The 922,746-nt window shown below is 36.1% G+C and carries 875 protein-coding genes, 1 tRNA gene, 3 other RNA genes, 33 pseudogenes, 13 riboswitches and 9 other annotated features (1 of these 934 only partly in view); of the genes and pseudogenes, 253 read left to right on the top strand and 659 right to left on the bottom strand.

The features are described 5' to 3' along the window. From kdpA to AB1284_RS06895, 3 genes are all read right to left on the bottom strand, one after another. On the bottom strand, positions 1–913 hold the 5' portion of the coding sequence (kdpA, locus tag AB1284_RS06905; RefSeq protein ID WP_429750629.1) for a potassium-transporting ATPase subunit KdpA. Its footprint begins 755 nt before the window's first position; only the first 913 of its 1,668 coding nucleotides appear in the window; the start codon lies at positions 911–913; its stop codon lies beyond the left edge, outside the window. Between the two features lie 126 nt (positions 914–1,039). Further along, positions 1,040–1,179, bottom strand: a riboswitch (cyclic di-AMP (ydaO/yuaA leader). A gap of 132 nt (positions 1,180–1,311) precedes the next feature. After that, on the bottom strand, positions 1,312–1,740 hold the full coding sequence (locus AB1284_RS06900) for a DUF3995 domain-containing protein (RefSeq protein WP_429750631.1): 429 nt from the start codon (positions 1,738–1,740) through the stop codon (positions 1,312–1,314). Positions 1,741–1,936: 196 nt separating this feature from the next. Continuing rightward, positions 1,937–3,166 (bottom strand): MFS transporter, encoded by a 1,230-nt coding sequence (locus tag AB1284_RS06895; RefSeq protein ID WP_429750633.1) that lies wholly within the window; start codon positions 3,164–3,166, stop codon positions 1,937–1,939. A 163-nt stretch (positions 3,167–3,329) separates the two neighbouring features. On the opposite strand from AB1284_RS06895, the gene AB1284_RS06890 reads away from it, so the two are divergent. Both AB1284_RS06890 and AB1284_RS06885 read left to right on the top strand, forming a co-directional pair. Further along, entirely contained in the window at positions 3,330–4,187 is an 858-nt protein-coding gene (locus AB1284_RS06890; protein ID WP_429750635.1) for an MBL fold metallo-hydrolase, read from the top strand. Between the two features lie 169 nt (positions 4,188–4,356). Further along, entirely contained in the window at positions 4,357–4,848 is a 492-nt protein-coding gene (locus tag AB1284_RS06885) for a YndM family protein (protein ID WP_429750636.1), read from the top strand. Between the two features lie 32 nt (positions 4,849–4,880). On the opposite strand, the gene AB1284_RS06880 is transcribed toward AB1284_RS06885, so the two are convergent. The 19 genes from AB1284_RS06880 to AB1284_RS06790 form a co-directional block, all read right to left on the bottom strand. Further along, a complete protein-coding gene (locus tag AB1284_RS06880; protein ID WP_429750638.1) occupies positions 4,881–5,396 on the bottom strand; it encodes a DUF3231 family protein in 516 nt (171 codons plus the stop codon). A 316-nt stretch (positions 5,397–5,712) separates the two neighbouring features. Then, positions 5,713–5,925 carry a small, acid-soluble spore protein, alpha/beta type gene (locus AB1284_RS06875; protein ID WP_429750640.1) on the bottom strand — a complete coding sequence of 71 codons (213 nt, stop codon included), beginning with the start codon at positions 5,923–5,925 and terminating at the stop codon, positions 5,713–5,715. Positions 5,926–6,284: 359 nt separating this feature from the next. Then, positions 6,285–7,613 carry an MATE family efflux transporter gene (locus AB1284_RS06870; RefSeq protein WP_429754338.1) on the bottom strand — a complete coding sequence of 443 codons (1,329 nt, stop codon included), beginning with the start codon at positions 7,611–7,613 and terminating at the stop codon, positions 6,285–6,287. Between the two features lie 63 nt (positions 7,614–7,676). After that, positions 7,677–8,033: a GIY-YIG nuclease family protein gene (locus AB1284_RS06865; RefSeq protein ID WP_429750642.1), complete on the bottom strand. Its 357-nt coding sequence runs from the start codon at positions 8,031–8,033 to the stop codon at positions 7,677–7,679. A gap of 242 nt (positions 8,034–8,275) precedes the next feature. Further along, positions 8,276–9,040, bottom strand: a complete 765-nt coding sequence (locus AB1284_RS06860) for a DUF2087 domain-containing protein (protein WP_429750644.1) — start codon at positions 9,038–9,040, stop codon at positions 8,276–8,278. A gap of 467 nt (positions 9,041–9,507) precedes the next feature. After that, positions 9,508–10,206 (bottom strand): ABC transporter ATP-binding protein, encoded by a 699-nt coding sequence (locus AB1284_RS06855; protein WP_429750646.1) that lies wholly within the window; start codon positions 10,204–10,206, stop codon positions 9,508–9,510. Next, complete coding sequence (locus tag AB1284_RS06850; RefSeq protein WP_429750648.1) at positions 10,203–11,015, bottom strand: ABC transporter permease; 813 nt, start codon at positions 11,013–11,015, stop codon at positions 10,203–10,205. The genes AB1284_RS06855 and AB1284_RS06850 overlap by 4 nt, the downstream gene beginning before the upstream one ends. 49 nt (positions 11,016–11,064) lie before the next feature. Continuing rightward, a complete protein-coding gene (locus tag AB1284_RS06845) occupies positions 11,065–11,583 on the bottom strand; it encodes a nitrous oxide reductase accessory protein NosL (protein WP_429750650.1) in 519 nt (172 codons plus the stop codon). Next, positions 11,580–12,857 (bottom strand): right-handed parallel beta-helix repeat-containing protein, encoded by a 1,278-nt coding sequence (locus AB1284_RS06840; protein WP_429750652.1) that lies wholly within the window; start codon positions 12,855–12,857, stop codon positions 11,580–11,582. The genes AB1284_RS06845 and AB1284_RS06840 overlap by 4 nt, the downstream gene beginning before the upstream one ends. A gap of 186 nt (positions 12,858–13,043) precedes the next feature. After that, the gene (fumC, locus tag AB1284_RS06835) at positions 13,044–14,432 is read right to left on the bottom strand and encodes a class II fumarate hydratase (RefSeq protein WP_429750654.1); all 1,389 of its coding nucleotides are present in this window, start codon (positions 14,430–14,432) and stop codon (positions 13,044–13,046) included. A 282-nt stretch (positions 14,433–14,714) separates the two neighbouring features. After that, positions 14,715–15,050 (bottom strand): DUF3914 domain-containing protein, encoded by a 336-nt coding sequence (locus AB1284_RS06830; RefSeq protein ID WP_429750655.1) that lies wholly within the window; start codon positions 15,048–15,050, stop codon positions 14,715–14,717. A gap of 234 nt (positions 15,051–15,284) precedes the next feature. Then, on the bottom strand, positions 15,285–16,688 hold the full coding sequence (nhaC, locus tag AB1284_RS06825) for a Na+/H+ antiporter NhaC (RefSeq protein WP_429750657.1): 1,404 nt from the start codon (positions 16,686–16,688) through the stop codon (positions 15,285–15,287). A gap of 336 nt (positions 16,689–17,024) precedes the next feature. Next, positions 17,025–17,846 (bottom strand): ABC transporter ATP-binding protein, encoded by an 822-nt coding sequence (locus AB1284_RS06820; protein WP_429750659.1) that lies wholly within the window; start codon positions 17,844–17,846, stop codon positions 17,025–17,027. Between the two features lie 23 nt (positions 17,847–17,869). Further along, complete coding sequence (locus tag AB1284_RS06815; RefSeq protein ID WP_429750661.1) at positions 17,870–18,847, bottom strand: FecCD family ABC transporter permease; 978 nt, start codon at positions 18,845–18,847, stop codon at positions 17,870–17,872. Then, a complete protein-coding gene (locus AB1284_RS06810) occupies positions 18,844–19,875 on the bottom strand; it encodes a FecCD family ABC transporter permease (protein ID WP_429750663.1) in 1,032 nt (343 codons plus the stop codon). Before AB1284_RS06810 ends, AB1284_RS06815 begins: the two co-directional genes overlap by 4 nt. Positions 19,876–19,888: 13 nt before the next feature. Continuing rightward, entirely contained in the window at positions 19,889–20,851 is a 963-nt protein-coding gene (locus AB1284_RS06805) for an ABC transporter substrate-binding protein (RefSeq protein ID WP_429750665.1), read from the bottom strand. A gap of 239 nt (positions 20,852–21,090) precedes the next feature. Further along, positions 21,091–22,188, bottom strand: coding sequence for an alanine/ornithine racemase family PLP-dependent enzyme (locus tag AB1284_RS06800; RefSeq protein WP_429750667.1), 1,098 nt, complete (start codon positions 22,186–22,188; stop codon positions 21,091–21,093). Between the two features lie 14 nt (positions 22,189–22,202). Then, positions 22,203–24,008 (bottom strand): IucA/IucC family protein, encoded by a 1,806-nt coding sequence (locus AB1284_RS06795; RefSeq protein ID WP_429750669.1) that lies wholly within the window; start codon positions 24,006–24,008, stop codon positions 22,203–22,205. After that, entirely contained in the window at positions 23,992–25,185 is a 1,194-nt protein-coding gene (locus AB1284_RS06790; RefSeq protein ID WP_429750671.1) for an MFS transporter, read from the bottom strand. Before AB1284_RS06790 ends, AB1284_RS06795 begins: the two co-directional genes overlap by 17 nt. A 130-nt stretch (positions 25,186–25,315) precedes the next feature. Between AB1284_RS06790 and AB1284_RS06785 the strand changes: the two genes are divergently transcribed. Further along, complete coding sequence (locus AB1284_RS06785; RefSeq protein ID WP_429750672.1) at positions 25,316–27,295, top strand: IucA/IucC family protein; 1,980 nt, start codon at positions 25,316–25,318, stop codon at positions 27,293–27,295. A gap of 235 nt (positions 27,296–27,530) precedes the next feature. On the opposite strand, the gene AB1284_RS06780 is transcribed toward AB1284_RS06785, so the two are convergent. Beyond that, the gene (locus AB1284_RS06780; RefSeq protein WP_429750674.1) at positions 27,531–28,445 is read right to left on the bottom strand and encodes a TIGR03943 family putative permease subunit; all 915 of its coding nucleotides are present in this window, start codon (positions 28,443–28,445) and stop codon (positions 27,531–27,533) included. 12 nt (positions 28,446–28,457) lie between these two features. Beyond that, positions 28,458–29,438: a permease gene (locus tag AB1284_RS06775; RefSeq protein WP_336482945.1), complete on the bottom strand. Its 981-nt coding sequence runs from the start codon at positions 29,436–29,438 to the stop codon at positions 28,458–28,460. A 403-nt stretch (positions 29,439–29,841) separates the two neighbouring features. Here AB1284_RS06775 and AB1284_RS06770 point away from each other — a divergent pair, with 403 nt between their 5' ends. Beyond that, complete coding sequence (locus AB1284_RS06770; RefSeq protein WP_429750676.1) at positions 29,842–31,026, top strand: GTP-binding protein; 1,185 nt, start codon at positions 29,842–29,844, stop codon at positions 31,024–31,026. Positions 31,027–31,217: 191 nt separating this feature from the next. Here AB1284_RS06770 and AB1284_RS06765 read toward each other — a convergent pair whose 3' ends face one another. Beyond that, positions 31,218–31,388, bottom strand: a complete 171-nt coding sequence (locus AB1284_RS06765) for a Fur-regulated basic protein FbpA (RefSeq protein ID WP_377881545.1) — start codon at positions 31,386–31,388, stop codon at positions 31,218–31,220. 388 nt (positions 31,389–31,776) lie between these two features. On the opposite strand from AB1284_RS06765, the gene AB1284_RS06760 reads away from it, so the two are divergent. Next, positions 31,777–32,535 carry a GNAT family N-acetyltransferase gene (locus AB1284_RS06760; RefSeq protein WP_429750678.1) on the top strand — a complete coding sequence of 253 codons (759 nt, stop codon included), beginning with the start codon at positions 31,777–31,779 and terminating at the stop codon, positions 32,533–32,535. A gap of 178 nt (positions 32,536–32,713) precedes the next feature. Here the strand turns inward: AB1284_RS06760 and AB1284_RS06755 are convergent, their stop codons facing one another. Further along, a complete protein-coding gene (locus AB1284_RS06755; RefSeq protein ID WP_429750679.1) occupies positions 32,714–33,517 on the bottom strand; it encodes a protein phosphatase 2C domain-containing protein in 804 nt (267 codons plus the stop codon). Between the two features lie 153 nt (positions 33,518–33,670). Between AB1284_RS06755 and AB1284_RS06750 the strand changes: the two genes are divergently transcribed. Next, entirely contained in the window at positions 33,671–34,081 is a 411-nt protein-coding gene (locus tag AB1284_RS06750; protein ID WP_429750680.1) for a MarR family winged helix-turn-helix transcriptional regulator, read from the top strand. Then, positions 34,065–34,394: a DUF3147 family protein gene (locus tag AB1284_RS06745; RefSeq protein ID WP_429750682.1), complete on the top strand. Its 330-nt coding sequence runs from the start codon at positions 34,065–34,067 to the stop codon at positions 34,392–34,394. The genes AB1284_RS06750 and AB1284_RS06745 overlap by 17 nt, the downstream gene beginning before the upstream one ends. A 224-nt stretch (positions 34,395–34,618) precedes the next feature. Here AB1284_RS06745 and AB1284_RS06740 read toward each other — a convergent pair whose 3' ends face one another. The 4 genes from AB1284_RS06740 to AB1284_RS06725 form a co-directional block, all read right to left on the bottom strand. Beyond that, on the bottom strand, positions 34,619–35,008 hold the full coding sequence (locus AB1284_RS06740) for a hypothetical protein (RefSeq protein WP_429750684.1): 390 nt from the start codon (positions 35,006–35,008) through the stop codon (positions 34,619–34,621). Between the two features lie 90 nt (positions 35,009–35,098). Then, positions 35,099–35,671 (bottom strand): histidine phosphatase family protein, encoded by a 573-nt coding sequence (locus AB1284_RS06735; protein WP_429750685.1) that lies wholly within the window; start codon positions 35,669–35,671, stop codon positions 35,099–35,101. A gap of 360 nt (positions 35,672–36,031) precedes the next feature. Then, the gene (locus tag AB1284_RS06730) at positions 36,032–36,193 is read right to left on the bottom strand and encodes a peptidase (RefSeq protein WP_098310367.1); all 162 of its coding nucleotides are present in this window, start codon (positions 36,191–36,193) and stop codon (positions 36,032–36,034) included. A gap of 98 nt (positions 36,194–36,291) precedes the next feature. Beyond that, entirely contained in the window at positions 36,292–37,575 is a 1,284-nt protein-coding gene (locus AB1284_RS06725; RefSeq protein ID WP_429750687.1) for an MFS transporter, read from the bottom strand. A 118-nt stretch (positions 37,576–37,693) separates the two neighbouring features. Between AB1284_RS06725 and AB1284_RS06720 the strand changes: the two genes are divergently transcribed. After that, positions 37,694–38,905, top strand: a complete 1,212-nt coding sequence (locus tag AB1284_RS06720; RefSeq protein ID WP_429750688.1) for a helix-turn-helix domain-containing protein — start codon at positions 37,694–37,696, stop codon at positions 38,903–38,905. A gap of 118 nt (positions 38,906–39,023) precedes the next feature. Next, positions 39,024–39,203, top strand: coding sequence for an H-type small acid-soluble spore protein (locus tag AB1284_RS06715; protein WP_098310369.1), 180 nt, complete (start codon positions 39,024–39,026; stop codon positions 39,201–39,203). 265 nt (positions 39,204–39,468) lie between these two features. On the opposite strand, the gene AB1284_RS06710 is transcribed toward AB1284_RS06715, so the two are convergent. Further along, complete coding sequence (locus AB1284_RS06710) at positions 39,469–39,792, bottom strand: YciI family protein (protein ID WP_429750690.1); 324 nt, start codon at positions 39,790–39,792, stop codon at positions 39,469–39,471. A gap of 216 nt (positions 39,793–40,008) precedes the next feature. On the opposite strand from AB1284_RS06710, the gene AB1284_RS06705 reads away from it, so the two are divergent. Together AB1284_RS06705 and AB1284_RS06700 are read left to right on the top strand one after the other, a co-directional pair. After that, the gene (locus AB1284_RS06705) at positions 40,009–40,326 is read left to right on the top strand and encodes an antibiotic biosynthesis monooxygenase family protein (RefSeq protein ID WP_429750692.1); all 318 of its coding nucleotides are present in this window, start codon (positions 40,009–40,011) and stop codon (positions 40,324–40,326) included. Between the two features lie 6 nt (positions 40,327–40,332). After that, entirely contained in the window at positions 40,333–40,929 is a 597-nt protein-coding gene (locus tag AB1284_RS06700; protein ID WP_429750694.1) for a dienelactone hydrolase family protein, read from the top strand. 20 nt (positions 40,930–40,949) lie between these two features. Here AB1284_RS06700 and AB1284_RS06695 read toward each other — a convergent pair whose 3' ends face one another. The 7 genes from AB1284_RS06695 to AB1284_RS06665 all read right to left on the bottom strand — a co-directional run bounded on the left by AB1284_RS06695 (position 40,950) and on the right by AB1284_RS06665 (position 46,878). Continuing rightward, a complete protein-coding gene (locus AB1284_RS06695; protein WP_429750695.1) occupies positions 40,950–41,354 on the bottom strand; it encodes a DUF5367 family protein in 405 nt (134 codons plus the stop codon). Next, a complete protein-coding gene (locus tag AB1284_RS06690; RefSeq protein WP_429750697.1) occupies positions 41,351–41,923 on the bottom strand; it encodes a TetR/AcrR family transcriptional regulator in 573 nt (190 codons plus the stop codon). Before AB1284_RS06690 ends, AB1284_RS06695 begins: the two co-directional genes overlap by 4 nt. Positions 41,924–42,145: 222 nt before the next feature. After that, complete coding sequence (locus tag AB1284_RS06685; protein ID WP_429750699.1) at positions 42,146–42,439, bottom strand: hypothetical protein; 294 nt, start codon at positions 42,437–42,439, stop codon at positions 42,146–42,148. A 29-nt stretch (positions 42,440–42,468) separates the two neighbouring features. Beyond that, on the bottom strand, positions 42,469–42,675 hold the full coding sequence (locus tag AB1284_RS06680; protein ID WP_429750701.1) for a DUF3951 domain-containing protein: 207 nt from the start codon (positions 42,673–42,675) through the stop codon (positions 42,469–42,471). A gap of 134 nt (positions 42,676–42,809) precedes the next feature. Further along, positions 42,810–43,127 (bottom strand): AzlD domain-containing protein, encoded by a 318-nt coding sequence (locus AB1284_RS06675; RefSeq protein WP_429750702.1) that lies wholly within the window; start codon positions 43,125–43,127, stop codon positions 42,810–42,812. After that, positions 43,118–43,795 (bottom strand): AzlC family ABC transporter permease, encoded by a 678-nt coding sequence (locus AB1284_RS06670; protein WP_429754339.1) that lies wholly within the window; start codon positions 43,793–43,795, stop codon positions 43,118–43,120. The genes AB1284_RS06675 and AB1284_RS06670 overlap by 10 nt, the downstream gene beginning before the upstream one ends. A gap of 842 nt (positions 43,796–44,637) precedes the next feature. Continuing rightward, positions 44,638–46,878, bottom strand: coding sequence for a hypothetical protein (locus AB1284_RS06665; RefSeq protein ID WP_429750704.1), 2,241 nt, complete (start codon positions 46,876–46,878; stop codon positions 44,638–44,640). Between the two features lie 125 nt (positions 46,879–47,003). Between AB1284_RS06665 and AB1284_RS06660 the strand changes: the two are divergent. After that, positions 47,004–48,032 (top strand): annotated as a pseudogene (locus AB1284_RS06660) (RNA-guided endonuclease TnpB family protein); the annotation flags it as partial. A 410-nt stretch (positions 48,033–48,442) separates the two neighbouring features. On the opposite strand, the gene AB1284_RS06655 reads toward AB1284_RS06660, so the two are convergent. The 25 genes and pseudogenes from AB1284_RS06655 to AB1284_RS06535 form a co-directional block, all read right to left on the bottom strand. Next, the gene (locus AB1284_RS06655; RefSeq protein WP_429750706.1) at positions 48,443–49,357 is read right to left on the bottom strand and encodes a LytR family transcriptional regulator; all 915 of its coding nucleotides are present in this window, start codon (positions 49,355–49,357) and stop codon (positions 48,443–48,445) included. 40 nt (positions 49,358–49,397) lie between these two features. Next, positions 49,398–50,561: an aminotransferase class I/II-fold pyridoxal phosphate-dependent enzyme gene (locus tag AB1284_RS06650; RefSeq protein WP_429750708.1), complete on the bottom strand. Its 1,164-nt coding sequence runs from the start codon at positions 50,559–50,561 to the stop codon at positions 49,398–49,400. A 176-nt stretch (positions 50,562–50,737) separates the two neighbouring features. After that, entirely contained in the window at positions 50,738–51,349 is a 612-nt protein-coding gene (locus AB1284_RS06645) for a sugar transferase (protein WP_429750710.1), read from the bottom strand. 235 nt (positions 51,350–51,584) lie between these two features. Then, the gene (locus tag AB1284_RS06640; protein WP_429750712.1) at positions 51,585–52,619 is read right to left on the bottom strand and encodes a lipid II:glycine glycyltransferase FemX; all 1,035 of its coding nucleotides are present in this window, start codon (positions 52,617–52,619) and stop codon (positions 51,585–51,587) included. 122 nt (positions 52,620–52,741) lie between these two features. Then, on the bottom strand, positions 52,742–54,247 hold the full coding sequence (locus AB1284_RS06635) for a lipopolysaccharide biosynthesis protein (protein ID WP_429750714.1): 1,506 nt from the start codon (positions 54,245–54,247) through the stop codon (positions 52,742–52,744). A 42-nt stretch (positions 54,248–54,289) separates the two neighbouring features. Then, complete coding sequence (locus tag AB1284_RS06630; RefSeq protein ID WP_429750715.1) at positions 54,290–55,333, bottom strand: glycosyltransferase family 2 protein; 1,044 nt, start codon at positions 55,331–55,333, stop codon at positions 54,290–54,292. Beyond that, on the bottom strand, positions 55,296–56,528 hold the full coding sequence (locus AB1284_RS06625; RefSeq protein ID WP_429750717.1) for a glycosyltransferase: 1,233 nt from the start codon (positions 56,526–56,528) through the stop codon (positions 55,296–55,298). Before AB1284_RS06625 ends, AB1284_RS06630 begins: the two co-directional genes overlap by 38 nt. Positions 56,529–56,607: 79 nt before the next feature. Further along, complete coding sequence (gene wzy / locus AB1284_RS06620) at positions 56,608–58,176, bottom strand: O-antigen polysaccharide polymerase Wzy (protein WP_429750719.1); 1,569 nt, start codon at positions 58,174–58,176, stop codon at positions 56,608–56,610. A gap of 14 nt (positions 58,177–58,190) precedes the next feature. Beyond that, on the bottom strand, positions 58,191–59,321 hold the full coding sequence (locus tag AB1284_RS06615; protein ID WP_429750721.1) for a glycosyltransferase family 1 protein: 1,131 nt from the start codon (positions 59,319–59,321) through the stop codon (positions 58,191–58,193). Between the two features lie 102 nt (positions 59,322–59,423). Continuing rightward, positions 59,424–60,290, bottom strand: a complete 867-nt coding sequence (locus tag AB1284_RS06610; RefSeq protein WP_429750723.1) for a glycosyltransferase family 2 protein — start codon at positions 60,288–60,290, stop codon at positions 59,424–59,426. A 125-nt stretch (positions 60,291–60,415) separates the two neighbouring features. Beyond that, a complete protein-coding gene (locus AB1284_RS06605; protein WP_429750725.1) occupies positions 60,416–61,579 on the bottom strand; it encodes a glycosyltransferase family 4 protein in 1,164 nt (387 codons plus the stop codon). A gap of 66 nt (positions 61,580–61,645) precedes the next feature. Further along, positions 61,646–63,460, bottom strand: a complete 1,815-nt coding sequence (locus AB1284_RS06600) for a polysaccharide biosynthesis protein (RefSeq protein WP_429750727.1) — start codon at positions 63,458–63,460, stop codon at positions 61,646–61,648. Between the two features lie 813 nt (positions 63,461–64,273). Continuing rightward, positions 64,274–64,585, bottom strand: a pseudogene (locus tag AB1284_RS06595) (AzlD domain-containing protein). Between the two features lie 156 nt (positions 64,586–64,741). Then, complete coding sequence (locus tag AB1284_RS06590; protein ID WP_429750728.1) at positions 64,742–65,515, bottom strand: flagellar hook-basal body complex protein; 774 nt, start codon at positions 65,513–65,515, stop codon at positions 64,742–64,744. 46 nt (positions 65,516–65,561) lie between these two features. Next, on the bottom strand, positions 65,562–66,842 hold the full coding sequence (gene flhF / locus AB1284_RS06585; protein WP_429750729.1) for a flagellar biosynthesis protein FlhF: 1,281 nt from the start codon (positions 66,840–66,842) through the stop codon (positions 65,562–65,564). 16 nt (positions 66,843–66,858) lie between these two features. Continuing rightward, complete coding sequence (locus AB1284_RS06580) at positions 66,859–68,925, bottom strand: flagellar biosynthesis protein FlhA (protein WP_429750731.1); 2,067 nt, start codon at positions 68,923–68,925, stop codon at positions 66,859–66,861. 23 nt (positions 68,926–68,948) lie between these two features. Then, positions 68,949–69,995 carry a flagellar type III secretion system protein FlhB gene (gene flhB, locus AB1284_RS06575; RefSeq protein WP_429750732.1) on the bottom strand — a complete coding sequence of 349 codons (1,047 nt, stop codon included), beginning with the start codon at positions 69,993–69,995 and terminating at the stop codon, positions 68,949–68,951. 10 nt (positions 69,996–70,005) lie between these two features. After that, positions 70,006–70,767 (bottom strand): flagellar biosynthetic protein FliR, encoded by a 762-nt coding sequence (locus tag AB1284_RS06570; protein ID WP_429750734.1) that lies wholly within the window; start codon positions 70,765–70,767, stop codon positions 70,006–70,008. A 16-nt stretch (positions 70,768–70,783) separates the two neighbouring features. Continuing rightward, on the bottom strand, positions 70,784–71,059 hold the full coding sequence (locus AB1284_RS06565; RefSeq protein ID WP_336482924.1) for a flagellar biosynthetic protein FliQ: 276 nt from the start codon (positions 71,057–71,059) through the stop codon (positions 70,784–70,786). 46 nt (positions 71,060–71,105) lie between these two features. Then, the gene (locus tag AB1284_RS06560; RefSeq protein WP_429750736.1) at positions 71,106–71,864 is read right to left on the bottom strand and encodes a flagellar biosynthesis protein flip; all 759 of its coding nucleotides are present in this window, start codon (positions 71,862–71,864) and stop codon (positions 71,106–71,108) included. Beyond that, positions 71,861–72,184, bottom strand: a complete 324-nt coding sequence (locus tag AB1284_RS06555; RefSeq protein ID WP_336482922.1) for a flagellar motor switch protein FliN — start codon at positions 72,182–72,184, stop codon at positions 71,861–71,863. Before AB1284_RS06555 ends, AB1284_RS06560 begins: the two co-directional genes overlap by 4 nt. Positions 72,185–72,196: 12 nt before the next feature. After that, entirely contained in the window at positions 72,197–72,556 is a 360-nt protein-coding gene (locus AB1284_RS06550; RefSeq protein ID WP_429750738.1) for a FliM/FliN family flagellar motor switch protein, read from the bottom strand. A 17-nt stretch (positions 72,557–72,573) separates the two neighbouring features. Continuing rightward, a complete protein-coding gene (gene fliM / locus AB1284_RS06545; RefSeq protein WP_429750740.1) occupies positions 72,574–73,560 on the bottom strand; it encodes a flagellar motor switch protein FliM in 987 nt (328 codons plus the stop codon). A 14-nt stretch (positions 73,561–73,574) separates the two neighbouring features. Continuing rightward, positions 73,575–73,799 carry a flagellar motor switch protein FliN gene (locus AB1284_RS06540; RefSeq protein WP_429750742.1) on the bottom strand — a complete coding sequence of 75 codons (225 nt, stop codon included), beginning with the start codon at positions 73,797–73,799 and terminating at the stop codon, positions 73,575–73,577. Between the two features lie 69 nt (positions 73,800–73,868). Beyond that, entirely contained in the window at positions 73,869–74,576 is a 708-nt protein-coding gene (locus AB1284_RS06535; RefSeq protein ID WP_429750743.1) for a lytic transglycosylase domain-containing protein, read from the bottom strand. Positions 74,577–74,841: 265 nt separating this feature from the next. Between AB1284_RS06535 and AB1284_RS06530 the strand changes: the two genes are divergently transcribed. Both AB1284_RS06530 and AB1284_RS06525 read left to right on the top strand, forming a co-directional pair. Beyond that, positions 74,842–75,666 carry a flagellin gene (locus AB1284_RS06530; RefSeq protein WP_429750745.1) on the top strand — a complete coding sequence of 275 codons (825 nt, stop codon included), beginning with the start codon at positions 74,842–74,844 and terminating at the stop codon, positions 75,664–75,666. 84 nt (positions 75,667–75,750) lie between these two features. Continuing rightward, the gene (locus AB1284_RS06525; protein WP_429750747.1) at positions 75,751–76,566 is read left to right on the top strand and encodes a flagellin; all 816 of its coding nucleotides are present in this window, start codon (positions 75,751–75,753) and stop codon (positions 76,564–76,566) included. 336 nt (positions 76,567–76,902) lie between these two features. Here the strand turns inward: AB1284_RS06525 and AB1284_RS06520 are convergent, their stop codons facing one another. The 22 genes from AB1284_RS06520 to AB1284_RS06415 all read right to left on the bottom strand — a co-directional run bounded on the left by AB1284_RS06520 (position 76,903) and on the right by AB1284_RS06415 (position 95,090). Then, positions 76,903–77,838 carry a DNA-binding domain-containing protein gene (locus tag AB1284_RS06520; RefSeq protein ID WP_429750748.1) on the bottom strand — a complete coding sequence of 312 codons (936 nt, stop codon included), beginning with the start codon at positions 77,836–77,838 and terminating at the stop codon, positions 76,903–76,905. 273 nt (positions 77,839–78,111) lie between these two features. Further along, on the bottom strand, positions 78,112–79,020 hold the full coding sequence (locus tag AB1284_RS06515) for a chemotaxis protein (protein WP_429750750.1): 909 nt from the start codon (positions 79,018–79,020) through the stop codon (positions 78,112–78,114). Between the two features lie 213 nt (positions 79,021–79,233). Further along, entirely contained in the window at positions 79,234–79,719 is a 486-nt protein-coding gene (locus AB1284_RS06510) for a FliG C-terminal domain-containing protein (RefSeq protein ID WP_429750752.1), read from the bottom strand. A 17-nt stretch (positions 79,720–79,736) separates the two neighbouring features. Further along, positions 79,737–80,072 carry a DUF3964 family protein gene (locus tag AB1284_RS06505; protein WP_429754340.1) on the bottom strand — a complete coding sequence of 112 codons (336 nt, stop codon included), beginning with the start codon at positions 80,070–80,072 and terminating at the stop codon, positions 79,737–79,739. 74 nt (positions 80,073–80,146) lie between these two features. Then, entirely contained in the window at positions 80,147–81,424 is a 1,278-nt protein-coding gene (flgE, locus tag AB1284_RS06500) for a flagellar hook protein FlgE (protein WP_429750754.1), read from the bottom strand. A 16-nt stretch (positions 81,425–81,440) separates the two neighbouring features. Then, positions 81,441–81,986: a flagellar hook capping FlgD N-terminal domain-containing protein gene (locus AB1284_RS06495; RefSeq protein WP_429750755.1), complete on the bottom strand. Its 546-nt coding sequence runs from the start codon at positions 81,984–81,986 to the stop codon at positions 81,441–81,443. 3 nt (positions 81,987–81,989) lie between these two features. Further along, entirely contained in the window at positions 81,990–83,204 is a 1,215-nt protein-coding gene (locus AB1284_RS06490; RefSeq protein ID WP_429750757.1) for a flagellar hook-length control protein FliK, read from the bottom strand. Positions 83,205–83,214: 10 nt separating this feature from the next. Then, a complete protein-coding gene (locus AB1284_RS06485) occupies positions 83,215–83,589 on the bottom strand; it encodes a cytoplasmic protein (protein ID WP_429754341.1) in 375 nt (124 codons plus the stop codon). A gap of 166 nt (positions 83,590–83,755) precedes the next feature. Beyond that, positions 83,756–85,060, bottom strand: a complete 1,305-nt coding sequence (locus AB1284_RS06480) for a flagellar protein export ATPase FliI (protein WP_429750758.1) — start codon at positions 85,058–85,060, stop codon at positions 83,756–83,758. Next, entirely contained in the window at positions 85,057–85,758 is a 702-nt protein-coding gene (locus AB1284_RS06475) for a FliH/SctL family protein (protein ID WP_429750760.1), read from the bottom strand. The genes AB1284_RS06480 and AB1284_RS06475 overlap by 4 nt, the downstream gene beginning before the upstream one ends. Further along, positions 85,745–86,749 carry a flagellar motor switch protein FliG gene (fliG, locus tag AB1284_RS06470; RefSeq protein ID WP_429750762.1) on the bottom strand — a complete coding sequence of 335 codons (1,005 nt, stop codon included), beginning with the start codon at positions 86,747–86,749 and terminating at the stop codon, positions 85,745–85,747. Before fliG ends, AB1284_RS06475 begins: the two co-directional genes overlap by 14 nt. Positions 86,750–86,761: 12 nt before the next feature. After that, on the bottom strand, positions 86,762–88,321 hold the full coding sequence (gene fliF, locus AB1284_RS06465) for a flagellar basal-body MS-ring/collar protein FliF (RefSeq protein WP_429750763.1): 1,560 nt from the start codon (positions 88,319–88,321) through the stop codon (positions 86,762–86,764). 23 nt (positions 88,322–88,344) lie between these two features. Beyond that, positions 88,345–88,641, bottom strand: a complete 297-nt coding sequence (fliE, locus tag AB1284_RS06460) for a flagellar hook-basal body complex protein FliE (protein ID WP_429750765.1) — start codon at positions 88,639–88,641, stop codon at positions 88,345–88,347. A gap of 22 nt (positions 88,642–88,663) precedes the next feature. Beyond that, on the bottom strand, positions 88,664–89,077 hold the full coding sequence (gene flgC, locus AB1284_RS06455) for a flagellar basal body rod protein FlgC (protein WP_429750767.1): 414 nt from the start codon (positions 89,075–89,077) through the stop codon (positions 88,664–88,666). 17 nt (positions 89,078–89,094) lie between these two features. Beyond that, positions 89,095–89,523 (bottom strand): flagellar basal body rod protein FlgB, encoded by a 429-nt coding sequence (gene flgB / locus AB1284_RS06450; protein ID WP_429750769.1) that lies wholly within the window; start codon positions 89,521–89,523, stop codon positions 89,095–89,097. Positions 89,524–89,766: 243 nt separating this feature from the next. Further along, on the bottom strand, positions 89,767–90,039 hold the full coding sequence (locus AB1284_RS06445; protein WP_429750771.1) for a flagellar biosynthesis protein FlgG: 273 nt from the start codon (positions 90,037–90,039) through the stop codon (positions 89,767–89,769). After that, a complete protein-coding gene (fliS, locus tag AB1284_RS06440; protein ID WP_429750772.1) occupies positions 90,029–90,397 on the bottom strand; it encodes a flagellar export chaperone FliS in 369 nt (122 codons plus the stop codon). The genes AB1284_RS06445 and fliS overlap by 11 nt, the downstream gene beginning before the upstream one ends. Positions 90,398–90,428: 31 nt before the next feature. Then, positions 90,429–91,760 (bottom strand): flagellar hook-associated protein 2, encoded by a 1,332-nt coding sequence (locus tag AB1284_RS06435; protein ID WP_429750774.1) that lies wholly within the window; start codon positions 91,758–91,760, stop codon positions 90,429–90,431. A gap of 20 nt (positions 91,761–91,780) precedes the next feature. Then, positions 91,781–92,644 (bottom strand): flagellar hook-associated protein 3, encoded by an 864-nt coding sequence (locus AB1284_RS06430; RefSeq protein WP_429750775.1) that lies wholly within the window; start codon positions 92,642–92,644, stop codon positions 91,781–91,783. A gap of 169 nt (positions 92,645–92,813) precedes the next feature. Continuing rightward, on the bottom strand, positions 92,814–94,136 hold the full coding sequence (gene flgK, locus AB1284_RS06425; protein WP_429750776.1) for a flagellar hook-associated protein FlgK: 1,323 nt from the start codon (positions 94,134–94,136) through the stop codon (positions 92,814–92,816). A 21-nt stretch (positions 94,137–94,157) separates the two neighbouring features. Further along, on the bottom strand, positions 94,158–94,610 hold the full coding sequence (locus AB1284_RS06420) for a hypothetical protein (protein WP_429750777.1): 453 nt from the start codon (positions 94,608–94,610) through the stop codon (positions 94,158–94,160). Positions 94,611–94,625: 15 nt separating this feature from the next. Continuing rightward, a complete protein-coding gene (locus AB1284_RS06415; RefSeq protein WP_429750779.1) occupies positions 94,626–95,090 on the bottom strand; it encodes a YaaR family protein in 465 nt (154 codons plus the stop codon). Between the two features lie 177 nt (positions 95,091–95,267). On the opposite strand from AB1284_RS06415, the gene AB1284_RS06410 reads away from it, so the two are divergent. Both AB1284_RS06410 and AB1284_RS06405 read left to right on the top strand, forming a co-directional pair. Continuing rightward, positions 95,268–95,765, top strand: coding sequence for a flagellar motor switch protein FliG (locus AB1284_RS06410; protein WP_429750781.1), 498 nt, complete (start codon positions 95,268–95,270; stop codon positions 95,763–95,765). A gap of 57 nt (positions 95,766–95,822) precedes the next feature. Next, positions 95,823–96,602 (top strand): CheR family methyltransferase, encoded by a 780-nt coding sequence (locus AB1284_RS06405; RefSeq protein WP_429750782.1) that lies wholly within the window; start codon positions 95,823–95,825, stop codon positions 96,600–96,602. Between the two features lie 159 nt (positions 96,603–96,761). Here the strand turns inward: AB1284_RS06405 and AB1284_RS06400 are convergent, their stop codons facing one another. From AB1284_RS06400 to AB1284_RS06365, 8 genes and pseudogenes are all read right to left on the bottom strand, one after another. Continuing rightward, positions 96,762–97,853 carry a methyl-accepting chemotaxis protein gene (locus AB1284_RS06400; RefSeq protein ID WP_429761869.1) on the bottom strand — a complete coding sequence of 364 codons (1,092 nt, stop codon included), beginning with the start codon at positions 97,851–97,853 and terminating at the stop codon, positions 96,762–96,764. Between the two features lie 679 nt (positions 97,854–98,532). Beyond that, positions 98,533–99,246, bottom strand: a complete 714-nt coding sequence (locus AB1284_RS06395; protein ID WP_429750784.1) for a hypothetical protein — start codon at positions 99,244–99,246, stop codon at positions 98,533–98,535. A 93-nt stretch (positions 99,247–99,339) separates the two neighbouring features. Then, positions 99,340–100,491 (bottom strand): Ig-like domain repeat protein, encoded by a 1,152-nt coding sequence (locus tag AB1284_RS06390; protein ID WP_429750785.1) that lies wholly within the window; start codon positions 100,489–100,491, stop codon positions 99,340–99,342. Between the two features lie 22 nt (positions 100,492–100,513). Further along, on the bottom strand, positions 100,514–102,136 hold the full coding sequence (locus tag AB1284_RS06385; RefSeq protein ID WP_429750787.1) for a flagellar motor switch protein: 1,623 nt from the start codon (positions 102,134–102,136) through the stop codon (positions 100,514–100,516). A 340-nt stretch (positions 102,137–102,476) separates the two neighbouring features. Next, a pseudogene (locus tag AB1284_RS06380) lies at positions 102,477–103,991 on the bottom strand (chemotaxis protein CheW); the annotation flags it as partial. A gap of 189 nt (positions 103,992–104,180) precedes the next feature. After that, positions 104,181–104,429, bottom strand: a pseudogene (locus tag AB1284_RS06375) (Hpt domain-containing protein); the annotation flags it as partial. A gap of 156 nt (positions 104,430–104,585) precedes the next feature. Continuing rightward, complete coding sequence (locus tag AB1284_RS06370) at positions 104,586–104,954, bottom strand: response regulator (protein WP_429750788.1); 369 nt, start codon at positions 104,952–104,954, stop codon at positions 104,586–104,588. Positions 104,955–105,178: 224 nt separating this feature from the next. After that, positions 105,179–105,343: pseudogene (locus tag AB1284_RS06365) on the bottom strand (OmpA family protein); the annotation flags it as partial. A 227-nt stretch (positions 105,344–105,570) separates the two neighbouring features. Here AB1284_RS06365 and AB1284_RS06360 point away from each other — a divergent pair. Then, positions 105,571–106,173 (top strand): HD domain-containing protein, encoded by a 603-nt coding sequence (locus AB1284_RS06360; protein WP_429750790.1) that lies wholly within the window; start codon positions 105,571–105,573, stop codon positions 106,171–106,173. A 56-nt stretch (positions 106,174–106,229) separates the two neighbouring features. Here AB1284_RS06360 and nfsA read toward each other — a convergent pair whose 3' ends face one another. From nfsA to AB1284_RS06345, 3 genes are all read right to left on the bottom strand, one after another. Continuing rightward, positions 106,230–106,964, bottom strand: coding sequence for an oxygen-insensitive NADPH nitroreductase (nfsA, locus tag AB1284_RS06355; RefSeq protein ID WP_429750792.1), 735 nt, complete (start codon positions 106,962–106,964; stop codon positions 106,230–106,232). A gap of 131 nt (positions 106,965–107,095) precedes the next feature. Beyond that, positions 107,096–107,413: a DUF4870 domain-containing protein gene (locus AB1284_RS06350; RefSeq protein ID WP_429750794.1), complete on the bottom strand. Its 318-nt coding sequence runs from the start codon at positions 107,411–107,413 to the stop codon at positions 107,096–107,098. 112 nt (positions 107,414–107,525) lie between these two features. Further along, positions 107,526–108,107 (bottom strand): YdcF family protein, encoded by a 582-nt coding sequence (locus AB1284_RS06345; protein ID WP_429750796.1) that lies wholly within the window; start codon positions 108,105–108,107, stop codon positions 107,526–107,528. A 511-nt stretch (positions 108,108–108,618) separates the two neighbouring features. Here AB1284_RS06345 and AB1284_RS06340 point away from each other — a divergent pair. Further along, complete coding sequence (locus AB1284_RS06340) at positions 108,619–109,323, top strand: alpha/beta hydrolase (RefSeq protein ID WP_429750798.1); 705 nt, start codon at positions 108,619–108,621, stop codon at positions 109,321–109,323. Positions 109,324–109,703: 380 nt separating this feature from the next. Here AB1284_RS06340 and AB1284_RS06335 read toward each other — a convergent pair whose 3' ends face one another. Next, on the bottom strand, positions 109,704–110,582 hold the full coding sequence (locus AB1284_RS06335; RefSeq protein ID WP_429750800.1) for a CPBP family intramembrane glutamic endopeptidase: 879 nt from the start codon (positions 110,580–110,582) through the stop codon (positions 109,704–109,706). Between the two features lie 360 nt (positions 110,583–110,942). Between AB1284_RS06335 and AB1284_RS06330 the strand changes: the two genes are divergently transcribed. The 3 genes from AB1284_RS06330 to AB1284_RS06320 all read left to right on the top strand — a co-directional run bounded on the left by AB1284_RS06330 (position 110,943) and on the right by AB1284_RS06320 (position 114,973). Further along, complete coding sequence (locus AB1284_RS06330) at positions 110,943–112,280, top strand: erythromycin esterase family protein (protein ID WP_429750802.1); 1,338 nt, start codon at positions 110,943–110,945, stop codon at positions 112,278–112,280. 203 nt (positions 112,281–112,483) lie between these two features. Then, on the top strand, positions 112,484–113,062 hold the full coding sequence (locus AB1284_RS06325; protein WP_429750804.1) for a sensor domain-containing protein: 579 nt from the start codon (positions 112,484–112,486) through the stop codon (positions 113,060–113,062). Between the two features lie 114 nt (positions 113,063–113,176). Continuing rightward, the gene (locus tag AB1284_RS06320) at positions 113,177–114,973 is read left to right on the top strand and encodes a response regulator (RefSeq protein ID WP_429750806.1); all 1,797 of its coding nucleotides are present in this window, start codon (positions 113,177–113,179) and stop codon (positions 114,971–114,973) included. Between the two features lie 355 nt (positions 114,974–115,328). Here the strand turns inward: AB1284_RS06320 and AB1284_RS06315 are convergent. From AB1284_RS06315 to AB1284_RS06275, 9 genes and pseudogenes are all read right to left on the bottom strand, one after another. Beyond that, positions 115,329–115,637 (bottom strand): annotated as a pseudogene (locus AB1284_RS06315) (recombinase family protein); the annotation flags it as partial. Between the two features lie 374 nt (positions 115,638–116,011). Continuing rightward, the gene (locus AB1284_RS06310; protein ID WP_429750808.1) at positions 116,012–117,364 is read right to left on the bottom strand and encodes an MATE family efflux transporter; all 1,353 of its coding nucleotides are present in this window, start codon (positions 117,362–117,364) and stop codon (positions 116,012–116,014) included. Between the two features lie 155 nt (positions 117,365–117,519). Next, entirely contained in the window at positions 117,520–118,365 is an 846-nt protein-coding gene (locus tag AB1284_RS06305; RefSeq protein ID WP_429750810.1) for a MerR family transcriptional regulator, read from the bottom strand. Between the two features lie 340 nt (positions 118,366–118,705). Then, complete coding sequence (locus tag AB1284_RS06300; RefSeq protein ID WP_429750812.1) at positions 118,706–120,058, bottom strand: aspartate aminotransferase family protein; 1,353 nt, start codon at positions 120,056–120,058, stop codon at positions 118,706–118,708. A gap of 192 nt (positions 120,059–120,250) precedes the next feature. Beyond that, positions 120,251–121,801 (bottom strand): solute symporter family protein, encoded by a 1,551-nt coding sequence (locus tag AB1284_RS06295; protein WP_429750814.1) that lies wholly within the window; start codon positions 121,799–121,801, stop codon positions 120,251–120,253. A gap of 3 nt (positions 121,802–121,804) precedes the next feature. Then, entirely contained in the window at positions 121,805–122,143 is a 339-nt protein-coding gene (locus AB1284_RS06290) for a DUF485 domain-containing protein (protein ID WP_336482879.1), read from the bottom strand. 203 nt (positions 122,144–122,346) lie between these two features. Then, a complete protein-coding gene (locus AB1284_RS06285; RefSeq protein ID WP_429750816.1) occupies positions 122,347–122,967 on the bottom strand; it encodes a sterol desaturase family protein in 621 nt (206 codons plus the stop codon). Between the two features lie 67 nt (positions 122,968–123,034). Further along, positions 123,035–123,343, bottom strand: coding sequence for a cytoplasmic protein (locus AB1284_RS06280; protein WP_429750818.1), 309 nt, complete (start codon positions 123,341–123,343; stop codon positions 123,035–123,037). Between the two features lie 30 nt (positions 123,344–123,373). Further along, positions 123,374–123,680 (bottom strand): annotated as a pseudogene (locus AB1284_RS06275) (amino acid transporter); the annotation flags it as partial. A gap of 420 nt (positions 123,681–124,100) precedes the next feature. Between AB1284_RS06275 and cspD the strand changes: the two are divergent. After that, entirely contained in the window at positions 124,101–124,298 is a 198-nt protein-coding gene (gene cspD / locus AB1284_RS06270; protein WP_429750820.1) for a cold-shock protein CspD, read from the top strand. Positions 124,299–124,413: 115 nt separating this feature from the next. After that, entirely contained in the window at positions 124,414–124,662 is a 249-nt protein-coding gene (locus tag AB1284_RS06265; protein WP_429750822.1) for a DUF2564 family protein, read from the top strand. 224 nt (positions 124,663–124,886) lie between these two features. On the opposite strand, the gene AB1284_RS06260 is transcribed toward AB1284_RS06265, so the two are convergent. The 3 genes from AB1284_RS06260 to AB1284_RS06250 all read right to left on the bottom strand — a co-directional run bounded on the left by AB1284_RS06260 (position 124,887) and on the right by AB1284_RS06250 (position 126,396). Beyond that, positions 124,887–125,063: a zinc-finger domain-containing protein gene (locus AB1284_RS06260; RefSeq protein WP_336482874.1), complete on the bottom strand. Its 177-nt coding sequence runs from the start codon at positions 125,061–125,063 to the stop codon at positions 124,887–124,889. Between the two features lie 12 nt (positions 125,064–125,075). Beyond that, positions 125,076–125,735: a ribonuclease H family protein gene (locus tag AB1284_RS06255; RefSeq protein ID WP_429750824.1), complete on the bottom strand. Its 660-nt coding sequence runs from the start codon at positions 125,733–125,735 to the stop codon at positions 125,076–125,078. 175 nt (positions 125,736–125,910) lie between these two features. Continuing rightward, positions 125,911–126,396 (bottom strand): QueT transporter family protein, encoded by a 486-nt coding sequence (locus tag AB1284_RS06250; RefSeq protein ID WP_429750825.1) that lies wholly within the window; start codon positions 126,394–126,396, stop codon positions 125,911–125,913. A gap of 6 nt (positions 126,397–126,402) precedes the next feature. Next, a riboswitch (PreQ1 riboswitch) is annotated at positions 126,403–126,447 on the bottom strand. A gap of 246 nt (positions 126,448–126,693) precedes the next feature. On the opposite strand from AB1284_RS06250, the gene AB1284_RS06245 reads away from it, so the two are divergent. Genes AB1284_RS06245 through AB1284_RS06235 form a run of 3 tightly spaced genes read left to right on the top strand, consistent with a single transcriptional unit; the run spans position 126,694 to position 128,887 of the window. After that, a complete protein-coding gene (locus AB1284_RS06245) occupies positions 126,694–127,566 on the top strand; it encodes an aldose 1-epimerase family protein (protein ID WP_429750826.1) in 873 nt (290 codons plus the stop codon). A gap of 15 nt (positions 127,567–127,581) precedes the next feature. Further along, entirely contained in the window at positions 127,582–127,977 is a 396-nt protein-coding gene (locus tag AB1284_RS06240) for a reverse transcriptase-like protein (RefSeq protein WP_429750827.1), read from the top strand. Between the two features lie 4 nt (positions 127,978–127,981). Then, positions 127,982–128,887, top strand: coding sequence for a DMT family transporter (locus tag AB1284_RS06235; RefSeq protein WP_429750828.1), 906 nt, complete (start codon positions 127,982–127,984; stop codon positions 128,885–128,887). Positions 128,888–128,889: 2 nt separating this feature from the next. Here AB1284_RS06235 and AB1284_RS06230 read toward each other — a convergent pair whose 3' ends face one another. Continuing rightward, positions 128,890–129,150, bottom strand: coding sequence for a DUF6123 family protein (locus AB1284_RS06230; protein WP_429750830.1), 261 nt, complete (start codon positions 129,148–129,150; stop codon positions 128,890–128,892). A gap of 301 nt (positions 129,151–129,451) precedes the next feature. Here AB1284_RS06230 and AB1284_RS06225 point away from each other — a divergent pair, with 301 nt between their 5' ends. Further along, a complete protein-coding gene (locus AB1284_RS06225; protein WP_429750831.1) occupies positions 129,452–129,907 on the top strand; it encodes a MarR family winged helix-turn-helix transcriptional regulator in 456 nt (151 codons plus the stop codon). 204 nt (positions 129,908–130,111) lie between these two features. On the opposite strand, the gene AB1284_RS06220 is transcribed toward AB1284_RS06225, so the two are convergent. From AB1284_RS06220 to AB1284_RS06185, 8 genes are all read right to left on the bottom strand, one after another. Continuing rightward, positions 130,112–130,252 carry an FbpB family small basic protein gene (locus AB1284_RS06220; RefSeq protein WP_429750833.1) on the bottom strand — a complete coding sequence of 47 codons (141 nt, stop codon included), beginning with the start codon at positions 130,250–130,252 and terminating at the stop codon, positions 130,112–130,114. 475 nt (positions 130,253–130,727) lie between these two features. Further along, a complete protein-coding gene (locus tag AB1284_RS06215; RefSeq protein WP_429750835.1) occupies positions 130,728–131,594 on the bottom strand; it encodes a 5'-3' exonuclease in 867 nt (288 codons plus the stop codon). Positions 131,595–131,712: 118 nt separating this feature from the next. Then, positions 131,713–132,423, bottom strand: a complete 711-nt coding sequence (locus tag AB1284_RS06210; protein ID WP_429750837.1) for a cation-transporting P-type ATPase — start codon at positions 132,421–132,423, stop codon at positions 131,713–131,715. A gap of 317 nt (positions 132,424–132,740) precedes the next feature. Continuing rightward, a riboswitch (M-box (ykoK) riboswitch) is annotated at positions 132,741–132,906 on the bottom strand. Positions 132,907–133,038: 132 nt separating this feature from the next. Then, positions 133,039–133,222: non-coding RNA, 6S RNA (ssrS, locus tag AB1284_RS06205), on the bottom strand. A gap of 21 nt (positions 133,223–133,243) precedes the next feature. Continuing rightward, positions 133,244–133,428: non-coding RNA, 6S RNA (ssrS, locus tag AB1284_RS06200), on the bottom strand. Between the two features lie 115 nt (positions 133,429–133,543). Next, positions 133,544–134,377, bottom strand: coding sequence for a sulfurtransferase (locus AB1284_RS06195; protein ID WP_429750839.1), 834 nt, complete (start codon positions 134,375–134,377; stop codon positions 133,544–133,546). 2 nt (positions 134,378–134,379) lie between these two features. Then, on the bottom strand, positions 134,380–134,652 hold the full coding sequence (locus AB1284_RS06190; protein ID WP_429750840.1) for a YpbS family protein: 273 nt from the start codon (positions 134,650–134,652) through the stop codon (positions 134,380–134,382). Between the two features lie 12 nt (positions 134,653–134,664). Continuing rightward, on the bottom strand, positions 134,665–135,126 hold the full coding sequence (locus tag AB1284_RS06185) for a GNAT family N-acetyltransferase (RefSeq protein WP_429750842.1): 462 nt from the start codon (positions 135,124–135,126) through the stop codon (positions 134,665–134,667). A gap of 71 nt (positions 135,127–135,197) precedes the next feature. On the opposite strand from AB1284_RS06185, the gene AB1284_RS06180 reads away from it, so the two are divergent. Further along, positions 135,198–135,452 (top strand): DUF3931 domain-containing protein, encoded by a 255-nt coding sequence (locus AB1284_RS06180; RefSeq protein ID WP_336482861.1) that lies wholly within the window; start codon positions 135,198–135,200, stop codon positions 135,450–135,452. Between the two features lie 3 nt (positions 135,453–135,455). Here AB1284_RS06180 and AB1284_RS06175 read toward each other — a convergent pair whose 3' ends face one another. Beyond that, positions 135,456–139,106 carry a dynamin family protein gene (locus AB1284_RS06175; RefSeq protein WP_429750844.1) on the bottom strand — a complete coding sequence of 1,217 codons (3,651 nt, stop codon included), beginning with the start codon at positions 139,104–139,106 and terminating at the stop codon, positions 135,456–135,458. Positions 139,107–139,743: 637 nt separating this feature from the next. Here AB1284_RS06175 and AB1284_RS06170 point away from each other — a divergent pair. Both AB1284_RS06170 and AB1284_RS06165 read left to right on the top strand, forming a co-directional pair. After that, positions 139,744–140,907, top strand: a complete 1,164-nt coding sequence (locus AB1284_RS06170; protein ID WP_429750846.1) for a DUF418 domain-containing protein — start codon at positions 139,744–139,746, stop codon at positions 140,905–140,907. 266 nt (positions 140,908–141,173) lie between these two features. Further along, positions 141,174–142,502, top strand: a complete 1,329-nt coding sequence (locus AB1284_RS06165) for an erythromycin esterase family protein (RefSeq protein ID WP_429750848.1) — start codon at positions 141,174–141,176, stop codon at positions 142,500–142,502. A gap of 288 nt (positions 142,503–142,790) precedes the next feature. On the opposite strand, the gene AB1284_RS06160 is transcribed toward AB1284_RS06165, so the two are convergent. Then, the gene (locus tag AB1284_RS06160) at positions 142,791–143,339 is read right to left on the bottom strand and encodes an imm11 family protein (RefSeq protein ID WP_429750850.1); all 549 of its coding nucleotides are present in this window, start codon (positions 143,337–143,339) and stop codon (positions 142,791–142,793) included. A 393-nt stretch (positions 143,340–143,732) separates the two neighbouring features. On the opposite strand from AB1284_RS06160, the gene AB1284_RS06155 reads away from it, so the two are divergent. Continuing rightward, positions 143,733–144,518: an ABC transporter ATP-binding protein gene (locus AB1284_RS06155; RefSeq protein ID WP_429750852.1), complete on the top strand. Its 786-nt coding sequence runs from the start codon at positions 143,733–143,735 to the stop codon at positions 144,516–144,518. A gap of 201 nt (positions 144,519–144,719) precedes the next feature. Here the strand turns inward: AB1284_RS06155 and AB1284_RS06150 are convergent, their stop codons facing one another. The 8 genes and pseudogenes from AB1284_RS06150 to AB1284_RS06115 form a co-directional block, all read right to left on the bottom strand. Next, entirely contained in the window at positions 144,720–145,100 is a 381-nt protein-coding gene (locus AB1284_RS06150; RefSeq protein WP_429750853.1) for a hypothetical protein, read from the bottom strand. A gap of 213 nt (positions 145,101–145,313) precedes the next feature. Continuing rightward, positions 145,314–145,598 carry a DUF4176 domain-containing protein gene (locus AB1284_RS06145; RefSeq protein ID WP_429750855.1) on the bottom strand — a complete coding sequence of 95 codons (285 nt, stop codon included), beginning with the start codon at positions 145,596–145,598 and terminating at the stop codon, positions 145,314–145,316. 1 nt (position 145,599) lies between these two features. After that, the gene (locus tag AB1284_RS06140) at positions 145,600–145,809 is read right to left on the bottom strand and encodes a hypothetical protein (RefSeq protein WP_429750856.1); all 210 of its coding nucleotides are present in this window, start codon (positions 145,807–145,809) and stop codon (positions 145,600–145,602) included. Positions 145,810–145,823: 14 nt separating this feature from the next. Then, positions 145,824–147,110, bottom strand: a pseudogene (locus AB1284_RS06135) (hypothetical protein). Further along, the gene (locus AB1284_RS06130) at positions 147,107–147,469 is read right to left on the bottom strand and encodes a DUF3958 family protein (protein ID WP_429750857.1); all 363 of its coding nucleotides are present in this window, start codon (positions 147,467–147,469) and stop codon (positions 147,107–147,109) included. Before AB1284_RS06130 ends, AB1284_RS06135 begins: the two are co-directional and overlap by 4 nt. 75 nt (positions 147,470–147,544) lie before the next feature. Continuing rightward, positions 147,545–147,814: pseudogene (locus tag AB1284_RS06125) on the bottom strand (TIGR04197 family type VII secretion effector); the annotation flags it as partial. 348 nt (positions 147,815–148,162) lie between these two features. After that, positions 148,163–149,494, bottom strand: a complete 1,332-nt coding sequence (pbuX, locus tag AB1284_RS06120) for a xanthine permease PbuX (protein WP_429750859.1) — start codon at positions 149,492–149,494, stop codon at positions 148,163–148,165. 1 nt (position 149,495) lies between these two features. Then, positions 149,496–150,089: a xanthine phosphoribosyltransferase gene (locus AB1284_RS06115; RefSeq protein WP_429750861.1), complete on the bottom strand. Its 594-nt coding sequence runs from the start codon at positions 150,087–150,089 to the stop codon at positions 149,496–149,498. Positions 150,090–150,196: 107 nt separating this feature from the next. Beyond that, positions 150,197–150,298: riboswitch (purine riboswitch) on the bottom strand. A 390-nt stretch (positions 150,299–150,688) separates the two neighbouring features. Here AB1284_RS06115 and AB1284_RS06110 point away from each other — a divergent pair. The 4 genes from AB1284_RS06110 (at position 150,689) to AB1284_RS06095 (ending at position 153,278) form a co-directional block, all read left to right on the top strand. After that, on the top strand, positions 150,689–150,835 hold the full coding sequence (locus AB1284_RS06110; RefSeq protein WP_429750862.1) for a cytochrome c oxidase subunit 2A: 147 nt from the start codon (positions 150,689–150,691) through the stop codon (positions 150,833–150,835). Between the two features lie 30 nt (positions 150,836–150,865). Beyond that, a complete protein-coding gene (locus AB1284_RS06105; protein WP_429750864.1) occupies positions 150,866–151,339 on the top strand; it encodes a cytochrome c oxidase subunit II in 474 nt (157 codons plus the stop codon). Continuing rightward, positions 151,336–152,985 carry a b(o/a)3-type cytochrome-c oxidase subunit 1 gene (locus tag AB1284_RS06100; RefSeq protein WP_429750865.1) on the top strand — a complete coding sequence of 550 codons (1,650 nt, stop codon included), beginning with the start codon at positions 151,336–151,338 and terminating at the stop codon, positions 152,983–152,985. Before AB1284_RS06105 ends, AB1284_RS06100 begins: the two co-directional genes overlap by 4 nt. A 122-nt stretch (positions 152,986–153,107) precedes the next feature. Beyond that, positions 153,108–153,278 carry a hypothetical protein gene (locus tag AB1284_RS06095; protein WP_429750867.1) on the top strand — a complete coding sequence of 57 codons (171 nt, stop codon included), beginning with the start codon at positions 153,108–153,110 and terminating at the stop codon, positions 153,276–153,278. A gap of 147 nt (positions 153,279–153,425) precedes the next feature. Here AB1284_RS06095 and AB1284_RS06090 read toward each other — a convergent pair whose 3' ends face one another. The 9 genes from AB1284_RS06090 to AB1284_RS06050 form a co-directional block, all read right to left on the bottom strand. After that, positions 153,426–154,943: a carboxypeptidase M32 gene (locus AB1284_RS06090; RefSeq protein WP_429750868.1), complete on the bottom strand. Its 1,518-nt coding sequence runs from the start codon at positions 154,941–154,943 to the stop codon at positions 153,426–153,428. Positions 154,944–155,033: 90 nt separating this feature from the next. Then, entirely contained in the window at positions 155,034–156,974 is a 1,941-nt protein-coding gene (locus tag AB1284_RS06085; RefSeq protein WP_429750870.1) for an ATP-dependent DNA helicase, read from the bottom strand. Positions 156,975–157,256: 282 nt separating this feature from the next. Continuing rightward, positions 157,257–157,442 (bottom strand): DUF3921 family protein, encoded by a 186-nt coding sequence (locus AB1284_RS06080; protein WP_429750872.1) that lies wholly within the window; start codon positions 157,440–157,442, stop codon positions 157,257–157,259. A 63-nt stretch (positions 157,443–157,505) separates the two neighbouring features. Then, a complete protein-coding gene (locus AB1284_RS06075; RefSeq protein ID WP_429750874.1) occupies positions 157,506–158,642 on the bottom strand; it encodes a THUMP domain-containing class I SAM-dependent RNA methyltransferase in 1,137 nt (378 codons plus the stop codon). A gap of 213 nt (positions 158,643–158,855) precedes the next feature. Further along, positions 158,856–159,244, bottom strand: an RNA gene (gene rnpB / locus AB1284_RS06070) — RNase P RNA component class B. Between the two features lie 87 nt (positions 159,245–159,331). Then, on the bottom strand, positions 159,332–159,685 hold the full coding sequence (gpsB, locus tag AB1284_RS06065; protein ID WP_429750876.1) for a cell division regulator GpsB: 354 nt from the start codon (positions 159,683–159,685) through the stop codon (positions 159,332–159,334). A gap of 70 nt (positions 159,686–159,755) precedes the next feature. Further along, the gene (locus AB1284_RS06060; protein WP_429750878.1) at positions 159,756–160,310 is read right to left on the bottom strand and encodes a DUF1273 domain-containing protein; all 555 of its coding nucleotides are present in this window, start codon (positions 160,308–160,310) and stop codon (positions 159,756–159,758) included. A gap of 59 nt (positions 160,311–160,369) precedes the next feature. Further along, on the bottom strand, positions 160,370–160,897 hold the full coding sequence (locus tag AB1284_RS06055) for a CotD family spore coat protein (RefSeq protein WP_429750879.1): 528 nt from the start codon (positions 160,895–160,897) through the stop codon (positions 160,370–160,372). Between the two features lie 445 nt (positions 160,898–161,342). Beyond that, positions 161,343–161,771 carry a YppG family protein gene (locus AB1284_RS06050; protein WP_429750881.1) on the bottom strand — a complete coding sequence of 143 codons (429 nt, stop codon included), beginning with the start codon at positions 161,769–161,771 and terminating at the stop codon, positions 161,343–161,345. A 291-nt stretch (positions 161,772–162,062) separates the two neighbouring features. On the opposite strand from AB1284_RS06050, the gene AB1284_RS06045 reads away from it, so the two are divergent. Then, the gene (locus tag AB1284_RS06045; protein ID WP_429750882.1) at positions 162,063–162,272 is read left to right on the top strand and encodes a YppF family protein; all 210 of its coding nucleotides are present in this window, start codon (positions 162,063–162,065) and stop codon (positions 162,270–162,272) included. A 114-nt stretch (positions 162,273–162,386) separates the two neighbouring features. On the opposite strand, the gene AB1284_RS06040 is transcribed toward AB1284_RS06045, so the two are convergent. From AB1284_RS06040 to AB1284_RS06030, 3 genes are all read right to left on the bottom strand, one after another. Continuing rightward, positions 162,387–162,737, bottom strand: a complete 351-nt coding sequence (locus tag AB1284_RS06040; protein ID WP_429750884.1) for a YppE family protein — start codon at positions 162,735–162,737, stop codon at positions 162,387–162,389. A 13-nt stretch (positions 162,738–162,750) separates the two neighbouring features. Continuing rightward, positions 162,751–162,993: a hypothetical protein gene (locus tag AB1284_RS06035; RefSeq protein ID WP_429750886.1), complete on the bottom strand. Its 243-nt coding sequence runs from the start codon at positions 162,991–162,993 to the stop codon at positions 162,751–162,753. A 420-nt stretch (positions 162,994–163,413) separates the two neighbouring features. After that, positions 163,414–164,415 (bottom strand): DUF2515 domain-containing protein, encoded by a 1,002-nt coding sequence (locus AB1284_RS06030; protein WP_429750887.1) that lies wholly within the window; start codon positions 164,413–164,415, stop codon positions 163,414–163,416. A 105-nt stretch (positions 164,416–164,520) separates the two neighbouring features. On the opposite strand from AB1284_RS06030, the gene recU reads away from it, so the two are divergent. Together recU and AB1284_RS06020 are read left to right on the top strand one after the other, a co-directional pair. Then, positions 164,521–165,123, top strand: coding sequence for a Holliday junction resolvase RecU (gene recU / locus AB1284_RS06025; protein WP_429750889.1), 603 nt, complete (start codon positions 164,521–164,523; stop codon positions 165,121–165,123). 65 nt (positions 165,124–165,188) lie between these two features. Then, positions 165,189–167,804, top strand: coding sequence for a PBP1A family penicillin-binding protein (locus AB1284_RS06020; RefSeq protein ID WP_429750891.1), 2,616 nt, complete (start codon positions 165,189–165,191; stop codon positions 167,802–167,804). Between the two features lie 41 nt (positions 167,805–167,845). Here the strand turns inward: AB1284_RS06020 and AB1284_RS06015 are convergent, their stop codons facing one another. From AB1284_RS06015 to AB1284_RS05935, 17 genes are all read right to left on the bottom strand, one after another. Beyond that, on the bottom strand, positions 167,846–168,361 hold the full coding sequence (locus AB1284_RS06015; RefSeq protein WP_429750893.1) for a YpoC family protein: 516 nt from the start codon (positions 168,359–168,361) through the stop codon (positions 167,846–167,848). Continuing rightward, positions 168,358–169,014, bottom strand: a complete 657-nt coding sequence (gene nth / locus AB1284_RS06010; RefSeq protein ID WP_336482834.1) for an endonuclease III — start codon at positions 169,012–169,014, stop codon at positions 168,358–168,360. Before nth ends, AB1284_RS06015 begins: the two co-directional genes overlap by 4 nt. Before the next feature lie 15 nt (positions 169,015–169,029). After that, positions 169,030–169,737 (bottom strand): DNA replication protein DnaD, encoded by a 708-nt coding sequence (gene dnaD / locus AB1284_RS06005; protein WP_429750895.1) that lies wholly within the window; start codon positions 169,735–169,737, stop codon positions 169,030–169,032. A 144-nt stretch (positions 169,738–169,881) separates the two neighbouring features. Continuing rightward, the gene (locus AB1284_RS06000; RefSeq protein ID WP_429750897.1) at positions 169,882–171,066 is read right to left on the bottom strand and encodes a pyridoxal phosphate-dependent aminotransferase; all 1,185 of its coding nucleotides are present in this window, start codon (positions 171,064–171,066) and stop codon (positions 169,882–169,884) included. 18 nt (positions 171,067–171,084) lie between these two features. After that, positions 171,085–171,561, bottom strand: coding sequence for a DUF5590 domain-containing protein (locus AB1284_RS05995; protein ID WP_429754342.1), 477 nt, complete (start codon positions 171,559–171,561; stop codon positions 171,085–171,087). Positions 171,562–171,568: 7 nt separating this feature from the next. Further along, positions 171,569–171,739 (bottom strand): YpmA family protein, encoded by a 171-nt coding sequence (locus tag AB1284_RS05990; protein WP_429750899.1) that lies wholly within the window; start codon positions 171,737–171,739, stop codon positions 171,569–171,571. A gap of 390 nt (positions 171,740–172,129) precedes the next feature. Beyond that, complete coding sequence (gene dinG / locus AB1284_RS05985) at positions 172,130–174,919, bottom strand: ATP-dependent DNA helicase DinG (protein ID WP_429750900.1); 2,790 nt, start codon at positions 174,917–174,919, stop codon at positions 172,130–172,132. A 161-nt stretch (positions 174,920–175,080) separates the two neighbouring features. Continuing rightward, positions 175,081–175,464: an aspartate 1-decarboxylase gene (panD, locus tag AB1284_RS05980; protein WP_429750902.1), complete on the bottom strand. Its 384-nt coding sequence runs from the start codon at positions 175,462–175,464 to the stop codon at positions 175,081–175,083. Positions 175,465–175,476: 12 nt separating this feature from the next. Next, positions 175,477–176,325, bottom strand: a complete 849-nt coding sequence (gene panC, locus AB1284_RS05975; protein ID WP_429750903.1) for a pantoate--beta-alanine ligase — start codon at positions 176,323–176,325, stop codon at positions 175,477–175,479. Beyond that, positions 176,325–177,161 (bottom strand): 3-methyl-2-oxobutanoate hydroxymethyltransferase, encoded by an 837-nt coding sequence (gene panB, locus AB1284_RS05970; RefSeq protein WP_429750904.1) that lies wholly within the window; start codon positions 177,159–177,161, stop codon positions 176,325–176,327. The genes panC and panB overlap by 1 nt, the downstream gene beginning before the upstream one ends. A gap of 399 nt (positions 177,162–177,560) precedes the next feature. Beyond that, positions 177,561–178,541 carry a biotin--[acetyl-CoA-carboxylase] ligase gene (locus tag AB1284_RS05965; RefSeq protein WP_429750905.1) on the bottom strand — a complete coding sequence of 327 codons (981 nt, stop codon included), beginning with the start codon at positions 178,539–178,541 and terminating at the stop codon, positions 177,561–177,563. Beyond that, a complete protein-coding gene (locus tag AB1284_RS05960; RefSeq protein WP_429750907.1) occupies positions 178,526–179,719 on the bottom strand; it encodes a CCA tRNA nucleotidyltransferase in 1,194 nt (397 codons plus the stop codon). Before AB1284_RS05960 ends, AB1284_RS05965 begins: the two co-directional genes overlap by 16 nt. Continuing rightward, on the bottom strand, positions 179,706–180,851 hold the full coding sequence (gene bshA, locus AB1284_RS05955; protein ID WP_429750909.1) for an N-acetyl-alpha-D-glucosaminyl L-malate synthase BshA: 1,146 nt from the start codon (positions 180,849–180,851) through the stop codon (positions 179,706–179,708). Before bshA ends, AB1284_RS05960 begins: the two co-directional genes overlap by 14 nt. Then, a complete protein-coding gene (bshB1, locus tag AB1284_RS05950) occupies positions 180,848–181,552 on the bottom strand; it encodes a bacillithiol biosynthesis deacetylase BshB1 (protein ID WP_429750911.1) in 705 nt (234 codons plus the stop codon). The genes bshA and bshB1 overlap by 4 nt, the downstream gene beginning before the upstream one ends. A gap of 10 nt (positions 181,553–181,562) precedes the next feature. Continuing rightward, a complete protein-coding gene (gene mgsA / locus AB1284_RS05945; protein ID WP_429750913.1) occupies positions 181,563–181,958 on the bottom strand; it encodes a methylglyoxal synthase in 396 nt (131 codons plus the stop codon). A gap of 14 nt (positions 181,959–181,972) precedes the next feature. Then, positions 181,973–182,773 (bottom strand): 4-hydroxy-tetrahydrodipicolinate reductase, encoded by an 801-nt coding sequence (dapB, locus tag AB1284_RS05940; protein WP_429750915.1) that lies wholly within the window; start codon positions 182,771–182,773, stop codon positions 181,973–181,975. After that, a complete protein-coding gene (locus AB1284_RS05935; protein WP_377881249.1) occupies positions 182,770–183,114 on the bottom strand; it encodes a nucleotide pyrophosphohydrolase in 345 nt (114 codons plus the stop codon). The genes dapB and AB1284_RS05935 overlap by 4 nt, the downstream gene beginning before the upstream one ends. Positions 183,115–183,384: 270 nt before the next feature. On the opposite strand from AB1284_RS05935, the gene AB1284_RS05930 reads away from it, so the two are divergent. Continuing rightward, positions 183,385–184,266, top strand: a complete 882-nt coding sequence (locus AB1284_RS05930) for a YitT family protein (RefSeq protein ID WP_429750917.1) — start codon at positions 183,385–183,387, stop codon at positions 184,264–184,266. 113 nt (positions 184,267–184,379) lie between these two features. Here AB1284_RS05930 and AB1284_RS05925 read toward each other — a convergent pair whose 3' ends face one another. The 31 genes from AB1284_RS05925 to AB1284_RS05775 all read right to left on the bottom strand — a co-directional run bounded on the left by AB1284_RS05925 (position 184,380) and on the right by AB1284_RS05775 (position 210,917). Next, positions 184,380–185,012: a uracil-DNA glycosylase gene (locus AB1284_RS05925; RefSeq protein WP_429750918.1), complete on the bottom strand. Its 633-nt coding sequence runs from the start codon at positions 185,010–185,012 to the stop codon at positions 184,380–184,382. A gap of 290 nt (positions 185,013–185,302) precedes the next feature. Continuing rightward, the gene (locus AB1284_RS05920) at positions 185,303–185,986 is read right to left on the bottom strand and encodes a zinc metallopeptidase (protein ID WP_336482815.1); all 684 of its coding nucleotides are present in this window, start codon (positions 185,984–185,986) and stop codon (positions 185,303–185,305) included. Positions 185,987–186,106: 120 nt separating this feature from the next. Continuing rightward, complete coding sequence (gene ypjB / locus AB1284_RS05915; protein WP_429750920.1) at positions 186,107–186,889, bottom strand: sporulation protein YpjB; 783 nt, start codon at positions 186,887–186,889, stop codon at positions 186,107–186,109. 71 nt (positions 186,890–186,960) lie between these two features. Continuing rightward, the gene (locus tag AB1284_RS05910) at positions 186,961–187,659 is read right to left on the bottom strand and encodes a TIGR01906 family membrane protein (protein ID WP_429750921.1); all 699 of its coding nucleotides are present in this window, start codon (positions 187,657–187,659) and stop codon (positions 186,961–186,963) included. A gap of 27 nt (positions 187,660–187,686) precedes the next feature. After that, positions 187,687–188,277 (bottom strand): DUF1405 domain-containing protein, encoded by a 591-nt coding sequence (locus tag AB1284_RS05905; RefSeq protein WP_429750923.1) that lies wholly within the window; start codon positions 188,275–188,277, stop codon positions 187,687–187,689. A 141-nt stretch (positions 188,278–188,418) separates the two neighbouring features. Further along, a complete protein-coding gene (locus tag AB1284_RS05900; protein WP_429750925.1) occupies positions 188,419–189,186 on the bottom strand; it encodes a c-type cytochrome in 768 nt (255 codons plus the stop codon). 48 nt (positions 189,187–189,234) lie between these two features. Next, the gene (qcrB, locus tag AB1284_RS05895; protein WP_377881256.1) at positions 189,235–189,909 is read right to left on the bottom strand and encodes a menaquinol-cytochrome c reductase cytochrome b subunit; all 675 of its coding nucleotides are present in this window, start codon (positions 189,907–189,909) and stop codon (positions 189,235–189,237) included. After that, positions 189,910–190,422 carry a menaquinol-cytochrome c reductase iron-sulfur subunit gene (gene qcrA / locus AB1284_RS05890; RefSeq protein ID WP_429750927.1) on the bottom strand — a complete coding sequence of 171 codons (513 nt, stop codon included), beginning with the start codon at positions 190,420–190,422 and terminating at the stop codon, positions 189,910–189,912. Positions 190,423–190,562: 140 nt separating this feature from the next. After that, positions 190,563–191,018: a YpiF family protein gene (locus tag AB1284_RS05885; protein WP_429750929.1), complete on the bottom strand. Its 456-nt coding sequence runs from the start codon at positions 191,016–191,018 to the stop codon at positions 190,563–190,565. A gap of 236 nt (positions 191,019–191,254) precedes the next feature. Beyond that, complete coding sequence (locus tag AB1284_RS05880) at positions 191,255–191,791, bottom strand: ReoY family proteolytic degradation factor (protein WP_429750931.1); 537 nt, start codon at positions 191,789–191,791, stop codon at positions 191,255–191,257. Between the two features lie 71 nt (positions 191,792–191,862). Continuing rightward, complete coding sequence (locus AB1284_RS05875; protein ID WP_429750933.1) at positions 191,863–193,125, bottom strand: tetratricopeptide repeat protein; 1,263 nt, start codon at positions 193,123–193,125, stop codon at positions 191,863–191,865. Positions 193,126–193,235: 110 nt separating this feature from the next. After that, positions 193,236–194,525, bottom strand: coding sequence for a 3-phosphoshikimate 1-carboxyvinyltransferase (aroA, locus tag AB1284_RS05870; RefSeq protein WP_429754343.1), 1,290 nt, complete (start codon positions 194,523–194,525; stop codon positions 193,236–193,238). Positions 194,526–194,730: 205 nt separating this feature from the next. Further along, on the bottom strand, positions 194,731–195,843 hold the full coding sequence (hisC, locus tag AB1284_RS05865; protein WP_429750934.1) for a histidinol-phosphate transaminase: 1,113 nt from the start codon (positions 195,841–195,843) through the stop codon (positions 194,731–194,733). 14 nt (positions 195,844–195,857) lie between these two features. Continuing rightward, on the bottom strand, positions 195,858–196,220 hold the full coding sequence (gene aroH, locus AB1284_RS05860; RefSeq protein WP_429750936.1) for a chorismate mutase: 363 nt from the start codon (positions 196,218–196,220) through the stop codon (positions 195,858–195,860). Then, a complete protein-coding gene (gene aroB / locus AB1284_RS05855) occupies positions 196,217–197,308 on the bottom strand; it encodes a 3-dehydroquinate synthase (RefSeq protein ID WP_429750938.1) in 1,092 nt (363 codons plus the stop codon). The genes aroH and aroB overlap by 4 nt, the downstream gene beginning before the upstream one ends. Beyond that, the gene (aroC, locus tag AB1284_RS05850) at positions 197,308–198,480 is read right to left on the bottom strand and encodes a chorismate synthase (protein WP_429750940.1); all 1,173 of its coding nucleotides are present in this window, start codon (positions 198,478–198,480) and stop codon (positions 197,308–197,310) included. The genes aroB and aroC overlap by 1 nt, the downstream gene beginning before the upstream one ends. A 353-nt stretch (positions 198,481–198,833) precedes the next feature. Then, the gene (gene ndk / locus AB1284_RS05845; RefSeq protein WP_230574018.1) at positions 198,834–199,280 is read right to left on the bottom strand and encodes a nucleoside-diphosphate kinase; all 447 of its coding nucleotides are present in this window, start codon (positions 199,278–199,280) and stop codon (positions 198,834–198,836) included. A 123-nt stretch (positions 199,281–199,403) separates the two neighbouring features. Further along, positions 199,404–200,366 carry a heptaprenyl diphosphate synthase component II gene (gene hepT, locus AB1284_RS05840; protein ID WP_429750942.1) on the bottom strand — a complete coding sequence of 321 codons (963 nt, stop codon included), beginning with the start codon at positions 200,364–200,366 and terminating at the stop codon, positions 199,404–199,406. A gap of 188 nt (positions 200,367–200,554) precedes the next feature. Then, positions 200,555–201,262, bottom strand: coding sequence for a demethylmenaquinone methyltransferase (locus AB1284_RS05835; RefSeq protein ID WP_429750943.1), 708 nt, complete (start codon positions 201,260–201,262; stop codon positions 200,555–200,557). A 37-nt stretch (positions 201,263–201,299) separates the two neighbouring features. Next, entirely contained in the window at positions 201,300–202,043 is a 744-nt protein-coding gene (locus AB1284_RS05830) for a heptaprenyl diphosphate synthase component 1 (protein ID WP_429750945.1), read from the bottom strand. A gap of 217 nt (positions 202,044–202,260) precedes the next feature. Beyond that, on the bottom strand, positions 202,261–202,830 hold the full coding sequence (gene folE / locus AB1284_RS05825; RefSeq protein WP_429750946.1) for a GTP cyclohydrolase I FolE: 570 nt from the start codon (positions 202,828–202,830) through the stop codon (positions 202,261–202,263). A gap of 122 nt (positions 202,831–202,952) precedes the next feature. Then, positions 202,953–203,225 (bottom strand): HU family DNA-binding protein, encoded by a 273-nt coding sequence (locus AB1284_RS05820; RefSeq protein ID WP_001043860.1) that lies wholly within the window; start codon positions 203,223–203,225, stop codon positions 202,953–202,955. A gap of 287 nt (positions 203,226–203,512) precedes the next feature. Continuing rightward, complete coding sequence (spoIVA, locus tag AB1284_RS05815; protein WP_429750947.1) at positions 203,513–204,991, bottom strand: stage IV sporulation protein A; 1,479 nt, start codon at positions 204,989–204,991, stop codon at positions 203,513–203,515. Between the two features lie 191 nt (positions 204,992–205,182). Continuing rightward, entirely contained in the window at positions 205,183–205,893 is a 711-nt protein-coding gene (locus AB1284_RS05810) for a hypothetical protein (protein ID WP_429750949.1), read from the bottom strand. A gap of 21 nt (positions 205,894–205,914) precedes the next feature. Continuing rightward, positions 205,915–206,118 carry a DUF2768 domain-containing protein gene (locus tag AB1284_RS05805; RefSeq protein ID WP_429750950.1) on the bottom strand — a complete coding sequence of 68 codons (204 nt, stop codon included), beginning with the start codon at positions 206,116–206,118 and terminating at the stop codon, positions 205,915–205,917. 276 nt (positions 206,119–206,394) lie between these two features. Continuing rightward, positions 206,395–206,646 carry a stage VI sporulation protein F gene (locus AB1284_RS05800; protein ID WP_336483023.1) on the bottom strand — a complete coding sequence of 84 codons (252 nt, stop codon included), beginning with the start codon at positions 206,644–206,646 and terminating at the stop codon, positions 206,395–206,397. 117 nt (positions 206,647–206,763) lie between these two features. Beyond that, a complete protein-coding gene (locus AB1284_RS05795; RefSeq protein WP_429750952.1) occupies positions 206,764–207,786 on the bottom strand; it encodes an NAD(P)H-dependent glycerol-3-phosphate dehydrogenase in 1,023 nt (340 codons plus the stop codon). Positions 207,787–207,804: 18 nt separating this feature from the next. Further along, positions 207,805–209,115: a ribosome biogenesis GTPase Der gene (gene der / locus AB1284_RS05790; RefSeq protein ID WP_429750953.1), complete on the bottom strand. Its 1,311-nt coding sequence runs from the start codon at positions 209,113–209,115 to the stop codon at positions 207,805–207,807. A gap of 120 nt (positions 209,116–209,235) precedes the next feature. Next, positions 209,236–209,424 carry a capping complex subunit for YIEGIA gene (locus tag AB1284_RS05785; RefSeq protein ID WP_429750955.1) on the bottom strand — a complete coding sequence of 63 codons (189 nt, stop codon included), beginning with the start codon at positions 209,422–209,424 and terminating at the stop codon, positions 209,236–209,238. Beyond that, positions 209,421–210,314 (bottom strand): YIEGIA family protein, encoded by an 894-nt coding sequence (locus tag AB1284_RS05780; protein ID WP_429750957.1) that lies wholly within the window; start codon positions 210,312–210,314, stop codon positions 209,421–209,423. Before AB1284_RS05780 ends, AB1284_RS05785 begins: the two co-directional genes overlap by 4 nt. A gap of 3 nt (positions 210,315–210,317) precedes the next feature. Then, complete coding sequence (locus AB1284_RS05775) at positions 210,318–210,917, bottom strand: YphA family membrane protein (protein WP_429750959.1); 600 nt, start codon at positions 210,915–210,917, stop codon at positions 210,318–210,320. Between the two features lie 116 nt (positions 210,918–211,033). Here AB1284_RS05775 and AB1284_RS05770 point away from each other — a divergent pair, with 116 nt between their 5' ends. Continuing rightward, positions 211,034–211,168 (top strand): YpzI family protein, encoded by a 135-nt coding sequence (locus AB1284_RS05770; RefSeq protein ID WP_098309423.1) that lies wholly within the window; start codon positions 211,034–211,036, stop codon positions 211,166–211,168. A gap of 53 nt (positions 211,169–211,221) precedes the next feature. On the opposite strand, the gene AB1284_RS05765 is transcribed toward AB1284_RS05770, so the two are convergent. The 8 genes from AB1284_RS05765 to AB1284_RS05730 form a co-directional block, all read right to left on the bottom strand. Continuing rightward, the gene (locus tag AB1284_RS05765; protein WP_429750961.1) at positions 211,222–213,786 is read right to left on the bottom strand and encodes a LuxR C-terminal-related transcriptional regulator; all 2,565 of its coding nucleotides are present in this window, start codon (positions 213,784–213,786) and stop codon (positions 211,222–211,224) included. Between the two features lie 64 nt (positions 213,787–213,850). Then, complete coding sequence (locus tag AB1284_RS05760) at positions 213,851–214,837, bottom strand: ABC transporter permease (RefSeq protein ID WP_429750962.1); 987 nt, start codon at positions 214,835–214,837, stop codon at positions 213,851–213,853. After that, positions 214,834–215,580, bottom strand: coding sequence for an ABC transporter permease (locus tag AB1284_RS05755; RefSeq protein ID WP_429761868.1), 747 nt, complete (start codon positions 215,578–215,580; stop codon positions 214,834–214,836). Before AB1284_RS05755 ends, AB1284_RS05760 begins: the two co-directional genes overlap by 4 nt. Positions 215,581–215,588: 8 nt before the next feature. Next, a complete protein-coding gene (locus AB1284_RS05750) occupies positions 215,589–216,527 on the bottom strand; it encodes an ABC transporter ATP-binding protein (RefSeq protein WP_429750965.1) in 939 nt (312 codons plus the stop codon). 157 nt (positions 216,528–216,684) lie between these two features. Then, the gene (gene fni, locus AB1284_RS05745) at positions 216,685–217,734 is read right to left on the bottom strand and encodes a type 2 isopentenyl-diphosphate Delta-isomerase (protein ID WP_429750967.1); all 1,050 of its coding nucleotides are present in this window, start codon (positions 217,732–217,734) and stop codon (positions 216,685–216,687) included. Between the two features lie 12 nt (positions 217,735–217,746). After that, the gene (gene rpsA, locus AB1284_RS05740; protein ID WP_429750969.1) at positions 217,747–218,895 is read right to left on the bottom strand and encodes a 30S ribosomal protein S1; all 1,149 of its coding nucleotides are present in this window, start codon (positions 218,893–218,895) and stop codon (positions 217,747–217,749) included. Between the two features lie 217 nt (positions 218,896–219,112). After that, positions 219,113–219,790 (bottom strand): (d)CMP kinase, encoded by a 678-nt coding sequence (cmk, locus tag AB1284_RS05735; protein WP_429754344.1) that lies wholly within the window; start codon positions 219,788–219,790, stop codon positions 219,113–219,115. A 226-nt stretch (positions 219,791–220,016) separates the two neighbouring features. Further along, complete coding sequence (locus AB1284_RS05730) at positions 220,017–220,190, bottom strand: DUF5359 family protein (RefSeq protein ID WP_429750971.1); 174 nt, start codon at positions 220,188–220,190, stop codon at positions 220,017–220,019. A gap of 415 nt (positions 220,191–220,605) precedes the next feature. Here AB1284_RS05730 and AB1284_RS05725 point away from each other — a divergent pair, with 415 nt between their 5' ends. Further along, positions 220,606–221,577, top strand: a complete 972-nt coding sequence (locus AB1284_RS05725) for an asparaginase (RefSeq protein ID WP_429750973.1) — start codon at positions 220,606–220,608, stop codon at positions 221,575–221,577. Positions 221,578–221,768: 191 nt separating this feature from the next. Here the strand turns inward: AB1284_RS05725 and AB1284_RS05720 are convergent, their stop codons facing one another. The 11 genes from AB1284_RS05720 to AB1284_RS05670 all read right to left on the bottom strand — a co-directional run bounded on the left by AB1284_RS05720 (position 221,769) and on the right by AB1284_RS05670 (position 232,107). After that, positions 221,769–222,749 (bottom strand): YpdA family putative bacillithiol disulfide reductase, encoded by a 981-nt coding sequence (locus AB1284_RS05720; protein ID WP_429750974.1) that lies wholly within the window; start codon positions 222,747–222,749, stop codon positions 221,769–221,771. Positions 222,750–222,868: 119 nt separating this feature from the next. After that, a complete protein-coding gene (locus AB1284_RS05715) occupies positions 222,869–223,399 on the bottom strand; it encodes a peptidoglycan recognition protein family protein (protein WP_336482779.1) in 531 nt (176 codons plus the stop codon). Positions 223,400–223,481: 82 nt separating this feature from the next. Then, positions 223,482–223,715, bottom strand: a complete 234-nt coding sequence (locus tag AB1284_RS05710; RefSeq protein ID WP_429754345.1) for a DUF3961 domain-containing protein — start codon at positions 223,713–223,715, stop codon at positions 223,482–223,484. A 684-nt stretch (positions 223,716–224,399) separates the two neighbouring features. Then, the gene (gudB, locus tag AB1284_RS05705; RefSeq protein ID WP_429750976.1) at positions 224,400–225,683 is read right to left on the bottom strand and encodes an NAD-specific glutamate dehydrogenase; all 1,284 of its coding nucleotides are present in this window, start codon (positions 225,681–225,683) and stop codon (positions 224,400–224,402) included. Between the two features lie 244 nt (positions 225,684–225,927). Next, positions 225,928–226,533, bottom strand: a complete 606-nt coding sequence (locus AB1284_RS05700; protein ID WP_429750978.1) for a genetic competence negative regulator — start codon at positions 226,531–226,533, stop codon at positions 225,928–225,930. Positions 226,534–226,616: 83 nt separating this feature from the next. Next, positions 226,617–227,507: a MerR family transcriptional regulator gene (locus AB1284_RS05695; RefSeq protein WP_429750980.1), complete on the bottom strand. Its 891-nt coding sequence runs from the start codon at positions 227,505–227,507 to the stop codon at positions 226,617–226,619. 26 nt (positions 227,508–227,533) lie between these two features. Continuing rightward, positions 227,534–228,310 carry a metallophosphoesterase gene (locus tag AB1284_RS05690; protein WP_429750982.1) on the bottom strand — a complete coding sequence of 259 codons (777 nt, stop codon included), beginning with the start codon at positions 228,308–228,310 and terminating at the stop codon, positions 227,534–227,536. Between the two features lie 151 nt (positions 228,311–228,461). Next, on the bottom strand, positions 228,462–228,944 hold the full coding sequence (locus AB1284_RS05685; RefSeq protein ID WP_429750983.1) for a LysM peptidoglycan-binding domain-containing protein: 483 nt from the start codon (positions 228,942–228,944) through the stop codon (positions 228,462–228,464). After that, on the bottom strand, positions 228,919–229,533 hold the full coding sequence (locus tag AB1284_RS05680; RefSeq protein ID WP_429750985.1) for a CPBP family intramembrane glutamic endopeptidase: 615 nt from the start codon (positions 229,531–229,533) through the stop codon (positions 228,919–228,921). Before AB1284_RS05680 ends, AB1284_RS05685 begins: the two co-directional genes overlap by 26 nt. Continuing rightward, positions 229,530–231,056, bottom strand: a complete 1,527-nt coding sequence (locus AB1284_RS05675) for a RecQ family ATP-dependent DNA helicase (RefSeq protein ID WP_429750986.1) — start codon at positions 231,054–231,056, stop codon at positions 229,530–229,532. The genes AB1284_RS05680 and AB1284_RS05675 overlap by 4 nt, the downstream gene beginning before the upstream one ends. Then, positions 231,046–232,107 (bottom strand): helix-turn-helix domain-containing protein, encoded by a 1,062-nt coding sequence (locus tag AB1284_RS05670; RefSeq protein WP_429750987.1) that lies wholly within the window; start codon positions 232,105–232,107, stop codon positions 231,046–231,048. The genes AB1284_RS05675 and AB1284_RS05670 overlap by 11 nt, the downstream gene beginning before the upstream one ends. Before the next feature lie 233 nt (positions 232,108–232,340). Between AB1284_RS05670 and AB1284_RS05665 the strand changes: the two genes are divergently transcribed. Continuing rightward, positions 232,341–232,589, top strand: a complete 249-nt coding sequence (locus AB1284_RS05665; protein ID WP_017152544.1) for a ferredoxin — start codon at positions 232,341–232,343, stop codon at positions 232,587–232,589. A gap of 296 nt (positions 232,590–232,885) precedes the next feature. On the opposite strand, the gene AB1284_RS05660 is transcribed toward AB1284_RS05665, so the two are convergent. Beyond that, complete coding sequence (locus AB1284_RS05660) at positions 232,886–233,464, bottom strand: ECF transporter S component (protein ID WP_429750989.1); 579 nt, start codon at positions 233,462–233,464, stop codon at positions 232,886–232,888. 166 nt (positions 233,465–233,630) lie between these two features. Further along, positions 233,631–233,767, bottom strand: a riboswitch (FMN riboswitch). Positions 233,768–234,010: 243 nt separating this feature from the next. On the opposite strand from AB1284_RS05660, the gene AB1284_RS05655 reads away from it, so the two are divergent. Then, positions 234,011–234,694: a hypothetical protein gene (locus tag AB1284_RS05655; RefSeq protein WP_429750991.1), complete on the top strand. Its 684-nt coding sequence runs from the start codon at positions 234,011–234,013 to the stop codon at positions 234,692–234,694. A gap of 32 nt (positions 234,695–234,726) precedes the next feature. Here AB1284_RS05655 and AB1284_RS05650 read toward each other — a convergent pair whose 3' ends face one another. The 13 genes from AB1284_RS05650 to AB1284_RS05590 form a co-directional block, all read right to left on the bottom strand. Continuing rightward, positions 234,727–235,341 carry a peptidoglycan DD-metalloendopeptidase family protein gene (locus tag AB1284_RS05650; RefSeq protein ID WP_429750993.1) on the bottom strand — a complete coding sequence of 205 codons (615 nt, stop codon included), beginning with the start codon at positions 235,339–235,341 and terminating at the stop codon, positions 234,727–234,729. Positions 235,342–235,427: 86 nt separating this feature from the next. Then, positions 235,428–236,009, bottom strand: coding sequence for a cob(I)yrinic acid a,c-diamide adenosyltransferase (locus tag AB1284_RS05645; protein WP_429750995.1), 582 nt, complete (start codon positions 236,007–236,009; stop codon positions 235,428–235,430). 111 nt (positions 236,010–236,120) lie between these two features. Further along, the gene (locus tag AB1284_RS05640; RefSeq protein WP_429750997.1) at positions 236,121–237,890 is read right to left on the bottom strand and encodes an ATP-binding protein; all 1,770 of its coding nucleotides are present in this window, start codon (positions 237,888–237,890) and stop codon (positions 236,121–236,123) included. Further along, entirely contained in the window at positions 237,890–238,606 is a 717-nt protein-coding gene (gene resD / locus AB1284_RS05635; RefSeq protein WP_253629103.1) for a DNA-binding response regulator ResD, read from the bottom strand. The genes AB1284_RS05640 and resD overlap by 1 nt, the downstream gene beginning before the upstream one ends. Before the next feature lie 480 nt (positions 238,607–239,086). Continuing rightward, positions 239,087–240,244, bottom strand: a complete 1,158-nt coding sequence (gene ccsB, locus AB1284_RS05630; protein ID WP_429750999.1) for a c-type cytochrome biogenesis protein CcsB — start codon at positions 240,242–240,244, stop codon at positions 239,087–239,089. Positions 240,245–240,258: 14 nt separating this feature from the next. Then, on the bottom strand, positions 240,259–241,881 hold the full coding sequence (resB, locus tag AB1284_RS05625) for a cytochrome c biogenesis protein ResB (protein ID WP_429751001.1): 1,623 nt from the start codon (positions 241,879–241,881) through the stop codon (positions 240,259–240,261). A gap of 143 nt (positions 241,882–242,024) precedes the next feature. After that, positions 242,025–242,546: a thiol-disulfide oxidoreductase ResA gene (gene resA, locus AB1284_RS05620; RefSeq protein ID WP_429751003.1), complete on the bottom strand. Its 522-nt coding sequence runs from the start codon at positions 242,544–242,546 to the stop codon at positions 242,025–242,027. Between the two features lie 218 nt (positions 242,547–242,764). Then, complete coding sequence (gene rluB, locus AB1284_RS05615; protein WP_429751005.1) at positions 242,765–243,493, bottom strand: 23S rRNA pseudouridine(2605) synthase RluB; 729 nt, start codon at positions 243,491–243,493, stop codon at positions 242,765–242,767. A 290-nt stretch (positions 243,494–243,783) separates the two neighbouring features. Then, positions 243,784–244,314, bottom strand: coding sequence for a spore maturation protein SpmB (spmB, locus tag AB1284_RS05610; RefSeq protein WP_429751007.1), 531 nt, complete (start codon positions 244,312–244,314; stop codon positions 243,784–243,786). Then, a complete protein-coding gene (locus AB1284_RS05605; protein ID WP_429751008.1) occupies positions 244,311–244,907 on the bottom strand; it encodes a nucleoside recognition domain-containing protein in 597 nt (198 codons plus the stop codon). The genes spmB and AB1284_RS05605 overlap by 4 nt, the downstream gene beginning before the upstream one ends. Then, entirely contained in the window at positions 244,900–246,021 is a 1,122-nt protein-coding gene (locus tag AB1284_RS05600) for a D-alanyl-D-alanine carboxypeptidase family protein (RefSeq protein ID WP_429751010.1), read from the bottom strand. Before AB1284_RS05600 ends, AB1284_RS05605 begins: the two co-directional genes overlap by 8 nt. A gap of 519 nt (positions 246,022–246,540) precedes the next feature. Continuing rightward, positions 246,541–247,455 carry a superoxide dismutase gene (locus tag AB1284_RS05595; RefSeq protein WP_336482756.1) on the bottom strand — a complete coding sequence of 305 codons (915 nt, stop codon included), beginning with the start codon at positions 247,453–247,455 and terminating at the stop codon, positions 246,541–246,543. 108 nt (positions 247,456–247,563) lie between these two features. Next, complete coding sequence (locus AB1284_RS05590; protein WP_429751012.1) at positions 247,564–248,055, bottom strand: DUF3907 family protein; 492 nt, start codon at positions 248,053–248,055, stop codon at positions 247,564–247,566. A 418-nt stretch (positions 248,056–248,473) separates the two neighbouring features. Here AB1284_RS05590 and mprF point away from each other — a divergent pair, with 418 nt between their 5' ends. Continuing rightward, positions 248,474–251,041, top strand: a complete 2,568-nt coding sequence (gene mprF / locus AB1284_RS05585) for a bifunctional lysylphosphatidylglycerol flippase/synthetase MprF (RefSeq protein WP_429751014.1) — start codon at positions 248,474–248,476, stop codon at positions 251,039–251,041. A gap of 4 nt (positions 251,042–251,045) precedes the next feature. Here mprF and AB1284_RS05580 read toward each other — a convergent pair whose 3' ends face one another. Then, the gene (locus AB1284_RS05580; RefSeq protein ID WP_429751016.1) at positions 251,046–251,816 is read right to left on the bottom strand and encodes a hypothetical protein; all 771 of its coding nucleotides are present in this window, start codon (positions 251,814–251,816) and stop codon (positions 251,046–251,048) included. Between the two features lie 287 nt (positions 251,817–252,103). Between AB1284_RS05580 and deoD the strand changes: the two genes are divergently transcribed. From deoD to AB1284_RS05560, 4 genes are all read left to right on the top strand, one after another. Beyond that, positions 252,104–252,811 (top strand): purine-nucleoside phosphorylase, encoded by a 708-nt coding sequence (gene deoD / locus AB1284_RS05575; RefSeq protein ID WP_336482752.1) that lies wholly within the window; start codon positions 252,104–252,106, stop codon positions 252,809–252,811. Positions 252,812–253,022: 211 nt separating this feature from the next. Then, a complete protein-coding gene (locus AB1284_RS05570) occupies positions 253,023–254,840 on the top strand; it encodes an ATP-binding protein (RefSeq protein ID WP_429751018.1) in 1,818 nt (605 codons plus the stop codon). A gap of 106 nt (positions 254,841–254,946) precedes the next feature. Then, the gene (locus AB1284_RS05565) at positions 254,947–255,477 is read left to right on the top strand and encodes a tyrosine-type recombinase/integrase (RefSeq protein WP_429751020.1); all 531 of its coding nucleotides are present in this window, start codon (positions 254,947–254,949) and stop codon (positions 255,475–255,477) included. Positions 255,478–255,794: 317 nt separating this feature from the next. After that, positions 255,795–255,989: a DUF3924 family protein gene (locus tag AB1284_RS05560; protein ID WP_429751022.1), complete on the top strand. Its 195-nt coding sequence runs from the start codon at positions 255,795–255,797 to the stop codon at positions 255,987–255,989. 660 nt (positions 255,990–256,649) lie between these two features. Here AB1284_RS05560 and AB1284_RS05555 read toward each other — a convergent pair. Continuing rightward, on the bottom strand, positions 256,650–257,495 hold the full coding sequence (locus AB1284_RS05555) for a DUF72 domain-containing protein (RefSeq protein WP_429751023.1): 846 nt from the start codon (positions 257,493–257,495) through the stop codon (positions 256,650–256,652). Positions 257,496–257,879: 384 nt separating this feature from the next. On the opposite strand from AB1284_RS05555, the gene AB1284_RS05550 reads away from it, so the two are divergent. Beyond that, complete coding sequence (locus AB1284_RS05550; RefSeq protein ID WP_429751025.1) at positions 257,880–258,335, top strand: hypothetical protein; 456 nt, start codon at positions 257,880–257,882, stop codon at positions 258,333–258,335. Between the two features lie 141 nt (positions 258,336–258,476). Next, positions 258,477–259,121, top strand: coding sequence for a hypothetical protein (locus AB1284_RS05545; protein ID WP_429751027.1), 645 nt, complete (start codon positions 258,477–258,479; stop codon positions 259,119–259,121). Positions 259,122–259,201: 80 nt separating this feature from the next. Here AB1284_RS05545 and AB1284_RS05540 read toward each other — a convergent pair whose 3' ends face one another. After that, a complete protein-coding gene (locus tag AB1284_RS05540; RefSeq protein ID WP_429751028.1) occupies positions 259,202–261,241 on the bottom strand; it encodes a transglycosylase domain-containing protein in 2,040 nt (679 codons plus the stop codon). Positions 261,242–261,545: 304 nt separating this feature from the next. Here AB1284_RS05540 and AB1284_RS05535 point away from each other — a divergent pair, with 304 nt between their 5' ends. The 3 genes from AB1284_RS05535 to AB1284_RS05525 all read left to right on the top strand — a co-directional run bounded on the left by AB1284_RS05535 (position 261,546) and on the right by AB1284_RS05525 (position 264,087). After that, positions 261,546–262,166, top strand: a complete 621-nt coding sequence (locus AB1284_RS05535; protein WP_230573966.1) for a DUF47 domain-containing protein — start codon at positions 261,546–261,548, stop codon at positions 262,164–262,166. Between the two features lie 11 nt (positions 262,167–262,177). Continuing rightward, complete coding sequence (locus AB1284_RS05530) at positions 262,178–263,176, top strand: inorganic phosphate transporter (protein ID WP_429751029.1); 999 nt, start codon at positions 262,178–262,180, stop codon at positions 263,174–263,176. A 110-nt stretch (positions 263,177–263,286) separates the two neighbouring features. Next, the gene (locus AB1284_RS05525; protein WP_429751031.1) at positions 263,287–264,087 is read left to right on the top strand and encodes a sulfite exporter TauE/SafE family protein; all 801 of its coding nucleotides are present in this window, start codon (positions 263,287–263,289) and stop codon (positions 264,085–264,087) included. 654 nt (positions 264,088–264,741) lie between these two features. On the opposite strand, the gene AB1284_RS05520 is transcribed toward AB1284_RS05525, so the two are convergent. Further along, positions 264,742–264,966 (bottom strand): hypothetical protein, encoded by a 225-nt coding sequence (locus AB1284_RS05520; protein WP_429751032.1) that lies wholly within the window; start codon positions 264,964–264,966, stop codon positions 264,742–264,744. Positions 264,967–265,239: 273 nt separating this feature from the next. Between AB1284_RS05520 and AB1284_RS05515 the strand changes: the two genes are divergently transcribed. Next, positions 265,240–265,752 (top strand): Crp/Fnr family transcriptional regulator, encoded by a 513-nt coding sequence (locus AB1284_RS05515; RefSeq protein ID WP_429751034.1) that lies wholly within the window; start codon positions 265,240–265,242, stop codon positions 265,750–265,752. Between the two features lie 17 nt (positions 265,753–265,769). On the opposite strand, the gene hmpA is transcribed toward AB1284_RS05515, so the two are convergent. The 3 genes from hmpA to AB1284_RS05500 form a co-directional block, all read right to left on the bottom strand. After that, positions 265,770–266,978 carry an NO-inducible flavohemoprotein gene (gene hmpA / locus AB1284_RS05510; protein ID WP_429751036.1) on the bottom strand — a complete coding sequence of 403 codons (1,209 nt, stop codon included), beginning with the start codon at positions 266,976–266,978 and terminating at the stop codon, positions 265,770–265,772. Positions 266,979–267,281: 303 nt separating this feature from the next. Beyond that, positions 267,282–267,800 (bottom strand): hypothetical protein, encoded by a 519-nt coding sequence (locus AB1284_RS05505; RefSeq protein WP_429751038.1) that lies wholly within the window; start codon positions 267,798–267,800, stop codon positions 267,282–267,284. 124 nt (positions 267,801–267,924) lie between these two features. Then, a complete protein-coding gene (locus AB1284_RS05500; RefSeq protein WP_429751040.1) occupies positions 267,925–269,022 on the bottom strand; it encodes a site-2 protease family protein in 1,098 nt (365 codons plus the stop codon). A 140-nt stretch (positions 269,023–269,162) separates the two neighbouring features. Here AB1284_RS05500 and AB1284_RS05495 point away from each other — a divergent pair, with 140 nt between their 5' ends. Then, a complete protein-coding gene (locus tag AB1284_RS05495; RefSeq protein WP_413789198.1) occupies positions 269,163–269,342 on the top strand; it encodes a hypothetical protein in 180 nt (59 codons plus the stop codon). Between the two features lie 53 nt (positions 269,343–269,395). Here the strand turns inward: AB1284_RS05495 and AB1284_RS05490 are convergent, their stop codons facing one another. Beyond that, positions 269,396–270,262, bottom strand: a complete 867-nt coding sequence (locus AB1284_RS05490; protein WP_429751042.1) for a hypothetical protein — start codon at positions 270,260–270,262, stop codon at positions 269,396–269,398. Between the two features lie 111 nt (positions 270,263–270,373). On the opposite strand from AB1284_RS05490, the gene AB1284_RS05485 reads away from it, so the two are divergent. Then, entirely contained in the window at positions 270,374–271,150 is a 777-nt protein-coding gene (locus AB1284_RS05485; protein WP_429751044.1) for a class I SAM-dependent methyltransferase, read from the top strand. Positions 271,151–271,183: 33 nt separating this feature from the next. Here AB1284_RS05485 and AB1284_RS05480 read toward each other — a convergent pair whose 3' ends face one another. Then, positions 271,184–271,393 carry a hypothetical protein gene (locus AB1284_RS05480; RefSeq protein ID WP_336483020.1) on the bottom strand — a complete coding sequence of 70 codons (210 nt, stop codon included), beginning with the start codon at positions 271,391–271,393 and terminating at the stop codon, positions 271,184–271,186. A 400-nt stretch (positions 271,394–271,793) separates the two neighbouring features. On the opposite strand from AB1284_RS05480, the gene AB1284_RS05475 reads away from it, so the two are divergent. Further along, a complete protein-coding gene (locus AB1284_RS05475) occupies positions 271,794–273,335 on the top strand; it encodes a bifunctional metallophosphatase/5'-nucleotidase (protein WP_429751046.1) in 1,542 nt (513 codons plus the stop codon). Positions 273,336–273,376: 41 nt separating this feature from the next. Beyond that, positions 273,377–273,636: a binding site (T-box leader), on the top strand. A 57-nt stretch (positions 273,637–273,693) separates the two neighbouring features. After that, on the top strand, positions 273,694–275,049 hold the full coding sequence (gene brnQ / locus AB1284_RS05470; RefSeq protein WP_429751048.1) for a branched-chain amino acid transport system II carrier protein: 1,356 nt from the start codon (positions 273,694–273,696) through the stop codon (positions 275,047–275,049). A 139-nt stretch (positions 275,050–275,188) separates the two neighbouring features. Here brnQ and AB1284_RS05465 read toward each other — a convergent pair whose 3' ends face one another. From AB1284_RS05465 to gltP, 7 genes are all read right to left on the bottom strand, one after another. After that, the gene (locus AB1284_RS05465) at positions 275,189–275,821 is read right to left on the bottom strand and encodes a response regulator transcription factor (protein ID WP_336482734.1); all 633 of its coding nucleotides are present in this window, start codon (positions 275,819–275,821) and stop codon (positions 275,189–275,191) included. Next, positions 275,814–276,875: a sensor histidine kinase gene (locus AB1284_RS05460; RefSeq protein ID WP_429751050.1), complete on the bottom strand. Its 1,062-nt coding sequence runs from the start codon at positions 276,873–276,875 to the stop codon at positions 275,814–275,816. The genes AB1284_RS05465 and AB1284_RS05460 overlap by 8 nt, the downstream gene beginning before the upstream one ends. After that, positions 276,875–277,615: a cell wall-active antibiotics response protein LiaF gene (liaF, locus tag AB1284_RS05455; RefSeq protein ID WP_429751052.1), complete on the bottom strand. Its 741-nt coding sequence runs from the start codon at positions 277,613–277,615 to the stop codon at positions 276,875–276,877. Before liaF ends, AB1284_RS05460 begins: the two co-directional genes overlap by 1 nt. A 255-nt stretch (positions 277,616–277,870) precedes the next feature. Further along, positions 277,871–278,533 (bottom strand): PspA/IM30 family protein, encoded by a 663-nt coding sequence (locus tag AB1284_RS05450; RefSeq protein ID WP_429751054.1) that lies wholly within the window; start codon positions 278,531–278,533, stop codon positions 277,871–277,873. A 45-nt stretch (positions 278,534–278,578) separates the two neighbouring features. Further along, a complete protein-coding gene (locus tag AB1284_RS05445) occupies positions 278,579–278,938 on the bottom strand; it encodes a flagellar basal body rod protein (RefSeq protein ID WP_429751055.1) in 360 nt (119 codons plus the stop codon). A 204-nt stretch (positions 278,939–279,142) separates the two neighbouring features. Further along, positions 279,143–280,459, bottom strand: a complete 1,317-nt coding sequence (locus AB1284_RS05440; RefSeq protein WP_429751057.1) for a Na+/H+ antiporter NhaC family protein — start codon at positions 280,457–280,459, stop codon at positions 279,143–279,145. Positions 280,460–280,556: 97 nt separating this feature from the next. Then, positions 280,557–280,661: riboswitch (SAM riboswitch) on the bottom strand. Between the two features lie 232 nt (positions 280,662–280,893). Continuing rightward, a complete protein-coding gene (gene gltP / locus AB1284_RS05435; protein WP_429751059.1) occupies positions 280,894–282,165 on the bottom strand; it encodes a glutamate/aspartate:proton symporter GltP in 1,272 nt (423 codons plus the stop codon). 431 nt (positions 282,166–282,596) lie between these two features. Between gltP and AB1284_RS05430 the strand changes: the two genes are divergently transcribed. Together AB1284_RS05430 and AB1284_RS05425 are read left to right on the top strand one after the other, a co-directional pair. Beyond that, on the top strand, positions 282,597–283,844 hold the full coding sequence (locus AB1284_RS05430; RefSeq protein WP_429751061.1) for a murein hydrolase activator EnvC family protein: 1,248 nt from the start codon (positions 282,597–282,599) through the stop codon (positions 283,842–283,844). 152 nt (positions 283,845–283,996) lie between these two features. Further along, positions 283,997–284,164 (top strand): hypothetical protein, encoded by a 168-nt coding sequence (locus AB1284_RS05425; RefSeq protein WP_429751062.1) that lies wholly within the window; start codon positions 283,997–283,999, stop codon positions 284,162–284,164. 37 nt (positions 284,165–284,201) lie between these two features. On the opposite strand, the gene AB1284_RS05420 is transcribed toward AB1284_RS05425, so the two are convergent. The 13 genes from AB1284_RS05420 to AB1284_RS05360 form a co-directional block, all read right to left on the bottom strand. Next, positions 284,202–285,545 (bottom strand): sodium-dependent transporter, encoded by a 1,344-nt coding sequence (locus AB1284_RS05420; RefSeq protein WP_429751064.1) that lies wholly within the window; start codon positions 285,543–285,545, stop codon positions 284,202–284,204. A 111-nt stretch (positions 285,546–285,656) separates the two neighbouring features. Next, positions 285,657–285,902 (bottom strand) — a binding site (T-box leader). A 54-nt stretch (positions 285,903–285,956) separates the two neighbouring features. Beyond that, complete coding sequence (locus tag AB1284_RS05415; RefSeq protein WP_429751065.1) at positions 285,957–286,421, bottom strand: NUDIX domain-containing protein; 465 nt, start codon at positions 286,419–286,421, stop codon at positions 285,957–285,959. A 67-nt stretch (positions 286,422–286,488) separates the two neighbouring features. Beyond that, a complete protein-coding gene (locus tag AB1284_RS05410; RefSeq protein ID WP_429751067.1) occupies positions 286,489–287,103 on the bottom strand; it encodes an NAD(P)-binding protein in 615 nt (204 codons plus the stop codon). After that, a complete protein-coding gene (locus tag AB1284_RS05405) occupies positions 287,072–287,830 on the bottom strand; it encodes a sirohydrochlorin chelatase (RefSeq protein WP_429751069.1) in 759 nt (252 codons plus the stop codon). Before AB1284_RS05405 ends, AB1284_RS05410 begins: the two co-directional genes overlap by 32 nt. A 1-nt stretch (position 287,831) precedes the next feature. Then, complete coding sequence (gene cobA / locus AB1284_RS05400) at positions 287,832–288,608, bottom strand: uroporphyrinogen-III C-methyltransferase (RefSeq protein WP_429751071.1); 777 nt, start codon at positions 288,606–288,608, stop codon at positions 287,832–287,834. Between the two features lie 211 nt (positions 288,609–288,819). Beyond that, positions 288,820–289,032, bottom strand: coding sequence for a DUF3906 family protein (locus AB1284_RS05395; protein ID WP_429751073.1), 213 nt, complete (start codon positions 289,030–289,032; stop codon positions 288,820–288,822). A 12-nt stretch (positions 289,033–289,044) separates the two neighbouring features. Continuing rightward, entirely contained in the window at positions 289,045–290,667 is a 1,623-nt protein-coding gene (locus AB1284_RS05390) for a nitrite/sulfite reductase (protein ID WP_429754346.1), read from the bottom strand. 55 nt (positions 290,668–290,722) lie between these two features. After that, complete coding sequence (gene cysC, locus AB1284_RS05385; protein ID WP_429751074.1) at positions 290,723–291,322, bottom strand: adenylyl-sulfate kinase; 600 nt, start codon at positions 291,320–291,322, stop codon at positions 290,723–290,725. A gap of 12 nt (positions 291,323–291,334) precedes the next feature. Next, complete coding sequence (gene sat / locus AB1284_RS05380; RefSeq protein ID WP_429751076.1) at positions 291,335–292,471, bottom strand: sulfate adenylyltransferase; 1,137 nt, start codon at positions 292,469–292,471, stop codon at positions 291,335–291,337. 121 nt (positions 292,472–292,592) lie between these two features. After that, positions 292,593–293,294: a phosphoadenylyl-sulfate reductase gene (locus AB1284_RS05375; protein WP_429751078.1), complete on the bottom strand. Its 702-nt coding sequence runs from the start codon at positions 293,292–293,294 to the stop codon at positions 292,593–292,595. Positions 293,295–293,385: 91 nt separating this feature from the next. Further along, a complete protein-coding gene (locus tag AB1284_RS05370) occupies positions 293,386–293,529 on the bottom strand; it encodes a YezD family protein (protein ID WP_429751080.1) in 144 nt (47 codons plus the stop codon). A 68-nt stretch (positions 293,530–293,597) separates the two neighbouring features. After that, positions 293,598–293,706: riboswitch (SAM riboswitch) on the bottom strand. A gap of 124 nt (positions 293,707–293,830) precedes the next feature. Beyond that, positions 293,831–295,147, bottom strand: coding sequence for a diaminopimelate decarboxylase (gene lysA / locus AB1284_RS05365; RefSeq protein ID WP_429751082.1), 1,317 nt, complete (start codon positions 295,145–295,147; stop codon positions 293,831–293,833). 180 nt (positions 295,148–295,327) lie between these two features. Then, positions 295,328–295,510: riboswitch (Lysine riboswitch) on the bottom strand. A gap of 90 nt (positions 295,511–295,600) precedes the next feature. Then, a complete protein-coding gene (locus tag AB1284_RS05360) occupies positions 295,601–295,996 on the bottom strand; it encodes a DUF3888 domain-containing protein (RefSeq protein ID WP_429751084.1) in 396 nt (131 codons plus the stop codon). A gap of 192 nt (positions 295,997–296,188) precedes the next feature. Here AB1284_RS05360 and AB1284_RS05355 point away from each other — a divergent pair, with 192 nt between their 5' ends. Together AB1284_RS05355 and pssA are read left to right on the top strand one after the other, a co-directional pair. Next, complete coding sequence (locus AB1284_RS05355; RefSeq protein WP_429751085.1) at positions 296,189–298,075, top strand: LTA synthase family protein; 1,887 nt, start codon at positions 296,189–296,191, stop codon at positions 298,073–298,075. Positions 298,076–298,445: 370 nt separating this feature from the next. After that, the gene (gene pssA / locus AB1284_RS05350) at positions 298,446–299,147 is read left to right on the top strand and encodes a CDP-diacylglycerol--serine O-phosphatidyltransferase (protein ID WP_429751086.1); all 702 of its coding nucleotides are present in this window, start codon (positions 298,446–298,448) and stop codon (positions 299,145–299,147) included. A gap of 400 nt (positions 299,148–299,547) precedes the next feature. Here pssA and AB1284_RS05345 read toward each other — a convergent pair whose 3' ends face one another. The 23 genes and pseudogenes from AB1284_RS05345 to ilvE form a co-directional block, all read right to left on the bottom strand. Then, the gene (locus tag AB1284_RS05345) at positions 299,548–300,954 is read right to left on the bottom strand and encodes a DJ-1/PfpI family protein (RefSeq protein WP_429751087.1); all 1,407 of its coding nucleotides are present in this window, start codon (positions 300,952–300,954) and stop codon (positions 299,548–299,550) included. 40 nt (positions 300,955–300,994) lie between these two features. Beyond that, positions 300,995–301,190: pseudogene (locus tag AB1284_RS05340) on the bottom strand (ATP-binding cassette domain-containing protein); the annotation flags it as partial. Between the two features lie 589 nt (positions 301,191–301,779). Beyond that, positions 301,780–302,751, bottom strand: a complete 972-nt coding sequence (locus tag AB1284_RS05335; RefSeq protein WP_429751089.1) for an NAD(P)-dependent oxidoreductase — start codon at positions 302,749–302,751, stop codon at positions 301,780–301,782. Between the two features lie 331 nt (positions 302,752–303,082). Further along, a complete protein-coding gene (locus AB1284_RS05330) occupies positions 303,083–303,241 on the bottom strand; it encodes a DUF4025 domain-containing protein (protein ID WP_429751091.1) in 159 nt (52 codons plus the stop codon). A gap of 102 nt (positions 303,242–303,343) precedes the next feature. Continuing rightward, positions 303,344–304,363: a histidinol phosphate phosphatase domain-containing protein gene (locus AB1284_RS05325; protein ID WP_429751093.1), complete on the bottom strand. Its 1,020-nt coding sequence runs from the start codon at positions 304,361–304,363 to the stop codon at positions 303,344–303,346. 12 nt (positions 304,364–304,375) lie between these two features. Next, on the bottom strand, positions 304,376–304,699 hold the full coding sequence (locus AB1284_RS05320) for a phosphoribosyl-ATP diphosphatase (RefSeq protein ID WP_429751094.1): 324 nt from the start codon (positions 304,697–304,699) through the stop codon (positions 304,376–304,378). 12 nt (positions 304,700–304,711) lie between these two features. Beyond that, positions 304,712–305,017 carry a phosphoribosyl-AMP cyclohydrolase gene (hisI, locus tag AB1284_RS05315; RefSeq protein WP_429751096.1) on the bottom strand — a complete coding sequence of 102 codons (306 nt, stop codon included), beginning with the start codon at positions 305,015–305,017 and terminating at the stop codon, positions 304,712–304,714. Further along, positions 305,014–305,772, bottom strand: a complete 759-nt coding sequence (gene hisF / locus AB1284_RS05310) for an imidazole glycerol phosphate synthase subunit HisF (protein WP_429751098.1) — start codon at positions 305,770–305,772, stop codon at positions 305,014–305,016. Before hisF ends, hisI begins: the two co-directional genes overlap by 4 nt. Further along, positions 305,766–306,485 (bottom strand): 1-(5-phosphoribosyl)-5-[(5-phosphoribosylamino)methylideneamino]imidazole-4-carboxamide isomerase, encoded by a 720-nt coding sequence (gene hisA / locus AB1284_RS05305; protein WP_429751100.1) that lies wholly within the window; start codon positions 306,483–306,485, stop codon positions 305,766–305,768. The genes hisF and hisA overlap by 7 nt, the downstream gene beginning before the upstream one ends. Beyond that, positions 306,458–307,087 carry an imidazole glycerol phosphate synthase subunit HisH gene (gene hisH, locus AB1284_RS05300; protein ID WP_429751102.1) on the bottom strand — a complete coding sequence of 210 codons (630 nt, stop codon included), beginning with the start codon at positions 307,085–307,087 and terminating at the stop codon, positions 306,458–306,460. Before hisH ends, hisA begins: the two co-directional genes overlap by 28 nt. Position 307,088: 1 nt before the next feature. Next, positions 307,089–307,673, bottom strand: a complete 585-nt coding sequence (gene hisB, locus AB1284_RS05295) for an imidazoleglycerol-phosphate dehydratase HisB (RefSeq protein WP_429751104.1) — start codon at positions 307,671–307,673, stop codon at positions 307,089–307,091. After that, a complete protein-coding gene (gene hisD / locus AB1284_RS05290; RefSeq protein WP_429751106.1) occupies positions 307,673–308,965 on the bottom strand; it encodes a histidinol dehydrogenase in 1,293 nt (430 codons plus the stop codon). Before hisD ends, hisB begins: the two co-directional genes overlap by 1 nt. Before the next feature lie 12 nt (positions 308,966–308,977). Then, positions 308,978–309,613: an ATP phosphoribosyltransferase gene (gene hisG, locus AB1284_RS05285; RefSeq protein WP_429751108.1), complete on the bottom strand. Its 636-nt coding sequence runs from the start codon at positions 309,611–309,613 to the stop codon at positions 308,978–308,980. After that, positions 309,589–310,851, bottom strand: a complete 1,263-nt coding sequence (gene hisZ / locus AB1284_RS05280) for an ATP phosphoribosyltransferase regulatory subunit (RefSeq protein ID WP_429751109.1) — start codon at positions 310,849–310,851, stop codon at positions 309,589–309,591. Before hisZ ends, hisG begins: the two co-directional genes overlap by 25 nt. A gap of 829 nt (positions 310,852–311,680) precedes the next feature. Further along, positions 311,681–312,256, bottom strand: coding sequence for a 3-isopropylmalate dehydratase small subunit (gene leuD, locus AB1284_RS05275; protein WP_429751111.1), 576 nt, complete (start codon positions 312,254–312,256; stop codon positions 311,681–311,683). Further along, positions 312,234–313,628 (bottom strand): 3-isopropylmalate dehydratase large subunit, encoded by a 1,395-nt coding sequence (gene leuC, locus AB1284_RS05270; RefSeq protein WP_429751113.1) that lies wholly within the window; start codon positions 313,626–313,628, stop codon positions 312,234–312,236. The genes leuD and leuC overlap by 23 nt, the downstream gene beginning before the upstream one ends. After that, the gene (gene leuB, locus AB1284_RS05265; protein ID WP_429751115.1) at positions 313,628–314,692 is read right to left on the bottom strand and encodes a 3-isopropylmalate dehydrogenase; all 1,065 of its coding nucleotides are present in this window, start codon (positions 314,690–314,692) and stop codon (positions 313,628–313,630) included. Before leuB ends, leuC begins: the two co-directional genes overlap by 1 nt. Before the next feature lie 14 nt (positions 314,693–314,706). Continuing rightward, positions 314,707–316,230, bottom strand: a complete 1,524-nt coding sequence (locus AB1284_RS05260; RefSeq protein ID WP_429751117.1) for a 2-isopropylmalate synthase — start codon at positions 316,228–316,230, stop codon at positions 314,707–314,709. Position 316,231: 1 nt separating this feature from the next. Next, positions 316,232–317,242: a ketol-acid reductoisomerase gene (ilvC, locus tag AB1284_RS05255; RefSeq protein ID WP_429751119.1), complete on the bottom strand. Its 1,011-nt coding sequence runs from the start codon at positions 317,240–317,242 to the stop codon at positions 316,232–316,234. Between the two features lie 27 nt (positions 317,243–317,269). Further along, entirely contained in the window at positions 317,270–317,785 is a 516-nt protein-coding gene (gene ilvN, locus AB1284_RS05250) for an acetolactate synthase small subunit (RefSeq protein ID WP_336482694.1), read from the bottom strand. Then, the gene (ilvB, locus tag AB1284_RS05245; protein ID WP_429751121.1) at positions 317,782–319,479 is read right to left on the bottom strand and encodes an acetolactate synthase large subunit; all 1,698 of its coding nucleotides are present in this window, start codon (positions 319,477–319,479) and stop codon (positions 317,782–317,784) included. The genes ilvN and ilvB overlap by 4 nt, the downstream gene beginning before the upstream one ends. 73 nt (positions 319,480–319,552) lie before the next feature. Beyond that, positions 319,553–319,780: a binding site (T-box leader), on the bottom strand. Positions 319,781–319,803: 23 nt separating this feature from the next. After that, positions 319,804–321,471 (bottom strand): dihydroxy-acid dehydratase, encoded by a 1,668-nt coding sequence (gene ilvD / locus AB1284_RS05240; RefSeq protein ID WP_429751123.1) that lies wholly within the window; start codon positions 321,469–321,471, stop codon positions 319,804–319,806. A 14-nt stretch (positions 321,472–321,485) separates the two neighbouring features. Further along, positions 321,486–322,382 (bottom strand): branched-chain-amino-acid transaminase, encoded by an 897-nt coding sequence (ilvE, locus tag AB1284_RS05235; protein ID WP_429751125.1) that lies wholly within the window; start codon positions 322,380–322,382, stop codon positions 321,486–321,488. A 408-nt stretch (positions 322,383–322,790) separates the two neighbouring features. Here ilvE and AB1284_RS05230 point away from each other — a divergent pair, with 408 nt between their 5' ends. Together AB1284_RS05230 and AB1284_RS05225 are read left to right on the top strand one after the other, a co-directional pair. Next, complete coding sequence (locus AB1284_RS05230; protein ID WP_429751127.1) at positions 322,791–323,045, top strand: DUF3911 family protein; 255 nt, start codon at positions 322,791–322,793, stop codon at positions 323,043–323,045. Positions 323,046–323,145: 100 nt separating this feature from the next. Continuing rightward, positions 323,146–323,388 (top strand): YkuS family protein, encoded by a 243-nt coding sequence (locus AB1284_RS05225; protein WP_429751128.1) that lies wholly within the window; start codon positions 323,146–323,148, stop codon positions 323,386–323,388. Between the two features lie 477 nt (positions 323,389–323,865). Here the strand turns inward: AB1284_RS05225 and AB1284_RS05220 are convergent, their stop codons facing one another. Together AB1284_RS05220 and ytfJ are read right to left on the bottom strand one after the other, a co-directional pair. Further along, complete coding sequence (locus AB1284_RS05220) at positions 323,866–323,955, bottom strand: phosphoribosyl-ATP pyrophosphatase (protein WP_429751129.1); 90 nt, start codon at positions 323,953–323,955, stop codon at positions 323,866–323,868. A 123-nt stretch (positions 323,956–324,078) separates the two neighbouring features. Further along, entirely contained in the window at positions 324,079–324,453 is a 375-nt protein-coding gene (ytfJ, locus tag AB1284_RS05215; RefSeq protein WP_429751130.1) for a GerW family sporulation protein, read from the bottom strand. 254 nt (positions 324,454–324,707) lie between these two features. On the opposite strand from ytfJ, the gene AB1284_RS05210 reads away from it, so the two are divergent. Further along, entirely contained in the window at positions 324,708–325,082 is a 375-nt protein-coding gene (locus AB1284_RS05210) for an imidazole glycerol phosphate synthase (protein ID WP_429751132.1), read from the top strand. Positions 325,083–325,170: 88 nt separating this feature from the next. On the opposite strand, the gene AB1284_RS05205 is transcribed toward AB1284_RS05210, so the two are convergent. The 3 genes from AB1284_RS05205 to AB1284_RS05195 all read right to left on the bottom strand — a co-directional run bounded on the left by AB1284_RS05205 (position 325,171) and on the right by AB1284_RS05195 (position 327,722). Then, complete coding sequence (locus AB1284_RS05205; RefSeq protein WP_429751133.1) at positions 325,171–326,514, bottom strand: TrkH family potassium uptake protein; 1,344 nt, start codon at positions 326,512–326,514, stop codon at positions 325,171–325,173. Positions 326,515–326,943: 429 nt separating this feature from the next. Then, positions 326,944–327,099, bottom strand: coding sequence for an imidazoleglycerol-phosphate dehydratase (locus AB1284_RS05200; protein ID WP_098309527.1), 156 nt, complete (start codon positions 327,097–327,099; stop codon positions 326,944–326,946). Positions 327,100–327,302: 203 nt separating this feature from the next. Next, positions 327,303–327,722, bottom strand: coding sequence for a MarR family winged helix-turn-helix transcriptional regulator (locus tag AB1284_RS05195; protein WP_429751135.1), 420 nt, complete (start codon positions 327,720–327,722; stop codon positions 327,303–327,305). A gap of 419 nt (positions 327,723–328,141) precedes the next feature. Here AB1284_RS05195 and AB1284_RS05190 point away from each other — a divergent pair, with 419 nt between their 5' ends. After that, positions 328,142–328,696: a thioredoxin family protein gene (locus AB1284_RS05190; RefSeq protein ID WP_429751136.1), complete on the top strand. Its 555-nt coding sequence runs from the start codon at positions 328,142–328,144 to the stop codon at positions 328,694–328,696. 25 nt (positions 328,697–328,721) lie between these two features. Here the strand turns inward: AB1284_RS05190 and bacA are convergent, their stop codons facing one another. Beyond that, positions 328,722–329,513: an undecaprenyl-diphosphate phosphatase gene (gene bacA / locus AB1284_RS05185; RefSeq protein ID WP_429751137.1), complete on the bottom strand. Its 792-nt coding sequence runs from the start codon at positions 329,511–329,513 to the stop codon at positions 328,722–328,724. A 184-nt stretch (positions 329,514–329,697) separates the two neighbouring features. Here bacA and AB1284_RS05180 point away from each other — a divergent pair, with 184 nt between their 5' ends. The 6 genes from AB1284_RS05180 (at position 329,698) to AB1284_RS05155 (ending at position 334,176) form a co-directional block, all read left to right on the top strand. Then, positions 329,698–331,056 (top strand): MATE family efflux transporter, encoded by a 1,359-nt coding sequence (locus tag AB1284_RS05180; protein ID WP_429751139.1) that lies wholly within the window; start codon positions 329,698–329,700, stop codon positions 331,054–331,056. 118 nt (positions 331,057–331,174) lie between these two features. After that, a complete protein-coding gene (locus AB1284_RS05175; protein ID WP_429751141.1) occupies positions 331,175–331,693 on the top strand; it encodes a L,D-transpeptidase in 519 nt (172 codons plus the stop codon). 216 nt (positions 331,694–331,909) lie between these two features. Further along, positions 331,910–332,305, top strand: coding sequence for a DUF350 domain-containing protein (locus tag AB1284_RS05170; RefSeq protein WP_429751143.1), 396 nt, complete (start codon positions 331,910–331,912; stop codon positions 332,303–332,305). 57 nt (positions 332,306–332,362) lie between these two features. Continuing rightward, entirely contained in the window at positions 332,363–332,539 is a 177-nt protein-coding gene (locus AB1284_RS05165) for a 2-isopropylmalate synthase (RefSeq protein WP_429751144.1), read from the top strand. A 291-nt stretch (positions 332,540–332,830) separates the two neighbouring features. After that, complete coding sequence (locus AB1284_RS05160) at positions 332,831–332,980, top strand: hypothetical protein (protein WP_336482677.1); 150 nt, start codon at positions 332,831–332,833, stop codon at positions 332,978–332,980. A 281-nt stretch (positions 332,981–333,261) separates the two neighbouring features. After that, positions 333,262–334,176 carry a phosphotransferase family protein gene (locus AB1284_RS05155; RefSeq protein ID WP_429751146.1) on the top strand — a complete coding sequence of 305 codons (915 nt, stop codon included), beginning with the start codon at positions 333,262–333,264 and terminating at the stop codon, positions 334,174–334,176. On the opposite strand, the gene AB1284_RS05150 is transcribed toward AB1284_RS05155, so the two are convergent. Both AB1284_RS05150 and AB1284_RS05145 read right to left on the bottom strand, forming a co-directional pair. Further along, positions 334,173–334,334, bottom strand: a complete 162-nt coding sequence (locus tag AB1284_RS05150; RefSeq protein ID WP_429751148.1) for a hypothetical protein — start codon at positions 334,332–334,334, stop codon at positions 334,173–334,175. The two genes, AB1284_RS05155 and AB1284_RS05150, sit on opposite strands and share 4 nt — an antisense overlap. A gap of 647 nt (positions 334,335–334,981) precedes the next feature. Beyond that, positions 334,982–336,160 carry a M20 metallopeptidase family protein gene (locus AB1284_RS05145; protein WP_429751150.1) on the bottom strand — a complete coding sequence of 393 codons (1,179 nt, stop codon included), beginning with the start codon at positions 336,158–336,160 and terminating at the stop codon, positions 334,982–334,984. A 319-nt stretch (positions 336,161–336,479) separates the two neighbouring features. On the opposite strand from AB1284_RS05145, the gene AB1284_RS05140 reads away from it, so the two are divergent. From AB1284_RS05140 to dltD, 5 genes are read left to right on the top strand one after another with little or no spacing between them, the layout of a single operon-like run. After that, positions 336,480–336,626 (top strand): teichoic acid D-Ala incorporation-associated protein DltX, encoded by a 147-nt coding sequence (locus AB1284_RS05140; protein WP_429751151.1) that lies wholly within the window; start codon positions 336,480–336,482, stop codon positions 336,624–336,626. 12 nt (positions 336,627–336,638) lie between these two features. After that, positions 336,639–338,153, top strand: a complete 1,515-nt coding sequence (gene dltA, locus AB1284_RS05135) for a D-alanine--poly(phosphoribitol) ligase subunit DltA (protein ID WP_429751152.1) — start codon at positions 336,639–336,641, stop codon at positions 338,151–338,153. Beyond that, the gene (gene dltB, locus AB1284_RS05130; RefSeq protein ID WP_429751154.1) at positions 338,150–339,340 is read left to right on the top strand and encodes a D-alanyl-lipoteichoic acid biosynthesis protein DltB; all 1,191 of its coding nucleotides are present in this window, start codon (positions 338,150–338,152) and stop codon (positions 339,338–339,340) included. The genes dltA and dltB overlap by 4 nt, the downstream gene beginning before the upstream one ends. Before the next feature lie 58 nt (positions 339,341–339,398). Beyond that, positions 339,399–339,638, top strand: coding sequence for a D-alanine--poly(phosphoribitol) ligase subunit DltC (gene dltC, locus AB1284_RS05125; RefSeq protein WP_020061867.1), 240 nt, complete (start codon positions 339,399–339,401; stop codon positions 339,636–339,638). After that, complete coding sequence (gene dltD / locus AB1284_RS05120) at positions 339,635–340,810, top strand: D-alanyl-lipoteichoic acid biosynthesis protein DltD (protein WP_429751156.1); 1,176 nt, start codon at positions 339,635–339,637, stop codon at positions 340,808–340,810. Before dltC ends, dltD begins: the two co-directional genes overlap by 4 nt. A 31-nt stretch (positions 340,811–340,841) precedes the next feature. Here dltD and AB1284_RS05115 read toward each other — a convergent pair whose 3' ends face one another. Beyond that, positions 340,842–341,927, bottom strand: a complete 1,086-nt coding sequence (locus AB1284_RS05115; RefSeq protein WP_429751158.1) for an NAD(P)H-dependent flavin oxidoreductase — start codon at positions 341,925–341,927, stop codon at positions 340,842–340,844. 114 nt (positions 341,928–342,041) lie between these two features. Between AB1284_RS05115 and AB1284_RS05110 the strand changes: the two genes are divergently transcribed. Together AB1284_RS05110 and AB1284_RS05105 are read left to right on the top strand one after the other, a co-directional pair. Further along, the gene (locus tag AB1284_RS05110; RefSeq protein ID WP_429751160.1) at positions 342,042–342,944 is read left to right on the top strand and encodes a S66 peptidase family protein; all 903 of its coding nucleotides are present in this window, start codon (positions 342,042–342,044) and stop codon (positions 342,942–342,944) included. A gap of 64 nt (positions 342,945–343,008) precedes the next feature. Continuing rightward, the gene (locus AB1284_RS05105; RefSeq protein WP_429751162.1) at positions 343,009–343,356 is read left to right on the top strand and encodes a hypothetical protein; all 348 of its coding nucleotides are present in this window, start codon (positions 343,009–343,011) and stop codon (positions 343,354–343,356) included. A gap of 26 nt (positions 343,357–343,382) precedes the next feature. Here the strand turns inward: AB1284_RS05105 and AB1284_RS05100 are convergent, their stop codons facing one another. After that, the gene (locus AB1284_RS05100; protein ID WP_429751163.1) at positions 343,383–343,781 is read right to left on the bottom strand and encodes an SseB family protein; all 399 of its coding nucleotides are present in this window, start codon (positions 343,779–343,781) and stop codon (positions 343,383–343,385) included. 344 nt (positions 343,782–344,125) lie between these two features. Here AB1284_RS05100 and AB1284_RS05095 point away from each other — a divergent pair, with 344 nt between their 5' ends. Further along, positions 344,126–344,308: a DUF3913 family protein gene (locus AB1284_RS05095; RefSeq protein ID WP_336482665.1), complete on the top strand. Its 183-nt coding sequence runs from the start codon at positions 344,126–344,128 to the stop codon at positions 344,306–344,308. A 23-nt stretch (positions 344,309–344,331) separates the two neighbouring features. On the opposite strand, the gene AB1284_RS05090 is transcribed toward AB1284_RS05095, so the two are convergent. From AB1284_RS05090 to AB1284_RS05065, 6 genes are all read right to left on the bottom strand, one after another. Further along, positions 344,332–345,351, bottom strand: a complete 1,020-nt coding sequence (locus AB1284_RS05090) for a CPBP family intramembrane glutamic endopeptidase (protein WP_429754347.1) — start codon at positions 345,349–345,351, stop codon at positions 344,332–344,334. Positions 345,352–345,470: 119 nt separating this feature from the next. Further along, a complete protein-coding gene (locus AB1284_RS05085; RefSeq protein ID WP_429751165.1) occupies positions 345,471–346,247 on the bottom strand; it encodes an ABC transporter permease in 777 nt (258 codons plus the stop codon). Continuing rightward, the gene (locus tag AB1284_RS05080) at positions 346,247–347,149 is read right to left on the bottom strand and encodes an ABC transporter ATP-binding protein (protein ID WP_429751167.1); all 903 of its coding nucleotides are present in this window, start codon (positions 347,147–347,149) and stop codon (positions 346,247–346,249) included. Before AB1284_RS05080 ends, AB1284_RS05085 begins: the two co-directional genes overlap by 1 nt. Before the next feature lie 14 nt (positions 347,150–347,163). Further along, on the bottom strand, positions 347,164–347,955 hold the full coding sequence (locus AB1284_RS05075) for an ABC transporter permease (protein ID WP_429751169.1): 792 nt from the start codon (positions 347,953–347,955) through the stop codon (positions 347,164–347,166). Continuing rightward, positions 347,952–348,650: an ABC transporter ATP-binding protein gene (locus tag AB1284_RS05070; protein ID WP_429751171.1), complete on the bottom strand. Its 699-nt coding sequence runs from the start codon at positions 348,648–348,650 to the stop codon at positions 347,952–347,954. Before AB1284_RS05070 ends, AB1284_RS05075 begins: the two co-directional genes overlap by 4 nt. Further along, entirely contained in the window at positions 348,638–349,027 is a 390-nt protein-coding gene (locus AB1284_RS05065; RefSeq protein WP_336482659.1) for a GntR family transcriptional regulator, read from the bottom strand. The genes AB1284_RS05070 and AB1284_RS05065 overlap by 13 nt, the downstream gene beginning before the upstream one ends. 193 nt (positions 349,028–349,220) lie before the next feature. Here AB1284_RS05065 and AB1284_RS05060 point away from each other — a divergent pair, with 193 nt between their 5' ends. Next, entirely contained in the window at positions 349,221–350,129 is a 909-nt protein-coding gene (locus AB1284_RS05060; protein WP_429751173.1) for a DMT family transporter, read from the top strand. A 414-nt stretch (positions 350,130–350,543) separates the two neighbouring features. Here AB1284_RS05060 and AB1284_RS05055 read toward each other — a convergent pair whose 3' ends face one another. From AB1284_RS05055 to AB1284_RS04985, 15 genes and pseudogenes are all read right to left on the bottom strand, one after another. Then, the gene (locus AB1284_RS05055) at positions 350,544–351,761 is read right to left on the bottom strand and encodes an acyl-CoA dehydrogenase family protein (protein ID WP_429751174.1); all 1,218 of its coding nucleotides are present in this window, start codon (positions 351,759–351,761) and stop codon (positions 350,544–350,546) included. A gap of 12 nt (positions 351,762–351,773) precedes the next feature. Next, positions 351,774–352,961, bottom strand: coding sequence for a CaiB/BaiF CoA transferase family protein (locus AB1284_RS05050; RefSeq protein WP_429751176.1), 1,188 nt, complete (start codon positions 352,959–352,961; stop codon positions 351,774–351,776). Between the two features lie 100 nt (positions 352,962–353,061). Continuing rightward, complete coding sequence (locus tag AB1284_RS05045) at positions 353,062–354,444, bottom strand: putrescine aminotransferase (protein ID WP_429751178.1); 1,383 nt, start codon at positions 354,442–354,444, stop codon at positions 353,062–353,064. Next, a complete protein-coding gene (locus tag AB1284_RS05040; RefSeq protein ID WP_429751180.1) occupies positions 354,445–355,938 on the bottom strand; it encodes an aldehyde dehydrogenase family protein in 1,494 nt (497 codons plus the stop codon). 592 nt (positions 355,939–356,530) lie between these two features. Then, on the bottom strand, positions 356,531–358,660 hold the full coding sequence (locus AB1284_RS05035; protein ID WP_429751182.1) for a sigma 54-interacting transcriptional regulator: 2,130 nt from the start codon (positions 358,658–358,660) through the stop codon (positions 356,531–356,533). Between the two features lie 134 nt (positions 358,661–358,794). Further along, the gene (locus AB1284_RS05030) at positions 358,795–359,043 is read right to left on the bottom strand and encodes a hypothetical protein (protein ID WP_336482651.1); all 249 of its coding nucleotides are present in this window, start codon (positions 359,041–359,043) and stop codon (positions 358,795–358,797) included. A gap of 27 nt (positions 359,044–359,070) precedes the next feature. After that, positions 359,071–359,361: an SAV0927 family protein gene (locus AB1284_RS05025; protein WP_429751184.1), complete on the bottom strand. Its 291-nt coding sequence runs from the start codon at positions 359,359–359,361 to the stop codon at positions 359,071–359,073. A gap of 24 nt (positions 359,362–359,385) precedes the next feature. Further along, the gene (locus AB1284_RS05020) at positions 359,386–360,681 is read right to left on the bottom strand and encodes a Glu/Leu/Phe/Val family dehydrogenase (protein ID WP_429751186.1); all 1,296 of its coding nucleotides are present in this window, start codon (positions 360,679–360,681) and stop codon (positions 359,386–359,388) included. A 219-nt stretch (positions 360,682–360,900) separates the two neighbouring features. Continuing rightward, entirely contained in the window at positions 360,901–362,250 is a 1,350-nt protein-coding gene (locus AB1284_RS05015; protein WP_429751187.1) for an APC family permease, read from the bottom strand. Positions 362,251–362,760: 510 nt separating this feature from the next. Continuing rightward, positions 362,761–363,729: a class 1b ribonucleoside-diphosphate reductase subunit beta gene (gene nrdF, locus AB1284_RS05010; RefSeq protein ID WP_429751188.1), complete on the bottom strand. Its 969-nt coding sequence runs from the start codon at positions 363,727–363,729 to the stop codon at positions 362,761–362,763. A 198-nt stretch (positions 363,730–363,927) separates the two neighbouring features. Then, positions 363,928–364,878, bottom strand: coding sequence for a ribonucleotide reductase (locus AB1284_RS05005; protein WP_429754348.1), 951 nt, complete (start codon positions 364,876–364,878; stop codon positions 363,928–363,930). A 383-nt stretch (positions 364,879–365,261) separates the two neighbouring features. Further along, a pseudogene (locus AB1284_RS05000) lies at positions 365,262–366,389 on the bottom strand (ribonucleotide reductase N-terminal alpha domain-containing protein); the annotation flags it as partial. Next, positions 366,376–366,735: a class Ib ribonucleoside-diphosphate reductase assembly flavoprotein NrdI gene (gene nrdI / locus AB1284_RS04995; protein ID WP_336482646.1), complete on the bottom strand. Its 360-nt coding sequence runs from the start codon at positions 366,733–366,735 to the stop codon at positions 366,376–366,378. The pseudogene AB1284_RS05000 and the gene nrdI, both read right to left, overlap by 14 nt. A gap of 560 nt (positions 366,736–367,295) precedes the next feature. Then, positions 367,296–367,610 (bottom strand): hypothetical protein, encoded by a 315-nt coding sequence (locus tag AB1284_RS04990; RefSeq protein WP_429751189.1) that lies wholly within the window; start codon positions 367,608–367,610, stop codon positions 367,296–367,298. 77 nt (positions 367,611–367,687) lie between these two features. Beyond that, a complete protein-coding gene (locus AB1284_RS04985) occupies positions 367,688–367,882 on the bottom strand; it encodes an abortive phage infection protein (RefSeq protein ID WP_429751190.1) in 195 nt (64 codons plus the stop codon). A gap of 170 nt (positions 367,883–368,052) precedes the next feature. On the opposite strand from AB1284_RS04985, the gene AB1284_RS04980 reads away from it, so the two are divergent. Then, positions 368,053–368,610 carry a GNAT family N-acetyltransferase gene (locus tag AB1284_RS04980; RefSeq protein WP_429751191.1) on the top strand — a complete coding sequence of 186 codons (558 nt, stop codon included), beginning with the start codon at positions 368,053–368,055 and terminating at the stop codon, positions 368,608–368,610. A gap of 70 nt (positions 368,611–368,680) precedes the next feature. Here AB1284_RS04980 and AB1284_RS04975 read toward each other — a convergent pair whose 3' ends face one another. Together AB1284_RS04975 and AB1284_RS04970 are read right to left on the bottom strand one after the other, a co-directional pair. After that, positions 368,681–369,280: a histidine phosphatase family protein gene (locus tag AB1284_RS04975; protein WP_429751192.1), complete on the bottom strand. Its 600-nt coding sequence runs from the start codon at positions 369,278–369,280 to the stop codon at positions 368,681–368,683. Between the two features lie 58 nt (positions 369,281–369,338). Further along, entirely contained in the window at positions 369,339–369,497 is a 159-nt protein-coding gene (locus AB1284_RS04970; RefSeq protein WP_429751193.1) for a hypothetical protein, read from the bottom strand. A 250-nt stretch (positions 369,498–369,747) separates the two neighbouring features. Between AB1284_RS04970 and AB1284_RS04965 the strand changes: the two genes are divergently transcribed. Further along, positions 369,748–369,933, top strand: coding sequence for a YkvS family protein (locus AB1284_RS04965; RefSeq protein WP_429751194.1), 186 nt, complete (start codon positions 369,748–369,750; stop codon positions 369,931–369,933). A gap of 46 nt (positions 369,934–369,979) precedes the next feature. Here the strand turns inward: AB1284_RS04965 and queF are convergent, their stop codons facing one another. From queF to queC, 4 genes are read right to left on the bottom strand one after another with little or no spacing between them, the layout of a single operon-like run. After that, complete coding sequence (gene queF / locus AB1284_RS04960; protein WP_035435424.1) at positions 369,980–370,477, bottom strand: preQ(1) synthase; 498 nt, start codon at positions 370,475–370,477, stop codon at positions 369,980–369,982. A gap of 29 nt (positions 370,478–370,506) precedes the next feature. Beyond that, positions 370,507–371,223, bottom strand: a complete 717-nt coding sequence (gene queE / locus AB1284_RS04955; RefSeq protein ID WP_429751195.1) for a 7-carboxy-7-deazaguanine synthase QueE — start codon at positions 371,221–371,223, stop codon at positions 370,507–370,509. Continuing rightward, on the bottom strand, positions 371,216–371,710 hold the full coding sequence (queD, locus tag AB1284_RS04950) for a 6-carboxytetrahydropterin synthase QueD (RefSeq protein ID WP_429751196.1): 495 nt from the start codon (positions 371,708–371,710) through the stop codon (positions 371,216–371,218). Before queD ends, queE begins: the two co-directional genes overlap by 8 nt. Then, positions 371,710–372,372, bottom strand: a complete 663-nt coding sequence (gene queC, locus AB1284_RS04945) for a 7-cyano-7-deazaguanine synthase QueC (protein WP_020061893.1) — start codon at positions 372,370–372,372, stop codon at positions 371,710–371,712. The genes queD and queC overlap by 1 nt, the downstream gene beginning before the upstream one ends. Positions 372,373–372,466: 94 nt before the next feature. Beyond that, positions 372,467–372,510, bottom strand: a riboswitch (PreQ1 riboswitch). A 234-nt stretch (positions 372,511–372,744) separates the two neighbouring features. Between queC and AB1284_RS04940 the strand changes: the two genes are divergently transcribed. Next, complete coding sequence (locus AB1284_RS04940; RefSeq protein ID WP_429754349.1) at positions 372,745–373,953, top strand: ATP-binding protein; 1,209 nt, start codon at positions 372,745–372,747, stop codon at positions 373,951–373,953. 10 nt (positions 373,954–373,963) lie between these two features. On the opposite strand, the gene AB1284_RS04935 is transcribed toward AB1284_RS04940, so the two are convergent. The 4 genes from AB1284_RS04935 to AB1284_RS04920 all read right to left on the bottom strand — a co-directional run bounded on the left by AB1284_RS04935 (position 373,964) and on the right by AB1284_RS04920 (position 377,497). After that, entirely contained in the window at positions 373,964–374,080 is a 117-nt protein-coding gene (locus AB1284_RS04935; protein WP_090915292.1) for a DUF6254 family protein, read from the bottom strand. Between the two features lie 180 nt (positions 374,081–374,260). After that, entirely contained in the window at positions 374,261–374,794 is a 534-nt protein-coding gene (locus AB1284_RS04930) for a DinB family protein (protein WP_429751197.1), read from the bottom strand. Positions 374,795–374,933: 139 nt separating this feature from the next. Then, complete coding sequence (locus AB1284_RS04925) at positions 374,934–376,628, bottom strand: M3 family oligoendopeptidase (RefSeq protein WP_429751198.1); 1,695 nt, start codon at positions 376,626–376,628, stop codon at positions 374,934–374,936. Between the two features lie 422 nt (positions 376,629–377,050). Beyond that, positions 377,051–377,497 (bottom strand): MarR family winged helix-turn-helix transcriptional regulator, encoded by a 447-nt coding sequence (locus AB1284_RS04920; protein ID WP_336482634.1) that lies wholly within the window; start codon positions 377,495–377,497, stop codon positions 377,051–377,053. A gap of 173 nt (positions 377,498–377,670) precedes the next feature. Between AB1284_RS04920 and AB1284_RS04915 the strand changes: the two genes are divergently transcribed. Beyond that, positions 377,671–379,167, top strand: coding sequence for an ATP-binding protein (locus AB1284_RS04915; protein ID WP_429751199.1), 1,497 nt, complete (start codon positions 377,671–377,673; stop codon positions 379,165–379,167). Between the two features lie 26 nt (positions 379,168–379,193). On the opposite strand, the gene AB1284_RS04910 is transcribed toward AB1284_RS04915, so the two are convergent. Further along, positions 379,194–379,475, bottom strand: coding sequence for an aspartyl-phosphate phosphatase Spo0E family protein (locus AB1284_RS04910; protein ID WP_429751200.1), 282 nt, complete (start codon positions 379,473–379,475; stop codon positions 379,194–379,196). Positions 379,476–379,983: 508 nt separating this feature from the next. Between AB1284_RS04910 and AB1284_RS04905 the strand changes: the two genes are divergently transcribed. After that, positions 379,984–380,757 (top strand): divergent polysaccharide deacetylase family protein, encoded by a 774-nt coding sequence (locus tag AB1284_RS04905; RefSeq protein ID WP_429751201.1) that lies wholly within the window; start codon positions 379,984–379,986, stop codon positions 380,755–380,757. Between the two features lie 26 nt (positions 380,758–380,783). Here the strand turns inward: AB1284_RS04905 and cbpA are convergent, their stop codons facing one another. Together cbpA and AB1284_RS04895 are read right to left on the bottom strand one after the other, a co-directional pair. Further along, positions 380,784–381,410: a cyclic di-AMP binding protein CbpA gene (gene cbpA, locus AB1284_RS04900; RefSeq protein WP_429751202.1), complete on the bottom strand. Its 627-nt coding sequence runs from the start codon at positions 381,408–381,410 to the stop codon at positions 380,784–380,786. A 160-nt stretch (positions 381,411–381,570) separates the two neighbouring features. After that, entirely contained in the window at positions 381,571–382,200 is a 630-nt protein-coding gene (locus tag AB1284_RS04895; protein WP_336482629.1) for a class II aldolase/adducin family protein, read from the bottom strand. Between the two features lie 455 nt (positions 382,201–382,655). On the opposite strand from AB1284_RS04895, the gene AB1284_RS04890 reads away from it, so the two are divergent. Continuing rightward, positions 382,656–384,404, top strand: coding sequence for a B12-binding domain-containing radical SAM protein (locus tag AB1284_RS04890; protein ID WP_429751204.1), 1,749 nt, complete (start codon positions 382,656–382,658; stop codon positions 384,402–384,404). Between the two features lie 68 nt (positions 384,405–384,472). Here AB1284_RS04890 and AB1284_RS04885 read toward each other — a convergent pair whose 3' ends face one another. Further along, positions 384,473–385,255 (bottom strand): DeoR/GlpR family DNA-binding transcription regulator, encoded by a 783-nt coding sequence (locus AB1284_RS04885; protein ID WP_429751205.1) that lies wholly within the window; start codon positions 385,253–385,255, stop codon positions 384,473–384,475. Positions 385,256–385,508: 253 nt separating this feature from the next. Beyond that, positions 385,509–385,661 (bottom strand): hypothetical protein, encoded by a 153-nt coding sequence (locus AB1284_RS04880; protein ID WP_429751206.1) that lies wholly within the window; start codon positions 385,659–385,661, stop codon positions 385,509–385,511. Between the two features lie 176 nt (positions 385,662–385,837). Between AB1284_RS04880 and AB1284_RS04875 the strand changes: the two genes are divergently transcribed. Next, entirely contained in the window at positions 385,838–386,173 is a 336-nt protein-coding gene (locus tag AB1284_RS04875; protein ID WP_429751207.1) for a DUF3905 domain-containing protein, read from the top strand. A 244-nt stretch (positions 386,174–386,417) separates the two neighbouring features. On the opposite strand, the gene AB1284_RS04870 is transcribed toward AB1284_RS04875, so the two are convergent. The 5 genes from AB1284_RS04870 to phaR all read right to left on the bottom strand — a co-directional run bounded on the left by AB1284_RS04870 (position 386,418) and on the right by phaR (position 391,723). Next, positions 386,418–387,767 (bottom strand): TrkH family potassium uptake protein, encoded by a 1,350-nt coding sequence (locus AB1284_RS04870; RefSeq protein WP_429751208.1) that lies wholly within the window; start codon positions 387,765–387,767, stop codon positions 386,418–386,420. A gap of 12 nt (positions 387,768–387,779) precedes the next feature. Next, positions 387,780–388,982, bottom strand: coding sequence for an NAD(P)/FAD-dependent oxidoreductase (locus AB1284_RS04865; protein WP_429751209.1), 1,203 nt, complete (start codon positions 388,980–388,982; stop codon positions 387,780–387,782). A gap of 200 nt (positions 388,983–389,182) precedes the next feature. Next, positions 389,183–390,268: a class III poly(R)-hydroxyalkanoic acid synthase subunit PhaC gene (phaC, locus tag AB1284_RS04860; protein WP_429751210.1), complete on the bottom strand. Its 1,086-nt coding sequence runs from the start codon at positions 390,266–390,268 to the stop codon at positions 389,183–389,185. A gap of 82 nt (positions 390,269–390,350) precedes the next feature. Continuing rightward, positions 390,351–391,094 (bottom strand): acetoacetyl-CoA reductase, encoded by a 744-nt coding sequence (locus AB1284_RS04855; protein WP_429751211.1) that lies wholly within the window; start codon positions 391,092–391,094, stop codon positions 390,351–390,353. Positions 391,095–391,246: 152 nt separating this feature from the next. After that, positions 391,247–391,723, bottom strand: a complete 477-nt coding sequence (gene phaR / locus AB1284_RS04850; RefSeq protein ID WP_429751213.1) for a polyhydroxyalkanoic acid synthase subunit PhaR — start codon at positions 391,721–391,723, stop codon at positions 391,247–391,249. Positions 391,724–391,918: 195 nt separating this feature from the next. Between phaR and phaQ the strand changes: the two genes are divergently transcribed. The 7 genes and pseudogenes from phaQ (at position 391,919) to AB1284_RS04815 (ending at position 396,268) form a co-directional block, all read left to right on the top strand. Next, positions 391,919–392,368 carry a poly-beta-hydroxybutyrate-responsive repressor gene (gene phaQ, locus AB1284_RS04845; RefSeq protein WP_429751214.1) on the top strand — a complete coding sequence of 150 codons (450 nt, stop codon included), beginning with the start codon at positions 391,919–391,921 and terminating at the stop codon, positions 392,366–392,368. Positions 392,369–392,411: 43 nt separating this feature from the next. After that, positions 392,412–392,936, top strand: a complete 525-nt coding sequence (gene phaP, locus AB1284_RS04840) for a polyhydroxyalkanoic acid inclusion protein PhaP (protein WP_429751215.1) — start codon at positions 392,412–392,414, stop codon at positions 392,934–392,936. Between the two features lie 101 nt (positions 392,937–393,037). Next, a complete protein-coding gene (locus AB1284_RS04835) occupies positions 393,038–393,481 on the top strand; it encodes a MaoC family dehydratase (RefSeq protein ID WP_429751216.1) in 444 nt (147 codons plus the stop codon). A gap of 135 nt (positions 393,482–393,616) precedes the next feature. Further along, positions 393,617–393,802, top strand: coding sequence for an alpha/beta-type small acid-soluble spore protein (locus tag AB1284_RS04830; protein WP_020061915.1), 186 nt, complete (start codon positions 393,617–393,619; stop codon positions 393,800–393,802). A gap of 76 nt (positions 393,803–393,878) precedes the next feature. Beyond that, positions 393,879–394,103 (top strand): annotated as a pseudogene (locus AB1284_RS04825) (TrkH family potassium uptake protein); the annotation flags it as partial. 295 nt (positions 394,104–394,398) lie between these two features. Then, a complete protein-coding gene (locus AB1284_RS04820; RefSeq protein WP_429751217.1) occupies positions 394,399–395,205 on the top strand; it encodes a TerC family protein in 807 nt (268 codons plus the stop codon). Positions 395,206–395,419: 214 nt separating this feature from the next. Then, entirely contained in the window at positions 395,420–396,268 is an 849-nt protein-coding gene (locus AB1284_RS04815) for a formate/nitrite transporter family protein (protein WP_429751218.1), read from the top strand. A gap of 162 nt (positions 396,269–396,430) precedes the next feature. Here AB1284_RS04815 and AB1284_RS04810 read toward each other — a convergent pair whose 3' ends face one another. The 9 genes from AB1284_RS04810 to AB1284_RS04770 form a co-directional block, all read right to left on the bottom strand. Then, positions 396,431–396,745: a cyclic-phosphate processing receiver domain-containing protein gene (locus tag AB1284_RS04810; RefSeq protein ID WP_429751219.1), complete on the bottom strand. Its 315-nt coding sequence runs from the start codon at positions 396,743–396,745 to the stop codon at positions 396,431–396,433. Between the two features lie 13 nt (positions 396,746–396,758). Then, complete coding sequence (locus tag AB1284_RS04805) at positions 396,759–397,475, bottom strand: prepilin peptidase (RefSeq protein WP_429751220.1); 717 nt, start codon at positions 397,473–397,475, stop codon at positions 396,759–396,761. Between the two features lie 111 nt (positions 397,476–397,586). Continuing rightward, positions 397,587–398,297 (bottom strand): LutC/YkgG family protein, encoded by a 711-nt coding sequence (locus tag AB1284_RS04800; protein WP_429751222.1) that lies wholly within the window; start codon positions 398,295–398,297, stop codon positions 397,587–397,589. Next, the gene (locus AB1284_RS04795) at positions 398,297–399,718 is read right to left on the bottom strand and encodes a LutB/LldF family L-lactate oxidation iron-sulfur protein (RefSeq protein WP_154712441.1); all 1,422 of its coding nucleotides are present in this window, start codon (positions 399,716–399,718) and stop codon (positions 398,297–398,299) included. The genes AB1284_RS04800 and AB1284_RS04795 overlap by 1 nt, the downstream gene beginning before the upstream one ends. A gap of 18 nt (positions 399,719–399,736) precedes the next feature. Then, positions 399,737–400,453, bottom strand: coding sequence for a (Fe-S)-binding protein (locus tag AB1284_RS04790; protein ID WP_429751224.1), 717 nt, complete (start codon positions 400,451–400,453; stop codon positions 399,737–399,739). 175 nt (positions 400,454–400,628) lie between these two features. Beyond that, complete coding sequence (locus AB1284_RS04785; protein WP_429754350.1) at positions 400,629–401,318, bottom strand: FadR/GntR family transcriptional regulator; 690 nt, start codon at positions 401,316–401,318, stop codon at positions 400,629–400,631. Positions 401,319–401,612: 294 nt separating this feature from the next. Beyond that, positions 401,613–403,004 (bottom strand): sensor histidine kinase, encoded by a 1,392-nt coding sequence (locus tag AB1284_RS04780; protein ID WP_429751226.1) that lies wholly within the window; start codon positions 403,002–403,004, stop codon positions 401,613–401,615. Position 403,005: 1 nt separating this feature from the next. Continuing rightward, complete coding sequence (locus tag AB1284_RS04775) at positions 403,006–403,677, bottom strand: response regulator transcription factor (protein WP_429751227.1); 672 nt, start codon at positions 403,675–403,677, stop codon at positions 403,006–403,008. Next, the gene (locus tag AB1284_RS04770) at positions 403,674–404,645 is read right to left on the bottom strand and encodes a YncE family protein (RefSeq protein WP_429751228.1); all 972 of its coding nucleotides are present in this window, start codon (positions 404,643–404,645) and stop codon (positions 403,674–403,676) included. Before AB1284_RS04770 ends, AB1284_RS04775 begins: the two co-directional genes overlap by 4 nt. Before the next feature lie 138 nt (positions 404,646–404,783). Between AB1284_RS04770 and AB1284_RS04765 the strand changes: the two genes are divergently transcribed. The 4 genes from AB1284_RS04765 (at position 404,784) to AB1284_RS04750 (ending at position 410,177) form a co-directional block, all read left to right on the top strand. Next, positions 404,784–405,899, top strand: a complete 1,116-nt coding sequence (locus AB1284_RS04765; protein ID WP_429751230.1) for a CdaR family transcriptional regulator — start codon at positions 404,784–404,786, stop codon at positions 405,897–405,899. Positions 405,900–406,020: 121 nt separating this feature from the next. Next, positions 406,021–407,433 (top strand): glycolate oxidase subunit GlcD, encoded by a 1,413-nt coding sequence (gene glcD, locus AB1284_RS04760; protein ID WP_429751232.1) that lies wholly within the window; start codon positions 406,021–406,023, stop codon positions 407,431–407,433. Continuing rightward, on the top strand, positions 407,430–408,761 hold the full coding sequence (locus tag AB1284_RS04755) for a (Fe-S)-binding protein (RefSeq protein ID WP_429751234.1): 1,332 nt from the start codon (positions 407,430–407,432) through the stop codon (positions 408,759–408,761). The genes glcD and AB1284_RS04755 overlap by 4 nt, the downstream gene beginning before the upstream one ends. Before the next feature lie 594 nt (positions 408,762–409,355). Then, positions 409,356–410,177: a CAP domain-containing protein gene (locus AB1284_RS04750; protein ID WP_429754351.1), complete on the top strand. Its 822-nt coding sequence runs from the start codon at positions 409,356–409,358 to the stop codon at positions 410,175–410,177. Between the two features lie 177 nt (positions 410,178–410,354). On the opposite strand, the gene AB1284_RS04745 is transcribed toward AB1284_RS04750, so the two are convergent. The 9 genes from AB1284_RS04745 to AB1284_RS04705 all read right to left on the bottom strand — a co-directional run bounded on the left by AB1284_RS04745 (position 410,355) and on the right by AB1284_RS04705 (position 422,526). After that, positions 410,355–411,275 (bottom strand): RluA family pseudouridine synthase, encoded by a 921-nt coding sequence (locus AB1284_RS04745; protein WP_429751235.1) that lies wholly within the window; start codon positions 411,273–411,275, stop codon positions 410,355–410,357. Between the two features lie 165 nt (positions 411,276–411,440). Continuing rightward, positions 411,441–411,857 (bottom strand): histidinol dehydrogenase, encoded by a 417-nt coding sequence (locus tag AB1284_RS04740; RefSeq protein WP_429751237.1) that lies wholly within the window; start codon positions 411,855–411,857, stop codon positions 411,441–411,443. 108 nt (positions 411,858–411,965) lie between these two features. Next, positions 411,966–414,161 (bottom strand): MMPL family transporter, encoded by a 2,196-nt coding sequence (locus AB1284_RS04735; RefSeq protein ID WP_429751239.1) that lies wholly within the window; start codon positions 414,159–414,161, stop codon positions 411,966–411,968. Positions 414,162–414,296: 135 nt separating this feature from the next. Then, the gene (locus AB1284_RS04730) at positions 414,297–415,349 is read right to left on the bottom strand and encodes a polyamine ABC transporter substrate-binding protein (RefSeq protein ID WP_429751241.1); all 1,053 of its coding nucleotides are present in this window, start codon (positions 415,347–415,349) and stop codon (positions 414,297–414,299) included. 44 nt (positions 415,350–415,393) lie between these two features. Next, a complete protein-coding gene (locus AB1284_RS04725; protein WP_429751243.1) occupies positions 415,394–416,194 on the bottom strand; it encodes an ABC transporter permease in 801 nt (266 codons plus the stop codon). Between the two features lie 6 nt (positions 416,195–416,200). Next, a complete protein-coding gene (locus tag AB1284_RS04720) occupies positions 416,201–417,046 on the bottom strand; it encodes an ABC transporter permease (RefSeq protein ID WP_429751245.1) in 846 nt (281 codons plus the stop codon). Further along, complete coding sequence (locus AB1284_RS04715; protein WP_429751247.1) at positions 417,043–418,026, bottom strand: ABC transporter ATP-binding protein; 984 nt, start codon at positions 418,024–418,026, stop codon at positions 417,043–417,045. Before AB1284_RS04715 ends, AB1284_RS04720 begins: the two co-directional genes overlap by 4 nt. A gap of 327 nt (positions 418,027–418,353) precedes the next feature. Beyond that, positions 418,354–419,721 carry an aldehyde dehydrogenase gene (locus AB1284_RS04710; RefSeq protein ID WP_429751249.1) on the bottom strand — a complete coding sequence of 456 codons (1,368 nt, stop codon included), beginning with the start codon at positions 419,719–419,721 and terminating at the stop codon, positions 418,354–418,356. Positions 419,722–420,138: 417 nt separating this feature from the next. Further along, the gene (locus AB1284_RS04705) at positions 420,139–422,526 is read right to left on the bottom strand and encodes an immune inhibitor A domain-containing protein (RefSeq protein ID WP_429751250.1); all 2,388 of its coding nucleotides are present in this window, start codon (positions 422,524–422,526) and stop codon (positions 420,139–420,141) included. 354 nt (positions 422,527–422,880) lie between these two features. Between AB1284_RS04705 and AB1284_RS04700 the strand changes: the two genes are divergently transcribed. Both AB1284_RS04700 and AB1284_RS04695 read left to right on the top strand, forming a co-directional pair. Further along, complete coding sequence (locus tag AB1284_RS04700; protein WP_429751252.1) at positions 422,881–423,006, top strand: anti-repressor SinI family protein; 126 nt, start codon at positions 422,881–422,883, stop codon at positions 423,004–423,006. A gap of 84 nt (positions 423,007–423,090) precedes the next feature. Beyond that, on the top strand, positions 423,091–423,414 hold the full coding sequence (locus tag AB1284_RS04695; RefSeq protein ID WP_429751253.1) for a helix-turn-helix domain-containing protein: 324 nt from the start codon (positions 423,091–423,093) through the stop codon (positions 423,412–423,414). Between the two features lie 88 nt (positions 423,415–423,502). Here AB1284_RS04695 and calY read toward each other — a convergent pair whose 3' ends face one another. From calY to AB1284_RS04660, 7 genes are all read right to left on the bottom strand, one after another. Continuing rightward, positions 423,503–424,096 (bottom strand): biofilm matrix protein CalY, encoded by a 594-nt coding sequence (gene calY, locus AB1284_RS04690; protein ID WP_429751255.1) that lies wholly within the window; start codon positions 424,094–424,096, stop codon positions 423,503–423,505. Between the two features lie 429 nt (positions 424,097–424,525). Then, positions 424,526–424,921 carry a TasA family protein gene (locus AB1284_RS04685; protein WP_429761867.1) on the bottom strand — a complete coding sequence of 132 codons (396 nt, stop codon included), beginning with the start codon at positions 424,919–424,921 and terminating at the stop codon, positions 424,526–424,528. Positions 424,922–424,976: 55 nt separating this feature from the next. After that, positions 424,977–425,735 (bottom strand): DUF4047 domain-containing protein, encoded by a 759-nt coding sequence (locus tag AB1284_RS04680; RefSeq protein ID WP_429751256.1) that lies wholly within the window; start codon positions 425,733–425,735, stop codon positions 424,977–424,979. Positions 425,736–426,010: 275 nt separating this feature from the next. Next, on the bottom strand, positions 426,011–426,598 hold the full coding sequence (locus AB1284_RS04675; protein ID WP_429751258.1) for a TasA family protein: 588 nt from the start codon (positions 426,596–426,598) through the stop codon (positions 426,011–426,013). A 462-nt stretch (positions 426,599–427,060) separates the two neighbouring features. Beyond that, complete coding sequence (sipW, locus tag AB1284_RS04670; RefSeq protein WP_429751260.1) at positions 427,061–427,636, bottom strand: signal peptidase I SipW; 576 nt, start codon at positions 427,634–427,636, stop codon at positions 427,061–427,063. A gap of 145 nt (positions 427,637–427,781) precedes the next feature. Then, a complete protein-coding gene (locus tag AB1284_RS04665) occupies positions 427,782–429,017 on the bottom strand; it encodes a D-alanyl-D-alanine carboxypeptidase family protein (protein ID WP_429751262.1) in 1,236 nt (411 codons plus the stop codon). A 154-nt stretch (positions 429,018–429,171) separates the two neighbouring features. Further along, positions 429,172–429,399 (bottom strand): hypothetical protein, encoded by a 228-nt coding sequence (locus tag AB1284_RS04660; RefSeq protein ID WP_429751264.1) that lies wholly within the window; start codon positions 429,397–429,399, stop codon positions 429,172–429,174. A 199-nt stretch (positions 429,400–429,598) separates the two neighbouring features. Between AB1284_RS04660 and AB1284_RS04655 the strand changes: the two genes are divergently transcribed. Then, positions 429,599–429,671 (top strand) — tRNA-Val (locus tag AB1284_RS04655). A 280-nt stretch (positions 429,672–429,951) separates the two neighbouring features. Here AB1284_RS04655 and AB1284_RS04650 read toward each other — a convergent pair. From AB1284_RS04650 to AB1284_RS04630, 5 genes are read right to left on the bottom strand one after another with little or no spacing between them, the layout of a single operon-like run. Beyond that, the gene (locus AB1284_RS04650; RefSeq protein WP_429751266.1) at positions 429,952–430,230 is read right to left on the bottom strand and encodes an aldehyde dehydrogenase; all 279 of its coding nucleotides are present in this window, start codon (positions 430,228–430,230) and stop codon (positions 429,952–429,954) included. A gap of 44 nt (positions 430,231–430,274) precedes the next feature. Continuing rightward, positions 430,275–430,643, bottom strand: coding sequence for a hypothetical protein (locus AB1284_RS04645; RefSeq protein ID WP_429751268.1), 369 nt, complete (start codon positions 430,641–430,643; stop codon positions 430,275–430,277). A 25-nt stretch (positions 430,644–430,668) separates the two neighbouring features. Further along, complete coding sequence (locus AB1284_RS04640) at positions 430,669–431,778, bottom strand: tyrosine-type recombinase/integrase (RefSeq protein WP_429751269.1); 1,110 nt, start codon at positions 431,776–431,778, stop codon at positions 430,669–430,671. Continuing rightward, positions 431,779–431,976 (bottom strand): helix-turn-helix domain-containing protein, encoded by a 198-nt coding sequence (locus tag AB1284_RS04635; protein WP_327922114.1) that lies wholly within the window; start codon positions 431,974–431,976, stop codon positions 431,779–431,781. A gap of 14 nt (positions 431,977–431,990) precedes the next feature. Then, positions 431,991–433,067, bottom strand: a complete 1,077-nt coding sequence (locus tag AB1284_RS04630) for a replication initiation factor (protein ID WP_429751271.1) — start codon at positions 433,065–433,067, stop codon at positions 431,991–431,993. Between the two features lie 567 nt (positions 433,068–433,634). On the opposite strand from AB1284_RS04630, the gene AB1284_RS04625 reads away from it, so the two are divergent. Further along, positions 433,635–434,084, top strand: coding sequence for a helix-turn-helix domain-containing protein (locus tag AB1284_RS04625; RefSeq protein ID WP_429751273.1), 450 nt, complete (start codon positions 433,635–433,637; stop codon positions 434,082–434,084). A gap of 145 nt (positions 434,085–434,229) precedes the next feature. On the opposite strand, the gene AB1284_RS04620 is transcribed toward AB1284_RS04625, so the two are convergent. Together AB1284_RS04620 and AB1284_RS04615 are read right to left on the bottom strand one after the other, a co-directional pair. Continuing rightward, entirely contained in the window at positions 434,230–436,371 is a 2,142-nt protein-coding gene (locus AB1284_RS04620) for an AAA family ATPase (RefSeq protein ID WP_429751274.1), read from the bottom strand. Between the two features lie 659 nt (positions 436,372–437,030). Beyond that, a pseudogene (locus AB1284_RS04615) lies at positions 437,031–437,207 on the bottom strand (DUF4180 domain-containing protein); the annotation flags it as partial. Between the two features lie 513 nt (positions 437,208–437,720). Here AB1284_RS04615 and AB1284_RS04610 point away from each other — a divergent pair. Continuing rightward, the gene (locus AB1284_RS04610) at positions 437,721–438,110 is read left to right on the top strand and encodes a DUF1259 domain-containing protein (protein WP_429751276.1); all 390 of its coding nucleotides are present in this window, start codon (positions 437,721–437,723) and stop codon (positions 438,108–438,110) included. Between the two features lie 352 nt (positions 438,111–438,462). Here AB1284_RS04610 and AB1284_RS04605 read toward each other — a convergent pair whose 3' ends face one another. Next, positions 438,463–439,899, bottom strand: coding sequence for a glycoside hydrolase family 1 protein (locus AB1284_RS04605; protein WP_429751277.1), 1,437 nt, complete (start codon positions 439,897–439,899; stop codon positions 438,463–438,465). Between the two features lie 190 nt (positions 439,900–440,089). Between AB1284_RS04605 and AB1284_RS04600 the strand changes: the two genes are divergently transcribed. Together AB1284_RS04600 and AB1284_RS04595 are read left to right on the top strand one after the other, a co-directional pair. Continuing rightward, positions 440,090–441,538: an RNA-guided endonuclease InsQ/TnpB family protein gene (locus AB1284_RS04600; protein WP_429751279.1), complete on the top strand. Its 1,449-nt coding sequence runs from the start codon at positions 440,090–440,092 to the stop codon at positions 441,536–441,538. 291 nt (positions 441,539–441,829) lie between these two features. Continuing rightward, complete coding sequence (locus tag AB1284_RS04595; RefSeq protein WP_429751281.1) at positions 441,830–442,555, top strand: MurR/RpiR family transcriptional regulator; 726 nt, start codon at positions 441,830–441,832, stop codon at positions 442,553–442,555. Positions 442,556–442,755: 200 nt separating this feature from the next. Here the strand turns inward: AB1284_RS04595 and sstT are convergent, their stop codons facing one another. Beyond that, positions 442,756–443,994: a serine/threonine transporter SstT gene (sstT, locus tag AB1284_RS04590; protein WP_429751283.1), complete on the bottom strand. Its 1,239-nt coding sequence runs from the start codon at positions 443,992–443,994 to the stop codon at positions 442,756–442,758. A 588-nt stretch (positions 443,995–444,582) separates the two neighbouring features. Between sstT and AB1284_RS04585 the strand changes: the two genes are divergently transcribed. Both AB1284_RS04585 and AB1284_RS04580 read left to right on the top strand, forming a co-directional pair. Then, on the top strand, positions 444,583–445,014 hold the full coding sequence (locus AB1284_RS04585) for a DUF1641 domain-containing protein (RefSeq protein WP_429751285.1): 432 nt from the start codon (positions 444,583–444,585) through the stop codon (positions 445,012–445,014). Positions 445,015–445,054: 40 nt separating this feature from the next. After that, positions 445,055–446,233: an NAD(P)/FAD-dependent oxidoreductase gene (locus AB1284_RS04580; protein ID WP_429751287.1), complete on the top strand. Its 1,179-nt coding sequence runs from the start codon at positions 445,055–445,057 to the stop codon at positions 446,231–446,233. Between the two features lie 733 nt (positions 446,234–446,966). On the opposite strand, the gene AB1284_RS04575 is transcribed toward AB1284_RS04580, so the two are convergent. Then, positions 446,967–447,665: a hypothetical protein gene (locus AB1284_RS04575; protein ID WP_429761850.1), complete on the bottom strand. Its 699-nt coding sequence runs from the start codon at positions 447,663–447,665 to the stop codon at positions 446,967–446,969. Between the two features lie 547 nt (positions 447,666–448,212). Here AB1284_RS04575 and AB1284_RS04570 point away from each other — a divergent pair. Further along, the gene (locus AB1284_RS04570; protein WP_429751291.1) at positions 448,213–448,650 is read left to right on the top strand and encodes a BclA C-terminal domain-containing protein; all 438 of its coding nucleotides are present in this window, start codon (positions 448,213–448,215) and stop codon (positions 448,648–448,650) included. A 255-nt stretch (positions 448,651–448,905) separates the two neighbouring features. Further along, positions 448,906–449,307, top strand: coding sequence for a DUF1259 domain-containing protein (locus AB1284_RS04565; protein WP_429751293.1), 402 nt, complete (start codon positions 448,906–448,908; stop codon positions 449,305–449,307). 194 nt (positions 449,308–449,501) lie between these two features. On the opposite strand, the gene AB1284_RS04560 is transcribed toward AB1284_RS04565, so the two are convergent. Next, entirely contained in the window at positions 449,502–450,155 is a 654-nt protein-coding gene (locus AB1284_RS04560) for a YdeI/OmpD-associated family protein (RefSeq protein ID WP_429751295.1), read from the bottom strand. 492 nt (positions 450,156–450,647) lie between these two features. On the opposite strand from AB1284_RS04560, the gene AB1284_RS04555 reads away from it, so the two are divergent. Continuing rightward, positions 450,648–451,136: a DUF4825 domain-containing protein gene (locus AB1284_RS04555; RefSeq protein WP_429751297.1), complete on the top strand. Its 489-nt coding sequence runs from the start codon at positions 450,648–450,650 to the stop codon at positions 451,134–451,136. Between the two features lie 105 nt (positions 451,137–451,241). Here the strand turns inward: AB1284_RS04555 and AB1284_RS04550 are convergent. After that, positions 451,242–451,571 (bottom strand): annotated as a pseudogene (locus tag AB1284_RS04550) (IS4 family transposase); the annotation flags it as partial. Positions 451,572–451,930: 359 nt separating this feature from the next. Between AB1284_RS04550 and AB1284_RS04545 the strand changes: the two are divergent. Both AB1284_RS04545 and sinI read left to right on the top strand, forming a co-directional pair. Then, positions 451,931–452,056 (top strand): hypothetical protein, encoded by a 126-nt coding sequence (locus tag AB1284_RS04545; protein WP_429751299.1) that lies wholly within the window; start codon positions 451,931–451,933, stop codon positions 452,054–452,056. Positions 452,057–452,205: 149 nt separating this feature from the next. After that, positions 452,206–452,302: riboswitch (cyclic di-GMP riboswitch) on the top strand. A gap of 16 nt (positions 452,303–452,318) precedes the next feature. Then, positions 452,319–452,483 carry a DNA-binding anti-repressor SinI gene (gene sinI / locus AB1284_RS04540; protein ID WP_429751300.1) on the top strand — a complete coding sequence of 55 codons (165 nt, stop codon included), beginning with the start codon at positions 452,319–452,321 and terminating at the stop codon, positions 452,481–452,483. A gap of 466 nt (positions 452,484–452,949) precedes the next feature. Here the strand turns inward: sinI and AB1284_RS04535 are convergent, their stop codons facing one another. Beyond that, positions 452,950–453,219, bottom strand: coding sequence for a DUF1292 domain-containing protein (locus tag AB1284_RS04535; protein WP_242218419.1), 270 nt, complete (start codon positions 453,217–453,219; stop codon positions 452,950–452,952). A gap of 838 nt (positions 453,220–454,057) precedes the next feature. Beyond that, entirely contained in the window at positions 454,058–455,389 is a 1,332-nt protein-coding gene (locus tag AB1284_RS04530; protein ID WP_429751302.1) for an amino acid permease, read from the bottom strand. Between the two features lie 105 nt (positions 455,390–455,494). Further along, positions 455,495–455,722: a binding site (T-box leader), on the bottom strand. 46 nt (positions 455,723–455,768) lie between these two features. Beyond that, positions 455,769–455,997: a binding site (T-box leader), on the bottom strand. Positions 455,998–456,320: 323 nt separating this feature from the next. Here AB1284_RS04530 and AB1284_RS04525 point away from each other — a divergent pair. Next, the gene (locus AB1284_RS04525; RefSeq protein WP_429751304.1) at positions 456,321–457,208 is read left to right on the top strand and encodes a DMT family transporter; all 888 of its coding nucleotides are present in this window, start codon (positions 456,321–456,323) and stop codon (positions 457,206–457,208) included. Between the two features lie 229 nt (positions 457,209–457,437). Here AB1284_RS04525 and AB1284_RS04520 read toward each other — a convergent pair whose 3' ends face one another. Both AB1284_RS04520 and AB1284_RS04515 read right to left on the bottom strand, forming a co-directional pair. Beyond that, complete coding sequence (locus AB1284_RS04520) at positions 457,438–458,070, bottom strand: VC0807 family protein (protein WP_429751306.1); 633 nt, start codon at positions 458,068–458,070, stop codon at positions 457,438–457,440. Position 458,071: 1 nt separating this feature from the next. Beyond that, positions 458,072–458,548, bottom strand: coding sequence for a carotenoid oxygenase family protein (locus AB1284_RS04515; RefSeq protein WP_429751307.1), 477 nt, complete (start codon positions 458,546–458,548; stop codon positions 458,072–458,074). A gap of 998 nt (positions 458,549–459,546) precedes the next feature. Between AB1284_RS04515 and AB1284_RS04510 the strand changes: the two genes are divergently transcribed. Both AB1284_RS04510 and odhB read left to right on the top strand, forming a co-directional pair. Next, positions 459,547–462,402: a 2-oxoglutarate dehydrogenase E1 component gene (locus AB1284_RS04510; protein WP_429751309.1), complete on the top strand. Its 2,856-nt coding sequence runs from the start codon at positions 459,547–459,549 to the stop codon at positions 462,400–462,402. Between the two features lie 105 nt (positions 462,403–462,507). Then, positions 462,508–463,755 (top strand): 2-oxoglutarate dehydrogenase complex dihydrolipoyllysine-residue succinyltransferase, encoded by a 1,248-nt coding sequence (gene odhB / locus AB1284_RS04505; protein ID WP_429751311.1) that lies wholly within the window; start codon positions 462,508–462,510, stop codon positions 463,753–463,755. A 47-nt stretch (positions 463,756–463,802) separates the two neighbouring features. On the opposite strand, the gene AB1284_RS04500 is transcribed toward odhB, so the two are convergent. Next, positions 463,803–464,372: a helix-turn-helix domain-containing protein gene (locus AB1284_RS04500; protein ID WP_429751313.1), complete on the bottom strand. Its 570-nt coding sequence runs from the start codon at positions 464,370–464,372 to the stop codon at positions 463,803–463,805. 192 nt (positions 464,373–464,564) lie between these two features. On the opposite strand from AB1284_RS04500, the gene AB1284_RS04495 reads away from it, so the two are divergent. After that, positions 464,565–465,491, top strand: coding sequence for a DMT family transporter (locus tag AB1284_RS04495; RefSeq protein ID WP_429751315.1), 927 nt, complete (start codon positions 464,565–464,567; stop codon positions 465,489–465,491). Positions 465,492–465,549: 58 nt separating this feature from the next. Beyond that, positions 465,550–466,368: a hypothetical protein gene (locus AB1284_RS04490; RefSeq protein WP_429751317.1), complete on the top strand. Its 819-nt coding sequence runs from the start codon at positions 465,550–465,552 to the stop codon at positions 466,366–466,368. Between the two features lie 288 nt (positions 466,369–466,656). Here the strand turns inward: AB1284_RS04490 and AB1284_RS04485 are convergent, their stop codons facing one another. From AB1284_RS04485 to trpE, 13 genes are all read right to left on the bottom strand, one after another. Beyond that, complete coding sequence (locus tag AB1284_RS04485) at positions 466,657–467,754, bottom strand: hypothetical protein (protein WP_429751318.1); 1,098 nt, start codon at positions 467,752–467,754, stop codon at positions 466,657–466,659. 83 nt (positions 467,755–467,837) lie between these two features. Further along, positions 467,838–468,908, bottom strand: a complete 1,071-nt coding sequence (locus AB1284_RS04480) for a sensor histidine kinase (RefSeq protein ID WP_429751320.1) — start codon at positions 468,906–468,908, stop codon at positions 467,838–467,840. A gap of 4 nt (positions 468,909–468,912) precedes the next feature. Next, positions 468,913–469,623, bottom strand: coding sequence for a response regulator transcription factor (locus AB1284_RS04475; protein WP_429751322.1), 711 nt, complete (start codon positions 469,621–469,623; stop codon positions 468,913–468,915). A gap of 296 nt (positions 469,624–469,919) precedes the next feature. Further along, on the bottom strand, positions 469,920–471,254 hold the full coding sequence (locus AB1284_RS04470; RefSeq protein ID WP_429751324.1) for an FAD-dependent oxidoreductase: 1,335 nt from the start codon (positions 471,252–471,254) through the stop codon (positions 469,920–469,922). Positions 471,255–471,331: 77 nt separating this feature from the next. Continuing rightward, positions 471,332–471,682, bottom strand: coding sequence for a GNAT family N-acetyltransferase (locus AB1284_RS04465; RefSeq protein ID WP_429751326.1), 351 nt, complete (start codon positions 471,680–471,682; stop codon positions 471,332–471,334). A 348-nt stretch (positions 471,683–472,030) separates the two neighbouring features. After that, a complete protein-coding gene (locus AB1284_RS04460; protein WP_429751329.1) occupies positions 472,031–473,527 on the bottom strand; it encodes an L-lactate permease in 1,497 nt (498 codons plus the stop codon). 170 nt (positions 473,528–473,697) lie between these two features. Beyond that, entirely contained in the window at positions 473,698–474,450 is a 753-nt protein-coding gene (gene trpA, locus AB1284_RS04455; RefSeq protein WP_429751330.1) for a tryptophan synthase subunit alpha, read from the bottom strand. 3 nt (positions 474,451–474,453) lie between these two features. Then, entirely contained in the window at positions 474,454–475,647 is a 1,194-nt protein-coding gene (trpB, locus tag AB1284_RS04450) for a tryptophan synthase subunit beta (RefSeq protein WP_429751331.1), read from the bottom strand. Beyond that, the gene (locus AB1284_RS04445; RefSeq protein WP_429751333.1) at positions 475,644–476,252 is read right to left on the bottom strand and encodes a phosphoribosylanthranilate isomerase; all 609 of its coding nucleotides are present in this window, start codon (positions 476,250–476,252) and stop codon (positions 475,644–475,646) included. The genes trpB and AB1284_RS04445 overlap by 4 nt, the downstream gene beginning before the upstream one ends. Beyond that, the gene (gene trpC, locus AB1284_RS04440) at positions 476,249–477,010 is read right to left on the bottom strand and encodes an indole-3-glycerol phosphate synthase TrpC (protein ID WP_429751335.1); all 762 of its coding nucleotides are present in this window, start codon (positions 477,008–477,010) and stop codon (positions 476,249–476,251) included. The genes AB1284_RS04445 and trpC overlap by 4 nt, the downstream gene beginning before the upstream one ends. Further along, positions 477,011–478,036, bottom strand: coding sequence for an anthranilate phosphoribosyltransferase (gene trpD / locus AB1284_RS04435; protein WP_429751336.1), 1,026 nt, complete (start codon positions 478,034–478,036; stop codon positions 477,011–477,013). Beyond that, positions 478,033–478,620: an anthranilate synthase component II gene (locus AB1284_RS04430; protein WP_429751338.1), complete on the bottom strand. Its 588-nt coding sequence runs from the start codon at positions 478,618–478,620 to the stop codon at positions 478,033–478,035. The genes trpD and AB1284_RS04430 overlap by 4 nt, the downstream gene beginning before the upstream one ends. Then, entirely contained in the window at positions 478,617–480,035 is a 1,419-nt protein-coding gene (trpE, locus tag AB1284_RS04425; protein WP_429751339.1) for an anthranilate synthase component I, read from the bottom strand. The genes AB1284_RS04430 and trpE overlap by 4 nt, the downstream gene beginning before the upstream one ends. A gap of 51 nt (positions 480,036–480,086) precedes the next feature. Further along, positions 480,087–480,321 (bottom strand) — a binding site (T-box leader). A 42-nt stretch (positions 480,322–480,363) separates the two neighbouring features. Then, positions 480,364–480,602: a binding site (T-box leader), on the bottom strand. A gap of 303 nt (positions 480,603–480,905) precedes the next feature. Here trpE and putP point away from each other — a divergent pair. Together putP and AB1284_RS04415 are read left to right on the top strand one after the other, a co-directional pair. Next, complete coding sequence (gene putP / locus AB1284_RS04420) at positions 480,906–482,369, top strand: sodium/proline symporter PutP (protein ID WP_429751341.1); 1,464 nt, start codon at positions 480,906–480,908, stop codon at positions 482,367–482,369. Positions 482,370–482,543: 174 nt separating this feature from the next. Next, positions 482,544–482,921 (top strand): Ig-like domain-containing protein, encoded by a 378-nt coding sequence (locus AB1284_RS04415; protein WP_429751343.1) that lies wholly within the window; start codon positions 482,544–482,546, stop codon positions 482,919–482,921. 52 nt (positions 482,922–482,973) lie between these two features. Here AB1284_RS04415 and AB1284_RS04410 read toward each other — a convergent pair whose 3' ends face one another. Then, complete coding sequence (locus AB1284_RS04410) at positions 482,974–483,885, bottom strand: DMT family transporter (RefSeq protein ID WP_429751345.1); 912 nt, start codon at positions 483,883–483,885, stop codon at positions 482,974–482,976. A 140-nt stretch (positions 483,886–484,025) separates the two neighbouring features. Between AB1284_RS04410 and AB1284_RS04405 the strand changes: the two genes are divergently transcribed. From AB1284_RS04405 to AB1284_RS04385, 5 genes are all read left to right on the top strand, one after another. After that, complete coding sequence (locus tag AB1284_RS04405; protein ID WP_429751346.1) at positions 484,026–484,757, top strand: alpha/beta hydrolase; 732 nt, start codon at positions 484,026–484,028, stop codon at positions 484,755–484,757. 236 nt (positions 484,758–484,993) lie between these two features. After that, positions 484,994–485,512 carry a YjcG family protein gene (locus AB1284_RS04400; RefSeq protein ID WP_429751348.1) on the top strand — a complete coding sequence of 173 codons (519 nt, stop codon included), beginning with the start codon at positions 484,994–484,996 and terminating at the stop codon, positions 485,510–485,512. Between the two features lies 1 nt (position 485,513). Continuing rightward, positions 485,514–485,936, top strand: a complete 423-nt coding sequence (locus AB1284_RS04395; RefSeq protein ID WP_429751349.1) for a GNAT family N-acetyltransferase — start codon at positions 485,514–485,516, stop codon at positions 485,934–485,936. Positions 485,937–486,257: 321 nt separating this feature from the next. Continuing rightward, positions 486,258–488,321, top strand: coding sequence for an ATP-dependent helicase (locus AB1284_RS04390; RefSeq protein WP_429751350.1), 2,064 nt, complete (start codon positions 486,258–486,260; stop codon positions 488,319–488,321). 133 nt (positions 488,322–488,454) lie between these two features. Then, a complete protein-coding gene (locus tag AB1284_RS04385) occupies positions 488,455–489,987 on the top strand; it encodes a glycosyltransferase (RefSeq protein ID WP_429751352.1) in 1,533 nt (510 codons plus the stop codon). Positions 489,988–490,107: 120 nt separating this feature from the next. Here the strand turns inward: AB1284_RS04385 and AB1284_RS04380 are convergent, their stop codons facing one another. Both AB1284_RS04380 and AB1284_RS04375 read right to left on the bottom strand, forming a co-directional pair. Further along, positions 490,108–490,290 carry a cytochrome C oxidase subunit III gene (locus tag AB1284_RS04380; RefSeq protein ID WP_429751354.1) on the bottom strand — a complete coding sequence of 61 codons (183 nt, stop codon included), beginning with the start codon at positions 490,288–490,290 and terminating at the stop codon, positions 490,108–490,110. A 64-nt stretch (positions 490,291–490,354) separates the two neighbouring features. After that, on the bottom strand, positions 490,355–490,714 hold the full coding sequence (locus AB1284_RS04375) for a DUF1360 domain-containing protein (protein ID WP_429751356.1): 360 nt from the start codon (positions 490,712–490,714) through the stop codon (positions 490,355–490,357). Between the two features lie 135 nt (positions 490,715–490,849). Between AB1284_RS04375 and AB1284_RS04370 the strand changes: the two genes are divergently transcribed. Then, positions 490,850–491,296 carry a CotY/CotZ family spore coat protein gene (locus AB1284_RS04370; RefSeq protein WP_429751358.1) on the top strand — a complete coding sequence of 149 codons (447 nt, stop codon included), beginning with the start codon at positions 490,850–490,852 and terminating at the stop codon, positions 491,294–491,296. Positions 491,297–491,349: 53 nt separating this feature from the next. On the opposite strand, the gene AB1284_RS04365 is transcribed toward AB1284_RS04370, so the two are convergent. Then, complete coding sequence (locus tag AB1284_RS04365) at positions 491,350–492,141, bottom strand: CotO family spore coat protein (RefSeq protein ID WP_429751360.1); 792 nt, start codon at positions 492,139–492,141, stop codon at positions 491,350–491,352. Positions 492,142–492,499: 358 nt separating this feature from the next. On the opposite strand from AB1284_RS04365, the gene AB1284_RS04360 reads away from it, so the two are divergent. Together AB1284_RS04360 and AB1284_RS04355 are read left to right on the top strand one after the other, a co-directional pair. Continuing rightward, entirely contained in the window at positions 492,500–492,997 is a 498-nt protein-coding gene (locus AB1284_RS04360; protein ID WP_429751362.1) for a hypothetical protein, read from the top strand. A gap of 767 nt (positions 492,998–493,764) precedes the next feature. After that, a complete protein-coding gene (locus tag AB1284_RS04355; protein WP_429751363.1) occupies positions 493,765–494,646 on the top strand; it encodes an exosporium glycoprotein BclB-related protein in 882 nt (293 codons plus the stop codon). Positions 494,647–495,125: 479 nt separating this feature from the next. Here the strand turns inward: AB1284_RS04355 and AB1284_RS04350 are convergent, their stop codons facing one another. Next, a complete protein-coding gene (locus AB1284_RS04350; RefSeq protein WP_429751365.1) occupies positions 495,126–496,040 on the bottom strand; it encodes an NAD-dependent epimerase/dehydratase family protein in 915 nt (304 codons plus the stop codon). A 238-nt stretch (positions 496,041–496,278) separates the two neighbouring features. Between AB1284_RS04350 and AB1284_RS04345 the strand changes: the two genes are divergently transcribed. Further along, positions 496,279–496,785, top strand: coding sequence for a hypothetical protein (locus AB1284_RS04345; RefSeq protein ID WP_429751367.1), 507 nt, complete (start codon positions 496,279–496,281; stop codon positions 496,783–496,785). A 110-nt stretch (positions 496,786–496,895) separates the two neighbouring features. Here the strand turns inward: AB1284_RS04345 and AB1284_RS04340 are convergent, their stop codons facing one another. Further along, entirely contained in the window at positions 496,896–497,957 is a 1,062-nt protein-coding gene (locus AB1284_RS04340) for a glycosyltransferase (RefSeq protein ID WP_429754353.1), read from the bottom strand. Positions 497,958–498,156: 199 nt separating this feature from the next. Between AB1284_RS04340 and AB1284_RS04335 the strand changes: the two genes are divergently transcribed. After that, positions 498,157–500,472: a Gly-Xaa-Xaa repeat protein gene (locus AB1284_RS04335; RefSeq protein ID WP_429761849.1), complete on the top strand. Its 2,316-nt coding sequence runs from the start codon at positions 498,157–498,159 to the stop codon at positions 500,470–500,472. 117 nt (positions 500,473–500,589) lie between these two features. Here AB1284_RS04335 and fabI read toward each other — a convergent pair whose 3' ends face one another. The 9 genes from fabI to AB1284_RS04290 form a co-directional block, all read right to left on the bottom strand. Then, positions 500,590–501,366: an enoyl-ACP reductase FabI gene (gene fabI, locus AB1284_RS04330; RefSeq protein WP_429751370.1), complete on the bottom strand. Its 777-nt coding sequence runs from the start codon at positions 501,364–501,366 to the stop codon at positions 500,590–500,592. A gap of 110 nt (positions 501,367–501,476) precedes the next feature. After that, positions 501,477–502,331 (bottom strand): dTDP-4-dehydrorhamnose reductase, encoded by an 855-nt coding sequence (gene rfbD / locus AB1284_RS04325; protein WP_429751371.1) that lies wholly within the window; start codon positions 502,329–502,331, stop codon positions 501,477–501,479. Further along, positions 502,328–503,314, bottom strand: coding sequence for a dTDP-glucose 4,6-dehydratase (gene rfbB / locus AB1284_RS04320; RefSeq protein WP_429751373.1), 987 nt, complete (start codon positions 503,312–503,314; stop codon positions 502,328–502,330). Before rfbB ends, rfbD begins: the two co-directional genes overlap by 4 nt. A gap of 15 nt (positions 503,315–503,329) precedes the next feature. Then, the gene (gene rfbC / locus AB1284_RS04315) at positions 503,330–503,875 is read right to left on the bottom strand and encodes a dTDP-4-dehydrorhamnose 3,5-epimerase (protein WP_429751375.1); all 546 of its coding nucleotides are present in this window, start codon (positions 503,873–503,875) and stop codon (positions 503,330–503,332) included. An 8-nt stretch (positions 503,876–503,883) separates the two neighbouring features. Further along, entirely contained in the window at positions 503,884–504,621 is a 738-nt protein-coding gene (locus AB1284_RS04310) for a sugar phosphate nucleotidyltransferase (RefSeq protein WP_429751377.1), read from the bottom strand. A gap of 13 nt (positions 504,622–504,634) precedes the next feature. Further along, positions 504,635–505,315 (bottom strand): glycosyltransferase family protein, encoded by a 681-nt coding sequence (locus AB1284_RS04305; RefSeq protein WP_429751379.1) that lies wholly within the window; start codon positions 505,313–505,315, stop codon positions 504,635–504,637. Between the two features lie 99 nt (positions 505,316–505,414). Further along, a complete protein-coding gene (locus AB1284_RS04300) occupies positions 505,415–506,098 on the bottom strand; it encodes a class I SAM-dependent methyltransferase (RefSeq protein WP_429751381.1) in 684 nt (227 codons plus the stop codon). Between the two features lie 44 nt (positions 506,099–506,142). Continuing rightward, a complete protein-coding gene (locus tag AB1284_RS04295) occupies positions 506,143–507,471 on the bottom strand; it encodes a glycosyltransferase (protein WP_429751383.1) in 1,329 nt (442 codons plus the stop codon). A gap of 346 nt (positions 507,472–507,817) precedes the next feature. Beyond that, complete coding sequence (locus AB1284_RS04290; protein WP_429751385.1) at positions 507,818–508,633, bottom strand: TylF/MycF family methyltransferase; 816 nt, start codon at positions 508,631–508,633, stop codon at positions 507,818–507,820. A gap of 478 nt (positions 508,634–509,111) precedes the next feature. Between AB1284_RS04290 and AB1284_RS04285 the strand changes: the two genes are divergently transcribed. Together AB1284_RS04285 and prpE are read left to right on the top strand one after the other, a co-directional pair. Then, a complete protein-coding gene (locus AB1284_RS04285; protein WP_429751387.1) occupies positions 509,112–510,272 on the top strand; it encodes an FtsW/RodA/SpoVE family cell cycle protein in 1,161 nt (386 codons plus the stop codon). A gap of 77 nt (positions 510,273–510,349) precedes the next feature. Continuing rightward, positions 510,350–511,090, top strand: coding sequence for a bis(5'-nucleosyl)-tetraphosphatase PrpE (prpE, locus tag AB1284_RS04280; protein WP_429751389.1), 741 nt, complete (start codon positions 510,350–510,352; stop codon positions 511,088–511,090). Positions 511,091–511,105: 15 nt separating this feature from the next. Here the strand turns inward: prpE and AB1284_RS04275 are convergent, their stop codons facing one another. The 4 genes from AB1284_RS04275 to AB1284_RS04260 form a co-directional block, all read right to left on the bottom strand. Next, positions 511,106–511,996, bottom strand: coding sequence for an RluA family pseudouridine synthase (locus AB1284_RS04275; RefSeq protein ID WP_429754354.1), 891 nt, complete (start codon positions 511,994–511,996; stop codon positions 511,106–511,108). A 207-nt stretch (positions 511,997–512,203) separates the two neighbouring features. Next, on the bottom strand, positions 512,204–513,001 hold the full coding sequence (locus AB1284_RS04270) for an NAD kinase (RefSeq protein ID WP_429751390.1): 798 nt from the start codon (positions 512,999–513,001) through the stop codon (positions 512,204–512,206). 21 nt (positions 513,002–513,022) lie between these two features. Further along, positions 513,023–513,658, bottom strand: a complete 636-nt coding sequence (locus AB1284_RS04265) for a GTP pyrophosphokinase (protein WP_429751392.1) — start codon at positions 513,656–513,658, stop codon at positions 513,023–513,025. A gap of 130 nt (positions 513,659–513,788) precedes the next feature. Then, the gene (locus AB1284_RS04260) at positions 513,789–514,160 is read right to left on the bottom strand and encodes a hypothetical protein (RefSeq protein ID WP_336483497.1); all 372 of its coding nucleotides are present in this window, start codon (positions 514,158–514,160) and stop codon (positions 513,789–513,791) included. 143 nt (positions 514,161–514,303) lie between these two features. Between AB1284_RS04260 and AB1284_RS04255 the strand changes: the two genes are divergently transcribed. From AB1284_RS04255 to AB1284_RS04245, 3 genes are all read left to right on the top strand, one after another. Further along, positions 514,304–514,882 (top strand): CYTH domain-containing protein, encoded by a 579-nt coding sequence (locus AB1284_RS04255; RefSeq protein ID WP_429751394.1) that lies wholly within the window; start codon positions 514,304–514,306, stop codon positions 514,880–514,882. A 317-nt stretch (positions 514,883–515,199) separates the two neighbouring features. Continuing rightward, positions 515,200–515,595 (top strand): globin, encoded by a 396-nt coding sequence (locus tag AB1284_RS04250; protein WP_253628950.1) that lies wholly within the window; start codon positions 515,200–515,202, stop codon positions 515,593–515,595. Further along, complete coding sequence (locus tag AB1284_RS04245) at positions 515,595–516,488, top strand: ClpXP adapter SpxH family protein (RefSeq protein WP_429751396.1); 894 nt, start codon at positions 515,595–515,597, stop codon at positions 516,486–516,488. The genes AB1284_RS04250 and AB1284_RS04245 overlap by 1 nt, the downstream gene beginning before the upstream one ends. Before the next feature lie 439 nt (positions 516,489–516,927). Here AB1284_RS04245 and pepF read toward each other — a convergent pair whose 3' ends face one another. The 4 genes from pepF to mecA all read right to left on the bottom strand — a co-directional run bounded on the left by pepF (position 516,928) and on the right by mecA (position 522,535). Beyond that, positions 516,928–518,754 carry an oligoendopeptidase F gene (gene pepF, locus AB1284_RS04240; protein WP_429751400.1) on the bottom strand — a complete coding sequence of 609 codons (1,827 nt, stop codon included), beginning with the start codon at positions 518,752–518,754 and terminating at the stop codon, positions 516,928–516,930. A gap of 46 nt (positions 518,755–518,800) precedes the next feature. Further along, complete coding sequence (locus tag AB1284_RS04235; RefSeq protein ID WP_429751401.1) at positions 518,801–520,042, bottom strand: competence protein CoiA; 1,242 nt, start codon at positions 520,040–520,042, stop codon at positions 518,801–518,803. A gap of 204 nt (positions 520,043–520,246) precedes the next feature. Further along, positions 520,247–521,791 carry a cardiolipin synthase gene (gene cls / locus AB1284_RS04230; protein ID WP_429751403.1) on the bottom strand — a complete coding sequence of 515 codons (1,545 nt, stop codon included), beginning with the start codon at positions 521,789–521,791 and terminating at the stop codon, positions 520,247–520,249. Positions 521,792–521,866: 75 nt separating this feature from the next. Further along, positions 521,867–522,535, bottom strand: coding sequence for an adaptor protein MecA (gene mecA / locus AB1284_RS04225; protein ID WP_429751405.1), 669 nt, complete (start codon positions 522,533–522,535; stop codon positions 521,867–521,869). A 438-nt stretch (positions 522,536–522,973) separates the two neighbouring features. Between mecA and AB1284_RS04220 the strand changes: the two genes are divergently transcribed. Further along, complete coding sequence (locus tag AB1284_RS04220) at positions 522,974–523,642, top strand: TerC family protein (RefSeq protein WP_429751406.1); 669 nt, start codon at positions 522,974–522,976, stop codon at positions 523,640–523,642. Positions 523,643–523,842: 200 nt separating this feature from the next. Here the strand turns inward: AB1284_RS04220 and spx are convergent, their stop codons facing one another. After that, the gene (spx, locus tag AB1284_RS04215; RefSeq protein ID WP_020059817.1) at positions 523,843–524,238 is read right to left on the bottom strand and encodes a transcriptional regulator Spx; all 396 of its coding nucleotides are present in this window, start codon (positions 524,236–524,238) and stop codon (positions 523,843–523,845) included. Between the two features lie 436 nt (positions 524,239–524,674). Here spx and AB1284_RS04210 point away from each other — a divergent pair, with 436 nt between their 5' ends. Then, a complete protein-coding gene (locus tag AB1284_RS04210; RefSeq protein ID WP_230574982.1) occupies positions 524,675–524,878 on the top strand; it encodes a hypothetical protein in 204 nt (67 codons plus the stop codon). Positions 524,879–525,017: 139 nt separating this feature from the next. Here AB1284_RS04210 and AB1284_RS04205 read toward each other — a convergent pair whose 3' ends face one another. From AB1284_RS04205 to opp3b, 5 genes are all read right to left on the bottom strand, one after another. Next, complete coding sequence (locus tag AB1284_RS04205) at positions 525,018–526,655, bottom strand: peptide ABC transporter substrate-binding protein (protein ID WP_429751408.1); 1,638 nt, start codon at positions 526,653–526,655, stop codon at positions 525,018–525,020. 334 nt (positions 526,656–526,989) lie between these two features. Next, positions 526,990–527,925 (bottom strand): ABC transporter ATP-binding protein, encoded by a 936-nt coding sequence (locus AB1284_RS04200; protein WP_429751410.1) that lies wholly within the window; start codon positions 527,923–527,925, stop codon positions 526,990–526,992. Next, positions 527,918–528,961 carry an ABC transporter ATP-binding protein gene (locus tag AB1284_RS04195; RefSeq protein ID WP_429751412.1) on the bottom strand — a complete coding sequence of 348 codons (1,044 nt, stop codon included), beginning with the start codon at positions 528,959–528,961 and terminating at the stop codon, positions 527,918–527,920. Before AB1284_RS04195 ends, AB1284_RS04200 begins: the two co-directional genes overlap by 8 nt. A gap of 20 nt (positions 528,962–528,981) precedes the next feature. Then, positions 528,982–529,998, bottom strand: coding sequence for an oligopeptide ABC transporter permease (gene opp3C / locus AB1284_RS04190; protein WP_429754355.1), 1,017 nt, complete (start codon positions 529,996–529,998; stop codon positions 528,982–528,984). Continuing rightward, a complete protein-coding gene (gene opp3b / locus AB1284_RS04185; RefSeq protein WP_429751414.1) occupies positions 529,995–530,924 on the bottom strand; it encodes an oligopeptide ABC transporter permease in 930 nt (309 codons plus the stop codon). Before opp3b ends, opp3C begins: the two co-directional genes overlap by 4 nt. Positions 530,925–531,776: 852 nt before the next feature. Between opp3b and AB1284_RS04180 the strand changes: the two genes are divergently transcribed. Then, the gene (locus AB1284_RS04180) at positions 531,777–532,154 is read left to right on the top strand and encodes a DUF3899 domain-containing protein (protein ID WP_429751415.1); all 378 of its coding nucleotides are present in this window, start codon (positions 531,777–531,779) and stop codon (positions 532,152–532,154) included. Positions 532,155–532,209: 55 nt separating this feature from the next. Continuing rightward, positions 532,210–532,426, top strand: a binding site (T-box leader). A 251-nt stretch (positions 532,427–532,677) separates the two neighbouring features. Further along, on the top strand, positions 532,678–533,667 hold the full coding sequence (trpS, locus tag AB1284_RS04175; protein ID WP_429751417.1) for a tryptophan--tRNA ligase: 990 nt from the start codon (positions 532,678–532,680) through the stop codon (positions 533,665–533,667). A gap of 109 nt (positions 533,668–533,776) precedes the next feature. On the opposite strand, the gene AB1284_RS04170 is transcribed toward trpS, so the two are convergent. The 5 genes from AB1284_RS04170 to AB1284_RS04150 all read right to left on the bottom strand — a co-directional run bounded on the left by AB1284_RS04170 (position 533,777) and on the right by AB1284_RS04150 (position 539,105). Then, positions 533,777–534,523 (bottom strand): YjbA family protein, encoded by a 747-nt coding sequence (locus AB1284_RS04170; RefSeq protein ID WP_336483520.1) that lies wholly within the window; start codon positions 534,521–534,523, stop codon positions 533,777–533,779. A 497-nt stretch (positions 534,524–535,020) separates the two neighbouring features. Continuing rightward, positions 535,021–535,809, bottom strand: a complete 789-nt coding sequence (locus AB1284_RS04165; protein ID WP_429751419.1) for a DUF2268 domain-containing protein — start codon at positions 535,807–535,809, stop codon at positions 535,021–535,023. Positions 535,810–535,954: 145 nt separating this feature from the next. Continuing rightward, positions 535,955–537,193, bottom strand: a complete 1,239-nt coding sequence (fabF, locus tag AB1284_RS04160; protein WP_429751420.1) for a beta-ketoacyl-ACP synthase II — start codon at positions 537,191–537,193, stop codon at positions 535,955–535,957. Positions 537,194–537,221: 28 nt separating this feature from the next. After that, a complete protein-coding gene (locus tag AB1284_RS04155) occupies positions 537,222–538,154 on the bottom strand; it encodes a beta-ketoacyl-ACP synthase III (RefSeq protein ID WP_429751422.1) in 933 nt (310 codons plus the stop codon). A gap of 78 nt (positions 538,155–538,232) precedes the next feature. Continuing rightward, on the bottom strand, positions 538,233–539,105 hold the full coding sequence (locus tag AB1284_RS04150; RefSeq protein ID WP_429751424.1) for a TetR/AcrR family transcriptional regulator: 873 nt from the start codon (positions 539,103–539,105) through the stop codon (positions 538,233–538,235). A gap of 275 nt (positions 539,106–539,380) precedes the next feature. Here AB1284_RS04150 and AB1284_RS04145 point away from each other — a divergent pair, with 275 nt between their 5' ends. Further along, positions 539,381–542,509, top strand: coding sequence for an efflux RND transporter permease subunit (locus AB1284_RS04145; protein WP_429751425.1), 3,129 nt, complete (start codon positions 539,381–539,383; stop codon positions 542,507–542,509). A 51-nt stretch (positions 542,510–542,560) separates the two neighbouring features. Here AB1284_RS04145 and AB1284_RS04140 read toward each other — a convergent pair whose 3' ends face one another. Genes AB1284_RS04140 through AB1284_RS04130 form a run of 3 tightly spaced genes read right to left on the bottom strand, consistent with a single transcriptional unit; the run spans position 542,561 to position 544,420 of the window. Further along, complete coding sequence (locus tag AB1284_RS04140) at positions 542,561–542,740, bottom strand: ComZ family protein (RefSeq protein WP_429751427.1); 180 nt, start codon at positions 542,738–542,740, stop codon at positions 542,561–542,563. 40 nt (positions 542,741–542,780) lie between these two features. Further along, positions 542,781–543,638 (bottom strand): NAD-dependent epimerase/dehydratase family protein, encoded by an 858-nt coding sequence (locus AB1284_RS04135; RefSeq protein ID WP_429751429.1) that lies wholly within the window; start codon positions 543,636–543,638, stop codon positions 542,781–542,783. 50 nt (positions 543,639–543,688) lie between these two features. Further along, entirely contained in the window at positions 543,689–544,420 is a 732-nt protein-coding gene (locus tag AB1284_RS04130; protein WP_429751431.1) for an alpha/beta hydrolase, read from the bottom strand. 156 nt (positions 544,421–544,576) lie between these two features. Here AB1284_RS04130 and AB1284_RS04125 point away from each other — a divergent pair, with 156 nt between their 5' ends. Further along, positions 544,577–544,762 (top strand): YjzD family protein, encoded by a 186-nt coding sequence (locus tag AB1284_RS04125; protein WP_429751433.1) that lies wholly within the window; start codon positions 544,577–544,579, stop codon positions 544,760–544,762. 83 nt (positions 544,763–544,845) lie between these two features. On the opposite strand, the gene clpB is transcribed toward AB1284_RS04125, so the two are convergent. Then, positions 544,846–547,452 carry an ATP-dependent chaperone ClpB gene (gene clpB / locus AB1284_RS04120; protein WP_429751435.1) on the bottom strand — a complete coding sequence of 869 codons (2,607 nt, stop codon included), beginning with the start codon at positions 547,450–547,452 and terminating at the stop codon, positions 544,846–544,848. A gap of 164 nt (positions 547,453–547,616) precedes the next feature. Then, positions 547,617–547,796 carry a YjzC family protein gene (locus AB1284_RS04115; RefSeq protein WP_429751437.1) on the bottom strand — a complete coding sequence of 60 codons (180 nt, stop codon included), beginning with the start codon at positions 547,794–547,796 and terminating at the stop codon, positions 547,617–547,619. 398 nt (positions 547,797–548,194) lie between these two features. Between AB1284_RS04115 and AB1284_RS04110 the strand changes: the two genes are divergently transcribed. The 3 genes from AB1284_RS04110 (at position 548,195) to AB1284_RS04100 (ending at position 549,440) form a co-directional block, all read left to right on the top strand. Then, complete coding sequence (locus tag AB1284_RS04110) at positions 548,195–549,004, top strand: Cof-type HAD-IIB family hydrolase (protein ID WP_429751439.1); 810 nt, start codon at positions 548,195–548,197, stop codon at positions 549,002–549,004. A 98-nt stretch (positions 549,005–549,102) separates the two neighbouring features. Beyond that, entirely contained in the window at positions 549,103–549,243 is a 141-nt protein-coding gene (locus AB1284_RS04105) for a hypothetical protein (protein WP_020059838.1), read from the top strand. Beyond that, entirely contained in the window at positions 549,243–549,440 is a 198-nt protein-coding gene (locus AB1284_RS04100; protein WP_429751441.1) for a DUF3813 domain-containing protein, read from the top strand. The genes AB1284_RS04105 and AB1284_RS04100 overlap by 1 nt, the downstream gene beginning before the upstream one ends. A gap of 65 nt (positions 549,441–549,505) precedes the next feature. Here the strand turns inward: AB1284_RS04100 and AB1284_RS04095 are convergent, their stop codons facing one another. Further along, positions 549,506–550,363 (bottom strand): YitT family protein, encoded by an 858-nt coding sequence (locus AB1284_RS04095; RefSeq protein ID WP_429751443.1) that lies wholly within the window; start codon positions 550,361–550,363, stop codon positions 549,506–549,508. Positions 550,364–550,461: 98 nt separating this feature from the next. On the opposite strand from AB1284_RS04095, the gene AB1284_RS04090 reads away from it, so the two are divergent. Continuing rightward, positions 550,462–550,593, top strand: a complete 132-nt coding sequence (locus AB1284_RS04090) for a DUF3941 domain-containing protein (protein ID WP_377882427.1) — start codon at positions 550,462–550,464, stop codon at positions 550,591–550,593. A gap of 129 nt (positions 550,594–550,722) precedes the next feature. Further along, positions 550,723–551,574, top strand: coding sequence for a peptidylprolyl isomerase PrsA (gene prsA / locus AB1284_RS04085; protein ID WP_429751445.1), 852 nt, complete (start codon positions 550,723–550,725; stop codon positions 551,572–551,574). A gap of 40 nt (positions 551,575–551,614) precedes the next feature. Here the strand turns inward: prsA (AB1284_RS04085) and AB1284_RS04080 are convergent, their stop codons facing one another. Then, positions 551,615–552,469, bottom strand: a complete 855-nt coding sequence (locus AB1284_RS04080; RefSeq protein WP_429751447.1) for a CvfB family protein — start codon at positions 552,467–552,469, stop codon at positions 551,615–551,617. 403 nt (positions 552,470–552,872) lie between these two features. On the opposite strand from AB1284_RS04080, the gene AB1284_RS04075 reads away from it, so the two are divergent. After that, positions 552,873–553,364 (top strand): YajQ family cyclic di-GMP-binding protein, encoded by a 492-nt coding sequence (locus AB1284_RS04075; protein ID WP_429751449.1) that lies wholly within the window; start codon positions 552,873–552,875, stop codon positions 553,362–553,364. Positions 553,365–553,386: 22 nt separating this feature from the next. On the opposite strand, the gene AB1284_RS04070 is transcribed toward AB1284_RS04075, so the two are convergent. Further along, on the bottom strand, positions 553,387–554,679 hold the full coding sequence (locus AB1284_RS04070; protein ID WP_429754356.1) for an alpha-amylase family glycosyl hydrolase: 1,293 nt from the start codon (positions 554,677–554,679) through the stop codon (positions 553,387–553,389). A gap of 278 nt (positions 554,680–554,957) precedes the next feature. Here AB1284_RS04070 and AB1284_RS04065 point away from each other — a divergent pair, with 278 nt between their 5' ends. From AB1284_RS04065 to AB1284_RS04040, 6 genes are all read left to right on the top strand, one after another. Beyond that, positions 554,958–556,244 (top strand): ammonium transporter, encoded by a 1,287-nt coding sequence (locus tag AB1284_RS04065; protein WP_429751451.1) that lies wholly within the window; start codon positions 554,958–554,960, stop codon positions 556,242–556,244. A gap of 431 nt (positions 556,245–556,675) precedes the next feature. Continuing rightward, positions 556,676–556,900: a hypothetical protein gene (locus AB1284_RS04060; protein WP_429751453.1), complete on the top strand. Its 225-nt coding sequence runs from the start codon at positions 556,676–556,678 to the stop codon at positions 556,898–556,900. Positions 556,901–557,247: 347 nt separating this feature from the next. Further along, positions 557,248–557,508, top strand: coding sequence for a DUF3947 family protein (locus AB1284_RS04055; RefSeq protein ID WP_429751455.1), 261 nt, complete (start codon positions 557,248–557,250; stop codon positions 557,506–557,508). Positions 557,509–557,964: 456 nt separating this feature from the next. Next, the gene (locus AB1284_RS04050; protein ID WP_429751457.1) at positions 557,965–558,915 is read left to right on the top strand and encodes a metal ABC transporter substrate-binding protein; all 951 of its coding nucleotides are present in this window, start codon (positions 557,965–557,967) and stop codon (positions 558,913–558,915) included. Positions 558,916–558,994: 79 nt separating this feature from the next. Further along, the gene (locus AB1284_RS04045; protein WP_429751459.1) at positions 558,995–559,702 is read left to right on the top strand and encodes a metal ABC transporter ATP-binding protein; all 708 of its coding nucleotides are present in this window, start codon (positions 558,995–558,997) and stop codon (positions 559,700–559,702) included. Further along, positions 559,648–560,472, top strand: a complete 825-nt coding sequence (locus AB1284_RS04040; RefSeq protein ID WP_429751461.1) for a metal ABC transporter permease — start codon at positions 559,648–559,650, stop codon at positions 560,470–560,472. Before AB1284_RS04045 ends, AB1284_RS04040 begins: the two co-directional genes overlap by 55 nt. 116 nt (positions 560,473–560,588) lie before the next feature. Here the strand turns inward: AB1284_RS04040 and asnB (AB1284_RS04035) are convergent, their stop codons facing one another. Beyond that, positions 560,589–562,436 (bottom strand): asparagine synthase (glutamine-hydrolyzing), encoded by a 1,848-nt coding sequence (gene asnB / locus AB1284_RS04035; protein WP_429751463.1) that lies wholly within the window; start codon positions 562,434–562,436, stop codon positions 560,589–560,591. A gap of 141 nt (positions 562,437–562,577) precedes the next feature. On the opposite strand from asnB (AB1284_RS04035), the gene AB1284_RS04030 reads away from it, so the two are divergent. After that, positions 562,578–563,129 carry a DUF2777 domain-containing protein gene (locus tag AB1284_RS04030; protein ID WP_429751465.1) on the top strand — a complete coding sequence of 184 codons (552 nt, stop codon included), beginning with the start codon at positions 562,578–562,580 and terminating at the stop codon, positions 563,127–563,129. A gap of 75 nt (positions 563,130–563,204) precedes the next feature. Here AB1284_RS04030 and AB1284_RS04025 read toward each other — a convergent pair whose 3' ends face one another. Next, on the bottom strand, positions 563,205–563,558 hold the full coding sequence (locus AB1284_RS04025; RefSeq protein WP_429751467.1) for a YisL family protein: 354 nt from the start codon (positions 563,556–563,558) through the stop codon (positions 563,205–563,207). A 151-nt stretch (positions 563,559–563,709) separates the two neighbouring features. Between AB1284_RS04025 and AB1284_RS04020 the strand changes: the two genes are divergently transcribed. Beyond that, positions 563,710–564,900: an ornithine--oxo-acid transaminase gene (locus tag AB1284_RS04020; protein WP_429751469.1), complete on the top strand. Its 1,191-nt coding sequence runs from the start codon at positions 563,710–563,712 to the stop codon at positions 564,898–564,900. A 16-nt stretch (positions 564,901–564,916) separates the two neighbouring features. On the opposite strand, the gene AB1284_RS04015 is transcribed toward AB1284_RS04020, so the two are convergent. Together AB1284_RS04015 and AB1284_RS04010 are read right to left on the bottom strand one after the other, a co-directional pair. Continuing rightward, a complete protein-coding gene (locus AB1284_RS04015) occupies positions 564,917–565,426 on the bottom strand; it encodes an HXXEE domain-containing protein (RefSeq protein ID WP_429751471.1) in 510 nt (169 codons plus the stop codon). Beyond that, the gene (locus AB1284_RS04010; protein WP_429751473.1) at positions 565,416–566,315 is read right to left on the bottom strand and encodes a fumarylacetoacetate hydrolase family protein; all 900 of its coding nucleotides are present in this window, start codon (positions 566,313–566,315) and stop codon (positions 565,416–565,418) included. Before AB1284_RS04010 ends, AB1284_RS04015 begins: the two co-directional genes overlap by 11 nt. A gap of 241 nt (positions 566,316–566,556) precedes the next feature. On the opposite strand from AB1284_RS04010, the gene AB1284_RS04005 reads away from it, so the two are divergent. The 7 genes from AB1284_RS04005 to AB1284_RS03975 all read left to right on the top strand — a co-directional run bounded on the left by AB1284_RS04005 (position 566,557) and on the right by AB1284_RS03975 (position 568,851). Then, positions 566,557–566,736 (top strand): aspartyl-phosphate phosphatase Spo0E family protein, encoded by a 180-nt coding sequence (locus tag AB1284_RS04005; protein ID WP_377882446.1) that lies wholly within the window; start codon positions 566,557–566,559, stop codon positions 566,734–566,736. Positions 566,737–566,873: 137 nt separating this feature from the next. Beyond that, positions 566,874–567,095 (top strand): spore germination protein, encoded by a 222-nt coding sequence (locus AB1284_RS04000; protein ID WP_336483556.1) that lies wholly within the window; start codon positions 566,874–566,876, stop codon positions 567,093–567,095. A 16-nt stretch (positions 567,096–567,111) separates the two neighbouring features. After that, positions 567,112–567,321, top strand: coding sequence for a spore germination protein GerPB (locus tag AB1284_RS03995; protein WP_429751475.1), 210 nt, complete (start codon positions 567,112–567,114; stop codon positions 567,319–567,321). 61 nt (positions 567,322–567,382) lie between these two features. Beyond that, positions 567,383–567,997, top strand: a complete 615-nt coding sequence (locus tag AB1284_RS03990) for a spore germination protein GerPC (protein WP_429751477.1) — start codon at positions 567,383–567,385, stop codon at positions 567,995–567,997. Between the two features lie 6 nt (positions 567,998–568,003). Continuing rightward, positions 568,004–568,198, top strand: a complete 195-nt coding sequence (locus AB1284_RS03985; protein ID WP_429751479.1) for a spore gernimation protein GerPD — start codon at positions 568,004–568,006, stop codon at positions 568,196–568,198. Between the two features lie 12 nt (positions 568,199–568,210). Continuing rightward, positions 568,211–568,594 (top strand): spore germination protein GerPE, encoded by a 384-nt coding sequence (locus AB1284_RS03980; RefSeq protein WP_429751481.1) that lies wholly within the window; start codon positions 568,211–568,213, stop codon positions 568,592–568,594. Between the two features lie 41 nt (positions 568,595–568,635). Continuing rightward, on the top strand, positions 568,636–568,851 hold the full coding sequence (locus AB1284_RS03975; protein WP_429751483.1) for a spore germination protein: 216 nt from the start codon (positions 568,636–568,638) through the stop codon (positions 568,849–568,851). Between the two features lie 103 nt (positions 568,852–568,954). On the opposite strand, the gene addA is transcribed toward AB1284_RS03975, so the two are convergent. The 9 genes and pseudogenes from addA to AB1284_RS03930 form a co-directional block, all read right to left on the bottom strand. Beyond that, positions 568,955–572,677, bottom strand: a complete 3,723-nt coding sequence (addA, locus tag AB1284_RS03970) for a helicase-exonuclease AddAB subunit AddA (RefSeq protein WP_429751484.1) — start codon at positions 572,675–572,677, stop codon at positions 568,955–568,957. After that, entirely contained in the window at positions 572,674–576,183 is a 3,510-nt protein-coding gene (gene addB / locus AB1284_RS03965) for a helicase-exonuclease AddAB subunit AddB (protein WP_429751486.1), read from the bottom strand. The genes addA and addB overlap by 4 nt, the downstream gene beginning before the upstream one ends. A gap of 76 nt (positions 576,184–576,259) precedes the next feature. Beyond that, entirely contained in the window at positions 576,260–576,823 is a 564-nt protein-coding gene (gene lepB, locus AB1284_RS03960; protein WP_336483565.1) for a signal peptidase I, read from the bottom strand. 197 nt (positions 576,824–577,020) lie between these two features. Beyond that, the gene (locus tag AB1284_RS03955) at positions 577,021–577,620 is read right to left on the bottom strand and encodes a TVP38/TMEM64 family protein (RefSeq protein ID WP_429751488.1); all 600 of its coding nucleotides are present in this window, start codon (positions 577,618–577,620) and stop codon (positions 577,021–577,023) included. 296 nt (positions 577,621–577,916) lie between these two features. After that, positions 577,917–578,117, bottom strand: a complete 201-nt coding sequence (locus AB1284_RS03950) for a cold-shock protein (protein ID WP_020059863.1) — start codon at positions 578,115–578,117, stop codon at positions 577,917–577,919. 458 nt (positions 578,118–578,575) lie between these two features. Continuing rightward, positions 578,576–579,154: a competence protein ComK gene (locus tag AB1284_RS03945; protein WP_336483567.1), complete on the bottom strand. Its 579-nt coding sequence runs from the start codon at positions 579,152–579,154 to the stop codon at positions 578,576–578,578. A 470-nt stretch (positions 579,155–579,624) separates the two neighbouring features. Further along, positions 579,625–580,902 (bottom strand): isocitrate lyase, encoded by a 1,278-nt coding sequence (gene aceA, locus AB1284_RS03940; protein WP_429751489.1) that lies wholly within the window; start codon positions 580,900–580,902, stop codon positions 579,625–579,627. 74 nt (positions 580,903–580,976) lie between these two features. Further along, on the bottom strand, positions 580,977–582,566 hold the full coding sequence (gene aceB, locus AB1284_RS03935; RefSeq protein WP_429751490.1) for a malate synthase A: 1,590 nt from the start codon (positions 582,564–582,566) through the stop codon (positions 580,977–580,979). A gap of 338 nt (positions 582,567–582,904) precedes the next feature. Beyond that, positions 582,905–583,150: pseudogene (locus AB1284_RS03930) on the bottom strand (discoidin domain-containing protein); the annotation flags it as partial. Between the two features lie 195 nt (positions 583,151–583,345). Between AB1284_RS03930 and AB1284_RS03925 the strand changes: the two are divergent. Next, positions 583,346–583,543 (top strand): IDEAL domain-containing protein, encoded by a 198-nt coding sequence (locus AB1284_RS03925; RefSeq protein WP_429751491.1) that lies wholly within the window; start codon positions 583,346–583,348, stop codon positions 583,541–583,543. A gap of 573 nt (positions 583,544–584,116) precedes the next feature. On the opposite strand, the gene AB1284_RS03920 is transcribed toward AB1284_RS03925, so the two are convergent. The 5 genes from AB1284_RS03920 to AB1284_RS03900 form a co-directional block, all read right to left on the bottom strand. Further along, positions 584,117–585,178: an anti-sigma factor domain-containing protein gene (locus AB1284_RS03920; protein WP_429751492.1), complete on the bottom strand. Its 1,062-nt coding sequence runs from the start codon at positions 585,176–585,178 to the stop codon at positions 584,117–584,119. Beyond that, positions 585,171–585,893, bottom strand: coding sequence for an RNA polymerase sigma factor SigI (gene sigI, locus AB1284_RS03915; protein ID WP_429751494.1), 723 nt, complete (start codon positions 585,891–585,893; stop codon positions 585,171–585,173). The genes AB1284_RS03920 and sigI overlap by 8 nt, the downstream gene beginning before the upstream one ends. A 75-nt stretch (positions 585,894–585,968) precedes the next feature. Next, the gene (locus tag AB1284_RS03910; protein ID WP_429751496.1) at positions 585,969–587,246 is read right to left on the bottom strand and encodes a DUF5667 domain-containing protein; all 1,278 of its coding nucleotides are present in this window, start codon (positions 587,244–587,246) and stop codon (positions 585,969–585,971) included. Positions 587,247–587,415: 169 nt separating this feature from the next. Further along, positions 587,416–587,841 (bottom strand): VOC family protein, encoded by a 426-nt coding sequence (locus AB1284_RS03905; RefSeq protein WP_429751498.1) that lies wholly within the window; start codon positions 587,839–587,841, stop codon positions 587,416–587,418. A gap of 87 nt (positions 587,842–587,928) precedes the next feature. Continuing rightward, entirely contained in the window at positions 587,929–588,429 is a 501-nt protein-coding gene (locus tag AB1284_RS03900; RefSeq protein WP_429751499.1) for a DUF1648 domain-containing protein, read from the bottom strand. Positions 588,430–588,571: 142 nt separating this feature from the next. Here AB1284_RS03900 and AB1284_RS03895 point away from each other — a divergent pair, with 142 nt between their 5' ends. Continuing rightward, positions 588,572–588,787 carry a spore germination protein gene (locus AB1284_RS03895; protein WP_429751501.1) on the top strand — a complete coding sequence of 72 codons (216 nt, stop codon included), beginning with the start codon at positions 588,572–588,574 and terminating at the stop codon, positions 588,785–588,787. A gap of 120 nt (positions 588,788–588,907) precedes the next feature. On the opposite strand, the gene AB1284_RS03890 is transcribed toward AB1284_RS03895, so the two are convergent. Further along, positions 588,908–590,164 carry a M48 family metallopeptidase gene (locus AB1284_RS03890; protein ID WP_429751502.1) on the bottom strand — a complete coding sequence of 419 codons (1,257 nt, stop codon included), beginning with the start codon at positions 590,162–590,164 and terminating at the stop codon, positions 588,908–588,910. Positions 590,165–590,317: 153 nt separating this feature from the next. On the opposite strand from AB1284_RS03890, the gene AB1284_RS03885 reads away from it, so the two are divergent. Next, the gene (locus AB1284_RS03885) at positions 590,318–590,902 is read left to right on the top strand and encodes an SCO family protein (RefSeq protein WP_429751504.1); all 585 of its coding nucleotides are present in this window, start codon (positions 590,318–590,320) and stop codon (positions 590,900–590,902) included. Positions 590,903–590,944: 42 nt separating this feature from the next. On the opposite strand, the gene AB1284_RS03880 is transcribed toward AB1284_RS03885, so the two are convergent. From AB1284_RS03880 to AB1284_RS03810, 15 genes and pseudogenes are all read right to left on the bottom strand, one after another. Beyond that, positions 590,945–591,850 (bottom strand): AraC family transcriptional regulator, encoded by a 906-nt coding sequence (locus tag AB1284_RS03880; protein WP_429751506.1) that lies wholly within the window; start codon positions 591,848–591,850, stop codon positions 590,945–590,947. Between the two features lie 214 nt (positions 591,851–592,064). After that, on the bottom strand, positions 592,065–592,253 hold the full coding sequence (locus AB1284_RS03875) for a hypothetical protein (protein WP_429751508.1): 189 nt from the start codon (positions 592,251–592,253) through the stop codon (positions 592,065–592,067). Positions 592,254–592,306: 53 nt separating this feature from the next. Continuing rightward, a complete protein-coding gene (locus AB1284_RS03870) occupies positions 592,307–592,555 on the bottom strand; it encodes a DUF4176 domain-containing protein (RefSeq protein WP_429751509.1) in 249 nt (82 codons plus the stop codon). Between the two features lie 410 nt (positions 592,556–592,965). Continuing rightward, positions 592,966–593,157 (bottom strand): hypothetical protein, encoded by a 192-nt coding sequence (locus tag AB1284_RS03865; RefSeq protein ID WP_429751511.1) that lies wholly within the window; start codon positions 593,155–593,157, stop codon positions 592,966–592,968. Position 593,158: 1 nt separating this feature from the next. Then, a complete protein-coding gene (locus tag AB1284_RS03860) occupies positions 593,159–594,415 on the bottom strand; it encodes a T7SS effector LXG polymorphic toxin (RefSeq protein ID WP_429751513.1) in 1,257 nt (418 codons plus the stop codon). Beyond that, positions 594,412–594,774, bottom strand: a complete 363-nt coding sequence (locus tag AB1284_RS03855) for a DUF3958 family protein (RefSeq protein WP_429751514.1) — start codon at positions 594,772–594,774, stop codon at positions 594,412–594,414. Before AB1284_RS03855 ends, AB1284_RS03860 begins: the two co-directional genes overlap by 4 nt. A gap of 76 nt (positions 594,775–594,850) precedes the next feature. Then, positions 594,851–595,120 (bottom strand): annotated as a pseudogene (locus AB1284_RS03850) (TIGR04197 family type VII secretion effector); the annotation flags it as partial. 612 nt (positions 595,121–595,732) lie between these two features. Next, entirely contained in the window at positions 595,733–596,668 is a 936-nt protein-coding gene (locus tag AB1284_RS03845; protein ID WP_429751516.1) for an ATP-grasp domain-containing protein, read from the bottom strand. A gap of 146 nt (positions 596,669–596,814) precedes the next feature. After that, complete coding sequence (locus tag AB1284_RS03840) at positions 596,815–597,888, bottom strand: sulfate/molybdate ABC transporter ATP-binding protein (protein WP_429751518.1); 1,074 nt, start codon at positions 597,886–597,888, stop codon at positions 596,815–596,817. A 25-nt stretch (positions 597,889–597,913) separates the two neighbouring features. Further along, entirely contained in the window at positions 597,914–598,771 is an 858-nt protein-coding gene (gene cysW, locus AB1284_RS03835; protein ID WP_429751520.1) for a sulfate ABC transporter permease subunit CysW, read from the bottom strand. Positions 598,772–598,786: 15 nt separating this feature from the next. Continuing rightward, positions 598,787–599,629 (bottom strand): sulfate ABC transporter permease subunit CysT, encoded by an 843-nt coding sequence (gene cysT, locus AB1284_RS03830; RefSeq protein WP_429751522.1) that lies wholly within the window; start codon positions 599,627–599,629, stop codon positions 598,787–598,789. 230 nt (positions 599,630–599,859) lie between these two features. Then, the gene (locus tag AB1284_RS03825) at positions 599,860–600,906 is read right to left on the bottom strand and encodes a sulfate ABC transporter substrate-binding protein (protein ID WP_429751524.1); all 1,047 of its coding nucleotides are present in this window, start codon (positions 600,904–600,906) and stop codon (positions 599,860–599,862) included. 808 nt (positions 600,907–601,714) lie between these two features. Then, positions 601,715–603,247 (bottom strand): fatty acid--CoA ligase family protein, encoded by a 1,533-nt coding sequence (locus AB1284_RS03820; protein WP_429751525.1) that lies wholly within the window; start codon positions 603,245–603,247, stop codon positions 601,715–601,717. Positions 603,248–603,383: 136 nt separating this feature from the next. Beyond that, complete coding sequence (locus AB1284_RS03815; RefSeq protein WP_429751526.1) at positions 603,384–604,373, bottom strand: lipoate--protein ligase; 990 nt, start codon at positions 604,371–604,373, stop codon at positions 603,384–603,386. A gap of 9 nt (positions 604,374–604,382) precedes the next feature. Then, positions 604,383–605,117, bottom strand: coding sequence for an MBL fold metallo-hydrolase (locus tag AB1284_RS03810; RefSeq protein ID WP_429751528.1), 735 nt, complete (start codon positions 605,115–605,117; stop codon positions 604,383–604,385). A 190-nt stretch (positions 605,118–605,307) separates the two neighbouring features. Between AB1284_RS03810 and yhfH the strand changes: the two genes are divergently transcribed. Then, entirely contained in the window at positions 605,308–605,436 is a 129-nt protein-coding gene (gene yhfH / locus AB1284_RS03805) for a protein YhfH (protein WP_429751530.1), read from the top strand. Positions 605,437–605,474: 38 nt separating this feature from the next. Here the strand turns inward: yhfH and AB1284_RS03800 are convergent, their stop codons facing one another. After that, complete coding sequence (locus AB1284_RS03800) at positions 605,475–606,488, bottom strand: LacI family DNA-binding transcriptional regulator (RefSeq protein WP_429751531.1); 1,014 nt, start codon at positions 606,486–606,488, stop codon at positions 605,475–605,477. A 217-nt stretch (positions 606,489–606,705) separates the two neighbouring features. On the opposite strand from AB1284_RS03800, the gene AB1284_RS03795 reads away from it, so the two are divergent. Beyond that, entirely contained in the window at positions 606,706–607,650 is a 945-nt protein-coding gene (locus AB1284_RS03795; protein WP_429751532.1) for a helix-turn-helix transcriptional regulator, read from the top strand. A gap of 94 nt (positions 607,651–607,744) precedes the next feature. After that, positions 607,745–608,272 (top strand): DinB family protein, encoded by a 528-nt coding sequence (locus AB1284_RS03790; RefSeq protein WP_429751534.1) that lies wholly within the window; start codon positions 607,745–607,747, stop codon positions 608,270–608,272. A gap of 144 nt (positions 608,273–608,416) precedes the next feature. On the opposite strand, the gene AB1284_RS03785 is transcribed toward AB1284_RS03790, so the two are convergent. From AB1284_RS03785 to AB1284_RS03765, 5 genes are all read right to left on the bottom strand, one after another. Further along, positions 608,417–608,644, bottom strand: coding sequence for a DUF2187 family protein (locus AB1284_RS03785; RefSeq protein WP_429751535.1), 228 nt, complete (start codon positions 608,642–608,644; stop codon positions 608,417–608,419). 466 nt (positions 608,645–609,110) lie between these two features. Beyond that, positions 609,111–610,079, bottom strand: coding sequence for a carbohydrate kinase family protein (locus AB1284_RS03780; protein ID WP_429751537.1), 969 nt, complete (start codon positions 610,077–610,079; stop codon positions 609,111–609,113). A 15-nt stretch (positions 610,080–610,094) separates the two neighbouring features. Next, positions 610,095–611,567 carry a glycoside hydrolase family 32 protein gene (locus AB1284_RS03775; RefSeq protein ID WP_429751539.1) on the bottom strand — a complete coding sequence of 491 codons (1,473 nt, stop codon included), beginning with the start codon at positions 611,565–611,567 and terminating at the stop codon, positions 610,095–610,097. A 59-nt stretch (positions 611,568–611,626) separates the two neighbouring features. Then, a complete protein-coding gene (locus tag AB1284_RS03770; protein WP_429751541.1) occupies positions 611,627–613,075 on the bottom strand; it encodes a sucrose-specific PTS transporter subunit IIBC in 1,449 nt (482 codons plus the stop codon). Positions 613,076–613,177: 102 nt separating this feature from the next. Continuing rightward, positions 613,178–614,161, bottom strand: a complete 984-nt coding sequence (locus AB1284_RS03765) for a LacI family DNA-binding transcriptional regulator (protein ID WP_429751543.1) — start codon at positions 614,159–614,161, stop codon at positions 613,178–613,180. 265 nt (positions 614,162–614,426) lie between these two features. On the opposite strand from AB1284_RS03765, the gene AB1284_RS03760 reads away from it, so the two are divergent. Then, entirely contained in the window at positions 614,427–615,128 is a 702-nt protein-coding gene (locus tag AB1284_RS03760) for a hypothetical protein (protein ID WP_429751545.1), read from the top strand. Between the two features lie 45 nt (positions 615,129–615,173). On the opposite strand, the gene AB1284_RS03755 is transcribed toward AB1284_RS03760, so the two are convergent. The 3 genes from AB1284_RS03755 to AB1284_RS03745 all read right to left on the bottom strand — a co-directional run bounded on the left by AB1284_RS03755 (position 615,174) and on the right by AB1284_RS03745 (position 618,803). Continuing rightward, positions 615,174–617,510 carry a YhgE/Pip family protein gene (locus AB1284_RS03755; protein ID WP_429751547.1) on the bottom strand — a complete coding sequence of 779 codons (2,337 nt, stop codon included), beginning with the start codon at positions 617,508–617,510 and terminating at the stop codon, positions 615,174–615,176. A 183-nt stretch (positions 617,511–617,693) separates the two neighbouring features. After that, on the bottom strand, positions 617,694–618,266 hold the full coding sequence (locus AB1284_RS03750; protein WP_429751549.1) for a TetR/AcrR family transcriptional regulator: 573 nt from the start codon (positions 618,264–618,266) through the stop codon (positions 617,694–617,696). 411 nt (positions 618,267–618,677) lie between these two features. Further along, positions 618,678–618,803: a hypothetical protein gene (locus AB1284_RS03745; RefSeq protein WP_429754456.1), complete on the bottom strand. Its 126-nt coding sequence runs from the start codon at positions 618,801–618,803 to the stop codon at positions 618,678–618,680. Positions 618,804–619,038: 235 nt separating this feature from the next. Here AB1284_RS03745 and AB1284_RS03740 point away from each other — a divergent pair, with 235 nt between their 5' ends. Further along, positions 619,039–619,227 (top strand): hypothetical protein, encoded by a 189-nt coding sequence (locus tag AB1284_RS03740; RefSeq protein ID WP_429751550.1) that lies wholly within the window; start codon positions 619,039–619,041, stop codon positions 619,225–619,227. Between the two features lie 249 nt (positions 619,228–619,476). On the opposite strand, the gene hemY is transcribed toward AB1284_RS03740, so the two are convergent. The 13 genes from hemY to AB1284_RS03675 all read right to left on the bottom strand — a co-directional run bounded on the left by hemY (position 619,477) and on the right by AB1284_RS03675 (position 633,581). Then, entirely contained in the window at positions 619,477–620,898 is a 1,422-nt protein-coding gene (gene hemY, locus AB1284_RS03735) for a protoporphyrinogen oxidase (protein ID WP_429751552.1), read from the bottom strand. Between the two features lie 22 nt (positions 620,899–620,920). After that, positions 620,921–621,856, bottom strand: a complete 936-nt coding sequence (gene hemH / locus AB1284_RS03730) for a ferrochelatase (protein WP_429751554.1) — start codon at positions 621,854–621,856, stop codon at positions 620,921–620,923. Between the two features lie 12 nt (positions 621,857–621,868). Further along, entirely contained in the window at positions 621,869–622,915 is a 1,047-nt protein-coding gene (gene hemE, locus AB1284_RS03725) for a uroporphyrinogen decarboxylase (RefSeq protein ID WP_429751555.1), read from the bottom strand. 231 nt (positions 622,916–623,146) lie between these two features. Beyond that, positions 623,147–625,249, bottom strand: a complete 2,103-nt coding sequence (locus tag AB1284_RS03720) for a transglycosylase domain-containing protein (RefSeq protein WP_429754357.1) — start codon at positions 625,247–625,249, stop codon at positions 623,147–623,149. A gap of 214 nt (positions 625,250–625,463) precedes the next feature. After that, the gene (locus AB1284_RS03715; protein ID WP_429751557.1) at positions 625,464–626,201 is read right to left on the bottom strand and encodes an anti-sigma factor domain-containing protein; all 738 of its coding nucleotides are present in this window, start codon (positions 626,199–626,201) and stop codon (positions 625,464–625,466) included. A gap of 10 nt (positions 626,202–626,211) precedes the next feature. Next, positions 626,212–626,754 carry an RNA polymerase sigma factor gene (locus AB1284_RS03710; RefSeq protein ID WP_429751559.1) on the bottom strand — a complete coding sequence of 181 codons (543 nt, stop codon included), beginning with the start codon at positions 626,752–626,754 and terminating at the stop codon, positions 626,212–626,214. Between the two features lie 158 nt (positions 626,755–626,912). Continuing rightward, positions 626,913–627,404 (bottom strand): COG4315 family predicted lipoprotein, encoded by a 492-nt coding sequence (locus tag AB1284_RS03705; protein WP_429751561.1) that lies wholly within the window; start codon positions 627,402–627,404, stop codon positions 626,913–626,915. Positions 627,405–627,793: 389 nt separating this feature from the next. Next, complete coding sequence (locus AB1284_RS03700; protein ID WP_429751563.1) at positions 627,794–628,282, bottom strand: DinB family protein; 489 nt, start codon at positions 628,280–628,282, stop codon at positions 627,794–627,796. 180 nt (positions 628,283–628,462) lie between these two features. After that, positions 628,463–629,902 carry a PH domain-containing protein gene (locus tag AB1284_RS03695; protein ID WP_429754358.1) on the bottom strand — a complete coding sequence of 480 codons (1,440 nt, stop codon included), beginning with the start codon at positions 629,900–629,902 and terminating at the stop codon, positions 628,463–628,465. Next, positions 629,895–630,371, bottom strand: coding sequence for a PH domain-containing protein (locus AB1284_RS03690; protein ID WP_429751565.1), 477 nt, complete (start codon positions 630,369–630,371; stop codon positions 629,895–629,897). Before AB1284_RS03690 ends, AB1284_RS03695 begins: the two co-directional genes overlap by 8 nt. Positions 630,372–630,870: 499 nt before the next feature. After that, on the bottom strand, positions 630,871–631,587 hold the full coding sequence (locus AB1284_RS03685; protein ID WP_429751567.1) for an EcsC family protein: 717 nt from the start codon (positions 631,585–631,587) through the stop codon (positions 630,871–630,873). A 37-nt stretch (positions 631,588–631,624) separates the two neighbouring features. Continuing rightward, positions 631,625–632,842, bottom strand: a complete 1,218-nt coding sequence (locus AB1284_RS03680; protein WP_429751569.1) for an ABC transporter permease — start codon at positions 632,840–632,842, stop codon at positions 631,625–631,627. Beyond that, the gene (locus tag AB1284_RS03675; protein ID WP_429751571.1) at positions 632,835–633,581 is read right to left on the bottom strand and encodes an ABC transporter ATP-binding protein; all 747 of its coding nucleotides are present in this window, start codon (positions 633,579–633,581) and stop codon (positions 632,835–632,837) included. Before AB1284_RS03675 ends, AB1284_RS03680 begins: the two co-directional genes overlap by 8 nt. 554 nt (positions 633,582–634,135) lie before the next feature. On the opposite strand from AB1284_RS03675, the gene AB1284_RS03670 reads away from it, so the two are divergent. After that, positions 634,136–634,570 (top strand): HIT family protein, encoded by a 435-nt coding sequence (locus AB1284_RS03670; protein ID WP_429751572.1) that lies wholly within the window; start codon positions 634,136–634,138, stop codon positions 634,568–634,570. 106 nt (positions 634,571–634,676) lie between these two features. On the opposite strand, the gene AB1284_RS03665 is transcribed toward AB1284_RS03670, so the two are convergent. Then, a complete protein-coding gene (locus AB1284_RS03665) occupies positions 634,677–634,868 on the bottom strand; it encodes a hypothetical protein (RefSeq protein WP_429751574.1) in 192 nt (63 codons plus the stop codon). 87 nt (positions 634,869–634,955) lie between these two features. Between AB1284_RS03665 and AB1284_RS03660 the strand changes: the two genes are divergently transcribed. Both AB1284_RS03660 and AB1284_RS03655 read left to right on the top strand, forming a co-directional pair. Further along, positions 634,956–635,318, top strand: coding sequence for a YtxH domain-containing protein (locus tag AB1284_RS03660; protein ID WP_429751576.1), 363 nt, complete (start codon positions 634,956–634,958; stop codon positions 635,316–635,318). Between the two features lie 330 nt (positions 635,319–635,648). Then, positions 635,649–636,209, top strand: coding sequence for an HTH-type transcriptional regulator Hpr (locus AB1284_RS03655; protein ID WP_429751578.1), 561 nt, complete (start codon positions 635,649–635,651; stop codon positions 636,207–636,209). Between the two features lies 1 nt (position 636,210). Here the strand turns inward: AB1284_RS03655 and AB1284_RS03650 are convergent, their stop codons facing one another. After that, entirely contained in the window at positions 636,211–636,549 is a 339-nt protein-coding gene (locus tag AB1284_RS03650; RefSeq protein WP_429751580.1) for a DUF1878 family protein, read from the bottom strand. A gap of 89 nt (positions 636,550–636,638) precedes the next feature. On the opposite strand from AB1284_RS03650, the gene AB1284_RS03645 reads away from it, so the two are divergent. The 3 genes from AB1284_RS03645 to AB1284_RS03635 all read left to right on the top strand — a co-directional run bounded on the left by AB1284_RS03645 (position 636,639) and on the right by AB1284_RS03635 (position 638,426). Further along, positions 636,639–636,854, top strand: coding sequence for a hypothetical protein (locus AB1284_RS03645; RefSeq protein ID WP_429751582.1), 216 nt, complete (start codon positions 636,639–636,641; stop codon positions 636,852–636,854). 299 nt (positions 636,855–637,153) lie between these two features. Further along, a complete protein-coding gene (gene prsA / locus AB1284_RS03640; protein ID WP_429751583.1) occupies positions 637,154–638,014 on the top strand; it encodes a peptidylprolyl isomerase PrsA in 861 nt (286 codons plus the stop codon). A 208-nt stretch (positions 638,015–638,222) separates the two neighbouring features. Beyond that, positions 638,223–638,426, top strand: a complete 204-nt coding sequence (locus AB1284_RS03635) for a DUF3955 domain-containing protein (protein ID WP_429751584.1) — start codon at positions 638,223–638,225, stop codon at positions 638,424–638,426. Between the two features lie 39 nt (positions 638,427–638,465). Here the strand turns inward: AB1284_RS03635 and AB1284_RS03630 are convergent, their stop codons facing one another. The 4 genes from AB1284_RS03630 to AB1284_RS03615 form a co-directional block, all read right to left on the bottom strand. Continuing rightward, a complete protein-coding gene (locus AB1284_RS03630) occupies positions 638,466–639,425 on the bottom strand; it encodes an aldo/keto reductase (protein WP_429751586.1) in 960 nt (319 codons plus the stop codon). Positions 639,426–639,447: 22 nt separating this feature from the next. Then, on the bottom strand, positions 639,448–640,020 hold the full coding sequence (locus AB1284_RS03625; protein ID WP_429751588.1) for a Crp/Fnr family transcriptional regulator: 573 nt from the start codon (positions 640,018–640,020) through the stop codon (positions 639,448–639,450). 396 nt (positions 640,021–640,416) lie between these two features. Further along, complete coding sequence (locus AB1284_RS03620) at positions 640,417–642,765, bottom strand: discoidin domain-containing protein (protein ID WP_429754359.1); 2,349 nt, start codon at positions 642,763–642,765, stop codon at positions 640,417–640,419. Positions 642,766–643,198: 433 nt separating this feature from the next. Further along, a riboswitch (cyclic di-GMP riboswitch) is annotated at positions 643,199–643,284 on the bottom strand. Positions 643,285–643,544: 260 nt separating this feature from the next. Further along, the gene (locus tag AB1284_RS03615) at positions 643,545–644,255 is read right to left on the bottom strand and encodes a Crp/Fnr family transcriptional regulator (RefSeq protein ID WP_429751590.1); all 711 of its coding nucleotides are present in this window, start codon (positions 644,253–644,255) and stop codon (positions 643,545–643,547) included. Positions 644,256–644,360: 105 nt separating this feature from the next. On the opposite strand from AB1284_RS03615, the gene AB1284_RS03610 reads away from it, so the two are divergent. The 4 genes from AB1284_RS03610 (at position 644,361) to AB1284_RS03595 (ending at position 647,685) form a co-directional block, all read left to right on the top strand. After that, positions 644,361–644,702, top strand: coding sequence for a DoxX family protein (locus AB1284_RS03610; RefSeq protein WP_429751592.1), 342 nt, complete (start codon positions 644,361–644,363; stop codon positions 644,700–644,702). Positions 644,703–644,980: 278 nt separating this feature from the next. Further along, positions 644,981–645,721 carry a GntR family transcriptional regulator gene (locus AB1284_RS03605; protein WP_429751594.1) on the top strand — a complete coding sequence of 247 codons (741 nt, stop codon included), beginning with the start codon at positions 644,981–644,983 and terminating at the stop codon, positions 645,719–645,721. A 189-nt stretch (positions 645,722–645,910) separates the two neighbouring features. Beyond that, on the top strand, positions 645,911–646,117 hold the full coding sequence (locus AB1284_RS03600) for a hypothetical protein (RefSeq protein WP_429751596.1): 207 nt from the start codon (positions 645,911–645,913) through the stop codon (positions 646,115–646,117). A gap of 179 nt (positions 646,118–646,296) precedes the next feature. Beyond that, positions 646,297–647,685 (top strand): MFS transporter, encoded by a 1,389-nt coding sequence (locus tag AB1284_RS03595; protein ID WP_429751597.1) that lies wholly within the window; start codon positions 646,297–646,299, stop codon positions 647,683–647,685. Between the two features lie 342 nt (positions 647,686–648,027). Here AB1284_RS03595 and AB1284_RS03590 read toward each other — a convergent pair whose 3' ends face one another. After that, the gene (locus AB1284_RS03590; protein ID WP_429751599.1) at positions 648,028–649,473 is read right to left on the bottom strand and encodes a DEAD/DEAH box helicase; all 1,446 of its coding nucleotides are present in this window, start codon (positions 649,471–649,473) and stop codon (positions 648,028–648,030) included. A gap of 40 nt (positions 649,474–649,513) precedes the next feature. Further along, positions 649,514–649,837, bottom strand: a pseudogene (locus AB1284_RS03585) (DUF4180 domain-containing protein); the annotation flags it as partial. Between the two features lie 340 nt (positions 649,838–650,177). Between AB1284_RS03585 and AB1284_RS03580 the strand changes: the two are divergent. After that, on the top strand, positions 650,178–651,629 hold the full coding sequence (locus AB1284_RS03580; RefSeq protein WP_429751601.1) for an RNA-guided endonuclease InsQ/TnpB family protein: 1,452 nt from the start codon (positions 650,178–650,180) through the stop codon (positions 651,627–651,629). A gap of 160 nt (positions 651,630–651,789) precedes the next feature. Beyond that, a complete protein-coding gene (gene rluF / locus AB1284_RS03575) occupies positions 651,790–652,506 on the top strand; it encodes a 23S rRNA pseudouridine(2604) synthase RluF (RefSeq protein ID WP_429751603.1) in 717 nt (238 codons plus the stop codon). 83 nt (positions 652,507–652,589) lie between these two features. Here the strand turns inward: rluF and AB1284_RS03570 are convergent, their stop codons facing one another. From AB1284_RS03570 to AB1284_RS03560, 3 genes are all read right to left on the bottom strand, one after another. Further along, the gene (locus tag AB1284_RS03570; RefSeq protein ID WP_429751604.1) at positions 652,590–653,468 is read right to left on the bottom strand and encodes a radical SAM/SPASM domain-containing protein; all 879 of its coding nucleotides are present in this window, start codon (positions 653,466–653,468) and stop codon (positions 652,590–652,592) included. 278 nt (positions 653,469–653,746) lie between these two features. Beyond that, a complete protein-coding gene (locus AB1284_RS03565) occupies positions 653,747–654,973 on the bottom strand; it encodes an FAD-dependent monooxygenase (protein WP_429751605.1) in 1,227 nt (408 codons plus the stop codon). Between the two features lie 401 nt (positions 654,974–655,374). After that, positions 655,375–655,971: a hypothetical protein gene (locus AB1284_RS03560; RefSeq protein ID WP_429751607.1), complete on the bottom strand. Its 597-nt coding sequence runs from the start codon at positions 655,969–655,971 to the stop codon at positions 655,375–655,377. Positions 655,972–656,700: 729 nt separating this feature from the next. Between AB1284_RS03560 and AB1284_RS03555 the strand changes: the two genes are divergently transcribed. After that, positions 656,701–657,399 (top strand): hypothetical protein, encoded by a 699-nt coding sequence (locus AB1284_RS03555; protein WP_429751609.1) that lies wholly within the window; start codon positions 656,701–656,703, stop codon positions 657,397–657,399. Positions 657,400–658,177: 778 nt separating this feature from the next. On the opposite strand, the pseudogene AB1284_RS03550 reads toward AB1284_RS03555, so the two are convergent. The 6 genes and pseudogenes from AB1284_RS03550 to AB1284_RS03525 all read right to left on the bottom strand — a co-directional run. Beyond that, positions 658,178–658,303: pseudogene (locus AB1284_RS03550) on the bottom strand (PhnA domain-containing protein); the annotation flags it as partial. After that, complete coding sequence (locus AB1284_RS03545; protein ID WP_429751610.1) at positions 658,304–660,400, bottom strand: sigma-54 interaction domain-containing protein; 2,097 nt, start codon at positions 660,398–660,400, stop codon at positions 658,304–658,306. It lies immediately after the preceding pseudogene. Positions 660,401–660,522: 122 nt separating this feature from the next. Then, the gene (locus AB1284_RS03540) at positions 660,523–661,143 is read right to left on the bottom strand and encodes a hypothetical protein (RefSeq protein WP_429751612.1); all 621 of its coding nucleotides are present in this window, start codon (positions 661,141–661,143) and stop codon (positions 660,523–660,525) included. Positions 661,144–661,376: 233 nt separating this feature from the next. Then, complete coding sequence (locus AB1284_RS03535; protein ID WP_429751614.1) at positions 661,377–662,567, bottom strand: M20 family metallopeptidase; 1,191 nt, start codon at positions 662,565–662,567, stop codon at positions 661,377–661,379. Positions 662,568–662,599: 32 nt separating this feature from the next. Further along, the gene (locus tag AB1284_RS03530) at positions 662,600–664,045 is read right to left on the bottom strand and encodes a YfcC family protein (protein WP_429751615.1); all 1,446 of its coding nucleotides are present in this window, start codon (positions 664,043–664,045) and stop codon (positions 662,600–662,602) included. Positions 664,046–664,623: 578 nt separating this feature from the next. Further along, the gene (locus AB1284_RS03525) at positions 664,624–665,643 is read right to left on the bottom strand and encodes a GH25 family lysozyme (protein ID WP_429751616.1); all 1,020 of its coding nucleotides are present in this window, start codon (positions 665,641–665,643) and stop codon (positions 664,624–664,626) included. 205 nt (positions 665,644–665,848) lie between these two features. Here AB1284_RS03525 and AB1284_RS03520 point away from each other — a divergent pair, with 205 nt between their 5' ends. Then, positions 665,849–666,565, top strand: coding sequence for a DUF4386 domain-containing protein (locus tag AB1284_RS03520; protein ID WP_429751617.1), 717 nt, complete (start codon positions 665,849–665,851; stop codon positions 666,563–666,565). Here the strand turns inward: AB1284_RS03520 and AB1284_RS03515 are convergent. Both AB1284_RS03515 and AB1284_RS03510 read right to left on the bottom strand, forming a co-directional pair. Next, on the bottom strand, positions 666,562–667,146 hold the full coding sequence (locus AB1284_RS03515) for a Crp/Fnr family transcriptional regulator (RefSeq protein WP_429751619.1): 585 nt from the start codon (positions 667,144–667,146) through the stop codon (positions 666,562–666,564). The genes AB1284_RS03520 and AB1284_RS03515 overlap by 4 nt on opposite strands. 130 nt (positions 667,147–667,276) lie before the next feature. After that, positions 667,277–667,486, bottom strand: a pseudogene (locus AB1284_RS03510) (NAD(P)H-dependent oxidoreductase); the annotation flags it as partial. Positions 667,487–667,539: 53 nt separating this feature from the next. Between AB1284_RS03510 and AB1284_RS03505 the strand changes: the two are divergent. After that, on the top strand, positions 667,540–669,009 hold the full coding sequence (locus AB1284_RS03505; RefSeq protein WP_429751620.1) for a glutamate decarboxylase: 1,470 nt from the start codon (positions 667,540–667,542) through the stop codon (positions 669,007–669,009). 747 nt (positions 669,010–669,756) lie between these two features. Here AB1284_RS03505 and mmuM read toward each other — a convergent pair. Then, positions 669,757–670,704 carry a homocysteine S-methyltransferase gene (mmuM, locus tag AB1284_RS03500; RefSeq protein ID WP_429751621.1) on the bottom strand — a complete coding sequence of 316 codons (948 nt, stop codon included), beginning with the start codon at positions 670,702–670,704 and terminating at the stop codon, positions 669,757–669,759. Next, positions 670,679–672,088 (bottom strand): S-methylmethionine permease, encoded by a 1,410-nt coding sequence (gene mmuP, locus AB1284_RS03495; RefSeq protein WP_429751623.1) that lies wholly within the window; start codon positions 672,086–672,088, stop codon positions 670,679–670,681. Before mmuP ends, mmuM begins: the two co-directional genes overlap by 26 nt. A gap of 81 nt (positions 672,089–672,169) precedes the next feature. Further along, positions 672,170–672,274, bottom strand: a riboswitch (SAM riboswitch). Positions 672,275–672,672: 398 nt separating this feature from the next. Between mmuP and AB1284_RS03490 the strand changes: the two genes are divergently transcribed. From AB1284_RS03490 to gntP, 3 genes are all read left to right on the top strand, one after another. Further along, positions 672,673–673,404 carry a GntR family transcriptional regulator gene (locus AB1284_RS03490; RefSeq protein WP_429751625.1) on the top strand — a complete coding sequence of 244 codons (732 nt, stop codon included), beginning with the start codon at positions 672,673–672,675 and terminating at the stop codon, positions 673,402–673,404. Next, positions 673,397–674,932 (top strand): gluconokinase, encoded by a 1,536-nt coding sequence (gene gntK, locus AB1284_RS03485; RefSeq protein ID WP_429751626.1) that lies wholly within the window; start codon positions 673,397–673,399, stop codon positions 674,930–674,932. Before AB1284_RS03490 ends, gntK begins: the two co-directional genes overlap by 8 nt. Positions 674,933–675,181: 249 nt before the next feature. Then, on the top strand, positions 675,182–676,528 hold the full coding sequence (gntP, locus tag AB1284_RS03480) for a gluconate permease GntP (RefSeq protein ID WP_429751628.1): 1,347 nt from the start codon (positions 675,182–675,184) through the stop codon (positions 676,526–676,528). Positions 676,529–676,818: 290 nt separating this feature from the next. Here gntP and AB1284_RS03475 read toward each other — a convergent pair whose 3' ends face one another. Both AB1284_RS03475 and AB1284_RS03470 read right to left on the bottom strand, forming a co-directional pair. Beyond that, positions 676,819–678,333, bottom strand: a complete 1,515-nt coding sequence (locus AB1284_RS03475; RefSeq protein WP_429751630.1) for an acetyl-CoA hydrolase/transferase family protein — start codon at positions 678,331–678,333, stop codon at positions 676,819–676,821. Between the two features lie 127 nt (positions 678,334–678,460). Continuing rightward, positions 678,461–679,105 (bottom strand): LytTR family DNA-binding domain-containing protein, encoded by a 645-nt coding sequence (locus tag AB1284_RS03470; RefSeq protein WP_429751631.1) that lies wholly within the window; start codon positions 679,103–679,105, stop codon positions 678,461–678,463. A gap of 423 nt (positions 679,106–679,528) precedes the next feature. On the opposite strand from AB1284_RS03470, the gene AB1284_RS03465 reads away from it, so the two are divergent. The 3 genes from AB1284_RS03465 to AB1284_RS03455 all read left to right on the top strand — a co-directional run bounded on the left by AB1284_RS03465 (position 679,529) and on the right by AB1284_RS03455 (position 682,396). Beyond that, a complete protein-coding gene (locus AB1284_RS03465) occupies positions 679,529–679,993 on the top strand; it encodes a hypothetical protein (protein ID WP_429751633.1) in 465 nt (154 codons plus the stop codon). A 500-nt stretch (positions 679,994–680,493) separates the two neighbouring features. Then, the gene (locus tag AB1284_RS03460; protein WP_429751634.1) at positions 680,494–681,216 is read left to right on the top strand and encodes a DUF4386 domain-containing protein; all 723 of its coding nucleotides are present in this window, start codon (positions 680,494–680,496) and stop codon (positions 681,214–681,216) included. Positions 681,217–681,427: 211 nt separating this feature from the next. After that, positions 681,428–682,396, top strand: coding sequence for an NAD(P)-dependent alcohol dehydrogenase (locus AB1284_RS03455; protein WP_429754360.1), 969 nt, complete (start codon positions 681,428–681,430; stop codon positions 682,394–682,396). Positions 682,397–682,571: 175 nt separating this feature from the next. Here AB1284_RS03455 and AB1284_RS03450 read toward each other — a convergent pair whose 3' ends face one another. After that, positions 682,572–682,991, bottom strand: a complete 420-nt coding sequence (locus AB1284_RS03450) for a GNAT family N-acetyltransferase (protein ID WP_429751636.1) — start codon at positions 682,989–682,991, stop codon at positions 682,572–682,574. A gap of 245 nt (positions 682,992–683,236) precedes the next feature. Continuing rightward, the gene (locus AB1284_RS03445) at positions 683,237–683,572 is read right to left on the bottom strand and encodes a YrdB family protein (protein ID WP_429751638.1); all 336 of its coding nucleotides are present in this window, start codon (positions 683,570–683,572) and stop codon (positions 683,237–683,239) included. Between the two features lie 427 nt (positions 683,573–683,999). On the opposite strand from AB1284_RS03445, the gene AB1284_RS03440 reads away from it, so the two are divergent. Further along, on the top strand, positions 684,000–684,725 hold the full coding sequence (locus tag AB1284_RS03440; RefSeq protein WP_429751640.1) for a metallophosphoesterase family protein: 726 nt from the start codon (positions 684,000–684,002) through the stop codon (positions 684,723–684,725). 270 nt (positions 684,726–684,995) lie between these two features. Here AB1284_RS03440 and AB1284_RS03435 read toward each other — a convergent pair whose 3' ends face one another. The 6 genes from AB1284_RS03435 to AB1284_RS03410 form a co-directional block, all read right to left on the bottom strand. Continuing rightward, a complete protein-coding gene (locus AB1284_RS03435) occupies positions 684,996–685,382 on the bottom strand; it encodes a DUF3887 domain-containing protein (protein WP_429751642.1) in 387 nt (128 codons plus the stop codon). Further along, positions 685,379–686,062 (bottom strand): YhfC family glutamic-type intramembrane protease, encoded by a 684-nt coding sequence (locus AB1284_RS03430; protein ID WP_429751643.1) that lies wholly within the window; start codon positions 686,060–686,062, stop codon positions 685,379–685,381. The genes AB1284_RS03435 and AB1284_RS03430 overlap by 4 nt, the downstream gene beginning before the upstream one ends. A 108-nt stretch (positions 686,063–686,170) precedes the next feature. Continuing rightward, positions 686,171–687,484: a GHKL domain-containing protein gene (locus tag AB1284_RS03425; RefSeq protein WP_429751645.1), complete on the bottom strand. Its 1,314-nt coding sequence runs from the start codon at positions 687,482–687,484 to the stop codon at positions 686,171–686,173. Beyond that, a complete protein-coding gene (locus AB1284_RS03420; protein WP_429754361.1) occupies positions 687,484–688,218 on the bottom strand; it encodes a response regulator transcription factor in 735 nt (244 codons plus the stop codon). The genes AB1284_RS03425 and AB1284_RS03420 overlap by 1 nt, the downstream gene beginning before the upstream one ends. Positions 688,219–688,447: 229 nt before the next feature. Further along, a complete protein-coding gene (locus AB1284_RS03415) occupies positions 688,448–688,900 on the bottom strand; it encodes an AraC family transcriptional regulator (protein ID WP_429751647.1) in 453 nt (150 codons plus the stop codon). Positions 688,901–689,132: 232 nt separating this feature from the next. Next, positions 689,133–689,639 carry a hypothetical protein gene (locus AB1284_RS03410; RefSeq protein WP_429751649.1) on the bottom strand — a complete coding sequence of 169 codons (507 nt, stop codon included), beginning with the start codon at positions 689,637–689,639 and terminating at the stop codon, positions 689,133–689,135. Between the two features lie 140 nt (positions 689,640–689,779). Between AB1284_RS03410 and AB1284_RS03405 the strand changes: the two genes are divergently transcribed. Next, on the top strand, positions 689,780–690,589 hold the full coding sequence (locus tag AB1284_RS03405; protein WP_429751651.1) for an N-acyl homoserine lactonase family protein: 810 nt from the start codon (positions 689,780–689,782) through the stop codon (positions 690,587–690,589). 83 nt (positions 690,590–690,672) lie between these two features. Here the strand turns inward: AB1284_RS03405 and AB1284_RS03400 are convergent, their stop codons facing one another. From AB1284_RS03400 to AB1284_RS03365, 8 genes are all read right to left on the bottom strand, one after another. Then, the gene (locus tag AB1284_RS03400) at positions 690,673–691,881 is read right to left on the bottom strand and encodes a cytochrome P450 (RefSeq protein ID WP_429751652.1); all 1,209 of its coding nucleotides are present in this window, start codon (positions 691,879–691,881) and stop codon (positions 690,673–690,675) included. Between the two features lie 354 nt (positions 691,882–692,235). Beyond that, positions 692,236–696,021 (bottom strand): beta strand repeat-containing protein, encoded by a 3,786-nt coding sequence (locus AB1284_RS03395; RefSeq protein WP_429751654.1) that lies wholly within the window; start codon positions 696,019–696,021, stop codon positions 692,236–692,238. Positions 696,022–696,264: 243 nt separating this feature from the next. Further along, entirely contained in the window at positions 696,265–696,729 is a 465-nt protein-coding gene (locus AB1284_RS03390; protein WP_429751656.1) for a hypothetical protein, read from the bottom strand. A gap of 98 nt (positions 696,730–696,827) precedes the next feature. Then, complete coding sequence (locus AB1284_RS03385; protein WP_429751657.1) at positions 696,828–697,130, bottom strand: hypothetical protein; 303 nt, start codon at positions 697,128–697,130, stop codon at positions 696,828–696,830. 218 nt (positions 697,131–697,348) lie between these two features. Next, positions 697,349–699,031: a glycerol-3-phosphate dehydrogenase/oxidase gene (locus AB1284_RS03380; RefSeq protein ID WP_429751659.1), complete on the bottom strand. Its 1,683-nt coding sequence runs from the start codon at positions 699,029–699,031 to the stop codon at positions 697,349–697,351. A gap of 133 nt (positions 699,032–699,164) precedes the next feature. Continuing rightward, positions 699,165–700,655 (bottom strand): glycerol kinase GlpK, encoded by a 1,491-nt coding sequence (glpK, locus tag AB1284_RS03375; RefSeq protein WP_429751661.1) that lies wholly within the window; start codon positions 700,653–700,655, stop codon positions 699,165–699,167. Positions 700,656–700,668: 13 nt separating this feature from the next. After that, a complete protein-coding gene (locus tag AB1284_RS03370; protein WP_429751663.1) occupies positions 700,669–701,490 on the bottom strand; it encodes an MIP/aquaporin family protein in 822 nt (273 codons plus the stop codon). A 219-nt stretch (positions 701,491–701,709) separates the two neighbouring features. Then, entirely contained in the window at positions 701,710–702,270 is a 561-nt protein-coding gene (locus AB1284_RS03365; RefSeq protein WP_429751665.1) for a glycerol-3-phosphate responsive antiterminator, read from the bottom strand. 295 nt (positions 702,271–702,565) lie between these two features. Between AB1284_RS03365 and AB1284_RS03360 the strand changes: the two genes are divergently transcribed. Further along, on the top strand, positions 702,566–703,453 hold the full coding sequence (locus AB1284_RS03360; RefSeq protein WP_429751666.1) for an SDR family oxidoreductase: 888 nt from the start codon (positions 702,566–702,568) through the stop codon (positions 703,451–703,453). Positions 703,454–703,637: 184 nt separating this feature from the next. Here the strand turns inward: AB1284_RS03360 and AB1284_RS03355 are convergent, their stop codons facing one another. Next, complete coding sequence (locus AB1284_RS03355) at positions 703,638–704,069, bottom strand: VOC family protein (RefSeq protein ID WP_429751668.1); 432 nt, start codon at positions 704,067–704,069, stop codon at positions 703,638–703,640. A gap of 287 nt (positions 704,070–704,356) precedes the next feature. Here AB1284_RS03355 and AB1284_RS03350 point away from each other — a divergent pair, with 287 nt between their 5' ends. Further along, positions 704,357–704,782 (top strand): VOC family protein, encoded by a 426-nt coding sequence (locus tag AB1284_RS03350; RefSeq protein ID WP_429751670.1) that lies wholly within the window; start codon positions 704,357–704,359, stop codon positions 704,780–704,782. Positions 704,783–704,882: 100 nt separating this feature from the next. Here AB1284_RS03350 and AB1284_RS03345 read toward each other — a convergent pair whose 3' ends face one another. Further along, positions 704,883–706,517, bottom strand: a complete 1,635-nt coding sequence (locus AB1284_RS03345) for an FAD-dependent monooxygenase (RefSeq protein WP_429751672.1) — start codon at positions 706,515–706,517, stop codon at positions 704,883–704,885. A gap of 348 nt (positions 706,518–706,865) precedes the next feature. Here AB1284_RS03345 and AB1284_RS03340 point away from each other — a divergent pair, with 348 nt between their 5' ends. Next, complete coding sequence (locus AB1284_RS03340; RefSeq protein ID WP_429751674.1) at positions 706,866–707,342, top strand: hypothetical protein; 477 nt, start codon at positions 706,866–706,868, stop codon at positions 707,340–707,342. 295 nt (positions 707,343–707,637) lie between these two features. On the opposite strand, the gene AB1284_RS03335 is transcribed toward AB1284_RS03340, so the two are convergent. The 4 genes from AB1284_RS03335 to AB1284_RS03320 form a co-directional block, all read right to left on the bottom strand. Next, positions 707,638–708,207: a dihydrofolate reductase family protein gene (locus AB1284_RS03335; protein ID WP_429751676.1), complete on the bottom strand. Its 570-nt coding sequence runs from the start codon at positions 708,205–708,207 to the stop codon at positions 707,638–707,640. Positions 708,208–708,559: 352 nt separating this feature from the next. Then, entirely contained in the window at positions 708,560–709,279 is a 720-nt protein-coding gene (locus AB1284_RS03330; RefSeq protein WP_429751678.1) for an SDR family NAD(P)-dependent oxidoreductase, read from the bottom strand. Between the two features lie 353 nt (positions 709,280–709,632). Beyond that, the gene (locus AB1284_RS03325; protein ID WP_429751680.1) at positions 709,633–710,880 is read right to left on the bottom strand and encodes an esterase-like activity of phytase family protein; all 1,248 of its coding nucleotides are present in this window, start codon (positions 710,878–710,880) and stop codon (positions 709,633–709,635) included. 460 nt (positions 710,881–711,340) lie between these two features. Beyond that, positions 711,341–712,456 carry an RNA-guided endonuclease InsQ/TnpB family protein gene (locus tag AB1284_RS03320; RefSeq protein ID WP_429751682.1) on the bottom strand — a complete coding sequence of 372 codons (1,116 nt, stop codon included), beginning with the start codon at positions 712,454–712,456 and terminating at the stop codon, positions 711,341–711,343. A 356-nt stretch (positions 712,457–712,812) separates the two neighbouring features. Here AB1284_RS03320 and AB1284_RS03315 point away from each other — a divergent pair, with 356 nt between their 5' ends. Both AB1284_RS03315 and AB1284_RS03310 read left to right on the top strand, forming a co-directional pair. Next, positions 712,813–714,096, top strand: coding sequence for a phytoene desaturase family protein (locus tag AB1284_RS03315; RefSeq protein WP_429751684.1), 1,284 nt, complete (start codon positions 712,813–712,815; stop codon positions 714,094–714,096). Between the two features lie 17 nt (positions 714,097–714,113). After that, entirely contained in the window at positions 714,114–714,986 is an 873-nt protein-coding gene (locus AB1284_RS03310; protein WP_429751686.1) for an RNA polymerase sigma-70 factor, read from the top strand. Between the two features lie 73 nt (positions 714,987–715,059). On the opposite strand, the gene AB1284_RS03305 is transcribed toward AB1284_RS03310, so the two are convergent. After that, positions 715,060–715,587 (bottom strand): GNAT family N-acetyltransferase, encoded by a 528-nt coding sequence (locus AB1284_RS03305; RefSeq protein WP_429751688.1) that lies wholly within the window; start codon positions 715,585–715,587, stop codon positions 715,060–715,062. 471 nt (positions 715,588–716,058) lie between these two features. On the opposite strand from AB1284_RS03305, the gene AB1284_RS03300 reads away from it, so the two are divergent. Together AB1284_RS03300 and AB1284_RS03295 are read left to right on the top strand one after the other, a co-directional pair. Further along, the gene (locus tag AB1284_RS03300; RefSeq protein ID WP_429751690.1) at positions 716,059–716,250 is read left to right on the top strand and encodes a hypothetical protein; all 192 of its coding nucleotides are present in this window, start codon (positions 716,059–716,061) and stop codon (positions 716,248–716,250) included. A 533-nt stretch (positions 716,251–716,783) separates the two neighbouring features. Continuing rightward, a complete protein-coding gene (locus AB1284_RS03295; protein WP_429751691.1) occupies positions 716,784–717,143 on the top strand; it encodes a DUF4440 domain-containing protein in 360 nt (119 codons plus the stop codon). 180 nt (positions 717,144–717,323) lie between these two features. Here AB1284_RS03295 and AB1284_RS03290 read toward each other — a convergent pair whose 3' ends face one another. Beyond that, complete coding sequence (locus AB1284_RS03290) at positions 717,324–717,881, bottom strand: cysteine hydrolase family protein (RefSeq protein ID WP_429751693.1); 558 nt, start codon at positions 717,879–717,881, stop codon at positions 717,324–717,326. Between the two features lie 598 nt (positions 717,882–718,479). Here AB1284_RS03290 and AB1284_RS03285 point away from each other — a divergent pair. The 3 genes from AB1284_RS03285 (at position 718,480) to AB1284_RS03275 (ending at position 719,964) form a co-directional block, all read left to right on the top strand. Then, a complete protein-coding gene (locus AB1284_RS03285) occupies positions 718,480–718,947 on the top strand; it encodes a LytTR family DNA-binding domain-containing protein (protein WP_429751695.1) in 468 nt (155 codons plus the stop codon). Between the two features lie 85 nt (positions 718,948–719,032). Further along, positions 719,033–719,560, top strand: coding sequence for a hypothetical protein (locus AB1284_RS03280; protein ID WP_429751697.1), 528 nt, complete (start codon positions 719,033–719,035; stop codon positions 719,558–719,560). Beyond that, positions 719,557–719,964, top strand: coding sequence for a DUF3021 domain-containing protein (locus AB1284_RS03275; RefSeq protein WP_429751698.1), 408 nt, complete (start codon positions 719,557–719,559; stop codon positions 719,962–719,964). The genes AB1284_RS03280 and AB1284_RS03275 overlap by 4 nt, the downstream gene beginning before the upstream one ends. Before the next feature lie 109 nt (positions 719,965–720,073). Here AB1284_RS03275 and AB1284_RS03270 read toward each other — a convergent pair whose 3' ends face one another. From AB1284_RS03270 to AB1284_RS03255, 4 genes are all read right to left on the bottom strand, one after another. Further along, positions 720,074–721,951, bottom strand: a complete 1,878-nt coding sequence (locus AB1284_RS03270; protein WP_429751702.1) for a hypothetical protein — start codon at positions 721,949–721,951, stop codon at positions 720,074–720,076. Beyond that, the gene (locus AB1284_RS03265) at positions 721,936–722,736 is read right to left on the bottom strand and encodes an ABC transporter ATP-binding protein (RefSeq protein ID WP_429751704.1); all 801 of its coding nucleotides are present in this window, start codon (positions 722,734–722,736) and stop codon (positions 721,936–721,938) included. The genes AB1284_RS03270 and AB1284_RS03265 overlap by 16 nt, the downstream gene beginning before the upstream one ends. Positions 722,737–723,087: 351 nt before the next feature. Continuing rightward, positions 723,088–723,288: a sporulation YhaL family protein gene (locus AB1284_RS03260; protein WP_429751706.1), complete on the bottom strand. Its 201-nt coding sequence runs from the start codon at positions 723,286–723,288 to the stop codon at positions 723,088–723,090. Between the two features lie 269 nt (positions 723,289–723,557). Beyond that, on the bottom strand, positions 723,558–725,951 hold the full coding sequence (locus AB1284_RS03255) for an immune inhibitor A domain-containing protein (RefSeq protein WP_429751708.1): 2,394 nt from the start codon (positions 725,949–725,951) through the stop codon (positions 723,558–723,560). A gap of 398 nt (positions 725,952–726,349) precedes the next feature. Here AB1284_RS03255 and AB1284_RS03250 point away from each other — a divergent pair, with 398 nt between their 5' ends. Continuing rightward, a complete protein-coding gene (locus AB1284_RS03250) occupies positions 726,350–727,111 on the top strand; it encodes a glycosyltransferase (protein WP_429751710.1) in 762 nt (253 codons plus the stop codon). Between the two features lie 176 nt (positions 727,112–727,287). Here the strand turns inward: AB1284_RS03250 and AB1284_RS03245 are convergent, their stop codons facing one another. The 4 genes from AB1284_RS03245 to AB1284_RS03230 all read right to left on the bottom strand — a co-directional run bounded on the left by AB1284_RS03245 (position 727,288) and on the right by AB1284_RS03230 (position 732,580). Further along, complete coding sequence (locus tag AB1284_RS03245) at positions 727,288–728,499, bottom strand: phospholipase C (protein ID WP_429751712.1); 1,212 nt, start codon at positions 728,497–728,499, stop codon at positions 727,288–727,290. Then, complete coding sequence (locus tag AB1284_RS03240) at positions 728,489–728,872, bottom strand: alkaline phosphatase family protein (protein WP_429751714.1); 384 nt, start codon at positions 728,870–728,872, stop codon at positions 728,489–728,491. Before AB1284_RS03240 ends, AB1284_RS03245 begins: the two co-directional genes overlap by 11 nt. Before the next feature lie 812 nt (positions 728,873–729,684). Then, positions 729,685–731,667 carry a methyl-accepting chemotaxis protein gene (locus AB1284_RS03235; protein ID WP_429751716.1) on the bottom strand — a complete coding sequence of 661 codons (1,983 nt, stop codon included), beginning with the start codon at positions 731,665–731,667 and terminating at the stop codon, positions 729,685–729,687. A gap of 202 nt (positions 731,668–731,869) precedes the next feature. Further along, positions 731,870–732,580, bottom strand: a complete 711-nt coding sequence (locus AB1284_RS03230) for an ArsR/SmtB family transcription factor (protein ID WP_429751718.1) — start codon at positions 732,578–732,580, stop codon at positions 731,870–731,872. A gap of 69 nt (positions 732,581–732,649) precedes the next feature. On the opposite strand from AB1284_RS03230, the gene AB1284_RS03225 reads away from it, so the two are divergent. Both AB1284_RS03225 and AB1284_RS03220 read left to right on the top strand, forming a co-directional pair. Continuing rightward, the gene (locus AB1284_RS03225) at positions 732,650–733,123 is read left to right on the top strand and encodes a DinB family protein (RefSeq protein WP_429751720.1); all 474 of its coding nucleotides are present in this window, start codon (positions 732,650–732,652) and stop codon (positions 733,121–733,123) included. Between the two features lie 229 nt (positions 733,124–733,352). Next, the gene (locus tag AB1284_RS03220) at positions 733,353–734,744 is read left to right on the top strand and encodes an MFS transporter (protein WP_429751722.1); all 1,392 of its coding nucleotides are present in this window, start codon (positions 733,353–733,355) and stop codon (positions 734,742–734,744) included. 74 nt (positions 734,745–734,818) lie between these two features. Here AB1284_RS03220 and yhaM read toward each other — a convergent pair whose 3' ends face one another. The 4 genes from yhaM to AB1284_RS03200 form a co-directional block, all read right to left on the bottom strand. Next, positions 734,819–735,763 (bottom strand): 3'-5' exoribonuclease YhaM, encoded by a 945-nt coding sequence (gene yhaM, locus AB1284_RS03215; RefSeq protein ID WP_429751724.1) that lies wholly within the window; start codon positions 735,761–735,763, stop codon positions 734,819–734,821. A 44-nt stretch (positions 735,764–735,807) separates the two neighbouring features. Beyond that, complete coding sequence (locus AB1284_RS03210) at positions 735,808–738,669, bottom strand: AAA family ATPase (protein WP_429751726.1); 2,862 nt, start codon at positions 738,667–738,669, stop codon at positions 735,808–735,810. Beyond that, positions 738,666–739,907 carry a metallophosphoesterase family protein gene (locus AB1284_RS03205; RefSeq protein ID WP_429751728.1) on the bottom strand — a complete coding sequence of 414 codons (1,242 nt, stop codon included), beginning with the start codon at positions 739,905–739,907 and terminating at the stop codon, positions 738,666–738,668. The genes AB1284_RS03210 and AB1284_RS03205 overlap by 4 nt, the downstream gene beginning before the upstream one ends. 184 nt (positions 739,908–740,091) lie before the next feature. Next, positions 740,092–740,661, bottom strand: a complete 570-nt coding sequence (locus AB1284_RS03200) for a hypothetical protein (RefSeq protein WP_429751729.1) — start codon at positions 740,659–740,661, stop codon at positions 740,092–740,094. Positions 740,662–741,057: 396 nt separating this feature from the next. On the opposite strand from AB1284_RS03200, the gene AB1284_RS03195 reads away from it, so the two are divergent. Continuing rightward, positions 741,058–741,243, top strand: coding sequence for a YhzD family protein (locus AB1284_RS03195; protein ID WP_377882603.1), 186 nt, complete (start codon positions 741,058–741,060; stop codon positions 741,241–741,243). 27 nt (positions 741,244–741,270) lie between these two features. Here the strand turns inward: AB1284_RS03195 and AB1284_RS03190 are convergent, their stop codons facing one another. Beyond that, positions 741,271–741,630 (bottom strand): hypothetical protein, encoded by a 360-nt coding sequence (locus AB1284_RS03190; RefSeq protein ID WP_429751731.1) that lies wholly within the window; start codon positions 741,628–741,630, stop codon positions 741,271–741,273. A gap of 139 nt (positions 741,631–741,769) precedes the next feature. Between AB1284_RS03190 and AB1284_RS03185 the strand changes: the two genes are divergently transcribed. Continuing rightward, positions 741,770–741,910 carry a YflJ family protein gene (locus AB1284_RS03185; protein WP_429751733.1) on the top strand — a complete coding sequence of 47 codons (141 nt, stop codon included), beginning with the start codon at positions 741,770–741,772 and terminating at the stop codon, positions 741,908–741,910. Positions 741,911–742,082: 172 nt separating this feature from the next. Here the strand turns inward: AB1284_RS03185 and AB1284_RS03180 are convergent, their stop codons facing one another. Next, complete coding sequence (locus AB1284_RS03180) at positions 742,083–743,285, bottom strand: macrolide family glycosyltransferase (RefSeq protein ID WP_429751735.1); 1,203 nt, start codon at positions 743,283–743,285, stop codon at positions 742,083–742,085. A gap of 419 nt (positions 743,286–743,704) precedes the next feature. After that, a complete protein-coding gene (locus AB1284_RS03175) occupies positions 743,705–743,830 on the bottom strand; it encodes a hypothetical protein (protein WP_429751737.1) in 126 nt (41 codons plus the stop codon). Between the two features lie 174 nt (positions 743,831–744,004). Between AB1284_RS03175 and AB1284_RS03170 the strand changes: the two genes are divergently transcribed. Beyond that, the gene (locus AB1284_RS03170) at positions 744,005–744,610 is read left to right on the top strand and encodes a hypothetical protein (protein WP_429751739.1); all 606 of its coding nucleotides are present in this window, start codon (positions 744,005–744,007) and stop codon (positions 744,608–744,610) included. A 92-nt stretch (positions 744,611–744,702) separates the two neighbouring features. On the opposite strand, the gene AB1284_RS03165 is transcribed toward AB1284_RS03170, so the two are convergent. Continuing rightward, positions 744,703–745,029 carry a nucleoside triphosphate pyrophosphohydrolase gene (locus AB1284_RS03165; RefSeq protein WP_429751740.1) on the bottom strand — a complete coding sequence of 109 codons (327 nt, stop codon included), beginning with the start codon at positions 745,027–745,029 and terminating at the stop codon, positions 744,703–744,705. A 169-nt stretch (positions 745,030–745,198) separates the two neighbouring features. On the opposite strand from AB1284_RS03165, the gene AB1284_RS03160 reads away from it, so the two are divergent. After that, positions 745,199–745,357, top strand: a complete 159-nt coding sequence (locus AB1284_RS03160) for a DUF2639 domain-containing protein (protein WP_429751742.1) — start codon at positions 745,199–745,201, stop codon at positions 745,355–745,357. A 173-nt stretch (positions 745,358–745,530) separates the two neighbouring features. On the opposite strand, the pseudogene AB1284_RS03155 reads toward AB1284_RS03160, so the two are convergent. Together AB1284_RS03155 and AB1284_RS03150 are read right to left on the bottom strand one after the other, a co-directional pair. Further along, positions 745,531–745,755, bottom strand: a pseudogene (locus tag AB1284_RS03155) (Tellurium resistance); the annotation flags it as partial. 54 nt (positions 745,756–745,809) lie between these two features. Continuing rightward, on the bottom strand, positions 745,810–746,019 hold the full coding sequence (locus AB1284_RS03150; RefSeq protein WP_429751744.1) for a hypothetical protein: 210 nt from the start codon (positions 746,017–746,019) through the stop codon (positions 745,810–745,812). Positions 746,020–746,264: 245 nt separating this feature from the next. Between AB1284_RS03150 and AB1284_RS03145 the strand changes: the two genes are divergently transcribed. Together AB1284_RS03145 and AB1284_RS03140 are read left to right on the top strand one after the other, a co-directional pair. Continuing rightward, the gene (locus AB1284_RS03145; protein ID WP_429751745.1) at positions 746,265–746,684 is read left to right on the top strand and encodes a hypothetical protein; all 420 of its coding nucleotides are present in this window, start codon (positions 746,265–746,267) and stop codon (positions 746,682–746,684) included. 295 nt (positions 746,685–746,979) lie between these two features. Further along, positions 746,980–747,645, top strand: coding sequence for a YdeI/OmpD-associated family protein (locus AB1284_RS03140; RefSeq protein ID WP_429751747.1), 666 nt, complete (start codon positions 746,980–746,982; stop codon positions 747,643–747,645). Positions 747,646–747,892: 247 nt separating this feature from the next. Here AB1284_RS03140 and AB1284_RS03135 read toward each other — a convergent pair whose 3' ends face one another. Further along, positions 747,893–748,360 (bottom strand): VOC family protein, encoded by a 468-nt coding sequence (locus tag AB1284_RS03135; RefSeq protein WP_429751748.1) that lies wholly within the window; start codon positions 748,358–748,360, stop codon positions 747,893–747,895. Between the two features lie 265 nt (positions 748,361–748,625). On the opposite strand from AB1284_RS03135, the gene AB1284_RS03130 reads away from it, so the two are divergent. Beyond that, positions 748,626–749,624, top strand: a complete 999-nt coding sequence (locus AB1284_RS03130; RefSeq protein WP_429751750.1) for a S66 family peptidase — start codon at positions 748,626–748,628, stop codon at positions 749,622–749,624. Positions 749,625–749,797: 173 nt separating this feature from the next. On the opposite strand, the gene AB1284_RS03125 is transcribed toward AB1284_RS03130, so the two are convergent. The 3 genes from AB1284_RS03125 to murQ form a co-directional block, all read right to left on the bottom strand. Beyond that, positions 749,798–750,184, bottom strand: a complete 387-nt coding sequence (locus AB1284_RS03125; protein WP_429751752.1) for a VOC family protein — start codon at positions 750,182–750,184, stop codon at positions 749,798–749,800. A gap of 135 nt (positions 750,185–750,319) precedes the next feature. After that, on the bottom strand, positions 750,320–751,216 hold the full coding sequence (locus tag AB1284_RS03120) for a BadF/BadG/BcrA/BcrD ATPase family protein (protein ID WP_429751754.1): 897 nt from the start codon (positions 751,214–751,216) through the stop codon (positions 750,320–750,322). A 233-nt stretch (positions 751,217–751,449) separates the two neighbouring features. Then, positions 751,450–752,334: an N-acetylmuramic acid 6-phosphate etherase gene (gene murQ, locus AB1284_RS03115; protein ID WP_429751756.1), complete on the bottom strand. Its 885-nt coding sequence runs from the start codon at positions 752,332–752,334 to the stop codon at positions 751,450–751,452. A 551-nt stretch (positions 752,335–752,885) separates the two neighbouring features. Here murQ and AB1284_RS03110 point away from each other — a divergent pair. Continuing rightward, positions 752,886–753,050, top strand: coding sequence for a helix-turn-helix domain-containing protein (locus AB1284_RS03110; protein ID WP_429761848.1), 165 nt, complete (start codon positions 752,886–752,888; stop codon positions 753,048–753,050). 546 nt (positions 753,051–753,596) lie between these two features. Here the strand turns inward: AB1284_RS03110 and AB1284_RS03105 are convergent. Continuing rightward, complete coding sequence (locus AB1284_RS03105; RefSeq protein WP_429751760.1) at positions 753,597–754,814, bottom strand: aspartate aminotransferase family protein; 1,218 nt, start codon at positions 754,812–754,814, stop codon at positions 753,597–753,599. A 666-nt stretch (positions 754,815–755,480) separates the two neighbouring features. Here AB1284_RS03105 and AB1284_RS03100 point away from each other — a divergent pair. Further along, complete coding sequence (locus AB1284_RS03100; protein ID WP_429751762.1) at positions 755,481–756,146, top strand: NAD(P)H-dependent oxidoreductase; 666 nt, start codon at positions 755,481–755,483, stop codon at positions 756,144–756,146. A gap of 257 nt (positions 756,147–756,403) precedes the next feature. Here the strand turns inward: AB1284_RS03100 and AB1284_RS03095 are convergent, their stop codons facing one another. Further along, on the bottom strand, positions 756,404–757,291 hold the full coding sequence (locus AB1284_RS03095; RefSeq protein ID WP_429751764.1) for a LysR family transcriptional regulator: 888 nt from the start codon (positions 757,289–757,291) through the stop codon (positions 756,404–756,406). Between the two features lie 274 nt (positions 757,292–757,565). Here AB1284_RS03095 and AB1284_RS03090 point away from each other — a divergent pair, with 274 nt between their 5' ends. Next, positions 757,566–758,090 carry a cupin domain-containing protein gene (locus tag AB1284_RS03090; RefSeq protein ID WP_429751766.1) on the top strand — a complete coding sequence of 175 codons (525 nt, stop codon included), beginning with the start codon at positions 757,566–757,568 and terminating at the stop codon, positions 758,088–758,090. 138 nt (positions 758,091–758,228) lie between these two features. Further along, positions 758,229–759,026: a dihydrodipicolinate synthase family protein gene (locus AB1284_RS03085; protein WP_429751768.1), complete on the top strand. Its 798-nt coding sequence runs from the start codon at positions 758,229–758,231 to the stop codon at positions 759,024–759,026. A gap of 153 nt (positions 759,027–759,179) precedes the next feature. Here the strand turns inward: AB1284_RS03085 and AB1284_RS03080 are convergent, their stop codons facing one another. The 3 genes from AB1284_RS03080 to AB1284_RS03070 all read right to left on the bottom strand — a co-directional run bounded on the left by AB1284_RS03080 (position 759,180) and on the right by AB1284_RS03070 (position 762,346). Then, entirely contained in the window at positions 759,180–759,998 is an 819-nt protein-coding gene (locus AB1284_RS03080; RefSeq protein ID WP_429751770.1) for an alpha/beta fold hydrolase, read from the bottom strand. A 219-nt stretch (positions 759,999–760,217) separates the two neighbouring features. Beyond that, positions 760,218–761,507, bottom strand: a complete 1,290-nt coding sequence (gene dnaB, locus AB1284_RS03075) for a replicative DNA helicase (RefSeq protein WP_429751772.1) — start codon at positions 761,505–761,507, stop codon at positions 760,218–760,220. After that, positions 761,504–762,346: a DnaD domain-containing protein gene (locus tag AB1284_RS03070; protein WP_429751773.1), complete on the bottom strand. Its 843-nt coding sequence runs from the start codon at positions 762,344–762,346 to the stop codon at positions 761,504–761,506. Before AB1284_RS03070 ends, dnaB begins: the two co-directional genes overlap by 4 nt. A 525-nt stretch (positions 762,347–762,871) precedes the next feature. Here AB1284_RS03070 and ric point away from each other — a divergent pair. Continuing rightward, positions 762,872–763,579, top strand: a complete 708-nt coding sequence (gene ric, locus AB1284_RS03065; protein ID WP_429751775.1) for an iron-sulfur cluster repair di-iron protein — start codon at positions 762,872–762,874, stop codon at positions 763,577–763,579. 156 nt (positions 763,580–763,735) lie between these two features. Here ric and AB1284_RS03060 read toward each other — a convergent pair whose 3' ends face one another. Next, complete coding sequence (locus AB1284_RS03060) at positions 763,736–764,125, bottom strand: cupredoxin domain-containing protein (RefSeq protein WP_429751776.1); 390 nt, start codon at positions 764,123–764,125, stop codon at positions 763,736–763,738. Positions 764,126–764,884: 759 nt separating this feature from the next. Between AB1284_RS03060 and AB1284_RS03055 the strand changes: the two genes are divergently transcribed. From AB1284_RS03055 to AB1284_RS03045, 3 genes are all read left to right on the top strand, one after another. After that, on the top strand, positions 764,885–765,574 hold the full coding sequence (locus tag AB1284_RS03055; RefSeq protein WP_429751777.1) for a Crp/Fnr family transcriptional regulator: 690 nt from the start codon (positions 764,885–764,887) through the stop codon (positions 765,572–765,574). A 382-nt stretch (positions 765,575–765,956) separates the two neighbouring features. Further along, positions 765,957–768,191, top strand: coding sequence for an ABC transporter ATP-binding protein (locus tag AB1284_RS03050; protein WP_429751779.1), 2,235 nt, complete (start codon positions 765,957–765,959; stop codon positions 768,189–768,191). Next, positions 768,188–770,065, top strand: coding sequence for an ABC transporter ATP-binding protein (locus AB1284_RS03045; RefSeq protein ID WP_429751781.1), 1,878 nt, complete (start codon positions 768,188–768,190; stop codon positions 770,063–770,065). Before AB1284_RS03050 ends, AB1284_RS03045 begins: the two co-directional genes overlap by 4 nt. A 202-nt stretch (positions 770,066–770,267) precedes the next feature. Here AB1284_RS03045 and AB1284_RS03040 read toward each other — a convergent pair whose 3' ends face one another. The 4 genes and pseudogenes from AB1284_RS03040 to AB1284_RS03025 form a co-directional block, all read right to left on the bottom strand. Then, positions 770,268–771,002, bottom strand: a complete 735-nt coding sequence (locus AB1284_RS03040; protein WP_429751783.1) for a DUF975 family protein — start codon at positions 771,000–771,002, stop codon at positions 770,268–770,270. An 88-nt stretch (positions 771,003–771,090) separates the two neighbouring features. Further along, entirely contained in the window at positions 771,091–771,351 is a 261-nt protein-coding gene (locus tag AB1284_RS03035) for a DUF3994 domain-containing protein (RefSeq protein WP_429761866.1), read from the bottom strand. A gap of 44 nt (positions 771,352–771,395) precedes the next feature. Then, positions 771,396–771,521, bottom strand: a pseudogene (locus tag AB1284_RS03030) (DUF3994 domain-containing protein); the annotation flags it as partial. Positions 771,522–771,595: 74 nt separating this feature from the next. Beyond that, entirely contained in the window at positions 771,596–772,186 is a 591-nt protein-coding gene (locus tag AB1284_RS03025; RefSeq protein WP_429751785.1) for a DUF7018 domain-containing (lipo)protein, read from the bottom strand. Between AB1284_RS03025 and AB1284_RS03020 the strand changes: the two genes are divergently transcribed. Beyond that, the gene (locus AB1284_RS03020) at positions 772,117–772,425 is read left to right on the top strand and encodes an integrase core domain-containing protein (protein ID WP_429761847.1); all 309 of its coding nucleotides are present in this window, start codon (positions 772,117–772,119) and stop codon (positions 772,423–772,425) included. The genes AB1284_RS03025 and AB1284_RS03020 overlap by 70 nt on opposite strands. 606 nt (positions 772,426–773,031) lie before the next feature. Here the strand turns inward: AB1284_RS03020 and AB1284_RS03015 are convergent. The 9 genes and pseudogenes from AB1284_RS03015 to AB1284_RS02975 form a co-directional block, all read right to left on the bottom strand. After that, positions 773,032–773,432, bottom strand: a pseudogene (locus tag AB1284_RS03015) (endonuclease V); the annotation flags it as partial. Next, positions 773,425–773,877, bottom strand: a pseudogene (locus AB1284_RS03010) (toxin-antitoxin system YwqK family antitoxin). The pseudogenes AB1284_RS03010 and AB1284_RS03015, both read right to left, overlap by 8 nt. Position 773,878: 1 nt before the next feature. Next, a complete protein-coding gene (locus tag AB1284_RS03005) occupies positions 773,879–774,124 on the bottom strand; it encodes a hypothetical protein (RefSeq protein WP_429751789.1) in 246 nt (81 codons plus the stop codon). A gap of 118 nt (positions 774,125–774,242) precedes the next feature. Next, the gene (locus AB1284_RS03000) at positions 774,243–775,478 is read right to left on the bottom strand and encodes an IS110 family transposase (protein WP_429751791.1); all 1,236 of its coding nucleotides are present in this window, start codon (positions 775,476–775,478) and stop codon (positions 774,243–774,245) included. 156 nt (positions 775,479–775,634) lie between these two features. After that, complete coding sequence (locus tag AB1284_RS02995) at positions 775,635–776,282, bottom strand: recombinase family protein (RefSeq protein ID WP_429751792.1); 648 nt, start codon at positions 776,280–776,282, stop codon at positions 775,635–775,637. A 752-nt stretch (positions 776,283–777,034) separates the two neighbouring features. Then, positions 777,035–777,484, bottom strand: coding sequence for an SMI1/KNR4 family protein (locus AB1284_RS02990; protein ID WP_429751794.1), 450 nt, complete (start codon positions 777,482–777,484; stop codon positions 777,035–777,037). 15 nt (positions 777,485–777,499) lie between these two features. Continuing rightward, positions 777,500–779,035: an HNH/ENDO VII family nuclease gene (locus AB1284_RS02985; protein ID WP_429751796.1), complete on the bottom strand. Its 1,536-nt coding sequence runs from the start codon at positions 779,033–779,035 to the stop codon at positions 777,500–777,502. Beyond that, positions 779,032–779,394: a DUF3958 family protein gene (locus AB1284_RS02980; protein WP_429751798.1), complete on the bottom strand. Its 363-nt coding sequence runs from the start codon at positions 779,392–779,394 to the stop codon at positions 779,032–779,034. The genes AB1284_RS02985 and AB1284_RS02980 overlap by 4 nt, the downstream gene beginning before the upstream one ends. 75 nt (positions 779,395–779,469) lie before the next feature. Beyond that, positions 779,470–779,739: pseudogene (locus tag AB1284_RS02975) on the bottom strand (TIGR04197 family type VII secretion effector); the annotation flags it as partial. A 379-nt stretch (positions 779,740–780,118) separates the two neighbouring features. Between AB1284_RS02975 and AB1284_RS02970 the strand changes: the two are divergent. Next, on the top strand, positions 780,119–780,547 hold the full coding sequence (locus AB1284_RS02970; protein ID WP_429751799.1) for an SgcJ/EcaC family oxidoreductase: 429 nt from the start codon (positions 780,119–780,121) through the stop codon (positions 780,545–780,547). Positions 780,548–780,909: 362 nt separating this feature from the next. Here the strand turns inward: AB1284_RS02970 and AB1284_RS02965 are convergent, their stop codons facing one another. The 3 genes from AB1284_RS02965 to AB1284_RS02955 form a co-directional block, all read right to left on the bottom strand. Next, a complete protein-coding gene (locus tag AB1284_RS02965) occupies positions 780,910–781,599 on the bottom strand; it encodes a polysaccharide deacetylase family protein (protein WP_429751801.1) in 690 nt (229 codons plus the stop codon). A 71-nt stretch (positions 781,600–781,670) separates the two neighbouring features. Then, positions 781,671–782,324 (bottom strand): TVP38/TMEM64 family protein, encoded by a 654-nt coding sequence (locus AB1284_RS02960; RefSeq protein WP_429751803.1) that lies wholly within the window; start codon positions 782,322–782,324, stop codon positions 781,671–781,673. A 27-nt stretch (positions 782,325–782,351) separates the two neighbouring features. Next, positions 782,352–783,527: an MGDG synthase family glycosyltransferase gene (locus AB1284_RS02955; RefSeq protein WP_429751804.1), complete on the bottom strand. Its 1,176-nt coding sequence runs from the start codon at positions 783,525–783,527 to the stop codon at positions 782,352–782,354. Positions 783,528–784,295: 768 nt separating this feature from the next. Here AB1284_RS02955 and AB1284_RS02950 point away from each other — a divergent pair. Further along, positions 784,296–785,141 (top strand): AraC family transcriptional regulator, encoded by an 846-nt coding sequence (locus AB1284_RS02950; protein ID WP_429751806.1) that lies wholly within the window; start codon positions 784,296–784,298, stop codon positions 785,139–785,141. Positions 785,142–785,537: 396 nt separating this feature from the next. Here AB1284_RS02950 and AB1284_RS02945 read toward each other — a convergent pair whose 3' ends face one another. The 3 genes and pseudogenes from AB1284_RS02945 to AB1284_RS02935 all read right to left on the bottom strand — a co-directional run bounded on the left by AB1284_RS02945 (position 785,538) and on the right by AB1284_RS02935 (position 789,427). Then, positions 785,538–787,004 (bottom strand): amino acid permease, encoded by a 1,467-nt coding sequence (locus AB1284_RS02945; protein WP_377882336.1) that lies wholly within the window; start codon positions 787,002–787,004, stop codon positions 785,538–785,540. Positions 787,005–787,404: 400 nt separating this feature from the next. Then, a pseudogene (locus AB1284_RS02940) lies at positions 787,405–788,172 on the bottom strand (homoserine dehydrogenase); the annotation flags it as partial. A gap of 31 nt (positions 788,173–788,203) precedes the next feature. Further along, positions 788,204–789,427, bottom strand: a complete 1,224-nt coding sequence (locus tag AB1284_RS02935) for a cystathionine gamma-synthase family protein (protein WP_377882335.1) — start codon at positions 789,425–789,427, stop codon at positions 788,204–788,206. A gap of 686 nt (positions 789,428–790,113) precedes the next feature. Between AB1284_RS02935 and AB1284_RS02930 the strand changes: the two genes are divergently transcribed. After that, positions 790,114–790,758 carry a GntR family transcriptional regulator gene (locus AB1284_RS02930; RefSeq protein WP_377882342.1) on the top strand — a complete coding sequence of 215 codons (645 nt, stop codon included), beginning with the start codon at positions 790,114–790,116 and terminating at the stop codon, positions 790,756–790,758. 101 nt (positions 790,759–790,859) lie between these two features. Here the strand turns inward: AB1284_RS02930 and AB1284_RS02925 are convergent, their stop codons facing one another. From AB1284_RS02925 to AB1284_RS02915, 3 genes and pseudogenes are all read right to left on the bottom strand, one after another. Further along, complete coding sequence (locus AB1284_RS02925; protein ID WP_429754363.1) at positions 790,860–791,522, bottom strand: IS6 family transposase; 663 nt, start codon at positions 791,520–791,522, stop codon at positions 790,860–790,862. A gap of 306 nt (positions 791,523–791,828) precedes the next feature. After that, a pseudogene (locus AB1284_RS02920) lies at positions 791,829–792,695 on the bottom strand (Rpn family recombination-promoting nuclease/putative transposase). A gap of 245 nt (positions 792,696–792,940) precedes the next feature. After that, a pseudogene (locus AB1284_RS02915) lies at positions 792,941–793,264 on the bottom strand (alpha/beta hydrolase); the annotation flags it as partial. Positions 793,265–793,418: 154 nt separating this feature from the next. Between AB1284_RS02915 and AB1284_RS02910 the strand changes: the two are divergent. Continuing rightward, positions 793,419–793,658 (top strand): annotated as a pseudogene (locus AB1284_RS02910) (IS3 family transposase); the annotation flags it as partial. Positions 793,659–793,769: 111 nt separating this feature from the next. Here the strand turns inward: AB1284_RS02910 and AB1284_RS02905 are convergent. From AB1284_RS02905 to AB1284_RS02880, 6 genes and pseudogenes are all read right to left on the bottom strand, one after another. Further along, positions 793,770–793,934 (bottom strand): anti-repressor SinI family protein, encoded by a 165-nt coding sequence (locus AB1284_RS02905; RefSeq protein WP_429751808.1) that lies wholly within the window; start codon positions 793,932–793,934, stop codon positions 793,770–793,772. A 16-nt stretch (positions 793,935–793,950) separates the two neighbouring features. Continuing rightward, positions 793,951–794,047, bottom strand: a riboswitch (cyclic di-GMP riboswitch). Positions 794,048–794,196: 149 nt separating this feature from the next. Further along, positions 794,197–794,322: a hypothetical protein gene (locus tag AB1284_RS02900; protein ID WP_377882929.1), complete on the bottom strand. Its 126-nt coding sequence runs from the start codon at positions 794,320–794,322 to the stop codon at positions 794,197–794,199. Positions 794,323–794,345: 23 nt separating this feature from the next. Further along, positions 794,346–794,801 (bottom strand): annotated as a pseudogene (locus tag AB1284_RS02895) (DDE-type integrase/transposase/recombinase); the annotation flags it as partial. A gap of 557 nt (positions 794,802–795,358) precedes the next feature. Further along, positions 795,359–797,242 carry an asparagine synthase (glutamine-hydrolyzing) gene (gene asnB / locus AB1284_RS02890; RefSeq protein WP_429751810.1) on the bottom strand — a complete coding sequence of 628 codons (1,884 nt, stop codon included), beginning with the start codon at positions 797,240–797,242 and terminating at the stop codon, positions 795,359–795,361. 200 nt (positions 797,243–797,442) lie between these two features. Beyond that, positions 797,443–797,829 carry a methylglyoxal synthase gene (gene mgsA / locus AB1284_RS02885; RefSeq protein ID WP_429751812.1) on the bottom strand — a complete coding sequence of 129 codons (387 nt, stop codon included), beginning with the start codon at positions 797,827–797,829 and terminating at the stop codon, positions 797,443–797,445. 817 nt (positions 797,830–798,646) lie between these two features. Continuing rightward, positions 798,647–799,165, bottom strand: coding sequence for a DJ-1/PfpI family protein (locus AB1284_RS02880; protein ID WP_429751814.1), 519 nt, complete (start codon positions 799,163–799,165; stop codon positions 798,647–798,649). Between the two features lie 143 nt (positions 799,166–799,308). Here AB1284_RS02880 and AB1284_RS02875 point away from each other — a divergent pair, with 143 nt between their 5' ends. Next, complete coding sequence (locus tag AB1284_RS02875; protein WP_429751816.1) at positions 799,309–799,698, top strand: winged helix-turn-helix transcriptional regulator; 390 nt, start codon at positions 799,309–799,311, stop codon at positions 799,696–799,698. Between the two features lie 188 nt (positions 799,699–799,886). Here the strand turns inward: AB1284_RS02875 and AB1284_RS02870 are convergent, their stop codons facing one another. From AB1284_RS02870 to AB1284_RS02855, 4 genes are all read right to left on the bottom strand, one after another. Next, on the bottom strand, positions 799,887–800,303 hold the full coding sequence (locus AB1284_RS02870) for an SRPBCC family protein (protein WP_429751818.1): 417 nt from the start codon (positions 800,301–800,303) through the stop codon (positions 799,887–799,889). Between the two features lie 17 nt (positions 800,304–800,320). Continuing rightward, positions 800,321–801,037 carry a 3-ketoacyl-ACP reductase gene (locus tag AB1284_RS02865; protein WP_429751820.1) on the bottom strand — a complete coding sequence of 239 codons (717 nt, stop codon included), beginning with the start codon at positions 801,035–801,037 and terminating at the stop codon, positions 800,321–800,323. Between the two features lie 409 nt (positions 801,038–801,446). Next, entirely contained in the window at positions 801,447–802,154 is a 708-nt protein-coding gene (locus AB1284_RS02860) for an IS6 family transposase (RefSeq protein WP_429751822.1), read from the bottom strand. A gap of 136 nt (positions 802,155–802,290) precedes the next feature. After that, positions 802,291–802,677, bottom strand: coding sequence for a carboxymuconolactone decarboxylase family protein (locus AB1284_RS02855; RefSeq protein ID WP_429751824.1), 387 nt, complete (start codon positions 802,675–802,677; stop codon positions 802,291–802,293). A gap of 159 nt (positions 802,678–802,836) precedes the next feature. On the opposite strand from AB1284_RS02855, the gene AB1284_RS02850 reads away from it, so the two are divergent. Then, complete coding sequence (locus AB1284_RS02850; RefSeq protein ID WP_429751826.1) at positions 802,837–803,211, top strand: MerR family transcriptional regulator; 375 nt, start codon at positions 802,837–802,839, stop codon at positions 803,209–803,211. Positions 803,212–803,720: 509 nt separating this feature from the next. Here the strand turns inward: AB1284_RS02850 and AB1284_RS02845 are convergent. The 7 genes from AB1284_RS02845 to AB1284_RS02815 all read right to left on the bottom strand — a co-directional run bounded on the left by AB1284_RS02845 (position 803,721) and on the right by AB1284_RS02815 (position 810,893). Next, positions 803,721–804,425: an alpha/beta hydrolase gene (locus AB1284_RS02845; protein ID WP_429751828.1), complete on the bottom strand. Its 705-nt coding sequence runs from the start codon at positions 804,423–804,425 to the stop codon at positions 803,721–803,723. Positions 804,426–804,706: 281 nt separating this feature from the next. Further along, entirely contained in the window at positions 804,707–804,874 is a 168-nt protein-coding gene (locus AB1284_RS02840; RefSeq protein ID WP_429754364.1) for a PCYCGC motif-containing (lipo)protein, read from the bottom strand. A gap of 133 nt (positions 804,875–805,007) precedes the next feature. Continuing rightward, the gene (locus tag AB1284_RS02835) at positions 805,008–805,517 is read right to left on the bottom strand and encodes a carbonic anhydrase (protein WP_429751830.1); all 510 of its coding nucleotides are present in this window, start codon (positions 805,515–805,517) and stop codon (positions 805,008–805,010) included. A gap of 139 nt (positions 805,518–805,656) precedes the next feature. After that, positions 805,657–808,278, bottom strand: a complete 2,622-nt coding sequence (locus AB1284_RS02830; protein ID WP_429754365.1) for a DUF2309 domain-containing protein — start codon at positions 808,276–808,278, stop codon at positions 805,657–805,659. Further along, a complete protein-coding gene (locus AB1284_RS02825) occupies positions 808,226–809,809 on the bottom strand; it encodes an NADH dehydrogenase subunit 5 (protein ID WP_429751832.1) in 1,584 nt (527 codons plus the stop codon). The genes AB1284_RS02830 and AB1284_RS02825 overlap by 53 nt, the downstream gene beginning before the upstream one ends. Before the next feature lie 253 nt (positions 809,810–810,062). After that, on the bottom strand, positions 810,063–810,425 hold the full coding sequence (locus tag AB1284_RS02820) for a DUF2294 domain-containing protein (protein WP_377882679.1): 363 nt from the start codon (positions 810,423–810,425) through the stop codon (positions 810,063–810,065). 246 nt (positions 810,426–810,671) lie between these two features. Then, entirely contained in the window at positions 810,672–810,893 is a 222-nt protein-coding gene (locus tag AB1284_RS02815; protein WP_429751834.1) for a hypothetical protein, read from the bottom strand. 223 nt (positions 810,894–811,116) lie between these two features. On the opposite strand from AB1284_RS02815, the gene AB1284_RS02810 reads away from it, so the two are divergent. Together AB1284_RS02810 and AB1284_RS02805 are read left to right on the top strand one after the other, a co-directional pair. Next, positions 811,117–812,382 carry a DNA polymerase thumb domain-containing protein gene (locus AB1284_RS02810; RefSeq protein ID WP_429751836.1) on the top strand — a complete coding sequence of 422 codons (1,266 nt, stop codon included), beginning with the start codon at positions 811,117–811,119 and terminating at the stop codon, positions 812,380–812,382. Then, positions 812,379–812,726 carry a YolD-like family protein gene (locus AB1284_RS02805; RefSeq protein ID WP_429751838.1) on the top strand — a complete coding sequence of 116 codons (348 nt, stop codon included), beginning with the start codon at positions 812,379–812,381 and terminating at the stop codon, positions 812,724–812,726. The genes AB1284_RS02810 and AB1284_RS02805 overlap by 4 nt, the downstream gene beginning before the upstream one ends. A 304-nt stretch (positions 812,727–813,030) precedes the next feature. Here AB1284_RS02805 and AB1284_RS02800 read toward each other — a convergent pair whose 3' ends face one another. The 12 genes from AB1284_RS02800 to AB1284_RS02745 all read right to left on the bottom strand — a co-directional run bounded on the left by AB1284_RS02800 (position 813,031) and on the right by AB1284_RS02745 (position 836,426). After that, a complete protein-coding gene (locus AB1284_RS02800; protein ID WP_429751839.1) occupies positions 813,031–814,734 on the bottom strand; it encodes a DUF262 domain-containing protein in 1,704 nt (567 codons plus the stop codon). Positions 814,735–814,859: 125 nt separating this feature from the next. Further along, positions 814,860–815,807 carry a helix-turn-helix transcriptional regulator gene (locus AB1284_RS02795; RefSeq protein WP_429751841.1) on the bottom strand — a complete coding sequence of 316 codons (948 nt, stop codon included), beginning with the start codon at positions 815,805–815,807 and terminating at the stop codon, positions 814,860–814,862. A gap of 277 nt (positions 815,808–816,084) precedes the next feature. Beyond that, the gene (locus AB1284_RS02790; RefSeq protein ID WP_429751843.1) at positions 816,085–819,285 is read right to left on the bottom strand and encodes a DEAD/DEAH box helicase; all 3,201 of its coding nucleotides are present in this window, start codon (positions 819,283–819,285) and stop codon (positions 816,085–816,087) included. A 51-nt stretch (positions 819,286–819,336) separates the two neighbouring features. Next, the gene (locus tag AB1284_RS02785; RefSeq protein ID WP_429751845.1) at positions 819,337–820,053 is read right to left on the bottom strand and encodes a hypothetical protein; all 717 of its coding nucleotides are present in this window, start codon (positions 820,051–820,053) and stop codon (positions 819,337–819,339) included. Positions 820,054–820,067: 14 nt separating this feature from the next. Next, complete coding sequence (pglZ, locus tag AB1284_RS02780; RefSeq protein WP_429751847.1) at positions 820,068–821,996, bottom strand: BREX-3 system phosphatase PglZ; 1,929 nt, start codon at positions 821,994–821,996, stop codon at positions 820,068–820,070. Between the two features lie 12 nt (positions 821,997–822,008). Next, positions 822,009–824,813, bottom strand: a complete 2,805-nt coding sequence (locus tag AB1284_RS02775) for a DNA methyltransferase (RefSeq protein ID WP_429751849.1) — start codon at positions 824,811–824,813, stop codon at positions 822,009–822,011. A gap of 16 nt (positions 824,814–824,829) precedes the next feature. Next, positions 824,830–828,528 carry a DUF6079 family protein gene (locus tag AB1284_RS02770; protein WP_429751851.1) on the bottom strand — a complete coding sequence of 1,233 codons (3,699 nt, stop codon included), beginning with the start codon at positions 828,526–828,528 and terminating at the stop codon, positions 824,830–824,832. A 15-nt stretch (positions 828,529–828,543) separates the two neighbouring features. Continuing rightward, entirely contained in the window at positions 828,544–828,984 is a 441-nt protein-coding gene (gene brxF, locus AB1284_RS02765) for a BREX-3 system P-loop-containing protein BrxF (RefSeq protein WP_429751852.1), read from the bottom strand. A gap of 320 nt (positions 828,985–829,304) precedes the next feature. After that, positions 829,305–831,014 carry a DrmB family protein gene (drmB, locus tag AB1284_RS02760; protein ID WP_429751854.1) on the bottom strand — a complete coding sequence of 570 codons (1,710 nt, stop codon included), beginning with the start codon at positions 831,012–831,014 and terminating at the stop codon, positions 829,305–829,307. Continuing rightward, the gene (gene drmA / locus AB1284_RS02755) at positions 831,007–834,171 is read right to left on the bottom strand and encodes a DISARM system helicase DrmA (protein WP_429751856.1); all 3,165 of its coding nucleotides are present in this window, start codon (positions 834,169–834,171) and stop codon (positions 831,007–831,009) included. The genes drmB and drmA overlap by 8 nt, the downstream gene beginning before the upstream one ends. Before the next feature lie 784 nt (positions 834,172–834,955). Next, complete coding sequence (locus AB1284_RS02750) at positions 834,956–836,020, bottom strand: HNH endonuclease (protein WP_429751858.1); 1,065 nt, start codon at positions 836,018–836,020, stop codon at positions 834,956–834,958. A 19-nt stretch (positions 836,021–836,039) separates the two neighbouring features. Beyond that, positions 836,040–836,426: a (deoxy)nucleoside triphosphate pyrophosphohydrolase gene (locus AB1284_RS02745; RefSeq protein WP_429751861.1), complete on the bottom strand. Its 387-nt coding sequence runs from the start codon at positions 836,424–836,426 to the stop codon at positions 836,040–836,042. Positions 836,427–836,539: 113 nt separating this feature from the next. Between AB1284_RS02745 and AB1284_RS02740 the strand changes: the two genes are divergently transcribed. Further along, positions 836,540–838,360 carry a DNA/RNA helicase domain-containing protein gene (locus AB1284_RS02740; RefSeq protein ID WP_429751863.1) on the top strand — a complete coding sequence of 607 codons (1,821 nt, stop codon included), beginning with the start codon at positions 836,540–836,542 and terminating at the stop codon, positions 838,358–838,360. Positions 838,361–838,500: 140 nt separating this feature from the next. Here the strand turns inward: AB1284_RS02740 and AB1284_RS02735 are convergent, their stop codons facing one another. The 3 genes from AB1284_RS02735 to AB1284_RS02725 form a co-directional block, all read right to left on the bottom strand. Further along, the gene (locus AB1284_RS02735; protein WP_429751864.1) at positions 838,501–838,704 is read right to left on the bottom strand and encodes a hypothetical protein; all 204 of its coding nucleotides are present in this window, start codon (positions 838,702–838,704) and stop codon (positions 838,501–838,503) included. A 227-nt stretch (positions 838,705–838,931) separates the two neighbouring features. After that, positions 838,932–840,305, bottom strand: a complete 1,374-nt coding sequence (locus tag AB1284_RS02730) for a M20/M25/M40 family metallo-hydrolase (protein ID WP_429751866.1) — start codon at positions 840,303–840,305, stop codon at positions 838,932–838,934. A gap of 67 nt (positions 840,306–840,372) precedes the next feature. Beyond that, entirely contained in the window at positions 840,373–841,392 is a 1,020-nt protein-coding gene (locus AB1284_RS02725; RefSeq protein WP_429751867.1) for a tetratricopeptide repeat protein, read from the bottom strand. A gap of 218 nt (positions 841,393–841,610) precedes the next feature. Between AB1284_RS02725 and AB1284_RS02720 the strand changes: the two genes are divergently transcribed. Then, positions 841,611–841,892 carry a hypothetical protein gene (locus tag AB1284_RS02720; RefSeq protein ID WP_429751869.1) on the top strand — a complete coding sequence of 94 codons (282 nt, stop codon included), beginning with the start codon at positions 841,611–841,613 and terminating at the stop codon, positions 841,890–841,892. Between the two features lie 303 nt (positions 841,893–842,195). Here the strand turns inward: AB1284_RS02720 and AB1284_RS02715 are convergent, their stop codons facing one another. The 8 genes from AB1284_RS02715 to AB1284_RS02680 all read right to left on the bottom strand — a co-directional run bounded on the left by AB1284_RS02715 (position 842,196) and on the right by AB1284_RS02680 (position 850,020). Continuing rightward, positions 842,196–843,272 (bottom strand): GTPase, encoded by a 1,077-nt coding sequence (locus tag AB1284_RS02715; protein ID WP_429751871.1) that lies wholly within the window; start codon positions 843,270–843,272, stop codon positions 842,196–842,198. 11 nt (positions 843,273–843,283) lie between these two features. After that, positions 843,284–844,411: a YcjF family protein gene (locus AB1284_RS02710; RefSeq protein WP_429751872.1), complete on the bottom strand. Its 1,128-nt coding sequence runs from the start codon at positions 844,409–844,411 to the stop codon at positions 843,284–843,286. Between the two features lie 101 nt (positions 844,412–844,512). After that, positions 844,513–845,496 (bottom strand): helix-turn-helix transcriptional regulator, encoded by a 984-nt coding sequence (locus tag AB1284_RS02705; RefSeq protein ID WP_429751873.1) that lies wholly within the window; start codon positions 845,494–845,496, stop codon positions 844,513–844,515. 605 nt (positions 845,497–846,101) lie between these two features. Continuing rightward, positions 846,102–846,482, bottom strand: coding sequence for a hypothetical protein (locus AB1284_RS02700; RefSeq protein WP_429751875.1), 381 nt, complete (start codon positions 846,480–846,482; stop codon positions 846,102–846,104). A 325-nt stretch (positions 846,483–846,807) separates the two neighbouring features. Beyond that, positions 846,808–846,930 carry an anti-repressor SinI family protein gene (locus AB1284_RS02695; RefSeq protein WP_429751876.1) on the bottom strand — a complete coding sequence of 41 codons (123 nt, stop codon included), beginning with the start codon at positions 846,928–846,930 and terminating at the stop codon, positions 846,808–846,810. A 190-nt stretch (positions 846,931–847,120) separates the two neighbouring features. Next, on the bottom strand, positions 847,121–848,620 hold the full coding sequence (locus AB1284_RS02690) for a sodium:solute symporter family protein (RefSeq protein ID WP_429751877.1): 1,500 nt from the start codon (positions 848,618–848,620) through the stop codon (positions 847,121–847,123). Next, on the bottom strand, positions 848,617–848,817 hold the full coding sequence (locus tag AB1284_RS02685) for a DUF3311 domain-containing protein (protein ID WP_429751879.1): 201 nt from the start codon (positions 848,815–848,817) through the stop codon (positions 848,617–848,619). Before AB1284_RS02685 ends, AB1284_RS02690 begins: the two co-directional genes overlap by 4 nt. A gap of 21 nt (positions 848,818–848,838) precedes the next feature. Next, positions 848,839–850,020 carry a M20 family metallopeptidase gene (locus AB1284_RS02680; protein ID WP_429751880.1) on the bottom strand — a complete coding sequence of 394 codons (1,182 nt, stop codon included), beginning with the start codon at positions 850,018–850,020 and terminating at the stop codon, positions 848,839–848,841. Positions 850,021–850,288: 268 nt separating this feature from the next. On the opposite strand from AB1284_RS02680, the gene AB1284_RS02675 reads away from it, so the two are divergent. Then, a complete protein-coding gene (locus AB1284_RS02675; protein ID WP_429751882.1) occupies positions 850,289–852,118 on the top strand; it encodes a helix-turn-helix domain-containing protein in 1,830 nt (609 codons plus the stop codon). Positions 852,119–852,575: 457 nt separating this feature from the next. Then, entirely contained in the window at positions 852,576–853,013 is a 438-nt protein-coding gene (locus AB1284_RS02670; protein ID WP_429751884.1) for an ester cyclase, read from the top strand. Positions 853,014–853,258: 245 nt separating this feature from the next. Here the strand turns inward: AB1284_RS02670 and AB1284_RS02665 are convergent. Together AB1284_RS02665 and AB1284_RS02660 are read right to left on the bottom strand one after the other, a co-directional pair. Beyond that, a pseudogene (locus AB1284_RS02665) lies at positions 853,259–853,351 on the bottom strand (Rrf2 family transcriptional regulator); the annotation flags it as partial. 126 nt (positions 853,352–853,477) lie between these two features. Further along, the gene (locus AB1284_RS02660) at positions 853,478–854,347 is read right to left on the bottom strand and encodes a LysR family transcriptional regulator (protein ID WP_429751885.1); all 870 of its coding nucleotides are present in this window, start codon (positions 854,345–854,347) and stop codon (positions 853,478–853,480) included. Between the two features lie 97 nt (positions 854,348–854,444). Here AB1284_RS02660 and AB1284_RS02655 point away from each other — a divergent pair, with 97 nt between their 5' ends. Beyond that, positions 854,445–855,356, top strand: coding sequence for a DMT family transporter (locus AB1284_RS02655; protein WP_429751887.1), 912 nt, complete (start codon positions 854,445–854,447; stop codon positions 855,354–855,356). An 861-nt stretch (positions 855,357–856,217) separates the two neighbouring features. Further along, a pseudogene (locus AB1284_RS02650) lies at positions 856,218–856,364 on the top strand (PEP-utilizing enzyme); the annotation flags it as partial. 192 nt (positions 856,365–856,556) lie between these two features. Here the strand turns inward: AB1284_RS02650 and AB1284_RS02645 are convergent. Next, positions 856,557–858,047, bottom strand: coding sequence for a class I adenylate-forming enzyme family protein (locus AB1284_RS02645; RefSeq protein ID WP_429751888.1), 1,491 nt, complete (start codon positions 858,045–858,047; stop codon positions 856,557–856,559). A 275-nt stretch (positions 858,048–858,322) separates the two neighbouring features. Continuing rightward, a complete protein-coding gene (locus AB1284_RS02640) occupies positions 858,323–859,201 on the bottom strand; it encodes a LysR family transcriptional regulator (protein ID WP_429751890.1) in 879 nt (292 codons plus the stop codon). Between the two features lie 196 nt (positions 859,202–859,397). Here AB1284_RS02640 and AB1284_RS02635 point away from each other — a divergent pair, with 196 nt between their 5' ends. Then, the gene (locus AB1284_RS02635; RefSeq protein ID WP_429751892.1) at positions 859,398–860,606 is read left to right on the top strand and encodes an MFS transporter; all 1,209 of its coding nucleotides are present in this window, start codon (positions 859,398–859,400) and stop codon (positions 860,604–860,606) included. Between the two features lie 283 nt (positions 860,607–860,889). Here the strand turns inward: AB1284_RS02635 and AB1284_RS02630 are convergent, their stop codons facing one another. From AB1284_RS02630 to AB1284_RS02605, 6 genes are all read right to left on the bottom strand, one after another. After that, on the bottom strand, positions 860,890–861,426 hold the full coding sequence (locus AB1284_RS02630) for a GNAT family N-acetyltransferase (RefSeq protein WP_429751894.1): 537 nt from the start codon (positions 861,424–861,426) through the stop codon (positions 860,890–860,892). 143 nt (positions 861,427–861,569) lie between these two features. After that, positions 861,570–862,547, bottom strand: coding sequence for an ornithine cyclodeaminase family protein (locus tag AB1284_RS02625; protein WP_429751895.1), 978 nt, complete (start codon positions 862,545–862,547; stop codon positions 861,570–861,572). A gap of 82 nt (positions 862,548–862,629) precedes the next feature. Continuing rightward, the gene (locus tag AB1284_RS02620; RefSeq protein ID WP_429751896.1) at positions 862,630–863,634 is read right to left on the bottom strand and encodes a proline racemase family protein; all 1,005 of its coding nucleotides are present in this window, start codon (positions 863,632–863,634) and stop codon (positions 862,630–862,632) included. A 233-nt stretch (positions 863,635–863,867) separates the two neighbouring features. Beyond that, positions 863,868–864,143: a winged-helix domain-containing protein gene (locus AB1284_RS02615; protein WP_429751898.1), complete on the bottom strand. Its 276-nt coding sequence runs from the start codon at positions 864,141–864,143 to the stop codon at positions 863,868–863,870. A gap of 135 nt (positions 864,144–864,278) precedes the next feature. Beyond that, a complete protein-coding gene (locus tag AB1284_RS02610; protein ID WP_429751900.1) occupies positions 864,279–864,653 on the bottom strand; it encodes an SH3 domain-containing protein in 375 nt (124 codons plus the stop codon). A 399-nt stretch (positions 864,654–865,052) separates the two neighbouring features. After that, positions 865,053–866,630: an N-acetylmuramoyl-L-alanine amidase gene (locus tag AB1284_RS02605; RefSeq protein WP_429751902.1), complete on the bottom strand. Its 1,578-nt coding sequence runs from the start codon at positions 866,628–866,630 to the stop codon at positions 865,053–865,055. Between the two features lie 403 nt (positions 866,631–867,033). On the opposite strand from AB1284_RS02605, the gene AB1284_RS02600 reads away from it, so the two are divergent. Next, entirely contained in the window at positions 867,034–867,711 is a 678-nt protein-coding gene (locus tag AB1284_RS02600) for a GNAT family N-acetyltransferase (protein ID WP_429751903.1), read from the top strand. A gap of 440 nt (positions 867,712–868,151) precedes the next feature. Next, on the top strand, positions 868,152–868,436 hold the full coding sequence (locus tag AB1284_RS02595; protein WP_429751905.1) for a hypothetical protein: 285 nt from the start codon (positions 868,152–868,154) through the stop codon (positions 868,434–868,436). Positions 868,437–868,489: 53 nt separating this feature from the next. Here AB1284_RS02595 and AB1284_RS02590 read toward each other — a convergent pair. The 4 genes and pseudogenes from AB1284_RS02590 to AB1284_RS02575 all read right to left on the bottom strand — a co-directional run bounded on the left by AB1284_RS02590 (position 868,490) and on the right by AB1284_RS02575 (position 872,268). After that, positions 868,490–869,458, bottom strand: a pseudogene (locus AB1284_RS02590) (sugar phosphate isomerase/epimerase family protein). Next, a complete protein-coding gene (locus AB1284_RS02585; RefSeq protein ID WP_429751907.1) occupies positions 869,455–870,474 on the bottom strand; it encodes a Gfo/Idh/MocA family protein in 1,020 nt (339 codons plus the stop codon). Before AB1284_RS02585 ends, AB1284_RS02590 begins: the two are co-directional and overlap by 4 nt. Positions 870,475–870,486: 12 nt before the next feature. Then, positions 870,487–871,512, bottom strand: coding sequence for a Gfo/Idh/MocA family protein (locus tag AB1284_RS02580; RefSeq protein ID WP_429751909.1), 1,026 nt, complete (start codon positions 871,510–871,512; stop codon positions 870,487–870,489). 24 nt (positions 871,513–871,536) lie between these two features. Continuing rightward, positions 871,537–872,268: a ThuA domain-containing protein gene (locus AB1284_RS02575; protein WP_429751910.1), complete on the bottom strand. Its 732-nt coding sequence runs from the start codon at positions 872,266–872,268 to the stop codon at positions 871,537–871,539. A 194-nt stretch (positions 872,269–872,462) separates the two neighbouring features. Between AB1284_RS02575 and AB1284_RS02570 the strand changes: the two genes are divergently transcribed. Together AB1284_RS02570 and AB1284_RS02565 are read left to right on the top strand one after the other, a co-directional pair. Then, positions 872,463–873,380, top strand: coding sequence for an AraC family transcriptional regulator (locus AB1284_RS02570; protein WP_429751912.1), 918 nt, complete (start codon positions 872,463–872,465; stop codon positions 873,378–873,380). Between the two features lie 247 nt (positions 873,381–873,627). Next, a pseudogene (locus AB1284_RS02565) lies at positions 873,628–874,977 on the top strand (IS3 family transposase). A 482-nt stretch (positions 874,978–875,459) separates the two neighbouring features. Here AB1284_RS02565 and AB1284_RS02560 read toward each other — a convergent pair. The 17 genes from AB1284_RS02560 to AB1284_RS02480 all read right to left on the bottom strand — a co-directional run bounded on the left by AB1284_RS02560 (position 875,460) and on the right by AB1284_RS02480 (position 890,770). Continuing rightward, the gene (locus tag AB1284_RS02560; protein WP_429751914.1) at positions 875,460–875,972 is read right to left on the bottom strand and encodes an Imm6 family immunity protein; all 513 of its coding nucleotides are present in this window, start codon (positions 875,970–875,972) and stop codon (positions 875,460–875,462) included. Positions 875,973–875,985: 13 nt separating this feature from the next. After that, a complete protein-coding gene (locus tag AB1284_RS02555) occupies positions 875,986–876,723 on the bottom strand; it encodes a hypothetical protein (protein WP_429751916.1) in 738 nt (245 codons plus the stop codon). 186 nt (positions 876,724–876,909) lie between these two features. After that, positions 876,910–877,398 (bottom strand): SMI1/KNR4 family protein, encoded by a 489-nt coding sequence (locus AB1284_RS02550; protein WP_429751918.1) that lies wholly within the window; start codon positions 877,396–877,398, stop codon positions 876,910–876,912. Then, positions 877,395–877,580 carry an HNH endonuclease gene (locus AB1284_RS02545; protein ID WP_429751920.1) on the bottom strand — a complete coding sequence of 62 codons (186 nt, stop codon included), beginning with the start codon at positions 877,578–877,580 and terminating at the stop codon, positions 877,395–877,397. Before AB1284_RS02545 ends, AB1284_RS02550 begins: the two co-directional genes overlap by 4 nt. A 126-nt stretch (positions 877,581–877,706) precedes the next feature. Then, complete coding sequence (locus AB1284_RS02540; RefSeq protein ID WP_429751921.1) at positions 877,707–879,005, bottom strand: suppressor of fused domain protein; 1,299 nt, start codon at positions 879,003–879,005, stop codon at positions 877,707–877,709. A 17-nt stretch (positions 879,006–879,022) separates the two neighbouring features. Continuing rightward, the gene (locus tag AB1284_RS02535; protein ID WP_429751923.1) at positions 879,023–880,960 is read right to left on the bottom strand and encodes an AHH domain-containing protein; all 1,938 of its coding nucleotides are present in this window, start codon (positions 880,958–880,960) and stop codon (positions 879,023–879,025) included. A gap of 31 nt (positions 880,961–880,991) precedes the next feature. Beyond that, positions 880,992–881,324, bottom strand: coding sequence for a hypothetical protein (locus AB1284_RS02530; protein WP_429751925.1), 333 nt, complete (start codon positions 881,322–881,324; stop codon positions 880,992–880,994). Next, positions 881,324–882,055: a DUF5081 family protein gene (locus tag AB1284_RS02525; protein ID WP_429751927.1), complete on the bottom strand. Its 732-nt coding sequence runs from the start codon at positions 882,053–882,055 to the stop codon at positions 881,324–881,326. Before AB1284_RS02525 ends, AB1284_RS02530 begins: the two co-directional genes overlap by 1 nt. A gap of 20 nt (positions 882,056–882,075) precedes the next feature. Beyond that, positions 882,076–882,381, bottom strand: a complete 306-nt coding sequence (locus AB1284_RS02520; protein ID WP_429751928.1) for a WXG100 family type VII secretion target — start codon at positions 882,379–882,381, stop codon at positions 882,076–882,078. A gap of 50 nt (positions 882,382–882,431) precedes the next feature. After that, the gene (locus tag AB1284_RS02515; protein WP_429751930.1) at positions 882,432–882,815 is read right to left on the bottom strand and encodes a hypothetical protein; all 384 of its coding nucleotides are present in this window, start codon (positions 882,813–882,815) and stop codon (positions 882,432–882,434) included. A 431-nt stretch (positions 882,816–883,246) separates the two neighbouring features. Beyond that, positions 883,247–884,479: an L-2-hydroxyglutarate oxidase gene (gene lhgO / locus AB1284_RS02510; RefSeq protein WP_429751932.1), complete on the bottom strand. Its 1,233-nt coding sequence runs from the start codon at positions 884,477–884,479 to the stop codon at positions 883,247–883,249. Between the two features lie 82 nt (positions 884,480–884,561). Next, positions 884,562–885,500, bottom strand: coding sequence for a glutarate dioxygenase GlaH (glaH, locus tag AB1284_RS02505; protein WP_429751934.1), 939 nt, complete (start codon positions 885,498–885,500; stop codon positions 884,562–884,564). 259 nt (positions 885,501–885,759) lie between these two features. Next, positions 885,760–885,903, bottom strand: coding sequence for a hypothetical protein (locus AB1284_RS02500; protein ID WP_429751936.1), 144 nt, complete (start codon positions 885,901–885,903; stop codon positions 885,760–885,762). A gap of 155 nt (positions 885,904–886,058) precedes the next feature. Then, complete coding sequence (locus tag AB1284_RS02495) at positions 886,059–886,418, bottom strand: DUF3870 domain-containing protein (protein WP_429751938.1); 360 nt, start codon at positions 886,416–886,418, stop codon at positions 886,059–886,061. A 32-nt stretch (positions 886,419–886,450) separates the two neighbouring features. Continuing rightward, positions 886,451–887,893: an aldehyde dehydrogenase family protein gene (locus AB1284_RS02490; RefSeq protein ID WP_429751940.1), complete on the bottom strand. Its 1,443-nt coding sequence runs from the start codon at positions 887,891–887,893 to the stop codon at positions 886,451–886,453. Positions 887,894–887,929: 36 nt separating this feature from the next. After that, positions 887,930–889,258 carry a 4-aminobutyrate--2-oxoglutarate transaminase gene (gene gabT, locus AB1284_RS02485; RefSeq protein ID WP_429751941.1) on the bottom strand — a complete coding sequence of 443 codons (1,329 nt, stop codon included), beginning with the start codon at positions 889,256–889,258 and terminating at the stop codon, positions 887,930–887,932. A 45-nt stretch (positions 889,259–889,303) separates the two neighbouring features. Continuing rightward, positions 889,304–890,770 carry an amino acid permease gene (locus tag AB1284_RS02480; RefSeq protein ID WP_429754366.1) on the bottom strand — a complete coding sequence of 489 codons (1,467 nt, stop codon included), beginning with the start codon at positions 890,768–890,770 and terminating at the stop codon, positions 889,304–889,306. Between the two features lie 372 nt (positions 890,771–891,142). Here AB1284_RS02480 and AB1284_RS02475 point away from each other — a divergent pair, with 372 nt between their 5' ends. After that, entirely contained in the window at positions 891,143–891,295 is a 153-nt protein-coding gene (locus AB1284_RS02475; RefSeq protein WP_429751942.1) for a hypothetical protein, read from the top strand. Positions 891,296–891,476: 181 nt separating this feature from the next. On the opposite strand, the gene tyrS is transcribed toward AB1284_RS02475, so the two are convergent. Then, positions 891,477–892,739 (bottom strand): tyrosine--tRNA ligase, encoded by a 1,263-nt coding sequence (gene tyrS / locus AB1284_RS02470; protein ID WP_429751943.1) that lies wholly within the window; start codon positions 892,737–892,739, stop codon positions 891,477–891,479. Positions 892,740–892,811: 72 nt separating this feature from the next. Beyond that, positions 892,812–893,028: a binding site (T-box leader), on the bottom strand. A 303-nt stretch (positions 893,029–893,331) separates the two neighbouring features. After that, positions 893,332–895,359 carry a glycoside hydrolase family 13 protein gene (locus tag AB1284_RS02465; RefSeq protein ID WP_429751944.1) on the bottom strand — a complete coding sequence of 676 codons (2,028 nt, stop codon included), beginning with the start codon at positions 895,357–895,359 and terminating at the stop codon, positions 893,332–893,334. 409 nt (positions 895,360–895,768) lie between these two features. Here AB1284_RS02465 and AB1284_RS02460 point away from each other — a divergent pair, with 409 nt between their 5' ends. The 3 genes from AB1284_RS02460 to AB1284_RS02450 all read left to right on the top strand — a co-directional run bounded on the left by AB1284_RS02460 (position 895,769) and on the right by AB1284_RS02450 (position 898,513). Then, positions 895,769–896,599 carry an AraC family transcriptional regulator gene (locus AB1284_RS02460; protein ID WP_429751945.1) on the top strand — a complete coding sequence of 277 codons (831 nt, stop codon included), beginning with the start codon at positions 895,769–895,771 and terminating at the stop codon, positions 896,597–896,599. Between the two features lie 103 nt (positions 896,600–896,702). Continuing rightward, the gene (locus tag AB1284_RS02455; RefSeq protein ID WP_429751946.1) at positions 896,703–897,914 is read left to right on the top strand and encodes a multidrug efflux MFS transporter; all 1,212 of its coding nucleotides are present in this window, start codon (positions 896,703–896,705) and stop codon (positions 897,912–897,914) included. A gap of 11 nt (positions 897,915–897,925) precedes the next feature. Beyond that, on the top strand, positions 897,926–898,513 hold the full coding sequence (locus AB1284_RS02450) for a hydrolase (protein ID WP_429751947.1): 588 nt from the start codon (positions 897,926–897,928) through the stop codon (positions 898,511–898,513). A gap of 65 nt (positions 898,514–898,578) precedes the next feature. Here the strand turns inward: AB1284_RS02450 and AB1284_RS02445 are convergent, their stop codons facing one another. The 3 genes from AB1284_RS02445 to AB1284_RS02435 all read right to left on the bottom strand — a co-directional run bounded on the left by AB1284_RS02445 (position 898,579) and on the right by AB1284_RS02435 (position 901,118). Then, a complete protein-coding gene (locus AB1284_RS02445) occupies positions 898,579–899,628 on the bottom strand; it encodes a M42 family metallopeptidase (protein WP_429751948.1) in 1,050 nt (349 codons plus the stop codon). Between the two features lie 125 nt (positions 899,629–899,753). Beyond that, entirely contained in the window at positions 899,754–900,209 is a 456-nt protein-coding gene (locus AB1284_RS02440; RefSeq protein WP_429751949.1) for a GNAT family N-acetyltransferase, read from the bottom strand. 147 nt (positions 900,210–900,356) lie between these two features. After that, positions 900,357–901,118 (bottom strand): CPBP family intramembrane glutamic endopeptidase, encoded by a 762-nt coding sequence (locus AB1284_RS02435; RefSeq protein ID WP_429751950.1) that lies wholly within the window; start codon positions 901,116–901,118, stop codon positions 900,357–900,359. 464 nt (positions 901,119–901,582) lie between these two features. Between AB1284_RS02435 and AB1284_RS02430 the strand changes: the two genes are divergently transcribed. From AB1284_RS02430 to AB1284_RS02420, 3 genes are all read left to right on the top strand, one after another. Beyond that, entirely contained in the window at positions 901,583–901,930 is a 348-nt protein-coding gene (locus AB1284_RS02430; RefSeq protein ID WP_429751951.1) for a PadR family transcriptional regulator, read from the top strand. Further along, positions 901,917–902,915 carry an HAAS signaling domain-containing protein gene (locus tag AB1284_RS02425; protein ID WP_429751953.1) on the top strand — a complete coding sequence of 333 codons (999 nt, stop codon included), beginning with the start codon at positions 901,917–901,919 and terminating at the stop codon, positions 902,913–902,915. Before AB1284_RS02430 ends, AB1284_RS02425 begins: the two co-directional genes overlap by 14 nt. Before the next feature lie 239 nt (positions 902,916–903,154). Beyond that, positions 903,155–903,688, top strand: a complete 534-nt coding sequence (locus AB1284_RS02420) for a chloramphenicol phosphotransferase CPT family protein (protein ID WP_429751954.1) — start codon at positions 903,155–903,157, stop codon at positions 903,686–903,688. A 258-nt stretch (positions 903,689–903,946) separates the two neighbouring features. Here AB1284_RS02420 and AB1284_RS02415 read toward each other — a convergent pair whose 3' ends face one another. The 3 genes from AB1284_RS02415 to AB1284_RS02405 all read right to left on the bottom strand — a co-directional run bounded on the left by AB1284_RS02415 (position 903,947) and on the right by AB1284_RS02405 (position 905,512). Continuing rightward, complete coding sequence (locus AB1284_RS02415) at positions 903,947–904,273, bottom strand: nucleoside triphosphate pyrophosphohydrolase (RefSeq protein WP_429751955.1); 327 nt, start codon at positions 904,271–904,273, stop codon at positions 903,947–903,949. A gap of 24 nt (positions 904,274–904,297) precedes the next feature. After that, entirely contained in the window at positions 904,298–904,636 is a 339-nt protein-coding gene (locus AB1284_RS02410) for a hypothetical protein (RefSeq protein ID WP_429751956.1), read from the bottom strand. An 87-nt stretch (positions 904,637–904,723) separates the two neighbouring features. Beyond that, positions 904,724–905,512, bottom strand: a complete 789-nt coding sequence (locus AB1284_RS02405; RefSeq protein WP_429751958.1) for an enoyl-CoA hydratase — start codon at positions 905,510–905,512, stop codon at positions 904,724–904,726. Positions 905,513–905,876: 364 nt separating this feature from the next. On the opposite strand from AB1284_RS02405, the gene AB1284_RS02400 reads away from it, so the two are divergent. After that, a complete protein-coding gene (locus AB1284_RS02400; RefSeq protein WP_429751959.1) occupies positions 905,877–907,256 on the top strand; it encodes an O-antigen ligase family protein in 1,380 nt (459 codons plus the stop codon). A gap of 90 nt (positions 907,257–907,346) precedes the next feature. On the opposite strand, the gene AB1284_RS02395 is transcribed toward AB1284_RS02400, so the two are convergent. The 3 genes from AB1284_RS02395 to AB1284_RS02385 form a co-directional block, all read right to left on the bottom strand. After that, complete coding sequence (locus AB1284_RS02395) at positions 907,347–907,607, bottom strand: hypothetical protein (protein ID WP_429751961.1); 261 nt, start codon at positions 907,605–907,607, stop codon at positions 907,347–907,349. A gap of 672 nt (positions 907,608–908,279) precedes the next feature. Further along, on the bottom strand, positions 908,280–910,856 hold the full coding sequence (locus AB1284_RS02390) for an S-layer homology domain-containing protein (protein WP_429751963.1): 2,577 nt from the start codon (positions 910,854–910,856) through the stop codon (positions 908,280–908,282). Between the two features lie 544 nt (positions 910,857–911,400). Next, entirely contained in the window at positions 911,401–913,257 is a 1,857-nt protein-coding gene (locus AB1284_RS02385) for an S-layer homology domain-containing protein (protein WP_429751964.1), read from the bottom strand. A gap of 334 nt (positions 913,258–913,591) precedes the next feature. Here AB1284_RS02385 and AB1284_RS02380 point away from each other — a divergent pair, with 334 nt between their 5' ends. Continuing rightward, complete coding sequence (locus AB1284_RS02380) at positions 913,592–915,028, top strand: ArnT family glycosyltransferase (protein ID WP_429751966.1); 1,437 nt, start codon at positions 913,592–913,594, stop codon at positions 915,026–915,028. 49 nt (positions 915,029–915,077) lie between these two features. Here the strand turns inward: AB1284_RS02380 and csaB are convergent, their stop codons facing one another. Beyond that, positions 915,078–916,163: a polysaccharide pyruvyl transferase CsaB gene (gene csaB / locus AB1284_RS02375; RefSeq protein WP_429751967.1), complete on the bottom strand. Its 1,086-nt coding sequence runs from the start codon at positions 916,161–916,163 to the stop codon at positions 915,078–915,080. A 128-nt stretch (positions 916,164–916,291) separates the two neighbouring features. Beyond that, complete coding sequence (locus AB1284_RS02370; RefSeq protein ID WP_429754367.1) at positions 916,292–917,830, bottom strand: putative polysaccharide biosynthesis protein; 1,539 nt, start codon at positions 917,828–917,830, stop codon at positions 916,292–916,294. 437 nt (positions 917,831–918,267) lie between these two features. On the opposite strand from AB1284_RS02370, the gene secA2 reads away from it, so the two are divergent. Both secA2 and AB1284_RS02360 read left to right on the top strand, forming a co-directional pair. After that, positions 918,268–920,631, top strand: coding sequence for an accessory Sec system translocase SecA2 (gene secA2, locus AB1284_RS02365; protein ID WP_429751969.1), 2,364 nt, complete (start codon positions 918,268–918,270; stop codon positions 920,629–920,631). Positions 920,632–920,644: 13 nt separating this feature from the next. Beyond that, positions 920,645–921,523: an accessory Sec system S-layer assembly protein gene (locus AB1284_RS02360; RefSeq protein WP_429751971.1), complete on the top strand. Its 879-nt coding sequence runs from the start codon at positions 920,645–920,647 to the stop codon at positions 921,521–921,523. Between the two features lie 83 nt (positions 921,524–921,606). Here the strand turns inward: AB1284_RS02360 and AB1284_RS02355 are convergent, their stop codons facing one another. After that, a complete protein-coding gene (locus AB1284_RS02355) occupies positions 921,607–921,975 on the bottom strand; it encodes a hypothetical protein (protein WP_429751973.1) in 369 nt (122 codons plus the stop codon). A gap of 268 nt (positions 921,976–922,243) precedes the next feature. Here AB1284_RS02355 and AB1284_RS02350 point away from each other — a divergent pair, with 268 nt between their 5' ends. Further along, complete coding sequence (locus AB1284_RS02350) at positions 922,244–922,717, top strand: hypothetical protein (protein ID WP_429751975.1); 474 nt, start codon at positions 922,244–922,246, stop codon at positions 922,715–922,717. Positions 922,718–922,746: the final 29 nt, after the last annotated feature.

Genomic DNA, 922,746 nt, shown 5'->3' with positions numbered 1-922,746 from the left:
ACAGTGGATTCCCTTTCAATTCAGATATGGCAAGTATAGAGAATCCAATGATAAACAAAATCAACATCGATACAAAAAGCATCCGGCCTTGTTTCCTATTACCAACCATTCTTCCGTATACAAAAGGAAATGCCATTGGAATTAACATTTGCAGCATCATCTGGAGCACATTACTAATCATATCTGGATTTTCAAAAGGATGTGCTGAAACTGTTCCAAAAAAACCTCCGCCATTATCTCCAAGTTCTTTAATAGAAAGTAAAGACGCTACTGGTCCACGAGGAATTGCCTGCCCTGCCCCTTCCAACGTTTTTGCAATAATCGTGGAATCTAGTGTTTGCGGTGTTCCTAGCGCTAGAAAAATTAGCGATGTTACAAACGAAATTGGTAATAATACCCTTGTAATAGATTGAACAAAATCAACAAAGAAGTTACCGATTTTTTTACCTGCTAAGACACGAATAAACGTAATGCCAATCGCCATTGAAGTTGCAGGTGCTGCAAACATCATAAACGTTACCCCTGCCATTTGAGAGAAATAAGATAAATTACTTTCGCCCCCATAATGTTGTAGATTTGCATTTGTCATAAACGTGATAGCTGTATGAAATGCTAATGTCGGCTCCATTCCTGAAACGTGGTTTGGATTTAACGGCAACATGCCCTGTAATCGAAATATAGTATACACAACAAAGATAAAGAACAAATTTGTTATGATTAAGCAAAACAAATAGTGCTTCCAGCTTTGGCGATGCCCTTTAATTCCTGCGACTTTAAACAAAAATTTTTCCAATGGACCAAATACCTCTTGAAATGGTCCATTTTGCTGAAAAACATTATATATATAATCTCCCATTGGTTTTGCTACCACTACAAATAGACAAATTGTAATTAGACTTGTAAACCAATTCATTCTTTTTCTCCCCTCTGCTTCTCATACAATTATTTTCTATCATACACATCAATATTTTTTGTAAATATTTTCCATATAGGAAATAAAAGAAAACACTAGGTTGCACCTAGTGTTTTTTACACATAAGTCCCCCCTCTCAAAACGCTGACGAGGTTAGCTGTCGGATTCGGGCCTTGAGAGTAGCCCTACCTAAAAAGGATTCACCCCAAGTGACAATGCACAAAATTGGTTCCCCCGCTCCTAAGTGGATTAAGCGATATTCGGCTGTAAAATTTGCTATTTGTTTGTTAATATACTCCTCTACATTATCATTGTAAAGATAGAAAATACAGAAAAGGGAAACTATTAAATAAATTAAAAAAGAAACCCTTTATTGATAAAAGGTTTCCTTTCGCATACTAACGACCATAAACTGCCACTACAAAAGAAAGTGCAATAAACAAACAAAGCGGACTGTATAACCACGTATCATACTCTGAAAATTTTGTTCCCTTTACCTTTTTAAAGATCCCAACATACTTCATATCACCAACTGCACGCAAAAAGAAAATTCCGGCTAGAATCATACATCCCCATTTTGTGTAATGACTCGCATTCCAAAAAGACAAATATCTACTTTGAGCTAATAGAATCATAGCAAAACATAGAATGGCAAGTCCCACTACAAAAGTCCCTATTTTCCGCGGAACAAAAGCATATTCCCCGCTATCTTTTTTCATCGGAAGAACAACCTTACTTCCCCAGGTCCCACCACATGTCCAGTACATATGAATAAGGCTAATAAATACAAGGATACCAGTGCCTACAATAATTAAAAAGGATGTCATTTTATCCTCTCCCCACTTACGCTATTCTTTCTCCTCAATAATTTCGCTAACATCTAATAACTTACCTTCTATTTCTTTTATCCCGCATTAACGGACAGTAAAATCCCCACCTCAAGCTTGAGAGAGAAACGATGAAGCTAGGTGGGGGATAACTGCCCATAAAAGTCCGATTGGTCCAACGTTTAAATCCGCATTTTTATTGGGCGTTTTTCGGTTTAATGCATAGGAAAGATAATAAAGCTCCTACAAATGCTAAAAAAATTGACAGATAAAATATATAATTATCCGGCCCTTTCATTAATACAGCAAACAACGGAGGGCCTGCAGCTACTCCTACAAATCGCATTGAGCTATAAAGAGATGTAATCGATCCTCTCTGTTCCTTCTCGATTCCTTCTGTTATTAGAGCATCTAAGCTAGGAAGAGCAGCACCAATCCCAATTCCACTAATTACAAGACTTATTATAATGATGTAAATATTTTTAAAGAATATTGGAGTAATTAATGTTATTCCTAATAAGAAAAAACCAATACATATACACCACTTCATCATTATTTTCTTATCGCCAATCTTTTTTCCTGTTATATAAGAAGTAAGAGAAAGTGATGCTAACGGAATAGCTAATACGAAGCCTTTCCAAACGCCTTCTAAGTGATATCGCTTTTCTAAAATGGAAGATAAATAAAAAAGGACACCAAACAGAATGAACATAATAATGCCTCCAAGTGAAAAAATCGGAAAAAGCCAACGCCCTTTCTCGCATAAAATCAATTTTACATTTTGAAGAAAGATACGTAATGGAGGAGCTTCTTGTTTTTGTTTAGGCGGCTTCACAAAAAAGAAAATTAAAATGATGGATATTATACATAAAATCGGGATGAACCAAAAAGGAAGAAACCAAACAAACGAAGCTAGTAAGGATCCTAAAATTGGACTTAAAACCTTACCTAATGTATTCGATGTTTCGACTAGACCTAGGCCGCTGCTCACTTGTTTTTCATCTTGAAACATATCACCTACACAAGGAATAACAACAGGCATCGCTCCAGCTGAGCCAATTCCTTGAATGATCCTCCCTATTAAAATCCATATATAAGGATTTTCAAGCTTCCATGATACCCAACCTGTAATAGCTCCCCCTATAGCTGCTATCAATAAACTAGGTATAATTACTTTCTTTCTTCCCCACTTATCAGATAAATAACCCGCTATAGGAATTAAAATAATAGCAACAATAGAATAAACGGTAATGATAAGAGAAACTTGAAAATCATTAATATCTAATTTCTTTTCAATTAATGGAAGTATAGGGATTAACATGGAGTTTCCAAGTGTCATAACTAAAGGAACAGATGAAAGTGCCCATAAGCTCCATTTTTCTTTTTTGTCCATATGTGTAATATCTTCACTCCTTAAAGGCTGCATTTCAACAATATAATTTTAATTTTTAATACTAACGTTACTATTCCCAACGCCTATGTTTATATTGCACGAATATATAAAGTAAATTATTAAAATCATTTGGAAAGTTATACTTTTTTAGTAAGTCCACATAATAAAGAGAAAATGTACAAAGGGGGGATCTCTTATGGAAGAAAAATTAAATCAAGAATTAAAAAGTAGTTTTGACAATACAATATTGCCTTTAACTTCTCTTACTAGCGGAAAGAGTATAGAAGTTGCACCTCATATCTATTGTTTATGTATAAAAATTGTAAATGTATGTTTTGTAGGAAATCCTTCAAAAACAAATGAATGGATATTAATTGATACAGGAATGCCAAAATCAGCAAATCTAATTATGGAATTTGCAGAGGAAAAATTCGGGAAGGACACAAAACCAAAAGCAATAATATTAACACATGGTCATTTTGATCATGTTGGTTCTGTAGTTGAGTTAGTAAAAAAGTGGAATGTACCCGTTTATGCACATACGTTAGAAATCCCCTTTTTAACTGGTAAAAAAGATTATCCAGAACCAGATGGATCCGTAGAAGGAGGATTTGTAGCCAAAATCTCCCCTTTGTTTCCAAACGAAGGAATTAATTTAGGTGAGTATATACATGAATTACCTTTAGATGGAAGCATTCCGGATATACCTGAATGGCATTGGATACATACGCCTGGGCATACTCCTGGACACATTTCCCTATTCCGAAATACAGATAACTTCCTAATTGCCGGAGATGCATTTGTTACTGTAAAACAAGACTCATTATATAAAGTTTTAACTCAAGAAAAAGAAATGAGTGGGCCACCTAGATATCTTACTACCGATTGGCAAAAAGCTTGGGACTCAGTAAAAAAACTTCAGGAATTAAAACCTAAAGCTGTAATTACAGGGCACGGCCTTCCTATGTTTGGAAAAGAGTTGGAGGATAGTTTACAGCGTCTAGTAATGGAATTTGACAAAATCGCCATTCCTGACTACGGAAAATATATTTAAAGTAAAACTGATTGTGCTTTATAAAGGCACAATCAGTTTTTTATTTAACTTATACATTGATTTTACGCTTATAAATTCCAGTATTTTTTTAAAATTATAAACACACTCTAACATAGAGTTCTGGAAATGAAAAAAATTTTTTATTGCTACATGAAAGTGGGGGATACTAATGAAACATATTGTTGCTTTATTAATTAAATATACCGCTATTAGTGCTATATTACTCATAATATTAGGTGTATTTCAAGGCATTTCGACTCCTAGAATATTATTTATTTCATTAATAATTACAGGGGCAGCCTATTTAATAGGAAATCTATTCATCTTACCTAAGTATGGAAATACCGTTGCTACAATTGCCGATTTTGGTTTAAGCTTTTTTGGAATCTGGGTATTAACCTATCTTCTTACAAGTATCTCTCCAATTCGAAACATAACCGCAGCTTCATTTTGGACAGCTTTTCTTATTGGTGCGGCAGAAATATTTTTTCATATCTATATGAAAAAATTAGTTTTATATACAGATGATAATTCACAGCAATCATCTGTACGCCGTGATATATATGCTACTGAGTTTTCAGATGAGTATATAGATCATTCCACAATGCCAAAAGTAAATTTATCTGAAAAAAGAAAAGATATAGATGATGAATTGGAATAAAAAAAGTGGCTTTGAGCCACTTTTTTATTTTGTTAAGCTTGTTCAGAATTTCGAACGTGTAACGGTGGGGGAATTACCCAGCCTTTCTTTTTACTTAAACGCAGCAATGCTGCCCCAGCTTGTGCTTTTTTCATATGAAATTGTCCAAATAGCATGCCTACATCTTCTCGAAGGCATTTTCCTATAATTTGGCTACAAGTTACTAGTCCTGCAGCAAGACCTGCAGAAACAGCCGCTGCAATTTCTGCATCATTAATGCGAGCACCAGGCGGAATATCCTCAATAGATGCAACAGGTCTTTCTGGAGGAGCTGGCGGTAAAGCCACTCCATTTACCTTCAAAAGAGACTTTAGTTCTTCTGTTTCAGAAATCATATCGTTTTCAATTAGATTCTCTAAAAATTTCTTCAAATCTTCATCGCCTGTATGATTCATATATACTTGATGTCCAGCAATCGCTCCCTGTGTCGTAAGAAGATAACTCCAAATATCAAATACTTCTCCATAATGCAAAGGCTCATTCTGAGGATTACCACTTAATACACCCAATTTACGATACCCTCCTATAGAAAATATTATAATAAAAATTCTTTTAAGTATTAAAAATAAGCTTTTAAGTATGTTTGTTCCGGCAAAAAAGTTCTTGTAATTCATGGGAAACACCTTACCCATAATTAATACGTTTTGTTGCTTACACTAGAGTTTTCCAATATAATACTCGAAGTTGATTAAAGATTATTAACAATCTTTGAGTAAGTATGTGATTATTATGAGGACTTTCCTTACTAAGATACATATACATAAAGAAAATATATAGGATATACATGCTTTAGCTTACTGTATTTTATTATGTTTTTAACTAAAATTAACGAGTAAATCCACCACCAAGGTGTTGTTCAGCTAACGCTACTAAACGTTTTGTAATTTCACCACCAACAGATCCATTTGCACGAGCTGTTGTGTCTGCGCCAAGCTGCACACTAAACTCTTGTGCAATTTCATATTTCATTTGATCAATTGCATTTTCTGCTCCTTGAATTACTATTTGATTACGACTTCTACTTTTATTATTTGTCATGTTGTATCACCTCCTATATTTTTAATATGCTACCAATCATAAAAAACAAGTATTCCTTTTTATGGATATTTCTTCAGACTAAGCCACTACACTTTAACCAAAAACATATAAAGTAAAACTTCCATAAATAAGGGATTCCTTCATCCATCACTAATAGAAAGCCTACCCAATCGAGCATATACCAGCCATTATCTCCCACCTCTTTTCTTCGATCTTTTCTCAATCTCAAGATAGCATCTTATTGCTCAAAACAGCGGGATAAAACCCCCCCCTCTAGAATAAGCAATCTAGAGGGGGTCTTTTGTTCACATCATTATTTTTGTATCTTATTTCTATTAGCACCCATTGATACCAAACCTTTAGCTAATAAGACGTGTAATTCGCTTCTTCTTCCACGACAATCGATAGTATCCATATTGTAAAAGTAAGCTCACAATAAATGCAGCTGGATATCCAATCCATATTCCTTTTATCCCAAGGCTCGTATGATACGATAAGAAATAGGCCACTGGAACTTCCACACCCCAAATCGATATAACCGCAAAAATAGTGGGCCACAATACAGTTCCACTCGCGCGCATTGTCGCACCAATAATTTGCGCATGACCGAAAATTAAGTAACTCCATAACGTGATCATAATGAGACTATGTGCAATATCAATCGTACTCTGACTCGTTAAAAAGAGTGCTAAAATTTCTTTTGAGAACAAATAAATAAAAGAGATTAATATTCCTCCAATTACATAGTTCATAACAAGTCCCGCTCGGATTACTTTTTGCAGGCGATCAAATTGATTTGCTCCAATGGACTGCGCTGCAAATATGGAAACAGTAATCCCAAGACTCACCGCTGGCATCTGTACATAACTTGCTACTTGGTTTACTACTCCGTACGCCGCAGTTGCGTCTGATCCGAAGCGATTTACAAAGGAAATAACGGCAATCTCAGATAATGAAACGAGTATCATATTAATACTTGCTGGGATACCAAGACGTAATAACAATTTTAACAAGTCCCAATCCATGCGAAGATACTTTCGAACTGTTGCATCAAATTGCAATGGATGTTTCGTTTTTCTTAAATAAACTAACAGAATAGTAAATGTAACAATTGTTGATATAACAGAAGCATATGCTGCACCGTATACACCAAGTTTTGGCAGGCCTAACCAGCCAAAAATAAGAATAGGTAATAATGCCATATTTAGTCCTGTACTAACAATTAAAAAATAAAATGGTGTTTTAGAGTCCCCTGTCCCGCGCATAAATGTTGTATAGGCAAAGTACAAAAATAGTACTGGCATGGAAATAAACAAAACTCGTGCATAGTGAACACTTATATTAATAATATTTTCTGGCGTACCAACCAAGCGCATAATATCCATTGCGAACATACTACCCACTACCGCTAAAATCGCTCCAAGTACAAACGTAAATGTTAACGTTGTACCGACAATGGCCTTTAAACGATCTTCATTCCGAGCCCCAAAAGCCTGACCAATTAAAATCGAGCTACCAGAACCAATCCCAATTACAAATGAAATGAGTAGAAAAAACAACGGAAAGAAAGCCGAAATAGCAGCTAAATCATTAATACCAAGCCAACGTCCCACTACTACCATACCAAACAACTGTCCAAGCGACTGCAATACATTACTTAAAAGTAAAGGAATGAGAAACATAGACATAGAACGCCATATTGGTTTACTTTCTGTTCCTTCTTCATTTATTTTCAAATTTCATCTCCCCTTTTATCGAGATGCTTCGCGGTTATATCCACGCTCTCCATATGGCTTTAAACTCTCTAACCATTTCTCTTCTAGTTTCTTCAATTCTTCTTTTTCGTTAAAATATCCAGTATCTTTCTTTTTCAACACTTCTAATACTTCAAACTCAAAAGCATCTGCCCCGTATTCCTTCCAATCATCTTGCAATGCCTTATTCGTATGAGAACCCATATTAAGTAAAAGTCGTCTTCCACTCATAGTTTTTAAGTTCCCCGTACTCTCTACATACACTTTTCCGTTTTTCATATTCTTAATACAGTAAATTCCAGATTCTATTTCTGTTTCTTTATACAGTTGTTTTAATTCTTCTCTTCTATTCAATTTCCTTTCTCCTTTCACTTTATCTATATATATCTTTTCGCCATCTAAGTCACTGGTATGTTGAATTCAACAGGACCGCTACTTGGCTACTTGGCTACTTGCTCGCTCCTTCTGTTTAAAACCTGGCATGTAGTAGAAAAAGGCCCTGACCGCTTCTATGCATGGCCAGATGCTCTCGCCCATCTGAAAAGAAAGAAGGTTTTCATGTCGATTTTTTAATTTGTATTGATCTACATTATTCTCTATAATTTCACCCAGTACTTACTTCCATCTGATGTTCTATCAAGGAAACCATATTCAATTAAGTATCTTCTTAACGTGACATAATCAGGATATACATTTTCTAAAATCTCATTAACTTCTTTTTCTGTATATTTTTGATTACTATCAAACTTTTTCACTAAATGTTTCAAAATAATTAATTTTCGCTTTTGTTTCTTCGGAAATGTAGAAAGCGGTCCGTCTAATCCTTCTGTAAAATGTGATTTTAAAACTTCTTCATTCTCTGCTTCTGTAATGTTATACCGTTGATCAACCATCGTAGCTGTACGGTGAATAGGGAGAAATTTAGATTGATTCGTCGCCTTTTCTTCTGACAACTCCATAAGCGCAAGAAACACCTTTGCTTGCTTCATCTTCTCTCTTAATGTAAAACGATGATTCCGAATTGTTGATGTGCTTCCACCGTCCATTTCCTTCACAATTTCTTTATCATTTAGACCCATATGAAAGAACTGTATCATCTTCTTCTGCAAGTCTGTTAAACCTGTTAACTTCTTATCTAATGCTAATAAATAGTCGAACATAGAAGTATGTTCATTTGCGATATGAAGCTGCGCAAACTTCTCTGCTTCATAAAAAACATTTTGCTCTTGATAAATAATACCTTTCACAAATCTAGCTCCGCACGCTAAACAAATGTATTCTTCAGTTTCCTTCTCAAATACATATCCTTTTTTCAATTCTTCTACTGAAGCATTCCAAAACCATTCCGAAATATCATTCATGCTAAACAATCTCCTAAAAAGTTTATTTTAAAAACAAACAAATTATGATTTAGTTTATTTTCATTTATAATATCACAACAAAAACAAACATTTCAATGTATCGTTTGCCTATTTTCAAACAAAAATAAATAACGTTTATGTTTTATCAATGTAGTCTTACTACCCTCGAGTAGCTGGATAAACAAATACAATTTTTGTTGTTTTTTCGTTATTAAACTTTTCTTTTTTTCTCAATTAACTTGAGCATAATGAAAACAACTACTGTAGATAGGAAGACGAAGAATAATTGAAGATAGTTTAAATGAAATGATTGGTTGGAGTTGTCTAAAACTAACGCTACAACGCTCATCCACTCCGACTTATTGGACATATACAACTCTGTAAATAAATATGTTTACCTTACTTCAAATGTCCTTATTTTACCAAAAAGATTTTATTTTTTTCTGTGGTATAAAATTATTTCGGCTTCATCCCTGTCGGTGCAATTGTAACAAGTGCAGTGTTTTCTCCTCTTTACTTCCTTTATGTTCAATGCGCTTTGTCACAATCCCATCTTTCATAAACAAAATACAATCCCCTATCTCCGCTGCCACATCCATCATATGTGTTGAAAAAATAACAATTGTCCCCTCCTTCTTGATGTCCTGTAAAACCTCGACGAATGCATTGACCCAAAATGGATCCAAACCATTTGTTGGTTCATCTAATAATAATAGTTTCGGTTTCCCTAACAACGCTTGTCCAAATACTAAGCGTTGCCGCATGCCCTTCGATAAATGTTTTACAAGTTCATTCCTTTTTTCAACCAGACCTATCTTTTCTAAAATCTCTTTTATTTGTTTTTGACTTGCCTTTCGTAACACACCATAAAAAGAAAGAAACTCCTGCACTGTCATCATTTCCTGTGCATGGAAGTCATCCGGCATATATCCAATTTGCGACACGTAGGCATTTCTGTTTTCATGGAGAGTAACACCATTCAATACAATTGTCCCTTCTGTCGGCTTTGAAATACCTGCCAAGATATGAAGAAGTGTACTTTTTCCTGCACCATTCCCGCCGCATAGTACGATGCATGTTCCTCCATCTACTTGAATTGAAAAGTGAGAAAGTGCTTGTTTTGTCTTATATTGCTTTGAAACCTTTGAAACTTGCAAAAGTGTCATTGCATTTTTCTCCTTTCTAGCTTCCATGCGGAGAGAGCAAATCCTAAAATCATGTACAGCAATGTATACAAAATGAGCACTCCCCATGCCGCCCCGGATTGTAAGAAAGTGATTAGGGCATCGTATGCTTGTCCAAATATTGCACCACCGCCTAATTGAACAACAAATACGATGCGAAGCAATTCAGCTGGATTGATAAACAAAGCTATTTTTAGAAGCACAGCAATCATCGGATACGGAACAAAGCTAAGAACAGCGATAAGCGCAGTTGGCCAAATCATAATGAAGAAAAACCACACCCCTACAGATATCGTTAGTGCCTGCCATCTTGTTACGACAAAAGAACCTATCACGAAACCGATTATTAGGAAGAAAAGCATTAATACTATTGAGAATACATAAAGAGCCAGCACCCATTTGATAGATAACGCACTTCCACTAATTAGGCCAATTATGAGACTTATACCATAACTAAGTGTAAAAATAATAAGCTGCGCTGCAAGTTGTCCGAATGCTTTTCCCATTACGTAAGCAACACTAGAAACGGGATACGTACTTAATAACCGCCACTGTCCGTTTTCCATTTCATTGGCAACAGAAAAAGAACTGATAATCAGCATAAATAACGGTATAATATACAGCACTAAATTCGCCATTGTGCCTGTCATATTTGCGTATCCTGTTATTGTAGGTGTATTTCGCTCTAGTAAAAATAATAAAGACAAAACACTCGTCCATAGGATTACAAATGTATAAGATGAACGTTGTCTTATCGTGATCCGCCACTCAGATTGCCAAATGTGCCACATACAATCCCTCTTTCCGTAAAAAAAGACAACCGAACGGTTGTCCTTCTTATTAATGTGAATGATTCATATCCTTTTTCTTGCCATTCTCTTCTTTTATTTTCATCATCATATCCATGTTCTTTTTCCATTCATGCTTTTCCAAATCTTTTGCCGTTAACACTTCACCTTTATTTTTAGATACAAAGCTTTCCGCATCTTTTTTGTCTTTGAAAGAAATCACATTATAAGCCATCGGTGTTTTAATATCTTTGTCATAAACATAAGTCGCTTTCTCTACTTCAACCCACTCTTTTGTATTGTAATCACGTACAAATTTTGCTTGCAACTTTTCATTCTTGTTTTTATCCATCCATTTGTACATACAGCCAATATCATCAAATTTTAATGATTTACCGTTTTCAAGAATTACTTCTGTTCCAAATTGATCGTTCGTCACAGCCATATTACAATTGGCACATTTATCAGTTTTCTCGTCAATTGCTACTGGCTTAACTTCCTTTTTTCCGCAGCCAACTACTGTCAATAAAAGAGCTGCAACTATTGTAATGAGTAAACCTTTCCATTTCATCTTCTTTTCCTCCCAATTTTAAATAAAGTGATACTTATTGCTAACATACTCACACTAATCATTCCGATTTGCATCTTAAATGAAGAATTGTTTTCTACCTTCTTACCTCTAATTGTCATCGCAGGTTCATAATCAGTTAAAACTTGATTTTCAGGACTTTTCAATAATGTTTGGAGTACAAGCATACCAGGTGCTTGGAAAAACAGCTGATATTCAGGGACTTCATTTGTTAGTGTTAGAAAAAATGGATCTGCTCTGTATGGTATGCTGCTCATACCATTTCCCTTTGTATCCAGTTTCAAGGATGCGTCCCAATAATTATGTATAATTTTGTTTCCATTGCTGTTTATCGCTTGAGACTCATTTACATTTCCGATAAAGACATTGTCAGACACATTATTTTCATTCGCATTTTTAAATTGCATGCCAATAAAATTTCCGTTTACTTCATTATCTGAAATACGGTTGTTATTCGCATTTTCCACATACATTCCAACACGATTATAAGAAATTCGATTATCAATCGCTTCTGTTTTCTCTGTATCGTACAGCAATAATCCCTGTGCATTGACATTACGGTTATTAAAACTGAAGTCATTCTTTTTAATTGTTGTTTCTTTTGTTCCCATCACCATAGCCCCTGTAATATTGTGATGAGACTTGTTATTCTGTACGGTAATGTGATTAGAAAACATAATATGTACGCCATAACGAGAATTTCTGATAGCATTTTGAGTTACTCGGTTAAAATGACTATTTTCTATATAAATGCCATCTCTTACTCTATCAATCTCGACTCCTTGAATCATATTATTATTTGATTCCCATAAATCGATTCCGTTTCCTTTAGAATCTCCTCTAATAAAACTATCTTCTACAACCGTATCACTGGCCTCGTTACATTTAATTCCAAACTGCTTCGTGTAGATTCGCAGATTGTGCAACCTATGATTCTTACCAGTGACACGAATCGCTTCCGTGTCTTTCACATTGCTGCATTGTTCTACATTTATATGCTTCAATGTGACAGATTGTCCTCTTATCGTAATAGCAGGATCTTTACTACAAGAACGAACGGTAACCTCCCCCATTCCTTCCAAGGTAATTGGCCTTGAAAGAACGATTGTTTCATTATAAATACCATTTGGGATTTTTACGATTCCATATTCAGGAGCAGCGTTAATTTGAGATTGTAGCGTATCTTGTGCGTGAGTATGTAATGACAAACTCAAAAACAGTATACAAAAGAGAAAAAAAACTCGAGTTATTTTCATATAACAATCCCTTTTTCTTATTAATTAAGTCGACCTACATGAAGGATAACAAACAATTGTGTGGAATTTATGAAGTAATTTTGTATTTTTTAACAAAAAAGAGAACTTTTGTACTTATTGGATCTCATGATAGAAAAAATAATAGGATCCCCTCGCGAGAATCCTATCCTTTATAGAGCATTTCATTCATTCCTTCGGCTCAATCATCTTCCTCGGATCTACAATTTCATCAAATTGTTCCTCTGTTAATAATCCTGATTGCATTGCTGCCTCTTTCAATGTTAATCCTTCTTTATGTGCATGCTTCGCAATTTTCGCTGCATTTTCATAACCGATATGTGGGTTTAAGGCTGTTACAAGCATTAACGAGTTATTTAAGTGCTGCCCAATAATTTCTTCATTTGCTTCAATACCTACTGCACAATGATCGTTAAATGAAACGATTGCATCTGCTAATAATCTAGCTGATTGCAAAAAGTTATACGCAATAACCGGTTTAAAGACGTTTAATTCGAAGTTTCCTTGACTTGCCGCAAAGCCAATTGTTGCATCATTTCCCATTATTTGCGCTGCAACCATCGTTAAAGCTTCACTTTGTGTTGGATTTACTTTCCCTGGCATAATAGAGCTCCCTGGCTCGTTTGCTGGAATCGTAATTTCACCAAGACCACTGCGCGGACCACTTGCAAGCCAACGTACATCGTTTGCAATCTTCATTAAGTCAGCAGCTAACGCTTTTAAGGCACCGTGCGTATAGACAACTTCATCATGACTTGTTAACGCATGAAATTTATTTGGCGCTGATACAAATTGTTTGCCTGTAAAATTACTAATTTCTCCTGCAACCATATCACCAAATTTCGGATGAGCATTAATCCCTGTTCCAACCGCAGTACCACCAATTGCGAGTTCTTTCATATATGTACTGCTTTCAATAATCATCCGTTCTGTTTTTTCAAGCATACGATGCCAGCCGCTTACCTCTTGTCCTAACGTTAACGGCGTCGCATCCTGTAAATGAGTACGACCAATTTTAATAATATGTGAAAATGCGTTTATTTTTTCTTTTAGGGTTTCTTTTAATTTTTCTACTGCCGGTAATACTTGTTCTTCTACTGCAATAACACAAGCAACGTGAAGTGCTGTTGGAAACGTATCATTTGAACTTTGGGACATGTTCACATCATCATTTGGATGAATATGCCCCTCAAGTCCTTTTTCTTTTAAAATTTGATTCCCGCGGTTTGCGATTACTTCATTCACATTCATGTTAGACTGTGTACCACTTCCTGTTTGCCAAACAACAAGTGGAAAATGTGTATCCCATTTTCCTGCTAAAATTTCATCCGCCGCCTCTACAATTACAGTTGCTTTTTCTTCTGATAGCTTTCCTAATTTTTGATTACTAATCGCTGCACCTTTCTTTAAAATTGCAAATGCCCGCACAATTTCAATCGGCATACGTTCTGTTCCAATCGGAAAGTTTTCCTTACTGCGCTGCGTTTGTGCTGCCCATAATTTATCAGCTGGAACTTTCATTTCTCCTAAAGTATCTCTTTCCATTCTATATTTCATCGTTTCATCTCCTTACAAATGAATTAACTTCATATTTATTGTATCAAAAACAAACTCTAAATGATAACCACTCTCACTAAGGATGATCAATATTTATTTTTATATACTCTATCATGGATTCTCTAATGATCCTAATTGACCAAGAACTTTCTCATTTTTTATTTAGATTATTCTAAGCACAAGCAACTATTGCTATATCGATAAAAAAAGGATAGATACAAGCAGAGGACTTCTGCATGTTCTATCCTTTTTGTACGAAAATAAACCCTGTCATCATAATTTTTAAAACTTTTCTTTATCGTTTGTTCCGCGTACGGAAATTGCTACATCCGAATCTTTTTCTTTTTCAAGACGAATTCTCTTTAAAATTTCTAAAATCATCTGTACAGAAAGTCCTTGTTTTTTCAACATTGCTATTAAATCAAGTTCCGAAAATTTATGAGTGGATTGTGCAGCATAACTCTTTTGTTCCTCAGATTCATTTATATCAAATCGAATTAACCCATCTTCTTTTTTCTTCTCAGTAGCCTTCGAACTTTCATCTATATTTTCTAAACGATTTACATGTACATTTTTAGATAACCCTTGTAATACATTTTGGCTTGAACTAATCTTCATTAAAATCACTCTTTCTCTATATAAATATACATTAATTATACCACGCAAAATTGGATAATATATCCTTATATGGAACAAAACTAAGATAACAGTCAACAAATTTATGACATTTGATGAAAACGAAACAAAGCAAGATGCATTCCAATCTGCGACCGTTACAGTGATTGAAAATTAATATAATCCTTTAATAAAAAAATCATCCCCTGCTATAAGCAAAAGGATGATTTTTTCATACTATGATACTTGCTTGCTTTTCTCCACATCATCTACATACCAAATGAATTTACCAGTATATCCGTAAATAACAGCGAGCGCTAACGATACAAAACTCAGCCACATAAACGGAAGGTAAGATAGCGTTGAAACGCCTAAAATACCGGCCATAAATATACCATTATCAGACCATGGAACCATCCCCGATGTTAGTGTTCCACCAACTTCTGAGTTACGTGCTAAAATGCGGCGATCTAGTTTTAATTTATCATAGCTTTCTTCCATAATTTTTGGCGTTAAAATTAGAGATACATACATCGCACAGCCAAATACATTTGCTAAAAATGCAACAATTAAAGTCGAAAGTGTTACATTACCTGCTGAGGTTAATTTTTTCTCAAACTTCGAAACAATAACTTTCAAAACACCAAGCTTTTCTAGTAACCCACCAAAACCAAGTCCGAAAATAATGACGGCAACTGAGCCGAGCATTCCTTCAATTCCACCACGATTTAATAACTTATCAATGAAATCGATTCCAGAATCAATAGAAAATCCTTTATAAGCTGTTCCAATCGCTTCTCCAAAAGGCATACCTTGGAACAAAGCGGCCCAAATGGCACCAAGAAGTGCCCCCATTGCAATTGTTGGCATAGATGGACGTTTCATCGCTAAAAGTATGATTACAATTACTGCTGGAACGAGCATCCATATGTGAATATCAAACTGCTTTAGTAAAGATGCCTTTAGAAAATCTACTTTTTCTAAATCTACATTCTTACCGCCATATATCCATCCTGCAAATGTAAACATAATACCCGTAATAATATAAGCTGGAATATCTAAATATAACATTGCACGAACATGCGCAATAACATCCACCTTCGCCATAGAAGCTGCAAGTACTGTGCTATCGGATAATGGTGATAACTTATCTCCAAAATATGCACCGGACAGAACTGCACCTGCTACAAGAGGAAGTGGTAATCCAAGTCCTTCTCCAATTGCCATCATTGCAATACCAGCTGTACCTACCGTTCCCCAAGAAGTACCTGTTGCGATGGATGTAATAGAACAAATAATTAATGTTGCTAATAGAAAGATACTTGGGTGAATAAATTCTAAACCATAGTAAATAAGTGTTGGTACAACACCGCCAGCAATCCAAGTTCCAATAAGAGCACCAACCGCTACTAATATTAAAACTGCTTCAAGTCCATTGGAGATTCCTTTCGTAATTGCCTCTTGTAATTCTTGATAGCGAAACCCAAGTCTTAGTCCAAGTGCAATGACAAGAAACCATGAAATAAATAGAGCAAGCTGAATCGGTAAATCAAAAATTGCCTGAAACGAAAAGACAACACTAAGAAACAACATTAAAAGAATGATAATTTCTAGCATCGATGGTAATCTTACGCTTTTCAAAATTCTTCTCTCCTTATGAAGTAATAACTTGATGCATGTCGTTCAGTTGTTTTACATAAACATAAATATTCATATTATTCCGATTTGTTTTTTTAGTATAATAAATAAAACGACTTTTTCATTGTAAAAGTACAGGCTTTATTTCGCAATGATAATTTGAAAAAATACATTATTTTTTCAAATTATCATTGCGAAATAAATTGAAACTTCCATCAACGTTTTTATACTTCACCTTTCTTCTTTACTTCTCTCTGATTCTTGAGGTGGGAGTCTTCAAGAATAGCGGGATAAATTTCTCAGTAAAAAACTGTTGAGAATCTTTTTCTCAACAGTTTTTTAACCAACAATTCTTTCTTCTTGTTTTTCTTTTTCCTCAGAGAGTAAAGCATACGGTGTACACATATACGTCATAGCAACTGGATCATATATAACACGCGCTTTCACACCAAACACTGTTTCAAACAGCTCATCATTTAATACATCTTTTGGTGCGCCTTCCATTGCTTTATTTCCATCTTTAATCGCAACAAGGTGATGTGCATATTTGGCCGCGTGATTTAAATCATGTACAACCATTACGACAGTTCGATTTTCTTCTTCATTTAATTTTTTCAATAGCTCTAGTATTTCTAACTGATGGGCCATATCTAAATATGTTGTAGGTTCATCTAATAGCAATAACTCTGTATTTTGCGCAAGTGCCATCGCAATCCAAACCCGCTGACGCTGTCCGCCTGACAATTCATCTAGTGTACGTTCTGTAAATTGATTCATTCCAGTTACTTCAAGCGCCCAAGTAACCATCTCATAATCTTTCTCTGTTCGTTTTCCAAGTAATCGTTGATGCGGATAACGACCATGCCAAACAAGTCCTTCTACTGTTAACCCTTCAGGTGCTGTCGGGGATTGTGGTAAAATAGCTAATTTCTTTGCTACTTCTTTTGTTGGCATCGTATGAATTGTTTTTCCATCTAAGTATACATGCCCCTTTGTTGGCTGCAGCAACCGTGCTAATGATTTTAAAATTGTTGACTTTCCACATCCATTTCGACCAACAAGTGCTGTAATTTTCCCTTCTGGAATATGTAAATCAAGATGATTAATAATTGTTTGATCTCCGTACGTAAGCTCCAATTGTTTCGTATGTAAACTTGTCATCTTGTTCACTCCTTATTTTTTATTTATGCTGTTTTTCTAATTACCAGTAAATATATAAAATACGGTGCTCCAATAAGTGCTGTTATAATTCCAGCCGGTATTTCAATTGGCGGAATTATAATTCTCCCTAGCATATCTGCCCCAGTAACAAGCAATGCCCCAAGTAATGCAGAAACTGGCAAAAATAATCTACTATCTGAGCCAACGAGCAGCCGCGCTGCATGCGGAATAACAAGTCCTACAAAACCAATTGTACCTGCTACCGCTACTGAGCTTGCTGCTAAACCAACTGCTACACCGATAAGTACAAGACGAACAACATCAATTCGCATTCCTAACCCCTTAACAGTTTCTTCATTTAATAATAAAAGATTAATTTGTTTATAACTCATAAATGTAATTACCGCACCAAGCAAGGTCCAAGGCCATAGCATTTCAACATGTTGCCAAGACCTTGCATATAAACTTCCTTTTAACCATACGAGAGCTTGTGAGGAATCAAGTGCAAATTTCACAATAATAAACGTAATGAGCGCATGTAACCCCGCAGAAATTGCAACGCCGCATAACGCAAGACGCTCCGGCTTTACTCCTCCTTTTTGATACGATAAAGCATATACTAGTAAACTCGCAAGCATTGCCCCGACAAATGCAGCAATAGGGAGCATAATTGGCGGCACATTTGGAAACATAAGCAACATCATAACAGCTGCTAATCCTCCGCCAGCAGAAATCCCAATAATGTCAGGTGCAGCAAGTGGATTACGTGTAACACTTTGTAAAATGGTCCCTGATAATGCCATGTTAATTCCAACTAAAATCGCTATGATAAGACGTGGTAAACGATATTTTATTACAACACCTTTCCCTGTCATCATTCCTTCTATAATATTAGCAATTGGTGTTGGTACAGCTCCAAGCCGTAAACCAAGTAGAGCAACTGCAATTAACAATATAATCCCTACTATCATAATAATCGTAAATCGGCCAAACTTCTTCATTTGACAGCACCTCGCTTTCTTCTCATTAAATAGATGAAGAACGGTGTGCCTAAGAGTGCGGTTATAACGCCAACTGGTGTATCAGCTGGATAAGAAACCCACTGCGCTGCAAAATCTGCTATGACAAGAAGGTTTGCACCGAGCAATGCTGAAAATGGTAAAATAATTCGATAATCTTGACCGACCAGTTTTCTCGCAACATGCGGAACGATGAGTCCAATAAACCCAATTGGTCCCGCTACCGCAACCGCACTACCAACAAGAAGAACAATTAAAAACGCAAATATTCGCCGAATACGAAGAACGTTTATACCAAGTCCACGTGCAGTCTCTTCACCAAGAGATAAAATGTTCAATTGATTTGCTAGAAAAAAAGTAATGATTGTAACAGGAACTGCCGATACTAACATCATTTTTATATCTAGCCAATTTGCTCCTGATAACTTCCCAGCCATCCAATATAAAATTTCTGTTAGTTGCGTTTCATATAATAAAATTGCTCCAGTTGTTAATGATCCAAGAAATAGACTAACTGCAATGCCCGCAAGCACAAGACGTGAAGGTGTATATTCACCGAGAAACGCTAATGAATAAATGACGCTGCCGCCTACTGCGGCCCCAAGAAAAGCTGCTAGTAAAATAACGAAAGTCGCATCCTTCTCTCCAAACACTAAAAGGGCAATCACAACAAAACAAGAAGCCCCTTGATTTACTCCCATAATTTCAGGATCTGATAAAGGATTCCGTGTAATCCCTTGTAATAGACATCCCGCTACGGCTAACGCTGCTCCAAGTAGAGCTCCTAATAGTACACGCGGCACACGTACTTGCCAAACAGTATAGTAAATTAAATTTTTTATATCTATTGCAAATACTTCTGATATGTTATGAAATGATAATCCTTTTACACGAAATAATGCGGAGAGGGCTCCAAACATTACTAATAGTAGAAAAAAGAAGATAAATTGCAAAGTAGAAGAAGCATACGGACTTGATGCCCGTCTGCTTCTAATTTGTGTATGATACAAAGTCTCCAACTCCTTATTTAGAAGACTGACCTGTTAATGCCGGAATCGCCTCATCTAAAATTTTATCTGCCGCAATCGGTCCACGCCCGCGTGCCCAGAGATTACGATCAACATCAACTACATGCTTTTCTTTCACTGCTTTTAAGTTATTGTATAGTGGATTATTTTTAAATTTCTCTACATTCTCACCATATAAGAAAATATAATCCGGGTTAATTTCATTTAGACGTTCCATCGTAATTTTTGCAATTTCTGCCTTGCCCTCTGTTTTTGCTTTTTCTCCTTCATATGCATATGTAGCGCCAATGTCTGTCATTAAAGAACCAATAAAGGAATCTTTAATCCATACAGAAAACTCATCATCAAAAGCTCCGATTACAAGTACTTTTGGATTTCCTTTTACTTTCTCTTTTGCCTTTGAAATTTTATCTTGTAATTCTGTTTTAATTTTTTGGGCTTCTTCTTCTTTTCCAACTGCTTTTGCAATCGTATCCATATTTTTCATTATTTCTTCATAACTGTTGTCATCGAACGCAATTGTTGGTGCTATATCTTTTAATTCTTTTTGAATCATATTGTGGCGATCCTTACTTGCAATAATTAAGTCTGGTTTCACAGATGAAATGACTTCCAAATTCGGAGCCTTTCGCTCCCCAACATCAGTTACTTTTGATACTTTATCTTGCAAATATTCTGGTATTTTCGTTTTTCCTACTCCCGCATTCCCAACTGGTGTAACACCTAAATCCGTTAATGTATCAATAAATGAAAAGTCAAGAGTTACTATATTTTTCGGTGTTTCTTTTAACTCTGTTTCTCCCCATTCATGTTTAATTTTTACTGAACCTGTTTGATTCTTTGCTTCCGCTTTCTCTTCTTTCTTAACTGTTTCTTTTGCTTCCCCACTGCAGCCGGCAAGTGCTCCCACCGTTATTGACATAGCTATAAGTAAAGTACTAAGTTTTTTTCCTTTCATTATGTAATCCCCCGCTTAAATAATATTGATAATCATTATCATTTAATATAATAGCATAATTTTAAAAATTGTCTACCATTTATTGAAAAAATATTCGTAACAATGATTCACACATTCTCCCGTTCTAACCATTTTCCTCTCGAAATTTAAAGACAATTAGCAGTAATTCCCCCATCTCAAAAGTCAGGAAAAAGCAAAAAAAATAAGTGGGGGATGAAGCCCCCACTTATTTTTTTGCTTTATAATATAAGCGCTTTTTGCAGTACATCATCATATACATATTCTTTTCGTACAAGTGAAGAAACCATACCGCTTTGCAATGCACTGTACGCCGGAACAAATGTCATTTTATCCCCTATGCGGTGCGGTGTACTATCAGTTATATCAACAATTAAATGGTCACTACTTCCACCAAGAATTTCAATATTCCTATCGAAAGGTCGTAAACCACTAATATCAAGATCCTGCCTTCCTATTGCAACAATCGCTCGTAGTCGCTCCCCTTTATCTTCAAAATACGGAACTTGACCAAATGCATCTTTTCCAATAACGCCTTTTGGCATAGATGGCTTTCTTTTTATTTCAATGATCTCTGCTTCAATTGAAAATACATCTTGGTACATAAAAGAAATATTTTTTCCATACGCTGTTTCTTTCCCAAGAAAAATAGCTTCTCCGATCCGTAAAGAGTTAACACGTCCAATCTGTTTTCTTTGCATGATAAGTGGTAACGAACTTGAGTTACCACCTGAGATAAACCGAAGCTGTTTTCTAATTTCCTTTTCTACTACTTTTGCTAATTGCGTTAATTCTTGTAAAGAATGTTCAGTTGGAATAACACCGCTAAAGCAAGTAAAGTTTGCTCCAATACCATCGAGTATAATTCCTGGTATATTCGACACTCTCTGCGCTGCTTCCACCACTTCATATGGCATCATTCCTTCTCGAAGATCACCTAAATCAACCATTAGAATCACGCGGTGCGTTGTTCCGTATCTTCTCGCTGCTCTTCCTAATGCTTCTATGATACATAGTTCAGAATTCAAACTAATATCTGTCCAAAGAACCGTTTCTTCTACTTCTGACAAAGCTGGTGCACGAATTAATAAGAGCTCAGCTTCTTTTCCAGCAATAGAACGAAGTTTATAAAGATGCTGTAATCTAGAATCAGCAAATTTTGTATACCCTGCCTCTTGAAGCGTTTCAATCACTTCTTCTGCAGCGCCGACCCCTTTTGTTACAGGAAAACATATAATATTTGAACGCTCGCATAATCGTTTCATTATCATGGCATTATACTTCAATTTTGAAAGGTTTACTTTCATGATAGGCAGCATTTTCGTTCCTCCTACTACATACAAAGTGGATTTTGAAAACTTGTATATAAATAAGATTTTGCTTGATCTTGTATTCTCATTGAGAACAATGCTTTCGTTTCAATTTGCTTTGCAAATATAGCTGCCTTTTGCTCTTCGGTTGCATCTACCATGTATTCTTCAACAATAGCGGCAACAATTCTCCATAACTCTTTTTCCTGTACGTCATCTATTGAGTGAGCTAACGTAAATAATACATCCCCAAAATGGTTTTGCAGTACCGAATGAATAAACTTGTTATAAACCTCATTCATATCATCTGTAAATACGACTGCTTCTTTAACCTCAGCAATATCAACTACCTCCGCTAATGTCTTCTTATGAATTCTCACTCCTCCTAAATCACGTACAAAAATACGTTGGACCTCCCCGCCTTTTGTAACAATAATAGAGTTTTGCATATGTCCTTCTAAAGCGATTCCATATTGTAAAACTAGCTGCAGTAAAGGAACCATGACTTTCTCAGTGTAATGGGCAACATAGTGAAACACCTCTTTTTTACCAATCGTCTCCATTCCGAAATATGTACGCATCATATCTACAATAATAGGCTCTCCTTCTTTTAATGGATTGCTTGCTGTTAAACTAGCTCCAACCCATAGTAACTCTCCCTCTTGCTTATATACATTTGGACTTTCTCGTAAAACAAATGCTAGATTTCTTCCTAAATGAAAATCATTATTTTTTGTAAAAGTAGCTCCAACTCGTTCACGAACGACAATTACTGATTGTGATAGCTCTTTTTCTTTTGCATAAATCTTATCAAATAGCGTAGAAAGAATTGGCCCATTTACAGTTATTTCTGGTGATACCGTCCTAACTGCACTTGTTGCTTGTGCCCGTACTGGAAGCTTCACATGATATGGTAACTCTAGTAGATTCATTGTTCGAAATGAAAGCGTTGCTCTGGACGAAAGCTGATATGGGATCGGAATAATACGTCCTTCCTCTAAATCTTCCCCATACTCCTCTGTTAGTACATGCTTATATTGCCATGGATGAACAAGAAATGGATAATAGTCTTCTATTCTGTTTCTTCTGTTTACTAATAGGCCAGAAACTGTTTCATATAAATCTGGTAAATTTTTATATAATAAAGGTTTTTCAAAGCTATCTCCTGTAACTACTGTTACATCTTTATGAACAAGCACTACATATAACGGAACAACTTGCTCAAATTCAGGAGCATAACGTTTTACTTCTTCTTTTGATAAACCAAGTTTTGTTTTTGTGGAAGGATGCAGTGGATGCCCTTCGATTACTAATGACTCTGTATATAATAATTCGTCAAACGACATACATTTTTTTAGTTCTTCAAGGAATTTGCATAGATTATTTGGTTTGTATTTTGCAAAAAACATCACATTTGTTGCAAGCTGCTGTTTTGCCCATTCTTGTTTTTGTTCCCAGGCTTCATAAGCCAATTCTAAGTTCTCTACGCTGTTCTGTAACTCTTTCTGCAAGGAATCTGAAACATGAAGCTGAAAGAATGGTGCTACTTCTTCAAAAAACATTTGTAATGACTCAATCCATCTAACATGCCCTCTTACTTTAAACCGAAGTGGAAAAGCAAATTCGTACCGTTCAAATGCTCCTTCTTGTTGCACTTCTAATAATAATTCTGCTTCATTCATACAATCTATAATTTCAATACCATAATCATGCTTTAGCACCGCACAGCTTTCTAATAAATTTTTTTCACGAATTAACGCATTACAAAAACGATTTAAAATACGATATTCCGCTTGTACTTGATTGGATTGTTTAATTTGAATGGACAAAATTCTTCACCTTCCTGTTTTGTTTTTTCACTTTTATATATTGAAATACAAATGGAATCATACATAAAATACCCATCATCACAAATGTTTCAGAAATCCCCACATATTCAATAGCATAACTTACTACAATCGAACCGAGTGGAATCATTCCTCGATCCATTAATACAACACTAAGCATGAGTCCTCGTTCTTCTTCACGAACTTTGTTTTGAAAATACACACGGTTACTAGAGCGTAACAGCTGTCCAAAAAGGCCGATAAAAAATAATAGTATAAAAAACACAAATGTATTACTAATAACGAGGAGCGCTATACTAATGGAAAACATAACTAAACTCGTGTAATAAATCTTAATTTCTGAAATATACTCTAATACTCTAGGAAGAATAATAGTTGCTATAATGGCACCAATTGCCGCCGAAGACATCGCAATACCAAATACTTCTGCTTTTCCAGTAAATTGATGAGAAACAAGTACAGGTAATACAGACGTATACGAAAAGCCAAAAGCCATTGTAATCATTGATGTGATAAAAATATTTCTTCCCCTATGATCATGAGAGAAATATTGAACAATTTGTTCCCAGCTTGCTTTTTTCTTTTCTTTTCGTTTTTTCATCGTTTTATCTTTCATTGGTAATACGAGGATGAATGCAATAAGTGAACAAGCTGCCTGCATCATAAATGTAAGTTCAATATGTCCTCCTGCAATTAAAAATCCAGCTACTGCAGGACCTGTCGAACGACAAGCATTCATCACAAACGAATTCATAGATATCAATTTGCTAATTTGATTATTCGTATCAATATCCGAAAGAAGCGTATTTCGATTTGGTGTTTCTAATGCACTAATGACTCCTCTTACAAATGAAAAAAGAATAAAAATAAGAAACGAAGGCGTAACAAACACAACATAAATAGCAAGTAACGTTGTAACTGCTAGCCCCCAGAATGAATATGACTTCATTAACTTAATACGCGGATACAGATCACAAAGCTTCCCTGCATATACACTAAACAATGCAATTGGAATGAGCCGTACAAAGTTTATCCATCCTAAATATGTAGCACTATGATACAAATCATAGACGTACCAATTGATTGCAGTCATTCCAAGCCAATTCCCCATAAATAAGAAAAATGAACTACTAAAAAAGAGTTTACGAATACGAACCACCTCGAATTTTTTTGTTGCATTTTTAAATGTATCTTTTATAATTGATATTGATTATCAATATCATCTCATTAACAATATAAAATATTCTTATTTTTTTGTAAAGATTAAAAACTTGAGAAAGGTGGTTTCTATGCATCTCAATAAATTTCAAACGTTAAAATTAGAGGAACAAAACTTACTTTCTTTTTTACAACAACATCACGCACCGCTACATAAAAACTATCAACAAATGATTCGAAAAGGACGAGCTGGTATACTTGAACGATTACTATCGTCCTTCATACGTGAAAACATATGTAACATTACAAAAACTGGAATCGAACTTCGAAAACACGAAGGAGTATTTGCGCCATTTTCAGAACATCGTTGTCCTGACTATTTACTAGACTATATAAACACTCATATTCATCTATTTGATGAAATTTCAATGATACAGGGACTATATTTCAAGGGCCAAAATGCATACCTACTTATACCGATTCAACACATATATGCTTTTGAACGACCGGTTATATGCGGGCCGTATATTTTCGTATCACCATCTAGCGCAAATGAAATTACACATCCAAATGAGGTATTGACATTACTACTACATGAAGATTGGCAAGGATCACATTCCTATTTTCATATGTTTGAAGATGATGTCACTAATAGCGCTGCCAATTTAGCTCTTGCTTATACTTTTCATGAACAAACTGAAAATTCTTCAACACTACAAGCTGCTTCCCACGCACAAGATTCCTATGCCTTTTTTGAACAGCTTGTTATAGAAGGTCATCCTTGTCACCCTGGTGCCAAAATGCGAAAAGGTTTAAGTCCTGAAGAAACCATTGCGTATTCAGCAGAGTTTAAAAATACAATTCCATTACGATTTGTAGCCGTACATCAAGATTATATAAGTTCTGCTTTTATGGAAGAACAAAATTGGAATGCATTATTGTTTTCTTTTGAACCTGTACTCCAAGTAGAAGCAGAAATAAAACTTGGCGATAAAATAGATGACTACATTCTATTACCAATTCATCCATGGCAAGCTACTCATACGTTACGTGAAATTTTTAGTGATGAACTCGAAAAACAAGTCATCATTTTATTCGATTATGAAGCGAATTATTTAGCGGGCATGTCATTTCGTACAATCTTCCCTGCACAATATGAAACGATTAGACCGCATTATAAACTAACAACAAATATTCATTTAACAGGAGAAGTGCGGACGTTATCTGAACAAACCATTCATAACGGACCACTTATGAGCAATATTTTAAAACAAATTGTTACTACGGAGACGATGATTGACGAAACTCGCTTTGTTCCAATTATGGAGCGAACTGGCGCTCATTTTCTTCATCCAAATGACCTAGACGAAGAAACACAAACATTGCGAAGTGAAAATCTCGCTTGTGTCATTCGCGACAATATTCATACTTATGTAAAACATGATGAATGGGCCATTGTTGGTTCTGCCCTTGTCGCTTCTGTACACGGCGCAAATAGACCAGTTATAGCAGAACTAATTGAGTTGTATAAAGATAGTCATGACCTACCATTACACGATGCAATTGTTCTGTTTATTGAAAAATATGTAACAAATGCTCTTACCGGCTTTATTCCGCTCATGGTTAAATACGGTATTGGTTTAGAAGGTCATCTACAAAACACAGTACCTGTATTTAAAAAAGATGGCACACCAGACCGACTACTTGTACGCGATTGGGAAGGTATTCGAGTTCATCGTGGTCGTTTACAAAATGCAGGATTTGATATAAACATGTTTCATCATAAATCAAGAATTTTGGTGGATAATGAAAAAAGTATGCGTAATAAAGTGTTTTATTCTGTCATACAAAATCACTTTGGAGAATTATTTTTACATATTAGCCAATTCTATCAGCTAAATGAACAATTGCTATGGAATATTGTAAAACGAGTCTTGCACAATATTTTTATAGATTTACAAAGAGATTCTAGCAATAAAGAGCATGCAATATCTGACTATGCTGTCTTTTTTGCAGATAAAGTAGATTATAAGGCCTTAACTCTTATGCGTATGATGGGAGAAGCACATGCCTATTTTTATGTGAAAGTTAAAAATCCATTATGTGATTGAATGAAAATGAAACTTCCATCAGTGGGGCTTTCTTCATCCCCCACTGATGGAAAGCTCTCACCAATCGGGCACATGCCAGCAGTTATCTCCCACCTATCTTTTTTGTTTCTCAGAGCCTTGGGGTGGGGGTCTTACTGCCCTTAAAATAACGGGATAAACTGTGAAGTTAATTGTGAAGAACCTTTAATCTGATATACAAATTAAGATGAGCTCAGTTACGGGCTCATCTTTTTGTTTATGGTATTAAATTCTCGTATACATACGGTTGCTTCGGAGCTTCTATTTTTTCTACTTTATTTGCTTTTACAAGTGGAAATAAAGCTCCTCTATAGGTTGTCTCATCTAATGTTCCAGTAATCGTAACCCACGTTTCATTTTGTAATTTTGTAACTCCTTCACCGGAAACAATCATTCCATAAACGGTAGCATCTGCTATGCAACACGTAATACCGTAACGTGCAACTACAACTTGCGCTCCTTTCACGTCTGTATCACGGTATACAAACCCAGAAAAATTAATTTCTTTCCCTTTAAATCCAATAACATCACGACTAATAATATCCATAGCATCCATATAGTTTTTATCATTTATTTGTATGCTTTTCTTTTCTAACAAGTTCTTTTCTAGGTCTTCGGATGGTGCTTGAGAACTTGCTTGAGAACTTACTTGAGAACTTGCTTGAGAACTTACTTGAGAACTTGGTACATTAGCAGTTTGCGGTTCCTCTCCATCTACTAATAATCTCTTCCAATCGTCATTTTCTTTTTGTGGCTTCGTTTGTGTACTTTGATTCATTCCACGCTTGGCGGCAACACTTCCGTCAAGTGATACACTCGAAAATAAAAAGGCACTGATAATAGGTATAAGAAATAATCCATAAAAGAAGCAAGTTCCTATTTTCGTTTTTGGGAGCACATGTCCCTCACAGCAATGACATGCCTTTGACTTTTCATTTCCACTTCGCCACACTTGTAAACAACCAAGTAGTAAAGACACAATTGTTGCTATATAAGTAAGTTTCACCATACGCGGTGCAATAAAGTTATCAATATGCCCCGTAATAAGCAGTTTGAATAATAGCATCGCAAATCCAATCAATATAATGCCGCGAATATAAATATGAAATCCTTTTTTCTCCTGCTCTTCCACCTTCTCCGCCTCCTATTTCATGGTAAGTTGAACGATAACATATACACTAATCGTCACAATCGCCATAAACAGAAACACAAACTTCTTTTGAAAATATGCAAATAGCATAACAGTATTTTTCAAATCTACCATTGGTCCGAACACTAAAAAAGCGAGAAGAGCTTTTGTTGAAAAAATGTGACCAAATGATGCTGCAATAAATGCATCTGCTGCAGAACAAAGAGATAAAACATAACCAAGGGCCATCATAACAAGTGGAGAAATGAGATTACTGTTCGCTAATTCGGCAAGAAGGTGACGATCTAAAAATGTTTGAAATAAACTAGCTAAAAATGCACCAATTAACAAATATTTTCCTGTACTAAAAAACTCATCTGCTGCATGCGAAGCAACCTCCTGCCAGCTTCTCTTCGAATGTTTATGTTCACTTATCACACCGCTTTCTTTCAATACATTCTTGTCACGATATAAGTAATAAACAATACCTCCAATACATATAGCGACAAGAAAAGCGAGTCCAAAACGAGCGTATACAATTGTAGGGTTCATGCGAAACGCATAGAATGTTGAAAAAAATACAACCGGATTTAATATAGGGGCGGTAACAAGAATTACCATTCCTACATGAAGAGGTAATCCTTTTTGAATCAGTCTTCTTATAATTGGAATAATTACACATTCACACATCGGAAATAATACACCAACAAATGCTGCTGGAAACATGGCAACAATAGGATGTTTAGGCAACACTTTCTTTATCACGTCTTCTGTCACGAATACTTGAATAACCGCTGAAATGAATACACCAATTAATATGAATGGAACAGCTTCAAAAAAAATACTTAAAAAAATTGTATTTACATTCATCCACGTTTTAGGGATCAGTGCTTGCAACGATGATACATTTGTAAAATCAACAAAAAATAATAAGAACACAAATAGTGCGATTAACATTGTACCCATAATTTCTCTAGAAATCCGTGCAAGTGTCATCACAATCTCCTCCTTTATATTTTTAGCTCATGTTCAACTAGCAATAAAGTGAAACTTCCATCAGTGGGGCTTTCTTCATCCCCCACTGATGGAAAGCTCTCACCAATCGGGCTCTTATGGGCCGTTAACTTCCATCTAGCTTCTTTGCTTTCTCAGAATCTTGAAATTAAGATTTTACTGCCCGTTAGAGCGGGATAAAATACTTTCCGATAGAAGCTCCTCTTTATTGTAAACATATGCTTGTCCTCTTTTTCTATGACATGTTTCATCCACAACACACTTACTATATTTTATTCTTAAATCGTAATCATTATTATTTACTATTGCAATTTTCTTTTTCATCTTTTAAGATATAACAAGAAATAAAACGTAATTATTACGATTTAAAAAGGAGAGTCTTTTTATGAAAAAAATTCCTGTTACAGTATTAAGCGGTTACTTAGGATCTGGAAAAACAACATTACTAAATCATATACTTACAAATCGTGATGGAATGAAAGTAGCTGTCATTGTTAATGACATGAGCGAAATTAACATTGATGCTGCACTTGTCAAACAAGGTGGTTTTTCTAGAACAGAGGAAAAACTCGTTGAAATTCAAAATGGATGTATTTGTTGTACATTACGTGAAGATTTAATTATAGAAGTGAATCGTCTCGTTGAATCTGGAGATATTGATTATATTGTCATCGAATCTTCAGGTATTAGTGAGCCTATTCCAGTTGCACAAACATTCACATATATGGACGAAGAATTAGCAATCAACTTATCAAATACATGTCGTTTAGATACAATGGTTACTGTCGTAGATGCGAATCGCTTCTGGGATGATTATGCTTCCGGTGAAAGTTTATTAGATCGCCAAGAAGCAATTGATGAGACAGATACACGCGAAGTGATAGATTTACTCATTGATCAAATTGAATTTGCAAATGTAATTATTTTAAACAAAACAGATATGCTAGAGCAGGATGATATTACAGAACTTCACAAACTATTACAAAGGTTAAATCCAGAAGCTCGTATTATTGAAGCAGTTTATTCGCAAGTGCCGTTATACTCAATCTTAAATACGAATCTATTTGACTATGAAAAAGCAAGTCAAGCAGCTGGATGGATCAAAGAATTAAATAGCGAACACACACCTGAGACAGACGAGTATAACATTTCATCATTTGTATACCGCCGTAAGCGCCCATTCCAGCCTGAGAGATTGATGAAATGGCTTGAAAACTGGCCACTTGACGTCGTGAGAGCGAAGGGCTTCTTCTGGCTTTCTTCTCGCAACAATATCATCGGACTTCTCTCTCAAGCAGGTTCATCTATTACGATTCAAGGAGCTGGCGAGTGGGTTGCATCTACTTCAAAAGAGGAACAGCAACAAATTATTTCAGAAGACCCAGACATTTTAAACCGTTGGGATGACACATACGGAGACCGAATCACCGAATTAGTTTTTATCGGTATTGATATGAATAAAGAAGAAATAGAACAATCTTTAGACCACTGTTTATTAACTGAAAAAGAAATGTATGAAGACTGGGATATGTTCCATGACCCTATCCCTTCATTTACGGCTGCATCCTAAACAAAATCCCCTTTCTCAGTAAGTACTGTGAAAGGGGATTTTTATAAAGTGAAACTTCCATCAGTGGAGGGTTTCTCCATCCCCTACCGATGGTTAGTTGAACCAATCGGTGGGGGATAAACGGAAATTTTCTTCATCTCCCACTAGTGGTTAACCATATTCCTCAATCCTCTGAATCTTAAGGTAATAACCTACGCACGCACATTTTCATATTTTAAGATGTCATTATATTCTTTTTCTAATTCATCTAGTGATAATTCATACAACTGTTTATTTAATACTTTATATACACCTACATCAATTAGCTTCTCAATCAATTGTTTTTTCCTTTTTTCTACAGCATAACGGAGACCATAACTCATTCTTTTTTCAAAACTCCTTTCGGCAATTTCCCTATAATAACCTTTATATGTTTTAAAATAGATTTTTAGGAAGTGAGAGTATACTCCCGCTTTGTGGCCACATTATACATATATATGCGCAAAAAAAGATCTCATGACAACTTTTAAGATTTTTTTATCTCGCTATTCGCGGGCAATAAGACTTCCACCTCAAGATTCAGAGAGAAGCAAAGAAGATAGGTGAGAGATGAAGCCCTCCATTGAGTTTGTGAAAGCTTTCTGTTTTCAACGGAAGCAACCTATGATAAACTCTAATTGTAACAATTTACCAAATAGTAAATATTTATCATTTCCTTAAAAAATAGAATAGGTGAATACGAATATTGAAAAATTGGGGGGGAGAAATATATTGGAACAAATTGAGCTGGTAGAGTTAGACGAAGAGAATATAGATGATGAGGGTTGTTATTGCCTTCGTAGCAAGCCATCTTCAGCAGGTTACATAAATAAAAACAAATGGCTTATGAGAAGGTTCAATGAAGGGTTAAAGTATATAAAAATAATGGAGAATAACAAACTAGCAGGGTTTATTGAATATACACCTATTGAATATTCTTCAAGAGTTGTATATGGCGAAAATTATTTAGTTATCCATTGCTTATGGGTAAACATTACGGAAAAAGGGTATGCTTCAAAATTGATTCATAAAAGTATTCAAGATGCTAAGGAACAAAATAAAGCTGGAGTTATTGTGATTACAAATCCAAACACTTCTTGGACGCCCAGTAAGGACGTTTTTATAAAGAACAATTTTAGAGAACTAGATCATGCACCTTATGGTTTTGAGTTACTTGTTAACAAATTTGGCCATTCACCTGACCCATATTTTCCAAAAGATTGGGATGAGCGACTTAAACTTTTTAAAGATTTAACAATTCTCCGTACCCAGCAGTGTCCATTTGTAGATGTATCAACCAATAATGTTGTTAGGGCAGCAAACAAATTGGGTATTAATGCAGAAATTATTGACATAAAAAACAGAGAAGAATTATTGAGACTTTCACCTACTCCTTATGGTATCTATGGAGTCATCTACAAGAATAACTTAGTTTCATTTCATAGACTTACAGTTCACTCTGCAATAAAACGGTTAAAAGAACTAATTTAATTCAACTAAAGTGAGCTTTAATGGAATAAGGGAACTCCATAAATAAGTGTTTCCTTGTTTTATAGCTCAAATTAACAATATTATTTAAGTAATGAAATAAAACATACAGCACAAAAGAATTTATTTCCTTCTGCACTGTATGTTTTACATGTCACTTCTATTTTTTATGATATCTGCTTTAATCCTGCTCACAGATACAATCCATATGTCCTATATCAACAGACCAACCTATAATTGTAGCACTATCTGTTCCTTTCCAAACCTCTATCTTTTCCAGTACATGTCCAACATGAAGAGTATCATCTGAATACAACGATTGATATAATACATAATCATCTTCAAATATCCGTTCACCACATTCAATGATCCCATCTGTTGTCATCACAATATGATTGGTTCCCTCTTGTAATTCACGAACCCCAGAAGTAAAACAAGGGGTTGCTGCGGAAAAAATATTCTTTCTGCCAATCCGTTCATAACATCGCTGTTTATTCAAGCGCCCCTGGTCACATTGGAATAGTCTTGGATGAAATAAGTAGACAAAACATTCCCCTACTGACAACCAATACAGAAACTTCCCTTTCCGAAGACAAATAAGGCATGCTGTTTGTTCTTGTATTCGTTCACTTTCTTCAATAATTTTTTCATCTGTAAAGAGCGATAATAAATACATATGCGTATGATGAAAAACGAGATGAGATGGATAAGTGAAAAGCTGTAGTAACTTCTCCTTTCTTTTACAAATTATATCTATTATAAACTTTGCTCGTTCGATCGTACATTTTGCATCAAAAATCATAACGAATTCCCATGTTCCATGTGGATCACACCAAGCAAGCACAGCATCTTCATTTTTGATTGCACCAGCTTCTGTATTTCCACCATATAATCCGATAGAAAGAGGACCTAGCTTTTCTAAATGAATCTTATTTAAATACGCTTTTTCATCACCAGTCCATTTAAAGATATGTACAGCTTCCATCCTCATCCCTCGTTTCATTGTAATTTTAAGATAAGCTTATATTATCTACTAAAAAAAAGATACTTTTTTACAGAAAAATTGAATAAATTTAACCATTTGTATCTTTACAAGCGATTATATCGTATTGTACGATATAAAAAAGGAGTTGTTATCATGCTAACATTAAATAAACATTGGGAAACGATTTATTTTTACCTCCGTCATGAATACGAAGAAAATTTATCTCATCAAGCCATTCGTATTTTACAAATGATTTCTCGAAAAGAAGCGCAAACCATTAGTAATATCGCCGCAAAACTACATCTCTCTCACAACACAGCTTCTGAACATATTAAACGGTTAATTCAGAAAGAATTTGTAGTAAAAGAACGCAGTAAGCAAGATGAACGAGTTGTAATTGTAAAACTAACAGAAGTAGGACAACAAGCATTAGCTGCACATACGCTGCTCGATGAGGCAAAACTAAAGCAAATAGGAGAGAAGTTATCTAAAGAAGAAAAAGAGCTAATTCAATCCGCATTTGAATTATTAGCAAAGGAGGCTCACGATGTCTTTTCTCATTAAAGTGATTGTTTCTGCACTTATTATTGGAGGAGTTACAGAAATCGCTAAGCACTATAGTACACTTGGCGGCTTCATTGCGGCACTTCCATTAATTAGTTTGCTCAGTCTATTTTGGATTTCTGTCGAAGGGGGCTCTCGAGAAGAATTAAGTAGTTTTGCACTAGGAGTATTATATGGATTTCCTGCATCAGCCTTGCTATTATTCATTGTATATTTGGGGCTTCGTAACTCATTTTCACTTAGCATTTCTATTCTATTTGGTGTAGGAGTTTGGGGGATATTATTGGTATGTCAAAGGTTTTTTCAAGCTTAAGGGGGCTTTCTTTTGATTACACATGTAGATGTTTTCGGGAAAAAAGTTGAAATACTAATAATGGGACAAGGCACGCACAATGCCAACTTATTGTTTCTACTAAATTCAGACACTCCGTTGAAATAGATCGGCCCGATATTATAATTGAAGCAGTAAAACAAATTAAAAATATATAGCACTTATAAAAAGAGGAAAGCAGCGTCCATACTGCTTTCCCCTCATTATTATTCAAAGTCTTCTTCTAACTCTTCTACATCATAAAACAAGTTTCCATTGCTTACATGAATAGGGCCGTTTACAACATCAACGCGTAACACCCATGCCCATGGCACAGATAGACGCTCATGCAGTGCCCGCCAGAAAGCCATCGATCTTCTTTCGTAATCTTCAAATTCTTCTAACATCCCTTTATAGGAGGCACCATCTAATTGAATATTAGCTTCCATTAAACGTGAAAAAGCGTAATGCTTTAGTTCTAGTTCTGCAGCGATTTCCATTTCCTCTGGTGTCGCCATACCAATAATTGTTCCATCAGGTGGTAAAATCTCATATACATTATGAACTTCTACAACTTCTCCTGTCATGGATGAAAATCGATTGTTTTTCTCGAACATATGAACAGCCTCCTTTTATTAAAAAACTTTTTCACTTCAGCCATTGATTTCTATAACTGTTACATAATCTCCTGCTCTTTTCGTCAATCTTCACACATTTTTTACAATATCCTCTTTCCAAAGTCGATTCGCTTGAACAAACTGATTTTCTACAAATGTCAGCTTATATATGTCAGGCATATGAAGCTCCTTCCAAAACGAAAAATTATATTTGGAATCAAAATAATTCATAATAAGGACCATAATGTTCCCATGTGTTCCTATTACAATATTTTCTCCTTCATATTTCTGCAAGATTTTCATCATGCAGGCAACGCCGCGCCACTGAGCAGTAATGTTAGACTCTCCACCTTCAAAATGAAAAGTAGGATCCTCCCATACTTTCGTAATGGATTGCTCGAAATTTTCGACAGGCTGTGAACTTAATAAACGCTCTCTTAAATCTTCCTCTAACTCAATTGATAATCGAAAATGGTTTGCAATTCCTCCTACCGTTTGAATGGCTCGCTTATATGGACTAGCAATCACAACATCTATAGATTCATTTTGTAATATCTTTGTCACTCTCTCTGCCGCTTGCCAACCTTTTTCAGATAGTGGCCTTTCTCTCTCATCTGGTGTATATGTAGAATGTGCGTGACGTACAAAGTAAATATTCGTCATTCCCCTATCCCCTTTGCATTTTTCATTATTATATAATAACTTCTTCAATTATGATGGAGGGAATTATTTAAGGTTATATAAATTTGGTAATATGTCGATAAAATACATTACATAACAAAAAGTGTGATGTTCGTATTTCTAACACCACACTTTTTGTTTACATAATAAAATTATAAATTTTTAATTATTCTAAAAAACATTCCATTATCAGTAGATTAAAGATACTATTTCATCCAGCATTAACGGACAGTAAGACCCATACAGCTAAGAAGATAAGTAGAGGATAATTGTCCGTAAAAGCCCGATTGGTGAAAACTTTCCATCAGTGGAAAAAGGCCCCCACTGATAGTTAGTTGAACTTTATTTCCCGTGATGTAACATGAAATCACTTGCTTCTTCTTCAATATGATTTAGTTTTACAACCCCTTCTTTCCACTTATGAATGTAACGCGTTACACCTACAGTGAAAGAAACAAAAATAGAAGAAAGAATAACTCCATATACAACACCAACAGTACTCATAACGACACTTCCTTGTAATTGGATTATAATACTAGTATACTCCTTTTCTTCTCCAAATACAGGAAGTTCATCTTTTTGTAACAATGACTGCTTATTCTTTAAGGTATAGATACCCCCTCTTGTTTTTGCACATCCTTCACATTCTTCCATTGCTTCGCTCCAAAGAAAACAACAACAAACAGTCCAAACGCGGATATCAACATAACAGTAGATGCTGGTATATAGTCTAAAAGTACACCATATAAGAGCGTTCCAAGAGGGACAATTGCTGTTGCAATTGTTTCAATTAATCCAAATACGCGTCCTAAATATTCTGGTGCTGTCGTTTTTTGAACGAATACTTGTAATGGAACGTTAATCGTAATGATATTCACCCCAAAAAGGATCATAAGTGTAATGTAATATATAAAAATCATTGTTTTAGTTAACGGAAGAAATATCGGTAATACAATGCAAAGCAATAAGCCCGATAGCATGAAAAGGTTCCTGCGAATGGTTTGGAACTTATTTGTTGCCTCTGCTCGGACAGATAAAATAATAGAAGCAATTAGCATCCCAACCGCAAACATTCCTTCAATTACGCCAAATTGCTGAGAGGAAAGTGATAATTTTTGAACGATAATATATGGCAACGAAACGGTAATTGCACAAAAAAAGAAATTAATCCAAAGTGAAAGTTTGACCATTGAAAATATGTCACTTTGCTCTTTCACATATACAAAACCTTCTTTTATGCTCGTTAAAAAATGATCATTATCTTCTTTTTTGTCTACTTTATATAAATCAAATATCATAAAGATTTCTATTATCGCTGCAAAAGCAAATGTCATACCATTCAGTAAAAAAAAGAATTTCATAGAAAACAAACCGTATACAAGACCACCAATAATCGGTCCTAAAATTGTTGCAAGCGATGTAGCTGTTTGATTTAATGAGTTCGCTTTTTGAATACGTGTCGTATCAACTAAAGATGGAATAGAAGATGTTAAAGCAATAGAGAAAAAACTTGCACATATGGATAACAGCGCTGCGGATACATAGATGAAGATCAATGAAAGTCCAAATGAAGTTGAAAGTAAAAACATGGTGAGCATAATAAGAGCGCTTAATATATCCGCTCCAACAGCGAGCCACTTCCGGTTCATTCGATCTGCTGCTGCTCCGGCGATTGGCCCGCAGATCATACGTGGTACAGAACCACAAACAAGTGTAATAGCAAACCCCATGCCAGATCCTGTCGTTTTTAAAACGTACAGCCCCATTGCAAACGTATAAATATTTGCTCCAAGCATTGATGATAATTTCCCAATCATCATCAAAATAATATTTCGCGTTGCAATTTTTAAACGGGGATCATTTTGATTTTCTAATACATCTTCCACATCATCACTCTCCCTTTAAAAGTTAAATTGTGTTAAACTTATTATATAATTAATTTTCTGAATTTGACAACGAAAAGTTTAATTATATTTAACTTTTTTTTATAAAAGGAGACGTAAAATGGCTACTCTTGGAGAAAAAATCCGTACTTTACGTAAAGAAAAACGACTAACCCAATCTGAACTTGCTGGTACAGAACTAACGAAAAGCATGCTCAGTCAAATTGAAAATGGTAAGGCAACTCCTTCTATGAAAACGTTACATTATCTTGCTGATAAACTCGGCTGTGATGCAAGCTTTTTATTAGAAGAAGCAAATGAATTTGCTTCTCTTGTGCAAGAAATGGAGCAATATATACAAGATATGCGTTTTAAAGATGTGTATGAAACTCTTCATCCTATTGTGCATGATGTACTACCATCCACAATAGATGTTGCACGCTTATATAAACAATACGCCAGAGCAGCGCTTCATATGAAAGACTATCATGTACATGCATATATTGAAAAAGCAACGCAAATTTTCGAAAAATATGCTTTATATCGCGAAAGTACAGAAACAAAGCTCATCTCCTTTAAATTATTGTTTCTCAACAAAAAATATAATGAGTGTTTACAGTTAATCACTTCTATTCGCGATGAATATAGAGAAAAACATTTAGAGATGGATTTAATTATGCAAATTGAACTTTTTTTAGATGAGGCAATCATTTTATTAGCCATCGGAGATTACGATGGCTGCAAACATATTATTTTACAAGCACTTTCCTTTTCTAAAAAAAATCAAGTGTACTATAGAACAGATGAATTTTATCGTGTCTTGTCCTATCAAGCCACATTTGTTAACGATACAGAAGGTTACTTACACTATTTAAAGAAAGCAGAACAATTTGCGACTTTTACAGAAAATGCCGTATCAACAACTCTTCTTCATATATTAAAAGCTTATTTTTATAATATGCTAACGAAACAATATGAAATTGCACTTACGCACGTTGAAGCATACGGGAAGAAGTCTATAAAGATACTGGGACCCGAAAAAGATGGCTATTATTATCTTGAAAAAGGAAAAGCATTATATGGTCTAGGGCGTTATCATGAAGCGTTAGAATCGCTTCAACAAGTAACAATCCCTGATTATTCGCATCATCCGATAGACAAAGCATTACTGACTACAGCTGGCTCTTTTCGTGCTTTATGCTATATGCACCTGCAGGATAAAGAACAAGCTCTGTATGAAGCAAAGCAAGCGCACAACGCTATTCAAGAATATCACGCTCCGATGTTTTCTTCTTTCACTGAAGAAACGTTACAAATGATTCAAAAACTTTAAACCCTCTATCAATTGGTATATTATTCCTTACTATGAGCCAAAATAGTATTACAGCGTAACTTCCATCAGTGGAAGCTCTCTTGCTGGTTAATCAATCGGACACAGAGAGGAGTTTAAAATGAACATTCAAAGAGCAAAAGAAATTTCAAAATCAACGGAACAAACAAATGTAACTTTTCAAGGTATGCCTGTTACAATTCAACATGTCGACGAAAAAAATGAAACAGCCCACATATACGAAGCAACAAACCCAAATCGTGAACTTACTGTTCCAGTCAACAGCTTAGAGGAAATATAAGAACTCCCACTTCATTTTATTTTGAAGTGGGAATTCTTATATTTTCTGCACTAACGAACAATGAACAGATAAAGTGAAACTTCTGTCAGTGGGGGTTTTCTTCATCCCCTACTCACGGAAGCCCGCCCAATCAATTCCCCCATGAAATCATTGTACTCTTATAGGAAGTTAATTCTTTATATAAATGCCTTACTGCTTATTTATTTATTTAAAACAAAGGCTCTGTTACAGAACAGTGTTGATAATATACCATGAATGTTATGTATTATTTCTGAATCGTCTGCCACCATTTAGGAAACACCGCACACATTGAATAGAATTCCGTCTTTAGTAACCCTGATTTAACAGCAGGGTCGTCTTTGATAAGAGCATGAACTTGGTCTTCTTCCTCTACTTCAATAATCCCCAGCCCATACCCGCCTTTGGGGTCAAAAACGGGTCCGAACACAATGGCGATTCCCTTTTCAGCCTTGTCTTCCCAATAAACTATGTGCTGTTGCATGACCGTTCTTTCTTCTGCTGTCATATCCTGTTGAAAAGTTGGTCTTGATGAAAATGACTTTAAAACATAATGCTTTTTATCTTTCATAGTATTACTCCTTATAAAAATAATGATTTACATACTTATTTTACATATCTTTTTACAGCCTTTACATAGTTAGTTTATGTCTCAGCTTATTCTATCATTGATTATTTAATATTATACCCAGTACGGTACATGAAATTAACAAACGAATTAAATGATACACTATTCAGATTTCATGTTACACTAAAAAGAAAAAAATCATAGCAAGGAGAAAACAAAATGAACAACGTTCCATACTACGCGGTTATTTTCACTTCTCAGCTCTCAACTGAAACTGATGATTACGAAATCGTTGCAGATGAAATGGTAAAGTTAGCAAAGCAACAACCTGGATTTGTCGATGTTGAAAGCGTCCGTGATGAAACTGGCTTTGGGATTACCATTTCGTACTGGGAATCACTTGAAGCAATCCAGCAGTGGAAAGAACATGCTGCTCATACGATTGCTAGAAAAAGAGGCCGAGAACAATGGTATGAACAATTTCATACTAGAATTTGTCTTGTTGAAAGAGAGTATCGTGCTACAAAAGGAGAATAATAGATTATGAAACAGAAAACGGCCCTTCTACTTCTGCATGAAATATACGGAATCAATCAACATATGGAGCATGTCATCCATACATTCTCCTCTTCAACTATAGACGTTATTTGTCCAAATTTATTACATCGCTCCTCTCCTTTTCATTACGATGAGGAAACAGAGGCATATTCATATTTTCTCAAGAACGTTGGATTTCAACAAGGAATACAACACATTGAAGGTATGCTCACTGAACTACGAAATAAGTATACGCATGTGGGGATTCTCGGGTTCAGCGTCGGGGCAACGATTGCCTGGTTATGTAGTCAAGATCGTGGAATTGATTTTGTTATCGGATGCTACGGTTCACGTATTCGTGATTACACAAACATTGTACCGACATGTCCTACGTTATTATTATTCCCTGCAACAGAAACTAGTTTTTCAGTTTCTACTTTGATTGATAATTTGCAAAGTAATGATCATCCGCTACTAAACATAAAACAACTTAACGGAGAACACGGGTTTCTTGATCCATTTTCTCCAAAATACAACGAAGAAACTGCAGACCAAGGGTATCAGATGATACATTCTTTTCTGCAAAACATAACAGAGAAGTAGCTCCTACTTCTCTGTTATGTTTATTTTTCTTTTATACTTGTTCGTTCTATCCAAATGGGAAGCAATAAATAAAGAACATATGCGAGAAGCATCCAAGCTACAAATGATAGGATTTGCTGTGATGACAATGCTGAAAAGATATGAGAGGAATAATAAATAATAAATGTATCTAAAAATAATCCGATTGCAGTTCCAAAAATCCCTAATTTGATTGTTGAATACTGTGATGGATCTAATCTTTTGTACAGCAACATAATGCCATATAAAGCAACTGCTGTTGCAATTTCTAAAATAATTAATCTTGTGATAAACATTGAAGATGTAATACTTACTAATACAAACTTACCAAATAAGAAAAAAAATGCCGTCGCTCCCATCCAAATGCCAACAGAAAACAATATTGTTAAAGATAATTTTTCATTCAATCTACTTTCTTCCCTTCTGTAAGGTTTTGAATGAATGTAAATACCTGTTCATATACTTCATCTACTGAAAATGAGGGTGAAAATAATGCTTGTAATGCTAACCCATCAATCAAAGCGTTACATATAATACTCCAGCCTTCGAAGGTAATCCCATCAACGGGAGATTTTTCCCACAACATTTCTAATCCTCTTTGTAATTCGTTATTTTCATAGACTAGCATTTCTCCTAACTTTTCTTTTATTTGTTCATTTTGAAGACCATTTGCAACTAGTTGAAAGAACAAATGATGGTAAAGGGAATCTGACGTGCACCTACTTTTTGCAGAAGCTAATGCAGTTTGAATGTGAAAATCTTTTTCAAGCTCTGACCATGAAGAAGAACAAAACTCCTCGACAACAGCTAACAAAAGTTGTTCTTTCGTTTTAAAGTGATAATAAACTGTTCCTTGTGTAACATGTGCTCCTTCAGCAACAGCTTTTAATGTTAATTTCTCCATTCCTTGCATAGCAATAATTTCCTTTGCTGATTGCAGGAGCTGTTGTTTACTAATAACATTTGGTTTCGCCATTTCATTCACCTCTATATAAGTTAGTTAAATAACTAACTTTAGTTTATATAAATTTACTTTATTTGTAAATAAAAACATATTATTCCTCACAAAAAAGCTAAGCCCAAATTCAACTTTAGTGGAATTTGGGCTTAGCTTTTTTTATCCCGCATTAACGGGCAGTAAGATTCCCGAACAAGCTAGGTGGGGGATGAAGAACCCCCCACTGATGGAAGTTTCACTTTATCCCCATGTTTTCTCAAGCACGTATATCTTCCATTTATAATTCATAAGCGTGTAATATTCTTGGATGACAACATATTCCTTCGTATCTGTTTTGACAATATACGTATTATCACCTTTATATGTAACACTCTGTACGTTTTTATCCTTAAATTCGTCTTTTAATCCTTGTTCATGCATAATTTCTTCTGCATGAACCTGTTTCAAATAATTGTAAGGTGAAAAAATAGAGATTCCTAGTACGATAATAATTGTGACAATAGCAGTAATATTAGCTACCTTCGACTTCTTCATTTCTTTTCCCCTTCACCCAAAATTACTTTTTATCTATCTTTACCTTTATCCGCACATTCTTCCCTATCTTCCTTCTCCTCATGAAACTCTACAGGTGATTGTGCAGTAATTGATTCAAACGGTGTGTAGTATATTTGAGGCGTCACTTTTTGAACAAACATTTTATAAGTTGTAAGCCCAATAATAAAAAATAAAAACATCGTAAACATAACAACACCAATTGTTAAAATGAACATGGCATCACTCCTTTTGTAATCGTTATATTACAAAGTTCGATGCAATATGGGATAATCCTTGTTACAAAAAATCAAACTTTGATTAGTAATGATTTTTTCTAATCAAGTTCTACCAATCGTTTTCTTACCTCACATTAAACTGACATAAATAAACGTAACAAAACGATTACAATAACTCCCGTCAGTACTGCTCCTAATAAACTCCGTGTAAAAATCGCAACAAGGAACGTCGGAATGGCTGCTAATAAATAATCCACTTGCACCGTTTCATTCATAAATAATGTTTGTGCTAACAATGCAGCTAATATTGCAATTGGAATATGATTTAGCCATCTCAGCCCCCATTCTGGAATTTCTACTTTACTTAATACAAGCAGCGGTACTACTCTCGGAAGAAATGTGACGATTGCGGATCCGAGTACAATAAGTAATACATCCCATCTTACTTCCATTTTTCAATCACCGTCCCGATTGTCGCTGCTGCAAGTGTTGCAACAATAACAGCAACACTATTTGATACAAAGAAATGAGCAAGAAATGCAATTATAATTGAGGCAATAGCAACGCAAAGATGAACAAATAACTTTGGGCGACTGCTCACAAGTTGTAAAACAAACAAGCCAATAAACATCGCTGGAAGCGCATAATCCATCCCATATGTATGTGGATCTGGTATCCACTCTCCCAAAATGCCCCCAATAATATTTGCTACTATCCAATTTACATAACCTGTCACATTTAAACCTAACATCCATTTTTCACTTACATATTGTTTTCCTGTTACGTGCTGAGCTGCAACGCCAAATGTTTCATCGGTAAGTTGCGAACCAATCACTATGTTTTTCCAAACTGATACCTTTTTTAAGTACGGAGCTAATGCTGCGCTCATTAAAAAATGTCTTAGATTTACAAAGAAAACGGTAAAAATAATAGTAGAAGCTGGCGCACCTGCTACAAACATTCCAGCCATAATAAACTGTGCTGAGCCAGCATAAATCAGTAATGAAATAAGTGCAATTTCTGTTATTGAAAATCCCGCTGTTTTCTCAATTACGCCTGACGCAACGCCAATGCTTAAATAACCGAGAACTGTCGGTAAGCAATCTTTCACACCTTGCATAAACGTTGCATCTTTCGACTGTAATACTGCTGCTCGTTCCACTCTAACTCCTCCTTTACCCTTATGTAAGAAAAGCTAAGTTTTTGCAACTCTTTCACAATTTCACCTATTCACCGTCCCGCACTTATTCTGAATCTAATAAACAGTAACCACTTCAAGAAGAGTAATAGTAAACCCATCGACTTTCGTCATTTTTATACGATAGCTCTTCTCATAAATATTCTGTAACACCAATGCTTCTGTCATAACTCTGCCCCTTTAGTCGTTATAGTTATACCTACTACTATAAAAAAAGATTTTTATAGAGTCAATAATATTCTGAATCTTTAATAAAAAAGATGACTTTAAAAGTCATCTTTTTTATTATTTATTAACAACCCTTTTTAATTTGCAGCATCGTATTCCCATTCTTCTAAAACTCATAAGGAGCTTTTACTTCTACTACTTCGCATCCTTTATTTCGTAAATATTCTATGATCTCATCTAAAAATTAATATCGTTCACCTTTTAAATCAATGCATGGGAAATTTTCATTAATGTTTTTCCGATTCTCAATAAACGACCATCAGTTTGCGATTATCATAAGGACAAATAATAGAACATATAGCCCATACCATCGCCAGAAAAGGAGGAAGAGAACCGTTACATAAAAAGAATAACACTCTACAAAAAGAGAATAGTTTGTAACTTTCCGTCCTCCTCTTCTATCCGTCTCTTTTCATTTTATTAAACATCAAACCTTTTTAATTTTGATTTCTCAAAAAAGCTACCGAACATCCAATAAAATTCTTTTTATAGAAAAACTTTTTCACTCTTTTTGCTGCTAACTTATTTATACGACCCTATGAAATGGAGCCATATGTCTTAAATAAAGCAAGCCAATCAACGAACTTCCAATGAACTGATCCATCTACAATATCTGTGGATGTACCAGACGGGCCGTTTTTCCCGCTTTTACCGGAAATTGTACATTCATAAACTGCTCCAGCTTTATTCACAATATCTCCAACTTTATATACCGACAAACTTTTCCAGTTATTATTATTTGCAACGCCTGATTGATAACATATCCATCCCATTGCCCCTCCACTCGTTGGAGGCAATAGTGATTTTATTACATCATTAATGGAATAAAACCCTACACTTGGGAGGGATTTTCCATATGATTCACTAATCCATCTATAACCACTAGGAGAATCTACCTGTCTATAAATTCTACCTGCCTCTAAATCTTCAATAATAGAATTATACTTCGCATTTGTTGTTAGAATGCGTTGTGTTGAATTACCATAAATACCCATACAGATATAACAAGGAGCTTCAAGAAATAAACTTCTATTTATTGCATCCGAATTAAAATTTGTATCTGTCATAAAAATAGAATTATCAATAATTTGCAGCTGATTTACTGCATCATCATTTACATCATCCCTAGAATAATATACAATCCCATAATTCATTAATGAAGATACTCTATCATCAACTATTGTATTGTTCTTAATTATGCAAGCGAAATATTTTGGTATACCTATCAATTCAATTCCATTACTCTTTTCTACTTGTCCTACATTTTTTATTACATTGTTTGATAAAACTAAACCCTTCACAAATGAATTCGTACTAGAATTACCTAATTCAATACATATTCCACTATTTATTGAGTTTATAATAATATTGTCTTTAATCATTAAATTTTCTAAATTAAACACTAGATTTGAAGTATACATAGGTACAAAAATCCCTTTATATTTTGTACCTGATGGATCTGCGCTTCCTATATCACCTTCATAATCATAACTAACTATATTATTGGTAATTTCAACATTTGATACAATGGTTGTTCCCCATTCTGGATGAAATGCAATTCCGTTTCCTTCGAGTATTGATGACAGGCCTTTTCGTGTAGGACTCAAGTTCATAACATTATTAACTATTTTTAAATTCTTCACAGGACTTTTTTCAGAAAACCATGGCATAATTCCTGTTCTAACATTATGCAGCGTGTTATTTGCCACTATAACACCTTCTAAATCTTCACCTTGTAGAATTTCTAAATCATTCACAATGAACATTCCTGAATTATAATCAGTAATTACATTTCCTGTACATATAGTGTTATTACCATGTATTTCGATTGCCGTATTTGCAAAAGGTGCTCCATTTAAAGTATTGTTTGCTATTATCCCCCTAATACCACTATAGTATATAGAAGTTCTATCGTAATCTATTTGCGGAACAACAGCAGTATAATAGACTTTGCAATTCACAATAGATAAATCCTCAATTCTGCCCGTAGTAAACTGCCAAGCTCCACAACAATCTGTTACCGTAACATTATCAATAGTTATATTTTTGGAAGGTTGTCCCCATAAAAACATAGCAATCCTATAATTATTATTGGAAGAAGAAGGTACATTCACCATAGCATTATTCCTTGTATTATCATCTATTGTAAAATCTTTAAATACTACATCATTTAAGGTTGTATCTTGAGCTAAAACACTATGATAATCACCAAAATTGTCAGCTATTTTTAATATACCCTTTCCTACCATAGAAACTTTGTTCTTTAATTTTATAATCACTTTATTTTCATAGTCTGTAAAACTATTTAATAAAAAAATTTTACCTTCAGGAATTATAATTGTTCCACCGTTAGGTAAAGATGCTGCGTAATCAATTGCATCCTGAATAAATTTCCGATCATCTGATAGACCGTCGCCTCTCGCCCCCAAAAGCGTAACATCAATCCCCCCATCTTCTAACGTTGTATCTAGTGCTACTACTCGATCACTAGTAGCGGAAATTTTATTCCCTATTCTATTTGTTTGAGCATTGTTGATATTTTTTTGTTCTTTGGCTAATCCTGCATGTAAAGAATCACTTACATTATTTTCATTACCTTCATCTGAAGCATTGGTAAGTTCCGTGTCGAGTGGTTTGTCTTGAACTAAGGAATTTTCACTAGCACTTTCATCCTGACCATTCATATCTTTTTTTGTATCCTTTAACTTATCATTCTGTTCTTTTTTCAACCACCTCTCAAAGTTTTGTTTTAATTTTTTTACTAAATCAAATAACATATTATTAACACCTCTTAAATAGAATTTCCTGTTTTGTTATATTATTCAAAGTTTTATAAAATCGACACACGAATACTGTTTGTTTTTTCTTGTTAAAAAACATAATATCCTGTTATTCTAGCAAAGTGCGATTTATATACAATAAGATGTTGGCTGAGCGAAAAGAAATGTATGAGAAGCACAAAGGGAATAAAGAAGAACTAAACAAACAAAAATTTCCTACTCCTGCAAAGTTCAAGGCAGAGTTTGAATGGTTAAAAGAAGTGGATTCATTAGCATTAGCGAATGTGCAATTAAATTTGCAAACTGCTTATAAAAATTTCTTTAGTGGTCAAAATGGATTCCCAACGTTCAAAAGCAAAAAGGATAGAAAATCGTATACAACGAATATGGTCAACGGAAATATTATGTTAATGAATGGTCATATCAAATTACCGAAATTGTAGCTTGTAAAGGTTAAACAACATAGAGAGATACCTTAGGGCCATGTGATTAAGTCATGCACGATTTCCATGACACCTACTGGGAAATACTATGTGTCTATCTTGACTCAGTATGAACAAGAAATCGTGCAGAAAGAAGTGGAAACTGTTGTTGGATTAGACTTTGCTATGTCTGAATTGTGCGTGAGTAGTGAGAATGAGAAAGTCAATTATCCTTGCTTCTACCGTCAAATATTAGAAAGATTAGCAAAGGCCCAACGAGTATTATCAGGACGTACAAAAGACTCAGAGCGTTGGAATAGGCAACGTATTCTTGTAGCTAAATTGCATGAAAAAGTAGCAAATCAACGTGAGAACTTCCTTCATCATAAGTCAAAAGAATTAGTTAACAACTTTGATGTTGTAGCAATTGAGGACTTGAACATGAAAGGAATGTCACGAGCACTTAGCTTTGGGAAAAGTGTTACTGATAATGGATGGGGGATGTTCACCACTTTTTTAGCCTATAAGTTACAAAAACAAGGCAAACAACTTGTGAAAATAGACAAATGGTTTCCTTCTACAAAAACATGTAGTGGTTGTGGAATTATAAAGAATTTAGCACTATCTGAACGAGTGTATGTTTGTGATTGTGGTACGTCAATAGATAGAGATTATAATTCTGCAATCAACATCAAAAATGAAGCGATACGCTTGTTAGCATTATCATAAATCGTATCAAAAACCTATGGGACATGGGAGATAGCTCGCAGTCTTAGGACTAATTCGTTAGCCCGTAAAAGTAACGACTAACCGAGAAGCCCCCACTTCAAACAGCTTGTAAGAGCGTTAAGTGGTGGGCAGTTCACATAACCTTAAATACATTTAAATTCTAGTTATAGAGTTTATTGTAAAGGATTAGAAAAATGATTTAATCTTAGAGGGGAATTATAATATATATATTTATAGAGGTTTCGGAAGGAAAATTGAAGTAGGTATACACAATCATCATTTAAACAGATATAGGCTGCTATTTTTATGAGCAGTGATACTAATAATGATATTATCAAGAACATGTGAAATAATTAAATACGCATGTCAAAATAAATCCAACTGCTCTCTAAGCAGTTGGATTTCAAATATTACTTCTCAGAAAGTGTCAAATGTTCTTTCAATTTATTAGATACATTTTGACGCTCTTGTTCTGGCACGAAATAATACCAAATTTGATCCTGTAGATGACCATCCCCTGAAATTTGAATTTCTTCTGTATTTTGCAGACACTCCTTATAATCCTTTTGTATATTAAACATTTGATTTTGCGTTAAATTTGTTTTTACATTCTTTTGAATTGCTTCTAATACATCACCATAGCTTGCAAGAGATGAAAAATTTGCCCCTTTCAAAATTACAGCTTTCATCACTTGCCGTTGACGCATTTGACGACCAAAATCGCCGTGAGGATCTTCCTTACGCATACGTGTATATGCTAAAGCTTCATTTCCTGATAAATGAATGTTTCCTTTTGTAAAGTAACTGCCATCTAAACTAAACTCTAAATCATTATTTACATCTACTCCACCAACCGCATCGACAATATCTTTAAAACCTTCCATATTCACTTCAATATAATAATTAATAGGAATATTCAAGAAATTCTCTACCGTGGCAACCGACATGTCTACTCCACCAAATGCATACGCATGATTAATTTTATCCTTTTTATCTTTTCCAACAATTTCAGTATACGTATCACGCGGAATACTTAATGTTTTCATCGATTTCATCTCAGGATTTAATGTAATCACTATTAAAGAGTCGGAACGGCCTTTATCATCCTCTCCTTCATCCACTCCTAATAATAAAATAGATATTGGTTCAGATTTATCAATTTTCTTCGTTTCTGAAAGATTCCCGTTCTTATCACGCTCTAATGGTTTATGAACTTCACTTAATGTTTTGGAAACAGAAGAATAGACTCTATATGTATAAACCCCAGTAGCAATTACTATTACACCTAAAACTCCTAAGATCGAAAATAGAACATACTTTTTCATCTCTATTACCTTCTCTCTTACATTAAGTATCTCCCCACACTCAATAAGTAAGAGTGTTACCTACTTTTAATAGTACTTCAATGGTTTCAATCACTCTCTCTTGTTCTGCAATTGTCATACTTGATCCAGAAGGAAGACATAATCCTTGATGAAATAGATTATCCGAAACACTTTCTGTTTCACTATGCGCATAATAAGTGACTCCTTCAAACACAGGCTGTTTATGAAGCGGTTTCCAGATAGGGCGCGCTTCAATGTTTTTTGCAGCTAAAACCTTCATAATATCTAAATGCGTTATGCCTGTTATCTTCTCATCAACGAGTAATACGGATAACCAACGATTTGGAATCGCATCGATAAACTCTGGCATAAATGTAATACCTGATACATCACCTAAAGCTAATTTATATCGATTAAAAATATTACGACGAGCTTGTACACGCTCATCTAACACATCTAATTGCGCCCGGCCGACACCCGCAAGAATATTACTCATCCTGTAATTATAGCCAACTTGACTGTGTTCATAATGAACTGCCGCATTACGAGCCTGGGTAGAAAGAAAACGCGCTTTTTGAATTGCCACTTCATCATTCGAAACAAGCATTCCGCCACCAGAAGTAGTAATAATTTTATTACCATTGAAAGAAAAAATACCAAACTTTCCAAATGAACCTGTTGGCTTTCCTTTATATACTGTCCCTAACGATTCTGCTGCATCTTCTATAACTGATACACCATACTTCTCACAAATGTCCATAATTTCGTCCATCTTTGCACTTTGTCCGAACAAATGCACAACAATAACTGCTTTAGGTAATTTCCCAGATTTTTGTGCGTCTTCAAATGCTTTTTCAAGAGCGACAGGTGACATATTCCATGTATCTGGCTCTGAATCTATGAAAACAGGTTCCGCACCTTGATATACAATTGGATTCGCACTTGCTATAAAAGTTAGAGACGAACAAAATACAATATCCCCCCTTGTAACCCCCAACAATTGTAACGCTAAATGTATAGCAGCAGTACCAGAGCTAACAGCAGCTGCGGCTTTTACTCCTACATATCTAGCCATTTGCTGTTCAAATGCATCTACGTTAGGTCCTAATGGAGCCACCCAGTTTTGTATAAAAGCTTCATTTATATATTTTTGTTCATTTCCACTCATGTGTGGTGGAGATAGGAAGATTCGTTGATTTTCCATTATCGTAATACACTCCTTATAGCAAACTGATTGTATAATTATCCCTAAAGAATCAACCGTTGTACGAAGTAATGTTTTATTCTGCTATTTGCGTACAGTAAAACTTTCGCCTCAAGATTCAGAGAAAACAAAAAAGATAGCTGGAAATGAAGCCACCTATTAATCAAAGTTTCACTTTATTTCGCACCTTCTTTATATAATTTGGAGCCGTTAAACTTCTCCATCGTGGCATGCCCTTGCTGACTAATTCCCTCTGTTTTAAATACCTTCACTACTGTTAAAAAGAGAATCTTTATATCTAACCAGAAGGATAGATTATCAATATACCAAACATCTAATGTAAACTTATCTTCCCAGGAGATTGCGTTCCGGCCGTTTACTTGTGCCCATCCTGTAATACCCGGCCGAACTTCATGGCGTCTTGCTTGCTCAGCAGTATATAGAGGCAAATATTCTATCAATAATGGACGAGGTCCTACCAAACTAATATCTCCTTTTATAACATTAATTAACTGTGGTAATTCATCTAAACTTAATTTTCGTAGTAACTTTCCAAATGATGTTAGCCTTGCATCATCTGGCAAAAGATTTCCTTGTTGATCTTTCTCATTTGTCATTGTTCGAAATTTGTATATATAAAACAGTTTACCTTGTAATCCAGGACGCTTCTGTTTAAATATTACAGGTGATCCTAACTTTATTCTTATTAAAATAAATACGGTTAATAAAATCCCAGAAAATAACAATAATAAACATGAAGAAATTAAGACATCAAACAAACGCTTCATGAATCATCACGCTCCCTACTGATATACATCCCCATATTCATATTTATTTTTTTAAAACTGCCACATGTATGCAGTTTTCACTTAACTTCTTCTATAAAAATTCATGTTCTAATTATGAAACACCCTTTCTTCCTCCAAAAGATGAAGTGAATTACTAAATTATTGTTCAATTTAACTCATAGGTGAGAAGAACAGAAAGATCTAAAAAAACCCTTTCTCTTTCAAAAGGGCCATATCACAATATACTTCTATATAACGGGAAGTATCCCTCGCGTAAAGAACTTTTCTTCGCTGCCACTTCACATAAATTATCATATACAGCTTCATCATAAATTTTACTACCTATGTAATATCCATAATGATTATTAGCTGTAAATGAGCTTTTAAATTTAAATAAACCGTCATCTTCGCTATAGCCTCCTCCTAAATGAAGAAACTTAGCACCCTTTTTTAAACAAAACTTTATCATATAATCAAACAAAATATTATTTGGTCTTACATGCAAAAAATCCGTTTTAGATGCCCCTAAATGATAGTGTGAAAATTGCGATTTCTTTCCTAAAAGAACCATCACACCTGCAATAATTTGATTCTCATACTTAGCAAACAGCAAATAACATTCATAAAGAGATGTTTCGTTCGCTTGATTATAAAAATAATCAGCATCAAAATAATACATTTCTTTCGCATAATTTCGATCCATCGTCTCTTTATATAAGTTTACAAATATATCAATATTCTCTTTTGATATATCTACCTTTTCAACTACAATTCCATTCTTCAAAGCCTTTTTTATATTCCTCTTATTACTGGATGTATAGTGATTAAATATATCTTCATAGCTATTTTCTAAATTAACAGCAGTTGTTTTTCGGATATAATTCGTATCCATTACTTCTTCTAAATACTGGTGATTGCATAATAGTGGATGGCATCGTATAGTCTCAGTTACAATGTTTCTTTCTCTACAATATTCTTCAAACAGCTCGTAAAATTTTTTTATCTTTTCTTGATTTCCAATTAGATGTGGCCCACCATATCCATATGCAGTTACAATATCTTGATAATTATAATTTTCAAAAGGAATCTTTCTCACTATATACGGATAAAAAATCTTACATTCGTCATCCTGGTAAAATAATGCCTCTACTCTTCCATTCTCTTGTACGGCAAACAAATCAATATACTCTTTCGAATAATATATATCTAGATTATCAAAACAAGAAATAACTTCATCCCATTCAGACTTAGTAGATACAACTTTAAGCATGTTTATCCTCTCCAAATCTTTTAATTCACATGTTTCGTATATAACATCATATCATTGAGAATATCCTTCCTCACTATATGAAAAGGAGTGAAGTACAGTTTTTCTCCTTTCCAATTGTTTTACTATCTTTTCATAATCACCTTTATTCTCTTCACAATATCTATCATTACAACTCTCTCAAAAATCATATTTCCCGAAACAATTACAAGCATAATAACGATTGATATTATTATTGCCTGCAGCCCCCAATCTATCCAACCAGAAGAATTTACATGAGAAAAACGATAAAAAAAGAATAAACTAGTTACTCCTAATACGATATTAATAATAATACGTTGAAAAGATTTTAAAGGTGATTGATTTAATATGTGCCTATTTCCATAAATGACAAAATCAATTGTTCGATAAGTAAACGAACAAATAGAACCCATCAGTACACCGTACACTCCAAAATACTGAACAAATACTAAGGATGCAATAATATTAATACACGCCTCTATAATTGCACGCTTTCTCGTTTCTTTAAAATGTCCCGCAGCAGATACAAGCATATTCTGCGGGATTCTAATTTGATTAGACATTCCTACCCAAACAAATAAAATTGCCAATACAGGGTCAATATAATTAGCATCATGAATTCCCTTTGTATATATTCTTACAAACGGAAGAATTAAAATTAAACAGCACGTATATGCCCATGTTAAAACCATGTAATATAGACATTCAAAACTACTATATGACTTACGAACACTCTCTTGATTGTTGATTGTCATAGCTTGACCAAATCCTGCTAACAATCCACTAGAAAATACTCCAATTATGCTGCCAATCGCTGCAAAAATTACATTATAAACAGAATAAATACTTACTACTTTAAGACTACAAAAAAATGTAATAATAATGATAGGACTATTAAAAACAACTAAAGATGCCAGTTGATGAATAAATGCATCCCACCTCTTACTTATAGCTTCATAGTTGGGAATTGTATTAAATTTAATTTCAGGATAATATTTCTTAAAATACAAAACTATAATCATTACTTTTAACACCGAAGCACTTGTAGACCATATTGTTACCAATAATATACTTTTATTTAAATACATTAGTACTATAGAAATTGTAGCGTTCAATACTGAAATGATGACTTGAATAAAATTCACAATATAATCTTTTTGATCAGCCGCTAATAATACCCCATACTTATTAAAAATAAGAAACTCTAATATTCCACTTCCTGCCATTACAATTACAAGCGCTGTAACTGTAAAGCCAGAAATTTCCCCCTTAGTTACGATCGGAAATAAAATAGAGAATATTACGACGATTATAGTGAATATAATACCTGCACGATTGTAAAACTGCTTAGTGGCAGATAAAATTGCATTTACTTGAGACGTATCGTTATTTGCTAGCGGCTTGTAAAGGGCTTGCATGGATGCAATACTTATTCCCGCTTCAACGAGTTTGAAATATACTAAAAATTGTCCTATTGATGCAAGTAATCCATTCATTTCAGAACCGTATGTTTGTATCCTTATTGGAATGATCAAGAATCCCAATATAATAGTAATCAATTGAAGCATAATAGCTACACAAAAATTATAAAAAGCTTTTTTTGTTCGCATAAAACTCTCTCCGAAATATGATTATGTTATTCCTTTAAATTTTTATTTATTAAAACTTTTTATTATTTTTGTCGCAAGTGAATAACATCGATTAATATATAAAAACATAATAAATTTCATGTAATATTTTCCTTTTCTTGTATAACCAGCTCGTTCTATATAACTAACGTATTCTTTACAACTAAAACACGTTCGCATGTACCTTTTAAACGAGGGGTTTTCACCGACTATCTTTAATTTTTTCGTTAATTCATTTTCATCCATGGACCTTGCCAAAGATGTTAACGCAGAAATAATCTCATACCAAAAAACAACAGCAATCATACCTGAAGTTATATTTTTTACATTATATTTTTTTACGTATATTTCAAATGTTTCTACTAAATTTACCAATCTGATTAAAATATCATCTGGCAGTACTTGACTAAGAGATTCAGATTTACGAACATAATTATAAAGCGGATTGGGAATGATACTAATTCTATTTGCATGACAAATCGAATATAAATTAAAAAGCATATCCTCTGCATAGCTATGTTCCTCTTCAAATCTTAAGTTATACTTATTAACAAAATCTTTTTTGTACAATCTGTTCCAATTACAAAACGCATGTTCAAATGTTAGATAATGATTAATAATATATTTAGAAATTCCTAAATCATTCATATTAATTACTTGTTCTTGCGGACTTAATATAGAGATAAAACTTCCATCTTCCAAAACATTTTGATATCCACAAATAGTTATATCTGCATTTGATTTTTCTGCCGATTTTACTAAAAATTCAAACATATGTCTGTCAACCGAATCATCTGAATCAACAAATCCAATATACGTACCTTTTACATACTCTAATCCTGCATTTCTCGCTGAAGAGATCCCACCATTGTTCTTATGAATGACCCTTATTCGTTTATCTTTTTGAGCATATTCATCACAGATCTGACCACACCTATCAGGTGAGCCATCATCAACAAGTATAATTTCTATTTCCCTAAGTGTTTGGTTTAATAAAGATTCAATACACTTATCCAAGTATTTTTCAACATTATAGACAGGTACTATTATACTCACTATTGGTAACATAATATTCCCTCCCTATTAACTCATAAAATTTATCTATCTCACTTTCATTCCCTTTATAATCATCCAAATTAATAGAGAAAAGATTATGTAATTCAGGTTTATCTAATAACTCTCTAACTCTAATAAATAGACCTTCACCACTTATAGAAGATATCAAACCCGTTTCCATATCTACAATTTGAGAAGCTACAGTCTGATAGTTAGTCACTACTATGCTTTTTCCCAAAGACTTGGCCTCCTCAATAGCAATAGATTTCCCTTCAGTACGAGAAGGTTGAACATATATTTTAGCATGTTTCATGAAAGGATATGGATTAGAATGTACACCTAATAGAATAAACCTGTCTTGTAGATTATTTTTTCTAATTTTCTTTTCTAATTCAGATTTCTGTTTACCTTCTCCAATAATATACCAGCGAATATCATATCCACATTGAACCAATTTTAAACACGCATCTAAAGCTAAATCTATACCTTTTTCATGTGATAATCTTCCTACAGTAACAATACAACAACCACTAAAATTTTCTTTCATAACAGGAACATCTTCTATGGCCATTCGACGAACAACTGATGGAGAAATAATATTTTCTATAACATAAGTTTTTGCAAGCATATCAGGAAACATTGAATTTAATACGTCCTTACATTCATCAGAAATAGTTATCCAATAATCAATAAGCTTATTATATTTTTCTTCAAATTGAATATCCATTCCTACTTTCGATAGATTGCAGTGATTCCATGCAAGTTTTTTACTAGCTACCGTTTTTTCAGCTATAAAATACTTTGACCAATAATCCTGATAGCTAATGGCAACATCATACTCTTTCTTTAGTACCCCAACATATTGAGCGTAAAATGGCCATACCTGCTGCATAGCTTTAGCTACTGACATACCACAATAATAATTCATTAAATATCGTGTTCGTCTATATGCTAACCCCCATTTCCCACAACTTAATAGCTTTCCTATAGATTGTGTAAAGGGCAAAGTGATTTCTTTTAATGGGGTTATAGGGGGCAGTACATTAACCTCTTTCGGAATCATATTCATAAACATTCCTCTATGAGCAAACAATAAGAGATCCACATCATAATTTTTATAATCTATTTGCTCTAGTAAACTTAAAAGGCTTTTAGATGCACCATCACAATTAAGATCATTTGTAACAAACAACAACTTTTTTTTCATGATTACCCCATACCTTTTTAATTTTTCTGAATAACACAAAATTTATATCAGTGGAGGGTTTTTATCCCTCCACTGATAATTAACCTTCATCAATCGATCTTTTACTGGCGATCGATTCCCACCTAATTTCTTTACTCATTGCGAAACTTTGAGGGGAAATACTTTTGCTGGGTAATGCTGTATAAAATTCTTTACTTATTTGTTTTTTTGATGGCCTGCAAAATAAAATCAGTAGAAAATAAGGTAAAATAACCATATATACCTCAAGTCTTACTGTTAATAATAATGAAGCACGGACATTATTAATAAGTATATAAAGAGTAATAGCTGCTAATGCATTCCTAATTAGAATACGCTTTGCTCCGTTAAAATTAAAATCAAATAATTTTCCAAAAGCATACCCTAATATAGACATGAACAGCGGACCAAACCATCCGAAATTATAATATGCTTCCGCAACTATGGAAAATCCAGGCCCGTAATCCATTTTTAAAACTTTCATTAACCAATTTGGTAAATCTGCAAGGTCAGCAAAGCTATATCCACCAAAAAACGAACTAGGGATTATAGCCATAATGGAAGAAAAATAAGACTCTCCAAGTTTAAAACTATATATATCAGGCATAATATTCATTACTTTCACTAAAGGAAACATGGATCCACCTAGTTCACCAATTCCTGAAACAATTAAATTATCTTCTATCATCTTTTTCTGATATAAATCAAAAAAAGTACCTATATCTCGATTAGAATATAATCTAAACTCAGAAATAACAGGTAATGTAGAAAACAGAATAAAACCAATTGTTATTAAAATAAAAACTTTATACCCTTTAAAAGGTTTAATTTGTACATGCCATAGCCAGATAAAAGCTATAATTAAAGATGTAGCAGTACCTCTTCCTCCAGTCATATAGCCTATTAGAACAGAAAATAAAATAACTCCGCTTATTAAACGGAGAATCAGTTTGTTTTCTTTATAACATATTAAAAGAAAAAACAACCCAGGTATAAAAAACATGCTAAGTGATTGAATCATATTACTAGCTGATCCACTTATATTCTCATTTTCATACAAAGATAAATAACCATTATTCAGTGAATTTTTCACATCATCCAAAACATTATGAAAGTACGGATACACAGAAACTATAACAAAAATCCACGCAACTATCTTTACTGTTTTGGGAGAACTAATATTTTCCATCCTATTCATTACATTACTTTTTCTATCTTTATAATCCCTTATAGACAATATTGCTCCCAGATGTAAAAAAGCCATACAAAGGCAGGTATAAAGCTGTGCTGCTAACATTTCTGCATGAGTAAATTCTACATATAAATCAAAGTTCTCTAAAGATATTCCCAATGATTTTAAGAATGCTTGCCCATATAAATATACAAAAAAAGAAAGTAGAAATAATATATATGGGTGAAACAAATACCCCTTCATATACTTCCAGGATAAAACACACCATACAAATAGAATATTCCCTATCCAACCAAAAAATACAACATCAAAATTTGATATTGTATTTTTTTCATACGTAAGCATTACTATACCTATTAAAGTCATAAAAAATATAAATAAGCTGTGAGATACAATAATAACTTCTCTCTTACATACTAAGGAACTCTTTTTTCGCATATATACCCTCATCCCTAAACTCTATACATTAGCATTAATCTTTCAATACTGCGATTAATATCATAACCTTTCTGTTTAAAAACAGCCGCAATTTGTTCCATATCAACAGTTTTCAATTTCCTCTGACTGTGAATTGCATGAATCCACTTATCTATGTCATCGTTTAAGCTTATATATTTTAATAATCCTAAACCTAAGTCTGCTTCTATAGTAATTACGTCTGAAACTACACATGGTATACCTGCTGCTTGAGCTTCTATAAGTGTTACAGGCAGTCCTTCAAAAATAGATGGCATAATTAGAAGATCGAATACCCCCATTAATCTTGGAATATCTGATCTTATACCTAAAAAAATGATATTCTTATCTATCCCTGCTGATTTCGCATTTTTTCTAAGTTCATCACGTAATTCTCCATCTCCGACAAATATCATTTTGAAATCTACACCTTTTTCTTGTAATCTGCGACCAACCGAAATCGAAAATTTGTGATTTTTAATAGCATTTAAAGTACCTACTTGTCCTATAACAAGTGTTTCTGGTCTTAACTTCAATTCATTTCTAATAGCTAATATATTTGAATTATGATCATTCCTGTATTCTGCCACATCGATTGCGTTAGATAATACAACACCTTTTTTATTAAATAACGATTCTCCATAAAGAAAACATCCTGCATCTACCCCACAAGCAAGATAATGTGTAGCGTTCAAATGAATTAACTTTTTCATTACTATATTGTATATGTTCCGAAGTAGATTAGAGTTAATAGTAGCTTTCGTACTATGCGAATGTGCAATTCTACATTTTACTCCCGCTATTCGTGTAGCTAATAACACCAATCCAATATTATAAAGGGTATGAGCATGCACTACATGAAATGGACCTTGTTTTTTTATCACCTTCATTAGGTTGTAACAAAATTGAACAACTCCAGTTTCCTTTGGGGAAGGTATATAAAATATTCTACCTCCCAACCTTTTTATTTCATCATCAAAATGGCCTTTTACTCTACTAAAAGAAACAAAATCAAATTGTATATGATTACGATCCATATTGCGATAAATATTCATAATCATAGTTTCTGCACCACCACAGCGCATTTCTCCAGCTACTTGTAACACTCTTATAGGATTATTCTTCAAAAAATTTCACCTCATTTTAAAAAGACCCTATCTTCAACACGAAATACAACATAAGGGATATTCCTCTATGTCAATATTTAAAAATGAAAAATTAAGGTAGATTTATATAGGTAATTTGCACTTTTGAATCCTCTCTATCAACATCCCAGTTTCTACTAACTCGGCGTCAACTATATGATTATTTCTTTTGTTAATTAGAAATTGCTCTGCTTTTAACATACTAAAAAGAATATAAATATACTCTTTTAGACATGACTTAACAACTAGCTTTACAGTTTCAATCCTTCCAACTGAATTTGGTCCATAATTCCTAAATATTTTTCTATCGGTTTTACAACTTAATCTATAATTCTTTAAGTTAATGCAGCTATTTTCTCTATAAAACAAAAGAGGTTCTTCCAAAATGAAAAAATTTGAAGTTTCAAGCGTTCTAACCCATATCTCATGATCTTCAGCTCTAACGTATTCTTGAGAATATAGATTTGAACGAAACCATTCTGCTTTTCCCATTACAGTAGGATGAATAAATAACCCTTTGGCAAGTACTATATGCGGTTCAATATTATCGCCTATCACTTTTCGTTTTCCAACTATATCATCATTCTCATTAATGATATAAGCACGTGTGCCAATCAAATCAATATCGGGATTGCTTTGAAGAAATTCCAATTGTTTTTTGATTCGTTCTGGGTGCATAATGTCATCGGCATCCATTCTAGCAATATACTCACCTTTTGCTAAAGAAGTAATTTGATTCAATCTATATACTAATCCTCTATTTTCTCCATCATGATATACTTTTACTCTAGGATCTTTAATTGATTGAGCTAGTTCCAATGATCTATCTGAAGATCCATCATCTATTAACACAAGTTCCCATTCTGAATATGTCTGAGCAAAAATGGACTGTATAGTAGTTTGTAAGGTCTTCTCACAATTATAAAAAGGTAACCCTATAGTGACTAACACTGCCCTCACCCCCCCAATCTATTCCTCTTCACTAATTAACGATTCTTCCAAAGAGCGAATTAAATTTATATTTCTGGGTATGCTACACATCTTATAAAATATTAAAACGAAACAAACAAAGATTTTTACAATTTTCTACTTTTAAATGCGTTAGTACTTAAGCTAGGAGAAGTTAACCTCATATACATTCCGTAAATTTCATCCATTTCTTTTAATGTATTAGTTTGGGAATATATTTTAGAAATATAAATCCCCATTTTCCCCATTTCTTCTCTTTTAACAGATGATGTATATATCTCCAAAACTCTTTCTACAAGTTCATCACCCTTATGAAATATAAATCCATTCGTGCCTTGTTTAATTAATTCTCTATGACCTCTATTATCCATCGCTATAACAGGCTTTCCACATGCCATACCTTCAACAAGGTTCATCCCTAATCCTTCTCGTAAACTAGAAGAAACAGAAAGATCGGAAAGCTGAATTAATTCATGAATATGTTCACAAAACCCATAAAGAAAGACATTTTCTTCAATATGATTATCTTTTAAGAATTTTTTGTATTCTTCTTCCATACTTCCTTCTCCGGGTAAAAGAAGTCTAATATTTGGAATATGATTTTTTAATAACACAATACTCTCCAGAAGGACTTTTTGATTCTTATTAAGATTAAGTTCTGCTGGATAAATTAAAATAAAATCTTCCATACGAAAACCATATTTTTTACGAAGTTTCATTTTTTCTTGATCATTAACAGCTTTAAATTTTTCTAAATCTACTCCCACACCGTGAATTTTTTTTATACATATGTTTTGATTAAATTTTTTGAGCGCCAATTGATAATCTTCTTCATTTATTGTTATTAAGCAATCTGTATAACGACTCAAACTTTGTTCTATTGGATAATACACGAGCCAATTTATAAATGGTGCTCCTTTAAAAAAATGAAAACCATGTACCGTATATATGACTTTAGTTCCTTTATTTCTAGCTTTACGTGCAGCTAAGCGTGCAAGTACTCCCCCCATAGGTGTATGACAATGAATGATTTCATAATTGTGTTTCTCTATAATCTTTTTTAGTTCTTTATAAGCATTCACATTATTCATGTGAAAAGGCGACCGTTTAATTGGAATATTGTACTTTTCATCCACGAAAGGAAGTTCTATATCCCCCCTTGCTGCCACATGAACTTCCCATCCTTTATCTTGAAACCATTTCATATAAGGTAAATGAAATGCCTTAAAATGATAATCTACTGTTGCACAAAACAATACTTTTTTTGACATTTATATCACCTATTCAAATACTTTTTTTATACAGTCCTTTTACATTAAGATACATGTAGCAAACTACTAAGAACTGATGGCTTTTCTCTTTGAATCGTTTGCTATAGAAAGCAAGGTTTCCCTTATGTCTTGCTGATTCATCAACTGGAACCCATGTAAAAACTTTTGCAACATTACCTGATCAACTAACATCGCTTTGCCAATATGAATCTTAGGGAATATCTGTTTAGGATATACCTCATTTTCATTTAAAAGTTCCTCGTACATTTTTTCACCAGGACGAAGACCAGTAAATTCAATTCCAATCTCTTCAACTGTATAGCCAGATAGTTTTATTAAATTTTTTGCCAAATCAATAATTTTAACTGGTTCCCCCATATCAAGCACAAATACCTCGCCACCTTTAGCTAACGCACCCGCTTGAATAACTAAACGTGAAGCTTCTGGAATTGTCATAAAATAACGAACCATATCAGGATGTGTAACAGTAACAGGACCACCTTTTTGAATTTGCTTCTTAAATAGTGGAATAACACTCCCTCTACTTCCTAACACATTGCCAAAACGAACTGCAACAAATCTCGTTTCACTTACAGTGTCCATATGTTGTACAATCATTTCTGCAACACGCTTTGCCGCCCCCATTACACTTGTTGGATTTACCGCTTTATCAGTAGAGACCATTACAAACGTATTGACCTTAAACATATCCGCCGCTTCTGCAACATTCTTTGTGCCAATAACATTATTTTTCACAGCTTCTTCTGGATTCCGTTCCATTAAAGGAACATGTTTATGTGCTGCAGCATGATATACGATATATGGTTTATACCTGTCCATAATTTGAAACATTTTATGAAGGTCTTGTACATCTGCAATTTCTGTTATAATTTCAATCTCATCTTTATATAACGATCTTAATTCCATTTCAATTGTATAAATACTATTTTCACCATGCCCAAGTAGCACAATTTTAGTCGGCTTATATTTCATAACTTGACGACAAATTTCAGAACCTATCGATCCTCCGGCACCAGTCACTAAAATTGTCCTACCTGTAATCTTTTCACCGATTCCTGCATCATCTAATTGCACTGGTTCTCTTCCTAATAAATCTTCAACCTGTACATCTCGAAATTCATTTACAGAAATTTTCCCATCTAAAATATCCTCTAACATTGGGACCATCTGTGTTCTCGCTTTTGTTTTTGTACATTCTTCAAAAATCCCCTGTGCTCCTTTTCTACTTAAAGATGGGATTGCAATAATGATTTGCTTGATGTTATAACGTTCTACAACTTGTTGAATATCTCGTGTTTTTCCAACTACAGGAATATTGAAAATTTCAAGATTTTGTTTATAGTGATCATCATCAACAAATACCACCGGATATAGATCAGTTGCTCTATTTTTTAACAATTGCCGTGCAACCATTGTTCCTGCTGACCCAGCACCTACAATTAATGTATGGGTTTTATCAGTGCTTTTTGTAATATAAGTATCGCGAAACATCCGCCATATAAAACGTGAACCACCTATTAAGAACATATGTAGCATCCAAGCTATTATTAAAATTCGTATAGACATATCACTATTTAACACTTGCTGTACTACCGCTGTAATAAGAATAGAAAATGTTGCAGTCTTAATAATTTGTAACATTTCCCCAATGCTTGCATATTCCCATGCTTTTTTATACAGCTTGTAATAACTAGCAAAAATATAATGACAACAAAGCAATATCATTGAACTACTTATGAAATGTATAGGTACTTGCATTAATACATTAGGCTGTATAAGCCAATAACTTACATACGCTGAAGCCAATACAATTAGCGAATCAATCAGTATGAGTAAATATAATCTCCCTCTATAGATCAATTTATCTCCCTCCTACAGAAATTACAAATGTATGCCCAAAATGTCTATTTCCGTAATTGATTTTGTAAATCCGATTAATTCTCTATGTAACCCTTCATCTTGTAGCACTTTTTCAATAGTTTCTACTATTGTATACAGAATCGTTAATTAATCTATAATCACGACTATTTCCTTTAGACGCTTGCAAGAATCATTTTTCTCAGCCAGAGACTAGAGTAATAGCCATCCTAAGTTACAGATATCTGTCAAGCTAGATATCCGTAACTTAGGATGGCACTTGTCCTTAGATAGAACCATAGCCAAAATTTTCATACATCATATTGGGCATCTAACCCGACCTCACACCATGCTTTCGACGACACGCGTCTAAGGTAGCCATTCTACCCACAACACAACCGAGTGCCTCCATTGATAGTGGTCAGGAGACATCACCATGTTCGTACCAAAAGGTACTTAATATCATTTTTAAAAATTTGTTCTGAACGGTATGGTACAGAGATAGTTGATTCTTTTTCATAAGTTTCTGCACTATTAATTAATTGTTCTTTTTTAAGAACGTAATTTCATTTTAATAGAAACTTAATTCCTCATTATTATCGCTTACCGTTCTTTATAATGAATATATACATATGTAAATACTATACTTAATTTACAGGATTTACAATAGTTTTTTAAAAAAATTCCGACTACTGTTCGAATTGTATCATTTTTTGTTGATTTATCCCTTTTTCGAATATATGTTATCCAAAGATACGACAGGTTGCTAGTTCACTCCCATAAAAAATGTTGGATAAAGACCAACCCATATAAATTCTAAAATAATAATTTTATATGAAATGAGTCGGAGGAGTGAATTCCCCTGAGCACTGCGCGAAGCAAACTCCAGGTGAAAATCACAACAAGGAACGTCGGGATGGCCGCTAATAAATAATCCACTTGCACCGTTTCATCTATAAATAATGTTTATGCTAACAATGCAGCTAATATTGCAATTGGAATATGATTTAGCCATCTCAACCCCCATTCTGGAATTTCTATTTTACTTAATACAAGCAGCGGTACTACTCTTGAAAGAAATGTGGCAACTGCTGTGAATGAACAAGCGCTCGATGGACAATCTAATATTTTCTTATTTTGTATGTCCTCATCATGTAATTGGAACATATCACAATATTCTTCAAACGTTCGACCATTACAAACAACTCTCTCAATATTTAATTTCATTTCTCCTCCCTTCCTTATTTTAAAATAAAAAAAGGAATGCCCTCTTTAGGCATTCCCTTATCTTAATAACTCATTCGATTCTTTATCATACACTTTATCAAATGTTGTCATCACGCGCTGCGATGCTTGGACCATCTTTTGGTTCGTCATAAGATCGGTCATTTCTTTCGTCAGATCAACATTTGAGTTTTCTAACATATAATTATGAACAGCAGCTGTTCCATTCGGTAAATTAGCAATGTTTGCCCCATCTACTGTAAAGGTTTTGTCTTCATGCTTTACAAGATGTGCTTTCATGTTTGCGTCAACTGACTTCGTTTGTAACCGCGCAATATTTTGCTTGGTCGCTTCATTATAAATAGTACCATCAGCCTTTACAGAAAGCTTCGCACCTTCAGGAATACGAATACGCTCATTATTACTATCAAGTACATACGCACCAGCTGTTGTTTGTAAGTAACGATCTGCATTTAAAGTAAAATGTCCATCTTTCGTCATATATGTTTGATTATTTCTTGAAACTACAAAGAAAGAAGCTGCACCTGTATTTCCATCTTCTAAGTAAAAATCAGTACCACTATTTGTAATTTGCATCGTACCTTGCGTCAAATTCACATGTGTTGCAGCCGGTACAACGGCATAATCAACCGTTCCAATTGCAGTTTCTCTTCCATTTACTTGACGGTATGTTTTATGTGTATCAAAAACTTTTGACGTCATTTGATCTACTTTAAATCCTGTTGTTTGAGCATTAGCAATGTTATTTGCATGCATGTTTATATGCTGCATGTAGTTCATCATTCCCATAGAACCGATATATAGACCGTTCATACTATAATGAATAAGGCGAAAACCTTATTCTTCCCTCGCTCTCTTATTATGATGTGTGTAACATTTGACTTGCTAAATGTTCAGCTGTTGCAATATGCAAGTGCTGCGTAACATCTTGGCCATCTGTTGTAAATACAATTGGTGCAGTTGAAACAGCTGGAATTTTTAATAGTTCCCCAATGCTTGCTGTTTCATCAAACTTTGTAAATATAAACCCATTAATATGTATATCTTTGAAATTGGTAATAATCTCAACCATATCTTTACTTTTCATTGAAGCAGATAATGTTAAGCAAATATAATCCGGTTGAATTTGCTCCATCATTTCAATCGTACCTTGTACAGATTCTATTGTACGATAATTCTTTCCGGCTGTATCAATTAATATATAGTCAACTGGTACCTCCTGCTTAAAGTAAGAAAGTGCCCTAGACATTCCATCTTCATCACGTACTGCAAGGACTTCTGCTCCAATTATTTTCACGTGCTCCTGCAATTGCTGCGCTGTCCCAACCCGGGACTGATCAGTTGTAATAAATCCAACTGTTTTATTTTGTTCATATAACTGCCAAGCGATTTTTGCAAGTGTCGTAGTCTTCCCAACACCTGTCGGTCCGATTAAGGCAATCGTTTGTATTCCCTTATCAAACACATTTTCTGTATGAAAATGTGTACTCATATCTTCAAGAATAAACTGCAATACTTCTTCTTCAGTAATAAGAGAAGTATGTTCGAACTTCGCTCGTAATTTCTTTTCGTATACTGTTAAGAAATGTTCCTCTACATCATTTTTCTCGAGTGTACGAAGCACCTTTTTAATAATAAATGGTACTGATGCTCCTTGCTCTTCTGATATTTCCTTTACAAGAGAAACATCTGCCTTCTGTTCATCGATTTCTGATTTTTCGTCTTGTTTTTCCACAGTTTTCATTACAACAAGTCCCTTATCGAACACTTGAAGTAATTTTTGTTTTTTCTGCATCCACTCTTCACTTTGAGCAAATGGTTTTGGTGTATATGGAATGTTATGCGTTTTATTCTCCAGGTCATGTAAAATCGATTGTATCTTCTCTGCTTGAATCATTTCCTCTGATTGTTCTTCTACTATTTCTGTTACGAAAGATTCTTGCTCTTCTTCACTTTTTTGAGGAACTTTTACAATCATTTCATATTGCTTTTTCCAAAAGAACGGAATCTTTCGTTTGACTGTCTCATCCACAACATAGTAATAATCATTTCCGAATTCCTCAAAAAGTTGATGATACAGTTCGCTTTTAGAACGGGCCTGAATTCGCTTTATGCTTTCCTTCTTTGCTGTGCTTTCCATTTTCTCTCACCTCCGCCTACTCAATATATGCAATTTGATCTACGACTACTTCAGGTGCCAATTCACTTATGCACAGTACCTTTGCCTCTATTTGATAACGGTCAAGCAGCCTTACAATACCGAATCGAAAATCTTTACGGCGCGTTAATAAAACGGGGTCTCTCCCCATTAAGCGGGACTGTTTGAAAATGTGTTGAATTTGATCGATGACACGTGTTTCTTGTTCTAAATCCCAGTTTAATAGATACCCTTGATACGAATTATTTACTACATCAGCATCAAGTTCAATTGAATCCGAGAATAGCGCTGCATAAATTTTTCCATCATAATTTTTCGCATGCTCACAAATCACCTTTGAAATACATTCACGTACGAAAGAAGTGACACCATCCGCATGATTTTGATATATTTCTTTTCCATCAATAATGCCTTCCATAATTGTCGGTAAATCTCGAATCGAGATTCCTTCTTTTAACAATTGTTTCACGACATTTTGAATAAGAGATAAATCAATTTCTTTTTTCTTAATTTCTTCTAATAATACACTGTGATCATGCTCTAAAGATTGAATTAAATCTTTTACATGCTGACGCTGTAATAGTTCATGTACATTACGACGAATAATAACATCTAAATGCGTAATTAAAATACTAAGCGGTTCTAACACTTGATACCCTTTCATTTGTGCATCTTGTACAACATGCTCTAAAATCCAGTAGCCATCTTCACCAAAGATTGGGTCTTTTGCAGGCTCAGCATCTAAATCTGCCATAACATTTGGTGTTTTGAGTGCTAATAAATACCCCGATTTTAAGACACCTTCCGCTACCTTTGCACCTTTAATTCGAATCACATAACGTCCGCGAGGTCTAAAACTCGTATTATCTTTAAAGTTAATGCCAGGAACGTTAATTCCTAAATCTGTAATAATCGATTTTCGCATTAATACAACTTTATCTCGAGCTGTTTCTCCGTTAATTTTTTGTTTCACAAGAGCCGCTAAGTCAAGCCCCAGTTCAACGATAATTGGGTATTTATCAGTAAAGACACCAAATGAATCTTCCACTTTCTTAATTTGATCGTCATCACTTTGAATCATTTCTAATTCTTTTTGCAGCTCTGCTTCTTCCTCTTTCTTCAAGCGCTGTTTATTCCTGTATCCTAAGAAAATAACTCCTCCGCCAACAATTAGAAATGGTATGAGTGGAAGCGGTGAAAATATACCCATGGCAATAAATAATCCACCGAGTGCATAAACAACGACATCATGCGCCATTAACTCTTTATAAATACCTTCGTTTACTGTATCAGATGATCCGTCAAATACGCGTGTAACGATAATCCCTGTCGAAATAGCTAATAATAATGAACCGATTTGATTCACAATTCCATCGCCAATCGTTAATTTCGTATAATGATAGGCAGCTTCTTGAAATCCCATTCCTTGCTGCATCATTCCCACAATTAATCCGAAAACAATATTGACGAATAAGATGACGATACTAAAAATAACATCACCTTTTACAAATTTTCCGGCACCGTCCATCGCACCGTAAAAATCTGTTTCCATATTTAATTTCTTCCGTTTGTTCTTTGCTTCTTCATCTGTAATAATGCGCTGATTTAAATCCGCATCAATCGACATCTGTTTCCCTGGCAAAGAATCAAGTGTAAAACGTGCCGCAACTTCAGCAGTACGAGAAGCACCATTTGCGACAATAAATTGGAATACGATAAGTACGATAAAGATTACAATTCCAATTAATATATTTCCGCCAATAACAAACTGACCAAACTCCTCAATAACATGACCAGCATTCCCGTTTGTTAAGATGGCCCGCGTCGTAGAAACGTTAATCGAAACACGAAAAATTGCAATTAATAATAGTAATGTTGGAAATGACTTTAACTCATCCCACTCTTTAATGCTCGTTGCCCGCATATATACGAGCACTGCCATTCCAAGTAAAAAGACAATAATGACATCTAATATAAATGGTGGCAATGGAATTAAAAGTGCCACAATGAATGACACTGCTAAAAAGATAGAAAAATAGGTTCTTGCAGAATCTATCTTAAACAAACAGAATCTCCTCCAAACGCGCCCTACACTTCAATTTGTTTTGTTTGAATTAAATAGCGCATAACTTCAATAACAGCAACATATAAATCTTCTGGAATCGCCTCGTCTTCCTCAACTTGATAATATAAAGAACGCGCCAATGGACGGTTTTCCACCATCGGTATATCTTGTTCACGTGCGATTGTCCGCATATAAAGCGCCAGCTCGTCTTCACCTTTTGCAACAACAATTGGTGCTGCATCAACTAACTTATCATAGCGAAGTGCAACAGAAATGTGGGTCGGATTATTTACAATAAAGGTCGCACCATCCATCTTTTTCGTAATCGCCCCCTGCAAAATCGCATGCATAAAACTTTTTCGCTTTCCTTTTACTTCAGGGTCCCCTTCGTTATCCTTATGCTCTTGTTTTACTTCTTCTTTTTTCATTTTCAAATCTTGTGCATGCTCCCATTTTTGATAAATAAAATCAATAATAGAAACAACCACAAGAATGATTAAAATGGCTAAAAAGACATATTTCATTTCCCGTATAATTTCAGCGAGTGACGCACTCCAATTAAATCCAATCATACTTACAATTTTCTCTAAATTGCGCTTAAAAATGATATACGCCACATAGCCAAGAAGAACCATATAAAACAATGACTTCAAAATATCAACGATACTTCTTCTGCTAAACAGTCTCGTAAAATAGCTTTTCGGATTAATACGCGATGCTTTTGGCTTAATAATTTTTGCTGAAAATAAAAAACCAACTTGCGCCATATAATTCACCATATGAAACGCATAGACGAGTACAAGAATCGGCGCTGATATTTTCAAAAGAAGCATGCCCATTAAATAGAAGTACTCGGTCGTATCGGCTTTTTTTCCAATTTGGTCCAACAGCTCCGCAACAGAATTGGCGATCTCATAGCCAAGACGATCGCCGAAAAAATAAATAACCGCTGCTAAAACAAGAACAGAAAACAAATTATTTAAATCTTTACTTCTAGCAACGTTTCCTTCTTCACGTGCTTTTTTAATCTTTTGCGGGGTGGCTTTTTCTGTTTTATTATCTTTTGCCATAACCGTCCCCCTATTTCGTTAAGAAAAAGTTAAATAGTTTCGTATATTCATCAAGTAATACGTTCGTTAAGTTTTTAAATACATAACCGAACATCGGTACACTCATTGCAATAAATAAAATGCCGCACGTAATTTTTAAGACAAACGCATTGGCAAAAATATTGAGCTGCGGTGCATTTTTTGCAATTAAAATTAATACGAAATTAATAATAAACAAACTGCCCATAAGTGGAAGTGCAATTTCCACTGCAGATGTAAGCGCAAATAACAACGTCGCTAATAAACTATCTAAAAAGTTTTTCGTCAATAGCTGTGAAATTGCTTCTGTATATTGAAACGACTTTAAAATTGTCGAGACAAAATAATCAATTCCGCCAAGCGCAACGAAAATCATCATAAAGAAAATATCAAACATTGTGGCAATCAGCGTTGATTGCGAACCGGCATTTACGTCAAATAAACTCGCCTGCGATAAACCAATATCAAAATCTAAAATGTGCCCGGCCATCTTTGGAATATCCCACAAAAACTCTACGATTTTTGAGAGTGTTAATCCAATTACAATTTGTGTGCCAGCATAACCGACAACATCCCATATCGTCTCAATGTGAGAAATATGAACTTTATCAGCAACTGCTAGTGATAGCCCGAGTCCAAATGTAATTTTCGTCATTGCTGGCATGGATCGCCCTGAAAAAAACGGTAAAAAATACAAAAATGAAGCAATACGGCAAAATGCAAAAAACGTTGCAACCCATAAATCCATATTCATCTTCTGTCACCCTTTTTCAGGACGAGCGCAGCAACGTCGGAATTTTATCAAACAAGTCTAAAATTAATGTTGTAATTTCGTTAAACATCCACGGACCTAGTATGATAATAACAAGAACAATACTCGCCATCTTCGGTAAAAACGTCAGTGTCTGCTCTTGAATTTGCATCATTGCCATTAATACCGCAAGAATAATAACAACGATCATACTTACCCCCGCAACTGGAAGTAAAATTTCAAACCCTTTGTAAAAAAAAGTTTGAAAGATTTCTGTAATTGGTGATATATTCATGCAAATGTGACTCCTATCACGTATAGTAGAAGGCTGCTAACAGCCCCTAAGCAACCGTTTTAAACATAATGTCAACGATTTTCGTATATCCACCTAAATATACAAAAACGAGTATTTTAAATGGTAAACTTAAAATCATCGGCGGTACCATCATCATACCGAGGTACATCAGTAATGTACTAATAATTAAATCAATAAAAACAAACGCTAAATAAATAAACATGCCTGTTATTAACCCTTTTTGAATTTGAGTCAATGTAAAAGATGGAACGAGTGTAAAGAACGAAATATCCTTCGTATCTTTTGGCATCTTTTCATTTCGAACTTTTAACATCATTTTCAAATCATGACTATATGTATGCTTTGTCATATACTCTTTCATAATGGGTTCCGACTTCTCAGCTGCTTGACTCACCGTAATTTTATCTTTCGTCATTGGATCCCATACATCACTCTTCAGCTGCCCAAGAACAGGCTGCATCGTAAATAATGATAAAAACAGCGCTAAGCCAACAAGCACTTGGTTTGGCGGTAAGTTCATCACACCAAGCCCTTGACGTGTAATTCCAAGAACTATCATAAAATAAGTAAAGTGTGTAAACAGTAATACAATTGACGAAGACAATGATAACAGCGTTACGAGTAGGAAAAGTTGTACACTAGAATTATTCGTAAGTTCTTTTCCACTTTCTAAATTAATAAAACCATTTGGCTCTGCATATGCTGGATTTGCAAAAATAATGCAAAAAACAATAAAAAATGCAAAAATAAAACCAATAGAAGATATATGTTTCTTTATTTTCATGATGGATCCTCTACTTTTTTCTGCTGAATTTGTTCCTCTTTCATCGCATCTTCTAGCACTTTATGAAACTGATTTCCTGATAATTGAATGGAATGAATGCCATTATTACCTACAATCGTAAACACTTGTTTACCATCTACTTCAAATAAAAATGCACTCGTTTGATGATTTACATACATACCATCTTTCACTTGAATGAAACCATTTTCTCCTTGCTTATAAAATTGATGCTTTCTCGTCTTTTTCATCATATAGTACGCACCATATCCAAGAGCACCAAATAACAATACAACTTGCAACAAGGTCGTCATATAACTCATATGACACCTCCTCTATTCATTCTCACTCAATTCATGCCTCATAGCCGCTAATACCGCTTTTTTCTTATCGGCTTGAATTTCAGAAATAATAATTCCAAAATTTTCATCCATCACGATCGCTTCGCCAATCCCTACTTTTTCACTACTTAAATACACATCCACTTTATGTCCTAAATTTTTTTCCACTTCTAAAATGTCGCCAACTTTCAGTTTATTCACATCCCCAAGTGTCAACCTTGTTTTTCCAAGTCGTACACCAAGTTCCACTGAAATATCTGAAACCATTTCAATATGCGCTCTTGATGGTTCGCTATAATCTTTTGTATATTCCTCTAAATCTACTAGCGCAACAGACGATACTTCATGCTTCATATCCTTTTCTCCCTCTCTTACTCTACAAAGCTTTTAAATAAAAATGCTTTACGTGTTCCATCTTTCCCAACAAAGCAATTAAACTTATGCTTGCCGTCAACGTATCCACGAAGCTGATCTGTTACTTTCGTTTGCAGCGGGATAATATCTCCTTCTTCAAACTGCTTCAGACTACCAATTGTCATCTTCTGTTCGCCAATCGCTACATGTATAGATTTACGAACTTTTTGCACTTCTGCTTCCACTTCTGCAAAATATGTTTTTCGCTTATCAGAAGAATGTTCAACAATATTTTCTGACGTTAGCTTATCCATAATCTCTTCGACAGATAAAAACGGAATGCCTAGTCGAATTGTTGTATTCCAATACTCCGTTTTCAGGTTTACATTTAAGAGCGAAATAATATCACTTGCAGTTGTGATTTTAAGTGCATTCGGATCTGTCTCTGTTGCCACAAGTTGCGGCTGTATCTCAATCACACTTTCAAACGCTCTCTTCAGATTGTCACAAATAACAGAAAACAGGTTATCAAGCGTTAAAAACTCAAATGACGTCAGCGGTCTACGAAGTGTAAAATCACGCTTCGCATCTCCGCCAAGCCAGCATTCATGAATATAAATAATAAAAGCTAAATCCATTTCAATAACAATCTCACCAAGATTCGGCAAACCTAAATCAATAACAGAATATAAATAATAATCTTTTGGCATCTTCTCCACATACTCACTCGTAAATGGAACTTGCTCTACTGGTGATGGCTCCAGCTCAATTGGAATACGCATCCGCGCCGCAAGCGATTGGGATGTCTGTTTCCCAAAATTTGTCGCAATCGTTTGTAAGCTCCGCAAATGTTCCACACCGAATTTCTCCGGTCTATTAAAATCATACTCTTGAAACTTCTCTTGCTTCTCTGCTTCTTGTGCAAAATCAGGCATTTCTTCCCCATCATTCATCGCCTTTAACAGCGCATCAATTTGCTCTTGACTTAACTTATCACCGCTCATGAAAATCCCCTTTCCTATCCCTTCAACTCGACAATTTCAACGTACATTTTCCCATTTTTCGTTAAAATTTTACCAATGCCGATTTCTTCATTTTCTAACATAATACGCACTGTATTTTTCGTTGAATGTTCAAGGCGGTATAATGTTCCTTTCGTAATATGAAGCAAATCATCAATTTTCTTTTTCGTCTTGCCAATTTCAAAATGAATTGTTAATGGAATATCCTCATGTAATTTCATTTCTAGCAACTCCCATATCGTGTTCATAAAAATCTCATTTTTTATATATTTAAGTATTATAAGAAATTTTTATTTAGAAACATCGATGTTTAATATCTTTTTTATATAATTTTCTGTTTCTTGAAACGGCGGCACCCCTCCGTACTTTTTCACATTTCCTGGCCCTGCATTATAAGCTGCAAGCGCCAAGACGAGATCACCGTTATATTGTTTCAAATATCCGGCTAACTCTTTCACACCGCCTTCAATACTTTCAGCAGGTGAAAATGGATTCGTTACCCCCTGCTCCTTCACATTTGCCGGCATAAGCTGCATTAAGCCAATCGCTCCTGCTGAAGAAACAGTATTTGGATTAAAATCAGATTCGACTTCAATCATTTTTTGAATTAACGTTTTTGGAATTCCATATGTATCACTTACTCTTTGAATACTATCCGCATACTTCCCTTCATTACTAGGACGTATACTTTGAATACTATATTTTTTCGTTAATTCCCACGAATCCTTACCCGCGCTATTTGTATCAGCAAAACGGCGCGTAAACTCCTGCTGGGCCACTTGCAGCGGCTCGGCATTCTTCACACTTGTCTCTCCTACTACTTTTTGACTCTCTTCTACTTTTGAAAGCTCAGCAGCTGCTTTAGCATCCTTTATTGTTTCATTTTGAAGCGATTGTCCAAATGTACTATTTACAAACGCCTCCGGACTACTTAACTTTTGCTGAATCTGTTCCCTTTTAGAAGAGAGAACTTCTTTTACTATATTTCCTATTATCATAATATCACCTTTTAAAGAATCAAAGATAACCTAATATTAGAGTTTTTTATAACACTTTGCAATAATTCCGAAGAAAAATAAGCAGTATTTATTTATAAATTGTTAAAATTATATTTTTTTATATTTATTCATTACAATTATTAGTTGACACAATATAGAGCAAGTATTACAATTAACTCGAAATTGATTTTTTCGTATATCCAACTTTATCGATTTACAGAAAAATCAATATAAAAAAAACCAAAAAAATGGGGGTTCTTATACTATGAGAATTAACACAAACGTAAACAGCATGCGTACACAAGAGTACATGCGCCAAAACCAAGACAAAATGAACACTGCAATGAACCGTTTATCAAGCGGTAAACGCATTAACAGCGCAGCTGACGATGCAGCTGGTTTAGCAATCGCAACTCGTATGCGTGCAAAAGAAGGCGGCTTAGACGTTGGTGCTCGTAACACACAAGACGCTATGTCTGCATTACGTACTGGCGATGCAGCATTAGGTTCAGTTTCAAACATCTTACTTCGTATGCGTGACCTTGCAACACAAGCATCAAGCAGTACTAACAACTCTCAAGATATCGCATCTATGGACAAAGAGTATCAAGCATTAGGAGCTGAAATTGATCATATTGCTTCAAAAACAAATTTCAACGGTAACACCTTCTTAAATGGTGCCGCTGGTAAAGATATCACTGTTCAACTTTCTGATGTTTCAGGTGATACAATGGACATCAAAGCTTTCGATACATCAGCAAAAACAACTGGTACTTTACAAGTAGGAGGAGCTAAGAAATTAGATTCTACAACTGCAGCAACTGAAATCACAGCTCTTGACACTGCTATTCAAGAAATTGCTGACGCTAGAGCAACTTACGGTTCTCAATTAAACCGTTTAGACCATAACTTAAACAACGTAACTAGCCAATCTACAAACATGGCTGCTGCAGCTTCTCAAATTGAAGACGCTGACATGGCGAAAGAAATGTCTGAAATGACTAAGTTCAAAATCTTAAACGATGCTGGTATCAGCATGCTTTCTCAAGCAAACCAAACACCACAAATGGTAAGTAAATTATTACAATAATCCATTTGATAATATAACGAAAATACACCTCTCTGCTTGCGGAGGGGTGTATTTTTCTATATAAGAGTAAAGGGGTATATTTAGATGCGAATCGAAACAAATTTTGCAGATACGAAAACAATGCACGATCTATATAAAAACGAAAAACATACAAATACGAAAATGGAACGTTTCACAAATGAACAGCATATCCACAGCGGTGCTGATGATACAGCTAATATTGCTATTGTATCTCGTGTAGATGCTAAACAAGGAATAAACGTTTCCATTCAAAATAATGAGAATACACTTGTAATGCTTCGTTCAGCAGATTCTTCCCTGCAGAGTATCACAAATATTTTACTTCGAATGCGTGATCTTGCGGTTCAAGCAGCACACGATAAAAATTCAAGTGATACTCGATTTACTTTAGAGAAAAAGTTCCAAGAGCATACAAAACAAATCGGTTACATGCAAAATGTAACAACACTTCATACAATTCCAATATTTGAAGAGAATCAAAATCATAGTATTACAATAGATGTTCCATTTTCATCAATAAATAAAGTTCAATTTAGCCAACAGGAAAATAATTCCCCTTCCCCCACAGAAACCAACATCAAGATTTCAACTAAAAAAGATGCACAAACTGCTATTGCAAAAATTGATTATTCTTTACAAAAAATTGCACTACACCGCGCTGATCTCGGCGCGCTAATCAATCGCTTGCAACTTCATGTTGATCATTTAAATAATCAAACTATAAATATAGAAGAAAATTCGTCTCGTATTGAAAATACCAATGTTGCACAAAAAATGAGCGGCTTTGTAAAAGACAAACTGTTAACAGAAGTTGCATGTAGTATGGTTTCACAAACAAATCAAGTTCCACAAATGATAATCAAACTGCTTTATCAATAAAGTGAAACTTCCGTCAGTGGGGTTTTCTTCATCTCCCACTGACGGAAGTTTCACCAATCGGGCGCATGCCAGCAGTTATTCCCAACCTATCTTCTTGGCTTCTCTCTGAATCTTGAGGTGGGAGTCTTACCGCCCGCGAATAGCGGGATAAATAATTAGGAAGCTATCCGCTCTGGATGGCTTTTTCTAGTTAAAGAGTTTCATAACATAGTCTCTTAACTTCATACATTTTTACATATGACATCCCGTTTTTTAATAAAGTAATTCCCTTATTTTATAATCTCTACAATTACTATAATAAATACAAAAAAAGCCATCCACTTCAGATGACTTCTCTTATTTTATCACTGACACTACTTGTCCGCTGCGATCAATGACAACTTTTAATTGACCTTCTATTGTTCCATTATATAATCCAAGTTTATGTAGTTCTTGTTTGCACATATGCACAAAATATGGCAAGGTACGAATTTGTTCAATGTCAGAACTTGTAATGAAGTGAATGATGTTGTTTGTCATTCCTTTCATATCTACAACAAGTTCTTCCTTTTCTCTACGCAACTGCTCTGTTTCAGCTCGCAAAGCAATTATTTCCTTCTTTAACTCATCTATATCTTGTTCATCTTTCATTCGCTCTGCCGCCATGCTAGATAGCTTATAAATCCCCTCCATAAAGTGATGCAGTTCATTTTCATGTTGTTCATCTTGTGCATCTATCGTTTGAAAGTTATTCACGATTCCTGATAATAAAGTAACGAGACTTTTTTCTATTTTTCTACTTTTTTCTTCTGTTTCTTTCTCTTCATTTTTTAAAATTGGTTGTTTTATTGTAGTATTATTTCGTTTTCGTCCTGGTTTTTGTTTCATGATAGTTTCCATCGGTATTTCTTGTTTTCGTAATTTATAATATGTGTTTTGTAATTGACTTGGCGTTTTTAAGAATAATTGTAATTTTTCTTGACTTATAGATTCAGAGATACTTAAAATATTCATACCGTGTTGCTGACAAAATTGATACACTTCCAGCAGCAAGTCTAATTCAGATTTTAACCATGCTGTATCTGATAGTTCGTATGCTTTAAAACCGCCTAACTTCTTAACATCCATTTCAAACATAAACATTTTATTATATAAACCAATTACTTCTTCGTAATCTATTTGAAATTTCTTTTCTATTTTCCGAAATTCTACTTCCAAATTTTTCTCTGTATTTGTTTTTTGTAATCGTTTTTGTAAACACGCTAATACATGAATTGCTGTTTGCTTTGTCATCTCCCTCTCCCACACCTTTCATCATAATCCCCTTTTTACTTGTAAAAATAGAAAATTTTACATATTAATCTTATAATATTTCTAAATTCTCTGTCAAATAATTGATATAAAAAAATATATAAAAGTATAAAAAGATAAGAATAGAAAATACATTCATCGCTTTCACTACAAAAAAAAGGTAATCATCCACATATATGGACAATTACCTTCTTTTTTATTCTTTAGATGTGAATGTGCTGTTCAATTCCTTAAAATAAGTGCTTTTCAGACTTTTTATAACACAAGTTTATCTACAAGTCCAATTAACTCTTGAATATCTGGTTTACTTACTTGTGCATTAGCACCAACAGATTCCCCTTTATGATATAGCTCATTTGTAATTAATGAAGAGAAAATAATAACCGGTAGATGCTTCATAACACCGTGATCTTTAACCACTTTCGTTAAATGATGACCATCCATTTTCGGCATTTCGATATCAGTAATGAGCAAGTGAATATGCTGGAACATCTTTTCCCCTTGTTCAGTTGCTAATTTTTCAATTTGTGCTAACGCTTCTGCACCGTTGCTAAAGAAGTTGATTTTCGTATATCCTGCTGTCGTTAACGTTTCTTCTAATACTTGACGAAGCATCGCTGAATCTTCAGCAATGTAAATAACTTTTTCAGCACGATCTGTTTTTTCTGCTAATCCAGATAATTTTTGCGTTTCATAACCGGTATTGCTAATTTCACATACAATTTTTTCATAATCTAATAATAAAATGATTTTTCCATCAAGTTTAACAATCCCTGACGTTGTTTCTTCTAAGCCCATCGATAAAGATGATGGTTCATCAATCTGTTCCCATGAAATACGTTGAATGCGGTGCACTTCATCAACGCGGAAAATGACTTTCATTTGGTTCAATTCTGCAATGATAAACTTTGTTTGATCTAATGGCTTATTTGACTTTAAATTTAATGCTTGTGCTAAGTTAATAACCGGTAAGATCTCACCGCGTACTTGTACAACACCTTCTACTGCTGCATGCGCTTCTGGAACTGTTGTAACAGGAAATGGATTAATGATTTCGCGAACTTTCATAACGTTAATACTAAATAAGTTTTCTCCAATTGTATATGTAACAATTTCTAATTCATTTGTTCCACTCTCTAGTAAAATACTTTGTGCTTGTGACATAAGCAAATGAGTCCCCTCTCTAATGATTCTATTATTTTTTACTATATATATAAATCCGTTTTGACTTTCCAACATCTAAGTCACTGCTATGTAGAAAAAATGGAATCTCCACTCGTTTTCTCTCTTTGTTTTAACGCCGCACGTGGCAGTAAAGGGGGCTGACCGCTTCTATGCATGGCCAGATCCTCTCACCCACCTAAAAAGAATGGTTTTTTATTCATTTATAAGTGACTCCAACGTATTAAGTAACACTTCTTGTGCTTCTGATATTTCTGCTGGCGTAACTTCCCACTTTTGCGTAAGCTCTTTCTCAACTTGTATGCGAAGGTGATCATCCATTTCTGTTAAAAGTAAGGCTTTTGTTTCCTCATCAATATCAAGTAAGGCAAGCGCATATATTTCTGAACTACGCACTGTTTGAAATAGTTTCCTCATAACAGCTGGTGCAACATATTTCAATTTTTCAATATGAACCGCTTTATCAGAAAATAGAAGTTCATATTGAATAAACGTGACATTTTGTTTTATAACTTGAAAATAACAGTTGTTTTTTTTGTCATTTATAAAATAACCATTCGGGTCTGCCATCACACTTTCAACTTTGCGAATTAAGTTCGGTAAGCTATTTGCTGACATAATCGTCCGCTGCTCCATTTCATTTGGCGAACTGAACGTTACACGGTATTTATTTTGCGCCATAATCAATTCTCCCCTTATTATGAAACTGCTAGTAACTCCAAGTTATTAAACCAAAATGCTAGCTGCTGCTCTGTAATACCAGACAATCCAATAAAAAATGAACGACACTTCATAACATCAGCAAATGCTTGATACTTCCAGCCGTTGCTATTGTAAATACCAATAAAATAAAATTCATGAATACGGCCGATTACTACTTGCTTGTCCCCAAATGTGTATGGCGGGACTTGTTTGATTGCAAATTGATTTGGTAAATAACGATGTTCTTGTTGTTCAATGTTAATAATTTGCTTTGCAAGCTCTCGTTTATCTTGAAAAAATGGCAACTGTAACATTCTTTCTTCTCTCGTCATACTCATAGAAACCCTCTCTATTCATTAGAAGAAGATGCAGCCCCATATAATAGAGACTACACCTTTCTTACTTATCATCGAATTAAGTTAACAATCTCGTTTAACACATCATCTGCTACTTTAATTACTTTTGCATTACCTTGGAACCCACGTTGGTAAAGCATTAAGTCAACAAATTCTACAGATAAGTCAACGTTAGACCCTTCTTGTGCACCTCCGCGAACTTTACCAGATCCATTTTGTCCAGAAACACCTAAAGAAGGGTTACCAGCGGATGTTGTTGCTTCATAATTTCCATTTCCTGTTTTCATGAGTCCCCCTTCATTTGGGAACATTGCTACTGCAAGTTGTCCCGCAGCTCTCGAACTTCCGTCCGCATATTTCACCATTACATAACCGCCATCAGAGATCATACAATCTTTCACTGTTGTTGCAGGACGTCCTGTAATATTTGTTGTAGCCAATGTTTTGTCAGTTGGATAATTTGTGAGACCACTTAAATCTAAATCTAAGCCAGCACCAAACGGAATATTCACTGTACCATTTGTAATTTTATTAGTAACTGGATCACGCTGTACTGCTGCACCATCTATTGCTGATAATTCACCTAAATTATCAAATGTAAGTTTTTTATTATTAACTAGTTCTTTAAAATTTTGTTTATCTTTCGGATCATTCACTAATACTCTATATGTATATGATCCATCCAGCTTCCCTTGTGCATCTTTGCCTGGTGTCATCTCTACACGCATCGTCAACGAATTCCCTTCCGCATCAGAAACTGGAAAGTCTTGCGTGATTTGTTGCGGATCTCTTGGAATATTCCCCCCCATTGTCGCCTTATCGGAACGGACTCCTCCAACTGCTGTTCCCATCGGAATTCGAATTGGTTGCGGTGAACCAGAAAAATCAATTTCATCTGTACCAGCTTTTGTAGGATATGCAAGTACATATTGCCCTTCAGAATTTGTAATATAGTAATCTTCAGATATCCCGAATGTACCTTTACGTGTGTATTGTACATTACCGCCTCGCGAATCACCTAAGACAAAAAATCCGTTTCCTTCTATTGCTGTTTGTGTTTTTCCACCTGTTAATGTAATTGATCCATCACTATAATCCGTATATGTACCACTTAATTTCACACCATTACCAATACTTTTTGGATTAGTACCAGCATAGTTTGCATCGCCTCTTGAGCCAATTGTATTATTATATAATAAATCATCAAAAACAGCTTTTTGTTTTTTATACCCAACTGTTTGTGCATTGGCAATATTATTTGATGTAATACTTAATGCATTTTGCATTGCATTCATTCCTGTAATACTTGTATATAATGCTTTAATCATATTTCTTGTACACTCCTTATACCGTTGTTTTTGGTTCTTCCGTATTCGGCTTAACTTCTGGTTTATCTTCTGGTTTATCTTCTGGTTTCTCTATTTTTTTATCTGATACACTTTCAACAAAGCGAAGCGACACGAGCTTATCCCCTATTACAAGCTGGACATCATTATTTGCTGCAAGACGGACGACATCAACAGTGCCTTCAACTTCTTTCCCATCGCTGTCTACTCCTCTTACATATTTACCTAAAAATTTCATACCGCCATCTAGTGCTGTTGTATACATTGTGTCTCGTAATGAATCCACCGCTTTTGTCATATTTTGTACTTGCTCCATAAGTGACATTTGCGACATTTGACTCATCATTTGATTCATATCCATTGCATTCATTGGATCTTGGTATTGTAAACTTGTTAAAAAGAGCTTTAAAAAGTCATCTTTCCCCATAACTCCAGGCGTTTTTTGCTGACTCACTCCCGTGGTTCCATTTTGAGTCTGCACCTGCTGTGTTTGCCCTACCGGGATATGATTTGTATTTGTTGTATTTAATCCAACGTTTGGCACTTTTTATTCCTCCAATAACCCAGCAAAGTCTTGCTCTGCTTTCTGTTCTTCCTTTGCAGCCATTTGTTTTTGCTTATGTGGCTGCTCTCTTTCATGCTGCTCACGTTTTTGTTCTTTATCTGTATAACTTAATTCAATATGAATCTCTTTATCTCTTAATTTATTTTTTAATTCATCAAAGATGATTTCTACTTTCTTTTTCACCTCATGTTTATCCATTTCAACATGAACCTGGATTTGATCCCCTTGCTTCTTCATATAAACCGTTAATGTACCAAGCTTTTCTGGATTTAACTGAAAGAGAACACGCTCTTGTTTCACAACAAATTTTTGCAACTCTGCAACTTGTGCCTCCATGTGCTTTCCTAAGTCAGGAAGTGCTACTTTTTGTGTTGGTATAGTTTCCTTCACCACTTGATCATTTCCTAAAAGAATAGGTTTTACATGCTGCTCTCCAGCCGTAAGCTGGACGTCCGTATCCCCTAATTCTATCAGTTTCCCTTGATTCTCTTTCTTTATTGCTGTTATTGTTTCTTCAGGTACATTTTTCTTTATTGCTATTGTCGCTTCTTGGGATATATTTTTCTCCCCTGCTACGGTTACCTCTTGAGATATAGCTTTCTTCTGTGCTATTGTTGCTTCTTCCAATATATCTTTCTTACTTAAATCAAAAGTTTCGCTTTGAACAGCTTTTGCAAGTTCCATCATTTTTTCAGGAGCTGCTAATTTTTCTAACGTTACTTGCATTGTATCTTCTAAACATATTGTATTTTCAATATTGAAGTCTTTTAAAAAAGCAACAAGTTGTTGCAATTCCGTTGGCGGCAATTCATTTAATTTCATATTTCCGTATGTTTTATATAGTTCTTGTATTTTTTGTATGTATTGATATAACAATTCTGGTTGTGCATGTAATTGCGCAATCGAAAACATTTGTCCTGAAATCGCTACTAATAATTCTTCTATCTCTTTTTTTTCTTCCGTTTCTTCCTTTGGAACAAACGATTCTTTTTTATTCATTTTATTTCTTTGCTGAGCGCTTTGCTGTATTTCTTTCGGCACTTCATTTTTTTCTATCTTTTGCGGTTTTTGCTCCTTCACCACTTTCTCATTCATTTTCTCTGAAAAAGAAGTCTGTTCTTCCTTCGATTGTAACTCAAGCTGCTTGTCTTTTCGCTGAGGCACATTCAGCTGCACCGGCAGCACATTTCCTATCATCGAATCCTCCTCACCCATTCATACACATTCTTAAATCGAGCAACATTTTTTCCTCGCGTTTCTCTTGTGCTTTTGCTAGCTTCTGACAATCTTTCTGAAACATTTCATCAATCACGCGTTCTTTCTCTTTTATTTGCTCTAAAAGACTTTCATTTTTTTGAATAAATTCTTCAATTTTTTTTATTTTTCGATTCCATTCCTCTATTCTTTCAGGCGAAAACGTATGAGAGGATAACATACCAATATGGATACGTTCGTTTATTTTCATAACTTTACTACGCGATTGGAATACATACAAATCGTGCATTTTTTTTTCTTCTATTTTTCGTTTTTCTGTTGTTAATTCGTATACTTCTTTTAAAATTTGTTCTTTTTCTTGATTCATTTGTAGCTTGATTATTTTATACTGTTTTGCATTCACCTGCTTTTGTAACCCCCTCTCTATTATACCTTTCCTTTTTTCTATTATATAGTTTTTTTACAAAAAAATCTGTGAAATATTCTAATATATAATTATAACACATAATTAAAAGGCCTCTATATTGAGGCCTTTACACAACGCTATACATATGCTGAATGATATCGGCAAAACGATAGCTGTCCGTCCGACCTTGTTTTAAAAATGTATGAATATCATCTATTTTATTTTTACATGCAAAAATATACGCATTCTCTTCATTTTCTTGAATTGTGCCCAGTTTAAAGTACAATTCATTTTCTTTATAAATGGATAACGTCTTTCTTATTTCATTCGCAAGCTGCCAATGTTTCGGCGTAACAATCTCTTCCATAATCCGACTTACAGAATCTAATACAGAAATAGCTGGATAATGATTTAACGTAGCTAAATCACGCTTTAATACAATATGCCCATCCAAAATACCACGTGCTAAGTCTGGTATCGGACCGTTTAAATCATCGCCGTCGACAAGAACCGTATAAATACCAGTAATAGAGCCCTTTTTTGTTTTTCCAGAACGCTCAAGTAATTTCTTCATATAACTTTCCATTAACAATGTTTTCCCGCCAATCGGTAATTCCTTTACGGCAATATCAACACTTCTTCTTGCATCAGCAAAACGAGTGACAGAGTCCATCATTAAAAGGACATTGTTCCCTTGATCACGAAAGTATTCTGCAATCGAGGTTGCTAATTTTGCAGCACGAAGTTGCATAAGATGGCTTTCGTCAGACGTTGCCACTACGACAACGCTTTTCTTCATGCCTTCTTCACCTAATTCTTTTCGAATAAAATCTTTTACTTCACGTCCGCGTTCACCGACTAAACTAATGACATTAATATCTGCGTTTGCATTTTTCGCAATCATACCGAGAAGTGTTGATTTCCCGACACCTGACCCTGCAAAAATCCCGATTTTTTGTCCAATACCAATTGTGAGCATCCCATCAATGGATTTAATGCCAGTCTCAAATACTTCCGTAATCTCTTCACGTTCAAAAGCATGAATTGGCGGTGCATCAAGCTTTATTTTTTGAAGCGGTACATTCGTTTCCTGTTCATTTAAAATTTTACCATTTGCGCTTAACACTTTACCAAGCAAGTACTCACCGCGCGGTACGAGAGCGTCCTCACTAATGAGCGTAACAGCGTCACCGTAACATACCTTTTCTGTTTGCTCGAACGGAAGAAGCATATTGTTTTCTTTTTCAATCGCAATGACTTCACATAATACGTTATGTTCTCCAACGAGACATACATCGCCAATCTTTGCTTTCGGTCCTTTTGCAACGAAAAATTGTTCTTGTACGCTATGCACTTTTCCCTTTTTTATATAAAATGGTGTTTCCATAAAGGCATTCCATTTTTCGTTTTCTTTTACAAGCCGCTCTTTCATACTGTTTGCCCCTCAAATAATTGTTGCTCTTCCCATTGCTCACGAAGCTTTTCAAAAATTGGCTTGAATTTAAATTCGAAAAACTCTTTTTCTTCCTCTAAAATAAATTCACCAAATTGTAAAGAGAAATCGTATTTCCACTCAACAAGTTCAAGAAGCCAATATTCTTTCGCTGCAGCTTTTTCTTGTTCAATTCTTTCAAACGTTTCCGGGTGAACTGTAATCATAAGCTTCTCAAACGATGTTGGCAATGTTTGAACGATACCTTTTAAAATTGGTAATAACTCAAGTTGTCGCAAATCAATAGCTTGATTCACAATCTTTTCGGCTAATTGCAATGATTGGTCCCAAAGCAATTCTGACCATTCAACTGCCATCTCTTTTTGTTCTTCAAAAAGAGCACCGCGATCTGCTTCTATTTGCTTTCGATGCTCTTCTTGTAACAAACTGAATTGTTCTCGTTCTTGCTGAAGTCTGAGTTTCTCCTGCTTTACTTCTTCTTCTATTTGCTGGAGCTTCATCATTTGTAATTGCAACTCTTCCTGCCTTGCAAATAATTTCGCCTTAGCCGCATTTATTTCCGTTACTTCTTCCGAATTTTCCTCTGACAAAATTATTTGCTGCGGAAATTGTAACTCATACGATTCATGAGAAAAAGAAACAGAATTCTTCGGAATTCTGTTTTTAAATAAGGACATCTTCTTCACCTCTTTGAACAACAATGCGACCTTCTTTTTCTAGTTTTTTCACAGTACTTGTAATCGTTTGTTGTGCTTTTTCAGCATCTGTCATTTTCAATGGACCAAGACCATCTAGCTCTTCCATAATCATATCTTTACGGTTACTAGACATACAGGTAAACAGTTTCTCTTTAATTTCTTCTTTTGCAATTTTAAGTGCTTTTGCAATGAGACCATTATCAGCAATTTCTTCTAACACACGACGCAATGCTAAATCGTCAAGACGAAGTAAGTCTTCAAAGACAAACATATTTTCTTTAATCTTTTCAGATAGTTCATAGTCAATTTCATCAAGTTTTTCAAATACCGTTTTCTCTACACCGCGAGAAACATTATTTAAGATGTTAACAATCGTTTTTAGGCCGTCTGTTTTATTAATCGCGCTAAACGCTATATTATTTAGCTTCGATTTTAATAAATCACCTATTTGATTAATAAGTTCACTATCAACTTGCTCAAGCTTTGCAATCCCCATAACCGTTTCAACTCGTTTATGATCTGGTAATCTTTCAATTAATCTTGAAGCAAGCTGCGGCTTAATATACGATGCAATAATCGCAATTGTCTGTGGCGATTCATCGTTTAGAACCGTTAGCAACGGCTCTAAATCCGTAAGCGAGTTAAGGAACTCAAACGGATTGTCTTTGTTATACCATAAATCTTCTAACAGTTTCTCAAGCTCTTCTTCCGGCATATTTTTGAAAATACGACGAATATATTCTTTATCTGGCATAACTAAATTTAATTCTTTGACATTTAATTCATACAAAAATTCTCCTAATACATTTTCCAACGTTTCTGGTTTATATATACGAAACTTGGCAATTTCCCGTAATAATACTTCTTTTTCCTCTTCATTCATATATTCAATGACTTTTGTTGCCACATCTTCTTCCAACATCCGAACAAGTATGGCAGCTTTTTCTTTTGAAGAGATTCCTTCTATCATCACTTATGTCCCTCACTGTCCGTTTAACCATTTTTTAATTACTTTGGCAGTACCTTCTGTATATTCTCTTGTCACTTGATGTACTTGTTCATCTAATGTAGGCTCTGTCGATTCTGGTTCCTCTACCTTCTCTGACTGCACGATCATATCTTCTTCCGCTGCTGCTATTTCTTCTCCCGCTGCCGAATCAAAATCTGAAATAAACCCTTCTTCCTCTTTCTTCTTTCGCTTCGCTAAGAAATACCATAGAGCACCGCCTAGTACTAATAAGCCTGCTAGCGCACCTCCAATAATCCACCAATTAAAGTTGCTTGCTGGAGCAGCTTTCGTTTCTGCTTTCTTCGGTTGATCAAATTGAACGGTAACAATATTCACTTGACCGTTCGTAAAATTACCATTTTGATCTACCTGTAGTCCTGCAGCTGTTGCAATCGCTTGTTTAAAGGCATTTATGTCAACATTTCGTTTTGCTAATGTTGAATTATCAACCCAAACAACAATATTCGTTTTTGTTAATTCAGGATGTTTTTTCACCGTTTCAACTGTTTTATCAATTTCATAGTTTTCAATTTTATTGCTATTATCTTGATTGTATATCACTTTTCCATTTTGGTTATTGCCATTTCCGTAATTTGGAACTTGACCGTTTGCAGTAATCCCAGCACTTTGCTGACCCGATGTGCCATCTTGTGCTGTCGATTTATCTTGTTGCTCTTGTTTACTGCGCAGCACACCTTTATCGCCATATTTTTCAGACTGTCTTGTCACTTCATCATAATTCACTGTTACTTTTGTGTTTACTTTAAATTCATCTGGCTTAAACATTGTGATTAATGTAGAGTCGATGTCTTGCTTTAATTTGTCTTCTATTTTATTTTGTAGTTCTAGTTCTTTTTCGTAAGAAGATGAACCTGCGTTATGAGATTCATTTGCACCTTTTGAAATAATACCTTTCTGACTATCAATAATGCTTACTTCTTCTGCTTTTACACCAGGGACAGCCGCGCTAATCATAGACTGGATTCCCAAGATTTGATCTTCTGTTAACGTTTGGCCTCTTTTTACCCCAACTGTTACAGCTGCTGTTCCTTTTGCTTTTTCTGCATCAAAAATTGTCTCTTTTTCCGGCAATGTAATTTGTACATTTGCACTTTCAATTGTTGCAAAGTTTCTTACAATATCTTGTTCCAATTGCTTCTTCGTTCCAACGAGCTGCTTCATTTGTTTATCTTGCTCACTAGAGCCAAGAGAACTGTCAAGCAATATATCTTCCCCGCTTTTAGAGTTGAATGGTAAGCCTTTTCCTGTCATATCATTACGAACCCAAGCGGCATCTTTCTTTAATACGCCAATCGATCCATCTTGATTAAGCTTATAGTCCACTCCTAGCTTCGATAGTTCAACTGTAATATCTTGTTTATCTTTATCACTTAAATTTTGATAAACAACGACATACTTATCAGGCAAAGTGTAATATAGCAATCCAGCTGTAACAATGGCTAAAACAGCAGCTCCAATCACCATCTTATGCCACATTTTTAACGATTGGAAAACGCCTTTTATTTTTTCCATTTCACACACATCCGTCCATATTTCTAAATTTGCATATTCATAAGCTGTTTATAATTTTCAATCAGATTATCTCTCACAACAGCTGCTGTTTTCATTTGCGATTCTGCTTTTTTTTGCTGAATGAGCACATCATTTGTATTGCCCACACCTTTTGTAAGCAAATCGTATACTGCTGTTTGTGCGTTGTTTTGCGTTTGATTCATCTCTTCTAATAAATCGATAAACTGTTTACCTTCCACTGGAGTTGAAGAATTTTTTTGTGCTGTGATTGGTTGAATACCGCTAAATGATTGTGCATTACTAAGTGGTTGAATTCGCATATTTCCTCTTCCTTTCGCCCTCTTAACCTCGTCCAATTTCTAAATCTTTATCGAGCATTTTTTTATTGGCATTAAATACACTTGTATTTGCTTCGTACATTTTTTGTGCAACCATTACATTTGTCATTTCAGCTGTCATATCAATATTTGGATAGCGTACATATCCTTGTGCATTTGCTTGTGGATGCGAAGGGTCATAAATTAGATTCTCATTCGGATCCGTTTCAATAGAACCTATTCTTACCCCTGTATTCGGCTCTCCTTGTAACATACTTGCAAAACTATTATTTTGTTCTAACACAACGCTGCGGCGATGATACGGTCCTCCGTCAGGTCCACTTGTTGTATTCGCATTGACAATATTATCAGAAGTAACTTCCATCCATTTTTTTGCTGCTGTTAATCCAGAACCACTGGCATTAATTGCCTGAAACATGTATTTTCCCTCTTTTCTTAACGTCCTCTAGCTGCTTGATCAATTGTATATTGCGTGTTAATTGCATTAATAGATATGCCATATAACTGATTCGTTTTCACAAGATCAACCATTTCCTTTGTCACATCAACACTATTCCCATCTTCTTTATTAGACAAAGTGTTTGTTCGAATTTTTGCATATGTATTTGTTTCATTTGATAAAGGTAAATGCACTGGATTCGTTTGATAGAGTGGACTACTTTTTTGTAAATCTAATTCATTTTTTTTATACAGTCCATTACTATTTGCAAGTTGCTCAGAAAAATCAACATCTTGTGCTTTAAATCCGGGTGTATTTGCATTTGAAATATTATTCGAAACAGTATTTCGCTTTGTCACTAAATAATCCATATAACGATTGACATTACTTACAAAATCTAGCATACTCCCACTCTCTTCTATCATTTCATTTTTATATTTTGATTCTCTTTTTTATATGTATCCATTTATTAAAATAATATTTTATTATGTATCTTTCAACATTTTCTTTTATTTTCACAATATTTTCTTTAAAAATTTTAAAAAATGAATCTTTCTTCTGCATTTCTACATATGGTTTCGTATGCTAATTACATTCTTGCAAGCAACACAAAAGAAAAGCGATGATCCTTTCGAATACGATCGCTCTTCTTTTAGATGCGAAAATCGTTAATACTTGCCATAATATGAGTTTGCTTTCATTCTGCCATCATTCACTTCAATCATTTCTTCTAGAATACTTTGCTTATAACGAATTTGCTCTGTGGCCTTTGTAAGAAGCGGAATTACTTCATTTGCTATTTGAAGACGCATTGTTTCATCTAGTGTTAACAACCATGTATGAAACTCTCTCATTCTCGTCTCCAATTCCTCTTCAGATACAATTACATCATTTGCTCGATTAAAACAGTTCGTAAATTCTTCATATACCCTATTGTTCATTTTCTAGTACTCCGCGGTATCCTTCAATCAAATCTTGTAACACTTGAACGATCGCATCCATATTTGCCGATGCACGTATCATTTTCATCATTTGAACTTGATTACTAATCCAATCATATAACGAATATAAATTGTCATATAAGTCTTTACTAATGTCCGGATTTAGCTGCATCTTTAATTCATCAAAAATACGATCTAATTTATCTAATACTTCATCTGCTTCTTGAAACTTAAAACCTTTTAATAACTCTTCCAATTTACGGAACTCAACAATACATCTTTCATAAACAAAAATTGTATTTTTAATTGGGTTACTTGTCATAATGTCATTTTGCATATATCTTTGCCACGCTTGCATACGATTAACTCCCTCTATCTATCTTTCTTTCTTACTCATCACTACTCTTTTGCTTTGTCATTGCTTGAATAGATTTCAACTGAGTATCTAGCATAGCTAATTGCTTTTCTAAATCCGAGTATTTTTTAACAATAGCGTCTTGTTTTTGTTTATTTATCTTATCAATATCTGCAATTTTACGGTCTAAATCGGTTACTCGTTTATCGATGCTTTGTACATGCTCTCCAATTGTACCTGTCTCGCCAAAAATTTTATCAAGCTTTTGATCGATTTGTTTTCCTAGGCCATCTACTCCAAAGAAAAACTGTTTTGCTGCTGCTGGATCTTCTTTTAACGCATTCGTTAGCTTCGTTTCATCTACTTGTAACGTTCCATCTTTATTCACTTGAATACCAAATGAGAATAAATACTTTCCATTTTGCGTAAATGTCACAGCATCATTCATCGCTTTTCGAATTGATTGCATAACCGTTTGTCCTTGAAGTGCGCCGTTTTCCCCAGAGAACAAGTCCATTGCAGAAACACCTTTATTATAGTCTGCAACCATTTTTTTAATGATATCGACAGAATCTTTTATGTTAGAATCTGCTACTGTAAATGTAATCTGTGTATTTACCGGTGTCGCTTTCTCTAACTGGATTGTTACACCTGGAAGTTTACTTATTGTGTTAGACTCGCTCGTATCTGTTATTCCATTAATCGTGTATTGAGCATTTTTAGGAACAGTTATTTCATTTAAAATTGCACCGTCCGCACCTAAAAATCCACTATTTTTTAAGAAGTTCGTAGTTCCATCTGTTAGTTTAATTGCACTAGATGTCCCCTCTTTTGTAGAGGAAATGAAAATTTTATCTCCTAACGTATAAGCTGACACACCGTAACTTCCGTTATTCACCTTGTTAATAAGATCTTTATATGTCATATCGGCCGTGATTTTTAGATCTGTACCATTAATTTTAATTGTATCATCTACGCCAATTTTCGCATTTATATCTGCAATTGACCCGCTTGAAATTTGATGACGTTGTGCTAATTCCGTCACTTCAATGTTAAACGTTCCCCCAATTGCTGACCCGTCTGCCTGAATATTCACGTACCCATCTTGTGATAGGGTAACTTTTTTGTCTCCCCCTTTAAAGGCAGCTAAATCTTTAAACGTTTGAGCAAATGGGCTAAATTGTGTTTTTAAGCTGCTATACACAGCCTTTTCATCTGTTAATGATTTTTTTTGCGTATTATACGGCGATTTTCTCATTTCCAACGTTTGCAATTCAAGCTGTACGAGCTGTGATGTATCAATCATATTATTGCCAAGGTTCCAAATTTGTTGGCCTCCGCCAATACCTGTTATTGTTCCTGCCATTCTCTCTCACTCCTCATTTTTTACATATAATCTAAAATACTAATCTTACTCATCGTACTTACCGCTTTTAATGTTGCTTCATAAGTTGCATTAATATATGATAAATCGGAAATAGCTGCTGCTAAATCGACATCTTCAATGTCTTTTCTATTTTCTTGCAGTGCCATGTTTTGCTCATTTAATATTGTGTCAAATGAATCCAGTGTATTCATCGTTGAACCGACTTCTGTCGTACGATTTAAAACTTTATCTAAGTTATCTTTATTTTGCTGCATTAACGGTTGTAATGCGTTCTGATCACCGCTTAACATTGCATCTTTCATTTTTACTAACGTTTGAATCGTTGGTGTTAACATGTCTTCTCCATTTCGAAATACCTTCACTCCATACCCATCATTCAAAGTCCATGTAACGTCTTTGGCTCCGCCTTGATATGTACCATCATCAGCAAATGGCGGCTGTGTTGTACCTTCCCCGCCAAAGATGTAACGTCCTTGTTCTTTTGTATTTGCTAAATACACAACTTGTTTTAATATTTGATCTACCTCTGTTCCAATTGCTTTCAATTCATTCGGTCCATTTGTTCCGTTTAATGCTTGAATTGTAAGTTCGTTCACTCGTGATAATGAGCTATACATACCTTTCAATGTGCTTTCTGTTTGCTTTAAGACATTTTTAGCGTCTCCTAAATCTTTTTGCATTTGCCCAATATTCGCTAAAGAATGCTCAATAGCAAAGGATTTACTTGCAGCAAGCGGATCTTCACTCATGCGAATATTTTTTTTACCCGATGCCACTTGATTACGATGATACATTTGCTGAGAATTAAGACGCATTAATTCACTTTTTGCCCAATTGGCATTTTGAAATGTTGATACTCTCATAAAATCTCCCTCTCTCTTTCACTCAAACGTTTAGCAGGATTTTTATTTTTCTATATAATCCCCATCAGTTCCGATAACGATAAGAAAAAGACATTTCCTTATCGTTATCAAAATTCCTTCCCGCTATTTGCGGGCAGTAAGACCTCCACTGATGAAAGTTTTACTTTATCTATCTAATAATGGCAAACAAACTATCAAACACTTCATTTATTGTGGTAATTGCCTTTGAATTCGCAACGAAGTATTTTTGATATGTCATCAAATTAACCATTTCTTCATCCATATTAACGCCTTCTAAACTCGCTTTTTCTTGCTGAATTCCATTTAATAAATCTTCATGAATTGTTTGATATGCCCCGGACGCATTCGTATCTGTTGCAACTTGAACAATTTGTTTATCTAATGACTGCTTATATGTAAGACCCCCAGCATACATCTGATCTCCTAGTCCTGCTAGCTGATTCGCCGTATCAACAGACATTTTCATTTTCGTAACATCTTGTTCAAAATCGGGATTGAGCTTCATGTTCTTTGCACTATCTCCCACAAAGAAATCTTGCTGTGTTATGCCATTTACTTTGTCTTTTAAAGACACCATTAAGTCGTTCAACTGACCTTTATATCCTGCAATTGTTTTTTTCGTATCAATAGCAGCCTGAATTGCGCCTTGTAGCGGAATTTCTGTCCCAGAGATTTGAACAGATAATGCACCATTATTTGAAATAAGTTGCAATGGATACGAATCTTGGCTTCCGCCTTCTCCAGTTATATTTTGACCGCTAACAGCTAACACCCCATTAATTCTAACACTTGCGATATTCGGATTCATTGATTCATATGACACATCAATATTCGCATATTGCGACATCTCCGTAATAATTTGATCACGTTCATCAAGCAATTGGTTTGGTACATGTTCTCCGGCTTGACCAATTTTTCGATTTGCCTCTGCTAAGTTGCGTGCCAATCGATTAAATTCGTTCACATGCTGCGTTACATCAGTCCCTGTTTGCAATTCTGCTTGCTCGAAGTTTTGCGCAAGACGATTCAGTTGATTCGTAAACTTATTTGTTTGGGCAATTAACGTATGATAGTAATTAGGTTGTTCTGGATTTTTCGCCACTTCACGAAATCCATTAAAAAATTGATCCATTAAACTCGATAACGAATTTTCACCTGTAGAACCTACCATTGATTCAACTTGCGATAAAGTCGAATTTCTATATGAATAGTAAGATAATTGTGATAACTGCTCATTGTATTGACGTGTCTTCACTGCATCTGTTACACGATCTACACTTACAGTCTGTACGCCGTAACCAATCTGCTGCTCCGGTGTATTTCCATTTCTTCCTCCAACAGATCGATAATTCACGACTTGACGAACATATCCTGGTGTATGTATGTTTGAAAGATTTTGCTTCGTCGTTTGAAGTCCTAATTGCGCCGCCAGCATCCCAGATAACGACGTATTATAATCGGTTAGTCTCATTTTTCTTCACTTCTCCCTTATCTACAATAGCTCGTTCATAAAAATTTGTGAGTTATGATTTCTTTCGAGATTGAATTCAGAAACTGAATCCACAATATTCTCCGTAGTTTTTAATAATACGTTTAAGTAATATTGATTTTTCAAAAGTATCGTTTTTATATTTCCCTCTAAATACAGTAATGTTTTTTGTATTTCTTCCATTTTTTCAATTTCTTCTTTCGAAAAATAAGAAAATAAAGAACGGACTTTAATTGGATTCATCCCTTTTTCTTTACAATCGTTCTCTACCATTTCTTGAAAGCGAAGGGACAACTGTTTGGCCTGTTCAATATACTGAAGCTGCTTCACATGCAAAGATTGTACATCTGCTACCTTTTTCTGCTGTAAACATTCATATATTTTCTCTCCGAACGTACCAATCGTTTCATATGTATCTTTCATTTTCACAAGCTGTTCATATAAGTTTGTATACATTTTGTTTCCCTCCTTTTACAATACTAAATTAACAATTAAACCGTGAATTTCTCCAATTTGATCTAATATTTCTAAATGTCCTGTTTTCGTATTGACTAGATTCATAATGTCTTCTAAGTCATTCAGTCCATTTTCGACCTGTTTGACAACCGTCAATTTTTGCGAATAACCATAACGTGGATGACGCGTTAATACATCTTTATACTGCATCAAATTATCTACATAGAAATTCAAAAATGATTTCACTGTACTTTTATATTCCATAATGTTATCAAGTGTTAATTCTTGTTCAATTTTTTCTTTTATTTCCCCGATATTACCGACAAGAGCCTCCATTTGTTCGAGTATTTTTTCTTTTTTCGGATCAGCATGTAATTTATCCGAAAAAGCAGGTCGCAGCGTTTCCTTAGCTCCCTGTTGTGCTGGTAACTGAGGCGGCATGTGCGATAAAACTGGATTGCTGGGCACAAAACGTAACATATATGTATCACCTATTTAAGTTTTTATTCCGCTACTTATGGGCAATGAAATACCCACAAGCGCCTGACTAGCTTATCGTAAAATCTATTTATTAATAATTATACCCTGTCAAACGATAATTTGCAGTTATTTTTTGCAGGAGATATGTTACAATTTATGATGAGGTGGCATTAATCTATGAATATCTTTCTTTGTGGTTCCAATCAACTAACAACATTAGATCAAACAGAAATTAAAAGTTTTTTATCTGAATATGCTTATAAACATCGTATCTATGTACTATGCTATAAATCAATTGAAAATGAGGTACTTCGTTTTTTTGTTGAGAATGAGCGTCTTGCTCCTAATTTATACATATACACATTACAACCATTACAAACATTATCCGATGAATTTCAAGACATCGTAGCGTATTTAAAAGCACAAGGGGCACAATTTTTTTCTTTTAATCATCCAAATGAAGCGGTTTATCGTTCGGAATATATGTTTTTTGTAAAACAAATCATTGAAGACACAGACTTAGTACTTTGTTTTTATAACGGTGACAAACATACAGCTGTCATTCCAGTGGACGTTGCAAAAGAAACAGGCACAAATGCCGTTATTTTTGATTTACCAGGTCTACAAGATAAACAAGCTAAAACAAGTTTTGAACAAAAAATTCGCATCATGTAATACACCACATCAAAAGGAGGAAGGCACAATATACAATATTGTGCCTATGTCATACTAATGCTAGAACAAGACTATACCTATTTCATTACACAGTTTAAACAACATTTTAATATTGATATTTCATTATATAAACAAGATAGGATGAGGAGAAGGATTGATTCTTTTATTACGCGAAAGGGTCATGAGAATTATATGCCCTTTCTTCGTGAACTACAGAGTAATTCCCATCTATTCACCGCATTTATTGATCATTTAACAATTAATGTGTCTGAATTTTACCGCAATCGCGAAAGATGGGATGCCCTTGAAACGAAAGTATTACCTAAGCTCATCGGGCAAAATAACGGAAAATTAAAAATGTGGAGCGCTGCTTGTGCAGCTGGGGAAGAACCATATACGTTATCTATCATTCTTTCGCAAATTCTATCAAAATATCGTTTTGAAATTCATGCGACTGATCTCGATTTAAATATTTTAGAAAAAGCAAAACGCGGCACATATTCCGATCGTTCTTTAAAGGAAGTGCCAAGTGCTGTGAAACAAACATATTTTATAAAAGAAAATGAAGAATACAGCATTCACCCTGATATAAAACAACTCGTTACATTTAAACAACACGATTTATTATTGCAGTCATTCGATACAAATTTCGATTTAATTATTTGCCGAAACGTCATGATTTATTTTACAGAGGAAGCACGAACACAAATATACGGAAAATTCAGTCGTTCCCTCAAGAAAGGCGGAGTATTATTTGTTGGTAGCACCGAGCAAATTTTAACTCCGGAGCGCTATAACTTACAGCGCTTTGATACATTTTTCTATGAAAAAATATAAAGTAAACCCTCCAGCAGTGGAGGTTTTTTTATCCCCCACCTATCTTCCTCGCTTCTCTCTCAGTCTTTTGGGGTCTTACTGCCCGTTAATGCGGGATAAAACCAATATAAAAAGGCCGCTTTTCATCATTGAATAGCGACCTTCTTATATTGAAATAAACTAGGATAATTTATAGCGACCAATCACACTTGAAAGTTCATTAGACATATATTTAGACGATTCTGCTTCTTGTTTCATCATATCAACTGCTGCAGCCTGTTCACGAGCCTGCACTGAAATTTGTTCTGTTTGCTCTGCATACTGCATTGATTGATTTGCAACTGTTTCTAACGTTTGCTGCATATCTTCCACATACGTTGTCATTTCCTCTGTTTGTACAGATACTTCTTGCATTTCATTTGCAATTTTTGCAATTTCTTGTACGATACCATCCACAGCCGCACCTGCTTTATACATCATCGTTTGTCCTTTTTTTGATTCCATGACACCTTGCGAAATCGCCACGGTTGCTCGTTGAATATCATTATAAATTTGCATAATAAACCCTTGGATTTCTGCTGTTTCTCCTTTAGACTGTTCTGCTAATTTATGCACTTCCTCGGCAACGACAGCAAATCCTCGTCCGTGCTCTCCAGCACGCGCTGCTTCGATAGAAGCATTAAGCGCTAATAAATTTGTCTGTTCAGCGATATCACGGATCGCTTCAATTAATCTTTCAATTTGCTTTGAACTTGATGCTAAACTACCAATTACATTTGCTGTATGATTTACTGACTGATGAATCGTATCGACTTGCTCTACAGATTGACGAATTTGCGTGCACCCATCCTCTGCTTGATGCGTTGCATGTCCCGTCGTTTCAGCAACATAAGACGCCGCTTCTGCTACACGCTGCACACGATTAGACATGTCTTCAACGGCTTGTAAACTACCGTTCATCACGGTTGCTTGTTCAGCCATATGTGTGGACATATTTGTAAGTGTCCCTGTCTGTCCTGAAACCGATGCAGCCACTTCACTCGACGTAATCATAACGTGATTCGATTGTTCCGTTACTGCTTTTGTTACTTCTTTAATATGAAGCATCATTCGCTGCAATTCATCCATACAGCTATTAAATCCGATTACAAGGCGGCCAATTTCATCACGTTTTTTATACTGAAGACGAAATGATAAATCTGCTTCCTCACCCGAAAAAGCTTCTAACTTACGAGCCACTTGACTTAACGGTTGTAAAGAACGCTTAATCATAAAGAAATTAACAATAATCAGAACGATACTTACAATAACCATCATCACAGTAATGCTAGTTCGAATAGCCTGTATCGTCCCTTCAATCTTATCCACACGATTTCTTAATGTTTCTTGAATCGAATTTTTTTGTGTATTCGCTAAATTCACACCAGAATCAATTACTCGAAGTGCCTGTTTTGCTTGAATATATGCTTGCAGACGATCTTGCTTTATTACATTTTGCAATTCACCAATTTGCTTATTCCCCTCAGTAACTTGCAATTGCAATTGCTTATAAAAATTTGTCGTATAGCTACTCTTTCCGAGTTTCTCCACGTCCTGTTGAATATGCTCATACGCCTTCTTTGCATCGTTAAACTTTGCAACTGATTCCTCTATTCGTTCCTCCTCACTACGATCATCATTTGGTTCTTGTATAAAGGCATTTTGAACTGAAGCTGTAGCAGACATAAATTGAAAGCTAATAGAATCATATAACTGCATCGTTTCGTTCGCTTCCATCATTGTACGTTGTCTTTTTTGATCATACGTATACACAACAAAACTACTACAAACAGACAACAGTACGAGTAATATAATAAAAATTGAATTCACGATTGTAATCTTTTTTACTAAACTCATTGTATTTTCTCCCTTTAAATCTCTATATAAAAATAAAGAGATTACATTGTTACCCCTATATAACAAATATACAAATCATCCAAATGAGTAGAAAAAAGATTGTAATTGACCATTTATGTTGCATTGTCCATTGTTTCATTTGTTGCGAAAACTGTGTCATACTCATTTCAGCTAACGCTCTCCACATACCGACATCACGTTCTTTTGAAACAATAGTTGTTGCATCAATACCTGTACTTTCGTTTGATAGCTTCATCATATAAGCTGTTATCGTTTGAACGACCATCTCTACTTTAGAAGGATCGTGCTCTAGCATATGAGTAAAAGCAAGGACATCTAGCAAAGGTATCGTCACTTGTTTCCCATATTGCTGAAAAGAGACCGGCAATTCAATAAAATCGTATGTTCCATCTAATAATGGAATTTGCCGAACATGTACATGTTTTACAAGCTCCTGCACGTTTTGTAAAATACCTTGATACATTTGCTCATTTTGTCCCTTTGGCTGCTCCGATAACGATTGTAGCTGCTGAAACAATTGTAAGACTGACTTTAGTTCATTTAAAATGATGCGCACAGCAACTTGCCCTTCTTGAACATTTGATACTATAATTCCAATTTGCTCTCCTTTTGTAACGATATGACGGTCAACCGCAAACGATATTGTATTCTGTTTTTGCTGTGTAGTTACTTCCCCTTTATTCAAACTTGAAGGCTGTTGTAATGGTTCAAATGTTGTTTTTCCTGGTGTCACTCGATTAATTTCCATAAACAGCCCTCCTTCTTATACACGCTGCAGTTATTCACTGCAGCGCTTTATTTTTATCCAATCAACAAAGCCATGATCGACGAAAGTTTTACTCTATGAACCCCAGTCTTTATTACTTTTTAGTATGAAAAATACTAAAAACCCTCCAGATATGATGGCAAATAAATCAGAAGAATGTACCCCAGTCTGTTGTTTCTTATCTTCTTTCTTATCTTCTTTCTTGTCTTCTTTTTTGTTTTCCTTTTTTGATTGTACTACGCCTTTATTATGTAGTGCTTTTTGTGTCTCTTTTACTTCTACATCTTGTGTATGACTAATATCATGCTGCTTTTGTTTTGATGGTTCTGTTATTGTAATAATTGCCTCTTTCGAAGGGGTTAAAACTTTTGTTTCTTCCTGCTGTTTTTGTTCTTCCGATTGTTCCTTCGTTGAATCTGCTGTCTTTTGCTCTTCTACAACTGAAACAACGTACTGACTTTCCGTCACACTTGTATTCCCCGCTGCATCAACTAATTCAATCATAAGTTTGTATACACCAATTGGCATTGCTTCGGTCATTTTATACGTCCCTATCCAGCTATCTTCTTTTTTATCATATTGAAGCGGGAAGGAGAAATTTGTTTCTTTCCCTTCTAATCGAACTGTAATTTGTTTCACAGTTGATGCCTCATCTTTTCCTTTAGCATGAATAGTCAATGATTCACCTTTTTTCATTTCAAGTGTACCCTCTGGATGATCCAAAATCAGAAATCCCTCCAACTTTGGACCTTCCTTATCTGGAAGAGGTTCTTTATTTTCAATTTGCACAAGATCTACTTTTTGCTCTATCGGTTCTCCGTCACCATACATAAGAATATCAAGCTGCCAACTCCCCTCTAAATCGTACGGGGTAACTGTATAGTTTGCAGTCCATCGTTTCATCTCTTCATCGTATGTAAAAGATAACTGGCGTTCTTGTTCATATTGCTGTTCGTTATTGGATAAACGAAGCCGCCCTAGCAATTTTTGAACACGTAATTCTTTTGGTTCAATCGCAATGTGAATTGTTTCACCGACAATAGCTTTTGTCGTACTTACGGTAATATGTCCTATTTCCGTGTTTATATTTTGTTCTTCTACTTGTTCATTATTTTCTTGTTTTGCAGCAGGAGGATTCTCAATTGCTTCTGCCCTACTATATATAGGAAACAGCATGAACAGTTGCAAAACCATACAGCTGCTGAGAAAATACCTTATATTTTTCATTTCTAACTCCTAGCATGATGAATTACAACGATTTAATTACTTTCACACCGAAAAATCCATCGACATTTACAAGTTCTCCGTAAGCCACTAACACATCATTTACATAAATTTGAATCGACTCCTCGGTACTTTCATCCAGTAGCACTGTTTCATTTTCATGTAAACTTAAAATATCTTCAATTGTTTTCATCGTACTTCCAAATACAAATTTCAAATTCACTTCTACATTTTGTAATATATCCGTTTGCACATATGTATTAACTTTATCCTTTGTACTAGGAGAAATCTCTTGTAGCTGTACAGGCTCCGCTGTAGATTCTTCTACTCGAGGAACTTCTACTTGTTCCTTCTCTATTTTTACTTCCTCTTCTACCTGTGGAAGTAGACGCCTTACCATTGCCTTTGCTTCTGGTATTGGCAAGATTTGATACATCTTCGAATGAACTAAATTGCCAATCTCCAGTTGAAATGTAATTTGGACGAGTTCATCCATCATACTAGTTCCACTCATACTCTCCATTTCTTCTTGAAGAGTGACAAATTTAACTGTTGGCGGTGAAATATCCATTTTCTCTGAGAACATTTCAGACATTGCTGTCGCTGCATGCCCCATCATTTGGTTCATAACCTCTTTTACACCGCTTAATTCCAATTCAGTTAGCTCTTGTTCCGGATCAATTTCGCCCGTTCCCATCATCATTAAATCTACCATCGTTAAAGCAACATCTTTTGAAAATACAAATATATTTTCATGTTGTAATCCTTCAATGAAATCTACATTTAAGATAACAAACGGCACAGGCACACTATTATAATCGCGGACATTAATCGTTTCAACTTGCGGTATACTGATGCTTACAGGTTGATTCAGTAATGTTGATAAAACAGTAGAAGCCGAGCCGATTGATATATTTGCAATCTCCCCAAGAACATCTTTTTCTTCTTGTGTCAACAATGCTACTGAAGGATTTTCTTTCTCTTCTACATCTCCTGATAATTGCAGAAGCTTGTTTACCATTTTTTTTGCGCTTTCTATTGAAACAATTTGTACAAGCTTTGAACTTACCAAATCATCAATTTTCAAATCAAATGATATTTTAATAATTGCACCGCTACCACTACTATCTACTTTAGAAATTTTCTCCATCTCTTCTGTTAGAGTAACAACTTGGATTGTTGGAGGAGACATATCTACAACATCTTGAAAAAATTCTGACATAGAAGTTGCTGCAAATCCCATCATTTGATTCATTGCTTCTTTAACAGCACTTAGTTCTAATTCGGATAGTTCTCTTCCGTCTTCAACTTCGCCCGTTCCCATCATCATTAAATCAGCAATTGCTAATGCAACATCTTGCTTGATCACAAGCAAGTTCTCCATCTCAAGACCTTTTGTAAAATGAATATTTAATACAACATGTGGAATTTCAACTTCTCTCGTATCATATAAATCTACTACTTCTACACTAGGAGTAGTTATACTAACTTGTCGATTTAATAACGTGGACAATACCGTTGAAGCTGAGCCAAATGATATATTTGCAATTTCTCCGAGAATATCACATTCTTGTTGTGTTAATAAATGTGAATGATCTTTCTCAAGTACAAGTGTATCACCGTCTCCATGTCTATGTTGTTCAGCCATTTGCTAAACCCCCTCATATCGCTCTTTCTCTATATCATCATGGCATTTTTACATTTTAATAATTTAATGTCCATATAAAATTAAATACAAAATTGCTGAAGAAAACAACTATATTCTATACATTTTAACAAATTTATTACAAAAAACAGCTAATATATAGAGTGAAACTTCCATCAGTAGAGTTTTCTTCATCCCCCACTGATGGAAAGCCCGCCTAATCGGGCACATACCAGCAGCATATCTTTGCTTCTTCTGAAGCTTACGGTAGAGCGATTGTTATCCGCAAGTAGCAAGATAATCTAAAACTCCCCAACCATATACGTTGAGGAGTTTATTCATCTTATAAACCTTCCGGATTCAAAATGAGAACTACCCGTCCGTCACCAAGAATCGTTGCACCAGAAAAATATGTTACACTATCAGCAAAAAAGTCTCCAAGTGATTTTAATACAATTTCTCTTTGACCAATAATCGTGTTTACAACTAATCCGTAACTGCGACGTGAGTTACGCACAATTAATACTGGAACCATTTGTCCCTCATATGCTGCCAATGCTTCTTCTAGTGTCTTTTCACCGAAAATAACACTTAAATGTTTTACTTCAATAACTTGATCACGATAATTTAAAATATCTTTTCCTTGCAGTGTTTGAATATCTTCTTTTCTAATGCGAACCGCTTCAACGATATTTCCAAGCGGCAGGGCATAGCGTGTTTCATTTGTTTGAACAAGCATCGATTGAATGATGGAAAGTGTTAACGGCAGCTCGATGCGGAACGTACTTCCTTTCCCTTCTTCTGAATCAATAATTACATGTCCACCTAAACTATTAATTGTATGTTTCACAACATCTAGCCCTACACCGCGGCCGGATAAATCAGAAACAACTTCCGCTGTACTAAATCCCGGTGCAAGAATAAGCTCGTACACTTCACGGTCCGTTAGTTTATTCGCTTCTGCTTCTGTCACAACGCCATTTTGAATCGCTTTTTTCAATACTCTTCCTTTATGAATACCGCTGCCATCATCAGAAATTTGAATGACAACATGATTACCACTATGAAATGCCTCGAGTTTAATTGTTCCTGTTTCGCTTTTTCCAGCATTGCGCCTTGCATCAACAGTTTCAATACCATGGTCGATTGCATTACGGATAATATGTACAAGCGGATCCCCAATCTCATCAATAACAATCTTATCGACTTCTGTATCCTCACCAGTAATTTGCAAATCAATTTTCTTTCCAAGCTCTTTTGCAAGCATACGTACCATACGTGGAAAACGATTAAAAACCGTTTCAATTGGAACCATGCGCATATTCAGTAGAACATTTTGAATATCCTTTGAAATGTCTCCTAATCGGTTCAAATGCTCAATCAATTCTTTGTTTTGAATGGATTCTGCTAACTCGTCAATTCTGCCGCGTTCAATGACACTTTCTTCAAACATATTCATTAAGCGCTCAATTTTATCAAGTTGTACACGAATCGAACGATTTTCAACCTTTGCACTTTTACCTTTTGCCTTCGCAGGTTCTTTTACTGCTGATTGCTGTGAAAGTTCTTTCTCTTGAACAGATTGCTTTTCCTCTATTTTTACAGGCGACAATTCTTCTAATCTCTTTACTTCTGCTTTTTCAATTTCAGATACGTGAAGTACAGCTTGTTGAATTTCTTCTTCGCTTCGCTCTGTTTTTAAATAGACGGTAAATTCAAAATCAAACGTATCCGCTTCAATTTCCTCTACAGTCGGTACTGTTTTTTCAATTTCTCCAAGGCTACTCAATGCCTCAATACACATAATCGCGCGCACCGCTTTTAACATTGCCTGCTGCTGAATAGAAATATGTACTACAAGAGATGCTTTATCATCTTGGTTTTGCTCTATCTCGTTTTCAGCTTGTTCCACAGGTTGCTCACCATGAAGCAATGCTTCTAATTTTTGTTTTGTACTAGCAACATGAATGTTCCCCATACCACCTTGCTGCACATCCGCCACCATTTTCTCTAAATTATCGATACATTCGAAAATCACATCAATAATGTTAGCATTTACAGCCATATTGCCATGACGAATTTCGTCTAATACATTCTCCATTTTATGAGTTAAATCTGCCATTTCTGTGAAGCCCATACTAGCAGACATCCCCTTAAATGTATGTGCAGATCGGAAAATTTCCCCAACAACTTCCATATCTCCTGGTTTTTGCTCCAATATGAGCACATTTTCATTTAATGCTTGTAAATGCTCTTCTGACTCTTCGAAAAAAATGCTTAATAAGTCTGTTTGCATATCAATCCCCTACCTGTCCGTCCTGAAAACTTATAATTTATGTATATTAATTTAATGTTTCATAAACTAATAGAAAGGATATAAAAAGGAGGCACCCTTTTTCATTACATATACAATAGCTTATGTTCAAGTTGGCGCCTCCGGTTATTTTGTATGTTAGTTTGTTGCTACTTTTGTTAATGCTTCAATTACACGATCCGCTTGGAACGGTTTTACAATAAAATCTTTTGCTCCGGTTTTAATTGCATCCAGTACCATACCTTGTTGCCCCATAGCAGAGCAAATGACAACTTTTGCGCTTGCATCAATCTTTATAATTTCCTTTAACGCTTCTAATCCATCCATTTCTGGCATTGTAATATCAAGTGTTACAATATCTGGCTGCAACTCTTTATATTTTTGAATTGCTTCAATTCCATTTTCTGCTTCACCAATTACTTCAAACTCAGTACTGCTTTTTAATAAATTTTTAATCATCGTTCTCATAAACATTGCATCATCTACAACTAAAATTTTATGTGCCATTCTAATAATTCTCCCTTTCTATGTATAGAGATATCTTAATATTTAATGTTAACATTCTCCTTCATTATACAAAATAAAATGATAAAATTTAAATATTTTTTTAAAAGAATACTTGTATTTTTGTTATTTTTTTAAATTAGATAAATAAAATGGAAAAATATAACATTTTTATCAAGTGAAATTTAAAGTTTTTTAATATAAATGACAACACGACTGGTTTTTTGTCAGTTTTCTGGAGAATCATTTACAGCAACCGTTTTTGTATCTACATATCCAACTGCAGCTAAACGTGATGCTGAAATTCCATAGTCTTCTATTAACAAGTAAATCATATTTGCTACACGTGCAGACGATAACTCCCTGTTGGAAGAAAACATCTCATTCCACACTGATGGAAAGCTCTCACCAATCGGGCTTTTACGGACAGTTGTCCCCCACGCTTCTCTCACTCTTGACGTGAGCCGTTAATACGGGATAAAAGTGCCATTTTTCTTTTAAATAATCCGCCTTCATACCTTCCTATTATATGCCCTTCATCTATTTATCGCAATAAATTCATGTGATTGACACATTTCATTTTCGTATTAAGATTAACATATATAAAGGGGAGATTTATATGGAATATAATATTTTAAAAGTAATTGCACTAGCAGAAAAACTAAAATACGAAATGCGGCACAGTTGGCTTTCTAACGGCCGTCAGGAGAGTGTAGCAGAGCATACATGGCGTATGTCACTCATGGCCATCCTCGTTCAGCCTTATTTAGATAAAGAAGTGAATATAGAAAAGTTACTTAAAATGGTAATTATTCACGATTTGGTTGAAGCTGAAGCGGGTGATATCCCTGCGTTTGATACAATGAATAGTGAGGAATTAAAGCGAAAAAAACAAGAAAACGAACAGCAAGCAATCCTGAATATTAAACATACACTGTCAGGTCCACTTGGAGAAGAATTATATGACCTATGGATGGAATTTGAAGAAAAAGAAACATATGAAGCAAAAGTAGCGAACGCTCTAGATAAGCTAGAAGTAAAAATCCAACATAATGAAGCAGACATTGATACATGGCTTCCAATTGAACATAAAATGACATTCCAAGTTGCACAACATACAGATTTTGATTCGTTCTTATCAAAACTACAAAAGATTATTGAACAAGAAGGAGAGAAGAAATTAATTGCTGCTGGGATTGATGTAGAGACGTGTAAACAGTAGAACAATTCCAAAATACATGAAAGAAAGCGGCCTATGTAATAGCCGCTTTTTCTACATTATTTTTTATTAAATCCCTTTTTAACCAAAAATTCTTTCATATGCAATCGCTTTTCCTGTGACATAAACGCACTCATTGAACCAGTCCATGTCACATCCTTTTGATTTGTTAATCTTTCTTTATAATACTGGTTTGTCGTATGATCGTATTCATCCAATAATTCATTATATTTTTTCTCATCATATACATTTTCATGTAAAATAGCTCCAACTGATAATCGAGGTTTCACCCCATGATTTTCATCCGGTACACCAATTGTCATTCCGAAGACTGGATATACTTTATCCGGCAAATGTAATAATTCGCTTACTTGCTCTGGATTATTACGAATCCCGCCAATATAACAAATACCATATCCAAGAGATTCAGCAGCAAGTGCTAAATTTTGAGCAAACAGGGAAGCATCTACCGTTGCCACAATGAAATTTTCTGTTGTATCAGATTTAATTTCTGTTCCATGCTTTTCACATGCAATTTCCAATCGCTTTAAATCTGCACAGCAAACAAAGAATGCCGCGCAACTTTTCACGTGACGATTTCCGGATAACTCTGCTAATTGTTCCTTCAACGCTTCATCTGTTACGTATACAACTGAATAGGCTTGCACAAAATGGGATGATGCCGCATGCTGTGCTGCTTCAATCATTCTTTCAATTATATTCTTGGGAATCGGTTCCTTTTTATATTTACGAACTGATACGTGTTGCTCCATTTTATGTATAACTTCATTCATAATATCCTGCCTCCTGTAGTCTGAATACTCAATAATTAACATATTTTTTGCATACAGACAAACGATATGCTTATAACAAAATGACATATAAAAAAGGACCAATCTTATTTGATTGATCCTTTCATACATAATTAAGCTGTCTTCAACACCTTCACACCTTTTACAATATTCCAGACACAATAATAAATTCCTACAACTGCACAAATGACATAGGTTACAATCACACCAACACCAATACTTGCAGCGTCTCCCATACCAATGCCAACTGCCCCTGAAAGAGCAAGGCCTCCAAATAAGATAATGAATGGAATTAGGTGCGTCCATAGTGCTTTTTTTGCATGATATTTCACGTCACCTTCAGCAATAAAGTAGACGATAATTGGAAATAAGAATGGTGCAAAGAAAATACTAAAATAACATAATGAAGATAAAATATTATTGCTTTTCATACGATTCACCTCTACAGTTTTGTTGTTTTTGTTACTTTAATTATGCCATTCCAAAACTTTAGAAACTATCGTTTTACCTTTCAGCTAAATTACAGTTTTGTAAGATTTCTAGTTATATTTGATTCATGAGCCAATACTTTGTAATTGCCAAATATTCTCGAACATTAGATTGAATGATAACAGGTTTGGGTGTTCTTGCAGACAATCCCTCTAACTGCAATCCTTGTTTTTCCGCAATCTTTTTTGCACGATACATATGAAAATCGCTCGTTACGATCATTCCTTTTTTCTTATTTGTTGGAATAAGAGATTTTGAGAATTGTATGTTTTCATTTGTATTTGTAGAACGATCTTCCATTGTAATTCGTTCTTCTTGAATTCCCTGTTCCATTAATCCTTGTTTCATAGCTAAAGCTTCAGAGATTTTCTCTCCTTTTCCTTTACCGCCAGACACAATTACAGTTGTTTCTGGATGTGTTTTTAAATATTCAGCGGCTTTATCAATACGATATTGTAGAGAATAAGATGGTTCTGTTCCGTTCACCCGGGCACCAAGTACAATCATATAATCTGCATCATTCGGTGCTTTCATATGTCCATGCTTGTAAATTATGTATTGTAAAGTACTCATATAACCAACTATAATCATCAAAAGAACCATGCCATACGTTATCCACTTTTTTCTTTTTAGCATTTCTACAAATACTCCCATCTCTCTATTTTTTTCATCATAATATTCTTCTGATTATTTGTGTAGTTCCTTTTTCCAATTCAACCTATTTTATCCTTTAAAAGTAACATTTTCACTTTAAATAAAAATATAGAATAATGTATACAATACAATTTTTTACAAAAATCATACTGAAAGTGGTGCTTCGAATTTTGAAGTAGAAATTCTGTTTATGAATAGCAAAAAATCCCCTTAACACATTTAAACATACTATAATTGTTTAAAAATCCTTCTTCCACTAACGGAGTAAATTAGCTCAATAAGGAATCAAAATAAGAACTTGTAACTTCTGAAGAAATGGAAAAAAGGAAAGATTTTAAATACAAAGTAGACTCTGTTATACAGAGGTAGAGAGATATTATAATTCATTTGTGATAAATTAGGAATAGTTTGATTTGTTTAAAATTGAGTAGAGGCTTATAAAACGTGTGCGTATTTTTGCCAAGTCCTATATGTCTTATTCTATGGAGGAAATATGCTTAAAGATAATTTTAAAATTAGTAATATTCCCGCGGTTTTATGGGGAGATAAGAGTGAAAAAATTTTTATTGCAGTACATGGAAATATGTCAAATAAGGAAGATGCAGTTATTCAAATATTAGCTGAAGAAGCCAATCAAAAAGGTTATCAAGTATTAAGCTTTGATTTACCTGAGCATGGAGAAAGAAAAAATGATAATACTCCTTGCAAAGTACAGTTTTGTGTTAGTGAATTATCTATAATTATGAATTACGCAAAAGAACATTGGAAAGAAATAAGCGTATTTGCATGTAGTATGGGAGCTTATTTTAGCCTTTTAGCCTATCAAAATGATGTGTTAGAAAAGGCATTATTTTTATCACCAGTAGTTAATATGGAACGAATTATCGAAAATATGATGAAATGGTTTAATGTAACACCAGAGCTTTTGCAAAAAGAAATGACTATAGAGACACCTATTGGTCAAAAGTTATATTGGGATTATTTATGCTATGTAAAAGAACATCCTATTAATACATGGAATACAGATACATATATTATGTATGGAGCCAAGGATGAAATGTGCGAATTTGAAACTATTAACTATTTTACAAAAAAATATCGTTGTGAATTAGAAGTCATGGAAACAGGTGAACATTACTTTCATACTGAAGAACAGTTAAAGATATTTGAACAGTGGTTACACAAACATATCGATTAACAAATTACAATTTATCTTGAACCTGTTAGAGAAGAATGGTGAATATATAAACTGATATTATATTTGAGAGACATTATAAATGTAAATGTATTCACTTAAACAAACAGGTGCTTTAGTTCAATAAGAATTAAACAACTTTATTAATAATCTTTGAGTACAAATCCCTTTAAATGTATAGAAATTAAACAACTTTAAAGAGCCTTACCACACACTAGATTGTAGCAAGGCTCTTATATTTTCATAATAAAATTAAACAACTATATTATCGATTTACACCGATTTCAAATCATATTGGAAATAAAAGGAATGATGTGGCCTGTTTTTACACATATCTTCTCCTTAGCATATTTCACCAATTGAATTTAAAACACATCTGTATGCTATTTGGTGAAATTTACTATTCGAGACGTAATTATTGCAGTAATTAATATAATAATAGCGGTTATCAAGCCAGATTCTCCAATCCAAATCTCAGTTTGATACCCTGTACTTGCACGTGTGAAAGGTCCTTGAATAATGGCATTCCAAGTAGCGTGGATGATAACCGAAGGCCAAATGCTACCTGTGATAAGTCGTAAATAAGCTGTAATATAACCGAATGGCACAATACAAAGATAGATACCAAGTACTGAAAGAACGACAGATGGTCCCGCTACATATAGGCCAGCAATAACAATTGGAACATGCCACGTTGCCCAAATCAATCCACTAATAAGGATGGGCCGTGAAAACTCTGCATCGACTAGCCTTGTGAGCATATAACCTCGCCACCCCATTTCTTCTCCCAAAGCTGGGATTAAGCCAAGCAAACTTCCGAAAATGCCGCTCAATACTACTAGATAAATGAAACTGAATGGTGCCGTTACATACTGAAGTCCAAGCATATTGTAGATTGGTTCTAACATACCACCTTCGGGATGCTGAAACCCCGCAATTCCGCTCAACCAGGCGATAGAATAAGTAATTCCGCAAATAATCATAGGGATTAGCAGAGCAAAACCAATCCCCTTCCATATCTTTAAGTTACCGAGACTAAAAGATACATCTTTAAACCCTTCTTTCAGTATTATGCGAGTCAAAATAGAAGATAATGCTGGGGTAAACATATATACCACAATAAGCGGCATACTTTTCGTAATTATTACTACTACATTTAGGATAATAGAAGTAATGATTAAGATACTCAGAAAGAGTTGAAGTCCTATTTTAGCACGTTGGATTTTATCTTTATTGTGGAACGATTTTGCGTGTAATCTCATTGTAATCCGCCCTTCCCTTTTCATTCACTTGTTTATCGAATTTACTTCTTGTCATTTCTACAGACACAACTTAGAATAAAAATATTTTTGTATACAGATTCATTCATCTTTAAAATCCCTCCCAAATTCATAATCTAGTTTTACTTGCGACTCATCCATGCAATTATTATTTATAAGTTGTCATAACCGATAGTACAAAAGTGTAATGATTAGCATATGACCTGTGTCAATTAACCTTATGACAATATGTAACTAGAAAATATGATATGGAATAAATAACAATTGAATTAAGGCAATTGATTCGTGCAAGTACAATGAATCAATCTTGCTTTTACAAATAATTCAATTGAGGTGGAAAAAATGAATAAGAAAAGCATAATTGCAATGGTTAGTACAGCTTTATTAGTCACAGGATGTGTAGAAGTAGGAAAGGCTGAAACAGTAGCAGTCGAAAACTCAGGTCAATTAATCCAAAAAAATATAGTTAAATCCATACAATCACAGGCTAACCCATTAAAAACGATAGAGCCGTCAAAACCATTTGAGGATTTAAAACCACTTAAGAAAATGATTGGGAGTGCACAATATGTAGGATTAGGAGAGAATACTCATGGAAGCTCTGAAATTTTCACTATGAAGTTTCGACTTGTGAAATATTTGGTTACTGAGATGGGTTTTACAAATTTCGCAATGGAAGAAGATTGGGGAAACGGCTTAAAGCTAAATGAATATATCCAAACGGGAAAAGGAAACCCTAGGGAATTTTTAAAATTGTTATATCCTACTGATGAAATTATAGCCATGATTGAGTGGATGAAAGATTATAATGCTGATCCATCAAATAAAAAAAAGATCCAATTTATTGGGCTCGACTTAAAAGCGTTGGACCAAGGTAGCTTTAATAAAGTAATTGATTATGTAAGGGTGCATCGACCAGATTTGCTGGCAGAAGTAGAAGAAAATTATAAAGAATTATCGTCTTTTACTGGAAGTATACAGGAATATATGAAACTTACTCCTGAATTGAAAGAGAAGTTCAAAGCAAACGCTGAGAGAGTAGCCCGATTACTAAATGATGAGAATGAGCAAGCCAACACAGAAATAGTTTCACCTGAGTACATCTGGGTGAAAGCAACGGCAAGTGCAATAGAGAAATTTACCACAATGCTACTTCCTAACGACTATCCAAGTATGATAAAGCTACATGAGCAATACTTGGCCGATCATGCAATGTGGGCACAAGAGACATTTGGTGGTAAAACGATGGTATGGGCACACAATATTCATATAGCTAAAGGGATTATCGATGAGGAATTATACCCTGATGTTGCTGGGCAGTTTTTAAAGGAACGTTTAGACAATAATTATGTCACAATTGGTAGTACAACTACGGAGGGGAATTTTACCTTATATAGCGAATATAATCCTTCCACCGGAGGTAAGGTTACAACAGACACTATTCCACAAGATGTAAAAAGTTTCAATTATACTCTCGGAAAAGTGCCATATAAAATGTTTTTATTGGATAACCGTCACCTTAAAGGACAAGCAGAGAAATGGGTTAAAGCAAAAAGACCATTACTAAGTATAGGGGGACAAATCCTCCCGAACAGTTCGTTATACTTTGATACTTCATTGCTTGAGCAATTTGATATTATTTTTCATATTCGAAAAACAAGTCCATCTCATATTAAATAAAATTACAAAACAATCCCGTTCTTGCAGATGCAAAAACGGGATTGTTTGTGGAGGATTAATAAAAGCATCTTTTTTAACTAGAAGTAGGCTGCTCTTCCCTTTTTAACATCATTTAGAACTGTCATATGACACTTTTACACTGGTGAGAATGACAAAAAAAGCAGTATGATTCGGTTATTACATAGATAGGAGCGATGAACTTTATGAAGTCAAGATTCATCCATAATGGTTATTTTTTATTGCTAACTTTCGTTACAGGATTGTTTTATTTTTGTTTTTATCTAATAGCTCTGCTATTCAGCTTCACCCTTTCATTCACGGTAATTGGGATTCCACTAGTTATACGCGTACTACAGACTACTACACCTTTTATCCAATTCGAGCGCATACAGACGAAAATTTATACAAATATTTCAACAGACTCTTATGATAGAAGTATAACAATAGATACATCGAACTGGGCTCAGGTGAAATTAGTGCTTACAGATCGTCGCACTTGGTCTGCTGTCTATTGGTTAATGCAGAAATTTGCGATTGGCATTTTTAGTCTCATTAGCGCAACCATTTTTTATGTAATGCCACTTATGTTGCTGTTGGCACCACTACTGTATCGCCACATCGAAATGAATATTATATTCATACAGATAGATACTTTTGCCAAGTCACTCTTTGTAATGTCTATGGGTATAGTATTTATCGCCATAAGTATTAGAATAGTAGATGGTTTGACAAAGAAAATTGGGGGCTATACACGTAGCATGATTCGGCAACTAAATCGATAGAAGTTCGCCTTCTGTGAGAGAATTGCAGTGTAAAATTAAAAAGTATAACAATGTATGAGGGATTAATTTATAATATAGGAAGTAAAAAGGTAGGCTACTTAGGGGGTAAATAACTTGTTAGATATGGTTAAGCATTGGTTTTGGTATGATTGGATTATGTTAGGGATACGTCTACTTACTAGTGTGTCTATCATCCTAGCTACATTAAGTTTCCAGGATGGGTTAACATTGCCACTTTGGATCATTATTCTTTGGGAGGTTGTTGCCTTCTCAATTCCATGGGTAGCCTTACTGTTCAATTACAAATATTATTTGTTCGCAGAAATACTGCTATATGGCGGACAATGTATATATTTAACCTCATTATTTCCGGAAGCTTACAACATATTTCTTATATCGGTGTTTCTAATTGCTACAAATAGTAAGCATTTGTCCTATTATTGGACAGCTCCAACAACAGTTTTTATAACAACTGGAATTTTCTATGCGGTTGCGCCAAGTAATAGCTATTGGGTTATGGTCACCTATTATGGATTCGCTTATGTAATGGGATTCGCTTTTCATTTATTAATCGCCAATCATAAGCAAAATGAAGCAATTCGTAAACAAAACGCGGTACTTGAGCAATATATGTCTCAGATTGAACGCATTACACTGGCAGAGGAACGAAACAGGCTGTCGAGTGAGCTTCATGATACAGTTGGTCACGCTTATACTTCTATTATTATGGGAATGGAAACGTTGCGCACCGAGCTTGCTACTGAAATGGGTATACAGAGGCTAGATTCTCTGCTTGAAATGGGACGTAAAAGCATCGAGGACGTGAGAGGTTACCTACATCAAATGGAGTCTCCGTGTCAATCAACCTCCTTAATTCAATCTCTACAAAATCTTGGAGCCGAATTTCAGGAGCACGCTCAGGTAAATGTAAGTTTTAGGACATTCGGAGAGGAATATCAACTGTCTCGGCAAGCGAAGATCGCGTTCATTCGTTGCTTACAAGAATCTCTTACGAATGCAGTACGTCATGGTCAGGGGACTGAAATTATAGTTTCATTGCAGTTTGAACAACAATATACGAGATTGGAAGTTCAAGATAATGGAAAAGGAAATGTAGAATGGCAAGAAGGCTTCGGTATGAATGCGATGAAAGAACGGACAATGAATTTGCAAGGGCAATTGTCTGTATATACAAAGCCAGAGGAAGGTATGCTTGTTACTTGTACCATACCACGACAAACTGAAATAAAAGATGGACTTATTCGCTTGTTGATTGTAGACGACCAGCCGTATGTTCGAGAAAGTTTGAGTATATTGCTCGATAGATATGAAGATTTAAATGTAGTCGGTTTGGCTGAGGATGGCAATCAAGCCATCGATTTGTGTGGGCGCCTTCAACCCCACGTTATACTTATGGATTTAGATATGCAGCACATGGATGGAATCGAAGCAACCAAAAAGATTAAGCAACAATGGCCACATATCCGCGTATTGATTTTTACAACGTTTCAGGATACCGAACAGGCGTTGGAATCGCTTCGCAACGGTGCGGATGGTTTTTTACTCAAATCTATTGAAACGTTGGAGCTAGCTAATACAATCCGACTTATTCACAAAGGTGGGACACTGATTGATCAGGGGATGTCTCACAAAATATTTGAGAAGTTTGATGAGCAAAAAGAGACACCACAATCAAAAGCAACCGCTTATGAGCTAACAGCTAGGGAGATAGAAATATTGCAGCTAGTAGCAAAGGGATTTCGATACACTACCATAGCATCAAGGTTATATTTATCGAATGGTACGGTCAGAAATTATGCTTCCACAGCTTATACAAAGCTAGGAGTCCGTAACAAAGAGGAAGCTGTTCAAAAGGCTCTAGAAATTGGAATTATTGGACCTCTTCGATAATTAAAGCTTTTATGATAAATTAGTGTAAAAAAAGAAAAAGAGGTTGTTATGAATATCTATGAAAAAAGTCACAAACTATCCGATGGAGAGTTCAAGTGTCTTATGGGGGTGCAAAGAGAAACCTTTAAAGAAATATTATAAAAGAAAGAGGTAATTATATATACAAACCCATTTTGTATGCCGTGTATTTGGGTTAAGAATTGGCTCGATTCTAAAAAATCAATTACGCTGAGAAAGTAATAGTTGACAATGAAGAAAATTTCAACGAATTTAAAACCCTTAATAGGCGTCACACGACCAAAAAAAGAAAATTGTACGTTAAGGAATATTTTTACATAAAAAGGATGATTCTTTTCTATATTAAAGAATCATCCTTTTTTAATTCTCTTAATTTCCGATATAAAGCTGCTTGGCTTACACCTGTGATGGCGCAAATTTCTTTAATTGTTTTCTTTGTTTGTTGGCGTAATTCAATTGCATGGTTCATCCCTGCATGTTGTTCCGTGTATTTTTTTATTCTCCCTCGATACACTCCTTTTTGTTTTGCAAGTTTAATTCCAGCAATTTGTTTTTCCTTAATCATTTCTCGATCAAATTCACTAAAGGCCGACATAACTGTTAAAAAGGATTTTCCTGTTGGAGTTCGTGTGTCAATTCCTAAATTGGGTTTCTTTGCCCATCCCCCGAAAAGGGGGGATAATACAAAAAATACCAATTAGATACTGAATAGAATGTTATGTAATTTTAATTATTCTTCATTGAAAGAAATTATAGAGAATGAATTGGAATATTTATTTGATTCATTTTTTTGATGTGTAAATGGATAATGGAAATAATCCTTGTCACAAAAACGACCGTTTATGGTGCTTTATTTACTTCTATTCAAATAGAGAAAAATACTATGCAAATTCAGTTTCAAAAATCAGTACCAAAAATAAAAGGTTCTAACATATTAGTCATATATAATATGTTGGAACCCTTATATTTTAAGTTTTTTTGAATTTAGGTCTTGATAAACACATTAAGGGGATCTCATCATTATATATGTTTCTCTGCCAACACTTGTATAGAAACTGGATGTGAAAAACGATTCATTGCAAATACCGCACACGCTGTTAATAGTTCCGCCACAGGCATTACAAGCCATATTCCATTTACACCAAACAATTTCGGCATAATCCACAGAAGAGGTATAATAAGCAGCAATCCGCGGCTCAATATAATAAAAACAGATTTTGTTGTTTGTCTTACAGATTGAAAATACTCTCCATATACAATGTTATATCCTAAAAATGCGTATTGCGTGAAGAATAGACTGATTCCTATTATCGTCATATTTAATAACTCTTCAGATTGAACGTCAAATAAACCGATAAGATATTTCCCAAAGAATAAACCGATAATAGTTGCGATAGCACCGAGTACAATAGCTGTTTTTACCGCAAGCTGTAACCCTTCTTTCAACCTTTCCGATAAGTTTGCACCATAATGGAAGCTCGCGATAGGCTGTAGTGCTGCTCCAACTCCAAAGAATAAAAGTAACGTTATAGCATGAATACTGTTTACCATAGCATATGATGCAACGCCTTGCTCACCAGCATACTGAATAAAAGTAATGTTAAAACCAATCGTTACAATTGCTACCGTAACCTCTGTCGTGAAACTTGGAAAACCAATGATCATAATTTGTTTTACAGTCGCCCATTCTAAATGTAATTTTGTCCATTTTAAAATACTGTTTTTTCTAAAGAAATGACTCAGTAGTACAAGAAAGCCAATCGCTGCAGATAAAATAGTAGCAGATGCCGATCCTGTCACACCCCAGCCAAGAATGAAAATAAAAATATAATTAAACACAATATTTAACACCGCTGTGACAATAAGACCTGCCATAGCTAAATTCGGATTTCCATCATTTCGTATAAATGTACTTAAAATATTCTCTAATACATATATCATTCCAAATGTGAACAATACATGTAGATAATCTAATGAATACGGTAAAATTACATCATTTGCTCCAAATAAATAAGCGATATCTTCTATTTTCCATAAACAAACAATCATTAACATACTAACAATAGCAACAGCTACCGTCATAGATTGCATGAAAATAGAACGTGCTCGCTCTACTTTATTTTCTCCTAAAGCGATAGAATACATTGTTGCTCCGCCCATTCCAATCCATAATGAGATTGAGAAAAAGATGGAAAATGCGGGAACGGCAACATTCACTCCTGCCAAACCATTCGCACCCACACCTCGGCTAACCATAACTGCATCAATCATAATATTCACCGACATCAATACCATTCCAAGTACAGCCGGAATTAAATACGAAATAAATAAACTTTTAATCGGTTTTTCTCTTAAAGTCTCAGTTGCTTCCATAACAAAACTCTCCTTTACGACTCTCTGCTCACATTTTAAACTTTCAAGTTACTTTAAAGTCAAGAGAGAAGTAAAAAATATATTTTGTTATTCATAATGCTCTACTTATTTTATCCTGCTATTTGCGGACAGTAAGCCGCCCACTGCTGGAAGTTTCACTTTATCTTTTTTTTCATCACAGGGATTTGAATTTCCGTCACTTGCTCCTTTGGGTTACTTGTTACAGACCAATCAATTAACGCTAATTCAATTGCATCACCGCATATTTCATAATCATCTTTTTCAATAGCTCGTAACAACCTTTTATAGGTCCTATCCGTTTCTTCGTATGGTCCATGATGATACGCACACGCATATATTCCCTCTTCAATTACATGAGAAGCAGCAATTTGAAATGGCATATAATCGAGAAGAATAAATACGCTATTGTATGCTTGAAAGTCATGTTGTAATAATGCATCTTTCGCTACAGTAACGCCTATATCACCCGAAAACAAACTATTATCTACTTGTTTCATATTTTTTTGAAGTGAATGAATATAATACTCAAACATATCATCCGTTATGTTTGGGCTTGGGGTAATAGGTAAAGACTTAATTTTACGTTTTGGTAATTCTGTAAAAAACACATTGTGAGCATCTGTTTGCACAGCTTCTTTCATTAAACGAATTTTATGTTTTATTTTTGCTAACGTATATTCAATTTCCCTTTGTTTTTTTAGTAACATCTCTTCTTGCTTTTCCAATAAATTCATTGCAAATGATGGTGTTCTTTCGTCAATATATTGTTTAATTTCTTTTAACGGTATATTTAACTGTCGTAAAAATTTAATCGTATCTAACATTGAAAATTGATCAATCGTGTAATACCGATAATTCGTTTGTGAATCAACAATGGCTGGATGAAAGATACCTTTTTCATCATAATACCGTAATGTCGATTCAGGAATATTATGCATTTTTGCCATTTCGCCGATTGTAAAACGTTGATTTAATAACATATTTCTTTCTCCGTTCATTTCGAATTCATTAGCTTAATCACACTTTTTATATTTTCTCTTTACACTGCTAATAACAGTTTCACTTTATTCTCGCTCCCAATAAAGCAGCAAGTATATTATATATGTACCCGCTACTTGTAATAAATAACAAACTGAAAAGCGAGCCGCATCCTTCTGGCTCGCTTTTCACTCCCGCTATTCGCGGGCCGTCCCCCCACCACCTCAAGATTCAAAGAGAAACAAGGAAGATAGGTGGGGGACAACTGCTGGCATGCGCCCGATTGGTTCAACTAACCATCAGTGGGGCATGAAAAAAACCACTGATGGAAGTTTCACTTTATCAAATACGTTCCATCGCCGCCCTCACCGTTTCTACAACAAACGTAATTTCTTCGCTAGAAATTACAAGCGGCGGTGCTAACGTTAAAATGTTATTATAACCCGCTGTCGTCATACCGTTGCGGCCAATAAGTAATCCTTTTTCTTTACAAGCATTCACAACACTTGCAATTTTGTCCCCATCAATTGGCTCTTTTGTCGCTTTATCGTTTACAAGTTCAATTCCAACGAGTAATCCCTTTCCGCGAATATCTCCTACATATGGATGGTCGCCAACCGCGTTTTTTAATTGTTCTAATAGAAGAGATCCCATCTGAGCAGAACGATCAATCAAGCCTTCTTTCTCCATAATTTCTAAATTTTTAAGGGCTAATGCACAAGCGGCTGGATTTCCGCCAAATGTATTAATATGGCGGAAAAACTCGTATTCTCCCGCCCCTTGAAACGCCTCATAAATTTCTTTTTTCACTGCCGTTACGGACAATGGTAAATATCCACTTGTAATTCCCTTTGCCGTCGTAATAATATCTGGCTTTACATCATAATGCATGAATCCAAATGGTTTTCCTGTACGTCCGAAGCCACAAATGACCTCATCACTAATAAGAAGTGCCCCATGCTTTTTACACGTTTCATGAACAGCCTTCATATAATTTTGCGGCGGCATTAAAATACCTCCGCCTGTAATAATTGGTTCCATAATAAATGCTGATATCGTTTCGCTCAATTCCCACGTCATCACGCGATCAATTTCTTTTACACATTCCACATCATATATATCCTCTGCATCAATTCCAGGCATACGATAACAGTCTGGCGGTGTAACATGTAAGAAACCTGCAGCTAACGGCTCATATTGATATTTCCGCTGTGCTTGTCCTGTTGCTGCCATTGCAGCCATCGTATTTCCATGATAACCGCGGTAGCGTGCCATAATTTTAAAACGATGCGGTTCTCCTTTATATGCATAATATTGGCGAGCGATTTTAAATGCCGTCTCATTTGCCTCTGATCCACTATTCGAGAAAAAAATAACGTATTCCCCGCCAAGCCACTCATTTAATTTTTCTGCTAATTGAATTGCTGGTTCATGTGATTGCGACATAGGAAAATAAGAAAGTTTTTGTAGCTGTTCATGCGCAGCATCAGCTAGTTCTTTCCTTCCATAACCACTATTCACACACCAAAGACCGCTCATTCCGTCTAAATAGCGGTTTCCTTCACTATCTTCTACCCAACAGCCCTCTGCCTTCATTCCAATCATTGTACTATTCGGACTATACGGACGCATTCCATGCCATACGTATTTTTCATCTTTTGCTAATAATTCTCCAGATTGCTTCGTTTTCACCATACATTCCACCTCTCATGATAACTTTTTATATTTAAAGCCGTTCGGTGTCTCGTGATGATTTTAATTTTTCTCTTCCTAAACTTTCATTCCACAAAAACGAGGTAAATCCTACCGAATAATTAAAAAATTCAAAAAAGGAAAATTAGTAAAAAAAACAGAGTGCTTTCCTTTAGCCAGAAAGCACTCTGTTTCTTAATGTGCTGATACGTCACTAATGCCATGTCCTGTATTCGACTTTACTAATATTTCATCAAATTTTGCGGCATCTTCTTTCTTACTAGATAAAATCGTCCCTAAATAAGCAGCTAAAAATCCAAGTGGAATGGAGATTATGCCTGGTGTGGTATATGGAAATAATGGCTCCCCAACAAAAATTGCTTTTCCAGCCACTGGATTCCATACATTCGGACTCATCGCAACGAGGACAATTGCAGACGTTAACCCAACAAGCATACCGCAAATTGCACCGGTCGTATTAAAACGCTTCCAATATATCGTAAATAAAATAACTGGTAGGTTCGCACTCGCCGCAACAGCAAACGCAAGTGATACAAGGAACGCTACATTTAATGTTTGTGCAAATAACGCTAAAATAATAGAAAATACTGCAACTCCAACTGAAGCATAGCGTGCCATTTTTACTTGCTCTTTTTCCGTTGCTTTTCCGCGGCGTAAAATTTCATTATAAAAATCATGAGCAAACGCTGATGCAGCTGTTAAAACAAGTCCTGCTACTACAGCTAAAATTGTCGCAAATGCTACTGCCGAAACGAAAGCAAATAAAAGATTTCCACCTAACGCTTTCGCTAACATTGGCGCTGCCATATTACCTGCTGCATTCGCTTTGACAATTGCCTCATTCCCAACAAATGCCGCAGCTCCAAACCCTAAGAAAATTGTCATAATGTAAAAAGCTCCGATTAGCCACGTCGCATATACAACAGATTGACGAGCTGTTTTAGCATCACGAACTGTAAAGAAACGAACGAGAATATGCGGCAATCCCGCTGTACCAAGAACAAGCCCTAGATTCAAAGAAATGGTATCTAAACCAATTTTATACTTCACACCTGGATTTAAAAATGCTTCTTTCAGCGGTGTTGCTGTCTTCATTTGTGCAAACATTTCTGTAATACTAAAATTAAACTTGGCAAACACGATAACTGAAATAATAAATGTGCCTGCCATTAATAATACTGCTTTAACGATTTGGACCCAGCTTGTTGCTGTCATTCCGCCAAAAATAACATATACAGTCATCAATGTCCCAACAATCAATACGGACGTTGTATATTCAATTCCTAATAATAATTTAATAAGTGCTCCTGCCCCGACTAACTGTGCAATCATATAAAAAATCGAAATTGTCATCGTATTAAGCGCTGCTACCCCGCGAACTTTTCTTGCATCAAAGCGCGCTGCAATCATATCTGCTAACGTAAATTTCCCAAGATTTCGAAGCGGCTCTGCAACAAGATATAATACAACTAAATAGGCAACAAGAAAACCAATACTATAAAAGAACCCATCAAAACCAGTTAATGCTATAGCCCCAGCAATTCCAAGAAAAGAAGCAGCGGACATGTAATCACCTGCAATTGCTAAACCGTTTTGCCACCCTGTTAATCCTCCGCCTGCTGTATAAAAATCACTTGCATTTTTTGTTTTTTTCGATGCATAGTACGTAATGACCAATGTCCCAAGAACAATTACTAAAAACAACGTAAAAGCTGTTGTATTCAATCTTTATCCCCTCTCTTTATCTACATTTTCAAGAATCTGATTCGATAACCGATCAAATGATTCCGCTTTTTTACTATAGATCATACACAATGCCCACGTCATAACGAACTGAGCAAATGCAAACACCCATGCCCATGTAATATCACCAAATACCGGTGTATTGAGTACTTTTGAATACGATGTTAAAATAGGCAAAGCAATAAAAAAACTGAAAAAGAAAATACTCATCGGTACAATAAATTTTTTCTTTGCTTGTAATAAATTTTGAAATGCAGCAGATTGTACTACTTCTGTGTAATTGATTTCACTATTTAATTTACGAGCAGATGATTCTTGTTTCACTTCATATCGTCCCCTTTCTTTTCCATACGAATAGTAGAAAATCCCCTCCCATGAATACATTAATTACTAAATTTTATAAATATTCAGAAACTTATTCTCATTGTAGACAATCTATTTTTATAAGCAAAGATTTTTCGATAGACAAATTACGTCATATTTTTCCATTTTTAACGAAACATGTATTGCAATAAAAAAGGCAGTGCTTATTGCACTGCTTTCTCACCTTCCAAATTACGAGCTGTTTCACTCGTTTCGACATCTTTTCCTTCTTTATATGTCTTGAACAAAAAATCGTAAAACAGATTCGATACTCCAAACCAGTAGTTCTCATTTTTATAATGATGGAGTATATGCTGTTTCTTTAGCCATCTTCCATATGGAGTCATTGGGCGGATTGGCCGATGGGCAATGTAATGTTTCCATTCATATACTAAAAGCATGAAAATCATTCCGATTCCAAATGATAATGTCACCGTGATGCTAGAAGTAATACCATATACGATGAATAAATATATCATAAATCCAGGAAGACTATACCAAACAGGTAAAAATAATAACTTTAAATCATTCGGATATACGTGATGATCATAATGAAGACGTTTTAACATTTTTAATAAAAATGGATTCTTTGGCGGCTTTAAATGAAATAAAAAACGATGTGTTACATATTCGTTAATTGTATAAAAGATAATACCCGTAATAATTGCAATAGCTGCAATCCATGTAAGCAATTGCATGTTCAAAAAAACGATAAAAGCTATTAAAATTCCAATCATAATGACAATATCATGCTGGAGGAAAAACTCTTTTATAACTCGCTTCATCCCTATGTTCCTCTCCTTAGAAAGCGGCCGTAACATATTGTTATGGCCGCTTTCTTTTATCTCTATTTTATTCTATTCCCATTATAAACTTACTTGCTTCTCCATTTCGATATAAAAAATTACTTGAGCCAAATATATTCTGTTTCGGAATAATATGTTCCACTGCAAAAACTGTTACTTCTCCTCTTTGTACTTCTCCAATAATTAGCCCTAATATTTCATGATTTACAGCAAATGTTGGTTGTTTTGTTTGAAGTAATCGTTCAACAGTTTGAAGAACAGCCTCGTACAATGGATTTCTGTCTGTTACTTCTTTACGAATTTTCGGTGCTAATGTAATAATAATTTCTTTTTCATTGATCATGGTTCGATACATAAAAATCTCCCCTTTAATTTATATGAACAATTATAAAGTTTGATACACAAAACGAATGGAATAGCCCACTAATATAATTCCTGCTTTACTGTAATATACCCGAATGCTTTAGGTCGAAACAACGTTCTTTCAAAATGAACAGAAGCAGCGATATTTAATATATTTCTGAAAGAAATTCTCCTGCCTCTTTCTGTTTATATTCCATATTTTATTGTAAAATTCCTTGTTTTACACTTCAAAATCCAAGATAAAACAATAAAAAAATCCTATATAGCATATGAATGCTTGTACAATATGTATATATGAACACAAAAGATAATCCAAAATTACAAAGTAACGCTGGATTTAATACAACATTAGAAAAGCTCTCAAATTACTATAAATATCCAAGTTGGTATATCGTCCTTTTATTCATCCCCCACCTCTCTTCCCTCTGAATCTTAAAGTAAGGGTCTTACTGCCCGCAAATAGCGGGATAAATAAGACCCCTGCATTCTCTCAGCTTTTTATGTATAACCTTTATTTAAAGATATTAAAAATAACAGTTGTTCTATACCTATACATAAAGCTAGTATGAAAAATTATTTAAAAATACAAAAAGATAAAACCGCTTACTTGACTAAAATCTCCCATTCCATGTATATTTAAATTATCATTTAGCAGAATATTCGATAATATAACAATTTCAATTTTATGAATTTGTAAATGTTTTCGTTCACTAAATGAGAAAGTAATTATATTTAGGAGGCATTATAACATGCAAGGTAAAGTAAAATGGTTTAATAGCGAAAAAGGTTTTGGATTTATCGAAGTTGAAGGCGGAGACGATGTATTCGTACATTTCACTGCAATTCAAGGAGAAGGCTACAAATCTTTAGAAGAAGGTCAAGAAGTTTCTTTCGAAATCGTTGAAGGAAACCGCGGACCTCAAGCTGCTAACGTAGTAAAACTTTAATTCGACATATGACAGGAGGTTGCCTATCGGTAGCCTCCTTTGTTGATTCCTCTGTATATTTCTTTTTCACAGGGCGAAAACTATGTGAAATGAGAAAATAAAGGAGGAGAAAACAATGGGTTTACCTGTAAACGATTTTGAAGAAGTAAAATTTCGTGTAGAAACTGCTCAAAAGATGGTTGGTTCCGCGACGATCACAATGGATCCTGAATCATTGCAGCATGCTACAAATGCGGTTGAATCAGCTCGCCTTCATCTCGAAACAATGAAAGAAGTAGCAACAGATTTAGATGCACCATTTTTATTAGATCAAGAAGCAAAATTAGAGAAATGCGAGCATCAATTACAAGAAGCAAAGCATTAAAAAACATCCAGGGGATTTTCTCTGGATGTTTTTATTATGTACGTAACGGGCTATAAAGTGGAACTTCTGTCAGTGTTTTTCATCCTCCACCTATCCTCCTCGCTTCTCTCTAAATCTTGAAGCGAGGTCTTACTACCCCTAAATAGCAGGATAAAAACAGCTGTAAATTTTCTGCATATAATTGTCTAAAATTCCCTACCCCAACAAAGTGAATTGGGAATCATTCAAGACAATCGAGTTCCATACTCTTTTAGCTTTGCTCCTATTGTGCATTGCCGAATGCAAAAGGAGTGGGCATAACGTTTACTATGTTCTTTTCGAAAATGCTGCTGTAAAAAGCAGCCATCGCAATATGTTTCTAATAAATCATTCACTTCCGTAATCAACTGCTTACGATCCACTCCTTCACACCCCTACTCTGTTATTTCTTTATGACTATCAATGTTCGTTCCCTCAAGTGCTTGCGTTGCCAATTGATGAGCTTCTTTATTCTGTTTTCTAGAAACGGGTTCACATATTAGTTTTATTCTCATCTGTTTTGCTTTTTGTTCGATTTGATCTAAATAATGGATTAAATGTTCCTCATAACATGGCCATTCACCCTCTAATTGCTGAAGCACCACTTGAGAATCACCTCGAAGAATAACGGATTCATACTTAACTCCTAGCTCTTCTAGCACGTTCATTCCATATAATAGTGCAGCATATTCCGCTTCATTATTATCATCAATACCTTCTATGTAAGCATTGCGACGAATTCGATACGTTTTTCCCTGCTTCTTATAATAAATGCTCACTCCCACGCCCGCTTCTTTCGTCTCAATATCGTACCCTCCATCAAAATACAATAGGAGATCTTGCGGCTCTTCTTCAACTTGTTTACTCAGTTTCTTAACTTCTTTTACCGTCCATTCTCCCCCCATTTCATCGTAAAATAACAGTTCTTTCGCTCTCCCTGTTTTTTCAAAGTCCACAGCAAACTGCATCGCCTCTTCTAAACGAATGTAATCTGTTTCAAGTTTAGTCTCTAAACCATTCTTTGTTCGATATAACCAAGTTATTTTATATTTCATTTCGCTCCCCCTTGTACGTATAAAATCAATACACTACCAAATATTACATGTTCATTTTATAATATTTTGTCTATGAGTACAGTATTCTATTCTGAATACATCACATCTCCGAACGATGAATTGCAGAAAAGAAATAAGAGTTGTCACGATTAAGTGAACAACTCTCTTAGCCATCTTATACAAATTTTTCAAACTGCACTCGTTTATTAATAAAATACATAACAGGTGCTCCAATAGCCATTACAACAAATTCACCAATTGCACATGTTAGCCATGTAAGCAAAAATGGTAAATCGAATGCGAGGTGTAGTTCAGTGGCAATAAGGAACATTGTAAAGGTAAAGACAACTGTATTAAAAATCATACGCGCCCATACCCCTTTTATGAAACGCATAGAAACAATTGTACAAAGCAAGGCAACTATAGATTGCCCCACCCCAAATACAAGATCATATGCAATCATTGGTGAGAAAAAGAGATTTGTTAAAAATACGCCTAACACAATGCCATAAATATATTTTTTATTGAACACAACAAGATGATTGAACATTTCCGAAATACGAAATTGAATATTCGTAAAACCAAAAGGTTGAATAAGCATGGAAACGGCAATATATAAAGCTGCTAAAATCCCGTTACCAACAAGTGTCTTAATTTTCATTGTATGATCTCCTTAGTTTTTTTACGTGGGATGGTTACGAACCACGTGAATATATAAATGAACAAAGTTACATTATATTTATAATTTGAATTTAAGTCAATATAGCAGAAGATGTATCAAATGAACTGAATTACAATAGGACCGTCATAAACTACCCTTTTCTTTTTTTTGGACGTATAATAAAGTGAAACTTCCATCAGTGGAGAGTTTTTTCATCTCTAACTGATGGAAAGCTCTCACTAATCGGGCTTTTACGGGCAGTTATAAAAAACATGAAAGGTTTAGGAGGGATTGTTCATGACAGCAACAATTCAAAACGAAAAAGTGATCGTTTCTATTTCTGAAAAAGGTGCAGAATTGCAAAGCATTCGCTTAAAAGAAGATGATACAGAATATATGTGGCAAGGAGATTCAAAGTATTGGGGACGACGTGCTCCCATTTTATTCCCAATCGTCGGAAGATTAGTAAATAATACATATTATGTCGATAGAAAATCTTATTCGTTAACACAGCATGGATTTGCTCGCGATCTAACATTTACAATAAAAGAACAAAGTGAATCAAAAATTACATACATAGTAACGAGTAATGAAGAAACATTTCAAAACTATCCATTTGCATTTGAATTACTCGTTTCTTATGAATTACATGAAACATCTGTGTACATAACATACGAAGTAATCAATCCAGATGCGAAAGAAATGTATTTTTCAATTGGAGGACATCCTGGCTTTAATTGTCCTTTACTACCAAATGAATCTTTTACAGATTACTACTTATCTTTCAGCACTCCAGAACATTTAGAAACAAGTGTATTAGAAGGACCATTTCTTTCTAAAAATAAACTCCTAGTAGCAGAAGGAACAACCGAACTCCCGCTTACATACGATTTATTTAAAAACGATGCGCTTATTTTTGAAAATATGAACAAAAACGAAATTGCTATCCGTTCTCATAAACATAATAAATTTATTAAAGTAACATTTGAAAGATTTCCATTTGTAGGTGTGTGGACACCTGGAAACGGCGCACCATTTCTATGTATTGAACCTTGGTATGGCATTGCTGATGAAGTAGAACCTGCAAAAGACTTTAAAGAGAAAAAAGGAATTCAAATGTTAAAAGCGAATGAAACATTTACATGCTGCTATAGCATTACAATCGGTTAATCGGAGGTTTTCAATTTGATTGAAGTGTACATTGATGGTGCATCAAAAGGAAACCCTGGTCCTTCTGGCGCCGGTGTTTTTATTAAAGGTATTCAACCGCCTGTGCAGCTTTCTGTTCCACTTGGAGTCATGAGCAACCATGAAGCTGAGTATCATGCATTACTTGCTGCATTAAAATATTGCACCGAACATAATTATAAAGTTGTATCGTTTCGAACAGATTCCCAGCTTGTAGAACAAGCTGTTGAAAAACAATATGCGAAGAATCCCTTATATGCACCACTTTTAGAAGAAGCATTGCAGATGACCCAGCAATTTGATCTCTTTTTTATGAAGTGGATTCCAAGCAGTCAAAATAAAGTAGCAGATGAATTAGCTAGAAAAGCAATTTCAAAAAATGAACGGGGGTAGTGTATTGAAAAAAGAGTGGATTGCTGCTCTTGCATTGTTGTTCGTTGCCTTTATTTGGGGAGCTACGTTTGTTGTCGTTCAAAATGCTATGTCATTTGTCGGACCATTTTCTTTTAATGCTGTACGTTTTTTATTTGCCGGACTTATTTTATTCGTTATTCAGCTCATTTCTATGAAAAAGACACCTATTAAACGTGCAGGGTACAGTAGCGTCGCTGGTATCATAGTAGGATTCTTTTTATGTATTGGTTACTTGCTGCAAACATTCGGCTTATTATATACAACTTCTTCTAAAGCTGGATTTTTAACAGGACTTAGTATTGTCATGGTACCTGTTTTATCGTTTATCTTTTTAAAGCAAAAAGTGAATATATTTATTGTACTCGGAATTACAGTAGCTACAATTGGATTGTTCTTATTAACAGCTGGAAATTCTTTTCAATTGAATATAGGAGACCTTCTTATCTTAGGCTGTGCTGTAGCATTTGCTGCTCACATACTTGTAAATGGGTTCTTTTCAAAAAAGGTATCTCCGCTATTATTAAGTACAACACAAATATTAGCAGTTGGAGTCTTCTCTTCTATTTGTGCATTTTTGTTTGAAGATTGGGAGAAATTATTTTCGTTGTCATTATGGACGAATCGCTCATTTTTGTTTGCACTATTGCTGACATCGCTATTTGCCACTTCTCTAGCATTCTTTATTCAGACAACAGCACAAAAGTACACGTCACCTACTCGCGTTGCCATTATTTTCGCAATGGAGCCAGTATTTGCAGCAATCACGGGTGTTCTTGTTGCGAATGAGCAATTGTCGGTATCAGCTATCATTGGGTGCATTTGTATTTTCTTAGGAATGATCTTTGTGGAACTCCCAAATAAACAAAAAAAAGAAGCGCAGGCTGCATGAAGTTATGTTTGTAACTTCCGCATAAAAGCCAGCGCGCTTTTTTTATCAGTAATTTGCTCTTCCTTTAATCGTTCTAACAACGCAATAAAGTAACTACCATCAAACTGTAATTGATGCTTAATCGTCGCTTCAATCGCCGCATTCACAATTCCATCAGATGAACCTGTATATCCTTGACCAAACATAATAAATCCTTGTGCTTCCTCTGATAATTTAAATCCTTTTGTATGTAAGAATGAAAGGTAATCTTGAACTGTTTGCATGATGTCCCCACCTAATTTGAAAAATTCTCCACCCTCTATCATACATGTTTTCAAGCATTATGAGAATGAATTTTCTTTGAAAACTGCTGTAGAGTCTCCTGTTTTCTGAAAAATAAACTGAAACTTCTATCAGTGGTTTTCCCCCCTTATCTTCCTTCTCATTCCTCATAATCTTGAGGTGGGAGTCTTACTGACCGCGAATAGCGGGATAAAAAGAACAAATCTGTTGATTATTTATTTAGTTTAGTTTAATATTGAACTGTTCAAAAAGGAACTAAATGCATAGGAAGAAGGATTAGCAATGGCGAATAACGATTTACATACAACCACAAAAATCATGCAATCATTTTTAGAAATTCAAAAAACAATTACTTCATTCACCCAACAGAATGCTGCTAGCTTAGGATTGACGGTATCTCAAATGGGGATTTTAAACACTATTTATACAAAACCAGACCTTACTTTAAAAGCAGTAACAGAAATGCTTTCTTTACCTAAAAGTACAGTAAGTGTAAGTGTAGAGGGACTTTTTCAGCTCGGATTGGTAGAAAGAGCACAATCTAAAGAAGATCGAAGAGAGCTCAAATTAAACGTCTCTTCTAAAGGAAAAGAAATCGCAAAAAAATCTATCGAAAATTCATCCTCTTATCGTGCAATGATGATTGCATTAGAAAAAATGCCACAAGAAGATATTCAAACTTTGTTGCGTATTCATAGTAAGTTACTCACTCATTTACAAGAAATCGACTATAAATAAAGTTTTTTAACATCCCTTGAGTTAGATAAACAAAGTCCTTTCAGATTATCACTGAAAGGACTTTCGAATTTGCAGCACCCTAAGTGGCACTGTTTGTATTTGAGTGTATATCCAAGATTTATCCCGCATTAACGGGCAGTAAGCCTCCCACTGATGGAAGTTTCACTTTATAGATTATTTTCCTAATCAAAAACTTTCCGTTACTCAATTACTCGCTGCTCCATATGATATATGTCTTTTTTCAATTTTTTCTTCAATTTCTCTTATGTTCTCCTTATTATTCAATAATAATTGTTTATTTTCTATTAATAATTGTTTAAAGGATTTTCTTATTTTTTTTCGCATACTTAACTTCCTCCTTAACTGTTATGAGAAATTTCATTTATATAAAAGATAAGTAATTATCTGTATTGTGTAATAATAAAAGAATTGTGTGAAATCCATTTGAATTTTAAATGAAAACTATGTATATTTTTTCATGAGTCAATCTGTGTATAGCTTCGCGATTGTAATATAGCTTTCCCAATAGATTGTTTACTACTTTTACTATCAATCTAAAGAAACTAGATATATTGATATATTGTCAACTACCCACCACTTAAACGCTAATACGTTTGAAAACACATAAAAACCCCGAATCATGGACTTTTTTAAGTGTCCACGATTCGGGGTGCAGTTCATGTATAGTTTGATTAGGCTTTATCTATAGTCTATAATAAATTCTTTTCAAAAAACGTTTTTTATCTCGCTATTTTTGGGCAGTAAGTGCCCGATTAGGAATGTGGTATGCAGAGAAGCTTCTACTATTAGAAGTTTCACTTTATAACATATTTACAAACATTTCGGGTCTGCTCCAGTTCATTTGCTCACAAACGAATCGCATTTTTTCTATATTAATTGTGTGAAGGGCTTCTTCTAATTCACAAGAAATTGGCACTTCACAATGAATTTGTGCAAGTTGTAATGACATATGCAAATTGTCTAAGTCGCTTTCAATTTTTGTACGTTGTGCTTTCGTTAATGATGCAATGTTTTCTAAGACAGCTGCAACGGTTCCGTACTCTTGAATAAGCTTATATGCTGTTTTTTCACCAATTCCTTTTACACCTGGATAGTTATCGCTTGAGTCACCCATAAATGCCTTTGCATGAACAATTTGCCATGGTTGTACACCTTTTTCTTCGATAATTTTTTCAGGTGTATAATATTCATAGTTTCCAATTCCTTTTCTAAGAAGCATGACCGTAATATTTGTATCAACAAGCTGCAGCAAATCTGTATCACCCGTTAAAATAAACACTTCTGCTTCATTTTGATACGCTTTCGCTAATGTTCCAATACAGTCATCAGCTTCATATCCTTTGATACCAATAACTGGAACAGATAAATGTGCAGTCATTTCTTGTACTAAATCGAATTGTGGAATTAATTCTTCTGGCGGTGCACCGCGATTCGCCTTATAGTTTGAAAATGTTTCTGTTCGAAACGTTGTACTCCCCATATCCCAGCACGTGACAATATGAGTCGGTTCAATTGCCCCAGATGCTGTTAATAAATGCTTCATATAACCATGAATCCCATTTGTCGGGGTACCATCTTGTCTTTTCATAAATTGTCCGTATACACTTGTTGCATAAAATGCACGAAATAATAGTGCCATGCCATCTACTAATAATACTTTCTTCATAATTCCTCTCCTAATAGCAAAAATAAAAACCTCACGTCATGACGCAAGGTTATAAATAATCAATGATGATTGTACTTTTTATTATACTATGATTTACCCCATTTAGCATCCATAAAGATTACTTACAATATTGATGTAGCAGTTCCACATATGTATTATTTCCAGTGGAAACAACAACTGCTTTTGCTGTTCCATTAACAATATGGGTACCTTTATAGCATAAATTTTCAAGGTAAAGTGGATTATAATCTTTTATGCGTTTTAACGGCATAAATCTCTTTTTCTCGATATGATAACAACTTTCATATTTTTCTACAAGCGTTTCTTTTCCTGTTAAAGGGGATTCATCTACTAATAAATCTTTTGCGTAAATAATGCGGGCATCAGCTGGTACAGTATCACCTGCGGAAAGACAAATTACATCACCTGGAACCAATTCTTCTACAGGAATATTCATCATTTCAGAATCTGGATCTACTCCATTTTCCTTTTCATTTATTACTCTTAAAACAGCAACTGTTTTTGATGTTGGTGCATTCGTTTGATTCGCTTCCTTTTCAAACAGACTTACTTTTTCAATCAACTTCATCATGATATAAGCCAGCATGATTTTTTTATTCGCATATCGTTCATTTTTCCCGTATTGCGTGATACGTTTTTTTGCTTCTTTAACAGAAAGACCATTTCTTGTTGTTTTAAAATAAGCATATACAGATTTCACATCTCGAATCGCAACTTCTACAAGCATTTCATTATTTTTCTGTAAAATTTCTCGCCCTTTATGATTTATGTTATCTATAATTCCATCTCGTTTATTTACATATAACATCGTCCGTCTCCTCCTTGACGCACGCAGGAAGAAACTCACTGTTTCTCGACTTATCTGTTCACAGATATAAAGGGAGGAACAATTCGCTTCCTTCCTACATGACATATTCTCTTTTTGAAATATATGGGTAACGGAACCGAGTCCGAAGCTGACATTGCTCCTCACCTCCTCATAAACTTATTTTTCGTTATGTATCTTTGTACAAAATACAACCTTACTAAAAAAGACCTTTCCCGAAAACGAGTAAAGGTCTGAACATACGCAAACAAGCGAAGCTTAATGAAACTACATTTCATAGTAGCTTATATTAAAAACAATCGCACCTCTCCCTCGCCGAGCTTTAGCACTGTATAGCATAGGTTCTTCACCAGCTACATTAAAAAGGACCTTAATTCGATCATTCCTGTTGACCCATTGGCGTCTCTCGACATTTTTGGGCAGTAGCATCTCTCTATACAGGAGCCTCACCTAACAGAGACATATTTAATTATAAGAAAAATGTTACTCTCGTTTCTAGTTGGTGTCAATGTTTTTTATGTAACATTCTCATATTTCTTCTATGATACTGAAAAAACAAATAAAAAAACCTTATGTTATACAACATAAAGTTTTTATGAAGGACCCACATATGCCGTTCTCTCTAGATGTCCATAAACCCGCTCTCGCAGGTGGATGCTCTCAAAAACGCTTTCATCTTCCTTCTTAAAAAGATGGTATGATGGCCACATTTAAATATTGAACTTCCGTATTACTCTCATTGGTTTAAGACATACACAAGCTACGTACATCGTAGGCATTTATTATTAATCATAAGGATAAATAGAACCCCGCACGTGCCGTCCCTCGTAAATGTCCAAAAACCCGCTACTCGCAGGTGGATGTTCTCACAGTTACCTTTCATCTTCCTTCTCAAAGAAAGGCTTGATGTTGGCCTCTAAATATCGAACTTCCGTAAAACTAACATCGGTTTTAGACATAAATAAGTTACGTACACCGCAGGATGTTTTATTTATTTGTCGCTATCTTATCACATTGTTCACATCGTGTAAAATAGATTGTTTCTTAAGTATTTCTTGTTTGTGTTCCTATTGTAATACAAATTTTTTCACCATGCAATAGGTTACTGATTTTCTTTCACAATTGAATTTTCAGGATACGAAATCCAATCACTCCAGCTGCCTGCATACAATTTTACATTTGTAAAACCAGCCATTTTTAACGCTAATACGTTCGGACATGCCGTTACACCTGATCCGCAATATACAATCGTTTCTTTCTTTTTATCAAGATGAATAAAGCGCTCTTCTTGTTCGCTTTGTTCTTTAAAAGCACCAAAATCAGTTACGCCGTCTTTCCAAAAGTAGTTTTGCGCAGTTGGAATATGACCTGCTACTTTATCCACTGGTTCTTCTAATCCTTCGTAACGCCTTGGTTCTCGCGAATCAATAAGTGTTATATCTGCCTGTTTGTTGATTTTCTCTTGTAATTCTGCCATTGTTACGACAATATCATGCTGCATAGATGGAACAAACGTCTTAGTTGCAAAAACTGGTATATCATTCGTTACTTCGAATTTTTGCTCCTTCCATGCTGGGAAACCACCATTTAATACATATACTTTGTCATGTCCAAGGTACGTTAAGAGCCACCAAAGACGAGAGGCATTCGCTCCTCCTTGGCTATCATATGCTACAACCGTTGTACGTTCATCAATTCCAGCTTGTGAAAGTTTTCGTACAAACGCTTCTATATTTGGAAGCGGGTGACGTCCTCCATGTTGTGTAACCGGGCTTGATAAATCTTTATCTAAATCAAAATAGAGTGCACCTAAAATATGCTCCTCATTATATTGCTCTCTGCCCCAATTCGGGTTTGCTAAGTCAAAACGACAATCGATAATACGAACATGCTCATCTTGTATATGTTCATGTAACCACTCGACTGTAACGATCATACTTAACGACCTTCTTTCTCTTTTAAACGTCCTACGTACTCCATCACCATTTCTTCTGTCACAATCTTACGTTGCTGTGCAATACCGTTTTTTGCAAGTTCATTAATTTGTTTTGTTACCATATTAATTACATCAACAGAGAAAGGTTTTCCATTTAACGCAAGTGATACAGCCGCTTCTATTGCCGCTTCACGCTGTGCCTCTAATTGTAGAAATGCTTTCACAACCTCATTTTGTTTACGAGAATGCTCTGTAATTGCTGCATGTACTTCCATGTTCTCTTCCCCCTAGTGTAAGTCCATCATAAGCCGAATCATATCCCGGCATACAATGCCATTTTCAATAATCTCTTCTTCATAATGCTTTGAAAAGTAATCAAAATCAATAGAAAATATACGAAATCCACATTTTTGATACAAGTCAAGCTGCGAGACGCTCGAATTACCTGTCCCAATTTCAAGCCTCTGCATGCCATGTTCTTTTGCAGTTGTAATTGCATGCTGCAATAACTGCTTCCCAATGCCTTTACCCTGTTCTTGTTCACAAACTGCAATATTCATAATCTCCATCGTATGAGGACGTGTTTCCAATAATATATATGTCCCTATTACATGTTCATCGCGTTTCGCAACGTAAATCATTCCTCGTTGAAGATACGACTGTAACTGCCTTTCGCTCGGATCAGCAAGTAATAATAACGATATCGGTGCCTTATCTTCAGAAATGCGCTCAACAATGAATTGTTCCATAAAATTCTCTCGTCTCCTCCTGTTCTAAATACCCCTTGTCTTCCATAAGTAATACAAAGGAGGTCATCACTATGGACAACAATGAAAAGAAGTGCAATATAATCTCCATTGATGAGAAGAAAAAGAAAAATGGCACGTACTCTTATCCAAAGTTAGTAATAGAAGGGAAACCATATGAATTCGCATCCTTCGTCTTATGCGGCGAAACGCCAGATGGAAAACGACTCGTCTTAACTCATATGGTTTCCTCAGATGAATTTGCAGGATTTGTAAAATCATTAGATACTGTACTACAAAAACGCATTGAACGTATCTTTTTTTCTTAATACTTATAGAACTTCTACTTCATGTTCTATTTTCATTAATTGTTTTGCCAGTTCCTCTTTTCTCTGTTCGTATGCAGAAACATCAATTGTTTCCAATAACGCAAATAATAAACTTTCATAGTATTGCGCTGCGTCTTGCATCATGACTGTTTTCGCAAGTTTCCATCTATGAAGCCATTCTTGTTTATAATGATCAATAAATAGATGCTGTTCTTCCATTACGTAATCTGCTACAAACGGTTCTAATATTTGCTTCATTTCTTCTTGCATCAATGCTTTATCATTTTTTTCAAAGAAGCTTTTCTCACTTTTAAAATGAGATAATGCTTTTTTAAATTGTTTTGCTTCCATATTTGGAAATGGATTTTCATGCATTAGAACGCGATAGTCATATGTTGTATCTGTATGGATGACGAGCTGTTCATTCTTTGTAGCACATTGCACTGCTACCTCTTCTTGCACATGTTTCATCGTTTCATTCATCCATTTTTCAAGACGCAGCGACGTTGCACGCATTTCTTGCAATAAGTCATGTTGTAAGAAAGCAATTAACTCTATCATGCACTCTTGTAATTTTTCTTTCACATTCCCTTGTGTTCGTAAAGAAGCTGGATTAATAAATTCTGTAAACACATCATTGTAGCGTAAAAATAAGCGCTGCTTTACATAATATAGAAGCTCTTTCACTTCATTTTCTAGCGCCATTTCTTCTGTTACAACACTATGCGAAGTAATCATATGAAGCAGTTCTTCACGTTCCGCTTCATATTTTTTTCGTTTTTGTTCTTTTTCTTCATTTCCTTGCGTTGCACTTTCAATCATATTTGTGAGAAGTTTATAGCCGTTTTGAAGTGCCCCATATAAAGAATGAATCGATACAAGCATTAAATCTCTCATGATAAACGAAGTGAAAGCTTGTTCAAACGGTGCAAGACCAGAATGTTTTAAAATACCATACGTTTCTGGCGAAATATCTTTACCTTGTTTTTCTTCTAATGCAAATAAGCTAGAAATCGCAAACAGACGTGGATTACGAATCCCGTACTGCAACAATTGATCGCTAATATATCCTTTTACTGTGTGTAATTCCTCTTCTGACTGCGCTAAATCCGCAGCATTAATTAAGAAGAACATTTTATCAAGTGCAAATGTATCTTTTACGCGTCCAAGCTGAATTAAAAATTCTCGATCCGCTCGTGAAAATACGTGATTATAATATGTTACAAATAAAATTGCATCTGCATTTTTTATATATTGGAACGCTACGTCTGTATGGCGCGCGTTAACAGAGTCTGCTCCCGGTGTATCAACAAGTGCAATGCCTTGTCTTGTTAATTCACAATCATAATAAAGCTCCATATATTCTACAAAGCATGATTTTTCTTCATTGGCAACATAATCAGCAAATTCAGCTAACGTTACGTTCGATTGTTCTCCCAAGCGATGCCCTACTTCAGCATATCCATGCTGGACCGCTCGTAAAAAACTAAATGTCGTTTTTTGTCTGCCACTTGGCTCTGGATATTGCAGTACATCATCAATTTGTAAGAGAGCTTCTTCTAACGTTGTAACATCACGATGAAATAACTTATAAACAGCCTTTAAGTCTTCAAAGAGCGCCGTTTCCGATTTGAACTGTACAACTACCGTACCATGAGGCTTCTCATCTGTTACCGGTAAAATTTGATTAATCGTTGCTGTTGTAGGATTCGGTGATACTGGTAGTACTTTCTCTCCTAATAAGGCATTGGCAAAGGACGATTTCCCTGCACTAAATGCTCCAAATAACGCTACAGTAAATTGTTTTGTTTCAATGCGTTTTCTCTTTTCAACGATTTCATCGTATACGTGCGTCAAAGCTGGAAGCTGTTTTAGAACAAATTCTGTTTCCTTCACATGTTCTAATACGCTCTGAATATTAACATTGCCTGTACTTGCAACTTGATCTTCCGTATACGTAGATACAGCTTCTTGTTCTTGTAATTGAAATTTAGCATTTGTCACTTGTTGTGTTTGTTGTAAAATTTCTTCTATTTTCATCGTTTCAGGCACAGAAATACAATCGTTCCATACATCATGCAAATATGTTGCATACTGATCGTATTGTTCCATATATTGATGTTTCATATCATTCGCATATCGTACCGCTTCGTATTGCTTCCGTTCTCTATCAATGCTTAACAGCTCAGCTTTTCCTCTTTCTTGTATTATCGGTAAAGCTTTCGCAAATATAGATTGTGCCGCATTGTAATATCGTTTCTTTAATTCATTTGCAACATCTGCTGTATAATGCAATAAATAATCTCCTGTAAATCCTGCTCCTTGCTTAATTACTTCTTCTAAAAGCGACGGTTCAAAGAAAATATTCAAATCGTATACTGCTTTTCCTAATTCTTCTGTAAATATCGCTTCTTGCTTTGCGAAAGAAACAATATATTCTTTTACATGAAAGTCTAATTGTGCTTCTACCGTCTTTTGCAGGGACTCATAAAACACTTGTAAACGACGCTGTTTTTCTTGATCAGTCTTCGCTTTTGCAAATAATAAACCAACTTTAAATTTCGTCAATTTTGTTTCTAAGTATTGATTTGCTAAATCACGCATTTCAAATGGCATTAAATATGCATTATCTAATATATTTTGCAACCCTATGATAAATCTATTTTTTACCTCATCTTCTTTTGCGTAAAATTCTCTTTCTTTTTTAGCAAGTTCTTCTAAAATGGCCGTAACTTCTTCATATGATAATACCGATGCTAATTCTTCACGAAACGGCTCCAGTTGTTTCTCATACTGAGTTAACAAATGGGAAAGATGTTCTTGTAGTAAATAAGAAACTTCCTTCTCCATTCCACCTTCTACATAAGAACTGCGTTCTTTCATAATAGAAACAAGCAGATCCTCTAGCTTTTCCAATTCATTGTACGAATGCCCTGGTAATCGTAAAGACGTATAGAATATACCATCAACGTCAACATTCCAATTTGCAAATGACTGCATTACACTTTGCTGATAAGCAGAAAAAGACAATTCTTGTTCTTTATGCTTATCAATCTGGTTCACAACAAGATAAACTGTTTTGTTACGCTGCTTTAATTCTTTAACAAATTGTAAATTCACTTCCGATTGCACATGATTATAATCCATCATATAAAAAATAATGTCAGCAAGATGCAGCGTAGATTCAGTCGCGAGCTGGTGTGCATCATCAGTTGAATCAATACCAGGCGTATCAACAAGAACAACGCCTTCTGGGAGCGGTGCATCGCTCCGGTAAATATGAACTCCAATCACTTCATCACCGTTTTTACAAAGCTGTTTTAATTCTTCTGCTGTATACATACCAGCATACTCGTATTTCTGTCCTGATTTTAATGTAACAATAACGCGTGCGTGTCCTTTTTCTATCTTTACCACATTCGCACTCGTTGGAATCGGACTTGTTGGCAACAATTGATCTTTATATAGATAGTTCATCATTGTTGATTTTCCAGCAGAGAAATGCCCGCAAAAGGCAATCATAAGCTGCTCTTCTTTATATTTCTGTATAACTTCAAGCAGCTTTTCACTATGTTCTGTATCACTTTTTTTCCGCCACTCTTCATAAAAACAAACAAGCTTTTGTAGACTGTTTGTTTGCACTATCTTTGTCATCCCCTCGTGCCCCTTTGTTCCAAGATGTATATATCTTCTATATTACTAAATTTTCAGCATCTTCACAGTAAAAAAATAAAAAATCCCTTTCATTTTCTGCAAAAATGAAAGGGATTTCTATGTAATATAGTTCATTATTTAGTTGCTCCTACTCGATTTAACACATGCTTTGTTACAACTGTATATAAAACAACTGTTCCTGCTAAAAATGCGTATACCATATAATCACACCTAACTTTCTTGATAATGATTATCACTTTTAAACATATTTTATCACTAAGGAGAATGATTATCAATATACATTTAAAAATAAAAGCTCTCTTTCGGAGAGCTTTTATACTGCCTGTTTTAAAGGAGTGTAAGATTGTTGTGCCCTCTTATTATAACTCACAGAAGAAATGTTAACAGTTAAAAAAATTGGAAATATATATCCCCTTCTTTTCACACCGTATATACTAAAAGTGATAAAGAAAACTTCCATCAGTGGGGGGTCTTCATCCCCCACTGATGGAAAGCTCTCGCTGATCGGGTTTTTACGGGCAGTTCTCCCCCACCTATCTTCTTCGCTTTTCTCTGAATCTTGAGGTGAGGTCTTACTGCCCGCAAATAGCGGGATAAAAAGAAAAGGAGATGAAGTATGGCACAAAGTATCTCACAAAATGAAAGGATTTATTCTATTGATATTATACGAGGGGTTGCAATTTTTGGTATTTTCCTTGTAAACTGGCCAGTATTAGCTGGCATTGAATCAAGAGATTTAACAGGTGTTTACGAAGGATTGGATCGTTATATTCGACTATTTTATGATATATTTGTCCAAACAAAATTTTACACAATTTTCTCCTTTTTGTTTGGCCTTGGTTTTTATATTTTTATGACACGAGCCGAAGAGAAAGTACATCGTCCAAAAATATTATTTATACGTAGACTATTCATTTTATTATTGTTTGGATTTTTACATTATGTGTTACTTTGGGATGGCGATATTTTACATAATTATGCGATTAGCGGATTCATTCTCCTTTTATTTTATAAAAGACAACCAAAAACTTTACTGATTTGGTCGATTATTTTGTTAAATATATGGGAATTCATTATGTTGCTTGCTAGTTTAACGATGCTAATCGTTCCATCTGAACAACTTGGAGATTTTTCCGCTCCAGTTGCTCCATTACAAGATTGGACCTTGCAAGTTCAAGAACGCTTTACTTCTTTTTACTCTGAAGCTATTTCTCTTATGACGCTACCGGAAACAGTTGGTCTCTTTTTACTCGGTCTATATGCCGGCAAAAAAGAAATTTTCCACCGCGTAAAAGAAATTGATACAAAGCTAAAGAAATGGCAAATCATTACCTTCATCGCCTCCTTGCCAACATGGGGGATTATGATTGTCTATTTTAATATGAACGATTCATACGTACCGTTGAAGATGATTGCCTTTATTACGTTAAGCGGAAAAACATTATTCATTTTTTACATTCTCACACTTATGCGTCTATTGCAGCATGCAAAATGGCAAAAAGTATTCCGGCCCTTTCAATATGTTGGCCGCATGGCATTAACAAACTATATTTCGCAAACTATTGTAACCTTATTAGTATTTGGCTTATTATTTCAAGCAAATATCACATTCCCGCTATGGGGCGGCACACTATTCTGTATTGGCTTCTATATGATTCAAATCTTTATCAGCCGCTGGTGGCTATCTCGTTATCAGTATGGACCACTTGAATATATTTGGCGTCTTGGTACCTATGGAAAAAACATGCCGCTGAAAAAACAAAACAGTATATCGTCGTAATTTATTAAAAGTCAAGATACTTTATAACTTTCTTGTCCTTTATATAAAAATGAAAACCAAAATAACCTGCTTCCTGTATTTTTGAGTGGCAAGTTATTTTGGTTTTTTGTATTGGCATGAGTAAATTAAGGATTTCTTAAGAATCTATTAAGAAATAAGTGAGTTTTAGGAAATAGAATAAATTTGTGAGAAGAAAATTAATGATTCAAACGGATGCTCTTAGAACATGTCAAAAAACTAATAAATAAGCATTTTAGGAGGTTTTTATGAAAAAAATGACTACTACAATTCCCGCTGCTAATATATCACTGACTAATTTTACAAAAAATACTTATGCAACTTCAAATACAGAGGTTTTCGTTACAACGCCCTATAACACTAATCCAATAGCAAAATGGTTACAAGAGCATGCAAAGCCTTTAAAAACAACTAATCCAACTGCATCTCTTAATGATTTAAAACCCCTTAAGGAGATGGTAGGATCAGCTTCAATCGTAGGCTTAGGTGAAGCTACGCACGGGGCTCATGAAGTTTTTACAATGAAACATCGCATTGTTAATTATTTAGTATCTGAAAAAGGCTTTACCAACTTAGTTTTAGAAGAGGGATGGGACACAGCTTTAGAACTAGATCGTTATGTTCTTACCGGAAATGGGGATCCTAGCCAACATCTATCATCTGTATTTAACACGAAAGAAATATTAAATCTCATCAATTGGATACGTCAATATAATGCTAATCCAAAACATAAATCCAAAGTGCGTGTCATTGGGATGGATATACAATCAGTAAACAGAAATGTTTATGATAATATAATAGAATATGTAAAAAGAAATAATCCAAATCTTGTGCCTAGTTTAGAAGAGAAAATAAAAGACCTTATTCCTGTAACAAAGGATATTTCTATCATTGGCAGCCTTACGAAAAAAGATAAAGAAAAATATATTTCAGATGCTAAACAAATCAGTGCTTTATTAGAACAAAATAAAAGTAATCTAAATGAAAACTCCAAAGAGTTCGCATGGATAAAACAAAATGCCCGTATTATCGAGCAGTTTACCACAATGGCAGCAGCATTGCCTGATAACCCGTCAGATCTTTTTTTGAAGCATGATATTGCAATGTATGAAAATGCGAAGTGGACAGAAGAACATTTAGGAAAAACAATTGTATGGGCACATAATGGACACGTTTCGAAAACAAATATGTTACCTTTTATATATCCTAAAGTAGCTGGACAACATTTAGCAGAACATTATGGAAAACGGTATGTATCGATTGGAACATCTGTTTATGAAGGACGGTATAATGTTTATAATAGTAACCGTAAATTTGGTCCATATGGAAAAGTAAAATCAGATGATCTAAACAGTTATAACTACACCTTGGGACAAGTCAAAAACGAACACTTTTTGATTGATTTACGTAAGGCAAACGGAATAACAAAAACTTGGTTAAACGAACAACATCCAATCTTTTCCGGAATAACTTCCGAAGGCCCTGACATACCGAAAACTGTTGATATATCATTAGGTAGATCGTTTGACATACTTGTTCAAATTCAAAAAGTGAGTCCATCTCAACTAAATCAATAGATCTGTAATAATGTGGCTCAACGAGGTGTGGCATCGATGGTAATGTATGTGACAATAAAATTGTTTTATTGATTATCAAGACCTAAATTATAAAAATCCCTAAAAATAAAGGAAAGCACATATTATACATGACTAATATATGCTCTCCTTTTATTCCATTAAAGCGCCCGATTGTTGAACATGCAGGGAACGGAGTGCTATTAGATTTTTTCATCCGTAAAGGTTTACTTTTTTGAATAGGTTAATTCTCATACATTTATTAATACACAATATTTTACAGATTCTTCTTCAACGAACCCGACCCGTTAGTTGAAGAAGAAAGGTGATAAAGAAAGTATCATCTATTACAAACACTGAAATTGAATAAACATGTTTATTTAAAAATACTTTAAAAATATTCTCATTTTCTACAATATGGGGGATGAATGAATATTTTTCGCAACCAACTATTAGACCGCTTCTTAGTTTTTTAAAAACAGTTTTGGTGTTATCTATTGCATCTAACTGTTTTAAAACATTAATTGCATAATGGCATTCGTTTGTAACGTTATGAACCAAAGGAAGAAATTCAATATTGTTCCCTATTAAAATTAAAGGTTCTAAAACACTTTTTGCTTTTTCCCTTACAAGTAAGACACCATTTATTCCCCAAAAATGTGGACATTCACTTTGATTACCTTCTTCCACACATTCAATAAGTATTTCTCCCCATAAATTAGATAATTTTTCTACCAAATCAAATTTTCTTTCAAAATATTTTTCATAATCTTGATCGAAATTTAATAATTGAAAAGATTCATAGTTATCGACAGAACCTCTTAATTCCCATATTTTCATTTTATTCTCTTTAAAAACAATTAATTATTTTTTCGTAAGTAAGAAGTAAAGAAACAAATAAGAACTCCCCAACCCCTCACTCCAAGAGGGTTCGGTTGTAGTCAAGTTGGTCAAATCAAATACTCCCTCCGCTTCGCTAAGTCCGTTTTGATTCATCAACACATGCAACCGCCTCTATTTCAAGCTAAGATTTACCCCATTGATTTCCAAACCATCTCTTCATAATTCGTCAAAATCCTTATTTAAACACAGTTAATTCACCTATTACCATTCTTGTTTCATAAGCGAATTCATAGTAGAGTACAGATCAGTATAAAATCATCACCTTACTGTAACTATGTTTTTATTTGAAGTATAATTGGAGTATTAAGTTCAAATGATAGAGGTGTTTGTGTGGAATTGTTTGAGTATTATAAAAAAAAAGGGAAGTTTAAGTGCTTGATTGGAACGGGACTTTTTCTTTATGGATTAATTGGTATGTATAATACTTGGGGTAATATTAACTGGGGACCAGTAATCTTTATTATTATAGCTTCGCTTGTTGTTTTTGGTATTGGATTTTGGCAATTAAGAAAAGGAAATTTATTAAAAGAGAATATAGCTAAAAATAATTTAACGTTTTGGAATATTGATACTTATATTTTATTAGAATTGCCCGAAAGTAATAAACATTTAGGTTTATATACTCCTGATGGCGGATATGTAGCAGGAACAAAGATGATTTCTTCAACATTACCTATTTTAAAAAATAAACAAATTTTTGGATTGGAAGCAAGTGACGGAGAAATTCTTGCATATTTTCATAGTGAAGTTGAAAATTATGATTGGGCTATTTATGATTCAAATTATAATTGTGTAGGTATGTTTAAAGAAAATATGATACAGGGATTTGGAATAGTACGTGGTTCTTTAATAAATGAAAAAGGGATAAAACTTTCTGAGGTAGAAGTTGAATTTGACTTTTTCGAAACGTCTTTTCGTACGATAGATGATCGTATATTAATAAACTATAAGAGAGGATATATGCCTTTGGAATGGAGTGAAAGATTTGGATTAAATGTACCTATTATTAAATTAGGTAATAATATTTCTAATGCTGAAAAGATATTTGGTTTAGGTATTCTTCTTTATATTTTAGAAACGATTAAAGTAAGAAAACGTAGGATTTTTAATGATTAGAATTAAATATTTATATTATAAAATTTTTTGAATGTTTTATTAGGGGTCACATCACCAAAAGTGAAAGTAACTCAAAAATCAATTTCCATTATATATTTTGGAGTTACTTTACGTTTACTTCTTAAAATTAATGAACATGTGTTGTGCCAGAACCAACTGGAAATGGAAACGGCAAGCGGGTATACTACGCTTGCCGTTTTTTCATAGCTTCGTATGTATTTGAATTCCTTTCGCTTTCCCTTCTTCACCTTTCACACGGACAATTAAATCATATGATCCAGATTTTGGTACTTCAAAAGAAAGCAAACCTTCTCTCTGAGAAGTGACTTCTTCTTCATAAATGACCTTATCGTCTTTTATGACTTGCAATAAAATCGTACCTTCTTCAACCGCTGCCTCATAAGGAATTTCCACATTTCCTTTTTCAGTTTTAATCGTTTGCACATCATGATACCCTTGCAGGGAGCCAATTTTTAAAGTCGTTTCACCATTTTTTTGAACCTTTGTGACTTTTGTTGCCGTATTGCATCCGCTTAACAATACAACAAGAGTGAGAATGAGAAGTGAACGTAGCAATTTCATAAAGATTCCCCTTTGTTTTTTATCATGATAAAATTTTACCATTTCGGTAACTATTTTATCATTTTTGGATAAACTAACATACTCATCAACATTAAAGCTTATAAAAATACATAAAGAAAAGACCCTCTTTATTCAAAAAGGTCTTTTCTTTATGTATATGTGTATTAAGATTCACTCTTCAATTATTTCAAAAACACCAACAGCTTAAAAGAATCACTGTTTTTCTTCAACTTCTTTTTTAAATAATTTTTGAAACTCTAATTCTCTTTCATTAATAAAACCAAGATGTAAAACACTAGAAATATCTTCATGATTCAAAAAGAAATTATACTCCGAAGAAATATTACCATGAGGAAAATAACAACATACATAATCCCATGTTTTTTTTGTTTCAGAATCCATCTGTCTTCTCCCATAAATCATTAATGGGTGTTCCCAATCTTTAAAGATTATAACTGAACCTATTGGAAGTAATTCTAATTCTAAATTTTGTCCCATCTTATTTTTCCCCTCTTAAAATAGCTTTTTTTACAATAAAATAAATAATAGAGAATAGTAAACAAGTTCCAATTGTACCGAAGGCTGCAATTGAAATTTTCCCTGCTAGTGATTCATTTGGATCTAATACATTAGGTAAAACTGTACCGAAAATTGCAATACAAGCTAATATAATCGTAATATATTTTAAATTTTTCACTTTCTTAGTCATACTAATTTTCTCCTTTATTCTTTAATAGCAAGTTCTCCACCAAATCCCCATAACCCTACACCTGGACCAAATGGCAAATGGAATTTGAATCCACCTTTTCCAACCTCTAAAGATCCACCAGCCGTCCCAAGCGAAGCGGATCCCCCAATTTGCAGTTTTTTATCAGTAAATGGAAGGGGTATTTTTACAGCTCCTTCATATTTTATTAGAGTAGCTTCAGCTCCTACATGTAAACTTCCATTTTCTACATGAGCACCTAATTCTGCAGAAGCAAGCCCTACTTTAGCTTCAGCTCCTATTCCAAATCCTTTAATATTCTCTTGTTCTATTCCAGCTTGAGCTACTGTAAACCCAACTGTAGGTCCATAAGTTTGTTCCCTCTTTTCTTTATCTTTTACATCAAATCGATCATAGGTACGAGAACTTACAAATGGCTCCGCTTCAAATGTTAGACCCATAATAAATAAACCACCATATCCCTTTTCCTCTACAAATGAATTTTCATACTTTTCACCATTGATTACATTACCAATTCCTTTAACAACTACTCCACCAAACTTTTTAGATACAAAATGATTATCCGGATTAATAGATGCAATCATACTATTCAATTTATTAAAACCATAAATATTATTTGTTATTTCAGAAGCCCCATTCACACTTCCATCTGTTACTTCTTCTTCAATCAAATTATCAGTTGTACGAGCTTTATCTTCTGTAACCTTTTGTATAGACGCCGTCCATCCCATATTCAACCCTTGCGTACTAAATGTACCACTGGCGGCATTAAAACCTTTTCCATTTTGAACTTCTGCAAGACCTTGAGCGATGCTAGTAGCTAGTTGGAGTGCTGTATCATAATTACTACTAGAAGTATAATTGAATGCATACAGATGTTCCAACTTTTCTTGAAGCTTTCGTAGCATCGCCTGCGCGCCCGGCATATCTTCACTCATTGCTTCCAACGCTGCTATCGCTTGCTCAAGCTCTCGAATTTGATCTCGTATTTCTTGTTCGATGACATCTGTTGAGGCTACCTGTGATTGAAAGTCATTCGAAAAAGCATCATTTTGACGAATTAATTCTTCACATAAGTAAATAATCCCTTGCGCTAAAGTACGAAAGGTTTGTGCAAAGAATGTTTTTGCACTGTCGTAAGTTTGTCCTTACAAAACAGAATCGAAGACAAAAGCGTCAATCGAATTGATGGCTTGTTCCATGCCTTGAATGGTTGCAACGCACATGGCATTCATACTTTGTGATTGAGCTCGCACTTCTCCTAGATACATATTTAAACTCATGACTTCACCTCCTGTGCTAATTTTTGACGTTGATAGTGAAGGTCATTTTCTAGATTACTTAGGTGTTTTTTCTCCTTTAGCAACGATTCTTTTTGGTCTTCCAATTCATGGGTAAGCTTTCGCTCAATTTGCCCGGCATCTTGACGCAGATGATGAAAGAATTGTCCTAATTCTCTATCATTATCCCAAGTTTCTAATATACGGTTAAATAAACGATAGCTTCGACCTTTCCATTCATAAAAATCAGCTTCCATTTGTTCTTGTTTTTGAATAGCGCGTTGATTTTTCGATTGTTTTTCGGAGATAGTTATTAAATTACAATTCAATTCATTGATTTTTTGTTCAATTGCTTGACTCATCTTTTCCTCCTACTTTTTTGCGTTTGCATAGGTTACCGTATCAGCGAAAGGATTTTTCATGAAAGAAGATTGATTGAAATTTTTGTAGAGTTCGTTATCCATTCGCTCAAATGCTTTCACTACAGAATGAATGTTATTGATTCCCTGTTGAAAGGCATCATAAAATTGTTTAGTTAAATGTAAAGCTTGTTGATTTGCTTCTTGTGCTTTGGAGTTAACGGTTAATGTTGTACGTTCCGATTTGGTTATGGATCTATTTGCGGCACTTTGAATCGTATCGGCAGCTGTCCCCATTTGCGTTGCGATTTGTTCTGCCGTTTGAAAATTACTTTGAAATTGTCCCATCGCTTAAATCCTCTCTATCTTTTTCTGTTCAGTCTTTCAGAGTTTGTTCAAAAGCCTGTGAATTCCCTTATAAATTTACAAACTTTGAAAATTATACCATATCAAAACAAGAGTTTTATGAAAATTCCTGAATCATTGTATTTCTTCATTTTTATATCATTGCTTGTTGAAAATCGAAATTATACAAATTCTTTTCATTATTCTCAGACACTTTTCGAACACTAATTCTTTTTCTTTTCATAAAAAAACGCCACCTCTAAATTCATTCCAAAAGGAAAGAAAATATAGATGACGTTTTAACATATTTTAGACGGTAATATGTTGAATAAAGGTGTATTAAAATTCCGTTTAACCTGCAAAATTTGCTAAGTTGTTTTCTTCCTTAGCAACTTGCTCTTCTTTTACCTTCGTTTGTTTTTGTGGAACCATATTAAACACAATATTTAAAAGTACTGCTGATGCACTTCCTAATACAATTCCGTTATCTGTTAAAATACGAACGCTCTCTGGAAGCTGTGAGAATAATGTTGGCACAACTGTTACACCAAGACCAATTCCAACAGAGCAAGCAACAATTAATAAGTTTTCCTGTTTTGCAAAGTTAACAGCGCTTAACATTTTAATGCCATATGCCATAACCATTCCGAACATCGCAAGCATTGCACCGCCAAGTACCGGCGTTGGAATAATTGTTGTCAATGCTGCAATCTTCGGAATAAATCCAAGTACAATTAATATACCGCCGCATGTGTAAATGACAACACGATTGCGCACACCTGTCAGTTGAACAAGACCTACATTTTGTGAATATGTCGTATACGGAAATGAGTTAAAAATACCACCTAATATCATTGCAATTCCTTCTGCACGGTATCCTTTTGCTAATTCTTTTTCACCAATTTTTTTGTTACAAATATCTGATAGTGCAAAATAAACTCCTGTTGCTTCGACAATTCCCACACAAGCAACGAGAATCATTGTAATAATAGGTGTTAATTCGAATGTTGGTGTACCGAAGTAAAATGGCTGCACACCATGAAACCAATCTGCTTCCGCTACAGCTTGTAAACTTACCTTTCCCATCAACGCAGCAATTGCTGTACCAAATAATAATCCTAATAAAATAGAAATAGAGCGAATGAAACCATCAAAAAAACGGTACATGATGATGATAAATAATAATACTCCAAAAGCTAATGCTAAATTGGATAGACTACCAAAATCTTTGCTTCCTACACCGCCAGCCATATCGTTAATCGCGACTGGAACTAATGTAACTCCAATAACTGTTACAACTGAACCCGTAACAACTGGTGGAAATAGTTTTACAAGCTTCCCAAACACACTAGAAAATAAAACAACGAATAATCCTGCTGCAATAATAGAACCATACACAGCGGATACTCCATATTGCTTACCAATAGCAATCATCGGTCCCACTGCTGTAAAAGTACAACCAAGCACAACCGGAAGCCCAATACCGAAGAAACGATTCGTTAATGCTTGTAAAATTGTTGCAATACCGCACATTAATAAATCAATTGACACCAAATACGTAAGTTCATGCTGATTTAATCCAAGTCCGCCTCCAACAATGAGCGGAACGATAACTGCACCGGCATACATCGCCAACATATGTTGAATACCGAGAGATGCAATCTTAAGAGGGTGTTGCTTCATCTTACTTCACCTCCGCTACCGCGTGTTCAACAAAACGAACTGTCCCATTATTAAGCGATGCGATTTCTGCCAACGATTCTACACGAACGCCGCTCTCACGTAATTTACTTCCTCCATCTTGAAATGCTTTTTCAATCACGATTCCAATACCTGCTACTGTTGCTCCTGCTTGCTGTACTAAGTTCATTAAACCAAGTGCTGCCTGACCATTTGCTAAAAAGTCATCAATAATAAGAACACGATCGTCTTCATGTATATATTGTTTCGATATAGAGATTTCATTCGTTTCTTGTTTTGTATAGGAATATACTTTTGCAATATACATATTATCTTGTAACGTTAACGATTTACGTTTTCTTGCAAAAACAACTGTTACACCAAATTCTAAGGCAGCCATCACAGCTGGAGCAATTCCTGAAGACTCAATCGTCACGATTTTTGTAATTTTCTCGTCTTTAAAACGCTTTGCAAATTCTTTTCCGATTTCTTGCATAAGCACTGGATCAATTTGATGATTTAAAAATGCATCTACTTTTAACACATCATCTGATAATACTTTTCCTTCACTCATAATTTTTTCTTGTAATAATTTCATAGTTTGTTCCTCCTCTTATGCAATAAAAAACTCCAAAAGCAGCCTTCACCCAATACAAGTGAGGGACGCGCTTTTGGAGCTTTGCAAAAAAAGAATGCCACTATAGCAATATATTCGTCCTCACTCATAGTCGAAGCATTTACGGTACTTCGGTAGAAACTTGCAGGCCATATCCCTGCGATTATATGAGTGTTGCTAACCTATTTATTTATTTATTTATTTATTTATAGAAGGATTATAACTTACTTTCTTTACTTTGAAAAGCGTTTATCGAAAAAAACACGTACAAATTTCGAAAATATACACTTTTCGTTCGACTTTTGAAACCTCTTTCATTTTGAAATGATACACATATTTTTTTAAGAAATTCAAAACCACTTAACTTGCTAGTATTGTGAATGAATCACCCATTTCACATTTCTTTCACAATTCCTCATTATAAAATCTGTAATAAATCACGATTTATCAACTTTTCATCATAAACATAGTTTTAATTGTATCAATGAACACTTTTTGAAAGCGCTGCTGACTATGTAGTAATTGTCAAAATATTTTGTATGATAAAAATGTACAATTCACTTTCTTGAGGAGGAAAAAAAATGGGGGAGCGTAAATTACAGCCAATCGAGAAGAAACAACAAAAGAAAAGTTCACTAAAAGGAACATTAATTTCTGTTTTTTTACTCGGCTTCTTTTTAATCTTTACATGGTTTAGTGTATATCAAATTTTTTTAAATCGATTGTAATGTTATTGGTAAACAAAGGGGAGATGGGATATGCACCTGCATAAATACGAAAAAATTTGGCTCATTTTCGGTATTGGTTCATTATTTGTATTTTTAGCTGTAATTGGAATAAGCGCCTTTTATATGGGAAACCAGCCACCCAGCTGTTTAACAACAATTGATCCAGAAAAAGTAAATGCGACTGCTCCGTTTGATCATCCTGGTGTAAAACAAATTGGTAAAGATCATTATCAGGTAACAATTGTCTCACAAGCCTTTTCCTTTACACCAAATGTGATTAAAGTACCAAAAGGTGCCAAAGTTAACTTTGTTATCGCAACGAAAGATGTTGTGCATGGTTTTGAAATTGCTGGGACAAATGTGAATATGATGGTTGAACCTGGCTATGTTAGTACAGCTTCTCAAGTATTCCACAAGCCCGGTGAATATTTAATCGTATGCAATGAATATTGTGGTACAGGCCATCATATGATGAGCGCGAAAGTAGAGGTGACTAACAAATGATGCATGTTCAAGATAAAATATACAAAAAAGATGCCAAACTTGCGATGGCTCATATACATGTTGCATTTATCGCTCTATTTCTAGGAGGGATATGCGGATTACTGCAAGTACTTGTCCGCTCTGGAAAGTTTGATCTTCCAGCTGGAATTGGTTATTACCAAGTACTAACAACACATGGTGTATTACTTGGCCTCGTATTAACAACATTTTTTATTATTGGCTTTTTGTTTGCTTGTATGAGTAAAACTGCTGGGACTCTTTCAAAAGGGGTACGAACAACAGGCTGGATTGGTTTTTGGCTTATGACGATTGGAACAACGATTACTGCAGTTTTTATACTATTAAATAAAGCTACTGTTCTCTATACATTTTATGCTCCGTTAAAAGCTCATCCTGGATTTTACATCGGTCTTACCCTCGTTGTTGTCGGCAGTTGGTTTAGCGGCTTTGCAATGTTTGCTCATTATCGCACATGGAAAAAGCAGAACAAAGGAAAAGCCGGTCCATTACTTAGCTTCATGTCTGTTATTACCATGCTGCTTTGGCTCGTTGCCACTCTTGGCGTTGCTGCAACAGCACTCGTACAATTTATTCCTTGGAGTTTAGGCGTTGTTGATAAAATTGATGTTCTCGTTAGCCGAACATTATTTTGGTACTTCGGCCATCCACTTGTATATTTTTGGCTTCTCCCTGCCTACATGGCATGGTATGTCATTATTCCAAAAATTATTGGCGGAAAAATTTTCAGTGATTCTCTCGCTCGTTTATCATTTATTTTATTCTTATTATTTTCCGTTCCGGTTGGATTTCACCATCAATTAACAGAACCAGGTATTGATCCTGGGTGGAAATTTTTACAAGTCACCTTAACGTTCATGGTTATCATCCCATCATTAATGACAGCATTCTCTCTATTTGCATCATTTGAGCAATACGGCCGCTCAAAAGGAGCAACTGGACTATTTGGCTGGCTTCGTATGCTCCCATGGTCGGATGCTAGATTCTTTGCACCGTTCGTCGGAATGCTTATGTTCATTCCAGCCGGAGCAGGAGGACTTGTGAATGCAAGCCATCAATTAAACCTAGTAGTTCATAATACAATTTGGATAACAGGGCACTTTCACTTAACATTAGCCACATCTGTTGTATTAACATTTTTCGGCATTGGCTATTGGCTTATCCCCCACTTAACAGGACGTGTTATGACAAAAGAAATGAATCGCCTTGCAATGATTCAAACTTGTGTATGGGCACTTGGAATGTGCTTCATGTCTGCTGGGATGCACTTTGCTGGATTATTAGGGGCTCCGCGCCGCTCTTCTTTTTCCACATATGGAAATGCACCGCAAGCAATTGAATGGATACCATATCAAATTGCACAAGCAGTCGGAGGAACAATCTTATTTGTCGGCATTATACTAGCAATTATTATCTTCTTAGATCTTGCTTTCTTTGCACCGAAAGGGCACACTGAATTTCCGGTTGGAGAAGTATCTGATGCATCTGATCAACCACCGATTGTCTTTGATAATTGGAAACTATGGCTCGGAATTACAGCGTTGCTTATTTTATTCGCATATACCATTCCATTTATAGATATGATTCAAAATGCGCCGCCAGGTTCGAAAGGGTTTAAAATGTGGTAATATAGCAAGCAGAGGTGCTTTTTGGCTCCTCTGCTTTTTAATTCAATAATAGTACATGGTGAAGGAATTCTCATGACTTGCTGTGAATGTACTCTATAATATGCGTGTATGGAGGAAATTCAATGAAAAATAAGTATACAAGTTATGCCAAATTGAAACTTACATATCAATACACATTTATCAATATCGACCTAGCAAATAAACTATTTACTATAGACATTATTGATGTGAAAAATGAAAGAATTATACTGACAATCTCTATGGATTTAAGCAAAGATACGGTTGAGAAATAGAGGGCAACCTTAAAGATTTCCCTCATAATATCGAGGAAACTCTATTTTCTTTAAAATCTACGGCTAACGATTCCATTAAAAATAACATTTCCAATTCCAATCAACTCTAAAATGAAAACGAGCTAAATAAATAGCTCGTTTTCTCTCTTATAGCTCGTAAATCCCCTTGTATTTTCCTTCTAAATAATCCGCTAAATAGTTCGCGTTTAATCCTTCACCCGTTACATCTTGTAAAATTTCTAACGGTTGTTTCATTTTTCCGTATCGGTGAATATTTTCTGTTAACCATTCACGAATCGGTGTAACATTTCCTTCTTCTAATAATTCATCAAAATTTGGAATATCTTCTAGCATCTTATGCTTGAACTGAGCTGCATACATGTAACCAAGCGCATACGATGGGAAGTATCCGAAATCTCCACCAGCCCAGTGTACATCTTGCAGTACGCCTTGTGCGTCATTTTCCGGACGAATTCCTAGGTAGTTCTCCATTTTTTCGTTCCAAACAGATGGTAAGTCTTTTACTTCTAATGTTCCATCAAATAATTCTTTTTCAATTTCATAACGAACCATCACATGAAGTGGATACGTTAATTCATCCGCTTCGATACGAATGAAAGACGGTTTCGATTCATTAATTGCATCGTAAAAATCATCCATAGACAGATTATTAAATTGGCCATCTGTAAATTGTTTTAATAAATCATAGTTCTTTTTCCAGAACGACTTATTGCGACCAATAAAGTTTTCAAAGAATAAAGATTGTGATTCATGAATACCCATAGATGTGCCATCACAAAGCGGTGTACCTTCTAATTCTTTTGAAATATTTTGCTCATACACTGCATGACCACATTCATGAACTGTGCCAAATACCGCCATGCGGAAATCATTTTCATCATAGCGTGTTGTAATGCGGACATCACCACGATTTAATGTAATTGCAAATGGGTGCACTGTTTCGTCTAAGCGTCCTGCATCAAAATTATAATCCAATTGCTTTAATAGTTGTAAACTAAATTGTTTTTGCTGCTCTTTGGAAAAATGTTTACTTAAGGCTTCCGTTTGCAACATTTTATTTGCACTAGCAATTTGTCCAACAAGCGGAACAATACGTTCACGTAACTGACCAAATACACGGTCTAATACTTCTACTGTTACACCAGGCTCGTACATATCTAATAATGTATTATACTTGTATGTTTCATAACCCCAATATGTAATAAACTTCTTTTTAAATTCAACAATCTTTTCTAAGTATGGACGGAACATTTCAAAATCAGATTTTTCGCGTGCTTCTTCCCACACACTCTCTGCTTTTGCTTGTAATTTGACGAATTCTTCGTACTCATTCTTTGGAATTTTTTTATTTCGATCATATTCTTTTCGGCACTCTTCTACAGTTTTTCTTGTCACATCTGAGAGTTTTCCTTCTGCAATTAACTCTTCTAATCCTATTAAATAAGCCTCCATCTCTTTAGATGTTGACATATCGAACACTTCTGCTGAAAGCATACCAATTACTTCAGAACGTTGATCTACGCCGTTTTTGGGCGCACCTGTGCGTAAATCCCAAAATATAAGGTTCAGTGCTTCCTCATAATTCATCATTTTCTTTATAAAAGCTAGAAACTCTTTTTCAATTTCATATGTAACTGCCGTCATATTCAAAGCCCTCCTTTTCCTACTCCACTTTAATTCAACACAAATGTGCAAATTCCTCTTATATATAAATAAGCTTGGCATATGCCAAGCTTATTGTAACATTTCCCCTTCTACTGGGAGAACTTGTTTGACAGCTTCTACTACTTTTTCATTCTCACCTTCTGATAAGAATAGCGAAATATATCCTTTATCTTCACTCGTACGAATTAAACGCCCAATCCCTTGACGAAGACGTAAAATCATATATGGAACGTCAACATCCCAAAACGAATCATTTACGTGCTTACGTTTCGCTTCAAACACAGGATCGTTTGGAGGGAATGGAAGCGACCAAATAATAACATGAGATAATGATGAACCTGGAATATCTAAACCTTCCCATAAATGAACCGCACAAAGTACAGTCTCTTCTTCATTTTGGAAACGAGAAACAAGCTGACTAATTTCTTGATCTCCTTCATATAAAAACGGTACTGACATTTGTTCTTTACCTACATATTCTTTAAATGCTAATAGCTCTTGTTTCGTACGGAACAGAATCAATGTACGTCCATTTGTCTTTTGGATTTCTTCTAATGCATACTGACATTTTCTTTCCCATTCATTCTCTTTTGTATATGTTGGTAAATAAACTTTCATTTGCTCTTCATATTCGAATGGAGAAGCAACTGAGAATGACAAGTAATCTTTTACCCCTAAGCTATTTGCAGTAAATGCAAAAGAATTATTTTCTGATAATGTCGCAGATGAGAAGATGTACGGAATTTTTTTGGAGAATACTTTTTCTTGCAGCACTTCTTCCACCGCACGCGGCATAATAACAAGCGTAAAGGCACCATCGCCTTCTTCTCCCCACGTAATTACATTTTTCTCATGCATAAACAAGCGTAATGAATGCTCTAATACATCTAAATGTTCGTCAACGATATTTAAATCATATGTGTTCACTGTGTACATTTCACTTTCAAAAACAAGCGCGTCGCCAACTTCAGAGATTTTTGCATATAAACGCTTTGCCTCTGTCGTTACTTTTTCTGTTAATTGAATTTCTAAACGGTCAGAACCAGCAATTTCTTTCTTACTTTCTTTTAGCGCTTCAAAGAACTGTTCCGTTTGCCAAATTGTTTCTTCTACTAAATGAGCGAACTCTTCGCGAATATCATTTTGCAGTAATCTTGTTAAAAGTTGTTCCATCATTGTTTGTTTTAAACGATACGTAAGTGCTTTTTGCGCTGCATATTCTACAAGATGCCCTTCATCAAAAACAACGCAGCTACTTTCCGGTAACAATGGCATTTGTCCTTCACGTTTCCGTGCATCATATGTCCAAATATGATCCATATAAAAATCTTGCGAACAAATAATTAAATCTGCAGCTTTACGATAATGTTCACGAGATAATGTTTGTCCGCAGCGATGGCGAGACTCACATGTAAAACAGTCCTGGAAATAGTCCCAAGATACTTTAGACCATTCTTCATCGTTTAATAACGGAAATTCTTTTCGATCGCCGTAATGAGTAAAGTTTTGCATTGTTCCATGATCAAATACGAATTGAGGCAATTCATAATACAAATCTTCAATCACTTCCGGAGCTCGTCCACTCATTACATCTTCGAGTTTACGTAAACATAGATAATTCTCCATTGATTTTGCCAAACGTACATCGACAGATAATCCTAATGCTTCTGATAATTTAGCAATGTCTCCTTCTTCTTTCACAAGCTGCTCAATCAACGTTTCGTCCGCACAAGCAATAATCGCCGGCTTCCCTGTATAACGTGCATAACAAATCGCATAAAGAAGATATACAATTGTTTTCCCTGTTCCAACACCCGCTTCAGCAAACATTACTTTCTTCTCTTGAAATGCTCGTTCTAATTGAAACGCCATGAAAATTTGTTCGTCCCGCTCTTCAAATCCCTTTTCCGGTAAAATGTCGTAAAATACGTCTCCAATCCACTCATTTAACTTGTCGAAAAAATTATCTTGTTTCCCCACTTCAAATGGCAGCTTTTGCTTCGTAAACATGTTATTCCTCCAACTACATAATTTCTATATAAAAAGACAGAGCAACTACTCATAAAAAGAGCAGTTGCTGTTTTCTTGTTGCTTACATAAAGTGAAACTTCCATCAGTGGGGGTTCTTCATCCCCACTGATGGTTAGTTGAACCAATCGGGCTTTTACGGGCAGTTATCTCCCACCTATCTTCTTCGCTTTTCTCTCAATCTTGAGGTGGAGGCTTACTGCCCGTTAATGCGGGATACCAAAAATGAGCGAAAAAAGTTTTCCTAGATGCAGGAAAACTTTTTTACTCTATCAATGACTTTAAATACCGTTTATCAATCAATGTTTCATGTGATAAAGCTGATAAATATTCTTCACGTGCTCTTTGTAATTCATGATCAGCTACGCCGTGAAGGTTTACTTCTTTTTCTAATTCATCACACGTATGATGAATAGCCTTTTGAATCATAGAAAATTGCAAACCATCCATTAGCGCTTCCTCCTTTAGATAATCGCATAATAGCAAGTATATGCGTTCTAAAGAAGTTTTATACTAATCACGCGGCGGACGTTTGCCGAAATACTGATAATAATCAGTGCGAATAAATCCATTAAATAATTTTCGTTTCTTTGATGCATCTTTTCCGTACCATTTCTCAAACTCTGGATGACTTGTTAATACATATAAAGACCAAGTATCCAGCGGCCTAAATGCTTGTCCCATATCCGCATACATTTTTTCAACAAGAGGCTTTTCACTTAAACGCTCTCCGTATGGAGGATTCGTCACAACATAACCATATTCCTCTTTTGTTGTAAAATCTTTTACTTGCATTTGCTTAAATGTAATAAGATCACCAAGTCCCACTTCATCAGCATTATCCTGCGCAACTTGCACCATACGATGATCAATGTCTGATCCGATAATCTGAAGTGGTTGATCGTAGTTTGCTAAATCCTCTACTTCTTCACGAGCCATGCGCCAGTTGTCTTTACCAACCCAATCCCATCCATCAGAAGCAAAATCACGGTTAAAACCTGGGGCAATATTTTGGCCAATTAATGCAGCTTCAAGTGGAATTGTTCCAGAGCCGCAAAATGGATCTACAAATGGACGATCCGGCTTCCAGTTTGTCAGCATAATTAACGAAGCTGCCAACGTTTCTTTTAACGGTGCTTCCCCTTGCCCAACGCGGTATCCACGTTTATGAAGCCCAACACCACTTGCATCAATTGTCAACGTCGCTACATCTTTTAATAGTGCAACTTCGATACGAAATAGCGGGCCATTCTCCTCAAACCATGTTGTACGTCTATATGTACTTTTCAATTTTTCAACGACTGCTTTTTTTACGATACTTTGACAATCAGGTACACTAAATAATGTAGATTTGATCGATTTACCAATAACAGGGAATTCTCCATTTTCCGGAATATAATCTCCCCAATTTAGTGCCTTTGTTTTTTCAAATAATTCATCAAATGTTGTTGCCTTAAATTCACCAACTTTAATTTTCACACGATCCGCTGTACGGAGCCATAAATTACTGCGACAAATAGCTTTTTCGTCCGCTTCAAACGTTACTTTCCCATTATCTACCTGGCATTCATAACCGAGATTGCGAACTTCTCTTGCAACAAGCGCTTCAATTCCCATTGCAGCAGTTGCAATTAAAGTAACTTTTCCCATTTCCATTCTCCTCATAATATATAATCAAACACTCATTAGCAGTATATTGTTCTCTGCTAATCAGTTAAAATCATAACAACTTATTTCACTTCAATTGTATTAAGTTTGCAAAACTTTCTTTACCATTTTAACTCACATTCCAAAAGTTCATACAAATAAAAAGCCCTCCTCTTACAAAGGAGAGCTGAACTAACTCATGATTGGTTCATAACGTTCTGTAAGCCATGTTCTGTACCTTTGTACTGCAAACGGCCCACGCCTCGTACTCCGGTGGCAATCATCTATCTACAGAGCAATTGCATCTGTCTTTTCCCATCGTTCATTTCCTTAGGAAAAGTTCCCCTACCAATATTTGGGTTTCTCGCTCGTGGGGTTTACCTCGTTCCACTCCCATCATTTCTTCTGGGACTTCGTCACTGTGGCACTTTAAAGGTAGTCAAACCATATCCAATGGACTTAGGTTTTTTCCCTGCCGTTAATCCAGCTTTACGCCAGAATACCCTAGCTTATGACTTCGCTAGGCACGAACACTACGACCATCTCAGGTCGTGCGAGCATGGACTTTCCTCTACAACTAAGCGTTGCAGCGATTACCCAAACGTTATGACATGAATTAGTATAGTGGAAACATAAACATTTTGCAACGTTTTTTGCATGTAAATTGCTACAAGTTTATTTAGATGCTTCCATTATTCATACAATTTACTTCCAAACACAGCTTTTTCCAAATTCGACAGACGTTTTAAAATATCTGTATTCGTATTGTTATAAACTGGTTGCGGAGTAGGAACAGGAGCTGGAGCTGGAGTTGGCGCTGGTTGAGATTGCACTTGTTGCGCCATTGCTTTTTGTTGCTCCAATTCTTGCTTTAGACGTGAATTTTGTTGCTGTAATTGTTCAATTTCTTTATGGAATGCTTCATAATCCTTAATAATCATGTCTAAAAATTTGTCTACTTCTTCTTGTTGATAGCCTCGCATTCCTGTTTTAAACTCTTTTTCTAAAATATCTTTCGCTGTTAACTTAATTTTATCAGAAATCATTTATTCCACCTCAAGTCTTTACCAAAACTTTCATTAAGTAAATTTTTTCAGAAACAGTCCGTTTTGTCAATCATATATCCTTATTCCACTGTTCTTCTTCTATTATATCTTGTAAATCAGAAAAAAGTATAAAATAACATTGATAATTTTGTATTTCTTCCTTTTTTTTCGCTGCCTCTACTATATATTTAGGACTTCCTGGTTTCTCTTCATCATACATAGCAAGTAGTGCATCACTTTTTTCAATGAAAAACTGATTTTTTAGCCGGAATTGCTCTGGGCTTTCATATTTCCGCTTCGTTATGCTATCAACGTGATCAGCTTGTGAAAGAATAAATTCATAATACTCCCGATTATTTTCTTTCCAATTTTCTTCTTGCTCTAAAAAAGGGGTAAATACAGCTAATTTCAAATCTGGATATTCCAATTGCAAATCAAATACAACTTCAGCTGCCCATAGCTCAATCCCTAATTGTCCGCTAATCATAACCCATTCTAATCCTTCTTCTAGCAAAGAAAGCAGCCTTTGATGTATCGCTTTTTTTATGTAAGAAATTCCAGGATGGTCATTTGAAAAAATGCCTAGTTCAAATGGCTTATATCCTGTAACAGCTACAACTTTCATATGAAACGCCCCTTCTCTAAAAAAAAAGAACTAGCAATTTGCTAGTTCTAGCATAACACTTACTTTTTAAACATGCCACCAACATTTGGGCCTGGTGGTAACATTGCTGGACTTACACTTGGTCCAACATTTGGGCCTGGCGGTAACATTGCTGGACTTACACTTGGTCCAACATTTGGACCAAATGGCGATACTTGAGGGCCACATGGGCAATGATGTCCATGATGTCCACCAAATCCTCCACCAAACCCTCCACCAAACGCTGGATCAACAGGGTCTATAACATTTGCAGCAGAGTGTGTTTGTGGGAAATAATGCTGAGATTGCACTAGCTGATGATGAACGTGTTTCGTATGCGTTGGGTGAATATGAGGGACCACCGTTTTTGAAAATGTGTGTGTTTCACAACATTTTGTCGGATGCACAATAGGAGGTGTTGTTGTAATTGGTGCAACTGCTCCTCCGAAAGGTGCAACTGCTCCCCCGAAAGGCGCTGCCCCCCCGAAAGGTGCAACTGCTCCTCCGAAAGGTGCAACTGCTCCCCCGAAAGGTGCTGCTCCCCCGAAGCAAGGATGACAATGATGCATAGTTCTCTCTCCTCTCACAGTTTGAAAATGAGCTTACACTTTACAATATGAGAAAAGAGTAAAAGCCGTTTGTTACAAACACCTATTTCTATATTGGAAATTTGTCTATAAGAAATGTTTAAATTTTGTAAAAATAAAAACAGTTAATGTAATCATGACAAAAAACAAAAGTAAAATAACCTTTTTCACATTCGTCCTCTCCATACATCATATTTTAAAGCTACTGTCATTGTAAAATGGATGGAAGGTCCGAACAACTCCTTTTTATGACATTTCACATGCAAAATTTGGATTTTTATTAACCTGCACGTATCATACACATTTTAGGAAATCCTTCTTTAATCCTTTACACATATTTTCCTATGTAAAAGATTAAAAAACAGCCCGTATGAGCCCGATTGGTTCAGCTAACCTTTCATGGGAAAGACACCCATGAAATGAAGCTTCATTTTATAAAAAAGCCCCCTACTTGTTTGACAATGCCGGTAATTTGATTCATTGCATTCATCATTTGACCTGCAGTACCCATCATTTTATTAATGTCATAATTTCCATCAGCTGTTTTAAACTGCGATATAAAACTGGAAAATTGACTTGGTTGTTGTTTTGTATAGTTTTGTTTATTCATCATCGGATATGGCGTATGTGGATGAAAAGAAGATTGAATAGGTTGTTTCGGTGGATAAAACATTGGTTGATTCATTGGCTGATTCATTGGTTGATTCATTGGCTGATTCATTGGCTGATTCATTGGCGGAAGTTGAAAAGGTTGAAAATAATTTGTTTGATTCATATAGTAAGGCATAAAAGGATACATATTATAACGTAAGTATGGATCCTGTTCAATCTGATACATGCTGGAATGTTGAAACATACATTCTCCCTCCTCTAACAGTTTTCTATATAGTTAGAATATGAAATCATAAAAAAAATGTGTAATCATCCTATAAGTTGAAAATTCCTGCGTTGACTAGTTTTTTCATTAGCCATTACTAGTCGATTCCCATTTTTCAAATCATTACCATAAAAGGTAAAAGACAACCGATAGTTGATAAAGTAATACAAATTATATCTTATGCAAAATTTAAATTTTCAAAAAAATAAAAAAGTAAGCGTTTGTATGCTACCATTAAATAGAAAAGATTCTTATGGGGGAGGAATCAGCATGGTATTAGGGGATTTAAAACAAGATTTTTTCGAAAAAAAGGGATATGAACCTGAGGATTTAAATGAGTTACTTGATTTTGCAAGACATTCTTATTTACAAGGAAAAATTTGCTTATCACAGTATAGAAGTGTAACACGTGAACTAGAAACAATCGGGGCTACAAAACCAGCTTACGAAACAGAAAAAGATATCATGACAGAAATATAAAGTGAAATTTCCATCAGTGGGGGTTTTCTTCGTCTCTCACTGATGGTAAGCTCGCCCAATCGGGCTTACTGCCCTAAAACAGCGGGATAAAAATAAGAGGGGGCTCCCCTCTTATCATTTACACTGTTCTAAAATATTTTGTAATGTATAATGAATCGCCTGATGTGTTTCATAAAAACGCTTTCCATTCATTTTCTGTGCAAAACACTGTAAAGAATTACTTTGTAAATTTGTACATACTTGTTCGATTTGCTGTACATGTATATATTTAGGCTTTGCTCGATACAACCAATCAATCGCGAGCTGTTTCCATTCTTCTAATCCTTCATCTACTAAAGACACGAATGGCTTTATATCATGATAAAAGTCAAACTCAAGTTCTTCACTTTCTCTTTTTTTTATAATTGTTTCATCATTATATTTAATTATTTTTTTTGTCACTTCAATCAATGTTATATATTCCACTATTTCCACCTACTTATATGCTAACTGCTACTACTTGAAACGTTTGTACCCAATTACCTTTCTCTTCATGATGCAATAATTTCGTTTCCATATGTTTTATATGCATTTCCATTATCTCTACTTTATTAGCGACAAGTTCTCTTTTATCCTTAAGCGCATGATTAACTCTAAGCGACACGTTCATTTCAAGCAAATCAAGAGTATTTAACATCTGATCCATTTTTTTCATTACATCCTCTTTCTGAACCATTTTCATCTTCAAAACGCCTCCCTCTTTGCCTTCCTTTTGTCATGTTAATTCGACAGCTCCTTTTTCGCTCCTGCATGCTTGACAAAACTAGTTTTAATTCGGCAAAGAAAGTGATTTTTTGTATGAAGTTTATGAAAGTGGCAACAATACGAAAGGGAGGTGTTGACAATGGCTAAAAACAAAAATGAAGGCAAAAATGAAAGCAAGAAAAACCAAACTCAAAGTAGACAAAACAAACCAGAAACAGGAAATCCAAAATTGGATGGACCAAATTTCCCTGCTACATAAAGTGAAACTTCTTTTCATGGAAACGGTTTTCTTCCATGAAAAGTTAGTTGTGCCAATCGGTTTTTTACAGCTAGTTTAATCTTCTTCCCGCTTTCATGAAGCGGGATTTTTTTATTATATCATGAATACTGAATTCTGTTAAAAAAGGATGTTGAGTGAAGCAAACAAGTGTAATTGCTTCTGTTTGTGTAAAAACCATTCTGTAATATCAATGTTTATTTTCGGTTCTTCAAACAAAAACAATTCCTCTATATTCACTCCTGAATGAAACCAATCTTTCTCTGCATCACGATGATGTGAGATGACAGAAAATACATCACGAAGCTGAGGAGTATCTTGCTCCTTAAAAGTAGAGAAGTATTGTTCATAATCTAACCTCGACCCTGTATGAACTGTTTGAGAGGAAAATGTATAAAACGAATCCTTATAAGTTGGATGAAACAATAACCATGCTAATCGTTTCCCTAACTCAATTCTCTTTATTAGAGTTTCAAACTGACGTACAGAGAAACCATATAAATTCCCATTAACTGTTGGAAATATCACTGCACTAAAATGAAATAATTCTTGAAATTTGAATAATAATGTTTGAAATACATGCTTTTGATAAAAAGGATGTTCGATTACCGGCTTTTGAATGATATGTTGTTCATTAATTATGAGCGCTGTCATAAGTCGATCTTCATTTTTTTGATTCCAAAAATAATCCCATTCCACTTCCATAAATATGGAAACAGAAAATATTTGTAACAAATGAAACAACGGTTTTTGCATTTGTTTACTATATTCATACAATAACAGCTGGGGATATGCATCTAAAAAAATAAGCCAATTTGCACGTTCATATGTAAGATATAACTGTTTACGTATCTCCTTGGATAAAACTTTTGGATAATATTTTCCTTCTAAATCTGTCATATTCCAGCCTGCATTACGAGATATCATACTGGCTAAAAATGACCAACGAATTTCTTTATTGTGTTCATAATATTCTTTATAAGCATGCGTGCGCGAAATGTTATCAACATTAGCAAGAATAGTTTGTTGCTCAATACGATGCACGAGCTCTTTCTCTTCTTTTGTATAGGAAGTAACTTGCCTTTTTTGTCTTATTTTTTCATATTCACTTTGTGCAAACACAATACTTTCACCCCTTCTCTATATTCAAAAAAATCGCCTATTTTTCATTTTTTTTGATATAATCACCTTTGTAAGTGATTCTATGCAAGTTGGAGTGTACAATCTATGACCATTCGTTACCCAAACGGAAGAAAGTATAATGAAACGCAGCAAACTCATAATCCTCCTACAAGAAAACATACTTATAGTAATAGAGGTATGTCACTTGAAGAGGAACTAAACGAAACAAATCAGTACTATTTAACGCACAATATTGCTTGTGTTCATAAAAAGCCCACCCCTCTTCAAATTGTAAAAGTCGATTATCCAAAACGAAGCGCTGCTGTAATTAAAGAAGCGTACTTTAAACAACCTTCTACAACCGATTACAACGGTGTATACAAAGGCAAATACATTGACTTTGAAGCGAAAGAAACTAAAAATAAAACAAGCTTTCCATTACAAAACTTCCACCTTCATCAAATTAAACATATGAAGCAAGTATTAGCTCATAATGGGATTGCATTTGTTATTATTAAATTTACGCTTTATGATGAATTTTATTTATTAGAAGCAAAACATGTCATTACATTTTGGAATCGACAAGAAGCTGGTGGACGTAAATCAATTACAAAACAAGAAGTGGAAGAGTATGGATACTTATTACCGTGCGGTTATCATCCCCGCATTGATTATATTCATACACTAGACACACTTTATTTTTCGTGATAGAGTCAACAATAAGGCTCATTTTTCGACTTTTGGGGAGGAAATGAAAGGTAGGAGAAAGTATAATGTCAGAAAATTATCGTTCTCGTGAAGAACGAAAACAAGCTAAAAAACAGAAGCAAGAAGATCCTAAAAAAGCGAAACCAAAGAAAAAAGGCTCGTTTCTACGTAAATTTTTAATCACTTGCTTATTAGTCGGCATCGTGACACTAGTCGCTGGGGTTTCTGCTTTCTTTATTATGGTAAAGGATGCTCCAAAATTAGATAAAGCAAAACTTGAAATTCCATTATCAACAAAATTTTATGATAAAGACGGCAATTTCATATATGAATATGGCGCTGAAAAGCGAACGAAAATCACATATGATCAAGTTCCAAAAGTAGTAGAAAATGCCTTCCTAGCTACAGAAGATTCACGTTTTTATGAGCACCATGGAATTGATTATAGACGTACTGCAAAAGCGATTTTCTTAAATGTAACTGGGGATTTCGGTTCTCAAGGTGGTAGTACAATTACACAACAAGTTGTTAAAAACTATTTCCTGACAATGCAAAAAACTACAAAACGTAAAGTACAAGAATGGTATTTAGCTTACAAGTTAGAACAGCAATATTCAAAACATGAAATTCTAGAAATGTACCTAAACAAAATTAACTTAGGTAACCGTTCTTATGGTATTGCAACAGCTGCAAAAAATTATTATGGAAAAGAATTAAAAGATTTAACATTACCTGAGGCAGCGATGCTTGCAGGATTACCACAAGGTCCTAGTATTTATGATCCGACAAAACCAGAAAACGTGAAGGCTGCAACAGAACGACGCGACACAGTATTATATTTAATGAACAAACATGGCTATATTACGAAGAAACAAATGGAAGATGCGAAGAAAATTCCAGTAACGGAAGGTCTTCAGCCGTCTCAAGAAGCAACACAAATGCCTTACCAGGGATTCTTAGATGCTGCTGTAAAAGAAATCGAATCACAAATTAAAGATGTCAACATCGGTTCTGATGGTCTTTCTATTTACACAACATTAGATCCAAAAGCACAGAACTATGCGGATAAAATAATGAATACAGAAGACGTTATTAACTATCCAAATGACAAATTCCAAGGTGCATTTGTATTTATGGATACAGAATCAGGTGAAGTTCGTGCAATTGGTAGCGGGCGCGGTGAAAATAAAGCAACATTTAAAGGACATAACATGGCTGTTGACTTACAGCGCCAAGTAGGTTCTACAATGAAGCCAATTTTTGACTACGGCCCTGCTATTGAATACAACCAATGGTCGACATATCATCAAATTGACGATTCAACATTTAAATATTCAACAGGACAAGAGGTTCGAAATTTTGATAACGGCCACAAAGGTCCAATGTCAATGCGTGAGGCATTAGCACAATCACGTAACGTACCTGCTGTGAAAACAGCTAAAGAAGTTGGTTTAAATAAAGCACAATCTTTTGCTGAAGGACTTGGTATGACATTTGGACAAGATGGTGTACATGAATCAACAGCAATCGGAAGTAACGCTTCATCTCCTCTTGATCTTGCTGGTGCGTATGCATCATTCGGAAGTGGCGGTGTATATCATAAACCACACTTCGTAACAAAAGTTGTATATCCTGATGGAAAAGAAGTGAACTTTACACCAAAAGGAAAACGAGTAATGAAAGATTACACAGCATATATGATTACAGATATGCTTCGTAGTGTTGTGAATTCTAGTACTGGTACTGGTAAAGCAGCAAATATTCCATCATTAGACGTTGCTGGTAAAACAGGAACAACAAACTTTGATGACAAAGTATTACGAAAATATGGCATTTCATCCTCAGCAAACCGTGACAGTTGGTTCGCTGGCTATACGCCACAATATACAATGGCTGTATGGACCGGGTACGATAAAGATGGGCCATACAATTTTATTGCTAATCACTCACCATCAGCTACTATCGCACAACGTATGTTTAAAGCGATGATGAGTGAATTTGGAAGTGATAAATCTCGTTTTGAAATGCCAAGTAGTGTAGAACGCGTAGGTAATGAACTTTACGTTAAAGGTGCGAAAAAAGATGATGTTCCAAAAATTAACGTAGATGCACCAACTGGAATGAATCCGTCATATGATGCTGCTACCCAAACTATATCATTAAGCTGGGCTGCTTCATCTGATTCAGACGTATCCTATGCTGTAAGCTATAAAGGTAGTGACGGTTCTAGCGGTAGCGCAAAAGTAAGCGGCACAAGTGCAACCATTAGCGGTGTAAAACCTGGTGTTACCTATACCATCTCTCTTGTTGCGAAAAAAGGTGGCAGCTCGAGTGATGCAGCAATAGCGACGGTAACAGTGCCTGGTGGTGATGATTCTCAGAAAAAAGCTGATGAAGAAGCTGCTAAGAAAAAGGCTGAAGATGACGCTAATAAAAAGGCCGAAGAAGATGCTGCTAAGAAGGCTGAACAAGATAAACAAAATCAAAATCAAAATCAAGACCAAAACCAGAACCAAAATAACGGAACTACCCCACCAGCTGGAGGAACTACCCCACCAAGCGGAGGAACTCCTCCACCAAGTGGAGGAACTACCCCACCAGCTGGAGGAACCACACCGGGTGAAGGAAATCACCCGAATCCGCCAGCAGACGGTGGAAATCCAAATAAACCGACTCAATAATAATAATAAGTTACAAACGAATAAAAAAGAAGCCATCTTCTCTACAGAGAAGATGGCTTCTTTTGCATAATAAGTACTCTAACATATAACTTTTCCATTTCTTCATATAACTGTGTCAGCTGAATAAAAGAATGATAATGATCCGGCTGTTTCATAATAAATAAAAAACGCTCCATAAAGTTAACTGGCTTATTTTCTAGCCTTTCAATTCGTCCATTCATATCCTGTAAACTGACAACAGACGTTCCGTTCATCCAGTGTAAAATGGATAAAAGATGTCCTGCAAAACGGACCATCGGATCTTTTGCTTCTTTTTTGTTTCGATTTCGAAATAGTATAGAAATCTCCTCTTTTTGTTCTTTCCATAAGCTTAATACAGTAGAAATACTCTTTTCTATCTCATTCCATGGCTTATATCGCTGATCGATATCAAAGAAAAAGCATGTCTCTTTTAAAAGCTCTCCAAACGATTTCTCTGCATTGTATTCAATAACAGTCTCTTCTTCAAAGAAAGGACTACACCGAAAATCATTTGGTATTTCAAGTACTTGCTTCATTTCTTTTCCTTCTCTCTCATACGTTTCTTACCTTCACGACACAGCTCTAACAACCTGCATTCTTCGCACTGGGGACGCTGCGCCTTGCAATGATAACGTCCAAAGAAAATCATACGATGATGTGTTACACCCCACTCTTCCATCGGCACCTTCTTCATTAAGGTCTTCTCTACTTCTAATACAGAATCTTTCCATTTGCAAAAGGCAAGTCGTTTACTAACGCGCTCTACATGCGTATCAACAGCAATAGCCGGAATACCAAATGCAACAGAGACAACAACATTTGCAGTTTTTCGCCCTACACCTGGTAGCTTCGTTAACTCGTCTCTATCTTGCGGCACCTCTCCATTATATTCATCAATAAGCATACGGCATAGTTTTTGAATATTTTTCGCTTTATTTCGATACAAACCAATAGAGCGAATATCTTGTTGTAATTCTTCTAAAGGCACGCTTAAATAATCTTCTGGTGTTTTATATTTTTGAAATAAATTTTTTGTTACTTTATTTACAAGAACATCTGTACACTGCGCAGATAGTGCTACTGCAATAACAAGTTCAAATGCGTTGTCATGATTAAGTTCACAATGTGCTTCTGGATACATTTCTCCCATTACATCAAGGCAATGTCTAATTTGTGTTTTGTTTAGCATTTTTTCCTCCTACCATTATTGCTCTAGCCAATTATAAAACGGTACTTTTCCTGTATACTTCGTTTCTTGACGTGATACTTGCTGATTTCGTTGCTGATTTTCTCTAAACTTACGTCCTTGGTTCTGCGCTTGATCAAGTGTTTTAATTCCGTTCTTCTTCCACTCAAACAATATGCGATCGATATAACGAAAGTTCAACTTTCCGCTCATAACAGCCTCGCGAAGAGCAGCTTGAATTAAAAGTGAATCATGTTGATCCTGATCTTGCCACATTGCTAACGTCTCGCACTCAAATGGAGATAATGGTCTTCCAAATTCATGCTCAAACACCGTATATAAATTTATTTGTAATTGTTTTTGTTCCCGCTCTTCTTCTTCAATATTCTCACTCATTAAAAAGTGTAATATCTTTTCCCAAAGAGGCTGTAATGAGTAGCTTTCGCAAATCATCGCTGCAGATTTACGGCTTCCTTCTAACGCTAAAAAACCTTTATGAATTAATGCTTGAATAATCTCCATACACTTTGTTTGTGTAATGGTCATTCGCTCTGCAATTTCTCCTGGTGTTGGGAAAGAATTTCCCGATTCTAAAAATGTATGGACATGCAATAGTACCATAAACTCTACTTCATTCAAACCGAGTTTTTTATAGTGCATCATTAATAATTTTGGAATCGCAATGCTGCCTTGTTCAAACCACTCTAACATGATTTTCTTCTTCATAATCAAACACCTCGCTTTCTAGTATAACACACCTCTTCACATTTCTTTTTGGCACAATTCGTCAAAAAAACCTCCCTATATGAAAGGGAGGTACGATTTGAACTGTCTAAAACAATTACAAAGATAGAAATAAAAGAGCTACTCTTATTTCATTTTGTTTTTCATAAATGTATCAATACGTTCTAACGCTTTCTCTAATTGTTCAAGTGAAGTTGCGTATGATAAACGAACGTTATTTGGTGCTCCGAATCCTGTCCCTGGAATGAGGGCAACTTTTTCTTCTTCTAATAATCCTTTTGCCCATTCATCAACTGTTTCAAAACCAGCTAAGGCTACTGCTTCTTTCACATTCGGGAACAGATAGAACGCTCCTTGCGGTTTAATGCAAGTGAACCCAGGAATTTGAATCAGTTTCTCATAAACGATATTTAATCGCTCTTCAAATGCGCTGCGCATCATTTCTACAGGTTGTTGATCTCCAGCATAAGCAGCAATCGCTCCATACTGCGCAATTGAAGTAGGGTTTGATGTACTGTGACTCGCTAAGTTCGTCATCGCTTTAATAAGTTCTTTATTACCTGCTGCGTAGCCAATGCGCCATCCTGTCATTGAATGCGATTTTGATACACCGTTAATAATAAGAGTCTGTTCTTTTAATTCATCAGAAATCTCAGCAATTGATGTATACACTGCATCGTCATAAATTAATTTCTCATAAATTTCATCAGAAACAATTAAAATGTCATGCTCTAAGCATACTTGTCCAAGCTGCTGCAACTCTTCTTTGCTATAAATCATCCCTGTTGGGTTGCTAGGCGAGTTAATAATTACGGCTTTCGTTTTTTCTGTAATCACTTGACGCAATTGCTCTGGTGTGATTTTATAATTATTTTCTTCTAATCCCTCTACATATACTGGTTCACCACCTGCAAGCTTTACTTGCTCTGGATAACTTACCCAATACGGAGTTGGAATAATAACTTCATCACCTTCATCAAGTAATACTTGAAACAGCGTATATAAAGCATGCTTTGCACCGTTACATACAATAACTTGAGATGGTTCATAAGATATGCCTTGGTCACGCTCAAACTTTTTGATAATTTCTTGTTTCAGCGTAGCTAATCCACCTGTTGGTGTATATTTCGTATAACCTTCTAACATTGCTTTATGAGCAGCATCCATAATATGCTCTGGCGTATTAAAGTCAGGCTCTCCTGCTCCTAATGCTATCACATCATGTCCTTCTGCTTTTAACGCTTGTGCCTTTGCTGTAATTTCTAACGTTGTAGATGGTGTTAGAGCAGCTACTCGCTTTGCTAATTTCATCCTGAGTTCCCCCTGCACTTATTTTTCAATGCTGTATCGTTTCAAAAACTTACCATCTTCGAATGCGAGATAGTAGTAAGTATAACGATTTTCATCATCAATATATGTAATTTCCCATAATGGAACATTGTTTTCGGCGCCTAATTTTGCTTTTACAAATTGCTTTGGCTTTCGCTCCTTAGCAACAATTTGCAATGCATCTTTTTCAGAAATACCTTCACTTGCTTTTCGCATCAGAATATCTCCTTTTTTCTCAGGCACCCAAACGATATATTGTTCTCCTTTTTCATTCACACCTTGTACAACTTCATATGGAGCTTGACCGTTATAATAATCGACTTTTGTTACTTTTGTAAGTTTTGCTTTTTCTTTTGCAACCTCAACTGTTTTCGATTCTTTCGGAACTTTTTTCTCCATCGTTGTATTATAAATGTGTACCCCATATAAAACAACAGCAACGATTACAATAAAAATTGTTAAAATCCACTTTTTCATTGTATCACTACGTTCTGTAAATCGTAAATATTGCTGTCTCTTTTTCTTTTTCATCTAATGCTAATCCGAACATCAGATCTTTTTCTTTTAATGTTCGATTTAAGCTATCAACAATCTTGTATAAATCAGACGTGTATTCAAGACGCGTCGTTGATAGTACTTCAATTTTCTTCTCCATAAAAACTCCTCCGTTACACAAAATTTCTAATCATAGAAGAACGCATTGCGGTTACAATAAGAGTACATTCTTTATAAACCCTGCTTCATCACCCATCTATTATAGCAGGACATGTTCTTCAAAAAAAGGTTTGAAGTCGAAAACCATCGTATTTCTATACTTAATGTAAGAAAAAATAAAATTTCCTCCTACCCACATGTAACGCCTGAAGCAAATTTGCTTCAGGCGTTAGTTTTTATCCCGCAATTAACGGGCAGTAAGACCCTACCTCAAAATTTCGAGAAACAAAACAAGAGGGATAAGGGATAATAGCTAACATGCGCCCAACTAGTAATAGTTTTCCATTAGTAAGGAATGAAGAATCCCTTTCATGATGGAAGTCTCACTTTACTATTCCATTCTTTCGATTAAATCCTCTAACGGTCCTTCGTACAATGGAATGCTCGGAATAGATTGAATAAATCGTTTCCCATAAAAAGATGCAGTGAGACGACGATCTAACACAAATACTGTTCCTGTATCCGTCGTTGTACGAATAAGGCGTCCAAAACCTTGTTTAAAACGAAGGATTGCTTGCGGCAAAGCAATCTTTGTAAATGAATCTTCTCCTTTTTCTTTGAGCCGTTCACTTTTCGCTTGCATCATTGGCTGATGCGGTGATGTGAACGGGAGACGAACAATTACAAGACAGCTTAACGCATCTCCTGGTATGTCAATTCCTTCCCAAAAACTGCTTGTTCCTAATAAAATGGATTTTTCAAACTCCTGAAACTTTCGAATCATTCGGGTGCGGCTGCGATTATGAACACTTTGTGTTAATAAAAGAAATTCTTCCAGTGCCTCTTCCTTTTTTAATACTTCAAATGTCTGCTTTAACATTTCATATGATGTAAATAAAACGAGCATTCGACCATTTGTAGCTTTAGCAATCTTCATAATATGTTCAGACACTGCTCTTACATACTCTTCTTCAGTTACATGTTTAATATGCGGAACATCTGTTGAAACCATTAATTTTACTTGCTCTTCATAATGAAATGGTGATGGAATTGTTAATGTATTCGGTGTAAAATCCACTAATCCAAGCTCTTCTTCTATATAATCAAACGTATTATCTACAGTTAAAGTAGCTGAAGTAAAAATAACGCTTCGTTTACGTGTTAAAAATTGATCTGCAAATAAATCACTTATATCATCTGGCTGTGCATACAGGATAGTCGAATGAATTGTTCCTTTCGTTTCTGCTTCCATCCATGTCACATAACTCGTATCTTCTAAAATAAGTTTCCGTAAAGAATGGGTCATCTTAGAAAGTACCTCTATAAGATGTACAAACTCCCCCGTAATCATATGCGGTTCCCATTCACTTTGCTTTTGCAGCATCTCACCTTGCTTTTCTAATAACGTCAGCAATATGCCTAGCTGATGTACAAAACGGTCCGTTAATTCAACAATACTGCGCCAAAGCTTTCCTCTTTCTTTATTTACATTATAACGGTACATAAGCGGCATATTTCCAGGCGCATCTTCTTGCTTTGTTTTTTGAAATATAAATGTACGCAGCATTTGGAATAGCTCATCTGCGTCAAACTTAATTTCTTTCAGCGTACGACTAATCATTTGAAATGTAGAACGAACAGCAATTTGCGACTGCTTCATCATATCGTACACTTTAGCTAACACATCAGATGTTTCTAACGTACCAAAACGCGATAAAATAAGTTGAAAATACATACAAGAAAATTGCTCTCCTAACGCTCTACTTGCCGTTTCTTCCAAATGATGAGCTTCATCAAAAATAATATGTTCACATGATGCAAGTAATGATTCTTCACTCACGAAATCTTGGAACAATAAAGTATGATTTGTGATTACAACATCAGCAAATAATGCTTTATTTTTTGCACGCTGATAAAAACAGCGGCTAAACCACGCACTTTTCGTGCTATTTGGACTATGAGCATCACTACAAATACGCTCCCATAATAACTTTCCTCCAGCTGGAATGTTTAACTCATCTCTATCTCCTGATTCTGTATCAAGAAGCCATACTAAAATTTTCGCTTTCGTTAATGCATCATCGTAATGATTGTCCACTTCGCCCAATGCATGCTCAAATTTATGTAAACACAAATAATGCTTCCTTCCTTTTAACATCGCTACTTCAAACGGGAACGGAAGTATTTTTTTCAACAATGGGATTTCTTTTGCTAAAATTTGTTGTTGCAACTGCACAGTTTGTGTACTAATCACTACCGGCTGTTCTTTTTCTTTCGCATAAAAAATACTAGGCAGTAAATACGCTAATGTTTTCCCTGTACCTGTTCCCGCTTCAATTAACGAAAATCGAGAGTCTCTAAGCGCTTCGTAAACTTCATTTATCATCATCTGCTGCCCGTCTCTTTTTTCAAAAAACGGCATTACTTCAGCTAAACGCTGCATCGCTTCCGTTAAAAAAGAAGAAAAATCAGTAATTTTCTCCTCGCCAATTTGCAATGCATAATTGCGTTTGCAGAGAGCAAAGTTTCGATATATATCATATTTTTCCGCATCGTCTGTTCCATGTATCATCTTATTCAAAATACATGCAGACATAATGTCTCCAATGTTGCTTTGGAACATATCGCTTAATTCATATAACGATTGCAATGTAACGAGTGGTAAACTTTCCATTTTAGCAAGCAATTGTAAAAATATCTCTGCTGTTACCATTGCATCACTATCAGCACGATGAGGCTGATCATGATTAAAGCCATATCTTTTTGCTAAATCACGTAATTTATAACTATCAGCTGTCGGCAATAAAATATGTGCCAGTTCAACTGTATCAATTTTCGGGCATGTTACTTCTAGGAATCCCGCTTGCCGTAGTTCTTCTTGTAAAAAGTTCCAATCAAAATGAACATTATGTGCAACAAAGTACGCACCTTGTAATAGTTCAATAATCATCGGCGCTACATCTCTGAATAACGGAGCTTTCTTCACAAGTGTTTCATCAATTCCCGTTAATTCTGTAATAAATGGGGGAATGTCCCGTTCAGGGTTTACAAAAGAAGAGAAAATTTCAAGAACTTCTCCATCTTCTACAACAACTGCTGCAATTTGAGTAATTTTATCTTTCCCATCTTTCCAGGCATTCCCTGTCGTTTCTAAATCGACTACGACATAACGCTTACTCATCTATGACACCTCAATTTCTTACCTTTCAAACAACAAAATTTCTATAGTGTTACTATACCACGTTTTTACTCATCTTAATGGAAAGATACGAAAAATGAAATGATTTTGCTTTCGCATAAGAAAAGCTATCCCTTTCACACAGAGATAGCTTTTCTTATACATTATAAAATTGTGCCTGCTTTTTCCGCTCCAAGCATTTCCACAATTTGATTATTGTCATCTAAAACAGCAATTTTCGGAACATGTGTTAGTACTTTTTCTTCTGAAACTAATCCGTAGCAAATGATAATGACTTTATCGCCGGGCTGAACGAGTCGAGCAGCTGCACCGTTTAAACAAATTACCCCTGTGCCGCGTTCTCCTTTTATAACATATGTTTCTAAACGAGCACCGTTATTATTGTTTACAATTTGCACTTTTTCATTTTCAACAATACTAACTGCATCCATTAAATCCTCATCAATTGTAATACTTCCTACATAATTTAAATTTGCTTCCGTTACCGTACCTCGGTGTAACTTCGCTCTCATCATTGTGCGAAACATAGTTGCTCCTCCTTATTCAACCGTAAATGTAATATTATCAATTAATCGTGCATTTTCAAACTTTACAGCTATCGCAATAATCATACGTCCGCTTATTTTCTCAACCTCAGTTAAATTCGGATACGCATATAGATCAGCATAGTCAACAATACCATGTGTGTTCGTTTCAATATATTCTTTAATGAAGTTCGTAATATTTTTTGGATTACGCTCCCCTTCAGCAACTCGTTCTTTCGCCATGCATAAGCTTTTATATAAATGCGGTGCTTCTTGGCGTTCTCTATCTGATAAATAAATGTTGCGAGAACTACGTGCTAAGCCATCTTCTTCACGTACAATCTCAACTGGCACAATTGTCACAGGAATATTATAGTCACCCACAAATCCTTCGATAACTGCTACTTGCTGTGCATCTTTCATACCAAAATACGCACGATTTGGCATTGTAATATTGAAAAGCTTCATCAATACTGTTACAACTCCAGCAAAATGACCTGGTCGCTGCTTTCCGCACAAAACATCCGTACGCTTCACAACCTCAACATTCGTTGTCCGATCCGTTGGATACATTTCTTCGACACTTGGATAAAATAAATAATCCACTTCTACTTCACGCGCTAATCGCTCATCACGTTCAATATCACGCGGGTAGCGATCTAAATCTTCATTCGGTCCAAATTGCAATGGATTTACAAATATACTTAACATAACAATATCATTTTCTTTTTTCGCTTGTCTCAGTAACGTTAAATGTCCTTCATGCAAATAGCCCATCGTTGGAACGAACCCAACTGTTTTCCCGCTTGCACGAAGCTCTCCTGCGATTTGCTGCATCTCTTGCACTGTCGTAATAATATGCATTATTGTTTTCCTCCGTATAACGCTAAGCATTCTTCTTCTTTCATCGTAAACGAATGTTCTTTCTCTGGAAATTGTCTTTCCTTTACTTCATGAACATATTGCCCAATACCTCTTACTATTTCTTCTTGCACAGATGTGTACTGCTTCACAAATTTCGGAACGCGGTTTACACCGTACGTAATAAGATCGTGATAGACAAGAACTTGACCATCCGTTCCATTACCAGCGCCAATACCGATAGTTGGAATCGACAATTGTTTTGTTACAAGTTCCGCTAATTGCATCGGTACACACTCTAATACAAGCGCAATTGCTCCCGCCTCTTCGCATTTTTTGGCGTCTTCTAACAATTTCTTTGCACTTTCTGCATCTTTTCCTTGCACTTTATAGCCACCTAGCACACCGACAGATTGCGGTGTTAAGCCAAGATGGGCTACAACTGGAATGCCTGCATTCGTAAGGAAACGAATGATCGATACAACTTCATCTGCTCCTTCAACTTTTACTGCATGCGCACCGCTTTCTTGCACAATACGACGTGCGTTATGCATAGTTTCTTGCAGTGAAACGTGATAAGACATAAATGGCATATCTGTTACAACAAATGTATTTTTCGCGCCGCGGCGCACTGCTTTCGTATGATGAATCATATCATCAACTGTTACTGGAATTGTTGAGTGGTAGCCGAGCACAACCATGCCAAGCGAGTCACCAACTAAAATCATGTCAACTTCTGCTTCCTCAGCAAACTTTGCTGAGGGATAGTCATATGCAGTTACCATCGCAATCGGCTCACTTTGTTCTTTCATTTTCAAAAAATCCGTTACAGTTTTCAAAAACTTCTCCTCCTTTACCTGGAGAGAGGAGATGGCCGGATGAAAAAACATATAAAAAACCCTTCTGGCCATAAAAAGGCAGAAGGGTAGTATCATTCGGCAAAATTCATCCCTCTGTCCCAGTCCTATTTTGGATCAAGGCAGAATCCACATTTTTATTTTGATTTTCCTAAACAGCGGTGCAGTTCACATTGATACTGCCCATATTCGACCTTATTATAACAAATAGCAAAACATAATTGCTATACTTTTCTAAAAAAGAAAATCATTTTTCACATACAATAGCCCTTTTCTTCTTTTTAAGCACAGGGCTATATGTTGATGCTAATCTAATGAGCAATGATACTTCGTTTTTCATAAGTAGTAAAGAAAAGAAGTGCAAAATAGCTGCTAAACGTTTTACTTTACTTCAATATCAGCGGAATGAATATGATGTACGATTCCTTCATGATCTTCAAGTATAAGGACACCATCAGCCGTAATTCCTTTTGCAATTCCCGTAATTGTATTTGTCATCGTACGCGCTGTAATTTCTTTTCCAATGCTCACAGCGTAACTTTCCCACAGAAGCTTAATAACTGAAAAACCACGATCTAAATACTCTTTATATAGCTTTTCCATCTGTAAGAAAATTTGCTGCATAAGTTCAGCTCGTACAATCGTTTTTTCGGCTTCGAGTGCTAAGGAAGTAGCAGTATGCTGGATATCTTCCGCAAAATGCTCTTGTTTTTGATTAACATTAATGCCAATTCCAATAATAACAGCATTAATTTTATCAGGATCTGCTTGCATTTCTGTTAAAATGCCAACTACTTTCTTCCCATTAATTAAAATATCATTCGGCCATTTAATGCCAACGGAAAGATTTGTGCATTTTTCAATTGCCTGCGCTACGCTAACAGCAGCTAACAATGTTAATTGCGGTGCTTGATGAATCGGAACGGTTGGGCGTAAAATAATGCTCATCCAAATTCCTGTCCCTTTTGGTGAGTACCACTTTCTGCTTAATCGGCCACGACCTGCTGTTTGCTCCTCTGCAACAACAACGGTTCCTTCAGCTGCTCCTTCATAAGCAAGACGAGCTGCGATTTGCTGTGTAGATGTTACCGACTCTTCAAAGTATACCGTTCTGCCTAAAAACTCTGTTTGTAAACCGAGCTGAATTTCATTTGCTGTTACTTTGTCCGGTTTACTTGCAATGCGATAACCTAGGCGTCGTACAGCCTCTAGCTCATATCCTTCTTCCCTAAGGAATTCCATATGTTTCCACACAGCTGTTCTTGAGCATCCTAGTTTCTCGCTAATCGTTTGTCCCGATAGAAATTCACCATTAGCTTCAGAAAAGATTTGCAATAACTGTTTTCTTATAGCAGATTGCATCTATGCATCCACTCCTTTATACACTCTTTCTCATTTTTTAATCGTCCGTATACGACTTCTTCTTCAATTTTTTGCAGTGCATTCGCAACCCACGGTCCTGCCTGTTCCTTTGACCATGATAATAAATCGTTGCCACTTACTTGCAATTGCTGCCGATTATGAATTGGTAAATCTTCATATACCTTTTCTACACTCTCAACATTCGAATTTAAATATGTATTCATGATAGCTTCGTATACACGCTCTGCCGTAAGAGCAATATCTTTCCCAGCTTTATATAATAAAAACTCATTCCAATCGTGTTTTTCTCGTGCCCTCACATATAATAAAACGGATACAATATCTTTTATTTTTTTATTTGAAAATTTCCATTGTCTTAAAAAAACAGATGGGTGTTCTTCCCTCATACAATATAAAAAGAACGCCCACGCCTCAGTATCATTTTTGAAAAAACTCCAATCATACTCTGCTGCGTTTGAAATAAAATCTCCGCACATTTGTAAATAAGGCAAGTGCTCATATAATTTCGTTTCTACTAGCAGCTGAAGTGCTTTTGCGCAATATGCACCGGTAAGTAGCTTTTCAAATTCAACTGTAATTCTTTCAATTGCGATATGTTCAAGTAAATGTCCATACTTTATAATAGCTTGTTTTGTTTCTTCTTCTAAAGTAAATCCAAGTGTACTAACAAAGCGAATACCGCGCATCATACGAAGAGCATCTTCTTGAAAACGATCTGCTGCATTCCCTACAGTTGCAATTTCCTTTTTAGCAATGGCTTCTTGTCCACCAAATAAATCAACGATTTCTCCGGTTTCCGTCATAGCAATTGCATTCATTGTAAAATCACGACGCTGCAAATCTTCGTCTAGCGAACGAACAAATTGTACACTGCCCGGATGACGAAAATCTTCGTAGTCTCCCTCTGTTCGAAATGTCGTTACTTCATACGGAATATCTTCTTGTACAACAATGACCGTACCGTGTTCAATTCCAACAGGTACGTGGCGCGGGAATAGACGCATTACCTCTTCCGGCAAAGCAGATGTTGCAATATCGATATCACCAATTGGTCTTCCAATTATATAATCGCGCACGCTCCCACCTACAAAATACGCTTCAAAGCCATTTTGCGTTAACGTATTAATAATTGGAACCGCTCGTTTAAATCGTTTCATATTTGTCATCCCTTAATATGTCATAATAAATCGCTTCATATTGTGAAACAATCTTTTCTGAGCCAAATTGTTCATACGCCACTTGCATGGAACGCTTGGCCATTTTAGCATGTAATGTATCATCTTGAAGAAGCTGGATTGCTTGCTGTGCAGCTCCCTCTACATCTCCTAGTTCACATATATATCCCGTTTCTCCGTGTTGAATAACTTCAGGAATGCCACCAATACGCGTACCAATACAAGGGACACCACACGCCATTGCTTCAAGCAATACAAGTCCAAAACTTTCTTTCTCTGATAACAGTATCATCACATCACTCATTGCCAGAAGCTCAGCTACATTATCTTGCTTTCCTAAAAATAAAACATGATCTTCAATTCCTAAATGTTTCACGAGCTGCACAATCGTACAAAATTCAGGACCATCGCCAACAAGCAATAGTTTTACTTTTGCTTGTTTTACAATGAGAGCGAATGATTGTACCACATCCTGAACACGCTTTACTTTTCGAAAGTTCGAAATATGAATTAATACTTTTTCTTCTTTTTGTATACCGTATTCTTTTCTTAACTGGGACATATCCCTTTGAAAGTACACGCGTTCATCAATAAAATTATAAACCGTTTTAATTTCTTTTTGCGTGTTTACTAATTCATATGTTTCTTCAATAAGTGAATGAGATACAGCCGTCACAACATCTGATTGTTCAATTCCAAACCGAATTAGATTATTTAAGGAAGGATCCGATCCTAATACAGTAATGTCTGTTCCATGTAATGTTGTTACAATTTTAATGTTTTCTCCAATCATTTGCTTTGCCAAATATGCGCAAATCGCATGCGGAATTGCATAATGTACATGCAGTATATCTAACTTTTCTCTTTGCGCTACTTCTGCCATTTTACTCGCTAGCGCCAAGTCATACGGCGGGTATTGAAAGACAGAATATTGATTAACTGTTACTTCATGAAAATAAATATTCGGATATACTTTATTTAAACGAAACGGCAATCCTGACGTAATAAAATGAATTTCATGCCCGCGTTCTGCTAACAACTTTCCTAATTCCGTTCCAACCACTCCAGAACCGCCAACAGAAGGATAACAAGTAATCCCTATTTTTAATTTCATTTTACTCCTCCTATTAAATCTTCATCTAATAGAAGTGGCCTTTTGCTCATAAATCCTTCTGCATATGTCACGCCAACTTCTTTTCCAAACATTTTTTCACGCGCTACAACCGTTTCTACATACCCTTCTGTCAACGGAGTTATTACACCGTTTTCTCCTTTTGTAAATTGACTTTCATATGCTTCTAACGCAGCAATCTTATGAGAAATATATGAACTAATATCAATACAAAAATCCGGTTTATGAAAGCCATTAATCATGTAAAAATAGAGTGATTGTACGCGATGAGGCGGAATTTCCGGCATATATTTACGAATTCCCGCTGAAAAGATGGCTTCTTCTACAAGTTTTGCACAATTTGCATGATCTGGATGACGATCCTCATAAAATGGTACGAAGACAAGCTTCGGTTTATGCGTACGAATAATTTTCACAATCTCTTGGATATACTCTTCTTTCATATATAAGCCGCGGTCTGGCATCGCTAGATTCATGCGCTTCTGTACGCCAAGCCTTCTAGCTGCCTCTATCGCTTCCTGCTTTCTCAGCTCTACCGTTCCATTAGAAGAAAGATCTGCCTCTGTTAAATCACAAATTCCAACTTCATACCCTTGTTTCGTATATTTCGCGATTGTACCCGCCATACCAATTTCAACGTCATCGGCATGGGCACCAAAAGCTAATATATGTAATCCGTTCATATCGTTCCCCTCATTTTCGTAGCTTTCGATAATCTAAATCGCCCCGCTCTAATGCATGCATTAAAAGCTCCGCACTTGCCATATTCGTTGCAAGTGGAATTGAGTATACATCACATAAGCGAAGAAGCGCATTCACATCCGGTTCATGTGGCTGCGACGTTAATGGATCACGGAAGAAGATCACCATATCCAAGTCATTTTTTGCAATCATTGCACCAATTTCTTGATCGCCCCCAAGCGGACCAGATTGATATCTTGTCACAGGCATACCTGTCGCCTCCATAATTCGAAGACCTGTTGTTCCTGTTGCAAATAACATATGTTTCTCTAAAATAGGTTGGTATGCATACACAAACGAGACCATATCATTTTTCTTTTTATCATGGGCAATTAAGGCAATCTTCATCTTTATTTTCCCCTTTAGTCAATAATATTTTCTAAACCATATACGAGATGATCTAATTGCATGACTGTTTCAATAGAAAGTTTTACTCCTGACATAAATGATGCACGGTTAAAAGAATCGTGACGAATCGTTAACATTTGTCCATCCCCGCCAAATAGTACTTCCTGATGTGCAATCAATCCTGGTAACCGTACGCTATGAATATGAATACCATCAACATTTGCACCGCGTGCACCTTCTAGTTGCTCTGTTTCATTTGGATGCCCTTGTTGTTTCGGTTCACGATTTTGACGAATTAAATCTACGGTCTTCACAGCCGTACCAGAAGGAGCATCTAATTTTTGATCATGATGCAATTCAATGACTTCAACATCTTGGAAATATTTCGCTGCCATTTGAGAGAACTTCATCATTAAAACAGCTCCAACTGCAAAGTTTGGTGCAATAATTGTACCAACTTGTTTCTCTTTCGCTGTTTCTGTTAATTTTTGCAGCTCTTCTTCTGTAAAACCTGTTGTTCCGATAACAGAACAAATGCCTCGCTCTACCGCAAGTGTTACGTGTTTCTTTCCGATTTCTGGTGTTGTTAAATCAAGCAAAACATCTGCTTCCACTTCATCTAAACAAGTATGTAAATCCGCATAAATTGGAGCATCTATATTAGGTAATCCAGCAATTTCAGAAACTTTCTTACCACCATGTTTGTAATCAATAGCAGCAACTAATTTGAAATGTGGTGTTCTCTCCATAAGAAGTACTGCTTCTTGCCCCATACGTCCTCGTGGCCCTGCAATAATTACTTTAATCTCATTCATTCCTTCTTCTCTCCCTCTTCAATACGTGTCCAGCGATCTTTATCACGTGTATTAAATTTTTCCATAACTATATTATGAGCTGTTTCTAAATCAATGTTTAAGCTATTTGCCATGCAAATCATAACAAATAACACATCCCCAAGTTCTTCTTCAACTGTACGTTCTTTTTCTGTGCTTTTCTTAGGCTTTTCACCATAATAATGATTAATTTCCCTCGCAAGCTCTCCCATCTCTTCTGTTAAACGAGCCAGCATAGCAAGTGGACTAAAATATCCTTCTTTAAATTGACTAATATATGCATCTACTTCCTTTTGCATATCTTTCATTGTTTTTTGTTCCATGTTATTCACCTCTAATCCTTCATTTATCATGTTAGCCAATTCATGACGATTTGACAAATATTATCGCATGTCATCGCTTATTTGCCACGTTTTTGACGATACACTATGAAAACTCCCGTTCTACTTCGGATCTTGAAGTGGTAGTTTCCTATGTGTCACTTTTACTAGATGCTTAACACGCGTGAAGTTTTCTTGCCAATTTTTCAATAAATTACGTATACTATCCTTAAGAACAAGATAAGGTCATGACTACATACTAGGGGGATTTGCATGAAATTAAACTTAAAAATCAAAAATATTCTTTTTATTCTGATTGGTTCTGCTATTTTCTCATTTGGCATCGTTAATATTAATATTGAAAACCATTTAGCAGAAGGTGGCTTTACTGGAATTACACTACTTCTTTACTTCCTATTTTCACTAGACCCATCCTATACAAACTTAATCTTAAATATACCAATCTTTTTTATCGGTTGGAAAATGCTTGGTCGTACGACATTTTTATATACATTAATAGGGACATTTAGTGTTTCGTTATTTCTCTGGATTTTTCAGCGTTATGATGTATTTAATTTACATTTAAACTTACAAAATGATATGATGTTAGCCGCTTTGTTTGCTGGCTTATTTATTGGTGTTGGGTTAGGAATTATTTTCAAGTATGGCGGCACAACAGGTGGAGTCGATATTATTGCACGGCTAGCTCATAAATATATCGGCTGGAGCATGGGGAAAACTATGTTTATGTTTGATGCCGTCGTCATTACCTTATCAATCCTTACATATTTATCTTACCAACAAGGAATGTATACATTAGTTGCCGTTTTTATCGGAGCAAAGGTCATTGATTTTATGCAAGAAGGAGCATACGCTGCCAAAGGAGCAACAATTATATCTGAGAAAAATGATGAAATTGCTGCACAAATTTTATCAGAAATGGATCGTGGAGCAACTTTCTTAAAAGGAATGGGTACATACACAAAAATTGAACGAAATGTTTTATATTGCGTTGTTGCTAAAAATGAAATTGTAAAACTTAAAAGTATTATCACATCTGTTGATCCACACGCTTTCGTTGCTGTAAGTGATGTGCATGATGTTGTTGGCGAAGGATTTACGCTCGATGAAAATAAAAATCCCCTGCATAATTAACTATACAGGTTCTTCAAAAATAACGAACTTTCTTTCTAAACACAAAACTAGAAAAGTTATCGAATCCAATAACTTTTCTAGTTTTTTTATGATTACCTGTAGAAAAAAAGCTATTATATATACTTCCTCAACTTTTCTAAATCCTCATGGATCAAATCCAATAAACTCCGATTATAAAAAATTGAAGCAGGATGAAAAGTTGGGAAAATTGTATAAGCTTTTTCTGTCCAAGTATAAGTTGCGTCATTAGGATCTGCTAGTCGCCGAACAGGTTGCGTAAACACTTGACCGTGCATCTCTGATACTTTTTTGTCTGAACCAGCTAAACGTTTGAGCGCAATGTTTCCTAGTGTAACAATAATAGGTGCATGAATATGCTCAATTTCATAATCCAAAATTGGAGCGTGTGCAAGTATCTCCTGCTGATTCGGCGTACGATTATATTTGCGCTTCACTATTTCTCCACTTCGCTCTCGTTTCTCTCCCCATTTATACGGCCGACTACGTACCGCACTAGTAATGTATACTTCTTCTCTTGTCACATCAACCCTCTTTAGAAAATCCATGAGCTGATTACCAGCTCTTCCGCTAAAAGGTATCCCATTATGAATTTCTGTTTCGCCCGGCGCTTCTCCTACAAGCATCATTTTTGGATTTTGTGGTCCTTGTCCATATACAAAACCTTCAACAGGATAAGGGGCCATTCTCTCTTTCGCTTGCTTCACTAATACCTCTGGAAATTCCATGTTTATCACCTCTGCTTGTTACACTTTTATCCCGTTACTTTAGGGCAGTAAGACTCCCACATCAAGATTCTGAGAAAACAAAGAAGATAGGTGGGAGATAACTGCTGGCATGCGCCCGATTGGTGAGAGCTTTCCATCAGTGGGGGATAAAAAGAGCTGCTGCTCAATAATAAACAGCTAACTCTTCATTTATTCTTACACAATCTTCTCACATTACATACGTTTATAAAAGATATCACAGGCACTTCGATAATTATGACAATAAAAAAGACTATCAAAACTGATAGTCTTTAATCATCATTACGTTGCATACCTGTATAAATTAATAAAAGACGAAGCAGTTCAAATACTGCAACTGCCGCTGCTGCAACATATGTAAGCGCTGCTGCATTTAATACTTTACGAGCTTGGCCATATTCGTCCGTTGATACAATTCTTAACGCTTCAATTTGCTTCATTGCACGTTTTGATGCATCAAATTCAACCGGAAGTGTAATAAGTTGGAATAACACACCCGCCGCCATTAAGATAATTCCTAATAACAATAAATTTGACATACGTGCAAACATACCAATCATAATAAAAATCCACGACATATTTGAACCAAAATTTGCAACAGGAACAAGCGAATGACGGAAACGCATAAAGCCATAATCTTTTGCATCTTGAATCGCATGCCCAACTTCGTGTGCGGCTACCGCTGTCCCAGCAACAGAATGCCCATAGTAATTGTCTGTGGATAGGCGAACTGTTTTCGATGTTGGATCATAGTGGTCAGATAAATGCCCTGGTGTTTCTTCTACCGCAACATTGTACAAGCCATTCTCATCTAAAATTCTACGAGCCACTTCCGCACCTGTCATACCAGAAGTTGAATACACTTGAGAGTATTTACTATATGCGCTTCGTACTCGAGACTGTGCATACAACGGTATGATCATGATGATAGCGAAGTAAATTAAGTAAAAACCCATCATGAACCTCCAATAAAGTTATGTCATATAGTAATAACCATTCTATTTTCTTCCTGTAACATTGTCAATAAAGAAACCTTACAACATAGCTTCTTTATTTCACTTCATTTAAAAACAATCTTATCTATCCTTCGAATGCATTGTACTTTTTTGTTTTTCTTTTTCTCCTTTATACTTTCTCCAACCAACATACGTTAATGTAAAAATAATAATGCCTCCTGTTACAGTCATAAACCATATAAGCGAAGAATCTACCTCATCCCTTTTCGCCATGCGAAAAATTTTATTTAAATCATCTTTTATAATTTTCACTTGTGTTTGACCACTCTTATTTTGGATCATCATATAACGAAATTCATCTAAGTACGACAAATGAGAATTCATGCGCTGTATTTGTTCTTCCGGCAAGGCAATCATTAAACTTGGATAAATAATATCAAATTCATGCAAAAATACATTTAACGACTGTTGAAAATGTTCATGTTCTTCTTTTTGCATTGTGTTTTCGACCTGCCTAAATGCACTCATCACATTTTCTTCTCGTTCCATCCAAAGCGGCTGATATTTCGATACTTCTGCATCTAATGCGAGACGAAGCGCTAGCACATCATCTATCTTTATTTGTTTACTCGTTCCTTTTTCCTCTAGTGACTGCAATGCTTTATCATAAGCAAGCGAAATAACACGAATATGCTCAGGCGCTATTTTCTTTGTTTGATTGACCATTAAAAATTGTTGTGAAAAATCCGTTAATATTTGCGCTGCTTTATCGTATTCCTCTTGTTTTACAAATTGCAACGAGTCATCCAATAATCCATTTAACTCATTCCAATTAGCTGCATATATGCGAACAGGAAACAATATAAACATAAACGTTATGATTCCAGCTAATACTCTTTTCATTCTTGTCCCCCCTATAGCTTCTAATACACTATATGAATTGGTGGACAAGAATAGACCTTGAACCTATTAAGTTACTTTTCTGATGAGGCGTTACGACTTACTACATGCATCCCTCTCTTTTTCATAAAAAAACGATAGAGAAAATAACAACAAGCACTCCCAAACAAAATAAGTAATAAAATTATACAAGCAGCATGCATAAAGAATTGTTCCGGCAACATAAGGATAATAGGATCAGTATCTGGATCAAACAACCAATAATCATTTTGAAAAAGAAGTTTATGAAAGAATACAAAACTCTTTTCAAAATTGATTGCTATCGGGAGTATTAATGCAATTGGAAATACAATTGTAAAAATCGCTGCATACAACAAAAACTTTTCCTTTTGTTTTCGTAAAAGATAGACTCCCCCGATAAATGATATACCTATACTTATATACATCGCATATTGAATAAAAACAATGATATTTTTTACATCAACAAAATGAATTCGTCCTCTCTCAGACATGTCTAATGTTGGAAAATGTAATGGCTTATCATAAAAAGGGGAAAGATAGGTAATAAGTGCATCATAGTTTTGAATAATTGCCTCTTTTGTCATATTTGCCATTTGAGGAATATTTAACATGTCAATTTCTATGTAATAAATCTCTTTCCCATATACAACACATAAAACTGCGATTGAAAAAATACAAAAAGCGATACAAAAAGGAACAAGACATAATAAGACTCCATTCCAAATTTTTGAATATATACTATGTGAATTCATCCATCTTCCCCATTCCCTATTTTTTATTTATAAAGAAAACTTTAGTCTTTTCTCTCTTAGACAAAAATAATATGTAATAGCTATAACAACCATACTAAGCCAAAATGTGAAATAACCAATTTGTCGATCATACATAAACATAACACTATATTTCGGCATTTGACCAAACAAATAATCAATAATATCATTATGCAGTGTCCAAATAATTGCAATGATAAAATGCCAATATTTCATTCTATAAAATGGTGCGTATAAAAGTCCTTGGACAGCCATTGCAAGATGAAAAACAATAAGTATATACCCTTCTATTCCAATGTATCCGGTCACAATAAGAGTTAATACATTCACCACAACAGCCCAAATCCCATATTTGACTAACGTTACAACTGCTAACGCTTCCATTAGACCCCAATTTTTCTTTTGTAAAAATGCAATTAATACAAAAACAAAAAACAAGCTCGCTGTCGGACTATCTGGAACAAACGGCAAAAAAATGATAGGGGTTTCATTTAATTGATTTCCATACCAAATATAACCATAAATTGTCCCTAGAATATTAATAATGAGCAATAACCATAGAAAAGAGCGTTGTTTTAATAACAAATAGATAAATACCAAAATGTAACTACCTCAACTTTCTCAAAATAAACACCATTTCCCATAAGTCAGCATGATAAGGCAATGGAGTTACATTATTATTATAGCAAATTCTCTTCTAAAAAAATAAAAACCGACTGCAAAATTGCAGTCGGCACTCATTTACTTTTTATTATATTTCTCGATAAATTCTGTTACCTTCTTCAACTCTTCATCTGTGCCCTTAAAGACACCTTTTGGCATTGCACCTTTTCCCTCTTTTGCGATTTTTGCAATCTCCTCCGGTTTTAACGTCAAGTTTTGCAGTGATGGTGCAGCTGCTCCCCCTTGTAAGTTATCACCGTGACATGTTAAACATGTATTTTTTTGCATAATTTTATAGCCGTCATCATTTTTATCAACTTGTACCGTTTTTACAATCGCACCTTGTCTTTTCGCAGCTGCCCAGTCATGTGTTGCGACCGATTGCCACGTTAAGAAAACGATAGATGCTAATGCTAAAAGCATAAATCCTGTTGCAACCGGGCGTTTAAATGGACGACGTTCCAGTCCTCGATCAAGAAACGGGGCAAGTAATAACGAGCCAAATGCGATACCTGGCATAATAAATGCACCAATGACAGTATATGGACCGGATGCATAAGAATACTTTAACAATTGATACAGAAATAAGAAGTACCAGTCTGGAAGTGGGATATACCCTGTATCGGTAGGATCTGCAATTCTTTCAAGCGGTGATGGATGTGCTACTGTCAAACAAAGATAACCAATTAAAAAGACTGCACCAACCATCCACTCTTTTAATAAAAAGTTTGGCCAAAATGCCTCTGTTTTCCCTGGATATTCAGAATAATCTTTCGGAATATTCGGTTTTCTAACAGCAGGTACTCGCGAATCTCCGACAAACTTCATCCCTTTGCCGCGATGCATAGTCTCCCTCCTTTAATTATGTTTTTTTCCTTATAAACTAATAAAATCTTATAGCGGACCGGAAATACCTTGTTTGCGAATCATGATGAAGTGAACTGCCATTAATCCGAGAAGTGCGGCTGGCAAGAAGAATACGTGAATAGCAAAGAAGCGAGTTAATGTTTGAGCACCGACAATTTCGGAGTGGCCGGCAAGCAATGTTTTTACATAAGAGCCAATAAGCGGTGTTTGCTCTGCGATTTGAAGCCCTACTTTTGTTGCAAATAATGCCTTCATATCCCATGGTAATAAATACCCTGTAAAACCTAATCCTAACATAACAAAGAAGATAAGTACCCCAACAATCCAGTTTAATTCACGAGGCTTTTTATACGCACCTTGGAAGAAAACTCGAAGTGTATGTAAAAACATCATAACGATAACAAGACTTGCGCCCCAGTGATGCATACCGCGAACAATTTGTCCATATGCCACTTCATTTTGTAAATAGTAGACAGATTCCCACGCATTTTTAATATCTGGTACATAGTACATTGTTAAAAACATTCCTGATAAAATTTGGATAACCGTAACAAAAAACGTAAGTCCTCCAAAACAGTAAACAAAAGCTGAAAAATGATGCGCTGGATTTACATGTTCCGGCACTTCATGATCCGCAATGTCACGCCATAAAGGGGTAATATCTAGCCGTTCATCTACCCAATCGTAAATTTTATTTAACATCTATTTCGCCCCCCCTCTTGGCTTCGCTTTACCTAAATAAAGCGTTCCATCTTTCACCTGTGATTGATACACATCAAGCGGAGCAAGAGGTGGTGTTCCTTTTATATTTATACCATCTTTTGTATAACGCCCTCCGTGGCACGGACAGTAGAATTGATTTGGATGTGACTTGTCCGAATTCCAGTTCACCGTACACCCTAAATGTTTACAAATTGGAGAAAATGCTACAATGTCTCCGCTTTCATCTTTGTGAATCCAAGCTGACTTTGGTTCTTCTGATTTATACCAACCGTCAACTTGTTTTACTTTAAAGTCGAAGCGCTTCGGTTCAGACGTAATATCCTTTACCTGTGCAACTGCAACCATCTCGCCCCCTGCTTCTTTCCTTAAAACTGGATCAAGCGCAAAGCGCGTCATTGGCATTAAAATACCTGCTGCCATAAATCCTCCTACACCTGTAAGAGTGTAGTTTAAAAACTGTCTTCTTGACACCCTGTGTTCTTTCTCACTCACGAAAATTTCCCCCCTCTATCAGAAATTGTCCCCCGTGAAAAACTAATATAAAAGATAAAAACTAGGACACTATCATGATATAATACCCTACTACATTGGTCAATATCATACTACTCACAATTATCTAAACTATTAATTTATTATTTATTTTCCCACTTTTCAGTAAATATTTCCATAATTTTTTTTATTTGCGCATGAATTAGTTCCCTTTTTGTTTGATCACTAAGCTGCTCTAACGGCAGTGCTTGTAAACAAAATAGCGGTTCTGTTAATTCATGCTCCATTTCTTTCCAAGAAAAATCACTCGTAATCAGCGCAATATGCTGCAAACCTTTATCTTTCAGGTAATTCGTCCATTCTTGCAAACGCTGCTTTTCACTTACACATCCTTCTACATACGTAAATGCTGGTAATAAAAATACTCTCCCTTTATACTCCCTCTCTAACTCTCTCGTTAAAACAGAAATAAATTCTCCTTCTACGGCTGTTTCCTTCATCCCCTTTTCAAAGGAAATTGAAAGAAGCGGTATAATTCCCGTATCAATATATTCTCTTGCCTGTTCGTATTCTACTACATCTGCCACAGCCCACTTCACACTTAATAGCCCCCTTTTTTCCCCTTACTCCCACTCTAACGGCCAGTATAATCCTATTGAGAAAACAAGCAATAATTACCCATAAGAGCCTGAGCGGTTCAACTAATCATACAGAAAGTTCACTCTATTTCTATTAAACCATACAGATAAAGGTAAAAAAAGAAAAACCATCTATAAAAGACGGTTTTTCTTTTTAATAGTCTAAAAATTTTCAAAATTTCTTTTCACAGAGAAGTTTATAAGCGTTTTAACTCATCTGTGAATTTGCGGAATGCTTCTTCATCATGAGTATCAAGCGCTTCGTCAATTAATTTCAAAAGTCGTTCTTTCCGAAACGAATATACGCTTTCTTCTAAAAATCGCTCTGCTAATAAACGATCTTTTTCATTTACTTCGATATTCTTCGGTAAATATGGATTTTCTTCTAGTACTGCCACATAATTCGCATTTTGGAAAGATGATTTAAAGTTGAGCTGAATATAAATATCTTCATCTCTGTTTAAGCGAATATCATGAAATGATTTTTCCGCATCAGTCGTCATTACATTTTGTTTATAAAAATGAAACGGTAAATCTTTCACGCAATTTGCTGACATTACCAACCCACGCGGACAATATTTCGCATGCTCCACAAAATGTACCTTATCCATTAATTGATCGTGACTCATTAAATAATTTAAAATCCAAACACATTCTCGCTGTTTCAGTTGATAATTATTTAAAAACCATTTTACAAAATCTTTCTTTTCATTCACAGAAACAGGGGTATTCATAGCGCTTAATCCCTCCTCTGTCCTTCTTTTTCTTTTTACATTCAAGAAGCAGCATTCAGTTTCCTTCCAACTTATGAAAAATCCTCTAAATTATATAATAATTCTTCTATATGAGTTTGTGTCGGATCTAGCTGCAATAAACGTGTAAATACTTCTTTCGCCTCTTTTCGCAATCCTTCTTCTAACAAGAAGTAACCGTACTCCTCCAAGAAATCTGGATGATTCTTAAAAGAAGTATATGCACTTTGGTAATGTTTTAATGCATCCGAATACAATTCTAATTGTTTTTTTGCATGTGCAATATCCCAAAGTAATTGCGTGTCCGTTTCCCCGTTATCGATGGCTTTTTCTACAACAGCAATCACCTCTTCATACCTTTCTTCTTCCTTTAAGATGTATGAATACTTTAATGTAGCCCCTAAATGCGAAGGATCAATCGCTAATGCTTTCTTAAGTGCATCTTCCGCTTCATATCTTTTCCCTAGCTTCGCTGCAACGTTAGCAAACTCTACATAAAATGGTATCGATAATTCGTCAATTTTTATTCCTTCTTGAAGTGTTTCATAACTTTCTTGAAGCATTCCTTCTTTTTCGTAACATTTCGCCAAATATATATATAAAGATGCATATTCTGGATCTAACTCTTTTAATTCTTCCCATACACTAATTGCTCTTTGATACTGTTCTCCTTGATACAAAGTAAATGCAAATCCAAATAAAGAATGAATATCCTTCTGCTCCTCTAAACCTTCCTCGTAATAAGAAATTGCTTCAGCCGATTGTCCAAGTGCACTTAAATTCTCAGCCAATCGAAGCGGAACAACAACCCCCCCCATTACTTTATGTTCTGGGAGTAATGATTCATAATATGGAATTGCTTTACTATCTTCTCCTTTACTGCTATACAATTCCCCAAGTCCAAAAGCAATTACCGGCTCATCTGGCATCATCGCTTTCGCTTTTAATAATTTTTGTTCTGCTACTTCATCAAAACCTTGCATTTGATATAAATCAGACGCAAGGAGGAGAGATTGAACATATAATTCATCATTCTCTTGAATACCGTGAAGGACTTCAATTGCTTCATCTTCTTTGTCTAAATCAATATATAACTCTGCTAAAAATAGCGTGAATTCACTCTCTTCCGGATATAGCAAACGTAAATCTTCTACTATTTCTAGCGCTTGATCTACAAACCCTAGTGTATAGTAATAACGTGCAATATCATACTTTTCTTCATCCGTACCTTGTTTTACTTGCTCTGCTAATAGTTGTAATCCTTTCTCTACTTCACCGTTTTCAATATATGTAACAGCTTGTTCAAACTTTTGCATAACTTTCTCCTTTATATAAATACTTATGTAAATTCCATAATAAACAACTGTCTCTATGTAAGCAACAGTGTGAAGAAGAAAAGAACCTTCTCAAAAAGAAAAGATTCTTTTTAGTTTTGCAGCATATGTAACTGTTCAAAGAAGTTCGGATATGACACAGCTACTGCCTCGCTATTTTCAATTATAACTTTTCCGTCTGCTATACACGATGCAATGCCTAGCATCATACCGATACGATGATCACCGTGGCTATTTACTACGTTTCCATGTAATTGCGTTTTACCATGCACAATCATACCATCTTCTGTTGCTTCAATATGCGCTCCTAGTTTTTTTAATTCATTTACAACTGTATCAATACGATTCGTTTCTTTTACTTTTAATTCTTCCGCATCTTTAATCACAGTTGTCCCTTCTGCTTGGGTTGCTAACAGTGCCAAAATTGGAATTTCATCAATTAATTTAGGAATAAGCGCACCGCTAACTTCTATTCCTCTTAATTGTGAGGTTTCAATTGTAATATCACCGCATGGCTCAAACTCTTCATTACGAATATTATCTATTGACAAATTCGCCCCCATTTGTGATAACACATCAAGAATTCCAGTTCTTGTCGGATTTAACCCAACGTTTTTTAATACAACTTTACTATTTGGTACAATTGCACCTGCAACTAAGAAAAAGGCAGCTGAAGAGATATCTCCTGGCACCTCAATATTCGCCGCAGAAAGCTTTTGTCCACCTTCTAATGAGACAGTTAATCCATCAACAGTAACATCGCAACCAAATGTACGTAACATACGCTCTGTATGATCACGAGATTGTAATGGTTCTGTCACAGCTGTCACGCCTTCTCCTTGTAGCCCTGCAAGTAAAACAGCTGATTTCACCTGTGCACTTGCCACGGGTGAACGATAATGTATGCCTTTTATATTTCCTCCTCGAATAGAAAGAGGCGTATATTGTCCATCTTCTCTTCCATCAATTTTAGCGCCCATTTGACGAAGGGGTTCTGTAACACGTTTCATCGGACGCTTTCCAATTGAAGAATCTCCGATAACTGTACAATGAAACGATGCATTTGCTAGTATACCAAGCATCAACCGAATTGTCGTTCCTGAATTTCCAACATCTAATACTTCTGTCGGTTCTACTAGTCTTTGTAACCCTTTTCCATATACAGTGACATCGTTACCATTTTGCTCAATCTTAATTCCTAACTTTTGAAAGCACGCAATCGTACTTAAACAATCTTCACCCTGAAGAAAATTTGTAATCTTCGTTGTTCCTTCTGCAATTGCCCCAAACATAACAGCGCGATGCGAAATGGATTTATCCCCAGGAACAAAAATCGTTCCATTTAATCCGTTCCTAAGCTTTGTTAATCGTTTCACCTCTATCACCTCTATTAATGTTCACATATGTATTCTTTTTTTATCTTAATGCTTTTGGGCAGGAAGAGCCCGATTGGTGAGAGCTTTCCATCTGTGTGGGATGAAGAATCCTCCACACAGATGGAAGGTTCACTTTATTGTACTTCTTTCCTTCTTCTTTACGCAAATAGAATGAAAAAAACGACTCCTAATAATGGAGCCGTTTCTTTTCTTATGAGTATGTCTCTTCTTTTTCCAAATTCTCTTTTACAAGTTCAGTAAGAACTGCAATAATCTCTGCATTCTCTTCTTTCGTTCCAACCGTAATACGAATACCATTTGGTAAACCAAGCGGGCCACCAGAACGAACGATATATCCTTTTTGTAGTAATCTTTCAAATACTTCATCCCCTGGGAGATCAAGTTCTAAAAAGATAAAATTCGCCTGTGATGGATAATAAAACACTTGATACTTCTCACAAAAATCGTAATATTGCTGTAATCCTTTATTATTCACTTTCACACACTCTTGCAAAAACGCTTGATCTTCTATCGCGGCTTGCGCAACTACCTGTGCAATTGATGACGTATTAAATGGTAATCTTGCTACCTCTAACGAACGCATTAAGTTTTCATTTCCGATTGCATAACCAATACGAAATGATGCTAATCCGTATGCTTTTGAAAACGTACGTAACACCATAAGGTTTTCATACTTCTCTAGAAGCGGTACTGTTTGCGGATAATCTTCAGCCCCAGCATACTCATAATATGCTTCATCCATAATAACAAGTGCTGTTTTCGGAACCGCTTCTAAGAATGAACGTAACCGTTCCATTGAAACGTACGTTCCCGTCGGATTATTAGGGTTACAAATCCATATGATACGTGTATGCTCATCAACTTGCGCAAGCATTGCCTCTAAATCATGTGTCCCCTCTTTTAAAGGCACTTCACGTACTTCAGCTTTTTCAATTACTGCATGATGACGGTATTGTGAAAATGTCGGCTTTGCCATGACAACATTTGTTCCTTCTTGTAACAGAGCACGACTAATCATTTGAATCACTTCATCTAAGCCGCTGCCAAATAAAATTTGTTCTCTTTTTACATGAAGATGATCTGCTAGTTTTTCACGAAGAGCATACGCTGCACCGTCTGGATAGAGCGCATATTGTCCATCTAATGATACCAAAGCTTCAGAAACACGTTTTGAACATCCGAATGGATTTTCATTTGATGCTAGTTTCACAATTTTAGATAACCCATATTGTCTCTTTACTTCTTCAATATTTCTCCCAGGCACATACGCTTTTAACGACAATAATTGCTCTTTTACCTTCATTCAAATTCCCCCTATCATTTTTGTAAATCGGGCCTTAGCTGCACCGCTTTCTCTAAATAGACATGGTAAATTTCATGCTGTTGTTTATTTGTCATAACCGTCATCATAACGCGAATACATTTCTCAAGAGCATTTGGAACTTCTATTTCTTGCATGCACATGACCGGTACATAGGACCAATCCTCAATACGTCTTAATGCAGCTGCTGGAAAACATGCATTTATATCTGTTGTTGTGGAAATTAATACAGATACAATATCAGCAGGAGAAACCCCATTAGTACTTGCCATTTCTTTCACTAAACGCTCGGTTGCAGTCAATATTTCCTCTATTTCATTGCAATCGACTGTAGTTGCGCCGCGAATTGCGCGAATCAAATAGACTCCTCCTCTCTTTGAAATGCTTCTAAAGCGGTTCGGACGGTCTCATCTGAAATAGATACGACATCCACTACCCCAATTTCCTGCATAAGGACCATACGAATTGTTCCACCATTCGCTTTTTTATCTTGTTTCATCAATTGAACGAGGCGATTCACATCAAGTTTACTTGGCATGCTCGGATAGCCATATGCAGTAAACCACCGTTTGATTTCCTTGTATTGAAGATCTTTTTCATATATTTGTTCACTTAAAAAGATGGCAAATAACATGCCGATTGCAACACCATCACCATGTGTGATGTTTCCATATCCCATCTCTTTTTCTAGAGCATGTCCAAGTGTATGTCCAAAATTTAAGTAAGCGCGAACACCTTTTTCAGTTTCATCCTCTGCAACAATTTTTGCTTTTACTGGAATCGCACGCTGCAGTGTATAAATTAACTTATCATCTCTTAAATCAGTTAATGTTTTCACTTCTTCGCGCAGCCAATGATATAATTCTACATCTCCGATAAACGAATGTTTAATTACTTCTGCAAAACCAGAGCGCCATTCTTTTTCTGGAAGAGAATTTAAAAACGGAGTATGGTAAATCACAGCTTCTGGCTGATGAAATGCACCAATCATATTTTTCCCAAGCGGATGATTGATTGCAACCTTACCTCCAACTGCACTATCATGCGCAAGTAACGTTGTTGGTACCTGTACAAATCGAATACCTCTCATAAACGTCGCCGCAACAAATCCCGCTAAATCTCCAATCATTCCGCCGCCAAGTGCAATAATAAGCGAATGACGATCTAGACCTTTTTCAAGCGCAAACGTTTGAACCGCATAGTAATTTTCAAACGATTTTTCTTTTTCACCGCTCGGAATCACAAATGAAAACACATCTTTTTCTAATTGCAAAATATTTTTCACTTCATCTAGATGGAATGAAGCTACCGTTTCATCAGAAATCAGTAGAATACTTGAAACAGCTGGTTTCATATTTTCTATAATCTTTGATAATTGTAACAATGCGTGATTTCCAACATACACATTATATTGTTTGGAACCTGTTTGAATCTGTATTGTCTTCATCAAAATTCCCTCACATATTCGTTATGTTTCTCAATATTTTCACGAATTAAATCAATGCGATCCATCCCGAATTGTTCAATCACAGCTGCAGCCAGCTCCCAAGCTACAACAGCTTCCGCTACAACACTTGCTGCCGGTACAGCACAGCTATCAGAACGCTCAATACTTGCTTGAAACGCTTCTTTCGTATCAATATCAATACTTTGCAGCGGTTTATATAAAGTTGGAATTGGTTTCATGACTCCGCGAACAACAACTGGCATACCTGTCGTCATACCGCCCTCTAATCCACCTGCATTGTTTGTACGTCTCGTATATCCATTATCTTTATCCCATAAAATCTCGTCATGGACAAGACTTCCCGGCTTATGAGCTGCCTCAAAACCAATCCCAATCTCCACACCTTTAAATGCATTAATACTCATGATTGCAGCTGCAAGTTTTGCATCTAATTTACGATCATAATGCACATAACTTCCAACACCAACTGGCATACCTTCTACAACAACTTCGACGATCCCTCCGATAGAATCTCCGTTTGTTTTTGCATCATCAATTGCTTGCATCATTTTCTGCGATGCTTCTTCATCTAGACAACGAACAGGAGATGCCTCTGTAATCGTTTGTAACTCTTCAATAGAGTCATACGACTGCTTCTCCGCTTTCACTCCTCCAATTTCAATTACATGCCCTGCTACTTTTATACCCAGTTCTTCTAAAATGCGCTTTGCAACAGCTCCAGCAGCTACACGAACCGTCGTTTCTCTAGCTGAAGAACGCTCTAATACGTTGCGCATATCACGATGACCATATTTAATCGCACCATTTAAATCTGCATGTCCTGGACGAGGTCGTGTAATTTGTCGTTTCATCTCTTTTGATTCTTCTTCTGTTAACGGCTCTGCTCCCATAATTTTTGTCCAATGTGTAAAATCACGATTTTCGACAACGAGCGTAATCGGAGCACCAATTGTATATCCATGACGAACACCACTTAAAATTTGAACTTGATCTTTTTCAATTTGCATGCGGCGTCCGCGACCATGCCCTTTTTGTCTTCTTGCTAACTCTGTATTAATATCATCCGCTACTAAAGATAAACCTGCCGGAATCCCCTCTAATATTGTTGTTAGTTGTGGTCCGTGAGATTCACCAGCTGTTATATATCGCATCGGTTACTCCCCTTTATTTCAGTATTTATGTAACACTATATCATAACCTCTATTGATTCGTAACTAAATAAGTACAAATTGAAAAAACGACATAAAAAACCGTTTTTTTAGGTGGATGAGAGCATTTGACCACGTATAGAACCGGTCAGTCCCTTTTCCTGCCACTTGCAATACGAAAACAAAGAAAACAAGTGCAGATCACTTTTTATTCTGCATAGCAATGACTTATGTATTAAAAAATCAAACTGGATTTACATAAATACGAAACAAAAAAAGCGCAAGAAGGAATGTAACCATCCTTTCTTGCGCTTTCCCACTATATTTTAAAGCGTTTACAAATTATTTCGAAATAATTAGTAAATCCACTCATTCATTGATCTAGAATACTCAACTAGCTCTTCTTTGTTAAAGAAAATACCAATTTCACGCTCTGCACTTTCAAGAGAATCTGAGCCATGAATAATGTTTTTCGCAACAGTTACTCCAAAGTCACCGCGAATTGTACCAGGTGCAGCTTCATTTGGTCTTGTTTTGCCCATCATGTTACGAGCTGTCTCAACAACACCTTCACCTTGCCATACCATTGCAAAAACAGGTCCAGATGTGATGAAATCTACTAATTCACCGAAGAAAGGTCTCTCTTTATGTTCAGCATAATGTTGTCCAGCAATCTCTGGTGTTACTTGCATAAGCTTAGCACCAACTAGTTGAAAGCCCTTTCTTTCAAATCTAGCAACAATCTCCCCAATGACTGCACGCTGTACACCATCTGGTTTTACCATTAAAAATGTTTTTTCCATAATAAATCTCTCCACTTCCTATTTATGTATGTAATTGTACATCCCCAAACACATAGTATCACCGTTATCAAAATTGTGCAACAGTTTTGAAATGGAGAGATTATTATTTTCTTCGAAAAACATTTAAAATTTACGTTTCCCTATATATTTTGCAACATTTTGCAATGCCAATTTCGCCTGACCACGAGGCAACGGCTTAATAACTTCTAATGCTTTATGTAAATATCTTTCACTAAATGCAAAAGCTTGATCAATTGCATTACTATTTTTGACCGCTTCAATAATTTCTTTCATTTCATCTGTAGGCGTATTTTCATTAACTCGAACAATTCTCTCGCGAAGTTTAGGATCTTCCATCGCATATAAAGCAGGAAGTGTAATATTACCTTGCAATAAATCTCCGCCCGCCGGTTTTCCAAGCTTTTCTTCTGTCGACACAAAATCTAATATATCATCAATAATTTGATAAGACATGCCAACAAAATAACCATACCAAAATAAACGATTCACTGTATCACGGCATGCACCAGATGCAATCGCTCCTAATTGGCAACTCGCGGCAATTAAAAGCGCTGTTTTTCGTTTAATACGACGTAAATACGTTCGTAAATTTTGTCCAAAGTCATACTTATCTTTAATTTGCTCAATTTCTCCTTTACACACTTCAAGAATCGTATGCGATAATGCTTTATGTACCTCTGGACTTTCTAAATTTGTAATGCACTCTAGAGACTTTGCAAATAAATAATCACCTGTATACATTGCAATGCGATCGCCCCAGTTTGCATTTACAGTCGCACTCCCTCTTCTTAAAAGAGCGGCATCAATTACATCGTCGTGCACAAGAGAAGCCATATGAATAAGCTCTAATGCAACCGCAACATGTTTAATTACATCAAGTTTATAATTTCCAAATTTCCCCGCAAGCAGAACGAAAACAGGTCGGATTCGTTTTCCACCGGCCTCAATCAGTTGCAACGCAGCTTCTTCAAGCAGTTGTTGCTCAGAAGCAACAACCACTTTTAACTCTTTCTCAATTTTATCAATATCCGATCGTAAAAAAGAATACATAAGTTGTAACTTCATATCGTTCACCTTAACCTAAAACTTCTTTTCTTTTTTTATCCCGCTTTAACGGGAAGTAAAACTCCCACCTCAAGGATTGTGAGGAAACAAAAAATAAAGATAGACGGGAGAGAACCGCCCATTAGAGCCCGATTGGTGATACCTTTCCATCGACAGGAAATAAAGTTCCTACTGATGATAATTTCACTTTACTTCGGCTTATAACCTAGGTGCATTGCTGCAACTCCAAAAGTAAACGACTTTACTCTTACTTGTTCAAGTCCAGCTTCTTCAAACATACGAGCCAATTCTTTCATTCCTGGAAATGTGCTTGCTGATTCTTGTAACCACGAATATTCTTTATAACTTTTAGCAAATAACTTTCCGAATAAAGGCATAATGTATTTAAAATATAAAAGATAACCTTGTCGAATTCCAATCATTGTCGGCTGCGATGTTTCTAAGCAAATAACCTTCCCACCCGGTTTTACAACACGAGTCATCTCTTTTAATACCTGCATATAATCTGGCACATTTCGGAGTCCAAATCCAATTGTGACATAATCAAACATGTCATCCTCAAAGGGTAATTCCATTGCATTACCATGAATTAATTCTACTTGATCCAATTGTAAAGCTTCCACTTTCTCTTTTCCAACCGAAAGCATATTTTTACTAAAATCTAATCCATATACTTTTCCATTGGAACCGACCGCATCAGCAAGCGCAATCGTCCAGTCAGCCGTTCCACAACATACATCAAGCGCTGTACTGCCAGGTTGAACGTCCATAATTTGCATCGTTTCTTTGCGCCATGTTTTATGTCTTTGAAAGCTAATAACTGAATTCATTACATCGTATCTATTGTATATCTTCTCAAATACGTCATGTACTCTTTCTTCTTTTGATTGTTGCATGCTTTTACCCTTCTTCCAACTGTAAAATTCAAAATACTCAAGTCGCCTCTTTCAATGTGGAAAAAAATGTTTCAATTCCTGTATCATCTTGCATCAAAATATCAATTTGACTTCGTATATTTTTTATCGATTCGTTGTATACGTTTTCCACTTTCGTTTTATCGTCAGAAGATAAAATCTTTTGAAACATCGTAAATACTGGCGACGATTCTTTCTTCAAGAATATTTGATACTCAGTTTGCAAACGAGCGATTGCCAACATATTGTTAATTGTTGACTTTACATGTGTCACTTGAAAATGATCACATGTTTTTTGTAAAAGAGCCGATTCAATCATCCCTACACTACTTAACATTTCTTCCATCGTTTCATATGTTTGCTGATATAACATAATTTTATGTTCATTAATCTGTTTAATACCTTCTGCCAACGCACGAATGAGTGTAATATCATGATTCATTGAAAGTAAATAATAGTATAGTCCGCTGTAATAATCCCCTGCTAATACTGTTAGTTGGCGCCGCTTATGAAACCCATCCGTCTCCTCTTTATTTGATACTTTCTCATGTGTATCTAAAGCAATTTGCACAAGCATAATGGTTACTACGTAATGTTCAATTTGCTCTCTATGTATGTTTGCACTTTTTAAAATGGAATATAAGAACGCTAATTTTTTTTCATCAATAACTGGTTCTTCAATATATTTTATAAAATAAGGATGGCGTAGTTTCTTATATAGCTGCTCCTTTATATCCGTAAACCCTCCGTAGATGTTACCCACAAAAATCACCCTTGTTTTCTAATTCATAAAATCTATTATAACACATTCATTCATTTTTCTATAAAGAAAACTTGACGAAACGAAACAAAGTAAAAATTGATCTTTATTTCCCCTTATTCTGGCTGTTAAATTGACATAAAGTGTAACTTCCATCAGTGGGGGTCTTATTTCCCGTTCATGCGGGATAAAAAAAGAAAAGCAGTCTCCTGCTTTCCTACTAATTCGTCTTAATAAAAGATAGAATCTCCGCACGTGCTGGTGCGTCTGTTTCTAACACACCACGCACTGCAGTTGTTACAGTTTTCGCACCAGGTTTTTTCACACCGCGCATTGTCATGCACATATGCTCTGCTTCTACAACAACCATTACACCATGCGGCTCTAACACTTCCATAATAGAATCTGCTACTGTTGATGTAATTCGTTCTTGTAATTGCGGTCGACGTGCAACTGTATCTACTGTACGTGCCAATTTACTTAACCCTGTTACTTTTCCACCACGTGGAATATATGCAACATGTGCAACGCCATAAAACGGAACAAGATGATGCTCACACATAGAAAAGAACGGAATGTCTTTTACCAATACAAGCTCTTCATGCTCTTCACCAAACACTTTATATAAATGTTCTTTTGGATCCTCATGCATACCAGAAAATACTTCTGCATACATCTTCGCAACACGTTTTGGTGTATCTAATACTCCCTCACGATTTGGGTCGTCCCCAATTGCTTCTAAAATAAGACGTACTGCATGTTCGATTTGCTCTAAGTTTACATTTGCCATCCGCTAGCCCTCCCGAATAAAACCTAAAAATACTACGAACACATTCTAGCATATATATGTTTTTAAAAGCAAAAAGAAGAGTTTCCAATAAGGAAACTCTTCTTCCCCAAAATATGTAAGGATTATTTAACCGCATCTTTTAGCGCTTTACCAGGTTTGAATGCAGGTACTTTGCTTGCCGCGATTTCAATCTCCTCACCAGTTTGTGGGTTGCGTCCTTTACGAGCCGCACGCTCACGAACTTCGAAGTTACCAAATCCGATAAGTTGTACTTTATCACCTTGCTTTAAAGCTTCTAAGATGGAATCAAAAACAGCGTCAACTGCTTTTGTTGCGTCCTTTTTAGAAAGGGAACTTGCTTCTGCAACAGCATTGATTAAATCTGTCTTGTTCATGCCATTCACCTCCTCCCAAAGATACGACTGTATAATGATCATAAAATGAGTCTTACCTTCATTTGTAGGCAATTTTTACAAATTCTATACTACAATGATGTAGATAAATCATTATCTAGGCCTATATTATACGATTCTCCTTTATAATTCAATATTTTTAAAGAAAATGTTGCCATGAAAATGCGAAAAACTGATGAAACTTGACAATCACCTATAAAGTATTAGATAATGACATTTTATTTTTCAAAGAAAAGCAAAAAAAGACTCCCAAATAAGGAGTCTTTCGATTATAAAATAATTGCTATTAAACCGCCTGATCCTTCATTTATAATTCGTTCTAACGTTTCTTTTAATTTATAACGAGCATTTTCTGGCATTAATGATAATTTTGCCTGAATCCCTTCTCGAACGATAGAGCTAAGTGATCGTCCAAAAATATCCGAATTCCAAATAGAAAGTGGGTCATCTTCGAAATCTTGCATTAAATAGCGAACAAGCTCTTCACTTTGTTTTTCTGTTCCAATAATTGGTTCAAATGTTGATTCCACATCAACTTTAATCATATGAATAGATGGAGCAACAGCTTTTAATTTCACCCCAAATCGCGATCCATGTCGAATAATTTCTGGTTCATCTAAACTCATATCTGCTAGTGCCGGTGCTGCAACACCGTATCCTGTTTGTTTTACCATTTTTAGCGCATCTGCAACTTGATCATATTCTGTTTTCGCGTGAGCAAAGTCAAGCATTAATTTTAACAAATGATCTCTACCACGAATTTCAACGCCTACCACTTCTTTTAAAATTTGATCATACAATTCATCTGGTGCATATAAATCTATCTCAGCAACACCTTGCCCCATATCAATTCCCGCAAGACTTGCCCGATCAATAAATTCATATTGACTAAATTGCCATACAACGCGGTCAACATCACGAAGACGCTTAATATCTTTTACGGTTTCTTGGACAGCCTCTTGATAGCTTTGGCGAAGCCAGTGGTTATCATTTAATACCATTACCCAACTTGGAAGATTTACATTTACTTCTAAAACAGGGAATTCATATAATGCCTCGCGCAGCACATTGTATACATCACCTTCTCTTAACCCTTCTACGCTCATTGCTAACACTGGAATATCATATTCTTCTACTAAACTTTGACGAAGTTGTTCTGTATCAGGATGATATGGCTGTACTGTATTAATAATCATAATGAAAGGTTTTCCAACTTCTTTTAACTCATTTACAACCCGCGCCTCCGCTTCAATGTAGTCGCGGCGCGGGATTTCTCCAATTGTTCCATCGGTTGTAATAACTACACCGATTGTAGAATGTTCTTGAATTACTTTCCGTGTCCCAATTTCCGCTGCTTCATGAAATGGAATTGGTTCTTCATACCACGGTGTATTAATCATACGTGGTCCATTTTCGTCTTCATATCCCTTCGCTCCTGGGACAGTATAGCCTACACAATCTACTAAGCGGATATTCACATCAAGTCCGTCATCAACATGGATAGAAACCGCTTGGTTTGGAACAAACTTGGGCTCTGTGGTCATAATTGTGCGCCCTGCCGCACTTTGCGGCAGTTCATCTTGTGCACGCTGACGATCCGAATCGTTTTCAATGTTAGGAATAACAACTAGCTCCATAAATTTCTTAATAAAAGTGGATTTTCCTGTTCGAACAGCTCCTACAACCCCTAGATAAATATCACCGCCTGTACGCTCAGCGATATCTTTAAAAATATCAACCTTTTCCAAGTGATTCCCTCCCTCAACATTTTTGGGAATAAATCATGATTATTCTTGTAGTTTGGACTGTACAGCATATGATTTTGTCCCAATTTCATATCACTATTTAAAAAGAACTTTTTGTATGCGATGCGAATGTTTCAAGAAGTAAAAAACCCTTCTTCTAGAACTTATTCGTTAGAAGAAAGGTTCATGACTTATCACTTAAAAAAAATTGGTTCTTTGTTCTTTACTGTATACGGCAAAGAATACACAGGGACAAATGGGGTATGTTTCACAAACAACTGGCGAATATCTTCTCCTTCTTTCACTTCATCACCATATTTTTGTAACATGTCGTATAAATCAATACGATAATCAATATACACCTCACCTTTCTCATCAATAACAAAAGGTAAGTTTTTACCGGAATACGGACTTTCCACTTGGGGAATTTCTTTATATCCCATTTTTTTATAGTCAAGCTCATACACACCATCTGTAATTACTTTTTTAAACGGTGGATATTGATGCTCATCACGATAGATTTGTAGTTTCAACTTTAGATCTCGAATTTGTTCAGCCATTCGAACATCAATTAATTTCACAGTTGGATTTGTTTCTACATCAACTAATACATACTGATAAATACCTCCGCTTTCAAAAGCATTCCCAGGTGGTTCTTGCATAAACCTAGGGGTAATCTTTTGAAAATCAATCGGGTATTTTTGATAGATTGGTGTATTCATATCGCGTGTTTTAATAGGCAATATATGATCATTTTGTTCTCTATATGTATTAACTGCTGTTTGCACTGCTTGTAATTGATCTTCATATGGTACTATATTTTGTTGTACCTTTTCTTTCGGATATAGACACCCAGATAACATACTAGTACAACATAATACGAAAATCATTAGTATTTTCTTCATCAAAAATCCGTCCTTTAGTTTCTATTGTTCAATTGGCCCGCTAAATACAACAAGAAAAATAATAAGCCCAGAAATAATCATACATGTATATGCAAATAAAGCTGTAAACCCTTTCAAAAACGAATTCTTTATTTTATGACGACTTAACAATATGAACATAACGGCAATAAACATAAGAGCCATTGCCCCCAAAGAAAACCACATCTTTATAAGTCCAACAGACATATATACACTCCTTTATTTTAATATGTTTTTCTACTATTTTAACAAATTATAACTTTTTAAAAAATATAAATAATTAATTTATTTAATTTAAACTGAAAACAAAACGAAACTCTCCTACTGAAAGGCCGGCAGTATGCCATTCACATATGATGAAACCATTAAAAAACCGAAGCACGAGACTTCTCCGCTTCGGCTGACCAAATATTCCCACAAACAGCTCATATTCATTCCTTCATCATATCGTATGCAATATATATAACAATGGTTTCTCGTACTTTATTTTTTAAACATTTTACTTAATGAGCTAAAATCGGTTGGCATGTTATTATTAATAATCGCATTTACAATTTGATCTTCTTTCTCTTTTGATACATCTCTTCCTGCCATTGCGGCAACTTGATGAATTAACTGACGTAATACTTGCTCATCTCGTAAATTTGCATTTTGGACAGAAGAAGCTAATTTAAAAATATCATCTTTTTTTACTTTCGATTCCTTTTCAATATTGTTGAATAAATTATTATCCACTTTATTCACCCTCTCTTGTAATCTACACTTCATGGTATGCAGAAAACAAAGAATGGTGAAAAGACCCAAAATAAGAAAAAGCTGCACAAGTGTATTTTTACACTTGTGCAGCTTTTCTTACAACAAATCTGGAATTTCTTCTACTTCGTGTTTGCGCACACGCCCCATCAGCGTTCCAACAGCATCTTTTACATTTTTCCCATTAAATAATACATCATATAAGGTAGCTGTAATCGGCATGTCTACATTCATTTTCTTTGCCATCTCATGTGCTGCTTTCGTTGTCCGCACACCTTCAACAACCATTCCCATATTATCTAACACTTCGTCTAACGAGCAACCTTTACCAAGCAGGTTACCAGCACGCCAATTTCGGCTATGGACACTCGTACACGTTACAATTAAATCTCCCATACCTGTCAAGCCAGCAAACGTTAAAGGTTTCCCACCCATTTTATGACCTAAACGAGCAATTTCCGTTAAACCACGCGTCATAAGTGCCGCCTTTGCATTATCACCTAAACCAAGTCCATCAGTGATACCAGCAGCAAGGGCAATAATATTTTTTAACGCTCCGCCAAGCTCAACCCCAACAATATCTGGGTTTGTATATACACGGAAATAACTATTCATAAATAAGTCCTGAACTTCTTCTGCTGCTTCCATACGCTTTGCAGCTGATGTAACTGTTGTGGCTTGGCGTAATCCAACTTCTTCTGCATGACTTGGTCCCGATAAGACAACAACATCTCGAATAAGATGTGCCGGAATTTCTTCTTCAATCACTTCCGAAATACGTTTTGAAGTTCCTGGTTCAATTCCTTTACTCGCATGAATCCATGTAATTGGCTGCGAAACAATTTCTTTCATATCTTTCAATACTTCTCTATATGCTTTTGTAGGTACAACGAGAAGTACTGTATCCACCCCTGCTAATGCTTCTTCTAAAGAAGAGTAAGCAACAATACTGGCTGGCAGTGTAATCCCCGGAAGATAACGACTATTTTCATGTTTTTCATTAATTTCATTCATGAGTTCTACTCGGTTTCCCCAAAGACGTACATCATGGCCGTTGTCAGCTAATACCATTGCTAACGCCGTTCCCCAGCTACCTGCTCCTACTACTGTGATTTTTTTCATAAAATCACATCCTCTCCATTAATCTCGTGCTCTTGCAATAATTTTAATCGGTGTTCCTACGAAGCCAAATGCATCACGCAGACGATTTTTCAAGAAGCGCTCATATGAGAAGTGCAGTAACTCTGGATCATTTACGAATACAACAAATGTCGGTGGTTTCACCGCGACTTGTGTTGCATAGAAAATTTTCAAACGTTGTCCATTATGTGTTGGTGTTGGATTCATTGCAACAGCATCCATAATCACGTCGTTTAATACGTTTGTTTGTACACGAATACTATGACTTGCATTTACCTCATTAATAACCGGAAGCAATGTATGTGTACGTTTTCTCGTTTTTGCAGATAAAAATACAATTGGTGCATAATCTAAAAATTGGAAGTGAGCACGAATATTCTCTTCGAATTCCTTCATCGTTTTCTCATCTTTTTCAACCGCATCCCATTTATTTACAACGATAATTACAGCACGACCTGAATCATGCGCATATCCAGCGATTTTTTTATCTTGTTCAATAATTCCTTCTTCACCATCTAAAACAACTAAAACAACGTCAGAGCGTTCAATTGCTCGAAGCGCGCGAAGTACACTATATTTTTCAGTACTTTCATATACTTTTCCTTTTTTACGCATTCCAGCAGTATCAATGATAACGTAATCTTGTCCATCTTTACTGTACGGAGTATCAACTGCATCACGTGTTGTGCCAGCTACATTACTAACGATTACACGCTCTTGACCAAGCAATGCATTAACCATTGACGATTTTCCAACATTCGGACGACCAATTAAACAGAATTTAATTGTTTCATCATCGTATGCGTCTTCTTCAATTTGCGGGAAATGTTTTGCTGCTTCATCTAATAAATCACCTAATCCTAAACCGTGTGTACCAGATATTGGGAATGGCTCTCCAAATCCTAACGCATAAAAATCATAAATATCGCTGCGCATCTCTGGATTATCTATTTTGTTGACAGCTAATACAACCGGCTTTTTAGAACGATATAAAATCTTTGCAACCTCTTCATCCGCTGCTGTTACACCGTCGCGACCATTCGTCATAAAAATGATAACATCTGCTTCATCAATCGCAACTTCTGCTTGTTGACGAATTTGTGTCAAAAACGGCTCGTCCCCAATATCAATTCCACCTGTATCAATAATGTTAAACTCATGATTTAACCATTCTCCTGCACTATAAATACGATCTCGTGTTACACCAGGAATATCTTCTACAATTGATACTCTTTCTCCAACAATTCTATTAAAAATAGTTGATTTTCCAACGTTTGGGCGTCCTACTATTGCCACTACCGGTTTTGGCATATACTTTCATCCTTTCTATTTGCTTCTGTTATTATGTAAAAAACCCTTCTTTGTGCAAGAAGGGATTTGCATTCCAGAATATTTCTCTTCATATCAAAACATCTCATATTATAGCACATTTCAAGAATGTTTCACAATAATATATAGGTTCTCTTGTAAGCGGTGTGCAATTCCATCTATAATCGCCTCTAAATTATTAGCAACAAACTCCATTTCTTCTACTGTCTCACATACAAATAATGGAGCGCCGCCACCGAATTTTTCTGGAATTGTTGTAATGACAGCAAGAATACATTTTTCTAATATCATCCTTTATCTCCCCTTCCTGTAGGAGCCTCAGAAGGCATATGAACAGCACTCTCTAACGTCGGAACATTTCCGATAATTTGGATAGCTTTATTCACATCTTGATCTTGCGGCAAAACAAACACACCTATTCTCCCATCATTTAAATCCCGTTTTGCAAGCGGTACAAGTGCTGGTGTTCCAGAATCTCGATAAATACCAAGCGCAACAGACATATCATGCAAAATCGCTTGTCTTTGCCCTAAATTCGCTAATGTTATTTTTGCATCAATAGACTTTGGTTTCAAAATAAATCCCATACCATACTTCATAATTTCTTTTTGTCTCGCTGGTAAACCAATATTCATAATATAAATATTATCTACATAAAGACCAGCTCCTTCAAAATGCGGTGGCACATGTTCAATTTCAACGAGATCTCGCAGCCGTTTACCAGACATTAACTTTTTCACAACAAAGAAACTTATTATTCCAGCTAAAATACCAGCGTACCACGATTTAAAACCTAAATAAGCAAAGGTGCTTACAAAAGACGTTAACATCGCTAAATAGTTACGGCTCTCAAACACAAGTGCAATTCCTTCAATATATGTATTACCCCGAGGGACAAGCTCATATCCGTCTAGCTGCTGCAATGTATTACGCTCCATATTACGCACATCACGAAACTGCGATGCCGCTAATGTCAGAAATGTAATAGCGGAAAAATCTTTCTTCAAAATAGATGGGATTGCAACTGCCCCAAGGGCAGATGCAGTAATTCCCATAGCGATATGAATAATCTTGCCATGCAAGCGAGTTGGATACTGCCTTGTATCAGTTTGAAGCATTAAAATTCGTGTAACTGTTCCAACAATTACTCCAAGTAAAATAGCCGATGTATATGAGTTCATAAACTACCCTTGCCCCTCCTTCACTTGTTTTTGCTTAAATTGCCCTGTGTATGTCATTATTTTTCCAACGCTATATAGAAGACTAAAGAACATTGTGGACACAGCAATCATATTAAAAAACTGCAAGCTCCCCAGCTGATACGGAAAATTAAGGTTCTTTAAAACAAAAGCTACAAACACTTCACCTTGCAAAGCCCCTACATATAATCCCCATATACGTAACAGACGGTCTCGATGCAATAAAATAGATGTATAAACGAGAATACCACTTAACATCCATGTACGATTTATAACAATCCAAATCGGATCGTATAATTCTATTAAGGAAAAACTTGTATATAGCATTGCGATTATAAGCGCACAAAGTAAAGTATAGATTTTTTTCCATACTGAATATACTGCAATTCCAGTAAATGAAATTCCGCCCAGCAAAAGAGCATTTGCTGAGATTGTGAAAGAAGAAATTGAAATCATTGTTTGCGAACAACTAATAAATAATAAAATGGCAGCACTAACATAAAGTCTAAACGTATCTTTTTTCAAAAAAAATGTTGCAACAATCCATCCCATCCACGCTAAAAAATAAAAATAACTTCCTGCCAAGTTATCACCTCCTATTATTTCCATTATGGGAATTTTTCATGAAAAATAATCCTGTTTTACAGCTGCATATTTTTAAAAATAACAGCAACACTTTGTACTAAGGAGGTGGGGACACCATGGGTAAAGATCGTCAAGAAAAAAAATTAAAACAATCGCGACGTGTGGAATCTGACCGCAGTCAGTCACTACAATATCCGGGCGCAACAGGATTCGATACACCAGAGCAAGCGCGAAAACAAAATCAACATTAAAACAAAAACAGCCAACGCGATGTTGGCTGTTACCTTTTTTCGTATATTGACATTTACTTTATAATTCCTTCTTCTGTCGCTTTCTTTATTGCTTCAACGCGATTTGATACATGAAGCTTTGAATAAATATTAATAATGTGCGTCTTAACTGTCGAAATAGATATGCACAACCGTTCACCAATTTTCTTATTTGACGCCCCGGTTGCAAGAACCTTTAGTACTTCTAGTTCTCTATTACTTAAAATAAAATTCTCCTTATCATGATTTCCTAACTGTAATAACGTGTTTAAAAACTCCCTCTCTCTCTCATTTAAATCTTGCAATCGTTCTTCTTTTAATAACAACAACAATGTTTGAATTTGTTTATCTATCCTTGTATAAGGTAATAAAATGTGATTTTCATAACTATAATGAACCGCTTCTCGTAATAAATTTAAAAGCTCTCGCTTATGCTTTTGCATATCATTTCCTAAGATAAGAACTTTTAATAATAACGCTTCTATTAATAGTACTTTCATTTTATGTTTCCTTGTAAATTCTGCAATTTCATCAAGTAACTGTAACGATTCTTGTATGTTTCCTTTCTGCAATAAAATCTGAGCATATAACATTTTATCTTCATTTCGTAGTTTCTTTTTTTCTTTTTTTTGTTGATACATGACAGAAAATTGATCTAGTTGCTGCACAAATTCCTCATCAACATGGATTGCATATTTTAGTAAGGAGGATATAAACAACTCATTTTGATATGCATCAAATGTTTGTAACTTTTGAATCGTTTCTTTCGCTTGCTGCTTATCACCTTTTAGAAATTGAAGTTCCATTACATTATATAAATAAGCTTTTCCTAAAGCAGCTTCGTCACCTTGGACATGTTGTAGTGATTTTTCAGCCTTATCCAATTGTAAACGCTTTAAATAAATACCTGTAATTCCAATATGACAAGTTACTGTGAGAGTTGATAAAAATGAATGTTGTTCAATCACCTCAAAAAGCTGATTATATAACCTCTCACACTCTTTTAAATCTCCTAATTCCTCTTTAATCTGGCATAAAGAACTTAAAATGCCCATTTTGACATATGGATTTTTCATTCTCTTCTCAAGCATAGACGCTTTATCAAGCACATATAGTGCATCCTTGATTCGTTCCTGAAACCACAGAAAAAATGATAATTCTACATAAATAATTGCCTTCGTTACATCACTTATATCCATGTCTTCAATTTCATTTATAAACAAAACATCTAATTGTAAATTTTCTTCCTCAATTAAAGCCTTGCAAAATTCGAATACCTTCCAAGGATGATGACCACTTTCTCCTTCGTACACGACATTTAATATTTTTGTGCACTGCTCAAACTCCATATTACAATAATGGTAAAAAATGAGTTGAAACGCCATCTCTTTATTTTGCACAATACACATTAACGGAATATGTCGCAAATAGCTCCATCCCTGTGGATTTTGTCCGTGTATTTCAATTTTTTTCAAAGCAGATTCATAACACTGCATCTCTAATAACTGTTTTATACATTCCTCAAAATCACCGCATCGTTCATATACTTCTGCCGCTCGTAAACGTAACTTCTTTTGTGTCTCCACTTCTAACCGCTCAAAAGAATGTTGTAAAAACTGCTGAAAAATCGCGTGATAGCGATATATCCCACGATCTTCGTCAAGATTAATTATAAATAAATGTTTTTGAAATAGACGTGTAATCATTTCTTTTGTACCCTGTTTTTCCAACAATTCATCACAAATTTCCTCATTAAAATAACTTAAAATAGATGTTTTTAAGAGAAAGTCTTGCTCTTCTTCTTCCAGTGCCTCTAAAATCTCTTTCGATAAATAAGCAATCATATATTTATTCAACACTTTCATATGCTGCATACAATCATTTTTATGATAAGAGCGTGCAAGGGCAATTAACTGAAGACCACCAATCCATCCTTCCGCCAATATATTCATATCATGAACTACTTCATGTTTCAGATCCATCTTCAATGTATATCTAATAAATTGAAAGCCTTCATCTGCTGAGAACTTTAGTTCTTCTTCTCCAATTTCTAATAATCTTCCTGAAATAAGAAAATCCCCTACATAAAAATCAGGTTCTTCTCTCGTTAATAAAACAATATGAATATTTTCTGAGGAATGCTTCAAAAAATATTCCATTGTCTTATTAACATCAACATCCGTTATATAATGGAAATCATCAATAACAATCGTAATATCATCTTTTATACTTAATATATTAATCAAAGCAACAATTATACGCTTCATATCATCCTTATGCATAATCATCTGAAATAAAGAAAAAATCTCTTCTATTTCCTCTATATATACCCGCAAGCTCTCTAACATATAGTACCAAAAGGAAAATACATTATTATTCTCTTTATCTAGAGTAATCCACACAATTGCAACCTCTGGATTTTCTTTTACAAATGAAGATAGTATAGTAGTTTTCCCACTACCAGCCGAACCTTTTACAACTACAAGTTTATAATCGTGCAATGTTTCTAATTTTTCTAGCAGTTTCTCTCTACGAACATAATTTTTCCGAGGTGTTGGAGTCATTAATTTTGTAGAAATGATGTGAACTTCTCTCTTCATTTCATCACCTTATCATTTGCTTTATGCATTTTATTTCCATTTTATATGGTTTGCATAGCAAATATCAATATCTCCCTACCTGTACTCGCTTTTTACAAATGATTATACTTAACACAAAAAATAGCAAGACAACAAAACATATATACGTAATTGCTCCTCCATACCGTGCTATATTATAGCCATTTTCAACTCCATCAATAAATGTAAGATACTGTTTTTGCGGCAAAATCCGCACAAACCAATCAACTATCCCATCATTTTGTTTTAAAGCAAAAAAGGATCCTGACAGAATAGAAGTAAAAACAATAATAGAAGAAGATAACATCATTGTATTATCAGTAGTTTCTATAATTGTACTCATAAATAACGCAAAAGATGTTGCAATCATAACAAGGATAGCCAATAAATAACTATATTCTAAAAAGCTGAATCCTATATCTACTTGAAACATTACCTTTTCGACTATTAAAATGAGAAAGGTTGGAATATATACAATAAGAAATGTAAAAAGATACTGAGCAAATAAATAATTACTAATACGTATAGGAGAAGATACAATACGGGTAAAGGTACGATTTTCCTTATCTTCTGTAAAAAAACTCATAAACATAATATTCTCTAATAATACAAACATACAAAGATAACCTAAAATATTCGTACCTACTTTTCTCAGTTCGTCTTGATGAAACGAACCAATGCTTTTTTGTTGAAATACCATCTCGACTTTTTCTTTGAAATTATGTTCTTTAAGTGTCTTTACCTCTATTTGTCCGTTCTCTTTCGGAATAACTGCTGCATCATATTTTTTCATTACAAATTCAGACATACTTGGAATTTTATTTGTGTTTTTAATATTAAACCCTTCTACATGTATATTACTCCTACCCTCTTGTGTTACATAAGCGATATTCCCTTTCATTTCAAATTTGGAAGTAAAGAAAATAGCAAGTGATATAGAAATAAACGTAAGGAGGATTGTTAACAATATATAATTCTTTTTACTAATAGCTCGCCGGATATTATGACGAAAAACAATAAAAATCTCGTTCATACATAATCCTCCACCTTAAATAGAAATTTACAACCAACCAACCCAAAACAAGTTAACACAATTAAAACACTTCCTGTTGTGAGAAAAAAGCTAAAATCTTGATCATATATAATCTTCATTACACATTCTATAACCCACTTTACTGGTGAAATATACGATATTGTTCGAACGGTGTCTCCTAGTCCATCGAGAGAAAAGAATACTCCTCCTAAAATTGCAAAAGCGTTATTTAACAAACTTAATATTTTATTCGTTACTTCTTCGCTTTTAAACATACAGCAAAATAATACGCCGATAACCGCTGATAAAAAATTAAATAACAACACGATTATAATGACATAGCCAACATTTTCCCCTCCAAATATTACATGCAGACTTATATGAGCCACATACATGACAAACAAATAACAAACAGACGTAAAAGTAAATGTAGCCAAAATTTTTGACAAATAAAGATAAGAAAGATGAATCGGACTATACATAACTCGTAAATTACTATTTTTTAGTCTTTTTTCCATAAAGCTATTAGAAGCAGTCATAGACACATTCAAAATACCATATATCAAAATCGTAACACCGTAATAATCATAAGAGGTAATACCACTTTCTCCATAACTCCCATTACTTAAATAGCCAAAAATCAATATAAACAAAATTGGAGAAATTGTATTCGTTAGTAAAAGGACTGGATTCATAACAATATTAACTACATCGCGTTTATATAACACAAAGAAGCTCATCATTTTCACCTTCAATCTCTTAATTTTCTTCCCGTTAACTGTAAAAATACTGTTTCTAAACTTGCACTTTCACTCATAATATTTTTCACTTTCATTCCTTCATTTACAAGAAGTGTAATAATTTTATCCAAATTTTCCACACCTTTTAACACTACAACTTCTATTACTCCATCTTTTATTGTTACTTCTTTCATCCCTTCAATTTTAAAAAAACTTTCTTCTATCCCTGCTGTTATATGTTCACATTCTATGAAATAACGTTCTTCATCTGCAATATGTTTCTTAAGCGCTTCTTTTGTTCCTTCTGCAATAATCTCACCATGATCCATAATGATAATTCTTGTTGATATCTCTTCTACCTCTTCCATATAATGCGTTGTATAAATAATTGTAGATCCTTGTTCTTGTAATTGTTTGATTGACTGTAAAATATGATTTCGAGATTGCGGATCAATCCCAACTGTCGGTTCATCCATAATAATAACTTTTGGTTTATGTGCAATCGCACACGCTATATTAAGCCTTCTTTTCATTCCACCTGAAAAAGTTTTCGGTTTTTCATTTTTCTTATCAAGCAGTCCAACAAATTGCAATGCTTCATCTACAGCTTGTTGCAATTGCGTTCCTTTCAAACCGTAAAGAGCAGCAAAAAACGCTACATTTTGTTCCGCCGTTACCTCTTCATAAATCGCTAAATCCTGTGGCACAATACCGAGGTTTCGCTTTACATATCGTGCATGTTTTTTTACATGTTTTCCTTCAAACAAAATTTCTCCTTCATCGTACTGTAAAATGGTTGATAAAATATGAATAGTCGTACTTTTCCCAGCGCCATTTGGACCAAGGAAACATAAAATTTCTCCCTCTCTTACATCGAATGAAATACCATTTAATGCTTTATAATGTGCGTAACATTTTTCTAACGCTCTCACCTCAATTAACTTTTTCATATCATCCGCTCCTTTCTTCCTCATTGTATGGATTTTATAAACAAAAAAAATCAACCGAATGGTTGATTCATTCGGTTGATTTTTATCTCACTATTCGTAGACAGTAAGCCCCCCACTGATGGAAATTTCACTTCATCTTAACTAAGATGTATTTCAATTAGCGCCTACTATATATTGTTGTATCAATCCCACGCTGGGTAAGCCAATGGTATGTATCACCATTAATAACAATTGGCACTCGTTGAAGCTCAGCGATTGTTCGCACCCCCAGCGCTGTCATGATAAACTTTAAATCTGTATGTAATACTTCTATTTCTTCTATTAATTTCTCAATACCTTCATTCATCAGTATTCGTAAAAAATGACCGGCAAACGCCACAGCCGATGCTCCTAATGCTAAAGATTTCGCTACATCAAGTGCTGTTTGAATACCACCTGATGCAATAATAGAGAGGTTTTTTTGTGTAGAGGATGCTTCAATTAAAGATGAAACAGTCGGAATGCCCCACTCATTGAAATAAGAAAGCACTCTCTGCCTTCTTTCATTTTCAACCGCAGCAAAGTTTGTGCCGCCATAACCACCAATATCTATAGTAGAAACACCAACACCGGCTAAATTCTCTACTGTTTCTTTACTCATGCCAAAACCAACTTCTTTTACTATAACAGGAACAGAAGAATACTTTACAATTTGTTCGATTCTCTCTAATGCACCTGTAAAGTCTCTATCGCCTTCTGGCATTGTCAATTCTTGAATGACGTTCAAATGAATTTGCAACGCATTTGCTTCAAGCATATCAACAGCTCGCTGCGCTTGTTCTACTGTTGCTTCGCTTCCTAAGTTTGCGATAACAATTCCATTCGGATTCACTTTTCTCACAATTTTATAAGATGCAGCTTCATTGGGATCTTTTAAAGCTGCCATTTGCGAACCAACAGCCATCGCAAGCTGATGCCGATGCGCTACCCAGGCTAGTTGTTCGTTAATATGTAGTGTGTGCTCTCCGCCACCACCAGTCATCGCATTGATAAAAATCGGCGAACTTAAAGAAAGTTCGCCGATTCCTGTTTGAAATGATATACTTTCATAACTTATATTTGGTAAGCTTTGATGAACAAAAGCAATGTCACGAAAGCCATGTGTACGAGACTGTCCGGTAGAAAGAGCATACTCAATATGTTCTAATTTACGCTTTGCTCTTACCACACGTATCCCTCATTATTTCTTTAATTTTTTTAGCTGTTCTCCAATAATATCACCTAATTGGAATGTTGCAGAATCAGAAGATGGTTCATATTTACTGTAATCTTCTGTTACATTATTTTCTTCAAGTGCTTCTTTTATACTTAAGGAAATACGTTTTTCTTCTGAATGAACTTCTAACACCTTTACTTTTACGCCTTGTCCGATTTCTAATACTTCATTCGGATTTTTCACATGACGATTTGCAATTTGCGAGACATGTACAAGTCCTTCTACGCCAGGAAGAATCTCAACGAATGCCCCGAAAGTAACAAGACGTTTTACTTTCCCATCTAATATATCGCCTGCTTTTACTTGATTTGCAACATTCCCCCAAGGTCCTGGCTGTGCTGCTTTAATAGATAGAGAAATACGCTGTGTATCAGCATCAACAGATAAAACTTTTACTTTTACAGTTTGTCCCTCTGCTAATACATCAGATGGTTGTTCTACACGATCATGAGAGATTTGTGAAATATGAACTAAACCATCCACACCACCAACATTTACAAACGCTCCAAAATCAGTTAAACGTTGTACCGTTCCTTCTACAATATCTCCTTCTTTTAAAGAAGAAACCGCTGCTTTTTTCTTCATTTCTAACTCTTGTTCCACCACTGCCTTATGAGAAAGAATAACACGATTTTTCTCACGATCTAATTCTACAATTTTTACTGCCAATGTTTTCTCTTTATAATCAGTAAAATCTTCAACGTAATGCACTTCTACAAGTGAAGCTGGAATAAAACCACGCACACCAAGGTCAACAACTAGACCTCCGTTCACGATATCTTTGATTGTTACATCGAACACTTCACCTGATGTAAATTTCCCTTGTAATACTTCCCATGCTTTTTCTGCATCTACAGCACGCTTAGATAACACTAAGTCATCATCTTCTAATTTAATTACTTTTAACTCAAGAGTTTGTTCTACTTCTACAACATCGCCTGCTTTTTCAATATGGACATTCGCCAATTCACTAATTGGAATGACACCATCAGTTTTGTACCCGACATTCACAAATACTTGCTTGTCTTCGACTTTTGTTACTGTACCTGTAACAATATCACCTACTTGTAACGCCTTTGTGTTCACAACTTCTTCATTCATTTTTTCTACCATGGAAATACCTCCCTACTGAAATGGCAAAGCATCTTTATGTATATACGAAATGGAAACAATAGCTTCCATTTGCATGTATGTAAAATATTTAGAAAATACCCTCTTTTACTAACTTCTAACAAATTGACGAATTTGTCAAGAAAATTGTCTCATTAATCAATCGAAAGAATCGTACATTTTTAAAAATAAAAATAAGGAAAGAGGATAACCTCTTCCCTTATTTTGCGAACGTTTCCGATACAATATCCATAATCTTTTGAACTACTTCTTCAATAGACAAAGACGTTGTATCTAATTCCGTTGCATCCTCAGCTTTCTTTAATGGAGATACTTCACGTTCAGAATCTAATTTATCACGGCGTGCAATTTCTTCTTTTAGTTGTTCTAAATTAGAAGGAAATCCTTTTTGTGTGTTTTCTAAATGTCTTCTCTCTGCTCGTTCCTCAACAGAAGCTAACATAAAAATTTTCACTTCCGCATCCGGCAATACATGCGTGCCAATATCACGTCCATCCATAACAACGCCGCCTTTTTCTGCTAGCGCTTGTTGACGACGCACCATTTCTTCACGAACGAGGCGATGTCTTGCCACAATTGATACACGATTTGTTACGTCTGGTGTACGAATCACTTCTGACACATCTTGCCCACTTAAAAAGACAAGTTGTACATTTTCTCCATGTTGAAATTTAATATCTATATTTTTTATGACTTCCATTAACTTTTCTTCATTCTCAATATCAACACCTTGCTGCAGTGCTGCATACGTTACTGTGCGATACATTGCACCCGTATCAATATAAACATAAGAAAGTTTTTTAGCAACAATTTTGGCAACCGTACTTTTACCTGCAGCTGCAGGACCATCAATTGCAATCGAAATTCGTTTGTCCATTGTAACACCCCATTTTTCACTTATAAAAACAGAAGGAAAAGCAGGTACGTCTCCCCCTGCTTCTCTCATAATCGTTTCACTTTACATTAACAGGCAGTAAAAGCCTGATTGGTTGAATGAACGATCGACGTGGAGAAAAATTCTCCTACAAATAATCGTTTCAATTTATTCCGTTTCAAGTCCTCAACCATTGTAGCATAATCCTCCTTAGAAGCAAATGAAAAACCTATTCATTCACCTCTAAAATTTTTGTCATAAACCCTTTTGTTACACCTTCATAATATACAACTTTTGATAAATATTTCGCTATATGGTCTTGGGTTAAAAGTAATTGGACAATACATAAACAAAGACATTGTACAATAAGGATACGAATTAAGATCTTCTCTATTTTCTTCAAATTTCACATCTCCTTTTACTTATTATCTCGCTACTTTTCGTCGGTAACTCTCACTTCAAGATTTTGAGGAAATAAAGCAGATAGGTCATAAATAACTGCTGACATACGTTCGAATGGCGAGAGTTTTCCATTAGTGAAGAAGACCGCTTCCAACTCACAAAAACTTCATTTTATCACGTACTAAAGGGCACCCGAAGATTATGAAAAACCAGAGGATATATGGGAGATGGCTGCTTGTATGAGCTCGACTAGTTCAACTAACCAAGCGCCAGAGATGAAGCTTCCACTATTAAATATTTCACTTTATTTTCATTTTGATAATCTCTTATAAGTTTTATACTTTTCCATTGTCGAACTCGGTCAAATCATGTTATGTTCTTAATGTATTTTCATTGATTGGAGAGGGGCAAAGGCATTGAAAAAAATTCTTGTTTTACACACAGGTGGAACAATTGCGATGGAAGAAGATAAAGAAACTGGAGTTGTTCAACCAGGTGCGCAAAATCCACTTTTAAAATTCATTCCAAATTTAGAAGAAGATATCGATTTAATTGTTGAAGATGTCTTTCATCTTCCATCTCCTCACATGACACCAAATGAAATGCTACAATTGCAAGTCATGATTGACGAGAAGGTTAAGAACGATAACATGCAAGGGGTTGTCATCACACACGGAACGGATACATTGGAAGAAACAGCTTATTTCCTTGACTTAACTGTACAAGCTGATGTACCAATTGTCGTGACAGGGGCAATGCGTTCAAGTAATGAATTAGGTGCTGATGGTTTATATAACTTTTTGTCAGCTGTTAAAGTTGCTAGTAGTGAAGAAGCAAAAGGAAAAGGTGTCCTTGTCGTATTAAATGATGAAATTCACTGTGCAACGAATGTGACAAAAACACATACAAGTAACGTGGCAACGTTCCAAAGTCCGCAATATGGTCCAATTGGCATGGTAACGAAGCGTGGTGTTGTCTTTCACCAAGCATTAGTACATCACGAAAAATATGCGGTTACACAAATTACAAAAAACATTGTTATATTAAAGGCATATGCAGGTATGGATGATACGTTATTATCTGCAATTGAGCAGCTTCCCGTTGACGGAATTATCATCGAAGCACTTGGACAAGGAAACTTACCGCCACGCACACTTCCTGCACTGCAACGTTTAATAAATAAAGGTATTCCAGTTGTTCTTGTTTCTCGCTGCTTCAACGGAATTGTTCAAGATGTATATTCTTATGAGGGTGGCGGCAAACATTTGAAAAACATGGGCATCATCTTCACATATGGTTTAAATGCTCAAAAAGCACGTATTAAGTTGCTCGTTGGACTAGAAGTAACAAATGAACAAGCAAAGATTCAAGCCATGTTTAGACATTAAAATACGATTGTAACAAAAACCACCTCTGTCTAATTCCTAAAACTACGAATTAGACGAAGGTGGTTTTCATTTTTCATTACTCAAGTAAAACTTCCATCAGTGAGGGGATTTCTTCATCCCCCGCCTATCTTCTTCACTTTTCTCTCAATCTTGAGGTGGGGCTTATTGCCCACGAGTAGCGGGATAAATTTTTACTGTTCACGTTCTGCAATAATTTTCGCAATCGCGTCTCCATGAAATCTTCCATTTTCTATAAAAATTTCATTCGCATTATTACCAGCAGCAATTACACCAGCAATAAAAATCCCTTTCACATTCGTTTCCATCGTTTCCTCTTTATATAGGGGTCTTCCTGTTTCATGATCAATTTCTACGCCCATTTTCGTTAAAAAACTATGATCTGGATGATAGCCTGTCATCGCAAACACATAATCATTTGCAATCATGTACTCTTCATCTTCTACTGCATACATGACTGTAGATTCCATAATTTCTTTTACATGTGCTCCAAACTCCATTTTTATCGTACCTTGACGAACTAACGCTTCAAATTCTGGTAAAATCCACGGTTTAATACTTGGAGAATAAACTTGACCCCGATATAAAACAGTCACACGTGCTCCACATTTTACAAGTTCTAACGCCGCATCTACACTTGAATTCTTTCCTCCAATTACTACAACATCACGATCAAAATAAGGATGTCCTTCTTTGAAATAATGCGCTACTTTTTCTAACTCTTCTCCCGGAACATTCATATAATTAGGATTGTCATAATATCCAGTTGCGATAATAACATATTTTGCTTTATACTCCTCTTGCTTTCCGTCCCCTTTTATTGTTTGAACAAAAAAGAAACCCTCTTCTTTCTTTACCTCTTCCACCCGTTCAAACGCGTTCACACGTACATGTTTCCGTTTTACTACTTCACGATAATACGCTAATGCTTGATTCCGGACAGGCTTACGATTTTCTGTAATAAAGGCAACTCCACCAATTTCTAGCTTTTCACTAGAAGAAAAAAACGTTTGGTGCGTTGGATAATTATAAATTGCATTAACAATATTTCCTTTTTCAATTACAAGTGGATTAATCCCAACATTTTGCAGGGCAATTGCTGCTGCTAATCCACATGGTCCGCCTCCGATAATAATTGCTGTTTCCTTTTGCATATAAGGCTCAACTCCTAGTCTTCTGCTCTATCTATTCAAATAAAAAATTACAAAACAAGAAAAAACCTACTTTTAGCAGTAGGCACCTATCTTTATTGTATTCATTTTTCATATATTTGTCATCTATACGATACGTACATACGATAGACGTCCGCTAAAAATTGTCGAAAAGGTATACCCTGATTACTTAATACATGTTCGGGATCAATTTTACGAGCAGGATCAAGCTTCTTATGCGAAACAATATCTGTCTTTGGATTTAAACCAAAATTATGGCACAAATATGCATGATACCAAGTAAAACGCGTATATGCATTCCAAAAATTTATATTTCCACCGTAGCAAAGTTCAACACCAATTGCTGCACTATTAGCATTGTAACCATATATGTCATTATCTGTCGGAACATTGTACCGAACATGATAGGCTACCTCATTAATCGGAATAATCTCTAGTATAGTTTTATCATCAATAAATGTATGAGCTGAAGCTTTTGGTTGCACATCATTAAAGTAGTCTCGATTTCCAATTGCATTACTGCCTGGATTTCCTGTATCATGACTGACAATAAAACGAACTTTTGAAAGTCGAATACCGGGCCGAGAGCCTCCATGTTTAATATAATTTCGCTGTATAGGAAACTTCGCCATTCACATCATCTCCGCTCTAATAAAATTCTCTTTCTAATCTTATATGTATTCAGATGATGCGTCCCTATCGCAAACATTATTATCAAAACAGAAAATCCATCATATTTGAAACAAATATCATAAATAACAGTATACTTATTGCCACCGTATAAAAACCATAAAACCAAATTTCATCTTGTTTCGTTTCTAAACCAAAAAAACGATTCACTTTATGTAAGAAAGAAGAGCGTTTCACATGCTTCTTACGTAAAACTTCAACTCGCTCCATTACATGTATTGGCATCATAAAACGTTGTTCTGCAGTCGTCTTCATTATAATCTCTCCTTTATCTGATTGGTGAGAGCTTCCCATCAATAAAGGATGAAGAAACTCTCCACTAATGAGAAGTTCACTTTATTTCGTTTCCATTTTTTCCATCTAAGGAGAGTATAGCACAAATGTTCTGTTAGAACAAGCGTTCTCTTGATGTTTTTACAAACTCACATAACCCATAAGCAATACAACTAGTACCCCACAACTGCGATGACCAGTCCTCAACTAATAATCAATCGGACTTTTACGGGCAATTTATCCCCACCTAACTTCTATGCTTTCACTATATTTTAAGGTGAGGATATCACACTGTCCGTTATACCCTAGGTAGATGCTTCCCATCGTATCTGAACAAGCCTTGTCTTGTCCGATTGTTTTTCTTCTAATCTCTCTTCTAAATCAACAATTCACTGTTCTAATTCATCCACCCGCTGCACCCGGATCAATTCACACCTTCTATTCCCATTCCCCTTTCTTCAACCTTACTCAGCCATGTGCAGGCTAAACCTTCCATTCAAAATCCAGCGAAAACAAAGGAGATGAGCTAGTCTGCACCCGAGTGATAAGAGCTTTCCGCTAAAGAGAAAGAAACCTGATGGAAATTTCATTCTATCTTACAATATAATTACAACAAAAAACCGCAACTTCCTTTACAGGAAATTGCGGTCTGCTTCATCAATAATCGGTTTATACCCAACCTCTGAAGCGGCTTGCTTCTGCCATTTTACGAACACCAACCATATAAGCTGCTAAACGCATATTCACTTTGCGAACTTGCGCTGTTTCGTAAATAGAATCAAATGAGCTTACCATTACTTTTTCTAAACGAGCTTCTACTTCTTCTTCAGTCCAGTAGTAACCTTGATTATTTTGTACCCATTCAAAGTAAGAAACTGTTACGCCACCAGCACTTGCTAATACGTCTGGAACAAGTAAAATGCCACGCTCTGTTAAAATTTTTGTTGCTTCTAACGTTGTAGGGCCATTCGCTGCTTCTACAACAATTTTCGCTTTAATATCCGCTGCATTTTCTTCTGTAATTTGATTTTCAATTGCAGCTGGTACTAAAATATCACAATCTAGTTCTAATAATTCTTTATTTGAAATTGTATTATTAAACAATTTTGTTACCGTACCGAAGCTATCACGACGGTCTAATAAGTAATCGATATCTAAGCCGTTTGGATCATGAAGTGCACCGTAAGCATCGGAAATTGCAATTACCTTCGCTCCTGCATCGTGCATAAACTTCGCTAAGAAACTACCTGCATTTCCGAACCCTTGTACAACAACTCGCGCGCCTTTAATATCAATACCACGTTTTTTAGCTGCTTCGCGAATACAAATTGTTACACCCTTTGCAGTCGCTGTTTCACGGCCATGAGATCCCCCTAATACAAGCGGCTTTCCTGTAATAAATCCAGGTGAGTTAAATTCGTCAATACGGCTATATTCATCCATCATCCATGCCATAATTTGTGAATTTGTAAATACATCTGGAGCTGGAATATCTTTCGTTGGACCTACGATTTGGCTAATTGCTCTTACATAGCCACGGCTTAATCTTTCTAGCTCACGGAAAGACATTTCACGTGGATCACAAATGATACCACCTTTACCACCACCATACGGCAGATCAACAATACCACATTTTAGGCTCATCCAAATAGAAAGTGCCTTTACTTCATTTTCCGTTACATTCGGATGAAAGCGGATACCACCTTTTGTTGGACCAACAGCATCATTATGCTGAGCACGATATCCTGTAAATATTTTAACAGTTCCATCATCCATACGAACTGGGATCTTCACTGTCATCATACGAACTGGTTCTTTAAGTAATTCATATACCTCGTTTGGATAACCCAATTTCTCTAAGGCTTCTTTAATAACAATTTGCGTCGAATTCAATAATTCAAAATGTTGTTCTCTTTGTTGTGTTTGTGTTTGAGCTCCCTTTTCGGCTACCATAGTAAGTAAACCCCCTGTAATTTCACTTGTTTAGTAAACCTTCATTGCCTAGTATACACTCTTAAAATAGGAATGCAAGAGAAAACGCTAACAAATATATACAAACCTTTTTATCGTTTGCAAACGTTTTCAATATCATTATAGTCCTTTTATTCTTTTTAGCAAGGCGAAATACTTAAAAAACTATTATTTTTTCATATAATAATTAAATATTTTACATAAGGAAAAACCTCAACTGCATCACCTAGCTGAGGTTTTCTTTTGTGATAAAATAATTGTATATTTGCTCAATTGCTTCATTTGCCATAAGCTCTTTTCCATATTCCATCATTCGGTAAATTGTAATTGTGGAGGAGCTACCAAACTCTGCTAAAATGGCAATCATATCTTCTTTCAATAACGTAGTAGAATCTTCTTCTAACCATAAATAAAAACGATTTTGCCACGTATAAAGCTTTCCACCTGTTACTCCGAGACTATATAAACGACCCGCTAATGCAATTACATCCTCCAATGAAGTAAATTCGTATAGTATATGTTCGCTCTCATCAAGAGTAACTTGCATTTCAATGAATTCATCTTGAAATTCCTCTTCCGTATCTGACTCCTGATTCTCTTTCGTAACAATAACAACCATACCTTGGGCTTGTAACGAAAATACCTCTACCGCAATCGGACCATCTGCCTCAAAGCCGAGCTCTTTATTCGCTTCTTGCATCATATCTCGAAACAGTTGTTGTACTTTCGGTGCATTTTTCCATAAATCTTCCTTTGTAAGTCCACGTTCTGACAAATCGTCGAACGTCAGAAAGATTTTAATTTTATTATAATTTAAACGTTCCAACCTCATCCCGTAACCTCCTTACGCAACCGTTGCATTTAATTTTTATTATATGAAACAGAAAATAGATGGTTCTTTCCGAACAACCATTCTCACATTTTTAACCATTCATCCCATTCTTCTTTCGTATGCCCAACAAACCAGTTACGAGCCTCTTTGTTTTCTTCATTAGAAAATTCAAAAACAAAACCACTAAGCCCAATACAAAGGTTTGCATATTGTTCATGTAATCTCTTTGCAAGCTGAACACTTGCCGTTACATTTTCTTTTATTGTACAAGAAATAAACAAGATTTTAGGATTTACTTTTTTGATTACATCATCAATATCAATTTCTTCTATGCCTGTCCCAATATAGGTTACTGGATAACCTTTCCGGCGCAAATATGTTGTAAAAATAAATAATCCAAGTTCACATAATTCCCCGGGAGCGCATATAGAAAGTACCTTTGGTAGTCCTGTATGAATCGGCATACTATGATAAATCACTCCGATACGCGAGCGTAAAAATGAAGCCGCATACCGTTCCTCTGCACTTGTTATTTTTTCATTCAAGCGCATTTCTCTTAACCTTACAAGCAATTTTACTAATACATCTGTAATCACTTTATCTATAGAAAAAATACTAAAAGCTTCATCCAGTAACTCAAGAGCTTGTATTTCATCAAATTTTAACAAAGAATAAAGGATATCGTCTACTAAAAGTTCTACTTTATTATATTCTATTTCTGATAAATTGTGATTTTGTAATTGGTTATTTTCTAATAAACTAACCGCTTGTCCAATGGTAAATCCTTGATTCACTTTGTTAATAAGCCATTTTAATATTTGGACATGTTCTTCTGTATATAATCGATGCCCAGCATTATTACGTTTCGGTGCAATAACTTGGTACCGTCTTTCCCAAGCTCGCAATGTGCCCGGGTGTATACCGAGCATATTTGAAACCAATTTAATGTTATATTTACCTATTGAACTTGGCATATCTTTTCCCACCTTAAAAAACAACGTCAATCTTTTCTTTGTAATGTAATCAAATGAGTTTGTGCAGGAGCACGAAAACGCATTGGCACAAATGTTGTTCCATAACCATTACTTACAAATAAAGTCGTCTGTGGATATTCATAAATTCCACCTTTCAAAAAACGTGTAGCATGAAATAACCGAATTTGTCCACCGTGTGTGTGACCACTTAATACACAGGAAATATTTTCTGTTCCATTTAATTTATATACGATATCAGGATTATGACTCACAAGAATACGAAATCCCTCTTCTTCACAATCGGCTAACGCTAAATCTAAACGATCACGTTTCAAACCTACATCGTCAACACCTAATAACCATATTTTTTCTCCAGCCTCTGATTCAAATAAAATTCCTGTATTGTCTAAAATTTTCACTCCACTTTGAAGAAGCAATGCGTCTAATTCGTGAAAATCAATTTCGTAGTCATTATTCCCCCAAACAAAATACACTTGTCCTATTTCATTTAACCTTTTAATATTATCAACTACTCGTGCTAGCGGTACCCCTTGTTCAGCTAAATCTCCACCTATAATAACGAGATCTACCTTCCCTTTCACTTGTTGTATTAAGGATTTAGAAATTGTTCTTCTGTGAATATCGGAAATAAAAAAGATTCGTACTTCTCCAAAACTCATTGGAAACTCCGCAAATGATACAGTATGTTCTAACAATGTATCACGCATCGCTTCTCTATACATCATAACGAAGCAACCAATCACAATGCATAATATGAAACAACCTAATAATCCCCATGTCATACACTTTCCCCATCTTTCCTCTTAACAAAATCTAACCACATAATATTACCTCACGCCAGCAAGTGAAGAAAAACCCTCTACTTCTGTAGAAGGTTTTTCTTGCTCCCGCTATTCGCGGGCAGTAAGCTGTATCAATGATGGAAGGTTCACTTTATTTTTTCTGTTCTGGTTCTGGCTTCTTCGGAATTTTTAACACTTGCCCTGGTACTAACTCTTCTGGTACTTCATTATATTTCTTTATAATCGCTATCCCATCTTCATTCGGAAAATATTTCTTTGCAACATTTTCGAGCGTTTCTCCCTCTTTCACCGTATGAAATTGAAAGGTCTTTGCTGATGAATTCGATTCATTATTTTTCTTTTTTGAATCAAAAAAAATAACTTCAAATGCACTTTTTTCAGAATTAGCACTTGAGTCTGCTTTCTTCCCCTCAATGTAACGCTCCGTATACCACAAAATACCAATCGGAAGAAGAATAAATAATAATGTTAAAATCCGAACGAAAAAGTGCTTTATTTTAAATTTTGATTTTTTCTTATCTTTATGAACTTCACTACGTGGCGGTAAACCCTCTCCTTCTTTTTCCGTTGACTCTTTCATGTTCTCTTCAAACTCTGTTGTCTGCTTCGCCATATCGGTCACCACCACCTTCTATTTGCTTTCTTAATTGCAATCCCATTATGAAATCGACTAAAAAATGCGCAAAAATCGTAATTAGTAAATTATCAGTCCATTGAAACACATAACCAAATACACTACTAATCATCAATACAAAACAAAATAGAAACGGCTTAGTAATATAACGAATATGTAAAACTGCAAATATTATACTCGCAAACATTAAGCCAAAATATGTTTGTATTACACCACGAAATAGAAACTCTTCTGCTGTCCCAATTAAAAGGGTAACTGCAAACACCTGGAAAACAGACATTCCTTGAAACATACGGTCATTAATCCCGCCATCATCGAACCATGATTCGGGAAAAAGATTCATTGCAATATAATCAAGTAAAACAATCACACAAGCTACTCCGCCACCTATTAGAAGAATAGATAAAAAATCCCATTTCCACAAATCTAGAAATGCATCTATACTCGGAAATAATATATAAGCTAACAATGCTCCAATACATAGAATAATCGCTTGCGTAATATATAAATTAAGTCGGATTTCTTTTAGACTCATGTCTTCAATACTTTTCTTGCGTATATCCATCATTCCTCCATTCTGAATCCGAAGAGCAATTGTAACTCTGTTTCCCAATTATAGTCGAAAACAGGTTGCCTTGCTTGCCTTTTTTTATAATCTTCTATATAAATTCCACAATAATTACAGCAATTTTTTGGCTGCGTTTCCTTTACATATCCAAACTGAGAAAGAATCGCTTCTCTTTTACAATCTGTTCGCCGCATCCATTCTTTCATCGTCTCTAGTTGACCATATTTATTATAAAGCCGAGCTTTCACTTCTGTAATTAACTTCTGCTCCGCTTCATCTGACAAAGACTCAATCATCAATTGCCTATGTTGTATGATATCCATCTTTTCAAAATGATATCGAATAAATCGCCAATGTTGTTCACTCAATCCCGCTGTATTATAACAAATTTCTTCTACACCTTCTAACGGTAATACTTGGGCCTGAGCCACTGTTTCTCGTAATAAAGAAAATAAGAAGCGAATTTGCTGTTCATTTGGTAATTCTTCTTCAATAATGGAGATTGGCAATTCATGATCAAGCGGACTACATAACAAAATGGCAATGCTTGGTTCTCCATCTCGACCTGCCCGTCCAATTTCTTGCAAATAAGACTCTATATTTGTCGGATAATGAAAATGAATAATATAACGCGTGTTTTGCTTATTGACTCCCATACCAAATGCGCTTGTACACACAACAAGTTGAAGTTGATCGTTCATAAACTGTTGCTGAATTAACATCCGTTCTTCATGCTCCATTCCGCCATGATAATGCGCAACATCTTCGATACCTTCACTGCGTAGATACGCTGCAAGACGTTCAGTCCAAGCTCTACTTGAACAATAAATAATACCAGGACCTTGCAAATAGTTCACATGAGATAACAGTACTTCTTTTTTCTCTTGAATGGTTTGTACAAATTCTATTTTCATAGCAATATTAGGACGATCAATCGAATATAAATGCTGCCTCACATCTTTCAAGTTTAAACTTTCAATAATATCCTGTAATACTTCTTTCGTAGCAGTAGCTGTTAAAGCAAGAACCGTAGGATAGTCCATCGATGCAATAACTTGATCTAACTTTTTATAATCTGTTCGAAAATCATATCCCCATTGAGAAATACAATGCGCTTCGTCTACCACAAATAAAGAGATATGAATTTTTCTTAATTCTTTTAGAAACACTTCTGATTGCAGCATTTCAGGAGATACGAATACAAATTTATAGGAATGTAATCGCCGCATAGCTTCTCTTTTCTCTGCCATTGTTCGAAAGCTGTTAAAGGCAATAACTTGATTTTTCACTATATATTTTAACTGTGTAACTTGATCTTCCATTAATGACAATAGCGGTGAAACGATGAGTACCGTTCCATTTTGTATCAACCCTGGAAGTTGATAACAGAGCGATTTCCCCCCTCCAGTTGGCAGCATCGCTACAACAGAATTTCCATTTAATAAGTCTGTAATGACTTCCTTTTGCCCCGGCCGAAATGTCCTGTACCCAAACCACTGATATAAAATATCTTCAAGCTTCATGTAATCCCCCTACTCGCGCTAATACAAGACGAATTTCAAAATAGGAAACATCCTCTCCAGCAGTTTGCTTTAAAACTCGCAGCTTCCTCGTCTGTAACTCCTCAATCATTTTCTGGATTTGTTTCATTTTTTCTTTTTCTATAAATTGCTCCACCTGAAATTCTTTTTCGCGCAATGCAATTTCTACAATATGATCCTCAATTGTCGCAAGTTTTAATTTTCTTATCCTAGAAATTTCCTCCATTGTTCGTCCTTGCTTCCATAGTTGATATGTTTTTTGTGTTGATATACTAAATAAATCTGCTTTTTCATTCGGATACGCAATAATTTGTGCCAATAACGGAAACTTCTGTTGTTGATTTTGTACATATTGAATGATGAAATGAACCGTTCCCCAAAATAAAAGATATACTCGAAACGCATCTTGCTTCATCATATCTCCAAGTTGATCTGTTGTATAACCAATACGGTGATATCCTGTTAAACGATATACGAAAATGGTTGCTTCTAGAGAGGTTACATACATTAATATTTCATTTATTTCTTTATATAACTGTTCCGCTAGTTGTCCTCTTGAAACAGAAGAGTTCATAATAAATTGTTTTACCCACATCGTGATTTCTGTATCTTGCTGAATTGGAAGAAACTTTACATATTTCTGTTGCAAATTAGATACGGTTTGCACAATCAAAGATAGCCTTTTCCAAAAACTCTCTCCAAGTTCACCGTATTGCAAACCGTGTAAATATTTAGGGAAAGAAAAAAGTTCTTCCCATTCGTTTACTTGTTTCTCTCCCATTTCAGATAAAATGTAAGTATTTTCATGCACACATGTAATAAATTGCTTGTTTAATAACGATTCAATCTGTTTATCATAATCATGACGTCTTAAAGATTTATATACACTAAACAAAAAGGAAAGATGAAACATATTCCCATCTTGCAATGTTTGTGAAGAACGTTTCCCTTTTAAAAGGTGATAAATAGAAGAAACCGTTCGTTCACCTTTTAATTGTTTTAAACAGTATAATACAGTATATTGTAGCTGCAACGCTTCTTCCACCCTTTCAGTCTACTTCTACTTTCATTGTAACAAAATGCATCCTATTTAGATATTTTTAAAATTTTATGTACAACTATAGAAATGAGTTGACATACTCAATTGATAAGAATTATCATTATAACTTTGTATTGAAAAGTTTCAAAAACCGTTTTACAATAAGGTTATAATTTTTCATCAGTGTTCTTATATACATATACATATTATTTAGGAGGTATACAAAAATGGCAAAATACACAATCGTTGACAAAGACACTTGTATTGCATGTGGAGCTTGCGGAGCAGCTGCACCGGACATTTATGATTACGATGATGAAGGTATTGCATTCGTAACACTAGACGATAACCAAGGTATCGTTGAAATCCCAGATGTATTAATCGATGATATGATGGATGCATTCGAAGGCTGCCCAACTGATTCTATCAAAGTGGCAGATGAAGCATTCGACGGTGACGCATTAAAATTTGAATAGTCTTATTGTAGACTTCAAAAAAATAACCCTCAAATGTGAGGGTTATTTTTTTACACCTTATTTCCTGCTATTAAGCAATCTTTCACTAGTCACTCACCCTAAATTTAGGAATCAGCCCCATCAAACAGACTCTTACAGCTCATTATGCGAGATAAAGTCAAATTTCCATCAGCGGGGATTTTTTCATCCCCCACTCCTCGCTTCTCTCAATCTTGAGATGAGGTTCCTGCTGACCACGAATAGCGGAATAAAAAAACATCAGCAGAAAAAACTTCCACTGATGCAAAACTTTCTATTTATGCATTTTTCATTTTCGCAAATACCCATACTTTCAATCGAGAAAATAAAGGAACAAAAATAATTGTTACTATAATTCCTTTAATTATATTAAAAGGTAAAATTCCCGCTACAATTATTTGACGTAGTGCACTGTTAGACATAGCAGGATAATTTAAAAACCAAGTGTAAGCTGGAAAAATGATGAAATAATTAAGTACGCTCATAATAAGTGCCATACAAATTGTTCCTAACATCAGTCCAGTTGTTAAACTTTTAACCGTTCGATGTTTACGGAATAAAATAGATGCTGGAAGTACAAAGAGACATCCAGCAATAAAATTCGCCACTTCTCCTACCGGTACGCCCGTTAAACTTCCTTGAATACCATAATAAAGAACATTTTTTATTCCTTCTACAATTACACCTGAAATTGGTCCAAAAATGATGGCTGCAATTAAAGCTGGAACATCACTAAAATCAATTTTTAAAAACGGCGGGATTCCCGGAAACGGAAACTCTAACATCATTAGTAAATACGCAATACTACTCAGCATCGCCACACTTACCATTTGTACTACACTCTTCTGTTGTTTCATGTTTCTCTCTCCTTTTCCATCGATCATCTCATGGAAAGTGGAAAGGCTCTGCTATGCCTAAATTTATTCTAGCATGAAAAAACCCTTCGCGTTCGAAACGCAAAGGGAGAAATTTTAGGCACATTAAACAGACGTTCAAATATTTATCTTTTTTGAACGCTTGAACCTCCATCTTCTCCCATCCAGACTGTACTGTCGGCTTTGGAATCGCACCAAATCCTGCCTTAACGGCTCGCGGGCTTAGAATAAAAATACATATTCATCACCGCCGGTCGGGATTTTCACCCTGCCCCGAAGATAGACCGATATTCTATTTTCCTCATCATTATACAACAAATTTAAAACAATGTGAATGAAAATGCTTCTTTTCCAGTTACTCCTCATAATTGCATGCTATTCTAACAATAAGTAAATAATATGACAAAAAAGAACAAATTTTCGTGTTTGTTCTTTTTTGCTCACAATTCTCTAGTCATTTATACATGAAAGTGATAAGATATGATATTGTTAAGAAAAACAGCATTTTCTTACAGTGGAGGAAATGTCATGAGTAAAGAAAAAAAACAGCCTATTCGAGAAATTATGAAAAAAAATCTTCGCAAAGAATACTTTTATTTAAAAAAGGAATTGCTGTTCTATTGTCCTCTTGACTCAGGTAAATTCTCAAGAGATACATATTATGCTGCTTTTGATAAAGATGGCATTAGTGTATATCAATATGATAAAAAATTAGACAGTAAACTAAGACTTTGCGAAAGACATCCATGGAAAAGCTGGAAAAAAGTCAAAATTGATCATTATTTAACAAAAACTCATTTCGTCTTTCAGGGAGAACGAAATTGGATTCTTTCTCTTTTTCATCAAGGAAAAAAGGCAGAAAAAATTATTCAAACTTATACATCTTTAGAAACAGAGATTGTTTCCAGACCATTTTTAAAAAAATTGCCTGGTTATCGATCTAATACAACATTGAATATGTATATTGGGACCATTTGCTATACTGTACTTATTGCATTTTTATTAAAATTTATCCTCCCATTTCAAATTCAGATTGCCTTGTATTCGCTGTCTCTCGGCTGTATGCTGCTCGGTCTTCTTTGTTTCGTTATCGGTCTTATTGAACCTACTCTTGTGCTATTTAGGACAAAAGAAAAAACACGAGCGAAAGTGTTTTATTATTATAGCTATTTAATCATTACTGGATTTGCATGTATCTTTATTTTTTGGTAACAAGCGAAAGAGCTAGTCTTCCTAGCTCTTTTTCAATTAATATGTAATTTTTGCGACGGATAAATCATATCTTTTTGCAAATGATTTTTCACTCTCAATTCTTCAACAGTTGTACCGAACTTCCTAGCAATACTGACCAATGTGTCACCTTTTTGTACGACATATACAGAGGCAGAGGCTACCGTGTTAGGCTTTTCCTGAATTATTTGCAGTGGATCCACTGCATTTGTTTTTGCTATCGTCCAAGCCCCTTTATGAACTTCTAAATGCAAGTGAGCACCATTCGATTGTCCTGTATTTCCTACCTGGCCAATTTTTTGCCCTTGTGAAACTGTATCTCCCTCTCTCACAAGTCGTTTATTCATATGAGCATATACAGCTTCATAATCTTCATGTTTAATAAACACCACATGTCCGTAACTATCAGAAAAATAAGATCTTGTTACAATACCATCTTGCATAGCTGCTATTGAAGTACCAATCGGTGCAGCAATATCAATACCAAAATGTTTTCCGTTTCTCGTTCCAAAATAATCGCTAATTCTCCCCTCTACTGGCCATTCCCACCGCTTTTCTTCCGCAGCACCTTCTGTTTGTGCTATAAAAAAGACACAAAAGAAAAGCAAAATGATTTTTAATGCTTTCATTGTAAATCCTCCGTTTTCTAAATAACAACCACACTTTTTCTATTGTGGTTGATTATAGCAAAAAGTATACAAAAAAAAGAAAGAGCCTATTTCTCTTTCTTCTCTTCCTTATCTCGAAATACAATCGCACTTCTTTCATATTCTACATCTTTCACATTAGAACGAGCATTCACAACTCTCGCAACTGCAAATAAATAATCCGATAAGCGATTTACGTATTGCAACACATATTCATTAATCTCCTCTTGTTTCATTAATGAAACAATACAACGCTCTGCTCTTCGTACAACAGCACGAGCGATATGAATAAGAGCTGCACCTTGGCTTCCTCCTGGTAAAATAAAACGCTCAAGTGGCGGTGCTTCTTGAATATATATATCAATCCTTTCTTCTAGAAAAGTAATGATATCTTCTGTTACTTTATACGGAATTTTTCTCTTCACAATTGCTAAATCCCCGCCACAATCAAACAACTCATGCTGAATTTTTTCAAGTTCTTGGTAAATATCTTGAAACAATCCATCGCGCAACAATGTCATCGCATGTCCAATGAATGAATTCGCCTCATCAATTGTTCCATATGCCTCTACACGCAAATTATCTTTATCTGCGCGTCCTCCAATAAGACTTGTTTGCCCCTTATCACCTGTTTTTGTATACAGTTTCATGTTTTCCCTCCTTATTTTCTTTTGCATTCTTCATTTATATTAACATTCCTTTTTTTGTTCATAAAAAAAGCTTATCAAAAAGATAAGCTTAAAAATTCGCATATAATTTCATCATACTTGTGTTGGCAAATATACAGAGAATGTTGTCCCCTTATCTACTACACTCGATACTGTAATCTTACCATCATGCCCTCGCACAATATTTTTTGCAATCGCAAGTCCTAGCCCTGTACCACCTGTTTTTCCACGTGTACGAGCCTTATCCGCTTTATAAAAACGTTCAAATAAGAATGGAATATCATCTTCCGGAATACCAACTCCAGAATCTTCGACTTCGAATACAATTCCATTATTTTTCTCATCAATAATAAGCGATACTTTACCGCCTGCGTTTGTATGCCTTAAAGCATTATCAATTAAATTTGTTAACACTTGTTCCATCCGATCCGGATCAAAAGAATGCTTCTCTATAGAAGTCCGAAAATCAACTACTAACTGCACTTCTTTTTCCTTTGCTATCCCTTGGAATTTCCGTGCAATCTTTTCAACAAATGGAACAATATCTACTTCCGATATATGTAATTCTACGTGACCGCTCTCCATTCGAGCTAAATCTAATAATTCATTTACAAGACGGCCTAAGCGTACAGATTCATCATAGATAATTTGCACAAATTCATGTACTTCTTCTTTCGTTTGAACAATGTCATCTAAAATTGCTTCACTATACCCTTGCAACATAACCATTGGTGTACGTAATTCATGCGATACGTTTGCTATAAAATCTTTACGCATTTTTTCAAGACGGCGTTCTTCCGTCATATCACGAAGTACCGCAACAGCACCGCGAATCTTCGTCTGATTGTACAGCGGTGTCATTAGTACAACATAATTACCTTTTTCTAAATTAATTTCTATCACTTGTTGCTGTTCACTTTCTACAACGAGATGAAACAGTTCAACCAGCTCAGATGGCAAACTCACACTTAACTCTATCTCTTTTTCTTCATTCCATACTTGTAAGAAACGCTCTGCTGGCGGATTAATTACAACGACTTCTCCTTCTTGATTTAACGTAATAACACCGTCAGCCATACTACTTAAAATACTAGAAAGCTGTTCTTTCTCTTGTTGCAGTGCATTAATATTAAACTTCAATTGTTTCCCCATTTGATTTAAAGCTGTTGCAAGTTCACCAATCTCATCTTGCGAAACCGCTGGTACCTTCGCATCAAATTTCCCGCGCGCTACTTCAAAAGCTACCTCGCGCATTTTACGCAGCGGAGCTGTAATCCGTGTTGATAAGAAAAAGGCAAAAAACGTTGTTAAAATAATCGCAATCCCCGCAGATAAAAAGATAAAATCCGTCGATTTTTCTATTCCTTGTTTTGGTACTTGTAACGATTGATATACGAAGACCGCACCGTCTTTTGACGACTTTAACGGAACCCCGACAATCATAATATCATTCTCAGGATTTTTCTTATTTTTTTCATCTGGGACGTTTTTAATTTTTTGTACATGTTTACGTTCTGTAAATACCGCTTGTAACTCTTTGTCATTTTTTAAATCTGTTAGTCTTAATGTTGCTAATCCTTGTTGAGCCGGGGAGGCAGATATTTCATTATTATCTTTAACAACAATAATACGTGAAAGGGGATCAGCAAATTTATATGCGATATGTTCTATCGTCTGCTCATCCGCCCCCTCTTCTATTAATTCAGAAACACTCGTTGCAACCTTTGAAAGCCTCGTTTCTCCCGTTGTTACGTAATAATTATCAAAAAACTGTGAAAGTAAAATAGCAACGAAACCAAGTACAAAGGAAACAAGGAGGAGAATCGTCAGCCATAACTTACCTACTACACTTTTCCAAAGCATCAATCGTTCACAACCTCAAACTTGTAACCAACACCCCATACAGTTACAATCATTTTCGCTGCATCTGCTGACTTTTTACTTAACTTCTCACGCAGACGCTTTACATGTGTATCAACTGTACGTAAATCACCGAAAAATTCATACTGCCATACTTCTTTTAATAACTGCTCACGGTCAAATACTTTATCAGGTGCCTTCGCTAAAAACAGTAATAATTCATATTCTTTTGGTGTTAAATTCACTTCTTCACCATCAGCTGTAACACGATGTGCATCGTTATCAATTGTGAGATGAGGAAATACAATAACATCTTTTGTTGTCGTATCTTGCGTAAAGAATGTCGTTGTAACTGAGCGACGTAAAACCGCTTTCACACGTAGGACAACCTCGCGCGGGCTAAACGGCTTTACAATATAGTCATCTGTACCAACTTCAAACCCTTGTACGCGGTTTACTTCTTCTCCTTTTGCCGTTAGCATAATAATCGGCGTTGCTTTTTTCTCACGAATCCCTTTACACACTTCAATACCATCTTTTCCAGGCATCATAATATCTAAAAGAATTAGATCATAATCATTTTGCAACGCTTTTTCTAACGCTGTCTCACCATTGTCAGCCTCATCAATGATATACTGCTCTCTCTCTAAATACATTTTTAACAAACGACGAATACGATCTTCATCATCTACAATTAAAATCTTCAATTCATTTTCCATTGCAACCCGCTGTACATAGAAATGTCACAACGGTTCACACCTACCTTTCTTCACTAAAGTGAAACTCCCTAAAGTTTGTAGTTTCTACCGAGGATTAGTTGAACGAATCTGATGCATGCTAGCGTTATCCCAACTTATCATCTTATGAGTTAGAAATTCTCATTACCGTTGGGATAGCGTACGAAGCTTACTCTTATCTCATTTTCATTGACAAAACCCTTCGTGATTGAAAGTTCACCTTTGCATTATGTTTCACATAAATAATAAAATTTGTTCATATTTTTTCCAAAAACATGTATGTTTCCTGAATAATATAATTTCTCCTCGACATCATTTTACAAAATCAGCCTACACTTTGTCATGTTTTTCTCAAAAAAGAAAAGAAATTAACAAAAATAAAATAGGAAAGTGACAGTCACCTTCCTATTTTATACCGCAATAGTAAGCTGTACAACAAGATTTGTTGAACTTCAGTTATTGTCATGCATATGAATGCAGACCCGCAATCACTAAGTTTACCACTACAAAGTTAAACATAATAATTGCAAATCCAATTACTGCAAGCCACGCTGACTTTTCACCGTGCCACCCTTTAGACAAACGTAAATGTAAAAAGGCCGCATAAAAGAGCCATGTAATAAGGGCCCAAACCTCTTTTGGATCCCATCCCCAAAAACGTGTCCATGCAATTTGTGCCCAAATCATCGCAAAAATTAATGCGCCTAACGTAAAGACTGGAAACCCAATTGCAACAGAGCGATATCCAATTTCATCAAGCAAATCACTATCCACTTTTTGTACTACTGGTTGAATCGCCGCTGCCACTCGTTTACGTAAAATCAATCTTAATAAGATATACAGTCCTGTTCCTATAAATATCGACCAAATCACTGTATTTAATTTTTTCGCATTAATAATAGCAGGTGTTTCTACAGCAGGCTCAAGTTTGTCAGCCGTGACTAATTTTCCTTCATGAGGTCCGACTAAAGCAGGTAGATTGTACACCATTTCTGCTTTCTGCTCATTTTTATCAATCCATTGGAATTTCGCTTCATACTTTACACTTGAAAACGCAGTTGTCACCGCTATAAATCCCATTACACAAACAAGCGAAAAAATAACTGCTTCCAGCCAAAATGTTTGCTTGCTTTTTTTTGACTGATCCACATTTTTCAGTAAATATATAAGCCCTGCAATAAAACTAATCGCTAAAATGGCTTGGCCAGCTGCTGCTGTCGTTACATGAATTTGTAGCCAGTAACTTTTTAATGAAGGGATAAGCGGTGTGATTTCCCTCGGAAACATACTTGCGTAGGCAATGAGTAAAATAGCAACTGGAAGTGCAAATAAGCCAAGGATGCTTGTCTTATATATAAAATACATAATAATAAATGCACCAACCATCATCATGCCAAAGAATGTCCCAAATTCAAAAAAATTACTAACTGGTGCATGTCCTGATGCAATCCATCTCGTAACAAAGTATACCGACTGCGCAGCAAAACCTAAAATAGTAATACTTATCCCAATGTTTGCCCACTTCCGCCCTTTTTCTTTAATCGCACCTCCAAAAAACAACGTTGCAATTAAATACAATACGAAAGCAGCAAATAAGAAACTACTACTTATTTCTACCATACTCTCTCCCCACCTTAACTAATTTTCTTCTCATTGGCTTTATCATTTGGCTGTGGAATGCTTGTCCCTTCTAATACTTTTTCTATCTCTTTTCGCAAACCATACCAATTTTTATTTGTATGCCCAGCAATCCACCATTCATTGTTAACACGTTGTATCCAAATACGGCGATGATTCCAATACATACCTTGAATCACACCGACCATGAAAATAAATCCTCCCAAAGCTATAATCCAAATTGTCAAATCTTTTCGTACAGTAAGCGCTGTAGCATTGCGTGTTTCTACACCCGCAAAAGACATTTTGTATAAATTGTTTCCTTCTGGCTCTATATTTTGTCGAATGCCAACAAAGCTCACTTCTCCCTTTGGCGTTTCTGGTGTAAACATTTTAAAGACAAAAGCTGGATTATTAGGAAGCTTCGTTTTTGTATTCGGTTTGCCACTTTCATCAAAATAAAAATCTGGAAAATAACTTAGCAAATGAAGAGAATATCCATTTCCTAAATCGTATGTTTCTTTTGGATTTGTTAGGTCAACTGTAATTGGACCCCATTTTTGTCCGCTGTCTTTCTTTTGTAAATTGAAAGACATTTTACTAAGTTCTCCTTCTTTAAAATCAACTTGATAAAGAGCATAATCATCAAATTTAAGAGGTTCATTCACTCGAATACTGTATTCTTTCACTTTCTCAAGCTTTGGTTTTTGGCCAGCAATATTTTTTCCAACAGTTTTATATAATACAGCATTTGTTTGATAGTTTTTCGGAATCATTTTATTTCCTACTCGATCAATTGCATCATTAAATACTTGATTTTCTTTATTCTTATCATAAACTTCTTTAATAAACTTTTCGTTCTTCAAATAATACTTTCCATCTGTTCCCGGGATTTCTTTCAGTTCGCCTTCACGAAGCCAAAGCGCTTCATCTACATACATACCAGGAACAAAACGAAGCATCGTTCCAAATAAGAAAATAATAAGACCGATATGATTTATGTATGGACCCCAACGAGAAAAGCGTCCTTTTTCTGCTAGAATGTTCTCATTTTCCACTTGTACATTGTATTTTTTCTTTTTCAAGTTTTCTTTAACACATTCAATTTCTTCTTTCGTTGCTAGTGCTACTCCATATAACCGCTGCCTCTTCAAAAAACTCGGATGCCTTGTTACTCCTTGTTTTTTCAGCGCTTTATATAAAGGAACAACACGATCTAGACTACATATAACGAGAGAAATCCCGATAGATGCTACTAAAATCATATACCACCAAGAGCTATATAGATTGTCAAACCCTAACTGGTAATACATCTTCCCAAGGAAACCATATTGCTGTTCATAATATTCTCCCGGTGTAACATTTGGTGGAAGATACATTTGTTGTGGAAAAATCGTCCCCACTCCAGATGCGATAAGTGTAATAACGATGAGCCACACTCCAACTTTTACAGAAGAGAAAAAACTCCAAATTTTATCTACAACTGTTCTTGTATGCGTAAGAGACCGCCGTGCACTTCCTTCATATCGCATATCTAATAATTTTGTATCTTTCTCATCTTCAAAAGGTTTTCCGCAAGCTTCGCAAAAGATTGTACCGATTGGGTTTACATGACCGCAAACGCACTTTATTTGTTCCAAATCTCTCACCGCCGTTTCTTTTCTCTATGTATCTATGTCTCATTTTTTCACTGAATAATCAGAATTTTATTGATAGGTACTGAAATTAAACACAGTACCTCGATTGACCAAGAGCACGAATATATCTTTTATACCATTCTCATTTATGGAGTAATTTTCTTTAAATATTCTTCCATTTGTTCTTTAGATTGTGTACCTGTAATTTTCTCGATAATCTTTCCGTCCTTATCAATTAAAAACGTTGTCGGTAACGGTCCAACACCATATGTATTTAAAATTTCTTGCCCTTTATCAATCGACACCGGAAATTTCAGTCCGTATTGATTCACAAAATTTTTCACGGCAAGTTCTGTTTCGTCTGCATCTAACGCCACTATTTCGACGCCTTTTTCCTTATATTTAGGGTACAATTCATTCATATATGGCATTTCTTTTTCACAAGGTCCACACCATGTCCCCCAGAAATTTAAGAAAACACCTTTTCCTTTTAAATCTTTTAATGTAATCTTGTTCCCTTCTAAATCAGTAGCAACAAAGTTTGGCGCTTCTTTTCCTACTTGCACTTCCTCTTTATTAGCAAAAAAGTTTTGATATAATGTAAAACCTAATGCGCCTCCTAGTATGAGTAAAATGATTACACGAAAGAATAACCTATTTTTCTTCACGGTGTCTCTCCTTCCCTAACTGAATAAAGAAGTTTAGCACATACTAAACTTTTCTATATTTTCACTTCTATCAGCAAAGCTTTCTTTACTGATAGAAGCTTTATCCCGCTATTTGCCGGCAGTAAGACCCCCACCACCTCAAGATTGAGAGAGAAGCGAGGAGTGGGGGATAAAAAAACCCACTGATGGAAGTTTCACTTTATTCCTCTTGCTCCGTACTATCTTGGTTTCGTTGAAGCAAGAGCACGAAGTTGCTTTACTTCATGAGGAGATAGTTCTCTTGCATCTCCCGGGCGTAAGCTACCTAGCTCTAAAAAGGCATATCGCTCGCGCTTTAATTTCATTACTTTACAGCCAATTGCTTCAAACATTCTGCGCACTTGGCGATTTCTTCCTTCATGAATTGTCAATTGTACAATCGCAATCTCTTTACGTTTATCCCAAGAAAGGACTTTCACACGCGCAGGCGCTGTTTTCCCTTCTTCAAGCATAACACCTTTTTCTAACATGCGGATTTTTTCACCAGTTAACGGACCTTTTACCTTCGCCACATATGTTTTTTCAACCTTATACTTTGGATGCATTAAAATGTTCGCAAAGTCTCCGTCATTTGTCATCAATATTAAACCAGATGTATCATAATCTAAGCGACCGATTGGAAAAAGGCGCTGTGGAATTTCTGGAAAGAAATCTGTGACCACTTTTCTTCCTTTATCATCAGATACACTCGAAATAACACCAGTTGGTTTATATAATAAAAAGTAGGCAGGTGTTTCTTTTTCAAGAGGAATGTTATTTACTTCAACTTTATCTTGCACACTCACTTTTGTTCCTAGTTCAGTCACGACTTTGCCGTTAACCTTAACTTTCCCTTGTTGAATAAGTTCTTCTGCTTTTCTTCTTGATGCGATACCTGCTTGTGCTATTACCTTTTGTAGTCGTTCCATTTCGTTTCTTCACCTCAAATTCATCTTACCTTCATTAGAAGGACTTGGCAACTGTCTAGCCTAGTAGACAATGCCCCTTACTTACCATAAACAACATTGCCAACTTTGTAAGCTAATAAAGGAATGCGGTATGATTCTCTTCTTTATTATGGTCCACTTCCTTCCATTTGCTTACAGCAAATGTTCACGTTTTTGTCAAAAATAATCCATAAAAAAGCCACTATTAAGCGCATTCTTAATAGTGGCTGTATACGTATTATAGTCCAATTTGAATGAAAAATGAATCATTATTACTGAAACATAAGTGAAACAAATATAATTGAACACACAATGCCAATTAAATCAGCAAATAAACCAACTTTTAATGCATCGCCCATTTTCCGAATCCCTACCGCCCCAAAATAAACTGTTAAAATATAAAAAGTCGTATCTGTACTTCCCTGCATTGTAGAAGCCAGTCTCCCAATAAACGAATCTGGTCCGTATGTGGCAATTAAATCCGTTGTAATACTCAATCCTGCTGATCCAGAAATAGGACGAATCAGTGCAAGCGGAACAATTTCTGCTGGCACATGAATCATATCTAACATTGGTTTCATCACATGAATCATTGCATCTAACGCTCCTGAAGCTCGAAAAATGGAAATAGAAACAAGCATACCAACCATAAATGGTAAAATGGATACAGCAATTTGAATCCCTTCTTTTCCACCTTCTACAAACGACTCATATGTCGGTACTTTTTTTACCGTCCCATATAATAGAATAAATCCAATCACACATGGAATCACCCATAGAGAAATCATATTGACGATACTCATTTTTTCTTCTCCTTTCTACTTCTTCTTCGGTAAAAATAACGATCAATCCAAATTGCACCAATCATAGATAGTACTTGAGCAATAAACGTTGCCCCTACAATTTCAGTAGGATTTGAAGAATGATACGTCATCCGAATCGAAATAACCGTAGTGGGAATAAGCGTGATAGCCGATGTATTTAAGGCAAGAAATGTTATCATAGAACGACTCGCAAAGTCTTTCCCCCCATTTAACTCTTTTAAATGCTCCATCGCTTTAATCCCAAGTGGCGTAGCTGCATTTCCTAAGCCAAAAAAATTTGCCCACATATTGGATAAAATAAAACCCATAGCTGGATGATCCTTCGGCACTTCTGGAAACAATCTTTTTACAAGAGGCATACACAATGCAACAAGCTTCTTTAGTAGTCCCGCTTCTTCTGCAATTTTCATTAAACCAAGCCAAAAAACAAGAACACTAATCAATCCAATACAAATAGTTACAGCACTTTTCGAACCTTCAAAAACCGCTTTATTCACTTCTTCCATCGTTCCATTAAACATTGCATACACAATACCGATTAACGCCATCGCAACCCATACAATATTAACCATCTGCTTTCACACCTAACATATGTGAAAATACTTCTTTAAAATCTCTCCAAAACAAACCTGTTGTCGCAATAAGCTTTTGTTTACTATAAAATAAATTACGCTCCCCAATTTCTTCTCCATTTAAATAAGCAATGGCGCGACCTACTTTCTCTCCATCTGTTACCTTGGCTGTTTTATCAAATTCAATATTTAATGTAACCTTTTTTAACTCCTCTTTTGTTAGCGGCACTAACAAATCATTTTTCGTATATACATGATTTTTATACTTTTTGTCTTGAATTTCAGAAAGCACTCCCTTTTTTAGTACTGTAGTTGATGTATACTGTTTAAAACCTTCATTAAATAAATACATATGATCGTCCCAATCACTCGAAGCCTGTAATGTTACAACAATCAAATCTAGTCCATCTTTGGATGCAGTCGTTACAAGTGTTCGTCCTGCCTTTTTTGTAAAGCCAGTTTTTCCTCCTGTTGCATACTCGTACATAGATGTAACAAGCTTATGTTTATTTTTCCATGGATAATCCCACGCTTGCGACTGATACGTTTTCGTTCCAAAAATTTTACGAAATGTCTCATTGTTCATGGCGTATCGTGTTAACTGTGCCATATCATATGCTGAAGAATAATGTGTCCCATCCCCATCTAAACCGTGCGGGTTAGAAAAATGTGTATCCTTCATTCCAATTTGTGCGGCCTTTTCATTCATTAAATAGACAAACCCATCCGTACTGCCACCAACATATTCTGCAATTGCCTGAGCTGCATCATTTCCAGAACGTAACATTAAACCGTATACTAAATCTTCTAACGTTACTTTCTGCCCTGGCTTTAAATAAATAGCCGATCCTTCCACACGAACAGCCGTATTGCTAATTGATACCTTTTCTTTCATTTTCCCTGATTCAACTGCCAAAAGTGCGGTCATAATTTTTGTAATACTTGCAATTTTTTCAGATTCATGCTCTAACTTTCCATATAGTACACGCCCCGAATGCTGCTCCATCAACACGGCATTACGAGCACTAACATCCTTCATTTGTGCATATGTATCATTCGGTAACATACTTGCACATAATATAATAAGTGCAATCATGATCGATCTTCCCCGCATATATTCACGTCCTTTTCGGCACTTTTTGTACAAGTGTATGCTTGGACTTTTAAAATATGAATGGAAGTTGGAGTATAGGACTTACTTCCTGCAAATAGCGGGATAAAGTGAAACTTCCTTTTGGAGCGCTCTTCTCCAAAAGGTCAGCCCTCACCAATCGGGCGCATGCCAGCAGTTATCCCCCACCTAGCTTCTGTAGAAAAGCGGAAGCGGCTCGCCCAGAATCGCAGGACGCCCGCGCACCCGACAGAGAGGTGCTTTTTGCCTCGTCCGAGGGGGCGAAACGACCGGAGATTCTAGCCGCTAGAGCTGGACAACAAAGAAATGTGGAAATGGCTCGTCCAGAATGTGAGGGGGATGGAGCTTCTGACGTAGAGGTGTTTTTTACCTCGTAGGAAGAAGTGAAGCCACCGAACATTCTAGCCACTGGAACTGGACAACGCTTCTCTCAATCTTGAGGTGGGGGGGCTTACTGCCCCCGAATAGCGGGATAAATAAAAAAGACGCATCGCGATGCGTCTAATATGGTATCCACTGGAGTTCTTTTGCACTTTGGAACCTTTTTTCTACATCACCCCAGTTGACAATATTCCACCAATTCTTAATATATTCTTCCTTTCGGTTTTGATATTGTAAATAATATGCATGCTCCCATACATCAAGTACTAGTAAAGGGATTGTATCCCATTGCGTAAATAATTGATGAAGTGTACTTTGTAAAATTTCTAATCGCCCGGAACGAGGTGCCCAAACGAGAATCGACCAGCCAGAGCCCTCCACCTTTGCTGCTGCTTCTGTAAAATGTTTTTGAAAACGTAAAAAGCTTCCAAAATCTTTTTCAATTTGCCGTGATAAGTCTCCATGTGGGCTACCACCACCATCTTTTTTCATATTGTTCCAAAAAATAGTGTGTAAATAATGGCCAGAACCATGGAAGGCAGCTTCTCTCTCCCAATGCTTTATTAAATCAAATTGATTTGTTCTTCGTGCTTCTGCCATCATCTTCTCTGCTTTATTCAATCCTTCCACATAACTACGATGATGCTTATCGTGGTGAAGCATCATAATTTCCCTTGAGATATAAGGCTCTAGCGCATTATACGGATACGGCAGCGGTGGAAGTGTATGTCCGCCAATTGGTACAGAAGCTTCTGCATAATTTCTTTCATATAATATATACTGTTCTGAATCAGACATTAACGCCTCTTGTAAATAATGTTGAATATGTTCAACATCATCACTAATTTCATAAACAAACTCCGCATCATAATCATATTCATTTTCTTTAATACGATCTAATAACATTTGAATTTTATATGCAAGCATATGGACATCATACACTTCCGTTGCCCGGTTATCTAATACGTGTAGAACACTTTCGCACCAGCTTTCAACTTCATGAAAGTAATCAGTAAACACTTCTTGCTGACTCATATGACACCTCCATCAATGCTATCCTTTTTAAATGTATTCGAAAGTATAGGCATATATGACGTTTCAAAAAGCAAAAGAAGCTAGGAATCACCTAGCTTCTTACAACAGTTAATATTTTTGTATCATTTTCGTTTGATAGTCTGTCTCATAATATTCTAGCTCTTCACGCAATATTTGAAATTTCCCTTCTAACTCTTGAATCATTCGTTCGATAGAAAAAGGAGGTTGTTTTTGAAATGCAATTGAATTCTTCCCTGTATAAGCTGAACGGCTGTTTTCATACCAATGATCATTTTTCGGTGAAAAAAACTCTGCAATCACTTGATGATAGATTTTATATAACGTTCTTTCTGCGGCATTTTTTCGAAACGGCTTATTATTTATTAATACGCAGCAAGCATCTAAACCTTCTTCACAAAATACGAGTAAACGTCGAATTGAAGCTAATAATCCAGCAAAATACTCTTCATCACCTTCTGGCATTTCTTCTAACAATAAAGGTAATGTATGATTATTTACATATTTTGTAATCACTTCGATTACTTCTCCTAAAAAAACAGTGACTTGCTGTGTTTGATTTTCAACCATTAAATTTGACATACTAGTTTCTCCCCCTACCATTTGAAAGAATTTTTGAAAGTTGATTCTGCTGATATTTATTTTTTTGATGCAGCATCTTTACAAAACGCACTACTATTGTTGTTTCTTCTTCAAAATATACGCGAGATATATGTTTTGATTTTCGATTTTAAAAAGCGGATTTCCTTCAAAGGGAAGAAATTCTTACAAAATTCCTTTAAAATGCAGCATTATTGTCCGTTAATATGGGATAAAATCTAAAGCTCCTTTTCTTTCTCTGTTTCATCCAACTTATCAAAATTACAAATTATTAATAGAAAGTATTTACAAATGTAGGAGATACAACTAAATTTTCATTGAATTTTTCTTTTTATTTTTATTGAAGTTTGTCATAATAAAAATATTGCCTCAGTTTTCTTATACAAGGAGAGTTGTCTTTATGCCGTTTTCATGGAAACGTATGTTACAAATCGGAAAATTTATTTTCCCTTTTATTGTACTAACAATTGTATTTTTTCAAGCACGAAAAGAACTATCGGGCATCTCATTTCGAGAAGCAGTTGAAACGATTAAAAATATTCCACCTGGTGGTTTTTTCTTAGCCGTTACAATTGGTGTATTTGCTGTTGCTACAATGTTCTTTTATGACTATGTTTTGCTGCGGCATTTGCAAGCAGATATACCGGTTAGAAAGATTTTCCGCATTTCTTGGATTGCTAATACATTAAATGGATTTATAGGATTTGGTGGTCTTATTGGGGCTGGTATACGTACAATGTTATATCGTCCTTATATACAGGAGAACGGTAAGCTTATTAGAAGTATCGCTTGGATGACAACGGCTTTTATTAATGGGTTAGCATTATTATCCTTTCTTGGCCTCATCGGCGTATTAGATACAAGATTTGTTTTACAAGAAAAACCTTGGTTATGGCCAGTTCTCATCTTTTTTGCTCTTTTTGTCCCATTATACATAGGTGTTTCAAAAATAAAGAATCGCAAACAAAAAGCAGAAAAAGCAGAACAAAATCCAACTGTCCTCTATTCACTTGTTTCATTAGTAGAATGGGTATCAGCGGGTATCGTTATGTATATCATCTTACTTCTATTTGGAATTGAAGTAGACTTCCGGAAGTTTCTTGGTGTATATGTCATTGCAGCTTTGGCTGGTGTTATTAGCCTTGTCCCAGGAGGACTTGGCTCCTTTGATCTTGTTTTCTTAACAGGGCTGGAACAGTATGGATTCGATACAAGCGTATTGCTTCCTGCTATGTTATTATATCGCCTTGTATATTATGTTTTACCATTTGGACTCGGATTGGTTTTTGCAGCGGTTGAAATGACAGGAGCTGCTCTAAAGAAATTTGAAGATAAACCGTTTATTGCTCCTGCCCTTGAAACAACTGGAGTCATTTGGACATTACAACGTGATTTTCTAGGAAAGCTAGGTTCTTGGGCATCTGCTGCGTTAACAAGTTTTGCAGGAATCATGGTGATTTTCTCCACTGTTTTTCCAACAAGTATTGAACGCGCCCATGCACTTCATATTTTAGTTCCTAAATACCTAATACAGATTTCTTTTAGTTTATCACTAACATTTGGTATTTTACTCGTTATTTTATCAAGCGGTATTTATCATGGAACGAAGCGCTCCTACTACATGACAACTGTATCTCTAATCGGAGCCGCAATTTTTAATACGTTAAAAGGAATTGATTTAGAAGAAACCTTCATTTTACTCATTGTACTCGCTGTACTATACATGATTCGAAAACGATTTATTCGTGAAAAAGTGGAGGTTTCATTCTCAGATGTAGTAAAGTTATTACTCTTTTTACTTATTACATTGTATCTCTACAAAAACCTAGGAACACTATTTGCGGAAGCAAAGGAAGTGTTTAAACCTGATTTTGTTGTTCGTAATATTAAACAAGTACAACGAAGTGCTTTTTCTGCAGCCTTTTTTGTACCAAGCTTTTTACTAATTGGTTCCATTATCGCAAATCGCTATCGAAATAAATTTCCCGGGCAACCTTTCAATCCGAAGCGGCTGCAACATTTTTTAGATGAACATGGCGGGAATGTGCTAAGTCATCTCGGTTTTTTAGGAGATAAGCAGTTCTTTTTCAGTAGTGATGGAAAAGCAATGATTCAGTTTTCTCCTACAGGTAAACGTCTTATTGTACTCGGGGATCCAATCGGACAGCAATCTTCTTTTCGTAAAGTATTAGAAGAGTTTCTAACAGAAGCGGATCGTTTCGGATATATTTGCGTATTTTATCAAATCGAAAGTAAATGGATGAGTTTATATCATGATTTTGGTTACAACTTCTTCAAGCTGGGGGAAGAAGCGGTTGTCGATTTAAGCACATTTACAATTTCTGGTAAAAAACGAGCTGGATTGCGTGCAACTTTTAACCGTTTCGAGCGAGAAGGTTATACTTTTGCGATTCACACCCCTCCATTTGCAGATGAGTTGTATGATGAACTAAAAAAAGTATCAGATACATGGCTTGGAGGAAAAAAGGAGAAAGGCTTCTCTCTTGGCTATTTCGATCGTGATTATGTGAACCGCGCGCCGGTTGCAACACTTTCTGATGCCGATGGTAAAATCATTGCCTTCACAACATTGATGCCTGTATATCAAGATGGTGAACTATCTATTGATTTAATGCGTTATTCCCCTGATGCACCAGGTGGAATTATGGATGCTCTTTTCATTCATTTATTCCAATGGGCAAAAGAAAATGGCTACCACTGCTTTAATATGGGAATGGCTCCTCTATCTAACGTTGGGTTATCGGCACAATCATTTTGGTCAGAGCGCGTCGCAGCAGCCATTTTCAACAATGTTCGTTATACATATAGCTTTAGCGGCCTGCGACATTTCAAAGATAAATATAAACCAGCGTGGAGCGGGAAGTATTTAGCATTTCGAAAGAATCATTCATTGCCAATTACGATGCTCGCTGTAACAAACTTAATCGGAAAACGAAAAGACAGCTAACTTCTTAGCTGTTTTTTCGTTCCTGAACTTGTAGTACAAACTGCTCTTCATATTTCTTTCCGTTTATATAAAAAGTACCCCATATTTTATAAATCCCTTCACTTGGAAACGTAACACGAAATTGCAATTGGCCTTCATCATTAACAGGAACAACGTACAAGAAATGTTGTTGTTTTTCATCCACTATGCGAAGTGCAGCACGTTCTCCTGTATTTGAGCGAAATTTTAGTTTTTGGCCTTTTTCTATTTGAAATTGAAACGTTAATGTTTCCTCTTCATTCGGATGTAGCGCACGAAATAAAAGCGATGTTTTGTAAGTACCAATGTTTTTTGTCAATACAGTATCTACAGCGATTGGCCTTTGTTTTTTTTCTTCTTTCTTACCTACTATAATATTTTTTTCAGCAAATTGTTTTGTTGTATCTCCTGTTTCTTCATATAGGAAAATTGTATATTCCCCTTCTTTTTTAAATTGATACGTAGTTTTATATGAACCATTACCAGCAAACGTTGGCCTTACCTGATATGACCGCGCTAACTGCTTGTCCACAATAAATATCCGAATATGATCGTTTACACCACGAATCTCATTCCCTTTGTTATCTTGCAATTGAAATGTAATATGTGCAGTTTTATTTACATCGATATCATCAAGCTGCCACTTCACTTGTTGTATTTGTCCGGTTGTTTCTTCGCTATTTTTATATTTTTGCATATAAAATCCACCAAGAACAATAAGAAGTAAAGTAATAATCCCTATTATAAGATTTTTCACGAAATCACCTATCTACTTTTTGTAAATTGTAACATAATTCAGATTATTTTACGTATAAAAACATCTAACCTATATTCTTTTTTGTGCAATTATTTTATCTTACACTCTCTCCACCTATTTTCTCCGATTCTCTCTTAATCTTAAGGTAGGAATAGCGGGAATGTACCATTGAAAACGCACTATTGAAAACACTCTACTTCGTGTATACTACAAAGAGAAAACTACTTAATCGATATTATTCACTATATAATGCTTATATCGATTGCTACATAACAAGGAGGATATTTATGAGCATTCATATCGGAGCCAAAGAAGGCGAAATTGCTGAATCTATTTTATTACCTGGAGACCCTTTACGTGCAAAGTATATTGCAGAAAATTTTTTAGAAGATGTAACCTGCTACAACAATGTACGTGGTATGCTAGGATTTACAGGAACATATAAAGGCAAACGTGTCTCTGTACAAGGAACAGGTATGGGGGTTCCTTCTATTTCCATTTATGTAAACGAACTGATTCAAAGTTATAATGTAAAAAACTTGATTCGTGTTGGAACATGCGGTGCAATTCAAAAAGACGTAAAAGTTCGTGACGTTATTATTGCAATGACTGCTTGTACAGATTCTAACATAAATCGTTTAACATTCCCTGGATTTGATTTTGCGCCGTGTGCAAACTTTGATTTATTAAAGAAGGCATATGATGCTGGTGTAGAAAAAGGTTTACACATTCGCGTTGGTAACGTACTAACAGCTGATGTATTTTACCGTGAAAGTATGGACATGGTGAAAAAGCTTGGCGATTACGGTGTGTTAGCTGTTGAAATGGAAACGACTGCACTATATACATTAGCAGCGAAATACGGTGTAAACGCATTATCTGTTTTAACAGTAAGTGACCATATCTTTACTGGTGAAGAAACTACGGCTGAAGAACGTCAAACTACATTTAACGAAATGATTGAAATTGCATTAGATGCAGCAATTCAATCGTAATTTCCACAAGAACTTGTCATACGTCTGGCGAGTTCTTTTTTATTCCGCTCTTTGCGGACGGTAAGACCTCCGCCACTGATGGAAGTTTCACTGTATATGACTTTTTTAAAGAAACTGTCTCGGCAAGCGACAGATTTCCTCTCCTACTCTCTTTATTCGTTTGCTATAATAAGAAGACGATTATGGAATTTACAATTTATGAGGTGAAGAAGTGAAAAAAAAAAGTATTGTGTTTAAGCTTTTTCTATTAACATCAACATTGTTTACTGCTACATTTTTACTCTTTTTCCTTGGACAATCACTGTTTTTAGAAAAATTTTATATAAAGAAAAAAATTAATACCGTCCAAACATCTTTCGAAAAATTTGTAAGTAAATATGAAAAAAGTGATCAATCATTTGAGGAGCTTTCAAAGTTAAAACAAGAGTTTTATGACAAAACAAATGCTGAACTCGTCTTATTAGATCGTAATGGTATTATTAAAGATGATAAAAATTACCATATTGAAATTGTTGATAAGTCTAATAAAACATTTTTCATTCCACTCAATAATATTTTCACAAACGATGAATATTCTTCGTTTATAAAATTAGGATTAAACCTTAATGATCAAGTCAGTGTACAAGGTATCTTAAAACAAGATATGATTATTCCTATCACAATTACTACCAACGACAACAGAACATGGCAAAATGATAATATCATTTCAGATTTAAAGCAATTTGGTATACAACTTCAAGATGTGAAAAGAACTTTATATACAAAGGAATTTGGTGTTGGTGTTAACAAATTTGAGGGCACTATTTCAAAATTACACATTCCTTCCTCAACTGATATTCGTCTTACCAATAAAGATACATTAATACAAGGCATTCAGCACTGGGAACTTTCTGTTGCATTAGGAAAAACAAATACAAATGAAATGACGACGTATACAATGGGCGGAGAAAATGAAGTAAAAAGTCAGGTTTTTGTTAAACCTGTTATTAAAAATGGTGAAATAAAAGAGTTTGCATTTGCCATGACATCACTGCAGCCCGTTGATGAAGCTATGCTTGTTTTGAAAGATTATTACGTATATGCATTAATTATCGTCTTTTTTGTCATTATTTTATTGTCATTCTATTACTCAAAAATCATTGCAAAGCCACTTATTAAAATGAATCGTGTTACAAAGAAAATGGCTAACTTTGATTTTTCTGAAAAGCTTCCTATATCAACAGAAGATGAAATTGGAAGCTTATCAAGTAGTATTAACAGCCTTTCTGTAAATTTAAAAGATCGAATTGACAAATTACATGTAGCAAATACAAAATTACAGCAAGATATTGAAAAAGAAAGACAGCTAGAGAAAACGAGAAAAGAGTTTATCTCTGGGGTATCCCATGAATTAAAAACACCACTAAGTGTAATCCGTAGTTTCGCTGAAGGTATTAAAGATGGTGTAAGTAAAGATACTACGTATTATACCGACGTTATTTTAGAAGAAACCGATAATATGAACCGCCTTATTGTTGAAATGCTAGAACTTGCAAAACTTGAATCTGGCACATATAAATTAGAAATTGAAGCTTTTTCAATTGGTGAATTAATCAAACAAGTTTATACAAAGCTATTATTTAGTATCGAAGAAAAAAATTTACACGTAGAGCTTGCATTAGATCCAACTATTTATGTGCAAGCAAATCGCAATCGCATTGAACAAGTTGTCGTCAATCTATTAAGTAATGCAATTCGTTACGCACCAACTGGGGAACAAGTAAAGCTATCTATCATTGAGTATGAAGAAACGGTAAAAATAGAAATTGAAAATAACGGTACACCGATTCCTGAAGAAAGCTTAGATAAAATATGGGACCGTTTCTATCGATTAGACGCATCGCGTAGCCGTCATACAGGCGGAACAGGTCTAGGCTTATCTATTGTAAAAAATATTTTAGAACTTCATCATGCCGATTACGGCGTGTATAATAAAGAAAATGGTGTTGTCTTTTATTTCGACTTACAAAAAGCAAAAGAAGTCAAATAATTTGTTCTAATTTCACGAGGAGTTCACATGAAATTCACATACTCCCTTTATAGTAATAACTAGTTAATCCTTTCCTTTACACATATAAAAGAGGAGAGTGCGTGAAATGAAACAAGTAGGACAACCAATTCAAAATGAAAAACAATTAGAAAAAATCAAAGATATACTATTACAATCATCGAAGCGTGATGCTTTATTATTCGTATTAGCTGTGAATTCAGGATTAAAAGTAAGCGAGATTTTACAATTAAAAGTTGGCAATGTTATTGATGAAAACGAACATGTTCGTCATTCTATTTTGTTTTATAATGACAAAATGAAAAAGCATAAATGGTTCGCTGTAAGTGATGAATTACAACATACTATCGAACAATACATGAAAGAGCGAAAAGTATGGAAACGAAACGAGCCATTATTAAAATCTCAAAAAGGAACAAAGTCTATTACAAGACAACATGCTTGGTACATTTTAAACAAAGCAGCAAAAGAAGTTGGTTTAGAAGGGATTAGCTCACATACACTTCGCAAGACATGGGGATACTGCGCTTACAAATCTGGTGTAGATATTGCATTTTTACAACACTTTTTTGATCATAGTACTCCATCCAAAACTTTAAAATACATCGGTATTGCCTAGTCATACAAAATGTAAATATATAAAAAAAGGTAACTATTTTGTGAATAGTTACCTTTTTTTAATCCAATAAAGTGAAACTTCCATCAGTGGGGTTTTTTCTTCATCCCCCCACTGAGATGGAAAGTTCTCATCAATTAGACGCATGCCAGCAATTATCTCCCACCTCTCTTCCTTGTTTTTCAGAATCTTGAGCCGGGAGTCTTACCGCCCTAAAATAGCGTGAGAAACTCTTTCGCCTTCTTTACCATCATATATATATTTCTCTTGTCTTGTTTCTCCTATCTTCTAGTGATACTCTAGTAATAGGGGGGAGAAATATGAACACATTAACAATTGAATTACCTAAAGAAACATTGGAAAAACTACAATTATTACAACAAGCTCACGAAAAGAAAACAGGTGCTATCATTACGGAAAGTACACTCATTCAATCTCTTATATCAAGGGAATTTATTCAAGAAATTACACCATTTGATTTACAGAAATATGTACAACAAAAAGAGCAGCGATAAAGTGAAACTTCCATCAATGGGGGGCTTCATCCCCAATTGATGGTTAGTTGAACCAATCGGGCTTTTACGGGCAGTTAACTCCCACCTATCTTCTTCGTTTTTCTCTGAATCTTGAGATGGGGGGCTTACTGCCCGTTAATGCGGGATAAAGTGAAACTTTGATAAGTCGATGCTTGTTTTCACTGATTATTAATTGAATCAATCAAACTCTTATGGACAGTTAACTCCCACCTATCTTGTTTCATTTAGGTGGGAGTTTTACTAATTGTTAGAGCAGAAAAAACAACAGCAACTGTTGTCATCACTTTCCATAGATTTTTCATCTGCTTCCGCCCCTTTTCAATAATACTGATAATCATTTTGATATAAACGCTGTTATTATTCAATTAATCTTTTGTAAACTTTAATTTTTTTAAGATAAAAGATACAAAAATTATTGACAATGATAATGATAACCATTATCATTTATTACGAAGCCAACAATTGATGAATCAACCAAACGCTCAGTAACATTGTTACCCCTTTTTTTCATAAAGAAAAACACTGTACATTCCCCCTGTTTGTACAGTGTTTTTCTTTTTTATCCTAATTAGGACTTTCAATCAATAAAGGATGAAGACACTTAATAGAAATATTACTTTATCCTACTACTCTTTCACTTCAATCGAATAAATTTAATTGTTCAGGCCTAGGTTCCCCATACGTAATTCCAAGCATATCCATCATTTGTTTTGCATTATCTGCCGCATCTCCACCAGAGTTATTGTTAAATAAAAGGTAAATTTCCTTTGTTTTTGTTTTTAATTCTTGTAACCTCTCTATCCATTCTTCTAATTCCTGTTTGTTATAGCGATATAAACAGCGAACTGCTCTCCAATTCTCTCCTGTATTCAGCCACCCATGTACATTGCGCCCGTGAAATCGAACTAAGGTCATCTGTTCATGCGTTGCTTCGAGTACAATTGGAATAGAACCAATTCCTGCTTGTGGTTCATCACAAATAGTATGAATCCAACCTTCTTGTTTCATAAATTGCAAAGTTCGATTACGAAATTCTGGATAAAACCAAGTCTGATTACGAAACTCTAATGAACATGGTGTATCCCCCATCTTTTCTTTCGTATAGCGTAATAAGTCCACATTTTTCTTTTGGCAATCGAACCAAGGTGGATACTGGAATAAAACCATTTTTAACTTATTTGCTTTTTGAAGAGGAATTATTGACTCTTTAAATGCATGAAACATATCTTCAATATTTGCAAAGGGGGTCTCTCCGCGCATATGCCCTGTCATTCCTTGATAAGCTTTCACAATAAATGAAAAATTTGGCGGTGTTTCTAAAACCCATTTCTCATAATTTCTTGCAGGCTGCATCGCATAAAAAGAGCTATCTACTTCTACGATTGGAAAATACTCACTATATGTTTGTAGTTTATGCTTCATTTCATATGCATCCCTATATAAAGCGTTATGATCTCCCCATCCTGTTAACCCAATAGAAATCATCCGAACACCATCTCCTGTCCACCTCTAAATCTCAAAAACACATTATGATATATGGAAAAATGACATCTCAAAGTCATTTAATTGTCTCTCATTAACGGGCAGTTATCTCCTACCTACCTTCTTCACTTTTCTCAGAATCTTGAGGTGGAGGTCTTACTGTCCGCAAATAGCAGGATAAATAATTCGTCACACAGTTACATTCTTTATTATTCCTATTCTATTGTGATTCTACAGCTTCTTAATCTACTATAACAAATCGAAAAAAAAGTTTTCTATACAAAAACTCTCTTTCTTTACTTTTCTTTACCGCATCTTAACGTTAATTTAACGCTCATTTTGTATACTACATATGTAAGAACTTATACGAAACGAGGGTGAATGCAGATGAAAGTATTATCATCTATCCGTTTTTGGATTATTTTTATGTCATGTATAACGCTATGTTTTGCACTCTTTTTAATTGGAGAATACAATAAACCAAAAGCAGCCTCAAATGAAGGTACTGTACCCTATGACATCCTAGGTATAAAACAAAATCATATACCCCTAGTGCATGATACGCAAAAAGAAAAGGTTGTTATGAAGGGGATGGTGGTTACCGATGCCACTTCGTATAAACAATTAGAAATAATTGCGAAGCAAATCAAAGAAAGATATGCACAAGCAAAACTCGATTCAATTGAGCTTACAATCCATAATAAAAATAATGGTCAATACTATGATGATCTTGCTTTTGAGCCAACTGCTAAAGGAAACATCGTCATCACCTATACACCATTAACCGAAACCGAGCACAATATAAATAAAAATATAAATATTCAACTCAACAAGCGCCCTTAATCTAAAAGGGTGCTTGTTTCTATGTATAAGCACATTTTTTATAAATTAGTCAAGTATCCTAGGTCTTGTCCTGCAAAGATGAATATCATATATCGACAAATGATTTAAAGAGAGATAACTTACATTAAGGAGGAACTATGTATGATGTATCCATACAATCAGTCGTATTATTCTGCTCAAAATGCTAGAAGAAATTTCAAAAATTTAATTGGCACAAACGTTCAGGTTAATTTAGGGGGCCCAGAAAAAGCAGAGGGAACATTATTAAAAGTTCAAAGTGATTTTTGTGTCGTACAATCTGACGATAGTGTTGTTTACTATCCGTTACATCATATTAATGGCTTTGCCGAGCAATATGAAGATGATTCTCAAGAATCAGATGATAATGAACAAAACAACAATCAAAACAACAATCAAAATAACCAAAATGAAGACCCTATCATTGTAAGCGGAACACGTTTTGCAAGTGTTATTAACCGTCTAAAAGGAGAAACAATTCAATTGAACCAAGGTCCGAAGAAAATAGAAGGAACTGTTGTCGGACGTACTAGAGATCATATTCTACTTGAGGTTGATGGTCAGATTACGTATGTACCAACGTACCATGTTCAAAGTATGCGTTGGAATTATAACAATAATAATGATAACAATGATAACAATGATAATAATGATAACAATAACAATGATAACAATAATGATAATAAAAATGATGATAATGAAACACGCAATAGCAATAGCGATAACAATCAAAAAAAGAAATGCAAACGTTGCAAAAAACGCCGTTAAGACAATAACAGCTCGTATACTAGCAAACCAAACCATAAGTAAATCCCAGATTATTCATTTTATAATCTGGGATTTATTCCTTAAAAGAATGGAATCCATTCTTTTATTTTATTTATCCAATTTTCCTGTTGCTCTTTTCTCTGTTTTTCTTGCTCTTTTCGTTTTTCCTCTTCTTCTTTTCGCTTTTTTTCTTCTTCAATAGTTTGTAACTGTTTTGTATACTCAGCTTCTGGTATAAGCGACAAATCAAAGTTTTTTTGACTTGGCTGCCCAATTGCTTTTTTCATAATATCTTGAAACATCGTTGTCGTTATTTGACTACCACCAGGAACAAAATGTTCGCTATCCGTTTTATCGTAGCCAACCCAAATGGATGCAACCAATTCTGGTGTATAACCAACAAACCATGAATCTTTTGCACCGCTGCTCGGGCCATCTACAAGTTGTGTTGTACCCGTTTTCCCAGCAGTCTCTACAGATTTAAGTTTTGCTTTTTCTCCCGTTCCTTTCTCTACAACCCCTTGTAATAAATACGTCATCTTTTGTGCCGTTTTTTCATCCGTAACACGAGTTTCTTTTTTATACCATTTCCCTACCATATTCCCTTCACTATCTTGAAGTTCACGAATCGCATGTGCTTCCATTTGTACACCATCATTTGCAAAGGTCGCATACGCTTGTGCCATGACAAGTGGAGACGTTCCTTCACTCATCCCTCCTAGCGCTAACGCATAAGATTGATCATTACCTTGAAGCGGAATACCAAAACGTTCTAAAGACTTCAATCCCTTTTCCAGACCAATTTGCTCTAATAGCCAAACAGCGGGTACATTATAGGAGTTAGCAAGTGCTTCATACATCGTCACATTACCATGGTATACATTCCCGCTATTTTTCGGTGAATATCCATTAATGTCTAGTGGTTCATCTTTTAATACATCATAAACCTCGTATCCTTGTTCCAATGCTGGTGTGTACACTGCTAATGGTTTTAATGTTGAACCTGGCTGGCGTTTTAATTGCGATGCATGATTAAACTGTAAAAATTGATACGGTCCTCGTCCTCCTACAAGCGCTGGAACACTGCCCGTTTTGGGATTCATGAGTACGACACCTGTTTGCATAATCTGATCAGAAGTAGTCTTTGGAAAATAATGATCATTATTCACAACATCTTCTGCCGCTTGTTGCATCTTTGGATCTAATTCTGTGTAAATATGATAACCACCTGATAAAATTTCATTTTGTGTCAAGTTGTATTTGTTCATTGCCTCACGAACAACATAGTCAACATAGTAAGGATATTTCCCCTTATATTGATTTTCGACACCACGGTGAAGTGAAAGCCCTTCTTCCTTCGCTACTTGAAATTGTTTGTCTGTAATATAGCCTTGTTCCTTCATTAAAGAAAGAACAACATTTCTTCTTGTAATCGATTTATTAAAGTCTTTAAACGGTGAATACGTAGACGGCGCTTTAATTAATCCAGCTAAGGTGGCAGCTTCAGGAATCGTCAGATCTTTGACTTCTTTATCAAAATACGTCTTCGCAGCCTTTTTAACTCCCCAAGCTCCTTCACCAAAATAAATTTGATTTAAATACATTTCGATAATTTCATCTTTTGTATATGTACGTTCAATTTTCTTTGTAATAAAATACTCTTTGAATTTTCTTGAAAACGTCCGATCTTGTGTTAAAAATACGTTTTTAGCAAGCTGTTGTGTAATTGTACTGCCCCCAGCAACAACTTCTCCTGCTGTTATATTTTTAATGATAGCGTTAAAAATTCCGCTATAAGATATGCCCCGATGCTTATAAAATTTTTGGTCTTCTACGGCAACAACAGCTTGAGTCATAACGTCTGGGATATCTTTACGTTTAATTCCCTCCATTTTCGAAGAAGACAATTTTGCTGCTACTCGCTTATTTGCATCGTAAATCACTGTTGGCTGAGGTACTGCATGTTTTAATGCCGATATATCTTGAATTGTAATCATAATGTTTACAAAGATAAACAAAGATAAGCCAAAACTTCCTAAAATCAACAATACTATTCGCAATTTTTTTCTTGTTTTGAACCACTCTCGTATACTTTGTAATTGAGTGCTGTTCAACTTCATTCATTCACTTCCTCTATCTTACTTTCAAATGTATATATGAGTAACATCTTTATCTTTACAAATTTTCTCTGATATCGTTATAATTCGTCAAGTCTAAGCTATCCTTTTCATACTTTTTGTTTGAAAAGGACATTCTATAAGTACAAGAATTACTAAAAAAGTGTTAACATTACTAATTTTTCAACTTGTCTAATGTTAAGTTTTTGTAAACTTTTCGATAAAATGTTTTAAAAACCGACAGCTTTTTGATAGAATGAACTAGCCAATATGCTTTACATAACTATTTTTTGGTGGGGGTAACAATATGGTTTTCAAATCGAAAAAAGACAAATTTTCAGAAATGTTAACGAATATCTCTGAAAATTTAAAAGAAGGCGCTCAATTTTTTGTGGAGTATAAAATTAAAAACGCAAGTGATTTAAAAGAATTCTCCATGCGCATGAAAGAGTATGAGTCAAAGGGTGACTCATTTATTCACGAAATCATTATGGAATTAAACAAAGCGTTTATCACTCCAATTGAACGTGAAGACATTTTACAACTTGCAATGAGTATGGATGATGTATTAGACGGATTAGATCATAGTGCAGGTCTATTTGAAATGTATTCTATTACAGAAGCAGACGAATACATGATTAAATTCGTTGATGCAATTAATCAGTGTGCGATTGAAATTGCATCGTCTATTGAGTTGATGTCCAATAAAAAGCTACTCGATATTCGTACAAATGCGATCAAAATTAAAGATTACGAATCAAAATGTGATGACATTCGTAGACATGCTATTAAGCATCTATTCTCTCGTGAGAAAGATCCAATTAAGATTATTCAATACAAAGAAATTTACGAAGAATTAGAAGAAGTTGCTGACAGCTGTCAAAGCGTAGCAAATGTTTTAGAAACAATTATTATGAAGAACGCATAAGGAGTTTGATCATGGATACACTCTTGATTTTAACCGTTTTAGTTGTCATTTGTGCTTTAGCTTTCGACTTTATTAACGGATTCCATGATACAGCAAATGCTATCGCAACAGCTGTTTCAACAAAGGCTTTAAAGCCAAGACAAGCCATTCTTTTGGCATCTATTATGAACTTTTTAGGTGCAATGACATTTACGGGTGTAGCAAAAACTATTACAAAAGATATTGTCGATCCATTTACATTACCAAATGGTAGTGTCGTTATTTTAGCAGCGCTAATTGCTGCTATCGCATGGAACTTAATTACTTGGTACTATGGAATTCCAAGTAGTTCATCTCATGCAATTATCGGTGCTATTGCTGGGGCAGCTATCGCTGCTGCTGGGATACATTCATTAAATTATAAAGGCTTCATTAAAATTATTGAAGCTTTAGTTATTTCACCGATTATCGCTTTCGTCATTGGTTTTATCGTATATGGTATTTTTAAAGTTTCCTTTAAAAATTTTAATCTGACGAAAACAAATAAAAATTTCCGTTTATTCCAAGTGTTCACAGCCGCATTGCAATCTTATACACATGGCACAAACGATGCTCAAAAAGCGATGGGTATTATTACAATGGCCCTTATCGCAAATAATTATCATACTTCAACAGATATCCCTTTTTGGGTACAACTCGCGTGTGCAACCGCAATGGGTCTTGGTACTTCTATTGGTGGATGGAAAATTATCAAAACTGTCGGTGGACAAATTATGAAAATCCGCCCTGTAAATGGTGTAGCTGCTGATTTATCTTCATCAATTGTTATTTTCGGTGCAACTTTCATTCATTTACCGGTAAGTACAACACACGTTATTTCATCTTCTATTTTAGGTGTTGGTGCTTCACATCGCGTAAAAGGTGTAAAGTGGGGAACAGCAAAGCGCATGTTAATTACATGGGTCATCACACTCCCTATTTCAGCTTCATTAGCTGCTTTATGCTATTACGTATTAAACCTTATTTTCTAAAAAAAGTCGTCTTCTTATGTAGAAGACGACTTTTTTGTGAACACACATCATTCTGATACAAAACATTGTATAATAATGATGTATTTGTTACAAAAGAGGAGATGTTACAGTTGGAATATATTATGCTATTACTTGTTGGATTATTAGCAGGTACAATTGGAAGTCTAGTTGGTCTTGGTGGGGGAATCATTATCGTTCCGCTACTGATTGGCTTACATAGTCTTTCTCCCCAATTGGCTGTTGGTACTTCAATTGTTACTGTCGTATTTACAGGTTTGGCTTCTACCCTCACATACATGAAGCATAAGAGAGTTGATTACAAAAGTGGCCTTATTTTATTTATAGGGAGTGGTCCTGGAGGAATTATCGGATCATGGGCAAATAAATTTTTAAATCAAAATTCCTTCTCTTTATACTTTGGAATTTTTCTTATTTTCGTATCCATTTTACTGATGCTAAAAGATAAAATGAAGCCCCTTTCCCTTTCAAACAGTTCTGTTATTAAACGCTCCTTTACAACTTCTGAAGGAGAGACCATATTTTATCAGTTTCCACCTTTTCTTGCTACCATTATTTCATTTGGTGTAGGTTTTATTTCTGGTTTATTTGGAATTGGTGGAGGTGCCCTATTAGTTCCAGCGATGATGCTTCTCTTTGCTTTTCCAGCCCAAATCGCTGTCGCTACATCAATGTTTATTGTTTTTTTATCTGCAATTGTAAATTCAGCAACTCATATTTCACTTGGTAATGTAAGCTGGCTCTATGCCCTTGTTTTAATCCCCGGAGCATGGATTGGCGGGAAAGTTGGAGCTTATATTAATACAAAACTAAGCGGTAAAGCTATTATCAATTTATTACGCATTACCTTAATCATTCTCGGTGCACGTATGATTATTAGTTCCATTTTGTAACGCATTCTTTTAGAATGCGTTTCTTTTATATACATGTGAAAAAAAACACTCCTAACATAATACATAATAATGAGCAGGCACAAAGTAAGATAAAATTAGAAATGCGGAAATTTCTCAAGATAATCACTCCTATATTTGTTACATCTTTTGTATTTTATCCTACTCTAACTTACAGTAAGACTTATCCTGAATTTAGTAGATAAAAATAAAGCGAAACTTCCATTAGCGGGCGATGGAGAATCCCATTTGCTTTATCATACCGAAAAAAAACAACATATACATTTACAATGCCCTAACAATATAGAAGTGAATGTTGCAAATCATATGTAATTATTACATTATATATACAATTTCATTGTTTTACACTTATAGGGTGAAACTTTCATCCGTGGGGATTTTTCCATCCCCCACCTATCTTCTGTAGAAAAGCGGAAGCGGCTCGTTCAGAATGTGAGGGGAATGGAGCTTCTGACGTAGAGGTGTTTTTTTATCTCGTAGGAAGAAGCGAAGCCACCGAACATTCTAGCCACTGAAGCTGGACAATGCCTTCACCAAATCTTGAGGTGGAGATCTTAGCAGGATAAACAAAAAACAAGCCGAAAAATGCTTCTCTCCTAAATAAAGAGAAGCATTTCTCGGCTTGTTACATTTCCGTCAGTGTACAAGCGACCATCCCACAAAATCTTCATGGACTTTTCTTGCCCGTTTATCGTTTCTATCATATAATTCTGCATAACTATCTGTTTCTTCATCATAAGCCATCGTATAAATGATTTGTCCATCTATTTCGACCGATAGAACAACTCCACCCTTCATTTCTTCCACATGTATCACTGCATCTGTTGAAATCTTCACATCAGTCATTTTTTCATCTAACATGGTATGCCCCCTAAAAAATATTCCTTTCTAGTACCGTCCTTACACATACACACTAAACAGTATACTACTGTAATATGATATATTTCGTCAATAAAATTGATAGGCTTTATGTGAAGTGTATGCCCTTTTAGATAAATTTACATTTCCATTAGCAGGAGATTACTAAATTGCAAAATAAAGCTATAACATTTCTTCTGCATTTCATAAAAATAGTCTTATGCAAACAATTCCTCTATAATAAAATGAAAAGCAATATATAAAGAGGTGCTTACATTGATTTTACATAAAGGAGAAATACTATTTCGTCAAGGAGAGGAAGGCCCTCTATATTTTGTAAAAAGCGGTCTATTAAAAGTAGTTCGCTTCCAAGAGGACGGCACGTCTTTTTTATTTAATATTATTGTTCCAGGTGAAACAATCCCTCACCACTCTTTAATATCTCCAAAAGAATATCATGGAACCGCAATCGCTTTAGTTAAGACTGAAGTAGAGCCAATTTTATGCAACGCATGGTATGAACAATTACATGCAAATCCCGAATCTTATGCCGATATCGCCCTTCAGCTGCAAACAAAATTACGAATGATGCAAGAGCGTATTGATCAGCTTACAACCGTTTCTCCAAAAGAGCGGCTACTTCGTTTACAAAAATGGTTTACAACATATTTAGGAGACATTCCAATCTATGAAATTTTAACCCAAACAGAAATTGGTCAACTCATTGGCATCCGCCGTGAAACTGTAAATCGTCTACTTCGAGAACAAACAAAAAACGAGGTGAGTTAACACCTCGTTCTTTTTCATTATTGTAAGCTAGCTGCTGGCCCAAAGAATTCAAAATGAATATTCTCTGGTGTCACGCCCCATTCTATCAAAGCTGTATGAATATGCTTCATAAATGGAACCGGTCCGCAGAAGTAGAAATCCGCTTCGCTGGAAGGAATAATAGTTTGTAACCACGCTAAATCAATGTAGCCTTCTTTATCATAATTTTTTACTTTCTTGTCTTGCTCAGTTGGATTAGAGTAGCAAGTATATACTTTTACTTGTTCATGCTCTTTGGCTACATTTGCAACATAGTCTTTCATTGCGTGTACATCACTGTTTAACGCGCCGTGAATAAAGTATACATTACGGTTTGGCGATTGCTCAATTAATGTATTTAACATACTCATCATTGGTGTAATTCCTACGCCACCACTAATCAATACAACTGGTAACTGTGAATCCATATTCAGCACAAAATCCCCTGCTGGTGCGCTTAGTGGTAAAATATCCCCTTCATTTACATGATCATGTAAATAATTCGATACCATTCCATCTAAACCTTCTGCACCTTTCTCACGTTTCACACTAATGCGATAGTAATCCTTTCCAGGTGCATCTGATAAACTATACTGACGGTTATGTGTATATGTTTCTCCTTCAATATTTAACTGTACACTTACATATTGTCCTGGTAAGAATGAAGATAGCGCTCCCCCATCTTCTGGTTTTAAATAAAAGGATGTAATCACATCGCTCTCTTTTTCTTTTTTCACAACAATAAAATTACGGAAATCTTTCCAACCGCCTGTTTTTCCTGCAGCTTCTTCATACATCTCTGCTTCTATACCAATAAATGCATCAGCGATCACACCATATGCTTCTCCCCAAGCATCTAATACTTCTTGCGGAGCATCAGCTACTTCTTTAATCGCTTGTAGTAAACATTTACCAACAATTGGATAGTGTTCTGCTTTAATACCTAAGCTACGATGTTTATGTCCAATTTGTTTCACAACTGGAATGATCACCGCTAAGTTATCAATATAATTAGCAGCTGCGTATACTGCATTTGCTAATGCTTGCTGCTGTCTCCCTTGTTTTTGATTTGCATGGTTAAAAATATTTAATAGTTCCGGATGCTCAGAAAACATAATTTGATAAAAACGTGTTGTAATCTCCACACCTTTTTCTTGTAATAACGGTACAGTTGATTTTACAATTTCAATTGTTTTTGGACTTAACATACTATCCACTCCTCTATTTCCTTATCTACTGCCATTGTATACGATATCTAAAATCTAAGTTGTGATTTTAATCACTATAAACATGATGTTTTTGTGAAAAACATCATAAAGTGAAACTTTAATCAGCGTCCCCCTATCAACTGTACTTGTCTCTCCATCTTGAGATAAGGTCTTACTGTCCACGAATAGCGGGATAAATGACACCATCTATCTTCTTTAAGAAATTCCTCGTGAGATCGAGAAAAATGTTACTGTATATGAAAGTAATATCAATAATAAAAAGACATACTAAGTATGCCTTTTTTACTGCGCTTGTAATGCCTGTTCTATTACTTTTACATCTTTCCCATTTCCAAACTCTGTATACCCCCAAATATTCGTTTCACCTGTATATTTATTTACAATAATATCTAAGTCATGATATACACGATGTGCATAAGTGATATATTCAATATTACGATCTGCTACCCCTTTTTTCAAAATCTCATAACTTCGTTTCACATCTCGTTTTATTTGCTTATTTTTCACTTTTTTCTCAAAATCTTTTAAAGAATGCTCCTGTTCTTGAAACCATTTAATGAAATGGCTCCAGTCTCCATCTGTATATTTTTCTGCTTTTCCATAATTTAAAAAGTTGTTATAACTTTCGTGTGTCGTACGAATAAATTGTAATACCTCTTTTGTCTCATCAACCTCTTCTACTTTCGGCATTGCCGCTACACCAGCTGGCTTACTCGCATAGTGTACAAAAAATTTGGTTAAACCGTAACTAGTGATTCCCATGACAATAAGAATTCCAAGTATATTCCACATTTTTTTCATACACCATACTCCTTTTCCTTATATAAATATTACATTTATTTCTATAAAATATAATATTTGTAATTTTCTATAAAGAAGTAGGGATTCCTGTATAAACTGTTCTTATCATTTCGACAACGTTTTTCTACAAATTACGTGTCGGAAGTTGATCTTGTAAGACAATATTTCCTTGGTATGTAGCATATCCGAGTAATACGAGTAAAAGTATATATAAAATGAACATACCAATACGAGTTTTCATATTTGCAGAATAGTACTTTTCATACTGTTCTTTTTCTTCTTCCCACTTATGTAATTTTCGCTCTGACACTGCTACTGCATCTTGCATCAATAAAAGATGCTGTTCTCTTTCCTCTTCATACGGTACGTAATCAAGTGGTTCAAATTTAGGATGCAAGTAATCTAATGCTATTTTTCTTTGACGTTCTTCTTTTGTTAATGTTTTATCTCGTTCTTTTTGACTAAGCATCATCACTTCATGATGCATCATATAGATGGTGCGATGAAGTGCACCCGTTTCTCTCAATTCGTCTTTCAAACGTATAATATATTCTTTTATGGTATCTATTTTCCAACCAAGCTCTTGGATTGGTTGATTTCGCTTTGATACTCTGTGCCATTCTAAACAACCAAATACAAAAATAAATCCAAAGAAAATACTTTTTTGTACAATTGCGTAACCAAGTAATATAACAAGGCCCAGCGCCCAAATTTTCGTACTTACAACAGAAACAATTCGTCCACCATCGAGTGGTGATACGGGAATTAAGTTAAAGAAATTAATCATACTACCAAGCACAATAACAAGTGCCCAGAACGGTTCTTTTGTTATCATATATAGCGGAATTGCTGGCAAAAAAGAAAATAAACCAAATAACGGTCCCATATATGCAATGTATGCCTCGTCTTTTGCGTTTTTAGGCAATTCTTTCATTCCTATAACCGCTCCCATGAATGGGATAAAAATAGCAGGTGATGTTGCAATCCCTTTTCTTCTCGCCGCCCACAAATGACCCATTTCATGAATAAGTAATAAGTATACAAGCGCAACACCAAATTTCCATCCATATATCGCTGCATAAGCACCAAGAGATAACAACATACTAAATATAGTCGAAAACTTTGCTAGTTTCACAATAGCAAATACCCATTTTAATTTAGATAACAGAAAAACACCAACTGCTGCAACGATTCCCCATAATCCTTTTGTATTTTGTTTCATATTCCTCTCCTTACCAATAGTCTTTTTCTTCTTAATTATGCCATATATTTTAATTTTATTGGGAACGACTGTTTAATTCATCCATTTTTAGCCAATACTATACATGCAAGGAGGTGAAAACAGTGACATTACAAGCTGTTATGATCGGTGCCTTATCTTTTCTAGCTTCTATGCTTATTTTTTATACTGTTGGACATGTATTGCTATTGGATTGGCTGCCAAACAATATTTTTATTAGCTCCATTATCCTTTCTGCACTTATTATCGCTTATTTCATTACGCGAAAATCTATGAATGAACCGTCAACAAAAACAAAATAAAAGAGTGATGAGATTTTATTCATCACTCTTTTTCTCATTTCCTAGAAAAAACTTTACCTTTGTAAATCCATCTTCTCTCCATATTCTTTCACTATTTGAATAATATTTTGAAACGCACCAATCTCCTCTTTTTTATAATTAAACATTTTTAAATCATATTGGTCATAGTACGTTTCTAACATTTTTAGCTGAGACGATGATATGTCGCTAACAGGAATTAAAAAATTTACTTCATACTGTTTATATCCTTCTTTTACTATTTCACCTTGAATTTGTTCACTTTTTTCTTTATTTATTATCTTTTGTACTTTCGGTGGAAAATATATTTGGAAATAATAGTTTTTTTCTTTTTCTAGTTTTTTATATAATGCATCTGAAATTGTGTAATATACTGTATAATGAACTGTATTTTCCTTTGTTTTAATGTGAAAACGCGTAATTTGTAAGTCTTTTTTAGTAATTTCAGTTATAGTTGATGGTTGTTCTGCCTCATTTTGTGTTGAAGGTGCTGTTGGAAATAAAGAAAGCAGCTTCTCTGTATCCACCTTTGATATAATATAGAAATTTTTTGTATCTGTTTCTTTTTGTAACCAACCTGTTCTCGCTTCTGTACGAAGCCAAGCTTTATACCTTTCTTCTTGTCCATTTTTCTTAATGGTAATCACATATTCTGGTTCACCTAATTCACCTATTATGTTTTGTTTTTCCGCTTTATTTATAATATTTGCAATAAGTTTTGCTTCCTCATCCTTCAATACTTTTTCTTCTTGTCCTGTTTTGGATACAATTATTTGTATGTTCTCTTCCATAACATTCCCCGCTTCTTTTGCTGATTTCTCACCTTGTTCTATTTTCTTGCCCATTTGGTTACATGCAACTAATAAGAAAAGAACGAACATGAATAACCATTTTTTTCGCATTGCTCCCATCCTCATTTCTCAAAATAAGAAAAGCTTATTGTTCTCAAAAGAAAACAAAATCAACCTAACAAACAAAATCGGATATAATATACATGAAAGGGGGCTTACAGCATGCCAATAAATTTTCACAGTCCAAACAATAAATATACGTATACAAATCGTCAAGCAACAGATTCATGGACATTTATGATTCAAAATATTGTGAACGTCAAAGAAAAGAGAGTGATTGATATTGGATGCGGTGGTGGTATTTATACAAAACAACTCGCTATGATGGGGGCAGCTGAAGCAGTTGGTTTTGATTTTTCAAATGAGATGCTCGAAGCTGCCAAGGAAAATTGCGCTCACATACAAAATGTTTCATTTGTACAAGGCGACGCTCATAACCTTCCTTTTGCAGATGCAACCTTTGACATTGTTATATCACGAGCTGTTATTCATCATCTAGAGCATATTCCACAATTTTTACAAGAAGCATATCGAATTTTAAAGAAAAACGGTATACTTATTCTCCAGGATCGAACAATTGAAGATTGCACAATTCCAGGAAGTCCAGAACATATTCGCGGCTATTTCTTTTCTTGCTACCCAAAATTAATCCATACAGAAGCAAAGCGGAGACCTAAAACAAATCAAATACTGCATTGGTTACACGACAGCGGCTTCCATACAAATCCTATTGAAACTCTTTGGGAAGTTCGTAAAGTCCATCCTTCAATTGAAAATTTACTTCAAGATTTATCCCCTCGGACAGGTCGCTCTATTTTACATGAATTATCGGACGACGAGCTCTCTCAATTATTAGAGTACATTCAATCTAAATTTCATAATAAATCCCCTATTATAGAACAGGATCGGTGGACTATTTGGACAGCCGTGAAAGAGTAGCAAGCCTCACATATTGTGAGGCTTGCTACTCTTTCATAACCTTGTTCGGCAACACTCTTGATATCCACCGCTTCTTGCCTGTGCTCTACCACACTTCGAACATACTAAAAATCTGGATTGATTTGCAAACAAACTACCTTTATCAAAAAGTAACACTCCTGCTTGTTTAAGCGAACGAGAATAATATAACCATATAAAACCACAAATTGCAGTAATACATAACAATACACCCATTACAAGCATCTTCGTCACCTCTGCTTTGTCTGTTCTTTCCAGCGAGTGGATGATTACATTATTCTCTACATTGAACGATAATTCCTTCTTTTTCTCATGAAAACTCCCCGCAGTTATCCCCCACCTAGCTTCTTTAGAAAAGCGGAAGCGGCTCGCTAAGAATCGCAGGACGCTAGGGCTTAAGGCGGAGAGGCGCTTTTCGCCTCGTCCGAGGGGGTTGAAACGACCGAACATTCTAGCCACTGAAGCTGGACAGTGCATCTCTTTCTTGAGGTGGGAGTCTTACTGCCCGCGAATAGCAGGATAAAAAATCTTATAATTTCCACAAAAAATTTACGATTTTTTAATAAAATAAAATGTTGTCCTTCTATTACAATAAAAATACCATTATATGTAAAGGAGTGACAACATGATTAACTTTCTTTTATGTATTCCTTTTCTCATTTCTATAACTCTTTCTTCATTTTTTCCTATTTCAGAACCTTCCGAAATACAAGTGCAAATAATCGGATTAAATGATTTGCACGGACAAATCAATACAACTACAATGCTGCACGGACAACCTGCTGGCCGCGCCGATTATATAGCCTCCTATATTAAATCATCTAAAGAACAATTTCCCCATACCTTACTTGTTCATGCCGGTGATATGATCGGTGGAAGTCCTCCCATTTCCGCTCTCTTTCAAGATGAGCCAACAATAGAATTTTTAAATATGCTGAAATTTGATGTCGGAACAGTTGGTAATCATGAATTTGACAAAGGTATAGACGAACTAAAGCGACTCATTGATGGCGGTTTTCATCCGAAAACAGGTATGTTTCCGGGTAGCTCTTTTCCTTATGTTTGTGCGAATGTAGTAGCTACTGACACAAATGAACCCCTATTTCCACCATATGCGATTAAGTGGATTGATGGTATCCCCATTGCTTTTATTGGCATCGTAACAAAAGATACACCATTTCTTACTATGCACAATGATATTTCAGCGGTCACTTTTTTAGATGAAGCTACTGCCATTCAAACATGTGTACAAGAATTACAGCAAAAAGGTATCCATGCAATTATCGTTCTTGCTCATCTAGATGGTAAGACAGCAGGCGGAATTACTTACGGACCACTTGCTGATTTAGCAAGCAAACTTGATGATGATGTAGATATATTATTTGGTGCACATAATCATTCTTATATGAATGGATATGTGAATGGAAAACTACTCGTTGAAGCGTATTCTTACGGAAGGGCTCTCACGGATGTGCAGCTCACAATCAATCGCAAAACAAAAGATATTACAAAAAAAACCGCAAAGATCCTTCCTACTTATCATAATCAAATACAACCTAATCCAATTATCCGGACATGGCTACAGAGCTATCAAACAAAAATGTCCCCATTAACCGAGCAAATACTTGGAAAAAGCGTACACAAGCTGACACGAGATCAAAATAGAAACGGAGAAGCAGATCTCGGTGCTCTTCTTGCTGCCTCTCAGCGTCAGGCTATGCAAGCTGACATTGCATTTGTCAATCCCGGCAGCATTCGCCATGACTTACCCGCTGGTTTCATTACATGGGAAAATACCTTTCTCATTCAACCTTTTGAAAATAAACTCATTAAAATGGATTTAACCGGTAAAGAAATTCGAAATGCCCTGAATGAACAATGGAATGACGAAATACGTATGTTACAAGTATCTGGAATTCATTACACATGGAAAGAAAATAAGTTAACATCAATTACACTAGAAAATGGTGAACTACTCGAAGATGATGCAACATACTCTGTCGTAGTAAATTCTTTTCTGGCAAACGGAGGAGATAAATTTACAATTTTTCAAAAGGGACGGAATCGCGTTGAAGGCCCGACAGATCAAGAAGCATTTGTAAATTTCATCCGTTCTACTCCATCTTTAGAAAACATTCAAGCTAATCATATTCAAAAAATGGATTGACACTTTCCAAAAAATATGTTTAAAATATTTCAAATACTTTTAAAAATTTATTGACGAGAACGAGTACGTTATGAATCTGTTCCTCAGAGAGTTGGCGCTTTGCTGAAAGCCAACGTTCAGACCATATCCGAAAATCCTCTCCGAGAAGTAGAACTGAACGATAAAGTAAGTTCTTACCGGTCGTCCACCGTTACAAGGAACACGTATCATGTTGTACGTTGTAAAGCCGCATATATATGGAGGTATATTCTATATATATGAACAAGGGTGGTATCGCGGGTATTCTCAACTCGTCCCTTTTACAGGGACGAGTTTTTTGCGTCCTTAACAATGAATATGAACAGAAGGAGGAAAATAAATGAACACTGTATCAAACAAACATATTTTTTTCACAGGACTTATGCTATTTTCTTTATTTTTTGGAGCTGGAAACTTAATCTTCCCACCAATGCTTGGACAAAATGCTGGTGAACATTTCTGGCTGGCAATTCTCGGATTTTTACTGACTGGAGTTGGATTACCGTTGCTAACAGTTATCGCTATCGCACTTTCTGGTGATGGCATGCAGCAATTAGCAAGTCGTGCCCATCCAATATTCGGAATTTTCTTTACTGTTGTTATCTATATTGCAATTGGTCCATCTATGGGGATTCCACGCGTTGCAAACGTTGCTTACGAAATGGGAGTTAGCCCCTTTCTATCAAAAACAGTTGCAACAGGCAGCTTAGCATTATTTCTTTATACAGTTCTTTTCTTTGCAGTTGTATATTGGTTAAGTTTAAACCCTTCTAAGCTTGTTAATCGCGTTGGAAATATTTTAACACCTATTCTACTACTTTCTATTTCATTGCTATTTGTAAAAAGTGTATTCACACCACTTGGACAAACTGGACCTGCATTACAAGAGTATCAGTCCTCACCAATCTTCAAAGGATTTATGGATGGATACTTAACAATGGATACTATTTCAGCTCTTGCATTTGGAATTATCGTTGTAAACGCAATTCATGCAAAAGGCGTGAAAGATAAAAAAGCGGTCGCTCTTGCTACAACAAAAGCAGCACTCATTGCTGCTACTGGCTTAGCACTTGTCTATGTTGCACTCGGCTGGTTAGGCGTTACAAGCGTATCTCTTGGTTATGCAAAAAATGGCGGGCAATTATTAACAGAAGTTGTTCAACAATTATTCGGTCCGTTTGGCCTAAGTTTGTTATCCGTAATTGTTACGCTTGCTTGTTTAACAACATGCGTTGGACTTGTTACAGCTTGTAGTCAATATTTTTCGACTTTATGGAGTAAATTCTCTTATCAAACATTTGCTGCCACGATTTGTGCATTAGGGTTACTCGTGGCCAATTTAGGACTCACAACTATTATTACAGTTTCCATTCCAGTTTTACTTGTCGTATATCCAATTGCAATTGTGCTCGTGCTTCTATCCTTTTTCCATAAATTCTTTGGTGGACCTCAAGCTGTTTACATTCTTTCTTTACTCGGAACAGCAATTGTAAGTATCTTTGATGGTTTCAAACAAGCAAACCTCTTTATTCCATCCGTCATGACTTTTTTGGAATATCTACCTTTTTATAAAGAAGGAATTGGATGGCTGCTACCAGCTATTATTGGAGCAATCGCTGGATTCTTACTTACAAAGCTACAATCTTCAAAACAACTAAACATGACACAACCCAATATCAAACAAAAAATTTCTTAATCTTTAATCCATGCAAAAAACTCCCTCAAACGGGAGTTTTTTGCATAAAGCACTATTTAAAATTCCTTTAACTAGCAAGTAATCTCCTCCCCGTTCGAACATAATACCTACAAAATAAAAAGGCCTCTCTGCAGTCCCTTTATTTTGTAAGCTGATGGCGAAACGCATAAATAACCGCCTGCGTACGATCACTTACATGTAATTTATTTAAAATATTACTTACATGAGTCTTTACTGTTTTTAAAGCAATGAATAGCTCATCTGCAATTTCTTGATTACTCTTTCCTTGTGCAATTAATAATAAAATTTCAAACTCTCGCTCTGTTAAATCTTCGTGTAGCGACTGTTCTTTCTTTTGACGCATACGTGACATCATTTTCCCGGTAACTTTTGGTTCAAGCACTGTTTCTCCATCGTATGTTGCCCGCACTGCATCTGCTATATCACTTGCTCTTGATGTTTTTAATAAGTAACTAGTTGCACCAGCTTCAATAACTGGATATAGTTTTTCATCATCTAAAAAACTTGTCACAACAACAATTTTCGCTTCCGGCCATTCTTGAATAATCGCACGCGTTGCCTCGACACCATCCATTTCATCCATAACAAGATCCATTAAAATAATATCTGGTTTTAATGATAATGCTAATTCTGAACCCTTTCTTCCGTTTTCTGCTTCTCCTACAACTTCAATATCCGGCTGAGTTGACAAATAGGCAGATACACCCATACGAACCATTTCATGATCATCAACGAGCAATACTTTAATCATGTTGTTCCTCCTCTCTATCTATAAGAATCGGCACTTTCACCTCAATTTGCGTTCCTTTATTCGGGAAGCTTAATACCTTTAAAGTTCCGCCAATTTCATGGACACGTTCTTGCATGGAACGAAGACCGTATGATCCTGCTTTATTGACGCCTACTTCAAAACCTACGCCGTCATCAATAATCTTTAAAATTGCATACGCATCAATTTGACGCAGCCTTACTTCTGTTTTCTTTGCTTGTGCATGTCGTAATGTATTAGACAACGCTTCCTGTACAATACGGAATAAGTGATCTTCTACACCTTTTTTCAATTGGATTGGCTCAATCAACCATTCAATCTTCATATGTTGTTTTCTTGAAAGCTCCGTTAATAATTCTTCAATACCTTCTGTTAATTTTTTTCCTTCTAATTGAACAGGACGTAAATGAAGAAGCAATGCTCTCATTTCTGATTGTGCATTTACAACCATATTTTCAACAAGTTGTAATTGTTTTTGAGTAGTTTCTGATATATTAGCAGTTTGCTCATTAATTGCTGCCATCATCATTGACATAGCGAAGAGTTGTTGACTTACAGAATCATGAAGCTCCCTAGCTAAACGATGCCTCTCTTCTGAAATAACCTTTTGTCTCATTTCTTCATTCCAATGCGCTCGTTCATTCGTTACTTTTTGGAATAATCCCGCTTGCTCCTCTAATCTCCTAGCAAGTACAATTACCTTTCGCTCCACTTCATGGAATTCATCTTCTGCAGTAAACGAAGCATCCTTCGGGAAATTTCCTCGTTCTACTTCAAATAAAAAAGTTGTTAAACCTTGGATACGCTGCTGCATATAATAACCAATTGCATACCCAACAACTCCACCAATGAGAAGACTCGTACAGATGAGAAACAATCCAATTGGGACAGAAGCAATAGATTCTTTCCATAATAAATCGTATACAGATTGCCCACTTTTCCATACATATACAATGGTGCAAATAAATGCAATACTACTAGCAGATAACATAGAGTAGCGAATATACATCCATGAGATATTCTTTTGTCTCTTCATTATACTTTCCTCACTTCCGTATCGCCTACGATAAGCGAAGAAATAATTTTAATACGCCTAGGAGCTTCTTTATAGTGTTCTGTTTTGAATGTTACATTGCGATTAAAACCTGTTTCTTCATGATTCGGAAGCAAAATTCTTCCAATAATAACAGAATGATTTAATGATATTTCAATATCATATGGAACATACAAACGAACATTACCAATAACACCACGAATAACAATGACGGTTTCTCCTTCTGGAATCATGGCTGTTGTTAAATCAATTTCAACATCACCGATTCCATACTGGACATTAATATCTTCTAACTCATAAATATGATCCATTATTCGTACGTTACCAACCATTATATTCTTAAGATACGGTTCTGTTCGATAGATTTGTTTTTCTTCATTTATATATCCTTTTTCCTTAATTTCTACCTGTACCATTTTTGACTTCTGCTGACCTTGCATAAGTTGATAACCAACGAAAGCTAAACAAGCAAATAGAACAAGCACGAAAGCTGCTGATGAAAACAGGAAGAATACGAAAATGAGTCCTCCGACAAATAAAAACACATTCCCTCTCACATACCGACTCTTTTTTCGATAATGCCTTCCAAACATAATCATAATAAACGCAAAAACAAGGGCACCCGGCTCAAAATGTCCGAGAATCATATCAAGAACAAGACCAAATCCAAATATAATGAGGAGCATCCCTACAAATTGTGTTTTTGAAAATTGTTTCTTCATCTCAGCTCCCCTTTCTTTTTCATATATAAAGTAAAATTTCCATCAGTGTTTTTTCATCCCCCACTGATAGAAAGCCCGCCCACTCGGGCGCATACCAGCAGTTATCTCCCATATATCTTCTTCGTCTCTCTTTGAATCTTGAGGTAGGGCTTTTACCACCGGCGAATAGCGGGATAAACAGAAGAAAAAGGTATTGCATTCCAACACCTTTTCTTCTATCACTATATCATAAGCTTGTTTTATAATGTACTACAATTATTTTACTGATTCTTTTGCTAAAGATACTTCATTTTTTTCTTTTATTTCACGCTCAAGCTTTGCAATTTTCATATCAAATGTATCACGTTCATGATCTTCATTCATGCGAAGCTCTAAATCACGAATATGCTCTTCAATTTCTTCAAATCGTAAGAATGGATTATTCTCATCCATTTTATGAAGAGCCGTATTCATACGACGATTAGCATGTGCCATATTTTCGCGTGCCATTAATTCCATACGTTTTGCATTCATTTCTCTTAGCTTGTTTTTCATTTCAGAAAGACGACGTTCTAACTCGTCAATTTGTTCCACTACACCTGCATACATTTCTTCTAAGCGAGCTACTTGCCCTTCATAATATGCTACTTCTTCTAATGCACGTTCATGCAACTGCATTTCCCCTGCTTCTTTTGCAATTATTGCCTGCTTTGATCTCTTATTTACGAAATAACGAGCCTGCTCAAGTTCACGAGCAAAGTTAGCTTTTAATGTTTTATGTCGCTCAATTAACTTTTCAATTTTTGTTACTTCACGCTCGCTATCACGTAAATATTGGTTTAACATAGCGATTGGATTTTTTCTTTCTTTCTCATCTAAAACATTATGAAAATCTGCTAAAATTGCATCACGTACACGTCCGAATAATGATTGTTTCATTTTAAATCTTCCTCTCTTCTACTTTATTATTTTAGTTGTTTAATATTAGTTATTTTTCATTAATTTGTTCCACTCATCTTCAAAGTTGCTATATGGTTTAGAACCTTCTGAAGTAGAATTTACTACTACATCTTTTTCTTTTTTCCACTCACGGTATCCGTAGTATAGAACTACTAGTGCTACAATACCGATTAATGCCGGGGAATGAGAAAGGGCGATTGACAAGCCGATTAAACCGACAATACCCCAAGCTAACTTTCCAAAAAATGATTGTGCTCGCACAAATGATTTATAGCTCCAGTACACAATCCCTGCTCCAATTGCTAATCCTACAATACCAGCAAGACTACCAAGAGCAATCAAAGCCAAAATACCGGCTGCGATAAACGCTAAAAATTGTTTCATCTTGTGCTTGCCTCCCTTCGTTTTGATACTCTTATCTTAACTATTTCTTCATTTTTCTATAACGAGCTTAAGAACTGTTTTCTTATCAGACTTAAGTCCTATTTCCTTTCAGACTCTTACTGTAATGAAATGTAGTGAAGCTTCTGCCCTCGAATAGCGGGATAAATAAAAAAAGATGTCTTTTACAAGACATCCTCTTTTTCATTATGCTGTTTTATGATATTCCTTTTTTTCAACTACAGGTGAAAGACGCGGAAAATTAATTACAATTGAAATAATACCGCAAACCGCAACTAACATTGGATAAAATGAATACGGTAATAACTCAACTGGTGAAAGTGAAGCAAATCCTGCCGCTGTTAACATTTGCGCACCGTACGGGATTAACCCTTGCACGCTACAAGAAAATAAATCTAACAAGCTCGCAGATTTTTTCGGATCAATATTGTATTGATCTGCAACATTCTTTGCCAGTGGACCTGTGAAAATAATAGAAATCGTATTATTTGCTGTGCACATATTTGTCATACTTACAAGACCAGCAATTCCAAATTCTGCACCTTTTTTCGAACGAATATTACGCGTTAGTATATTCATTAAATACTGAATACCACCGTTATATTGAATAATTTCAACCATTCCACCGATTAAAATCGCTAATAATACCATCTCCATCATACCATTAATTCCCACTGTAATACTTTTAAAGAAACTTGCTAATGTGTAGCTTCCATCTAACATGCCAATGATACCAGCCAACACTGTTCCTCCAGTTAATACAACTAATACGTTGCATCCGAGCAACGCTGTAATCAGCACCCCTGCATACGGTAAAATTTTCACCCAGTTAAACGCATGTGCTGTCATATTTGTATGAGTTCCTAACGTAAGAACGATTAAAAGTATACTCGTAATAATGGCAGCTGGTAATACAATCAAGAAGTTTGTTTTAAATTTATCTTTCATTTCCGTTCCTTGTGTACGCACCGCCGCAATTGTCGTATCTGAAATAAAGGATAAATTGTCACCAAACATCGCTCCGCCAACAACTGTCGCCATAGCTAGTGCCATAGAAATATCCGTGTGCCCACTAATTCCTACTGCAATTGGCCCCAATGCTGCAATTGTCCCCATTGACGTTCCCATCGCTAATGAAATAAACGCACCAATAATAAACAGTCCAGCAACTAACAAGCTTTGCGGAAAAATAGTAAGTGCTAAGTTTACTGTTGCTTCAACAGCGCCCATGCCTTTTGCCGTTTCAGAAAATGCACCTGCTAATACAAAGATTAATACCATAATCATGATATCTGGATTGCCAGCCCCTTTAGCAAAACGTTCAACCTTTGTCGTAAAGTTCTCTTTTCTGTTCATTACTAACGCAACAGAAACTGCAATTAAAATAGCTACTACGATTGGTAACTTATAAAAATCTCCTGTAATCACACCAGAACCAATAAATAGTGCTAAAAATATACCAAGCGGCAATAATGCCCTTCCATTTCCTTTTGTTTGTTCCAAAGTAATATCCTCTCCTATTTCTAAACCTTTCCTTCACAAGAGCAAAAAAGACCCCTTCTGAAGAGAAGAGGTCTTATATATCATATAAGAAACACTCTTCTCATCTATCAAGCATATCGCTTGCTGGATTTGGCACAGCACTCTACATGAGTCCGCTGCCGAGGCATCGTAGGGCCAGTCCCTCCGCCTCTCTTGATAAGAAGGTTTCATATTATATTTTGTGTAAGTCAATCCTTTATTACTTTACTCGCTGCAAAAGAAAATGTCAAATATTATTTCTATCAAAATAGTTGGTATTTTTTTGATATTTATACGAAATTAAAAATAAATCACCCGTTTCCAAGGTGATCCATCTCCATATTTCCGTTTCATTTACAGTCACTCCTTTCATATAGAAAAAACCCTCACGTTATACGTGAGGGTTTTTTTAGAATTTAAGCTGCTTGCTTCTCTGAAATCTCTTTCAAATAAGCTTGTCCTTTTTCTTGGTCATATTGCCCTTCCCATTTAGACATAACAACTGCAGCTAATGAGTTACCAACTACGTTTACAGCTGTACGTGCCATATCTAGGATACGGTCAATACCAGCGATAAACGCTAAACCTTCAGATGGAATACCTACTGTATGAAGCGTTGCTAATAATACAACGAACGATACACCCGGTACACCTGCAATACCTTTTGAAGTAACCATTAATACAAGAAGCAATGTAATTTGCTGTGTAATTGATAAGTGAATACCATACATTTGTGCTAAGAAAAGAGCGGCAATTGCTTGATATAATGTTGAACCATCTAAGTTAAATGAATAACCTGTTGGAATAACGAAAGACGTAATTGCTTTCGGGCAGCCGAAACGCTCCATCTTTTCCATAATCTTTGGTAGAACCGTCTCTGAGCTTGCTGTAGAATAAGCTAAAATAAGCTCGTCTTTTAAAATCTTAAAGAATTGGAAAATATTAATTCCAAATAACTTTGCCGTAAGACCTAATACAACAACCACGAAGAAAATCATTGCTCCATAAACAACTATAACTAACTTACCTAACGGAATTAATGACGCTACACCAAACGTAGAAACCGTTACGCCAATTAACGCAAATACACCAAACGGCGCAAATTTCATTACTTGATTTGTTACCCAAAACATTGCATCTGCTACACCTTGGAAGAAATTCAGAACTGGTTTCCCTCTTTCTCCAATGGCAGCTACCCCTAAACCAAATAATACAGAGAAGAAAATAATTGCAAGCATATCGCCTTTTGCCAATGAATCCATAATATTCGTTGGAACAATATTTACGAACGTATCAGCAAATGAATGATGCTGTACTTGTTCTGTTGTAGCTGCATACTTAGAAATATCTGTTTTTTGTAAATCTGACATATTCACGCCTTTTCCTGGCTGGAATACGTTTGCTACTAATAAACCAACAACAATTGCAATTGTTGTAATAATTTCAAAATAAATAATTGTTTTTCCACCTAAACGTCCAAGCTTTTTCACATCGCCAACGCCGGCAACACCAACAACAATACTTGCTACTACAATCGGCACAACAATCATTTTAATTAAACGAATAAAAATATCACCAATCGGTTTTAAAATAGTGCTAACCATCGGATTGTGATAAAAAATTGCCCCTACAGCAATACCAACTACAAGACCAATTAAAATTTGCCACGCAAGTCCAATTCTTTTCATACTTGCTGCAACCCCCTTCTTAAAGATGTTCTTAAATCTTTTATATTCTATTTTTCTATAAAATATAAAAATCACAGTATTAAATATTATAAGACTATTCAATACTTTTGCCCCTATTAAAATGATAAGACAAAAATAGAAATCTGACAACTAAATAAATTTTCCTCTGCGCAAATATTTTTCTTGACAAAAACAAATCACATGTCAGAAAACCTAACATGAAAACGATTCCTCCTTCTCTTATTTCTCAATATATGTTAGAGCCTATATACATGAATTGTTATAGCATAAACGAACAATTCACACGTGATTTCTTTATAATTTTCGACATTTAATAACAATTACTTAAATATTTTTTTACATTATCATTACAATAATAGACATTTTTCTCCTTTTTGTGATTATATAGAATAGGGAAAGGAGATAGACAGATGAACAAAAAAATAACAGCGTTTAGTTTACTGACAGCCGGCACTATTTTCGTTTCTCCATTGCTTTCACCAGTGTATGCGGAGACGAGTCAAGATAAATTATCTAATATCCAATCGCAATTAGAGGGGAATCAACAAGAATTACATACGAAATCAGCCGAAAAACAACAAATCGAAAAAGAGATACAAGATTTACAAAAAAAAATCGATGAATTAACTACTTCTATTAATAAAAATGAAGCAGATTTAAAAGCAACAAAAGCTGAAATCGAAAAAACACAAAACATAATTGCAGAGAAAAAAAAGAATATTGAAGAACTGCAAAAAAAAATCGATACACGCCAAGAATTAATTAAGCAAAGATTACAATCTATGCAAGAAAAACCGCGTACAAATTTAATTACGGAAGTATTAATTAACACGAACAATATCGCTGAACTAATAGAAAATATGTATTCTGTAAGTGTAATTTTAAATAATGATACAGATATCGTAAAACAGCAAACACACGATCAAGAAGCTGTTGAAAAAGAAAAAGAAGCGATCGAGAAAAAGGAAACTCAACTTAAGGAATCTGAACAAACATTACAGAAACAACAGCTAGAACTACAAACAAATCAGCAACAACAGCAATCATTAATTACTGATTTACACGAAAAAGCATCAAAAATAGATTCTGAGATGGAAAGTTTAGAAGAAACAAAGACTACTTTAGAAAATCAACGTCAAGCTGTTCAAAAGGCAGTTGAAGAGGAAAAACGTGCAGCAGAAGCAAAAAAAGCTCAAGAACAAAAACAATCTCAGCAATCTGCTCCTTCAACGCAAAGCTCAACTACATCTCAAGCGAAAAATACTAGCGGTTTTATTAAACCAGCAGCTGGTACCTTTACTTCTGGATTTAATGATCCAACACGTGATCGTCATAAGGGCCTTGATATTGCAGCTTCTGGAACCGTACCAATTTTCGCTGCAGCCGATGGAGTTGTTATTCGCTCCGATTTCTCTAGCAGCTACGGAAATGTTGTATACTTATCGCACCGTATAAATGGTCAAACATATACAACTGTTTATGCTCATATGAGCAGCCGCTCTGTTTCAGTTGGACAAAAAGTAACACAAGGCCAACAGCTTGGTTTTATGGGGAACACAGGTGATTCACACGGACAACATTTGCATTTCGAACTGCACATCGGCGAGTGGAATCTTGAAAAATCAAATGCTGTAGATCCAGCGGATTATATAAAATAAAAAACCTCGACAATTGTCGAGGTTTTTGTTTATGTAAAACAAACGAAGCCCATCTTTTATATGTACTTTTTGCATATTATTTTACGATTTTTAACACCTTCTAGGCATTACACATACAATAACATAAAAAGCTTTTTTGAGGAGGTCTACACATGAATCAAGAATCACAAGCAGTTGCAGAATTGCAAGAAGCTAAAGAGACATATATAGGTCGTTTGTTTACACTGGGCGGATCCGTTTTGTTTTTAATCGGCTCCTTCATTGCAGTTGCCGTTGGGTATAAAACATATACTCGTCTATTACAAACTTCTACATCATAATAAAAAGCGGAGAATATTCCCCGCTTTTTATTATGAACTAAAGTACACCAATAACGTTTAAAAAGACGAGAAGAACCGTAATCGGAATAACGTAGCGAAGCAAAAAAAACCATACATGAAATAATAGTTTCCCGCTTGTTTTTTTGACTTCTAATTCTTGCACTAGCAGCTCTTTCTTCATTTTATTTGGTACAAAGAGCGAAATCGCTAGCACACCAAGTGGAAGTAATACGTTACTCACCGAAAAATCCAATAAATCAAAAACTGTCTTTCCAAATAATTTTACATCGCTCATGACTCCAAATGATAATGCTGCCGGAATTCCAACTACGAAAATAAGTAATCCAATTAAGAGCGATGCTGATGGACGCTTCTTTCCATCCTCTTTCGCTACGGAGGCAACAACAATTTCGAGCATAGAAATTGCTGATGTAATCGTTGCAAAGAAAAACAAAATTAAGAATAAAATAAAGAAAAAATGCCCAAAAGGAATTTTTCCAAATACAGCTGGAAGAACGATAAATAGTAATCCTGGTCCTTCTGTTGGACTAACACCTAACGCAAAAATCGCTGGAAAAATCGCTAGTCCTGCAAGTACAGTAATAAAAACTGTTAAGCTAGTAATCGATATAGCTGATTTTGCTAAATGTTCTTCTTTTTTCAAATAGGAACTGTATGTGACCATAACAGAGGCTCCAACTGTTAATGAAAAGAATGATTGCCCCATCGCATATAAAATTGTTTTTGCTGTTAATTTCGAGAAATCTGGTTTTAAGAAAAACTTAACCCCTTCCCATGCCCCGTCCAATGTAAGAGAACGAACAATAATGGCAAGAAACAGAACAAATAAAAGCGGCATCATATACTTACTTGCTTTTTCAATGCCTTTTTCTACACCTTTACTTACTATAAAAATTGTGCAAAGCATAAAAATAAATTGTGCTCCAATCGCACTTACTGGATTTGAGATTGTTTCTCCAAACAACTTTGCATAATCAACAGCATTCCCCCATAATCCACCTGTTACACTATAAAACAAATAAAGTAAAATCCAGCCTCCAACAACACTATAAAATGCTAAAACACAAAAACATGTTACAACTCCCATGCGGCCAATCCATGGATATAATTTATGATTTGGTACTAATACTTTATACGCTGTCACTGCTTCTTTTTGCGTACTGCGTCCGATCACAAATTCCGCCACTAAAAGCGGCAAACCGATAAATACTGTCATGAATAAAAAGACAAGGAAAAAGGCTCCTCCTCCGCTATTTCCGGCAACATACGGAAACTTCCAAATTGCCCCAAGCCCAACTGCTGCACCGGCTGCTGCGAGTACAAAACCAATTTTCGACGTCCATTGCTGTGTTTCTTTCATTTTCACTTCTCCTGATCTGAATATTTCCGTTTTTTTCATTCATATACTTTCAGTTCATACTCGCCCACCTCCTTTAGAAAATAAAAAAGTCCCCTACACGCTATAATGCATGTAGAGGACGATATATGTAATATAATACCGTGGTACCACCTCAGTTGGATATAATTATCCCACTTTTCAGGTACAGGAATGCTTCCGATACCCTATCCTTCTAACGGCGGAACCCGGGTTGCCTACTATTAGTTCAACATACCTCTCGCAAGCCCATTCTGTATATTTTATCGTACCGGGCTCACACCTTTTCCCAGCTCTCTGAACGCTTCAAATATACGTACTCTTCTCGCTCATTGATTTCATGTATTGAAGATAACTGTGATTATAGAGGAGATTTTTGTGTTTGTAAAGAGCAAATTAATTTACATCTCCTAAATATACTTCCGTCTTTTCATGATGAATAAAATGTTGTTGCAATCGCACACGTAGTATTTGCGGATAGAGGCGATACTGTGTAATGTTACGTAACGGTAACCACTCTATTCCAATTTGACCCGTATCTAACTCTGTTGCTCGTTCTACATTCGGTTCACTAAGAAGTGTACATGAGAACATATATTCAATTTGATGAACATCAAAATCAAACGCGGCATATTCATGGTTTTTACCAATATATTCTCTAATAAACAATAATTCATTTGGTTTAACTTCCGCACCGATCTCCTCTATACACTCTCGTTTTACCGTTTCCGTAAATGTTTCACCCGGTTCTTGGCCACCGCCGATCAGTGTATAATATTCCCCATATTGGTCACGCTTTTTAATTGCCAAAAAATGATCATCCCGTACAATTAATGCTTTTACTGAATTTCTGATTTTCATATCTCTTCTCCCCCTTTTCAGTAATGCATTCTTTATTTTATTCAAAAGAGGGAAATATTACAAACTATCAAAATACTAGCTTTTCATCTAACAAATAGAAAAATTTTTCTCGTTGCTGTGCATTTTGTACATAAACAGACTTAAGTACTTCCTGTAACACAGCGTTCTGCGCCTTCTTATCTACTTGTAGCCGCTTCACTTTCATACGGACATCATATAAGAAATTCACATATTCCTCATAACTATCATCATATTTCCCTGCAATTTCATCACGAATTTTTTTCGCAAGCTTTGGACTTGCCCCACCGGTAGATACAGCAATATTTAATTTCCCCCGATGAATAGCTGCCGGAAAATGAACATTACCACTCTCAGGATTTGTAATTACATTTACAAGTTGATTCGGCGCTGCGTCATTTGCAATTCTCTCATTTAACAGTGCGTCACTCGTTGCAGCAACAACTAAAAATGCACCCGCAAGATCACTTGCTTCATATTCTTTTTGAAACCAGCGAATTTTTTCTTCTTCTACAAGCTGAACTAAACTTTTGTCAAGTTTTCTACTAATTACAATAATATTAGCTTCTTCTTGCAATAAAGGTGCAATCTTAAATGCCGCGACTCGTCCACCGCCAATGAAAACAACACGTTTATTCTTTATTCGCACTGTTAATGGGTACATGTACATCCTCCCTTAGCATTTCTTCGGTACGTTCAATTAGCATATCTCGAAAAGCTTGATTCTTACTTAAATACGGACATAATACAATATGGGAATGATTATTTTTCCAAACTGCTTTTTCAATTCTCTTCATTAACAATCCTGTAAATAAAAGATACGGAAGGATAACAATTGGGGCATTCGTTGTTTGAACAAGTTCATGTAGCTTCTCCTCAAATTGCGGCTTGGCTGCTGCTAAATAACATACTTCGACCCTTGCTACTTCATCTGCAGCTTCAAACAATAACGCAATATCTCTTACATCTCTTAACGTCTCCGCATCACTACTCCCTCTCGCCACAAGCAACAGGGTAACTCGTTTGCCAATCGTTTTCATTCCGCTACCATTTAGAACTGCAGTAACAAGTTCACGAGAAACACCAAATGGATTTCCATATGAAAATGACACGTGAGGGTACTGCTTTTGTAACTGTTCTAACTCCTCAGGAATATCCTTTTTCACATGAACTGCCGCTAATAAAAAGACAGGGACAATCACAATTTCTGTTGCCCCTTTTTGCACACAAGTTGTAATCCCCTCAGCGATAGAAGGTGGTGCTAATTCTAAAAAACATATTTGTTGAATAGGGGCTGATACACGTTCCATACACGATGTAACAAAAGCAGTCGCTTCTTTAGATGCTTCCTGTAAACGACTGCCATGACAAATGTATAATATTGCTTTCATATTAAAGTGCTCCACTGAGTGGATACGACTGTTCAAATGTTTGTTCAAACCAATGAATTTTCTCACGGAAGCGTACAACTTCACCAATTACAATCATACTTGGATTTTGAATTTGCTCATTTTCTGCCACTGATACAATTGTTCCTAATGTTCCTGTAATTGTACGCTGAGATGCTGTTGTCCCCCACTCTATCATTGCTACTGGTGTATGTTCACTTTTTCCATGTTTTAAAAGCTGTTCACATATGTAAGGAAGATTACTTACCCCCATATAAACAGCAAGCGTATCCACACCTTTCGCTAAGTTTTCCCACTTCACTTCTTCCTCTGCACCTTCTTTCCGGTGCCCTGTTACAACCGCAAAACTTGTACTAGCATCTCGGTGTGTAACAGGAATTCCCGCATAAGCAGAAGCTGCAATACCAGCTGTAATACCTGGAACAACCTCAAATGGAATACCATGTTTCACCAATGCTTCCGCTTCTTCCCCGCCTCTTCCAAACACAAAGGGATCCCCGCCTTTTAGACGTGTTACAACCTTCCCTTTCTTTGCATATTTCACTAGAAAAGCATGAATGGTTTCTTGCTTCATTGTGTGGTAGTTCGGAAGTTTCCCGCAGTAAATTAAATCCGCTTCTTGCTTTGCATAAGAAAGTAACTCTTTATTCACAAGACGATCATATAAAATGACATCTGCTTGTTGAATACATTTTACTCCTTTAACAGAAATTAAATCTGGATCACCAGGTCCTGCACCAACAATGTACACTTTTCCCATACTTTCTCCCCCATTTCTTCTATAATATGAAACTCCTATCAATGGATTTTTCTCTCCTCTTGCATGAATTGGGCAATCAGGCTCTTGTAAGCAGTTTTTCTTCATGACACGCTTAACATCAACCAAATAATAAAGTGAAACTTCCATTAGTAGATTTTTTCTACTGATGGAAGTCTGCAAATCTTCATCTTACTGCCTGTTAGCAGGCCTATTAAATCGTTTCTTGTTCATGCAAAACAAAAGCTGCACCCTTTCGAATTTTCTTTTTCTCATATAAAGAAATCTCTTTCACTTCGGGTAAAGGCAAAAAATATTTTTCAAGTTCTATTTCAACAAGACGAAATGCCTGCTCTTCACTTTGTGCAACAACGACTACAGGAACAGCACCATTTGCTAAAACAGCTTCAAAACGATATAAGTCCATATTGCTTCCCCCCTACGATGCAATCACTTCTTCTAAAATCGTATCTAATGCTGCTTGTAAATCCGTTATTCCAATACGGCCAACAAACTCATAAAATGTTTCACTAGGAAGTTTACTTTCTTTAAAGTATGTTAAAAATGCAACGAGAACATGCGGCAAGTCTTCACCATCAATTTTTCCTTTTAGCTTTTCATTATAAGCACCGCCATCTAGTAACGTCCCGCCTACATAAATTTCAAAAGCTTCAACAATTCCTTTTTCTTTCGTTTTCATTTTGACACCTTGCAAACCAATATCACCAATTTGTCTTTGTCCGCAAGAATTTGGACAACCGACCATATGAATACGAACTGGCACATCTAATACAAGCTGTGTATCTAAATAATCCGCAATATTGCGTAGTCTTTCTTTTGTCTCCACTAATGCCAAGTTACAATATTCAATACCTGTGCAAGAAACTGCATAGCCGATAAATGACTTTGGCTTTGCAGAGATTGCTTCCAATAATGGTTCTTGCAATAGTTCATCTATATTTTCTTGCGGCACATTCGGAATAATAAAATTTTGCGAATTACATGTACGAATTTCACCGTTTCCATACTGTTTTGCAATTCTAGCAATCTCATACATTTCTTCTGCATGCAGACGACCAACCGGTACATTAAAACCAACATAGTATAAATCATCTTGCTTTTGCTTATGAACACCGTAAAAATAACCAGCATTCCAACCCTTTAGGGCACTTTCCCCTCTTTCATATAAAGATCCTGTGTATTGTAATAACTGTTCTTTAAATTTTTCCGGCCCCCAATCTGCAACAAGAAATTTTAGACGAGCAAGATGACGCTTTTCACGATATCCAAAATCACGGAAAATAGTTGCGACAGCAATCGCTACATCTTTTACTTGCTCCGGCAAAATAAATACATCTAATTCTTCCGCTAAATATGGACGCGCTGATAAACCGCCACCTACCTTTAGATGAAAACCAATGACTGTTTCTCCGTTAATTTCTTTCGTTGCAGGTGTAAATGCCACACAGTTAATCTCAGCATTTGCTGAATTGTACACATTTGAACTAATCGACATTTTAAATTTACGTGGTAGATTTGAAAATTCTTCATTATGCTGAAAATATTCGTATACATCCCGCACAATTACTTGTGTATCAAACAATTCATTTTCATCAATTCCAGCGAGGGGATTCCCTGTAATATTACGTGTAATATCACCGCATGCACCAGCTGTCGATAAACCTACTTTTTCTAACCGCTGCAAAATATCTGGAATTTGCTCAATTTGCAGCCAGTGAAACTGAATCGCTTGACGCGTTGTAATATCAAGTACATCACGGCCGTAATCTTCTGCAATAGAAGCGAGAGCCTCCACTTGTTCATTTGTTATAATTCCAGATGGTATATTTACACGCATCATGAAATACCCCGCCTCTTTTGGGCGCTGCAAATATAAACCTGCCCACTTAAAAGAATCCCATTCTTCTTTCGGAATAGACGCAAATCCATGTTCAGCATAATATGGAATATCTCTAAAAATTTCTAAACCGTCTTTTTCTAATTTCTTTTTTTCTGTTGTATTTAGCTTTTCATTGTTTGCCCATATTTTTTCATAACTCATCATGTATCTCCTCCTATATACAGTGAAACTTCCAACAGTGGGGTTTTACTGCCCGTTAATGCAAGATAAAGCCTCTTTCTTGCAAATAAGCAATAATTTGATCTGCACATTGTTCAATAGAATGACGATGCGTTTCTACAATAACTTCAGCTTGAATTGGCTCTTCATAAGGAGAATCGATTCCTGTAAACTGCTTAATCTCCCCGCTTCTTGCTTTTTTATAAAGTCCTTTCGGATCACGTTTTTCACATTCTTCAATCGGGCACTTTACGAACACTTCAACAAATTCACCTTGTTCTAATATGTCACGTACTTGCTGGCGATCTTCGCGAAACGGTGAAATAAATGCTGTTAATACAATTGTTCCATTATCAACAAATAATTTCGCCACCTCACCGATGCGACGAATATTTTCTGTACGATCCCCTTCCGAAAATCCTAAATCTTTATTTAAACCGTGACGGATATTATCTCCATCTAACACATAATTACCAATATTCTTATCAAATAACTTGCGGGCTACTGCGTTTGCCACTGTTGATTTACCAGAAGCCGACAATCCTGTAAACCAAAGAACAAAGCTATGATTTTTATTTTGCTTTCGGCGTTCTTCCTTTGAAACAGATGCCGTATGCCAAGTAATATTTGTTCCCATCTTTTCCTCTCCTTACTTTGTCACAACTTCTTTTTGCAAACCGCGAATTAAAACTTCTACGACTTCCTTACGGCTAAATGTATTTGGCGGTAGTTCCCCATTTCGTAAGAGCTCTCTTACCTTTGTACCCGATAAAATGACATGGTCTTCTTTTCCATGCGGACATGTTTTCGTTGATGCCATCCCCTCACATTTCATACAATAAAAACTATGTTCAAAAAAGAGAGGTGTAATTCCTAATTCTTCTATTGTAAAGTTAGCGAAAATTTCCTGCGCTTCATATGTGCCGTAATAATCCCCCACACCAGCGTGATCACGACCTACAATGAAATGCGTACAACCAAAGTTTTTTCTTACAAGTGCATGAAAAATCGCTTCACGCGGCCCAGCATATCGCATCGCTGCTGGAAATACTGCTAAAAAGACACGATCATTTGGATAATAGTTTTCTAGAAGTACTTCGTAACTTTCCATTCGAACATCAGCTGGAATATCATCTGACTTCGTTTCTCCAACAAGCGGATTTAAAAACAAACCGTCAACAATTTCAAGAGCTGTTTTTTGAATATATTCATGCGCGCGATGAACTGGATTTCTTGTTTGAAAGCCAACAATCGTTTTCCAACCACGCCTTGCAAACTCTGCTCGCGTTTCACTTGGATCTAAATGATAAGCAGCAAATTTTTCTTTTTTAATCCGTTTCACAAGCGTAATTGGTCCTCCCACGTATACATTAGGACGATCATATATTTTCTTAACACCTGGATGCGCTTCCTCTACCGTTTTATAAACAAGTAACGCCTCCTTCTCTTTATCAGGCGTATAAATCTCTTGAACTTGAATGACACCGTACGTTACACCTTCTTTTACAAGCCGAACTTCTTCCCCTACTTCTAACTCCTTCGCTTTTTCTTCTGTTATAGGCAATGTAATTGGAATGCTCCATACATCTCCATCTGTTAATCGCATTGTTTCTACTACTGATACATAATCATTCTTTCCTAAAAAGCCAGTAAGCGGGCTATATCCACCAATCGCAATAAGCTCTAAATCACTTAATGCAATTCCATCTAACTCAATTTCTTTTACGATATGTGCTGTTTCATATGTTGTATCAATTCGATTTATTAAAGTTTTTATGTCATTCATTTTCTTTTCTCCTTCTTTATTAAGTTTTAGCAGACAGTAGCTTTCCCACCTTAAGACCTTGCTTAGTGAGGGCTTTCCATCAGCGGGCGGTATAGAAAAACCCCCACTAACAGAAATTTTATTAATAATGAAGACCACATTCTGTTTTCATCTTTCCGGACCAGCGCCCATCTCTCGAATCTCCACCCTCCTGCACCTGCACGGTACATTTTTCACATCCAATGCTCGGATAGCCAATATCATGGAGCGGATTGTATGGCAAATTATGCTTATATACGTAGCGCCACACTTCTTTCCAAGTCCAATGAATAAGCGGACATATTTTTACAGATTGAAAACGATGATCTCGATTGACAAACTGCGTATGTTTTCGCGTTTCAGACTGTTCTCTTCTTAAACCTGATATCCATGCTTTCCTACCTGTTAGTGCCTCTTCTAACGGCTTAATTTTCCTTAATTGGCAACAAAGGTTTGGATTATGTTCCCATAATTTATCACCATACTCTTTTGCTTGTTCCTCAAGTGTAAGTTCCGGTTGCTTTTCAATAATATTCAAATTAGGAAATCGCTCCCTGACTTTTTTGATCAAGTCATATGTTTCTTGAAAATGAACATTTGTATCTAAAAATACAACCTTTGCAGATGGATTTACTTGGTTAATTACATGCAATAAAACCATTCCTTCTACCCCAAAGCTGCATGCATAAACAATATCTTGCTCATAATGTTCATATGCCCAGCGTACCGCTGCCAAGGCACCTTTCGTTTCGTCTTCTTCCTGAAATGAAACAAAATTATCTTGCCAAGTTTCATACGTTAACATCGTTTTCTCCCTTCACGACGCCCATACAAAAAGGCGACCTTAACCTATAGAAATAGATTAAGGCCGCCTCTAGTTTTTCTAGTCAGCGCGCTTATTTTAAACGTACCTTTTCACTTTTTTCAAGTTGAATCACTTTACCATCTTGCACAACAATTGTAATAGAACCATATTTCATATCAGCAAGCATTGTTTGAATCTTACTGGCTACTTCTTCAAATTGTCCGCGTACTCCCACGAACAGCCCCCCTTTTTTCATAAAAAAAATCTTTCCCATTTCGAAAAGACTGTTCCGGTAACGTATCTACCTTATCTTTCAAAATGGACTCCATTTTGCTGGAAGTAGCACCTTACTCCTATAAAGTAGGTTGCCGGGCTTCTTCGGGCCAGTTCCCTCCGCCACTCTTGATAAGAATTATATTTGTATTTTATCATAATTCTGATTTTTTTCAATCCTAGTTTTCCGATAAAATTTATTTATTATAAAAAAAGGAGCTGTTTATCTAAACAACTCCCCCTTCAGCTAAGTAAGAACGTAGTCATATAAGTTCCTTTACACGTATGCGATCGTTTTCAATAAGATTTTCATACGATTCTCTTTCGACAACAACTTGTGATTTTCCGTTTTTTGCAAATACAACTGACGGGCGACGAATACGATTGTAATTATTCGCCATCGAATAACCATATGCCCCTGTACAAGAAATAGCTAAGAGATCACCAGAAACAACTTTTGGAAGCTCTACATCCCAAATGAGCATATCTCCACTTTCACAACATTTGCCCGCAATTGAAACAACCTCTTCAGCAGATTCATTCGCTCGGTTTGCCAGCAATGCTTCATAACGAGCTCCATAAAGTGCCGGGCGAAGATTATCTGTCATACCTCCATCAACTGATACATATTTACGGATGCCTGGAATATCTTTAATTGCCCCTACTGTATACAATGTTGTTCCTGCATCTCCAACAATACTACGGCCTGGTTCCACCCAAATTTCTGGAAGTGGATATTCGCATACTGTAAACTGCTCGCGTACCGCATCCGTCACAGCTGTCACATATTCACCAAGGGCAAGCGGTGTATCCCCTTCCGTATAGCGAATTCCAAAACCGCCCCCTACATTTAATACTGGAGCTACATAGTTCATTTCTTTTCTCACTGTTTCCAAGAAATTGCGAAGCACTTCAATCGCACGAATAAATCCTGCCGTCTCAAAAATTTGCGATCCGATATGAGAATGAATTCCTAATACACGATAGTTTGATTTTTCTAATGCATTTTTTATCGCTTGTGATGCATGCCCTGTTGAAATACCAAAACCAAACTTAGAATCATCTTGCCCTGTTGTAATATATTCATGTGTATGCGCTTCTACTCCCGGCGTCACACGCAGTAAGATATTCACAATTTGCCCGTATTCTTTCGCTAAATCATGCAATACTTCTAATTCAAAAAAGTTATCTACAACAAAACAGCCGATGTTAGCTTCTAATGCCATTCTTATTTCTTCTTCTGTTTTATTATTACCATGAAAATGGATGCGCTCTGCTGGAAATCCCGCTTGCAATGCCGTATATAGTTCTCCGCTGGAAACAACATCTAGCGACATATTTTCTTCGGCAGCTAACCTGCACATTTCCATGCACAAGAACGCTTTGCTTGCATATGCTACTTGATAAGAGAACCCACTTTTCCTAAAAGCGCGATGAAATGCACGACATTTCTCACGAATTGCTGCTTCGTCGTAAACATAAAGTGGTGTCCCATATGTTCTTGTAAGTTCAGTAGCATCGCATCCTCCAATCTCTAAGTGTCCTTGTTCATTAATGCGGCTTGTGCCGTGTAAATACATGTGAATTCCTCCCTTGTTTTGCAAAACCCTCTATTACATTTCTTATTTGTTACTATTATTCCTAATTTAGATAAACAAAAAACGCGCGGAACAATGTTCACACGCGTTTCTTATTAGAAAAATATATGACGAAAAAATAAACGTAGTGTTATTTTCTCAAATAAGAAACCGCATCAAACATCTCCTAATAGCTCTCCATAAGCAAAATACTTATGACAGTACTACATTTATTCAATGCAGTCCCAATATATGAATGAAGTGGTCATTCATATATTTCGGCGATAACCCCTTTCAATCTATGATCACGAATACCACTTTATTTCCCATAGTTTACTTTTGATTATCGCAGCCTCTACCTTCGAGTGTAGATGAGGTAATTCTATTTAATTTTCAAGCATCTTTTTGTTGCTATTAACAATATCAAATGACTAATTTATTTGTCAAACACTTTTTTTATATTGGTTTAGGGCAATTGAGTTTCGTATTATCTGGTAAGCGCTTTACATCTATATTTTTCACAGTCCATTCACCACTATCATTTTCAAATGTAATCGTTACTTTTTCAAACGGAGGAAGCTTTTTCCCCGCTGTTCCTGGCTCATATTTAATTATTTCGATAGATGCCTGAAACAAATATGTACCGCTATACATTTTTTTTATACTAACAATTTTCGGACAGTCATACGGCTTTTGTTTTCCATAATGCTTTTGAATTGCTTCATTTATTCTCGGAAACAGCACGGAATAAAGCGCATCTTCTAATAATAACGGCTCATGCTCAGCAGAGAAAGAAGCTGGATTTCCAAGTAAAATGAAACAACTTAATATAAAACAACATATTTTCTTCATAGTACTCCTCCATCTCTCAATCAATGCCTTTATTTTATCCTTCTCTTCTTTTTCTATCCAATTGTTAGAAAATCATCCACAATTTTGCTATGTTTTTATATAATAGTACACATAGTAAAAAAACATATAGATTTGTAGCCGGTCATATACGTAAAAAAGGCGGTTACTTGTAGGTAGTAGGAGGAGCCCGTTATGGTACAACGTTTGTTTCCAAAAGTACGATTTGCTCTCATAGCTGTCGTCTTGTTATGGATCAAAACATATATTGTATACAAGTTAGCTTTTGATATGAAAATTGATAACGCTTTCGAACAAATTATGTTGTTCTTTAATCCATTAGCTTCATTACTATTATTTTTCGGTTTCGCTTTATTAGCAACAAAACATCGAAACCGCATCATTATCAGTATTAGTATCGTGCTATCCTTTATTTTATTTGGCAATGCTATGTTTTATGGATTTTATGATGATTTTGTAACATTTCCTGTATTATTTCAAACAAATAATATGGCTGATTTAGGGACAAGTATTAAAGAACTCTTTACGTATAAAACGCTTCTTTTATTTGCTGATGTAATTATTTTAGCCATTTTATCTCGTAAATTCCCTAATTTTTGTGATACTACTCCTCTATCTCAGCAAGAGAAACGAACGTTTTTTAGCGGTGTAACAGCAGCATTAGCTTTACAAATGGCTATTTCAGTTATTTATAAGCCGCAACTTTTTTCACATTCATTTGATCGCCAAACAGTTGTGAAAAATCTTGGTTTGTATACTTATCATGTTTATGATATTGCACTGCAATCGAAATCTTCTGCTCAACGTGTCTTTGCAAGCGGAGATAGATTTTCTGAAATTGATAACTACGTAAAAACAAAAGATAGACAAAAAAACAAAGAATTATTCGGTGTGGCAAAAGATAAGAATGTTATTTTAATTTCAATGGAATCCACACAAAGTTTTGTCATCAACCAAAAAATAAACGGAAAAGAAATTACACCATTTTTAAATGACTTCATTAAAGATAGCTATTATTTCGATAACTTTTATCATCAAACTGGACAAGGGAAAACATCGGACGCTGAGTTTATTATTGAAAACTCTTTATACCCACTTGATCGTGGCTCTGTTTTCTTTACACATGCTAATAATGAATATACAGCTACACCAGAGCAACTCAAAAAATATGGATATTACTCTGCTGTATTTCATTCAAATGATAAAACATTTTGGAATCGTGATTTGATGTATCCTGCACTCGGATATGATCGTTATTTTAACTTACAAGACTATACAAATGCAGAACAGATGTCTGTTGGTTGGGGATTGAAAGATAAAGAATTTTTTGAGCAATCTATCTCAAAATTAAAATCTTTACCACAGCCTTTCTATACAAAATTCATTACATTAACAAATCACTTTCCTTTTTTACTAGAACCGGAAGATCGATTCATTAATGAATACAATTCGGAAAGCGGCGTTGTAAATCGTTATTTTCCAACTGTACGTTATACAGATGAAGCACTGAAACATTTTGTTACAAGATTAAAAGAAGAAGGATTATACGACAATTCTATTATTATTATCTACGGAGATCATTATGGCATTTCTGAAAATCATAATGCTGCTATAGCACAATTTTTAGGAAAAGAAACGCTCACTCCTTTTGATACAATGCAGCTGCAAAGAGTACCGCTCATCATTCACATTCCTGGTCAAAAGGGAAAAATCATTTCAAAAGTTTCTGGACAAATTGATGTGAAACCGACGCTTCTTCATTTACTTGGTATAAAAACAAACAATTCTATTGAATTTGGCACAGATTTATTTGAAACAAACGATGAACCGCTTGTGGTTATGCGTGACGGTAGTTTCGTAACAAATGATTATATGTATACAAAAAATGTATGCTATAGCAAAAAAACTGGTGAGCCAACCGATATTAACATTTGTCAACCATATATCGAAAAGGCAAAAACAGAATTGAATTACTCTGATAAACTCATTTACGGTGATTTGTTACGATTTGATCCGCATAATAAATATAAGACTGGTACGATGATAACGAAATTTGAATAAGGTGAAATTTTAATCAGATAGAGGGTTTCCATCCTTCACCTAGTTTCTTTATTTTCTCTAAATATTGATGACTTCCTATTGATACAGAACAACGAACTAACCTCGAATTGTGACGATTCGGGGTTTATTTTTAACGTAATATGTCCGTTAATGAAAGATTTCTCAAAAAACAGGTTGTATTATTCATTCCAATAACATAATTGATTTCCTTAATTCATACTTCCGGTTTTACAACAAATGAAAATCCAATGAAATCTTTCTTAAAACGAGGAATTTTTTCATACTAGCACAGGAAATTTATGTTATGATAAAAAGGATAAACTTTCATAAACTAATCAAGAATCTATAAAAGAAAGCAAGGGATCAGATTTTGTACAGAGCAGCCATTCCAAACTTATTTACGCTCGGAAATTTATATAGTGGATTTCTATCCATCGGCTACGCTTCATTAGGATACTACAAATCAGCGGCAATTTTAGTTTTAATCGGAATGATGCTAGACAGCCTTGATGGAAGAATTGCACGCCTACTTCGCGTCGATTCGCAACTCGGAAAAGAACTTGATTCATTAGCAGACGTAGTTACATTTGGTGCTGCACCCGCTGTATTGATGTATTACACATCCTTCTCTAATTACGGTATTATCGGATTATACATAGCTGGACTTTTCCCTCTATTTGGAGCATACAGACTAGCTCGCTTCAATGTCACACCATCATCAACATCCATGAAATACTTTACTGGTGTACCAATTACAGCTGCAGGTGGTCTTGTTGCCTTCCTTACTTTATTTTCACATACGATTCCAAAAATCGTACTTATTACAGTATTCGTGACATTCGCTTTTCTTATGGTTAGTCGCATTCGCATTCCAAGTATGAAAGATGTACCGATTCCAAAATATAGTATTATCGTGACACTCTTTTTAGTTGGAATCATTTATACGATGTATAAAACGAGCTTCGGTAATATTTCAGTGTTTTTATTCATTGCTATTCCACTCTATATTTTGTATATGCTGTCACAATTTCTGAGACAACGACCAACACAAAAAAAACGAGCAAACAAATAGTAAAAAAATCCTTCCTATCATAGGGAAGGATTTTTTTATCCCGCATTAACAGCTGTAAGAGCTCGATTTGATTGGGCAGGCTGTACACAAATAATAAAGTTGTTATAAAAATTATCAAGACCTAAATCGTAAAAAGTCATAAAAAAATAAGGGGCATACATATTATACATGACTAATATGTATCATCCCTTTTACTTTTTGTTTCATAATCACGCCCGATAGTTGAAGAATGAAATTAAAACTTTTCCCTAGGTGATCCGTTCTCAAATTCATTTTAGGAGTGTGTGCTGCAGGATTTCGATCTAAATGAAATATGGTTTGCCATGATTTGCATGTGCCGATTAGTTTTCACCATACGTTCGGTACAAATGGGAATGATCGACAGCAGCTGGATAAATATCTAGCGCTTATGAAATTCCATTGAGGTATTAATTACTTTAGAAGTTCTCTTCTTCATAATGAATCGTCTGTCTATATAGAAAGCTACCAAAAGAGCCAGTAAACCAGTTAACATCATATTGCTGTATGTTCCAAGTGGAAGGGGTTTGCCTTCAAGATGGATACCATTTGCACGATATTCAAATCGTTTTACAGCGTGCTTGGCAGTTAAAAGGTCTTCTTGTTTAGCTAAGTCTTCCAATGGCGCTTCGATTACATATCTGTTTGGTGAATCACTATGAATAAAGAGGGTCTCTTTATCATTACCCTTTTCACCCCAAAGTCTTACATCTGCTGCCGCTAGTGATTTTGCATCGCCACCTGGTATGATCATTTTGTCTAATTTTGGAGCATTAGATATTTGATGCCTAGCCAGTATACTAAGATGATGTTTCGTAGTAATTGGTGCATCCGAACTAGAAACGGTCAAGACTTGTGTCGTTCCGGTGTCTCCATAAGAATCAAATATAGAAGATAAAGCTATTTCATCCATATCTTTATACAGAAGTACCCCCATTTGTTTCTTATTCCAATGGAATCCAAGATTTAGCAAATATGTTGCAAGTTTTATATCCACGTAAAAAGGGTGATCCACCTTTGGATTTTGAACGAATTGGTAAGAAGGATAACTAATTTCCTTAGATATTTTTGCAGCCACGGGTTCTCCTAGTTTCTGAGATATTAGGTGAAGTACTGCATCGATACCTGCGCTTTGACCGGCTGAAGTTAAGGTATTTCCTTCGTGAACATACCTCACATCCTCTTTCCAATGTGTATCAGGATATTGCTTCATTAATATGGGTAGGAATTGCCAGAATGAGGTGGCTGATTTCCCTTTTAATAAACCTGCATCGGCAAGATTCTTTGACCCACCACAAATGCTGAGAAAAGTGGTGGTTTTACTGCTGGAATGTTGTTGAATCCATTCGCGAGTTGGTTGATATTTCTGTTCATCTACACCGGGCATATAAGGGACCACAATAATATCTGGACTTTTATTTAATAGGTTATCCAGTTCTTTATAAGAGTAATGTGGTATTACATCCAGTCCGCCTGATAAAGATTTCACGCTTTTGTCCGGTGCAACGGCGTATACATTGTAGGCATCCGTCATAGAAAACAGTGTGTATGGAATGAGAAAATCAAAATCTTCAGTTGGTATTGATGAATCGGACATTACAACTGCCACAGTAGGTTTAATGGGGTCATACTCAGGGACCTTCACCCCTTGTAACGAAGGAACTGGCTCATGGCGGACATTTGAGTAAAAATCTTTTTGATGGCGATTAAAGCCATAGAACCAGATCCCCCCCATAAACACAATAAAAATGAATACATAAACAGCTAAACGTAAGAATAACTTCTTCATTTTTTTCCTCCTCGTAATTTTATATACAATACCATTCGCCATCAATCAAAATCTTACCAGACTTCGGCAAATCAAGCCCTCCTAGTAGTTGCAGCAAGGTGCTCTATCCCGCTCCCGCTCGGACCCATAATCGCAACGAATTAGCCTTTCCGGATGTGAATGTTGTTATTCTTTAACGCAACTTAATCCCCCGATTCCAATGAATAAACTTTTGATACATTCTGAACAAAAACCATTTATTCTACCTCCAAAATGCGCTACTTGTTATCTACCCTCACATTGTACTGAATTTGAATTGGTAAAAACCGCACACTTTGCGGAGTATCACGCTAGATTTCGTGATACCCCTGTAAGGTATATGTTTTATCTTGGTTCCATATTACTTTTTTTCTAAATCTTTCATAATTGTGCTAGAGCTTGATTTTTATATCAGACTCCAGACTTAGCTGGTTTCAGACCACAAAAATGACAGAGACTGAAATAGTCTCTGCCAAATATATTTCTTTAAAAAGCGATATTAAGTTAAAAGAAATAGACAGTAAACTTGAATAATAAATAATTACTTCGCTTTTTGTGTCAAAAATGACTTAAAGTGGGAGAATTTTCTCCTCTCTCTTCAACTAAACTGCCCGTTAGTTTGAGTGAAATCTTCACAATCTCTACTCTATATTTCAACATAAATATCCAATTTTATTGAAAACGTTCCTCAACAATCTGGCCCGATTGTTGACTTCTAAGAATAAAGTTTGACAACTGTATTCTCTTTACACACGAGCTTTCCATCAGTGGGTATGAAGAAAATCCTCCACTTATGGAAGTTTCACTTTATTTCATTATAAGTTCTTTTTTATACACTGGAGTTAATGGCTCATTTCCTTCTAGCACTGCTAAAATATTACGCACTGCCATTTCCGCCATTGCATCACGTGTCTCAATCGTTGCATTTCCAATATGAGGTGTTAACACAACGTTTGTTAATCCCTTTAATTTTTCTGTAATTTTCGGTTCAAACTCGAACACATCAAGTGCCGCTCCTTCAATTTCCTTTGTTTCTAAAGCATAAGAAAGCGCGGATTCATTCATAATTGGACCACGTGCCGCATTAATAATATAAGCAGTTTTTTTCATCATTCTAAACTGCTCTTCATCAATCATATGATGCAACTTTGGATTATACGCACAGTTAATCGTAATAAAATCTGCTGTTTGTAATAGTTCTTCTAGCGTTACATATGTTGCCTCTAATTCTTGCTCTGCCTCATACTTACGACTTGGCCCTGTATACACAATATTCATACCAAATGCTTTTGCTCGTTTTGCCACTGCTTTTCCAATTTCTCCAAGACCGATAATACCAATTGTTTTACCGTATACTTCACGTCCTAAGAAAAAGAGCGGTGCCCAGCCATTAAAACCAACTGTACGACATAGTGTATCACCTTCTGGAATACGGCGCGCCGCCGCTAAAAGAATTGCAAACGTTAGCTCTGCTGTTGCCTCTGTTGAAACTTTTGGCGTGTTTGTTACCGCTATGTCTTTTTCCACTGCATATTTATAATCAATATTGTCATATCCAGCACCGTAGTTTGCAATAATTTTCAAATGTGGTGCTGCATCGATAACTTCTTTCGGAACTTTTGTTGAAAGTAAGCTTAATAATGCATCCTTATCTTGTACACGTTTCACTAATTCTTCTGTGCTAATTAACTCTTCCTTATCATACATTTCCACTTCATGACCTCGTAACAACTGTAGTCCGATTTCTGGAATTTGTCCTGCTACTAAAATTTTCGCCATAATTAAGCATCCTTTCCTTTTAACATAGAATGAAACTTCTATTAGTTAAAGCTTTTACATCTTCGGCTTCTCTGAATCTTGAAGTAAGAGGTCTTATTACCCACTAATAGTAAAATAAACACTTTCAATATTATTGTAAGAAATTCTATTGAAAAAAGACAAGGAATTTAATTGTTCTTGTAATCTTTCTTTACAAAATCATGAAAAAAGAAGCTGAACACATTCAGCCTCTTTTTCACTATAGTTTAATTCCGCACTAATAGGCAGTAAAAACTCGATTGATGTGACTAAACATAAGTGAGGGTTATCCCCCACTTATGGAAGTTTCACTTTATTTATCGCTTCCTTGTTCTAACTTTACATCAATCGTTCCTTCAGCTAATGTATCACTAACTTGTTCGTGTGTAATTGATTGCTCTGATTGGTCTTTTTTTACAACATCACTCTGATTCGTTAACTTCCCAGTATCTTTATATTGTTGTTTCACCATAAGAAAAGCCTCCTTTTTTGTTCAACGTTAGTGTAAACAAAAAAGGAAGTTTTCATCCCACGTTAACGGGCAGTCCCCTTCACTGATGAAAGTTTCACTTTATCACAAAACATTTTCTTCTACATATTCGAGCGATTTCATGTTCCGGATTCGTTTTTCAAATGTTGCAATGTGCGTTACACCATGATTACGAAGTGTCTCTATATTTTCTTGTACGTAGCTGCCTAAATCATTTGGGAAATGCGCATCTGAAGAAATTGTAATCGGAACACCATAATGTACTAAGCGTTGTAAAAACAAAGGGCTTGGGCACATTTCTCTGACAGGATACCGATAATATAAACCAGCATTCACTTCCGTAGCTGTATTTGTTTCGATTAAAGCTTTAGCAATTTTCTCATAATACGGTAATTGCTGATTTTCATCTATGCGATAGTTAAACACTTTAATATTATCTAAATGCGCAACAATATCAAATAATTCAGAGCGTATTGCCTTTTCTAAAGTACAAAAAAATTCAGGATATAATACATGTAAATCATGCTGTCTAAAATAAGCGTCTGTATCTGGATTATCAAATCCCCATCCATTAATAAAATGAACAGAGCCAATGACATAATCCCAATTTCCTAACGTTAATAGTTTCGCTAGTTCCTCTTCCCCGCCAATAAAGTAATCAGCCTCTATTCCAAGCCGTAATATCACGCCTCGTTTGCTCCATCTTTCTTTCGCATCTTCAATTGCTTTTGTAAAATTTGCAATTGACTCTACTCTCACCTGATCCAGCCATTCTTTTTGCAGATGTCCAAGTTCTGTATTACTAATATCGACATAGCGCTCATAGTATTCCTTAGCTTCGTAAAAACGATATAAGTGGTCAACGATTCCAACTTCCCGTATTCCTTTACGCACCGCTTCCTCTAAATATAAATCAATCCACTCCTGTGAAAATGCGCCTTCTTTTACACGCCTTTGCAAACGTTCCCCAGCTTTTAAGATCCACTCCATTGAATGTTTATCTTCCTCAATCGGTGCAAAATACTCAAGCGCTTCATTTGTTCGAGATAACCAACGCATTGAATACGGCCCTTCTTCTAAGTGAAGGTGATAATCTACTCTCATCTTTCTCCCCTCCTATAATGTATCAATTTCTTTTCGTTCGCCCACTCTCGATAGTTGTCCTTGACGTTTATTTAATTCTTCTACTACCTCTTGTAATGATACATTTTTTTCTACTAGTAACACTAAGCAATGATACGTAAAGTCAACAACTTCTTTTATAAGCTCGTCTTTCTCATTATTTTTCGCTGCAATCACAACTTCAGTACATTCTTCCCCTAGTTTTTTTAATATTTTGTCTTCTCCTTTTGTGAATAAGTAATTCGTATACGATTCAGAGATCGGATTCTCTTTTCGCTGTTGAATTGTTTCATATAACTGTTGCAACACATCGCTCATTTTCTTATCCCCCTATAACACCTTATTATGAAAACATGACTTTTCTCCTGTATGACAAGCTGCACCTACTTGCTGAACAACTACCATAATAGAATCTTGATCGCAATCTAAATACAATGATTTTACATGTTGGACATGTCCCGATGTTTCTCCCTTATTCCACAAACCTCTTCGTGAACGAGAATAAAACCAGGTCGTTTTTGTATCTAATGTTTTTCCATACGCTTCTTCATTCATATAAGCTAGCATCAAAACTTCTTTTGTCCCCTCTTCTATTACAACAGCTGGCAATAATCCTTTGGAAAAATCCGGTTTCACAATCTCACCTCAATTTGTGCTTCTTGTAACTTTTGTTTCGTTTCTTGAATAGTTGCGGTGCCGTAATGAAAAATAGAAGCCGCTAACGCCGCATTTGCCGATGTTCGCTGAAAAACTTCTGCAATATGTTCAATCGATCCACATCCACCCGAAGCAATTACCGGAATACCAACGGCTTTTGAAACTGTTTCGGTTAAAAGTAAATCATATCCATCTTTTGTCCCATCGGCATCCATGCTCGTTAAAAGTAATTCCCCAGCACCTAAACTTTCCACACGCTTTGCCCATTCGATTACATCTATTCCTGTATCAATGCGGCCTCCATTTACATATACATTCCATTTATTTTCTTCGACCTTTCTTGCATCGATTGCAACGACTATACATTGAGAACCGAATTGCTCCGCTCCTTCTTGTATTAACTCTGGTCTTTGCACTGCAGCTGAATTTAATGAAACTTTATCTGCTCCAGCTCGAAGTAATGCATACATATCTTGGACAGACGAGATTCCACCTCCAACTGTAAGGGGAATAAATACTTGAGATGCTGTACGTTCTACGACATCAATCATTGTTTTTCGTTCCTCGTACGTTGCCGTAATATCTAAAAACACAAGTTCATCCGCACCTGCCTCATTGTATGCAGCTGCAATTGCAACAGGATCGCCAACATCTTGTAACCCGACAAAATTTACGCCTTTTACAACACGACCATTTTTCACATCTAAACATGGAATAATTCGCTTTGTTAACATATGCCTGTCACCTGTAATGCTTCTTCTAAAAGAACTTTTTTATCATATAATGCTTTTCCAATGATAACGCCATATAAGTTCATATCCTGTAATTTCTCAACATCAGCAAGCGAACTCACACCGCCGGAAGCAACAATTTGAAGCGAAACCTCATCTTGCAATTTTTGTAATTGTTCAAAATTTGGACCTGCAAGCGTTCCATCTCTAGAAATATCAGTAAAAATAAGCGTCTGCACACCCACTTTTTCCATTTCCTTTGCTAGTTGTACATAAGACGTTTCAGACACATCTAACCATCCTCTCGTTGCTACATAACCATTTTTCGCATCGATTCCAACAATAATTTTATCTCCATATAATCGAACTGCCTCTTCTACAAATGAACGATCATATAATGCTGCCGTTCCAAGAATTACTTTCATTACTCCAGCTGCTAAAAGTGTTTCAATTGCAGCAATTGAACGAATCCCTCCTCCTACTTGCACTGGAATTCGCACTGCCTTACAAATGTCTTCAATGACAGAAAGGTTTTCTGAACGCCCTGCAACAGCTCCATCTAAATCGACAATGTGCAGTACACGTGCACCAAGTTGTTCGAATAACAATGCCTGTGCAACTGGGTTTTCATTCATTACTGTTTCTTGTTGAAATTGCCCTTGATACAAACGAACGCAACGACCATTTTTTAAATCGATAGCTGGGAAGATTTCCATGTTTCTATAACCTCCTTAAAATTTCGTAATATTTGAATTCCTATTTCACCACTTTTTTCAGGATGGAACTGAGCTCCGAATACATTTTCTCTTGAAACAATCCCTGGTACTAGAACACCATACTCACTAGCGCCTACTACAACGTCATTGGGACATTGCGCATAATAAGAATGAACATAATAGACGAATGCGCCATCCTCTATTTTATTCCATAAAGGATGCTCCTTTTTCTTTTGTAACTGATTCCATCCCATATGAGGAATTTTATATGTTACATCTAATTTTCTTACCGTTCCTGGAAGTAATCCTAATCCTTTCGTTCTTTCAATCTCGTCACTTTCTTCAAATAAAAGCTGCATCCCTAAACAAATTCCAAACAACGGTTTTCCTGCAATCGCAACTTGCTTCAAAACAGAAATAAGTCCTTTCTCTTCTAAACAACGCATCGCTCTTGGAAACGCACCAACTCCCGGCAAAATAACGCCGTCGCTATTCAGAAATGCTTCTGCTTCATCTGTTACTATATACTCTGCTCCAATATATCTTAACGCTTGCTCTACGCTTCGAATGTTGCCCATTCCATAATCTACAATCGCAATCATATTACAACAGTCCTTTCGTGGAATTTACCCCTATAATTTTTTCATTTTTTTCGGCGGCATCACGCAGTGCACGTCCAAACGCTTTAAAAAGTGCTTCAATTTTGTGGTGCGTGTTGCTTCCATATAAAACACGTGCATGTAATGTTATATTTGCTGTATGAGCCACCGCACGAAAAAATTCTTCAGCTAGCTCTGTGTCAAAATCACCAAGTTTTGGATTTGTAAATTCACCATCAAATACGAGATAAGACCTTCCACTTATATCAACAGTAACAAACCCTAACGCTTCATCCATCGGTACATAAGCTGTGCCATAACGATTAATTCCTGCTTTATCACCAAGTGCTTCTTTCAAACAATTCCCAAGAACAATTCCAACATCTTCTACCGTATGATGAGCATCGATATGTACATCACCATCAGCTTCAATTTGCAACCCAAAGCGGCCGTGCCTTGCAAATAATGTCAGCATATGATCAAAAAAACCAACTCCCGTTTGAATTGAAACTTCTTGATTACCATCTAGTTGCAGTGCTACGGAAATCTTTGTTTCAGTTGTAATTCTCGTTTGTTTTGCAGTGCGCATTACTTTTCCCCTCCTTCAAAACGAATCTCAATTGCTCTCGCATGAGCTTGTAATCCTTCTTTTTCTGCTAGATTGACAATATGCTGTTGCACTTGTCCAAGAGCCTCTTTTGTATAAAATAAAAAGCTCGATTTTTTCATAAAATCATCAACAGATAAAGGAGAAAAAAACCTTGCTGTTCCACTCGTTGGTAACACGTGATTCGGACCTGCCATATAATCACCTAATGGTTCGGGCGCATACGGGCCTAAAAAGATAGAACCTGCATGTTGAATATACGGAAGAGCTGTCATCGGTTCTTTTATGTGCAGTTCTAAGTGTTCCGGTGCAATTTCATTTGAGAGCTGGAACGCTTGCTCCAACGATTCTACGACAAGAATCGCTCCGTTTCTGTTAATGGATTCACGAGCTATTCCACTTCTCGGAAGGCTCATCAATTGTTTTTCTATTTCTCTATTCACTTCCTGCGCTAATTCTAAACAAGTTGTGATACAAATAGCGGTTGCACGTATATCGTGCTCTGCTTGTGATAATAAATCAGCAGCAATATACGCTGCATTTCCCGTTTCATCAGAAATAACAACAATCTCAGACGGGCCAGCAATCATATCGATATGAACTGCACCAAATACTTCTCGCTTCGCTAATGCCACATATATATTTCCCGGTCCTACAATCTTATCAACACGCGGAATCGATTCTGTTCCATATGCTAACGCAGCAATTGCTTGTGCTCCCCCTACTGTATACACCTCATCAACTCCAGCAACTTTTGCGGCAGCTAAAATATGTGGATTTACTCCTTCACAATTCGGCGGTGTTACCATGACGATCTTATTGACGCCCGCGATTTTTGCTGGTAAGACATTCATAAGAACTGATGATGGATACGCTGCCGTTCCTCCGGGTACATATACACCAACAGTTTGTAACGGCCGAACAAGCTGCCCACGAATAATTCCCTCTTTTTCTATATCAATAAAAGCTTGTCTCTTTTGCTTTTCATGATAGGAAATAATATTCTTCTTTGCTTCTTCCAATGCTGCTAAAAATGCTGGTTCAACACTTTGATAAGCTAACTCCATCTCTTCTTCCGAAATTTGAAATTTGGTTAACTCTACTTTGTCAAAAGCCTTCGTATATGAAAATAGCGCTTCATCTTTCTTTTCTTTGACACTTACAACAATTTTCCTTACATCTTGTTGAATCGTTTCTTCTATTGTATTTGCCTGTTCCCTTAACTTCTTCACCTTACATAAAATACTAGAATAATCCTCGTATAAAATTTCCACATTTACCCTCCTTTATTCATTTTCTATTAAGACGCTTTCCATTTTATTTATAATATTGAATATTTCGTCTTTTTTCATTTTTAAAGATGCTTTGTTTACAATTAAACGTGCTGAAATGTCACAAATTTCTTCAAATACTAGTAATCCATTTTCTTTCAATGTTTGTCCTGTTTCTACAATATCAACAATTGCATCTGCTAACCCTAACAAAGGAGCAATCTCAACAGAACCTTCTATTTTAATAATCTCTACATCTTCTCCCTTTTTGCGAAAATGTGCAGAAGTAATATTCGGATACTTTGTTGCAATCCTTTTTTTGTTATAACCGTTTGGACGATACGATGAAACGGAAGCAACGCAAAATTTACAACGCCCTACCCCTAAATCAATCATTTCATATACATCGTTTTCAGATTCAAGCAAGATATCTTTTCCAACAACACCAATATCAGCTATACCATGCTGTACATACGTTACAACATCAACCGCTTTTACAAGGATGAATGAAATTTGCGAGTTTTTACTTTGAAATACAAGCTTCCTTCCTTTATCCTTTAGCTCTGAGCAATCAATGCCGATTCGTTCAAATAACGGAATCACATGTTTTTCTAATCTTCCCTTCGTTAACGCAATTTGAATGTTACGCATGAGGATTCTCCTTTTTTCTGCATGATCCATTTATCTTTCCAAACATATTCGACTAAAGTATCTCCTGATACATCAATTACAGTTTTCACATCATGTGTTCTTGCAAATTGAAATGTATCTTGTAAATTTTCTAACATTGACAATTCTACTTTTATACCATCTTTTCCAAGTAAAATACGTAATTTTTCTGCTTCGGAAATCATATCTAACGAATAATATATGAGAGCATCTATTTGTTTTTGGTATGAATTTTCTATCCGTTCTTGTAAGGTACGTACAATTTGATTTACTTGTATTGCTAAACCTACTGCAGGTAAAGATTCACCAAAATTCCCAATCAATTCATCATATCTTCCACCACTAACAATTTCCTCTCCAACATCGCATATATATCCGCGAAAGATTACACCGGTATAATAATTGAGATGTTGGATCATCCCCAAATCAATAGATATATATTGACCATAACCAAGGCGATCAATGTTTTCATATATATTTTTTATCCTCGCAATTGCTCTCTTCATTTCTGTATTCACTGCAAGTTTTTCAGCTTCTTCAACTACTTCTAATCCACCAAATAAACGAGGTAATTTTTGTAATAATTGCACTGTTTCATCTTGCATATCCAACTGCTTTTCTTGTAAAAAACGAGACAAAGCGGCAAAATTTTTACTCTCAATATATTCTCGCAATGCATATTCATCTTCTTCTCGCAAAGACAATTTCTTCACAATGGATTTATAGAGTTCCACTTGGCCAATTTCAATTTTAAATGATTGAATACCAGCTGATTGTAAAGCCGCAATCGTGCTTACTATACACTCGATTTCAGCACGTATATTATCAATACCGATAATTTCAATGCCGGTTTGTGTAATTTCATTATATTTACCTGTTAAAGATTCATTTGCTCTAAAAACATTCCCACTATATGTTAATTTCAAAGGAGTTTTCATCTTTTTTGTTCCAATTACACGTGCTAACGGAATTGTCATATCAGGTCTGAGAACGAGGATACGTCCTTCAGAATCAAAAAACTTATACATTTTCTCCTCATCCATAGGACGATTTTGAAATGCAAACACATCATAAAACTCAATCATAGGTGTCCGTATTTCTTCATATCCCCTATCGATAAATGTTCGTCTTAATTTTTGTTCAACCTCTTCCATCAATGTACATTCTTGAAACAAAAAATCTCTTGTTCCATTCGGATTGGCTCGTTTCCATTTTTTCATCATTACACCTCTACTTTCTCGGCACATATATACAAAAAATCTACAATGATAACATATTTAATATGCTTCTCTTATATGTCCATTATTAATTTCTTGAACTGCTCCTACTCACCACTCAGTTATCCCTTGCAATACACTAGAAGCGGGAATCTTCTGACAGGATTTTGATACATTATTTGCTACGAGTTTATCTTCGAAAATACTCATACATTCATAACATAGCGCTAATAAAACGAAAAAAGAGCTATGTAGATAAAAATACCTACATAGCTCTTTGGAGAATGTAGGTACAACGGAAATAACCCTTGTACCTACACGTTTTTTCACGCTAGGTTCAAGGGTTTACGTATGATGATGTTGTGTAAATGAAATGACTGATTGTAAAGTGAACATTGTCATTACTCCCTTTCTCCTCTTGGTTTGAAGTCAGTATACTACCAATTAAATCAAAAGTAAATAATTTTCTATTATTTTTTTGAAATAATATACATTTTATACTCATATAAATACAATTAAAAAACTGACGTAAAATCTTTCTTTTTATATAAAAGAGAGCATCCAATCATGCAAATAAGCGGATAATCCCTTTATATTCCCTATTCAATACTAAAGTAAAGTGAGAAAATAAGTGCAAGATACTTTTTCTTCTGCATAGAAGTAACTTATATACCGAAAAATCAAAGTGAATTTTTATACATAAACGACCTATCCCGCACTAACGGGCAGTACCCTCCCACCTCAAGATCCAGAGAATGAGAAGAAGATAGATAGAGTCCAATTGAGCGGGCTTTCCATCAGTGAGGAATGAAGCCCTCCACCGATGGAAGTTTCACTTTATTTTCATCTCGTATTCTGTAATCGCACTCTCATACTGAAGTGTAACTCCAATATCATCTAAACCACTTAGCAACTTTTCTTTCCACATGGGTTCAATGGAGAAAGAAAAACGATCCTCAGAAGTTCTTATTACTTCATTCTCTAAATCTATTTCTATCATCGTCTGTGGTGCTACAGATGCGAGCTGCTTACGAATTTCCTTTCCCATCACAATTGGAAGGATCCCATTTTTTGTACAATTCATATAAAAAATATCTGCAAAACTTCCTGCAATAATAGCGCGAAATCCATAATCTGCAAGAGCCCACGGTGCATGTTCTCTAGAAGAGCCGCAACCAAAGTTTTCTCCTGTAATTAGAATTGTAGCTCCTTTTCGCTCAGGAGCGTTTAATGAAAACTCAGGATTTTCCTGACGATTATCTAAATAACGCCATTCATCAAATAAAAATTCTCCAAATCCCGTTCTTTCAATTCGCTTTAAATATTGTTTCGGAATAATTTGATCTGTATCAATATTATCATGCATCAATATTGCAGCCGTGCCTTTATGAATACGAAATGGCTCCATCGTAGTTCTCCTTTCTCACATCAACAAAATGACCGTAAATTGCAGCTGCTGCAGCCATAGCTGGACTAACGAGATGTGTTCTTGCTCCTTTGCCTTGTCTTCCTTCAAAATTACGGTTTGAGGTAGAAGCACAATGCTCACCTTCTGGTACTTGATCTGGATTCATACCAAGGCACATCGAACATCCCGGTTCCCTCCATTCAAATCCCGCCTCTTCGAAAATAAGATGTAATCCTTTTTTCATTGCTGCATCTCTCACTTGCTTTGACCCAGGTACAACAAGAGCCCTTACTTCCTCTTTTACCTTCTTTCCTTTCACAACCGCAGCGGCAATTTCTAAATCAGATAAGCGGGAGTTTGTACAAGAACCGATAAATACGTGGCGAATCGGAATATCCGCTGTACTTAGCCCTGGTTGAAGCCCCATATAAGCATACGCTCTTTCATCATTGATATCATTTGCCTCTGGAAGAACTTCATCAACGCGCAGCCCCATTCCTGGATTTGTTCCCCACGTGATATACGGCGCCAAACTTGCAACATCAACTGTAATAACCATGTCGTACATCGCATCCGCATCCGTGTATAATTCACGCCATTTTGCAATCGCCTCTTCAAACTCTTTTGGTGCATGTTGTCGTCCTTTTACATAATCAAATGTCACTTCATCTGGTGCAATAATCCCAGCCTTTGCACCGCCCTCAATCGCCATATTACAAAGCGTCATTCGTTCTTCCATTGTCATTTCTTTTACGGTTTCACCATAAAACTCTATGACATGCCCTGTACCAACGGCTACTCCATATGTGGCAAGTACATGTAAAATAATATCCTTTGCATATACTCCTTTTGGCAATAATCCTTTCAATTCAATTCCCATCGCTTTTGGTTTTCGTTGCCATAATGTTTGCGTTGCTAAAACATGTTCTACTTCACTCGTACCAATTCCAAATGCTAATGCACCAAATGCTCCATGTGTTGATGTATGGCTATCACCGCATACAATTGTTTTTCCTGGTTGTGTAAGTCCAAGCTCTGGACCAATAACATGGACAATGCCTTGTTCCTCATCACCCATATCAGCTAACGGTACTCCAAATTCCTGACAATTTTTGCGAAGTGTATCCATTTGCTGTTTCGCAATTTTATCTGTAATATTCCAAACATCTTTTGTTGGAACGTTATGGTCCATCGTCGCAAATGTCAAATCAGGCCGTCTAACTGTTCGATTTGCAAGCCGCAAGCCTTCAAACGCTTGCGGCGATGTCACCTCGTGAACAAGATGCAAATCAATATATAGTAAATCCAAACCATTTTCATTCTTTGCTACGACATGTCGTTCCCATAGCTTATCTAATAGTGTTTTTCCCATTAGCGCCCTCTCCCTACTAATGCCTGTTCTTCCATTGTTTGTAATACATACTTTGTAAACGAAGTTGTCGTTTCATTCCCGCCTAAATCCGCTGTACATTTTCCAGAACGAAGAACAGTGGAAATAGCTTCTTCAATTGCTTCTCCTTCTTTTCTTAATCCAAATGATTGCCCAAGCATCATCGCAACGGAGCGCAGCATTGCAATTGGATTCACCTTGTTTTTCCCTGCAATATCTGGAGCTGATCCATGAATTGGTTCATAAAGAGATGGACCATTCTCCGCATGACTTGCAGACGGCAACATCCCTAACGAACCCGCTAATACAGATGCTTCATCACTCAAAATATCGCCAAATAAATTTTCTGTAACGATAACATCGAATCTTCTTGGATTACGAATCAATTCCATTGCAGCAGCATCTACTAATAAATGCTCTAACTCTACTTCTGGATAGCGAGCTGCTACTTCTTCTGTTACTTGTCGCCATAGTTTACTAGATTCTAAAACATTGGCTTTATCGATTGAAGTTACTTTTTTACGACGTTTCTTTGCTAATTGAAATGCATATGAAACAATTCGTTCTACTTCACGGCGATGATAAGTTAGTGTATCTGTTGCTGCTTCTTCTGTCCGCTCTTTCGGAAATGAGAAATAGATACCGCCTGTTAACTCGCGAACAACAACAAAATCAACTTCTTCTGCTGCCTTTAATGGTGATAAGTGCGCCGTCGCTTCTTCAACGGAAACTGGTCGAACATTTGCAAATACCCCTAAGCCTTTTCGAAGTGTAAGAAGTCCTTGTTCAGGACGCTCTTTTGCATGATCCCAATATGGTCCTCCAACCGCACCCAGTAATACTGCATCACTTGCTAAACAAGCTGTTAATGTACGAGGTGGAAGAGGCTGACCGAATCCATCAATTGCTGCTCCCCCAAACAATTCATCCTGCAAATAAAAATGATGACCGTATAACCTTTCTACCATTTCTAATGCTTGCTTCGCGCTAGCCATAATTTCTGGTCCAACTCCATCACCAGCTAAACAAACGATTCGTTTTTCCATCTTCAGACACTCCTTTACGATTTTGTAAGTGATCGTAATGCTTTTAATTTCCCTGCTGCATATACGTAAGCACGAGCTGAAGCCTCCAGTACATCTTGCGCTACACCAAAACCTGAAACTTGGTGTCCATCTTCTTTCAATTCAACATGAACATGAGCTAACGCATCTTGTCCTTGCGTAATCGATTGAATACGATAGTCAGCAAGTTCACACTGTAAATGAAGAATTCTTTGAATCGCATTATAAATTGCCTCAATGCTACCGGAGCCAGTTGCAGCATCCTCCAGCACATTCCCATCAGCATCTTCTAAACAGATAGTTGCACTTTGAATGCTGCTTGATACAAAATGAACTTGCAATTGTTTAATATCGTACTGCTGTTTAGCAAACGCAGTTTCCCCCAATACAAGTGCCTGTAAATCTTCTTCTGTAATTTCTTTCTTTCGATCAGCTAACCGTTTAAACGCATGGAACGCTAAGTCCCGCTCTTCTTCTGTAAATTCATAGCCTAACTCTTTCATTTTTTCTGTAAAGGCATGGCGGCCAGAGTGTTTTCCAAGTACAAATTTATTTTGTTCTTCCCCTACAAGAGAAGGTGAAATAATTTCATAAGTAGATGCTTCCTTTAACACCCCATCTTGATGAATACCAGATTCATGTGCAAACGCATTTGCACCAACAATTGCTTTATTTTTCGGAACAATCATTCCTGTTAAACGGCTTACAAGTGTACTTGTTGCTTTAATTTCTTTTAATCGCATGGAAGATGACGCCCCGTAGTAATCATTTCGAATATGGAGGGCAACTGCAACTTCTTCGAGAGCAGCATTACCAGCGCGTTCTCCAATTCCATTAATCGTTCCTTCTACTTGAAGTGCACCGCCTTCAATTGCTGCTAATGAGTTAGCTACCGCCATGCCAAGATCATCATGACAATGACAGGAGAAAATAGCTTTCTCATAAGATAGAACATGCTCTTTTAAGTATCGAAAAAGAGAATAATATTCTTCTGGATTGGTATATCCTACTGTATCAGGAATGTTAATCACATCAGCTCCAGCGCGAATTGCAACCTCTGCAGCTTCCGCTAAAAAAGAAGGTGTTGTTCGCGTTGCATCTTCTGCAGAAAACTGCACCGTTGGAAATAATGACTTTCCAAGCTTTACAGAACGATGAATTGTATCTAATACTTCATCCTTTGACATACGGAGCTTATATTTCATATGAATATCGCTCGTTGCTAGAAATACATGTAACCGAGGAGATACGCCTCCTTTTAACGCTTCATATGCTGTACGAATATCACTTTCCTTTGCACGGGCCAAGCTCATAACAGAAGCATTTTGAATTGTTTTGGCAATACGTTTCACCGATCGAAAATCACCTTCAGAAGCGGACGCAAAGCCCGCCTCCATCACATTAATTCCAAGCCTCTCTAACTGCCGTGCAATTTGTAATTTTTCTTGTTCATTTAAATTTACTCCAGGTGATTGCTCCCCATCGCGAAGCGTCGTGTCCATGAACAAAATTTGCTTCATATTACTTAACCTCCATTTTCACTCTCGGCTTCACAAATGGCATCATCTCACGTAATTTACGTCCTACTACTTCAATTTGATGCTCATTCTCCTCTGCATTAATTGCATGGAATTTTTGTCGTCCTGCTTTATGTTCAGCAATCCATCCTCTTGCAAACGTTCCATCTTGAATATCTTTTAACACTTCTTGCATTGCTTGTTTCGTATGCTCTGTTACGACGCGCGGCCCTGATACGAAATCTCCCCACTGCGCTGTGTCCGAAACTGAGTAGCGCATATTTTCTAATCCGCCTTCATACATAAGATCAACAATAAGCTTTAGTTCATGTAAACATTCAAAATATGCCAGTTCCGGTTGATATCCAGCTTCTACTAATGTTTCAAAACCTGCTTTTACAAGAGCAGTCGCTCCTCCGCAAAGTACTGCTTGTTCTCCAAATAAATCTGTTTCTGTTTCTTCTTTAAATGTCGTTTGGAGTACACCAGCGCGAGTTGCTCCGATTCCATCTGCATACGATAGTGCTCTTTCATAAGCTGTTCCTGTTGCATCTTGATAAATCGCAAATAGTGCTGGTACCGCTCCTCCTTCTACAAATGTCCGGCGTACAAGATGCCCCGGTCCTTTTGGCGCTACAAGGAATACATCTACATCTTCCGGCGGTGTAATTTGACCAAAATGAACGTTAAACCCATGAGCAAACACAAGTGCATTTCCTTCTTGCAAATTCGGTGCAATTTCTGTTTCATATACTTCCGGCTGTTGTTCATCTGGAAGCAATACCATTACAACATCTGCTAGTTTTGTAGCCTCAGCAACCTTATATACAGAAAATCCATCTTCTTTTGCCTTTTCCCAAGATTTCCCTTGACGAAGACCTACAACAACATCAAAACCGTTATCACGTAAATTTTGCGCATGGGCATGACCTTGAGATCCATATCCAACAATCGCTACTTTCTTTCCTTTTAATACATTTACTGTTACATCCTTTTCATAATAAACTTTTGTCATTTTCTTTCTCCTCCTATATTTTAAAAATTAATTAATTAACATTACTTGTTGTTTGTCTTGCTTTTTCATACTTCTTGTAAAGGCTGTTACTCCTGTTCTTGCAATTTCTTTTAAACCATATGGACGCAATAATTCAATAAGCGCTTCTACTTTTTCTTGTGTCCCTGTTACTTGAACGACGATGGAATCCTTCCCAACATCTATAACTGCTGCACGAAATGGTTCAATTAAACTATATAATTCAGATCTAGAAGCAATTGTCGTAGACACTTTAATAAGCGCAAGTTCTCTTGCAATCATTGCTTCTTCTGTAATATCAGATACTTTTAATACATCAATTTGTTTATGAAGCTGTTTAATAAGCTGCTCTACTTGCTGGACATCTTCAACGTGAACAACAAATGTCATTCTTGAAATATGTGATGATTCTGTATGACCCACTGAAATACTTTCAATATTAAAATGTCTTCTTGTCATCACACCTGTAATACGGTTTAAAACCCCACTTTGATTCCGAACCGTTGCTGTAACAATCCGTTTCACTCTTCCACCCCCTCCATTTGGTGAACACCTTTTCCCGGAGCAACCATAGGCATAACTTTTTCAGATTGTAAAACGCGGCAATCAATAAGCACAGGCTCTTGTAAATTCATCGCTTCTCGCAATTGCTCTTTTGCTGTTAGCGGATTTTCAATACGAATCCCTTTCATTCCATAAGCATGAGCTAACATGGGGAAATCTGGTTGACAAGAGACTATAGAATGAGAATAACGCTGATTATAAAACTCATCTTGCCATTGTCTTACCATGCCGAGTGCTTCATTATTTAAAATCAGCACTTTAACAGGAAGATGATGCTCCTTTAAAACACTTAATTCTTGCAATGTCATTTGAAAACCGGCATCACCTACGATCGCTACAACGAGTTCATCAGGCTCGGCAATTTGTGCCCCAATCGCAGCTGGCAGACCAAATCCCATCGTTCCAAGCCCTCCTGATGTAACCCATTTATCTGGCTGTTTCAATGTATAATATTGTGCGGCCCACATTTGATGCTGTCCAACATCTGTCGTTATAATGGCATTGCCATTTGTAACTTCATGAAGCATTTGAATTACAGCTTGCGGTTTTAACATTTGCGAATCGTCTTTATAGCAAAGTGGGTAACGATTCTTTCTTTTTTGCAGGAGCTCTAGCCATTCTTTATGATTTTGTTTCTCTCCTTTGCATACTAACAATGCTTCTAGAGCATGTTTAGCGCTTGCTACAATTGGAATTTCCGTTACAACGTTTTTTCCAATTTCCGCAGGATCAATATCAATATGCGCTACTGTTGCACCCTTTGCAAAATACGCTAAATTTCCAGTCAGACGATCATCAAAACGGGCCCCTATATTTATTAACAAATCACATTCATACAAAGCCATATTTGCTGCGTAAGAACCATGCATGCCACCCATTCCCAATAATAATGTATCATCGGATGGAAACCCTCCAAGACCAAGTAATGTATGAACGACCGGAAGCTGATACATACGAGCAAATGCAGTTAATTCACTTGCCGCTTTTGCATGCAATACACCAGCACCCGCTAAAATAAGAGGTTTCTTTGCTGCTTGAATTGCTTGCAGTAACTTGGTAATTTGCAATTGATTTGGATGATAATTCGGCTGGTATCCAGGTAAATCCATTTCTACATTGCTACATCGCTCTCCCGTTTCTACAACCATATTTTTCGGAAGATCAATGACGACTGGACCTGGTCTACCTGTTGCCGCAATATGGAATGCTTCTTTTATAATTCTTGGTAAATCCGAAACATTTCGTACTTGATAATTATGCTTTGTAACAGGCATTGTAAGTCCGATGACATCCGCTTCTTGAAAGGCATCGCTTCCTATCAGCGTTGTTGAAACTTGGCCAGTAAATACGACAAGCGGTAAGGAATCCATCATTGCATCTGCTAAACCAGTTATCACATTGGTCGCCCCCGGCCCACTTGTAGCAATAACAACACCTGGCTTTCCAGTAATTCTTGCATATCCTTCTGCTGCATGAATTGCTCCTTGTTCATGCCTTGTTAAGATATGAGGAATCTCGCAATCGTAAAGCGCATCATATAGCGGCAAAACAGCTCCTCCTGGATAGCCAAAAATGACTTCTACCTTTTCCTTTCTAAGCGCATTTAACAATAACTGTGCACCGGTTGCCATTTTCTCTTCCGTTTTTGAAGACATCGTTTCCACAAACCTCCTTTATGAAATACGCGAATAAATAAAAAAGTCTTACGCCCACACTCCAGCTATGTGCTGAAGGGACGAAAGACTTCGTGGTACCACCCTTCTTTGCAAGAAAAATTCTTGCCTCAGTGACTCTAATAGAGTCAAGCTAATAACGGAGCTACCGTCCAAACCTAAGCAAGTGCTTCAGTTTGGCACTCAAGGGCGATGTTCGTCAACGTGAACCATCGGTTTCCACCAACCACCGACTCTCTGTGAGGCTTCACAATCAACTACTCCTCCCTATCAACGCTTTATCCCCCCGCGAACGGAAGTTTTACTTTATACTTTCATAATTCCTCCTGTATTTGCCGAAGTAACTAACTTTGCATATCGTGCTAAATATCCAGTTTTTACTTTCGGCTCTGGAGAAATAAATTGTTTTTTCCGTTGTTCTAATGCTTCTTTAGAAATTTCCCAATGAATAATACCATCTTTTAAATTAATAATGATTGGATCACCGTCTGCCACATATGCAATTGGTCCTCCTTCAGCTGCTTCTGGTGATACATGACCAATTGCAATCCCCCTTGTTGCTCCTGAGAAGCGTCCATCGGTAATCAATGCAACCTTTGTCCCCAGTCCTCTTCCAACAATCGCTGATGTTGGAGCTAACATTTCCGGCATGCCAGGTCCTCCTTTTGGACCTTCATATCGGATGACAACAACATGCCCTTCTTTCACAACACCACTATGAATCGCAGCGACCGCTTCATCATGAGAATCAAAACAAATCGCTTCACCAACAAATGATGTAACAGATTCATCGATAGCTCCAACTTTTAGTACAGAGCCATCTGGTGCTAAATTTCCAAAGAGAATGGAAAGACCACCTGTTTTACGATACGGTCGTTCTTTTGGACGAATTACTTTTTCATCTAAGATTTTTCCTTCTTCTACTGTTTCATAGATGCTTTTCCCTGAAATTGTAATACGCTCTGGATGAATTGCACCTGGGATTTGTGAAAGCTCTTTAATAATAGCTGCTACTCCACCTGCTTCATGCACATCATGCATGGAGTAATGAGAAGCTGGGCTAATTTTCGCTAAATATGGAACACGCTTTGCAATATCATTAATACGCTGCAAGTCATATTCAATACCGGCTTCATTCGCGATGGCTAACATATGTAAAACTGTATTTGTCGATCCCCCCATCGCCATATCTAGCGCAAAAGCATCATCAATTGCTTCTTTTGTAATAATGTCGCGCGGCTTTATATCACGCTCAATTAAATCCATTAAATGAAATGCAGCTTGACGAATTAGGTTATGTCGTTCTTCACTTGTTGCAACAATCGTTCCATTTCCAGGAAGTGCAACACCTAGCATTTCCATGATGGTATTCATAGAATTTGCTGTAAACATCCCTGAGCAGGAACCGCACGTTGGGCATGCTGATTTTTCCATATCAATCAGCTGCTCTAAAGTTAATTTCCCTGACTTATGAGCGCCAACTCCTTCAAATACAGATGCTAATGAAAGCGGAGTGCCATCTTTTGATTTCCCTGCTTCCATTGGTCCTCCAGATACAAAAACAGAAGGAACATTCGTCCGAACAGATGCCATTAGCATTCCCGGCGTAATTTTGTCACAATTTGGCATAAACATAACTCCGTCAAACCAATGAGCTTGAATTACTGTTTCTGCTGCATCTGCAATGATTTCTCGGCTTGGGAGTGAATATCGCATTCCGATATGTCCCATTGCAATCCCATCATCAACACCGATTGTATTAAATTCAAAAGGAACGCCCCCTGCTTCACGAATCGCAGCTTTCGCTACATCAGCAAGATCTCTTAAATGAATATGCCCTGGAACAATATCGATATATGAATTACAAATTGCAATGAATGGTTTATGAAAATCTTCTTCTTTAACGCCTGCTGCATGAAGCAAACTTCGATGCGGCGCTCGGTCAATACCTTGTTTAATCATATTGCTTCGCATCGGTTACTCTCCCATCAACTTACTTTATTTTCTTCATAAATTTTTTCGCCATCTTCTACAACAAGCTTACGAAATTCTTCTAACAAACGATTTGTATGCGCTCCTGGTTTCCCAGCTCCAATTTCTCTGCCATCAACCATTGTTACCGCAATAACTTCAGCTGCTGTACCTGTTAAAAACACCTCATCTGCTACATATACATCATGACGGGTAAATAATTCTTCCCTTACTTCATAGCCAAGCTTCTCACCAATTTCCATAATCGCATTTCGCGTAATTCCTTCTAGTGCTCCAGCAGAACTTGGCGGTGTAATTAACTTATTACCTTTTACAATAAATACGTTATCACCAGAACCTTCTGCAACATACCCTTGTTCATTTAGCATTAACGCTTCCTGCACACCGGCAAGTTTCGCTTCAATTCTCACTAAAATATTATTTAGGTAGTTTAGTGACTTTACTTGTGGTGTTAACACATCTGGACGATTCCGCCTTGTTGCAACCGTTACAACCGGAATTCCTTTCTCGTAATATTCTGCCGGGAATAACGCTAATTGTTCAGCGATTACAACAACATTTGGCTTTAAACACGAATCAGGATCTAAACCAAGATTTCCAACTCCGCGTGATACAACTAAACGAATATATCCATTAGATAATTGATTACGTCGAATTGTTTCAACAACAATATTGGTCACTTCTTCCAACGTATATGGAATTTCTAATAAAATGGATTTTGCAGATTCGTACAGACGAATGAGATGCTCTTTTAAGCGGAAAACATTTCCACTATAGACACGAATGCCTTCGAATACCCCATCACCATATAAATATCCATGATCATAGACAGAAACCTTTGCTTCATTTTTTGGAACAAATTCTCCATTTAAGAAAATCCATTGCTCGTTCACTTGAAAGCGCCCCCTATATCCTTGATTTTTTTTATTGGTTCCTAGTTTACGCCCCCTTTTCAAATAAATCAAAGAAATTTTTTGAAAATTTTAAATTTTAAAATTTATGAACAACCCTCTTTATATTGATATATCAACATTGTTAACGTTTACAAAATGTCAAAAAATTTTTTTCGACATTTTTCTCACAAAAAAATATTTGTTTAGGAGAAGGATTTTTTTCAAAAGATGCGAATCTATTGTATTCAATAAACGGACGATCTATTACATGTTTTTAGAAAAAGACTAGTAATAAAGCGAGGTGAAAAAATAAAAAATAAAATTTGAGGATAACACTCATATTTTTTTCTTATTACTCATAATCCTATTTTCAAAAATCATTTTGACGAATTTAAGGGGGCTAATAATATGGCATGTTTACAAATTAAAGGAACAAGACAAGAAGTAATGGAAATGCTTCAATTATTTGATGTAATGAATACAAAAGGAATGTGTAAATTAGAAGATTATGTAGAATTACTTCCATATGCAGAGCAAAATAGAACAACGCAAAATCCTATGTACATTGCCTCAGTTGATGTACAATCAAATGATTATACGATGCAAGATGTACAAAACGAGCGTTTTGTAAGTGACATGTTAACTGGAGTTTATAACGACTAGCTCTTTTCTACTCATTTCAAACATGTAAAACCTCTTTGTTATTTAGTGAATAGTCTTCCAAAAAAAGGAACATATTACTAGATAGCAGGAGGTGAATGACATGGCGAAAATTGGAGTAGAAGATTCTTTAACGAACGTAAAACGAGCTCTAGAACAACAAGGGCATGAAGTAGTCTCATTGCAATCTGAAAGTGACGTTCAAGGATGTAACTGCTGCGTTGTAACCGGGCTGGATTCTAACGTAGCGGGGATTAGCAACGCTGCGATAAAGGGATCTGTTATCGATGCAAGCGGGTTAACAGCTGAAGAAGTTTGTCAACAAGTTGAGAGTAGAATTCAATAAAGTGAACTTTTAATTAGCAGGGATTCTCCTCATCCCTGCTGATTAAGAGCCGCGTTAATCGGGCTCTTACGGACCGTTTCATATTACAAGATTTCCCACACATACTGTCCGTTTCGTTTCATAAAAAAAGAAGGTACCTTTTACAAAAAAGGCACCTTCTTTTTTTTATATTTAACTAACGGGAAAGTAACATATACTGGACGAAAGCCCTGCCTCTCTTTCATCATTACGGTTCCAACGACCGCTCCTTATACACTAGTAGGTGTACATCTTACAAATACAATTCATCATATACACAATCACTAAAGTTGTTGGCATCATCGCCCGATCTTTAGCAAACCAGTGACTTGTACAAGTAAGGAATTACCAATATATACTAGCTGTAACCGAGACACGAAATTAAATTATACTTCTTACCGATAAAAATGTCAACAATTTTACCAAAAATAAAAACAGACTAACAAGTAAGCCTGTTTGTTAAAATTGTACTTTTTCTTTTAATACGTACACAACAAATCCGCTCACTAACATACATAAACCGACGACAAAATTCCTGATGTTAATCATTTATACCTCTCCCTTGTTCTTTCTTAAATCTTGATTCTCTCTATAGTCATTTACTTTATATTCACATAATTTTTAAACACACTTCATCTACTATATCATAATTTCCTTAAAATGCAAGTTCTTTTAGTGCTTATTTACCAATCGCTGCACTGCATTAGGTACTGTTTCCAATGCTTTTTCTACAAGATGTGTACCGCTATGTAAGTGCATAACCTGAATTCCTTTTGCCCCAACTACTAAAAACGCAACAGGATTAATGGAAACCCCCGCACCACTTCCACCACCAAATGGATGTAAGTTCTGCCCTTCTTGTGATTGTCCATTTCCTGCGAAATCACTTCCACCTGCACCAAAACCAAAAGCAACTTTCGAAACGGTTAAAATAACATTTCCATCAGCTGTTGATACTGGTTTTCCAACAATCGTATTCACATCCACCATTTCTTTCAAGTTTGCCATTGCTGTTTTCATTAAGTTTTCAATTGGATGTTGCGTCATATAAATCACCTCTTTTTCCTATCAATTCCTTTTTATCGTTTCCAAAAACGTGGAAGACATACCAACTTTTGTGATTTTAATTTTTCATGAAGTGAATCCTATATTAGGGGATTTTTTCCGCCCTCACTTACGTGAAAGCTCTTATCTCGGATGCTTACGAACATTTATCTTATTTATTTTCTCAAAATCTTAACGTAACCGTGATGAGGCGGATAAAAAAGCAAAAGCAGCTCATACTATACATGAAGCTCTTTATGAAAGGAGACATTACATTGACTGATAAACATGAAGAACGTCATAGAGAAAGTGAAGATCATTTTGACGAAGAATACGCAGCTGAAATTGCACCCAATGGTGTGCCTTACGATGGAAGAGAAGGAAGAGACGAAGTAACAGCAAAAGCAGGAGGTGCAACAGCAGGATTTATCGCTCTTGCTCTTGCAGTCCTATCTTTATTCACTTTTCCAACGCTCTTTGGACTTCTTGCTGTCCTACTTGGCATATATGCCTATAATCGCGGCGCCAATGTTACAGGTGGAATTGCAGCTGTAATGGGTGGAGTAGTAGCGATTGTTGCGCTAATATTTCGAGCAGCTATTATTAGCTTACTGTACTCTCTTTTTACGTAATAAAATGAAACTCCCATCAATCAGGATCTTCCAGACAATTTTTCATCACGGAACATAATAAAAGGTATCTCGCTTCTCGCGAGATACCTTATCCTGTAAACACATCTTCAGATGGGTAACGAATTTTTTGCTTTGCTGGCCGTGCAAGTGAAAACACAAGCGTTAATGGTCCGATTAATCCACAAAACATAACAAACATAATTACACATTTCCCAAAAGCTGATAAATCAGCTGTAATTCCCATTGATAATCCAACTGTTCCAAAGGCTGAAACCGTTTCAAACAACAATTCAATAAAGCTAAAGTTTTCAGTAAGCATAAGTACAAATACTGCTACAAAAATTAAAAATTGACTTGCAATAACAATCGACAACGCTCTCATCACTGTTGACATTTTAATTGTGCGATGAAATAAAACAACATCTTCCTTTTTCTTAAAAAATGAAATAACAGATGTAATTAAAATAACAAAAGTCGTAAGCTTAATACCGCCTCCAGTTGAAACACTTCCGGCCCCAATAAACATAAGTATCATCGTAAAGAACAACGTTGATTCATTCATACTTCCGTAATCCATTGTATTAAACCCAGCTGTACGAGGTGTAATTCCTTGGAAAAATGATGCCCACAATTTTTCATTTAACGATAAAGAACCCAACGTTTTAATATTACTATACTCTAATATAAAGATAAAAACCATCGCAAAAATACTCAATGCAATTGTACCAACAATCATAATTTTCGAATGTAGTGTTAATTTTTGAAAACTTCTACTGTACCATATATCAATTAGTACTGTAAAACCTAAACCACCTATTACAATCAAAGAACAAATCCCAATATTAATGATAGGATCTCCAACATATCTCGTTAAATTATCTGGCCACAAAGCAAACCCTGCATTATTATAAGCAGCCACGACGTGAAACAGGCTGTAATATATCCCTTTTCCTAATCCGTATTCAGGAACAAAACGGATAGCTAAAAATACAACTCCTACTAATTCAATACAAATCGAGAAGAAAAACACTCGTTTTACTAATTTTACAAGTCCGCCAATGTTCGTTTGATTTAATGCTTCCCCAATAAGAAGTCGCTGACGTAATCCTATTTTTTTTCCTAGCACCCAAACTATTAAAATAGCAATTGTCATTAACCCTAAACCGCCTGTTTGTATTAGAAGCATGATGACAACTTGTCCAAATGTTGTAAATGTACTATTTACATCCACTACACCTAAGCCTGTTACAGTCGCAGCTGAGGTCGCTGTGAAAAAAGCATCAACCCAACTAATAGACGTTTTCGTCGCAACCGGTAATTTTAATAATATGCCGCCAACAATAATTAAAGCAAAAAAGCCAATCGCTAAAATTTGCGGTGGACTTAATCGTATAAAACGATCATTCAAGTCACGTTTTTCTATTAATTCCATAGTACTAACTCCCTTAATCCGTCCTCCATACATAGTTGAGCATAATCTTTTTTCTTTTGAATTTCAACTTTTATTTTTGTATAAAAAAGCGAAAATTCCTTATTCTTTCACGTCAAGTTCACATTGAATTCACATTAGTCTTTTATAGTATAACTATCAAAGCTGTTCCTCCCTAATAATGAGACATCATCCCTAATGTCTCGAACAGCTTTCTATCCCTAACTTAAATGACATAAATTGTCCCCTTCCTAAGCCATCTTGCAATGACAAGATGGCCTTTTTTTATCCGGCTATTCGCTCCATCTCAAGACTCAGAGAGAAACGAGGAATACCTGCTGCATACACCAAATTAATGAAGGCCTTGATAAAGAAAAACCCCAATGATGAAAACTTCATTTTATTTAATAGCAAAGAAGAAGTGAATATGCTTCACTCCTTCCTTGATTTACTCCCTTTTTTCGAACGATACTCTTTTCCTTTATTATCATCACCAGTAACAAATTCTGTGCCGAACTCCTGTTGATATTGTCCTACTTTGGGTGCCCCTTGATTCCCGCTTCCTTTACTACCATTACGACTTGACATACTTCTTTCTTCCCTTCTATATAATGATATTGTTAGTATGCTCCAATCCATTCTAAATACACATGAAAAGCCTTCGCATTGATTACGAAGGCTTTTGCATAGCAAGACCGCTCCTGCGGTATTCATTATTCTCAATATATCATATAATTTTCTATCTTTTTAACCTTTACCTAATAATATAAGATATCAATATCGTTTCTTATCTAAATTAGCTTTTGTGTAATGGAAATCATGACTTTCATTTCCTCTTCAGACAGAGTAGAAAATCTATCTTCCAGATATAGCTTCTTTTGTTTTTCCATTTCGGCTACTAGTTCTTTTCCTTTATCACTGATCTCCAAGTACACAACCCGACGGTCTGATGTACAGCGCGAACGCGTTACAAGTTCTTTTTTAATTAATTTTTCTGCAACAGCCGTAATATGGCTATTCGATACGTTCAGTTCATTCGCAACATGGGAAACCATTTCTTTTTGGACACGATTTAAAATACGCAACACGATAAATTCATTCCATGGAATATAATCACCGAAAATTTTGCTCATATCATTACGTAATGTACGAAACATAGCAAAAAAATTTGTAGACAGATCTTCCATTAGCAACTCGCGATTATTAGACATTTTGTACAGCCCCTCTATTTATTTAATATGATTAAATAAAAACATTATGAATTATAGTAACGTACTTTTTGGCATTTGTCATCCATTTTATTTGGAAATTCATGTATCTTTTTTTAGTTACTTGGCAATAGATGATAAAGGTTGCTTTTATAAAATGCTGTGAATTTTATCAGCAAGAAAACGGGGTGCGCAGAAGCACCCTGTTTTCTTTTTATCCCGCATTAACGGGACAGTAACTCGATTGGTGATAGCTTTACATCAGTAGGATAGATGAAAAAACCTCCACTAATGGAAGTTTCACTTTATTGTTCAAGCTTTTTACACTCGACAAAATAAGGATTACCGATAAAAGTAACTTTACCAGCTTTCCCGTAAAATATTTGATACAATATGAACAAATAGAGAAAGAGGTGTAGTACATGACGTTACGTCAATGGTTTGAAAAAGGCATGTCCTTTGATACATATGTAAATAAAATGACAGTGAATCAACACGAATTACTACATATTTATAATAATTTTTTAATTCCAAATGAACTTCTTCCTGTTTTAGAGCAACATCAAAACGATCGTTTAAACGTTATTGTTTTAACAGCAGATTGGTGTGGTGATGCCCTTCTTTGCGTACCAATTATGAAACGCATTTGCGAAGTTGCCAATATCGAGATGAGTTTGCTTATTCGTGATGATAACTTAGAATTGATGGATCAATACTTAACAAATGGTACAGCACGTGCAATTCCAATTTTCATTTTTATTGACGCAGCAGGAAATGAAAAATATGTTTGGGGGCCACGCGCTCCAAAAGTTCAAGAATTCGTTACTTCTATGCGTGCTACATTACCAGAAAAAGATGATCCACTGTTTGAAGAAAAGCAAAAAGAAATGTATGCTGAGTTTCGTAAAACATTAACTTCCGACACTTCCATTTGGGAGCACGTAATGGAAAATATGATTGAAAAAATAGCAAAATAAAAAACTGCCAAATGGCAGTTTTTTATTATAAAACAAAGAAGTAAAACACCGCAGCAATAATAAAACGATAATATGCAAATGGTGTTAATTTCACACGAGCTAATAATTTTAAGAATGAAACAATCGCTAACATTGCAACCACAAATGCAGTAATAAACCCAGTTGCAAATAACGGGAGATCTGCTGCACTTAATTCATGCCAACTCTTAATTAAATCAAGACCTGTTGCAGCTACCATCATTGGTACCGCAAGAATAAATGTATATTCAGCAGCTGCTGTATGAGATACACGCGCTAGCAAACCGCCACTTATTGTAGATCCTGAACGAGAAAAACCAGGCCATAATGCTAAACATTGAAACATTCCAATCGTAAATGCTTGTTTATATGTAATATCATCCAGTGTTTTCGCTGTGCTTGGCTTTGAGAATTTCTCAGCAACAATCATTAAGATACCACCAGCAACTAAACTAATAACAACTGGACCTGGCCCAAATAAAATCTCTTTAATTTTATCATGGAATAAAAAACCAAGTAAGCCAGCTGGAATCATTCCGATAATAATATGTAATAAGTTTAACGATGGCCCTTGCTTTACTCGCCCAATTCCAACTAACGACCATAGTCGCTTCCAAAATACAACAACAACTGCTAAAATGGACCCTAATTGAACAACAACTTCAAATGTTTTCGCTTTATCGCCTTCAAATCCAATTAAATGCCCTGTTAAAATCATATGCCCTGTTGATGATACTGGTAAAAACTCCGTCAATCCTTCAACAGCACCCATGATTAATCCAATTAACCAATCCGCCACGACCTTGCCTCCTTAATACTTTTTTCATCCTTTATCATAATACCGCATCTCCGCCACACAAGCATCGTTTTTTTCAAATTCTTTCAAAATACACCAATATTGTTATAAATGCGTATTACTTTTCTAAATTCTTATTCAATAGTATGATTGAAGCGGCTTGTTCGTATTTTAGAAAGGAGTATATATGAAAGAAACTACATCTATTTCACAAAAAATCAAACAATTTGTCTTATTATTTTTCCCCATATTTGTCACACAAATGTCATTATTTTCAATGAGTTTTTTCGATACGACGATGTCAGGTCATGCAAGTGCCACTGATTTAGCTGGAGTTGCAATTGGAACAAGTATATGGCTTCCAATTAGTACAGGATTAACAGGTATTTTAATGGCAACAACTCCTATTGTCGCTCACCTTATCGGTTCCAAACAAAAAGAAAATGTATCTCACGTTGTGACACAAGCCGTATACTTAGCAATCTTAGTCAGTATTATTGTTATAATAATTGGATCCCTTGTGGTTTCACCAATTCTACATGCCATGCATTTAGAGAAACACGTAGCCCAAATTGCTGCTCAATTTTTAAGCATTATCGCATTGGGTATCATTCCACTATTTGTGTATACAGTTCTCCGCTGCTTTATTGATGCCTTAGGAAAAACACGCACAACAATGATTATTACTTTACTATCTTTACCAATTAATATCATTTTGAACTATATATTCATTTTTGGTCATTTCGGTTTTCCAAAACTCGGTGGAGTCGGAGCTGCCATTGCTTCAACATCGACATATTGGTGTATTTTGCTTATCACTACTGTCATTATCCGTACGAAAGAGCCTTTCTCTTCTTATGGTGTCTTTCAACGTTTGTATCGTCTCTCTATATCAAGCTGGAAGGAATTATTAAAACTTGGTGTACCAATTGGATTTGCAATCTTTTTTGAAACAAGTATTTTTGCTGCTGTTACATTATTTATGAGTAATTTTAACACAACAACCATTGCCGCTCACCAAGCTGCGATGAATTTCGCATCTCTTTTATATATGACACCACTCAGTTTATCCATGGCAATGACAATTTCTGTCGGATTTGAAGTCGGTGCTTCCCGATATAAAGATGCTAAACATTATAGCTTTATTGGTATTGGATTAGCACTAGCTTTCGCACTGTTATATTCTATCTTACTATTTTTATTTGATAACAATATTGCCTCTATTTATACAAATGATTCTGCAGTACACGAATTAACGAAACAATTTCTCGTGTTTGCGATTTTATTCCAATTTTCTGATGCCGTTGCAACACCAGTACAAGGTGCACTTCGCGGTTATAAAGATGTAAATGTAGCACTTGTTATGACATTAGTTGCATATTGGATAATAGGTCTCCCGCTCGGTTATACACTTGCAACATATACAACTTTGGCTGCAAAAGGTTATTGGATTGGTCTAATTTTAGGATTAGCTTTCGGTGCAATCTTTTTACTCGCTCGTCTATTTCAAGTACAGCAAAAATATATTACATTAAAAAGTCGCTAAATAGCGGCTTTTTTTACATATCCTTAATATTTTTTATATAAATAAAAAAGTAATAGGATTCCTTATAAAAGAAAGCTATAATAAATTTTGATATTTACATAAAGGAGACTAATTTCATATGAGGAAGATTGCGATTGTACTATTATTATTCTTTTCTTCTATGCTTCCTATTAAGACAGCTAGCGCAGAGACATACCAGCAAGAACATTTGTTAATTGTCAATGTAGCAACGAATAAGATGGCATATTATGAAAATGGCAAATTTGTAAAAGAGTTTACAGTTGCTACTGGAAAAAGCAGCACACCAACCCCCCTAGGAAAATATAAAATTGTCAACAAAATTAAAAATCGGCCCTACTATGCCAAACATATTCCTGGGGGTGATTCACGCAACCCATTAGGGGATCGATGGCTTGGTCTGAATTTCAAAGGAACAAAAGGAACAACATATGCCATTCACGGAACTAATAATGTAAGCGCCATTGGAAAATGGACAACACTCGGTTGCGTTCGCATGTATAATAGTGACGTACATTGGCTATTTGATCGTGTTCCTATCGAAACAACTGTAATCACCACAAATCAAAAAACAACATATAAAGCAATTGCTGCTACATATGGATTTAAACTCACATAATGTTTTTTGGGGAAAAGGCTCTTTAAATAAGGACATCCTTTTTTCCTACAAAATATATGAAAATTCCCCTATAATAAGATATTTATATATTTAACATCTACTATTTTTATAATATCCTCCAAAAATAATTTTCCCATTATTTTTATAAAAGCACTTTTTTATTTCATGTATAATAAAAGGAAAAGATTGGATTACCACAAAAGAAAGGAAGAAAATATGAATTTATTTCTAGATTTTTTCATATGCGCTGGAACGGGACTTACTTTACTATATGTCGGTTTTCTTCTATTTGATTTGACAACAAATAGAAAGGAACTTCAATTAATAGCAAAAGGAAATGTATCTGCAGCTATGGCAATGGGAGGAAAGTTACTTGGCCTTACATTTATAGTTGGGGCAGCTATCGCCCAATCTGCTTCACTCATCGATATGATTCTTTGGAGTGCTATCGGTATTGTAATACAAATTATTGCTTTTTACATTATAGAACTTGTTGTAATTCGCTTTAGTATTAAGAAAGCAATTGAAGAAGATAATCGCGCTGTCGGACTTATGATTCTGCTATTATCAATATCTATGGGCTGGGTTCTCGCTCAGTGCTTAACGTATTGAGAGTATATTTCTTCCTTATAACGTGTAACATATAAAAAACATAAAGGAGTTGCAGCAGTGGATCAAAAGGAAGAACAACAATCTTATCAAGAAGAGTTTGCACCAGAAATTTCACCTGGTTATCGTCAAGATGTACATAAATCACCTCGTTATTCTAACATGACGTTTTTAGTCGGCATCGTTATTTTTGGAGCTGTACTGCTATTACTTATTACTTTCGTATATTTTAGGTAAATTGAAACTTCCATCAGTGGGGGATTTTCTTCATCCCCCACTGATGGAAAGCTCTCACCAATCGGGTTTTAACGAGCAGTTATCCCCCATCTATCTTCTGCAAAAAAATGGAAGAAGCTCGCTCAGAATGTGAGGGGGATGAAGCTTCTGACGTAGAGATGTTTTTTACCTCGTAGGAAGAAGCGAAGCTACCGAACATTCTAGCCACTGAAGCTACAATGCTTTCATCGAGTCTTGAGGTGGGGGTCTTACTGCCCGCAAATAGCGGGATAAAAGAAAGGGCGAATTCATATGAATAATAACTCAGCAAATTCAAGTAAAAGGGTTATAAAAACACAAAAAGGATACGCTGGAGATTCTTTAGACAAACATAGAGCTATCGAAAGTGCGAATCTTGATTTGAGTAAAAAGGAGATACAGCAGCAAAACGAGAATTTATAAAGTTAAACTTCCACCAGTGAGGGATCTTCATCCCCACTGGTGGAAAGCTCTCACCAATTGGGCGCATGCCAGCAGTTATCCTTCATCTATCTTCTGTAGAAAAGCGGAAGCGGCTCGCCCAAAATCGCAGGAACGCCCGCACCTAAGGCAGAAAGGCGCTTTTTGCCTCGTCCGAGGGGGCAGATTCTAGCCGCTAGAGCTGGACAACGCTTCTCTCTTAATCTTTGGGTGAGGATCTTACTGCCCGTTAATGTAGAATAATAAAAGAAAGAGACGAAAAAATGACATACTATATGCAATACATTCGAAAAACACTCCCGAATTTGCCTATCCATTCCTTTCATCAAGATGAAAGCGGTTGGGATAATGTTGCTATTCTGATAAACGATGAATGGTTATTTCGATTTCCTAGAAAAGTTGAATACGCAAAAAAAATCACTCGTGAAAAACAATTATATGAGGTACTGTCTCCTATGTTGCAAACACAACAAATAGAAGTACCAAACTATCATATTCTATACGAAAATAAAATAGATACAACTCCTATTTGCAGTTACTATAAAATGATTCATGGTAAACCATTCAAACCATCTTACTTACATAATCTCTCAATTAATGAAAAAACAAAAATTGTTACCCAACTTGCATCATTTCTTGCTGCTTTCCATACAGTTCCTATTACACTTGCAAAAGAGTGGGGATTTCAAGTTGAACAAACAGCTGAATATTGGAAAAAGTTACATATGAAACTACAACATTATCTGTTTACTACACTTACAATAGAAGAAACGAAACGATTGAATAAACTATTTCAAACATTTTTAGAGCAATTATATACAAGTTCATCCTTACAAACAGTTATTCATGCTGACTTAACACACAAACATATTCTATTTCACCCTCTTCTTAAGCACATTGCTGGTATCATTGATATAGGAGATGCACAAATTGGTGATCCTGCATTTGATTTTGCTGGATTATACGCTGATTATGGCCATACCTTTACATTAGAAGTATACGAAGAATATGCAACTTTAACGAATAACAAGGACGCAACATTTTTTGAACGGATTATCTCCTTTTATCAATACAGTCCTATACTACACAACCTTGTATATGGTTTTGAAACAAATGATTCAAACATGATTGAAAATAATCAAGAAAGACTGTTACATGTTTTAAAGGGAATACGCTAAACGCTTTCCCTTAATTTCTTTTCTTCAAATCCCATTATTTTCTTATCCATTTCTATTACTAATTTATACAGTTGAAATGCTTGAAAAATTTGTAGTCGTATCGAAAAAGGAGCCTTTTGTTTTTCTAACCATTGAAATACTTCTAATTCATTCCCCATTCAACATTCCTCCTCTTTATTTTTCATCCCCTTACACTATGAACTTAATTCATGAAACGCTTTTCATGTCAACAATAAAAAAGATGCTTTTTCGCATCTTTTTTATGATAATTCGCCATTATTTTAATCGAGGTTTCCTCTGTACTTACTCCGCCTCGCTCTCATCATTAAGAAAGATAGTTTGCAAACTCTATACCAAAACGAAGGCACTCTTCAGCATCTTCATCTTCTGGCGTTGATTCTACTTTTAATCCTTTTAAGTACAACATAACTTTTTTTTAAAAATTGATGAAAAGATACAAGCTTGTCCGGAAGACATACATATATTATAAATGAGCATAGTTCTTTCTTAACCCTCTCAAACGGAAAGAAATAGAAGCAACTGCGATACTCGCAGTTGCCTTTTTTTATCCCATAATATAAAGTGAAACTTCCATCAGTATGGGGTTTCTTCATCCCTCAATAATGGAAAGCCTCGCCAATCCAGTTATCTCCCATCTATCTCCTTTGCTTTCTCTGAATCTTGAGGTGGGAGTCTTACTACCCGAAAGTAGCTGGATAAAGTGAAACTTCCATCAACGAAAAGATTTTTCTAAAAAAAATCACTTGTTACAAAAAACCTATTCAACTATCCACTGTTTATTAATTTATTCTTTCAATAACTTCATTGCCGCTTGCAAAAATAATTGTGCACCACGAATTAATGCTGTTTCATCCACATCAAATTTCGGATGATGATGTGGATAACAAGTATCTTTTTGTTTATTTCCCGTTCCTAACTTTATAAAACAACCTGGAGCCTTTTGTAAGTATGCAGAAAAGTCCTCACCTCCCATAGAAGGAGAAAGTGAGATAATACTTTCTTTTCCAAACAATTCAATGGCACTATCTTCTACTACCTTTGTTACATAGGAATCGTTTATTACCGGATTGTATCCATAACGATACGTATATGAGTACGTTGCATCATGCGCTGCTGTAATTCCTTTCACAATTTGTTCAATAATTTCTTTAGATTCTTGTCGTAATGTGTTCTCAAAACAACGCACCGTTCCTAGAATTGTTGCTGTCTCAGGAATGATATTATCAGCTGTTCCTGCATGAAATTGCGTGACTGATACCACCCGTTGTTCAAACGCATCCGTCCGTCTTGACACAAGATGTTGCAAATTCGTAATAATTTGTGCACCAATTGCAATAGGATCCACTGTTTGTTTCGGATGAGCAGCATGTCCTCCTCTTCCTTTAACTTCAATTGTAAATACATCCGGTGCTGCCATCATTGGTCCATAGGAAATTCCTATTTGTCCACTCCCTAGTCCTGACATTACATGAAGACCAATGACATAATCTACCCCATCCATAACTCCTGCTTCCACCATCTCTTTTCCTCCGCCAGGGTATTGTTCTTCAGCATGTTGAAACAAAAGACGAATTTCTCCACCCCAGTCTTCATTGTATTTTGCTAACGCCTCAGCCACGCCTAGCAAAATTGCTGTATGTGCATCATGACCGCAAGCATGCATAACTCCTGGTACAATAGATGCATATGGTTTCATCGTTTGTTCCTGAATTGGAAGTGCATCTATATCTGCTCGAATCGCAATAACATTCCCTGAACCTTTTCCTTTTCTTCTTGCCATTACACTACATGTTGTTGGCCTTGTTAGATCAAAATAAGAAAATGAGTGCAATGTATCATATATAAACTGTGCTGTATGCTTCTCCTGAAATGACAATTCAGGGTGCTGATGTAAATAACGTCGCCACATTCGAATGTTTTCTTCAGAAAGATATAATAACCAATCTACTTGAGATGATTTCATTCAGTTTAACCCCCTATTCTATTTTCAAGAATCTTACTCTATCATCATGACCTTATTCCTTTGTACAACAAGATTTTATGTACTATTTTAGTTAGAAGAAATATAATCAGACCTCTTTCAAATACAAACGAATTACAATTCTATCTGGAATGTAATATAATTGTTAAGTTAGGGATTTTCTTTTTTTATATTTAGTGCTACTATCAGAAAAGAGCCTTTTGATATTACATTTTCCTAAAATGTGGAATCTCTGTGTTTTTCAAAGTAATGTAGGATATGATACTTACATACGGATACTATTTTATAGAGGGGGACAGACATGAAAACAATAAAAGAAATATGGTCTCAACCACTCACGCAATGGGTTGCAAAAACTTGTTATTACCTTGCGATTTTACTTGCTTTACTATGGTTGTATGGATTCCAAGATACAAACACAAGTACATTTATTTACAATGAATTTTAGGGTGGGAGCGTTATGATGTTATTAGAACAAATCGAAAAGTGGGCGGTTGAAACGCCTGACCAAACCGCTTTCGTTTGGCGAGATGCGAAAATTACGTACAGACAATTAAAAGAAGACTCTGATGCATTAGCATCTTGGATTTCTTCTCAATATGAAGATGACCGTTCGCCAATTATGGTATACGGACATATGCAGCCAGAAATGATTGTCTGTTTCTTAGGGTGTGTCAAAGCTGGGCATGCGTACATTCCAGTAGATGTATCCATTCCAGTTGATCGTGTGCTACGTATTGCAGAAAGTTCTGGTGCAAAGCTACTTGTATCTCCAACAGATGTTACAATAGCTGATTTACCAGTTCAGATTGTTGATGGAACTAAATTAGAAGATATTCTTCTTACTCATAAAGGAAAAAGAGCAAATCCTGAACATGCAGTACAGGGTGAAGACAACTTCTACATTATTTATACATCAGGAAGTACTGGAAATCCAAAAGGTGTACAAATTACGTATAATTGTCTTGTAAGCTTCACAAAATGGGCAATTGAAGATTTCAACTTACAAACCGGACAAGTCTTTTTAAACCAAGCACCATTCTCATTTGACTTATCTGTTATGGATATTTATCCGTCATTAGTAACAGGCGGTACACTATGGGCAATTGATAAAGATATGATTGCACGTCCAAAAGATTTATTTGCTTCTTTGGAACAATCAGATGTACAAGTTTGGACGTCTACACCATCCTTTGCAGAAATGTGTTTAATGGAACCATCTTTCTCAGAAGGTATGCTTCCAAACATGAAAACATTCTTATTCTGCGGTGAAGTATTATCTAATGATGTTGCAAGAAAATTATTAGAGCGCTTCCCAAAAGCTACTATTATGAATACATATGGACCAACAGAAGCAACTGTTGCTGTAACTGGTATCCATGTAACAAATGAAGTAGTAGACAAGTATCAATCTCTTCCAGTCGGTTACTGTAAATCAGATTGCCGCATCATCATTATGAAAGAAGATGGTACTGTTGCACCTGATGGTGAAAAAGGTGAAATCGTAATCGTTGGTCCGAGTGTAAGTGTTGGATACTTAGGAAGCCCTGAATTAACAGAAAAAGCATTCACTGTTATTGACGGCGAACGTGCTTACAAAACAGGTGACGCTGGTTATTTAGAAAATGGACTTCTTTTCTATAATGGTCGTCTTGATTTCCAAATTAAACTACACGGTTATCGTATGGAATTAGAAGAAATTGAACATCACCTTCGTTCATGTTCGTATGTGGAAGCTGCTGTGGTACTTCCAATTAAAAAGGGTGAAAAATACGACTACTTATTAGCAGTTGTTGTTCCGGGTGAACATTCTTTTGAAAAAGAATTCAAATTAACATCCGCGATTAAAAAAGAACTCAATGAACGATTACCGAATTACATGATTCCACGAAAATTCATGTATCAATCTTCTATTCCAATGACACCAAATGGAAAAGTAGATCGTAAAAAATTATTGAGTGAGGTTACAGCATGACCCCATATGCATCATTTTATTTTTTCGTGATTGTGGGCATTTTGCTTATCCCTACCATCATTGCTGGGTTACAAGGGAAAATGCTGCGCAAATATAATGCGGTTGTAACACTTATTATGCTGGCGATTATCTTTTCGGATAAACCAAAACAAGCTGTTGCATTAGCAATATTTGCAATTTGGCAATTTATTTTGATTAAAGGATATTTAACACTGCGACAGCGTGATAACAAAACGAGCATCTTTTGCGCTGCTGTGATTTTGTCAATTTTACCGCTTATCTTAGTAAAAATCACACCTGTTGTACCAGCTTTAAAATCAACCGTATTTTTTGATATACCAGCTATAAAATTTGTCGTATTTCTTGGTATATCATACGTAACCTTTAGAGCGGTACAAATGATATTTGAAATTCGCGATGGGCTTATTAAAGAAATAACTCTATTTAAGTTTTGGGAGTTTCTTCTGTTCTTCCCAGCGATTTCAACAGGCCCGATTGATCGGTATCGTCGCTTTCAAAAAGATGTAGAGAAACCACCATCAGCTGATGAGTATAAGGCAATGCTTTATACAGGAATCAATCGTATTTTCCAAGGTTTTCTTTACAAATTTATTATTGCGTACTTAATTAAAAACCATATTTGGGATGCAGCAATTTCTAAACAAGCTACATTTGTTTCATTTATGACTGATATGTACGCTTATAGTTTATATTTATTCTTTGACTTTGCAGGATATAGCGCATTCGTAATCGGTGTAAGTTATATAATGGGTATTAAAATGCCTGAAAACTTTAACAAACCATTTTTAAGTCGTAACATTAAAGACTTCTGGAACCGCTGGCATATGACATTATCTTTCTGGTTCCGCGACTTTATTTATATGCGCTTTGTCTTTTTTGCGACAAAGAAAAAACTAATTAAGAACCGCTATACAATTTCTTATATCGGTGCATTTTTAAACTTTGGAATTATGGGACTTTGGCATGGACTAACGTGGTATTATATTACGTATGGCTTATATCATGCAATTTTGTTTATTGCGTTTGATATATTCGAACGTAAAAATAAAAAGCATAAGTTTTGGCCAAATAATAAATTCACACATGTCCTTGGAATTATCATTACATTCCATTTCGTTTGTCTCGGTCTCCTACTCTTCTCTGGTAACTTAGGCAGACACTTTTAGTTAAAAACTTCTTAGGAAGTTACACATAATACATTATGGATATAAAGGAGAATACACAATGGCTGAATTTAAAGATCAAGTATTAGATATTTTAGAAGAAGTATGTGAAAATGATATCGTAAAAGAAAATACAGATGTACAATTATTTGAAGAAGGTATTCTTGATTCTTTCGGTACAGTATCTTTATTAGTAGAATTTCAAGAACGTTTAGGTATTGAAGTGTCTATTTCTGACTTTGATCGCGACGAATGGGCAACACCAAACATGATTATTAAGAAACTGGAAGATATGCGATGAAAAAAACAACGTTTGGCCCGATGCTTCTAGCATTTGCTCTTTTTTGCGTGGTGTTATTTATCCCATCACGCTTCCTTTTACCACTTATCGGGGAGCAAAAGGTCAACGATGCCTCAACATCTTTAAATAAAGAAATGTTCCAAGGCATTGCACTGCAACAAAAGGCGCTAGAAGATCCAAAATACCTTCCGATGTACGGTTCATCGGAATTTTCTCGGTTAGATGTATATCATCCGTCTAACTACTTTAAAGTGAAAAATGAAGAATTTACTCCGTTTCTTATCGGCCGCGGGGGAACACAAAGTCTTACTCATGTGTTAAATCTAGCATCATCAATGGATCAGTTAAAAGATCGTAAAATAGTTTTCGTCCTTTCACCGCAATGGTTTGTAAAACAAGGGTTAGACGAAGTTCATTTTGCACCAAACTTTTCATCTCAACAAGCTTATCATTTAATCTTTAACAATGAATTAAAGCCTGAAATGAAAAAACAAATTGCAAACCGCTTATTAAGTTTTGAAATTGTTCGTAAAGATACACTCCTAAAAACTTCTTTAGAAGGAATCGTATATGACGATACAAAACATAAAGTGAAAGCAGCGGCGGCAAAACCATTTGCGTATGTATATCGTAACATTTTAGATCGTAAAGACTTAGTTACATCAATGTTTGATATTCAACCGCGAAAAACACATACAGATCCTGAATTAAAGTCACTTGCTTGGACTACTATTCGTAATCATGCAGAAAAAACTGGTGAAGAAGAATCTCAAACGAATCCATACGGCATTGAAGATCGCTACTATAACAAAGGGATTAAAAACAAATTAGAGCGTCTAAAAGGATATCGAGCAAATGAATCATTCAATGAATCGCCAGAATATGACGATTTCCAATTAGTTTTAGACATTTTAAAGCAACAGCACGCAAAACCATTATTCATTTCTGTTCCAGTTAATGGTCCATGGTATGATTACGCTGGATTCCCGAAAGAACGACGTGATGTGTACTATAAAAAAATAAATGACCAAATTAAAAAAGCTGGATTCCCAGTTGCAGATTTTTCAAGCCATGAATATGATAAGTATTTCTTAAAAGATACGATGCATTTAGGTTGGAAAGGCTGGGTATATGTCGACGAGGCACTTCAGCAATTTTATAAGAGTAACTAAAAAGAGCGCTTGAATTTTCAAGCGTTCTTTTTTATATATAGATTGTGCTTTGTAATCTTTCTAATGTCTCTTTCGCCTCTTTAATCACTCGCATTATAATTTGCTGTGCCTCTTCTGTTCTGGCCAAAGAAGAAGCTTGCCCTGCCCAAAGTGACATATATTGACTATTATTTTGTATCGTTGCTGCTTGGCGAATTTCTGTTGTTAATACATTTTGAATTGGATATACAGGAAATTTTTCTTCTTTACTTTCCAATTGTTCAATAAAAGTATTTCGAATCCCTCTCGCATATTTCCCCGAAAATGCACGAGTCATTGTCGTACTTTGGTCTGTACTCATTATAATTGCCTCTTTATGTGCCTCATGAGCTACACTTTCATAACAGGTTAAAAAGGCTGTACCCATTTGTACCCCTTCGGCACCAAGTGCATAGGCTGCCACTACTCCCCGTCCATCCATGATTCCACCTGCAGCAACAATTGGAATATGCGGAACAGCATCAACAAGCTGCGGAATAAGCGCAGTCGTTCCAATCATAGAATCTTGTTCTTTTCCTAGAAATGTCCCGCGGTGTCCCCCTGCTTCACTTCCTTGTCCAACAATAATATCTACTCCTAAATGAGCCAATATCTTCCCCTCTGCTACATTCGTTGCCGTACCAATTACTTTTATACCCTTTCTTTTTAATAATTCTATCTCCTCCTGTTTTGGTGTATCAAAAGTAAAACTAAAAACAGGAACATTCTCCTCAATAAGAACTAGCAGCTGTTCTTTGTAATTTTTCGGCAACTGTACCGTTTGCTTCTCTATTCCCAATTGCAATTTCTCTCGCATAGGCTTTAGCAGGTTTTGTGTCTCTTCTACTTGTTTTTCGTCAATTTCCACTTCTTTCGTAATAAATAAGTTCACTGCAAATGGCTTATCTGTTAACTGACGAATCGCACGTATGGCTAAACGGATTTGTTCAGGGCTCATATATCCTGCACCCAATGTACCCAATCCTCCACTGTTAGATACAGCGGCTACTAGCTCTGGGGTTACAATTGTTCCCGCCATCCCCGCCTGAATAATAGGATATGTGATTTGCAATTTCTCACATACTCGACTATGGAACATCTTTTCTTCTCCCCTTTCTCTTATACTTTCTTGTCATACCAAATGATTTCCTTCTTTTCACAAGGATCGAATATCATATAAGTGAATATAGTGAAAGAAAAGGAGGGAATTTTGATGCAGTATCCTAAACCGTTAAAATACGGAGATACCGTTATGATCATTGCTCCAGCAGGTCCACCATCTATAGAGCATATTCTTCAAGCAAAACAAAAATTAGAAGAACTAGGATTGTTTGTTATAATTGGACAAAGCGTACAAGAAAAACGAGGCTATTTAGCCGGCGATGATGCCATTCGTGTTCATGACTTACACAAAGCCTTCGCAGATCCATATGTAAAAGCTATTTTTTGTGCAAGAGGCGGATATGGTACCGGTCGCCTTCTGCCTTATATTAATTACGCACTAATTCGAGATAACCCAAAAATCTTTTGGGGATATAGCGATATTACAGCCCTACATATTGCTTTTGGACAATTTTCACAACTCGTTACTTTCCATGGTCCTATGATGGAGGAATTGGGAAAAGGCCTTGATTCTCCCTCTTTCTCCTCCTTCAAACAACTCTTCCATCCGTACTCTATTATTTTAAAAGGAGCAGAATTTATTCATTCTTTTGCTTGTTCTATCACCGCCCCTCTTGTAGGGGGAAATTTAGCTGTAATTACAAGCACACTCGGTACACCTTACGAAATTGATACAAGAAATAAACTACTTTTATTAGAAGAAATTGCAGAAGAACCGTATCGCATTGATCGCATGTTAAATCAATTACGCCTAGGAAAGAAATTTGAACAATGTGCCGGCGTAATCTTTGCAAGTTGTCACAACTGTACATCTCCAAAACCATCTTTATCTATTTCTGAAATTCTATATGATTACATTATCTCTTATAATATCCCTCTTTTAAGCGGTTTACCAATTGGGCATATACAGCCAAACATAGGAGTGCCTCTTGGCGTTCCTGCTACAATAAATGGAAAACAAAAAACGCTTTCTATCTCTTCTGGTATAAACTAAAGCTTCCATCAGTAAGAGTTTCTCCATCACCCATCTATCTTCTTTAGTTCCTCAAAACCTTGAAGTGAGGGTCTCTGTTACTGTCAACTTATATGGAAACAAAAAAGGAGAAGCTTGTCTTACTTCTCCTTTTTTGTATTCAGTTATTCTTATTGTTATCATTCTTGTTTCGATAATTCCAGTAATTCAAATTATTCATATAGTTCCAGTTATTCCAACAGCAGTTGTTGTTATTGTTATTCTTGTTGTTGTTATTGTTGTTGTTGTTGTTATTATTGTTGTTATTATTGTTGTTACGATTATTCCAATAGTTCCAGTTATTCCAACAGCAGTTGCTGTATTTGTTGTTGTTGTTATTATTGTTAGCCATCTATCTCCATCCCCCCTTGGTCAAGCTACTAATACTATATGACGCATAGGAGAAATGGTAACGGTACTTTATAGATAATAATTAAAAATTCTTCCCGAAGCAATATCAGCAGTTTCTGGAGGTGTAAATGTTTTATCAAGATCTGTACCAATATTTAAGACCGCTGTTGCTTCCGCATCAATGTTCTCAAATAATTCTTTTCCACGAATCGTAATCACAGGTACATCTTCAGGCAGTACGGCTTGTAAAAATTCAAGCTGTGTAAAAAATGGTAAAATCCATCTTCCATCACCTTGGAAATAACGTAAATGCACTGTTCCTTGTGAATCCCCTTCTTTTACATCAACTGTTCCTGCAACATAAACATATGTTGTTAACAATGTTTCGTAAAATTCTTTTTGTTTTTGTTTATCATCATCAGCTAATACTAATAATGTTTCTAGTTTTTTTACTGGAATATGTGCCATACGCTGCCACCTCTGTTTTCAAAATTATTGTAATGTAATTATACAAAATATTCTTATTTTTTTCTATAAAATTATTCTTTATTTTCTCACTATAATATTAAAGTAAAAAACTTTTTTTACTACAATCTTTATCTAAGCAATTCAAAATTTCTTCTACGGTCACAAGTGTTGTAAATTCATCGTAAAGATTCAGCAATGTCATTAATACCTAATGTTGAACATGTCTTTCATGAGTGAAAATTTTTTTTGTTAAATTCATTCAAAAAATACGTAAAAACCCCTTACAAAAAGAATAAAAATGTATTATTATGTATTAAAATACAAAACAAGAAAGGGGCATCACGGTGAAAATTTGGTTTTACGAAAAGACAAAGACAATGGATGATTTGCTTGGTATTTGGGACAATGTTCCAACTATTCCAAGAATCGGTGAAAAAGTAGAAATTTTAAAGAAGGTACGTACTGTAACAGATATTAAATATATAAAAAACGGAAACAATTTCCACGTAGAAATACTTATTTACTAAAGAGAAAGGCTCTCCATTTTTCTTTAGGAGAGCCTTTCTCTTTCATTTGCTTTTTTAATCACAATTGTATCATCAACTAGTTCCACTTTTACATAATCACGTTCTTCTAAACGCAAATGATTGACAGCTTCATCAGGCAATTCGACAGCCATATAGCGTTCTGTTAATACAACTTTACTATATGTGGCTTGCTGTGCAATCAAGTCAGCTTGTTTTTCCTCTTGAATGATCCGTAATGATGGTAGTCCAACTTCTTTTACGGTACGCCAATTGTTACGAATAAAGGGAACAAGCCATAATAAGCTAATAATAATAACCAAACCAACCCATAAATTACTCTGTGCTTGCAGATCAGCGATTTTCACTGCTTCTTGTGCGCGACTGCTATCACTGAATTGAATGATGCTAACAACACTATTGTTTAAGGCATGCACAATAATATTTGTCCATAAGCTTTTTGTCTTAATGTATAAAAGACACATAACAACGCCAAATAAAAACGCACCAATCACATCAATATGCCCGAATCCAAAAATAAGTGAAGAAACGATAATAGCACGTTTCACACCCCATTTATACGTCATTCGATTTAAGAAAAAGCCGCGAAAAATCACTTCTTCCATAATTGGGGCAAAGATACAAGCTGAAATCACACTAAAAATCTTTGTAAAAGTAGTACTCATATCAATAACATTTCCATCACTTAATAAATTAACTAGAAAATCAGGAATTAGCTGAGCTAATATGTAATATTGAATAAAAGATATACCAAATGAAAAAATCATTCCCATAGCAGTAGCAATCAAAATTAGCGCCCATGGAATTAATGCTGGTTTATCAAAAAAACTTGTAAATACTGCGTTATGTTTTTTCATCTTATAAAATAACCAAAGTAACGGAAAAATAAAGAACACCAATGTTTCTGAAATAAACTCAAATGAACTGCTTTCAATACTCCCTAATAGAAGATATGCAATAAATGCACCTAAAATCATCCATCCAAAAAAACTTCGAAGTCGAATACGTGAAAATGCAAGATTAATAGAAAACACCTCCAACATGATACATTTACATTATAGAATCAATATAATGCAATATCTTTTTTTATTTATCATGATATAACTAAAGGAAATAAATCCCCGCTTAGCGGGGATTTATTTCCTTATAGAACATCGCGCTTTTGGAACAATGCACTGGAAGCAACAAGTAAAATAGCAAAATGAGCTAATACAAATAACAAAGAAGTTGTAAAGTTAAACTCTGTAAATATTGGTTTGGCCCCTTGACTGAGCAACACATTACTATCATACATATTTAAATTTAAGTGAAACATTACAATATATTTTGCTATACCTTGGGCAAATTGGAATACTAGCATTTTTAACATTCCCTCTATGAAGAAGAAAAATAGTGTAATAACTAATGGTAAAACTGATTTTCTAAAAATATTCGCTAGCAAGAATGCAACTGTTGGATAAAAGAATATCGGTAAAATATTATATGCAAAACGTTTTAACAAAATTGCAAAAGTTACCGCTCCAGTGTTCCCGCCAAATGCAATGAGACCAATTAACATGGCTGTAAGTAAAGAAGCAATACATACAAATAATATAGCTAAGAGAACTGTAATATACTTTGAAAATAATATCGTAATTCGCTTTCTCGGACGAATTAACAATTGTTTAATTGTTCCTTTTTGAAATTCTTCTGTAATTGTGCGGGATGCTAGTGTAATACCAAAGATTGTTGCAAATGTAGCAATCATTCCAATATTTTGCTCTGCGAACATGATAAATCCTTCGATTTTCAGTTCAGGTGGAGCCCACTTTTTGAAAATAACTGCTCCTGCTATTTCTAATACTGCTAGTACGACTAACAAAATATACATACTCTTTTTCGCATGTAACTTTAAAAACTCGTTTTGAATTAATTTTATCATTATGCTTTCCCTCCCCCTGTAACTGCTAAGAATTCATCCTCTAATGATTTATTTTGAACTGTTACACCGTACACAAGAACATCAGCATGCACTAAATTTTTCACAAGTTGTGGAATTTCCTCTTTCATGACAGACACAATAATTTTCTTTTCTTGTACGGTTCCTTTTAGCAGTTCATTTGCTTCCTCTACTTGATCCACTTCAAATGCTACTACAATTTGATCGTCATCTTTTACTTGTTCGCGTAAACTATACTCTTGCACAAATTGTCCATTCTTAATAATAACGACACGATCACACATCAGCTCAATTTCACTTAGCAAGTGACTTGATACAATGACTGCAATGTTTTCTTCTTTTGCTAAATGCTGTAAGTAATCACGAATTTCACGAATTCCTGCCGGATCTAAACCATTTGTTGGCTCATCTAAAATTAAGATTTTCGGATTATGCAAAAGCGCTTGTGCGATCCCTAAACGTTGTTTCATACCAAGAGAATATGTTTTTACCTTTTTATGAATCGCATGCTCTAGTTCAACAAGCTTTACAATTTCTGCAATTCGTTCTTTACGAATTGGCGTAACAGCCATATTAGCAAAATGCTTTAAATTTTGCATCCCTGTCATATATTCATATAGTTCAGGATTCTCTACAATTGCTCCAATGCACTCTAACGCTTTCTCACGCTCAGTACGTATACTGTGACCACAAATTGTAATATCGCCTTCTGTTACTGAAATCAGACCTGTCATCATCCGAATCGTCGTCGTCTTCCCGCTCCCATTTGGTCCAAGAAAGCCGTATACTTCCCCTTCCTGCACTTCAAACGAAAGACCGCGAATAATTTCAGTACTGCCTATTTTTTTATGAACATTTTCTAATTTCACTACTACATTTCCCAATGCCTGTTCCTCCTTTAAATTTCTAATTTTTTGTCAATGATGTAGGATGTTATGAATATGAAAAGGAAAGTCGATAACAATATAAAGCATACATACGAAATACTTGCCCCTTCATTAACATAAAATGACGTTTCGAAAAAACCATTTTTATCTATAAATCCAACATTTTTTGTATAAAATACATATCTATCTATTTTTTCTAAGAGAGTAGTTGTAAAGAGTTGAATTCCGCCAAAAAGAAAAAAGAAAAATATAAATAAAACCTTACTTAATAAAGAGTTCACATTAAAGAGTTTTATAACTGCAATTATGAAATATATAGAAGCTAACAAACTTGTTAAATCTATAATCCATAAAAAGATAGAAAAGAAATGATGAAATATCCCATAATTATATAAGTGGTGCATTGCTCGTTGAATCTCTCCATTTGTGTTTTTCTCGTAAATATTCAAAGAAAAAAAATGAACAAATCCCAAACCTATCAAAGACAGTAGAATAAACATTAGCGTAAAAAATAATAGATTTGCATATAAGTACTTTTTAGATGGAACAGCTGTATAACGAATCATAGAATTTTTTAACATTCTCCGAAAAGATGAGACTGCTATTAATCCAATTGAAAATACCGTTATAGTAAATAATAATATAAACAAAACCAATATTATATTTTGTTTTATTGGAGTCATGTGCTTAAAAGAACCCATAAAATTAAATAAAAGAATAAGCGAAATCGTAATAAATCCCGTATAAATTATCCATATTTTCTTTTTATTACAGTTATATAAATAATGGAGAAGTTGATTCATTGTCCAAAAACCTCCTTGAACAACTCATGTATTGCTTTTCCTCTTTGAAAACGAATATCTTCTACATTTTCATATAGCACAATTTCTCCATCCTTTAAAAAAATTATTTCATCAAATAAGTTTTCAATTTCGCCAATTAAATGAGTAGAAATTAAAATTGTACAGTCTTCGCGATAAAATTGGAGAATTAACTCTAGTACATGCTCCCGTGAAACAAGATCGATTCCGCCAAGCGGCTCATCTAACACATATAGTTTTGCATCTCGTGAGAATGTTAAAATAAGCTGTAGTTTTTCTACCATTCCCTTTGATAAAGCATTAATTTTTTCTTCTAACGGAATTTTGAATTTTGCGATTGTATCCACTGCTTTTTGAATATCAAAATCTTCGTAAAAATTGCGATAAAAAAACAAAGCATCTTTTACAGTCATCCACTCTTCAAATATAGGACGGTCAGACATGAATGAAACAATTTTTTTCGTTTCTAGACCTACTTTCTTACCAGCAATGAAAATATCTCCTTGAGAAGGATGCTGCAAACCTACAATCATTTTCAGCAACGTCGTTTTCCCGCTCCCATTATCCCCAACAAGACCAATAATTTTCCCTTCTGTTATCGTTACGTTTACATCTCTAATCACAGCTTTTAAATCATAACGTTTCCATAGATTTTCTATTTTTACTAATTCTCGCATCTGTTCTTCCCCTTTTTCTCTTCTAATGAAGAATGAAGAATGGACAACATTTCCTCCTCTGAAAACCCTAAGTTGTTCATTCCATTTATAAAGGCATGAAGCAACTCTTTCGCCATACCCTTTCGCAGCTCCATAATCTTCTCTCCTTCAGTCGCTACATATCTTCCCATTCCTCTACGTGTCACAACGATACCCTCGCGTTCTAACTCTTGAAATGTACGTTGAATTGTATTCGGATTCACCTGTAACTCACTAGCTAATTCACGTACAGAGGGGATTTTACTACCAGGCGATAAATGACCTGTTACAATTTCCTTTTTTATGTATTCCATCACCTGAATGTAAATAGGGATGTTGGGAGAAAATTCAATTTTCATTTCTTCCTCCTAATGTTATAGTGTACTAGTTAAATAATACACTGTTATGTAAATAATGTAAATTATAAAATTTAAATTTATAAACTTTATAAGTGGAATTATTTATCCCGCATTAACGGGTAGTAAGACCTCGACCTCAAGATTAGGAGAGACGCGTTGTCCAGCAATCTCCGGTCGTTTCGCCCCCTCGGACGTGGCAAAAAGCACCTCTCTGTCGGGTGCGCGGGCGTCCTGCGATTCTGGACAAGCCGCTTCTGCTTTTCCAGCCATACGAGTCGGATTAGAATCCTATAATCCTGAGCATTTAGTTTTGCTTCGCCTATTAATCGCTTCGCTAGCACTTATTTTCTTCGCTATATTGACTCGCATGCAACTACCAGAATGGAGAGATGTCCCTATTATTCTCGTATTAGGTTTGCTAGGGTTTACTGTTTACCATGTAGCCCTAAGTGCCGGGGAAACAACTATTAATGCAGGTACTGCAAGCCTGTTTGTTTCTACTTCTCCCATTTTTTCATCCATATTAGCTGCTTTATTTCTGCATGAACGATTTGGGCTTCGAGGCTGGATTGGATCTATTATTAGCTTTGGTGGTGTCGCTATTCTTTCATTAGGAAAAGATGGTCATTTTACGTTGAACATTGAAGCTTTGTTAATTCTTCTAGCATCCTTTTCAGAAAGCATATACTTTGTATTTCAAAATCGATATTTAAATAAATACGGGTTTCTTGCATTTACTTCCTACACAATTTGGTCCGGTACATTTTTCATGCTTCTCTTTCTCCCAGGATTAGGAGAAAGAATTATGCATTCATCTATAGAAACAACACTTAGCGTTGTCTATTTAGGCCTCTTTCCTACTATGATTCCATATTTTGCTCTATCTTATATCGTATCACGTATAGGAACATCCGAAGCAACAACTTCTTTATACTTAACACCCGCTCTAGCAATTATTATTTCTTGGATATGGATTGGAGAAATTCCTACTGTTTTCTCAATACTAGGAGGAATCATAACTATATTCGGCGTTATTATAACAAATATAAAAATTGATAAAAAAGAAACCCAAATAATGAAATTCGATCAAAATATTATGTAAACTATAAATCTTACTTACCAAATGAAGAAAAAGGCTGTCTCCAAGAAGGAGATAGCCCTTTTCTTCCTCTTAATTTTATCCCGCTATTCGCGGGCAGTAATACTCCCACTCGGCGAAAGCATTGTTCAGTTCCAGTGGCTAGAATGTTCGGTGGCTTCGCTTCTTCCTACGAGGTAAAAAACACCTCTACGTCAGAAGCTCCATCCCCCTCACATTCTGGACGAGCCACTTCCACATTTCTTTGTTGTCCAGCTCTAGCGGCTAGAATCTCCGGTCGTTTCGCCCTGCGATTCTAAGCGAGCCGCTTCCGCTTTTCTAAAGAAGTTAGATGGGAGATAAACTGCCCGTAAATGCCCGATTGGTGAGGGCTAATAATCAGTGGGGATGAAGCTCTCCACTGATTAAGGTTTCACTTTATTTCGTTACCACTTCTGCCTCATTTTCTTCAAAAGGCCACTTCGGTAACATGTTACGAAGTTCCTTATCAGAACGATATCCAAGTGCGTATTCCGCTTGCATAATCGTATGAATTTCACGTGTTCCTTCGTAAATAACTGGAGCTTTTGCATTTCGTAAATATCGTTCTACTGGGAATTCATTCGAATATCCATAAGCACCGTGCACCTGCACCGCATCATTTGCCGCTTCAAATGCAGCATCACAAGCAATCCATTTTGCTAAAGATGTTTCCTGTGTATTACGTTTCCCTTCATTTTTTAACCATCCTGCTTTATAGACCAATAAACGTGATATTTCAAGATTCGCAGACATTTTCGCAATCATTTGCTGTACAAGCTGATGTTTTCCAATTTCTTTTCCAAATGTTTTCCGCTCTTCACAATACTTTACACTCGCTTCTAAACTTGCTTGAATGAGCCCGCACGCCCCTGCCGCTACTGTGAAACGGCCGTTGTCTAATGATGCCATTGCAATTTTAAATCCTTCTCCCTCTTCTCCAAGAAGATTTTCCACCGGCACTTTCACGTCATCTAGAAATACTTCTCCTGTATTGCCTGCTCTAATACCAAGCTTTCCTTTTATGGCTTTTGTTGATATCCCAGGAAATGTTCGTTCTACGATAAAACAAGAAATACCGCGATGCTTTAATTCTGGGTTTGTTTTTGCAAATATTAAGAAGTGGTCTGCAACATCACATAAAGAAATCCATGTTTTAGATCCATTTAATACGTAGTAATCACCTTGTTTTACCGCTGTTGTTTGCATAGCAACAACATCTGATCCTGCATTTGGTTCAGTTAAACCGAACGCCCCAATTTTTTCACCTTTCGCTTGTGGAACAAGGTACTTTTGTTTTTGTTCTTCTGTTCCCCATTGAAGAAGTGTCATGCTATTTAATCCCGTATGTACAGATACAGCTGTACGGAAAGCTGTGTCACCACGTTCTAATTCTTCACAAACAATAGCGAGCGTATTATAATCCATACCAACACCGCCATATTGCTCTGGAATACAAACGCCCATAAACTGTAACTCAGCTAAACGCTTCAAGATTTTTTCTTCAAAATGTCCTTTTTCATCCCATTCTTTAATGTATGGAATAATTTCATTATCTACAAATGATCTCACTACTTTTCTGACACTTTGTTGTTCTTCTGTTAAAGAAAAATTCATTTGTACTGCCTCCTATATCCATTGGTTTTTTTTCATTTCCGTAATGCTTTCCTGCGAATACCCCAGTTCTTTCAAAATCTGTTCTGTATGTTCACCGTGGAGTGGCGGATGTTTCTGCATCTGTACTGGTGTCTTCGCAAGTTTTAATGGTGAACCTACAAGTGTAAGATTTTCAATGGTTGGATGTTCCATATGAATTGTCATATCTCTCGAAACTGCCTGCTCTGTTTCTAACGCTTCCTTTACATTGAGAATTGGTCCATTTGGAATCCCTGCTTCATCCAAAAGTTGTTTCCAGTCCTCTTTCTTTTTCTTTTTCATTTCTTTTGCAATCATGTCTACAAGTTCTTCCCTATGCAAAAGACGATTTGCATTTGTTTTATAGCGATCTAAACGAGATAAATCTTGTCTACCAAGTAACAAACAAAACTTATGAAACTGTTCATCATTTCCAACTGCAACAACTAGATCTCCATCCTCCGCCTGAAATACCTGATACGGAACAATATTCGGATGCTGGTTTCCAAGTCTCTCTGGCAATTCTCCTGTACACAAATAATTGCTTGCTACATTTACTAATGCCGCTAATTGTGAATCAAATAAAGAAATATCAATTTCTTGCCCTTCTCCTGTTCTATTTCGATGCTGCAAAGCGGCTAAAATCCCAATACACGTAAAAAGACCTGTGAGCACATCTGCAATCGCAACTCCTACTTTTGCAGGCTCTTCATCCTTTCCTCCTGTTATGCTCATAAGTCCACTCATTGCTTGAATCATATAATCATAGCCAGGAAGATGTGAAGCAGGACCATTTCGGCCAAAACCGCTAATAGAAGCTAGAATAATGTCTTCCTTTACCTCTTGTAACACTTCATAACCAAGTCCCATTCTCTCAAGTGTTCCAGGTTTGAAATTTTGTACAACGATATCAGCATGAGAAACAAGTTTTTTCAAAACATCCTTTCCCATTTGTGATTTTAAATTTAATGTAAGCGACTCTTTATTACGATTTGCGCAAAGAAAGTAAGCGCTTTCTCCCCCTGTGAAAGGTGGCCCCCATCCTCTTGTATCATCGCCATTTCCAGTATTCTCAATTTTTATTACCTCTGCTCCTAAATCACCGAGAATCATCGTACAAAAAGGACCGGCAAGAACCCGAGATAAATCAATAATTTTGATTCCGTGTAATGCTCCCTCCAACCCCTTCTCCTCCTATAGTAAAAACCAGTAAAACCAATTAGAGTGAACATAAGCATGGTGGTTTTACTGGTTTATTTTTACACGTTACTGTATAGAATGATTATTGTACTTTTACTTGTGCTAACACTGATTCGAAAGTATTGATTACCATATCTACTTCTTCATAACTAATTGTAAGAGACGGTTCAATACGAATTGTTTTTGAATTAATTAACGTTCCTGCAACAAGGATGCCTCGATCAAACATTGCCTTCGATACTTCATAACCAATTTCATCTTTATGGAATTCGATACCAATCATTAAACCTTGACCACGAATTTCAAATACTTTGTCTTCGTGTCCTTCCGCAGCCTTTTTCAACCCGTTTAAGAAATACTCTCCAACTTCCGCAGCTCGTTCTGGTAATTTGTCTTCCAATAATACATGGATTGTTGCAATTGCAGCAGCACATGCAAGTGGATTTCCACCAAACGTTGTTGTATGCATAAATGGGTTCTCAAACCAACTTTTAAATACTTTTTCTTTGGCAACAATTGCACCTGCTGGCATGACACCGCCGCCAAATGCCTTCGCAAGACAAATAATATCTGGTACTACATCATATAATTCTGCAGCAAACATTTTCCCTGTACGTCCCATTCCTGTTTGCACTTCATCAAAAATAAGTAAGGATCCAAATTCATCACAAAGCTCTCTTACTTGTTTCAAATAATTTTCTGGAGGTAAAATAATACCGCCTTCTCCTTGAATTGGTTCTAAAATAACAGCTGCAACATCTTCTCCTACTAATGCACACGTTTCAAATGTTTTTCTCATCATCTCGATATCGCCAAATGGAACGTGACGGAATCCTGGAATTAATGGTAAGAACGGCTTACGGAACATTCCTTTTGCTGTTCCAGATAAAGATCCAAGACTCTTACCGTGAAAAGCACGTGTTGTTGAAATGAAAGTTGTTCGTTCGCTGTACATTTTTGCTAGTTTTAATGCTGCCTCTACACTTTCTGTCCCGCTATTTGTAAAAAAAGCATATTTCAAATCACCAGGTGTAATATCTGCTAGAATCTTCGCAAGAATCGCACGGAGTGGATCTAGTAAATCCTGACTATGCAATGCTTGACGCTTTAATTGATCCGTTACAGCTTTTACCACTTTCGGATTACGGTGTCCAACATTATAAATCCCGAATCCACCTAAACAATCAATATATTTTTTACCATTGATATCCATGAAGCAAGATCCTTCATCAGACCATTCTACTGCTGCAAATTGCCCATCTTTTGTTACTGTTTTTCTATATGCAAGAAAACCAGGATTGACATGCTCTCTAAACCCATCTACTGTTTCTTTTTGAATCCAGTTAGCCTCTTCTTCGGAGACCTTTTCTTTTTCAATTAATTGCAGTACTTTCGTAATATAATCATTTACATTTGAATTGTTTACATCCTGCTCATTGAATTTATTTTCTACATTCGTTACCATTTATTTCACTCCTATAGTCTTTTTATTTGCAAACCAACCAATTGGTTCTACTTCTAGATTTATATTAATCTGCTTAATTTCTTGGAATTCTTCTAAACCAAACGTTCCTAAACTACGACCGATACCACTTTGCTTATATCCACCCCAAGGCGCCTCGTTGTATGTTGGATGATAACTATTAATCCACGTAATCCCTGCGCGAAGCTTGCGGATTACGCGCATTGCTTTTGCGCCATCAACTGTAAATACGCCTCCGGCTAAACCGTAATCTGTACGGTTTGCCAGCTCAATTGCTTCCTGTTCATCCTTAAACTTTTGGATAACTACAACAGGACCAAAAATTTCTTCCTGCACAATACGCATATCAGGTTTTACATTGACAAAGACTGTTGGTTCAATAAAGAAACCTTCACCTTTTCCACCCGTTGTAATACGCTTTCCTCCGCAAGCAATTTCTGCTCCTTCGTCTTTCCCAATCTCAATATAGCGTAATACTTTTTCCATATGTTCTTGACTAACAAGTGGGCCCATCTCTGATTCTGGGTTATCACCAGGTCCAACATTAATTTGCTTTGCACGTTCTACGAAACTACTAACAAATCTATCGTAAACGCTTTCTTCTACAAGGATTCTTGATCCTGCTGAACATACTTGTCCAGTACCTGCATAAATACCAAACAAAGCATAATCAACAGCAGTTTCAAAATCTGCATCTGCAAAAATAATATTTGGAGATTTCCCGCCAAGTTCTAGCGAAATCTTTTTCATATTATCTGCCGCTGTTCTCATAATGTGTTTTCCAGTTTTCGTTCCACCTGTGAAAGAAACCATATCTACTTTGCCGCTTGCTGCAATCTCATTTCCTACTATTGGGCCAGCACCCATCACCATATTCGCAACACCTTTTGGCAATCCTACTTTCTCAAAGATTTCAAATAACTTTGTTGCAGTGATTGGTGTAACCTCAGACGGTTTAAATACAATCGTATTTCCAGCCGCTAAAGCAGGTGCAATTTTCCATACACTCATTAATAACGGATAATTCCAAGGAACAATTAATCCACAAACACCAACTGGTTCTCTGACTACCATAGCTTGCATTGGATCAGCTACATGATATGTTTGTCCATCTGGTTTTGTAATAAGCCCAGCATAATAACGGAAGCAAGCTGCCGCATCTCCAACATCGCCCTCTGCCTCGCGATGTGTTTTTCCATTATCCATTGTTTCAAGACGTGTAAGTTCTTCCTTATTTTTATCAATTTCATCTGCTATTTTAAATAAATAAGATGCTCTTTCAGCAGCGGATGTTTCTGACCAAATTCCGCTATCAAAAGTCGCTCTTGCCACTTCTATTGCTTCTTTTGCATCCTCGATCGTTCCTTCAGGCGCATATGCGATAACCTTGCCATTTGCAGGGTTAATAATAGGTCGTTTCTCTTGATTACTAGACTCTCTCCATTCACCATTTAGATACATTTTTAAATCTAGCATTATATATAATCCCCCTTTGTCGATCGTTCATATATTATATAAGCAATAATTGTGCCAACATTTAAAATACCAAGTAATCATACAAAAACTGACTATTTATTCAAATAAAGTGAAACTTCCTTCACCAATCGGGCGCATACTAGCAGTTATCCCCCATCTATCTTCTGTAGAAAAGCGGAAGCGGCTCGCCCAGAATCGCAGGACGCCCGCGCACCCGACAGAGAGGTACTTTTTGCCTCGTCCGAGGGGGCGAAACAACCGGAGATTCTAGCCGCTAGAGCTATACAATTTTTTTCTCTGAATCTTAATGTGGGGGTCTTACTGCCCGCGAATAGCGGGGCAAAATGTAATAACCTATGCAAAAATGCATAGATTATTACATTTTGCATAATTACAACAAAAATAAAGTGAAACTTCCTTTTGGAGCGCTCTTCTCCAAAAGGTTAGTCGAACCAATCGGGCGCATGCCAGCAGTTATCCCCCACCTATCTTCTTCACTTCTCTCTTAATCTTGAGATAGGGGGCTTACTGCCCACGAATAGCGGAATAACAAAGAAAAAGGAGTAGTCCATACAAACTTCTCCTTTCTCTTTTAGAAATATGAAATTGTATCAACTGCTATTTCTTTTTCGTTCATAATTTTTTGATATTTACGACTAACTGAAGATTGACTAATTCCAAGAGCTTTTGCGGCCTTCGTCGTTGTTTTATACTGCTTCATCGCAAGTAAGATTAATTGCTCTTCTACAGAATGTAATGCTTCTTGTAATGGTAAGACCCTTGTAATAACTGGCTTTGATTTTTTAAAGTCATAACCAGGGGTTAAAAATTTGCTAACAAATTCAGCTTCAATAACTGGCTCATCTGCTGATACTACTAAACGTTCAATCATATTTTGTAATTCTCGTACATTTCCCGGCCATGAATAAAATTCTAGTAAATTCAGTGCATCAGAAGTTAAATGGTAGTTTTTGTTATATTTTTCATTTAATTGTTGTAAGAAATGAAATGCGAGTACTGGAACATCTTCCATTCGTTCCCTTAACGGAGGAACTTGCAATGGAATTACATTTAAACGATAAAATAAATCTTCACGGAACGTACCAGCTTCCACCATTTTTTCGAGACTTTTATTTGTGGCTGCAATAATTTGAACGTTTATTTTCGTAGGTACCGTGCTTCCGATTGGAATTACTTCTTGCTCTTGTAACACCCTAAGTAATTTCACTTGCAAATGTAAAGGCATTTCTCCAATCTCATCCAAAAATAAAATTCCTTGATCGGCTCGCTTAAAATATCCCTCTTTTCCATTTTTATCAGCACCGGTAAAAGCACCTTTCGTATATCCAAACAGTTCACTTTCCAATAATGATTCTGGAATTGCACCGCAATTTAATTTTAAAAACGGCTTTGAAGAGCGATTTCCCAGTTGATGAATGGCTTGTGCAATTACTTCTTTTCCAACACCCGATTCTCCAGAAATAAGAACATTAGAAGAAAAATCAGCTATTTTTTTAGCTTGATTAATAATTTGTTCCATTTTCGGACTACAATAAATAAGTTTCTTAAGAAAACGATCTTTATTTTTAAAGTTGTCCAATTCCTTCTTATATTGTTCAGATATCTTTTTCATCTCATGCAATTCCGTCTTTAATCTCGTTGCCTCTGTAATATCCCTTGATGCAATAATAATACGATGCAGTTCTCCAGTTTCATTAAACACAGGGTTTCCAACCGCTAATATTTTTCTACCACTTTTTGTTTCTTGTACAACCGATACCTTTTTCTTTTGTTCTAGTACTAAACGAGTAACAGATGGACTAAATAAACCTTTTCGCTCTAAATCTAAAAGATTTTTCCCTAAAAGATCCTTTAAATCTCCCCCCCAAAAATCATTGATAATGGTTTCACTATAACGAATTAATTCCCCTTTATGATTAACTACTAATATTTCATCATAAATACTAGATAAGATTGCGTTTAAATCTTTATTTAAATCCTTTATATGTTCAATTTCCATGGCCATATCCTCAACCATTGGTAAATCTTGTACAATAATAACCATTCCTTCAATACTTTGATCGAGGCTAGGAATCGGGCTGTAATCAACTAATACTCCCATCTCATTTGTTATTTGTAACTGATTTAAAATCGTTTTCCCCGTTGCATATACATTGTTAATATGTTCCCCATTAAAAATCTGTTCTGCTGGTACATTCAGTACTTTTTCAGAAGTAGACTTAATCATCTTTAAACCAGATTCATTACAATTTACAATTTTCTTTTCCCTATCTACCACAAAAATCCCCATAGGAATAGACATTAAAATGATTTTTAGTATATCTACACTTTTATTTTCTTGCTTAAATAATTCTGCAAAAACATCCTCTCTTCTTATGTATCCTTTTAACTCTCCTATTTCATTTTTCACAATCGCAATAGGCGCCCCAATAATTTGAAAGAGAGCTGTTAAGGAAATAATTTTGCTAAGGTGACAGATTGTATCTAGTGAAACAGCATTTGAAAGTAATGCCCCGGCAGTTAATTCCTCATTTCGTGATAGCAGATCCTTTACATGGACGTATGCAAATAATTGATCATCCCTTTTTAAAAACAGAAAAGGTTCTTTTATATTTGTAACATCTATATTCCATTCCTTTTCAGGTTGATCAATAGGTAGAGAAACAATCTGTCTAATTTTTTTATGAGCAATGGAAAACATTCCGCTACCCCTCCTTTGAGCTACTTAACTTGTATTGTATCACTAAAAACAGATTTTTTTAATTAATCTGATAATAAACTTTATTTATTAAAAAAAGGAAGATGAATGCTTCCATCTTCCTTTTTGTCCTCTAATTAGTCACTACCACCAATTAAAATATCTTCTTGAATATAAGCTAATACCATCCCCGGAATTACCTTATCTCCTGCTTCTACTTCTAAAGATTGTACTTCTCCACTACATCCCATTTTAATTACTTCCAGCTCACCATTCATATTTTTAATAGCAAACAGTGGTTCCCATTCGTAAATTCGAGAGTCCTTATCAATAGCCACTTTTTCAACCGTTCCATAGCACGGGCTCGTAACGATCTCATAAAACAAAATGAATCATTCCCTTCTTTTATTCTATTAATATTGTTCTGCCAACATTTGTGGCTGAAGAATCATACGGAAAAAACTTTGAAAATCTTCTACATCTTCTACTTCAATTTCTAACTTAGGTGCCCAATATTGTTCCTGTTCAATATCTTCTTGACTTAATAGAATCATTCTTCCATTCTGAATAGAAGTAACCATTGCTTTTCCCAAAAATTGCTGTGAATACGTAACGGCTATATCATATCGATGACAATTCGACACGATACAATAATAACCGATCGGTTGTCTCTCAATTTCTTCTAATAAAATATCAAGCTTCATTTTATTCCTCCCTTTGTTAAAAGGTTAAAAATGCAACCAACCTCTTAGGCGCGATGCCTCTACAATCTTACGAACTCCCTCTATATAAGCGGCAATTTTCATATTTACTCCAAAATGTTTTGAAGTATTGAATACATCAGAAAAACTAGATGTGATTTTCTCCTTTAAGCATTGGTCGACATATTGTTCTGTCCAATAATACCCTTGGTTATTTTGACACCATTCAAAATAAGAAACTATAACACCTCCAGCATTTGCCAAAATATCTGGAACAACCAAAATGTCTTTCTCTTCTAACATTGCGACTGCCTCTTTTGTTGTCGGACCATTTGCGGCCTCAATTACAATCTTACATCCAAGTCTTTCTGCATTATGTTTTGTAATCACTCCTCCAATTGCTGCTGGAATGAGTACATCACATTCTTTTTCTAACAACTCTTGGTTAGAGATCGTTTTACTAAAGAGGTTTGATACTACTCCAAACGAATCTCGATTTTCTAGTAAATAAGGAACATCCAAACCATCTGGGTTGTAAATGCCACCTAAAGCATCAGATACTCCTACCACTTTCACACCAATATCATATAAATATTTTGCTAAATAACTTCCAACGTTTCCAAACCCTTGAATGATTACTCGCATATTTTGGAGTGGAATATGTTTCATCTCACTCACTAACTGAAGTGTATAGAATACTCCTTTAGAAGTAGCTGTTTCCCGCCCTTGTGATCCTCCTAGCATCAATGGTTTTCCAGTTATAAAGCCTGGGGAATCAAATTCTCTAATATGATCATATTCATCTAGCATCCAAGCCATAATTTGAGCATTTGTATACATATCAGGGGCTGGAATATCTTTAGTAGGCCCAACAATTTGGCTCACTGCTCTTACATAACCGCGACTAAGTAACTCTAGTTCCCTAGAACTCATCTCCTGCGGATTACAAATAATCCCGCCCTTTGCTCCTCCATATGGAAGACCCGTTACTCCACATTTCAAGCTCATCCAACCGGCAAGTGCTTTTACTTCCTCAGCTGTAACATCTGGATGAAATCGAATACCACCTTTTGTTGGCCCTGCTGCATCGTTATGCTGGGCACGATACCCTTGAAATACTTTTGTTCTTCCATCATCCATTCGAACAGGAATACTTACTTCTAAAAAGCGCATCGGCTTTTTCAGAAATTCGAATACTTCCTCTGGATAACGTAAAATCTGGAGCGCCTCTTTTAATATAGACTGAAATTCCTCTAAAGGATTTTCAATCTCAACTTTTCCCTGTATAGATTGAGTTGTATTTTTTTCTGATTGAATTGCCACGATAACACCTCATTTATATATTTTTACTAGTTTTATAAAGCAATAATCGTGCCAAATAAAAATATAATGTTTATATTCCCTTTTCAGCCCTCTCTCTGGCACTGATTTACAAATTTTCTCTCGTTCTTTATGAATTGTTGAATGGCTTATGCAATATTGCATGATTTTAAAATCTCCAAAATAAAAAACACCGGAAAAATTCCGATGTCTTTTGTTATTTTACATTTCCTGTACTTCTTCAAAATGCATTTGCGGTGGAGCTGATCGAAACATGTTCGTAACATATAAAAGGTAACCAATTCCAATAGCAGCCCAGCTAAGTCCAAGAATAAGCGAATTAATATTGAGATTAAACCATAACACAGCTACTGTACCTGCTCCTAAAATAGGCAGAACTAAGAAATTAAAAAAGTCTTTTACTGTTTTATATCTTTTTTGCTTTATCACATAGTAGGCAATTACAGATAGATTAACAAATGTAAATGCAATAAGCGCTCCGAAGTTAATAAGAGATGCTGCTGTTTCTAAATCGATAAATATAGCGGAAAGTGAAATAATTCCTACAATAATAATGTTATATACGGGAGTTCGCCAGCGAGGATGAATGTATCCGAATATCTTCTGCGGGATTACATTATCTCGCCCCATTACGTATAATAATCGCGACACACTTGTATGAGAAGCTAAACCTGATGCCAATGTTCCCATAAATGTTCCTACTAAAAAGAAAGTTTGAAATAATTTTCCGCCAACGTATAGCGCGATTTCTGGTGCTGCCGATTCTTGATCTTTAAATAGGGATGCATCTGGGAAAAAAGATTGTGTGAAGTACGTAGTAACAATAAATAAAATTCCGCCAATTAAAGCGGTAAGAAAAATAGCCCGAGGAATTGTCTTCTTCGCGTTTGGTGTTTCTTCCGAAAATGTAGTTACCGCATCGAAACCTAAAAATGAAAAGCAAAGAATTGTGGCCCCCACAACTAACGATGATATGTGTATATCTGATTGAAAAAACGGCTGAATGGAAAAAACTTCTCCAGTTCCTTCTCCTGCTATCAATCCTTTTATAACAAGAAATACAAACACAACCATTACTAATATTTGAAACACTACTAAGAATGTATTGAAATTAGCAGTAACATTAACACTAATAATATTTACTAGCGAAATCAGTAGGACAAATCCAACAACCCATAACCAAGAAGGAACACTTGGAAAAAGTGCGGACATATAAATCCTCGTTAATAGCGCATTTACCATTGGTAAAAACAAATAATCCAATAACGCTGACCATCCAACAAGAAATCCAAGCCTTGCACTAATTGTCTTCTGGGTATAAGTATAAGCAGATCCCGCAGTCGGAAAAACCTTTACCATTTTGCCGTAGCTTGCAGCTGTAAATAACATTCCTGCTAATGCAATAAGATAAGCTGCTGGAACATGCCCGTCCGTTTTGTCAGAAACGATTCCAAATGTATCAAACCCCACCATCGGTGTCATATACCCGACACCTAGCATGACAATTGACCAAAGTCCTAATGAACGTTTTAAACTAACTTCTTTTCCCACCTATCATTCCTCCTACTTTCTCTATCTAATTTCCATGTAAAGTTTGATAATTAAACAGAAAACGCTTTCAATAAACCGTGTATATGCTATATCGCATTCCAAACCCTCCTTTTCCTATTTTTTAAATATTCATGCAATTTTTGAGCCAAAAATTTCTTGCTTAAAAAATAGAGAAGATAAGCCAATTTTCACGCTTCAAAGATAGAGCAGGTAAGATTATTTTCTTTACATTTTTTGTTGGTTTTTTATTCATTTTGACATAACTTATTCAGTCTCTCATACCACTTACATACACGTGAAGTGAAACTTTAATCAGTCGAAACATAACAAATTTATCCTGCATTAACGAGCAGTAAGACCCACCCCAACATTCAGAGAGAAGCGAAGAAGATAGGTAGGGAATAACTGATGGAAGTTTCACTTTATCACGAAATAATAACATTATGTAAACTATTTACACACAAAAAAAGCTGCCTTTATATGAAAGACAGCTTTTTTCAATCCTATCTATTAAAAATCAAATACGAAATCATCATCTGATAATTTTTCAACATTTGTTGCTTTTACATAACCATTCCCTTTTACAGAGAAGAAATCATGGTTTTTCGTATCTGTACGTAAACCGTTTAATACGATTGGGTTAATTTCTTCTTCTTCAAAGTGTGGTTCTAATCCTAAGTTCATAAGCCCTTTATTCGCATTGTAACGAATAAAACGGTTCACATCTTCCACAAGACCAATAGATGTATAAATTTCTTCTGTGTATGCTGTTTCAACTTCGTACAGCTCCACTAATAAATCCATCGTTTCTTTTTGTACTTCTTGTTGTTCTTCAGTAGAAAGCTCTGCAAAAACTTGCTGTGCTAAAATACCAACAAATACACCGTGAATGGACTCATCCCTGATTATCAAGTTGATAATTTCACCACTCGCCGTTAATTTTCCTTGCCCTGCTAAATACAGCGGATAGAAAAATCCACTATAGAACAAATAACTTTCTAAGAACACACTTGCTACCATTGCCATGTATAGCTCTTTTTTTGTTACTTGAGGTTTTAATAAACGACGGTAGTAATTTGTAATGATACTTGATTTTTTCACAAGTAACGGATGCGTATCTACCCATTCAAAGATTTCATCAATTTCTTCTTCACTTGCTAATGTCGTAAAAATGTGACTGTAGCTCTTCGCATGTACTTCTTCCATTGCTCCCATGAAAGCTAATACACTTTTTGCTTGTAAGTTCTCAAGATGCACAAGAATAAGAGGCATTCCCTCGCCGCCTTGCTTCGTATCAAGGAGCGTTAAACCACCTAGTACGCGCTTATACGCTTGTTGTTCTTCCTTTGATAACTGCACCCATGTATTTTTGTCAGAAGAAACAGCGATCTCCTCTTCTGTCCAAAACTGAGCGATGTTTTGCTTCCAAAACATTAAACTAAAATCGTCTTCTTTCTTGTTCCAGTTTACCGCGCGCATTGAATCGCCCCTTCTTTATATTGTTACATTGTCCTAACGTACGGTAAAATTTCCATTTCATAATGAAAATCTAACCGTGCGTTAGAACGCAAATTTAATAACTAAGCATGAGCAGGGTGTTTCTGCCCCTGCTCATGATGATACTTTATAGTAAATACTACTTGTACAATTTGTTTCTTCTCTTTCAAAAACAACTCATCATACCGTACAAGCTACACACTCTTCAACGCTTAACTTACGTGTTCTTGTGTAATACAGGCTCTTCAGTCCTTTTTTATGAGCATAAATATAGTAACGTGCTAATTCACGTGTAGAAATATCGCTATTTACATAAAGAATTGTACTAATCCCTTGGTCAATATGCTCTTGAATTTCTGCAATTAAATCAATCAATTTAAACTGATTCATATCGTAAGAAGATTTATAATACCAGAACGTATCTTTTGATAAATACGGCATCGGATAATATGTCGTTGCATTTGCATATGTTCTTGACTCGATTTGACTTACGATTGGCATTACACTTGAAGTTGCATTTTGAACATAGCTAATCGATTGTGTCGGAGCAATAGCTAAGCGATATGAATTATATAAACCATGCTTCTGCACTTGTTCTTTTAAGTTTGTCCAGTCTTCTTTTGTTGGAATTTGGATTCCTTCAAATAACTGTTGTACTTTCTCAGTTACTGGACTGTAATCTGTTGTTTCATACTTCTCAAAGTATGTTCCTTTTGCATAATCCGACTTATCGAAGTCTTTAAATGTTTCGCCCTTCTCTTTCGCAATCTCCATACTCTTTTCGATGGAGTAATAGTTAAGCATCATAAAGAATGTACGAGCAAATTCTTTTGCTTCTGCGCTTTCATAACCAATTTTATTTTTCGCTAAATAACCGTGTAAGTTCATCGCTCCAAGACCAACAGAATGAAGCTCATCATTTGCTTTTTTCACAGTCGGTGCGTTCGGAATAATTGTCATATCAGAAACAGCTGTTAAAGCTTCCATACCTGCATGGATCGCTTCACGAATTTCTTTATTCTCCATCACGTTTACGATGTTTAACGATCCTAAGTTACAGTTAATATCACGGCGGATAATGTCATCTGTACCATAATCATTGATTTCTGATGTTTCTTGTAACTGGAAGATCTCAGTCTCTAATGTTCAACTGAGGTCGCTACTCTCAGCCCGTTGCTTACACAACTGCTGTATGTCACCATACAGGACAGACTATATCATCACCTACAGCATAACCTGATTAGGTGCTCCGCTTTTCGAACGCCAATCACTTGCGCTCTACTCCCATATAGGATAGTCGTTAGGCTTTTATTTACCTTAGTCTTTCAGAAAGTCTCTTATCATTTCATGCTGTATTTTTTAAATTGTACTTATACAAAATGATAAGATACCCTCTGAATAAATTAACTTATTCTAAGATAAAATTTAGCACGGTAGGTTACCTCATTTTTGAGGCTTTCCCCGTTTAACGGAGTTTTCGACTAGTATTTCTACTAGAAGGTGCTACATAGTTAACACAAGTTAGACATCTTCACAGTTCCAATATCCTTTAACGGATGCTGCTGATTCGCATTTGATTTAAACATTAAGTATGGATAACCAGACTCAAGCTGAATCATTGCGATTTTAATAAGCATATCACGTGCGCTAATATCAAGTGGTTTCTTTTTGATATTCGGATTACTCATCAGTTCATCATACATTTCATCAATATCGATATCATCTAAATGTTTTCCGTACTCTTTATACACTGTATAAGGTGCGAAAACATGAAATGGTTCGTTTTTCTCCGCAAGCTCAAAGAACTTGCTTGGAACGATAATTCCGATTGAAAGAGATTGAATACGGCTCTTCTCGTCGGCATTTATTTTTTTTGTATCGAGGAACTCAATAATATCCCAATGGAAAATATTTAAGTATACTGCTCCAGCACCTTTTCGTTGGCCCAACTGATTCGCATACGAAAACGAATCTTCAAGTAATTTCATAACCGGCACTACACCGCTTGCCGCGTTCTCGATGCCTTTAATTTGTTCACCGCGCGCGCGCAGCTTGCTCAAGTTAAGCGCTACACCGCCGCCGATTTTTGATAACTGCATCGCCGTATTAATGTTAAATCCAATCGAGTTTAAACTATCATCCATCTCTAACAAGAAACAAGACACCATTTCTCCTCTTCTGCTTCTTCCCGCATTTAAAAAGGTTGGTGTCGCTGGTTGATAGTTTTGTTTTACAATCATACTTGCGAATTGTTTCGCCTTCTCAACATTTCCTCGTCCTAAGTATAACGATACAATTGCCACGCGATCAGGATAACTTTCTAAGTATTGTTTTTGATCATTCGTTTTTAACGCGTAATCTTTATAAAACTTAGATGCTGCCATATAAGATTGAAACTCAAACTTTTCGCCGTATGTGATTTCGTATACAGCTTCTATCTCGCCCATCTTATACTCACTTAACACATCATAGTAGTAATCGTTCTCCAACATATACTTGATGCGTTCTGCCACGCTATCAAAATGAACGGTATTCTCTTGCGCCTCTTCCATAAAGACTGCTAGTGCCTCTTTATCTTTGTGCAGCTGATAGAATCCGTCCTGCATTTGCGTGATCTCATTATTTAATTCAATGTGTCGCAATCTCCAGCACCCTCTCTTTAAAAAATTCTACATCTTTATTTGTTCCAGATAACTCAAATTTCGATACAATCGGCACTTCATATCTCGTTGCAATCTTGTCTGCACTTGCCCCAAACATATCTCCCCAATTGCGATTTCCGCTTGCAGATACTCCCTTTAAGCGTTCGTGATTACGTTCTAAAAATTTTAAAACACGTTCTGGCACATTTCCAAAACCTGTTGTGTACGTAATAAGGATAAATTCTTCGTCTAATACGAGATTTTCATTAATTTGAACGGCCGGCATATTTAATTTATGGATGAAACGCTTCACATTTCCTGTCATAGAATCATATGCAACTAACATCTCCGACCCTCCTCTTACATCTTTTCACATCATGTTCGTTCTCGATGATTTCTCTATATATTGTATTACTTTTTAAAAAAGGACACAAGATATATGTATAATTTCTTTCTTTTTAAAAATTTATTTTTTCGACAGAAAAAGCCGATCTTTTTACAATACAAAGAATATGAAACAACATTCTAAAACGCATGTCAATAAAGTGTATTTCAAAAAAGTTGTCAACGGATTTACCCATGTTTTCAAAAAAGTTAACATTATAAAATTGTCAAAAAAAGAAATATACCTACGAAATCTATTTTTCGTTTGTCAAAAAAAAACGAACAGTTTCCTTACTAGAAACTGTTCGAAACCGGTTACACATTTTCTATATTATACCCCTCTTACTTAAAAAACAGCTACATTCAAATAAGAGATTTTCTTTTCAATATTCGTTACTAAAAAACTCACAATCTATCCTTTTTTCGGTACACTATTAAAAATATTGCTGTTTCCTTTACAACGAAAAGGAGAAAAATGCACAGCGTATCCTAGACATAAGCACGCGCAAAAGACAACTCCTATTAACTATTTTCCACGCGCACAATGTCCTTCACAAATATATGATAGAAATTTTCATCTTTACATTGCATCGTAAAAATAGGTGATTCTTCATCGAAATACGCAATTGTACCTTTAACTTTTTGAATAGAATTTTGAAATTTAGCTACTACAAGCACATTTTGTTCTTGTTCATACGCTGTTTTTAGTTGTTGAATAATCTCCTTCGTTCGCTTTCGTTTTTCAGGAAACATAACCATCCCAACAAATTTCCTTCCTTCCTCATCTTTCCAAAAATAATCCCAATGCGGAAGTATTCCTTGCTTAAACTCTCCCATGCAAACTCCTCTCCTTTCTCTTTATCCGACTCTTAACGAGCAATTTTAAGCCGTCTTTTTTGATAGATAATTCTTAATTACGAGCGCGGTGTTTCCAAATATGTATAAATGATTTTCCCACCGTGCTGTGCGTTACCTCGAAAATGTTTAAAATCTTCCCGTTCTACTAAAACTTGGCGAAATGCATAAAACACTTCTTTTGCTACAACATATTCTTCTATTTCTTTATTTTTAAGTTGATCTAAAATCACATTTACTTGTTGTTTATCCATACCGTTCACCTCTCTGTATTACTTTTATTTTACGATTTTTCCCAAATATCGACAATACACTTTTCTAATACAGTTAACAAATTATCCCGCTATTCGTGTGCAGCAAAACCCCACCACTGATAGAAGTTCCATTTTATGATACAATAAAATGGACAACCAGGAGGGATAACATGATTCGGAAAGCAAAACAAACAGATACTAAAGCAATATCTCCTTTATTGTACAACGCACTGCATGAAGTTGCTGAAAAATTAACAGGTGGTACAAATGAAACCGAAGTTCTAGAAGGTTTAGAGTATTGGTTTACAAAAAAACAAAACCGACTCAGCTATGAAAATTGTTTCGTTGCAGAGCGTGATGGAGATGCAGTTGGTGTTATTATAACCTACCATGGAAGTGAAGCAACAAAGCTAGATGCTCCAATTGTAAAACGATTACGAAAAATGAAACAAGATTCTTCTATTATATTAGAAAAAGAAGCCGAAGAAGATGAATATTATATCGATACCTTGTCTGTTTCATCTGCATATGGCGGACAAGGTATCGGTTCAAATTTAATTCTTACTGCTGAAACACACGCCAAAGAAAAAGGGCATGAAAAAGTTTCATTGTTAGTAAATCTAGAAAATAAGCCTGCATTTTCTCTCTATAAAAAGCTTGGTTATAAACAAGATAATACAATTATGCTTGTAGGCGAACCATATGCTCATTTAGTTAAGTGTGTATAATAGAAAGGCACAATCATGAAATAATGATTGTGCCTTTCTATTATACACGAAGCATTACATCTATTTTATTTTATGTATACGTTACAAATATATTTCCTTCCATTACTTCGCGAAAAGTATAAATTGTACACCCCCACGGTTTCGTCTGAAACAGCAGCGGTCCATGCCATCCTCGAGTACGCAGCTCCTTACCAATCATCGTATTAAAATAACTATGTCCAATCAGGGCAACTCGCTGATATACGTTTGCATATCCAACTAATACATCCGCTGCTTGCTTCGCTCTTTCTTGTACTTCTGAGTATGATTCAACATCCTTCGAATAACCGATCATCCAAAATGCGCGCCCTAAAGACATCCATACTTTCGGTTTACACTTTATCCATTTTGGCACAGGTAAAATGGAAGGAACAGCAGCTTCACGAAAAAGTGGATTCTGTATAAAAATAATATTATTAGTCAACATTGTTGCTGATTGAACAGCTCTTTTTTGATCACTTGCCACTATAAACTTGGAAGCTTCAATGACTTCGAGCGTTTTACTTGGAATGTCTATGTCTTTCATAATATCTTCATTCTCATATCTTTGCAGCCATTCTTGAAATTCTCGTACTGTCATCGCTTTTTTGTGAACACTAGAGCGTCCATGATTTATGAAAGAAATTTGCATCTTTCTCACTCTCCGTTCAACATGTTTCACATTATATTATTACAAATCCATGTATGTCTCATTCAGTACTCCCATCTTCATGGCTAGAAAAAGAAGATACACCATCAACTCCCTCATAGTATATGTATGTTTCATGTTCTCGAATCATTTTTAATTTCGTATATGCAAACAGAAATAAAATAATAGCTATCAAGCTCCCCACAATCTCAAGTTCCATTTTATCGCCCCCGTTTCATTATACTCCCATATATTCATCTTACAATTATAAATATGAGTTCCTTACATTCATGTTACAAATATGAATATAAGTTTCTTACTATGAAATTCTTGTGAAAAATTAGTATTTTTTTCAAAAAAATAGCATGGAAACATTTACAAAAGATGAAATATCGTTCAAAATAAAGAAAAATACAAAAAGAACGAATCTTGTTCTCTTTTTCGTAAAAATGTAACAAGGAGAGTTGCTTATGAAAATCGCGGAAGCTGGAGATATCATTGAATTCAAAGACGGTTTACAAGGGCGCGTTCAAAAAGTAAATAAAAACTCTGTTATTGTAGATATAACAATTATGGATAATTTTAGAGATTTAGATATGGAACCGCTTACTGTTGTCAATCATAAAAACTATATAATTATTACACAACATGTATAAAATACTAGAAAAGAAGAGACAGCCTACAAAGCTGCCTCTTTTTCCTTTAGCGATTATCTACTGTTTCTGGATATAAATCATGATTCATTAAACGATATTCAGCCATTTTTTCATATTTCGTGCCAGGGCGTCCATAGTTACAATATGGATCAATAGAAATACCACCACGTGGTGTAAATTTACCCCATACTTCGATGTAGCGTGGATCCATTAGTTTGATTAAGTCATTCATAATTACATTCATGCAATCTTCGTGAAAATCTCCATGATTACGGAAACTGAATAAATATAACTTTAACGATTTACTCTCTACCATTTTTTGCTCTGGAATGTAGCTAATGTAGATTGTCGCAAAATCTGGTTGTCCTGTTTTCGGGCATAAGCTTGTAAACTCCGGACAATTAAATTTTACAAAATAATCACGATTTGGATGATTATTATCAAACGTCTCTAAAATTTCCGGGCTATATTCAAATAAATATTTTGTATTTTGATTTCCTAGTAATGTTACATCTTTCAAATCTTCATCTTTTCTTCCAGTCATCTTAAAATCTCCCTTCATTCATACAGTACTTATACACCGCGTTTATTGCCCCATACTAAAGCGTGAAGTTGCGGTAATACTTTCGCATCATTCATTTCCTTACATTGCATTGCTTTGTCAATGAGCCATTCATATTTTGTAAGTAGACGTTGAATTAACGATGTATCGTCTGTTGTCTGTGTATCATCATTTCCAACTTGTAAGAAGAACGGAACGTGCGGATAACGTTCATGCACCTCTTTTGCGTATGCAAAATCTCGATCGTCAAATACAACCACTTTTAAACTAAATTCCTTTCCTTCTAGCTTATCGATGATTGAATCCAACATAACAAAATCCGTTGTCATCTTTGAACTCGGTGGCTTTGGTGAGATTGTCACCTCATCTATATGAAGTAACCAATCTTTCCATTTACTTCCTTGCGTTTCAATTGCTGTACGAATCCCTTTCTTTTTTAATAAAGAAATCAATTCTCCTAAATGTTTCAACAACGCTGGATTCCCACCTGAAATCGTTACATGTGAGAAATTTTCACCACCAATTTGCACAAGTTCAGAAAAAATTTCTTCTGGCGACATTTGACGAATTTGCTCTTTCGCAGAACCGTCCCATGTAAATGCAGAATCACACCATGCACAGCTATAATCGCAACCTGCTGTGCGAACAAACATTGTTTTTTGTCCAACAACCATTCCTTCTCCTTGAATTGTCGGCCCAAAAATCTCTAATACAGGAATGTTACTCACCCATCATCCACTCCCGTCTTACTTCTGCATAACTTGTTGGTGTTTCAAATAAGCGCACAAACTCAACACGCGCTCCTTTATATTCATTTTGTCGATCACCTTTTGTTAGTGCCTCTTCCATTTTCTCGAAAATCCATACAACCATATTTTCAGCAGTTGTATTCATTGCTGGAAGTGTTTCATTTAAGTAACGATGATCTAAATATATTTCAATTTCATTTTTCCAAATTTCTTTTATATCACCAAAATCAATCGCTAGGCCAATTTCATTGACATAACCACTAATTCCGAAAATTACTTTATACGTATGTCCATGAAGGTTTTTACATTTCCCTTCATAACAGTGTAGATGATGTGCAGCATCAAACGTAAATTCTTTACTAACCATAACACGCTTATTATGATACTTCAGTTGCTTACACTCAATGTCTTGACCTATTTTTTGTAAATTTTCAACAATGCGAAATCCAAAGAAGTTTTGTGTCATTATGCTTTCGCTCCTTCACGCTCTTGTACATATTTATCAAGTCCTGCTTTACGAAGCTGACACGCTGGACATTCACCGCAACCATCACCAATAATCCCGTTATAACAAGTTAACGTTTTTTCACGGACAAATTCAAATGCCCCAAGTTCGTCTGCTAATTTCCACGTTTCCGCTTTATCAATCCACATAAGTGGTGTATGAATAACGAATGGATAATCCATCGATAAATTTAATGTAACGTTTAACGATTTCACAAACACATCACGGCAATCTGGATACCCGCTAAAGTCTGTTTCACACACACCTGTTACGATATGGCGTGCCCCTACTTGTTTAGCTAACACAGCCGCAAACGATAAAAACAATAAATTACGTCCATCCACAAATGTCGACGGCAACTCGCCATCTTCATGTGTTATTTCCATATCTGTACGCGTTAACGCATTAGGAGCAAGCTGATTTAACAGGCTCATATCAAGTACAGTATGTTTCACACCTAACTCTTTTGCGATTTCTGCTGCACAGTCAATTTCGAGCTTATGACGTTGATTATAATTAAATGTCACTGTTTCTACTTCTTCAAACTGTTCAAGCGCCCAAAATAAACATGTTGTACTATCTTGACCGCCACTAAAAACAACAACTGCTTTTTCCTTTTTCATTTCACTCATTCTCCTCTTTTTTCGATTACAAGAAGAAAGAGCGTTCTTGAACTGTCATACTAAAAAAACAAAACAATATCTAAAGAATATTGTTCTCTCCTTAGTTTTTTATAGAGGGAGTTCGCGAACCTCTCCCACGCTACGCATGGACTGTCTTCTTCAATTTTCATCTTTCATTGTAACATAGCGGATGTAAGAGTGGAAAACGTCTGTTTTTTCTATCTTTTCTAAAAATATTATTTTATTTTCCTTCATATTAATAGTATGATAATTCTATATATCACATCTTTCACTTCTCACTACAAGGAGGTTTTAAAGCTGAAGCTTTTTATTATGTACCTCTTCTTAAATATATTGTTTATTCTAGTTACAATGCTAATTTATCATTTATTTTGGAGTGAAAAAGGAAATCGCTCTCCGAAGCTCAATTCGCTTGTATTTGTCCTGTCTTGCAGCATTACCGCTATTGTTTGTATGTCGTTTGCTGCAAAAGTTGATTTCGGCTTTCAATTCGACTTCCGACATATTGTGCTAATTGTCGGAACTTTATCCGGTGGCCCAGTAGCAGGTGGTGCAATTTTTGGCGTTATGAATCTATATCGTTTTTTTATTGGCGGCAACGGTGTCATCCCTTCTTTTATTGCATCTATCGTTTTGTACATTTTTCTTATTACAACATACAAAACATATATAAGAGGAAAAATACGACCAAAAATGTATTTAGCTTTTTTTTACAGCCTGATTTATGGCCTAGTTTGGATTCCTTATTTTCTATCTATAGTTCCAAATCCGAAGAACTATCTACCTTATATCATTACATACGAATTATGCACCATCATAGGAACGATTTTAATTTTATACTTAATGGACGTATTACAATCGCAAGTTCGTCTTGCAAAAGAACTTGTGAACGCCGAGAAATTTCAATTGATTGGTGAGATGGCGGCTTCAATTTCACATGAAATTCGAAACCCTCTTACATCAACGAGAGGATTTCTTCAATTGCTACAATCGAAAAACTACACAGAACAAGACAAACTGTTGTACTTAGATATCGCTATACACGGTATTGATCAAGCTAACCATGTATTAACAGACTATTTAACATTTGCAAAACCAAGTATTGAAAAAATACAAACGTTACAGTTAGAAGAAGAATTACTTCATGTTCTTACGCTCATGACACCATTAGCGAACCTTTCTAACGTTCGTATTCATTATACGAAACAAAGTAAAATATTTTATATAACGGGAGAAAAACACAAGCTTAATCAATGTCTTTTAAACATTGTAAAAAATTGCATTGAAGCGATGCCAAACGGCGGAGACCTTACATTTACCTTAACACCCGCTCATAAACACATCCAATTACATATTCAAGATACCGGAATTGGTATGAACAATGAACAAATAAAACGCCTCGGTTCCCCTTTTTATTCTACAAAAGAAAAGGGAACAGGTCTTGGAATGATGGTTGTGTTTAGTGTCGTAAAAGCAATGAACGGAAAAATTAAAATATCTAGTAAGAAAAATGTTGGAACATCTTTCCTTCTTACATTTCCTTTAATAGAAAAAACGTGATGCAACTGCATCACGTTTTTTTCGTTTCATCCACAAGTTCCGCAAAAGTTTTCACTTTCCCATGTGGCTGCTGATGTTCTTTTCGCGCTTTCCATTGTCGTTCTTGCTCCCGTTTTTTATTTCCCATTATTTCAACTCCTTTTAAGATGTCCTTATATATGTTCCGACATATAAAGTAGGAATATACATACATGAAACGATACACAACTCATGGAAATTGAAATAACAGTGGTGCATGTCACCTGCCATCCTAAAAAACTTCCATCAGTGGAGAATGAAGCTCATTCCACTTGATGGAAGTTTCACTTTATCTTTGCAAAATTGAATGTTTCGCTTCTTTCAACTGTGTAAGATGACGTTGTTCATGTAAATCTAAGAATTGTACCCATTGATATAAATTAAGCTCATCAAATACAGGGTGTTTAAGCGATTTTTCAAATAATTCTTTTTCATTAACAATGCTATGAAGAACATGCAAGAGCTTTTCTCTTGAACTTTGCAGCAATTGAATCATTTGTGCTTTTTTCATTATCGTTTCTGTTGGTTGCATTTGCTGAGGGGCTTCTCTCTTTCTTGTTCGATCGAGTGTAAGTTGAAGGTCTTGTAGTGGAACAACTTTTCTTTCGTTTTTATGAAGTGCATATACAATTGCGGATGTAACAGATTGTTCAACTAGATGAAGGTGATGTAAAACTTGCATTATACTCCATTTATCGCGGCGTGGCTTCGTGTTAATTTCTGTATCTGTTAACATTTCAATTTCTGATAAAAGCATCTGTCTTGTAGACGACATTCCTCGTAACAACGTCTCCATATTCATATTTGCATAAGATTGCGCCATATTTCTCCCCCCTATTTGGTTAAAAAGTGGCGCTTCTTCAAAGAAACACCTCTTTTTAAATTATTCTAAATTTTCTTTTATTATCTCATTTTTCCAAACATGTGTCGATTGTAAATTCATAAAAAACAGTGTATATTTTTTACAATTTTGTGTCATCTACTTCATCTAACCATGCATGAATTTCATCGATGACACTCTTCACACATCCATCAGCAAACGGAGAGATTAAATTTGCCGTTTCAACTAATCGTAAAAATGATTTACTTCCGCCTTGACGACAAAGGTGAACATAATCTTCCCATGCTTCTTGACGATTCTCTCTAGAGCGTTTCCAAAATTGAAGTGCACAAATTTGTGCTAACGTATAATCAATATAATAAAATGGTGAATTATAAATATGCGCCTGACGTTGCCAAAAGCCTCCGCGCTCTAAATAATCATTTTCTTCATAATCACGGTGCGGTAAGTACTTTCTTTCAATCTCACGCCAAGCTGCTTTACGCTCAGCTGGTGATGCGTCTGGATGTTCATATACAAAATGCTGGAATTCATCAACAGATACACCATATGGTAAAAATAGTAAAGCCGAACTTAAGTGTGAGAAGTAATATTTCTCTGTATCTTCTTCAAAGAATAATTTCATCCACGGCCATGTGAAAAACTCCATGCTCATAGAATGAATTTCACATGCCTCATACGTCGGCCAATTATATTCTGGAATTTCATACTGGCGGCTTTCATATACTTGGAAAGCATGTCCTGCTTCGTGCGTTAACACATCAATATCACCAGACGTTCCATTAAAATTTGAGAAAATAAAAGGTGCTTTATAGTTTTCAATATATGTACAATAGCCTCCGCCAGCTTTTCCTTTTTTTGCAACAAGATCAAGTAAATTATTTTCTAACATAAAGTTAAAAAATTCATTTGTTTCTTCTGATAGTTCTTTATACATTGTTTTGCCGTGATTCACAATCCAATCAGCATCACCTTTTGGTACAGCGTTACCAGATGCGTATTCAAAGTTCTCATCATAATACGCAAGCTTCTCTACCCCAATGCGTGCCTTTTGCCTTTGTCTAAGCTCTGTTGCAACAGGAACAATATAATCAAGAACTTGCTTACGGAAATTTGCAACCATCTCTGCATTATAGTCAGTGCGATACATTCTTGCATAACCAAGTTCTACAAAATTGTTAAAGCCAAGTTTCTTCGCAATTGTCGTTCTTACTTTTACAAGTTCATCATAAATATGATCTAACTCTTCTTCATGCTCTGCTAAAAAACCGTAATATGCCTCACTTGCTTGTTTACGCATATTACGATTTGTATGCTGCATAAACGGGACAAGTTGTGATAATGTTCGCTCTTCTCCTTCAAATAAAATTTTAGCTGCCGCTAATAACTGCGTATATTGAGAAGATAATTTATTTTCTAACTGTAAATCTGCTACCACGTCATCGGAATATGTCTTCATTTCAGCCTCTGCAAGTGCAAAGAGCTGTGTACCATAATATTCTTCTAATTGTTTTCGAAATGGGGACTGTGTTAATGCCTCATAATACTTTGTTACATACCCTTTCACAATTGGAGAATATTCATCAAAGAAATCTTGTTCTTCTTTATAGAATTCATCTGTCGTATCTATACTGTGACGAATATAACATACGTTATACATAGTGCTGAAATCATTGCGAATTGCATTAATATGTGCAATTACTTTCTTTTGTTCTTCCACTGTTTTTACACTCTTGAACTGCTGCAAAGCTTCTGTAAATCTTTCTTTCACTTCATCCATATTTGGACGTTTGTACTCATAACTTTCAAATGCCATGTAAATAGCCCCTTTCTCTTCTAAAAAGCATTCTCGTACTATTATTCCATATCTTTTGCAAATCCCCTTTATTGAACAGCAGAATTCACCTACATATATTTTAAAATTCATACATTTTAATTTCAAACTTGAGATACATTGAAAATTCTATACTATTGTTCATTAAGTAAGAAATATGATACAACTAATCATCAGTGAAGGGCTTACCGCTCGCAAATAGCGGGATAAAGTGAAACTTCCATCAGTGGGGGCTTCATCCCCCACTAATGGTTAGTTGAACCAATCGGGCTTTTACGGGCAGTTATCCCTCACCTATCTTCTTCGATCTTCTCTGCATCTTGAGGTGGGGTCTTACTGCCCGCAAATAGCGGGATAAATAAAAAAACTTTGAACTATGCATTCAAAGCTTAGAAGACTTTTTACTATTTCTCATATTTCCCTATCTTCTTTAACAACGTTAATAGTTGATCTTTCTCATCCTTGTTTAACATATGGAATGATTCATGTATGACTTTTTCATGATTCGGAAAAATATTGGAAATCAATTGCAGCCCTGATTCAGTTAAATGAGCATAAATGACACGCCGATCATTTGGACAAGGCTTTCGCTCTACAAGTCCTTTTTTTTCTAATTTATCAACAACATACGTAATACTGCCGCTTGCAATTAAAATTCTTTCACCAATTTGTTGCAATGGTTGATCTCCCTTATGATATAACAGTTCTAGCACTGCAAACTCTGTTGGATTTAACCCGTTACTTTGAATAGATTTATTGGTAGTATCCATAACCGAACGGTGTACGCGCGATAAAGCGATAAATACTTTTAACGATTTGGAAACATTCTCTCTCTCATACTGAGATGTCATAACTCTTCAATCCTTTACTAAATTTCTTTTCAAATAGCAATATTATATCAAATTTCAAAAACACCGTCTTGTTTCAACGTATTACAATAAAAAATAATAAAAAAATATAAAAGCACTGCATATTTAAGAATGTTTATATATAATGAAAATAAAAACAGAAGGAGTTAGCAATTTTGAACGTAAAACTACGCAACACGCTTTTATATATTTTGCTTGTTATATTGCCAACTCTTTGTATTAGCGCTCTCTTTTTTTCATACCACAAATATACAATGCAGCGCGAAAATAAACAGGCAGCTCATACAGTCGGATTTTTATATAGAGACTATTTAGATCGTTATTTAGGGGAAGCAACATCTGCATTAGAAATGCTTGCTATGGTTATTAGCACAAAAACGAAGGATAGTAATCAAATCCAACAAGTCCTACAAAGTACAGATGAAAGAGACCCTCGCTATTCTGGTCTGTATTATGCGAATACAGATTATAAAATTACAGTAGCATCATCCAGTTTAAAAAAAAGCTTTGATATCGCCGATCGTTCTTATGCACAAGAGGCTTTGAAAAATAAACGGACCACGGTTTCATCTGCAATTACTGATCGTATTTCTGGACATCGAGTCATTGCGATTGCTACTCCTGTTCTCAAAAAGAATAAAGAGGTTTCCGGACTACTCATAGCAAGTTTACGATTTGACTATATTGCAGCATCTTTAAATGAAATCAAACCAAAATACCATTTTGAAGTGCTTGATAAGCAGGGAATTACATTTTTACAAGATGATAATCACAAATTTGCTCAAGAAAAAATACAAACAATTACTGTTCCATTAACAAGATTACCGTGGAGCGTTTCTATTTATCCGTTACCTATTCAACAAAATATTCTATACCAGAACGTCTTTACAGAATGTTTAATAACATTCTTTCTTATGAGTATTTTATTTTTAGTTGGAAAGTATATGCTTCTGAAAAGGCAAACAAAATTGGAAAGAAAACAAAATGAAGTACAAAAAATGGAATTAGTTGGCTCTCTTGCTGCAAGTACAGCTCACGAAATTCGTAATCCTCTTACAGGCATTAAAGGACTCGTCGCTCTTTTAAAAGAAAAACATACAAATGAACAAGACCAATTTTATTTCTCAATTATTGAACAAGAAATTGAGAGGATTAATGAAATTGCCAGTGAATTCCTTATCCTTGGAAAACCAACTGCTATTATTGAAAAAACATACGATTTAAGAAACATTGTAAAAGAAGTTTCGTTAATTATTCAATCTGAGGCAAATTTACATAACGTTCAAATTTCCATACATATGCCAGAAAATCCAATTCTTATTCGTTGCTCAAATGATCATATCAAACAAGTTATTTTAAATATTACAAAAAATGCTTTTGATGCAATGTCATTAGGTGATACATTGACAATTATAGCCGAAGCAAGCGGAAATACAGCTCAATTACGTATTATAGACACAGGGAAAGGAATTCCAGAACACATCCAAAAACATATTTTCCATCCATTTTTTACAAACAAAGATACAGGAACAGGACTAGGCCTTGTCGTATGCAAAAGAATCATTGAAATGTACAATGGTCAAATTACGATTAAAAGCAAAGAATATGTAGGAACAACTGTATGCATTACACTCCCGCTCCATTCACAATAATCATCCCTTTTTCCATACAGGGATGATTATTTCATAAATGCTGTAATAAACATTCTCCAAAACACATTCGATCTCACATTGTTTGACGTTTTAAAAACTGGCGTTTTTATCATTAAAAACCATTTCGATACTTTATTCTCTTTGTAACGTTGATATTTCATAATAAGCATGTCCAATTCTTGACTTACTTGAATTGTCTCTAGACTATTAAGTCCATTTATAAGCCCTAAATGAATCATTTCTTCGCGCTTCACATTAATATCGCGTAAAAGCTTGTCCAATGTAGATTTCCTTTTTGCTACAAACATACATATCCCCCTCGATATTCTTCGGTAATCTGTATTCCTTTCTTATTAAAAATGGAATTTTCTGTTTTTAATCCGTTAAGTGTGAACGTTCAGAAAATTAAACATTTTCTCCCTGTAATTTACAAATCTTTATCCTCACCTTGAGAATTATTACAAATTATTCTATCTTTGTAAATACATTCGCAATAATAGACATTTTTTTTGTTTTATTTTAGTTGAAACCCCTCTTAATTATAATTTTTCCTCTTTTTTACAATTACATTTTCGACATTTTATGCGGTTAAATTACTTCAAAACGTAAACGATAACAGTAGACTATCATTTATCCGGCTATTCGCGGGCAGGAAGACTCCCATCCCAAGACTATGAGAAATTAAAGAATATAAATGAGGAAACCATCAGCAGATGAGATCTCCTATCTACTGATGGTTTCCTCATTTAAACCGAAAATGAACAATCTCTCGTCTATTGATGGGTGTTTTGTATTATTAAGAAGGGAGAATCTTACATGCGAAAATATATTGCTATCTTTTTACTTACGGCGCTACTGCCAGTCATAACTTTTTCTGTACCGACCTACGCTCATACAAATAAAGTAGCAATTGTCATTGATGACTTTGGAAACAATATGAAGGGAACGGAAAAAATGTTATCTCTTCCTATTCCGTTAACCGTTGCAGTTATGCCATTTCTTCCATCCACAAAACAAGATGCAACATCAGCTCATCAAAAAGGACACGAAGTTATTATACATATGCCGATGGAGCCTGTAAAAGGAAAAAAAGAATGGCTTGGTCCAAAAGCTATTACAACAGACTTAAGTGATGATGAAATTAGAAGTCGCGTCAAACAAGCAATTAAAGAAGTTCCATTTGCAATTGGAATGAATAATCATATGGGTTCAAAAGCAACTGCTGATGAAAGAGTGATGCGTATTATACTATCCGTTTGTAAAGAACATGGTCTCTTTTATTTAGATAGTAAAACAAGCCCAAACAGCGTTGTAAAAAAAATTGCTGAAGAAATTGGTGTACCTACTGTAGAAAACAAGCTATTTTTTGATGATGTATATACTTCTTCTCACGTAACAAAACAAGCAAATTCTCTTTTGAAGAAAATAGAAAAAGAACCTGTTATGGTAGCTATTGGTCATGTTGGGCCACCAGGTGAAATTACCTCTTCCGTCATTCGGTCTTATATTCCGAAAATTCAAGAAAAGGCTGATTTCATCTTCTTATCTGATCTTGTATCACCAGCGCCACCTGTTTCTTCACAAAAATAGAGAGAGGCTTCTGCCTCTCTCTATTTCTAAATACGGTCTACATGACTGACTCGAAAACCTTTTTTTTCTAATCTTGCCACTAATGCTTCTAGCTCTTTTTGGTTTAAATCCTCTGTAAGATTAACAATAACACGCCTTATATATTGATCACCATTATCTAACGTAAATAAACCACCGATATTATAAGACTTTAATAATGTGCCAAGCTCTTTAATAATTCCTTTAGATTCATGCGTCGCTAACGTTAATATATACCCACCTGTATTCATTCCAAATGAGTCTTCAATTACATCAAAAATATTTGAATGTGTTAAAATGCCCACAAACTCATGGTAATCATTTAGTACAGCTAGAAATGGCAGTCGACGAATTGTATAAAAAGCTCGGAAGAAAGAATCACGCTCAAAAATAAATGCTTGCTCATTTTCCATTAGCTCCGAAACTTTTTCTTTGCTTCCTTCTTTCTCCCTACATTTATTCTCTAACATATCCGCTTTATAAATAATACCCTTGAAAGTCTTACTATCCTCTGTTAAGACAGGAATCGCTCTATATCCACAATGATCCATTATCTCTAACGCCCGTTCTACATCTTCATTCTCTGAGCAAGTCACAACCTGTTGCTTTGGAAGAAAATGATATTTAACTCGCAAAATACGTTCCTCCCCACATGACGACATGTAATCTATATATAATAAGGAGAGCCATATTTTATGAGTAAAAATTCATTTATAAAAACGCTTTCATTTTCAAAGTTTCTTTGTACCTTATCCCATCTCTCTTTAGGTATTTCTACCTAAAGAAGACTTTCAATTAAATAACTGAGCTTTTCGTTCCTTTAATCATTAACAGTTTCACATGATAATTCATTAAGTACTCTAATCCTTCTAACCATTTTTTTGTTTCTTCTGGCGTTGTTCCCCATACAATTAATCCGTAATTATGAACAAGCACAGCTCCTCCGCCCTCGGTAAAGCAAGGCACACTCTCTTCTAGCAAATTCGCAAATTTACTTTCATTTTCTACAATTGGAATTGTAATACCTGTAATGCCCTCCTTACCAAAAACACGTTCTACATTTCTTTGTTCAAACGTTACTTCTCCTTCTTTTCCATATAACTCAGACATTAAATGACTATCAACTGTTTGTACTTGTAAAATGCATTCTGCCTGACTTTTCTTATAAATATCTGCATGCATAAATGACTCTGAAGCTGGTTTCTCATCAATAGCAAATACTGGTTCACATGTACTATTGACTACAATAAAATCATCTTCCGCAAATAATCCTTTATCTTTCCCTTCTATATTAACTAAAAATGTAAGCGGATCTTTAGACGTACGCATTGATAAGCTAATTTTTGTCCCATAAAACCAATCACGAAGAGCCAATTCCATCTTAATATCCCGTAATTCTTTCCATTTCTTTAAAAATAATAACACATTGTCACCCCCGTATTGTTATCTTCTGTTTCTATGTAAAAGGCGATATTTTTTTGATAATTCGCAAAATTTAATTGAATTATCACATGAGAAACCTTTTTTGTCAATACGCTTTTGCCATGTTCCATAAACTTTATCCAAATAAAGAGAGCCCTGTTATAAGGCTCTTTTGTTCATCATAATTTGCAGCATGGCATTCTTCTCTTGTTCATTAATAATGCGTAGTTTTTGTAGTATATGTGCATATATTATTATCTTCTCACGCATTCTGTTACTCACCTCTTCTCCCTTCTTTCCCATAACCAACTTTTTTTCTGTTGGTAAATTATATGACGATCAAGAAAAAATGTGTCCTTTTTTTTTGCACATAGCCAACATTTTGCGAATGTTGTTTTTTTCCATATATATGCCTATACTAAACAATGTAATTCTAAATTAAAGTTGAGGGAAAAAATATGAACGTTGTTATTAGTACGTTAAACGCAAAGTACATTCATACAAATCTAGCAATTCGTTATATCAAAGCATATGCCCAGCCTGAATTTGATTTAGAAATGGCTGAATATACGATTAACGATCCTGCCATGAATATTGTTACTGATTTGCATAAGCGTAAACCTGATGTAATAGGATTTAGCTGTTATATTTGGAACATCGAAGAAACAATTGAAGTCATTCAAATGCTCAAGAAGATTAATCCAAATCTTATCATTTTTGTCGGTGGTCCAGAAGTTACATATGATGTGACAGATTGGCTAAAACGTGTTCCAGAAATCGATTTTATTATTATTGGTGAAGGAGAAATTGCTGTAAAAAATCTTCTATTTGAAATACAAGGTGCACAGCAATTTGAAAAGCTTGACGGTATCGGATTTATAAAAGCTGATGGTACCCATGTAATAAAACCGCAACGTGAGAAGCTAAACTTAAAAGAATTACCATCACCATATCGTTTTCCGGAAGATATTCCACATTTAAGTAAACGCATTACCTATATTGAGACAAGTCGTGGTTGTCCGTTTAGCTGTCAATTTTGTTTGTCTTCTATTGAGGTTGGCGTTCGTTATTTTGATCGCGAACGTATTAAAGAGGATATTCGCTACTTAATGAAGAATGGTGCACGTATTATAAAATTCGTCGATCGTACTTTTAACATTAGCCGTAGCTATGCCATGGAGATGTTTCAATTTTTAATTGATGAACATGTACCTGGAACCGTATTTCAATTTGAAATTACAGCCGATATTATGAGGCCTGAGGTTATTGAATTTTTAAATACACATGCCCCTGCTGGTTTGTTCCGATTTGAAATTGGTGTACAATCTACAAACGATCAAACAAACGACCTTGTAAAACGACGTCAAAACTTCGAAAAACTGACGAGAACAGTTACAATGGTTCGTGATGGACAAAAAATCGCACAACATTTAGACTTAATTGCCGGACTGCCCGAAGAAGACTATCAATCATTTAGAAAAACATTTAATGATGTCTTTGCTTTAAGACCAGAAGAATTACAACTTGGCTTTTTAAAACTGCTGCGTGGTACAGGCCTTCGAATTCAAGCAAATGATTATCAATATGTATACATGAATCAGGCACCATACGAAATGCTTGCAAATAATGTCCTATCATTTGATGAAATTATTCAAATCAAACAAGTTGAAGATGTATTAGAAAAATATTGGAATGCCCATCGTATGGATAACGCTGTGTCATATGTCATATCTCATACATTTGATACACCTTTTGATTTCTTCCAAGAATTTGGAACTTATTGGGATACACAAGGATGGAGCAGAATTGGACACCAACTAGAAGATTTATTCCAACGTCTGTATCAATTTTTAAAATCAAGAAAAACGACACAACTTCATACGATTAAAGCGTTATTGACAGTTGATTATTTACAAAATCATAAATATCGTCCTCGTAAATCATGGATAACGGAACAAAGAAAAAAAGAGGAAATAAATTCCTACTACAAAATAATTATGGAACGTCCGAACATACTAGGGGACGAATTTGCCGCCCTTCAATTGACAGAAAAAGACTTGTATAAACGCACAATTGTAGAGTATATACCATTTGACTATCATCATTACATGAAGCATAGTGAAATGATTTCAAAACCTTCCATCCTTGTTGCCTACTACAATCCAAAAACGACACAATGTGAATTATATGCAACAAATGTGAGCTGATTAACAGAACTTACATAATTTCACAAGAAAAACAGGGGCTTTCATTCATACCGAAAGCCCCTGTTTTTCTAACTAATAGTCCAGCGAATACCCGCTCTCTTTACCTCTTCTTCAAAGCTATGTGGCATGCTTTTATCACAAATGACATGATGTATATCTAAAAATTCAGAAATACGATAATTCCCTCTTATTCCCAGCTTTGTATGATCGCATAAAATAAATGTTTCTTCTGATTGTCGAATCATAGCTTCTGATAACTTCGCTTTCTCTAATTCAAAGCTTGAAACTCCGAAAGTAGGCAGAAGTCCATCAATTGAAATGAATGCTTTATCAAAGTGAAATTGCTGAATGGCTTGTTGAGAAATAGACCCTGATACCCTGCAATGCTTGGGAGTCACTTTTCCACCAATAAACAACAATTGACCATCAAATATTTTTTTATTAATAGAAGAGATTAATTGCGTTGCAACAGGAAATGAGCTCGTAATAACAGTTAAATTTTTCCGATGAATGAGATATGGTACCATTTGTAGTGGCGTACTGCCGTCATCAATAACAATCACATCGCCATCTTCTACAAAAGTTGCTGCTTTATAACCGATACGTTTTTTTTCTGCTATACACAACATTTCTCTTTCTAGCATCGGAGGCTCTATTCCAGTAACAGGAAGAACAACTGCTCCCCCGTATACTTTCTTTAATTTCTTCTCACGATCTAAGTCTTCTAAATATCTACGAATTGTCTCTGTAGATACTGAAAATTCTTTTGCAAGTTCTGACACCTTTACTTTTCCTCTTAACTCTACTTGTTCAATAATGCTCCGCTTACGGTCTTCTCCGACAACAGACATGACTTCACCTCCAGTTATACAAATTCATATTTCTCTTCTATTGTTTTCTTATGTACAACCTCAATATAAACGTAAAGTGTAAAACCCATATTAAACAAAGATTAATCTTTTGTTTAATGTGGATTTTTGTGTAATACATTGGTACTTCTATGTTTTCTCCCTCTTTTTCGCCTACGATATAATAATAAATTTACAATTAATTAAAAAATCTATAAAAAATCCCACAAAAAAAGAGACGTTTATAAAAAACGCCTCAGTTTTTCTTGCCTTTTTTCGAATTGCGATTTGCATATTTTGCAACATCTTCATTCTCGTACTCGACTGCAAATTCCGCATCCGGCAAGCTTTCTTTTGGAGTTTGATTGTTTCTTGCAGCTGCGTTACGACTTACCTTTCGTTTTACCATACGAAACACTCCTTAATCCTTTATATAAAACCAACGCTTACAGTACTAATATGGACATTGAAACTCCACTCTATAGATGGTAACTGTTAACAAGTTGCGAATATGCAATGTGAGGAAATGCTATAAATTAGGAAGGTATATATGCCTTTCACTTTCATAAACAAGGAGCGGTAAATGTGAAGAGAAACCAACCAATCGACTCTCCGATTCTTGATGAAACAATTCCGCATCAAATGAATTTTCCTTCCTTTAAAGGAACTGGTATCACGATGCAACCGCCATTCACCAATGAGTATGGCGTGATTATTGGCGATAGCCAATATAATTCAGAAAATAGCCCCCTGAATCAGTGGAGTGATGATATTGATCCTGCTATTATGGCTGGAGACCAATGGGTACATCCAACAAATGATATCGGCTGGATTTCTGAAGAAAATCAAGAATTACTGCAAAAGAACAATAATGATTCAGAAGAAACTTTTATGCATCCGCAGTTTGGTATTAACGATTAATACAAAAATGGCTGTTTCCAAAAGATTAGTAAATACCAATCTTTTTGGAAACAGCCCCTTCTTTTTATATAAATTAAATTGATTTTTGTACTTGGGCATAAAGTGAAACTTCCATCGGTGTAGATCTTACTTCCCGCGAATAGTGAGATAAAAACATTTACACAAGTATTCTTTTCTGAGAAAAAAATATTTGTGTAAAAATAATAAAACTGTCCAAAAATGATACTTTTGGAACAGCTTCTTCTTATCCAATAATAATCCGTTCTTTCGGATACCTATATCGGGGTGGTCTCTCTTTTCCGCCAATTACAAATATGAACGTTAAAATACCAATCCGCCCGATAAACATGAGTGCCATCAATACAATTTTCCCAGTTGTTGTAAGTTCTGGTGTTATTCCAGTCGATAAACCAACTGTGCCAAATGCTGAACATACTTCTACAACAAGGTTCATTAATGGAAATGGTTCCGTTATACATAAAACAAATAGTGCTACGGCACATAGCAAAGCACCCATCAATGTAACAGCAAATGCTTTTACAATATCTTCTTCGTGTAATTGCCTTCCAAATACTCGCACACTTTTACCGCCTTTTGCAAAGGAATACAATACGAGGATACTAACAGCAAATGTCGTAGTACGAATGCCACCGCCAACAGAGCTTGGGGAAGCTCCAATAAACATTAATATACTCATAAAGAAAAGTGTCGGAGGCGAAAATTCTTGAATATCCATCGTTGCTAAGCCGCCACTTCTTGTTGTAACTGATTGAAACAATGTATAAAACAACATTTCATCCCATGATTTCCCGTGTAAAAAATGATTCCACTCTAACAGAAAAATAACGATTGTTCCAACAACCACTAAAGTAAAGAACGTTGTCGTTGTGAGTTTTGTAAATAATGAAAACCGAAATAATTCATGTTTCTTTTTACCTATATATTGCTTGACTTCAATCAATACCGGAAAACCAATTGCCCCTAAAATAATAAGAAGCATATGAATAATTTGTACGATATAATCTTCTTGATACGGTACAAGCGATTGTCCCGTCAAATCAAATCCGCCATTCGTTGTAGCACTAACAGCTGCAAAAAAACCATGAAAATAAGCTTCCTTCCAAGTAGGGAAGTAGTTTAAAAATCTTGTTCCTAATAACAGTGCACCAATTACTTCAATTGAAACAATTAATATTAAAATAGAGCGCATTAAATGAACAAGTCCAGCTAAACTCCATTGATTTTGATCTGCCATAATTAGGCGCCGCTGCTGCAGGCCTATTTTCTTTCCTGTGATCATCCAAACAAACGTACCAAGCGCCATAATACCAAGGCCACCTAATTGTAAAATAAGCGCCAATATAACAATACCTGCTGTAGTAAATGTATCTGGAATCGACACAACGGATAAACCTGTTACACTTACTGCACTAACAGATGTAAATAAAGCATCAATAAATGTCCACTTAACTCCTGGCTTTATAACAAATGGCATGCTTAATAATATAACAGACACAATAACAGCAATACCATAAAATAAAACGATGAGCTGTACCGGCCTTAAATGTTGTAGCAATTTCCTAATAGCTTTCATTCCATCACTTCTTTAACTTTTTTTACGACGAAATATTTCGAAATCCGAACTACTGCCATGTGCAAATAATTCTTGAAATATTTTTGCAAATACCATACCATAGACGGTACCATTCCCGCCATAAGTTAATGCATAATAGAGATTTGCAATTGATTCATCCTCTTTCAAAATGGGCATTCCGTCATGAGTTCCGCCAAATATTGCTGCCCAATAATATTCTGCTTGTACATGTTTCAACTGTGGAAATAATTTTGATGTTATTTGAACAAGAAGATTTCTTTTATGTAGTAGGTGTGTGTCACCATATTTTTGTAACATCATCGGTTCATCTAAGCCACCGATTATAATTCGATTCTTATACGTGCGGCAATATAAATACGGACGCGCAGTTTCCCAAATTAACGACTGCTCGTACCATCCATCAAAATTTGGTTGTTCATTTGTGACAATTGCATAAGAAGTTGCCAAAGTTGCATTTGCTTCTTTTTTTATTTGTTGCGTTTCGTATCCTGTAGCTATAATAACCGCTTTACATATAATTTTCTTTCCATTTTTAGTATAACAGATTGTATCTTTATGAACAGATTTAATATGAATAATCTCTGTATCTTCAAAAATAGCCGCTCCATTCTTTTGCGCTTTATGAATAAGAGCATGTGTTAACACATACGGATTCACTTCCGCATCTCCTCTTGTGTATAAAGCAGCTGGTTTTGTAAATGAATAACGTTTCGTTATATCTTCTTCTGTAAAAAACTCAACAGGAAAATCATAATATCTTAAGGTTTCATACTCTTTTCTTAGAAATGAAACATCATCTTTATCACTTGCATAATATAAGCTTCCTCTACGAATAAATTCAGGATCTATATCGAGTTTTGTTACTACTTGCTCCAAAGTATCCAGCGCATCATAACATAAACGATATGCTCGAACTCCTTTTTCTTCACCAAATCTACGCACAAACGAAGTTAATGATTTATCTTGAGTGTATTGTAACAACCCTGTATTCGCAAGCGTACTTCCGCTTGCAACTTTCCCTTTATCTACAACTGTCACATGTAGTCCAATTGCCGATAACATATATGCAAGTTGAGCACCCCCTTGACCACTTCCAATAATAAGCACATCACATATCATATCATTTTCCAAATTTTCATAACAAGGTATAGAAATCCCTTCATCCCAAAACAATTTTCCAAGTAGCAGTTCCATCAAATCTCTCCTAAAATAAGTTTATCTTTCTTTATCCCATTATTTTTCGTTATTTTCCATAAAAAAATCCAGCTAGTTTTCACTAGCCGGATTATACTATCATGCTTTAGCAGTGGGATTTTCCACTTCTCTCAATGCAAAATCACCCGTACTCAACTAACTATTAGTGGGAAAAATCATCCACTAATAGCAGTTTCGCTTTACTTTGAACGTTCCTCAAGCCAGTTACCAATTGTCGGATACGTTTGTTTCACTGCTGTTCCTCCGTATACAATTGACATATGCCCTGTCGGAATACACACATATTGCTTATCCACACTAGAAATATGATCTAACAATGCTTCCACTTGACATGGGAGTGCAATATGATCGCGTTTAGCAGAAATGTTCAATACATTTGCCTTAATATTTTCTAATTTCACTTGTTGGCCGCGAATGACAAGTTCCCCTTTTACTAACTTATTTTTTTGGTAGAACTCACGAATCCATTGGCGATATGCTTCTCCTGGAAACGGAATTCCATCCGCAACCCATTTTTGAACTAATCTCCAACTTTCTACAAACTGTTCATTTTCTGAGCGATCAAGAAGCGCTACATATGGGCCTACAAAATTGGAAATTGGTTTTAACATTTTATTTCCGAAATCAATCATTTCTGGAGGAATATTCCCAAATGTATCAACTGCTTTATCTAAATTAAAATATTTTTCATCTAATAATGGTCCATATAAACCTGTATCCGAGAAGTCAAACGGGCTCGTCATGAAAATTAAATTACGAATTGGCATATGCGGATGAAGGGCAGCATAAATAGAAGTTAAAGTTCCGCCCATGCAATAACCAAGAAGAGAAATCTCTTCCGCATTTGCTGTGCGCAATACTTTTTTTACAGCTTTTGCAATGTAATCAAGAACAAAATCATCAAATTTCAAATGACTATCTTCTAAACCAAATGTTCCCCAATCTAGCATATACACATCAAAGCCACGGTCTACTAAATATTCCACTAAACTATTCCCTGGTGTTAAATCCATAATATACGGTTTATTAATAAGAGCATAAATTAACAAAATAGGAACAGAATGTGTTTTTTCTTGTTTTGGAATGTAACGATATAACTTCGTCTTGTTTTTCGTCCAAATAACCTCTTTCGGTGTTAAGCCCACTTGCGGCTCCGGTTCACGAAGTAACACTTCACTTGCTCGTTTAAAGCGTCGATATGCTTTTCGATATTCCTCTGGATATAACTCTAATTGTTTTTCCCATTCCGCTCTTAATGTTGTCATTTTTACAACTCCTTTATTTTCATTTCTTTTAGAAAGAAAGAAGTGCATACCTATCATAGACATGCACTTCTTTGTTGTTAGATTACATATATAAACCGCCGTTAATATTTAATTGCTGTCCTGTAATGTATGCACCATCGCGGCATAAATATACAACACCTTTTGCAATTTCATCTGCTTGACCGAAACGTTTCTTCGGAATTTTCGCTACGATTTGCTCACGAACATTTTCCGGAACTTCTGCTACCATCTCCGTATCAATAAAGCCTGGACAAATCGCATTTACTGTTACATTTGTTCTTGCAAGTTCTAATGCTAAAGATTTTGTGAACCCAATCATACCAGCTTTTGCAGCTGAATAGTTCGTCTGCCCAAAGCCACCAGCTTGCCCAATAATAGAAGAAATACTAATAATTCGTCCTTCTTCTGCTTCTGTTATGTATGGAAGTACAGCACTTGTTGTATTAAATACGCTGCTTAAATTTACATCGATAACGCGATCCCAATCTTCACGGTTTAACTTTTTAAATGTACGATCTCTCGTAATACCAGCATTGTTAACTAAAATGTCCACTTTACCAAAATGTTGTACTGTTTCTTCTACAAGACGCTTCGCATCTTCTAATTTAGAAACATCCGCTTGACAAGCATATACATCATGGCCATCTTTTGCTAGCTCATTCACAAGGTTCTCAGCAGCGTCTTTACTGCTATTGTAGTTAATCACTACTTTTGCACCTTCTTGTGCTAGTGCTACTGTAATTGCTTTTCCAATTCCCTTTGCTCCACCTGTTACGATTGCTACTTTTCCATGTAATTGAGCCATTTTTGCTCCCCCTTTGTTATAATTCGCGGCCACATGATGGATGAACTTTTCCTAGACGTCCACCGCAATGAATAGACACATTTATAAATGATATACCGCGCTAGAAAGAGGTTCTCCCTTCCTCTTTCTGAACGAGTATATATTTAACGAAATTATTTTTTATTATCATTTTTCGCTTGTACTGCTTGTACTGCTGGTACTTGTAATTTTTCTAATACTTTATTTTGTTTTTCTAACAATTCCAAAATTTTATCTAATTTATTTTCTAGTGTATGAATATCTTGTTTTACTTTTGTTACATCACGCTTTATTGTAGGAGATTGTCCAAGAGACTCTATCTTTTCATCCAAAAACTCTTCGATATTATCAACTTTGTTTTCTAAATTGATCACAAGAGAAGCAACTCTGGCGATATCTTCTTGCGTTGGGATATTCACTTTCTCTAAATACCCCTTCGTTGCATCATTCATCATCTTTTGATAAAACAAATTCAAATCTAGAACGCTTCCCATCCATGCAGAATATTCTTCTGTCTTGACTGTTTCATTGAGCGTCTTTCCCCAAAACTTTTCTGTCTGTTCGTAAACTTCTTTCCAAGCTTGTAATGGATCGAGTTTTTGTTCAATCACTTCTCCTACACTCCTTCATTTAGTTATTGAAACAATTCAATCTATTCACTATTTTCTAATATTCTGACTAAAAGTTCAAGTGTGTATTTAATTTTTTATTTTCTAAAAACACATTGACAAAAAATACAGATAGGTGTAAATTGCACATATAAGAAAAAAATTCCATCTAACTGATTCATGAGGTGATGCACAATCATGCTACAAAATGAACCAGAAAAAAAAGAAAGTTTGGACACAACCCAAACGAAACAACCAAACTCCATGCCAAAAAACTTCTTAGTTCCATTCTTACTTCTCTGTCTTAAAGACTGGAGTCTTCACGGTTACAAACTCATTCAAATGCTAATGGATATTGGCTTTTCTTCTATTGATCAAGGCAATGTATATAGGACTTTACGCAAACTAGAAAAAGAAAACCTCATATCTTCTACTTGGGATACAAGTGAAGGGGGGCCAGCAAAACGGATTTATTCTTTAACGGAATATGGAGAGGAATATTTAACATCTTGCGCTAGTTCATTTGAACAATACCAAAAAATGCTTCGTACGTTTTTTAACCTGTACACAAATGCATTCTTCCCATTTTCAACTGTTCCAACAAAGGATGAGAAATCTTCATCCTCTTTTGGTGACACAGCAGATTAATCTGCGTTCACAATATGTAAAAAATTTATTTGGGGGTCAAGTCATGGAAACGAAACCACACGAACTTGTTGATGCATTCTGGAAAAATTGGTCACACTCTCTTTCCCTTTTTTCTTCAGCGGGAAAACAAATGGAACAACTTACATTAGAAACGTTGAAACATCAGCAGGAAGCTTTGCATAAATTAACAGAAAGTACACAAGAAATCGAAAAAGAACTTCAACAATTTTCATCACAAGCAAGCGCGCAATATAGTGAATATGTAAAACAATTTGCTGGGCATTCCTTTAATGAACAAATTGATGACTGGCAAGAAAAATGGAATGAACTTTCTAACCATATGCACCAACTTACTGTGTCTCCAACAAAAGCATCTTTATCTTTACTTTCACAAACAAGCGAGCAATTCGAAGAAGCAGTCAAACAATTAATTAGCCAGCAACAACAACAACGTCAAGAGGTTCAAAAACAATTAGAAAGTTTTTTAGAAGAATTCAAATCCATGCAACTAGACCTCGTAAAAAAGTTCGAGGAAAACTCAAACAATCTATTTACTTCCATGAAATAAGAAAAATGTGGAAACTCACTGCAAAAAATACTCGTCTCTTTCTTTCTCCCATTACATCAGGAGCACTCCCATTTTTCAACATGGAAAAGAAGGAGGAAGAAATGAATCTTTTTCAAGAAGCGGAATCTGTCCCTGAGCTGTATTATGATGAGATTCACATTGGTGATCAAGCTTCTTTAACAAAAACGATTTTAGACGAAGATATTCTTGCTTTCGCAAAACTTACGGGCGATGTAAATCCAATTCATATACTTGATTCTTTTGCAAAAACAACGATGTTTAAAGAACGCATCGCTCATGGTATGCTCGTATCTAGCTTTATTTCAACAATACTTGGAACAAAGCTTCCAGGAAAAAATACCATTTATTTATCTCAAAATATGGCATTTCGGGCTCCAGTAAAAATTGGAGATACATTACGTGTTGTCGCTGAAGTAATTGAAAAACGCGATGACAAAAGAATCATCACGTTACAAACAAATGTATATAATCAATACGATAAAGTTGTTGTTGAAGGTACAGCAACTGTCATGAAAAAAGAGTAGCGCTGCTACTCTTTTTCATTTCATCCAAGAACTGTTAGTATGACCGATTACTTCCGCGTATGAGTGAAAACAGAACACAAACAATAAGATTATCAGCTACCATAAGCTGAAAATAAGAAAAGGGGTATAACTCATATGGCAAAAACAAATAAACTACTTGTCCCTGGCGCTGAACAAGCACTAGAGCAATTTAAGTATGAAATAGCTCAAGAATTTGGCGTGAATTTAGGCTCTAACACAGCTTCCCGCTCTAACGGATCTGTTGGCGGTGAAGTAACAAAACGTCTCGTTTCACTTGCACAACAACAATTACGTGGATAATTAAATAAATAATGGATTTGAGGCAGATATTCTCTGCCTCTTTTCTTTTCTAATCTTCACAACAATATAATCTTTTTTTCTTTTCTTTGCTGTGTTAATTTTAAGCATAATAGAACAAGCACCATTAATAACGAGCGTTCTTGAAGTATTTTCTGCCTTCGGAACTGTCGGACTTACGATGGGACTCACAACAAAACTAACCATAATTGGAAAAATGAGTCCTCTTACATTCACCTTTTCCTTTGCCCATAGAAAGCGTACAAATATTAAATATCCAAACGAAGACCTTTTTACGGGTTGACAAACATTAACAGCTCTCGTATATTATAAGTAACAGCATATTTCCAAAGGGGAGTAGCGTCGGAGAAAATATTCTCTGAAACAAAGTCGTCATTACGTGGAACTATGTTCCTCCGGCTTTGTTGGCATATTTTATTACATATGTCTAGCAAGACCTTTGCCTATCAACGGCAAAGGTCTTTTTTGCATTCTTTTCTAAATTCCTTCTCCGTTGATAGAGCTTATTTTGGGGAAGCTAAACAAGGGGGAATTTTCTTCTTTTGTTTAGCACCTATACAAAAGAGAGGAGAATGGAAATGGATTTATCTTTATTATTGGAGTATGGTTGGGTATTACTTATTTTAGTTGTTTTGGAGGGAATTTTAGCAGCAGATAACGCGCTTGTCCTTGCAATTATGGTAAAGCATTTACCGGAAGAAAAACGTAAAAAAGCTTTATTTTATGGGCTTGCAGGAGCCTTTGTATTTCGCTTCGGATCGCTGTTTATGATTTCATTTCTTGTCGATGTATGGCAAGTACAAGCGATTGGTGCTGTCTATTTAATGTTTATTGCTGTTAACCATCTTGTAAAAACTTATGTAAAAAAGAATGGAACGAACGAAGAAACAGAGAAAAAAGAGACAGAGAAAAAACAAGAAAACTTTTGGTGGACTGTATTTAAAGTAGAGGTTGCTGATATTGCGTTTGCTGTTGACTCTATTTTAGCAGCTGTTGCATTAGCTGTGACATTACCGGAAACAAATCTTGGTACGATCGGTAGCCTCGATACAGCACAGTTTTTCGTTATTTTCGCAGGTGGTATGATTGGATTAATCATTATGCGCTTTGCTGCATCTGCTTTCGTAAACTTACTGAAACGTAAACCTGGGTTGGAAACTGCAGCATTCATGATTGTAGGCTGGGTTGGTGTGAAATTAGCAGTTCATACGTTAGCTCATCCTGCATTAGGCGTGATTCCACATGGATTCCCAGAATCAGCTACTTGGAAAATTACATTTTGGATTGTATTGCTTGCAATTGGTGCAGGTGGTTGGTTCTTATCAAAAGAAACAACACCAAATGTACAACAAGGTTCGAGAAAATATAAAGAAAAAGCGCTGTAATTTCAGCGCTTTTTCTTTTTCTTCAAACATAGACAATCTTCCTTATTCATCTTAAATTCAATATATTATATAACACAAATGTTAGCGCTCCCAACGTAAAACATGTCCTTTTTGTGAAATATTGCACAAACTTATTGAAAGTATAAACAAATACGTGTACTTTATTCATATCAAGAGTATTTATAAACGATATATTAAAGGAGCGTAATGACTTATGCTAGAACAAGGAGTAGCTTACCTTGTGCAGCTTGCGAAGAAGAAGAAGCATATGCTAGATAACAATCCAATGCAATATTTTCTTCGCGCTGCACTTGCTGGTATCTATATTGGTTTTGTTATTGTACTATGTTTTAAATTAGGGAATTTCTTTCATGATGCACATTCACCTGCCACATATTTAGCATCTTCTATGTTTTTTGGAATCGCACTCATTTTAATTCTTTATGGCGGCGCTGAATTATTTACAGGAAATACAATGTATTTCACAGTCGCGACTTTGCGAAAAGAGACAACAATTGGTGATACATTACGTAACTGGGGTGCTTGTTATGCAGGTAACTTAGTAGGGGCAATATTTTTCGCAGCACTCTTCTATGCGACTGGTATTTTTGAAACGATTAGTCACAATCACTTATTAAATGAAGTTGTCGGAACAAAGATGGGCGCCTCAACAATGCACTTATTGTTTAAAGGTATTTTATGTAACTGGCTCGTTTGTCTTGCATGTTTCCTTCCTTCTCAAGTAAAGGGAGATACAGCAAAAATCCTTACGATAATGCTTATTGTCTTTACATTTTTCTTATCTGGATATGAACATAGCATCGCAAATTTATCACTATTTGCACTTTCTTTAGTATCACCACACCCTGATACAATTTCTGTTGCAGGTGCAATTCATAACTTAATTCCAGTTACAATTGGAAATATTATTGGTGGATCTGTATTTGTTGGTATGGTATATCATTATTTAACTATAACAAAAAACAAACCAGAATCTACAGAAGATAAAATCGTTTCCTCACAAACTGAAGAAATCATTCCATTACAAGCGCATGCAAAATAAAGTGAAACTTCCTTCTGGGAGCGTTTTTTTCCCAGAAGGTTAGTTGAACCAATCGGGCCCTTACAGACGGTTTGGCTCTCTTCCTTGCCTTACTTCTTACCGACTGTTTGGGCGGGATAGCATCAAAAATCTGCATTCCAAGAAATTTGGAATGCAGATTTTTTAATAACTTCCAACACATTTGATTATAATAGATGAAGAAATTTCTCCGGACACCTTTCCTTTTTGTATCCGATTTAACATATAATATTGTCCTATCGTATCATTCGTATGAAGATGAATTTCCTCGACATGTAATCCTTCCTTACAAAAGACATCTATAAAATACAAGCCATTTCTCTGCCGCAATCCCATATTATAATCAAGCGATAACGTATGTACATTATTATTCCGAATGAGCTCCAGCGTCTGTTCGACCGATGTTGCTAATATAAAACCTGCTGGGCAAGATCTTTGATCATCCATATATACATTCATTTCATCTCCTCCTCTACACATATATACTGTATGCACATATTGTTCCAAGTGCAATGAACGGCGCAAAAGGAAGCGGTTGCTTATAAGTCATGCATCGAAAAGCAATAGAAATAGTAAAAAAGCAAATACCAAACAATGAAGAAAAACAAAGTGATAGTAATATAGTTTTTGTCCCAACTACAAATCCAAGTAAAATGAGTAGTTTTACATCACCGCCGCCAATACCTGCTGGACAAATTACCTGAATGATATATAAGAGTCCAAACATAACTGCTGCTCCTAATAGTCCATCCCACCATAGTGAAGGTGAGATAAAAAAACGCTCTATTACAAATAGCCCTGCAAAAAAGAATAAGATCCGATTTGGAATTACCATATAGAGAAGGTCTGTAATTGTAACAATGAAAAGAAGTGATAATAGAGTCCAAACGATAATAAGCTGCTCATTAGGACCGATAAAAAGTGCTGTAAGGAGAAACCCTATACCTGCAATACCTTCAAAAAGTGGATGAAAAGGTGAAATTTTTATATTACAGTTTGTGCACCTTCCTTTTTGTATACAAAATGATAAAATGGGAATCAGCTCTTTTACTTGTAATACATGATGACAATGCAAACAGTGTGAGCGCGGTTTTATAATAGAAGAACCGAGTGGAATACGGCAGGCAACAACTTGATAGAAAGAGCCTAATATCAAACCAGTGAAAAAAGCATACACATAAAATAGCATTTCACCATCTCCTTTCGGCCTAGTATAACAAGAAAATTTAATATGCTGTATTCCCTAAAATTCACTTTTCCTAATCAAAAAAACAGGCCTTTACTAGGCCTGTTTTTCTATTTATACAACAAAATAAAATGCTTTTAACGGTCCATGTACACCAACAACAAGGTTCATTTCAATGTCAGCAGAGTTACTTGGTCCTGTAATAAAGTTGATACAAGAAGCTGGTGCTTCTCCATTTTCTACACGTGTATTTAAATCTCGCACTGCTTGTGTAATACGCGGCACTAATGTTTCACGTGGAATAATAGCTACGTAAATAGTCGGTAAGAAGTGTAGTGAACGCCCTCTTCCTTTATGACTTTGTACTACAATTGTACCAGATTCCGCTAACGTATAATCACTAAACGAAATTCCGATATTTGCTTGTTCCGCTAACTTCATGTTTTCATCTTTCTTCTCTGGATCCCAAGTATTTACTTCTACGTTTTCGCCTGGAAGTTCCGCTCCAAATAGCTCTTGTAATCCATACTCTTCAAAACGCTCATCTTGAGATAACATAATTGGCCCGCCGCCATTTTCTGAGATAACTTTCTTGATTGCTGCACTTAATTCATCTCTATTCGTTTCAATGACAGTTGTATGAATGTTGTTACATTGTTTCTTAAATACTTCTAACAGTTCTTCTTGCGAGTAATCATTTAGCGTTTCTACATTTACATTATTTTTCCATTCAGGGCGCTGTACCCCTTCTGTTTTGCGTTCACGTCCAAGCTGTTTTGCGATATTCTCTAAAAATGAATCACGATTTTGAATCGTTCCTGCCATTAGTTATTCCCGCCTTTCTTATGCTCTTTATACCAATCACGGAACCTTTCTTTGCTTGGAGCTGGGAATTCACGAATCTCCGTCCAATTTTTAAGCGGTCCCACACCTTTAGAAACGCGGTTTCCAGATGTGAATGGGCTCATTGCAGCTGGCGCCATTTTAGATCCCATTTTGTATAAAGCAGCAGAAGAGGCCCCCATACTAAACATCTTCATCGCAAGTTTTTCTGCAAGCGGTGCACGTCCTTCTTTTTCCACAATGACTTGACGATGTTTTAATAACAAGTCATGTAATGGAATTTTTACCGGACAAGCTTCTGTACATGCTCCACATAAACTAGATGCATATGGAAGTTCTTTATAATCATCATATCCACCTAAAAGTGGTGTTAATACCGCACCAATTGGTCCAGGATAAATGGATCCGTAAGAGTGACCGCCAACATGACGATATACAGGACATACATTGATACATGCCGCACAGCGAATACATTGCAGCACTTGACGGAATTCAGAACCTAAAATTTCAGAACGGCCATTATCTACAACAACTAAATGGAACTCTTCTGGTCCATCTACTTCGTCTTCTTGAATTGGTCCTGCTACTGTTACATAACTTGTTAGCTTCTGACCAACAGCACTACGGCAAAGTAAACCAACAAGAACATCTAGCTCTTCCATTGTTGGAACCATACGTTCCATACCCATTACCGCAATTTGCGTTTTCGGAATAGACATTACAAGGTCTGCGTTACCTTCATTTGTTACTAAGCAAAGAGAGCCTGTGTTAGCAACTGCAAAGTTACATCCTGTTATGCCAATTTCTGCATCCATAAATTTTTCACGAAGAATTTTACGAACGAATTTCGTCATTTCATACGGATCATCAGAGTTTTCATATCCTAATTTTTCTTTAAACACACCTTGAATTTGCGTTCTGTTTTTATGAAGTGCTGGTGCAACAATGTGAGATGGTGGATCATTGTCTACTTGTAAAATGTATTCCCCTAAGTCACTCTCAACGACTTCACAGCCGATTTCTTGAAGTACATGGTTCATACCAATCTCTTCTGTTACCATTGATTTTGATTTAACAACTTTTTTCGCTTGTTTCTTTTCAGCTACTTGTTTAATATACTCAGCTGCTTCTTCCTTCGTTTTCGCAAAGAAAACATGGCCGCCTCGTTTTGATACATTTTCACTCAGTTGCATTAAATAATAATCTAGATTTTCTAGCGTATGCTGACGAATTTGTTCACCAAGGTCACGCCACTCTTCCCAGTTTCCTAGCTCATCAGCTGCCTCTAACCGTTTTGTATATAGGCGCGTTTGTGCAGATGATACTGCTCCGCGCATAAATGAATCTTGAAGATTTTCGCCAACACGCTCATTAAATTTTTTATCACTAGTTTTCATAGACATAGCTTACTTCCCCCTCCATCAGCGGCTATTCAATACTTCAGCAATATGCATTACTTTCACATTTTTCCCTAAACGCTCGATACGCCCGCCAATGTTTAACAAACACCCACAGTCTGCTCCAATTAAATAATCTGCTCCTGTTTCCATGACACTGTCGACTTTTTCATCTACCATTTGTTCAGAAATTGGTGTCATTTTTACTGAGAACGTTCCCCCAAAACCGCAACAATTTTGTACATTTGGTAGTTCCCTTACTTCTAGACCTTTCACATTTGATAGTAAAATGCCCGGAGCTTCTTTTACTCCTAGTAAACGTGTCATGTGACAAGATTTATGAACCGTTGCTACGCCATCCAAGCGAGCACCAACGTCAGTAACTTTTAACACATCAACAATAAATTGTGTCAGTTCGTATGTTTTTTCAGCTACTTTTTTCGCACGTGGTCCCCATTCTGGATCATCTTTAAATACGTGTGGATACTCGTGAAACATTGTCGCACAAGAACCAGAAGGTGTAACGATATACTCAGCGTTTTCAAATGTGCGAATCATATGCTTCATTGCTTCTTTTGCCGCTTCTACGTGACCGCTATTATAAGCTGGTTGTCCGCAGCAAACTTGCGCTTCTGGAAATTCAATTTCGCAACCTAATCGCTCTAAAATTTCAACCGTTGCTTTGCCGACATTTGTTTCAAACATATCAACTAAGCACGTAACAAATAATGTAACTTTCATATTATAGTTCCCCCTCATTTCAACTCAGCCAACATTCATATGGTCATCAGATGACTTAGTAAAAAGAAAGAAGCGAAACATAAATTATTCATGTTTTATTCTTTCTTCTATTCAGTAAACGCTTACTTATTCTTTCTCTATTTTATCAAAAAAATAAAATTTTGAAAGTGCAATATTACGAATTTGTTTTCTCGATGCCTGTGACCATACATTCCACATTCGTTAGGTGATCTTGCATCGCTTGCTGCGCTGCTTCAATATCATTCGCTAACACTGCTTCATAAATTTTTCGATGCTCTTCTAGAAGTCTTTCTGCTGTTGTTTGTTCACCATATAAAATAATTCGTCTTGTTTCACCAATTGCTTCAGCAATCATTTCGGAAACATGGTTCATCAATTCTAACAAAATATTGTTGTGTGAAGCTTCTGCAATTGCCATATGGAAATGGAAATCTGCTTTTTCACCAGCATTTTCATCTCCTACACTTTTTTGCATCTCATCTAACCAATGCTGCATATTGTGCAAATTTTCTTCTGTGCGTTTTACTGCTGCCGCACGAGCTGCTCCTACTTCAAGCACTTTCCGCACTTCCAATAAATTCACAATATCCTCTTGTTTCATTAATAGGGTTGTATTTAATGACGATGTTAAAGAAGATGCATCGAAATTCCTCACATACGTGCCTTCCCCTTGTTTCATCTCAATTAAGCCCATTGCTCGCAAGGCACTTAACGCTTCACGCACAGCAGATCTGCCAACTTGAAACTGCTCTGCCAATTGATGAACAGGAAGAAGTTTGTCACCAGGCTTTAAAGTACCATTTTTAATCATTGCTAAAATGGCTTCCGATACTTCCTCGTAAATTTTTTTCGGCTTAATAGATTTGTACTCCAGTTGTATCACCCCAGTATCATCCAAACAACAATGACAACAATTTATCCCATGCTAACAGGCAGTAAAATTCCCACTTCAAAATTCTAAGAAGTCAAAGAAGATAGGCCTGGCACGCATCAGATTCGTTCCACTGACCATCGGTGGGAAGATAAACTGCCTCCCCACTGCTGTAAGTTTCACTTTATATAGAAAATAGCATCCATATCTATTTTAGAACTAAATACGCAGAAGTACAAACATTTTGTTCATAAAATGGACAAAAATTTATTCCGAAGAGATAATTGGTAAATAAATCGAAATTTTCGTTCCTCTGCCTTCCTCACTTTCAATATGCCACGTTCCACCGTGAATGTGCACAATTTGTTTTACAATCGCAAGTCCTAGCCCGGTTCCACCATTATGACGACTCCTTGCTTTATCGACTCGATAAAAACGTTCACCTAATTTTTCAAGATGCTCGGCTCCAATGCCAATCCCAGTATCTATAATTTCCAGTTTACATTGCTCTGCTTGTTGTTCTAATTGCACATGAATAGCACCGTTCTCACCTGTGTAGCGAATGGCATTATCTAATACATTATGAAGCACTTGTTGCATCCTATCTTCATCAATATTGACAATAATATCTGGATCGAGAATTGTATGCAATGCAATTTGTTTTTCTATCACTTGTAATTCATATGTCTCTAGCACATCTTCAATGAATTGCGCAAATACAATTGGTTGCTTTTTAAGAGGAAAACGCTCTCCCTCAAGTTGTGCTAAATCCAACAAGTCATGAACAAGACGCTGCATACGCCCTGCTTCTTTATGAACAAGCTGGGTAAATTTTAATTGCTGCTCTCCTTTTGCTACTCCATCAATAATCGCTTCACTATATCCTTTAATGTAACTAAGGGGTGTTCGAAGCTCATGTGACACATTTGCTAAAAATTCTTTTCGCTGTACATCCTCTTCTTCTAATGAACTTGCCATTTTATTGAATGCTTTTCCCAGCCTTCCAATCTCATCTTCTGATGAAATCGTAATCCGCTGCGAAAAATCTCCTTTCGCCATATGATGTGCGACTCGTTCCATTTGTGAAAGCGGCTTTGTAATTGCAATGACAATCTTTCGTCCAATCCATATCGTTAACACAATCATTACAAGAGCAAGAGGAGCTAAAATGAGTCCCATTTCATAAATTAAATCTTTAATGCTCTTTAAGGGAATATAAGAATATACAATACCGACTAGCTTTTTATTGTCTAACACAGGAATAACGACACCCATAATGTTACGATGAAAATGCTCTTCATACCCAATCTTCGTAACCGTATTTCCTTCTAGTAATGTCTGCCGATCATTCTCACTAATAATTGAATTGTAATGAACGTCAAATGGAAGACATGCACTTAAATCACGCGGGTTGCTAACAAACAATACATCTGCGCTCGCAATTTTATCGAATGATTTTACCTTTTCTTCAAATACATCTACGGGCTCATCTGCTCTATATTGCGTCACAAGACGATTTCCCTCTGTTTTTAATGTCTCTTCAATATTTTGAACATATAATTTCTCATACGAATACAGCGAGACAAAATATAAAAACGAAACTGTTACACACACAGCGCATGCAACTGTAAGCCATAACTTTTGTACCATCGTAAACATCTTACACCTCAAATTTATAGCCTACGCCCCAAACAGTTTGAATACAATTCCCCTGTTCTTTAAGCTTTAAGCGCATTGTTTTCACATGTGTATCAACTGTTCGAGTGCTACCGGCGTAATCATAGCCCCAAACTTTTTCAAGCAATTGCTCGCGGCTAAATACTTGGCCATTATGCTGACAAAGAAAATAAAGTAAATCAAATTCTTTAACAGTTAATGAAATACCTTCGCCCTCTATTTCAACGCGGCGGCTTTTCTCATTAATTATAATCGGTCCAAATTCCATCTCTTCTTGTTCTTCATATTTCGTATATCTCCTTAATACCGCTTCCATACGTGCAATTAATTCTCCAGGGCTAAATGGTTTGACAATATAATCATCCGCTCCAGTGCGCAGTCCATTTACACGATTCCACTCTTCCCCTTTTGCTGTCAAAAAGATAATCGGAATATCCGATGTTTTTCGGATTTCTTTACATACTGTAATCCCATCCATTTCTGGCATCATAATATCTAAAATAACAAAATCAAAGTTTTCTATGTCAAGCATGTGCAATGCCTGTTTTCCATTCTCGGCTTCTTTCCATTCATAACCAAAGTTGTCTAAATACATGCCAACAAGCTGCCTCATATCACTTTCATCATCAACAAGTAATACTTTATACTTACTCATTTTTTCTCTCCTACCCTTTGCACAAATTGAAATGGCCCTTTCCCAACTGAAATCGTCTGTTTTATTTTCATTTCGTTTAAATCTACAACGTACACTTCATCACTATCATAGCTCGCAACATACCCTTCATTGCCAATTTGCCAAAACACAAATGGATTCGATCCTACTTCAAGAGAATCTACTTCTTTATATGTTTTCCCATCAAATTTTCTCAGCATATTGGACCCGTGACTAAGTACATAAATAAATTGTTTATCTGTAGACAAACTGACCGGCATAAATGGCGCATCTAACGATTGAAGCATTTCGCCATCTTCGAGAGAATACTCAAGTACCTTTTCATTTACTTGTTTACCGTCACCATGTCCACCAATAAAGATGTCCTTTCCATCCTTGCTAAGAACTGCACCTGTTGAAGCCGGCGGAATTACAAAAGAATTCACGACCTTTTTTTGTTTTACATCAATGCTAGACAATTTCGTATCATAAAAATTTAGAACATATAACATCTCATTATGTTGCACCATGGTAAGCGGGCCTTTCCCCACTGAAATACTCTCTTTTTCTTTTCCATCGGTTGTGAAAATACGAATTTTTTGTTGATTTTGATCCGCTGCGAACAATTCTTTTCCGTTTTCAGATAATAGAACGTTTGCTATACCCTTTCCTGTATTCCATTTTTCAAACTGTTTTCCATCTTTTAAAGAATACACATATATATAATCTAGTTGTTTTCCATACACAAGCAAACGATTCCCGTCTGGTAACAACACTGTTCCCAAAATAGCTTCATTTAAATGCCACGTTGTAATTGTTTTTTTCGTATCAGTATCAATAAAGCTAATACTTCCTTCTTTTATATTTGTCGTTATAAGAAGAGGCTTTTTCGGATCAATAGACTGATAAGCCCCTCCCTTACACCCTGTAAGTAATAGTACGATACAAAGTGAAATAAGCCACCTTTTCAAAAGATTACCTCCATTATGGACAGTTTCGTTATACTTGTAAAATAGCAAATAATTGTGAGGAAAGTGTGAAATCTTTTTTCTTTATAATGATCACCATATAATAGTAAAACAAATATAAAAATAGTGGGTGTTAGAAGTATGCTTTTTCCCGACTTAGCAAATAAAATTGTCCGTGAAGTACGTAGACTCATTACTGAAAATATTATCATTATTGACGTAAATGGAACAATTATCGCAAGTACAGACCAAGTAAGAATCGGAGGCTTTCATGAAGGAGCTCTTCGCTGTGCTGAGCAAAAAAGAACGGTTATTATTACAAGCGAAGATGAACAGCGTCTATGCGGCGTAAAAGCGGGCATCAACCTTCCTCTTCTCTTTCACGATGAAGTGATTGGTGTAATTGGTATTACAGGTGAACCAGAAAACATTTCACAATACGGAGAAATATTACGGAAAATGACTGAACTATTAATTCACGAAAACTATTTTATAGAACAGCTAGAACTTGAACAACGCTCATACGAGGCATTCGTATTTGATTGGCTTCAAGGTAACGATTGGTCTCCTAGCTTCTTAGACCGTGCAAAAACCCTTGGAATTAACTTACAAAAAAAGAAACAACTCATTTTACTTTCATATAACCAAGATGACACGATGCTCCAACGAAAAATTTGGCAACATATACGCAATCTTTTACCAAAACAAGACTTGTTTGTACGCTGGGGCAACGACCGGTTTATTTTATTTCAGTCGTTTGAAACAAAAAAAGAAACGTTTCAATTTTTAAAGCGATTAAAATATGAATGTGAAGCATTATTTCCTATTATATTAAGCATCGGTATTGGACAAATAGTTGCACCAAGTGAGATGCATCACTCTTATGAACAAGCACTACGGGCACTTGTTGTTTCTCAAAAAACGACAGATATTATTTTTAATGAAGATTTGCGTCTAGAAATGTGCATTCAAGATATTAATCCCTATACGCGTGAAGAATTTTTACAGCGCACAATTCACAAACTTCATGCAGAAACAGAATTGATTCAAACATTGCGTTTATTTATTGAAAACAATCAATCGTATAAACAAACAGCGGAAATGCTTCATATCCATATTAATACACTGCATTATCGACTAAAGAAGATTGAAGAATACACCAAATTAGATCCAAAGCAAATAAAGGATTTAGTCATTTTATATTTCGCCCTACTTCTATTAGATAATCATCCAAAAAAAGAAGAAAAAATAGGATAATATTTGTTTATTCACACATAGCGGGAGCCCCCGCTTTTTTTTATCATAAAAATAGAAAAACACTGTGACAAAGTTTGTGTTTAGAAAAACTTTGCATAACAGTTTAAGGGGGATTTTCAGTATGTTAGAACAACAAATTGTTGATGCATTTATATCCATTGTTGGCAAAGAAAATGTAGATACGTCTAACATGGGACGTTTAACGTATAGTTACGATGCGACTCCAAACTTTCAGGCAATGCCAGATGCGGTTGTCGCACCTCGTAATACGCAAGAAGTAGCAGAAGTTTTAAAAGTATGCAACGAACATAAGATTCCCGTATATGTACGCGGCTCTGGAACGAACCTTTGCGCAGGAACTTGCCCGTTAGAAGGTGGAATTGTTCTTATTTTCCGCCATATGAATCGCATTTTAGAAATTGATGAAGAAAACTTAACAATTACGGTGCAAGCTGGTGTGATTACATTAGATATTATTAAAGCTGCTGAGGAAAAGGGATTATTCTATCCACCAGATCCAAGCTCGATGAAAATTTCAACAATTGGTGGAAACATTAATGAAAATTCTGGTGGTTTACGCGGTTTAAAATACGGAGTAACGCGTGATTATGTCATGGGACTTGAAACAGTTTTACCAAATGGTGATATGATTCGCACAGGTGGTAAATTAGCAAAAGATGTAGCTGGCTATGATTTAACACGTTTATTCATTGGATCTGAAGGAACACTTGGCGTTGTAACAGAAGCCATTTTAAAACTTGTCCCAATGCCGGAAACGAAAAAAACAATGCTAGCTTTATATCAAGATATTAATGAAGCTGCACGTGCTGTTTCTGCAATTATTGCAAATAAAATTATTCCAGCAACATTAGAATTTTTAGATCAACCGACAATTGAAGTCGTAGAAGAATTTGCTCAAATCGGCTTACCAACAGATGTAAAAGCAGTTCTGCTCATTGAACAAGATGGTTCTCCAGAAGTAGTAAACCGTGATATTGAAAAGATGGCAAATATTTGCCGTTCTCTTCATGCTGTTGATGTTCGCGTTGCAAAAGATGAAACAGAAGCAGATGCACTTCGCACAGCACGCCGCAGTGCGCTATCTGCATTAGCACGATTAAAACCAACAACAATTTTAGAAGATTCAACAGTGCCTCGTTCGCAAATTGCACCGATGGTAGAAGCAATTAATGAAATTGCTAAAAAGTATAACATTCCCATTTGTACATTTGGTCATGCTGGTGATGGTAATCTCCACCCTACTTGTATGACAGATGCTCGTAATGAAGAAGAAATGCACCGTGCCGAACAAGCCTTTGCGGAAATCTTTGCAAAAGCGATTGAACTTGGCGGTACCATTACAGGCGAACATGGAGTTGGTGCGATGAAAGCTCCTTATTTAGAGTTAAAGCTTGGTAAAGAAGGCATAGCGGCAATGAAAGCTATTAAGCAAGCATTTGATCCGAACAATATTATGAATCCTGGTAAAATGTTTGCAAAAGACTCTCGTAAAAGAGTGGTGGCTCAGCAATGACTACATTAAATACAAAACAAATTCAAAAAGAATTTAAAGAACGTTTAAATGAGGATGAACTGCTGAACTGTATGCGCTGCGGCTTTTGCTTACCAACATGTCCAACCTATATTCAATCTGGGTTTCAAGAATCCCACTCTCCGCGCGGGCGTATTGCGCTAATGAAAGCGGTCGTTGATGGCTTAATTGAACCAGATGAAGACATAGAAAACACGCTAAATGTTTGTCTTGGCTGTCGCGCTTGTGAACCTGTTTGTCCATCGGGCGTTAATTATGGACATTTATTAGAAGAAACACGTGATATTATAAATCAAAACAAAACATTCTCTATACCAGTCAAAGTTGTTCGTAAAATTGTCTTTGAAGGGTTATTCCCTCATCAAAATCGTATGCGGACATTAACAGGACTAATCGGATTTTATCAGCGCTCCAGTTTACAAACATTCACACATAAAACAGGGATTATGAAGTTATTTCCTGAAACATTAGCAACAATGGATCTCGTTCTTCCAAAAGTACCAAAAATGAAAGAAATGAAAAGCCGTCCTGAGTTTTTACCAGCAGAAACAGCAAAAAAAAGACGTGTTGCCTTCTTTACAGGATGTTTAATGGATACAATGTTCTTAGAAACGAATAATGCCACAATGAAACTATTGCAAATTGCAGGTTGTGATGTTGTCATTCCAAAAGAGCAAAATTGCTGCGGTGCCCTGCACGGCCATGCTGGTGAAAAGAGCGGTGCAAAAGAACTTGCGAAGAAAAACATTCAAGCATTTGAAAACTTAAAAATTGATTATATTATTACAAACGCTGGCGGCTGCGGAGCCTATTTAGTTGATTACGACTATTTATTAAAAGATGATCCAGAATGGGCAGACCGTGCAAAACAATTTGTTACGAAAATTAAAGATATTTCTGCTATATTAGTAGAATTAGATTTTCATAAACGTACCGACTTACGTCTGCCACCGCAAGTCATTACGTATCAAGATTCTTGTCATTTACGAAACGTGATGCGTACATCTTCTGAACCTCGCAAGCTTTTACAAGCGATTCAAGGCGTAACTTATAAAGAAATGAAAGATGCTGATCGTTGCTGTGGTTCAGCTGGTATTTATAATATTGTACATTCTAAGCTATCAATGGAGTTTTTAGACTACAAAATGGAGCAAGTTCATGAAACCGAAGCAACAACAATTGTAACAGCAAATCCTGGCTGTTTACTGCAAATGAAACTTGGTATTGAACGTGAAGGCCTCTCCCATAAAATGCAAGGAGTTCATATTGTAGACTTGTTACTTGAAGCAGTAACACAAAAAGAACAATAATTTTAAACGAAAAACGGGCGTACCTTTCTCTATTAAAGATACGCCCGTCTTTTTTATAGTCTACAACATTAAAAGTATGTTACTGTATCGTAAAAAAGAACGACAAAAAGATTACAATTATGTAAAAAAGCATCCATAATATTCCTCGTTAATCCTCTATAAATGCTGATGTTATCCCTTTTCTCTTCCTCTCCACCGGAAGTTATATCCAATTTCTCTTTTATTTCTTCTCATAAAAATTACTGTCTATTCCTTATAACATCTAGTATTTCGGCATTTGTTCTTTCTCTAAAATCTAGGATAAAAAAGGAAATCTCATAACCTATGAATTTTTTTCCAACTTTTTTTCGACAAAATCTATGCTACGATGAATGTGTCAGTCAAACAGGCCGACAAAAATAAAATCTGTGTGATAACAGTTTCATAAACTTTATACATAATTAGGGGGACAATTTAACAATGAAAAAACGTGTTTTACTATCTGTAGCTGCAGCGACTGCTCTTACATTTGGATTAGGAACAAATGGTGCGAAAGCAGAAACAGTGCAACCATCAGCGATTAAAGTTCAAAATATTTCGCAATCTCCATTTTTCATGCAGCATATGAATCAACAAGACTTCCAATCTTTCATAACATCTCTTTTAAACTCATATGCAAAATGGAATCCAGGTGCTTTCCAACCAAGTAACTGTGTAATTCCTGGACAACCAACTAACATAACTGTTACAACTCCTTGGGGAGATGTTGTAATTACAAATCCAGTTAATAACAATGAAGCAAATACACCTGCTGATAACAACCAAGCTAATAAGCCTGCTGATAAACCAGCTGATAACAACCAAGCAACTAAACCTGCTGATAAACCAGCTGATAAGCCTGCTAACAAACCTGCTGATAAACCAGCTGATAACAACCAAACTACTAAGCCTGCTGATAAACCAGCTGATAACAACCAAGCAACTAAACCTGCTGATAAACCAGCTGATAAGCCTGCTAACAAACCTGCTGATAAACCAGCTGAGGACTCAAAAGGTACATTAAGCGCATTTGAGCAAAAAGTTGTTGATTTAACAAATGCTGAACGTGCAAAACAAGGTTTACCAGCATTAAAAGTAGATACTGAGTTAAGCAAAATGGCTCGTATTAAATCAGAAGATATGCAAAAAAATCATTACTTCGACCATACTAGCCCAACATACGGTTCTCCGTTTGATATGATGAAACAGTTTGGTATTTCATACAGATCTGCTGGTGAAAATATTGCACAGGGACAACAAACTCCAGAAGAAGTCGTACAAGCTTGGATGAATAGTGCAGGTCACCGCGCAAATATTTTAAATAGCGGATACACACATATCGGTGTTGGCTATGTAGAAAACGGAAACTACTGGACACAAGAATTTATTTCAAAGTAAGCATAAAATGAAACTTTAATCAGTGGGGGTTCTCCCCACTGATTATTAGTTACACCAATCGGGTGCATGCCAGCAGTTTATCCCCTATCTAACTTCTTTGCTTTCTGCTGAATTTGAAGTTGAGGGATTACTGCCTGCAAATAGCAAAATAAATAGAGCCTTTTCAAAAGGCTCTATTTATTTTGTATACATATAAGAATGTAATATATGAGAAAAATCATGAGGAAGAGGTATATCTACGTCAATTTGACGCTTTGTAATCGGGTGTAACATTGTAATATGAGCAGCATGCAAGGCTTGACGAGAAAATAGCTTTGTCTTACCGCCATACAATACATCGCCAACCAGTGGATGACCGAGGTAACTCATATGAACACGTATTTGATGTGTTCTCCCCGTTTCTAATTGAACTTTAACAAGCGTTATGTTACTTTCCTTCGAATATTGCACGACCTCATAATGAGTTACAGCACGGTCACCTTTTGGGGAAACACGGCGTCTCGATGCATGATGACGATCTCGTCCAATTGGAGCATCGATTGTACCTCGCTTCTTTTGTATTTTCCCTTCAACAAGTGCCATATATGTTCTCTTAATTTTTCGTTCCATCAATAATCGATCCATAATCACACCAGCTAATGCATGCTTTGCAAAAACGACTCCGCCTGTTGTATCCTTATCTAGCCGGTGAATATGACGTACTTTTGTTTCAATTCCTTGCATTTGCAAATAAAATGCTACATAGTTTGCTAATGTTCCTGTCCCGCCTTTATTTGCAGGATGTGTATCTACTTGAATTGGTTTATTAACAATTAATACATGGTCATCTTCATATATAACTTCTATATCGTAAAACTCTGGTTCCACATCATACTCTTCTTGCATGAACATATGAACTTGCAGTTTATCTCCTTCTTGCAGCTGTTCACTCCATCGTTTTCCTTCCCCATTAACAAGAATGCTTTTTTCCATACGATAGTGATGTAATAACTTTTTCGGAACTTGCCATTCTTCTTTCAAAATAGAATCAACCGTTCGTCCCTCCCATACAGAAGGAACTGTAATTTCACACCATTCTCCCATTTTCTTTACTTTCATTCAATCACCTTATTCCTATTAATCCTCTTATTGTAACGGAAAATCGCTTCTCATGCATAGTTAAAAAGACAGTTCAACAATGAATGAACTGTCCGTTAAAGCCCGATTGGTGAGAGCTAATAATCAGTGGGGTATGAAGAAGTCCCCGCTGATTAAAGTTTCACTTTATGCATGAAGTTTTTTTATCTCCAGCAACATTTCTTCAGCTTTTCTTTCATATGATAAGTCCTTAAAAAATTCCGCTAGCCTCTTGTAATCATTATAAGCATCTAATAATTGATCTATCGTTTTATGATTACATTTTTCCGGCGATGTTTTCAATTTAACAGGGTAGCGATATTCTCCTACATCATGAATTTTATAATACTCCTCCTCTACTTGAATAACCTTCACAAGCTCATCTTCTTCTGCATCGAGTGTGTACCCATCAAACTCTCGCAAAAGTTCATAAATAATATGTGTCCATTCATCCTTTGGATAAAAACCTTTTTCTAACCGATAGCCGACAATGCGATACATATGTCCATCGTTTTCTGCAAATTGTACAGTATCATTCAATTTAAATTTAAAATAACGAAACATTGTCTTCACCCACTCTTATATGTAATCTCCTTATCTCATACTATTCACTAAAAGGGTGGGAGGCTATTCATATAAATAGCTCTCACCATATAAGATGAGAGCTATTTCTCAATGCATTTCTTTCTGTTTCTTCTTCGTAAATGGGAGCCACCAGTTCCACTCACCAAACATTTTCATTAAACTTGGTACAAGAATTAATCGAATAATTGTTGCATCAAGGAATATAGCTAGCGCAACGCCAATCCCCATTTGTTTCACTGGCAAAATATCAGTAAAAGCAAATGCACCTGTAACAACAATCATAATTAACGCAGCTGATGTAATAATTCGGCTCGTTGACACTAATCCTTCTAATGTTGCATAATCATTATCTCTTGTTTCCTCGTATAATTCATGAATACGTGAAATAAGAAATACTTCATAGTCCATACTTAATCCAAATACTAACCCGAAAATAAAGATAGGTAATACAAATAATACTGAGCTTTGTTCTAATCCAAAATGGCCTCCTTCAAAGAGCCAAATGATAATTCCAATGGTCGCACTTAAACTAAGCACATTCATCACAATTGCTTTAATCGGAATAAGTAAAGAGCGAAATGCTAGCAATAAAATTAGAAATGTTGAAGTGAAAATAACAGACATCCCAACAACAACTTTAGTTTTTATCTCATCTTCTAGTTCTTGTTGAAATGTTGTCATTCCGCCTAAATAATACGTTATCCCTTCCGTTTTATAATTTTCTTTAAAATCTCGCACCCATTGCTTTGCTTTTTCTGTTCTTGGCTTTGTATCTAAAACAATTCCAATGGTCGTCTTATTATCTTTCACATACGCATCTAATACCGGTTCTACTTGCGCACGATTTGGCGATTGCAGCATTGCTGACAGTTGTTCTGCAGACATATTGCCAAGCTGCTCATATAGACTCTTCACTTCATATACATTTTTGTCATTCTTTAACTTCTGCACAACCTTTTGCAGTGTTTGTAAATTTTCTTTTTCTGTTATTTTTCCTTTTGTCTGAACAACAAGTGTTACATCTGCATGAGTTTTCACCATTTTATTAAACGCGTCTTCATAACGTTCATAGGCAATACGCGCTTCACTTTTCTTAGGTAATGCTTCTACACCAGGGAACTGTAAATCTGCACCGCGAAGCGGCAATAAACAAATAACAATAAATGTAAATACAGCAACTGTCATCACAATCGGATACTTCATTACAAACTGTGCAAATTTACGCCACATTGGTGCTGTGCGATGAACATTTTGGTTCTTTCCTATTAAACGTTTTCCCATTAACGTTAACAATGCTGGGAGCATCGTTAACGAAAATAAAATACTCATTACTACAACAATCATCCCGCTAATTGCGACAGATTGAATATAATCAATTTTGAAAAAGAACAAACCAGATAAACCGACAAATACACATAAACCTGAAAAAATAATGGCGCGCCCTGCCGTTTGATATGTAATCATAATTGCCTCTTTGACAGAACGATGCACAAGCTCTTCCCGGAAACGATTCACAAATAAAAGAGCAAAATCAATGGATAAAGCAAGCCCAATCATCGGCGCCACGTTTAGTACAAAAATAGAAAGTTCCTTTTGTTCTCCGACAAAATATAAAATCCCCATCGTACTAATGACACTTAACGCTCCGTTTAAAATAGGCAAAATAGATGCAAACAAGCTACCAAAAGAAAGCAATAATACAAGAAAAGCAATCGGCAAACCGATCATCTCTGCTACTTTCAAATCATTTTGTGTTCTTGTATTTATTTCATCATTAATAATTGGATATCCAGTTGGAGACACCTTTACTTCCCCGTTACTTTCTTTTTGGATCTCCTTTGCAAAGGCTAATGTTTTTTCTTTCCGCTCTTTACTTGTTTTCCCGGAAAATAAAATGGTTGCATAAGCAATATCATCCTGTAACATTGCTTTATTTTCTATAGGATGATGAAAAGAATCGTATATTTCTTCTTTTTGAATTTTTTTTACAATCTCATCAATTCTTTCTGTAAATCTTTGCTGAGAAACACCTTGTTCTTTTTGAAAGACGAGCAGGAGCGTATCTTGTGACTGTTTAAAATCTTTCTCTAATATCCCTTTTGTCGTTTCATAATCGCCTTTCGTTTGAAATCCATCCCCGCCTAATACACCTGGAAGCTTCGGTGCAAATATGCCAAGTGTCACAGCTAGCAACACTAATAGAGCAATTGTTGTATAGCGAAATCGATATAAGAACGCTCCAACCTTTCCCCATGCATCTACTTTATGTACAGTTGTCTTCACCAAATATCACCTATCCCTCTTCTCCATTCTATCTCATATTCTATGTCTTAGTGTATCATATCCATTCTCTAGCTCATAAAGTAAAACTTCCATCTATAAAAAAACGCGATTTCCGCTAAGGAATCGCGTTTTTTATTACTTTTCTTTACCTGTCTTTAGTTCTGTCCAGTAACGATCATAATCTTTTAATTTCCCATCCACATCGACAAGCCATTCTGTACGATTTAACTCTTCTGGTGTTAAGAAAATCATATGATTCTCTTGATATTCTTTACTATGAAGAGAACGAGCTTTTTCATTTGGATTACTATATCCAATGGATTCATAGTTTTTCACACTAACTTTTGGATCCATTAAGTAGTTAATAAACTTCTCTGCAAGCTCTTTATGTTTTGCACCCTTTGGAATCGCTAATGTATCTGCCCAAATTGTTCCGCCTTCTTTTGGAACTACGTAATCAACATCTTTATTCTCTTTTGCAATGAATGCTGCATCTCCAGACCATACTGTACCAATCCATGCTTCTTCCGTAATGAAGTTTTGCTTAATATTATCTGTATCAAACGCTAATACATTTGGTAATAATTTTTGAATATCCGTGAAAGCTGTTTTTAATTCAGCATCATTTTGCGTACTATTTGAAAATCCATTTTTCTTAAGTCCCATACCAAGAACTTCACGAGAATCATTTAATAACGCTACGTGACCTTTATATTTTTCATTCCAAAGATCACTCCAACTTGTTGGCGTTTCTTTCACATATTTTTTATTATAAGCAATTCCTGTTACGCCCCATGTATAAACGATAGAATATTTATTTTCCGGATCAAACGGAGGCGTTTTAAAGTTCGAAACAAGATTCTCTACATTCGGAATGCTCTTTTTATCTAACGGCTCTAACAAATTCATGTTTACCATTGTTTTCACCATATAATCAGACGGTTGAATTAAATCATACTGTGCACCGCCTGCTTGTAATTTCGCAAGCATTTCTTCATTACTTGCATACTTATCATAGTTCACTTTAACGTTATATTTTTTTTCAAAGTCTTTAATAACTTGCTCATCAAAGTTATCAGCCCAGCTGTAAATATTTAATTCCTCTTTCTTTTCGCCGCATCCTGCTAACACTCCAGCAGTAATTCCAAAAGTAAGTACTGTACTTGCAGCTACTTTCATCCATTTCATTTGCATTCCCTCCCTAATTTGAGCTTAATAAATGCCCCCATCTATTATAACGGCAGATGGCCTCCTGAATTTTCTTCTCCATCCGCACCCTTATTACGGAACACTTCAGAAGCAATCATTAATCCGACAATCACAACAATCAAAATTGTAGAAAGCGCATTGATTTCTGGCGTTACACCATGTTTTACCATACTGTAAATATACAGCGGTAATGTTGTTGATCCTGGTCCTGATACGAAGAAGCTAATAACGAAATCATCAATAGATAATGTAAATGTCAATAATGCCGCTGAAATAATAGCTGGTGTGAGCCCTGGTAACGTCACATAACGAAACGTTTGCCACGGGGTCGCCCCTAAATCATTTGCCGCTTCTTCTAAGTCACGACCCATACCAGAAAATCGTGCTGATAAAATAATAACAACAAATGAAATACTAAATGTAATATGAGCAATAATAATTGTCATTTGCCCAAGTTCAATACCAAGCTGACTAAATAAAATGAGAAGTGATAATCCCATTAAAATATCTGGAATTAAAATTGGTAAATATACAAGTCCGTTAATTGCACCTTCAAAACGATATTTATAACGATGCAGAGCAAGTGCAAACAACACACCAAGCAGCGTGGAAACAATTGTCGTAACAACAGCAATTGTTAAACTGTTTACAAACGCATCCAGTACATCCTGTTTTTGAAATAAGTCTGTATACCAATGAAGTGTAAAACCTTGCCACTCCGCATTAATACGCGAGTCATTAAACGAATACACCATGAGTACCATCATTGGTAAATAAAGAAACAATAAAATCAGCCATGAATAGGTGACTAAAAACTTTTTCATATTCGTTTATTCCCCTCCGTTTCCATAGTTATATACTTTCGTAGCACGATAATATAAATAAATTAAGAGAACGGAGAATAACACAACAATGATAGATAATGCTGATCCAAACGGCCAATCACGTGCACCTAAAAACTGATTTTGAATAACGTTTCCGATTAATGCAACTTTCGAACCACCCATAATATCGGATACAACAAACATACCAATAGATGACACAAATACTAAAATCGAACCCGTCGCTATCCCTGACATCGTCATTGGAATAGTTACATGCCAAAACGCTTTAAGCGGTGTAGCTCCTAAATCATATGCAGCTTCTAATTTTCTCTTATCAAGCTGTGCAATTGCTGCATATACAGGTAAAATCATAAACGGTAATAGCGAATATACCATTCCTAAAATAACAGCTGGCGTATTATATAGTAAATTTAAAGGTTCACTAATAAAGCCTAATTTCATCAATACAGTATTGACAAGTCCTTGTGAACGTAAAATAATAATCCAAGCATACGAACGTATTAAAAAGTTAATCCAAAACGGAATCGTTGCAAGAAGCAGTAAAATAGAACGCCATTTCTGATCAACAATTGTTATCGTATAGGCAAATGGATACCCAATTAATAAGCAAAGTACTGTTGTAATAACCGCAATTTTCACTGTTTCCCATAACGTCCCCATATAGAGCGGATCAAACACACGTTTAATATTTTCTAGCGTAAAACTCATCTCAACTGTCCCATACGTCCCGCGCTGTAAAAATGCAAAAGCTAATACAAACAAGAGAGGAACTAAGAAAAAGATACACAACCAAGTAACTGTAGGTAATGCAAGTAATTTCCCTTTTTTCAATTTAAAGTCACCTCATCCGCTTGCTCCCAGCCTACAGATACATTATCGCCAATGTTCCACTGCATTTCTTTTTCTGCATTTTGATATGCCATCCATAGTTCTGCCGTCTTCTCATCGCGAATATATAATTTCTCCATATTTCCAACAAATTCAATATCTTCAATATGACCAAGGTGGTATCCAGGAAGAGCTTGTTCTTCCACTGAACGTACTTTCACATTTTCCGGACGCACTGCTGCATAGGTTTCCCCCGTGCGAATAATATTATTTTCTCCAATAAACGTCGCAACGAACAACGTTTTTGGCTTGTGATAAATTTCTTTTGGTGTTCCGATTTGTTCAATGTGACCTTTGTTCATAACCACGATGCGATCGCTCATACTCATCGCTTCTTCTTGATCATGCGTCACATAAATGAACGTAATACCAAGATTACGTTGTAAGTTTTTCAATTCACGTTGTAAATCTTTTCTAAGCTTAAAGTCTAGCGCTCCTAATGGCTCATCTAATAACAACACACGAGGATTATTTACAATTGCACGCGCTATCGCCACACGCTGCTGTTGTCCACCAGAAAGTTTAGCTGGCTTACGATTACGGAATTCTGTTAATTGTGTTAAACGCATCGCTTCCTCAGCACGCTCTTGTTGTTCTGCTTCAGCAATCTTTTGCATCTTCAGTCCAAAACGAATATTTTTCTCAACGGTCATATGCGGGAATAAGGCATAATGCTGGAATACTAAATTCATATGGCGTTTATAAGGAGGCAAATCGTTAATCTTTTCTTCATCAAGTGCAATCGTACCTTTTGTTGGTGTCTCAAAACCAGCAATCATACGAAGTAACGTTGTTTTCCCACAACCACTCGGACCAAGAATTGTTACAAACTCCCCTTCTTTAATATCTAAAGAAAGCGGCGGGATAATAACTTGATCTCCAAAATGTTTTTCTACTGCTTCGACCTTAATAATATTTTTCATTTCCTCATCCTATCTATCTTATATTTTTTTGTATTCATAACGAATTATTACTTTTATATACAGCCAAACAAAAATCACGTTTTATATCACACTAACAGGCAGTAAGGGCCAGAATAATTACGAATGTTTCACTTTATGTAGTATGTTTGATTCATTTTTACCGCGCTATTCACTCATCCCAAAATTTCAAGGAATCAAAAAAATAGATGGGGAGAACTCCCTATCGATAAAAATTTCACTTTATATAATACACACTTTGAATAGAAAAACCCCTTCAATTACGAAGGGGGTTTATCATACAGCTACGCTAATAGATAAATACCATCACTATTTTAACAATTTTCGAATGAATTTTAAAGCACTTTTTGTAGAAGAATAGCGGATTTTCATGTCAAACACTGTCGATTGAGATAAAACACTTTTATAGTGCGAAAAGGTTTGAAAGCTATACTCTCCGTGGTAACTACCCAATCCGCTTGAACCAACACCACCAAATGGTAAATATGGAGTCGCTAAATGATACACAACATCATTAATACAGCCGCCTCCATAAGAAATGGATTGCGTCACTTGCTTTTGTACATCTCGGTTCTCTGCAAAAACATATAATGCTAACGGCTTCGGATGACGTTGAACAGTTGCAATAACATCGTCTATATGTTCATATTCTAACAGTGGTAAGATTGGCCCAAAAATCTCATCTTCCATTACCGTGTGCTTCCATGTCACACCTGTAAGCACTGTAGGTTCAATAAGTAGTTTATCTTTATCATAATTACCGCCTATTACAGCTTTCCCATCTTCCAAAAATGAACACAATCTTTCAAAATGACGCTGACTCACAATACGAACATATTTTTCATTTTGCAAAGGCCGCTCTCCATATTGTTCACGCACAGCCTTTCTCATTTCTTCTATAAACTGTTCTTTCACAGAGGAATGAACATATACATAATCAGGTGCAACACATGTTTGTCCTGCATTTAAAAATTTCCCCCATACAAGCCGCCGCGCTGTAACTTCAAGCTTTGCATCTTTATGTACGATACAAGGGCTTTTACCACCAAGTTCAAGTGTAAGAGGTGTTAATTGCTTTGCAGCTGCCTCCATAACAATTTTCCCAACCCCGACACTCCCGGTAAAGAAAATATAATCAAACGGCTCCTTTAATAAAGCTGTACTCGTTTCAACATCACCCTCTACCACAGCGACAAGCTCTAATGGGAATAATTCCGTTAACATTTTCGCAATAAGCTTAGAGACATTCGGCGTTAGCTCTGAAGGTTTTAATACAACTGTGTTTCCAGCTGCAAGTGCTCCGACTAAAGGTGCAAGCGCAAGTTGAAATGGATAATTCCATGGGGCAATCACTAATGTTACACCATATGGCTCAGGAATAATTTTTCCCTTTGATCCAATATGAGTCATTGCTGTTTTAACTCGCCTTGGTTTACTCCATTTAGAAAGATTCTTTATCATAAAAGAAATTTCTTTTAATGTGTACCCAATCTCTGTTGTATACGATTCATGCTCTGATTTATTTAAATCAAGCTTTAACGCTTGAAAAATTTCAGACTCATAGCGCTGAATACCTGCATATAGCGATTGTAACTGTTTCTTTCTCTCATCGATTGCCCTTGTTTTCCCGCTATAAAAGTACGTTTTTTGTCGTTCTATAATCGATGTAATCTCCATAAATATTCACCTCTCTATTTCATCATACTCTATAATATCTTCTTGTTTCTTCCTATTAAAAATATAAATTCTATGAGTAATTTTTTCATCTTTGACTAACGAAAAGGTCGCACCAATCAAGCACATACTAGTAGTTATCCCCACCAAGATTTCTAAGGAAAGGAATGATAAAGTAAAACTTCCATCAGTGGGGGTTCTTCATCCTCCACTGATGGAAAGCTCTCACCAATCGGGCTTTTACGGGCAGTTATTCCCCACTTATCTTCTTCACCGCTCTCAATCTTGAGGTGGGTCCGCGAATAGCAAGATAAAACAATATGTAAAATTTTATTATATATTACTTTACGAATAACTTAAAATATATTTACCCATTAAAAAAGCTATTGAAAGGAATTCCTTTCAACAGCTTCTACATGATTAGCGGTATAAACGAATTGCACCTGCAGAGTTATCGTCTGCTTGTCCAACTACTTCAAACTTCAATCCAAGCTGAGGTAATTTACGTCCTGCATCTGGAAGTAACGTGTTCATATACGATTTAGAATCATCAAACTTCGTTACGCCTGGTAACCCTTTGTAATCAAATGTTCCGCGTGTTGGAGATACAACTTTCCAAGCCGGTGTTTGATTAAATGAGAACGCAGCGTCTGCAATTTGGTATCGTGTGCTATTCGCAACACTTGGTTTACCGTTTAATGTTCCAACAATTGCTTCTGGATGAGAGTCAACAACACCAAGGAATCCTTCACCTGGGTGAATACCAACCCAGTTATCTGTAAAGCTAGTGTCTGCATACCATACAACAAGTCCTGTATTATATACTGGACCACGGCCATATTTTAACGCTTCATCCGCACCAGCATAGTTTCTCCACTCTAAATAGTAGTTATGTTTCTTCTTATCAAAACCATTCGATACAACGAAACCGTTTAATTTAAATTGTGGTGTACCTTCTGCATCATCAGAGAATACAACTTTTCCATCCACAGTTAATGTAGCATTATCTAACGTAAAGCCGTTTGGAGCTAAACCACCATCTGTAATATATTCGAATACTAATTTTACTTTTTTACCTTTGAATTGGCTTAAATCATATGACTTATCTACCCAATTCCCCTCAGTTGTGTCTAGACCATTTTTAACATTCTTTTCACCAATTCTATCGACTAAAGTCTTTGTACCGTCTTCTGTAACGGCATGTACTTCAAGGAAATCATAACCAGCTTCAATTTCATACAATGATTTGTAATCAAATTTTGCATTTGTTGCATTTGTTAAATCAAACACAGGTGTTTCTAATGTTGTATGAAGATCATCGCCTTTTGTACTATAGTAGTATTTTTGGCCAAATGCAGGCTGAATACCTTTTACATCTTTATCTGGCAAGTTAACACGAATCAGGCCAGGACGAGCTGATTTCGTTACACTTTGATCTAAGAATGTCGCAAAACCAATACCTTTATTTAACTTATCATAATCTACTTCAACGATATTTGCCCAGTTACCGCCAATGTTCTTTTGAAAGAACTCTTTGTTTTGCGGTGAGAAACTTGTTGGTGCTGTGCCTGCAATGTTACCAGCCCAGCTGCCGCCACTCATAATAGACCAAGCTTGAATTGGCTCACCTGCACCAGTATATTGTGTATCATACTCATCAGGAAGACCTAAATCATGACCATATTCATGTGCGAATACACCAACTGCTCCGTCTTCCGGCTCGATTGTGTAATCGTATGCAGCCATTTTACCGCCCCAGTTATTAACTTTTGCTTTTGTACCATCAATTGGATATACTTTTCCAAGGTTCCAGCGATGTGACCAAATTGCATCGTCACCTAATTTCCCCCCACCTGCTTCTTGACCAACTCCAGCATGAATAATCATTAAATGATCAATCAGACCATCTGGCTCATTTTGATTTCCGTCTCCATTTAAATCGTATTGATCGAATTGATCGAATTGAGATAAGTCAATACCGCTATCTACAGCTGCTTTTAATGCATCTTTTACAAGATCGCGTGGTCCTTTTGGTCCTTTATTATCATGACCGCCAGTTGCAGCATCTGCCCCATAATCTGCCGCTTTACCTGGAACTGTTAACCATTTCGTTACTGTTCCATCTACTGTATAACTGCCGCCTGATTGCTCTTCATAGTACTTCTTAAATGTTTCAATTTTTGAACCATCGAATAATGTAAACGGTTCATCACCAAATAACATTTTTTGATAATGTTCCTGATTAAAATCATTTGCATACATATAACCAGGTTCTTGATCAATGTTGTTATGCTTAAAGTCAGCATATTCTACAAGTAATACAAGAACTTTATCTTTGCGAACAGGTCCATTATATTCTTTTTGTTTTGCTGAAGTAGTTGGTACTTTACCGTTTGGTCCCGCTTTACCAACAGCTTGTCCAGCTACCGGACCGCCGACATGTCCATTTGCCTTTTCTTTTGTATCAGCCTTTGCATCTTTAACTTTTTTCATAAAATCAGAGGCTTCTTTCGTAACACTATCCCCCGCTGCTGGTTCTTTTCCAGGTTTTTCACCCTTCTTTTTCTCTACATAATTTTCAACAGCTTTTAACGTGTCTGCTTTCGACGCCGATTCACTAATTACGCCACGCTTCGTTAATGCATCAGCCAATCTGTCCTCTGGAATTAAATGATCGTCGATTGGACTAGAAGTTATTACATTAGACGGTGTTGCCGCATAAGCAGATTGGCTTCCAAAACCAAATGTGCAACTAAACACAGCTGCCGCCGCAAGCGTAGACAGCACCTTAAAAGGCTTTTTCTTCATCCCTATTTCCTCCCTAAAATCAATTATGATTCAATATTTAGATAATATTAAATATTCCGTCTATTTACAATATATTGTCTTAATTTGTAATATTTTTGAAAAAATCCCTCATTCCAGATACATTTATATACGGATTTATCTATATTTTTAGAAAATATTGATAAATATTGATAAACCTATTAAAATCTCTATATAGAATTGCAAATTCTAAGTTTAATTTCATTAATTTTCAAAATATACATAAATTTTACATTTTCTTAACAGAATTATAGCTTTTAATATTATAATAGTGTTTATGCAATTGTTTATGTTTATATCCTTATATAAATAGAAAATGTTAAGGGGGAATTGTGTTTGCAAACAAATGAAAACGAAATACTAGATCAAGAGTGGATCGATTTACTGGTGGAGGCCTTAGATATGAATATTAATATCCAGGAAATCGTGAATTTTTTGAAACATGCAAATCAAAGATCATAATCATTATTGTTCTTTTTAAAGAAAAATGTGTTATAATAAATTACATCTTAAGTCGACTACATACAGTAAGAAAGGTGCGCTAACATGATTGGAGAACGTATAAAACGACTGCGATTACAAAGAGGTATTTCCTTAACAGAACTTGCTGAAAAAGCAGGCGTTGCAAAGTCATATATTAGCTCTATCGAACGGAACTTACAAAAAAACCCTTCAATTCAATTTCTCGAAAAAATCTCAAATGTTCTGCATGTTCCTGTTGATATACTTCTTCATGATAAGCCAACAGAAGAATCTGCAATGGACTCAGAGTGGATAAACCTTGTTAAAGAAGCTATGCATTCTGGTGTTTCAAAAGAACAATTCCGCGAATTTTTAGAGTTTAATAAGTGGAAACAAAAACAAAAATAGTGTACGGTGAAAAGAGTGCCTTCTATGAAGGGGCTCTTTTATTTGCATAACAAAAGCGGGGAAGATCTCCCCGCTTTTGTTATATTACTTACTTCTCTTCACCATTAGTTTGTGAAGCATTAAATGTCCATTCTAAATTTAATTTATCACCTTGGAAGATATTTTGATCTTGTCCATTATCTACGAGCTCAAATTGTACCCATAAGTAATCTTCGCTACCTGCCGCAAGGCCACCTTCTTTACTCCACTCTGGTGCAAATACATCTTTTGCCACTAAATCTGGGTCTAATTTTTGTAACTCAGCTAACGTTGTTTCATAGACTGGTTCGCTTTGTGTATTCCAATTCCAGATAAACTTTACTTTAATGTGCTCACCAAGATCTTTACCATTGTTATCGCCTTTTGCATCTTCTACTGTATATTTAGTTGCTAACTTTACATCTTTAATCGCTAATGAACCTTTATTTTGTAATACAAATTCTTTTCTCGCGTAATCGCCTGGTTTTAAGTTGTTAATATCAATGATTGTTTTTGGATTAAGAGAAAGATCTAACGTACCTGCTGCAAATGTATTATTTGATACCTCTTTATCGCTAAAGAATGCAAATGTTCCTCCACCGATTAAAGATAACCCTAATGCTGCTGATGCTACTCCCATCCCTAACTTTTTCTTAAGACCCATTCTAATTTCCCCCAATTTTCTTTTTATAGTTAACCCTTATGTAGATAAGAGATGTAACTAGTAGAATAATTGCTTCATTGCGACATGATTTTTGTAAATATACTTCCTCTTTCTCTCTATGTATGTTCTTTAATAAGACTACTCTAGTTCATTATAAAGAACAACGAGCGCGGAAATAAAATCTCGAAAACTTCCAAATTTTCTGTTTTTATTTTATTTTCTCCTGTTTTCCATTCCTTTTCGCTATTTTTCTTAGAAATTCTCTTTTTTTCATGCATATATAATATTTCCTACAATAAAGGTTAAGGCACTTCTTATTTAATATAGCAAATAAGAGGTGCCTTAACCTTTCTCTTTATGATCGTTTCTCCCGCTTTTGGTATACAAATACCCCAATAAGCATCATTCCGATCCCAATTAAAATTGTATTCATATAATCAACGCCCGAACGCCCGTACGTGGTAACATTCCATAATTCATATTTGAATTTGGCGGGTTTTCTGATAAATTGCCTGTACCAGCCCCACCATGTGTCGTCGTTTCCAAAGCTTCATTACTAAATTTGTCCCGCTTCCATATGAATTTTACTTTAATATACTTACCAAAAACATCAGTGTTATCTTTTTTTGCATTAATAACCTTATAATCTGTTAATAATTTAACAGTTTTAATATCTAATGAACCATCATTCTTTAATAAGAAATATCTCACCATTGTATCGCCAAGCTTAATGTTGTCAACGTTAATAATTGTCTTTAGATCAACATTAAGATCTAAGGTACCTGACTTTTTCTTAAAACCCTTTCCAGATTCACCCTGAAATATATTTTTTATGTTAACCTCTACTTATATGCAGAAGATATAACCAAAGTATACATTACTACTTTGTTTCTAAAGTAGTTGATGCTTCTTGTTCACTTTTCTCGGGCTGTGTAGGTACTTGATTATCTGATGGGGTTTGTATTATAGGCTGATCTGCATTTTCCTTATTTTCCTGTTTGTTCTCTTCTTGTTTTGGAGGTTGTTGTTCTTGCTGAGAAGAAGTTGGAGATTCTGTAGGTTGTTGTTTCTGTGCTTTGTTTGCTGGTTTCGTTTTTTCTTCATCAATTTGTTTTTCTAATGCTTGAATATGTTCATCAATTTTTTGTAAAACCACTTGTTTATCCACATCACTGCAAATATTTTGAATTGTTGTAAACCCGTCTTGCACATATTTGAATACCACTTGTGTGGATTCCTTGTTGTCAGCTTGTACCTCTTCTGCCACTTTGTTGTAATACAATTCAATCTCTGTATAAATGTTTGCCAGTGCCCCTATTTCTGCCTGGATTGCTTCGCGATGCTGTTTCCATGCAGCAAGCACACCTTCTAATTCTGTAACATTTACAGTTGAGTTTTCCCCACTACTTATTACATTGTAATGATTCAAAATAGCTTCTCTATGTTGTCCTGCTTCTTCTGTTAATTTTTCAATAGTTTTTGGAAAAACTGTTGCGGATGATAGAGTTGCTTCTACTGTTTGTTGACTCGCAAAAGATGCTTCTGTATACGTTACTACTTGAGATCCCATATAAAAAGCCATAGAACATATACACGGTAATATGAGCATATTTCTTACTTTCTTTGAGGATTTTTTCATAGTCACATCTCCCATTACGTGCATTTTAATTCTTTATAAAGAACTTATAATCATATTATAGTAAATGGAATAAAAAAAGAAAATATAAATCGAAAGACAAAATATTAAATTCTTACAAAATATTCACGAAATAATTTACATAATACAATCAAAAAAAAGAATAACTTCAACATAAATGACAATCTTACACAAAATAACCACAGAATTTCATATGAATTTTTTGTTCTTTATGAAGAACGAGACTATCTAACAAAGATAGTCTCGTTTCTTTTTTCTTATCTTTCTTCACCAGCATTTTGCTGTGCATCAAATGTCCACTTCAATTGAAGTTTATCACCTTGGAATTCATTTTGCTCCTTACCATTATCAACAAATTCAAATTTCACAGTCAATTGATCAGATTTCCCCGCAGAAATACCTTTCTCATCATAGATCCAAGCAATAAGATCATTATCTACTGCTGTAAGTGTATCATTTTTTAATTTATCTAAAGTTGTTTCTTTCACGACTGTTTCATGTTTGTCCACATTTTTCAAGAAAACAACTTTAATATATTTACCAAAGTCTTCTTTATTGTCTCCCTTTGCATCTGTTACAGTATAATCTGTTTTAAGTAGTACTTTTTTAATATCTAAAGAACCCTTATTTTCCAGTTTAAAATCACGTTTAATTGTATCACCTGGTTTAAGATTGCTTACATCTACAACTGTTGTTGGATTTGCTGCTAAATCAAGCGTACCGGCTGCAAACGTATTGTTCGATACTTCTTTGTCACTAAAGAATGCAAATGTTCCTCCACCGATTAAAGATAACCCTAATGCTGCTGACGCTACTCCCATGCCTAACTTTTTCTTAAGACTCATTCCAGATTCCCCCTAAAATATTTTTATATGTTAACCTCTACGTATGTAGAAGGTATAACCGACGTATGTGTTACTACTTTATTTCTTTAGCAGTTGGTGCTTCTTCTTTACTTTTCTAAGGTTGTGTAGGTACATCTCCCATTACGTGCATTTGTGTTCTTTATAAAGAACATGTAATTACATTATAATGAATAAATCATAAAAAGCAAATATAAATATAAATAAAATATATTACATATTTGTAAATTATTTCTCAACAAAATTTACATAACACAATTGACAAAAAGTATAGTTTCTATATAAATGATATTTTTACACGAAATAACACCAAAACTTACAAAGAACATTTTTGTTCCATATAAAGAAATGAGACTATCTAACAAAGATAGTCTCATTTCTTTTTTCTTATCTTTCTTTACCATTAGTGGGGGATGAAAAACCCCCACTGATGGTAATTTCACTTTATACAGATTCTCCTACATCAGAAGCCTTCCTTTTCTTTTCAGAGTCTATACTACGTATCGCTCCAAAAATGGAAATTGCAGAATAACCTAACAATAAGACACCTGGAATAATTAATAACAATGCTGCTCCCGCTTTAGAGTTTGCATAGTTTAATAAATATCCAACATATGGAACTGTTATATCTGCATATTTTCCAACTACATTTTCAGCAAGAACCGGCTGTAAATCAGGACCATTGTTGTTGTCCCCTTTTGTTTGGTAGGACACTTTTCCATTTACATTTTGCACATCAATAATACGGTGAGTAATCAGCTTGTTGTCTTTTTCTTTAAACGTGATAACATCGCCTTTTTTATATTTTGAACCATCTTTTGTTGGCTCAATTGCGATAATAGATCCTGTTAAAAACGTAGGTTCCATCGATCCTGATAATACTGTCTTAAACTGGTATCCCATTACTGTTGGATCGCCGCCACTTGCCTTTGATGAAATAACAACAAACGCTAAACAAACCATAATAGCGAATAAAGCAAAAGAAATAATATTACTAATAATTTTCCAAACTAATTTCATGTGTCTCTTTCCTTTCCTTAGTCTCTATGTATACAAAAGGTGAAAATATTTTAATTAAACGTTCTTTTAAGAGAACTTATCTTTATATTATAACGAACAATAAAGAACCGCAATAAAAAAATAGGCAAAATTTATTTGCCTATTTCTACTGCGACAATACTTGCTTTTTTTTACGCTTCCATAGAAATACTCCAATACTAATGATTGCAAGAATACCTGCACCAATTCCAGCCATAAGTACATATGAAGGAGTTGAATTTGTTATATTACTTTCTTGTGATTTCTCAAATGCAACATCTTCTTTCGAAAGAACCTTTATACTCTCTAACGTTTCATTATTTTTTTTAATATCTACCGTTCCAACAACATCACCGCGGTGAAGACCTGTTTTATATAATTTTTCTTTATCAATAGGATTTTCCTTAAAAACAGCTTGTACATTTTTGGCTTCACCTTGCTTTAATACAAGTTCCACGCTTCGTTCTAATTCACCGTTTACTGACTTATTCAAGTAAGGCATTTCCTTTACCCAATTGTTTTTATCAAGTACTTGTTGTTTTGCAAATTGCGGAAAAGCATAATCAGCAATTTGTTTCATATCTTCGTAAATTTCAGGCTTTTGTGAAGCCATTACAACATTAATAATACGATTTCCATCTTTTTCATTTATTTCTACAAGCGTATTACGAGCTTCATTTGTAAAACCTGTTTTCCCGCCAATACAATATGGATTTTCAAAATATTTTCCTTTATTAAAAATAGAAGCTGTTTGTCTTGACGTTGTAACAGTTGTTCGTTTCGTATTCATTGCCTTTATAATTTCCGGATATTTCATCACACCTCTTGTAATCATTGCCATATCATAAGGTGTTGTATAATGATTTGGATCATGAAGACCATTTGGCGTAACAAAATGACTATCCTTTGCTCCCAGCTGCAGTGCCTTCTCATTCATCATTTTCGCAAAATTTTCCGGATTTCCTGCAATATGCTCTGCAATCGCATATGCCATATCATTTGCACTTAACACCATTAAAATCATAAGTGCAGTATCTCGATCTACTGTCTCTCCTGCTTGAAATTCAATTTGATAATTACTTTTTTCTTCTTCAAGAGCTTTTGGAGAAAATGCAATTTGCTCTCCTGGCTTCGTATGCTCCATCAATAAAATACTTGTCAATACCTTCGTTATACTAGCTGGATAAGCATGCTGATGCGCGTTTTTATCATACAAAACATCCCCTGTCTTCGCATCAACAGAAACCGCATATTGTCCAAACACATTCGGCACTGGTAGAGTTTCTGCATAAAATTTAGCGGGGGCAATAAAAAATAAACTGCTTGCAATAATTAAAGCCAAAATTTTCTTTAAATTATCCATACAACTCTCCTTTTCATCTCCCTTTATATGCACACATGAATTATTTAATAATAATATTTAAATAAAATAATATATATTTTTTACTCACTATCTTTCACTATATCATAATTTTGCAAAAAAACACATGAAAAAACGGCATAAAAAGAAGGAGGAACTATTCCTCCTCATCTCTCTCATCTTCTAATAAATCCATAAAATTTTTAGCAGCTTCCTCTTCTGTTGTCTCATCTGTTATCCCTATAAATGACCAGTTCTTTGATTCTACCCATTTCATAAACTCATCTGAAAATTCCTCATGGGTTATATCTACATCAAGAACTGCTCCATTAATAGCAATCGTTCTATATCTTGGCACATACATTTTAAAATTTTTTCTTACCATACATACCCCTTCATTTATATATTTTTATACGAAATATTATTCATTCGTTTATATAATATATTAATAGAATAGCAAAAAATTAACACGCATTACGCCCTAAAAAGTCTAAAAATTTTAAATAATTACATATATTACTTGATTTTACTATAAGACTAGTATACAATTAATTGCATACTAGTTTATTACATATAAATTTCCTGATCCCGTAGCTCAGCAGGGAGAGCGCCACCTTGACAGGGTGGAGGTCGCTGGTTCGAACCCAGTCGGGATCATATAAAAAACCCCCTTGATAGTCAAGGGAGTTTTTATTTTGTATTTCTCAATTCTAGGGCTATCAAAAACTCTCTGGTCACAAATTGGTCACCCTACCATAAAGGTGTGCATTCACTACCGCGCTTCGCTTGCTCCCCTCTACAAAATGATTTAGGACGTTGTCCTAAATCATTCCGTAAAGGATACAATTCGGATATTTATTCCACGACTTTTGTTCTAAGTTATAATCCTTTTATTTTTACATTACGTTATTATGTTGTTAATTCTAATACTCATTTATCATTTTTGTTTTTTTAATTCAATCTCTTTCCAACCATTAAACTCATGATAAAAAAGTTCAGGACTATATGCTCTAAGATCATACATAGATTTAGCATCTAAACGTTTATATAAATCCAAATGAAACCAATCATATTTCTTCTTAACAGGATATAAAGGATATCCCATAATAAAAGCAAATTCTTCCCAATCAATTAAATTATTTTTATTACCACAACACATTTTTACATCTTCACGTCTATAAACACTCTCACACTTCGTACAATAGCAATAAGACATCAATAATCTCCTTCTAATGCTTTTGTTCAATCGTCGTTTTATTCTTAAATAAACTCTTGAAAAGCCGGATTAGATTCCCATTTCTGATCACTTGCTAATTCTATGAAGTAGCTTATTACTTCCATATTACTTTTATTGCGCAAGAATCCAATAGAATCATTATCCTTCAACAATTCAGCAATTGAATTAAGTAAAAGAAAAGCGATTTTTTCATTAATTAAAAAGTCTTCTGTATCTTTTTGAATAAACCCTACAGGCAACTCATCGATCAAAAGTTTTATAGCCTTAATATCTGATTGCCATCCTTCATTTCGAATATCATCATCTTGAATAACAACCCTTATATCCTTGTCTTCAATAAAATTAATTGGCGTATTTTGTTTTAATAAATCGTTTAAAATATTTTTCTCCATTCCAAACATCCTCCTGTACAATAACTTAGAATAATAGATCATTTATTTTATTTGCAGTCTCAAGTTGCATACCTGGTAATACATGACTATAAGTATCTAATGTGACACGTATATTCGAATGTCCAAGTCGTTCTGCCACTACTTTAGGATGAATACCTTCTTTTAATAACAAAGTTGCATGCGTATGCCTTAAATCGTGAAATCTAATCTTTGTTACATTTATCTTCTCTATTAAGCTATAAAAAGATCTTAATAAATTTCTAGGTAAACATGGTGTCCCAATACTTGTGCATACAACAAGGTCATAATCTGTATATAAAATTCCTCCTACTCTTTTCTCATTCTCAATAGTCTCTTTATGCTTTACTAAGGAATTTGTCGTTTCATTAGGTAAAGCGATACTTCTTTGTCCAGATTTTGTTTTTGCTCCTGGTATTATTTTGTTCCCTGCATGATTTAAAGTCTGCTTAATTGAAAGTGTATTATTATTAAAATCAATATCTTTCCATCTTAGAGCTAATATCTCACCTTGCCGCATTCCTGTAGTAAGCGCCAAAAGGAATGCTATATAATATCTACTACTTTCTGCTACCTTTAGAAAACTTTTAACCTCTCCTAGATCCCAAACTTTTAATTCACTTTTATATGCTTTAGGCCTATCAACTAAAGAAGCAACATTACGTTTTATTAAACCCCACCTTTCTGCCTTTTTTAGAGAATCATTTATTAAAGAATGTATTTTTTGTACATTCTCCCGTGATAATAAATCATTATTTATAATCTCATTATACAATTTTTGGATATCAATAGGTCTTATTCTAGAAATCTCTATATTTCCTAGGTTAGGAATAATATACTTATCTATTAACCAACTATAAGTTTTAAAAGTAGATTCTTTTATAAGTATTTTCTTATCATCAAGCCAACTATTTAAATAATCTTTATACAACATTTTAGAGGGTTCACTAAATGTACCATCTTTTAAAAGAGCGTGTTCTGCTTCAGTCAGGGCATTTTGTGCTTCTTTTTTTGTTTTAAAGCCTCTCTTCTTTTTTTGCCTTCTCTTTCCGTTGACTTTCCCTAGTTCTAGTACATAATACCAGGTGTTACCATCCTTTTTTACAGAACCAGCCAATTAATTTCCCTCCTTTACATCGCTACCTTCTAACCAGGATATAAAGACCGTCTTTAATACTTTAATTCTTCTTCCTATACGAACTATATGAAAATCTCCAGAGTTAACCAATTCATAAGCTTGTCTTCTTCCAATTCCTAATATTTCTTGGATATGTACAACATCTAATACTGACGGGTATTGTTCTAATGTATTCATAAAATCCTCCTATTTTAGCATGAGTGAGTTGATAGAAAACGCCTATTTCGTTGTATTTTTTCTTGATCAAAAGTAGTATTTTTCTTATTCAACTTTGATTCAGTCCATCTCTTTGCAATCTTAGTAGTAATTTCTAAACTATCATGATTATTTAAAGCTCCAACTGAAATAAGTAGACCGGCAATTTGATCTAATAACTGTTCCGTATTTCCTATCTTTACCTTTTTTCTTATAACAGGAGAGAAAAGTTGATTTAAATCCGCTTTCTGAACAACAGTCCACCTAGGATCTAGCGGCCATCTAGTTTTATTTTTATCTGATAATGGAACCTTAAGGGTTAACCATTCCATTGTTAGATAAGACCAAATATTATTTTCTTTTAGGATAAAATCTTCAATAGAGCTAACTCCAAATTCTTTTAAGCATTTTCTTCTAATTTGAAATTCAACCCTCCATACAGATTTTATTTCATTCCATAAATGTTCTTTCCACAAATCAAAAAACCAAAGTTTTTGAGACTTTTTTACTTCAAGTGTTTTATTATATATACGTGCTAGCAACGGATCACCACGCCCTATTGTAAAACCACTAAATTCACTTCCATTGTAATATTCATCATTTACAAAATGATTTACTTTTCCCCTTGCTCTAGTTACTACTTTCTCCAAATCATATTTAGTAAAAGGAATTTTATCACTATCTACACATATATCAATCCTCGACAATTTTGTATCTTCTATAGAGATTCCAAAACCACTTAACCAATCAAGAAACTCTTTAACTGCTTTTTCAAAGCCAAGTGACCATAAATAAGATGCAAGAAACCGAACTTTAATCGGTGACGTATTTTTTACTTCCTTATCCATAAAGTACATGAGGAAATCATTACACGATACCTTATAAGAATAAAAAGGAATTCCATTTCTATGTACTTTCAAACTTATGCCATTTAGTTCAATTTCATACTCTTTGGAGTCTTCTTGAGCTTTAGATTTTAATAAGGCTAGCATATCTAATGTACTTTTGAGAGATTGAAAATAGTCAAAGACTTCAACCCCAAATTCAACTGTATCAATACCTTTAATAATCAATATATAGTCCTCCTTACCCTAACGTTGTAATTTGAACCCCGCATGTTATATGGTTGCGGGGTTCTTAATCGATGTAACCCATCGGCCTTGATACGGAGCCTCTGCAAGCCCTGCTAGACAGGCTTGCGGCCAGTCCTTTAAGAGTCCTGGCCAACTAACAACAGCCTGGCAGGGCTTACCTCTCCAAATCAAGACCTAACTGATCCTCCACTTCGCTCCCTATCGGTATCGGCTTCGTTTGTACCTAAACTTCGCCGAGTTTCTATAATTCTTTGGACAAGTTTCTTCTCAACTTTTCGTTGAATTATTCATGCTTTTTCTAACTACTTTTAATATTTTTCAACCTTTTCTAAAAAGCTATGTATACCAATACAAAACATCATTTATAACGGAATTCGTTAGTTACACACAAAAAAATATAGACGTAAACATAAAAAATAACGGATTTAGTTAGATTATACTAACGTAATCCGTTATTTTCAACCTTATTTTATATATTTTTTTCAAAATCCGTTAATAATGCTAAAATAAATATAGACATAACAAGGAATGGAGCGAACATTATTTATGAAAGAGAAGGAACTACTTGAAAGGTTTTCAATTGGACCTCAAATTAAATCATTGAGAAAAGAGCGCAAATGGACCCAACAACAACTTGCAAAAAAAGTTAATGTTTCATCTCAAGTAATATCAAACTGGGAAAGAGGATATACAATCCCTACTGCCAAAGATCTTAAAATACTGGCAGAAGAATTTAATGTTGATACAAATATGATTCTTACTGGTCATAGTACTGAGGAACTTTCTAACTATGTTACAGGGACAATGGCAGTTAGTGCGTGGGTTCAAAGTTTTGCAGACACTTATGGATACGAACTAGTAGCCCAATTCTTAAATAATGATTTAAATATTGAAGAACTATTAAATTCCAATGTAAAGCTTACTTTTAATGGACAAGTTCTAACGGATTCCGATAAACAAAAAATCCTTAATCTTATTAAAGTGCTGTATCAATAAAAATCCTCTTAAATATAATATTTTCATATTCAACCACACACCTGAATTTTTTTAAGGCGATTATTACACAAACCAATAATCGCCCTAAATCACATTTTAATTATTATTTTTTCTTATAAAAAGCTATGTAGACCGTCTCTAATACTTAATTATTAGCTTTTCGAATGATCTCTTCCATAATTTGAGTGAAATCAGTAGGCCACTCTTCCTGCGATAGATCATTAATTAAATATCGAACATTCTTTTCATTCTTTTTATAAGTAAGGTTCCCTATATTTTCACAGAACTTAATTAAAAATTTATCTCCTGGTACAACCTCATCTAATTTATTCTCCCAAAGAGCATCAAACTCTTGGACAATGCTATCAATCTCAACCGCTAATTCTAACTCCTTTCTCATTTTAGCTCTTTTTTCATTAAACCATGCTTTTAAACCATCAACATCATCAACAGGATCCTTGGAATTTTTTTCTGGATATATAGCTTTCAAATATTTTTCACGAATATATTTTCTTGATGATTCTATTTTTATATCAGCATAAGTCTTTTTCATTATTTCCTCTATTTCATCTAACCCCCTCTTTTTTGTCTCATCCTTAGCGATAATAAACTTATCCAAAACTACTGGGTTTAAAAATAAATTTTCAATGCACACTCCTGGCCAAAAAACCAAACTACTTTTTTCTGGATGTTGACTAATCTTTCTGTCTTTTTCGTCTTGTGTTTTATAATCTGAATCTAAAATAAAAAATGTTTCTACACCGCTTTTTTCAAAGATCTCTAGTGATTCCGCATTAGCAAAATATTTATATTTTGTCTCACCCTTCATATCAATGCAACCTATTTTAGACAACATATGTGGGTAAAATTTTTGTAAGTATGTATCTACAATTACTTTATCTGTTTTACCTTCTACAAATATCAACATTTTTTTTATCAACAATGCTTGAGCATTATAACCTAATTCACTAATAACTTCATCTAAGCTCTCTGAATCTAATAATTGGATACTATTTTCTTTTTCGTCTTTTCTTTTAATCAAATAAACAGACTTATCATATGTCTCTTCTACAAATGCTGTTGAATGGCTAGTAATAAATACCTGAGCATGTTCTGCTTTTAACTGTAGATATTCACTTAATCTTTGTTGTAATTCAAAATGTAAATGTATTTCTGGTTCTTCAATTAATATACTTTCAGGGTTCAGAAGTTCTATATCTAATATAATCCTAAAAACCTCTCTTATTCCTGTACCATTAAGATTTATCCAGTTATCACCAACATCGATGATTGGCTGTTCGTCCCGATCGAAAAATACATCTATCTCAATGTCCAGTACTCTCTTACACATGTTTCTAAAATTTACCCAAACATCAAAATATTCTTTTCTGTTTTTTAGTGAAAATAGTCTGTGTGCATCTTCCGAAGTTAGCCCTTCTTTTTTTTCAGGTTGAAATATTATATTATGTTTTGTTATTATGTTTTGCCTAATTGTAATATTCTCATTTTGAAAAAGGATACTATAAATTTTAGAAACACCTATATTATTTTCCCACTGTTCTTTTATTGCTTTTTCTAATTCTTTTAACTCTTTAATTAAACCTTGAATATATTGTTCATATAAATCTATATTTCTCTTTAATGTTGATAGAATATCCGCTTGTATATTCTCCATATCAATATTATTAGTTTCTAATAAATACATTGCCCCATTTGATAAATTTAAATTATCTCCTATGTACTTATGAGCATTCATAGTTTCTTCTACTTTTAAATCCATTGTTAAAGATGAGACATACTCATGATCCCTCTTATATTGTTCAAGTGCTGCGTTACAATCTTTAACCTTCCCAATTCGATCTAAAAATTTCCCTACAAACTCACCATAATTCTTGAATATCTTTTTATATGGTTTTATAAACTTTGGAAAGTTCTTATACTCTTTTTCAAGTAAGCTCATAAGCAAATGATAAGTATGAGTTTCTTCCTCGATTTGTATGCATCCTACCCAGGCTACATATTCTTTACCGGAAATATCTAACAATCCGATTAACATCAAATCTTCAGCACTAGTACCATTCATTATATCTTCTTTACTAAATACACCTTTATTATATAGGCTTTGAGATCCTATGGCCTCAAAAAAACAACGTACTGCCCTTAAGTAATTAGACTTACCTATATTATTTTTACCTATAAAAAGGTTTACATCATTCATATCATCTAAAAAAACCTGTTTTACATTACGAAAATTTTGTATATACAAAGACTTTAATTTGATACTCATTTTTTTCTCCCTATCAACTTAATAATTTCAAAATTACTATCTAACAAATAATTCTCATTTCATCTTTACTATATTGTACACATATTAGCACTTATCTTCCAATTTACTTTTAAAATATAGAATAAAACATCACTTATACATTTTACTTCTGACTGGTCACCTAAATGGTCACAAACTAAAAATAATTATAGGACACTACATATCATTAAAAATGAATAATAGATTCCAAAAATTACGCCATATCAAGCAATAGGATACTATTAAACACTTAAGGCGTTTCACTGTTCTATCTTGACAGGGTGGAGGTCGCTGGTTCGAACCCAGTCGGGATCATATAAAAAACCCCCTTGATAGTCAAGGGAGTTTTTATTTTGTATTTCTCAATTCTATGGCCATCAAAAACTCTCTAATCACAAATTGGTTACCCTATTATAAATGATGAGTAAAAATAAAGTTGTTTAATCTTAAGCCTCTAAACACATAGAACATCGTCCAAAAATGAAACGATGTTCTAGAAATAGTCATATATTTTTCGTCACCTAGTATTCATTTTTCTTAAAACAAACAATAATAAAGCTATTGTTTGTTTTAACTAGTTAGCCTGGAATACCTCTTACTTTACTCTGTACATTCTAAGCTTAATATTACCTTTCCATTTTCTACTTCAACGTGCTTAACTTTTCAATTGCTTGTTGTTCGGTTGGTAAGTAAAAGATATCGTTTCCATTGTTACATTCATAGATGAAATCTTTTAAGCTTTGACTTGAATACACAGAAAAATTCCCAATTATTGCGACCTTCACTCGATAATTGATGAACTTCTGAAGAGTTTCGCCCCTTTTACCTATTTCTTTATCTATCGAGGGAACTATATATATTTATTAAAAAAGACCACCAATAATGATGGTCTATCTTATAGAACTCAAGCACTCGATAGTTTAATTACCAGGCACCACGATACGTCCTGTCAGTTCAGTTTTTTTATTATTGGTCATAACATTCCTCCTCATTTCAAAATTCCGTTTCCTTAAAGGGTTAAGATTTTTTTCACAATGAATAATATGAAATAAAATTAGGAGTTATTAGTGAATGTTCCGAAAATAAAGCACTTATGTTATATTCCTATTTCAATAAACCTGGCCCGTTGCTTTAAGGTCAACTCACACCATTACAACTGCTTGCTTAATAAATTCACGCTTTCTCTATTGCAACTGCCTGTACAACTTTATTTGAATTTTAATAAGATATTATGAAAGATTTATATTTTTATAGGAGTTAACGTAGTTCGCAACAAGAAAGAGGAAAGTTGTAAAAAGACAAAATGCAGTGTAAGGAAGGTGAAAAATAAAATGATGAACAATGAAGAAACACTTTGTCGTAAGTTTGCAAAAATTATAGGCGGTCAATCAGGATTTGCGGGCGGAAAGTGTGTAGCTACAATATCTCGAGATGAAATAAACGCAACGATTTTAGGAAAGAGATTTGGGGTGACTTCTTCTTTCTCATTCGAATCAATAGATAATTCAAGCGGCGAAGCTTTATGTTTAGGAAGAGTAGCCCTTTTACAAAATGAAGTGGAGCCATTTATTACTGTAATTCGCGCTCAGGAAATAATAGTTTCGTCTATCCACAATGAATGGTTGTTCGATAATCCACGTTTGATTTATGTCAATATCGAATCTGTTGAAGAACCATTGATTTTTGCACGAAAAGTCAAAAGAGCGTTAAAAGCTATTTGACCATAATCTTTGCACCAATTAAAGGAACCTCATTCTCTTTTCGTATGATGTAAGACCATAGGCGCCTTACAAGTTAGATAAAATAAAATTCAGAGAGAATAAGATTACTTATTCTCTCCTTCTAAAAATTAATTCTCTTTTTTATATTCTAAAATTAAATTTTTGGCTTCGATAAATCCTGCTTGAGAAGTTACCCCTGATAATAATCCTCCAAAGCCTCTGTTTTAAATTCGTATTTTGTAACAAAGCCCCATAAAATCTTACGCACAGCATTAACACCTGTTGTCATTTGAATATAGGGAGTAGCTCTCAACAAAAGTATTTCCTTTGTAAAAAGAAAATTAATAGATTTTTATAACCTTTCCCCATTTGTTGCAATTACATCTTGATACCAGAAAAAGGACTTCTTCTTTTTCCGTTCTAATGTTCCGCTGCCATCGTCATGTTTGTCAACATAGATGAAGCCGTTACGTTTGGAGAACTCACCCGTTGACATACTTACCATATCGATACAGCCCCAGCTTGTATAGCCTATTAATTCAACACCATCTTCAATGGCTTCACCCATTGCTTTTATGTGTTCACGAAGGTAGTCAATTCGATAGTCATCATTGATCGTGCCATCTTCTTCTATTTTGTCATAGGCTCCTAATCCATTTTCTACAACAAATAGCGGCTTCTGATAGCGATCATATAATTTGTTTAGGCTAATACGTAATCCTACGGGGTCAATTTCCCAACCCCAATCGCTTGCTTTTAAGAACGGATTTCTTATGCCGCCAATAATATTCCCTTGCGCCTCTTCCGCATCTGTCTTCATTTTTTTCTCAGTGCGGGACATGTAATAACTAAAGCCAATATAATCAACGGTTCCTTCCTTTATTAATTCTAAGTCACCATCTTGAATCTCCAATTCGATATTGTGTTCTTTAAAGTATCTCTTCATGAAAGCTGGATACTCACCCCGTACTTGCACATCTGCACAATAGTAATTGAAAAGCTGTTCTTCTTGAAGGGCGTACATTACATTTTCCGGATTGGAATCAAAGGCATATACAGGCGCAAAGAGAATCATACAACCAATTTTAGAGTTAGGAATGATTTCATGGCATGCTTTGACCGCAATGGAGCTTGCGACAAATTGATGATGGTATGCCTGGAAGGTAGGCTGGTATTTATCCTCTTCTTTTTGAATTGAAAAACCAAGTCCTTGAATCGGCATCACCAAGCTGCTGTTGATCTCATTAAAGGTCATCCAAAACTTTACTTTATTTTTATAGCGATTGAAAATAGCTTTTACATATCTTTCAAAGAATGTTATCACTTGACGGTTTCTCCAACCACCATATTCTTTTACTAAATGCAGAGGCATTTCATAGTGAGAAATGGTTACAACCGGTTCAATACCGTATTTATGCAATTCATCAAAAACACGATCGTAAAAAGCCAATCCTTCTTCATTTGCCTCTAACTCATCGCCGTTTGGAAAAATTCGTGTCCAGGCAATCGACATACGGAATGCCTTGAAACCCATTTCCGCAAACAATGCAATATCTTCTTTATACCGATGATAAAAGTCAATCGCTTCATGATTTGGATAGTAATATCGATCACCATAGATTTCAAAATCAAAACCTGGATTCGTTAATATTTTATACCGCTCGTTTCCACCTGGAAGGACATCAGCAATATTTAGTCCTTTATTCCCTTCACTAAACCCGCCTTCTATTTGATTAGCTGCAGTAGCTCCTCCCCATAAAAAATCTTGAGGGAATTGATATGTTTTCATTTGGATTACCTCCAGAAATTTATCGAAAAATTGGCAAGAAAGCTCCATCTTCAAAATACACAGGGCATAGCCCAGTTTAAGGTGGAGATCAATTGCCATCGCATTTATAAAAATATTTTCGTAGCATGGCGAATATATGTTCTTTTTGACTGTTTTGTAGTATCATGAAGGAAAGAAGGAGGTGAACATGATGACAAAGGAAAAAGAATATGCAACCTATCAAATTTGGATCAAGAAAGGTCATAAGTTATACTCTTACTTCCTAGAGATGTGTCAAAACGCAAAAAATCTCTACAATACAACAAACTTCTATATTCGCCAAGTATATACGGCCTTACGTACTGATAAGCCATTACAGCCACTTCAACAAGAAGTTCTTCATACATTACAAGCACATATTGAAACCATGAATGAAAATCAACTTCATGCGTATCAAAAACGTGTGCAAAAGCAAAAAGAAAAGCCTGTTAAAGAACAGAAAGACATAAAATGTAACTTGTTTACATTACCGACAAAAGAGAAATCGTTTCTATCCTATAACTTTCTAGATTGTTTGTTTAAAACAATGAAACAACAAGATTATATGAACTTGCCAGCACAAACGAATCAAGCGGTCATGAAAAAACTCTATCAAAACTGGAAATCATTCTTTGCTTCCATCAAGACATACAAGAAACGTCCTTCTACTTTTACAGGTAAACCTCGCATTCCCAAATACATTAAATCATCTATAAAAGAAATTGTATTCACGAATCAAGTATGTAAACTCCAAGATAAATACATTCGTTTTCCAAAAACAAGTATAAAGTTAAATATCGGTAAATTGTTCGTGCATATCGAAAATCTAAAAGAGGTACGCGTTTCTCCTTCTTACGGGAAGTTTAAAGTTGAAATTGTGACAGAACACTCTAAGCCAGCGCCTAAGCATGTCGCCAATAATTGTTATATGAGTATTGACTTAGGGATCAATAACATTGCAACTATCACAACGAATACAGGGGCTATTCCTGTATTAGTAAAGGGCAATGTAAAAAGCATCAATCAATACTACAACAAACAAAAGGCTCATTTACTAGGGATTCTTCGTCAAGGAAAAGAACCAAAAGAAGGACCACACACATCAAAGCGTTTAGATAGGCTTCATGAGAAACGGTTTCTCAAGATAAAAGATTTCTTTCACAAAATTAGTTACCACATTGTTCATTTCGCAGTTCAACATGAGATCTCTATGATTGTGATTGGGAAAAATACATCATGGAAACAAAACAGTGAGATGGGAAAACAACAGAATCAATCCTTTTGCCATATCCCACACAATCTACTCATTGAAATGATCACCTATAAAGCAAAACGAAAAGGTATTATTGTACAAGTCGTGGAAGAATCGTATACAAGCAAGGCATCTTTTCTAGATAATGATGTTATCCCCACTTACGGTGAAGAAAATATTCCTATATTCAGTGGAAAACGTATCAAACGTGGCTTGTATCGCACGAAAGAGAATCTTCTACTAAACGCAGATGTGAACGGCTCATATAACATCTTAAAAAAAGCAGTTCCAAAGGCGTTTGCCGATGGAATAGAGGAGTTGTGCCATCAGGCAGCCGTGTCAACTCCACTCGTGTTAAGCATCCCTTGAAGGTGATACACGAGAAACCCCCACTTCAAGATCCGAAGGAGATAAGTGGCGGGAGTTTTCATGCCATCATTATTTTTGTTTAAAATTCTCTTCCTTATAAGCAACTACAAAAAAATCATAACTGCGTTTAACAGGATAGTAAATGAATGAAGAGTATCTAGTTTTTTATAACGGAAAAAGTGACGTGTTACATAAATGTAACACTATGTTTCATACGGAAAAGTTGTGTTAGAATGTAGTTATTATTTTTGCAGGCTACAATACTTTTTTACTGAAGGAGAAACTGGATCCATGTTTTCACACGACATAATCGCTTCTTTTAATGAATTAGAAACTTCTTTATACAACTATATTTGTCAAAACGGTGATAAAGTGGCGTATATGCGAATTCGCGAACTAGCAGATGAAACCCATGTATCAACAGCTACAATTTTACATTTTTGCAGGAAACTACATTGTGAGGGGTTTTCCGAATTTAAAGTAAAGCTTAAAATGCACTTAAAAGAAAATAAAAAAACGGTGATAAAAAGTTCCCAACAATCGATAATAGAATTTTTTGAGCGAACATTAAAAGGTGACTTAGAAGAAAAAATTAAAGAAGCTGCAAGTCTCGTTATCAAAGCAGATAACGTTATTTTTATTGGGATCGGCAGCTCGGGTATTCTTGCTGAGTATGGTGCAAGATACTTCTCAAGCTTAGGTAAATTTTCGCTATATATTAAAGATCCTCACTTTCCGATTCACTCCAAACTCCGCAATAATAGCGTAACGATTGCTTTATCTGTCTCAGGAGAAAATCATTTTACCGTCACTCATCTTAACCAACTTAAACAAGAAGGAAGTAAAATCATTAGTATTACAAATAATACACTCTCAACCATTGCAAAAATCTCTGATATAAACATTCCCTATTATGTAACAGAGGAATTTTCCGAGGAATCTAATATTACTACGCAAGTACCTGTTGTTTATATTTTAGAATCTATGGCTCGGGAAATACACAAACTTAATCAATAAGCTGATTACTTCTACACCCATAGCATGTGAATAACGGTTTCTTTAACTATTATCGAATTTTCAATATAAAAAGACAGGAGCTTGTTGCTCACTGTCTTTTATTTATGAACTATATATTTAGTTGTAATGCATAGCTTAACAAGTTATTGATGTTCTACACTTCTAAAAGATCATATTTACACCAGAGCTAGCTTTCTTCTTTATGATACTTTGCGGATATTTATTTTTTTCCCTTCTTTGCGCCACTCTTTAAATTCAGCTGTTGCTGTGAAAAGTACATCTGTGGATGAGTTAAGTGCCGTTTCAAAAGAATCTTGTAAAACACCTATGATAAAGCCTACTCCAACTACCTGCATAGCAACATCAGGTGAGATTCCAAATAAGCTGCATGCTAGAGGAATCAGTAATAAAGATCCACCGGCAACCCCTGAAGCACCACAAGCGCATACAGCTGACAGTACACTGAGAATGATTGCTGTAGGGAAGTCTACTTCAATACCAAGTGTATGAACCGCTGCAAGTGTCAAAACAGAAATCGTAACAGCGGCACCACCCATATTAATGGTTGCACCTAATGGAATGGATACTGAATAACTATCCTTATTTAAACCTAAGTTTTCACATAATTTCATATTTACAGGAATATTCGCAGCTGAGCTACGTGTAAAGAATGCTGTAATACCACTTTCCTTTAAGCACTTAAAAACAAGCGGGAAAGGATTTTGACGTATAAATATAAACACAATGATTGGATTGACAACCAGCGCCACAAAGAACATACAACCAATCAAAACGGCAAGTAATTTCCCATAGCTTAGTAATGATTCAATTCCATTTGTAGTAATAGAATCCACTACTAGACCCATGATTCCTAATGGCGCAAACTTAATCACCCACGTAACCATTTTAGATACGGCGTCTGAAAAATTCGAAATCATTGTTTTTGTCGTATCAGAAGCATTTCGTAAAGCCAAACCAAGGAGTGTCGCCCAAGCTAAAATACCGATATAGTTCGCATTAAAAATTGCTTTAACTGGGTTATCAACAATGTTCAGCAGTAATGATTTGAGTACCTCTACAATACCGCCAGGAGCAGTCACACCTTCAGCGCTCTTTGCAAGTGTTAAGCTTACAGGAAAAATAAAACTTACAACAACTGCGATTAATCCAGCTAAAAATGTTCCTAAAAGGTATAGGAAGATAATAGACTTCATATTCGTTTGTTGACCACTCTTGTGTTGAGCGATAGCTGACATAACCAAGAAGAGTACCAATACAGGCGCAATTGCTTTCAAAGCACCTACAAATAAAGTGCCTAAAATTACAACAGGTTTTGCTACTTGTGGGATTGTCACAGATAGAATAATACCAATAATCAAACCTACAATGATTTGTTTTACCAGACTCACTTGCCCCCACTTTTTCAGTATACTGTTCATGAATATTCCCCCATTAATTTAAGATAAATTGCAACATCGCTAGTATAGAGCCATTTATTTCTCACAACTCTACAATTTTTCAGAATCTATCTAAAGATTTTTAAAACAAAAATATTCAGATAATTATTTTTATGAAGGGCCGTTTTCATTGCATTCTACTCCATGAAGACGACTATCTTACCAATAAGTAGTATTATAATGATTATTTTCATATATAACAATATTATTTTCTTTGTTTTTCAAAATATCTTAATTGTCAAATTTTAAACCTATGTATGTCTCCATGAATTATGATTTCATAATTAAAAGAAAAAACCGGGCTTTAATTACGCAAAAACACTACCTATTTCCTTTTAGATCATTTTTATATCTCCCTAAAAATTATTACCGGTTCTAAAGATAGGACATAATTAAGCATTCAATGGCAATGATAAATTTATACAAAAGATTTATTTATATGCTTGTAAATTTTTCAAAATACAAAAATCATCTCAAGCTCTTAAGAGTTTGGGGAATCTTACGGAAGATAGGTCTTTTTCTTTAACCACTAAATGTAAGCAATTTTGTTTTCGTAAAGGAGAATCAGATATGTCAGAAACAATGGCAGGACAAGAGTTATCAAATTCATCTACTAATTTGGAACAACATGCTGTACTGAATGAACTATTAAAACCCGAAGTTCAGCAATCCTTAACTGCCTTAATAGAGCAGCTGCCAAAATTGACTGAGCTTGTAAGTATATTGACTAAATCTTATGACTTTGTACAGGCAGTCGCTACCGATGAGGTATTAAAGAGTGATACCGTTGGAGCGATTCAAGAAATAATGGACCCTGTAACAGACTGCGTGAGAAACATTGCAGCCACTGCTATAGAAGCGAAAGATCGCGCTGAGGAAAGCAATGAGGTAATCGGTCTTTTTACTCTTTTAAGGATGATGAAAGACCCGCAAGCACAGAAGCTTTTCCGTTTTATAAATGCCTATCTCCAAATTAGCAGGGAACACAATAGACATGAATAAATCTTTTATATTAAAAATCATTAAGGATGGAGGATAAATGATGGTAAAACATATTGTCATCTTAGGCGCTGGTTATGGCGGACTTCTAGCGGCTTTAAACGTTCGCAAGTACTTAAGCAAGGATGATGCTCAGGTTACTGTAGTAAACCAGTATCCGACACATCAAATCATCACGGAGTTGCACCGTCTTGCAGCAGGAAGCGTTGCTGAGCCAGCCGTATCTATACCACTGAAGAAGCTTTTCAAAGGAAAAGACATCGATCTTAAAATTGAGAAGGTCGAGTCTTTTTCAGTAGACAAAAAAGAAATAAAACTTTCAGATGGCTCCACTTTAACATATGATGCTCTCGTCGTCGGTTTAGGAAGTAAAACTGCTTATTTTGGTATTCCAGGACTTGAAGAGAATAGCTTAGTGTTAAAATCGGTGGAGGATGCTAATAACATCCATCAACATATTGAACAGCGTATTCATGAATATGCAAAGACAAAAAAAGAAGCAGATGCTACCATTTTAATCGGCGGCGGTGGATTAACTGGTGTTGAGCTGGTCGGTGAAATTGCTGATAAGCTTCCTAACCTTGCTAAAGAGTATGGAGTAAATCCTAAAGAAGTGAACCTTTTACTTGTCGAAGCGGGTCCAAAAATTCTTCCTGTTCTACCGGATTCGCTCATTGAACGTGCACAGGCTAGCCTAGAGGCGCGCGGCGTTCAGTTCCTATTAGGTCTTCCCGTAACAAATGTTGCAGGCAATGTTATTGATTTAAAAGATGGTCAGAAAATTGTAGCGAATACTTTCGTTTGGACAGGCGGCGTACAAGGCAACCCTCTAGTAGGCGAATGCGGCCTTGAGGTGAACCGCGGACGTGCAACCGTTAATAATTACCTTCAATCTACATCTCATCCAGATGTGTTTGTTGCTGGTGACTGTGCTGTTGTGTTTGGTCCAGATGATCGTCCATACCCGCCTACTGCACAAATTGCTTGGCAAATGGGAGAACTAATCGGCTACAATTTATTCGCATATCTAGAAAATAAATCATTCGAAGAGTTTAACCCAGTCAACTCAGGAACACTTGCAAGCCTAGGCCGTAAAGATGCTGTTGCCACAATTGGAGCAAGCTCCACTCAGCTCAAAGGAATGCCAGCATCCCTAATGAAGCATGCAAGCAACACTCGTTACCTGTCACATATTCACGCGTTGTTTAGCTTGGCTCATTAAAACACACGGGTATCAAAGTGTGAAACATCTTGTATATTTAAAAGAAAACAGATTTAGATGTAGAAGGGATTCTGTATAATTTACAATATTTTCAGGTATCCTAAGGATGTGAGATGTTATTATTTCACACACAACCCTAAACCAAAAGGCTTCCTCACCCGAAGCCTTTTGGGCATACTCAAAGTCTTCATACATCCATTAAAGTTTTTCGATGTATCTAGAAAAACAGTCAACGACGTTTTGACCCCCAGCCTTTTTTACAAACAACTTGCTTTATAAAACCAGCGTAAATCATACATATACAGATTGAATACTTTAATACTGTGCCTCTCCTTTTTATTCGGATAACATATTAACGCATCAAAAAAGAAGCTAATTTTCATTTACTTCCCCTACATACTATAATTAATCGTAGAAAACAAGATAAACATATAACTAATAAGCTACAAACGTTAATATGGCGGCATTCGTAGCCAACGATGACTTATGGTTTGACTTACGTTAGACTAATGACTTCTAGTGTGACAAAGGTGGCTCCTGGTTCAAGGTCAGTCAGGATCAGACAAAATAAAAAGCCTCAATCTTTTTATCTTGAAGGGATTGGGGCTTTGCTCATTCTAATTTCAATTTAAACTTGATTCTCCTAATTCATATTAAATTTAGTCTACTTGACCTTAACTTTTCTATCCAACTAAGTGTAGCCTATCCAGATATCAATTATTAAAAATCAAGATTATTGCATACCTGGGAAACTATTCATACCCATGCCTGGGAAACCACCCATACCCGTTCCTGGGAAACCATTCACACCCATACCTGGGAAACCACCCATACCCGTTCCTGGGAAACCGCCCATACCCATGTTTGGAAAACCACCCATGCCCATACCTGGGAAGCTGCCCATGCCCATGCCTGGGAAACCGCCCTTACCCTTACCTAGAAAACCGCCCTTACCCTTACCTGGAAAACCACCCATGCCCATGCCTGGAAAACCGCCCATGCCCATGCCTGGAAAACCGCCCATGCCCATGCCTGGAAAACCGCCCTTACCCATGTTTGGAAACCCGTCCATACCCATGTTTGGAAAACCGCCCATACCCATGTTTGGAAAACCGCCCATACCCATGCCTGGGAAACCGCCCATGCCCATGCCTGGAGAACCGCCCATGCTCATGCCTGGAAACCCGCCCATACCCATGTTTGGAAAACCGCCCATACCCATGCCTGGGAAACCGCCCATACCCATGCCTGGGAAACCACCCATACCCGTTCCTGGGAAACCATTCACACCCATACCTGGGAAACCACCCATACCCATGCCTGGGAAACCGCCCATGCCTGGAAAACCGCCCTTACCCTTACCCATGCCTAGGAGGCTACCTAGGAGGCCGCCCATGCCTGGGAAACCTATACGTTGAGAATTTAATAGCATGTTTTCACCTACTTTTTATAAATATTTCATAGTCTTTTACATGCTATGCTTAAAAAAAATAAAGGAGCTTATTCTCCTTTTAAATTAGGCAGACTAATTACCGTTACTAATAGATTATGGTGATATATTATATATCTTATGTGCTGTATTTTATGTAATTCTAAGTAACCTATATACAAATTTTCAGAGTAACAATATCGGTATGTTAAAGATTTAGAGATTACTTGCAATCGCTCTGAAGTTTTTGTACCGGAAAATATACTGTTCGTGTCCCCCTTTCATGATGCCGTATTTCGTCCGGTTCCTTCACATTGATGCTTCTTTAGCCCGCTATTCGCAAGCAATAAGAGCACTCCATACCCGCCTGCAGATGGTGCCGGCTTAAGCTAGTAGTTATATGTTTCTTGTCTTCTTTTTACTAACGAAATAGGAGACGTATTGTTTTATCTTAGAATATACATAATTACTTTTTGTTGGACGAGCATACACTCATTTTTAACTTGATCACATACAATAATAAGAATAGTAAATGAGGAGGTGCGTAATAATGTCGAAGCCAGCATATGGTTATGTTACACTTGTGGGTTCCAAACCTATAGAAGTCAAATCAGGCGCAAACGTAAAATTTAATAGAAACGGTCCATTAAATCATATCAAGTTTAATCCGCCTAGTGACACCCTAATAATTCCTGAATCAGGAGACTATAAAATCGAATTTATATTATTAATTGATGGTCCTGCTTCTACTTCAGTATATGGTTTAATTTTAAATAATGCTTTAGTCAGCGGACACCTTACTAATTATGGTATACAAAGACAAGTGGATGGGGCGAGTCTGATGCTTACTGGACAAGCTATTATCCATATTCCTAAACATTCAAAACTACAACTTAGAAATATAGGATCAACTACAGATGTGTTACTACCAATTCTAAACGGACACAAAGTTAATGCTGCATCATTAACCATTGAGAAGCTTAGCTAGTAAAAATTTATTTGTACAGCAGCCAGCATTAAAATAGCGTTCTATCTATTGTTAGAACGCTATTTTAATCCATAAATACATATCAAAAACTAGCAAACTTACTTATTCAACTACTAATAGAATTGCTTATGCCTTTATAGTAAAACATAAGCACCAATTTTAAACCTATCTTGTAATAATAGACTTTTGGTTAGTTCACCAACACACGTCCTCTCATAATCTGAAGTATATCTAACTTTTCAGGAGGTGAATTTTATGGCTAAAACATTATGTAAGGAACTAGCAAAAATCCTTAAAGGTGAAGCTCAACAAAAAAACGATGTATGCATGGTAACAAGAGAGAGAAAGGATTTAGACGTAACAATTCTTGGACATCCTACACATTCGGAAATGGTAATTTCTTTTGAATTTAGTTTCGAACCTGTTTCTAACAGAAATGAAACTTTGAATCTAGCTGAGCTTGTTTTTTTACAAGACGAAGTAAATCCTTTTTTACATGCTATCAAAAAGAATGATGAAATTAAAGTCTCAGCTATACACAACCACTGGTTGTTTGAAAGACCACGACTCATCTATGTGCATCTTGAATCAGTTCAAGATCCTGTAGAATTTGCAAAAGAGGTTGCTAGAGCCCTTAAGAAAGCTGGAGTAAAATAAATATTTTTGAATAACTAAAGCAACATCAGATATTGCTTTTCTTCTATAAGTAATACAAATGTACAAGCTTAAATATCTTGAATAATAAGGTATTGATGAATCCATTACCAAAACACAAATAGGTTAGTTTTGAGCTTTAGAAGTGAGATTTCCATCAGTGGAGAATGAAGCCCTCCACTGATGAAAGTTTCACTTTATTTCTTCTTCCGACGGAACAAATCGATTGTTTTGTACCCTTGTGAAAGGATATCAACCATTTGTTGATAACGTTTATCACGTGTTTGTTGTTGCTTCGCTGAGAATATGTGACGTGCCCAGTCTTTTTGGTATCCAGGTGTTAAGCTTTGATAAAACTTAAGTTCATTTGGATGATTTGCTAATAATGCCTCAACATCCTTTACATTTTCCTCATAATCCGCAACGCATTGGCTGGCAGTTGGTGTTTTCTTTGCCTTCTTTTTTTCACGTTTTAAACCAACAACAGTGAAAACGTCATCCATGCTTACCATACGTGCAAACTTAATATCACTATTCCCTACATATCCATCCTCTTCAACGTTCATTGCTGGAAACATTTCATCTCTATGAATAAAGGTTTTATAACGCGTATTCCCTTTTTTCGGATATGCGAAAAATACATAACCTTTCTCAAGTAAAAGTTGTTCATTGTTAATAATAAATTGTGTATGTGTAACCATCTCATCAATTGTTTCGACAAAAATGAAAATAGCATCATGATCTTTAGAAAGGATAGTCGTTTGTTCATTAAAGACTTTATAGTCACTTGGTTGATTGATTACAGCCATATTTGTGAATTTATTTAGTTTTAATTTATCAATAATTGTCATAACTGGCTCCTTCGTTTTTGATTTATTACAATTTAAGTTTCATTTATTTTTCTAATAAAGTTTACCTTATTCAGATAAAAATGTCTGTAAAGATGATCACTGGTGTATAGACGTTCGTGAATAACTGCTTAAAATAAAAAGGCAGACCATCCAATTATTTTATTAAGTAACTGAAAAGCGATAATATGATTGATTAAAACAATAACTCTTATATAATATTATAGTTTTTATAGGAGAAAGATTAAAAAAACAGATACAAGCTGTATTATTTGCTTGTATCTATTTTTTTGTACAACATATGTCCTCATTTACTACAACATAAAATGCAATGTTGTGGTAAAAACGTAATCATTTATTTTTATATAAATAAACATCCTCTAAATTCTCTGTAAATTGATTGCTTTGAAAATCCCAAAACAAGAAATTATTAGAAGGGATTTTATTGAATGTGATAAAATTAGATAAAAATATCAGATGAAAGGTGAGGAAACAGTGAAGAGGATTACCATTTCTTTTATTTCATTGTTATCCCTAATGATATTATTAAGTGGATGTAGTCTAAATGCTGATTCAAAAACAGATTTGTTTCAATATAAAAATTCATATGTAAGTGACAACAGTGCAGTTGGAAATATCGTAAAACAATTGACACATAACAAAGAGTTAAATCAAATTTCACTTGAGACCAAGAAAGAACCATATGGAATTATTTTGGAATACAAAGATATAGATGTAAAAAAAGTAGATAAAGAAATGAAGAAAACGGTTATATCAAACTCTACATTTCTTTTTGCTTTAATTAAAAATGTAGATTGGATTACATTCAAATTTCCAGACCAAGAATTCTCTGTAACAAAAGAGAAATTACAAGATTGGTACAACAATAAATTGGATGGGTTTGAAAATGAACAAGACTTAAAGAAACTGATACAGGAACACTTGAAGTCTGAGGACTCAGTTAATCAGTTTTTTCACCAGTAAAAGCAAGAATGCTCTAATCCAGAGCACTCTTATTTTTAGGGTATTATCAACAACTATCTTTAACAGGGCCAAATTTATAAACGCTAACGGATTTCATTTTTTTAATTATGCAACTTTCTTTTGTTTTTTCAATTCATTACACTCATAAACAACACCCATAATATCAAAGACTGTTTTCTTCTCATATCGATGAGATTTCCGTCCGTTCTTCTGTAGGAAGTGGAATAGGCGGATTAGGATTTTTATTATTTCTTGGGTGTTTTGCTGTATAGCCTGATACAGAATGTATAGATGGTCTTGAATCATTCCGATGGCTTTATATTCGCTTAATTCTCTTTTCTTCTTTTGTAAAATTAATTGTCTCATCTTAAACATAGTAGAAGAACATAGAAAAATAGCGATAAGTTTTCCATAAACATGGCATTCTAATCGAGGCATCACCAGCATTTTTGAAAAAAACCACGCTAAGCAGTTTTTGACATGAAAATAAGTAGTTTTAATAACACTAGGAGCATGCAGAATCTTATACAGTTTTTTGGCTAATCCAGTAACAAACACCGTACCAGTACGACATTGTATAAAACCCTGCATATTTCATAATATCAAAGAATAAGAAGAACCCTTGGTATAAAAGGATTTTTACCGAAATTCAACTTCTGATAATGCAGGATTATGTTAATTAGATTCCATCGCTATGTCGAAAAATTAAGTTGAACTGATATATTTCTATATTGTAGGGATGTTAATCTGGTAAAATATCTTATGATATGAATTAAAATTTCCGGGGGATACAGGTGAAGAACATAAAATTGGATAAGGATTGGATTTTGTTACTTGAGGAATTACAGAAGGCTGGTGTTTCGAAAGAAGAATTTAAAGCGTTTTTGGAGTTAAAAAAAACTGAAAAAGAAAACAAATAATAAGTATTTGCTACATTCGTTTAAGTATTTTTTATGTAGGTGCTTACAATAGAAAAATAGGATTTTTTCCCATTTTTCTATTGTACATAAGTTTAGGTTCTTTGTATAATATCAACAAGTGCTTATGTAAAAATAAACAGAAAGTATATGATCGATAAAGGCAAACTTATCGAAAGATAAGGACGCAAAGCTCCAGATCTAAGGTGATAAACATGATATTTTCATTATGATGGCTGAGTTACCGGTGAAAACGGGGGATTAGATGGACAATCAGGTTGAAAAAAAAATTAAAAATCAAGAGAAAGAACCGGATTTTATTGATTTAGAATGGCAAGAATTAATTCTCGATGCCAAGAGAATGGGCTTGACTGTTAATGAAGTACATAATTTTTTTTTCAGCGAACAGAACAAGGTGCGCGATAATTAGCACTTAAAGAGGTTCTGTTCGTAAAAGTGGCTTGATTACCTTGTTAGGATAGACAAAAAGATTTGCCGTTTAGATCTGGTAGAACTTTTTGTGTTCAACTTAACGATGAAGCATTATATACAGACTTTTATACAATTTTGAGCAGTGCAATTTTTTGTAAAACGTTACTTTAGGTAAAATAAGCTGCTGATAACGATAATTATGTAAATAAGCTGTCCATATGGACGGCTTATTTTATTTTTTGCTTAGCGTAGGGGTTATGTCAAAATGATGGCGATACCCCATGCCTATCAACCTAACAGAACAGGTTACCCCAAAACGATAAAAATGAACTTCGGTGCTATAAAAAACACAAAATTTTCGTTTAGGGGGTACTTTAAAATCTTAGCTTGATAGCGATGGGGCGGTATCCCTATATATAAAAACAGAGGACAGATATGCATCCGCCTCTTGTGTCCAACTAATATTATTCTTGCTCTTCCATAATTTTCTCAAACGCAGCAGATACTTTTTCAAATTCCTCATCACTCTCAATGTATGAGAATTCACTATCTTCTTCTACCTTTAAAAAGAAGATATCAATGTCTTCCTCTGTTTCCGTTTGAATGTCTTCTACAAAGCCAACAGCAATGTATTCTGCTCCTTCGACATTCATCGTTCCGAGCACTTCAACTTCCTGCTCCTCATTACTCTCATCGCTAAGGGTAAAAATTTCGCCTACTTCAATTTCCGACATATTCATTCTCCTCCTTTTATACTCTAAAAAATAGAACGTTCAAATCGTATACTTACTAATATATCTTTCCATAAAAAATCAAATTAATTCTCAAAGAACAACAATTTCTTTCTGCTTCAGCGTAAGAATCCAACTAAAAGGATATCATCTGTGAATATGAATGAATACATTTTGAGCTCTCGTCACATGCCCATCAACGTTAGAAATAGGTTGCCCCTAAAACGAAAACAATGAGTTGAACTCTCATAAATAACTGTCAGGATATAAATTTTCCGTTTTGGGGATATGTTAAAATCTTATCTTGATGGGCGGTAAAACGAGCATTTTATATGTTAAGGATATACAGGGTTTCATGCAGGCTACGAAAATTTAAACTGCCAATGCTATTGTAACATGGCTGTATGAAATCCTGTATACAGTGAAGGGAACAGCAGGCTGGCAAACTCCTGGTATGAATGGGTTTCTGGGGTTTGATTACTGCTGATAACGAATTTTACTTTAACTAGCACCTCTTATGAGGGACTAGTTGTTTTTTACAGTAACAAAAAGACACCTCTATATGTAGAAAACAATACCAAACTTATGTTCTGAATTATAACAAAAACATATGTGGTGGAGAAGCAGTATTTTATAGAATTGTCGTTGTTGCATATAGGGTCATGAAGAGGTCTAATTCATAAAAAAATGGTACACCACTTTATGTCTGTGATGTACCAATACTTATATAAACTATACTATTATATGTCTTTCGTTAATACTGTAAGGTTCATTAGATATACTCAATACTTAGGTTTACAGTATAACAATCTGCCTTTTCGTTTATCTTAAAAATGTAGTATTAGTCCCCTTTTTGCTTTTTGCCTACAAAAATAGAACATAGAATTAAAATCATTAAAATACCTAAACAAAGAAAAATACTTGCTCGGTTTTGATCGCTGAATGCAAATGCTACACAGCTAATAGTTAACGCTATTGCAGTGAATGAGGTCACATATGGAAATCCCCATACTTTAAAATGCGGTAACTTTGTATATGTTTTGCGAAGCTTCAGTTGTGCTAAACATATGCTAATCCACACCACTGATACCGTAAATCCCGGAATTGCCATCAAATACCCAAAAACACGGTCAGGGGAAAAGTACGCAACAAATGTCCCCCCAATAAGAACGATAGAGCTTAAGATAACGCTATATAGTGGAACACCATTCTTGGAAACATGTGAAAACAGCTTCGGTGCCTCCCCTTCTGTAGCTAAGGAATGCAGCATACGTGTACAGCCATAAACACCAGAGTTTGCAGCAGACAAAACAGCTGTAATAAGGACGAAGTTCATAATATGAGCCGCTCCTTTAAATCCGACCGCAGATAACACTTGCACAAACGGACTTACTTGGTTGCCGATTTCATTCCATGGAATTAATCCGCAAATGACAAGGATTGGGAGCGTATAGAATAATACGATTCTCCAAATTACTCCTTTAATCACTTTAGGCAATACCTTCTCTGCATCCTTCGTTTCTGTTAAAGTCAATCCGATAAGTTCAGAACCACCGTAAGAAAAAATTACGACTAACAATGCAGAAAATACTCCTGACCAGCCGTGCGGGAAGAATCCCTGGTGCTGTACATAGTTTTGCATATAGTGAGTTTCATTGCTCGGGATAATGCCGAATAAAATACCTGCGCCTAAAACAAGAAATAGAACAATCATCGTAATTTTAATTCCGGCAAACCAAAATTCAAACTCTCCGTAATTCTTCACATTCATAAAATTAATAACCACAATGAAAATAGCGCTAATAAGGCTTAAAGACCATAAAGACATAGAAGGAAACCAATATTGCAGAAAGCTTCCCGCAGCTATCACTTCAATAACACATACAACTAACCACATGAAACAGTACAGCCATCCAATCACAAACGACACGTTCGTTCCAAATGCTTTATGAATAAATCCTTTCATATTCACCCCAGGATAAGCGATGGCCATCTCTGCAATTGCACTCATTACAACAAGAAGCAATAATCCAGCAAACAGATAAGAAAAAATAACTGCCGGCCCCGCTATCGATACTGTTTCAGAAGTCCCTTTAAATATACCTGTGCCAATTGCTCCTCCGAGTGCCATCAAACGGATATGCCGTGGCAATAACTTTTTTTGTAATTCCATAATTTTTCCTCCTCATTTTAATATAAAGATTTTTTATTTAACAAAAGATTCAATAGAATCAAGTGTAGTTTTTCTTCCAATAAAAAAATCGCCCCTGTCCTAAATGACAGGGACGATTTACACCGCGGTACCACCCTAATTGCAAACTTAAGTCTGCCTCTTGACTTTGTTAACGATCTTTTGACCGTCCTTCCCTCTATAAAGGTCGCCCTTTATTTCGAAAAAGATGCTCCGGGATTGAAATTCACACTTATTTATGTACTGATTCGCACCTTCCATCAGCTCTCTGAAACAGGGAAATAAGCATTACTGTATTCCTTTCATTGCACTTCCTATATTATGTTTTCTATATAATAAAAAAATCCCTACTGATTGTATCAGTAGGGACGAATATATCGCGGTACCACCCTAGTTGCAGACTAAGTCTGCCTCTCAATTTTGTTAACGATCATTTTTGACCGTTTTTCCCTTCATAAAGGTCGCCCTTTACTTCGAAAAAAATGCTCCAGGATCGAAATTCATCCTTATCTTTGTACTGATTTCCACCTTCCATCAGCTCTCTAAAACAGTGAGATAAGCACTACTTATATTCCCTTCATTGCCCAATTATATTTCAATTTATATGACGTAATTACGTTCTTTAGTAAGTATGTTTTGTATTATAGGGGTTGCATTAATATTCTGTCAATGGTTTTAAGCAATATTTATTTAGGTATGTTTTGCTAAAGGAAATAATACAACGTTTTTATGCAAAGAGAGCTGCGCCTGTACGCTATCAACGCATCTATGGAGGAACTATTTTCTATAATAATAGGTTATGTTAACTTTGCAAGGAGAATTTTTTTATTTCAAATATTTAGAATTAACATTAAAATAGATAGCAGGAGAGGGATTATAGAAATTACAAATTATACATAACGAGGAGAGAGAGATGAAAGTACAATTAAAAGCTGATTTAATGCTACTAATGGTTACATTTTTTTGGGGTGCATCCATCTTACTTACAAAGGTCGGCCTCAATTACATAGAAGAATATAATTTAATCGCATTACGTTTTATTATTGCTTTTCTTTTATCAGCTATAGTATTTTACAAGCACTTAATCAAAATTGATTTTAAAACCGTAAAATATGCGTTTATATTAGCTTCTATTTTGTTTATCGTTTATGTTTTTGCGACTTTTGGTACAAAGTATACAAGTGTTTCTAATGCCGGTTTCTTAATGAGTCTCACAGTCATCTTTATTCCAATATTATCATCTATATTTTTAAAGCAAAGACCTGAAAGAAAAGTTGTATTGGGAATCGTTTTAACCATAGTAGGAATAGGATTATTAACGTTAAATAGCGAATTTAAGATAGCTTCTGGTGATATATTATGTATCTTATGCGCTTTATTTTATGCAATTCATGTCATCGTTACTGGAACAATGACTAAGCATGTTAATTCAATTACTTTGGGGGTAGTACAACTAGGTTTTGTTGGTCTATTTAGTCTTATTTTCTCAATGTTCATGGAAACCCCGAAACTTCCTGACACTGTTGAATCATGGTCTTCAATCCTAGCCTTAAGCATATTTTGTACAGCAATAGCTTTCATTGTTCAAGTTATTGCACAGCAATACACCAGCCCTACACATACAGGTCTTATTTTCTCATTAGAACCTGTTTTTTCTGCAGGTTTTGCTTTCTTTTTCACAGGTGAGACTCTCTCATTGAAAGGTTACTTAGGTGCAACACTCATATTATTAAGTGTATTAATTGCTGAACTAGATTTTAAAAGTTTATTAAAACTAAGTTATAAGAGAAATATAGAATAGATATTTCGTCATGGTAGATACAAATGAATACATCCTTGTTGAAGGTATTCATTTGTATCATTCTGCTCACACTGATTATGTGAGTGAAAAAGAGCGCCCACCTTAGAGCTCTCTTTTCGTTATAAACAACTGAACAACCAATTCCACGATGCTTTCTTTTCTTCGATTGCAGCCATTAATCATTCGTCTCTTGTTGTTCACAAATCATCTTCATAAGACGCTTATCATTCTACACTTTTTTTGTTGGATCTATTTTTTGACGTGATTTTCTGCGATAGAGAACAGTCCAAATGATTGCAAGTCCAATGAATCCATACGTGACTAAACTAGAAATTGCTAAAAACGTAGAAACGGAAAGACTATAGACAAGCACTACTTTCAATAATGCTTCTCCTAATAAAACAATCCCCCATCCCGCTGTCATGATTCGCAATACCTTCCGGAAATAAGCATTGCTCCACTTATCAGCAAAAGCCGCCTGTTCTTTTTGCGCTTTTCCGACAGTAAATCGTAAGGCGAAATAATAAATTAGCGGTCTTCGAGTCATAAGAGAGCCAAGGAAAATGAATCCCATAACTCCTGTGACAAAGGATTCTCGAACCAAAATAAGTCTTTCTTCTCCGCCAATGAGAGCTGCGATAATTCCAAGAATAAATCCAACTAACATAAACACTGCAAATACGTCCCATTTTCTATACATTAGAAAATGGATTATAGTTTCTACTAAAGGAATCATTGTGGCAATTATGAGCGCTGTGATGTTCGACACATGTCCTAATAACAGCTCGTAAACTAAAATGGGCAATGCCGCATTTATAAGTAAAGAAAGGATAATTCCACGTACAATTTGTTTTCGTTCCATGTTACATCCCCTCCACTGTATATATCCCATGAAACCCAAATGGAATATAATCTGGAATATTATCTTGAAATTGATAGACACCTATAGTATTTAAAGCTAGGGAATCAAATTCGACCATCCCAGGCGATTCAGTTAAAGCCAGAAAATGATGGTCCATTTTTATAATATTAACGTTAGTGTTATTACTGCCTCCTGCGGTTCCAGCTGATCCAAAGCCATCCACTTGTTTTCCCGCTTCCATTACATGATGATAGGCTTCGGTTCGCAGGAAGGGATTTGTATATGACACATTTCCGTGACGAAACGAAAACTTATGGATCATTGCTAGTCCATCAAACCAGTGCCCTCCCGTAAAATGGGCAGGACCATTTCGAAACAGACTATCAGACAGCCATATCGGAATCTGTCCTTGAATTGGCAATTTTCCAATTTCCACCTCTTCATTTAAACTACTTAACCCTTTTTGAAACGTATTCAATTCACATCCCCCCTTAAAATAACATACGTGGTATGCGAATAAAAAAGTCATGCAAGCTTATTTTTGTAAATGTTGATGAAGTATTTGCTGGATGTGTATCCCTTAAGAAAGAACCATAAAAGTCATAAAACCGACTGGCGGTTGATCAATGAGAGTTTTTCATCAATTTTTAACAAGTTAATATTACATTTCTATTAACCAAAACATAAGTCTAATGCTACATTGAACAAAAACCTCAAACATTTCTACAAAAATTGTATTAATAATTTTCTTTAAAATTATTTTCTAATCATCGTCTTCTATACTATTTCTTATTTTTTTATCTTCTATTAATTCACACAACTATTTGTTCAAACTATCATAGAATATTACATCTAAAAAATATGATCCTTTCTATATTTTCTAACATACGTATTAATTCCTTAATTACAAACCAAATCACGAAAATCTAAAGCTTCTACTAAAATAGTATCAATCCATTTACAACAAGAATATATAAAATAAATATAGGAAGAAATTCTCTACTATATTTTACCCCTTAAGAGGATTCCCCTTTTCTACTCTGGCATTTCCTCGCTCAATACATAAAATTAACAATCAATTCGAAATCTTATCTTTTTTCCTATTATACTTTGTTATATTGTTGTATAATATTTTTGAAAGCGTTTATTATTTTAATATACATAATTTAAAACGTTTTTATTTGAACATTCATATATTTCAGACTATTTACCGACAGGTGATACATTTCCATATTATCCCTAGAAATCATCCACATCTATGTTATGTAGCGATTTTTCCACACCCATTTACTAGATAATAGGAATAATCCTCTGGGTGATAAGTAATTGTGAATGTTTTTTTACAAAACAGATAAGTAATAACGTTTTGTATTATGTAAATTATCGTAATAACATAAGAAATATAAAATGAATTGCACTCGTTACTATTTCATTCATATTGAAAGAAACAGCCTAACGAGTAGGAGGTTTTGTCAAATGACGAGTAAGAATACAAATACAAACAACCCTTGGGCTAAGTTCCATGGTCCTAACCTTGGCTATGTCATTGAACAGTACGATCGTTATGTAGCTCAGGCAGGTTCTGTTGATCCGGAGTTAGAAGAGCTTTTTGCAAGATGGGGCGCTCCTCCTTTTCATGCAGACTTTACAAATGTAAACAGTAATGTCTCTAATTTTTCTTCTCAAAACAATACAGACATAGAAAAAGTTCTAAAAGCTGCAAAGGTTTTAGAAAATATTCGTTCATACGGTCACCTATCTGCACACATTAATCCGCTGGAGGAAAAAGTGGATGGGCAGTTTTCTTTAGAGGGCCTAGGCGAAAATGATTTGAAAGCGATTTCAGCAAAAATGGTTTGGGCAAACGCACCTGCAGATGTTCAAACAGCATTTGATGCCGTTAATAGATTAAAAGATGTTTATTCAAAATCTTTAGCTTATGAGTTCGCTCATGTACACGATAGCGAAGAACGTGCGTGGCTGCAAGAAATGGTGGAATCAACTTCTCTGTATCATCCATTATCAAATGAAAAACGAATTGCAGTCTTAAAACGATTAACAGCAGTCGAAGGTTTCGAGCAATTCTTGCATAAGACATTTGTCGGTCAAAAACGCTTTTCTATAGAAGGAGTTGACATGCTTGTCCCTATGCTTGATGAAATTATTTTTGAAGGCGCTAAGGGCGGCGTGAAGGATATTATGATTGGTATGGCTCACCGCGGACGTCTCAGTGTGCTTGCTCATACATTAGAAAAACCTTACAGTCACATGTTTACTGAATTTAAGCATTCAGCACCGATGCAAGACAAAGACAAGAACAATGTCGGCTGGACGGGAGATGTGAAGTATCATTTAGGTAAAGAGCAATTAATTGACTCTGAGGGTTCTCTTACTCGCGTTACATTAGCTAATAACCCAAGTCACTTAGAATTTGTAGACCCAGTTGTTGAAGGTTTTGCTCGTGCTGCTCAAGAGAATCGTGAGCAAGCAGGTTATCCCGAACAAGATGTTTCTAAATCTTTCGCAATTTTAGTACACGGTGATGCTGCGTTCCCTGGTCAAGGCATTGTACCTGAGACGCTGAACTTAAGCAGACTGAAAGGTTATCAAACAGGCGGCACAATTCATATTATCGCCAATAACGCAGTAGGATTCACAACTGATAGTTCTGATTCTCGTTCTACAAGATATTCTAGTGACCTTGCGAAAGGCTTCGACATTCCAATTGTGCACGTAAATGCTGATGACCCTGAAGCTTGTCTGATTGCAGCTACTCTTGCTTTCCAATACCGTACGCTGTTCAAAAAGGATTTCCTAATTGACTTAATCGGATATCGCCGCTTTGGTCATAACGAAATGGATGATCCAGCAGTTACACAACCGAAAGTATATAAAAAGGTTAGCAAGCACCCTACTGTAAGAGCTCTTTATGCTGAAGACTTACAAACGAAAGGCATTCTAAATGCTGACGAAGTAGAAACAATTACGCAATTTGTACAAGAACATTTGAAAGCTGAATATGCTCAAGTTTCTTCAGATAAAAAAGAAGTAAGTGCTAATATTCCAGTTCCAGAAGTAGTTTCTAATGGAATTCCACAAATGGTGACAGGTGTTCCATTAGAAACACTTCAAGAATTAAATACTAGTCTTCTGCAATGGCCGGAAGGTTTTAACGTATATCCAAAGTTGAAAAAAATTCTTGAACGCCGTGAAAGTGCATTTAAAGATGGCGGCAAGCTAGAATGGGCAAATGCCGAAGCGTTAGCGTTTGCTTCGATTTTACAGGACGGCACGCCAATTCGTCTAACAGGACAGGATTCAGAGCGCGGTACGTTCGCACAGCGTCATGTTGTACTACATGATACAGAAACGAACGAAACATATTCACCAATGCATCGTCTACCACAAGCTCGCGCTTCCTTCGCGGTTCATAATAGTCCGCTTTCAGAAGCTGCTGTTGTAGGATTTGAATATGGCTATAACGTATTTTCTCCTGAAACACTTACAATGTGGGAAGCACAATACGGAGACTTCTCCAATACAGCTCAAGCATTGTTCGATCAATTCGTTTCAGCAGGAAGAGCAAAATGGGGACAAAAATCTGGACTTGTTTTACTCCTTCCTCACGGTTATGAGGGGCAAGGTCCTGAGCATTCCAGCGCTCGTCCAGAACGTTTCTTACAGCTTGCTGCAGAAAATAACTGGACAGTTGCAAACTTAACAAGTGCAGCGCAATATTTCCATATTCTGCGCCGCCAAGCAGCAAGTCTTGGAACAGACTTTGTAAGACCATTAGTTATTATGACGCCAAAGAGCTTGTTACGTCATCCACTTACATCTTCACCTGCTTCTGAGCTAAGTGAAGGCAGCTTCCAAACGGTTGTAGAGCAACCAAACCTTGGAACAGAAACAAGTAAAGTGAAGCGTCTAGTATTATCTACAGGTAAAATGGCAATCGACTTAGCAGTAGATGTTGAATCTAACAAACAAGAGCATACGCTAGATGAAGTGCATATTGTTCGCGTTGAACAACTGTACCCATTCCCTAAAGAGAAAATCCAAGCAATCGCTCAGCGTTATGAAAACTTGGAAGAAATCGTATGGGTACAAGAAGAGCCAAGAAATATGGGCGCTTGGCATTATATCGCACCAATTTTATTCGAACTTGCTTCTGGCAATGTGAAAGTAAACTATATTGGACGTCTGGACCGTTCAAGTCCATCAGGTGGCGATCCACATGTTCATAGAAAAGAACAAGAGTTAATTATTAATCAAACACTTAATATCAATTTCAAGTTACAAGAAGAAAAAGACTTCGTTCACAATAAGTAATCAAATATTCCCATGAATGGGGGGCATTCCCCCATTCATGTTTAAAGAAGACTATCACAAAACATATCAAATCAATTGTTAGGCAAATAGGGGAGGACATTTAAAATGATCGAAATTAAAGTACCTGAGCTTGCAGAATCTATTACAGAAGGAACTATTTCACAATGGCTTATCAACGTAGGTGAAAAAGTTGAGAAAGGCGCAAGCGTTGTTGAGCTTGAAACAGATAAAGTCAATGTAGAAATCATTGCAGAAGATTCAGGTATTGTATCACAACTACTAGGTGAACCTGGGGATACAGTTGAAATTGGTGATGTTATTGCAATTTTAGATGCAAACGGAACTGCAGTAAGTACACCTGCTCCAGAACAGCCAAAACAAGAAGTTACTGAAGCACCAAAAGCTGAGGCTCCAAGTGCGGCGCCAAATAAAGCACCGATGCAAGGTCTTCCAAATACGGACCGCCCTATCGCATCACCTGCTGCTAGAAAAATGGCACGTGAATTAGGAATCGACTTAAATGAAGTACGCAGCACTGATCCACTTGGCCGTGTAAGACCGCATGATGTACAAGCACATGCTGCTGCACCAAAAGAACAACCAAAACAAGAAAAACAAAGTCCAAAACCAGCTGCAACTACTGAGTTTGATAAACCAGTTGAGCGCGTAAAAATGTCCCGCCGCCGTCAAACAATTGCAAATCGTCTTGTAGAAGTTCAACAAACGGCTGCAATGTTAACAACATTTAACGAAGTTGATATGACAGCTATCATGGAATTACGTAAAGAACGTAAAGATGCATTTGAAAAGAAACATGATGTTCGTCTTGGCTTCATGTCATTCTTCACAAAAGCAGTTGTAGCAGCATTAAAACAATTCCCATTATTAAATGCTGAAATTCAAGGTGATGAGCTTATCATTAAGAAATTCTATGATATCGGAATCGCTGTTTCAGCTCCAGAAGGCTTAGTTGTTCCTGTTGTACGCGATGCGAATAAAATGAATTTTGCTGAAATCGAAAGAGAAATTAGCGAACTTGGTAAAAAAGCTCGTGACAACAAACTTACTTTAAAAGAACTACAAGGCGGAACATTCACAATTACAAACGGAGGCGTGTTCGGTTCACTAATGTCAACACCAATCCTGAATGGACCACAAGTAGGTATCCTTGGTATGCATAAAATCCAAGTACGCCCTGTTGCTATCGATGCAGAGCGCATGGAAAACCGTCCGATGATGTACATCGCCCTTTCTTACGATCACCGCATCGTAGATGGAAAAGAGGCTGTTAGCTTCCTTGTTGCGGTTAAAGATATGCTTGAAGATCCAAAATCACTATTATTAGAAGGTTGATCATTTTATAGATTGTAGAACCCCCTTGCATTTGCAAGGGGGTTCTCTTAATTTCTACTCCCATAAGAAGGCGCTGTTAAAACAAACAAAACATTCACCATATCTTCAGTTTCATTTTTAAACTTGTGCTTCATAAAAGGAGGAATTCGAATGACATCTCCTTCTTGTAAAACATACTCTTCCCCCTCGAGTACAACACAAGCTGTTCCTCTCATGATAATGGCAATCTCTTCTTTATTGTGCTTGTAGTGGCTTTCTGTCGTTTGTGAATTTGGATTTAAATCCATCATTAATATTTCCACATTTGCTTTCATAAAATCTGGAGTTAATATATCGTAGACAATATGTTCATTATCCGAACGATATACCTTTTTTCGTTCCTCTTTTCTAACAATCAATGATTCATGGTCAATATCATTTACAAATAATGTGAACAGCGGTACATTTAAAGCTTTTGCAATGATTTTTAATACATTTAATGACGGATTTGCAAGTCCTCTTTCTAATTGACTAATTAAAGATGTACTTATGCCTGTTATTTCCGAAAATTCTCGTATACTATATCCCTTACTTTTTCTATATTCTAAAATTGTATTCCCTAAACTATAGTTTGACATCATTCAGCTCCTGATCGATTTTATTATTTTATTACAAATATACAATTACCGTTTAACATACTAAACATCGTCTTAATATATTGAACACTACACTCTCTGTTATATATACTATGATTAGTTAATTATAATAAACATTGTACAAAATAATAAACACTATATTTCCAAACTTTGAATCAATAGGAGGCCTTTACTTTGAATCAACCCCGCGCTCTTTTACTTTATTTGTTATTATTTTTCGGAGTTTTTGCTCTTTCAACATCAGCTATATTTGTAAAACTGTCTAGCGCTCCTGCACCTGTTATAGCCTTTTATCGGATGCTGTTCTCTACTATCCTTATATTACCTATGTTCTATTTTAATAAAAATGCTATGCAGGAAATTAGACATTTAACGAGAAAACAATGGATGCTAGGTAGCCTGTCTGGAGTTTTTCTTGCTATTCATTATATACTTTGGTTTGAATCTTTACGTTTTACCTCTGTAGCAAGCTCAACTGTACTTGTTACACTTCAACCCTTATTCGCATTCATTGGAGGGTACTTCCTTTTTGGAGAAAGATTAAGAGGCCTTGCAATTGGAGGTGGAATATTCGCTGTTGCTGGTAGTTTTGTAATTGGCTGGGGAGATTTCAAATTCGGCGGTACAGCCTTATTTGGCGACATTCTTGCCTTGCTCGGAGCTGCTACGATAACAGCTTATTTCTTAATCGGACAACACTTAAGAAAAAGTTTATCCCTATTCCCTTATACCTTTATCGGTTATGCAACTAGTTCTTTATTCCTATTTGCGTATTCATTTACTCTAGGATATCCTCTAACAGGTCACTCATCATATGACTGGCTATGGTTCTTCTGTTTAGCATGTATTTCAACATTACTTGGGCAAACAATTTTTAATTGGCTCATTAAATGGCTCAATACTTCAACAATCTCAATGAGTATATTAGGTGAACCAGTTGGGACATGTGTATTAGCTTATTTTATTCTGCATGAGGTAGTTACTGTTCAGCAATTGGTAGGAGCTAGTATTATATTAACGGGTATCTTTTTATTCTTAATGTACAATAAGCCTGTAAAGTTAGAAAACAAAACGAGACATACAAAAATAACAGTAGACTAACACTATGAAGTTATCGTAATCTACTATCTATAAACTAACATATAGACAAGGTGACAAAATGGAATTAGGAAACTTCTTTTTTAATACGCTTATGACTACCTTTATACAGTTAGCTTCATTAGTAGGATGTATTATTTTAGTTGGATTTGTATTAGGATATTTAGAAAATCGTTCACGAACATATTGGACAAGAGCTTTTGGAAGAAATGGATTCCTCTTAACCTCATGGATTGGAACACCCATTCACGAATTTGGACATGCCTTTATGTGCATCTTATTTCGGCATAAAATCGTGGGTATTCAATGGTTTCCAACGAATACAAGTAATGGGTATTTAGGATATGTACAGCACGAATATAACCCGAAAAGTATCTATCAAAAAATAGGTAACTTTTTCATCGGTGTTGCTCCTATTTTTTCAGGAATTGCAGCGCTAGTTGGCTTAATGAATTGTCTTGTCCCCCACTCATACTCTGTATTTATGAATGGTGTTGAAACAAATATTCAACCAAACGACGCTCTGAGTGATATGATCAAACACACTGTATTATCTTCTATCCTATTATTAAAAAGTATTTTTACTATTAGTAATCTATTAAATCCTTACTTTTGGATCTTTCTTATCCTAGCAATTTGCATCTCTACACATATTGCCTTAAGTAAACCTGACATACAAGGTGCATTAGATGGACTGATTACAATCTTCTTGCTCCTATTTCTCTTTAACGTTATAGGAGGCCTTCTTCACTTTGATAGTCATACAATTATCGCAAATATAGCGAAATATAACGCTTACTTCCTTGCTTTTTCTAGCATCGCTATTTTATTTTCTTGCGTCACTCTTGCCATCAGCTATATTCTTTACCGAATAAAGTGAAACTTCCATCAGTGGAGGGGTTTTTCATCCTCACTGATGGAAAGACTGCCCAATCGTGCTTTTACGGGCAGTTATCCCCCACCTATCTTTCTCGTTTTTCTTTGAATCTTGAGGTAGGGGTCTTACCGCCCACGAATAGCGGGATAAAATGTAAATGCATCTAGCTAGATATTCACACACTAAAAAATAAGAGAAATTGCCCTACATCTGCCCCTTTTAGATTAGATGTAGGGCATTTTTTTCATGTTTTGACAAACAACAGTGAGATATACCTGTCCCTGTCCCCTCCTATTGACCGCAATAATTGCAGTGCCCCTTCCTTTTGTAATAATAGAAAATTGTAGCCACTCCCAACGCGATTCCCCAAATTGGAAATAACAAGAGAGGCGTTGATGCTCCCCAATTCTGAAAATTTCTGCTAAAAGAGAAATCAAGGGCAATCTGAATACCGGCAACGGTTAACATTATGGAGACAAATCCAGCAGGAATGATGGCCAGAGCAGGAGGTACGCGCTTCCCAGCCAAAAACGGAATCCAACGAGGGAAGATTTCTCCCCACGGATTTATAAGTCCGCGGGTAAGAATGGCTCCACTAATCGATACCAAAGCTAGACCCGCCCCAGCCCATACAGCCCCTGAATCTTGAAGGCTTTGAAATAATTCCTTTGTAATTCCTAGAGGTATTCCCAACAGCCATGCAATGCGGGTAATATCGTAATAAGCAGGAGCAAGGATCGCAACATAAGTTGCTAATCTTCCCCAGCGCGCCGCAGAATCGGAAGCGGTCCAACGCCTCGTGCCATTTTTATGCCCACAATATATGCAAGCATCTCTGGATTGGCGCTGAAAGGACAAGGCCGTCGCTGCCCATAGCACTCCTCCTACAAGGCAAATAAATTGATTTACCACCGGCCATGTGATGTGATCAAAATAATGTAACGATAGCCCGAAAAGAGTCCCAATTAAGCAAATAGGAGCATAAGCTACTAACATAATTGGGCGGGTATCTGGTATTGTAAAGCAAAGAATCATCGCGACGCTCCAAGCATAAAAAATTAGAATCGTTCGGATAAAACCACGCACTTTGAATTTGAACATAAAAAGCACTACCACGCCAAAAAAACAAAGAATAGCAATAACTGGCCCTGCATCATTAGCTGTAACGTGTCTAAAAACTGAATGTAACGCATTCGGATCGTTCATCAAGCCTAATGGAAAGCCTGAACCTCCAAGCGACCAATACATCCCCAACATACCATAAATGAGCGTCCAAATGATTGCTGCATATCGAATCCATTCTGGCCAACGCCTCCACCAGCGAAGCAATGCATGTTTCGCTCCAGTCATCTTGGGATGAGATGCAGTATTCAAATTTACAGGATTCATGAAGATCACAACTCCTTATATGCTATTTCTTTTAGTATATGGTGCGCTAGTAAACAGGAGGTAAACGGCCGATTAATTTCATCCTAAATTTGCGCCAATAACAACCTAATCGACAGAGAAGTCCCTTCGTTCGGCTTACTGATGACGATTAATTTTCCACCATGGGCTTCAATTAGTTGCCTCGCAATGGACAGTCCCAAGCCCGAGCGCTCGGAGGGTATTATTACTGCTTCTCTTTTTACAAACGACTCACTAAATCCAATCCCGTTATCTTTAATCTGGATTTCCACCATCCGGTCATAAAGCTGCGAAATACAAATCGCAATCTCGGTGCCTTCTGGATTATGAACGACGGCATTGACAAGTAAATTACGGATAGCGCGTGTCAACAGCTTTGGATCGCAGGTTATAAAAATTTGTTCTGTCTCCGAATCCATCATGAACAGATGGCCGGTCGCCCAAGGTGCACTACTGACATCCGCCATTGCTCTGCGTACGAGTTCAACTATATCCACTTCCTCGATCTTTAGAGGAATCTGGCCTTGAATCGTTTCATTAAGATCTTGCACCATTTCTTTTAGGTGAGCCGATTTCTGTTGAATGATAGATAAGAATTCCCTCTGTTCCGCTTTACTCCATTGATACTCCGTATTTATCAGCATGGTGGAATAACAGGATATGTAAGTTAATGGTGTTTTTAAATCATGCGATATCCCTCGGATCCATTCTTGTTTCGCTTGTTCCGACTCCCGCAACTCTTTTTCGTTTTTTTGGAGTGTGCTCCCAAGCATCCGTAAATGCTCGAATACTTCCTTATAGACTGCATATGGAAATTTCAACGTTCCGCTTTTACGAGAGTGGATCTTATCCCAGCGCATAGGAAAATCATATTGACCGTTTGCCAAACGTCTAATCCAAACAATAATGAAATAAATCGGCTTCCCAAGATACCACCCAATCAGAAGCAGGGTCAGAAGAAAAAGTAGGGCGCACACCACTAATACATAAAGCGTAAAGATGTCTGAACTGTTTCCATCTGTGATTGTTTGTGGCCAAAAAAGCCAAGATGTCCCGATGACAATTATTTGAATACAAACAAACAGAAAAAAGAAAGCCATTAGCAGTTGCAATGCTATACGAAGCATAACGTTCATTGTTCTAACCTCCCGCGGGTGGAACAAATTTATATCCGATTCCTCTCAAGGTAACAATCAACTTAGGATTGGACGAATCAGCCTCAAGTTTCTTTCTGAGTCTGGAAATGTGGATAACGACTGTTTTCTCATCTCCTTGCACCATTGTCCCCCACACTTGCTCATATAACTGCTGGGCGGTAAATACCTGATTTGGATGTTTACAAAAATAGAGAAGTAGTTCAAGTTCTTTAGCCGGACAAGGAGTATCTACATTGTTAACGATAAGTTGACCGGTAGTACGGCTAACCGAAAAAGTATTATACTGATACAAATCCTCAGCGCTTACAACATCAGACGCATAGAGAGTGCTCCGTCTCAAATGTGCCTGAATTCGTGCAATAACTTCCATCGGATTGAACGGTTTGGTTACATAATCATCCCCGCCTAAATACAGCCCCTGCAACTTATCCAAATCACTAGAACGGGCGCTAAGAAATAGAATAGGGGTTCTTATGGTTTTGCGTAACTCCATACATAAAGAAAATCCGTCCATATCAGGAAGCATGACATCAAGCACAATTATATCAAAGCGTTTTGTTCGAACAGCCATGAGTGCATCAGCAGCGGAACTGGCTTTAGTAACATGGATATACCCTTCTTTTCTAAGAAGATTCTCAAGCATAGTTAAAATGCCTTCCTCGTCATCAACCACTAATATCGCTTCATTCCGCATAATTCCAACCACCTTCCCAAAGGGTGAATTCACATAAAATAAAAATCTTTGTTTAAGGATGTTATTGAACTTCTTAATTTAAATAATTTTACCCATAAGCATACGAAGGAAATATAATCTAAGGCTAAAGAAGAGTAGTAGAAGTTAGTATTCTATTATTTTATCATTGTAAGAATACAACCTTATCAAGATTAAAGAGGTAATACGAATTGATTACATGCATCACAGCAGGAAGATTGAGCACTAAGAGGGGAAGCAATTTCAGAAATAAAGCATCTCTTGATAAAAGAGATGCTTTATTCTACCCTTCTTGCTGCTTGCTGCAACGGATCCCACACACTGTTGTAAGGAGGAGAGTAACTTAAATCTACGTCTTCTAAATCGTGAATCGACATTTTATGGAACAGTGCCATCGCCAGTACATCTACTCTTTTATCCACGCCCTGCTCTCCTATAAACTGTCCGCCTAACAATTGCTGTGTATCTGTTCGATACAATAATTTCACGTGCAGTGGTTTCTTACTCGGATAATACCCCGCTATGTTTGTCGCATCAATTTTTACAATTTCATATGGTATTTGCAATTGTTTCGCTTCTTTTTCATTCAAACCTGTTCGGCCTAATGTTATATCCATAAATTTCATAATCGCTGTCCCCACAATCCCTTTAAACGCTCTTCGTTTATCAACCATGTTCAGTCCTGCAATTCGTCCTTGTTTGTTTGCTGTTGTTCCAAGCGGGATATGGTCATGTTTTTCTTTTATAATGTGGTACTGCGTAGCACAGTCTCCTGCTGCATAAATGTCCTCTATATTTGTTTGCATATAAGCGTTAACTTGGATAGCACCTTTTTGATTTTTAATTATTCCTGTCCCTTCTAGAAAATCAGTATTTGGTTTGACTCCAACTGATACTAAAACAAGATCTGTTTTGTACATTCCTTTATCTGTTTCCACAGATTCAACATGTTCTTTTCCTTGAAACGATTTTACATTTTCATCTGTAAGTATCTCAATGTTATGCTTTTTCGCTTCTTCATGAATGTATGCTGCCATATCCTCATCGAACACGGTACCCACATGTTGATTCCGTTCAATCATACGCACTTTTTTACCGAGTTCAACAAATGTCTCTGCCATTTCGAGACCGATTGGCCCGCCGCCAATTATCGTAACATGTTCAACTTCCTTAGTGTGAAGTGTCTCCATAATTCGCTTTGCATCCGGAATCGTTTTTAATACATGAACCCCTTGTAATTTACTCCCCCTCCAGTCCGGCATAATCGGACGCACTCCCGTTGCAATTAATAAACGGTCATATTCATATTCAAACGGTTGTGATGTTTGCGTATGTATGCCGCACACTTTTTTACTTGCTGGATCTATACGCGTAACTTCATGATACACTTTGGCATCAATGTGATACTTGTTCCGAAATACATCAACGTCCCTGGCAATTAGTTTTTCAGTAGACTCAATCACTCCGCTAATCGCATAAGGAAGACCGCACTGCGCATACGAATATATGCCGCATTTTTCTAAAGTTATTACACTTGCTTCTTGGTCATTCCGAACAATTTGCATTGCTGCACTCATTCCGGCTGCATCTCCGCCTATAATAACGTATTTCACCATACCACTCCTTATCATCATCTATCGTTTACATTTCCCATATTTTTCATTTATCAGTCATTTTTTTATATTCTTCATTAACATTGTGAGCCCTTTTTTAACAGCAGTTTATACAAACATTCACCTTCAATCATTCTTCCGGCATCTTCAAACCCAATACTTTCATACAGTTGTTTTGCAACTAGATTTTTCGGTGCAAAAGATAAAAAAATTTCATTACAATTAGCATCTTTTCTCAGCTCTTCTATTACATGTAATAGCGCTGTCCTCCCGTAACCTTTTCCTTGATATTTATGATCGATCATGAGTCTGCATATTTCAAAAAAGTTATGTTGTTCACAATATCCATACATTGTAAATCCGACCATTGTTTCATCGTTGTATATTGCCTTTGTAATCCAGCCTTTTTGAACTTTCGATTGTGCCAATGATAAAGTGAAACTTTCCTCAACGAACGGTTTTCTCGTTGAGGATTAGTTGAACCAATCGGGCTTTTACGGGCAGTTGTCCCCAATCTACCTTCTTCGCTTTCCTCTGCCTCTTGAGTTTAGGATCTTACTGCCCGTTAATGCGGGATAAAGCATTTGAAGCAACAAACTCTTCACAAATAAAATGTTTGTCTTCTTTATTTGTGGTTAAGAATATACACTCTAGCCAATTCTCATTTGTAATATCTTGCAAGCTTATACTCATCCCATGCTCACTCTCTCTTCTTTAGTCTACAAAATTATATATTTCTACAAACAAAACACTTCTCCTATAAGAGAAGCGTTTCTTTACATAATAAGATGCCACACCAAAACCTCTCCTACCACAATCAAAACAGCTCCAAAAATCATAAGCGTCGTCTTCTTCAATAACTCATTTTCCCGAAATGGAATGTTACATAAATAAGCGCCAAGCGTAATTCGTGATGGACAAGCAATTGTAGCAAAAGAAGAACTTGTATTTTGCACCGTTGTGACAAATTGCCACGGAAGTCCCACATTTTGCGCTGTCTGCATTTGTAATTTAATAAACATGGCGTTTGACCCGGCATTACTTCCCGTTAAAAAACCGCCAATACCACCGATAAATGGTGCGACAAAAACAAACATCATTCCAAATGTATGGCCAGCTGCTTCCGCCAATAACATATGCATACCTGATGCACCCATTAGTTCAGAAATAGCAATAAACATTGTCGTTGTAATCGCAAATGGGATCCATTGTTTCACTGTTTGCTGCAATGACTGCTTTATTATAATAGAAGGAACTCGTAAGAAAATAATGGTAAATAAACACGTAATCCCAAGCCAAAACCCTGGTGAATACAATAATTCAAGTTTATAAGAGTATGATGGCAGATTAATAACAGCATATGATTGTAACGCACTATGTAACGATGGAACTAAGCGAGAGAGTAATATACATACTGTTAAAAATAAATACGGACTAATTATTTTGGCAATGGAAACTTCCTTCTGCTGAGCGGCGGCATGTTCTGAGTACACTTCCTTCTGTTGCCTTGCCGTCATTTTAATGATGATAAATCCAAATGTTATCGTTACAATTGCACTTAAAATCCCAGCTAATTCAACGCTCACATATGCATTAGACAAATAAATAGATAACGAGAATAATAGAAAAAATCCCATTGCTTCTTTCCATTTTTGTGCCACTGCAGACCAGCCACCAACTATATATAAAGAAAGCATGATAAAATACGCAAATATCGGAATACTTAATAACGCTGTACCAGATCCAAGTTGTACTAAAGGTATACCAATAAGCCCTGATCCAATAATTGTTCCCGTTGCCATCGCTCCCCATGAGCTTGCTAATAAACCGATAAACGAAAGTAAAACTGCTTGGAATGGCTTATAACCAAGCGAAATAAAAATAGGAGCTGCCACCATAAAGCCAATTCCAAAGCCGCTTACTGATTCAATAAGCGGACAAATCCCAAAACACATGAGGAGCATTTGCAATAAACGGTCATGTGTAACATGTTCCATAAAACGAGCAACTTGATTGATATACCCCATTTTATTCATAAGGTGAAATAAAAAAATGCCGAAGAATAAAACATATCCGACGATAAAACAAATTAAACCGCCTTTAATTGTTGCATGGACAACCTCACCAATTTGCAATCGAAACGCGGGTGTTAATAAAACGATTCCAATACATACAACATAAGAAATTAATGAGGCTTTAAGCGATGTTTGCTTGAAGACAAATAAACAAATAAAAATCATTACAATCGGAATAAGAGCTAACAATACTGTCATACAATCATCTCATTTCTTAGAGGATACAATTGTATCCATTATATAATAGAAGAAAGAATTTTCAATTAATTTAAAACCCTTTTTATCAGCAATAATACAAAAAAGAAGCTACCTTAATAGCAGCCTCTCTCTTCTATCCCGCTATTCGCGAGCAGTAAGATCCCCTCACTTTATTTTACCGCAGCAATGAGCTCACGAATTTCATCTTGCTTTTCATTTTCTAACAGCTCAATCACTTTACTTCCAACGACAACTCCGTCGCATACTCTAATCATTTCTTCTATGTGCTCAGCCTTTGATATGCCAAACCCCGCAACTACTGGAAGATGTACATGCGCTTTTACTTTTTCTAAGTAACTATGAATTTCCTGCTTAAAGTCACGCCTAACCCCAGTAACCCCCGCTACCGTTACTGCATATACAAACCCTTGTGATTCACTTGTAATCTTTTGAATGCGTTCAATCGGACTTGTTACAGTAACAAGTGGAATTAAAGCAATATTTGCATCACGAAGAAGCGGTGCAATCATATCTTGTTCTTCATATGGCAAGTCTGGAACGATAATTCCATCTACACCAGCTTCAAGACAACTTCCTATAAACCGTTCTTTTCCAAATGCTAAAATTGGATTTAAATAGGTCATAAGTACAAATGGAATATTTACTTCTTGTCTTACTTCCGCTAATGCCCGGAAAATTCCACTAAGCGTTGTTCCATTTTCTAACGCTCGTTTTCCAGCTCTTTGAATCGTTGGTCCATCTGCAACTGGATCAGAAAAAGGAATGCCAATTTCAATAATGCTTGCCCCGGCTTCATCTAAAAAACGAATTTGTTCTTGTAAATCACCATCTCCACCCATTACGTACGGGATGAATGCTTTTTTCCCATTTTGAAATGCTGCAGTAATTCTTTCTACTCCCATCATTTACACCTCTTCCATATAACGTTTTATACTTTCAACATCTTTATCTCCGCGTCCTGATAAACAAATGACAAGTCCCTCATCACTTTTCATGGTCTGCGCTAATTTAAGTGCATACGCCACTGCATGTGAGCTTTCTAATGCTGGTATAATTCCTTCTTTTTTCGTTAACAACTGAAAGGCATGCAGCGCTTCTTCATCTGTTATTGAATGATAAGATACACGGCCGATATCTTTTAATAAGCTATGCTCTGGACCAACACCCGGGTAATCCAATCCTGCCGAAATCGAATGCGCCTCTTGAATTTGTCCCTCCTCATTTTGCAGAAGATACATCATAGATCCGTGCAAAACGCCAACGCTTCCTTTCGTTAATGTTGCCGCATGCTTCCCTGTATGAACCCCTTTACCTGCTGCTTCTACGCCGTAAAGAGCAACTTCTTCATCTTGTACAAATGGATAAAACATTCCCATCGCATTACTGCCGCCGCCAATGCAAGCTACAACTGCTTCTGGTAATTTTCCCTCCAGCGCTGCATATTGCTTCTTCGTTTCCTTACCGATAACACTTTGGAAATCACGTACGATTTGCGGAAACGGATGCGGTCCAAGGACAGATCCCATTACATAGTGCGTATCATGTACATGTGCAACCCAGTAGCGAAGTGCCTCATTTACTGCATCTTTTAACGTCCCGCTTCCTGCTGCGACGCTTTCAACTTTTGCACCTAATAATTCCATCCGAAAAACATTTAGCTTTTGGCGTTTCACATCCTCTTCTCCCATGAAAATAACGCACTCTAAACCGAGCAGGGCACATACAGTTGCTGTCCCTACCCCGTGCTGACCAGCCCCAGTTTCCGCCACAACTTTTTTCTTACCCATTCGCACCGCAAGAAGCGCTTGCCCAATTGTGTTGTTAATTTTATGAGCTCCTGTATGATTTAAATCTTCTCGCTTTAAATAAATTTTGGCTCCGTCGCAATACTTCGTAAGATTTTCCGCAAAATACAGTGGTGTTTCTCTCCCGACATATGTTTGTAAATAATGATCTAACTCTTGCCTAAATGCTTCATCTTGCATTGCTTCTTTATATGCTTCTTCTAACTCTAAAACAGACTGCATTAACGTTTCTGGGACGTAACGTCCTCCATAAATCCCGTAATGACCTTTTTCATCTGGATATGCGTATTTCATCTGTAACACTCCTTCGCTTTCGTTATAAATTTTTTTATTTTCTCGATATCTTTTTTTCCATCTGTTTCTACACCGCTGCTCACGTCAACCATATATGGCTGAACAATTTCAATCGCTTCTGTAATATTTTCAAGGTGTAATCCCCCAGCTAATATACATTTTTTTTCAATCGTATTTGACCGTAATAACTCCCATGAAAATGTTTTGCCATTTCCACCATGAAACTTTTCTTTTGGACTATCAAATAATATAAAATCAGTTTCATATTCTTGTGCTCGTTTTATATCTTCGCTCGAACTTACACCAATCGCTTTCATAGACGGAATATTCAATCTTCTGATATGATGATTTTCTTCATCCCCATGCAGTTGTACATGTGTTAAACCACAATATGTTGCTATTTTCTGGATTACGTCAATTGACTCATTTACGAAAACGCCAACTTTCATCACACTCACCGGAAGCTCTTCGATAATTTGTTTTGCCTGCTCTGGCGCAATTTCCCGTTTACTTTTCGCAAATACAAATCCGATGGCATGAGCGCCATATTCACAGGCTATTTTTGCTGTTTCTACATCGGTAATACCACAAATTTTTACTTTCATATCGTCACCTGCAGTGATTGAAAAAGGTCTCCGACAGACGGTGCTGTCATAAACGCTTCTCCGACAAGAATTCCTTTTGCACCAGCTTGCTTAACACGTACAATATCTTCTTTCGTATGAATACCGCTCTCGCTAATCCAAAATACGTTTTGTTCATTTAACCGTTCCCCAAGCTGTTCCGTTGTACGTAAATCAACTTCAAATGTTTTCAAATTCCGGTTGTTCACTCCAATGACATCAGGATTTAGCTCTAATGCTATTTCTAACTCCTCTTCATTATGAATCTCTACAATTGCTTCTAAGCCGAGTTCCTTTACATACTTATACAGTTCGAATAATTTTTCCTTCGTTAATGCAGCAACTATAAGTAAAATGAGATTTGCTCCCGCATCATATGCCCGGTCAATTTGGATTCTATCAATAATAAAGTCTTTACATAAAAGCGGTACATTCACATGTGCTCTTGCCGTTTCTAAATCATGAAAAGAGCCTTTAAAAAATTGACCATCTGTTAAAACAGAGATTGCTCCTGCACCGTTTGTTTCATAAAGCTGAGCTTGTTTGGCGACATCTACAAGTAAGTTAATATCCCCTTTAGACGGTGAAGCACGTTTTATTTCTGCAATCACAATAAATTGCTGCAGCGTTTCTACAAGAGAATATGATTTACGCATTTTCTTCACTGGTGTATACGTTTCATATAACACTTCTATTTCTTTCTTTTTTTGTTCGATAATTTTCGTTAAAATTGTTTCCATTTAGTTCACCCTCTCTAGCTTTTGATTACTTGCAGCGATTAATAAATTTAATTTCTCTAACGCCTTTCCAGAATCAATACTATGAGCCGCTAAGCGAATACCATCTTTAATTGTTCCTGCTTTTCCGTTTGCAAAAAGAGCAAGACCTGCATTTAATAACACCGTATCACGGTATACACTGTTTTCTCCTTGCAGCACGTTTAATGTAATATTGGCATTTTCTTTCGCGTCTCCACCTCGAATCGCTTCGTTTTTCACACGTGAAAATCCATACTCTTCTGGGGAAATACTTACTTCGATAATCTTGTTATCTTTTAAAATTGCTGCGTGATTTTCTCCTTGCAAAGATGCTTCATCTAAAAACCCGCTCCCATTTACAACAATTGCTTGTTTTCTCCCAAGCTTTTGCAATACCTTTGCCACTGGAAGTAACATCTCTCGTTTATAAATACCAACGAACTGTGTTTCTAAGTCAATTGGATTTGTAAGTGGCCCAATCAAGTTAAAGATTGTTGGAACATTTAATTCTTTTCTTACTTTCATAATGCGGCGCAGTGCCGGATGCATCGCCGGTGCAAATAGAAAAGCAATCCCAACTTTCTCTAACAAATAATCAATTTGCTTCGGCGAACATGCAATGTTTACACCGAGCTCCTCTAATAAATCTGCACTTCCCGTTTTACTAGAAACGGCACGATTACCATGTTTCGCAACCTTTACGCCGGCACCAGCAAGTACGAAGGCTGATGTTGTACTCACATTAAATGTTTGCGCTCCATCACCGCCCGTTCCGCAATTGTCCATCGCACCTACAATATGATTAGAAAATGGCAATGCTTTTTCACGAAGAGCGCGAACAAGGCCGTATATTTCATCTGCCGTTTCTCCCTTTACTTTTAACACTGCTAAAAAAGCAGCAATTTCACTCTCTAAAATATCCTCGCTTAATAATGCAATACCCGCTTCATACATTTCATGTTCTGTTAAATTTTTCCTCTCTACTAATTTTCGAAGATAGCAATTCATACTCTCTCCACCTCTTTCACATGAGATAAAAATGCCTGTATTAATTTCCCGCCTTCTTCCGTTGCAATTGATTCCGGATGAAATTGTAATCCGAAAAGTGGATAATAGTGATGTCGAACTGCCATGATTTCCCCGTCATCCATCGCTGTCGCTAATACATCAAAACAATTAGGAAGCGTATGCTGCTTTGCTACGAGTGAATGGTAACGCATCGCTGTCAGCGGCTGTTTTATATACGAGAATATTGATGTACCATTATGCTTCACAAGTGACGTTTTTCCGTGTTTAATCCTCTCTGCTCGCACAATTTCTCCGCCGAAAGCAGTAACAATCGCTTGATGCCCAAGGCAAATACCAAGAATCGGAATGCTTTTATAAAAATGTTGAATTACTTCAATACAAATCCCTGCATCTTCTGGTCTGCCAGGTCCTGGAGAAAGAATAATTGCTTGCGGCTTCATTTCCTCCAATTCTTTAATCGTCACTTTATCATTACGCAGCACAACGATGTTCTCTCCGCTGGAACCTAACAATTGATACAAGTTATATGTGAATGAATCATAATTATCAATAAGAACAATCATTTCATTACCTCCAAGAGCGCTTTTGCTTTATTTAATGTTTCTTCATATTCGGCTACGGGATTCGAATCATACACAATGCCAGCCCCTGCCTGTACATATGCTTTCTCATCTTTTACAACCATTGTTCGTATCGCAAGTGCCATATCCATATTCCCCGAGAAAGAAATATAGCCAATTGCTCCGGCATACACATTTCGTTTTTCCGTCTCTAATTCATTTATAATTTCCATTGCCCTAATTTTTGGAGCTCCCGATACAGTTCCTGCTGGTAAACAATATGCCAACGCATCAAAGCAATTCATGTTTTTTCGCAATGTTCCGGAAACTTCAGATACAATATGCATCACATGCGAATACTTCTCAATCTTCATATATTTATCTAATTGAACTGAACCAATCTCACTCACCCGGCCAATATCATTACGCCCTAAATCTACAAGCATCATATGCTCCGCTTGCTCTTTCTCGTTTGTAAGCAGTTCCTTCGCTATCTTTTCATCCTCTTCTTTCGTTTTTCCGCGCGGCCTTGTTCCGGCGATTGGATTCGTCATGACCTTTTCATCTCGTACAGAAAGCAAGCTTTCCGGTGAAGAACCGAGTACAACATAATCTTGAAAATCAATATAAAACATATAAGGAGATGGATTCGCAGTGCGAAGCCGGCGATATAACGCAAATGGATTTCCTGTAAAATCACTTTGCAAACGCTGTGATAGCACAACTTGAAAGATATCTCCTGCCCGAATATGTTCCTTTGCCTGTTCAACCATTTCGTAAAACCTTGCTTCTGTTACAGAAGATGTAAAGAATAAAGAAACAGACGGTTCTTTCACATATTCTTCTGATTCATGTAACAATGCCTGTTTATATACTTGCAGCTGCTCGTAAACTTCTTCATACGAGTCCGTATCATCGCCTTGGTACACATATACAAACGATAGCTTTTGTCGCAGATGATCATATACAACAAACATACGATAAAGCAGCACATGCACTTCTGGAATATTTAATGGGTCAGACAACATTTCTCCAATATCTTCGTATTGCCGAATGACATCATAGCCAATATAGCCAACTGCTCCTCCGCAAAACGGAAATGGACTCTCAACTTGATTTGGTGCAAGTGTTCTTTCCAGTTCCTTTAATACGTTTCCGTTTAGCTTTTCTGTCACATCATTTATCGTAATCTCTATTTCTTTGCCAATACTTTTGATTTCTCCGTAAGGATCACACCCTAAATAGGAATAACGCCCTTTATCTTGATGAAGCTGCGAGCTTTCGAGTAAAAATTTTTTCTCACCTTTCATACGGCGATATAAAGCAATTGGTGTCAAACTATCGCCTTCTTCCTCTTGAATAACAAGAAAAGGTTTCCCTTGTTGTTTTCGCATCATAAATTGTTCTTTCGTTATCATCACTGTCACCTCTCTGCCTAAAATAAAAAAGTCCCCTGCATATGGATATATGCAGAGGACGATAAAATTACCGCGGTACCACCTCTTGTTGGATGCAAAGCATCCCGCTTTTTCAGGTACAATATTATACCCAATCCTTGTAACGGCGGAACCCGGGTTGCCTACTTATCGTTCAGCATACCTCTCGTAAGCCCATTCCGTACTTGGCACCGCACCGGGCTCTCACCTACCCCCGGCTCTCTGGAACGTCTCCAATGTACGTACTCTTCTTACTCATCGATTTATCATATTCATTTTTTTCTATACAAAAAGGGAGTACTCATCCTATAAAAAGGACGGGTACTCCCGTGGTGCCACCTTAATTCGTTACAAAAGTAACGCACTTTTCCGTATCGAAATACAATACGTGTCTCTTGTAACGATGAGATCTTTTCGCCAAAGCCTACTTCTTTCGTTTCGGTTTGGAAGCTCCGAAGCCCATTCCATATTACTTTCATACTGATTCGCACCAACCATCAGCTCTCTGTCATGTCCGTAATATGTACTCTTCTTCATCAACGCTCACGTTTTTAAATTTGAACTCATTATATGCCTTTCTTTTTTTAGAAGTCAACACTTTCCGAAAAATTTTTTTATTCATACGTTAAATATTATATTGACAAAACATCTCATCTTTATGTAAAAATAATAAATACTCTATAAAAATAGCTGTTTATTGTCAGAAAGTTTTATATCACAAAAAATAAAATACCACCAAAAAACACTTACATTTCTGAAAATTCTTATTTGTGCATGGAATTTTATACATAATTATGCTAGATTATAGTTATGAGGTACATCAAAAGATACTACTTACGAAAGGGGACTTACATGAATACACAGATTTTAATTTCAATTTCGATCTATATGATTGGGATGTTAGTAATTGGCTACATTGCCTACAAACGAACATCAAACTTAACAGATTATATGCTTGGCGGGCGTACATTAGGTCCCGCAGTAACAGCACTAAGTGCAGGCGCTGCTGATATGAGCGGATGGCTGTTAATGGGATTACCCGGTGCTATGTTTGCAACAGGTCTAAGCAGCAGTTGGATTGCGATTGGCTTAACACTCGGCGCTTACGCAAACTGGCTATACGTCGCTCCTCGCTTACGTACCTATTCTGAACTGGCAAACAACTCGATTACAATTCCAGAATTTTTAGAACATCGTTTCCATGACAAATCTCATATGCTACGCCTTGTTTCCGGACTTGTTATTATGATTTTCTTTACATTTTATGTAGCTTCGGGATTAGTTTCAGGTGCTGTTCTATTTCGTAATACATTTGGAATGGACTATCATATGGGACTTTTCATCGTTGCCGCTGTTGTTGTAGCTTATACGTTATTTGGAGGTTTCTTAGCTGTAAGTTGGACAGACTTCGTGCAAGGGATTATTATGGTTGTCGCACTCGTTTTAGTTCCAATTGTAACAATTATGCATGTAAATGGTCTTGGGCCAGCATTTCATACCATTCGTTCTATCGACCCAACATTATTAAATATTTTTAAAGGTACTTCTGTACTTGGCATTATTTCCTTATTCGCTTGGGGTCTTGGTTATGTTGGACAACCTCATATTATCGTTCGCTTTATGGCGATTTCATCTGTAAACGAATTAAAAAGCGCTCGCCGTATCGGAATGAGCTGGATGATTTTCTCTATCGTCGGCGCTATGTTTACTGGACTAATCGGGATTGCATATTATGCTGACATGGGCAAAAAATTAGCAGATCCAGAAACGATTTTCCTTGAGCTTGGAAATATTTTATTCCACCCACTCATTACCGGCTTTTTATTAGCTGCCATTTTAGCAGCAATTATGAGTACTATTTCCTCCCAGCTTCTTGTTACATCAAGTGCTGTCACAGAAGATTTATACCGAACATTTTTCCGCCGTTCTGCAACGGATCGCGAACTTGTTTTTGTAGGACGTATGGCCGTTCTTGTCATTGCGTTAGTCGCAAGTGGACTTGCCTTTAAACAAAATGGCACAATTTTAGCACTTGTTGGTTATGCTTGGGCAGGTTTTGGTTCTTCATTTGGACCAGTCATTTTATTAAGCCTATACTGGAAGCGAATGACGAAATGGGGCGCTCTTGCTGGTATGATTGCCGGGGCAACAACCGTTATTACGTGGACACAATTTCAATTTTTAAAAGATATGTTATATGAAATGATTCCTGGTTTCGCTGCTAGTTTACTTGCTATTATCATTGTAAGCCTATTAACAAAACCAGCAGAAACCGTTCAAAAAGACTTTGAAGAATTCGAAAAAATAGCTTCTTAATCTCAGAAAAAAATAATCCCTGCCTCTATGGTATAGCAGCAGGGATTATTTTTTTCTCGCTTACATACTGAATTTTCTGGAAATTAACAAAATCTTTATGTTATCTTAAATTAATCCTAACATTTTTTATGTATAGTATAACTAAGAACATTATACAGAAGGGAGACCACTCACATGTTATCATCATTTCGCCTACAAAAACACTTTACAACATCTTCATATGCTAAAACACAAACAGATACACCTCATATTAAACTTGTTCCTTCTGTTGTGCCGGTCATCGGCGTACAACTAAACAAAGCTAAATTAAAGCTAAAAACTGGACAACGTGCAGAACTCACAGCAACTGTTCTTCCTTCTCTAGCAAGTAACCAAGAGCTAATTTGGACGAGCTCTAGTCCTCATATTGTAGAAATTAGCACTTCAAAGCATAAAACAATCGTAACAGGAAAACAAGCTGGACGAGCTGTTATTATTGTCACAACTGCAGAAGGAAAATTCCGTGACCTATGTACCGTCCACGTTCAGCCGTATATGACACAACCAAAATAAAATGAAACTCCCAATAGCGGGAGTTTCATTTCTGTTCAATGCATGGTAATAACTACGTCTTTTGCGTATATACTGCACCTTCTACTCGCTCTTTATATGCGCTCTTTTGCTGTTGTACTAAAAATAGACCTACACCGCATAATACAAAAAAACTTCCTACTACTTGCATTACATTTAGTTTTTCACCTAGTAAAAAGAAAGCAAGAATTGTTGCACCAACAGGCTCCCCTAAAATACTCATAGATATTGTCGTCGCATTCACATAACTTAATAGCCAGTTATGAATCATTTGAGATACAGTTGGTACAGCTGCAAGTAAGAAAAATACTGTCCAGTCCCCGGATGAATAACCTGTAAATGGAATTTGCAGTATCATATTATACGCACTTAAAAATAAAGCTGCAAATGTAAAGACCGTAAAACTATATATCCAGTGGGACACTTTTTTCACTGTTGTTTGCCCAATGAACAAATATCCAACCACTGCAATTACACTTAAAAATGATAGTATATCTCCTAATATAGCTTCCCTACTTAGTCCTAAGTCTCCCCATCCAATACACCCTACACCAATAATTGCAATTCCCATTGTCGCAAGTGCAACAAATGTTGTTCTTTCTTTAAATAGGAAAAATCCTCCCACAAGAGATACGAGCGGCTGCAGTGCTAAAATAATCGTTGAACTTGCAACTGTTGTAAATTTTAACGATGCAAACCACAGAAGAAAATGTAATGCTAAAAAGAAACCAGACCCAATTAAGAATCCCCAGTCCTTCTTCTGAATTCTTGTAAATTCCTCTCTTCTCTTCCAAACAATAGGAAGCATAATAAGCACAACAATCCATAAACGATACATACTTAAAATAGAAGATGGTGCTGTAGACATTTTTACAAAAATAGCCGCAAATGAAATCGTAATAATCGAAATCGCTAACGGCAGAGCAATCGATTTTGGCTGCTTCATATGTCATCTCCTTATCCATGAAAAATTCCTATTTCATTATATCTCCTTTCTTCGATTACTGAATACTAATTTTTTAGATTCTTCTCATTCTTATGCTAAAATAAAATTGTAGTAACTTTTAAATTAGGGGAGATTACACGATGACACAAACAATAGGGAAAATTGAAGAACTTACATTTTACAGTAAATCATTGCAAGAAGAAATTTCGCTTCTCGTTTATTTACCAGCAAACTTCACGCCGCTTCATAAGCACACCATTGTAATTGCACAAGATGGAAGAGATTATTTTCAACTCGGTAAAGCACATCGCGTGATAGAATCACTTCGTGAAACAGAAGAAATTGATCGAACTATTATTGTTGGTATTCCATATAAAGATGTACACGACCGAAAAGAAAAATATCATCCAAACGGATCGCAAAATGACATGTATATTCGCTTTTTAGCTCATGAGCTTGCTCCATATTTAGATGAGAAGTACCCAACGTATCAAATGGGAAAAGGCCGCGTTTTAATTGGAGATTCTTTAGGTGGTACAGTTTCATTTATGACAGCTCTTATGTATCCGCATACATTCGGTAAAGTGATTATGCAGTCACCATTCGTTAATGAATCTGTATTAGAACGTGCCAAAACGTTTACGGAGCCGCAAACATTAGATTTATACCATATTATTGGTACAGAAGAAACAAATGTAAAAACAACAGATGGCAACATTTCTGATTTTGTAGCACCAAACCGAGAATTGCATAATCTTCTTATTGAAAAAGGATTTACAACCTATTACGAAGAGTTTAATGGTAATCACACATGGAAATATTGGCAAAAAAACTTGCCACATGCGTTTTCTCATATGTTATCAATAAAGTGAAACTTCCTTCAGTGGGCGCTTTTTCCACTGAAGGTTAGTTGAAACAATCGGGCGCATGCCAGGAGTTATTCCCCACCTATCTTCTTCGCTTCTCTCAATCTTGAAGTGGGGGTCTTACTGCTCGCGAATAGCGGGATGAAATAATACGAAGTATTTTTCAGAATCATCTGATATAATGAAAAAGAGTTCTTTTTTCACAAAACATTTTACGTTCAGACAAAGGGAGGAATTTAGAGATGAAACTAGGTATTGTAATTTTTCCATCAAAAATGATTCAAGATAAAGCAAACGGTCTGCGTAAGCGTTACGATCCACATTATGCATTAGTTCCACCACACATTACATTGAAAACACCTTTTGAAGCGGCTGATGAACAGTTAGAAACAATTGTAAAAGAGCTGCGTACAATCGGAAGCAAAACAAATCCGTTTACACTACATGTTGGAAAAGTGAGCTCGTTTGCACCTGTAAATAATGTTATTTACTTTAAAGTGGAAAAAACACCAGAATTAACATTTCTAAATGAAGAAATGCATAGCGGTATATTCACACAAGATCGCGAATATGCTTTTGTGCCACACCTTACAATTGGACAACAATTATCAGATGCTGAACATGCTGATGTTTTAGGTCGCCTAAAAATGAAAGATTTCTATTATGAACAACCAATTGACCGTTTCCATTTAGTATATCAATTAGAAAATGGGACATGGACAGTATATGAGACATTCCATTTAGGAAAGGAGCAACAGTAATTTGCAAATTATTGTCGTACAAAATGAAAAGCAGCTAGAAGATGCATTTTCTGTTCGCAAACAGGTTTTTGTGGACGAGCAAAATGTTTCGGCCGAAGAAGAATACGATGAATATGAAGATGTCGCAAAACATGTTGTTTTATACGATGAAGGTGTTCCAGTTGGTGCTGGTCGTTTTCGCATCGTTGACGGCATAGGAAAAATGGAACGTATTTGTGTCCTATCCTCCCATCGTCAAAAAGGGGCCGGGAAAATCATTATGAATGCGTTAGAAACTCTTGCGAAAGAGGAAGCTCTTCCAAAACTAAAGCTTCATGCTCAAACACATGCTGAGCCGTTTTATAATAAGCTTGGATATGAAACAATTTCTGAAATGTTTATGGAAGCTGATATTCCGCATGTTGTGATGATAAAAAAACTATAAAAGAAGCGCCATGTTTGGCGCTTCTTTTCATTTTCCCTCTAATTCTTTAATGGAAAAATAACCTTAATTTCACCATATAAATCCATTTTATTTTTTCAACATGTAAGTCGCGGCTATGTCAAACAAACGGTGACATGCACTCGTTTTCTCTCTTTGTTTTCATATTGCACGGGGCAGGAAAAGGACCTGACCGCTTCTATGCATGGCCAGTTCCTCTCGCCTCACCTAAAAAGAAAGAGGTTTTTAGGTCGTTTTTACATTGCCATTTCCCCTATCTTCCGATAAAGTTATAAGTTGATGCTACTTATTGAAGGTGAAATTATGACTAAGGAAAATTTTTCGCAAAAATCATTAACACATTCGAATATACCTCGCGCAACTTATCATATTCCTAAAACATCTACCGAATTAATTGATCAAAATGATGCGGATGTTACCTATTTTCGCGCTCTTGAAAAACAAGGAATACATTTAAATGAAAAACAATTAGAAGCTGTTCGTCAGACAGAAGGACCCGTTCTCACATTAGCTGGCGCTGGCAGTGGAAAAACGTCTGTCTTAACAACACGCGTTGGCTATTTAGTTAACGTAAAGGGTGTTCACCCGCGCAACATATTGCTGCTCACATTTACGCAAAAAGCAGCGGAAGAAATCCGAAGCCGCGTAGCAACATTACCTGGTATGACACATGCAGCGGGCCAATATCTTGTTGCTGGAACATTCCACTCAGTTTTCCTAAAATTACTTCGCAGCCAAGGATACAACCAACAAATTTTAGCAAACGAAAAGCATAAGCAAATTATTATAAAGAAAATTTTAAAAGAACTTCGTTTAAAAGATGACTATGATGCAGAAAGTATGCTAGCAATGATTTCACTTGAAAAAAATAAATTAAATAGACCAAAAGATGTACAGGCCAAAACACCCGTTGAACGTGAGTTTCAAGAAGTATATCAACGCTATGAAGACGTAAAGCAAAGTCATCGCTATCTAGATTTTGATGATATTTTACTTGAAACGTTTTATTTACTAGAAAATAATGCGGCATTATTAACACAGCTGCAAGGACGCTTTCAATATATTGAAGTGGATGAATTTCAAGATACATCATACGCCCAGTATGAAATTGTAAAACTATTAGCAGCACCGCAAAACAACTTATTTATTGCAGGCGATGACGATCAAGCGATCTACGGCTGGCGCGGAGCTAGTCATCAAATTATTCTTTCTTTCCCAAAAGAATTTGATGATACAACCATTATTACTTTAAATACAAACTATCGTTCAAACCCATACATTGTCGGACTTGGTAACGAAGTTATTAAGTTGAATCAAGAACGATTTAACAAAGAATTGTACACCGTTCACGAAGAAGGCATACAACCATTTTATTCAAGACCAACGACAACATTAGATGAAGCCAATCAAGTGCTGCAACTTATTCAAGATAAAGTAGCAAGTGGTGAACGAAACTATACCGACTTTTGTTTGTTATACCGGACACATTCTGTAAGCCGTTCCTTACTCGATCAGCTTACGATTCATAAAATTCCGTTTGTCAAATATGGGGCAAGCCAATCGTTTTATGAACACTCGCTTATTAAACCTGTATTAGATCAACTACGTTTGGCTTTTGAACCATTTCGCTTAGAATCACTCGCAAGTATTTTGCCAACGATGTATATCGGGCGCGATGAATGTATATCGTTTATCGAAAGAGAACAATGGAAATACGGTGAAGGTCGCTTCCCTTCCCTTTTACATTTTCTTTTACTTAATCCCAATCTAAAGCCGTTCCAAGTAAAAAAAATTAATGATCGTATTGATTTCTTGAAATTTATTAAAGAGCTCGAACCGAAAAAAGCATTAAAAGAAATCATTAAAGGAAAAGGGCAATACTTAGAATATCTGCAAAGCAATGACCGTTCTTCCTTTACGATGCAAAAAGAAATACAAGAAGAAATGCTTGAAGAACTTATTGAATCTGCAAATCGTTTTTCAGACATTCCAGCGTACTTAGAATTTATAAACACAGCTATTCAAAATCAAAAAGAAATGGAAACATTAAAAACACGGACGCAGCAAGATGCCGTCTCGCTTATGTCTATTCATAACGCCAAAGGCCTTGAATTTCCATGTGTTTTCTTACTCGGTGCAAGCGATGGGATATTACCGCACGCTTCCTCCTTAAAAGACGCAACCGATCGCGTCACCGATACTTCGGAAGCATTAGAGGAAGAACGCCGCTTAGCATATGTTGCTATTACGCGCGCAAAAGAAGAATTATACATTTCTTCTCCGCAATTTTTTAGAGGGAAGAAACTTGATGTTTCTAGATTTTTGTTCCTAGCACGAAACGATATATCAAGTTCCACAAAAAAATAATACCAGAAAAAACATCTCCCTTATTTCATAAGTTGGAGATGTTTTTCAATCTTTTACACATGTATTTTATTTTTCCTTATATATGTAAAACGAAAGCAATCTAACGTAAATGAAATAAGAAGGGAGAACTGATATGTCATCAAATCATCTTTCATTATTAACAACACATTTATTCGTTTCAACAGAAAAAGTATGGGATGGATTGAAAGAAATGATATCTAAGCTTGAAGAAAGCGGCATCACAGTAAAAAAATACGAAGCATGTGATACGTTATTAGATGTACATCCAAAACATCCACGTGTCTATGTCTCATTAGGGGCAGATTGGAAGGAATTCCAAACATTAAATACGTTACCTCTTCACGAAAGAAAACGTTGGTTACATTTCCATTCTCCAACTCAAATTCAATCCTTTACATTATTTAACTGTTGGCTTAGCTATACGGACCCTCTTCCTACAAACCGAAATGTTGCTCCAACTCAGTTTTCTTCAAACACTCCTTTAGTATCTATATTTACAGCTAGTTATCGGTCAAAAGAAAAAATTCAGCGCCCTTATCGCTCTCTATTAAATCAAACGTATTCAAACTGGGAATGGGTAATTGTAGATGATTCAGGTGATTCTGATGAGACATACAACCAATATTTACTTCCTTTACATGATTCACGTGTAAGAAGATATCGCCAAGATTCCTGCAACGGCTATATCGGATCCGTCAAGCGTTATGCAGCAGGATTATGTACAGGAGAAATTTTAGTGGAATTAGACCATGATGACGAGTTAACTCCTAATTGTCTTGAGAAAATCGTCCATACATTTCAGCAACATCCTGAATGTGGCTTTGCTTATGGTGATTGTACAGAAGTATATGTGGGAAACCATAGAGCTCATTGGTATGGTTGGGATTGCGGTTTTGGATATAGCGTGTATTACCGAGTTTGGGTCCATGAAATGAATCGCTGGCAAAATGTTTATAAACAAACAGCGATTAACGGGAATACAATCCGTCATTTGGTCGGTTTACCGAATCATCCTCGTGCGTGGACGAGAGATTGTTATCATCAGATTGGAGGTCACCGGGAAGAGCTATTGGTTGCAGACGATTATGACATGCTAGTTCGGACATTTCTTTGTACGAAGTATGTCGCTATTCCTGATTTACTCTATATCCAATATCGGAATGAAGGTGGAGATAACTCTACTTTTCTTAGAAATCGACAAATTCAGGTCCTCTGTAAAGAACTAAAAAATTATTATCATCAAAGAATTTATAAGAGGGTGAACGAACTGGGTTTACCTGATAATGTACCATATAAACGTGTATGGGAGACAGATGCGGATCATCCCGCGCGGAAATCTGCTCATATTATTCATGAAGATTCTTCTAGAGTATCAATCTTGTTTCCGATTCCTTACTCTTATCCTGCAAAAGAGCATGTGGAATTATTTAGGACTCTTCAAAAGGGGATAGAAAACAATTTTAAAGAGATTGAAGTCGTAGTTGTAGGTCGTATCCCTCCAGAAATTTATACCTTTGCGTCAAAAGCGCCTATGGGAACCATCCGATGGTGGCCAATGGAGCCGGATGATTCATTAGAAACGTGTATTCAGTATGCTGAGTTTTGTGCTTCTTGTGTGGAAAAAATAGTTGTGTTACCCGTTTGAATAATCTTATTCTTACGAGCTACGAGAACTTGACTATCAAATTCTAGAAACACTAAAAGGAAAGGCTGACATCTTTCTCCTGTCAACTTTTCCTTTTACGCTTCAATATTAGTCATTCTTCTACCATTTTTTCTTCCCGCCACAGTTACAACCTTTTTTCTTTACATATCCCTGCTGTTCCAGTTGCTGTTGTTGCTGTTGTTGCTGTTGTTCTTGCTGCGCTTGTTGCTGTTGCTGCATTTTGTACCAATATTGAAGATTATTGTATGGGTTAGGTTGCTGATAATTCGCCATGGCAAACATCTCCTCTATTTTTTAACGCTCTCTTTACTATATGAACAACCTTTCTGTTTCGTTCCTTCATTTCTCAATTCCCCACCATTCGACTCACAATTGTCTCAATAATCGCCGCAACCCCAGCAACTGCTAATAACAAAATAATTGGCTCTGCTACTTTAGGAATCCATTCATAACACAAAAGCAATAGAGCGCTCACCCATATTCCTGTACACCAATAGCAACTTAACAATTCACCAAAAAATTTACGTATGCCTGTTTCTCTTATTTTCATGTACGTTGAAACCGTACCATCCTCTTCTGTAATCTGTATTTCTTCAATAAAAGGCGCACGAATAAAAGACGTAATCTTATCATATACAAGAAGATGTGTTAACCGAAATACTGCGAATGAGAAAATAAAAAACATAAGCCAACTCTCAAAAACCAAGGTCCTCATCCCCTTTTCTTGTCCTCTAAATACAGGCTTATCCATTGAAAAAAACAACTTGAGAGCAGTAACAGATTTACCCTGCATTCAATATTCTAATAGTGTAATCAAAACTTATGATAAGGAGTGAAAAGAATGGGTAACAATGATGACAAGAAGAATTTACGCATCAATTGCGTAACTGATGTTGTAAACTTCATCAATGAATTACAAGATTGCGCGACAGGCACATGCCCAACAGGATGTGACGTTCCATTCCTTGGTGCACATCAAGGCTCTAGAATCGCAAACACTCGCCCATTTGTGTTATATAATGGTCAAGGGGCTGTATTCAGTGTATATATTCCTTCTAATGGTCCAGAATTTTTATCTTCCATTCTTCGCGTAGAAAGCGTAGATGACTGCTATGCAGTATTACGTGTATTAGAAGTACCAGATGTACCAGCTGGCCAAAATGCAATTTCTTACTTTTTAAACACCCCTACCGCTACATTACAAGCAACACCTGCTGTTATAACTGTTGATTTAAATTGTTTCTGTGGAATTCAATGCCTACGTGACGTACACGTTGCAGGCGTATAATGTGTAAACCAAAAAACTATTGAGGTGGTAGGAATCCTACCACCTTTTCCGCATTATAATCCCGTCATGCGAATCGAAACTACATCTTCTATATTCAAGGAAAAATTCCCAATGTTTCCTGGTACCACCATTTGCAGCACTCTATTTTCATAAGAAGTAATCACCCCTATATAAGAAGCCCTTTCTGTTTTCACTATACATTTCACATTTGGTATATAATGAGGTCGATGTAACAAGAAATAAACCTTCTCTTCGTTATTCATAGCTTTAAACGATTTATTCTGCCATGTGATACTTGAAGATTTTACAAATTGTTTATCGTTTTGTTTTGGTTGATTCTCTTCCGCTGCATTCGCGTGCGTGTTATGTTGATCAACGACATCCTCCGCTACATCCGTTTGCATGGTTTCTTGATCAATGACATCTATCTCCTCTACATCCGTTTGCATGGTTTCTTGATCAATGACATCTATCTCTTCTACATCCGTTTGCATGGTTTCTTGATCAATGACATCTATCTCTTCTACATCCGTTTGCATGGTTTCTTGATCAATGACATCTATCTCTTCTACATCCGTTTGCATGGTTTCTTGATCAATGACATCTATCTCTTCTACATCCGTTTGCATGGTTTCTTGATCAGCTACGTTTATCTCCTCAACAATATGGTGAGTCTGTTCACTATTTTCAACATTATCTATTTCGTTTCCCTCTGTTTCAGCCGTTTGTTCTGTTTGTTTTACAATCACACTCCGCTGCATATGGCGCTGTAGTTTATATAAATCCAAATGTTGTGTATATAATAACGGTTGATTTTTCTCTTTCTTTATTTGTTTTTCCGCCATCCTCAATCCTCCTTTTTACTGAAACGTGCGTTATTACAGTTATATTCATACAAAGTGAAGAAGTTTCATTAAAAATCGATTCTTTATCTATCTACATAAAGTATATTACCCATTGCCTTAAAATTAGAAATTGCTCTATAACACTTGTTATTTCCTTCATTTTTTATAAAAAAGATAAGAATGCGTCAACTTAGATAATTCAAATAAACTGAGTTACATTGTGATTTTTTTAAAATGTCCTATTTTGAGAGACAACCTATTACCATTTTCTTCATTATTCATAAAATGTATTGAAGTCACTATTTTGACAAAAAAGATTAAGGAGGATTTAAATTTAGGTAATAATCAAGATAAATTTATGCCATTTCCTTGTGCATTTCCTATACCAGAAATAGGCCCAACCGGACCTGCTGGGCCGACTGGGCCGACTGGCTCTATTTCGCTCTCTTATATCAGCGTTGCAGCCTACTTTAGCCAAACAGTTGATCCAAATGCAGATGTTGTTTTTAACATAATAGGGGCGACAAACAACGCTACATTTACAGTACCCAGCACAATAACAATCGGGGCAGCCGGAGATTATGAATACGAATATGGATTGGTAATACAAGGTCCATCAGTGGCAGCATATACAATAACTATTGGTGGAGTTCCAGACATCATCACTCCAATTTACGGATCAATCCAAACTTCTGGTGACGCCCAGATGCTTGTTGGACAAGGTATAAGAAGCTTCGCTGCAGGTGATCCAATTACACTTCGAAATGTTGGTACGACATCTAATGTCTTAATCGCTCATATAGATTCTGCGCTAACTAATTGTGCCTATTTGATACTAAAAAGAGTTGGTCCATAAAGTCTATGGGATATATTTAATGAAAAAATTTTAATTTCTTTTTCCGCGGCTGCTAATAAAGTTTCAGCAGCCTTTTTGTTTCTAATTCCTATGCAGTTGATAGAATCTAAGATTAATATAGGCTTCACGTATTACCAAAAGGGTTGACTGAACTAGAATCCGCGTTTAGAGCAATTAATGTTGGACCTCAAACTTTACACCCAACAATACAATATGATTTAAAGTCCAACGCAAGTACTTCAACATTCATCTCTGCACAAGGTGGAGTATACTCTATTATCCGAACAGTAGAACCTTTTCTAGATACCACCGCTATAAGTACTAGAATAACTATGTTTATTCTAGTAAACGGCATTCAAGTAACTAGGGAAATGTGTTTCTTCACTTCTAAAAAAGATATAATCTTCACATTTTATTAGTGCTTCTTCCATAAATGAAAGGAGCTTTGTTATTGAATTAAGTACACCTCATCAGGAATAACGTTATAAGCTTTTTTCTCTATCTTGTCTACTACTAATATCTCTGAATATCAACAAGAGGGTCAAAAAACCAAGAAAATTCTCAAAGTATATGTGTAATTCTTACGAAAAGATCAAATCAGATTACCTTCGCAAGAAAACAGAGTAATTTAGAAACATTTCAAGCCAAGGTGTAGTTTTAAAAAGAAAATGTCCCATTTTGTGAGACAACCTAGTACCATTTTCTTCATTATTCATAAAATATATTGAAGTCACTATTTTTATAAAAAGATTAAGGAGGTTAAAAATTTGGGTAATAATCAAGATAAATTTATGCCATTTCCTTGTGCATTTCCTATACCAGAAATAGGCCCAACCGGACCTGCTGGGCCGACTGGACCTCAAGGACCTGCTGGCGGACCTCAAGGACCTGCTGGTAGCACTGGACCTCAAGGACCTGCTGGCGGCACTGGACCTCAAGGACCCGCTGGTAGCACTGGATCTCAAGGACCTGCTGGCGGCACTGGACCTCAAGGACCTGCTGGCGGCACTGGACCTCAAGGACCTGCTGGTAGCACTGGACCTCAAGGACCTGTTGGCGGCACTGGACCTCAAGGACCTGCTGGCGGCACTGGACCTCAAGGACCTGCTGGCTCTAGCACTATCATTCCATTCGCTTCTGGTGTAACACCTATTACACCAGCTACTGCTTTAGGCGGAACTCTTGCTGTTGGAAGTGCTATTGGATTTGGGTCTTCTATTCCTAGTATCACTCTATCGGGAGCATCTCCTAATACTCTTACCCTTCCCCTAGGAGCAACTGAAGCATTTACAATGCCTCGCAACGGCACCATTGAATCAGTATGGGCGAACTTTACTGCTACAGGTCTTAATGTAACTCTTCCTCTTGGTGGTAGCGTCATCGTTGAAGCATCTTTATATATAAACACTGTAGCCAACAATAACACTAACGTTTTCACTCAACTTACAAGTACTGTTGTAAACTTAAGTCCAAGCATCACTTCCACAACTGTATTTCCTGTAAATCTCGCTGGTTCCAATACTACAGTGAGTCAAACAGTAACTGCTGGGGATCGTTTATTAATGGTCTTTTCCGTAATCGGTACTGGTGGTCTTACTGCTGTTGCTATTCTTACAGGTTTCGCAAGTGCCGGAGTTGAAATCGTTTAGTTGAAATATTTTCTGTAGTAAAGTTTTCATAACATCACTACACCTATTCAGCAAAACGAAAAATAAATAATGAGGAGGCTTTGCAGCCTCCTCATTATTTATTTTTCTTTGTCTGCTTATTTACATTGTGAGTATTAACATCTTTTTCAATCCGTTCATTTCTCCTAAATGAAGTAAAATTATACTTTATAATCATCCGCTTCAAAAATAAGATAGGAATTGTACTATTAATTCCTAATATCAGAAACCCTCAATTACCAACCTTTTTACTTACCCGATATTTATCGAAAATACAGATATTCCACAAAATATGCTTCTAGTGCATGGTTTCTTCTCATTTGCTACCGTGATTAATAATAAATCTGTGAAATTATAGAAAGTAGACATTTCTACAATTAGTAATCGACACTCCTGAGTGGCTTTAATACATCTATTTTTAAAACCATTTGTAATAGTTTTATAGAAGACATCAAATTCATTTATTTTTTTCGAAAGAAAGAAACAGTTTCTTCCAACCCTTGAAGTAATGAGAATTGTGGCTCCCAGTTCAAATATTTTCTAGCTTTATTGTTTAATAGAGAGCTATAAATAATATCTCCCGGTCTTTTCTCTTTATATATTCTCTTATCTTCTATTTTCATTACACTACAGATTATATTCAGCAATTCATTGACTGAAGTTTGTTGATTCGAACTAATATTACATATTTGATTGTCAGCATTCTTAATAGCTAAGAAGTTAGCATATGCTACATCTTTAACAAAAATAAAATCTCTCGTTTGCTTTCCATCACCATATATAATTGGACTATCATTCTTTAATAATCGGTCAATAAAAATAGAAATAACACCGGCTTCTCCATTTGCATCTTGTCTTGCGCCATACACATTAGAATATCTAAGAATTGTATACTTTAAACCTGAAAGCTTTGCAAATAATTGAATATAGGTTTCACTGGTCAATTTTGATAAACCATAAAATGATACAGGATTAAGATCATGATTCTCATCAATAGGTAAATATTTAGGATTCCCATATGCGGCAGCGGTTGATGCATAGATAAATTTTTTTACGTTATACTTTATACAAGATTGTAGAATATTTATAGTGGCCATAATATTTTCACTACAATCATAAAGTGGCTGTTTTACAGATTCCTGCACAGATACCTGTGCCGCTTGATGTATTACAAAGTCTGGTTTCTCTGTCATAAAAATTTTATCAATATCGGGATTACGTATATCAAAATGATAAAAAGCAGCTCTTGATGGAATGTTATACTTATGACCAGTAGTTAAATTATCAACAACCACTGTCTCTATATTATTTTCTAATAAGGTTTCAACAATATGTGAACCTATAAAACCCGCTCCACCTGTGACTAGAACTTTCAAATCCTGCCCCTCCCCCAAAGCGATATTTCCTTACATATAAGACAAGTAAAAATACTTATTTTTTAATTAAAGAAGTTAGCATTTCTACAAAATCAATATTGTTACAATTTATGTAAACTATACACATTTTGCTACAATTGGGCGCTCTTCTTATTTTTAGTGAAATTAGTATCTTGTCTATAACGTTTCACTTATTTTTTTCATTAAATAGAATGAGAATGTACGAAGGAGTGAAAATATGGATCCTTGCGAAAATTTCTTTGCTTTGCCAGTAAAAGAATTCCCTGCCTTTGGGATTGCTTTTTCGGCAAGTGATACACCTGTTTCTGTAGATCGACCAATTCCTTTACCAAGTAATAATACAAATCCAAACGTATCCATCCCTGTTCTTCTTGATGTAGAAAGTACTGGGCATGGGCTTATCGTCAAAAGATCTGGTATATATCAGCTTAGCTATACATTAACAGTCTCTTTAGATAATTCGTCAACTCCACCCGATGGCCGCGAATCTGCTACATTTTTCTTAACATTAAATGGTACCACTCTCTCTAATGCTATTCCTGGCTCTGGAACGGCTGTACGTACAACTTTCGATGACACAGGTCTAGTTGTAGTAACGAGTACTGTAATTTTAATTAACTTATACAAAAATGACTTAATACAAATTGTCCCTACAGAGATAGCTGACTCTGCAGGCACTGTAGATGTTCGCTCTGCTGCTTTAACGGTCACACAAATTGCTTAAAAACAAGGCCACCTCATATATTGTGAGATGGCCTTGTTTTTTCTCCTAAAAGTGAATCGATTTATCACATATTTATACATTTCTCATTATGAACTTTCTTATAAAGCAATTCATTCTTGTATATTGTCTTTGAATAGATTTTGAAAATATTCTCGGTTATATTTCACCGAAGCATGGTCCGGTACATATACTGCCGCTTGTTCATTATGATAATTTGCTTTCTCATTATCCCCTAACCGACTATAGCAAACACATAACTGTAAATGGGGAACCCATGTATAAGATGCATAATCTATAAATCTAGTTGAATCTTGAAACGGGACAGTAATCGCCCTCTCATACCAAAAGGTTGCTTGCTTGTAATCTCCTTTTTCCATAAATATGTGACCGGCGCGACAACAAATCTCTCCTCTTGGAATGTCATATTGAAAAGAACGAAAACATGCTTGCAGTGCTTCTTCCGGCTTTTGCAGTTGTTTATAGCAATCTGCTAATTTCCCACATGCATGTATACAATCTTCCATCCAACCTTCTTTCCCATCTAAAAACTGGTTATATAGTTCAATTGCTTTTTCATATTTTTGATGATCGACACATTCATTAGCATAATAAACGATATCTCTCGGTGTAAAAGTTTTTCCTTCCCTTAGTGCCTTCTCAAAAATTTGAAGATTACGATCCGTATGTTCTTTTTCTTTTTTATGCATAATAGCTATATCACTTTTCAATATATTTCCATAAACAGCTAAATATTCATGGACAAATCCAATCCACTGGAAGTTTCTCATCCGCTTTACTAAACGATTTCGGACAGAACTGTAAGTGGGTTTCCCATTTTCATCAACTGCAAGATAATACGACATGGCAACTGCATCTACATTACAATCCAGGTTTTCCTTCAATTGTAACAACTTATCTTTTTCTGTTTCTACTAAAACATCATCAGCGTCTAGCCATAAAATATAGTCCTTTGTTGCTTTCAAAAACGCAAAATTTCGAGCAGCTGCAAAATCATCTATCCATTCGAAATCATAAATATAAGGAGTATACTCTCTAACAATCTCTTTTGTTTGATCCGTTGAACCAGTATCTACAATAATAATTTCATCAACAACCGCTCGTACTGATTCTAAACATCTAGCAATTGTCTGTTCTTCATCTTTCACAATCATACATAAACTAATTGTAATGCTCTCCTTTACCAAAGCCCTTCCTCCTTTCCCCTTGTAGTATATGAAAAAAGAAAGGAAAATTTACTAATACAAATACATATATTCTAAATATAATGTTTTCGAAATAAATAAAACAACTATATCATTTCAATTCCCTCCTGCATTTAATATATAGTGAAAAACTTTTGGAGGTGAATTAATGAAAAATGAAAAATCCGCTAATCAATTTCATTCAATAGAATATATTGTTTCTGCTGTAATAGGTCCTACTCTGCCGCCAGTTCCACCTGGTGGACATACTGGACCTACTGGACCACAGGGACCTACTGGTAACACTGGCGCTACCGGGCCTCAGGGACCTCAAGGTACTACTGGTTCACAAGGACCTATTGGCTCTACTGGCGCTCAGGGACCTGTCGGTTCTCAGGGACCTCAAGGCGATACTGGTGCTCAAGGGCCTATTGGTTCTCAGGGGCCTCAAGGCGATACTGGCGCTCAAGGGCCTATCGGTTCTCAAGGGCCTCAAGGCGATACTGGCGCCCAAGGACCTATTGGTTCTCAGGGACCTCAAGGTGATACTGGTGCTCAAGGGCCTATCGGTTCTCAGGGACCTCAAGGCACTACTGGTGCTCAAGGGCCTATCGGTTCCCAAGGACCTCAAGGTGATACTGGTGCTCAGGGACCTATCGGCTCTCAAGGTGATACTGGTGCTCAGGGACCTGTCGGCTCTCAAGGACCTCAAGGTGATACTGGTGCCCAAGGACCTATCGGCTCTCAAGGACCTCAAGGTGATACTGGTGCTCAGGGACCTGTCGGCTCTCAAGGACCTCAAGGTGATACTGGTGCCCAAGGACCTATCGGCTCTCAAGGACCTCAAGGTGATACTGGTGCTCAAGGACCTATCGGTTCTCAGGGACCTCAAGGCGATACTGGCGCTCAGGGACCTGTCGGTTCTCAGGGACCTCAAGGCGATACTGGCGCTCAGGGACCTGTCGGTTCTCAGGGACCTCAAGGCGATACTGGTGCTCAAGGGCCTATTGGTTCTCAGGGGCCTCAAGGCGATACTGGCGCTCAAGGGCCTATCGGTTCTCAAGGGCCTCAAGGCGATACTGGCGCTCAAGGACCTATTGGCTCTACCGGTGCTCAAGGTGATACTGGTGCTCAAGGTGATACTGGTGCTCAAGGGCCTATCGGTTCTCAGGGACCTCAAGGCGATACTGGCGCTCAGGGACCTGTCGGTTCTCAGGGACCTCAAGGCGATACTGGCGCTCAGGGACCTGTCGGTTCTCAGGGACCTCAAGGCGATACTGGTGCTCAAGGGCCTATTGGTTCTCAGGGGCCTCAAGGCGATACTGGCGCTCAAGGACCTATCGGTTCTCAGGGACCTGTCGGCTCTCAAGGACCTCAAGGTGATACTGGTGCCCAAGGACCTATCGGCTCTCAAGGACCTCAAGGTGATACTGGTGCTCAAGGACCTATCGGTTCTCAGGGACCTCAAGGCGATACTGGCGCTCAGGGACCTGTCGGTTCTCAGGGACCTCAAGGCGATACTGGCGCTCAGGGACCTGTCGGTTCTCAGGGACCTCAAGGCGATACTGGTGCTCAAGGGCCTATTGGTTCTCAGGGGCCTCAAGGCGATACTGGCGCTCAAGGACCTCAAGGCTCTACCGGTGCTCAAGGACCTCAAGGCGACACTGGCGCTCAGGGACCTCAAGGCTCTACCGGCGCTCAAGGACCTCAAGGCTCTACCGGCGCTCAGGGACCTCAAGGCGACACTGGTGCTCAGGGACCTCAAGGCTCTACCGGCGCTCAGGGACCTCAAGGCGACACTGGTGCTCAAGGACCTATTGGCTCTACCGGCGCTCAGGGACCTCAAGGCGACACTGGTGCTCAAGGACCTATTGGCTCTACCGGCGCTCAGGGACCTCAAGGTGACACTGGTGCTCAAGGACCTATTGGTTCTACTGGCGCTCAAGGACCTCAAGGCTCTACCGGCGCTCAGGGACCTCAAGGTGCTGTTGTTGCAGCGGACGGATTCTCTGCTAATCTTTCAACATTCTCAGTACCTACAGGGGCTACAGGAGCTACACTCACGAGCTGGAGTACAACATCCCCTTATTACGGTAACGCTGCATTCAATGCTGCCACTGGAGTATTTACAGTCCCTACATCAGGAAGATATGTATTTGAGGCGACTATTAACTACTCAACACTTGCTGCGCTTTCTGTTTCACTCGGTCCAACTGTTAATCCAGCATTTGTTATCCGAAGAATCTCTCCAACTACAAATGATTTAATAAGTGGCTTATTCCCAATATTAGATGTAAACGTTGCACTAGTATTAACGCTTAGAGCTGTTCTCGGCGATGGAGCTGTAACATTAACTGGTGATTTAGACTTAAATGCCGGAGATCAAATTGCCTTATTCTATGTGGCAAATGGATTATCAATTGCTCTTAATTTAGGTGGCACCAATAGTAATGGTATTGTTTGGTCCGTTCATCGCATCACGTAACCTATACTAGAAATTGAATGGAATATAGCAAGACCATAATACGTTTTTTCAATTGTAACAAAAAGCCGTTTCCATCCGATGAAATACTCGGAAAGAAACGGCTTTTATTTGTCTATATTATCCTAAAATATGATATCCAGAATCCACATGAATATTCTCGCCAGTCACTCCGCTTGCTAAGTCACTGAATAAGAATAACGCTGTATTTCCAACTTCTTCTTGTGTTACATTGCGGCGAAGTGGCGCGCGTTCTTCAATTTGTTTTAGGATGCTGTTGAAGTCGCCAACACCTTTTGCAGATAGTGTGCGGATTGGTCCTGCTGAAACAGCATTTACACGAATGTTGTGCTTTCCTAAATCATTCGCTAAATATTTTACGCTTGCTTCAAGAGATGCTTTTGCAACACCCATTACGTTGTAGTTTGATACAACGCGTTCTCCGCCAAGGTACGTTAATGTAACAATACTTCCGCCTTCTGTCATCACTTCTTTCGCTGCTCTTGCTACAGCTGTTAAAGAGAATGAGCTAATATTTTGAGCTAATAAGAAGCCATTACGAGATGTATCAACGAACTCACCTTTTAAATCATCACGTTCTGCGAATGCAATACAGTGAGCTAATCCATGAATAGCGCCAACCTCTTCCTTAATTGTTTGGAAGCAGTTTGCGATATCTTCATCACTTGTTACATCACATGGCAATACAAGTGATTTTTGTCCTTCTAATGATTCTGCTAAATCACGTACATTCTTTTCTAAGCGTTCACCAGCATATGTGAAAATTAAGTTTGCGCCTGCGCTATGTAATGAACGAGCAATCCCCCAAGCGATGCTTCGTTGGTTCGCAACACCCATCACGACAATATTTTTTCCTTTTACATTGAGAAGATCCATACATTTATCCTCCTATATTTATAAATTATAGTTGTTATTAGAACCTGGTACTAGTTTTATATTAACATAAAATAACCTAAAGGCAAACAAAAATCACTAGCCCAAAATCACTAGTGATTGTTTGTTTCGCTAAAAAAGTGTTCTAATCCTTCTTCCCAAGATGGCATTTGTGAAAAACCATTTAATTTTAACATTTTATGCTGCAAAATTGAGTATTTGGGCCTCGGTGCTTTTGCACCAAATTCTTCTGTTGAGATAGGTAAAATGTTTACTTTCTTATTTGCGAACGAAAAAATTTTCTCAGCAAACTCGTACCAAGAACACGCTCCGCTATTTGATACATGATATGTACCATATAATGAGGTACGCATGAGTTTTTTTATAGTGGAAACTAAGTCTTTTACATAAGTAGGAGATCCTACTTGATCAGAAACAATAGATACACTCTCTTTCTCTTCACTAACCTTTAACATTGTTTTAACAAAGTTGTTTCCATATTTCCCGTAAAGCCAAGATGTACGAATAATAAAGTATTGGTTATGGAGTTTTTCCACAAATTGTTCCCCTGCATATTTTGAAAGACCATATACATTTACTGGTTTTGGTACATAAAATTCATGATAGCCTTCTATTCTAGCACCCGAAAATACATAATCTGTACTAATATATATAAGCTTTGCCCCTACATTTTGTGCCATAACCGCTATATTTCTTGTTCCAATTGCGTTTGTTAAATAAGCTAAATCCTGTTCTTCTTCTGCCTTATCTACTTTTGTATAGGCGGCACAATGTATAATGATATGAGGCTGTATCGTTTTTATTACACGCTCTACTTGTAACATATCGGTAATATTTAACGATTTTTTATCAAATGGATATATTTCATACAATTTTGAATCCAAATCTTCTACTATTTGTTTCCCTAATTGACCATTGGCTCCCGTTATCATAACCCGCTCTTTCATCTGTGCGCCCCTTGCTTTTCTTTTAATGGTCGCCACCACTGCTCGTTTTCTTTATACCAATGAACTGTTTCTTCGATCCCCTGCTTAAACGTATACACCGGCTTCCATCCTAATTCTTGTTTTATCTTTTTCGCATCAATTGCATAGCGGCGGTCGTGTCCTAAGCGGTCTGTAACATGATAAATATCATCTTTCCCTTTTTTCAATAACGTCAAAATCTGCTCAACAACTTCTACATTCGTTTTTTCATTATCTCCGCCAATGTTATACACTTCCCCAATTTTCCCTTTATGCAGTACGACATCAATTGCACTGCAATGGTCATTCACATGAAGCCAATCTCTTATATTCAATCCATCTCCGTATAACGGCAATTTCTTCCCTTCAAGTGCATTTGTAATCATAAGTGGAATTAATTTCTCTGGATATTGATATGGTCCATAGTTATTAGAACAACGTGTAACAATAATAGGTAATTGATACGTTTTGTAATAGGATAAAGCAATCATATCTGCACTCGCCTTACTAGAAGAATACGGACTGCTCGGATCTAATGGTGTTTGTTCTGTAAATTTCCCTGCTTCTCCTAATGAACCATACACCTCATCTGTTGAGACTTGCACCATTTTTATATGAGGATATTTTTTGACTAACTCTAATAACGTTACTGTTCCAATTATATTCGTATCATAAAAAGGAATAGGATTTGCAATGCTGCGATCCACATGTGATTCCGCTGCAAAGTTAACAATGACATCTACCTTATACTCCTGAGCAACATATTCTAAAAGCTCACGATTTTGAATCGTGCCTTTTAGAAAAACATAGCGAGGATTATGCTCAACAGAACGTAAATTTTCAAGATTACCACTATATGTTAACGCATCATAATTAATAACATGGTAATTTTCGTATACTTTCAATATATAATGAACAAAATTACTACCAATAAATCCAGCTCCGCCTGTTACTAATATATTCATAGACAACTCTCCTACTTAAAAACAATCTTTGCACTCAATAAGCGATGATAGTAGCCTATCTTTTTCTGACAAGATAGGCTCTCTTACCGGCCATGGAATGTTCAAATCTTTATCTCTCCAATGCAAACCGCTATCGTGCTCAGCGCTATAATACTCATCCACTTTATACATAACAACCGTATGTGGAACAAGCGTACAAAATCCATGAGCAAAACCTTTTGGAACAAGCAATTGCCGGCGATTTTCTTCACTTAAAATATATGCCTGCCATTGTTTATACGTGGAGGATTCTTTCCGTAAATCAACAATGACATCATAAATAGCACCTTGTAAAACTTGAACTAATTTCGTTTGCGCCTTCGGTTCCTTTTGAAAATGCAAACCACGAATCGTACCTGCTTTCGCAGAAGAAGATAGATTATCTTGTACAAACGAATATATAATACCAATCTTCTCCAACGTTCCTTTATTGTAATTCTCCATAAAAAAACCTCGTTCATCTTCAAACAAGTGCGGTTCTAACAGTTTTACATCTTGAAAAGACGTATCAATCACTTTCATATACTCACCTACTCCCCGTTGAACTGCTTTCCAAAATCCATATTTCGCGCCAACGTATTCGCTCTCTGAAGAGAAGTATGAGTTCCAGCATCCGTCCACCAGCCATTTAACGTATTGTAAGTAAGAATTCCCCTTTGTAAATACCAATTGTTCAACTCTGTAACCTCTAGCTCACCTCTTGCAGATGGCTTTAGCTGCTTAACATATGAAAAGACTTGTGCATCATACATATAAATGCCTGTAACCGCGTATGAACTTTTTGGTTCTTTCGGTTTTTCTTCAATTTCGATAATTTTCCCATCTTTAATAGAAGGTACGCCAAATCTTGTAGGATTTTCTACTTCTTTTAATAATACTTTTGCACCTTGCTCTTGTTTCATATATTCTTCTACATATGGACGAAGATCATCGAAAAAAATATTGTCTCCTAGTATAACTAGCATTCGGTCCTTATTGACAAAGTGTTCACATAATCCTAAAGCCTCCGCAATCCCTCCCGCACGGTCTTGCACCCGATAAGTAAACGATACACCAAATTCTTCCCCGCTCCCTAAAAAATCGACGACAGCCCCCATATGCTCTCTCCCGGTAACTACCATAATATCTGTAATTGCACATTGTTTTAATTTATATACTGAATGATAAATCATCGGATATCGTCCAACTGGAAGGAGATGCTTATTTGTTACTTTCGTAATCGGATATAGCCTTGATCCCGTTCCTCCGGCTAAAATAATCCCCTTCATCTCAATCGCTCCCTTATGTTGGAAATGAAGTATTCACATAGTTCTGTAAGAAGATTTGCCGATATTTTTCATAGGCCAATGCATCAAATTCATCCCCATTATAATGAAGACACCATGGCCGCATTTGGTTAGAAACACCTACTACATAACCTGCTTTACGAAATTCAAGTGACTGTGAAACATCATAAAAATGAAACCCATCAAATAAATCTTCCCTCCATGGCAAATCATATTGCGTAGCCATAAATAAACCGTCTATTGCTTGAACAGGAGTAAAAAGATTCGGTTCATAAAAACCTGTTTCAAAACTTAATAATTGATAATTCTGTCTTCTGTACTCAATAACTTGCCCAGCTAATTTTTTCCCTTCCCACCATATACCATTTTCCGGCATATACTGACAGCCCGCTACTCCAATTAATCCTAGGTTTTCATTAGATGAAAAAATGGAAATAAGGTTGATGAAAATATTCCGATCGATAAGAAATGTATCTTGATGCAAATACACTTTATACTTTGCTGGATATGAAATTGCTTGATTATATGCACTTGTCATACTCGTTGCATTATAGATTGGAAGTATTTGAACTTGATATTCATGTGGAACAAACACATTTTTAATTTGCCTCTCACATTGTGTAAAGAGCTCTTCGTTATTGACACAAACGACTACCAAAATCGTCTTTTCTTTCATTATGGTAATCCTTTCTTTTCTGTTTGTGAATGTAATCTCTTACAGATGCAACAATCCATCAGTAGCCTGTAAATAGAAGAAGTCATTTCCCTTCTTCATTCACACTTTCATTGCTTCAATTACATATTGATATACAATTGTCTCCGCCATAAAGTTACTTCCAATATTATATTTCTTACAAACTTCATATAAATCTTGTATGATCGGTGTATACGTATCGTAATTAACGTATACACGTTCCACTTGATGAATCGAAAAGCCTGCATTTACAAACAGACGTAACATCTCTTTAAACGTAAAGAAACGAATATGTGTTTGATCCATCAATCCAGCTTTTTCGTACGTCCAATCGCCATTCAGAAGGGGAATTAATACTGAAATATGCGCAACGTTGGGTATACTTGTTAAAATAACACCGCCTTGTTTTACATACGGTTTTACTTTCTCTAAAACAGCCCACGGATCAAACAAATGCTCTAATACATCTCCAAAAATGATACAATCAAACTGTTCTTTCTCATACGGTAATTCCATTGTTTCTATATTACCCCTGATAACATGATCCAGTTTTTCTTTTGCAATCTGAGCCGCTTCTTCAAAAGCTTCAATACCTGAAACACGTATCCCCTTTTCTTTTATAGCAGCTCCTAGGCCACCTCGCGAACAACCAATATCAAGAACTTCTTTCCACTCTTCTTTTATATGCTTTAATAAATAAGGGTTTGCACCTTCATAATAATCATCACGTTTTTCTCGATATAAAGAGGAGTCTTCTGTTCCCATTCTATTCCCCTCCTGTACATTCCACTTAAAACAAAATAATGATGTTATACATGTGAAACAATAATATTATACCCTGCTAAATGTGCATCCATTTTACCCATAAGCGAGGTGCAATAAGGCGCATATTGTTCATTCCATCTTCCTAAATCACCGGCCAATTCTAAAATATTTGTCACTTTTAATCGCTCTTTTTCTAATAAAATCATGATTTCTTCTAGATTATAACTCTGCTCATCTTCCTCATTCTTTCCTTGAACTTGAAATCGTTGTTCAATTCGTGTGTAGTAATTAGAATTAGGAAATGACATAATCAGAACACCATCTTGATGTAATAAACGAGAGATTCCTCTTATGACAGCTAACATATGTTCACGGTACACAGGACATGAAAGTAGAATAATAGAAAACTTATCATTTACAAAATTCTTCTCTAATTCATTTAGTTTCACATGCAGTGTCGGTGCTACATACTCAGCAATTCTCACCGCTTCTTTTGTTTCTTCAACACCAAAAAAATTTCCATTTCGGTAACGACGCTTCATTTCAAGTAACGTTGCACCGCATCCCGCTCCAATATGAAGAATATTCATTCCTTCTTTGTAATACATATCCGACAATTGTAATAATTCAAAGCGAATGAATAAATCACTAGAAGGGAAACCCCATTTCTGCTGAAATTTCAATCCATTCGCATGCAACAGATTATAAAATACCGGAATATTTTCTTTCCAAGATACACTTCCATAATGATGAACAAATGTATCACGGCATAAATATAATTTATATCCCTTTTGGCGCATCCGAAGTGATATATCATCGTCCTCATAATTGCCTGGTGTAAACTGCTCATCTAGTAAACCAATCTCATTTAAAACATTTCTCTTTATAAGCATGCAAAAGCCGATTAATTTTATTCTTTCTTCCCATTTCGTTGCATCACTTTGATTATATGCAGCAGCAAACTCTTGCATCTCTTCTAAATTTGTATAAGAAACAGGAATTGTACTGTAATAGGAAGCACTGTTCGTTACCGGTCCTACAGCTGCTGTATCAGGCTGTTCATATAAACAATTTAGTAAGTTCGTTAACCAATTTTCTGTTACAACTACATCATTGTTTAATAATAAAATGTTGTCACCTTTCGCTTTTTCAATCCCTTGGTTGCAGCCTCGCGGAAATCCAACATTCGTTTCGTTCTTTACAAGAAGTATATCTGACTGCAATTGCAACCACTCTACCGTTCCATCTGTTGATGCATTATCAATAACAATTAACTCATAGCTTTCTTTTTTAGTATATTTCCTTATACTATCAATGCACTGTTTCGTGTAATGGAGTTGGTTGTGAGTTAAAATAACAATACTCGTTAACATAAAACGCCCCTCTCTTCCCCTCGCATACTATTTCTCCCGCTATTCGCGGACAGTAAGACCCCGACCTTAAGATTTGGTGAAGGCATTGTCCAGCTCCAGTGGCTAGAATGTTCGGTGGCTTCGCTTCTTCCTACGAGGTAAAAAACACCTCTACGTCAGAAGGCTCCATCCCCCTCACATTCTGAACGAGCCGCTTCCGCTTTTCTACCGAAGATAGGTGTGGGGATAACTGCTGGCATGCATGCGCCCGATTGGTGAGAGCTTTCCATCAGTGGGGGATGAAGCGCCCCACTAATGGAAGTTTCAATTTATACATGTTATGATTTAGCAACGAATGATCCGAAGTTTACGACGTTCTCTTTCTCCAGTACACTCCATAATGATCAATTTTAATAAGTGGTTCCGTAATATTTCTCTCTTTTCGAAAATCTGTAACTGCCGCTTCACATGTTGGCAAAGCATAATCATCAATAATAATGAAGCCACCTTCTGTTACTTTATCGTACAAATTTGTTAAACTATCCATTGTTGATTCATAAAGGTCACCATCTAGCCGAGCAATGGCAAGTTTTTCAATAGGTGCAGTTGGCAATGTATCTTTAAACCAACCTTGCAAAAATCGAACTTGTGCATCAAGCAAATCATATTTCCTGAAATTTTCTTGTACTTGTTCTAATGAAACACGTAAATAATCAAACGTATACAAAGTGTCTCCAGCATCACGCGGATACTTGTCAACATCGGGTTTTGGCAATCCTTCGAACGAATCTGCCACCCATACTTTTCGATCCGTTATACCATATGCTTTTAAAAAACCACGCATAAAGATACACGATCCACCGCGCCATACACCTGTTTCAATAAAATCCCCTTGGATATCTTCTTTAACAACAGTCTCCATTGCTAATTGTAATTGGTTCATTCGCATGCGACCAATCATACTGTGCGCAATGGCCGGCCAATCTAACCCCTGCAAACGCGATTCACGATTAGGTTTGACTTCTTGTATAAGCTTTAAATTATTGTATTGAATATATTCCTTTACATATTGCGGAACTGAAGTAGTAACAGGTAAATATACTTCATGCTCTTGCCAAATTTCGAACAAAATTGCTTTTTTTAACAATTCAAGGTACAGCTCTATCCCTCGTTCTGCTTGCATTTTCTCTCCTCCCCCTTAAATATCGTACAATTTCCAGTAGTGGAGGCTTCCTTCTTTCCGAACCATAAATAAATTAAATTTTAAGCGACAATTCCCTTTATTTTTCTCCTTCAAAGATAGCATTTATAAAGATCACATTGCTCCAAAATTATGATTCAAGTTTGATAAAATAAACCTAAAGAAATCTTATGTTTTTCAAGTTTACTTTATGATTATCAATTAATATGTCATCCCTGTTTATATATGTATATAGATGCACAGCATAAGGTGAAACTTCCATCAGTATGCGCTTTTCCCTACTGATGGAAAGCCCGCCCAATCAAGCCTTTACGGAAAAAAGTTTTATGTTATAACAACCCACACATCTGACATTTCCAACCAAAATCTAAACAACATATTTGCAAACAACCAAAAATCCGCTAAGATGGTAATAGTGTCTTTTTTAATAACAATGAGCAATAGAAAGGAATACAGTACGGTGAAAGATAAAAGTTCTCGATATCAAATAGATTACGTCTTAATACTGATTGTACTTGCAATCGCTACAGTAAGTTGCTTAGCTATCGCAATGGCACAGCCGTCCTTGCCACCAAATTTACAAAAAGTTAACTTTGTTGCACAGCAAATTAAATGGTATATAATTGGTGCGATTGCAGTTGCCATCATTATGGTGGTCGACTTTGATCGATATAAACAAATTTCCTGGTATTTATATGGAATTGCAATGGTTCTTCTTCTTGGGCTTGAGCTTCATTTTCCAGGTGCGGTAACAATTAAAGGGGCAACAGCTTGGTACTCACTTCCAGGACTTGGTAATTTTCAACCTTCAGAAATCATGAAACTCTTTTTAATTCTTGTAATTGGACGTATTATCGTAAACCATAATGAAAAATATGTAATTCGAACGCCGCGAGAAGATTTAATCTTACTCGGAAAAATATTTGCAGCGAGTTTACCACCATTACTGTTAATTGCAAAAGAACCTGATTTAGGAAATTCCATGGTAATTTCAGCAATGATTGCAGCAATGATCCTAGTATCTGGCATTCGCTGGCGTTTTATTTTCAGTTTAGCTGGTATTGTCACTGCAGTTGGTGCGCTACTTGTGTATATATACTTTGCACACACAGCATTTTTTAAAGCACATATTTTAAAAGAGTATCAACTAGATCGTTTCTATGGCTGGTTAGCACCTTATGAATACCAAACACAAGGTTATCAGTTAACTCAGGCTCTTTTAGCGACTGGATCAGGCGAGTTATACGGAAAAGGTTGGGATGGTGCACAAGTATACTTCCCTGAACCTCATACGGATTTTATTTTTACAAATATCGCTGAGAAATTCGGATTTTTAGGCGGCAGTGTCGTCATTTCACTCTACTTCCTACTAATTTATCGAATGATTCATATTGCTTTAGAAAGTAATGATCCATACGGAAGTTATATATGTGCGGGAACCATAGGAATGTTTACATTCCAGGTGTTTCAAAATGTCGGGATGACAATCGGGCTACTGCCTATCACCGGGATTACATTACCGCTTTTAAGTTACGGTGGTAGTTCCTTGCTCACCTATATGATTGCGATTGGCTTCATTCTGAATGTCCAGTCACGAACGAAGAAATTTATGTTTGATTAAACCATATCCTACTGGATATGGTTTTTTTCTTACCCTTGTAGCGGTATACTAATCAAAAAAAGAGTAGGTGATCCAATATGAAGTATGATGTTATCGGAGATATTCATGGCTGCTTAGAGGAGTTTCAATCATTAACAAAACAACTTGGCTATAAGTGGGATAGCGGGTTACCCGTTCATCCACAAAAACGGCAACTTGCTTTCGTAGGTGATATTACAGATCGTGGTCCTCATTCTCTTCGCATGATTGAAATTGTATGGGACCTTGTCTTACATAAAAAAGAAGCATATTATGCCCCTGGTAATCATTGTAACAAATTATATCGTTACTTCCTCGGGCGCAAAGTATTAGTGGCCCATGGCTTAGAAACGACCGTTGCAGAATACGAAGCATTAAGTACACGTGAGCAAAAAATCGTGCAGAAAAAATTTATTGATCTTTACGAACAGTCGCCTCTTTATCACGTACTGGATGACGGAAAACTCGTTGTTTGTCACGCTGGTATTCGCCAAGATTATATCGGAAGAAGTGATAAAAAAGTACAAACTTTCGTCTTATATGGGGATATTACAGGCGAAAAGCACCCTGACGGTTCTCCTGTCCGCCGTGATTGGGCGAAACATTATACTGGAGATGCTTGGATTGTATATGGACATACACCTGTACAAGAACCTCGATTCGTCAATCATACTGTGAATATCGATACTGGATCAGTATTTGGCGGAAAATTAACAGGACTTCGTTATCCAGAAATGGAAACAGTTTCCGTTCCTTCTTCGCTGCCGTTTGTGCCAGAGAAATTTCGTTCTATTGACTGAAAAAAGCTGATGGAATCATGATTCCATCAGCTTTTTCATATCTTTCGGCAACTCTGCATGAAATGTAAGCTGCTTTTCTAATATAGGATGATAAAACGTTAAATTTGTACTATGCAAGGCTTGTCGTCCTATTTCATCCGTTTTCCCACCATACAAATCATCACCAAGTAATACATGGCCGAGATGTGCCATATGTACTCTAATTTGATGCGTACGTCCTGTTTCTAATTGAAGTGACACATGCGTCTTATCTTTCCATCTCTTTTGCACATGGAAGTGGGTAACCGCTCGCTGCCCATCTTCACGGACCATGCGCTCAATAATACTATCATCTTTTCGTGCAATGGGAGCATCAATTATTCCACTGTCCTCTGTTATCGTTCCATGAACAATCGCTTCGTATGTTCTTTGCACTTGTTTTTGCTGATGCTGCTTTGATAGCAAATGGTGAATAAAACGATTTTTTGCAATTAGCATTAAACCAGATGTATCTCTGTCAAGCCTTGTTACAATATGTACTGTACTTGAAAGATTTTGCTGATCATAGTAGTGCAAAAGAGCATTAGCTACACTCCCACTTGGATGTTCTCTTGATGGGATTGTTGACATGTACGGCTGCTTATTAATAACAAGAACAGAGTCATCTTCATATACAACTGAAAGAGGAATATTTTCACTTAACATTCCTTCGCTTCTTTGCTCGGGCGGGAAACATACTACTAACTTTTCACCTTCTTGCAAAACATGACGTACATTTACTAAGTGTCCGTTCACTTCAATTGCTCCGCCATGAAACTTTATATCTGTTAACGCTGCTTTCGAAATACCTTTCGCTTTTAAAAACTCTCGAATAAGCATTCCTTCATCTGTTTTTGTTATACACCAAGTTAAAGTAAACCTTCTCAACTGCATAACTCTATTCTATTCCTCTCTAACATTGTCTGAGATTGGTCCAACTAACTAGCAGCGAGAATAGCACCCGCTGCTAGAAGTTTCGCTTTACCCCGCTCTAACGGGCGGTACTTTCATGTATTTCACGATGCAAGCCCGTATGAGCCCGATTGGTTCAACTAACCTTTCATGAAAAAAACGTTCATGAAAGGAAGTTCCACTTTATTGATCTGCGACAAAGGAATCTCGCACTCTTTTCCAAAATGGAAATGGACGAAATCTCACAAACCGAACCCTTTGATTTGCCACCCGGTATTGAATCGATTTAACATCTTGATGAACCATCGTCAAATGATCAATTGTAATTTGCAAGTTCATTCCAGTAGTTGGTTTTAAGACACACGTATGATGCTTCGGTAATACGAGCGGAGATCCAACTGTACGGAAAACTCGATTGTTAATAGACGCCATTTCCGTAATTTGAATGGCCTCTAAAGACGGATGAATAATCGCCCCGCCTAGTGCTTTATTATACGCCGTACTCCCAGAAGGTGTTGAAATACAAAGACCATCTCCGCGAAATGTCTCAAAGTATTCACCGCGAATTTCTACATCCATAACAAGCGTTCCTTCATTGCTTTTTACCGTTGCCTCATTTAGTGCTAAAAATTGTGATTCTTTACTCCCATTCATGTAACGAATAATGACCTCTAATAATGGATATTCAACAACTTGAAAAGGCGTTTTCGCAATCGCAATGACAAGCTTCTCAACTTCTGTTGGTAACCAATCTGCATAAAATCCTAAATGCCCAGTATGTACACCGACAAATGCTGTTTTGTCTAACCGATTCTGGTAGCGATGAAACGCATGCAGCAATGTTCCATCTCCTCCAACAGAAATTACAATATCTGGCTCTTCTTCATCCATTGTAAATTCAAAATTGCATAAGTACTCTGTCATTGTACTTGTAAGCGCATTTGATGATTGATCTCCCTTTGACATAATTGCAAATTTCATCGCCCAACACCCTTTAGCTTATTATTCTGTTTCTTTCGCCTCTTGCTTGCGCGAAAAAATCTTTTGTGCTTCTTTAATTTCAAGACGAATCGAAGACATTTCTTCGTCTAATAGATAAGCTGCTTCAGCTGCGCGCTGCAAACGCACTTTAATATCTTCTGGAAAGCGCCCACGATATTTATAATTTAAAGAATGCTCAATTGTTGCCCAAAAATTCATTGCTAACGTTCGAATTTGAATTTCAACTAACACTTTTTTCTCTCCACGAATCGTTTGCACAGGATAACTAATGACAACGTGATAGGAACGATATCCACTTTCTTTCTTTTGCGTCACATAATCGCGTTCTTCCACAATTTCAAAATCGTTACGCTTTCGTAAATACTCTACAACCGGCTTAATATCATCAACAAATTGGCACATCATACGAAGCCCAGCAATATCTTGCATTTCTTCTTGCAAACGGTCGAGTGGAATATTGCGTTTTTCTGCTTTATCAATAATACTTGCGAAGGATTTAACTCTACCTGTTACAAACTCAATGGGCGAATGTTCAGACAACATTTCAAACTGAGAACGCATTCCTTTTAATTTTACCTTCAACTCTCCTACAGCTTGATGATAGGGAGCTAAAAATTCTTCCCAATTTCGATTCAATGTAACCACCACCAAAACAAATCAGTTTCTTTTATCTCGCTCCAACGAACGAAAGATACCTGTCCGTTGGAGCCCGATTAGTGAGAGCTTTCCATCAGTGGGAAAAACGCCTACTGATGGAAGCTTCACTTTACAGAAACACTTTTTCTACTGTATTTACGAGTTCCTCACCGTAATTCGCATTTCCTTCAATATTTCCAATTAAATATTCCAATTCTTCTTTCATTTGCTCTAATTCAATTTCAACGTCATGAATACGAACAAACATTGTTTCATCGTTCTTCATTGCATTTTTTAATTCTTCCCAGCACGTATGCGGGATACTCACGTAAATGAATGATGTTTCATTCTCTAAAATATATAAAAATGATAAATTGTCTGAATCTACAAGTACGTGACTACGCGCCTTTAAGCCCTCTACACGTAGATCCGTATTTTCTGCACAAAAAATAAGAGCATCTTCTCTTTTTTCTACGCTCTTAACTTGAATTTTATTTTGCATGCTTTAACTCCTCCATATCCTACTTCCTGTCATAATCAACACTTTTATTGTAACATAACATACAACGAAACAAATAAAACATTGAATGAAATTTAGGAAAAAGCGATAATGAGTAACAGATATTTCACAAAAGGAGAGCGCATATGCAACAAGAAATTGAAATTGAATTTAAAAACATGGTCACAAAAGAAGAATTCCATTCTTTATGTCATGCATTTTCTATTACAGCATTCGCAAAACAAGTAAATCATTATTTCGAGACGCCTACATTTTCATTAAAAAATGCTGGCTCTGCACTTCGTATTCGTTGTAAAAATAATACTTATACACTAACACTAAAACAACCAGCAGAGATTGGATTGTTAGAGACGCATCAAACTTTAACAGAAGAAGAAGCTAACATAATGATTGAAACAAATAAGCTAATCAAAGGAGCTGTTTCTAAGCAATTAGAAACCCTACAAATTCCTGTTTCCTCATTACAATACATGGGAAGCTTAACAACAGAGCGAGCAGAAACAACTTTTGAAGGCGGCATACTCGTGTTTGATCATAGTTTCTATTACGAACATGATGATTATGAACTTGAATATGAAGTAAGCGATGAACAGGCTGGACAAGCAGCATTTGCTTCTTTATTAAAAGAACATAATATTCCTATCAGACACACAAAAAACAAAGTACAACGCTTTTTTCTTGCCAAAGGCCAAAAAGAACAATAAACTAGCAAAGGGTTGATTAAGAGCTATTTATTTGCTCTTCGTGACAATCCGTTGCTACAATAAAGTTAAACTTCCTTTCATGAACGTTTTTTTATGAAAGGCTAGTTGAACCAATCGGGCTCTTACAGAAGGTTTTGCATCGTGAAACACCTAAAAGTACTGCCCATTCGAGCGGATAAAGTGAAACTTCTATCAGTGGACGCTTTTTCCCACTGATAGAAAGCTCTTACAGAGAGTTTTGCATCGTGAAATACATGAAGATACTGCCCACAAGTAGCGGGATAGATATACATTTGATGGAAAAAGGAGTTACAAGGATGAACAAGCAACCAACGACACCATTTGAAGCAATTGGCGGTGAACAAGGCATTGCAAAATTAGTCGATACATTTTATTCCTATGTCAGTAAACACCCTGACTTATCTCCCATCTTCCCAGACGATTTAACGGAAACTGCTAGGAAGCAAAAACAATTTTTAACACAATATTTAGGAGGACCAAATCTTTATACAGAAGAGCATGGTCACCCAATGTTACGCGCTCGTCATCTGCCGTTCGAAATTACACCAAAGCGAGCAAAAGCTTGGCTCTCGTGTATGGAACAGGCAATGGATGATACGAATGTACACGGACCGATTCGTGATTTTGTATTTGAACGTTTGACGTTAACGGCGCAGCATATGGTCAATACTCCCGAAACAGGTGAAGCTTAATGGAAAAACAGGAAGCAAAATATAGTGCATCAATCCCACCTTCCAAATGTGAGCCTAAGTCTGTAGAAGCATATTTATTTATTGATCCACTTTGCAAAGATTGTTGGGATATCGAGCCATTAGTGATCAAACTATGGCTTGAATATGGAAAATATTTCTCACTCCGTCACATTGTTACCGGTAAAGTAGAAGGGGCCACTTCCCCATCACACAAATGGAATAAACCTGCTAATATTCGATTTGTGTGGGAAAAAACAACGAGTTTACACGGATTTTCTTGCGACGGAAAAGTATACATGCACGGGGCTTCATCAACTCCGTATATAACTTCGCTGGCCATTAAAGCGGCAGAATTACAAGGTCGAAAAGCAGGTTCGAAATTTTTACGAAAACTTCAAGAATACATTTTGCTTGAAGATATATCAAAGCCAGATATGGATACGCTGCTTATATGTGCGAAACAAAGCGGAATTGATATGAAAGAATTTAAACAGGATTTACACTCTATTAGTGCTGCAAAAGCATTTCAATGTGATTTGAAATTTACAAATGAAATGCACATTACAGAGATTCCTTCTCTCGTTTTCTTCCATGCGAATTCAAATGAAGAAGGAATTAAAATTGCTGGTATTTATTCTTACGATGTATATGTACAAGTATTAAAAGAAATTGTGAAAGAAGAAATTGAACCACAACCACTTCCCTCTCTAGAGGTATTACTAGAGCATGTACAGTTTATGTCAACAAATGAAATTGCTTTTATTTATAACTACTCTCAAAATGAAATAGAACGAGAAATGAAAAAATTGCTATTGAAAAGAAAAGTACGCATGGTTGAGACAAAACGAGAGCGCTATTGGAAATGGATTACAAAAGAAAACGACCTGGTGTAAAACACCAGGTCGTTTTCTTTACGGCTTATAAAAATATTAAAGGGGATGGGAGAAATTTCACGTTCAAACAAAGGGGTATATGTTTGTATGTGAATTCGTTCACGTTTATTATATTACAAGATCCGACGTCAGATGACAACCCTTTTTGTCGAATTTCACATTTTTGTCACATTCTAAACGTTTTCATTTTTGAATACAATATATAGAGAGTATTTGTAGGAGGGGTTCCATTGAAAAAGTCCTATTTTTTATTATTCATTTGTATCATTGTCCTCTTCTTTTGTTTATACGTTCTATCATTGTTACAATTATTTCCACTCATTTTATCACTTCCCCTTTTATTTGGGGCAATCGTATTGGCTGTATCATACTTCAATACCCAAAAGCGATTTAAAGGATTTTAAACAAAAACGAGAGTCATACGACTCTCGTTTTTGTTCTACTTCTCTTCAAATAGAAGTGCTTCTAATTCATTTAATTTCTCTTCAAACACTTGCATTGCTTCTTTTACAGGCTCTGATGATGTCATATCAACACCAGCTTTTTTCAATACTTCAATCGGATAATCAGAGCTTCCTGCTTTCAAGAACTCATTAATGTAACGTTCTACAACTGGCTTACCTTCTTCTAGAATTTGTTTTGATAAAGCAGTCGCTGCACTAAAGCCCGTTGCATATTGATATACATAATAGTTGTAATAGAAATGCGGAATACGGGACCACTCTAAACCAATTTCTTTATCGATAACTAAACTATCACCAAAATACTTTTTATTTAGCTCATAGTAAATTTCCGTTAACATATCCGGCGTTGCTGCATGACCTTCTTGCACTTTCTGATGAATAACGTGCTCAAACTCAGCGAACATTGTTTGACGGAATACTGTACCACGGAAACCTTCTAAATAATGATTTAATAAGTATAGACGCTTCTTCTTATCATCTGTCGTTTTTAATAAATAATCATTTAGAAGTGCTTCATTACATGTAGACGCTACCTCCGCAACGAAAATTGAATAATCACCGTACACATAAGGCTGCGTTTTTCTTGTATAGTAACTATGCACAGAATGACCAAACTCATGCGCCAGCGTAAATAAATTATTTACATTATCATGCCAGTTCATTAATACATATGGATTTGTTCCATATGCACCAGATGAATAAGCACCGCTTCGCTTTCCTTTATTTTCATATACATCTACCCAGCGATTTTCGTAAGCTTCTTTTAAAATATCAACATACTCTTCTCCAAGTACATCTAATGATTGTAATAATATATCTTGCGCTTCTTTATATGTTACGTTCATTTTCACTTCTGGTACGAGCGGTGTATATAAATCGTACATGTGCAATTCTTCTAATCCAAGTGCTCGTTTACGAATATCAATGTAACGATGCAATAAATGTAAGTTTTCATTTACTGTTTCCACAAGCTGATCATAAACAGGCTCAGGAATATTATTATTGCTCAGTGCAGCTTGGCGAGCAGAATCATACTTACGAACATTCCCATAAAAATTATTTCGTTTAATTGCACCATTTAATGTGCTTGCAAATGTATTCTTATATTTTCCATACGTTTCATATACAGCATGAAACGCATCATGGCGAACACGACGATCATCGCTTTCTAAAAATTGAATGTAACGACCATGAGTCACTTCTACCTCTTCCCCATTTTCATCTTGAATAGATGGAAACTTTAGATCGGCATTATTTAATGTACCAAATGTATTACTAGATGCACTCATAACTTCAGAAGCCTGAGCTAACAATGCTTCTTCCGCTTCTGATAATACGTGAGGACGCTGACGTGTAATTTCCTCTAGTGCATGCTCATACACTTTTAATTCTTTATTTTCTTGTAAAAATGATTGTAACGTCTCTTCTGAAATCGTTAAAATTTCTGGAACAATGTATGCCATACTACTTGATGCTTGCGAATACAAACTTTTCGCCCGATCATTTAACGCTTGATAAGATGAATTTGTTGTATCTTGGTCGTAACGCATATGTGCGTATGTATACAATTTACCAAGACGCATCGATACTTCATCTTCATATTGTAGCACTTCTAACAGTGCATTCGCTGATTCTCCAAGCTTTCCTTTAAATTCCGTCAGTTTTGGCAGTAACTCTTTTATCGCTTGAAATTCCGTTTCCCACTCTGCATCCGTTTGGAAAATATCTTCTAAACGCCACGTATTTTCTACTTCAATTTCACTACGTGCTGGCAACGCTCTTACTGTTTTTTGTTCAGCCATGTGTAAGCCCTCCTTATTCATATCTCCTAGTACAATTCGATTCTTCTTATGTAATTCCTTCTGGGTACTTCTTTATTATATCCGTTTTCTCTTCACTCATGTTATACTTTGCTTCTACAAGCTTAAGAGCCTCCGCTAAAAATAAGCGATCAAACTTCTGTACCTCTTCTTCTGTTTTTGGCACAAAAAAACAACGTACCTTTCGATATTTATAAACATCAACTTGCTCAATCTCTCCAATCTGACATAAAAATTGCATATATTCTCTCACTGCCTGTTGCCAAAATGTTGGGGGAAAATACGGTAATAACCGTCTATGAATCGCTCTGTTCCTCTCTACATATTGAAAAATGGTGTGCAATGAAAAATATTCTCCTACCGTAAATTTGCTTAGTAGCTCAATTAAAATGTAAGCTTGCCATATAAAAGAATGAGTACGAAATGCTAGGAGTGATGGTAAAGGAACACCAATTTCAGCAGGAAAACAAGATGGGGATATATGATGATGATAAAGAAGCTCTAAAAAGGGGCGCTCACTTCGATTCCACATATAAATACCATTTGCCCTAAGACGTTGCTTTTTATTCAACCATTCTTTTTCTAGACGTTGGGTCGATATAGATGATGTTGTAAGAAGAGATGTTAATGTAGTCGTATGAAGCGGAAAATAAATTACATGTGAAAAGACGGTAGAAGAAGAAAAAGGTAGAAGAAGATTACATTTGAAAAATGCCTTTACATCTGGACAAAAATAGAGGATATAGGGGTTTGAATAATATTGCACGCAGCAAGAATGAAAAGAAGAAAGTGACAGCCAATATGTTGCATGACGTTTTAACTGATTCCCTCCCAATATCCATAATATTTGAATCCCTTCTTTCCAATATCCTTCCGTTCGTTTTAACAACTGCTCTACCGATAAAGTTGCACATTGATATTCAATAGCGATTTGTCGATTATCAATTACAACAAACAAATCAGGTCGCTGTTGAATTGCGGGCAGATAATGCTCCATTTTTATCGAACAAACTTGTGACTGAAGCCATCTATATAACTGCTCTTTTCCCCGCAAATGATATGCCGATTCATTTTCAAACTCGATTTTGCAGCTATGTGATTTCTTATGAGCGAAATGCCACTTTTTTTGCTTTCCTAGTTTTAGCTGCACTTCTAAGTGACAAATGGGACAGAAAAAACGCTCGTTCTTCCGTAATATAATAAGCTGTTTTTCCTTCCATCCATGAAGAAGATGAATTTCCTCTCCATTCTCTCTTTTTGCAACAAACATAGAATCACTCCTTTCTTCCGTATGGACTATTCTACAACCACACACGAATTCCTGCTCAGATAAAGTGAAACTTCCTTCAGTGGACGCTTTTTCCCACTGAAGGAAAGCTCTCGCCACTCGGGCTTTACGGGCAGTTTTCCATCATGAAATACCTAAATTTACTGCTTATTAGAGCGAAATAAAAAAGCTCATTTTCATGAGCCTTTAGAGCAAAGGAGATAATAAACGATATGTTGATTCCACAATCCGCATCACAAGGCGGCGCTTCTTAAAGCGATCAACATAAATTTCATTTGATACTTGCAAATCTTCTTCAAAATCTGCCACAAGCTTGCGAATACTGTTTGTATCATATAAAAAAGCATTCACCTCAAAATTCAAATGAAAACTTCTCATATCCATATTTGCTGTTCCAATTGACGCCAAATCAGAATCAACAATCACAATCTTGCTGTGTAAAAACCCTTTTTCATATTCATATATTTTTACGCCTGCCTCTAATAATTCTGGGAAATAAGAACGAGACGCATAAAATACAGTCCTCTTATCCGGTTTACTCGGCATTAACAAGCGAACATCCATACCTGCTAAGGCCGCTACTTTTAATGCTGACAAAATGTCATCATCTGGAATAAAATATGGCGTTGCAATCCAAATTGATTTCCTTGCCGAAGCAATCATCGCAAAATATAAATGCTTAATCGTTTCCCACTTACTATCAGGTCCGCCCGCAACGAGCTGTACGCCTCCCTGTCCTTCTCCTTCTACAGCTTCCGCCTGTAAATAGTTTGGTGTTAAGACAGCTTCGCCTGTCATATAAAACCAATCTTGTAAAAAGATAAGTTGCAAACTTTGCACTGCTTCTCCTCGTAAATAGAGATGCGTGTCTCGCCAAAATCCAAAATATTTATTTTCTCCTAAATATTCATCTCCAATGTTTAAACCTCCAACGAAGCCTTCATTTCCATCAATAACAACAATTTTACGGTGATTTCGATAGTTAATTTTGTCATTTAAAATAGGAAAACGTACAGGAAAAAACGGCACCATCTCAACACCTGCATGATTTAATTCCTCAATGTATGTTTTTGAAAGTTTAAAACTCCCTACTGCATCATATAAAAATCGAACCTTCACACCTTCTTTTGCTTTTTGGATGAGAATGTCTTTAATTTTTGTACCAATTTTATCATCACGCACAATGTAATATTCCATATGAATATGATGCTTGGCCTTTTTCAATCCATCTAAAATAGATTGAAATGTCTCTTCCCCATTTGTTAATACTCTCGTTTCCGTATGAAAAGAAATATTTAGTGCTCCAAGACGATCGGCTAACCGAAACAATAATTCTTGATGTTCATGTTTTTTCAATATACGGTCCTGATAATACTCATTCCCTTTATATTGTAAAAACGCCTGCTCATCTAAAAGCGCCTTCTTTTGAAACATTCGTTTTCTCCGAAAATTTTGTCCAAATAGAAGATATGCGAAAAAACCTACTACTGGAAAAACCCCAAGCACCATTAACCAAGTTAATGTTTTCGAGGGATGACGATTTTCTAAAAAAATGACAAATCCAATTAAAAATGCTGATATTGTAAATAAAGTACTTAAAATTCCTAAAAATGAAATATCTTTAATCCAAATTACATCTGTATAAAATGTTACATCAATAAACATGCGTAACAAAATAAACACAGTGAATAAACCAACCAAAAAGAACAATAGTTTCAATATATTTTTCATATCTGACCCCCTTACATACAATCCCTCTTCGTATATACATATTTAAAAAGCCGATTTCAATATAAAGAAATCGGCCTACATTCCAGGAGAAAAATGATTACGAATTGTTTCAAGTGCATTTTCAGCAGCAATTTGCTTTCCGTATTCACGAAGGCGATGAATCGTTAAAGCGGATTCTTCTCCATATTCTAATATCACACTTAAAATACGGTCAATCTCCTCTTCATCGTGCACTACCTCATCAAATTCTACATATACATAATAGCGATCTTCAAATGAATATAATTCATCTTTTATCTCTTCAAATATAAGTCGATGGCTTAATGAAATAACATGCTCAAAGTCATCGAATTTAATTAAAAAGCCGAATATACCATCTTCGTTAAAAATTGCTCCTGCTTCTTCTATTTCCTGTTCAAATAACGATTCAATTCGCTCATCAAGAGGAATATCAATAATTTTATCGAGGCCAATTGGTAACTCTAATTTTTGTCCGTCTTTCGAAAGCTGCGCTTTCGTTACAAGTACTTCAATTCCTTTTTCAAGCGCTTGAACTTGAATCCAAAGCGGTCCATCAATAAAAAAGTCATCATGGTCACGCGCTTCATCCATCATCTCCCAAAACAGCTGTTCACTTCTATCGCGGTTATACCAAATTTCTTCACGGTTAAATCCGCGGTCCTCTATATCAATGTACGAGATATAAAATTTCACCGTATGATCATTAACTCTTTCAATATCCAAAATACACCTCTCCCTTCCTATTTGGAATGGTTATGAAGGGATTCCCCAATCATATTACAAAAAAGTTAGAATCTTGTACTCTCATTTTATGATAAGATGCTCCAGAATGGAAATAAAATCACCGTATTTAGAAAAAAAACAGTCATTTACCTAATTTTTCATTAAAGTATTCCCCTTAATCCCATAATGACTCTTCCTTCTCTCAAGAAAACATTGGACATGTTATCCACATAAATGATTGTCCTATATTCTTTTTTCCTGCATATGATGTAAACGAAACAAACTAAAAAGGACATTCCTTCTTCTATGATATACAATACATTTACCATTCATATTAAATACAATTCTTTTCTTACATAGTGATTCTAACGAAAACAAATCCAATCCTAATAGACAATGTTTCTGTCTATTAGGACAGAACAAACGGAGGCAAACTGAATGGATTTAGACTTTCTCACATCCATCCTTATAATCGTTGGTATCGATGTTGTGTTAGGCGGCGACAACGCGATTGTCATCGCACTCGCAAGTCGAAATTTACCAGAAGCAGAGCGAAATAAAGCGATTGTTTTAGGGACTGGTTTAGCCATCATACTACGGATCCTCCTCACAGTACTAGCCGTTTATTTACTTAACATCCCATTTCTACAAGCAATCGGCGGTTTTTTCCTTACTCTCATCGCAATCAATCTGCTCACAGATAACAATCATGATCTTTCTAGCATTAAGGCAAAGACAACCTTATTTCAAGCCGTACGGACAATCGTTTTCGCAGACCTTGTTATGGGGTTCGATAATGTACTCGCAATCGCCGGGGCTTCACATGGAAATATTGCATTAGTTATCAGCGGATTACTCATCTCCATTCCTATTATCATTTGGGGAAGTAAACTCATTTTATTATGCATGGAAAGATTTCCTCTTCTCGTTTATATTGGCGCTGCCATCTTAGCTTATACAGCAGGTAATATGATAACACATGAAAAATTTTTCATATCTTTTTTCGAGAGGAATCCATTTTTCACAGCTAGTATTCCCTTTCTCTTCACGATTACAGTGTTACTAGTTGGCATTTTTGTAAACCAATTAAAGCTGCGAAATACATGAAGTTCAACTACTCGGACGCTTTTTTCCACTATGGAAAGCTCGCTCAATCGAGTTTTTACCCACGAGCAGCGAGACAACAATATCAGTGAATTATCACCTTTTAGCAAAATACGACATGCATAATCTATCCAAAAAGAAAAGGAGCCAATAGCCCACATTCCGCTAAAGCAGAATGGGGATTAGCTCCTTTTCATATTATATTAATTTACAAGACGCTGCGCTTCGCGTAATTGAAATGTTCTCACTGTACGTGGTAAGAAGCGGCGAATTTCATCTTCGTTATAACCAACTTGCAGGCGTTTTTCATCAATTATAATAGGACGACGAAGAATACCTGGGTAATCACGAATAAGCTTATATAAATCTTGAAGAGGTAAAGATTCTAAATTAATATTCAATTCCTGAAAAACTTTAGAACGAGTTGAAATAATTTCATCTGTTCCGCTTTCTGTCATACGTAAAATCTCTTTAATTTCCTCAATCGATAATGGATCAGAGAAAATATTACGTTCTGTATAAGGAATATGGTTTTCCTCTAACCATAATTTCGCTTTTCTACAAGACGTACAACTTGGAGAACTATATAGTGTTACCATACATTACTCACTCTCCTTAAAAGAGTACAAATTCTGTACTATTTCACATTTTCATAATTATGTTCAAACAAATTCTGTATCGCTCATGACTACTTGTCTAAAAATAAAGAACTTCAAAATTTGTAAGCGAACCTTTCTAAAAAAACAATTACTTTAAATAAGTAACTTCTATAATCATTATACAATAGAACAAGAAAGAAATATACAGTAAATTTTCTTCATAATATACATAAAAGTTATGTATAAGATGTGTATTTTGTAAGAAAAATTTGTGTATTCAGCTAGAGGGAACATTTGTTCTTTCCCCATTTTACCAAACTACTTTTCCTCTGTCTACAGAAATTACAAAAATACATATATTTTTATCTGACAATTCTTTCTTTTTCGCCTTCTTTCACATACAATACATATATACATATACAAAGGGGGCTTATGTATGGGGGCATTTTTTCTTGATTTCGCAATCGTTGCAGCATTAGTCATCGGGATTACCGCAACAGTCGGAATTATTACAAATGGGATTGGGGAAAAATTGTTTGGCGGTAAAGACAAAATGAAATTCGTAGATAAATCCTCTGAAGTGCAAGCTGGTTGGAATCAAGTTGGAGGTAAAGGAATTTATAAAAAGCATACGTACTAAAAAAATGAAGCAGGATTGTTTTCCTGCTTCATTTTTATGTTCATTATTTTAAACTAACAAGTTTTAAACTTCTCTTCAATTCAATTCATAATCCGTAAAGAATGATGAAGCACCTTCTAGGATTAAAAATTCATTTTACTTACTTTACAGAAGCCCATTTAAAGCTTAACTCTGGACCATATTTATTGATGTAAACATCATTTAGTGTTTCACGCTGTAAATACGCTCTTCCGCGTTGATAGATTGGTGCAATAGCTGCATCGTCAAATAACATTTTCTCTGCACTTAATAAATTATTCCAACGACCTTTTAAGTCTGATCCATCTTTTTTACCATTTGCAATGATTTCATCATACTTAGGATTTGAGTAACCCATTTTATTTTGTGCACCGTTTGTTACAAACATATCGAGATATGTCATTGGATCTGGGAAATCTGGTCCCCAACCGCTAAATGAGATGTCATAATCACCGCTGCTCTCTAATTTTAACACTTGTGCAAAAGGTTGTGTTTTCACATTCACTGTTAAGCCTGGTAAATTCTTTTCTAGTTCACCTTTTAGATACTCACTTGTTTTCTTTGCTAATTCTGTATCAGAGTTTAATAACGATAATTCAATTGTGTCTTTTCCAATCTCTTTTTTACCAGCTTCCCAATACTTTTTCGCTTCTTTTGCATCAGCTTTTACAAGCTTTCCATTCTCTTTGCGGAAATCCTTTCCGTCTGGGCTCTTCGTAAAGTCAGCTGGAATTAAACCATATGCTCCTTTTGAACCGTTATTCAACAATGTATTTACCATTGCTTCGCGCTCAAAGCCCATGGAAATCGCTTTACGAATATTTTTGTTTGCTAAAGCAGGATTTTTTTCATTCAAACGTAAGAAATATACCGTTGGATCGCTTGTCGTTTTAAAATCTTTACCGCCTTTATATTTATCTACAAATTCTGCCGATAAATAAACACGGTCAACTGCTTTTGTTTCATATAAATTTACTGCTGTTGCTGTATCTTTTACGATATTAAAGTTGATTTCCTCTAATTTTACTGTTTTGTTATCCCAATAAGATGGGTTTTTCTTTAGTTGGAAGCTTTGCTCATGCTTCCATTCACTTAATACAAACGGTCCATTATATAATGTTGTATTTGCTTCTAGCCCATACTTCGCGCCTTGTTCTTTCACATATTTCTCATCAAGAGGATAGAACAACGGATACACTGTTAAATCTACAAAATATGGAACTGGATTGTCTAGTTCTACTTCTAATGTATAATCATCAACTGCTTTTACACCTAATTGATCTACCGGCAATTGTTTCATATTGATCTTCTCTGCATTCTTCACATCAAACATTATGTAAGCAGATTTTGCAGCTGTATCTGGATTTACTGCTCGCTGCCAAGAATACACAAAATCTTTTGCTGTTACTGGATCACCATTTGACCATTTCGCATCTTTACGTAATTTAAACGTATATTTTTTTCCATCTGCTGATTTTTCATACGACTCGGCAACACCTGGAACTAATTTATTATCTTTTCCAAGACGATATAACCCTTCCATTGTATTGTTCATTACGCTTGAAGATGTTCCATCTGTTGTTAACGTCGTATCCATCGTTGGAAGCTCAGCTGTTTCAAGCAAGTTAACTACCTGCTTTGCACTGCTTGTGTCCCCTTTTGCTTTGGCTTGCGAGTCTTCTTTTGTATATCCGCAAGCCCCTAGAATCATACTTACTGTTAATGTTGATGCAAGTAGCATCGGCACCTTTTTCTGCATGTATTATACCCTCCCCAAAAATGTTAGCCCTTCCATTAAAAAGATTAAAAAGTAATTAAGTTCTAACAATTCATATTATACATACAAATTGATTATTTGTATACTTATTTTTCTATCTTATAAAAATTTTCTGTTAATATTTATATGTCTTGTAAACGTTTTATAATGCGTTTTCCTTCCATTTTCTATTATTGTTTAATTTGTTAAAATTATCAGGATATAATTACTGTACTTTCATCATATATGTTTTTATTAAACTATCTAAAAAAGAACAATGATTTACCTTCTTCTAGAAAGCAAAAAAACGAGCACATTTTCATGTGCTCGTCCACTCTTATTGATAAATTTCTTTATATTTCTTATATTCAGCTTCCGAGCAAAGAACGAAATGCCCTGGGCGAATTTCGCGCATCTTTGGCTCTTCATTTCCATATTGATGCTGAGATGGATCGTACACGATACGTTTACGATTGCGCTCATAATCTGGATCTGGAAGTGGAATTGCTGATAATAGTGATTTTGTATACGGATGAATTGGATGCTCATATAACTCTTCACTCATGGCAAGCTCCACAATTTTTCCGTGATACATAACGCCGATGCGATCACTAATATATTTTACCATCGATAAATCATGCGCAATGAATAAATACGTTAACCCTTTTTCTTTTTGCAATTTTTTCAATAAGTTAACTACTTGCGCTTGAATCGACACGTCAAGCGCTGAAATTGGCTCATCCGCGATAATAAAGTCTGGCTCTACTGCTAATGCTCTCGCAATTCCAATACGTTGACGTTGTCCGCCAGAGAATTCATGCGGGAAACGACTTGCATGCTCACGGTTTAGACCAACCGTTTCAAGCAATTCATACACACGCTTCATACGATCCTCTTTGTTTTCCGCAAGACCATGAATATCAATACCTTCTGCAATAATATCCGCAACGCTCATACGCGGGTTTAGTGATGCATATGGATCTTGGAAAATCATTTGCATTTTACGGTTAAATTTCTTTAATTCCGCACGTGATTTTTTACCGTGCACATTTTCGCCATCAAACAATACCTCTCCTGCTGTTGCATCATATAAACGAATAATCGTTCTTCCTGTTGTTGATTTACCAGAACCAGACTCTCCTACAAGTCCAAATGTCTCTCCGCGGTAAATATCAAAGGTAACATCATCAATAGCCTTTACAACTCCACCGTTCACATTAAAATATTGCTTTACATTTTTTACTTCAATCAATTTTTCACGATTATTAGTCATGCTGTTCACCCGCTTTCATTTGTCGAATACGTTTTTGGACAATTTCCGGCGGCTCCACATTCGGAGCTTCTTCATGAAGTAGCCATGTCGCTGCATAATGTGTATCACTTACTTTGAATAAAGGTGGTTCCATTTCAAAATCAATCTTTAACGCCTGTGGATTACGCGCTGCAAACGCATCACCTTTTGGCGGCTTTAATAAATCTGGTGGTGTACCTGGAATTGCATACAATTCCTCTTCTCCGCCATCTAAACTTGGCATAGAAGCTAATAACCCCCATGTATACGGATGTTTTGGGTTATAGAAAATCTCATCAACTGTTCCAATTTCTACAATTTTCCCCGCATACATAACAGCTACGCGATCCGCTACATTCGCAACAACACCTAAGTCATGCGTAATAAAGATGATTGCTGCTTCTGTTTTTTGCTGAATGTCTTTCATTAATTCTAAAATTTGTGCTTGAATTGTTACGTCAAGTGCAGTTGTCGGCTCATCGGCAATTAATAACTTCGGGTTACAAGCAAGCGCCATTGCAATAACAACACGTTGTCTCATCCCGCCTGAAAATTGGTGTGGATATTGCTTTAAGCGCGCTTCTGGATTCGGGATTCCTACAAGGTCAAGAAGCTCTAACGCAACTTTGCGAGCATCGGTCTTATTCATGCCTTGATGTTTAATAAGACCTTCCATAATTTGATTACCGATTGTCATTGTTGGATTTAACGATGTCATTGGATCTTGGAAAATCATTGCAATTTCTTTCCCGCGAATTTGCTGCATTTCTTTTTCTGATAACTTCGTTAAATCACGACCATCAAAATTAATTTCTCCTTTTTTAATACGCCCTGGCGGCTTTGGAATTAAGTCCATCAACGCTTTAGATGTAACGGATTTACCAGAACCAGACTCCCCTACAATCGCTAATGTTTCTCCTTTTTTCAAGTCAAAAGTAACTCCGCGCACTGCTTGTACTTCACCAGCATGTGTGTCAAAAGAAACATGTAAGTCTTTTACGTCTAATAATGTTTTCATCATTCGCTCTCCTTTCTTCCCTATTTACGCATTTTCGGATCTAACGCGTCACGTAAACCGTCTGCTACTAAGTTAAATGCTAAAATCAGCATACTAATTACGACCGCTGGAATAAACATCATATGCGGATATGTTTGAATTGACTTATACCCATCACTTACTAGAGAACCTAATGATGCTAACGGCGGCTGAATTCCAAGACCAATGAAACTTAAGAAAGCTTCTCCAAACACCGCACTCGGAATTGTAAACATTGTCATAACAATGATAGAGCCCATTAAGTTCGGTACTAAATGTTTTACAATTAGTTGTGTATTTGTTGCTCCAAGTGTACGAGATGCTAATACATACTCTTGATTTTTCATTTTCAATACTTGTCCACGAACAACACGTGACATTCCAATCCATCCTGTAAGAGCCATTGCAAATGTAATGGATAAAATACCAGGATCCATCACGATTACCATTAAAATTACGATAATTAAGTACGGAATACCGTTTAATATTTCTACAAAACGTTGCATTAAGTTATCAACACGGCCTCCATAGAATGCAGAGATACCACCGTATGCAACACCAATGAGTAAATCAATTGCAGCTGCTAATAATGCGATATATAAAGATACGCGTGTTCCTTGCCATGTTCTCGTCCAAATGTCGCGTCCAAGATCATCTGTACCAAACCAAAAATATTCTTTAACATCATGTTTTTCATATTGGTCTACACCGTATTGATCTACACCGTCAAATGGTAACCAATGAATATTCTCTAACACCGGTACTTTCGGCGGCAATTTCGCACGGTTTAAATCTTGATCTTTATACGAATACTTACTCATCATCGGACCAAAAATCGCTAATAGAGCAATTAGAAGGACAATAATCATCCCAAAAACTGCACCTTTATGCTCAAACAGACGTCTTCTTACATCTTCCCAAAACTTTATACTCGGACGGGCAATAACTTCATTATCAGTATTGCTGCGATTTGCTGGTTGAAATAAATCTGGCGATAATTTTTGCATATCTTTCATTATTTTTTCCCTCCCGCTAAACGAATACGAGGATCAACTACACCGTATAGTACATCGACAATAAATATAACAAAAATGAAAATTGCACTATAGAAAATGGTTGTACCCATAATAACTGTATAGTCGTTCAATGGAATAGACTTAACGAACTGTTCCCCTAAACCTGGTATAGCGAATACTTGCTCAATTACAAGTGTTCCTGTCAGCAAGTTAGCAACCATTGGACCTAAAATTGTAATAATTGGGATAAGAGCATTTCGCAGTGCATGTTTTATAATAACCACACCTTTACTAAGCCCTTTTGCTTTTGCCGTTAAAATGTACTCAGCTTGCATAACCTCAATTAATTCTGTACGTGCAAAACGAGCTATTGTAGCTGTTACACTTACAGATAACGCAATTGTCGGTAGAATTGTGTATTCAAATCCCTTCCAGAACGCTACCGGTAACCATCCAGCTTGTACCGCTACATAATATTGTAATAATGCCGCAAAAACGAATCCTGGTACAGACATTCCGAGTACCGAAATGAACGTTGCTCCGTAATCAGCCCACGTATTCGTACGAAGAGCTGCAACAATACCAAGTAGTAATCCCATAAAAGTTCCTAAAACAATTGCTTGTAAACCTAACTGTGCAGATGGACCAATACGACCAACAATCATCTCTGTTACTGGACGGTTGTCATACTGGAATGATACTCCTAAATCCCCTTTAACTAAATTCCCCATGTACCGTGCATATTGCACTGGCAGCGGATCATTTAAACCATACTTTTCTAAAATGATTTCTCTTTGTGCTGGCGATAACTTCTCTTGGTTTTTAAGCGGAGAACCCGGCAATAATTTCATTAAAAAGAATGTTAATGTTGTGATTAAAAATAAAGTAATAATCATGTACGCGAAACGTTGCAATGTATAACGTCCCATAACTAGCACCTCCCCATTTTCTCAAAAGCAATAAGATAGTTTAAAATATTCTTACTATTATTTTTAAAATAAGAGTATATGCCCATCATAGGCATATACCCGTTGTAACTGATGGAATAAAGTATATTATTGCTGGACAAAAGCCCATTCGTAAGAAAACTTGTCGCTATAATTATGTTTGACAACATCTTTTACAGCGCTTTGTTGCATATATGATGTTCCTTTTGGAACACAGGAGCAATAACTGCATCCTCTTGAATAAAAACTTTCTCAACTTTTAACAATTAATCCCAATTAGGTATAACTCTTCCACCATATTGACTCACACTTTAGAAGATTCGGAATATTATACCGAAAAATACATCCCTTGTCCGAATTTTATGTACTTCTGTTAAATTAAACCCTCGCTTCCCATTGTTATTACTTGCCGCCTTCGCTTGCTTACTCTCTTTTTATCCGCAAGCTCCTAGCATGCTAACTATTCATGCCAATGCAAGTAATAATAGAAGCTTCTTCTTCAAGTTGTATTACCTCCCCTACGTGCACCCCCTACGCCCTAACTATGTAAAAATATAGAATTGAAAGAATAATCTCCAAGTTTCTACAATTTTCATTATACATATAATGAGACGATTGTGAATATAGTTTTTTATTTTTTTGTTAAAATTTTTAAATTAAAATGTACTTTTTAGTATTTTTTAGTATCTTTTGTATAGAAAGAAATTAACATTACAGCTGCCTAATTGCAACAAAATACTAAATTGTATATATTTTTCTAAAAATTCTTTATAGTACTCATTATAACTTTTATAGTATAATAATTCTAGTAATTTTTTTGTGGAGGTGCAGCATTTGAATACGCTTTTTTCACGCATTAGTATACTAACTGGCATCACAATTACGGTTTCTTGTGTATGGGCCTTTGTTCTTTCTACTTCTTTTTTGTTGAATTTTGTCAATATTATGTTTTATATCGCTTTACTCTTTATTATTATCGGAGGATTTTTATTTCTATTTCAGCGTGGCTTTTTCAATGTAACAATATATGCTTTCAAAAAGCTAGGCCGATCAAAGGAAAAAATGCAATCTTTAATTGAGGGCGATGAAAAATACGATCCGAAAGAAAGATTGTACCGCACATATTCTTTTGCATGGACATATCCTATCGTTATTACCGCTATCATATTAGGAGCACTATCAACAATCCTTACCTTCACTGTTCTTATATAATTTGCAAACCACTCATTGTGTGTTATAATAGTGCAAAAACATTTTACAAATTTATATGCATGCGATGAGAAAGAAGAGTACATATTGAGGCAATTTCAGAGAGCTTGTGGTCGGTGAAAACAAGTAATTGTACAGTATGGAATGGGCTTTTGAGCACCAAACCGAAACATTTTAGGAGTAGGCTTTGGCGTTACATCCAACGTTACAATGGATAAAGAGATTTTGCTTTAGCAAAATAATTAGGGTGGTACCGCGGTCCATTCGTCCCTATTTTTAGGGATGAATGGGCTTTTTTTATTGGAAAAGTGGAAGCGGCTTGCTCAGAATCGGAGGACGTTGGAGCCGCCGACCGAGAAGTGTTCTTTACTTCAACCGAGGGGGCGAAACGACCGCAGATTCTAGCCGCTGGAACTGGACACCAAAGAAAAGCGAAAGCGGCTTGCTTAAAATTACAAGGCGCTAGAACTCTAAGCCAAAATATCAAAAAATGAAAACTATACAACTTTTTAAGGAGGAAATACATATGTCAGTTATTTTTTCAGGCATTCAGCCAAGCGGAACAATTACACTTGGTAACTATTTAGGAGCAATGAAGCAGTTTACAGAACTGCAAAATGAACATGATTGCTACTTCTGTATTGTAAACCAACATGCCATTACTGTACCGCAAGACCCAGTACAGCTTCGCAAAAATATTCGCAGTCTAGCAGCACTATACGTAGCGTGCGGCATCGATCCAGAGAAAGCTACATTATTTGTACAATCAGAAGTTCCAGCGCACGGTCAACTTGGATGGATTATGCAATGTACTGCGTACGTAGGCGAATTAGAACGTATGACACAATATAAAGATAAGTCACAAGGAAGAGAATCTGTTCCGGCTGCTTTATTAACATACCCGCCATTAATGGCAGCAGACATTTTACTATACAATACAGAGATTGTTCCAGTTGGAGATGATCAAAAACAACATATTGAATTAACACGTGATTTAGCAGAACGTTTTAACAATCGTTATCGCGAAGTATTTACTATTCCGGAAATTCGCATTCCAAAAGTAGGCGCACGCGTTATGTCATTAACAGAACCTACGAAAAAAATGAGTAAATCAGATTCAAATCCAAAATCAATGATCAGTATGCTTGATGATCCTAAGACAATCGAAAAGAAAATTAAAAGTGCTGTAACAGATTCAGACGGTATCGTAAAATTCGACAAAGAAAACAAACCTGGTATTTCTAACTTATTAACAATCTACTCTTCATTCTCAGGGAAAACAATTGAAGAACTAGAAGCTCAATATGAAGGAAAAGGATACGGCGACTTCAAAGGCGACTTAGCACAAGTTGTTGTTGAAGCAATCCGCCCAATTCAAGAAAAATATAATGACCTCATTAATTCTCCTGAATTAGATGAAATCCTTGATAAAGGTGCTGAAAAAGCAAACCGCGTCGCAATGAAACAACTTCGCAAAGTTGAAAACGCAATGGGATTAAGCAGAAAACGTAGATAAGGAAGAAAAGCGGAAGCGGCTCGTCTACCCGCATCCGCCGATATCTTTGTAGACACACAAAAAGGGAATGATCCTAAAAGGCACCTACGTGCCTTTTGGATCATTCCCTTTAATTTACCTTTTGCTCGTTTTCCATTTCCCACAACTTTTCAAAGAACGGTTGTCCTCTCACAAGTCGTTCACAAAGCTGTTCATGTTTATCTGACCAGCCATACTTTGCTTCTTCATATAAACGGTTCCACACTTCTTCAAATGGCAAGTGTTGCACAGATGGATATGCTGCTGGATCCCATTCTGTATACCAATAGCGAATCTCCGCTGGGTTTTTCGTTGTATGTAGTTGATCTAGCGCCATAAAGAGCAGTTGTTTTAATTGTCTTTCTTTCCGCGTTAGCCCATTCATCATGTGCGGGGAAGGTGATAAAATATGATGCTCCTTTTGCGATCCTTCCACTTCAAAATCATATGTTTCTGCCTGTACGTTTTCTACCATTTCATACACCATTTGCTCTTGTCTTGGAATCAGTCGGCTTTTGCGTATCGGAATATTGTATCCGATTGTATCAATTGCAATAATTCCTTTTCCATCTGATACAACAAAACAATACTCTTGTTGCAGTCGTTCATGGTTTTTTCGAATATACGCCTTATGATGTACGTCTTCCAATAGTTTTGGCGGAAGCTCTAGCAATTCGTTCTCGATGTAATGATATAATGTGGAATCTACTTTTACTAATGGTACTTGATCTAATAATTCGATCGTATCATCCTTCCGCCATTCATAGAAATGACAGACGTTATACCCGTTTTCTTCACCTTCAAACCAATTTACCCATACATCATGCAGATATAACATTGTTTACCCCTCACTTCACAACTGTTTGTAGCTCTCATTATGGTCATCTTTCATAAAATTTATTCCAATGAAGGAAATATATTCTTATTATTAATTTCTTCATCGTCTCTCACCTTTCATTCTCATCAGATAAAACTTTCATTAGTAAATATCCGGTTCATCACCGTAACATGGAGTTGATTTTTTGAAAATGAATCATTTTTCATACACGGAACGGAGAGTGGCGACTCCTGCGGGAATAGCGAAGAAAGTGAGACCCCGCAAGCTTGCCGAGGAGGCTCGCTCTCGCTCGCGGAAAGCGTCCACTCGGAGTGGAGTGTACATCTATCTATATGTCACCCCCGTCTTTTGGTGATGAACCAAATATCTTTCCCTCTAATAATTAGTCAAGAAATGAATACAATGCCACCTCTCTTTCTCATTTCTCTTTGCATCTTGAGATGGGATCCTACTACAAAATAAAAAAACTTAGCCACAGCTAAGTCCATACCTCATTCTTATGATTCAAAAGAAACTGCTTCTTTTAAAATCGTTTTTGCATCCATTTCTAGTAAAGCATTTGTATTATATTTCGTATGCGCTACACAATCCTTTACGATATGAAATCCTACAGCATATCCAAGCATACGTGGATAGAATCTCCATCCATTTAACAACACATCATGCTCCCGGGTCATTCGGTTAACATTACATCTATCATGTAGAAACCGATGCCAAAGCCTAATTGCTTCCTGTTTGCTATAATAAGACACCCACGGAGCATGATAAGAATCTCCATACCTTTCATACACCGCTTGTTCCGCTAAGCCCTCCATAACCATCGTATCCAGAATCGTATACTGTTCTTCTTTTATTTCAGTTTCATGGATACGGCATATGTGGTGGTATTCATGGGTAAGCAATGCCTTTAACTCACCAATCGAATTTTGTGAACTCACAAATAAAAATAAAGCATCTCGAATTGTTAATCCTGCTTTCCCTTTGTACTCTCGCTGAATAGTTCGGTTATATGGATCAGATAATAAAATAAATACCGGTATATCAGGTCCTTTTAACCATTCCCGTAATTCTTTGTACTCTAATGCCAACTTCTCCCATACTCGTTCTTTTTGTAATATGTCGATTTCTTTCTCTCCATCTATCACTGGGCGAAACATTCCTTTCGAAACAAGAAATCGATACAACGCTTCTTGTTGAAGCGGAAAATATTTTGTAAACTTCTCACAAATTTTTTCTGGCTCTTGATAATACGTACGCATCCATTCTGCCGTTTTCACCACGCCCATCTTTCTCCCTCCTTTAGTTCCATACATATGCAACTAACTGAAAGAAGGCATAAAAAAAGTGCAGATTTTCATCTACACTTTTTTCCTTTATCCAGCATTAACGGGCAGTGGGGATAAAGCTCCCACTGACGGTAGCTTCACTTTATTATTTATATGCTTTAAATACTAATGCTGCGTTATGACCACCAAAACCTAATGAGTTACTTAATACAGCACGTACCTCTTGTTGTCTTGCTTTATTTGGTACACAATCTAAGTCACACTCTGGATCTGGCGTTTCATAGTTAATTGTTGGAGGAACAATACCATCTGTAATTGTTTTAACAGATATAATTGCTTCTACTGCACCCGCTGCACCTAGTAAATGTCCTGTCATTGATTTTGTTGAACTTACCGCTACTTTATATGCATGCTCACCAAATACTTCTTTAATCGCCATCGTTTCATACTTTTCATTTGCTTCTGTACTTGTACCGTGCGCATTAATATAATCAATGTCTTCGGGCTGTAATCCAGCGTCAGCTAATGCCTGACGCATTGCACGAACACCGCCTTCACCACCAGGAGCTGGAAGCGTAATATGGAATGCATCACCTGTTGCTCCGTATCCAACGATTTCAGCATAAATGTGTGCACCACGTGCTAACGCATGCTCTAACTCTTCCAAGATAAGAATACCAGCACCTTCGCCCATAACAAAACCACTGCGATTTTTATCAAACGGACGACAAGCTGTTGCCGGATCTTCATTAAATGTTAATGCTTTGGCAGAACTAAACCCTGCAAATGCTATATTTGTTAACGGTGCTTCTGCTCCGCCCGTAATCATTGCATCTGCGTCACCGCGCTGAATTACTTTAAATGCATCACCGATTGAATTCGCTCCTGATGCACAAGCTGTTACTGAACAAGTATTAATTCCTTTTGCCCCAGTAGCAATCGATACTTGACCAGCTGCCATATCCGGAATCATCATCGGTACGAAAAATGGACTTACGCGGCGTGCACCTTTTTCCATATATACTTTAAATTGTTCTTCGTATGTTTCCATACCGCCAATTCCAGATCCAACCCATACTCCGATACGAGGAGCATTCTCTTCTGTAATTTCTAATTTCGCATCTTCTACAGCCATTTTTGCAGCTGCAACAGCATATTGTGTAAAGCGGTCCATACGACGCGCTTCTTTCTTATCAATATATTTCTCGACTTCAAAGTCTTTAATTTCCGCTGCTACTTTTGCCGGAAACTGGTCTGCATCTAAGCGTGTAATGCGTCCAATTCCAGATACACCATTTTTAATATTTTCCCAAACAGTTTCTACATCCGTCCCTACTGGAGTTACTGCTCCTAATCCTGTAATTACAACACGCTTTTTTTCCATACAAAATACACTCCTTTTCTCTGAATCCTTATTTACCCCAACGAAGAGCAAGCGCTCCCCAGGTTAATCCACCGCCAAAACCAACTAATATGATAAGATCACCATCTTGAATGCGTCCATTTTGCAATTCTTCTACCATAGCAATTGGAATCGAAGAAGCTGACGTATTCCCAAACTTAGAAATCGTCGTGCTCATCTTTTCCTGTGGTAAATTTAATCGCTCTCTCGCCGATTCCATAATACGAATATTTGCTTGATGAGGCACTAAATAGTCCACATCTTCTTTCGTAAGGTTTGCTTTTTCTAAAACACGAAGGCAAGAATCACCGAGTTGACGAACAGCAAATTTAAAGACTTCTCTTCCGTTCATCGTAATATATTCATCTTGGTAAAGGTGCTTACCACCACTTCCATCCGCTCCTAATTCAAATGAAAGAATACCTTTTCCTTCTGAAACAGCTCCCATAACGACCGCGCCTGCTCCATCGCCAAATAAAACTGCCGTATTTCGGTCATTCCAGTCTACAATTTTAGATAACTTATCGCTACCAATTACCAATATATTTTTATAAGTTCCAGTTTGAATAAATTGTTGTGCTGTAATCATTCCGTACATAAAACCAGCACAAGCTGCACCTAAATCCATAGCTGCTGCATGCTTCGCTCCAATTTGTTCTTGAACTACGCAAGCAACCGCTGGAAACGAACGATCCGGCGTTACTGTTGCAACTAAAATAAGATCAATTTCTTCCCCGCTAATCCCCGCATTTTCAAGTGCTTTTTTTGCAGCTTCCACAGCCATATGTGAAGTATCTATTGTATCATCAGCAATTCGTCTTTCTGTAATTCCTGTTCTTGTACGAATCCATTCATCAGATGTGTCCATCATTTTCTCTAAGTCGTGGTTTGTGACAACTTTTTCCGGCACATATCTCCCGATCCCTAAAATGCCTACGTTCACATTGCAACCCTCCGTTTTATATCAATTATTATGACTTGGTACTAATTTTAAATGATAAGTTTCCTTTTGTCTATAATATTAATTTGTTATTTTATAATACAACGCAAGTCTTTCACGGAAATCATGCAATTCAGGATACGTTTTTAAGTTAGACAACATTCCTTGAATAACTGGAACTCGCGGATGATTCATTTTCATTTCTGACTCTAGCACATCTAGTGTAACCATTAATTCATCATTCCCTAATTGATCTACTAGCGTACGTTTTAACTTAATAATTTCATTTATAAATAATTCTTCCTTATGCTCGTTCATTACATTCGTATTGCATAATAAATGATTGAGTTCTCTTTCTGTAATGACTGGTTCGTCTTTTGAACGTTGCAGCCCCGCTACGATATCATCCATTCTCTTTAAGATAAATTTTGCCGTATACAGTATATCTAAATTTACCGTATTAAAGATAATTAGCTCTAAATATCCACGTGATATTCCTTCTAGCATGATAATTAAGTCAACAAGATGAGAGGTAATCTCTTCCCCGTAAATAGAAAGTAAACTGTTTCGATAAAAAGCATGTGATTCTAATTTCATTCTCGTCATAAATGTTTCTACTTCTTTATTAAAGGGAATTACATTTTCTCTCATACACATAATAATGAATTCTTTTTTTTGTTGTAATTCGTAAAACTGACAGTGCATTTGTTTTTCAAATTTCTCACGTGGAGGTAATGATTCTTTTTCAATATCCGTCATTTTATTTTGAATCCGATCGTAGTAATACTCGAGCGTTGCCAATACTAAAGCGTCTTTCGATTTAAAATGCAAATAAAATGCGCCTTTGGAAATACCGGATTCCGTTGCTATCTCTTGAATAGATGTTGCACTAACACCCTTCATTGCAAATAATTTAATTGCTGTTTCAATAATTAACCGCTCTTTTTCCTTCATCTTTTTCTCTCCTAAAAAAACACTCTTATTCGAATTATGACTCATTGGTCAAAAATTGCAAGTATTTCTCAATATTTTATCCCGCATTAACGGGCAGTAAGATCCCCACCTCAAGAGTTTGAGAAAATCAAAGAAAATAGTTGGGGATAACTGCCCGTTAATGCCCGATTGGTTCAACTAACCATCAGCCCTTTCAGTTGACCGTTGACCGATCAGTCAGTTATACTTTGTTCGTTATGACCAATGAGTCAGTTTTCATAAAAAGGAGCGTAGAAATGAAGAAAATTATTAACTTTTCGTTAAACAATAAGTTCGCAGTCTGGCTATTAACGATTATTATTACGATTGCAGGAATCTATTCTGGTCTTCGCATGAAGCTAGAAACAATCCCGGACATCACAACACCGCTTGTAACAGTAACAACTGTTTATCCTGGTGCTACTCCAGCTGAAGTAGCAGAAAAGATTTCAAAACCAATCGAACAACGACTGCAAAACTTAAGTGGAGTAAACGTTGTCAGCTCCTCTTCTTATCAAAATGCGTCTTCTATTCAAGTAGAATATAACTTTGATAAAAATATGGAAAAAGCAGAAACAGAAGTAAAAGAGGCACTCGCTAACCTACCTTTACCGGAGGGCGTAAAAGAACCAAAAGTTTCTCGCCTTAGCTTTAATGCTTTCCCTGTTATTTCATTAAGTGTCACAGGTAAGAATGAGTCTCTTGCGCAGCTGACAGAACGCGTAGAAAAAGATATTGTTCCAGGCTTACAAGGGCTAGACGGCGTTGCATCTGTTCAAATTTCAGGACAACAAGTTGAAGAAGTACAACTTGTCTTCAACAAAGAAAAAATGAAAGAATTAGGCCTTAGCGAAGATACTGTGAAGAACATGATTAAAGGTTCTAATGTATCCATGCCGCTAGGACTGTATACATTTAAAGATAAAGAAAAATCCGTTGTTGTAGATGGAAACATTACAACGTTAAGTGCTTTAAAAGAAATGAAAATCCCGCTTGTTCCTTCTGCAAACCAAGGAAGTTCACAAAGGTCAACGCAGGCGCAGCAGCCTAATATGAATCCTGCTGCAACGGGACAAGGATTCGCAATTCCAACTGTAGCATTGCAAGATATTGCCGATATTAAACAAGTTGGAAAAGCAGAGTCTATTTCACGCACAAACGGAAAAGAAGCAATCAGCCTTCAAATTGTAAAAGCTGCTGATGCAAATACAGTTGACGTTGTAAATGCTGTAAAAAATAAAACAAAAGATTTTGAGAAGAAATTTGATAACATCGAAATCACTTCAACATTCGACCAAGGTGCACCAATCGAAAAATCGGTTAGTACAATGTTAAGTAAGGCTGTTTTTGGTGCCATTTTCGCTGTTATTATTATCATGTTGTTCTTACGTAACATTCGAACAACACTTATTTCCGTTATTTCAATTCCACTTTCTTTATTAATAGCAATTTTACTATTAAAAGAAATGAATATTACATTAAATGTCATGACGCTCGGGGCAATGACCGTCGCTATCGGCCGCGTTGTCGATGACTCAATCGTTGTTATTGAAAACATTTACCGGCGCATGGCTTTATCCAACGAAAAATTAAAAGGAAAAGACTTAATTCGCGAAGCAACGAAAGAAATGTTTGTTCCGATTATGTCATCTACAATCGTAACCATTGCGGTCTTCTTACCGCTTGGTCTTGTTAAAGGAATGATTGGTGAACTGTTCTTACCATTTGCTTTAACGGTTGTTTTCGCCTTATTAGCATCTCTTCTTGTAGCTGTTACAATTGTTCCAATGATGGCACATTCTTTATTTAAAAAAGAAAGTACGAAAGAAAAACAACAGCACAATCACGAAGAGCATCCAAGCAAACTTGCTAATGGATATAAACGGCTTCTAGAATGGGTATTAAACCATAAAATTATTACATCTAGCATCGCGGTTTTATTATTAGTAGGAAGCATTGCTCTTATCCCAATTGTAGGTGTAAGCTTCTTACCATCCGAAGAAGAGAAAACAGTAATTACATCTTATAATCCAGAACCTGGACAAACATTACAAGATGTCACAAGCATTGCAACAAAAGCAGAAGATTACTTTAAGAAAAATAAAGATGTGAAAACAATTCAATTCTCACTTGGCGGGGAAAACCCAATGAGCCCAGGTAAATCGAACCAGGCATTGTTCTTTGTTCAATACAAAAACGATACAAAGAACTTCGAGAAGGAAAAAGAAAAAGTTGTTAAAGACTTACAAAAGATGACGGAAAAAGGCGAATGGAAAAACCAAGACTTCTCATCTGGCGGAAGCAGCAATGAAATTAAGCTATATGTATACGGCGACAGCTTAGAAGAGATTAAACCTGTCGTAAAAGACATCCAAAATATCATGAAAAAAGATAAAACGTTAAAAAATATCGACTCTAGCCTTTCAAAAACATACGATGAATACACATTGGTCGCAGATCAAGAGAAGTTAAGTAAACTCGGTTTAACTGCTGCGCAAGTAGGCATGGGGCTTTCTGACTCTCACGAACGACCTGTCTTAACAACAGTAAAAGAAAATAACAAAGAGATGAATGTGTATGTGGAAGTTAACAAACAAAACTACGAAAACATTGATGATTTAACAAACCGAAAAATACAAACACCACTTGGTACAGAAGTGGCTGTAAAAGACGTTATGACTGTAAAAGAAGGAGAAACGTCTAATACAATAACAAGACGTGACGGCCGCGTATATGCGGAAGTAACTGCAAAACCAACAACAGACGATGTCGCAAAGGCTTCTAGAAACATTCAAAAAGAAGTAGATAAAATGAAATTACCATCTGGCATTGATGTTTCGATGGGCGGCGTATCGAAAGATATTCAAGAATCCTTTACACAGCTTGGCTTAGCAATGTTAGCTGCGATTGCGATTGTATACTTCGTTCTCGTTGTAACATTCGGCGGGGCACTGGCACCATTTGCGATTTTATTCTCGCTTCCATTTACAATAATCGGCGCCGTTGTTGCCTTATTAATCTCGGGAGAAACATTAAGCATCTCTGCAATGATTGGTGCTCTCATGTTAATCGGTATCGTTGTCACAAACGCCATCGTATTCATTGACCGCGTTATTCATAAGGAACGTGAAGGATTTACAACACGCAACGCATTACTAGAAGCTGGCGCAACAAGATTGCGCCCAATCTTAATGACTGCTATCGCAACGATTGGCGCCTTACTTCCACTTGCATTAGGCTTTGAAGGAAGCGGCCTTATTTCCAAAGGTCTTGGCGTAACAGTAATCGGGGGATTAACAAGCTCTACGCTATTAACGTTATTAATTGTACCGATTGTATATGAAGTATTAAGTAAATTGAAACGAAAAAATAAAGTAGTCAAATAAAAAAGCGAGACCTTTCCATCAAGACGGAAAGGTCTCTTTTATAGAGTTCTATTACTCTTTTGCATCCGCTTTCCCAAGCTCATAAGCTTCATCCATAACCTTCATTAATAACTCTAATACAGGCTGTGCTTTTTCCATATCCAATGCAATACCACTATCATCTAAAATCGCCTTTGCTTCTGGAAAATGTTTCATTGCGATTTGTAAAAATTGCATGTTTTTTTCATTCATATCTCCTCATCCTTTCAACATTAAAACGTTCTTTTCTAGTTTACCACGTGCCGCTTCCCTCGTATAACTCCTTATAATGTTTTATGTGAGAAATTTGACGCTGTAATCCATCTTCTAATGCAATCGGATTTGTAACAATCATCTCTGTTTCCTCATTTTTTTGACACTCTTTATGATGTATTTGAATTTTACCTGTTTCCTGTAATAATTCAATTCCTTTTTGCCATTGGTTTTCTTTTCCGCTGCAAAGAGAATATATTTTTCTTTCCATCCTTTTTTGACCGAGTTCATATAAACATCGAGCAACATCTTCAACATATATAAGGTCACATGTGCATTCCTCTACGGGAACAGAAATAGTTTGTTGCTTCATTTGCGAAAGAATAACATGATGGTATGCCATAAACAACGGCTGCCACGGTCCATATACAGTCGGAACGCGCAGTATACAATAATCCGCACTCCCCTTCTTTACCTCTCTCTCTATTTTTGAAAAAAGTATATTATTTTCATTGCTACAAGCATGACCCACTTCTTCAGAAGATAAAACGATGAATTTTATTTCTTTTCTTCTGCAAAAACTCTCAAATCGCTTTACATATTGCAATATGATACGTTCGTTCCGAAAATCCTTTTGCTGATTTGGCTCACATAAGCAAAAATACGCAGCATCAATATCAGTTTTCTCCAACACTTCCCATCCTTCATCATCCCTCAGCGAAAAATACGTAAATAATGCATTTCGACCAATTAAACATAATTTTTCTTCACTCACTTTGGAAACACTTTTCATATCATCAAAATCCAATGCATACACTTCAACCTCTTCTTCAAGAAACTTCTGCACAAGATGATAGCCGATAAATGTCAACGCCCCAACAACAATTACTCGTTTCATTTTCTATTCCTCCTCAAATATATATAAAAAGCTCCTTATGTATAGGAGCTTTATATATCTTCATACCACTTAAAAAACTGACACGCATTTTTCGCTGTTTTATATTTTTTATCTTGTAGATGAAAGGATAATAAAGTCGGGCAATTCTCTTGCAAACGTTTCTTTTCATATTCCCGCAGCAACTGTTTTCGTTCTTTTTTTTCTTGAATGGATACAAATATTTTGACCGGAACAGATGATGCTAAGTACGGAAATGCTTTCTTTTCAATTTTCGATTCTAATTCTGATTCTGTCGCATCATACGCTTGCATCAATTCACGAATTAACCGCTTATAAAAAAATTTATGCTCTTTTTCAAGTTCAACATGTGCCGGTAAGTGAATACACGGATTAAACATGAGAACAGAACGAACACACTCTGGATATTGTTTCATCATTTGCAGAGCTACAAGCGCCCCCATCCCTTCTGCTATGATATGAATTTTTTCATTCAAAATCTCCTTTTTCATGACAACATGATACAATCGCTTCGCCAAAAGAACCGCCTGTTCATTTCCCCAATGTCTCCCGTGTAAATTAGAAGAAAAAATCGTATAGCCTTCCTTACGCAATTCATTTAAAAAGTGTAACCGTCCTGCATGTTGAAGCCATAAACTTGTACCATTCTCAATGAAATAATTGTAGTCACCTAGCAGCAATATGCCGAATCCATTCGGTTTTTCCGGCAAATGAATTACACATGGCTCTTGCTCTAAAAAGAAAAAACGCTCCGTGATTCCCATACTTCTCCCGCCTTATATAACAACATCAAAATTACTCTTTTATAATGTATGATGCTAACGGCAATTTGCTTTGCAAAAACAACAAATATTTTTTCTATATTCTTTTTAGAGTTATGTTACAATAAAAATAAATTGAACGAATAGAGGTGTAAAAAGATGCGTGTAATTTGGGCCTTTATCTGGTCGTTCCTGCTTGTGCAAATGATGAGCTACGTACTAAGCTCTATGACGCCAGGCGTTACATACGATTTCCAACAAGCAACTATTTTTTCTGTAATTATCACTGTAATTGTGATCGTTCTAGGAGCATTAATCCCAAACGAGCCTGCAGAGCAGCATTAATAAAAAAGAGTCCGGAAATGATCCGGACTCTTTTTTTATCCCGCTATTCGCAAACAGTAAGACCCCACAGATAGGAGTTTACTTTATTGAACTTCTACAACTAACTCGTTATTGAATACATCAATTAATACATGACTATGATCTGTAATTGTACCCGCAATGAGTTCACGCGCTAACTTCGTTTCAATTTGACGCTGTACATAGCGCTTTAACGGACGTGCACCGTACATTGGATCGAATCCCGATTCTATAACAAACTCTTTTGCTGCATTTGTTAGTTCAACCGTAATATGACGGTCTGCTAAACGATTTTGCAGCTCTTTCACAATTTTATCGACAATACCTTTTATCTCATTTGTTGTGAGTGGTTTAAATAAAATAATTTCGTCTACTCGATTTAAAAACTCCGGACGGAAATGACCGCGAAGTTGTCCCATTACAAGATTTCTTGCTTCTTCTTGGATAGAACCATCTTCTCCTAATCCTTCTAGTAAATATTGCGATCCGATATTGGACGTCATAATAATGACTGTGTTTTTAAAATCCACTGTACGTCCTTGCGAGTCTGTAATACGTCCATCATCTAACATTTGCAGTAAAATATTAAACACTTCTGGGTGCGCTTTTTCAATTTCATCTAATAAAATAACAGAATATGGTTTACGGCGCACAGCTTCCGTTAATTGTCCACCTTCTTCATATCCAACATATCCAGGAGGCGCTCCGATTAAGCGGGATACTGCATGTTTTTCCATATACTCAGACATATCAATTCGAATGATTTGTTCTTCGCTATCAAATAATGACTGCGCCAATGTTTTCGCAAGTTCTGTTTTCCCAACGCCTGTAGGTCCTAAGAAAATGAATGAACCAATCGGACGATTTGGATCTTTAATACCAGCACGGGCACGTAATACCGCATCCGCCACAAGACCAACCGCTTCTTCTTGTCCGATGACACGCTCTGATAAAATTTGCTCTAAACGAAGCAGCTTTTCACGTTCTCCTTCTACGAGTTTTGCAACTGGAATTCCAGTCCAACGCGATACAATATTTGCAATTTCTTCTTCACTTACTTCTTCACGAAGAAGGCGATTATCTTGCTGTTTATTGGCATTTACTTCTTCCGCTGCTTTTAACTCCTTCTCTACAGCTGGAATTTTACCGTGACGAAGCTCTGCTGCCTTATTTAAATCGTAATTTCCTTCCGCTTCTTCTAACTCACGGCGCAAACGCTCTAGACTTTCACGTAAATCCCGTACTTTATGAATTTCTTCCTTCTCTTTTTGCCACTGCGCTCTCATTCCGCTCGCTTTTTCTTTTAAATCCGATAACTCACGCTGCAATGTTTGCAAACGCTCCTGACTTCCTCGGTCCGTTTCTTTACTAAGCGCAGCTTCTTCAATTTCTAATTGCATAATACGACGTGTTATTTCGTCCAGTTCTGTTGGCAAGGAGTCAATTTCTGTCCGAATCGTTGCACATGCTTCATCAACTAAATCAATTGCTTTATCTGGCAAAAAGCGATCGGAAATATATCGATCTGATAACATCGCCGCTGCGACAAGAGCACGGTCATGAATGTTAACACTATGATAAATTTCAAAGCGTTCTTTTAAACCGCGCAAAATAGAAATCGTATCTTCAACCGTTGGCTCTTCTGCTAATACTTGCTGGAAACGACGTTCTAATGCTGGATCTTTCTCAATATATTTCCGATATTCATCAAGTGTCGTCGCTCCGATACAATGCAGCTCCCCGCGCGCTAGCATCGGTTTCAGCATATTCCCGGCATCCATTGCTCCCTCTGTTTTTCCAGCACCCACAATGGTGTGAAGCTCGTCGATAAATAATAAAATCTTTCCTTCACTTTTTTTAATTTCATTTAAGACCGCCTGCAAACGCTCTTCAAATTCACCGCGGAATTTTGCACCTGCAACAAGAGCACTCATATCAAGCGCAAAAATCGTTTTATCCTTTAATCCTTCTGGTACATCTTTACGGACAATACGCTGTGCCAAGCCCTCTACAATTGCTGTTTTCCCAACACCAGGTTCACCAATTAATACAGGATTGTTTTTCGTTTTACGTGATAAAATGCGGATAACACGGCGAATTTCACTATCGCGCCCAATAACCGGATCAATTTTCCCTTGTCGTACTTCTGCTACTAAATCACGGCCATATTTTTGCAAGGCCTCATATGTTACTTCTGGATTTTGACTCGTCACTCTTTGATTCCCCCGAACTTCTGTTAATGCTTGTAATAACGCTTCTTTCGTAATACGAAGCGATGTAAACAGCTGACGTATATCGTTCGCTTTCTTTTCATCACAAAACACAAGAAGAATATGTTCTACTGAAATATAATCGTCTTGCAAATGCTTCGCTTCTTCTTCCGCTCTTACAAGCAGCCCTTGAAGCGCACTTGTAATATATACTTTCCCCACTTCAGCGCCGCCTCCGGTAACCGATGGCTTTTGCTTTAACAAACGTTCTACTCCTTGCATAAGCTGATCTATATTTACATTCATTTTTTGAAAAATACGGATTGCTAGTCCATCTTGCTGCTGAAGAAGCGCGTCTAAAAGATGTACAGTATCAATTTCTTGATGATGATGCTTCGTAGCAATTGATTGTGCACTCATAATCGCTTCTTGTGTTTTTGTTGTCATTCGATTTAAGTCCATTACAGCCACAGCTCCTTTACACTTTGACTTTTTTTGACCTTTGATTTGATTATACGACAAATTATGTATTTTATACAACAAAGAGGACCTTAAACACGATTGAATGTAAGAAATCCATTTCATTCTGTCATAATAAATCCCGCAGCTTATAACTGCGGGATTTATTACGGTTTTCTTTTATATGTCCATTGTCTGTTTTGGTTTTTAACTTCCGGAAATCTATCCCCAGCAGAAAGCTTTACCATTTGTGGATCTTTCACCATGCTTCCTGTTTCACCAATTTCAACATATATGCCGTCGTTTGGTGCTTTTTGACCAGCTCGGAATCGATGACTTTGTCCCATATTCATTCTCCTTCCATTCCATCATTGCATCTTTAGTATGTCCCATTTTAGAAAACCTTTTCTGTTATGTTTAGGAAACCGTACTCATATAATGAAATTACACATTTTAGCAGGAGATACATCAGTATATGTAGAAACAAAAAAAACTGGCCATAACGACCAGTGCCAAAGGAGAGTCAAACAACTTATTACGAGAAGATTACACTCTCATTATAAACACAATAATCTGTTCATTGTAACCCTTTTCACAAATTGTACAAAATGAAAGAAACATTATTCAAACTTTCAGAAAACAACTTGACTTTTCCATTTACCAGTGACAAATAGTAGACAGCACAAGAATGCAGGAATTAAGATGAATATGATATACAAAACTTTTTATAAAAGGTGAGAGGCGCATGAAAAAACAACATTTAATTGCATTAGATTTAGATGGTACTTTACTTACAGATCAAAAAATGATTTCAGCGCGTACAAAACAAACTATTGCAAAAGCAAAAGAACAAGGTCATATCGTAGTTATTTCAACCGGTCGTCCATTTCGTGCGAGTCATGCATATTATAAAGAACTTGGATTGAACACACCGATTGTAAATTTCAATGGTGCATACGTCCATCACCCACTTGATAGAAATTGGGGAACACATCACTCTCCGCTTGAGCTTGCTACCGCGCAAGAAATCGTTCGCGCATGTATGGATTTTGGTGTAGAAAATATTTACGCGGAAGTTATTGATGATGTATATGTGAAACAAATTGATTCAGATAAAAAACATATTTTCGAATTTGGATCACCTAAAATTTTCACAGGTGATTTACTCGATATTTTACAAGAACATCCTACATGTTTATTAATCGATGCACACGAATCAAAATCAGATTCCATCCGCCAACATTTGACAGATATGCATGCAGAAGTTATCGATCACCGCAAATGGGGCGCTCCTTGGCCGATTATTGAAATTGTAAAAAGCGGGTTAAATAAAGCAATTGGCTTACAAAAAATTTCAAGTTACTATAATATTCCAAAAGAACATATCATCGCATTTGGCGATGAAGACAATGATTTTGAAATGATTGAATTCGCCGGACACGGAATCGCAATGGGGAACGCCATTCCAGAGTTAAAATCATTAGCAAATCACGTAACATTAACAAATGAAGAAGATGGAATTGCTCTTTATTTAGAGGAGGTACTTGGATTGTAAGGCGAAAATTCCCTGCTTATAGTATGACGCCAAGCGCACATACTATAGGAGACACAGCAAATGTGTCAATGCTTTTCTGCTAAAAGGGGGAATTACGAATGGGCAAAAAGAATAAGTCAAAACGTTTCGTACAACAAGGGGCAGATTCTGTTATGCAGCATGACGCAAGATTCCCATACCGTGGTACATTAGCTGAAGCAGAAAAAGAACGAAATAACTCTTCTCTTGGAGGGTTCTAATGGGTAACTTACTGTTCCAACAAGCACGAGATGCTGTTTCACAAGCTGTATCTTGTTCAAACCATAGCGAACAACAAGCACTTGTTGCTAAAGCGAAAAATGCTTTGCTGTCCGCTTATACCAATTCTTCTACTGCCGAAAAAGTACAATTACACGAAATGCAAGATGAACTTCAAAGTATTTCAACAGCTGAGTAAAACTTAGCAAAGCAACTCCGACTAGATGAATGAATAAAAGAGGACCACATATGGTCCTCTTTTATTCATTCTTTACGGAACAATCCAAACACTCCAACCGTTTGGATAACATTCGTGAATGCACCTGGATCTACTTTTTTTATAACCCTTTCTAATTCGTAAAGTTCGTAGCGAGTAATAACAATCATTAGCATTTCTTTATTTTCATTCGTAAACCCACCTATCGCTGGAATGGTTGTAATTCCGCGAACTAACCGTTCATGAATTGCCTTTCGCACCGCTCCCCCATTTTTCGTTACAATAAATGCAGTAATTTTCACATGGCGCGTATGTATGGCATCAATAATACGTGAAGATACATATAATGTCACTAGCGTATAGAGCGCCTTTTCCCAGCCATATAAATAACCGGCAGCTATAATAATGATAGCATTAAAAAAGAAAAAATACGTTCCAACTGGCTTATCTTTTACTCTAGATAAAATCATCGCAATGATATCTAGACCGCCAGTTGAAGCTCCCCACTTCAAAGCAATCCCTACCCCTAATGCAGAAATGATTCCTCCAAAAATAGCATTTAAAATGATATCGTGAGAGATTGCTTTTACTGGCACTATTTCTAAAAACAGCGTCATAAATACAACACTTAAAAAACTAAATATAGTAAATGACTTCCCTACTTTTTTCCACGCTAAAATAACAACTGGGATATTGAATAAGCTAAAAAGAACTCCTGTCGAAATATGAATTGACATAAAATCCGCTAACACTTGCGAGAGTAATTGTGACAATCCAGCGAAACCACTCGCATACACTTTCGCTGGTGTTAAAAATAAGTTCATCCCCATTGCATTCAACAAACCAGCAACGATAACAACGACTAATTTTTTTACAAGTTCACCATAGTTTAGCTTTAAATCCATATCTCCTAGCCCACCTTTATATGAATTGCATTGTATACATAGTCTTAACGAAAACGGAAATGATAAACGTACAACTGTTACGAAGGGAGTTGAACCATATGCCTCACACAAGCGACAACGACAAAAAAGCGCGTGATAACAATGCAAAACGCACGCAAAAAAATGAAGAACAGCAAAAAAATATACAACAAGGAAAATACGCTTACTCCAAAAAGACTGATCATCTATGAAATAACCCCTCGTCGTACATCAACATTTTCGTTGATGTACTTTTTTATGCAAAAAACCATCTCAAATTCACATCATGTTCACTTCCGTTTTCTACAATAGTAATAACGATTTTTGGATGAGGTGTTTACATGAAACGAAGACAATTATTTATCGCTGCAGCCACGCTCGGGACATTAATGTTATCTGCATGCGATCCAAAGGAAAGTTCTGATCCAATCGCAACTTCAACGGCTGGTACGGTAACAAAAGGAGAATTTGATCAAGCATTAAAAGAACGTTTCGGAAAAGATATGCTTTATGAAATGATGGCACAAGACATTATGATAAAAAAATATAAAGTGTCCGATGAGGAAGTTGATAAGGAATTTAAAAAAGTAAAAGATCAAGCCGGTGATAATTTTAAAACATTTCTCGAAAGCAATCGGATGAAAGACGAAGAAGACTTAAAAAAACAAATTCGTTCAAGCTTGTCCATCGACAAAGCAATTAAAGAAACAGTAACAGAAAAAGACATAAAAGCACGCTATAAACCAGACATTAGAGCTAGCCAGATTTTGGTAAACGACGAACAAACAGCTAACGACATAAAAAAACAACTGAACAGCGGAGCATCATTTGAAGAATTAGCAAAACAATATTCCGAAGATACGGTTTCAAAAGCAAACGGCGGAGATTTAGGTTACTTCAGTCCAGGAAAAATGGTACCCGAATTTGAAGAAGCCGCTTATAAATTAAATGTCGGTGAAATTAGCGATCCTGTAAAATCATCAAAGGGCTACCATATTATTAAATTAACAGATAAAAAACCATTAAAACCATATGATGAAGTAAAAGATTCTATTCGTAAAACGATTGAAAACGAACGTATACAAGATAATACGTGGCGCCAAAAAGTATTAACAGACGAATTAAAGAAAGCAAATATCAAAGTAAAAGATAGTGACTTAAAAGATACATTTACACATTCTCTACAATCATGAAAACAGCCGAACAAATGTAATTTGTTCGGCTGTTTCCTCATTATTTTTTAAAGTATGTCCAACCTTCTTCTTGATAAATCTTTTCTTCTTTCATCAATTTACCAAGAGCACGTTTGAAGGCTGCTTTACTCATGTTAAAGCGCTCTTGAATATCTTCCGGATAACTCTTATCCCAAAATGGCATTGCACCGCCGCGGCTTTCCATATACTCATAAATAACCGCTGCATCATCTTCCATTCCTTCTTGTTTACGAGGAAGAAGAGAAATGTTAATCGTTCCATCTTCTTTCACATCAATAATACGTCCTGTTACGCGCTCTCCAATACGCACTTGCTCTTTACGCTCAGAATGGTGTAAGAATGCACGGAAATGTTCATCCGTTAATACAAATGATCCTACTTGCAAAGAACGGTACACTCGACCGTTTATATTTTTATTGAGCATAGATGGCGTTGCGTCTACTACAATTTCTTGCATATCTGAATCCCTTGCCGGAAGAGCAATAAGACGACCACGATTCGTTAATTTTAATGTACAGTATAATTCATCGCCCTCTTCCGGCCAAACCGGCGTATAAATCGGAAACTCATCAGCTGGAATTAATATATCTTTTGAAACACCAATATCAACAAACACACCTAGACGAGGCTTTACTTCCACAACTTTAACCCAGTTCCAATCATTTGTTGTAATAAGCGGTGTCTTCATTGTTGCAGCAATTCGTTCTTGGTGATCAAGGTATAAAAACACTTCAATTGTGTCGCCTTCTGCAATCTCTCCAGCTACTTCATTTTTATGTAAAAACACTTCATTTTCTTCGTAACCGACCATATACCCAATTTCTGTTTCGCGTAAAACTGTTACTTGTTCAATCGCTCCTGGTTGTAGCTTCATATTTTAAATTCCCTTCTCTATATAAAATTTATCTTATTCTAACGGGTAGTATCCTTATTGTTTCTTCATGTAAAAACAGCTCATATAACTAAATTAACATAACTGACTATCAGTGGGAATGCCCCCACCGATGGAAGTTTTACTTTATTTTTTTATCATTCCAAACAAAGTTTCATTATACACGTTTTTTCCTTTATTTGTCCAACACGCCAAAATTAACTATAATAAGGTGAGACTTTAATCGGTAAGGGAGTCTCTCTCACTGATTATTAGTCGAACCAATTAGGCCTTTATAGGCTGATAATTCCCTATCCAACTCATGTATTTTTCGCTATACTTTAATCTGGACATTACTGCCGTTAAGGCGGGGGAAGAATTAGAATTTAATTTGGAGGTGCTTACTATGGCAAAAGATAGTTCTTTTGATATCGTTTCAAAAGTAGAATTTCCAGAAGTAACAAATGCTATTAACATCGCGTTAAAAGAAATTCAAAATCGTTATGACTTTAAAGGAAGCAAAAGTGATATTAAATTAGAAAAAGAGGAAATCGTTTTAACTTCTGATGATGAGTATAAACTTGATCAAGTAAAAGACGTTCTTATTTCAAAATTAATTAAACGTGAAGTTCCTATTAAAAACTTAGATTACGGAAAAGTTGAAAGCGCTTCTGGCGGTACAGTTCGCCAACGTGCAAAGTTACAACAAGGCATTGACAAAGAAAACGCTAAAAAAATCAATAACATTATTAAAGAATTAAAATTAAAAGTAAAAACGCAAGTACAAGACGATCAAGTTCGCGTAACGGGTAAAAGCCGAGATGACTTACAAGCAGTTATCGCAGCTGTGCGCGGTGCTGACTTATCAATCGACGTACAATTTATCAACTATCGATAATCATACATAAAAAATCCTCTAATTAAGAGGATTTTTTTCGTTTCTTTACTAATACAATAAAAATCATGAACAATAAATAAACGCAAACTAGTGCCAAAATAAACGACCAGTTCCACCCGGTTTTTTCTGCAAGCGCATATACGTTAGCCGTTTCTCTTTTCATCACAAGATAATATTCTCCGTTTTCTTCTCGTACCATATCATCTTCTAATAACCCGCGCAGTTCACGATTTTCTCCAAGTTCACTTGCAGCAAGCGTCACCTTTTGTGTTTTTGTTGTATTATTAATAGCAATAAATGTTGTTTCATCTTTATACATACGCTTTATAATACTCATGCCATCTTTATCATACAATAGTTCAAACGTTCCGTACCGAAGTGATGGTAATGTTTTTCGAAGTTCTCCTAGCCTCTCTATATACTGCAAAAACTTCTCATCCGTTTTAAAATCCATTAAACGGCGATTATCCGGTGTCTTCCCTCCATCTAGCGCAATTTCAGTACCATAGTATACAATCGGAACACCCGGTGATGTATATAAATAGACAAGTGCTAATTTCAAACGGGTCGGTGGATAATATTTATTTTCTTTTGCAATTCTAACAAAACGCTCCGTTTGACTATTATCTATAAACGTCCCTTCCATACGATCGCTGCCAATTTTCGTCACATGGTACAATGGCTTTACAGAAATATTCGGTTTTGCAAATGCCTCTGTAATACGCTGCTGATAAGCCTGATTAAATCCTCCTCCACTTTGCGTATCCTCTATTACAAAGAAATTTTGTTTCACACTCTGTACAGCTTTCATTACTTCACTCAGAAATTCCTTTGTAACACTCTCGGTATGTATCAGACGGTAACCATCTATATCCGTTTCCTTAATCCACCGTTTAGCACCTTCAATAGTGCTCGTTTCATCTTCATGATCCACTACAAATTCAAACATGACTTTCATATCTCGTTTATGTGCTTCTTGGACAAGTTGCTGCATGTCCTTCATCTTTCCAAAATGTTCATTCATTTTTGTTATATCAGTAGGATGGTAACCATCATAACCACTACTTTCAGTAGGCGGTGATAACAAAATAGAAGTAAAACCCATCTCTTTTATATAATCAAGTTTTTTTATAATCCCTTGTATATCTCCACCTTGATACGCCTCTAAATTATTCGTATTCATCCCCTGATCATTTCTTGGATCACCATTATTAAAACGATCAATCATAATAGAATACACAATTTCATCTTGCCACTGCCTCGTTTCCTTCGCTGATACATGAATCGGTAATTGAAATAAAGATAACAGACACATAAAACATAAAAAATACTTTCCAAAATCCCTCTTCACATTGCTTCCCCCAAATTTTTAAATTATATGAAAAGTATAACAATTTATCTTTATCTCGTATACTCATGCATTTCGATTACACAAAAGCAATATTTTCCCTTACCTAAAGATTTCTCATGTTATATTTCCTTACATAAAAAATAAATTTTCCGAAAAATCTGTTGATTTATTTTTAAAAAATGAATATGATACTAAATATAACTTTTAATGTTAATTTATATAACATAACTGGAGGGGAAAAGATGAATATGGGAGATACAGTATTTCTTTTTTTATCTACGGTAATGGTAATGATTATGACACCCGGGCTTGCTTTGTTTTACGGAGGAATGGTTCGCAGCAAAAACGTACTTAGTACAACAATGCACAGTTATAGCGCAATGGCAATCGTGTCCATTCAATGGATTTTCATCGGTTACTCTTTAGCATTCGGGCCGGATTGGAATGGACTTATAGGTAATTTTGATTGGTTCGGACTACAACATGTTACTTCCACACCAAATGAAGCCTACAGCGCTACAATTCCACATAACTTATTCATGATGTTTCAACTCATGTTTGCAATTTTAACTCCCGCTTTAATTTCTGGTGCATTCGCAGAACGAATGCGATTTTCTGCCTTTCTTATTTTCATCTTGCTTTGGACGACACTTGTATACGATCCTGTTGCCCACTGGGTTTGGGGCGTAGGGGGATGGCTTCGAGAACTCGGAGCACTCGATTTTGCAGGAGGAAATGTTGTTCATATTACATCCGGTGTAGCAGGTCTTGTATTAGCTATTTTCCTCGGAAAACGCAAAGATGCCCACGACTCTTCACCTCATCACTTACCATTCACAATTTTAGGTGCAGGATTATTATGGTTTGGTTGGTTCGGCTTTAACGTCGGTAGCACATTAACCTTAAATGACGTCGCACTCACAGCTTTTATTAATACAAATACAGCTGCTGCAGCTGCTGCACTTACATGGATGCTTACGGAATGGCTCTTTCAAGCAAAACCAACTGTACTAGGTGCCGCTTGCGGAGCTATTTCTGGCCTCGTTGCAATTACACCAGCTTGCGGCTTTGTAACACCATTATCTGCCCTTATTATAGGTGCAATTGGCGGTGCTCTTTGCTTCGGAGCAATCTATTTCTTAAAACATAAACTCGGTTACGACGATGCACTCGATGCTTTCGGTTGCCACGGCATTGGTGGAACCTGGGGCGGCATTGCAACAGGATTATTCGCTACAAAATCCATTAACAGTGCAGGTGTAGATGGATTATTCTACGGAAATGCCGCACTTCTTTGGAAACAACTGCTCGCAATCGGAGCAACCTATGCTTTCACAGCCATAGCGACGTATGCAATTATTAAAGGTATTAGTTTATTCCTGCCTGTTCGCGCGCATGAACACGAAGAAAAAATGGGACTTGACCTTTCTCTTCACGGAGAAAGGGCGTATGAACAAGTCGAAACTCCACTTATTGGAGATATTTTAGACAGCAAGTTAAAACAAAGTGTTTACAATTCTCCAAAATAGGTCACGTTTAAACCAAATGACGAAAAGAGGATTTCATAACGAAATCCTCTTTTTTCTATGATTAGACCTAGATAGAAAAATTGACTCATGCCCACTAAGATAAAAACAAACCTTTCATACTCCTACTATTACTGCGCCTTTTTCTAAAATCAACAAAAGATATATAACGGTTAATATTCTCTTATATTAATAAAAAAATTATTTTTTACATTTGTAATGGATCCTAATCCATTTAGATTTTGAACAATGTTTTTAAAATTCTTCATTATATACTTCTTCAATTTACAACATTCGAATTTTTTGAAGTGGATTCATAAAATTATTTAACAGGTAATCTACCTAATTTAATTAAAGATACGCTCTTTCCCTAGATATCGGTCATAACATGTAACAAGGAATTCAACTACTACAAAGGAGCGCTATGAATTATTATGATGAATCCATTCTTTAACAACGCAAGGCCAGCGGGCATAGGTGCCGGCACATATGTTGGTGCACAACAGACACTTCATTCAATTCATCAAGTGCTGGCAACAGATCCTCTTTTTACACATGTCATACATCATCATGTTATACCTCATCACGTTGCATATCATCATGTTATATATCCAACTGAGCTCTCGACAATTCCGTTTGGTTCAATATATTATCTCTAAGGAAAGCTTTCGGCTTTCCTTTTTCTTTACATAAAATGAAACTTACATCAAGGGATCCTACTGCCAATTCATACGAGATAAAACTACTTAATAGGTAATGTGCCTGATTTAATTAAAGGTACGCTCTTTTCCTAGATACAGGTCATAACATATAAAGTGAAACTTTAATCAGTGGGGGGGTTTCTTCATCCCTCACTGATTATTAGTTAAACCAATCAGGCTTTTACGGGCAGTTTATCTCCCACCTATCTTCTTTGCTTCCGCTGAATTTTGAGGTAGGAGTATTACTGCCCGTTAACGCGGGATAAAGAGAATCCACCTACTAAAAAGGAGCTCTATGAAATATCATGATAAATCCATTCTTTAACAACACAAGGCAAGTAGGCACAGGCGCGGGCGCGGGCGCAGGTGCTGCCGTCACATTTAGTTCTGCCCAACAAACACTTCATGCAATTCATCAGGTGATGGCAGCAGATCCTCTTTTTACACATGTCGTACACCATTATGCTATGCCCCATTATATTTTGCATCCCCCTGTTATATCCCATCATGTCATATATCCAGCTGCTCTCTCGACAATTCCCTTTGGCTCAATATACTTTCTCTAAGGAAAGCCTTCTGCTTTCCTTTTTTCTTTACACAAATGAACTGGATATCCTATACATCTCATTATCAAAACTGACACAAAAAATATTTCATTTATCCATTAGTCGGTTCACCCTACTTGTCTCATCAAATAAGCCATTTCCTACAATACGAAAACTCTTCCTTACAATTCGTACAATATTTTTAAGAGGCAGTGTCAACATAGAGTATGTACCTATTACTATATACTTGCTATAATCTAAATCAAAACGATTTCGTTTTAGATAAACAAGATCATCACTCCTGTGACCATGAACATCACAATAAAATTAAAACTATTACAATCCAGGATATTCCTCCACTTTCTAGGAGACAATTTAAAAAGCGGTTAACCTCAGATGGTCGTATTCTTTTTGTAAATCGTAATTGCTATTATTTATATTAAGTTTCATATTTGTAAAAAGGAGAATGAGTACATCATGAAAAAATGGAAATTTGGTGCATTAGTAACTGCTTTAGCCCTTTCGACCGCTATTGCAGGCTGTTCTAAACAAAATGAGGCAAAAAGCAATACAAAACAAGACAAGTCTCTTAAGGTCGTAACAACATTTTACCCTATGTACGACTTTACTAAAAATGTGGTTGGCTCCAATGGAACAGTAGATGTGTTAATTCCTGCGGGGACAGAACCACACGATTTTGAACCCTCTCCAAAAGATATTGCTAAAATTGAAAGTGCCGATGTGTTTGTATACAACAGTGACTCCATGGAAACATGGGTACCTAAAGTACTAAAAAGCCTTGATAATAAAAACATAAAAGTGGTAGATGCAAGTAAGGGTATTTCACTTACGGAAGGAACCGCTGAGGATGAAAAAGATAAGCATACCGATAAGGGACAAGGACATCCACAGGATCCTCATGTATGGTTAGATCCAGTGTTAGCCCAAAAAGAAGTAGAAAATATTAAACAAGCAGTTATAGAAGCAGATCCAACTCATAAACAAGATTATGAAAAAAACACAGATCAATTTACTGCAAAGCTAAAAGATTTAGATAACCAATTTAGAACAACTCTCGGTAATGCAAAACATAAAGAATTCGTAACACAACATGCGGCATTTGGGTACTTAGCAAAAGAATATGGTCTTACTCAAGTTCCAATTGCTGGTCTTGCTCCTGATCAGGAACCAAGTCCAGCTAAATTAGCAGAACTTCAAAAGTATGTGAAGGACAACAATATTAAGATCATTTATTTTGAGGAAGTAGCTTCTCCAAAAATAGCAAAAACTCTCGCGGATGAAACGGGAGCAAAAACAGTTGTATTAAGTCCAATTGAAGGAATTACAAAAGAAGAACAAGCAAAAGGAAATGACTATATTAGCTATATGAAAAAGAACTTGGATGCACTAAAACAATCTATTATGTAATAGCAATAGTAGTGCGTTTTACAATCATGTAAAACGCACTTTTTCTACTTACACCTAAAGAAAGGAAAAGGCAGACTTCATGAAAATCATATCTATGAATCAGGTTCAATTTAAGTATGGAAATGAAACCATTTTAGAAGATATTTCTCTCGATATAAATAGTGGTGAATTTGTTACACTGACTGGGCCGAACGGAGCAGCAAAATCTACTCTGTTACGAATTATGTTAGGCTTATTAAAGCCCTGGAGAGGAACCGTAAACATCAGTAAAAAAAATGAACAAGGACAGAAACTTATCATTGGTTACGTCCCACAACAAGTTTCTTCCTTTAATGCAGGATTTCCAAGTACCGTGTTAGAGCTTGTACAATCTGGCCGTTTCCCTCGCGGAAAATGGTTTCGTTCACTTTCTAAAGAAGATCATGAGCATGTTAAGCAAGCGCTACTTGGCGTCGATATGTGGAAATTTCGCAGCAGCAAAATTGGAGAGTTATCAGGAGGACAAAAGCAACGCATTTGTATTGCTCGTGTCCTAGCTTCCGAACCAGACATTCTAGTTTTAGACGAACCCACTACCGGTATGGATTTTGAAAGTCGCAATCATTTTTATCAATTGATGAGACATCATGTCACAGAACATGGGCGAACGGTCATCATGGTTACACATGACTTGGATGATGTAAAACCGTATGCAGATCGAAACATTTATTTAGAAAGAAAGGAGAACACACAATGGAGATGCTTCACTTTGGGTTCATGCAGCGAGCATTTTGGGCAGGCGGATTAATTGCCATGATAGCTCCCATATTAGGAATGTTTTTGATTTTAAGACGCCAATCTTTAATGGCTGATACCCTTTCTCATATTTCGTTAGCTGGAGTAGCACTTGGTCTAACGCTTCATTCCAATGTTAATGTAGTTACGATTATCGTCATTATTATTGGTGCATTAGGAATTGAATATATGAGAAATACTTATCGTACGTATTCAGAAGTATCCGTAGCTATCCTTATGGCAGCTGGATTATCCTTAGCTCTCGTCCTAATGAGTTTAAATCAAGGCGGTATTTCAACGAATGTAGAACAATATCTGTTTGGATCTATTATCACAATTAGCCAAGAACAGCTTCGTTTCTTAGTAGTAGTTTGTATCTTGGTAGGAATCTATTATCTAGTGTTTCAACGCCCTATGTACGTACTGACGTTTGATGAAGATACAGCCTTTACAAGCGGACTACCTACAAAATGGCTCTCCTTGTCCTTTAGCGTATTAACAGGGCTAACCATTTCCGTTATGATGCCTATTATAGGTGCATTGCTTGTATCAGCGCTTATGATATTACCAGCTGCTATTGCGATGCGTCTGGTAAAAGGATTCAAAGTAGCTATTCTATCTAGTATGGCAATAGGTGTCATTAGTATGTTTTTAGGACTCACGTCGTCATATAAATTAGGGACACCGCCCGGGGCAACTATTACACTTGTCCTTGTATTATTTTTACTTTGCGGCTTGTGCATTCAATGGGTTTGGAAATATATTCGTTTTAATCGCGCATAAAGTGAGAGATATTACAATCTGTCACGTATTGTCTTAACGACAACAGAAGCAGAACAGCTCCCAAAATACACTTATTAAAACTGAGGGTCATAGCTTACATGCTATGACCCTCAGTTCTATTCTTTAATATTTATATTATACTCCTTAAACCAAACATGAATTTGCCCTAAATGTGCCAACAGCTGCGGCCCCGTCATTAATTGCCCGAACCACGGCGTTTGAAATGCACTGCCCCCTGATTCAATTAACCCATGCAACTGCTCGTTATCAAATAATTCATGGAGAATGGACTGTTTATCCGTTAACAACTCTTGCAGCCATGAAGTAACTGCCTTCGTATAATACGGATTATGCGTTTTCGGATATGGACTTTTCTTTCTATACAACACATCATCTGGCAATACACCTTCTAGTGCCTTACGTAATAGACCTTTTTCGCGTTTTTTATACATTTTCATTTCCCACGGAATATTCCACGCATATTCGACAAGACGATGATCAGCAAATGGTACACGCACTTCTAAACTAGCTCCCATGCTCATTCGATCTTTTCGATCAAGAAGGGTCGTCATGAACCAAATCATATTTAAATAAAATAATTGCCTTCTTTTTGCATCAAGTATGCTTTCCCCTTCTAACGCAGGTGTTTCGCGCACAGATTCTTCATAACGATACTGTACATACTCTTGTAATTTTAGTTTTTTACGCCATTCTTTTTTTAGCAATTGTTCGCGCGCTTCTGTTGATCGCATCCACGGAAACGCACTTGATTGTAAGTCATCTTCGCGGTAAAACCACGGATAACCACCAAAAATTTCATCGGCACATTCACCTGACAAACTTACAACAAAATCTTGTTTAATTTCTCGGCAAAACCAAAGCAGTGAGGAATCAATATCCGCCATCCCTGGCAAGTCTCGAACAAGCACGGCTTCTGTTAAATGCTCAGCTAAGCTTTCGTTCGAAATAACGCAGCGATGATGGATCGTATCAAATGTATTTGTCATTAACGTAATAAACGGAGCGTCTGAATTCGGCTGAAATGCATTCGATTTAAAATATTTTTCATTATCCTCATAATCAATCGAATACGTATGAAGCCTTCCTTTTCCTTCCCGTTCATACGCCATCGCTGCAAATGCAGTAATCGCACTGGAATCGACGCCTCCTGATAAAAATGTACATAACGGAACATCCGATACTAACTGCCTTGTAATCGCATCTTGCAATAGAAAACGAACTTGTTCTACTGTTTCTTCAAAATTATGTGTATGCTCTTTACTTACGACATTCCAATAACGCCAAACTTTTAAACCGTTTTTGGAAAACGTAAGCGCATGACCTGGACGCAATTCTTCAATTCCAGCAAATATACCATGCCCAGGGGTTCTGGACGGCCCCAATCCAAACACTTCCGCTAACCCTTCTGTCGTAACCTCCGCTTTGATATCTGGGTGAGCTAAAATCGCTTTTAATTCTGAGCCGAATAACAATCGCCCTACATCACATCTGTAAAATAATGGTTTCACTCCTAATCGATCGCGCGCAATAAAAACTTTTTCTTCTTCCGCATCCCATACAGCAAATGCATAAATACCGTTTAAATGCTCTACACATTGCTCTTTCCACTCTATATAGGCTGTTAATAATACTTCTGTATCTGAATGTCCCTGAAACGTATAGCCTCTTTTCCTTAATTCTTTTCGAATATCTTCTGTGTTATATAACTCTCCATTATAAGAAATGGTATAGCGTTCTTCTTTTTTCATCCGCGTCATCGGCTGTTTTCCGCCTTCTGGGTCGACAACAATTAACCGTTTATGCCCAAAAGCAACATGATTCCTAAGCCACACGTTCGTATCATCCGGCCCCCTCTTCGCGAGCGTTTCTGCCATCCTCGTTATTGTTTCTTTTTCTTCTGATAACACTTTTTTATACTCGACCCACCCCGTAATTCCACACATCCCAATCACCCTTTCTCATCTCATATCTGCAGTCTGTTTTTATTTTATGCCCAATTTCAATTCTATGTGCCTTGGTTATAAAGAAAGACCGAACTGTCTATAACAAGAGTAGAAACTTCTATAAAAAAGGAGGGCGCAGGAATGAAACAGCGTAAACATATTTTGTATAGCCAACCGCGTGCTCATACAATCGGAAATGTTGAATATATAAACGATGAATGGGTATTTTTCGATGAAGAAAGCGATGAAGCTTCTTTATTAGAAGATATGATTGAAGATGGATTTGAAGTTTTATATAACAATAATTGGTTACCTGCTCGTTTTTATGAGCACAATATTCTGCAAGTAGCAGATGAACATCATCCGTTGCAAAACGGCGAAACAATTCGTATCCGAAAAAAGTTAATGATAAGCTACCATGAGTGGCTAGAAGAACTTCCAGATTCATCTTTTTCACTTATAACGGAAATATTACAATCACTAGGTTATTCTTTATACGACTGTATATATTCCCATAATTTTTTGTCTTTCCAGCCAAAAGATCAGCCATGCGAAGGAGTTAATTTTCTCTTATTTGATAATGAAGAAATGATTTGTTCCCTTCATCACCATTATGTCCGTTATTCTACACATAATAAGGATATATTTAAAATTACAAAAGCAGATGGGGATGAACTGCATATTCACAATTAAGATTAAAATAAAAAAGAAGGGTGTCATCTAAAAGGTCAATTTCATCAACCTTTTAGGACACCCTTCTTTTTTACATTAAGCAAACGGTGAAAATCCTAGTGGTAATCGTAAACCAAGATATAACACAACTAACAACACAATAACAAATTGAGCCCAAAACGCTCCTGTCGCTTTTTGTTTACTTGTTTTCACAAGAACCATTTCCATCGCAGCAATTACCCAAATACCACCGAGCATTTTCATTCCATATAACATAGGCATCCAGTGAACGTCTTTGTAAATTAATAATCCTGTTGCAATAATTAAAATATACAGCAGACGAACTACCATGTGCATTGCTTTTGCTTGCTTTCCATTCTTATACATCGAATATGTTACAAAAAACAAAATAATCCCGAGCGACCATGCAGTAATATGCATATGTATCATATAAATCTCTCCTCCTCTTTTCCACACTTTTTCACTTTATATGATACCACGTTCATTTCTTTTCAGGAAACATTTAGCTTTTTTCGCGTTTAAATGATATAATATTTAGAGTATTTACAAACTTCTTGTAAAAGCAAAAGGGGGAACTAGCATGATTCAAACAAAAGACATTATTGAATTAACAGAAACATACGGAGCAAATAACTATCATCCACTACCAATCGTAATTGCGAAAGCAGAGGGTGTTTGGGTAGAAGACCCAGAAGGCAACCGTTATATGGACATGCTTAGTGCATATTCTGCTGTAAACCAAGGTCATCGTCATCCAAAAATTATTCAAGCACTTATCGACCAAGCTGGGCGTGTAACATTAACATCACGTGCATTCCATAGCGATCAATTAGGCCCTTGGTATGAAAAAGTAGCGAAATTAACTAATAAAGAAATGGTACTTCCAATGAATACAGGTGCTGAAGCTGTTGAAACCGCTATCAAAACAGCAAGACGCTGGGCATACGATGTGAAAAAAGTTGAAGAAAACAAAGCTGAGATTATTGTATGTGTTGATAACTTCCATGGCCGTACAATGGGTGCAGTATCCATGTCATCCAACGACGAATATAAACGCGGATTCGGCCCAATGCTTCCAGGTATCGTTGTTATTCCTTACGGCGACATTGAAGCATTAAAAGGAGCGATCACACCAAATACAGCTGCATTTATTTTAGAGCCAATCCAAGGCGAAGCTGGTATTAACATTCCACCAGCAGGTTACTTACAAGAAGCATACAATGTATGTAAAGAAGAAAATGTATTATTTGTTGCAGATGAAATTCAGACAGGCTTAGGCCGTACTGGAAAATTGTTCGCATGCGATTGGGACAATGTTATTCCTGATATGTATATCCTTGGAAAAGCATTAGGCGGCGGTGTGTTCCCAATTTCTTGCGTTGCTGCAAGCCGCGAAATTTTAGGTGTATTTGAGCCAGGTTCTCACGGTTCTACGTTTGGTGGTAACCCACTAGCTTGTGCGGTTTCTCTTGCTTCTCTAGATGTACTAGTAGAAGAAAACTTAACAGAGCGCTCTTTACAATTAGGAGAAAAGCTGTTAAATCAATTACGTGAAATTGACAATCCAATGATCACAGAAGTACGCGGAAGAGGTTTATTTATCGGAATCGAATTAAATGAACCAGCACGTCCTTACTGTGAAAAATTAAAAGCATCTGGCTTACTATGTAAAGAAACACATGAAAATGTAATCCGCATCGCTCCGCCTCTTGTTATCTCTGAAGAGGATTTACAGTGGGCGTTCGAAAAAATTAAAGCAGTATTATCTTAATAAAAAAGGTTGTCTCTTAAGAGACAACCTTTTTTATTAAGATAATTTTAACTATATACAATAAACCACCTATGACTGGAAACATTAACAATATCTCAATCATATATGATACCCACACAGACTTCCCTTTCCACCAACCAACTACATTTCCTCTCCAAAACAAAAACAATGAAAAAGGAATGATTAACAAGAAAGATGTACCAAGTCCAGGTACATCTCCTATCTTCAAGATTGCTCCTACAAGATGAACGATTCCATTCATAAAAATCATTGACTGGATGAACAGTACGGCATATAAAGTCATCTGCGTCAAAAACATATTATGTATAAACACAATCGTACATACAAAAACAGTTAGTATAAGTAATACTATTAAAAAATACTTCTGCTCTAATGCATTCTCTTCCATCTGAATGGGTTGTAAATACTTTATTTCTGGAAAGAAATAATACTCTTCTGCATTATGCAAAGCAAAAAAAGTAGGAATCAGCCAGAAATAAGGAGAGCGCGATATATTATTTGACATGATTACAGAGCGTTCCAACATGTTCAACTGTTATAACAACTTCATCACCAGCATGTAAAAAACGTGGTGGTTGAAATCCCTTTCCAACCCCCGCTGGTGTTCCAGTCGCAATAATATCTCCTGGCTCTAATGTCATTCCTTTACTTACAATTGATATAATTTCTTCAATCGAAAACATCATATTTGCCGTTGTAGAAGATTGACGTACTTCCCCGTTCACCTTCGTTTCAATATGAAGCGCATTCGGATTAGCAATCATTGAGTGATGCACAATAGCAGGTCCCATTGGACAAAACGTGTCAAAGCTTTTTCCAAGAAAAAATTGCTTATGCTTCTTTTGAATATCCCGAGCTGTAACATCATTTATAACTGTATAACCAAATACATGATCAAGGGCTTTTTCCTTCGGGATTTCCTTTCCACGCTTTCCAATCACAATGGCGAGCTCCCCCTCATAATCAAGTTCGCTCGTAGCATGCGGATGACTATTAATTTTATCACCATCACCAATTACAGTTGTTGGAGCCTTTGTAAAAATAATAATACTTTCCGGAACTGCTTCCGCTCCGTCCATTTCGATTGCATGCTCACGATAATTTTTTCCAACACAAAGAATATTTTTTCTTGGCCTTGGAACAGGAGCCAATAACTTAACTTCCGATAATGGATAATAGGCATCCTTGCAATTTGCTTTCGCCCATTCGACAATCTCAATTACTTTTGTAATAAAAGATTCTCCCTGGTCGATACACTCTAGCATTGTAATGGGAATCGTAACTTTTTCTCCTTTTTTCCTCTGTGCTTCTCTGACATGCAACACTGTTTGTGATGTGTCATCTACAACACCAACAAACACTTTTTCATCTGTTTTTACTGTCACAAACCGCATATTTCCACACCCCATCTTCAAACTCGTACTGTAATTGTATTCGTACCTACTAATGAAAATCCTCCTTAAAATATTTTTAATTTACAATATTCTTTCTATTTTTCGTGCAATTAAAATGTTTTTTTGCCAAAATATGTAGAATCCCTTCTTCTTTTAGCGAATGTGTTTCTTTTTTATGGGAAGTTTGTATAATATGTACTAAAGATACTCTTAAAATCTATAAGGAGACGGAGCCGATTCTATGTTTGAGCAAGCGATTGAAAAAAAACGAGAAAAAATGAAATACTTGGCCAAACGTTATGGAATGACATCTCAAAAAACAGTTAGCTGTAGCCAAGAGCTGGACAGGCTCTTAAATGTTATATTATTCATACAAATAGATGATGTGCCAACTCAAAATACAAACGTGCACTCCCGCTGAGTGTACGTTTTTTATTTTTAAATAACAGACACATATTTGCCCAAACGCCCATACAATAATAGGGTAAAACTCTGATCATAGAAATTCGGTCTAACAAGAGAAAAATACAAAAATTTTTAACATGAAGGGTGTTTTCTATGCCTGCAATGGTTGGACACATTAATATTGTTAATATCGGATCGAGCGGTGTATTGCATATTGGAGATGTATTTGCCATTCGTCCTATTAGTTATTCTCGTGCATTTGCAGGAGCAGGTTCTTTTAATGTTGGAGAAAGTGTATCCATATACAATTACGAAAACACAACAAATGTAAATGATTCTGATGTAATCGATCAACCAATCACTGCTACTTATTAAAAGGGGGGAATAAAAATTGGATTTGTATGTACAGCAAAGTATTATTATTAACAATATAAGAATTGAGAACCTTACAACCTCAGCCGTCTTTCAAATTGGAAGTGCAGGAAGTATTAAAACATTGTCAAAGTTCTCTAATACAGGTGGATTTACACAACCAACCCCGCCGCTAACAGCTCCAGGACAAATTATTTCGATTTCCCCTGCCCCTCCTAGTTCTTCTTAACATACTAATATCATAGACATATATCAATATACCCTCCAGATCGAAAAGGAGGCTTCTAGCAGTGAGTCAAGATCTATACATTTATTTACAGCAACTACAACAGTGCATTCAACAACAACAAGAAAAAATAAATGCTTTAGAAACACAACTAGCACAGCTAACAGAACAAATGGAAGAACTGAAACAACGGCCGTCCACTTCAATTGGGAAAGTCGAATACAAATTTGATCAGCTAAAAGTCGAAACTTTAAGTGGTACATTAAATATCGGTTTAAATCCATTTACGAGCAAAGGGGAAGTTATTGAAGACTTTAATGTTGAAACTGAAACATTAAAAGTAAACCCTGAAACCCAAGTAAATCCCGATTTTTATCAAGACATCATTCAAGAAGTGCAGCGCTATTTAGACGAAGAAGCGTATAGCCGCATTCTTCATTTTGAACAGGAAGAACGAACACCTCTCGATGATATGTACCGGCAAATGATGATTGATGATATAAAGCAACAAATGGAACATCGTCTCCCTTACTATTTATCTCAAGTACAGCCGCATCCAGAGATTACATCTAATCCACAGTATATGAAAAATGTCATTATTCAAGCAATGAAACAAGATATTGATAAAGCATTTCTTTCCTTTATTCAACATATACCGAGTAACTTTCGAAAGGAGTAAATGCATATGAATTTTACTGTTATTAATCACGAAATCAAAGTTGGAACCATTAGATCACTTGGGGTATCTTCGTCTGCTTTATTCTTAGTAGGCGATGCAAACTTAATTATTGCATCTTCTATTTTAGATACACCATTTGAATCTGTAACAGGCGGCCCATTTGTACCACTCGTAACTGCTGTGCCTTCAACTCCTAGATAAGGAGGATTCGTTATGCGACATATTTCCGTTGTCCATCAGCCTTCTGTTACCACGCTAGGACTTGCTTCTATTGTTCAAATTGGCGATACGAAAAATATGGAATTAATAAATAGAACAATTGTTGTTCAACGCGAAATCCCTTCCTTTTTGGCCCAAGAAGGAAGATTGGAAGCATATAAAATATTTGTTGATGACGAAATCACAATTCCAACTCGTATAAATGAGGTAAAAATGAATGTCATTAACATAAATCCCTTTATCGAAGTAAACTGCATTGTTATTGAAAGTATGCTTAACTCTTCTTGTCTTCACATTGGATCTGTTGATTATGTATATTCAAACTCGCGCATTTTACAGATTCGACACTTTGTTACAGAAGAACCTTTCGAAAAATAAATCATATAATACCATAAAAGGAATTTGAAGTAGGTGAAAACATGCCGTCTATTGTCGGGAACTTAGTCGTTCAAAATAGTAACGGTTCTTTTAACTTAGGAGACTTCTATAATGTATCTCCGAAAGAAAATACGAAAGCTTATAATGGATCCGGTTCATCAAATGTTGCTTTTGTCCTTAATACATTTAACGGTGTAAGTGGTACAAATACATTTGATTCAGATGTAGCTGATCAAGATCAAATCGCAACAGCATAATGAAAAAACGGAGGGAATTCCTCCGTTTTTTGTTTCTTGTCCACTCAAAGTTTATAACTACCGCTTTTGGACCCATCTTTAAACTCTTATTGAAAGTTTCACCTTATTTTACTTGCAACACGTGGCTGCCATCAAAGAAGTATAAATACGTTTCTTTTACTGGTTGATGCAAACTTTTCTCAAGTGCTTTACGATAAAGTTTCAGCTGCACTTTGTAACGTTCTTCTAACGTTGATTTCGCTTGTTCAAATCCACCTGGGAAACGACCCTCAATTGTATCTGTTTTAAAATCAATTAAAACGATACCACCCTCTTCTTCAATCATACAATCAATAACACCTTGAACAAGGATTGATTCATCTTGCTCATCTTTCCAATCTTGATATGCTTCCTCTGCTGATAACATCATCGTAAATGGCACTTCGCGCTCTACATTTTCTGCAGCTAATACACGTTTACCTAATTCTGTTTCAAAAAATGCAACAATTTTTTCCGATGCTATTTCTTCTGCTTGTTCAAATGTTAAGAGCTCTTTATTTACCATTTCAGCAATTTGTTCCTGAATGGCTTCAATTGTTATTACTTTTGTTACATTTACATGCTGCATAACAGTATGAACAGCTGTCCCGCGCTCTGCATACGTGAGTCCTTTTTTCTCCATAAAACGCGGACGCGTTTCAATTGGTGCACGAACTCGTTTAATAAACGCAGTATCGCTTCCTTCTTGCGCTTGATAGTTTCGTTTAATTTCCGTAACAGATTGCTTTGCTCGGTGCGTTGCTGCATCTTGGAATCCATATTGCCAAGTTAATCTTTCATACACTTCGTCTTTTTGTTCACTGCACGCAGAAACTGCCTTTTGTTCCCGAAGCGCTTCTAATAGTTCTTGCTTTTCTTCTTTCATTGGCTCCGGTGCCTGTAATCCCGCTCCATCAACTGCTTCTACTTTCCAGTTCGTATCATACTCATATATATCAGTTGGAATACTTCCTTGTCCTATTTCAAGAAGCATATCACTATCTTTATGTCTGCATAACGATGGTGCAATCCAATCTAAGTAACATGTTGCCCCAGCACGTACATAATCCGGCAATAACCAGTCTGTATGCTCACGTGCATCGAGCCATTTTTGCATTTCTTTTTCTTTATCTTTTACTGTCCCGATTAAAATAAGCTTTTCTTTCGCACGTGTTAAAGCTACATATAACACACGCATTTCCTCTGCAATGAGCTCCATTTTCATTTTCCGCTTAATCGCGAGCTGTGATAATGTCGTATATTTAATACGCTTTTTCGGATCAATAAATTGCGAGCCAAATCCAAAATCTTTATGCAGCAAGAATCGCTTCATCAAATCTTGTGTATTAAAACGTCGTCCAAGCCCTGCCACAAATACAACTGGGAATTCCAGCCCCTTACTTTTATGAATAGTCATAATCCGAACAACATCCTCTTGTTCTCCGAGAGCACGCGCTGTCCCCATATCATCACCGCGTTCTAAAATACGTTCAATAAAACGTAAGAAGCGGAATAAACCGCGAAATGAAGTCGCTTCATATTGACGAGCACGATCATATAACACACGCAAGTTTGCTTGACGCTGCTTGCCAGCAGGAAGGCCGCCTACAAAGTCATAATAGCCTGTTTCACGATACACTTTCCAAATTAAATCAGAGAGCGACTGCTGGCGAGCGAATTCACGCCAAACTTGCAAATGTTCATAAAACCATAACACCTTCTCATGCAATTCCTTCTCTTCTTCTAGCGGCGCACCTTGTAAGAAAGAACGCATCACTTCATAAAACGAACCTTTCTTCTCGTAAGTACGTAACATCGCAAGCTCTTCGTCTGTTAATCCAACAATAGGTGAACGAAGAACAGCCGCTAACGGAATGTCTTGCGCCGGATTATCAATCACACGAAATAGATTCATCATAATATTGACTTCCGTCGCTTCAAAATATCCAGTCGAAAGCTCTGCATAAACAGGAATACCTTGTTGTTTCAGCTCTTCCATAATTTGCGGCGCCCATGGCATAGAGCGCAGTAAAATAACAAAATCACGGTAAGTAACTGGGCGCATGCCATTTGTTTTTCGGTCATACACTTCATAACCAGAATCGACCATTGCCTTTATTCTTTGTGCAATAAGGCGTGCTTCTAATTGCGCCTTTTCTAATTCCACCCCTTCCTCTTCATCCACCGCTTCGCTATCAGATTGATGAATAAATAACAGCTCAGCTGAGGTATCCGTTCCTTCTGGATAACTCGCTCCAAGCTTCAACTCAGCGTCTTCATCATAATCAATTTCTCCGACAGCTTCGCCCATAATTTGTTTAAAAATAAAGTTTGTCCCTGCTAGGACTTCATGACGACTGCGGAAGTTTTTTGCTAAATCAATTTTCATGCCGCCATCTATACCTTCAGATGTAAAACGTCTATATTTCCCTAAAAATAGCCCTGGTTCCGCTAAACGGAAGCGATAAATACTTTGTTTCACATCGCCCACCATAAATAAATTTCCGTCTTGTTCAGAGTCTTTTGTTACTAGTTTAATAATGGATTCTTGTACAAAGTTTGTGTCTTGATACTCATCGACAAGCACTTCTGCAAATTTATTGCGATATTGCCATGCAACTGGTGATGGGCGCATTTCTCCCTCACTCGAACGTTCACTTAAGATTTGCAAGCAAAAATGCTCTAAATCTGTAAAATCAACCATTCCTTTATCACGCTTAATCGCTTGGAATTGTTCTGTAAATACTTTTACAAGATCAACAAGCTTTTGCAGTACGGGATGCATATCTTGAAAATCACGTAAAAAGCTTTCTGGACTTCTGCTAAACAGTTCTTCCTGTAATTTCTTTACTTCATCCTTCGCTTTATTACGTAAAGAATCGACTTGTTTCACAATCTCTTCATTATAATCACTCTTCTTAATACGCTTTAACGTTTCCCAAGAGGCATTTTGCATCGCTTCGTATGTGCTTGTCCAAGATTCATTCGCTGCCCCGGACAAGTTCTCAATTAAAAGAAGATCAGCTTGCAGCGTTTCAACGCGTGGTGCTGGACCATCTGGTAACATCGCAAGTTCGATTGCTTTTTCTACATATTGCTTTGCTGTTTGCAGCTGAGTCTTTACATCCTCTAATAAATACGAGGCATACATAAGATCTTCAATTGTTTTTCCTTCTACATCATAGGCTTCAACTAATTTATCAAGCCAACCGTTTGGATCTGGATGTGCTCTAGATTCTGTATGGAGTGCTAAAATCATACGCTGCAGGTCATCATCACTACGGTCGCTCGTATAACGATCAACAAGTTCAAAAAACACCTCATTCTGCTGCATACCGTACTCTGCTTCTAATATGTCATCCAGTACTTCTTCTTTTAATAATTCATTCTCCGTTTCATTCGCAATGCGAAAGCGCGGATCAATATCGAGCATATAATAATACGTTCGAATCACTTGTAAGCAGAAAGAATGAATTGTTGAAATGGATGCTCGGTTAAGCAGACTGAGCTGCTTTCGGATATGCGGCGAAGCTGGATCATCGATTAATACTTTTTCTAACGCTTCCCCAATTCGATTTTTCATCTCTTGTGCCGCTGCATTTGTAAATGTCACAACAAGTAAACGATCGACATCAATTGGATTGTCCTCCCGAATCATTTTACGAATAATCCGTTCAACAAGTACCGCCGTTTTTCCCGACCCAGCTGCAGCTGCTACTAAAATATCGCGTCCATCAGCAACGATCGCTTTCCACTGATCATCGGTCCACTGACTTCCTTCCGGTTTTGCTGGCCAAGTTTGTATCATGACTGGGTCTCCTCTCTCATCTTCTCTAACGCTTCACTATCTTTCATATCTTGTAATGCTCTGTATTTATTATCTTCTAACGACTCATCAAATTGACAAACCGAGCGGAAATTACAGAACGTACATGCTGTTTTATTTCCCATTTTATACGGTGCAATATCGATGACACCTTCTGTAATATCTGTCCCGATGTTTTCAAATGTACGATGTACGTATTGTTGCAGCACATTAAATTCTTGTTCACTTGCGATATCAGAACGTGCACTAAAGCTGCCATCTTTTTTCAGGCCAGCTGAAATAATATTAGAGCTTCCTGATGTTAATGTGTTATCCATTAACCGAACAACATCAGCATCTCCAAGGACAAGCCCTTTCATTTTAAATTTCTTTAAAATCTCTTGTTCAATTTCAATGTCTGATACATCGCCTTTCATTTCAACAATTGGATTATGAATATGGAAATAAAGTACTCCAGCAGGATTTGCAGTTCCGCCTTGTTTCATCCATTTGCCTGCGTTTGTTGTGACAACATCTAAATACGTAAGCATCTGCAGAGCTAAGCCGTAATATACTTCCGTTAAATCTAGTTTTTTCGCGCTTGATTTATAATCAATAATACGTAAAAACGTTCCGGTTTCATCTTCTGCTTTATCAACGCGGTCAATTCGCCCGACTACTTCCATTTTCACACCATTTGGCAGTTCAAAATTTATAGGCGGCAATGAATTTGTTCCGCCCATCCCAAATCCGACTTCTAAATCAACAGGTACAAACCCGCTTGACTTTGCATGCTCTCTTAACACAAGTGAAGTACGGAAAATAATTTGCTGCAATTTATGTTTTAAATAATGATGACGATTCGAGCTTAATAGTATTTGACGCTGCAGAAGCGGTGCAAGTTCTTCAATGACTGTGACAGAAAGATATTCACACTCTTTTACTGTTAAATCGGCCCAAGTACGTTTTTCTTTCAATAGTTTATCGGCAATTTTTTTCAAAGCTGCATGGAACAGTTCGCCGATATCTGGTGCATCTAATTTGAAAATATCACGTTCTTTCAAAGATAATCCATGCTGCGCAAAATGAGCATACGAGCAGCGATTAAAGAGTTCCATACGCGATACACTGCCTCTAATTTTGTCACCATATAACTCCCGGCTTACAGCATCACTTAATTTACGCGCCCGATTTCGATAAAATAAACTTGATAACACACGGCTGCTCTTCTGTTTCCATTCTGGCGACGTAACATAAAAATTGTATACATCCCACCAAAAAGAAAGATTGCCTTCAAAACCGTAACGTTTCCAGTTTTGCAATTGCTGCGTTAAATAGGAAAGTGTCACTTCTGGCGTTGCCACATATGAAATTTGCTCAAGCGATGACAGATCATTTACATCATTCGTTATAAATATTTCGCCTGCTGAAGGAAACATTCTTTTCATCTTCTTTATGAAGCTAGATGCTAGTAACGTTTTCCCTTCTTCATCTGCAAGCGGACAAGAAATATATAACTTCTCCGATGCTCTAGTAACGGCTTGATAAATGACAAATTGTTCATCTAATAACTTTTGGCGTGCTGTTGGTGCAAGTTCTATTCCAGCTGAAACAAGTACTTCTCGTTCTTCATCAGATAATACCCCATCATCTGATGGCGCCGCTGGAATAATCCCTTCATTTGCTCCAATCACAAATGCTGCCCTGATGTTAGAAAGACGAGAACGGTCAATGTTTGCAATTAAAACTTGATCTAACGACGGCGGAATATTAGCAAACTGGAGTGATTCTAGCCCTGTCGTCATAACATTTACAAACATAGAAAGAGACATTTTCTCTTCTCCGAGCATTTCAACGCACGTATCCAGAAGCGTAATTACTTGTTCCCATACTTGATCATGATCGTTCGCAAATAAGAAGTTTCCTTCTTCTTCGGCTCGCAAACGTAAATCTTCTAATTTTTTCGGAACGTCTAGTTCTTCTAAAAATAAATAGACTGCTTCGCACATGCTCATTGTCGCCCTTGCTCGTTTTAATCGCTTTTGCAAACGAATGATAGGTGTGCGAACAATCTCACGAAGACGATTAATCTTTTCTTCCATTTCTCGTTCGCTGTCTGTTTGGCCACCATGTACACCATCTAATGAGCGGTAACGACGATATGTCCATGGTTCTTCCGAGGTCCATCGTTTCCCTTGTACCCCATATGCTAAACAGTAGTTTTCAAATTCGTCCATTTCATCACGTATTCTCGCTTTATTCACATCTAACGGGTACAACAGTTCGGTTTTTACACAGCGAAATACCGCATCGTAACGCCAATTTCCACTAATGACTTCTAAGGCTGAACGAATTAGCTCAATTAATGGATGATGAAGCATCGGGCGTTTTTCATCAATAAAGAATGGGATATTATAATCAACAAACAACGTCTTAATCATATCGTAATAGCTTTCACCATTGCGAAGTAGAACAGATATGTCACGATAACGATATCCTTCCTCTGCTACTAACCTACGAATTTCGCGCGCAACGCCTTCCACCTCTGCCCGCAAATTAGCCGCAGAATATAGCGTAATCTGTGATTCTCCTTGAAACTCTGCATACGGACGAGAATCATAATGCGCTTCTAAATGCGCAAGTGCCCTTGACACAAAGCGCGGTTGTTCTCTCATTATAATTGTATTTTCAATAATGATTTTCTCTTCCCTAGCTACTTGCTTTACTTTTTCATATGTTATAAGCGTCTGGTAAAACAAATCTAGCTCATTTGCTGGCTGTGATAACGTTTGTTCATCAAGCGTTAATGCAATTGTCATTCTTGCCCCGCATCTTAATAGTTGCCTTACAATTTCTAACTCTTGCGGTGAAAATGTATGAAATCCATCAATATAAATGATGCTATCTTTCACATACTCTGAATGCGGAAGTTTTTCAAATAAAAGCTGCATGTAATCTTCAGAATCTAAGTATTTTCCAATTAACGCTCGCTCAAAATCATCATATAGAAGCTGCAAATCATACATTTTATTTGCTAGCAATTTCTGTTCATTTCCGCTGCTATGAGCGTCTAACTCTTGCCACATTGCATACACATTTGACGGCGTTAAATTGTAGCGTTTAAATTCAGTAATCATACTGCCAAGCTGTTCAAAAAATCCGTTTTGCTCCGCTGCTTTTTGGAAGACATATAACTCTTCTTTACGCGCCTCCACAATTTTACGAAGCAACATATGCACACCAGATTCATCAATATGAAGGCGGCTTGCTCCTCCCACTTCCTGAAGAACCTTCCACGCTAAACGTGAGAAACTAAACACTTGCGCACGAATGGAGCCGCTCACGTCCCCATTAATTAATGCTTGCTGCGTTTGGAATGTCATCTGTTCTGGCACAAGATATAAAATGGTTTCACCTTTTGGACGATGCTGCAAATCCTGTTGTACTTCTTGCAAGCACTGTGTACTCTTTCCACTTCCAGCTCGTCCTATAATAAATCGAAGTGACATGTAAACCCGCCTTTCTGTAAATGAAACTCTGTCAATCAAGATATATCCGAAAAAGAAGGTAATCCGAAATTTCGAATTACCCCTTAGAGAAATTTGTTTGTACTTCATTGATTGGCCAGTAGCGCAAATCAACTTTTCCTACAACTTGTTCTATTTTTACAAATCCGAAGTAACGACTATCCCAGCTTCCTAGACGATTATCTCCAAGCACAAAGATAAATCCTTTCGGAACAACTTTTTCGTCTGTTAACTCTTCTAGAGTAAAATCTCCTGTTAGCTGCCGTCCATGAGTTTGCTTTTTATATACATCTAAATACGGTTCTTCAATAAATTTCCCGTTAATATATAGTTTATCATGTTTGTATGAAATTTTGTCCCCTGGCAGACCAATAATTCGCTTCACATAATCTTCCTGTTTATTTGCATGAAAGACAACAACATCAAAACGGTTTAACTCACTAAACTGATAACCAACTTTGTTTACAATCAGCATGTTACCATCTTGAAGTGTAGGCATCATCGATTTTCCTTCCACAACATACGTTGCAAAGAAAAAAGTGCGGAAAAATACAGCTAATAAAATACCAATAAAAATGGTTCTCATCCACTCTTTGCTTTCGTTTTTCCACTTTCGCATCATCATGCCACTTCCCTTCAGCTTTTATCCGGCACTAACGGACAGTACCTCACCTCAAAATTCAGTGAAAACAAAGAACATAGGTGGGGGATCACTCCCCATAAGAGCCCGATTGATGAGAGCTTTCTATCAATAGAGCACGAAGCCCCCACTGATAAAAGTCTCACCTTATATAACAGGGATGCACTCACTTGTGAAGTCTAGTCTCTACTTAATTCAAGTTTTACTTCAATTTTCTTTCCGACATACCATAAAATAAAAATGACACCTAATACGATAGCTGTTTTTACTGGCTTATACATAAAAGATGCAAGGTCATAACCAATGTAACTTAACACGAAAATCATCACAAGTTTACCAAGTGAAAGTGCTAAAACAAATTGCCGCTTACTAATACGCGACAAACCTGCTACAACATTGATAAGTGCTGATGGTGTAAACGGAAAACAAAATAAAAGAAAAATAGGTGCAAATCCTTTTCGTTCAATCCACGCCATCGCACTGCGTACTCGCGAATGCTTATTTACAAAAGCAAAAAAACGACTTCTTCCAAAACGACGAATGATAAAAAACACTAGCAATGCTCCTATACATGAACCGAGCCATGAATAAAAAAATCCAAGCCATAATCCAAAAGCAACTGCATTCGCCATAACAAATAAAAAGAGCGGCAAAATTGGAATAAACGCTTCAATCATCGGAAGGCCAATTCCAATTAACGGACCAAATGCCTGATAGCTTTCTAACAAGCGCTCCATATTTTCTATTGTGAAATATTCTTTGATTGTTTGAAAATCCATTCTACTATGTACCCCTTTACCTCGCTCTAACGGGCTTCTGAATAGAGAAGATATTAGATTTCCTGTAAGAGCCCGATTGGTGCGAACTTTTCATCAATGAAAAAAACATTTCTTAATAGAAGCTTCATTTTTATCTTTTCCTGTTATTACTTTACCATTATTAAACAACAAGGGGAAATAGCATATATGACAACTAGATATATATTTATTTTCCATATTTTCAAGAAAAAATCCTGTTTCAAATAACTAAAAAAGGATGGCAAATGCCATCCTTTTTTACACTATGATCTATAAGATTATAGTTTTACAACGTTTTTAGCTTGAGGTCCACGGTTACCGTCTTCTACTTCAAAGCTAACTTTTTCGCCTTCTTCTAAAGATTTGAAACCTTCAGTTGTGATAGCAGAGAAATGTACGAATACATCGTTTTCGCCTGGAACTTCGATGAAACCGAAACCTTTTTCATTGTTAAACCATTTTACTTGACCTGTTTTCATAATAACTTCCTCCTAGGAAATAAATATATTTTGTAGTTTTCACAACATAAAAAAAGAATCCACACATTATCAAATGCGAAACAGAACACATACACAATTTCCTCGCTAGTTTCACGGCACTTGATAATATATGGATTGCTTGATTTAGGTATTCAACTATACATTTACTATACCACATAAAAAAAGAATATACAACATAATTTACAAGAACAAGAAAATATAAAGTAAAACTTCCATCAGTGGGGATTTTCTTCACCCCCTCACTGATGGAAAGCCCGCCCAATCGGCGCAGGCCAGCAGTTATCCTCCACTTATCTTCTGTAGAAAAGCGGAAGCGGCTCGCCCAAAATCGCAGGACGCCCGCGAATAGCAGGATAAAAACTCTCATTATCATTAAAATGTTTCCTATGTAGGAATAAGAAAAAGGACTATTTTCCTTTTTCTTATTCCCTATATAATCAATCTTCTTTTTTCAACAGATACATTTTCTCATATGCTGGTTTTAACTCTAAAACCTCATTTTGATTAACCAGTAAAAATTTCGGCTCTGCTTGTTTTCTTTTTCTATCTTCAAATTCTGCACGCAGCTGTGCAGTTCTGTTTCTCTGATTTTCAAAGCTGTTTTTAGATACTTCTAGTTTAATTGTCTGACCATTTATGAATTCAATGAGAATATTTCCATGTGGAAGTTTTGTCACACTTTCAATATGAAAATGAGATAACCAGGCACATTCTTTGCGAGAATAAGAAAACGTGGGGAAAAAATAAATATGGTCTGTAGGACTAATTGCAATTGGTGCTTTATGCGTAAAACCTGTGTACTCTTTCGTGCCGTCTTTCCGCCCGCCAAAGCTAGCTCCATATTGACGACAGCTTTGCTCCACAATCTCAAGTGGTTTTTGATACACAAAAAACTCATCACTTTCTTCAATCACACGCGTCACAATTCGTTTATCTTTCAAAACAATTGGAAGTAGTGCAATCGTCTTTGAATTAATAATGTACTGTGAGGTATACTTTTCCGCTTCACTAGTCATCGTTCTTCTCTCCTTTTTCATTTTTAGATAATTTTTATGTAATTATCCACATGGATAATTGTACCATTTCAATTTAAGAATACTCGTCATTTTCATTTTTTTTACAATTTCTTATTATTAAATTAAAATTTCCTTTTATATATCTTTATAAATACTGAAACTAAATGGCATAATCTTCATGTATAAAATAACATTTTCTTATATAGAACTTTATTTTCTAATATCTAGAAATATTTGTAATATAAAAAGCCAGCCCGAAAGCTGACTCTTTCTTATCCCTCTATTCGTAGATAGGGAAATCCCTGACTGATAGAAGTTTCACTTTATCCCGCTATTCGCGGACAGTAAAACCCCACCTCAAGATTGATAGAAAAGCGAAGAAAATAAGTGGGAGATAACTGCTGGCATGCGCCCGATTGGTGAGAGCTAACCATCAGTGGAACCCCCTCACTGATGGAAGTTTCACTTTATTATCGCGTAAACTGCTCTTCTTCTGTAGATCCTTTTAATGCTGTTGTTGACGAAGTTCCACCCGTAATCACTTGTGCTACTTCATCAAAGTACCCTGTACCCACTTCGCGTTGATGACGCGTTGCAGAATAGCCGTATTCTTCCGCTGCAAATTCAGCTTGCTGCAACTCTGAGTAAGCAGCCATGCCTCGCTCTTTATACCCGCGCGCTAATTCAAACATGCCGTAGTTTAAAGCATGGAAGCCAGCAAGTGTTACAAATTGGAATTTATATCCGTAAGATGCAATTTCTTTTTGGAAGTTTGCAATTGTTTTATCATCTAATTTTTTCTTCCAGTTAAAGGACGGTGAACAGTTGTAAGCTAATAGTTTTCCAGGGAATTTTTCATGAATTGCTTCTGCAAAGCGTTTCGCATCATCTAAATTCGGCTCGGATGTTTCACACCATACAAGATCAGCATACGGTGCATACGCTAAGCCGCGCGCAATCGCTTGGTCAAGTCCAGCTTTCGTACGGAAGAATCCTTCCGGTGTTCTTTCCCCTGTAATAAACGGTTTATCAACAGGATCGATATCACTTGTAATTAGGTCAGCTGCATCTGCATCCGTTCTTGCGATAATTAGTGTTGGTACTCCCATTACATCTGCTGCAAGACGTGCTGATACTAAATTACGCACTGCCGTCTGTGTTGGTAGTAATACTTTTCCGCCTAAATGACCACATTTCTTTTCAGAAGAAAGTTGATCTTCAAAGTGAACACCAGACGCTCCTGCTTCAATCATCCCTTTCATAAGTTCAAATACATTAAGCTGTCCGCCAAAGCCAGCTTCTGCATCAGCAACAATTGGTACGAAATAATCAATATCACCGCTGCCTTCCATATGCTGAATTTGATCAGCACGCTGCAGCGTTTGATTAATACGCTTTACAACTGCCGGCACACTATTTGCTGGGTACAAGCTTTGGTCTGGATACATTTGACCCGCTACATTTGCATCTGCCGCTACTTGCCAGCCGCTTAAATAAATTGCTTTCAAACCTGCCTTTACTTGCTGCATTGCTTGATTCCCAGTTAATGCTCCCAGTGCATGAATATAATCTTCACTATGAAGAGAATCCCAAAGCTTTTTTGCACCGCGGTGTGCTAACGTATATTCAATATCAATCGATCCGCGCAAACGAATAACATCTTCTGCAGAATATGGGCGTGTAACTCCCTTCCAGCGTTTATCAAGCTCCCAGTTCTCTTGTAATTGCTGTACTCTTTCATTTACCATTTCTTCCATCCCCATTTCTTTATTATTTATCCGCTATTCGCGGGCAGTAAAACTCCAATAATGAAGACATCGCTTTATAAAATTTCATACCCTGGTAACGTTAAAAACGACTCAAATTCATCATCTCTAATAAGATTCATAAATAGTTTCGTAGCTTCTACAAATCGTCCTTTTTCAAAACGATCGCTGCCAATCTCTTGTTCTATTTTTGCTAACTCTTCTGCTTTGAACTGTTCTACTAGTGCAAACGTAATTTTTCTTCCATCCTCTAATTTTCCTTCCTCGTGACGAATCCATTGCCACACTTGTGCACGTGAAATTTCTGCTGTCGCTGCATCTTCCATTAAGTTATAAATTGGTGCTGCACCTCTGCCGCTTAGCCAAGATGCAATATATTGAATTCCAACGCTAATATTTGTACGAAGACCAGTTTCTGTAATCGTTCCCACCGGAACTTCTAATAAATCTTGTTCTGTTATACAAATTTCTTCTCGTTTTCGATATATTTGATTTGATGTTGTCATAATGCGATCAAATACTTCCATCGCTACAGGTACAAGTCCCGGATGGGCAACCCAAGTCCCATCATGTCCATCACACGCCTCACGCTCTTTATCAGCACGCACCTTCTCGAATGCTGCTTCATTCGCTGCTGAATCGCTCTTAATTGGAATTTGTGCTGCCATCCCGCCCATTGCCGGTGCATTACGGCGATGGCACGTTTGAATCACACGCAAACAATAAGCGCGCATAAACGGAACACTCATCGTTACCTGTGCTCGGTCCGGAAGTAGAAACTGTTTATGATTGCGGAAAGTTTTTAAGAAGCTAAAGATATAATCCCAACGTCCGCAATTTAACCCTGCCGAATGATCCCGCAATTCATATAAAATTTCATCCATCTCAAATGAAGCGTGAATCGTTTCCAATAATGCCGTTGCTTTAATCGTTCCATGCGGAATACCCATGTATTTTTGTGCAAATACGAACACATCATTCCATAGTCTTGCTTCTAAGTAACTTTCCATTTTCGGTAAGTAAAAGTATGGGCCGCTTCCTTTTTTAATTAACGTCTTTGCATTATGAAAAAAGAACAACCCAAAATCTAATAAACTACCTGATATTTCTTCACTATCTACTAACATATGCTTTTCTTGTAAGTGCCAACCACGAGGGCGCACCATTAAAACAGCTGTTTGTTCATTGAGACGATATTCTTTCCCATTTGCATTGTTATATGAAATCGTTCCCTTAATTGCATCTCTTAAATTTATTTGTCCTTCAATTGCATTTTGCCATGTCGGTGCATTTGAATCTTCAAAGTCTGCCATAAAGACACGCGCTCCTGAATTCAAGGCATTGATAATCATCTTGCGATCAACTGGCCCTGTAATTTCTACGCGTCGGTCTTGCAAGTCATTCGGAATCGATGCAATCGTCCAATCACCCGCTCGAACATGTGCAGTTTCCTCTAAAAAGTGTAATAACTCTCCTGCATCAATTCTCTTTTGTTTTTCTACTCGTTTCTGAAGTAATTCTTTACGGCGCTCGTTAAAATTCTCATGCAACTCTTTTATAAATGTGAGTGCTTCTGGTGTCAAAATCTCCAAATACGCCGGTAATACTTCTCCAACGAGTGTGACCCGCGAAGTTTGTGTCGACATATTAGCATCTCCTTCTTTCCAAACTGTTTTATAACAGATTTGATTTTATGTTTATATTATATAACAAAAAACCAGAAAGGGAAGGAATTTTTTGAATATTTTAACAACATCTAAAAATTGGTTTATCCTTACTTATCACATTACTTAATAATAAAATATAGAAATTATTTCAGTGTACATAAAAAGCATAGAGTGTTGTACTTTTACTGAAAGGCAAGAGAAACAAAGTTTGAGGCTTAAATTAACAGGAAAGACATGTTGTTTAACAATTATAAGAAAATGAAAGAGGAGTGGGAAATCCACCCTGTGATAACGTGCTCATTCATACGTGCAAACTATTAATATCCGAAAATATCTATTTCAGCTGCTGAAGCATATCCATTTTTTCCGTTCGTTACTTCTATTTTTACATATTTCGCAGAAACAGGTTCGAATGTTGCAAACTCTTTTCCGCCAGTACTTTTCCATGTTCCAGACGATACCTTTTGATAGTTAGAGCCATCCATGCTTGTATAAATGTTGTATCCTAAAATACGACCATTCTCTGACCAATCTTGTCTTGGAAGACATGATATTAGGGTAATAATACTGAACCAAGAATCAATGGAGCAGGCTTATATTAGGGGAAGGAAATGGAAGATTTTTACCTTAGGTAAAATAATTTGGTGACAAAAGCAGGAGTATCTCCTGCCTTTACTGTATGTCATAAATTCACAAAATAGTTTGAATAATATTAAATTTTTGGTATAATAGAAAAAAGGTTAAGGAGCTGATTTCCTATGAAAAAGCATTTACTTAATATACCATCACAATGTGAAGTAAACGTCATGGATTCTCTATTTGCTGAAATGGTTTTAGACAAAGCCATTCATGATTTCCGAAAAGAGCAAATCCAAAAGGAAATCGACCGATCACTACAAAATCGAAACAAGGAAGAATTCCTACGATTAACAGAGGAATTAAAAAGTATTTCTTAAAACTAATGTATGTCTATCAGTATGATTTTAAGATAAAATGGATAAAACCATAACAGGAAAGGGAAGAAGTGTTTTTACTTCTTCCCTTTCTATTTAATTAGAGGAAATCTACATTCATATTCTGGTTATGCTAATTTCATTTTTTCTTGAATAATCGATTCTTCTATCAAGACAATTTCTTTTCGATAAAACATGTGACTTCCTTCCATTACATATCTTTCTTCTAAATCAATTCTCCTTGAAAATGAGTGAAATTATGTTGGTATTAAACAGAATATACGTTCTATTCTAAGGTGACTAATAAATCAATGTGAATTTACATTCCTTTTCACCCACCACCATGTGGTGATAAACAGTTAAAATGTCGTGATAAAATGAAGAAAAAACCATAAAAAATAGGCGTATCAAGCAACGTGTTGATACGCCTTAAAACTATATTACGAAACAACATGTGTCGTCGTTTTGTAATACTTACATTTCTGTCATTATGTTAGATTCAGTATTACATATATACCCTATGCTTTTTAAATATTCTATGAATTTTTCTTTCCTCTCATGTTTTGGAGCAGAAACTTATCTGTCTTCTTTCCAATGACCTTTATTTTCTTGTTTATTCTCTTTTTCCTCTTGTTTATGCTCTTTTTCTTGTTGTTTATATTCTTTTTTATACTGTTTTTCTTGTTGTTTATATTCTTTTTTATAATGTTTTTCTTCTTGTTTGTATTCTTTTTTATACTGTTTTTCTTCTTGTTTATACTCTTTATTGTTGTTTTCTTCTTGATGCCCATTATTGCTTTTTGGTTGCTGGTATTGCTGCGGCTGCTGTTCTTGGGATTGCTTTTGTTCGTTTTTCTTTTGCTCCCCGTATCTTTCTTCCTTTACAGAAGACGAATTCGATGATGAATCCGGTGATGACTCTGGTTGCGAATGTATCTCCGGAGGATGTTCCTCCTGATTATACGACGGTGCAGGAGGAACAAGCGATTTCTTCTTCTCGTTCTCTTGCTTTATATAAACACCTATGCCGATCCCTTTTTTCTGAGCATTCTCCCGCACTTGCATCGTACTTTCTTGATATACGACTGGAACATGTTGTGCATCATACTCACTCTTTAACCCTTGCATAGCCTTCTGCAACTGCGGCTCTAGCGATTTTTCCTTGGCAACAGACGTTAACATAACTTGCTTGTCATTCGTTAAGTATCCATCCTCTTTACTTTGCTTTACAATGGTACGCACTACGTCCTGCAAAGATTGATTTTTCCATCGTTTCATTTCTTTTAAAATGCGTTTTCCATCATCATTACAAGCTCGCAAGTCTATAACACGAAGATCCTTTGTCACACTCGCCTCTAAGCTTGGATTAATATCAACAGAAACGTAAGCGAGTGCTTTTTCTTCTGGTTGGTTGAATAAAAACAGAAACACACATAGAACACAAGAAACTAGCAGCGATACAGGCTTTAAGAAAGAAGGGATTGAAAAACGCGATACTCTTTGTTCTTGTTCGTTAAACGAGACTTCCTCTCCAATCATATAAGAGCGCGATGTTCTTTTACACGTGATAAACTCTCCATCTTGCGTTAAAACAACTACGTTGCGTTTTCGTATATCCATCACAATCCCTTTATTCATCATTCTTCCCCTCTCTTATATAATCAAGAATGTATGTATAGTTGTTTACAAAGATAATACACATTGCAATAATGTATTTTCTATGCCTCTCCAATGTTTTCCGGCTCGCTCTAACGCGCGGTTCAATTTGTTTAAGCGGTAATTTCCTCTTTCGGAACAACTCTTCTATCATTTCCTCTTCTTTTATGATAATCTTTGCAATTTCTATTAAGTGCTCACGCGTATCACGATGCTTGGGTGATTCCTTAGCAAGCTCAATAAACGTGATTTTAAACTCAGCTAGCACACCTTGAAAATGAAGAATTTCTTCCTTACGGTTACTATTTTCCATCTCTTTCATATACTCCGTAAGCGATGCCTGCATTTCTACCATTTCCTCTTGCTGGTCTTCTTTTAAAAAGACGAGATTATGCCTAGACTCCTTGCGGATATAGTCAATTACATCTCTTTTTATAAGAAGCTCAGCAAACGCAAAAAAAGATTTTCCTTTTTTATATGAATATTGTTCAATTGCTTGATTAAACGCAAACAATCCAATGCTATATTCATCATCCTGCTCCGTAATATACCTGCGGCAGACAGACGAGATTGATTTTCGAATAAAAGGTCTATACTGTGCGATAAAAGCTTCCTTATCTCCTGCGTTGTTTTGTATATCAAATACTATATCTTCTATCGCCGGCTTTTTTATGATTTTCATCACTAAACTTAACACTAGTAATCCCCCTCCCCCCTTTTGCCGCAAATGGCAAAATGGTCACTAAAGAAGTGACCATTATACCACATTTTCTTACTGCTTTTCTTTGTGCTTGTCTTCTTGCTTGTCGTGACCAACCTTTTTACCGTTGTCTTGATGATCATTATTTCCTTGATGATCATCCTTTTTGTTTGATTGCTCATGCTTCTCATGGGAAACAGCCGGTTTATGTGCTGGTTGTGCCGGTTGTGCTGCGTGCGCTGGCTGTGCCGGTTGTGCTGGCTGTGCCGGTTGTGCTGCTTGTTCTGATTGCGCTGCTTGTTCTGGTTGTGTTGCTTGTTCTGGCTGTGTCGGTTGTGCCGGTTGTGCTGGTTGTGCCGGTTGTGCTGGTTGTGCTGGTTGTGCTGGTTGTGCTGGTTGTGCTGGTTGTGCTGGTTGTGCTGGTTGTGCTGGTTGTGCTGGTTGTGCTGGTTGTGCTGGTTGTGCTGGTTGTGCTGGTTGTGCTGGTTGTGCTGGTTGTGCTGGTTGTGCTGGCGTTACTTCTGTATTTTGATCTGCTTTCTTGCTTTCTTTTGCAATAGCAGTTGCTTGTTTTTCTTGCGCTTTCTCTATTTTAGCTGCAATCTTTGAAAAACTTTTCTCCAGATTTTTAGTAATTGCTGCTTTTGCTTTCGGATTTTTCACTTTATCAAGCACTTTTGCTAATGCTTCGATGTTGTTTCCAATATGTACTTTTACTTTTTCCGTCTCGCTTTTTTCTTTGTTAGCAGGTTTTTTTGCTTCTTCTTTCTTTACATCAGTAGCTTTTTCTTCTGTTTTCTTTTCGTCAGTTGACTTTTCTGTTTCTTCTTTCTTTACATCAGCAGACTTCTCTGCTTCTGTTTTCTCTTTGTCAGCAGGCTTTTCTGTTTCTTCTTTCTTTACTTCAGTAGATTTCTCTGCTTCTGTTTTCTTTTCGTCAGTTGACTTTTCTGTTTCTTCTTTCTTTACTTCAGTAGACTTCTCTGCTTCTGTTTTCTCGTCTCCTGAAAGCTTATCTGCTTTTTCTAAGTCTTCCGCTGCTTTTTCTAATGTATCTTGTGTAAGATCATCTTTTCCCTTAGTGTTTAATACATCAGCTTCAGCAATTCGTTCCGCAGCTTGCTCAGACAATAACTTCGCCTTTGCTAAATCGTTTGTCGCAAGAGCCATTTTAATATCTTCCACCATCGTTTTCACAAAATAAAAGAAATCGCCTTGTACTAAAGATGGTTTTTCTGTTTCCGTTGTTTTTACCGCGTCTTTGTTTTCAGCATACGCTGCTGTCCCCATTAGAAACGGGCTGCATGCCATCATAGTTACCATAGAGCCTTTTAATAGTATCTTTTTCATGTTATTTTTCCTCCATTTGCTTTCTTCACTAATACATATTCGGAGGGAATGTAAATTTTATAGGGGTTAAAAAAATATTTTTTTATAAAAAACAATTATTTCAAACAGAAAAAGCTGACATTTCGTCAACTTTTTCATAGCTTCATATGTAAAAATACTCACAATCATTTTATGCCGTTTCATCCCACACCGACCAAGCAGCTTCGAACATATTTCCATCTAAATCCCAAAAATAAAAATACTTAGCTTCGTTATTTCCTAGTGTTACAATTTCTTCTACTCTTACATCTTTTTCTTGTAAAGCACGGTACGTCTTTTCAATGTTAAAACAGTTCATCGAAAAAATGGGAAACGGTAAATCATTTCGTACATATTGACCTGCTGGTTCATTTTCTGTTTCAAATAGTAAGAGCGCAACTTTCCGTAATCCTCCAAAGTGAAATACCGCTACTTCTGAATTTTTATATTCTTTTCGATCAACAAATTGTGCTTTTCGCTCTAGACCTAATACGCGTTCATACCATTTCACTGCTTTTTCAAGATTTCTTACCGGAACATAAACATGACCCACTCTACTAAATAAATCTTTTTCCATAAAACCTTCCTCTCTTTCTATTTTTCGTAATTTATATTCTCTGACCGAACGTTAGCTCCCTTTAAAAAGAACAAAAAAATTACTCTTTTAAGGAGTAATTTTTTCTACCATCCGTAAACTTCTAACTATATAAAATATCATTGTACTAAATAATACAATGAGAAATATAACAAGGGAAACAATAGAAAACCCAACTTCTCTTTGCATAGCAAATTGTGCATTTTCCCAAGTACTATATACGCCAAATATAATAATCTCAAGTTGTAACCACCCTAATAATGTACGCGAGTGAATATATAATCGCTGTTTTTGTTCTTCTGTAACATGAGGAGGGTAATTAAATAACTCAGGAAAACGAATTAAAACATGAAATAAGATATATAATCCTAGACCAATAATCGGATGAATAAAAATATTCCCTCTTCCGCCAAATCCATCCGCTTCTCCGTTAAATCCGAAATGAGTTGGAATCGTATGTGATAAAGATGACCAAATGAATCCAATATATACAAGCATCCCAACTATTCCAATAAGTGACAAACCATCTAGCCACCTTTCAAGATTTGTTTTCGCAACAATCTTTTTCATCCCTATCCCCCCTTACTCTTTTCATTTTACTATATTTTCCATAATTAAAAGAAGAATATCTTATTCTTATTTTTCATAAACAATCTTTATTTTTTTATAAACAGCATACAATGAGAATAAAAATAAAATAGAGGTGAAGACCATGCCCGCAATTGTTGACAGCATTATCATTTCAAATTGTAAGGGGAATGTAAATTTAGGTGACAAATACAATGTAACTCCTCTATTCCGAAATAAAGAATATCATGGTTCTGGATCATCAAATACAGCAAAAACATTAAAAGTTTTTAATGGGATTAGTACCGCAAATGTATTTGATAATGATCTAAGTGATCAAGATACAAAATTTACACTGTAACAAGAAAAGAACAAGTAGATTCTAATAGACATCTACTTGTTCTTTTCAAATTTTGGTCTTAATAAAATAAAACTTCCCTCACTGGGGTAATGCGTGACAAACAATTGCTGCTCTTAACAATTATTTCTTCTTATATTCCTCAAACGTATGAATTCTCTCAAAAATTGGCGGATGCGTATACAAGAAAAATTTCACCAAAGCCGGTGGATTCACTTGACTTAAACTCGTCTTTGATAAATATTGAAATGTTTTGACCCCCGACTGATTATCCTTCGTCATGTCTAATGCATATTGATCAGCCGCTCTCTCTTCAATGCGCGATACGTAATTTGTCGCAGGACTTACCGCAAAGGAAAGCATAGAAGATACAAGGAAAAATAGTGGTAAAACTGAGAAACTGGCTACTTTAGAAATATGCAGTGTATCTCCCCACTTACGAATACACGCTTGAATAATGCGGTAAATGAGATACATGCCAACGAAAGTTAAGACAATATAACTTCCAACACCCCAATATATATGCTTCATCACGTAATGACCCATTTCATGCGCCATAATAAATAATATCTCTTTATCTTTTAACTGCTCGAGCGTTGTATCCCATAAAACGATGCGAGAATTTGAACCAATCCCCGTTACATATGCATTTAACGCGTTTGTTTTCTCTGACATATTCACTTCATACACATGCTCCGCTGGAATCTTTGCTTTATCTGCTAATGTTAATATCTTTTTTTCGAGCTCCTTATTATGCAGCGTAGAAAAATGATTATATAGCGGATCAATAACGACCGGCTGAATGAACGTTAAAAAGATAGTAAATGGAACTGAAAGCGCCCAGCCATATAGCCACCAACGCTTCGGATATTTTTTAATCAGCCATAATAGCACAGAAACAACGAGAAACATAAGCAAAAAGTTTATCCAGAAATCCAGTACATGTTCCTTTATCCAATTTGCTGTTGATTGTGTAGAAATACCATAATCAACAGACACTTGGTGACTAATCCATTGCAACGGCAATGCTAGCGCTGTTGTCACTAACGATAAATAAAACAAGTAAATCGCAATTTGTAGTACCCGTACTTTCGTTGTCTCTTTCGCCCATTTTTCAAACCGCTTTGATACACCAAAAACAAGTACGAATAATAAAACAACCCATTGCAGCGGCGTCGCTAAGAAAAATAATAAATTTTTTACTCGAGAATAATCTTGGCTAAGCGTCAGCTCCCTTGCGTTCATAAATGTTGCTGGATCTGCACTCGTTCCTTTGTACATTTCTGGTACCATCTCATGATTCCATCCAAACAAGTACCAATATATAAATAAAGCAAATAGGGCATACAAAAAAAGTGTCCACCTTATAACTTTTCGCATATTTTTTCCTCCTCATCGCTGCCTGTCTATTATTATTGTAGTTCGTTCCTCAAAAAATAGAACAAGCTAATCCGATGAATTGTCATGTAATATTCACTCATCCCCCCTTACTTTTCAGATTTTTCTTATAAAATAAAATTGGGAGGGATTGGTATGAAAAAACTGTATATTACTTTTACGTTAGGACTTATTATTGCAATCGGTATTGGTATTTTTTATTTTACCAGTTACCAAAAAGCATCAGCAGAGATGCCAAAAGGAATTATCATGGAGGATGTAAATGGAACAGCGGTATCATTTGATATGCTGCCAAAAAAATTAAAATTAGTAGAGTTTATGTATACAAAATGTCCGGATATTTGTCCTGTTACAACATATAAAATGAAACATTTACGAGATGAACTTGTGAAAGAGAAAGTTTTCGGAACAAAAATCGAATTTATTACAATTACCATTGATCCGAAATATGATACGAAAGAAGTGCTAGAAAATTACTCCAAAACGTTTGATATGAAACAAACGAAAGGTTGGCATTTGCTGCGTGGTGATGAAGAAGAAACGAAACAACTAGCCGAATCTTTTAACTTCCGCTACCGTGATCCTGGAAGCGGTCTTTACATTCATACTTCAAATTCTTATCTACTAGATAAAAACAATCATTTAATCGAAGTATTTGGCATGGGAGAGCGAGGGTTTGATAGTAAGAAAGTATTGGAGAAAATTAAAGAGGCAATGTAAAAAAGTTTCCTAGCATCTAGGAAACTTTTTTTATGTGTACCTTTACTTTTTCTTTTGAACTGGCAGCCAAATCTCAAGTTGTACAAGATCGTGCTTATCAGCATGAGAGCGCTCATCGTATAATTCAAACTCGACAACGCCGGAATGCTCATAGCCAGAATGCGGGAACCACTCTGTAAAGATTGCATTCCACGTTTGCTGAATCGATGGTACCATTTCTTCCTCGGGAACTTTTGGTGTTGTAAATACAGCGTACGTTGCTTCAGGGAATGTGCGGCACGTCAACTCACTTGATACACCATCAAAGCTTGTTACTTCCATTCCAATAATATACGTAATCTCACCTGTTTCCAAATTAAAATCCGTACACATCCCTAACTCAACGAACTCATTCGTATGCTTACGGTTTGGAATGTTTTCCGACAAATTATTTTGCAAATAATGTTGCCACATCGCTGGAATATCTGTTAGATTTTTTCCGTCTTTACCCGTTGTCTTCATTTCATATCCAATTACTTGAAAAGCTGGCTTTGTTTCTATACGAAATTCCATTTTGATTCCCCCTAAATACGGATTAAATTTGCGCTGCATTACATTCACTTTGGAATATAACGGCGTTCGAATCTCTTGCTTTCGATATGCACTCGGCGTCATATGAAACAGCTTTTTGAAGGCGCGTGTGAACGTTTCATGAGATTGAAAGCCATGCTCTAATGCAATATCAAGAATTTTCTCCTCTGTATGAGAAAGCTGATAAGCTGCCCGGGCTAGCCTTCTCTTTCGTACATACTCCATCACAGAGTCTCCTACGAGTGCTTGAAACACGCGGTGGAAATGAAACTCCGAAAATCCTGCAACGCGAGCAAGATTCGCTAACGTTTGCTTTTCCATCACATCTTCTTCAATATAATCTATTACCTTTTGAATTTGTATTTCATAGCTTCCCATCTCTGTTCACCTGCCTTATATGTATTATGATAAAGGGAACTGGCGTTTCCTTCTTGATGTTTTTTGCTTTTATTATATGAAATTTTGTAACTTTTTTGAAATAAATTCGTTGTTATAGATGAGGAGTTTTTTATTGTTAAGTATGTATTAGTGGTTGGGATTGATATGATAAAACCTCTGTCAATAATTTAACAGAGGTTTTATCTTTCCTAATTTATTTTGCTCTCTTCTTTTTTAGGCTTCTAAATATAATCTCTAACGTTACTAATGAGATGAATCCTATAGATAGTTGTAAACCTGTAAAGAGAAGTTTATCATTTTGAGGAATGTCAGACGCACTCCACATCAATACAGGTGGAAAAAGTATACCAATGATTACAAGAATTCTCACTATCTTGCTCATTTTATTTTTCTCCTATCATATTTTTAGAAGCTATATTTCTTTTTTGAACTTATTTACATTTCTAATAACTTTTCACGTAATACTAACTCACTTTCATTCATATAACCTCTATGCATCTCCTCCACAATCCTATCATGATTAAAGCATAATACTTTTTCATCACCTAAATAACCAATAGGATAAGGAACACCTACATAGTCAAAATCACGTTTATCTGCTGAGACGACCATTCTTCCAATAATCATAATGATTGGTTCTACATCTTTGAGTTTAACTACTGAACCGATAGGTAATAGTTTCATTTTATATTCTCCCTCTGTTTTTTAAATTGGTTATTTCCCCCAACAGGCAGTATTCATAATACAATTTTATAAAAACAGCTGTAATAAGTCTCTTTTTTAACTGTTCTAAACATCTTCTCCATATGTTCTAAATTTCATAAATACGCCACTATAAAAATATTTCACCACTAAGTTAATAAATCATAGAGTTTTATTGTTTTTTCCTATTTTTATGTATCTAAATATATGTTCTAACAATATTATCAAAGTAAACCCCACAGATAATTGGATATCTGTAAAGATGATCTTTTCTTTTTGAAAAGCGGCGGGGATAATCCATATATCACCATAATAAGGATGAATATCCCAATAATGATAATGATTTTTAACGATTTTCTCATGTCTTGCTTTCTCTCATCTTATAGTAAAGCTTATTTATTCTTAATTTTATTAAATATCCATTCATACAATTTATTAGTACTAAGTGCGAATACTCCTAGAATAATAACAAAAATAATAAATAAAATCTTTTTAGGTAATTCATAGGGAGATATAATAGCAACTATAAGAAATATAGCAATTGCAACATATGTAATAATCTTCCCCGCCTTAAATGGCTCCATGTTATTTTTCCTCCTCTGGTTTTTCAAATTTAATAAAGCCGCCCAAACCGAAACCTTCTCCTGGTCCAACATATCCACCCGTTTCTCGTCCAAAACGAAGTTTGTAACCGAATGACCCTAAACCCAATTCTCCTGTTGCTATTACATCTTTATCTCCTATGAACGGAATAAATTCTGGAATATGAAAGAGATTTAACGCTACTTCGTACTTATTTGTAGTAAGCTCAGCTTCGGTTTTCAGTGTATATTGTTCCACACCAGATGCGAAATTTCCCTCGAAAAACTTTTGGGTAATTGTAATATCCTTCATAAAAACACCAATAGGAGTAAGAATAGGAGCTTGTATTTTATATGAATTCTCTAGAGCAGAGCCTTCTATTTTTCCACCAATAATATTCCCTGCAAATAAATCATCCTTGGCAGCGTCAAAAGAATAAGGGAGATTTATGTCTATTTTTCCAGATAAAGCCTTCATGTTAAACTCTCCATTTTCTCCGACACTATTTTTCACATCTGCTACAGTACCCTCTAAAGTTCCACCTACTCGATCTCCATCTTTCCATTCTGCTTTACCTTGTAAAAACTTCACATTTTTTTGAGAATTTAGTTTATCAGCTTTCCGCAGTTTATCAGCTTTCCGCGCTTTATCTTCTGTAATTTTTTGAATAGATGCCGTCCACCCCATATTCAACTCTTGCGTACTAAATGTACCGCTGGTGGCATTAAAACCTTTTCCACTTTGAACTTCCGCAAGACCTTGAGCGACGCTAGCGGCTAGTTGAAGTGCTGTATCATAATTATCACTAGATGTTTGATTGAATTCATACAGACGTTTTAGCAATTCTTCAAGCTTTCGTTTCATCGCATAATAAACCTGTAGCATCGCCTGCACACCTGGCATGTTTTCACTTATTGCTTCCAGCGCTGCTATCATTTGCTCAAGCTCTTTAATTTGTTTTAGTACTTTTTGTTCGATAACATCTGTCGAAGCGACTTGTGATTGAAAATTATTCGGAAAAGCATCGTTTTGGCGAATTAATTCTTCACACAAATAAATAATCCCTTGAGCTAAAGGACGAAAGGTTTGTGCAAAGAATGTTTTTGCACTATCATAAGTTTGTCCTTGCAAAACAGCATCGAATACAAAAGCATCAATTGAATTGATGACTTGTTCCATCCCTTGAATGATGGCAATACACATATCATTCATACTTTTTGTTTGGGTTTGTACTTCCCCTAGGTACATATCTAAACTCATGAATTCACTTCCCGTGCTAAGTTTTGCCTTTGATAATAAAGGTCGTTTTCTAGATCACTCAAGTTTTTTTTCTCTTTTAGCAACGTTTCTTTTTTGTCTTCCAATTCATAGGTGAGTTTTCGTTCGATTTGTTGTGCATCTTGACGCATATTGTGAAAGAAATGTCTCAGTTCTCTATCGTTGTGCCAAGTTTCTAAAATGCCGTCAAACAAACGGCAGCTTCGACCTTTCCATTCATAAAAATCTGCTTCCATTTGTTCTTGCCTTTGAATCGCGAGTTGATTTTGATGTTGTTCTTCGGATAGACTTCTTAATTTGTGATTCAGTTGATCAACCTGTTTTTCGAGACCTTGATTCATCTTTTCCCTCCTACTTTTTCGCGTTTGTGTAGGTTGCCATATCGGCTAAAGGATCTTTTCTGAAAGGAGCATGATTAAAATTCTTTTGAAGTTCGTTATCCATACGCTCAAACTCTTGGGCTGCAGAATGAATGTTGTTAACCCCTTGTTGAAAGGCAGCATAAAATTGCTTGGTTAAGTCTAAGGTTTGTTGATTGACTTCTTGTGCTTTGGAGTTAACAGACAATGTTGTACGTTCCGACTTGGTTATGGATTTATTTGTCGCATTTTGAATCGAATCAGAAGCCGTCCCCATTTGCGTAGCGATTTGTTCTGCCGTTTGAAAATTACTTTGAAATTGTCCCATCGCTTGCATCCTCTCCATCTTTTGAATAAATCCTTGCAACTTATCCTTGGTAAATCCCTTCTCTAAGCGATTCAAAATATATTCGAGCTTAGGATTCACACTTATATTGACGGTTTGTTTTGCTTGTTATCCCAATTCATTGAGAGGCTATGTATTCTGTTTGATTATATAATTCTTTATATACCTAAGGTGTATTTTACATTTCTCACTGTCTTTACCTCCTGTTACAAACATGCAGGCCTTATCTTTCCTTGTATCATACCAACCCTTCTTTATATACCAATTAACATGTAAATTATACCATATTTGAATAATACTAGCTTGTGTAAATTTACATCATAATAAATCCAAAGATAGTAGATAGTCCAAAACAGAATAGGTACCAAGAATACATAATATCGTCTATCTGCTGAAAGATAATAAAGTAAGAACAGTGCAATGATAAGAGCCGGAACTAATAGTATAAAATACTTTTTTTTGTGCATTTTCTCACTCCCTCCAAACGAGTATTCCTTTATTTTCGAGCTTTCATTTTAATCAAATATCAATAGAATTATGTGCCATAGCTAATAGAAAAGAAAGCTGCCTATCAGCAGCTTTCCTCTTTATCTATTATAATTTCCCTAATTCACTACCAAGAAATTTCGCAATCTCTAACATACCGTATTTGCCAACAACTGCTTCAGCGTCAGCATTATAGTTTGTGTTCGTATTAATATCATAAGTGAAAATTTCACCATCAGCATTTCGAATGAACTCAATGCCAGCGATCGCTATATCGTTAGCAGCCAAAACTGCTTCATATTTTTGAATAATTGGGTCGTTAAATCCTTCAATGATTTGAAACTTCGGTTTTTCCGGAGCTTTCTCTCCAACTGGACAGAACAAATCGCCAATTTGACAAGCATCAGCTGGGCATAATTCAAAACCTTTTGATGTATCTACTTGTACGGCATACACAAACTTTCCGCCCACAAACTCGCAACGCGTAATATAAGGCTCAGGAGCTTGAATATATTCTTGAATCAGTGTAATACCATCTACTGGCTCTTCAAAAGCTGCACTTTCTACATAATCTTTTAAAGAAGCAACAGACTGGAACAGTTGAACCCCTAATCCTTTTCCAGCACGGTTATGCTTCGTAATAAATGGACGTCCTTCAAATTGAGCTGCCGCTTCTATAATATGCCCCTTCCCAACAGCCGCAATTGTCTTTGGTGTACGAATTCCTTGAGCGTTTAGTGCCATATATTGTGCAACTTTACTTACTTCAAGCTGCAATGCTCTGCTTCCGTTGAACACCTTTCGATTATGTCGTTCTAACCAAGCAAGTACAGCAGCAGTAAGCTCCGGTGCAAAACGGTGATCTCTCGTATGAGAAGAAGCGCTCATTCGGTTATAAAATACACCTTCTGGCGGAACAGCAGAAAGATCAACAATCCCTTCGTCTAAATGCCATTCTTCATATGGAAGTCCAAGTTCTTCCAACCTTTTTATAAGATGAGTTGTCCACTCTTTATTTTCATGAATAATGTGAATTTTCCCCACAAAAATACCCTCTTTCTAGATGTAATAGTTTCATTATACTATTTTTACTACTCAGCAAAATAATAATTTTGCGATAAAATTATAGCATAAATAAAAAACGAAAGATGACAAAGCATCTTTCGTTTTTTACTAAATGAATAGCTAATTTAAATCACAAAATCCTCTGGAACAAACACTTTCACTTCTTTCGGGCGCACATATACGACCTCGCCTGCCCGAACATGTAACTGTGCAAACTGCTCCTTGCCTACTTCCGCTTCTAAGTACTCTTCCGTTCCTAAACGCTGCAATTCAATATATACAACCGGACCGACTGCATGTATATATGTTACTCTTGCTTGAATTGCATCTTCACTTTGTTTTGTACGTTCAATAGACAACTGATGCGGACGCACATAGGCAATCGCATCTGTATCTGAAACATGCGTATGTTCCGGCGCCTCTAATTCAATAGATCCTAAATTCAGTTTTCCTTTATGAACACGACCATGAAATAAATTTACATTTCCAAGAAAGTCATATACAAATGGGCTAGCTGGATTATCATACACATCTTCTGGTGTCCCCATCTGTTCTATGCATCCTCCATTCATAACAACAATTCGATCGGCAACATCTAGCGCTTCCTCTTGGTCATGTGTAACAAACACACTTGTAATATGAAACTCATCATGTAATTTCCGGAGCCATCTCCGCAACTCTTTACGTACCTTTGCATCCAATGCACCAAACGGCTCATCTAGAAGCAAAATCTTTGGTTCAACTGCCAAAGCTCTTGCTAAGGCAACACGCTGCCTTTGACCACCTGATAATTGAGCGGGATAACGCGCCGCAAAACTATCCATCTTAACAAGTCTTAGTAACTCAAGAACCTTTTCTTCTATTTCTGCTGGAGACGGTCTTAATTTCTTTTTTCTTACTTTCAATCCAAAAGCCACATTTTCAAATACATTCATATGTTTAAAAAGAGCATAATGTTGAAACACAAAACCAACTTGTCGATTTTTCACATGAGTATGAGTTAAATCTTCCCCATCAAATAAGATTGACCCTTGATCTGCTTGTTCTAGCCCTGCAATAATTCGTAATAACGTCGTTTTCCCAGAACCAGATGGGCCTAACAGCGCAACGAGTTCCCCTTTCGGAATTTCTAAATTAATTTCCCGCAGAGCTTGAAACGTACCATATTGCTTCCATACATTATGAATTTGAATACTCACCCTATTCCATCTCCTTTCTTATCTATTAACGTCCTTTCCATTCAATCCAGTTCTTTATAATTAACGTAACAACCGCAAGCAGTGACATTAAAGAAGCAACGGCAAATGCAGCGGAAAATTGATATTCGTTATATAAAATTTCAATATGAAGCGGCATCGTATTCGTAACACCTCGCACATGTCCCGATACAACAGAAACGGCTCCAAATTCTCCAATCGCACGGGCATTACATAAAATTATGCCATATAGTAAACCCCATTTTATATTCGGCAGTGTAACGCGCAAAAACATTTTCCAGCCGCTTGCTCCTAGCGATAAAGCTGCCTCTTCTTCACTTGTACCTTGTGCCTCCATAACAGGAATTAATTCGCGGGCTACAAATGGGAATGTCACAAAAATAGTGGCAATTACAATACCAGGCACAGAAAAAATAAGCTTCACGCCATGCTCCATTAGCCATGCCCCTAGCTCACCGCGAGGCGTAAATAATAATACAAAAACTAACCCGGCAATAACCGGTGAAACAGCAAAGGGGAGTTCAATAAGCGATAAAAGAAGCTGTTTCCCTCTAAACCGAAATTTTGTAATAAGCCATGCTGCTGCCACACCAAATATCGTATTAAGCGGAACAACAATTAGAGCAACAATAATCGTTAGACGAATCGCAGAAAATGCTTCACTATCTGTAATTGCTGCAATGTACACATCTATTCCATGTTCAAATGCTTTCATGAAAATCGTAATTAACGGTAACAGAAGAAATAAAGATAAATATATAATTGTCACCGCAATCAAAATAATGCGGATTACTTTGGATTCTGCAATAGGTACAGGTGTCTGAACTGTTCTTTGTTTTATTGGTTTAAATAATGACGGTTCCATCCTTTCGTCCCCTTTCTATTCATTTCGCAATCCACGTTTTTGACTCCAGCCCTGAATGATATTAATAGTAAAAAGGAAGAAAAGAGAAACAATCAGCATAACAGCCGCCACGGCTGTCGCACCTGCATAATCATATTGCTCAAGTTTTGTCATAATCATCAGCGGAGCAATTTCTGTTTTGAACGGCATATTTCCGGCAATAAAGACAACAGATCCGTACTCCCCTAGCGCCCTTGAAAAAGCTAGCGAAAATCCTGCTAATAAAGCAGGGAAAATTTCTGGAAAAACAACCTTCCAAAATACTTGTAAACGTGCTGCTCCTAAACTGGCCGCTGCTTCTTCCACTTCCTTATCAATATTTTGTAATACAGGCTGAACCATGCGCACAACAAAGGGTAAGCCAATAAAAGTTAGGGCAACGATAATACCAAGTGGAGTAAAGGCTATTTTTATATGAAACACATCAAAAATTTTTCCAATCCAGCCGTTTTGAGAATACAAAGTAGTAAGCGTAATACCAGCAACAGCTGTTGGTAAAGCGAAAGGCAAATCAATTAATCCATCAAGCAGCCGTTTTCCCGGGAACGAGTAACGAACAAGTACCCAGGAAATTAATAGACCAAAACAAACATTTATAATCGCCGCTGCAAGTGAAGTTATAAAACTAATTTGATAAGCATGCAATACTCTTTCACTTGTGATAACTTGAAAGAATTTGCTCCATCCTAACTGAGAAGTTTGAATAAAAACGATAGATAATGGTATTAGGACAAACAAACTTACATATAACATCGTAAATCCAAGAGAAAGCCCAAATCCGGGTAAAATTTGCCGCTGCTTCCTACTCTTCTTCCTCACATTCTTTCACCTCATTGCGTCATCTATCTAAATCCATTTTAATGTTCCGACTCATAAGTTACTGCTATACAGCATGCAATATGATCGCTACTTGCTTGCTCCTTTTGTTTTAAACCTTGCATGTGGCAGGAAAAGGCCCCGACCGCTTCTATGCATGGCCAGATGCTCTCTTCCCCCTAAAAAGAAAGGGGTTCTTATGTCGGTTTTTAATTTGTATTTATATACTTCTATTATTTTTGATAGATTTTATCAAAGACACCCCCATCATTGAAATGCGTTTCTTGCGCTTTTTTCCACCCTCCAAACACTTCATCTACTGTAAACAATTGTACTTTCGGGAACTGTGATGCATATTTTTCAACTACCTTTTGATCTCGAGGACGGTAAAAGTTTTTTGCCGCAATCTCCTGTCCTTTCTCCGTATATAAATATTCGAGATATGCTTCCGCTACTTTACGTGTTCCCTTTTTATCAACCACTTTATCCACGACAGCCACTGGAGGTTCAGCAAGAATACTGATAGATGGTGTAACAATTTCAAACTTGTCTTTCCCCAGCTCTTTTTGTGATAGTAATGCCTCATTTTCCCAGGCGATAAGAACATCCCCAATCCCTTTCTCTACAAAGGTATTCGTTGCACCGCGCGCACCTGAGTCTAACACCGCTACATTTTTATATAGCTGACTTACAAATTCTTTTGCTTTTTCTTCACTATTGTTGTGCTTCTTTAATGCATATCCCCATGCCGCTAAATAGTTCCAGCGAGCTCCTCCTGATGTTTTTGGATTTGGTGTAACAACAGAAACCCCTTTCTTTGTTAAATCATCCCAATCTTTAATCCCTTTCGGATTTCCTTTTCGCACAAGAAATACGATAGTAGACGTGTATGGAGTTGAGTTATTAGAAAGACGTTTCTGCCAATCTTCAGATATCAGCTTCTTCTTGCTAATCGCGTCAATATCATATCCCAATGCCAGCGTCACAACATCTGCTTCTAGTCCATCAATGACTGAACGCGCTTGACTGCCTGAGCCTCCGTGAGATTGTTTCACGGTAACCGTCTCACCAGATTTTTCTTTCCAATACTTTGCAAAATCTTTGTTAAAATCTTGATACAATTCCCGAGTTGGATCATAAGATACATTTAAAAGTTCAATAGACTTTCCTGATTCCGATTTACTAGTAGATGTTGTCGAAGCACATCCTGATAACAGAAACAACGTCGATAACAAAACGCCCGCTCCCTTTGTAATTGATGTTTTCCCCCACAGCTTCATCTATGCCCCTCCTTGTTTTATACAATAGAAAAAAGGCACACAACCTTTTCACAAAGTGAACGTTGTGCGCCTTCAGTTTCTCTGATCAGCTTCTATTGTTTAACTTTTCAATTATTTCTCTTTATTCTAAATACACAATTCCTATATGTCAACTAAGAATTCAAACAATTATTAACAGAGTGATCTGAACAAACTCGAATGATTAACCTTACAAAAACGTAATGCGCATGTAATGAAATGCAATCGTTCTTTCTTTTTGTACTATGTTAAGAATTTTATACAGAGTTTAATTTGATTGAGAACACTTTGCAACAAACCTTATCCTTGATACAATTACTGTAAAAAATGAATTGTATGATTGGAGAGATAGATAATTAAAAAATTTTTAGTAGCTTTTCTTTATTCTTTAAGTAGCTTGATTATTTCAATGAATCTGTCAGGACTGATTATGTCTCCAAGTAAGATAGAGTGGCAGGATCTTTTAGGTTTTTCCATTCTACTAATAATTTATGGAGCACCCATCGTATTAACAGGCTGTATAATTGGTGAATTATTATATAGATACTTTATAATTCCTAAATCCCCATCTTTCAAACTAGCTTTAGTTATATATTCTCTATTAGGTAGTATAGTAATGTTATTAATTAAAATTTGTCTTGGTGGATTTCCCCCAAATATTAATGAATTATTCGATTTACAATTAATGATGTTTCCAACTATTTGTTCGATAGTTTTTTTATAAAAAGAAATACATACAAATAAAAAAACAGCAGCCCAAATACACCAAGCTGCTGCTTTTTCATTCCTCTTATACTTGCATCGCCTTCTCTTTTAACGCCCTTCTTAAAATCTTTCCTGTCGTATTTTTCGGAAGCTCCTCTAAAAACTCAATACTGCTTGGCACTTTATATTTTGCAAGATGCAACGAACAGTACGCCATAAGCTCTTCCACTGTAACAGCATTCGTTTTCGATACAACATATGCTTTCACTGCTTCACCTAAACTTTCATCTGGGACGCCGATTACAACAACTTCAGCAACAGCTTCATGCATATATAGCACTTCTTCTACTTCACGTGGGTAAACATTATAACCGCCAACAAGGACGATATCTTTTTTCCGGTCTACAATATAAAAGTAACCTTCTTCATCCATTTTTGCTAAGTCGCCTGTATACAGCCAGCCATCACGAATTGTTGCGGCTGTATCTTCCAGCGCTTTGTAATAGCCCTTCATTATGTTGGGGCCGCGAACGATTAATTCCCCAACTTCGCCAACTGGTACTTCCTCACCCATTTCATTTACAACTTTGTTTTCCACATTCTGAACATTCGTTCCAATTGAACCAGGCTTACGCGGACGATCAAGCGGATTGAAACAAGTGACAGGTGATGCTTCTGATAATCCATATCCTTCCGAAACAATAACATCATACCTTTTTTCAAAGTTTGTAAGAAGGGCAACAGGCATAGACGCACCGCCAGAAATACAAAAACGAAGCGTATGAACATCTTCTGCACTGGCGTCCTCATGCAAATATAAATAATTATACATTGTTGGTACTCCAGCGAATATAGTAGCCTCATATGTACGACAAATGCGAAATACTTCTTTCGGGCTAAACTTTGGCAGCATTAAAATCGTTGCCCCGTTTACAATTGGCGCATTAACAGCAACCGTTAAACAAAATACATGGAACATCGGAAGAGCTGCAATTACACGATCATGCTCTGAATACTGTAAATATGAAGCAACATCGCTTGCATTACTGTATAAGTTTTTGTGTGTTAACATTGCCCCTTTTGGCTTTCCTGTCGTTCCAGATGTATATAATATAACGGCAACATCTTCTTCTTGTATATCTGGACCTTGAAAAGCAAGATCTCCGCTCGCTACTAAATTCGTAAACGTTTTCATTTTTTCGGTTTCTTCATGAGTTGAATCTGCTGAGGTTTCACAAATGATGATATTCTCGATGGAAGGAAGTCTTGATGTAAGTGATTGCATAACTGGTAGAAGGATGTCGAGTGTGATGATTGCTTTAACGTCTCCATTTTGTAAAATGTAATATAGTTCATCTGGTGTATAAATCGGATTGACTGGAATAACGGTGGCTCCTGCACGCATTGCTCCGTATAAACCAATTAAAAAGTGCGGTGAATTCCCAACAATTAATGCAACATTGTCCCCTTTTCCAATCCCCATTTTTGCTAAACTACTAGAAAACTTCGTGACTAATACGTTAAATTGGTCATAAGAAACCGACTGATCCTGAAAAATATAAACCGGCTTATCCCCTTTCTTTTTCACCGTTTCGGCTAATCTTTGAACGAGATTCACAAAAACCCCACCTTTTATAAAATTTTAAAAATTCTAAATACATTATATTAAAAGAAAATTAAGGGCGCAAGTTACATTTCATTGAACATCTATATAAGAAACAGCCATATGTAAGATATGGCTGTTTTTAATATCATTAAAAGAATAAAGATAAGAAATCTTCTTTTGTTATATTACCAAAATAACGTGGCACTTCTACATCTGCTAGCGCCTCAGCAAATGCCTCCTTATCAAACACCTTACCTCTTAAACGCTCTTCAATGTCATGTACATCTTCAACACCAAAGAAGTCCCCGTAAATCTTACATTCAGAGACTACACCTTTCTGTACTTCTAACCGAACATCTACTTGTCCAACTGGGAAACGGTGTGAATGCTGCAAATTAAATTTTGGAGATTTTCCGTAGTTCCAATCCCAATTTCGATAACGTTCTTCTGAGATTTTATAGATTTTTTTCCAATCTTCTTCCGTTAATTCATATGTTGGAATTTCACTTTCGCCTTCAAAAATATTTTCTAAAAGGAGTTGTTTAAATTCTTCAATTGTAATTTTCTCATTTAAAAATTCTGTAATGTTTGCAACGCGACTGCGAATCGATTTAATTCCTTTTGATTGAATCTTATCCATCTTTACATTCAACGCAGATACAACATGGTCGATTTCAGAATCAAATAATAACGTACCGTGACTAAACATACGGCCTTTTGTCGCAAACTGGGCGTTACCAGAAATTTTTCTTCCTTCTGCTAAAATATCGTTACGGCCGCTTAATTCGGCGTTAATCCCTAATTTCCCAAGCGCTATTGTCACCGGTTCTGTAAACTTTTTAAAATTGTTAAAGCTATCTCCGTCATCTTTCGTAATAAAGCTAAAGTTTAAATTTCCTAAATCATGATACACAGCACCGCCTCCAGAAAGACGTCTTACAACGTGAATGCTCTTTTCACGCACATAATCCGCATTAATTTCTTCTACTGTGTTTTGATTCTTTCCAATAATGATAGATGGCTCATTAATATAAAACAGTAAATACGTTTCGTTAATATTTAAGTTTTTCACACAATATTCTTCAATTGCTAAGTTAATCGTTGGATCTGTAATTCCTTTATTATCAATAAATAACATCGTTTCACCTCAAGATTCCCAAACGTAACCGCTATGAGCAAGCACCGTGCGGCCGTTAAAAATTTGTTTTGCTTCCGCTACTAAATCAGATAGATTGCCTGCATGCGGCAAATGAGTTAAAAGCAGTTCTCCTACATTTGCTTGTTTTGCAATTTCTCCTGCTTCTGTACTATTCATATGCCCAGCTTTGGATCCATCTTGATGTGCATACATGTTACATTCACAAATAAATACATCTGCATTTTGTGCAAATGAAACAAACTTTGGCATGTAACTAGAATCTGCCGTATATACAACAGTTTTCTCACCTGCTGTAATTCGCATTGCAAAACATATAGCAGGATGCACTGTTTGTAAGAAAGAAATGGAAAATGGACCAATTTGTAATGTGTCCGCTGGGTTGTAAGGAACCCCTTTTGTATACGGTATATGTGTTAACGATGCAAACCCTTTTGCATCAAAGGTATGGCCATAAATCGGCAATTCTGGTAATACACCCTTTGTCATGCTTGTAATTAAGCGAGCATATTGAAGTACCCCAATATCAGCAACATGATCGTGATGATAATGTGATAACAGAACAGCATCTATATCGGAAGGCGTTATGTATTTTTGAAGCTGTGCTAGTACACCACTTCCACAGTCGATAAGTAAACGAAAGCCATCATGTTCAAATAAATATCCAGACGTTGCCTCTCCCGCTTCCGGAAAACCGCCCCAAAAGCCAACAACTGTCATTTTCATATGTATTCATCCTTTCTAATTCACTAATCATTGTTTTACATACCTTGTTTCACTTTCTATTCTACATTCTTAACTATAATGGATTTTCTACACATTTTCATTATTTTCAAATTTGTTATAAAACAGTTGTTGACTTTAATCATTTGTACTAATACAATAATAGTAACAAATCGAAATGGAGGGATTTACCATGATAGATCAACCAATGGAGTTCTTCAGAAACTTACCGGCAAAAACTTGTTCCCACTGCGGAAGAGAAATTGATGAGCAACACGAAGCGTATCACAACAAATGTGAAGATTGTACTCACGAAGAATAATAGATTGTAAATATAAAAAACCTAGCAGACATCGTCTACTAGGCTGGCATCATTGTACTTTTCACCGTTGACCCTTTCACCAAGAGCTCCAGTTCAAACTCGTACACTTCTTTATTTCGATAATTTTTCGTATGAATTTTATCCATCATCAGTTCAACAACTTTACGTGCCATGTCATCAATTGGCTGGTCAATAGTTGTAATACCTGAGTCTGTAATCTGTGATAAGAACTGATTATCAAAACCAACTACAGCTAAATCATCAGGAATGCTCCAGTTGTGTTTACTCGCCTCTGTGATAATTCCTGCTGCGACTTCATCTCCCCCTGCCAAAATAGCGGTAGGATTTTTTTTGTCTTGCAAAAGCTCATAGAACATATTTTTTCCATCCTCAACTGAGTAAGCGCTTTCAATGAAATCAAGCGACTCAACTTGTTTGCTTTTCTCTGTTACAGCACGCAAAAATCCCATTTTTCTCTGTTGATTTATCACCTTTGTCTCTTTCCCCCGACAAAAGACAAGATGACGATATCCTTGATCTAACACATGCTTCGCTGCTATGTAAGCTCCTTGTGCATGATCAAAGTTTACAGTTGGAATGTTTGCTTCTTCAATATATTCATTGCATAAAACAATCGGGCCATGCTGTAAATAAGGCTCAACATCCTCCCACGAATTTTCAAGTGAACATAAAATAATTCCATCTACTTGTTTCGTAGATAACAATTGTAAATACTCCATCTCTTTTTCTGGTAAATATCTTGTTTGACAAATAATCAGTTTATATTTATGATCTGAAGCGACAATTTCAATTGCCTCAATAAATTTACTGAAAAAAGGATCTGTCACGCGCGGAACTAAAACCGCGATCGTTTCTGTTTTTTGCTTACGAAGTCTTCTCGCCGCAGAATTCGGAACAAATCCAAGGTGTTTCATCGCTAATTGTACTCTCTTTTTCTTCTCTTCCGATACATACGGATGGTTATTAATTACCCGAGAAACCGTTGTTCTTGATAACCCCGCTAATTTCGCTACGTCCTCGATCGTCGACACGAAATTCTCCCCCTTTGAATGAAAACGTTTTCTTATTTAGAATTATATAGTATATAATTGGAAACTGCAAGACACCTCAGTGGAAAATTACTATATTGATATTGTAAAACTTAAAAACTAGTAAATTAATACTATAAACTGCAGGAAAAATCGCTCTATAGTTCGAATTCATTTTTGTGTTGTAACTATAGCTTATAAACCAAAAAGGGTGATATAGATGAATCGAACAGATCGTTTACTTTCCATTGTTATGGAATTACAGCGACAAAGAATCGTAACAGCAGACACTTTAGCAAAAAAATATGAAACTTGTAAGCGGACAATTTATCGAGATATGCAAGCACTATGTGAATCTGGTGTGCCCATTCTCTCTGTTCCAGGGCAGGGTTACTCTTTAATGGAAGGATATTTCCTACCGCCAATCCACTTAAAACCAGAAGAAGCTGTTACCCTGTTGTTAGGTAATGATTATGTTGAACAAAATCTGCATAACCCTTTCTGTATACACGCTCAATCTGCCAAAGAAAAACTTGAAGCAATTCTCCCTGCTGAACAAAAACAAAAAGTAAAAGAATTACGGGGCACATTTCGTTTCCTTTCTACTTCTTTTTCTCATAATACCTTTGGATTTAAACAGGAACAGAAGATTCCTACTTTACAAGAATCCATCCAAAAACAGATAGGTATCTCTTTTTATTACCGGAAACCAAATCAAGCCGAAACACAAAAAGAAAAAAGAGTCGTTCATCCCTATGGTCTCGTAAACATTTCTGGATTATGGTATCTTGTTGCTTATTGTTTACTTCGAAAACAAATACGACACTTCCGCTTAGATCGAATGAACGATCTAATACAAGAAAAAGAAACTTTTACAAAACCGAAAAACTTTTATTTACTAGAATACACACCAGAAAATAATCGTACTGTAACCGTCCACCTTGTGTTTCAACATTCTGTTTTTCATAAAGTAATAGAAACCCGTTATTTTTATATAGATACATATGAGCTGAAAGAAGACGGTCTCCATGTTTTTCTAAAAGTAAGACAGATAGATGAAATTTTCCAATGGGTATTTAGCTGGGGAAGCAAAGTAAAGGTATTAGAACCACCCCTGCTTGCAGAAAGAATAAAAGAGGAAGCAAAAAATATATTAGATATGTAACTTTTTATTTTCACTACTGACATAATGGTGTCAGTAGTACTTCTTTATAATAAAATAGAAGAAATTAATGATAAGAAGAAAGGGAGTATGTAACATGAAAACAAGTACAGTTTTGGAGAAATTTGAAGAGTTAGCAACATACTACATAAAGGAGCTGGAGAAGTACCCATTAGAACTATTGATACAAAAACCTTCCGATGAAGAATGGTCACTTGGACAAATGTACAATCATCTCATTTTATCAGCATTCCATATGCAAATAGCAGCTATTGAAAAATGTGCACATCAAACAGCTGCTATTGGCGGAGATAAAACAGACGCTGGAGAAAAAATTTTCGCAATGGGCGCATTTCCTCCGATCCAAATTAAAGTACCTGCTCACCCTGCATATACACCGAACAATCCAACGAATAAAGAAGAGATTAAGCAAGGACTATTACAACTTATCGAAAAAATGAAAGAAATTGAACCTACATTATCAACTATTCCAAATAACTATAAAGTACAACATCCCCGCCTTGGTTATTTAAACGCAACGGAATGGTTTGAACTTATTTATATGCATTTTCAGCATCATCTTCGTCAAAAAGAAAGACTTGATCTATTACATGTTAATGGGTAAAAACTACTCTTTTACCACGACATATCATTATACAAAATACAAAAAAGCTAGCACTTTGCTAGCTTTTTTTGAAGAGACTAGGAACCCTTACTGAAAGGGCTTTCAAAATTTATTTTCTCTAATGGATAATGTTTATCGTAGTCATCACGAAACATGATCTCTCGAAATTTCTATTTTCTTGTACTGATCATGTTTTACCACTTGACGAGCTTCGATATTTTGATGTTCTTCATTCTTTAACATTTCTGAAACATCTACAACAACTGTATTTATTAAAATGTTTACTACATATCCAGTTAATTTTAAGGATGGGTTATCACGATAAGGAAACTGAACATAATCCCCAATGTTTACTTTGTTCATTTGTTCCATAATAAAAACCTCCTATATGCACTTTATGTTTTTTCTTTATAGTTGTTTCAACTTTTTCGCCTATTCTTCCTTCATAATAATACACTTTATTAATAATTGTGCAAAAAAATACCTGGAAATGCAAACAAATATGCATAAAGTGAAACTTTTTTCTTCATCTTCCACTGATGGAAAGCCCGCCCAATTGAACTTTTATGGAATCGAAAATAACACGGAAGATCATTTTTGGCGTTAGAATAGGAAACACATTCGAGTTCTGGAATTATAGTTGGAACAACAAAGGAAGAAATTACAAAAAATATGGACCATTTACGTGGGTAATGTTAATTATGGCATATATCGTTCTCGTAAAAAAGAAAAAGAAGATAACCATCTATCATATATAGTTGGTTATCTTCTTTTTGTTCTTTGTGTATGAAATAGATTTACTTATTTAGGTCGAATCCCCTTTTTATTTAGTTACATGTCAATCTTGAAGTAACTTATAAATATCTTCTTTTACGGGAATAGAAGATATTGCTCCTTTTCCTGTTGTAGTAAGAGCCCCACTTGCATTTGCAAATGTTAATATCTCCTGCCAATGCATATGAAGCACCTCTTCTATATTTTGTTGCCCTACGTTTTTCTCTAACAATTTATATAAGAAACCGCCAATAAATGCGTCTCCTGCCCCTGTCGTATCCTGCACTACAACACGGTATCCGGTTGATTGATACTGTTTATCCTTCATATATAATTCTGCACCTTGCCCTCCTTTTGTATAAATAACAACTTTTACATCTCCGATAAACAAGGACTCAATTGCCTCTCTCGGATCAGAAATGCCAGTAATAAACATCAGCTCTTCATCTGAAATTTTAACAATATGTGCAAGTGGAATAAATTCCAAAATCGTCTTTCTACAATCTTCCGCATGCTTCCAAAGCGGGAGGCGTACATTAGGATCGAAGCTGATAATCCCCCTGTTTTCTTTCACAGAACGAATTGCCTTCACATGTGCATATTTCATTGGACTTTCTACTAAATCGACGGAACAAAAATGAAGAATATCACCTTTTTCAAACCATCTTTCATCTATTTCATTTTCATGAAACAACAAATCTGCAGAAGGATTGCGATAAAAGGAAAAATCACGTTCACCATCTTCCCGCAATGAGACGAAAGCAAGTCCCGTATTTGCTTCATTCGTTCTTATAATCTTATCTGTATTTACTCCTACTTCCTGTAATTGCTCTAAAAGGAAATCGCCAAATGCATCGGTACCTAACTTTGTAAGCATACATGACTTTCCTCCGTACTTTGCAACTGCAACTGCTACATTCGCAGGCGCTCCTCCCGGAACTCGTTGAAATTCTACTACATCTTTTAGAGCCCGTCCTTTTTGAATAGGAATAAAATCAATTAAAACTTCTCCAATTGCATATAAGCTCTTCATACATTCCACCTCTTCTTATTCATAATCCCATTTGGTTGCTTGTAAACACACACTTCCTTCTTCAGCAAAAAAATAAATTTCTTTGCTTTCGGTTCTTGGAAATATCCGACCGGTAAATACCTCTTCTCCATCATTTATAAAAATCTCAACAGAAGATGTATCCACAAATAAATGGAACTTAATCGTTTGTGCCTCTATTGAACATTTCCTCTTTGTTCCATAAGATTCTCCCACAGCTTCTCCTGAATGTGTGCGATCTAGTATTACTTTTCTCTCTAGAGCATGATACTTAACTACTGTTCTCTCATTTTCACTCACTCGAAATGCAATTCCATATTCAGTTGCACTCTCATTTGTAAACTCACAAATCATTTCATATGCTGTTCCTGTAAATCCCTCATACATTTTCTGTTCATTGCAGATCATATCTTTTATTTTATATTGCTGTTTACGAAGTGCTTGAAGTTCTTTTACAGGGCGTTGAATAAGCCTGTCTCCTCGAACAAGTAATTCTCTTGGTAATGTCAAACAATGCGCCCAACCATTTTTATCAGTTGGATAATTTATTTCTGGCAACCCCATCCATCCAACTAAAATACGTCGCCCCTCTGTATCTAGCATTGTTTGAGGGGCATAAAAATCAAATCCTCTGTCCAGTTCCTGGAAGGAACCATGTGACATAAATAATTGTTTCACATCCAGCTTGTCTCCAAGAATATAGCCAGATTGATAAATATTATGATAGTGATCTCCTTTAGGTTTTAGACCTTGCGGGGAAAAAAGAAGAACTCCTCTATCATGTAGCTCGAAATAATCTGGGCATTCCCACATATAACCGAAATGATTCAAATTTATTTGCAATTCTCCTTCATAGCTCCACTGCATTAAATCAGGCGATCGGTATAATACTACACATCCCGTTTCATCTTCTCGTTGTGCTCCAATGACTGCATAAAACATTTTACCCTTTTTCCAAACCTTCGGATCACGAAAATGGTCTGTATACCCATTCGGAACTTCTTGAATGACAGAATGCTCTAACTTATTAATTTTTCCCGTTTCATCCATAATAGCAATACATTGATAAGGTTTTCTTATCCATTTTTCATCACGAGTATTACCGGTGTAAAATAAGTACAACTTCCCTTCATGCTCAATTGCACTTCCAGAATAAGCGCCATGGCTGTCATAATCATTTGTCGGTTCAATCCCTATACCAACATTTTCCCAATGAACAAGATCTTTTGATTTCGTATGATACCAATACTTTAAACCATGCACAGGGCCAAGCGGAAACCATTGATAAAACAAATGGTATTCACCATTATAATAAGAAAATCCATTCGGATCATTTAGCAAACCCGTTTCTGGCTGTATATGAAACGTTTGCCGCCAAGAACAATTATTTACTCTTGCTTGTAATTTCTGAATTTCTTCTAAGCTTACCTCCTCAATCCGGCGATAACGCTGTTCCCTTGTCCATACCATTTCTATCAAACTCCCTTAATAAATAGAGGAGAATGAAACCATCCTCCTCTTACCAAAAATTAAGCTGCCTCTTTTTGAGAAGAGTTGCTCTCCTTCTTTTCTGTTCTTTTGGCTAAAATAAGCGTTAATGCAAAAGCAATAATAAAGGAAATTACCATTCCGATTACATAAGGAATAATGCAATCTGGTCTAATTGAAATAATACCAGGTAAACCAGCAGCCCCTAGTGAAATTGCTTTTACCTTGTAAAAAGTTATAAAAGCAGATGCGACTCCCGAACCAATAATAGCTCCTATAAACGGATATCTTAGTTTTAAATTAACACCAAACATCGCTGGCTCTGTAATACCTAGAAGTGCTGAAATTCCCGCTGCTGACGCAATGCCTTTCACTTTCTTATCTCGTGTAATAAGGAAAACTGCAAGCGTTGCTGCGCCTTGGGCAATGTTAGACATCGTTGCAATTGCAAATATGAATGAACCGCCTGTTTTTGCAACGTCAGCTAATAATTGCGTTTCGACTGCAATAAAACTATGATGCATACCTGTAATCACTATTGGTGCATAAAGGAACCCAAACATCCCACCACCAATAAATCCAGTTGTATCGTATAACCAAACGATTCCATCTGTTAACAGATTTCCTGCAGCACGTGTAATTGGTCCTACTGCTGTAAAAGTTAATAAACCTGTAATAAAAATCGTTAATAAAGGTGTAAGAAGATTATCAAGTGCGGTCGGAATTACTCTTCGTAAATATGTTTCTATTTTTGCTAGAATATATGATGACACAAGAACTGGTAATACTGTACCTTGATATCCCACTTTTTCAATGCTTATACCGAATATATGCCAAGCGGGTACTTTATTAGCCAGCAAAGCTGCCCCATACCCATATCCATTCAATAAATCAGGATGGACCATTAACATGCCAAGAGCTGCTCCAAGATAAGGATTCCCTCCAAATCGTTGTGTTGCTGAAAACCCAATTAAAATTGGTAAGAATACGAATGCTGCATTTGCAAATGTATTAATAAGTGCTGCTAAATCTGTTATTTGAGGGTTTGCTTCTACTAATGATTTCCCTGTAATAAATAAGTCTTTTGCCGTTAATAGATTATTAATCCCCATTAATAATCCGCCAGCTACGATAGCGGGAATAATAGGAACGAAAATATCTGAAAGCATTTTCACAAATTGTTGCAGCGGATTTAATTTTTTTGTCCCAGCAGCTTTTACATCTTTTGTAGACATCTCAGAAAGCTCTGTTAATTTCGCCAATTCTTTATACACTTCGTTTACAGTTCCTGAACCAATAATAACTTGAAACTGTCCACCCGTAGAAAAAGTTCCCTTCACCGTATCCATGCTATCAAGTTTCTTTTGATCAACTTTTCCTTCATCATGTAAAACTAAACGTAAGCGGGTTGAACAGTGTGCTGCTGCCGAAACATTCTCTTTACCGCCAATTGCTTCCAAAATTTCTTTTGCGATTTGATTGTAATTCATAATGCTCCCCCTTTATTATCATATTTTTGGAACCGGTTCCAAAAACGAGCTAATTAAAAACCAGCCTTTGGAACCGGTTTCAATTAGATTATATGATTGCTTTTATATGTTGTCAACGCTTTCTCTTTCAATTAGTTCATATTGGGATATCGATATTTTCTCTATTTCTTCTTCGTTTATGAGTTTCACAATATTTCCAGCTGCCATTTGTCCAACTTCTTTGTAGTAAAATTTCACAGTTGTTAAAGCGGGATGAATCACCTCTGTTACTTGATATCCACCAAATCCAGTAATGGACAAATCTTCAGGCACTCGTAAACCTCTCATATATGCGGCTTTTAATGCACCAAGTGCGATATTATCTGTTGCACAAACTAAAATAGAGGGTTGAAACCCTTCGATAATTGCAGATGCTGCTCCAATCGCGTCTGCAATATTAAAACTTGTTTCATAATACTTCACTTCACAATCCGATTTTGTATCTACTGCTTCTTTGAACCCCTGTTTTCGTTTTACACCAACTGCAATATCATGTTCCCCTACACCTAAATACCCGATTCTTTTATGCCCCTTTGCAAGGATATATTGTCCTATATCATAAGCCGCTCCATAATCATCATGAATGAGACTGTACACTTCTTTATGCTGCTGCCCAACAAGCAGAACTGGTATATCAATTTTACGAAAAGCTTCTATGTGCTGCTCGGTAATTTGAGTAGCCAGTAAAATAATCCCTGCAACCTTTTGATTTGCCAATGTATAAATGTTTTCGATTTCCCGTTCTAAATCTTGATTGGAATTGGATATTAACATTTGATAATTTAGTTCTTTTAACTGCTCATCGATACCAATTAATGTTAGCGATGAAGCATAGGAATCCAAACGTGGTACGATTGTACCAATAATATTTGTTTTCTTTGCCTTTAAACTTTGAGCAAACGTGTTAGGAATATATCCTGTTTCTTGAATCGCACGCTTGATTTTCTCTTTTGTCGCATCACTAACAGAACCGCCATTCAAATAACGGGAAACTGTACTCTTTGCAACCCCTGCTATTTGAGCGATATCAGAAATTGTTTTTTTCATTGTTTCATCTCCATCTTCATATACGATTGTTAATCATATCATCTGTTTTATTCTAGTCTCCTACGTTGAAAAATAAAAGTTATATATACCTTTCTTCTGACAAAGCACCTATATATTTATATATAATTCGCATTCCCACACATCGAAAACTCAACCTTACAATTTCGTAAGGATACTGTCATAATACGGAATTGTTCCTAATATATGTTTTTCTGTAAAATAATAGATATAGGAAACATTCAAATTATTTTCAGGGGGAACAATCATGAAAAAGAGCATCATCGCACTAGCAATCTTATACATATTCTTAACTGTACAAACAATTTCTTCACTGTTTGGTAAGGAACATTATAACGACGCTGTAAACAAGCTAAGAGAAACAAAAGAAGTAACCTCTTTTCAAACAGCAAAGGATGGTGTGATTCTATTAAAAGGAAACATAACGACTGAACGGCCAGTTACAGATGAAACAAAAGTAAATAAAGAATTTGCTTTACTCGAAAAAAAGTCTTATAGAAGAAAAAAATTAAGTTGGAAAAGCATGGATACCGAAAAACATATTCCAGCGCACCTTTCTGTAAATGGTGAATCACTTCCTATTTTAAACGAAAAAGAAATTCGATTGGCAATCGAGCCTATTCCACTTTCTTCAAAAGACATTACTACAACTGAGGACTACACCTTAAAAAAAGACGATACACAATTAACAATACATAGTAAAGGATACCGTTATCACGGAATTGAAAATAACACGGAAGCTCTAATTTTTGGAGTAAAAAAAGGAAACAACCTTGAAGGCTATAATGGTTCTGAAATTTTAATAGGTAAAACAAAAGAAGAAATTACAAAGAATATGAAAATGAAAACACTCTTCGAAAAATATGCACCATTTGCTTGGGTCATTTTTACGCTTATCCTTGTTAGGTATGGTGTACATCGTTTTCGGAAAAAGAAAAAAGTAGCATAATAAAATAAAAAAATCCTAAAGGCTAATGCCTTTAGGATGTATCAATTATTCTGCTTCCGCTAGTTTTCCGTATTGACGCTTATGCATCCAAGTTAATATTCCAATTGTTCCAAGTGAGAATAGAACAATAAAGATTATTAAAGCACCTGCATTGTGCCACATAAAGCTAAAATCTCCGCTTGAAATAACTGCTCTATATCCTGCTATTGAATATGTCATCGGTAACCATCCATAAAACACTTGTAATGGTTTCGGGATTAACTCAAGCGGGAATGTACCAGCACTTGTTGTTAATTGTATAATCAACAGCAAGATCATAATAAAACGTCCTACATCGTTGAAAGCTGTTACAAAGAACTGAACTAACGCAAAAAATGATAAACTTGTAATAATACTAAACACTATGAAATATGGAACACTTTGTACTTTAACACCTAATCCTAACAATAATACTGCATCCACAATAATGGCTTGAATAACAGCAACTGCGAATAATATACCAAACTTACTAATAAACCAGCTAAATCCTGATTTCGGTATACCAACTGTTTCACGTAATGGGAACACAATAGTTAATAGAAGTGCCCCAACTAATAGACCAAGAGATAAGAAATATGGAGTAAAACCTGTTCCATAATTCGGAACTTCTGTTAGTTTCTCAGTTTTCACTTTGACTGGATTAGCGAACATTTCGTATACCTTATTGTTACCCTTTGTTTCACTTGTTTTCTCAGCGCCTTCGCCAAGTTTTGTTGCGAGTTCTTTTGAACCGTCATTCGCTTCCCCTAATCCACTCGTTACTTGACCAGAACCATCCTGTAAACGAGTTAAACCACTTTGGAAATCTCCTTTTGGATTTACGAATTGACCTAAGCCACCTGAGATCTTTTGTGAACCGTCAAGTAACGCACTTACTCCGCTTGTTAATTGACCGGAACTGCTTGCTAAAGTATTTAAACCGGTCGTTACTTTCCCTGAGCCATCAAGTAACGCACTTACTCCGCTTGCTAGTGGGCCTGATTGACTTGCTAAGTCATTTATCCCTGCTGTTACTTTCCCTGAGCCATCTGCCAATTTACCTAAGTTACCTATTGATTCTTTTGACAGTTGATTTATCCCATCATTTAACTGGCTAGCTCCACTTTCAAGTTGTTTTGCCCCAGCTTCAATCTGTCCAGCACCTTTTTCTCCAGCTAGCCCTTGTGCACCTTGTGCAACTTCTGATGTACCTGCGGCTACTTTTTGACTTATTGCAATTAGTTGTTGTAGTTGTTGCTTATCTTCTTCAGGTAAGTCTTTCAATTTTCCATTTAGCGCCGCTAAACCATCAGCAACTGCTTTTGCTCCACCTGCTGTTGTATTTGCACCAGTACTTAGCTTATCTGCTTGTTTCTTCCATTCAGATACCCCTTGTGAAAGTGTAGAAGCTCCTGAGCTTATATCTTGTGCACCTTTTTGGGCTGCTTTTAATCCAGACTGATATTTACCTTGTGGATCATTGAACTGATTTAATCCACTTGTAATTTGTTGCGAACCGTCTAATAACTGATTCGCTTTCTCTGGCATACCACTTACTTTACTATTTAATTCACCTAAACCCTTTGTGATTTGTTGTGACCCAACTAGTAACTGATTTACTCCAGCTGGCATTTCACTTACTTTACTATTTAACTCACCTAAACCCTTTGTGATTTGATTCGAACCCGTTTCTAATTGGTTCAATCCATCATTCGCTTTCTTAGATAACTCACCTAGGCCATCTGTGACTTGCTGTGAGCCGTCTTTTAATTGATTCGTACCGTCATGAAGCTTACCTGCTCCCTCACTTGCATCAGCAAAACCTTTAGAAACATCCTTTAGTGAATCAAACATTGTTTCAGCATACGTTTTTGTTAACGTACTCGACACTTCACTTTTAATTTTTTCAACTGCTGTTTCACCAATTTTTGAGAATAAATAGTTTATCCCTTCATTTGGGATGTACTCTAATTTTAATTGTTGTGGATTTGCTTCTTCCAGCGTTGTTGCATCTTTAGAGAAGTCTTTTGGAATGCGAATCGTCATGTAATATTTACGATCGTCCATTCCTTTTTTAGCTTCTTTGTCACTAACAAAATCCCATTTAAAGTTTTTATTTTCTTTTAGATTATCAACAAGTTCATTACCTACTTTAAATTCTTTTCCGTCATGCACTGCACCTTTATCAAGGTTTACAACCGCAACTGGTAAATCTTCTAATTGACCATATGGATCCCAGAACGCCCATAAGAATGTAGCAGCATACAATAACGGAATAAATAATACTGCAATAATGGGGATTAAGATTGTTTTGCTCTTGATAATCGTAGCAAACTCTTTTCCCAGCAGTTTTAATCCTCGCATTGTTTCACTCTCCCCGTAAATAATTGACTTTTTTTCTCATTCGGTCATTTCTTTTAAAAATAATAAGACTATCTGCTGACAATCTCGTATACTGCCCAGCGTTCTCTCTTGTTGACCCCCCTCTTTCAAAAGAATGACCGAATTATTCATTTGGTCACATTTTATAATAATAAAAGGATTATCTTATTTTGACAATCCTTTTAATAAATATAATTCAAAAAGTTCAGCGATATGCTCTTTTTCTAACGGTTCGTGATACTTTTCCCAGTCAGAAATGAGAGATACATACAGGCGAAGCATGATAAATGCAGTAATTTCTGGATCACATTCCATAATTTCACCTTTTGCAATTGCAACTTCAAGATAAGATTTAATAAATGTAATAATTTCAGAATCCAATTGTCGCATAACATCCTGCACTTCTTTTGTTCCCATATCTCGCTCTTCTTGAATAAGTTTAATCATGAGTTGATGTTCTTTACGGAATTCTAAAAGATTATATAAAGCACGATGTACATTTTCAAAAAATGATACATTTGAATCAATTGCCTTTTCTGCGACTTGCTTCATTTCTGTAATTAAATTTGAAATGATTTCACCAAACAGCTCTTCTTTATTTTTAAAAAACGTATAAATTGTTCCTTTTCCAACATTTGCAAGTTTTGCAACTTGATCCATTGTTGTTGCTTTGTAACCAAAAGCGGAAAAAGATTTTGTTGCAGCTTCAATAATTGCTCGTTTTCGATCAATCGCCACGTTGTCACCCCTCAATAATGACCAAATGAATATTTTAGTCAAATAGTACGATTATGATGTTATCATATCTTTCCAATGTTTACAAGTTTTCTTTTTATCCCACTATTCGCGGGCAGTAAGAACCTACTGATAGCAGTTTCACTTTATCGCTAAAAAATTGAATTCAATATCATTATCTCACATTGTATCAGAAAGATAACAAAAATGAACACTCGTCTGTACTACAGACGAGTGCGTTTTATTTTCTTTCTTATGAAGCTTTCTTTAACTCAATTTGCGCAAAGACAGGATCATGATCGCTCATGCGTCTATCCTTTTCCATGACATTTGCGCTGGATCTTTCATATATTTACCTGGATTTTGCGTATATCCAACAATATAGCCCTCTACAACTGCTTGTTTCTTCCCTTGCTACTGAAACAATTGAATTACTTCATCAACAATTAACACTTGTTCCTGCTCAGCCCTCGCTATAATATCTGATACTAGTACAATGAACACGAGTGAAAAAAAGATGATTGCCAGCTGTTTCAACAAAATCCTCCCCCTAGATATTTTCCCTACACCCTAGTATGTTCTATTATAGCGAAGTTCTTTATAAAGAACACTATACTTGTACAAAATTACAAAAAAATGAACCTCCTTTTAGTAGGAAACTACTTCTCCCTCTCTATGACTATTTGATGAATAGGGTTCACTACTTTCTACGGATTCTTTTAACAAATGATTTTCTTATACTAATTGTAAAAAGAATGCAAAGGAGTAATTCAATATGATTTTGATTATGATATTTGCCTTTTTCACTATATTCGCTTTCGTTTATGACTATATCATGGAGAAAAAAGGATTTGCCGTAGATTTTAGCTTATTACCTTCTATTACGATGAATGACAAACCTACACAACAACCAATTGAATATGAAAGAGAATACTATTATATAAAAAAGCATCCCTTCTCATAGGGATGCTCCTGTTATCCTGCTATTCGTGAGCAGTAAGACCCCCATCTCAAGATGCAGAGAAAAGCGAAGAAGATAGGTGGGGAATCACTGCTGGCATGCGCCCGATTGGTTCAACTCACCTTTTGAAAAAAAACGTTCCAAAAAGGAAGTTTCACTTTATATTCTGTCGAAGCGCCGATATATCGGTGGACACATAAAAAAGAGCTGACCTAAAAAGCACCTACGTTCCTTTTAGGTCAACTCCTCCTACTATTGCGCTATTAACTCTTTTTGTTTCGTTTGTTCTAAATGAGATAATACATATTTTACCGCTGCTTCGCCTTGATCCATACAATCTGGTAATCCAGTGCCAGCATAAGAGCAGCCTGCTAAATAAACACCAGGTAATTCTTCGTTCATGAACTGTTTTATATTTTCCATACGATCTTTATGACCAACCGTATATTGAGGCATCGCATCTTTCCAGCGGCTGACAACAGCAAACTCTGGCTCAGCTGTTATATCCATTGTCTTTTGTAAATCTTCTAGCACGACGCGAATGATTTCTTCATCTGTTTGATCCACAATCGCTTCATCACCAGGGCGCCCAACGTAACAACGTAACAATACCTTTCCTTCCGGCGTTGTATGCGGCCATTTTTTATGCGTCCATGTACATGCTGTAATTGTAAAATCACTATTACGAGAGACAACAAATCCTGTTCCTTCAATATCACGCTGAATTGCTTCTTCCGGGAACGCTAACGCTACATTCGCAACTGACGTAGATGGAACGTTACGGAAAAAGCGGAACTGTTTATATTGAGCAAACATCGTTGGCAGCAATTTATGAGATGCAGCCATAACAACAGCATCTGCTTCTATTTCTTTACCGTTGCTAAGCATGATGCTATAACGATCATCAATTTTTGTAATTTTTTCAACGCGTGTTCCTTTCATGACCGTATCATCTTCTAATCGTTCTTCAATTGCATCTACAATGGATTGCAATCCTGTTTTTAACGTTAAAAAGATTCCTTTTGCTTTTGCATTCTTTGGCGCTTTCGGTGCTAATGTACGCATACCAAGTGAGATACTGCGATATTTTTGTTCTACTTGATAGAACTGCGGGAATGTCGCCATTAAACTCATCTGATCAATATCCCCAGCATAAATACCTGATAACAACGGCTCTATTAAATTTTCAACCACTTCATTTCCTAAACGACGACGGAAAAAGCGACCGAGTGACTGATCTGATATTGGCTTAGAACGAGGAAGCACAAAATCAAAGCTTGCTCGCACCTTGCCGATAGGAGAAAACAATCCAGAAAATACAAATGGTTTAATTTGCGTTGGAATCCCCATCATCGAACCGCTTGGAATGCCATGCAAACGATTATTTACAAGGACAAACGATTTTCCTGTTGCATTATTGACAAGTTCATCGCCAAGATTTAATTCCCGCGCTAACCTTGCTGCACTCTCTTTTCGCTCTAAGAACGAATCTGGACCACGTTCAATTGTAAATCCGTCTTTTTGCACTGTTTGAATTTTTCCTCCGAGCCTTCCAGAGGCTTCAATCAGCATCATATCAATCGGCAGCCTTTGTTCACGAATTTCTTTTTGTAAATAATAGGCTGTTGTTAAGCCGGAAATACCACCGCCTATAATCACTACCTTCTTTTTCAAGTTCGCTTCCTCCTTCCTCGCTTTATGAAACTGCACTCCACTTTTTCATAACAACATCTGCTAAACAAGCAATAAATGCAGCACTTGCATTTGGCATCTCTGGGCGATAATAATTTGCATTTATTTCTTCTGTTACAATTTTACATTCAATATCATTGTCATACAGTACTTCTAAATGATCTGCAACAAACCCAACAGGTGCATATACAAAAGAAGTGTATCCATATTTCTCATGCAATTCACGTGTTAAATCCTGCACGTCTGGTCCAATCCATGGATCTGGTGTATTACCGGCACTTTGCCAGCCTACTGCATAATTTTCCACTTCAGCTCCGCGCGCAATATAATCAGCCGTTTCATTTAATTGTTCTGGATACGGATCACCAAGCGCAATGATTTTCTCTGGCAAGCTATGTGCTGATACGATAAGAACAGCTTTTTCACGCTCATCAGGTGTCATTGTTTCATACGTTGCTTTTACTTGGTTAACCCAGTAATCGATAAATTTCGGTTCTTTATACCAACTATCAATACCGTGAATTTGCAGGCCGCCAAGCTTTTCTGCTTCTTCTTGCGCTCTTCCTACATAAGATTTTACGCTGAAAGTAGAATAATGCGGCGCAAGAACAAGGGCAATTGCATCTGTAATTCCATCTCCGTGCATATTCTTCACAGCATCTTCGATAAACGGCTCAATATGTTTTAAACCGAGATACATTTTAAACTCTACTTCGTCTTGCATTTCATTTAAATGCGCTTCTAACTTTGTTGCTTGCTCAAGCGTAATCTTTGCTAGAGGAGAAATGCCGCCGATTGCTCGGTAGCGTTCTGTTAATTCTTCTAAACTTTCAATACTTGGCTTTCTTCCTCTACGAATATGTGTATAGTAACGTTCAATATCTTCTTCTTTATAAGGCGTTCCATATGCCATCACAAGTAAACCGATTTTCTTTTTCATATGACCTCTCCTTTACTTCGCCAACTGTTCTCTTGAATAGTCGTGTATGAATGCAGTCATACGTTTTAACGTCTCTGGATTTACCTCTGGGAAAACACCATGCCCTAAGTTAAATACGTATCCCGGCTGTTTCATTCCTTGGTCTAAAATCGCTTTTACATGCGTTTCAATCACATCCCACGGTGCAAGTAAAATAGATGGATCTAGATTTCCTTGAACGGCCTTTTGAATACCGCGAGCACGCGCTTCTTCAATTGGCAGGCGCCAGTCCAGACCAACAACATCAAGCGGCAAATCATGCCATTCATTTGCTAAATGACTCGCTCCAACGCCGTGCATAATAAGCGGTACATTCATAGGACGAAGCTCTGTGAAAATACGCTCCATTGCTGGTTTAATATATAAGCGGTAATCCGCAACATTTACTGTCCCAACCCAAGAATCGAAAATTTGGACTGCTTTTGCACCAGCATGAATTTGCGCTTTTAAATACGTAATCGTCATATCTGCAAGCTTGTCCATTAGCGCAAACCACGCTTTTGGCTCTGCATACATAAACGCTTTCGTTTTATGATAATTGCGAGACGGCCCGCCTTCAATCATATAACTTGCTAATGTAAACGGTGCTCCTGAAAATCCGATTAGCGGAACATCAAGCATTTCCGTTGTTAATAAGCGAATCGTATCTAATACATATGGAACGTCATCTTCAGGATGAATTTCTCCTAATTTTTCTACATCTTGCAGCGATTGAATAGGATTATCAATCACAGGTCCAATTCCAGATTTAATCTCTACATCCACACCAATCGCTGGAAGCGGTGACATAATATCTTTATATAAAATAGCAGCGTCAACGTTATATTGATCAACAGGCAGCTTCGTTACATAAGCACAAAGCTCTGGCTGATGTGTAATTTCAAACAAAGAATACTTTTCTTTAATCTTTCTGTATTCTGGCTGAGAACGACCCGCTTGGCGCATATACCATGCTGGTACATAATCCGTGCGCTCTCCTCTGCATGCTTGTAAAAATGTTTCATTGATTTGTCGTACCAAAATCTTGTTCCCCCTTCTTTTCTAATGCAGCTAACGAACCCTATCCTTTTTTATCCCGCTATTCGAGGGCAGTAACCCCCCTACTAAGGGAAGTTTCACTTTATCTTTTCTTAATATAAATCTGTAAAAACAAAATGTACAACATTATGTACGATGTTCATGAAATTGACACAAAAATATGTCTAAATCCCTTCTTTTTTCGGAACATTTTCATTATAGCACAAGCTGAATTTACGGCTTAACCTCTTTTGTTTTTTCTCCTTCTCGATTCGTTTGCGGATTAAATGGTACAACATAAAAACGAGGTGCTTTAAAAACGTTCATAAACTTTACTTCATATTCACCTTTTCCCGTTACTGTATCTATATGATTGGCTTTCCCATTGTCTATTTTGTAAATTCGATATTGAACTCTCTTATCAGGAAGTTGATTCCATGTTAGCTTCGCTGTAAACAAACCAAGCGGGGTAAACGTTAACTTAGCTTCTAAACCATCCACTTTACTTAAGCGAATCGGCATCCCAATTGTTTCAACACCACGCGGCTGTACAAATTTCTTTTCATCTTGTACATTTACTTTTGCTAAAATTGTTTTAAATAGTTTTGTTGGATAGGCACTGCTCCCTCGCACATAATGTTTGTCATCAGTACGGTCGTATCCCATCCAAACAGCTCCAACTAAATTTGGTGTATACCCAACAAACCAAACATCTCTTGCTCCGTCCTCTTGATTTGGCAAAGAAGTTGTTCCCGTTTTCCCAGCAAGTGCCCCTTTATATACACCATCTTGTGCAGTCCCTTCTTTCACAACACCTTCAAGCATTTTTGTCATATACCAAGCAGTTTGCTTAGAAAAAATTTTTATTTCTTTGCCTGTCGCTTGTCCAATCATTTCTCCGTGTCGATTCAACACCTTCTCAATGACATGCGGTTCAACGATTTTACCGCCTGCTCCAAATGCACGATACATTTTCACAAGTTCAAATGGTGAAACACCTTCTTTTAAACCGCCAAGCGCAGTACTAAGACCATGTTCAGGAATATAAATATCCCCTTTTTCTAAATATCGCTTTCCTTCTTCGACCCCAATTTCATGCAGAAGAGAGACAGCTGGGACATTTGCCGATTCTAGCAGCGCATCATACATTGTTACTTCTTTTGAATATTGATCATTGTAATTACGCGGTTCATAGCCATCAAAGGCATTTTGCTCATTTGTTAATAAAGAATACGGTGTATATTTTTTCGTTTCCAGTGCTGGTGCAAATACGAGAAGCGGCTTTAATACAGATCCTGGCTGACGCTTTGCGTAAATTCGATTTAACCCGCGTGCTATGTAATGCCTTCCTCCAACTGCGGCTCTTATCCCGCCTGTTTTACTATCCATTAAGAGAACAGCACCTTGCATCTCATCGTCTTGCATTGGAAAATTACGGACATTTTGCAATTGTTCATACGCTACCTTTTGCATTTTGTCATCCATCGCAACAACAAATGTATATCCTCCGCGCAAGACTTCTTGATGAGATAATCCATACGTACGAGCTGCTTCATCGACCACCATATCGATATATGGCATATAAGCAAGCTCTCGTTCATTTCGATTTGTATGAAGAGCAATCGTTTTTCCTTGATAACGAACCGTTTCTTCTGCTGATAAATATCCTTGTTTATGCATTAATGATAAAATTAAATCCCGGCGCTCCTTACTTTTTTCAGGATGCAAAAACGGAGAATAGCTATTCGGCGCTTTCGGAAGAGCAGCAAGCATCGCCCCTTCTTCAACCGTTAACTGCTGCGCGTCTTTATTAAAATAAAATTTTGCAGCTGCTTGAATACCATATGCCCCGTGCCCAAAATAAATATGATTTAAATACATTTCTAAAATCTGCTGCTTCGTATATTTTTGCTCCAAGTGAAACGCAATAGCAACTTCCTTTATTTTACGGAACCACGTTTTTTCATGTGACAAAAAAACATTTTTCACAAGCTGCTGTGTAATCGTACTCCCGCCTTCTACCTTCTCTCCAGCTAAAATATCTTTATAAAGTGCTCGTATAATAGAAGAAAAATCAATGCCATGATGTTTATAAAAACTTGAATCTTCAACAGCTAAAAACGATTGTTGAACAAATGTGGGGATGTCTTCAATATGTACCAATTCTCGATTTTCCACGTAAAGCTTCGTGATTTCTTTCCCTTGCTGATCAACAATACGTGATGAAGAGTGAAATACAAGACGTTTTTCATCCATCATATAACCACCAGCAAATACAATCAGTTTATATAGAACAATTGCAAATATAAAAATTGAAACAAAGCCAATGAGAAACATCTTTGTATTCTTCACGCCTCACCCTTCTTTCCAAATGATGGTACGTTTATTATTTGAAAAAACATATCCTTTATGTATAATCTTCGAAGTTTTTTACAGGTCTTGGGATAATGAAGAAAAATAAAATGAAACTTCCATCAATGGAGGTTTTCTTCATCCCTCACTGATGGAAGTTTCACTTCATAAGAAAATTAAATTCACTGTAATGTACGTGTTACGTTCCTAGTATCTTTTTGCCAAGAGGTTTCGTACTATTCGAATCTGGTTCAAGTGTAATACCGATGTTATCAAAGGATTGTTTTTGTGAAATTTCATATGTCAGAAGTCCTGAACCAGTTTCATCTGGCTTAAATATTCCAGCGTTTTTTCTTTCTCCATCTTTTAATAACCAAACTTGATACACTTCTGAATTTCTTACTTGTGGCAAATGATCAGCTTGTACAACTAATTTTTTCTTATCTCCTTGTTGTATAACAAACATATACCCCTTTGTATTTTCATGGTTTTGATCGGTTGATACTAATGGACGAGTAGAAATTACTTCAATTGGATTACCGTTCGATTCATGCTTCACTAAAGGTTGTATTTTTAATTGCGAATTTTCGATTGTTAATGCCACTGTAATCACTAACATTGTTATTAGTAATACTGTTGTTAACGGTGTAAATTGTTTTTTTAGTAAAGCCGGCCATTCTTTCCATTTCGTTGTTATTCTGTTATCTTTATTCGTTTGTTCGTGTGCAAATACAAAATCAAACACTTCAGCTTTTAATGTTTCTGGTACTTCTTTCTCCTCAAAGTCGAAATGCAGCGCTTCCCAAGCAGCCTGCATTGATGGATACTCAGCTTGACATTTCGGGCATGCCTTTACATGTTCTTGGAACTTTCTTTGTTCTCTATCATCAAATGTATTCGTAACGTAAGATAATAAATGCTCACATTCTCTCTCCATACTATCCCCTCTAATCTAGATATTTTTTTAATTGCTTTAAAGATTGATGAAGACGACTTTTCGTAGTTCCCAATGGTTCATCTTCCATTTTAGCAATCTCACTAAGGGAATAACCTTTCCAATATAATAAGTCGATTAATCTTTTTTGAGACGTAGACAAATTCTGTTTTGCCTTTTGAATTTCAACACTGTACAATTTTTTCTCGATTTGATTATCTGAATCTGCTATATGCATAGGTTTTTCAGCATCATCAAATTTCCTATACGTAAGTTCTTTATTTTCTTTTCGGACATAATCAATACATATATTCCTCGTAATCGTAAGTAACCAATTTACGAATTCACCTTTTGAAGGGTTATACATACTTTTCGTTGTCCAAAGTTTTAAGAACACTAATTGAACGACTTCTTTTGTTTGCTCTTCATTTCCTTGGAAAAATTTAAAAGTGAAACTATATATCAGCTTAATATATCGTTCATATAGTTCTTCTAATGCAGGACGATGGTTTCTTCTTACTAATTGCATTAACTCATAATCATTTTTTTCTTTCATTCTCACCTGCACTCCCTGTTTTTTCATTTATTTCCGATAATTCATAATTTATTTAATTATATAATTCAGGAAGAAAAATAGGAACCACCAACAACGCTGGTCGCTCCTTTTAACAGAATATTGATCCCGAAGACCCCACTGATGGAAGTTTCACTTTATCACTGTTTAAATGTGGTTTCACTATTCAGCACAAACCATATATCCTTAACCCCTTGTCCATTTATATCTCCTTTTGATTTATCATTCGCAAAATAGTAAAGGGGATAGCCTTTATACGTTACTTGTTGTTCTTTCGTATCTTCTCTTGTTATCGTAGCAAAGTCTTTTTTATCAAATCCTTTTGGCACTTCAAAATCTTTTGCAACAAATGGCGGCCAAAGTTTTACACATTCACCACTACAATTACTTACCTTAGCTGTGTCTTTTGTAAAATAATAGAGTGTCTTTCCATTTGAATCTGCTAAGTATTTTCCAACCTTATCGTTCTTTAATAATTGTAAGCTAGGAGATTCATCTTTCTTACTACTAACTTCAATCGCGTTTTCTCCACTTGATTTCTTACTTTGAGCCTCTTCTTTCTTATCGCTATTACATGCTGTTAATAAAAATAGACTCGCTAATATGGACACAACACATTGCCAGGCTTTCATACTGACTCCTCCTCTAATTTTTTATTTATATGTAAGGTAACGATAGAAAGGTTTGATCGGTTTGATAGAAAATAAAAAAAGATGCCAGCCTCTCTTTCTGCTTACATCTCTTTCTAACTCTATCCAATTTATCCCGCTATTCGCGGGCAGTAATACTCCCACCTCAAAATTCGGTGAACGCAAAGAAGTTAGATGGGAGATAAACTGCCCGTAACAGCCCGATTGGTAAATGCTTTCTATCAGTAGAGGATTAAAAAACAAAGGAGAGTACATATTTTAGATCTGTTGCATCACAAACAAAAAAGACTACTTAAAAACAGCCTCACATATGTTGGTGCCATGCTTTTTACTTTCTATTTTCAACAAACGAAACACCACATGTATTCTCTCTAATCATTCGTTCCTAACACATCCGTGTTTGGAGGTTCATACCCCATTTGGCGTATCATAGCTACAATCTGTCCCTTGTGATGGAATTCGTGAGTGATTGCATGCGTTAGTAATTTACCAGGTGTGATTGATAACATTTCTCCTCCTTGTCTCCAAGGAATCTCCCTCTGAATCGGCTCATCCATGTGATGTTTAAGTACTTCAAATACTTCATTTACAAGAGAATCTACATGTTCAAAGCGTGCTTTTATTTCGTTCAAACCAAGTTGTTGCAGATCTTCCTTTGCAGTGAGCGGCTTCTTCGTTTTCAATAAAATAAATGAGCCGAGCCAAGCGTTATAACAGTCTGCTACGTGTACTATTGTATCTCGCACACTTTGCCAACCGAACCCCACCTGGCGAGTAAAGTCATTTGGTTCTAGTTCTCTACAAAAGTCAAGAAGTACTGCTCGAGTTTGTCTGACCCATTCATATTCGTTTTTATGCATAATATACACCCCTTTATTTGTTTAAGAAACTTATTTTATTCCACACCTTATGTCCTAACCCTTCTAACAAGTAATCTATATCTATTTCGTCTTCACTCTTACCCTTATGATCTATGGAAACAAAAAAGAAGATAACCATCTACAGATAATAGATGATTACCTTCTTTTTCACTTTATTTTTCAGCCTACAATTATTTTTCCATCTTTTTGTTTATACCAACTATGCATCTTATCCGCATCTTCTAATCTCACATGCTTTAATTCATAATGTCGACCAGCACCTGATGATGCAACCGCAAACATATACGTACACAATTGATCTTTCTGTTGAAAGTAATGCTGACTTTTCTTCATCGATTGAATATGTCTTTTTCTCACTAGGCCTGTATATTTAGCAATGCCGCGATATACAATTGTGAGCTGGTTCGGCTCTAGCGCGTATCCGCCTGTTTTAAATTTACCATATCCAAGAGCTGTAAAAATCATAAACAATGGAATTAATACAAATAACCCTATATACCGTTCAAAGTATATACTAGCTCCTGCAATTGGTATTACAAATATCATGCAAATCATCCAGCTATAGACAAGGTAACGGCGCATTGCTGCTTTTGGTAAATGTGTGAAATGCTCCTCTAATTTGTATGGTAATTGCAAGTGCTCCAATAATTGCTCGACATCCTTTTTTCTCATCAGGGGATGCAGCGTAACATTCATCTCATGTTTTCCAACGCTTTGAATCACTTCTACATGAACAGAGCAATAACCGAACGGTTGTCGAAGCAAAGCCTCTTTAATTGTAATGGCTTGGATTCGATGCACCTTTAACACAAGTTCCTTTTTCTCAAATAAACCTTGTGAAATACGAATTTCCTCTCCTCTTCGATAAACAGTAAAATTCGCATGTTTAAATGCATATGCAAATGTTGAAATAATCCATGACAAAACAATTAAAGTAGCGGCCATATACATCCAGCCGTACATATCACTATTTTTCACATATTTTTCGACTGTATCGATTATACTTTGTGGAATATAGTCCTTTAACTCTTGGGCAAATAGGAAGAAAAACGAAAATAATAATCCAAACTGACCTGATGTAACAGAGGCAAGAAGAATTTCTTTGATTGTTAGTTTATAAACAGCTGTATTTGTTTCTTTTGTGGGTTCACCATTGTCTTCTGAGAATTGTCCTTCTAATTTCTCTTCTTCATTCAGAAGAGAAATTAAATGCTTTGCCTCATCATTTGTAATCCCTGCTAAGCTTACCTCTGGTTCATGACCTCCACCAGCCGTTTCAATCTTTAATTTTGTTAAATCTAACAATTGATAGACCACATTGGAGCTTGTATTAATTGTTTGCACACGCTCTTTATTTAAGTAGCTTTCTTTTTTCACAAATAATCCATGTTTAATATGCAGCGTATTATTTTCAATCCAATACACTTTGTAATACCATTCAATTATAGTAGAAAGAATGGTAAACGCGAAAATCCCAAACGGAAGTAAATACCAAAATGGAAATTTACCTTTCGTACTAAAGAGAAGTATAAATGTTGGCAGAAGCTCTTTAATCTTTAATTCGAATAAAATGGTAATTGGATGTTGCCTCTTAAACATCTTCATCACTTACCTTCGCTAGTTCAGAAATTTGACGTTTTAATTGTTCAGCTTCTCTCATTGTTAAACCAGGAATACCGTGCGTCATTGCAGCTGTAGATACTTTTAATTCCGTTAGCCCAAATTTGCGCATGATTGGACCTTGTTCAATCGTTACGTGTTGAATACGAATCATTGGCACTAATACACGTTTAACAACGAACATTCCATGTTGAATTTCCATCTCTTCTTCATTTAACTGATAGCTATGATAACGCTGACGTAAACTCGGAAATACAAGATAACCGAGCGGTGCATATGCAAGTAGCCCTATTACAAGTGCACCAAATATCCAGCCTGTCCAATCAAATTTCATCATAAATATAAAATAAGCAATTGTAATAATAAGACCGACTCCAGATGTTATGAGCGAGTTAATTTGCCATACTCGTACCATGCTGGAATGAATTTGATTTTCTAATGGTTGCATCGTTTCACCTCTACTTTATAATCTATATAAATCCAAATAAAAAAACGACATAAAGCCATTCTTTTTAGGTGGGCAAGAGCATCTGGCCATGCATATTTTCTGCCACATGCAAAGTTCAAACAAAGGGAGAAAGCAAGTGCAGGCTCCTTGTTCTCTACATAGCACCAATCTATATGTCGAGAAATTAAAATGGATACATATAGTACATCTTTTTCTATGAATCTATAACCTTATTTACCAAACCGTATTAATCATATTAAAAACACAATTGGAAAACAAGCCATTTAAAGGAAATGTTTCCCTTTAAATGAAGTAAAACTTTCATCAGTGGAGGGCTTCTTCCCTCCCCCACTGATGGAAAGCCTACCCAATCGGGCGCATGCCAGCAGTTACTTCTTCGCTTCTCTCTCAATCTTGAGGTGAGGTCTTACTGCCCACGAATAGTGGAATGAATACAAAAAAACTTTCGCATCTATATAAAGTACGAAAGTTTTTCACGTTACATCATTCCTTGTTGCTGCAAGAATCGCAATCGATAGCAATTCATCGTCACTTCACCGAGCCTCTGCAAAAGTTGGTAGTTCGCATATGCCCCCACTGGTGCACCGATGACCGGCACAAGCTGCAGCATTTTAGCTAAATCAATATAATCCCGATATTCTTTCTGAAATTTCTCCCAATCAATATGATTTTCTATATTCGTATCCCACGTCTCAATGGCCTTCCATATTTCTTTTCGATGATCATCACTTGAGAAGGCGAGTTGGAATACATGAAGAATGAATAACCGTTCTTCTTTTTTACTCGTATCATAGCCATACAGCGTTGCCGCATCAAACAAAAATTTAATTTTAATGCTAAGCAAAAGCGGGAAGTCAGCGAGTCCTAGTAAGAAACCACCTGCTCCTGTCCCAGCTCCTTCTGCTGCAGCAACCTTTTTATACTCATCAATCTTCTTTAGCACTGCTTCATCTCTTCTTTGCAATGACCAATTCGTTTCTTTTAACTTCGGTTTGATAAAATTTGAGCCAATACTAATTCCTTGCACCATCGTTTTAATCGTTTCTGTCAGTATGGTTTGCACTTTTGCTGGAATGAATTGTTGCACTTTCGTTTGCATTGCTTTTGAAAAACGTGTCATTGCGGAAGAGTTTTTTATAATTTTTCTTTTCCACTGTTGTAATTCTAAGATGACCTTCTGTTCATATTCAGTCATACTTTTCTTCCTTTCCCTATACAGTGAAACCTACATATTAAGTGCGTGATAATTTTTTTAAGCGCATTGCCCCGTATCGATATACAAATCCAAAACTAAATAACATATTTTCAAGAAATACAAGTCCTGTCATCATTATGTCCTTCGTTGCGAGCGCAAATAACATAGTGAAAATGACGCCACCTACGCAAAGCAAAGCACATAATAACGCAAGAAAGTCCTTCATCTTTTCTTCCTCTAAAACAGGATATAAATCAAGCCATAGCTTTAAACGATGGTGCTTCCATAAACTTAACAACTGATAGCCGATTAAATATAAAAACACGACACTTACTATAAGACGTGCATATAGAAATGGAACAAAGTATAAAATCAATCCACCAATTATAAGTAAACGAACATACAGCCCAAAATAATTTCCTGAGCGTAAAAACGTACGTACGAATAAGAATAAATAGGTTCGTTTTTCTGATACAATAGTAAGAATAAAATCAAGCCATTTCCGGCGTGATACACGTTCCTTTAACGCGGGCACATCGACAAACATATTGGCAATGCGGTATAGCAATAACATTTTCTTTCCTTCTTCTACAATTAAGTATTCCCAGTTTAGCGGTTTTCCTTTTACTTTCTGATGCAAAAATACAAGATAAACCACCATTGCAAAGACGATTGCTCCCATATAAATAACAGAAGCGCGCGCTACAAGAAAATAAACAAAGAAAAAGTTAAGAACAAAACGGATCAGCCAGTCAATGAGATACATACGGTTATCCGTCATATAAGACTTCTCCCATGTGACAAATAAATTCCAAGCCTTACTTAACACAATAGCGAGCACAATTACGATGTATGTTGCTCCGGATTGTTTCATCTGCTGGAAATAGAGCGGAGCAAGCGCTGCACTTGCCATCGCTATCATATACAGCTGGATGATAAACGTAAATTGAAAAGCTTTTGTGAAATATGCTTTTAATTTTTCCTCTACCGGAAGTAAGTACACAAGATCCGCTTCTTTTAATAATGTTTGAATTGATCCCGCTGTTAATACAAGTCCTAGTAAAACTGCTATAACAAATGCTGCCGGAAATGAAGGTGTCAATGTTTGTAACCATTGTTGGTAATAATACGCACCCGCACCGATGATAAATACAAAAATAAATTTCAAATGATCATTAAACACATATTTACTATATGTACGAATTTCTTTTAAAAAATGACGAAACCGTTCTCTCCATAACTCTTTACTATTCATCAGCATCTTCTTCCTTCGTTAGTGCAATGTAAATATCATCAAGCGTCGCACTCGGCATATTAAACTGCTTTTGCAGTTCTTCAAGTGTGCCCTGCGCACGAATTTCACCTTGATGCAAAATAATGAACGAATCACAATAACGTTCTGCTGTTGCTAAAATGTGTGTACTCATTAAAATGCCAGCACCGCTTTTTTTCATTTGATCCATCATTTGTAAAAGCGATTGAATCGCTAACGGGTCCAATCCAACAAACGGTTCATCAACAATATATAGAGAAGGTTGTACTAAAAAAGCGCTCATAATCATTACTTTTTGTTTCATCCCTTTTGAAAAATGAGCTGGAAACCACTTCAAACGATTCTTCATGCGAAACTCTTTCAACAGTTTTTCTACGCGTTCTTCGTACTCTTTTTCCTTAATGCCGTACGCCATTGCCGTTAGTTTTAAATGCTCTTCTAATGTTAACTCCTCATATAACACAGGTGTTTCTGGAATAAAGGAGAAACTGGAGCGATATGCTGTCATATCCTCTTTTAATGTCTTGCCGTTAATCGTAATGTGACCTTGTTTCGGCTCCATCAATCCGATAATATGCTTAATTGTTGTACTCTTTCCTGCACCGTTTAAACCAATTAAACCGACAAGTTCTCCTTTCTTAACGGAGAATGAAATATTTTGCAATACAGGTCGCTTTGTATATCCGCCTGTGACATTTTCCACTCGCAATAATTGTTCCATATGACACCACTTTCTTCTTTATGTATGTGTAATCATCTTACCAAAAAATTAAAGCTCCTACATAGTACCGAACTTTTTTAAAAAGAAAAAATTTCCTTTACATAACTTTTACAAAAGCGGACATCATAATTAGTGAGGAAGGAACACATTGAAAAAGCAACCATAAAAGTGATGAACACAGCCTAGCGAAATCATCATGAAATGGGGTGTCTATAATGGACAAAGTGAGTGAGTTTACACAAAGCAGATAATTGTTTAATTTTAGAAACGGGGTGTCTCGAGGAGAGTAGATGCTGTTTTATAAAATAAACAAGTCATTTCAGAAGGATTGCAACATCATTTCATTGAAAATGGGGTGTCGACGGCAGAGTAGATGTCGAATTACCACGCATTTCCTAAACAAATGAGGTGTCTGTTAAAGGTAGATTAAACGAAATGCTTTTTCAAACCTTCTTCAGAAGGCAGGAAGCTTTATGAGCTTCCTGCTTTTCGTGTTTTTTTCTATTATGTAATTATGTTAAAATACGGCTAAGACCACTGAAAGGATGAGGAATATGAATCATACAGCAGACAATTGTATTTTTTGTAAAATTATTGAGGGACAAATTCCTTGTGCAAAAGTATATGAGGATGAGCATGTACTCGCTTTTCTTGATATTAGCCAAGTTACAAAAGGGCATACACTCGTAATTCCAAAAGTACATAAACAAGATGTATTCGCGTTAACACCAGAAATTGCTGCACACATTTTCTCTGTCGTTCCAAAAATTTCGAACGCTATTAAAACCGAATACAATCCAGTTGGCTTTAACTTATTAAATAACAACGGAGAAAAAGCCGGACAAACTGTCTTTCACTTCCATCTTCATTTAATTCCACGCTACGGCCAAAAGGACGGATTTGGTGCGGTGTGGAAATCTCATCAAAGTGATTACACAATGGAAGAGTTACAAAACATTGCAAACACAATCGCAACTAGCGTAAAGTAGTATAATACTTTCACCAGAACTGATGAGTTGAAAAGATCAGATTTTACAGATCATCTTTTTATATAACATATTAAAACAGACTAACCGTTTCATCTGAATAGATACCTTATTGTAGTATGTACAATAAAATTGTACATACCATACATACCCCGCCAATAAAAGCGACCCTAACAGTTTGTTGTTTCACCAAAAGTATTGGCGGATAGGATCTTTTCTGTTTTAATATAAAAAACAATTGCATTGCTCGTACAAGAAAGAAAAGACTGACAATAAAACAAATTGTTGTAATCCATTTCACTTTTCTCCCCCCTTGTCTTATGCATATGCACGTTTTTACACATCATGAGTATAATGATAAGTTGAACAAACTGAGGAGGTCCTTTTTATGTCAAAATCTAAATCCTTTCTAACTGGCGTCATCTGCGGCGGAGCTGTCGCTGGACTTGCTGTGCTCTTTTCCACTCCTTCATCTGGAAAAGACATGCGAAATAAGTTAAAAGAAAAAGGAAATGATATAAAGAAAACAATATCTGATATTACAGCAGATACGAAATTATTAAAACGCCAAATTATTGAAACAGCTTCTGAAGGAAAAGAAGTCATTCAAGAATTAACAAATGATATGCACGAAACATTCTCTGTTTGGAGACAAGATATTTCTCAAAACAAACGCCATATTGAACAAGAAATTGAAGACATTCAAAAATCAATTGAAAAATTACAACAAGCAGTTCCTGATAAAGCGTAATTTTTCGTATATAACAAATTTTTATGATTCCTATCTTCTCTTACACGGTACATGATATACATGTGCCGTATTTTTTTATACAATTACACAGTTTCCTTTTTTCATGCAAATGAGAATAAAATTATGTTAATCTATACCCTGTCCCATGATAAAACGCTTCCAAGCCCACTCAAAAAAAGTGACAGATCAATACAAATTAACTCGGAATTTGTACTGTTTTGTCACTTTTCCAAAAAATTTCAACAATTCTAACAAAAAGACTTTATTAATTTTTATTTTACTGGCATAATAGATACTAATGAATAAGATTTGTATAAAGTGGGTGAATGAATGAAAAACGGGGATAAAAGTTATTCGATAAAAGAAGCGATGATTTTCAGCCAACGCATCGCACAATTATCAAAAGCATTATGGAAATGTGTAGAAAAAGATTGGCAGCAATGGATTAAACCATACGATTTAAACATTAATGAGCATCATATTTTATGGATTGCGTATCATTTAAAAGGGGCTTCTATTTCAGAAATTGCAAAGTTCGGTGTGATGCACGTATCGACGGCTTTTAACTTCTCTAAAAAACTAGAAGAGCGCGGTTTACTTATATTTTCAAAAAAAGAAGATGACAAGCGAAACACGTACATTGAAATTACTGATAAAGGGGAGGAATTGCTGCTGCAATTAATGGAAGAATATGAACCTGAAAGTAATTCTGTCTTTAACGGCGCTTTAGCTCTTCGTAACTTTTATGGTAAATTCCCAGAAAATATCGAATTAATTGCCATTTTACGGAATATTTACGGGCAAGATTTTATCGACATTTTCGAGAAATCCCTAGATAATATCGAGGACAATTTTGTAGAGCACGACGAAAAACTTGTTAAAAAGTTTTAGATTATGATTTTAACGCCATCATACGTATAAATTCTTGCATTAATGGTTGAAATAAACCTTGACGTTCGAGCGCTTCTGCGGTCTCTTTTCCTTCGAGACTTCGTGGAAGCGCTTTTTCAAATTTATGCAACAATTCATCAAACAAAAGTAAACCTTCTTGCTTTTCGATCATATATTGCTCGTTCATTTCTTCACAAAGAGCTAACAAACGTTCTACATCACGTCTCATCACTTTCTTCTTTATAATTAAAGAATAAAATGGACACTTTTGTTCATCTATCATATTAAAAAGAAGCGATACATAATATTCTGCTTGTTCTAAGCGTTTCACAACGTCCATTTTCTTCCCTCTCTTTCTAATACAAGTTCCTCTATTTCAGAATTTTATAACACGAACAAAATATCGTATGATACAATAGATTCAATTATATGTATTTTCGCCAAAGGAGGACTCTCCTCGTGACAATTATATTTATCGCTTTTGCACTTATTGTTCTAGTGTACACGAATTTTATGACGCATACACTGTGTCAACAAAAACAAATGTCTGATCGACGTCAAACAGGTGTCTTTCGGTTCATTAATGTATGTATTACCATATTATTAATTTCTAGTTATATAGAAATTATATTTCATGCAAAGTGAGGAAGGGAACCCCTTCCTCACTTTTTTCCTCTATAAACAAATTATACCTACTATCACTAATAAAATAAATAACACAAGTAATAAAATTAATTTTTGATTTATCATAAATGCAGCCCCCTCACCTTCTTTTGTATGCTAATAAACCTAAAGTGGTGATATCGCCCAATCTGACAATTCTTCCCTAACAAATGGGTAAATTTTCTTTATCAATAGGAAAACAACTCGAAATATGCTATATTAATTTTAGTACATATTGCTTATACTATAAAAAAATACATAATAGTAGGAGTGTTTATTTCATGAAGAAAGCAATACTTGCCCTAGCTGTAACAAGTGTCTTCACATTATCAGCATGCGGCACTTCTGACAAAGTTGTAACGTCAAAAGCTGGCGATATAACAAAAGATGATTTCTATAATGCAATGAAGCAGCAAGGCGGTAAAAACGTCTTACGTAACATGGTAATGGAGAAAGTATTCGTTAAAAATTACCCAGTAAAAGACGATGACGTTAATAAACGATATGACGAATACAAAAAGCAATATGGCGATCAATTTGATGCTGTATTAAAACAAAGCGGTATGACTGAGAAACAATTAAAAGACTCTGTTCGCGGCGAACTTGCAATGAAAGAAGCTGTGAAGAAAAGCATCTCAGACAAAGAAGCAAAAGACAATTACAAACCTGAAATCAAAGCAAGCCACATCCTTGTAAAAGATGAAGAAACTGCGAAAAAAGTAGAAGCTGAACTAGCACAAGGAAAATCTTTTGAAGACTTAGCAAAACAATACTCTGAAGATACAGGTTCAAAAGATAAAGGCGGCGACTTAGGATACTTTGGACCAGGTAAAATGGTAAAAGAATTTGAAGATGCTGCATATAAATTGAAAAAAGGTGAAGTTAGTCAACCTGTAAAATCACAATTTGGCTACCATATCATCAAAGTAACTGACATTAAAGAATTAAAACCATTCGATCAAGAAAAAGATCGTATTAAAGGCGAACTTGCTGACAAGAAAATGCAAGACGCTCAATTTATGAACGATCTTGTTACAAAAGAAATGAAAAAAGCAGATGTGAAGATTAACGATAAAGATCTAAAAGATATTTTCGAACCTCAAAAAGCTCCAGCAGCAGACCAAGGCACATCTAGCAAATAATAAAAAAAGTCCGGCATATGCCGGGCTTTTTTTATTTGAGGATTGAGCTAAAACTATGAACGTTTGCGCCATATACAACTTTGTTCTCTTACAAATCTGTAAGCTTTTTGTCACGTATTTAAATAGTACTAACGATATGACAACATTATAATTACGAACTATAGAGCAGTTATTTTGTAAAAAAAATTCCTGCATATGGAGGTTTAAAATGAAAAAGTATATTTTAACTTTAATACCATTTATCCTAGGGGTCGGATGTTTTGTTAGCTTTAATACCATCGGCTCTACAGTCGCTCCTGATGGTACTCTTGTTGAACCATTTTATTTACTACCAATGGGTTATTCATTCATAGCTATCGGTATCGTTAGTCTATTTGTAAGTAAAATGAAAACAACTTTTTGCACTACATAACTTCCCTGAACCATTTAGGTAAATATTTCCACGATAAAATTATATCATGCTCTTTTCCCAACCTCCTTTTATTGATATGCCTGTATTCCTTGCCGCTTCTTCCAATTTAATCATTTCATCTATTTCCAGATTGATATTAAGTGCAGATACTGCTCCATCAATATGTGATTCTTTTGTAACTCCTATAATTGGCACAGTACCTTTTGAAATTGCCCAAGCTATTGCTATCTGTGCTGGTTCAGCCTGATATTTTTTTCCTATTTGACTCATAACATCTATTAACCCTTCAAGCTTTCTGAGAACATCGACATGAAAAACTTCTCCTCTTCTAGTTCCACTTTTAAAAGGATTATTTACATTATATTTACTAGATAGGGCACCTTGCTCTAACACCATATAAGAAAAAAACACAACGTCATTCTTATAACACCAATCAAGAATTCCCGCTTCTTCTGAAGCTCTATATAATAAACTATAATGATTTTGAACTGCTGATAATCGTAACCCTTCTTTTTCTAAAATACTTGCAGCCAGCGTTATCTCTTCTAAATTATGATTGGATACCCCTACATGTTTTATTTTTCCGCATTTAACTAATGGTATAATCTCTTTTGTCCATTGTTCTACATTTTTTGGATTGTGTATCCAATATATGTCTATAGAATTTATTTCTAGACGTTCCATACTGCCGTCTAAAGATTCTTTCATAGCGCTTTCAGCCTGTTCTTCAAAAGGGGTAAATTTTGTAGAAATAAGTACATCTTTTTCTTCTTTCATTAAAGTGCCAAGAATTGTCTCCGATGCACCCATGCCATACACAGCTGCAGTATCCCATAAATTAAATCCTTTTTCCATTGCTTTTTTAAAAACAGGCCTTAAATCCTCTTCATTATACTCATTTCCAAAAACCTGATTCCCACCATTAATACCAATTCCCCATGACCATGTCCCCATTGCAATGGTTGGTATTTCTATATTTTGAAGTTTTACATATTTCATACCTATCCCCACCTTCAATATTCTAAACATGTTCTCTAATAGCTCTTTTAATTCTGCTTAAAGAAACTGGTGTAATTCCAAGATACGAAGCAATATATGCTTGATTCACACGTTCCTCTAATTCTGGATGCATTCTCTTAAAATCTAGATATCTCTCGGTAGCACTTTTTAGTAAAAAGCTACTTTCTCTTTCAATCTTATACTTAAAACCATACTCTAACACCTTCATATATACCTTCATACAGTAAATATCTTCTTCTACTAATTTTTTAAAATCATTTACATGAACCACTAAAACTTCACAATCTTCTATTGCTTCAACACAATGTTTTGATGGACCTTTATTAAAAAGTGCCTCACCAACGCATAACGTACCTTTCCTTGGAAAAAAGTGCGTAACATCATTACCGTTTATATCAATATAATAACTCCTTAATAATCCAGATAAAATAAAATACAATTCATTTTGAATATCCCCTACATGAACTACTATTTCTCCCTTTGATATCTTTTTACTTTTAAACATACACTCTATCTTTTTAATAACCTCGTCTGGCATTTTGTCTTGTATGAAGTTCTCTACCATCTTTTGCATTTGAACGAATCCTTCTATCAGCTGTCCCTCCTCTGTTCACTTTTTCTCTATTATGCATTTTTTATTTACTCTTTGTAATTAACATTTGATAACTGTATCAATTTTTTAAGTCAATTTTCACAACAACATGCAACATTAATTTTTATTATTTACAAAATGTTTCTAAAGAAAATCCACGTCATATGTGTTACGGTTCACCGCAACACATATGATGTAAACTTTTAAAGTATTATAGATATAAATAATAATAAAATAAGGCGCTATATGTAAAAGTGCTCTAAAGGCAATGCTGATTTTATTGCTCTGGCAATTTCCCTTAAAAGATCTGTGTTTTGAACACATAAAAAAACTGCAGCAAAAGTATAAAATCCTTTTGTGCAGTCTCTCTTTCAACTATTAATGATATAATTTTATTTCTGAAGCTGAAGCAAATCCACCATCCCCTGCTACTACTTCAAGCTTTACATACTGAGCATCTACTTTACTGAAAGTTGCATTCTTTGTAGAATTATTATTTGTCCACGTTCCAGTAGCAACCTTTGTAAAATTAATTCCATCCATACTTGTGTATATATTATAACTAGTTATGTTCCCGTGATTACAATTATCTTTTCTTGGAACATAAGTTAATTGTGATACGCTGGTAACTTCATTAAGCTTTATCGTAATGTATGGGGCCTTATCACTTCCATTCCATAACGTATGCCACATTGTTGCACCGTTTCCGTCAACTGCGTTTTTAGCATCATTACCAGCTGAAATTTCCTCACTTGAGACACCTGCAACTGATAAACTTGTGTGCGGTATTAATCCTGTTGCAACAGTATCAGTAAACTTTAAGTTAACAGCATCACTTGCTGGATTTGAACCAACAGCAAATTTTCTAACTGTTAAAGTTACATTTCCTGTTAAATCCGGCAAATTAGGAGAAGCTGGATTATATCTTGTCCAATGCGAACCTTGATCGATGCTGAATTCCATCGTGCCGTCTATACCAAAAACTAAATTCTCATCATCATTTGCAGAAACATTCACTTTACCAGCTTTTCCAATTGGAATTAATAAAGGCTGCTCTGTTCCAATCACTCTTGTTAAAATACCGTTAGTTGAATTGATTGCTGCTATTTCTTCATTACTCAGAAGCATATCATTGCTTGTAGCAACTTTATATGTTTTTCCACCATCAATACTGTATTCCGTATCGGGTTTAATTCCCATTAATTTTCCTGCATTTGCTCCATCAAAACTAAAAGTAGCAAGGCTCAGTCCTAAACTTGGCATTTGATCTTTTATTTTATTAGCTACTTGCTTTTCATTTACATTCGTTATTGCGTTAAATGCATTTAATATATTTACAGTATATTGCTGAAGCTTCGCTCTATCATCTGTATTCAGAACACGGCTTCTAATTTGAGAAAGAAGATCCATCATCGGTCTTGGCTCATTAGCAAAAGAAGCAATGATACTGTTATTTAATTCTTGCCACTCCGCATCTGTTACATTTGGATTTTGTAACATAAGAGAAACGTAATCTTTCCATACTAAAACATTAATTGGTAATATATTAGTAGCTATTTTATAAATTGCAACTTTGTTATCTGATGAAATCATCGCTTTCGCTAACCAGCGTAATCGCTCTGATTGATCTAATTTTGCTTGGTCAAGCTCCGCATCTTCAAATAATAATATGTACGGTACTTGATTTTTCAATTTATCATCTGACCAAGGAATAACAGTTCCACCATGATGCTCAGATTCACTCCATCCAAATATATCATTTCCTAAATACCAAGAAGATGGTTTGTCATTCCAGATGAGTGCACAATGTCCAGGCTGTCCAACGGGCATAGCTGCCACACCAAAAGCTTGACTGACTTGCGTACCAAACTTTGAAATATTACCACATACTCCGCCATCTCTGTAAATTGAGGAAAGATTCCAAGCTAAACCGTAGAATTTATCATTTCCAGCTTGAATGCTAACTCCATCTTTGTTATATTCTACATATTTAATCAAATATGCACTTTTTCCTATCTTATCTTGGCTTTTAAGTTCTGGATGTTCCGTATTAATCATGTTTCTTGCCCAAGTTAAATCTTCTTCCGGTGACCAAGTATTCACTACTAATCTTAAATGCCAAACATCATAAGTTCTAAAGACAGGAAGTAACTCATTATTTTGATCTGCTGTTTTATAATATTGATACCTCGTTAATGGATTAATAGGTTGATTGTTTGTCCAATATTTTACGGGTTCAGCATGAGCTAACGATGTAGCTATCGCTAATTTAAAATACAATCCTTCATGAGAATCTGCATCCGTATTCCATATGGTATTCCATATCTCAAGTGCATTTACAGGATTCTTCCCAGTTGGACTGCCGCCTTCAAGAAACGTATTCATTACATCTGTATTTTTCATAACCCAGCTAAGAAAATTTTGATGGGCAGCATCTTTTTTAGCGAATGCACCCATTGCTGCTGCGCCTGTTTGTGATATGAATTGCCACTGAGCCAAAGCTGCTGCAAATGATGGGTCTGTAAGCTTATTTTGTAAATTCGCTTCAGTGATATCCCCAATATTTTCATTCAGATATGTTGTGAGATAACTCAAATGATCCTCAAAATTACCATTTACAATTGCCTGATCTGTCTTTTGCTTCAATGTTTCTTGAGTTAACGACACCGTTTCAGCTGAAACTTTCGTATAAGGAATCGTAACAAAGCTCCCTGAAACAAGTGACATAGTTAATACGAAAGATAAAGTTCTTTTCAAAATAAGCCCCCCTTGTGTGTGTGTTTAACCGATTACCCTTGCAGCCTCCTTTCTTACTAAAGTGAAACTTCCATCAGTGTTTTTTTCATTCTCCACTAATGGAAAGCCCGCCCAATCAGGCATTTACGGGCAGTTATCCCCCACCTTTCTTCTTAAGAAAAGCGGAAGCGGCTCGCTCAGAATTGCGGGACGCCCGCGCACCCGACAGAGAGAAGCCTTTTGCCTCGTCCGAAGGGGCGAAACGACCGGAGATTCTAGCCGCTAGAGCTGGACAATGATTCTATTGGAATCTTGAGGTGAGGGTCTTATTACCCGCAAATAGTAAAATAAAAAAATTCCCCATACCTAAAGGCATGGGGAATTAAACTACCAACATGAATAAAACTTGGAAGTTTCCTAACCTTTCGGCAACTGGCTGACATAGTGGCATGCACCTTAGTCCCTATAGCTTTGCGTCATTAGCTTTCACTAACTTTGCCTTTATCGATTAAAATCAATTAATTTGAATATAACAAAATTAAAAATAATTTTGTATATTTTTAAACTTTTTTAATCAATTTTTTACTTCATATTTTCTTAGCGTTGTTAAAAACGGTGGAATTGTCTTAAAAATGGGCCTATCGTTGTAAAAAGAGGACTTTCTTGTGAAATTCTCTTTTTTATCCCGCATTAACTGGCTGTTTTCCCCTTTCATTTCTTGCCTTTCACTACATTTTAAAGTCGAAATTTTAAACTAACTATATCTTTTACTAAATACGTTTACTGCCTATTTCTAATTCTTCTATTAATCTCCCTAAGTGAATTTGTAATAATTTACGCGGGGCTGCTTTTCGGACAATGCCTTCTTGTGTTAAATCATTTAATAAACCCGTTACCGTTTCACGAATACTCCCTGTCATATTTGCTAATTCTTGATGAGTAATGGAAATTTCAAGCTGTCTCCAATCCTCTGCATCTTCCACTACTATCCCAAATTTTTCCGATAATTTGTAAAGCAAAAAGAGCAATCGTTTCCGTGCACTACTATGTGCCATATGCTCTAACAGCTCTTCCATTTCCTTGACACGAATAGATAGTATCTCTATGAACTTTAAAGCGATGTCCGGTTTATCGTGTATAATTTTTTGAAACTGAGTTCTATCTATTTTACAAATAAGAGAATCTTCCCATGTTTCAGCATATACACCCTCAGATCCCGTTGTAAATGTACCCACCGCTCCAAACACATGCCCTGCACCTAATATGTCGAGTGTAAGCTCTTTTCCATCCTCAGACACTTTATATAAACGCACTTTACCTGATTTAACTAAATATAAAAACTGCTGCTTCATATGCGGAGAGGTAATGATTGTCCTTCTTTTCATTACATCAATAGGAGTATCCTGCTCAATTTTCTTTAATTCCTCTAACTCTAGCTCATCAAATAAACGTATTCGCGATAAATATTTTATTTTATCCATGAACTTTCCTCCCGTTGTAGTCTCGACTACATATTTTCAGAATAATATATACTACACTCTTATGTAAAAGTATGTATTTTACTATCTTATCAAGGGGGAAGTCATATGAATATCGTTATTATTATCATTCAATTTATTTTGATTGGTATATTTTCAATATCGTTTTTCCTAAAAATTTCACGTGCAAAATCAATGGTTCATCACTGGAATGAATATCGCTACCCTATGTGGTTTATGAATGTGATTGCCTTATTGGAGCTCATCGGGATTATAGGAATCATTATTGGTTTTTGGAGTGATAGACTCTTACACTATGCAGCTTTTCTTATTATTGTCCTTATGTTAGGAGCTTTGCATGCTCATTTCTTCCGTGCGAAGCATAAACCCATTATGGCACTTAATGCGTTTATTATGCTTGTTCTTTCTATTATAATTCTACTCGCTTAAGGAAACAGGAAGTTTAAATAGTAGTCAGTGGAGGGATAACTTCCTCCACTGACTTGACAAGAAGGTTATAATACAACAGCTGTATGTATTATAATGTTTTCAAACGATTCAAAGTTATTTTAGTTGTATACAGCATCCCCCTTCTTCCCTTTGAATGACCAATATACCTAGCGCAAATTATAATGGATTTTTGCAAGCGTATTAATTTCCATGGAAAAATAAGTTACAATAAACCAAAGAAAAGAAACGGAATTTATAAACTATAGGGGTATAAGAAAATGAACAATAAACTTCATGAACTCAATAAACAAAAAAAACCGCTATTTGTCACTGTGTATGATCAATTGTATACATTAATCATGGATGGAACATTTCCTCCTGACAGCAAGCTTCCAACAGAACCTGAATTGGCTAAAATATTTGGTGTAAGCAGAATGACATTGAGACATGCTTTGGCACTTTTGAAGGAAGATGGCTTGGTTAAAAATATACATGGAAAAGGGAATTTCATTACAAAATTTCATCATAATGAAAGTATGGATGGCTTGGAGAAGTTGGGGAATCCCTTATATAAATGCTATATGGAAAAAATAGACGATATCGAACTTAATTTCCGAATTGATCTAGTAACGGACTATGCAATGCAAGTATTAAATCAAGAAATGACTGCAGTGGTTGCGTTGGAACGCTGGTATAAAAGTAACGATAAGATCGTAGCTTTTGCTTTTACGATGATGCCAATAGAAGCGGTTTCCCAATTAAACCTTGACTTACAAAATGAGAAGCAAGTTTTAGAAATGTTGGAAGAGAAAGTATATGAACTAGCTAATTCCTCTACCATTGAAATTAAACGTTCTAATTCCGTCAATACTCCGTCATTAAAATACAAACTTTTCCATGGAGAAGAATGTGATTTAATTTTAGAAAGTGTCTATATCAGCGATAAATATCCTGTGGTTTATAATAAATACTATATACCAATAGAATTTAGTCAAATTAGGATTAAAACATCTAAATGAGTTCTATACTTAATTTGGAAGCGATGGATTTCATATGAAATCCATCGCTTTTTTGTAACAAAACAGACAAATTCCGAAAGAAAGATGGGTTGTGAGCGAAATAAAGGTATGGTATCCTTTTCATTGTTAAGATATATACAAGTTTTTAGACAACTATACAATGTTGTATATTTCAAAGAGTTATCATGCATGATCCTGAAAGCGCAATCAACGAGTATGATGTTTTTTGGTTACTTATGCAAATCCTTCCTTGTAAATATCACAGGAAGGCAAGGTGTGGTATCGTTTTTGTTAGTCATTTGCGTACAAGCAGTTAGACAACCAAACGATATTGTATATTTTAACGGATTATCACACATGATCCTGAAAGCGCAATCAAAAGGTAAGATGTTTTAATTATTTATGGAAACGTTTCCTTTTTAAACATCATAAAAAGGAAACCCAGCATATGAAACAAATAGTTTAGAAATTATTGAACCCATCCTTTTACGAAAGGATCAATCGGTAGTGAAAAGCGAGACAATCATGAATCAGGAAGATAATTTCCTGAATAATAAAAGGAGAGAAATATAGCTATGTCTACAATAACTGCAGATGTGAGCATGAAGAAAACTCAGGAATATAATGCTAAGAAAGCAGTACCTATTACCTTACTGTTATTTCTATTATGTTTAGTAATTGACAATTCGTTTAAGATTATTTCTGTTGATATGGCAAAGGATTTTCACATTTCAGCGACAACAGTTAGCTGGCAAGCAACTCTAGCTGGACTTGTAATTGGAATTGGGGCAGTGGTTTACGCAGCTTTGGCGGATTCCATTAGTATTAGAAAACTTTTTAGCGTTGGTATTATTTTAATCTGCGCTGGTTCAGTCATGGGATATATTTTTCAACATTCGTTTTTACTAGTTGTTATCTCACGAATTATCCAAACTGCCGGTTTAGCATCGGCTGAAACATTATATGTTATCTTTGTAACGAAACATTTACCTGCAGATGAACAAAAGAAATTTTTAGGATTAAGTACAAGCAGTTTTGCTCTTTCACAACTTATAGGTGCATTAACTGGAGGTTATGTTTCTACGTACTTCCATTGGACAACTCTGTTTTTACTTTCTTTAGTAACGCTTTTCACCCTTCCTTTTATTTTAAAATATCTTCCTAAGGAAGAAACGAAAAACAGTAATGTAGATGTATTAGGATTATTTTTAGTAGGAACGATTTCAGCATCCCTACTACTATATATTACCGATTTCAACCGGATGTACCTTCTCTTGTTTATTGTTGCAATTACATTGTTCCTTACTTATATTAGTAAGAACTCAAAAGCGTTTATCGGAATTTCATTCTTTAAAAATAAACAGTTTATCTCATTGCTTGGAGTTGCTTTTGTAATTTACTCTGTACAGTTAGCATATATTTTCGTATTTCCATTCTTGCTTGAAAAGATTTATGGTTTGAAGCTAGATACTATTTCACTATTATTAATTCCAGGCTATATAGCAGCAGCAACAGTTGGGGCTCTTTCTGGAAAAATTGCGAAGGTTCTAGGAAGCAAGCAATGTATTACACTCGCTATGTGCAGCATTATGATCAGCTTGCTATTAGGCGGAATCTTTATAAAAACTTCTGTCGTTGTATTTGTAATATCTATGGTTTTATTCTCTAGTTCATTTGCATTCATGTATGCACCATTACTTGATTCTTGCATTTGTACGATTGAAAAAGAAAAAACAGGAACAGCAATCGGATTTTACAATTTAACACTTAATGTCGCTATGTCAATCGGAATTGCCTATACAGCAGCAATGATGGACCATTCCGCAATGCGAAAAAGCTTCCTAGGAACTATGAGTAATCCGGATGCTTCCATGTATAGTAATATCCTATTCATTCTCGTACTCATTACCCTTTTCAGTTTATCTCTGTACTGGGTATTAGTAGGACGAAAAGCGAAAAAATAGATTATTGGACAAGTTGTCTATTAATTAACTAGTTATATAGAATCTCTTTGTAAGAAAAATTTAAGACATAGTAGAACCCATGGACAATTTAATAAAAAGACCATGAAAAATCAAGCACTTAAAAGGTGGTTCCGGTATTCTACCGGAGCCATCTTTTTTAGTGTCCATAATTCGGGGTACAGTTCACCTTTTATCCCGCATTAACGGGCAGTAATACTCCCACCCCAAAATTCAGCGAAAGCAAAGAAGTTAGGTGGGAGATAAACTGCCCGTAAAAGCCCGATTGGTTCAACTAATAATCAGTGGGGGATGAAGAAACCCCCCACTGATTAAAGTTTCACTTTATTTAATTGCCTCATGAACCTTTAACTGCTTCCCTTTTATCGTTGTGTTTTTCATTACTTTTAAAACAAGGGGTCCTTTTCCGTTTAATATTTCAACATAAGAAACATTATCCTGTATCGTAATAATCCCTATATCATCCGCTGTAACACCTGGAATTTTGGCAATTGTACCAACAAAATCCACTGCTCGGATTTTCTTTTTCTTCCCACCATTAAAGTAAAGCTTCATGATTCCCTTATTTAGACTAGCACTTTTATCTTTTTTAATAATTGGCTTAGCATTTATTTTTTCTTCAAATGCCGCCTTTCTTTTTGTAACTTCTTCTTTTAAAGGTGCATCTATTTTTAAAATTTCAAAACCGATATACTCCTCGATTTCTGCTAGAAATCTCTCTTCATACGGGGTTACAAATGTAATTGCTTTTCCGCTATTACCAGCACGTCCTGTTCTTCCTGTACGGTGTACGTAACTTTCTTTTTCTAATGGAATATCGTAGTTAATGACGTGGGTAATATTCTCAATATCAATTCCTCGTGCTGCTACATCTGTCGCTACTAAATAGCGGAATTTCCCTTTTTTAAAGTCATTCATTACTGCAAACCGATCTTCTTGCACCATACCACCATGAATTTTATCACAAGGATAGCCAGAACGTTTTAGCTGTCTAAATACATCATCTACATTTTCTTGCGTACGGCAGAAAATAATGCAACTATCTGGATTTTCAATAGTTGTTATATCTTTCAGAAGAGAGAACTTCTCTTCTTCCCTCACTTCTAAAAGACTATGTTCAATGTTATCTGTCGTAATACCAGATGCTTTAATCTCGATGTTGATTGGTGATTTCATATATGTACGAGACAAATTTTCAACATCTTCTGGTAAGGTCGCAGAAAACAGCATCGTCATTCGGTTCATAGGTAGTTCGTCAATAATTGCTTCTACTTGATCGATAAAGCCCATATTTAACATTTCATCTGCCTCATCAATCACCAAATACTTGAAACACTCTAACGAGAAAGTCCCTTTTTCAATATGATCTAATACACGTCCAGGAGTGCCGACAACAATATGTGTCTTTTGCTTTAGTTCTAATTTTTGACGCGCAAATGGAGATTTTCCGTAAACCGCAGTTGCTTTAATACGCTTAAATCTTCCTATATTCGTAATATCTTCTTTTACCTGCACAGCAAGTTCCCTTGTTGGTGTAAGGATTAACGCCTGCGGCTTATTTTCTCCCCACTCAACCATTTCACAAAGCGGAATCCCAAACGAAGCTGTTTTACCGCTTCCTGTTTGTGATTTTACAACAAGATCTTTCTTTTCTAATGCAATTGGGATGACTTTCTCTTGCACTTCTGTTGGCTTTTCATATTGTAAGCTAGCAAGTGCTCTTACAATTTCTTTACTCAATGCGTAATCGTTAAAACTTTGTGGACTCATGTACTAACCTCATTTTGTTATATATTCTTTTATGTATTTTTCACCATTGTATGAATACCATATGCATAATTCCATTTTTTCTATGGAGTTTTAATTTCTCCTTGGTATCATAAACTCGAAATCCAAGTTTCAGCATCTGCAATATTCTTAAATGTTCTAAAATAACCGCAACTCTTATATGATAGTTTATGAATTTTTGCAACATCATTCCTGCTAGACCTGTTTTCAGATTGAAGAAGTCTTCCGAAAATGCATCAACGTAGAGTATTAATAAGTATACGTCATTTTCAACACATATGCCTACAAAATCTAACACATCTTTTTCTGAACAAAGTTGCCTCTCAACAGAAACACATTCAATATATTTTTTGTTATTTTTTTCATAATCCTATAATTCATTATGCTTGCCCACTTATAAATCAGTTTGTTCTACAAGCACTGAAATTGAACTCAGCATCTCTTCAATAAACGTTATATTCCCCCATAACATAGCTCTTAATCGGTTTGTTTTATCATCAAAAAGTCTACGTCATTTATCGAAAAATTGGCAAGAAAACTCCATCTTCAAAACGTGTAGGGCATAGCCCAGTTTAAGGTGGGGATGAATTGCCATCGCATTTGTAAAAATATTTTCGTAGTATGACGAATGTATGTTCTTTCCAAGTGTTTTGTAGTATCATGAAGGGAAGAAGGAGGTGAACATGATGACAAAAGAAAAAGAATATGCAACCTATCAAATTTGGATTAAGAAAGGTCATAAATTACATGCCTATTTCATGGAAATGTGCCAAAACGCAAAAAATCTCTACAATACAACAAACTTCTATATTCGCCAAGTGTATACGGCCTTACGTACGGATAAGCCATTACAGCCACTTCAACAAGAAGTCCTCCATACATTACAAATGTACATCGAAACCATGAATGAAAATCAACTTCGTGCGTACCAAAAACGTGTGCAAAAGCAAAAAGAAAAACCTGTAGAAGAACAGAAAGACATAAAATGTAACTTGTTTACATTCCCGACAAAAGAAAAGTCGTTCCTATCGTATCATTTCCTAGATTGTTTGTTTAAAACAATGAAACAACAAGATTATATGAATTTGCCAGCACAAACGAATCAAGCAGTTATGAAGAAGCTATATCAAAACTGGAAATCATTCTTCGCTTCCATCAAGGCATACCAAAAACATCCTTCCACTTTTACTGGCAGACCTCGCATTCCAAAATATATTAAATCATCTTTGAAAGAAATTGTTTTCACGAATCAAGTGTGTAAACTCCAAGATAAATACATTCGTTTTCCAAAAACAAGCATGAAATTAAATATCGGCAAATTGTTTGGATATATCGAAAATCTCAAAGAGATACGCGTTTCTCCTTCTTACGGAAAATTTAAGGTGGAAATTGTGACAGAACAGTCCGAACCAGCACCTGAGCATGTCGACAATCATCGCTATATGAGTATAGACTTAGGAATCAATAACATTGCAACTATCACAACGAATACAGGGGCTACTCCTGTGTTAGTAAAGGGCAATGTGATTAAAAGTATTAACCAATATTACAACAAACAAAAGGCTCATTTACTTGGAATTCTTCGTCATGGAAAAGAACAAAAAGAAGGAGAACACACGTCAAAGCGTTTAGAGAGACTTTATGAAAAACGGTTTCTCAAAATAAAAGATATCTTCCACAAAATGAGTTACCACATTGTTCAGATAGCGATTCAACAGGAAATCTCTATGATTATGATTGGGAAAAATACATCATGGAAACAAAACAGTGAGATGGGGAAACAACAAAATCAATCCTTCTGCCATATCCCACATAATCTACTCATTGAAATGATCACCTATAAAGCAAAACGAAAAGGTATTACTGTACAAGTCGTGGAAGAATCGTATACAAGCAAGGCATCCTTTCTAGACAATGATGCGATCCCGACTTACGGTGAGGAAGACATTCCTGCATTCAGTGGAAAACGGATTGCACGTGGCCTGTATCGTACGAAAGAGAAGAAACTACTGAACGCAGATGTGAATGGTTCCTATAACATCTTAAAAAAAGCAGTTCCAAAGGCATTTGCTGATGGAATAGAGGGGTTGTGCCATCAGGCAGCTGTGTCAACTCCACTCGTGTTAAGCATCTCTTGAAGGTGATACACGAGAAACCCCCACTTCAAGATTCGAAGGAGATAAGTGGCGGGAGTTTTCATGCTACCACCGATACTATTTCTACATAAGATTTTAATAAGCCCTTGAAAATCTTATGTGAAACCAATATTCTAATACTATTAACTCTCTACTTAAGGTTGTGTTTAACATGCGTATTAATAAGTACATTAGTGAATCCGGAAAAGCATCTAGACGCGGTGCAGATAAATTAATTGAAGAAAGAAGAGTCACGATAAATGGAAAGGTTGCGAAAATAGGCAGCCAAGTCGAGCCTGGGGATGATGTTCGTGTAAACGGTAACCCAATACGGATGGCAAGAAATTATGTTTATATTGCCTTAAATAAACCCGTAGGCATTACAAGTACAACAGAAAAAAATGTTAAGGGTAATATTGTTGATTTAGTCAATCATCCATTAAGAATTTTTAATATCGGGCGATTAGATAAAGATTCAGATGGCTTAATACTCCTTACAAATGACGGTGATATAGTCAATGAAATTTTACGTGCTGAAAATAAGCATGAGAAAGAATACATTGTTACAGTAGACAAGCCGATTACTCCTGAATTTTTAAAACAAATGGCTGAAGGTGTAAAAATTTTAGGTACGAAAACGCTGCCTTGTAAGATGGAACAACTTTCTAAATATGTTTTTCAAATCACTCTAACACAAGGACTAAATCGTCAAATTCGTCGCATGTGTGAAGCGCTTGGATACGATGTTTATAGACTACAGCGAACTCGAATTATGAATATTCATTTAGGTAATCTACCCGTTGGACAATGGAGAGACTTATCTAAAAAAGAACGCAATCGATTATTCCAAGACTTGAACTATGAGCCAAAGGAATGGTAAAAAAGATGGACCAAAACAGTAAGAAACTGTTTTGGTCCATCTTTTTTTATTGTACACGTTTTGCGTGGCGCTCGTTTTCCTATCTATTTCCCAAACCTTTTGCGATATCCGCATTTTCTACATAGTTCCTCTACTGCTTCTCTTCGGGAAAATCCATCTACAAGGTTGTTTGCTCGCTCTCCTTCGATAATATCAGAAAATGAAGCATCATTAATATTACCAAGGTTGATAATGCCCTCACCATCTAAACAACAAGGGATAACCGTTCCGTTCGCTAAAATACCCGCTTGATTTCGAAGGCCATAACAGAAGCCCTTCCCATCGTCCTCTTCTTCATGCAGTGCAGGCCACTGGAATTCGTAATCTTGATTGATGAAGATGCGATCCGCAATTTTCACGCCACTTCCTGGTGTAACCTTCTCTTCAATTTTGTATGGTAAATCAAATTCTTTCTCAATGATTTCTAACAGCTGTCTGTTTCGTTGTATTTCAATATTCGTCTTATTGTCTTGCGTTAAGTTCCATAGTCTGAGCGAAACAATCAAATCTGATTGGCTCGTTGCTTCTTTAATAAAAGAAAGTATACTTCGCACATATCCTTCCTTATCTTTAGAACCTTCGTGGCCATCAAAGCTATGAAGCGAAAAATTCATCTGTCTAAGTGCAGGCTTATTTAATAATTTGTCCCTCTTTTTATTAATTAATGTTCCGTTCGTTGTAATATTAACTTTAAACCCTTTTTCATGGCATAAATCTAATAATTGGTCTATTTTAGGATGGAGCAGCGGCTCACCTTTTACATGTAAATAAATATAGTCTGTGTGAGGTTTAATTTGATCTAATCGCTTTGAAAACTCCTCCACAGAAAGAAATTGCTTCTGCCGTTCTGTTGGCGGACAAAAGCTGCATGCGAGGTTACATACACTTGTAATCTCTAAGTAAAACTTCTTAAACTTTTTCAATCTCAATTCCTCACTTCTTTGACTACTTAGAACAGGATATAATATTGTTCTATCACTATTACAGCATAATTTTTCATAAATGGAAACATACTTATTCAAGGAAACTACTGTTACTATTTTCCCTGTTTAGAAGAATGGAATTGTATTTGGATCATTCATGTAACTTTAAATTGAACTGCCCTCACCTACCGCTTCGCTTGAGATGGGGGTCTTCTCACCAGATATGACAAAAGAACAAAAAGCCGTTTTTACAATAAACAAAGATGATTGTCATTTTGTTATTTATCGAATACAAATTCAGGATTAATAGCTACAGGATTTTTCATAACAAATAGCTTCTTCTGGATCATCGAAAAAAGGGGAGTCTTGAAAGCAGCAGATACGATATATGGTCGGATCCCTTTCACAAATTTTGACGAAGTAAAAAACAACTTTCCCATTCGCTCTTGAATTCGGTGAATTTCCTCAATCTCCTCACTTCGAATTTCTTGGACTCTACAGAGAACTTTAGCTGAGACATCACGTTTTTGCAGCGCATCCCAAATAACATCAGCCGCCACAACTGCTGTCGTTACTGCTAATGAAACTCCTATTGCCCCTACAGGAGATGAACAATGAGCAGCATCACCGACCAGCAAGCAGCCATCCTTTGCCCACGTTTTAACCATATGATTTTTAGCTTGAAGCGGTACGAATGGTTTAAAGTCAACCAAAGATTCAGCAAATTCATGAAATCCTTTGTTAGCATGCATAATTTCTTGACGAAAAATTTCTATCCCTTGACGCTGCACTTCTTTCCATTCTCCTCGTGGTAAAGCAATGCCTACTTGAAGTAAATCCGGATATTTGGGAAGTGTTATATAACTATGCCCCTCTGTGATTTTAAATTGTAATTCCTCTCCCCACTGAGGTGGACGTTTTACACTAAACCAGATCAGATCACCTGGATAATATTCATATTCTAACTCAAAACCTCCTAAACGACGAATGGTAGAAAACCGCCCATCAGCCCCAACTGTTATCTTCGCCTGAATTTCCAGCAATTCTTTATTTTCCTGCTCAACAACTACCCCTGTCACGGTTCCATCGTTCTCAAGCAGTTTTTTCACCTGAGCATGGAACATCATATCAAAAGTTGGATATTCCTTTGCTTTTTCGTATAGCGCTTGAAGTAAGATGGGTTGAGGAATCCAAAGAGCATACGGCGCTTCTGCAATAATAGAAGAAAAATCAAAGTCTCCTTTCTTTTTGTCATAATGATAAAAGGCACCTTTCTTTAGCTTAGAATGGGGTAATTGTTCAATATACGCACGTAATTGTAATTGTTCAAGTAATTGAACAAAACGAGGCTGAAGTACTTCTCCGCGATATTCACGGTCAAAATTATTATGACTTTCAAGGACAATTACTTGAACTCCAACCTTTGCAAGTAATAAGCCCAATATCATACCCGCAGGTCCTCCACCAACAACAATGACATCCTTTTGTAATCGTTTACTAAGCATTCTATATATTTCCTCCCCATATTCAAATACCTACACGGAATTATATGTAAAAAAGATAATGAAATGCTTGCTTTTGTTATTAAAGAATATGGCCCGTTTGTTGAACAAGTAAGGATGGAGAGTACTGTTCTCGCCATAAACTATACTTTTTCATATACCTCTGCATAAGCTACTTTCAATTACTCTCTAAGTTGTTTGTTTTCATTTTCTAATTTTTTAACCTTCCGTTTTAGTGATTCAAGGAATGCACTATTTTAATAGACTACATTAAGACGTTAATCAATGAATAAAGAGAATAATCGCTTTGTTTCTGTACAAAAAAACCACCATTCTCCCATTTCTTCTAAATTGATGAGAGAATAGTGATTTTAAAACTTATTCACCTAAACAATTGAAATCTCCTACTTGATTTCAATTGCTGAAGTTATATCGTTCCAATCCGCAGCTAGATTAGCAGTTTTACCATACCAATCAGAGTGTCTAAATAAGACTCCTTTTCCATATCCTTGAGATGAAGTATGCTCCCATAGCGTAGTCGAATAGCTTGCAGAAGGTGACGCCGTGCTTATGGAAGAAATTCTGTCATTCCAGCTAGAAGGCAAGTTTTTAAAGCCATAGCTCCAATAAATATACTGTCCACCTTTATTTATATGCTCATAAAAATCGGTACTTCCAGGGCCGCTACCAAGGGGATTTATTTGGTTTTTAAGTCTTTCTTTATCTTTTTCGATGAAAGCATCCAATGTTTCTCTGCTCGTAAATCCATATGCCAACCAATCTCCATTTTTATTCTGTTTAGGCAGAACCATAGTTACTTTTATGTCTCCGTTGAGCTTATTATTCACTTTAGCCGTGGCATCTACATTCTTTCCATCTACAGTTAAATAGTCGAACGATTTGATCGTATTATCTTTTTCTGCACTTGCTGATATCGTTCCCAATCCCCCAGTTAATGCAAAACCAGCTGCTAATGCTCCTACTACTAACTTCTTGAACATACAACCATCTCCTTTTTGCTTGGATTTTTTGGTACAACTAAAATGTATAGTTTTTTTATACTTTTGTAAATATTAGGAATTTTTAGAAATATAAGACAGAATATTTATTGTTTTCTGTTTAATGTTTAGAAAAAAATGAATCCTTTTATAAAAAGATAGTTTATTAATAGACGAAACAAACTCGTTTTGCTTACACTACTTCACAACCTCTCTGAGAAGATACGAAAAGTTATTGCTGGAGTATCCCCCCATTGCCATCAAGTTAAGAAATCAATTGTTCCCCAAAACGAAAAAAGCAATCTAAATTCTCATAAATAACTGTAAAAAGGTAAAATTTTCGTTATGGGAGTGTCTCAAAATATTAGCTTGATAGGTATGTATGGTGACACTCTACTAAGAAAAAATATTATTTCCACATATTGCAGATTGTAATTGTGATTTTTTAATCTATACTTTTTGTATAAATTTAAAAATTTGTATTATCAATAATACAGGGATAATAACCACTCCGCTATACCTTTAATTTAGGAGTTTCATAGGCGGAAATTCGGTCTATTTTTTTGCCTACAACACAAACATGTGCCATACACTATATCTTGTGATAAAACAAGTAAACATATTTTTTTAGTAAATGTTTCTAACCATCTTATCTCTTCATGAGGTGACTGAATAGTTACCAGAAATATGTATATAAGTTACGGATTAGCATTAAGTTTTTAGGAGGTTTAAATGAGAAAAATATTGCCAGGGGCCATTTTATCTCATACCCAGTATGGATATGTAAAGGTGCCGAAAAATGTCAGAAGTCAGTGTCCTAAATGCGATAAATCAAGTGAATTTACGTTAAAAACAAATTTTTACCAAGTTACAAAACGAGGATTATTTGCAGAAGGACTTTGTTTTGAATGTCAAAAGACATCAGAATTTGTGATTATGTTTAATGATCATCCTGATCAAATAAATAAAGAAGTAGAAGTGTATATTTATAGTCCTTCGGATTTAAGAGATCCTTTAGATCAGCTCGAACGCAATAAACATATCCCTATAGACCTTGTTAGGGCATATCGCTCTACTTTAAATGTCAGTCAATCAAAAGATAACTCTGCTACTGCAGTACTGTCAAAACAAGTTCTTGAAAGTGTCCTCAAACATTTTCTTGGAGAGAAAAGTAATGGACAATCTCTTTCCCAGCAATTTGAGCAATTGCCAAAAAATATCGATTTAACTAAACCGATTCAAGATGTGGGCAACCTCGTTCATCCGGAAAGTCCTTTTTATGGGATGCTTGAATTGAAACAGGAAATTGATGATGAATCAGTAACTTTATTAACAGAATTATTAGAAGTCCTTATCGAATATTTATTTGTGTTGCCTGAAAAAATCGAATCAGTACATGATAAGATTGAACAGAAATTCAAAAAGGTGTAGCATGTACATTTTAATATTTTTATACGCCAAAAGATTTTCGAAAAACAATAGCATGATTTCAATTGGGATTTTAATTTAAAGATAAGTTTTGAGACACCATTTAAGCTATTTTTAGCTTATTTTACGTTGAAGTGAATTTGTCTCAAATACCTACCGACGTTTTTGAGATTTGGTGATTTTCTTACATTAGTAAAATCAACACTTTTTCATGCCGAATTTTACTTAGCGTATATTTTCGTTAAAATGCGGGCGGTACACCATCGCCATTCAGTTAAGAAATACAATCTTCCCCAAAACGAGAAAAATGAGCTGAATTCTCATAAATAACTGAAGAGATATAAAATTTTCGTTTTAGAGATATTTCAAAATCTTGACTTGATGGGCACGAGGTAGCGCCCACAAAACGCGAATTTCGTACACTAAGCAACTTCCGGCATAAAAAAAGCCAATTCCCTGTAAGTGTAGCTTTGAAATAAATTTTGCTCCAAAATGTTCCGTGCATCCACATTTTACGGCAAATAAAAAGAATCCATTTTGAAAAATTAATCAAAATGGATTCTTTTATTTACAGATTTGGTTTTATAAAAAATTTTGATTAAAACTCATAGAAGTCTCTCAAAAAACAATTTAGATAGTCGGCTGAATAAGTAAACGTTTGATTTTATGAGAATTGCCTTTTAAGAACGCCATATTCAAGAATTTCTGTGATTATTAAAGTGTCTATAAATGTTTGATTTTAGAAAAAACATTCTTTTAATCAAACTACCCCTAACCTCATTTATACATTTTTAACAAATTCAGATTTTAATTGCATAGCTCCAATACAATCAATATCATGATTTCCCTCAACCAAACGTATATTTTTTACTTTTGTACTTATTTTTATAACTAATGAACTTCCTTTTCAATTCATTATTTTCTCTCTAATACTTTGTAAAACCTGTATTCCCATAGGAGTGATTGTTGTACCTTGCTTCTTAACACCTACTGCGACACATCCACACTGTTTGAGAATCGATAGCTTACTGCGAACTTGAGCTTCGGATAAGGGACGGGAGAGCAATGAGCCTAAAACGGTTCGTCCCACTCGCTCCTGCCGTTTACTCATATTCCACAGGGTCGTCAATATATCCTCATAATCCATCAGGGAACCGTGACGTAACAAGAATTGAAGGATGTCCTCCCTTTCCACTGTTTCCCCTCCGGCTGTTGGACCGTGAGGGGGTGACAAGATGACGCCGCTATTCAATATACGTTCAGGAATATGTTGTAATTTCACTGTATCGCCTTCTACGATTACCTTCAGGTACTTAATGAAATTTTCCAACTCCCGAATATTACCTGGCCAACTGTAGTTTAAAAGAACATTTTTTACTTCAGGTGTAAATTGTAGCTTTCTCCCATTATCATGAAGAAAATAGTCAATGAGGATAAAAAGATCCTCTTGCCGTTCTCTAAGATTTGGGATATTTAACGGCAAAACGTTGAGTCTATAGTACAAATCTTCCCGAAAAGTACCCTTCGACACCATACTATTCAGGTTTCGGTTTGTGGCAGCAATCACCCTAACATTAATGGGAATTACACGATTTCCTCCTACCCGCATCACCTGCCGCTCTTGAAGCACACGCAGCAAGGCTGCCTGAATACTGAGAGGAGCATCCCCAATCTCATCCAGAAAAATGGTTCCATTATGGGCCAATTCGAATAGACCCATTTTTCCTCCTTTTTTAGCTCCTGTGAAAGAGCCCTCTTCGTATCCAAACAATTCACTTTCTGCTAAACTTTCTGTAAGGCCAGCAAAATTGACCGGGACGAACGGGCCATCCCGCCGGGTGGAATGCCTATGAATCGCTTGGGCAAATACTTCCTTGCCTGTACCGTTTTCTCCTGTGATTAATACGGTAAAATCACTTTCTGCCAGTTTGACAGCAACCTGTTTCGCAGAAGTAATAGAATCGCTTACACCGATAATATTTTCAAAAGAATATTTTGTCGTTAATCCCAGACGGCTACTATTTTTACGGATTTCCTGTTCATTTCGTTGGACAATCGTAACGTCTTGAAACGTAACAACGACGCCCATCAAATGCCCGTCCATCATCACGGGAACTTTGGTAACTAGAAGAACCTTGTTCCGTATCTCCAATAATTGATTGGACTCCTCCGCATGAGACTGAAAAATCTGATTCAGATTAAACTCAGGGATTACATCCCAGCACGTCTTTCCAAGGCAATTCTCTGCAGACAGGCTGAGGATTTTCTCCGCTTCTTCATTAAAAACCGTAATGTGTCCCCATTCATCTATACTAATAATCCCTTCATGAACAGCATTAAATACGGATTCCAGCTTTTGATTTAACCGCTTCTCATTGTTTACAGAATTGGCTAAGCTTCTTCCAAGGCGGACAAAATCACGGAAAAACTCCGCTGTATAGAAATGCGCATTTTCTATAGGAAGATTCAATTGTTGGGCAATATCATAAATCGTTGTCAAATCGATCGGGCGTATGCCCAAATCAATCACTTTACCAATCGTCTCCGGGACAAGTTCTTTTAATCCATGAGTAACCGCCACATCGATACTCTCAAGTACAGGCCGGATTTTCGCTGGCTCCGGAACATATGGAATAAAGTGCAAATGATCAAACCCCAGACGATTCAAAAGCTCAATGGCATCTACAATCGTGTCCATACTGTTCGAGACAAATAGACATTGGGTTCCCGGAGCTAAATCCATCAGTTGTTCGAGCTTTGGCAAATGAACAGTTCTTCTGGCAAACAGTGCCCGCTCATGAAGTAGTTTCGGTAACCGATCCAATAAACTTTCGGTGGAAACTAGAATCAGTTCACACTCATCCACTAATCGGCTATCCAGCTCCTGGTGCTCATCAACAGTATAAATCTGAATATTTGTACCGAAAAACATTCTCAAATTAGTCTCAAAGGTTTGTGCTAGCTTTTCCCCTCTTGTTAGCAGTAAAATGCTTGGTCTCCCCATTTTTCTCTCCCCTTAAAACCCCTTTTTTAGAATAATAATAACTTAAAAACAAACCTAAAACTATACTTTGACCACGCATGAAGCACAAAAATACGGATTCCAACTATTGATTTAACCGTTTCTCATTGTTTACGGAATTGGCTAAATTTCTTCCAAGGCGGACAAAACTCTGCTGTATAGAAATACGCATTTTCTATAGGAAGATTCAATTGTTGAGCAATATCATAAATCGTTGTCAAATCGATCGGGCGTATGCCCAAATCAATCACTTTACCAATCGTCTCCGGGACAAGTTCTTTTAATCCATGAGTAACCGCCACATCGATACCCTCAAGTACAGGCCGGATTTCCGCTGGCTCCGGAACATATGGAATAAAGTGCAAATGATCAAACCCCAGACGATTCAAAAGCTCAATGGCATCTACAATCGTGTCCATACTGTTCGAGACAAATAGACATTGGGTTCCCGGAGCTAAATCCATCAGTTGTTCGAGCTTTGGCAAATGAACGGTTCTTCTAGCAAACAGTGCCCGCTCATGGAGTGGTTTCGGTAAACGATCCAATATACTTTCGGCCGAAACTAGAATCAGTTCACACTCATCCACTAATTGGCTATCCAGCTCCTCGTGCTCATGAACAGCATAAATCTGAATATTTGTACCGAAAAACATTCTCAGGTTAGTCTCAAAGGTTTGTGCTAGCTTTTCCCCTCTTGTTAACAGTAAAATACTTGGTCTCTCCATTTTTCTCTCCTCTTAAAATCTCTTTTTTAGAATGAAAATAACCTAAAAATAAACCTAAAACTATAAATAAAAACTCCTATCAGAGTATTTCAAGGAAACCAGACCGCTATTAGAGGAAGTTTTTTATCTCGATAGGAAAGTTCGTTCGTTTTTCACGCTTTTTCTAATTTAAACTTTCCTATGCGAAAAAAAAATGCAAGTTCCAAACCTGGAGTTGCATTTTTTTATTAAAATTATAATTTACGAAGAAGGTGGGCAATCAAGGCAGCCCTAACGGGAAGTTGATTGATTTCAATATGCTCAATTTCGGCATGGTTACCTTCTCCCACTGGACCTAACCCATCTAGCGTTGGAATGCCTAATGCGGAAGTGAAATTCCCATCACTGCCCCCACCCACTGATTCCTCAGTCAAGTGAAACCCTAATTCAGATGAACATGTTTTTGCCAGATTAAACAATTTTTCATTTTGAGCTGTTCTTTCCATAGGCGGACGGATAACTCCACCTGAAACCTGTAAGGATATCCCTTCCAGATGCGGCTTTAGCCCATAAATGATTTTCGAAACACGCTCCCCCTCACCGAACTGGCTGATTCGCAGATCCACGGCCAGTTCCGCTTGTTCTGCTACCACATTTCCGGCAGTCCCTCCTCGTACCACGCCGACATTTAGAGTTGTATCCAACTCATAATCAGTAAGTGAGTGCAAGAATAAAATTTGATGAGCCATTTCCTGTATCGCGCTGATTCCATCCCGATGATCCTGCCCTGCATGCGCTGCTTTTCCTTTAATCTGGATCGAAAACTTGCCAACTCCTTTTCGAACTGTTTTAAGTGCACCTGTATGTGGCGCTGCCGGCTCAGGAACGAGAACAACCTGGCTCTTTAAAGCTTCCTGTTCGATCAATGCCCTAGACGTTTTGCTTCCAACCTCTTCATCACTAGTGCATAAGAAAACGATTTTCTTGTTTAAGGAAATCCCCAACTCACGGCAAGCTTTCAGCGCCCAAAGGGCTTGGGTAATTCCTCCTTTCATATCCAGGATGCCCGGCCCATACGCCTTGTTTCCTTCTACTCGGTAGGAAAGCCTTCCCACCTCCCAGACAGTGTCAAAATGGCATATGATTAAGATTTGGGCATCGCCTTTCCCATAACTAAACCGCAGGTGATTCCCCGCATGCTCTTGGAGAATCACTTCCGCCTCAACGTCAAGATACTTCTTAAACAGCTGTTGAATCACTTCTCCACATTGATCGACCCGTACTTTCGAATGCGAAGGCGATTCAGCCAGCACAAGTGTTTTTAGATCCTCCAGGATATCTTCTTGGTGTTGCTTTAAGTATTCTAGTACTTTATCCGTATTTGAAGTCCCCTTTTCCAGGATATCTCCTTGGTGTTGCTTTAAGTATTCTAGTACTTTATTCATATTTGAAGTCCCCTTTATTTATCGTCAATCTCTTAGAAAGGTCCCCAGTTGATCATCATACCGATAATGATGAAAAGACATCCGAGAACAAACCAAACTGCCGTTAATGGAAGCATAAACTTCAGCCATTTTCCATAGGGGATACCACTCATTGCTAGTACCCCCATCACCACACCGGATGTTGGATTGATGGTATTTACTACCCCTTCCCCAAATATAACCGCCTGAACAGCTACTTGACGTGTAATATGCAGTAAATCTGCCAAAGGGACAAGAATCGGCATCAACACGGTAGATTCCCCGGAACCGGAAGAAATCAAAAAGTGCAGAGCTGCACTTCCGATAAACATTCCAATCGAAGCGGCAATCGGAGACAACGGTTCAAGGAGATGGACCAACGCATTGACGATAGTATCTAATATCTTTGCATCCTCAAGGATTAAGCCCACTGCTCTGGCCATCCCCACAATGAGAGCTCCATAGACCATTTGTTTACAGCCTTGAATAAATGTCGATGCAATGTCATTTGCACTCATTCGTGCAATCAAACCGGCGCCGATGGCAATAAAAATGAAAAGACCAGCCATTTCATTTTCTGTCCATTTAAATCTCTGAGAGAAAATTATAAAACCTAACAAGGATAATCCCGCAAACGATAAGATTAGCTTTTGCTGCAAGGAAACCTTTACCGTAGTCTCTATTTCAGCACCTTTCACTGCAACCTCAGAAGTGAACGATTCTGGGCCAAGGATGCTCTTGGCTGGGTCCTTTCTAATTTTGCGTGCATACATATATATATATATAATAGTAGCGGCCAGAAACGCTATGTAGATAATGATCCGGTAGCCCATTCCCGAGAAAAGCGGAAGTTGGGCAATACGCTGCGATAGTCCAAGCGTTTGAGGGGCAAAAACAGGTACGTTCCAACCAGCATAGGTTCCTAGATAAATAAGGGCAACGCCGAAAATAGGATCCAATTTCAACCCACGTGCAATAAGTAGTCCTAATGGGATGAAAGCGATTACAGAATTGACCACAATTCCAGTTGTTCCTAAAATAGAAAATATCAACCCTACAGGGATAATTAAAAATAGCAAGCGATTCCTGAATCGGGTAACGGTGGACTTAAGAAACGCATCGATTGCACCCGATTTTTCAATGACAGCTAAGGCTCCGCTTGTAAATAGGATAAGGAAAATAAGCGGCGCGCCTTTTACCATTCCGTTTTGGATTGTAGTAAAGAATTCTACGAAACCAGTGGGATGTGAATGAACAAAATGAAAACTTCCAGGTACCGTCGTGGTGATATCTCCTTTTTTTATCCTTTTAAATGCACCTGCTGGTAAAATGTATGTGGCAATAGCGCAGATCAATGCAACGAAAAATAATAGAACATAAGCGTCAGGCTGTACGAATCTTCTTTTCTTTTCTACTCTCTTCTGATCTTCAACCGCTGTCTCTTTCCTAATAGATTGCATGAAGTATCCCCCAATTCCAAAAATTTTTTTTCATCTTGCTCCTCCTCTATCCTTTAGAGTTTTGCCCCCGTTATTTTTATTGGCTCCTTAAAAGGCCATCCACCTCATTTCTATTTGTTATAAAATTCAGAAGTTGCAGTTTATTATGCAAGAATCATGCCAACTTCAATTACTACGAATATTCTATTAAATACTGATCTTCAGTCGGTTTTTAGGATGTTTTATTGGTTATTGGATACCCCAAAATGTAACCATTATTATATTTTGAACAAGATTCATGAAAACAGATTATATCCCATAAAGGGATAAAGCTCCAATGGTATGTACATGTGCCTGATTGTTGAATTAGCTAATATACAATAAGTTTCTATTTCATCTTTTATCTTTATGGTTCATTCAAGGTGAAAAAACATAGCTATCGAAAACGAGAGGATAAGTGTAAAGAAACAAAAACCCCGAATCATGGGCTTTTTTAGTGTCCACGATTCGAGGTACAGTTCAATTTGATGGGTAACCCCCATTATATTACTAACAATTTTAACAACCGCAGCGTATACCGTTTGGAGTTTGTCCACTATTTAACAATTAGAACATACAGAAAGTAATTCATAATTTATATAACTAGGGTCGTAATAAATGAATTGATTTCCTCCTAAGTTTAACCATCCATTTTGTTCGTAAAATACTTTATACGACTCATTATGACGTAATGTACGAATCACATTGCCATTCATAGAAGGCTGATCCCTTAAATTCACATTATCACCTGTGATTGTAGCAACTCCTATATAGTTACAGTAACAAATATAACTAGGATCATAATAAATAAATTGATCTTTCCCTACGCTTAACCATCCATTTTGTTCATAATATACTTTATACGACTCATTATGATGTAATGTACGAATCACATTGCCATTCATGGAAGGTTGATCTCTTAAATTCACATTATCACCTGTGATTGTAGCAACCCCTATATAGTTGCTGCTTCCATTAGGATTACTGATATCTAAATCTATATAGGATGTATTACAATCGACATTACCATGAATCCCTTGTACTGTTCCGCTATCTGTGTATTGCCAAATATCACAGTCAATTCCTGGACCCCTGTCATTATAACGTGCAATCCACAATAAAGTATTTTCTAGTAAACGTGAAGGATTTAGACTATTTTCAAAGAAATATAGATTGCTATAAACTCCGTTATTTATATACCCTGCATTTTTTAATTCTGTTAAAAATGCATTCACAGCATCTGTTAATGTATTTGGATCTAAATTCCCATCATTAACTTCTACATCCACAAATACAGGCGCAGTTAATGTGACGTTCTGTAAATTTTTAATGAAGAAAGCAGCCTCTTGTTTCGCATCATTAACAGAGATTGCTCGAAAAAAATGGTAAGCTCCTGTAAGAATGCCAACATGATTGGCACCATTTATATTGTATTGAAAGGTTGGATCAACATAATTGGTACCCTGCTCAGAACCCTCTGTTGCTTTTGCAAACATAAAGTTTACCTGTTTAGGATCATTCTTTACTTGATTCCAATCAATTGTCCCCTCATAGTGACTAACATCAATTCCAAATGACATGATAGAACACTCCTGAATCGTTTATTTAATTTTGTTTGGTATTAATTTATATTGATCTATATTTATATTTATATTCTCAATCTATTAAATTGTTAATAGATGCTTAAGGACATCTATTAAATTTCCACTCTTGACTTAAGTCAATGACCATTCATCACCTCCCCACTAAAATGAAAATTAATAATGTAATATAGGAGGTTATCTTATGGCTATCATAGTAAAAAAGCAATCGGATCAACGAAAATACGCCCTAACTGCTGGTATATTGCTTATCATCATGGCACTTGTTTCATTTTTTTCCTATGGATTTGCCCATGCAAGCCTTGTTGTGAAAGGCGATGCCAGCGCCACATTTCACAACATCATGTCATCAAATAGCCTTTTCAAAGCTGAAATCTTTGGCTGGATCATCATCCTAATAAGTGACATTGTGGTCGCCTGGGCTTTCTATATTTTCCTGAAGCCCATTCATAAAAACCTTTCATTGCTAGGTGCATGGCTCCGCCTTACCTATGCGGCTATATTGGGAATCGCCATACTAAATTTAATATTTGCGTTGCTTCTCACGAAATATACAGACTATTTCTCATTACTTAAAACAGATCAACTTCAAGCACAAATGATGCTATTTTTAGAGGCATTTCAATCTATTTGGTCTATTGGTTTAATCATTTTTGGCGGGCATCTCATGGTTGTGGGTTATATAGCTTTCAAATCAAACAGCATACCAAAAGTCATTAGCATCTTATTATTGCTTGCTTCAATAGGCTACATCGTCATTCACCTGTGCAACACGTTTCTTCCAGAATATGATGAAGCCATTTCAATACTTAACCTTGTATTTAGTGTGCCGATGATTGCAGGAGAATTGGGTTTTGGTATATGGTTACTGTTCAAGGGAGGAAAAGTCTGGGCTTCCTAAAAATTATTTTTATAGATTCGTTTCTTAATTCTACTTAATGACTCTGGAGTAATACCAAGATAACTTGCCAGCTGGTGTTGAGGTACACGATTGGTTAAATGCGGTCGTTTCTGTAAAAGTGCTTTGTAGCGTTCTTCAGGTGTAGATGCAAGAAATGAAGCCATTTCATCTTGCATGTCACCTAGTTTTTCTTCAATCATCTTGCGTATCATTGTTTCCAATTGTGTATATTTGTTATACATGTCCTTTTCGGTATCAAGGTCACCAACGACCAATATACAGTCTTCTGCACAAGTTAAAGAATACGCCGATGACTTGTCTTGTTTATGATAATTGAAATTTGCAATTGCTTGTTCTTCCATGTAGAAATTAGATGTAACCTCTTTTCCAGTTTCATCTATAGAATACTGCCTAACGCATCCCTTCAATACGAAATAACATGTAGTAGGAACATCTCCTTGTCTAAGGAGCATTGTTCCTTTTTTATATTCTTCAATCAGTATATCTTTAACGATTGCTTGTTGTTCTTCTTCATTCAACGTTGTAAATTTAGTCAAATACTTCAATAATATGCTTTCCATTTTGCTTTTTAGTCAACTCCTTTGATAGAAACGTTCATGAAAAACGCTATTCTTTTTATATATTTCTATAAAAAGAATAGCGTTTTTTTCATTATTTAAAAAGTTACTTTACTGTCTTTTATTTTGTTAATTAAAACGTACTTGCTACTTTAACAGCTTTTTCAAGCCCTGACGCAATAATTTCTTCTGCTCTATCTGGGAATTGGTTGTGGCCTTCAATTACTACTTTCTCTATATCTTTTGCACCGAAGAAGCCCATCATATTTGCTACATATTTAATAGCCATTTCCATTTCAGCTGCTGGTCCTTCAGAATATACACCGCCACTTGCGTTTAACAAATGCTTTTTTGTAAATAATATGTTTGTTAAACAATTCATTAAGGGGGGCTTGTATGCCACAGAATCGAAAAACAGAAGTTCAAAACGATGCATACGAAGGAAAAGAGATCATACCAGATAATCCACAATATCTACCGCGTCACGTGCAAATGGAGCTGCCTCACGAATTTTCTATAAATCCTCTGTTTGCCCGCGCAGGAGAATCAGTCGTTCCGCGCTTTCACATGTCTGATGAAGGCATGTTACCAGAAACAGCGTATCAAATCGTCCATGATGAAATTGCTCTTGATGGCAATGCCCGCTTGAATCTTGCAACATTCGTTAGCACATGGATGGAGCCTGCCGCAGAGAACTTATATGCCAAATCATTCGACAAGAACATGATTGACAAGGATGAATATCCACAGACAGCTGAAATTGAGGAGCGGTGTGTCCGCATTTTAGCCAACCTCTGGCATTCGCCCACCCCCCTTACGACTATGGGCGTTTCAACAACTGGATCGTCGGAAGCATGTATGCTCGGGGGGCTTGCGTTAAAGAGACGCTGGCAAAACGCACGCAAAAGCGAAGGGAAGCCGGTGGATCGGCCCAATATTGTGTTTAGTTCTGCTGTTCAAGTCGTTTGGGAAAAATTCGCGAACTATTGGGAGGTTGAACCACGCTATGTGAAGGTTAGCCCAGAGCATCCCCGATTGGATCCTCAGGGGGTCCTCGCTGCCGTGGATGAAAATACGATTGGTGTGGTACCGATTCTCGGTGAGACTTATACCGGGCTTTACGAACCGGTTGCCGCCATCGCGAAAGCGTTGGACGATTTACAGGAGAGGACGGGCCTCGACATTCCCATGCATGTGGATGCGGCTTCGGGAGGATTTATAGCACCGTTTCTTCAACCAGATTTAGTCTGGGATTTTCAATTACCGAGGGTGAAGTCCATCAATGTATCCGGACATAAATATGGATTAGTCTACCCTGGGTTGGGTTGGATAATTTGGCGGGAAGCTGAAGATCTCCCTGAGGATCTAATCTTCCGCGTCTCCTATTTGGGCGGGAACATGCCGACTTTTGCCCTGAATTTCTCTCGTCCTGGCGCACAAGTGCTCCTGCAATACTACAATTACCTGCGTTTAGGAAAAAATGGGTACCATGATGTCCAAAGGGCTTCTCAGAAAGTCGCTCTTTTTCTTAGCAAGGCAATTCAGCAGATGGAACCGTTCGAACTTTTGTCCGATGGTTCGGATATTCCGGTTTTCGCTTGGCGACTGAAAGATGGTTACACATTAAACTGGAATCTTTATGATTTATCTCGACAATTGCGTGTGTTCGGCTGGCAAGTACCCGCCTATCCATTGCCTCCAGATATGGAAGCGGTGACGATTATGCGCGTTGTGGTTCGAAATGGATTTTCCATGGATCTCGCGCATTTATTTTTGAGGAACCTCAAACAGGCTGTTGCCTTTCTGGATTCCCTGGACGGGCCTATGCCACATGATACGAAATGTGATAATGGGTTTCATCACTAAATGGGGACAGATCCCGTAGTCATGAAGTTGAGCTAACCACCGTTGAAATTAACTATCTTAGATAAATCCCTCCATTAAGAAATTTATTGGAGGGACTTTTCATGGAGATTAAGTCGACCAATAAGGATATACTTTATACAGAAGAAAAGTTTATATCTCTTATCGGTTTGGGGAACAGGTTAAGTACCCGATCTGATAAATAGACGGAGAGATTCCGCCTATTGACTCGAAAAATATGAAAATGTGTAATTTTGCTTTGCATAATCAGAAAACCTCCCCTTATAAACCCCGGAACGAGCTCTATTCTGCATCTAGCCGAAAAATCTGCGCTTATTTCACTATCGCTGGTTACTCAATTAAGGACAAGACTTCATATTTAAAGGAGGAAGTGAGAGGGGGTAGGGTGATCCAAGAGAACCTTATTTACATACGTCACGGTGAACCGCACCATAAGTAAATGAGATTAGAGGTTTTTATATTTAATAGAACAAAGGGAGCTTGTCTTGTCAGATAATCTCCCTTTGTTAGATACTAACTAAAATTTTCAAAAGGCCTTCATTTTAAAGAAAAACGGTTGTTTAGCTCTTCATTATCTAGACCATATACCTTAATAATCTCTTGAATAATACTGTTTCCAGCATCATCCCAGGAACTGGCCCAAAGTGAGACAAAGCTTCCCGGCTTATTTGGATGCTTAATAGTGGATGTTCAGCCCTTGCCCTCAGTTTGCTTTGTTCAGATACAAGTCTAGGAAGTCCGCCATGTTTTTGAAATCTCCTCAATATGATGAGGTGTGGTTCTGCAGCATCCTCCTATTAACCGAGCCCCTGCATTGTACCATTCTTTAGATTTAATATCGAAACTGTTACATAATTGTTGACCAGACCATGTTTTGGTTTCTGGACTATACATTTCACCTGAGTTCGGATAAACAAGAATCGGTTTTTTTGTGTTTCTACTCAATTCTTGGATAGCACCTGTGACAACAGCTACTGGTGCACAATTGATACCAATTGCTGCAATTTGTTCACTTCCCTCAAACAACTTTGCACAATCCGCAAGCTTAGTACCATCACTTATCTCTTTCTCATTTTTTAAAGAAAAGGATAGCCAAGCATATGTTTCTGGAAACTCCCGCAATAATGAATCTAATACTTTTGCTTCTTGCAAGGAAGGAATCGTCTCAAAGGCTAATAGATCGGCCCCTGCTTCAATCAACGCTGACATTCTTGAACGATGAAATTCTGCTAATATTTCATCTGTGACACCATAATTACCAATATATTCTGAACCATCTGCCAAGTAAGCTCCATAAGGACCAACTGATGCAACAACCAATGGTTTAGGCCTATTCGTTTGCGTATTTTTCCTCCAGTAATCATCCCTTGCTCTTCTTGCAAGTAACACTGTTTGCTTAATTAACTCTAAAGCTTCCCTTTCTTGTATTCCGCGCCCAGAAAAACCATCAACAGTAGCTTGATAGCTTGCCGTAATGGCACAGTCCGCTCCAGCATGAAAATAGTCAGAGTGAACCTGATAAATTAATTCCGGATTCTCAAGTAATACACGTGCTGACCAAAGGGAATCATTCAAATTACATCCGTGTGACTCCAATTCTGTAGCCAGTGCTCCGTCAAGTAGCATAATTGAATGTTGAGATAAAATAGCATCAATTGGATTGATTTTGTTGGACATAATCTATTCCCCTTTTCTTTACATTTTGTGCTAGATAATAACTTCCGTAGCAAAACACTATAAATGGAACACCACAATATAAAGCAATTCGTTGTGTAGGATCAAACGCAATCCCGATACATGACGCAAAACAAATGATAAAAGAAGCGACTGGTACCAACGGATAGAATGGTGTGCGATAGACCAAGTCATCTACAGAATTTCCTTCTTTTAAATATTGTCTGCGAAATAGGAACTGTGAAGCACTAATACTCATCCAAACTACAACCACTGCTAAACCTGAAATGGAAACTAGCACAATATACACAGTATCCGGTGCCACGATACTTGAGAACAGAGCCAAAGCTCCTCCCAACATGCTGAAAATGACCGCATTGATTGGAACACCCTGTTTTGTCATTTTTGCAAAAGTAGGAGATATTGTGTTCTTATTGGCAAGCGACCACAGCATTCTAGAAGAGGCATAAAGGCCTGAGTTTGCAGCAGATAGAATAGCCGTTAGTATAACGAAATTCATAATATCTGCCGAATATGGCACCCCAACTCGTTCAAGAACCGCAACAAAGGGACTCTCTAATACTCCTGCATCGGAACTAGGTAATAACGCAGATAAAACAATGATCGTTCCTACAAAAAAGATAATCAATCTCCACAACGTAATACGAATGGCCTTTGGTATCGTTGTTTCTGGATTCACTGTTTCACCGGCTGCAATTCCTATTAATTCCGTTCCTGAAAAAGCAAAGTTAACGGCAAGCATCGTCATTATAATGGCAAAAGCACCATGAGGAAATAGACCTGTACTTGTAAAGTTAGAAAAGAATGGCGCTGACTTTGAATGAGCCATCGGCACAAAACCTACTATTGCCGCTGCTCCTAAAACAATAAATATTACAATAGCGATTACCTTTATAGAGGCAAACAAAAATTCAGATTCAGCAAAAAATTTAACCGTCAGTACATTTAATACAAAGATTAAAATGGCAAAAAGCGTACTCCATATCCAGACATTGATGGATGGAAACCATCTCTGCATAAGCAATCCTGCAGCAGTAAATTCAGAACCTAAGGCAACAGTCCAAGTTAACCAGTACAACCAAGCTACTGTATACCCTGTCCCTGGTCCAATGTATTTAGATGCATAACTATGAAATGCACCCGTTTCAGGCATATGTACGGAAAGCTCACCTAAACACAGCATAACTAGATAAACCACTAATGCACCAATCAGGTAGGAAAGAATTGTACCAAATGGACCAGCTTGTTGAATCGTGTAACCTGAACTTAGAAATAATCCAGTCCCAATTACCCCACCAAGTGATAACATAACTAAATGACGTGCTTGCATTTTCCTTTGAAATTCTTTCCTATTTTTGTTCTCCATTCCTACTCTCCTTCCTACTATCCAGAGAAAACAAAAACGCACTCTATAAAAGAGTGCGTGGCTGACAAATAAAAACGTACCCTCCTATCTATCAGGTTCATCACCCGCTGGAATTAGCACAGTATCTTAAGCAGACCTGTTGCTGAGGTTTCGTAGGGCCAGTCCCTCCACCTCTCTGGATAAGAATATTTTTTTATAACCTTATCAATCTATGTAAAAATTGTCAATGTGTTTCTGCACTTATAAATACCTTCTAATTTATTTACTCGTTTTTCCCGTTATTCAAAAAGGAATAAAGAAGATAGGTAGAGGATAACTGCTAGTACGCGCCCAATCGATTCAATTAACCATTAGTAGGAGATACTACCACTTATGGAAGTTTCACTTTATAAAAAATATTTATTTTCCTTATATAAGTTGGAAAATAAAGTCTGTTTATCATTCCTTATTATTCTAAACTCTCATCAAACTTGAACAAATGCTGCAGGGAATCTAGATGAAACAAAATAAAAGCGCTTGCATAATTAAAAATCCGAGTTATAATACTTGTATACAAGTATACTTGATTAACATGAGGTGAAGTTATGGCGGAATCAATGGAATTTCTTTATCCTGAAAAATGGCTTTCAAAAGCTTCTACTGGTGACCGTGTTGCAAGCGAACTTAGAATGCGCATTATTGCAGGCAAAATTGAAAGCGGTACCATTCTATCGGAAAATAAATTAGCTGCCGATTTTTCTGTAAGTCGGTCACCCGTTCGTGAAGCATTAAAAGTACTAGCATCCGAAAATATTATTCGCTTAGAAAGAATGGGCGCCGTTGTCATTGGTTTAACCGAAAAAGAAATCGAAGAAATATATGATGTCCGTTTACTTATAGAAACGTTTATCTTTGAACGGCTAGTAAAGATGGACACAAATGAGTTAGTAAGGGAACTAAATAAAATTATGGAAATGATGAAAATCGCCATTAAATATCATGATGCTGATGAGTTTTCTTATCAAGATCTCTTATTCCATGAAACGATTATTCGTACTATTCATCATTCCCATATCCTGATGATTTGGAATAATTTAAAGCCTGTTATGGAAAGCTTAATCCTTTTATCAATGCGTACCCGTTTCAAAGAAAAGTACGAAGACTTTGAACGGATTATTAAAAATCATGAGCTTTATATAAAAGCAATCGAAGCAAAAGATCGAGCTCTCATGATTAAAGCCTTACATCAAAACTTTGATGATGTTCAAGGGAAAGTTGAAGACCTTTGGATGTCACAACAACTGTTATCTAAAGGAGTAGAGCAAGAACATGAGTAGCTATATGTTAGGTATAGATATCGGTACTACAAGTACCAAAGCAGTATTATTTACTGAAAAAGGCGAAGTCATCCAAACAGAGAATATTGGTTACCCGCTTCGCACACCGGATATATCCACAGCGGAACAAGATCCAGAGGAGATTTTTCAGGCTGTTTTACAAGCGATTTCAAATATAACGAAACATCATTCAGATAAACAACTATCGTTTATTTCATTTAGCAGCGCCATGCATAGTGTCATTGCCATGGATGAAAATGACGAGCCGCTGACACCTTGTATCACTTGGGCAGATAATCGCAGTGAAGCATGGACACGTAAAATCAAAGATGAACTGAATGGCCATGAGGTTTATAGACGAACAGGAACACCTATTCACCCCATGTCACCGTTAAGTAAAATTACTTGGATTGTGAATGACCATCCTGAAATCGCTGTTAAAACGAAAAAGTATATCGGAATCAAAGAATATATCTTTAAAAAATTCTTTAATCAATATGTTGTTGATCATTCCCTCGCTTCATGCATGGGCATGATGAATCTAAATACACTAGATTGGGATGAAGAAGCTTTACAAATTGCTGGTATAACACCTGCCGAGTTGTCTGAGCTCGTACCAACCACTACGATATTTAGCAACTGCAATCCAGATTTAGCTAAGAAGATTAGAATCGATCCACAAACACCGTTTGTTATTGGTGCCAGTGATGGCGTGCTTTCTAATCTAGGTGTGAATGCAATTCAAAAAGGCGAGATTGCGGTCACAATTGGGACAAGTGGTGCCATTCGAACCATCATAGACAAGCCGCAAACAGATACAAAAGGAAGAATATTCTGTTATGCCCTAACAGAAAAGCATTGGGTAATTGGTGGACCGGTAAACAATGGAGGAATGGTCCTTCGCTGGATTCGCGATGAACTTGCTTCATCAGAAGTGGAAACGGCGAAAAGGTTAGGAATTGATCCATACGATGTATTAACCAAAATTGCTGAGCGCGTGAGACCTGGTGCAGACGGATTATTATTCCATCCATACCTCGCAGGTGAACGTGCGCCATTATGGAATCCAGATGTACGCGGCTCCTTCTTCGGTTTAACAATGTCACATAAGAAGGAACATATGATTCGTGCAGCCTTAGAAGGCGTTATTTATAATTTATACACCGTATTTTTAGCATTAACTGAATGCATGGACAGTCCTGTGACCCGTATTCAAGCAACAGGAGGCTTCGCAAGGTCTGACGTTTGGCGACAAATGATGTCCGATATTTTCGCATCTGAAGTCGTTGTTCCCAAAAGCTACGAAAGCTCCTGTTTAGGTGCATGTATATTAGGTCTCTATGCTACAGGAAAAATTGATTCTTTTGAAATCGTTTCCGAAATGGTTGGCAGCACCTACAAACACACACCGAAAGAAGAAGCAACAAAAGAATACAGACAATTACTGCCGATATTTATTAACCTATCAAGAGCATTAGAAGACGATTATACACGAATTGCTAATTATCAAAGAAATTTAATAAAGTAAAACTTTCATCAGTAATCCCCTCTCTTCTCTCTTTCAATTTTAAGGTTGGGGGTTATTGCCAAAAAATAGGGGATAAAGTGAAACTTCCATTCGGAGGTGCTTTTCCTTCGAATAGTTAGTTGAACCAATCGGGCTTTTACGGACAGTTATCCCCCACTCCTCGTTTCTCTTTGAATCTTGAAGTGGGGGCTTACTGCCCGCGAATAGCGGGATAAACACAAATACAGCTAATATTAGGGGGAAATTACGATGCCATTAGTCATTGTAGCAATTGGGATTTTAGCATTACTTTTACTGATCATGCGCTTTAAATTAAATACATTTATTTCATTAATCATTGTATCGTTCGGCGTTGCTTTAGCACTTGGAATGCCGCCAGAAAAAATCGTTAAAACGATTGAAACAGGATTAGGCGGAACACTCGGTCATTTAGCACTCGTTTTTGGACTTGGTGCGATGTTAGGTAAGTTGCTCTCAGATTCTGGGGGCGCACAACGTATTGCCATGACCCTTGTGAACAAATTTGGTGAAAAGAACATTCAATGGGCTGTCGTGACTGCCTCATTCATTATCGGTATTGCATTATTTTTTGAAGTAGGATTAGTATTATTAATTCCGATTGTATTTGCTATTTCAAGAGAATTAAAAGTTTCTATCTTGTATCTCGGTATTCCGATGGCAGCAGCTTTATCTGTGACACACGGATTTTTACCGCCACACCCAGGACCAACTGCTATTGCTGGTGAATTGCATGCAAACATTGGTGAAGTATTGCTCTACGGTTTTATGATAGCGGTTCCAACAGTTATTTTAGCTGGACCTGTATTTACTAAAATTGCGAAAAAGCTAGTACCTGAAGCATTCAACAAAACTGGTAATATCAAATCTCTAGGTGAACAGAAAGTATTTAAACTTAAAGACACACCTAGTTTTGGAATCAGTGTTTTCACCGCTTTACTACCTGTTATTTTAATGGCAATCGCTACGATTATTACGTTGCTGCAAAAAACAATAGGATTTAAAGATAATAGTTTACTAGCAGCTATCGAGTTTATTGGGAATGCTGATACTGCCATGTTAATATCCTTATTAGTTGCGATCTATACAATGGGACTCTCAAGAAATATTCCAATCAAAAACGTGATGGAATCTTGTACAACAGCGATCTCAAATATCGGGATGATGCTCTTAATCATTGGTGGAGGCGGAGCCTTCAAACAAGTATTAATTGATGGCGGTGTTGGTAACTATGTAGCCGAATTATTTAAAGAAACTTCATTATCACCGATCTTACTTGCTTGGATCATCGCTGCCATCTTACGTATTTCCTTAGGGTCTGCTACGGTTGCTTCATTAACAACTGTCGGTTTAGTAATTCCGATGTTAGGTCACTCTGACGTTAACCTTTCTTTAGTTGTCCTTGCAACAGGAGCTGGTAGTTTAATTGCTTCACACGTGAATGATGCTGGTTTCTGGATGTTCAAAGAATATTTTGGTTTAAGCATGAAAGAAACATTTGCAACATGGACCTTACTTGAGACTATCATTTCCGTATCTGGATTAGGATTTACGTTATTACTAAGCTTATTTGTATAGATATTTCTAGACAGCAAAACCCTCACTTGAATGAGGGTTTTGCTGTCTATTCATCTTAAAAAAATATTATTTACTTATGATACGGTTCACCTTTATGAATCTATATGAGGTAAACTTCTAGATAATTAAACTCTATTTGCCTTACCACCATAACTCTTCATGATATCCTTTACTTTCTCCGTAATAGTACTACGAATGATAGACAAATTCACAAGGCATTTAAATAATGCAAATATAGTGATTCAATGGATACACCATAAAAAATTTAAGCGGTTACTTGTGATACGCACCTATACAGTTTCCACTACTGCTTCAAGCATTGTTCCATTTTTAGCATAATTCGTATGCCAAGAAAACGCTTTTTCTAAAACATGAGGAGTTTGTCCACCCCTTGTTTGCGCTTCTTGGTAATAAGCTCGTAGCTGGTCACGATACATTGGATGTGCACAATTCTCAATAATTAGTTCCACTCTTTCCCTTGGCGCCAGTCCCCTTAAGTCAGCATATCCCTGTTCAGTGACAATCACATCTACATCGTGTTCAGTATGGTCTACATGAGAGACGAAAGGAACGATACTTGAAATGTTACCGCCTTTCGCAATCGATTTCGTAACAAAGATAGCTAGGCGCGCATTTCTTGCAAAATCACCAGAACCACCAATACCGTTCATCATCTTTGTACCTAAAACGTGAGTAGAGTTAACATTTCCGTATATATCTAATTCTAAAGCAGTATTAATCGAGATTAATCCAAGGCGGCGAATGATTTCAGGATGATTAGAAATCTCTTGCGGGCGCATCATTAATTTATCGCGATATTTTTCAAAGTTGGAAAATACCTGTTGCATTTTCTCTTCGGAAAGCGTGATGGAGCAGCAGGAAGCAAAATGTACTTTCCCAGCATCCATAAGATCAAAGACCGCATCCTGTAATACCTCAGAATACACTTCTAAATCTTCAAACTCCGAATCTAACATTCCATGCAGCACTGCATTGGCCACTGAACCAATTCCCGATTGTAATGGTGCTAAACGATTCGTTAATCTGCCTACTTTTACTTCTTTTCGAAGGAATTCTATTAAATGCTGTGCCATGATAACAGTTTCTTCATCTGGAGGAACAATCGTCGATGGCGAATCAAGTTGGTTCGTAAACACAATACCCTTCACTTTTTCAACATCAATCGGAATACCAATCGTTCCAATTCGATCATCCGATTTAGCAAGTGGAATTGGAAGTCTTTCCCCTTGTTTCCCAGGTTCATATAAATCATGCAGCCCCTCTAGTTGTGTAGATTGAGCCATATTCATTTCAATAATAATGGACTTTGCATTTAGGGAAAACGCTAAAGAATTTCCAATTGAAGTGGTTGGAATAATCATTCCGTCCTCAGTTATTGCAACCGCTTCCAAAATAGCAACATCTATATCCATAACGTCAGCACGGAGCAGCTCTGCAGTATGAGATAAGTGCTGATCCACAAATAAAAAGTCTCCATTATTAATTCCTTTTCGCATAGTCGCATCGGCTTGGAAAGGCAATCTTTTCCCTAAAATTCCTGCCTCAGCAAATAATTTATCTACATCCGAACCTAAAGAAGCTCCGGTATAAACATTTACTTTAAAAGATTTATCATCCTTAACGCGGTTCACCAGCGCAAATGGGACTGCCTTCACATCACCTGCACGTGTAAACCCACTTAAGCCTAAAGTCATTCCACTTTGAATCCAGGAAGCCGCTTCTTCAGGTGTAACTACTCGGTCCTTTAGACGTTGGTCCCTGATTCTCTCCAAATTATTCTCCATATGTAATCCCTCTCTTAATGAATATTCATAATTATTTTACACATTAACACTATCAAAATAGGGATTTTGGTATACGATACCGAAAATTTAGATAAAATAGCGAATCTAGGCTCTAGAACAGAGAAATCTAGAATCCTAGAAGCTTTCGAAAATAACTGGCGTATGATTGACTAACTGGTACCCTCTCACCATTATCCATCGAAAGTAAAAAGGTAGAATGAGTATCAGGATAAATCGCTTTAATATGATTAACATTTACAATAAATGAGCGGTGGCATCTAATAAACGAATCCCTTGGAAGCAAATATTCGAATTCTTGCAGAGAGTATTTATGTGTTCCTGATAACTCTTCTGCATTCACATACGTCTTTTTATCTTTTGCCTCTAAATAAATAACCTCTGAAAAAGGAATCGGAACCCAGCCGTCCATCGTTTTTAAGGTAACAACCGACTTTCCATCCGTTAAAGCTGGATAAATTGCCGTCACGCACCCCTCAAGCTCCCCATTATTAAAAAATGGCACGGCCATTCCATGATAAGGAATACCAAAAACATCCCGGTTAATAAACTCAGAAACCTTTTGCTTCGTCACGAGTGCTTTATGGGCAATCGTCCCTTCCTTTATAAGGTCCCCGACGCTAATTTTTAAATCAATTCGTTTACTTGGCCGATAGTAGATATATTCTTTCGTATTCGAAACGGCAATTGAAATTTCATCTGAAAATACTTCACCAACAACATCTAGTAGTAAGCCTAAGGTTATATCTTCCATACTATTAACACCTCATTCACTATTATACTACTATTATGAACACCAAGCTGTACTGATTCTGATAGAAAAGTAATAAAGGCCCAGTATCAGGTGTTTTGGTAGATTGCTTTTTCCTCTTAGCTATTTTAATCATTGATAGCAACAATTTTGGACTTAATTTTCACCATTATCTCTCCCTTGTTGTATTAATCAATATATGTCCACAAAACAGGACACACCTATGCCATTTTACTTTCACAGATATATGCAATCCCAGAACTAATGGTTCTATTTCTTCAAAATCTAAATTTACTAAGGCTGAAATCGAAAAAATAACAAAGGGAGCAGAATACGTGGTTATCTTATTGAGAAAATCAATAATTAATTGGTTTAAATTGTATATATAGTTATATAATGGTATATTGAAAGAAAAAGGAGATAAAAATGAAACAATTACTCTACTCTTTCTTTGTCAGTATGTTAATTTTTAGTTTAATTGGCTGTTCTTCTAATACTTCAAAAACCTCTGGAACAAATAACACGAAACAAGAAAAAACAGAATTGATGATGTTGAAAGATAATGAAATAGAGAATATACAATTATTAAAATCGAAAAAAGAAAATGATAAATTAGTAACCATTAAAGGATTAACTTCTGACGAGTCATTAATTAAAGATATTGTCAAAACAATAAAAGATGGTTCGCCAATTAAATCTCATTTAGATGAAAAAGCAAAAAAATCTTTAAACGCAGAAATGGAAGTAAGTTTTAAAAACGGTTCAAAAGAAACTCTTTCAGTTATAATTAATGATAATAAGGAGATTTCTTTAGTAAATGAATCAGGTAAAGGTTATATGCTTAAAAATGATGCTCCTAAGTCAGTAGTTGATTTCTTTTTAAGAGAATAAGAAAGTATACAGTAATAACTTCTTCTCCTTCTGCAATTAAGGTATGAATATCTCCTATTAATTAATGGCGGCGTTGGTAATTGTGTAGTTTTATAAAAAAGATTGATAAAGTAAAACAAAGTTCGATCATTTAAAATAAAGATTGATCATTTATAATAAAGTTTGATTAAAAATCCTGTGTTGATATGCAGGATTTTTTTGTTCCACAATCCGGCCATTTTGCGGAATAACACTGAGAAATTAATTGGATATTTATTTTGAAAAACAGAGATTGTGAAGGAGTGTACTTAAAGTAACGGGAGTTTAGTTTAAGTGCAAATGGTAAAAAAAGGGTGATTAATTCGATAGCACGGCATAAAATTAATAAAATTCAAAATATAAATTTTGATTAATAAATAACTCAGACCACTACATAACTTATATATGGTTATAACAATTGTGGCTGTGTTGATACAATTCTGAACTCTAATGACTATCGTTAAAAAAGAGGAGCGGAACAAATGAATACTACTAAAAAAAGCGAATTAATTGTTGGAGTACTGTTTATACTTGCAGCAGTAACAGCAATAATAGGTCTGAATTTATACAACCCAATACTAAATGGCCCAGATTACCTGATTAAAGGTCCTGAACATGCGAATCAGGTGATTTTGGGAGCACTTATGGAATTAATTCTTGTTGTTTCAGCGGTCGGCACCTCAACAACGATGTTTCCGATTTTAAGAAAATACAATGAAACAATAGCTCTATGGCATGTTTTCTTCAGGTTTCTTGAAGCAGTTATTATTACTGTTGGTATAATCAGCGTATTGTCCCTTTTAACTTTAAGCCAGGAATTTGCAACAACTGCATCTCCGAATATCGCCTCTTTTGAAGCTTCAGGTACAGTTTTAAAAGCAATACATGACTGGACATTTTTGCTTGGTCCCAATTTCATGCTGGGCATCAATACGATGATGTATAGTTATATATTTTATAAATCAAAGCTCGTACCAAGATTTATACCCATCTTGGGTATGACAGGGGCAACTCTTGTTTTTATGGCAGCATTGTTAGAAATGTTCGGAGTAATTCAACAAGTTTCGGTTTGGGGTGTTATATTGTCGCTACCAGTAGCGGCTAATGAAATGATTTTAGCAGTATGGCTTATCGTAAAAGGATTCAATGTATCTACACTCGCTTCCATGTCTACAAAAAAGAAAGCGTTTAGAAGCCCCACTTGAGATAATAAGCTCCGATACAATAAAAATAACAGACTTAATTAAGTAGCAGTACCTCATACTGTCATTCAAATAACCGTCATGAGCTTTTATTTGAAGTAAGCCATAAAAATATTTTCCAAAAATACTTATCAATGTGCTATCTACTATAGCAAAAGAATAAGTTTATCAAGGGGGATATTAGATGGTTTCGAAGGGATACGGAAGAAAATTAATGAAAGCCATCGTTTATAACAAATACGGTTCACCCGATGTTCTTACTTTAACAGAAGTAGATAAACCTTTTCCTGAGGACAATCAGGTACTAGTAAAGATTCATGCATCATCCCTGAATTATGGTAATCTAGTGCTTCTTAAAGGAGAGCCCTTCTTAGCACGTTTTGCCTTCGGTCTTCTAAAACCAAAATACGCCATACCCGGAGGTGACATTGCTGGTCGGGTCGAAGCAGTTGGTAAAAATGTTAAACAGTTTCAGCCGGGTCAAGAAGTATTTGGTGACCTTTCCGCTTCTGGTTGGGGTGGTTTTGCTGAATATGTATCTGTTCCTGAGAATGCATTGGTAATAAAGCCAGAAAATATCACATTTGAGGAAGCTGCTTCGGTACCTATGGCAGCAGTTACAGCCTTACAAGGTCTAAGGGATAAAGGCAAGATTCAGGCGGGACAGAAGGTATTGATTAATGGTGCGTCTGGTGGTGTGGGGACTTTTGCGGTACAGATTGCCAAATCGTTCGGAGCAGAAGTAACAGGTGTTTGCAGTACGAGAAATTTAGAAATCCTTCGATCAATTGGTGCAGATCATATCATTGATTATACGAAAGAGGATTTTACAAAAAAAGGACAGAAGTATGACTTGATTCTTGCTGTTAACGGACACCATCCGATTACAGCTTATAAGCGGTCCTTAAACGATAATGGGACTTTCATTCACGTCGGAGGTTCAGGTGCACAGCTGTTTCAAACAATGACCTTAGGATCTTGGTTCTCGCTCTCTGGAAGGAAAAAAATGTCTACCTTATTACAAAGGCAAAACCAAAATGATTTAATTTATATAAAAGAACTACTTGAAGCCGGAAAAGTAAAACCAGTCATTGATAGAACTTTTAAGATGAGTGAGGTTAAAGAAGCTTTCAAGTATTTTGAACAAGGGCACGCTCAAGGAAAAGTTGTCATCACCGTATGAAAACTTGTCAGGAATAATAAACGAATATAACGAAGACTGGCGATACTTTAGGGTGGTATCGCCTTTTCAAGTCTTAGTTATTGTAAAATGAATCGTTTTGTTATTCTATATATACATTCTCTTTGTTTACCTACATCTTCTTCCCCATTCTCCAACAACGTTGATTGTAAGAATTTCACTCTTCTCCTATTATTACGAGTCCTTGTTTTTCATAAAATTTGATTGCTCTTAAATTAGACTGTGCAACGCGGAGATGATATTCAAATACATTACGTTTTTTTAACTGATTCTCAGCATATTGAAAAATTCGATTACTATATCCTTTCCCGCGCCCCTCGGGAATTACATATACAAAACTTACATAGCCAATCTCCCGTCCTTCATAGCTATCATACCTAAGGACTAACTCTCCAACTGTCTGTTGATCATTTTCCAATAAAACGAATCCTTCAGGAAAATTCAATTGTTTCTGCTTCGCATACTTTATATATTCACCTTCATTAAACTCCAATTCTTCTCCTTCATCTGTATCGGTGAAAAATTTAATGATCATCTGTTTATCTTTTTCTACATTGACATGACGAAACGTAAGCATTAGCATCATTTCCTTTCACTTCACGCTTAATCTCATCGTACAATATCTTTTATTCCGGTAAAATGATCCAAAACTTTAGGATACATATAAGAGATACTTATCAATCTAATAACCTCTTATTCAATTATCCTGCCTCGTTAATTAAATGGCTCTATTAAACTTAACTGTTGATTTTCTTATAAAAAAACGAGAAATAATGAGTGGCGTCAATCTATTACTGGCGCTGAACTAGTTAATATTTCTAATTATTGTTTCCAAATAATGAGCAAAATGCGGTTAATGATGAATACCATTCCAAGAATAATGGCTAAGATTGGTTTATCAACAAAATACAGAGCAAATGAGGCAGCTCCGAAGATTATTAATTCTAGAATAAATCTGTACGGTTCTGGCAGTTTCAATGATGCTTTAGGCGCAATGAAAGCCCCCCATAATATCGCCAAAAGTAGTGGTGAACCAATACCAAAAACAAATTTTGTATACGCACTTTCCCCGACTTGAAACCCCCAATAACCTAGTGATGCTATGGCACATAACTCTAGAAGAAAACGAATAGCTAAATTTACAGATTTTATAAACATGAAAGACCACTCCTTTGAAAAACATGTCTTTTTGATATATCCCAGTTCTTCGTCCACCTAACTTTCTTAGAGAAGCGGAAGCGGCTCGCTCAGAATCGCAGGACGTTGGAGTCTTACTGCCCAAAAATAGCGGGATAAAAATAAATCCTGCATTTCTATATTAAAAGGTGGGATTTATTTTTAATAGACTTAAGAGAATGAATAATGCTGAGTGACAATAAAGGTGCTTAAAAAATAATAAGGTCATTAAAAAACAAATAAAGATGTTTGATAGTAAGAGTCGCTCCTAGAAATATTTAGTGTCGGATTTTTCCAATTCATGTACAATAATGGTAAGAATATTCATTTTATATAAATTAAGGACAGATTTTTTTCATATTTATAATGAAATAAACGTGAAACTAAAAATTCTGAAGGGGTAATCGGTATGAAAATTGCAATAATTGCTGACATTCATGGAAATAAAGATGCCTTACAAGCTGTACTAACAGATATTAATAACCGAGGGATTCAGTCTATTTATAATTTAGGGGATAGCTTATATGGTCCTTTATTTCCACTGGAAACCTATGATCTTTTAATAAACCAAAACATTCAAAGTATTAAAGGGAATTGCGATCGAATTTTATTAGAGCCTAATACGTCTAATTTAACAGTTCAATATGTACAGAATTTATTAAAGGATGAGCATAAAACGTGGATTTCTAATTTACCTAATTTCTTACAAACAGATGATTTCTATTTTTGTCATGGAACACCTACAAGTGATGAAATATATTTGTTAGAGGAAATGAACGCTAGTGGACCAGTGCTTAAAAAGACAGAAGATATTATGAAATTAGTAAGTGGTATCCCACAAAGACTTATTTTTTGTGCACATACACATATACCAAGAGTCATTTATCTTCCAAATGATAAAATAATTATTAATCCAGGAAGTGTTGGACTACCAGCTTATGAAGATGAATTACCAATCTATCATAAAATGGAATCAGGTTCACCATTCGCTAATTATACAATTGTTACAAAACAAGAAAATGATTGGATGATAGAGCAATTACATATTCCTTATAATCAGGATAGAGCAATTAACAAAAGTGAAAAAAATGGTCGCTTAGATTGGGCTAGAGCATTGAAAACAGGAAGAATTTAAAAGAAGATGTGATAATCGAATTAAACAATTTCATTATCCATTTTTTTTAAAATTATGATGTGATTGATTGAAATGTAAACAACTTTAAAAAGCCTTACTAAAAATGAAATGTAGTAAGGCTCTAGCTATTTCAGGTGAAAATCAACCGACTTTATTCTTTCTACACAAATAATATTCGTCGAAAATACACTCTAATGTTTAAGTACGATTATTCATAAACTATTAGCTAAAAGTCTATATTAGAACGAATTATTAACTGCATAACATGACCTATTTAATGAATAACCCTGCCACTTCTTCTTTATCGTTAAAGGTCACTGTGAACACGCGATTTTCTTTACTGTATTTCGCAACAAGAATAACAACATACAGACCATCTTTTTCTTCAACTGAAGATTTATCGATTTTTTCGAAAGTACCAGATTTCTCGATAATAGGAGTAAGCTTTGTCATTTGATCTTCTGGTAATCCTGCTTTCATTTTATTATCAAACATTTCGTGTACTTCTTTATACTTACCTTCATTTAATAATGACACAATTTTTTCAGCCTTCGTGATATATTTTTTTGAAGCGGAATCATCCACTTTATTGCCACCACATGCTACAAGTGCAAACACTATCATAGCGCTCAAAATAGGTAATAAAATTCTCTTCATCGCAATACTCCCTTTCTTTTTATCCATAAACTATAATTGAAAACAGCTACCGCAATAACCGCTAGCGTAACTTCCACAATAAGCAGACTACTTTCTTTCGGCACATATAACGGTAAAATACCAATCAGTGCATCCATAATCCCATGGATCATAATTGCGAGCACAACATAAAGAAACCGCTTTCGCACAACGCCTTGTAATACAATAATCGAAAGGCCTATATGCAATAACATCGCAAAGAAACGTTCAATACCACCGATAAAATAGGTATCACTGTTTGCGATAGCAGTTGGTGAGAACAATAAGAACACCGCACTACTACCGAGAAATAACACCGCTTCGATGCCACCATGCCCTGCACCGAATAAAAATCCGGACTGCCAATCCCGTTGCTTCATAAAAAAGCGCATAGCGATAAAACGAGCCAGTTCTTCAAAAATACCTGCCGTTAAACCGATAACTATAGCAAATAAAACAGGTTGCATGGCGCTAAACATTGAATAGGCTGTGCTATGCTCTCCTAAATATTTTAGTATTGGTACGCGGATCAATACTTGCGATACAACAAATGCCAGTCCCCCTAATACAAATGGAATATATCGTTTCTTGCAACATGCATATAACAGTGCAGTCAGTGGTAATCCTATGCTTATAATCGCAGCAAAAATAATACTAGCCATATCGTTCCACCCCTTGATTGAAGTGTATAAAAGACAGCGTATAAAGTATGTAGTTTTGTCATACTCGGTTCATTTTTCATCATAAATGGTCATGACGCTTTCGCATTACTATTTTTTTAGTATGAAAGTTTGGGTAAAATAAGGAGCTGCAAAAGTTGTTTCTAACGTTGCATTATCTGTTTTATCAATCATACGCTTTAACGAAAACAGTCCATATCCCCTGTTTCCCTCTTTACTAGAATAGCGCTTCTCGTATATTTGCTGTAAATCAATCGCTTTATGCTTACAACTATTGCGCACAATAAAATATTGGCGTTCCTCCATTTCAAAGAAGGCAATTTGCAACATTTTATCCTTACTACGAACCGTTTCTTCAATCGCATTATCCAATAAAATTGAAATGGCACGAATAAAAGTAACAACAGGCATTGCAATCATTTCAATCGTTTGTGGGATATCGATCATCACGTTCACTTGTTGTTGCTGAGAAGTAACCACTTTTACACTCAACACACTTTTCACTTCGGGGATATTGACCCGGGATAATTTCACAATATCCAACTCGCGATTGTTTATCAGTTTTGAGGTAGGAGCGATTACATCATAATAAACGTGTTCAATTTGCGTTACATTTTTCGTGCGCACGCCTTCCTCTAACGCCAATAACACATTCATATAATCATGACGGAAGCTGGCCAATTCATCATGCATAAGTTCTAACTTCTCTACATAATCCAATAGTTCCTTATCTAAACGCTCCTGATGTTCTTCCAATATCTTTTCTTTTGTCAAATGCGAGCTTATTAACACAATCAACAGCAACACAAAAAATAATATGATTGCTGCAATATAACTTATTTCTCCATACTGTTGATGTAATGTAGCCAATAAATTGGTGGAAGGCGCAGTCAAAATTAGCTCTATGATGAGCCCTATAACAAGAAGACCATAGCTTACATAATAAAGAGGGCTAGCTACAATAAACTGAGCAAGCTTTTGAATCCGCTTATACCACAGTGCAATGCCAAAGACAATTACAATCGAAGCGATGAGATGAATTACGCTGCCTGTCCATAAATACAAATTAAATGGTGTTAACATAAACAGCTTCATCCCAAAATCCAGTAACACCATTTTTACTAATGTGATGCTTACCATACTGACTAATGCAAAGTATAAGTTTTGCATCAATGTTAATTCGTCCTGTATCAAACCTAAGCTTAATAAGAATAGCAGCAACATAATAATATTAAATTCAGGATAACCTGTTACTGTCACAACGATCCCAAGTAAAATCATAAAGACAATGCTTAAAGCGATTACCATTGTATAGGACAGGCGATTGTAACGAATTAATTGAAGGTATAATAAGACATGACTAATACCAATCAGCCCAAACGCGACTATATCATAAACATACATTACAGCTCACCCTTTAACAGTTGACGTACTTTGCGCACTAAACGGCGCGAAACAGGAATGCGTTTGCCACTTTTTAAAATAATCATTTTTTGCGCCGCATCATAGGAAGACATTTGTCCTGCATTCACGATATACGATTGATGACAGCGAAGTAAACGTTCATCTACTGTTTCAATTTCTTTTAATGTGCCATAAAAATAAACGATACGGTCTGTCGTCACTAAAGCTAAACGATGCGGCTCATCAGTCATAATATATTCCACCGTTGCAAACGGCACACGTACAGTCGCATTCGTGTTTTCCACAATAAAATCATCAGCAGGAATAACAGCCATGTTGCGCGCTTGATATTGAAGTAAACATTGTTCAAACACGCGGCAGCGTTCATCATAAGGCAAACCTTTATCAATAAATGTTAAAGCCGATACCATGTATTGATACGAGATTGGCGCAAATTCGGAATGCGTCGTCACAAACACAATAATGCCTTGCGCATCATATTTGCGTATCTCTTGTGCGACTTGTAACCCTTTACGCTCCTCACTCTTAATCTCAATATCTAAAAAATAAATCGGTACATAAGTCGTCAGCGGAATTTTTTCAATAATGTGTTCACTTTTACTTGTCACTTCGATAAAATCGTACGGCAACAGGTATTTCTCACATATTTCCTCCACCAGCCGCTTCACATGCTGAGCTTGAACCACATCATCTTCCAAAATAAAAATACTCATACTTATCACTCACTTCAAAATAATCCTATAAATAGAATAACACGAAATACTTCCTCAATCGTTTTTCTATGTATAGAAACGGGTAAAATAAAGTGAAACTTCCATCAGTAAGGTCTTACTGCCCATTCATGCGGGGATAAAAAATAACTCCGCATGAATGGCTAAAACGGTACGCCCTTGTTTCATAGCTACAATAAAGCCTCAAACAAGTAAAAATATACGACTCAAACTATAACGGTTTTACAGGTACACATATTTCGCAATAATGGTTGTTAATCATCTCAGCCGTATATCTTTCTAAAATCGGTTTATTGTCAATTTGATACCCACCGCTGTGTAAAGCTGGAAAAATTTCAGCCCATGCTTTTTGAATGTCTTTCGCTGTATGTTTGACTTTGCAAATAACATACTTTCCACCAGAAAGTTCACTTTCGCAAATTGAATCATCAATTTGATAATCCTTTGAAATCACAATACAAGCATCATATCTACAGTTTTCAGGAGGTGTTGTTTCGGGGTTATCCTGTGGAATCCCAAGTATGATTGACGATTTAACAAGATTTTTCTCCTCAGCCCACTTCTTTAACTTTTCCATTGCTTGAATGTTAGCAGGACCATATGGACCAACTTGTCGCACATATGCAATGCGGTATTTAGGAAGAGTTTCAATTTTCATATTCATAGTTTCTTTTTCCTTTCTCCATTCATATTTGCTACATTTCAAATGCTATTATGATATAAAAATATAATCAAATTATTTTTTAAAAATTTATAATTTTCCCATTAAATGAAGTGAAACTTCCATCAGTGGGGGACTTCATCCCCCACTGATGGAAAACTCTCGCCAATCGGGCTTTTACAGGCAGTTATCCCCCACCTATCTTCTTCACATCTCTCAATCCTGAGGTGGGGTCTTAATAGCGAGATACATCACTATCATTTTCAATCATATCTTTCAAATTTCTTTCATTTAGTCCCTTTTGACAAAACTCAAATTTCGTTCCTCTTATTCTTTTTACTCGATCCACCACTTGACCTAAGTGATAACCAGTATGTTCAACAAGATGAAAGAGACTATGTATATCAATCTCTATATTATTTTTACTATTTACGGCTTTCGCAAACGCTCTTTTCCAGTTAGCAAAGGTCTTTTCAATAATTGAACATAAAGCATTTGATGATATGTCTAAATGAGGAAAATACTCTTCAATCCCTTCTTCAAACTTTATATCCGGATTCGCGTACCGAGCTGTATTCCTTTTTATATGCTCACAAATGTGTAAGACGATTCCACCGATTGAATTCATTCCCTTTTCTTGTTCCCACAATTCTTCAGTATGTAAAACTTGAATTGTTTGAAGTAATTTAGGTAGATAATGGTCGTACATACGATGAAATGTAATTTTAAAAACCAATTGCATTCTATTCACCCCATATTCAGCATAATCTCTAACTAATTCGCTTTCACAAAGAACTGAACCTTGAAAATACATAAATTGTAATTTTTCAAAAAAATATAAAACTATCCTTCAATTCATTTTTCTCCAGAGGTGATTGAATCATGAATAGTAAAATACATGTATGGCATACAGGGAGCGTATACATCGATCAAGCAATGGCATTTCAGGAAAAAACCTTGCACCCTATGCCTTATACTGGCTGGCTAAGAAGTTCCGCTAAACAAAGATGGGTACCTGTCTCCACGTACTTAATTGAACATCCAAAAGGATTGGTCTTAGTTGACACCGGATGGCATGAAGATATAAGAACAAATCAGAGAAAACATTTAGGATGGCTTACTTCTACTATGTTTAAAGGTACTTTACCAAAAGGACAGTCTATTGCAGAAAGACTTCAAGCGAAGGGAATTGACCATAAGGATATTGATTATGTATTACTCACCCATCTTCACTCAGATCATGTAAGCGGAGTAAAACACGTGGCAGATGCAAAATATATTTTAACAAGTAAATTAGAATGGGACGCCGCCCAAAAAGGTGTTGGATATATTCGGCCCATGTGGGAGGGTGTAAACATCAATACTTTTGAATTACAAAGAATTTCGCACGGCCCCTATCAGCTAGGATATGATTTATTCCGCGATGGTTCTCTCTATATGGTACATACCCCTGGACATAGTAAAGGACTATTTTCTGTATTAGTACAAACGAATAGAGGTTGGGTATTATTAGCTAGTGATGTCGGTTATTCAAACCGGTCCTGGGAACAAAATATATTACCTGGAGTGACCGTTGATAAGGTTGCTGCTCAGAAATCTTTAGATTGGGTGAGAGAATTTGCGAGAAGAGAAGATTGCATACAAGTGATGGCAAACCATGATCCCAATATCGAGGAGCAAATGATTGAATAGGAAAAACACCTCTCTAAAACTTTAGAGAGGTGTTTTTTTATTTGTTAGCTTGATAGGCATGAAACACTGCCTCTATAACACCTTCACTTTAAAAGGATTGGTAAATGTTTTAAAGTTTGTTCATTCTCTAATAGACAGTTCTCTAGCTGAAAAGATGGTGAAAGCTTTATTTCTTTATGTTGTTTAATGAAGGTTGTTAGAGCGATTGTAGCTTCTAATCGTGCAAGTGGTGCACCTAAACAAAAGTGCGGTCCTTTTCCAAATGTCATATGCTTGTCATTACCTGGTCGATGGATGTCAAAACAGCTAGCTTTAGGGAACTGTTTTTCATCTAAGTTTGCGGCACTTACCCACGCAACGATCATTTGTCCCTTTTTCATGTTTGGCCCAAATATATTTGTATCTTCCGTTATTCTACGTGCCAACACAACTGGAAAACGATAGCGTAAAACCTCTTCAATTGCTTGCGGAATATATTCTGGATTTTCACGTAATTCTTCATATGTCCCTGGTTGATCAACTAAAAAACTATAAAAACTATTTATGATTAAATTTGTCGTTGTTTCATTACCGGCTGCTAGTAAACCAAGCGAAAAATCTACAATATCCTCATCTGTCAATCTCTCTCCCTCATATTCAGCTCTTATTAAGTCTGAAATGATGTCGTCTGTTAAGTGCTGTCGTTTTTCTTGTACAATGGGAAGAAGATACGTTTTAAATTCTTTTAAAGCGATTGCTTTTTGTTTGTCTAAATCAGAAAATTTCTCTCGACTATATGACATGAATAAAATATCAGACCATCGTTTCACCTTTTTTAAATCTGTTGTAGGGACACCCAGTAAATTAGAAATGACAGTTACAGGGAATGGGGCTGCTAAATCTTCTACAATATCAATTTCATCACGATTTTTTAGCTTTTCTATCATTTCACTTGCGAGTGCTTGTATGTAGGGTTTCCACCCAGTTAAACTGCGCGGCGTAAATGCTTTTGAAACGATAGAACGAACATTGCGGTGTTCAGGAGAATCAGAAGAATTTAAATTTACCCTCGTTTCTCGCTGCGGAAATGAAAATTGCTGACGCTCTCTTCTACTTGAAAACAAACGATAGTCAGATAAAACACGGTTCACATCATCATACAAAAACACATTCCATACATCTTGATCCGCATCATAATAGACAGGATGATTCTCTCTCATATACCGATACCAAGAATATGGATTCCAAAGCTCGTCTTTTGTTTTTAGTTTGGAAATTTCATGAACTAAAATTACACTCCCAGGTGACTTCATAAATATCTCCTCCCTCTTTCTTCAAAATAGAAAGTAACAATTCAATTTTTCTAAGTTGCATAGACTAACATACTTTATTCTAACATGCGAGGAGGGAATGTTTATTTTTGGAAGGTTGAGAAAATGTTTTTGGTACAAAAAGTATTGAGAAGATTGTTTACAAGTAATAATGAATCATGATTCAGGTATTAAGGAACAAGTTACTAAATAACGAAAACCACACTATCTCTAAAACTTTAGAGTAAGAAAAGAGCCGGATATAAATTCCGGCTCTCTAATATTTAAAGGTCTTAAGGCTTATAAATTTGCTGAATGTAATCCTTTAAATTTATACTCCTCTAAAAAATTGATGAATCACTCTATCTGAAAGATACTTAAACTAGCAGATACGGCTGTTAAAGATCCTCCTTCCGCATTCGAAAGTGTTACATTTCCAGCTGTAGAAGTATCGTTCACCAAAGTTAATGTAGATGGAACAGTTGTTACTGTAAAGGCAACAATACCGTCATTTTGAATGTGAGTTATTCCAGTTCCATATCGACCGCCCGGAATTGGTGTACCATTTAGTTCAAAAGAAAATTGATTTTCATGTACACATGTCAAATTAAACTCTGCTACATATGTTCCTATTCTATTAATTACAATATTTGCGGTACCCGCTACGTGTGTAAATGCTGTTCCTATTATAGGACCATTTGTATTGAAGGTAATAGCACTGCCTACTGCAACAGATTGATTAGTAGTATCATAAATATATAAATAACTAGTTAATCCTAATCCCGTTGAGCCGGTTGCTCCTGTTATCCCTGTTGAACCTGTTGCTCCCGTTGGACCTGTTGAGCCGGTTGCTCCCGTTACACCCGTTGCTCCTGTTGCTCCCGTTGCTCCCGTTACACCCGTTGGACCGGTTGAACCTGTTGAGCCGGTTACTCCTGTTGGACCAGTTCCTCCTGTTGGGCCTGTTGCTCCCGTTGCTCCTGTTGGACCCGTTGCTCCCGTTACACCCGTTGGACCGGTTGAACCTGTTGAGCCGGTTACTCCTGTTAATCCGGTTTCCCCTGTTGCTCCTGTTGGACCTGTTGAACCTATTAAACCTGTTGAGCCGGTTACTCCTGTTATCCCTGTTGCACCTGTCACCCCTGTTGAGCCAGTTACTCCCGTTACACCTATTGAACCTGTTGCTCCCGTTACACCCGTTGAACCTGTTGAACCTGTTGAGCCGGTTGAGCCTGTTGAGCCTGTTCCCCCGGTCGGTCCGGTTGAACCCGTTGGACCTGTTGCTCCTGTTGCTCCCGTTACACCTGTTGAACCTGTTGGACCAGTTGAACCTGTTGAGCCGGTTGCTCCCGTTACACCTGTTGGACCTGTTGCTCCCGTTACACCTGTTGGACCAGTTGAACCTGTTGAGCCGGTTGAACCTGTTAAGCCGGTTACCCCGGTCGGTCCGGTTGAACCCGTTACACCCGTTGAACCTGTTGAGCCTGTTACCCCGGTTGGACCGGTTCCTCCAGTTAGACCTGTTGCTCCCGTTGCTCCCGTTGCTCCCGTTGCTCCGGTTGGACCGGTTTCTCCCGTTGCACCGGTTTCTCCTGTTGGACCCGTTGCTCCCGTTACACCCGTTGAACCTGTTGAACCTGTTGAACCTGTTGAGCCTGTTGAGCCGGTTACCCCGGTCGGTCCGGTTGAACCCGTTACACCCGTTGAACCTGTTGAGCCTGTTACCCCGGTTGGACCGGTTCCTCCAGTTAGACCTGTTGCTCCCGTTGCTCCTGTTGCTCCGGTTGGACCGGTTTCTCCCGTTGCACCGGTTTCTCCTGTTGGACCCGTTGCTCCCGTTACACCCGTTGAACCTGTTGAACCTGTTGAACCTGTTGAGCCGGTTACCCCGGTCGGTCCGGTTGAACCCGTTACACCCGTTGAACCTGTTGAGCCGGTTACCCCGGTTGGACCGGTTCCTCCAGTTAGACCTGTTGCTCCCGTTGCTCCTGTTGCTCCGGTTGGACCGATTTCTCCCGTTGCTCCGGTTGGACCGATTTCTCCCGTTGCACCGGTTGCTCCTGTTGGACCCGTTGCTCCCGTTACACCCGTTGAACCTGTTGAACCTGTTGAGCCTGTTACCCCGGTTGGACCGGTTCCTCCAGTTAGACCTGTTGCTCCCGTTGCTCCTGTTGGACCGGTTTCTCCCGTTGCACCGGTTTCTCCCGTTGCACCGGTTTCTCCTGTTGGACCCGTTGCTCCCGTTACACCCGTTGGACCGGTTGAACCTGTTGAGCCGGTTCCTCCTGTTGGACCGGTAACCCCCGTTGCTCCGGTTGCTCCCATTGGACCGGTTTCTCCGGTTGAACCAGTTTCTCCGGTTGGACCAGTTTCTCCTGTTGAACCGGTTGCTCCTGTTGGGCCCGTTTCTCCTGTTGGACCTATTTCTCCCGTTACACCCGTCGAACCTGTTAAGCCTGTTCCTCCTGTTGGGCCAGTTGCCCCTGTTGAGCCTGTTACCCCGGTTGAACCTGTTGAGCCTGTTACTCCGGTTGGACCGGTAACCCCCGTTGCTCCCATTGGACCGGTTTCTCCGGTTGGACCAGTTTCTCCTGTTGCTCCTGTTGGGCCGGTCACTCCTGTTGCACCGGTTGCTCCTGTTGCGCCAGTTTCCCCCGTTGCGCCAGTTGAGCCGGTTGATCCCGTTGCTCCTGTTGGACCGGTTTCTCCTATTGAGCCGGTCGCCCCCGTTGCACCAGTTTCTCCCATTGGACCGGTTTCTCCTGTTGGACCGGTAACCCCCGTTGCACCAGTTTCTCCCATTGGACCGGTTTCTCCGGTTGAACCAGTTTCTCCTGTTGAACCGGTTGCTCCCATTGGACCGGTTTCTCCGGTTGAACCAGTTTCTCCTGTTGAACCGGTTGAACCTGTTGGGCCAGTTGCCCCTGTTGAGCCTGTTAGCCCGGTTTGTCCGGTTGAACCTGTTTCTCCCGTTGAACCGGTTTCTCCTGTTGAACCTGTTGAACCAGTTGCTCCTGTTGGGCCGGTCACTCCTGTTGCACCGGTTGCTCCTGTTGCGCCAGTTTCCCCCGTTGCGCCAGTTGAGCCGGTTTCTCCCATTGGACCGGTTTCTCCTGTTGGACCGGTAACCCCCGTTGCTCCGGTTGCTCCCATTGGACCGGTTTCTCCGGTTGAACCAGTTTCTCCTGTTGAACCAGTTTCTCCTGTTGGACCAGTTTCTCCTGTTGAACCGGTTGATCCGGTTGAACCTGTTGGGCCAGTTGCCCCTGTTGAGCCTGTTAGCCCGGTTTGTCCGGTTGAACCTGTTGCTCCCGTTGAACCGGTTTCTCCTGTTGAACCTGTTGAACCAGTTGTTCCTGTTGGACCGGTACCCCCTGTTGCTCCGGTTGCACCCGTTACACCGGTTGAACCTGTTGAACCGGTTGCTCCCGTTACACCTATTGCCCCCGTTGAACCGGTTGCTCCCGTTACTCCTGTTGGACCTGTATCTCCTATTGAGCCGGTTGCTCCCGTTACTCCTGTTTCTCCTGTTGCACCTGTTGCTCCCGTTGCACCGGTTGCTCCCGTTGCGCCAGTTGAGCCGGTTACCCCTGTTGAACCGGTTGCTCCCGTTACTCCTGTTTCTCCTGTTGCGCCAGTTGCACCTGTTACCCCTGTTGAACCGGTTGCTCCCGTTACTCCTGTTATCCCTGTTGCACCTGTCACCCCTGTTGAGCCGGTCGCCCCCGTTGAACCGGTTGCTCCCGTTGGACCTGTTTCTCCTGTTGCGCCAGTTGCTCCTGTTGAGCCGGTCGTCCCCGTTGAACCGGTTGCTCCTGTTACACCAGTATCTCCAGTTGGACCTGTTGCTCCTGTACCTCCTGTTGGGCCCGTTTCTCCCGTTGGACCTGCATCTCCTGTTAAGCCGGTCACCCCTGTTTCTCCCTTTGCACCGGTTGAACCTGTTGCCCCCGTTACACCTGTTGAGCCGGTTCCTCCTGTTGGGCCAGTTGCTCCTGTTGAACCGGTTGCTCCTGTTGGGCCAGTAGGTAATACAGGCGGTGGAATTGGCGGAAGAGTAGGACCTTTAGGATCAAGAGCCGCTGCAAATAAAAAATCATCTGGATTTAATCCTTTTGGATCATTTTCATTTCCGTTTGACATATATACACCTCCTTTCTTCTTAAAGAATTTATTCATTATATGGCTTGTACATATACTAGAAAATAATAAATTAATAGGCTCTCATATTAGAGGAATATTACCAAAACCATATTTTTGTAACAATTCTTAATACATTTATTCCCCTTTACTTATAGGGGTTTTTATAGCAGAAAGTAGAAAATTTTATTTCAATATATATATCTATCATAAAAAAAACGACCCGCGTTGCGGAATCGTTACAGTCTATTTCTCTTTTAGGTGTTGTTGTAATTCGTCTATGACTTTTTGTAAAACAACGTGCTGTTCTCGTGCTAGTACCAATTCTTCTTTTACTAAAGTTAATTCTTCCGTCACTGTATTATGAGTCTCACTTATAACCTTTTCAACTTTTTGTAAAGCATCGTACTGTTCTCGTGCCAGCGCTAATTCTTCCTTTACTAAAGCCAATTCCTCCATCACCGCATCATGAGTCTCACCTATAATCTTTTCATCTTTTTCCCCGGCGATCCTTGCCACATATCCTATCACAGGTAAGGCAATGCCTTGAAAGATGGTCTGTATCGCGTACTGTACCCATTCTACAAGAGTATTTGGATGCTGAAAGAAAAGCGGCACAATCACAAGCCCAAAAACGATGTAAAAACAGGCCATTGTAGAAAACCATAAGGCCAGTTTGTCACCAAGCCATGCATTAAAGCGTCTTATCATTTATCACTCCTTATCTAAAATAAAGTTATTCTTTTGTATATTTGGAGAAAAGAATTTTTGTTCTGTTCCATTTGTTTCGCTATTAAAATGAATTTCCATCAATCTTTTTTACCGTGTTCCAATGACTTAATAAATAGAATGACAGCATTGATGAGAAGATATACAGCTGCAAATCCCCAAATGGTTTGCTCAACAGGTGGAAACTCCGTCTTATAAATAAACGGTCGAATGCTTACATAAATAAAAGCATGATATAAGATTAACCAGTTCATCCACTTAAGGAATGATCTCCAATTTTTCACTGTGATTCCGGCTATAACAACAAGGATTGTAAAAAAAAAGAAACTAAGTAAAAGTCCTGTTAAAAATCCTGTCAATTCATTCATCATTCCCATTATCAAAAATGTCACATCCTTTCCTGCATAGTGTACTATCATCCTATGCAAGAAAGGGACAAGCCGTTTGTACACGTGTACTTTGTAAAAAAATATCATATGTGATTCGTATATATGTCGATTTCGGCACCATTTTACTAATAAAAAACCCAAATTGTGTACTCTACAATTCGGGTTTTAGTTAACAAAACGTGTATATTTATTTAACTAATTAGAAATGCTTTTTACGCCAGCGCAGATGCATGCTCTTGCTGATCAACCGGAACGACAGCGTCTGTTAATGCTGCGTCTAATTCAGCAGCATACTTCAGCTTCTCTTCTCCGCTCCAGTTTAATGTCGCTGCCATATAATTAATTACAGCATCTTTCCATTTATATACCCAGTGAATGTTAAAGAACACTGCTCCCATACGGCGTACGAAGAAATCAACTGGCTTTGTTGTCATTTCAAATTCCATTGCGTATACGAGTGGCAGAAGTACGTCAAGCGGCATATTGTAGCGCTCTGCCTCTCTTTTATATTCTTTCGCTAATTCGAAGAGAACATCAACGTTTGAACCGTAGAACTTTGCAAATTGTTCTGCTTGCTCTACTGTTAAACCAAATTTCTTTCCTTCTTGTGCTTTTTTCGCAATAAATGTTGGGAAGTTTTTAGAACCGCCAACATGACCGCCAGAGATTGGCATATGCTTCGTTGAGCTTACAGGGTATGAACCGTGACCTTCTTTTTGCATTAGAGATGTTACATAATCGACAACCATCTCCGCCATTTTGCGATATCCTGTTAACTTTCCGCCGGCAATTGTGATTAAGCCAGATTCAGAAGTCCAAATTTCATCTTTTCGAGAAATTTCAGATGCACTCTTTCCTTCTTCATAAATTAATGGACGAACGCCTGCCCAGCTTGATTCAATATCTTTCTCTGTAATGTTTACGCTCGGGAACATGTAGTTAATCGCATTAATAATATAGGTGCGATCTTCTGTTGTCATTTTTGGCACTGCCGCATCTTTATCGTAAAATGTATCTGTTGTACCTACGTATGTTTTACCTCCGCGCGGAATCGCAAATACCATACGTCCATCTGGTGTATCAAAATAAATTGCTTGCCCTAATGGGAAACGTTTTTGATCAATCACAAGGTGAACACCTTTTGATAACTGCAATACTTTCCCTTTTTTCGAATTGTCTTTTTCACGAAGCGTGTCTACCCAAGGTCCTGCTGCATTGACAATCTTTTTACCGTACACTTCATATACTTTTCCGTCTAATAAGTCGACTACACGTACGCCGCATACTTTTCCATCTTTGTATAAGAACCCGTCTACTTTTGTATAGTTGACTGCTTTTGCACCATGCTTAATCGCTTCTTTCATGACTTCAATTGTTAAACGTGCATCATCTGTACGATATTCTACGTAGTAACCGCCGCCTTTTAAGCCATCTTGTTTCACAAGCGGCTCTCTCTTCATCGTTTCTTCGCGGCTAAACATCTTTCTGCGCTCACTTCTCTTAACACCTGCTAAAAAGTCATATACGCGAAGACCAATTGATGTACTAAATGCACCGAACGTACCGCCTTTATGGAACGGAAGCAGCATCCACTCTGGTGTTGTTACGTGGGGACCGTTCTCATATACAATTGCACGTTCCTTCCCAACTTCAGCCACCATTTTCACTTCAAACTGTTTTAAATAACGTAAACCGCCGTGAACAAGCTTCGTGGAACGACTTGATGTACCCGCTGCAAAGTCTTGCATTTCAAACACAACTGTTGATAATCCGCGTTTTGCCGCGTCTAATGCAATACCAGATCCTGTGATTCCTCCGCCGATAACAATGATATCTAACTGTTGTTTATTTACTTCATTTAAAACATTTTGACGTTGTTTACTTGAGAATTTCATGGTAATTCCTCCTTTTAATTACGAAAAAAAGAGACCACAAACATCACCATAGAATTGCTTCTATAGCGTGTTGTGGTCTCTCCAAATCTCCTACCGAATTATTAACTTATCATCATTATAACACTGTTTATCATTATTTAAAAGCTTTCGTTGCTTCAATTGCTTTTTTCCAGCCAGCATATAGCTCTTCACTTGTACTCGCTTCCATTGCTGGCGCAAAGCTCTTATCCATATTCCACTGTGCTGCGATTTCCTCTTGATCTTTCCAGTATCCAACTGCAAGACCCGCTAAGTATGCTGCTCCTAAAGCTGTTGTTTCATTTACTTCTGGACGCTCTACTGGCACACCTAAAATGTCGCCTTGGAACTGCATTAAGAAGTTATTTTTCACTGCGCCGCCATCAACGCGTAATGTTTTTAATTCAATGCCAGAATCAGCTTCCATCGCACATAATACATCTTTTGTTTGATATGCTAACGATTCAAGCGTTGCACGTACAAAGTGCTCTTTCGTCGTACCGCGTGTTAAACCGAATACAGCGCCGCGTACTTCACTATCCCAGTAAGGTGTTCCAAGTCCAACAAATGCAGGTACAACATACACACCGTCAGTTGATGCAACACGAGCTGCATACACTTCACTTTCACTTGCATCTTGGAACATACGCAGTCCGTCGCGAAGCCACTGAATTGCAGAACCCGCTACGAAAATACTACCTTCTAATGCGTATTCTACTTTTCCGTTTAAGCCCCATGCAATTGTTGTTAATAGGCCATGCTCAGATGCTACTGCTTTTTCACCTGTGTTCATTAACATAAAGCAGCCTGTTCCATACGTATTTTTCGCCATACCTTCACCGAAGCAAGCTTGACCAAATAATGCCGCTTGTTGGTCACCTGCAATACCCGCAATCGGTACATTTTGACCGAAGAAATGATAATCAACTGTATGACCGTATACTTCAGAAGATGGACGTACTTCCGGAAGCATGCTTGCTGGCACTGTTAACATTTCAAGAAGCTCTTCATCCCATTTTAATTCATGAATGTTGTACATTAATGTACGAGATGCATTGGAATAATCTGTTACGTGAACGTTACCACCAGATAGTTTCCATACAAGCCACGTATCAATTGTTCCGAATAACAACTCACCGCGCTCTGCTTTCTCTCTTGCACCTTCTACGTTGTCCAATATCCATTTTACTTTTGTTCCAGAGAAGTATGCATCAATTAAAAGACCTGTTTTTTCACGAACCATATCGTTATAGCCTTTTTCTTTTAGCTCATCACAAATTTCAGCTGTTTGACGAGATTGCCATACGATTGCGTTGTATACAGGTTTTCCTGTTTCTTTTTCCCATACAACTGTTGTTTCACGTTGGTTTGTAATCCCGATACTCGCAATTTGCTCTGGTTTTACGTTTGCTTCGCTTAAACAGCTTGCAATAACCGCTAAAATCGATCCCCAAATTTCTTGCGGGTTATGCTCAACCCAACCTGGTTTTGGAAAATGTTGTGTGAATTCTTTTTGCGCAACATGTACAATTTTACCTTCTTTATTAAAAAGAATCGCACGTGAACTTGTTGTTCCTTGGTCTAATGAAAGAATAAATTTCTCCATATCTATTTCCCCCTTATGCTACTTTTCTACTATTTGTATTTTTTCCGCTCTGTTTGCTTGTCATATAAGAGATTGCTAGAATAACCACCGTTGCAATTGTTACATAAATAAGTGCTGAGTTTTGCTTTCCTTCAAATACAACTTGATGGAATAATCCTGCTAATGATCCGCCTAAAATCGGTCCTACAACCGGAATCCATGCATATTTCCAGTTCGATCCGCCTTTTCCCGGAATCGGTAGAAGGAAGTGTGCAATACGAGGCCCTAAGTCACGTGCTGGGTTGATTGCGTAGCCAGTTGTTCCTCCTAATGATAAACCAATACTTACAATTAAGAAACCAACAACAAACGGATTTAAACCATCTGCAAATTTATTTGCACCAATTGCTAAAATACCAAGTACTAAAATAAAAGTTCCAATAATTTCACTTAAAAGGTTTGCAAATGTATTTGGAATTGCCGGTCCTGTTGCAAATACGCCTAATTTTGTGCCTGCATCTTCTGTTTCTTTCCAATGTGGTAGGTAATGTAAATATACGATAACTGCTCCAATCATTGCCCCAATCATTTGTGCTGCGATATACATAGGTACGTCGCTCCAAGGAAATGCTCCTTTAAACGCAAGTCCAATTGTTACCGCTGGATTTAAATGTGCTCCGCTAATTGATCCAACTGCATATGCAGCTACTGAAACCGCTAAGCCCCATCCCATTGTAATCACAATCCATCCTGAATTTTGCGCAAATGATTTCTTTAAACTTACACCAGCACAAACGCCGCCGCCAAGAATGATTAGTAATGCTGTCCCTATTAACTCCCCTAAAAATGGTGACATATAATCCCTCCATAATCAAATTAAAACGCTTACAGTGAAAGAGACAAATTGAATGGCCATTCATTTTTTTCAAAAGAAAAAATCCACAAATACACGTTTCTATAAAAATATAGAAACAATGAAATGTGGATCTCTTCTTTTCTCCGTCACGTTTATTAACTTGTTTATAATGTTAACCGTAAATGAAAGCGGTGTCAATTAAATTTTTTCACATTTTCGTCACTTTTTATGAAAATGTTTCCATAGTTCTTTTTTCGACGTTGTAATCGCTGTTGCACCAGCCTCTAACGCCCTTTCCACATCATCAACCGTACGAATAAATCCACCTGCTAAAATAGATATTCCAGTCCGTTCCTTCATTTCTGCAATTACGTCCGTTAAAGCCCCCGGCAACACTTCAATGTAATCTGGCTTTGTCTTTTCTAAAAGAGCACAACTTTTCTCCATTGCACTAGAGTCAATTAAGAAAATGCGTTGAATCGCAACGACACCTTTTTGCTTCGCTTTCATAATCACACTTGATTTCGTAGATAACAAACCATATGGCCGAAACTCTTGGCAAACATACTCCGTTGCATACCCATCACTTTGCAAGCCATGAATTAAATCAACATGTAAAAACACTTTTTTACAATGCTGCTTCGCAAGGGTCACTACACTTTTCAACTGAGCGACATGAATATCTAAAACTACAATATATTCATACGAACTATGTAACAGTTTCTCTAAATCTTTTATTTGCCGAACAGCTGGTAATATTTTTTGTTCATGAAATTCCATTCGAAAATCCCCTTCTTTATGTCTTCCTATTTCTTATAGTACACAAATTAAGGAAAAAGAAAAGATAGTACAATGAAAACACCTGTCTTTTTAGACGGGGGCAAAGATATCGACGCTTCGACATGCGAGTAGCCGGGCCACTGAAACTAGATCATATCGAAGAATTGTATATGTATCCTTCATTTTTGACAGATATTAGGCTGTATGAATCACTAAATTATTAAATTAAGAGGAATGAACGAAACTCCCCTTCTAGGCATAAGTTAACAAAAGAGACCTTGAGAGGAGAAGAGAAATGAACCAACAACAATACGTAATAAGAACAGAAAAGATACCCGTTCAATTCCCTCCTCAACATCAGCCATTTCATCCAGGTCTTGAATACTTAATGGTACCAAGACCTATTTCAGAAATCGGCACCTATCGGGCAGCAGGCAAATTACAGGGAAAAGTAGCCATTATTTCAGGTGGTGATAGCGGGATTGGAAGAGCAGTTGCGTATGCATTTGCTAAGGAAGGGGCAAATATTGTTATTGCATATTTAAATGAGCATATTGATGCACTAGAAACGAAACAGCGTGTTGAGCAACTAGGACAACGTTGCCTTGCCATCGCTGGAGATTTAGGACAAGAAAAAACAAGCCATCAAGTGGTCCAGCAAACCTTATATGCGTTTGGTAAAGTAGATATTATTGTAAATAACTGTGCGGAATCTTTCCCGAAAGACCGAATAACAGAAATTACCGGTGAGCAACTTCTACGAGTTTTTCAATCCAATATTTTTTCTTTTTTTTATTTAACGAAGGCCGCTTTACCTTATTTAAAACAAGGTAGTTCGATTATAAATACAGGATCCGCATCCGCATATGAAGGACAGCAGGGAAATCTTGATTACGCTACAACAAAGGGAGCCGTTATTACATTTACCCGATCACTAGCCCTCGACTTAGTGAATGATGGAATTCGTGTAAACGGTGTTTCGCCAGGACCAGTTTGGACACCCATCATCCCTTCAAGTTTTCCTGCTGAAGAAATGATGAGTTTTGGTTATGGGACACCAATGAAGCGAGCCGGTCAGCCGTATGAACTTGCCCCAGCGTATGTGTATTTAGCCAGTGATGATTCGAGTTATGTCACTGGTCAAATCATCCATGTCAATGGGGGGATGAGAACAAGCAGTTAATAACGCCAAAAAAGGATGAGGAAAGCTTTTAGAAAATGAGTGTTATCTCAATTATTTGAAGGTTGGAATTCTCCGAAGCTATATACATTCAGCGTTTGCAGTTCCATTTTAATCAAACTTTATTCCAATCCAACAAAAATAAAAAGAGCTGACTTTTTTTGTGGTCAGCTCCTGCTTATATGAATTATTGTTGGCAAGCAGCCGTTGAAACTTGCCATTGTACACCGAATTTATCTTTCAATTGGCCGTATAACGGACTCCAGAAAGTTTCTTGAAGCGGCATGATGACTTGACCGCCGTCCTGTAATTTTGCAAATACCTCTTCTGCTTTTTCTGCACCTTGTATGTGAATTGCTATAGTCAATTGTGATCCAACAACTTCGTCCGGCTGACCTGGGAACGTATCAGAAATCATCAGATCCGTATTCCCAATTTTTAAATGTGCATGTAACACACGATCTTTTGCCTCAGCAGGAATCGGGAACTCCGGATTTTCTGGCATACCTCCAAACGTTTGAAGGCTTTCCACTTTTGCATCCAATGCATTTTCATAAAACTTAACCGCTTCTTGCCCATTACCATTCGTCACTAAATAAGGGTTAATACCTAAAATCATCACAAACACCTCTTTCTAAAATGTTTAGTAGTCATAAACATATGTAACCACAAAACAAAAACAGAACATATGTTTCTATTTCATTTTATCATATATTACTTGTTTATGGAACTCTTTTACTTCATTTGTGCACTAAAAAAAATCGACACTTCTTATGAGGGATTTAGCCTTAACGTACAAAATTCGCAAGATGATTCTTGGAGTATGGCATCCTTTCGTTTACACGCTAAAGTGTTCTAAAAGAGGAAATGCCTGAAATATAAATATGATGAAAAGGAGATGAGTAGATGAAGCTGAATCATTTGAATTTATGTGTTGATGATTTATCGGCAGCGAGAGCTTTTTTTGAAACATTTTTTGATTTTCAATGCTTAGAAGAGAAAGGAAAAGCTCTTGCAGTAATGAGTGATAATGATGGGTTTATTCTTGTATTAAGTGATCCAAAAGCATTTAAAGGGGGAAAAGATGCGATATATCCAGAAGCTTTTCATATTGGTTTCTTAGTAGAAGAACCAAATAAAGTTGATCAAGTATATAATCGCTTAATAGAGGGCGGTATTGAAATAGATAAAGAACCTTACAAGATGAGAGGTAGTAGTTACGGCTTCTACTTTACAGTATTTAATGGATTGTTGATTGAAGTTTCTTGTCTTGACTATAAAGATGGTAAAAGAATCTCAAAACTTAATGCTACTAAAGATTCTAAACGTTAATAAACTATCGGATGCTTTATATGAAAAAAGGCTCTCTAAATGTAAAGAGCCTCTACTAACTCAGCAGTATATCTAAAAACTTTAAATACAGCGCTCAAAATTATTTATCATTTACAGATGAATTGCATAATATGCAATTCATCACCTCTTCAAGTACTAAGTCAGGGGTTAGTACTTCTTCTTCTGTACGCCATCCAATGAATCCATCTGGTCTTACGAGCACAGCCCCTTCAGGATTTACTCCATATAACATCCCAAAAATATTGTCCTGATCAACAAAATCTCCTGTTGGACAAACACAGTACACATTTATGCTTATTCCTAAATGAGAAGCAACAGTTTGTGCCGCAGTTGACCAAGAGTTATGTTCTGAACCAGTAAATAGTACAAAGTTTCTCCCCAGTAAATCAAGTATGGAAATACGCTTTCCTTCATAAGTACCCCACATATGCGGAGCTCGTGTACCGGGTCTTCCGCTGAGCTCTAAAAAATCCATCCTATGTGGGGTTGAATCTTGATCGATAATTGCTGCCGAACGGTATTTGTAACCTACAGTAATAGCTAGGCTATCCATGTTATTCAGATTATCCTCTTCTTTATTCGCAGCACGGAGCAATATACTGCTTGCATAATCCGTAGTTAATTGTACAACGGGATACCTCTCTTCATGGTAGGTTTCTAGTAATTTCGGATTCGCTTGATCATGTATAACCGCAGCTAATTTCCAAGCTAAATTGTGGACATCTTGAACACCTGTATTTGAACCAAATCCTCCCGTAGGCGGCATAAGATGAGCAGCATCACCAGCTAAAAAAACACGATTATCCTGAAAACGTACCGCTGTACTTTCTGTCGCTTCCCAAGGTGAAATGCTTAGTATTTTCACATTCAGATTTGGCATCCCCATGGCTTTTTGAACAATTTTTTGGCAACGCTCTGCAGAAAAATCTTCTGGTGTTTCCCCTTTTAAAGGATGATACGCAACATGATAAATCCACCGATCGCTATTATTAACTGGAATAAGTGCACCTAAAACTTCAGGATGTAAAATCATAGAAAAACCAAAGGCATCTCCTTGTATGAGATCGCTCAAATCCGCTTCAAAGTAAATGTTTATATAATGCCCTCCGATATTACCGCGACCAGTAGTTGGAATACCTGCATGTTTACGTATAGAACTTTTGGCTCCATCTGCCGCAATTAAATAATCACTATGAATCATCTGTTCTTCCTTCGTTTCACGATCTCGTACAATAGCAGTTACTCCTATATCATCTTGCTTGTAAGAAACAAGTTCATGATTAAACCACAGCTTCCCGTCTAATTTTTGGGCCTCTTGCAGCAACATCGGTTCTAAATCAATTTGATAACAAGCTGTTACCTTTGACGGGCTAATCTTTGTAATGATTTCAGACATACTTTCATCATTTTCGGCCTGAGCTATTCTAACCCTTTTTAACTCTTCATGATCTGCTTCAGCCATTGTATTTACAGCAATCCTTCCGCGGCAGTTCTCTAGTGGCTTTCCTGCGGCGCGAATGTTTTTTTCTAATCCTAATTCTCGGAATAATTCCATCGTACGAAAAGTAATGCCCCCTGCCTTCGGATGAATAGCAGTCGTCGCATGCCTTTCAATCAGTAAATAATCAACTTTATGATGCGCAAGAAATAATGCAGAAGTTAGCCCTGTCAAACCTCCTCCAATAATTAAAACTGGAACATGATTAGATCTCATATATATGCCCCTTTCATATAGTACTTACGTAAATTTCACTGAGCTCAGTAGCCTAAATATAATAAGAAAATTCCCAAAAATATAGACTTATTTTTCAAAATTATTTATCATATAGATAGAGTACGCCCTAAAATACATTTATATATATGTAAGAAGAGCATCCGGAAAAGTTCTTCAAACTGGACATCCAAAAAGAAAAGCTGAAATATCTTATTTTGATTAAAATAAGATATTTCAGCTTTTCCTTTTTATAACCCCGTTTTCGTAAGAATTGTTGCTATCTTGACCATACTATACTGGTAAAAGGTTGACTTTCAACTAGTAAATTGGAGTTAAAGGAGGGGTAACATGAAAGATGAGTTGAGTATAAATATCTATTTAGATGAAACTGACACCCCATTTTCAAGATATTATAGCTCAGATGATGTTCACCTAAGCTCTGACCTTGAAGATTTTCTTTTGTCAAAGCTGCACAGCGGCAAAAGAAAAGAAGTAGACATATTTTTTTTAGGTCAGAATGATTTTGACGAAAAGTCATTGAAGACTGCCACAGTTAACACTTTTTCTAACCTCTTGAACGAAGAGGAATATACATATGCTAGAAATGTCAAAAAGGCTATTGTTTTGTTTGTGCTTGGTATTATTGTTGGGTTGATATACCTGAAGCTTTCAAGCACTCATGCTTATACTGCAGGAGTATTAAGCATTGTGTGTTGGGTTTTTATTTGGGCAGGTACAGAAGTTTATTTTTTTGACAATCGGCAAATCAAACAAAAAATTAGGAAATGCCAGAGCATTCTAAATGGTAACGTGAGCAAAAAATAAAATTTCGGTAAGTTTTTACATTTACGAAACTGATTTTCGGATTCTATCTTGTGCATTGATTTGGGTTATTGTTTGGACTTGGAAATCGCGATGAAGATGAAATAGAAAAAACATGTTTTGAAAAAATGTTTTATTAAAAATCAAGAAAATGATTAGAAACCTTTAAAATTGAATCGTGTAAAAAAGGATAGATGAACAAGGAGGAATACCTGCTTACATCTATCCTTTTTTGTACAACCAATGACCTCATTTACCATAACAACATTTTTCCTACGCCCTTGGATTTTCCATATCATTATTTGTCATTAAGATGATAGCATAGTTGAACAACGCCAGAGGAAAACCTTTTTGTATGAACCAGTTTTAGATTCACCCTCTGCTTTATATCAATAAACAAGGGTTTTCCTTCTCCTAAAATAACAGGGTGAACAGATAATCTAAATTCATCAACAAGCCCTAAATTGATAAAAGTTGTAATAAGGCTCGCTCCGCCATAAAGCCAGATGTCTTTACCAGGCTTATTCTTTAATTTATTTACTTCTTCGGAAATATTATCATTTATTAATGTTACTTTATTATCAGTCCTTTTTTGCGTTCTGGAAAACACATATTTCTCTTTACTATGAACTAATTTCCAAATTTCTTTTTCGGTATCAGAATCTTCATTTTCTGGAGTATATTGCCCCCATAAATCATAGCTTTTTCTTCCGTATAAAATAGTATCAATATGATGTAAGAAATGAATGAACTCCATATCAGAGTCCATGATGCACCAGTCTACTTCCCCTTTTTTCCCTTCAATAAATCCATCTAAAGTAACTGCTAAATCTAAAATTATTCTTCTTGGTCTTTTGTTATTGGACATAGTTTTTCCTCCTTTTACTCCTGAAAGATTGTTTCTTCCACCAGGCTTTTGTATATTTCTTCATACTTGTCGGTCGTATGCTTCAGCGTAAAGTTACTAAAGTTATTGAACTAATCTGCCGGTTAGTTCAATAAGAGCAATTGATACTTTTCTCCTGTCTCATTAAAAAAATATTTTAGACTATAGAAAAAAATATTAGATTATTAAAAAATAGTTGTAAACTGAAAAGATGTTTTCTGTGTAGCGTGAAATTTTTAAAAATCCCTTCAGGATATCTGAAGGGATTTTCCATTTACATAATTCTTGTTATCGGTAGTTAAGTATCTAATCTTTAAGGAATTCAACTGATTAATTAGACTTTTGTTTCAAACATCGCTGGAATATTAATTTCTTTTACACAAGAAGCCTTAGAAAGATTAATTACACATCTAACTAATAAAACAATATCTTGGAGTGGAATTTGTGTGCCATTATAAGTCGATATAACTTTTTCTATACCGTCTTCATAAGGAATTTGTGTAGCTATTTCACCTGGATTGATACATGTTACACCTATGCCATACTTCTTTAGATGCTCCCGTAAAGAATTGCCGATACCGCGCAATCCAAATTTTGAAGCCACAAATGAAACTTGCGTAAAATCAGTATTTTCTAGACCAGCTGTTGAACCTATCAGCAAAATTTTCCCATTTTCTGATTTTTTTAGATTAGGCAACAGCCTTTGTATACAAGTAATTGAGGAGATTACATTAACATTGATAATTTCTGCAATTTCCTGGGGATCATCTTTCTCAAAATTATAATCATCTCTAAATCCATTTTTCTCCCATATTCCGACATTATATATTAATACATCTATGATATCGTCATTTAAAAAACGAGCAATCTTATCGCATGAAGTAGGTAATGATAAGTCAGCATCTATCCAAATTCTATGGATTCCATCATTAATTTTCAAACTCTCTGGGCGACTTCTAGAGACGATCCACACCTTATCGCCTCTATCAGGTAATCCTTTCACAAAAGCATCTCCTAATCCTTTGCTTGCTCCAAATATAATAAAATTTCTCATGATTCCCTCCTTTATTAGCATTATATTTAATTCTGTTTCTCATAAGTTAAACTGTCTGTAAAATACAATGTTGTATATCATATTTATGTGAGATTTACATAACATATCATTTTTTTAATGGAACAGTAAAACCCCCACCTCAAGATTCAGAGAAAATTGAGGTGGAGGATGAAAAAAATCGACACCTTTTTATCCCGCATTAACGGGCAGTAAGATCCCCGTCTCAAGATGCAGAGAAAAGCGAAGAAGATAGGTGGGGATAACTGCCCGTAAAAGCCCGATTGGTGAGAGCTTTCCGTCAGTGGGAAATGAAAAAGATCCCCACTGACGGAAGTTTCACTTTATGTAAGCCTTCAGTTTTTGATAGGTGCCTTGTTTGACAATACTTCAAATGCTAGGAACTGTGTTACCTGGCTAGAGTTGAAATTATTATCTGAAACTAGTACAAGACTGTCGTTCCCGTTTGCAAGTTTAGGGCCCCAAGAGATGCCTTCGATATTATCAAGTTTAGATAAACCTAATGTGTTCAAATCTAGAATCAGACGCTTTTTCACAGGCTTACATTTGCTTTTTTGTAACGAATCTATATTACGAATATCACTTGCTCCGTTAAGATCAACCTCGTAAATACGAATATAGTTTTTAAAGCTTCCATCCTCACCTTGTACACCAGAGCGTTCAATTGTTAATAACTCGTGGTTGTTTACCGCAAGGATTTCTGACACGCCATTATCTGCGTATTTACCAGGCGCTGGCGCTTTTGGAATTGGATCAACAGGGTATGCGTACTGTCCTAGTACATTCCCTTTGCGATCGTATTGAGTAATCCGTGAAAGTGCCCCGGAGTTTGTAGTAGGTATAGGCCCGTCCTGATATAATGGACCTTCCATTGCAACCCACAGCGACTTACCGTCGGGTGCAAACGTAGAACCTTCAAAACTCAGGTTATTACGCGATCCAATCTCTTGTGTTGGTGATACTTTAAACATTTTCGGCAGAGGCAATGTAGACAAGTATTGTCCATCACGAGTGGCATGGTTCACGAAAGGATTTAAGCCAAGAGAACGATCGCCCTCACTCGTGTACCAAATACTCCCATCTAACGGATCAATGTTTATAGATTCAAAATCTGGAACTTCTCCGCCCTGAGTAGCGTATTGTGTTTGATTCGGATAAACGCTTCCGTCAGCTTGCTTTAAAAAATTCACTCCGGTCAATTGAACAGAATGAAAATCTTTGAGATTATAGTCGAGCTTAGCATTATAAAAACGCGCAGGATTATAACTGGATCTGTCATCGCTTATCATAACCCATGTGTCACTTTTAGAATCGTACCTAATTCCTGAAAGACCACCCACAGTAGTTCCTTCAAAATTCTCATTGAGCGGAATTTGTTTTTCTCCAATAAACCTTAGACTCTTAACGGAATGTTTTTCGTTTACTTTATTTACACCATTCTTTTCCTTGCTAGAATGGTCATCATTTTCCTGTGATACATTTTGCTCAGCAGCATGAATCGTAATAGGTGATAAAACGAGACAAGCACTTAATGCAGCAACACTTAAAACGTTAAAATACTTAGGAAACTTAAGTTTTTTCATCATACTCTCCCTTTCCTACGCTTATTTTTATACATCACTATTTCCTTCATACAAAATTACCCTTCTAAAATAACACTCGGATATGAATTTCCATTTAAGAAACTATTAAAAAAAGGTAAATAATTGTCAAAATTTTAAATAAAATCGTTACATTTGCAATAAAAATGTTCAAGAACGCCAGTCATGTTATTCCGTTAAAGGGCTAAATTATGAAATAACTATTTAGTAAAGGTAGCATCTGCGAATTGTGCCACCATATGTCCAATAGTCAACAACCCACCACTTAACACCCTTACGGGTCGTTTGAAGTGGGGGCTTGCGTCTGTCAGAGTTCGACAGTGCTCCTACCCTCATAGAGAGCAACTACGCTTATTCCTACCCAGTAGTGCGGACGAGCAACGCTCTCCTACCTTGGTGTGGTGGAACATAAGGACGGTTGACTTTGCCCTTACTACAAGAGCTATACTCCTGTAGTAACTACACCAATATGTTCAATCCCTTTACGGTGTAGATTCATAGCACCGATACGGTCATCATTTGACTTGTATTGACAGTTTTTACAACAGAATGTGTGTAATTTCTTATTACGGTTTTCTTTCTTGATATGCCCACATTTAGGGCAGGTTTGCGAAGTATATTTTGGGTCTACGACAATTACCTTCTGTCCGTTCATTTCTGCTTTATATTCCAGTATCTTACGGAACTGGTAGAAAGCCCAAGATACAGAAACATAGCGGTCTTTCACTCGTACTTTTTCAGTTGCGGAACGAACACCTGTTAAGTCCTCTAAAACAAACATAGTACCTCTAGGGTATTTATCAACGAGTGCCTTTGTAATTTGATGGTTTACATCAGTTACATAACGGTTTTCTCTTGAACCAATTTGTTTTAGTTTTTTACGAGCAGACGGTGTTTGTCGCATTTGCACCTGTTTACGAGTAGCTTTAAACTTACCACGCTTATGCTTAACAACATTTCCGTTGTAGAAAGTAGTTTTCCCCTGACTATCATAAGTGGTAGCAAGAAAGTTGATTCCTAAGTCAATACCGACAATATTGTTTACATCTGCGTAATCTAATTCAGCAAATTCTTTTGTCATTGGAATGTGTAAGAACCATTTTTTATGTTTATGCACAAGTTTAGCAGTTCCAAACTTCCAAGTATTATTAAAGTATTTTTTCATAGCCTTGCGTTCATAATTCAATTTAAGACGACCATCAAGTGTATTTACACTAAATTGGCTCTGAGTTAATGAGTAATCACGATTCCAAACAAGGTCATATTCTGGAAGTTTAAATTCAATTAAAGACCATTCATGTCCATTTGATTTAGCTGACTTGTATCGAGCAATCACTGTTTTCATAACAGATTGAGCCATTTGACTTTTTAGTCCAAACTGATTTCGTAAGTTAGAATAGTACAAGTTATTCAAGTTTACTTGATTTAGATTTTTTGTTTCAAAGATATGCTTTGATAGCCAATTACAAGCTTTACGATAAGCGTTAGTTGTTATCTTTAGGCTTTCAGCTTGATTTCCAGAAACATAGATTTGTATTTTCGCAGTAATTGTAGACATTATTCTCACCATCTTTCACTAAATATAGTATAACAAAATCTTAGTGAAATTAAATAACCTAAATAGGAGGAAGGAGGAGGCAAGGTGGAAGTTTCAGATACTTAATATGGTACAAAATCTTACGATTTTTAACGTACCATATCTTATCTGACGGCAATTCCTCCCCCACTTATCGTTGGGATACGCCCTGCACACGATTGAAGTAGGGGTATCCTTGCCGATTTTAGATGAATATATCCCACAGGTAAACCGGTTCTTATATTCGGCTAAAAAAAGGTTTTCATAAATTAAGTTTTTTTGTCACAATTGAAACCCTCTATCCGTCTTGATTAATGAAAAGAATAGGAGGAATTTAAATGAATAAATTTGATGTCGTCATTATTGGTGGTGGGTTTGCTGGATTAACAGCTGCTCTTTTTCTAGCAAAGGAAGGTAAGAAGGTAGTGGTACTTGAGAAATCAGACCGATACGGAGGACGGTCGATGACCATTAATAAAAATGGCGTTCTCATGAACCTAGGTGCACATGCCCTTTATAAAGGCGGTGAAGCAATGAAAATATTTGATGAACTCGGGATTACAATCAAGGGAAATGAACCGTCTACGGGTGCACATGTTATTTGGAAAAATGAGGTTTATCAAGTACCGATGGGTTTACGTTCCTTATTTTCGAAGCAATTTCTTAATGGTTTAGGGAAGGTCCGTCTTGCAAAGCTTATGTTTCATCTCAGTAAAATGGATGTGAATTCGGTTTCAAATGAAAGCGTGCAAGTTTGGGCAGAAAGAGAAATCATTGATCCAATGGTACGCCACTTCTTTTATGCATTATGTAGATTAACCACTCTAACATATGCTCCAAGTATACAGCTGGCTCATCCAGTTTTGAGACAGCTCCAGAGGGGGATGAAAGAAGGTGTTCTCTATGTCGATAATGGTTGGGAATCTATTGTAACCGAATTAAGGTCTAAAGCTGTTAGTTTCGGTGTTAAACTTCTTGAATCTATGAATGTGAATAGTATTGACCACAATGGCCAAGTTGAACGAGTGAGTTGTACGAATGGAGAATCGTTTGATGTAGAAAGTGTGATTATTGCAACACCTCCTAACGAGGCATGTCGCCTTGTACCCCATGTTGAAAAAACCTCCCTGTATCATTGGAAGGAGGAAGCAATTCCTGTAACCGCATCCTGCTACGATTTAGGATTAAAAACGTTGCCTAATATAAATCATCAATTTGTGCTGGGACTTGACCAACCAGTCGCCTTTACAAATCAATCTAGGGCCGCGAAGCTGAGTAATGACGGAACATCCGTAGTTTCCTTGGTTAAATATCATGATTTAAATAGAAGTTCAACAGATTCTCGAACAGATCAACAGCAATTGGAACATACAATGGATTTGCTTCATCCAGGCTGGCGAAAAGAAGTGGTCGAACAGCAATATTTACCTAAAATAACCGTTGTGCATAATTTTCCTCATACCGGTAGAACGGAAAAACCTGGTCCAGCAGTTCCAGAAATAAAGGGCCTTTATATAGCAGGAGATTGGGCAGGAGACGAGGAATTATTGGTCGATGCAGCTGTTGCAAGCGCGAAACGTGCAGTATTACACATATTGAAAAAAGATTGGGTGTTAATATGAATCAAGAGAAAAAGAAGATGGAATTAGAACAAATTTATCAAGATTACAAGCCACTGCTTTTTTCTCTAGCATATCGAATGCTAGGAAGTGTGATGGATGCAGAAGATATTGTACATGAATCATTCGTTACTTTTGCAAAACTTAAAGATTCCAAGTCCATTACAAGCGTAAAAGCCTATTTGTGTAAAATTACGACCAATTGTTGTATTGATCACTTAAGGTCTGCTGCCCACAAGAGAGAAACTTATGTGGGCACATGGCTTCCTGAACCGATTGTGGAAGATTACCTTGATGATCCGGCTAATTCATATTTTATGAAGGAATCTTTATCCACCGCCTATATAATGTTGTTGCAACAGTTATCTGAAGTTGAAAGAGCGGTGTTTCTTTTACGAGAAGTCTTTCAATACGACTATGATGAGATCGCCTCTATGGTGGATAAAAGCAGCACAAACTGTCGGCAAATATTTCATAGAGCAAAGAAAAGCCTTGTATATGAACCGAATGTTTACCAACAAGATTACCAGCAATTTAGTAACTATGTAGAAAGGTTCACTACGGCATTGCAAAACGGTGAAATTTCAGAAATGATTCAAATGTTGCAGAAAGACGCAATCTTTTATGCAGATGGTGGTGGGAAAGTTACAACTGCACTTAAACCTATTTATACTGCGGATCGAATTTCACACCTATTCTTGAATGTAATCAAAAGGTTACCTGAAGGTGCAGTGTTCAAATTTAAAAAAGTTAACGGTGGACCAGGGGTTGTTATTATGATTAACGGTTACCTAGCCTACGTAGTTTCATTTGAGTTTAAAGAAGGGAAAATCAATTCCATTTACATGGTGGCGAATACTGATAAGCTTAGCCATTTAAACGAAAATATCTAAAGGGTTATCCAAAACAGCAATAAAAAGGAATCCATAAAAAGATTCCTTTCTTCATTTTATATTTAAAAATTGTTTACAATCCTAATTTCATTTCATAATGTGATAATTGTTTTCCTGGGTAATCCTTATTACCAGTAAATTCAAATCCAAGTGTCTCTAATACTTTACTTGATTTAGCATTTGCAACCTTAATTCTGGCAATTAATTTTTTAATTTTCATTGAATTCGTAGCATAATGAATAGATGCATTTGCCGCTTCTGTTGCATAACCTTTCCCCCAACATTCAGGGTCTAATAGATACATAATCTCAATATCTTCTTCTTTTTCATCTATATACCTTAATCCGCAATGACCTATAATTTTCTTTGTAACGTTATCTAATATTGCCCATACCCCAAATCCATATTGATTCCAGTGATTCACAAATTTCTCAACGTAAATTTTTGTTTCTTCTTTAGTCATTCCTTTAGAAGAGGCCAGCCATTTACCTACTTCATCTTTTTTAACAATTTCATAAATATCATCAATATCTTCTAAACTTAGTTTTCTCATATAAAGCCGATCTGTACTGATTGTTTGTCCGTTTATTGTAATATTCATAAATGTTTACCCCTTTATATAATAATCACATAAAAGTTATCAAAATCTTAACAGTTAAATTTTATCATATTATACAAATACACGGTAATAACACATGTATTTAGTTAACATAGCACCATGTATCAGCAGTTTAACACCTTCCCGAAAATTACAATTTATGTTAATTTAATAATAAAGTGAAACTTCGATCAGTGGAGAGTTTTTTCATCTCCTACTGATGGAAAGCTCTCACCAATCGGGCTTTTACGGGCAGTTATCCCCCACCTACCTTCTGTAGAAAAGCGGAAGCGGCTCGCCCAGAATCACAGGACGTTGGAGCACCCGACAGAGAGGCGCTTTTTGCCTCGTCCGAGTGGGCGAAACGACCGGAGATTCTAGCCGCTAGAGTTGGACAACGCTTTTCTCTGAATCTTGAGGTAGGGGTTTTACTGGCCAAACCACAATATCAAACAGAACGAGGAGTGCTAAATTATGAGCTCATTTTCTTATATACTTGGTATATTTCTGATTATTATTGGTGGTTTTAATATGTATAAAAGTCTTCGTTTCAGATTTTCGAAGTACGGTGTACCTATAAAAACAACAGTTGCGCCATTCTGGATCATTCAACTTGGAGGATCTCTACTAATTATAAGTTTAGGTATCTTTCTAATTATGATTTAAAACAAAGCGAATTCTACATGAATTAACTTTGTTGGTTCACATATATACAATATGATTAAATTTACATAGGAGAAAAATATGAACCAAAGGCCATGGTATTTACGAAATAAATTTTTATATACGATATGCTTAGTTATTCCCTTAATAGGATATATAATTGTTCTACTTAACAAAAAAAAGTTCAAACATGAAGAATGGCTGCCTTTTTTATTAGTATCTACAATTATGACTTCCCTTTGGGTGTTAAAATTTCTTCCTAACTATATGTTTCTTACAGGAACAATTCTTACACTGTTATTAATATATAAGCTTATTAATAGCTAAATGAAAAATAAATACTTTATAGACTTACAAATAACATAACCCTACATATCTGTAGACATTAGATAAAATTTGAGCGTTTATAAAAAATTTTGATCAAAGTCCTGTATTGAAAATGCAGGGCTTTTCTTTTCTTATTACACTAAAGGATAGTTTAGTTGAACGATAACTAGAAAAAATCGGTACAATAATGAACATATAGGAGGGGTAAAATGAAGAATCAATCTGTATTAAAAGAGCATTTATGTGAACTAGAGCAACAGTTGTTAGAACCTGGAACTCGTACATCACCAGCAGAACTAGACAAGTTACTTGCAGATGATTTTTTTGAATTTGGGAGTTCAGGGAATGTTTGGTATAAAAAGGATGCGGTTGGTGAAGAAGGACTTAGTGTAAGGAAAATGACCCTTTCTGATTTTGAAATATACCCTTTATCAGAAGATACGGTGCTGGTGACATATCGTGTAAAAGATGAAACAAGAATGCAGAATACTTTACGCAGTTCCATTTGGAAATTGATAGATGGAAGATGGAAAATGTTTTTCCATCAAGGAACTCCAACAAAATCATAATAACAGTATGATTAAACAAACGGGTGTTAGTTGAACAAAAAATACAAAAAACGATTAGATTTTTGTATAAAAGAATACTTGCATAAAATATTGTAAGAGCGTATTTTGAACAATCTTTTTCAAAATACGCTCATTCTTTTTGTCTGTCTACTAATAATATTCGTATCTTGTCACTTAAACTTATTTGATCAAATCATTTATTAGTTCATCTGTTGTAAGTATTGTTGCAAATTCATCATGCAATGTAGCTAAAGATATAGTATGTATAATTTCTGCATCATAATATTTATCAGTTTGATCTTTCATACCAAATGCCGCTGTTGCATCCGAAATTAGATATGTATGAAAACCTAAATTACCACTCATTCTTGTTGTTGTAGATACACAATGAGGTGTAGTTAAACCAGTTATGACAACTGTTGTTATTTTATTTTCTTTTAAAAACTCTTCTAAATTAGTACCAATAAAACTACTATTTACTTTCTTTGTTATAATTACTTCTCCATCAATTGGTTTAACTATTTCCTTTATAGCAAATCCTTCATTCTTCGGATAAAATACGGAATTAGGATTATCAGACTCGTGCTTTATATATATTACCGTCCATCCTTTTTCTCTCCACAACTGTAATATTTTATTGATATTTTCCTCTGCGTTTAAATTATTTCGCTCTCCCCACTTTTTATCATGAAAAGCTTTTTGCACATCTACAATAATTAAAGCTTTATTATCATTCATGAAACTTCCCCCTTTGAAAATTCCCAATTATTACTTTATCTTAATCTTATAAATACCTTTATTCAACTAACCTACATGTGTTTTGATAATCCGTACATCTAGAAATACAGAAAAGTCCCCTCAAAAATCTGAAAGGACTTTCATTCATACAACGTAATTCATCAATCGTTAAGTTAAATGCACGGTATTTATTTTTTCGTTGAACAAATCCTAATTCTAGCTAACTGATCTAAAGCATGTGATGACATATATCGCTGTAATTCTTTAGAAAACAATTGTAATTCATCAGAAATTGATAAATGCATACAAAAACGCCATCCTTTCGTTTTGAATTTATACCGAAAGAATGGCGCTTTTCCCCATTTTTGAATAACCTATTAAGAGTTGCTTCTTGAAACGAATATATGACTCATTTGGTAAACGATAGAATATAAGAATACCGCTTTTCGTTTTGGAGTATGTTTATTTGTTAGATTGATAGCGATGGGGTGAGAACCCTAAAATAATTATTTTAATTGTTCTATTTTACTTTTTTTGGTTAAATAAATTTTAGAAATAATTTTTAAATCTATATTAAAGAAAGAAAAATAGGTATCAAATGAAAACAAACATTAAAATTATTGAAAAACTTAAAGAAGAATCTTGTACTTTTTACATTCACAAAGTAACATCTTTTATTTTAGATATGGTATCAATACTAGAGAATAATTCTGACAACTATCTAATAGCAAAGTCTACTCAAAACAATGAACAAGAAAAAATTTGTTGTTCAACTATTTTTTATTTAGAATATCTTGAAAGAAAAGTATTTATTTATACCGAAAAAAATATCTTTGAAACAAAAAATCCTTTATACAAATTAGAACATGATCTTCCAGATAATTTCACTAGGATTTCAAAAACTATAATTATTAATATTCATTTTTTAAATAAATTCTCCGCTAAACCAAACGGAAATCTAGAAGCACTACTTTCAAATGGGGAAAAAGTAATTGTTTCAAGAAAATATGTTGCTTCTTTAAAAAAGACTTTAACAAAATATTCTAATTCTCCACTTATGTATTGATTTTTACCACTTATGCTTAATAGTATTTCTTTATATCTCTTTTGATGTAAATATTGAGTTAACACAAATCAAAGGAGAGAATATAATGTATATTATGATTAAAGAAGTACTTATGAGAACACCGTTATGGGTATGGATATTATTATACTTTTTAATAAGAAGAGGTATTGCTATTTCTCAAGAAAGACAAGTTAATTTATCTAAAATGTTTCTTGTTCCCATGATTTTCATGATATGGGGTTTTGATAAAATTATTACTAAGTTCTCTTACTTAGGATATTGTTTAATAAGCTATACATTTTTCATTCTTCCAGGTATTTTAATCGGATATTTATTGTATAAAAAATATCAAATTTTTTTCAAAAAAGAGACAGCAATGTTCAGAAAGAAATGTTATCTTCCGTTAATAATCATCTTAGTTAATTTTTTTGTAAAATATCTTTTAAATATATCTTTAGGAATTTCATCATCATTTTATGATAATATCTCTTTTAACATAATGTATTCTGCTATAAGCGGACTATCTGTAGGTTTATTTTTTGGAGGAATCCTCTATACATTTTATATGCAATCAAAATTAAATAATCCTAGCTTTAAACTGCAAAAAATATGAAGGGAAAGACTTTATTGAAACTAAAAGATCGACTATACAGTGGTTTAGGAACTGGTTCATTTGTATATATGATAATTTTACTATCCAGGGGTAATAATATATATATTACACAAGCTGAGATTATAAGTGTTCTTATAATCTCAGCTTGCGCAGGGATTTTTACATACATCTTTGACATCGAAAGAATTAGCTATTTTTTCGCTTTAGCAATTCATTTTTCTCTGATGATTCTAGTTGTCTATCTTATATCTACATATAACAAGTGGATAGAAAAATTCCCAACTACTGATTTTCTCGAAAGTATACTTTTGATATATATACTCTCTTGGTTAATATCATTTTTGAAAAGAAAAAAAGATGCAAAAGAATTAAATATGTTACTAGAAAACAAAAGACGACTTTAAAATAAGTCGTCTTTTGTTCTTAACTAATTCGTTTTTTCTTTTCAATAAGAATGGCGTTTTTTCCACTTTTGAATGCTATCATTTTATTAACTTGAATAAAAATCACAGTTTACATCCCACCGTTTACCTTCTGATGTTCTTTTACATGTTTTTTCTTGATTAATATAGCCTTATATAAAGAAGCTAGACCTAATACAGCAAATACAATGATTACAGGAATTCGAGCTATGTGTGGAAGATAACGCGGAAGAAAGAAAAGACGTACTTTTTCATCGATACTAAGTATTTCAAAAACGAATGGTACTATACTTTGATGAATTAAAAAAAAGATACCGACAAACACAAGAAGTGCAACAACGGCAAGTTTTTTCTTAGGTAATTCAGTCGCTTTATTTTGTACTTTCTTTTCACGATCCCCTCGCTGAGTTCCCATGCCATTTTTCATTTTAGCTAATAATTCAGGGCCACTTGCTTCAAGCTTTACATAAGCAATGCGGCCAAACCACCAGGCAAAAAACGCTCCAGTACAAATACCAGTAGGTACACCCATCCATTGCAAAAGGTTTAAATGAAGCAATGTCCCAATCCATACAACTACCAAAGCAGGTATAGCAGTTGCTAGCACCATCACCATCATAAGCCAAGTTGTTAGAAACATTTTACCAGCATTCATATCGTCACCGGATACAATCGTACTACGCCCCCGCCTTTGCGGATCTGTTATCGGGATTAAGTTAAATACCGATAACAATACAATAAGACCTGCAGCCCCGCCCAGTAATGCAGGAATGAATGCGAACACCCATGGGTAAACCCAAGTAAGTCCGCTAGACGTAGTGAAAATAACTGTCGCTACAATAGCAACTGGACTGACAACCAGTAACCAAGCTCCTTGTCGACCGCGTACATCGATCCGTTCTGCACCAGGAGTCATCAATGTCAGCCACAATGCACTCCCATCAAAACCATATAAATTACAGGCAAACATACTTGTGAAAACAATCATAATGACTCCTGCCCACGGCATTAAGCTAGGTATACCAGCAATCGTAACTAGGCAGCCATAGAACAGCCCTGTCCATAGACCCATCCGGAGGAAACGACCACGCTGTGGATCTCTTTCCCAACATTGTAGTTCCTTAGTCATTATTGCTCCTATTTTAGTTTCTGGAAGGATTCGGAGAGCGTTCCTATGATTTTTCGCAGTAGTCCAACCTTTTATTTTTGTAAAATTTGTCGTTGTACTTCTTGTCAATAATTTCGCCCATATGTAAAACAGAAGTCCGCAAAGTATGGTTAGCACAAGTAAAGAAACAGAAGCTAATACCCAATTTGATTGACTAGCCTGCTCTACAGCAAATATTGCCCAGCTCGACGGGAAGATGTACAGTATAGTAAATTTTTTTATTGTTATCGAGTTGATGGCAGGAAGTGCATACCAACCCACGTTTAAAAACGCTATAACAAAACCAATGAGCATCGCTCCAATCTCCATACCGACCCGAGATTTCATGGTCTCGCCCATGATACTAATCACTACTTTTGATAGCAGCACTACAAAGACTAATTGTAAAATAATTGCCGGAACAGCAACTATAATTGCCCCTAGGTTAAGATGTGCTGCGTACAATAAAAGACCCATAAAGGCTACTAGACTAATTAGTGGTCCTAATCCTATAAAAGCTGCAACAAGTAATGCCCTAGCCAGTTTATACGAGTTAAGTGGGAGTAACATGAAATATTCCGGACGTAATAGCCCGTCTCCACCGGTGAGCATCGGTCCCATTATCCAGCCGATAGTCCATACTGCAAAGACAATGTAGAGAATATCCTTCGATACGGTAGGATTAGCAGAAGCAAAAAGCAGGACAGTTCCAATCGCTAGTAATAGGCCAAATAATCCACCCATAATCAGGAGGACGGCTCTACCTCCATTCATCGAATGCCTAAGTATCGTTAACTTCATTCGGACTAATACACTAACCAAGACAATTCCCCTCCTAGAGCGGTACGACTGCCTACTAACCGAACGAACGCTTCTTCAAGACTTTGTTCACCACAAACATCGTCCATTGTTCCTGACGTAACCACACGCCCTTTGGTGATAACGGCAATGTGGTCGCACAGTTGTTCAACCAACGCCATAACGTGGCTAGAGAATACTACAGAACCACCTGAAGCAACAAATCTCTGTAAAATCTTTTTAATAGTAGCTGCAGAAATGGGGTCTACAGCCTCAAATGGTTCGTCAAGAACAAGCAACTTTGGAGCATGAAGAAGTGCAAGAGCTAGCCCGATTTTTTTACGCATTCCAGTAGAGTAATTGATAACTAGCGTTTTTTCAGCATGATTCAATTCCAGTACTGTAAGTAGTTCCTCTGTACGATGAGCCACTTCCTTGACATCCATCCCTCTCAATAACCCTATATATGTTAATAGTTCGCGTCCAGTAAGCCTTTCTGGCATAGATAGCCCATCTGGCAATACGCCAACCAGCATTTTAGCATGCGTTGGATTTTTCCAGACATCGACACCAAAAATTTTAGCATCCCCACCATCCGGTCTTAGTAATCCTACAGCCATTGACAGTGAAGTAGTCTTACCTGCTCCATTTGGTCCAACCACTCCGTAAAATGAGCCACTTGGTACTATTAAGTCAATATGATTGACTGCAATTGAATCGCCGAATCGTTTATACAAATTAAGAAGCTGCAGCGCTGGAGAGGATTCATCAAATGTGGATTCCAATGATATTGATTTAGAGCTTTTCATAGCCTTAGTTCCTCCTTCAAGATTTTATTTCTTTTCGATGGATAGCAATCGCGCTCCTTTACATAGAGATGGGGAACTTACTGCCCGCGAATAGCGGAATAAATGTCTATTTTTTGGAGTTGTTTATTTTTCAGTTTCATAGTTTAATTTTAGTATAAATGGTTATTTTTAACAATCATTCAGAACTGTATATAGCAAGGAAACCAAAAGATGCACTAAGCATTAGCGGACATTAGAATTGTAAAGAATCGCGGATATATCATAAAAAACATTGATGCATTCATCTCACAAATACCATAAAAAAAGGATGGCAACCGATCGTTCGGCTACTCACCCTCTAACATACGATTATTATAGCAATACAGAATCCTCATTCTTATCCTGATGACGTCGTTCCCGTTCTTCTGCTAAACGTCTCATATATATTTCGCCTTCTTTTTCAATAAACTCATTATCAATTTCTTGCTCTTTTTTCGACGTATATAAGACCATATAACCGCTCACAACGATACCGATAATAATAAGATAAATCCACCATGGTAAAGTTTCCATTCAAATTCCTTCCTTTCATAAGACAAGCTTTGTTAGTTTCACTGTATGAATGAAAGGAAGGTTTTATGACTACTATATTTAATTTGGATTGTCTTACATATTGCCCGTAACATAATGTGAATCATACATTCCACCAGTGGATTAAGGTGCGATAAAACGAATTGTAAGTACTAAAATAAAAGAAATAAGAGTAGTTGAAATGACTACTCTTATTTCTAAGTTGCATATGAATTATAGTAAACTAATAACTTTCTAAGGCGAGTTTCAACTTATCGATGAACCCAAACTGCCCCTGCTGATTTATCATTAGCTTGACCTACTACTTCAAATTTCAATCCTAGATTTGGAAGTTTTCGTCCTGCATCTGGAATTACGTTGTTCATATATGATTTAGAATCATCAAATTTAGACACGCCTGGTAATCCTTTATAATCAAAGATTCCGCGCGTTGGTGAATTTACTTTCCATGCTGGCGTTTGATCAGGCGAGAACGCAGCATCTGCAATTTGATAACGAGTACTATTTTTCACAGTTGGTTGGCCATTTAACGTTCCAATAATCGCTTCCGGATGAGAATCTACTACTCCAAGGAATCCTTCACCTGGATGCACACCAACCCAGTTATCTGTAAAGCTTTGATCTGCATACCATACAACAAGTCCTGTATTGTAAACTGGACCGCGTCCATATTGCAGCGCTTCGTCAGAACCTGCATAGTTTCTCCACTCTAAATAATAATTATTTTTCTTCTGCTCAAATCCATCAGAAACAGTAAATCCTTTTAAAGTAAAGCTTGGTTGTCCTTCTGCATCATCAGAGAAAACAACTTTATTGTCTACCGTTAAAGTAGCATTATCAAGCGCAAAGCCTCTGTAAGCTACAGCAACATCTGTTAAATATTCAAATTGTAGTTTTACTTTCTTTCCTTTGAATTGACTTAAATCATAAGACTTGTCAATCCACTTATCATTCGTTGTGTCCATGCCATTCTTTATGTCTTTGTCACCCATTCTATCAATCTTTGTTTTCGTTCCATCTTCCGTAATCGCGTATACGTCAAGGAAATCATATTTTGCTTCCAGTTCGTAGAATGCTTTGTAATCAAATTTCGCATTCGTTGCATTTGTTAAATCGAATAATGGCGTCTCTAATGTTGTATGTATATCATTTCCTTTTGTACTATAATAAAATTTCTTTCCAAAACCTGGTTCAATATTTTTCAACTTTTTATCCGGTAAATTTACACGAATAATTCCTGGACGTTTTGATTTTGTAACACTTTGATCTAAATACGTCGAAAATCCGATACCTGTGCCAAGTTTATCGTAGTCTACCTCTGCAATATTCGCCCAGTTCCCTTGCATATTCTTTTGGAAGAACTCTTTGTTTTGCGGAGAAAAACTAGTTGGTTCTGTTCCTGCAATTCTTCCAGCCCAGCTGCCGCCGCTCATAATAGACCAAGCTTCAATCGGCTCACCTTGTCCTGAATACTTTGTATCGTACTCATCCGGTAAACCTAAGTCATGACCAAATTCATGGGCAAATACACCAACTGCACCATCTTCTGGCTCAATTGTGTAATCATATGCAGCCATCTTTCCGCCCCAGTTTGGAACAGATGATGTCGTTCCAGCAATTGCATAAGGTTTTGATCCAAGTTTTGAGCGATGAGACCAAATTGCATTATCTTTCAATTTTCCGCCGCCAGCTTCTTGTCCAACTCCAGCGTGAACAACCATTAAATGATCAATAATTCCATCTGGTTCATTTTTATTACCGTTACCGTTGTAATCATATTGATCGTATTGATCAAAATCTGCTAAATTAATTCCTTTTGCTACCGCTGCTTTTAACGCGTCTTTTACTAAATCACGCGGCCCTAAAGGTCCTTTATTGTCATGACCAGTTCCAGCATCAGCACCGTAATCTGCAGCTTTCCCTGGAACAGTTAACCATTCCGTTACAGTTCCATCAACTGTATAACTGCCGCCTGATTGCTCTTCATAGTACTGCTTAAATGTTTTAATTTTTGTACCATTAAATAATGTAAATGGCTCATCGCCAAATAACATGCTTTGATAATGCTCACGATTAAAATCATTTGCATACATATATCCTTGTTCTTGGTCGATATTGTTATGTTTAAAATCACTAAATTCTACAAGTAACACAAGAACCTTGTCTTTACGAACAGACCCGTTATATTGCGCTTGCTGTGCAGAAGACGTTGGCACTTTACCATTTCCATGTATCTTTCCATTTAATCCAGGTACTTGCCCAGCTAATGGACCATTCTTTGTCTGATGCTGTTTCTCTTTCTCTTCCATTTTCGCATCTTTTACTTTTTTCATAAAATCAGTAGCTTCCTGAGTAAGGCTTTCTTCTGGCGTTGTTTCCTTTCCAGGATTTTCGCCTTGCTTTTTCTCTACATATTTTTCTACAGCCTTTGACGTTTCTGCTTCTGATGCAGAAGGATCAATAATCCCGCGTTCTTTTAACGCATTTGCCAAACGTTCCTCCGGTATTAAATGCTCATCTATGAAACTAGATGGCTCTGATGATGATTCAGCATAAGCAGAATGACCACCGAAGGCGAACATAGAACTTAGCAAAGCCCCTGTTGCCAACACTGAAAAAGCTTTTAATTTTCTGTTCTTTTTCAACGCAGTTCCTCCCCTATTGTGTATAAGTTGTCGACTTTTTTGTCGATATTTACATATTATTATCGATTAATGAAATTTTCAATATTTTTGTAATATACAGATAATTTAAAGATGAATTTTATATTAAGATAACAAAATAATTCAAAAAATGAGGGTTGTTTTAAATCAGTTTTACTTGCGGGGCTGAGTAATAAGCTATTCAAAAGTAGTGGCGGCTTTTTCTTTTACAAAAAATCTTGACGGAAATCGTGCCTCAACCAACAATACAGGAAAAGCTTTTCATCTCAAAAGTAAACTAATGTATAATAGTTTACTTTTATTTTCTATAATACAACCCTATACATGTTAATATATGTTATATATAGTAAATATTTACTTTATATAGAGGGGTGAGTATTATGACTGAAACAAACGAATCTTCAGGAGTCAATTTTAAAAAAGATGTGAAGTTTTCTATTATAATCCCTGCACACAATGAAGAAAAGTACATTAGAAAATGTTTGGACTCAATTGCAAAAGCATCAGAGGCATATAAAGATCAAACTGAAGTCATAGTTGTTTTAAATCGTTGCACAGATAAAACAGAGGAAATAGCAAAGTCGTATAACTGTATTACATTAAAAAATAACGATAAAAACTTATCCAAAATCCGAAATGCAGGGGCCAAAATAGCTAGCGGAGAAATAATCATTACTATAGACGCTGATACCCAAATGACAGAGTCTATGTTGTCTAATGTAGACAAATATTTAACTTCAGGTAAATACATTGGCGGCGGGGTAACTGGGAAGTTTGAAAGAATATCTTTAGGAATATTCGTTTCCGCAATGTTATTAATAATCCCCTTGCTTTTTAAATATGGAGCTATATCTGTAGGGATTTTTTGGTGCTATAGAAAAGACTTTATGGCAATCAACGGATTTAATGAAAATATGCTTATGGCAGAAGATGCAGATTTCGCTAAACGGTTAAAAAAATGGGGAAAGCAAAATAATAAAAAATTCGGTACAATTAAAAATGGAATGATAACTTCAAGTAGAAGATTTGATAAATATGGAGACTGGGCTTTACTTAAAAGTCCAAAAATAATCTTAGCCTATCTAAAAGGAAATGATAAAAAATACGCCGATAAAACATATTATGATAACCAAGAAAGATAACTGTGAAGATTCCTAAACAAATCATCATCAAATGAACTAGTGAAACAAGATAATTAAAATTTAACATAGAAATTTACATACAAATAACAAAAAAAGACAGTCTTAACTGTCTTTTTTTCATCTAATCTTCAAATATGAATCATTCATCAATTCGCAGTCTATTTTTTATGAGTAAGTCAACTTTGTTTATCATCGTCTTGTTTATCAAATTGATTATGATTTACTCGTTCACCCGTTATCGGATCTAAGAATAGCTTCTCCTTGTTAGGCTTATGTTTAAAATCAAACATATTGTTTAAAGTACCTGCTACAGCATCAAAAGAGTGATCACCAATTCTTCCTAAGTTCCAGTTGTCCTCAATAAAACGTAAGATAGAGGTTTGATCCGTCAATGTATGGTCTACGAAATTCTTCTTCGCGTACGGAGAAATAACTAAAAGCGGTAATCTTGGGCCATACCCTGCACGATTTAGATACTCGCCAAGTCTCGGTTTCCCAGCGTCACCAGGTCCGTATAAGGCATCTGTTTTAGCATCATTTGATCCATTTACAATTTGAGGCATCACATGATCATACCAACCGTCCGAATCATCATAAGCAATAATAACCGCTGTATCCTTCCATTCTGGTAAACTTTGAATACGATTGATCGTATCCACTATGAAATGTTGTTCATCTAACGGATCAGAATATCCAGCATGTCCATCTTGATAGTTTGCTGCTTTCAAATAGCTTACTGCTGGCAGATTTCCAGTGTCCGCCGCTTTCCAAAAATCATCCAAATCATATTGATGGTTCGCCTGATCGGTGCGGCCAATCATAGCAACTGAAGAAGGCGGCAAATGATCTGGGTTTGAAGTAGATTTATAATATTGGAATGGTTCGTGATGCGGGTTATAGTCTGTGACGGATTTACCTGCGATATTCTTATGTTGTGCAGTTGTATCGCGAAATCCTCCTTGGAACCAACCCCAAGTTAATTCTTTTTTATTTAATAAATCCCCAATATTTTTTCCATTTAGTTCAGCTTGAGCCCGTTTCGGATTTGAGGCTTTATCAAAGTAAGGATCCGGATCACCTATGACAGTTCCATTGACCACGTTATCCTCAATATCCCCTAATTTTTGGCCGTTTTCGTATCCTGCTGCTCCATGAGTCTGTCCAGAAATTAGGTTAAGTGCACCCGGAGTTGATGGACCAAAAGTTGTACCAAATGAGTTATCACTCATAGCAAAATTTTGGGCGTAGTTCCATAACCCAGTTACCGTATTTCCATCATAATAATCCATGACTAAAGACTTATCTGATCCACCAGAAGTATACTCTACAAACTTATCCATTTTCCCGCCATTAAACGCTTTTTGTTCATCCGTGTATTCATGGTCCATATCCATCCGTCATCGCTTGAGAACGATCGAGACGTTTCGGATTAAACTGGTTCGGGTTATGATTTAAGAGTTCATTCGTCAATCCGTTGACGTAAGGTGTATTAGCCTTTGCTTGGAATTTTGGCTCCCCCGCTGGATTTTTCGCATTTGGATAGGTGCCAAAATAATGATCGAAAGAAACATTCTCGCTAAAAATAACTACTACATGTTTAATTGGTGTTGTTGTTTCGACAGATTTCTTTTCTTTCGAAACTATAGTATCGTCGTTCTTTTTTTGATCAGCAAATGCGAGTGAATATGTAGATCCTGCAAAAATGGAACTTAACGCCACAACACTGCCTGCAACAAGACCTGCCACTGTTTTCTTCTTCATTACTTTCAGCTCCAATAATATATTTTTTACAATATTAATAGTAGGCTCCCATCGTTAAGCAGAGATTTAAATAATATTAATTTTCTGTAAAAAACACATCTTGTAAGAACTAAATCTAAAGCAGTACACAATAATTGAACTTTTTCTATAAAACTTACAGCAAGGCAATCTTTTATAAGAGATTGCCTTGCTTATTTTAAAAGAGTTATTGCCGATATTGAAGAAGATTATATACAACGTTATAAAAAAGGAGTATTACCTGGATTTATAGAATTGTAACTCATCTAAATCTAATTCGTTCTGTTCTGGAGGATTCAAATTGTTTCTTAAGGTACAGGAATTCGACTTTTTTAGGTTGAAATTCGCTTAGAGTACAAAATTTCCGAATATATATGATTATATGCGTTCTCAATGATAAAAAAAGGCAGGTGCTAATAATGTTTTCTAAGGTGAAAGCGATGGTAATGATAATAAGTATTATCTTTCCATTAATGCTTATTTATGTTTCATATAGTTGTATGCAACAACCCGATAAATCACCACCTGCATATTACCCTGCCTTGTTGAGTATAAGTGTGTTGTGTGTAACAGTTTTAGTGGTTTTGTCAGTTTTAAAAAAAAATAAATGATTATTGAACTTGATAGTCAAAAAACAAACTCTCTAATTTTTAGAGAGTTTGTTCACTTTGTTAAAAAAGTCTTTCATAGTTGTCTATGGGAATTCAGCTCTTTTTTGCATTTTGGGTTTGATGACGATGTCCCTAACAACAAAAAAGAAGTAAGGCAATGATAATTACCTTACTTCTAGTATATTATAATTTAAAATTTTGAATCATAAGTTGCAATTCCTCTGACATTTGCGCTAAATTTTGAGCGGAAGAACTAATTTCCTCCATTGAGTTCATTTGTTCCTCCGAAGAAGCAGCAACATTTTGCATACTTGCCGTATTTTCTTCTGCGGCTGCGGCAATTTCATCAATTGCATCCGTAACTTCATTTGCATCTTCTGACATGCGTTTTGCTGTTGTTGCCATATGATTAATTTGAGATACGATATCATTTGTAACATTCAAAATATCTGCGAAACTTGTTTTTGTTTTGTCTACAGCTTCAAGGCCAGATTGTACTTCTATTTTCACTTCATCCATAGATTGTACTGTACATTCTATATCATCTTTAATCTCTGTAATCAGTTTTGCAATTTCTCCTGATGATTGTCCTGACTGCTCTGCTAACTTTCTAACTTCTTCTGCTACAATCGCAAATCCACGTCCTTGTTCACCAGCTCTTGCTGCTTCAATTGCTGCATTTAAAGCTAATAAATTTGTTTGCTGTGCAATATTTTGAATCACTTCTAAAATAGCACCAATTTGTTTTGATTTTTCATCCAATAGTTTAATAATAGTATCAGACTGTGAAACAGACTGATGAATCGATTGCATTTGACTCGCCGTTTGCTGTACCAATTCTCCGCCTTCTTCTGCCTTTTGCCTTGCATATGCTGAAGAACTAGAAATAACTTTTGAGCTATCTGTTACGTTTTGAATAGCTGTATTTACTTGTTGTAATAGTGCAGCACCTTCTTCTACTCCTTGACTTTGTGATTGAGCACTACTCGATACTTGTTCCATCGCAAGCGTAATTTGATCTGTTGCCTCATTTGCTTGTCGTACACTTGAAGTCAACTCTTCTGCTGAAGCAGCAACATGTTCTGCGGAATTACTCATCTTTGAAATGACATTGCGTAAAGAAGCCGCCATCTCATTAAAGGAAGCTCCTAATCTCCCAAGCTCGTCGTTAGAATGAATCGCAATTTCTTCTGTTAAATCACCTTGGCTAATTTTCTGTGCAGAAACAACAATCGCTCTTAACGGACCTGTAATTGATTTGGTGATGAAATACACGAGTATGCCACCTAGCAATACAGAGATTGTAACTACAATTAACGTTTTATAAAATACTGGTTCAGCTGCCTTCGTAATTTCATCTTCATACATAACACCGATAAATTTCCAGCCTGTTTTATTATTTGTTTTAAAGGAAAGTATCTTATTGTCTCCTTTATCATTGTATGAAAAATACCCTTGCTGTTTCTCATAAGCCGGATTAATAAAAGCTTCTGTAACTTTAGAACCACTTTTTCTAGTAGGGTGACTTACAACTTGTCTATTTTGATCTAAAATTGTTACATATCCTTTTTCTCCAATTTTAAACATTTTTGTAGTTTTTGACATATTAGCAAGATTTAAGTTAACTCCGACAACACCTTTTCCATCTTTTGTCCTTTTCGCAATCGTTACTACCATATTTTTTGTAGAAGAAGACTCATATGGTGCCGTAACAATTACTTTATCCCCATCTTTTATGGCATCTTTATACCATGGGCGATCCGTTGGTTTATACCCTTCAGGCATTTGAATAGAAGGCTCTCTTACAAACACTTCATCTTGTGTGCCAAAATAAATTCCTTCGACTTCAGGATGGATACTGCTATATTGTGAGAACTGTGTTTTTACGTTTTCTATTTTTTCTCCTTGATATGTATCCTCTGTTAATATATCGGCAAAGTGAGAAACATCCACAAATTTTGCTTCTAAATTTTGAGTAATAAAGGTATCTAAAACAGCAATATTTTCATTTGCTTTTGCAGTAATTTGATTTTTAAAATTTTCTTTTGCAGTTTGGTAGGACACACTGCCAATAATAAATCCAGGTACAATTAAAATAATTAAAAAAGATAAAATTAATTTCTTCCTTATACCAATATTGCTAAACCTTTTGAATAAATGAATCATATCTAAAAAACACCTTCCACTTTATTTTTTCAAATATATAACATACGATTCCGTTCTTTTGATTAGAACGCAAAGGAATTCCTTTCAGATATTACATATTAAATCGCAATAAATCAATAGATAAATATATAAAATAATTTTCTGGAAAATATGATTAATGGTTCCACAATGAAAAAGCCCGTCACTTTACGGGCTCATAGAATTAAACAGACTTATTTTCGTTTTTCTTTATGTCAATACCTAGTTGATCTTGCAAGGCTTTTTTACCGTTGTTTGTAAGATGGACTGCCCGACTTTTTTCTTCTTTTGTAATCCATCCCTGTTCAAAAAAAAGATTAGCTATTTCAGATCCTAACCAACCCGCAATATGGTAACGTCTTTCACTCCAATCAAGACAAGGTTTTGCAAATATCCTCCTTTTTGTATTAGCCTTTTCGATATCAATCCCAAACTTTAAAAACCACTTTTTCCCTTGCTCAGTCACAGCGTATTCTCCATCTTCTAGGGTTAGAAGTTGTCTATCAATTAGTCCCTCAGTTATCTTTACACCAAGCTCCCCTGCAAGATGATCATAACATGTTCGAGCAGCGCGAACTTTTTTTAGTTCATTGGACTGCCTCAAAGAGCGAATCGGAACAGTTGGTGCAATTGTGCCTAATTTTTCAAGAACTTCTGCTACCTCTTGATTAGCAAGTCTATAGTACCGATGTCTACCATGTTGTTCAACAGTAAGAAGATTACCCTCGACCAATTTAGAAAGATGGGAACTGATTGTTGGATGTGACACTTTTGCCATATATGCTAATTCACTAGCTGGTAAAGCCTGACCATTCATTAAACACTCTAAAATTATTGCTCTTGTAGGTTCAGCAATTAGTTTTGCCATATATGAGATATTTGGATATACATTCATATTTCGATGATACCCTAATTATTCCTTTGATACAATTATCTTACATCCACAAACAAGGAGGAGTTTATCATGAATGCAATTGAGCTTTGTATATTAAATTTAAAGGAAACAAGAAGGCGCTCTATCAAACTGTGGAGGTCTCTTCCTGATAGCTTGCTTTCTTGGAAACCTGACAACGAAGCAATGTCTTTTGGAGAGATGATTCGTCATGTGTGGAGTGCAAGTTTCCATTATCATATGCTCTTAAGGAACAACGGATCAATAAAGACAGAAATACATACCCCATACGATGAAGAACCAATTACTTCAGTTGAAAAAGAGATAGAGTTATCGCAATCATATTTTGACAATTTTATAGAATATGTTGAATCCATATCAGCGGAGGAACTAGACTCAAGACTTATTGATAGAAGTGATGTAGGCTATCAACGATATTTAGGTGACATGCTTTTAAGAATTGCCTATCACGATGCCGTTCATGCAGGTCAGTTTTTACAATACTTACGAATGGTAGAGTTGGAAAGACCCCTTATATGGGATTAGACTTAAATAAAGTGAAACTTTAATCAGTGGGGGTTTTCTTCATCCCCCACTGATTATTAGCCCTCACCAATCGGGCTTTTACGGGCAGTTTATCTCTCACCTTACTTCTTTTCTTTCACTGAATTTTGAGGCGGGAGTATTACTGTCCGCGAATAGCGGGATAAAGATTTTGTGAGGAAAGCCCCATTGCCATCAAGCTTAGATTAGGTAAAAAGGTTGTGGTGACTTAATGAATAACACAAATATTGTTGTAAATCGTACCCCTTCTCTTTTTAGTGAAAAAATGGTGATCTTGACAGCTGGTATTGGGATGTTTTTATCAACTTTAGATACTGGTATTATCACTGTTGCTTTACCATTTTTAGAAAAGGAATTTCATTCAACAGTAGCTATAACAGCATGGAGTGTAACCATGTATGTGATGGCACTTAGTGCTACTATCCTTTTACTTGGAAAAATTAGCGATTGCGTAGGCCGAATTCGAATATGTTTGTGGGGGCTTTTCATATTCCTTATTAGTTCTATATTATGTGGTTTATCTCAAGAAATGTGGCAATTGCTTGTATTTCGCGCCATCCAGGGAATTGGTGCCGCTGCTTTACAAGCTACATCTGCAGCTCTCATTACAACTTTTGTCAGCCCTGAGAATCGTAGTCATGCATTAGGTACCTTAGGAGTAATGATAGGCTTAGGGCCTATTTTAGGTCCAACTGCAGGAGGATTTTTCATTTCGCTTGGGAGTTGGCGGTGGATTTTTTGGATTAACATTCCATTATGCCTAATTGGATTCTGGGCTTGTTACAAAGCCTCTCGGGTTATAAAAGAAGAAACGCATCCATCACCTATCGATGTATTAGGAAATATATACTTTACTTTAAGTGCCTTGCTGTTACTTTTTGGTTTATCGCATGGATCAAGTGTAGGAATGAAAAGTATATCTACGTGGGGATACATCATGATTTCCATTATTTTATTAGGTATTTTCATCATTCATGAATCCAAAGCAAAACACCCTATTATAGATATACATTTATTCCATCATTCAAACTTTATAGTTCCGATATTTGCAACAGTAGGTTTTGGGGTGGCCTCAGCAATTATTTTTATTATTCCACCCTATTTCTTACAAGCATTTACGCAATTGGCTCCTTGGCAAACAGGATTTGTTTTATTATCAGCTCCTCTGGGTTTAGTAATATTCTCGCGAATAGCAGGAAAATTCATAGAACGTTATGGGCCAAACTTACTTATGAAAATAGGTTTATGTGTAATGCTTATAGCATTTGTTGGACTAAGTTTTATTCAAGCCCATTGGTCATCGTATATAATAGCTAGCCTATTATTTCTATATGGAATTGGAGGAGGGATATTTCAACCAGCTAATATTGCATCAGTTATGGCGTCTGTATCCAAAGAAAAACAAGGTACGATAGGAGCTGTACAACGTATGTTGCAAAACGTCGCAATTGCTTTTGGTGCTGCAGTTTCTGCAACATTTATGAGTTCACAAAGTCACATGGAAACATATAAACTTATTCAAGCTTTCCGATATTCATGGTACATCGCAGGAGGATTACTATTCTTTAACCTTCTATGTTTTTTAGGCTATCGGAAATCTTAAAATATAAAAATGTAGTTTCTAACAATGAAAAGCCGAATTTATCCCAAGATAAATTCGGCTCTTTTCCATCTCTTTTAATTATGAAACGTCGGTTTATAAAACGAACGATTATCAAGTGCAAAGACACGCTCAGTGTATTCACCTGGTTTTGTACGGCTCAGTGCACGATCCATCATATTCATCTTCGCATCTAAGTTATCAATGTAATGAAGAATCTCTGCTTCTTTTACAAGCGGCGGCTTCGGACTGCCCCACTCTGCTTTGCCGTGATGGGATAAGACGATGTGCTGAAGAATTAATATTTCTTCTGCTTCAATTTGCAGCTCGTCTGCTGCTTTGCCAATCTCATTTACCATAATGGAAATGTGACCAAGCAAGTTTCCTTCTAACGTATACGTTGTTGAAATTGGCCCTGATAATTCAATTACTTTCCCAAGGTCATGTAAAATAACGCCCGCATACAATAAATCTTTATCAAGAGACGGATATAGCGTCGCAATTGCTTTTGCTAAGTCAAGCATGGATACAACATGGTACGCCAGTCCCGATACAAACTCATGATGATTTTTCGTTGCGGCTGGGTAATCTAAAAATTGACTTTGATACTTATTCAGCAAATGTCTCGTAATGCGCTGAATATTAGAGTTACGCATTTCAAATATGTACTGTGTAATTTTCTCAACCATATCTTCTTTTTTGAGTGGCGCCTTTTCCACAAAATCCGAGATATCCGTTACCTCATTCGAATTTGCCAATCGAATTTGTTTTACACGAAGTTGAATACGGCCTTTATAATTTTGAATATCTCCGGCTACTTTTACGATTGCTTCCGCTACATATTGCTGTTCTACTTCAGGTGATACATCCCACAGCTTTGCTTCAATGTCACCGCTTTGATCTTGTAAAATGACTGTTAAAAATGGTTTTCCGTTACTTGCGATTCCTTTTGTTGCCGACTTAATCATTAAATATAAATCGACTTGCTCACCAACTTCATACTGTGCAATTTTCTTTTTCATATGTTTTCCTCCACCGTCATCGATATTGTTAGTATAGCATAACCTCACTGGTTTAACCTTTGCATTTCATCTTCTTCAAAGAAAGATAGAAGATGTTTATGACAAGTAAAGAAAATGACTTGCCGCTCTTTCGCTAATTCCTTCATAAGATGCACAGTTCGCTCTGTCCGCAGTACATCAAAATGTACAAAGCTGTCATCAATAATAAACGGATACTGCCCTTCAAACGTATGCGCTAACGCAAACCGAAGCGATAAATAGAGCTGCTCCGCTGTCGCTTGACTTAATTCATGACTGTAAAAACGAAGTCCATCTTCTCTTTCTACAATAAATGGCTCTTCTGCATCTGGCGAAAAGACTTTCACATATTTTCCGCCTGTTAAATATATAAAGTATTCTTCTGCCTTTTGCAAAATGCGCGGCAATTGCACTTCATGATAATACTTCTTCGTTTTACTTAATACAGCCTTTGCCGCAGCGTATGCAGCCCACTTTTTCACTTGCTCACGCACTTGTGATTTTTTCAATTCCCATTCATGAAGCACGTCACCGTACGTACGACCATCTTCTAACTGGGAGATTTCAAGACGCAGGGCTGCCAATGTATGCGTCAATTCTTTTTCCTCACGCATCAACCCGTCTAGCTGCTCCTGTTCTTTCCGGCGTTCCTCTTCATAGCCTTCTAAACGGTAACCCGTTTCCAGCGCCGCAGTCATTAACCTTCCTTCCAGCAAATCCATTTGCGGAATTAATCGATCAAGCTGCTGCTTTTTCTCTTCCATTTGCTCCGCTTGCTTGGCCGCAGCCAAAAAGGACTCTTCATCAGGTGTTCCGGCAATATCCCAAAGCTGCTGACGTTCATCTAGGAAATAATGAAGTTGCTGCTGCGCTGCCGCATGCTCTTCTTCCCACGCAGCAACCTTTTCTTCCAGCTGCTTTTTCTGTAATTGCTTTTCCTTTTCTTTCTGCACATCTTTACTTATACCATGTAAAAATAATGACGGTGTATCCACGTTTCTTTCTGCAGAAACAGTTAGCTTCATTAGTTTATGTTCAAACTGCGAAATCATGTCTTCCTGCAATTCTTTTCGTTCTTGCTGCTTCGCGAGCTCTCGGTACAATTGCTGCATTTTTTCGATTCGTTCAAAAGCCGGTAATATATGAGCATATGTAAAACTACCCGGTAATGCGTACATCTCTTTATACGACTTCACCTGCTCATTTACCTGAAACAAATCACGCTCCCACTCATCATATTCGGAAAGAGCGCGTTCATATCCTCTCTCAATTTGCTTTAGCTTAAATTCCTCGCGCTCTAATAGCTTCCGTACTTCATCATCTTTCTCAACGCGATACCTGAGTTCAAGTGCTTCATTACTTTCATGCCCATCTGGTTCAAGCCTTTTAGAAGCAGAGCCCATATACATCACATACAAAACGACAAGGCCAATTAAAAGAAAAATACCAACAAACAATAACTTACGATTATCCGTTAAAACACCCGCAAGCAGCAGCAGAGCATTCATAACGAACAAGATCATCGCCGTTTTATTCATCTGCGGTGCAGTCTTACTTCGTTTCTGCCTTTGTCCTCTCTGCTCGGACGCTGCGCTTTGCACCTTTGACAAATGTCTCTCCCGTTCTTCCTCAGACATCGTCTGCGCCTTTAGTCTGTTAACTGCTTCCTCTTGTTCCTCTAACTGTTCCTGCGCTGTTTTAAATCTTTCATCTAACTGCTCTTTACGCTTCTCTAACTCTTTTGCTTGCTGCATCATCTGCGTAATTGTTTCCTTCACAGCCAAGCTCGTATTGAAAGAAAGAACGTCCTCACGCGCAAAAGCTGCTCCGATTTGCTGCTGCAAATCTTGTATTTCTTCCTCTATATGTGAAATGCGCCCTGTCAAATCCCGCACTTCTTGCAGCGCTGCTTCATAAGACATGTGCTGCAAACGAAGCTCTTCTACATACATATCTTGCTGAAGCAATTCTTCATTTACTTGCAATGCTTCTATTTCAGTTTGAGCTGCATTCAATTTCTTTTGCAGCGCATCTTCTTGCAGCTGAAGCGGTTCGATTCGTGCTTTTACCGCTTCATAACGCTTCAAACCCTCAACTGGAAACGTATGTCCCACGTGTTGCTCTAAAAAGCGTTCACATGCACGTTTTTCTAGAAACAGCGGCTGCAACGCTTCTAACACTTCATAATCTTGCTTTCGTTTTCCCGCTTCTTCCTGCTCCGTCCGAATAACGATAAGGCGCTCTTCTATACTCTTTTTCTTGTTCACAAGCTCTTCATACGCCGCAATCTTTCCTTGCCAATCTGCGAGCTGATCTTGCAGCTTTTTTAATTCCTGCAATGCCACATTAATTTCCGGCTTACGGCCATTTGGCTTAAAGCGCTGCTCCATTTCTTTCTCAATCATTTTTTCAAGCCGTAATAACCCGTCGCTGCCCACTGCACTTGCCGAAAATAAATAATTACCAATATCGTTTTCTCCAATATGGTGAATATTTTGCAATCCATGCATATCAAATGAAAAAACAGAATCAAATAGCTGTTCATTCATTCCGTTTAACAGCTGCTTTAAAACACTCTCACCGCCTGTTTTTCCATCCGCAAAATAAACTGCCACTTCCCCGGCCGCTGTTTTCGGAAGACGTTCAATCTTTAACCTTCCATACTCCTCAGTAAAAACCGTAATCGCACCGCCGTATTTTCCGCCTTCCTTCGGCTCATAGCGGCGCTGTCCTCTTGTCGGAAAACCAAACAATATGCTCTTCAGAAACGAGCGAATCGTTGACTTCCCCGCTTCATTTTCTCCGTACAGTACTGTAAGCATGGAAAGGTTCAGCTCGACATTTTCTAATTTTCCATATCCGTAAATATGAAGCTTTTCAATTCTCATGCTTTACTCCTCTCTTGCTCTAGTAATTGCTCTAAAATAATATTCTCGGCGCCCTTTTGAATCTCTTTCTTTTCTTCCTCAGAAAATGAATGAAGCACCTTCCTCGCAACTGGCGAAGTCCAAATCGTGCGCAGCACCTCATCCATACTCGAAAACGATTCAAGTTCCTGCAGCACATTGCCAATAAAATGATTCTCTTTCTTTAATTTCTCAATTTCCGCAAATGAAATCGTTTCATTCTTCCATTTTACGACATGCACAAAATTGCTGCGCTCTTCACCTGACGACACAATATGAAGGACTTCCTCTACGCGCTTCTCATCACGTAAATAAGAAGCAAGCGGACCTTGCCCTGTAAACGTCATCGTCACAAGCAAACCTTCCTCTTCTCTTCGAACATCGTTCATACCATCAGTACATGCATGGATCAAATCATCAACTGTTTCTAACCCATCAATGTGAATAGAAATTTCATCCCAAACAACATCTGCCGTACTGAAAAATGTGAGTTCCGTTCCTTGCTTAGACAACGAAACAACATACGCACCTTTCTCTCCTGTTTCCTTTCGGTGCCTCCCTTGAATATTGCCAGAATACACAATGCACGGTTCTTCAGATAACACTTCACGCTTATGTATATGACCAAGCGCCCAGTAATCAAACTGCTTTTCCTTCAATTCACGAATTTGAAACGGCGCATACCGGTTATGCTCTGCATCTCCTTCCACGCTTCCATGAAGCATGCCAATATGAAACGGCGCATCACTCATCTTTTGATATTGCTCCGTCATATTATCCGTCACAGCTTGCTGCTGATAACTAAATCCGTAAAGGGATGCCAGCAGCTCCCCGTTTTTATAAAATGATTTTTCTTCTATATAAGGCTCCGTAAAAATATGTACATTACCAGGAAACTCAATTGCCGCCCAGCTTCCGCCTAAATGATCATGATTGCCGTGAATCACATATACCGGAATATCATACTGTGCCAAACGCTTCATTTGCTCGCGGACAAAAACCTGTGCCCGCAAACTTCTTGTCTCCGCATCATATAAATCGCCCGCCAGCAAAACAAAATCAACCTGCTCTTGAATCGCCTTATCCACAATGCGTGCAAACGAACGAAACGTACTTTCCTTCATTCTTTTCCATATAAAAGCGGGTACATGTAGTTCCATCCCTTTAAACGGACTATCCAAATGCAAATCTGCCGCATGAATAAATTTTACTTCTTTCACACTGTAACGTCCTTTCTCCGTCATACTTGGCTCTATTTTAACATGGAATATCACATACTTGGCTTATTCCAACGCTAAAAAACGACTGAACGTCATGACCTTCTATAAAACAATGAAAATAAGCCAGATGTAAAAAACATCTAGCTTATTTTTACCTCGCTCGTTACGTTTTCCTGCTTATACTTTAATCTTTTTTTACCTTCGCTTCTTCACCTTGTGTTTCCAGCTTATTAAGTAATTCATGATATCTTTGCATTTCCTGCTCACTATTATCCCAGTTTTCTCCGTAAATATGATTCACTGTTTTTCCTGACATTTCTAAAATAAAAGTGCTATTATCGCCACTTCGTACTGATAGGTACGTATTTTCCCCTTCCTTATAAATTTTAGCAGGATTTGAATTTTTTAATTTTTCTACACTTGGTTGCCCTGCCTTTTCCATAACAACTGGCACATAAGAATCCGCTACAATTTGGCGAAGCGAATTCTCACTAAAGTCACTTGTTTTTAATGAATGCAATGTGAATGCAGCTGTATACACACTTAGGTTCGTTTGTTCTTTTTTAAGTTCTTTATCTTCAAACTCAGCAACAGCCTTCTTATCTTCTTGGCTTATATTCGGCATCGTAGTTCCCTTTGTTTTTTGATGAAGATAATATAATTTCCCAGCGCGATAAACGAGAGCAAGAGACATCGTAATTAACACATAAATATACCATTTGTTATATCGTGCAGATTTAGTTTCCTTCTTCATATCTTCCATCCCGCCAACATCTGCAAACTCGTTTTACTTCCCTCTACTTCCACCATTCTCTTTTGTTCTCTATCAAGAGAGATTACCTTAATCTTGTCATCATTTTTCTCCACTTCATTCACCCTCTTTTTTATTAGTGCATAAAACAAACGCTTTTGTAATTACATATTTATCTAATTCTGTAAAAATATCATAACAAATGAAACACTTTCAATTTGTCATATTTCGTCGAAAAGAAGACAAAAAAGGGTTATATCCCCTTTTCTTAAAAAATAAAACATATACAAAATTCATTTTACTTATTATCGATAATGTCACATATTTCTTTTGCATAATCGCCCGTTTTATGACACAATAGTTATAACATTCTGATTATTTATTTTGGAGGGAATTTTCATGGGCGTATACACACTAACAGTTTTCGAAAAAGACGGTTCCAAAGTACTAGACGAATCATTTGAGGCTGCGACTGAAACAGAAGCAAAATCAAAAGGTGAAACGATTTTACGAGAAAAACAATTGTATGACCACACACACCGCTGCACATCTTCAAGCGGAAAGCTTGTCTTATTCCAGCGCTAAAAAAAGAAGCGTCTGACCGCTTCTTTTTCACACAACATCTTCTTCACACCACAGAAACACAACTTCTACGATTCGATTCCCTAATCGAACGCGCTTATTCCACATTCCTGCTTGAATAAGGCGCTTTAACTCATCCTTCATTTTATCCGTCCAATCAAGAATACTCTCTTTTTTGTCATACGGATAAATACCTGGAAACTCTTCATGCAAGAGACGTAAACTTTCCGCATCTAGATGAAAATGAAAAAAATAATTCGCAGTAAGAGAAGGCTCCTGCAATTGTAAAAACGGGTGGTCAATTTGCTTTTTATTACGATAAAACGTAAAAATATTGACCTTCCCACTCGTAATCTGATCAATTTGAATTTCGTGCTTTTCAATAATCACGCTGTTCAGTCCACCTCGATATATACTACTTCTAGTATATATGTCTTTGACAGAGAAGTTAACCACTTTCATCTGGAAATTCATCATTTCACTTCAAAATACAATCAGAACAACTCAAAACAAGAAAGGAAGCGATCATATGCATTTCGGTAGCAAAGGTTGGTACGTAAACGAACTTAAAAAATTGGGTATCCGTACTTATGAAGGCAGAAAACTAGAGTCATATCGTACGCATATTTTAGCTAGTTTGTTGGAGAGAGTTAAGAGACAGTCGGCTTGATGTAGGGAGCTCCTTCTTATATGGAAGGAGCTTTTTTCTTTGACATTAAATATAGGAAAAAGAATGAATCTTACATTATCAGAGGTAACGGAAGAAAATTTTTGGGCTGTCATTCATTTGCAGCCTTAGTACAGAAATTTTATTATTCAGTAAGGAACTCTTTTGTCACCCATCACCTTTTAGAAAATAAGTGAACGGATTCTTTTAAATACTTGTCTATAGCTAATAGAGCTTTCTTTTCTCCTCCGGCTTCTTTAAAACTTTTGCTTACTTTCTTAGCATTTTCTCGGTAAGAAGGATTGGACAACACTACTTGTACAGCTTCTTTTAACTTTTCCATACTTAATTCATGCGGATCAAGTCTATATCCAGCTTGAAGTTCTTCTAATCGATTCGCGATTATAGGTTGATCTGATGTGTGAGGTATCACGACAAGAGGTACTTCATAATAGAGAGCCTCACTCGTGCTATTCATTCCTCCATGAGTAATAAAGGCGTCTGTATGCTGTAAAACCTCGAGCTGTGGTACATATCTACGTACAATAAAGTTTTCTGGAAAAGGTTGTAGTTTGGTTAAATCAGTCGACATCCCGACTGAAACAACGACTTTCCCCTTGAAATCTCTAAAAGCCTCTATACAAGTTTTGAAGAAAGACTCAAACCCTTGTAAGACGGTACCCATTGAAATGTACAGTACTTTCTGGTCTTTTAACTCTTCTAACGGAAAATCATGTGTTTGCATCCGTTTCGCGATAGAGGGGCCAATAAATACGTATGAATTATCCATGGACTCTCCACCCGGCTGAAACTCCCGGCTTGTATAGACAATATTTAAACCAGCAGTGTTCATCATAAATTGAAAAGGTTCCTTTACTTTCACGCCAAAACATTCCTCAATTTGTTCCATTAAAGCCTCATTCTCCTTCTCAATTTCTGATGATGCATTTAAAGGTGGACCTACACGCTCTCTTAATATTTTCAAAAATTGCTCTCGCGGTATAGCAAAAGAGGATGATGAAGATACAGATGGCAGGTTTAAATAGTCTTTGACTAGTAACCCTGCACCGAACGTATCATGATACACATAATCAAATGATATGGAATTAGCCAGTTTTTGAACGACAGACAAAATATCATAGGAAAGTTTTAAATGAACCTGTAGAAATTCGTGAATATTAACCAGTTTTTGAGGTGTAAACCCTTTCAGATGGTTAGGATGAAGATACACATTCGCACCCAAGCCTTCAATTCTCTCTTTAAACTCTTCAGTAGTTACGTAATGAACGGAATCTCCGCGATCAATTAATGCTTTTACGATACCAAGAGTTGGATTTATATGGCCCTCGGCTGGAAAATTAATCATTAATACATTCATAAATTTTTATCCTCCCATCATATATAAATCAACTAATCTTTTTTTCATACATGATCTAATCTAAAGAACCAAATGTATTCGCCCTGGAACCCGAATCAGCTAAAGGAGAATGCGAACAAAGATTCATATAAAACAAAAAAATAATGCTGAAATGAAAGTAGTAATAACTACACTATTTTTCTTTGCTTGATTGCTCCTTATCCCTTCTCTCCTTTTTTCTTACTTGTATTAAAAAACTTATTTGTATTTATTTTACAATAAAAGCAGGTAATAAATTTTGAGAAATACAAAAAGAGCCTTTTAATTGCTAAATGATCTCTTAGTAATTATAAAAGGCATTCTTAAAAGTTGATGAGCATGTGGCGGCACCCTATTTCATACTCCGCAGTTTCCGCTTCTATATATCACGCTAACTCTTCTTATGTTTTTTTGCGTATTTCTTCTATGTATTCTTTTTCATTTAAAGTTCTTGTCGTACATGTTTTTCCTTTACTTTCAATCATATCTGGAATGCAATCACTTACCAACTTGTTGTAAACTAGCATCGTAATTCTTCCAATACTTTGAATTTCATTCTAAAACTATACAGAAATTAGAGCGTCAGATTAATACTATTACCTTATTAGGATTCAAAAATATTACACTAATTAAACACCAAATTTGCATCGTGTAATATTTTCCCATATAATCAAAAATAACAAAGTATCAGGAGGCAGAGCATGAATCGGAGCAATGTATTTATAGCAGGTATTGTAGGAGCAGTTATCGCAGCTGGCGGATTGTATGTAGGAGTAGTAAAACCTTTAAAAAATGACGTAGAACAAATACAAAAAACGAACACAGCACTTCAAAATAAAATCAGTAAAATAGAACAGCAACAATCACAGCAAGCTGAAAAATCAACTGAACAACCGGCCGAAAAGCCAGCTGAACAGCCAACTGAAAAATCAACTGAAAAATCAACTGAAAAGCCAGCTGAAAAGCCAGCTGAACAGCCAGCTGAACAGCCAGCTGAAAAGCCAGCAGACGTATCTACGGACGGTACGACTAACGTCACAGTTACGAACGGTGAACAAAGCGTTCCGGTTAAAAATCTAGAACTAAGCATTGTAGACGCTAAAGTAAACGTAAATAAAGAAGAAGTAACACTAAGTGTGAGAAAAGGAGACAGTAGTCAAAAAGCGTATCCTGTAACACTCACAAAAAATGAATCTAAATTTCTAAAACTAGGTGAAGGCGGAAATGAATATACGCTAAGAGTTGTAAGCTATAAAAAATCCGGAACAAAAGATACTGCGGTTATTGAAATACTACAAGGCATGTAAGAGAAGCTGTGTCCAAAAGATCGTTGAATAACGAACTGCTGGGCAGCTTCTTTTTCATTTAAAATAAATATGTAACTAACGAACTACTGAACTTAATTATCACTTACCTCAAGCAAAAAAATTCTTCCACCAAATCCACCGCGCTTTTCTTCCTTTTCTTTGCGGACTTTCTCGACATCTTCTAGCGCTACGCCTTCATACTGCGCTAGTGCATTTACAAGCTCAAGTAAATCCGCTAGTTCTTCTATTTTATGCTCCAGAGTTTCTGCTTCTACATACTCCGCTAACTCTTCCCCTGTTTTCTTACATACTTCTTCTATGTATTCTTTTTCATTTAAAGTTCTTGTTGTGAATGTTTTTCCGTTACTTTCAATCATTTCTGGGATACGATCACGTACTAGTTTGTTGTAGATTGGCATCGTAAGTCCTCCAATATTTTGAATTTGATTCTATTATTATAGCATGCAGAAATTACCTTTTTCCTTGGAGTAAAGCCGCAGAAAAATCCACACTTTCCATAGGTAAAACAAGCTTTCCTTTTTACGCTCAAGCATATACTGTAAAAAATTTAAAAGGAGAATGTTCATTATGTATTACGGAACAAAAGGTTGGTACGTGTATGAGCTAAAGAAGCTTGGCATTAATTATTATGAAGGACGGAAGTTGGAGAGTTACCGAGCGCATGTTTTACGGAATTTGTTGCTGAAAGAACAGGAAAAAGAGGAGGAGAAAAAGGAAGAGGAATAACATCTCTATGCTAATAAATTTTGATCTTCCTTTAAAAACAATTCACACCTAACCTACCCTATTTATTTAATATCATTACACATTTCTTACACATCAAAAAGTGCTTTACCATTTCGGCAAAGCACTTTTAATTATGTAAGCTTTTATTTGGAACCAGCTACCCAATTCATTCCTCAACCATATGCACGATCCATTTCTTTATGTCCATCGAAATATTCAACTAACCGCTGTACTTTAAACGTCTCATTGTTTACATTTTCAATCATTGCAATTGCACACATGATTTTCCCGTTTCGATGTTCGTTTAGTTTCACTTCAATATCCGGGACAGCAGAATACTTCAGCGTTACAACTCCATCGGCTTGCACCCAATTTGCAACCCCTTCATAAATGAAAGAATTCAGAGTTTCGATTTAAAAATAGGAAAAGTTCAGCATATAACCGAACTTTTTTCATCTGTTTATCACTTCAATAAAAGATGTATTCCCATTGTTTCTAATTGTAGAATGGAATTTTTGATTTTCTAATGTCTCGGCAACTTGTTCTAATTTTTGTACATCATCATGATGAATGAGTAAACTGTCTGATCCACTTTCTTCAATGTGGATATGTTCAATATTACCAATGGCTTTATGTACGGTTTGTAAAAAATCGGGTTTCATAAATAAGGCCTCCTATATTTACAGTTATTTGCTTCTATTATTTCCTTATTTATAAAAAATACAATTGGAGGTGAAAATCGCAAATGATTTGGTACCTCCTTTTGTATTATTATATCAATGTTTCTTTCGCTTTAGCTTTGGAATTAGCATATAAATGCAGTACGAATTGAATGGACAGTATTTAGCTAACGGGATTTGATAAAGAATAATAAGCTGGGAACAATATTAGGAAATGTAAATAAGAGGTGAACTTATTGGTTAAACATTATTTTATCTTATTTGGATTTTTATTATCTGTTATTACTCCTTTCCAAACAGTTATGGCAGAAAAGGTTTCAAAATGGGAAGATTGGTATGTAACAACAGAGAATATCGTTTCAGATATTGTGTTTCCAGCCATTGATAAAAGGGTAATAAAAGAATATGGAGGAAAAGAATCTTCTGGTTTTGGTTGGCATTGGGAAAGAATAGTCGGCATCAATTATAATAGCAATCATTCTTATGATGTTGCTGTAAGAATCCAAGTTCCTTCCGATAACAAACCATTTGGCTATGCGAAGGACTTAGTGAAAGTAAGAGTGTATCCATCCTGTGACAGCCCTAAAATGGGTTGCAAACACGATTTCAAAGTAGAAATATTAGATTACAAACATTTGTCTCAATAAGAAATTTTTAAAAATGTACGATATATTTTACTAATAATTTTTCTTTCATTAATTAAACCTTCCTTTTTTTGAACGTATTTCTGTCAGTTTCATTATAAATTAATAAAGTACCTTAAACGTCCGTTTCGGGTACTTTTTTCAGGCACTAAATTAGATATATATGTTAAGATGTAAAATGATTTAAGATTGATAGATTTTTAAATGCAGCCAAAAAGTGACAGATAGAATCGGGAAAATTGAGAATGATCATTCTTGACTGTCAGCTAATTGTAAAATTACAAAGGAGTGTTCCTTGATGACAAATAGTAGTATGAATCCTAAGGTTGATGAATTTTTAAATGCGGCCAAAAAGTGGAAGGAAGAATACGAGAAGTTGAGAAATATCGTTCTTGACTGTGAGCTAACCGAAGATTTTAAATGGATGCATCCTTGTTACACGTTTGAGAAAAAAAACATAGTTTTAATACATGGATTTAAAGAATATTGTGCGCTTTCGTTTCACAAAGGTGCCTTGTTACAGGATACTCATGGGATTCTAATCCAACCAACGGAGAATGTACAGGCGGGGCGCCAGATTCGGTTCACCAATGTTCAAGAAATAGTTGAAATGGAAGCCATCTTGAAAGCTTATATTTATGAAGCCATTGAAGTTGAAAAAGCCGGTTTAAAAGTGAAGAAGAAAGAACATAAAGAATTTATAATTCCTGAAGAACTTCAAAATAAATTCGATGAAATGCCTACTTTTAAAACTGCTTTTGAATCATTGACACCGGGACGGCAAAGAGCATACATTCTTTATTTTTCTCAAGCCAAACAATCCAAAACTCGAGAGTCACGGATTGAAAAATATATCCAGAAAATTCTCGATGGAAAAGGACTAAACGATTGTACTTGTGGGCTATCTAAAAAGCAGCCTAACTGTGACGGCTCACACAAGTCATTGGATAAGAAAGACTATTAATCAAACTTTAAGATATTATCTCACTTTGCGTTCATTCAAACTCTTTTAAATCGCAGATAACACTCAATTAAATAATTTATTCGCAAAGTATAAACAAACTACCGTATAACAGGCGTACGCATTATCAGTTAAGAAAAGAAAAATACTGCACACAAAAGTGTACCCTTTTGCAGCTTGCTGAAAGGTACACTTTTCTTGAACTAGTGACGTGACCCCGTTTAGTAAAACAAGCTTATCTCATAATCTCTCATTTAAATGTACTGTTAACTAGTTCCTCCCAATCTACGAAGGACAACTTATCTGTAATATGTTTTAATTCATTAGGAACTTCAACATAACACATCAATTCTAAACTGTTACCATCTGGGTCATTGAAGTATACTGAAGCATTCCCTTGATGTGGGCGAATAAATGGCTCAATAGATTTTCTATTACCAAATGGAACGGCTTCAACTTGAATAGAATCTAGCCACTTTAAAGATTCTTTTAAATCTTCATATGAAACTCGAAAAGCAATATGTCGTAAGGAAGGATGGTATCGAGTCTCATACTCATTTCCTTCCCATAAACCCAACCAACTTTTCCCTTCTTCAATCCAAAAGAAAGCAGTGTTTTCATCACACCAAGCAAGTTTCAGTCCTAATTCCCGGTAAAATGCAATTGAATTTTGTAAATTACTAACTGGTAAGTGCGCTTCATACAATCCTTTAATCATATGGTTTCTCCCCTACTCTATCTTCTTGAATATTAACTATATCAATGTAAAAACAATATGAAATCCACCAAAAGTATTAAAATTTTATATATCTTTAGAGGTAGTGCACTAGGAACATTCACTAATCATACAAAACTTCCATCAGTGGAGCTTTTTTTCTCTGTTTGAGATATAGTCGTATTAAATTAAGGTATAATAAATTGCAAGATTATTTACATTAATCTTGCAATTTATTATAAACGCCTTTCAAGGGAGAAAGAAAACAATGAAACTTAGCAAGTTACAAAAAGGGGATTTAATTGGGATTTATTCTCCTTCATCACCAGCAACTTATACAGCACCTAAAAGATTTGATCGAGCAAAAAAATTTTTGGAGAACAAGAGGTTTCATATAATAGAAGGAAATTTAACTGGAAAACATGATCACTATCGGTCTGGAAGCATTAAAGAACGGGCTGAAGAACTCAATGAGTTAATACGAAATCCGAACATCAAGTGTATCATGTCGACCATTGGTGGAATGAATTCTAATTCAATATTGCCTTATATTGATTATGAGGCATTTATGAAAAACCCGAAAATAATGATAGGTTATTCTGATGTTACCGCAATATTACTTGGGATATACGCAAAAACTGGAATACATACATTTTATGGACCGGCATTAATCCCTTCATTCGGTGAATTTGAGCCATTTGTTAACTATACATACGAATATTTTAGTGACATGTTAGAAGAGAAACAAACATTACCATATCATGTTAAAAAACCCCCTTATTGGACGGATGAATTCATCAATTGGGAAGAAAAAACGAAGGAAAAACAACTTAGAAAAAATGATTGGGTCTGTGTAAATAGCGGAAAAGCAACAGGTAGATTAATCGGAGGAAATTTAAACACATTAAGTGGTATTTGGGGCAGCGAATACATGCCAGAAATAAAAGAAGGAGATATCCTTTTTATCGAAGATACGTCAAAAGATGCTGCTACGATTGAAAGAAGTTTTTCATTACTAAAAGTCAATGGGGTTTTTAATAAAATTTCTGGCTTAATCCTTGGGAAACATGAACAATTTGATGATAATGGTACGAGTAAAAAACCATATGAGATTCTATTAGAAGTTTTAGATGGTATTAACATACCCTTTATTGCGGAATTCGATTGCTGCCACACTCACCCGATGTTAACCGTTCCAATTGGTATGAAAGTAGAGATGGATGCGACAAATAAAACATTACTCATTCTTGAAGAGTGGATACGTTAAGCCCATTACATATAAAAAGGCTGATTAACCTAAAAGTGGATGAATCGGCCTTTTTAATATCCAACAAAATACGCCATCCTTTCCTATGAATCTACAGAAAAGAATAGCGTATTTTTCATTTCGAGAGTGATAAAGGGGTACCCCTTAACCTATTCCTATTTTCAGCAATTAGATTACAGCATTTTATATATTTCAATTAAGTTATCGTCGGGATCACGAAAATGTGCAACGCACGCTCGCCATTCCTTACGTTCATGCGGTTCATTAACAAATTTAATTCCTTTTTCTCTTAAACGATTATAAGTGTTATCGACATCTTCAACTTCAAATTGAAGTAAGAATTTTGACTGAGCCTCAGCTTCTAAAGGCTTATCTCCTTCCCCGACCAATTCGGCCATCATTTTTCGAGATACAAGCTCAATTTTCGTTTCCCCGTTATTGAAAAGTGCATATTCCATGTCTTCCTCGTACCAACTTACTGGAAATTCCAATAAATCTCTGTAAAACATGGCACTTTTCTTAAAATCTTTAACCAAAATTCTTATTTGTAACAACTTCAAATCAATCACCTCTTGAAAAATATTATCGAAGAGCCGATACTATCGTTTCTCATTTAGACATTTCGTTCTTAATTCCAATATCCCTTTATGTTTAACCTAACTATTCAGCTCTGTTATCTGCATAAGAATGGATAATCAATTTATATACTTCAGAGATAAATAATAACACCCTAATGTCGAAGATACATCATCTAAAATCAGAGTTATATCCGGTTGTTTTTCTTTTAGATGAGCGACAAAAGAATCTTGTACTATCGATATATTCGTTAATACGCTCCCTTTTATTGCTACTGTAATCCGATCCTCGAAGTTTAATTTTTTATAAACATCGAGCGTAATCTTTGCAAGATGATAACCGGCTTGCCGAAGAATGTTCTGTGAAAATTGATCGCCAGCTTCAGCAAACTCTGCAATAATTGGAACAAATGCAGCAATTTCATCCTTTGATGCAGCATATATAAATTTTTTAGTCTCTAGTGCATTGCTATATCCGAGTTTCGAGAGTATTACATTGGTCAGTTCACTATAAACGAGACCTTCGTCTTCTTCTTTCGTCATGTTCATAAAAGCCTGCATAGCAATCCAATAGCCACTTCCTTCATCTCCAAGGATATGTCCCCAGCCGCCTGCCAATTTTTCAATACCTTTATGAACGCCAATACTAACAGAACCTGTTCCTGAAATTGTTAAAATACCATCTTTTCCTTTTAATAAAGCAGCATGTGCAATCCTTCCATCATTTACAATCGTAAACGGAATATGAAACTTCTCATAAAGAGCATCTTTTATACCTTTTTTATTTTTAACACCTCCATACCCAGCTAACCCTAGGTATATATATCGGCATTCTTCACTTTTTAAAGAAACTAAGCATTGTTCAATTGCAGCAATAATGTTAATAATGGCCTGTTTTTCATTTAGAAGTAAGTTTCCGTAACCCGCTTTGCCTTCACTTATTTTTTTTCCATTTAAATCATAAGCCACCGCTTCCGTTTTCGTGCCTCCACCGTCTACGCCGATCATATAACTCATGTAGCTTCCTCCCCGTTCATAAAGTGAAACTCCCATCAGTGGGGAGCTTACTGCCCGAGAATAGCGGGATAAAGTGAAACTTTAATCAGTGGGGGTTTTCTTCATCCCCCACTGATTATTAGTTGAACCAATCGGGCTTTTACGGGCAGTTTATCTCCCACCTAACTTCTTTGCTTTCATCGAATTTTGAGGTGGGAGTATTACTGCCCGTTAATGCGGGATAAATAAAAGCTTTAAATAGTATTTCTCACAAATCCCTGCGCTTTTTTCAACCGATTTGTTGCTTCTTCATATGAAGCATTCGTTAAAATCATAATAATCGCAACTTTAGGCTGAGAATGTGCCTTCTCTAAATATTCTTCTGCAACTTCATAACTACAGTCAGTGGCATCCATAATAATTCGCTTTCCACGTTCAACTAGCTTTTCATTTGTTAATTGTAAATCAACCATTAAATTACTATAAACTTTTCCGATTCCAACCATCGAAGCTGTAGAAAGCATATTACATACTAACTTTTGAGCAGTACCCGCTTTTAATCTAGTAGAACCAGTCAGTACTTCAGGACCCGTTACCACTTCAATCGCAACCTTTGCAACTTTTCCTATTTCTGAACCTTTATTGCAGCTTAATGATACTGTTCCTGCCCCAACTTGATTCGCATACTTCAAACCTGCGATAACATAAGGTGTTCGGCCGCTCGCAGCAATCCCTACTACAACATCTTTCGCTGTTAGTTGAATTTTCTTCAAATCTTCAGGTCCTAATTTCAAACTGTCTTCGGCTCCTTCAACCGCTTTCATAAAAGCAGTTTCGCCGCCTGCAATTAGCCCAATTACATCACTAGGTTCAGTATTAAATGTTGGCGGACATTCCACGGAATCTAATAAACCGATACGTCCGCTTGTGCCGGCACCCATATAAATTAATCGACCGTTGTTTTTCATTGCTATAACAATCATTTCTACCGCTTTTGCAATTTGAGAAAGTTCTTGTCTAACACAATGAGCAACTTTTATATCTTCTTCGTTCATCACCTCTAATATCTCAAGTGTTTTCATTTGATCTAAATGCGTAGTCTTCTCATTACGACACTCCGTTGTTAAATGGCTTAACATAAACCTCATCCCTTCTATTAATAGTCAAAGTATGGTAGAAGTGCTTTCTTTAAGAAAAATACAACATTATTAAAAATAAATTTTGATATAATTTTTTATTTTTAAAAAAATATCAAAAATAGAGTTAATTATGAACTAGCGCCTTACTCATAAAAGCGTATGTTAATTTGGTTAAATCGTTTACCGAAAAAACAAACCAAATCAGAGACACATTACTGTTCAATTTAAAACATGTTTTAGACTGAACAGTGTTATTACTAATGCATGTTTCTTTTATCCTTTAACACTCACTAGTATATGTCATAAATAGACAATGAATGGTCTTAAAATAAAGTATTAGACTAAATAATAGTTATTCAATTTTTATACAGAAAATAAGAGTAGTTCTTGGAAAGCATATGTAATAAAACAAGAATGTATGGTACGGACTGTTTACGAAAACGGTTTAATCTATCATATCTTTCGAGAGGACTCCCACCTCTAAACATATGTGAAGGTGGTGAGGTGAATCGAAAAAAATATTTTATGTTCAAGCAAAATGATAGAAACGTATGTTCTTGTTTTGGTATAATATCCTTAACATGGAAAGAAAGATTATTGAACAGGCCATTCAGGAAAATAAGACTACACGTAGAACTGCAAAGGTTCTTGGAATTACCCAAACCTCACTAATACGCCGGTTAAAAAAATACAATATCCGCAACGGAAAAGAATAGCTAAGTATACACATCTAGTAAGATACAACTTTCTTCAATTCAGATGCTCATGATCGTATCAACATTGTATGAAAGTTTATTATCCCTATTAAGTAGAAACTTGCTATATAGGATAATTTTTTTTATATGATAAAGTTCGCTTATGCTTAATGGTAACAAAGCCTGCATTGTGGCAGGGGTGATAGATCTAGAACGAATAGCGGCTTTGTGTGAGTGCCGCTTGCATTCGCCGGGCAGCATGGAACAAGGACAAGCCAAAACTGGCTTGTCCTTGTTGTAGTTACGCTTTGAAGAAGTGATGGAATAACCTTTTACGATTTATTACCCCAAAGCAAGCTTTTTGCCCGAATTGCTCAGTTTTATCATTTTGAGGTAGTTGGTATCAATGGCATACAATATTACCAAAAATAATTGCCAAAATGATTACCATAAACCTTTTTTCAAAAGTGTACGGTGCGCTTTTTATACTTTTATTGAGTTATACTTTTCAGTCTATGACAGCACACCTGTCACTACCCCTTGTAGTAGAAATATTATACATTGAAATCAAATACTTGCTACAGCTGCTAAACTATGAATACAAGAAATAAACTCATTAACAAATGTATCAATCTCTTCTTTCGTAATAATATACGGTGGAAGTAAGCGGATGATATTCCCTTGGGTGACATCGACTAACATTCCTCTATTCAATAACTCTAACTGCAATTTCTTTACGTTTTCATTCGTATCATTCAAACTAATTCCAAACATCATCCCAGAGTGACGTACCTCTTTAATAAAATAAGAATTCTCCTTCTGAATTTCTTGAAGTTTGTCATTTAAATATAGTGACGTTTCATAAGCTTCCTGCATTAAACCATCATCAATTAATGTTTTTAATACCGTTAATCCTAAAGCCGTTCCCATTGATGAATGAGCAAATGTTGTTCCATGATCTCCTGGTGAAAATACATCACATAACTTTTCACCTACAATGATTCCTCCTAGCGGTATCCCGCCTCCTGCCCCTTTACCAAATTGAATAATGTCTGGTGTAATATTGAAGTTTTGATATGCAAATAATTTTCCTGTTCTGCCCATACCACTTTGTATTTCATCAAAAATTAGAATTACACTATATTTTTTACATAAAAGCTGAACCCCTTCTAAGTATTCACTTGATAAAGGAAATATCCCGCCACTTCCTAGTACAGGCTCTAACATAATTGCAATGGGATTCTCATTAATAATCGTTCTTTCTAGTTCTTCTAAATTTTCTCGTTCCACTTCATATACAGGAATAGATGTTTTCGGGAAATTTTGATATATACTTTCTTGTCTTGTAAAGTGAAGAGCTCCTAATGTACGCCCGTGGAAACTACCTTTCAGTACAACTACTCCTTCACGTTCTTCGTTTGTTATAGATCTATATTTGTCAATTAATTTCAGTGTTGCTTCTGTCGCTTCAGTACCTGAGTTTGTGTAGAAGACCTTACCATTTTGCAAAGTATAATCAACTAATTTCTTTGCGTATTCAATCGCCACTGGATTTAAAAAATGGAATGGAAGATGCAAGCATTTCGTAACTTGTTCTAATGTAGTTTGCACAATGTTAGGGTGATTGTAGCCTAATAAATTCACACCTACACCGGAAAATAGATCTAAATATTCTTTACCGTTCACATCATACAGTTTACAACCTTCGCCTCTTTCCATCGCAATATTCGTACGACAATACGTAGACATAATGTATTCTTTATCTAATTGAAACCAATCCGTCATGAAAAATTCCTCCTAGTTTTTCGTCCATTTTCTTATTTTCAAAAGCAAAACATAATTTATATAAATCAACCTTAAAATTTCATCAAAAGCATTTCCTTCACGATATTCATTTTTTCATAATTCTTTTTGTTTCAACAGGTCCACTACGTATACGTTTTTTTCTTCTAGCGGTATGCTACTAATTAAAACTTTGTATGTAAGTGTCTGCTATATCTGTTTTCTTTTCGTCTCCATCTTTATCATAAGTAGATAAAGTATAGACACGTTTATTATCTTTGATCTCACCTTTACCTTAGATTTGAACGTAGTATTCTTGGGATCCCGCCACATGCCCGTCAACCTAAGATTTTGAAGTATCCCCAAAACGAAAATTTCATCCTTTCCTAGTTGTCCATAGAAATGTAGTTCATTTTTTTATTTTGAGGAAGAATGGATTTCTTAACTTGATAACGATGGGACGGAACCCCATAAAAAAGTTACCTTCTTTATCAACTAACGAGGACGGTTTCGTATAAGAAGCTAGTCAACAGAAAAGGTTTTTAATGCAATTTTTCCCAAAAATAGGTTATGCTATCAGCAGATCTGTTAACAAACCGTGTACATACAGATCCGTTGATTTTCCGAAAAATCTGTTCACCAAAAAGCAGAAAGAAAGGTTGATTTCACATGTTAAAAGCGGAGAGTAAAAAACAGGAAATTTTAAAAGCTTACCAGTTCAGACATGCTTGCAAGGTATTTGATATCAACAAAAAGATTTCGGATGAAGATTTTCACTTTATTTTAGAGACGGGAAGATTGTCGCCAAGTTCAGTTGGCCTCGAACCTTGGAAGTTTGTCGTGATCCAGGATGCAACGCTTCGTGAAAAATTAAAGCCTGTATCTGGCGGTGCCCAAGGACAACTGCCTACTGCCAGCCATTTTGTAGTTATATTGGCCAGACAAGACTTGAGGCATGATTCGGCTTACGTGATGAAAATGATGAAAGACATTCATCATATGCCTGAAGACGTTGTGCAGCATCTTTCCGGTTTCTATAAATCCTTTGTCGAAACAGCACTCGAAGATAATGATCGTCTCATTTTTGAATGGGCAAGCAAACAAACATATATAGCATTGGGAAACATGATGACAGCGGCGGCTCAAATCGGTATTGATTCCTGTCCAATCGAAGGTTTTGATAAAAAACAGGTGACCGCTATTTTACAAGATGAGGGTATCATTAACGGCAACGATTTCGGTGTATCCTGTATGGTCGCCTTCGGATATCGACAAGAAGATCCCAAACGTCCAAAAACAAGACAAAGTCTCGATGAGATTGTTGAGTGGCGATAAACTTAAGATGATATTTCCCAGCATCAGTTGAATTTAGATAAAAGAAAGAGCCTGTTCTGATTCATTTTTTTCAAACAGGCTCTTTCTTTTTGGGTAACATTTAAAGAATATTCATATCACTTTGATCAAATTTTATTTCAAATCCACAAATTGCTTATGAAGTAGTGAAATAAGATTTCGATTTTTGGGTATTATGAGTTCTTAAGTTGATGGGCATGTGGTCACGTAAGAGAGTGTATTACCTATTTTCATGAGTCCTATAGTGTAAGCGATGCATCCTTTAGCTGATTAATAAAAATATGTGTAGCAGCACATAGATATTTATCTTTTCTATAGACAACTCCTATTTCCCGAGTAAGATTAGAATTCGAAATTGGAATAATTTTTATATTAGGATTGTTAAGATACTCTAAGTATGGTTTAGGTAATATCGTTATCCCTACTCCTTCAATAACCATATTAATTAAAGATTCCATCGTCGTAATTTCAAAGACTGGTTCGGGGATGAAACCTAATTCCTTACAACCTTTATTAATAAGTTGTCTTATAAAATAGTTTTCTGGAAGTAGAATAGAAGATGTTGTTTGCAATACTTCTAATCCTAACCTGTCTTGTTTCTCTAACGGATGTCCAATAGGTACTGCAAATGCCATTTCCTCTGTATATAAAGAAATTTGTTCTAATTCATCTCCTTTCATAGGCAAAAAAACAATTCCTAAATCCAACTTATTTTCTAACAAGTGTTTTTGAATGTCCCCTGTACGTAACCCAAGTACAGTTATCTTAATGCCAGGGTATAGACGATGAAAATGAAGTAAGACCGGTGGAATTAGATAATTTTCAACTGTTAACAATGTCCCGATAGAAATCGTTCCTCTTTCAAGCCCATTCAATTCATTTATTGAAGTTTTTGCTTGTTCTAATTCGTAAAAAATATTGCTAGTATACTTTAAAAGTAGTTTTCCTGACTCTGTAAGAGCCGTCTTTTTACCAATTCGATCAAATAAAGGTGTTCCAAGTTCATGTTCTAACAACCGAATTTGTTGGCTTAAAGAAGGTTGAGAAATACCAACCTTTTCTGCAGCTCTTGTAAAGTGAAGTTCTTGGCATACTGCATAAAAATATTCAAGCTGCCTTAATTCCATTTCAAGGCCTCCAATCTAAATGATAATAGTTAAAATCGTGAGAAGATTTATCTATATATAACCTAACAATCTATATGTATAGGGATTATATCATAGGCTATACCTATCATTATTATATAAATAATTGAATTGTACTATCAATTAAACTATTTTAAACTTTTAATTAAATCAAAGCCCCGCTTGCTAAATTCCTTTATTTAATGAGCGGGCAACCTTTCAATTTTTAAGTTTTAGTAGGAATAAGTTAGATTAAAAATTTGAGGAGGAAAACAAAGTGAGTAATCAGACAACAGATATTATTAACTACAGTGAGTTTTTGAAAAAAAGCAGGAAGCCTGCAATCAGAGCATGTTCTTGGAAATGGAAAGACATTTATCCTTTACTTAAGGAATCAGTATCGGAGGACTTTCTTGAAGCTGGACGTGGAACACTATCACTCATTCATAAAGATACAGGAGATGCGTATGGAACTTCATCAACAATGAATGTGGTCGTACAAATTTTCAAACCTGGTGAGCACAATAAGCCCCACCGCCATACGAATGTAGCCCTCAATTTCGTATTTCAGGGCAAAGGATTTAGTATTGTAGATGGTGAGAAGATTGAATGGGAAAAGGGTGATTTATTCCTAGCTCCTCCTTGGTCCTCCCATGAACATTGCAACACTTCAGAAACAGAGGATGCCATTTTCTTCACTTTTCAGGATGTACCAGTTCTTACTTCAATGGGAACATGGTTTTTAGAAGAGCCAGTGGGTACCCTGCCTCGACATATAGTAAAGCAAGATAAAAATAAGTAAAAATAAATTCAAATATAACCTAACATATAAAATTTTGTTCTAATTATACTTTTTGGATATTGTGTAAACGATATGAATATTTACCCTTATCTCCAATTTAATTTTTGGAATGTATATGAATACTGGAGGATATCATTGATGAAAAATTTAAATGTTGCTATTCCTACTCCCTTTCATGATGATGAAAGTTTATATCTAGAAGGCTTTAATTCTATTGTTGAATATTTAACAGATAACGGAATAGAGTCATTACTTGTATCTGGCACTACAGGTGAGCAAAATTCCATGAGCATTGAAGAACGGATGGAAATCATTGATTATTTTAACAAGCAAAATTTTAATCATGTTGAACTCATGTTTGGTGTATCGGCTACAAGAACAAGAGATGCATTAAAGCTCATTAATAAGATTGAAAATTCTGTTTTTGATTCGATTTTAATTCAATTCCCACCTTATATCCAACCGACACAACAGCAAGCAATTCTCTATATAAATGAGTTGCTAGAACATACAACGAAAAACGTTGTACTTTATAATAATCCTTTCCGAACAGGATTTGACTTAGATGCTGAATCATTTAAGACCCTTGTTGGTCAAAAACATTTTAATCTTGTAGGACTTAAAGAAGAGAGCGATGTCAAACGTCATAGTAACACAAATTTACCGGATGATTTCATTATGTTTGCTGGTGGAGACGTAAACTTCACAGCAAAGATGATTGATGGTTGTAACGGTCTTTCCAGTATGGTAGGAAATGTTTATCCAAAAGAAATTAAGCAAACTTTTAACGACTTATTAATGAATAGGCCCGTTGATCTTCGAAAAATAAATCATTTGATTGATGAAGTTACACGTCATCAAACAATTATAAACATAAAAAATCACTACAATTCTTTAGGTATAAAAGTAGGAACTTGTCGTTCTCCTATTCAATAATATTTAAATTTATAAGGGTTTATTTTAATGAAACTATACTAAGAAGATATCTGTTTTTAGGCCGTATTCTCAATAGGAGAATGCGGCTTGAATTGAATAAAGAGTATCCGATAGTTAATAGTTTAATCTGGAAGTTGATAATTGTCCCCTCTTCTAATGATTTACTAAAGTGTTGTGTAACTTCTCCGCAAACTCTTTATAATGCATTGTGTTATAGCCCACATGATGTCCAGGAAACTCCACAACTTCTGTTCCTAGTTGTTCCGTTAATGCGACTGTGCAGTGGTAAGCAAAAAAATCTCGTGATGCACTCCCTGCAGCTGGAAGTATCTGCATCGATGAAGACTTTAATGCGCACTTCAATCCTTCGATTTCTAGCGAATAGTTAAGAATTCCTGGGATTTCATGCTTAACGAAATACGTTGAATTTCCAAGAAGACGCTCTGCTAGTATATCCTTCGATTGTCCAGGCTCCATAGCGTCCATTTCCAAATTTGACAATAATTTAATGACCTCACTTCGATGATTTTTCTTAAGATCTTCCATGAATTGCTCAGCTTGTTTTAACTCATTTCCAAATAAAAATTGCAGTAAGATTGGTTCGTGTGGTATCAGTAACTTAATCTGTTCTGGATGATGTATGCATAGATCAATTCCGATGACAGCACCAGAGCTGCTTCCGAACACGTACACCGGTTCATCAGTCAGTTCGGCTATTAGGCGGTGAGCATCATCGCTGTGTGTTTCTACGCAATAATCCTCAGTTCGATTGGCGAGATCGCTACGGGAATGGCCGCGGCGGTCATAGGTAACAACTGTATACCGGTCAGCAAGGTGGTTTGCAACCTTCAGAAACTTATCAGCATCACCACCTCCTCCATGACTGAAAAGAAGTACAGGTCCCTTTCCACGTACTTCATAGTAGATACTCGCTTCATGCACTTGCAATATTCCATTCTTCACTACAGTCATTTACAACCCCTCTCCTCTCTTTTTATCCATCATAATAATTATTACTTTTTAATAGATCCTAAGACTGGTTTCCTTTACTTTATATGATTTGTAAATTATATAAAATGCAGAAATTAACTTAGAAACAAAACCGCCATATGTAAAAACACTGATCAAAATGTGATTAAATAGCATTTTGATTAATCTCTGATAAACTAGAATTGTTTCTAAAGAATCTCCTCACCTATTCCCCTCCACAAACCGCCCATACTCCTTCAAAAACCGCAGCTTCACAACCCCAATAGGTCCGTTCCGATGCTTTGCCACATGAATTTCTGTAACATCCTTGTTCTCTGTCTCCTGATCATAATAATCATCCCGGTACATGAGCATAATCACATCTGCATCTTGCTCAATCTGTCCTGTTTCCCGTAAGTCAGATAAGAGCGGACGTTTATCTTGGCGCGACTCCACCGCACGGGATAGTTGCGACAGCGCTACGACGCACACATTCAGATCGCGGGCCATCAGCTTCAGCTTGCGGGAGATTTCACTCATTTCTTGAAACCTATTTCCCCTGTGTTTTGAATCACCTGTAATGAGCTGCAAATAATCAATAATAACGAGCAGTTTTTGATTTGGATGCTTTCGTTTCAGCTTTCGCACTTGCACCCAAATCTCCTGCGTTGTGACGCCTGCCTTATCATAAATCTCAAGCGGCAGATCGCCAATTTCCGCAAATGCCCGGCTTGTTTTCTCCCAGTCTTCGATCGTAAAACGATGCTTTGGATTTTTTAACCTTTTCCCTGATACTTCTCCGGTGCAGGAAACCATCCGTTTTAGCAGTTGCTTGTCGCTCATCTCCAAAGAAAACAACCCAACTGCCGCACCCGATTTTGCCGCATGAAGAGCAATGTTTAAGGCAAACGCCGTTTTTCCCATAGACGGCCGTGCGCCAATCACAACAAACTCACCATCCTGCAAGCCGCACGTCATCTTGTTTAAAGAGGAAAATCCAGTCTCAATGCCTGTAAGTTCTTCTGCGTCCTGATGGAACTCTTCATACAAGCCAACTAAAGTATCCTTCAGATCAAAATCGAGTGTATAATCGACCTCTTCCAGTTCACAGAGTGCCGTAATCGTCTCTCCAATTACTTTCTCATCCTTCTCCGCAAGAAGACGTGCACTCATGTTTTGCGCCATGATTCCCGCATGATGCATTTTCCATGCGCTCCGAACAAGCCCCTCATAATAAGAGAAATTAGCAGTATTCGGAACACTCTCGATAATATTGACAAAGTATTCAATCCCGCCAATTTGTTCCAAAAAAGAAGGATCCATTTTCGAAACAAGCGTAACAAGATCAAGCGGCTGTCCGTCTTCCTCTATTTGCCGTATTAACTTGAATATCGCCTGATGCACAGGCATAGAGAAGTGCTGCTCCGTCAGTCGGCACTCCTTAATCAATTCACCATCAAGCAGCAAAGACCCTAATACCGTCTGTTCAGCCTCGACGTTTTGAATGCTCATGGACGCCACCCCTTCTCCTGCAAGAACTTCTGCAGTTCTTCTTCAGATGGTACGTTTTTCTCCCACTCTTCACACTCCTCTAGAAACTTCTCAGTCTCATGAATAGCAGACGATTCCTTCTTCCGAAACTTCACTGCCGCTTCCTCTACTTCACTAAGTTTCGTATATCCCTTTCCGTGCCAATCTCGTAAAATGCCCTTCACGTAAGCCAGCGCCCGTTTGTTGTTTTCATGGGCAAACTGGAGTGCTTTCAAAACGAGCTCCTCTGATAGATCATCAATCCACGCTTGTAGTTCCTCTGCCGTATACGGTGACAAGCTGCCAAAGTTTTGTTCATAGAACATGAATACATTGCGGTCGGAATCTATTTCTTCTATCTTTTCATCTATTTCACAGCTTTCGATACCTTCATCCTGGGGCTCTTCACCGAAATGCTCCAGCAATAGCGGAATGCTTAGCTCTTCCTCCAAACATTTTTGAAGAAACATATGCACAAACTTTTTGCTTTTCACAGTCTTTAACTCACGCAATACACATTTCTCGACGTTCGTGCTCGTAACCGGGTTATAGCGCAACCAGTTCAGGATAAATAACTCCTTCGTTTTTGCATCATATAATATCTTTCCATAATCGATAAACCGCTGAACCAATTTATCAACAGTCTCTCTGTTGTAGCCTGTTTCCATCTCCGCCAAACGCTTCGGCAATGGATAAATACCGCATTGCGTCGTTTTAGAACATGTCAGCAAGTATATGTAAAAGTATCGCTCTTCCGGCGTTAAGTCCAACACAAAATCATCCTGCCAAAAATTCACCTGTACATTTCGGTATACTGCCATATGTATTCCTCCCACCTTTAATGGCAAATGTGAAATTGCCGCTTCTTTCATAGATATAAGAATGAGAGAAAAAATTTGGTAATTGATTTTAAATTTTTTTAATTACTATGATGTTATTTCTTTTGAAATGATTCTTGTAGTAGTTGTTTTTTATTTTGTTTTTGTAATGATTTATTACTTGCAAGGAGCTTGGTAGGGGTTTGTAAGGGGCTGTTAAGAGAATTTTAATCCATGAAAATAGAAGTTAGCTTCATTTCTCTATTCATATTTTTTAATTCCTCCTGCTCGTTATCTCTTAACAACAGATGTATGATAAAAATTTTCCTAAGATAAAAAGAGGACTTGAATCACATTTTGCAAACACAAATAAAAAAATACTTTAGTAAATGAAAATGATTGTATCATTTATAAAAAAAAACGGTGATGAACTTAACACATGACAAGTGATATATATCACCACATGGGTTCAAAATTATTGCTATTCTTAATCCAGATACTAAATTTGAACTTTATGGAGGCATTCATATGGAACATACATTTACTGAGACTTCTGTTATTGGTGAGATCGTTACAAAATTTCCAAAGGCTAGTGATTTTTTTAAATCATATAGAATCGATTTTTGTTGTGGTGGGAATAGACCGCTTATCGATGCGATTAACGAAAGAAATTTATCAGCAGAAGAGGTGTTAACAAAGTTAAATACTCTTTATCATGAAACAAAACGATTAAATGAGTCTGAAATTGATTGGAAAACAGCCTCTTATAGCGAATTGATTGACTATGTTGTAAATAAGCATCATCACTATTTAAACGAAGAGTTACCGCTATTAAGTCCATACGTAACAAAAGTGTTACGCGTTCACGGAGCAGGGCAACCTCATTTAGCCCAAATTCACAAGTTATTTCATGAATTAAAAACTGAATTAGAGCAACATTTAATTAAAGAAGAAACAGAAGATTTCCCATTAATTTTAGCATTCGAGCAAAATCCAAGCGATGAAAATTACACAAAATTACGCAAAGTAGTGGATGAATTAGAAAATGAACATATCCAAGCTGGCAATATTATAAAAGAACTTCGTGAGATTACGAATGACTTTACTCCTCCAGCAGGCGCTTGCGGTACGTATCGTCTTGTCTATCAACGACTTGAGGCCCTTGAATCTGATTTATTCCAGCATATTCATTTAGAAAATAATATTCTATTTCCACGTGCAATTACACAGGCTTAAATAAGAAAAAAGGTGAACTCTTAACTTGGTAGTTGTAGGGATAACTTAAAAAAGGGGGGCTATCCCCTCCTTTTAAGTTCCCTTCGCAAAAAAACAAACAACTTTTTTATTTGGTAGCCGCTTATTAAACAAGCAAGGCCCTATTAGCCCTGCTTGTTATTTGACTATTACTTTTCCATCCATTCCTTTCTGGAAATGGTACCGACATATCAGTTCATATGTACCGGGATCTTGAGGTTTCACGGTAATGGTTGTTTCTTTTCCCGGCTGGACTACGGCGTCAATTCTGAGCTTTTCCACTGTGAAGGTGTGCTCTTTCTTACCCTGGTTTTTCAATATCAACGTTGTCGTTCTTCCAATCGGAATAGTGATGACATTCGGATTAAAGTAATCATCGTTCAACTCGACCTCAATCACTTTTGCTGACTCAATAGGCTGTGTTACGACCCCGGATTCGGCAAATACACTGAGTGAGCCCGGAGTTGTCACAACCAAAATCATTGCAAGCAAAACGACCAATCCAGTTAACCACTTTTTCACAGACATTCGCAATCCTTCCTTTCCTAAGTAAGCACTATTGTTTTCCAATTCATAAAATATTATCAATATAAATAGGGTTCCAACGTGCTTCAAATAGTGGCTCTTTTATCTGAAACAGTGACAAAGAAAAAAATCGACCCTAATAACGATCTTCTGGAATCCATTCTTCTTCAATTAACCTGCACCATTAGTTTAAGTGTAATACTTCATATTCAAACAAAATATTATCATCGTCTTCCACAATCTGGCCCTTTAGTAGAGTAACTTTATTGCTACTCAACAGTTCCTTAATCCGCCTTTCAGTTCGGATCTTCTTTTCACTATAAAAACACCCCCTTTAGATAAACAGATTCAAAGGGGCAAAACATCGCGTCTTTTTTATAAACACCGTAACTTTATTTAAAAGCAACATGAAAACTTGAATGTGAGAGTAATAGGTAATTTTGCTACAGAACGTATTATTCATGTTGTGAGATACATCACGCATGAATGCCTATATGAAGTGAAACTTTAATCAGCGGAGCTTTCTTCATCCCCTACCGAGAGTTAACTATTCATTTATAATTTTATCCACGTATTACTACCCGCGAATAACAGCGCAAATTAACGCTATACTACCTTATGATATTTACCGCACTTTTTCGTTTTGTAAAAAATGTTCACATTTTCTATCACAAATATGACTTCTATCACAGCTTCATTGAACGGCTTGATATAAATTTATTATAAAAAGAATATGCCTGAAATTATTAAGGAGTTGTACATATGAAAGAAGACATGATCAAACAGCATTTACAGGAAGTCTCCCTCTTTAAAGAACTTTCAGAAGAAGAACTTCAGCCTATTGTCGATATTTCACAAATGCGAACTTATAAAGCAAAATCATTTGTATTTATGCAGGGTGACATACTTGACCGCGTGTTTTTTATCCACTCAGGTAAGGTGAAAATTCAAAAAACGGATGTAACTGGTAAAGAACAAATTGTTTCTGTGCTTCAGGCTGGAGAAATGTTTCCCCATGCTGGTTTCTTTCGAAAAGGCATCTTCCCAGCACATGCCGAAATACTTGAGTCTGCGCAATTAATTGTTACTCCAATCGCTGATTTTGAGAAAATTTTGATTCAGTATCCTGAATTATGTATAAAATTATTTAAGGTTCTTGGAGAAAAAATTGTGGATCTTCAAGACAGATTAGAAGAGCAAATTCTTCATAATACGTATGAACAAATTATTAAGTTATTACTTCGTTTATGTAAATCAAATGGTATACAAGTAAATGGGAAATATACATTAACGACTCAATTTACAAATCGAGAACTCGCCAATATGATTGGAACATCGAGGGAAACGATTAGTCGTACAATTACTCAATTAAAAAAAAAAAGATTAATTGATATTGATGAAAACGGCTGTTTCATTATTACTCCCGATAAATTAGAAGAAGAAATTATTTGATTGAACGCAACCTCATCATTCATTGAACTGCCCTACCCTCATCTCAACTTTCACTAAATGTTGAGGTGAGGATTTTACTGTTCATGCATAGCTGAACAAACAAATGATTTAAATTTGTGAACCATCCAAAAAATGTGATAAACATCCCCCTATTTTTCGTTAATCAACACGCCTCGTACTGATCGCTTCTACACATGGTCAGATCCTCTCGCCCCTCTAGTTTTTAATTTGTATTTATATGCCCTAAAAGTTGCATTACATCTGAATATAGTCATAGAATTAATCTGTAGTCGAAGCACATAAAAAGCGGGTAAAATGAATTACTATGAAGAATAAAGTAAACACTAAAAAATTCGAAAAGGAAAATGGAGAGATGAATTAAATGTTAAAGATAATCAAACATTTAAAACCATTTGTTGCCTCAATCATTGCAGTCATATGTCTTTTAACCGTGCAAGCGATATGTGACCTATCACTGCCAGACTACATGTCTAACATTGTGAATGTAGGGATTCAACAAAAAGGTGTCGAAAATGCAGTACCTCAGGTCATTCGTAAAAGTGAGATGGATAAACTCACACTCTTTATGAATGAAAGTGAGAAGAAAAAAGTAAATGATAACTATGTGCTTTTAGATAAGAAAGATCTTTCTAAAAGTGAGTTGCAAAATTACCTAAAAGATTATCCGCAGCTTGATAAAGAACCACTTTATAAGCTACATACAAATAATAAGGATACAATTAGTGAACTTAACGATCTATTTGGGAAACCAATTTTAATTACAGAGGGAATTGAAAAAGGTAATACATCCGCTGCGCCAAATGGCAACAAAGCACCGATGAATCTTCCGCCAAATACAGATCCTTTTGCAGTCATTTCTAAACTGCCTCAAAGCCAAATTGATGCAATGAAAGAAAAGGCAGATGAAAAGTTTAAGAAGATGCCAGGCAGCATGGTAACACAGTCAGCTGTTGCATTCATTGAGAATGAGTATAAAACGATCGGTATAAATACGAATAAGCTTCAAACAAATTACATTCTTACTTCTGGCGGGAAAATGCTGCTTTTATCCTTAGTGAGTATGGCCGCTACCGTTATCGTGAGTTTACTTGCTGCAAAAGTAGCTGCGGGACTTGGCAGAGATCTTAGAAAGAAAGTATTTCGGAAGGTTACAAACTTCTCTAATGCAGAGTTTGATAAGTTTTCCACTGCATCTTTAATTACAAGAAGTACAAATGATATTCAACAAGTGCAAACACTTATGGTTATGATGCTTCGAATCGTATTCTATGCACCGATTTTAGGCATAGGCGGCGTAATCAAAGTACTTACTACAGACCTTTCCATGGGATGGATTATCGCCGTTGCGGTTATCGCGATCTTAAGCTTAGTCATCGGCTTATTTAGTGTCGCAATTCCTAAGTTTAAGAGTATCCAAAAGTTAGTAGATAAAATTAACTTAATCACTCGTGAATCTTTAACAGGTATTCTCGTTATTCGTGCTTTTAATAATCAAAAATATGAAGAAAAGAAATTTGAAAAAGGAAATCAAGATTTAACAAAAACAAATTTATTTGTAAGCCGTTTAATGTCATTTATGATGCCAATGATGATGTTTATCATGAATGCTGTTACTGTACTTATTATTTGGGTTGGAGCACACCAAGTGGATATAGGGCATATGCAAGTTGGTGACATGATGGCATTTATGCAGTATACAATGCAAATCATCATGGCCTTCTTAATGATTTCTATGGTATCCATTATGATTCCACGTGCTTCTGTATCCGCACAACGTATCGCAGAAGTGTTAAATACTGACATTTCTATTCATGACGCCCGAGAACCAAAAACATTCGCTTCAGACAAAACAGGTTACGTTGAATTCAAAGATGTTAGCTTTAGATATCCAGGTGCTGAAGAAGATGTGCTTTCTCATATCACCTTTACCGCAAAACCTGGAGAAACGACAGCTTTCATTGGAAGTACAGGCAGTGGTAAATCAACACTAATAAACTTAATTCCACGTTTTTACGACGTAACAAGCGGCCAAATATTAATAGATGGCACTGATATTAGAGAAGTATCACAGAAGGAATTGAGAGAAAAAATCGGTTATGTACCGCAAAAAGGAGTTCTATTCTCAGGTACGATCGAAAGTAATCTGAAATACGGTAAGAAAGAAGCAACTGAAGAAGAACTCGTAAAAGCCGCAGAAATTGCTCAAGCTATGGAGTTTATTAACGCGAAACCTGAAAGCTTCCGTACAGATATATCACAAGGCGGTACGAACGTTTCAGGCGGTCAAAAACAAAGACTTTCGATTGCGCGTGCTCTTACGAAGAAATCTGAAATATTCATATTTGATGATAGTTTCTCAGCTCTTGACTTTAAGACAGACGCAGCATTGCGCAGAGCCCTGAACAATGAGATTTCAGGAAGTACTGTTCTACTTGTTGCACAAAGAATTAGTACAATCATGAATGCAGATAAGATCATTGTACTTGATGAAGGAAAAATAGTAGGAACTGGTACTCATGAGGAGCTTATGGAAAACTGTGAAGTTTATAAGCAAATTGCTTTATCACAACTTTCAAGGGAGGAACTTTCGTCATGAGTGATAGAAAAATAGAAAATAGAAGAGGCCCTGTTGGTCCTGGCCCTGGTGGCGGCGGTCATATGGGCGGCGCCATGAGAAAGATTGAGAAGCCAAAAAACTTTAAGGAAACGATGAATAAATTACTTCAATACTTAAAGCCATATAAGTTCTCTATCCTGATCGTCATTATTTTCGCAATAGGCAGTGCTGCCTTTGCAATCGCAGGTCCAAAGATTTTAGGTAAAGCAACAACAAAACTGTTCGAAGGACTCGTAAGCAAAGTAACAGGAGCTCCTGGTGCTGCAATTGACTTTACCTATATCGGAAACATTGTCCTAATCCTCCTTGGATTATATATAGCGAGCACTGCGTTTGGCGTTATCCAAGGCTATATCATTTCTGGAGTCGCACAAAAAGTATCTTATAACTTCAGAAAAGAAATTGATGAAAAGATTAACCGTATGCCGCTTAAATACTTCGATAAAACGACACATGGAGAAGTATTATCTAGAATTACGAATGACGTAGATACTGTGAGCCAGACTTTAAACCAAAGTATGTCGCAAATCATCACATCGGTTATTACAATCATTGGTGTACTCATCATGATGTTATCAATCAGCTGGCAAATGACATTAGTAGCACTTTTAATATTGCCAGTATCCATGGTGCTCATCATGGGAGTCGTAAAGAGATCGCAAAAATACTTTAAATCCCAGCAAGAATACCTAGGACACGTGAACGGTCAAGTAGAAGAAATCTATAGTGGTCACAATATCGTAAAAGCCTTTAACACTGAAGAAGAAGAAGTGAAAAAATTCGAAGAGGTTAACGATACCCTTTACCACTCCGCATGGAAGTCTCAATTTTTATCTGGAATGATGATGCCGATTATGATGTTTATCGGTAATATCGGTTACGTAGGTGTATCCATTTTAGGTGGATGGCTTGCGGCAAAGAGAACCATCGCAGTTGGAGATATTTTAGCCTTTGTTCAATATGTGAGAAACTTTACGCAGCCACTCGCTCAAGTAGCGCAAATTGCGAACGTACTCCAATCCACAGCTGCAGCTGCAGAAAGAGTTTTCGAATTTTTAGATGAAGAAGAGGAAATTCCAGAAGCAGAACATCCAGTGAAGCTGCAAGAAGTAAACGGAGAAGTTACCTTCAAGGATGTTCAATTTGGATACAATCCAGATAAGATCATCATCAATAACTTCTCAGCTCATATTCAGCCTGGACAAAAGGTAGCGATCGTAGGACCAACCGGAGCAGGTAAAACAACAATCGTGAAGCTGTTAATGCGTTTCTATGATTTAAACAGCGGTGCTATATGCATAGACGGTCACGATATAAAAGACTTCACGCGAGAAGACCTGCGCAATATGTTCGGTATGGTACTGCAAGACACTTGGCTATTTAATGGCTCCATCATGGAAAACATCCGTTACGGCAGACTCGATGCGACGGACGAAGAAGTAATTGAAGCAGCGAAAGCAGCTCATGTTCACAGCTTCGTAAAAGCTTTACCAAATAGATATAATATGGAATTAAACGAAGAAGCAAGCAACGTATCCCAAGGACAAAAGCAACTATTAACAATTGCTCGTGCCCTTCTAGCCGATCCGAAAATATTAATACTCGACGAAGCGACAAGCTCGATTGACACTCGTACAGAAGTGCTGATTCAAAAAGCGATGGAAAACCTCATGGAAGGCAGAACAAGCTTCATCATCGCTCACAGATTATCAACAATACGTGATGCAGACTTAATCCTTGTCATGAAAGATGGGGATATTGTAGAACAAGGTAATCATGAAGAGTTATTGAAGGCTGATGGTTTCTATGCTTCGCTTTATAATAGTCAGTTTGAAGGTGCGGATGCTTCGTGAGATTAAATAGAAGAAGCTTTCCTCTTTTAACAAATCGATAAGAAAAAAGAATCGTCCCTTTCTTGTGGTGAATTAATCATCTCAAAAAAGGACGGTTCTTTTTTATATACCAAATAAGAGACTGTGCAAAATTTTTACTTTTGGGACAATCTCTTTTGCATAAATCGGTTACTATTTGAAATTTCTTCGTAAATATTCTCTTCTAGATAACCGTTTTCTCTTCCATAACTGTATCTCTATTCACTAAATTTAAGTAGAAATGCGATACCGTTGTAAAGTAATATGGATAAATCCAAAGAAACGGGATACCAAATGTAAAAAATGCAATAGCAATCCCTAAAATAAACCAGCCGATAAAACTTAAAGATAATATAAATAAATCTAATTTATGCCCTTTCATCATTTCTTGGCTCTTTTTAAGCGCTTCGCTCGCTGTATACTCTGGATGATCTAACATAATATAGTAAGCCATAGAATAAGAGAAACATTTTATAATACCTGGAACAATCAGCAATAAGCTCCATAAAAATACGTATACACCCATTAACACAGCTAACTTCATAGATTTAAATACATTCTTTTTTCGAAACCCTTCAAATAAATCATCAATTGTAGTAGATTCTTTTTTCGCTAAACGCAGTGTAACATTACAATACCCATAATTCATAATGCTTAGTACAGCTATTAAAGCAAAACACACAATAACGAAAACAAATCCAAAAATTAAATCAAGTACCGTACTTAACGTTTCTTCTTCTACAATCAAGGCATTAGACTTTATTATTTCAGCCAATACAACTCCTAGCATAAAAATTGAAAATCCTACAATAAACACACTAACAGCGGACATGACACGATACAAAAGCGATGCCCCTGCTCCCAATCCCCATCTACCTTTTAATGAAGATAAGGCCGCTTTTTTAAAGTCACTGATCATTTTAATCCTACCCTTCAACTTATTTGTTACCACTTATATGAATAACAATATTACATAGGGAATAATGGCATCTTTTAACAACATTTATTTATTTTTGCTTTATAAAACGGTATGTTTGGAAAGTATCACCATCAAATAGTTGCATTTTACTATCTATAAAGTTTTGAACTTTATATGATACGCCACTTCTTTGTGGTATGAAAGATTCTCCGTCTTGATACGCTTTCTTTATAATTAATTTTAATTCACTCTTATCTTTATCATAAGACCATGTTCCTGTTAAATAATTCTTTTTACTAGGATACTCGTCTTTTGAGTACACCTCAAACGTTTTATCGTCTTTAAGAATATAGGTAGGTATGAATTTACCGTCTTTCTCAAAACCCCAAGAACCTACAAACTCTTTGTATCGTAGTTTTGTACTTTATACTCTATGTCTTTTTGAACAACTATTGCTTCTGTCCCGTTTGCAATCTGTTTTGAGATATGTAGTTTTAACATCATGTTAGACTTATCATACTCCCATGTACCTTCTGCAAAGTTTGTCTTGTTTGGGTAGTCTTCTGCTTTATATACCTCTTTGTTTAGTAGATTTAATTGCTCTCATTACCCTCTTTACTTAATATTTCTTTTCTTTTATTACCTATGTTTGTAGACGCTTCTTTAAACAATTTTCCTGCTTCTTTTAACTTCTCTACGGATTCATTCATCTTAGATGTACTCTTTGTATCAAATGCTTCTAATTGTAGTTTGTACGCTTCGTCATATGTATCCATCGCTTTAACCATTTGTTTATGGTCTTCCTTAAACTCGTTCGGTGGATTAATTTCTCTTACTTTATTGTAGTATACTTTTAATCTACTAACATACCCCTTCATCTCCGTTCTTAGTTCATCAAATGGTTTATCAGATACAGACAACTTCTGAATTTCAGTCTGTATTTTAATTACGTCAGTCATAGGTTCCATAATAGCAGGTGCATACTCTTTTACAGTCAGTTGCTTTGTTGAAGTTTCCTCTTTTGCTACTGTTAATTTATTTTCTTTCTTTACATCTTTTGTTTCAGACTTTTGCTCTACCTTTGTGTCTGCTTTCTTATCTACTTTATCTGCTGATGAATTTGTTCCGCATCCCCCTAACAACATTAATGGAATTGCAAAACATAGTAACCTATTTACCCTCATGGATATACCCACCTTTTTTGGTTATTTTTCCCTACCTATTCATCGTATCATTCACATTTTTCATAGTCAAAAAAAACTTCTATACTGATAAAATCGAGCATGAGCGAATTCCACCGAAGACACCCAATATGAACGCCCATATTAATTCATTTCATCGTTTACTGGAGTACGAATGTCTAAAGCGCTGCATGTTTCAAACATATGCCGAAGCTTATCAAAGAGTAGCTACATACTATTGAGTTTTACAACAACCGAATGATCCATTCTAGTATTTTAGATTTATCACCAAATGAATTTTATCGACGAACGCAAATAGAAGCGTTAAAAATCAAAGAAGTTCGGGTATGAGGCGAGATTATTTCTTGTCTCATCTGAAGAAAGAAGCCACTCTATGAAACAATGAGTTAAGAATAGTATGTATCCAGAATTAGATTCCGCTTTCATAAAAAAATAATTAACAAATATAGAGTGCATACTTGTTAACTATTAATAATATTAGTTAGTATCTTTATCACTAAAACTATTCTTATTATTGTCTATTGTATTTTATGGTTTAAAATTAAGAATTCAACTCACTATAAGTCTTACTTCAAACTAGACTCAAACCAACTTAAAACAAAGAACAATAAGAGACCAATATAAACGATGCTTATCAGCACAAAATTCGCTATGTTTATAAATTTAAGTACTTTATTTAATATTTTAAGTTCTTTAAATCGTTTTACTGCCCATGATCCTATATAGTATAGAAAAAGAAGTTGGTTTAACATTACACTAACGCCTAAAAACCCTAAAGTTTCTTGAGTTAAATGTAAAGATGTGTTTGAAGATATAATTCCCCCTGCACCAATCGTTGGTTTATTTAAAAGAAAGGATGCATGGGTGGCAATACCCATGTGACGATAATGTAAATACCCATTGCCATCATATATATATATATTTGGTTGCTTCGTTAGTTTTTTCACTGCCTCTATTACTAAAGGTAACTCTCGAAATGCAAGGAAACCAGGAATATAGGGAATTGTTATTTCTCCATAACTATACACTTTTTCGACAACTTCCTTTGTACTATAATCAATAATTACCCATACGTCGTTTTATTTACATCCCAGTAAGCTAAATCTACCCCTGCAATAAATTGTATCTCTTCTATTTGAAAATTATTTTCTAATTTAATTTTAGGCAATAATTCACTTTGAATTTTTGAAAAATCTTGTATTAATTTCTTTTCATCAAAATTATTCATTATTATCACGATCAGTGAATCGGGTAACTAGTTCTAACTCATCTTTTGTTGGAGAAACTTTTTACCTAATTATATTCCCTTGTTTATCCCATTCAGTATACTTTAAACAAACGCCAAATTTAAACTCTCCTTCATATTTGAGTTCTTCACTTTCATACCAAATTTTTCTTATACCTCTTGTTTGTCCTTTTATCATGTAATCTGTAGATTTTACTTTTCCATTATGGTGAAATTTAACATAATTACCTTCTTTAAAACCATTCTTATAATAACAGTAATACGCTAAATTCCCATTGTCATATAACTCATAAGCTAAACCAGTAAAAGGTTTTCCATCCTCATCTTCTGGGTTATCTAGCACTTCATCACTGTATGAGGTAAACCATAGTTCCTCATCAAAATCTATACCATGTTCTAATACATACTCTTTACTTAGTACATCCATCTTATCTTCCAACTTTTTTCACCTCTGAACTAAATTCAAATCCTTCAGTAATAAAATTACAATGTGGACAGGTTGGCATAATCATACCAGCCAGATTCAATTTTTCACCAGACCGCACTACATGAGTGATAAAATTGAAAGCACTTGCTTGTGGATTTTCAAGTAACGCTTGATTTAATGAGTAAATTTCTGAGTGAGATCCCATCCCATACGTAAATGTATATCCTTCTTTAATATTTTTCTGCATATTGATAATCCGTTGTTCTAGTATATTCCACATCCTTATAGTTTTTATATTCTTTACCCGTACCCTATGTTGTAATCTTAAACCCTCACAATAAAAAAACAAACCCTGTAAAACCTTATTAAACTACTTCCTTCTCTTGTACTTCCGGCAACTCATAAGCTGTTTTATATTTCATCATGCCATATACAATGTTTACAAGTCTTCTCATAATACATACCAATGCTTGTCCTTTTGTTTTTCCCTCTTTAAGTTTCTTTTGATAGTATGCATGAAACACTGGGTTTCTAGGTAACTTACTTCCTTTCGCTACTTGCACTTGCTGTACAGCTAAATTATAAAATAAAGCGTGTAGCGCCCTGTTTCCTTGTTTGCTTTTGTGTGTCTTACCTTTCCCACCAGAACCAAAGTAAACAGGCGCAATCCCCGCAAATCGTGCTAATTTATTGGCATTTGGAAATCGCCTTACATCCCCAATTTCTGCAATTAATGCTGATGCCGTCACAAGTTCTATTCCCGGCATCGTTTCTAATTGATAATCTAGTAGTTTTACTAGCTGTTTTAATTCTCTCTCGATGTATTTCATTTCTGTCTTTTTAAACTCAATGTCCCGTACAATACTTCTTACTAAAAAGTCTCGTGTTTCTTGATATTCCTTCATTGTATGTCCATCTTCTTTTACAAGTTTTAATATGTCGCTTGCTTTCTTTACTGAACATGTATTGTTGCTAACATCTAATAAAAAAGCTGTTAATTGCTTTATATTTGCCCCCTCTAAACAAGAGGGTGACGGATATTGCTGCCAAAACGCTAATGCTGTTTTTCCATCTAACTCTGAGAAAAACTTTTTATAACTTGGGTAATGGTGGTTTAATTGAATATGTAATTGGTTCTTTAATGCACTTTGTGCTTTTACTAATGCATTCCTTCTTGAAACCAATTGTTGTATCGACCAAAATAAATCGTTTGGCTTTGCATCTGGCAATTGATTAAATTTGTTTACCAATATGCGTGCCACACATTCCGCATCCCAACTATCATTTTTTTGTATCATCACTTGGCTCTTTCGTTCTAAAAATGATAAAGCTGGATTTACTTCTTTCACTACTTGTTCATGATCTACTAAATATTTCGCTAACGCTCTTCCGTAACCACCAACATCTTCTAAACCAAATACAACTGATAAACCATTACTCACATATGTATCTACTTCTAATAAAAACTTCGAAAATGCCGATGGTTTATTCTCAAATTGTATTTCTCCTAATTTCTCTTGCCAACAATTAATTATAACAGCCGTATGATGCTCCTTATGTAAATCTACTCCTACATACAAATAGTTCTGTCTATTATGCATAACTCATCCCTCTATTCAATAATTTAGTCATATACAAAAATGTCGGCAACCTTAGTTCGAGCGTTCATCTTTCGATGCGCATAGGTACGCAAGCCTATCCATTTTTCATAACTCTAGTAGTATGTATAGTAAAATGAGCTAATTTTTTAAGTGAGTTTATAAAATAATTGCTGCATGTTGTCCTTTTGTTTGTATTTTCCCGTATTTATACATGCCACGATAAAAATTCTCTCTATCTAACATGCGTTTTACTTGTACTTTCGTAAATTGTTTACCTTTCGCTGTGCAGTAGCCTTCTACATTCAATTGTTCTGCCAATTGGGTAAGTGACCAATTTTTAAAAACGTGTCTTAACTCAAATAGTCTACGTACAACTACCGCTTTCCCAGCATCTACTTCTAACACCTTTTGTCCTTTTTTGGCCTTGTAGCCAAAAAGTACGCCACCACCTGCATATCCACCTCGTTCAGCCTTCTTCTTTCTACCTCTACTTAACTTCAATGCAATTTCAAGTCGTTGATATTGGTCTAATAGTTCTAACATGCCATTCACCAAAAAGTCATTTGGATCATGTGTGTAAATACTATAGCTTGATTGTTCAATTGCCTTCACATCTACTTCATGTTTCTTTAGTTCTCGTTGTATCAATACTTTCGCCATATCAGAGCGCCACAATCGTGATGTATTCAACACAACAACATAGCTTACTTGTTTATACGCCATATCCGACAATAACTCTTGTAATCCATCACGTACTTGCCCTTCCGTTGAAACTCGTATGTAACCAAAAACTTTCTTTCCCATCATAAATCCCCTCCCGTTACAGTAATTTGAGTCCCAGTAACGTTTACCCGTTTTTTGCGGATAACGTGTTCATAACGTAAATCCGTTAAAACGTACTTTACGATGACTTCAAAACATAATACAATCCTTTATTTTTTCCTCTACTATCGTCATACACTGTTCACAGCCATTACAATCTATAAAAATTTAACACTTAGCGCACTTATAAAATTATAGTGCTCTTTTAATTTTTCACGTTAAAACACAAAAAAGCACTTGTTGCCTTTCGTAGACAATCAAGCGCTTTAAGTTCATATGTATTTAAGTAACATAAAATTTGTAAGTTTTATTGTAACAGTATGACACCTTTTATATATCGTGACAAGTATTACATTAAAACTTACGAGCTTGTACGAGTTCGTTAGTTTTATGTCCATTCCATGTGTTTATATTCATCATCCAGTAAAATGTCATCTCGCCTAAGCTCGTACTTCGTTTTCTATTCTATCATTGCACACAGTACTCCATGATGGTACAACCATCATGGAGTACTTACTTTCAAACACCATATATTTTTTCTATCCACATCAAAAACAAATTCGTTTTCATTCTCTTTTCTTGTCTACCTATGTATAAAACTTTAACTATTCTTATATGTAAAGTGAAAAATATACTAATAATACTTATAACTTCTATTCATCATAAACAATTAATCTTCTTATAATAAAAATGACCTTATTCAGCTTTAAGCTAAACAAGGTCATTTATCTATATTAAAACTCTTCTTCCCATGCTTCTTTTGCATCCAATAACCTTTGTGATAAAAACTCATAAAAATTCTTTGCTGTATTGTAGTCATCAAGTCCACCTTGTCTATCCCATGCTATTACTGGGCACTCATTGTTTTCCATATTACTAGTGTCTAGACAATAAGCATATTCCCCAATATCTTCAATAACTACTAAATTCTCACTCATTCCTAAACCCCTATAACTCTCTGTTTCAATAACAACAGAAGCTATATTAGACTTAGCCACCCCTAAAATATCAACACCAAATAACCCACCAGAGCCATAATTAGTTAAAAACCACTTATAACTTTCTGGCAATTTTAACTGTAGGGTATCTTGAACATAATCAACTTGTTTTTTATCTACTCCACCAGTAAAGTCATCTGATTCCATATTTATCTTAATAAAATTGGTTAATTCCTCTTTATTCATTCAAAATTCCTCCTTTTATAATTCAGCTTTATCTATTTGTTTAGCTCTCCATCTCCAATATTTCGACCTGAAATTTTCATATTGCTTTTTTAACACAGGGTCGTTTCTAAAGCTTCCACCATTCTCCACTAATCCATGCAATATTTTATAATATTCCTTATGCATACTACCCGGGAGCTCCACCATTGATCCGGGCTCTCTTTGAATTAAATGATGAAGTTCTATAGCAGTTCCATCTTGCCAAATTGGTGCTCTTCCTTTTTTCATCAATTGGAGATTTGTCATACCAGTTTTAGGGTCAATTCTCATATAATCAATATCTAACCTTTGAAAAACCCGTCTGCTAATATCCCTTACTTCTCCATTAACTTTAGTTGTTCCAGTATATTCTACATCCTTATAGTTTTTATATTCTTTACCCTTAGTTCCTTCAACTGTTTTAGCAAATAACATTGTATCCTCAGCATGATTTAAACCAAAACTAGAGCCTAGGCCAATCTCACTTCCACCAGCAAAAGCAAATCTATCTCCCATATTTAATCTATTCGCAACCTGGGACATGCCTTGTGAGAATTTTGAGATATTTGCACCTTTTGCTAGTGTAGTTACTTTACTTATTCCTTTATCACCAATCAGTCCTAATCCTACTTGTGTTAGGGCATAACTAAACCATCTTGTACCACTTTCTAAATCACCATTTATTACATCATTAATAAATGAATCTGACAATACATTATACATGGTACTAAGGGTATCAATAGGGTGCAACGCAGCATCCCCCATGTTTTTCCACGTTTCCCAATCTCCTAAAGCCTTAAAGCCCTCCCATGTATCTTCAACAGCTTGTCCTGCACCATCCCACACGCCACTCAAAAATTTCTCTACGTTGGATTTTTCAGAAGGATTTTCTTCTTTAAGTTTCTCAGCTTCACGAGCTTTATCCTCTGTAATCTTTTGAATAGATGCCGTCCATCCCATATTCAATTCTTGTATACTAAATGTACCGCTTGCGGGACTGAAACCTTTCCCGCCTTGAACTTCCGCAAGACCTTGCGCGACGCTGGCAGCTAGTTGGAGTGCTGTATCGTAGTTACTACTAGAAGTATAATTGAATGCATACAGATGTTCCAACTTTTCTTGAAGCTTTCGTAGCATCGCATAATAAATCTGTAGCATCGCCTGCGCGCCCGGCATGTCTTCACTCATTGCTTCCAACGCTGCTATCGCTTGCTCAAGCTCTCGAATTTGATCTCGTATTTCTTGTTCGATGACATCTGTTGAGGCTACCTGTGATTGAAAGTCATTCGGAAAAGCATCATTTTGACGAATTAATTCTTCACATAAGTAAATAATCCCTTGCGCTAAAGTACGAAAGGTTTGTGCAAAGAATGTTTTTGCACTATCGTAAGTTTGTCCTTGCAAAACAGAATCGAATACAAAAGCGTCAATCGAATTGATGGCTTGTTCCATGCCTTGAATGGTTGCAACGCACAACGCATTCATACTTTGTGATTGAGCTCGCACTTCTCCTAGATACATATTTAAACTCATGACTTCACCTCCTGTGCTAATTTTTGACGTTGATGGTGAAGGTCATTTTCCAGATTACTTAGGTTTTGTTTCTCCTTTAGCAACGCTTCTTTTTGGTCTTCCAATTCGTTTGTAAGCTTTCGCTCGATTTGCCCAGCATCTTGACGCAGATGATGAAAGAATTGTCCTAGTTCTCTATCTTTATGCCAAGTTTCTAATATACGGTTAAACAGACGATAGCTTCGACCTTTCCATTCATAAAAATCTGCTTCCGTTTGTTCTTGTTTTTGAATAGCGCGTTGATTTTGAGATTGTTTGTCGGAGATAGTTATTAAATTACGATTCAATTCATTGATTTTTTGTTCAATTGCTTGACTCATCTTTTCCTCCTACTTTTTTGCGTTTGCATAGGTTACCGTATTAGCGAAAGGATTATTCATTAAAGAAGATTGATTAAAATTTTTATAGAGTTCATTATCCATTCGCTCAAATTCTTTCACTACAGAATGAATGTTATTGATTCCCTGTTGAAAGGCGTCATAAAATTGTTTAGTTAAATGTAAAGCTTGTTGATTTGCTTCTTGTGCTTTGGAGTTAACGGTTAACGTTGTACGTTCCGATTTGGTTACGGATCTATTTGCGGCACTTTGAATCGTATCGGCAGCTGTCCCCATTTGCGTTGCGATTTGTTCTGCCGTTTGAAAATTACTTTGAAATTGTCCCATCGCTTAAATCCTCTCTATCTTTTTCTGTTCAGTCTTTCAGAGTTTGTTCAAAAATCCATGGACTTCTTTATAATTTTACAAACTATGTAAATTATACCATATTAAAAAATGAGGTTTTTATAAAATTCCTAATCTTTTATTTTTCTTTTTTGTACCTCCTCAAGGCACTTAACTGTGTTACATATGGTAGTTTCTCCGTCCTCTACACAGTCTCTCTATTCTAGCCTGTGTCTATCTCCGCGTAATGATAAAACACAAAGGATTGTATTGTCTTCATCTAAAGGTAGGAATTTTATTTCCTGTCACTGAATAAAATAGTGTGCCTAATAGTAATAGAGAGAGATAGAAAAAATCCATTTTCAAAAGGGGTCGAGCAGAAATGGAAAATCAAACAAAGGACATTCAATTGATAAAGGACTTATTTGTGGCGTTGAGCAATGCCTGGAACAAGGGGGACGGAGGCGCTTACGGCGATTGCTTTACAGAAGACGCAGATTATGTGACGTTCATGGGCCAGCATTTAAAAGGGAGAAAGCAGATAGCTGAAGTTCATCAAATGTTGTTTAATGGTCCACTCAAAGGCACAACTTTGGAATCTAGTCTCACTATTGAAGTGCAGCCGCGCTTTATAACATCCAATGTAGCCATTGTTCACGGGATTGGAGAAGTGAAATTGCCTAATTCTGCGGAGGACCCTAATGAACGGGGATCAATCAATACGAATATGGTAATCAAACAAAACGATGAATGGAAAATAACTGCGTTCCATAATTGCCGCATCCAGCAAATACATGGTGGTCGAAATTAATTCAGATACGAAGATTTGACGCTTACATCTCCGCCAAACGCTTCGACAATAGATAAATACCACATTGCGCAGTTTTAGAGGCTGGATAAACTTTAAAGAGTTTTTAAGAAGATGAAATTAGAATACTACTAACTGAGGTTTTACATTACGGAGAAAGATTAGCGAATTGAACTACCCCCACCTACCGCTTCGCGCTTGAGGTGGGGGTCTTCTCACCAGATATGATAAATTAAAATCAACAAAAAAGAAAACCGCCCTTGTAGGCGGTTTTACTTTACGCTTATATGTTTACTTTCTTTAACTCCATTGCCATGTCATTTGACACCTCATGTTTCATTTTTTCTCATTACAATCCATGTCTATCACAATTCGTCAATTCTTACACAAGACATACCTCGGCTTGATACTTCTTTAAAGACATCTTTTAATGCATCAATGGTATTCATAGGAGCATCTTCATCCGCTCCAAAGGTTTTTCCGCAATCATGCAAGAGGATGACATCCCCATTTTTGATATCCCGTAATAGTCTTGTTTTAATTTTTCCACTGCCGCCTTTACTGCTCCAATCCTCTGCCATTACCGACCATAGGATGATCTTATACTTTTTCATTAGAAAAAAATCGAATACATTTAATAATCCCCATGGCGGACGGTAATAGACGGGGCGTTCCCCAGTAATGTTTTCAATGATGGAAGCACTCTTTCTTAAATGCCCCCTTATCGTCCAAGGGGCCATAATCCAGTTGGACTTGTGCACGTAATTATGCATTCCTATTAAATGCCCCTCTGCTTGTATTCTTTCAATTAACTCAGGGTATTGTTCCGCTTTCGAACCAACGACAAAAAATGTCGCTTTTATATTATTTACTTTTAACAAGTCCAATAGCTGCGGAGTATAAATAGGATTGGGACCGTCATCAAAAGTAAAAGCAATTTTTGCAGAAGAATCTTTCCTTTTTACTACCCCGATACCAAAACCGGTAGTAAGAATATATGGAACAAGCCAGTATAATACTAATAAGAGCAACACCAATAAAATAACCTTGACCATTTCCTACACGATCCCCTTTCTATCATTTTTGTTCTTGCAGTGTTTCATTTTAGAAGTGCTCAATAAGAGCCTTAATCCATTTTTCTTCGTAAGACAATACTTAAGAGAAAAGACAAGATAAAAAGTCCGCCGCCAAGTATAAAAGGAATGAATCTTCCATAACGCACCCCTGCAAATAGGCTGCTTACCGAGATGGTATAAGGCAATATCCCTAAGGCGGTCGTCCATATAAAAGCCCTTCTGTTTACGCCCAATATACCTGCCGTATAGTTGACGAAATGATAAGGAACTAACGGCACAAAACGCAGAATCAAAAGCCCCGTAACTCCTTGTTTTTGTAGCCAACGATCTATTTTTACCAAGTAAGGTTTAGCCAATGATTCAACGATTGGACGAGCGAACCAATTAGATAGATGATACGCAAGGACTGCCCCTAAGATTCCGCCAATCCATGAATAGAATCCACCTGCAACTGCACCGTATATTTCGATAAGAAAAAGAGAAACAAATTCGCCAGGCACAGGTATTACATTGACAACCGTTTGAATCATAATACCTAATAATATCCCGAAAACACCGAGATGACGAATGGATTCAAGCCATGCTTTTGCCGATCCTGTATGAAGAAAATATAAATATATTCCGGTAAGAAGTAAGAAAATAATCAAACTTCCAATAGATAAAGAGCGAGCTGCTGGTTTCTTGAACTTGTTTGACGCAAACATTAAAATTCCCATATTTCACCTTATTAACTATGAACCAAATGAGTACATGAGGTCATGTGCATTGTACTTGTTTTCTTTTGTATGAATAATTACTTCTGCTGATGCAAACGCAGATTCTTTAGGATGAAATTGTTTCGAATTCTCCCTCATCTGTTGAAGTCGTTCTACATTGCTCAATAATTTGGATAAACGATCGGTTAAGTCCTGATCCGTGTTTGCTTGAATCGCCACGCCTGAACGAACTAAAAATTTAGCGTTATCCTGTTCTTGACCAGGAATAGGTTTATAAAGAAGTATAGGCAATTCCATCGCAATCGCCTCAAAAGTAGTGACTCCTCCTGGTTTTGTAATCATTAGATCGGAAATAGCCATTAACTCATGAACGTAATTGATATAACCAGTGAGATGGATGTGATGTTTGGAATCCTTTAACTTTTCCTTTAATTGCATACGGAGTTTTTCATTATGTCCACAAACAATGATTAATTGAATAGGCTGAGATAACGTATCAAACTCCTGAAAGGTGGAACTTCCATCACCAATCATGCCATACCCGCCCCCCATTACTAACACTGTAGGAATATGGGGATTTAAACCATATTTCTTGAAAATTTCCTCTCGTTCAAAGGACTGAGAAAATTGCTGTCGAATAGGAATCCCTGTATGAGCAATCCGATTCTCTTTAACGCCTAAGTTAATGAGAGAATCGCGGACAATACTTGATCCGACAATATATTGATCCGTAAACGGATAAATCCAGCAACTATGATCTGTATGATCAGTAATGGTCGTTACAGTAGGAATATCAGTTAAACCATAGGATTTCAACTTTGACATCACAGCTGCTGCCAAAGGAAACGTACTAACTACGACAGTCGGCTGCACTTCTTCAAGCAATTTTTGCAATCGTTCAAAACCTGTAGAGAAAATCGTCTTTATCAAATTGGATAAAGGGTTCACTCTCCGTGTTTTTTGATAAATATACCCATACACCTGAGGGAATTTTTTTACTCCTTCAAGGAAAAGGAAACGACTTACATGATTAGAATAGGGATGGACCCATTCCATAAAATCAAAAATCACCGGTTCTAATGTCGGAAATCGAATTTGTATCGCTTCCTGTAGAGCTTGGGCTACTTGAATATGACCATCCCCGTAATTTCCGGTAAGGATTAAAATTTTTTCTTTATTTACTACCTTCATTGATCTCTGCTCCTTTAAAGTGTTAATGTGATTTTTATCTATGAGGTTCAAGTGCCCCACATAATCTTCATCTCAACACTAATGGCCAAACTGAAAAAGACTTCTTGGCAACATGTTTTACTGTACGGTTTGGTAATAACAATCATCTATACACAAGCCCTACCATTTTAAATAAACATTCAACCAATAAAATGACGGCTATAATATCCATAATGACATGTTGTTTTATAAATAAAAACCATCTAATCTAACAATTAGATGGCTTTTTCTATACATAATATTCTTATGTTACTTTTAATAGTATCGTTCTTTCTTCAAATTCTTTTTTTATATCTTTCCTTTCACATTTTTAGACAAAGAATCTACTGATATTAAATAAAAAGATTTTTAATTTTAGAAATTTAAAAAACAAAAGTACATTCTCATTTGTACCCTGTCCTGAATAACGAGAAATCACCTACTATTCAGGGGTCACATCTTAGTTACAACTAGTGATACCTTACGTTACAGGGAAAATAAGTTAAATAAATGAAAAGGATGATTTTTTTAAAAGGAATTGGAAAATTATGTTAGAATAATATAAAATTTTCAATAGCGAAATAATAGGATTAAATAAAAAGAATATACAAACAACAGAGAACAAAGAGTGCATCTTTATTTTATATTCTATTAAAAGGTGTATTTTTTGTACCGACATTTTTAGGCATGAAATGTCGGTTATTATGATCTGTTATGTATTAAAGTGAATATTTGAAAGGGAGTAAACTTATGGATTGGCTAGAAAGAATGAATAATGCATTGGATTACATTGAGAATCGTTTGGATGAAGACATAGATTACAAGGAGATTGCAAAGGCAGCTAATTGCTCTGAGTTTCATTTCTCAAGAATGTTTTCTTCAATTTCAGGTGTGTCGCTTTCAGAATATATTAGACGAAGACGATTAACGCTTGCAGCATTTGAAATTCAAAAAAGTGATATTCGAATCATCGATGTGGCGGTTAAATACGGTTATATTTCTTCCGATGCTTTCTCACGTGCTTTTAAAAAAATGCATGGAATAACCCCTTCCACTGCTCGTAATAAAGGAGTACAGTTAAAAGCCTTTCCGAAAATTTCCTTTCAAATTTCTATAAAAGGTGGTACCGAGATGGACTACAGAATTGAAAACCTCGATTTTGAGCTAAGAATTGTAGGAAAGAGTAAGCCCGTAAAAACAAGCAGTGCATTTAAAAAAATCCCTACACTTTGGAACACTGCGAAAAAAGATGGATTTATGCAAGAATTAATAGATATGTCATGGGAAAATCCCAAATGCACACTTGAAAGTCTTTTGGGGGTTTGTGGAAAAGAAGCTGCCATAACAGAGGAAGAATTTTCCTACTTTATGGGTGTAAGATACGATGGGGAAGCACCAGCTGATATGGAAACACTCATTATTCCTGCAAGTACATGGGCAGTTTTCCCGAACATAGTGGATGCATGGAAACGTTTATACTCTGAGTGGGTCCCAACCTCTGAGTATGAACTTGCAAATTTACCATGTATAGAATGTTATTACGGTCCGAAACATAAACCAAGACATGAACTCTGGGTCCCTGTTATACCGAAATAAAAAAGAAGCTGTTTATGGAATAACGAAAAAACCAATTTTCAATTTAAATGCTTAGGAATTCGAGTTTTCTATATTGTGATTTTGTTAAAGTTGTAAATCTGCATTTTGCTAATGCTACTTTCATAAAAAGTCAGATATAATGTACCAACTAATAAAAAGGGGAATTTTGTTTTGAAAAAGAAAAAATACTTTCAGCATTACTTTCTTTAGGTTTAACATTTCGTGTCGGAATTACTACATTAGTACTTCCTAATAGGGGTACCGCCACATGCCCATCAAGCTAAGAATTCATAATTACCCCAAAACAAAGATTTTACACAAATTGCTCAATTTTATCATTTTGGGGTAGTTTATTTTGGTTAGGTTGATGGCGATGGGGCGCTACCCCTTTAAAGATTAATTGCAATTGTTTTGAGTTTTTTGCACTAGAACCATATTCTCAATATACTGATCGAGTTCATCATGGGAATCTATTTGATGCTTCTTTCCACGATTTTTCATATAGTAGAAAAAATAGCATAAAGCAATGAATGGTACTCCGCTATACAGGGCAATTCGTTGGCTTGGATCGAAAGCAAGACCTACACAAGAAGCGAAACATAAAACAAAAGCAGCGATGGGCACGAAAGGATAAAGTGGTGTACGAAATTTCAAATTTCTAATATTCCCACCCACTTCAAGAAATCGCTTACGAAACATATACTGCGATAAAGCAATTCCCATCCATACTATAACCACTGCAAATCCTGATATAGCCACAAGCACTACATAAACTGTATCAGGTGCAACTACACTAGAGAATAATGACAAGCAGGCTACTGCCATACTTACAATTAAAGCATTAAGCGGCACTCCTTTTGACGTTACCTTTCCTAAGAGAGGGCTTATTGTTTTTTCGTTTGAAAGAGACCATAACATACGGGTAGATGCATAGAGACCGGAATTGGCTACTGACAGTAAAGCTGTAAGAATAACAAAGTTCATAATATCAGCAGCATAAGGAATCCCTATATTATCAAAAACCATAACGAACGGACTTTCAATGACTCCCGCTTTTTTCCACGAGATTAATCCAGATAATACAAATATAGCACCAATAAAGAAAAAAACTGTTCGCCAAATTACGTTTCTAATAGATCGCGGAATGTCTTTTTCCGGATTTTCACTTTCTCCAGCGGTAATACCAATGAGTTCTGTTCCTGAAAAGGCAAAGTTCACGGAAATCATAGCCATAAAAACTGGAAGCAGCCCATTAGGAAAAAGACCTCCTTCACCGGTAAAATTAGAAAGCATCGGGGCAGATGCATTGCCGTTCATAGGAATGAAGCCAAACATCGCAGATCCCCCCAATACGATAAATAAAATAATGGTGATTACTTTAATGCCAGCAAACCAAAATTCTGTTTCAGCAAAAAATTTCACTGAAAAGGCGTTTAGTAGAAAAAGTGTAATCGCAAAGATGAAACTCCATATCCAAACGGAAGTTTCAGGGAACCATCTCTTCATCAATAGACCGGATGCGGTAAATTCCGAACCTACCGTAACCACCCAGGTAAGCCAGTACATCACACCAATGGTGAATCCGGTAGCAGGACCGATATACTTTGTAGCATATGTTTGAAATGAACCGGTTATCGGCATAGCTACAGTTAATTCACCAAGGCATAGCATGACAAGATACATAATCAGTGCGCCAACCAAATAAGCGAGAATCGTCCCCCCCGGTCCAGCTTGATTAATCGTATAGCCTGTGCTTAGAAAAAGACCCGTTCCAATTACCCCACCTAGCGAAATCATGAACAAATGTCTGCTTTTCATGGAACGCTTTAACTGATTTTGATCGGTATTATTTGCGTCTAGCATCCAGTCTCCTCCTTTTTGTATAAGTAATACGGCTCCTAGTAAAATCTTTTCTATTTACTCTTTATAAGGGATCCATCATCTGGTCAGTACCGATGACCTGGAACGCTACCTGGTTAATCATCTCCGCCATAACCGAGTTGACTGGCATATAGGAAATCTTTTTCAATTCGATATGACATCTACTGTCTCCTAAGATTTACACTTAGTTACCTGCGATTATATTAAGTAACTCACTCATTGCTATATGCTTCTTGGAGTAGATAATAACATATAACAATTGGGTATTTTTACAGAATAATCAGACTATTATCCGTGAAGATCGACCTATACAGGTCGATTCTTATAAAGCTATCATTGTCACCATTAAATTGTCTTATTATCTTTTAGATGACATTTGTTTTGTAAGATGACTAATTCCTTCGCATTTTACTTCTTCTCGTTTCATCGGAATATTCATTACAATATTAGCAAGAATGGTAGCTTTATACTGAGCATCATACCCCTCGACATCGCTAGTAGGATCTACCTCTGCATAACCCAGAGTTTGTGCCTCAGCCAATGCTTCCTTATAGCTCAAGCCTTCTTCCATTTTGGTTAGAATATAATTAGTCGTTCCATTTAAAATCCCACGTATTTCAGAAATATTATTTCCTGCCAATGAAACAATGGGCATTCTTAATGCAGGTGTTCCACTCATCACTGTTCCTTCAAAGCCCCATCGAACATCATTCTTTTTGGCTAACTCCGCTCGCTCTTGGTAAGCTAAAGAAACGGGACCTTTATTACTCATTACTACGTTTTTTTTGCTTTCAAATGCTGCCTTACAATGATCGATAGCAGGTTGTCCGGTTTTTACATCTGTGAAAGTAATCTCTACAACGGTGTCCGCATTACTCTTACGTATTGTCTGAAAGCTATCCCATCCTCTTACCAAACCAGAGGTTTCAGGATAACTATCTAGCGTTCCCGTTTCCTTTACAGCTTGTAATGCTTGAGAAATATCCAAACCTTCAGGATGATAAAGAGAACCCTTCATGACATCGGAAATAGCAACAATTTTAGCATCAAGGCCAAGTCCGCTACGTAACAATTCACCTTTTTCTTCTAAAATTTCTGCCAACCCTTGACCAACTACACCAAATCCAAGCAACGCAATTTTATGTGTTATGCCTTAATGCCTCTCCCCTTATTAATATTTTTTATTTGGAGCTCCTGGTAACTGGTAGTTGTGACTCCAAATATGCAAAGGCTTGTTCTAAATCAGAAATAAGATCTTCCGTATCTTCAATTCCTACTGAGATACGAACCAAACCCTCCGGAATACCAAGAGCTTTACGTTCTTCGAGGGTACATTCGACATGACTAGTCGTTCTTGCAGGTCCGTATATAGTTTCAACAGCCCCAAGGTTTCCAGCTTTGTTTGCATATTGTAGTTTTGGCAATAAAATTTTTATGGCTTCCATTTCATCTTTTAATACAAAACTTAATACTCCGCCGAACCCCCTCATTTGTTTCTTTGCAATATCGTGATGTGGATGTGTTTCTAATCCAGGATAATAAACCGCTTCTACAAGCTTTTGCTTTTGCAAATACTTTGCGATTTCCATTGCACTCTTTTCTTGCTGCCGTACACGAAGTTTTAACGTTTTCATCCCTCTTAAAATAAGATAGGCTGACCACGGATCCATCGTCGCTCCATTGATTTCGCGATAATGATAGACTTTTTGCATCAGCTCTTTGGATCCGCACACTACACCACCTAACGCATCGGCATGTCCGCTTAAGAACTTAGTGGCGCTATGAATTACAATGTCAACTCCTAATTGAAGCGGATTCTGATTAATAGGAGTAGCAAAGGTACTGTCTACAATAACCAATGCACCCACAGATTTTCCAGCTCTCGCCATTCTCTCAATATCAGTAATTTTCATGGTAGGATTGGTAGGAGACTCCAAATATAAAACCTTACACCCTTTGGTCACTTCAGCTTCAATTTCTTCATGATTTCCTGTGTTGCATAACGTCACCTCTATATCGAGATTCGGCAAGAATTCAGTAAAGATTTTATTGGTTCCCCCATATGTATCTTTAACTGATATAACCCGGTCCCCTGGTCTTAAAAATGTATGCAGTGTACTGCTAATGGCAGCCATTCCGGATGAGAAACCAATAGCTGCCTCAGCTCCTTCAAGGATTCTTACTTTTTCTTCTAAAGCTTGAATAGTTGGGTTCATCATACGGTTGTAAATATATCCAGGTCTATTTCCCATAGCAACCTCATGCCACTCATCTACGTCATCGTAATTGTAGGCTACACTAAGCACCACTGGAACTTGAGTTGCATTGTAAGCAAGTGATTCTTTTTCTCCCGCCCATACAGCTTTTGTACCGTCTTTTACAGCTTTAAATTTTTGCTCACTCATATATCTCTCACCTCTAAATTTTTATAACTTTGCTAACTATATCCTTTTATTATCCAAGTTCAACCAGATATATAATATATTATATATTGTATATTTTTTATTAAAAACTCCCCCCTTTGTCTTATATTTGTTACCACTTCTCCTTTTATTTGCTTAAATTTACTCTTTCTTAATTTTTCTAGTCTTAAGTTAATTGATAAGAATAAATAGTAAATCAGCATGAGTTAATTATACTAGATATACAATATATTTTATTTTGTATATTGTATATTATTCGGAATAATCAGAAAAATTATTTGTACTACGAATTATACAATGGCCTTATCGCTTTTTCAATGTGTGATTACTCTAATTTTAAAAATATTTTCAGATTGAAAGTGTTTAGTTTTTAATAATATCAAACATGCTCTATATATTTGGACGTCTTAAAACAAGAACCAACAACGCTCCGCCTCTTCCTCATTTCTTCAATCCATTTAAAATATGGAGCTCTACGCGTCGATTCGCTATATATTAGAATTAGAGACTATAGGGATGGATGTAATAGTGAGTTAATATATTGCAATATAGTGGAGATATTGAAGAGTTTATAAGCTGGTGCTAATGTAAAAATGTAAGAACTTCTGCTTTTATATTATATATTGTATAATATATAATATTATCTTTTAACTTAGGGGGGAAGAACTATCAAAAACAGATACCACTCACTAAAAGATCATGTATATGATTATATAGCAAAAAGAATTCAGAATGGAACATTGCTTCCTAACCATAAGATAAATGAAGCAGCACTATGTGAGAAATTAGAAGTAAGCAGAACTCCTGTAAGGGAAGCTTTAATACAACTAGCTTCAGAAAATTTACTTGAATACCTTCCCCGAAAGGGATTTATCGTTAAAGAGCTTGATACCAAGAAGAAGCTTGATGTTTTTCAAATTGTTGGTGTATTGGATGCCCTAGCCGCCTCATTATCTGTAGAACATATCACAGAGGATGATATTGAACTAATGGAAAAGTTGGCTAAGCAAATTGACCTTTCAATTTCACAAAAACACTATTCAGACTATCAAAAATACCAAAACCAATTCCATAAAGTATATATTGATAAATGTAATAACAATACGTTAATTGAACTCCTTGCTTCTTTACAAAACAGTTTTGTTAGACAAATTTATTTAAGTAAAGATGAAGAAAAACTTTTCGCTGTATTAGAGCAAATGAATGAAGATCATAAACAAATTATCAATTACTTAAAAAAGAGAGACAGAGAGAATTTAGAGCGACTTATTAAAAATGAGCATTGGAAAATAACTCATATAGATATGATATAGGAGGTTCTGGCGCAAAAATCATTTGATAGGAAATAAACCGGTTCTGGTGCAAAGATGATTTCAAAAAAACATAGGACATGAATTTCCTATTAACTTACGGATTATGCTGCAATGCCAAACAGTTTATCAATGAATTCTTTTCGATTTTGGACAGACTTCACCCCTTGGTGAACTTGCCCTTTTTTCATCATATGCATGGCTTCAATGCCACGTACTATTGAAGTAGCAGTTTCATACGTTTTGAATCCCAGCATAGAGCGTACTCTTTTCTTAATGAAACGATGATCTTGTTCTACGATATTATTGAGATATTTCACTTGTCTCATTTGGATGCCTTCAGGCATCTCTTGCTCGTCTTTTAACTGTTGAATGGCTACAGGATATGCTGGATTTTTATCGACCGTTATGACACGAGGCTTAGAAACATGAAAAGACCGCAAAGCTTTCTTGAAGAAGCACTTTGCAGCCTTTTGGTCTCTTGTTTTGCTTAGGCAAAAGTCAATGGTGTTTCCTTCGGAATCCACTGCGCGATATAAATACATCCATTGACCTTTTACTTTGATATACGTTTCATCCACTCTCCATGAATCATTTGTACGTTTTAGATGACGACGAAGTCGCTTGTCTAATTCAGGACTATACTGATGAACCCAACGCATAATGGTCGTATGAGCCATCGATAATCCTCGTTCCTCCATTATTTCCACAAGGTTACGAAAGCTCAAGTTGTACCGTAGGTACCATCTGACAGTAAGAAGAATAATATCGGGTTAATAATGTTTCCACTTGAATAAATTTTGCTTTTCCATACTGATCACGCTCCTTTTTAGAGTACTAGTATCAGTATGTCCAAGTTTACTAGATTTCTTGCACCAGAACCCCTTTTATTAATAAAAGGGATAGTAATGTCAATGTCACTTTAGGCAGCAATTTTCATAGCCATATTTGCAGGAATAATTGCCGCTAACTACCTCCACCTATCTGCTTCGCGCTCGAGGTGAGGATCTTCTCGCCAGATATGATAAAAAAACTTTGCGAACGTTTTCGCAAAGCTTCCATAATTACGTACACTATAATAGTAATTTTCGTACTTCCTCTGTACTTAGACCAGTGAATTTTGCAATATCTTCTAAAGGCATTCCATTTTTATGCATACCACGAATTAATTGTGCACGCTCAGCTAATTTACCTTCTTCATGAGCATGAGCTATTTTAGCTTGTTCATCTAGAAGTACTTTTTCACGTGCCTCATAAGCTGTTCGAAAAGAAGAATCATGGCTCATATTTTCCCATTTATTGATTGCCTTTTGTAAAATTGGATCTTGATTCATCGCAATCTCCTCCAATGTTTGAGTTAAATGTTCATCTTCATGGGCTGGTAACAATAACATTCATCGAACAAATACATTTTCCCACGGGTTTACCTTTTCTTCACGCCACTGTTTAATCAATTTCGGTATCTCTACAAAATGGATTTCAATATCGTCACTTAATACTTGTCGCGACTTTGTATTCCACAATTGTCCGATAGTATGAAATGCATCATCATGAGAAAATAAAGTAAAATCTAATAAGTTAATGGTAATGGTTTTTCGAAGAGAACGATACGGCATCCCTTCTTGCATTTGGGACGTATAGAGTTTACTCCAGTAATATAAAGAACGTTTAACCATATCATGTGTATTCCTAAGCTGGATTTCAATATTTACTTGTGTTCCATTGTCAAGTGTCGCTAATAAATCTAAAATTGATAATTTATCATCTTCATATGATTTGTGAAGATGCGAATCTTCTAATTGTAGTGACACGATTGGTACCTCTAACGATTCAACTAAAACTGCATTTAAAAAACCAATTAAGATTTCTTCATTCCCCTTTGTTCCAAATAACTGTTTAAAAGCAAAATCAATTCGTAAATTTACTAATTTAGTGGACATGGGCTTCCTCTCCCTGTCTATATCATTTCTTTTTCTCATTGTACCTAAAAACAACCAGGACATGCAAACGAACCCTCATCCTATTCTACATATATAATTGAATAATTAGCTTTGAAAACCCCTAATCCTCCAAAACCTCCGAACAAAGCAATTAGACTTCCCCACGTAGTTATAACATTTTAGGATTAGTGAAAAATAGAATCGCTGCAATCATTCATAATCAAAATACAAGTACTATCATACTTTCACCCCATTATTCGAGTTCGAATAAAATCGATAGCATCTTGGGCAATTTTCTTACGATTAAGTACAATTCCTGAATGACCACAATTATATACATACCGTCTAGGTCTTCCCCACGATCCCCATAAATGACTTGTATCTTCAATACGAACGTATTGGTCATGTTTTGCTGAAATTAGTAAAATATTATCTTTATTCATCATAAGAATAGCTTGGCTAGGATCTATTATCTTCCAATATTCAACTAAATATTTATAAGTGACTCCATTATCTTGTAAATCAGCTTTGATGTATTTACCAGGATTCGTCTTCCATATTGAATAAGTAGGAAAGAACTCATCTTGTTTAAAGGAATGAGTGTCTTTTTTCTGTAAATAAAAAATGATGTACACCTATAAATCAATTGGCCTTTCTAAATAATAGAACGCGCATACATATCACTTTGCTAGTTGTTCTTACAAATAAAAGGGGCTCTGGTGCAAAGAAAAAAGCATTATCACAAGCATGTCTCGGAAAAGAAACTGCCATGATAATGCCGTGATGGAAAGCTTCTTCGGACATTTGAAAAGCGAAACTTTCTACTCACAAAATCTAACCAAAGTATTCAACACAACTGTGCGAAAAACTGTATTAGAATACATCCATTACTACAATTGTGTGCGAATTCAGGAAAAATCAAACTACCTATCCCCTAAGGAATATAAGGAACAGGTAGTTTAGGGGTTTTGATGCGTGTCCCATTTTCAGGGTTCACTTCACTAAATGGCAGAGCTTTTTGTCTATCCTAATAAGATAATCAAGCCACTTTTACGAACATAACCTCTTTAAGTGTTAATTACCGCATATCTTGTTCTGTTCGCTGAAAAAAAAATTACGTACTTCATTAACAGTCAAGCCCATTCTCTTGGCATCGAGAATTAATTCTTGCCATTCTAGGTCAATAAAATCTGTTTCCTGCTCTTGATCTTTAACTTTTTTTTCAACCTGATTTTCCATCTAATCCCCCGTTTGCACCGGTAGCCCAGCCATCATAATGAAAATATCATGTTTATCACCTTAGATCTGGAGCTTTGCGTCCTTATCTTTCGATAAGTTTGCCTTTATCGATCATATACCTCCTGTTTATCTTTACATAACCACTTGTTGATATTATATAAAGAACCTAAACTTATGCACAATAGAAAATAGAAAAAAAAACCTATTTTTCCTGTTTTAAGCAATTTTACAAAAATACTTAAACGGATGTAGAAAATACTTATTATTTGTTTTCTTTTTCAGTTTTTTTTAACTCCAAAAACGCTTTAAATTCTTCTTTCGAAATACCAGCCTTCTGTAATTCCTCAAGTAACAAAATCCAATCCTTATCCAATTTTATGTTCTTCACCTGTATCCTCCGGAAATTTTAATTCATATCATAAGATATTTTACCAGATTAACATCCCTACAATATAGAAATATAGGTTCTGTTGAAAAGGCGGAGTCTCTTTGAAGACTTCGCCTTTGTTTATATAGGGCATGATTGGTTTCAATACCTTTAATTGTACGTGAAGCATGACGAAGATTTTGAAATCCTGCTGATTTGACAAAACGTCTCTTTACATACCTATGATTCTATTCAATAAGATTGTTTAAATGTTTGATTATACAATGGATTGTAGTTTGATAAAATCTTTGTTTTCTTACTTTGTTACATGCACAAAGTAATGCCGGCGCTTTATCTGTAGTGAGAACCGTTTGTTCTCCAAAATGTTTTACTAATCTTTTCATGAAGGCATAGGCAGCCTGATGATCCCGTTTTTTACGAAGTTGAATATCCAATGTATGCCCATCTTTATCAATTGCACGATAGAGATAACGCCATTCTCTAGGATCACCTCTTGTACACGCATAACTCTTCACCCCCTAAAACCTTTTTGCGCTCGGTCTGCCGACCTCGCTACGCCTCCCGCTGTGGGCTATGTCCCCTAACTCATAAACAAACATACATGCTCTTATCATTATATACATGATGGACTATCTTTTTGATGTCTGATTATGGAGTATATCATGTAAGAAAAAAGAGGATATACGCCCTATATTGGACATGGTATCCTCTTCTAATTGTAGTATGTTTAAAATGCTTATTGCGTGATTTGGTTCTATTGCTACACAGACCCCAGCTATATTTATATCCTGCATAGTTCAGATAAAACGACCTTTTCATAATCATTTATTTTAACTCTAGTAATCTTTATATCCCACATAGTTCAGATAAAACGTCTTTTTGTTAAACCGAAAAACAATTTAGATGGTTCTGGTGCAAATACTTAAGAAAGATATAAAGAGACAAAAAGTTTCCTAGTGGAATCTAGTCTTAAGCAGCAATTCCAAATAGTTGATGGATGTGGGGTGGTACCATTAAAATTATATATGTATATATACTACTTTAAAGTTTCGTGAAATATACTTGTATTAAATTTATGTTCTATATAGATTTGATGCCATACCATAAATGATAAAACTGTCCAAATTTTACGGCTGTAATCTCCTTTTCCAATACAGTGTGCTTCGAGCAATTTCAAAACGTATTGCTTATTAATTAAATGATCTGTCTGACTTTCTGTGATAATAGTTACAGCCCAATCATACATTTCATTCTTTAGCCAATGACGAATTGGTACAGGAAAACCTAGTTTTTTACGTTTTAGCACATGATTCGGAACAATGCCTTTTACTGCTTTTCGTAGAAGAAATTTTGTTGTTCCATTTACAATTTTTAAATCATCTGGGATCTTTGATGCAACATCGAACACTTCCTTATCTAAAAATGGAACGCGAAGTTCTAAGGAGTGCGCCAATGTCATTCTATCTGCCTTTACAAGTATATCACCACGCAACCAGGTAAACATATCAATATATTGCATCTTACTTACATCATTATAGGAACGTATTTCATTGTACAAAGGTTTGGTAATGTCCATGTAGTTTACAGCATTACTGTAGTTTTGCATGAGCTCTACTTTTTCACTTTCTCTGAAAATTTTTGCATTTCCATAGTAACGCTCTTCGATGGGCATACAGCCACGTTCAATAAAGCTTTTTCCTTTGAAATCTGTTTGTAATGCACCACTCAACGCTTTTAGAGCGCGTTTTCCTGATGATGGAATGTACTGAAATAACTTTAATGAATTCGGTTCACGATAAATATTATAACCACCGAATAATTCATCAGCCCCTTCACCAGATAAAACCACTTTGACATGCTTACGTGCTTCTTTTGCTACAAAATATAACGGAACAGCGGCTGGATCCGCCAATGGATCGTCCATATGCCACATAATTTTGGGAAATTCATTCATAAATTCTTCTGGTGTTACAAGAACGCTATAATTTCTCACATTGAGTTTGTCTGCTGTTTCCTTTGCTATATCAATTTCACTAAAACCTTCATGTTCAAAACCTACAGAGAATGTCAATAAATTAGGATTAAACTCTTTTGCAATAGATACAACGATTGAGGAATCGATCCCCCCAGATAAAAAGGATCCAACAGGAACATCGCTTCGCATATGCAATTTTACAGAATCATATAATACATCACGAATATTTTTAATATGATCCTCTTTTACTACATTAGAAGCATTAAAATATGGCTTCCAGTAGCGATAGAAGGAAATTTCTTTCTCAGGTTCTTTAACAAAATAGTGTCCTGGTTCTAGCTTATTAATCGCTTTATTTAAGGATTGTGGTTCTGGTGCATATTGATAAGTAAAATAATGATGTAGAGATGAAATATTTATACCTTTATCTCTCAATGCATAGAGAATGCTTTTCTTTTCAGATGCAAAATAAATCATCTCTTCTTCTTGTGCAATAAACAATGGTTTAATACCAAAATGATCACGTGCACCGAATAAGCGCTTTTCTTCACGATCCCAAATTACAAATGCAAACATGCCACGCAAGTAATCTACACACTTTTCCTTCATTTTTGCATATAAAGCGATTAGTACTTCTGTATCTGATTGTGTTGAAAATGTAGCACCTTTTTCAACAAGCATATTTCGAAGTTCTACATAGTTATAAATTTCGCCATTAAAAATAATTACATATCGCTCATTTTCATATGTCAATGGCTGATGACCAGCCTTTAAGTCAATAATACTCAAGCGACGGAAACCAAATTGTACATGTTCATCACGGAAATAGCCTTCATCATCTGGACCACGGTGAAGAATAATTGAATTCATCATCTCAAACTGTACAATATCCTCAGTTGAAAATTCCCTAGGTCTATCATATAAGCAACCTACAAAGCCACACATACTGTTACCTTCTCTCTAAAAAATTCCTTTTACAAAATATCACCTTAGATATGAACAAAGATAAAGTAATCCTTACCATGAATTTTGAGTAAAGCAAGGACATTCGTTCTTTTATAACATATTCAAGGCACTATTTTGATTTATATAGTTTGTTAGCACTAACTCTACAAATTCAACCATCTTTAACGTGTTAATTGAGTTTATCCAGCAACCGAAATAGCTAGTTGATCTAAAGCATGAATGAGTACTTTTGCTGTTTCAATATTAGTAGCAAGCGGTACTTTATATACATCACATAATCTCATCAGGGCTGATACATCCGGTTCATGTGGATGTGCAGTTAATGGATCTCTTAAAAAAATAACAAAATCAATTAATTTTTTTGTTATTAATGCACCGATTTCTTGATCGCCACCATATGGACCAGACTGAAGGCATTTGACTGTTAAATCAGTAGCTTCATTTATTTTCTTCCCTGTTGTTCCAGTTGCCAACAAGTAATGTCCCTCTAAGATTGATTTATATTTTTTCACAAGTTGAATCATTTCGTTCTTTTGATTATCGTGAGCAATTAGTGCTATTTGCATATAGCAAGCCTCCCAATGTTTTGGATATACCCTAATATATTTGCCAATTCCATCATTTTACTTAGCTAATCTTTTCACCTAGATATAAAAAGTTGATATTAAATAATATTGGATTTCCTGAAACATAATTTTTATTCCAAACACTCAACTTATAAACAATACAAGGGTCTTACAAGTACACCCCACTAATTTTTTCACAACAAGACATATTTGCTAGTTTAAAATATAAATAACTTTACAAACGTTTTTATATTTTAAACTAGCGTAGTCAGATTGATTAACGATAAATTATTTCATGTCTTTTCCATAATCATATATATTTATGATACATTTGGAGATATTAATCCTATTATTTTCATATCCTAATATAAATAATTCTTATTTCCTCTCAAGCACATATGTGTGCAATATAGAAATCGTTCATCCCTCTTTAAAACATGAATACTCATAATATTATTAATATTAATCGCGTATTATTTCGCAGTCTCTTTTGTTGAGGTACGGCACCGATTACTTCTTTTTTGAGCCACTCATCAATTCTTATAGTTTTCGAGACATTTTACCATACCGAATACAAAAAACTATAAAGAGATTATAAGGTACATTTTTCTTTAGTGGCTCCAAAAGTAAGGAATCGTTTCCATATACCTCATTGATTCACTTAACTGCCTTATATTAACATATTTTCATTTAAATGTATAACGATTAATTAATACCTTGCAAAAGAAAAAACATAATCCTTCATCTAAATAATCCTTAGACTGTAAGTTTCTAAGTCTGTATATCTGTGCAGATTGCTCAAAATCAAGTATGAAAATTAGATTAGTGCTTTAATTAAGCTTTCTCCAAATTCTTTCGCACCATCCGGACCATCACTGGTTATAATGTCATTATGGACAATAACATGTTTTGCAATATATTCTACATTATTATCTTTCAATGCATTAATCATCACATCTACTGGATAACATGTTGCTTGTCGTCCGGAAAGCAAACCAGTTTGAGCTATTACAACAGATCCGGCACAAATTCCTGTTAAAAGAACTTTCTGCTCATAAGCTTGCTTCAAATAACTTATCAAAGTTTGATTTTCCCATAGATAATCTATAGTGCCAGAACCACCAATAACAGCTATAATATCATAATCATTTACTGGAACTTCAGAGAAAATAACTTCTGCTTTTGTCTTCCCTTGATTGTCTCCTGTAATTTCACCAATTTTGGTGCTTGCAATCGTCACTTTAACTCCTGCATTTTCTAATACTTCTTTGGGATGAAATAATTCATCTTCATTAAAGCGATCTGATGGTATAATAAATAATGCGTTTTTATTCATTGTGTGTTTATCTCCTCTAAATAAAAATAATTTTAAGCCTGAATATAGTTTAACCTCGATTATTCACACTGTGAAGACTGCACTTTTTTGTACGAAGGTTACCAAAAAGTTACTATTGCAAGAAGACAAGGAGTTAAGAAGATATGTCAGATACATTACGAGAAGAAATTAAACAGAAGATATTAAATGGTGATTTTAATTGTGAAAAAGAACTGACTTTGTCTGTACTTAGCGGGAAGTGGAAAGTGGTTATTTTGTGGCACCTTGGTGTAGAAGGACCACACCGTTTTAGTGACCTTCAAAGACTTTTCCCTAAAATATCTCACAAAATATTAACCAATCAGTTACGTGAACTTACAGAAGATAAGATTATTTGCCGAGAAGTTTTCCCAGAGTCTCCTCCAAAAGTTGAGTACTCTATGACTAAACTCGGAATGACTTTGCTACCTATAGTTGAAATGATGTATGATTGGGGAAAAAAACGAATGATAGAAATTAAAGAAGAATTAGTTTTTTTAGAATCGACAGATTAATAAACTGATACTTCCACACCTAAAGGGGTAAGCTGGCTAATGCCAGGGGAATTTTTGCTACCAAAGGTAAAGTTCATTTTTGCACCAGAACTCATTAACTTATTATAAGAAGCAGACAACACGAAAAGCCCTTGGTGTCCAAGGGCCTTTCGTGTTGTCCTTTTTATCGTTTATACCTTAATAAATCTTCAATCTAGAAATGCTTGTTGCAATGCCTCTAAGCCATCTTTATAGATGCCATGGAACAGATCTATAGTCTCTTGGTCACTAACCCCTACAGGAGTGAAACTGCCAGACCACTCTACCAACGATGATTCACCGTCAGTACCTTCTTTAACGTGAATCGTGGCTTGATAACCAGTAACCGGAAATGGTCCTTCCATAATTGAGTAAGTGTAGTAGCGCTCCTTGTCATTAAATGCTTCCAGGCGCTCTACAATCGCATCACCATCAGAGTTAGCCAGATAACGTATGTTTCCACCTTCGCTTAATTCACTGCTAGGTAAATAAGGCACCCAGTCCGGAAGCGAGTTAAAGCCTCCAATCAATTTCCATACCTTGTCAGGTGAAGCTGGGATTTTAATAGATGTAGTAGTATGTGCCATATTCATTACTCTCCTTTTTATGGATTAGTAGATAAAAGACTAGCATTCTTTACAAAAATACGTGGATGTAGTTTTAATTGAGCTACCATATATTCCGCCAAATCATCTGCTTGCATCACTTTCTCTGGGTTACCATCTGTTAAGTTTAAGTCTATCGCCATATCCGTTGCAACTGTACTTGGTGTCAATGCATTTACACGTATATTATGTTTTCTTACTTCGTACATTAAAGACTCTGTTAAACCAAGTACTGCAAATTTAGAAGCACTATATGCACTTGTAACAGCTGCCCCTTTTTGTCCTGCAGTAGATGAGATATTAATAATATCACCATATTGCTGATTAACCATATCTGGTAATACTGCTCTTATTACGTTGTATACACCCATTACGTTTACTTGCATGATATTTTCCCAAGTTTCAGGACTAAGATCCAAGAAACCACCAAATTGACTAATACCAGCACTGTTAATTAAAATATCTAACGCACCTAATTCAGATTTAATAACATCAACGGCTTTGTATACAGCTTCTAAATCTTTTACATCTGCAGCTGCAATGCTTACTTCTACATTATATTCTTTTAGCTCGTCTGCAACCTTTTCTAAGTTTGCTAGTGTACGACCAACTAAACCAATTTTTACTCCTTCTTTCGCAAGTGCAATTGCTGTTGCACGACCTATGCCTCTTCCAGCACCAGTAATTAACGCTGTTTTTCCTTGTAATGATTGCATGATTATCATCCCTTCGTTTACCATCCATAAAAAATTTCTCTTTAAGATTAACTATAGTTAGTTTAACCTTGATTTTTAACACTGTAAATAATGCACTTTTTTGTGCGGAAGTTACCAAAATGTTACTATATATGGTTCTGTTGCAAAATTTTCTACATGAAGCTACACTCTAGAAAACAGAATCTAGGAGAATCAGACTGAGATATTTTAAAGGAAAACAATTCAAGAAAGATATTATTTTAGGGGTACCGTCACATCGCCATCAAGCTAACAAAATAAAATACCCCCTAAAATGAAAAAATACGCTATTCTTTCTGTAGAATCATAGGAAAGGATGGCATTTTTGGATTCTGGTGCAAATACTTAGGAAAGATATAAAGAAGCAAAAGTTTCCTAGTGGAATCTAGTCTTAAGCATAAATTCCAAATAGTTGATGGATGAAATTCACTTGATTTTGGACAGACTTATCCAGTAAAACAAGTTGCCCTTTTTTTACCATATGCATAGCTTCTATTCCAGAAATAATGTATGTAGCTATGCGAAAGGATTTCAATCCTAACATCGAACGAACTCGCTTTTTAATAAACCGATGATCTTGTTCCACTATGTTATTGAGATATTTCACTTGCCTTATTTGTATGCCTTCAGGCATACGTTTCTCTTCTTTTAACTCTTGAATCGCTACAGGATAGGCTGGATTCTTGTCTACTGTTATAACACGAGGTTTACAAATATGAGAAGCAGCCAAGGCTTTCTTAAAAAAGCGCTTGGCTGCTTGTTTATCCCTTGATTCACTTAGATAAAAATCAATGGTATTCCCTTTAGAATCGACTGCGCAATATAAATACATCCATTGACCTTTTACTTTCACATATGTTTCATCGACTCTCCAGGAATCATTTGTTGTCTTAAGATGACGTCGTACTCTTTCGTCTAATTCAGGTCCATATTGATGCACCCAACGCATAATGGTGGTGTGAGCAATAAACAAGCCTCGTTCCTCCATCATTTCCACCAAATCACGAAAACTTAGATTGTACCGTAGGTACCATCTTACCGTTAATAAGATAATATCAGGCTGATAGTGTTTCCACTTGAATAAATTTTTCTTTTCCATACCGATCACACACCCTTTTAGAGTAATAGTATTAGTATGTCCAAGACTTAGAGATTACTTGCAAGAGCTTTAGATTTTTTGCACCAGAGCCAAAATAAGGTAATTGATTCGACTGAGCTTATTCATTAATAGTATCTTATCCTAAGTTCAGCTTACGTTCTTCAAAAATTTGTTTTGCCACAAAGATTGCATTAAGGACTCGTGGAAAGCCCGTATAAGGGATGCAGTGCATAATTGCTTCTACTATCTCATCTGCTGAGAGACCAACATTAAGTGCCGCATTAATATGGACATTAAGTTGTGGTTCACAGCCACCCTGTGTAGTTAATGATGCGATTGTAACCAATTGACGTTGTTTGAGGTCTAATCCTTCTCGAGGATAGATATCACCAAAAGCGAATTCAACAACATATTTACCGAGATCAGGAGCAATATCTTTTAGTGAATCTATAACACGTTGTCCACCTTCTCCATCTACTTCCATTAGTTTTTGCCAGCCACGCTGATAACGTTCATTATCCATTGCATTTGCCTCCTAAGAATTTATCAATTTTAATTTTTTAATCATTTAGTATGTCTATGTTGCGTAGTATCAATTGATTAAAAAGTAGCTCTTGATTAAACGCTACACCCTCGAGTGCACTCTAAAGCAACCCCTTTTCTTTGTGTTATAATGAATTTTATGGAAAATATATTTACTATTAAACAAATTTCAAAAATAACAGGATTTACTGTGCACACCTTGCGTTACTACGAAAAAATTGGATTACTTAATGAGGTGAGCCGAGATATCAATGGTTATCGTCAATATTCGGAAGCTGATATTTCTTGGATCAATTTCTTAATCCGTTTAAGAGTAACAGGAATGTCAGTCACAGACATGAAACTTTTTTCTGATTTACGAAGTCAAGGTGAACCTACAATAAGCGCTAGACGAGAATTGTTAGAAATACATCAAAATAAAGTCCTTAAAGAAATTAAAGAGTTGAAGGATAACTTGATGAAAATTGAAGAAAAAATTGATTACTATAAGAGGATGGAGGAACATAGGAAATAACCATTTTACATTATCATTTATGTCAAAAGTTTAGGAAAGTACCTATTGAAAAAACCACGCTAAGTAAATTTCGCCAAAAAAGGACCCGAGTTTTACCCCGTTGAGAGTAAACCGGATCTTTTTTATTTAATGGAGGTAAATTACGTAAAATTGAAGTATATGCTACATTAAAATTGTATTCTCTTAGAAATTTTATACGCTCTCAACCTAATGGAGACACGCTAGGCAATATTGACGAATTTCTAACGTTGACAAGACAACAGATTGAGGTTCAATTTCCAAACAAGCTGTAAATCGATAATATAGTTGTTTAATTTTATTATGAAAATATAAGAGCCTTGCTACAATCTAGTGTGTGGTAAGGTTCTTTAAAGTTGTTTAATTCTTATTGAACTAAAGCACCTGTTTGTTTAAGTGAATACATTTACATTTATAATGTCTCTCAAATATAATATCAGTTTATATATTCACCATTCTTCTCTAACAGGTTCAAGATAAATTGTAATTTGTTAATCGATATGTTTGTGTAACCACTGTTCAAATATCTTTAACTGTTCTTCAGTATGAAAGTAATGTTCACCTGTTTCCATGACTTCTAATTCACAACGATATTTTTTTGTAAAATAGTTAATAGTTTCAAATTCGCACAGTTCATCCTTGGCTCCATACATAATATATGTATCTGTATTCCATGTATTAATAGGATGTTCTTTTACATAGCATAAATAATCCCAATATAACTTTTGACCAATAGGTGTCTCTATAGTCATTTCTTTTTGCAAAAGCTCTGGTGTTACATTAAACCATTTCATCATATTTTCGATAATTCGTTCCATATTAACTACTGGTGATAAAAATAATGCCTTTTCTAACACATCATTTTGATAGGCTAAAAGGCTAAAATAAGCTCCCATACTACATGCAAACACGCTTACTTCTTTCCAATGTTCTTTTACGTAATTCATAATTATAGATAATTCACTAACACAAAACTGTACTTTGCAAGGAGTATTATCATTTTTTCTTTCTCCATGCTCAGGTAAATCGAAGCTTAATACTTGATAACCTTTTTGATTGGCTTCTTCAGCTAATATTTGAATAACTGCATCTTCCTTATTTGACATATTTCCATGTACTGCAATAAAAATTTTTTCACTCTTATCTCCCCATAAAACCGTGGGAATATTACTAATTTTAAAATTATCTTTAAGCATATTTCCTCCATAGAATAAGACATATAGGACTTGGCAAAAATACGCACACGCTTTATAAGCCTCTACTCAATTTTAAACAAATCAAACTATTCCTAATTTATCACAAATGAATTATAATATCTCTCTATCTCTGTATAACAGAGTCTACTTTGTATTTAAAATCTTTCCTTTTTTCCATTTCTTCAGAAGTTACAAGTTCTTATTTTGATTCCTTATTGAGCTAATTTACTCCGTTAGTGGAAGAAGGATTTTTAAACAATTATATTATTTTTTAAATAACTTTATTGTAAATTAAACAACTTTATTATCTCTGCATACAAGCTGCACATGTCATAGCATGAGAATCCCACATTACTTTGATGTCCGGCACTTTCTCCACAGCCGCAATAACAAAGGGTTCTCGTGAGCAATTCATGGTTTTGTTTTTCTATCTGGTAAATTTGTTGAATCTGTTCAGGCTGCTTTCACAAGAAAAACGCCAACAGATTGGCGTCTTTTGTAGTTTCAAAAATAGCAGAGCCCACGACATGTTAAAGTGATTCTTCTTCAAATAGAACTTTTAGTCCTTACAGTAGTCGTTTTTCATGAAACATCAACTTCTACTAAACTTCCTTTCTCCCTATTCATAACTAAGCTATGAACCTTAACGTGGGATGGAATCAATGGATGATGACGAATGATGTTGACACTTTTCTGTATGCCCCTAGCTACAGTTTCGCTTCCCTCTAACCAATCACTCACATTGACATTTGGAAATTCTGGCATACAATTTTGAAAAAGATAATCAAGAGTTTGTATTTCCTTATTTACTCTTTCACTCTTATATATTTTGTTAAGTAAATTTTGTTTATCCACTGTGTCCTCTTGACTCTCTGTTGTACCAACAATAAAAATTTCCTCAATATTTTCATGATAAACAGCAATAATGATATCTCGCATTACATCACTGTAAGGATGTGAAATCACGGGTCCACAATTATTTAGAATTAACATATTTTTAGGATGGATATTCGTTACCTGTTGTAATAATTGTTCCAATTTTTGATCCATTTCGGTCACAAATAACACTTTTTTGTTTTCATCTAAATACATTACATTCACCCCATTGACTATTTGAAATTTATTTAAAATAATGTTTCTTTGATCACGCGTATTAGAAAGTGAATCATAATCTAGCGATTTATAAAATAAATTACTGTAACACAATAAGACATCTTCATAACATAGGTGTTTAAGACCAGTTCTCCCAATCTCCTTTTGGATCTATAGTTGCTAGGCGAATCCATCCGTTTTTAACTTTTTGACGGAATACAGGATCACGATCCAGCAATCGCTCCACATATTTCTGTGGTGCTTGGATTACCAACAACAAACGCAAAGGAGCATGATAGACCTCATGGTCAGATTTCATCACTGACTGCCAAGGAAGCCCGGCTAACAAATCGCTGACACTCCCCTGCATGACACCAAGACCTGCCGTAACTGTTTGGGTAGCTTTATTGCCACTGCCGTAATAATGAGGTGCAACAGTAGATGCATAATACTGTAGATTAATCCATTGGCTAACCGTGCCCGGGCCTGCGATAATGTTGGCAAGTATATCACCGTCTTCATCCTCTTGCCAATCGTAGTTGTGCAAAAAGGCTCTTCCCTCTAGATTGCACTCTTTTGTTAGATCACGATGGCCGATAATAAACGCAGCATTACGCGCCAGTCCCCATTCTGGACGGATCTCACTCCAATCCTCCGCAAAGCGTTGTATTTCATTCTTCGGATCTTTGAAACTCGATCCTAAATTAGGTAGTTGTGATACTCGCTCTACATTTACATCATGTCTAACCTGTTGCAACGCGTCCTGGATTTGCTGAAATGCTTTTTGGGCCGCTTCTGAAAGTTCAGGAACGTACAACCAATGTAATTCATCCAGAGTGGTAATATGCTCAGCGGCCACAAAAACCGTCTCCTCTGGAATTGAGATCCCATCACTCTTGAGTGCCTCCCTTACATTTGGAAGGTTACACAAAGTTGCTAGAACCCGTGCATTAAATCCACCCGATGCTCCTCCACAAGCACCACATTCTAATGCGGCAGCATACGGATTATTAGTACTGCGGCTTCCATGTCCACAAATGACCACCAATGGAGCGAAATCATTTGTGAGCCCCATCATTTTCAGCGCTTGTCGTGCATAGTGTACTTTCTCTCCCTCTGAAAAACCAACCGATAACTCAGCTTCTGGGATTTGCACATGATCAAGCGATAGATTTGTAGAAGGCTTCCGTAACCATGCTTCCTGGAATCGAGACAACATGCGGCCTGTACCGCTTGGAACAAAACTGCGCGTCAACATTTGAAGACTAAACCAAGGACCGCTTACTTCCGGCAATAATAAGCTGGTAAGCAAGTTTTGCTTCATCGCTTTAAACGTATAACGAAGTGAATTCACTGCATGTTGACGTTGTTCATATTGCTTGGATTCAAATTCAGATGAATACTCTTGTATTCTATGCTGCGGTTCAAGTATGACCGGCAAAGAAGGATGGGTATGTTCACTGCCAAGTGCACATGTTGCAATAGGAACTCCGAAAAAACCAGCCATTCCATACGTCTCAAATGGGCCGGCTTTTTCCAGTGCGCGGCGAAAAGGCTCTGAGCGTACATCAATACAGAATACAAATTGTGCTAAAGCTGGCTTCGCCTTTTTTGTTTCTGGTTTCTGCAACGAAATTTTCTCACTTAGTTGACTGGCGTATGTTTGTTCCCAAGCTTCCAGCCAAATCTTTCTGCGAACTATCTCATCAAAGCGATAGGCGAGTGTTACATATTCTTTTTGTTCCGTGTAAGACAGCTGCGACCAGTTATCAATTGCCATGTTGCCCCAGTGTATCCAAGCCGCGATGAGCGGAACCAAGGAAACTGCATGTTCAGGTGTTTGTTTAGGAATAGGCAGATAAGGTTTGAGTAAGACCCATTCCATAGAAATTCGAACAGCCAAATATTCCATAACAAGCGAACTTTCTTGGACAGATTGTTGTGAGCGCCAAAGCATCATTCCCGCCCACCCTGGCAAAGCCAGCAAATGTGCTTCAAGATAGCTCTGTATCTGTGACTGAGGGATTTCAAGTGCTGACAATGCTTCTTTTAGTGCGATATTTGCCTCTTGCGGCCAATTTTTAAGTTGCTTACGCTGCTTACGATTGAGCGCCGGATCATGCTCAACAAGTTTACGCCACACGCGGTAGAAACCTTTCTCACGATTTGGCAGGGACCAGGCTGCTTGAGAATCATTCAAAAATAACTTACACCACTTAATTACATGATAATCGAGAGTGTCAGCTAACCTCCCTCCGCCTTGCTGCTCTATACACATACTTAACGGTTTTAACGAATGCTTCTCAGTAGTTTGGAGCTCCAGACCTCTTAGTTTTTGTGCTAATCTCTGCAACTTGGGCTCTGCTAATAGGTTGGATGGTAGTTCATCCAGCTTAAGTGCAGCCCGGCAGAATTGTTCTGCCGCGTCACGCGGTAAGTCAAGACATTGTAAATCGAGCCAACGTTGAAGTCCCGTTTCAAGAAAATCCAAATCAATCTCGCCCCGCTTCTGCGCAGCTTGAATCAAGGAAACATTAGGATATATATCCACGTCACGAATATCTTTCAGCCATCGTGCCACCTGTTCAAATGATTGCCCTTCGAGTCCCATCCAAGGATTACGTGCCGCAAATGTAGCAATAGGCCAAAGTGGTGCAATGACTTGGCTGGCAGACTTCACTACATCGTTTATATCGAGTTCACTGGAATCAAAATTCAAATTTTCTTCTAACGTTTTGGGTAGTGTTAACATTGCATTCATCATTCATTACCTCCTCGGGAAAGTATTGCGTAAGATACTTTGGATGACTTTCGGCCGAACCTGGATGAGAATCACCTAGCCGCACAAGCCACAGATAGAGTACAGCAAAGGAAGTAGAAGAACGATCGCGAGCTAACCACGCCCCTACAGCACTGCCCAATAACAAAATGAACAGAACCAAAACAACTACCGGCATAGGCGGTTGTGCACTTTGATAAACCGTTGTATACAACAATCCGGATAAGACGTGGTGAATGATGCCAAACACCATTACTGCTACTCCTAACAGGGAAAATCCCGCAACACGCCCAATACTTCCTTGACTACAAGCAATTAGCCGTGTCCAAGCAAACGAAAGTGACCAGCCTAAGATAAGAGAACTAATGAGTTGATACCCTTCTCCAGGACTTGTCAGCCAAAAGCTTCCACCTACTAAAACGCCTAAAGCAACCCCTGTGATTTTCCATAATAATGATGATCGTTGGGACGTCTGAGACGTTATCCCCTGGCGAGGTACTGCAGAGCCAGCCTGTAAGAAAAGGGCTGCTTTAAATAGGCCATGTAATATGAGATGAATGATAGCAGCTACATAAGCACCCAACGCACATTGAATAAGCATAAACCCCATCTGCGCAATCGTAGAGGCAACTAACTGGCGTTTATAATCAACCTGAACCAAAATAATTCCAGTCCCTAGCAAGACTGAGATACTAGCCAGAACAAGCAAAACAATCTGAGCTAAATCACTATGAAAAAGAGGGGCAAAACGAGTCAGCATAATTCCGCCGACATTCACTAAACCCGCATGCATAACCGCAGAAACAGGAGTAGGAGCAACCACAGATTCTAACAACCAGCGTTGGAAAGGCCATTGTGCAGCCGGTATCACCATTGCCAATACCAGCAACAGATTGACTCCTGTCCGCTCCCACCCGGCAAATTGCTTCAAGCCATCTTCAGATAGCGCAAGTGATAACTGCCAGTGTCCCGTGACTTGCACCAGCCAGATTATGGCGAATAATAAAACTAGCCAACTAAGCGCAAACAGGCGACCAGAAAATGTTGCAGCGTTTCTCGCCAATTTCCACCTTCTGTTTAACCCTATAAGCCGTGTCAACCCTAGTAGGGTAACCGCCCAGCAAACTAATAACAAACGAAGATCATCACTTAACCAAGTAACTGATGCAGCACCTGTAGTAAGCGTTAAAAGTGCAAAATATTTACGATAAGCTTGGTCACCAAGTAAGTAGCGAACGGAATAACGCTGTACAATCAAACCTATCGTAAGAACAAACAGTGCCATCAACCAAGCCAGAGGATCGAGGCGCAAAGGACCTAAAATTCTATTCGTATTGTCGGTGAGAAGAGCCGCCAAGGCGATTAATGGAGGAATCGCAATGATACCCATATGAATACGAACTGCATTCAATGGAACTCTTGGATGTAATAGTAACAATGCGCTCAACGCAGCAACAGCAAGCGACAGAAAAAACATTGTGGTCCATGACAAAAAATCTGGTAAAATTAACATCCCAAATCGCCCCATTGAAACAATTTGAACGCATCAGCTACAGATCCTAAAGTAATCATAAAAACAATAGAAGAGAATAAGTTTTGTAATAAGATGTCCTTCATTTTTTTCTTCTCCCTTTCGTACTTTATATCCACACAATAAAAAAACCGACAAACGTCAGAATACAACGGACCGAACCGTAATTCTGAAATTTGTCGGTTTATCTTCAACTAACTTAAAGTTTTTTGAAGATCTCCCTTTATGTTTCGTTTTATAATTTTTTCTCTAAATCATTAAATAATTTAAATATCATGACCCGTTCTCCTGTACGAGTACTTATATCAGTATAAAAGCTTTTTACTTCTTCCCCAGTTATATTTAGAATCATTTCTTTTAGACTATCTATACCTGACTCAACTAGATTAGATCGAAGCCTCTTTACAGATAACTGTCCTTCCTTTGTTTCACAAACAGAATATTCGGCTGGTGTTAAAATCCCTTGTAAGACAACAACAATCATATCACGTAAAATATCTGTTTTAACGGATATTGGACCACGTCCAAGGAAGTCTTTTTCCCATTGAGTTATTGATTTACTTATTTCTGCTTCGATATATCCCTGTGACTTATTCATGATTACCTCCTAATAAAAATCGGTATATTCCCCATACTAATTCCTTAGTTGAGAAATATACCGATTTATGTTATTCCCTCTTTCTTATTTTCACATGACGCTTTTTCATATTAGTCAATTCAAAACATATTAACAATATGCTAAAGTGCAAATTAATAAAAAAGTTAAAAACAACATCTACCGATTATTAAACTATATTATAATGTATACATAATAATATAAAATTTGTCAAGAGGAACTTAATAACTATGAATCTGGGACTCTAGCACAACATAATTTATAAGAAGTGAGCATTTCCTCGACACTAGCGATTGAGAATCTACGCTTTGCCCCATCAATAAAATATACCGAAATGTAATCGATCGCTTTATTAATTTCGAAATAATATGTATGATAACCACGCTTCACTTTTGCAATATGTAATATGGACTCCTGTCCTTCTGATACCAATACTATGCACTTCGCCAACTTCTTCATTTTCTCCTTCCCTTTACTGTACTCTCTATTACATGTAAAAGTTCAGCACTTTAAATTTAACGAAATGTAAATATAGTATAAATTCCCCATTAACGATAATAAAATTTACTTTTTATGTATTGTCAAATGGAAAATAAACGAAATTACCCCTTCTAAAAGAATGTATGTTCGTATATAATAAGAACAAACGTTCTTGCTATTAGGAGTGATTGCTTTGTATGACTATTCTCTTTTACCAAAACGGAACATCTTATGTGTAGATTTACGAAGTTTTTACGCTAGCGTTTCCTGCATCAAAATGGGTCTCGATCCATTGCGCACAAAACTAGCTGTTGTTGGCGACGTGAATAGACAAGGTTCAATTGTACTGGCTGCTACTCCACCATTAAAAGACCTCGGAATTAAAAAGATGAGCCGATTATATGAAATTCCACGGCGCCACGACATACTCATAGTAAATCCTACTATGGAAATATATATTAGATGTTCAAATTACATCACAAAGTTAGCGCTACAATACGTTGCTTTTGAGGATTTTCATCAATATAGCATTGATGAGTTCTTTATGGACGTTACAGCAAGTTTACATCTGTTCGCACAAAATCCATACGAATTTGCTATGAAGTTCAAAAGAGAGGTATATCATAAGACACGTATTGATAGCACAATCGGAATTGGTCCTAATGTATTAATGAGTAAAATCGCCCTTGATGTGGAGGCGAAAAAGACCGCTGACGGGATCGCATATTGGAGTTACGAAGATGTGCCGGAAAAACTATGGCCAATCCGTCCACTCAGCAAATTTTGGGGAATATCGAGTAAAACAGAAGCAAAGTTAAATCGAAAAGGTATCCACACAATTGGTGATCTGGCCCATTATCCTATCAAGTACCTAAAGGAATCATTCGGTATCATTGGAGAAGAACTTCATTTACATAGTAATGGCATTGATTTTAGTCTCATTTCTGAAAAGTATATACCGAATGAGACTTCAATTGGTAAAAGTCAAATACTCATGCGAGATTATAAAATAGATGAAGTTCCACCAGTTCTCTTAGAACATACCGAAGAAGTTTGTTATAGATTGAGGCGAAAAAGAAAATTAGCAAGGACTATACAATTTTCCATTAGCTATAGCAAAGACTATCCAGGCGGATTCAAAAAAACTTGTACATTGGAACGACCTACAAATTTAACTTTAGATATATACCATGTTTGTTTCATGTTTTTAAAGCAACTCCATACAGGGGAACCGATTCGTACAATAAGCATTGCACTAACTAATTTAGTGAACGAGGGTGAAGAACAAATTAGTCTTTTTGATGATATACGAATGAGAGAAAGAGAAATTGTACTAGCCAGAACTATGGATGAAATACGAACACGCTTCGGCAAGAATAGCATTTTACGAGGTGTGTCTTATACTTCTGCAGCAACAGGAAGATACAGAAATACGCTTATTGGAGGGCATAAAGCATGAGCAATACAGGAGTACCGAAAATGAAAGGTCGTGGGATGGTAAAATGGCAGCCGTTTGCATCAATGCCGGAACAATTCGCTGGTATAAAACAAATCATTGAAGAACAGACGAAAATACCACGCCCTATTCTTACACAAGATGCGAAAGAAGAAATCGAAAGAGCACTACTTGAATCAATGAAATTACAAAAAACAATTATGATTTCTTACTACGAAAACGGACAGATTCTACATGAGACAGTCGTTACAAAAGTGATTGCACACCAAACAAGAATGGTGTTTTTTCAGGATTTGTTTGGGTTTACATTGCGGTTGAGGTTTGATGATATTGTGGGTGTTGATTAGGATCTATTAATGGGTATTTTAAGTGTGTATACGCATAGCTCGAAACATTACCTAGAATTCGTTTTACTATATCACAAAAGAATTAAGGTAAAGCTAAAAGGCATGAGCCCGGTACAGTCCGAACTCATGCCTAACAAGTTACCTAATGAAATAACAGAAGGAGAAGATAAGTAATAGTTTTATATGTTTTTTAATAAGATTTTAACAATTTCTTCAAAATATCTTTATTCAATTAATAAGCCATCATTTCTAACAATCAATTGTACACCCCAATAAATGACACAGGCATAAGTACCTTCTTTAACTAAAAATATAATTTCATCAATTCCTGAATTAATTGCTTGTGACGGAACTCACAGTCTCTTACTGTCCACTCCTTAAATTCCTTTAGTTCTTTAGTAAGTTCAAAATCTGTAATACCGTTTGAAAAATACTTATGTAACTTTATATTAAAGTCTCTATTGTTGGCTGAAGAATTTTTCTTTCGACTTAACAGCACTAGGTTCCCTAAACGGTGCGTCCAGTTCTTCCGTTCTTCTTCGGTAAATCCACGTTCCCACTCGCTTCCTTTTGGTGGATTCTGTGGTAAAATATGCTCTACGCTAATAATCCCTGTATATGATTTTTTTATATTAGCATTTTCATTTAATGCCATATCCAATCGAAGTAATAAATATTTTGCATATTTTTTCTTATAAAGATCTTGTACATCGATATTAAATTCAACTACCTTATAATCTTCATCAGTTCGAAAAATTTCTGCTTCAAATACGTCTTGTGTATTCTTTGCCTGATCTATCACTTGAATCATTTTTACCGTTTCCGTCACTCGTCCAGTTGGAGTGATACCTCTAATCCAACTTACAACAAATTTACGTTCTAATGTCTGTAGGAACAAATAAATTTCATCATCAATTGGAAATTTTTGGGCGAAGTGAATAAATACAGGAATCCAATCGGAAGAAGGAATAAAATCACGCATAAGAGTTAACAATCCATGATACTTTGCATCTATTTCTTTACACTGTCCATGAATCTCTGCATTTAAAATTTTCTCACGATAAATATCAGCAAATCGTTTTAAATATTCAATAAAAGCTTGACCTTTAAAACCTGGATTTTTCTCGAACACTTTTTCTGCATATTCTTCTTGAATCGTTTTCCTCGCTTTTTCCTTCACAAAAATAAGACGAATAAAGGCTAAGAGTTTCTCTAATTCTTCCCTTCCTAACTCTTCCTCCATTGCTTCCCACATGTTTTGATAATGTAAACGTTCTCCCTCATTAATAGCTCCCAAATTCGTACTTTTTAATAAATCTGCGTTACTGAGAGGCATACCACGGTCATTTAAGATTGAAAATAATCTAAAAGCAGATGTAAACGTTCCAGTCTTCACATAAACAAACATGCATTTATTTAAAATAAAATGAATCATTTTATCTACTAATAATTCGTTCAATTGACCATTTTCCAGAAACTTGTCTGTAAATATATGCATCGCTTCCAACATACGCTCTTGTGACTCTGTTAAATCTTTTTCATTTATAGGTAGTAGCGTGCCACCTTCTTCTAAAATATGTTTTTTAAAAAAGGAATAATCACGATCGCGAACACGTAAACGAACCGTTTCAGGCTTATCCTCATAAGGATCCGCTTCTTGATAGACTTTTGCCTGTAATGTTCTTTTGGCACCTGAATTTTTCACTAAATCTCTCATAACTGCAAGAAGGATTGTTAGCGTTGTAATTCTCTGTTGTCCATCGACAACATCATAAACTCCACTTTCATCACTCTTTTGTGAAATAACTTGTAGAATCACACTTCCTAAGAAATAGCTTTCTTCTTCAAACTCTAAAGCTTCTTTTATATCATCAAATAATTGTTCTAATTGATCTTTTTCCCAAGAATACTGACGTTGATACCCTGGGATTTTAAAAGCAAATTTTGATCCAAATAAATCCTTAAAAAGAATTTCTTTTGCTTCAATTTTTGTATCGATCATTGCCATTGCTAAACCTCCAACTATTCTATAAAAATCAAGTTTCTACTTCATTTATAGAAAATTATACCACCTTACTTTTATTAATTAAAACTCTATAGAAGCCCTGTGACTGAATATTTTATGCTGCACATTCAAAACGTTTCATACAACTCCAGCAACTTCCTCCCCTCCTCAATAATTTCCTCTCGTAAATGCTTAGGTGCTACTACTCTTGCAGATGCTCCCATACCGAGAATCCACTTCTTTATCGATTCTTTGCCACTCATCGTTGCTCGAAAACGAATACTATCATCAGAATTATATTCTATAATTTGATTCTCTCCCCAAATTGATTCTGGTACAGATACAGAAAATGGTGGATAAATAAGTAATTCTACTTCTAATAGCTCATTCATAATACCAAACCTCGGTAATTCCTTTGGAATATCAAAATCTTCAGGAATTGTAAATGTATCATATAATGTTCGAATCTCTTTCATTCGGGACAATTTAAACATACGAGTGTCATTATTATCATTGCACATGGCGATGCAGTAAAAAAAGTCATTGTAATGTACAAATCCATAGGGATCAATAGTACGTTCAGACCTTTCACCAGATCGTTTTTTATACTTTATTTTCACTTTACGTTTTGTCAATAATGCTTCTTGTAGCTGTATGTATTTTCGATTTTCATCCGAAAACTCATAATTCGGTCTGGACCGCTGAACAAAGTAAATATGGCGATCCCGATCTTTTTCCAGCTTCCGTAATGCTTTCAACTTGTCCAACGCTACTTGTGCATCATCCGAGTAAATTGCATTTCTTCTTGATACCAACTGTTCCACAGAAAATGTTAACGCACGCAACTCCTTATGAGACATATTTCGAATTGGGAGTAAAGATGTGTTTGAAATATAGTAACCGCCGTTCCTACCTTTTTCACTTTCAATGAAAATACCTGCCATTTCTATCTCGTCACGATAAATACGAATCATGCGTTCTTTTACTTCCAATTCTTTTGCTAACTCACTAATTTTCATCTTCCCTCTGGCATGAAGCAGTTCAATCATACGAAGAGAATTGCTTAATTTGCTCATGTATTTCCTCCTCTCTATTCACAAGTACTTATTTCTAACGTACCATGAGAAACACTATAAAAATTTAAAAAAGAGAACGAAAAACACTCTTTCCAAGAAAAACTTTTAATTTTTACGTTTTCAATCGTCTAATATCGTCCTTCTGCTAGATTTCTTTTGCGCCGATCTTCAATTAGGTATAAGGATCTTTTGTTTATAGACTTTTTTTATTTTGTTATCACAAAATAAAGCACACCATAATCTATAACAAATTATGATGCGCTAATAAAATAACTGTTTAACTAATAATCATTTCATCCTTTATCGCTCTTTCTTCCACTACTTCCCCATCACGCACAACGTATATATAAACTTTCTCCAATATTTCATGCAAGTCATCTAGGTAAAAATCATTTAGTGCAAAAGCGGGATTGTTGGTTAAGATAATATATCGCTCTTCTCCGTTAAATCTCTCGCTATAGTAATCTACTAAACCAAGATTACGAAACTGCTTTACATTAAGTCGGCCATTTTCTCGTTCGTAACTCATTACAGCGTCGTGATAATCTGTTGCAATAACTCTGTCACATACACCAGATGGAATAAGCTCTAGTAAAATGATCTTTTTTGGTGGCTTCATAGAAATATTTTTTTGACGGTGAATCATACTTAGACGTTCTTCCTTCTTCAAATCCAGGTCAATGAGTTTTGCGTTCATTTGGTTAATGAGAGCGCTGTTTCGGTTATCTATATTTTCCTGTTGATATTTTTCTAATCGCTCTAGGGTTTCCCGATACTGTTGGCTAAATGTTTTTTCCAAAAATGCTAATAGCTTATCCAACTGCTTTTCCCGTTTAGCCAAAATTTTATCTCGAATCAAAACTGACTGCTTCATAATCTCAGACGTACATTGGCTCGGAGCTTGTGTTTGAATATGAAATGAGTTGTTATTGAATTCAGTTGTAAAAATCCAATTCGGATCTAACGAGATCATTTCCCCATTCGCTCTCTTAGCGAGATGAACATAATGGTTTTCTAATTCTTTCCCTGTTCCATCTACAACACTGACATGATGCATTTCAATATGTAATGATTCAGGTATATTTGCTGTTGTGGTATAGTGATGCCATGTTTGTCCTTCTACTTCTTTTTTCATGAGTTCCAGACTTACATGAAATAACGGATGACTCTCGGTTATCATCGGTACATCTTCTGATTCAAACTCAAGCGAGTTAGTAAATCGATAACTGTCTCCTTGATAATCTTGCAATTCAGGAACATAATCTCGTATAAACTTCGGCAAACGTTCAATCCGCATAACTTTTCCGTCTTGTGATTTAAAAATCCGGACACGCTTCTTTTCTAAAGCATACGCAGCTAAATCAGTAAACATACGCTTCGGAATACGTCTTACTGTAAGATCATTTTTCTCACGCTTTAATGCTGACAAATCAACATGATCTTCAGTCATTCGTTCTTCTTGCATAAGCTTTAATAACTTCTGATGCTCTTCAGATAACGTTTTTTCCATGCCAGCAATCACTTCGTCTAGTTTTTCTCGATTTAGAATTGCTTCTTGCATTAAATCAGCTAAACTATCATAATGATCTTCTAAAATTTCCCCCATAAAATCGTATACAAGGTCAGAACCCAAGTCTGATTTCATCAACTCCATTTTATCTAAAAGTTTAGCCATCACACTACCTTCACGCGTGTTTTGTGCTACCAAATTAAATACAAACACTTCATTTTTCTGACCGATACGATGAATCCGCCCCATCCGCTGTTCCAGTTTATTTGGATTCCACGGGATATCATAATTAATCATTTGATTACAAAATTGCAGGTTAATAGATTCGCCGCCGGCATCGGTTGCAATCATAATTTGACATTCATCGCGGAACATCACAACCTGCTTCCGGCGTTGATCCATGGAGAAGCTCCCTACAATCTTGGCAACTTTCTGTACGCGTTTTAATAACTTTTCTTCTAAGTAATTTAGCGTATCTGCTGATTCAGTAAAAATTAAAATCTTTTCGTTATGATTTAACAACCCTTCTTCTCCAAATAATGTATCTTCAAGCTCCTGATACTTTTTCTCTACCGCATACAGTTTAATATGCTCGGCTTGCTGTATTAGTCTTTTTAATACAATCAATTCCTTTTTAAGCTCTTTTGTATCAATTACATCTGTAGATTGCTCCAATTGGCTTTCTAACTTCTCTTGAATATCATTACCTTCTTCTAGATAGCTCTCCGTTTCAATTGCCTTCATCTTTTTAATAAACTTACTGCGCTCTGCTTCAGTTTGTTTATATAGCTTAATAAGCCGGTTATATCTTCGTTTTAAAGACAAATAAATAGCATCAATTGATGAACTCAACCGGCGCTGCAATAACATCATCGCAAATGCAGTGCTATTACTTCCATTATTCATTGCCCGGTTAAAGTATTCACGCACATATTCTGTCACCGCATCGTACAACGCTAACTCTTCATCCGTTAACTGGAACTGAATAGTCTTAGTTGTTCGCTTAGGAAACAGAGGGGTCCCGTCAAAGTTTTTTAAATTCTCCTTTAAACGGCGAATGATAAATGGGTTCGTTTTTTCCTTTAGACTTTCGCTCGTCTTGCTGCTAGAAAAAATATCTTCATCAATCAACTTCATCAAATGTCTGAAGTTTTCTGAATCCCCCTTATGCGGCGTGGCCGTTAGCAATACACAGTGATCCGCTTTTTTAAGTAATGATTCTCCAAGTTGGTACAACTTCGTCCGAAACGTTTTTTTCTTCACTGTACCATGTGTATACGCAGCCATTTTATGGGCTTCATCCACAATCACCATATCAAATTGCGCTTCTTGGATAAGTGCTTTTACATCATCTCTCATTGCCCAGTACATGGACGTTAAGCATAATCGATTTGCGACAAACGGATTTTTCCCGCCGTATTCTTTCAAAACTGCACGATTGACGATATGAAAATGTTCATCAAATTTTTGCTCTAACTCTTCTTGCCACTGCTTTAATACAAGCGGTGGCACCAAAATCAAAATACGGTCAACACTTAAGCGGGCCTTTAACTCTTTTATCAACATCCCTGACATAATTGTTTTACCGGCACCTGGATCGTCTGCCAATAAAAAGCGGACTTGTGGCACTTGCAGCATTCGTCCGTACACAGCTTCGATTTGGTGCGGCAATGGTAGTAAATTCTTATTTCCTAAAGCCCTTGTTTGTGAAAATCTCACTTCATTTTTCAGCAATACATATTGCAGATACTTTTGCACATCTATCGCATTCATATTGGTGACTTCTTTTTCGTGCTTTACGCGTTTGAACTCTTGAAGCTTTTCTTGCTCCAACATAATCTCATAATACCGATTTGTGTCTTGTCCAATCGCTTCAATAATAAAATACTCTCCGAAAGCTTCGCACTTTTTAATTTCTACACTTTCAGGAAATTGTGAACTTAATACAATCTCGCCCACTGCTAACATGAACGTCTCCTCCTCTATCATAAGAAAACCTTATCCGTTAATGAATAAGGTTTAATCTATATTACGCTCAACTACGATTGTATCGACTCCTTGACGATGAAAAACAAAATCAGGATTTTTCCGTAATTCCATTAAGTTGAATTCATACGAGAATGGAAAGAACAAAATATGATTTTGTATCACATCGAGCTGTAGCGCTTTGTGATCCAGCACATATAGCAATATGTGAATAATAAACGACTGCATCTCTGGGTTACTGATTTCAATTTTTTCCTTTACTCGGTATGATCGACTTTTTCCCACATCTATAAGTCCCCATGCTTTCATACTCATCAACACTGCACTTGTAGCCACTTCGACCCGTCGTCTATCTCCATACGCTTCTTTCATTCGCTTTCCAATCACCATGCTCTGTACTTCATCCTGAAGTTTAAATAATTTACCGAATTCCTGGGCCACATCTTTAAAAAATGGGTATGCGGCCAATGTCATACCCCAATGAACGAGGATACGTTCTTCCTTCGTCAAATCAGGTAGTATATCCAATAACCGATTTCTCATAATTGCTATATCTTCATTCACTAAATACCAAATTTTCATTAACATCGTAATCGCATTTTTTCTTGACTTGGCACCGGTAATATCGTTGCGCAAATACCCATCCAATACGTCGTACATTTCTTGTCGAGAATATTTTTTGGTATGATTCGCTGTATAATCTAGATGATGTAACAATACCTTTTGATCAAATCCAACAGGCTTTGTCATGAAATATCCTCTCCTTACTTCTGTTGCACCTTCACAAAAGGCACAATAACTTCTTCTATACTAATTCCACCGTGTGTAATAATCTCTTGCTCTTTAGGTACAAACGCTTGCTTGTACTGAGATAATAACACATAATAACTATCTGGGAGACCAGCATTCCCCCACGACAGACCGTCGATTTTGGATAAGGCATGATTATACAATGTTTTATCGCTATAAATCCGCACTCGCTCACCTTTTTGATCCACTAACACACCTTCAGAAATACGACCAATTCCTGTCGCTTTTGTATTCCCATGATCTGAAGTAAGGTAAACAGAATAGCCATCATTCAATAAATCTGTTAATAGATGAGCAAGATAATTAGTTTCCATCCATATCTTTAAGTTGGAAGCCATACTCTTTTCACCCAATATCGTACTGTGCGTCAGTTGATCAATCACGTCAATTACCGCTCCATATACTTTGACAGAATGTTTACTTAAGCCACGAATATTACCTCTGTCATATTTCTCCGTACCTAAGCCTTTTTGATAGGCAACATATTGCTTTAACACACCTTGATTTTCCCAAAACGCTTTCCAAAGCTTCTCCTCGGCAGCCGTTGTTTTTAACGTGTTGCTAAAAGTAAGCGGCATATTACCTGAAAAAATGGCTTGGCGTGAAACAGACGTAAGCGTCGGTACCCATGCAAATATGCCATTTTCCTCAAACGAGAAACGATGCTTCCTCAAATAATCACGCACTTGTTTCCATTGCACAAAACTCATACCATCCAATACTAACAAAGCAATCTTTTCATTTCCTTTTCGGTTGGCTTGCAATGTATGCGGAACATGATGAACCATCTTCGGTTTTGGAAACGGTGGTAAACTCGTCAAAGTATGATACTGCGTTACCATCCAGCTCTCAAACTTTGTATTGACTTGATCCATCAGCTTATCCACATCTTCCATACATCCACTACCATTAATATCCAAATATGTATATTTATATTCCGAAATGAGATCCATGACATGAATCCAATCTTTATACTGCTTGGCACTTATAAGCTGTTCCTTTACCTTTTCACTTAAATAGCATAGTTTTTCCGCTATATCTTCCGTTTCTTCTGCGATCCCGGCCTTCATCCATTTCGGAACTTGCAAAGCTGAAATTCCTTTTGCTTTAAGTAAAATACCTTCCATAAACAAATCGTTCATCAATCGGCGTACATCATGATTGGCAAACGGATGCGTCTCATACTCCTTAAAAGGGTCAAAAATTTGTATATCACTAGAACTTTTATATGTAGTTACTAGAGAATCCCATTGCTCCTCTAAAAAATGATAAAAAAATGCAGCAGAAGAAATTAAATTCTCTATCGGAAACTTTCGAAACACTTCAACCAGCTGTAGTTTTCCAATAAGAAATTTCTGAATCGATTGAGGAATATCTGCTTTTTTATAGTGAATGGATAAAAGCAGTTTATACAGCTCTACTTCACTATCAATAATCTCATACGGTATTTTATACACATGCTTTACAATGTACGCCAAAGTCTCCGCATTAGAAGAAGAGCCTTGATACTGCGCATGCGCAGTAAACAAGGCATCTAAATCTTCTCGGTTCATACTTCGGAGTATTGACGCTGAAAACTTTGGAAAGATCGTACTAATGTTAATGCTAATACTAAATCCTTTCCTAATAAATTCATACGGAAACACAATATCATCATTCGTATATACAATGACTTTACATTCTTTCTCATGTAAACGATATTGCTGCTCGTACAAATATCGAAACGAAATGCTATCTTCAAAACGTACCACTTCATAATCATAGTCTGTTAGCTGACTTAAAATGAGCTCATCACTCAACAAAAAATCTTTGTCATGTACCAGCAGAAGCTTATTGTTTTGATATTGAAATTTCCTTAACACCTCATCGCGCCAACCACTCATCGTCATCACCTACTACAATCCTAATCGGATACAAGCATTATCGTAGTACATTAACAATTTATCATCTTCTTGGATAATCTTCTCAGGAAGACGATCTCCAATTTTTACAATCTTTTCGAAGTCCTTCTCACTATATGCCTTCTTAAATCCAGCACGAATGGCCTCCGTACGGAATTGTTTCAGCTTTTTCTTACTATTCTCAAGTTCCTCTAAATAACCTTCAAACTCACGAAGCAACGACTTTTCACGAAGCTTCTCCAGGTCTGCTTGCTTGTTTGGATCCGGCACGTACCATCGATTCATCGCTTTTTCAATCAACACAGTATCAGTTGCTTCCAAACCGCGTAAATCTTTATAATTGCGTCTTAAATAGGAAACAATTTGATCCGGTACTCCTCCGTCACCTTCATAACGCAGGAAGTTTTGATGCAATAGATCATCCAACTCAGGAAGCAGTTCATGCTTCGCAATATGCTGAATTTCTTTCATATAGTTTGGATGCAAATCTTGACGTGTTTGTGGCTTCTTCAACAATTGTTGGCGAATCCATTCGATTGCGCTGTTTTCGTCAGATACGAATAAGCTCATTTGTGCAAATTCTTTTACTAGCGTACGCTTCTTATCATACTCAGCAACCTGGCTTTCCAGGAACGCCATGCCATCACGCATTGGGAAGCGCTGTACGACACCCGATTGAAACTCAGCGGATGAGATTGGAACTGGCAAAGCACTTTGGACATGGTAAGCTACCATGCGGTCGAATAAGATACGAGGTGTTCTTTCTGAAATAATTTGCGCTTCGCCTTTAACGCCGATAAATATTGGCAATTGCTCTAAATGTTGCCTTACAAAAGTCCAAGCAGATTCTTCTGTGTTTTGTTCTTCTTTCATTTTTTCGATATTTTCTTTTTTAGGTTTATAGGCAGAGATAACCAAATCTTGTTTTACTGCCGTTGTAGAAGTCACCGCTTTAAAACTTCCCTGCTTCTTATCCAATGCTGCAACATTAGCAATAACAAAACCGGCTTTTTGGATAGCTTCTTGAATCGCATTCCATACACTTGCTTGTGAATTACTAAACTCCACAGTCATCCATCGTCCTGGTTTTAATACCCTATAGTAATTTTTAAAACACTCTTCCATAAGTACCTGATAATCACTTAAGTTTTTATTTTGTACATTATTCACAATTGCTTCAGGTCGATTATTTGTATAAACTTTAAACCATGCTTCCCATAAAAAATTTAATTCTGAATACATTAAATTCCCACCAAATGGCGGATCAGTAAATATATAGTCTACGCTATTTGCTTCTAAAGGTATTGATGCTTGAGAACCTGTTGAAAGTAATATAGAGTAAGTTTTACTATAATTTACTTTTGTAAAATCTTTCAACTTTCTTTTTAATAACTTAAAAGGCGAGTTTTCAGTCCATAAAGATGGAATATAATAAGTACCACTTACTGTTCCCATTTTACGGTCCAACGTAAACTTATACATTTTTGTGGTTCTAATCATGGCAGAAGTAAGCCAACTATAAAGAATTGGCATACTGTATTTTTTGACCTCTTCCATAGCTCGTGATAACACAAAAATATTCCTTTTCGTATAAAGGTGATGTAAATGAGTAATTCCATGACTCTTCTTAGGTTGTTCAGTATTATAGCCTTCAGGAAGCTCATATGTTGGAAACCACACTTCAGTGTTAAAATCATTAATTTTTTTCAATATTTCTAAATCTTTATCATTTGGCTTTTTATCAAATCTTTGTTTTCCAACGCTATAATTTATTAAAATAGGTACTTGTTTAACCCTATTTATAGCCTTGCCTATTGCACTATCAAAATAAGTTTCCCAGACTTTTTCAATATTTTTCTTAGAAAGCTGTGAACTACATTTTGGACATTCAAAAACATCCCTGATTTTATTCTTTTCTGTATCCACCGCTACTTCCCAGAAAACTAACTCCTCTGAGCAATTACTACAAGAAAAAACATCACTCCAAGCTGTATAATTGATCACCCCTTTAATAGGATTACCAAGAGGGTCTATTTGTGTCCTTTTATCTACCTCATGATTTGTTTCAAACATCCAATTATATTCAACTTCAAGTTTTTCTATTATTTTTTCTGCAATCTCTTTTAAATCTTGTATATTTGTCGGAGAATTATAATTTTTAGAAATTAAAGTTGCTATAGGAGACAAATCATTTAAAATACATTTCCTTTCTCCTAACTCACTAATAACAGAATTTTCGTAATTTATATGACTACCATTCATTTTATAACCTAAACTTTTTATAACTTCTTCACGTCCACATTGAAACGATGCTACCCCTGTCATACCTGTCCCAGAAAAACCATCTAAAACAAGATCACCTGGTTTTGTATAATGTAAAATATATCTCATAATAGCTTTATGTGGTACCTTTGTATGATAAGCATGTGCCATATAAACTGGATCAGATTTCCCTTCACTTACATCCGCAGCAAACGGTTCTCTATGATATTCCTCATTCAAATCCATACCATACTTCTCAACTTTTTCCCGTTCCCATTCCTCAATAAAATCATTAATCCAGGGATTCGGGCACGCTGTATAATAAGGCGGATCAGACAATGTAATAATATCCTCATCTTCCCCAATTGGAAATCCTTCAATGTTCTTTAATTCAGGAAGCTTTTTTCGCAGTTCATTTCGAAAATATTCACGACGCGCTTCGTCGTTTTCAAACGTCATACCTAAGCAGACAACGGGACTGTTGTCTGCTTGTGTATGCTCGTCTAGTAGCGATAGTTGTTTTGTATCTTTATCCAAAATTTGTCCCTCCCTCTTATTTCTTAACCGTTAACCGAACACGGCTTGTTTCGTTTCCTCCGATTAAAGCTTTTAACAGCATATCAAAGTTTTTACGCGCTTCATCCACTGTAATAGGATTACCGTCTCCAAGTACTTTCATAAGTTGTCCTAGCTCAATTTGCTCCTTATGAATCCCTTTTAGAACAAGATTGATAGCATGAACTAGGTTTAGTGAAATCGGCAATGTGAATGCTTTATTAGCAATTAATTCGTTAATTAAACGTTTTTGCTCTGGTTCTAGCATTTCAATGCTGTCTTTTACAACCGGATCGTTAAAGTTTGTTAGGAGAGTTTCTGTCCAAGTGTTTAACATTTCTCCTAATTCATCCTCTAATTGAGACAGTGATACCTTTTCTTTATTTTGCTCCACACGTGGATTAAATTGACACTGCGGACATTCCGGTCTATGCTGCAATTTTTCAGCCGTTAAGCTATAACAATCCCTTAACAATTCCATACTTACTTTCCATTCTTTAAACGAATTGCTTGGCAAGAATGAAATTTTATTTGCAAGTGTTTCTACAGCATCATAGCGCGGGTCTTTCAGTAATTCTGCTTTTTTCTTGTTTTCCGTCGCATTTAAACGTGCTTTTTGATGAAGTGCGATGTAGTGCTCAATATAGTCTTTCTTCAAGCTTTCAAGCTCTGCCAATTCTCTTGTGCACTCTTCATCATTCTTTAACGCCATACTTAAGTTGTCCAGCGCGATATCTACATCATTATTCCACTCGTGGCTTGGCGAGATAATATATCTTGCTTTAGTTAAATAGTTGGCTACTTTTGTATACTCATTAATTTTTTGCTGCAACTTTTGTAATTGATGAACAAGTGTCAAGTGTTCCTTTTCTTGTTCAATACGCTCCACATTGTATTTTAAGTTCACCATTCTAGCTCGAGTATTATACACTTGCAAACCTTGTAAAAATTCGCTCAGGCTGTTTAACTTAGCTAGTCTATCTTCTTTTTCTTCAGGTGAAAAGAGCTGTCCATCCCAGATTTCGAACTTATTTCGTACATTTGCAATCATCTCTACGGTTTTACTTGTTTCTTCTTGCGCTCTCGTCATAATTTGCTTAATGGAAAAATCGACAGAACTCGGATCGGTAAAGTCCGCTTGTGCCGCACAGAACATTTCAATCAGCACTTGTACTGCCGGTACAGGCAATCCACTTGGTTTTTTGATATGACTAAAATATGTTAAATCCGTTATAGGTAATCGAATAAAGTCTGCAAAGTTCATGGCTTCATATGTCGTACTATTCACCGTAACAACGATTTCACCGCTTTGAATTAATGCCGCAAGCACGACTACCAATAATTCCGGTTCCATCGCAAACTCTTTTGTGAAGCGTTGATCTGGTGTTCCATGAACGGTATTGATGACTTCAATCAATTCATTTTGCTTCAACACTTGCCCCTGATCTTTTTGACTTAAAAACTCTAGTAACCATTTGGCATACCCTGAGTTTCTCGGTGTTACATTTCCATTATTATCAAGAAGAACGAGGCCGTTTAATATCGCTTCCCCTTGATTTGTTTTCTTCCCGTTTAGATAATCCAAAGCATCTTTTACATATGTGTGCATATTCGCTTTTGTTACATAAGATCTGTCCAACTTACGGAAAGATGGATATTCACTATATTTCACTTCGAACCATTGAGACAGTAAATCTTGGGAAACAGAATCAATGATTTGAATTAATGTTTCCGGATTACTTGGCAAAAAGAAGCCATGTTCTAAAACATTTGCATGATTTCCTCTATATACAATTTCAAACGCTTCTACAAAGTTTTCCTTCAACCATTTCACTAACTTTTTCAAGTTATCATCCATTTTCGGTTTATACAAGTGACGGTTTGTCGTTGTATCGTTATACATCTCGCATGCACCGCCATATAGACGTAAACGATTAATGAAATCTTCATTTTTCTTAATTAAACGGAAAAATACCTCATCTTCTTTTTGCTCATCTTTAAATTTTGGTTCTTCGAATGGCTGCAGCATGTAAATATAGAAATCACGTTCTGGTTGCGCTGTGGAACGTTCATTAGGAGCGCCAAAGAACAAATAACCTTGACGTTTTACACGTCGGTCTTCCCATGGAACTTCATGCAGCCAAATCTTATAACCATTTACATATGTCGTATCCGCCACTTCTGTCGCTTGTTTCAATACTTGGAAATAGTAGCTGTCTAGTTGGTTATCTGTTAATCCTTCACCGCGTTGCTGAATAAGCTCATCAACTGCCGTTACCTTTGCAATATCAATATAGTATTGGCTATTGTCTTTATTTAATGAAACAAATTGGAAGCTTGCTGCGGTCATTAAATCTTTCATAGCCGATTCAATCATTGTTGTTAAAAAATCAGCTGCTTCGTCATCTAATTCCAATAACATAGGATTGCTTACGAACAATTTGTCACGTAGTGCTTCAGATGTAAGACCGATTGGGGTTTTCAAATCGTCTGTTGTTAAACGATAGACCGCTAATGCGTTAACTAGTTGATTCGCCATGTTTTTATACTGACGTTTTACGCCTGTTTGAATGCATCCTTTTAACATCTCAACCTTGTTCATAACAAGCTTTACGTTCTCATTTGTCCGAAGGGATGAATCTTCCTCAATGTATTGCCAATAGCGGTCAAATGAAACCAATCCTGTTGCTTCTTCAGGCACTTCAAGCGTGAGCAGCTTTTTAATCTCCTTACTGATTGTTTGCAGTACAACACGTTTTTCAGCAATATTCACCTTTTCAAAGGTTTCTAGATACGCAGGATGAATCGGATACATATTCACAAATGTTTCCATCTCTTCCGACAAACCGTTGTATAGTTTTGTGAATTTACTTAAATGTTCACGTATCAATGCTTTTTGTTCTTCATTTTTCTTTAAAAGACGCTCAGATACAACAAACGCAATATCCTCACGAATGATACGTGCTTCTCTAAAACGCTCTTTTACACGGCGAAGTGAATCCGCTACGAAACTGAATTTTGGGTTATCAAACAACATTTCCTGTACGCCAGAAATAAAACGGAAACGGGACTTACCACAGACTTCCCCTACTTCACGTAAGAACCCTAAATCTAGTGTTAATTCTTGTTCTTTGCGACCACGTAAATAATCCAACAACTCGTCTATTACTAAAAGCAACCCTTGCTCCGGATATTGCTCATGGAATAAATCCATCATTTCAAAGAACATCTCTTTGTTATTTGTCACTTGATCTGCTGACGGAAATGAATAATCGATTCCCATCTTTTCTAATCCGCGCTCTAATTCACGACAAATAATATCACGAAGTGGCATTGTAACCGCACCAAACTCAGCACGAACCACTTTGAATTTCCCTTCAATTTCTTTTGCCTTTTCCGCCACTGCTTTATGACGTAAATGCTCGCTGGCACCTGGTAATTCTGCAATTGTAGAGATCACACTCATTAAGTGGGATTTACCTGTTCCGTAATTACCGACAATGAGCATACCTTTATTATCCACCCAGCGGTCGAATTGGATATTTTCAATAATCTCATTTGTTAATTTTTCTGCCATGTTATCAGAGATAACATATGTGTTTAGTAATGAAACAGCATAATCCATATCGTTCGCATCTTTTAATTGAACAACCGATTCAACTGCTTCAAATTTAATTAAATCACCGTAACGCAACATATCTTTCTCCTTCCTTTACCCAGTAATAACTTTTCCTTCAAAATCTTCACAAACGAAATATTCTGGGTGTCCACTTTCCGCATATATAAGTTTTCCACTTCTATAGGAACCTGGCCACATTACAATCAGTTTTCGCCGCTTGCTTAAGTTTTCCAATAAACGTACTGGATTGGTTTGCAGCGATGGATCAAATAATATGTCGATATGCATCAAACAATATATTTTAGCCGAGTTATGAGTAGCATCCTGTAAAATTTCTTCAATATAAAGCGGATACTTCCCCTTAGCTACATTTATTAATCCTTCGCTTATTACAAGGTTTAAATTTAATATGTTAATATCTCCATGTAACTGCCTGCATAATTCCTTGAAATCTGTATCATCACATACGAAAATTAACTTATGCCACCAGTTGTCCATCTGCTGTATGTCTGTATTTAAAGTATGTAAATCCATATGATATACACCCTTTTTTAGGAATTACCAAATGAAAAAATTCTATTTCCCATCATAAGTTCCCTGTTTTTAATAAGATTTAAATTTCTTTACATAAGATATATTAATATAGTTTAAATGTATTCACAATAAAAAGCAGTGGTAGTCATTTTCCTATAACTGAATTTAAATTTCTCTCATGAAACGGTGTTAATGACTATTTATATATTGCTATTATCACATTTAAAATCAAATATCCTTACCCTAATCTACTCGGACATTCTACCAGATATTGAAGTTGTATTAGAAAATAGACAGATTGAACTCCCTATCTTTCTATATTACACATTGAAGAACGCCATTTCTTCAAAACCTAATAACGAAACAACCATTCGCCGGTCTAAAAGGTGATTGTTCCACTCACATGACGTTTCTGACACATACGAACACGCATGACATGCAGCACCATTAATAGATGTTTGTAACTCAAAGTCGCCATCAGAACAATGAGGATCTGATGAGCAGTGCTCAAATCGCTCCAATGCTCGCAGGAAAATTGGATATAACTTTTCAGGCTTAGACAATTCAATTAATCCACCCAAGCTGCCTTCTGAGTCAGATGAAGCAGTATAAATTAATACGCCCATCATGTCACTTCCGCAGTATAATCTTTCTCGTAATGCAGTTGTAGCATATCCGGAATGAGCTACAAGTTCCTTGATCAGCATATGCGAAAAAGTATGAATCATAATATCCTTAGGGCTTAAATCCCGGTCACCATAGCCTAGTTCGCCACGCATTCTATTATATTTAGCAATTATTTTTCCAGCATGCTCCTGAACAAACGGCTGAGATTCCCATTCATATATTTTTTGAGGATTAAATTCAAAGAATATACCCTCACCATGCACCAATACACCAGGGAGCCAATTCTGCTTATCTTTCATGATGGAAACAGCTTCTGGCTTTTGTTCAAAAAACGGATCTGGATACTGCAACCTTGAAAAACCATTTAATACACGAACTTCTCTCAAGCTATCAATACGTCCAATAGATTTGAAGTAATGTGCCAACTTCGGATGAATGTTTATTTGTTCACTTACAAAACCTGTTTCTTCGTAGTCATTGATATTTCCTAAGATAAGCGTTAACCATTCCTGTTTTCGAATAGAATCGTATGTTACCACTTCTTCTTGATTATAATATTTCATAATCTTATCATAATCAGACTCGGGACGATTCAAAGCTGTGCATATTATCATTCTTCTTTGTTGTTCGTCTGGAAAAGCCATTAAATTCGTAATAGTATTTCGATTTTTCTCCACAATCATTGACAATTCGTCACCTTGTGCTGATGAAGTTAATGGAATAGATAATACACTTGTAATTACTGGTGTATAGATGTCTGAAGCGCTACGCAGCGTTGTTTTCATCGATGACGTACAATGTTCCTCATCACCTAGCCATGGTCGTTCTCCTGTACACAACGGCACATATTTTTTTACTTCCTCTTTCTTCATGATTTGAGCAAGCGTATTTCGTTTCTTACATTTTACACATTGTACTGTAATATCAGATAATGAACCTGCAGAACCTCTTGATTCGTATTTCAACACAGGCTTATCCGATACGCATTCTTCTCCTTGATGCGCCCATTCAATCCATGGAAAATCGCTCACATGACCTTTTTGACATACAAGAATGAAGCGGGCGGGATATAAATTTACTGTTTTTTCTTCGTTCTTTTTGCAGTAGTAACACGTCTTACTTGCATATTGATCCATCATTCCGCATTTCGGACATATTCTCCATCTTGGAAACGGGCGAGAACTAACCTGAATACGATCTTCGTCTTCACTAATAAGTTTCACGTAATCAATTTTCAACATCTTTTCCAATCTCGTTTCCTGATAAAGATTTCCCCTTGGAATTCTCCATTCATCAGCCGCACTAATCATAACACTATCTTCTAACAAATCAACGATGGCTCCTGGTCCATGATAATGCAAGAGCTGAGATGGCCTTAATTTACCGATTACTTCTTTAGTCATTGTACTTCGCCCCTACAATTTTAATTTCACCCTCAACATTTCTAAGAGAATTCAATGCTGGTCTTGCGTGTGAATAATTCGTTTTTTCCTTGAAATCTCTTAAAAGATGACGTACTCTGCCATGATCTTTGCTTCTGCGATAGCTAAGTTTTTCTTCAGATATTGCTCGTTCCTCCCACCATCGGTAAATACGAAGAACTTCATCCTTGATTACTTCTATGTCAATTTCACTCGTAAGTTCTGCACGATTAGCTATGAATTCTAAGATTTCATCTGTAATGCTATTTTCTCTAAAATGAACTGCTTCTGTTTCTTTTCGCAAAGAATGATCTGTCTGTCTTATCATACCGACAACTAAACCAGTTAATCCACGCTCTATGCTACCAGGTGCAAAAGAAGTAACACTAGTAGGCTCAACATGGCGATACATCGCTTCATGGAACGCATTAAAACGTTCAAAGTGGGATAAATCTCTAGAACGCATAGAATTAAATAGAGTTACAACCAAACCTGGATATTTACGCCCCACACGGCTTGTTGCTTGAATATATTCAGAAGCTGTTTTTGGCTGTCCATGCATGACCATAAGACCTAGCCGAGCAACGTCCACACCTACCGAAATCATATTGGTAGCTAATACAACATCAAGTGCGTTCTCATTGTATTTTCGTTCAATTGCACTTAAAATTTGTGGAATCTCAGCTGCCTTTTTTCGGGATGTGAGCTCTTCAAAAGATAATTCTTCTACATCCTTGCTCATCCCGCTCAGTAACTTAAGCCTAATAGGAATTTCGTCTCGTAATTTTGTAGATGTACCCGAAAGCTCTTTTACTGTATTGAAGTAACCAAGCACCGTCCAATATGGATCTATTGAGTCATCAGGACCTATATTTCGTATACTTGATAATAACGCAGCATATGTATGCACCGTATGAATGGCTCCGCTTACTCCAGGTGCACATACACCGACATATAATCGTCCAGTCTTCTCTTCGACAGGAACTTGATAAGAGAAAAAGTTATCTCGACTATCTGTAACTGCAAGCGGGAACTGAACTACTTTCCTACCATATAAACGTTGTACCTGTTCTTTTGCCCCTCGAATGGTCGCAGTTGAAGCAAGTACTTTAGGACCACAGCCATTATATTGACATAAATAATCAACAGCTAGCTCATATAAACCCGTAAGTGATCCTAAAGGTCCACTTATAAGATGTAACTCATCCTGAATAATGAGCTCCGGCGGTATCAGTGAATCGATTTCTTCTGTACTAATCCGTTCCCCATCAATCACGTGATACTTTTTATAATCAGGCTCATTAACAAAGCCTTCAATAGGACTGTAGTGCGTTTTAACACCAAAGAGTTCACAAAATCTCTTATTCCACGCAATTTGTGCAATTTTATCAACTGTTCCTATTAAAATGGTAGGAACTAAATTATAAATAACTTCGTCAACAGTGTATGCTGGGATTCCTCCATTGCTTGAGTAATAGCACTCATCGTTATTACAAGTTATTCTTTGTTTATGTTTTTCAAAAGTATAATTGTGAGCCGTCAAAGGTGTTCCGCACCACGGACAATGCTCAAGCTGCATTGGATTTCCTTCTGTTACCTCATTACCATCTTTTATCAGTTGAATTTTTTCTTCTGCATCTGCAATTGAATTCGGCGTAGAGGCCTGACCGATCCATAATCCAATTGAAAATGGTTCAATCCCCCAAGTTGCGACATTTTGCTTCCGCAAATATTCAGCAGCACAAACCATTGCCGTTGCCCGTTGGAACTGCTGTGTTGTCAAAAGTCGAAGTGTATACCTCATTAAAACTGTGATACCGGCGTATGTTTCACGTCTATGTGAGATGCCATTGAGCCTTCTCAGCGCTATTAAAAATGCAGCGACACCTAAATAAGCTTCCGTTTTACCTCCGCCAGTTGGAAACCATAATAAATCTACTAAATCACGGTCCTCATGTTCCGGGTTACTCACACCGTCAATATTCATAAGTAAAAATGCCAATTGGAATAACCGCCATCTTCCGTTATAAACAGGATTTACTCTCTCTCCACTGGAACGGAAGGTCAATGCAACTTTTGATTGTCCTTGTTGTATTGCCATAACCTTATTGGCAAAACGGAATGCTTCTAGCTTTTTGTTATCACTTAGTAACGCCTTTCTTCCGTTATCTATTCGTTGAATCATCCTTTGAACATGTTCAATATTTTCTAAAGCCACACTTTTTAAATGCGTCGGAATTATTTCAAGGTTATTTCTTTGTTCATCTGTCCAAGTAGAATATGAATCTACAACTATCTTTAAATTTGTATCTAACTGTTCCTTGGACATTTCAGCCAAATCCATCATGGAAGTATTTAAATCTTTTATTTGTCGATGTTCAACGATAGGTACTTCAGCTATAGGTAACCATGTAGTTTCTAATATGCATGTATTGTCTTTGAATGAATAGTTCACACCTACTCCATGACCAATCGCATACTCATTTACATGTCGATAAAGTAATTCATCTTGTAAGTTAAATTGATCTGCCTTTGAAGAAAAAGCTGCGACTACCGCTGAATCCACTTCAACTTTAATTTTAGTTTGGAACATAATTTCACTTTGAAGTGGGTAGGAATCTCGTTTATATCGATTTAGTAGATAAAAGCTGACATGATAGATACCGTCTCGTTCCTTAACTTTACATCTTAATACTCCAGGCTCGTCTAGCTGCCACTCTTTTGTTTCAGGAATCTCATTTGATAGTGACCAAACTACTGGCTTACGCTGATAATTTTCATCATCGTACATTCCCCATGAAATGGTGATGTTTAACGGTACTAACTTATTTAGACGAAAACTAAATCCCATAGAAGAAGCACGAAATGGATTTCGATTTGCAATCAATTCATCTATATTTTCTGTTTCAAGCAATTCATTCGTTTGAATCCCCGCTTCATCTTCATTCACTACCTCAACAGTTGATCCAAACGGAACAAGCTTCCCTGTTAAATACAGTGCCATTGGAGACTTTTTTCTACTTAAAACTTCCTTTTCTTCAAAAGGACCTACTAATATTTGCTCTAAGTTATAGAGCAAATCCTGACGTCTTTGTAAATGATCTACCGTATTCTCCCTGACATACGTCTTTTCTGACATATAATCGACTCCCCAAATAATAAAATTACGTTTCTCTTATTTAATATACTATTCTTTTTAATACAGCATCTTTATTATATAGATAATTTGATTGTACCTTATATAGTGGTAATATTTACGTCACTTTCGAATAAATACCTTTACATCAGGTCCATTGCAATTAAGGAACTTCTCCCTTACAAAAACTGCCCACTTTTCTCAACATACACACATTCATTCTCTAACAACTCATACGTATATAAACCTTACTATTTTTTACTTTTTGTGAATTTTCATTTCATTATATTATCACTTAATAATTAAGTTCATTCTTTCAAAATAGCTCCATTTGGTATAGTCATACAGATATAAACTTTCTTGTTTAGAAGAAATCATCATTTCAATCTCTTCTCATTATTACCTAATTTTTTTCTTCATTAACTGCCATTTTAGAATGGAAAGCGTAAACTAGAAGATATAATTTTTTCATACTGAATTAAAAACATACATATAATCTACAAATCTCCAACCAAATTTAAAAAATATGGGTCACCCCCATATTTTTACAAAAACTGTTCATATGATAACTTTTATATCAGGTTTTTAGAGACAGAGAAAGTGCCTCATACACAATATCTTACGTTTGATTCAGCAAATGCAACACTATTTCAATACTTTCAGGAGTGAATTCATAGTAACATTAGGTTATAGTAATAGAAGATTTAGCTAAACACACAACGTAGCTTAGCTTAAACGTCATTTTTTCACTTCCGAAATATTGACTCTAAAACTACTAAAAAGTTCATTATCCAGGTATCCCAAAATGAGCTTTCCGATGACAATTTGGACATATAGCAACTGCATTTGTAACAGTATCTTCCCCACCTTCTGCTAAGGGAAGAACATGGTGAACCTCAAGATAAGGTGTCCCGTCACTTACTCTTATAAAAGGAGCTGGTTGATGACAGTATTCACAAATTCCCTTGGCCCTTTCCAAAACTTCGGCAACAACATCCGGATTCCTCCGATAATTCGTTGTAATAACTTGAATGATTCCCGGTTTTTTGTTAGCATTTTGAAGACGCCGTTTTCTTTCCTCACTATCAATTTTCTTAGCGTTGTTAATTTGTTTTTTAAATTCTTCTTCGTATTCTTCCTCTGTAATCGGCACTTGAATTTGTAATGAATCTACTTTTACTAGTTCAAACCACTTAGATCCATCATTTTCAACATGATATCTGACATACTTAAAAATTCCAGCTAATGTTAATACGGTTCCTTCTTTAAAAAATACATAAATAGGTATATTGCCTGAATTAATGATTCCTCTATTCACCTTAAAAGTCGGATCAAAGTTATCTCCCATACTTTTCATGTAATGCTTTAATATTTTATTTTCCACAATCCACTCATTTTGATATTTCCCATCCTTCATTGTTACTTTAGAAAAAATCGCTTTGTAATTAGGTTCATCACCAATCAGATATATACCTGATAAGTTATTATATGTTCGTGAATAAATAGAGATATCCCAAGAGGTATACTTTTTACCAATAACAAAATCCTCTAAGTTGGTAATATCAAATAAATCGTCCTTAAAATGACTCCTGAATTTAGGTACAATATCTTCATAAGTTTTTAAATTTAAATTCTTTAGTGCCTTATACACTTCATCTTTACCTGGTTCTGGTAAACTCTCAAACCGAGACAAATATATATTTAAATCTCCTACTTTTTTAAACTTACTTACTCTATCTCGAGTATTTTTTACCTTTTTTACAATAGATCCTGGGAGTTTAGGATTTATAATTGCCGGTTCAAACACATTATCGTTCAAGAATTCTATTGCTTCTTCAATTCTATTTATCATCAAGACATCCTCTCTTATCTTACCTAGTAATTAAATTAACTGTAGGGATATCCGCATGAGCCCAATTTAATTTCACTATCTCATTTTTACCTAACCATTCAATCTTCTCATGTTCTTTAAGCTGTGGACTACCTGATATTAGTTCACACCAATAAGTATGAAGATTTACTATAATATTTTCATATTCATGTGTGACTTCTGTTATCTTTTCGTTTACCTGAATAATACAATCTAGCTCCTCTTTTATCTCCCTAATTAGTGCTTGTTTATGATCTTCTTCCTTTTCTACTTTACCTCCAGGAAACTCCCAGTAATTTGGCAACGTCATATCCTGAGACCTTAAAGCACATAATATTTGTTTTTGTTTGTTTTGTATTACCGCTCCTACTACTGTAATTTTTTTCATATAAACTCATTTTCTCCTAAATTTTTATTCTTATTTTTATTTTAAAAGATTATTACTTTCATTAATAGTTTATATTACAATTACTGTAATTAAATAAATTGGAGTGCTTAATTATGTACAATTCATGGAAAGGAACCGTTGAAAATTTTATTAATATTTCTTTAGAAGACTGGTTAAATAGTTTAATAAAAAATTCTTCTTACTCAATTAGCGAGGAACAAAAAGTCTCTTGGATTGATTGTTTTAAAGTTTTACAAGACCAATTTAGTTTTCTGACCAATAAAGATATCTTAAAATGCGGGTTAATATTTGAATACGAACTTCCACGGGAAGGTGGTAAACGTCCAGATGTTATTTTACTAACCGGGAATCATGTCATTGTTTTCGAATTTAAAAGAAAAAAGAGCTATACACCGTCCGATATCGATCAGGTTAGTGAATACTGCCGGAATCTGCGTCATTATCATCAACAATCCCAATCAATTATCGTTACACCAGTGCTAATTCCAACTAAAATGGAAAGGTCAACGCACTGGGGAAACCAGGTTCTTGTATTAAATAAATACGATTTACATAAATATTTAGATACTATCCAAGTAACAAAAAATACAATTCAAATAAATGATTGGATACACTCTCAATACGCTCCATTACCTAGTATCATTCAGGCAGCTCAAACAATATACCAAGAAAAAGAGCTTCCTCAAATTAAAAGAGCCCATAGTGTTGGTATTCCAAATACCATTAATGAATTAAGTAAAATTGCCAAACTAGCTAAAGAAAACAAAGAACGTCATTTAATACTAATCACCGGTGTACCTGGAGCAGGTAAAACACTCGTTGGACTACAATTTTCTTACGAATACGGAGCAAATGAAACAGGCATACAGCAGGCGATATTCTTGTCAGGAAATGGACCATTAGTGAAAGTGCTGCAGTATGCTTTACATTCGGATGCTTTTGTTAAACCCTTAAGGAATTATATAGAACATCATGCAATACAGAAACGAGAAATTCCTAGAGAACATATTTTAATATTTGATGAAGCTCAACGGGCTTGGGACGCTAATAAAGTATACAGAAAACATAAGATTCACAAATCAGAACCGGAACTAATTATATCAACAGCCGATACTATTAAAGATTGGTCTATCGTCATTGGATTAGTTGGTGAGGGGCAAGAAATTCATATAGGGGAAGAACGAGGTTTATTACAATGGCATGAGGCCATTTCCAAATCTAAAAAAAATTGGACTATCCATTGCCCAGAACATATTGCTCATTTTTTTACAAGTAATAATAAAAATTTCATTAATGAATCACTAAATCTGTCAACTTCATTAAGAACACATATTGCAGAAGATGTACAATCATGGATAAACGCTGTGTTAGAAGGAGATAGTGATTTAGCTTTTAAACTAGCAGCAACGATCCGTCAACAAGGATTTTCTTTGTATATCACTACTAGTTTAGACGTCGCAAAGGAATATTGCAGAGATAGATATCTAAATAATCTAAATAAACGTTATGGATTACTGGCTTCTTCTAAAAATAAATTGTTGCCTTCTTACGGAATAAAAAATGACTTTGAATCGACTCAAAAGATGCATGTCGGAAAATGGTACAATGATTCTTTTTTATCAAGTGAATCCTGCTGTAGCTTTACACATGTTGCAACGGAATTTTCATGTCAGGGATTAGAATTAGATTTACCAATTCTATGTTGGGAAGCGGATCTCGTTCGTGAAAATAATGAATGGATAAACAAGGCTGTTACGAAAAATGCAAAAAATTCGAAACAACTTCGAGTCAATAGCTACAGAGTACTTCTCTCTAGAGGAAGAGATGGACTTATCGTTTATGTGCCTAAAGCTCACCAATTAAGAGAAACATATACTTTTTTACAAAAATGCGGTCTGAAGATATTAAACTAGCAATGATCTGCTACATCCCGTTCTCCCTAGTTCATATATATAATAAAAAGGGCAGCATCTCTCATACTGATTCTGCCCTTAAAAATTATTAAGTTGGAATAAATTTAACATTTCACTTCCATACTCCTGTTTTCCCTCTCTCAAACCGTATACGCCAAGCTATTCCGTAAATTCTCTGCCAATTGCTCCATCGCAAAAAATATTCTTGCAACACTTCCCGTTGCTTTTGATATAGGTTCTTTAATCGTTTCTTTAATTTCATCTGCATTTTCAGCAACTTTTCTGCGATCACCTTCATAGTTCTTTGGAGGTATCGCACTAAACAGTATAAGGTATATAAACAAGCGTCTATAAAATTCCTTTTCTTCTTCTGAAGTAAGTGTATCGAGCTTAATTTGATAGTAAGAACAGCGATATGTAGTTAAGTGACACTATATTTAATTAAACAACTAGAGAAAAATGAAAATATCGCAAAGGTATAAGAACATTCGATCACCTATAAATTTTAAACCGTACAAAAAAACTCCAACTTCTTCTACCAAGTTGGAGCCCCGCCCCTCTATCAACCTATTCATTTCAAGTTTCCAACTACGTTATGCTCTCTTCTCACTTCACTTAACACTCTTCGCAAATCCGCTGCATGCTCGAATATACCGCCAATCAATTCCACCGTACGATAACAAGCCCCTACATCCAACTGTTCATACTCCGTATGTTCATGTTGATATCCTACAGACAAATTCACACTTTGAATACCGTGCGCCGCCCATACCCTTGTGTCACTGCTGCCACCAGCTGTACATTTCCAGCCTTCTAGTCCGACATTTTGTGCAACTTGTTCGATGAATTCCCCGTACTGTTCACCGCAAAACGGCTCGTATCCTCCGCAAGAAACTACAATATCTCCATATCCGCGGCGATCCGCTACAATTGCTGCGTCCACATTCCACAAGAAGTGCTCATCAATATGACTTGCTCCCACCAATCCAATTTCTTCTTCAACTGTAAAGATAAATTTAACTTTTCCGCAAAATGAAGAGGATGCTAATCGTTTTGCCGTTTCTAACACTACCGCTACCCCTGCTCTATCATCTGCTCCTAATATCCCTTTGCTGCTTGACCAAACTGATCCGTTTTTTACAATGACGCGATTCGCTTCCAATTCCTCTACTGTATCTAAATGTGCGTTCAATAAAATAGTTGGTCCTGCTCCGCCTCTGTATGTTTTCTGTGCTAAAATATTGCCTTTTGTATCAACTGCCATATAGTCAACAAACGGTATTAACTTTTCTTTCACTACATTGCGGATGTTTTCCTCGTTACCGCTTGCGCCGGAAACGGATAATAACTGTTCAAGAAGCTGTTCGAAAAAGCGCTCTTGTATGGATTCACAGTCCTCTTCTAACCACTCCCGCTGAATATAATGAAGCTTTTCCGTAATATCCAGCAGCTCTTCACGACTTGCGTACAAAGTCACATAACCACCTCTTACATGCACTCGTTTCACTCCAACCGCTGTAAACAGATTCGTCACAGTATCCAAATCTACATCTTTTCGAAATCCAATACGCGGTCTTCTTATTTCGTGTCCGTCACAGCACCCCATTGTATATAAACCAAGGCGATTCAACTCTCGGATCACCCCGCTTATATACGTGTCGAGTTCCCGAATTTTCGGCTCTTCCTTACCTGGAGAAAACCACAAACTTTCTCCTAGACCTCTGTCTCTAAAATCCACTGCTTGTAGCCATACTTGCTCCGAAACTGGCGTATCTTCAATTGTTATTTCATTTCCATCCGTACAAAATACGACTCCTACTTTTTGTAAGCTTTCTAGCAAGAACGTACGGTTCTCTTCCCTTTCATAACTCAAGTCAAATACCTGATGTTGCGTTTCCTCCACTTTAAACCCTTGACGAATAAATAATTGATTCCATGTTCTCATCTCATCATCTCCCTTGCGATTTGTAATTGTAGTATCGCATAGGAGCGATGACACCCCTGTCATCACCTCATTCGTCTACTCTATACATGACGCAAAAAGGGATCTCCTCATTAAAGTAATATGCCGCTTCACCCCTATACTGTGTAGAAATAATAAGATCATCAAATCCATTCAGCTGCACAAGTTTATCCCTAATTCTCCTCACTGTTTGAATAAAGGAATTTTTCTTTACTTCTCCAGCCTCATCCCTGCTGTCAATAATGTCGCGGAAGGCCATTCGTGTAACTGGAGTCCCATGTGTACTCTGCAGCAAAATCACTTTGAGCGCATCACCTTGATTTTTGCTGAGAACCACTTCATCACCACGGTATACTAGTCTAATGCTGCGGTCACTAAAATATAAAATTAAAGTTCGGAATTCCTCATCGATGATATGTTCACACTCATCTTTAGAACATGTATCTTGTCCCTCTCTCGTTATCTTATAGAACGCATGTTGATTTAAGTATTGTTCGTTTCGTTTCAACAAATCATAAAGCGGAGATATTTCTGCCCCGTCTACACCTGTTCTGTTCACAGAAACAGGCAACTGCTCCATTTGTTCATATGTCTTGGCAGATATATGTAAAGAGCTGTTTGTTAAATACATGTGAGCGTTATAAAGCTGCTGATCATTCATCAAATAGGCTTTATTCGTACAGCTCTTTTGTGTAGAAATAGCAGACTCAAAAGAATGAAAAGCCATAAAATAATCCTGTCTTTTGTAATGTAAGAAACCGAGCCTATAGTGAGCAATTGGTATATTCAATTCGTATCTCAGAGCCTCTGCCAAAGAATTAACGGCCAGGTTATCATCCTTTCGATACACCGTTTTCAAATATGTCCCGTATTGTATAAGAATCTTAATTAACCGTGTTTTTATGTCATTTATTTCCCAGTCGTCCTTGTTTCTTTTTTCCAAACGCAGTCTTCTGTACATTTCTTTGTATACCAAAACAAGGGTATGATAAACATACTCGTCCTCTATCTCATGTAGTTCTGCTTCTAATTCTAGAAGTTCGTCATAAGTTTTTTCTTTTAAACGCATTGTATTTTCCTCCGTTCATTCATGTATGACATTAATTTAAAAAATAAAAAGATTCGTAGCAATACCGATACTACGAATCTTTTACTTTTTAGCTGATAATACGTAACACGGGTCATATTCCCATGAAATATGACCCTTTTATTAATAAAAACATATGAATTAATATAATTTAATATTAAAATTAAATTATAACGAATAAAGAAATGGAGCGATAATGAATGTTAGCTAAAATTAGAAAAGTTAAGCTTGAAAAAGAATATAAAAATCCTACATATAAAGTTAAACTCGAATGTCCCAAAGGCAAAGAGTTACGTATTAAGTTTGATTATACATACTGTAATCAAGCATTTATGCCCTTAGAAGTAAGCTATGATGGTCATGATAAAGGTGCAAAGCTTTCATGGTACACAAGAGAAATAGAGGATATGACTGTTCAAAATTTTTTAGAAATCATTGCGAATAAAATTAATAAACAATATAATTTCACGTTAAACGTTTAATCAAAGAAGATTCTGATTTGAACTGTAACCCGAATAGTAGACACTATTCGGGCTTATATTATTTTTCGTTAAAAGAGCAAAAGGAAATGCAAGAGAGGGCTGTTGAATCGGAGAATTGATATATTTCTTTTGGAAACATGTCTTCATATTCTGCTTCAAATACAACAAATATCCTCTCGCTTTGTTATCCATCTGATAATTCCACAACATTCACTTCATAATATGTCTACTTATGTAAACTGTAACTACGATAAAAGTAAAAAAGGGATTGATGCTTTCGATTACTATTTCCTATCCTTAAAATTATGCATACGCTGCATCCAGTATACCTTTAATACTCTTCCTAATAAAAGGTTGGAGCTCCTTTAGTTCAAGCTGAATTCTTGCAGTATACCCTTTTAACTCTTTACACAGATCCTCATAATTCACGTCCTTTGTAAAAAAGATGCCTATTGGAAAGACGATATTGACTAATATTCTCGAAAAAGTATCTTTCATATTATACTCTTTCATATTAAGTTCCAGATTGGATTTTGAAATTTTTGGTACCGGGAGGCCTGAGTCTAAATTCAATTTTTCAAATAAAAACTGATACATTCTAACTGTTGATTCAATTTCTTGAAAAACTATTCTTTCAATTAAGCCTGAATTTAAGTCATTGATTAATTTCTGTGTATGTTCTTGCATTTGTATGTATGGCTTTTTCCGACTAAACAAACCAGTGTTGTTTCTTAAAAATTCTTTTTCAGTCTCTTCCCACTTACTAACGTATTCAGTCAGCTTGTACATACAACGCTTTGGCAAACGTTTAGTCATTGCCATTCTAAAATGCTCAGAAATTTCTTGTTTTATTTCTGCTTTACCGAAAGGTTCAATACGACCTCTTCTTGTAGGTTTAGCTACACTGCAAACTTTCACAGTATTGACCTTTTTGCCAAAAGCATTAGTGATTTCCTGTTTCAAACTCTCTATTTTATCATCTGGAATATTATCAGCCTTTGTAAATAATACAGTGACAGGACAGTTTGCTTCTATTATTCTCTTAATAATTTCCAACTCAAAATCTTGAACTCTATATTTTGATGCGGCAATACAAAAGAAAATGGAATGCATCCATTCATCAGGGGACTTATCAACACCTCTGGTATACAACGTACCTTTCAGATCACTCATCCATTCTTTCGCCTTATCCGGCTCAAGTCCCCAAGAATCATAAATCATTAACGGAAGTTCATCCAGCTGAAATGACGCTGGATGAAAACCTCGTTCTGTTACCGGTTCCCCGTTACCTGTCTTTCGAATTTCTTCACCAAATAGATAGTTCACAAGGGAACTTTTACCTACACCCGATTGTCCAATTATAGCAACGTTGTATCGCATGAAATTTCTCCTTACTTTTCTTTTTTTAAATTCACAAAGGTGTTGATGACAAATTCTTTAAAGAATTGATCCAAGTTTTCAATAAATTTCTTCAGTCCACCGTGGTCACCGTTTAAAGTATACTCATTCAAACGGTAACAAACTTCAGAAACACCGAAACCGATAGCAGCAGTAATGCCACTGGCAACACTTCCTGTTATCATTGCTCCACCTATTGTCCCAAAACCTGGAACTAATTTCAGTAATTGTCCAACAACCCATATCCCGCTCGTTGAAATGAGAGTTCCTATCCCTAAGCTTCCTACTAAACTTTTTATGCTTGAAAGAGAAGATCTCATATCATAGATAAAAACGATTCTCGCAAACATTCCTGCTTGGTTAGCAAGGAGAATTGGCGCATCTGAGAACGGTATTGGACTGGCACCTACAATAGCTGCTCCACTGCTATGTTGAAGGATTACTTTTTTTGCTTCTTCTCTTTTAGCATTTAAATCAAGCTTTTGAGCACTAATGAAAGCAGTCCGTAAGCCTTGCGGAAGATTTGCAATAGTCCAATTGACCAATTTATTTAAATCCATGAAGCCCAATTCTGGTAATTCTTCATTAATTGTTTCAAATATTTCATTTATCAGTCCAGCATCTTTGCATGCTCGTTTCATAAGCTCACTATCTTCTTCTGAAACTAAATCACTTTTTGTAAAAACAATTGCAACTGGGATATCAGTATCATTTAACTGTTTAATCACAGATTTATCTATATCATGTAGCCGGTGACTGGATGCATCAATGCAATACCACACTATATGTATTCTTTCTTCAACCTTCTTAGAATTGTTATCAGCTGCATACTTAACCACATTATTTAAAAAACTTGCCTGATTTTCACTGCCAATTTCGTATCCAACAGTATCATACAAGACAACAGGTACTTCTTCAGACCTATAAACATTCATAGACTCCGTTACTGGTTTTCCTTCGCCAACCACAGCCAAATCTTTTCCAAAGATAGTGTTAATTAATGAACTTTTACCTACGCCTGTTCCACCGATAATGAGAACATTTGGTTTTTTAACATCTTCTTTATACTTTTCATATTCCTGGTTGATCTTCTCATTTAAATCTTCCATAGTAATAGTCATAGCTAACCTCCATGATTATGTATTACATTACAAGTTGTATTTTATAATGATTTAATATAATCTTAATATTAATCTAATTTGATTTAAATTAATTACACATTCTATTCCCTATTTCCTCCATACCTCCCTAGCATCTCCTCCAAACTCCTTTTCATCTCATCCCGAAACTCCACTGGCTTTAACACTTCGACATAAGGTCCTTGACTCAACAACCACATCTTGACTCCTTTACCGAAGACTTTTGCTTCAAAAACAGTGCCATGCTCATCTTCGGAAAGTTTGGTCGCTGTTGGAAGACGATCTTCTACTGCTTGTATAGATGAACCTGTGAAACGAAAGACTAGATTCATAAGCGGACCAGATTGCATAAATTGGATTTGTTGTCGAAACTCCCCTTCTTCAAAACGATCTTTTTCGTCGACCTTGAAATGTTCCTTCAAAATGGTATAGTTTGTAATCCGATCCATTCGATAAATCGTTGGAGATTCAAAATCATACTTTACGGAGAAAGCAGCTAAATAAAAATAGTACTCTGAAAACAGCACACCAACTGGTTTTACTGTTCTTGTAACGGCCTCTTCTGCCGTTTCTTTTTGGTATGAAATCTCTAGAAGCTTCTTTGTTCTTACCGCATCACTTATATCCCATATCATTTGAAGTAAAGAGCGTCCATGTTTCAAAGGCTCATAATAATGCTGTTCATTACTAATAACATCCCGAATAACTTTTCGATCACTTGGCTCTGAGTGCCTAATAACCTTGTCAAGTAACGTGTCCATTTCTTTCTTCAAGAACGCTCGCGTTTCTAAAAGAACTTTTCCTAACGCCAAAATTTCTTCCTTTGTTAGCCACACCTCGCTTTTGCGGCTTAAACTATAGCGTTTTTTTGCCCTATTATACTCTAATGTTGTTGTACCTCCGTCGTTCTTTTCTAGGTACAATCGTAATGTTTCTAAATCCCGCTGAATTGTTTTTTCATGTACATCAAAACGTTCTGCTTCATCCTTTTTTATTAATAAATCACCTTTGCATAAGCGTTCATATAGTGATAAAACTCTTAATGATTTTGTCTCTTGTTCCTCCATAGCGTTCACTCACTTTGTAGAAAATACGTACATTTATTACTAATTCCTTATATTACATTATTTTAACATAATTTAGTTAGTTATGATGGATTTTCACTACGTAAAAACGTTCTAATTTCCTCCTCTGTTATTCCGTTATGAAGTGCTTCGAAAATTAATTGAGCTCACTCTATATCTAACTCAAAAATTTCTTTCTCCTTCATTTGTTTCTCCCCTCTCCCTTGTATCTGTAATGTAGCACAAGTAAATGGACAGTAATTGTCCTTTAACTATTATTTAACAAATTTTTTAACAACTTATTCGTTACACATACAAAATAAACAATGATGCCTCCTAAGAGACACCCTTGTTTATTTCAATGTATTAAGAAGATCTTCCGCTGCACGTAATACTTCTACGTTACCTACTACCATTACGTGTTTTGCTTACCCTAATATGAAGCATGGACATGACCAACCACCCCAAGATGCATCTGTTGTTTAACCTTCAAAAATTCCCCCTTCGAATCCATCAATTGTAAAATATGCTTTTTCCATCACTGTTTCTCCTATGTACCTTAATTAATAGGTGCTACGTTATTTGCTATCGATCTGAAACCCTGCCAATTAATCCGGCAGAGTTTCAAGTAATTCCTCAGTGAATACGTTACGAATGCTTTTACCGGATTTTAGGAAGTTGAGGTATACTTCTTTATCCTTACTGTTGTCGACATTATAGCCACACTCATTCGCAAAGCTTTCAAAGTTAGGAAATGCTTCCTCAGTGTAGCGAGAATTAAGTTTGATAGTAGATAAGACATCTTTCATTAAATCTTCATGATGCTTTTCTTTTTTATCGGTAGCATCATAAAACGAAAAAGTATAAGTAGCTCCTGTATCGAGGTTTAAGCATCTCACTTGATATTGATTACTTTTTATACCTCGTGCTTCAACGTGTGCATAGAATTGTACGATTACCTTTACATGACCAACCACTTGCTTTAACATATTTTCCCCATCCCCTTTATTATCTTTAGTTTTTAATACTAAAAAAAGGCCTTCTCACTATCTTTTTATCCCCCTATAGAAGTGAGTCAATTTTGAGGAAGTTGCTGCTCCTCGTTATACCTGCCTCCCATGGGTACTTGTAGTTGTAACATAAGAGCTAGTGACATATTCCCCTCCTATCTTCTTCACTTTTCGTTCAATATTTGGGTAGTGGCCTTACTGCCCCGATATAGTGGGATGAAAACTAAAATTGTAAAAATTCATCTCATATAACATCCTATTCCCTGCCAACTCTAACATCACATGTGTATGTGATGTTAGTTAATTATGATAAATTCTTACTTCGTAATAACTCTCTAATTTCTTCCGCTGTAATTCCATTAAGAAGCGCTTCTGAAATTAATTGAGCCCACTCTATGTCTAACTCAAAACTCTCTTTTACTTCCATTTGTTTCCTCCTCCCCTGTACCCGTAATGTATCACAAGGAATTGGACAATAATTGTCCATTTATTTTTGTTTTATAAATTTTTTATAACTGAATTGCTATAAAACAAAAATAAACAAGGATGTCCACTGAACGGGACACCCTTGTTTATTCCAATATATGAAAAGAGTTCTTAAGGATTTAGAACATTCTTTATTTCACCGTACCACTATTAACAGCTTCTACAAATTCACCTTTGTTATCTGTTATAGTCAAATGCTTTGTAACTAGACTTACAAAAGTCATAATAATCAAGTTTATAACGAGAGCAATAATACCTATATTTATGTCCTTAACCCACTGAGGTAGAGCAGGAAACATCGTTCCAATCGTTGTGCTTGTGAGTGTCGTATAAATTACAGTTGCAACCCCTGCAATGATTCCAGCCGCTGCTCCTTGTTTTGTAATAAAATTATATTTCGATAGGCCAAAGACCATTCCTGGCATAAGTTGTGTAACTAAGCTAAATCCCATTAATAATAAAGGTACAAGCGTGCTGCCCCCTTTGAATGTAAAAAATACAGTGATAAGAGCAACAACAGGTACAGAGAATCTTGAAATTTTCGCGATTTTTTTCTCAGATGTTTGAGGTGCAAACACTTGATAAATATTTTTCGCAAACAGTGTAGATGTTGCCATTAAAATCATAGAGCCTGGTACAAGAGCAGTTAATAATCCAGCCGCTCCTATGATTCCGACAAACCAAGGATCGAATGTTTGTATAGATAGCTTTAACAACGCCAAATCTGCCGTAGGTCCTTGAAGCCCTGGTACTTGCTGGATTGCCGCAAATCCCACAAAGAATACAAACAGTAATACTAATTGATACACCGGCATAATGATTGCATTTTTGCGAAACACTTTTGGATTTTGAGCGGAATAAATCGCCCCTTGAATATGCGGCCAAGCATAAAAGCCGATTCCTGTTAATAAAACAGTTGAGATAAACCATGATACACTGAGTCCTTTTTCCGGAAGAGCTAAAAATCCTGGTTGAGCGGCTTCAATGCTCTCAAACATAGGTTGTAATCCTCCGTAGTAATGAATAGGAAGATAAATTCCTAGGAATAAAACAACTCCTAGTATTAAAATATCTTTAACAACAGCTGTCCAAGCAGAACCATGGATACCAGAAATCGTTACATATACTGTAAGAGAAATAGCCCCAATCCAAATAGCTGCAGTAGAGGAAATCGTTCCATAAGAAGCAACTGAAACAATAATGCCCAATCCTTTTAACTGAAGAACAAGATACGGAATGAGAGCCATAATTCCTACAAGCGATACAAGAACACCTAAATATGAGCTTTTATATCTACTCACAAAGAAATCAGATTGAGACAGTAATTTATGTTTTTGAGCATAGCTCCATAGTTTTGGCAAGAAGAAATAGGAAATAACATAGGCTAAGCAGCCATAAGCAAGAATATAAAAAGTAGGTCCTCCTTTTCCGTAAGCCCATCCGCTTCCACCAAGGAAGGTAAAGGTTGTATAAATTTCACCGGCCAGCAATAAAAATATAAGAATGGTACCGAATCCGCGTCCACCTACTGCCCACTGTTCCATATTCATGTCTTTCCCTTTTCTTGCACGAATCCCTAAAGAAATGGACAAAATCAAAAATCCAAAAATAATGAGTAATGATGTATTCATATTTGCTCACCCTCCCGATTAGCAGGATCTAACTTAAAAATAACTGCCATCGTAACCGAAGTTAGAACGACCCATAATACAATCCAAAAGAGGATAAAAGGCATACCAAGAACATAGGGAGTAACTCTATTAGCAAAAATAATCCCACCAAGAATTCCAACGAAAGGGATTAACGCAAGAAAGTGAATCAACTTCATAAAAACCCCATCCTTCCCTCTTTATATTTTTTCTTGCAGCAACTTGAATGTTGCATTCGTCAACACTTTCACACCATTTTCTAGCGCATCTTCATCAATTGAAAAACGCGGATGATGATGCGGATAAATAATCCCTTTTTCCTCATTACGTGCACCTACGAAGAAGAAAGCTCCTGGTGCTTTTTGTTGGAATGCCGAAAAATCTTCTCCGCCCATTGTAGGTTGCTCATGATGTACAGCCTGCTCCCCTAACACTTCTCGTACAGTTTCTTCAATTACACCTGTAATTCTTTCATCATTAATAACAGGTCGATATCCGTAATCATATTTGAAAGTATAGGAAGCCCCGTGCGCTTCTGTAATCCCTTTTATAATTCGCTCCATGAGAACAGGAATGTTTTTTCGCAGTTCCGGATTTAGAGTGCGTACAGTACCTACAATTTGTACTGAATCAGGGATGACATTGTGGGTTGTCCCCCCAATAAATTGAGTTACTGAAACTACGATACGTTCTAAAGGATCTACATTACGAGAAACAATATATTGCAAGTTAGTGACCACTTGTGAGCCAATGGCAATGCTGTCTACAGTTTGATGAGGCATAGCTCCGTGACCGCCTTTACCTTGAATCGTAATTTCAAATTTATCAGGAGCTGCCATCATTGGTCCATATACAACCCCTATCTTCCCGATTTCAAGAGACGACCAAAGATGACAACCAATGACTTGGTCTACCCCATCCATAACCCCTGCATGTACCATTTGTTCTGCGCCGCCCGGAAACAATTCTTCTGCATGTTGAAAGAGAAAACGCACTTCTCCTTTTATTTGATCCTTCATTCCTGACAGTACTTTTGCTGTACCTAACAGCATAGCTGTATGTCCATCATGACCGCATGCATGCATGACTCCAGGATTATTAGAAGCAAAATCAAAACTATTTTCTTCTTGAATAGGTAATGCATCCATATCTGCTCGAATTGCTAGTACCGGCCCTGCTGGATTCCCTATTAATCTTGCCATTACACTTGTCTTCGTCGGACGAGAAACGATTAAATTCCCAAAAGTTTCAAGAGTTTCATAAACAAACTGTGCTGTATTTTCCTCTTGAAAAGATAGTTCCGGATTTTGATGAAGATAACGTCTCCATTCAATTACCTTTTCTTTCATTCCATTTAATACATGATCTACAGTCGTAATCATATAAACAAGCCCCCTTCAATAACTGGAATTATTTCTAATTTTATATCTTTTCAGAAAATTATAACTATTTATAAAGTGTTTAACTATGTTAATCCTACTAAAATAAACATAAAAAATTTGTATATTTACACAAAAGGGTTCTCTCCAACATCCGTTATTTTTTGTATATCTCACAATTTAACTTGTTTATTCACATAAAACAGCCGGTTGCTCTCTTCGTCTAATTTTCATACAATTAACATAATTAGGAAAGAAAAGGGTGAGAAAAGTGAAAGATACATTAAGTCACAGACAATTACAATCTTTAATATACGTTTCTAATATTTTAAATTCCTCACTGGATCTTGACTCTATCATTCACTCTATGATGAAAGAAACAATTGCCGTAATTGATGCTGCTGATGCTGGAGTCCTTTTCTTATATAACACTGAACAACAATGCCTTATTGCAAAATCAACATTTGGGTATGAGACCTCCCGTTTAATGCAAATAAAATTAAAACCAGGACAAGCCATGGCCGGAAAAACATTTTTAGCTAAAAAATGTTTAATTTTTACGAATCAAGATGAAGTTAGAGAAACTTACAACTCCTTATCTGAACAAATCCTTGAATTGTTTGATGAATCTGTTCCGAACTATCCTTATTCCGCAGTATGTACTCCTATTATCAGTAATGGGGAATGTTTGGGTGTTATTAATTTAGGATCCTTTCAGCCTCATTCACAATTTACAACAGACGATGTGAACCTCATGACTGCCATTTCTCATCAAGCAGCCGTAGCGTTAAAAAAAGCTAAACTGTATCATGAAAAAGAACAAGCGGTTCAAGAGCTAGAGATTTTGAATACTAAAATTACGCAGCAAAACGAAATATTTTCCAGATCAATAGAGTTACATAATACCTTAGCAACCTTAGTACTAAGCGGCGAAGGACTTTCCTCCATTTTGAACTACATCCCTAAGAAAATCGGGTATCATTGTTTGCTTTTTGATGATTTAGGAGAATTAATTTCATCTTCCAGCTCTTATGACATAACGACAGATATTTTAGAGAAACTAAAAGAAAAAGCAACCGCTTTTGCAGATGCTTCAGAGACAAATAAATCTATATTGAGCATCCAGGTTCAAGGTGAAAGCCATACAGTTGTTTTGTTACCGATAGGATCGAAGCCTAGATTACTAGGGGTTCTTCTCGTTCTTTCAGAGAAAGCGATCGAAAAAGTTGACATAGCTGCTCTTGAGCATGCTTGTACCATTATTTCTCTCGAACTCATGAAAAAGCAGGCTATATTAGAGACCGAACAAAGATTAAACGGGGAATTTATTGATGTTCTGTTTTCAGGAAAAATGGATGAATCCCTTATGCAAAAGGCCAAACATTTACAATTGCATTCCAAATCCAACTATGTTGCAGTCCTCATCAATATGAAACACATTACGACCAAAAGACACAAGCGCTATTTATTAGAGTTTACAAATAAATTCTTCAGTAAGAATAATAGCAAAGTGATAATAGCAGAAAAAAATGATCAAATCGTAGTTCTCCTTTCTTTCAATCCGAGCACCTCTTTATCCTATAACAATTCTCAAGTGAAAGAATCTATACATTTATTTCAACAGGAATTAAACATAAGAGGATGGGAAAAGCGTGTCTCCATCGGTGTTGGACGATTGAAGGAAGGATTAAAAAATGCTTACACATCTGCTCAAGAGGCTGCCAAATGTCTGCAGTTCATTCAAGCACATAGTCTAAGTAAAAAAACGATGAGCTACTCAGAGCTTGGCGTACAGCGTCTTCTATTACAAAATACCGAAGAAGAGTTATTAGATTTTATTTATGAAATGCTTGGTCCTTTAATAGAATACGATCGTACAAGAGAAGGACATTTACTTCATACCCTTTTTTCATATTTGGAGCATAATCGCAAAGGCACAGAAACAGCAAAAACACTTCATATGCATGTAAATACTTTAAATTATCGTTTAAAGAGAATTGAGGAAATCTTGTCAATAAATCTATCAGACACCGAAAAATTCTTGAATGTACAATTAGCAGTTACTATGTATCACTATATGAAAGAAAAAATTGAGCAATAAAAAAATTGTTTTGCTGTCTTTATCACCTTATCATTACTGCTAATAGAGACAGCAAAACAGCTATTCTCCCCTTTTTGTTTAATAATCCTCTCATTTAGCTGAACATGCTTACTTGTTACAAAAAATCCATATATAACATTATAAATATTTACGATGAATATATAATCCTTTTTACATAATTTTACTCATTACCCACATATAACTTATAGAACTGCTCTCAACATAACTACCAAATAAATACCAGCCACATAAAAAACCCCGAATCATGAACTTTTTCAAGGTGTCCATAATTCGGAATTCAATTCAGAACATGCAGGATCTTTTCTTATTACACTAACGATGGCAGTATAGCGAAATAAATAATGGGATAATTATTTACTTGTATTAAAGGATCATATTCCTGAATAAACCTATGAGGGGAAATTAACTTATTAATTTTAAAAGGGTGGTTTAAAAGATGGATATTTCAGAACTTGTGAGCAATAAAAAGGTAGTAGAGAATTTCTTCAAGGTTGTTAATCTTCGCCAATCTGAGAGATTAGTAGAGTTTATGGCTACAGATGTAATTGATTATAACAAAATTATCCATGGCGAGGACGATAAGCCTGGTGCAGCCTTTGATGGTATCCGGCAGCAGTTAGCGGCTTTCAATCCCTTACACTTTCATATTGAGGAACTTATCGCTGAAAACTCCCGCGTAGTTGCACGAATCACCCAAAGTGGTGTCCATACTGGGGGCCATCCTCGAATGCCAATACCGACTAATGGTAAGTTTGAGAATGAGGCAATTTACATATTTACTGTAACCAATCAGAAAATTAGTGAGATTCGGGCAGTCAGCGATCGTTTAGGATTATTCCTACAACTTGGTTGGGATTGGCCTAAAACTGACTAAACTCAAAATATTGTTAAGCTAAAAAGTACTTAAATTGAATATGAAACACCAAAAATAATTAATTTCATTCGGTCGTCTGCTTTTCTCTCAAACCATATAACACGAGCATTACAATTCATCAGATACAGAAATAGACATACAAAAACGCCATCCTTTCTTATGATTCTACAGAAAGAATAGCGTATTTTTTCATTTTAGGGGGTATTTTATTTTATTAGCTTGATAGCGATGTGGCGAGACCCCCCAGCCATAAATTCTGAAGTACAAATAGAAGATGGATTGTTTTTCAAAGTAGATAAAATATGAACAGCTATAGAAAAGGGGATACTAATTTTCATCATGATCACCACCTAGATGTAATCATCTATGGTTACAACCATATTATAAGTCAGCCCTTTCTATAAAACTTTTTGACCTGTTCTAACAATACGTAAAAAGGAACCTTACAAGCAAGATGCCTTTTGTTATTCTGCAAACAACCTTTGAAATTCCTCAATAAAAAGTTGAACAGCTAGTGAAGACTCTTTTAATGAAGGAACAGCTAACGCGATTTCTCTCCATACTTGAGGTGCTAATTCTTTCGTTTTGACATTTGGAGGTAAATTCGTTAAAGATAATTTAGCTGATATCGCTAAACCTATCCCCTCTTGAATCATATTTAAAGATGTTGGAACGTTAGATACCGCATACTCAATTCGAAGTGTTACACCTGCTTGTTTAAACATATCAATAATTGGTGGTTCATATCCTCCCTTACCTAAAATAATTGGTTCACCTTCTAAATCATTTATTGTAATAGCTTTTTTCTCACAAAGAGGATGATCATCTCGCAAGACAACAACCATTTTTTCTTTTGTTAACGGTACAGTCTCCATTTCTTTATTGGGCAAAATAACAATTCCCACATCAATTACACGTGATACTAGCCATTCTTCCACTTCTTTAAGAGTTCCTTCATAGAGAACCAGCTCTAAATTCGGATATTTTTCGCGAAAGATATTAATCATTTTAGGTAAGAAATATGCTGATGCACTTGGAAAACTTCCGATTCGAATTGTCCCGACTTCATATCCTTTCTCCATCGCAACCTCTTGCTCTACTTTCTCAACGCCATTTAAAATTTCCCGAAAATGAACAAGAATCCGATTTCCTACATCAGTCAGAATTAGACCTTTCCTTTTATCACGTATAATAAGCGTTACACCGAGTTCCGATTCAACACTAGAAATAGCATGACTCACAGCTGGTTGTGTCATATTCAAAACTCGAGCTGCCTTCGTAAAACTTCCTAATTCAACTACTTTTACAAAAACTTGAAGTTGTGTAATGGTCATAACAAATTACTTATACCCCTTATAAAAAAGATTCATTTTATTTATCGCGTTCAATATTATACTATTGGGAAATGAAATACAACAAGGAGGTATTATCATGACACAGCTGTCACGAACAAAAACGGTCATGCTCCTTTCATTTCTCGTTCTTATATGGGGAATTAATTGGCCTTTATCTAAATTCGCTCTGCATTATACACCGCCCTTATTATTTGCAGGAATTAGAACAGTAATGGGAGGATTCATTCTACTTATTTTCGCATTGCCAAAATACAAACAATTATATCTAAAAAAAACTTGGCATTTATACTTTATTTCAGCTTTATTCAATGTTATTTTATTTTACGGTCTACAAACTGTAGGACTTCAGTATATGCCTGCTGGACTTTTTACTGCTATTGCATTTCTCCAGCCTGTCTTACTTGGAATTTTCTCTTGGATTTGGCTTGAAGAAGTAATGTATGGCTTAAAAATTTTTGGTCTTATTCTTGGATTTGCAGGCGTTGCTGTTATTAGCTCTAGTGGCTTCACTGGACATATTTCTATCATCGGTATTTTTCTTGCTTTAGGATGCGCAATAGGCGGGGCGCTAGGAACTGTTTTTATAAAAAGAACTGGGAACCGTGTAAACATTATTTGGATGGTAACCCTTCAACTCATTATCGGTGGATTTTTCTTAATTGGGTTCGGTTCAGAATTTGAAAGTTGGTCTAGTATCGCTTGGAATGTACCATTTGTAATCATACTACTATTCAATTCAATCTTTGTAATTGCAATGGGGTGGCTTTCTTACTTTACACTTGTCGGAGCTGGAGAAGCAAGTAAAGTTGGTGCCTATACATTTCTTATTCCACTTATCGCAATTATTATAAGTTCTATTTTCCTACATGAGGTGATTACAATTAGCCTATTTGTTGGCCTTCTATTTATTGTCGTAAGCATTTGCTTTTTAAATATAAAACCGAAATCACTCATGATGGAACAATCGGTTGACCCTAAAAGATACTAATTAAATAAAAAAAGAAAGCGCCTATTATTAAACTGTACCGTATAAAATGGACAGTTTAATAATAGGCGCTTTCTTTAATCCATGAGCATGCGGCGAGACCCCATCGCTATCAAGGTAAGATCTCATCATACACCCCGAACGAAAATTTTGTGCATTTTGCTCGTTTTTATTGTTTTGGGGTATTTCTGAATTCTGAAGTTGATGGCAATGTATGAGCCCCCATCTTACTGCGGACTAGATCAGGAACCTTGTCACTAGGCCTATATACTTTCAACACTTCTAATTATTGAGTGAATGTTCTTTATGACCTTATACAAAATCTAGTAAATCAATGAAATAAGTAAAAAGTTGTTTATTTTACAATAAAGTCGTTTAAAAAATAATAAAGTTGTTAAAAAAATGCGGGTCATTCTCTTCAACAATCGGGCCATTTAATGGAATAAGACTCTCAAATTAAACTGGATGTTTATGTTAGGTGTGTGATTGTGAAAAAATGCACTTAAACTAATGAAGCAGGTTAGTTTAATAAGAGCTTGATATCTCATATTAATACAAGGTGTTTTTTGGAAAATAAACAGACTAAATGGAAAAAGTTGATGTTATTCATATTCATTGTGGGTTAAAAGGTATATGAGCTGCTTTCGAGGGGTGAACCGGGGCATCAGCCTACTTTATGGTAAGGTCTAGCTGTTTTTTGAACTCTTCCTAACTTAATTATACCATGTAGAAAATCGTTAATATAGATTGTTTCTTCTCAGTTACTACTGCTAGAATCAATAGAACATGAATGGTAAGGAGAGATGTGGAATGAGTTCTTTGGTTCTCCGTTTTCAGGAAATGGAAAAAACGCAGCTTTTGCTCGTTGGTGGACTGATGACCCACGGAGCAGTTATCGCGCGTGAATATGGCTTACCGGCGGTTGTTGGTGTAGAAAATGCTACTAAACTGATAAAAGATGGGCAACGAATTCGCGTGCATGGAACAGAAGGATATATCGAAATACTCTAATTGTCGCATACATTTAGAGTTAATTAGTATCATCTCACTCTAGCGGTTACCAGAGCTATCTAGCAGAAATTATACTAGGCAGCACTGAGATTCCGACAAAACATACACTCATACAGTTCATTCCAATCATTATATGAAGCGACGCAAAACATATCTTTGCGTCGCTTTTTACATAGGAAACTGGTCAACAGTTTATCTCAACTCTCTTTTTAGTACCTTCCCTAAAGCATTTTTTGGTAATTCCTCAACGAATATTACTTCTGGTATTTTATAGCTCGCTAATTTTAGCTTACAGTACTGCATAATATTTTCTTCTGTTAGTGATGTGTGAATGTCTTTCACGATATAGGCTCTTGGAATTTCTCCCCAAAAATCATCTGGAATTCCAACTACTGCAACTTCTAACACACCACTTATTTCATGAATGACTTCTTCTACTTGATCTGGATATACATTATCACCGCCATGTACAATCACATCTTTGTATCTTCCCATTATATATAAGAATCCGTCTTCATCTAGCATCCCTGCATCACCCATGTGAAACCAATTATTCTTTACTACTTTTCTTGTTGCCTGTTCGTTATTCCAATACCCTTTAAACATATATGGACTTTTTACAATAATCTCTCCAACTTCATTCGCAGGTAATTCTTCTCCTGTCTCTGGATGAATAATCTTTACCTCTACATGTTTAATCGGTTTTCCTACAGAAGATATTTTTTCTTTCCCCATATTTGGTCTCCATGAACTTACGACCCAACCTTCTGTACTTCCATATGCTTGTGCCATACATATTCCTTTCTCCGCATACCTTTGTATCAGACTTTCAGGTACTTTTGTTCCACCACTTTGCGCTACTTTGAAAGAAGGAATATTTCGTTCTTTTTTATTGAATTCATCAAGCATATAACTGTACACAGCTGGAAACGCAAGCATAGTTGTAATCTTCTCTTTTTCAATCGTATCCCAAATGAGACTAGGATTTGAATCAGATAGAAAAATCATCGTAGTACCGTGATAAATACAATTTAATATAGAAAGTACACCGCTCATATGAAAAAGTGGATGTACGGAAAGAAAACGTCCGCCTGCCGGAATCTTCCTTTGGCCTGCAACTTCCGTAAAATAATTATGCAAATTTCTATGACCAATAACACATGCTTTCGCATTTCCGGTTGTTCCAGAAGTAAATAAGAAAATCGCATCATCATCTTCATGAACTTCTACCATTGGTTCCGTTTTCGGCTGGTCTTGTAATCGTAATTCAAATGAATTTGATACTTCCATTCCCTTTCCAGTTTCTATTACATGTTGAATTTCTTTTACTGCTTCAATTTTAGATACAACTTCATTAAATTCAGCATCATGAAATAATACCTTTAGCTTCGCTTCTTTTACAATCGTTTCTAATTCATAAACAGTAAGTTGATGATTAAAAGGTATGAGTACAGCACCGATTTTTAAGCTTGCCATCATAATCGTTGGAAACGGATGATTATTTTTACATAAAACACCGATACGATCTCCTTTTTGCACACCACTGTTTAACAAGTAATGAGCAAGCTGATTTACTCGTTCATTATATTCTTTAAATGAATATCTTTCGCCACCACCAACAAGTGCTTCAATACTTGGTGATTGTGTTGCTTGTGTTTGTAATAACTGTTGCATTGTACGCAAGAAGAACACCCCTTTTTATTTTTAGAATTTTATTTTACTATATTAATTATTAATTTACTAAAGATTAAATTTGGTGAATGTAATTCAATCAAAAAAACATCCCTTTACCTAGTATGTATCGGGATATTCTCGTTATAACATATGAGATTTTTTCGTTTTAGAACGAACATGATGTGATAATATAGTTAGAAGTTATTGTTTCATAACTGTTTGGCTATTTCATCTAGTTTCTTTACAATCTGTTGCCCCCTACTGATGAGAGATATGAGGGTTAGCTAAAATAGTTCAATAAATTTACGTGCTGCTTTGGAAAGATATCGTTGTTTAAGCCAAACTAGTGCTATCTCTGATTGAAGAGAAGAGTCTATGATGTCCAATACCCTAATTTCAACATTACGAAATGCAGATACTGACGATTTAGGAAGTATACTTGCTCCAATTCCAGCTTCAACTAAAGAAAGAAGTATATTCATATCTGGACATTCGCACAAGATATTTGGCTGGAATCCGAATCGTTCACATTCTTCTACAATTCTTTCATACAGCCCTTCTCCCTTCGTTCTGTGAACTAGCAATAAAGGGATATCTTCAATCTCTTTCATTTGAATCGCTTCTTTTAAACGGAAATTTTCCCAATTTTTCGGTACCACAAAAACAAATGATTCCTTTTCCAAAGGGATCATAGAAAGACCTTCTATTTCTAAAGGAAGACGAATAATAGCAAGTTCGATATTGCGGTTTTCCAACTGTTTACTCAATTCAGCTGGATCTCCTCCCCACAGTTTAAATGAAATCATTGGATAGTTTTCATGGAAATATTGAATTCTTTTAGGTAGATAAGAAACACATGAGGCAACTATACCAATGGATAGAGAACCTCTGATTCCTTCACCTGCTTCTTTTACTTCTAATATCGATTCCTCAAATAAGTTTAAAATATTCTGGGCTTTTTGATATAGAATTTTACCTGCCTCAGTGAGCTCCATAGTCTTACCATTTCTTTTTCGTTCTAATAGTACGGTACCAATCTCTTCTTCCATAAGTCGAAGTTGCTGGCTTAATGGGGGTTGTGCCATGTGAAGTTTTTTGGCAGCACGAGAAATTTGCCCTTCTTCAGCAATAACAAGAAAGTAGCGTAATTGTCTTATATCCATCGTTTCCCTCCATAATATATATGATTTTGATATATATAAGTAACATTATAGATATTTTCCATATAAATATGTAGGTGATAATATAAGTAAGCAAATAAAATAGAATGAAAATAATTCAAACATGGCTCTTCATGTTTATCTGATGGGAAAGACCAAGCGTAGGAACTTACTATGAATTATATGGGAGGTGGAAATATTGGATAAACCCAAATTATGGACAAAAAATTTTATCAGTATTGCCATTACTAATTTTCTTGTGTTTACAACATTTTATTATTTGTTGGTTACACTGCCGATATATGCTTTACAAGAATTGCACGGTGCCGAGTCTGAAGCAGGACTTATTACTACAGTTTTTTTGATTGCATCTATCCTAACGCGTCCATTTGCAAGTAAATGGATTGAAAAGTCAGGAAAGTATACCGTTTTTATAAGTTCCCTCCTAGTTCTTTCCACAGCGTCAATTTTCTATTTTATTCCACAATCTATAATTGGCTTGCTAGTTCTTCGCTTTTTTCATGGAATTGGCTTTGGAATGGCAACAACGGCCACTGGAGCAATTGTTGCCGATATCATCCCAGACTCTCGCAAAGGAGAAGGGATGGGGTACTATGGACTAACGCTAAATCTTGGTATGGCTATTGGTCCCCTTTTAGGTTTAACCGTTATGCATCAAGCAGGGACAAATGTAATGTTTATCATAAATACACTATGTTCTCTCTTTGCACTCGTTGCAGGATTATTTGTTACATTACCTAAGAAAACTATTATGCCAGAACGAACAATTGAACGAAATACAGGTGTGAAAATTGGAGGGTTTTTAGAAAACTCCGCCATTCCTGTATCGATGGTTTCAGCTTTCTTTGCATTGATATATTCAGGAATTATTTCTTTCGTATCCATATTTGCTAAAGAGCATAATTTAGTGGAAGCTGCTGGTTATTTCTTTGTTGTGTACGCAGTGGTCCTTTTAATTTCCCGGCCTTTTACTGGAAAATGGTTTGATGTATTCGGGGCAAATATAATAATTTATCCCGCTATTTTATCCTTTGCAGTCGGTACGTTCTTATTGAGTGTATCGAATACGTCCTTGTTATTTCTTTTATCAGCAGCTCTTATTGGATTGGGCTGGGGAACCACGTTTCCTAGTCTTCAAACCATCGCCATTCAAGTAGCACCTCCTGAAAAAAGAGCTTTGGCTACGGCTACATTCCTCTCTATATTTGATTTTGGGTTCGGCATTGGATCATTTATCTTTGGTATTGCAGCATCTAAAATTGATTATGGCTCCATATATTTTTATTGTTCATTCCTTATATTAATTGGAATTGGAGTTTACTATTTATTGCATGGTAGAATATCTTCACATTCTATTGCGAAAAAGATAGAAAAAAATATTTCTTAAGTTATAGAATATAATGGATTGTTAACGAAAGAATTTAGCGCGCTAAGAAGCTGATATAGAAAGGGCCGGAGTTTCTTGTGAAATGGAATCCGTTTTTTTCATTTCTTACCGTATGATTTTTTCTGTTTCGTGACGTAACCCTATCGCCATCAAGCTAAAAAATTCATTGTTCCCCAAAACAAAAAAATATTCCACATTATATGTAATAAAGACCCTTAGACAAATTTCACCATACAAAAAGAGGCTGTTCATAGAAAGCGAATTCTATGGACAACCTCTTTAATTATAACTCTGAAAAAGCTTCTGAATAATGAACGATACCTTGGACATTTTCAAGTGCATTCTCGGTTAGCTCTAAGGCCATATATATTTCGGCAGGCACATCAAATGGAGCTTGTATATTCCATAAGCTGGCTGGTTGAAAGCCAAACTTTGGATAGTATTCTTTATGTCCCAACACAATTACTGATCGATACCCCAGTTCTTTTGCTTTTTTTAACGCAGCATGAATTAATTGACTGCCAATTCCTTTTTTCTGATGCTCAGGTACAACAGCAACTGGAGCGAGTGCCAAAGAATCGACAGCGTGATCACCATCTACAATCTTTATTTTAGACAACAGAATATGGCCAATCATATCCTTATCCTGATTGAATGCAACCAATGAAAGATCCGGAATAAATGCATCTGATTTCCGAATCCGATTTACAAGTATATGTTCTTTCTTATCGCTAAATTCTTCATTGAAAAAGGCTCTTTTCACAATTTCTTCCGTCTTATCGTAGTCTTCAATAAGCTCTTGTTGAATTAAAATATCCATCTATAGTCTCCTCTTCTTTTCTTTATGCTATAAATGATACTTCCCCAGCTCTAAACATAAGTTTACCAAACAAAAACCCCCATTTCGTATACATTCATTTTATGGGGCTGTGTTATCAGCGTCAAACTCTGGTATGTCACAACCTACAATTCAACCCTAAGACCCGCACCATTCTCAACAGCTTTCTCATAAAAATACTTCGCTACCACAATATCCACAACGGCCAGTCCGACAGATTTAAATACGGTAATTTCTTGATCGCTTTCCCTGCCAATTCGTTCGCCGCTTATAATTTGTCCGAGTTCTGCGTGAATATCGCTTTCTTTGAAAAGTCCTTCTTGTATTGGGACTTGGAGATCGCCGGTTTCTTCTAGTGCTGCTTCTTTTGATTCCACGACTACTTTATTAGCTGAGGAAATGACATGAGAAGGCAGTTCTTGCATCACCGGTCTGAATGAACCAACAGCATTTACGTGAACACCAGGTTTTAATGTGTCTGAGAAAACGGGTGTTACGGAGTTCGTTGTCGTGACAACAATATCTGCCTCACGCACTGCTTCATTCGCATCTGTGTATATGTAAACAGGTTTATTAAATTTCTCTTTAATATACTCGGCAAACTCGGCAGCCTTTTGTTCTGTCCGGTTATAGAGCATAATTTTTTCAATGTCTCGCACAGCGAGCATGGCCTCAGCAAGCCCTTTTGCTTGTTCTCCTGTACCGATGATGCATAAGTTTTTCGCATTTTGACGGGCTAGGTACTTCGTCGCTACACCTGATAATGCTCCTGTTCGAATCATTGTTAAATACGATCCTTCTAAAAGAGCAAGTGGTTCTCCTGTTTCAAAATCTGATAGCATCACAACTCCGTTTATTGTCTTCTTTCCTATTTTGGGATTATTTGGAGCTACCGTTACTACTTTTAATCCAAGCGCACCAAGGTCTTCAGCTACTGAAGGCATCATTAATGCGGTATTTTTTGAATTAGAAAATGGTAAAGAATAGCGAATCGGAGTGATTGTTCTTTCTGCAGAAAACTCTTGTAGGGCAATCGCCGCGTATTCAATTACTTCATTCATATCTACTAAACTTCTTTGTTCAGCTGCATTTATGACTAGCATATTACCTCGTCCTTTCCTGAATCATTTGCCAATATAACAGTTACTTCACCATTTCAGCTTCAATCCCCTTGTTTTCTAAACATTAAGCCAATAAAAAACCTTGTTTTAACGGATCTCTTGGGTCCATTACAAATTGGTGGAATCCTGTAATAAACGCCTGACCAGTCACTTTTGGAATGATTGCCTCGTATTCACCTACTTTTGTCGATGACAACACTTCTCCAATAAATTGTCCGTCAGTAATGCATTCATGGACGAAACTTCCGCCTTCTTGTAGCACTTCATTTTCAACAAGCGTTGCAAGTCTAGCTGAAGTACCTGTGCCGCAAGGAGAGCGATCTACTTGCCCATCAGCAAAAATGGTTACATTTCGTAACGTGGCATTTTTTCCATTTGGTTCGTCTGAAAAGATAACGCCATATATTCCCTTTAAATCTTCTTCGAGAGGATGTTTTACTTCCATTTGACTTTCAATGTAGTGTTTAATTTTCCCGCCCCACGTTTGAATAGCAGATAAATCTTTAAAGTTTACTTTTAAACCAAATTCTTTACTGTCTACAACAGCATAGAAAGCTCCTCCAAAAGCAATGTCTACTTGAAATTCATAGCCGTCAATTTTTACAGGAACATCTTTCTTGTAAACAAAAGAAGGAACATTTTCAAATGTCACGGATTCCACTTGATTTCCGATGTATTTTGCATACGCGATAACCTCTCCTGCCGGGCTATCAATAATGAATTTTTGTTCTTCTCCTGCCACTTCGAACATGCCCGTTTCAATTCCGACCGTGATTACAGCAACAATTCCATGGCCGCACATTGTACTCCAACCTTCATTATGCATAAACAATACTCCAAAATCAGCATGTGAACTTGCAGGAGGTGTAATGATACAACCGTACATACCATGATGTCCTCTCGGTTCATACATCAAAACTTCACGAAGATGGTCCAAGTGCTCCATACAATATGCTCGTCTTTCTAATTGTGTTGTGCCTTTTATCACTGGTACCCCGCCTGTAATAATGCGTAATGGTTCCCCGGCTACATGTGCATCAATTGTTGTGTACATTTTGCTAATATTCATTTCTTGTCCCTCCGATATTTGTATTCTCATATGAGATGCTTGTTATTTTAAAAGTTTCCTATTTTTTATTAGCAAATATTGTGCCGGAATTTAGGAACTGAATATTATCAATAACCAATCAATTGTATTTGCACTTTGTCTAAAAAATTTTACCCTTTCCATAACAAATTTTTATACACGTGTATATTTTCTTTGAATAGACGAAAGTAAAAAGAGCCTTAATTGGCTCTTTTTTAGTGTAATACTTCTTCATCCAGTATTTTTAATTTGTTTTGTACATCTTTCAGCTCTTGCTTTCCATTTGAGGTAATGGAATAAGTTGATTCTTGAGAGGATGTTAAAAATTGTTCGCTAGCTAAATGCTGTAACTGTTTTTGTATTTCATTTTGACTAACTTGGTACCCATGTTTTTCAAGTTCCTGTTTCATTTGGCTAGTTGAAATGCTTTGTTCATTTGCGTGATATAACATATGAATTCGAATGAAGTTATCTTGAAAATCCTTATGCATGATTATCCCCTACCTTGTATTTTGTTCATTATTACCATTCCTTATTTTGTAGAAGGATATGTAAAACTGTTTACAAATTATCTTAAATGAAGTTCTAAGTTGTTTCATTTTCGAATAGCGAATAATGAATAATAGCTATTCTAGTATAAATGAAGGGTTATCATCTAATATAGCTAATACTTTATTAGGTACCCAGCCCTTCTCAGCCTGTGTGGTATGAACAAAACTCCATTCATTGAGTTCCAATTCTTTTTCGACTAACATACTAGGAGTAACAGTCAATTCGTGTGCGGAATAGTCTGTTAACGCAGCCGCGATTTGTTCCCCATTCGGTGTACTTAATATTTGTTTTGGTACCCATCCGCGCTTTTTAGAATGGATTGCTTCACAAAAAATCCAGTTTGGAAATTCAGTATCTTCTCTTCCGTATATAACAACATCTCCTTGAGCTAAAACAATTGGTTCCGGATAATTTGAATAATGTGGGTGAACCACTTTAAATTGTTTCATAATATGCCTCCAAATATTTTATTCAACGCTTTTATTGACCGAATTAATATCTGAATATTATTTCTTTTTATTATATAAAGAAACTAAAAAACATGGTATAAAAATCCAATCTTACACCATGTTTTTAAAGGACCATATTATTTTTTTAACAACTTTAATGTCATTCCACAGTTTTTACATATGTATCAGTTAAGCTTAAAATAACCTATAAGGGATTTGTTGTAATTGGATTTGTCATAACCTTTTTCTATTCATTTGTATAGGATTTTAAAAGAAGCTTAAAAAGTGAGAGAGTAGGATTTACGGAAGTGTGTATATAGTAAGCTGTATTATTTTATAAGAAGAGGCTGCCCCACTTTCAGACAGCCTCTTTCTCATTTCCATTCTACAAATCTGTTATTAACGGTAAGAAGAAACGTCATTACCTTTCCACTCATAATAGTCTAAGATACCAGCGTAAATCGCTTCTGCAGCGCGTTGTCTCCATTCTGGAGAGGATAGTTTTTCACCCTCTATCTTGTTGTCAACGAATCCTAGTTCTGTTAATACAGCAGGCATTGTGTTTTCTCGAACGACATATAAGTCGCCATCTTTTACGCCTCTGTCACTTGTTCCAAGTGCATCCACAAGACGATTTTGAATTTTTTCTGCTAGCATACGACTTTCATCTACATGTGGGTTTGTTTGGCTCGTTGCTGATTTGTAATAGTATGTTTCTGTACCTTGAGCAGTTCCATCAAAACCATTGCCATGAATACTTACAAAGATATCCCCATGATTCGCTTGCGCAAATTCTACTCGTTTTTTTAGAGAATCTTTTGCATCTGTTCCTGGTCTTGTGTCATTATTATGTGTTAGCAATACAGTAAATGGTGTTTTTTGTTCAAATAATTTCTGTACGCGTAAGGATGTGTCTAATACAATTTTACTTTCATCCATGTCTACGCCTTCGTGGCCTGGATCTATACCGCCATGACCTGGATCAATAATAATTGCTTTTCCTTCTAAGAAGTTTGCTTGATTTAATTGATTTTTATCAAGCCATTGGAAGCCAGCGTCTGTACGGATACGAATCCAGCTTCCGTTTTCTTCAACGACTGTTACCGTTTGCGGATTATATTTCCCCATCACTTTAGACGAATGTGATGCTTCTTGATATGTAGTAAAGGCTTTATCGATATACTCTGTTTTCTCTTTTAACGGCGTCCATTTATCTCCTTGATCCGTTACAATTTTAATCCAGCCATCTTGTTCCCCTTTTACGATAACGGTTTGAGGTTCATGTTGATTTGATGTAATACCTGATGATAGCGATGGCTGATGATATGTTATGAACTTTCTATCTATGTACATTTTTTTCGTTTGCTGTTGACCGTCATTTTTCAACATATTCGTTTTGGCAGTAAGCTGTGCTGCTTCTACACGTTTTATAGGGGCATCTGGTTTCCAGCCATTATCTGTACCGGCAGAGATATTTAATTCTACTAAAATACCTGCGAACTTTTCACCCCAATGGCCTTTTAAGTCTGCAAATTTCGTAGGTAACGTTCCGCTAACGTCTTGATCCAATTTATATGTATTCACAAGCATCGCTGCCATAGCGGCACGAGTAACTTGTTCATCCGGATTAAATATACCGTTTCCTTCCCCTGCAATGATCCCTGCTTTTTCAGCAGCTGCGATGTACGGAGTTGCCCAATGATTCTGTGCATCTTTAAAAGATGGTTTCGCATTTCCATTAACTTGTAACCCTAAAGCTTTTGTCATGATTGTTGCCGCTTGAGCACGTGTTAATGTACCATCTGGTGCAAATGTACCATCTGGCATTCCGCTAATTACCTGTTTATTAACTAAATAAGTAACCGATTCTTTTGCCCAATCAGGTACATCTGAAAATGTATTTGTTTGAGCTAACCCACTAACTGGATATGTTAATAAATTTACTGCTAGAATACCTGCTACTACTCGATGCTTCATAAAAAACAATTCTCCTCTCCAAATCTTCTTAAAAAGAAATTTCATATGAATCTCTTAATCTTCAATTTTCAGGAAATCAAAAAAGTACATTCGTTACCACTTATAATAGTTTATAACACCTATATTCTATAGTAAATATATTTAAATATATTTCTCTCTTAGCTAGAAAAGGATAATACGGATATAAATAGAAACAATTTCAAAGGGAACAGAACCTTAAAGTAACAGATTCAATAACCCACAAAGAGTACATTCTTCTTGGATTATTAGAATAGTTTATCGGAAAATTGGCAAGAAAACTCCATCTTCAAAATGTGCAAGGCATAGCCCAGTTTAAGGTGGAAATTGTGACAGAACAGTCCGATACATTCAGTTTCCAGGATATGAAAGGTGGAGATGTAATTTGGCTCAAGAATACAAGCTAATGGAAATACAAGCGGATGTATTATTCAAATATGATAATTCGGGCAGAATGACAGAAATAAATGAGCCTGGAGGTCTAGTTGCTCCTTTCTTTTTTCTTGGTCGTACTAGAGAAGGAAATGTCATTCGTTTCAATACAATATTCCCAAATTCAAAGATGGATAAAGTGTTGCAAGTGATTAACAACAATGAGCATATCGTTGACCTTAAAAACTTAATTGTTATTGTAAATGAGATCAGACCGATAAGAAGCATATGGATGGGCCCAGCTTACGTTTTTCCCGAAAATTTTAATATGACATCAGATGCAGCTCGAGTAACAAATGAAAATAGGGAATTACTAAAAGTGGGTTTTCCAAATCTATTGGGGGAGTTTGAATGGAGACAGCCTTGTTTCGCTATTATTCAAGACGGTATTGCGGTTTCTGTATGTTGTAGTGCGAGAAAGAGTGCAAAAGCAGCAGAGGCTAGTGTGGAAACTTTGGAAGCCTATAAAGGAAACGGATACGGAACAAAAAGTGTTATTGCTTGGGCCAACGAAATCAAGAGAGAAGGGTTACATCCTCTTTACAGTACAACGTGGGATAATTTCTCTTCACAAGCAATAGCTAAAAAATTGGGTCTTCATAAATATGGAGTAGACTTTCATATCAGTTAAGTTTTTTGTAATTAGCGTTTAATTATCTTATCAGGGACCCCAATTACCCTAAAACAAGGACTTTGTGCATGTAACTATTCACGATGACCACCATAGCCAATGAACCATACCACCAACAAAAAACACTAAACCTAAAGCTAAAACAACAAAAGCCAGTATTGCATTTTTATTATTTTCCATAAAATTATCTCCTTGTCATTTTTTATAATAAAAAACCTTTAGTTGTAATTATGGCTAAAGGTTGCGATCATCATACTTCTCGATTTATAAAAATTTCATATTTATAACTCTTTCATGTGAAAAAAGGGATTTACGAACCTCCCCCTCCAAGGACTTTTTTCATCACTTCTGTTATATCGGCTCGTTTTCGGTAAAGCGGATGAAATGTATGCAACTATGGAACGCTATACATATCATGTAAAAAAGGAGATGGCTCTCTGTTGTATACATACACCTTATACGATTCAAGGGATTCTTTTGGCATCAGTAAGTCTTATCATATTAAATGCGAAATTCCTCCCCACCGATTTAGAGCAATTATGATGGAGTTTCGCCGTAATAAAGAAGTAGGAGAAAACATTGGAGAATTTATCGACTTTATGAAACGAGAGTTTGGCGAAGCATTCGAACTGTTTGAGTATGACGATATTGTGCAGTATGATGCAGACCAAGAGAATGGCATGATACTGGCAAACTTGCTGGATCAGACAGATACACATGTATGAAAAAGAAGAAGCAGGCTGAACCTGCTTTCTTCTTTAAACTCTAATTAATTGTATTACACCCACCACATTTGCGAAGGCGTTTCTTCTATTAATATGCTTTTCAAGTTCGTAACCGCACGTTTAAATCCTTCTTCAATCGACATGATTGGATCTTCATGTTCGATGCTTATTACGTAGTCATATCCGTACGTACGAAGTGCACTCATCATATTTGACCACTCTTTCATATCATGGCCGTATCCGACTGATCGAAATGTCCAAGCGCGCGTTTGAACTTCTCCGTACGGCTGCATATCTGTCAGGCCATACATATTAATATTATCTTGATCTAAGTACGTATCCTTCGCATGAAAATGATGAATCGCATTTTCTTTTGCTAAAATTTTAATGGCTCCGACAGGATCAATCCCTTGCCACCATAAATGACTTGGATCTAAGTTGGCGCCGATTGCTTTGCTTGTTTTTTCTCGAAGTTTTAATAATGTATACGGTGTGTGAACTAAAAATCCGCCGTGCAATTCTAAACCAATTTTCACTTTATGTTTTTCTGCATATTCTCCGAGCTCTTTTCAATAAGGGATAAGCTTATGTTCCCACTGCCAAGTTAATACATCCGCATATTCATTTGGCCACGGGGTAACAGGCCAGTTTGGATATTTCGCTCCCTCGTGATCCCCTGCTGTTCCAGAAAAACAGTTTACGACCGGCACGTTCAGCAGTGCTGCTAATTGAATCGTTTTACGAAGCGTGTCGTCAGACTCTTTCGCAAATCCTTCTTCCGGTGAGATTGGATTGCCGTGGCAGCTAAATGCACTAATGATCAGTTCTCGATCCGTTACTTTTTTTAGATAAGCTTCTCTTTTGTCCTTATCTTCAAGCAGTTCATCTAGCGGGCAGTGATGATTTCCAGGATAGCAGCCTGTTCCAATTTCAACAGCATGAAGACCTGCCGCTTTTACTTTATCTAACATCTCTTCAAATGAATGATCTGCAAATAAAACGGTAAATACGCCTAGTTTCATTTTATTTTCCCCCCTGTTTTACTAGTGTCATATATTTCATCGATAATAGCTGATACTTGCAGCGCTTCTTCAGGCTTCACTACTAACTCAGCATTTCCTTTGCAGGCATCAATGAAATTTTTAGCCTGCATGAAACTATAATCTTCTTCTCCTTCTATCCAAGCTGCCGTACTATTCAGCAGCATGCCGTTTTTCGCTTTGTAAAGTTCAAGTGGAAAAACGTTAATCCCTCCGTCTACCCCGGAAATGCTAACATGTTCTTCATCATCTTCAATATTGGCAGACCAAGACGTCTCCAGCAGCAATGAAGCACCGTTTTCAAATTTTATATAAGCGGTTACATGATCATCTACATGAAATGTCTCATGATCAAATGTTCCCCATTGATTTAACTGACCAGGTGTTTTACTTAATTCGTTGTACGCACTTCCAAGGACTTCAGTATGTTTTGGGTTCCCCATTAGCCAAAGAGATAAATCTAGTAAATGGCAGCCATAATCTATTAAACTTCCTCCGCCTTGCAGTTCTTTATTCGTAAATACGCCCCACCCAGGAACTTTGCGGCGCCGCATCGCTTTTACGCGCGCTACGAGAGGACGCCCTACTTCTGTCATCATTCTTTTTGCGGCTCGTGCTTCTTTCATAAAACGATAATGATAGGCAATTGCTAGTTTTCTATCAGCTTCTTTTGAAGCTTCCAGCATTTTTTCGCACTGCTGTTTACATAGTGCCATTGGTTTCTCACATAATACATGAACGCCTGCTTGCAAAGCTGTAATCGCAATTTCCGCATGAAATGCATTCGGCGTACAAATACAGACGGCATCTACTTCTTTCAGCATATCTTTATAGTTAGCAAATACTTGCGGGATATCAAACTTATTCGCTACCTCTATAGCTCTTTCATGATTCCTATCACTCACGCCCCAAATGACGCATTCATTACCTAACTGTTTAAACGCTGGAATATGCCGCCCAGTGGCAATTCCTCCTGCTCCAATTATGCCAATTCTCACGGTATTCACCTCTTATATGCGCGTAATTTGTTTTGTTTTGCTTGATTGTAAAGCTGCTAAAATGACAGAAAGAGATTTTAACCCTTCTTCTCCTGAAACAGCTGGTTCTTCATCATGCAAAATTGCTTGTACAAATTGTTCAATCACGTGAGAATTACTTTGTCCGCCTTCGTCATTCGACTGAATTTTCCCTAGTTCATAATTAACAACTTCCCCTGTCGCATATTGAACGATTAATGAATAGACTGGATGTTCTTCTAGACGAAGAATTGCTTTCTCACCATAAATAATCGTTGAGTTATCTTCTTTCCCCTTATAAGCCCAGCTTGCTGCAAGCGTTCCAATGACACCACTTTCCGTTTTTAATACACATACCGCATTATCATCAACATCAGCGAAATCTTTTGCGTTACTTTCAACAAATGCGCCAACCTCTACAAATTCTTCTCCCAGTAGGTAACGAAGTAAATCTGTTTTGTGAACGCCTAAGTCTCCCATCGCTCCAATACATGCTTCTTCTTTTTTAAAGAACCAGCTGTCTTTGCCGTCCACGCTCCATCCTTCTGGTCCGCCATGGCCAAAAGCTGTGCGGAAGCTATAGATTTTACCGATCTCGCCCTTTTTAATTAGCTCACGCGCCTTTTGATGAGATGCGACAAAGCGCTGATTGTGTCCAATCATTAATTTTTTGCCGTTTGATTTTGCTGCTTCAATCATTGCTTTTGCTTCTTCTATTGATGTAGCCATTGGTTTTTCACATAATACATGAACGCCGCTGTTTAAAGCTGCAATCGAAATAGGCGCATGCAGATAGTTGGGTGTACATACACTAACTGCATCCACAATGCCGCTGGCTAACAGTTCTTCGTACTTTGTATACGCTGCCGCGCCATATTGCTTTGCCACGCTATTTACACGTTCTTCATTTACATCACAAACTGCGACTAGCTCTACATTTTCATTGAATTGATATTCTGGTAAATGACGATACTTTGCAATACTTCCACAACCAATAACCGCTACTTTTATTTTCTCCATGACTTTTATCCCCTTTGTTTCAATTTACTTATTCGTTTTTACAGCAATTTGTTCAAGAGGCTTAGCATTGCCGTAGACAGGACGTTTTCTTTCTACTGGCTTTGCCCATTGAATTGCATTTATGATTACGCGTTGAATCTCTTTGTTATGGTACGTTGGGTATGTTTCATGTCCGGGTCTAAAATAGAACACTTTGCCATTCCCTCTTTTGTATGTGCAGCCGCTTCTAAACACTTCTCCGCCTTCAAACCAGCTTGTAAATATCAATTCATCCGGCGCTGGAATATCAAAATGTTCACCGTACATTTCTTCACGTTCAAGTTCAATGAATTCTGAAATTCCTTCTGCAATTGGATGGCTTGGCTCAACAACCCATAAACGTTCTTTTTCATCCGCTTCACGCCATTTTAGATCGCAACTTGTACCCATTAATGTTTTGAAAATCTTAGAGAAATGACCTGAATGCAAAACAATTAATCCCATACCGCCTAATACACGTTGTTTTACCTTTTCAACGATTTCATCTGCTACTTCTTCATGTGCCATGTGTCCCCACCATACTAATACATCTGTTTGATGCAATACTTCATCTGTTAATCCATGTTCTGGTTCATCTAAAGTAGCCGTTTTTACTTCAAACCCTGCTTCCGTTAAAAATGCTGCAATTGTGCCATGAATCCCATTCGGATATATTTCACTTACAACAGGATTGATTTGCTCATGCCGATTTTCATTCCATACAGTTACTTTTAACATGACAACACCCCTTTTTCCATTATTTGTGATAAGTATAGAAAAGATAAGGAATGAAGGATATGCTTAATTTGGCTGTCTTTTTATTCAAAAGTGTCATCATTTTTTTGGTTATTAAAAATCGAAAGAGAAAATAAGAAGAATTATGATATGTTTTATTTACAAAAGTGGCATGTTTTAAAGGAGAGAAATTGCGTATGACTTTAATAAAAAACGATTTAGAGGTTATTAATGAAAAAGTCATTTATCAAAATCCGTTGCTGTTTCTAAAAATATGGGAAATTCATATGAAAAAACAACATTTCAGTACGATAGAAAAACACCCTTGGCATTATCATAAAGAAGTAGAATTCATTGCCGTCGTTGAAGGGAATTTGGGGATACAAAGTAAAAACGAGTATGTTCTAATGGGCCCAGGCGATGTCATCGTTTTAGGTGCCTCTCAGCCGCATCGTTCTCATAAACCTCTAATGGACGATTTACGATATGTAGTGTTTCAAATCGATTTAGGGAAACATTTCGATGAAAGTATTATGCCGTACATATACTGTTTCTCTGAACAAACCAAACCTTTGAACGAAATAAACTATATTTTTGAAGAAAAACAAACTGTAAGAGATGAAATATATACTTTAATCATGGAAATCTTTCAAGAATCACAAACACAAATGAGAGGATATGAAATTGCCATTAGTTCTGCGATTAAGCGAATGATGCTATTACTCTTAAGAAATGACACACGCAACATATTAAACTATACAGAGGGAATTGGTCTGAACCGCTTGCGGCCAGTTCTTGAATACGTAGACAAACATTTGGAAGATAAGATTACTGTAGAAGAAGCTTGCTCATTACTAGGACTTAGCTACCATTATTTCATAAAATATTTCAAAAAAATTATCGGTACTTCATTTATTGATTACGTTAATTATAAGCGAATAAAAAAAGCTGAATGTTTATTAATGACAAGTGATCTTAGCATTACAAATGTAGGCTATGAAGTTGGTATCTCTAACATGGCTCAGTTCTATAAACTTTTCAAAAGGTATAATCAGTGCTCTCCAAAGGAGTTTAAGCAACGCATGCAAAATGAATTGGAAGCTAAAAAAGAATGAACAAAGTATGCTAGGTTCGTTGGACGTGCAGTTTCAATTTCTACTAATTTAACAGCAGGGTATGCATATTGGGTGAAATCAGGATACCTAACAGTTTGTCCTTTCTTATTTATATATGCACAAGTTCCATCCTTTCCCGTACCCTATGTTGTAATCTTAAAATAAAAAGCACTCGTTGCCTATTGTAGACAATGAACTGCACCCCAATTGTTAGACACAGTCTAACAATTGGAGGTGCAGTTTTTTTATGACAAGATACTCTTTAGAAACCAAGTTATCTGCCGTTACCGATTATCTTAACAGCGTAGAATCCTTTAAAGATATAGCTCAAAAACATTGTGTAGATATGACGATGTTAAAAAAATGGGTAGCTAAGTTTAAAAAACATGGATTGGCAGGTCTTCAAAAGACATATACAAAATTACTCTGTTGAGTTTAAAATGGACGTACTTAAATTTATAAGCGAGATGGGAGCGTCCATCGCAGAAGCTACTACGGTATTTAATATTCCTACTTCTAGCACTGTGTGGAAGTGGAAACATTTATTTGAAACACAAGGGATTGACGCTCTTCAACCAAAGGAAAAGGGGCGTCCACCTATGAAAAAGAAGCCAGAGAACAATCAACAAGTAGAAGGATCAGAAGAAGCATTAAAAGCGGAAATTGAGAGATTACGTATGGAGAATGCGTATTTAAAAAAGTTACATGCCTTAATTCAAGAAAAGGAAAAGTCACAGAACAAGACAAAGCGCAAATAATTTATGAGTTGAGGCACGAATTTAAAATCATTGACTTAGTAAAAGTCGCTGATATTCCGCGCAGTACCTATTATTACTGGGTGAAACGAATGGATTGCCCAGATAAATATCACGAAGTGAAAGAAATGATCCAACAGATTTTTCATAAGCACCAAGGTCGATATGGCTATCGTCGTATTACATGGACATTACGCAATCAAGGTATCATATTAAATCACAAAACAGTTCGTCGCTTAATGAGCGAAATGAATTTAAAATCTCTTGTCCGTATGAAGAAGTATCGCTCATATCGTGGGAAAGTTGGTAATATTGCACCAAACATACTAAAACGTGATTTTGGAGCAACGAAACCAAATGAGAAATGGGTTACAGATGTGACAGAATTCCACATACATGGTGAGAAGTTGTGTTTATCCCCGATACTTGATTTATATAATGGTGAAATTATTGCGTATAACATAGAGAAACGTCCTGTTTACCCATTAGTCTCAAAGATGTTGAATAAGGCTTTTCAACAATTAAAAAATGGTGAATTTCCTATCCTCCACTCGGATCAAGGATGGCACTATCAAATGAAGGAATACCAACATGTATTGAAAGAAAAAGGAATTACACAAAGTATGTCTCGTAAAGGGAATTGTTTAGATAACGCAGTCATCGAAAATTTCTTTGGCTTATTAAAGTCTGAATTACTCTACTTACAAGAGTTCGAAAGTATGGAACATTTTAAATTAGAATTAGAAAAATATATTCACTACTACAATCATGACCGAATTAAAACAAAATTAAAAGGAATGAGTCCTGTACAATACAGAACGCATTCCTCATTAGTTGCTTAAAATATGTGTCTAACTTTTTGGGTTCACTTCACAATCAAGTGCTTTAAGTTCATTTGTTTTTAAGTATCATTAAATTTGTAAGTTTTATAGCAACAGTATGACACCTTTTATATGTCATGACAACTACTACGTTAAAACTTACGAGTTTGTACGAGTTCGTTAGTTTTATGTCCATTCCATGTGTGTATATTCGTGACCCAGTAAAATGTCATCTCGCCTATTTATCATACTTTTCTCACAAACCCTGTATTAAAACAATATGTCTTGCTGGTACAACCATCATGAGTTTTAAATTTCAAGTAAGCATTTTTAATCGTTCAGACATAAATACTTTATAAGAAAACAAAAGCACTTGTTACCTAAAAGGAAATCAAGTGCTATTTCTATGCATAATAGGGATTCTTGCAACTCTAAACTGCAAACATCCTTTTCTAATTTGATAACTCTATTCCAAAAAAGTTCATAAAATAATAGAGTAATAGTTAATTTTGTATTTGTAATTCCCTTAAAACTTCTGTCCGCAAATCACTCGCAATATTCCCATTCTTATAATCATCCAATAAAAAATTTATTCTCTGAATATAACTATCTGAATTCTCTACACATTTTCCAAAACAATCCATAAAATGGTCTACTAATGTATCATCCACTAAAGCAATTGGTTCTGGATAATATTTGACACCTTCTCTTTCAAATGCTTTTCTACTAGTATAAGCAACTGCATCAATAACACAGTTCCAAGCTATGACATCTGTTTCATTATCTGACATCTCTTGAATTATTGTTATACCATTTTCCTCATTATCTAATAATTCATAAAGAATATCCCCTATATTTTCTTTACCTTTTAGCCATTCCCAACATTTACATATAACTTCCTGGGCTAAAATTTGATCTTCCTTTTGAGAAAATACCGACAAAACTTTTTCTGAAAGTCCAAGAAAAAATATTACTTTACCATCTTCTGTTAAACTACTAAAGTTAGTATTAGCCATAATTAACCTCCAACTAATCAATATACTTTCCATTTTTAATCATTAGATTAAGCCTACCAGTTACTTTAATGCTTTCATCAATTTCCGATGTTACTTCGATTTTTAGATTAGGATATTTTAAACTTAATTGCTTTAACACACCAGGCGGAACTTTATCGTTCGCTAATCCCTGATAACACTTTCTACATACACCTGAAGGATTCAATTGATGAAGTTTTAATGTTCCTGTTACATCTTCTGGTTTTATACCTGCCTTTATTACTGCTGAATCAAATTCATTCAGAACCCCTTCCTCTGCATGCCTAGTGAACAATGGGTTAGTCCTTGGGGCTTTAATATTCCTGTCAGGCATTACTTCATCTAAATCAGGTAATCCAGCTTCTTTTCGTACTTTCGGCGATCCTCCTTCAAAATGCAAATCTTCTAATCCTTTTACATCAGTTTTTCCAACTGCCACTGTTTCAGTTTCTGGAACATTCCATTTTTTCCTTAGTGCATCTATATCAGTTTTACCAATATCAATCTTACTTTCTTTACCCGTACCCTTAGCAAGCGAACCCTCTACACTCTTTATCTTATCATCTATAATCTTACTACTCTCTGTATGATGCTTATTGACCCATTCGATAACTCTTCCTGGTCCCCCAGCTTGCTTCGCTGCCAATGTACCATTTCCAGCTGGTTCATAACTCTTGAAGGAAGCTAATACATGATCCACACCCTCAGCCATTTTTCCACCAAGCTGATACATCTTGTCATTCCTGAAAATTCTATCCTTACGCTGACCAGTTTTAAATAAACTAGCTATCAGCTTTCTTATATGAATCTTTTATTTAAAATATCGGTTAAACAAATAATTTTCTTCTAAAACAAAAAGGGCTATCTCATAAGCAAGTGAAACCAACTTACGGGACAGCCCTTTTATTTTAACTATCTATTAATCATGTAATTTGTTTAAAAACTCAGTGAAGTTACTTGCCACATAAAATACATTTTCTCTTGCTACTTCCTCTGCCTCTTCTGCTGTAATCCCTTCACTTTCCATCAGCGCTTCTTTTTCCCATGCACCTTCATGTTCCCAAAATACCACAATAGGGTTATTTTTGTCATTTTTATAGTCAAAACATATTAAATTTCCTGCTGGGTCAAAAGCAAAAGGAACTAATTCTGCCGGTAGTGTATCCTTGTAATCATTAAATACTTCTATAATATTTTCATCATCATCCATATCGTAAGTTAGTAACGTTCCAAAAACCTTTCTTTTCCCTTCAACTTCAAACACCTCTGGACTAACATGCGCTCCATTATTCTTCATCACACATTCTATATAATCTAAAGGAAAATTAATGCCTAATTCCTGTTCAACATTCTTTACATCTTCTCGTGTAATAGGTTCATCCGGTGATCTCCATTGTACCTTACTCATCTGATTCCATCCCCCCATAACGTATTTCCACCTAAATGATTTACTTTATGTACTTTTGAAACGACTAATTGTATCTTTTCAGGTATCTGATGGTGATACCAAGTTAACCCATCGATTCTTGGTTGATCATCAAAATTTTCTCCAGTTGTAATAGGTTGAATATTTCTTTTGATAAAATCCATTCCACTAATTCAACCCTTTTATGAAAAAATATTGACGGTACCCACGTTTTTCCTATAACCTAATTTCTAATCTATAAAAATAAAACACCTAAACAATTTAAATCGTTTAGGTGCTCCTTTCAAATCTTATTTACACGTATTCTCCCGATTAAAGTCAAATGCCGCTTCAACGCCATTCTTCATTAGCTTTTGCAATAATACATCATGACCTTCTGTGAAATAACAAATAATTTCTTCTTTATATAATGGTAGTAATGTATGGAAATAGATTGGCCAGTCCCCTTCTATTCTTTTGCCATCTTCACGGAACTCCATTTTGAAAGCATCTGAACATTGTGGCAGTGGTGGTACAATCATAACACCACAAAACTCCGTACTTTCACTATAAGGATGAATTGGGGCATTCGGATTCCATTCGGCTCCCCCTAGCTGAGCTACATATGACTGTTTTAAATCTTCCTCCGATTGGTTTGGAAATACAAGCCACTGTCCTAACCAATATCCATTTCGCATTACATCTTTACCAAAGTTTTGTAAAAGGCGTAATGGCCAACCATATTTGGAATGCTCCAAAGTAGACGTAGATATTTCCCAATCCTTTGGCAGATGCATAACAAGTTCCGCATAGCCACTATCTACACTTGATGGTGCTGGCATACGTAAATAGCTATTTCGATACGTTACTAATGTATGATAATTTACTGTTTCATTAGGTCCAACATCATACAATTCTACATCTGTTACCATCTTTGAATTTGCTCCTATATGATTTGTAATAGGACCATAATACTGCTGAATGTGAGATTCAAAATCTTCTATCGGTGTCGGACGTATCATTGGGTTGTTTTCGATTAATGATTCATTGTTTTCTTCATCGGATGTCCACACTAATTTAAAACGAAATCCTTTCAATCCACTATTTGTAACTCTTTCTTTAAATTCGTCTGATACAAATATTTCTACGGATATAATAGGAAAATCTCCTAATGAATGCTGAGTATTACTATTGCGAAAAATATGCTGATTTTCTACTTTTTCTGGGATAAAAGTAAATTCATCATAACCACCATATTTAGTAGGAACTGATTTTCCATGGTCCACACACTCCAAAGTATTCGTCACGTTTATAGCATAACAGTCATATGTATCATGCAAAAGTGGCAAACACTCTACTTGACCTTCCATTAAATCATACAAAATATCTATAGCTTCTCTTGTAAGGATAGGTGGGCTAGGAATTGATTCCCCTTCAAAACTTAATAGATCCGCTTTTTCCACTTGGCTAAACGTCTTCATTTGAATGGGCTTCCATGTATTGAGCATTGGTGTACCATTAAATTCATTATCAAATACTTCTTGTTCGCTTTCATTATAAGTAGTTAATTCATCATAATCTAATAGATTTGTGAGTTGCCATATCTTCATATTAACACTCCCTATTTTCAATCTTTGTACAAGAATTGTATTTTTCCCGTTAGTAAACCTTCTCTTGTTTCTTCAAGGAAAGATAAAATTTCTTGTTTTTTATCTGCTTTCGAGAGGATTCTTACATCTAATTTATCTATCTCTTTTAATTTCTTTTCTAAATAATCTATATATTCTTGTCCATGCCTAAACATCATATTCCCTTTTTCATCCAAGTTATTCCATACACTATGCGTAACCTGCCCAGGCCAATTAGTGGAATAATTTTGTGGTAGAAATACCCCATTAGCAGCTGAATTTCCATCTATACCGTATTTCTCTATGTACTTACGTAATCTCCCTTGGTTATAAGGAGTAATATGATGTGCTTCATGCCTTGGTGGTCTTGGTATACCTGCATTTTCTAATTCATGACCAAGTATTGTAGAAGGCTGCTTTGATGCTGCATGTTCCTTGGTTAATTGTGTCCATTTTTCATCACTTCTTATCTTAGTTGCATAGTCATCGGCTAGTTGACTCGCTTGTTCTCTCAAAGATTTTATCTCATCAAGATCTACATGATTTCCCTTTTTTAATTCTTGATTTATATATTTTAATTCACGTTCTGTCAAATGTTTTCCATCACCGCTGGCACATATCAGTTTCCCTGTCCATTCACTCGGTTGAATCTTTTCATTTTTTAAAGCGTTAGAAAACCATGCTGCACTTTCTTCATTTAATCCTAAATTATTAAGAATTCTCTCATCAAGAGAACCCTCTACACCCTTTATCTTATCATCTATAATCTTACTACTCTCTGTATGATGCTTATTAACCCAGCTATGGAAGTCTGTACCACCTTGCTTAGCTGTTATTACACCATGTTCATTGATTTCAAAGCTTTTGGTTTTGGCTGTCATATTATCTATGCTTTTCGCCAATTTTCCGCCAAGCTGATACATCTTGTCATTTCCGTATTTTTCTACTTTTAGGCTTCCTAGTTTCATACGGTCAAGCATAATATTCTTACTATTATGCAACGATTGTACCACATTTTTCCCTGTATTTGGATTAAATACTTTGCCTGCCTCTTGCATTTTTGATAGTTTTGCCAAGGATAAAGCACTGTCTAATCCTTTGAATCCTTTTACCGCTGTTCCAAGGACTGGGATGGCATCAAGCGCTCCGAATATCCCGTTCTCTGCTCGTTCGGCATCGCTTAACTTTCTGCCGGTTCCCCAGTCTTTTCCGTCGTATGCACTCTTAAGTTGTAAGCCGCCATAAAGAGCTGCGGCTGTGAGTCCAGCTGGCGGGCAAACAATGGTTAAAATGATAAGTCCAGCTCCTATTACAAGATCACGCCACGTCTCCAGCTTTTTTTGTTCGTCTTCTCTCGTTTTGTACTCGAATCCTCGCATGGATGGGACTAGTTTACGATATTCGGCGTAATCTAGCTTCGCATCTGGATTTTCTTGTTTTATTTCTTTATACTGCGCGCGTAGAACTTTATCAAATTCTACGGAGTCTTTGAAAATATCGTCCACCGTTATTTTATCTTTTTTCGTCGTAATCGTTTGTGGCATGCCATAACCATGTACGTTTGGCATCGTTGTCGTAGAAGTAGAGCCAATTCGATTTTTTGTTGAGTAGTTTCGAATCGATAGATCTCGCATTTTCCCCGCAAATTTGTCCATGTCTTTGTAAAAGGGTTCGTCTATATGTCTCGATACAACTTGCCCTGCTTGTGTGCAGTAGTTTCCTAGTGTGATATAGTCGTCAAGCAATCGATTGATTTTTCCTTGCTGACTAGTATGTTGAAAGTGAATACTTCGGTCGGAGTCAAGAGAATGTATTTTTGACTCTATTTCTTCTAAAAGATCATTGACTTTTGTTAATTCTCTCAGTGCCTCTTTTGTTAGTTGGTCTATTCCTTCTTTCATTTCTTGCCAAGCATCTGGCTTGTAATGCACATCCATTTCTTTTTCATCCCCCTTTGCCGTATAGTGATTAACCGCTGATACCTAAGATTTTTTGTAATTCTTCATCCTTTTTGATCATTTCTTCTAGTGTATAATTCACAACGAGTGCCGCTTGTCTATAGTTGTCTGCGAGCTCCATCGTTTTTCCTAATATTTCGTTGTAATGTTTAATGACTTCTGTTGCTTCGCCTTTTCGATAAAAATCGCAGTTTGTTAGACTATCAATATTTTTCGCTACGACATCAGCATACAGGTTATAAATGTTTTGCAGGCGCGTTGCGATATCAACCATTTCCGTGAAATTAACTAAAACTTGTGAGCCGCCTCCTTCTGAACTGCCATCCGTCATTTGTACGTGCATCAGTTTATTCCTCCTAATGATAGACTTTTTGGATCAATAAATTTCTTATACGGCATTTTTAACACATCATATATCTTCTTATTTAAAGCATATAGACTAATCCATTCATATCGTTTCCGTTCTACATCAATTTGGATATAATCGTCTCCCTCTGTGAAGTATAAGAAACAATCCCATTTTCCTTGTTCTATTAAACTTGTTGTACGTGGCCGACTAAATGTTTCTATTGCTAATAGTTCTTTTTGTGATAAATCCATTTCTTCAAATGTTTCCTGTTCTTCCTGCGGCATCTTATTTGTTAAAAACGTAGTATCTTTCTCTCTCGGTTCTCTCATTAGAAATGGAATTCTTTCTAATAACGATACATACACATCCCGCTTCGGTATGTAATGGAGTTCATATTCCTCATTTGGCTTTATTTCTGTTAGTACAGCTACTCGGTCTTTGTCATCTGGTAAAAATCCTACTAAGAGGTTATTGAACCTTGTATACTCCTGACTTTCTTGATACGCTTTCAGCAATTCAATGAATTGGAATGCAGCCATTGTCAGTCCGCCGTCTTCCATAATGAGCCCTTTTCCCCTTAAGCTTTCGGTTGCCTTCGTTACACAATCGGCATCATCCATTATGAGTTTTTCCCGTTCAGGTAAACCAAATAAATAAGTAACGCCAGCTGCACCAGCTAATACATATAATTCAGAAGGACTGAAGCCTTCTATGTGATTTTGCATCGTTTTATCCCTCATTTCTATTACAGGTTTTTAATTATTTGCACTTCAGTTGTGTTAGAGAATGTCTGAATATGTGTGTCGAGATCTTTCAACGCTTTTGTATGATCTTCAAGTGCGTCTGCCATATCGGCATTTAACTGAATGATTAACTCCAAATAACATAGAAATGCATCTCGCGTCTTTCCTTGCCAATGAGAGCTTGTCACAGTTGCTTGTAAGTCTTTTGCCTGCTGGAGTGCTTCTTTTACACTATTTTCAATTTGCTGTGCATAAGCAATTGCATTTACCGCTCTCTCACCAGAAATTTCAATTTCTTTCCCACTCATGTTTCAACCTCCGTTTCTATTAAAATGCAGTGCGAATTCATAGTTTGCATTTATTTTTTCCGTGCCGCAGCTTCCCGTTCTTCTGCCTCTGCTTTTGCTTTATACTCTAAATATTTACTGTATGCTCTATTTTTAGCATATGTAACGTTATCTAAAGACTGCTTAAAATAAGTTATAATTCCCGATAAGATATCATCTTTTTGTTGACGTTTCTCCTCAAATTCCCGAGCTGGAATTTTTTCAGACGGCAAGCCGTTACTTTTTGCTTCATAACTTCTCTTTGCGGACTCTGCTTTCTCAATATGTTGCCTTACTTCTATTTCCTTAGATTTTAAATATTCATATAATTGATCATAATCATCACGTTTTCTTTCATTTTCTGTATACCCAATATGAAAGAAGTTACCAACACGATCTAAAAAACTTTCTGGCATTTCTAAACCTCCTCATTTTTATAAAGTGAAACTTCCATCAGTGGGGTGCTTTATCCCCACTGATGGTTAGTTGAACCAATCGGGCTTTTACGGGCAGTTATCCCCCACCTATCTTCTTTGCTTTTCTTCACATCTTGAGGTGGGGTCTTACTGCCCGTTAATGCGGGATGAGTTCAACATGCTAGATTTGTATTTTTTAACCATAATTCCATTTTTTATAAAAATAATGTTCAACACCGTCATTTTATCAAATCGTTTATGCATTTACCATATTTTATGAAATGAGGCTATATATTCACCAGCATTATCCATAAACATAAAAGGATGGCTTCGGTATATGAACCAAAACCATCCTTTTATTACATATCGCCCATTAAAGCCAATTAGGAAGATTGTTATCACAAGCGTCAAATCTATATTTCTCCTTCTATTCAAGCCTTCACCTGAAACGCCCCCGACGAACTTACCATATCTGCTATTGAATCTGGAATCTGCTCTGCAATCGCCTCCCCAATCTTCAAGCTTGCTGTTGCAGCCGGAGATGGGGCATTACAAATATGCATAGAGTTAGTGCCTGAAATAATACAAAAATCATCTACCATGTTTCCATTGGATAGAATCGCCTGTGCTCTTACACCAGCATGAGTTGGAACAATATCCTTATCTGTCAGCTCTGGTATTAGGCGCTGCAAGCTTTTAAGAAAGGATTGTTTACTAAAAGAGCGAATCATTTCTTTCATGCCTTCTTTCATATTCGGCATTGCCATTCTCCAAAAACCGGCGTAGGTCATTGTTTCCATAAAGTCCTTTAAATCAAAATCTTTTTTTGTATATCCTTCGCGTTTAAAGCTTAAGACCGCATTAGGCCCTGCATGTACATCTCCATTTATCATTCTTGTAAAATGCACACCTAGGAACGGAAAATCTGGGTTTGGAACTGGATAGATTAAGTGTTTTACGAGATGGCGTTTTTCTGGAACAAGTTCATAATACTCGCCTCGAAACGGGACAATTTTCATATCTGTTAATAATCCTGCTTTTTTTGCGATTCGGTCACTATGTAAGCCGGCACAGTTAATGAGAAACCGCGTTGTAAAAACGCCTTGATTTGTCTCAATAGTAACAAAATCTTTTTTCTCAAAAATATGTTCCGCTTTCGTATCTAAGTGCACCTCTCCTCCATTCTCTTGGATGATATGTGCAAACGCATAACTTACCCCTTTATAATCGGCAATTCCGCAAGAAGGAACGCGAATCGCTCCTAGCCCTTTTACATGGGGCTCAATTTCCGCTAATTCTCCTTGATCAATTTGAGAAATGTCCAAACCATTTTGCAGCCCTCTTTCATATAGGTTCTGTAAAAGAGGAAGTTCTTCTTTTTCTGTAGCGACAATCACCTTTCCGCACATATCATAAGCAATTCCGTTTTCTTTACAGAACTGCACCATTGCGGCATTTCCCTCTTTTGCAAATCTAGCTTTGTAGCTGCCTGGTTTATAGTAAATGCCGGAATGAATCACACCGCTATTATGTCCAGTTTGGTGATGTGCAAGTATAGTCTCTTTTTCAATAACTGCGATTTTGGCATGAGGAAATTTTTTCGTTAAAGCCATCCCCGTTGAAAGCCCAACAATCCCGCCGCCAATAATTATAAAATCATACATCAAACTTCCTCCTTACGTGTTATATGTACGTATACCTGTATATCATGAAAGGCAGGCCTTATTTCAAGACCCGCCATACATATTATTTAGAGAAGCAGCCGCGTTGGCGCATTAACTCTCGATATAAATCTTTATTTTTCTCAAAAGGAGCTCGCCCGTGCATCCAAAATAAGTTATTTAATAGAACTAAATCGCCAACTGGTAATTTTAATGCATGCGTTGCTGGTGAGTTTTCGACAGAGTGTGATAGCTCTTTAAGATATGTTGCTTGTTCAATATTATCAGGATAAGCGAATTGATCAATAAAACAAATACACGGCGCATTATTTACATCAAAAAATGTTTCACGGTATACGATTTCTTGTGCATTCTTACTTGGCGGTGCTTTATACGTCATTTTGACGGATGCTAGTGGATGATTTCGAAACTTATCGAGCTCCTCCCAATCATCTAAATGAAGTAAACGTGATTCTCCGCCTACTGCATTCTTTTCCTCGATTTTCATCATCAAAAGCCAATCTGTCGGTTCGTCAACAAACGTTCCATCTGTATGAAGTGTGAATAAGCGATACGCTTGGCGAAGATAAGAATCACTGCTGTCTGTATCTTTCACGTTAAATCTAGCATAATACGTTCCTGTCATTGCATCAAAGTTAGACGTACCAATTAAGTGTGTTAATGCCGTTGCAAATTTCACATAGTCTTCTGGATTTGTCGTTTCCCCCTGTACACCAATTGTAAATCCGCCCGTTTCCCGGTCATGAATAATGCCTCTAACATTCTCCATGAAGGATGCACCAAAGATCTTTTTCATTTGATTAGCAAGGATAAAACGAGAATAAGGAATGTATTGTAATGATTGCTCAGAATGCTCTTTTACCTCTTCGAAGAATTGCCCAAGCAATTGCTGATTGAACACAATGTGATACAAGCGTTTATGTTCTGGATGAGGCACAATTTCATATCCCTCATACTTCTTTGCAAATTTCATTTTGATTTCTTGTTCCGTGATCATCAACATCTTCCTCCTTAGTCCAAATAAACTAAAAAGCCAGTCATACGCATCCACAATTATAAATTGTAGAAACGTACAACTGGCTTAAAATTACGAGTGTTCTTTAATCTCTTAAAGTACAATAATAATAGACAGTTTTTCTATTCAACTATGTGCAAAATAGAAAGCGAAGATCGGATGTAGAGAAGGGTTATTTCTCATATGGATCTTATCACTTTATAATTAAATAATAATTTAAAATTTTCTGAATGTCAATGTGTTTATATCATTTATTTTCGCTCGTGTACTTAACTTTGTTTCGACTACATGCCTTACACATTTTACAAGATTTCACTGCATGAGTTTCCTTACATCCTCTTTTTGGCTTTACCTGCTCTTTTACACCTTGAACTTCACTTGATTTTGACATGTTCCTGCCTCCTTATTGTATAAAAAATAAAAGAGCCAGTTATATTCCGCTCATCAAATAAGCTGGAATACAACTGGCTCTCGTTTACGAACGCTCTTTAAACAGTAAAGTGCAATAAACTCGACAGTTTCATCATTTAGTTTGGGATTAAAAAGTTATTTTATAGGACCTATTTCCTCATAGTCCTCTTCAGGTCTTTCACCGTTTACGTAACTTGTATATTGGCGGTACAAATCCTTTAAAGCACTAATGATTGCATTTTGCGCTTTTCCTTGATAATGGTAAGAGATTTCTTGAATGATGTCTTCAATGCCATCTCGTAAACTATATCCTCTTAAAATTTGAGAAATAAAGTCTCTCCCATGTCCTGTCGCAAGGGTACATGACGATTCGATAATTACATGATATTTGTGATCTGCCTCTATTGTAATCGTTAGTGTTTCATAGACGCTGCGTACAGCCATCCCTTTCGGAAGCCTTGCATGTCCTGCCATGAAAAAAGTTCCTTTACGCATGTTCATCCCCCATTATTATGCATCTTTTGTCATCATACTTGATCTACATACACTGTCTTAATCCTTGTATAAAATTCTGCAGCTGCTTTCCCTTGTTCACGCGGACCAGCACTAGAGTTTTTCATTCCGCCAAACGGAACTTGCGGCTCTGCTCCTGCTGTTTCAGAGTTTACATGAACCATTCCAACTTCCATATCATCAATAAATTGCTGCGCAAGACTTAAATTATTGGTACAAATGGATGCGCTAAGTCCATATTCCGTATCGTTAGCCAAATGAATTGCTTCTTGATAATTGTTCACCCTAAACAAACAAATAACCGGACCGAAAATTTCTTCTTTCGCAATTCGTGCATCATGAGGTACATCTTCAAAGATAGTAGGTAAAATATAAAATCCGTGTTTTAACTCATCTTCTGTTGGTACGCTTCCCCCGCAAATTAAAGAAGCTTCTTTCTTACCTGCTTCAATCATCGATAAAACAATTTGCTGCTGGTTCTCGGATACACATGGGCCCATAAACGTACTATTTTCTAATGGATTTCCAACTTTAAGAGCCTCTGTACGTAACACGAGTGCATTGCGAAATTCATCATAAATTTCCTCTTCAACTATAATTCTACTTGTTGCAGTACATTTTTGTCCTGTTGACATAAATGCACCTCTGATCGCAATCTCTACTGCTTTGCTAATATCGGCATCCTTTAGTACAACTAACGGATTTTTCCCGCCCATTTCTAATTGCACTTTTTTGCCGTTCGCAACAGCAGTTTGCTGAATTGTTTTTCCAACGCCATTAGAACCGGTAAAGGATATTGCTTTTATATCAGGGTTTTCTGTTAATTCCGTTCCAACTACTGAACCTTTCCCAAATACACAGTTAATAACGCCGGCAGGAATTCCCGCCTCATGAAAAGCATTCACGAGGTGAAATACTGACTTTGGTGTAATTTCAGCAGGCTTGATAACAACGGTATTTCCGTAAATCAGTGCCGGGGCCATCTTCCATACTGGAATCGCAATTGGGAAATTCCACGGTGTAATCAATCCTACCGGTCCAACTGCTACCCGTTTGCTGTAAAGCATCGTTTTCGGATTGGCCGAAGGAATCATTTCTCCCACAGGCTGATTCGCTTCTCCTGCATAATATTCAAGAATGCTAATCGCTCGTTTCGTCTCTCCTATACCTTCAGCGAGTGTCTTTCCTTCTTCACTCGTCAAATCATGACCGATTTCAGTCACTCGTTCTTTTAAAATAGCTGCCGCTTTCCATAAGTAACTTGCCCGCTCTTGAAACGATAACCCTTGCCAATTTTGAAAGGCTTCTTTCGCAGATGCAATTGCGGCTTGTGTATCGTCTGCTGAACTTAATGGAAATTCTCCTAATACTTCTCCATTATGCGGATTATAGTTTTTAGAATATTGATGAGTAGATGGCTCTTTCCACTGCCCATTTATATAATTGAAAAACTTCATTGTACTACCTCCAACTGGAAAAATAATTGCTTCTTCTTATTTAGATACCTTAGCAATTGCTGCTTCAAGAATAGCCAATCCTTCTTCAAGCTGTTCATCTGTTATAACAAGCGGCGGTAAGAAACGAAGTACACTGCTATAAATACCAGCACTGATTGTAATTAAACCTTTGTTATGTGTTTCTTGCATAATTGCTTTAACCTCTTCTGCTGCTGGCTCTTTCGTATTTCGATCCTTTACAAGTTCCATAGCCGTCATGGCACCAAGGCCTCTCACATCGCCAATTAATTCATATTTATCCTTCCAGCTATTGAACACTTCCATCATACGATCGCCGATTTCCCGAGCGCGTTTTACTAAGTTTTCTTCTTCAATGACATCTAAAACAGCTAGAGCAGCCGCACAAGCAACCGGGCTTCCTGAAAAAGTCCCGCCAAGTTGTCCCGGGCCAGGTGCATCCATGAGTTCAGCTCTTCCTGTCACTGCGCTAAGCGGCATACCTGCAGCAATTGATTTTGAAAATGTCATTAAATCAGGAGCTACCCCAAAATGATCCATTGCGAACAAGTTTCCTGTACGAGCAAAGCCTGTTTGAATTTCATCTGCAATCATGATAATTCCATATTTATCACAAAGGTTTCTTACCCCTTGCATAAACGCAGCAGATGGTACAATAAATCCACCTTCACCTTGAAGCGGTTCCAAAATAATTGCCGCAATATTATCACTTGCCACTTCCTCTAACATAAAGCGTTCAAAATACGCTAAAATTTGCCCGTCTACTTCTTCTTTCGTCATACCGTCTTCTGCGCGGTAATAATATGGATAAGGAAGCTTGTACACATCCGGTGCAAACGGACCAAATCCATGTTTATAAGGTTTTACTTTACTTGTAAGAGACATTGTCATAAGCGTACGTCCGTGATACGCGCGTTCAAACGAAACGATAGCACTGCGCCCAGTCGCTTTTCTAGCAATTTTCACAGCATTTTCTACCGCTTCCGCTCCGCTGTTTGCAAACATTGTTTTTTTCTTAAAATCTCCTGGCGTTAATTCGTTCAATCTTTCAGCTAACTCAATATAGCTTTCATACGGCGCTACATGAAAACAGCTATGAATAGAAGATTCTACTTGCTCTTGAATCGCTTTTACTACCTTCGGATGACAATGCCCTACATTTTGCATCCCGATCCCGCCTGCAAAATCGATTAATTCGTTGCCATCTATATCAGTAATAATCGCCCCTTTCGCAGATTGAACATATAAATTGGTAATATTATATGGACCTGCAGGCACCGCATTTTTTCTTCTTTCGTTTAAAATATCAGATTTTGTAGTTACAATATTGTTCTTTTCTTTTAACATTGAACTTACCCCTTTTTTCGTTTTTTAATTTGTATTACATATGACTTAATCTTTCTCTAAACCAATCCCCGAACCTTTTAAAATTGGAAATCCTGCTTTCTCTTCCTTGATAGGCTTATTTCTAACTCTTAGAAAATAGGATGCTATCACAATAGCAGCAGCTAAAATCGTTAAATAAAATTGCATACGCATATCGTCTATAAATGCTTGTGAAACAAATATCGTAACAATCATAAGAAGCGTTGCGTATGTGAGATAAGGAAATAACCACATTTTCACTTTTAGTTTCCTCGGGTCTTCTCTTTCCGCTTCTCGTCTTAATCGAATATGAGAAACTGCAACAAACATATACATAAGCATCGTAACGCCGCCTGAGCTATTTGCTAGAAAAGCAAACAGTTTATCAGGAGATATAAACTTCAGCGCAGCGCAAACGAATGCAAATAATACACTCGCAACGATCGCCCAAATTGGTGCACCTCTACTGTTTAATTTCGAAAAAGCAAGAGGAGCATCTCCCTTTTTAGAAAGGGAAAATAACATGCGAGAACTTGTGTATAATCCTGAATTCAAAACAGACAGCAAGGACAGGAACACAACTCCGTTCATAATTTCCGCAGCAGCAGGGACTCCTGCCATCCGAAATAAACTTGCATAAGGAAGCTTCAATAATTCTGCATTATTCCACGGCATAAAAATGACCAAAATCGTGACAGATCCTACAAAGAACAGCATAAGACGCCATACAACACTGTTAATTGCTTTGATAACATTCTTCTCTGGATTTTCAGATTCTCCCGCCGCAATCGCAGCTACTTCACTACCTGATAAAGAAAAAGAAATAAATACAACACTCAGCAATACAGGCACAATCCCTTTTGGAAAAAAGCCGCCGTTTTCAGAGATTGTCGAAAAACTAGGCCTGTCCACACCAGGGACAATCCCAAAAATCATCGCAATTCCTAACCCTAAAAATACAAGAATTGCTGCAACTTTAATAAAAGCTAACCAATATTCAAACTCTCCATATAGCTTTACAGAATAAATATTCGTAATCGTCATCAAAATAATCATGGAAAGACTGGCTATCCACGCTGGTATGGAAGGGAACCCATTGTTGACCATCGCCCCTAACAATACCGATTCAATTGCGATAATAATGACCCAGTTAAACCAGTATAACCAACCGATTGTGTAACCAGCCCAAGGTCCAATTGCCTTATGAGCATATGTTGCAAAAGAACCACTATCAGGATTTACCGCAGCCATCTCTCCTAACATCCGCATCACGAGTACAACCATTAAAGCACCAATAATATAAGACAAAATTGCCGCTGGACCTGTTGATTGAATAATAGTCCCGCTCCCTACAAATAATCCTGCTCCGATAACCCCACCAATTGAGATCATTGTTATATGCCTGGTTTTCAAGTCTTTTTGCAGTTCATTTTTTCCTTTAACCAAAAAGATCACCAACCTATAAGTATTTATTTTCACAAATCCTTCTAGCATACATAAGATTGAAACATTGCCCGGCATTGATAACGTTTTCTAAAAACCGTCCTATAAAGCGAAACTTCCATTTTATAGAAAAATAAAAAGAGCCAGAAAAACAATGTAAAGAATTACACTGGATTTTACTGTCCCTATCCCTATGGCTCGTCTTCCTGCTAAGGAAGTTCAAGTGGAAAGAAGCCAATTCATTTCTATTCAATTCATCGCAACAATATCCGGGCTTGCAGGGAGGCTAATCACTGTCATCCGTTAATAAACTAATATTATTACAAATATACTGAATATTCAACATTTATTTTAAATTCAGCAAAATTAACACGAACCGCCTTGTTTGCATATATTATCGTACAATCATAAAGGTGGGATAATATGGAACGTGAACAGTATCGTCAAATGGATGAAAAAGAATTGCCGCTTGTCGAACCGAAGGCGTATGAATGCGTAAAGCAAATTGTTATTGTTGGCATTCCGACTTTTATTGGATTATCCATTTACGGAATCGTAATGACGTTTTTGCAATGAAGTGAAACTATCCAACAGTGCTCCCCACTGATGAAAAGTCTGCGAATAGCCGGATTAAAAATAACCTGCACTCACTTTCCCTTTGCTGGCAGGAAAAAGCCCTGACCGTTTCTAAACATGGCCAGGTGCTCTCTCCCACCTAAAGCGTTTTTTCAATTTGCATTTATATATTTACAGAATATTATTCTCCTAATTTCACCAAGCTGTAATTCTTTTTACCTTTACGAATAATAATAAATCTGCCATCGAATGAATTTTCTACCGTAACATCTGTATTTACATCTGTTACTTTATCTCCGTTCATCAAAATAGCTCCATTATTAATATCTTCTCTCGCCTGGCGTCTAGAAGGTTCAATTCCTAAATCCACTAACCATTCAACAATATTTTTTGTTTCCTTTACAGCATGGAAAGTCGGCATATCTTTAAAGCCTTGTTCAATTTCGTCCGCAGTTAACGCTTTAATATCCCCGCTAAATAATGCTTCCGTAATTTTTACTGCTTGTAAAAATGCATCTTCACCATGAACAAATTTCGTCATTTCTTCTGCTAATACTTTTTGCGCTTCACGTTTATGAGGCTCTGTTTGAACTTTAACTGCTATTTCATCAATTCTATCTTTTGTTAAGAATGTGAAGAATTTCAAGTATTTAATTACATCACGATCATCAGTATTCACCCAGAACTGGTAGAATTCAAATGGTGTTGTCTTTTCAGGATCTAACCAAATTGCTCCTCCAGCTGTTTTCCCAAACTTCGTACCGTCTGATTTTAATAGTAATGGAATTGTTAATCCAAAGACTTTTGCATCTGGTCCTTCCTTTTTACGAATTAAGTCTAAACCGCTTGTAATATTACCCCATTGGTCACTGCCGCCAATTTGCAGTTGTACATCTTCGTGTTTGTATAAGTGATGGAAGTCCATCGCTTGTAGAATTTGGTATGTGAATTCTGTAAATGAAATCCCTGTTTCTAAACGGCTTGCTACAATATCTTTTGCTAGCATATTATTTATACTGAAATTTTTACCGTAATCGCGTAAAAACTCAAGAATGCTTACTTCATGCGTCCAATCGTAGTTATTCACCATTTTCACTTCGCTATTTCCGCCAAAGTCAAATAGCTTTTGCATTTGCGCTGTTAACGCATCAACATTATGCTGCACTTGTTCTAATGTTTGCAGTTGTCTTTCTGTTTGACGTCCACTTGGATCACCGATTGTTCCTGTTGCTCCTCCAATTAAGATAACTGGATGATGCCCAGCTAATTGGAAACGTTTCATCATCATAAATGGAATTAAATGTCCAATATGCATACTGTCACCAGTTGGATCTACACCACAGTACAAGGAAATCTTTTTCTCTTCTACTAGTTTACGTAACCCTTCTGCATCTGTTTGTTGATTGATGGCATCGCGCCATTCCAATTCGTCAATGATGTTCATGTCTTCCCCGCTCCTTTAATTTGTAAGTTTTTCTTACCTGAATATAAAAAAAGTCCCCATGTCTACACTAGACATAGGGACGATTTTTAACCGTGTTACCACCCAGATTGCACAAATAGTATTTACTATTCGTACCACTCTCAGCAATAGTATCGATTGCTACTCCGCTTAGCATTACCTAAGATACTCCAGAGTGTAATTCACAAGTTTGTTTGTGCTAGGTTCCATCAACCCCTAGCTTTCTCGATAACAGTGACAAACTGCTACTGGGCTCTTTCGACGTATTTGATATTTTAAATTATAGCCAATTATAGAGAAGTAAAAATCCATTGTCAATTCTATACAGAAATGTTTTTAAATTGTTTGAATTCGATTCATTCTATTAATGCGATAAGGTGAAACTCCCATCAGTGAGCGAATTTTTTCACTGATGGCTAGTTGAACCAATCGAGCTTTTACGGGCAGTTATCCCCCACCTATCTTCTTTGCTTCTCTCTTAATCTTGAGGTGGGGGTCTTACTGCTCAAAAATAGCGGGATAAAAGCGCTCTAATTTCAGAGCGCTTCATGTAAAAATATATGAGTTATACTGTTTACTGCGCTAAAATTGCACCGTAATGTCCGTCAACTGTAAAGGTAACGTTTCCGTTCTGTACGGTATACGTTTTACCCGTCAGTTTGTCTGTGACAACACTTCCATTTTGCATGCTTAGCTGCCACACAGGAACAGTTACATTATGACCGACAGAATCATTGTTGAGCACAACTGCAATTCTATTTGTTTTATCAAAACGGCCATAGGAATATATTTTATTTGTATCATCTGTTTGCAGCGTCATAAACGACCCCGTTCTTAATGCCGGATATTGGTTACGAATGCTGATGAGCTTTTGTGTTAAAGATACAGCGCCATTAGAAGTAGTCGCTTGGGACCAATCAAATGTCCGCCGGTTATCAGGATCTGCACCACCCATTATGCCATATTCATCTCCATAATAAATGGTTGGCGTACCAATATACGTCATTTGGAAAATGAGTGCTAAATATGTCTTCCAAATATCGCCGCCAGCACGTTCGCCAAAACGAGTGATATCGTGATTAGATAGATGATTGCTCATCGCTTGCTGAACGTTAGTCGGATAATTCGCACGTGTTCCTCTTAGCCAGCTGTCGAATTGAGAAGTTGGTATGGAAGCTGCATTGTTACTGTAATCTTTTCCTGTTATCCATTCAGAAACCGGTTGCGTAAATCCATCAAAATTCGTAGCACTGTCCCATTGGTTTCCTTGACCTGTCCAAGGGTTTGCATTTCCCCAATATTCGCCAAATATCGCTGCATTCGCGTTTACAGACTTCACTGCACTTCTGAATTCAGTCCAAATTTGGTGATTCACAGCGTCACTGCCATTACCTCCGCCAGCATCTGTATATTGCGCTGCATCTAATCGCCAACCATCAATGCTATAAGGGGCTTTTAAATACGTTTTCGCTATGGAGTCGCTATTATTATACATTTGGTTTCTTACTGCTGAACCACTAGCTCCATAATCTAGCTTAGGCAAACTGTTAAACCCTAAAAAGCTAGCATATGTATTCGGCCAAGACTGGAATGTATAGTAATTAGACCATTGGCTGGATTGAGATTCATAAGCCCCTAAAGAGGAGAAATTATTATACTTATCAAACCATACATGGCTATCTCCTGTGTGGTTAAATACGCCGTCTAATACTAAATATCCCTTTGGTCCATTTGCTGTGCTATGAACGTCCGATGATAGCGTTCGCAAAGTTGTGTTTGTTCCAAATGCAGGATCCACAGTCATATAATCCTGTGTATCATACTTATGGTTAGAAGGAGATTTAAAAATCGGATTTAAATAAATAATGTTAGCTCCCAGCGTTTGTTTAATATAACCGAGCTTTTGGTCTACTCCTGCTAAATCACCGCCGAAGAACACAAGGTTGTTCGTATAGCCAGAATCGGCATAGACACTGCTTCCCCAAGCTTTTTTCTCAGTTGGTGTGCTATCGTAAGTGTACGCATTCGTTTGCACATCATTCGAAGAATCACCATTATAAAAGCGGTCAGGGAAAATCTGATACATGACACCATCCTTCATCCAATCCGGTGTTTTAAAATTTGGGATAATATAAAAATCACCTGATGATGGTTCAGATGCAGAAGGACCGGTGGCATTATACCAAACAGAAGAAGATCCATCAGTAATTTGGAAACGATAATACTTTTGCGAAGAACTAGCCGGAATTGTCCCTTGCCAATAATCGAATGTTCCCGTAGCATCGTTGGACATCCATGACATAGGAATCACATGGAACATTCCATCAGCAGTATCATAGTACTTTATATTCACACCGGTAGTATCACCTTTAAATGTACGGAATTTCAGCGTCACACTTTGAACAGATGTCGGTTCCGGCACGCTATCATAGACAGGACCTTGGTCGTGAAATAATCCATTCCACTCCACATTATTATCGTTCGTTGCAGCATAGGCCGATGATTCGGATGGCGTGTACAGCAAAGATGTCCCTAAAACAAGTGTAGATAGTGCAATCGTTTGCATTAATGTGCGTTTTTTGCCCTTCTTTACTCTTTTCATCGCAAACCTCCTATAAGAAATGTAAGTGCTTTCAAATCTATTATATAAGTAATCTATCAAAAGTAAATAAATTAATTTTCTGAAATTAAAACTTCTATCAGTTATCCCCCACTGCCAATTTAGAAAAGCTAAATAATAGTAAACACCTTTCTTTATACCTTTTGGGACTCGTGATAAACTTTGATACGATTGCGGTATAGTTTTTATTTTGCGATAATCTTTAACGCGGTTATGGTAAGAATACATTGAACAGAACACCACGAGCCTATAAAATGAAACTTCCATCAGTGGGCGTTTTCTTCACCCCTCACCTATCTTCTTCGATTTTCTCAAAACTTTGAGATGTCCCGTTCATGCGGGATAAAGAGGTATAATTCCGTTACAAATCACATTCAACAATGGAGGAAACATGAATATAAATAAACTGTTTTTTCACATTCATTACTGCAATTACAGAAACTCTAATGAACCAAGAAGAGTTTCAAGGAAGATCACCCGAACACTTCAACATCATGCACTCGTTTTTTTTACTAGAGGAAAAGGCAGTATTATTATTGAGAAGAAAAGATATGAAATTAAAGAAGGTATGCTGTTCTATCTTTGTCCTGATGTACTACATTCTTTAGAACTAGATACTGAAGAACCAATATGTTGTGTAACAGTACACTTTAGTTACGCAAGTGTGAGCTTTAATGAAAATAAATGGGATATTACTAATGAAGTTGAGCTGCTCCCTCTGCACTTTGCACAAGAGTTAAAGGATTATTATCAGATTGATACTATATTTAAGAAATTAGTTAGCAGTTGGGATGCGAAGTTACCTGGATATGAGTTTATGACGAAAACTTTGCTTCAACAATTGTTAATTTCCATTTATCAAAATATAAAAAAGCAAAATCGAAATTACTCAGCTTCTTTAAAAATGGAAAAAATCATTGCATACATGCATCAAAACATAAATAGTAAAATAACGTTGGCTGAATTATCAGAGATGGTGCAGTTGTCACCTACTTATCTATCAAGGACTTTCAAAGAAACGACAGGATATTCTGTAATTGATTTTTTTAACAAGATAAAAATTGATAAAGCGAAAGAACTTATTATTGAAAGTAACAAAAAAGTAAAAGAAGTAGCACAAGCACTTGGATTTGCTGATGAATTTTATTTTAGCAGGGTATTCAAAAAGATTGAGGGAATAAGTCCTTCAGAATTCTATAGCAAAAATGTCCATGGATTATAATATAATACATGTTATAAAGCCAATCTGTAAGCTAAAATGATGATGTTATTGTTCATTGTTCTTGTACAATAACGGAATTATAAGCAGAAGAGAGGCTTATTTTTTGCAGATTTGGAAAAGAAACTTATTCATTTGCTGGTTTGGGATGTTTGTAACAAGCGTAGGAATGAGCCAAATTGCGCCAGTATTGCCACTCTATATAAGGCATCTTGGTGTTCACAGTTCAGCTTTAATTGCTCAATTTTCAGGAATTGCTTTTGGTGTTACCTATATAATTTCAGCTGTGTTCTCACCTATTTGGGGTCAGGCCGCTGACAAATACGGTCGAAAGCCAATGCTTTTGCGGGCAAGCCTTGGTATGGCAATCGTTATATTTAGTATGGGATTTGCACAAAATGTATATGAACTAATCGGATTAAGAATATTGCAGGGCGTTATCACAGGTTATAGTACAGCTTGTACCACATTAATTGCAACTCAGACGGATAATGAACACGCTGGATGGGCTTTAGGTACACTTTCAACAGCAAATATTGCAGGTTCCTTGCTTGGACCAATGATTGGCGGTTTCATAGAAGGTAACTTTGGTATGCAAAATGTATTTTTTATAACAGGTGCACTGCTGCTGATTTCATTTATTACAACCGCTTTATTTGTAAAGGAATCTTTTACCCGTCAAAATAAAAAGACGCTCAGTAACAAGGAGATATGGAATATTGTTCCTGAGAAAGATTTGACGATTACAATGCTTGTAATCATTTTTGTATTAACTGTGGCATTATATTCTATTGAACCAATCATAACAGTGTATGTGAGCCAGTTATCTCCAAATACAAGTCATGTTGCTCTGTTAGCTGGAACAGCATTCTCAGTTTCAGGACTGGCAAAGATAATTGCAGCTCCAAGACTTGGGAAAATTTCAGATAAAATAGGGACGCACAAGGTTATATTCGTTGCACTTGTAGTAGCGGGACTCACTTTTATACCACAAGCCTTTGTAAAAAATCCTTGGCAGTTCATAGGCCTTCGCTTTTTATTAGGAGTAGCAGCAGCAGGATTAACTCCTTCTGTTAATACTTTGATTAAGAGAATTACACCAGCTTCTCTTACAGGTAGAGTTTTTGGTTTTACTATGTCGGCAGGATATTTAGGCGTATTTGGAGGTTCAATTTTAGGCGGACAAGTGGCAGCCTATTGGGGTATCAGATATGTATTTTTGATTATGGGTGCATTGTTACTGATAAATGCCCTGTGGGTTTATTTAAAAGTATATAAAAAACTTGGTTTAAAAGAAGAAGCATACATGCATGAATAGGAGAGAAGAAAATGAAAGATATACAAACTGAATCAATAAAAGCAGAAAAAACAGCACTTGTAGTGATCGACTTGCAAAATGGAATTGTAAACGGACCACGTTATCCTTATACTGGTGCACAAGTTGTTGAGAATGCAAACAAATTAATTCAGGCATTCACAGACAAAGGAGCCTTTGTAGTTCTTGTAAAAGTTTCATCTATAGATGGAAAAGATATGTTAAAACCAAATATAGATTTACAAGTCCCTCCAATGCAATTTCCAGAAGGCTGGGATCATTTTGTTCCCGAACTAACAAATGTGCAAAATGCTCATTCCATTACAAAAAGACAATGGGGCGCATTCTATGGTACTGACCTTGATTTACAGTTAAGACGCCGCGGAATTGATACGATTGTACTATGCGGTATTTCCACTTCAATTGGTGTGGATACTACAGCACGAGAAGCATATCAACATGGCTATAACCAAATCTTTGTAGAAGATGCAATGACAGCTTCTACAACAGAAGAACATGATTATGTTTGTAAATCTATCTTCCCTAGAATCGGTCAAATTCGAACAACTGAAAAAGTGGTTGAGCTTCTTGTTAACAAATAAAATCAACAAAAAAAGTGAAAGATTTACTCTTTCACTTTTTACTTACTCTATATTTCTTTCGAATATTACTCCCCCACCATCTCCGACAATACATACGCATAAATAAGTGCTTCTGTATGCGCAATCGACGTTTCATGCGTACGCTCATAAGCATGTGACGCATCAATTCCAGGACCAATTAATCCGTGTTTCACATCTGCTCCGGCACGAATTGCGGCAGATGCATCAGAAGCGTAGAATGGATAGATATCTACTTTATATTCAATGTTATTTGCTTTCGCAAGTTCGACTAAATGTTTACGCATTGCGTAATGATACGGACCGCTTCCGTCTTTCGCACAGATCGATACTGTGTATTCATCTGATGCTTGTCCATCACCAAGTGCTCCCATGTCAACCGCAAGGTATTCTACTGTTTCTTCTGGGATGTTGGAGTTACCACCATAACCAATTTCTTCATTGTTAGAGATTAAGAAATGCGTTGTATATGGCAGTGTAATCTTTTCGTCTTGTAATCTTTTAATCAATTGAAGTAAAATAGCAACACTTGCTTTATCATCTAGGTGACGAGATTTAATGTAGCCGCTGTCTGTCATTTGAACACGAGGATCGAATGACACAAAGTCGCCTACTTCAATGCCTAGTTCACGTACTTCTTCTGGTGAAGATACACGCTCGTCAATGCGCACTTCAATGTTTTGTTCGTCACGTTTTGCTTCTCCAGCATTTTTGTATACATGTACAGACGTTTGATGGATTAAAATCGTACCTGTATATTTTTTACCGCTTGCTGTTTCAATTTCGCAATATTCCCCTTCTACCGCATTCCAGCGAAAACCGCCAATCATTGATAGTCGCAGACGTCCATCAGCTTTTATTTCTTTTACCATGGCGCCTAACGTATCAACATGAGCCGTAAGCAAACGGTGCTTCGTATCATCTTTCCCTTTTAACGTCATAATAAGACCGCCCTTATTGTTGCGCTTCATCTCTACATTCCATTCTTTTACATAGTCCTCAATAAAACGAATAATTGTGTTTGTATTTCCAGATGGACTTGGGATTGAAACGAGTTGTTTAATAAGCTCCATCGTATCTTTTGCGTTATGTACCATATGTTTTTCCCCTCTCTTTTATCTTGCCAATATTCAGTATAATAGAAAAGCCATGAAATAGAAATAAAGCGAACCTTTCATTGAAGGCACCCTTTAATTGAACAAGAGAATATCCTCATAAATCGTTATGGCTTAGTTGTCATAATAATTGAACGTGGATAGAATCCCAATTTCTGATAAAATGATACAGCTTCATTCCCGTACACTACTGTTAATTCAATTTCATATATTTGTTTTTCTTTAAACCATTCCATTGCACTATTCATTAATTTCAAACCTAATCCGTTTCTTCGATAATTTTCATCAACAAATAGAACCTCAATCTTCCCGCTTACTTTTTTACTATATGCTATACAAAATCCTAATATATTGTCTGTTTCCGGCTCAATCAATAATTCAATCCGGTATTCTCCATACTTTGAATTTTTTTTATATTCTTCAATACGTTCCTCAAATGTAATTCTTGGATAATCACCAGAAAAAAATTTTGATTTACTATTATGGTATTCATGCAATCTATCTAATGGGTTTCTTATTATCTCTATTTCATCGAGAGTTATCTGTTTATTAATAATTCCCACACTTCAATATCTCCAATAATGTATATGTATTTATTAAACTAAATTGCTTCATTAGTTCAATAAGAAACAGTCTTGTATCGTGTTCTTATTGATTAACTTAATGGCTATTAAAAAAATGTATGAATAGGTTTCCTTGTATTATCTCCCTTACCTGATTAATAAGATGCTTTTTCTTTTTATTACCAATTCATACACTATAAAAACGAAAATTCCAAAAATAAGAGTTACAAAGGCTGGTAAAATCTTATCATTTGATACGTATACGCTCCAAAAAGAATTAAGAAGCGCATGAAAAATTAGACACATAAAAATACTTTTCGTTGCGTTATAAATTATAGTTAGTAAGAAGGATACGGCAATTATCGTAATTGTAAAGGATATAAAATTCTTTTGAGATTGGTTCGTGCCTGGAATGAACCATAACGGCAGGTGCCAAATAGCCCATATTATGCTCACAATCACCGTACTAAAAAATGCCGAAAACCTTTTCTGAAGGGCAGGTTGTAAGAATCCTCTCCATCCGATTTCTTCAAGTCCGCCACCAATAATCATTATTGGAAAATTAAGTAATGCGACGTATAATGGTTTTTGCATCGTTGCCCCACCAAATATTGTTGGAAGATAACAGCTCATAAAAGCTAGAACAACGATCAGAATATACCATACAAAATGATGTTTAGGATTAACAATGTTTTTGATGAAAACTCTAAACTCCTCTTTTGATCCATATTTTTTCTTTAGACTAATTTCAATAATCGCTGGCATGATACCCCCGAAAACAAACAATATCATTGCTACTGGAGTACCGAATGTAGTAATGTTCAATTTTATCAAGCTAATTAATAGTCCCCAGAGTACCCATGTAAATATGAAAGTACATATTAAATATCGTTTAATATCATTATTCATCTACTTGCCCCCTTTGTTTTAATTACAGCATAAATTTGGAAGGAAGAAAACCATTTATGTAAGATTATTCCATAATACCAAAGAAGCATCCATACTCAATACGTACATTTCTGAGGAATAAAGAATGATTTGATGCTTACTTAATCTCTACATTCAAATTTATCTCCTTCTTGAACTAAACTGATCGTTAATACAAGAAGAAAAACGGTGCTACTTTATTACAAATGGTCAAAATTTATTTTACATCCACCTCTGTAGTTTCTGATGATGCGTCGATATAATTATTAAAATCTCTCCCTGTATACACCGCATAAACAGTCCCCACATTTGTGTCACCAGACATGTATGAAAACAAGATGGAATCAAATTTTATGTCAAATAATGTTGTAACAATAATACTGTATGATGCATAGCATGAATTATACACTGTATGACATATAGTATATAAAAAGTGAGGTGGGTGAATGAGTACGTTATTGAATTCATTAACGACAGAGCTTAGGAGGGGAACGTTGACATTGGCCGTTTTAAGTCAATTACGAACACCCCAGTATGGATATTCACTTGTTCAGTTATTGGAGGAATCCGGCATTACCATTGAACAAAGTACCTTATATCCATTGCTTCGCCGATTAGAAAAACAGGAGTTAGTGACGAGTAGTTGGGATACATCTGAGAGTAGACCCCGTAAGTTTTATGTTTTAAGTGAATATGGGTTAGATATCTTTGTGCAGTTAAAAAGGGAATGGCTTAAGAATTCAAAAGAGCTCTATAGCTTATTAAAAAGGGAGGAAGACGATGAATCTGATTGATATTTATATACAAGAAGTTACTCGGAGGCTGCCTGAAAAAAATCGCGAGGATATTGCTCTGGAGTTACGGTCAACCATAGAGGATATGCTGCCTGATGATTACAGTGAAGAAGATGTAAAGGCGGTTCTTGAAAAATTGGGGAATCCGGTCACAATGGCTAATGGTTATCGAGATTGGCCAATGCACTTAATTGGTCCACGCTATTTTGATGTATATGTGACACTACTAAAAATGATTTTACCGATTGCAGCTGTCATTTCGTTAATCTCGGTGATTGCCGAACATTTTATTGGATATAATGGAAAACAAGCGGTTATAAGTATTGTTTTTAGTCTTATAGGCAAAGGAATAGGAAGCATCATTGAAGTAGGGATTCACGTATTCTTTTGGCTAACACTTGTGTTTGCTATTTTAGAAAGAGCAGATAAAGGAAGAGATGAGGAGCCATTAACAGCAAGATTTAAAAAATGGACACCTGATGATTTGAAAAATCCCCCTACTATTCCTAAGAAAAAAACGATTACGAAGGGCGAAGTATTTGGAAGTTTAATGTGGACTGCGATTTGGTCAACTCTTTATTTTTATGCGAATCATCTTGTAGGTGTATATGAACGCGGTAAAGACGGACTTGAATTCGTGACCCCAACTTTTAATCAGGACGTTTTACTTGGATATTGGCCAATCGTTCTTGTTGTAATTGGTTTCGAAATAGCATTAGCTCTCTATAAATTAATACAGGGACAATGGACAAAAGGAATTGCAATTTGTAATACTGCACTCCAGTTTATCACCACCATTGTATTCACTGTTATAGTAATAAATCCGAATGTGATAACCCAAGATTTTATTACGTATATGGCTAATGTATTTAACATAACAGCTAATCAATTTGAAACATGGGTAGTTGGTTTTGGAATTTTCATCTTTATTTTGTCTGCAGTAAGCCATATATTTGATGGCTTCCGTAAGACTAGAATTCGTTAATATATTAAACTACCATTACGTACTTTAAGATCGGAATAATCATGCTGCAATCCTTGAACCGTTTTTATAGTTAATTAAGGAATTGTTGAGTGATAATAGAGTTGCTCCGTTAAAGGGCCATATTCTGGAATAACTCTTGTGAAAGTGATGGTATTCTGACTTAATTGTTAGTAAGTTTAAAGGACAGCATAGCGACATAAGAAGCCCTTAAGCTTATGTTCCAAAGAGAGGTGAAAGATATGGTAGACGTAATTATTCTGAATGGTGGATCAAGTTCCGGGAAAACCACTATCGCAAAATGTCTTCAAAATTCCTCGCCAACGTCATGGTTAAGGTTCAGTATCGACGATTTAATCGACGCCATGCCCGATGCAATGATGGAAGCAGACAGTGGAATTACATTCGGTGACGATGGGTCTGTCAGTCCAGGTACGGAATTTCGTACATTAGAATCTGCATGGATGCATGGTATTGGCGAGATGGTCCGTAAAGGAGCCCAAGTGATTATCGACGATGTCTTCATTAGCGGAGCAGATTCTTGTAATCGTTGGAAAGCTGCCTTAGAAGGATTGCAGGTGCTGTGGGTTGGTGTTTTCTGTGACCCTATTGTGGCATCCGCTCGTGAGAGGGAACGAGGAGACCGTGTTGCAGGAATGGCAGTTTCACAAGCGACTTCGGTTCACGTTGGCATACATTATGACATCAAAGTCGACACAACAAAGACATCGCCAGAAGAATGTGCCCGAACTATCTGGCAAAAAATCACCCCATGAGAACTTACGAGGTGTTTTAAGCAAACCAGAGCATTTTTGTAATATCTCTCAATCACAGATGTACAGAACGATCTTTCGCAATCGGGCGCTTTAATTGAAGAAAAGGAGTTTGATAATTTATAAAGTATCAAACCTTATTTAAAAGCTACATCCATCAGTGTTTTTTATCCCCCACCTATCTTCCTCATAATCTTGAGATTGTGGTCTTACTGCCGACGAATAGCGAGATAAAAGGCATCGCATGTACTGCGATGCCTTCTACTCTTCACTCACTTCTACTAAATATACACCTTTTTCAAATCCGCCGCGCTCTGCTTCTTTCTCTTTGCGAATGCGCTCAACATCCTCTAACGTTACACCTTCTGCTTGTGCCATTGCTTTAATAACTTCTAATGCATCCGCTAAAGAATCTAATGCATGATCACGGTCCTGCACGGACGCAAATTCACGCATTTCTTCTATTCCAATCTTTGATAATTCTTGTATGTATTCTTGTTTGCTTAACTTTTTCGCTGTATATGTTTTACCAGACATTAAAATCATTTCTGGTACGCGGTCGCGTACGATTTTATTATAAATTGACATGGTAACACCTCCATTTTCTTCTACTTAAAAACAACCTAACTCTGCATCGTATAGAAACCAATGCTTTTTTACACATGCGGTCGACATATCAATGCCAGATGAAACGTGGCGTATTTCTGGAAAACGATAATTTTCATATTCTTTCTCTGGTACACCGTATACAGAACGGAGATGATCTGGCACAACTCCATCATACTGATCTCGCATTTTCTCAATCTCACTATGCACGGCTGCTTTCGGATTTCCAGACATGAACATTGCTGTTCGAATCGCTGCAGTTGGTGTACAATGTAACAGCACATATACGAGTAACCATGCACCGATAATTGCTATGATCATTCGATTTTGTTTTATTAAACTCATCCCATTCTCCTTCTATCATTCATGAAAAAAGTGCTAACACCATTATACTAAAAAAATGTGTTAACACTTTCTCATTTTGGAAAACTTTTATTCCCCTTTAAACACGGGCGGACGCTTCTCTAAAAATGCTGTAATTCCCTCTTTATGATCCGCTGTTTTTCTCATTGCATATTGGCCGCGTTTTTCAAGCTGAAGTGTTTGTTCTAATGCGGATCGGTTCACTTCGGCTAAAATTTGCTTCGTTTGAATCATTGCACCAATTGGTTTTTGCAGCCATTCATTGATTTTTTGTTTTACAGCATCTTGGAAATTCTCACCGATTACTTCATCAATCATCCCGATTTCAAGTGCTTCGCTTGCTGACAGTTTCTTTCCTTCCCAAATAATTTCTTTCGCTCCATGCTCTCCTAGACGTTTTTGTAAGAAGAAATGTCCACCGCCATCTGGAATTAAAGCGATTCCAATAAAATTCATCGCAATAATGGATGAAATATCAGCCATTATGTAATCAGCTGTTAACGCAATGCTGAGTCCAAGTCCTGCCGTTGGGCCATGAATTGCACTAATCACAAGCTTCGGCATTGTATAAAGCGTCACAACAATTTCCGAAATGGTATTCATAATTCCTTCAAAAGCACTTTCGTCACCACTTGCTAACATCGACTTAATATCGCCGCCCGCAGAAAAACCGCGGCCGTTTCCGCATAGCACAACGACATGTACAGAGCTTTCAGCCACTTCTTTTAGCTTTTGTAATAACTCTTTTAACGTCTGCTCATCTAACGCATTTAACACTTCTGGACGATTTAACATAATCGTCGCAACTCTTCCTTCATATTGCACAATTACTGATTCCGCTTTGCTTGAAACTGTCATACATCCTCTCTCCTTCTCTAATCTGTTATACTTATATAATTACAGAAAGAGATTTCAAAAACCTTCTTTTTTCTCAATTTTCCGTCAAATTAAACCTACATTCGCAGACAATAAGCACCCGAACTTCATTTTTTCTCAAATAGCGATACTATATATAATAGAAGAAACAGATCTTATGACAAGAAACAAGCTATTTGGGAGATAAAATGTAACACATCCCTCCCAAAAGCTGATTCATTGTACCGCCAAATATACACTCTCCTCCGTTCGGTCATTTACCATTACTTGAAAATAGTGTATTCTTATTTTTGGTATGTAAAAACAAATAAATAAATTCATCTTTTCTACAATGAGGGAGGATAAAATGATTAAGCAGTTTACACAAAAGGAACATTACTTCGAGTATTTCCTTTTACTATTCATTGCATTGCAACCCGTCTTAGATTTACTAACATCCTTATCAATTAATATGCTGCACATGAGTGCAACATTTGGTGTTGTAGTACGTTTTGCTGTTATGGCTGTCGTACTGATTTATCTGTTCATCAATTGGAAGCAGCCTAATAATAAAAAGTACCTCGTATATATATGTTTATTAGGTGTTACACTTGGGGCAGGATTCCTAAATAATATGCTTGTTAAACATCCATTTGCGCTCGGAGAAGAAGTTAAGTTCGTTGCGAAATGTATGTATCCAACCGTTATGTTGTTCGGATATATTCTCGTCTTTCAAACGTTACGGGACAAGCAGCATGCATATCATAAAATGTTAAGATATTTCTTATATGCAGTATTGTTCATGAGTATCGTTATGGTCGTTTCCATCGCAACTGGAACAGACTATAAAAGCTACCCTTGGGGAAAACTTGGCTCTAAAGGATGGTTTTATGCAGCAAACGAACTAAGTGCAATCTTAGCTATTACATTGCCGGTCGTTGCGCTTTATTCGGTTCATAAAACAACTTCTTTTGCGAAAGCATACTACTGGATTCCAACAATGCTTGCAGTATACGCTAGTATGATGGTTGGAACAAAAGTTGGATACGGCGCAATTATCCTGACATTAGGAGTTGCACTAGTCTTCTCATTCATCGAGCACATGATGAATCGAAAAGAAGTAACGAAAGGCACAAAACCACTCGTAAATACAATTATATCCCTTGTCATGCTAGGAGGAGTCTTTGCCATAACACCGATGACTCCAATCGCTAAAAACATGGGCATTCACTTACAAATGTATGCATATAAAAAGGAAATAAGCGATGAAAAGGCAAGAAAAGAAGGCAAAACCGTTAAAGAAGAAAAACCCAAAAATGGCGAATTAACACAGGACGAAGTAAACAGCTTAATTTATAGTGACCGTGATAAATTCCTAAAAGTGCATAAAAAGTACTTTAAAGAAGCACCAATGTCTCAAAAACTTTTAGGAATGGGTTACGCAAGTAACTATAAAAAAACACCGAAAATGGTAGAAATGGACTTCTATGATCTATTCTTCTCGTTTGGAATCATCGGGTTCATCATGTATCTACTGCCGTTCGCTTACTTCGGTATCCGACTTGCTATTCGCGTTTTCACAAACTTCAAGTCTATCCTAACTACAAAATACATGCTGCTCGCTAGCGCATTAGTACTCGCACTCGGGATCGCATACACAGCTGGACACGTATTTACTGCACCTGCTGTAAGTATTTTCTTTGTTGTCGTATTGGCGTACTTGATTGTTGATTTAGAGGCGGAGTAACATAAAAAACCTGAGACAAAATGTTTGTCTCAGTTTTTTTTCTTTTAATCAAGTTTCTATGTAGGAATGAAAATTTCATAACATCATGTTTTATTCCAATTGATACAAACGATAAATCCGTTCCCCTAAATCTCGTACTGTATAATGACTTCTATACCATTGCAGCAGCCTCTTCCCAGACTCCACAATCGCCGCTGGAGCCATCCCTTGTGCATCTACAATTCCTCCCCCCCCATCACACACGAACAACGTCACATACGTAGAGCCTGCTAGTTTGTTTTTATAACGATATAGGTAAATAGAACGATAAACGCCTTCAATAATGTTGTCTAAACGATGCTCAATGTTCATATGTAACCTCCCACATTATGACTCGCAACATACAAATATCTCCTCTTTCATATTTATCATAGGAAAATATGTGTATACGAGCAATGAGATATTTTTCAAATATTCATAAGTGATATTTGAATTTTCTATAGGCGAAAATTCAAATTTGGCAGGCGGGAATTTAAAATTTGTGTGTTATTAATAAAGTTTTCATGTATGAAGAAATTAAAAAAATTACGTTGTCCCAAAATTTCTTCATTCATAGAACTACATATGAATTACTCTTTCGTTATACTTGCAGCATTTACGTCTCTTTCCATTTTTGCCGATGATTTTAAGGTGATTCATCAAAAAAACAATGTCTACTATTTTAATTCTATCCCTCTTCAGCTGCAGGAATGAGTGAGTCATCCAAGCCTTCATGATAGAACTCATAGGCTTCAGAACTTACCTTACCCTTTATTACTTCTACACTGAACATTCGTTTCATCTCCTCCTCAAATAGAAATAGCCTTAACTCCTCGAAAGGAATTAGGGCTAATGTTAGTTCTATACACGATTATAATATAAGCTTATTTTTCTATTTGATTTGGTTACTAGTAAAAAGAAAAGCGCTGTAGAGATTTCTCTCCACAGCGCTTTTCACTATATTTTGATTGGTTCTAAGCACCAAACCTAAATATTATTTTAAGATTACTTTACAGTAATTGTTGTACCTGCAACTAATACATTAGATGCGTTATCTGTTGCTGTTGTTGTTGTAGCAGTTGATAATTTCAATGATGATAATGCAACTTCACCATTATTACGAGTACCGTCTCCATCAGCATCAACAAAAATACCTTGAGCATCTGCTTGAATATTTTTAACAGTTAATACATACTTACCAGCATTTAGACCTGTACCTACAGCGATAGAATCTGTTCCAGCTACAAGAGCAGTAGCAGTTGTTGCACCGTTTTCAGTTACAGTGAAGTCTGTAACAGCAGGAGCAGCTGATAATGCTTCGCTAAATCCAATTGTAAGTGTACCATCACTATTTAATACCGCAGAATTTAATATAGGTTTTACATTATCTAGTACACCTAAAGTAGATGTTTTAGAATTTACTAATTCACCATTTTGAGACATTACATTAGCTACTGTAAATACTGCACTTGCATCAGTTTTATCAATACTTCCTGCAGGTAACGTAATTTTAGCTGTGTCTTGTGCACCATTTAATACAATTTTTGTACCTTCTGGTAGTGGTTTTCCACCAAGAGTATAGTTTGCAACATCAGTAGCAGAGTTAGCAACTGCGCCACCTTTTACTGCACGACCGAATGCTACTGTGATTACGTTATTAGCTGATGTTGGATTTGATGGTAAATCAAATGATGTTGTACCTGCACCAAAATCAATTGTATAGTTGAACGCATCTGATTGGTTACCTACTTCTGATTGGTCAGTTACTAATTGACTACCAAATGAGAATGCATATTTACCTGTAAGTTTAGCTGGCGTCGCAGCATGGAATACAACTTTAGTATCACCAGCTGTAACAGCTTTAGCAGTTAAACCACCTAGTAAAGTAGTTGTAACGTCTACACCGTTCATATTAACGATTGAAGGTGCAGATGTAGCAGGATTTGCTTTTAAACCTTCACTGAAGTTAACTTCAATATCAGTTACAAGTCCATTAGAATCTTTTACAACTTTATAACCTGTTGCTACTGGTTTAACAGTATCTTTGCTTAATGTTACAGTTTGTGTTCCAGCTACTAATGAATTACCTAGCTTGTCTTGAATAGTAGATGGTAATACAACTGTTAGAGTTCTAGATGATTTATTAGCATATAAAGTGTCAGTAATTGGAATTAAGAATTGAGTATCGTTTGAGCCAGCTACAGCAGTTGCTACTGCTGTATGATTTACTGCAGCAAGAGACTCATCAGCAACACCCACATTTAAACCAAACGCTGCATCCACACTGATAACATCCATTGGTTTTGAGAATGTAACAAGGATTTGCTTATCACCATACGCAGATAATTTTGCAGTCGGTGCAGCAGCATCAACAGTTACATTAAATGTTTTAGAAGTTGAAACTGTAACATTTGGAGTAGTCGCTTTATCTGTTAAGTTAATTAATTCTAATGTATGTGACTTACTCGCATCTAAATTTAAACCAGTAATAGTACCTGTGTTTGAACCACCGAATACTACTGTGTAGTATGAACCATCAACTTTTGCTAAAGCGCTTTGAATTGGTTCAGTAGTTGTTACTGTTAAAGTTGTAGCAGCAGAATCTTTAGTAACTGAAGTTACAGAAGCAATTTCAGGCTTAACAGTATCTTTATATGTTAACACAGAAGTATATTTTGCAGTAGTTTGATCTGCATCAGAAGCAAGTTTTACAGGGCTTACAACAACAACGCCATCAGTTACTTCCACATCGCTAGCTGAAGCAAAAGTTAGTGTAGCAGTTTTACCATCGTCACTTAGAGAAACAGATGCTGGATTAGTACCATTGATGCTGTATTGAGTAGCTACTTTAGCATCAGTAGAATCAACCGCTTTATTGAATTTAACTTCAACTTGAGTAGCGTTAGTCGCCTTTACAGACTCAACTTTAGCTTCTGCTGTCTCTGCAGGCTTGTAGTTCATTGCATTGTAAATGAATTGAGCAGCTTCTTCACGAGTTACAGTACCGTTTGGATCGAATTTGCTATCGCCTTTACCAGATACGATTCCTAAGCTAGCAAGAGTTTCGATAGAAGACTTCGCAGTCGCCCAACCTAAACCGTCGATGTCATTGAAAGTCTTTTTGTTATTTTCATCAGCTTTGAAGCCGTATGCATTCACAAGGATTTGTGCCATTTGTGCACGAGTTAATTTTTCGTCTGGACCGAATTTGCCGTCGCCTAAACCAGACATAACTTTATTTTTTTCAGCAGTTGCAATGAATTTTGCATACATGTTATCTGCAGCTACATCAGAGAATGATGGTGCATCTGTTGTAAGGCTAAGGTCTTTTGCTTTTACCATGAAAGTAGCAACTTGTGCACGAGTTACATCTTGACCGAAACCAAATGTACCGTCACCTTGACCTGCGATGATTTTTTTTGCAGCCATATCGTTGATCGCTTTTTCAGACCAGTGACCAGCAGGAACATCCTTGAATGTGTTTTCTGCAGCAGATGCAGCAACTGGAGCTACTACGCCAGCTACCATTGCAGCTGTCATTGTACCAGCAACTAATTTGTTGAAAGACTTGTTTTTTGCCATTTTATCTATTTCCTCCTTGAGAAATATAATACTAGCTTCAGAAATATGTATTTGGGAAACTAGTGAAATACCTAAATAAGTAGTAAAACTATAAGTATTTACTTGGTAAAAAATAATTAACATGTAAACAAATAACTAATTTGTTCACAAATAACTGATTTACCAATTTGTTGAACCATGTACATAATACGCCATTTTTTCCTTTTTTTAAAGAATTTTATATCGCAAAATTCGACAAAGAAAACGGTCTCCTATTGAGCATCCCTTTCCTGTTTTTCATTCAGGTCAGCAGCAATACGATCCCGCACTATAATAGTGCAATAGCAGTATAAACAAAGTTCGGTATATATGTAATAACTAATATACGAATACTATTATAACATAAACTATAAATATGCCAACTATTTTTTTATTTTAAAACAGTCTTATAACTCGACATCATTCGACAATACTAATTAGCATTTTCGACAAACAAATTATTTTTTTGTCGAATTTTTTCCAAAGAAACAGGTAGTTTCTCGATAGATCCTACCTGTTTCTTCAATTACTGATTCACATATTCCGCATTTTCTTTGGCTATATATCCTTCATTTACAGTTGGATCATCTGACACAACCTTCAACCAAGCTTGTCCATTGATCGTTTCTTCGCCTGTAACTGTTACAATTGTACCGTTACCTACGTGATACAATTTTTCGTTCGCATTGTTTGTCACGTCTGCACCGTTTGTAATACGAGCAAGCTTGTACTTGTTATAATCCTTTTTACCCAAGTACGTATCAAAACGGAACATGTGCCCCGCTACTTTTTCTCCCCAGTATGGGTCTGAAGCGTACTTCATATTTACACCGCCAGCTTTGTTGCCTGTGTAAGTAGCTGTATAGCGCCAATGTCCTGGATTTAAATAGCCTTCATTCATGTACACTTTCGCTGCATGTTCGATGCAGTCTTCTTTACTATTGAACGTTTCACCATTACCAAACGGGCTATCATCAGTCGCTCTTAGTCCAAATAAATTGTTCTTTTCTTTCGCAAGCTGACTTGTTCCATATAAACTTTCATGAACAGCTAGTGAGTATAAGAAGAGTGCATTCACATTATACTTACTTTCTACTTCTTTAAATTTCTTACCTAAGCCAATTAATGGTGAATCCGGATGGTCCTTTTTAATATAGTTATCTAGTTCTTCTGCTGTATAGGCTGTTTTTGTTCGCAGTGATACGTAGTTAAAATATTGATAAAACGTTTCGTTGCCAAATGTTTTCCCGTCTATGCTGTATACCTTTTGTTCTGGCTTCATGGATGATGGTGCTTTTCCGTATCTATATTCTGTATACTTTGGCTTACTCGCATAGTAGTCATAGTACTTATGATATAAATAACCATCTTCCGCACTTACATAATAGTAAGACTCTTTCATTTGGTTCGTAGGAATTAACGTGACTTCATCCTTTTTCACGTAATAACCGTTCAAATCAGAAAGTTGAACTTTCACGCGGTCTCCTTCAACGCCTAATACTTTAAATTCCGTACCATACTGCACGTACGTTACAACCTTTTGTAAATTTTCACCATATATATTGATTGTATTTCCGCTTGTTTTCTTCGCAACTGCATAGCCAGCTTGAACCCAAATAAATTGACCGTTATATTTCACTGCATTCACGCCTTGACTTTGTGCGCCTGCCACTGCTTCTTCATAAGATGAATAGCGCCCTATTTCTTGTTCGTTCCCATCTACTTTCACATTTGTAATAACATATGGCTTCGCTTCACTTGGAATTGTTGATCCATTATTTTCAATCGCTTGAATCATGCCGCTAAGGAAGGCTGCTGCTGTTCCTCGCGTTGCTGGAAGCTTCGGTCTAAATGTGCGATCTTCTGGATATCCTTTAATAATGCCAGCTGCTACAACAACTCGAACATGTTCTGGATATACAATTTGTGCTAAATCTGTAAACGTTAATGGTGATAACGGTATGTTAATTTTCTTATACGCTAAAGCGTTTCGCACCATAACTGCCATTTCTTCACGTGTAATATTATCATCAGGACCAAACGTATTGTTTCCGCGTCCTGAAATAATGTTCGCTGCGGCCGCTTTACTTACACCTTCATATAAACCATACGATGTTGGTACATCTGTAAAGTTTGAATCAGCTTTAGGAAGCTGTAATGCTTTCGCTATTAAAGTAGCAAATTCTGCTCTTGATACATTTTTATCTGGTAAATATATATTGTTTCCATATCCAGACATAATCCCTCGATCAATTAACCCTCGCATTTGTTTTTCAAACATATGTCCTGTTATATCATCAGTCGCTGCATAGCTTGCTGCAGGACTCAAAAGTAAAGACCCCGTTAACATAAACGCCGTGACACCCTTTGAAAGTCGTTTCACTGGTATCCCCCTAAAATTTATTTATAGTAGTTTACTAGTTTCAAACTGATTATAACCTACATATATTGTTAAAATAAACAAAAACTAGAATAATGTGTAGAATTTTGCCATACTTACTCTATTTATACTCAAAAAACAGCGCCGAAATCAATATATTTTTATAAAAAAATAAATTAATTAGAATTATATAACGATAACTTTACCCCTTTTGTACACGAAGTAAAACTCCGTGCTATAATTATAAGGTTGTACGTAGTAAAAAAATTTCGAACAATTAGCAATCATATATTTACTGCTTTACAACAGTTCACACATATTTGACGGAGGATGAACAGTGACTAAGTTATATAAATTTTCATCTCAATCACTACATATACTCGCATTATTATTTTTTATCATCACATTACTGTATTCACTCCAATCAGCAGTGAATACACCTGAATATTCTCCCTTTATGCTGCTCGGATTAATACCTGGCATAATTGGTGTTCTTATTATTTCGTGGTGGATGAATCGATATTTAACAAAGAAGCAAACTATCATATTTTTAAGTTTGCTAGCATTCGGATTGCGGCTCATTTGGGTGTTAATGATACATACGAACGTCGTACAAGATTTCGAAAAGATGTATCTTGGTGCAGTCGATGCCGCTCATGGAGATTTTCAGTTTGCAGATAAACCATATTTTACAACTTGGGTATATCAATTAGGATTTACGATGTATCAGGCTGGTGTGTTAAAGATCTTCGGAGAAGGTACATTTGCACTTAAATTTCTTAATATTATATATTGCACTGGGATTACCCTTTTTACATACCGCATTGCTGCACGTCTTTTTAACGAGTACTGCGGCAGAATCGCCGGCTTAATCTTTGCGGTTTATGTGCCAAACATTCTAATGTGCTCCGTATTAACGAATGAACATTTTTCAACTTTTCTTTTTTATGCAGGATTTTATCTTCTTATAAAAAAAGAAATCTCTCATGTGTATGCATGGATATTTGTTGGTATTTTACTTTCTCTTGGAGACATTATGAGACCGCTTGGCAGTGTCATTCTGCTTGCATTAGCAATTTTCTTATGTATCGTTTACATAATCGGGAATGAAAACGTAAAAAAAGCAATGGTCTTCAAAAAACTAATCGGAATCATTGGCGTTTTTTATATCGTTCATTATGTATGCAGCTATTCATTGATTGCAGCTGGAATTACACAATATCCATTATCAAACCGCGATCCATATTGGAAATTTGTATTAGGATTTAACCATACAACAACAGGACAATTTTCTTTTCCTGATTATAATCTTGTGAATCAATATGAAGTCGGTGAAGAACGTTTCGATATCGAAAAAAACCTTATAAAAGAACGAACTGCAGATAAAAAGCAATTACTCGTTTTATTTAAGGATAAATTTAAAGTGATGTGGGGAAGCTATGATGCCGCTCCGTACTGGAGTTTAGAAGGTTATGAAAAACCAAGGCTGCAAAAGCTGTTATGGATTGTAGAAAAATTAATGTACATTACCATTAGTATATTTGCAATTATATCCTTAGCCAGCCTAATAAAAGGGAATACGAAAAAAGATCACTTATTCTTTTTGCTGCTTATTCTCGGTTATGCAGCTGTTCACATCCTGATCGAAATACAAACGCGCTATCGTTCCTTTATTATTCCAAGCTTCGTTATCATACAAAGCTACGGTATGTATGTTGTTACACAATATGTAACAACGAAAATTCCATTCTTTAAAGCAAACAAAAGAGAGTAAACGTGAGGCTATCATAATAGCCTCTTTTTTTACAAAAAAAGAAAGCAGCCTACTTTTTCTGACTACTTTCTTTTAAATGCTGAATAATTTGTCCCGATGCTTCCGAAATTTTCATTCGTAATTCATCTACTCGCTGTTCTAATGTATGCCGGACACCCTCTTGTCCATCAAGTTGCTTTTTTGCCATATTATATAATGCTTCCGCATTCCAGTCTCCATCGACACTGCCGATAATCGGCTGATTCACTTGTCGTAAGAATGAATCAATCTTCGGATCATACGAAATGCCAACCATTGGTGTATTTGCAACAGCTGAGAAAATAAGTGCATGAAGACGCATTCCAATTAAAAGAGAACACTGTGATAAAATAGACATTTTCTCATCAATATCCATTTTATACGGAAGCATATGTGCTTCTTCTCCCATTAAGTTAATCACATCTCGTGATGCCTGTTGATCGTATGGACCATGCATCGGTACAAACAGAATATGATAACCTTCTTGCTTTAATTTCTTTAACGCTTCAGCTAGTTTTTTCTTATAATCTTCTTTTGCATCCCAATCACGTACGCTAACGGCAATGACATTACCATGCAAGGAATGCTCCTGCAACCAATCTGATTTCTTCTCAGGCTTGCAAGCCAGCACCGGATCCGGGACAAGTGCGATATCTTTCTTCATCCCGATTTCTTTTAAGTATAAGAATGAATCTTCATCACGCACAGATACATATGCAGCTCTTGATACGTGCCATTTCACTAATAAGCGATTATGCTTTTTGGTAATCGGACCAATTCCCTGTGCGTAAATGTAATACGGCTTCTTTAATAAACGTGCAATACGCATAATCGCCGTATAATACAAAATACTTTTCACACTCGTTTTATCTTGAAGAAGGCTGCCTCCCCCGCTAATCAATCCGTCACTTTTTTTAATTGCTCCATAAATTGCTTTTATATTCCAACGGTTTACTGCTTCTACACCGTACATTTTCTGCGTATAATCAGGGTCATTTGAAAGTACAATGAGCTCGATATTCGGATGTTCCTCCTGCAATGCTTGAATAATTGATTGCAAAATCGCTTCGTCCCCAACGTTATAAAAACCATAGTATCCTGATAAAACTAACCGCACTCTTAATCTCCTCCAACATTTCGCAATCAACTATTTTTGTACTCAGTTAACCTGTTGTACAGTCCCTATTCTAAAGGGATTCATAATGAAAATAAACATTGAATCTATAATTTACTATTACAGTTCTATTATCGTATCCATCTCCGAAGTAAAGGAATCTTTTTTGCATCTTCTTTTGCAATCCACTGTAGTTTTATAGCACAAACTATATATAACAGAGAAGCGAGCCCCGTCGCCGCACAGCTATATAGCAATGCGATAAAGCGAGAACTTGTTACATCTATTATAGTCGTTACACTATACATACCTATACCAAGCACACAAGAAACAACAAGAATTGATACATATTCTCCTATCCTTACTGAATACGAGATATGCTTGCGGATGCAAATATCATTCGTAATAAAAATAAGTATATAAATAAGCAGTGTACTATACGCTGCTCCGTCTATGCCAAATTTAGCAACGAGCACAACATTCAATAACGCTTTAACAAAGCTGGCTCCAATTACAATCCACGCCGCTTGCATGGAACGATTAATTCCTTGCAAAATCCCTATTGATAATAACACAAAAGAAGTAAAATACGAACTGCCAATAATGACTGCTAACATGCTGCTTCCTTTCGCATCTGTAAATAAACCGACATTTAATGGAATTGCTAGCGCGATCAGCCATATCGTCATTGGCGTTGTAAGTAAATGAGCTAACTTATATGTTCGCTGCACCATATCACGCGCAGCTCCCCTATCATTCTTTGCTAAAGCCGTTGTTAACAACGGGATTAGTGGAAATACAATTGCACTTGCAAATACAACAATTAATTGCGTAAATGCACTTCCCCTGCTATAAATTCCAAATTGCTCTTGTATCATTGACGCTGTTCCTTGCATGACATGCGGAATTGTGACAGAGTCGATTAAGCCTAGAAGCGGCATCGACAATGCGCCAATTGCAATTGGAATCGATACGCGCAAAATCTTCTTTCCATCCTTTTTCAAATCTGCAAATGAATAGGATGTTGCTTTATAACAGTGCGCACTTTTTACATACGTCCAGCGTAAATACACAAGCGAGCTGATCACTCCAATACATGAACCAATCATTGCTCCGCCTGCTATTACACTACTGCTTTTTTGCGATAGTACGAACATGTATGCAATCGTCAGCATGAATAATACCCGAACGAACTGTTCAATTACTTGCGATACACCTGTTGGCATCATATCGCCAAATCCTTGGAAGTAGCCGCGGTATACTGCCATATACGGCGCAAATAAAAGCGCAAATGATACAACAAGAAGAGGAAATCTTGTCTCTTGTCCACCTAACATCGCTGCAATTGGCTCTGACCATATAACAATTGCAAGAAAGCCAACTGTTCCAAAAAGGGCTCCTAATATAGAAGCAGACGTAAATAGTTTCGCAATACCTTCTTTATCATCAGTTGTTTGAAGCTCCGCAATTAACTTTGATATCGCAAGAGGAATGCCTGCTACAGATAAAGTTAAGGCTAGCATATACACCGGAAACACAAGGCGGAAAATACCAAGTACCTCATCCCCAGCAATATTTTGAAGCGGAATTTGAAAGAAGCTTCCTAACAACTTCGATAAAAATGTTGTAATTGTTAAAATCGCTGCTCCTTTAACTAACGTTTTACTCATGTTTTTCTTCTCTTTTCTTTCTACATCTCTATTACACAGTTCAGCAGCACGAACATACACTGCCATTTCCATTCTATCGTATATATAAAAGGTACTTTTCATACATGTACTTTCCTAACTGTACATGTTTACTATCAGTTCTACTAAATTCGACATGATTTGCCTCATTCAATTATCATATCAAATTTCTCCTACATTGAATACTCTTTCCTACTATTTGTAAAGTGAACATGGCCCTTACAGAAAATCGCCATACAGAGCCTCCCTTCATTGTTAAATTACTTATAGGTAAGTATTTCATACACAACCAAAATATGAAAAATCACGCAACAAAAGGCGTCCTATACATATTTTCCTTTAATTATCTGCCTATTCTTTTTTCCGAATAAACATGTGCTATAATGTAGCTATTGTCAGTAAGAGGAGTGTAGAAAAGCATGCTGAAATCGTTTAAAAAGATTTTAGGAGATCAACAAAAGCGCAAGCTGAAAAAATATGAGCAGCTTGTTGATGAAATGAATAGATTAGAACATCAGATGGAAGCATTATCTGACGAAGAATTGCGTCAAAAGACAGCTGTTTTTCAAGAAATGATTCAAAATGGGAAAACCATTCATGATGTGAAAGTAGAAGCGTTCGCTGTTGTTCGCGAGGCATCAAAGCGTGTATTAGGACTGCGCCATTATGACGTACAGTTAATTGGCGGACTCGTGTTACTAGAAGGGAATATCGCAGAAATGCCTACAGGGGAAGGAAAGACTCTTGTTGCTTCTTTGCCAACATATGTACGTGCACTAGAAGGTAAAGGTGTACACGTTATTACGGTAAACGATTATTTAGCAAGACGTGATAAAGAATTAATTGGTCAAGTACATGAATTTCTCGGTTTAACAGTCGGTTTAAATATCCCGATGATAGAACCAGACGAAAAGAAGCGCGCATACAAAGCTCATATTACATACGGAATCGGAACAGAATTTGGATTCGATTATCTTCGTGATAACATGGCAACTTCTATAGCTGATAAAGTACAACGCCCATATCATTTTGCCATCATCGATGAAATTGACAGCGTCTTAATTGATGAAGCGAAGACACCGCTTATTGTTGCTGGTAAGAAATCAGGGAGTTCACAACTTCATTACTTATGTGCAAAAGTCATTCAATCATTCAAAAAAGACGTTCATTATACATACGATCCAGAAACAAAATCTTCTAGTTTTACAGAAGACGGCATAACAAAAATTGAAGATATGTTTGATATCGATAACTTATACGATCTTGAGCATCAAACGCTCTATCATTATATGATTCAAGCATTACGTGCAAATGTTACATTCCACCGCGATGTCGATTATATCGTACACGATGGTGAAATTTTACTTGTCGATATTTTCACAGGCCGCGTTATGGAAGGACGCTCTTTAAGCGATGGATTACATCAAGCAATTGAAGCAAAAGAAGGTCTTGAAGTAACAGACGAGAACCAAACACAAGCATCGATTACAATTCAAAACTTCTTCCGCATGTATCCTACTGTATCAGGAATGACCGGAACAGGAAAAACAGAAGAGAAAGAATTTAATAGCGTCTACGGGATGGAAGTCATTCCAATTCCGACAAATCGCCCTGTACTGCGCGACGACATGAACGATCTTGTCTTTATGACAATTGATGATAAATATAAGGCAGTTCGTGAAGAAGTCTTGAAGCGCCATAAAACAGGACAACCCATTTTAATTGGAACAGCATCTATTTTACAATCGGAAACAGCTGCGAAATATTTAGATGAAGCAGGGCTATCGTATCAACTTCTTAACGCAAAAAGCGTAGAACAAGAATCAGAACTGATTGCAAAAGCTGGGCAAAAAGGACAAATCACGATTGCGACAAATATGGCCGGCCGTGGTACTGATATTTTATTAGGTGAAGGTGTACATGAACTGGGCGGCTTACACGTAATCGGAACAGAGCGCCATGAATCTCGCCGCGTTGATAATCAGCTAAAAGGACGTGCTGGTCGTCAAGGAGATCCTGGCAGTTCACAATTTTTCATTTCAATCGAGGATGAAATGTTCCACCGCTTTGCAGAAGAAGAAGTGGAAAAGCTAAGAAAATCATTAAAGTCGGATGAAAAAGGACTCATCCTTACGCCAAAAATTCATGATTTCGTTACTCGTACACAGTTAATTTGCGAAGGAAGTTACTTTTCAATCCGTGAATATAACTTAAAACTTGATGATGTCATTAACGACCAGCGTAATGTCATTTACAAATTACGTGATACATTTTTAAATGAAGAAACAAATATGATTTCACTTGTTATTCCGATGATTGAGCATACTGTGGAACATACGGCACAGAAATATTTCCTAGAAGGAATGCTTCCGGAAGAATGGGATTTCACTTCCTTAACAGAAGAACTACAAGCCATTTTCCCGTCAGAAACATTGCCGCCTTTGTCAGCAGGTGACGTAAACTCTATTGAAGAATTACAAGCAGCACTGCAAGATACAATCGCAAGTTATACCGAAAAGGTACGTGAATTAGAAAATCGCTTAGAAGTACAGCAAGCAACGCGTCAAATGGGCCTGCATTACATTGATCAAAACTGGGTACATCATTTAGAAGCGATGCATAATTTAAAAGAAGGAATTGGCTTACGTCAATATCAACAAGAAGACCCAACACGCATTTATCAAAAAGAAGCGCTCGACATTTTCTTATATACGTACAGTAAATTCGAAAAAGAAATGTGCTTATATATCGCAAGACATCTAGCGGTCCCACAAAACGTATAATGAGGTGAATTTCATGCTATCATTCTTAAAAAAAGCAAAGAAAACAGGAAAAGATACGGCTGTTTCGTCCGCTCAATTATTCGGACAAGAAGAAGCATCTACTCCTAATAAACCTATTAAACCAGTCCTATATTTCCATCCTTCTTGGGGGGAAGTTGGACAAGAACAAAAATATATTTATCAATTTTTACACAAGGAGTTACCTAGCTTACAAGAAAACCAAATTTCATTAGCAGGTATTGAAGTTAAAACCCAAGATGACTCTTATCACGTTGCTGCCTTTATTCGCAGCAGCATTCCAAAGTCAATTAACTTTGGGGCTACAACTCTACTATTATTAAATAAAGATGAGCAAGTGTGTGCACGTAAAACCTTTGATTTGTCGGAATTAGGTGACATTCCTACAAATGTGAATATGCCTTGGATATTTACTTTCGAGAAAGAAACAACGACTCATGCCCCTTTATCCAATGAAGATTGGCAATTAGCATTTGAAATAAAAGACAAGCATCAATTAGATTTAGATCCTACATGGGAAACAGAACTACCAGAAGAAAGTAAAATGCAACTACGTGAATTTGTTGCGAACTTAACACCTCCTGCAGAAGGTGAAATCAACTTCATAGGATTGCAAGCGCGCAAACAAGAAAATGGAGATTTACATACAACCATTCTATTGCGGAATGGATGTAATCGAAACGTCCAATTAGAACAACTTCCTCTCCACATTTCTGATGCGTCGGGAGACGTAGTTGCACAAGGTTCGTTCGAGTTAACAAATTTTGAAATGAAAGCAAATACAACAAAACCATGGACATTCATCTTCCCTTCCTCTTTAGTTACGAAAGAAGATATTGATTTATCAACATGGAAAGCATTTGTACCACAATAATCAGATTTTTAGATGCTAACCAAAAAAGTCGCACCCCAATTTATACGGGGTACGACTTTTCATTATACGCTACGTAGCGGCAGCTATTTCACGATTAAATGATCAATACGATATTGCGCTTCTAATTTACAGAATGAGTCTATATGTTGCACGCCATGTTCCTTCAAAATGTGCACCTGCTCTTCTGTCGGGTCTTCGTTAACCAATTCAGCGATTTTCTCATTCACTTTTGTTGCTAACGCTTGGTGAAAATCTGCATGTTCCTTTACCTTATCATCCACTTTATGAATCCATGTCGATTGTGTATATATGTAATCTTTCCATTGTTCAAGGAAGTGCTGCATGTCAAATTTCTCTTCACGCCATTCAATCTTCTTCATGTAATCTTCAAAAGAAGTAACAATTGATCGCGTAATTCCCATTTTGACACCATGTGGTAACTGTTTATACATCAAAATTTTCCCTCCAGCTTGAAGCATTTTCTTACAATAACTCATAACGCATTCAATGCGTATAAACAATATGTTAACATATTGCTAGTCTAAAATGTAAATATATTAGTTTAAAAACCTAGTAAATTTACCTTTCTCTGCTTATCAAAACCAATTGATGGAAGTGCTTCTAATAAGTGTGCAAATCAACAAATCCAGTAACTTTCTCTATTTATATTCTTTCGTGGTATAATGAACCATTACATTTATTACAATCATGGAGGGTCCTATGCTAACTTTTGAAGAAAAATTAACGATTATTGAATCTTTTCCAGGGCTAGAAAGAAAAAACGTATCCCTAGGGCGCATTAACTTTCATTATGAAGAAAGCCGCCTAGATAAAAAGAACGTTGTGTATCATTTACATCCAAATGGAAATGGCTTCGTATACGCAGGACATCTAAAAGGCTACAAAACGAACGATAAAGGCATGGTGAACATCCGTGATTTTTCCGCGGAAGAACTTCGCTCATTACTTGAAAAATCACTTCATGCCCTTTCACAAGAACCAGTAGAAGAAATCACACTTACTGAAGATTTCCAAGAGGAAGAGTGGATCAACGAGGACAAACATATACTAACTCTCATAAAAGAAGATGAAGATATGTGGAACGTTTATGCTGGAACGCTATTAGATGGTACATTTAACTCTTACAAAGAAGCGGCACAGTACCTGGATGAAGAAGGATTTACCCGCAAATAAGAGAAACGCTCTTTCCAAGTAGAAAGAGC

It is taken from the genome of Bacillus sp. S2(2024) (assembly GCF_050474045.1).
Taxonomy (GTDB): domain Bacteria; phylum Bacillota; class Bacilli; order Bacillales; family Bacillaceae_G; genus Bacillus_A; species Bacillus_A yunxiaonensis.
Note: the sequence above shows the minus strand (reverse complement) of the source record. Positions and strands in the feature narration are given on the sequence as shown.

Bases quoted from the DNA above. Each gene is read 5' to 3' on its own strand.
- AB1284_RS06900 (WP_429750631.1), bottom strand. From the start codon at position 1,740: ATGACATCCTTTTTAATTATTGTAGGCACTGGTATCCTTGTATTTATT.
- AB1284_RS06895 (WP_429750633.1), bottom strand. From the start codon at position 3,166: ATGCAGCCTTTAAGGAGTGAAGATATTACACATATGGACAAAAAAGAA.
- AB1284_RS06890 (WP_429750635.1), top strand. From the start codon at position 3,330: ATGGAAGAAAAATTAAATCAAGAATTAAAAAGTAGTTTTGACAATACA.
- AB1284_RS06885 (WP_429750636.1), top strand. From the start codon at position 4,357: ATGAAACATATTGTTGCTTTATTAATTAAATATACCGCTATTAGTGCT.
- AB1284_RS06875 (WP_429750640.1), bottom strand. From the start codon at position 5,925: ATGACAAATAATAAAAGTAGAAGTCGTAATCAAATAGTAATTCAAGGA.
- AB1284_RS06870 (WP_429754338.1), bottom strand. From the start codon at position 7,613: ATGTCTATGTTTCTCATTCCTTTACTTTTAAGTAATGTATTGCAGTCG.
- AB1284_RS06860 (WP_429750644.1), bottom strand. From the start codon at position 9,040: ATGAATGATATTTCGGAATGGTTTTGGAATGCTTCAGTAGAAGAATTG.
- AB1284_RS06855 (WP_429750646.1), bottom strand. From the start codon at position 10,206: ATGACACTTTTGCAAGTTTCAAAGGTTTCAAAGCAATATAAGACAAAA.
- AB1284_RS06850 (WP_429750648.1), bottom strand. From the start codon at position 11,015: ATGTGGCACATTTGGCAATCTGAGTGGCGGATCACGATAAGACAACGT.
- AB1284_RS06845 (WP_429750650.1), bottom strand. From the start codon at position 11,583: ATGAAATGGAAAGGTTTACTCATTACAATAGTTGCAGCTCTTTTATTG.
- AB1284_RS06840 (WP_429750652.1), bottom strand. From the start codon at position 12,857: ATGAAAATAACTCGAGTTTTTTTTCTCTTTTGTATACTGTTTTTGAGT.
- fumC (WP_429750654.1), bottom strand. From the start codon at position 14,432: ATGAAATATAGAATGGAAAGAGATACTTTAGGAGAAATGAAAGTTCCA.
- AB1284_RS06830 (WP_429750655.1), bottom strand. From the start codon at position 15,050: ATGAAGATTAGTTCAAGCCAAAATGTATTACAAGGGTTATCTAAAAAT.
- AB1284_RS06820 (WP_429750659.1), bottom strand. From the start codon at position 17,846: ATGACAAGTTTACATACGAAACAATTGGAGCTTACGTACGGAGATCAA.
- AB1284_RS06815 (WP_429750661.1), bottom strand. From the start codon at position 18,847: ATGAAGAAGTTTGGCCGATTTACGATTATTATGATAGTAGGGATTATA.
- AB1284_RS06805 (WP_429750665.1), bottom strand. From the start codon at position 20,851: ATGAAAGGAAAAAAACTTAGTACTTTACTTATAGCTATGTCAATAACG.
- AB1284_RS06800 (WP_429750667.1), bottom strand. From the start codon at position 22,188: ATGCTGCCTATCATGAAAGTAAACCTTTCAAAATTGAAGTATAATGCC.
- AB1284_RS06785 (WP_429750672.1), top strand. From the start codon at position 25,316: ATGCATCTCAATAAATTTCAAACGTTAAAATTAGAGGAACAAAACTTA.
- AB1284_RS06775 (WP_336482945.1), bottom strand. From the start codon at position 29,438: ATGACACTTGCACGGATTTCTAGAGAAATTATGGGTACAATGTTAATC.
- AB1284_RS06770 (WP_429750676.1), top strand. From the start codon at position 29,842: ATGAAAAAAATTCCTGTTACAGTATTAAGCGGTTACTTAGGATCTGGA.
- AB1284_RS06765 (WP_377881545.1), bottom strand. From the start codon at position 31,388: ATGAGTTATGGTCTCCGTTATGCTGTAGAAAAAAGGAAAAAACAATTG.
- AB1284_RS06755 (WP_429750679.1), bottom strand. From the start codon at position 33,517: ATGGAAGCTGTACATATCTTTAAATGGACTGGTGATGAAAAAGCGTAT.
- AB1284_RS06750 (WP_429750680.1), top strand. From the start codon at position 33,671: ATGCTAACATTAAATAAACATTGGGAAACGATTTATTTTTACCTCCGT.
- AB1284_RS06745 (WP_429750682.1), top strand. From the start codon at position 34,065: ATGTCTTTTCTCATTAAAGTGATTGTTTCTGCACTTATTATTGGAGGA.
- AB1284_RS06740 (WP_429750684.1), bottom strand. From the start codon at position 35,008: ATGTTCGAGAAAAACAATCGATTTTCATCCATGACAGGAGAAGTTGTA.
- AB1284_RS06735 (WP_429750685.1), bottom strand. From the start codon at position 35,671: ATGACGAATATTTACTTTGTACGTCACGCACATTCTACATATACACCA.
- AB1284_RS06730 (WP_098310367.1), bottom strand. From the start codon at position 36,193: ATGAGTACTGTTGGTGTTGTATATGGAGTTATTCTTTCTTCTATTTTT.
- AB1284_RS06720 (WP_429750688.1), top strand. From the start codon at position 37,694: ATGGCTACTCTTGGAGAAAAAATCCGTACTTTACGTAAAGAAAAACGA.
- AB1284_RS06715 (WP_098310369.1), top strand. From the start codon at position 39,024: ATGAACATTCAAAGAGCAAAAGAAATTTCAAAATCAACGGAACAAACA.
- AB1284_RS06710 (WP_429750690.1), bottom strand. From the start codon at position 39,792: ATGAAAGATAAAAAGCATTATGTTTTAAAGTCATTTTCATCAAGACCA.
- AB1284_RS06705 (WP_429750692.1), top strand. From the start codon at position 40,009: ATGAACAACGTTCCATACTACGCGGTTATTTTCACTTCTCAGCTCTCA.
- AB1284_RS06700 (WP_429750694.1), top strand. From the start codon at position 40,333: ATGAAACAGAAAACGGCCCTTCTACTTCTGCATGAAATATACGGAATC.
- AB1284_RS06690 (WP_429750697.1), bottom strand. From the start codon at position 41,923: ATGGCGAAACCAAATGTTATTAGTAAACAACAGCTCCTGCAATCAGCA.
- AB1284_RS06685 (WP_429750699.1), bottom strand. From the start codon at position 42,439: ATGAAGAAGTCGAAGGTAGCTAATATTACTGCTATTGTCACAATTATT.
- AB1284_RS06680 (WP_429750701.1), bottom strand. From the start codon at position 42,675: ATGTTCATTTTAACAATTGGTGTTGTTATGTTTACGATGTTTTTATTT.
- AB1284_RS06675 (WP_429750702.1), bottom strand. From the start codon at position 43,127: ATGGAAGTAAGATGGGATGTATTACTTATTGTACTCGGATCCGCAATC.
- AB1284_RS06670 (WP_429754339.1), bottom strand. From the start codon at position 43,795: ATGCAAGGTGTGAAAGATTGCTTACCGACAGTTCTCGGTTATTTAAGC.
- AB1284_RS06665 (WP_429750704.1), bottom strand. From the start codon at position 46,878: ATGTTATTTGATTTAGTAAAAAAATTAAAACAAAACTTTGAGAGGTGG.
- AB1284_RS06655 (WP_429750706.1), bottom strand. From the start codon at position 49,357: ATGAAAAAGTATGTTCTATTTTCGATCTTAGGAGTTTTAGGTGTAATA.
- AB1284_RS06650 (WP_429750708.1), bottom strand. From the start codon at position 50,561: ATGGAAAATCAACGAATCTTCCTATCTCCACCACACATGAGTGGAAAT.
- AB1284_RS06645 (WP_429750710.1), bottom strand. From the start codon at position 51,349: ATGAAGCGTTTGTTTGATGTCTTAATTTCTTCATGTTTATTATTGTTA.
- AB1284_RS06640 (WP_429750712.1), bottom strand. From the start codon at position 52,619: ATGCTTAAAGTTGTATCTACTAAGTCTGAATGGGATGAAGTTATTTCT.
- AB1284_RS06635 (WP_429750714.1), bottom strand. From the start codon at position 54,247: ATGCGAACAAAAAAAGCTTTTTATAATTTTTGTGTAGCTATTATGCTT.
- AB1284_RS06630 (WP_429750715.1), bottom strand. From the start codon at position 55,333: ATGTTACCAATAGTGAGTATAATAGTACCTGTCTATAATGTTGAAAAA.
- AB1284_RS06625 (WP_429750717.1), bottom strand. From the start codon at position 56,528: ATGAAAAAAAAGTTGTTGTTTGTTACAAATGATCTTAATTGTGATGGT.
- wzy (WP_429750719.1), bottom strand. From the start codon at position 58,176: ATGCGAAAAAAGAGTTCCTTAGTATGTAAGAGAGAAGTTATTATTGTA.
- AB1284_RS06605 (WP_429750725.1), bottom strand. From the start codon at position 61,579: ATGTCAAAAAAAGTATTGTTTTGTGCAACAGTAGATTATCATTTTAAG.
- AB1284_RS06590 (WP_429750728.1), bottom strand. From the start codon at position 65,515: ATGAACGGTCTATATATCGGTTCTATGGGAATGATGAACTACATGCAG.
- flhF (WP_429750729.1), bottom strand. From the start codon at position 66,842: ATGGAAAGCACAGCAAAGAAGGAAAGCATAAAGCGAATTCAGGCCCGT.
- flhB (WP_429750732.1), bottom strand. From the start codon at position 69,995: ATGGCAAAAGATAATAAAACAGAAAAAGCCACCCCGCAAAAGATTAAA.
- AB1284_RS06570 (WP_429750734.1), bottom strand. From the start codon at position 70,767: ATGAATATGGATTTATGGGTTGCAACGTTTTTTGCATTTTGCCGTATT.
- AB1284_RS06565 (WP_336482924.1), bottom strand. From the start codon at position 71,059: ATGAATATATCACCAATTACAGAAATCTTTCAAACTTTTTTTTACAAA.
- AB1284_RS06560 (WP_429750736.1), bottom strand. From the start codon at position 71,864: ATGAAAATAAAGAAACATATATCTTCTATTGGTTTTATTTTTGCATTT.
- AB1284_RS06555 (WP_336482922.1), bottom strand. From the start codon at position 72,184: ATGAGTTATATGACGACCTTGTTGCAAGTTGTATTGTTATTTGGTGCT.
- AB1284_RS06550 (WP_429750738.1), bottom strand. From the start codon at position 72,556: ATGAAGCATGAAGTATCGTCTGTTGCGCTAGTAGATTTAGAGGAATAT.
- fliM (WP_429750740.1), bottom strand. From the start codon at position 73,560: ATGAGCGGTGATAAGTTAAGTCAAGAGCAAATTGATGCGCTGTTAAAG.
- AB1284_RS06540 (WP_429750742.1), bottom strand. From the start codon at position 73,799: ATGAAATTACATGAGGATATTCCATTAACAATTCATTTTGAAATTGGC.
- AB1284_RS06535 (WP_429750743.1), bottom strand. From the start codon at position 74,576: ATGATAATAGGAAATATAGTAAAAGAAGTTCTCTCTTCTAAAAGGGAA.
- AB1284_RS06530 (WP_429750745.1), top strand. From the start codon at position 74,842: ATGAGAATTAACACAAACGTAAACAGCATGCGTACACAAGAGTACATG.
- AB1284_RS06525 (WP_429750747.1), top strand. From the start codon at position 75,751: ATGCGAATCGAAACAAATTTTGCAGATACGAAAACAATGCACGATCTA.
- AB1284_RS06520 (WP_429750748.1), bottom strand. From the start codon at position 77,838: ATGACAAAGCAAACAGCAATTCATGTATTAGCGTGTTTACAAAAACGA.
- AB1284_RS06515 (WP_429750750.1), bottom strand. From the start codon at position 79,020: ATGTCACAAGCACAAAGTATTTTACTAGAGAGTGGAACAAATGAATTA.
- AB1284_RS06510 (WP_429750752.1), bottom strand. From the start codon at position 79,719: ATGGCGCAAAATAAATACCGTGTAACGTTCAGTTCGCCAAATGAAATG.
- AB1284_RS06505 (WP_429754340.1), bottom strand. From the start codon at position 80,072: ATGACGAGAGAAGAAAGAATGTTACAGTTGCCATTTTTTCAAGATAAA.
- flgE (WP_429750754.1), bottom strand. From the start codon at position 81,424: ATGATTAAAGCATTATATACAAGTATTACAGGAATGAATGCAATGCAA.
- AB1284_RS06490 (WP_429750757.1), bottom strand. From the start codon at position 83,204: ATGATAGGAAATGTGCTGCCGGTGCAGCTGAATGTGCCTCAGCGAAAA.
- AB1284_RS06485 (WP_429754341.1), bottom strand. From the start codon at position 83,589: ATGAATCAAGAAAAAGAACAAATTTTAAAAGAAGTATACGAATTAACA.
- AB1284_RS06480 (WP_429750758.1), bottom strand. From the start codon at position 85,060: ATGAAAGAGCGGCTTGTAAAAGAAAACGAAAAATGGAATGCCTTTATG.
- AB1284_RS06475 (WP_429750760.1), bottom strand. From the start codon at position 85,758: ATGTCCTTATTTAAAAACAGAATTCCGAAGAATTCTGTTTCTTTTTCT.
- fliG (WP_429750762.1), bottom strand. From the start codon at position 86,749: ATGATAGAAGGAATCTCTTCAAAAGAAAAAGCTGCCATACTTGTTCGG.
- fliF (WP_429750763.1), bottom strand. From the start codon at position 88,321: ATGGAAAAAATAAAAGGCGTTTTCCAATCGTTAAAAATGTGGCATAAG.
- fliE (WP_429750765.1), bottom strand. From the start codon at position 88,641: ATGCGAATTCAACCACTTAGTAATGCACAATCATTTAGCGGTATTCAA.
- flgC (WP_429750767.1), bottom strand. From the start codon at position 89,077: ATGTTTCAGGCAATTAATGCCAGTGGTTCTGGATTAACAGCAGCAAAA.
- flgB (WP_429750769.1), bottom strand. From the start codon at position 89,523: ATGATAGAAGAGAGTGGGAGTATGCTAGATTTTGTAAGTAATGTCAAT.
- AB1284_RS06445 (WP_429750771.1), bottom strand. From the start codon at position 90,039: ATGAACAATAGGGTATATGAAGAATTTACGAACTGTTTTAATCGAGCA.
- fliS (WP_429750772.1), bottom strand. From the start codon at position 90,397: ATGCAAGCGTGGCAAAGATATATGCAAAATGACATTATGACAAGTAAC.
- AB1284_RS06435 (WP_429750774.1), bottom strand. From the start codon at position 91,760: ATGGCAGGAACAATAACAGGTATTGGCGGAGGCCAACAAATTTGGAAC.
- AB1284_RS06430 (WP_429750775.1), bottom strand. From the start codon at position 92,644: ATGAGAGTATCAACATTTCAAAATGCCAATTGGGCAAAAAGTGAATTA.
- flgK (WP_429750776.1), bottom strand. From the start codon at position 94,136: ATGAGACTAACCGATTATAATACGTCGTTATCTGGGATGCTGGCGGCG.
- AB1284_RS06420 (WP_429750777.1), bottom strand. From the start codon at position 94,610: ATGTATACAAACTTATATGAACAGCTTGTGAAAATGAAAGATACATAT.
- AB1284_RS06415 (WP_429750779.1), bottom strand. From the start codon at position 95,090: ATGTTACGTTTTGTGCCCAGCAATCCAGTTTTATCGCACATGCCGCCT.
- AB1284_RS06410 (WP_429750781.1), top strand. From the start codon at position 95,268: ATGAATATCTTTCTTTGTGGTTCCAATCAACTAACAACATTAGATCAA.
- AB1284_RS06405 (WP_429750782.1), top strand. From the start codon at position 95,823: ATGCTAGAACAAGACTATACCTATTTCATTACACAGTTTAAACAACAT.
- AB1284_RS06400 (WP_429761869.1), bottom strand. From the start codon at position 97,853: ATGATTAAGCGTTCTTTACAACCGTTAAGTCAAGTGGCTCGTAAGTTA.
- AB1284_RS06395 (WP_429750784.1), bottom strand. From the start codon at position 99,246: ATGGAAATTAATCGAGTGACACCAGGAAAAACAACATTTGAACCATTA.
- AB1284_RS06390 (WP_429750785.1), bottom strand. From the start codon at position 100,491: ATGAAAAATATAAGGTATTTTCTCAGCAGCTGTATGGTTTTGCAACTG.
- AB1284_RS06385 (WP_429750787.1), bottom strand. From the start codon at position 102,136: ATGGCTGAACAACATAGACATGGAGACGGTGATACACTTGTACTTGAG.
- AB1284_RS06370 (WP_429750788.1), bottom strand. From the start codon at position 104,954: ATGGCACATAAAATTTTAGTTGTAGATGATGCAATGTTTATGAGAACG.
- AB1284_RS06360 (WP_429750790.1), top strand. From the start codon at position 105,571: ATGGAATATAATATTTTAAAAGTAATTGCACTAGCAGAAAAACTAAAA.
- nfsA (WP_429750792.1), bottom strand. From the start codon at position 106,964: ATGAATGAAGTTATACATAAAATGGAGCAACACGTATCAGTTCGTAAA.
- AB1284_RS06350 (WP_429750794.1), bottom strand. From the start codon at position 107,413: ATGAAAAGCAATAATATTTTATCTTCATTATGTTATTTTAGTATTTTC.
- AB1284_RS06345 (WP_429750796.1), bottom strand. From the start codon at position 108,107: ATGCTAAAAAGAAAAAAGTGGATAACGTATGGCATGGTTCTTTTGATG.
- AB1284_RS06340 (WP_429750798.1), top strand. From the start codon at position 108,619: ATGCTTAAAGATAATTTTAAAATTAGTAATATTCCCGCGGTTTTATGG.
- AB1284_RS06335 (WP_429750800.1), bottom strand. From the start codon at position 110,582: ATGAGATTACACGCAAAATCGTTCCACAATAAAGATAAAATCCAACGT.
- AB1284_RS06330 (WP_429750802.1), top strand. From the start codon at position 110,943: ATGAATAAGAAAAGCATAATTGCAATGGTTAGTACAGCTTTATTAGTC.
- AB1284_RS06325 (WP_429750804.1), top strand. From the start codon at position 112,484: ATGAAGTCAAGATTCATCCATAATGGTTATTTTTTATTGCTAACTTTC.
- AB1284_RS06310 (WP_429750808.1), bottom strand. From the start codon at position 117,364: ATGGAAGCAACTGAGACTTTAAGAGAAAAACCGATTAAAAGTTTATTT.
- AB1284_RS06305 (WP_429750810.1), bottom strand. From the start codon at position 118,365: ATGTTATTAAATCAACGTTTTACAATCGGCGAAATGGCAAAAATGCAT.
- AB1284_RS06300 (WP_429750812.1), bottom strand. From the start codon at position 120,058: ATGGTGAAAACGAAGCAATCTGGAGAATTATTAGCAAAAGATGAAAAA.
- AB1284_RS06285 (WP_429750816.1), bottom strand. From the start codon at position 122,967: ATGAAGCGAGTTATAAAAGAGTTTTTCCTCCAGCATGATATTGTCATT.
- AB1284_RS06280 (WP_429750818.1), bottom strand. From the start codon at position 123,343: ATGTATCGAACCATGATCAATGAAAAAGAAATTATTATTACATTAGCA.
- cspD (WP_429750820.1), top strand. From the start codon at position 124,101: ATGCAAGGTAAAGTAAAATGGTTTAATAGCGAAAAAGGTTTTGGATTT.
- AB1284_RS06265 (WP_429750822.1), top strand. From the start codon at position 124,414: ATGGGTTTACCTGTAAACGATTTTGAAGAAGTAAAATTTCGTGTAGAA.
- AB1284_RS06255 (WP_429750824.1), bottom strand. From the start codon at position 125,735: ATGAAATATAAAATAACTTGGTTATATCGAACAAAGAATGGTTTAGAG.
- AB1284_RS06250 (WP_429750825.1), bottom strand. From the start codon at position 126,396: ATGAAAATTAAGACACTTGTTGGTAACGGGATTTTAGCAGCTTTATAT.
- AB1284_RS06245 (WP_429750826.1), top strand. From the start codon at position 126,694: ATGACAGCAACAATTCAAAACGAAAAAGTGATCGTTTCTATTTCTGAA.
- AB1284_RS06230 (WP_429750830.1), bottom strand. From the start codon at position 129,150: ATGCAAACAGTTCAAGATTACCTTTCATTCTTACATACAAAAGGATTT.
- AB1284_RS06225 (WP_429750831.1), top strand. From the start codon at position 129,452: ATGGCGAATAACGATTTACATACAACCACAAAAATCATGCAATCATTT.
- AB1284_RS06220 (WP_429750833.1), bottom strand. From the start codon at position 130,252: ATGCGAAAAAAAATAAGAAAATCCTTTAAACAATTATTAATAGAAAAT.
- AB1284_RS06215 (WP_429750835.1), bottom strand. From the start codon at position 131,594: ATGAAGAAAGTATTATTAGTAGATGGCATGGCACTATTATTTCGTGCA.
- AB1284_RS06210 (WP_429750837.1), bottom strand. From the start codon at position 132,423: ATGTTATATGTAAATAAACGAGATGGAATTATAGATAACATAAATCAT.
- AB1284_RS06195 (WP_429750839.1), bottom strand. From the start codon at position 134,377: ATGATCGTTACAGTCGAGTGGTTACATGAACATATACAAGATGAGCAT.
- AB1284_RS06190 (WP_429750840.1), bottom strand. From the start codon at position 134,652: ATGGAAGTACATGCAGCAATTACAGAGCATTCTCGTAAACAAAATGAG.
- AB1284_RS06185 (WP_429750842.1), bottom strand. From the start codon at position 135,126: ATGGAACAATTCATTGTTGAGCGCATTTCTGAAGATAAGGCACCGATA.
- AB1284_RS06180 (WP_336482861.1), top strand. From the start codon at position 135,198: ATGGACAACAATGAAAAGAAGTGCAATATAATCTCCATTGATGAGAAG.
- AB1284_RS06175 (WP_429750844.1), bottom strand. From the start codon at position 139,106: ATGACAAAGATAGTGCAAACAAACAGTCTACAAAAGCTTGTTTGTTTT.
- AB1284_RS06170 (WP_429750846.1), top strand. From the start codon at position 139,744: ATGGCACAAAGTATCTCACAAAATGAAAGGATTTATTCTATTGATATT.
- AB1284_RS06165 (WP_429750848.1), top strand. From the start codon at position 141,174: ATGAAAAAAATGACTACTACAATTCCCGCTGCTAATATATCACTGACT.
- AB1284_RS06160 (WP_429750850.1), bottom strand. From the start codon at position 143,339: ATGAAAATATGGGAATTAAGAGGTTCTGTCGATAACTATGAATCTTTT.
- AB1284_RS06150 (WP_429750853.1), bottom strand. From the start codon at position 145,100: ATGAAATTGCTACGTTCACTTCTCATTCTCACTCTTGTTGTATTGTTA.
- AB1284_RS06145 (WP_429750855.1), bottom strand. From the start codon at position 145,598: ATGGGACAAAATTTAGAATTAGAATTACTTCCAATAGGTTCAGTTATA.
- AB1284_RS06140 (WP_429750856.1), bottom strand. From the start codon at position 145,809: ATGACTAAGAAAGTGAAAAATTTAAAATATATTACGATTATATTAGCT.
- AB1284_RS06130 (WP_429750857.1), bottom strand. From the start codon at position 147,469: ATGAGTCAAGCAATTGAACAAAAAATCAATGAATTGAATTGTAATTTA.
- pbuX (WP_429750859.1), bottom strand. From the start codon at position 149,494: ATGAAGCAACACCCTCTTAAGATTGCATCTCTCGGTATTCAACATATG.
- AB1284_RS06115 (WP_429750861.1), bottom strand. From the start codon at position 150,089: ATGAAATTATTACAAGAAAAAATTATGAGTGAAGGAAAAGTATTATCA.
- AB1284_RS06110 (WP_429750862.1), top strand. From the start codon at position 150,689: ATGGGGGAGCGTAAATTACAGCCAATCGAGAAGAAACAACAAAAGAAA.
- AB1284_RS06105 (WP_429750864.1), top strand. From the start codon at position 150,866: ATGCACCTGCATAAATACGAAAAAATTTGGCTCATTTTCGGTATTGGT.
- AB1284_RS06100 (WP_429750865.1), top strand. From the start codon at position 151,336: ATGATGCATGTTCAAGATAAAATATACAAAAAAGATGCCAAACTTGCG.
- AB1284_RS06095 (WP_429750867.1), top strand. From the start codon at position 153,108: ATGAAAAATAAGTATACAAGTTATGCCAAATTGAAACTTACATATCAA.
- AB1284_RS06090 (WP_429750868.1), bottom strand. From the start codon at position 154,943: ATGACGGCAGTTACATATGAAATTGAAAAAGAGTTTCTAGCTTTTATA.
- AB1284_RS06085 (WP_429750870.1), bottom strand. From the start codon at position 156,974: ATGTTTACGAAGCAAAAGCTGCCATTTGAAGTGGGGAAACAAGATAAT.
- AB1284_RS06080 (WP_429750872.1), bottom strand. From the start codon at position 157,442: ATGGATGGTTTGCAATTTTCTATGATTCAAAAGGCTATTCATCATACG.
- AB1284_RS06075 (WP_429750874.1), bottom strand. From the start codon at position 158,642: ATGGGAAAAGTTACTTTAATTGCAACTGCTGCAATGGGAATTGAAGCG.
- gpsB (WP_429750876.1), bottom strand. From the start codon at position 159,685: ATGATTTCTGATAAAATTAAGTTAACAGCGAAAGATATTTTAGAAAAA.
- AB1284_RS06060 (WP_429750878.1), bottom strand. From the start codon at position 160,310: ATGAAAGTTGTAGCTGTTACAGGATATAAGCCATTTGAACTAGGCATT.
- AB1284_RS06055 (WP_429750879.1), bottom strand. From the start codon at position 160,897: ATGCATCATTGTCATCCTTGCTTCGGGGGAGCAGCACCTTTCGGGGGA.
- AB1284_RS06050 (WP_429750881.1), bottom strand. From the start codon at position 161,771: ATGTTTCAACATTCCAGCATGTATCAGATTGAACAGGATCCATACTTA.
- AB1284_RS06045 (WP_429750882.1), top strand. From the start codon at position 162,063: ATGGTATTAGGGGATTTAAAACAAGATTTTTTCGAAAAAAAGGGATAT.
- AB1284_RS06035 (WP_429750886.1), bottom strand. From the start codon at position 162,993: ATGAAAATGGTTCAGAAAGAGGATGTAATGAAAAAAATGGATCAGATG.
- recU (WP_429750889.1), top strand. From the start codon at position 164,521: ATGACCATTCGTTACCCAAACGGAAGAAAGTATAATGAAACGCAGCAA.
- AB1284_RS06020 (WP_429750891.1), top strand. From the start codon at position 165,189: ATGTCAGAAAATTATCGTTCTCGTGAAGAACGAAAACAAGCTAAAAAA.
- AB1284_RS06015 (WP_429750893.1), bottom strand. From the start codon at position 168,361: ATGAAGCAAGTACTTGAAATACCAAATGATTTTCGGTGTAGTCCTTTC.
- nth (WP_336482834.1), bottom strand. From the start codon at position 169,014: ATGCTAAACAAAACACAAATTAGACATTGCCTTGATGTAATGGGAGAA.
- dnaD (WP_429750895.1), bottom strand. From the start codon at position 169,737: ATGAAGAAGAAAATCATGTTAGAGTGGTTTGAACAAGGCAGCATTGCG.
- AB1284_RS06000 (WP_429750897.1), bottom strand. From the start codon at position 171,066: ATGAAATTAGCAAAGCGAGTAGCTGCTCTAACACCATCTACAACGTTA.
- AB1284_RS05995 (WP_429754342.1), bottom strand. From the start codon at position 171,561: ATGAAAAAGTGGATTTTAACAATTTTTATTGTAATCGTTGCTGTTGTT.
- AB1284_RS05990 (WP_429750899.1), bottom strand. From the start codon at position 171,739: ATGGAGAAGAAAATTGAAGTACTATCAACGACGCGTCTTGAATACACG.
- dinG (WP_429750900.1), bottom strand. From the start codon at position 174,919: ATGAGTAAGCGTTATGTCGTAGTCGATTTAGAAACGACAGGGAATGCC.
- panD (WP_429750902.1), bottom strand. From the start codon at position 175,464: ATGTTTCGCACAATGATGAGAGCGAAGTTACACCGAGGTACGGTAACG.
- panC (WP_429750903.1), bottom strand. From the start codon at position 176,325: ATGCATATTATTACGACAGTGCAAGAGATGCAGCAAATCGCAGGAGAG.
- AB1284_RS05965 (WP_429750905.1), bottom strand. From the start codon at position 178,541: ATGCAATCTGCTATAAGAAAACAGTTATTGCAAATCTTTTCTGAAGCT.
- AB1284_RS05960 (WP_429750907.1), bottom strand. From the start codon at position 179,719: ATGAAACGATTTAAACGAGCGGTTCCAATTATTAATACGTTAACGCAA.
- bshA (WP_429750909.1), bottom strand. From the start codon at position 180,851: ATGAAATTAAAAATAGGGATTACTTGTTATCCTTCTGTTGGCGGTTCT.
- bshB1 (WP_429750911.1), bottom strand. From the start codon at position 181,552: ATGAACGGATTACATATATTAGCTTTTGGTGCCCATGCCGATGACGTT.
- mgsA (WP_429750913.1), bottom strand. From the start codon at position 181,958: ATGAAGATTGCCTTAATTGCCCATGATAAAAAGAAAAATGATATGGTC.
- dapB (WP_429750915.1), bottom strand. From the start codon at position 182,773: ATGAATGAGATTAAAGTAATTATTGCAGGGCCACGAGGACGTATGGGG.
- AB1284_RS05935 (WP_377881249.1), bottom strand. From the start codon at position 183,114: ATGGAACAAAAAACAATGAAAGATATGCAAAAGGAAGTAGATGCATAT.
- AB1284_RS05930 (WP_429750917.1), top strand. From the start codon at position 183,385: ATGAAATTAAACTTAAAAATCAAAAATATTCTTTTTATTCTGATTGGT.
- AB1284_RS05925 (WP_429750918.1), bottom strand. From the start codon at position 185,012: ATGGAATTTCCAGAGGTATTAGTGAAGCAAGCGAAAGAGAGAATGGCC.
- AB1284_RS05920 (WP_336482815.1), bottom strand. From the start codon at position 185,986: ATGGGTTTTTACTTAATTTACTTCGCTATCATCATGATCATACCGTTG.
- ypjB (WP_429750920.1), bottom strand. From the start codon at position 186,889: ATGAAAAGAGTATTAGCTGGAATCATAACGTTTATGTTTATATTGTTT.
- AB1284_RS05910 (WP_429750921.1), bottom strand. From the start codon at position 187,659: ATGAATTCACATAGTATATATTCAAAAATTTGGAATGGAGTCTTATTA.
- AB1284_RS05900 (WP_429750925.1), bottom strand. From the start codon at position 189,186: ATGCATCGCGGCAAAGGGATGAAGTTTGTCGGAGATTCGCGAGTACCT.
- qcrB (WP_377881256.1), bottom strand. From the start codon at position 189,909: ATGTTAAATAAAATTTACGATTGGGTAGATGAACGGCTAGATATTACC.
- AB1284_RS05880 (WP_429750931.1), bottom strand. From the start codon at position 191,791: ATGAATACCCCTGTTTCTGTGAATGAAAAGAAAGATTTTGTAAAATGG.
- AB1284_RS05875 (WP_429750933.1), bottom strand. From the start codon at position 193,125: ATGCAAAAGTTTGAACAAGCTGTTACATATATTGAAAACGGTGAAGTA.
- hisC (WP_429750934.1), bottom strand. From the start codon at position 195,843: ATGAAGGTAAAAGAGCAATTATTGTCGTTAAAAGCGTATGTGCCTGGG.
- aroB (WP_429750938.1), bottom strand. From the start codon at position 197,308: ATGAAGACAATACAGATTCAAACAGGTTCCAAACAATATAATGTGTAT.
- aroC (WP_429750940.1), bottom strand. From the start codon at position 198,480: ATGCGATATATAACAGCTGGTGAATCTCACGGACCACAACTAACAACA.
- ndk (WP_230574018.1), bottom strand. From the start codon at position 199,280: ATGGAAAAAACATTTTTAATGGTAAAACCAGATGGTGTACAGCGTGCA.
- hepT (WP_429750942.1), bottom strand. From the start codon at position 200,366: ATGAAGTTACAACTTATGTATTCTTTTTTACGATCGGATATTGATAAA.
- AB1284_RS05835 (WP_429750943.1), bottom strand. From the start codon at position 201,262: ATGCAACAATCAAAAGAAGAAAGAGTACATGACGTATTTGAGAAGATA.
- folE (WP_429750946.1), bottom strand. From the start codon at position 202,830: ATGGCAAATGTAAACTTAGAGCAAATCGAACATGCAGTACGTCTTATT.
- AB1284_RS05820 (WP_001043860.1), bottom strand. From the start codon at position 203,225: ATGAACAAGACAGATTTAATCAATGCTGTTGCAGAAGCAAGTTCCCTT.
- AB1284_RS05810 (WP_429750949.1), bottom strand. From the start codon at position 205,893: ATGAAGAAAATACTAATGATTTTCGTATTATGTTGTACTAGTATGTTA.
- AB1284_RS05805 (WP_429750950.1), bottom strand. From the start codon at position 206,118: ATGTCTGTTGGACTTATAAAGATGTGGTTTTCTTTGGGGGCAATGGCT.
- AB1284_RS05795 (WP_429750952.1), bottom strand. From the start codon at position 207,786: ATGAAAAAAATCACAGTAGTAGGAGCAGGTAGCTGGGGAACGGCGTTA.
- der (WP_429750953.1), bottom strand. From the start codon at position 209,115: ATGCCAAAACCGGTAGTGGCAATAGTAGGACGCCCAAACGTTGGAAAA.
- AB1284_RS05785 (WP_429750955.1), bottom strand. From the start codon at position 209,424: ATGATATTAGAAAAATGTATTCTTGCTGTCATTACAACAATTCCAGAA.
- AB1284_RS05780 (WP_429750957.1), bottom strand. From the start codon at position 210,314: ATGAACTCATATACATCGGCTATTTTACTTGGAGTAATTGTTGGAACA.
- AB1284_RS05770 (WP_098309423.1), top strand. From the start codon at position 211,034: ATGGGTAAAGATCGTCAAGAAAAAAAATTAAAACAATCGCGACGTGTG.
- AB1284_RS05765 (WP_429750961.1), bottom strand. From the start codon at position 213,786: ATGAAGAGAGAAGTTCACATCATTTCTACAAAATTAATGACTCCAACA.
- AB1284_RS05760 (WP_429750962.1), bottom strand. From the start codon at position 214,837: ATGAACGAGATTTTTATTGTTTTTCGTCATAATATCCGGCGAGCTATT.
- AB1284_RS05755 (WP_429761868.1), bottom strand. From the start codon at position 215,580: ATGATGAGCTTCTTTGTGTTATATAAACGCGATGTAGTTAATATTGTT.
- AB1284_RS05750 (WP_429750965.1), bottom strand. From the start codon at position 216,527: ATGAAAAAGTTAATTGAGGTGAGAGCGTTAGAAAAATGTTACGCACAT.
- rpsA (WP_429750969.1), bottom strand. From the start codon at position 218,895: ATGGTAGAAAAAATGAATGAAGAAGTTGTGAACACAAAGGCGTTACAA.
- cmk (WP_429754344.1), bottom strand. From the start codon at position 219,790: ATGGACAAACGAATTTCGATTGCAATTGATGGTCCTGCAGCTGCAGGT.
- AB1284_RS05720 (WP_429750974.1), bottom strand. From the start codon at position 222,749: ATGCAAAAGGAAACAGCAATTATTATCGGAGGCGGACCATGTGGATTA.
- AB1284_RS05715 (WP_336482779.1), bottom strand. From the start codon at position 223,399: ATGGCGAAGTTTCCTATACAGCGAAATTATATTAAACATGGAGGCTCT.
- gudB (WP_429750976.1), bottom strand. From the start codon at position 225,683: ATGGTAGCCGAAAAGGGAGCTCAAACACAAACACAACAAAGAGAACAA.
- AB1284_RS05700 (WP_429750978.1), bottom strand. From the start codon at position 226,533: ATGAGGTTGGAACGTTTAAATTATAATAAAATTAAAATCTTTCTGACG.
- AB1284_RS05695 (WP_429750980.1), bottom strand. From the start codon at position 227,507: ATGCCAAGTTCAATAGGTAAATATAACATTAAATTGGTTTCAAATATG.
- AB1284_RS05690 (WP_429750982.1), bottom strand. From the start codon at position 228,310: ATGACATGGGGATTATTAGGTTGTTTCATATTATGCATTGTGATTGGT.
- AB1284_RS05685 (WP_429750983.1), bottom strand. From the start codon at position 228,944: ATGGCGAAGCAGACAACAGAGTTTGAAGAGAACATGAAAGAGTCAACG.
- AB1284_RS05680 (WP_429750985.1), bottom strand. From the start codon at position 229,533: ATGATGGATATACGCAAGAAAAGTATTGAAGACATGAGTCTAAAAGAA.
- AB1284_RS05675 (WP_429750986.1), bottom strand. From the start codon at position 231,056: ATGAAGCTTGAAGATATTTTATATCAGTGGTTTGGGTACAGGACATTT.
- AB1284_RS05665 (WP_017152544.1), top strand. From the start codon at position 232,341: ATGGCAAAATACACAATCGTTGACAAAGACACTTGTATTGCATGTGGA.
- AB1284_RS05660 (WP_429750989.1), bottom strand. From the start codon at position 233,464: ATGAAACAACAGAAGAGTGTAGTACAAATGGTAAGTGTGGCGATGCTG.
- AB1284_RS05655 (WP_429750991.1), top strand. From the start codon at position 234,011: ATGAGTAAAGAAAAAAAACAGCCTATTCGAGAAATTATGAAAAAAAAT.
- AB1284_RS05650 (WP_429750993.1), bottom strand. From the start codon at position 235,341: ATGAAAGCATTAAAAATCATTTTGCTTTTCTTTTGTGTCTTTTTTATA.
- AB1284_RS05645 (WP_429750995.1), bottom strand. From the start codon at position 236,009: ATGAAACTGTATACAAAAACAGGTGATAAGGGGCAAACAAGTCTTATT.
- AB1284_RS05640 (WP_429750997.1), bottom strand. From the start codon at position 237,890: ATGCTTTGGAAAAGTGTAGTAGGTAAGTTATGGCTGACGATTCTCCTC.
- resD (WP_253629103.1), bottom strand. From the start codon at position 238,606: ATGGAAAATGAATTGAAGATTTTAATTGTAGATGATGAAGATCGTATT.
- ccsB (WP_429750999.1), bottom strand. From the start codon at position 240,244: ATGGTAGAAATAAGTAGTAGTTTCTTATTTGCTGCTTTCGTATTGTAT.
- rluB (WP_429751005.1), bottom strand. From the start codon at position 243,493: ATGGAACGACTACAAAAGGTAATAGCACAAGCAGGTATCGCATCAAGA.
- spmB (WP_429751007.1), bottom strand. From the start codon at position 244,314: ATGAGTATCGTCAATATGATTTCTCTATGGGTGATTCCATGTGTGATT.
- AB1284_RS05605 (WP_429751008.1), bottom strand. From the start codon at position 244,907: ATGGTTAATATTGTATGGGTTGCGATGGCGTTAATCGGTATTGTGTAT.
- AB1284_RS05600 (WP_429751010.1), bottom strand. From the start codon at position 246,021: ATGCGGGGAAGATCGATCATGATTGCACTTATTATATTATGTGCAAGT.
- AB1284_RS05595 (WP_336482756.1), bottom strand. From the start codon at position 247,455: ATGAGTCAGCAAGAAGTGTTTACTGATTACTTTCATGAAGTTGAAAGC.
- AB1284_RS05590 (WP_429751012.1), bottom strand. From the start codon at position 248,055: ATGTCAAATTTAATGGTTGAAAATCAAACACAGCAAGTCACTGTTTTT.
- mprF (WP_429751014.1), top strand. From the start codon at position 248,474: ATGCCGTTTTCATGGAAACGTATGTTACAAATCGGAAAATTTATTTTC.
- deoD (WP_336482752.1), top strand. From the start codon at position 252,104: ATGAGCATTCATATCGGAGCCAAAGAAGGCGAAATTGCTGAATCTATT.
- AB1284_RS05565 (WP_429751020.1), top strand. From the start codon at position 254,947: ATGAAACAAGTAGGACAACCAATTCAAAATGAAAAACAATTAGAAAAA.
- AB1284_RS05560 (WP_429751022.1), top strand. From the start codon at position 255,795: ATGAACACATTAACAATTGAATTACCTAAAGAAACATTGGAAAAACTA.
- AB1284_RS05555 (WP_429751023.1), bottom strand. From the start codon at position 257,495: ATGATTTCTATTGGGTTAACAGGATGGGGAGATCATAACGCTTTATAT.
- AB1284_RS05550 (WP_429751025.1), top strand. From the start codon at position 257,880: ATGAAAGTATTATCATCTATCCGTTTTTGGATTATTTTTATGTCATGT.
- AB1284_RS05545 (WP_429751027.1), top strand. From the start codon at position 258,477: ATGATGTATCCATACAATCAGTCGTATTATTCTGCTCAAAATGCTAGA.
- AB1284_RS05540 (WP_429751028.1), bottom strand. From the start codon at position 261,241: ATGAAGTTGAACAGCACTCAATTACAAAGTATACGAGAGTGGTTCAAA.
- AB1284_RS05535 (WP_230573966.1), top strand. From the start codon at position 261,546: ATGGTTTTCAAATCGAAAAAAGACAAATTTTCAGAAATGTTAACGAAT.
- AB1284_RS05530 (WP_429751029.1), top strand. From the start codon at position 262,178: ATGGATACACTCTTGATTTTAACCGTTTTAGTTGTCATTTGTGCTTTA.
- AB1284_RS05520 (WP_429751032.1), bottom strand. From the start codon at position 264,966: ATGTTAGATGAAAAAATGACTGATGTGAAGATTTCAACAGATGCAGTG.
- hmpA (WP_429751036.1), bottom strand. From the start codon at position 266,978: ATGTTAAGTCCAAAAACAATTGAAATTGTAAAATCAACTGTACCGTTA.
- AB1284_RS05505 (WP_429751038.1), bottom strand. From the start codon at position 267,800: ATGAAAAAAATGTGGAATATACTTGGAATTCTTATTGTCATGGGAATC.
- AB1284_RS05500 (WP_429751040.1), bottom strand. From the start codon at position 269,022: ATGAAACAAAATACAAAAGGATTATGGGGAATCGTTGCAGCAGTTGGT.
- AB1284_RS05495 (WP_413789198.1), top strand. From the start codon at position 269,163: ATGATCGGTGCCTTATCTTTTCTAGCTTCTATGCTTATTTTTTATACT.
- AB1284_RS05490 (WP_429751042.1), bottom strand. From the start codon at position 270,262: ATGCGAAAAAAATGGTTATTCATGTTCGTTCTTTTCTTATTAGTTGCA.
- AB1284_RS05485 (WP_429751044.1), top strand. From the start codon at position 270,374: ATGCCAATAAATTTTCACAGTCCAAACAATAAATATACGTATACAAAT.
- AB1284_RS05480 (WP_336483020.1), bottom strand. From the start codon at position 271,393: ATGCTTGTAATGGGTGTATTGTTATGTATTACTGCAATTTGTGGTTTT.
- AB1284_RS05475 (WP_429751046.1), top strand. From the start codon at position 271,794: ATGATTAACTTTCTTTTATGTATTCCTTTTCTCATTTCTATAACTCTT.
- brnQ (WP_429751048.1), top strand. From the start codon at position 273,694: ATGAACACTGTATCAAACAAACATATTTTTTTCACAGGACTTATGCTA.
- AB1284_RS05465 (WP_336482734.1), bottom strand. From the start codon at position 275,821: ATGATTAAAGTATTGCTCGTTGATGATCATGAAATGGTTCGTATGGGT.
- AB1284_RS05460 (WP_429751050.1), bottom strand. From the start codon at position 276,875: ATGAAGAGACAAAAGAATATCTCATGGATGTATATTCGCTACTCTATG.
- liaF (WP_429751052.1), bottom strand. From the start codon at position 277,615: ATGAAGAAACAATTTTCAAAAACACAATTTGTAGGGATGCTCCTCATT.
- AB1284_RS05450 (WP_429751054.1), bottom strand. From the start codon at position 278,533: ATGAAACAATCATTATTCGGACGTGTACGTGATGCAATTTTAGCAGAT.
- AB1284_RS05445 (WP_429751055.1), bottom strand. From the start codon at position 278,938: ATGAAACAATTTTTAGCGTTTATCGCAGCCGGTATTTTGGCTTTGATT.
- gltP (WP_429751059.1), bottom strand. From the start codon at position 282,165: ATGAAAAGAATTGGACTTGCGTGGCAAATTTTAATTGGTCTTGTAGTT.
- AB1284_RS05430 (WP_429751061.1), top strand. From the start codon at position 282,597: ATGAACAAAAAAATAACAGCGTTTAGTTTACTGACAGCCGGCACTATT.
- AB1284_RS05425 (WP_429751062.1), top strand. From the start codon at position 283,997: ATGAATCAAGAATCACAAGCAGTTGCAGAATTGCAAGAAGCTAAAGAG.
- AB1284_RS05420 (WP_429751064.1), bottom strand. From the start codon at position 285,545: ATGAAAGAAACACAGCAATGGACGTCGAAAATTGGTTTTGTACTCGCA.
- AB1284_RS05415 (WP_429751065.1), bottom strand. From the start codon at position 286,421: ATGAAAATCAGAAATTCAGTAAAAGCATTAATTGTACGGGATGATCAT.
- AB1284_RS05410 (WP_429751067.1), bottom strand. From the start codon at position 287,103: ATGTACCCATTAACAGTGCGAATAAAGAATAAACGTGTTGTTTTCATT.
- AB1284_RS05405 (WP_429751069.1), bottom strand. From the start codon at position 287,830: ATGAAAGCAATATTATACATTTGTCATGGCAGTCGTTTACAGGAAGCA.
- cobA (WP_429751071.1), bottom strand. From the start codon at position 288,608: ATGGGAAAAGTGTACATTGTTGGTGCAGGACCTGGTGATCCAGATTTA.
- AB1284_RS05395 (WP_429751073.1), bottom strand. From the start codon at position 289,032: ATGGACTTATATCGTTTTGAAGCTGTTTTAGCAAATGGTGCTGTTCCT.
- AB1284_RS05390 (WP_429754346.1), bottom strand. From the start codon at position 290,667: ATGAGTTATGAAAAAATATGGGCAAACAATGAAAAGCTAAATACAACA.
- cysC (WP_429751074.1), bottom strand. From the start codon at position 291,322: ATGGGAACAAATATTACTTGGCATACGGCATCTGTTTCAAAGGAAGAA.
- sat (WP_429751076.1), bottom strand. From the start codon at position 292,471: ATGAATGACATAAAAACTTTAATAAATCGAATTGATACAACATATGAA.
- AB1284_RS05375 (WP_429751078.1), bottom strand. From the start codon at position 293,294: ATGTTAACGTATGAAACTTGGCAAGATAATTTTGTTTCATTTCAGGAA.
- lysA (WP_429751082.1), bottom strand. From the start codon at position 295,147: ATGTATTTACACGGCACAAGCCGCATTAATGAACAAGGACACTTAGAG.
- AB1284_RS05360 (WP_429751084.1), bottom strand. From the start codon at position 295,996: ATGAAGAAAATATGTTGTTTTATATTAAGTTGTTTCATTTTACTTGGA.
- AB1284_RS05355 (WP_429751085.1), top strand. From the start codon at position 296,189: ATGGTACAACGTTTGTTTCCAAAAGTACGATTTGCTCTCATAGCTGTC.
- AB1284_RS05345 (WP_429751087.1), bottom strand. From the start codon at position 300,954: ATGAAGAAGTTATTCTTACGTTTAGCTGTTTATGTATTCATTTTTATT.
- AB1284_RS05335 (WP_429751089.1), bottom strand. From the start codon at position 302,751: ATGGCGAAAATTTTAGTAGCAGGACAAATTCCAGAAATCGGACTACAG.
- AB1284_RS05330 (WP_429751091.1), bottom strand. From the start codon at position 303,241: ATGGTGAAACAACAATATAAAGATACTGGGAAGTTAACGAATCAGAGT.
- AB1284_RS05325 (WP_429751093.1), bottom strand. From the start codon at position 304,363: ATGAGAGTAGATTATCACCTTCACTTAGAAGAAGGGCCGTATTCAATG.
- AB1284_RS05320 (WP_429751094.1), bottom strand. From the start codon at position 304,699: ATGAGCGATGTGTTGCAACAGTTATATGAAACAATTCAACAGCGAAAA.
- hisF (WP_429751098.1), bottom strand. From the start codon at position 305,772: ATGTTAACAAAGCGAATTATTCCATGTTTAGATGTGAAAAATGGTCGT.
- hisA (WP_429751100.1), bottom strand. From the start codon at position 306,485: ATGGAAATCTTCCCAGCTATCGATTTAAAAAATGGTCGTTGCGTTCGT.
- hisH (WP_429751102.1), bottom strand. From the start codon at position 307,087: ATGATTGCGATTGTAGATTATGGAATGGGCAACATTCGAAGCGTAGAG.
- hisB (WP_429751104.1), bottom strand. From the start codon at position 307,673: ATGCGCACTGCAAAACAAACGAGAATTACAACTGAAACAAAGATTTCC.
- hisG (WP_429751108.1), bottom strand. From the start codon at position 309,613: ATGCGTAACATTCAAATTGCGTTAACGAAGGGAAGATTAGAAAAACAT.
- hisZ (WP_429751109.1), bottom strand. From the start codon at position 310,851: ATGAAAAAATGGAAACGAGCCAATCCGAATGGAACAAGAGATTTTTTG.
- leuD (WP_429751111.1), bottom strand. From the start codon at position 312,256: ATGGAGCCATTTCGTATTCATAAAGGCACGGCTGCAATATTGATGCAT.
- leuC (WP_429751113.1), bottom strand. From the start codon at position 313,628: ATGGGAAAAACACTATTAGATAAGCTATGGGAACGACATGTCGTAGCA.
- leuB (WP_429751115.1), bottom strand. From the start codon at position 314,692: ATGGAAAAACGAATCGTTTGTTTAGCTGGTGATGGAGTTGGACCAGAA.
- AB1284_RS05260 (WP_429751117.1), bottom strand. From the start codon at position 316,230: ATGAAGCAAATTTTGTTCATGGACACGACGCTTCGCGATGGGGAGCAA.
- ilvC (WP_429751119.1), bottom strand. From the start codon at position 317,242: ATGACAAAAGTTTATTATGAAAAGGATGTAACAGTAAATGTATTAAAA.
- ilvB (WP_429751121.1), bottom strand. From the start codon at position 319,479: ATGTCTTCAAAAACGGAAGAGAAAATGGCAACCGGTGCACAGTTATTG.
- ilvD (WP_429751123.1), bottom strand. From the start codon at position 321,471: ATGCGAAGCAATATGATTAAACAAGGTATTGACCGAGCGCCGCATCGA.
- AB1284_RS05230 (WP_429751127.1), top strand. From the start codon at position 322,791: ATGGCATGTTTACAAATTAAAGGAACAAGACAAGAAGTAATGGAAATG.
- AB1284_RS05225 (WP_429751128.1), top strand. From the start codon at position 323,146: ATGGCGAAAATTGGAGTAGAAGATTCTTTAACGAACGTAAAACGAGCT.
- AB1284_RS05220 (WP_429751129.1), bottom strand. From the start codon at position 323,955: ATGATTAACATCAGGAATTTTGTCGTCGGTTTATGTATGTTAGTGAGC.
- ytfJ (WP_429751130.1), bottom strand. From the start codon at position 324,453: ATGACGCAACATCCAATTGAAAACTTAATGAAAACAGCAATGGCAAAC.
- AB1284_RS05210 (WP_429751132.1), top strand. From the start codon at position 324,708: ATGAAAGGAGACATTACATTGACTGATAAACATGAAGAACGTCATAGA.
- AB1284_RS05205 (WP_429751133.1), bottom strand. From the start codon at position 326,514: ATGGAATTAATAGAAAAACGTGACTTGAATGATCGTTTTATACGATTA.
- AB1284_RS05200 (WP_098309527.1), bottom strand. From the start codon at position 327,099: ATGTCAAGTCGTAATGGTAGTAAAGGAAGCGGGAATCAAGGGGCACCC.
- AB1284_RS05195 (WP_429751135.1), bottom strand. From the start codon at position 327,722: ATGTCTAATAATCGCGAGTTGCTAATGGAAGATCTGTCTACAAATTTT.
- AB1284_RS05190 (WP_429751136.1), top strand. From the start codon at position 328,142: ATGACGTTACGTCAATGGTTTGAAAAAGGCATGTCCTTTGATACATAT.
- AB1284_RS05180 (WP_429751139.1), top strand. From the start codon at position 329,698: ATGAAAGAAACTACATCTATTTCACAAAAAATCAAACAATTTGTCTTA.
- AB1284_RS05175 (WP_429751141.1), top strand. From the start codon at position 331,175: ATGAGGAAGATTGCGATTGTACTATTATTATTCTTTTCTTCTATGCTT.
- AB1284_RS05170 (WP_429751143.1), top strand. From the start codon at position 331,910: ATGAATTTATTTCTAGATTTTTTCATATGCGCTGGAACGGGACTTACT.
- AB1284_RS05160 (WP_336482677.1), top strand. From the start codon at position 332,831: ATGAATAATAACTCAGCAAATTCAAGTAAAAGGGTTATAAAAACACAA.
- AB1284_RS05155 (WP_429751146.1), top strand. From the start codon at position 333,262: ATGACATACTATATGCAATACATTCGAAAAACACTCCCGAATTTGCCT.
- AB1284_RS05150 (WP_429751148.1), bottom strand. From the start codon at position 334,334: ATGGGGAATGAATTAGAAGTATTTCAATGGTTAGAAAAACAAAAGGCT.
- AB1284_RS05145 (WP_429751150.1), bottom strand. From the start codon at position 336,160: ATGAAATCATCTCAAGTAGATTGGTTATTATATCTTTCTGAAGAAAAC.
- AB1284_RS05140 (WP_429751151.1), top strand. From the start codon at position 336,480: ATGAAAACAATAAAAGAAATATGGTCTCAACCACTCACGCAATGGGTT.
- dltA (WP_429751152.1), top strand. From the start codon at position 336,639: ATGATGTTATTAGAACAAATCGAAAAGTGGGCGGTTGAAACGCCTGAC.
- dltB (WP_429751154.1), top strand. From the start codon at position 338,150: ATGACCCCATATGCATCATTTTATTTTTTCGTGATTGTGGGCATTTTG.
- dltC (WP_020061867.1), top strand. From the start codon at position 339,399: ATGGCTGAATTTAAAGATCAAGTATTAGATATTTTAGAAGAAGTATGT.
- dltD (WP_429751156.1), top strand. From the start codon at position 339,635: ATGAAAAAAACAACGTTTGGCCCGATGCTTCTAGCATTTGCTCTTTTT.
- AB1284_RS05115 (WP_429751158.1), bottom strand. From the start codon at position 341,927: ATGTTCCATAGTCGAGTATGTGAGAAATTGCAAATCACATATCCTATT.
- AB1284_RS05110 (WP_429751160.1), top strand. From the start codon at position 342,042: ATGCAGTATCCTAAACCGTTAAAATACGGAGATACCGTTATGATCATT.
- AB1284_RS05100 (WP_429751163.1), bottom strand. From the start codon at position 343,781: ATGGCACATATTCCAGTAAAAAAACTAGAAACATTATTAGTATTAGCT.
- AB1284_RS05085 (WP_429751165.1), bottom strand. From the start codon at position 346,247: ATGATAAAATTAATTCAAAACGAGTTTTTAAAGTTACATGCGAAAAAG.
- AB1284_RS05075 (WP_429751169.1), bottom strand. From the start codon at position 347,955: ATGAATCAACTTCTCCATTATTTATATAACTGTAATAAAAAGAAAATA.
- AB1284_RS05070 (WP_429751171.1), bottom strand. From the start codon at position 348,650: ATGCGAGAATTAGTAAAAATAGAAAATCTATGGAAACGTTATGATTTA.
- AB1284_RS05065 (WP_336482659.1), bottom strand. From the start codon at position 349,027: ATGAAAATTGAATTTTCTCCCAACATCCCTATTTACATTCAGGTGATG.
- AB1284_RS05055 (WP_429751174.1), bottom strand. From the start codon at position 351,761: ATGAATTTTTCTTTAACAGAAGAACAACAAAGTGTCAGAAAAGTAGTG.
- AB1284_RS05045 (WP_429751178.1), bottom strand. From the start codon at position 354,444: ATGGTAACGAATGTAGAAAATAAATTCAATGAGCAGGATGTAAACAAT.
- AB1284_RS05040 (WP_429751180.1), bottom strand. From the start codon at position 355,938: ATGCTAGATTTAAAAATGTATCTAAATGGTGAATGGAGAGAGTCTAGT.
- AB1284_RS05035 (WP_429751182.1), bottom strand. From the start codon at position 358,660: ATGTTTTCCATTGCTCATAAAAAAATTAGACAGATTGTTTCTCTACCT.
- AB1284_RS05025 (WP_429751184.1), bottom strand. From the start codon at position 359,361: ATGAAGCTTGATATTTTATTAGAAGAAATTGAGAGACAACCGATCGGT.
- nrdF (WP_429751188.1), bottom strand. From the start codon at position 363,729: ATGCGCGCGGTAAACTGGAACAAGAAAGAAGACGATTTTAGTTTAATG.
- nrdI (WP_336482646.1), bottom strand. From the start codon at position 366,735: ATGTTAGTTGCATATGATTCTATGACAGGAAATGTGAAGCGTTTCATC.
- AB1284_RS04990 (WP_429751189.1), bottom strand. From the start codon at position 367,610: ATGGGAGAGTTTAAGCAAGGAATACTTCCGCATTGGGATTATTTTTGG.
- AB1284_RS04985 (WP_429751190.1), bottom strand. From the start codon at position 367,882: ATGGATAAACAACAAGTAAATGTGATTTTAGATCAACTTAAAAATAAA.
- AB1284_RS04980 (WP_429751191.1), top strand. From the start codon at position 368,053: ATGATTCGGAAAGCAAAACAAACAGATACTAAAGCAATATCTCCTTTA.
- AB1284_RS04975 (WP_429751192.1), bottom strand. From the start codon at position 369,280: ATGCAAATTTCTTTCATAAATCATGGACGCTCTAGTGTTCACAAAAAA.
- AB1284_RS04970 (WP_429751193.1), bottom strand. From the start codon at position 369,497: ATGGAACTTGAGATTGTGGGGAGCTTGATAGCTATTATTTTATTTCTG.
- AB1284_RS04965 (WP_429751194.1), top strand. From the start codon at position 369,748: ATGAAAATCGCGGAAGCTGGAGATATCATTGAATTCAAAGACGGTTTA.
- queF (WP_035435424.1), bottom strand. From the start codon at position 370,477: ATGACTGGAAGAAAAGATGAAGATTTGAAAGATGTAACATTACTAGGA.
- queD (WP_429751196.1), bottom strand. From the start codon at position 371,710: ATGACACAAAACTTCTTTGGATTTCGCATTGTTGAAAATTTACAAAAA.
- queC (WP_020061893.1), bottom strand. From the start codon at position 372,372: ATGAAAAAGGAAAAAGCAGTTGTTGTTTTTAGTGGCGGTCAAGATAGT.
- AB1284_RS04940 (WP_429754349.1), top strand. From the start codon at position 372,745: ATGCTAATTTATCATTTATTTTGGAGTGAAAAAGGAAATCGCTCTCCG.
- AB1284_RS04935 (WP_090915292.1), bottom strand. From the start codon at position 374,080: ATGGGAAATAAAAAACGGGAGCAAGAACGACAATGGAAAGCGCGAAAA.
- AB1284_RS04930 (WP_429751197.1), bottom strand. From the start codon at position 374,794: ATGGCGCAATCTTATGCAAATATGAATATGGAGACGTTGTTACGAGGA.
- AB1284_RS04925 (WP_429751198.1), bottom strand. From the start codon at position 376,628: ATGGCATTTGAAAGTTATGAGTACAAACGTCCAAATATGGATGAAGTG.
- AB1284_RS04920 (WP_336482634.1), bottom strand. From the start codon at position 377,497: ATGACATCTCAGTATGAGAGAGAGAATGTTTCCAAATCGTTAAAAGTA.
- AB1284_RS04910 (WP_429751200.1), bottom strand. From the start codon at position 379,475: ATGTTTGTAGCAAAAAGGAAATCTACATTGGACAAGCTTTTACGCGAT.
- AB1284_RS04905 (WP_429751201.1), top strand. From the start codon at position 379,984: ATGCGAAAATATATTGCTATCTTTTTACTTACGGCGCTACTGCCAGTC.
- AB1284_RS04890 (WP_429751204.1), top strand. From the start codon at position 382,656: ATGAACGTTGTTATTAGTACGTTAAACGCAAAGTACATTCATACAAAT.
- AB1284_RS04885 (WP_429751205.1), bottom strand. From the start codon at position 385,255: ATGTCTGTTGTCGGAGAAGACCGTAAGCGGAGCATTATTGAACAAGTA.
- AB1284_RS04880 (WP_429751206.1), bottom strand. From the start codon at position 385,661: ATGGTAAAACGAAAGGTAAGTCGTAACGCAGCTGCAAGAAACAATCAA.
- AB1284_RS04870 (WP_429751208.1), bottom strand. From the start codon at position 387,767: ATGAAAGCTATTAGGAAATTGCTACAACATTTAAGGCCGGTACAGCTC.
- AB1284_RS04865 (WP_429751209.1), bottom strand. From the start codon at position 388,982: ATGGAACTGCTACTTGGAAAATTGTTTTGGGATGAAGGGATTTCTATA.
- phaC (WP_429751210.1), bottom strand. From the start codon at position 390,268: ATGACAACATTAAGAGCGGAATGGGAAAAACAATTAGAGTTATATCCA.
- AB1284_RS04855 (WP_429751211.1), bottom strand. From the start codon at position 391,094: ATGGCTCAATTACATGGAAAAGTAGCAATCGTAACAGGTGGAGCAAAG.
- phaQ (WP_429751214.1), top strand. From the start codon at position 391,919: ATGCTACAAAATGAACCAGAAAAAAAAGAAAGTTTGGACACAACCCAA.
- phaP (WP_429751215.1), top strand. From the start codon at position 392,412: ATGGAAACGAAACCACACGAACTTGTTGATGCATTCTGGAAAAATTGG.
- AB1284_RS04835 (WP_429751216.1), top strand. From the start codon at position 393,038: ATGAATCTTTTTCAAGAAGCGGAATCTGTCCCTGAGCTGTATTATGAT.
- AB1284_RS04830 (WP_020061915.1), top strand. From the start codon at position 393,617: ATGGCAAAAACAAATAAACTACTTGTCCCTGGCGCTGAACAAGCACTA.
- AB1284_RS04820 (WP_429751217.1), top strand. From the start codon at position 394,399: ATGGATTTATCTTTATTATTGGAGTATGGTTGGGTATTACTTATTTTA.
- AB1284_RS04815 (WP_429751218.1), top strand. From the start codon at position 395,420: ATGCTAGAACAAGGAGTAGCTTACCTTGTGCAGCTTGCGAAGAAGAAG.
- AB1284_RS04810 (WP_429751219.1), bottom strand. From the start codon at position 396,745: ATGAATGTATATATGGATGATCAAAGATCTTGCCCAGCAGGTTTTATA.
- AB1284_RS04805 (WP_429751220.1), bottom strand. From the start codon at position 397,475: ATGCTATTTTATGTGTATGCTTTTTTCACTGGTTTGATATTAGGCTCT.
- AB1284_RS04800 (WP_429751222.1), bottom strand. From the start codon at position 398,297: ATGGCAGGAACGATTCAAAATCGTGATTCATTTTTAGAGAATATCGCA.
- AB1284_RS04795 (WP_154712441.1), bottom strand. From the start codon at position 399,718: ATGTCTATGAAAACTAGTGATAAAAAATTTAATGAGCGTGTTGGCGAA.
- AB1284_RS04790 (WP_429751224.1), bottom strand. From the start codon at position 400,453: ATGAAAGTTACATTATTTGTTACGTGCTTAGTTGATATGTTTGAAACA.
- AB1284_RS04780 (WP_429751226.1), bottom strand. From the start codon at position 403,004: ATGTTTACGATGGTACAAAAGTTATGGCTTACAGTTGCATGCGCTGTG.
- AB1284_RS04775 (WP_429751227.1), bottom strand. From the start codon at position 403,677: ATGAGTAAGTATAAAGTATTACTTGTTGATGATGAAAGTGATATGAGG.
- AB1284_RS04765 (WP_429751230.1), top strand. From the start codon at position 404,784: ATGCTTTTTCCCGACTTAGCAAATAAAATTGTCCGTGAAGTACGTAGA.
- glcD (WP_429751232.1), top strand. From the start codon at position 406,021: ATGTTAGAACAACAAATTGTTGATGCATTTATATCCATTGTTGGCAAA.
- AB1284_RS04755 (WP_429751234.1), top strand. From the start codon at position 407,430: ATGACTACATTAAATACAAAACAAATTCAAAAAGAATTTAAAGAACGT.
- AB1284_RS04750 (WP_429754351.1), top strand. From the start codon at position 409,356: ATGCAGCATATGAATCAACAAGACTTCCAATCTTTCATAACATCTCTT.
- AB1284_RS04745 (WP_429751235.1), bottom strand. From the start codon at position 411,275: ATGAAAGTAAAGAAAATGGGAGAATGGTGTGAAATTACAGTTCCTTCT.
- AB1284_RS04740 (WP_429751237.1), bottom strand. From the start codon at position 411,857: ATGTTTCGTTATTTTAAATTTAAATTGAATGATACTGTACAATTTGCA.
- AB1284_RS04730 (WP_429751241.1), bottom strand. From the start codon at position 415,349: ATGAAATGGATGAAAGTAGCTGCAAGTACAGTACTTACTTTTGGAATT.
- AB1284_RS04725 (WP_429751243.1), bottom strand. From the start codon at position 416,194: ATGAAAAAGTTTTTAGTCACCTATTCATGGCTGATTTTATTGTTTCTT.
- AB1284_RS04715 (WP_429751247.1), bottom strand. From the start codon at position 418,026: ATGAAAAATATTATTAAGGTCGAAGCAGTAGAAAAACATTTTGGAGAT.
- AB1284_RS04710 (WP_429751249.1), bottom strand. From the start codon at position 419,721: ATGGAGATTACATCGATTATAGAACGACAAAAAACGTACTTTTATAGC.
- AB1284_RS04705 (WP_429751250.1), bottom strand. From the start codon at position 422,526: ATGAAGAAAAAGCCTTTTAAGGTGCTGTCTACGCTTGCGGCGGCAGCT.
- AB1284_RS04695 (WP_429751253.1), top strand. From the start codon at position 423,091: ATGATTGGAGAACGTATAAAACGACTGCGATTACAAAGAGGTATTTCC.
- calY (WP_429751255.1), bottom strand. From the start codon at position 424,096: ATGGGTCTTAAGAAAAAGTTAGGGATGGGAGTAGCATCAGCAGCATTA.
- AB1284_RS04680 (WP_429751256.1), bottom strand. From the start codon at position 425,735: ATGAAAAAATCCTCAAAGAAAGTAAGAAATATGCTCATATTACCGTGT.
- AB1284_RS04675 (WP_429751258.1), bottom strand. From the start codon at position 426,598: ATGAGTCTTAAGAAAAAGTTAGGCATGGGAGTAGCGTCAGCAGCATTA.
- sipW (WP_429751260.1), bottom strand. From the start codon at position 427,636: ATGAAATTAGTTTGGAAAATTATTAGTAATATTATTTCTTTTGCTTTA.
- AB1284_RS04665 (WP_429751262.1), bottom strand. From the start codon at position 429,017: ATGGATAATTTAAAGAAAATTTTGGCTTTAATTATTGCAAGCAGTTTA.
- AB1284_RS04660 (WP_429751264.1), bottom strand. From the start codon at position 429,399: ATGGTAAGAAAAAATTTTAAAATGTATGTGCCAAGATATAGAACGATT.
- AB1284_RS04650 (WP_429751266.1), bottom strand. From the start codon at position 430,230: ATGTCTTATTGCTATTGTACGAAGTGTGAGAGTGTTTATAGACGTGAA.
- AB1284_RS04645 (WP_429751268.1), bottom strand. From the start codon at position 430,643: ATGGAGAAAAATATTTTAAACGATTTATTAAAACAAAATACGCCAATT.
- AB1284_RS04635 (WP_327922114.1), bottom strand. From the start codon at position 431,976: ATGAATACATTAGAACAATACCCGTCAGTATTAGATGTTGTACATATC.
- AB1284_RS04625 (WP_429751273.1), top strand. From the start codon at position 433,635: ATGAAAGAGAAGGAACTACTTGAAAGGTTTTCAATTGGACCTCAAATT.
- AB1284_RS04620 (WP_429751274.1), bottom strand. From the start codon at position 436,371: ATGAGTATCAAATTAAAGTCTTTGTATATACAAAATTTTCGTAATGTA.
- AB1284_RS04610 (WP_429751276.1), top strand. From the start codon at position 437,721: ATGATGAACAATGAAGAAACACTTTGTCGTAAGTTTGCAAAAATTATA.
- AB1284_RS04605 (WP_429751277.1), bottom strand. From the start codon at position 439,899: ATGAAAACATATCAATTCCCTCAAGATTTTTTATGGGGAGGAGCTACT.
- AB1284_RS04600 (WP_429751279.1), top strand. From the start codon at position 440,090: ATGACAAAGGAAAAAGAATATGCAACCTATCAAATTTGGATCAAGAAA.
- AB1284_RS04595 (WP_429751281.1), top strand. From the start codon at position 441,830: ATGTTTTCACACGACATAATCGCTTCTTTTAATGAATTAGAAACTTCT.
- sstT (WP_429751283.1), bottom strand. From the start codon at position 443,994: ATGAACAGTATACTGAAAAAGTGGGGGCAAGTGAGTCTGGTAAAACAA.
- AB1284_RS04585 (WP_429751285.1), top strand. From the start codon at position 444,583: ATGTCAGAAACAATGGCAGGACAAGAGTTATCAAATTCATCTACTAAT.
- AB1284_RS04580 (WP_429751287.1), top strand. From the start codon at position 445,055: ATGGTAAAACATATTGTCATCTTAGGCGCTGGTTATGGCGGACTTCTA.
- AB1284_RS04575 (WP_429761850.1), bottom strand. From the start codon at position 447,665: ATGCTATTAAATTCTCAACGTATAGGTTTCCCAGGCATGGGCGGCCTC.
- AB1284_RS04570 (WP_429751291.1), top strand. From the start codon at position 448,213: ATGTCGAAGCCAGCATATGGTTATGTTACACTTGTGGGTTCCAAACCT.
- AB1284_RS04565 (WP_429751293.1), top strand. From the start codon at position 448,906: ATGGCTAAAACATTATGTAAGGAACTAGCAAAAATCCTTAAAGGTGAA.
- AB1284_RS04560 (WP_429751295.1), bottom strand. From the start codon at position 450,155: ATGACAATTATTGATAAATTAAAACTAAATAAATTCACAAATATGGCT.
- sinI (WP_429751300.1), top strand. From the start codon at position 452,319: ATGGACAATCAGGTTGAAAAAAAAATTAAAAATCAAGAGAAAGAACCG.
- AB1284_RS04535 (WP_242218419.1), bottom strand. From the start codon at position 453,219: ATGTCGGAAATTGAAGTAGGCGAAATTTTTACCCTTAGCGATGAGAGT.
- AB1284_RS04530 (WP_429751302.1), bottom strand. From the start codon at position 455,389: ATGGAATTACAAAAAAAGTTATTGCCACGGCATATCCGTTTGATGGCA.
- AB1284_RS04525 (WP_429751304.1), top strand. From the start codon at position 456,321: ATGAAAGTACAATTAAAAGCTGATTTAATGCTACTAATGGTTACATTT.
- AB1284_RS04520 (WP_429751306.1), bottom strand. From the start codon at position 458,070: ATGGAACGAAAACAAATTGTACGTGGAATTATCCTTTCTTTACTTATA.
- AB1284_RS04510 (WP_429751309.1), top strand. From the start codon at position 459,547: ATGACGAGTAAGAATACAAATACAAACAACCCTTGGGCTAAGTTCCAT.
- odhB (WP_429751311.1), top strand. From the start codon at position 462,508: ATGATCGAAATTAAAGTACCTGAGCTTGCAGAATCTATTACAGAAGGA.
- AB1284_RS04500 (WP_429751313.1), bottom strand. From the start codon at position 464,372: ATGTCAAACTATAGTTTAGGGAATACAATTTTAGAATATAGAAAAAGT.
- AB1284_RS04490 (WP_429751317.1), top strand. From the start codon at position 465,550: ATGGAATTAGGAAACTTCTTTTTTAATACGCTTATGACTACCTTTATA.
- AB1284_RS04485 (WP_429751318.1), bottom strand. From the start codon at position 467,754: ATGAATCCTGTAAATTTGAATACTGCATCTCATCCCAAGATGACTGGA.
- AB1284_RS04480 (WP_429751320.1), bottom strand. From the start codon at position 468,908: ATGAACGTTATGCTTCGTATAGCATTGCAACTGCTAATGGCTTTCTTT.
- AB1284_RS04475 (WP_429751322.1), bottom strand. From the start codon at position 469,623: ATGCGGAATGAAGCGATATTAGTGGTTGATGACGAGGAAGGCATTTTA.
- AB1284_RS04460 (WP_429751329.1), bottom strand. From the start codon at position 473,527: ATGACAGTATTGTTAGCTCTTATTCCGATTGTAATGATTTTTATTTGT.
- trpA (WP_429751330.1), bottom strand. From the start codon at position 474,450: ATGGGAGTAGAAAGAATTACTGCAGCATTTCAAAATGGGAAAAAAGCA.
- trpB (WP_429751331.1), bottom strand. From the start codon at position 475,647: ATGAAATACGCATATCCAGATGAAAAAGGTCATTACGGGATTTATGGA.
- AB1284_RS04445 (WP_429751333.1), bottom strand. From the start codon at position 476,252: ATGAAAGTAAAAATTTGTGGTATTACCGATGTAGAAACAGCAAAAATA.
- trpC (WP_429751335.1), bottom strand. From the start codon at position 477,010: ATGGAAACAATTTTAACGAAAATTATCGAACAAAAAAAGAAAGAAATA.
- trpD (WP_429751336.1), bottom strand. From the start codon at position 478,036: ATGAATTGCTATCTTCGAAAATTAGTAGAGAGGAAAAATTTAACAGAA.
- AB1284_RS04430 (WP_429751338.1), bottom strand. From the start codon at position 478,620: ATGATTGTTCTTATTGATAATTATGATTCATTCACATATAACTTGTAT.
- trpE (WP_429751339.1), bottom strand. From the start codon at position 480,035: ATGATAACGAAAGAACAATTTATGATGCGAAAACAACAAGGGAAACCT.
- putP (WP_429751341.1), top strand. From the start codon at position 480,906: ATGAATACACAGATTTTAATTTCAATTTCGATCTATATGATTGGGATG.
- AB1284_RS04415 (WP_429751343.1), top strand. From the start codon at position 482,544: ATGTTATCATCATTTCGCCTACAAAAACACTTTACAACATCTTCATAT.
- AB1284_RS04410 (WP_429751345.1), bottom strand. From the start codon at position 483,885: ATGAAGCAGCCAAAATCGATTGCTCTGCCGTTAGCGATTTCGATTATT.
- AB1284_RS04405 (WP_429751346.1), top strand. From the start codon at position 484,026: ATGACACAAACAATAGGGAAAATTGAAGAACTTACATTTTACAGTAAA.
- AB1284_RS04400 (WP_429751348.1), top strand. From the start codon at position 484,994: ATGAAACTAGGTATTGTAATTTTTCCATCAAAAATGATTCAAGATAAA.
- AB1284_RS04390 (WP_429751350.1), top strand. From the start codon at position 486,258: ATGACTAAGGAAAATTTTTCGCAAAAATCATTAACACATTCGAATATA.
- AB1284_RS04385 (WP_429751352.1), top strand. From the start codon at position 488,455: ATGTCATCAAATCATCTTTCATTATTAACAACACATTTATTCGTTTCA.
- AB1284_RS04380 (WP_429751354.1), bottom strand. From the start codon at position 490,290: ATGTTTGCCATGGCGAATTATCAGCAACCTAACCCATACAATAATCTT.
- AB1284_RS04370 (WP_429751358.1), top strand. From the start codon at position 490,850: ATGGGTAACAATGATGACAAGAAGAATTTACGCATCAATTGCGTAACT.
- AB1284_RS04365 (WP_429751360.1), bottom strand. From the start codon at position 492,141: ATGGCGGAAAAACAAATAAAGAAAGAGAAAAATCAACCGTTATTATAT.
- AB1284_RS04360 (WP_429751362.1), top strand. From the start codon at position 492,500: ATGCCATTTCCTTGTGCATTTCCTATACCAGAAATAGGCCCAACCGGA.
- AB1284_RS04345 (WP_429751367.1), top strand. From the start codon at position 496,279: ATGGATCCTTGCGAAAATTTCTTTGCTTTGCCAGTAAAAGAATTCCCT.
- AB1284_RS04340 (WP_429754353.1), bottom strand. From the start codon at position 497,957: ATGATTGTGAAAGATGAAGAACAGACAATTGCTAGATGTTTAGAATCA.
- AB1284_RS04335 (WP_429761849.1), top strand. From the start codon at position 498,157: ATGAAAAATGAAAAATCCGCTAATCAATTTCATTCAATAGAATATATT.
- fabI (WP_429751370.1), bottom strand. From the start codon at position 501,366: ATGGATCTTCTCAATGTAAAAGGAAAAAATATTGTCGTGATGGGTGTT.
- rfbD (WP_429751371.1), bottom strand. From the start codon at position 502,331: ATGAAAGAGCGGGTTATGATAACGGGAGCCAATGGTCAATTAGGGAAA.
- rfbB (WP_429751373.1), bottom strand. From the start codon at position 503,314: ATGAATATATTAGTAACAGGCGGAGCTGGATTTATTGGTAGTAATTTT.
- rfbC (WP_429751375.1), bottom strand. From the start codon at position 503,875: ATGAAAGTGATTGATACGTCTTTTCAAGATGTAAAACTGTTAGAACCG.
- AB1284_RS04310 (WP_429751377.1), bottom strand. From the start codon at position 504,621: ATGAAGGGGATTATTTTAGCCGGAGGAACGGGATCAAGGCTATATCCG.
- AB1284_RS04305 (WP_429751379.1), bottom strand. From the start codon at position 505,315: ATGAAAGAAAAGACGATTTTGGTAGTCGTTTGTGTCAATAACGAAGAG.
- AB1284_RS04300 (WP_429751381.1), bottom strand. From the start codon at position 506,098: ATGGGAACAGAAGACTCCTCTTTATATCGAGAAAAACGTGATGATTAT.
- AB1284_RS04295 (WP_429751383.1), bottom strand. From the start codon at position 507,471: ATGTTAACGAGTATTGTTATTTTAACTCACAACCAACTCCATTACACG.
- AB1284_RS04290 (WP_429751385.1), bottom strand. From the start codon at position 508,633: ATGCAAGCAGAACGAGGGATAGAGCTGTACCTTGAATTGTTAAAAAAA.
- prpE (WP_429751389.1), top strand. From the start codon at position 510,350: ATGAAGTATGATGTTATCGGAGATATTCATGGCTGCTTAGAGGAGTTT.
- AB1284_RS04270 (WP_429751390.1), bottom strand. From the start codon at position 513,001: ATGAAATTTGCAATTATGTCAAAGGGAGATCAATCATCAAATGCGCTT.
- AB1284_RS04260 (WP_336483497.1), bottom strand. From the start codon at position 514,160: ATGCAAAATAAAATTCAAGTTAAGAGCGTAGAAAAAAGAGAAGATGCT.
- AB1284_RS04255 (WP_429751394.1), top strand. From the start codon at position 514,304: ATGCAACAAGAAATTGAAATTGAATTTAAAAACATGGTCACAAAAGAA.
- AB1284_RS04250 (WP_253628950.1), top strand. From the start codon at position 515,200: ATGAACAAGCAACCAACGACACCATTTGAAGCAATTGGCGGTGAACAA.
- AB1284_RS04245 (WP_429751396.1), top strand. From the start codon at position 515,595: ATGGAAAAACAGGAAGCAAAATATAGTGCATCAATCCCACCTTCCAAA.
- pepF (WP_429751400.1), bottom strand. From the start codon at position 518,754: ATGGCTGAACAAAAAACAGTAAGAGCGTTGCCAGCACGTAGTGAAATT.
- AB1284_RS04235 (WP_429751401.1), bottom strand. From the start codon at position 520,042: ATGTTTGTTGCAAAAAGAGAGAATGGAGAGGAAATTCATCTTCTTCAT.
- cls (WP_429751403.1), bottom strand. From the start codon at position 521,791: ATGAAAAATATATTGAAACTATTGTTCTTTTTGGTTGGTTTATTCACT.
- AB1284_RS04220 (WP_429751406.1), top strand. From the start codon at position 522,974: ATGGATTTAGACTTTCTCACATCCATCCTTATAATCGTTGGTATCGAT.
- spx (WP_020059817.1), bottom strand. From the start codon at position 524,238: ATGGTAACACTATATAGTTCTCCAAGTTGTACGTCTTGTAGAAAAGCG.
- AB1284_RS04210 (WP_230574982.1), top strand. From the start codon at position 524,675: ATGGGGGCATTTTTTCTTGATTTCGCAATCGTTGCAGCATTAGTCATC.
- AB1284_RS04205 (WP_429751408.1), bottom strand. From the start codon at position 526,655: ATGCAGAAAAAGGTGCCGATGCTACTTGCATCAACATTAACAGTAAGT.
- AB1284_RS04200 (WP_429751410.1), bottom strand. From the start codon at position 527,925: ATGACTAATAATCGTGAAAAATTGATTGAAGTAAAAAATGTAAAGCAA.
- AB1284_RS04195 (WP_429751412.1), bottom strand. From the start codon at position 528,961: ATGAAAACATTATTAGACGTAAAAGACTTACATGTTTCTTTTGACACA.
- opp3b (WP_429751414.1), bottom strand. From the start codon at position 530,924: ATGGGACGTTATACATTGCAACGTTTCGCGTACATGATTATTACTTTA.
- trpS (WP_429751417.1), top strand. From the start codon at position 532,678: ATGTCAGTTATTTTTTCAGGCATTCAGCCAAGCGGAACAATTACACTT.
- AB1284_RS04170 (WP_336483520.1), bottom strand. From the start codon at position 534,523: ATGTTATATCTGCATGATGTATGGGTAAATTGGTTTGAAGGTGAAGAA.
- AB1284_RS04165 (WP_429751419.1), bottom strand. From the start codon at position 535,809: ATGGGCGTGGTGAAAACGGCAGAATGGATGCGTACGTATTATCAAGAG.
- fabF (WP_429751420.1), bottom strand. From the start codon at position 537,193: ATGGAAAAAAAGCGTGTTGTAATTACAGGATTAGGAGCAGTAACTCCA.
- AB1284_RS04150 (WP_429751424.1), bottom strand. From the start codon at position 539,105: ATGAAGGAAAAAGAGCGGTTAATTATTGAAACAGCAATTAAATTATTT.
- AB1284_RS04145 (WP_429751425.1), top strand. From the start codon at position 539,381: ATGAAGAAAATTATTAACTTTTCGTTAAACAATAAGTTCGCAGTCTGG.
- AB1284_RS04140 (WP_429751427.1), bottom strand. From the start codon at position 542,740: ATGAATGAAAAAAACATGCAATTTTTACAAATCGCAATGAAACATTTT.
- AB1284_RS04135 (WP_429751429.1), bottom strand. From the start codon at position 543,638: ATGAAACGAGTAATTGTTGTTGGGGCGTTGACATTTATCGGCTATCAT.
- AB1284_RS04130 (WP_429751431.1), bottom strand. From the start codon at position 544,420: ATGGGAATCACGGAGCGTTTTTTCTTTTTAGAGCAAGAGCCATGTGTA.
- AB1284_RS04125 (WP_429751433.1), top strand. From the start codon at position 544,577: ATGCGTGTAATTTGGGCCTTTATCTGGTCGTTCCTGCTTGTGCAAATG.
- clpB (WP_429751435.1), bottom strand. From the start codon at position 547,452: ATGGACTTAAATCGAATGACAACAAAAACACAAGAAGCGATTATGAGT.
- AB1284_RS04115 (WP_429751437.1), bottom strand. From the start codon at position 547,796: ATGGGACAAAGTCATCGATTCCGAGCTGGTCAAAAAGCACCAAACGAC.
- AB1284_RS04110 (WP_429751439.1), top strand. From the start codon at position 548,195: ATGAAAAAACAACATTTAATTGCATTAGATTTAGATGGTACTTTACTT.
- AB1284_RS04105 (WP_020059838.1), top strand. From the start codon at position 549,103: ATGGGCAAAAAGAATAAGTCAAAACGTTTCGTACAACAAGGGGCAGAT.
- AB1284_RS04100 (WP_429751441.1), top strand. From the start codon at position 549,243: ATGGGTAACTTACTGTTCCAACAAGCACGAGATGCTGTTTCACAAGCT.
- AB1284_RS04095 (WP_429751443.1), bottom strand. From the start codon at position 550,363: ATGGATTTAAAGCTAAACTATGGTGAACTTGTAAAAAAATTAGTCGTT.
- AB1284_RS04090 (WP_377882427.1), top strand. From the start codon at position 550,462: ATGCCTCACACAAGCGACAACGACAAAAAAGCGCGTGATAACAATGCA.
- prsA (WP_429751445.1), top strand. From the start codon at position 550,723: ATGAAACGAAGACAATTATTTATCGCTGCAGCCACGCTCGGGACATTA.
- AB1284_RS04080 (WP_429751447.1), bottom strand. From the start codon at position 552,469: ATGAAGCTACAACCAGGAGCGATTGAACAAGTAACAGTTTTACGCGAA.
- AB1284_RS04075 (WP_429751449.1), top strand. From the start codon at position 552,873: ATGGCAAAAGATAGTTCTTTTGATATCGTTTCAAAAGTAGAATTTCCA.
- AB1284_RS04070 (WP_429754356.1), bottom strand. From the start codon at position 554,679: ATGTGTCTGTTATCTTTATTTCAATTACCGATTCATGTATCAGCGAAG.
- AB1284_RS04065 (WP_429751451.1), top strand. From the start codon at position 554,958: ATGAATATGGGAGATACAGTATTTCTTTTTTTATCTACGGTAATGGTA.
- AB1284_RS04060 (WP_429751453.1), top strand. From the start codon at position 556,676: ATGATGAATCCATTCTTTAACAACGCAAGGCCAGCGGGCATAGGTGCC.
- AB1284_RS04055 (WP_429751455.1), top strand. From the start codon at position 557,248: ATGATAAATCCATTCTTTAACAACACAAGGCAAGTAGGCACAGGCGCG.
- AB1284_RS04050 (WP_429751457.1), top strand. From the start codon at position 557,965: ATGAAAAAATGGAAATTTGGTGCATTAGTAACTGCTTTAGCCCTTTCG.
- AB1284_RS04045 (WP_429751459.1), top strand. From the start codon at position 558,995: ATGAAAATCATATCTATGAATCAGGTTCAATTTAAGTATGGAAATGAA.
- AB1284_RS04040 (WP_429751461.1), top strand. From the start codon at position 559,648: ATGGAGATGCTTCACTTTGGGTTCATGCAGCGAGCATTTTGGGCAGGC.
- asnB (WP_429751463.1), bottom strand. From the start codon at position 562,436: ATGTGTGGAATTACGGGGTGGGTCGAGTATAAAAAAGTGTTATCAGAA.
- AB1284_RS04030 (WP_429751465.1), top strand. From the start codon at position 562,578: ATGAAACAGCGTAAACATATTTTGTATAGCCAACCGCGTGCTCATACA.
- AB1284_RS04025 (WP_429751467.1), bottom strand. From the start codon at position 563,558: ATGATACATATGCATATTACTGCATGGTCGCTCGGGATTATTTTGTTT.
- AB1284_RS04020 (WP_429751469.1), top strand. From the start codon at position 563,710: ATGATTCAAACAAAAGACATTATTGAATTAACAGAAACATACGGAGCA.
- AB1284_RS04015 (WP_429751471.1), bottom strand. From the start codon at position 565,426: ATGTCAAATAATATATCGCGCTCTCCTTATTTCTGGCTGATTCCTACT.
- AB1284_RS04010 (WP_429751473.1), bottom strand. From the start codon at position 566,315: ATGCGGTTTGTGACAGTAAAAACAGATGAAAAAGTGTTTGTTGGTGTT.
- AB1284_RS04005 (WP_377882446.1), top strand. From the start codon at position 566,557: ATGTTTGAGCAAGCGATTGAAAAAAAACGAGAAAAAATGAAATACTTG.
- AB1284_RS04000 (WP_336483556.1), top strand. From the start codon at position 566,874: ATGCCTGCAATGGTTGGACACATTAATATTGTTAATATCGGATCGAGC.
- AB1284_RS03985 (WP_429751479.1), top strand. From the start codon at position 568,004: ATGAATTTTACTGTTATTAATCACGAAATCAAAGTTGGAACCATTAGA.
- AB1284_RS03980 (WP_429751481.1), top strand. From the start codon at position 568,211: ATGCGACATATTTCCGTTGTCCATCAGCCTTCTGTTACCACGCTAGGA.
- AB1284_RS03975 (WP_429751483.1), top strand. From the start codon at position 568,636: ATGCCGTCTATTGTCGGGAACTTAGTCGTTCAAAATAGTAACGGTTCT.
- addA (WP_429751484.1), bottom strand. From the start codon at position 572,677: ATGATACAAACTTGGCCAGCAAAACCGGAAGGAAGTCAGTGGACCGAT.
- addB (WP_429751486.1), bottom strand. From the start codon at position 576,183: ATGTCACTTCGATTTATTATAGGACGAGCTGGAAGTGGAAAGAGTACA.
- lepB (WP_336483565.1), bottom strand. From the start codon at position 576,823: ATGATGCGAAAGTGGAAAAACGAAAGCAAAGAGTGGATGAGAACCATT.
- AB1284_RS03955 (WP_429751488.1), bottom strand. From the start codon at position 577,620: ATGGATTTTCAAACAATCAAAGAATATTTCACAATAGAAAATATGGAG.
- AB1284_RS03950 (WP_020059863.1), bottom strand. From the start codon at position 578,117: ATGAAAACAGGTCAAGTAAAATGGTTTAACAATGAAAAAGGTTTCGGT.
- AB1284_RS03945 (WP_336483567.1), bottom strand. From the start codon at position 579,154: ATGACTAGTGAAGCGGAAAAGTATACCTCACAGTACATTATTAATTCA.
- aceA (WP_429751489.1), bottom strand. From the start codon at position 580,902: ATGGTAAATGAAAGAGTACAGCAATTACAAGAGAACTGGGAGCTTGAT.
- aceB (WP_429751490.1), bottom strand. From the start codon at position 582,566: ATGTCGACACAAACTTCGCGGGTCACACTCGTTGGAGAAGTATTACCG.
- AB1284_RS03925 (WP_429751491.1), top strand. From the start codon at position 583,346: ATGAAAAAGCATTTACTTAATATACCATCACAATGTGAAGTAAACGTC.
- AB1284_RS03920 (WP_429751492.1), bottom strand. From the start codon at position 585,178: ATGAATAAAGGGATTGTGATGGATATACGAAAACGCAACGTAGTTGTT.
- AB1284_RS03910 (WP_429751496.1), bottom strand. From the start codon at position 587,246: ATGAAAAAGATACTATTAAAAGGCTCTATGGTAACTATGATGGCATGC.
- AB1284_RS03905 (WP_429751498.1), bottom strand. From the start codon at position 587,841: ATGGAAAAAGATTTATTTAGTAGAGTGGGTCATGTTTATGTTCCGGTA.
- AB1284_RS03900 (WP_429751499.1), bottom strand. From the start codon at position 588,429: ATGAAAAAGATTGTTGCGAAAACAAATCTTGAAAGGTGGCTAGATGGT.
- AB1284_RS03895 (WP_429751501.1), top strand. From the start codon at position 588,572: ATGCCCGCAATTGTTGACAGCATTATCATTTCAAATTGTAAGGGGAAT.
- AB1284_RS03890 (WP_429751502.1), bottom strand. From the start codon at position 590,164: ATGCGAAAAGTTATAAGGTGGACACTTTTTTTGTATGCCCTATTTGCT.
- AB1284_RS03885 (WP_429751504.1), top strand. From the start codon at position 590,318: ATGAAAAAACTGTATATTACTTTTACGTTAGGACTTATTATTGCAATC.
- AB1284_RS03880 (WP_429751506.1), bottom strand. From the start codon at position 591,850: ATGGGAAGCTATGAAATACAAATTCAAAAGGTAATAGATTATATTGAA.
- AB1284_RS03875 (WP_429751508.1), bottom strand. From the start codon at position 592,253: ATGAGCAAGATAGTGAGAATTCTTGTAATCATTGGTATACTTTTTCCA.
- AB1284_RS03870 (WP_429751509.1), bottom strand. From the start codon at position 592,555: ATGAAACTATTACCTATCGGTTCAGTAGTTAAACTCAAAGATGTAGAA.
- AB1284_RS03865 (WP_429751511.1), bottom strand. From the start codon at position 593,157: ATGGAGCCATTTAAGGCGGGGAAGATTATTACATATGTTGCAATTGCT.
- AB1284_RS03860 (WP_429751513.1), bottom strand. From the start codon at position 594,415: ATGAGTTTAGATATGTACCTAGGGGAAGTACAAACCCAAACAAAAAGT.
- AB1284_RS03855 (WP_429751514.1), bottom strand. From the start codon at position 594,774: ATGAATCAAGGTCTCGAAAAACAGGTTGATCAACTGAATCACAAATTA.
- cysW (WP_429751520.1), bottom strand. From the start codon at position 598,771: ATGGAACCGTCATTATTTAAACCAATAAAACAAAGAACAGTTCAGACA.
- AB1284_RS03825 (WP_429751524.1), bottom strand. From the start codon at position 600,906: ATGAAGCTGTGGGGGAAAACATCAATTACAAAGGGAGCGGGCGTTTTG.
- AB1284_RS03815 (WP_429751526.1), bottom strand. From the start codon at position 604,373: ATGTTATTTATTGATAATAAAGGAATTACAGATCCAACGATTAACTTA.
- AB1284_RS03810 (WP_429751528.1), bottom strand. From the start codon at position 605,117: ATGAAAATGACAGTTGTTGGCTTTTGGGGCGGTTTTCCGGAAGCGGGA.
- yhfH (WP_429751530.1), top strand. From the start codon at position 605,308: ATGATAGATCAACCAATGGAGTTCTTCAGAAACTTACCGGCAAAAACT.
- AB1284_RS03795 (WP_429751532.1), top strand. From the start codon at position 606,706: ATGAATCGAACAGATCGTTTACTTTCCATTGTTATGGAATTACAGCGA.
- AB1284_RS03790 (WP_429751534.1), top strand. From the start codon at position 607,745: ATGAAAACAAGTACAGTTTTGGAGAAATTTGAAGAGTTAGCAACATAC.
- AB1284_RS03785 (WP_429751535.1), bottom strand. From the start codon at position 608,644: ATGGAACAAATGAACAAAGTAAACATTGGGGATTATGTTCAGTTTCCT.
- AB1284_RS03780 (WP_429751537.1), bottom strand. From the start codon at position 610,079: ATGAAGAGCTTATATGCAATTGGAGAAGTTTTAATTGATTTTATTCCT.
- AB1284_RS03775 (WP_429751539.1), bottom strand. From the start codon at position 611,567: ATGGTATGGACAAGGGAACAGCGTTATCGCCGGATTGAGGAGGTAAGC.
- AB1284_RS03770 (WP_429751541.1), bottom strand. From the start codon at position 613,075: ATGAATTACAATCAAATCGCAAAAGAAATTTTGGAAGCAATTGGCGGT.
- AB1284_RS03765 (WP_429751543.1), bottom strand. From the start codon at position 614,161: ATGAAAAAAACAATTTCTGATATCGCTCAAATAGCAGGGGTTGCAAAG.
- AB1284_RS03760 (WP_429751545.1), top strand. From the start codon at position 614,427: ATGAAAAAGAGCATCATCGCACTAGCAATCTTATACATATTCTTAACT.
- AB1284_RS03755 (WP_429751547.1), bottom strand. From the start codon at position 617,510: ATGCGAGGATTAAAACTGCTGGGAAAAGAGTTTGCTACGATTATCAAG.
- AB1284_RS03740 (WP_429751550.1), top strand. From the start codon at position 619,039: ATGATTTTGATTATGATATTTGCCTTTTTCACTATATTCGCTTTCGTT.
- hemH (WP_429751554.1), bottom strand. From the start codon at position 621,856: ATGAAAAAGAAAATCGGTTTACTTGTGATGGCATATGGAACGCCTTAT.
- AB1284_RS03720 (WP_429754357.1), bottom strand. From the start codon at position 625,249: ATGTTTCTCATTGGCTTTGTTTCAATTTTTATATTTGCAATTGTTCTA.
- AB1284_RS03715 (WP_429751557.1), bottom strand. From the start codon at position 626,201: ATGGAGAGAGAATGTGAGCATTTATTATCTTACGTTACGAATACATTT.
- AB1284_RS03710 (WP_429751559.1), bottom strand. From the start codon at position 626,754: ATGAAAGAAAAAAATGATTATGAGTTAATGCAATTAGTAAGAAGAAAC.
- AB1284_RS03705 (WP_429751561.1), bottom strand. From the start codon at position 627,404: ATGAAAGCCTGGCAATGTGTTGTGTCCATATTAGCGAGTCTATTTTTA.
- AB1284_RS03700 (WP_429751563.1), bottom strand. From the start codon at position 628,282: ATGCATAAAAACGAATATGAATGGGTCAGACAAACTCGAGCAGTACTT.
- AB1284_RS03695 (WP_429754358.1), bottom strand. From the start codon at position 629,902: ATGTTTAAGAGGCAACATCCAATTACCATTTTATTCGAATTAAAGATT.
- AB1284_RS03690 (WP_429751565.1), bottom strand. From the start codon at position 630,371: ATGCAACCATTAGAAAATCAAATTCATTCCAGCATGGTACGAGTATGG.
- AB1284_RS03685 (WP_429751567.1), bottom strand. From the start codon at position 631,587: ATGACTGAATATGAACAGAAGGTCATCTTAGAATTACAACAGTGGAAA.
- AB1284_RS03680 (WP_429751569.1), bottom strand. From the start codon at position 632,842: ATGAATAGTAAAGAGTTATGGAGAGAACGGTTTCGTCATTTTTTAAAA.
- AB1284_RS03675 (WP_429751571.1), bottom strand. From the start codon at position 633,581: ATGGAACAATTATTGCGAGTGGAAAATGTCACAGGCGGATATACAAAG.
- AB1284_RS03670 (WP_429751572.1), top strand. From the start codon at position 634,136: ATGAATCATACAGCAGACAATTGTATTTTTTGTAAAATTATTGAGGGA.
- AB1284_RS03660 (WP_429751576.1), top strand. From the start codon at position 634,956: ATGTCAAAATCTAAATCCTTTCTAACTGGCGTCATCTGCGGCGGAGCT.
- AB1284_RS03655 (WP_429751578.1), top strand. From the start codon at position 635,649: ATGAAAAACGGGGATAAAAGTTATTCGATAAAAGAAGCGATGATTTTC.
- AB1284_RS03650 (WP_429751580.1), bottom strand. From the start codon at position 636,549: ATGGACGTTGTGAAACGCTTAGAACAAGCAGAATATTATGTATCGCTT.
- AB1284_RS03645 (WP_429751582.1), top strand. From the start codon at position 636,639: ATGTATTTTCGCCAAAGGAGGACTCTCCTCGTGACAATTATATTTATC.
- prsA (WP_429751583.1), top strand. From the start codon at position 637,154: ATGAAGAAAGCAATACTTGCCCTAGCTGTAACAAGTGTCTTCACATTA.
- AB1284_RS03635 (WP_429751584.1), top strand. From the start codon at position 638,223: ATGAAAAAGTATATTTTAACTTTAATACCATTTATCCTAGGGGTCGGA.
- AB1284_RS03630 (WP_429751586.1), bottom strand. From the start codon at position 639,425: ATGAAATATGTAAAACTTCAAAATATAGAAATACCAACCATTGCAATG.
- AB1284_RS03625 (WP_429751588.1), bottom strand. From the start codon at position 640,020: ATGCAAAAGATGGTAGAGAACTTCATACAAGACAAAATGCCAGACGAG.
- AB1284_RS03620 (WP_429754359.1), bottom strand. From the start codon at position 642,765: ATGTCACTTGTTTCAGGGAGCTTTGTTACGATTCCTTATACGAAAGTT.
- AB1284_RS03615 (WP_429751590.1), bottom strand. From the start codon at position 644,255: ATGGATAAAATAAAATATTTATCGCGAATACGTTTATTTGATGAGCTA.
- AB1284_RS03610 (WP_429751592.1), top strand. From the start codon at position 644,361: ATGAATATCGTTATTATTATCATTCAATTTATTTTGATTGGTATATTT.
- AB1284_RS03605 (WP_429751594.1), top strand. From the start codon at position 644,981: ATGAACAATAAACTTCATGAACTCAATAAACAAAAAAAACCGCTATTT.
- AB1284_RS03600 (WP_429751596.1), top strand. From the start codon at position 645,911: ATGATCCTGAAAGCGCAATCAACGAGTATGATGTTTTTTGGTTACTTA.
- AB1284_RS03595 (WP_429751597.1), top strand. From the start codon at position 646,297: ATGTCTACAATAACTGCAGATGTGAGCATGAAGAAAACTCAGGAATAT.
- AB1284_RS03590 (WP_429751599.1), bottom strand. From the start codon at position 649,473: ATGAGTCCACAAAGTTTTAACGATTACGCATTGAGTAAAGAAATTGTA.
- AB1284_RS03580 (WP_429751601.1), top strand. From the start codon at position 650,178: ATGACAAAAGAAAAAGAATATGCAACCTATCAAATTTGGATTAAGAAA.
- AB1284_RS03565 (WP_429751605.1), bottom strand. From the start codon at position 654,973: ATGCTTAGTAAACGATTACAAAAGGATGTCATTGTTGTTGGTGGAGGA.
- AB1284_RS03560 (WP_429751607.1), bottom strand. From the start codon at position 655,971: ATGTTCAAGAAGTTAGTAGTAGGAGCATTAGCAGCTGGTTTTGCATTA.
- AB1284_RS03555 (WP_429751609.1), top strand. From the start codon at position 656,701: ATGAGAAAAATATTGCCAGGGGCCATTTTATCTCATACCCAGTATGGA.
- AB1284_RS03545 (WP_429751610.1), bottom strand. From the start codon at position 660,400: ATGGGGAGACCAAGCATTTTACTGCTAACAAGAGGGGAAAAGCTAGCA.
- AB1284_RS03540 (WP_429751612.1), bottom strand. From the start codon at position 661,143: ATGGAGAGACCAAGTATTTTACTGTTAACAAGAGGGGAAAAGCTAGCA.
- AB1284_RS03535 (WP_429751614.1), bottom strand. From the start codon at position 662,567: ATGAATAAAGTACTAGAATACTTAAAGCAACACCAAGGAGATATCCTG.
- AB1284_RS03530 (WP_429751615.1), bottom strand. From the start codon at position 664,045: ATGCAATCTATTAGGAAAGAGACAGCGGTTGAAGATCAGAAGAGAGTA.
- AB1284_RS03525 (WP_429751616.1), bottom strand. From the start codon at position 665,643: ATGTCATTTGGAATTGATGTTAGTCACTATGAGGGGACAATTGATTGG.
- AB1284_RS03520 (WP_429751617.1), top strand. From the start codon at position 665,849: ATGGCTATCATAGTAAAAAAGCAATCGGATCAACGAAAATACGCCCTA.
- AB1284_RS03515 (WP_429751619.1), bottom strand. From the start codon at position 667,146: ATGGAAAGCATATTATTGAAGTATTTGACTAAATTTACAACGTTGAAT.
- AB1284_RS03505 (WP_429751620.1), top strand. From the start codon at position 667,540: ATGCCACAGAATCGAAAAACAGAAGTTCAAAACGATGCATACGAAGGA.
- mmuM (WP_429751621.1), bottom strand. From the start codon at position 670,704: ATGTCCAACAAAATCAATCCAATTGATGCTATTTTATCTCAACATTCA.
- mmuP (WP_429751623.1), bottom strand. From the start codon at position 672,088: ATGGAGAACAAAAATAGGAAAGAATTTCAAAGGAAAATGCAAGCACGT.
- AB1284_RS03490 (WP_429751625.1), top strand. From the start codon at position 672,673: ATGGCGGAATCAATGGAATTTCTTTATCCTGAAAAATGGCTTTCAAAA.
- gntK (WP_429751626.1), top strand. From the start codon at position 673,397: ATGAGTAGCTATATGTTAGGTATAGATATCGGTACTACAAGTACCAAA.
- gntP (WP_429751628.1), top strand. From the start codon at position 675,182: ATGCCATTAGTCATTGTAGCAATTGGGATTTTAGCATTACTTTTACTG.
- AB1284_RS03475 (WP_429751630.1), bottom strand. From the start codon at position 678,333: ATGGAGAATAATTTGGAGAGAATCAGGGACCAACGTCTAAAGGACCGA.
- AB1284_RS03470 (WP_429751631.1), bottom strand. From the start codon at position 679,105: ATGGAAGATATAACCTTAGGCTTACTACTAGATGTTGTTGGTGAAGTA.
- AB1284_RS03465 (WP_429751633.1), top strand. From the start codon at position 679,529: ATGAAACAATTACTCTACTCTTTCTTTGTCAGTATGTTAATTTTTAGT.
- AB1284_RS03460 (WP_429751634.1), top strand. From the start codon at position 680,494: ATGAATACTACTAAAAAAAGCGAATTAATTGTTGGAGTACTGTTTATA.
- AB1284_RS03455 (WP_429754360.1), top strand. From the start codon at position 681,428: ATGAAAGCCATCGTTTATAACAAATACGGTTCACCCGATGTTCTTACT.
- AB1284_RS03450 (WP_429751636.1), bottom strand. From the start codon at position 682,991: ATGCTTACGTTTCGTCATGTCAATGTAGAAAAAGATAAACAGATGATC.
- AB1284_RS03445 (WP_429751638.1), bottom strand. From the start codon at position 683,572: ATGTTTATAAAATCTGTAAATTTAGCTATTCGTTTTCTTCTAGAGTTA.
- AB1284_RS03440 (WP_429751640.1), top strand. From the start codon at position 684,000: ATGAAAATTGCAATAATTGCTGACATTCATGGAAATAAAGATGCCTTA.
- AB1284_RS03435 (WP_429751642.1), bottom strand. From the start codon at position 685,382: ATGAAGAGAATTTTATTACCTATTTTGAGCGCTATGATAGTGTTTGCA.
- AB1284_RS03430 (WP_429751643.1), bottom strand. From the start codon at position 686,062: ATGGCTAGTATTATTTTTGCTGCGATTATAAGCATAGGATTACCACTG.
- AB1284_RS03425 (WP_429751645.1), bottom strand. From the start codon at position 687,484: ATGTATGTTTATGATATAGTCGCGTTTGGGCTGATTGGTATTAGTCAT.
- AB1284_RS03420 (WP_429754361.1), bottom strand. From the start codon at position 688,218: ATGAGTATTTTTATTTTGGAAGATGATGTGGTTCAAGCTCAGCATGTG.
- AB1284_RS03415 (WP_429751647.1), bottom strand. From the start codon at position 688,900: ATGAATATGAAAATTGAAACTCTTCCTAAATACCGCATTGCATATGTG.
- AB1284_RS03410 (WP_429751649.1), bottom strand. From the start codon at position 689,639: ATGCAATTGGTTTTTAAAATTACATTTCATCGTATGTACGACCATTAT.
- AB1284_RS03405 (WP_429751651.1), top strand. From the start codon at position 689,780: ATGAATAGTAAAATACATGTATGGCATACAGGGAGCGTATACATCGAT.
- AB1284_RS03400 (WP_429751652.1), bottom strand. From the start codon at position 691,881: ATGAAGTCACCTGGGAGTGTAATTTTAGTTCATGAAATTTCCAAACTA.
- AB1284_RS03395 (WP_429751654.1), bottom strand. From the start codon at position 696,021: ATGTCAAACGGAAATGAAAATGATCCAAAAGGATTAAATCCAGATGAT.
- AB1284_RS03390 (WP_429751656.1), bottom strand. From the start codon at position 696,729: ATGATAAGACGCTTTAATGCATGGCTTGGTGACAAACTGGCCTTATGG.
- AB1284_RS03380 (WP_429751659.1), bottom strand. From the start codon at position 699,031: ATGAAATTCTCAAGTAAACAACGTCAAAATGTTTTAAATGAAGTAAAT.
- glpK (WP_429751661.1), bottom strand. From the start codon at position 700,655: ATGGAGAAATTTATTCTTTCATTAGACCAAGGAACAACAAGTTCACGT.
- AB1284_RS03370 (WP_429751663.1), bottom strand. From the start codon at position 701,490: ATGTCACCATTTTTAGGGGAGTTAATAGGGACAGCATTACTAATCATT.
- AB1284_RS03365 (WP_429751665.1), bottom strand. From the start codon at position 702,270: ATGGAATTTCATGAACAAAAAATATTACCAGCTGTTCGGCAAATAAAA.
- AB1284_RS03360 (WP_429751666.1), top strand. From the start codon at position 702,566: ATGAACCAACAACAATACGTAATAAGAACAGAAAAGATACCCGTTCAA.
- AB1284_RS03355 (WP_429751668.1), bottom strand. From the start codon at position 704,069: ATGATTTTAGGTATTAACCCTTATTTAGTGACGAATGGTAATGGGCAA.
- AB1284_RS03350 (WP_429751670.1), top strand. From the start codon at position 704,357: ATGAAGCTGAATCATTTGAATTTATGTGTTGATGATTTATCGGCAGCG.
- AB1284_RS03345 (WP_429751672.1), bottom strand. From the start codon at position 706,517: ATGAGATCTAATCATGTTCCAGTTTTAATTATTGGAGGAGGTTTGACA.
- AB1284_RS03340 (WP_429751674.1), top strand. From the start codon at position 706,866: ATGAAAGATGAGTTGAGTATAAATATCTATTTAGATGAAACTGACACC.
- AB1284_RS03335 (WP_429751676.1), bottom strand. From the start codon at position 708,207: ATGTCCAATAACAAAAGACCAAGAAGAATAATTTTAGATTTAGCAGTT.
- AB1284_RS03330 (WP_429751678.1), bottom strand. From the start codon at position 709,279: ATGAGAAATTTTATTATATTTGGAGCAAGCAAAGGATTAGGAGATGCT.
- AB1284_RS03325 (WP_429751680.1), bottom strand. From the start codon at position 710,880: ATGAAAAAACTTAAGTTTCCTAAGTATTTTAACGTTTTAAGTGTTGCT.
- AB1284_RS03320 (WP_429751682.1), bottom strand. From the start codon at position 712,456: ATGTCTACAATTACTGCGAAAATACAAATCTATGTTTCTGGAAATCAA.
- AB1284_RS03315 (WP_429751684.1), top strand. From the start codon at position 712,813: ATGAATAAATTTGATGTCGTCATTATTGGTGGTGGGTTTGCTGGATTA.
- AB1284_RS03310 (WP_429751686.1), top strand. From the start codon at position 714,114: ATGGAATTAGAACAAATTTATCAAGATTACAAGCCACTGCTTTTTTCT.
- AB1284_RS03305 (WP_429751688.1), bottom strand. From the start codon at position 715,587: ATGAATATTACAATAAACGGACAAACAATCAGTACAGATCGGCTTTAT.
- AB1284_RS03300 (WP_429751690.1), top strand. From the start codon at position 716,059: ATGAGCTCATTTTCTTATATACTTGGTATATTTCTGATTATTATTGGT.
- AB1284_RS03295 (WP_429751691.1), top strand. From the start codon at position 716,784: ATGAAGAATCAATCTGTATTAAAAGAGCATTTATGTGAACTAGAGCAA.
- AB1284_RS03290 (WP_429751693.1), bottom strand. From the start codon at position 717,881: ATGAATGATAATAAAGCTTTAATTATTGTAGATGTGCAAAAAGCTTTT.
- AB1284_RS03285 (WP_429751695.1), top strand. From the start codon at position 718,480: ATGAAAACAAACATTAAAATTATTGAAAAACTTAAAGAAGAATCTTGT.
- AB1284_RS03280 (WP_429751697.1), top strand. From the start codon at position 719,033: ATGTATATTATGATTAAAGAAGTACTTATGAGAACACCGTTATGGGTA.
- AB1284_RS03275 (WP_429751698.1), top strand. From the start codon at position 719,557: ATGAAGGGAAAGACTTTATTGAAACTAAAAGATCGACTATACAGTGGT.
- AB1284_RS03265 (WP_429751704.1), bottom strand. From the start codon at position 722,736: ATGAAAAGCTCTAAATCAATATCATTGGAATCCACATTTGATGAATCC.
- AB1284_RS03260 (WP_429751706.1), bottom strand. From the start codon at position 723,288: ATGGAAACTTTACCATGGTGGATTTATCTTATTATTATCGGTATCGTT.
- AB1284_RS03250 (WP_429751710.1), top strand. From the start codon at position 726,350: ATGACTGAAACAAACGAATCTTCAGGAGTCAATTTTAAAAAAGATGTG.
- AB1284_RS03245 (WP_429751712.1), bottom strand. From the start codon at position 728,499: ATGGACCATGAATACACGGATGAACAAAAAGCGTTTAATGGCGGGAAA.
- AB1284_RS03240 (WP_429751714.1), bottom strand. From the start codon at position 728,872: ATGAAGAAGAAAACAGTGGCAGGTCTTGTTGCAGGCAGTGTTGTGGCG.
- AB1284_RS03235 (WP_429751716.1), bottom strand. From the start codon at position 731,667: ATGATTCATTTATTCAAAAGGTTTAGCAATATTGGTATAAGGAAGAAA.
- AB1284_RS03230 (WP_429751718.1), bottom strand. From the start codon at position 732,580: ATGAATGTATATCCAAATATCTCATATATGGCAAAACTAATTGCTGAA.
- AB1284_RS03225 (WP_429751720.1), top strand. From the start codon at position 732,650: ATGAATGCAATTGAGCTTTGTATATTAAATTTAAAGGAAACAAGAAGG.
- AB1284_RS03220 (WP_429751722.1), top strand. From the start codon at position 733,353: ATGAATAACACAAATATTGTTGTAAATCGTACCCCTTCTCTTTTTAGT.
- yhaM (WP_429751724.1), bottom strand. From the start codon at position 735,763: ATGAAAAAGAAAATTGCACAGTATGAAGTTGGTGAGCAAGTCGATTTA.
- AB1284_RS03210 (WP_429751726.1), bottom strand. From the start codon at position 738,669: ATGAGAATTGAAAAGCTTCATATTTACGGATATGGAAAATTAGAAAAT.
- AB1284_RS03200 (WP_429751729.1), bottom strand. From the start codon at position 740,661: ATGAAGAAGGAAACTAAATCTGCACGATATAACAAATGGTATATTTAT.
- AB1284_RS03195 (WP_377882603.1), top strand. From the start codon at position 741,058: ATGGGCGTATACACACTAACAGTTTTCGAAAAAGACGGTTCCAAAGTA.
- AB1284_RS03185 (WP_429751733.1), top strand. From the start codon at position 741,770: ATGCATTTCGGTAGCAAAGGTTGGTACGTAAACGAACTTAAAAAATTG.
- AB1284_RS03180 (WP_429751735.1), bottom strand. From the start codon at position 743,285: ATGAATGTATTAATGATTAATTTTCCAGCCGAGGGCCATATAAATCCA.
- AB1284_RS03175 (WP_429751737.1), bottom strand. From the start codon at position 743,830: ATGCTAGTTTACAACAAGTTGGTAAGTGATTGCATTCCAGATATGATT.
- AB1284_RS03170 (WP_429751739.1), top strand. From the start codon at position 744,005: ATGAATCGGAGCAATGTATTTATAGCAGGTATTGTAGGAGCAGTTATC.
- AB1284_RS03165 (WP_429751740.1), bottom strand. From the start codon at position 745,029: ATGCCAATCTACAACAAACTAGTACGTGATCGTATCCCAGAAATGATT.
- AB1284_RS03160 (WP_429751742.1), top strand. From the start codon at position 745,199: ATGTATTACGGAACAAAAGGTTGGTACGTGTATGAGCTAAAGAAGCTT.
- AB1284_RS03150 (WP_429751744.1), bottom strand. From the start codon at position 746,019: ATGAAACCCGATTTTTTACAAACCGTACATAAAGCCATTGGTAATATT.
- AB1284_RS03140 (WP_429751747.1), top strand. From the start codon at position 746,980: ATGACAAATAGTAGTATGAATCCTAAGGTTGATGAATTTTTAAATGCG.
- AB1284_RS03135 (WP_429751748.1), bottom strand. From the start codon at position 748,360: ATGATTAAAGGATTGTATGAAGCGCACTTACCAGTTAGTAATTTACAA.
- AB1284_RS03130 (WP_429751750.1), top strand. From the start codon at position 748,626: ATGAAACTTAGCAAGTTACAAAAAGGGGATTTAATTGGGATTTATTCT.
- AB1284_RS03120 (WP_429751754.1), bottom strand. From the start codon at position 751,216: ATGAGTTATATGATCGGCGTAGACGGTGGAGGCACGAAAACGGAAGCG.
- murQ (WP_429751756.1), bottom strand. From the start codon at position 752,334: ATGTTAAGCCATTTAACAACGGAGTGTCGTAATGAGAAGACTACGCAT.
- AB1284_RS03110 (WP_429761848.1), top strand. From the start codon at position 752,886: ATGTTCTTGTTTTGGTATAATATCCTTAACATGGAAAGAAAGATTATT.
- AB1284_RS03105 (WP_429751760.1), bottom strand. From the start codon at position 754,814: ATGACGGATTGGTTTCAATTAGATAAAGAATACATTATGTCTACGTAT.
- AB1284_RS03100 (WP_429751762.1), top strand. From the start codon at position 755,481: ATGTTAAAAGCGGAGAGTAAAAAACAGGAAATTTTAAAAGCTTACCAG.
- AB1284_RS03095 (WP_429751764.1), bottom strand. From the start codon at position 757,291: ATGGAATTAAGGCAGCTTGAATATTTTTATGCAGTATGCCAAGAACTT.
- AB1284_RS03085 (WP_429751768.1), top strand. From the start codon at position 758,229: ATGAAAAATTTAAATGTTGCTATTCCTACTCCCTTTCATGATGATGAA.
- AB1284_RS03080 (WP_429751770.1), bottom strand. From the start codon at position 759,998: ATGACTGTAGTGAAGAATGGAATATTGCAAGTGCATGAAGCGAGTATC.
- dnaB (WP_429751772.1), bottom strand. From the start codon at position 761,507: ATGAGCATTCAAAACGTCGAGGCTGAACAGACGGTATTAGGGTCTTTG.
- AB1284_RS03070 (WP_429751773.1), bottom strand. From the start codon at position 762,346: ATGGCAGTATACCGAAATGTACAGGTGAATTTTTGGCAGGATGATTTT.
- ric (WP_429751775.1), top strand. From the start codon at position 762,872: ATGGAACATACATTTACTGAGACTTCTGTTATTGGTGAGATCGTTACA.
- AB1284_RS03060 (WP_429751776.1), bottom strand. From the start codon at position 764,125: ATGTCTGTGAAAAAGTGGTTAACTGGATTGGTCGTTTTGCTTGCAATG.
- AB1284_RS03055 (WP_429751777.1), top strand. From the start codon at position 764,885: ATGAAAGAAGACATGATCAAACAGCATTTACAGGAAGTCTCCCTCTTT.
- AB1284_RS03050 (WP_429751779.1), top strand. From the start codon at position 765,957: ATGTTAAAGATAATCAAACATTTAAAACCATTTGTTGCCTCAATCATT.
- AB1284_RS03045 (WP_429751781.1), top strand. From the start codon at position 768,188: ATGAGTGATAGAAAAATAGAAAATAGAAGAGGCCCTGTTGGTCCTGGC.
- AB1284_RS03040 (WP_429751783.1), bottom strand. From the start codon at position 771,002: ATGATCAGTGACTTTAAAAAAGCGGCCTTATCTTCATTAAAAGGTAGA.
- AB1284_RS03020 (WP_429761847.1), top strand. From the start codon at position 772,117: ATGAATTTGTTCCGCATCCCCCTAACAACATTAATGGAATTGCAAAAC.
- AB1284_RS03025 (WP_429751785.1), bottom strand. From the start codon at position 772,186: ATGAGGGTAAATAGGTTACTATGTTTTGCAATTCCATTAATGTTGTTA.
- AB1284_RS03005 (WP_429751789.1), bottom strand. From the start codon at position 774,124: ATGCAGAAAAATATTAAAGAAGGATATACATTTACGTATGGGATGGGA.
- AB1284_RS03000 (WP_429751791.1), bottom strand. From the start codon at position 775,478: ATGCATAATAGACAGAACTATTTGTATGTAGGAGTAGATTTACATAAG.
- AB1284_RS02995 (WP_429751792.1), bottom strand. From the start codon at position 776,282: ATGGGAAAGAAAGTTTTTGGTTACATACGAGTTTCAACGGAAGGGCAA.
- AB1284_RS02990 (WP_429751794.1), bottom strand. From the start codon at position 777,484: ATGAATAAAGAGGAATTAACCAATTTTATTAAGATAAATATGGAATCA.
- AB1284_RS02985 (WP_429751796.1), bottom strand. From the start codon at position 779,035: ATGAGTTTAAATATGTATCTAGGAGAAGTGCGAGCTCAATCACAAAGT.
- AB1284_RS02980 (WP_429751798.1), bottom strand. From the start codon at position 779,394: ATGAGTCAAGCAATTGAACAAAAAATCAATGAATTGAATCGTAATTTA.
- AB1284_RS02970 (WP_429751799.1), top strand. From the start codon at position 780,119: ATGGAAAATCAAACAAAGGACATTCAATTGATAAAGGACTTATTTGTG.
- AB1284_RS02965 (WP_429751801.1), bottom strand. From the start codon at position 781,599: ATGGTCAAGGTTATTTTATTGGTGTTGCTCTTATTAGTATTATACTGG.
- AB1284_RS02960 (WP_429751803.1), bottom strand. From the start codon at position 782,324: ATGTTTGCGTCAAACAAGTTCAAGAAACCAGCAGCTCGCTCTTTATCT.
- AB1284_RS02955 (WP_429751804.1), bottom strand. From the start codon at position 783,527: ATGAAGGTAGTAAATAAAGAAAAAATTTTAATCCTTACCGGAAATTAC.
- AB1284_RS02950 (WP_429751806.1), top strand. From the start codon at position 784,296: ATGGATTGGCTAGAAAGAATGAATAATGCATTGGATTACATTGAGAAT.
- AB1284_RS02945 (WP_377882336.1), bottom strand. From the start codon at position 787,004: ATGCTAGACGCAAATAATACCGATCAAAATCAGTTAAAGCGTTCCATG.
- AB1284_RS02935 (WP_377882335.1), bottom strand. From the start codon at position 789,427: ATGAGTGAGCAAAAATTTAAAGCTGTAAAAGACGGTACAAAAGCTGTA.
- AB1284_RS02905 (WP_429751808.1), bottom strand. From the start codon at position 793,934: ATGGAAAATCAGGTTGAAAAAAAAGTTAAAGATCAAGAGCAGGAAACA.
- asnB (WP_429751810.1), bottom strand. From the start codon at position 797,242: ATGTGTGGCTTTGTAGGTTGCTTATATGATAGACCTAGGGAATTTTCA.
- mgsA (WP_429751812.1), bottom strand. From the start codon at position 797,829: ATGCAAATAGCACTAATTGCTCACGATAATCAAAAGAACGAAATGATT.
- AB1284_RS02880 (WP_429751814.1), bottom strand. From the start codon at position 799,165: ATGAATAAAAACGCATTATTTATTATACCATCAGATCGCTTTAATGAA.
- AB1284_RS02875 (WP_429751816.1), top strand. From the start codon at position 799,309: ATGTCAGATACATTACGAGAAGAAATTAAACAGAAGATATTAAATGGT.
- AB1284_RS02870 (WP_429751818.1), bottom strand. From the start codon at position 800,303: ATGGCACATACTACTACATCTATTAAAATCCCAGCTTCACCTGACAAG.
- AB1284_RS02865 (WP_429751820.1), bottom strand. From the start codon at position 801,037: ATGCAATCATTACAAGGAAAAACAGCGTTAATTACTGGTGCTGGAAGA.
- AB1284_RS02860 (WP_429751822.1), bottom strand. From the start codon at position 802,154: ATGGAAAAGAAAAATTTATTCAAGTGGAAACACTATCAGCCTGATATT.
- AB1284_RS02855 (WP_429751824.1), bottom strand. From the start codon at position 802,677: ATGGATAATGAACGTTATCAGCGTGGCTGGCAAAAACTAATGGAAGTA.
- AB1284_RS02850 (WP_429751826.1), top strand. From the start codon at position 802,837: ATGGAAAATATATTTACTATTAAACAAATTTCAAAAATAACAGGATTT.
- AB1284_RS02845 (WP_429751828.1), bottom strand. From the start codon at position 804,425: ATGCTTAAAGATAATTTTAAAATTAGTAATATTCCCACGGTTTTATGG.
- AB1284_RS02835 (WP_429751830.1), bottom strand. From the start codon at position 805,517: ATGTATTTAGATGAAAACAAAAAAGTGTTATTTGTGACCGAAATGGAT.
- AB1284_RS02830 (WP_429754365.1), bottom strand. From the start codon at position 808,278: ATGAATGCAATGTTAACACTACCCAAAACGTTAGAAGAAAATTTGAAT.
- AB1284_RS02825 (WP_429751832.1), bottom strand. From the start codon at position 809,809: ATGTTAATTTTACCAGATTTTTTGTCATGGACCACAATGTTTTTTCTG.
- AB1284_RS02820 (WP_377882679.1), bottom strand. From the start codon at position 810,425: ATGAATAAGTCACAGGGATATATCGAAGCAGAAATAAGTAAATCAATA.
- AB1284_RS02805 (WP_429751838.1), top strand. From the start codon at position 812,379: ATGAGCAATACAGGAGTACCGAAAATGAAAGGTCGTGGGATGGTAAAA.
- AB1284_RS02800 (WP_429751839.1), bottom strand. From the start codon at position 814,734: ATGGCAATGATCGATACAAAAATTGAAGCAAAAGAAATTCTTTTTAAG.
- AB1284_RS02795 (WP_429751841.1), bottom strand. From the start codon at position 815,807: ATGAGCAAATTAAGCAATTCTCTTCGTATGATTGAACTGCTTCATGCC.
- AB1284_RS02790 (WP_429751843.1), bottom strand. From the start codon at position 819,285: ATGTTAGCAGTGGGCGAGATTGTATTAAGTTCACAATTTCCTGAAAGT.
- AB1284_RS02785 (WP_429751845.1), bottom strand. From the start codon at position 820,053: ATGACAAAGCCTGTTGGATTTGATCAAAAGGTATTGTTACATCATCTA.
- pglZ (WP_429751847.1), bottom strand. From the start codon at position 821,996: ATGAGTGGTTGGCGCGATGAGGTGTTAAGGAAATTTCAATATCAAAAC.
- AB1284_RS02770 (WP_429751851.1), bottom strand. From the start codon at position 828,528: ATGTTGCGTTACGGTGATTTAATTAAATTTGAAGCAGTTGAATCGGTT.
- brxF (WP_429751852.1), bottom strand. From the start codon at position 828,984: ATGGATTTACATACTTTAAATACAGACATACAGCAGATGGACAACTGG.
- drmB (WP_429751854.1), bottom strand. From the start codon at position 831,014: ATGACTAAAGAAGTAATCGGTAAATTAAGGCCATCTCAGCTCTTGCAT.
- drmA (WP_429751856.1), bottom strand. From the start codon at position 834,171: ATGTCAGAAAAGACGTATGTCAGGGAGAATACGGTAGATCATTTACAA.
- AB1284_RS02750 (WP_429751858.1), bottom strand. From the start codon at position 836,020: ATGATAAATAGAATTGAAGAAGCAATAGAATTCTTGAACGATAATGTG.
- AB1284_RS02745 (WP_429751861.1), bottom strand. From the start codon at position 836,426: ATGAAAAAAATTACAGTAGTAGGAGCGGTAATACAAAACAAACAAAAA.
- AB1284_RS02740 (WP_429751863.1), top strand. From the start codon at position 836,540: ATGTACAATTCATGGAAAGGAACCGTTGAAAATTTTATTAATATTTCT.
- AB1284_RS02730 (WP_429751866.1), bottom strand. From the start codon at position 840,305: ATGAGAACATGGAATCAATTATTTATTCGTCAAGGGTTTAAAGTGGAG.
- AB1284_RS02725 (WP_429751867.1), bottom strand. From the start codon at position 841,392: ATGCGTTTAAAAGAAAAAACTTATGACGAACTTCTAGAATTAGAAGCA.
- AB1284_RS02720 (WP_429751869.1), top strand. From the start codon at position 841,611: ATGTTAGCTAAAATTAGAAAAGTTAAGCTTGAAAAAGAATATAAAAAT.
- AB1284_RS02715 (WP_429751871.1), bottom strand. From the start codon at position 843,272: ATGCGATACAACGTTGCTATAATTGGACAATCGGGTGTAGGTAAAAGT.
- AB1284_RS02710 (WP_429751872.1), bottom strand. From the start codon at position 844,411: ATGACTATTACTATGGAAGATTTAAATGAGAAGATCAACCAGGAATAT.
- AB1284_RS02705 (WP_429751873.1), bottom strand. From the start codon at position 845,496: ATGGAGGAACAAGAGACAAAATCATTAAGAGTTTTATCACTATATGAA.
- AB1284_RS02700 (WP_429751875.1), bottom strand. From the start codon at position 846,482: ATGTTAAAGCAAGTGGTTGGTCATGTAAAGGTAATCGTACAATTCTAT.
- AB1284_RS02695 (WP_429751876.1), bottom strand. From the start codon at position 846,930: ATGGAAGTAAAAGAGAGTTTTGAGTTAGACATAGAGTGGGCTCAATTA.
- AB1284_RS02690 (WP_429751877.1), bottom strand. From the start codon at position 848,620: ATGAATACATCATTACTCATTATTTTTGGATTTTTGATTTTGTCCATT.
- AB1284_RS02685 (WP_429751879.1), bottom strand. From the start codon at position 848,817: ATGAAGTTGATTCACTTTCTTGCGTTAATCCCTTTCGTTGGAATTCTT.
- AB1284_RS02680 (WP_429751880.1), bottom strand. From the start codon at position 850,020: ATGATTACGACTGTAGATCATGTATTAAATGGAATGAAAGAAAAGGTA.
- AB1284_RS02670 (WP_429751884.1), top strand. From the start codon at position 852,576: ATGGATATTTCAGAACTTGTGAGCAATAAAAAGGTAGTAGAGAATTTC.
- AB1284_RS02660 (WP_429751885.1), bottom strand. From the start codon at position 854,347: ATGACCATTACACAACTTCAAGTTTTTGTAAAAGTAGTTGAATTAGGA.
- AB1284_RS02655 (WP_429751887.1), top strand. From the start codon at position 854,445: ATGACACAGCTGTCACGAACAAAAACGGTCATGCTCCTTTCATTTCTC.
- AB1284_RS02640 (WP_429751890.1), bottom strand. From the start codon at position 859,201: ATGGATATAAGACAATTACGCTACTTTCTTGTTATTGCTGAAGAAGGG.
- AB1284_RS02630 (WP_429751894.1), bottom strand. From the start codon at position 861,426: ATGGATATTTTAATTCAACAAGAGCTTATTGAAGACTACGATAAGACG.
- AB1284_RS02625 (WP_429751895.1), bottom strand. From the start codon at position 862,547: ATGCTAGTCATAAATGCAGCTGAACAAAGAAGTTTAGTAGATATGAAT.
- AB1284_RS02620 (WP_429751896.1), bottom strand. From the start codon at position 863,634: ATGAATATTAGCAAAATGTACACAACAATTGATGCACATGTAGCCGGG.
- AB1284_RS02615 (WP_429751898.1), bottom strand. From the start codon at position 864,143: ATGCATAAGGATTTTCAAGATAACTTCATTCGAATTCATATGTTATAT.
- AB1284_RS02610 (WP_429751900.1), bottom strand. From the start codon at position 864,653: ATGAAACAATTTAAAGTGGTTCACCCACATTATTCAAATTATCCGGAA.
- AB1284_RS02605 (WP_429751902.1), bottom strand. From the start codon at position 866,630: ATGAAGCATCGAGTAGTAGCAGGTATTCTAGCAGTAAATTTATTAACA.
- AB1284_RS02580 (WP_429751909.1), bottom strand. From the start codon at position 871,512: ATGGAGAAAATAAAAGTAGCGGTTATTGGTTGTGGAAGTATTGCAAAG.
- AB1284_RS02575 (WP_429751910.1), bottom strand. From the start codon at position 872,268: ATGTTAAAAGTAACTGTATGGAATGAAAATCGGCATGAGCAAATCAAT.
- AB1284_RS02570 (WP_429751912.1), top strand. From the start codon at position 872,463: ATGACTTTAATAAAAAACGATTTAGAGGTTATTAATGAAAAAGTCATT.
- AB1284_RS02560 (WP_429751914.1), bottom strand. From the start codon at position 875,972: ATGGCTAATACTAACTTTAGTAGTTTAACAGAAGATGGTAAAGTAATA.
- AB1284_RS02555 (WP_429751916.1), bottom strand. From the start codon at position 876,723: ATGTATCAGCTTGGTGGAAAAATGGCTGAGGGTGTGGATCATGTATTA.
- AB1284_RS02550 (WP_429751918.1), bottom strand. From the start codon at position 877,398: ATGAGTAAGGTACAATGGAGATCACCGGATGAACCTATTACACGAGAA.
- AB1284_RS02545 (WP_429751920.1), bottom strand. From the start codon at position 877,580: ATGGATTTTATCAAAAGAAATATTCAACCTATTACAACTGGAGAAAAT.
- AB1284_RS02540 (WP_429751921.1), bottom strand. From the start codon at position 879,005: ATGAAGATATGGCAACTCACAAATCTATTAGATTATGATGAATTAACT.
- AB1284_RS02535 (WP_429751923.1), bottom strand. From the start codon at position 880,960: ATGGATGTGCATTACAAGCCAGATGCTTGGCAAGAAATGAAAGAAGGA.
- AB1284_RS02530 (WP_429751925.1), bottom strand. From the start codon at position 881,324: ATGCACGTACAAATGACGGATGGCAGTTCAGAAGGAGGCGGCTCACAA.
- AB1284_RS02525 (WP_429751927.1), bottom strand. From the start codon at position 882,055: ATGCAAAATCACATAGAAGGCTTCAGTCCTTCTGAATTATATGTATTA.
- AB1284_RS02520 (WP_429751928.1), bottom strand. From the start codon at position 882,381: ATGAGTGGGAAAGAAATTGAAATTTCTGGTGAGAGAGCGGTAAATGCA.
- AB1284_RS02515 (WP_429751930.1), bottom strand. From the start codon at position 882,815: ATGCCAGAAAGTTTTTTAGATCGTGTTGGTAACTTCTTTCATATTGGG.
- lhgO (WP_429751932.1), bottom strand. From the start codon at position 884,479: ATGTATGATTTTATAATTATTGGCGGCGGGATTGTTGGGCTTTCAACG.
- glaH (WP_429751934.1), bottom strand. From the start codon at position 885,500: ATGTTGATGATCACGGAACAAGAAATCAAAATGAAATTTGCAAAGAAG.
- AB1284_RS02500 (WP_429751936.1), bottom strand. From the start codon at position 885,903: ATGTCAAAATCAAGTGAAGTTCAAGGTGTAAAAGAGCAGGTAAAGCCA.
- AB1284_RS02495 (WP_429751938.1), bottom strand. From the start codon at position 886,418: ATGCGTAAAGGAACTTTTTTCATGGCAGGACATGCAAGGCTTCCGAAA.
- AB1284_RS02490 (WP_429751940.1), bottom strand. From the start codon at position 887,893: ATGAAGTTTTTCAATTATATAAATGGGCAGTGGAAAGAGCCATCTACT.
- gabT (WP_429751941.1), bottom strand. From the start codon at position 889,258: ATGTTAAAAGAAAAGAACAATATTGTAACTACAAAATCTGATATTTTA.
- AB1284_RS02480 (WP_429754366.1), bottom strand. From the start codon at position 890,770: ATGCTAGAAGGATTTGTGAAAATAAATACTTATAGGTTGGTGATCTTT.
- AB1284_RS02475 (WP_429751942.1), top strand. From the start codon at position 891,143: ATGGAACGTGAACAGTATCGTCAAATGGATGAAAAAGAATTGCCGCTT.
- tyrS (WP_429751943.1), bottom strand. From the start codon at position 892,739: ATGAACATCATTGACGAATTGGAATGGCGCGATGCCATCAATCAACAA.
- AB1284_RS02465 (WP_429751944.1), bottom strand. From the start codon at position 895,359: ATGAAAAGAGTAAAGAAGGGCAAAAAACGCACATTAATGCAAACGATT.
- AB1284_RS02460 (WP_429751945.1), top strand. From the start codon at position 895,769: ATGAATATAAATAAACTGTTTTTTCACATTCATTACTGCAATTACAGA.
- AB1284_RS02450 (WP_429751947.1), top strand. From the start codon at position 897,926: ATGAAAGATATACAAACTGAATCAATAAAAGCAGAAAAAACAGCACTT.
- AB1284_RS02445 (WP_429751948.1), bottom strand. From the start codon at position 899,628: ATGGTACATAACGCAAAAGATACGATGGAGCTTATTAAACAACTCGTT.
- AB1284_RS02435 (WP_429751950.1), bottom strand. From the start codon at position 901,118: ATGAATAATGATATTAAACGATATTTAATATGTACTTTCATATTTACA.
- AB1284_RS02430 (WP_429751951.1), top strand. From the start codon at position 901,583: ATGAGTACGTTATTGAATTCATTAACGACAGAGCTTAGGAGGGGAACG.
- AB1284_RS02425 (WP_429751953.1), top strand. From the start codon at position 901,917: ATGAATCTGATTGATATTTATATACAAGAAGTTACTCGGAGGCTGCCT.
- AB1284_RS02420 (WP_429751954.1), top strand. From the start codon at position 903,155: ATGGTAGACGTAATTATTCTGAATGGTGGATCAAGTTCCGGGAAAACC.
- AB1284_RS02415 (WP_429751955.1), bottom strand. From the start codon at position 904,273: ATGTCAATTTATAATAAAATCGTACGCGACCGCGTACCAGAAATGATT.
- AB1284_RS02410 (WP_429751956.1), bottom strand. From the start codon at position 904,636: ATGAGTTTAATAAAACAAAATCGAATGATCATAGCAATTATCGGTGCA.
- AB1284_RS02405 (WP_429751958.1), bottom strand. From the start codon at position 905,512: ATGACAGTTTCAAGCAAAGCGGAATCAGTAATTGTGCAATATGAAGGA.
- AB1284_RS02400 (WP_429751959.1), top strand. From the start codon at position 905,877: ATGATTAAGCAGTTTACACAAAAGGAACATTACTTCGAGTATTTCCTT.
- AB1284_RS02395 (WP_429751961.1), bottom strand. From the start codon at position 907,607: ATGAACATTGAGCATCGTTTAGACAACATTATTGAAGGCGTTTATCGT.
- AB1284_RS02390 (WP_429751963.1), bottom strand. From the start codon at position 910,856: ATGGCAAAAAACAAGTCTTTCAACAAATTAGTTGCTGGTACAATGACA.
- AB1284_RS02370 (WP_429754367.1), bottom strand. From the start codon at position 917,830: ATGAGTAAAACGTTAGTTAAAGGAGCAGCGATTTTAACAATTACAACA.
- secA2 (WP_429751969.1), top strand. From the start codon at position 918,268: ATGCTGAAATCGTTTAAAAAGATTTTAGGAGATCAACAAAAGCGCAAG.
- AB1284_RS02360 (WP_429751971.1), top strand. From the start codon at position 920,645: ATGCTATCATTCTTAAAAAAAGCAAAGAAAACAGGAAAAGATACGGCT.
- AB1284_RS02355 (WP_429751973.1), bottom strand. From the start codon at position 921,975: ATGTATAAACAGTTACCACATGGTGTCAAAATGGGAATTACGCGATCA.
- AB1284_RS02350 (WP_429751975.1), top strand. From the start codon at position 922,244: ATGCTAACTTTTGAAGAAAAATTAACGATTATTGAATCTTTTCCAGGG.